Here is a 922,746-nt window from a genome sequence, read left to right as displayed (position 1 = left end):
GTTTGCCCGTCCTTTTGGAAGGCAGTTGCAAGTGTCCGCCCAGCTACCTTTGTAAAACCTGTTTTCCCGGCAAATGCTGAACCTTTTGCTGTTTTTAATGCACTAACAGGTTGTGTCTCATCGTCTATTTCGATAGCAACCCCAGATCCTTCTCGTATTAAACGGTGCTTATTTTCCCATAACATCCCGTTTTCAGTATTAGCACGATATAGCACTGTGGAGGCAATCTTCTTGAAAGTTTTATTTTGAAGAGCTATTCTCAACATTTCAGCAGTATCTCTCGCTGACGATAAATGCTCATCATGATGCAAGCCAGACGGGTTCATAAATACTGTATTTGTGAGGCCCGCAACAACAGCCCGTTCATTCATTAACTTTACAAACCCTTCCACCGATCCTCCAACATGCTCTGCTAAAGCTGTTGCAGCATCATTTCCTGATCGTAGCATCAAACCATATAACAGTGTTTCTACCGTTACTTTTTCTCCTGCCTGCAAGTATATAGACGAGCCCTCAGATGTTGAAGCCTTTGGTGAAATAACCACTTCATCTTGAAGATTGCTATTTTCAATAACAACGAGCGCTGTCCACATTTTTGTTAAGCTTGCAATAGGTAAACGGGCATCACTATTAGATTCATATAAAACACGACCCGTATCACCATCTAAGACAGCATATCCGCTACCACCTCGAGCCAAACTGGTTTGTGGAAGCATTAACATTACCACGACTATCATGAACAATATTAAGCGTACTAACCGATGCAACGAGCCACTCCTTATTAAAAGTAATAGGAAAATATAGATTATATTTATGTTTCAAGCTAAGCTTTATACCTTTAATTCATTTCGAACTTATTTACTTTACTCCGCTAAATGTTTCTTGGAATTTAGTCATAAATAAATCTGTTTCTTGCTCTGCTTCAACTAGCTCATCTTCAGGTAAAGACGGCATTTCTTCTATACTATTTAAACCGAAGTAGTTTAAGAATTCTTTCGTTGTACCATATAAGATTGCACGTCCTGTCCCTTCTGAGCGACCCACTTCCTTAATTAACCCCCTAGAAGCGAGAGTTTGTATTGGTCTTTCACATTTCACACCACGCAAATCTTCAATTGTTACACGTGTAATTGGTTGTTTGTATGCCACGATCGCCAATACTTCAAGTGAAGCTTGAGATAATGATTGAGCAGTTGGATTTTCTACTAATCTTTGTATCGTATCTGCTAGTTCAGGTTTTGTGATAAGCTGATAAACGCCAGCTATTTCTTTTACCGTTATACCTCTAGATCCATCGTCTTCATATGCCGTTTTCAGTGCTTCCATTGTCTCTACGACTAACTCTTCCGGTTCTACTAAAAGTTGTGATAATTGTTTAATGGTTAAGCCATCGTCACCAACAACAAATAATAAGGATTCTATTTTACTCTGTAGCATCATTGTTTTCGTCATCATCCCATTCCTCCTTCTGTAATGTAACTGTTAATTCTTCAAAGTTACCATCTTGCTCTACGATGATTACCTGACGTTTCATCAATTCAAGAATAGATAAAAACGTCAGAATAAGGGTTGGCTTATCTTCATAGGGAAATAGCTCAAAAAATGATGCACGTCCACCTGTAAATCGTAATGAATCGACAACCGAACGCATTTGATCTTTCACAGAGCGTTCCTGTCTTGCCACAGTTGTCTTTAGTGGTTTTTTTAATTTTTTTCGACGCATTAGTTTTTGAAAGGCTCCAAGCATGTCATAGATGTTGACGTTCAAATCAAATAACGCCATTTGCTCATCTGAGGCTAATCCAGATAAATCTGCTGGTGGCCGTGTAAATACCTGTGCCCGATCTGTTTCAAGCTCTTGCAGGCTACTTGCTGCTTCTTTATATTTCTTATACTCTATTAAACGTAGCACCAGTTCTTCACGAGGGTCTGGACCGTCAACTTCTAATTCAGCTTCGTCAAGCTCACCTTCATGGATTGGCAAAAGCATACGACTTTTAATAGCCAATAATGTTGCTGCCATCACTAAATATTCACTAGCCTCATTTAACTCCAGTACTTGCATAGCATGTATATGGTCGATATATTGTTGAGTAATTTCAGCCATTGGAATATCATAAATATCAATTTCCAATCTGTTAATTAAATGTAATAATAAATCAAGAGGCCCTGAAAAGGCTTCTAATTTCACTTCATAAGACATTGTTTTACCACCCTGAGATTATATGTTCTTTTAGTATAGTAGAAAGGAGTCTAAAATGCATCCACAGCACCATACTTTATTTATCGACTACTGTTCTTTTTTCAATGGTAATCACGATTTTTTTGAATGCCATGAAGTCCTTGAAGAATACTGGAAAGATATTGCTCCTGGTGATAAAAAGCACCCACTCGTTGGATACGTACAGCTTGCAACCGGTTTATATCATTGGCGACGTAACAATTATATTGGCGCTGCGCGAATATTAGAAAAAGCACTCAAAAATTTCCAATATAATAAGGGGCATTTATTTTTTGATGAAATCGACTACGAAATACTACTAACTCAACTAGCAGATGCACTTTCTGCTACCCAGAAGAGCAAGTCCTTTCAAGCATTTTCGCTTCCTCTTTCACCTACATTGGAGGAATTAGTATTTGCTCGCATGAAGCTTTTACCATCAAGTAGCTCTAACTATCTTCTTCATAAACATATGCTTCGAGATCGCTCACATATTCTTGCAGAGCGTCAAGAAAGCAAACAAAGAAAAAGCAGACGTCAATGATCGTCTGCTTCTCCATCGATACAATTTATACATTTGTGAACAATATTACGTGTTTCCTCCGTTGCAAGCACACTTTCATACTGACCAAGTTCTGCCACTTCCTGTAGCATTTCCTTCGCAACGCCTTCACCTCTATATGAAGGGACAACGGAAACATGTTGAATCGTAGCTATATTATCACTGTTTGTTACAAGTCCAACAATGCCAACATACTCATCGTTCTTTTTCCATAAATATAAAACCCAATTATTATCATTTTCATAGGAGTGGATTGTCTCTTTGAGCTTTTTTATGTCTTTTTCGTTAGGCATAAACGAGAGTAGCCCCATTGCTATTTTCTCGAAAGCTTTCTTATATCGAATTAACATATTTGTCTATTCCCTCATTTTCTAGCTGTACATAATCTTTGACTATCCTACACGATTTGTACTTTTACCGCAAGTCCATTTCTGTCTTACGAACCAGGTCCGAGAATACCTTTAGACGCCAATACCCAATAGACAACGCCCCACAACAAAATAAAAGTTGAAATGGACGCTAGTAATACCCATTTGTTTTTCCTCATATTTACTCACCCTTTTTTAACGTTAGCGGGAGATCGTTCTGTACAATATCTTCATAACTTTCGCGTCGAATTGCTAATTGATGTTTGCCATCTTCTACAAATACAACTGCTGGTCGTGGCACACGATTGTAGTTACTCGCCATAGAATATCCATACGCACCAGTACAGAAGATTGCTAGCACATCACCAGAAGCAGCTTCTTGAAGCTTAGCATCAATAATTAATTTATCACCTGATTCACAAAGTTTACCAGCCACTGTATATGTTTCACTTTTCGATTCCTCTGCTTTACTCGCAATGATCGCTTCGTACTTCGCATCATATAAAGCCGGACGGATATTATCACTCATACCACCATCGACAGCAATATATTTACGAACATTAGGTACTGTTTTTTGTGAACCAATTGTATAAAGAGATGTTCCTGCATCCCCTACAAGTGATCGCCCAGGTTCAATCCAAATTTCTGGCATCGTTAGACCAAGTACAGTAGCTTTAGTCTTTACAACTGTAATCATATCCTCTACATATACTTGTGGCTCAAGCGGTTCATCTTCCTCAGTATAACGAATTCCGAAGCCCCCACCTAAGTTTAACACAGTACACGTAAAATCGTGAGTCTTGTTCCAATCCGAAATTTTATCAATTAGTTTTTCTCCTGCTAAGCCAAATCCCGCTGTGTCAAAAATTTGAGAGCCAATATGGCAGTGTAATCCTAGAAGCTCTAGATATCCATGCTTAAAAGTTTGTTGGAAGGCTTCATCTGCTTGACCATTATTTAAGTCGAAGCCAAATTTTGAATCCGCTTGACCTGTCGTAATGAAATCATGCGTATGTGCCTCCACACCTGGTGTGACACGTAGTAAAATACGCATTTTTTGCTGACGGCGCTCTGAGATTTCTTGTAAAAGTTGAATTTCATAGAAGTTATCCACGACAATACAACCAATTTTTGATTCAAATGCTAATTCAAGTTCAGCAATGCTTTTATTATTACCGTGGAAATGAATGCGCTCCGGAGGGAATCCAGCTTTTAAAGCTGTAAATAATTCTCCACCAGAGACAACATCTAAAGATAGATTTTCTTTTGCCGCTAATTGGTACACAGCTACACATGCAAATGCTTTTGAAGCATAAGCTACTTCTGCTTTTACACCTAGTTTTTTAAACGTATCTATAAAGCCGCGCGCACGCTTACGAATAAGTGCTGTATCATACACAAATAAAGGTGTACCATACTCTTTTACAAGCTCTATTGTATCTACCTGTCCAATCGTTAAATGACCATCTTCAGAAATCGCTTGTGTTCCATATAAATGCATGTGCATCTCTCCCTTTTCACATCGTTCCATCATGTGATACATTGCACCTCATTTTAGAAAGATTTCAGGCAATTTAGCCTATAATCCTTATTTAGAGGGATATTACTTCATTCAACAAGCTGCCACATATGTTTTAACACGTGGTGAAGCTTTTGATGAATGGAGACAATTTTCACAAAAATCACAAAATACTATATGTGAACTTTATCACATGAAAAAAACGAGTGCAACGGCTTCTATGATCTTTTTCGCTGTTGGGAGTCGACAACATATGGCCTCAATGCATCAGCTGTCATCGGGAAACGAACAAGTACGCGAAGCATCGCATTTGGGAAGAACGGAATAAGTGGCCATAAATATGGCGCTTGCATCGGACGTAATGAACATAAATACGTAAATATTATGAAGATCCCAATAAATAACCCATTAACTCCCCAAATTCCAGTCATTATTAACAACACTAGTCTAAAGAGTTTAATGGAAATACCCAGCTCATAAGACGGAATAATAAATGTCAGAATAGCTGAGACGGCTGTATATAACACTACCTCTGGTGTAAATACCCCAACATCAATAGCAATTTGACCAATAATTACACCTGCAACCAACCCCATCGCAGTGGATAATGGTGATGGGGTATGAATGGCGGCCATCCTCAAAAACTCTATCCCAATATCACCAATAAGTACTTGTAGCAAAAGTGGGATATGCGATTTTTCCTTAGCACCTAAAAAGGATAGCCCATCTGGTAAAAATACCCCGTGCGTTGCACATAAATACCATAATGGCAATAATAATAAACCCATAATCGCTCCGAAATAGCGCATAAAACGGACAAAGGTTCCGACTGTTGGTGCTTGTCTATACTCCTCAGCATGTTGCAACAAATGAAAAGCAGTTGCAGGTACAAGTATGACAGAAGGTGACGTATCGACAATAATGGCTATATGGCCTTCAAGTAAATGTGCTGCGGTAATATCAGGTCGTTCCGTATAACGTACAAAAGGAACTGGATGAAACTTCTGTTTAAAGAGCCATTCTTCTAGTGATTTATCCGTCATAGTTAAACCATCATGATGAATTTGTGCAATGCGCTGTCGCAATTTATCGAGCGTTTCATCATTCGCAATACCTTTTATAAACGCTAGAGCGACATCGGTTTGACCGATTTCGGATATTTTATGTAGCTCGAAACGTAAATTACTATTGCGAATTCGTCGACGAATCAAAGCAGTATTTTGTGAAATACCTTCAACAAAACCGTCCCTAGATCCTCGAATTACCTTTTCATTGTCAGGCTCCTCCGGGGAACGTCCTGGATAACTTCGTATCTCTGCAACAAAACCGTAACCACTTTTAGTTATAAAGACTACTTGTCCACTTAATATCGCTAATAAAATGGCTTCACGCTTTGTTTCCTCTGAACGACCTTGGTAATTGAAATAGGCTTCAAAATACTCCTTTTCATCCTCAATATCAACGTCCTCATCAGGCAACATATTAGTGAGTAATTGCGTTAACACAACTCCATCCACGAGTCCGGTTACATATGCGCAAAGAACCGGCAAATCTTTGACAAACAGATGCTTTATACTTACGTCAAATGATTCGCCGTCTCCAAACTGTTCTTTAAGAAAATCTTCGGCTTCTTCTAAGCTGCTAAATAGTTTATCTTTACCTGTCATGCTGTCACCATTTTCTTAAATGTCTTTTTTTACTTCTTCCTCTTCAACTGTGGCACTTGTGGCCATCCAAGTTTTCAATTGAGCGAGAATTTTTTTCTCTAATCTTGATACTTGAACTTGTGATATACCTAGCCTATTGGCAATTTCAGTTTGGGTACAATCTGAGAAATATCGTAAATAAATAATGGATTGCTCTCTAGGCTCAAGCCTTGTAAGCACCTCTTTTAGTGGAATATAGTCAAATGGCTGCTCAGATTTTTCGTCCTTCATCTGATCCATTAATGTAATAGAATCCCCTTCACTCTCATACAATTGTTCATGCAAGGAAGCCGGATCTCTCAATGCATCTGAAGCTGTTACAATTTCCTCAGTTGTTACACCAAGAACCTGCGCTAATTCATGAATGGTTGGTGGATGCTCATTATTTTTAATAAATTCATCAGTTGCATGACGAATTTTAAAATTAAGCTCACGAATAGAACGGCTAACCTTCACCATTCCATCATCCCTTAGAAAGCGCTGAATTTCTCCGATGATCATTGGTACAGCATATGTCGAAAATTTAACATCATACGTTAGATCAAATTTATCCACAGACTTCATAAGCCCGATGCAGCCAATTTGAAACAAATCCTCGAGCTCCACGCCTCTGCTTGTAAAGCGTTGGACAATAGACCACACAAGCCTCGTATTCCCTTCAATCATTCGTTTACGAGCCTCATGATCGCCCTGTTGTGCACGCGCAATTAAATCTCGCATTTCTCCCTGTGACAATAGCTTATCGGACGACTGTTCTAGCGGCTTCACAATCGTAGCCTCACATTACCGGTGTGCGAACCGAGTAAAATTTCTTCGTAAAAGTGACAGTTGTACCTTCTTGCCACTTGGACATGACTGTCAACTGATCTGAAAAACTATCCATAATAGTAAAGCCCATACCCGAACGTTCCATCTCACTTTTCGTCGTAAACAACGGCTCCATTGCCCGACTTACATCCTCTATACCTAACCCTTTATCCATAACAGACACCGTTACAATATCATCCTCACGCTTTGCATGAACTGTAACAACGCCCTTACCATTCTCTTCATAACCGTGAATAATGGCATTAGAAACGGCCTCTGAAACAACCGTTTTAAATTCGGATAGCTCATCAATAGTTGGATCTAATTGTGCTATAAAGCCGGTCACAGCTACACGCGCTAAGGCTTCATTTTCACTAATTGCTAAAAAAGTTAATGTCATTTCGTTATCCATTTACAATCCCCCTAACTCGATCAATCGCTTCTTCTTCTGTTGCATCCATCATCCACGGCCCTAAACCTGAAAATTGAAATACTTTTCGCATTGTCGGCGATGGATTCAATAATATCGTCCGCCCAGCGACTGCCTCTAACTCACGCATCCGCCCAAGCACTAAACCTACACCTGAACTATCCATAAAAGAAAGCCCCTCTAAATTCCAAATAATAGTCGTTACAGTACCTTGAAAAATTGCTGTAGAAATTTTAGCTCGAATTTGCTCTACTGCATGATGATCGAGCTCCCCAAATAAACGTATAACCACTGTCTCTCTTGTTACCATCTCTAACTGAAAATGCATGAACATCGCCTCCTCCTCGTGCAATTCCACATTCAATGTGGTGATTCCTTGCGGCTGACAGAACTAGTGCAAAGTCTTCCGAAATAGTGGCAAATCGACATACTTATAGCTTTTTAGGTTAATTGCAGTATGGGATAAATCAACATTTTTTAAACATAGCTGACACTTTTCACAAGAATTATTATTATGTTAGAGGCGTGAGTAGAACTTTGGTGATAGGGGTGGGTTGTCGGGGGGGTAGCGGTTCTATCCACGTTTTGGTGGTTCTATCCACGACTTTGACTGTTCTATCCACGTTTTGGCGGTTCTATCCACGTCTTTGACCGTTCTATCCACGTTTTGACCGTTCTATCCACGTCTTTGACCGTTCTATCCACGTTTTGGCTTTTCTTCCGTTGTTCCGACTTCGTTCCGTCGCTTCGGCCCTTATTTCCGTCGCTTCTGCTTTCCGTTCCGTCGCTTTGGCCGTTCTATCCAAGACTTTAGCTATACTATCCACGACTTTGACCGCTCTATTCACAACTTCAGCTTTTCTTCCGCCCCTTCAATTCTCTTTTCCGTCACTTTGGCTTTTCGTTCCGTCGCCTGGACTCTTCTTCCCGTAGCTTCAGCCCTTCTTTCCGCCACTCTAACTCTCCATTCCACCCCTTCGCTTTTCAGAACAAAAAAGCGAGAATCCTCTTTTATTAAAGAGAATTCTCGCTTCGTAGTATTTATGCAATTGTATAAGCATTCTGTACTTTTTCGATTGTTTCCTCATCAATTTGACCATTTGAATATAAATAAGCAATCGTTTCGCCAGCACGAACTCGGTCGCCTTTTTTGGCAATTAATTGGATACCAGCATCATAATCAAGCTCTGATTCCTTCGTTAATCGGCCTGCACCAAGACCAACGCTAGCTTCTCCGATTAATAGTGCGTTAATCGTCCCTACAGTACCTTCAGCAGATGTTTTAACAGCTACTTTATTTGCTGTGTCTTTTTGTAGGATATCTGCTAAATCGCCACCCTGTGCTACGATAAATTCCTTGAATTTTGCAGCGGCTGACCCATCTTCTAATACGCGTTTTACGGCTGCTGTTGCTTCAGCCTCATTCACTCCAGCTGCAACTTGGTACATCAGCGAAGAGATAATAATACATTCTTCAAGTAGATCCTCATGTGTTTCATCCATACGTCCACTTAATAAAGCAACTGCTTCTACTACTTCAAGCTTATTGCCAATCATTTTACCTAGTGGATTATCCATATCACTAATATGCGCGACTACTTTACGTCCTAGCTTTTCACCAATTGCAGTCATCGTATCAGCTAATACTTGTGCTTCTTCTTCTGTTTTCATAAATGCACCTGAGCCACATTTAACATCCAGTACAATGCCGTCTGCACCACTTGCTATTTTCTTACTCATGATAGAAGCAGCAATAAGTGGAGTTGAATCGACAGTACCTGTCACATCTCGCAATGCATACAATTTTTTGTCGGCTGGTACAAGGTTGCCTGTTTGACCAGCAACTGCAATTTTATGTTTATTGACATTATCGATAAATTCTTGTGATGAAAGCTCTGTTTTAAAGCCACGAATCGATTCTAATTTATCGATTGTCCCACCTGTAATGCCTAGACCCTTACCACTGAATTTTGCCACAGGGATATCAAGTGCAGCAATGATTGGAGTAACAATTAGGGTAACTTTATCGCCTACACCGCCAGTTGAATGCTTATCAATTTTAAAACCTTCAATAGATGATAAATCAATAACATCTCCAGATTCTATCATTGCTTTTGTTAAATAAAATGTTTCATCATATGTCATGCCCAATAAACGGATTGCCATTAGTAGGGAACTTGCTTGATAGTCAGGGATTGCACCAGTAGTGTAACCCTCTACAAAATACTGTATTTCAGCCTGCGATAGCTCTTTGCCTTGCTTTTTCTTTTCAAACAGCTGTGCCATATTCATATCTATAATCCCCCTTACTTCAGATCATTTAAGAAGCTTTTACCAAACTTTGGTGCTTCTACTTTGAAGTTTTCTGCAACTGTCGCTGCGATATCTGCAAAAGTTTCACGAAGTGCTAGCTCACTACCACCATTAAAGCGTGGTGAGTAAACAATTAACGGTACATATTCACGTGTATGGTCTGTCCCTGGGAATGTTGGGTCATTTCCATGGTCCGCCGTAATGATTAGTAGATCATCTTCTGTCATTACCTCAGTAATTTCTGGTAAACGTGCATCAAATTCTTGTAGTGCGTTACCATAGCCTATAGGGTCACGACGATGCCCAAAATTCGCATCAAAGTCTACTAAGTTTAAGAAGCTTATACCATGGAAATCACGACGTACTACCTCTGCAAATTTATCCATACCATCCGTATTATTTTTCGTACGTACTGCATCAGTAACGCCTTCACCGTTGAAAATATCAGAAATTTTCCCGATTGCGATAACGTCTAAACCTGCATCCTGTAAGACATTCATCGTTGTACGACCAAATGGTTTTAACGCATAGTCATGACGATTAGAAGTACGCGCGAAGTTTCCTGGTGTACCGATAAATGGACGAGCAATAACACGACCAACTAAATATTCTGGTTGTAATGTTAACTCACGAGCAATTTCACAAATTTTATATAATTCCTCTAATGGAATAATTTCCTCATGTGCAGCAATTTGCAAAACAGGGTCAGCAGATGTATAGACAATAATTGCTCCTGTCTCCATATGCTCCTTGCCAAAGTCCTCGATTACTTGTGTTCCGCTTGCAGGTTGATTGCAAAGAACTTTGCGGCCTGTACGTTTTTCAAGCTCTGCAATAAGCTCAGCTGGGAAGCCTTCCGGATATACCTTAAACGGTTTATCGATATTTAACCCCATGATTTCCCAGTGTCCTGTCATCGTATCTTTACCAACAGATGCTTCTTGCATTTTTCCGTAGAATGCTTTTGGTTTGTCAGTAGCTTGTATACCTTGTAATGGTTCAATATTTGCTAAGCCGAAAGACTCCATATGTGGCATTGTAAGCCCATTCATTTTTTCAGCGATATGTCCAAGAGTATGTGAACCTACATCTCCAAAATTTGCTGCGTCTGGAGCTTCACCAATTCCAACTGAGTCCAATACAACTACATGGATTTTCTTAAATGGTTTATTCATAATTTTGCCTCCTACTCTCATATCTCTATTTTACCAAAAAAGCTCGAAAAATAAAGGTCAGACCTCCTACTAATTTTAAGCACGTGGATGAAATTGCTTATAAACCTCTGATAGTCGGGATTTACTAATATGTGTATAAATTTGCGTTGTGGAAATATCTGCATGCCCAAGCATCTCCTGTACTGCACGTAAATCCGCACCATTCTCCACTAAATGTGTTGCAAAGGAATGGCGCAATGTATGTGGCGTTAGTTCATGTTGGATGCCTGCTTTTAAAGCGTGCTCCTTCATTAATTTCCAACAACCTTGCCTTGTTAAACGTTTTCCTCTTTGATTAATAAAAAAAGCATCCGTTTTTGGGTACTTTCCTTGTAATTGACTCCGTGCTCCATCTAAATAATTACTTAATGCAGAAAGCGCGCTTTTTCCAAGGGGAATGATTCGCTCCTTGCCTCCCTTACCAAAAACACGCACAAAGCCCATCGTTAGGTGAATATCAGTTAAATCCAATGCAATTAGCTCACTAATGCGCATCCCTGACCCATATAATAGTTCTAGCATTGCCACATCCCGAATGCCCTGTGGCTTACTGCGATTTGGTGACGCTAATATAGCTTCAATTTCTTCAATCGAGAGGACATTTGGTAGCTTTTGCTCAATAATTGGCATTTCTAAATGAACTGTCGGATCTGTTTCAGCTCGCTTTTCTCGAAGTAAAAATTGGTGAAAACTACGAATAGAGGATATATGGCGGGCAACAGTACGACTTGTCTTTCCTTGCATTCGCAACTGCTCTAAATGACGCAAAATGGTCGTCCTTTCCACTTTACGAAAATCAGACATCCCTTCCGTTTCCCGCAAAAAATTTACGTAATTTTCTAAGTCTCGGCGATAGGATGCTAATGTATTATCAGATAATTGTCGCTCTACTTGGATAAAATGGATATAATCCTCTATTGCATATTGAAATTCATTCATCATAGCGCCCCCTTAACATTCTACTATCTTCCATATTAACATGTTCAATAAACCAAATGCTTGCTCTACAAAAAAAACCTCCCTTCACGCATCGTTTAAGAGAGGTAGTCCATTTATTTTTTTAATTGATACTGTCGCAAATAACCACCTGCGGCAAAACTTACAGAAGAGACGATCAAAACAAGTAAAGCTGTCAAAATTATTTCAAACGAAAATGAAAACTGGATGAAACCATCGGAAGTTGCAAAATCGAGCTGGATATTCACAAAATAAATAATCATTAACTGTAACGCTGTAAACATACCTGCAAAAATCAAACATTCTTTCCAATTCATACGATGGACAGTATATAATGTATAGCCAGCTGCACTAATCAATACGATTGAGATTAGTACTAAAATAAATGATGGTAATAACGAATATTTTTCCCCTTCAAATAAACTATTATAAAAATAAGACTGGAATACTTCAGATTTTTCATTATCAAAAAGGCTGTAAGTGATGCTCTCTGAAAAACCATCTAGCGATGCATTCATATGCAGCTTTGAAAAAAACGTACATATCCAATTCCAAGTACCCATATAAATGCTGCTAAAAATTGTAACAGTTTCTGATTCTAAAACCTTTTTATCCAAACTAAAATAAATGTTTGAGAAATTAATAAACAACCCAATAAATGTAATGGCTATAGAAAACATAGCATACTGCACATATTTTACTTGAAAGCTCAATTTTTCCATGATAGATTTATTGAAATAAGTTAAAATTGCAGCAAACCCAAATATTACAATTGATAAAATAGTCGCCGAGAGAATCATATCCAAAGCAGAATAATTCATTGACGCATCAATCGTAAATAGCCCTTTAGTTTCTACTTGACCAAGCTTTGTACTAAACTTTGATATGAAAGAAATAACTAACATCACAATAACATACACAATTGTTGAGTAAACAATTCCTTGATATAAAGGCCAATTATTTTTCCGTGCCAGAATACCGTAAATAACACCACCTATTGCTAAAGCAATAAAAGGAATGAACATTAGCCCAAATAACACATTGTCCATAGATATATGCAATGAATTATTAGTAAAACCTGCATCTAAAACAACATTCCATTCTCCTTTAACATTATGAACCACTGTCACTAAGCTCGGAAGTGAGAGTATTTTAGGTATACTTAGTTTGATACCAGTCTCCTTATATACCTTATCCTCTAACTCTGAAGGGTCACTCATAATTGCTTTAACGATAGCTGATTGTTCATGATCTAAATTAGCCGTTACTACATCTAGTAAGCTATTTTTCGCAAATAATGTAAACATAAATATTAATAAAATGGACACAACAATAGGAACAAAAAATAATGGGTTATTTTTAAAGAAATTCACTTTTTCCTTTGAAGCAGCCTTTAATTCTTGACCTTTTATATTTCCCATGTTTGGTACATTCACATTTTTTAACGTTTCGCTTATTACTTTATTGAATGTCGTTTTTTGCTCAACTCTTTTAATAGTTATCTCACCACATTGACTACAAAACGAGCCTGATTCTTCGTTTTTTGTGCCACAAGATAAGCAAAAATCATTCGTTGCATATGTATGTTTAAATGGCTCTTTCTCAATAACTCCATTTGTTTTAGGGCAATATGTAAAATAATTAGGATGTTGCTCGTGACAATGCCTACAAGTCATTTATAGTGCCCCCTGTTTCATACCACAGCATGGACAAAATAGAGCGGATTCATGTATTTCTTCAGAACAGCTTTGGCATGCTTTATACACAGTATTTGGATCAATATAAGTAGGATTCAATGTACCACAATTCCCGCAGAATTTTGCATTCCCGCCAAGTTGTTGCGTGCATTTTGAACACTGTTGTGATGCCGCGTTTATATTTTTTATCTGCTTACCATATCGGTAGATTAAGCGATCCTGTGACGCAATCTCTAAAGAAATTTCTGACAATTCATCATGATTGAGTTTTTGATTTAATAATTGTAAATGAACCAATTCTCCTAATTCAACACTCAGTTCCATTCGCTTATCTTTCGCCAATTTTAACCCATTTTTTAAATCCTTCAACTCCATTGTATTTATATCTTTCATTGCAATCATATATACACTTCCTTCACTATTTCTATCGTTTTCCTACCTAATAGTATCCATTTTTTATTATTTTTTCAATAAATTATTCTTTATTCTTCCATTTTACATGGCATATTTATATTATGTTTCCAAAAAGGAGTTTTATAATGCGCGACTGTCAGAGTTGTGGAAAACAAGTAATATCGAACGAAAAATTTTGTTTAGATGCGGTACTAAACTTCCATCCACTCGTTCTGAGTAATCAGAAATTGTAGAAAACATCCTAAAACAACAAACCTATTTCTCTGAAACATCCCACAAAAAAGAAACTATGAGCACAACAAAAAGGCTATCATTAGTATTATTTTCGCTATGCTAGCGGTGGGCATTTTATTATTAAGAGCCAGACAGACCCTAAAAAACGGCTAGCTGATCTGAACAATTATTTTTCTGATGTAAATTATGAAAAATTCGCCAAATCATTCCCGAAGATACAATCATTGATAATAAAGCATTTTATAACTTATGAAGGATCAAAAAAGGACAAAAAATATTAATCTATGTTAGAGGAAAATTTGAAGAATTTATGGGAAAAGGATATACCGAACTTGTAACAAATAAGGATGATTCGAAACTAATTACAAAAAGAAAACAATTTCTTAATATTCTACAAAAAATATACATATTTTCAAAATGAAATTAAAGACCAGCTAATAATATCTACTAATGAAGAGAACAAAAAGATACTTTCAATAGATCTTGCAGATTATCAGGTACATCTTACATCTGATATTGAAGATGCAATTGTATTTATCAACGGGATAAGGACGAAAAAAAAGGACAAGATGTTCAAGAAAAGAAATCCGAAATAATAACATTAAATAATCCGCAACATTATCTTCAATTTGGATCTAGAGCTGAAGCCCCCAAAAAAGCAAATCAACTAGCATTGGAAACTTTCCTATCTGAATATGAAGACCTGGCTGGCTCGCTCCCTCTTCTATGATTTTCGTAATAACTACAAGTACGCTTTAGATAATGCTGATTTTAGTTATGTATAGGATTATTTTTTAGAGGGTACACAAATACGAAGAGATTCCAGTAAATTCGTAACGGATCATAACACATTTGATGACTATTCCTTTGATTTAAAGTCTAATATGATTGACAAGATATATGCTACGGATCTATCCACAATCATTTTTGATTCGACGGAAATTTTTGATTTTTACCTAACAAAAGATGGTATTTGGTCATTCTAGCGCGAAAAACGTTACAAAATGAAACTAGCAAATAATAGATTACTCATTACAGACATCCAAGACAGTTCAAAAATTATTAAAACTAAAATTTAAAAAAACGTCTCAAAAAGTCATAAAACTTTTTGGGACGTTTTTTTAATTTTCTTCTGATACTTCGTCGTTTTTATCATGACAGCGCCAGCAAATGCCGTGGAAAGTTAATCGGTGGTCCTTTATAATAAAATTCCAACGTCTTTCAACAACGGCTTCCACGTCTTCAAGTAAATCTTCCTGAATTTCATCAACCGCACCACATTCGATACAAACAAGATGATGGTGGAAATGCGCAGCTCCCTCTTGGCGTAAATCATAGCGCGAAACGCCATCGCCAAAGTTGATTTTGTCGACAATTTTGAGCTCAGTTAGTAATTCTAACGTTCTATAGACAGTCGCTAGACCAATTTCTGGTGCTTTTTCTTTTACTAAAAGGTAAACATCTTCTGCACTTAGGTGGTCTTCCTCGTGCTCAAGCAGGACAGCAACTGTTGCTTCTCGCTGCGGCGTCAGCTTATAACTAGCACTATGCAACTGTTTTTTTATACGATCTATTCGGCTCTCCATGTGACGCCCCCCTAAACTCTTCTCATTATACCAAAGGAATAAATCCTATTACAAGGTAGTGAGTAGATTTCGAATTTGCTTTTGTATGTTTTTACCTGACAATCAATTATGCCTCGGCATAATTGCGTCCGGAGGCTTTGGGCCAACGTGTTGTTGGTCAATCGGTCGTCGCCACAGGACGTGGCGTTCTTAGACTGATTTCCTCTATTTTCAGCGGTTTTTATGACACCCACTGAAAGAAGTTAAATTCCCGTGAATTGTATCTATCATTTAATTACATAAGAAATAACAATAAACTCAGCCACTATTATGATGAAAAACGCGAAAAAATTCAACAATATTGTCCGACCATGTATCATTTTTCCGATTTTTCTTTTTGACCAAGCGGGTACAAGTAAATTACATAGGACTAGCAACAATATACAATAGATGAGCTGAAATGGAAACCACCAAATCGTATAAACCCAGAAAGCTTCAAGTTTTTGTAATAAAAATACCGAGCTAAAGCCAAAAAAGGTTGCACGTATCGCCACTGTAACACGTACTAAAACCTTCAGGAGACTATGTGTTGCAAGCAATAGTATAAGAGCGATTGAAACAGCAACAGGTAACACTAAACGAAGTAGAGAATGCCTGTCCCCATTTATTAAACGAGGCTCTATAAATGAAATAAAAGGCTCCGCATTCGGCCCACCAATAATATGAAATAAGATAACGCCACAAACAAAACTCACCGCAATAATAGATGCGTGATAAAATATAGACACCGTACGAGACATAAACATGCTCCTTTTCTATCAAGGTTTGTACAGCTTATGCTCGTCCGCTTCTATTATGCAAAAGATTATTATCTTATTGTGCTGCAAGCCAACGTACTGCAAACGCTGTTTTGGCGTCGTATATACGCTCATCTGCAACCATTTGCTCCGCCTCTTCTAACGAAACTTCTACTAATTCGACAAATTCATCCTCATCTAAATCTGCTTTGTTTTCAATTGTATATAAATCTTTTGCTACAAATAGATGAATAATCTCATCTGCGAAGCCCGGGGATGTTGCAAACGCTTGTAAATACGTTAAACTTTGTGCACCGTAACCTGTTTCTTCCTCTAGTTCACGTCGCGCCGTCACAATCGGCTCCTCACCAGGTTCAAGCTTACCAGCTGGAATTTCAACAATTGAACGTTCTAAAGCTTTGCGATATTGCTCCACTAATACTAACTTTCCTTCAGCGGTAACAGCAATAACTGCCACTGCACCAGGATGTTTTATAATTTCTCTTTTTGCAACATTACCATTCGGTAAAGTGACATCGTCAACTTGTAGTTTCACAATTTTCCCGTCATAAATGGGTGTAGTCTTTGTCGTTTTTTCTTCAAACTTTTTCATTGACTATAACCTCGCTTGTTCTTCAGATATGTTCATTGTACCATTACAAGTAGAGAAATTCGAAGGAGGGCATTGGTATGAAAAAAAGACAGCTTGGTTCAAGTGAATTGTTTATTTCAGAGATTAGTTTAGGAGGCATGTCTCTTTCGACAGATAAGATAAAGGCTGCTGAAATCGTCGATATGGCGTTAGATGCAGGTATTAATTACATCGATACAGCCGACTTATATGATTTTGGGGCAAATGAAGAAATGATCGGGGCTATTTTAGGAAAGCGTCGTCAAGATGTTATAGTCGCGTCGAAAGTGGGTAATCGATGGACAGAAAGTGTAGAAGGTTGGCATTGGGATGCATCTCCGTCGTATATAAAAGAGGCTTTACATGATAGCTTAAAACGTCTAGGTACTGACTATATTGATGTTTACCAGTTACATGGCGGTACTATAGAGGACGATTGGGATGGAATTATCGGCACTTTTGAAGATTTGAAAAAGGATGGACTAATTCGAGAATATGGCATTTCCTCTATTCGTCCAAATGTACTAAAGCGCTTTTTACCCGCAAGCTCTGCCAAAAGTGTCATGATGCAATACAGTGCATTAGACCGTCGACCAGAAGAATGGCTCGACTTTATCGCAAATGAAGGGGCTTCCGTTGTAACACGTGGAACTGTTGCAAAAGGTTTACTAACAAATAGCTGGTCAGAACGTTTACAACGTGTCAATAGTTTTAACACTTACACAAAGGACGAATTAACTGCTGTATTGACAGACTTATCATCACATTATGACGATTTACATGCACTAGCAATCGCCTTTAATCTAAAGGAAACTACTATAGCTTCAACAGTGATCGGTGCAAGCTCACAAGAACAGCTGGCGCAAACAATCGCTGCCTATGAAAAAATTGCTTCAATAATAGATTTTAAAGCAGTAAAAGAGCTAACAAAAGCCGATCAATATATGGAGCACCGATGAAAAAATGGCTTATCTTATTAGCGTTTTTAGTAATACTTGCGATCTCTTCTAGTATGACCTATGAACAACAGTCTATTATTCCTGAATTGGAGCAAGTATTAGCAAATAAACCGTTTGAAAAGCAATTATCCGTTTTAAAAATTCCTTATTGGGACACAGTTGTTTCTGTTGAAGAACGTGGTTACTTTAAGTTTGTAGAATTTTTAATTCGGAAATTAACACATTTTGTTGGATTCGGCTGCATTGCACTTGGCATTTACTTTGCATGGGGAAAACGTCGGTTCGCCGCAGGTGTCGCTATTGCTGGGACAGCTCTTATAGCAATGCTTGATGAAATGCGGCAAAGCTTTACACCAGAACGTATGATGAGCGGACAGGATGTTATGTTGGATACAGCTGGAGCGATTGTTTTTGTTGGGATTGTCGTAGTATTGATAAAAATACTAAAAAATAAAAGACAAAAAAATGGATTTATTCCTGACAAGTAAAATACTAAAAAGCAGCCATCTAATAACTATTCTAACTACGCTAGTTGGCACTTCACTTCTTGAATAAACGTTATAATCTTCTATTACTTCATCTAAATAATACATTTATAATAGACCACTAACGTCGCATGAATTTTGATTGAATTTTCAATTTCTGCGTTTTTAAGAAATTGAAAGACACTTAAACAAAAGTAGTAAAACACCCATTTTTTACTATAACCTTTTACTGGGACAACAGACGGTTTAAAACCCTTATGGTACTGTATTTCCTTCTATTTTTTCCGAAGCCAAATACGTGCCGGTTTCCATAGTACTGCTTTTAAGTACCTACTAATTTGTAGATACGTCCGTGAACTGTTTGTGTGAAGCTGTGCTAGCACGTTTAAGCAGTATACGATCATCGCGAAGTACACCTAATTGTGCACAGCTTGCTTGCTTTGCCCGTAGAACTTTTTAATGTTCAGATGGCATCCATTTGAAAAACAGTTCGATTGCCCAGCGTGACTTATAAAGTTCAGCGACATCATCTGCACTTAAATCAAAACGATTCGTAATCAGATTTAGCTCTTTACCATTTGGATCCAGTACTTCGATACGGCGAAATACATTCAGCACGATTTTGCGTGTTGCCAATAAGGATCATTTCATCCGATAACACAGACGACTGTTCAGGTACTTCAAATGTTTCAATCACCCGTGTCACGGCGTTTTTTCGTAAGCGTGAGACAAAGAAAAATCCGTCATCTGTCATGCGGTCAAAACGCTCATAATCTAAGTAGACTCGGTCAAATACGTACATGCACTCCTTGTCATCAACGAGAATTTCAAGCTGACCACGATCATCTTCTTTCGCATTCGTCAGCACCGCTTTATCAACGGTACGAACAACCCTTTTCTAGGTAAACAAGGCGCAAATGTAACTTCACACCTGATTTTGTTTTACAGAATTCAGACCATCTATGGTTCTTTAAGTAAAATCTGTTGGACAAACTCAGTTGACACTTGATTTAATCGACGGCATAACCGCGAAAAAATGATGGTCTCTAAATATGTTGCTTTTTGTAAGTCGTTTGATAACAGCGTATCACTGATAGCACATAGACTTTCGGTTTCATTTAGCTGCGCAAACAGAAATAATCTTAAAAATGAAGCGATGTGAAGCTTCTTTGAATAGTAATTTAATTGATGATTTCCAACTAATTTTTCCATTTATGTAGAAGAAATAGGTGAAAACCATTGTTCAAATGATGTTTTTCGTGTAAACTTATCCATGCTTATATCCTTTATTTTGGATTTGGATGGTTTACTACCACTTAACCATTATTAAGGCTTTTTTATGCATAATATTTTAGAAAATTCAGTTTTAAAAAACACGCTGAATTATTTTAATGCGACGCGAGTGATAATAGATATAAAAATATTTAAAAAGTAACAAAAAGCGATTCAAAACAGGGAAGTTATCATTTTTTCAATTTTGGTAGTAAAAATAACTCTTTATTCCCCCAAAAACGACAAAAGACACCGAAAGTGATATTTCTATATGTCTTTTGTCGTCAGTCTTAAACAGGATTATCTACCTTTTTAAATTATACAGAGAATTTATAACTCTTTAACCATTACAACGCAGTCAGGCTTGTACCCACTTCTTTCATATAACCTTATAGCTTTTTCATTTTGGCTAAATACCTGTAAAACTAATTCTTTATAACCTTTTTGTTTACACCATTCCTCAGCTTTTTCTAATAAAAATTTTCCAACACCCGTTCCCTCAAAATCTTCCGAGACTGCTAATGCAGAAATATAACCTTGTTTCTCTCTATTGAAATAATCGATCCATTCTTTTAGTTCAATATAGCCTAAACAGTGTCCATCTTTTTCAGCTATGTAGATATTCGAAGAATTTTTACTAATTGCTTCCTTAGCCATTTCTTCATTTTTTTTTAACATTACCGCAGTACTTCTAAAATTAAGAAACTCAAAACTACAAAATCTAGGAGCTAAGCTTAAAATAAAATCTTTATCATTTAGTTCATATTTTCTTATTATCATACAAATCTCCTTTCAGATTAAGCTTATATATTAACATTATAATTCTCCGATGTTTTCCTTTTATTTTTAACCTGAATTAAGAATATAATTCCAAGAAGTATCTCTAATACCGCTACAATTAAAGTAACATATCTTATTCCCAAAAATTGAATTATTATTCCTGTAAACAAGGCTCCTAATTGCATTGAAACCATACTACATGTATTCCATAAACCGAAAACTTTTCCTCTTAGATTGCTCTCTACATGAGTTTGCATTATTTGACGTTCAAATGGTACGACAAATCCCCCAACAAACGCAAATACAATCATAATCAGCGATCCTTGAAAAATATTATTTGTAAAGCCAAATAAAGACCAGCTTAAACCCATTAACATATATATATATCCATACTTGTATACATTAGAAAAAATTATTTTATTATTTGCAATCCAAATTCCTAAAATTACTGAGGTTAATCCTTCAGCTACATACAATATACTCAAACCAACTGGGGGAAAATAATAAACATTATTGACCATTTGTTCTATCATTAAATTAAAAGATCCAATTATTAGTCCCCCAGTCAAGGCGAATAACAATACATATCTTATATATACTTTTTCTTTAGCAACAATTATACTTGTTTTAAGTTCTAGGATGAAATTCCTTTCACTAGGTTGAATCTTTAAATTATTTACCTTCATTGTCATCATTGCTATACCAGCATAAATAAATGAAATAGAAGTTATAATCCAAAAGAAATTTAAATTAATTAGTGTAACTAGTATCCCTCCAGAAGCGGCTCCTATTAAGCGAATTGAGCTGGTTAATGTGAAATTTATTGAATTTGCTACAATCAAATCATCTTCATTTATAATTTCTGGTATAATCGTTTGTCTAGCTACTGTAGTTAAAGATGTAAGTATTCCTATGAAAAATCTTATTGAAAAGAATAGAATCCAAGCTCCCCATCCATCGAATATAGGAACAAGGATAAAAAGTAGGTATAATGGAGACTTTAATAATTCACATACTACAATCACTTTCTTAGTATTTAACCGATCTACCACTCCTCCCAATATGAAGCTCATGAAAATTGGCACTAAGCCACTTACAGCCCACAGTATACCTAACTGAAGCCCATTATCTGTTATTTGTCCTAACAAAATGAGCATTGTTATGAAAGCTCCCCATGTGGTTAATCCAGTGACAGTAGTTGTACTTAAAAGCTTTCTGTAATTAGAATTCTCCTTTAAAATTCTGATTATTTCATTCTTTTTTTTTTTATTTTCTTTTTTCATGAAGCCATCTCCATTCTTCTATTCAACTTTAATCCATTCAAAAAAATCTGGAATATATGAGATGTAATATTCTCTTTTTTGTTCTGTAAGAAACAAAATTTCATTTTTTCTATATTCAAGTAAGTATTTTATAAAAAAATAGCCAAAACTATAACCTAACCATAATGGTATTCCTAATACTTGGTCACCGTAAAGTATAGAATATATTAGTTCTGGTTTATCAACATTAATATTACAAATTAACAAATCCATATTGGTATTAATTTCTTCTAAATTTAGCTGTTTAGCCCAAGGATTTAAATAACTTTCACCTAATACTTGAACAACAAAATTTTCGGCTAAACCCTCTTCAATTAAATAATCTAATAATGTCTTCTTTCTACTTATCATTTTTTCATTTACAACAAAATTTCGTATTACATGATGATATTCATGAACAAAAATAGAACTAATATTTTTAAAGGGAATTTGCCCTTTATTGAGATGTAATATTAAATAAGTATTATTTTGTATATTATAACCAACCACTCCATTCAACTTATCAAAAGCAAAAGAATAATCTGGATTTAGTGAAGCTATATATAAGTTATGCATTCCCTTTTCATAATCTAAAAATTGAATACACCGATTATTAATATTTTTAATATGCTCAAATATTCTATATTTTTCTATCATCTCATTCTGTTCACGTAACATATTCAACTTTTCATTCTCTGGTATTAATGCACCCATTTGTCTTAGTAAAATTATTTTCTCTCTATCTGTCTTGCAGTCCCCAGAATTAAATAATTTATCATTAATATTTGTTATATTTAATATCATAATGAAATTCCCCCATTTAACTGAAATCTATTTTATCACCAAGCAACTTATAAATTATGCTTTCAATATGAGGAAAAAGGATGAGTCTATTAAAATTCATATGAGCTAAACTTATAATGACATTAAGAAAAGGTTTATTTATTCCTCTATCATTTATAAATTCTCTAAAAGATACTGAATATTCCGGATTCTCTTGCCCTGAATCAAGATAAGTTAGTTTTTTCAGTAATTTAGTGCTATTTTCATATTTGCTATACATAAATTTATGTTCATTCGGTTTATATTTATTTATTCTTTCTCTTAAAGAATCCGCAATTAATTGAGCATTTTCTACTCTTAAATTCAAAATTTGTGACGAATAGTTTGCCCAGATTTCAAATATAAATAAAAATAGTGATTTCCGGTCTTCTCTTTTAACCTCCAAATTATCGAATAGTATTTGAGTAAGATCTATTGCTAGTAATATCCTCTCTTCAAGAGCTTTATTAGACAATAAAGCAGAAGTTAAATATGAACTCTCACAAAATATCTGCTCAATTGTAGGTAAGTTACTTTCGCCACCATATCTCTTTATTTCAGGTCGATAGTCCCACATTAAAGGAGATTTATTAATTCCAGATATATCAGAAAATAAATCATTTATCATTTTAATATTATAAATGCTATTCTCTATACGTATTCTTGCAACATAATAATGATTTTCGAATAAACATGTATAAAAAAACTTAATTTTTTTTCTTTTTAAAATAGAAGTTATATTAAAAACAAACTTTTCCATCTTTTTTCCTTCATCAAAATTTTCTTTAATAGTTATCCATTGCGATAAAATAACTTTCAACTCCCAATTCTATTGTAGAATTCATAAAATCACCTAGATATTTTTCTTTGTCTAATGTATTGGGTTTGCATTCTTCTAAAAGGATAAATTTACTTTTTTTTGCTATACGAAAAAGGAGTTTATAGGATGTTATTATTTTTAAAGTTATAAATTGCGGTTTGAAAATATCATTCATTTGATCTAGATTATTTAAATTATTTATATCAATTGGTTTTGCATAAAATTCATAAGGTATTAAACCCGCTTCAGCGTCTCTTAGTAATTGAGAAAAAAATTTAATTTCATTATTATAATTTCTATATTTTCCAATATTAATTATCCATTTTTTTCTAGACAGAATAATACCCTCAACTTTTACTTCTGGAATAAAACAGATTTTGTTTAATTCAACTTCTTCCCAAGCACTATAAATAGCTTTTCTATTTAAATCTAAATCCATTGAATCTATATGATTAATATCACATAAAAATCTATGAACTAGTGGTAGCATTCTTGAAGAAATTGAACATAAACTAATAGGGAGTACCTTACGATCTTTAAAGTAAAAATCTATCTCTTTTTCTTCATAGTTCACCCGTATAGAAATATTTTTAAGACCATCCCCATTAAAAATATTTTCCATATCCAATGTATATTCTGTAACTATCGGATGAACATTGGAATTAAATCCATATAAACCATATAAATCCAAGAAATCCAAATCTCCGACAACATCAGCTAAAATTTTTTTATGCATCTCTTTTATAATATTTTGATTATATTCGGAATTTTTTAATCTAGTAAACGTTCTCCCATAACCACTAAATACTTTATTTAACACAAAAGAATTATATTCAATAGGTTGGATAAAAAAAGTATAGGAAAATGGTTTATTAGAAGAAAAATTCATTTTTTCATAAATTTCATCTATATTATCTTTACTTAAAATTGTTTCTTTTTTATCTTTTATGTTTTTTCTTATCTCAGAAATTATATTTCTTCTCAAAGATAGAATGTTATTTATTTGTTCATTTGTTACTTTATTTTGCCCTTTTTGCATAAAATCATTTAAAAAGCCTATTACTTCTCTCATAGATAAAATCTTCGATTCACCAATATATTCTATAAGCTTATATTTTAAAATAACTGAATCATCGAATAGTAAGGTTAATTTGTTTAACATTTCTATATTTCTGTCATTTATATCAATTTTCTCGATATTGGTAATTTCTCTTAAGTAAACATCTTCATATATTTTTGGTATTTTAGAAAATTCATTTTTAAATTTATTAAGAAAATTAACTCTATCATTTTCTAAATTAATATTTTTTAATTTTGGAGGATTTAAACTTTCCAAATCATAATATTCAATTTCTAATATTCCTACTTCTATCATTGTTTTTATAATATCATCTATAGCTTCTTTTTCTGTGGCCCTATAGATTTTGAGAATTTCGTTATATATATTTTCAAAATTCAAAACTTTATTTTCATTAATTTTTATAAATTTTTCTATATAATCATCATATTCTATTTTTATTAAAGTATTTTTATTATTAACAACTAGATTTCTATAATTCACATTTTCTTTTTTTAAAATTTCAATAGAATTATTTCCTATCCAAATATCTTTATTAATCTTATAGGATTTAAGAATATTAGGACTTGGATTAACCAAACTAAAAGAAGTTAAAGTATCGTATTCATGTTTGTTAAATACATTAGTAATAACGTTAGATGATTTTAATTCAACTAGCTTTGCATTACCTTGGAAACAAAAAAAACTAAAGGGACTCGTTTTATAAGTTGCTCTAGTTAAATATTTATATAACGATATAGCCAAATCATTTCTCTTTTTATTAGATATTTCATTATATCTATTTTCTAAAAATTTATTTAATTCATTTATAAAAGTTAATGAACTTAGACTCAAAGCTTTGTCAAATATTTCCTTGTTAGATAAATATATATTAATTAAATTATTCATTTCTAACCTACTAATATAAAAGCTATTATTCTTCAATTTTTTTATTTTATCTAATTCCTCTTTCAAATGGATATATTGACTTATCTTATTCTCTAAATCTTCATCTAATAAAGATCCTGATACTACTCTTACATTTTCAATATGTTTTTGTTCTTTTATTCTTTTCTTTAATTTAATTATTATTTTTCTTAAAAAATCATTATCACAATTTTTTATTAATTTATATAATTTTCCTTCTATTAAGAATGATAACTTCGTAATATTCTCCTCTAGAACACTTTGTTCTTTTTCAAGTTCAAGAAAAGGAGATACGTATTCTTCGAATACACTGAATTCGTTTGGTTTAATTGCAGAGATTCTTATTATGCAATCCGTATTTTTTACCATTTCCAACATTTTCACCTCACCCTAATTATCCTAAAGCATATGAATATAAAGGATAAAAGTTTTCACCTAAATTTAAATAATTTTTAACCTTTGCATCATAGAATCCCCCTATTGCACAACTTTTTATATTTAATTTATCAGATACGATTGAAATGTTCTGTCCAACATGTCCACATTCGATCAAGCAATACCTATAGGCCCTTGCACCATATTTATTCAAAAGATTATTTATATTACACACAAAAAAAATCATACATCCAACCTTTTCCGTAAAGTTATTATTAGGGACATTCAGGCGGGAAATATCAAAAAAGTCATTTATATAATTTAACGAAACATTATCACGATTATAATAATATACTCCTTTTTCAATGCCTTTGACTTTCCTTACGATTACATATAACTCTATCGGATATATACCACCAGCTGATGGTGATTTTAAACTTTTATTATTCTCGAATCTATATGAATTATGAAGTAAATTAAGTAATTGGTCTTTGTGTAAAGGATTACTTAAAGACATATTTCTTTTTGAAGAGAGGTTAGGTAAGTTGTCTTTAAAACTTAATTCATTTAATACATCATTTGGGTGTTTTACTAAATGTATTTTATTATTACTTCCGAAATTATTTCCTTTGCTGTATTTTAATTGGTCACTGTAATTAGTAGTATTAAAATGAAAAAAGTCAATTATATGTTTTTGATCCAAATTTAACATCTCCTTTCTACGGAAAAGGGTGAGGCTCCATATTTAAATTTCTATTCAACTTTTTTGCAATTTGTAAGAGTCTGTTACAACAAAGCATGGGTGAACCTGTTGACAAAAACACCAGTTCTGGGATTATTACTCTAACAACTTTAAAACCAATGTCTGTTACATCTACAGTCGTTAAATCTTTATAATAAACATTTATTTTATTATTATTTAAATTATTTATTACTTGTTCTAAATTAGGTTTCACTTTTTTTATTTCACTATACTGTTTTATATTTCTATCCATTTCGGAACGCTCAATAATATTATCTAATATATGATTTACTTTATTATTCAAGTAGTAGATAGGTCGTTCAGATAAATTTTTTATATTGTTTAAATTATTTGGGATGGGCATATTATGTAATAACGTTGCTTCTACATAAACTGAATACCCTCCCAACCCTTCCTCTAATGACTTTCTAACGGCGCTATTATAATCAAAATTAGCTGCACACGATATATAAAATCCATCGACTCCTACCTTTTTTGTTATGGTCAAAATTACTGGTACTCCAAATTCTGTGGAGATATCATACATATCAATTTTCAGTCCAGAATTATATGCTTTAATTAATAATATTTTAATTTCTTCATGTTCAATAGTGTCGGTATCAATTTTAAATCTCCCACAACTCAGCATCCAAAATAATACAAAAGCATCTCTTTCGATACATTCGCATAGCCCACGAATAATCGCACCATTAATTGTGTTATAAGTAGCTAATCCTGTAGAAATTATATCTCTAATAGGAGGATATTGAGTTTCATATAAATAAACTAATTCACAAGGAACTAATATCTTTTTTCTTGTTGAAATATTAGTCACCTCTACCCATTCTCTATTGGGAGTATTATCATACTCTTCATTAGCTCTTGTAATACTATTAATTTTAATTTTCTCTAGATTGTTATTAATTTCGATTTCAGTGTAAATATTTAAAGGTTTTATAGTTGCACAATATCGTTCAATTGCTTCTCCCATTGAAGCAATTAATGCGCTATCCTCATAAATTGAAAATCCTGAACCTGAAGTGAAATTAACTCCTCTTTTAATAACGGAAAGGTATCTGTATAATTTCGGCAATCCGACTTGGGTTTCAATAGATTCTACTTTATAAAAAAAAGATAGTTTTTTATTAATCATTGAACCAACACCTGCTTATATCTGCATCCTTTACAATTTGGAAGTCTCAAAACTTTTATCTTGTCAATAGTTATTTCAGAAAAATCAACATTAATTACAGTATTAAAAGCATTTACATATGTATCCACTCTCCTAAATCGTATTATTTCATTTATAATAATTTCTGATAGGCCATTATATGTGTAACCCAATGGTTCGTTATATTCATCATTTTTAATTATTTCGGCTTTACTTAAGCATTCACTACAGGGCCCATCTTCAAATGAAAAAAGTGGACCAATGAAACTCTTATTTCCAAATAAAGTTATATTCAAAAAATTAATTTTATTTTTTATAGATACCTTTTCTATACTTTTAATAAAAGATTTATTATAAAATGAATTTATACATAAAATTATAGTTGAAGAATATTTTTTTTTAAATTTCCCTATATTTTCGATGTTGCTAATTATAATATCAATTTCTCCGAATTTACCATTATCTGTGATACTATCTAGTAATTTTTTACTTTGTTTATATTCATCAGCAATTATTAATAACGTTAGCTTACATTGTTTACTTTCTTTTAAAAGCTCCAATTGATTTAATTGTTTAATAACTTCCATTAAATCTTCATTATTTATTCCTAAATATTCACAAATTTCCTTTGTGGAATAAGTTCCTGTTAGGTAAGGTAATACATCATTTAGAAGAGTAACATCTTCCCCAGAAATTTCATATTTTCTGTTATTACTTTTATTTAACAAATAGGTAATACCATTTCCTAATTTATATTGGCAAATTAATTCATAAAACATAATCTTCAACCTCCAAAAGAAATTCAGAGCAAATGTGTATACATTTGCTCTTCAATTCGTTAATACTCACCTTATTCAATTACTTATCTTCAGATTTAAGTTCCGAAACATGAATAGGGCCTTCACATCCACCACTAGTTGCTCCACAACTACCCGCTTGTAATAGTTGTTCTACTGTTTCAATTTTCCCATCTACATTAGTTACTTCTTGGATTTTTATTTTCATAGTTTCACCCCCTTAATCAAAGCATAGTTTATTTTTTGATTTTTTTCAACATTTTAATTAAAATGGTAAAAAAATACTAAATTACATATGTTGTTAATATTAGTAATTAATTAGTATTCAAACTTTTTATACTTTTATCTCTTCCTAGTTTTGTTGTCATTTAGCATATTAAAACTCTATTGATGATAACAGGTAGAAATATAATAATTATGCAATATTGTATTTTCACTTTTTAAGTAAAACGCGTAATTGGAGGGAAACTAGCCGCATATCTAACACCACTACATTTAAAAATTAATTTGATTATCCACTATTAAAAAAAAGAGGGAACAGTAATTACTAAGAGCATTCCTGTTAGAGATTTTTAAGGGCTTTTAAAAAGAAAAAGGCCTCTTGTATGAGATATCAACCAATGACAGAGGACGTGTGCTTCAAAAATCATTTCCTTTCTATCAATCTAATAGAAGGTTTTGACTGCTGTTTATGAAAAAGTACTCGCTCTACGTGCTATACATGAAAACAGTGAAAATCTCGTGGGATTTGAACCTACTGGATAAATCTCGCAGCTTATATTAGTACACATGGGGTTCCATTTCTATGAAATTGGATGACAATCTTCAAACGAAAAATGATTAAAAGGAGAGCTAGTCTCTGCCTTATGAATAGATCGAGCGTAGGAATATATGTGGTTACGTGGTTACGTGGTTACGTAATCATAGGCATCGCAGAGATCCATTCGAGCATAACATAGTGGAATTTAAGTTAAATTTCACCAATTAGTTTGAGCAAAGCGTACTCACTAAATCTCCATGTATTAAAGAACGAGAAAAGACTATATGTAATAGAGAGTTAAAAAATATTCTCACCACTTTAAAAACAGGTCAAACCGTTGATATACCAACATTTATAGAGGGAGTGTAGATTATTTATATTGAATTAATTCTTGCTTCATAGCATTTTTATAAGTATACCTTTTTATAATCATTTCATAAGATTAGGACACCTACTGCATACTCCGTTTAATAATCTCACTATAAACAAAAGCCATCGAGAAGTTCAATCTCGATAGCTTTTAACATTTTTCTTTCTTTTTCATGTTTAGTAATCGACGAACTGATACCAAAATTATAAACCGAGATTGTTCACCAACCAACACAAAATCTCATGTAAAAGATGAATTATGTGGCTGGCAAGTCTTTTTAAAAGCTTCTTCAAGATTTAAACAGAGAAATGAAAAAATATGTCGTGTTAGTCACTCATAATTTCACCTTGTCCCAATGGCCTATAAAATTATTAAAGTTAAAAGTAGAAGGATAGAAAGCATTACGATCAATTATGAAAAACAAGGTGTCGAAGGGATTGAGTGGTAATAATGAAATTGTTTTTTTAATTGGTAAGAGATATTAAACAATCGATATGAAAATTTAGTAATCACAGTAGGTGTTTTTTTATGCAGGCCTAATAAATTCTTATAAAAACATAATTAATGTAACTTAAATGTGTATTATACTTTGCTTTCTAAAGAGGATGTGGCTAGCTTAAGTAAAATTGAAGATATTAATAATCTAGAACGCCGTTATACCTTTGATGCCACTCACCTTTGGAGATGACAAAGCTTCAATAAAAAACTCTTCGATTCCTGTAAATAATGAAATAAATACACCCACTATGATAGAATGGCACTGAAAAAGTCCATTATTTAATAATGATATTAAAAGTATGTGGGTGATATCCCGATGATTTCAAACCAAGAATCTCTTAACCTTAGTTCGTTTATAGAAAATCATGACATTGTTGTACCGAAGATAATATGCTTCATCAAATAAATGAACTTGTTGATTTCTCTTTTATTTTGGACGAATTGAAACAGTGCCTCCTATTCGCATGTTTAAATATTTTCTATTAAAATCAATATTCGATTTATCCTATGTAGATGTAGTAGAACGTTCTAAATATGATATGTTGTTTAAATATTTTTTAAATATGGCACCAGAAGACTCTGTCATTAATCGAAGTTCACTGACGAAATTCCGTAAGCTCCGTCTCCAAGATAGAGCTTATTGGCAAGACCGTAGAGATTGCCATAGAAAAAGAAGTCATTAAAAATAAAACAATAATCTTGGGATGCTACCCATACAAAAGCACGTTATAATCAAAAGTCATCTAAATATTTTTTACAAGATAAGTCAAAAAATACAAGAAAAGCTGTTTATCAAATAGATAAATCTATGAAAGGGAAATTTCCATCAAAGCCAAATTCCAACGAAATAAACGATAAAGTGGAATATTGTCTTCAAGTCATAAAGATGGTAGAATTCAACCTCAAATTGAGATGATTTCAGCTGTAAAGGAAAAATTAGATGATTTAAAAGAAGTGGTAGAAGATTATGAGGAGAAGTTGAGTTTTTCGACAGATTCGGATGCGCGTGTTGGCCATAAATCAGCGGATTCTTCTTTCTTTAGTTTCAAAACCCATATTGCGATGAGTGACGAGCGAATCATAACAGCTGCAGTGGTAACCACTGGCGAGAAGAGTGATGGAAAGCACCTTCAAGAATTGGTTGAAAAAAGTAAAGAAACAAGCCTGGTAATTGATACAGTTATTGGTGATACAGCATATTCTGAAAAAGATAATATCCAGTATGCAAAAAAAGAAGAATTCTAACTTATCTCTAAACTAAATCTACTAATTACACAAGGTAGACGGGCAAAAGAAGATGAATTTGAATTTAATAAAGATGCTGGTATGTAAGTCTGTAAAGCTGGTCACCTGGCAATTCTTTAAGCGCAGACAGAAAAGAAGAATCAAGGAAATATCAAAAAGATACTTATTATTTTGATATGGAAAAATGTAATGTATATCCTTTTCGCGAAGGTTGTTATAAAAAAGGGGCAAAAAGTAAAACGTATACAGTTTCAATCAAATCTACTGAACATAAGGAACAAGTGGCATTCAAAACAGTGAAGAGTTTAAGGAACTCGCACGTACTCATTATAAAATAGAAGCGAAAAATAGTGAATTAAAGAATAGACAAAGATACGATACGGCAGTAGTATCGGGTCTATTTGGTATGGAAATACCAGGTGCAACATCCATCTTCGCCGTGAATTTAATACGAATCATTACACTTTTAAAAGAAAAAAATAATAATAGAGAATAGAAAAGGGGCTGAGACAGAACTCGATTATTTTGAAAAATAGCGAAATTAGATGATAACTTTTTCGCTTCAATGAGCAGAGTATTCTTTCCTAAATCAAAAACAATGTTAGACCGGAATACAACCGGTCTAACATTTTTTCTTTTTGTCCCAGCATCTTTTTTAGTTAAAACTTTTTCAATAGTCGGATTGTGATATTAAGTGCAATACCCAGATGTCAACATAAAGGAAGCCCATAACGACCTCGTGTAGAATGTAGTTATCACACCAACATTCAAACGAAGGAATCGTTATGAGCTATACCCATCTTACATATCAGAACGTGTAAAAATAGAAACATATCTGTGACTTAATTATTCGATTCGTAAAATAGCAAAACGCTTAAATCGTCACCCTTCTACGATTTCCAGAGAAATAAATGGTAGTACGGCTGACGAAGCACAAGAACGTTACCACCAAAATAAATCCAACTGTGGTGCCAAGTCAAAATGTACGCCAGAAGTAAAAGAAGCTGTTCAAGAAAAGTTGCAGGATACTTGGTCGCCTGAACAAATTGTCGGCCGTTTATATCAAGGACAGCTGAGTTTTAAAACCATCTATCGCTGGATTTACGATGGTCTTTTAGAAGTGCCTATAACCGTTCTCCGTCAAAAAGGAAAGCGTCAAAAACCCCCGCGAAACAAGAGTAAGATTTAACATTGGTACACCAATTTCTAAACGCCCAAGTACGCAAACTGAAACTTTTGGACATTGAGAGTTAGATACAGTTGTATCTGGACGCTGGAAAGCAAAAGGCTGTGTAACAACATTTATATAGCGAATGACACTGGTAGATCTCTATTAAAAGAACGCGCGGCTTAGGCTACGCGTCCTAAATCTCCAAAAAAGATGAAAAAACTATTTATAGGAAGAATTCCGGGTTTATGGAATCATCTTCCGTACAGCTATAAACTCATTTTCATAATTGTATAAAATAGCCACTTATCGATAAAGCTACAAGGATTGCAATTGTGGTTAGTTTGATGTTTTCAAATATTAATTTTATTTTTTTGATAGCCTAATATTAAGTGTTGCAAGCTCACGATTCCTTTCATAAATATTTATGGAGGATATCGTACATATGGTCCCAAATAATAATATGACAGCAGAAAGGATTAACAAAATAAAGAGAAAACTGCTCTAACTTACTACTTAGAATAAAAGTTCACAAAATAAATATGATTGATTCATTAAAAAAAAGCTTAGAATAAAAGATTCTTTCGGAGACTAATTACCATAAAAATGGGTTCTGAGTCAAATGTTAGGGTGCTGTACTCTTTCAGCACGTTAACCCAGATGAACCCCGATTCCTTTATACTTTAAATTTAATAAGATTTTTGCTCGAAAGTGATCGAAGCGTCGAAAGCCATATGCATTCCGTTTCATCACTTTTGTTTTGTTATTAATACCTTCCAAGAAGCCATTGGAATAACCAAAACTAAAGCTATTTAAGATTTCTACTTGCCAGTTTTTAAATGTTTGAATTGCTTTTAAGAAAGCTGGTAATTTTGTCTCTTCCACCTTACGGTAAAAAGCTAGTAATCGCTTCTTTACTTCTAAGACATCATTCTTTGTCTTTGCCCAATCAAACCATTCACAATAGGCTTCCTTTAATTCATGAGCTACTTTTAATGTTTTAGACATTTCTGTATAGCGCTGTAAGTACCAATTTTGTGTTGGTGATAATTTAGATGCACGTTTATAAAATACATGACGCATACGTTTACACTTTGTACGATTGTATTTATCCCATTCTATTTGTACTTGTCGGCGCACTTCATCCATTGCCCAATAGATATAACGACTAAAATGAAAGCGGTCTGCCACAATAACTGGTCGACCTAATGATTGACGAACAGCTGCTTTAAAACTTGGATTCATATCCATGACTACTATTTCAACATCTGCTCCATACTGACTTAAGTAATTTTTTATGGTTTCTTTTTTACGATTCGGTAAAATGTCAATCGGCTCGCGCGTCTCCGCATTCGCAATTATTAGCTGATACGTACCTGCATCTGTATCGCCTTTATACTCATCAATCGCAATCGCTTTTGGTAAACGTACACCCTCTACTAATTGTTTATTCGCTACCTTTTTAAAACGTCGAATGACCGTCGTGGTTGATGTGCCTAGTACTTCTGCAGCTTCTTTAAATGTTTTAGCTTTAATAGCACGTATACTTACTACTTGATTCCATTCCTTTGAGTAACGTTGATATTTATCCACGAAGGGGGATTTTTCAGAGAAACGCTTTCCACAATCACAAGCATAACGACGACGTTTATAGAAAAGAATAGTTAGACGTTCAAACCATTTTAAATGATTGATCTTTTGTATACGGTAATCATGAACCTTTGATGTTTCTTTTTTACAAACTGGACATTGATGGGTACATTTAGGCAATTGTACATACAATGCGATTCGATCCCCTACTTCTTCTACTTTTGTAATCTCGACATCTTTTAATCCTGGAATATTCATGTTAAAATTCATTTGCACAGTTCCCCTTTCTATTACTTGTTTCTCGACAATTCAAGTATATATAAGAATCTGTGCTTTTTTTATGCGTGTAATTGTGCGAATACCCCAACAAATATTATAGAACCTAAAAATGTTCGTTAAAACATAAAAAACAGTGAATCCGTATTATTTGGATTCACTGTTTCTCTTTAGAATTTTGAGCCTTTATCGCCGTATTCGTTTAGTAGTTCTTCAAACGATTTGTTTTTTTCGCGTTGCTTGCGCTCAAAGGCTAGCTTTGCTTGGCGCTCTTCTTCAGCTGCTTGTTCTTTCACTGTTAAATCTTGCTTGGCAGCTTTTAATTTCGCTAGCACGTCACCGCCTAGCTGATCGGCTAATGTCACTGGCTCTTGCTTTGGTAGACTAGCTGTTATGCTACTATCCACGCGTTGCTGCTGTTTTCGTTTTTTTCCCATTACTTTCACCTTCTTATTCACTTCAAGGGCGCTTGACAACTGTTGCCACGCCTTGCCCACCACCGATACATAATGTTGCGAGACCTGTTTTTGCATCACGCTTTTCCATCTCATGTAAAAGCGTTACTAAAATACGTGCTCCACTTGCACCAATTGGATGACCAAGGGCAATTGCTCCCCCGTTCACATTTAGTTTATCATGATTAAAGCCTAGTTCGCGATCTACAGCAATCGATTGAGCTGCAAAAGCTTCATTCGCTTCAATTAAATCTATAGTATCTAATGTTACATCAGCTTTTGCTAATGCTTTCTTTACTGCCGTTACTGGTCCTGTTCCCATAATAGCTGGGTCAACACCTGCGCTTGCATTCGCTGTAATTAGTGCCATTGGTCGAATGCCTAGCTCTTCCGCTTTTTCTTTTGACATAACAACGACTGCCGCTGCGCCATCGTTAATGCCTGATGCGTTTGCAGCTGTCACAGAACCATCCTTTTTAAAGGCAGGACGTAGTTTAGATAGAGACTCAGCTGTAACGCCTTGACGCGGGAATTCATCCTTATCAAAAACAATAGGATCTCCCTTGCGCTGAGGAATTTCAACCGCTATGATTTCATCATTAAACTTTCCTGCTGTAATTGCCGCTTCTGCACGTTGTTGTGAACGTGCTGCAAAGGCGTCTTGTTCCTCACGAGAAATCTCATAGACATCACATAAATTTTCAGCTGTAACGCCCATATGATAGTCATTAAAGGCACACCATAATCCGTCATGAATCATCGTATCGACTACTTTTTGATTCCCCATGCGGAAGCCTTCTCGTGCATTTTTTAATACATACGGTGCTTGGCTCATATTTTCAAAGCCACCTGCAACGACAATATCCGCATCCCCTGCTAAAATGGCTTGCGTCGCTAAGTGAACAGCTTTTAGTCCTGAGCCACAAACTTTATTAATCGTTAATGCTGATACTTCATGTGGTAAACCCGCTGCAATCGCTGCTTGACGGGCTGGATTTTGTCCAAGCCCAGCTGATAAGACATTCCCCATAATGACCTCGTCAACTTTTTCACCTGCTACACCAGCACGTACTAATGCTTCTTTAATCACTATGCTCCCTAATTTTGTCGCTGGTACGTCCTTTAATGTTCCTTGGAATGAACCAATAGCTGTACGTACTGCACTTACTATTACTACCTCATTTGTCATAAACATTCTCCCCTTTTCCCCGTTCAAAAATGAACACTGCATGCATATGCTACTAGCAGATATATCTATTTTAACAAATATTTTGACGATTTTCGATAATAGAAATAATCGCAGTTTTGCCAAAGATATTGTAAAATGTTGACGTGTTTTAAACATTCTCAGTTGGGAACATTACAATTAAGCAAAGTGCATGCATATGAAAGATGTCGTTTGTATGCCTAGACAACAAAGGAAACAGGACGTGGAGGTGTTAATAATGAAAAAGAAAATACTTTTATTTTCAGGTATAACGACGACGCTTGCCGCAGCAGCAACAGGTCTGTTTGGCTTCGCGCTTTCCAATAAATTAATGTTTATTAAGCAAAAGGATCCTGAATTTGTTCGTGAACGTGAAACGACTGCAAAACGTTTTGACGAAGCTTGGTACAATAAAAATTTAAAATGTGAATTAAATATTGACTCTCCAAATGGCTATACGATTCGCGGTATTATGTTTCAGCCTTTGGAAACAAACAATACCATCATTATTTGCCATGGCGTAACGGAAAATAAAATCAACTCCGTCAAATACGCTCGACTTTTTGAACGGCTAGGTTACAATTCCGTTATTTTTGACCATCGTAGGCATGGGGAAACTGGTGGGAAAACGACTAGCTACGGCTATTATGAAAAAAATGACCTTGACGCAGTTGTCAAAACTGTTCAGGCAATGATTGGTGAAGATGCTCTGCTTGGTATTCATGGTGAATCGATGGGTGCCGCAACAATGCTCCTATATGCAGGAACTGTAGAGGACGGTGCAGATTTCTATATTTCTGATTGTGCGTTCTCTGATTTTTCAATGCTGTTAAAACAAATTGCGAAGACAGAATTTAAATACGGTTCGATTATTCCAATTCGTTTTGCCGATTTCTTCGTCCGCTTGCGAGACGGTTATTCCTTTAAAAGCGTGACTCCTTCTGAAGCTGTGACAAATATTAAAAAGCCTGTACTCTTTATCCATAGTATTCCTGACACATTTATTCCAGCTTCCATGTCACTGGATTTATATAATAAAAAAACTGGACCTAAGAAGCTACAGCTATTTGATAATGGTGCTCATGCTCAATCCTTTAATGAAAATATGGCTGAATATGAAGATTTAATCCATGATTTTTTAGAAAATTTCATCTACCAAAAAATTAATCGTAATTCTTCTTCGTCCAATGTCATTCCTTTTCATTTTTAGTACAAACGACAAACACTATTGTGTTAATAGGTGTCATTTAAATAAAAAATAGTTCTTCTGCAAAGCAAGGGGTTGATTTCCGTTCCGACTGGCCGCTTTCCTGGGGGCGTCCGATGAGCCGCTTCACTCGCGTTGCTCGCTCCAGGGTCTCACCTGTGACGCAAATCCCCAAGGAATCGCCCAGTCTCTACTTCAATCAACCAAGTCACTTAGCATGTCATTATAATTCCTTCAATAATGTATTTGTGTCAAAGTAAAGCGACACGACTCTCACAGACAACATAAAAAACCTTGCGACACTGAATGAACTTCAACTGCACGCAAGGTTTTTTAATTTTATTATTCCGCAAAAACAATATGCCATTCATCGCGTTTTGCTAAAAATTCTTTAGCTAACACTTGTGCACCCTCTAGACTATGGCTAGCGGCCCATCCGCATTGCACTTCATTGCACGCTGGGACTGCAGTGGCTTTTGTTACATCTGTAAATGTTTTTTCTAAAATATTCAATAAGTCTTCGTAATCATTGTGATTGATTAGTGATACATAAAAGCCCGTTTGGCATCCCATTGGACTGAAATCAACAATATGATCAGAGTAATTGCGGATAATGTCTGCCGATAAATGCTCTAAGGAATGTAATGCAGGCATTTGCATATGCTCTTTATTAGGCTGCTTAAAACGAATATCATATTTGTACACTTCATCGCCATTTTGTCCTGTTTTAACACCTGCTAAACGTACATATGGCGCTTTTACTTTCGTATGGTCTAAATCAAAGCTTTCAACATTTGTTTTTTCTTTCTGCAATGCACACAACTCCTTTAAATTGAATATTTCCATTATAACTAGTTTTCCGATAGAATTATATGTTTTTTACAAATTATTTATATTATTCACAAAAATCGATTTAATCCGAAAGTTTGACTTAATTTTAAATACCACTGAAAAAACTTAAAAAAGCAACTGGCCCAGGCTTGGACTAGTTGCTTTTTAAAAATTCCAATTATTTTTGGAATTTATTCATTTGTGACATCATTTGGCGTACTTGCTTTTCAGACGGCGTACGACCCATCTGCGCCATCATCATACGAATCATTTGCTCGTTAATCGGTGGGTTTTCTTTTAAATATTTCATCATAGCTTGACGAGCTAAAAAGAACCCAAGTGCTGCGCCCGCTGCTAATGCGACAATTACAATAATAATCCAGCCCCATGTAGGCATACAACCAACCTCCTCCACTACAATATATACCGAGAAAAAAACTCTCCACGCTCCATTATACACCAAATATTAGCGTGTTACTATATATTGTAGTGAATTTTCCTAATGCATTGTATACTTCATTGGCTTTAGCCACCCACACTCATTATCTTGTTTATTAAATGCAATAAAGCGTTCGCTCATCTTTGCAAGCATTTGGAATAGATCCAAATCAAGCATCCGTGAACCCTCACAATAGACACAGATTTTGCGTTCCACTAAATAAATAGCCATTTTTCCTTTTATAGGATGTTCTAAAAATAATGCATTACGAGCTCTCTCTAAATGTGCATACTTAGAATCTAGTTGCGCCTCTAGCATCGTAGCGATCTCATCGAAGCGAACGGTTTCACATATATATGCAAGTTCTTTTAAGGATTTCTCGTTAGCGTCTTCACAGCCTTGCATCATCTCTAACAACTTACGCTCTCTGCCGAAAATAAACGTTAAATGCTCTTCTTTTATTTTATATATGGAATAGGTTCTCACTAGAAATCCTCCTTCGCTCATTTCTTTTTCATAAGTATAGCTCATCCAAACTCTTTAATTTGTCAAAAGAAGGAGGCATTCATCTTCTATTTTTGTCGAAAACTTTCTACTTTCAGTTCTATTAATTACATTATGGCTAATTGCATTTTCGCTATTTTTTATAGTACTTAGAATACTCTCAGCCTCAAGACCTAGAGTAAAATCAATTTCCAGTCCGTTTTAGCAAAGCGCACTAATAGGTAATATAAAGGTATCAACGAAAGGAGCTAAAACACATGAGAAAATTTTTTCTACTAATAGGAGGCTTTATCGCAGGATGTGTTGCGCTTGCTTTAACTGGACCGCTTGCAGGGCTACTATTTTCAGGATTGTTTGTAGCACTCGGTATGCACTTCTACACTGCGAGTAAATCGTCATTTGGCAAAATCGTTTGGGTTACAGTAGGTCTGATAGGTGTTCTATCAGCAATATCTAATATCCCAGCAATGATTGGTTTAGCAGCAATCGCTGTCATCTACGTTATCTATAAAAAATGGAACAACGAAGATGTAAAAATCCCAACAATTGAAGCTAAGGAAGAAGATCCGTTTACAAACTTTGAAAAAGAATGGTCTAACTTAACAAAATAAAAGGAGCGAATTTACATGAACTTATTTCAACGTTTTAAATATACAATAGAGGCAGACTTGCATCATGTATTTGATAAGAAAGAACAAAAAAATCCAATTGCGATGTTAAACCAATACATTCGTGAAGCAGAAAAACAAACAGAGCAAACTGGAAAATTATTAGAACGTCAAGGTCAATTAAAGGAGAAACTAGAGCAGGAATTTAAGCAAAATGCAGATTTACTAGCTAAACGTGAAGCTCAACTTAAATTAGCGACTACTAGTGGTGAGCAAGATTTAATCGATTTTGCTACTGATGAAGTAGCTGCTTACACAGCTCGTAACAATATATTACAAACTAGTATTGAAGCAAGCACACGTGAATACTTCGAGCTTGAACGCAAATTTGAAACGATGAAACACAAAATTAAAGATATGAAAGTACGTCAATTGCAGCTTATGGGCAAAGAAAACGTCACACGCGCTCACCATCAAATGGACGGGATGATTGCTAAAAACAGTAAAACCAATTTTGAAGATTTAGAATCATATATCGATAAGCTTGCTTACCAAATCGACAAAGATCATGAAGTAACATCTTTCGAGACTCGTCTTGCACAGCTCGAAAAAAATGCCGCAGAAGATAACGCTCCACTGCTAATTGAAAATAAATAACATGTTATAATAAAAAGAAATGCGCCGTATTTAGAGGCGCATTCTTTCACGTTTTGAAATAGAGGGACCCATTCCCTCTCTTATACTCTTAGTAGAAAGAAGGGTGACCCTCTTGCAAAATTTCACAACTAATAAGCTCACTTTTTGGGTACTATGCTTCTTTTTACTCGTTTTTGTCGAGCTCACAATTTTTAATAACGGTGGCGCCTTTTGTCTATTGATTGGAGTAGGACTTCTTTATTTAAGTTTCTCGAAAAAAAATCGTTTCTTTAAATGGACGGGAATTTTCTTTATCTCGATTGCACTCTTTACAATGTGGAGTTTACGCTTATTTATCGTCATCATTCTTTTATATATGCTCTATCAATACTTGCAAAGAGAAAACACGGCCAAAGTTGTTGGTGCGGAGCTTTTCGAAAAGCTTCCCGCTACAAAAAGTGAATTATTCGGTACATTGCCGGCACCAGTAGAAGCTTATAAATGGCAAGATGTCCAAATACAACGACTTGCTGGCGACATTACGATTGACACAACACAAACAATTTTACCTACCGGCACAAGTATTATTACAATTCGACAAGGGATTGGTAAGGTCCAAATTTATATCCCATATGAAATTCCATTCCGCTTACACTACACAACATTGTTTGGTGAATTAAAGTGCCTACATATTGGGCCACAACGTATACTCAATGAAAGTGTAAGTTTTTCAGATGGAAACCCTGAGGATGCAAAGCGTACCCTTGTTATACATGTTGCAACATGGCTTGGGGACTTGGAGGTGCTACGTAAATGATTGCCTTTATCTCAAGAATATTTACCCTACTTTTTATATTGATGAGTGCTGCATTCGGTCTCCTTGTCGTTGTTTGGGGCGAGCCAAACGAGAAGACATGGGAGCCCTTATGGCAACAGAATTATAATAATATTCCACTCGGTGGTTTTATTGTCGTTATTCTTTTTGCGCTTAGTTTATTGATTGCAAGCTGGATTAGTATGACTGCCCGTGCTAGAGAAGCTCATGCAACCCGTATCGTGAAACAGTTAGTTGAACCTGATTTTGTCTTACCTAAAAAGCAACCTTTACCAAAACCCTTGAAGAAAGCTTTAGTTCAAACAAGTGAATTAATTGATACGCAACGAAAAAGCTTACAGCGCTTATCCAATGAACGTGCAGAAGCTAATGATAAAATTATTCAAGAGCGTATTATTGCTGAACGTCAACGTCTTGCTCGTGAGCTCCATGATTCAGTATCACAGCAATTATTTGCAGCTTCGATGTTACTTTCCGCCTTGACCGAAACCGATGAAAATGCGATGAGCTTAAAGCAGGTCGAAAAAATTGTTCAACAGGCACAGCTTGAAATGCGTGCATTATTATTACATTTACGCCCTGTTGCTCTGCATAATAAAACGCTGGCACAAGGTCTTGAGGAACTAATAATTGAGCTACAGCAAAAGGTATTTTTTCACATTGAATATGAACTTGAGGAAATGTCGTTATCCAAAGCGGAAGAGGATCATTTATTCCGTATTGCACAGGAAGCGTTATCGAATACACTACGTCACGCCAAAGCGAGTGAAGTTGAATTACTGCTCGTTGCCCGCGATGATTTAGCCATTTTACGTATTCAAGACAATGGCCTCGGCTTTGATGTCGAAGCCGATAAATCTACTTCTTATGGTCTACAAAACATTGCTGAACGTGCGGTAGAGATAGGCTGTACGTACAAAATTGTATCAGTACCTGGGGAAGGTACAATTGTAGAGGTGAAAATCCCTTTACAAAAGGAGGTTGAAGTGAATGATTCAAGTGTTAATAGTGGATGACCATGAAATGGTGCGTATCGGTGTATCTGCCTATTTGTCAGCACAACCAGATATAACCGTTATAGGTGAAGCTGAAAATGGTAAAGAGGCAGTAGAACGCGCTCTCGCCTTGCGTCCAGATATTATTTTAATGGACAATGTAATGCCAGTCATGACAGGAGCTGAGGCGACAGCTGAAATTTTAGCGGCATGGCCAGAAGCAAAAATTATGATGGTGACAAGTTTTTTAGATGATGACAAAGTCTATCCTGCATTAGAGGCTGGTGCAGTCAGCTATATTTTAAAAACGTCAAATGCGAAGCAAATCGCCGATGCCATTCGTAAAACAATGGGTGGCGAAACTGTTTTAGAACCAGAAGTAACATCAAAAATGATGCATCGCATGCGCCATGGCTCTAGTACCCCACTGTATGAGCAACTTACCGATCGTGAAATGGAAGTATTATTGCTTATGGCAAAGGGTAAAGCAAATCAGGAAATCGCCGATGAACTATTCATTGCATTAAAAACTGTAAAAACACATGTCAGCAATATTTTAGCGAAACTCGATGTTCAAGATCGCACGCAAGCAGTAGTCTACGCTTTTCAAAACGGTCTAGCGAAGTGAAGTTTTCCCCAAAAATACGAAACTGCAATTCTATCAATGCAGTTTCGTATTTTTTTAACCTAATCTAATCAATTATACCTCTGCATAATTGCGTCCGGAATCGGCTTTGTGCTTAGACCTCCACGAGGGCCGATACAGTATCGGTCATTTCGGTAATGCCACAGGGCGTGGCGTTTTTACCGATGCAGATCAGTTGGCCGTTATTAGAGGCTTTAGGCCGACACGATGTTGGTCACTCATGCGTTTTCACAGGATGTGAAGTTCTTAGCCCGAGTTCTTCTATTTCAGCAAATGTCTTTTGTACCGAAAGCATAGCGACAGGTACAGATGTTTGGACACCCGCTGTAAAAAGTTAAATTGATTGATACACTGTTGAACCAAAATCATGAATATCCTTGATGTAATCAAAACCTTTAGGTGAACCAAAGCTATTAAATCCACGGACTGCCACAATATTTTTATTTGGAATTACTAATATAGCAACACTTGTATAACCAAGAAGTTGAAAGCTTCCTTGTGGCAATATTGGGCTTAACTCTGTATTCCCCTCTCTTTGTTGAGGCTGAACAAACCAGAAAAAACCATTAGTTGGTAGATTCTTTGGTTTAGAATTTGGAGATTGAATTGTCGTCATTAGCTGTATGATTTCTTCAGGTAACATTTGTTTTCCATTCATTCTCCCTTTATCAAGAAGCACTTGTCCCCACTTAGCTAGCTCTCTTAAAGAGCTATACATATTCATTTTGCTGCCATCACATACATCGCTTTTATACCAAAATGGACTATCATTATGTATTACTTCTACATGTTGTTCCAAATTTCCACTAAACCAATTTGTCTCAGCAAAAGACAATGTCTGAAAGATTTGCTCATCTACAATTTCTGCAATAGTTTTTCCAGTGACCTTAAAAATAACTTTGGCAAGTAGTTCTACATTGATATCTCGATATGCCCAGTTAAATCCTGCTTTAAATTCTTTCATTACTTTTTCATTTTGTAGACGCAAACCGTGAGTATGTGTTAGAAGATGTCTAATCGACACATCTGCATAGACTTTTTCATCTTTTAAATAATCACTTAATTTATCATCTATTGAGGCAATATAGTTATGATAAATCGCATATGCTACAGCAAATCCTACATAAGATTTGCGAACTGAAGCAAGATGAAAAAGTGTATGTGGACCTATCCTCTTCGCGTCTTTTTGTCGCCCTTGTACACCAAAATATTCTTCTAGTACAGTTTGACCATGTTTATAAATAATCACTCCGCCACCTGTACAATCTAATTCTGAGAAAGTTCCCTTTACTTGTGTAACTATATTTTGTAGCTTCATTAAAAAAAAACCCCTTTGCGAACACCACTAAAATATTTTAAAACTCATACTATCATTGTATATCAAATGAGAAATAATACTATAAAAGTTTATGTCCCTTAATCGGAATCCTTTTAACGCAAAAAAATACCGCAACACTCAGTGGAGATTTAACCCTTACTGCGTATTGCGGTATTTAATAAATTATAGAGCTTTAACCTTCGCTACAACATTTTCTACTGTGAATCCGTATTTTTCCATTACTAATTCACCTGGTGCAGAAGCGCCGAACTTGTCAATTGCAAGTACGTCTCCTTCAAAACCAGTGTATTTATGCCAGCCGAATGATGCGCCCATTTCGATTGCTAAACGTTTTGTCACAGCTTTTGGAAGAACAGATTCTTTGTAAGCTGCGTCTTGTTTTTCGAAGCGATCCATAGATGGCATTGAAACAACTGCTACATCCATGCCTTCAGCTTTTAGTGCTTTTTGTGCTTCAACTGCAAGTGAAACCTCAGAGCCTGTTGCAATTAAAATGGCATCTGCCACTTCTTTTGTAGCAGGAGATACTGTATAAGCACCTTTTGTAACACCTTCGCGTACTGTATCAATAGATGCATCAAGAACAGGTAAGTTTTGACGAGATAATACTAAAACAGTTGGTGTTTTTTCAGATGCTACTGCTAGTTCCCATGCAACTGCTGATTCATTTGCATCAGCTGGACGAACAACAGATAAATTAGGCATTGCACGTAAAGATGCAAGGTGTTCGATTGGTTCATGCGTTGGACCATCTTCCCCTACAGCAATTGAGTCATGTGTAAATACATAAGTAACAGGAAGACCCATTAATGCAGAAAGACGTACAGCTGGACGAACATAATCAGAGAATACGAAGAATGTACCACCGAATACGTTTAGACCACCGTGAAGTGCCATACCGTTCATAGCAGCACCCATTGCAAATTCACGTACACCGAACCAAATATTACGGCCAGCATAATCATTTGCTGAGAAATCTCCAGCGTCTTTCATCGTAGTTTTGTTTGAGCCAGCAAGGTCAGCTGAACCACCGAAGAATGATGGTGTTTTCTTCGCAATTGCATTGATCGCATCACCAGAAGAAGAACGAGTTGCTACTGATTTACCTGCTTCATAAACTGGTAATTCTGAAGCGAAATCTTCCGGTAATTGACCATTCATTGCGTTTTCAAAATGCGCTGCTAATTCTGGGAACTCTTGCTTATATGCTTCAAACTTAGCATTCCAAGCTTCTTCAGGTTGTGCTCCTTGAACTTCAGCAGCTGCTGCGAATGTATCATAGGCTTCAGCAGGAATTTGGAATGGCTCGTGCGCCCATTCATAAGCAGCTTTTGTTAAAACGACCTCATCTTGACCAAGTGGTGCACCGTGAGAAGCAGCTTTACCTGATTTGTTTGGTGAACCAAAACCGATAACAGTTTTTACTTCAATAAGTGTTGGTTTGCCAGTTGATTTTTTAGCTTCCTCGATAGCTGCGTTAATTGCTTCAACATCTGTACCATCAGCAACTTTTAAATAGTTCCAGCCATAAGATTCAAAGCGCTTTTGAACATTTTCTGAGAATGATTTTTCTAAATCACCATCTAAAGAAATATCGTTTGAATCGTATAAAACGATTAACTTTTCAAGTTTTAAGTGACCTGCTAAAGAGATAGCTTCAGCTGCTACACCTTCCATTAAATCGCCATCGCCACAAAGTGCAAATGTATAGTGATCAACGATGTCATGTCCTGGTTTATTGTAAGTAGCTGCTAAATGGCGTTCAGCCATTGCCATACCAACTGTCATAGCAATACCTTGACCTAGAGGACCAGTAGTAGCCTCTACCCCTACAGTATGACCATATTCAGGATGTCCTGGAGTTAATGAATCCCATTGACGGAAGTTTTGAATTTCTTCCATTGGTAAGCCGTAGCCCCCAAGATGAAGTAGGCTGTATAGAAGCATAGAGCCATGACCCGCAGAAAGTACAAAACGATCGCGGTTATACCATTTTGGATTAGCCGGATTATGGCGAAGTTGTTTTGTCCAAAGCGTATAAGCCATTGGCGCTGCCCCCATCGGTAAACCTGGGTGACCTGAGTTTGCTTTTTCAATTGCATCGATTGACAAAGTTCGGATAGCATTAATCGCTAGTTGATCCGCATGTTGAGTCATTATTTTGTGACATCCTTTCTCGTCCTATATATTGTTCTTATACAGTTTAGTCAACATTGCTTTAGAAAACAATATCTTTGTTATACTATTTACGTTTTATTACATACTTTATAGAAATGTGACACATTAATTTAGAAATTTATTTTTTTTCGCTTGTTTAACTTTTTCTGGTGTTACATCATTTCCTTCAGGATCTACCACTTTTACGTTTTCAATTGTATCACGCATCGTTGCTCTAAATGTATCTAGATATTCCTTACGAAGCGCTGTTCGTTCTTTAGCTTCTGCCTCTGTTAAAGTACCATTTTTAGACTTAGCAGAAAGTTCATTGATTCGGTTAATTTTTTCTTTTGATAACATAATTACACACCTTTCAATACATATCTTAATGAATATGGTATGCAAAGTATAGCATGTATTCCCTGAAAATGCAGTAATACCAACCTTTCTAGTATTCGTTGATTCTTTAACAAATATAGTGTAGGGAAAATCAAATTTTTGATACCCCATTCAATACTCAATATAAAAAAACATTCTCTTATAAAAGGGGCAGATTTAGGACAATTATTAAGCTGCCGTAACCTGACATGTTGTCATGGGTCCACGTTTCAAAAAAATATATACATAATCAATTTGTGCTTTATTTATTATTCCATTTTCCAGAAACAGCAGATAGCATTAGCCATGGTTCTATAAACATGTTAATTAAAATATGAGCGAGGATTGGTGCAAAGGTACTTCTTCCAGCCATAATATAAAGCATCGCAAGAAGACTTCCTAAAATCGTGGTACTTAAAATTGCAGGTACCGCAAACTTCCAATCCCCTTTCAAAAGTACCCATACACCGTGGGCTATTCCAAAGGACATCCCTGATATTAGTATTTGCGCTACGTCTGAAAATCCAATAGTTAATAAATATTCCATAAGTAAATGCCTAAAAACAACTTCTTCTACTATCCCTGTTACAATTGCAGCCCATATTCCAATTACTTTAAGCCAAGAAATTGTAAATAAATGTGCTTTTACAAAAGGTAATGCAATAATTGTATAAGCAATGTATCCTGATATGATAAAAAGCGAAAAAAACCAAATAGAAATAGTTGAAAATACTTCTGCCCTAAAGCCAATTCCATTTTCTATAAAACCTTCTGGATTATTAAAATACCAAAAAATGATACTAGCTGTAAGCATCGTTGAAATACTTACTAAGATCCAACTAGTTTTATTTCTTTCACTTGAGGTAGTCAATTCATTCATAATAGCCATAGCCTCCAAATCATGAACTAGCCGAATACTTATTTCTTCGAAAAATTCATGTTCTAATTTTGTTTAGACCTCTATTTCGTTTGATGTATATTTTATCTGAACTCAATATAACGAACGAAATATTTTCCAACAATACGTCCGGAGTAACATGTTGTTATGATAGTCTAAGATGCCTTTTTTAAAGTATGACCTGCATTTCCCTAAATGCTGGATATGCTATAATTATTTTTAGAGGTGATAAAGCTGAAAATAGAGGTAAAAATAGATCCAGAGTATGAAGAGCCGCATGTAACGATTTGTACAGCACAACTTACGCCTACGATACAAGCTGCTATTTCTTTATTGCAACAAGAGCAAGAAGAACAAATTTTAACAGGGATAGCAAATAATAAAACATATATCATTGATCCAAATTCAATAATTGTTATTCGAACGGAAGGCAGAGAATTAGTTTTATATGATGAAGCTGATAATCGTCTCATTTTAAATAAACCTTTATATGAATTAGAGCGACAATTAGGAAATAATTTTATTCGGATTTCTAAATCTGCAATTATAAATCTAGCAAAAGTTAAAAATATCGAAGCTTCATTTAATGGAACAATGGAAATTGAGCTAGTTCTAGGAATCAAAGAAATTATTTCTCGCAATTATCGAAAGCAATTTAAAAAGCGTTTGGGGGTTTAAGATATATGCATTTTTTAAAAAATGTAGTGTTTGGTGTAAGTATGGGGTGTACAGTTTTTGTTTTGATTAATCTTTTTGGTTCTTGGATTTTTGGAGATATTTTTTTAGAGGCTATTACGGCTGATTTTATACATCAGGCTCTAGGTTCAATTATCGTGGGGCTAGCTTGTGTATTACCATCCGATATTTACCAAGTAGAACGTTTAACGTTTTTACTACAAACAGCTATCCATTTTGCAATTTCTATAGGTACTTTTATTGTTGTTGCGCTATCTTTAAATTGGCTTCCAACATCATCTCTAGCAATAACTATGTTTATGCTATTTTTTAGTGTTTTGCTCTTTACTCTTATTTGGCTGTTATTTTATTTATATAACCAATCTGAAGTGAAAAAAATGAATAAAAAGATTGATGACCTAATAAATAAAAATAATATCCTATAATTTTTTTAAAAGAGAAGAAACTAATTTGAAATTTAATTACAGGAGGGAAAATGAAATGTTTATCAAAACAAACAGACTATTAATAAGGGAATTCGAAGTTCAAGATTGGCAAGCTGTCTATGAATATACTTCAAATCCAAATGTGATGAAGTATATTCCAGAGGGAGTTTTTAATGAGGAGCAAGCAAAAAAGTTTGTTTCAGAAAATAGCGGTGAAAAAGCAAAACACTTCCCTATTATTTTACTAAGTGAACATATGGTTATTGGTCATATTGTTTTCCATCAATATTTTGGCGATCATACTTACGAAATTGGTTGGGTATTGAATCCAAGCTATTACAACAATGGATACGCATCTGAAGCAGCAAGAGCTGTACTGGACTACGGATTTAAAGAAATGAAACTGCATAGAATTATTGCAACTTGCCAGCCGGAAAATATCCCATCCTATAAAGTGATGGAGAAAATCGGCATGAGACGCGAGGGTTATTTTAAAAAATGTATACCACACAATGATGAGTGGTGGGATGAATACTACTATTCTGTCTTAGATGAAGAGTGGGTATAAGATACTCTTTCACTATTGTACTGTTCTAAATCTTCGTTTTAAAATAGATGGGAGCATTATATGAAAAAGACCGCTATATTATTGTATCCCCAATTTAGTGAATATGAATTGAGTGTAGCATTATCTATATTAATGCAAGGAGATAAACCCATTATTACTGTTGGGTTAAACAACGAAAAAATTAAAGGGGAATCTGGGTTATCTTGTATTGCCGATACACAAATAAGTGAAGTTAATCTTGACGAAATCGATAGCTTGTTGCTACCTGGGTGTATGGATATAGCTACCCTAATAAACGAGCAAGAATTAATTGATCTTATTAGTAATGTGAATGCCAAAGGTGCAATCATTGCAAGTATCTCTAGCTCTCCATCACTGTTAGCGAAAGCTGAAGTATTAAAAAACAAAAAGTATACTGTTGGATTGCCGCTAGAAGGTATAAGAAAATTAGACTTCTTCGATCTTAATCATTTCTCAGAAGACCTAGTTGTACAAGATGGCAACATCATAACTGCAAGAGGTAGAGGTTTTATACAATTTGGGATTACTGTGGGCAAAGCCCTACATCTCTCTTTTGATGAAGATTGGTACAGAGAATAACGAAATAGCTCTAAATGATATGAAAGATTACTACAATAAAAGATGGCAAGTTTCTAGAGAATATTGAGCAAGAGAGGTAGAAATGGCTACTTCTCTTATTTTATTTCCGAAATGTCCCATCAGTTGGCCATTCTTTCGCTGTTCTATCCGTCATTTTGGCGTTTCTATCCACCTTTTTCGCTTTTCTATCCGTCATTTTCGCTTTTCTATCCACCCTTTTCCCTTTTCTATCCGTCACTTTCGCTTTTCTATCCACCCTTTTCCCTTTTCTATCCATCACTTTCGCGTTTCTATCCACCTTTTTCGCTGTTCTATCCATCACTTTGGCGTTTCTATCCACCTTTTTCGCTGTTCTATCCGTCACTTTGGCGTTTCTATCCACCTTTTTCGCTTTTCTATCCGCCATCTTCGCTGTTCTATCATCACTACTCGTTCCTTCACCTTCATCTAGAGCCTTTAAAAAGAAAAAAATCAGTAGGAAAACTCCCACTGATTAAAACGTTACTTTATTTCGTTTCCCTCTAAATGTTCCCGATATCTCCTATGGACAGTGGCTTTGCTTACATCAAAGCCTAGCCCCCTAAGAGTCATAGCTATTTCCTCAAATGTGAAACCTCGATTGCGGAGTTTGACGATTTCTTCTATAGGGACATCTTTACGTTCTTGGCCGTTTGGATTTCCTCGATTAGATAAATTATTTTCAGGGCGGTAGCCATTTTCAACTGCACGACGCATGCCACGACGTATTTTAGCATTATGGATTCTACGCTGGTACTCCTCTACAATTGCTAAAATTTCTAGGAGCATCGTATCCATTTCATTTAATTGTACAGGTCCCGCGTCTCGCATAGAGAAGACATTAGTTTCAGTTTTCTGCAATAAATGCAAAACGGCCATTCGAGCATTTCCACGTCCTAAACGTGTTTCATCCTGCACAAATAATGCTGTTACTTCTTTTTCTTTTATGAAATCGAGCATTTCTAGTAAACCTTCTCGTTCCACATCATAGCCGCTATGCTTATCCTTAAAAACAAGTTTCACTTCGTAGCCCTGTTCTTTTGCATAGCGTACTAACTCCTCCTCCTGTCGCTCTAACGAGGAGCTTTGTGTCTCTTTTTCTGTACTCACACGGCAATAGACAACAGCCGATTGTTGTTTTGTTATCATTTTACATTTCTCGCAATTTCAATTGAATTTATAGGATGGGGTTGGTCGTCACCCACTACTGGAATCACTAGAGAATTACCTGCAATAATTCGTACGTTCGATAATTCATTTTCTGCCTTAACAAGCTTAATCCAATCATCCGACTTCATTTTACCACGGTATTGTTCGGCTAACGACCATAAGCTATCACCATGCTCGATTTCAATTTCTGCGTATGTAACATCGCCTGGATCTGTTATAAAAAGATATGCTGTAAATAGTAGACAAGCTCCTAATAAAATTGTAATATGTGGATTTTTTTCAAACCAGTTCATGTGTATAACCCCTTTTCGAGAATGTTTGTTCGGAATATATGTTCTTATATTAATGCGAACAAACGTTTTTGTCAAACACTTTTCGAACCTATGTTTGCTTAAGTGTTCGCATTCTGCTATACTACATAATAAGTAGAATGATTAGAAAAAAGAGGTGAGCAATCATGAAAAAAGTTTCGAAAAGACAAGAGGCCATATTAGATTTCATTAAAGAAGAGGTACGCGCAAAGGGGTATCCGCCATCTGTACGTGAGATTGGTGAAGCAGTTGGACTTGCTTCAAGCTCTACGGTTCATGGACATTTAGCTCGTTTGGAGCAAAAAGGCTTAATTCGACGCGATCCAACTAAACCACGTGCCATTGAAATTCTAGAGCCAGAGGATTCTATTCAAAAGCAACATGTTATACATGTACCACTTGTGGGGAAAGTTACTGCGGGTTCTCCGATAACTGCTGTTGAAAATATCGATGAATATTTCCCGCTACTGGATATTTATGGTACAAGTGAAGATCAGTTATTTATGCTAGAAATTATGGGCGAATCAATGATTGAAGCTGGCATTTTAGACGGAGATTTAGTTATTGTTAAACAAAAATCAACAGCTGATAATGGTGATATTGTCGTAGCAATGACTGAAGAGAATGAAGCAACTGTAAAGCGTTTCTTTAAGGAAAAAAGTCATTTCCGTTTACAGCCTGAGAACGCAACAATGGAGCCCATTATCGTAGACCAAGTTTCTATTTTGGGGCATGTTGTAGGTCTTTATCGTCGTGTTCATTAAAAGTATCTCAATAGCAACGTACAAAAAGAGGATTTTATGTTCGCAAATGGGCATATACCTCTTTTTCTTATTTTTTGAGTACCATTTTATACACTAAAAAAGAACCCACTTATATGGATTCTTCCCTCTAGCAATGTCTTTAGTTTAATTTCCGTCTTAAGCCATGTAATGCTTATCCAGTTTTATGCCTCTACCTTGAATTTCAAACTCGCCTTTACAAATGCAGTGAATAATTTTTTTGATGCTTCATCTCCAGCAATAGCTAGCTCTTCAGGATGCCATTGTACTGCTAGACAAAATGGTAAATCTTCGTGTACTACGGCTTCAACGATACCATCACTTGATTTGGCTGCCACTTTCAATTTTTCTGCTGCTACGTTTATTGCCTGATGATGAAATGAATTCACCGCAATTTTTTCTTCCTCGATAATCGCTGTTAATAATGTATCCGGTGTTAGATGAACATGATGTGTAACAACGCCACGTGCCGCTTGTTGCGTATGCTTTATTAATTTTTTACTATGATATTCACTATCAATATCCTGATAGAGTGTGCCTCCAAACGCAACATTCAGCATTTGAATCCCTCGACAAATTCCGAAAATCGGCATTTGCCGAATAGAGGCCGCTTCAATCAAGGAAAGTTCTATTGAATCCCTTTCCGGGTGAATCTTTCCTAACTTTGGTGTAGGTTCTGCACTAAAAAGAAATGGATGTACATCATGTCCGCCCGAAAGTAATAATCCGTCCGTCAACGATAAAATTTGTGCTATGTCCTCTTCAACTCCAAGCGGAATTATAAGAGGTACACCCCCAGCTTCAATTATACTTTTGCTATAAGCAGCATTTACTCTTGAGGACAAATCATCCTCCGCAAAGGCTGTTATTCCGATAATTGGTTTCATCTTATCCCCTCCATGATCTTTATCTAGCATTTACTACCTATAAAAGCTTGAAGACTATTAATCATCGAAAGACTCCCCCACTGATTAATTACCAAAATCCAAGATACCAATTCATCAACGCATCCCCATAGAAATAGATAATAATAGCAGCTAAGGCAATAGAAGGTCCGAATGGTATAGGCGTTTTCCTTCCCTGTCCGCGTACTTTTAACACTACTATTCCAACAATCATGCCAATGACAGCAGCTAAAAATAGCGTCAGAAGTGCATGCATTGTCCCGAGTACAAGACCAAGTAAAAAGAATAATTTAATATCGCCACCACCCATTCCACCTCTTGATAGAACAGCTATACAATATAATATGCCAAAACCTACGACAGCCCCAACTATACTGTCCCACCACGGAGACAAAGGAGATATCACGCGTCCAAAAACTAGTAGTGGTAAAAAGAATAATAGCACCTTATCGGGAATAAGCATATACGCAAAATCCGACACCACAATAATGACTAATAATGAAATTAATAATAGCGCTACAAAAAATTCTGCACTAAAGCCTAATTTCCAATAAGCAACAGCAAATAAAAGGCCCGTTATAAGTTCCATTAGTGGATAAATCCAAGAAATTTTTTGCCCACAGCTACTGCATTTTCCACCTAAAAATACATAAGACAATACAGGCACCAAATCAAGCGCCCTCAACTGTCTCTTACAAGAAGTGCAATGCGAAGGCGGACGCACAATGGACTCCTTCAAAGGCACACGTAAGCCAACTACATTAAAAAATGAGCCAAGAACGAGCCCAAATATTAAAACTGTAATTGTATAAGTAATCTCCATTTTATGTCCTCCTATACTAATAGACGCCCATACATATAAGTATGCGCGCCATCTAGATTATTGTTGTCCTTCATAATAGAACGTCGTTACTTGTATGGTTGCTTTTAAGGTTGTATCAGCGTCCTCCTTGAATTTCGCTTCTTCACCCGTTAATGTGAAATCGATAGCATCAATTTTCATCACACGATCAATTTTTTCAATCTCTTTTATAAACTCAACCATTGCTTTATTATCCATTGCGTCAACATCAATATCAAATGTTACTAGTTTTAATTCCTTCGGTAAGGAATCTTTATTGAAAGTAGCAGTTGGGATTTTATCTTTCACTTCAGGTGTTTCATCATTCTTAGCAGCAGCTTGTTCAGCAGCTTGTTCATCTGCTTCAGTTGCAGATTGCTGTGTATCAGCCTGTTCCTCAGAATTTGTCGAGTTAGGATCTGTAATAGTAGAATCCATTACGAGCGAATCATAATTATTAAAGTCCATAGCTTCTACCCGTGTTCCCGTCACCACTTCAATCTCTTCAATATTTCGAATGACTTCATCAATAGCTCGAGTTTGAGGTACTTTTTTACGCAATGTTAAATTACTTGTACCATTTGATTTGCTATTCTTTTCAATTAAAGCAATTTGCTCCTGAAGAGTAGATATTTCTTGTTGAAGAGCGATATTCGAGCTTTCCTTCGCATCTACTTCTTCTAATTTAGGTGTTAATATATAGTAATATAGTGCAAATAAAATGGCTGCAATGAATGCTGTTAAGATAAGAATCGTTGAATTTTTACTACTTGTCATGATTCTCTACCTCCAGCTAGAAATTTAAAATCAATTCCTAATGTAATAGTTGCAGAATAACGTGGTATCTCCTTAAACTTGTTCTTAGCACTTTCTTCCTCTTGTCCAATAGCAACATCAAAATTAGAAATCGTATCAACCTGTATATCATTGAAATAGGGGCTTGCAGTTAGCTTTTCTAAATAAGATGATATAGCTGACATCGTTTCAAAATCAGCCGTAACTTCTACATTTTTTTCACCAAATACATAGTTCCTTAAATACGTTTGCTCTGGTAATAATACTTGTGTTTCATCCATTAAGGGTGTCACCGGATAGGATACATTTTCCACAAATTGTACGGATTGCTCCAATGAGCCTTGGTTCGCATTTTCCTTACCATCTAACTCCATTTGAAGTTGTTCGCGTTGTGATGAAAGCTCCACTTCCTGCGCACTTAATTTTGTAAGATCACTTTTTGCTTGGAAAAACAAGAAAATCATATATCCTACTATCATACCAATAAGAATAATAAATACTACATATATTAAAGTAGGTGTTGAATGCTTCTTTTCCAAATTCGGCAAGAGGTTAATTTCTGGTACCATCAGTTAACCTCCTTTAATGCAAGTCCAATTAAGCTTGCAAATTTATCCGAAAATTGAGGGAATGATTTTTGGATGACTGAATCATTTAACATAATAATTGGTGTCGAAAAATTATTTTCTAAAAACTCTTTAACGGTTGAAAGCAGTGGATTATCTCCTAAAATGATAATCTCATCTACACTTTTCTCACCTTTATGTAAGGAAAACTTAAAAAAATTCATAATACGATCGATTTCAAGCATTTGATCGGTAAGAATCATACGATACTCACCCTCGACTTCTGAATGATAAGAAAAACGATACTCTTCAATCTCTTTAGGCTTCCATTCCGATAAATCTGTATCAAATGATTGGTATCGTAAAAACTCCAGTTGACCAAATGAAAAAATACTTATCGACAATTCATTGATTGACCAATCCGCTATCAAATATGTTCGATCGTCCTTTATTAACTGCAAATACTCTAATAGACGAATATTACACAATGCTCGAATATCTGCCGCTTGTGGTTCTAATGTAGCATCGAGTAAAAGTCCAATCATTTTAGACACTTCTTCTGAAGGTGCTGCAAATAACATGGCCTGTCCATCACTAGGATTTGGGTCATACACATCAATAAGAGGATCTTGAAATGGAAGATGAATGGACTGACCAAGCTCCATTTCCACATAACCTTTTAATTCATTCCACTCTATATCTTCAGGATGCTCAAAGCTCTTTAACAAAACGGAAGTATCCGGTACAAAAATACGCGCATTTTGCTTTTTGCCAGCCCATTTTGTCACATCATTTTTCATGACATCAAACAATTCCATTTCATCATGAATAACAGATCCTTCCACAATTCCATGTGCTAATGGCATTTCATAGCCCCTCCATTGCGATGGATCAGCACCTTTTGCCACAATCGCACGCAATATATAATCTTTTATTTCAATCGACACATGCGATTTTTTCTTTTTTGTAAACATGTGAAAAGATGCCTCCTTTTTCCTTTTATAACAAAATTCAAATATATTAATCTTTCATTTGAACATCCAATTCATGAATTGGATGTTCTTTGAAAGATTAATTACTTATTCATAGCTCGATTTAATGCTTCGTCAGTAATTTCTTTAACTCCAGATCCCGGTGTAAAACCTTCGACAGTAAATTTCTCTATATTTTTAATATTAGCTAATTTACTATAATGTATAGTATATGTTTTTTTGCCGTCTGTACCTTTAATATATTCTACTCTATCATCGGCTATTAATTCACCGTCAAAAACGTCTTTAAGAACTTTTGTATCACAGGTAACAGTAGCTTGACTCGTATCACCACAAGCTCCATCAGCAATAGCAATTTTTGCACCCGCTAGGATACCAGCAGCATCTGAAAGGATTGCTTTGTCTTTAGAATTATTAATAATATTCCCAATCGCAGGAATAGCAATTGCTGCAATAATCGCTAGAATTACGATTACTGCTAATAACTCGATAAGCGTTAAACCTTTTTGATTTTTTAATAGTTTTTTGTTTAAGATTTTTTTGAACATCGGTGTTCCTCCTTATAAATTGTTATGATTAGTCCGAAATATGTACCCCTACAACAACAACTACAACTACTACAGTCTTTTCTATACCACCCCCTTAAAAGTTAGTACACTTACATATTTTCGTATAATGCGAACATTGGTAGGAAAATTGCTGCGACAATCACACCTACTACTGCTGCTAGAACTAATATCATCAATGGTTCCACGAGCGACTTTAATGTATCAACCGAGCGATCTACCTCATCCTCATAGAAATCGGCTATCTTCTCGAGCATATAATCAAGAGAACCTGTTTTTTCCCCGATAGATGTCATTTGGGTTACTAACGGAGGAAATAGCCAACTTTTTTCTAATGGCTCAGATAAGGTACCGCCTTTTTCTAGGTTATCTCTTGCCTCCAGTACAACTTTTCCTACGACTGGATTTCCTACAACCTTTTCGACAATTGTAAGTGCATGTAGAATTGGCACTGAACTACTGAACAAAGAAGATAAGGTTCTAGTCATACGAGCAATTACATTTTTTTGCATTAAAATACCAAATACAGGAATTCTTAATAATGCATAATTCACATTGTAATGAAATTGCTTATTATTTTTATAGAAGAATCTAAATAGAAAAATCGACAATAAGAGGATCCCAATTGCAAAATACCAGTATGCTATTAACCAATCCGAAATACTGACAACAACGACAGTTAAAATCGGCATTTCTATGTCCATTTCTTCAAAAGTAGCCATAAACGTCGGAACGATAAATATCATTAGAAACATACCTACAGCAATTGTCAGCACTGATAAAATAGCCGGATATGCCAATGCTGATTGTACTTTCTTCTTAATTTTGAATTGTTTTTCAAGTGTCCCTGCTAAACGCTCTAAAGTCTCATCGATATTCCCCGTTGCCTCACCTGAGCGCATCATATTAACAAACATGACAGGAAAAACCTTTGGGTGCTTAGCCGCTGCATCTGAAAACGCTGTCCCCCCGCGTATATCCTCTTCCACTTGTTCTAATGCTTTTTTCAATGCTTTACTTTTCGTTTGACCACTTAAAATATGTGTCGCCTCTACAATGGAAACGCCAGCTCGGATTAGTGTTGCATATTGGCGACAGTAAATAACGAAATCCTGATGCTTTACTTTACCGCCAATATTTAAGTCTTTGTGTAAAATGCTTTTAGACTCTTCCAGCTCACGGGCATTAATGCCTTGTGCTCGTAATTTTTCAAGTGCTACTTTTTTGTTAGTCGCGTCAATGATTCCTTTTTTGTGTGAACCAGTTTTTGTGCGTCCACTATATCGAAAAACGGTCAATTATAATCCCCCGCATTCATATATGGCCTTGCTTCTTCCAAAGAAATTTTCCCCATTGCTATTAGCTGCTGCATAGAAGATTCCAAAGTATGCATACCTAAAGATTTACTCGTCTGCATTACAGTAGGAATTTGGTGAACTTTTTCATTCCGAATTAAATTTGAAATAGATGGTGCTTGTACTAATATTTCAGTTGCAGCAATACGTCCCTTGGCGTCCTTACGTACAAATAAACGCTGTGAAACAATGCCCACTAAAACATTTGCTAGTTGTACACGAATTTGTCCCTGCTGATGGGGTGGAAAAACATCTATAATACGATCAATCGTAGTCGGAGCACTGCTTGTATGTAATGTCGCCATCACTAAATGGCCCGTTTCTGCCGCTGTAATGGCCGTTGAAATCGTTTCGTAATCCCGCATCTCACCTACTAAAATAATGTCGGGATCTTGACGAAGAGCAGCACGCAAACCATTGGAAAAGCTCTTGGTATCAACCCCTACTTCACGTTGATTGATAATAGATTTTTTGTGTGCATGTAAATATTCAATCGGGTCCTCAAGCGTTATAATATGCTTTGATTTTGTTTCATTAATATGATCAATCATTGCAGCAAGCGTTGTAGATTTTCCCGAACCTGTTGGACCAGTCACTAAAATAAGTCCCTGTGGTTTTTCGGCTAATTGATACAGTACCTGTGGCATATTTAACGATTCAATGGAAGGGATTTTTGCTTCAATTAAACGGGCAGCTATTGTCACTTCATTGCGTTGATGATATGTATTTACACGAAAACGACATTTCCCGGGCAATGAATAGTTGAAATCAGTTTCCCCTTTATCATGAAATTCTTGTAATTTATGCTCAGGTAAAATAGTTTTCACCATAGTTTGTAATTCTTCGGGAGTTAGTAATTCACTCCCATAATGCTCTAGTTGTCCATGGATACGATAAACCGGCGGGATCCCCTTTGTTAAATGAAGGTCAGACGCTTTCTCTTCAAATGCACGTGTTAATAGCTCATCAATATTTCTAAATGTTGTCATGAACGATTCACATCCTAATCTACATTTGCTACACGCAATACTTCTGAAGTAGTTGTTAGTCCTTCTACTACTTTTAACAACCCATCTACTAGTAATGTGTAATAGCCTTCTTGTTTCATATAATTGCGGATCACACTATCGCTACTTCGACTTAAAATCATTTCTTTAATATTGCGGTCGATTGGTAAAATTTCATGAATAGCCATCCGTCCACGATACCCTGTTTGATTACACGAAGGGCAACCTCTTCCGCGTCTACCATGTGTGAAACCTTCAATGCCGTTATTACGCATTATTTCTAATTCATGGTTAGTAAAAGTATAATCTTCTCCACAATCTCGACAAATTCGTCGTACTAAGCGCTGTGCCATAATTCCTACAAGTGAGGAGGATAATAAAAATGGCTCTACCCCCATATCCTGAAGTCGAGAAATCGACTCGACTGCACTATTTGTATGTAAAGTACTTAAGACTAAATGCCCTGTTAACGAGGCACGTACTGCTATTTGCGCCGTTTCAAAATCCCTAACTTCACCTATCATTACAATATCTGGATCTTGGCGCAAAATTGAACGCAATCCTGTGGCAAAAGTTAAGCCTACTTCTTCTTTCACTTGAATTTGGTTTATCCCATCAAGCTGATATTCAACCGGATCCTCAACTGTAATAATGTTGACACCCTCTTCATTCAAGTTAGTTAAGGCAGCATATAATGTCGATGATTTTCCTGATCCTGTAGGACCGGTAATGAGCAGAATCCCATTCGGATTGGCAATCATGTTTCGGAAAAGGGCCTCGTTTTGCTCTGTAAAACCAAGCTTGTCAATAGAATTGGCAACACTACTTAAGTCTAAAATACGCATGACAACTTTTTCTCCATAAACAGTTGGAAGTGTCGAAAGTCGAATATCTACTGGCCTGAAATTAACATTCGTTTTAATACGTCCATCTTGAGGAATTCGATTTTCCGTGATATTTAAATTCCCCATAATTTTAATACGTGCTAATACTATATTTTGCATATGTTTCGGTAAAGAGCGCTCTGTTCTCAAAACGCCATCCACTCGATAACGAACCCTCAACTCCGTCTCCTGTGGGTCAAAGTGGATATCGCTTGCTCTTTGGGCAACTCCGTTAGCAATGATCTGGTTAACTAGGCGAACAATTGGAGAATCCTCTCGTTCAATTTCTTCCTGTGTTTCAGCAACTGTCGCACCTATGTCGAGCAATGCAGCTTCCATAGATTCTTGCAGATCATAGTATTTCGTTAGCGTACGATATAAATCATCCTTAGCCGCAATACTGGTTTCGATTTGGCAGCCCGTCGCCATACGTACTTCTTCAATTGCAAAATAATCCATTGGGTCAGCCATCGCGATAAACAGTTTATTTTTTTCACGACGGATTGGAATAATATTTGTTCGTTTAGCGAGTTCAGCCGGAACAAGCTGAAGTAAATCCGGGCTGATAGAATATTGATTCAAATGAATGTGTGGGATTCCTAGTTGAAACTCTAGTACTTCAATTAGCTGTTGCTCGGTTAAAATATTTTCTTTTATAAGAAAATCGCCTAATTTCTCTTCTTTTGTTTTGTTTGTCAGAGCAAATTCTAATTGCACATTTGTAATAACACCCGATTCGACTAGTAAATCACCTAAGCGCTTTCGTCCAGTTTTTACGACCATTCGCGTTTGCTCCTCTCTTTACGGGCTAGTTTGTATAAAATTTCCACCTTTATCGTAGTAGCCGTATACAATTTCAGGGTCATTCGGCTCTTTTGAAGTGTTCGTATTTGCAGATGTATCTTTATTCGTTTTTGTAGCATTATTGCCGGATTCTTTTTCAGATTGTGTATCCGGTAATCCATCTCCATCTATATCCATTTGTAAGTCTGGATCATTAGAAATTACCTTATCCGTTCCACTACCGTTTTCTGGAACAACAGGCTGTCTTGAAGATTTCACAATGATTTTATTAACGGGTGGATAATAGTCACGGCTGACTAGTTCCTCCGTGGAGTTACCATTTTCTAAAATCGAACGATAAACTTCGACCCGTACCCCTTCTTGACCTTTTTGGATAACCTCTTCGCTGCCTACTGGTAAGTCTTTAGAATAGCGAATAATGACCCGTGGTTGTATGACCTTATCTTTACTAACTCGAACAGTGATTTCTTTTTCTTTCTTTTGAGCTAATAATTCCACTTTTAAAGAATCACCTTCTACTGTCAGTTTTAATTTATTCGGTTGATCCGACCGGTTTATAAATTGCAAATCTTTATCTAACGCTTGGTTTACTTTCGCATCCAGACCTTGTTGTAAATAATTTGGCTTCTCTCCTTGGGAATGTCTCTCTGAAATCTCATATTCGGTTTGAAGAGCAACATGATAAAGCATAGAGGCGACGAAATTAATCGCTTCACTATCTGATTCTTCATAATTTTCTTCTATCATTGTTAAAAAAGAAAACGGCTCATTCGGTAAAACAATAGAATCATTTACCGTATTCGCTAATTTTTCAACACCCATTGCATTTGTGGGGATTTTCTCAATTGATAGAGCTAAACGGTCCGATTCTATTAAATTAGTATCTGCAACTGTTGCAGCGACTTCGTGAGTTTTTAAATTGGAAGCTTCGGTGATAATCGTATTTAAAGTTTTTTCAACCTCCCATACACCGGTAGACTCAAGCTGCTTCTTCACTTGATCATCTACTTCCACTTGTAAGGGTATATGTATCGCTTGTTCTTGCTTCCAGAAAGCAAACCAAGACTTGTCTGTTAAACTATGATATTCAGCTATAGAACTCTCTACATCAAATACAAATAATTTTGGATCCAGTGAAATCGTAATATTGGCTCCTTCTACGCTAACAGGATCGTCTCGCCAAATATTAATAGCTTCTTGCAAAGCATTTTCAATATCATCACCCTCTAAATCCTTAACCGATATTCCTCCTATTGTTGATTCAACACCTTTAGCCAGTGCACTATCTACGATCATATTAGGTACCCAGACTGTTAATAAGATGATTAGAACAGCTACCATTGCGCCTAATTTCAAATATAATTTCATAGCCTCATCACCTTTACAAATATAGTCAAAAAACAAATGTCTATTTACTCATATAAAACAATTACTTTTTATTCATATTTTTACAATACAACACAAACTATATTTTAAAATGAGACTTTTATCCTAAAAATAGTTAAAATTTAGTGAACTTATATTTTACAAGTATGAAATTGTAATTACTATTAAAATGTTGTTTATATGTTTAACGGACTATAAAATCAGGGTATATACTTCCACACAACTTTCGATTTATACATATCGAATCAACCATCCTATGTAGAAAAGACTATTATTTTTAGGTACAATAGAAAGGTTGTATTTTAAATAATCAGAATTCGAATAGTGCCCTACTTCCATTCTCACCAAGAGTTTAGCCAATATTAAAATAAGGGTTATTTAGAAAATCTGATTTTCATCCCAGACATTCTAAATAACCCTTTTCTATTACTTTCCCAATACCACCTCAGCATTGCTCTATAAGCTTCTCAAAAACTACCTGTTTAGTTGGAAAAATAATGTCATTATTAAGAAGACAAGCTTAGTATACTATTGTATACGTGATATTTATTCTACTTCAAGCATACTATTAGAAATTGTTAAATTATTATTTTCTTCAAATACTAAACCACCATTTGATATTGTATCTTCAATCGTTTTCGGTTTGTAAGAAACCGTTGAACCTCCACGGGTATTTACTGCATAAGCCATTATTCCACCTATAACTTCTCCTGATCCTCCCATTTCAACTTTTGCGTCGGGGGCATAAATATATAAGTCGTGATTATAAGCCCCTCCTTCAACAGTGATATTTGATCCACCTGCATACAGATTTCCTTGTACGCTACCATAGCCATTTATTTTTATATCAGCTGATTTAGCATATATAGAGGCTTTTGTTTTTGTATCACCAGTAAAATCCATTAACGAAGTGCCTGTATAATATACACTTAACTGCCCTATGTCTCCTGTCGTATTCATACTTGAACTTCCGCCCAAATTAAAAGAATCCTTAATATACAAAGTTAATCTACCGCTTCCCGTAATATTTAAATGCCCTTCAGAGAAGTTAAAGTTATCTATATATAAATTTTTGTCTGAATTACCTACATCTATAGTTAACGTTATGCCCGCCGAAACCGTAAGTGTTTTCAAATACATATCTTTAGTAAGTGGGAGAGTACCACTAAATGCTTGATACCCATTTATGTGTCCATTTCCTCCACCATCAATCTTAATTGAATTATTTTGTAACGATAATTCAGTTTTATTACCACCAATGGTAACTTGTACCGACTCTGTATACGGTCTTGTGCTTAAACTAGTAAATTCATCATCCGGGAAAGGTGGTAATATATCCTTCGGAAATGCAACATTCCCTATAATCTCATTCGAAACATTCATCCAGCTCAATTTTGAAAATTTATCTGGTGTTGTTCCAATCTTACCAATAATTTCAACACTATCTTGTGTAATGCTAATTTTCCCACTGTCGGAAACAACATCCCCATTAAGTTTACCACCTCCTAGTTCGATGTTTTTTATTGCGTGGATAGCAGCGGAATTTGAAAAACCAGAACCCGTTCCGCCTCCTAAATTGATTGTAATTGTCTGAGCCACTGTTCTCGTTTTCTTGCCAATATTACCAACGGACGTTATTTTATATTGTAATTGGTCAGTGCTTTCTTGATTAATTGTTACATTTGCAAAGGTTTTTTCATTAAATTGTTCATCAAAAGTAACTGTATCAGCATATGTTGTTTGATTCTTTTCAAAGATTTTTTCTAAGCTACTTTCAAATGCATCTATAAAATCTAACTTAAATTTTTCTGGTTTTCTTTTATCAGGAGGTAGCTTATTGAATTTTTTCCTATTTTCATCGTATGTAATTTTAACTAATTGTTCTACTTTGCTTTTTGTACTATTTAAGCCACCTTCCGCAATGTAAAATACAGATTGATCACCTCGCTCATTAGTAGACATCTTTAATGAATTAGCAGTAAGTGTTAAAAGCGTAATTCCAAGAACTGAGATAAAAGCGATTGTCAAAATTACTAAAAGTAATGAATAGCCATTTTCTTGTTTGAGTTTCTTAAACATTTAGCTGCCTCCCCTAAAATAGATAGTTGATGAAAAAGGTTTACTATTCGGCGTTGTAATATCAATAATTACATGACTCCGTTTATCCTCTATTTTAAAATCACGCACATTCGCTGCAATCATTTCATCATTTCTCGTAATCGTCTGATCCTTTTGATGGTATACATAAGTATATTTTTGATTAGTTTGATTGTTTATTAATGTATATTCTGTATACTTATCTAGAGTTTTTTTATAAATTTCCGTAGATTTACGTGTATCTTTAGTAACAACTTTCAAAATATAAGTTGTGTCAGATAATTGAATTGTCGATTTCATTTGTTTATCGCTTGTAGTCTTACTGTTCGTCAAGATAGACATAAGAACAATAGATACAATCGTAGCTATTACAGTAGCAGCCAAAACTTCTAGTAAGGTCATGCCTCTCTCATTTTGGAATTTAGACATATGAACCACCTCTTTTCTTATAAGCTAAAGATATTTTGCACTTTCGCTTTTAATGTCGCCCCTCTTGAATCATAAACTTTGATAGTAATCCTAACGGTATTATCATGCGATATATCTTCAGCATTCACTATTATGATTTCCTTATTTTTAGCATTAGAGGGTGTCACTTTATACTGAGTGTTATTACCTGTTGAATTCACTTCATCCTTTTCAGCTAAGTACGGAAAATTAGATTCCCAAGTTTCGATTGTGGCGGATTTAAAGTAGTTATACATTTTCTCCATTTCCTTTTGCGCTAAATACGTTGCATCAATAATTTGTTCAGAGCTTTTTCCGGTTTTATTCGATTGAATGAGTAAACCGAAAAAGGATAATAAGATGATAGTTATTATAACTAAGGAAGCAACAACCTCAATTAAAGAGAATCCCTCTTGACTTTTAAATAATTTTCTATTTTGACGCTTCATTTTCTCCCTCCTTATACCGATCATACTTTTTAGTAATGTAAGTTAATCAATTATGCCTCGGCATAATTGCGTTCGGAAATCAGCTCTGCGCTTAGGACTGCAGATGTTTTTTTGGCGAAAGCGTAGCGTCAGCTGCAACATGTTTTTGTCTGTGCGAAAGCGAAGCGTCAGCAACAACACGAGGGCCGACTCGATGTCGGTCATTTCGGTAATGCCACAGGACGTGGCGGTATTATCGATGCAGTTCAGTTAGCCGTTATCGCATGGATGATATGGTTTTAGGCTAACATCTCCTAAGCACTCCTTTCCGATTCTGTGACATCCGCCGAGGCTTTGGGCCAACGTGACAGTCGTGTGTTGTTGTTGCCGTTTCGCTTTCGCACAGTTAAATTACCACAGGACGTGACGTTCTTAGACTGAGTTTCTCTATTCAGAGGGCGTTTGGACACCAGCTGAAAGAAGTTAAAATACATTAGACTTAAACACTAAACCAATAGTACTTATAGTAAATAAAGTTTCCTATTAATCGAATCTTTTCTGTGCTAATTATACTATTTCATATATAAACAGCATTTACAACACCACTTTTTCGTATGAATTTGTATTTATTTTTAAATTTTTCAATTCCTAAAATATGTAGATCAAGCTAAGTTTAAAAATCGATTAGATATAAAAAAACCGTTTACCATAAAATAAAGGTAAACGGTTTTAATATTGTTTTATTGAAACACCAATGTATATTATTTATTTTTTCAACAACCTACCCGACAACAGCAACCCAATCCCACCTATCGAAATAAACAGGACAGCTCGTATTAATAAGTCTAAAGCGGATAAATCAAAGAATATAAGCTTAATAAACGCTATCACTAAGATGACAAAACCTGTTAGGCGTAATGTTTGTAAGTTACGCGCCGTGCTAAGCCATAGTGAGATACTCGCTGTCAGGAATAATGTAATCGTTGAAAAGGCAATGCTTAGTTTCCAATCAAGCAAACTATTATGGGAAAGTTGGTAGATGAGACCCCAAATCGATATCATCGTAAGCACAACGCCTGCACATACAATTTGGTCTAGAAGTTTATCTGCTTGCTCTTGATAGATTTGGTAGATGCGGCCCTTCATCAGTACATCAATCATAATTGCTACGATTACAGCAATATACACGATTCTCGTTACTATATTTAGCCACTCGACACCTTGCATATTGTACGGAATAATTTCAAGCATTACGGTGAAGAGAACGAAAAATCCACCAAGGACTGGCGTTAATGCACGCCCCTTGTATTTTGTTGGTACTAAAAGTGATCCCACGAAAAGTAAAGCGAGCATTAAACACGTTAGATGCGGGATATTACCAACACTTGCAAAGTACGATTCATCCAGCTTTCCGATATAGGCTAAGAAGTAACCAGCCGTAATAACCGCTACAATATCAATCATACACATTTCCTTCATAAACTTTGCGAAGGATGTCAGTGTCTCTTTCGGACGCCTCGCATATACATAAATAATTAGGAGATATATCCCCGGCATTATTAAGCTAATATGATCTATGCTGAAGAATGGTGTCGGCTCATGAATAATAAAGTTTAAAGCGACTGTTATTGTAAATGAAAATGAGCCGACAACCTTCATCATACTTGCTCGTAATCGTAAACTCATCATAACGCCTGCAAAGGTGATGAACGGGATGAGCAATTGATCTACTCCCCCTGGTAAATTCATAACTAGTAGCGTATTACATAGTGTAATAAATGCGAGTGTTACGGCACTATCAAATGCCTCCTGCCATTTTTGCTTATAGCCATAACCCGCTACAGCTGCAAACAAGCTGACTACTATGAGTAATAGTGCTTCGCTATATTCAATTGGTCTAATAATAAAATTCAGGAGTAATAAACTAAAAGTTCCTAGACTGAATTGGAGTCCGACATGAATATTTTTCAGCTTAGACTCTGCGTTATATAATCGGCACCAACTCGTGTAAAAAATAGTTAGAACAACAAGGAAACCTATTGCAAAAACAACTCGATTGTCATGATTCATAAACGCTATAATGCTGACAGCTAGCAAAGAGAAAAAGGTTGCTAGATAGAATGCCAACTTCTGCTTATGTTGAAGAATGACAAATTGCAGCATCATAAATAGCACAACCACATAGATTAAGATAATAACAGGACTAAAATCCATATATTCTAGTAAATATGGTAGTAATAATGATGTAAACGCTACAAATATTGTTAGTACTTCGTTTTTCTTCAAATAGCTAATAACAATACCGTAGCCGATATAAACAACGGCAATAACAAGTGCCATCGTTAAACCTATAATTTCATACAATATCGCACTTGCGGCTGTTGTTAATATACCAACAATAAATGCACCACCATATAAAGAAATTGTTATGGCCGATGATCCTGTTTTTTTACGCTCTAACACATAAGCTATTACTGCTAAGGCAAGAGATAATACGTAGGCAAGGATAATTTTAACTTCGTTCGCTAAATAGCCATAATCACTCACAAGCTTAAGACCCCAAAGCACCCCCATCACTAAAATGACCATAAATACTTTTGGAAGTGCCCACATAATACGCTCTTCAAACGTTCGCTGTGGCTCCATCTTTTTTTCTGGAGATGGTATTGTTTTTGGCTTTGGTTCCAAGTTTGAATTTGGCTTTGGACTTTGCGCTAGTTTTGGCGCAGATTGCTCAATAATGGATTTTCTGATGTTCAATGTACTTGTTTTATCAACAGATTGCAGACGCTTTAAGCCCTCTAATTCCTGCCGCAAATCCATCATTTCCTGCTCGAGCTTGTCAACCCTTCGCTCCATTTCAAGCGACATTCAATCGTCCTCCCTACTTTACCTTTATCAATTTTTACCATTATAACACATTTATCCAAAATGTAAAATTACACTTTTAATTTATTTCCACCCTTTTTTATCTAGGTCTTCTATACATTAAAGCACGTTGACTATCACTGGTTCCCCGTGTTGTAGGATCTACTACAACTCCTAATAAAGCGAAAATTGATAATACGGTATTTATGATGGTCATTGCCTGCTCACTCATTGCACTCGTTAAATCATAGCCAAAAATAGCTGCTACTTGCTGTGCGAGTAATACAATCAACGAAAAAAACGCAAGTAAAAATGGTTTATGCTGAAAACGGATCTTCCAGTTAATTCTCATAATTGCTCACCTCCTCTTCTCATCCACAGTATATGCTCGACCGTAACGTGACACATATGCAAAAATGGAGCTATAAACGTAGATAAATGAGGTGCTATTAAATAATATTCGATTACAAGAGCACTAGTAACTTTCAACAGAAGAATTCTGTTCCTCTCTTCCATCGGGTTATTTAAAGAACAGTATGTTAAAAAAGCCATCTCAGTAATGAGATGGCCCAATGCTTTTCAGTTTATCAAATTTTCGAGCAACGTAAACTAACCCATAAACAATTGGTGTTGCAACAATAGACGCCAAAAATTTAAATATATACTGTGTTACAAATAATGTAAGTAACACCTTAAATGGCATTATTCCAAAAAAGGCTATCGTAATAAATAAGGCCGTATCGATGAGTTGGCTTAGCATCGTAGACGCATTGTTTCGAAGCCAAAGCTTTCCGTCTCCATGCTTTTCTTTAAATTTACTAAATATCATTACATCCAAGTTAACACTAATCGAATAGGCTACAAGACTTGCAATAATGACACGCATACTGCCGCCGAGTATTGTCTCAAACTCCTGCTGATGAACAAAAGCTTGTGCAGGTGGTAGTTCAATGGCTATAGCGATAAAGAATACCGCAAACACTTGAGCGATAAGCCCTGTTCTAACCGTGCGACCCCCCGCTTCCTTACCATATACCTCGCAAATTACATCAATAAGGGGATACGTAAAAATGATTAAAATCGCAGCAGCTGGAAGCACCATCCATTCACCTATACTAAACACTTTAACAGCTAAAACATTAGCTAAAATTAAAAAGCCAACAAACAATCCATTTAAATAGTAAAGCATTAACGATTATCCACCTTTTCCGGATACATATCGTGGTTCATCAAACGGTGCTCCGCCATTTTTTCATATTTCGTGCCTGGTCGGCCATAGTTACACCACGGATCAATGGACAAGCCACCACGTGGCGTAAACTTACCCCATACTTCAATATAGCGCGGCTCAATCAGCTTAATTAAATCATTCATGATAATGTTGACACAATCCTCATGAAAGTCCCCATGATTACGGAAACTAAATAAATAAAGCTTTAATGATTTACTCTCGACTAACTTTTTATCTGGAATAAAAGAAATATACATTGTCGCAAAGTCAGGCTGCCCTGTCATTGGACATAGACTCGTAAATTCCGGGCAATTAAACTTTACAAAAAAATCGTTTTTCGTATGCAAATTATCGACTGCTTCAAGTATTTCCGGTGAGTATTCAAATAAATACTTTGTATTTTGGTTCCCAAGTAGTGTTAAATCCTGTAAACCTTGTTCTTCATTTCTTCCTGCCATAAAAAATGCCTCCTCAAATTGTGAGAAGTCCATTGCGTGAAACCAAATAAAAAAAATCGCCATATCCGCATTTTGGGATATGGCGTAGATGACGTCATCCATAGTTTTTTATAGAGGGTATGCGCTATGAACCTCTTTCTTATTCGCTAGTTATAATAACTTAATGAATGCACTCCGTCAACTAATTTTTTCACAATATGGAATTGACAAAAATACCCTGACGTTGTATGGTTAGTTACATAAGTAATTAACCACATAACATAAGGAGGTGGGTGGTGATTCACTCTTTAAACAATGAAAAGCCTATTTTCCAACAAATACGTGAACGAATAGAGGATGGAATTTTAGATGGACACCTACAACCTGAAGATCGCATTCCATCCACGAATGAATTCGCAAAGGAATATCAAATTAATCCTGCAACAGCTGGAAAGGGCGTGAACGAATTAGTGGGCAAAGGCGTAATTTATAAAAAACGGGGCGTCGGCATGTTTGTGAGTACTGACGCTCGTGCAATATTAATTGCAGAGCGTAAGGAAAATTTTTTTACGCAACATATAGAGCCGTTAAAGAAAGAAGCAATAAGATTAGGTATCTCAGATAAAGAATTACAAAATATGTTACAGAGGGGCTAACGTATGAAAATCGAAGTGAAAAATGTTAGTAAATCATATAGACATAAGGAAGCTTTAAAAAATATCTCTTTTACAATTGAAGGACCAAAAATCATTGGATTTTTAGGTCATAATGGCGCTGGTAAAACAACATTCTTAAATTTATTATCCGGACTTATTTCTACAACTAAAGGAAACATATCCGTCAATGGAGAAAATGTTTTCAATGTACCTTTAACTTTACGTGATATTTGTTTTGTTGCAGAGAATGGAAACTTTCAAGAGGAAATGACAATTGCACAAACGTTAAAGGCAAATAGCTTATTTTATCCAAAATGGGATGGAGAGCTCGCAATGGAGTTACTAGAAGTTTTTGCTCTAAATCCAAAAGATAAGGTTCGCAGTTTATCAAAAGGAATGATGTCTGCGTTAGGCATTATTACTGGCTTTGCAAGTAACGCAGGGATTACAATCTTTGATGAACCTTATATCGGACTCGATGTAGCTGCCCGAAATACTTTTTATGATTTATTGATTGAACAACAAACCGATAATCCAAGACTCTTTATACTGTCTACACATTTAATTGATGAAGCAAGTAAGCTATTTGAGGAAATACTTATTTTACACGAAGGACAATTACTGCTTCAGAAAACTGTGGAAGAATGGCATGAGCATATTGTTGCAGTAAAAGGTAATCCTTCTGATGTTGATCAAGCAATTAGTGGTCTGAAGATTATTTATAAGCATACGTTTATGCAGGAGCTAACTGCAATTGTCTTTACTGATGGTCATTCCATTGAAGGACAGAATATTATGCTTGAACCTGTTTCATTACAGGATATGTTAGTGTATTTAAGTAAACAGCAGAAAGCGAGGGTTATTAAATGAATACAGTAAAGGGAAGCTTGTATGTATTATTTCAAAGCTATAAAAAACAAATTATAACTTTTTGGTGCATTTTATTTTCGATCGCCCTATTGTCGTTCTTCTTAGATACTTTTTTCGACCTGTATATTTATAATTTTTATATCATGATTTCTATACCTGTTTATATCTTCTCCAGTATCATGGCTGCAAAGTTACTAAATAAAACCCTATCCTATTTTTTAAGGCTTGGTTTAAGTCGATTGCAATTTATGTTCAATGTGGGGCTCTTTTTCATCTGTTGGAGCTTAGTATGTGCCTTCATAATTGGCTGTACACAAAAAATACTTACTAACGTTTCTAACATATTCATTATTCATCCTATTTTACTTTTTAATAATTCCCCATCATTTTTACAAACGATGGCATTGGATACTGTTCTACTGCTATTCTTCCTAACTTCCGGCCTTTTATTGAATATTGTCTTTTATCGCTTAGGAACTCTTGGCGGTTACAGTTTTATAGGACTACTCGTATTAATTCCGATTGTTACAATCATTTTCAGGTGGTATACTCCTTTGTTTGATCTACTATCAAATATATCTAGCTTCGCTCTATTAAGTGGTTTATTAGTTTTTAGTATGTTACTCTACTCTATCATAACAATGGCGATTCGAAATACTTCTGTCAATCCAGCATAATTATTTAGGCTATTCGACATACTTTCAAAAAAATGATGCCAAGACCAAAAACTATAGGTCTTGGCATTTTCCAGCTGAATTAACCCCGTTCATCCTCTAGCGTTGTATAGTCAATGGAATTAGCAATGTCGACTAACACTTCAGGTGTCACCTTATTTGAAACCCTTTTATCAATCCACAGCATATATTGCCAATCTTCTCTTTCGAAAGCAAGTACATGAAAACCCGAGATTTCCATATAGATTGAAGTCGTTCCCTTTTTCAATACGAAAGTCTTTTCTACACTTTCCTTTTTAACTGAAAACTTATACTGAATAGGTCGAACCGTAATTTTATAATGATGTTCAGGAAGTTGATTATTAACAAATGTGACTTCAAAAAAATCGTTCATGTCACCATCTAGATCATTAAACCGCCCAAAATGATGTGTAAAACTAATAGGAGGTACTCGAAGTGGTAGCTTTAGTCCTTGATGAAAGTGCCTTTCAAAATCGTAGGCAGCTCCTTCAACCGTTTTATAGCCTATTTCAGGATAGACTTCTTCATAAGAACTAGGTGAGTCTTTTATATAGGCATCGCTAGGTTGAGAAAATAACAAATAACAAGAACTTAAGCAGAGAGAAAAAATTCTGTCCATTTTATCACCTCAGTATCATCACTTTAAACGTAGTTTTTCCCAACTTAATGAATTTATGTGTAAGTTATATATTGTTCACTTAATTCCTTTTATAGATATTCTCCTTTTTCACACGTACTTTAATAAAAAAAGCAATTGTTCGCAACAGTAAAATGCGAACAATTACCTTATAAATCTAAAAAAGTAAATGCGCAACTAATGCTGCGATTGGTAGTGAAATAATCGTACGTATTAAGAAAATAACAACTAAATCTAAAAATTTTAGTGGAATTTTTGTACCTAAAATAAGGCCGCCGACTTCAGACATATAAATAAGCTGTGTAACAGAAACGACAGCAATCACAAATCGTGTCGTTTCAGCTTCAATTCCTGCCCCTAAAATTGAAGGTAAAAACATGTCAGCAAAGCCAACAACCATCGTTTGTGCTGCCTCAGCTGCTTCTGGTAAACCAAGTACTGTCAAAATAGGTTCAAAAGGTTTTCCTAAAAATGCAAAAATATTAGTGAATTCAGCAAGCATTAAAGCAACCGTACCAAATGCCATAACGACCGGCGCTACTCCAATCCATAAATCCAAGACATTTCTAGTCCCATCTTTCAAAAATTGGCGAGGGTCACGATTTGCATGCGCAACAGCTAAAGCATTTTCTAAGCCATGAGATACAGAATTATAGCCTTCAGGTAATTCCTCACGTGATAAATCTACTGGTGTACCGTCGATGTAAGTGTCTTCTTTGTTAGCTAGCGGAAAAATTCGCGGCATAACGATCGCTAACACAAGACCGCAAAGTACAACCGTTAAGTAATATGGAATAAAATAGCGTGACAAATGCACTGTATCTAATACTACGATACAGAATGTGATGGATACTACAGAAAAGCTCGTTGCAATAATGGCTGACTCTTTTTTCGTATAGTTCCCCATTTCATATTGCTTACTCGTCATAAGAACACCAATTGTTCCATCACCAACCCACGATGTAAGTGCATCAACAGATGAACGACCTGGGCTTTTAAAGAGTGGACGCATGATTTTTACCATCATCGTTCCGAAAAATTCAAGCAATCCGAAGTTTGTTAAAAAAGGTAATAGTAGGCCTGCAAATAAGAAAATCGTAAATAAAAATGTTACTAAGCCACCGTCAGGGTTCATTAATAATCCACCCGTATTTTCATTGTTAATCACGGATGGTCCAAAATTAAACACGACCATTGAGGCAAATACTAAACCGATGACTCTTATAATTGTCCAAAACCAATTTACATAAAATAATGTATATAAAATACTAGATTCCTTTGCATTATTCCGAGGAACAAATTTGGCAATTAGTGAACCAATTGCCGAAATCGCAAAAATAATTATAGTAAAGTAACTAATAATAGGTGCAACAAAACCTGCTAATAAATTTGCTAAAATAGCAATTGGAACTTTCCATCCATCTTCCGTTAAGACTGGTGTCATAAATAATAGAACACCAATAAGAGACGGAATTATGAAGAAAAAGTATGAAGAAGTAGGATATTTTTTCATCATTTAAAGCCTCATTTCTTTAGGTTTTTTCGAAGTTTTATACATCAAGCTTGTTAGGTACTTTAAAACCGCCAAGAAATGTATATCTGTATAAAGTATTGCATTCATCAATCTGACATATCCGAGTAGTTAATGAATGATAATATAAAAAAATTCCCTTTAAAAAGTAATAAAGAAATGCCCAAACACTACTTTTTTATAATTAAAATCCTCAATGCATATAGTTTTCCAGAATAATCACTATCATTCATTTTTATGAGCTAAAAAATATCGTAAACCTACGATACATCGGTTAATTCTACAACAAAATGCATTTTTATTCAATCTAAAATTTAATATTATTATTATTCTCTTCTAATATTATCTGCAATTCTTCTTCGTATCATTACTTTCAACAATGCTCAATTTTACAGTGGCTGACGACGTCTGAAAGAAGTTGAAATTTGGTGAAACTCTCCATTAATCATACCTATTTTGATTGCCTAAGAGATTTAACCAGCCCTTAATAGGCATACAAATAGACCATATCGTCTTTTATCTCATATGTTAATTATGAACCACAACTTATCAAAACAGGAGGTTTTACCATGGAAAGACATATGCAACATATGCAGCATATGCATCACATGCAGCATATGCATCACCATCATCATGCAAAAGGCCCGCATTGTTGTCCACCACTTACATGTCCAACTCAATACGAGCCGCCACATTGTTGTCCACCAGAGGAATATGTACGTACAAATTACATCCATACAGTTGTACCACATGTACAGCCAGCACATGTAACAACAGTAAATAAACATATAATTGATCATCAGTATCATTTCCCTTGCACAGAGTGTGTAGTGGATGAATGTTGTGAAACTCATACACTTTGCGAAATGCCACCTGAGCCTTGCCATATGCCACATCATCACCACCAACATCACCACATGGGACACCATCACCATCACCATCACATGGGGCATCATCACCACATGGGGCATCATCACCACATGGGGCATCATCATCACCATCAGCAGCATATGCCGTGCCACCATCATATGGGCTATTAACAGATGAAAGCGATAGGGAAGTCAAGCCCCATCGCTTTCTTTCTATGTTGAGTTCATACGTAAACATCCAAATCTATATGAACATAAAAAACTAGCACCCCTTTTTTTTAGTAATCGTTCAACTTTAGAGTGCGTTCACTTGAGGTTCTGTTGTGCAGTTTACCTTTTAAAATCCTTTATTTGAGATTCATAAACTTACTTTTTAAAGCGGATGGTATTTTTAATTCATGTATATACTTACTTATCGTCCTTCTGGAAATCGGTATAATTAAACGTTCATTAAAATAATTACATATTTGTTGGACAGATAACTATTAATACCCTCTTTTAACATCTTAAAATTTAGCTGATTTTGATCTGAAGATACCGCATAAAATGATACGATATCTTCATTTATTCTATATTTCATTTAGTATATATTTGATTCACGTTATTCATCTATTCTTTGATATAAAGCTATACCCTTTGAACCGCTATATCTTATTACCCTATGCTATACACATGCGTCGCCAAGTCCAAGGCTATGCCGAGCAGTGATTCTGAAGAACAATTGTTGTTTACATTAATAATTGGAATACCTGTTATTCCTACTTTATATAATACGATTTGACCACATGTACAATCACCATAAACATAGCTTGCATACACTTGCTTCTCTATATCTGATAATGTAGTCCCAGCATCGCTTAGCGCTCTATAGGAAGATATTTTATTGGAGATATACATCCATGCTAGGCGCACAAAAAAAGCGTTGGAGCATCACAGCTCCAACACTTTTAATTAGTACATTTTTAAATATTGATCGCGTTCCCATTGGTGTACTGTTGTACGGTACATGTCGAACTCGATTTCTTTTGCTTCTTTAAAGTTTGCATAAATATGCTCACCTAAAGCGGCTTGAGCTACTTCATCCTTAGCAAGTAATGCTAAAGCATCATCAAGCGCTGGCGGTAAGTTTGCGATACCATTCGCTTTACGCTCTTCATCAGACATCACGTAGATGTTTCGATTAATAGCAGCTGGTGGTGTTAAGTTTCGACGAATCCCTTCAAGACCAGCTTCTAAAATAACAGCCATCGCTAAATACGGATTAGCCGATGGGTCCACAGAACGTACTTCTACACGAGTCGAAAGACCACGTGCTGATGGGATACGGATCAGTGGTGAACGGTTTTGAGCTGACCAAGCTACATAACATGGCGCTTCGTAACCAGGTACAAGACGTTTATAAGAGTTAACTGTCGGATTTGTCACAGCTGTGAAGCCTTGAACGTGAGAAAGGACACCTGCCATGAATTGCATTGCTGTTTCAGAAAGACCTAGTTCAGTAGATTCATCAAAGAATGCATTCTCTTTACCTTTAAATAACGAAACATTAAAGTGCATACCAGAACCTGCTTCACCAAATAATGGCTTCGGCATGAATGTAGCATGTAGACCGTGTTTACGTGCAATTGTTTTAACAACTAATTTGAACGTTTGAATATTGTCACAAGCTGTGATTGCATCTGCATATTTGAAGTCAATTTCGTGTTGTCCAGGAGCTACCTCATGGTGAGACGCTTCAATTTCGAAGCCCATTTCTTCTAGCTCTAGTACGATATCACGACGGCAGTTTTCGCCAAGATCTGTTGGTGCTAAGTCGAAGTAACCACCGTGGTCGTTCACTTCTAATGTCGGTTCACCTTTTGCATCTAATTTAAATAAGAAGAATTCTGGCTCAGGTCCTAAGTTGAAGCTTGAGAATCCCATATCTTCCATTTTCTTAAGGATACGTTTTAAGTTATTTCGTGGGTCACCAGCAAATGGCTCGCCTTTAGCAGTGTATACATCACAGATGAAACGTGCTACTTTCCCTTTTTCAGAAGTCCAAGGGAACACTACGAAAGAATCTAGATCAGGATATAAATACATATCTGATTCTTCGATACGTACGAAGCCTTCAATGGATGAGCCATCAAACATCATTTTGTTTTCTAGTGCTTTGTCTAACTGGCTTACAGGAATCTCAACGTTTTTGATTGTGCCAAGAATATCTGTAAATTGTAGACGTATAAAGCTTACATTTTTTTCTTCGATTAGACGTTTAATGTCCTCTTTAGTGTATTTACCCACAGTTTTCCACACTCCTATAAATTGTCTAGCTTTCTATCATTACCCTACCCTATTAATAAAGAAATGAATGATGTTGCCTCTTATTAATAGAATCGAGATAAATCCCCACGACGGATGGATGATTTTTGCATGCGCTGCGCTTGACGCACTTCTTCACGCATAATGTTACGTAATTCTGAGTCACTTAAATCACGCTCATCTGTTGAAATAGGTTCATTCTTTTTAGCGAACAACTTTTTAATTTTCGCCATGTTCATACCTTGATCCAAATAATCTTTAATTTCCAGCAGTGTATCGACGTCATTTAATGAAAACATTCGACGGTTGCCTTCTGTTCGGTGCGGCTCAATTAAATGGTGTTCTTCATAATAACGAATCTGACGTGCCGAAAGCTCTGTCAATTGCATTACGATATTCATAGATAATAACGGCATAGTTCGTCTAATTTCACGACTCATTTAAGTTCCCCTCCAATACTCGCTAATCATATAACGAAAAATTTATAGTGTCAACCACTCATGTCAGCTTTCCTGACATGAATTAAAATAATTTTTTTGAAATGCTGAAAAATTGTAAAAAACTAAATTTAATATCCTAATGTGTGATTGATTTCCGTTTCGGCTTGGCGCTTTTTTGTTGTTATTGCTGTCGCTACGCTTTCACATAGAGCAAAGCTTCCTGCAGACTTCCGCGTGACAGATGTTTTTCAACCATTAGGAAAAAAACTATTCAAAATGGAAGTTTTGAATAGTTTTTCGTTACTTATTTTTGGATTTTTTGAACAGCACTACAAATAGCAAATTTTACGTGCTCGTATGTTAACCCACCTTGAATAAAGGCGGTAAATGGAGGACGAATAGGACCGTCTGCTGTGAGCTCAATGCTTGAACCTTGAATGAAAGTTCCAGCTGCCATGATCACATCATCCTCATAGCCAGGCATATACGCTGGCTCTGGTGCATAATGCGCATTAATTGGTGAGTTTGCTTGAATTTCACGGCAAAAAGCAATCATTTGTTCAGCCGTTTGGAAAGAAACCGATTGAATTAAATCCGTACGATTCGCATCATACCTTGGCGATGTATTCATGCCTTTTTCCCCCAGCATAGCAGCTGTGAAAATGGCACCTTTTAGTGCTTGAGATACAACATGTGGCGCAAGGAAAAATCCTTGATAGAAATCACCGAGCGTATTTAATGTTGCCCCTGCTTCAGCACCAATACCTGGCGATGTCATACGATAAGCACATTTTTCTACTAAATCTGCACGACCTGCAATATATCCACCAATTTTCGCTAAGCCTCCACCAGGATTTTTAATGAGCGAGCCTGCTATTAAATCCGCTCCAACCTCTGTCGGTTCATGTGCCTCAACAAATTCTCCGTAGCAATTATCAACGAAAATAACTGCGTTCGGTGCTAATTCACGGATCTTTGCACACATTTCTGCAATTTGCGAAATAGTAAAGGATGGGCGTGTTGCATAGCCCTTCGAACGTTGGATAGCAATCATTTTTGTGTTTGGTGTAATTGCAGCTGCAACACCTTCCCAATCGATCTCTTGATTATTCAATAAATCCACATGGCTATAACCGATTTTATAATCTTTTAACGAGCCAGTATCCTTATCGCCACCATCGACTATTGATTGCAAAGTATCATACGGCTGGCCTGAAATATAAAGTAATTCATCACCAGGACGTAATACCCCGAATAAGCTAAGTGTGATTGCATGTGTACCAGAAATAATTTGCGGACGTACAATGGCAGCCTCCGCACCAAAGACCTCTGCATAAACACGTTCTAGATTGTCACGCCCTTCATCATCATAGCCATAGCCGTTAGATGGGTGCAGATGATAATCACTTACTTGATGCTTTCGGAATGCAGCAAGCACTTTTTGTTGATTGAAGAACGCCATATCTTCTACCTTTGCATGAAAAGGGCGTACTTTTTCCTCTATTTTAGCAGCTAATGCTAGTGTTTCTTCTGATAAATTGGTTGTAAAAGTCATTATGTTCTTCTCCATTTCACATTTGTTCAAATCTTATCTTAACAATTTGTGAGCTTGCCTGCAAAAATTGCTTGTGGTTCTAATTGCATTTAGGCGCTAAGTTAAAAAAAACTATATCTATGAATTTCTGCTATAATTAGATATTTGATATCTGATAATTCCGAATCGTAAGTCGATGCTTTCTTTGCTTCTAATACAAAAAAGAAGACTTTAGTGTTTTCTAGTTTGTATTAGTAACTAATCTACAACAAGAAATGATTTATTCACATAAGGGGTGAAAGGGTTGGCTTGGGAGTTTTTTAGTATCATTGGAACGATTGCCTTCGCTATTTCCGGGGCTATAATTGCAATGGAAGAAGAATATGATTTATTCGGTGTCTATATACTCGGTATCGTAACTGCTTTCGGTGGTGGAGCTATACGAAATCTATTGATAGGTTTACCTGTAACTACACTTTGGGGTCAAGATATGATGTTCCAAATTGCCATTGCTGCGATTACGCTTTTTTTCTTATTTCCACATCGACTTATTCAGCATTGGCATCGCTGGGGTAATTTCACCGATGCTATCGGATTATCGGCATTTGCGATTCAAGGTGCCCTTTATGCTGTGAAGCTCGACATGCCTATTAGCGCAGTTATTGTAGCTGCTGTCTTAACAGGGTCAGGTGGTGGAATTGTTCGAGATTTATTAGCTAGACGACAACCATTAGTCCTCCGTGATGAAGTCTATGGTGTTTGGGCTGCACTGGCAGGGCTTATCATCGGACTTCAACTTTTCTCAGGGGATATCTTTTTATATGTATTGTTTGGTGTAATCACAGTATTAAGAATACTTTCATATATGAAGAAATGGCGTTTACCGTTGCGGAAGTTGAATCGAGCATAATTATACTGTTGCATAATAACAAGCCCAAATCTGATATTTGGGCTTGTTTCGAATTTTTAAATTCCTTATTTATCACAAACTCCGTGCATCCACAGCAGCGACTAAAATTAATTTTTCAACAGCAACATAGCTTCTTCCAAAGTAGTCATGTTTTTCATCATAGAGCTTGCTGCATCCAAAATAGGAAAGGCTAAAGCTGCACCAGAGCCCTCTCCCAATCGCATATTCATATGTAGCATCGGTTCAATTCCGAGCATTTCAGCGGCGATTTTTGCGCCTGGTTCTTCAGAGGCATGAGAAGGAATGATATAGTCTTTTACGGTTGGCTCGATTTCGTATGCAATAAGAGCTGCAATAGTAGAAATAAAGCCATCAATCACAACTGGTTTACGATGTGCGGCGGCAGCAAGTATTACACCAGCCATAGCGCCTATTTCTAACCCTCCGACTTTTGCAAGTATATCTATAGCATCATGACGATTTGGTTTATTTAATGCTATTGCATTGTGAATGACTTCTACTTTATGAGCTATTCCCCCTGGCCCAACTCCTGCGCCGAAGCCTGTCACTTCATTCGGATGACAATCACGAAGAACCGATAATATAGCAGCACTCGGTGTTGTATTACCAATTCCCATTTCTCCTGTCCCGAGTACATTGATTCCTTTTTTGATTTCTTCTGTAGCTACCTCAATCCCTACTTCAATTGATTGTATGGCTTCTTCCCTTGACATAGCAGGACCTTTTGCCATATTGTCCGTACCATATTTAATCTTTTTAATGATGACACCAGCATCATGTGGAATATCCTCTTTTACACCAACGTCTACTGTGACAATTTTTGCATTTGTTATTTTCGCGACAGCACAGACACCTGTTCCTCCTCTAGGGAAATTTAGTGTTTGAAAGACCGTCACATTTTGTGGATTTGGTGTAACTCCTTCATCACAGACACCATGATCCGCGGCACAGACAATAATTGCTTTATTATCTATCGTAGGAAATAGTTCGCCTGTTATACCCGATAGTTGCACAGCTAGAGTCTCTAGCTTCCCCAAGCTACTAGGAGGCTTGCAAAGTGCATCTATGCGTTCTCTTGCCTGCTCCATCATTTTTTGGTCGGCACTTTGAATGTTTTGAATCGTTTGTTGTAATAATTGCATGAAAATTTCCCCTTTCTTATTTGCCCTTGTTACTCGAAGAATGATTTAGAGAAAAAAATAAAAAGCCTGTAGTTTATCCATAACAAATAAACTACAGACTTTTCCATCGTCTATATAATATGAAGCAGATAGGCAGGTCTCCTGGCTCAATTTCAACATTTCATAGAACCTTCCCAGAACGATGCTAGTGGCATTCTCTATGAAACTCCCTTTTACAGTGGTGGGACCGCTAAAGATTTTCACTTTATTCCCTATTCTCCCGCAATGGGCACCTAATGCTTTTATGCAATTACTTTAAATCTACGACAAAGTATTTTTTGTGTCAACATTTAAAATTTTCGTTCTTTGTTGTATTTTAAAGTGAACGGACATGTTAACTATTCATATTTAAAAAATCTAACGCAAAATACTAAAGTAATAACTGCTATAACCAGCCCGCATTTGGTTTGATATAATCGAAGGAAAATCCGTGCCATAAAGATTTCTTGTCTCTATCGTACTCGCTAAGGATTATAGTAAAAATGGATGTTCACTACCGCTGTTTCAGTGTTTACATTTTTCCTTCTAAGGAGGCAAAATGTAAACACTGAAAATTCAGAACTTTTTTTGCGCAACACTAATGTTATAAACTAAAAATAAGAAATTGAGCTTTCTTCGTTACTTCTATTCATAACATCTCCACGAAATAGATTAATGTTCATGCCCATTTTTTAAGTGAAACTATTCCCTATAATTATTTAGAAGTTGTAGTTCTACATAACTCAAACAAAGTATAATTAATATAAATAATGTCTGCTTAAGTTGTAAACAGACATTTTTATATGGAAATTGATATTGTATTTCCATTAAATCAAACTTCTTTAAGTTTGTTAATGAAATTGTTCCAGGGATTCCTTCGTTGGCATTCGCTCTAAAAGAGTGAATCAAAAAACACTTCGAATAACCAAATAAACTAATATACCGAAATCAGGTTCCTAAGGGCTGGCAATTTGAACCCATTCTGAATCGGCTCCATTAGAAAATTGATTCATATCGCGACTACCCAGCCATATTCCATTTTTTCTAGGTAAATTCCTAATCGTTCACAAGTAACGGATGCAATTAAGTTTCTTCTTCCCTAAAATTATAGTAGGGAAAGTAATTTTTTGATGTATGTCTATTGAATAGAAATATGCTGATGACTAACATGAAAAATAACTACATTTCAAACTTAGCCTTCACTTTGCTTTTTCCTAATCTCAACAATGTTCTTCCAGATCGCCCTATCAACTTTGGCAAAACTACGAATGCTTGGCGTTGTATTTACTTCAAATAATATAGGTTTTCCTTCAAGATCTATTCCAAAATCAATGCCATATTCTCTAGAAGGAAAGTGGGATGCTATTACTTCAGATGCTAAAATTGAATCTTCTTTTAGAGAGTCTATTGTTTGATCTCTCTTTGTATTATCCATCATCAAATAATCTGATAATAATTCTTCAATTGATATTGCTTGAGAACCCCGATTTGAATTAACAATCCCATGATCCTCAGATGCAAGCCTTCCGTAAATTCCACCAATTATCCATTTTCCCTTTAGATTTTGAACATGAACACGAATGGATATTGAATCCCCCTCAGGGGTTAGACTTTTGACCCCCTCCTGTATAATATAATTTCCGCTTAATCTACCGTGTTTCTCATATGGATGTAGAACTTGGTGGAAATCCTCAATTGCTGCTACACATTTGCTTATTTCTTCAGCTTGCATGGTAAATCCGTTAAAACAATAGTATCCATCTTTTCTTTTGTAGACTTTATAAATCGCTCTTCCTTGTCCAGCGCTATTATGTTTCACATAAATATACTCATACTTATTTAATAAATAGATTAGGTTTTCTAGACTGTAAAGTGTTGATTCTGGAATGCAGTTAGTTGTTAAAGGATTTTGTTTTAAAAGTAAGAATTGTTCCCATTTCCCAAGTCCATTTTTCAATAAACTCACCTCATTTAGTTAGATATTTTTATTTCTATTGTATTAATAGTTTAGTCCTCCCTACTGATGGAGGTTACTATATTGTATGCAAATAAATTTATCTTACATGGGTAGGTGAGACTTGGTAACGCGACTAATACCCCCTATTTTTCTGTTAGAGTCATAATAAATTTACTACACTAGAAAAGGAGCATTATGATTGTTCTTAATACATCCATTTTATTGAATTCTAAATCATCAGTTTCTAATATATTTGCCCTGCTAATCTTTACTTTTAGTCTTATGGAGATGGGAGATATTGAAAAAAAGGACGAATTTTTTTAAAAATATATATTCGGGACAAACTTGAATTTTTAATGAAAGCCCATAACGGTCTTTCCGCAAAAATTGTAGAGGAAGTCGGTTTTCAAGGGATTTGGGCGAGTGGTCTATCGATATAAGGCTCATTAGGTGTAAGAGATAATAATGAAGCATTATGGACGCAGGTATTAGATATACTTGAATTTTTGAATGATACGACAACAATTCCCATTTTAGAGGCAGTTTAACTGTATAAGAAAAACCCTCGTATTACCGAGGGTTTCAGCTTGTTGACTAAAGAATAAATATATATAAATGATGGATTATCACTATAACGTATGGTTGATTTCCGTTCATATTGGGCGCTTTGTTGCTGTCGCTTCGCTCCAGGGTCTCATCTGTGACGCTGATACCCAAAGAGTCGCCCAGTCGTAACGAAGATCAACTTATATATTTGACGTTACTTTCAAATCAATCCTACCTTTTAGTGCGTAAAGAGAGTTATACTGCTTTACGCAAACAAAGTAACGTTTATCTACAGTCTAAAAACCTCGCCTAAACGAAGGTTTTAATCGATCGATAATTATTTAAATTCTAACTCTCCATCATAAGCAAGCATGCCGCCTTCAAGGTTTGTTACGTCAAAGCCTTGAGCTTCTAGGTATGCACAAGCATTTGCTGAACGTCCACCTGCCTTGCAAACGATAATGTATGGCTTAGAAGCATCTAATTCTTCTAAGCGCTCAGGGATTGTCCCAAGAGCAATGTGCTGAGCACCAGGAATCATACCCTGAGCTACCTCATCCTCTTCACGAACATCAATAATGTATAGGTCTTCGTTCGCATCTAATAGTTCTAATACTTCAGTTGTATCCATAGATTTCATATGTGTAGTCCTCCAATATATCAATTTCCTCTTACATTATAGCCTGAAGGCAAAAAAACAGCTAGTGTCAAGAACACTAACTGCTTTACTCTAGTTATCTGTCTCTAAAAAATCCACTTGCTTTGCTGGAACAAATGTAGAAATAGCGTGTTTGTAAATAAGGTGTTGTTTGCTATCAGCATCTAATAATAATACTGTAAAATTATCATAGGATTTCACAGTTCCTTTTAACTGAAATCCATTTAACAAAAACACAGTTACAAAAACATTATTTTTACGTAAATGGTTTAAGAATGTATCTTGCAAGTTAATTGATTTCATCAAATATGCCTCCCTATACTCTCTTTCTACCTCTTCATTCCTATAGTAGCATGTTCTACCAATTTGGCAATTAGTAATTTTTAGAAATTAATCAAATTTTTTCATTATTATTAACAAAATATACATCCATTTTGTTACGGAAGTATGTTAGCTGTCTTTTCGCATAGCGGCGAGAATTTTGCTTTAAGCTGTCAATGGCTTCTTCTAAAGAGCATTTACCATCTAAGTAATCGTATAATTCTTTGTAACCGATTGCTTGGATTGATTGCACACCACGAATATTTTTCTGCCATAAGCCCTTTACTTCTTCTAAAAGCCCTTTTTCCATCATTATATCAACACGACGGTTAATACGATCATAGAGCACTTCACGTGACATATTTTGTCCAAGCCCTAAAATCACATGATTGTACAGTGGAACCTCTCCACGATTTTGTGCTTCGGATGCCTTTGAAACGCCACTAAGCTCAATCATCTCTAACGCACGTATGACACGGCGAGTATTATTTGGATGAATTGCCTCCGCTGTTTGTGGATCAAGTTTTTTCAGCTTAGCATGCATCGCCTCTGGACCTAATTTTTCCAGTTCTTCATAATAGGCTTTCCGTGCCACCTCATCAACCTGCTCCTCTGTAAATTGAAAATCAAAGAGTACTGCCTGCACATATAAACCCGAGCCCCCTACAATAATCGGTAGTTTGCCACGCGATTGAATTTCCGCAATTTTAGCGCGCACTAATTTTTGATAGTCTGCTACTGAAAAGGATTCTGTTGGCTCTTTGAAGCTTAGTAAATGATGGGGTACACCTTCCATCTCTTCCTCTGTAATTTTTGCTGTACCAATATCTAAGTCTCGATAGATTTGCATGGAGTCACCGTTGATGATTTCTCCATTATATTTTTTTGCTAGCTCAATGCTTAGTGCTGTTTTCCCAGATGCTGTAGGTCCTACTATTGCTACGACCTCTGCCTGCTGTATCTTATCTTGTATCATATTTTTCTAACCACCGTAATAAAACTTGATAGACTGCCTCTCGATTATCCTCGTTTAGGATTTCATGGCGCTTATCCTCAAATAAGTAGACCGTCACGTCCTGTATGCCTGCTTCTGTAAATTGTTCTGCAACAGCATATACGCCTTGACCTTGTTCTCCTACTGGATCTTTGCTACCACTTATCAATAATATCGGTAAGTCTTTCTTTACTTTTGCTATTTCACTTTTACGATTTAACGACCTGAAACCTGTTGTTAAATCGACAAAAAATTGATTTGTTGGGATAAAGCCGCAATACGGATCATCTATATATTTTCCCACTTCGTCCTCTACTGAACATAACCAATCATAAGCAGTCTTCGAATTCGGGAACTGTTTATTAAAGCTACCAAAGCTCAGCTTATTTAATAACTTACTCTCTGTCTCTTTACCAAGCTGTTTGGCTAATACTTTCGCTACTAAATTCCCCATCGTATGCAATGCTGTAACATTCCCTGTTCCACATAGAATCACATGATCCACTTGATCGCTATACAATTGTATATACCTTCTAGTAATGAACGATCCCATACTATGACCAAATATAATTAATGGTACATCTGCAAATTGTTCATGCAAAAATGTTACTACTTCATGCGCATCCTCTACGACACGATGAAATCCATTTTGTTCAGCAAAAAAGCCTAATGTGCCATTATAGGCTGCCGTTTCTCCATGCCCTCGATGATCATGCATTGTCACTGCATAGCCCGCTTCGGTTAGGCTATTGGCAAATGTAACATAACGCCCACTATGCTCCGCCATACCATGCAATATATGAATATGACCAATACATGGCTTCGACGGCTTTGATGTTCGAGTAAACAGAAAATGGCCATCTGACATTTCAATATAACGCATTACCTACACTCCTTCCTCTGCAAAATTTGTTGCATCTAAAATAGCTTGTTCAAGTTGAGCTACATAAGTATTTCTTTGGGACTCTGTATAGTGAAAATGTTGTTGCATAACTTGAATGACCTGCTGTTTATAACGTTTTACTGCATCAATATCGAAGTATAATAAGCCTGTTCGACGAATAAAGAAATCACTTGGCGTATACACCATTTCCGCTTCTATGCCATAAAGTAACATAGCATGTAAAACTAAAGGCATCGTACTTCCGTGCTCATGTAAATATTTCACCTGGTTATATAATGCGTCAACATTTGTCCCATATTTTTGTACAAGCTGTTTTGCTTCATCATAATTAAGACCATACTGAACGCCCTCTTTAGCTTTATAAGAACTATAATCAGGGAAATTAATGGCATTAATGCCCTTTGCACCGGAAAGTGATAACTCACGTGTTACACATGGACTTGCGTGCTTATATTTATGAATCTTCACAATTTTATCAACGATTGTTTCTGCCATTTGACGGTAGCCAGTTAGTTTACCACCAGCAATTGTTATTAGCCCACTTGGAGCCGTCCATATCTCATCTTTGCGTGAAATTTCGGATGGATCCTTGCCTTTTTCATAAATAAGTGGACGCACACCTGCCCACGATGATTCAACCGTATCTCTTGAAATATTTGCAGTTGGAAAGACTGTTTTTGCAGCTACAATTAAATAATCAACGTCCTCTTGAGTAGCGACCGGATGTGTAGGGTCTCCCTCGTAAACTGTATCTGTTGTCCCAACATACGTTTTACCATCACGTGGAATTGCAAAGGCCATACGCCCATCCACTATATCAAAGTACACAGCTTGCTGTAATGGAAAATCTTTTTGATCAAGGACAATATGGACCCCTTTTGTGAGACGTAATTGCTTTTTGTCTACTACTTTATCTTTTTGGCGGACTTCATCTACCCAAGGTCCAGTTGCATTGACGATTTGCGCAGCATGCACCTCGATTGTTTTCCCTGTAACATGATCTGTAACTTGTGCCCCAACAAGCTTTTTCTTCTCATATAAAAACCCTGTCATTTCCGCGTAATTTAAACAAAGTGCCCCATATTCCACAGCTTTTTTCAACACTTCAATTGTTAGACGGGCATCATCTGTACGATATTCAACGTAATAGCCACCACCAATAAGCTCATCTTGATTGAGTAAAGGCTCTAGCGCTGCCGTTTCCTGAGCGTTTAACATCGTTCTACGCTCATGCTTTTTAACACCTGCTAAACGATCATAGACCTTCAATGCCAATGATGTTGATAATGGTCCAAGTGAGCCCTTTTTATATAATGGTAGTAGCATTTTTTCAGGCGTTGTAACGTGAACAGCATTGTCATATACAATTTCACGCTCACGCCCAACCTCCGCTACAACACCTATATCAAGTTGCTTTAAATAACGAAGTCCACCATGAATAAGCTTTGTTGAACGGCTTGATGTTCCAGCAGAAAAATCCTGCTTCTCAATCAAAGCGACTGATAACCCCCTCGATGCTGCATCAAGTGCTATGCCAGCACCAGTAATGCCGCCACCAATGACTAAAACGTCAAAGCTATATTGTTCTAAAAAATGCATAATTTTAGGACGATGCTCAAATGAAAACATACCTTTCTCCCCCATTTGCTATAAATTGAAAATACATGCAACTTCTACTAAGTAAGCCATCTTGTATAACTAACAATAACGTTAAGTATAGAAATTCTAATTCCACTTCAATTACATTACCCGTTTAAACATTTTTTCCACTTCATAAGAAGTAAAATGAATAAGTACTGGACGTCCGTGCGGGCATGTAAATGGATTGTCGGCATTGCGTAAATCTCGCAATAATACTTCCATTTGCTCTTTCGTTAAATAATAATTGGCCTTTATCGACTTTTTACAGCTCATCATAATCGCTGCAGCCTCACGTAATTTTTTGACGTCCGCTTTTTTAGTTGTCAGCACTTGTTCGATTAAGTCCTCAATAATTTCCTGTTCTTCCCCTTTAGGGAACCAGCTTGGATGCTCTCTCACGACAAACGAAGCCTGCCCAAATTCCTCTAAAAATACGCCTACAGCTTCTAACTCCTGTCGATTTTCTCTTAAAATAAGAGCCTCGTCAGCAGCATAATGGAAAGTCAATGGCAGCAATAAAGCCTGACGCTCATTTGGGTTTACCTGACCGACTTTTTCACGGAAAAATTCATATTTTATGCGCTCCTGTGCTGCATGCTGATCAATTAAATAAAAGCCATCCTCCATTTGCGCAACAATATACGTACCGTGAATTTGCCCTACTACTTCAAGTGCGGGGAACGGTTCTTTCTTAGGCTCATCCTCCAAAACTTCCATTGGCTCTTCTAGCGTCACTTCTTCTTCAGGACGATTCACTTCCATCACTGGTGTCGGTTGCCAACTATCATCAATGGCAGTAGGAACGGTTTCAGATTGGGGCACTATAGGATCTAATGTGTTGGATTCCTGAACAGTTTGTACATCATAAAGTTTCTCTACAATAGCATTCATTTTCTCCACATTAAGCTTCGGTGCAGGTTTCCAAATATTTAACTGCTCCGTCTCAGACTTCGCCACTTTCTCCTTCTTTTCCATTTGCGGTACTCGAATAACATGGCGGATTTTCTCTCGTATCGTTTCCTCAATTAACTTAAGAAGCTCAGGCTCCTTACTTAATCGTATTTGATGCTTGGCAGGATGAACATTGACATCTGTTAAATAAGGATCTCCCTCTACAAAGAGCGCTACAATCGGAAAACGTTCAATGGGCAAATACGTATGATAAGCATCTACAATCGCTTTTTGTATTAAATAATGTTTCACCCAGCGACCATTCACAAATAACGACATATAGTTTTTCGAGGCACGAGTCACCTCAGGTAATGATACAAAACCAGAAATTTTATAATCCTGTGATTCTCCACTGAATGCCACCATTTTTTTAGCATTATGTACACCGTAAATGGCCGCTAATACTTGCTGAACATCCCCGCGTCCATTTGTTTGTAACAATTGCTGGCCGTTATGCAGCAATCTAAACGCAATTTGTGGATTTCCGAGTGCAAGGCGGTTCATTAGATCAATTGTATGCCCAAGCTCGGTCTGTATCGTTTTCATATATTTTAATCGAGCTGGTGTATTGAAAAATAGCTGTGCTATTGTAAGATCTGTTCCCTTACGCAAAGGGCCAGGTTTATGTGTGGCGATATGTCCACCCTCAAGCTCTAAATACGTTCCTGATTCACCATTGGATGTAATCAGTGTCATTTTTGACACTGATGCAATGGAAGCTAATGCCTCGCCACGGAAGCCAAGTGTACGAATTCGAAATAAATCATGTTCCTGATGAATTTTACTTGTCGCATGGCGAGAGAATGATATTAATGCATCCTCTTCATCCATACCACTTCCATTATCAATGACCTGAATTGAAGTGAGGCCCGCTTCTAGTAAAAAAACATCAATGGACGTACTTCCTGCATCAATGGCATTTTCAACAAGCTCTTTAACTACAGAGGCCGGTCTTTCTACTACTTCCCCTGCCGCGATTTTATTGGACAGCCACTCGTCCATAATTTGTATTTTTCCCATAGCGCATCACTCCTTTACTTTTTTGCATTTATTAGTTGTTGCTGTAATTCATATAAAATATTCATCGCTTGCATTGGTGAAGTGCCTAGAATATTTACTTTTTCTAGGTTTTTAAGCACCTCAGATTCTGCAGGAGAAATTGGTTCTTCTTCTGTAAATAGGGACATTTGCATTGGCTTTTCTTCAACTTCCTGTACCACGGCTACTTCTTTTTCGGCTGCGTTTCCTGTCTCGCGTCCCGCCTCGAAGTTTTCAAGCAGTACTTGTGCTCTTGTTAAAATTTCCTCTGGTAATTGAGCAAGCTGTGCTACATGAATCCCGTAAGATTTATCGGCAGCTCCCTTTTTCACCTTATGCAAAAAGACAACTGTGCCATTTTTTTCAGTAGCAGATACATGTACATTTTGCAGTCGAGGAAGTTCCTTTTCAAGAGCCGTTAATTCATGATAGTGAGTCGAGAATAGTGTGTTTGCTCCAATTTTATCATGGATGTATTCCATCATGGATTGTGCAAGACTCATGCCATCATAAGTAGATGTCCCGCGACCAATTTCATCAAACAGCATTAAACTATTTTTTGTAGCATGCGTAATCGCGTGCTGAGATTCTAACATCTCCACCATGAAGGTTGATTGTCCCGCTGCTAAATCATCTGCTGCACCGATGCGTGTAAAAATCTGATCTGTAATTGGTAATCTAGCTTTTTCAGCAGGCACATAACAGCCCATTTGTGCCATCACAACAATTAGTGCAACTTGACGCATATACGTACTTTTACCGGACATATTCGGACCTGTAATCAGCATCATATTGTTATTATCCTCAAGAATACAATCGTTTGGCACATACATTTGCTTATTGAGCATTTTCTCAACAACTGGATGGCGCCCTTCAATAATTTCTAGCGAACGCCCTTCATGAAACTCAGGCTTCGTGAAACGATATTTCTCTGAAACACTCGCAAAACTTACTAGCACATCCAGCTCACTAATACTTGCCGCTAATGCTTGTACACGTGGAATAAACGCCTTTAATTCATCACGTATTTCCACAAACAAATTATATTCTAACGTTAAACTTTCTTCCTCTGCATTTAAAATTAATGCTTCTTTTTCCTTAAGCTCTTGCGTAATATAACGTTCAGCATTTGCCAAAGTTTGCTTACGTTCATAGCGAGTTAAATCAGCTAAATGGATATTAGATTTCGTAATTTCAATATAATAACCGAAAATTCGATTGTAGCCAATTTTTAAGTTTTTAATGCCTGTTTTCGACCGTTCCTCTTGCTCCAGCTGCGCAATCCAATCTTTCCCATTCCGTGAGGCATAGCGTAGCTCGTCTAAACGCTCATTATAGCCATCGCGAATGACGTCACCCTCTTTTATCGTAATTGGTGGGTTGTCCGTAATTGCACGAGCTAAAAGTGCCTCTACATCCTCACACGTATCAAGTGCTGCACCTAGCTTTTGCAATGTTTCCTTATTAGCACCACGTAATTGTTGCTGAATTACAGGTACTTGACGCAATGAATCACGTAACTGCGCTAAATCACGTCCACCTACATTACCAAAAGCTACTCGTCCAGCTAAACGCTCTAAATCGTATACTTGTTTTAAAGAGGCTTGAAGCTCTGTTCTTACAAAATACTCCTCCAACAAATCCGTGACATTCGCTAGTCTCGCTTTAATGGCAGAACGTGAAGCAAGAGGTTGGTGTAACCATTGCTTTAATTTTCGTCCGCCCATTGCAGTCACGGTGTCATCCAACAACCATAAAAGCGTGCCCTTTTGATCGCCGCCGCGAATAGATTGAATAAGCTCTAAATTACGCTTAGAGCTAGAGTCAATACGTAAATAATTTTTCATTTCATTATACGTAAATGCTTGAATATGTGATAATGAACGCATTTGTGTTTTATCGATATAATGAAGTAAACGAAGGCAGGCAATTTGTAAATCATTCGGCACCGCTTCTACATAATGTGCAGCTTTAGCCAACGACATTTCATCTGTTTCAATAGAAAGGACGATACCGACATTGACTGCATGCTCTGCTAATAGCAGTTGCAAATTTTCCGTGACAATTAATTCACGAATACCGTATGCCTGCATTTGCATTAAAAGCGCTTTACCGTCGCCCTCAATCGAGGAGGCTACTGCTTCACCTGTAGATAAGTCTAAATAAGCGTAGCCAAATGTCGTATCATCAAATTGCTCCGCAGCACCAATAAAATGATTGGATTTACCGTCGAGCGACTTACCTTCCATGATCGTACCCGGTGTAATAAGTTGTACGACTTCACGCTTCACTACACCTTTTGCTTGCTTCGGATCTTCTGTTTGCTCACAAACTGCAACCTTATAGCCCTTTTGCACAAGTGTTTCAATATAATTTTTTGCCGAATGATGTGGAACACCACACATTGGAATTCGCTCTTTTGCACCAGCATCTCGGCTCGTTAATGTAATTTCTAAAAGTTGTGAGGCATTAATAGCATCCTCAAAAAACATCTCGTAAAAATCGCCTAATCTGAAAAATAAAAAGGCATCCTTGTAATCTTCCTTTACTTGCAAATACTGTTGCATCATTGGTGTATATGTTGTCATTTTAAAAATTCCCTCGCTCTAACCATATAGATATTTTTATTATAACAAAAGATACATGCGAAACGCTTCAATCACCTTTTTTTAAGATGCTAGCGCTTCGCATGTATAAAAGAAATATGGTCTTTACTATTATCTTTGTCGTTCATCAGGAAACGATGAAGACTCTAAAACATACCTGCCTTCTCCACTAGAGCTAGACGAAGAAGAGGAGCTTGAGCTAGATGAAGAAGAGGATGAGCTCTCATCATTAAAGTTCCATTCCTCTTCGAAATCTAGTGGATGTACACTAATACAAATCGTCGTTTCCCCCATTACCTCTACAACAACTTCACGTTCTACTAAGATTTCAAATTTCGTACCGCATGGAGAAATGATTGCCTCTATGCAGTTTGGCTCTTGAATGACACGTACACGTACATCATCACCAACACTTACTTCGCCTTCTCTAAATGAAAGCTTCACTTTGTCTTTATAGTGCACCGTTTCAGAAAACACTGCTGTTTTCGAATGATTACTATAGGCATACCATACATTGACATCAAACTTCCCTGATACTTCTACAAATTTACCGACTTTTTTCGCGGAGCAAGTATGATTAATAACCCAGCAACCGAGAATACTTGTCGGCTTATTTGATGGACATAATGTTACACGTTCTTCTGTTCTCTTCTTCCCCTTGGCAACTACTGCTCTCGTCACGATTTGTCGTAAACGTTTCAGCGCAATTCCTCCTTCGACTCTTTTCACTCCATCATATGCAGGTAGCGCCTATTGGGTGAACATATATTTTTATAGAATCGAATTAAGGATTAAATTCATTTTTCATAGTATGTTGTCAGAAACACGCTAATATCTATGAATATTGAAGCTTTGCCGTAATTGCCGCTAATTAAATATTGTATGTCTCTTCTGGCATGACACTTTAATTTACGATTATAAATCGAAGAGCGACAGGCATCTTCATTTCATTGACACAATAATTTTTTAACAATAGTAAAGCTCGAATGAAAGCATTCATTCGAGCTATTTCTTCTATTATTTTTATGAGCAGCTGCCTGGCGTTGTATTTTCTACGTATGAGCCAGTTTCTCCACGAAGTAAATTCCCACCCGTTGAACGAACAATCTCATTTGTAACATTGTTTGCAATTGTATTTGACACAAGTTGTAATAAATCATTTACATCCCCTTGAGATTCTTTAAATTGTTGAACTACTGGGATTGCGTTGATTTCTTCTTCGATTTTTTCGATTTTATCTTCAATTAATTTAAGCGCTTTTTCTTTTCCTAAGTGTTGGAAGTTAACAGCTTGCTTTTGTAGGCTTTTTAAACTTGCAATACGCTCACGTACTTGTTGGTTTTCATTAATTTGTGCTTCTGCCTTTTTGAAAAATTCAACTTCTGGCGTATTGGCAATCATATGCGCAATTTCATGTGATTTCTTGATTAAATCTTCTTTTGTATATAATACTTGTGTCATTTACGCTTCCACCTTTTCATTTTTTACTACTTCTACAAATTCACCACTTAGTGAATATGAAGTAGCTTCAACTATTTTTACTTTCACTAATTGACCAATTAGATCTGCTGGGGCTTTAAAGTTTACAAGACGGTTTTTACGCGTGTAGCCAGCTAACACATCATCACGTTTCTTACTCGTTCCTTCGACTAATACTTCTACTATTTCACCCTTCAAGCTCTCTAATGCTTTGCGAGAGTATTCCCCTACAACCGCATTTAATCGGTGAAGACGTTCTTTTTTCACTTCTTCAGGTACATTATCCACCATTTTGGCAGCAGGTGTACCCTCACGAGGAGAATAAATATAAGTAAAGGCCATTTCAAAACCTACTTCGCGATACAAGGATAATGTCTCCTCAAATTGTTCTTCAGTTTCGTTAGGATAACCTACGATAATATCAGTCGTTAGTGTTACTTCCGGAATAGCCGCTTTAATTTTCGCTACTAATCCAAGGAAATGCTCACGTGTATATTTACGCGCCATAATTTTTAGCACATCATTTGAACCAGATTGTACTGGTAAGTGAATGTGTTCAACTAAGTTACCACGTTTAGCAAGTACTTCAATTAAATGATCATCGAAGTCACGTGGATGACTCGTTGTAAATCGAATACGTGGGATATCGATTTTTCGTAATTCATCCATCAAATCACCAAGTCGATATTCAATATCCTCAAAATCCTTACCGTAAGCGTTGACATTTTGTCCTAAAAGCATAATTTCTTTATAACCCGCAGCTGCTAGTTCACGAACTTCAGCAATGATTTCTTCTGGACGGCGACTACGTTCCTTACCACGTGTATAAGGTACAATACAATACGTACAGAATTTATCACAACCGTACATTATATTTACCCAAGCTTTGATGGAGCCAAGACGGTTTTTCGGCAGATTTTCAATAACATCGCCTTCTTTAGACCAAACCTCAATGACCATTTCCTTAGACATATATGCTTCTTTTAAAATGTTCGGTAAACGGTGAATATTATGTGTACCAAACACCATATCGACATGCGGATAACTTCTTAAAATTTTATTGACAACGGATTCTTCTTGTGACATACAGCCACAAACCCCGATCAACATTTCTGGATTTTTACGTTTATATTTTAACAGAAAGCCAAGTTCTCCAAATACTTTATTTTCTGCATTTTCCCGGATGGCACAAGTATTCAGTAATACGACGTCAGCTTCATCAATAATATCTGTAGGCGTATATCCTAGCTGCATAAAAATCCCAGCCATAACTTCTGTATCGTGCTCATTCATTTGACAGCCATACGTACGAATATAAAAAGTACGCCCTGTCCCCATACCTGCAAATTCTTCTGCAATGTTAAAGTCTTTATGGTACTTAACATCTTCTTTCCCACGTTTTTTAGCATCTTTTAATGAAGGTGCCGTAAAGACCGTTTCAAAATATTTACTATAATCCTTTTCAGGCTTGTCTTCTTTTTTTGGTTGATTGACTTGTTGATTAGCTAAGCGTTGTTCTTCATTCATTGCAATCAGGTAACTCCTTTCAAACGAATTCCATACATTTGAAATCCCGTTTTACTATTATACTGAATAATTGCAACATCCTACAAGGCTTGTGTACTAAATGTCGCGGTTTAGACTTAATTACACGTAGTTTGCTGAATTTCCCCTCACCGCTTTGCTTCTTTTAGAACTCTAAAATAATAGGAATCCACATTAAAATTGTTCGGTCCTTATCTTGACCTTATTTGTAGTACTTTTTATATTTTAAATTTAAATAAAAATTATAGAGTTTAAGCTTTACCCAACGCTTTACGTTCATATCCTCTCTAAAATATAGAGCATTCGAATACTTGTCCTGTTTTATTAATTGCTTAGCTTGTATTTTTAATTTTTCATTTTTCAAGCCTTTGAATAACAACCTTTTTGGAATGAGTGACCACAAATGCCTCGTCTGTACATACGTTAGCTCTTGATGCACATTAAATACATAATCATTAGCAACACATTGCATTAAATTATGACCACTTGCTGTCACGTAATAGCTTGAGGCACCCGATCGTAAGTTCATTTCAAATATTTTAAATTTCCCGTCACGAACATCTAGTTTCATATCAAAATTTGCAAAACCACTATAGCCAATGCCCTCCAAAAAATAGCGCAAGTTGTCCATAAGCTGTTTATCGAAATCTGTCATAATCGCCAAGGAGATTCCAATATTTTGTGGTGATGGATCTTCAAGGAGCTTGTTCCCTAAACACATTAATTTAACCTTCTTGTCCTTCCCTACGTAAACGTCTAACACTCGAATATAAGAATCATCACCTGGAATAAACTCTTGAAGAATTAAAGCATCCTTATAGGAAGAGCGATAAATACTTTTAATAATATGCTGCTTCTCTTCTTCATTTTTGACAAGAAATACTTTTTTCTTCTCAGGGAAGGAACAACGCGAATATTCAACGAAATTCGATGGCTTGATTATTATCGGATAATCGAAGGGTAATTCGCTTGTTACACGATGTTCCTTTGTCAATACGAACGTTTTGGGATATTTTAAATTGTATAAATCACATTGCTTATAAAATTCTTCCTTTGTTTGAACCCGCTTCATTACATCCTCATCAATATAAGGCAAAATAAAATAATGTTGTAGTGTCTTTTTATTAATAATGATAAGCTCCGCATAATAACAATCACATACAAGAAGGATTAATTTTTTATGTTTGAACTGCATCGCTACTTCTATTAAAGCTTGTACAAAAAAATCTGCTTCATCTAAACGGTCCACATATTGAAAATCCAGGATACCACTATTTTGTGTCGCTATTCCTAGCGCCTCACCTAGCAGGAGCGTTCGAATATCTTTTGTTTTCATAGATGGCTCTAATACAAGACTTTTCATACGATACGCCTCATAAAAAGAGCGGGCTACCCCATATGCATATTGCCCTGATTGTATAATAACTGGTAAAAAGGGTTGATCATCTGTTTTTGACAATTTTACTCGCCTCTCATGATAAAAATGAATTTATTCATTTTTATATGCGGTCTGCCCTGTACTTAATACTGCGAGTCTGTAAATTTTCTTAAAGTAGTTGAAAAACACTGAAACAAAAATAAATCTCCTACTAAATAAGAAAACTCATTTTTGTTTCAGTGCCTCTACACTTAAGAACTACTGAATGCTATATGTCAATTAACTTTTTCACACGCTGTTCAAAGCCAACAATCGATTGAACACCGAAGCTCTTAAGCATATCTGCATTGGCAAATGTAAATTTACCTAAGTCGTCTGGGAAATGCGCATCTGAGGAAACTGTAAAGGCTACTCCCTGTTCCATTAATATTTGAAGGAAGCGAGGGCCAGGGCATATCTCTTTTACTGGATAACGATAATACAGGCCCGCATTCAATTCAGTGGCAGTATTTGTTGTAACGAGGGCTTTGGCTATACGTTCATACCAAGAATCGAGAAAAACAGCGTCCTCCACTTGATAATTAAATACTTTAAAGTTATCCAAGTGTGCTACAAAATCAAACATACTTGAGTGAATCATTTTTTCGACTGTAACAAAGAAACGCTCATAGTTCTGCTGTAATGTAGCAGCATCCATGTCCTCAAATATGTATTGTGTTTGAGGGTTATCAAAGCCCCAACCATCTACAAAATGGACGGATCCGATAACGTAATCCCACGGATACCCCTCCAGTAATGTTGCTAATTCCTCCTCACCTCCGACAAAATAATCCGCCTCGATGCCTAGCTTTAAGGAAATACCATGCAGACTCCACTTTTCCTTTGCTCGATTAATAGCTGACACAAAATCATCCATGCTTTCTGTCATCACGCTTTCAAGCCAGTAACGCTGAGCTCTACCAACTTCATTGTCATCTAACTGCATATAACGCTCAAAATATGCTCGCGTCTCCTTGAAACGATAGAGATGGTCGACAATTCCAACTTCATGCAAACCGAGTTGAATAGCTTGTTGTAGGTATAAATCTAACCATTCCTCACTATAACAGCCACTTTGTAATCGCTGTGATAACTGCTGTATTTGCCACTCTATCCATGCTTTAGAACCTTTCGCTGATCCTTCACCTTCATAAAAAAAACTAATAGCTTGAGAAGTACGCTCCAGCCAACGAAATGAATATGGGCCTTCCTCTAAATGTACATGATAATCAATCATTCGCTTTTCCCTCCATTACATACCGTCCACTTTTCCTCATATATTTGCCACTCCAATGGGCAAGGTATATCACAAAAAATTTCGGAGCTCTCCTCTATGTGACAAATTTGATAAAAGGACTTCCCATTTATTTTTGTTGCATCCGCTAGTAAAAAGCTCATCTTACTATGATTAAGCATTTTTTTAGAAATTAATGATTCATCCAAATCGTAATCGTATACGGTGCCTTCACTAATACCACCACAAGATATAAAGGCTTTATCAAAGTTCATATTCCCTAATAATTCCAAAGTCATAGCTCCCGCTACTGAGGATTGCCTTGGATTGGTCGTTCCTCCAAGTAATATGACCTTTCCCGTCATTCTCCGCTCTTCTATAGCCAAATTAAATTGCACAGCCGCAGCAATGGAGTTGGTTACGACCGTTATATCATTGACTGCCAATAAAAAATCTGCAATATGCACCGTTGTTGTACCTGTATCAACTGCAATTGTATCCCCATCACAGATACGACTAGCTGCTAATCGAGCAATATTGCGTTTTACCTCTTTTTGCATTTGAAGCTTACGCAAAAATGCTGGTTCATTTCTAACATTCGTATACTTCACTGCTCCTCCGTGTACTCTTGTTAATAAATGCTGTTGCGCTAATTCATCAAAATCACGACGAATCGTTTCTGGTGCCACTTGTAATTCTTCGGCAATATTGGCAACAATAATTTTCCCGTCAATCTCTAACTGTTTTAAAATGAATTCAAAACGTTCTATTTTTGCATATGTCATGATAATGCAATCACATCTTCTCTCGCCACATAACACACATAATTTTTCCCCAGTTCAAACGACTGCCCTCGTTGGTGTAGCTGCTCCATCGTAAAGGGACATTCTCCCTCGAATGTTGTCCGAATAACATTGCCACTCATTAATGATTGTTTCGCCTCTCCACTTATACAAACATCCCCCTGTCTTAGTTCAAGATGTATAGCTTCCGGTCGAATTGCATATTTTGAGTATTCTTTAGGCAATGTCTCGCCAATCATTGTCTCAAGCGCTTGACGTGTAAAGACATTGTAATGTCCGATAAAATTAGCGATAAACTCACTTTCTGGGCATGTATAAATGGCAGTAGGTGTTCCGCTTTGTGCAATCATTCCATTATTCATCACAAATATTCTGTCAGATACAGCCATTGCTTCCTCTTGGTCATGCGTAACTAAAATCATCGTAATGCCAAGCTTTTGCTGGATAGCTCGTAAGTCTGCTTGAAGCTTCTGACGTATTTGGGCATCTAGCGCACTGAGAGGCTCATCTAACAACAATACCTTCGGACGTACAATTAAAGCTCGAGCAAGGGCAACACGTTGCTGTTGACCGCCAGATAATTCTTTTGGATATGCGTTAGCTTTTTCACTTAAATGCACAATCACAAGCATTTCTTGAACACGTTGATCAACTTCTGCAGTATTTACTTTTTGCATACGTAAACCAAAGGCTACATTTTCTTTCACCGTCATATTCGGGAATAGTGCATATGATTGAAACACCATACCCACTTGACGATCCTTTGGTTGAACACCAATCATATCCTTACCTTCAATGATAATTTTTCCGGCTGATGCATCTGTTAAGCCCGCTAAAATTCGTAAAATGGTACTCTTACCACAGCCACTTGGACCTAAAAGAGTTATAAATTCACCTTTATCAATCTTCATATCTATATTTGATAAAACAGTCGTTGATCCATATTTTTTATGAAGTCCTTCAATCACAATATAACTCATAGATTTGTAGCACCTTTCGATCGTTTCGTTAATGTTGCAATAGCGAACGTTAATAAGCCCATAAGAACGATATAAATAAAGACAACCGCACTAGCAATATGTCCACTTACACTAAGCTTCTTCATTAAATAAATTTGCACCGTTTCAAAGCGAGAACCGACAACAATATTAATCAGTACAAATTCTCCAAAAAGTACGGAAAACGATAATAATGCACCTGCAAATAAGCCTGGGTATACTGTAGGCAATAATATTTTAGTAAATGCCTGTAATTTCGATGCTCCCAGTAATTGCGCTGCATCTAAAAGCTGCCGTGCATCTATATTCCGTAAACTATTGCGTGTCCCCTGATAAATGTATGGTAGGATACCGATAACATATGCCCCTAAAACTACGAGAATCATTGGCACACCAAATTTGCTGTAAACACGAATGAGCCCAACTGCTAAAATAATTCCTGGAAATGAATACACCATCACAACAGCCATCTGAATCCATTTTTCGTATTTCGGAAAATACAACACGATCACAAAAATAGCCGGTACGATCACGAGCAATGCAACTACTACAGCCCCACTCGACAATAAAACAGAACGTCCAAACGCCTGTATAAATTCTGCATCCTGAAATAATGTAGCAAGCCATTTAAATGTTAAACCTTCTGGCAAAATGGTCTTATTCCATTTCGTCGCAAAGGCATAAAACATTGTTGCAACAACCGGCAACACTAAATACGCCATTAACAGGAGGAAAAATAAATCAGCAAAGCCTCTTTTTTTCACTATATCTTCCTCCTTGTTTTTGAGATGCTCCATTCGCTTAATAACATCGCAGTCACCATCGTAACCGCTAGCAATACTGCAATTGCACTTGTCAGTTCTGGCTGAGCAAAAATATCTCCCTTAATTAGAGAGCCAATACGAATGGCCACTAAATTATAATTACTGCTAGTTAGTGCGTAGGCAGAGGCATAAGCCCCCATTGCATTGGCAAACAATACGCTAAATGTTCCAACAATCCCTGGAAGCATAACAGGGATCCCAATTTTCACCCAAAACTGCAAAGTAGAAGCGCCAAGTAGTGCGGCTGCTTCCTTCCATTGTTGCTGAATCCCATCATAAATTGGGTATAAAAGCATTAATGCTAACGGCAACTGGAAGTAAATGTAAATAAGTAGCAAGCCACCCCAGCTATAAAGAGAAAATGACGATAATACGCTGATCCCCCATTTATCAAATAGCAATGTGAAAAGCCCGCTATTGCCAAGTAATACGATAAACGCAAATGCTAACGGAATACCTGAAAAATTTGATGTTAAATTTGTTAGTATTAAAATTTTCTCACGCACTGGCTCAGAAAATCTCATCATCGCAAAAACTGCAAATAAAGTAACGATTAAGGCAATGACTGCCGAAATAACGGACAGTGTAATACTATTTTGAAAGCCTTGTAAAATGTAATCATTCGTTAGTACCGATCGATATTGTGCAAATGTAAAACCATCGTTATTTTGAAAGCTTGTGATTAGCATATACAGTAACGGTACTAAGAAAAATAACAAGACAAGTACTAGAAAAGGAGAAAGCCAGGCAACTGTTTGCCGCTTCGAAATCAAAACAATCACTTCTTTCTTTATTTAATAGCGACTATTTAGATTAATCATAATCATTTTTATTAATTAGAAGGCTCATCATCATAACGAGTGGTTAATTTCCGCTCCGGCTGGGCGCTTTGTTGCTGACGCTTCGCTTTCGCACAGTTAAAACATTTGTTGCTGACGCTTCGCTTTCGCACAGATCAAAGCTTCCTGGGGGCGTCCGATGAGCCGCTTGAGGCAACAGATGTTTTTTGCGCGAAAGCGGTGCTAACGTAGCGACAGCAACAGCAGGATGTTGGTCACGAAGGCGTTATCACAGGATATGACGCTTTTAGCCTTCATTCCCCTATTTGCTCGCTCCAGGGTCTCATCTGTGATGCTGTGATCTGACCCCAAGGAATCGCCCAGCCTCCACCCCAATCAACTAATACATGGTATACGTTTTAAAATGTTATCCCCAACCCTTAGTGATGAGCCAATTACACGCCTGATTAAATAATAATAATTAATCCTTTTTTAAAGAATTCATCCCTTCTAATAACAGCGGAACCATTTCATCAGAAGGTTCGATATTCAATAAATGACAACACAGCGGAGCAATTTGTAACTGTGAGACAATCTCATCCTTAATGCCTGCTTTAACGAGATTCGAAATAACAAACATTGGGACATGGCGATCTTCAGCTGTTGTGCCTCCATGATTACCATCACTTGTCATCCCATGATCTGCCGTCACAATAACTTCATAGCCCTGCGCAAGACATTTTGGAATAAATAGAGATAATAATGCATCCACCGCTAAAACACGATTTCGATATTGTGACGAGTCAGCTGTAAATTTATGACCATCATCGTCCACATTCATCGGATGAATATATAAGAAATCTGGTTGCTTTTGATCCATTAGCCATGCAGCATCAGCAAATAAATGACTGTCTGGATAGTGATCCTCAAAGTAGAACAAGCCATTCTCAATCGGTAATTGCGTATCTAATTGTAGCCTGTCCCCCATATGCACAAATGGTGCACGGTTGTATAGTTCACTTACCCAATAATAGGCAGCTGCTGCTGTAGACAAACCGTTGTCTTTCGCTACATGAAACAGACTATTTTGCGTAGATAAACGTACAGTCATATTGCTCGTTACCCCATGTACAATGGGGGGTGTCCCCGTTAAAATTGTTTCATATAAAGGCCTTGATAGAGACGGGACTTCTGAACAAATCTTGTATCGTGCTGCAATCTTACGTTCAACTAAATGGTGCATAAATCCCATATGAGTACAGGCAGTATCAAAGCGAAGTGCATCTATGACAATTAAAACAACTTTTTTATTTCCCATGAATTAATACCTGCTCTTGATAGAGTTGTGGAATTTGCTTTGTTGTTTCTTCCCATTTCTTTTGGTCTTTTACTGGCTGTGCATTTTTGTACATATCCGCAGGTAATAATAGTTTTTGAACATCTTGAGACAATTGAACTTTGTCGCGAATTGGACGAGCATAACCCTTCGCTAAGTTTTCTTGCCCTGCATCAGATAAAATATATTCACGAGCAAGCATTGCTGCATGAGGATTTTTGGCGTATTTATTAATGATCGTTGCATAGCCTGATGTTACAGATCCTTCTGATGGAATGACAACATCAAAACGTTTCTCATCAATTTGGTGTCGATAGCCAAGTGAATTAAAATCCCATAGGATGGCTACGTCCATTTCACCTTTTTCTAAATTCGCTACAGTTGGATCCCCTTTTAAACGCCCTTGTTTTGCTAAGTCTGCAAAAAAGTCTATTCCTGGTTGGATATTCGATTCATCGCCACCAAATGCCATAGCAGCTGCTAAAATAGCAAACTGTGCTTGATTCGCTGTTAAAGCATCACCAATGCTGACAGTGTAATCTCCGTTTTTAATGTCCTCCCAAGATTTTGGGGCGTTTTTAACGTTGTTTTTATCAGTTAAAAATGAAATTGTTCCCGTGTAACCGACGATCCAATGGCCTTCATCATCCTTTGCCCAATCAGGTATTTCATCCCAATAAGATGTTTTGTACGGTAATGTTAAACCTTTGTCCTTGGCAATTGGTCCAAAGGCAATTCCAACGTCACCAATATCAGCAGTGGCATCATCCTTTTCTGCCTCAAACTTTGCTAGCTCTTCAGCACTCGACATATCTGAATCCTTGTGCTTAAGGCTATATTCAGTCCCAAGCTCATCCCAAGTCTCCACCCAGTTAGCCCACGTATCTGGCATACCAACAGAATTTACAGTGCCTTCTTCTTTTGCTTTTTTCGTAACCTCTTCAAGTGACAAATCACTGTTCACTTCATTAGTACTAGATGAGCCGTCCGAACAAGCAGCCAACATTGAAATTGCTAATGCTCCAATTAGCCCTTTCTTCCACATCTTTTGAATCGTCATGAGTTGGAACCTCCATTTGTTTTTGTTTGTTTTCATTTGCCTTACAACAGTTATATTAAGAAACAAACATTAAGCAAGTATGGAGGACAATAAAATATTTAGTAAAAATTATGAAGGAATTATGAAAATCTATGAACAATAATTTATCTATGGGGAAAGTAAAAGTTTTAGAGGGAGTAAGAAGGAATCTAGTTTTGTATGCGCACGTTAATGTAGCTTTGCAAGACGTGCACACACTCTAGATGATTTTTATAAACCAAGAAAATCTGCATATGTATGTGGCTCGTTTTCCTTTAAAATTGTTAAAAATGTAAATGCAAGCTGCACGACTGACCACCATCTCATATTGTAGGACATTTCAAAGCGGGAAGGTTCTAATGTAAATACGTCTTGAAAAATATCAAGTGGATCAATTTTTTCATCTTTTAATATTGAGAGAAAACCTAAAAACAACGTATGATCTTTGACTTCAATCATTTTCCCTTCAACAAGTGCATCAATGTTTTCTGGTTGATGGAAATTACATTGTGTCGCAACATACTTTTCTAAATCCTGCGCGCGCTGCCTTTCTTCGCGCTCTCTTTTCTTTGCAATAAAATCAATGACGTTATCCACGTGCATCATCGCCTCTTCTTTTTTCTTTTATTGTAGCATTTTTTAGGATATTATTGCCTGACCGCGCTCCCCATTTCTTCCTTTTTCCAAAAACAAAAAAAATGATATTAGCAAATTTGCCAAAATCATTCTTTTCTCAAGATATTTATTAATTAAGCTCACCATTATAGCGTGGAGTTGATTTCCGCTCCGTACCAAAATAGGCTTAAACAAAAGAATCCTTCTATCAGAAAAATAATTACCCACATTTTGAATAATTTTATTGATCTTTCCGAAAGCAAAGTGACAGTAAAGCAGTTACGTCACGGTGAATTTGATTGGGATTGTTATGGTCACTTTCCCTCCACCTGCTGCTAAATCATTATCAATTTGCAGTGTTCCACTATGACTCTGAACAATTGATTGGGTAATATAAAGCCCCATCCCATGGTGATTTCCTGCATTTCTGCTTGGGTCTCCACGGTAAAACTGTTTGATAGCTTCATTTAAATCCTTCGAAGAAAATCCACAGCCGCTGTCGGTAACGGTAAATTGAATAACATCAGTAGCACCTTGCACAGTTAATGTTACCTTGCCATTTTCAGGTGTGTGCTCTACCGCATTGGCAATAATATTTATCATCGCTCGATAGAACTGCTCTTCATCGATCCATATAAGTGCAGGAAGCATTTCCTTTTGAACATCCACTTGAATCTTTTTTTCCAACGAAAGAGCCCTCATTTGATGCTCTACTTCTGTCATAAATACATCCGTTTTAACATTCGTTTTTTCACGGGAAATATTATTTTTCATTTTCGATAAATCAATCAACTCTTTCGTGAATTTTTCTATTTCTATTGTATTTTTCAAAATATAATTATTATATTCTTTTTGAATATCATCTTGATCAGTATCTTGTAGTAGCTCTGCATTCCCTCGAATAATCGTAAGAGGTGTTTTCAGATCATGAGCAAGAGCAGATATTTGTTCTCTACGCGTCTGTTCTGATTCCCATTGCTGTTTTAAGGAGCTGTTTAAGGCCTCTCTCATCTGCTCAAGAGAATTTGATATTTCATCTACTTCACGGATTCCAGAAGGGTTTATCGTAAAATCCAAATTTTGATTTTGTATTTTTTCAATCGCTTCCTGCAAGCCAAACATTTTTTTCTTTAAACTTCTGCCAAAATGGATAGCAAGCACAGTTGCATATGTTACTATCCCTATAATAAACAATAGGAATTCTAATAGTTGCGGATTAGGCAAATGTTTTCTTAAAAATTCTGAACGATACTGGGGTACTAATTGATATCGTAATATACAAATCTCATTTTCTCGCTCTATAAACGAGTAAAATTGGGAACCATTAGAAGTTTTCCCTTTTTTTATTACATTCCATACCTTAATAGCTTCCTTTTCTGAAAGACTCCCTGTGAAAAATTGTCCATCTTTAGAAAAAACCGCGTAGTCAACAAGGTCTGGAATAATATCAGCTGTAACCGAACTACTAGACGTAATGCGATCCTTTGATAATGAAATCTGAGTTTCTGCATAATTTGCGGGCAATACGATATTGGCAGAAAAAGCAAATAAAAATATACTAAACAGTAGTACTACTAATAGAATAGTGCCGATACATAGGAAAAAGAGATATCGAAGAAAAAAAGTATGTAAACGTGTTCCTTTATTAGGCCTCATTGTCTCCACTTATATCCAATCCCCCAAACAGTGTCAATGGCGTCAACATTAAAGGTATGTAGCTTTGAACGGATATTTTTAATATGCTCAGTAATGGCAGTACTGTCACTCTTCCCATCAAACCCAAAAATAGTTTCATAAATCTTTTCCTTCGAAAATACCTGTCCTCGACTTCGAGCTAGAAATTCACATATTTCATATTCGCTTTTTGTCAGCATTACCTTTTCCTCATTTATAAACAACTCTTTGCCAGACAGATTGAAGTGAATGTTATCTACAAAAAGGATGCTACGTCTTTCTCTTTTTTCGCGTCTCAAATGTGCATTCACTCTTGCACGTAATTCTCCAATTCCAAACGGCTTGATAATATAATCATCAGCGCCAAGACCAAGACCATACATTAGATCTTCCTCCAATGATTTAGCCGTTAAAAAAAGGATGGGACAATCTACAGCATGACGTATTTGGCCACATAGAGTAAATCCATCTATTTTAGGCATCATCACATCCAGTAAAATTAAATCGAAGGCACCAAGATCCATTTTACTTACTTCTGTCGCATCAGAGACTGCCGTTACTAAATGCTCGTCTTTTAGTAATGCATTTTTTATCAATATTAAAATATCTTTTTCATCATCTACTGCTAATATTTTTGCCATATTTCTACCCTCATCATTTTTTCATTCCCTAATTCCCAGACTTTCTTCCTTCCCATTTCCAAAACCATAAACAAGAAAGGACTAATGCGAACAATGTTCCGCATACTGAAGCAATAATACCTTCCTGTAGTCCTATTTCCACCGTCGATAAGTCAACCCCTGACGCTTTCATTGTCCATAATGAAACAAAGTGACCACCCCAACCATAAGGTATAAATGACCAAATGCCATCACCTAATCCTGTGAGTAATAAGGCTACTATTAGTGATCCCACAATACCTAATCCGATTGAGGCACCTTTACCAAAATGAAGACTAACAAAAAAATGTAAAATATATAAAAATGCAAAGCTTACAAATAAAATACATCCAGCTATAAAATAAAATTGATAACCAAAAGTATCTTCATGCAAAAGTTCAATAAAACCAACACTAAAAATACCGAAGGACAGTAATATTGCTCCAAAACTAAATAACAATAACAGTAGCAACTTGCTTAAATAGGACACTATTTTTGTTTTAGTAGCTGTTAGCATCCCCTGAAAATGCCCTGCATTTGCTTCTTGCTCCGCTGCCATTGCACAAACTAATCCAATAATAATTGGAAACCCACACGAAAGAGCCTGAAAATAACCGGATATTTTCCAAGCAAAATTCCATGGTGAATATGAATAGTACGCTAAAAACAGCCCAGAAATAATAATCGGTACAAGGAGATGAATTAGTAAAAATGGCGTTCTTTTTACTTTAAGAAACTCTGCTCTCAGTAATCTTAACATTACCATGAACTATTTCGCCTCCCTTTTTTGAAACCAACGTGCAGTAAGGAAGCTGATTAAAGCAAACCATGTTAAAGCAATTAATATACCTGGAACCATAACCGACATGCTTAATAACGGGCTACCTTCAGGCACTGGCAGTCCATTTGGTAAAATCTCTAATGTTGGACATATTAGTCTTGCTGTAATGGCGTAAGGAACACTATACCAAAAATCCCCATTTGAAAACGCAATCATACCAGCAATATTACCGACTAAATTTATAAAAATAGCCGTATAAGTTCCTAAACTTGCTGCAAGGAATAAACAAAGTGGAATTTGCCATAAAAACGTTACAAAAATTAATAAACTACCCGTAAGACTATTAATGAAAGAAAAGCTATTGCCAAAAAGTATTCCACCAGCAGTAATCCCTGCAAAGAAAATAAGTGTAATTAATAACAACCAGGCACTACATGCAAGTATTTTGCCATACCAAATCTTCTTCAGATCAATCGGCATTGCGAGTATACTATGATATTTCAATTTAGCATCTTTTTCCACCACTATTGCACAACATATCGTCAGAGCACCTGGTAAGAGCATTGTATACCACCAATTATAAGCACCCTTTTGAAAAAAGCTTCCTCCCATTAATAATGCAGTTAGTACTATCGCCACTATGGGTGCTAGCCAAACTAATTTAACAATAAAAGTCTTTTTCCATTTTAATCTTTCAGCATTCATAATTGAAATCATGTTACATGCCTACCTTTCTATGAGCAGACACTACTTGCATAAATAATGATTCTAATTCCTGACCTTGTGGGGCAACTCCCTGATAACCTAATTTCCCTCCTGCAATGATGCCAATTTCATCAACAACCTGCTCTACCTCTGACAGGATGTGGCTAGATAAAATGACTGTAATCCCTTGCTCAGGGAAAGATCGAATCAGCTTTCGAAGTTCTTGAATGCCGATAGGATCGAGACCATTTGTCGGCTCATCAAGAATTAAAAGCTTCGGATAGTTTAATAGCGCAATAGCTATTCCTAGACGTTGTTTCATCCCTAACGAAAACTGTCCTGCTCGTTTTTTTCCTGTATTGGTCAAGTCTACGATTCTTAATACTTCGTCAATACGTGACTGCGGCAATCCGAGGGCAATCGTTCGAACCTTAAGATTTTCTCTTGCCGTTAAATTTTCATATAAAGGTGGTGTTTCAATTAATACACCCATGTCTTTTAAATCATTACGATTCCATTCATGTCCATTAAAAAGTATCTTTCCTGCATTCGGACGCAGCATACCCGTAATCATTTTTAAGGTTGTCGATTTCCCCGCACCATTTGGACCAAGTAAACCATACACAGTATTGCGAGGTATCGTTAACGACAGATCCTCTACAATTTTTTGCCCCTTAAAGCCTTTACTAAGATTTTCTGTTTGTAAAATAATATCTTCCATTTATAATCATCTTCCTTTCGATGATTATAGTGTAAAAAATGATTATAAGGATTTTATAAGGATAGCGAAATTTTTGTGGAGCATCACTAAGAATATCAATTTGGTCAAGGCTTGTGAATGTTGTGAAGCTTTAAATAAACGAAATCCACGATATAGCAGGACTTTTTCTCCATTCCAAAAGTGAACACTATGACTACTCACCAAAACCAAACAGAATTGCTTGTTACAGTGAAGAGATTTACATTTGCTGTCGCTTTACTTTCGCACAGATAAACATAATTGCCGAAGTTTAGCATAAAGTGGCATGCCAAAAGATACACACTAAATGAACCCTCGCTTTGCAGAAGAGCCATATTTATTTATAGGTCATATTAATTCCATTGACATAACAGTCTTTCAAAAACACAAAAAGCATTTGGAGGAATCCCAAATGCTTTTTATCATGTTGTATAAAATTTGATTTACATAAATTCTTTCACTAATTTATTAAAATCATTTTCGCTCATATTAATATCAATATCTGTTAATGGTAGCTCTGAGTAGCCTGGTACTTTTTCTTGATATGATGCTGTTTCCGTATCTTGATAAATAATACCTGTTACTAAACCTTCATGCTCCATCACTGTACGCATTGCCATAGCACGGTCAGCATTGTCATAGCCCTCGATATCAGCAAGCTTCGTTAAGTTTTCTTTAAACCAATCATACGTATTCACTTTGTTATACGTAACACATGGTGAGAATACGTTGATGAATGAGAAGCCTTTATGATTAATGCCCGCTTCAATTAAAGCTGTTAACTCTTTAATATCTGTTGAGAAGCCTTGTGCCACAAATGTAGCTCCACTAGTTAAAGCGACTTCTAACGGTTTTAGTGAAGGTTCAATCGCACCACCTGGCGTAGATTTTGTAATAAATCCTGCAGCAGAACGTGGAGATGTTTGCCCCTTTGTTAAACCATAAATTTGGTTATCCATAACAACGTATGTGATGTCAATATTTCGACGGATGGAATGGATTGTATGACCCATACCAATCGCAAAGCCATCTCCGTCACCGCCAGAAGCAATAACGTTTAAATTACGGTTAGCCATTTTCAAACCTTGTGCAATTGGTAATGCACGGCCATGAATACCGTGGAAACCGTAAGAATTAATGTAACCTGAAATACGACCAGAACAGCCGATCCCAGAAATAACTGCTAGTTCGTTTGGTTCGATACCAACGTTAGCAGCGGCGCGCTGAATCGCTGCTTGTACAGAGAAGTCACCACAGCCTGGGCACCAGTTTGGTTTCACTGTATTACGAAAATCCTTAAATGTTGCCATTAGCGAGTCAACTCCTTCACACGATTTTCTAATTCACCTGGCAAGAATGGTGTACCATTATATTTTGTGATCGTCTCGATTTTATCGTGACCACCAATATTCATCTTCATAATATTTGCTAATTGACCTGTGTAGTTATTTTCTACAACGATTACTTTTTTCGCTTTTGCTACAAGTGGTGCAACTTCAGCAGATGGGAATGGATGAATTAAACGAATATGTGCATGATTCACTTTCATACCTTGAGCATTTAATCGTTCTTGTACTTCTTCAATAGCTCCACGTGTTGAGTTAAAGCCGACTAATAAAATATCCGCTTCTTCATGTGGCGCATTTGAAAATACCGGATTATCAAATTTCAATGCCGCTAGCTTACGGAAACGTTTATCCATTTGCACTTGACGGTTACCAGTTGCTTCAGATGGCTTACCTGTTTCATCGTGCTCAACCCCCGTTACATGGTGAATACCGTTTAATGTACCCGGCAGCACACGCGGTGAAATACCGTCTTCTGTATTCTCATAACGTTTGAAGTATGCTTTATCAGCTGCTTCTTCAATGTCGTCAGTAACAATTTTACCGCGGCGAATTTCAATTTTATTATAATCGAATGGCTCTACAGATTGTTTTCCTAGAGATAATTGTAAGTCAGTCATTAAAATAACTGGTAATTGTAATTCCTCCGCAATGTTAAACGCTTGTATTGTGTCAAAGAATGCTTCCTCCATTGTAGAAGGTGCAATCACCACTTTAGGAATTTCACCATGCGTACCATATAACATCGCCATTAAATCTGATTGCTCTTGTTTTGTTGGTAACCCTGTTGATGGACCACCACGTTGTGTGTCAACAACTACTAGTGGCTGCTCTGTCATACCTGAAAGACCAATTGCTTCCATCATTAATGAAAGACCAGGACCAGCTGAAGCTGTAAAGGCACGAACACCACCAAAGTTTGCCCCAATTGCCATTGTCGCTGCAGCAATTTCGTCTTCTGTTTGAATAACCGTACCACCGAAATTCGGTAATTTTTTTATAAGGTATTCCATAATCTCAGAAGCTGGTGTAATTGGGTAAGCTGACATTAAGCGTGTCCCAGCTGCAAGTGCACCAAGTGCTATTGCATCGTTCCCAATCATGAACATACGGCGTTTACCATCTGCTGGTGCTAAAGCCCATTCACCTACACGATCGCCTAAAAGCTCATTCATTAATTCACGGCCGCGTGTAATGGCTTCCATGTTTTTCTGAACAACTTCTTCACCTTTTCTGCCAAATATATCATCTACAACATTTTGGAACACTTCGTCCTCTAAATTTAGCAATGAAGCTGTTGCCCCGATTGCCACCATATTTTTCATCAACGAAGTGCCAAGCTCTGCAGCCACTTCTGTAAAAGGTACCGCAAATAATGGTGCTTTTGAATCTTCTGGCTTCACTGGATCAAATTTTGCATCTGCTAAAATAATGCCTTTTTCTGTTAACTCTTTATAATTGACGTCGATTGTTTCTTGGTCGAACGCTACTAAAATATCTAAATCATCCGCAATTGAACGTACTTCTGTTGGACGAACTGTAATTTTATTATTCGTATGGCCACCTTTAATTCGAGAAGAGAAATGACGATAACCGTATAGGAAGTAGCCTAAACGATTCATTGCCATTGAGAAAATTTCCCCTGTACTTTCAATCCCTTCACCTTGTTGCCCACCGACTTTCCATGAAAGCTGATGTAACATGTCAACAACTCCTTAGATCCAATGTATATACTATTATTTTTCCTTCATAAGTTTAACACGAAGAAACGGTCTGCACTATTGTTATTACGCGATTTCAGCGAAATTCAGACCTTTGACTGAAAATGGCGTTCATAAAGTTGTAATTTTCAAATCAATTTAGTTTAAAAAATTAATGTGCTGATTTCAAGTGACATTTAACATGTTTGTATGTAGAGCATGTGGGATTCTCTTCCTGATATCCTTATTGTCTATATAAACGCAAAAATGCCTTGCAGCTTATTATGTGCAAGGCATTTTACTTCAATTACTTTTTTATCGAATACGTTTTTCCACAAGAAGCTTTAAGGCTGTACGTTCCTCACCAGCAATTAAAATATCGGCAAACGCCGGTGCGCAAATTAAATCTGTGCCACTTGGCGCTACAAATCCGCGTGCAATGGCCACTGCTTTCACGGCTTGGTTAAGTGCACCTGCCCCAACTGCCTGCATTTCTGCTTGCCCTTTTTCTCTGATTACCGCGACTAATGCACCTGCAACTGAATTTGGATTAGAGCGTGATGATACTTTTAATGAATCCACAATTATTCCTCCCCGTTTCGCGAATAGTGTTTACGCTCAACAACTCATGTCCCCCTTTTGGACCTCAAGTTATTGTCGATAGGTCATTTTATGCTCGACGAGAAGGAAATAGACTATTTTCATTTCTTATATATCAAAACAATCTAAAAAGACTGATAATTACTGAAAAAAAATTACTTTGTCATTGAAATAAAGGCGCCATAATAATTAACTTAGGGCTCCTTAGTAAAACGTAAAATGATTTCCGTTCCAGGCTACTCGCTTTCCTGTGGGCGGGAGTCGAGTAGCCTTCCACTGCAATCAACAATAGTATAGAACTTTTATAAAATTTAAGTATTTTAAAAGTGAACCTTAATGGTTACTCTCTTCAGAATAGAAACTTAAAACAGTTAAGGTGATTGTATATATGTCGTTGCTGTCGCTTCGCTTTCGCACAAATAACGCATCTTGTTGAAGCTTGATTTTATCCCTATAAATTAGATTAACATGCCAGAAAATACATGCTAAATGAAGAGGTTGATTGTAGCGGAGACTGGGCGACTCCTTGGGGATTAGCGTCACAGATGAGACCCTGGAGCGAGCATCGCGAGTGAAGCGGCTCATCGGACGCCCCCAGGAAAGCGCCTAGTCGGAGCGGAAATCACCCCCTCGTTTTGCCAAAGAGTCATATTTTATTATGATGCTTTAATTTCATTGAATTAACAAATTTTCAAAACAAAAAACTATTGTGCATTTTTTCATACACAATAGTTTCTCTTCTTATGCTTGGAACGGATAATCTTCGTTTATATACACTCGCTCACAATGACGAGCTTTTCCTGTTTTATCATCAATGTCTACAAAGAAACCACTTAACACATCGCGTCCTTTTTTAGGCACTTCAAAACGAGATGGCATATTTGTTTGGAATTTATAAATGACACTTTCCTTTGTCATCCCTAAAATTTCATCGTATGGACCTGTCATACCAACGTCCGTAATATAAGCTGTTCCATTTGGATAAATACGTGCATCAGCTGTTTGCACATGTGTATGTGTACCAACTACTGCCGAGGCCTTTCCATCTAAATGCCATCCAAGTGCAATTTTTTCACTTGTCGCTTCTGCATGAAAATCCACGAATACAAGCGGTGACGTTTTATGCGCTTCTTCGATTAATTTCTCTGCCATCGCAAACGGATCCTCATGAGGAGGTAAAAACACTCGACCGTGTAAATTAATAACAGATAGTGTTACACCGTTTTTTGAAATTTGCACCATACCTTTACCTGGTGCATCACTTGAAAAGTTTGCAGGGCGTATTAAATAATCTGCATCATCTATAAAATCAAAAATATCTTTATTATCCCAAGTGTGATTGCCCATCGTAATAACATCTACACCCATTTGCAATAGGTCATTATAAATATTACGTGTAATTCCACGTCCTGCTGCCGCGTTTTCACCATTGGCAATAACAACGTCTGTGTTATATTTTTTCTTTAAGCGTGGTAAATACTTTTCCACTGCATCTCGGCCGATTGAACCTACAATATCCCCAATAAATAAAACTTTCATTTTCATAACCACTCTTTCATTAATTAGCACCTTATATTTTACCACCAATTCAAAGTCAAACGCAAAATTATGTCTATCATGTCCAGCCAACGTATTTAACAGGTGAATTTAAATGGTCTTGAAAAAGCAGGCGCTGATACTCTTTCTGATTGTCTATAAAAAAACCTGACAAGCTATTAGGTGCTTGTCAGGCGGACGTTGCTGATTTCTATTTTCTTGTATGATAATACTGGCTCTTATATTGTTCTTTGGGCAGAGCATAGTTATTCATAACAACGCCTAATATTTTCGCTTGTGCTACTAGTAAGGAATTTTTCGCTTTGACAATACTAGATTTCTCTACTACTCCAGTATTAACAATAAGTAGTACACCATCTGTTTTATTCGCCAAAATTTGTGCATCAGTCACAGAATTAACAGGTGGCGTATCAAAGAGGATTACATCATAATAAGCTATCATTTTTTCTATTAACGTATCCATCATTTCTGAAGAAAGAAGCTCTACAGGATTAGGTGGGATTGGTCCACTAGTGAGGACAAATAATCCTTCTATAGACGTTTCTTGTATCGCTTCGCTCAACGTGTCATTTTGTATCAATACACTTGATAGACCTGAAATATTAAGCAATTCAAATGTATAGTGAATAGCAGGTCTTCGCATATCAGCATCCACTAATAAAACTTTTTTACCTTCTTGAGCAAAAACAATCGCAATATTTGCTGCATTTGTTGTCTTTCCTTCACCGGGGATTGATGATGTCACTAAAATTGTTTTACACGATAAATTAGGGAGTGCAAATTTTAAATTTGTTCTAATTGTTCGAAACTGCTCAGAAATAATAGAAGTTGTGTGTACGTTAGTCAATAGTTTCCGTTGCATCATCGCTAATGCTTTCTTTTTTTTATTTTTCATTTTAAACATTATGTGACTCGTCCCCTCTTCTAGTAGAGATAGATCCTCTTCCTTCTTTTATTGAACTTACGAATCCTAATATCGGTAAATTTAATAGTTCTTCAATTTCTTGCTCTGTCTTTATTGTTGAATCGAAAAATTCTACACTAAATGCAATGCCTGTTCCTAAAAGTAGTCCAAGCAGACCAGAAATCGCAATGTTTAGAATTTTTCTCGGTTTCACTGATTGTGGGTCATCAGCTAACTTAGCTACTGAAAGAATATTGATATTATCTACGTTCATCAGTTTTAGAATATCTTCTTTAAAGACATCTATTATCGTATTGGCAATCTCCACCGCTCGTGCTGGTTTTTCATCAAGAATCTTTATAGAAACTACTTGTGATTGGCTTTCATTATTGACCGTAATTTTTTCTGCTAATTGTTCAGGAGATACTTCTAATTTCAACTCTTCAATTACTTTTGATAGAATAGCTGGGCTTTTTATAATGACATTATACGTATTAATTAATTGTAAATCTGTCTCAATTGAATACGCACCCGTATACATTTGTTGTTGATCCGTATTTTTTTGGTTGATTAATATTTGAGTTTCAGCCTGATATACGGGTGTGATGACATAATAACTAACATAAGCAGCCAATGCCATCGCGATTACGATTATCGAAAGAATAAGAAGTATACGTTTTCGTAAGATTTGTATTATCGCCTTTACTTGAATAGAATTCTCCATCGAATATATCTCCTTCCCCTAAACTTGTGTAATGGAGTGTGATATTCATAGTTAATTGTTATAGTAGCTAGTAAAATGAAATAATCAATTATATATTTATTATATAAATTTATGTTCTATGTTATTCCTAATACATCAAGTAATTCATTTTTTCCTCATAGATAAAAAAATGAAAAATGCTAGCGTAGATACAGCATTTTTTTTCAACAGTTGATAATAGAGCTTCTTTTTCAATGAAAAGTTTATTGGGTTTAACTCGAGAACATAAGGGTAGTCATCAACAAAACTGACTATTTCTTCTTTAATCTCTTTTAATAAATAGAGCCCCTTATATGGGGAACTCTGCATGTGAAGTGTTAAATTTACTAAACCCGAAAATACATATCCATTAAAGCTAGTTTCAATGGATGTAAAAATATTTTCAGCTACTAATGTTTCACGAATACGTTCATAGATTACATCATATTTTTCTCGCTCATTCTTACGGTAGCTTCTCGTTAATGATTGCTGTGGTAACACATTGTAATGATAAAGCTGCTGAGGCACATAACAAATTGTCGTACTCTTTGTGATCGCTTTTGTTATGAATAAAACATCTTCAGAAAAATTTATATCCTCTTCAAAACGAATTCCAAATTGATCAAGAAAGGCTTTAGAATACAATTTGCAGCAAGCAAAACCGAAATGTTTTTCATGAAATTCAGTAAATAGTAAATGCAAACATTTCTGAGAGTCAAAAAGTTCATTTGCAGTCGACGGATAGTTCAGACGATTGCCATCATTTTTTCCATCTACAAAAACATCACATTTAGCTATTTCAGTTTCTGTTTCTTGAATAGCACTATATAATCGTTCCAACATAGATGACTCTATCCAATCATCCGCATCGACAAACGTAACGTATTGACCTCTTGCCTCGTTAATCCCTATATTTCTTGCATGACTAACCCCACCGTTTGATTTATTATGAATGATTATTCGCGGATCTTGTAAGGCCAATTGATGTAAAATAGAAAGAGAATCGTCAGTACTGCCGTCATTAATCGCAATAATTTCGATTGGCTTTAACGTTTGTTGGCAAATACTTGCTAGACATTTCTTTAAATACGGTGCTGCGTTATATACCGGTATAATAACAGTTACGAGGATTTCTGACCCCAAAATTTCACCCCTCCAGCTAGGCTGAGCATTTTCATTTTTCCAATTAAATAGTTTCGATCAGAAGTAGTAATTCCAAATACGAACAAAGATATACCGAAAATCATACTGTATAAGGCAATATACAGCGCTAGAATGTACCAAGTATTTGAAAGTGGGAAAACAATTAGTATGCCTTTCATTAAAAGAGACGCAATAACAATAGCTACGAAAATCTTACTAATGCGTATCCAAAATTTTTTAATAGTTAGTTGTATTTTTTTTGCATAGTAAACATTCATAATAAATACATTCCCAATAAATAACGATACCGCGGTTATGATCGCTGTTCCAATAACCCCGAAAAAATAGATGGCAGGAATAGATAGTATAATATTTGTGCTAGCAAGTGTAATTAATAATACCGTTCGAAACTTAAACATGTTTTTTGCCTTTAACACACTCAGACCTATATTTTGAATTAAATCGACTGAAAAAGGCAACATGATGATCAGTACAATCGGATAAACGATTAAATATTCATCACCTATCCATAATGAGATAAAAGTTTTGCCAAATAAAAAAAAGCCACTTAGTACATATCCAAGAATCATTAGCTGAATGGCGCCAACATTGACAAATAACCGATTAATCTCCATTAGACCTTCCGGTTGTGTCACCAACATTGAAATCTTTGGCAAATACAAATCACTTATGGCAAGTGCTAGTGCCATAAAAATCATAATAAATTGTATAGCAATTGCATAAATAGCTACATCTCCCGTACCTTTCATAATCCCCAGTAATACTTGGTCAGTTTGCCAATAAATTTTATCCACTATGACTGTCACAAACAAAAAAAATGAATAGACAAATATTTCTTTTATAAGGCCTGAATTATAACCAGAAAAGATAAATCGTACTTTTAAAGTTTTCAAACAAATAATAGAATTTATTATTAATACACATACATTTAAGCTAGCTATAATATAAACCATCCCCACTGCATCAGCATCTTGTAACAAGAAAAATAGCATTAGTAATGGTTGTACTATTACTTTTATAAATGAAGTTAACTTAATCAGTATGAATTTTTCATAGGCTTGAAGTATTGAAGAGAAAACACTTAATGGAAATTGTAAAGAAAAGCTTACGGTCATCACCATCACCATTACTTTTGCCTTTTCGATTTGTAATGAAGATAAACTTTGTCCAAAAATTGTCTCGACTTGGAAATACACGAAACAACCAATCGCAAGTGTAAACACACCTATTATCGAAAAAAGTCGCAGAAAAAAGCCATTTAATCTAGCTTCCGTCTCCTTATCACCGACTACTCGATTATTAGAAATATAACGAATAATTGCATTCCCTAAACCAAAATCTAATATAGTTAAATATCCAACAAAAACTGTAATTAATGTATATAATCCGTATTCTTCTTGACCAAGAATTCGAATCATAATAGGGGTAAACACAATTGCTACTATAAAGGTACAAACAATAGATAAGTAAGAGAGAATAGCACCCATCCGAATTTCCTTCATTAGTCCACCTTGCCTCCACTTGTCCTTTTATAGATTACATTTTTACTCGACTATCTTTATACCATTTAATTTTTTACGTGTTTTATTTAACTGATCAAAAGCATTCGGTCCAAATAATTTATTGATAGCATATTTATAACGCATTACTTTTTTATGTCGTTTTTTTTGTTGCTCTGACAACCATGAACCATTAAAGTGATGGATCGTAAAAGTATTAACAGTTTGGTTAATCGTTCCTGATTCGAAGTCCTTGGCACAAAAATATTCAAATGGATATATGTGTAGATCGTCATCCAATTGCCTATGTTGGTTGGACTCTGTAAATCCATATATTTCTCTCGTTAGATTCGTAATGATAACAGTATTTGTTTGTTGACCTTGTTCCGTATAGAAGCTTTTATCTTCATAATAATCCAGCAGTAACTTAATCCATGGGTGCCCCTTTACAGCCCCCATTGTACCAGTTACACATGTATCACTATTTTCTCCGCCAGTAAATGCTTGATGAGATAAAAAAGGGTTTAACGATTGCACAACTTCTACATCTGAATCCAAGTAAATGCCACCTTGTGTATATAGTGCATATAACCTTACATAATCAGCTACATATGCATATTTTTTTGATTCGTAGGCTTCTTGTACAAATTGATTGGATTGAATATCAAATGATTTTTCATTCCATTCAATTAGTTCATAGTCAGGCATTAATTTTTTCCAGGAGGCAATACACGCTTCAACTACCTGCGGATACGGATTTTCGCCAAACCAACAGAAGTGAATTTTTTTAGGGATCATTATACAATTTCCTTTCTGTTATCCAAATAAATGAACGGCATATCACATATCAAACTATTCTATTACTAACTTGATAAACTCTATCAGTTTTACCCTATCTAGCAATAGGTTCCACTCTAAATAACTAACATCTGGTGTCACAAATTCAAAGCTATTTAAATTTGCCATCGTAAAGTTTGCTAAATTTCGGTGTAATTTAAAAAAGCGTCCTCGTGTTTTCCGTTCAAAATTGTTGACCCAAGGATAATCGGTCGTAACAATTTTCAAATCTAATGCGCAGTACTCAAGGAGCTTAGTTGAAGCTTGTAAATTGAAAGGGTACACATCAGGCATATAATTCAGCCCATATTCAGCTTTTGACGCTAGAAGAGGAACTTCATGATAAGGAAGTGATCCTGAAAAGATAATATTTTTATAGTTCTTGAAAGATTTATATAATTCATTTGTTGGATTTCCTATTAATAAAATCGTGTTATCCTTTAAAGTTGTCGTAAAAGGCTTTAGCGCATCGGCGGTACCTCTTTCGGTTCCCATTGCGCCGACATATACAAAATCGTATTCTTTTTTTGATGTTTTTATGAAAAAGTCTTTTGATATACCCATATCTCGATGAATTTTTGGAACATTGTCCTTCATCTTAAAATCCTTTTCCACAAGTTCATTCAAAAATACGCGACCATGTGGTTTAACATTACAAGTCTTTTTTACAAAATTTTTCAACATCGGAAAATGACCAGTTGATAACGAATTATATTCATGAATAATCTTTGTCTCTCTTGAATGTTTTTTTATATCTAAACCAGGAAATTTCCATATTAAATCTATATTGGTTTTTGGAATTTCATTTATCTCCGCTGTTAAAATGGTGATGGCTTCAATATTATCCTGCTGATTTAAATATGCTACATATGCTGAGAGTTCTGGTAAAAATGATTTTCCGTTGTTGACAAATCCAATCTTCAAATAGATGATTCCCCCTTCTTACAACTGCTAATTTTCATTTAAAATGGTCTGTCTATTAATTTCACGTTTTATTCATATTTGAACTATTAAGTGAGAGTTTATGATGGGTAAATGAATTTCCGGAAAGAACAAATAAAACAATCATTATCGGTGTTGTATAAATAATAATTTCCGTCATTGAAAGTAAAATATAGGTGATAAGTATTAAAAATGGTAATAATTGCAGCATGTTCGTATACTTAACTTGTTTTTTAGCAAAAGAAAATGCGTTCCATACTAATGCTGCTACGAATAGTAGAAAAAATGTAACGGCCAACCAACCATACTCAGCTAGTAGGGCAATAAAGGTATTATGTGCATCCAATTGTCCAACATGATAATTTTCTCCATGGCCAAATAATGTGGAATCTTTTATGATGTTTTGCCAAATAGCCATTCGTCCATCAGATAAATCAGCCGATTTCCGCTGAAATTTCCCTACAATTTTTTGAACCGCTTCGTTTAGTAACGGAATTTTACTTGTACTAAAAATGAATGCCATACTTAGTACAAATAGAACCGTTACGAGTGCCCCCACTTTTCTAATACTTGAAGCGTTTTGAATAGCTAACAAGACCATACTCATTATGACAGCGGTTATTACTGTGATGGTAGCCGTTCTACTTTGAGTTAGTAAAATAATATAAAAAACAAAAATGAATAGGCTTACTAGAACTACGACAGGAACCTTTTTCGTAACTCCCTGAAAATATTGAATAGTCCCACCTAGTAATACAACCGCTAATAATGTCATGGCCAATCCCATCATGTTTGGGTTGCTATAAATTCCCGCAAATGCGTTGAAAACAACTCGATTCATGAAAAAAGATAAGAGTAAAATAATGAGATGCGAGAGACAAATACTAATAGCTAGCACATGTAAAGTAGCTGTTTGAAAAGAGTTATATATAATCGATAACCCTATATACATCGTAAGCATACATACAATATTCATAAGTGATTCCATATCAGAATTGGCTAAAGCACTTATTAGCCCACAAATAATAAATAAATAGAAAAATAAATCGCTCACATACATCCTGCGAATATTTGCGCTGCGATTATAAATAAAAAGGATGATCGGAAAGATGGAAAAAAAGACAGTAAAGTAAATTAGTATAGATATTTCATAAGATAATGCACTGGAGAGTAGTAATACACTCATACATATTGTTAGGATAAAAAACCGCACTTTCATCACCCTCACTATAGCTTCATTTCGTCTGTTATTTTGTGAAAAGATGCCACCATTTTCTTTCACTTATTACGATTGGCTCCGCAATTAATAGCTGCTTATTTTCTAAAATACGTTCATTGTTTTCAAGGAAAAGGTCGACCATATCCAGCTGTTTCATTTTCTCCAAGTAATCTAACCCAGCTTCGAAAAGTAATGGTAATGTAGATATATTATGGACGTCTGAACCATACGTCTGAACAAGTCTTGCTTCTATTAAATCCATTGCAAATTGTTGAATTTTTTTGCCAAAATGCCCCGCAATGCTACCTGCCGTAATTTGTGCTAATGCCCCATCACGAATGAATTGTTCAAGGAGTGCTACATTTTGTCGAATAGCTGCATTTCGCTCAGGATGTGCAATAATTGGTGTAATACCTGACGCTACTAATAACCTAATAATTTCTTTACAATAGAAAGGGATCTTTTCCGAAGGTAATTCCAGTAATAGATAGTTTGAGCTTGCCAACGTATGAAGCTGTTTAGATTTGATACACTCTAAAATATTTTCATTGATGCGCACTTCATGTCCAGGAAATAGTTTAATTGGCCATGCTCTTTTTTCTATTTCTAGCTGTAAAGTATGTACTTGATGTAATACATTTTCATATGGCACATCGTACATTGGGTGCTTGGCATGAGGGGTAGTAATAATGGCTGTTATACCTTGCATCACAGCATGTTCTAGTAATTGCAATGACTCTGAAAGTTGTTGTGGTCCATCGTCAACTCCGTATAATAAATGACTGTGAGTATCAACCATGCTCTATCATCCCCCTATTCCAATTCATCACCTAACTGTTTTTCACCAATTTAAATTTTATAAGTAGCAATTTTATTGCTGATAAATAAAGGTACTTATTGTATATATGCCTATTTTCACGATAAATATGACAGTAGCTACATACAACCAAGTTAAGAAAAATGCGCAAAAGCGCTGGAGAGGCCGAAGCAAAAGTAAACGCTCCACCACTTTTGCCCGAGGAAACGAAGCGACCTCGAGGTTGTGGCGCTTTAGCCAAGATCCTCGAGGTCGCTTTAGTTTATGTACAGGCAAAAAATCTATAGTTTTCTTAACTATAAAAAAACGTCTTTTACTCTATTTTGAGTAAAAGACGTTTTTTGTATGACAATTATTTTGCGTATTCTACGGCACGTGTTTCACGAATAACCGTTACTTTAATATGGCCTGGGTAATCAAGTTCTTCTTCAATTCGCTTACGGATATCTCTCGCTAAGCGATGTGAAGCCAAGTCATCAATTTTTTCAGGTTGTACGATAATACGGATTTCACGACCAGCTTGAATTGCAAAGGATTTTTCTACACCATCATAGCTTTCGGAAATTTCCTCTAACTTTTCTAGTCTACGGATATAGTTTTCAAGCGTCTCACTTCGAGCACCTGGACGAGCTGCTGATAACGCATCAGCTGCAGCTACTAATACGGCAATAACAGATGTTGCTTCTGTATCACCATGGTGAGAAGCAATACTGTTTATAACGACCGGATGTTCTTTGTATTTTGTAGCTAATTCCACACCGATTTCGACGTGGCTACCTTCAACTTCATGGTCAATTGCTTTACCAATATCATGTAATAAGCCTGCACGGCGAGCTAATGCTACATCTTCACCAAGTTCAGCAGCAAGTAAGCCTGCTAAATATGCGACTTCAATTGAATGTTTTAGGACGTTTTGTCCATAGCTTGTACGGTATTTCATGCGGCCTAAAATCTTCATTAAATCTGGATGTAAGTTATGAATGCCAATTTCAAATGTTGTTTGCTCTCCTGTTTCGCGGATTTGTTCATCCACTTCACGACGAGCTTTTTCCACCATTTCCTCAATTCGAGCAGGGTGAATGCGGCCATCCTGTACAAGTTTTTCAAGTGCAAGTCGAGCCGTTTCACGACGAATTGGATCAAAGCCTGATAAAATAACTGCCTCTGGAGTATCATCAATAATTAAATCTATACCTGTTAACGTTTCCAAAGTTCGAATATTACGACCTTCACGACCAATAATACGACCTTTCATTTCATCATTTGGCAAGTTCACGACAGATACTGTTGTTTCTGCAACGTGATCTGCTGCAAAACGCTGCAGTGCCAGTGATAAAATTTCACGCGCTTTTTTATCTGACTCTTCCTTCGCACGTGTCTCAGCTTCCTTCGTCATCACAGCAATATCAGTTGCTAGCTCTTTTTCTACTTCTCCTAAGATAATAGCTTTTGCTTCATCTCTAGTTAAAGCCGAAACTCTTTCTAGCTCTGTTTTTTGCGAGGCAACGAGCTCGTCCACTTTGCTTTCCATCTGTTCAATATGCTGTTGTCTTTCGCTTAGAGCTTGTTCTTTACGCTCTAAACCTGCTTCTCTCTTATTTAGAGCATCATCTTTGCGATCAAGATTCTCTTCTCTTTGCAATAAACGGTTCTCTTGTTTCTGAAGCTCAGAACGACGTTCACGAATGTCATTTTCTGCTTCAGTACGAAATTTGTGAGTTTCATCTTTGGCTTCAAGTAGTGCTTCTTTCTTCAATGCCTCCGCTTCTCGTTTTCCTTCTTCAACGATTGTTTCAGCGACATGTTTAGCACCAGTGATTTTTGAGTCATTCACTTTTTTCATGTAGATATAGCTAACAGCGGCACCAACGATGAGTCCAAGCAAAGCGGAGATGATAGTAATTGCATCCATATGAACACCTCCTCTTGCTATTTGGGTAATACAGTTTCAGTCGGCGCATACATTCATTTCACCTTGGCATAATTATGTCTCGGATTTTGAATTGTGTTCAAGTATGCACGAGGACCGAAACGATGTCGGTCATTCGGTAAAGTCACTAGACGTGGTGTTTTACCTATGCAAATTAGTTAGCCGTTTTCGCAGGATGCGAAGGTTTAAGGCGAACATTCTTATGCATCATTGTCTGTTCAAAATCTTGCCATTTGCCAGTGGCTTCAACTTCATTTACGAGATCTTTAAAAGCCCTTCCAAAATGAAGTCAAAATGTAATGTACTGCCTATTTAAAGTCATAATTCAGAAATTATACATATTTAATTGTATAGCTAGCCTCAAGCTCTGTCAAGGATAGTCGGGCATCTGTTCGCCTTTCAAAAGAAAAAAAGTCAGGCATATCCATTATGAGAATTAATTACCTATTACTTATACACTAACGTTCAATTTAACTTTTCATATTCATACGTAGAAGCAGTACTTAGGAAGTATTATTTTCTTTTGGTGGAAACTATTTATTCCCGATGCTATATCAATTTACGGTGAGGAAAATATGATCCCCACTTCCCTTTATGACGTTCAATCTATCACTTCTTTGATTCTATCCTTCGGTACCTCTTCCTATTGCCGACTCATTGCTCTGGCAATTGCCTTCATCATTAAATATATGGATATCCTAACAAATATTATACAACCACATTCCCCAGTTTGTGTAAAGAACAAATGTACTAAGCGCTCGGTTACATCTGACAAGCGCTGAAGAGTCCAAAGCAAACGTAAACGCTCCACCAATTTTGCACGAGGAATCGAAGCGACCTCGAGGATGTAACGCTTTAGCCTAGACACCGACTATGCTTTAGTTTATCCACAGGCAAAAAATCTATAGTTTTCTTAACAATAAAAAATGCATTGCTCCCACTATAAAGAGTGGGAACAATGCATTTATATTATTCATCTTCAAGAAGAAGCTTTAATTCATCATCCATTTCTTCCTCATCATCATGCGCAGCAATTGTATAAGATGATGATGCAATACCGTAAGAAGCACGGATTTTATTTGCGATGTCGTCAAGCACTGCTGGATTTTCTTTTAAATATTGTTTAGCATTTTCACGGCCTTGTCCTAGGCGCTCATCACCGTAAGCATACCAAGAACCGCTCTTTTGAACGATGTCTAGTTCAACACCTAAATCGACTGTTTCGCCCTCTTTTGAAATTCCTTCACCGTACATAATATCAACTTCAGCTGTACGGAATGGTGGCGCTACTTTGTTTTTCACAATTTTAATTTTAGTACGGTTACCCATAATGTCATTGCCTTGTTTAATGGCTTCTGCACGACGTACTTCTAAGCGAACAGAGCTGTAGAATTTAAGTGCACGACCACCAGGCGTTGTTTCTGGGTTTCCGAACATAACACCGATTTTTTCACGTATTTGGTTAATGAAGATAGCAATTGTTTTTGATTTATTAATAGCACCTGAAAGTTTACGTAAAGCCTGAGACATTAAACGCGCTTGTAAACCAACATGCGAGTCACCCATATCTCCTTCGATTTCCGCTTTCGGAACTAATGCTGCTACTGAGTCTATAACGATAATATCGATTGCGCCACTACGTACTAATGCCTCTGCAATTTCAAGCGCTTGTTCTCCTGTATCTGGTTGAGATAATAGAAGCTCATCAATATTGACACCCAATTTTTGTGCATATATTGGATCTAATGCATGCTCAGCATCGATAAACGCTGCTTGTCCACCATTTGCCTGAACCTCTGCAATGGCATGAAGCGCAACCGTTGTTTTACCTGATGATTCAGGGCCGTATACTTCAATAATACGTCCACGTGGATAACCACCTACACCTAATGCAGCATCAAGTGCTAGCGAACCACTTGAAGATGTAGCAATTTCTAAATCCGTCTTTTCGCCAAGTTTCATGATAGAACCTTTACCAAAGTTCTTTTCAATTTGTTTTAACGCCTGTTCTAAGGCTGCTTTACGATCACTCATTCATTTTCCTCCTTCGAAAACTGTTCACTGTTTTTCTCTATCTCTACTATACTTGTTTTTAAGAGAAGACGCAAGAAAAAAGCGAACGTTTATTCGTTTTTCTTCAAAATAAAAATTTGGGTAACTTTCCATCACCCAAATTTCTATTTTCAACTATATTATGGACCATCACCAAAACGTGTGGTTGATTTCCGTTCCGGCTGGGCGCTTTCCTAGGGGCGTCCAGTCTCCACTCCAATCAACTTATTTACATAGTAGACGTTTTAACAAAAGTCATCCGCAACTTTTGGTGATGAACCTATATTATGCCGGGGCAAATTGATTAACGTTTTTTAAAGCCTCTTTCTTCTAAAAGCTGCATTAAATAATGACAAGTAAATTTCGCAGCACGTAGTCGATTTGTATTACGCATGCCCGATAAATGAAGTAAGTACGTGATCGGTTTCTCATCACCAATTGCGATACCAATCCAAACCGTCCCCACTGGTTGATGATCATGGGCTGTAGGACCTGCTGCACCTGTTAATCCAATACCAATATTAGTATCAAATTTTTCACGTACAGCGCTAGCCATAGCTGCTGCACATTCACTGCTTACAATCCCGTGTGTAGTTAATAATTCTTTAGAAATACCGAGTTGCTTTATTTTAGCCTCTTCTGTATACGTAACAACGCCACCAACTAGGGCATCCCCAACACCTGGTATTTCTGCAAGTTCAGATTGAAATAATCCCGCTGTTAAACTTTCTGCCGCAGAAATTGTTAACTGATTATCTAGTAATATTTCTACTGTTTTAGAGGCTAGAGAATCATCATCTATACCGTATTGATAGTCACCTACAAGCGCTTGGATCTCTGCTACCTTTGCAGCAATAAGCTGCTGTGCTTCTTGCTCCGTTTCTGCCTTGGCAGTCACACGCAGTGTAACTTCGCCGTCAGAAGCAAGTGGCGCAACAGTTGGGTTTGTTTGCGAATCTAAAATAGCTTGGACACGTACTTCAAGCTCTGCCTCTCCAATGCCATAAAAACGCATAACATGCGATAGTATAACCCCTCCAGCATTTAACATCGCACTAAGCTTTGGCTTTGCTTCAAACTGGAACATCGGCTCAAGCTCCTTAGGTGGCCCCGGAAGCAAAATATAAGTACGCTCATCTTTCGTTAGTATCATACCAGGTGCCATACCATGATGGTTTGCAAGCACCTCACTACCTGCTAATATTAAAGCCTGCTTACGATTATTGTCCGTCATTGGACGGCCTCGCTTCGCAAAAAATTGCTCAATATATGTCAGCGCGATATCGTCAAATTCAAGAGTAACGCCAAGATGACGAGCAATCGTTTCCTTTGTTAAATCATCCTTTGTAGGTCCAAGCCCACCAGAAAAAATGATTAAATCAGCACGAGTCTCTGCAATGGAAATAGCTTCTTCTAAACGTTGTGCATTATCTCCAACTACAGTGTGATAATACACATTTATCCCTAATTCGGACAACTGACTAGAAATAAACTTTGCATTTGTGTTCGCAATCTGACCAAGCAATAACTCTGAGCCAACTGCAAGAATTTCAGCATTCATGATCCTCAAGACCTCTCTTATTTAGAATCAAGTAAGGCACGTCGGTTTAAATAGAAATAATCCCATCCTGACCATAGTGTAAAGAACAATGCAATATATAGCATAATTGCATCAAATGGAATACCAATAAGTGTAAAGATTGTATTGTGTAAAAGTGCTGCTCCGATGGCCACTATTTGGGCCCACGTTTTAATTTTACCAAGCTGGTTTGCCGCAACAACTTCTCCTTCACCTGCCAATATTAAACGAAGACCAGTTACTGCAAACTCACGGCTAATAATGATAATAATGATCCAGGCATCCGCCATATCTAGCTCTATCATTAAAATAAAAGCTGCTGAAACTAGTAATTTGTCAGCAAGCGGATCCAAAAACTTACCAAATGTTGTCACAAGATTATACTTACGTGCGTAATAACCATCCACCCAATCAGTCGCTGAAGCAAAAATAAAAATAAGTGCACCTACAAAATGATGAACAGGCATATCCGCACCGAATAGTGACATTGTTCCCCAGCCAAAATCAAACATCATAACAATGACAAAGAACGGAATAAGTAAGATTCGAGAGATGGTAATTTTATTTGGAATGTTCATTTTTCTAACACCTTTCATGATGAAAGAAAGTAGTCATCACTAGATGACTACTATTCTTTATTGAAATTGATGACGATGTTTTGCGTTACAACTTGCTGTGCATACGTTAAAGGCTCGTCATTAATGTATACCTTAGCCTGCGTTGAATTACCTAAACGGATACGAGCATAATTTTGAGATGTTGCGTCAAATTCTACTACTTCTCCTGCATTATATACACGAGTATCTGTTAGTATTTCTTGTTGCTGTTGGTTTCGAATACCGATAAATGTAGGACCTGATACTTCGATACGTATTTTAAATGTATCTGCATCTGTTAACGTATATGAAGTTGTAGCACCATCCGCTTCAACAGTCCCCGCTGAAATCGATTGCTTAACCTTTTCAGTTTCGTCAGGTGTTTCCTTTTCTGAATCTGAATCTGAATCTGTTGATTCTTGTTTGTCATTTGATTGAGCTTTTTTATTTTCTTTTTCTTTTTCTGTATCTATTGGTTTTGCTTTTGTATCGTATTGCATTTCTGGAGGCGTCTCATCTACAGCATTCGGTACTGCACTATTTTTAGACTGCATGAGTACCCAAATGACTACAATAATGACAATGATAAATAAACCAACGATTATTTTCGGCATCGCCTCCATCATTTTAGTAGAGGGGCCTTTTGAAATTTTTCTTCTACTTGGACTATTCGTCATCGATTGGCTTACTTGATTGTTTGAAGTACCTGGCAGCTCATTTTTATACGTTTCTAAAATTTCCTCTGCGTTCAAACCAACGGCGTCAGCATATTGTTTAATAAAAGCTCGTACATAAAATGAACCAGGCATGATCGAATAATTGCCCTCTTCAATACCTATTAAATAACGCTTTTGTATTTTCGTTATTTCTTGTAAATCGTCTAAACTGTAGCCTTTAGACAGTCTCGCCTCTTTCAGTCGAGTCCCTAATTCTGCCACTCAAAACACCTACTTTAACATCAATTTAAAAATTAAATCCTAAAATCCTCCAAATGAATTGGATTCGGACATCATATGGTTTTTTTCCATTATCTCATACGTAATTTCTTCATCTGGGTGATGACGTAATTCAATGATATAATCAAAATCCTCTATCCTATAATCTGAATGCTGAACAAACATGTCTGGATGCTCGACGACCTTTATGGAAGGCATATTCATCATTTCACGCACTAGTTGTAAATGACGCTCATCAGATGAACGACGTGTTACAATGCCATCTAATATAAAAATATTATTGTCACTGAATTCATCACCAGCGAGTTTATTGCGAACAGTCTGCTTAATCATTGTAGATGATAAAAAAATCCACTTTTTATTGGCACATACACTAGCCGCTACAATCGATTCAGTTTTTCCAACACGAGGCATTCCACGTATTCCTATTAGCTTATGTCCTTCTTTTTTAAATAACTCAGCCATAAAGTCAACTAAAATACCAAGTTCATCTCGGACGAAGCGGAAGGTATTTTTTTCATCTGCATCTCGAGGAATATAATGACCGTGCCTTATAGCTAAACGATCACGGAGTTTAGGTTGTCGAAATTTGGTAACGTTAATATGTTCCATTGTCGAAACAATTGTACGAAAACGCTCAATTGTCTCATCGTTGTCTGTATGCACTAACATACCACGTCGATCCTCATCGACACCATTTATTGAAATAATATTGACACGAAGCATCCCTAAAAGTGAAGCAATATCTCCTAATAATCCAGGGCGATTCACCTGAATTTCATATTCAAAGTACCAATCGCTCAAACACACTCGTTCCCTTCCTATTAGTTAACGTAAAAAATCCCTTATAAGTTCCATCATAGCTGATTTTTTATGTAATGGAAAGTTAGAATACATGGAATTATAGCGTTATTTTTAAAAACTTACTATTTTTTTTTTGAACATCCTAAATAGGCTTACATACGTTCCCTTTTCTATGCAGAAATTGCTTTTTTATATAGAAAAAAAAGAGGAGATCGCTCTCCTCTTTTTTTACTGTACAGGTTTATTTTGCACAAGTTTAACGACACAATTCGCCAGTGCGTGTTTTTCTTCTTCAGAGGCAACGCCCCATAAATCCGACAGCACTCGTTCTTGTTCATTTTTAGGATCGACATTTGTCGCCAAATATTCTCCAATTTGTACAGCAGCTTGTTGAATCATTTGCGATGGCACACCGCTAGATTCTGCTCGCATAACATTTTGACCTAAAAACGATGTCCATTTATGCCAGTTCTCTAAGATAGTCATACTGTTCCTCCTCCTTTACACATGTAGTATGTGCAAAAAAAGAACATTATATGTACCAACCACCGTTTAATCGAATTACTTGTCCCGTTACATAATCTGCATTTCCAGAAAGGTAAAAACGCACCATTTTAGCAACATCCGTTGTTTGTCCAGCTATCCCTAGCGGAATGTCTTCTAAAATATAGTCAAGCTCCTCTTCACTTAAATGACTGTTCATCGAGGTATTTATAAAGCCAGGTGCAATGGCATTAACACGAATACGTGACAGTGCCGCTTCTTTCGCATATGACTTTACAAAAGCATGTTGGGCACCCTTCACAGCTGCGTAAAGAGCTTCACCAGCCGATCCCGCCTCTCCCCAAATTGAACCGATAAAAAGTACATAGCTGACATCATGAGCACGAAGCTTTGATGACAGCAATGCCGTCAGACGCATTGGGTTTTGCACATGGACACGCCATAATGCATCCATATCCTCCACAGTAGTATCTTCAAGTAGAGAATAATGCGCCTGACCATTTGCAAAGACAATCGCTTGCACATTAAAAATTTGCGCTGCTAGTAATTGTGCGCCAGATGCTTTCGAAAAATCTCCTTGTACAAGCATAAATTCCTGTGCAGGGAAATTTTCTGAAAGAGAGTGGTATAAAGCCTGCGCCGCTTTTTCATTGTTTGAAAAGTGTATGTAGATGGACCAGCCGTCTTCTGCCAGACTCTGACAAATAGCACGACCAATCTCACCTGATGCACCTAATACGAGGGTAAACTTTTTCACTGTTCACCCTTCTCTGTAGGTAAAATTTTAAAGACGGTTTGTTGAGATTCACCTTGAATTGAAGAAAATGCTTTTTTCAAATCTTCAATCGTTAATTCTTCTAGCACAGGTACAACATCGAATAAATTCATCTCATTAAACGAATAACGTGTAAATTGGTTGGCGATAAATTCAATAGAGTTCAGCGCACGTAGGAAGAAACCAATTTTTTTACGTTTCACTCGTTCTAAATCGGCACTTTCAAAGTGTGCATTTCCATCATACTTTGCTAATTCTTCTTTAATAGCTTTCTCTAATGCAGCCGGTTCTGTAGAATCCGAGCCAATCATAGCAAAACCAAAGCCATTTTCTAACGTGAAATCAAATGCATACGTTTCATCAATTAAGCCATTTTCATAGATGCGCTCATAAAATTCAGATGTACGTCCGAAAATAAGTTCAAGAGCAATTTGAACAGATAGCTCATGTTTTAACATATCGCGACCTGAAAGATTTGTTTCTTTTGCTTTTAAGCCGATATAAATCTTTGGCTTTTGTACATCCATACGCAACTCACGCTCTTTGATAGCAACCTCAGTCGGTTCTTTATCAAAGTAGCGTTGTATAGGTGTTGGTTCAGTGAATTCTTTTTTACCTTGATTGTCACGAATAAACGTCATCATTTCATTAGGGTCTACAGCACCAATAACAAACAATAACATATTGGACGGATGATAGAACGTATTGTAGCACGTATATAAGTGGTCCGCAGTAATGCCATCAATCGTCTCGATTGTCCCAGCGATATCAATTTTTACTGGGTGATTATGATACATATTTTCGATCGTACCAAAATACAAGCGCCAATCTGGCTGATCATCGTACATCGTAATTTCCTGACCAATAATGCCTTTTTCCTTATTCACTGTTGCTTCCGTAAAGTAAGGCTCTTGCACAAAATTTAATAATGTTTCTGTGCTTTTATAAATATTGTCCGTCGAAGAAAATAAATACGCCGTACGGGTAAATGATGTAAAGGCATTTGCTGAAGCGCCGAATTCACTAAACTTTTGAAATACATCTCCATCTTCTTTTTCAAACATTTTATGCTCTAAAAAGTGAGCAATGCCATCTGGGACTGTAATGCTTTCCGTCTCTCCAAGCGGCACAAATGTACGATCAACAGAACCGTACTTAGTTGTGAACGTCACATATGTTTTGGAATAGCCCTTTTTCGGTAAAATATAGACATCTAAGCCATTCTCTAATTTTTCATAATACAATGTTTCATCTAATTGTTTGAATTCAATTGTCTTCATTGTGCGGCTTGCTCCTTCCCACATAAGAAATAGACCGCTTCTAGCTGAATTTGCTTCGCCATTTCAACGATATCTTCTCTCGTTACAGCTTTCCATTTATTTGCCCAAGCTTCAACAGAGAACTCCTCGGGTAAATCTTTATACTGGTCAAAAATTTCTATTTGTCCTCGGGCAGAATCCAATGACTCTTTTAGCTGATTCGTCAGCATTGCCTTTGTTTGCTCTAATTCTAAATCAGTAATGTCGCCTGCTTGCATAACAGAAATTTGTTCTTTAATTAGTGATAGCGCTTTTTCTTCATTCTTTGGTTCAATCCCAGACACAACAAAGACTAAGCCATAATGTGATGCATAGGAGCTAGACGCATAGTAAGCTAAACTTTCCTTTTCACGAACATTCATAAATAATTTGGCATGAGGATAGCCCCCAAACACGCCGTTAAAAATTTGCATTTTAGGGAAATCAGGGTCACCAAATCGTACTGGTGTACTAAAGCCAATATGCAGCTTTCCTTGCTTCATATCTTGTTGCTCACGTACATAATCATTTTGTGGATGCTGTTGCGGAAGCACAGCAGGAACTTCTTCAGGTGTACGATCATTAAATGGTAGCGCTTCTTTTAGTTTCGCTACGATTTCTTCTTCATTGATATCACCCGCGACATAAATATCTATTTTATCGTTAGTAAGCATGGATTGATATGCTTCAAACAATGAGGCAGGGGTAATTTTTTGAATATCCTCAACAGTTCCGTTAGCAGAAATAGAGGCCGGTTCATTTGGACGTAAAATCTGTTGAATACGTTGCTGCGCAAATCGAGATTTATCGTCAAAAATAGACTCGATACGTTGAATGACTGTTTTCTTTTCACGCTCTACAATCGATTCTTTAAATACACCGTTTTCTATATTCGGTTCAAAGATTGCTGTATGCAATAAACCAAGTACCTCGTTTAAAACACTTGTATTTGCCAAATAATGATCGTTAACGGTTTCTACATTCATCAGCACTGTATGCTCATTACCACGTTTAGATGTATCAAAATAAAGCACTGTGCCATACAAGTCATCCAAGAAACCTCGGAATGCAGCTGTTGTCTTATATTTAGCATTGCTGTGTTGCAATACATTTGTTAACACTGTGCGTTCAGACGCATTTGTAGCCGTTAATGCTCTTCTCCATTTAATTGAAAAATTTACGGTTTTAAATTGGGTCGTTTGTCGAATATGCAAATTGACACCTTTTGCAAAAGGGATTGTTTTAAACATATATAGAACCCTCCTTATCTTTCTTAATATAACAAAGTACTACACATACTATACATGTCTATTGTCTATAATTGCAAAAAGAATCCAAAGTATGTATATGAAATGTGTGAAATTACATTTGGTTGGTTGATGAACCTGTTTATACTAGCAAATAAAGATCAACCTACAACCATTATTTTCCCAAACACTTGAGCTATGTACAAGGAAAAAGACTGAGCATTTTCGCCCAGTCTTTCGTGTAAACAATTGTTTTTTAGCGTTTCCCCTTAATATAAGGTTGACCACTAGCTTTTGGTGCATTTGCTTTACCGATAAATCCTGCTAATGCAAGAATTGTTAATACGTACGGTAAAATTTGTAGGTATACAGCAGGAATGTTTTGAACGTAAGGAATTGTGCTTCCTGCAACACTTAATGTTTGTGCTACTCCAAAGAATAAAGCTGCACCTAATGCACCGATCGGATGCCATTTCCCAAAAATCATTGCAGCAATGGCCATAAAGCCTTGACCAGCAATTGTTGCATGTGAGAAATTGCCTGCTATTGATTGCGCGTATACTGCTCCACCAAGACCACCTAATGCTCCAGAGATGACAACAGCAATATAGCGCATTCTATTAACGTTTACACCCATTGTATCTGCAGCCATTGGATGTTCACCAACAGCGCGTAAACGTAATCCAAATGGTGTTTTATAAATGATAAACCATGCCCCAAAAGCTACTGCAAAAGCTAATATAGATGTACTGTATACATTTTGGAATAATAATGGACCTAAGAACGGTATGTCCTCTAAATAAGGGATAGCGAAACGATTTATTGCATGGGTTTGGTCAATCATATCTGTTTGACCTTTATCATAAATCATTTTTACCAAGAATACGGATACTGCTAAACCTAATAAGTTGATAGCAACCCCCGATACTGTTTGATCGGCACGGAAGGAAATAGACGCAACTGCATGAAGAAGTGAAAAGATTCCCCCAATAATGAAAGCTGCCAGCATTGCCATCCAAATTGTTGCTGAACCGAATGTTGAAGCATATTCTAAGTTTACATAAATACCAACAAATGCACCAACAATCATTAAACCTTCTAATCCGATGTTTACTACACCAGAACGTTCAGAGAATACACCACCGATTGCAGTAAAAATTAAAGGTGTTGCATAAAGAATCGCCGAAGGGATGATGAAATATAACATTTCTAAAAAGCCCATGTTATTGTCCCTCCTTTTTCTTGCTCAACTTTTGTAATGCTACTCGTATAATATAGCCTGATGCCACGAAGAAAATAATTAACGCGATAATAATCGACACGATTTCCTCTGGAATACCTGCAGCATTCGGCATATTTAGCGCTCCGTATTTAAGTGACCCAAATAATGAAGCCCCGAATACTACCCCTAGTGGCGTGTTGGCACCAAGTAAGGCAACAGCGATCCCATCGAAACCAATACCTGTAAAGCCTGGTTTAATAGAAGCGTTTCCGAAAGTACCTAGTGCCTCCATAGCACCACCAAGACCTGCGAACATACCTGAAATCGTCATAGCTAAAATAATGTTTTTGTTGACGCTCATACCAGCATAATCTGCAGCATGCTTATTAAAGCCTACCGCTTTAAGCTCATATCCGCGTGTTGTTTTTTCTAAAATGAACCACATAACTATTACCATTAACAGTGCAACAATGATGCCATAGTGAAGACTTGAATTGTCTGTAAGCTCTCTTAAAAACGGAGAACGTAAAGAAGCTGATTCATGAACTCGTTCTGTTTTAAAGCCACCGTCAGACAAGTTTTTAATCACCGCATTCGCAATATAAAGCGCAGTGTAGTTTAACATAATTGTCGCAATAACTTCGTGAACTTTAAATTTCGCTTTTAAGAAACCTGCAATAAAGGCCCAAAATGCACCTGCAGCTGCTGCAGCAAGTAATGCTAATGGTAAGTGAATGATTTTAGGTAGATCAAATGCAGATCCGACCCAAGCTGCTGCTAGCCAACCTAAAATTAGCTGACCTTCAACACCGATGTTGAATAAACCTGTGCGGAAGGCAAATGCTACCGCAAGACCCGCCAATATGTACGGTGTTATTTGACGGATTGTGTTCCCAATTGAATATGAATCTCCAAAAATACCTGTCCATAGGGCGCTATAACCTTGTACTGGGTCATAGCCGCTAACTACCATAACGATAGCACCAACAATTAAACCGATAATGATAGAGATAATAGGAACGAGTATATTAATGACACGATTTGACATTAGTCGTTCCCCTCCTTCGCACCATTCATGTTATTTTTACTACTTTGCCCTGCCATTAATAGGCCTAGCTCTTGTTCTGTTGTTTCTTTTGGATTTAACTCATCCACAATTTGACCATCATAAATAACAGCGATACGATCCGAAACATTCATGACTTCATCTAATTCAAATGAAATTAACAGTACTGCTTTTCCTTTATCACGTTGCTCAATAAGGCGTGCGTGAATAAATTCAATTGCCCCTACGTCAAGACCACGTGTTGGTAATGCTGCGATCAATAAATCAGGATTACGATCAATTTCACGACCGATAATCGCTTTTTGCTGGTTACCACCTGAAAGGGCACGAGCCGGTGTCATTTCACCATTACCAGTACGAACATCATATTCTTCAATAATTTGGCGTGCTTTTTCAGACACTTTCTTGTAGTCCATAACAAAGCCCTTAGCGATTGGAGACTGGTAATATGTTTGCAGTGCGATATTATGGCCAATTGGGAAATCTAATACTAAACCGTGTTTATGACGGTCTTGTGGGATATGCCCAACGCCTTCCTCCGTAATTTTTCGAGGTTTCATATTTGTTATATCTTTGCCATTTAATCTAACGTTACCACTTTTAATTTTACGTAGACCCGTTATGGCCTCGATTAACTCAGATTGTCCGTTTCCATCGATACCCGCAATACCAACAATTTCACCTTTACGTACTTTTAAGTTCAACCCTTTTACTTTATCGATATTACGATAGTCTGTAACAATCAAGTTTTCAATTGCAAGTACTTCATCAGTTGGATTTGCTTCTGTTTTTTCTGTTTTAAATTCGACTTGGCGACCAACCATCATTTCAGCTAATTGGTTAGGATTTGTTTCAGCAGTTGTAACTGTTCCAATCCCTTCCCCTTTTCTGATAATCGTCACACGGTCAGAGACTTCCATAATTTCTTTTAACTTATGGGTAATCAAAATAATGGATTTGCCCTCTGCAATTAAACGGCGCATTATTTGAATAAGCTCTGTAATCTCCTGTGGTGTTAAAGATGCCGTAGGTTCGTCAAAGATTAAAATTTCTGCACCGCGGTATAATGTCTTTAAAATTTCAACACGCTGTTGCATCCCTACTGTAATATTCTCGATTTTGGCATATGGATCAACATCTAAACCATACTTTTCGGAAAGTTCCTGTACTTTCTTTGCCGCATCTTTAATATTAATAACACCCATTTTAGTAGGCTCAGAACCTAAAATAATATTCTCTGTTACAGTAAAATTTTCCACCAACATAAAGTGTTGATGCACCATACCAATCCCTAGATCATTGGCCACATTCGGATTTGTAATTTTAACAGCCTTCCCACGAACTCGAATTTCGCCGCCCTCTGGTTGATACAAACCAAAAAGGACGTTCATTAAAGTCGATTTACCTGCACCATTTTCACCTAGTAATGCATGAATTTCGCCTTTTTTCAGTTGAAGGGTGATGTTATTATTCGCCACGAAATCACCGAATTCTTTTCGGATTCCTAGCATCTCAATCACGTATTCCAATTTCGTCACTCCTTTAATAGGCACTTTTATCAATTTCGCCTCGGCGTAATTGTGGCGTCGCCTTACTTTCGCTACAGAAAACATGTGTTGCCGACGCATCGTTAACACTCCGATTTCGCACAGATAAATAATCCGTCCAGTTTTTGAGACTATTTAGATTTGTTTGAGACAAACTAATAATACTAGCCGTAGCCACTGTTAGGTCAACATTTTTTCACATCGACAGCAATGACCTCAGCCAGAGGTTTCATCTTCGCTCAGTGGCATTATGTACCCTATTAACAAAAATTCACGCATATTTTGTCCCACTAATAGAGGTAGATATTCTTCTGAATGAAGATAAATTAATACAGGAAAGGCCATCGTTAGAAACCTTTCTTCTATTAACTTGTTCCCATCATTACTATTCTTACGATAAACTCATAGAAAAATTACTACCTCTATGGTAAATAAATAGAATCAAATAAAGTATTACAAATAGTCGAAATATAACGATAGATTGAAAAATCATCATAAGGGCCTTTTTAAAGTCCCTTATGATGATCAAAAGATGAATTATTTTTTCACTTTTTCCGGAACTTTAATTTCACCTTTAGCAATTTTTTCTTTATATTCATCAATGACAGTTTGAACATCCGCTGGGATTGCACCGCGAGAATCTGCAAGTTTCACGCCGTCTTCAGCTAAACCATAAGTAAGTGTTTTGCCACCAGGGAATTCACCATTTTTAGCTTTATTTGAAATATCTATAACTGCTGCGTTAACACCTTTTAACATAGAAGTTAAAGTAACGTTTGTTTTATCATCTACTTTACCCTCTTCGTATTGGTCAGCATCTACACCAATTACCCATACATTTGCTTTAGGATCTTTTTTCTTACGTTCCTTTGCCTCAGAGAATACACCGTTACCAGTTGCACCAGCAGCGTGGAAGATAATATCTACGCCTGAAGAATACATGCTGTTAGCTGTCATTTTACCAAGATCAGCTTTATCAAATGCGCCAGTATATCTACTTTGAATATCAATATCCGGATTTACTGTTTTAGCCCCTTCAACGAAGCCTGCTTCAAAGCGATTAATAACAGGAATATCTCCTCCGCCAACGAAGCCGATTTTTCCTGTTTTAGTCATTTTCGCAGCAGCTACACCAGCTAAGAAGGCACCTTCTTGCTCTTTGAACATAATAGATGCTACGTTGTCTGCTTTTACTGAAGCGTCAACGATTGCGAACTTTTTATCTGGATTTTCTTCAGCTATTGCAGTCATAGCATCTTCCATCAAATAACCAATACCAAAAACTAAATTAAAGTCACGACGTAATAATGCGTTTAAATTTGATTCATAGTCAGCGTCTGATTTTGATTGTAAGTAAGCGAAGCCGCCATTACCTTCTTTTAGGTTATTTTCTTTACCGTAAGCTTGAACACCTTCCCAAGCAGATTGGTTGAATGATTTATCATCAACGCCACCTACGTCAGTTACCATTGCGACTGAGAACGCATCTTCTTTGTTACTTTCGCCAGATGAAGCGTTTTCATTTTCTTTTGCAGGTTTTTCTTCGTCTTTCGTACCACATGCACCTAAGATTGCACTTGCAGCTAAAACTGATGATAATACTAAGCCCATTTTACGTTTTTTCATTTTGTTAACCCCCCAAAGGTATTGTAATTAGCAGGAAAAAAATTTAGAAATGTTCTACACCCGTTTACGAACTACATGGAAGCTGAATTTATCAGCTCGGAAATAATTTTTTGAATACAGCACTACTTGATCGTGATCATCGTAATGCAACTGCTTTAATACTAAAAGAGCTGTTTCACGCCCGCAATTTAAAATCGGTGAAGCTTGCTCATGGTACCCGATTGGATCAATATATGTAACAGCATAGGCAACATGAATTTTACCGGATTGTTCAAGTGCAGAGAAAAGTGAAACTTCTTTTTTTTCTACAAAGTCAGTTGGCAGGAAGCTCGCTGGTAATCTGTCTATGCAGTAAACTACCGGCTCACCATCCGCTGTTCTGACACGTTCAATTGTGAGTATTTTATCCTCGCCATCACACTGGAAGCGTTTTAAATCTTCCTCAGCAGGTATGCTTTCCGTCGCTTTTAAAAAGCGGGAACCGGGTTCCATACCCGCCACCTCGATCATAGAAGAAATGCTCGATAAATGCTCGATGCCTGATGTAAACAACGGCTTAGGGTTTACAAATGTGCCCACCCCATGTCGACGCACAATCACATTTTCCTCTTCCAACAGTCGTAGCGCTTCTCTAAGCGTTGCTCGACTGACTCCTAGTGATTTCGATAATTCAAACTCTGAAGGCAGTTTTTCATTTTCTTTAAAAACGCCTTTTTCAATGTCAGACTTTAAACGATCAATTACTTGAAGATAGAGATGACGATGATCTGCTTTAATAGTCACATATATCACCACCAAAATCAGAGATCAGACATCTGATGTACAACATTCCTACTAATCGTTCATAAATATAACATTTTTATAGACTGAAAGCAATTACACTTAATGTAATTGCTTTCGAATTTTTAAATGAATTTGGGCCTACTAGATGTATACAACATTGTTCAATTTTTTAACGTTACTATGGTACTAATTATCGTATTGATGAATGAGCACTTGTCGAGGTTTACTACCCTCTGAAGGCCCGACAATACCGCGTTGTTCCATTTGATCGACAATGCGAGCAGCTCTCGAATAACCGATACGGAAACGGCGTTGCAACATCGAAACAGATGCCGTCTGCATACTAACAACTAACTGTACAGCCTCATCAAATAATTCATCCGTTTCCTCTAAAATTGTCTCTTCATCGGTCGGAATCATTTCCTCCTGATATTGTGCCTTTTGCTGTTCTATAACAAAGTTAACAACTGACTCAACTTCCTGATCTGATAAAAAAGCACCTTGCACACGTTTTGGTTTAGATGCACCAGCTGGTAAAAACAGCATATCTCCTCGACCGAGTAAACGCTCGGCTCCACCCATATCTAAAATCGTTCTAGAATCGATTGCAGACGACACTGCAAAGGCAATGCGCGAAGGAATGTTTGCTTTAATAACACCTGTCAACACATCTACACTTGGTCGTTGAGTCGCAATTATTAAATGAATCCCCGCTGCACGTGCCATTTGTGCTAAACGTGTAATAGAATCCTCTACATCACTTGAGGCAACCATCATTAAGTCTGCTAACTCATCTACAATTACGACAATATAAGGTAATTTAGGGTGTTTTTCATCTGTTTGCTCATTTACTTTTTGTACATGACTATTGTAACCTTCGATATTACGGGTACCTGTATGTGAAAATAGATCGTAGCGGCGTTCCATTTCTGCCACAACTTTCTTCAACGCCTGAGACGCTTTACGTGCATCCGTAACAACTGGTGCCAGTAGATGTGGAATACCGTTATAAACATTTAACTCCACCATTTTCGGGTCAATCATCATCAGCTTAACCTCATGTGGTTTTGTACGCATCAGGATTGATACGACAATACCATTTATACACACACTTTTCCCACTACCCGTCGAACCCGCAACAAGTAAATGTGGCATTTTATTGAGCTCAGCAAGTACTGCTTGTCCAGTAATATCACGACCAAATGCAACTTGCAATAATGCTTCTGGCTTTGCACCATCCTTAGACTCTAACACTTCCCGGAGTGTAACAATAGCTACCTCACTATTTGGTACTTCAATGCCAATCGCTGACTTCCCAGGAATAGGTGCTTCCATACGAATATCCTTCGCAGCAAGTGCTAAGGCAAGGTCATCCTGTAAGTTTACAATTTTACTTACTTTCACACCTACATCCGGTAATATCTCGTACTTTGTTACAGCCGGACCTAAATGAACCTGTGTAACTTTTGCCTTTACACCAAAGCTTTGCAACGTTTGTTCTAGCTTTTTCGCATTTGCCTGTATGACCGAATATTCGCCACTTTGGTCATGCTGTGGCGGTAATTGCAATAAATTGTAAGAAGGAAGTTGGTAGTCTGCATTTTCCACAGCATCTGCGCCTTCAATATGAACATCATCAACAATCGCACCATGTTCAATGTCTTCATTTTCTGCCATTGCAAATGACTCTCGTTCATGAGACACATTTTGAGTAAAAGCAGAGATGATTGGCTCATGAGAAATCTCCTCTTCCTCTTGTACTTCAGGCTCCTGATCAACGGCCGCAATTTCATCTTTTCTTTCTACTTTTGAACGGCGATTAGTAGGTTTTTTCGGCATATTCTTTTTCTTATCACGATGTTTCTTCTGCCATTTGCCAAAAAGGTCGGGCATTTTTTTCGCTAAATATGGAACAAGTGCCTTTCCTGTTACTAAAATTAATCCGATAAAGAAAATAACCCATGCAACGACTTTCGCACCTGCCGCCTCAAATAAAACATGTAGCGCACTAAATAACAGTGCACCCACCATTCCGCCGCCAAGTGCATTACTTCGATTGATGATACCCTCAGAATTAATTAAAATTCGCCAAGATTCTCGCAAAACAGAGTCTGATAATAATCCACCGGATTTTGATAATTGTTCAAATAATATGCCATGACTAAAAATTGTTAAACTCATAACAATTAGGAGCATACCTAATATGACACGATCATAAATGCTTATTTTTTTACGCCCAATCATCAGTAACACCGCAACAAAAATAAGCATAAAAGGCACAGCAAAATGTAAATTCCCAAAAAGAAACATCGTAATCGTTTGTAAAACACGGCCAATCATGCCATATTCAAAAATCATAATAACCGCAAATGCAATTAAGATAAGACCTAAAATTTCATACATAAGCGGATGCATTTCTTTTTTCTCTGTCGTCGCTTTTCCTTTCGTGACTTTTCTTTTCTTACTAGTCGCCATCTATTTCACCTTCTTTTGCAATCCATTCTTTAATATTTAGCAAATAATAACATGTAGAACTTGATTATTCCAAAAAAATCATCACCATAACGTTGTGGTAATTTCCGTTCCGGCTAGGCGCTTTGTAGCTGTCGCTTCGCTTTCACGCAGAGCAAAGCTTCCTAAGGACGTCCGCTGATCCCCAAGGAGTCGCCCAGCCGTAACGAAGATCAACTTATTATACATGGCATATATTACAATAAATGCGATACCTAACTTTACGAATTGAGGCAAAAAAGGATTTTCCACCGTTTACATTCGGTTAGAAAATCCTTTTTCAATCAACGATGATCTTTCATTTTTAATATTCCATAATGATTGGGATAATCATTGGGCGGCGCTTCGTTTTTTGGAATAAATACGTATTCAGTGTATCTCGAATTTCTTGTTTAATGTTTGTCCATTCAAATGTATCTTTACCAACATATTTTTCAATAACATTTTTAGCAATATCAGAAGCTTCCACCATTAATTCTTCCGATTCGCGTACATATACAAAACCACGCGATAAAATTTCTGGACCAGATGCAATTTTCTTTTGAGCACGGTTTAATGTAACGACAACAATGAAAATACCATCCTGCGATAATAACTTACGATCGCGAAGTACTATGTTCCCTACATCACCTACACCGATACCGTCTATTAAAACATTACCAGCTTGTACACGGCCACTCATTCGCATTTTACCATTTTTATATTCTACAATATCCCCTTTATCGGCGATAAAAATTTGTGATTTTTGCATACCTAGCTGTTGAGCAAGCTTAGAGTGAGCAATAAGCATGCGGTACTCACCTTGCACAGGGATAAAGTACTTTGGTTGCATTAAGTTTAGCATTAACTTTAAATCTTCTTGGCTACCGTGACCCGATACATGTACATTTTTGCTTGATGTGAGAATTTCAGCACCTGCTTTTGCGATCGAGTTCATCGTATTTGCCATCTGTACTTCCATACCAGGAGACGGTGTGAATGTAATTAATACTGTATCGTTCTTTTTAATTTTAATGTCTCGGTGATGTTTGCGAACAATTTTCTCTAATGCATCAAGCGGCTCCCCTTTATTACCTGTAGCGATAATAATAATCTCATCATCTTGATACTTTTGCATTTCTGAGATAGGGATGATTGTATCTTCTTCTACTGTTAAGTAACCTAGATTTGCACCTAAATCCACAGCTTTTTCTAAAGGTTTTCCTACAATAACTACTTTACGGAACGACTTTTGAGCTTGTGTCAATACTTGTTGTATACGAATAAAATTCGATGCATAAACAGCAACTAAAATACGACCTGGTGCTGAATGGAATGTTTTTGATAATTGCTCTTCAATCACAATCTCAGATGTCGTATAACCTGGTCGCTCAGCTTCACTCGACTCAGATAGCAGCATAAAGACGCCTTCTTCTCCTAGCTGAGCCATTTTTGCTAAATCAGGCTTAAATTTACCTGTCGCGGATTGATCGAATTTAAACTCACCTGTATGAACAATTGCTCCTTCAGATGTATGGAACACTACTCCTAACGAATCGGGAATACTATGTGTTGTATGGAAGAATGTCACATACGTGGAGTTAAAATTCATACGACTACGGTTCGTAACCTCAAAGAATTTCACCTGATGTGGTGCAGGCAATTCCTTTAAATGTTCCTTTGCAAGTGCAATTGTTAATTTTGATCCGTACACTGGTGCTTTCACTTTTTGTAATACATAAGCAATTGAGCCAATTGCATCTTCATGACCATGTGTTAAGAAAATCCCTTTCACACGCTCTTTATTTTCTTCTAAATACGTAATATCTGGAATTACGATATCAATGCCCAGCATTTCATCTTCAGGGAACATCAAACCGCTATCCACTACAAATAGCTCTTCGTCGATTTCTACTACGTACATTGCTTTCCCAATTTCGCCAACGCCACCAAGTGGGATGATACGAATTAGTTCATTTCTCTTTTTTGTCAATTTATTTCCTCCTAAAAAATATCCCGAACAGCAACCACTTAAGATTTATTATAAGGTTTGCAAAGGTTTTTCACAAATTAAAAATGCATCTTTCATGATAGAAACAGAAATTTATTGCTAATTTTATTTCTAATAGATGGAAAGTAGTAGGAGGATGTAGCATCTTGAAAGGTTTAATTTTATATAAAAAAAGCGAAGTGAGCTTTTGTAGATTGGGATATAGTGCGGTTAAAGCCTTTTTCAGTAATATTTTTTCTTCTTCCATATAAATAAATCGTTGACTATAAAAATAGATCCAAATACCTTGATAGATTTTGGATTCCTACCTGAGAGAATATCAGTCATCCCTAAGCAGTTATCCTAATTGGGCGGATACTCTATATTTTTTTAGGGAAAGTGTCTCACCCATCTACGAAATATCCAAAAGAAAAAGACCATAAACAAACTAAAAATTTCGAGTTTGTCTACGGTCTGAGGATATTTACTATTTAGCTTTAATTACAAATTAACTAAAGGTACTTATTTCTCTAAAGCTTCTCGCTTTTTCTTGATACGTATCCCAAATTCGGTCAAAGTTTGCTTTTTCTTCATCTGTCATTTCCATCATTGGTAAACGAACATTAAGTGTATCAAAGCCTAATTTGGTCATCGCGTATTTTACCGGCGATGGGTTTGGCTGTGCGAACAACGCACGTACAAGTGGTAATAATGCTCGGTGAATTTTGGCTGCTAGCTCGTGATTTCCTTCTTCAAACGCTTTAATCATTAATTGCATATCATTCCCTACAACATGGGCAGCAACTGAAATAATTCCTGCTCCGCCGATTGCTAGTAGTGGGAGTGTTAAACCATCATCCCCACTATACACTAAGAAATTATCATCTGAATCAACATTCTCAATAATATCGCCCATTTGATCTAAATTGCCACTCGCTTCTTTTATCCAGGCAATATTAGAAATTCTACTTAAAGCAACAGAAGTTTCATATGCAATATTGACGCCTGTACGTCCTGGCACGTTATAAAGCATGACAGGTAAACTTGTTTCTTTTGCAATCGTTTCAAAATGCGCAAAAATACCGCGTTGATTTGGCTTATTATAATATGGTGCTACAAGCATGATACCATTTGCGCCATTTTCTTCAGCCTTGTGCGTCATTGCTATAGAGTAAGCCGTTTCGTTATCTCCTGTACCTGCAATAACCGGTACACGACCTGCCACTTTCTCTACTGTAAAGCGTACAACTTCAATTTTTTCTTCTGTGGACATAGTTGGATTTTCAGAGGTTGTGCCACATGCGACAATACAATCTGTACCATTATTAATCAAATGATTAATAATACGTTCTAGTTCTGGATAATTAATCGTGCCATCTTCTTTGAACGGCGTAATCATCGCCGTTCCAATTCGACCTAAATTCATCCTTACACCCCTCTTATAGTAAGTTATCCTCTAGCATTGCTTCAGCAATTTGAATAGAGTTCAATGCAGCGCCTTTCAAAAGATTGTCAGAAACGATCCATATGTGGAATCCTTTTTTATTGTCTAAATCTTGACGGATACGGCCTACAAAAGTAGCGTCTTCCCCTTCTGCATAAATAGGCATTGGGTAAGTTTGTGTTGCGATATCATCTTGTAATACGACACCAGGCGCATTGCGTAATACTTCAAAAATTCCCTGTACTGTTGCTTCTTTTTCTACTTCAAGATAAACAGATTCAGAGTGTCCTGAAACGACTGGCACGCGAACGCAAGTTGCGGCTACTTTTAGCTCTGGTAAATGCATAATTTTCTTCGTTTCATTAATCATTTTCATTTCTTCGTATGTAAAGCCATTGTCTGTAAATTTATCAATTTGTGGAATGACATTACGAGCGATTGGATAATGACGTTTGTCGCTACCAGAAGGTAAAATATTTGCTTCTACATCCTTACCTGCATCCCAATTTGCACTTTGTGCCTTTAATTCCTGAATAGCAGAAACACCTGCACCTGAAACTGCTTGATATGTTGATACAATAATTTTTGTTAAGCCAAATGCTTGACGAATAGGTTCAAGTGCAGCCATCATTTGAATCGTAGAGCAGTTTGGATTTGCAATAATCCCTTTATGCTTAGCAAGATCACCTCGATTTACTTCTGGAACAACTAATGGTACGTCTGGATCCATGCGGAAATGGCTCGTGTTATCGATCACTACTGCACCGCGTTTTGCCGCTTCTGGCGCTAGCACTGCTGATACCGAACCACCAGCTGAGAATAAAGCGACATTGACGCCTTCAAAAGCTTCAGGTGTCGCTTCTTCAATTGTATATGTCTCTCCATTAAATTCGATTGGTTTTCCTGCTGAACGTGCTGAAGCTAAAAACTTAATATCTCCGATCGGAAAATTCCGTTTAATTAGTTGTTCCATCATTTTTGTGCCTACTGCTCCTGTTGCTCCAACTACAGCAACTGTTAACTGCTTTGTCATCTGTCATCTCTCCTTGAATACAAGTTACATAATGTGTGCTATTGTATCACAAAAATACTGAAAATTGTGTGTAATCCGAGAATTATTTTAAATATTGTACCAACAGGGGCTGTAATTGCTTTTTCTCCGTAATCGCTTCATAAACAGTCGCGACCATTTGATCAAAATCAGCAATCAAAGAATTTGGTTTTGAATGTGGTGAGTCCTGCCCAAATGGAATAAAATAAATGTTTTTAGCATTTAACAGCCTCATTATATTTATACCATTTAAGCCAAGTGCATCATTCGTTGATATACCTAGAACAACAGGCGAACCGTTACGCAATGTTGCCTTCGCAGCCATCAATACCGGACTATCTGTTGCTGCATTTGCAAATTTACTAATACTATTCCCTGTCATCGGAGCTATAACCATCGCATCCAATGGATTGGATGGCCCAAATGGTTCTGCCTCTTTAATAGAAGAAACAACCTTTTCTCCTGTTAATTCCTCTATTTTGGCAATCCACTCCTCGCCAGTGCCAAAACGCGTAGCCGCATGTAAAACGGAGTGTGTAATGATTGGAACAACTGTTGCTCCTGCATCTATAAAGTTTTGGATTTTCGGTACTACGTCCGCATACGTACAGTGGGAGGCCGTAATACCTAAACCAATTCGTTTCCCCGTTAGCAATTTTCTTCCTCCTCTATTGCCTTGCACAATATTGTCGCTGCATCATGCGCAAAGTATTTCCCAGGTAATGATGGCAATAGCACGTACGTTTGTAATTGTTCAACGTCTATATCTAAACAGCCAGGCTCTGAAGCCAAATCATATAGTACAGCCGGGACATGTTCTTGGAATGATTCAGTAATCCACTTAGCAGGGATCGTATTGACAAAAATCCCATCATTAATTGACCATTGGCGGTCATCTAAATCCGTAGCTTTATAACCATATGCCTTTGCTTCACTCACTTGTACAACTGAACGCGCTACTATATGGACATTAGCGCCCATCTTGACGAGTAAAGATGCGAGCATTTTGGCTGTGCGCCCAAATCCTGCGATAGTAAAGTTTTGCCCGTAAATACATTTTTGCTCGAGTCCGTAAAATGTGGCGATAAATCCCTCCGCTGTTAATCTTGCATTTTGCCAAATAAATGATTCTTGTTGTAAATAGCAATTTGTTTCATTTTTCTCAAGCAATTGCTTCCAATGCATCGTTAAACGCCCTGTATAAAATTTAACTTGAGATATCCCATAAAGCTGTTCCACTTCAATTTTTAGTGGAAGAATAGGAAGAATAATTCTATTTGGTTGGAATTCTAATACAAGCTTATTCAACTCTTCATTCCAAACAGTTGTTCTTTTATAAAATACAGTTCTCGATGGGCTTCTTAGCATGGTAGCTAATTCCTTTAACCTTAGATCCTCACCGATAACAAGCCATTTTTCATTTTCCAAAAGCTCACCTCACTGTAAAAATTCTGACTGTACTGTCGTTGTTTTGTTAAATAAAATTCGATCTTCGCCTATTAGTATAATTTCGTGCCAAGGTATCATTTCACTTACTTTCACTTTCTTTTTCTGAAATGGCAATTTATCTTTTACAATCTCAAAACCATGAATCTTTCCTGTTTGCACATCTAATAGACATTCCGTATGTGCCAATATGCCAAAGTGTACGCCACCCTCAACTTGAATTAACTCTTTATCCACCATCTCTGATAGTAGCATGCCTCATCTCCCTCCTTGAACCGTTACCCCAATATATGCCGAGTTTTTGCAATTCGTGACCCTTACCCAAAGTCTGAAATGTGCATTTACTAGCACATTTGCAAATAGTGTATATATACAAATTTGTGATGTGAGGAATTTGTGCAAGTCCATTTGAACAACCACAAGTATATTACCAGTTTAAGGAATTTTTAACAGTAAATAAAAGGAAGCTTTGTTACAGAAAGAAATCAAGAATTTCTATACGGGAATTTTGCGTCATTTTTAAGAGTATATGCAGTAAGCGGTTAGAACGGTCTTGACTACTGGCTCACAAAAGAGGAAGTAGGAGTTATTTATGAATACTATTGAACTTCATACTTTACTTAAAAGCATGAATGGTTTTCTCTTAATGATGTACGTTTTTCAGTACTGAGGAGTCGACAACAATATTTTTCCAAAAATAATAGTGCGAAATTTTGCTATTCGGCAAGGATGTTGTCGAACATGAATTACCGATATAAAACGACATCGGTGTAGTTTTTGACGATTTTCATATACTTGAAACGCTCAATGCGACGCAACTCGACAAGCCCATAGAAAAAGGTTTATAAATATGGGATAGTGATTGGCGCTATTTAAAGGAAGTAATGAGGAGGTAAGCAAAATATCAGCGGAACTAATTCATATAAATAAAAAATACTTTGAAAAGCCTTCGATTCATCTTTGCTCAGTTTTAAATCCATCATCTAGACGAGGCAAAGCGGATGCGTCATTTTCGAATGATAATAGTCATCTTCATTACTTTTACAATTATTTTGATTCCTATAAGCATGGGTATTTCTATTTTATTTCAAAGCCTTACCTTATATTTAGCAAGAGAGGTTTTTTAAAGAATAAAAAAAATAGGTTACCGAAAAAGGGCAACCTATTTTTTATCAATTACTACATGGACTAACGTATCATTCGCCATATCAATTAAGCTTCTGGGCCAATAATTGAAATGGCTGGCTCAGCTTTTAAGATTTTTGCTATTAAGCGATCGACCGATTCCATTGATACGGCATCGATGGACGCTAATACTTCATCAACCGAACGATGTTTACGATGCACTAACTCACTTGTACCGTTGCGATTCATACGAGCACCTGTCCCCTCTAGACCAAGAACAAAACTACCCTTCAGCTGTTCCTTCGCATTCATAAGTTCTTCCTCTGTCACACCGCCTGCTACGATATCAAGTAATGTCGCATCAATTGTATGTTGAAGCTGTGATAATTGCTGACGACTTGTACTACCATAAATCGTAAATGCGCCAACATCAGCATAACAAGATTGATAAGAAAATATTGAATACGCTAAACCACGTTCTTCACGTACTTCTTGGAACAAACGAGAGCTCATATTACCACCAATAATATTATTAAGTGCAATAAAGCTATACATATCCGGATCCTTTACACCAATTGCTGGATAAGAAATGGCCAAATGCGCTTGCTCCGTATCGCGAGTTTTTGAAATCTCTCCAGGATAAAAATGAGGATTCGTTAACACAGGCTCAACTACAAGTGAAGATGGCTGATAGTGGCCAAATAAGTCTTCAATTGTTTGTATGAGCTTTGCAGAAATATTTCCTGCTATTGAAATAACAACTGACTCTGGACCATAATGTTTAGCCATATAGTTACGGATCATATCTGCTGTAAACGTTTTTAAAGTAGCGGCAGTTCCTAGTATTGGACGACCAAGTGCATCTTTTGGATACATGACTTCCCATAGCTTTTCATGAACATCATCATCAGGTGCGTCTTCACTCATTAGTATTTCCTCTAGTACAACTTGTCTTTCCTTCTCTAATTCTTCCTCTGCAAACGTAGAATTAAAGAACATATCCGCTAATATTGTAACGGCGAGCTCCGCATGATGGTCTAAAACCTTTGCATAATAACAAGTGTTTTCCTTAGATGTAAAAGCATTTAACTCGCCACCAATTCGGTCAAATTCTTCAGCAATTTGGCGAGCTGTTCGAGTTTTTGTCCCTTTAAAAAGCATATGCTCGATAAAATGTGTAATACCATTTTCCTCAGGTAACTCATAACGAGATCCTGCATTAACAAAAATGCCTAGCGCAACGGATCTTACATGATCAATTTGCTCAGACACAATACGCACACCATTCTGACATGTATGTACTTGTACCAAAAAATCTCCCCCAATTCATCTCTGGTTCAACATTAAAGGCAATGTGAAGCATTCCTAAATTTATGGATATCTTAAATAGAACCAGTTTCCTTATATTTGATTTAAAAAAGGCTGCGCATTATACGCAGCCTTTTCTACAATTTATTATTTATCTTGCTCAGCGCGTTCTTTTTCCTCTTGGATAACTACTTTACGAGATAAATTCACACGACCTTGCTTGTCAATTTCAATAACTTTTACAAGTAATTGATCGCCTAGTTTTAAGACATCTTCGACTTGTTTTGTACGTTCCTCTTGAATTTCAGAGATGTGAAGTAAGCCGTCTTTACCAGGGAATATTTCACAGAACGCACCGAATTTTTCAATACGTTTCACTGTTGATAAGTAATACTCACCAACTTTTGCTTCACGTACAATGTCTTCGATAATTTGTTTTGCACGAGCGTTCATTTCTTCATCTGCAGAAGAGATGTAAATTGTACCATCTTGCTCTGTATCAATTTTTACGCCAGTTTCTTCAATAATTTTGTTAATTTGTTTACCACCAGGTCCGATAACATCGCGAATTTTATCAGGATTAATTTTCACGATTACAATTTTCGGAGCAAATGTTGATAATTTTTCACGTGGTTCTGCAAGAGTAGCAAGCATTGATTCTAAAATGTGCATACGGCCAATTTTAGCTTGTGTTAATGCTTCTTCTAAAATATTGCGTGATAAACCATCAATTTTAATGTCCATTTGAAGTGCTGTTACACCTTTAGCTGTACCTGCAACTTTAAAGTCCATATCTCCAAGGTGGTCTTCCATACCTTGAATATCAGTTAAAATAGAGTAGTGTTCTCCTTTTTTAATAAGACCCATTGCAATACCTGCTACAGGTGCCTTTAATGGAACACCAGCATCCATCATCGCTAACGTTGAAGCACAGATAGAAGCTTGAGATGTAGAACCGTTTGATTCAAGTACTTCCGATACACAACGGATTGTATATGGGAATTCAGATTCATTTGGAATAACCGCATCAAGAGCACGCTCTCCTAATGCACCATGACCGATTTCACGACGACCTGGTCCACGAATTGGGCCCGTTTCCCCTACAGAGAATTGTGGGAAGTTATAGTGATGCATAAAGCGTTTTGATTCTTCTACACCTAAACCATCGATAATTTGTACATCCCCAAGTGCACCTAATGTACAAATAGAAAGGGCTTGTGTTTGTCCACGCGTAAATAATGCTGAACCGTGAGTACGTTGTAATAGACCAGTCTCAGAAGAAAGTGGACGGATTTCGTCTAACTTACGACCATCTGGACGTACTTTATCTTCTGTAATTTGGCGACGTACTTCGTCTTTCACCATTTTATCTAAAATTGTATAAACTTGCTTCATTGTTACTTCATCCGCTTCTTGCTCTTCATAAGAAGCAATAATACGATCTTTTACCGCTTTAATAGCCTCATCACGTGCATGTTTTTCAGCAGTTTGAATAGCATCATGCATGTCAGTCTCACAAGCTGCTTTTATATCGGCTTGAATCGCTTCATCAATTTCAAATAATGTTACAGGTAATTTTTCTTTCCCTACTTCTGCAACAATTTGCTCTTGGAAAGCAATAATTTTTTTGATTTCTTCATGACCGAACATAATGGCTTCAAGCATAACTTCTTCTGGTACTTCTAGTGCACCAGCTTCAACCATGTTGATAGCATCCTTGTTACCAGCTACAGATAAATGGATTGTTGATTGATTAGACTGTTCCACTGTTGGGTTCACGATAAATTTACCATCGATATAGCCAACTTGTACACCTGCAATCGGTCCGTCGAATGGAATATCTGAAATAGCTAGCGCTAATGATGAACCAACCATTGCAGCCATTTCAGACGTGCAATCCGGATCGTTAGACATGACCATTGAAATTACTTGTACTTCATTACGGAAACCGTCTGGGAACATCGGACGAATCGGACGGTCGATTAAACGGCTTGCTAAAATTGCTTTTTCAGATGGACGTCCTTCACGTTTAATAAAGCCACCAGGAATTTTACCTGCTGCGTATAAACGTTCTTCGTAGTTTACTGTTAATGGGAAGAAATCAAGTGGTTTCGGTGATTTTGACATTGTTGCTGTTGAAAGTACAGATGTATCACCATAACGTACTAAAACGGCCCCATTTGCTTGTTTTGCTAACTGTCCAACTTCTATTACAAGCGGACGGCCAGCCCATTCATAGGAATAGACTTTCTTTTCGTTCATTCAATGAACCCCTCTCTATTATAAAAACACTTACTTCGTCTGTATGTACTAATAGTAAGTGTACCAAAAATGCTTGTTCTATGCTAAATATTTCATCAAATAATCATACATTTAAATTCAGTTATTGCCAATTTATTTAGGATTTATTTCTGTATTTGATTGAAACAAAGTTTTTTGCTTGAAATTCGTGTCATATATATGCTTTTTTTCGCAATAGTAAAGTTAACTGCCTTCTTAATGTTTATAAACATAAAGAAAAAGCGGGATTAATCCCGCTTTTCGACAATTAGCGACGTAAGCCTAAACGAGTGATTAGTTCACGGTAACGTTGTACGTCAGTTTCACGAAGATATTTTAATAGGTGACGACGACGACCTACCATTTTAAGAAGACCACGCTCAGAGTGGAAATCTTTTTTGTGTGTACGTAAGTGAGTATTTAGAGAGTTAATTTCCTCTGTTAATACTGCAACTTGTACTTCTGGAGAACCAGTGTCACTTTCGTGAGTACGGTACTCAGCAATAAGTTCGTTTTTACGTTGTTTTGAAATAGCCATTTGTATGGACCTCCTAAATAATTGTTAATCCCCATTAGCACAGTAAACGTTGGAGTCATCGATATACCGAGCTAAGGTTAAGCATATTATGCACTTATGAATGTTACCATAAATCAAAAGGTCAAGCAAGCGTTAACGTAAGCGCCTATTCAAATGCTAAAGTAGATTTATGCTCATCTTCATAACGTGGGGTTGATTTCCGTTCCGTCTGGGCGCTTTCCTGGGGGCGCCCAGTCGTAACGAAAATCAACTTATATACAGAGTATACGTTTCCTAATGCCATTCCTAACTTTCGGAAATGACCCCAAAATAGTCAATTGCTTCTTGTTTATCCTTTTCGATTTGGGCTTTCAAAGCTTCAATCCCATCGAATTTTCGTTCACTTCTTATACGTTTATACCAAGCGACATGCACTTCTTCACCGTAAATATTTTTTTCGAAGTTTAATATATGGACTTCGATGGATAATTGCTTGTCATTTGGATCTTTAAATGTTGGTTTATAGCCTACATTACATACACCATCATACCAGTTATTTTGCACAAGTAATCGAACCGCATATACTCCGCTTGCTGGGATATAAGTTCCCTCTAACGCTTGGACATTAGCAGTTGGGAAACCGATTGTGCGTCCTCGCTTATCACCATGTACAACGATACCCGTAATTTCAAATGGTCTTCCTAGAAGCAATCTTGCTGCTTCCATATCCCCCTCTTGTAAAAGCTTTCGGATACGTGTAGAGCTAATTTTTTCGATATCGTCGGTTTTCTTTTCAACAACCGTTACGCCGTAATCTCCATTACTCAATGCACGCATATCTTCCATTTTACCTTTACCGAATGCACCAAAAGAATAGTCAAAGCCAGCTGTAACATGTTGAATGTTCAACCCACGAATAAATGTATCAATAAATGCATCAGGTGAAAGCTTTGCAAAATCAGAAGTGAAATGTACAACAAATGCTGTATCCACACCCTGTTCTTCAAATAGCTGCAATTTTTGCTGTAATAACGTTATATAAAATACTTTTTCGTTACGACCGCCTAGCACTAAAGAAGGATGTGGATCGAATGTCATAACAGCCGTTGGAATTTGACGCTTGTCTCCTTCTTCCTTCGCTGTCTGAATAACTGCCTGATGCCCTCTATGTACACCATCAAAAAAGCCAAGTGCCAATGAATACGGCTGCATGCTTTCTCGTTGCTGTAGCTGGTGTGGGTATTTTAAATGAATGACCTCCATACAAAAAATCCTCCTACTCTATCGTCGGAAACATCTTATGTGGCTTCATAAACCCTTCCTTTGTAGGATGGGCTTGATAGACCGCAACTGCTTTCCCACTGATTCCAAAAACAATTTTATCATGTATCTTTAATAATGCATCTGCGGGAAGCACTTGTCCATTGAAAATTTCTTTTTCATTAGCAGAAGTTATTTCAATAAATGGATAGTCTGTCAATGCATACTCAACTGGTAAAATGCAAGTATCGATTTGTTCAGCTTCCATCAGCTCAGCTACCTGTGCCAATGTAAAGCAATTTTCTTGTGTAAACGTACCTGAGGCTGTGCGTACCAGCTCTTTCATATGCGCAGGATAGCCAAGCGCCGCTCCGATTTGCACAGCTAGTGTTCGAATATACGTCCCTTTACTACACGCTATCCGTACAGGGAATGTAATTTCTTGTCCTTCATATAGTTCAACATCATCTAGTAGCTCTAATGCATAAATAGTAACTTGACGTGTCGGTCTTTCGACGATTTCACCCTTTCGAGCGTATTCATAGAGACGTTTACCATTTACTTTAACAGCTGAAAACATTGGAGGCGTTTGTTGAATGACACCTGTAAGCGAGGCTAAAACTTCTTGCAATTGAGTACGTGTGAACTTTTTATTCGTCTGATCTTGTTCAACCGTTTCTCCTTCTGCATCTTCAGTTGTCGTTGTTCGGCCAATTGAAATAACCGCTTCATAGGTTTTTCCAGCATCCGTTAAATACTCTGCGATGCGTGTTGCTTGACCAATACAAATTGGGAGAACTCCCTCAACACCAGGGTCAAGTGTGCCTGTATGTCCTACTTTTTTTGTGCGTAAAATTTTTCGTAATTTAAAGACGCAATCATGACTTGTCATGCCGCGTTCCTTCCAAAGCGGTAAAATACCGTTCATAAACTTCCTCCTAAAATCAATTCATTTTTCGCCTATTTTGAGTGTCCGCTACCTTTCACCACCCTTTTGATAAAGATGATAGGGCCTCAAAATGCCTTGTTATATTTCAATCAATGTAAAAAAGCCTGCCTGCATGAACATGCATATGGCAGACTTTTTTAGTTATCTTATTCTTCGTGTAAACCACGTAGCAATGTATCAATACGGTTCCCATATTCAATCGATGAATCGAATTCAAAAATTAGTTCTGGTGTACGACGTAAGCGGATTCGTGAACCGATTTCTGAGCGAATAAAACCAGAAGCCTTTAATAAAGCTTTTAGTGTATCCTCTTTTTCACGTTCATTGCCTAGAGTTGTAATATAAATTGTCGCTTGTTGTAAATCACCTGTCACTTCAACACCAGTAACAGTAACAAAACCAACACGCGGATCTTTTATTTTACGTCCAATAATATCACCAAGCTCTTTTTTCATTTGCTCGGCGACGCGGTTTGAGCGTAGAGACATAGTTTGTCACCTCAATTTCGATGTACAGAAAGTTGTGTCCTCACTTACACATAGTTTTTCATGCAAAGTGGTAAATCATACAACACAACTTCTAATGTAACTTATAAATAATCACGCCACACATTTAGCTGTTCCCAAGATGGATTTGACTGTAAGTAGTGAAGCGCGTGATTAATTTCACGCTCGGCTGCTTCTTTTGAAGAAGAAACAGCAACAAGCGCTAATTTCGTGCGTTGCCATACATTTTGATGATCAATTTCCGCAATCGATACATTAAATTTCTGTTTCGTGCGGGTAATCATACGCTGTAAGACAGCACGTTTTTCCTTCAACGAATGGGCAGTTTGAATAATGAATTCAACCTCTGCGTAAACGATCATTAAGCTCGTTTAACTTCTTCCATAATATAGGCTTCGATAATGTCGCCTTCTTTAATATCGTTGAAGTTTGTAATTGTAATACCACATTCGTAACCTCGGGCAACTTCTTTCACTTCATCTTTGAAACGTTTAAGTGTATCTAATTCACCTTCAAAAATTACTACATTATCGCGAATTACACGTACGCCTGAATCACGAGTTACTTTACCTTCTGTTACGTATGAACCAGCAATTGTACCAACTTTTGATACTTTAATTGTTTGTCGAACTTCTGCTTGACCAATAATTTTTTCTTCAAATTCTGGATCAAGCATACCTTTCATTGCTTGTTCAATTTCTTCGATTACTTTATAGATAATGCGGTGTAGACGAATATCTACGCCCTCTTCTTCTGCTGCACGTTTTGCATTAACATCTGGACGAACGTTGAAGCCGATAACAATTGCATTTGAAGCCGCAGCAAGAGAAATATCAGATTCTGTAATCGCTCCAGCGCCAGTGTGAATAATTTTCACGTTTACGCCTTCAACATCAATTTTCATTAATGATGCAGCCATAGCTTCTACAGTACCTTGAACGTCAGCCTTAACAATTAAGTTAAGCTCCTTCATTTCGCCTTGACTCATTTGTTCGAATAAGTTATCAAGCGTTACACGTTGTTTTTCTGAACGTTGTGCTTGAATCGCTGACATTGCACGAGTTTCACCAACTTGACGTGCTGTTTTTTCGTCTTCAAAGACTACGAAACGGTCGCCAGCTTGTGGTACATCATTTAAACCTGTGATTTCTACTGGCGTTGATGGCCCAGCTTCTTTTCCACGACGGCCTTTGTCATTCACCATAGCACGTACACGACCATAAGTATGGCCAACAACAATTGGGTCTCCCACTTTTAATGTTCCATCTTGTACTAAAAGCGTTGCAACAGAGCCTCGACCTTTATCTAACTGTGCTTCAATTACTGTACCAAGTGCTAAGCGTTTAGGGTTCGCTTTTAGTTCCCCAACTTCAGCGACAAGTAAAATCATTTCAAGTAATGTGTCAATGCCTTCACCTTTTAATGCTGAGATCGGTACGAAAATAGTTTCGCCGCCCCAAGCTTCAGGAACTAGGCCATGCTCTGTTAACTCTTGCATTACACGGTCTGGATTAGCTGAAGGTTTATCCATTTTATTGACTGCGACAATAATTGGTACTTCTGCTGCTTTTGCGTGGTTAATTGCTTCTACTGTTTGTGGCATAACGCCATCATCCGCAGCTACCACTAAAATCGTTAAGTCTGTTATTTTTGCACCGCGCGCACGCATAGTTGTAAACGCAGCGTGTCCTGGTGTATCAAGGAAAGTAATTTTTTTGTCGCCTTCAGTTACTTGATAAGCACCGATATGTTGTGTGATACCTCCAGCTTCGCCAGCGGTAACTTTAGTATTACGAATAGAGTCTAACAATGTAGTTTTACCATGGTCAACGTGACCCATAATTGTTACTACAGGAGGACGTTCTGATAACTCCGCCTCGTTAATTTCTTCTGTTTGTTCGAAGTGTGTTTCTAAATCCGTAATATCTACACGAATTTCTTCTTCAACTTCTACACCATAGTCTGCACAAATTAATTCAATTGCATCCTTATCTAATTCTTGGTTAATTGTTGCCATCACACCAAGCATAAATAATTTTTTAATAATTTCTGATGGTTCACGGTGTAATTTTTTTGCTAATTCAGCTACAGAAAGTGATTCAACAAAAGTAATTTTTTCTGGTAATTCCTTTTGTTTCACTGGCTGACTAGGTTGATGTGTTTTTGGATGGCGACGTTTTCCGCCATGGATTCCTGGTTTTGGACGTTGGTTGTAACCACCGCCACCTCTGCGATTATTATTATTGTTATTATTATTATTATTTTGTGTCATATTTCTATTTTGATTACCTTTTATATTCTTAGATTTTTCGTTAGACGAATTTGAGTTTTGACGCGTTTGTTGCTGATTATTTGCTTTAGGCTTAGAAGTAGCAGATTGTTGCTTTTGCCCTTCTTGCTTTTTTACCGGTTGCTGCTGTTTTTGCGAAACATTTTGAGTAGGTTGCTTCACATCTTTATTATTTTTAAATGATTGGTTTAACTTTGTCACTATGTCATTTTCTAACATTGACATATGATTTGTTACGCTCACATTTAATTTATTTAGTGCTTCAATAACCTCTTTACTCGTTTTATTCACTTGTTTCGCATATTCATGAACTCTGATTTTGGTCATCTGCTCACCCCCGATTATTTTTCGTTGAGTAGACTAGACAATTTACTTGCAAAACCTTTATCGGTAATAGCTAAAGCCACTCGGGCCTCCTTACCTGTAGCATGTCCTAGATCATAACGATCACCAATTACATGATACTCAACGTTGTAGTACGTGCATTTATCTTGAATTTTTTTGCTAGAGTTTTTAGAAGCATCGTTTGCAAGCAGTACTAGCTTAGCATTACCATTGCGGACTTCCTTTACTACTAACTCTTCTCCTGAAATCACTTTACGGGCTCTTGCCGCTATTCCAAGCAAATTATGCACTGCTTGATTGATCATAATATAGACTCCCTACGAATCAACAAAATAAGTTCTTCGTAGATTTCTTCAGGGATTTTTACATCAAGTTGATGCCCTAAAACATTTTTCTTACGGGCGATTTCAATCGCTTTCTCTGATTTAGAGACATAGGCACCACGTCCAGGTTTTTTCCCGGAAACATCTACGCTTACCTCGCCCTCTTTCGAACGAACGACACGAATCATTTCTTTCTTTGGTAACATTTCTCCAGTCGCTACACATTTTCGAAGAGGCACTTTTTTATTAATAGCCATAAGAATCACCTTTCCTCTCTGAAGCTTGTCGTAAGAGGTGGACTAGCCGTGCACTACATTGGTTATATACTTGCATTTTAATTAAATACCGTACTATTTTCAATTGTAGGCTCTGCCATTATTCAGTCGGCGCAGCCCAACGCCTACTGAATAATGGAAGTTAACTAGTCACACGGGCTTTCTTACTTATTCTTCGTCGTCTTGATATAAGTCAACTGTCACATCATCAAAATCACTTTCTTCATCCTTAGCAGGTATGAAAGTGCTTGTAGCAGATGGATAAATACCTAACTCACGAGCATCTGTTTCACTCTTAATATCAATTTTCCAGCCAGTTAACTTTGCAGCTAAACGAGCATTTTGACCACGTTTACCAATTGCTAATGATAATTGATAGTCTGGAACAACAACTGTAGTAGATTTTTCTTCTTCATCTACTTGAACATCTAAAACCTTTGATGGGCTAAGAGCATTTGCTACAAATACAACTGGATCTTCTGACCATTCAACGATATCGATTTTTTCGCCGTTCAATTCATTAACAATTGTTTGCACACGAGCACCTTTTGCCCCTACACATGAACCTACTGGATCTACTTCTTCGTTATGTGCATGAACAGAGATCTTAGAACGGTCGCCTGCTTCACGAGCAATTGATTTAATTTCTACGATACCTTCGTAGATTTCAGGTACTTCCATTTCAAATAAGCGGCGTAATAAACCAGGATGTGTACGTGAAACAATTACTTGCGGTCCGCGTGTTGTACGTTCAACCTTTGTAATATAGACCTTGATGCGGTCGTGTGGATGATATGTTTCACCTTGAATTTGTTCGTTTTGTGGTAATGCAGCCTCTACTTTTCCTAGACCTACGTAAATATTACGAGCATCTAGACGCTCAACTACTCCCGTTACGATATCATCTTCACGGTCCACATATTGCTCGTAAATCAAGCCACGTTCTGCTTCGCGCACTCGTTGTGTAACAACTTGTTTCGCTGTCTGTGCAGCAATTCGACCAAAGTTTCGAGGTGTCACTTCCTGCTCCACGATATCTTCTAATTGATATGCAGGATTGATTGCCTTAGCATCTTCTTCAGAGATTTGTAAACGATCATCTTCTACTTCTTCAACAACATCTTTACGTGAAAAGACACGAATAGAGCCCTTATCTAAATTTAAGTCCACACGAACATTTTGTGCTTGATTGAAGTTGCGTTTGTAAGCTGTAACTAATGCCGCTTCTATTGCTTCAATTAACACATCTCTTGAAATTCCTTTTTGTTCTTCTAGCGCATTTAGCGCATCTAACAAATCACTACTCATTTTATTTTCACTCCTAAATATGCATTATGCTTAAAAATCGATGGCAAGTCGTGCCAATGCGATTTTTTCTTGTTCAATTGTTACTGTAATTTTACGCGTTTTAATGCGTACTTCCATTACTAATATATGTTCATCGTATGACGTTAAGTAGCCTTGGAATTCCTTCATGTCCTTAATGGGCTCATAAGTTTTAACATAAATAAATTTGCCAATTGCTTTTTCAAAATCAGTGTCTTTTTTCAATGGACGTTCTGCTCCAGGTGAAGAAACTTCTAAATAATAGTTTTGTGTAATTGGATCATTTTCATCCAATAGCAAACTTAGTCGTTCACTAACTTGAGCACATTGTTCAATGTCAATTCCACCTTCAGGTGTATCCACATAAACACGTAAAAACCAGTTACGTCCTTCTTTTACGAACTCGACATCTACAAGCTCAAGATTCAACTCTTCAACAATCGGTTTAGCGAGCTCTTCAATTAAAGATGGTACTTTGCTCATTGTTTCCTCCTGTATCTATCAAATTCTGGCGTAATAAAACAGAAATTCCACCAGTAGCTTTGGTGAAATTTAACGGTCTTACCTGCTGTTAGTCAAAAATTTGTTTTGCTACGGTATAACAACAGAAAAGAGCGGGAAGGTCCCACTCTTTTGCTGGAAAAATATCAACAAATTATTACCATAAGGATAGCATAGTTTACAGCACAATGCAAATTTCCTTTTTCTAGCCATCTAATCGATTATGCCTTGACATAATTATGTCCAGAAATCAAAATTGCGCTTAAATTAAGCCCTCAATACAACGTGGGGTTGATTTCCGTTCCAGCTCGGCACTTTTCTAGAGTTACCAAGCCTTGCCTTCAATCAACTTATATACTTGGTATACATTTTAACTAATGTCATCCTCAACTTTTATTAGCCTTAATTTGAGCAAAAGGCAGAGAAGTTATTCGTGTGATGGATGAAGATGCCTTCAAGCTAACTTTCGAAATTTTAGAAAAGTGATAACTGATTGGCATCAGGCATTCCTTCTAAACAACCCAATTGATCCATGTATTCTATTAATGTTTTGGATACACGACCTCGTTGCTGTAAATCTTCCTTCGATAAAAATTCTCCGTCCTCACGTGCTGCCACAATTTGTTTAGCAACGTTTGTACCAAGTCCAGGAATCGCATCGAATGGTGGAATTAAAGAGTTCCCATCAATGATAAATTCACTTGCCTGCGAACGATATAAGTCGACTTTCTGGAAGCTCATACCACGCTCACACATTTCAAGTGCTAATTCCATTACAGTTAATAGGTTTTTCTCTTTTGTTGAAGCATCTAAGCCTTTCAGATTGATTTCATCAATTTTTGTACGAATCATTTGCGGACCTTGTACCATGGCAATTAAATCAAAATCATCTGCACGAACTGTGAAATACGCTGCGTAATAAAGGGTTGGGAAATGTACCTTAAACCATGCAATACGCACTGCCATTAACACGTACGCGGCAGCATGGGCTTTCGGGAACATGTATTTTATCTTTTTACATGATTCGATATACCAGCCTGGTACTTTATTCGCTAGCATTTCCGCTTCAAATTCGTCAGATAATCCTTTCCCTTTACGCACGGATTCCATAATTTTAAACGCCAGTGACGGTTCTAGATCTTGATAAATTAAATAGACCATAATATCGTCACGACAGCCAATTACTTCTTTCAGCACACATGTACCATTTTGAATTAACTCTTGCGCGTTACCAAGCCATACGTCTGTTCCGTGTGATAGTCCTGAAATTTGCACGAGCTCCGAGAATGTTGATGGCTTTGTATCTTCAAGCATTTGGCGTACAAAACGGGTACCGAACTCAGGAATGCCAAGTGTTCCTGTTTTACAGCCAATTTGTTTTTCAGTTACGCCTAAAGATTCTGGCGAACTAAAGATTTTCATAACGACTGGATCATCTGTTGGAATGGTTTTTGGATCTATCCCTGATAAATCCTGCAACATCCGAATCACAGTCGGATCATCGTGCCCCAGTATATCAAGCTTTAAAATATTATCGTGAATGGAATGGAAATCAAAGTGCGTTGTACGCCATTCTGCATCTTGTGCATCCGCAGGGAATTGTACTGGTGAGAAATCAAAAATATCCATATAATCTGGTACTACGATAATTCCTCCAGGGTGCTGTCCTGTTGTTCGTTTTACGCCTGTACAGCCTTGCACTAAACGATCTACCTCGGCACCGCGGAAATGTAGGTTGTTATCATTGGCATAGCCCTTTACGTAGCCATACGCTGTTTTCTCTGCGACTGTACCGATTGTTCCTGCACGATATACATAATCTTCACCGAATAATACCTTCGTATAATTATGGGCTTGTGGTTGATATTCTCCGGAGAAATTCAAATCGATATCAGGTACCTTGTCTCCTTTAAATCCAAGGAACGTTTCGAATGGGATATCTTGCCCATCCTTTTTATACGGTGAGCCACATTCCGGACAATCTTTATTTGGTAAGTCATAGCCTGAGCTTACTGAACCATCATTAAAAAACTCTGAATGTTTACAATCTGGACAAATATAATGAGGAGGAAGTGGATTTACTTCAGTAATCTCCATAAATGTCGCCACTAATGAAGATCCAACTGAACCACGGGAACCTACTAAATAGCCATCAGCTAATGATTTTTTCACAAGCTTCGCTGAAATTAAGTATATTACTCCAAAACCATGGCCTAAAATCGACTTTAATTCCTTTTCAATTCGTGCCTTCACGATTTCAGGTAGCTCTTCTCCGTATATACTATGAGCCATTTCATAGGTTAAATTTGTGACCTCATCATCTGAGCCTTCAATTTTTGGTGTGTATAAATCATCTTTAATGGGCTTAACATCACCAATCATATTTGCGACTTTTTGAGAGTTGGTAACAACTACTTCTTTCGCGAGATCCGGACCTAAAAAATCAAATTCTTTAAGCATTTCATCCGTCGTTCTGAAATGAACTTCAGGCAGCTTCGATCTATTTAATATGTTGGCACCACCTTGAGAGCCAATTAGTATTTGTCTAAACATTCCATCTGTCGGATCTAAGTAATGAACATTACCGGTTGCTACAACGGGTTTATCCATTTTCTTCCCAAGCTTTACGAGCTTGCGAATAATATCTTCAAGTGTCCATTCATCACGTACGACATTGCGCTCAATTAGCGGTGCATACACGGCCTTTGGTTGAACTTCAATATAATCATAGAATCTCGCAATCTGCTCTGCTTCCTCTGGAGATTTATTCATCATTGTCTCAAATAATTCACCATTATTACAACCTGATCCGATTAATAATCCTTCTCTATATTGTTCTAGGACCGCTCGTGTTACTCGAGGTACTCGATAGAACGTTTTTGTATGGGAGTGAGTGACTAATTTAAATAAATTTTTTAGTCCAGCATTGTCTACTGCTAATATTGTGCAATGCATTGGTCGTCCTTTTTTATAAGCATCCCCGCCCCCGATATGCTTATTAAAGTCGTCGTGATATTTAATACCTAATTCATCTGCATCTTTTAACAGCTGTAAAAGTAAGAAGCCAGTTGCTTCTGTATCATAAATAGCTCGGTGATGCTGAGTTAAATCAATATTGAATTTTTTACACAGTGTATTTAAACGATGGTTTTTCATCGTTGGATAAAGTAATCGGGCTAACTCCAACGTATCAATAACTGGATGAATTGTTCCCTCTAGTCCATATTTTTTATAGCCTGTGTATAAGAAGCCAATATCAAATGATGCATTATGGGCTACTACTATGCCATCCCCGATAAATGCATGGAACTCCTTAATGACTTGTTCCACTTCTGGCGCGTTACGTACCATATCATCTGTAATGCCTGTCAGTTCAATGGTCGTCGCTGAAAGTGGGTGATGAGGATTGGCAAAGCTTTCGTATTTGTCGATTACCTGCCCATCTTTAATTTTCACCGCGGCAAGCTCAATGATTGTATCGTAAGCAGTAGATAGACCTGTCGTCTCTACGTCAAACACGACATAAGTATCATCATCTAATAATCGGTGCTCAGGTGCATAAGCAATCGGTACACCATCATCTACTAAATTCGCTTCCAAACCATAAATAACTTTTATACCATGTTTCTTCCCTGCTGCATAAGCCTCTGGGAAGGATTGTACAACAGCATGGTCGGTAATAGCTACGGCTGGGTGACCCCACTTCGCAGCCTGAGAAACAAGTCTATCAACTGGTGTTACAGCGTCCATTGTGCTCATTGGTGTATGCAAATGCAATTCAACCCGTTTTTCTCCCTCTGGCGCCTTATCCTGTCTTGTTTCTTTTTTGATTTCATTAATATCGTTTGCCATAACGATTAAATCACGAATGAATGTGTCAGTTTGTACGGAGCCTCGAACTTTTACCCACATACCCTTTTTCAAATGTTGCATAAGTTCCGCATCATCATTATCACGTGAGAACATTTTTACAACGATGGAATCCGTATAGTCGGTAATTTTAATTTGCAATAAAGAACGACCGCTTTTCAGCTCTTTAACTTCTGCATCAAATACAAAGCCTTCAATAATCACACGACGTTCTTCCTCAACAATGCGTTTAATTTCCATTGTTTCATCATCTTTAATTAACATACCAAGTTGGAATGGTCGATCACCAAGATTCGCAATAGCAGGATTTTCTTTCTTCTCCTTCTCACGTTTTTGGTAATCTTCTATCGCTTGCTGAGCTAAAGCAGCTTCTTCTATACGCCTCTGTTCCATGAAAGCTTCCTGTGCCGCAATCATTTCTTCTGTTTGATCTTGGAGCACGAAATCTAACACAATATGTGGAAAGCCAAACTGACTATAGCTTGCAGAAAGCTTTTCTGCATACTTTGTTTTCAGCATCATAAATTCCATTTCCTGCATGCAGGATAATGTAATTTTTTGCCCATTCCACATAGGCACTTGCGATACTAGGCAATCTTTCAAAGTGGGCGCCATCTCATCGATTTGCTCTACTACTGTTAACCAATATTGTTGGACTAGCTCCTCCGTCACATTTTTCTCTTCCGTATCAAAAGTTGTGTGGATTTCAGCGATAGCTGAAAATTTCTCTGCTAAACGGGTACGAAAAAGTTGGTATAGTGAAAAAGGAAGTATATCTCGTAATTTAATGGAAAAATTCCATAGCCTGTTCTTTTTGTGTACAGTTAGTCGTGATAATTCACCTTTCTCAAAAAAGGACATATATACATCATCTGTTAGTTCTAGTTGTTGCAAGAGCATTTGAAACCTTGCTCTTGCTTCTTGTTGCTGTTCCAATCTATTGACACCTACTTTCAAAAAGAGGCAATCTTACATGCCCCATATTTTTTCCTCACCAACGTCTTTTGCCCGAGGGATCGAAGCGATCTCGAGGATGTAGCCCTTTAGCCTAGACGGAAAAAAATTCGCACCATTTCCACGGGCGACCGTTAAGCCTCACAAATCCTAAACATCTATGAATTCATGCTTGGCTCGCTGTCCCCGAGAAGTGGCGCGAATTTTTTATCTATTTAATACCTTTGGGACAGAGGTCCTTCTTAAAAATCAATTATGCCTCGGCGTAATTGCGTCAGGAATCGGCTTTGTGCTTAGGCCTGCGTGAGGGACGACACGATGTCGGTCATTTCGGTAATGCTACAGAACGTGGAGTTTTTACCGATGCAGGTCAGTTAGCCTTTATCACACGCATGCGATGATTTTAGGCTGACATCCCCTAAGAACTCATTACCTATTCCGTGACATCCGGAGGCTTTGGTCCAACAGATGTTTTTTGCGCGAAAGCGTAGTGCTAACGCATCGTCAGCAAAGGGTTTTTCCTGTGCGAAAGCGAAGCGTCAGCAACAGCACGATGTTGGTCACACAGTCGTTGCCACAGGACGTGGCGCTCTTAGACTGAGTTCCTCAATTCAGCGAGCGTTGGGATATCCACTGAAAAGTAGCTTAAACCCGCATTCATCTCACTAACATAGTTGTGATAGATTTTCGCTGAAAGGAGTTAATGTTTGCGGAAAAATTCATTTAAGCGATCGATGACCTCTTCTTTTTTCCATTCGAACGTTTCACCTGTTTGACGGAATTTAACCTCAACAATACCTTCAGTTGCTTTTTTACCTACTGTTACACGGACAGGTAAGCCAATTAAGTCAGCATCTGCGAATTTAACCCCTGCACGCTCTGCACGGTCATCTAATAGCACATCATAACGGTATGATTTCAATAAACCGTATAGCTCATCAGCTAATGCAACTTGTGATTCATCTTTTGTATTAACAGGTACAACGTGAATATCATAAGGAGCTAATTGTGTTGGCCAAACAAAACCATTTTCATCTTGGAAATGCTCTGCCACAGCAGCTAAAATACGTGATACTCCTATACCATAGCATCCCATAATAAATGGCTGTGCCTTACCTTGCTCGTCTAAGAATGTACCATTCATTTTTTCAGAGTAAGTTGTTCCTAATTTGAAAATATGACCAACCTCGATACCTTCTGCAAATTTGATAATACCTTGTCCATCTGGAGATGGATCACCCTCTTGAATAAAACGAATATCTAAGTATTCATTCACTGCAAAATCACGCTCTGGATTTACATTTACTAAATGGAACCCATCCTCATTTGCACCGGCTACACCGTTACGAATCGATTTAATTGCATTGTCTGCTACAACTTTTACGTCTACTGGTAATTTAACAGGACCGATTGAACCAACTCCACAGCTTAATAAATTGCGGATTGCCTCTTCACTAGCAAGTTCAACAGAACCAGCATCAAGTGCATTTTTCAGTTTAATATCATTAATTTCGTGATCTCCACGAGCAAGAACAACAACTAATTCGCCATCTACGTCAAATACTAATGACTTGATGACATTTGAAGAGTCAACATTTAAGAAAGCTGATACTTCTTCGATCGTTTTTTGATCTGGTGTTGCCACTTTTTCAAGGTCTTTTAATGCTGTATCTGATGGTTGATAGTCTACAAGAACTTCTGCCATTTCAATGTTCGCAGCATAGTCAGATGTATCAGAATATGCAATTGTATCTTCCCCTATTTCAGAAAGCACCATAAATTCATGTGTACCTTTCCCACCAATTGAGCCTGCATCTGCAATAACTGCACGATAGTTTAAACCAAGACGAGAGAAAATATTTGAATAGGCACGATACATATCATCATATGTTTCATCTAAACTTTCACGTGATGCATGGAAAGAATACGCATCTTTCATAATAAACTCTCTGCCTCGTAGTAAACCAAAGCGAGGACGCTTTTCATCACGGAATTTAGTTTGAATTTGATAAAGCGTTAACGGTAATTTTTTATATGATTTAATTTCATCACGTACTAAAGTTGTAATCACTTCTTCATGAGTTGGCCCTAATGCGAAATCACGGTTATGACGATCCTTTAAACGCATTAATTCTGGACCATATTTTTCCCAGCGACCTGACTCCTGCCATAGTTCTGCAGATTGTAATGAAGGCATTAAAAGTTCAATTGAATTGATTGCTTCCATCTCTTCACGAACAATATTTTCTATTTTTGTTAACACACGTTTTGCAAGCGGTAAATACGAGTATACCCCACTTGTATTTTGACGAATAAACCCTGCACGCAGTAATTGCTTATGTGATTTTACCTCTGCATCAGCAGGTACTTCACGTAGCGTTGGGATAAATGTTTTACTTTGCTTCATTCAGTGTTCCACCTTTTTTAATAAATAAGTTTTATACTCTAATTAGCATAAACAAATTTAGCTTTGAACGCAATGTTTCAAAAAAAATGCGCTCAAAGCTATGTTTTCAATCACTTTTCACCTTGGCGTAATTGCACAGTCGCCTAGGCTTCTACAAAATATGTTTTTTTGAAAAACTTAACTTAACTTCATTTATTTAGATCAATTATGCCAGCATAATTGCGACCGAAATCCGCCGGAGGCTTTGGGCCAACGTGATGTTGGTCACTCAGTCGTTGCCACAGGACGTGGCGTTCTTAGACTGAGTTCCTCTATTTCAGCAGATATTTGGCATCTGCTGAAATAAGTTAAAAGAAAAATCTTTGGATATCATTCCATGTAACTACGACCATTAAAATCATTAATAGTACGATACCTACAAAATGCACAAGACCCTCTTTTTGACGATCAATTGGTTTGCCTCTTACTGCTTCGAAGCCGAAGAACAATAGACGACCACCGTCAAGTGCTGGAAGCGGTAATAAATTCATAATTCCAAGGTTAATACTTAACATCGCAGCCCAATTCATTAAATTGATGAATCCATATTGAGCTACCTGCTCTGTCGCTTTATAAATGCCTACTGGACCTGATAACGCATCTATCGTGAATTTACCGGTAATTAACATACCAAGCAATTCAAATATTCGAGCAGTCATAGTATACGTTTCTTGAGCGCCATAAACAACAGCCTTTAACGGATTAAATTCACGTGGGCTCTCATACTTAACCCCTATTTGACCGTATTTTTCGCCATTTTGTTCTACTTCTTTAACCGTCATATTTAAGTTAACTCGCTGACCATTTCGTTCAACTGTAACATTAACATTTTCGCCTGGATGATCTTGTACAATGGCAGCTAAATCTTGCCATTTTTCAACTGCTTGTCCGCCAATGTCAACTACTTTATCACCTGCAAGCATGCCTGCCTGTGCAGCTGGATCATTTTCCACAACTTCTGTTATGATTGGCTCATACGTAGGCACACCATTAATTAATCCAATTAGCAAATAAATAACAAAAGCTAATATAAAGTTAAATAACGGACCAGCAAAGATTGTCATAGCACGTTGACCGACTGTTTTAGCGTTAAATTGACGATCATATGGTGCGATTAACGTTTCTTTACCGTTTTCTACGAGCATACAATCTCTTGCAACATTATAACGAACTAATTTTTCTTCTTCATCATAGCCTTCTACAAACAATTCTTTTTCTAAATCGGCACGCTCAACTTCTAAAAATAATAAATCTGGTAGTTGCTTATTATTTTGATTAAAGATTATTTTCTTTACAACATTATCTTCATCTACAATAAGCCCTACTCGGTAACCCGGCTGTAGTTCGGTACCATCCATGTCCTCACCAGCCATACGAACGTAACCACCAATTGGCAATAAACGTATTGTATAGATTGTTTCACCGTGTGTTTTCCCATAAATTTTTGGTCCCATACCGATTGCAAATTCTCGAACCATAATGCCTGCTCGTTTCGCAAACAAGAAGTGACCAAATTCATGAAAGAATACAAGTAGGCCAAATATTAAAATAAATGCAATAGCTGTTTGCATAATACCCCACCTTTAAAAGCGAATAGTTAACATATCTTCTCTCTTTATTTTACCATGTTTAACACTGTTTTTCTTGTTTCACTGTCTACATGCAAAATCGTTTGCAAATCTGGAACTACTATATTGTTATGTTCTTGCATTACACGCTCAATCGTTTCATCAATTTCAAGGAATGTTATTTTCCCTTGTAAAAATGCCGCAACTGCCGCTTCATTCGCTGCGTTCATCGCTGTTAAAATTGTACCGCCTGTGCGCCCAGCCTCATATGCTAGACGTAATGCTGGATAACGTTCAAAATCCATTTCTTTAAAATGAAGTTGACCAATTTGTGCTAAATTAAGTCGTTGTCCGTTATGCAGTGGCATACGATCTGGATAGCTTAATGCATATTGGATAGGTACACGCATGTCCGGCGTACCTAGCTGTGCAATGACACTAGTATCATGATACTCAACTAAGGAGTGAATAATACTTTCTCTATGCAAAAGTACATCTATTTTTTCATAGGGCATATCAAATAAGACATGTGCTTCAATAACTTCTAGTCCTTTATTCATCATTGTAGCTGAATCAATCGTAATTTTTGCACCCATTGACCAATTCGGGTGGTTTAATGCATCTGCAACCGTAACATGCTTCAATTCCTCGCGTGTTTTGTCACGGAAGCTACCACCAGAAGCTGTAATAATTAATCGTTCAATATTTTTCGGATTCTCACCATTCATCGATTGGAAAATCGCAGAATGCTCACTATCTACTGGTAAAATTGTTGCATTATATTTCTTGGCCTCTGCCATTACTAAATGTCCAGCGGTTACAAGCGTTTCTTTATTAGCAATGGCAATTGTTTTGCCCATGCGAATAGCAGCTAATGTCGATTCTAGTCCAACGCTTCCAAGAACCGCGTTTACAAGCACCGTTGAATCAGGATGTGTAGCAACCTCAACAAGCCCTTTTGCACCAAACGTAAACTGTACTTGTGGATATTCTTTAGCGAGCATAACTGCATCTTCTTCTAATTGAACAGATACAAGCTCTGGCTTTAAAGTTTCAATCATTTCACGCGTTTTTTCGATATTTTTTCCTGAAGAAAACGCTACTAAATGAAAGGCATCGCGTTGTTCTTTTAAAATATCATAGGTTTGCCAACCGATTGAACCAGTTGCACCAAGTAAACTAATTTTTTTCACGACAAATTGTCCCCTTTTTCTATCTCAGCAAATGATATAGCACGATTATTACCACTCCGTTTAGAGGAAAATGCTATTATTATGGCTCATCATCAGATCGTAGAGTTAATCTCGGTTCCGACTGGGCGCTTTTTAAAGGCGTCCGATGAGCACCTATTGTTTTTAGTTACCAAAAAAGATGTAATAAATGTAGTAAAGGCACGACGAATAGCAGACTATCAAAGCGGTCTAAAATACCGCCATGCCCAGGTAAAATATTTCCTGAATCCTTTACGTCAAAATGTCGCTTTATAGCAGATTCCACTAAATCGCCCATTTGCCCAATAATTGACGCAATGATTGTGATGAAAATAAGTGAGACATAACCATTTGCAAATGGATAAATTGCTTGCATCGCGACAGCAAAGATTACAGCAATGACAATGCCACCTACAAAACCTTCCACAGTTTTCTTCGGTGAAATTTCAGGCCAAAGCTTATTTTTACCTAATTTTCTTCCAACAAAATATGCACCTGAGTCAGTTGTCCAAACTACTAGTAAACAATATACGACAAACTCTAGACCATAGTTTCGTGTTTCAATTAAGTAATGGAAACCTAATCCGACATACAACGCACCTAATAAAATAAATGCAACTTCATCGAATGTAATTTTATTTTTCACAAGGACAACGTAAATGAGCAATAGCATCATTAAACCATACACAACCATTAAATCAGAGGAATAGCCAATTGCTTCTACTACTTTACTTGACCAGCCCTTAGGTATAACAAGTAGTATTAATGTTAGTAGCCCTAAAAAACCAGGCACTGAAAAAAGTGAAATACCTTTCATTTTTAGTATTTCATAAAAGCCGACAACAGCCATTGCAAGCACAAGAATTGTAAATGGCACTTTTCCATAAATAACAAATGGAATAAATAGCGCTGCTGCAATTATTGCTGTGATAATTCGTTGTTTCAAGTTGTTCCTTCTCCCTTCAACCCACCGTAACGGCGATTACGTTTCTGATAGTTTTCCACCGCTTCCAGTAAGTTTTCCTCGCTAAAATCTGGCCACAATGTATTTGTAAACCAAAATTCGGTATAGGCGAGCTGCCATAACATAAAGTTGCTTAAGCGTACTTCACCACTTGTTCGAATTAATAAATCTGGCTCTGGCAGATGAGCCGTCATTAAATGAGATGTCAAACATTCTTCTGTTATTTCTTGCATCGTTAATTGACCATCCTGCACCTTTTGAAGCATTGTTCTCATGGCGCTAACCATTTCGGAACGACTTCCATAATTCAGAGCAAAATTTAATATTAATCCTGTATTATGTTTCGTTTCCTCCATCGCCTCATACAACGCTTTTTGCGTATGTGCAGGTAATAAAGATGGATCCCCTATCATTTCAACACGTACATTACGCTCCATCATTTCAGGTAAAAAGGAACCTAAAAATTCTACAGGTAAACGCATTAGAAAATCGACCTCAGGTTTTGGTCGCTTCCAATTTTCTGTAGAGAACGCATATACCGTTAAAACTTTAATACCTAAATCGGATGCAAATCTAGTTACCTTTCGGACTGTCTTCATACCTTCGTGGTGCCCAGCAACACGTGGCATGGCACGTTTCTTCGCCCAACGTCCATTTCCGTCCATAATAATCGCTACATGGGCAGGAATCGGCTCGTTTTTAGCAAGGGCAACACGTTCCTCCAATGATTGTGAATCCATATTTATTTGTTTACCTAATAGCTTTTTAAACATGCTAACTCCCCCACTACAACTAATCGGACGTATACTAACCTATCATAACAAATAAAAGCGCTTTTTGTCTTTTTTTCCCCTCTAAATTGACTATGTATGAACTATCTTATTTTAGAACTACACACATCTTAGGCTTATCACCATAACGTGGGGTTGATTTCCGTTCCGACCGGGAGTCCGATGAGCCGCTTCACTCGCTCTAGGGTCTCGGGCCAACAGATGTTTTTTGCGCGAAAGCGTAGTGCTAACGAAGCGGCAGCAGCACCGATGTTGGTCACGGAGGCGTTATCACAGGATGTGATGCTTTTAGCCTCCGTTCCTCTATCGCTAATCCCCAAGGAGTCGCCCAGTCGTAACGAAGATCAACTTATCCTCATGACATACGTTTTAACAAAATGTCATCCCCAACTTTTGGTTGATGATTCTTTTATAAAGAAAGGTTAGAAAACTTTTTCCACGCCCACTCAAGTATGATTATTAAGAGGTATTTCCCTTATCTCGTTCATTCCTCAATAATGTTTTTCTCTTCACGTAAAAAACAGTTCTTCTTAATCTTAAAAGAAAGAAAAAACAGATGAAAGGTATTTCCCTAAAAACAATTAAAGTTTAATGTATAAGACTTTACTAAATCTTTTACATAATCATTTAAAAGTAAAGAGAAAAGACGTCCTGATATGTATAGGACGCCTTCATCTCATCAAAAAGTTCCATCATAGATGTGCAAAGCAAATTATGCTTACACTTCTAAAATTTCTTTTTCTTTTTCTTTCGTTACTTGATCTACTTTAACAATGAAATCATCCGTTAATTTTTGAATATCTTCACCGTAGCCACGTAGACCATCTTCTGTGATTTCGCCAGCTTTTTCAAGTTTTTTCAGATCATCATTAGCATCGCGACGAACATTACGTACAGCGATTTTTGCATCCTCTGCTTCTTTTTTCACTTGCTTCACAAGATCTTTACGACGCTCTTCTGTTAAAGCCGGGATCATTAAACGAATAACAGATCCATCATTTGTTGGTGTAATACCAATATCTGATTTCATGATTGCTTTTTCGATTTCACCTAAGATTGTTTTATCGTAAGGTGTAATAACTAATAAGCGCGCTTCTGGCACCGAAACACCTCCAAGCTGATTAATCGGTGTTGGTGCACCATAATAATCAACCGTAATGCGATCTAATAGTGAAGCATTTGCACGGCCTGCACGGATTGAAGCTAGTTCACGTGAAAAAGCGGCAATTGTTTTGTTCATTTTTTCTTTAGCTTGTTCTAATACTTGTTTAGCCATTATGCGTTCCTCCTAACAACTGTTCCAATTTTCTCGCCTTGTACGGCACGTTTAATATTACCTGGTTCCGTAATTGAGAAGACAATTAACGGAATATCGTTATCCATACATAGAGTAGAAGCTGTTGAATCCATTACTTGTAAGCCCTGTTGAATAACGTCTAAGTATGTGAGTGTATCATATTTAACGGCAGTTGCATCTACTTTCGGATCTGCAGAATAAACACCATCTACATTATTTTTCGCCATTAAAATCGCATCTGCGTCGATTTCAGCAGCTCTTAATGCAGCTGTAGTATCCGTAGAGAAGAATGGGTTACCTGTACCTGCTGCAAAAATTACTACACGTTTCTTCTCTAGATGACGAACTGCTTTACGGCGAATGTATGGCTCTGCTACTTGTGTCATTACAATTGAAGATTGTACACGTGTTTCAATTCCTAATTTCTCCAGTGCATCTTGTAACGCTAAAGAGTTCATAACCGTTGCTAGCATACCCATATAGTCAGCTGCAGCACGATCCATTCCCATTTCGCTACCGATTTTTCCACGCCATATATTACCGCCACCTACAACAACAGCAACTTCTACATCAAGATCTACTACTTCTTTTACTTCTTCTGCAACAGCCTTGATTATTTTTGGTGATAAACCGAAGCCCGCTTCTCCAGCTAACGCTTCACCACTTAATTTAATAACTACTCGTTTATATTGTGGCACACTCATTGTAAACCTCCGTCAGACTTTATTTAAAACATCTCTATTCCCTTTTCCATTATAGTATAAATAACAATAATTTCTAGTTATGAATAAGGCAAAATAGAAAATTATGTGGCTCATTGCCATAAAGTTGGTTGATTTCCGTTCCAACTTATACATAGCATACGATTTAACAAATGTTATCCGCAACTTTTGGCGATGAGCCAATTATATCTTTTTTTCGCTAATTTCGGAAAAATAGGGAACACGCTATTGTGTTCCCCATTTTTTGTCTAGAAAATCTAGATATTATTTGATTAGGATCAAATGCAAGCTAAATTAGTTACCTTTAACTTGGCTCATTACTTCTTCAGCGAAGTTGTCTTCACGTTTTTCGATACCTTCACCAACAGCATAACGTACGAAGCCGTTTACTGAACCGCCAGTTGAAGCAACGAAATCACGTACTTTTTGATCTGAGTTTTTAACGAATGTTTGGTCAAGTAAGCAAACATCTTCGAAGTATTTACCAAGACGACCTTCAACCATTTTTGCTACGATGTTTTCTGGTTTACCTTCGTTAAGAGCTTGTTCAGTTAATACTTTACGCTCACGTTCAACTTCTTCAGCAGAAACTTCATCGCGAGAAACGTAAGTAGGGTTAATAGCTGCGATATGCATAGCAACATCTTTTGCAGCAGCAGCATCTGTAGAACCTTCTAAAGAAACTAATACACCGATACGACCGCCCATGTGTAAATAAGAACCGAATGCATCTGCATCAGTTTTTGTTTTCACTTCGAAACGACGAAGAGTAATTTTTTCACCGATTGTTGCAACTGCAGATGAAATTTGGTCAGCAATTTTCACACCTTCAGCATTTGCAAGCTCTAATGCAGCTTCAGCTGTTGCAGGTTTAGCAGCAAGTAATTGCTCAGCTAAAGAAGCAACTAATACTTGGAATTTATCATTTTTAGAAACGAAGTCAGTTTCAGCGTTTACTTCAAGGATGATTGCTTCGTTACCATTTTCTAAAATATAAGTTGTACCTTCCGCAGCGATACGGTCAGCTTTTTTAGCAGCTGAAGAAAGACCTTTTTCACGTAGGAAATCGATTGCAGCATCTAAATCGCCATCAGTTTGTACTAACGCTTTTTTACAATCCATCATTCCAGCGCCAGTTTTTTCGCGTAATTCTTTTACTAATTGTGCAGTAATGTTTGCCATTTAGTGTTTCCTCCTCAAATTGGTTATACAAATTTTAGTGATAGGTTCTAAAAAAGGTGATAAGGGTCCTGAGCCACTTATCACCTTTTTCTAAACGTGAATTACTCAGCAGCAGCTTCTACAGCTGGAGCTTCTTCTTCACCTTGTTTTGACTCGATTAAAGCGTCAGCCATTTTAGCAGTTAAAAGTTTAACAGCGCGAATAGCATCATCATTAGCAGGGATTACGTAGTCGATTTCATCTGGATCACAGTTTGTATCAACAATACCTACTAGAGGGATGTTTAATTTACGAGCTTCTGCAACAGCAATGCGTTCTTTGCGTGGGTCAACCACGAACATTACGTCTGGAAGATCGTGCATATCACGGATACCGCCTAAGAATTTGATTAGACGTTCGTGTTCTTTTTTAAGTTGGATTACTTCTTTTTTAGGTAGAACTTCGAAAGTTCCTTCTTCTTCCATTTTTTCGATTGCTTTCATACGTGCAACACGTTTTTGAATAGTACCGAAGTTTGTAAGAGTACCACCTAACCAACGTTGGTTGATGTAGTAGTTGCCTGAACGTTCAGCTTCATCTTTGATCGCTTCTTGTGCTTGTTTTTTCGTACCAACGAAAAGAACTTTACCACCGTCTTGACCAACTTGACGCATGAAGTCATAAGCTTCCTCTAATTTTTTAACAGTTTTTTGTAAGTCGATGATGTAGATCCCGTTACGCTCAACGAAGATATATTTCTTCATTTTTGGGTTCCAACGACGAGTTTGGTGACCGAAATGTACACCAGCTTCAAGTAATTGTTTCATAGAAATTACTGACATGTGTATTTCCTCCTAGTATGTTTGGTTTTTATCCTCCGCATTTATCACTTGCAACAAGCTACCCTAAGCTTAGAGCACCACTTACTACATCAAAATGCGTGTGTATTAATAACACCATTTGCAACTATATCATAGCTTTACCCTATTCGCAACTGTTTTAGTGATGAAATTTCAATAAAAGCTCAATTTCGGTTTTTCCTTTTTGAAGCTGTTTTGCAATTTCTTCTGATGTTTTACCTTGTTTCGCTAATTTAATAGCTTGTTGTTCCAATGTTAATGGCTTAGCTTCTTCCTTTTCAGTTGCCTCACTTGGTTGTTGGGCCGAATGTACCACCTTAGCTTCAGCTCCACTTTGCTGCTGACGAGAATAAGCATTGGCTACGATATTTTTGGGCACATAAATGCGCGGTTCCTGATCTAGACTAATAGAACCGTCTACTGTGCTTTCTTCCTTTGTCAGAGAAGATGGTTGTTCCTTCTCGTGTTGTCTCACAATCTGTTCTTCCTTTTCCACAGCATTCGTTTGAGTTTCAGACTCTGAAACTCTTTGCAGCTCTTGAATAAGGCGATCATTTTCATCTTTCATCTCAGCTAAATAGACACTGATGGTGTCATCCATTTCACGCATTAAGCGCTCCTGTTTTTTTTCTAAGTCCTTAAATTTTGCTAGCTTCGTATTTAGTATGATAAGGAAATAAAATGAAAGTAGCTGTAAAATAAATAGAACCGCAATTAGTATGATTGTCATAGTAAACTCCTATCCACTAAAATCCACGAAATTTCCTTTAAACGGATGCTGCGCTTGCTTTTCTCGCTTCTCGTTATCCTTATTTTTCTTTTTTCGAGTACCTTTTATATACTCGCCACCTGCTTCTTCATCTTCACTAATCCCATCCATACCCTCTGAAGTATTCACAACTTTTTGCTTGCGTTCTACTTCTTTTTTTAACGCTTCATTTGCATGTGCTTGCTGAGCCAAAGTTTGTTGTTGTGCCTGATCAGCCATTTTTCCTGCTTCAAATGTTTTGGGAATAGCTATTTGTAGTTCGACACCTTTTAAACTCATAAGACCCCTCCTTCAACGATATGTATATAAGGATTATTATGCATTAATCATTTCATTGGTTAATAATTTCCGTAGCTTTAATAGCGCCTTAGAGTGGATTTGTGAAATGCGTGATGTAGATAATTCAAGCATTTCTCCAATTTCTGTTAATGTTAATTCCTCTGTATAAAATAAACTAAGCACTAGCTGCTCCTTATCATTGAGCTTTTGGATATTTTCCGCTAAATCCCCAAGCAGTTCTGACTTAACGACAGCTTGCTCAGGTGTCTTCGTCGTATCATCACGAATAACAAATGACTTTCCATCAGTCTCCTCTTGATCTTGCTGCTCATTAATGGAAAGAACATTTGAAAAGAAATGCTCCTGTACAGTTTGATAAACTTCCTCAACAGGTAATGCCATATGTTCCGCGAGTTCCTCAGGTGTTACATGACGCATATATTTTTGTTCTAACTGCTCAATCTGTACATCTAACTTTTTCGCCTTTTCACGCGCTGATCGTGGCAACCAATCTTCTTTTCGTAAACCATCAATAATGGCTCCTCTTACTCTAAATGAAGCATATGTATCAAATTTCAAGTCTCTATTAATATCAAATTTATTCAACGCATCAAACAGACCTACCATACCTAAGCTCATTAAATCGTCTCGCGATACACTCTTTGGTAAGCTCGCCCCAATGCGTTGTACATGATAAGATACTAGCGAAATATATTTTTTTATAAGCAAATCACCTGCATCTGGATCACGTTCATTTATCCAGCGGTTCCACAGCTTTTGTTCATCGTTCAGAATTGGTTGTGTCATGTAATCCACCTCTCTAAGAAAAACGCATTTATGCGCCTGTTTACCACTGTCTTATATCAATACAAAAAACATTTGTAGCTGCCGTTTCACTTTCGCTACGTAAACATTTGTTGAAAGAAAATCCATTATGCCTCGGCATAAGCAACAAAGCGTTACTAGTTATTAGACCTTAACATAAAAAACCATCTAATTCTTCCCTATATTATAACAAGAATCGACTATAATTTCATTTGTTTCTCGTACCCTATCACAGATTCTTTACATTTTTGTGTCAGTATATGTTAGTTCGGATATCGTCAAAACCCATTAAAACAACCTAAGCTATAAAATAAGAATTTGCAAAAGAATTAAGATAACTAAAAAGAGCCGCTACTTGCGACTCCCTTTTTAAGCATTATTTAATTGTTGATCCGCTTCACGATTCATCATCGTTCGTACAGCCTGAGCAATCTCTTCCGAGTTTTCATCTTGAAACTCCACGGTTGAATTAGCCGTCGATGTTTCTTGATTTTCTTCCTCTGGATTCTCAGATCCGCTTTCTTCATGCTCACCTTCAACGAGTTCTTCATCGCTCTCAGGTGTGAATAAAACGTAAGCAATTAAAATTCTGACAATATACATGACGAAAAACATAATTATTCCCGCCACAAATGACCCTACGATAATACGTAGTGGTGTATAGGGTTTTAGAAATGTACTAAAAAAATATATAGAAAAGGCAATTAATGCGCCCCATAGGTTATAAAAAATAGAACCGAACATTATATTTCGCTCACTCCTTGGTTAACCGTTCGAATATGTAATGTCGAAGTCGCAGGATTAAATTCAATTGTTCTACCACTGTTGCCGCCTGTGTCTTCGGCAACTAAACGAATTCCATGACGCTTCAGCTCATGCTTTACAGCTTCTACATTACGTGGGCCGATGCGCATAGAGTCTTTATCTGAAGTGAATTGAAACATTTGCGCGCCACCCGCAATTTTTGCCTTTAGCTTGAATTTTTGAACGCCTTCTAACTTTAATAAGTCAATCATTGCCGCAATGCCTGTGTCAGCAAATTTAGCCACATTTATTGACTCTTGTCTACCTAAACTCGAATCTGGCAACATCACATGTATTAAACCAGCAATTTTTTTTGATTCATCATACAAAATGACTCCTACACAAGACCCAAGACCTGACGTTCTTATCGTATTCGGTAACTTCACTACATCCATTTGTGCAATTCCAACTTTTATAACTTGGCCATCACTACTGTTTAGCATCATCTATGAAACTCCTAATGCTTTAAAAATAGCATCAAATGAGTCTGGATCTGGTAATAAGAAGAAATGACCTCTTACTGTTTCCTGATCTTCTACACCGTCTTCAAAAATGGATGTGTTTATGACGATAACATTATCGCTAACGTGTGATAATTCAATCAAGCCAATGCTAATAATGGCACCAAACATGTCAACACTTAGTCCTGGCACAGTCGGATAAATTTTTAAATTCGTAAAGTCAGACAATGCCGATAAATAAGAGCCGGATAAAATATTACCCATTTCCTGCATAGCTGATAACCCTAACTCTGAAACAGGTCGTTTTTTAAAGTCGAATGATTCATCAAATATGAGACGACGGATAAAACGATTTGCTTGTTCAATTGGCAGGATAAAGAACATACTACCTTCGGCATCACCTTCAATGCGTAAATAGATTCCTACTACGACATTTTCGGATCCTCCTGCAAGCTCCATCATGTCATTAAATGACACCATTTCAACCTTTGGTACTCGCATATCAATTTTTTTACCAAGCAAATTGGAAAGTGCTGTCGCAGCATGCGCAGCACCTATATTACCAATTTCCTTTAATACGTCTAAATGTAGTGATGTAATCTTTTGATTATATGTCATTATCGATCCCTACTTTAGTGGATTTAATACTTTCTCTAAATGCAATAAAATTAATAATCGTTTATCTATTTTGGCTACTCCTGAAATAAACTCTTCTTCCAGTGAACCTACTACTTCGGGCTGCGGTTCAATTGAGTCAGCAGGGATGTCTAACACATCATTTGCAGAGTCAACAACGAAACCTACTTCCATATCTTCTAATGAAATAATGATGATGCGTGTTGTTTCTTCATGCTCAGAGATCGGTAATTCAAATCGTTCACGTAAATCAACAATTGGCGTTACGACACCGCGTAGGTTAATAACACCTTTTACGTATTTTTCCGTTTTCGGTACACGGGTAATATGCATTAGTTTTTCAATCCCTTGTACATGTGACACTGGAATCGCATATTCTTTATCTGCTAGTTGAAAAACAATTACTTTAATACTTTCTTGTTCCACTGCGTTTGTCATTGTTTACACCTCTCTTATTCATCCATCTTATTTAATAAGTGCGTTACAATCCACGATTAAGGCAACTTTCCCGTTACCTAAAATTGTTGCACCTGAAATTGCAAAGATATTCGTTAAGTAATTTCCTAATGATTTCAGCACAATTTCTTGTTGGCCAATGAATGAATCCACAACTAAACCAGCAAGTTTCTCACCTTTTCGAACGATGACCACTGAATGGAATTCATCACCCTGTGGTTCTTTGCGAGGTACCTCAAAGATTTCTTCTAAAAATACTAGTGGTACTACTTTGCCACGGAAATCAATTACTTTTTGATTATGTGCATTCATAATTTCTGATGAACGGATAATTGAAGTTTCAATAATTGATGAAAGTGGAATTGCATAAATTTCTTTTTCGATTTCTACTAACATGACAGAAATAATTGATAATGTCAGTGGTAATTGAATCGAGAATATTGAGCCTACATCTTGTGTAGATTCAATCGAAATATTTCCACCCAATGATTCGATTGTTGTTTTAACAACATCCAACCCAACACCTCGACCAGATACGTCAGAAATAACATCTGCTGTTGAAAACCCTGAAGCCAAAATAAGCTCATTAATTTGCTTATCTGACATCGAATAAGATTGTTCTTGTGTAACGATACCTTTAGAAATGGCTTTCGCTAGTACTTTTTCACGGTTAATCCCTGCTCCATCATCTTCAATTTCAATGAAGACATAGTTACCACTATGATAAGCACGCAATACAACTGTTCCTTCTTCTGGTTTACCTTTTGCAAGACGAGTCGTAGGATTTTCGATACCGTGGTCAACAGAGTTACGAATTAAATGGACAAGTGGATCCCCAATTTCATCGATTACTGTACGATCTAGCTCTGTTTCAGCACCAATAATTTCGAGGTTAATTTTCTTGTTTAGATCACGTGATAACTGACGAATCATTTTCGGGAAGCGATTGAATACTGTTTCAACCGGAACCATACGCATCGTTAAAATAATCGTTTGTAAGTCACCCATGACACGACTCATGCGCTCTACTGTTTCATTTAACTCTCCATGATTAACCTCAGTTGCAATAGACTGTAGTCGTCCTCGATCGATAACAAGCTCTTCAAATAGATTCATTAATATATCAAGTCGATCGATATTCACACGAATTGTTTTATTACCAACAGGCGCATGGCTTTTATCAGCCTTAGCAGGAGCCGCTGCTGTTGCAGGTTTAGGTGCTGCACTATTTTTTTCAGGAACCTTAGCAGGTGTAGCCTCTACTTCTACCGTTGCTGTTGCTGCTACTTCTTGAATGGCTTGTTCTTTTTCACTATGTTGTTTTGGATCAATAGCAGCGACAATCACTTCATCAACTTCTGAAACTTTCATAATCTTCTTCTGCATATCCTCAGCGGATTCTTTTGTTACAAAAGCTACGTAAAATTGTTGATCGAACTGTTCGTCTTCAAGCTTTTCTACAGATGGACTTGATTTAATAACTTCTCCATCTTTTTCTAAAATCTCAAACACCATAAATACTCGTGCTGCTTTTAAAAGACAGTCCTCACGTAATTTCACTGAAATTTCAAATGCATTGAAACCTTGCTCAGCAGATTGTGAAATAACTGTTTGCTCAAAGCCGTCATACTCTAATGTACTTGTTACAGCTGGAGTTGGTGTCTCAGTTGTTCCTACCACTTCAGGAATCGCTTCTTCACCTAATTCAATACGCTTTAATTGTGCAACAGTTGAAGATACATCACGTTTTCCATCTCCGCCATTTGCAATATCCATCACCATTTCTTCTAGATGGTCTACAGACTCAAAAACAACATCTAAAATTTCAGGAGATACATGGATTTTTTCGTTTCGGATCGCATCCAACACATTTTCCATTTTATGAGTTAAATCCGCTAAATCTTCAAAGCCCATTGTTGCAGACATACCTTTTAACGTATGCGCAGAGCGGAAAATTTCTCCGACAATTGCCAAATCATCTGGATTTTTTTCTAGTTCTAATAAATGTTCACTACATGCTTGTAAATGGTCTTTACTTTCTTCAATAAACATCTCTAAATATTGATTGACTTCCATAAGAGGACACCCCTTTAAGGCAAATATTTCATTATTGTTTGTGCAATATCATCTACATCTGCTACTTCATCGACAAGCTGCGTTTCCACTGCCGCTTTCGGCATACCATACACAATGCAAGTTTCTGCTGACTCAGCGATTGCCATCACATTTCCAGTACTTTTTAGTGTTTTTAGTCCGTCAGATCCATCATGGCCCATACCCGTCATAATAACAGCCACTTTATCAAAATCTTTAAATTGGCTCACATCTTCAAACATCACATCTACTGAAGGTCGATGTCCAGATCTAGGTGGTTCATTATTATCAAGGACTATACCAAAGGAGGTACCTATTTTTCTAAGTTTTAAATGATACCCACCAGGGGCAATATACGCTACTCCATTTTGCAGAATATCACCTTGCTCAGCTTCTTTCACGGTAATCTCACTCAATTGGTCCAGACGATTAGCAAGAGATTTTGTAAATCCTGCCGGCATATGCTGGACAATTAAAATAGGAGCTTGAATTGACTTTGGGATTTTTGTAATTACTTCTTGTAAAGCTCTAGGCCCGCCTGTGGAGGTACCTATCAGTACAATTTTTCGACCTACTTTACTCCATTCTACATGTGGCTTTGATAGTTCTGCCCTTGTCGGAAAAACATTGTCAGAAGGAGTCGCCCTGTCTTCACTAAGTGAATTTCTTCTAATGATACTCGCTTGTAATGGCTGTTCTTGTTGTCTTTTAGTACTAGAAGGTTTCTTTAATTTCGAAATAGGTACCAATGATGCTTGTTCAACCTTGTGGACAAGTTCAGTTTGGATTTTATGTAAATCAAGAGAAATTGTTCCGCTCGGCTTTGCGACAAAATCTACTGCCCCAAATTCAATTGCCGATAAGGCATTTTCTGCTCCTCGTTGAGTTGTACTAGAGAGCATAACAACAGGTACTGGACATACAGTCATAATTTCTTTTAAAGCATCAAGCCCATTCATTTCAGGCATCTCAATATCCATCGTCACAACTGTTGGCTGCAATGTTTGAATCTTTTTTACCGCATCTTTCCCATTTCGTGCTGTTCCAACTACTTCAACCTTCGAGTTGCCAACAAAAAAGTCACTAATTAGCTTTCGCATAAAAGCAGAATCATCAACAACTAATAGCTTGCTTTTATGTAAAAAGTCCAATTAATCACGTCCTTTCGAAAAAATATTTCTTAATTTTGTTAAAAATTTACCTGCTGACTGATCATGTGCATGAACTTCTTCCTCACGGTGTTCCATAAAACGCGCCACTATAAGTTGAAGTGTCTTTGTAATAAGTGCGTCTGGATAGGCTAGTGAAAAAGGCACCTGCTCACGCACAGCCTTACGCACGGCAGAATCTTCAGGTAATGAGCCTAGTATCGTAACCTCTTTGTCCAAAAACCGTTTCATCGTACGCTTTAGTCGCTCATTGGTTTCCAGCCCTTCTTCTTTACTATAGGCTCGGTTACAGAGTACATAAAATTGCTTGTCCGCATCTCGCATATGAATATATTTCATCATTGAATAAGCGTCTGTTATAGATGTTGGCTCTGCCGTAGATAAAACAATAATTTCATCTATAGAAGTTAATAAATCTAATGACCAATTAGTTGCTCCTGCACCCATATCGAACAAAATGTAATCAAAGCTTTGTTGAAGCTGTTCAAATGCGTGAACGAGTCTTTCAAACATTGCCTCTGACCATTCTAAGACGCCCGACATACCAGACCCACCTGAAATATACCTCAAATTGTAAGGACCTTCAAATATTACATCATCTAGTGACTCATTTCCTTCCAAGTAATCTTTTAAACTATAAGAAACATTTTTTCCAATTAAAATATTGATATTGCCCATACCAATATCCATATCAACGATGACGACTTTTTTCCCTTTATTGGCCAATGTAATGGCAAAATTCGTTGTGAAGTTACTTTTACCAACCCCACCTTTGCCGCTTACAACCGCAATTGCCCTACCTAATTCACCCTGCTGTTTCAACATTTTCAAGCGTAATGTTTCAGCTTGGTCTCTCATTTTTCTTCACCTTGAAAAAATAAATTTAGTACTGCTTCTAGATCAGCTTCTTCAATATCTTCTGGTACTTCTTGACCATTCGTATAGTAAGCAAGTCCCTTATTATATTTAATCATTAAATTAATCATTGTGCCAATAGAATTTGTTTCATCAATCTTTGTAAAAATAAATTTTTCAACTGGTAATTGCTTAAATTGCTCGATAATGTTTGACATGTCCTTTTCTTTTGTTGTCATTGCAAGTACTAAGAAGGACTCTGCTTGATCATCAAATTTTATAAGACGCTGTAAATCGTCTACATATTTTACTTCTTTATAATTGCGACCTGCTGTATCTATAAACACTATATCTAAATGGGCCAATCGGTGAATTGCTTGTTCAAAATCTGTTGCATTATAGGCAATTTCGACAGGAGCCTGTAATAGTCCAGCATACGTTTTTAATTGCTCAATTGCGGCAATACGGTAAGTATCTGTCGTGATAAATCCTACTTTTTTCTTTTTTTCTAAAACTGCTCTAGCAGCCATTTTAGCAATTGTCGTAGTCTTGCCGACACCTGTTGGTCCTAACACATTAATATATTTTTTTTCATAGGATATACCTCCAATTGGTAGATCCTCTAACTCTTTGCGTAATAAGCTTTTCGTAATCATCTTACATTGAGAAAAATTGATGTCTGACGCTTCTTTGACATGCGTAAAAAGCTCATCACCAATCGTTGTGATGAGCTCCTCACTTAGCTCTTGCTGTCTTAAGTATTCAATGAAGGATAAGAGTTCATCTGGATATTGATCTTGAATAGTCTTCTTATGCATCGAATGCATTAAAGATTTTAAATCTGCAATTTCCTTCCTCAAATCTTCAGAAATGCTGGTTTCCCCATGTAAGGGCGCATCATTCTGTGGCTGTACTTGGTGTATTTTAGCTTGAACAGCGTTCGTAATCTCTTGTAACCTTGCATTTTCCTGTTTAGTTGTTGATGTAGGTAAAGCTACAGGTGCTGGAGCCATATTACTTGGCTCCATTGAATCGATACCTGCAACAACCTCAAAGCTCTTCTTTTTAATGATTCCAAAAAACTTTTTTGTAACGACTACTTTTGAGTTCAAAATGACAGCGTCCTCACCTAATTCAGCACGCACAAGCTTCATCGCTTCTGGTATGGAGGATGCATAATATTTTTTCATTTTCATTCAACATTCACCACCCCAACACTTTGAATTTCAACCGTAGCATCAAGTTCGTTGTAAGATAGAACTGGAATTTGCGGGAAATAGCGCTCCGTAAGTTGACGTAAATACATACGAACTGCTGGAGAGCATAAAATAATAGCAGATTGTTCCATAAAGGAAACGCGTTCTACTTCTGCAGCAATGGTCTCTAAAATCGTTTGAGAATCTTGTGGATCCATCGCTAAATAATTTCCATGATCCGTTTGTTGAATACTATCAGCAATTAATTTCTCTACTTTACCGGAAACAGTAATAACTTTTAATGATGAGCTGTCCCCTACGTATTGAGAAGTAATTTGACGTGCCAATGCTTGACGTACATACTCAGTTAATATATCGGTATCACTCGTTAACTTTGCATAGTCTGCTAGCGTCTCAAAAATAATTGGTAAGTTTCGCACTGAAACATTTTCTCGTAGAAGTTTACCTAGTACTTTTTGAATTTCTCCAGTCGATAATGGAGCAGGTGTTAACTCTTCAACTAAAATTGGATGCGTTTCTCGTAAATGATCGATTAACTGCTTCGTCTCTTGACGACCGAGTAATTCATAAGCATTTGCACGAATCATTTCCGTTAAGTGAGTCGACACAACACTCGGTGGGTCAACAACTGTGTAGCCAAACATTTCGGCATCCTCTTTCACTTGCTCCGTAATCCATTTTGCAGGTAGGCCAAATGACGGTTCAACCGTGTCAATTCCTTCGATAGAATCATCATCTCCTGGACTCATTGCTAAATAATGATCAAGCAGAAGTTCACCACGTGCCATTTCATTACCCTTTATTTTGATTCGATATTCATTTGGTTGTAATTGAATATTATCGCGAATACGCACAACTGGAATGACAATCCCTAATTCTAAGGCTAACTGTCGACGTATCATAATAACTCGATCTAATAAATCTCCGCCTTGAGCAGCATCTACTAACGGTATTAATCCATAGCCAAATTCAAACTCAATTGGGTCCACATTTAATAAATTCACAACGTTTTCAGGGCTCTTCATGCCGTCTGTTGCCACTTCTTCCTCAATTTCAAGTAATTCTTCTTCATCTTCTGGTTTCTTATGATCCATCATATAAGCACCAGCAATTAGTGAAATACCAATTGGAAGTGTAATTAAATTAGGTATTGGCGTAAATAATCCAAGTAAAACAATTGTACCACCTGCTACATAAAGCAGTTTCGCTTGAGCAAAAAGCTGCCCTGTAATATCTTCACCCAGACTTCCTTTAGAAGATGCACGTGTTACGACAATCCCTGTCGCTGTAGAAATCAGTAGCGCAGGAATTTGGGAGACAATACCGTCTCCCACTGTTAACTTAGAAAAATGGTTTGCTGCTTCTGCAAATGGAAGCCCCATCTGCACAACACCGATGATGATACCAAATAATAAGTTGATAATAACCATGACCATTGAGGCAATGGCATCCCCTTTTACGAATTTTGTGGCACCATCCATCGCTCCGTAGAAGTCCGCTTCACCCGCTACTTTCTCGCGTCGTTCACGTGCTTCCCGCTCAGAAATAACTCCTGCATTTAAGTCAGCATCAATACTCATTTGTTTACCTGGCATCGCATCAAGTGTGAAACGTGCTGCTACTTCTGCTACACGCTCCGCTCCTTTTGTAATAACGATAAACTGAATTAACACAAGAATTAAAAATACAACTAAACCAACTAGTACATTCCCGCCGACTACAAAATCCCCAAACGTTTCTACAACAGAACCAGCATCACCTTTTGCTAAAATGGCACGTGTTGTAGAAACACTCAGTCCGAGTCGGAACAAAGTTAACAATAAAATAACTGAAGGAAAAATCGAAAAGTCTAGCGCTTCCTTCATACTCATTGCTGTTAAAAGTACGATTAATCCTAATGTAATATTAATGACGATTAAGAAACTTAACATCCACGGAGGAAGAGGGATGATGAGCATTGCAACGATTAAAATAACCGCACCTAATACCCCTATATCGCGAACTTTCATTTGTGTCCCTCCTACTAAAAGCTTTAAATTTTCCGCTTAATTCGATAAACATAAGCAAGCACTTCTGCTATTGCTTTGAAAAACTCTTCTGGTACTTGATCGCCAATTTCTACTTGATCGTACATTGCCCGTGCTAATGGTCTATTTTCAACCATAACCACATCATGTTCTTTCGCAATCAGTTTAATTTTTTGAGCGATAAAGTCCGTACCCTTTGCAACAATGCGTGGGGCGTCCATACTTTCATCATCATATTTGATGGCAATCGCATAGTGAGTTGGGTTTGTTATGACAACATCGGCGTTTGGAACCTCTGACATCATTCGACGCATCGCCATTTCGCGTTGGCGTTGTTTAATTTTCGATTTTATCAGCGGATCGCCCTCACTATTTTTATATTCATCTTTAATGTCTTGTTTAGACATTTTAAGATTTTTTTCGTAATCATGTTTTTGATACATCCAGTCTAAAAGGGATACACATAGTAAGACGAGCGAAGCAGCAATCCCCATGATACCAACAAGCTTACCCACTGTAATAAGAGTCATCCATGGGCTTTTAAAGGATAACGCCAAAACTTCAGGTAAATTTGTCCAAACGATAATTGTCGTAACGCCACCTATGAAGCCAATCTTTAATACCGACTTGAGAAGCTCTATAATGGCTTTTACAGAAAATATTTTTTTCAACCCTTTGATCGGGTCCATTTTTTTTAAATCAAACTTCATCGGCTCTAATGTAAATAGGAAACCGAACTGTAGGAAGTTACCTGCTAATGCTCCTACAAATGCAATTCCCATTATTGGGACAATAATAAAAGCCATTTGCACTAATGTTTCTGTAAATAGGCCCATCACGCTATCAATTGTTAGTGTTTCTACCCGTATGTTATGAATAAAAGTTTGCCTGAAAAAAGCTAAAAGATCGTCTCGCAGTGAACCTGCAAAGAAGAATAAAAAGATAAATACCATGAGCATGACAATCGCACTGGAAATATCCTGACTTTTGACAACCTGACCTTTTTTCCGAGCATCTTGTCGTTTTTTAGGCGTCGCCTTTTCCGTTTTCTCTCCCGCAAAATACTGTAAATCTAAATCCAGCAGTAGCAACATTTTACCCACCACCTAAAATAGCCATTACATCACGCATAGCATAAATCATAATGGTAATAAGCTTTTGAATAACTTGAATCATTACAGCCATCATTGTAAATAACACTAGAAAACTAACGCCTATTTTAATAGGAAAACCGACAACAAAAATATTTAATTGTGGTACAGTTTTCGCTGTGATCCCTAGCGCCAAGTCGACTAAAAATAAAGTTGCTACAACAGGAGCAGCCATTTGAAAGGCAATCGCAAAAACAGCCGTAAATGTTGTAATGATAAACTCTATATAACCTTCATTTGCGAAATTAGGAAATCCTTGATCCATCGGTAAAAATTGATAACTATAATAAATTCCATCGAGAATCATATGATGTCCATTGATAGCTAGAAGGAAAAGTAATGCTAGCGTATTAAAAAATTGTCCGATCAATGGACTTTGTGCACCTGTTTGCGGGTCAATAATATTAGCAATGGCAAAACCCATTTGAAAATCTATAAAGCTTCCGGCAATTTGAATTGCCGACATGATGATATAGCCTACTAAACCGAGTAACAGTCCAATGAGCGCTTCTTTCATCACTAAAAGTATGTAATCACCATTAAATACAAATGGTTCGACGTCAATTGTGTAATACATCATCCAAGCTAAAACTAATGCGAGAGTTATTTTAACTTGTGGCGGAATCGTTCTGTACGAGAAAAAAGGCACCGTGACAAAAAATGCCGATACGCGCACAAGTACTAATAAAAAAACCGTAAAATGCGGGATTAATTCATTCATCTACTCACCCTATATAACGCGTTAAATTCTCAAAAATGTCTCTCGCATAGCTAGTCACTTGTGATAACATCCAAGGACCGAAAAATACGATGGCTGCTAACACAGCGATGATTTTTGGAACGAATGCTAAAGTTTGCTCTTGAATCGATGTTGTTGCCTGAAAAATACTTACCGCTAAACCAGTGATTAAAGCAACTAATAGTAGCGGACCGCTTGTTAGAAGGATAATCATAATGGCACGCTCTGCAATTGAAATAACCAATTCACCTGTCATACTGTATCATCCCCTAAAAACTTTGTAGTAATGATTTCATCACAAGATACCAACCATCCACGAGTACAAATAATAAAATCTTAAACGGCAATGAAATCATTACCGGTGGTAACATCATCATCCCCATCGACATTAGCGTACTTGCGACAATCATGTCGATTACTAGGAATGGAATAAAAATCATAAAGCCGATTTGAAACGCTGTTTTAATCTCACTCAATGCAAAAGCAGGTACTAGCATTGTAAGAGGAATTTCTTCTACAGATGCTGGCCTTTCTGCCTTATTATACTTTAAAAATAAATCCAGATCCTTTTGCCTTGTATGCTTACTCATAAACTCTTTAAAAGGCTCACTGGCACGATCATATGCTTCTTCAATGCCAATTTCCTCGGAAAACAATGGCTGTAATGCCTCTTTGTTAACCTCTTGAAATGTTGGGGCCATGATAAAGAAAGTTAAAAATAAAGCAAGACCTACAATGACCTGGTTTGGTGGCATTTGCTGTGTTGCCAATGCAGTACGCGTAAACGATAACACAATAACAATTCGCGTAAACGATGTCATCAAAATTAAAATACTTGGTGCCAGTGACAGGACTGTTAACATCAATAGAAGCTTCACAGAGCTGGAGACATTTGTCGGGTCGCTGTTGGAAAAAATACTGATTACATCATTCATTTATCATCATTCTCCTTTTGCTTCCATTTCTCCAGTTCTTCATTGCGCTCCTGTTTAATTTCGGAAATCTTTTTTTCGAACATCTCACCAAAAGAGGTTTGTTTTTGCTGTACGGATGAACTCTCATTATTATTTCTCTTAAACTTAGATAATACTTCTGCAATATACGGTGATGTTGCTGCAAGTTCTTGTCGTTCATTATATAGTGCTAAAAGTGTTGCAACTTCATCAGGATCAGTAATTTCACGTAATAGCTGGACATCCTCTCCGACCCCAACTAAATAGAGTGTTTTACCTACTTGTAATAGTTGTACTGACTTTTGGGCGCCTAGTGATAAACCGCCTAAATTTTGTACTAATTGATTACGTTGAAAGTTTAAATTTCTTTTATTTAAAAACTTCATTAACCCATAAAATAAAGCTACAACAAAAATAAGCGCCAAAACCATTTTTATGTATTCCCACGCAGATAAGCCTCCAGCCGCTGGTACATCTGAATCTTTCTTAGCAGCTGGAGTACTATCTTCTTTACAATCTCCTTTAATGCAGTCGCTCACAAAATTCGTGTCAGATTCTGCATATACAGAAGTCGTTGTAGGGTACAAAAACAGGAAGGATACAAGAAATGCGAAAATCATCGTTAGACGAAATGATTTTAACATTTGCATTCAATCATCCTAGAGCTTTTTGAATCGCTTCAATTACACGATCAGCTTGGAAAGGTTTCACAATAAAATCTTTCGCACCTGCTTGAATTGCATCGATTACCATTGCTTGTTGTCCCATTGCCGAACACATAATGACAGTTGCATTTGGATGTGAACCCTTAATTGCTTTAAGAGCTGCAATACCGTCCATCTCTGGCATTGTAATATCCATTGTTACTAAATCTGGCTTTAATTCGTTGTACTTTTCAACAGCCTGTAAACCATCAGCTGCCTCCCCAACAACTTCAAATCCATTTTTTGATAAAATATCCTTGATCATCATGCGCATGAATGCAGCATCGTCTACAATCAAAATTCTTTTAGACATGGTTAACTCCTCCAATTGAAACTATCTTAAATTATTCAAACGCTCTGCTTGACTTAAAACATCTGTAATACGGACACCGAAGTTTTCATCAATAACAACGACTTCACCTTTAGCTATTAAACGGCTATTAACTAAAATATCAACTGGTTCACCAGCTAATTTATCTAGTTCAATAATCGAACCACTAGATAGTTCTAATATCTCTTTTACAGAACGCTTTGTACGTCCTAACTCTACAGTAACTTGCAATGGAATATCAAGTAGCATATTTAAATTTCTAGCTTCAGATTGCGAGATAACATTCGGATCAAAACTAGCAAACTGTGCTTGTTGAACATTGACCGGTTGAACAGGTCTTGTTGCTTGCGGAATCTGCTGTGGCTCTTGATACATTGGTTGCTGCACCGGCGCTGGCTGCTGTTGATATACTGGCTGCGCAGGCGGTGGTGTTACAGGTGCTTGTTGTTGCATAGGCGCTTGCGCTTGTTGTTGGACAGGCGCTTGTTGTTGAACAGGCGACGGTGCTACTGGCGCTTCAGGTGCTAGTGTTGCAGCCACAGGTTCCTCGATTGATTCTGTTTCACCTAATAGAGATTTAACAATGTTTTGACTAAATTTCAGCGGTAATAATTGCATGATATTCGAATCAATTAAATTACCAATTCTCAATCTGAACGATACTTTTACGAGTAAATCATCTTCAGGAATATTTTCTCGTCCTTCATTTTGAGAAATATTCATTAAATCGATAGTAGGTGGAGAAATATCCACTTTTTTATTAAATACTGTCGACATTGAAGTAGCCGCTGAACCCATCATTTGATTCATAGCTTCTTGCACGGCACTTAGCTGAATCTCACCTAAATCAGGTTTCGGATTTAAGCCATCTCCACCTAACATTAAATCAGCAATAATCGCTGCATCGGATTGCTTAATAACGAGTAAATTCATACCTGTTAATCCGATTGTATATTCAACCTGTACTGCTACATAAGGATGAGGAAATTCCTCTTCTAATTTATTACGGTTAATCATTGAAATACTTGGGGTAGTAATATCTACCTTTTGCCCTAGTAACGCTGAAAGCGCTGTGGCAGAGCTTCCAAAAGATATATTTCCTACTTCACCTAACGCATCTTGGGCAAACGAATCGAGGTAATCCTCTACTCTTAAATCATTCATATCCTCATTTGTAGAAGCTTCAGTGCCGCTGTTTTTATCTTCCAACGTTTCGCCCCTTAATAACGCTTCAATTTCTTCTTGGGAGAGCATTTCATCACTCATCTTCGTCTCCTCCTTTCAAAGGGTCGATAATCTGGATTGCTAATTTTTTACCTTGTTTTCCTGGTTGAACCGTAAATTTCGGTAATGTACCAACCTTTAATAGTAGTGGGTCTTCAATTTTTTGTTCTAATTGAATGACATCCCCAATCTGCATAGTGAGGAAATCCTCAATGGTAATGTCGGTAATACCTAGTTCAACAGAAACCGGTAGTTGTGCTTGTTTCACGCTTGTTTCAAGCATTTTTGTTTGCTCTGGAGACATCTCTTTTGTATTTGCCTGCATCCAGTAGCGAACAGAAAGATTTGGAACAATAGGCTCCAATACAACATGCGGAATACAAATATTGATCATACCGCTTGTCTCACCGATTATCGTATTTAAGGAAATAACGACAACCGTTTCATTTGGCGAAATCATTTGTAAAAATTGAGGGTTGACCTCAAGCTCTACTAAAATCGGATCAATTTCCGCAACATTCTCCCATGCCTCGCGTAAATTGTCGAATGAGCGCTCAAAAAGGTTTGTCATAATTTTAGTTTCAATTTCTGTTAAGTTATCCACATTACTATGACTCGCCCCACTACCGCCCATTAAACGATCTAACATAGAGTAGGCAATATTTGGGTTTATTTCCATTAAGATATTACCATCTAATGGCGGCACTTCAAACACATTAATGAGTGTCATATTCGGAATCGAACGTACAAACTCTTCAAATGGTATTTGGTCCACTGATGCAACAGTAATCTGCACATAGCTTCTCAGCTGTGCAGAAAAGAAGGTTGTCAGTAATCGTGCAAAATTTTCATGTATTCGGGTCAAACTTCGGATTTGATCTTTTGAGAAACGTAGTGCACGTTTAAAGTCATACACTTTAACCTTACGCACCTCGTCCTCTTTTTTTATATCATCAGCTGACATTTCCCCCGTTGATATTGCGGAAAGCAGCGCATCTATCTCTGATTGAGATAATACATCTCCTGCCATTTGCCCACCTCCATTTCAAGCAGTTTCTTTATTATTGTGTGATGAAGGAGGTAATATAAATTTCCTGAACTTCTCCCTCTTGCATCAATTCATTTAATCGTGTTTTTAATGATTGTTGGAAAATTTGTTTACCTTTCTTACCTTCTAAATCCTTTTGCTCCATTTCTGAAAGCTCTTGAATAACAATGTTTTTCACTTGGAAATCACGCTTCGTTAACTCAGTACCAGCATCTTTATTTGTTGTTTGAATTTTTAACGATATGCGTACAATTTTGTTATCAGCTAGATTCGTCGTAATTTCCGGAATTTCTACAGAAGCTTCTACGATTTCATCAATGGTTGGCTCAAGAGATCCTGCTGGCTTATTAAATTGGGTATATAACACAAACCCAATTCCCCCGATAAGTATGATTGCTACTAGTACGATGATAATCATCGTTAACACTTTGTTATTCTTCATCTTCTTCACCTCGTAGATGCGGGTTTGATAGTATTTGTATATTTTTATAAAAGGCTGATACCTTTTGTCGCACCTCATCTTCACTCTGTAAAACAATGATTTTAGTTCCAGTCGTCAATGTAATGGTCGTATCTGGAAAAGATTCGACCGTTTCTATGTATAAAGCATTCAATGTAAATGCTTTGCCATTTAAACGTGTTAATTCAATCATTGAAATAGGGCCGGGTCTAGCTCGAGAGCCGGCCCGACCCTCCCTCATATGAAATTATGTTTTTAGTTTTGAGCATTTTGAAATCTTAACTGGTATTTCTTTACTTACTAGTTACTTAGCGTTTTAAATTCACAAGCTCTTGAAGAATTTCATCAGAAGTTGTGATAATACGCGTATTTGCTTGGAAACCACGTTGTGCCACAATCATCTCCGTAAATTCTTCAGATAAGTCAACGTTAGACATTTCTACCTTTCCAGCAGCAACACTACCCATACCTGCTACAGTAGCTACTTGTGCATACGCTACGCCTGAGTTCGTTGTTTGTTGATAGTAATTGCCTCCTACTTTAGCAAGACCACCAGCATTCGGGAATTTAGCCATTATCAACTGTCCAGCCCACTGTAGTTTGCCATTTAAATCTGTATAAGTAATAGTACCATCAGGCCCAATATTTACTTCTTTAGCTGTTGGTGGGATACGAATAGGTCCTACATCACCCTCAGCAGGTGTTAACTCTCCAGCATCATCAAATAAATTAGCACCTTCATCACCAGATGCTTTTGGTTTATCTGCCTCTAAAATACCTGTATCATCCTTCTCGATAACAAGCGCATCGCCAGCCGTTACACCAACTAAATATTTCCCATCAGCATTAACTAGGTAGCCATTGTTGTCCATGTAGAAAATACCATTACGTGTAAATAACGTGTTATTGAATCCCTCTTCATCAATAAATCCTGTAGTTTCGTCTGGAGAGCCATTCGCATCAGCCACCATAAAGAAACCCTCGCCTTCAATACCTAAATCTAATCCACGTCCTGTTTGCTGTAAGGATCCGCCACCGTGGATAGTATCGATAGCTGCTAATTGTGAACCTAAACCTACTTGTTGTGGGTTTACGCCTCCACGCGTCGCAGTAGACCCTGATGCACCTGCCTGTGTTTGAGACATTAAGTCTTTAAAATTAACACGCCCCTTTTTAAAACCAACTGTATTAACGTTAGCAATATTATTACCAATAACGTCTAGTTTTGTTTGGAAGTTTTTAAGACCTGAAATACCTGAATACATAGAACGTAACATAATGTCGTTCTCCCTTCATTTATATTGTGTGCCTCTATCAATCAGCACACATAGGCTTCCTTTCAAAGGTCCAGCCCTTATAGCACTATTGTGCCATCAATATTTGTAAATATTTGTTGTTTCGCTTCCGTGCGGTCCATTGCTGTAATGACAGTTGCGTTTTTAGCGCTGACAATTAGAGCTGCTTGATCCATCAAGACTAATGGTTGTTTGACACCTTTTGAGTGTGCTTCAAATACCTTGTCCGATACAACCTGCCATTCTTGTTCAGAAATCGCTATCTTTCGCTCCATAATACGTTCATGGGCATGCTTACTCACTTTTAACTCTTGTTGATTGGTAGCCTCTTGTAAATGAGCTTTAAACGATTGCTGTGATTTTATTGGCGTAGGTTGTGTCTGGCGAATAGATGGATGCAATGGTACACGATGTATCGAAAACTTATCCATCATTTTTCTCCACCTTTATTCGCTTATTACGGTAAAATCTTTATCTGTTAATTTTTTATCATTATCTAATACATAATAAATAACGCCATCTTTATTCGTTACAGAAACGATTTTCCCTTGTAGTTCTTGTTCGCCATCCTTATACGTAACATTTTTACCAATTAGTTTGCTTCCTTGTACAAGTGGAGATTCTGTTACTGCATTATTATCTGAACTGCCTAAAATAGCTGAGATATTACCAGGAGTTATTTCCTTACCATCGGCTAGTACAAACACTGCATCACCATCTACAAACTTCACCGATTTAATTGTACCTGTTCCTTCATTAATAACAGGTTTGCCTTTTTCATCTAGCTTATCTGTTAGCTCGTGCCATTTTACTTCCTTACCAACAAATGATGTATAATTCATAAGCTGTGTTTGCTGCTGTGAGACAAGTAATGATTCCATCGCTTTTGTCATATTTTGCATTTGCTCTAAAGACGAGAATTGAGCCATTTGAGATATGAATTCTCGGTCGTCCATTGGATTTGTTGGATCTTGGTGTTGTAGTTGAGTAATTAATAATTGTAAGAATGCATCCTTTCCAAGATCACTATTACCCGTTTGCTTCGTTGGCTTCTTATAGTTAGAATAATAAAAGTCACCTGTTACATTTGTATTTACTGGTTTAGTATTATTCGTTGCATCTGCCATCCTTACACCTCCTCACTTATTAAATAGTCACTAAATGATTTACCTTCATCATCATCGTCGCTTTTTTGCTCCTCCTCATCTTGCTGTTGTTGCTTAAAGAAATTATTGAAGAAGCTTTGGTCGCGTTGTTGACGATCTGCATCTTGTAGTGATTGGGCAATATCAAGGCGATCCACTTGAATATTTTGCTGTACGAAGGCTTGCTTTAATTGATGCGATTGACTATCAAGTAATTCACGACCTTGTGCTGTTGAAGCAAGCAAACGTGCTGTAAGGACACCGTCATTTTGCACAAGCTCGATACGAATTGTTCCTAGATTTTCTGGATACAATTTCAATGTTAAGCGTGTAATACCTTGTGCATTCGAGATTTGGGCTCTATTGATAATTGCTTGCATCTCTTTTAATAATGCCTCTGACTGCGCTGGTTTTGCAGCAGGTAGTGTCACTTGGAATGTATCTGCTTTTGTTTGGACTGTGTTGGAAGTCACCATTTCATTCGCACTTGTGTCTGTCTGTTTTGTAACTTGAACTTGTTGAACTACTTTCTGAAAACCTTGTAACGGAAGTGTTACTGTTGTTTTCGTTGTTACTTGCTGTGCCGTTTGAAGCGTCTCAACTTGTGTTTGAAGCGTTGTCAAAAGACTTTTGACGTTAGTTAGAACGTTTTCTTGTGAAGCTGTTAAGTCTGTTTTTTGTCCAACTAGCTGTGCTAACTTTAACACTTGAAGCAATGGCGCTATTTCTTTCGGTGTCACTTGTCCTTCACCTTGTATAGCTGCTACGATTTGTGTTTGAAGCGTTGGTGCCTGAGCGTCTACTAGTGCTAAAAGTTCCCATACATCTCTTGCTTCTTGATCTTCCCCTAGCAACTGTTGTACTAATTGTTGGAGTTGCTCAGTATCAATGCCCAACGCATCCATTAAGTGATCCAGATTTAACATTTCATCTATTGCAACAGCTTTACCTTCTTCACCAATTTGAAGCATTAACAAACCATCGTCATGTGGGATACCTAATACATCTAGCACGTCTTCTATAGACTCGGCATTTAAAAACGCTGCTAAATCAGAGGTATCTTTTGTATCTGTTGACTGTGTTTGCTGCTGTGTTTTATTTGAAGAAGAAATAACCTCTCCAAACACTGATCCAAACGTTGCTAACTTCTCTTTATTCGACGGTCCATTTGCTTTCACATTGGAATCGCCTGTTGTCGAAGCCTTTGTAGCCGCGTTTTTAGTTGGTATAGCCTTAGACATCATTTGCATCATTGCTACATCCATCATTTCACCTCCTTTCAAATGTTCTTATTGTTTAGCCATCATTTCTGTATATTTAGCTGCATCTTGTGGCTCCATTTTTTCTAGAATCGCCGCTAATTTATCTGGTTTTAAACTTGTTAAAATACGAAGTGCTTCTGTATCACTCATTTTAATTAGAACTGGCGCTGCTGCTTTAGGGGACATCTTATCAAATGTTTTTAAAATATCAGTAAAGTCACGCTTTACGTCACTTTGCTCCCTATTTAATTTTTCAACTTCAAATTTCAGCTGTTCATTTTCTGTCGTTAACTTTTCTTTTTCAGTTGTTGATGTATCAATCTTTTTTTGTAGCTGTACAATTTCTGCTTCTTTTTCTTGTATTTCAGCCTGTAAATTTACAACCTTCGAATCATTATTTACTACGGCATCTTTTGCTTGTTGTTCTTCTGAAGGAACGAATGGTAAATTTTCAATTGCCTTCTTCCCTAAATCAAAGACATTCGTATTCATTAGGGTTGCAACAACAAGTAGGATTGCCGCTACAAACATAACCGGTATTACAAACCATGTGAAAAACTTTCGAAGGCCTCCTGATTTACGTTTAGGCGGTTGTTCTTCTAATTCCGTCTTAAGTCTATTGTCTTTTTTCACCATGAAATCACCTGATTTCTCTCTTGTTATACGTAAGCGATGAAATCTCATCTAAAAAAATGCCTTCGATACGATCCTGCTCTTGCTGGAACACTTTGAAATCTTTCTCTCGCATTTTTTCAAATTTACGTACTTCCAAGTTTTTTTCTAATAATTTTTCTTCGTGCCAATTCATTTTTGCACGAGCTTGAACAACTTTCTGCTGTACATCAGCAATTGTTTTTTCGAGGCTATCAATAAAACGTGCATAATGATGAACTTCCTCTATTGATGAACCTACAGCTAAACGCTCCTGCTGAAACTCTATTAAATCTTCTTTCTTTTTTAACAACTCATATAACTTTGACGCTACTTCTTCAAAAGAACGTACAGATTCTTTATAGGCAATTTCAGTTTCATTTTTTTCCTGCTCTCGAATGGTTAACACTTTTTCAAAACGATAAATATAACTTACCACCCTAATGTCCACCACCGTTCGATAACGAAATTAACTCATTCATACTTTCCTCAAGGGTCACTTTATCTAAATAGCCTTGCTTTAAATAAGCGGTAATGAGTGGTTCATAGTAAATAGCTTCATCAATTTCTTTTGACGTTCCCTTCTTATATGCACCGATATTAATTAGATCCTCCGACTTGTCATATGTATAATAGAGCTCTCTTAATCGTTCCGCAGCCTTTTTGTGCTCTGGCTCTGCCACATGATTCATCAAACGGCTGACGCTTTTTAATACATTAATAGCTGGATATTGACCTTTATTGGCAAGGTTTCGATCAAGGACTATATGACCGTCTAAAATCCCTCGCACAGTATCAGCAATCGGCTCATTCATATCATCACCATCAACTAATACTGTATAAAATGCAGTAATAGAGCCTTTTTCATTAGTGCCTGTGCGCTCTAATACTTTAGGTAAAATCGCAAAAACAGATGGTGTGTATCCTTTTTGAGCTGGAGGTTCACCTGTCGCAAGACCAATCTCACGCTGTGCCATAGCAACACGAGTCACGGAGTCCATCATTAACATGACATTTAAACCACGATTTCTAAAATATTCGGCAATCGCTGTTGCAGTAAAGGCTCCTTTAATGCGCATCAGCGCAGGCTGATCGGAAGTGGCAGCAACAACTATAGAACGGCTTAAACCCTCTGGCCCTAAGTCTCGCTCTATAAACTCACGAACTTCACGACCACGCTCTCCAATTAGTGCGATTACGTTTAAATCCGCTTGTGTATTTCGCGCAATCATACCGAGCAATGTACTTTTCCCGACCCCAGATCCGGCGAAAATACCAACACGTTGTCCATTACCCACTGTAAGCATGCCATCAATTGCTTTAACACCTACTTCGAGTCTTTCATTAATAGGTGGGCGTGTTAGCGGATTTGGTGGGTCCTGCTCTGTCGGAACTGACATTAATCCTTTCGGCAATAAAGTTCCATCTATTGGATTCCCCATAGAATCAAGTACTTTACCGATTAGCTCGGGGCCGACTTTTACTTCAAGTGGTGCCCCTGTACCTTCAACTAGACAGCCAATTGATATTTCTCTTAGGGAGGTAAAAGGCATTAAGACGACAATTTCATCTTTAAAGCCTACAACCTCTGCCAAGATAATTTGATGCCCGTTTTTAGAAGTTTCAACATAAATTTTACAAACGTCACCAATGGAACTATCTGGACCTTGCGACTCAATCATCAAGCCGACAACTCTAGTAACTCTACCAAACTTTTTAAAGGTTGGTATTTGAGGAATTTGTTCGATTAATTGAGCCGTTTTCATCTAGATCATTCCTTACTTTCTAATATTTCATGTAACTTCAATCTTAGTTCGTTTAATTGCTCATCAATACTTACAACAATTCGTCCATGATTTGTTTCTATATAACAATCTGTTTCATTTTCTAAATCTTCATTTACAAAAATCATAAATGGTACGTCAGTTGGGAACATTTCAGCTAGTTCATCACGATTACCAGTAATTAATGCATAGTAAGTAGGTGAAACATAGATTTTAATTTCTTTCATTTCTCTTGCTTCTTTAAGTCCTCTGCGAACGATTGACACAAATAATTCGTTGTCTCGCTCTAAAGATGTATCAATAATTCGCTCTGCGGCGGTTAAACCTAACTCTAAAATTATCGATTCTTGATCTTCAATATATTTCCGAGCATTCTCCCCCGCTTGGATAATTATTTCATTGGCCGTTTGGAGAGATTGCGCCATCGCTTCATTCGCTTTGTTTGTACCATCCTCATAACCTTGACCAAATCCTTCATCATAAGCTTCTTGCACTCGATTAGGTCGTTCTTCTTCCCAGTCTTGCTTTAAATGTTCAATTTCCTGGGAGAATAATTGCTTTTCTTGTTCAAAGGCCTCGCGTTCAGCCTGTATAGAAGCTCTAGCTTCCGCAAGCAAGCGCTCGCGTTCTTCTAGTACTTCTTCCATAGTAATCTGGTTTTGAGGTTGAATTTCTCCATTTTCTATCTCATGCAACTCAAACATTTCACGGATTTGAATCTTTTTGACATGATCACCATTGGACTGTGTATGTACAGAACGGATGATTCTAGACAATGACGTCATCTCCTCCACCACGTGCAATAATAATCTCACCAGCATCCTCTAAGCGACGAATGACCGCAACAATTCGAGATTGCGCTTCTTCTACGTCACGCAGACGAACAGGACCCATAATTTCCATTTCTTCCTTAAATGTTTCAGCCATACGTTGTGACATATTGCGGAAAATAATGTCTTTTACTTCTTCACTTGAAACTTTCATTGAAAGCAGTAAGTCTTCATTTTCACAATCGCGAATAACACGTTGTATCGAACGATTATCGAGCGTAACAATATCTTCGAATACAAACATACGTTTCTTGATTTCTTCTGCAAGCTCTGGATCTTGAATTTCGAGTGCATCGAGAATCGTTTTTTCCGTTTGTCGGTCTACACCATTTAACACTTCAACAACTGCATCAACGCCACCCGTTTCAGTGTAATCTTGTGTCACAGTCGATGATAATTTACGCTCTAAAACAGATTCAATTTCACTAATAACTTCTGGTGAAGTTGAATCCATTACAGCAATACGTTTAGCAATATCAGCCTGTACTTCCTGTGGCAATGAAGATAAAATCACACCCGCTTGCCCTGCCTCTAAATAAGAGAGGATAAGGGCAATTGTTTGTGGATGTTCATTTTGAATAAAGTTAAAAATTTGTGCTGGGTCAGCTCTACGCGCAAAGTCAAAAGGACGTACTTGTAAAGAAGATGTAAGGCGATTAATAATTGTTTGCGCCTGTTCTACACCAAGAGCTTTTTCCAATACTGTCTTCGCGTAACCAATACCACCCTGTGTAATATAATCTTGCGCAAGTGCAATATTGTGGAACTCTTCAATAATTTCCTCTTTCACATTTGCTTCTACTTTTTTAACGTTTGAAATCTCTAATGTTAAACGTTCAATTTCTTCTTCTGTTAAGTGTTTATAGACAGAAGCTGAAACCTCAGGCCCTAATGAAATTAACAAGAGAGCGGCCTTTTGTTTGCCTGTTAATTCCTTTTCTTTCTTGGACACAGCCGAACCTCCTAGTTAGTCTTCCGCAATCCAACTACGCAGTAACTTCGCAAAATCGTCTGGCTTTTCTTTTGCCATTTTTTCAAGCTGCTTACGACGCATTGTAGCTTCCGTTTCAATTTCTTCATTTATATCTTCAATCATTAGTTCTTCTTGTTCATCTAGGATACTTAGTTCTTCTTCTTCCTGTGCACGTTTACGTGAACGGACAATGAAGAATGCAAGCAATACTATGACAGCAAGTAATATGCCGCCGATTACCCAAACCCACCATGGAATAACAGATTTTTCGCTAGCTGTCTCTGTTGCTTTACCATTTAAAGGATGTACTGAAACAGCAACTTTTTCATCAATTTGATCTTGAGTAAGCTCAGCTGCTACATCTTTAGAAATCGTCGTACGAACAATAGTACTTAAAATTTGCTGGATATCCTCACGAATCCCATCTGGTAATGTTGCCGCGTCAGTTGCTGTCGGCGGTTCTACAATTACTTGGATACCTATATCTTGAACTTTATATGGGGCCTCTTGAATCTCTTTGCGTATACGGTTTACGTCATAATTAATTGTTTCTTCGGTATGCTCGGAATCCCCGTTACCCATGGTACCTTCGTTATAAGTGGTAAAGTTATCTGTCGTCGTTTCAGCTTCAGGTGTACCAGTAGCCGCAGCTGTACCAGAATATTGATCCGAAATACGTTGAGCACTAATGGCGATTCCTTCCATATTCTCTTCATCAACCGGTGTAACTAGGTTTTCTTCACGATTTTCTTTTTTGAAATCGATGTCTGTTGTCACAGAAACAATTACTTTGTCTTGTCCCATAAGCGTACCTAGCATATTTTGGACTTGACGTTGTAGATCACGCTCAACCAATTTCTTCGCTTGTAACTGACCTTCAGCTGTCGTAGTTGAAGCTCCGTCAGTAGTTGGAGCATTTAGATCAAAGTACTCAGAAAATTGGTTAGAAATAACAATGTTGTCCGTCTTTAAATTCGGAACACTTTTTGCAACTAGATTGTACATAGTGGCAATTTGTTGCTCTGTAAATTTATAGCCAGAATCAGTATTTAATACAATAGATGCAGTCGCTTCATCTTTAACATCCTTTAAGAAGACTCCTTCTTCCGGAACGTTAATCATTACCTTTGCATCTTTTACACCCTCTAGATTTTTAAAAAGCTTTGCAATTTCTGTTTCAGTCGCAGCTTTTTTTAATAGGTTAAACTCATTATCTGTCATACCAAATCCAGAGCTATTTGCAAAAGAGTAATCAATCGACCCCGTTTGCGGATATCCGTCCGATGCCAACTGTACTAACAATGAATCAACTTGTTCTTCAGGCACTAAAATCGATGTTCCCCCCGGTGCAAGTTCATATTTTACACCTTTGGTATCTAACTCTTCCTTCACTTGTCCGATTTCTCTTGTCGATAAATCTTTATAAAGTGGTACATATGTAATTTTTGTAGCAAAAAATGTAATAACGGCAGCAAGTGCTATAACCCCTACCACTGAACCAATCATTACAATTTTTTGTTTTTTACTACGACTTGTCCAAAATTGGCTGGTGTCGTTTTTTATTTTCGTCAATCGTTCATTCATTATGAATCCTCCGGTTATAGTGAACAACCTATCCATCTAATAATTCGCGAAAACAGTGATATCCCATAGCATTCAATCATTATCATCACCATAACGTATTGATTTCCGTTTCGACTAGGAGCGTCCGATAAACCATTTGGGGCAATCAGGATGTTGGCCACGAAAGCATTATCACAAGTCATGATGTAATTGCCTTCGCTTTTCTATTGTCTCACTCACTTCAAGGCTACCACCTTCTGTATCATGAACGTGATCCCTCTGGAGTCATCCAACCTCCACATCAATCATCCATTTAAAATATGGGATAAATTCTTTACTTCAATAGAGCTTATTCAATTAAAGTTAGACACTCATACGCATTATTTCTTGGTAAGCTTCAATCACCTTATTGCGAACTTCAATTGTTGCATTTAATGTAATGCTCGCCTTTTGTGATGCAATCATCACTTCGTGCAACTCTACATCTCCACCATTAATTAACTTTTGAGTAAGGTTATCAGAAGTAATTTGTTGATCATTAACCTTCGATATTGCTTCTTTTAACGAGTTCGCGAAGCTCTGTTGTGCTTCATAAGGTGTCACATTAAGTTTATTTGTTTCATTTACAACCTGCGTAGGTGTCATTTGCGAAACGGACGAAATTGTCATTATGTATCTTCCCTTCCTCTTATTTATCTTCCAATCTCTAAAGCCTTTGTCAGCATGGATTTATTTGCATTCAATACAGTTATGTTTGCCTCGTAGGAACGAGTAGCTGACATTAAATCTACCATTTCTTTTAACGGATCTACATTCGGCATATTTACATAGCCATCTGCATTTGCATCTGGATGAGTTGGATCATACACAAGTTTGAAAGGTGTTTCTCTATCTTCTTTTATTTGTGTAACTTTTACGCCGTTGCCAACACCACTTTTCGCATTTTTGCCAACTGCGGCATTAAAGAACTTAGAAAACTGTCCCTCTTGCGCTGTAAACGTTACAGATTTTCTGCGGTATGGCTCCCACTCCCCGTTCACTTGTCTAGCACGGGTTGAATCCATGTTTGCCATATTCGACGAAACTACATCCATTCGTAAACGCTGTGCCGTTAATGCTGAGGCAGTAGTGTTCATTCCATGAAAAATAGACATCTATTACTTACCTCCTTTAATAACCGTATTTAGAGTATTTAGCTTACCGTTCATGCGTTCAATTAATGCGTTGTAATAAATTTGGTTTTGTGCAAGCTTTGTCTGTTCAGCATCCATATCTACGGCATTACCATTATTTCGATAACGTAAACCATTCACATTATTCACACCAGGCGTTGATTGTCGAATCGCGAAATCAAAATGTCTATTATCCGTACGATAAGCCGAAATTGACATTTGTTGTTCTTTCTCCAACATATCTTTAAAACTTACATTTTTCGCCTTATAATTCGGCGTATCGACATTCGCAATATTATTAGCGATTGTTTTATGATTCAAAGTTGCATAAGAAAGTCCGTTTTCTAGCTTACTAATAGTTCCTCCAAACAAATCCAAAAAGCTCACCTCATTCTTGTACTTCTTATTTTATCCAATAATACAATTGTAATTAAGATGATACGTAGTGTCTATTGTCTTTTGTCACTTTTTGATAGTATAAACGACCCATTTTTATTCACGAATAACCAGGACAATACTTCCGTACCCCTTGATATCACTGGACTCACAGCTACCCTACTCAATACTAGTCATTTTACACCATTTCGACAGTGTTTACGGTTTTAGGATCTATTTTCACCCTTTTTTTACCAAATTAACAGTAGACACAATGTCTAAATTAGAGTTCCTTTTTACTATTTAAACATAAGACCATAATATTACACAAAATTCAGAATAGTTATTCCGTACTTTCTTACAAGTATCAATTGAAGCATATGTTTTTTTCACTTACGCAAAAAGTAGCGCATAAGTAAAAAATCAAATTTAGGGATAAAGCAATGACATTAGCGACTAGGAGGGTCGAAAACTTACCTATAAAAAATGAGCGGAAGGATTAAAACATAGATGATTCCTCCCCCCTATTTAGTACTAAAACACGATTCGACATAATTAAAGCATGTAAACCCAACCGCAAATTTCGTCGAATTTTAAAAGGCATCTGAACAAGATTATCCCAGATGTCTTTGTGTTTCCAATGAATTTTTTGTGTCAAATCCACCGAAGGCTTTAGGCTAACAAATTTGTGAGAAAGCGCAGTGTTAATTTAGCGACAGCGACACGTTTTTTTGTGCGAAAGCGTAGTGCCAATATAGGGACCAAAGAGGAGGAAGGGGTGGTCGACACTCGTCATAGGGAAGTAAGCAGCCTGAAAAGGAATATTAAGGCTACAACATTCTCAAAGTTTCCCTTAGCCATTTTGATTTTCTATATGATAAAAGGCATCTGGAACAAAATTACTTCAGATGCCTCAGATCGTCCCAAAAGGACGCTATTTAATTATTTCATTTTAATTTCAGCTAATGCATTTAAGAATTTATCGTTCAGTACTTTAATGTAAGTACCTTTCATACCTAAAGAGCGAGATTCGATTACACCTGCAGATTCTAGTTTACGTAATGCGTTTACGATTACTGAACGTGTAATACCAACTCGGTCTGCAATTTTTGAAGCAACAAGTAAGCCTTCATGGCCATCAAGCTCTTCAAAGATATGTTCAATAGCCTCTAATTCACTGTATGAAAGTGAATTGATTGCCATTTGTACAACAGCTTTGCTACGAGCTTCCTCTTCAATTTCCTCAGATTTCTCACGTAAAATTTCCATACCAACTACTGTCGCACCGTACTCAGCTAAAATTAAATCATCATCCTCGAATTGTGAAGATAAACGGGCAAGAATTAATGTACCAAGACGCTCACCACCACCAACAATCGGCACAATCGTTGTTAATGCATTTTGGAATAAATCTTTGTTTTCAACTGGGAAAGCAGTATGTTCGTCATTAATATCTAAGTTTGAAGATGTCTCAGAAATTGTAAACAAGCTATGTGTATATTCTTCTGGGAATTGTCGCTCTTCGAACATCTTTTTCATACGCTCGTTTTCAATTTGTTGGTGAATTGAAATACCTAAAAGCTTCCCTTTACGGCTTACAATATAAACATTACTGTCGATAATATCTCCTAATGTATCTGCCATTTCTTTAAAGTTTACCGGTTTACCAGCAGATGCTTGGAGCATCGAGTTAATTTTACGCGTTTTTTCTAATAAATTCATTATATGTTCCTCCTATAAATAATCCGAAAAGTATTTTCTTAATATTCTAAATGTTTTTTAAACTGAATGAAAATATTCAGCCTTATCTTACAATATAAACTGTGATAAATCTTTGTTTTTTACTATACCCGCAAGTTTTTGATCTACATACGCAGCAGTGATTGGAATATTTGCAGGTGCAATTTCTGCAGCTTCAAATGATAATTCTTCTAGTAAGCGTTCTAAAATTGTGTGCAAACGTCGAGCTCCAATATTATCAGTCTCCTGATTGACCTCAGTTGCAATTTCTGCAATTCGCTCAATTGCGTCTTCCGTAAAGTTTATCTCCACGCCTTCAGTTTCTAACAATGCCTTGTATTGCAAAATAAGCGATTGATCTGGCTCTTGCAAAATACGTACAAAATCTTGTTTCGTTAATTTTTCAAGCTCCACTCGAATCGGGAATCGACCTTGCAATTCAGGAATTAAATCTGACGGCTTCGACATATGAAACGCTCCAGCAGCAATAAAAAGCATAAAGTCAGTTTTTACAGCACCGTATTTTGTCGTTACAGTAGAACCTTCAACAATTGGTAAAATATCACGTTGCACACCCTCACGCGATACGTTTGCAGAGGAGTTACTATCCTTACTAGCGATTTTATCAATTTCATCAATAAAAATAATACCTGATTGTTCAGCTCTTGAAATGGCTTCTTGAGCAACTTCATCTGCATCTATGAGTTTATTTGCTTCTTCGACCGTTAAAATACGACGTGCATCTTTCACTTGTAGACGACGTTTTTTCTGCTTTTTAGGCATTAAACTAGACAGCATATCCTGCATGCCATTGTTTGCAGACATATCCATACCCGTTCCTTGTAACGCATCAAAAATAGAAGGATTTTGTTCAGTTACTTCAACAGTAACCCATTCATTTTCTAATTTACCATTACGTAAATCGATAGCGATTTGCGCTCGTTTGGAGCGTACTTCAGTTTCTTCAGAAGAAGAATCATCATTGGCTTGCTGGTCTTTTCCGCCAAATAACATTTCAAAAGGATTTTGCATGGACTGTTTTTTTCGTAATGAAGGAACCAACAACTTAACTATAGCTTCGTTTGCTAATTCTTCGGCTTGGTCCTTCACAGACTCCATCATTTCTTCTTTTACAAGACGATGTGAAGCTTCTACTACATCACGTACCATTGACTCTACGTCTCGCCCTACATATCCTACTTCTGTAAACTTCGTTGCTTCAACTTTTACAAATGGTGCACCCGTTAGCTTTGCAATTCTTCGCGCAATTTCCGTTTTTCCGACACCTGTAGGTCCAATCATCAAAATATTTTTCGGAATTACCTCAGCCTTCATCTCATCACTTAGTAGCGAGCGACGATATCTATTACGTAGTGCAATAGCTACCGCTCGCTTCGCTTCATTTTGTCCAACGATATATCGATCCAAATGCTCAGTAATTTGTCTTGGCGTTAAATTATTTTGTGTCATTAGTTAAGCGCCTCCACGATAATATTATGATTCGTAAACACACAGATTCCAGCAGCGGTTTCTAATGCCGCTTCTGCAATTTCACGAGCAGACATTGTATCACCTGCATACTTTTTCAGGGCACGACCTGCCGATAATGCATAGTTGCCCCCAGAACCAATTGCCAAAACTCCATCATCCGGTTCAATTACCTCTCCCGTACCCGATACAAGAAGGAGTGTACTTTTATCCATTACAAGTAGCATAGCCTCTAATTGACGTAGCATTTTATCACCGCGCCATTGCTTAGCAACTTCTACTGCAGCACGTTGTAAGTTGCCATTGTATTCATTTAACTTTCCTTCAAACATTTCAAAAAGTGTAAAAGCATCGGCAACTGAGCCCGCAAAACCGGCAAGCACCTGCCCATTAAACAGACGTCTGACCTTCCTTGCTGTACCTTTCATAACAACCGCATTTCCCAGGGTCACTTGACCATCACCTGCCATCGCGCAACCTCCGTTATGATGAACAGCAAATATCGTTGTCGCATGAATTTGTCCCATTCGCCTTCCTCCTTAGCTTATTATGCCCTTGGATGAGCATTCATATATGTTTGACGTAGATGCTCTTTTGTTACATGAGTGTAAACTTGTGTAGAAGTTAAATGAGCATGGCCTAATAACTCCTGCACCGTACGTAAATCTGCGCCATTATTCAATAAATGTGTGGCAAAAGTATGGCGAAGCATATGTGGATATATTTTCGTATGGAGCGAGGCTTTGTCAATCATTTCAGTTAAAATATGACGTACACCTCGTGGAGTAAGTTCCCCACCGCGCATGTTGACAAACAATTGCTGATGACTTGTGTTTTTCATCAATCGTGGACGAGCTCGTTCTATGTAATCCTGCATAGCTAAACTCGCAAATTGCCCGAATGGAATAATGCGTTCTTTTCGCCCTTTTCCCATTACCCTAATAATCGAATAATGGAAATCAACATCTTCTACTTGAATTGAGGTGAGCTCACTTACACGAATACCTGTCGCATATAACAGCTCCAATATAGCCATATTTCTTAATGATTTCAAATCATCGCCGACATTCGCATCAAATAGCTGAATCAATTCTTCTTCGTAGAAAAAACTAGGTAAACGTGATTCTTTTTTCGGATGATAAAGTGATCGAAATGCCCCATCATCTAATCCGTGCTGTTTATTTAGAAAGCGAAAGAAGGAGCGTATTGAGGAGATTTTCCTTGATACAGATGATCTTGCTCTCTTTTCATCGTACAACTTTGTTACATAAAGACGTGCATGTATATACTCAACACTAGCTAAATCATTTACGCCCTCCGCTTGCAAAAACGCTAAAAAATCTAGTAGGTCCGATTCATATTCTCGCACTGTATGAACAGAGAAGTTTTTTTCAATTTGGATATAAAGCATAAACTGTTCAAGTGCATCTTGGGACGAAACTAACATAAAAAGATTCACCACCAATGGATTTATTGATAATCTTCTCAAATTACAGGGCAACACCATAACGAGCGGTTGATTTTTCGTTCCGCATGAACTCGTTCCTAAAGGCGTCCAGTGAGCCGCTTGGGCAAAAGGATGTTAATCACGAAGGCGTTATCACAGGACGTGATGGTTTTAACCTTCGTCTATTGCTGGATCCCAAAGGAGTCGTTCAGTTTACACTTCCAATCAACTTATATAAACGGCATACATTTTTACAAATGCCACCCTCAACGTTGGCTGATGAGCCTAAAGTGCTTTCACTTGCCATTAAAAGAATGTCAATTTTCGATGATCCTCTTTAGTTTGTCACTTTGGGTATCGTTAAATGTAGAAAACATACATATTGACACTATACCTATCTTCATCATATAGCAAGTGAAAATGTTTATATTTTGAGAAAATCTCCATACAAAATAATAAAACACGTGTAAATTAGCATTTTGCTACAAAAAAGAAAAAGCCTCTAAGAGTATACCAACTTTTAGAGGCTTTTTGCAATCAAATTGTTTGTGAATTCACAAAATTACGAATTGTGCTTATTGCACGTGTTGCATGCATCTCTGCACGTTCTGGCTTCGAACGACGTCCTGGTGGTAGTTCAGGGAAAATTCCAAAGTTAACGTTCATCGGCTGGAAATTTTTCGATTGCGCTTCTGTTATATAACGCGCCATACTACCTAAAGCCGTTTCAAATGGGAAGATAATTTGCTCTTGCCCTAATGCTAACCGAGCTGCATTAATACCGGCAATTAATCCACTACCAGCAGATTCAACATATCCTTCTACACCCGTCATTTGACCCGCAAAGAAAATATTTTTTTGCTCTCGAAGTTGGTACGTTTTCTCTAGAACCTTTGGCGAGTTAATGAATGTATTTCTATGCATTACGCCATAACGAACGATTTCAACATTCTCTAATCCCGGAATTAATTGTAGTACTTCCTTCTGTGGTCCCCATTTTAAGTGCGTTTGGAAGCCAACGATATTATAAAGAGTTCCTGCTGCATCGTCTTGACGTAACTGGACAACTGCATATGGTCGTTTCCCTGTTTTTGGATCTTCTAGACCTACTGGCTTCATCGGTCCAAATAACATTGTTTTCTCACCGCGAGCAGCCATTACTTCGATAGGCATACATCCTTCAAAGTAAATTTCTTTTTCAAATTCTTTTAATGGCACAACCTCTGCCTCGATTAACGCTTGGCGGAAACGATCAAATTCTTCCTTTGTCATAGGACAGTTTAAATAAGCTGCTTCCCCTTTATCGTAACGAGATTTTAAATAAACTTTTTCCATATCGATGCTATCTTTTTCAATAATTGGTGCTGCTGCATCATAGAAATATAGATAATCTAAACCTGTTAAGCCCTGAACTTTTTCAGCTAAAGCTTTCGATGTTAGTGGTCCTGTGGCAATAACAGTAATACCTTCTGGAATTTCTGTGACTTCTTCATGAATAACTTCCACAAGAGGATGATTTTTCACCGCTTCTGTCACATAGCCTGCAAATTCATGTCGATCCACTGCTAAGGCACCACCTGCTGGTACTGAACATGCATCTGCTGCCTTCATAATTACAGAGTCTAAAATACGCATTTCTTCTTTAATTACACCTACAGCATTCGTTAATCCATTTGCACGTAGTGAGTTCGAACAAACAAGCTCTGCAAATTTATCAGTATGGTGAGCTGGTGTTTGCTTTACTGGACGCATTTCATAAAGTTTAACTTTCACACCACGTTGAGCAATTTGCCAAGCAGCCTCACTGCCTGCAAGCCCTGCGCCTATTACATTTACTACTTGTTCAGTCATGTTCTTACCATCTTTCTATCATTGAGTAGGTGTCTCTTCATAGTCACATTTCGTACATTGAATTTGAACACCTTTTTTAATTTTTTTCTCTACTAATAATGCACTACATTTCGGGCATGGTCTATTAATTGGCTTGTCCCATGAAACAAATTCACACTCAGGATACTGGTTGCAACCATAGAATAAACGCTTTGTTTTACTCTTTCGCTCTACAATTTCACCTGTTTCACAAGAAGGACATTTTACACCAATAGGTTTCATAATAGCTTTTGTATTGCGGCAATCCGGGAAGTTTGAACAAGCCATAAATTTTCCGTATCGTCCAAGCTTATAGACCATTGGAGATCCACAAAGCTCACAATCCTCGCCAGCTGGTTCATCTTTTATGACAACCTTTTCCATAGCCTCATCCGCATATTTTACATGGACCTCAAAATCCTTATAAAACTCATGCACAACTTCTTTCCACTGACGACCGCCTTCTTCAATATCATCCAAATCTTGTTCCATTTGTGCTGTGAATTCGATATTTATGATATCAGGGAAAAACTCTAGTACAAGTTGGTGCACGATTTCTCCTAGCTCTGTCGGCATAAATCGTTTTGCATCTAATACGACATAGCCACGGCGCTGAATTGTATCGAGGGTCGGTGCATATGTGGACGGGCGCCCTATACCTAACTCTTCCATTGTTTTCACAAGACGCGCCTCTGAATAACGTGGTGGTGGCTGTGTGAAATGTTGCTTCGGCTCAATTTCAAGAGATTTTACTTGATCGCCAACTTCCATTTCAGGTAGAAGCTTGTTTGTCTCTTCTGTTTGATCATCTGTACCCTCAATATAGAGTTTCATAAAGCCGGCAAATTTAACTTGCGAGCCGTTTGCACGGAATAAAACATCACCATTTTGCAGATCAACAGCTACTGTATCAAGTACGGCCGGCGCCATCTGACTTGCGATAAAACGCTCCCAAATTAATCGATATAAGCGCAATTGGTCGCGACTAAGCACTGCTTTTAATTCATCCGGAGTTCGCATCGTACTAGTTGGACGAATAGCCTCATGGGCATCTTGTGCATTTGATGCTTTTTTAACCTGCTTCGACTCTGTTGAGATGAATTCTTTGCCGTACTTGGATTCAATGTATGCTACTGCCTCTGTTTTTGCTGTATCTGAAATACGTGTAGAATCGGTACGCATATAAGTAATTAAACCGACTGTACCCTCTTTTTTCCCAACATCAATACCTTCATATAACTGTTGCGCAAGCATCATCGTTTTCTTAGCACGGAAATTTAACTTACGTGCTGCCTCTTGCTGTAAAGAAGATGTTGTAAAAGCAGGTGCTGCATTTCGTTTACGTTCTTTTTTCGATACATTAACAACTTCAAAACTTGTACCTTTAACATTTTTTAAAATAGATTTTACTTGTTCTTCATTTGTTAATTTAATTTTTTCTTTGCCGTTGCCGTAATAAAGCGCATCGAACGTTTTCTTTCCTTTTTCAAAAGAACCTTCAATTGTCCAATATTCTTCCGGTTGGAAGTTTTTAATTTCATTTTCACGATCAATAATCATGCGTAGTGCTACAGATTGTACTCGCCCTGCCGATAGTCCCTTTTTAACCTTTTTCCAAAGAATCGGGCTAATGTTATAACCAACAAGTCTATCCAATATACGACGTGTTTGCTGTGCATCTACTAAATCCATATTAATAGGACGTGGGTTTTTAAAGGATTCTACAATCGCATCTTTTGTAATTTCATTAAAAACGACACGACAATCTGATTGAATATCGATATTTAACGCAGTCGCAAGGTGCCAAGCAATTGCTTCTCCCTCGCGGTCTGGATCGGCTGCTAGAAAGACTTTCTTCACTTTTTTAGCCGCAGACTTTAAGTCCTGTAAAACAGGCCCTTTACCACGAATAGTAATATATTTAGGTTCATAATTATTTTCCGGACTAACGCCCATTTGGCTACGTGGTAAATCACGAACATGCCCGATTGACGCTTTCACTTTATATTTTTTTCCTAAATATCGTTCAATTGTTTTTGCTTTTGCTGGTGATTCTACAATCACTAAATAATCCGCCATCTATGTCTCCCCCTTAGCGAGGTCTATTGCTAAATTTTTAAGTTACCTGTTGCAAAATGTATAACAGATTTTAAGATAATGCAACTTTTTTTCAATTTTTGTTAGAAAAGAGCGTAAGTGTTTCAACGATTTCGTGACCATTACACGCTGGAATAGCTCCTTCTAATAGTAGTTTATTTGTGCCCTTTGATTGCTCCGCATTAATTGGACCCGGTACAACAAATACATCTTTTCCTTGCTCTAATGCATTGTCCGTCGTAATAAGCGTGCCACTTCTTAATGCTGCTTCGGTTACCACTATAGCTTTGGACAATCCACTAATGATTCGGTTGCGCATTGGAAAATGCCATTTCTCAGGCTTCATATATGGAGGATACTCTGTGACAAGTAACTGATGCTCCGCCATATGCTCAGCGAGAGACTGGTTTTCCTTAGGATATATATAATTAAACCCGTGACCAAGCACTGCAATTGTGGAACCGCCAACTTTTATAGTTGTCTCATGAGCGATCTTATCTGCCCCTCTTGCAAGCCCGCTTACAATTGCATATCCGTGTTCAACAAGAGGTGGCACGATTAGGTCCATTGCAGTTTTTGTATATGATGTAGCCTTTCTAGAACCTATAATGGCTACTTGTTTTTCTTTCGTCAATAGAGAATACCGACCTTTCACATACAATACAGTAGGTGGACTGGATATTTCAAATAATTGCGCCGGGTAAAAAGGATGATGAAAAGGTATCGGGGAAATATTGGCCCTTTCATAAGCTTCCGCAAACGACAATGTCATAATTTGTCGAAAACTTCTGGATATCTCCAAAGCTCTACTCGATGATATTTGCAGTGCTTTTGCAATCTCGTAGGGGGGCACTTCCTCAAAATAACTTAGTATATCCACCGGGGACAATAATCGCTGAAGTTTTTGAAGTGGTAATGGGTATATATAATGTAAAGCTAGTAATCTCTGTGTATCAACTGAAAAAATCATTTAAAAGCCTCCTTTTATAATAGAAGAAATTAAATGACCGCTTTTTTAAAAAAGTAAGTAGGAAGTTAGAAGCATATTAATGCAGAGTCCTTGACATCCGCCGGAAGCTTTAACTTCTTTCAGCGGATGTCCAAACACCCGCTGAAAGAAGTTAAAGAAAAAGATGTAGCCACAATGTGCTACATCTTCCATTTTAATGGGTTTTACACTTTTCGTATAGCCCTTTTTCTTTAATTACTTTAATAAGCGTGTCACCAATGACAGATGGCGTTTCTGCTACTTCAATACCAGCAGCATTCATAGCCTTAATTTTCTCTGCTGCTGTTCCTTTACCACCTGAGATAATAGCCCCAGCGTGACCCATACGTTTACCTGGAGGAGCTGTTTGTCCACCGATAAAGCCTACGACAGGTTTCGTCATATTCGCTTTAATCCATTCAGCTGCTTCTTCTTCAGCTGTCCCTCCAATTTCCCCAATCATCACAACTGCATATGTTTCTGGATCGTTGTTAAACGCTTCCAAAACATCGATAAAGTTTGTACCATTTACAGGGTCTCCACCGATCCCTACAGCTGTAGTTTGACCGATACCAGCTTGTGTTAACTGGTGTACCGCTTCATATGTTAATGTACCAGAGCGTGAAACTACTCCTACATGCCCTTTCGTATGGATGTAACCAGGCATAATACCAATCTTACATTCATCTGCCGTAATAACACCAGGACAGTTAGGACCTACTAGACGTGTCTTTTTACCTTCCATATAACGTTTTACTTTAACCATATCAAGTACAGGAATATGCTCAGTTATACAGATTGTTAATTCTAATTCAGCATCAACAGCCTCTAAAATAGCATCTGCCGCGAATGGAGCAGGTACATAAATTACAGAAGTTGTTGCACCTGTTGCAGCCACAGCTTCCGCTACAGTGTTAAATACAGGCACTCCTTCGATTTCAAGACCGCCTTTACCCGGCGTTACACCAGCTACAATTTTAGTACCATACTCAAGCATTTGCTTCGTATGGAAAAGCGCTGTTTCCCCCGTAATACCTTGTACAATTACCTTCGTATCTTTATTAATAAATACAGCCATTATTCTCCCTGCCTTTCTTAGCCTACTAGTCCCACAATTTTTTGTGCACCGTCAGCCATTGAATCCGCTGCAACGATGTTTAAACCAGATGCATTTAAAATCTCTTTTCCAAGCTCTACATTTGTACCTTCTAAACGTACAACTAACGGCACAGTTAAGCCAAGTTCTTTGGCAGCTGCTACAACACCCTCAGCGATAATGTCACATTTCATAATTCCGCCAAAAATGTTTACAAAGATGCCTTTTACATGTGGATCAGAAAGGATAATTTTGAAAGCTTCTGTTACTTTTTCAGCCGTTGCACCGCCACCTACATCTAAGAAGTTAGCAGGGCTTCCGCCATAATAACTAATTGTGTCCATTGTAGCCATTGCAAGTCCAGCTCCATTAACCATACAGCCAATGTTGCCCTCTAATGAAATATAGCTAAGGTCATATTTTGATGCTTCGATTTCCTTTGGATCTTCTTCATCAAAATCACGTAATTCGACAATATCTTTATGACGATACAACGCATTTGCATCGAAATTAAATTTAGCATCTAATGCTAGAACTTCTCCTTGTCCAGTTATAACAAGTGGATTAATTTCTACAATAGAAGCATCCTTATCGATAAACGCTTGATACAAGCCTAACATTAATTTAACAGCTTTCCCTATTAGGTTAGCTGGAATATTCATATTGAACGCCATGCGACGTGCCTGGAAACCTGTTAATCCCACAACAGGATCAACTACTTCTTTGAAGATTTTTTCTGGATGTGATTCCGCTACTTCCTCAATATCCATGCCGCCCTCTTCAGATCCCATCACTGTTACACGGGATGTTGCGCGGTCTAACACTAAACTTAAATAGTATTCTTTTTGAATATCAGAACCCTCTTCAATATATAAGCGTTTTACTTCTTTTCCTTCAGGACCTGTTTGATGAGTCACTAAAATTTTACCTAGTAATTCTTTTGCATATGTACGCACCTCGTCAAGGTTTTTAGCGATTTTTACGCCCCCTGCTTTCCCGCGTCCACCTGCATGAATTTGTGCCTTGACTACAGTCACATTAGACCCAAGTTCCTTCGCTACTTTCACAGCTTCATCAGGGGAAAAAGCAACTTTTCCGTTTGGTACAGCTACACCATATTTTCTAAGAATCTCTTTCCCTTGATATTCATGGATATTCATAATACATCCTCCCATCAAACATTTGCAAAATTGTTTTACTAACATAATCTATTCTAACGAAAGATTCTGATAAAGTCTATACCTTGTCTTTTATTCGTTTTTTACATAAAAATATGACGATTTTATCTACTTTGTGTACTAAAACAGATATTTCCGAAAATCAGAATTCTCTATTTTTTCTATATTTTTGCGCATGTTGTTGATCTAAACGATAAATAAATGCAAAAACCTCAGCGACGGCTTCGTATAATTCTTCAGGAATTGACTCATTTAAATCTAATTGTCCGAGTAATTGAACAAGGTTAGGATCCTCATAAATCGGGACATCGTGCTCATTCGCGCGCGCTAATATATTTTCTGCTACTTTCCCTTTTCCTTTTGCTACTACCGTTGGAGTATCAAAACGACCTAACTTATATGTGAGAGCAATAGCCTCTTTTCGAGTAAATTTTTCTTCACTCATATGCGAAAATCCACCCCACTATGTTCCTCCTGCTGTCCTACTACAGGTTTTTTTTCAGGTTGGGCTTTCTCAAATTGTTTAATAAAAACGCCTGAAAGTTGATATTCTTTTTCAGCTAATCCTATTTTTAACGCTGCTTTTAGTGGTTCTGCAAGCGGAATAATATCATTATTTTCATTAAATACTGTCACAGAAACGACACGGTTTTGAACTTGCATATCAATAACGGTTTCTTTCATAGATTCCATTTGTAAATAAAATAATATGCGCGCGTAATTGGCATCAATTTTACCGTCTTCTTTCATACGCCCATTCCACTGTAATGTTGCATCCATTTTCTTGCCGAAAAATTCTAATGGTACTTGCATAATAAGCTGATGCTGATGCCCATTTTCCCCTGATGCTAGCTGCATACCATTCATACGTGCCATTAACATTTCTGCAGCTTCCTTCAGTTGCGGAGTAACATGCGCTTCCTGCAATAATGTATGTAATTGCGGTTTTAATTGATGTGCAATCTGCTGTAAATCAGCTGACTTGTTACTAAGAGTCGCTTCATAGCTAACTCCTAAATTTTTTAATACCGTTTTAAGCGCATGTTCCATTGCTTTACTGTCCATAGAATTTTGTACATGAGCATCCGCTTGTGTAACAATTTGCTGAATCATCGCTTGCGGGGATTCAACACTATTTCTCATGAGATTTCGCATAAATGCTTCGTTTTGTAGCGGAGTAGTTGCTTCATGCTTTAAAAGTGATAATAAATGGTCTTTCACTGAAAGAGCATTAGCGTCTTGTGTAAATAAACGCGCCGAAGAATTTTCTGCAAATGCATTTATAAGGTTTTCTTGCATTTGTTTTGCAAAAATCTCTAGCGTTTGTTTAGTTGCTGGTAGCTGTTTAAATCGATCGATAAGTACATTTAATGATTGCTTTTGTTCATTAGTTAACAAGCTTTGATTCGCTGTCCATGATCTAAGCTGATCAACAAGATGATGAGTATTGTCAGATTTTGTCGTTAAAATTGTTTGAATAACTTCTCCAGCTTGTTGCAACTGATTTGACTGTACAGGCTTTACATCGCTAAGGCTCGACCAATTTTGCAAGGTTGCCTGCTGAGGTAATATCCCCGCCTCTTTTAAACTATTCATAGCTTGAATCTTTTCACTCATAGAAGCCGCACTATTAGTTAATATTTGTATGGACTTAGCAAGGACTAAACTACCTGTTTCTACTTCAAAAGGCTTTGCAATTGCTTGTATTTGTTGCATTAGATTTTGCTTAAGGTTTTCTGGTAAAGCTATATCCTTCGTTAAAAACTGTGTAAAGTTTTCCATTATGGAAACCATGCCTGCAGTTTTTTGTCCACTTAGAAGAGCTTGAAAAACATCATTTGTCATTGGCATTTTAAACTCTACCATTTTTTGAATGGCTTGCAGGGCATCCATTTTGGTTACGCCCTCCGGTAATGCCTTTAACCACATTTCTGCCTGCATCAGCTGCTCTTTTGAAATCGGAAGCTGCGCCTTCATAAAATGAGCTAGTAGCTGCTGTGATTCAGCTGTTTTAGGTAAATTCATTGATTCAAGTAACTGATTAATCTGTTGACTTTGGGAAGCCATTTGCTCCATAGGACCCGTAACAACTTTTAGTTCGGTTTGTGGGCTTGTACCAGTTACTTGAAAGAAATGCGCATCACCTGCTTTTAGCGGCACTTCGAGTTTTGCAATAAACTTTTGTTGACCAACCTGTATTTCTGCCATTTGATCTGGATATAATTGTTTGATTGTTCCTTGAAATATTTGTCCTTGGTTTAAAGTAAGTGGCTGATTAGCTGAGGTTATAGCAGCTTGTTGCATTTGAATCGGATTAAAAGATGTGGCTGTCATATACATACTCCTTTCATCAATTACTCCTTGGCGTAATTGGCTTCTATTTTTATTTGGCTCATCAATATATAGCGTGGGGTCGATTTACGCTCCGACTGGGCGCTTTGCTTGGGGCGTTCAATCGGAGCTCCAATCAACTTATGAACGTGATCATTTTAGCAAATATCATTTTTGATGATGTGCCTTTTTTTGTATGCTATTATGTTTTCAAAATACAATCAATTATACCTCGGCATAATTGCATTCGGAATCAGCTTTGTGCTAAGGCCTGCAGATGTTTTTTGTGCGAAAGCGCAGTGCTAATGTAGCGTCAGCAACATGTTTTTAGCTGTGCGAAAGCGAAGCGTCAGCAACAACACGAGGACCGACACGATTTCAGTCTTTTCGGTAATGCTACAGGACGTGGCGTTCTTAGACTGAATTTCCTCTACTTTAGCGAATGTTTGGACATTTGCTGGAAAGAAGTTAAAGCATTGACTTTATCGGCTCAAATGATTTGCGATGATGAATAGTCGCACCGTATTCTTCCAGTGCTAATAAATGCTGCTTCGTTCCATATCCCGCATGCTGAGCAAAACCATACATAGGGAATTCCTCATCCAGTTGTTCCATATAATCATCTCGAGCTGTTTTCGCCAATATTGACGCCGCTGCAATAGCTAGGCTTTTCGCATCTCCTTTAATGATTGAATCCTGCGGAATAGAGATTGGTAGCGTCATAGCATCTACTAGCACATAATTAGGTTTCATAGATAACGATTCTACACTTGTCTTCATCGATTGCTTCGTCGCTTCGTAAATATTTAATTCATCAATTTGTTGCGCTGATTGGAAATGGATAAAATAGCTTAATGCATGCTCCTTTATTAAAGCAGCGTAGGCACTGCGTTTATCTTTTGATAATTGCTTTGAATCATCTAATCCAACTAGCGCTTCACAGTTTGCAGGTAAAATAACAGCAGCTGTTACTACTGGCCCTGCCAACGGTCCACGTCCTGCTTCATCTACCCCTGCAATGAAGCCATCTTCTCCCCCGTAACTTTGATCGAAATCGATCTTTGCTTGATGTTCCTGTAGTAGCTGTTGTTTTTTATCTTGACGCTTTTTCCAGCTTAGCCAAGCCTTTTGCACACCGGCACGCTCGTCCGTCTCTACATCGGTCATCCAGTCCTGCCATTCTTCTGCTTCCTTCAAAGCTGCTGTAATTTCTTTAATCGTTTTCATCTATTTACTCCCTTTTTGGTTCTTACAGTTAATCGTTAATTTTTTCCTTTCAGGCTAAGGAAACGTCTTAACGTTTTGGCGTGTTCCACAATATGTACTTGAATGCACATCCATTATAGAAGGACGCTAATCCCAAAATAATTATAACTTCTTTTTCATGCTCTATATCATTTATCGGCAAGAAGAAGTATTCCTAAAAGAAAAACTGTCACGCTCACGATTTATGACGTGAGTATGACAGTTTTCTTTATTGCTGCTCTGTTTCTTTTTCAAGTTGTTCGTCAACAAAGTCAAATGTTAATTTGCCTAATTGTAAACCACGAATATCTCGAACGATTAGTTGAGCTACTTGATCATAATCGATTTCTCCACCAGGACCGAACACACGACGAAGTTTACCGATATGGTCGAAAGTTTCAACTAAATCTTCATGTACAAACTGGAACCCATAGCGCTCTTCCATTCGTGCTGGATAATGAATGGATAAAAAGCGTAGACCATATACAGCTAAATCCTCCATATTCGTTATAGTATCCTTTATAGCACCTGTTAGGGCTAATTTGAAGCCTACTTCTTGATCTTCAAATTTCGGCCATAAAATACCTGGCGTATCGAGTAATTCAAGCTCCTTCCCAACCTTTATCCATTGCTGAGCCTTAGTTACCCCTGGCGTATTACCTGTTTTGGCTATATTTTTCTTTGCAAGACGATTAATTAGCGTCGATTTCCCTACGTTAGGAATGCCAACAATCATTGCGCGAATAGCTCTTGGCTTCATCCCACGTGACTTCATACGGTCAAATTTTTCTTTCAATATTTCTTGAGCAGCCTTTGTCACCTGCTGTAATCCTTTGCCTTCAAGAGAATTGATTGCTACTGCCTTATGACCACGTTTTGCAAAGTACTCTACCCACTTACGTGTTTCATGCTCATCTGCCATATCAGATTTATTTAAAATAAGAAGACGTGGTTTTTGATTTATCACTTCGTCTATCATTGGATTTCGGGAAGATAGAGGCAAACGTGCATCAATTAATTCAAATATAATATCAACGAGCTTTAATTTTTCTGTTACTTCTCTGCGGGCCTTTGCCATATGCCCTGGAAACCATTGTATAGTCATATCTATACCTCCTAAACTAAAAGAAAAAGGGAGTATTTAGCCCTCCCTTTCAAGAATTACTTTACAATTTTAATATCACTAAACGGCCAGAAAATCAGACTTGTATTACCAATAATCTCTTTCTGATCGACAAGTCCAATATGACGACTATCCTTACTATATCGACGATTATCTCCCATAACGAAAACATAACCTTTTGGAATTCCATCTTTTAGTTTTACATCAATGTCGCTTAACTTAAAATCCTCTGTTAAAGTACCTTCTGTAATTTCTGATTTGTAAGCATCTAAATAAGGTTCGTCTATCGGTTCACCGTTAATGTATAATTGATCATTTTTATATTCCAAAGTATCTCCTGGTAGACCAATAACACGTTTAATATAGTTCTTCTTTTCAGGAGCGTGGAATACAACAATATCAAAACGTTTTGGTTCACCTATTTTATAACCAATTTTATTCACAATCATACGATCGCCATCTTCAAGGGTTGGCATCATGGACTCTCCATCTACTGCAATAGGTGTAAATAAAAAATAACGAATAATCGCTGCAATCGCAAATGCAATTAGAAGTGCCTTAGTCCATTCCCATAGTTCATTCTTTTCCTTAACCTGTTTTTCCATCGAGAATTGCCCCCTTGTCTATCCCCATTTTAGTTGATAGCTATTTAAGATGACAAGCAAAAAGAAAAGGGGCTTGTTGTACAAGCCCCTCACTTTTAAGTCATAATTATCGAATTTCTTTAATACGAGCAGCTTTACCACGTAGGTTACGTAGGTAGTAAAGTTTAGCACGACGTACTTTACCACGACGTACAACTTCTAAGTTAGCGATTTTTGGTGTGTGTACAGGGAATGTACGTTCAACACCTACACCATAAGAAATTTTACGAACTGTGAAAGTTTCGCTAATACCGCCACCACGACGTTTAATTACTACACCTTCGTATACTTGGACACGTTCACGAGTACCCTCTACTACTTTCACGTGTACCTTAACAGTATCACCTGGACGGAAAGATGGTAGATCAGTGCGAAGCTGAGCTTTAGTAATTTCTGTAATAATGTTTGACATTGTTTTCTCTCCTTAGACAGATGCTCTTGCACGCAATCTATGCCACAGCGGAACACCGTAATTCAGTACTCCACATAGAAGTACAGATTAGATGTTATCATAAATATAGATAGCAATCAAGCATCTTTATTATTGTTTTTAAGTTTTTCTAAATACAATTTTTGCTTATCTGTTAACGGATAATTCTCGAGTAAATCCGGACGACGTTCGAACGTTCTTTTCAAAGATTCTTCCTCGCGCCATTGCTCAATCTTCGCATGATTGCCCGATAGTAAAATATCAGGTACTTTCATTCCGCGAAATTCAGCAGGTCGTGTATAATGTGGGTGCTCTAGAAGGCCTGTTGAGAACGAATCTTGTATGTGGGAATCCTCTTGTCCTAAAACCCCCGGCAGAAGTCGTACAACGCTATCTATAACCGTCATAGCCCCTAGTTCGCCACCAGTTAATACGAAATCTCCAATTGAAATCTCGTCTGTAACAAGATGTTGGCGAATGCGTTCATCATAACCTTCATAATGACCACATAAAAATACTAGTTCTTGTTCTTGCGCTAGCTCTTCTGCCTTCTTTTGAGTAAAACGCTCACCTTGTGGACACATCAAAATGATACGAGGATTTCTTCCTGCTGTAATAGACTCGACAGCGCTAAACATCGGCTCTGGTTTTAATACCATGCCTGCACCACCGCCATACGGATAGTCATCTACTTGATTATGCTTGTTACCCGAAAACCCACGGATATCAGTTACTTCTAGCTTTACAGCATCTTTTTCCTGTGCTTTCTTTAATATGGATGCACCAAAAACGCCTGTAAACATATCAGGAAATAGACTTAACACATTGATATTCATCATAACAAGCCTTCCATTACATGGATCACAATTTTCTTCTCATCCACATCAATTTCCTTGACGATGTCTTCGATATATGGGATGTAATGCTCTTTTTTACTACCCTTGACTACCCATACATCATTTGCACCTGTTTGAAGAATATCGGCCACTATTCCGATTGTTTCGCCTTCTTCAGATACAATTGTACAGCCAATTATTTCATGGAAGAAATATTCATTTTCCTTTAATAAATCATCTGTCATTTGATCCTTCGTAATTTTAAGCATTCCCTCTTTAAAAGGTTCAACAATGTTAATGTTATTCATGCCTTCAAAAGTTAATAAAATGAAGTTTTTATGACGACGCATTGATTCAATCGTTACCCATGTTGGCTTTTTATCATCTTTTTTAAACGCCGCAAGCTTATTTCCTACTGCGAAGCGTTCATCTTCAAAGTCTGTTGTTGATAACACACGCACCTCACCGCGAATACCGTGTGTATTGACAATACGACCTACATTAAACCATTCCATTCAAATCTCACCTCGTATGAATTTCGCCTTGACATAATTGTGCTGTCACATCTCTTTCGCACAGTACACAATTGCTAAACATGCCTATCCCCGTCAAGCTACTAGCTAGCCATAACAAAAGTAACCTTCTCTCACTTTCACCTAAAGTAGCAGATTAACTTTTGGCGGACGATGTTATAGCTAAGAAGTCCCTTAATGTCATTATGTTCAATTACTTCTCAAAGTAATGATGATAATGAAAAAAGGAAGGAACCGGCAAGCTCCTTCCTTTGTAGTCCAGATTTTCCGCTTTACCTCAAAGCCACTTCGAATTCCTAATGCATGTAAACATACCTATCAGGACTCTCCAGTGCTTGTTGCATGTAAAAGAGCGTGAAAATCTTTTCTATCAATCCAATATATCGACGTAGGTCTTTTTTTGATGGTGACTACCCGCCGCTGAATAAACAATTGTACGAATTGCTTTCGCTACTCGCCCTTGCTTGCCTATGACTTTCCCTCGATCCTCTGGATGAACAAAAAGTTTATAAACAATTCGATTTGCATTTTCATCCGTCTCAATACGAACTTCTTCTGGATAATCGACTAACGGTAAAACGATTGCTTCAATCAGCTGCTTCAAAGACGTCGCCCCCGATTATTTACTGAATTTTTGGTTATGGAATTTTTCCATGATTCCTTGTTCTGAGAACAAGTTACGTACTGTATCTGATGGTTTTGCACCGTCAGTTAACCATTTAAGAGCTTTCTCTTCATCGATGTTTACAGTAGCTGGTTGAGTTAGTGGGTTGTAAGTACCAACTGTTTCGATTGAACGACCGTCACGTGGTGAACGAGCGTCTGCAACTACGATACGATAGAAAGGAGATTTTTTAGCTCCCATACGTTTTAAGCGAATTTTAACTGCCATTTTAATAGCACCTCCGAATAAGTTTCACACAAGATAGTATATTATCAATGTTTAGGTTGTTTGTAAAGTGTTTTTTCTTAACACCTAAAAATTATTATTTAAACAATGAATCGAAGCCTGGTAGTTTCATCTTTTTCTTTCCTTTGCCACTTGCCATGCCTGTCATTTGCTTCATCATTTTTTTCATTTCATCAAATTGCTTTATTAAACGATTTACCTCTTGAATTGATGTCCCAGAACCCTTCGCTATGCGCTTTTTACGGCTACCATTAATGATTTCCGGATTCGTCTTTTCAGCAGGTGTCATCGAATAAATAATCGCTTCTACGCGGCCCATTTGCTTATCATCAACTTTAACATTGTCTAAGCCTTTGATTTTACCAGCCCCTGGTAGCATTTTCAAAATTTCATCGAGTGGACCCATTTTCTTTACTTGCTGCAATTGCTCAACAAAATCATCAAATGTAAAGCTCTGAGTTTTAAATTTTTCCTCTAGTTCTTTAGCCTTAGCTTCATCAACATTTGCCTGAGCCTTTTCAATAAGCGATAAAACGTCACCCATACCTAATATACGAGACGCCATACGCTCTGGATGGAAAGGTTCTAGCGCATCCATCTTCTCACCCATACCGACAAATTTAATCGGCTTCTGCGTAACGGAACGAATTGATAACGCTGCACCACCACGTGTATCACCATCAAGCTTTGTTAAAACAACCCCTGTAATACCGATTGCTTCATTAAAACTTTCTGCCACGTTTACAGCATCCTGACCTGTCATAGCATCTACAACTAGGAACACTTCATCCGGCTCTTTTAACGCACGAATATCTTTTAACTCTTGCATTAATTCTTCATCGATATGCAAGCGCCCCGCTGTATCAATTATGACAACATCATGGTGTTCTTCTTTGGCCAATTCTATTGCCTGTCGTGCGATTTCTACTGGAGATACATCAGTACCTAACGCAAAAACAGGTAAAGATAACTGCTTTCCTAATGTTTGTAGTTGTTGAACAGCCGCTGGACGATAAACGTCAGCAGCAACTAGCAATGGCTTACGATTATATTTTTTACGTAACACATTTGCCAATTTACCAGTAGTAGTCGTTTTCCCGGCACCTTGTAATCCGACCATCATAATAACTGTCGGTGGCTTTGTATTAAATTTGATCGGGCTTTGCTCGCCACCCATTAATTCTGTTAATTCGTCTTGTACGATTTTAATAACTTGCTGACCTGGCGTTAAGCTTTGCATAACATCCACGCCGACAGCACGTTCACTGACCTTTTTAACGAATTCTTTGACAACTTTTAAGTTAACATCCGCCTCGATTAAAGCAAATCGGACTTCTCGCATCATTTCTTTAACGTCTTGTTCCGATACTTTACCTTTACCTTTAATCTTTTGGATCGTTCCTTGGAGTCGTTCCGCTAATCCTTCAAAAGCCATTGCTTTCGCCTCCTAATCCCATTCTTTCAACTGTTCTATAAGCGCCAACTGCTCTTCACCTGTCATACTTTGTTCTGTAATCCCTGCTGTTAGCTGCGCAAGCATTTGTGTACGTTGTTGAAATTTTTCCAATAAACATAGTTTTTCTTCATATTCTTCAAGCATCGCTTCTGTTCGACGAATATTATCATAAACAGCTTGGCGTGAAACTCCATACGATTCAGCGATCTCTCCAAGCGAGTTATCATCTAAATAATATAGCTCCATATAACTTCGTTGCTTATCTGTTAATAATGCCTGATAAAAGTCGAAGAGAAAGTTCATGCGTGTTGTTTTTTCAAGTAGCATCGAATGTTTCTCCTCCCGTTATTAGTCATTTGTATCATATCGAAAAGCGCCCGTCTGTGTCAAGGTAATCTCCTTGTCTAAAAGCCTTAATTAACTGCTTTTTAGGCGTTTTTCACCTATAGCTAGTATTTCCCTTTTAAACAACGCGATTCCCCTGCACAGACGAGCGCTTCAATTAACAATTATTTGTTAATTCTCATTATTTTGTAATTCTTTATCTAAACCATCCGCAAATAAACCATACACATAGCGTTCTGCATCGAATGGTTGTAAATCATCCATCTTTTCACCAAGACCTACAAACTTCACAGGAATGTGTAATTTATTTCGAATAGCAAGAACAATACCACCTTTAGCAGTGCCGTCAAGCTTTGTTAAAACGATTCCTGTTACATTTGTAGCTTCCTTAAATGTTTGTGCTTGAACAAGTGCATTTTGACCTGTTGTTGCATCTAACGCTAATAGTACTTCATGCGGAGCATTCGGTATCTCTCGAGAGATTACTCGATGTACTTTCTCAAGCTCATTCATTAAGTTCACTTTATTTTGCAGGCGCCCTGCTGTATCACAAATCAGCACATCTGCTTTACGGTTTTTCGCTGCACGAATAGCATCGTACATAACCGCTGCTGGATCTGAGCCTTCCGATTGTTTAATCACTTCACAGCCAACACGGTCTCCCCAAACTTGTAATTGGTCGATGGCACCAGCACGGAAAGTATCACCTGCCGCTAAAACAACTGTTTTACCTTGTGATTTTAGACGATGGGCAAGTTTACCGATAGTAGTCGTTTTCCCAACACCGTTTACCCCAACGAATAAAATGACAGTAAGCTCCCCTTCAGGTTGTATATTAAGTTCGATTAAATCTTCTTCTCCTTGCTCATAAATTTCCACAAGTTTTTCAGAAATAATCGTTTGAATTCCGTTTGTATCTTTGATATTTTTACGCTGAACCTCGAAGCGTAATTTATCCATTAGCTCCATTACTGTTTCAAAGCCAACGTCTGCCTGTAATAACAAGTCTTCTAATTCTTCAAAGAAATCTTCGTCCACTTTTCGATAACGAGCAACTAGATCATTCACTTTTGAAGTAAATGAATTACGCGTTTTTTCCAGTCCAGCCTTGAACTTTTGTGTAATAGACCATGCAGAAGGCTTTTTCTCCTCTACTGGTTCTTCCACTATTGCGACTTCTTGCACTTCTGGTTGCTCAAGTTGTTCATGGTCAATTTCTTCAGTAATTTCTGTTTCAATTGAGCTTTCGGTTACAGAAACTTCCTCAACTTTTTCAGCTTCCTCTACAGTTGCCTCCGTTTGAGCAGGCTCAGTTGCTTCGTCTTCCTTCTGTTCAGCAACTTCTTCTTCATTAGTCTCTTCTACCTTTTTTTCTTCCTCGATTGGGTTGCCTACTAATTTATCTTTTAACCGTTTAAAAAAACTCATGCTTGTTCGCTCCTTTGCTCCGCAAGTACGGGTTCATCTTCTAATTTTACTGATACAAGTTTAGATACACCAGATTCCTGCATTGTAATACCATACAGCACATCGGCTCCCTCCATCGTTCCTTTACGATGTGTGATTACAATAAATTGCGTATTACGGCTAAACTTCTTCAAATATTGGCTATATCGAACGACATTTGCCTCATCTAAAGCCGCCTCTACCTCATCGAGAATACAGAAAGGTACAGGTCGTATATTTAGAATGGAGAATAATAAAGCGATTGCAGTTAGTGCACGTTCACCACCTGAAAGCAAACTTAGGTTTTGTAATTTTTTCCCTGGTGGTTGAGCTACAATTTCTATACCTGTTTCAAGCAGATTTTGAGGGTCCAATAACACTAAATCTGCCTGACCTCCACCAAACAATTCACGGAATACACGTTTAAATTGCTCTCGAATGGCATAGAATGTTTCACTAAATCGCAGCGTCATTTCTTCATCCATTTCTTTAATAGCCTCATGTAATGTTTCCTGTGCAGCAAGTAAATCTTCACGCTGCTCAGTTAAAAATGAATGGCGTTCAAGTACCCGATCGTATTCCTCAATGGCGCTCAAGTTAACCGGACCAAGCTCTTCTATAGATTTCTTCAGTAATTTCACTCGACGTCGCATATGCTCTTCATCTTCAATGGTTAGAGCTAACTCTTCAGCTTCCTCAAAAGTTAGCTGATAATTTTCTTCTAGCTGTTCATTGAAATTATTGATTTCGAATTCTACGCGACTTCGTTTCAATTCATTTGCACGGATCGCCTCAAGATAACCTTTATGCGTACGTTGCAATTCTTTCAGCTGTTCTTCTAAAGTAGTAAGCTCTTGTTGTTGTGCTACTTTTTCATCTTTTTTCTGTGAAATAGTATCTTGCAGCGAATCCCTGCTCACTTTCCACGTAGCAACTTGCTCATCCACTTCTTCATCGCTTAAAAGTTTTGTCGATTCATCAGATTGAAGCCAGATTATTTCCTGAGAAATATTGTCGACTTTTTGACGAGCTTTGTTTAATTGTAGGGCTAACTCTGCTGTAGCAATTTGCACTTGTGACATTTGCTCCTGCATTACCGCTAACTGCGAGCGTTTTTCTGCTGACTGCTCACGAAGTACATCTTTTTCCGATTCACTTTGTAGCTTCACTTTACTTAGTTGTTCCACTGTTTCATTTATTTCTAACAACTCTGTCGATAATGCCGTTAAACGCTCCGTGGCCGCTTCCTTTTGAGCTAATAATGCTTCTTCACGCGTTTTTACATCTTGCGTTTCATTAGAAGCAAAAGATACTCGGGCAGATAAGCTTTTCTCGACAACCTCTAACTCACGAATACGACTCGCTTGCTGCATTTCATCTTTTCGTAGTTGTTCACCGTCAAGTTTCAATTGCTCTACTTTGTCTCGCAATACGGCAAGCTTCTCTTTTTCATCCGTGACAGACTGTTCAGCACTATAAATAGATGCTTCCAACGATTCTAGCTTTACTACTAAACCATCTAATTCTGCTTTCCTTGTAAAAAGTGAAGATTGTTGCTTCGTTGCACCACCTGTTAATGAACCACCTGCATTGACGATATCACCATCAAGTGTTACAACACGATATCTAAACCCGCATAATCGAGCAATTTGACTTGCACCTTCTAAACTTGATGCGACGATGACATTGCCAAGGAGGTTCTCGACAATTGTACGGTTCTCTTCACCGAACGTGACAAGTGCATCAGCCATTTGAACAAATGCTGGGTGCTCAGTAGCTAGCTGAATCATAGATAGATTAATTTTTCGTGACTTGATAACTGTCTTCGGTAAAAATGTTGCGCGTCCAGCTCTCTTTTGTTTTAACCAATGAATCGCCTGTTGAGCATATCGTTCATCGGTTGTCACAATATGCTGAGAGGCTGCCCCTAATGCTGTTTCAATAGCCTGCGAATATTTCCCATCCACTTGAATTAATTCAGCAACAGCTCCCTCAATACCAGCTAATTCACCTTTATCACGCGCTAATAATACTTCTTTTACTCCATGGAAGAACCCAGAGAAATCGGCTTCTAGTTCAGCTAACGTATCTTTTCTAGCCTTAAGTTGCTGCTGATGCTGATAAGCTTTATAAAGCATATCCTGCTTTTCATTAAACGATGCATTCACATTCTTAAGCTGTATTTGCAATGCTTCATATTGCTCAAGCTTGTCCTGTAATTCGCTTGTTGTTGTAGCATGAGCAACAACTAGCTTTTCTTTTTCCGCTAAAACTTGCGAAAGTTCTTGCCCGATTTCATCCGTTTGACCTGACATTCGTGCCGCCATCGCTTTTTGTTGCACTATTTGTTGTTCAATATTTTTTAATTCATTTTTTACCGTTGCTTCTTCGTTTAAAGAGTCGATATATCGGTTTTTTTGTTCTTCAATTTCTTGTTCAATTTCAGAAACAGAGCGATTTAAAGATTGTTCTAATTGCTTAATGCTTTGTTTCAGCTCTGATACCTCTTGCTGCTTTTCACCAAACAACTCTTTTTTCTCTTGCTCTTGAGCTATAAGAGACTCAACCTCATCTTTTGCTTCTTGTAATGCCGTATTTAATTGAAGTAGTTGATTAGAAGCATTTTGTCGCTTTTCAGCCATTAACGCTTTACGACCATCCCAACGCTCTACCTCCATCGTTGCATTAACAAACTCAGCCTGAGTAGTATCTAAATAATCATCTAGCTCTTTTAAAAGCTTACGAATACCGGCATTTTGCTTGTCTATCGAAGAAATATGATGAGCTTGTTTTTGCTCTGTTTCATAAAGCTCTGTGTACTCAGTTTTTAGAGCATGCAAAGATTGTGCACAATTTTTTAAATCGTGCACAAGGATGGCAATATCAAAATCCTTTAACTCTGTTGACATTTGCACATAATCTCTTGCACTTGATGCCTGAATTTCTAACGGCTCCAGACGACTATCTAGCTCATGTAAAATATCTAAAACACGATACAAATTTTCATCTGTTTCAACAAGTTTATGCTCTGCCTTCTTCTTTCTTAGTTTATACTTTAACACGCCAGCTGCCTCTTCAAAAATTGAACGACGGTCATCAGGTCGGCTATTTAAAATTTCATCGACACGGCCTTGTGAAATAATGGAGAAGGCCTCTTTCCCAAGTCCCGAGTCCATAAACAAGTCCGTAATATCCTTCAGGCGACACTGCTGGTTATTAAGTAAATATTCACTATCACCTGAACGGTATACGCGTCTTGTTACGCTTACTTCTGTATATGAAAAAGCAAGCTGTTCATCTGTGTTATCTAAAATAAGCGTTACCTCTGCAAAGTTTAGTGGCTTACGTGAGTCACTCCCAGCAAAAATAACATCCTCCATCTTTGCCCCACGTAACGACTTTGCCGATTGCTCCCCAAGTACCCAACGAATGGCATCAGTGACATTACTTTTCCCACTGCCATTTGGTCCAACCACTGCTGTAACACCGGGTACAAAATCAATTCCAATGCGCTCCGCAAAAGATTTAAAGCCAATCACTTCGAGTCGTTTTAGGAACATCTATTAAGCCTCCTCTTTTGCAGTGCGTTCACGCATCGTACGCATTGCACATTGCGCTGCTTGCTGCTCGGCTTCTTTTTTTGATTTCCCACGACCAATTCCAAGCTCCTGTCCATTCAACAGTACGCTCGATACAAAGGTACGGTTATGCGCTGGACCCTTTTCATCAACAATTTCATAATGAAGAAGACCATTATTTGTTTGCTGCACCATTTCTTGCAATTGGCTTTTAAAATCCATCACATGCGAAAAAGCACCGACTTCTACTTTCGGGAATACGATTCGTTCTAAAAAGCACACAACCGTTTGTAAGCCTTGATCTAAATAAAGGGCGCCGACAAATGACTCAAATACATCTGCAAGTAGCGCTGGGCGTTCCCGTCCACCTGTTAATTCCTCACCTTTTCCGAGTAATACAAAGCGGCCAAAACCTAATTCATTTGCAAAGATAACAAGTGATGGCTCACATACTATGGATGCTCGTAGCTTCGTCAGCTCACCCTCACTCATATTAGGGTATTTCTCAAAAAGGTATTTAGAAACAGACAGTTCAAGTACTGCGTCTCCTAAAAATTCAAGACGCTCATTATCCGTAAACAATTTACGGCGATGCTCATTCACATAAGATGAATGCGTGAATGCTTGATACAATAAATTTTTATTATTAAATGTGATATTTAATTCATGCTGTAACAGCTCGAATTGATTGCGTACTTTTTCAGGAAGCACGCCAGATTTCTGCATAGTTCCTTTTCTTTTCATAGCCATTGAACAATCTGCCTTCCTAATAGTTTCTACCGTTTAAGTGTACCTTTTTCAAGGCATTTATGCAAAAGTATTTCGGCTTAAATGCAATGTTTTGGAAGTTTAATCATTTAATTTTTTTCCAAAATAAAAAAAAGGGACGTTCACAGTTCGCACAACGAACCATTTCGTCCCTTTTTTAAATACACCTTAGCATTTTCTGCTCTTCACATGAAAGAGAAGCGAGAGTCATTTCTGCCAAAGGCTTTAACTTTATTGAATCATAAACTTTTATTGTAAAATGACCGCAGCCATGTCAGCACCGCTAGAGGTGATTAATTTCTGCTAAATAAAGTTAAAACGCATTAGTTGATTTTACTTTCGATGTATGAAATTGCAGAACCAACTGTTGAGATTTTTTCAGCATCTTCATCAGAAATTTCCATATCGAATTCGTCTTCAAGCTCCATTACAAGCTCAACTACGTCTAATGAGTCAGCACCTAAATCATCACGGAAAGAAGCTTCTAGAGTAACTTCACTTTCCTCAACACCTAAACGGTCCACGATTACTTTTGTTACGCGTTCTAATACTGTAGTCAAAACATTCACCTCCCCTCAAATGATTATACAAAAAAACATTATTTATGACTAATTGAAATTACATGACCATGCCGCCATCTATATGTAACGTTTGCCCCGTCATATAGTTAGCATCATCTGAAGCTAGGAAAGTTACAGCCTTTGCGATATCCTCAGGCTGCCCAAGTTTTGCTAGCGGAATTTGCGTAAGCATACCTTGCTTTATATCTTCTGGTAGCTGATCAGTCATTTCAGTTTCGATAAAGCCTGGTGCAATAGCGTTTACTAAAATATTACGTGATGCTAATTCCTTAGCAGTCGTTTTAGTTAATCCAATAACACCTGCTTTTGCAGCTACGTAATTAGCTTGCCCCGCATTACCAGCTACACCGACAATGGATGAAATATTAATGATACGGCCTGCACGTTGCTTCATCATTTGACGTGTTACTGCTTTTGTACAAAGGAAAACGCCCTTTAGGTTCGTATCTAACACATCGTCCCATTCATCTTCTTTCATACGCATTAACAAGTTATCACGTGTAATCCCCGCATTATTTACTAAAATATCAAGCGAGCCGAATGTTTTCACTGTTGCATCCATTAACGCTGTAACTTCCTCTGTTTTTGAAACACTTGCTTGTACAGCTATTGCCTCGCCACCATTTTCTTGAATCATTGCGACAACTTCTTCTGCTTTGGCTTGCGAACCGCTGTAGTTTACGACAACTTTAGCACCCTCATTAGCAAGCTTTAATGCAATAGCACGTCCTATTCCACGTGAAGCACCAGTTACAACAGCTACTTTACCCTCTAATTTACGCATTAATCGTCCACTCCTTCGATGCTTCTAGTACAACCTCTAAAGATGTTTCATCATAAACACAGTATGTCGTGACAGATCGATCGATTTTTTTCACTAATCCACTCAATACTTTGCCTGGTCCACATTCAATAAAGACATCCACACCTTGCGAAATCATTTCACGCACAGATGCTTCCCATTGCACAGCACTATATACTTGTTCTACTAGTTCATGTTGAATAGCCGGAATATCCTCTAGCTCTTCCGCCATTACATTACCGACTACTGGAATTTGCGGAACTGACAATGATATATCAGCCAATGCTTCTCTTAGCTTTTCAGATGATGGCCGCATTAACTCTGAATGGAATGGACCACTAACAACTAAAGGAATTGCTCGTTTTGCACCAGCTTCCTTAGCCGCTAAAGAAGCTTTTTCAACGCCTTCCTTTGTGCCAGAAATAACAATTTGTCCAGGACAGTTTACATTTGCAACTTGAACTGGATCACCTGCTGCAGATACTTTTTCAGTTACTGCATGCAGTGCCTCAAGCTCCATCCCTAGAATGGCAGCCATAGCGCCTTGCCCTGCAGGTACAGCTTCATTCATATAAAGTCCACGCTTATGCACAACAGACACGGCATCCTCAAACGATAACACACCAGCGATTACTAATGCGCCATATTCCCCAAGTGAATGTCCAGCTGCATAATTCGGCATAATACCTGCTGCACGTAATTTTTCAGCAACCATCACACCTGTAGCTAGGAGTGCAGGCTGAGCATGGTAAGTTAATGTTAACTCCTCAGCCGGTCCCTCTAGCATAAGCTTAGATAGCTCAAAGCCAAGTGATTGATTTGCACGCTCATAAAATGCTTTACTTTCTGCCGAATTCTCAATAAACTCTTGCCCCATCCCAACTACTTGAGAACCTTGGCCTGGAAAAATAAATGCTATTTTCGTCATTTTTCTTTAATCCCCTTTTTAATCAATTATGCCTCGGCAAAATTGCGTCCGGAATCGGCTTTGCGCTTAGGCCTGCACGAGGGCCGACACGATGTCGGTCATTTCGGTAATGCCACAGGACGTGGCGTTTTTACCAAAGCAGGTCAGTTAGCCGTCATCGCCTGGATGCGATGATTTTAGGCTAACATCCCAAAGAACTCCTTTCCGATTTCGTGACATCTGCCGGAGGCTTTGGGCCAACGTGATGTTGGTCACTCAGTCATTGCCACAGGACGTGGGGTCTTAGACTGAGTTCCTATATTTCAGCAGGTGTTTGGACACGTGTACCTGTCGCTAGGTTTCGGTACATAAAACATTTGTAGCTGACGCTTCACTTTCGCTACCAAGACACCTGCTGAAAGAAATTAATCGATTTCTATGTGACGTACTGTATCTGTAATTGTCGAGATGACTGTATGCTCAACCATCGTATTCGCTTGGCGAATTGCACTGTATATTGCTTTAGCATTGGATGAGCCATGTGCCTTAATTACTGGTGCTTGTAAACCAAACAAGCCTGCACCACCGTACTCCGTATAGTCCATTTTATTTTTTAGGTCGCGTAAATTATTTTTCATAAGTACTGCCGAAATTTTTGTTTTAGTCGAAGCCATAAACGCCTCTTTTAACATTGAAAATAACGCGCCAGCAGTACCTTCTATTGATTTAAGTACCATATTACCTGTAAAGCCATCTGTTACAACAACGTCTGCTACCCCATCAAGTAAATCTCGAGCTTCTACGTTGCCGATAAAGTTTATATCCGCTTCTTTTAACAAGCCAAAAGTCGCCTTCGTTAATTCATTCCCTTTTTTATCCTCAGTACCGATATTTAACAAGCCGATACGTGGCTTTTGTAAGCCGCCTACCTTTTTCGCATAAATATCGCCCATAATTGCATATTGCAATAAATGCTCAGGTCGCGCGTCTGCATTCGCTCCTAAATCAAGCATTAAAAAGCCCTTACCATCTAAAGTAGGAAGTGTAGTAGCTAGAGCAGGTCTAGCAATCCCCTCAATACGCCCTACTTTAAATAAGCCTCCTGCCATTAAAGCACCTGTATTACCTGCCGAAAGACAAGCATCTGCCTTACCTTCTTCAACCGCATCCATCATTCGCGCCATCGATGAATCTTTTTTACGACGAACCGCGCGTGCTGGATCGTCTGTCCCTTCGACAACTTCATCACAATGTACTACAGTTAATCGATCATGTATTTTTATAAATGGTTCAAGCTTTTCCTGCTGACCATATAATTGAATTTCTAAATTCGGTATTTGCTCTAACGCTAATAAAGCACCTTCAACAACTGATTTTGGTGCGTTGTCGCCACCCATTCCATCAAGCGCTAATTTCATTGTTGTTCACCTTTACCTTTCGTGCGGTACATATCAAATTCACCAACAAAAACTGTTTCACCGTTAACAGTGGACGTTAACTCTACTTTTGTACGATGACTTTTTTCATCACGTCCGATAACGATTGCTTTTGTAATAACACGATCTCCAGCTCTAACAGGTTTCACAAAGGAAATGTTAGAATGTACTGTTAATGCTAGTTCATCGTCAATAACTGCTACCGCTAATGAGTTTGCCTGCGCAAACAAGTGATGTCCACGTGCGATGCCATTGCGCTGAAAAACATGTTCTTCTTTTACGTCAAAAATAGATAATGCACGATTATCCAATTCAATATCAATTATTTCTCCGATTACTTCATCAATCGGTAGTGATTTTACTTCATTTTCATAGGTTTTTGAAGCAACATCTTTAATTCGTTCTCGTAATTCTGGAATCGCTAACTCCATACGATCTAAACGAATTGTTTGGACACTAACCTGAAACTGTGTTGCTAGCTGTTCATCTGTGACGAATGGATTATCAGCTATCGTTTCGGATAATAGTCGCTGTCGCTCTTTTTTCGTTCGTCTCAACATCATTCGCCACCTTTTTAGTTGTTATTAGCACTTGGTACTAATATCAGTATATAGAGTATAAAAAAAGAATGCAAGACTTGTTTTATAAACAAGTGCTCACATTCCTAATTGAGCATTGATATTCAATTAATCGAAGCGATCCCCTTGTAAAACACCAGAATCCCCAAGCATGTCACGTAAATATTTATACTCATCATCATGCCAAAAAGCATCTGTTTCGATCATATCCGTCGCATCTTTTCTCGCAGTTTCAAGTATTCGATAATCGTGCACTAAATCCGCTACTTTAAAATCCGGCAAACCACTTTGTTTACGACCAAAGAAATCCCCCGGACCACGTAGTTCCAAATCCTTCTCAGCAAGGCGGAAACCATCATTCGTTTCCGTCATCGACTGCATTCGCTCTTTACCTTCATCGGATTTTGGATCGGCAAGCAACACACAATACGACTGATGTTCTCCTCGTCCAACACGCCCTCTTAGCTGATGAAGCTGAGCTAAGCCGAAGCGTTCAGCGTCATAAATAATCATAAACGTTGCATTCGGCACGTTAACCCCAACCTCAACAACGGTTGTAGACACAAGCACATGAATAGTTCCTTCACTAAAAGCTCGCATGACAGCGTCTTTTTCATCAGCGGATAGGCGACCATGCATTAATCCGACATTGAAACGCCCATTAAAATATGTTGCAAGCTGCTCATAGATTTCTACAGCATTTTGCACATCCAGCTTGTCTGATTCCTCAATCAACGGACAAATAGCATACGCCTGCCTGCCAGCGGCAAGCTCTAATTCTAGCTTTGACATAACAGAGCCAAATTGCTCTTTTTTCATCCAATGTGTTTCAATTTGCTTACGCCCTGCCGGCATTTCATCGATCATTGAAACATCCATTTCTCCAAATGCTGTAATCGCTAGAGTACGCGGAATTGGTGTTGCTGTCATAAAGAGCACATCTGGGTTTTCTCCTTTATCACGCAATATTCTACGCTGCTCAACACCAAAACGATGCTGTTCATCTGTAATAACAAAACCTAGCTTGTAAAAAACGACATCTGGCTGAATTAGCGCATGTGTACCAATTAAAATATCGATGTCTCCATTTACTAGTTCTTCTAAAAGCAAACGACGCTCCTTTGCCTTCGTCGATCCCGATAATAAAGCTACACGTACGCCAAATGGCTCAAACCATTCCTTCAAACTTTCAGCATGCTGCTCTGCTAAAATTTCCGTTGGTGCCATTAATGCTCCCTGAAAACCAGCAGTTATAGCCGCATATAAACATATTGCCGCGACAACAGTTTTCCCTGACCCTACATCACCTTGGAGTAAGCGGTTCATACGATGTGGCTCTTTTAAATCTTTGCAAATTTCATTGACGACGCGTTTTTGCGCACCCGTTAATTCATATGGTAACGATGCAATAAAGGCACGTATCTTTTGCAAATCAAATTGTATAACAGTACCGTGCTCACTGTCCTTTCGGATTTTACGTAACGCTTGAATACGTAGTTGAAAGTTTAGTAACTCTTCATAGGCAAAGCGCCTTCTAGCCTGCTTTGCATGTCCTGCATCAAGAGGAAAATGTATTCCCTCAAGCCCCTCCCGTATTGTAGCGAGCTTATAATCCGTACGTAAGCGCTGTGGAACAACATCAGGTATGTCATCACCAAACTCATCTAGCCCCTGGCGCATATATTTACGAAAACGCTTTTGCGGAATTAAACCTTTTAAACTATAAACAGGTTCAAAGTCAACTTGATCTGTTTTAGGACCAAATGTTACAGACGTTCCATTAATAACTTGTCTGCCTCTATCCCATTTACCTGTAACGGTAATGATAGCTCCAGGTACAAGCTTTTGCTTTAAGTAGCCTTGATTAAAAAAAACAACCTTCACTAAATGTCGACCTGCCAGCACCGTCACTTGTAATCGTGATTTATTGCGACCTAAAAACAATACTGTTGGTTCACGCTCAACTTTACACTCAACAGTGACACGTTCATTATGTGGTGTTTGCGCCAAATCTTTCAAACGAAAATCCTCGTGTCGATGTGGAAACGTCCATAACAAATCCGCTACCGTCTCGATGCCCAACGCTTCTAAATGTCCTGCTGTTTCTTTCCCGATTCCCTTTAAATTAGTAACGGGGTTCGTTAAATCAGTCACCTTGCACGACAGCCCCTTCTAAATTTTTCACCACAAGTACTTTATCTACAGTCATTCGTATCACCATACTATTTTTCAGCATATGAGTTTCCCCTTTCTTACGATTACTCTAAGCTTTCATTATATCGTTGTTAGCGTTTAAACATTTGAACACGTATTATTCTCCATATTATTATATAACTTTTCATTTTAAGTAAGATAGCAATTCAATTCATTAATAATTGATTGATAGTTAATTATATCGAAAAAATTATCACTTTTTCATCCTATTTTCCCATAAACTTCAATTTATCTAGTTTACGATTTACCCCCTCAATTACACTCTTTATAATTAATATCAGATCACTTACTTTACATAAAACATGTACCTACAGCTACGCTTTCGGTACAATATACATTCACTGAAAGTAGCTAAAATGTACGCTAAGTAAATAGGTTGATCTTCGTTACGACCGGGCGACTCCTTGGGCTCAGTAATAGAGCAACGCGAATGAAGCGGCTCATCGGACAACCCCAGAAAGCTCTGCGCGAAAGCAAAGTGGCAGTTACAAAGCGCCTAGTTGGAACGGAAATCAAACACACGTTATGGTGATGAGACTAGAATCAGGAGTATCACCAGAGAATTTATACTCTTTGTCCAAAATATCCACCCGTACCATTTCACCATTATGCCTTTTATTTTCACCTCAAAAAAACACGCCCCCTGAGGAAAGCGTGTTTACTATCTTTTATTTTTGAAGTGACTTAATACTTTCTAAATTGCCATTATCAAAAATGGCTTTGCTAATAGCTTTACCTGTTGGAGTTGCAGCAAGGCCTCCACGGGCTGTTTCTTTTAGATTCGGACTCATAGATTGTCCAATTCGATACATTGCGCCAATCACTTCATCACACGGGATGCGACTTGTAACCCCTGCAAGTGCCATATCCGCTGCTACAAGTGAATTCGCCGCTCCCATAGCATTCCGCTTAACACAAGGAACCTCTACTAATCCAGCTACTGGATCACAAACAAGCCCTAGCATATTTTTGAGTGTAATGGCAAATGCTTCTGAACATTGCTGCGGGGTACCACCAGCCATCTCAACAATTGCAGCCGCTGCCATACCAGCAGCTGAGCCAACCTCTGCTTGACAGCCACCGGCAGCGCCTGAAATCGAAGCATTATTGGCAACAACGAAGCCGAAAGCACCCGATGTGAATAAATAACGAATCATTTGCTCACGTGTCGGATTTAGCTTGTTCTTCACTGCAAACAATGTCCCTGGTACAACTCCAGCCGAGCCTGCAGTTGGGGTAGCACAAATTGTCCCCATAGCCGCATTAACTTCATTTGTCGCAACCGCTTTACTTACTGCATCTAGTAATAAATCTCCCGACAATGAATTTCCTTGTGCAATGTAATTCTGAAGCAATACTGCGTCACCGCCTGTTAAGCCTGTTACAGATTTAACACCCTTCAAGCCTCTTTCAATAGCTTCCTCCATCACTGTCAAATTATTGTCCATTTGCTGTATAATTTCTTCCCTAGTGCGTCCAGTTATTAACATTTCCTGCTCTATCATAATTTCAGAAATTAGTTTTCCTTCTTGCTCCGCTCGTTCAACTAGTTCACGAACATTATGAAACAATACGTCCATATTGGGACACCTCCTTAGTTATTAATTTTAGAAACTTTCGAAATATGTGGTATTAAAGAAATTTGTTGTAATACTTTATCCTCGATGTTTTGATCGACTTCTATCACCATAAGGGCTGTTAAACCACGCTCAATACGAGAAACTTCCATATGCCCAATATTAACTGCATGCATCGCTAAGCAATTTGCCACATTGGCAATACAGCCAGCACGATCATCATGGACAACAAGAATTGCCGGCATTCCACCTGTTAGACGAAGCTTGAAGCCATTAACCTCACTAACTTCAATTTTACCGCCACCGATTGAAATACCAACAACGGACATCTCTCCTTCATCATCGCCAATTACAAGGCGAGCTGTATTCGGATGTTCCATGTTAGCTGTTTCTGGGATAAACTCATAGTCTAATCCCGCCTTTTCTGCATCGGCAAAAGCTGTTTTAATTCGCTCATCGAATGTATCGTAATTCAATAGACCCCCAATCAAAGCTACATCTGTTCCATGTCCTTTATACGTTTCCGCAAACGAACCATATAAGTGTATTTTTGCCCATTTTGGTTGTCTTCCAAATAAATCTCTAGCAACACGCCCAATTCGTGCCGCACCTGCCGTATGAGAAGAAGAAGGCCCAATCATCACTGGTCCAATAATATCAAATACTGAAGTAAACTTCATACTAACACCCCTCTATTCTAACTATATAATATTTTTGACTTTTTACTTATATAATGCTTGATAGTTACTATAAAAGCAAAGTATTTCTTTTATCAACTTTCTGAAAATTTAAGCGACTATAATTTACACAGTGGAAATATTAATTATCTTTTGTCTCCTCCAAATAAACAATAATTTCAATCCGCTGATATTCCAGCATTTACAAACACACCGTCTTCTGGATACGCACACCAAATCGTTTATTTCAGTTTATTAATATCCAATATAATCCCCTAGTCTCTTTGTACCATAAACAAAAGCAGTACACATTGTGTGCACTGCTTTATCTACTCATTCACAAAGTAGCATCGAATTATTCTACCGAAATAATATACGGATATAATCCTTGTTTACCATTAAATAACTCTACTTCAACCTCTGGATATTTCTCTTCAATAAATCTCACTAATTCCGAAGCATTTTCTTCCGTTGTATCTTCGCCATAAATGACTGTTACAATTTCTGCATCTTCATCCACTAAATCAGTAATTACCTTCTCAGCGGCATCTTTTAATGCCGGAGTAGATAATACAATTTTACCTTCTGCTAGAGCCATGAAATCATCCTTATGAATTTCTACACCATCAATAGATGTATCTCGAACTGCATAAGTTACTTGACCTGTTTTAACATTTGCATAAGCTTCTGTCATTGTTGCTTGGTTCATTTCAACTGTCGCCTCTGGATTAAACGATAAAATCGCTGCCATACCTTGAGGGATTGTTTTCGTTGGAACTACAGCCGCTTCTATATCTAAAAGCTCTACTGCTTGTTCTGCTGCCATGACGATATTTTTGTTATTCGGTAAAATTAATACTTTTTCAGCACCAATTTCCTGTACCGCCTTCACAATATCTTCAGTTGAAGGGTTCATTGTTTGACCGCCTTCAATAACATAAGAAGCACCAATTGAACGAAGTAATTCAGCAACTCCCTCGCCCATTGCAATCGTTACAATTGCATATGGATGCTTTTCTGCTTTTTTGACTGGAGAAGGTGCTTTATGATCCTCACCAACAATGGCAGAATGCTGTTCACGCATATTGTCGACCTTAATTTTAATAAGACTACCATATTTTTGACCCATTGCTAAAACAGAGCCTGGTTGCTCAGAATGAATATGCACTTTTGCGATCTCTTCATCTGAAATAACAAGTAAAGAATCACCAAGTGGATTTAATTCATTACGGAATTGTTCCTCGCTAAACGGCTCTTTTCCTTCTTCAAAACGTACCATAATTTCTGTACAATACCCAAATTCAATATCCGAAGTATCCATGAAATCTTGCGCTCTATGATGTTCTGCATTAATTAAATCATCTAAAGTTGCTTCATTTTTCACCGGTAATGGCTCACCTTTTAAGGATGCTAAAAATCCTTCATACACAAACAATAGACCTTGGCCGCCACTGTCTACAACACCTACTTCTTTTAAAACAGGTAAAAGATCAGGTGTACGCTCTAATGAAGCCTGTGCTTCAGCAGTAAATGCTTCCATTACTGCAATGATATCGGTTTCAGTTTCTGCCACTTCCACGCCTTTTTTCGCCGCTTCACGTGCAACTGTTAAAATTGTACCTTCAACCGGTTTCATTACTGCTTTATAGGCAGTTTCAACGCCTGCTTGGAAAGCACCCGCTAAGCCCTTAGCATCAATTGTCGCTTCTTTTTCAATAAATTTACCAAAGCCACGGAATAACTGCGATAAAATAACGCCAGAATTCCCGCGTGCTCCCATAAGTAAACCTTTTGATAAAGCTTGGGATGTTTTGCCGATATGTTCTGAGACATACTGCTCCGTTTCCTTTGCTCCAGATGTCATCGATAAGTTCATATTCGTTCCAGTATCACCATCTGGTACTGGAAATACATTTAATGAATCAACATAATTTGCATTTTGGAATAGGTGATGGGCACCCATTTGCACCATTTCTGCAAACTTTATTCCGTCTAAAGACTGCATTAGATTTAGTTCCTCCTCTTAATTCGCTACACGAACGCCCTGCACAAAGATATTGACAGATTTTACGCTCATACCTAATGTTTTATCCACTGTATATTTCACTTTCGATTGTACTTGATAAGCAACTTCCGAAATTTTTGTCCCGTAACTAACAATAATGTACATATCAATATGTAAATCGTCGTTCTGTTTTCGAATTACAACACCTTTTGCAAAATTTTCTTTACGTAAAATATCAGTTAGACCATCACGAATTTGATGTTTAGATGCCATGCCAACAATACCGTAGCATTCTACAGCAGCGCCACCAGCTATTTGTGCAAGTACATCTGTTGAAATATCAATTTGGCCGAATTCATTGTTTAACTCAATTGACATAGAAATGCCCCCTTGGCTCTTTTTGACTAAATGATATTGTAACACTTTCGTTATACATTAAGCAACCTTGGAAGGCATGAAAGCGCACTGTATCAACGTTTTTCTGACATTATAAAGGCAAACATACATCTTCATCGAAATTTCCATTTTTGCTGTAAAAGTTGTTACGACCGTGTTGCTTTGCTGTGTATATTGCTTGATCAGCTATTTCACAGCATGTTTTCAATTGCTCGCTATTTGTAATTTTAACATGGCACATCCCGATGCTGACCGTTACAATATCAGCTACTATCGAATGCTCATGACGAATGTTTAAGTTGCGTACTTCCTCTAAAATTTCCTCACAAACATGCTCTGAAAACTTGGCGGCATGCTGGCTAACGATTACGAATTCTTCGCCTCCCCAACGTGCTGCAAATGCATTATATTTTTCAGCAATTTCATCTAAAAGAGTCGCCACTTTTATTAATGCTTCATCACCTTGTAAATGACCGTAATGATCATTAAAATTTTTAAAGAAATCAATATCGATCATCATGACAGATAAAGATTTTGGTTTACTAAGTTGTTGCCCTATTTGTGTCAATTTATTATTTAAAGCCCGTCGATTTGGTAAATTGGTCAATGTGTCCCGTAGTGCTTGCTCTAATAGTTCATTATTTTTCTCAGCTAATAAATTTGACAATTTCTTGGACTTTGTCATTTCTTCTTGCAATAAAATATGTTCTTTCGTAAATTGTCTTTGCATTTTATAAATATGTCGCTGAATAACTAGCCCTATAGGAATAATAAGGAACATCGGTAATAGTATTTTAATACCTTCACCTGATACCCCAACACTTAGATAAGCACTTATTAAAATTGGTGGTACCGTTATTGCCACAAGGAGGAAAATTTTCCAGAAACGGACGGAAAAAACAGTGCAAATCATTAAAAATAGTACCTCATAAAGAGCTGCATGTTTAAAGAAATAAACGTCCATTACGGTTATTACAGTAATCAATAACAATATCGTATAGATATATGTAAGTAAGATAGATTCATATTTTCGCATATTTAGCGTTGTAACCTGAAATTTCTTCTCTTTTACAAATACTAACACCGCTAAATCTATATAAAACAATATCGTGTGAATAGCTATATATGCTGGCACCATCGCTCTTTCTGAATTCGAAAAAAAGACCTCTCCATAATGAATAATCGTAATGACGGTTGATATATACATCAATGTCCATGCTACCGCTCGCATCCGTTTTAAATTAAATTGAATCATTTCTTTCTGTATAGAGAGAACTAGCTTTTCTTGATTTTCCATAATGTCCGCTCCTAATAAAACAAACTTGCGAAAACATTTGTTGCTGTCGCTTTGCTTTCGCACAGAACACATTTGTTGCTGTCGCTTTGCTTTCGCACAGAACACATTGCTGAATGAAGATCATTTGTTCTATTTTTATCGTCTAAATTATGAAAAATACAAGTAGTCTTTGCAAAATTGTTGAAAAAGGAACTACTCTACCTTGGCTGATTTTCGTAGTCAAAAACAGAACCTCTAGATTTGGCATTCCATTTCCGCTGCATTAAATCTCGAAACAAAAAAAGCTGATGTTTATATACATCAACTTTTTTAACAAAATTGAACGATTGTAATTTTTGGTAAACTCCCAAAAGTTCAAAGTGAATATTACGGCTCCTCACCATATATTCGAACAGAATAACTTTATAACAGCGTTCGATTGTACATCCCTTGATGCCATTCTACTCCTTACATCAAAACAGGCTTTTAATAAGCGAATCAATCATCACTGGCATTTCCTTAAATGCACTATCCACATGTAGTCTTTCCGTCTTTTGGTGAGCATCCTTCCCAAACGGTCCAACATTTAAAACAGGTCCCTGTAATGCGGACATTGCCTCAAACGGAATACTATACGTCTCTCCCCATACAGGTGTGTTGCGTTCGAATGCTATCCATTCATTAGAGTTATCCGAATAATTGACATAGCTCAAATCACAAATTCCATTAAAATAGTGAATTTGCTCCACTTCAATATTAAATGTTTTGGCTGTTTTCTTCATCAATTCAATGGATTGAATAACAAGAGGATCATTAGATGAATTGATTGCCGGATAGTAAGGTGGTGCATATAACAACACTGTCGCTGGTGATAGTTCCTGGCAACGAATCATTAGCTGATCCACAATGCGAATAGATTTCTCTCGATCATCCCATGCGATATTTTCAATAACTTGACTTTTAATTATATCTACTTCCTTGGCGCCTAATTTATTAATCGCATACTCTAAAAGTGCCTCATAACGAAGTACGTTTACTTCACCTACACCTTGTACCTTTTCTCGCTCACAAATTCGCTTATACTGTTCATTACAAGCTGACATTGCTTCCAATGCAACTTGTTCAAAAATATCCATTACTTGCGCTGCTGTGCGCTTTAATAAAAACACATTGTAAAGTGCTGCTGCACGATATGGTGTTTGTGTAGAATACTCCATTTTCAAATCTTTTAATTGTAAGGATACAGGTAATGGCGTACTTTCACCGAGATCTGTCTCACGGAAAACAGGATTCCACTCCATATGCTGCGTCATGTAGGAAGCAATAAAATTTGCGGTCATACCTTTTAATGGCTCACCCACATGTGTCTCTTTTCCGTAAAATAAGGCAGCAGGCATAATTTTACCGATAGTTCCTGAATAAATATATTCATTGATATCAGTTGGACCTTGTGAAAAAGAAGGCTCACTATTTAAAAATAGTTTATAAGAAAGTCTGTGCTGTTCACGAAGTCTGACAAGCTCTACAACTGCTGCACGCATCCCTGCAGAATTCACTTCTTCATCTGGCACCGCCGTTAAAATAAGGTTGATGGGCCATTCTTCGATACTTGCCTTTTCAATCAACTGCATATGCAAAGCAAGCCCCATTTTCATATCCATCGTTCCACGACCGAATAAATAGTTGCCTGATTCCAAATCAATTCTTGCCGCTTCAGGTAAATCCTTTTTGTATTTTGGTTCCATTAGCTTTTTTGTCAGCTCTTCAGGGTAAAAGGCTAATGGTTCCAGCTCGCCATACTCTTCAGTATGGACCGTATCAAAATGACTAATTAACACAAGCGTTTCTGTTGCAGATGGGTGCTTATACAAGGCAGTTACAGCATTACGTTCAAGGCCCGCATCATGTAATTCAATAAATTCTGGGTTTTCCTGAAAATAAGAAAGCGTTTGCAATTTGTTTTTTAATTTATGGGCAAATTCATGCTCACCTTTAGTTAATGTCCTACTCTCCCAACTGACAATTTCACATAATAATGCACGTAGCTTTTCAGGTGTATTCCAAAGATAAATAGTCATAAAAATTCTCCTTTATTTCCTCAAAATCAATTGCATTTAAATGTAAATCAAATGATTCCTCTTTTTTCATTTCAATTTCATCACCAATAGTTAGGAATGACATTAAAAAAACGTATACCATATATATAAGTTGATTGGAGTGGAGACTGGGCGACTCCTTGGAGATCAGCGTCACAGATGAGACCCTAGAGCGAGCAACGCGAGTGAAGCGGCTCATCGGACGCCCCCAGGAAGCTTTACTCTGTGCGAAAGCGAAGCGTCAGCAACAAATGTTTTAACTGTGCGAAAGCGAAGCGTCAGCAACAAAGCGCCCAGTCGGAACGGAAATCAACACCACATCATGGTGAGCTAACCTCAGAAGAAACTGTATTTGATTTACTCAATTTCAATTTATAGAAAATCATGCAAATAATAAAGAAACCAACTCCATATAATAAACCAGCTCTTTGTGTTGGATCGAATGCTAAAAAGACAAGAATTAACATACAAAAAATAATACAGAACACCGGAATCAATGGATAAAATGGCGTTTTAAATCTTAAATTAGCCACATCTCCTCCTGCTTTCACATAATGATACCGGAACATCAATTGAGATGCGCATATCCCCATCCATGAAATTGTTACAGAAATTCCAGCAATAGACATGAGTAATACAAATACTGCAGCTGCTTCCATCACACTCGTTAATAAAGAAAGCAACGAGAAAAGCATCGTAAAAACGAGTGCATTGAATGGCACTTTATTTTTCGTTAGTCGTCCAAATAGTTTAGGCGCCATTCCCTCTTTTGACATCGACCATAATAAGCGTGTGGACGCATAAAGACACGAGTTACCTACTGATAATATCGCCGTTAAAATAACAAAGTTCATGATGCCAGCTGCATATGGAACACCAGCTAAATTCATCAATGTGACAAATGGACTTTCCAATAGCCCAAGCTCCGATGAAGGGAATATCGCAGATAAAACAATAATAGAAGCAATATAGAAAACAATAATCCTAAAAAGAATTGTCTTTATTGCCCGAGGAATATTTTTTTCCGGACTTTCAGTTTCTCCTGCAGCAATACCAACAAGTTCAGAACCTTGATAAGAAAAGATAACATTCATCATTGTGACAAATATGATTGAAATACCTGCCGGAAATAAACCAGACGGTGCTAAATTCGTAAATTGTGGTGTCGGACGATCAGCTAACGGAATCATTCCAAAAATTGCTGCCACCCCTATAACGATAAATGCAATAACCGCAATGACTTTAATACTTGCAAACCAAAATTCCGCTTCCGCAAAGCCTCTTGTTGTTAATGCATTTAGAGTAAATAATAGGACCATAAATACGGCACACCAAATCCAAATAGGAACATGTGGGAACCAATGCTGCATCAAAATTCCCGCTGCTGTAAATTCCACCCCCGCTGTGGCAGCTGAACCGACAAAATACATCCACCCTAAAGAAAATCCTGCTGAAGGACTGATAAAACGTGTTGCATAGGTTTGGAAAGAACCAGTTACAGGCATATACACCGCTAATTCTCCAAGACAATTCATAACCATGTACAATATTAAGCCACCGAATAAATAACCGATTAATGCCCCTCCAGGACCTGCCTGATTAATTGTAAAGCCAACATTTAAAAATAGCCCTGTTCCAATAACTCCTCCGAGCGATAGCATTAATAAATGACGACTCTTCATTGAACGGTTTAATTGATGATCTTGCCGTTGTTCCCCTTTACTCAACATCCATCCCCACTCTCTAGTTGTAATCAATACATTGAATGTTCTGATATCAATTCTACTAAAGTACCCAATCAATTTATCCTATTTGACTTCTTTCAGCGGGTGTCATGGAATTATGCTAAGACATAATTGATATTGATTAGGTATTTTTTTATTGAACTAAAAACGTAATGACAAACAACTTAGCCCACCATCATGTTTTCTAAATTCCGACATTTCAAGCTCAATTGTTTGGTAGCCTAAATCGTTTAATTTACGATTTGTTTCTGGATAGCCTACTGGAATAATGACATAATCATTTACTTGAATACAGTTTGCTGAATACTCATCTTCTTTTGGAATAATAATTTTTTCATAGGATTCGAATGAAGGATGATCGATAAACTCTCCTGCTACTACCATACGATTTTCTCCAACATACGCGATGCCCGTCTTTAAATGGAAAAATTCTTTTAGCGGAACAATCGTTGCCTCATAGCCTTCTTTTTCTACGATTTCTTTAAATTGTCGAGCCCCTTCTTCATTTGTACGATCAGAGATGCCGACATAAAATTTCTTTTCTGCCTGCAATACATCTCCGCCATCAAGTGTTCCTGTACCCTCGATATAATATAATTTTTCATAGAACTTTTTAACTGCTGGTACGATCTCCTCAATCTCACGATTACGAGCTTCGGCCCCTGGATTTGAGATAATGGCAAATTCAGATGTTAAAACAGCCGTATCCTCTACGAATGTTGAATCTGGAAAGGCTTCATTTGCTCGAAGCTGTGTAACCTCCACGCCACATCTTTTTAAGGCTTCAACATATTTTTCATGCTGCTCAAATAATTTTTCTAAAATCGGTTTTCCTAAGTCACTAGTCGTTAAACCATTTACATAACTATTTCCTGGGTCTTTTACAATAACATTTTTAAACATTTTACTTCATCTCCTTTTTTTCTCTTACTACTGGGCAGGTTAAACATGTTGGTCCACCTGTTCCTTTTATCGAAATTTCATTTCCTTTATATTCATAAACTGTTACACCTGCATGAAGTAATTGTTGCTTGGTCATTGGATTTCCAATTGGAACAATACATACTCTAGGCGCAAGCGCTAGAACGTTACAGCCTAGCGCATCATATTCATCTTTCGGGACCTCAATTAATTGAATACCTCGGTCGATTAAAAGCTGACGGAAGAAAACTGGCATTAATCGTGAATGTACAACTGCTAAATCCTTATCCACCATACTAATGAAAGACATTAAGTGTAAACATTCTGCTTCCCCTAAATCATGCGGTAGCTGCACAACAATGAATTCATCGACCACATCCTTCGTCATGTCTTTTAGCTGACGAATAGCTTCATCATTCGTTCGATAGCCTCGACCTACAACAAGTGTACGATCATCAAGCCAAACAATATCGCCACCATCTGATACAGCCTCTCCAGTCAATTCTCCGATAACCGGAATACCTTTTTCCTGTAAAAACTCTTTATAAACAGCTGCTTCTAGCTGTCGTGATTTTTTCCCGGATTTTAAGATAATAGCACCATTTGGTGTGAATTTTACAGGATCATGCACATACAGCGAATCGAGCCCTACTTCATCTGATTCTGGTAAAAAATCAATTTTTTCAACATACTTTTCTAGAATGCTCATAAATTGTGCATATTCTTTAAGAGCCTCTTTATAGCTAGGTTCCGATAAGTAGTTAAATGTTTTCCATTCATCGCTAAGATGTTCTTGGTTTCGGAAAGCATCTTTTGGATGTTTTACTATTACGTGTCTCAAAGGTGCATACATAGATGAACAATAATGCATTCCTTTCACCCCTTTTCCGCGTAGTGGAAAACGTTTCCGTTAAGAGGAAAGTTTATATGAAAAATATATGTGCTTTAAGATATAATGTCAATATATTTAGAAAAATTTATATATTCATTCTCTTCAAGGGTAACAAAACAAATATCCACGATTATGTAGCTAGACGTAGACAATGAATAAAAATAAAATAAATGAAAGAGAGGTGGGTTATGAATGCAATTATTAGAACGAGCTATGACAATCGCTAAAGTTTTGGCTTCTGAAGCAAATGAAAACAGTTTGTCCATTTCAGAGCTTTCGGCAAAATGCAATTTACCACTTAGCACACTACATAGAATTTTAAAAGCGATGATTAAAGAGGGGATGATTGAACAAGACGATCAAACTAAACAATATCGTCTCGGTACAATATGGATGGAACTTGGCCTACAAGTGTATGATACGATGGACTACATTAGTAAAATTAGGCCAGAACTAGAACGTTTAGCAAGAGAAGTCGAGGAAAGCGTCTATTTAAGTAAGCCTGCTGGTTTAGATACAATTATCATTGAAAGAATTGACAGTACAACTAACCCGATTCGAATTTACGATCAGTTAGGCATTCGTATTCCGATGAATATCGGGGCTGCAAATAAGGCAATTTTAGCCACAATGCCTATTTCTCAAGCAAGGGAAATTATTAAACAGCTTATTCCTCATGAAGAAATCTCTGAATTAGAGGCACAGCTTGATCAAATAAGACTACAAGGGTTTGCCATTAGTCATGGGGAAAGAACGGCTGGAACATCCTCGATCGCAGTATCCATTGTAAATGGTTTCAATGAAATAGTCGGTGCAATAAGTATAGGTTTTGTTAGCTTTAACGCTTCAGCAGAACATACTAATACACTTACAGAGCGTTTAGTGGAAACTGGTAAACGTGTTTCCATGAAGCTTGGCTACCGAGGAAAATAAAACGTTATGGAAGTGGATTTTCTTTATCCCCTACTGATTATGAGCCTTCTCCAATCGGGCGGAATAAAATTGAAAACTTCCAATTATTTCTCCCAATAATTGTTTCATCTAGGAATTACCACCCATTATTTAACAAGTGTTTTTAGTCTGTAAAGGTTTTTTTCTTGAAAGGTTATGTGAAAACTATTGCACTGAACGTCATCGTATGTTAAATTATTATGGTATGTGAAATACCGAACTGAAATAATAATCTTTCAGCATTGACAGTAAGGAGGGAATACAACATGCCAAAACAATGTGTAATCACTGGGCGTAAAGCTCGTACTGGTAACAACCGTTCCCACGCTATGAACGCTAGCAAACGTTCTTGGGGTGCTAACCTTCAAAAAGTTCGTATCTTAGTAGACGGTAAACCAAAACGTGTATGGGTTTCTGCTCGTGCATTAAAATCAGGTAAAATCGAGCGCGTTTAATCGCCGCTTCCAAAAAATCGATTTCGCATTTGGCGCAAATCGATTTTTTTCTTTCTCAATAACTAGGCAAGCTATCAACCGCCTTTATGAATAAGTCATATTTAATCATCCTACTAGTGGATTTACTATAAATACAATAAAGTGACTAAGCCGCAAGCAATGACAAGGAACGTAATTGCTTGCGGTTTTCTTCACATATAGCTATCCAACCCAAAAAACCGCTTATTATCTGTAGAAAAGGGCAGTTACGATATAATATAAAGTATAGTTCTTCTGCAAAGCGAGGGGGTAATCTCCGTTCCGACTGGGCGCTTTGTTGCTGCCGCTACGCTTTCGCACAGTTAAAACATTTGTTGCTGTAGCGAGTAACCTGGAACAGAAATCACCCACCACAATATTCACAAAGAATTCCTTGACCGTATTGTTTTTCAACACCAAAAAAAAATCCGACTAGTGTTAGTCGGATTTTTTTACTTTCTTATCTTTTTTGAAAATGTTGATACACGTACGCGTAATACTGCTTACAAATTTCGGCAGCTGGAATGTATATACTTTCAGGACTCTCTCCCCCTTACGCTAATCTATGCTTCTTATCATTAAACATATGCCTTGTGAGAAAGATATAGACCCTGAATTGCCTATTATTTCATTACTTGTAAAGCGGGATGTACCAAGAGAGATTTCTTCATTTGTTGTTTCATATTTTACTTGCCTTAATGTCACATCTTTAATCGGCTCTTCATGTGCAAAGAAAGATATATAACGGTATTGCTTATCTACTTCTATGATGTGCTTGCCTGGCATTAAAAATCGCAACATATTTGCATGATTAATAATCTTCAATACTACGTGTGGATACTCTTTTTGTAAACGATAAATCGAACGAACTGCTGCCTCATAATGATCTAAACGTCCACCCGTAACACCTGTAAGAACAATTTCTAGTGGTGTATAGGTCAAGGCTTTTAATAGTGCTAAGTCCGTATCTGTTTCATCTTTTTCTTCTTGGAATCGTTGTCTATCATTTGTATGTGCCATCACCAGTTTGTATTCCTCTTTTGATAAAGAGTCAAAATCTCCTACTATGGCATGTGGTGTGATGCCTTGCTCGATTAAATATAGCGCTCCTCGATCAGCTCCGATAAATAATACATCACTTTGCTCTATAAACGGACTAAATGAACAGAGTTCCTCTTTTGGTCCACCTGCACAAACAACGACTTTGGTCATCCTTGAATCGCTGCCTCACCAGCAGCTAAAATTTCTTGAAGTGCCGCTGTACGATCTTCTTTACTATAAATTGCAGAACCAGCTACAAAAATAGTTGCTCCTGCTTTTGCACAAGGAACAATAGTCTCTGCATTAATTCCACCATCGATCTCTATAGCAATATCAAGATTACCTTCTTTAATAATAGTTGCTAATGCTTCAATTTTCGGCACTACAGAATGAATGAATTTTTGCCCGCCAAACCCTGGATTCACAGTCATGAACAACACCATATCAATATCCTCTAATATGTGTTGAATGGATTCTATTGGTGTATGTGGATTTAATACAACACCAGGTTTGACTCCAAATGATCGAATTAATTGGATTGTACGGTGTAAATGGCGGCAAGCTTCTACATGCACCGTAATATAGTCTGCCCCTGCTTTGGCGAATTGTTCAATATACTGATCAGGATTTTCGATCATTAAATGTACATCTAACGGTAAATCCGTTAAAGGACGAATGGCGTCTAATACGATAGAGCCAAATGAAATATTTGGCACAAAATGACCATCCATAACATCGATATGAATAAGCTGTGCACCTGCTTTTTCTACTTCCTTAACTTCTTCTCCTAATTTAGCAAAGTTGGCTGCTAAAATTGATGGTGCTATCTGTATCATCATTAATACCTCGGCTTTCGATCCATAATTTCTTGTAAAAATTGTTCGTAGTGTTTATAGCGGTAGTCACGAATTTCCCCCGTCTCCACCGCTGCTTTTACTGCGCATTTTGGTTCCTTCAAGTGTAAACAGCCTCTAAATTTACAATCATCTGCCATACGGGCCATTTCTGGGAAACAGGCGCCTAATTCTTCTTTTTCTATTTCATCAAAATCAAATGAACTAAATCCTGGAGTATCTGCTAATAAACCGTCACATACTTCGATTAGTTCGACATGGCGAGTTGTATGTTTACCACGCCCTAAGCTTTGTGAAATAATGCCTGTTTTTAAATTTAAATCTGGAATCAATGTATTTAATAGTGTAGATTTTCCAACTCCAGATTGCCCTGCTAATACGGAGGTTTTCTCCTTTAAAATAGGTTGTAGACGTTCAACTAATTCTTCCTCACCCTTATAGGTTTGTAGCACGGTATAACCCATACGCTCATAATCTGCTATATAACCTTGCAATTCCTCACGTTCATGGTCTTCTAGGAGATCCATCTTTGTTAAACAAATAATCGGATGAACATGAAATGACTCTAAAACAACTAAGAAACGATCGAGTAAAATCGTATTAAAATTAGGTTCTTTTACAGAAAACACAAGAATACCTTGATCAATATTGGCTATAGGAGGACGTACTAATTCATTTTGGCGTTCCATAATTTTTTGAATAGTACCGTCCGACCCTTTTGTTTCCAGAGTATATTCTACGATGTCGCCAACGAGTGGGGATTCCCCTCGATTGCGAAATACCCCACGTCCTCGACATTGTATTAGTTCTTCTCCATCATATACATAGTAATAACCGCTTAATGCTTTACGAATTTGGCCTTGCGCCATCCAATTCCCCCTTATTTGACATCATCGTAGTTGAATGTTTCTTCAGCAATAATTTCTGAATCACGAATAATTTTATAAGCTGCATCCTGACCATCTGCAATAACAAGCTGTATTCGGTGCTCTTGATCAGCCGTAATAGTAAATTTTTCAACTGTTGTTAACGTTTTATGGCTTTTATCTTGAATATCAATTCGAATAGTTTGCTCTAAACCTTCCTCATTTGGTTTATATTCAATTTTCACAGTTTTCACCCAAGTTTTATCCGGCCTTGCTGCAGGTCCTTTACTTAAAATAACTGCGATTGCAGTGCCCGCTTCAACCTGCGTTCCTGCTCTTGTCAATTGTGATTTAACACTTCCAGCTGGTATTGTATCATCATTTTCTTCACGAACAACACGCCAAGTCAAGCCTTCTCTTCTTACATACTCATCCATTTGAGCTTTAGTGTACTTCACAACATTATCTACGGTGATCATTTTTACACCCGCACTTACTGTAAATTTCATTATTGTATTCTTAGCGACTACCTCTTCTTGTGGTGCCGGCTCTTGTTCAATAATTCGTCCTTCAGGCTCTTTTGAATTTACATAGTTAACTTCAGAATCTAAATATTTATCCTTTAGCACTGATTGAACTTGGCTGATTTGCTGGCCTCTATAATCTTCCACTTTCGTCGTTTCTACCCCAAGACTCACGATTAAGTCTACTTCTGTGCCTTTTACACGCTCCGTACCCTCTGTAGGGTCAGTTTCTATAACCTTATCCTTTTCGACGTCCTCGTCATAACGCTCCTGTGGCGACTGACCAACCATAAAGCCTTCAGCCTCTAATTTCTTAGTAGCTTCTTCAACTGTCATATTAGCCACACTAGGTACAGGTATCTTTTTCGGGCTAAATAGATCTGTTGCAAAAAAAACGAATAGGAAGATGGCGATAGCTGCTATTACTAACCCAGCAACAACTATTGGCCACTTTTTCTTTTTCTTTTTCTTTACAGGTACTGCCTTTTCAACAGGCTTCTTCGCTTCGGGTTTCGGCTTTGATTGTGTAATTGGTTCGATTGCTCTTGTCTGCATTAAATCTTCGTCTTGACGTACAGTTGGTTCTTTTATAATCGGAATAGCCTTTGTCACATCATTATCTACCGGTATAACAAACTTCGACTCATTTATACGATTTGGTGATAAAACTGTTTCCAAATCTGCTTGCATTTCTTCTACAGTCGAATAACGGTGAGAAGCATCTTTTGCTGTAGCTTTTAGCACAACATTTTCCACACTTTGTGGAATTGTAGCATCGAAAGCTCGAACTGATGGCGTCTCTGATTGTAAATGTTTAAGCGCAATAGAAATAGCTGACTCGCCTGAAAATGGCAATTCCCCCGTTAACAATTCATATAAAACGATGCCAAGTGCATAAATATCAGATTTGTTTGTTGCCGTACCACCACGAGCCTGCTCAGGCGATAAATAATGCACCGTTCCAAGCACGGAGTTTGTTTGTGTAAATGATGTTGCACTAAGCGTCATCGCTATACCAAAATCAGTTATTTTCACATTTCCTTCTGCATCCATTAAAATATTTTGAGGTTTAATGTCACGGTGGATAATATGATTTTCATGAGCATTGGCAATTGCTGACGTTAACTGCTTCATAATATGCACACTTCTGGCAGGAGAAATTGGTGCAAATTCCTGTATGTACTGCTTTAATGTTTTCCCTTGGACATACTCCATCACTATATAATGTAGATCACCATCATCACCTACATCATAAACACTAACGATATTCGGATGTGTAAGGCTTGTAGCAGAAAGTGCTTCACGTTGGAAACGGCGATACAATTCATCCTCATTGGTAAAATCATAACGCAATATTTTGATCGCTACATCACGGTTTAAAATCATGTCATGCGCTAAATAAACATTGGACATACCACCGCCACCAATAAGCCCTATAATTTTATAGCGGTCACTAATTCGTTTACCTACAAGCATACTTACACCTCCTCATCTTGCCTTGTGAGCAGCACGAGGGAGATGTTATCTTCTCCCCCGCTTGCATTTGCTAATTCTACAAGTTTTCGTCCTTTTTCTTCTACTGAATCTGGATACGTAATAATTGATGCCATTTCATACACTGTAAGTTTATTGCTTAAACCGTCAGAGCAAATGAGTAAATACGATTCTGATGCTAAATCAACTTCATAAAAGTCTGGCTCAATCGTTTCTTCTGTACCAACTGCCTTTAAAATGAAATTTTTCTTCGGATGCGTCAATGCTTCCTCTTCACTAATTTCACCATTTTCAACCAGAACATTTACATAGGAGTGATCTCTTGTTACTTGTTGTGCACCATCCTCAAAGAAATAATACACACGACTATCACCAACATGTGCGATAAAGCAATGATTTTTTTCAATTAACACTGCAATAAACGTCGTGCCCATTCCTTTACAGTCTTCATGTGATAAAGAATAGTCATATATACTTTTATTCAATTGCTTGACTGCTTGTAATAACCACTCTTTTTTTGATGTTGTTGACGCAAAATGATGTGCCTCTGCCTGTAAAAAAACGGTTTCCATCTGTTTCATCGCCATATCACTCGCTACATCGCCAGCATTATGACCACCCATGCCGTCCGCTACAAGTGCTAGTGCAAACCCGTCTTGGCGATTAAAAAATCCCGCACGGTCTTCATTAATTGCCCGTTTTAACCCAATATCACTTTCGACTGTGTATTCCAACACTGGTCACCTCGTCTCTTCAGATCTCTCTTGCGCACGTAATTGACCACACGCTGCTGCAATATCAGCACCTTGCTCTCGGCGGATCGTTACGTTAATACCATTCTTCTTTAATGTTTTTTCAAAGGCAAAAATTTGACTTCGAGATGTACGAACATAATCACGTTCTGGTACATAGTTTACAGGAATTAAGTTCACGTGGCATTTAATTCCTTTTATTAAAGCAGATAATTCTTCTGCAATTTCAACTGAATCATTTTCACCAGACATTAAACCATACTCAAAAGTAACACGTCTGCCCGTTTTTTTAGTATAGTATTGAACGGCTTCCATTAATTCATCTAACTTATAAGCACGTGCAATTGGCATAAGTTTTTGACGATCCTCTTGGTTTGGTGCATGTAAGGAAACTGCAAAGTTGATTTGTAGCTGTTCATCAGCAAATTGATAAATTTTTGGAACTATTCCTGATGTTGATACAGTGATGTGACGAGCACCAATATTTAACCCTTTTTCATGGTTGATGACTTTTAAGAAGTTCATCATCGCATCATAATTATCGAAAGGTTCTCCAATACCCATAATGACGATATGTGATACACGTTCGCCTACTTCATCTAAAGTCTGCTGTACTTTTACAACTTGCTCCACGATTTCCCCTGCTAATAAGTGTCGCTTTAAACCACCTAAAGTTGAGGCACAAAACGTACAGCCAATTCGGCAACCTACTTGTGTCGTCACACAAACAGAGTTGCCATATTCATGACGCATTAATACAGTTTCAATAGAATAGCCGTCTTGTAATTGGAATAAAAACTTGATCGTACCATCTTTAGATTCCTGTTTAATAATTGTTGATAATGTCGTTAATGAAAAACTTGCTTCAAGCTTTTCACGTAATCCCTTCGCAAGGTTAGACATCTCATCAAACGTTTTAACGCGTTTATTATAAAGCCAATCAAAAATTTGTGCTGCACGGAACGGTTTTTCACCATTTTCCTTTAGCCATTCTTCTAGTTGTTTTGGCTGTAATGAGTATACCGATTCCTTTAAATTTGGTTTTTCTTTTTTTGCGCGTCGAACAGGCTTGTCTTCCGCTTCGTCAACTAAGTCGTTTATACGCTCATTAAATTTCTCTTGATCCACCATTAGTTGGATTCTCCTTTTTTACGAAAGGCGGCAACGAAGAAACCGTCACTGCCAAAGTCTTGTGGAAAGACTTGAAGCATGCCATTTGCTTGCTTTTCCGCTAATTTTGTTGGTAAAGATTCTAGTTGTATAGCTTCCATTTCTGGATGCGTTGATAAGAAGGCCTCTACAGTACCTTCATTCTCTCTTTTATCTACTGTACATGTACTGTACACAAGCTTGCCATCTATTTTCAATACTTTTGTTGCAGCATCTAATAGCGCCAATTGTATTTTTTGAAGGTTTTCTAAATCTTCTTCACGTTTTGTATATTTAATATCTGGTTTGCGGCGCATAACACCTAAACCACTACAAGGGGCATCGACTAAAATAGCGTCGTATGATTCTAGTTGTAGAAAATCCGGTGCCTTACGTCCGTCAATCGGAGCTGTCTCTACTATATCAATCCCTAGACGATCTGTATTATGGTCGATTAAATCCAATTTATGAGGGTGAAGGTCAGTCGCTAAAATCGAACCTTCATTCTTCATAATCTCAGCTATATGTGTAGTTTTTCCACCTGGTGCTGCACACATATCTAAAACGCGCATGCCAGGAGATGGATTTAACACATTTGCCGGAATCATGGAGCTTTCATCCTGAATAGTAATAAGCCCTTCTTGGAAAGCCTTTGTTCTAGCTGGCTGACCATTTGTTACATGTAAGCATTCAGGCATTAGATCGCTTTTTTTCGCTGTTAAACCTTCCGCTTCTATACTGGCAATCGCTTGATCGACACTTGCTTTCGTCGTATTTACACGGACAGTTTGCACTGGAGGTATATTATTTTCATGTAACATTTGAGCCGCTACTTCAACACCATAGTTATCGACAAAGCGTTGCACTAACCACTCCGGATGACTCGTTTCAATAGCAAGGCGCTCAATCGGATCTTTAATGTCATCAGTAGAAGCTACACCTTGACGTAAAATAGATCGTAAAATACCATTGACCATCGAAGCTATCCCTTTGTGACCTCGACGCTTAGCAATTTCTACAGCCTCATTCACTGCAGCATGAGGTGGTATACGTGTTAAATAATGCATTTGATATAAAGATAAACGTAAAAGCCAGCGCACCCAATGATCTACTGAACCACGAATAAAGGGCTCTAAATAGTAATCAAGTGTCATTTTATATTGGAGAGTGCCATACGTAATTTCTGTTAAAAGAGCACGATCTTTCGCTTCAATTTTATGTCGCTTAATCGTTTCATTTAAAAGCAAATTACTATAGGCTTGATTTTTATCTACTGCTAACAGAATAGAAAGTGCGGCGTCACGCACATTTCCATCCCAAATTACTACACTTTTTTTACTCATTTAAATTGGTCCCCAATCTGTAATTTAGAACCTGTACCACGTAAATAATCCTCTGCTGTCATACGTTTCTTACCAGCTGGTTGTACATCATACAGGGCAAGTGTTGTACCATTTCCTGAAGCAACTTCAAAATGATCCTTTGAAATCGCAACGACTGTCCCAGGAACAGTAGCATGCTTTGAGTTACCAACCTGTGCCCACCAAATTTTAAAGTTGCCATCTTCAAATGTTGTATAGGCAACTGGCCAAGGGTGAAGACCACGCACTTGATTGTATAAAGTAGTAGCATCCTTTGTCCAATCGATACGTTCTTGTTCACGTGAAATATTGCTTGCAAAAGTTACTTGTGCTTCATCCTGCACGGAACGATTATTTGTTCCATTTATAATAGAAGGAAGTGTCTCTTTTAATAAATCGCTGCCCACAGCACTCAGCTTATCAAATAGTCTACCCGTATAATCATCCTTTTCAATTGGGATAGCCTTTTGGGAAATGATATCACCAGCATCTAGCTTTTGCGCCATATACATAATCGTTACACCTGTTTCTTTTTCACCATCAATAACCGCTTGGTGAATAGGTGCCCCACCACGATACTTCGGTAAAAGTGAGGCATGGACATTAATACAACCAAGTGGTGGTGCATCTAGCAATTCTTTCGGCAAAATTTGTCCAAAAGCAGCTGTTACGACTAGGTCAGGCTGTAAATCAATAATTTGCTGTAATTCCTCAGAACCACGTAGCTTTTCAGGCTGAATAACAGGTAATCCTAACTCTATCGCTGCTGCTTTAACAGGTGGTGGTGTTAACACACGCTTACGCCCAACTGGACGATCTGGTTGTGTAACTACAGCTTTAATATCATAACCTTCATGATGTAGCATACGCAAAATTGGCGCGGAGAAATCAGGTGTCCCCATAAAAATTATTGAAGTCATATTATTCCTCCTCTTCAGCGTACATTGCTTCAAGCTCTTCTTCAGTTAAAATTCGTTTGATTTTCGAATTAAATAGCACGCCATCTAAATGGTCGATTTCATGTAAAATTGCTCGTGCATCAAAGCCTCCCGCCTCTAGCTCATATACACGCCCCTCACGGTCACATGCTTCAATTTTCACATAATCAGGACGTTCAACCTCACCGTATAATCCCGGGAAGCTTAAGCATCCTTCAATATCTACTTCAGCTCCATCCGTTTCAATAACAGTTGGATTAATCATTTCTAAAACATCTCGTTCTTCACCAAGCTCGACAATTGCAACTCGTAATCCTACATTTATTTGAGGTGCTGCAATACCAACGCCATCGTATTCAACCATTGTGTCATATAAATCATCTAGTAATGTAATAATTTCTTCATTAATTTCTGTTACTTCCGCGCATGGTGTTGATAATACCTTTGCTGGATGTTCTACAACTTTTTTAATTGCCATGTTATATTCCTCATTTCTATATTTAAGACTTATACCTTGTCTAATTGTAACGCTACATCAAAACGTAAAGTTGATTTCCGTTACGGCTGGGCGCTTTGTTGATACCGCTACGTTAGCACTACGCTTTCGCACAGAGCAAAGCTTCCTGGGGGCGTCCGATGAGCAGCTTCGCTTCGCTGCAGGGTCTCGGGCCATCAGAATGTTGGTCACGAAGGCGTTATCACAGGACGTGATGCTTTTAGCCTTCGTTCCTCTATATCGCTGATCCCCGAGGATTCGTCCAGCCTCCACTCCAATCAACTTATCCCCATGACATACTTTTCAACAAAAAGCTATGCTCTATTTTAGGAGATGAATCAATTTATATAGTTGACGGATCTAAATCTACCGTCATTAAAATACCCTGTTTAATCCATTCCGCGCGATACATGGCAAGAAGCCGCTGTAATACTGGAATGAGATTTGGTTCAATTTTATATTTTATCAAACATTGATAGCGATATCTATTTTGGAGACGGCTGATGCTAGCAGTTGTTGGACCTATAATGGCAACTCGGTCTGATAAATTTCCCTTTAGCCAATCTGCTGCACGTCCAGCATACTCTGCAGCCATCATAACATCTTCATGTGATACTTGAACAAGTGCTACATAATAATACGGTGGATAGCTAGAGCGACGGCGTAAAAACATTTCACGTTCGTAAAATGGTTCGTAATCTTGAATTTTTGCCAATTCAATTGCATAATGCTCTGGTGTATACGATTGAATAATAACCTCACCATGCTTATCATGACGTCCCGCTCTACCACTAACCTGCGTTAATAGCTGGAATGTACGCTCCGCTGCACGGTAATCAGGTAGATGCAGAGATGTATCAGCACTAAGTACACCAACAAGCGTAATATTAGGAAAATCAAGACCTTTAGCAATCATTTGCGTACCTAGTAAAATATCTGCCTGTCCTTCTCCAAATGCCTGCAAAATTTCTTCATGTGCACCTTTTTGTTTTGTTGTATCAACATCCATTCGGAGAACCCTCGCCTCAGGAAACAGCTTATAAATTTCTTCCTCGACTTTTTGCGTTCCCGTACCAAAATAACGTATATGCTCACTCTGGCATTGTGGACATGTTTGAGGAACACGCTCGTCATAGCCGCAATAATGACATTTTAATTTCTCTGTTGTCCGATGATACGTTAACGAGATGTCACAGTTTGGACATTGTACAACCGTTCCACAATCACGACAAAGTACAAAAGAAGAATAGCCACGACGATTTAAAAACATGACCATCTGTTCTTTTTTCTCTAGTCTTACACGTATTGCATCAACAAGCTGCTCGGAAAACATGGAACGATTTCCATTTTGAAGCTCCTCTCGCATATCCGCAATAAAAACTGTCGGTAATGCTTGATGCAAAGCACGTTGTTTTAATGATAGCAAACCATACACGCCCTTCTTTGCTCTCGCAAATGATTCCAGCGCAGGCGTTGCACTGCCTAATATAACAGGACATTTGTAAAATTCACTTCGCCATATCGCCACATCTCTAGCGTGATAACGTGGTGAATCTTCTTGCTTGTAAGTTGACTCATGCTCTTCATCTAAAATGATAAGACCTATATTTGTAAAAGGTGCGAAAATTGCCGAACGAGCTCCTACAACAACGCTAACCTTACCTTGTTGAATTTTACGCCATTCATCATACTTTTCACCGACAGATAAACCACTATGCATAACAGCAACCATCTCACCAAAACGACTACGAAAACGCTCTGTCATTTGTGGTGTTAATGATATTTCAGGTACTAGCATAATGGCTTCCTTACCTTCATCTAACACCTTTTGAATTGCTTGCAAATAGATCTCCGTTTTACCACTCCCGGTAACGCCGTGTAGTAAAAAAGTTTTCGCAGTTTGTTCTTCCATCGATCCAGTAATAGCCTTTAATGCTATGTGCTGCTCTTCCGTCAATTGTAAAGATTGAGTACGAGAAACCTCCTTCGTAAAGGGATCTCGATACACCTCTTCTTGTATAAAGTGAGCGGCTCCTTTTTCGATAACTGACTGTAATACCGTGGAAGATGCACCTGTTTCCTCATAGATTTTTTGCGGCAATAGAACCTCTCCAAGGTGTTTGCCCATCCATTCAATCAACTGGCGCTGTTTGGCTGCTCTCGCTGCACCTTCCATAGCCTTGTCGATATCTTGCTGACGATCAGAAATTTTGACCATACGCACTTCTTTTACATTTCCTTGCTGCTTCACAACATTTTCAATTTTCACGATTTTATCAGTTATAAGCTGCTTTAATAAAGGAAGTAATTCAGCACGTTCGAATTCTTTGAAATTAACCTGTTGTCGCTTGCCAAAAATAGCATTAACCTCATCTGGTAAAACATCTTTCTCCGTTTGTAGTGTGATGATTTTTTCATACTTCGCTCGAAGCGCTGACGGAAGCATAACCTGCAATGCATCAATTTCATAGCAAATCGTTTCGTTTTTCAGCCATTTAGCCATTAACAACATTTCTTCGGTTAATACAGGCTCAATATCTAAAATTTGTGCAATAGACTTTATTTTGTTAGATGGTACATCTGTTTCATTTTTTAATCCGACTACAAAGCCGAGAACATTTCTTGGCCCAAACGGTACTTTTACACGACAGCCCATCTCTATAACATGTGCCCATTCAGCAGGAACTTCATAGTCAAACGGACGATCTACATGGTAAGTCGAAACATCCACTATAACCTCTGCAATCAAAAAACTCATTGCTTCTCACCCTGTAATATATATGTCCAAAATGCTTGGGCAAATTGCTTGGCATCTGTCACATCCCACATTTGACCATTTACTTCTGCCATGTCACTAAAATCAATCCACTCGTCTGACATGATTGTTACCATCGGTTCGCCAATAACCTTTTGTCCAAAAGTTATTGCGGTCATTCCTTCTACGGATAATATCGGTGCCTCTTCAGTTGTAGGTGTATTTGCTGCATGGATAAAAAATGCGGATGGATATTGTTTTTTATAATCCTCAAGCTGTTCAAAAAGCTTATACACGCTTGTCGCTTTCTCATCTAGTAGGATTACATTAGCTCCAAGTGTTTGTGCCTCTTTAGCTATCGCCTGTCCAATTCTACTATTCGACTGTGTGCTAATGACATGACGCTCATCTAATGGTACATAAAACGCTCCAGCTGTGACCACAACTGTTTTACTAGCTAATGGCTTTGCCTGCTCTGAAAAAAATTCTTGCACGATTGCTGTTATTTTTTCAGGTTCTTCTAAACGGCCTTTACCAACATAGCCACATGCCAAAAATCCTTCTGAAGGCTCAATAAATTGATAGCCGTCAGATTGTAGTTGAGCCAAATTTCGTTTTACGGCTGGATGGTCATACATATGTACATTCATCGCTGGTGCAAGCCATACAGGAGCAGTTGCTGCAAGCAAGGTCGTCGTTACCATATCATCCGCAATTCCATTCGCCAGCTTCCCAATAACATTTGCGGTAGCTGGTGCAACTAAAATTAAATCTGCCCAATCTGCCAAATCAATATGGGCAATAACACTTGAATCCTTTTCATCAAAAGTATCGAAAAAAACATCATTTTTGGACATAACTTGAAAGCTCAATGGATTCACAAATTGTCTTGCTGATGCTGTCATGATGACCTTTACATTTGCCCCAGCCTGAGATAGCTTGCTAACTAGAGCGACAGCCTTATAAACCGCTATACCACCTGAAACACAAAGTAAAATATTTTTATTCATGCACAATCGTCCTTTCAAATGATAAGCTCCCAAAGGAAAATTCCTCGGGAGCTCTCGGCATTCTGTATAATCAAAAATCCACTGCAGACGTTAACATTTTCGCAAAAGCTTATTTACACCAATGTTAGATTTCGTCTTCGTACACAGTTGACTCATCCTGTGATACCTTCGTAAGTACACCTGCCGCTACTTCTTCAAGTGCTTTCCCTACGTACTTATGAGAAACATACTTGTGTAAACGCTCAGTATCTTGTTCCTCTTGCATTTGACGAGCACGTTTAGATGCTAAACTTACTAACGAGTATTTTGAATCGATTTCTTTTTTTAATGTATCTACTGATGGGTATAACATAGATTTATTCTCCTCTCAACATTGACAAATATCTTTTTTCAACACGTTCTCTACGACAATGCTCGGCTTTAATAATCGCATTTATACGATCACAAGCATTTGTCACTTCATCATTTTCAACTACGTAATCATAAAGGCTCATCATTTCAAGCTCTTCACTTGCAGTTGCTATACGTTTTGCAATAACCTCTTCCGTTTCCGTCCCTCGACCAACTAAACGATCCTTTAATTCCGTTAAACTTGGTGGGGCTAAGAAAATAAATAATGCATCTGGTGCCTTTTGGCGGATTTGTGCAGCACCTTGCACTTCGATTTCTAAAAACACATCACGCCCTGCATCCAGTGTTTCATTTACGTAGGCTAACGGTGTTCCGTAATAATTCCCTACAAATTCAGCATGCTCCAATAAGCCACCCTGTTCAATCAACGTTTCAAATTCTTCACGCGTCTTGAAAAAATAGTCTACACCATCTACTTCACCTTCGCGAGGATTTCGTGTTGTCATCGAGATGGAATACTCATAATTCGTATTCGGCTGAGAAAATAATTCTTTTCGCACTGTCCCTTTACCTACACCAGATGGGCCAGACAGAACAATTAATAATCCACGTTCTTTTATCATTTATTCTCTATATCTCCCTTAATTTATAACAGATACATGCAAGCTATTCGATATTTTGAACTTGCTCGCGCATCTTTTCTAAAATTGTTTTCGCCTGAACTACCGCAATGGCCGCCTCTGTTGATTGATTTTTTGAACCAATCGTATTGATTTCGCGGTGTATTTCCTGCATTAAAAAGTCTAATTTACGGCCAACCGAAATCGTTTCTTGTAATGTTTCTTCTAGTTGATTAAAGTGACTATCTAATCGGTCCAATTCTTCGGTGATGTCCACACGTTCTGCAAATATCGCTACTTCAGCAAGTAGGCGATCTTCTAACAAAGCTCCATTTGCCACTTCAGTAATTCGTTCCAATAATCGAGTACGGTATTTTTCTACAGCTAGGGAAGCACAAGAACGAATCTGATTCACTTGTTCTTTTAACTGTTCTTTATATTGTACAACAACATCATGCAATTCTTGCCCTTCACGCTCACGCATTTGAATGAGCTGTTCCAGTGCTTGCATAATAGCCTTTTCAACAGCACTAAGTAAATCCTCAGGTGTAAGCTGTGGCTTTTCCTGTACAAGCGCTTGTTCAAGCGATAGTAGCTCATGCATCGTCCATTTTTCTTCTAGTGGTACTTTATTTGCTAATTGCTCTTTTGCCTTACGATACGCTTCAATTAATGACCAATTAATTTCAATAGATTGCTCGACGTTATCTAAGTCCTTAACATAAACCATCACATCAATTTTGCCACGTGACAAAGCTTTTGAAATTAATTTCTTTGCAAAAATTTCTGCTTCAAGCCATTCTTTCGGGAATTTTGCATTAATTTCTAAAAATCGATGGTTGACCGAGCGCATTTCTACTGTTAATTGAAAGTCTCTTGTTGTTGTGACACCTCTGCCAAAACCAGTCATACTACGCACCAAGGTTCGTCACACCCTTCTTTGCATACTGGGATTATTATAACATAAGCTCTGTCATTTATGACGTAAAAAATTACAAAGAGCAAAAGCTAATTCTACCACAATCGAAGCTATATTTTAATATTTACCTAAAAAATGCTATGATAAACATAAGAAAATACTCATCACCAAAAGAAAGAGATTAACATTTGATCAATTATGCCTCGGCATAATTTTATGTACGCATGCATATAAGTTGATTGGAGTGGATGCTGGGCGATCAACAATAGAGAAACGAAGGCTAAAAACATCACGTCCTGTGATAACGCCTTTGTGACTTCATCGTGTTGGCCCGCCGCCAGGAAGCTTTGTTCTGTGCGAAAGCGAAGCGGCAGCAACAAATGTTTTAACTGTGCGAAAGCGAAGCGGCAGCAACAAATGTTTTAACTGTGCGAAAGCGAAGCGGCAGCAACAAAGCGCCTAGCCGTAACGGAAATCAACCACAAACAATGGTGATGAGCATTTAAATGGATTTAACTATTAGGTGTGTTGATATTTTGCTTAAATACGCCCATTTTTAGCAGATTGTAGTGAAGGGCTACTTGACCCCCGCGGGAAAGCGAGACAGACGAGACCCTGAGGCCAACATGATGTTGTCACGAAGGCATTGTCACAGGACGTGACGCATTTTGCCTTCGTTCCTTTAGCAGAGGAAGCGGCTCGACGCTCGCCCGCAGGAAGCCCTGCTCTGCGCGAAAACGAAGCGGCAGCGACAAAGCAAGTAGCACGTAACAGAAATCTGCATCTTCTATGTAATTTGTAATAGAAATCAATACACCTGTTAAAATATAAAATACGAAAGTACCAAGGATGCTAAATCGTTGGAAAGAGGAATTCATATGGCATTTGACGGCTTATTTACTTATTCAATGACAGCCGACCTACAACAATTAGTAACAGGTCGGATTACTAAAATACATCAACCAAACGCTCAAGAGGTTGTTCTACATATTCGTGCGAACGGAAGCAATCATAAATTACTTTTTTCGATTCATTCTTCTTACGCACGTGTTCACCTTACTGAGCATTCTATTGAAAATCCAGCAGAACCCCCAATGTTTTGTATGCTGTTGAGAAAGCATATTGAGGGTGGTTTTATTTCTTCTATTAAACAGCACGATTTTGATCGTATTATAATAGTAGAAATCGAAAGTAAAAATGAAATTGGCGACCCGATTGTAAGGGAGTTACATGCTGAAATCATGGGCCGTCACAGTAACCTATTATTAATAGATAAAGAGCAGGGAAAAATAGTCGACAGCTTAAAACATTTACCACCATCCGTAAATAGCTTCCGTACAGTATTACCTGGTCAACCTTATATCGCACCACCCGCACAAAATAAATGGCATCCTTTAACAGTAACCGACGAACAAATTACACTGTTTTTCTCTGAGCCAAAAACGGCTAAGGAAATTGTTTCGCAATTTACCGGTTTCTCACCTATACATGCCGAGGAATTATTATTCAGATTTACTGACACTGATGATCGTGTAAATTGCTTTAAACATTTTATAGCTTCCTTTACTAATGGTGGGGCACAGCCAATGTATGTAATCGCTAATAATAAAACTTACTTCTCCCCAATCGCTCTAACGCATTTACAAGGAGAGGTAACGATTTATCCGAATGTCCATGAGCTTCTTGACCGCGTATTCTTTGCTCGAGCTGAGCGTGATCGTGTCAAACAGCAGGCTGGTGATTTGGAACGATGGCTGCAAAATGAAATTGATAAACTTATATTAAAAACTAAAAAGTTAAATAAAGACTACGAACGCGCATCTAAGCTAGATCAGTTCCAATTATATGGGGAGTTACTGATGGCGAATATTTACGCGTTTGAAAAAGGTGTAAAGGAAGTGACTGTCACTAACTATTATAGTGAAACTGGCGATGAGAAAATCACCATTCCAGTAAGTGAGCGTAAAACACCTATTGAAAATGCTCAAAGCTATTACACAAAATATACAAAAGCAAAGAACGCCCTTATCATGGTGCAAGAACAGTTAGAAAAAACGAAGGAAGAAATAGCTTATTTTGAAATGCTTGCTCAGCAAGTACAACAAGCTGCTCCTGGAGATATAGAAGAAATTCGCGAAGAATTAGCAGAACAAGGTTATTTGAAATTACGTCATGCAAGAAAAAAGAAAAAACAAACGAAACCAGAGCCTGAACGTTATGTCTCCTCTACAGGTGTAGTGATTTCTGTTGGGAAAAATAACAAACAAAATGACATGCTTACATTTAAAATGGCTAAACGTACAGATATTTGGTTGCATACGAAGGATATTCCTGGCTCACATGTTGTCATCCATACAAGTGAACCTGACGAAACAACAATACGAGAAGCTGCAACGCTTGCTGCCTATTTTTCAAAAGCAAGAGACTCTTCTTCTGTTCCAGTAGATTACACAGAAATACGGCAAGTAAAAAAACCAAATGGTGCTAAGCCTGGTTTTGTTATTTACTTTGAACAAAAAACTTTATACATCGATCCAGATGAAGCTGTCATTTTACAATTAAAAAAACAGTCTTAAAGCGTTGGAATACGATACGAATTGTATCGTGTTCCTTTTTTATGGTGATAACCACGTAATCTGTACTATTCATCTTTTGATTACAGTAACGCTAAAAAAACTTGTGATTATTCCGAACTGTTTATTTCGAGCGTTATTGACTTCTTCCTTTCTAAATTGCTAAATTTAAGTAAAAAAAGTAAATAGCATTTCAGAAAGGACGTATCTTTATGTCTGTAGGCAAAAAACTAAGCTTTGGTTTTTTAACCATCATCCTGACCTTAATTATTTCATTGGTCATTATGTTTATACAATTCTCAAATATTGATAAGAAGGTTGAAAATGCACTAGAAAATCGTGTAGCTCTAGTAGAATTAGCTAATAATATTCAAACTGCGCGAGCAATGCAAGGTCTTTACATTCGGGCAATACTCATCGAAGACTCAGCAGCTAATAAAGATAACTTTACAAAGTATGCTAAAATGCTAGATTCATATGTAATTGAGATCATGGAAAAATCTGATTCATCCGAAATGGAGACTTATGCAAAAGATTTAAATACATATAATGGAGCTTTTAACAAAGCCGCTGAAGAAGCACTAACACTTTATGATGCCAGAAAATTAAAAGAAGCGATACAAAAAGTTAATGTCGATGTCCAACAAGCAAATACAGATTTGTTAGCAGTATCAAAGAAAATTGTAAGTTATCAAAAAAAACAACTTGATATTGTCACGAAAGGATCTAAAGAAGCAGTATCAACTTCACAAATAATCTCAATCATCGCTATCATCATTGGTGTAATACTTGGAATATCCTTAATGTTTTATGTACAACGTACAATTTCACGACCTTTAAAATCCGTCGTTCTTGCTGCTAATAATATTGCGAATGGTGAATTATATCATCAAGATATTTCTCATCAATCTAAAGATGAAATTGGACAGCTATCTACAGCATTTAACGTCATGAAAAGTAGCTTACGAGATTTATTAACACATATTCAAGGCAATGCGGAACATTTATCAGCTTCTGCTGAAGAATTATCCGCCTCTATCGAAGAGATTTCAGCTTCTGCTGATGAAATTACTGTACGAATTAACGGGACGGCAAATGCGGCATCTACTGCTACAATTGCTGCCAATGAGAGTGCACATGCTATGGATGAAACAGCCGTAGGTGTACAGCGAATAGCAGAGGCTACTCAACAGCTCCACCAAAGCGCAGTGACAACAAATGAATTGGCGAATAACGGTACTAGTACAGTTGATGAGGCTCAACAACAAATGAACGTGATTTATGATTCTACCCAAACGATTAACAATCTCGTTCAAAAATTAAGTAAGCAATCAGAAGAAATAGGCAATATTACTACGGTCATTACAGCTATTACAGATCAAACGAATTTATTAGCGCTAAACGCTGCAATCGAAGCTGCACGTGCAGGTGAACAAGGCAAAGGCTTCGCTGTCGTAGCTGATGAAGTTCGTAAGCTAGCAGAAGAATCAAAGCAATCAGCCAATCAAATTATTACCTTAACACAAGAAATCCAAGAAGATACCCAAAATGTAGAAAAAGCTGTCGAAGATGGGCTGCAATCTGTTACAGATGGTGTGAAAGTCATTGGGGATGCTGGCAATTCTTTTGAAGCAATCGTAAAAGCGATTAATATGATGACAAATCAAATAGAAGACATTTCGGCTACTTCTGAGGAAATCTCTGCAAGTGCTGAGCAAGTAGCAGCCTCTGTTTCAGAAATTGCTCATGGTGCTGCTTCTAGTGCAGCCAATACACAGATCATTGCCGAAGCTAGTGAAGAACAAGCTGCGACAATGCAACAAGTAAATCACGTTGCTACAGATTTAAGTGAAAAATCCTCGGACTTACAAACCCAAATTAATCAATTTAAGCTTTAATCATTTCAAGCAGAGAATTCTTTTTCCTCTGCTTGTTTTTGTCCCAGTCCACATTTCTGAGCAAAAGCGTGAGTTCAAAGAAACGACACTAATAGAGACTAATATCGTTTGCACTATGGTAACCCCCTACTTACTTAAGAAATAGTCCACCTATTACTATTGTTTCTAATTACCCTGCTGTTTATTTTAGGAAAACCTCCATTTAGCAATTAAAATATGGTAAAATTGACCACGTAAATAAACTAAGTAATTTTCTACTCATTAAGTTCTACTCACATAATTTTTAATAACTATATGTAAAAGTTTTCCACCTAAGAAAGACAAATGGACTTCTCCATAAAACAACAGCATAGAAGTAATAATAATTATGTATTTTTTTCATTTAGCATAAAAACTCAACTCTACACACATATATTGATTCCGTGCAACGTTTTATTTATACAATATTGAATATACAAGTAATGTGTAAATTATTTCAAAAAAACATATTTTCATTAACTAACGTACATTTATTCTTTAAGAGCGGCACATTTTGTCATACATATACTCTAATTCTTCTTTGTTCTCTCTTATACTGGGTATTCTTAAAAAAATACAAAACAAGTTTCTTATATATCATTAATAGATAAAAATAATCATCCTTCGAGATTATAATTTGCAAAAAACACCTCTTAAAGAATCAAAATTACTCGATTTTGCGGTAATTTTCTACAAACCCACACAAACCACTCATATCACTATCCCGTGACTTTCGACTCATTTTTACTATAATAATAATATTATCTAAACAATATGAATTTTCGGTATAGTAAGTCATTTCTATATTTTTATTTTATTTTTGATATTTATTACGAATTTATATCAAATTATTGTTATGAAAGCGCTTTTATTCATTAATGTGAAGAATAGAAAAAATTTATTATCTTCACAAATGTCAGATAATACTAAATAAATTTGAATCTTTTTTATTTTGTACACAATGATTTTTTGGTATATTAAATAAGAGCTTCACAAAAGGCTTAAAATTATATAAGGGGGATTCACATGATTAAAAACAAAAAGTTTTTATTATTAACGGTTCTTGCAGTATTATCATTAGTATTAGCTGCATGTGGCTTCGGTGGTGAAAAGTCTGATAATTCTTCATCTTCAGACGACAAAAAGGATTCTGGCTCAAAAGCTAAAGAACTTAACTTAGCAATTCCTTCAGAACCACCATCTTTAAACCCAGGACTTGCAGAAGATACTACATCTAGTGCAATCTTAATTAATGTTTTTGAAGGTCTAACTGTTTCAGACGCTGAAGGTAAGCCTACTCCAGGTATGGCTGAAAAATGGGAAATCAGTGATGATAAAAAGACTTATACTTTCCACTTACGTGATACAAAATGGTCAAATGGTGATCCAGTTGTAGCTGGCGACTTCGAATATGCTTGGAAATGGGCATTAAATCCAGATAACCTTTCTGCGTATGCTTCTATTTTCTACCCACTTAAAGGGGCTCAAGCTTACCACCAAAACGGCGGTTCTGCTGATGGCGTTGGTGTCAAAGCTGAAGATGACAAAACTTTAGTCGTAACTTTAGAAAACCCAACTCCGTATTTCCTAGAATTAACAGGATTTAAAACTTATTTACCAGTTAACCAAAAAGTGACTGAAGCTAATAAAGAATGGTACGCAGACGCTGGTAAAGATTACGTAACAAATGGTCCTTATAAATTAAGCGATTGGCAACATGATGCTTCTATCACTCTTACAAAAAATGAAGATTATTGGGATGCATCAAATGTTGATGTTGATACTGTAAATATTGCTATGATTGAGAAGGAGCCAACTGTTGCTACGAACTTTAAATCTGGCTCGCTTGACTATATCGGTCCTCCATTCCAAAATGTAGATCTTAATGCAATTGATGGATTCAAAAAAGATAAATCTTTAAGAATCAAAGACCAAGCAAGTATTTATTGGTATAAATTCAATACAAAAGACAAAATTATGAACAATGCAAATATCCGTAAAGCTCTTGCTCTAGCAATCGATCGTCAAACATTAATTGACAACGTAACTAAAGGAGAACAAAAACCAGCTACAGGTATGATTCCGGTAGCAGTTCCTAACTTTACAGAAGACCGTGGTTACTTCAAAGATAATGATGTGGATGGAGCAAAAGCTGCTCTTGAAGCAGGGATGAAAGAACTTGGTATTAAAGACGCTAAAGATATTAAAGTGAACATTTCATTTAACACTTCTGAAGCGCATGCAGCAATCGCTCAATATATTCAAGAAGAATGGAGCAAAAAACTTGGTATTTCATCTCAGTTAGATAACTCAGAATGGCAAGTTTATATTGACAAATTAAAAACTGGTGACTATCAAATTGGTCGTATGGGCTGGGTAGCTGATTATCTTGATCCATATACATTCCTTGAACAGTTCGATACAGCTAAAAATGGTAACAACCAAACAGGATGGGAAAATGCTGAGTACAAAAAATTATTGGACAAAGCAGTTGCTGAGGTAGACGAAGCTAAACGTCTTGTTTATTTAAAACAAGCCGAAGCAATTATTATGACAGAATTCCCAGTTGCACCTATTTACTACTACACTAACTTGTCAGTAGTTAAAAAAGGTATTGAAAACTTCGATCCAAATCCAACTGGTGATATTCACCTTAAATACGTAAAGATTAAATAATAATTTCTTTTAAGCTCTAAGCGGAGAGCTGCCTCGTAGCCACTGCGGCGCGAGTCAGCTCTTTTTAAAATACGAAGGCACTTATTTGTCAGAAAATTGACAAATAGAAGGAGGAGTTTTATGTGATTAAATATATTTTGAAAAGGCTGATGTATATACTTCTCGCGCTTTTCGTCATCGTAACGGCTACGTTTTTCCTATTGCGTCTTGCTCCGGGTAACCCATTTGCATCTGAACGTAATTTACCTCCTCAAATAGAGGCAAAGTTAAACGAAACGTATGGATTAAATAACCCTTGGTATATTCAGTACAAAGATTATTTAATCGATGCGGCCACTTTTAATTTCGGTGAATCTATGAAATATAAAGCGCGTTCTACAAATGATATGATTGCAGAAGGCTTCCCTGTATCGTTAACTTTAGGAATTGAAGCGATGCTGCTAGCAATTGGATTTGGTGTATTAATCGGTGTAATTGCTGCGCTTTATCATAATAGGTGGCCAGATTATTTGGCAACGACCTTTGCGGTGCTCGGCATTTCCGTTCCATCTTTTATATTAGCTGGACTTATGCAGTATTTCCTTGCATACAAGCTCCAATTATTCCCGATAAGTGGATGGAAAGGCTTTGCTTATAGTATATTGCCAGCCTTAGCTATTGCATTATCGCATATGGGCTTTATTGCTAAACTAATACGTTCAAGTATGCTTGAACAAAATAATAGTGATTACGTAAAAATGGCTCGTGCCAAAGGTATAGGCAAATGGAAAATTGTCTACCGCCATACTTTACGTAACGCCCTCTTACCAGTCGTTACTTATTTAGGTCCATTAACAGCTGCTGTTGTTACAGGTAGCTTCATTGTAGAGTCAATATTTGCGGTTCCTGGATTAGGTAAACACTTTGTGCAAAGTATTACGAACCGTGATTATACAGTTATTATGGGGACAACCGTATTCTACTCAATCATTCTTTTATTTGCGGTCTTCATCGTAGATATTTTATATAGTGTAATCGATCCGCGAATTAGACTGAAAGGAGCGAAAAAGTAATGACACAGCAACAAATCGAAAAAGATAAATTTAAAATTGTTGGCGGTAATCACGAAGCAACTGAAAAATTAGCTGATAAATCTGTCTCCTTTTGGAAGGAAGTATTTATCCGTTTTTCCCATAATAAAATGGCGATTTTCGGTTTAATCGCTTTAATAGTTATTGTTTTAATGGCTACCTTTGTGCCGATGTTTTCACAATACCACTATAGTGATCAATTAGGTGCTTTTAATGCTCCACCATCATCAGAATTTTGGTTTGGTACAGATGATTTAGGTCGAGATATTTTCGTTCGAATATGGGCTGGCGCTCGTATTTCTTTATTCATCGGGTTTGCTGCGGCAATTATCGATTTGATCATTGGCGTATTATGGGGAAGTATTTCTGGTTTAGCAGGCGGTCGTGTTGACAATATTATGATGCGTATTGCCGATGTTTTAACAGCTGTTCCTTACCTATTAGTTGTAATCGTCCTTTTAGTAGTATTAGAACAAGGTATTATACCAATGATTATCGCACTATCCATTACAGGATGGATCAATATGGCCCGTATTGTACGTGGTGAAGTATTATCTATTAAAAATCAAGAGTATGTTTTAGCAGCTCGTACTCTTGGCGCAAGAACAGGACATTTAATTTTCAAACATTTAGTGCCAAATGCACTTGGTGCAATTTTAGTAACCATGACATTGACAGTGCCATCTGCTATTTTTACAGAGTCTTTTCTTAGTTATTTAGGACTTGGGGTTCCTGCTCCACAAGCCTCTTGGGGAACAATGGCTTCTGATGGAAATGGAGCGATTGCCAATGCTCCGTGGCGTTTAATATTCCCTGCATTGTTCATTTCACTAACAATCTTTGCGTTTAACGCAGTTGGTGACGGCTTACGTGATGCATTAGATCCAAAACTACGTAAATAAGGAGGTGGCTGAAAATGAGTAAAACAATTTTAGAAGTAAAAGATTTAAAAATAAACTTTAAAACGTACGCAGGACTTGTTCATGCTGTTCGTGGTGTAAACTTTGACTTAAAAGAAGGTGAAACACTAGCAATCGTTGGTGAATCCGGTTCTGGTAAGAGCGTTACCAGTAACGCATTAATGAAACTAATTCCACAGCCACCTGGTATTTATGAGTCGGGGCAAATTTTATTTAACGGTCGTGATTTAGTTCCTTTAAGTGATAAAGAAATGTCAAAAGTACGTGGAAATGAAATTGCAATGATTTTCCAAGATCCAATGACAAGCTTAAACCCGACGATGAAGGTCGGACGTCAAATAACTGAAGTTATTTTACAACATAAAAAAGTGTCAAAAGATGAGGCTAAAAAACGTGCAATTGAACTTTTAACGCAGGTAGGTATCCCCTACCCTGAAAAACGTTATAACCAATATCCGCATGAATTTTCAGGCGGTATGCGTCAACGTGTTGTTATTGCCATCGCACTTGCAGCTGATCCAAAGCTTCTAATTGCCGATGAACCAACAACAGCATTAGACGTTACAATTCAAGCGCAAATTTTAGAGCTAATGAAAGAAATCCAAAAAAATTCGAAAACATCTATCATTTTCATTACTCACGATTTAGGCGTCGTTGCAAACATTGCCGACCGAGTTGCAGTTATGTATGCGGGTCAAATCGTCGAATATGGTGCTGTTAATGATATTTTCTATAATCCTAAGCATCCATATACATGGGGTCTGCTTGGTTCAATGCCAGACTTAGATAACGATACTGATGAACTACTACGCACGATTCCTGGTTCACCACCAGATCTTACTAACCCTCCAAAGGGCGATGCGTTTGCCGCTCGTAATGAGTTCGCAATGGCTATTGACTATGAGCAAGAACCACCGATGTTCCAAGTAAGTGAAACACACTTTGCAAAAACTTGGTTGATGCATCCTGACGCACCAAAAATCCCGCTTCCTGATGCGGTTGCTAAACGTATTGAGGGATATTTAGCAAAGGAGGCACAATCAAATGACTAAATCGGGCACAAAAAAAATTCTTGAAATTAAAAATTTAAAGCAGTATTTCGGTTCAGCAGGTAACCCGATTAAAGCTGTCGATGGTATTAGCTTCGATGTATACGAAGGTGAGACACTTGGTCTTGTTGGAGAATCCGGCTGTGGTAAATCGACAACTGGTCGTTCCATTATCCGCCTGTACGACATTACAGATGGTGAAATTATTTTCGATGGTGAGAACGTCCAAGGGAAAAAATCTAAAAATGATTTAAAGAAATTTAATCGTCAAATGCAAATGATTTTCCAAGATCCATACGCTTCATTAAATCCGCGGATGACAGCTGGAGAAATTATTAGTGAGGGCTTTACGATTCACGGTCTTTACAAAGATAAAAAAGAGCGTCGTGAAAAAGTTAATCAGCTGTTAGAGGCTGTTGGCTTAAACAAAGAGCACGCAAACCGTTATGCACACGAATTCTCTGGCGGCCAACGTCAACGTATTGGGATTGCTCGTGCGCTAAGCTTAGATCCTAAGTTTATTATCGCCGATGAACCGATATCAGCACTTGATGTATCCATTCAAGCGCAAGTTGTTAACTTATTAAAGCAAATACAAAAAGAACGTGGTCTAACATATCTTTTCATTGCCCATGACTTATCGATGGTTAAGTATATTAGCGACCGTATCGCTGTTATGTACCGTGGTAAAATTATGGAAATCGGTAAAGCAGATGATATTTACAATCACCCTGTTCATCCGTATACAAAATCATTATTATCAGCAATTCCACTTCCTGACCCAATGTCAGAAAAACGCCGTCAACGTATTCCGTACAAGCATACGGAAGTTGACGATAGCGCATCTTACCATGAAGTAGGCGAGCAGCATTACGTTTATGGTACTGCTGATCTTCTGAAAACTTGGGTTGCTGATCGATAATAACCTTAACTCCTATCAACAGTAAGCACACTGTGATGGGAGTTTTTTTATTGCTTCAGTACGCTATATTTTACTTACAGTGAATATGAAAAATAAGGACACCCTTAAGAGGTGTCTCTATTTTTTTATGTTTGATGTTTTATGATTTATTTATCTAAAATCAGCATTACCTTCTTGATTTAGGATTTAATACATACTTTAATTTAAGAATGCGTGATTTAACTCTATACGAAAATTCGGGCCTCCTTTTTCATCCTTTTAATGAATAACAATCTTGTATTAATTATTAAAATTAACTTTTCAAAAAAATCCAATCCATCTTTTCCCTTTCATTTAGCAAAATAGCTACTATTACTAAATATACACTTAAAGTTCCGTCTACAATCCCCTCCTTGTATTCAATGTAGTTTTCTTCTAACGAGCGATCCGGAAATGAATTAAAATTATTAAAATCTGAATTGCCATGTAATATAGTTAGTAACTTTATAATGTGTTCAATAAATTTGATATTTCCAGATTCTTTATATATCAAGAAGGTTTCATAAATTATCCCTGAAACACCGTGGCAAAATACGGTAGAAACCTTTCCTTTCTCTAAATTTAAAGAGTTGAGGAACATGTTGTAATTATTAACATATTTTTCTTCAAATAATATATCATCTATTGCCTTAGATGCTAAAATCATTGATCTAGTAATCCCCGTTAGTCCGTAACACCAAGAGGAATTAATATATTTTTTATGTCTAGGTGTATTTATAAAAGGTAAGCGTTCAGGGAAAGTAAGTACACCTAAGATTTTGAATGTATTTTTTTCAAAAAATGCTACTAGATTAACTATAGTTTGATTCAAATTTTCAACTTCAAATTTTTCTAGTTTAACTATTGATAAAATTGATAAGATTCCTGATAAACCATGCGCGGTTCCCAAGTTAACAGAACCATTTTTATTATCACTAGAAAGTCTATCCATTTCATATTCTGCAAATAATATTATCTTACTAACTAGTTCATTTATTAACTGATTCATATTATTATTTTCTTTAAAAAATAGCATATATCTAACTACACCTGTTATTCCAGAAAATACATCATATGTTGAGACGTCATTTTCTGAAGTGAATTCATTTAGTAATTTTCTAATTCGATTTTCTAAAACTTCATTTAATGATTTTAAGTATTGTTCGTATCTACCTTCTTTTGCTAAAGATAAAACCGATGCCCCAATTCCACTTATTCCACTGTAAAGTGATACATCTATACTATTAAAGTCTATTTTTTTATTTAATATTTCTAAATGCCTATGTGCATAATAGTCCCAATTATTTTTCGGATACAACTTATCTAAACTTGCATAAAAAATACAAAGTCCCGGAATCCCATCACTAAGGGTGTGAATACTTTTATCTTCAAAATTTGTTTTCAAAGTATTGTTAGCAAAGTTTTTCAAATGTTCTTCAAAAAGTATTGAACATTGGTTTTGAAGCTCTAAAGAAGCAGTATGCATTGGTTTTACCCCCAAATAATAAAGATTATGAAAAAATGTATTATGATGTTGGAAGATCACAAAACACTTAAAGGTTTTTTAATTTTTCTCAAGAAATTTTAATAAACTATACATTAGTTGATTTTCTTTTTCTTTATCTACAATCATTAATCTATTTACATTCATATGAATTACTGAAAGGACAACATCATTTATGTTAAATCCCTCCAATTGAGCAATTTCTAACTCTTTAGAGAATTGTTTAAGCACACATGCTCTAAATTTCGAAACCTCTTCAGCTTCGAAACTAGAATCATCTATCCTTGAATTTTCTAAAATATTATCTTTGGAATTCAATTTCAATATTTTTTTATTTAACCTATGTAGGTATAAATATCGATTTAGAAGTTTAATTTGCTGATCTTTTTCGAAACCAACATCCTGTAATAAACACTTTACCGAATAAAAAATTATTTTCTCAATAGGGTCCCCAATTTTATTGTTTAGATTTAATAACTCTACACAATATTGGCTGTCTGCAAAAAATACTTCATGAAATTGTTCTTCCAATCGATGTCCACCATATCTCATATATTCTGGATAATACGTATCAATACTTAAACTATCAATAAAATTCTCTTCAATATATTTTTTTATCCAATCATACATAAATGAAAATACAAAATTAAAATTTGTTGAGTCTACTTTTATTCTCAGCCTAATATGAGGACGAGAATCCATATATCTTACATAGAAATAAGAATATATCTTATTTTCTTTCAATAATTTATTCATAGATGGTAATATAGACTTTATTAATAGCTCATCTTGATAATCTTCTTTAATATAAAGTTTATAATAAATCCAATCATCACCAGGAATGATCTTCCTCTTAATTTCCGGATTATTATGCAGTGTACTAAATTTCTTTTTAATACTCCTTTTATTCAATACAGATACTGTTAATTCTTCTTTAAATTGATTGTCGTTAATAGTGTTAATATCAATTCCATAGTCTACTTCAGTAAAAATAAGCTTATTTAATTTAGAAAATTCTTTTCTTAAAATTTTCAAATGCAATGAATTATCTAAATTAAAATAAATTGTTGAATCTAAATTTTTCATTTCAACTATTCTTGGAACTTTGTACGTTTCTCTCCATTTAGAAATTGCATATTCCCAATCCTCATATTTGAACTGCTTCTCTAACTGCAGAATATACATATCTATTCTCCATTGTTTTTTAGACAAAACAATATTTTTATACCTGATTCTAGGTGTAAATACAAATTTATTATAAAAAATCGGAAAGAAAGTTTGAAAAGGAATCTCCCCCTCTTTTCCTACGTCTAATAAAAATTTATATATCTTAGGAAAATAATTTACGCCATTTAACATATTTGTTGTTTTAGGAACGATAAAGTTATTTGTATCAGAATTTTTCAAATATAATTCTCCATAATCATTAATTCCAGAAAGAATCGAACCAATTTTAATATTATTTTTTAATTTAGAGAAACCTGAAAGAATAGGTAATTCATGATCCCTAGGATTTATAGTTGAACGTATATTAGAAGCTCTTCCGTAAACACTTTGACAACCAACTTCAGCTATCTCATAATTATCTCCATAAATATTCTTTTCAAAATCATTTAATATTTCCATTTCCTTTGTATAATTATCACTTAACAAAGGGAAAAATCTTCCGATTATTTGCCCTGCATTCTCAGAAAAATTATCATTATTAACTGTCAAATAAACATGATTATTATTTTTGACTATTGAGAATAGCATATCAAATGACTCATATACATAGGAGAAGTCTATCTTTTGATACTGTTTAAACTTTATTATTTCGTTATCAGTAATCTCCAATTCTTCAAGTCCCTGAAATAGAGCATTAGTGATTAAGCTTTCCATATAATTATAAATGGTATGATCCTCTACCTCATCTGAAGTTCTCATCGTTATATTCTTTGTCGTATAATCAGTAAATTCAAGAGAATATAGTAATTCAACTAAATTTATTTCTGTATTGTACCCATACTTTTCAATAAATACTTTTTTAAAGGTATCTAAACTTTGATTGTAATTGTGATTTTGATGAATTAAAAAAAGACTTAGTATATCAATTGCTTTTTTTATATCCTCATTAAAGTTTCTTGGAAGCTCATAATCCCTTTCAAATTTTAAATCTATATGTAAATAATCTTTACATTTATATAAATCCTCCATTCTCACCTTTATTTCATTCAATAACTCAATGCTTTCTAACTTACCCAATCCCAAATCAGAATATTCCGAAATACATTCTTGTATTTTATAAAGCAATTGAAACATTGGCTGATCTGATAAATTAAATCTTTTAAAAAATAATAATAAATCATCTAGACTATTTGCATTTGTTAAATTAGGACGTAAATTTGTATGTAATATTTCATGGGATATTAATTGTTTCAAATAGGATTTAATTTCAGTCACATTAATATCCGTATAAATATCTTTTAGCTTATATAACAAAACAGAAAGTGGGATAAAGTCAGTTGCAATTAACCTTATTTTATGAATTAGCTCGTTATTCCGAATGGAAAAACCATTTTTTTCACCTTGCTCCTTATACCTATCAAATTGTCCGTACATCGTTTTGTACGGGAAAAACATCCTATCTCCCTCAATTAAATACATATCCACAAATTTAACATTTATAAAATCCCACAATTGTTCCTGAACTTCTATTTTTTCTATTACACCTAGTAACCACATTGAATCTACTCTTATATATTTATTATTTTTTTTTTCTGTTTGATTATTTATAGAGGTATATGAAGTATTTTTTTGGGCAACTTCTTGAACTCCTGAAAAAAGTCCAAAAGGAGTTGATTTTGTAGAAATTCTTGCAAGGTATTTATATAAAGAGGTTATAATATTTCTTTTTTTCTTATCACTTTTATTGTTATATTTTTCTATTTCATTTAATAGATTTGGATTAGCAAAATGTATTGCTTCTTTAATAACTTGATTATTCAGAACTAAATGTATAATATTTTCTGGATTTGTTTCTAAAGATAATTTACTCATATAAAATGAAAGTGGGAATAATGGGGTTCTCACAACACTTAAATCTAATATATTCCAGTCTTTTTTCATAATTTAACCTCCCTATTCTATTAAAATTTCAGATTTAGCAAAAATATAAAGCGGCGAAAAGAAAGTACTTTTCACCGCGTTTATAGTTATGGTCTTATCGGACAAGGTGGCTTAAAAGAAAGGTTAGCGTTAGCATCTTTAGAACTTGGTAGTTCTTGTTCTGGATGCGATATCTGTGGGCTTACTTCTGATACTTTTAAATCTAAATCAAAAATTTCTCTTTCCATTTACCAATTTACCTCCTTCAAAACTATAACTTAATTGTAATAAAAAGGAAGTTAATTTTCGAGTTATTTCTTTTAGAATATACAGAAAATTTTTTCCTGTGAAAAATATCTTTAATTAATACTCAACTCTCGCATCCTGATATGGCCAGACATTTGTTTATTTGGCTGTCAGGAATCGATATCTCTTATGCATTTATAAAACAGATTACCAAATGTTTTGGGATCCTCTTTTTTCACATTTAACATGCGATGAAGAATATAGCGCATAAAATATTGGTGTGCTATTTTCTTGCGCTAAGTGGCCCAATTACCTTTTTGATTTTGGATTTAATGCATCCTTTAATCCTTCTCCAATAAAGTTGATTGACAAAATAACTAATGAAATGGCTGTTGCAGGTGGTACCCACATCCACAGCTTATCCTTCAGTACTTCTGAGTTTCTAGCCTCAAATAACATATTGCCCCAGCTCGGAGTATCAGCTGGTACACCAAATCCTAAAAAGCTTAAACTGGATTCAGCAACTATAGTTACGGCCATTAATAATGTTGCTTGTACAATAATCGTCGAGGCTACGTTTGGCAATAAGTGCTTAATGATTATTTTTGAAGGTTTACAACCAATTGATTGCGCTGCTAATATATATTCATTTTCCTTTTCAGCTAGCACCCTACTACGCACTATCCTTGCAACACCTCCCCAGCTTAAAATCGAAATGACAATTATTAATGTCCATAGACCAGATACTTTTCCTGAAAGGATTGTATTTATAACAATAACGAATACTAAAAATGGAAACATTAATACGAAATCAGTAAATCGCATTAACATTTGATCTATTTTCCCCCCAAAATACCCTGAAATCGAGCCAACAATAGTTCCAATTACTACAATAAAAATCATACAGCCTAATCCAACTGTTAAAGATGATCTTCCAGCGTAGAGCATTCTAGTAAAAACATCACGTCCGTTGGTATCCGTTCCTAACCAATGCTCACTTGATGGAGGTAGACTAATTTTCATAAAGTCGACACGTACAATATCTTTTGTTGTAATGTATGGAGCTAAAAACGATAGAATGATAACTATTAGTAAAAAGATAAGACTAATCATCGCTAATTTATTTTTAAAGAACTTCCGTCTCGCGATCACCCATGGCGAGGGGCTTTTTTTCGGTGTTTTTGGAGTTATAACTTCTTGATCAGTTACCAATGTCATAATACCCCCTCCTTAATCTAGTCTAATACGCGGATCTACCACACCATATAATATATCCGCTACCAAATTTCCAAAAAGTGTTAAAAACGAAAGTAACATAGTTATCGACATCATCACTGCGTAATCTCTTCTTCCAACTGATTCTAAGAAGAGTGCACCTATCCCCGGATAAGTAAAGATTGTTTCTGTTATTACCGCACCACTGATCAATGTTGCGATATCAAAACCAAGAAACGTAATAATTGGAATGATCGAATTGCGTAAAATATGTTTTTTATAAATTTTTGATTCCTTAGTTCCTTTTGCTCTTGCAGTTCTAACAAAATCTTTTCTACTATTTTCAATAATGTCATTTCGTAAAAATTGTGTATAGGACGCTGTTCCCATTAATCCTAATATAAGTGCTGGTAATAATACATGATGGAGCCTACTCAGGTAATATTCCAAATTTCCTGCTTGCATGCCTACACCTACAGATCCATTGAAAGGGAACCATCCTAGTTTAAAGGAGAAAAAGTATATAGCAACAATTCCTGCTACAAATGATGGAATTGCTAGAGCTAAATAATTATAAGTCGCAATTAAATTATCCCCAAGTGTATAGGGTTTTCTTCCCGCATACATTCCCATAAGAAACGCAAAAATGTACGTGAAAATTAATGATGTTAATGCTAAAAATATTGTATTAGGTATTCGCTGAGCAATAATCTCTGATGCTGGTTTTTTATAAACAGTAGATTTTCCGAAATCCCCTTGTGCAAAATTAGCAATCCATCTACCATATTGCATGATAATCGGATCATTATAGCCTAATTTTTCTCTCATTTCTTCGATGTATTGTGGATTCGTATTAGACGGATCAATTTCACCAGCAAACGGATCTCCTGGCATCATTTTTGCTAAAAAGAACACCACCAACGAAATAAGGAGTAGCAATGGGATCATGCCAAGTAATCTTCTAAGTGTGTATTGAAGCATATGACGTCTCCTTATCTAGAAATTTACTAACTAGGCCCAATACATGAAGTGGACCTAGTTAGTAGGTTTAGTTAGTTTACAATTTATTCCTTAATGTGCCATTTGTAAACATCTGTTTGGAAACTAACAGCGTTTACATGAACACCTTGTAGTCGATTATTTATGGCATATAAATCTCTGTTTTCCCATAATGGAAGGGCTGGTAATTCTTCATTAAAGTATTTTTGCCATTCCACATAAATTGCTTTACGTTTTTCTTTATCAAATGCTTCTTTACCTAAGGCTTGTTTTATGAATTTTTGGTTCTTAGCATCGATGTAGCGACCATAGTTCCATTCAGCATCATTCCCCCATAAACCAGATGGATCAGGGTCAGCGCCAGTACTCCAAGAGCCGAAGAATGCTTCTAATGCATCATCATCATTATCTTTCATATCATTATATAAGTTAAACTCAATTAAAGTACCAGTTGCTTGTTCTGTTTTCACTCCGACATCATTCCAAGCTTGAATAATTGCTTGAGAGCGTCCCTCAAATGCAGCAGGACCTGCATAGTGGCCAAATGAAATTTTAAATGGCTTACCACTCGGATCTTCTACAAAACCATCGCCATCTTTATCTACATAGCCTGCAGCCTTAAGAAGCTCTTTAGCCTTTTCTGGATTGTATTCATATTGATTTAATTCTGACTCCTCAGCAGCAGTCCAAAAAGTACGAGGAATCACAGTATTTGCAACTTCAGCTTTTCCTTCTAAGAAAGCATCGATCATTGCTGGACGGTTAATTGCGTATAATAGTGCTTGACGCAATTCTTTTGATTTAAACTTATCAAAATCAGCTACATTTGTAAGAGTAGCTTTATCACGATGACCAAAACGAAGACCAATATATGAATAACTTACACCATTCGTTTCTTCAATACGCACATTATCTAATGCTGACAATTCTTTTACTGCTTGTGGTTTAATATCCATGATGTCAATTTCTCCGTTTTGGAACGCACCAGCTGTTAATGATGGGTCAATTGTTTTTACAATTATACCGTCAAGCTGCGGTTTGCCCTTCCAGTAATCATCAAAACGCTCTAATTCAGAATACTCGCCTGCTACAACCTTTTTCACTTTAAATGCTCCTAAACCAACAGGAGTTTCACGAACCTGTTTAGATTCAGCTAAGTCTTTAATCGCGATACCTTCATAATGTTTCTTTGGCATTGGATTAGACCAAAGCTTTTCTAGGTTATTAACTTCTACTTCCTCAAAAGTAATTTTCACTGTATATGGATCAACAACCTTAATACCTTCGATTGTTTCAGCTTTCCCCAGTTTTTTTGCTTTTGCTCCTTTAATACCTTCAACATAATTGAAACGAGGGCCATCGTAATCTGGATGTGCTATTGTTTCTAATGCAAATACCCAGTCATCAACTGTTAACTCTTCACCATTATGCCATTTTACACCCTTCTCAAATGTAAACGTATAAGTTAATTTGTCCTCACTAATTTCCCACTTTGCTAAATTGGGAACATATTCCAATTCATCATTTACAGTATAGATACCTTCCATTGTAAAATCTTGAATATAACTATCTACAATACTACCTGAATAGGCTGGATCATAAACACCCTCAGGCGCTTGGTCAGTACCGAAAGTTACAACTCCACTTTTCGCTGTTTCACTAGTCTTTGTGGAATCATCCTTGCCTTTTTCCTTTTCTTTGTCAGTTGTCGAGTTGTCGTTATTACATGCTGTTAAAAACAAAGCCATAACTAGCATTAGCATGAAAGCCAATAATGCTGATTTTTTCATTCTTTGTCCCCCCGTGAATTTTATTTTGAAGATAATTATTACACTATTCTCTTGTTATTTTTTAATATAAATGGCACGCAACTCTATGCCCCTGCTTCACCTCCTTTAAAGTTGGTTTTGATAATGAACACTCTGTCATTGCCTTCGGACACCGTGGATGGAAAGGACACCCCTTTGGAGGATTAGCCGGACTAGGGATATCCCCTTCTAATACTATACGGCTACTCTTTTTCCTTGGATCAGGTACCGGTATTGCGGAGATTAATGCCTGTGTATAAGGGTGCAGTGGTTCCTCGTAAATATGTTCCTTATCTGCAATCTCCACAATATTTCCTAAATACATAACACCGATTCGATCACTCATATGTTTTACAACACTTAAATCATGAGCAATAAATAAAAATGTTAAGTCAAACTCATCTTGTAACTCTTTTAGTAGATTCAGAACCTGCGATTGTACAGATACGTCTAAGGCTGAAACTGGTTCATCTGCTATAATTAGTTTCGGCCTAAGCGCAAGTGCTCTCGCAATACCAATCCGTTGACGCTGACCACCTGAAAATTCATGTGCATACTTATAATAAGCATCTGCTGGTAAACCTACTTTTTGTAAGAGCTCCATTACTTCATTTTTTAAAGATTTCAGTGATTTTTTATGGAAATTCATGATCGGTTCAGCTATGATACTACCTACCATTTGCATCGGGTTTAACGATGCATAGGGATCTTGAAATACCATTTGGATATCTTTCCTTATTTCCCTTAATGATTTCCCATGTAATTTTGTAATATCCTGGCCATTAAAAATGATTTTTCCATCCGTTGAATCTAACAATCTTAAAATAGTGCGACCTGTTGTAGATTTTCCACAACCCGATTCCCCGACTAATCCTAATGTTTCACCGCTTTTTATGGAAAAAGAAATATTATCAACAGCTTTAACATAGCCAACCGTATGTTTGAAAAATCCACCTTTAATAGGGTAATAAGTTTTTAAATCAATTAACTCCAATAAATTTTCGTTATTTTGTATCATTGTTGTTTGCTCCATGTTGTCAGCTCACACCCTTTCTAGAATTACAGCCTTCAAAAAGTAAACAAGAAACTTCATGATTGTCACCTACGAAGGCAAGTTGCGGCGTAACTTTGCTACATTCAGGCATAGCCGACGGGCATCTATCAACAAAACGGCAGCCTAATTGAGGCATATTTTTTAAAGAAGGTACTATACCTTTAATAGTAGTTAACTCATTCACTTCTATATCTATCCTCGGAATCGACGCCATCAAGAGTTTTGTATATGGGTGTTTGGGATTGTGAAACAAATTATCAACATTTGTCCGTTCTACAATCTTCCCTGCATACATAATAATTACTTCATCACACATTTCCGCAACTACACCTAAATCGTGAGTTATTAATACTATAGACATGTTATTTTTCTCTTGAATATTTTTTAATAAATCTAGTATTTGAGCCTGCACAGTTACATCAAGTGCAGTAGTTGGTTCATCTGCTATTAACAGTCTAGGATGACAAGCAATGGCGATAGCAATCATTACTCTTTGTCTCATACCGCCTGACAATTGATGAGGGTATTCATCTATAATTTTTTCAGCTCTTGGAATACCAACCTGTTTTAATAATCCAATCGCCTTATCTTTAGCCTCAGCCTTAGAAATTTTACTATGATTAAGCATTATTTCTTCAATTTGTGAGCCTATAGTAAAAACTGGGTTTAGGGATGTCATAGGTTCTTGGAAAATCATGCTTATATCTTTTCCCCTAATTTTATTCATCTCGTCGATTGAATGGCTTTCTATGTTTTTCCCATGAAATTTTATTTCTCCGCCTGTGATTTTACCAATTCCTTTGGGAAGAAGTTGCATAATAGAAAGAGACATTACACTTTTCCCACAGCCAGATTCACCAACTACCCCAACGATCTGACCTGATTTAACCGAAAATGAAACATCATCTACTGCATGATATATTTCTCCATCTATATCAAAGCCAGTTTTAAGGTTTTTCACTTCTAACATTAAGCTCATTGTATATCACACCTTTTAAGAGTTTTTACTTAATTACTGTTGCAATGTAGTAAGTTAGATGCCGCGTGTTAAGCAATATCTTTTTTTACATAAAAATTACTTTTAAAAATCCTATTAAATCAATTATGCCTCTACATAGCTACGTCCAGAATTGACTTTGTGCTTAGACCTATATAAGTGCAAACACGATGGCGGTCATTTCGGTAATACCACAGCGACGTCTGTAGCTAACGTTTTGCTTTCGATACCAAAACATTTGCCACGAGGAGTTAATTTAATATTCGGAAAAAATCAAATAAACTTATTTCAAAATCATTTCAATATAAAAATCATCAAAATAAAAGAATATCAATCTCTCCTTTATAAAGAAATTTTAGATAAGTTCCAAATGAAATAATATTCTGATAATTAAGTGTAATATCATTTTAGCTACAAATACCATATTTAATCAAGTGAATTTTTACATTTCTTATATTCTTATATACAAATTAATCCATACAACTATTCCAATTTCACTCAATAAATTTGCATTTTTCTTCAATGAGTATTTTGTTGACTTCCCACTTTATTGGTTTAAAGCACTACTTTTTTATTATCACAATATACCAAATAATCATTTATTCCTTTTACTTTTCCTCATGAAATCTACATTTATTCGGTTTAGGTTTTTAAATGAATTTTAACTGAATACCATAAAGTATGGTTGATTTCCATTCCAATCAAGCGCTTTCCTGAGGATGTACGATTGCGCTACAGGGTCTCAACTATGACGCTGAACTTTTTCATATTTTACCATTTTTACATCTTTCCCCTAATAACTATTAATAAATAATTTTTTCTATTAACACTTCAACGCCTTAAAGCTAGAATTATTACGGAAGACAAATAATTTAATTCAACTATTTGTTACGGACATCTACTTATTTTTTTGTAAAAAATAAATTAATTTCTCGACATAAAATAGCTAATAATTCTGGATTCTGTTTTAATTTGATGAATGAAAAGGACTTTGATTTGACTATATAGCTCTTTATTGTCGCATTATGTAATTAACCAAAGCAATAATGTGATATCGCAACGTATGCTTTTTCTTGCCCATTTTAGTTAATGTACGGTCCTACACTTTAAAACAGACCTACATACAATATTTAGGTTTCCTTTGATCGTGCGGACACATATTGAAAAGTAACTTAAATACGCATTCATTACACTACCTATAGAGGTGGGAGACTCCTGTAACTGACACTGGGCTTTCTGTACAGAAAACATTTGCTGAAAGAAGTTGAAACAAACGTAAAAAAACTGTAGGAAATTCTTGTTAAAGAATTTTCCTACAGTTTTACACTCTCACACTTATGTGCTATTTAGTTTTTTAATGGAGCATCTGCAGTTAACTCGATTTCATGGTATTGAGTTTCATTTGCATAGTCAACATTATAGTTTTTTACACGTTTATTAACAGGAACGATTTCAGTAATTGCTACAGTTGGAATTGTTGTAGCTTGTTCAAACATATACTCTTCAAACTTTCGGAATGCTTCTTTTCGATGATTTATATCTATAGATTCTTTAGAATCAATATCATCTAAAATTGCAGTTAATTCAGGTGATACAAAACGTGAGTAGTTGAATAATGCACCCTCACCATATAATCCTTTTGGAGATGGATTTGTTCCTGTACCCCAAGCACCAAAGAACATTTCAATCTCTGGATCGTCTTTTTTAAGCTTATCACTAAATGAGTTAAACTCCATTAGACGTCCAGTGGCCAATTCAACATTGATGCCTACCTCTTTCCAGTTTTGACGGTAGTATTCAATCGTAGATTCTAGAACATCCGTACCACCTTGTGCGCCTAATTTGATTGTAAATGGTTTACCCTCTTTGTCTTCACGAATACCATCGCCATCAACATCTTTATAGCCTGCTTCATCTAATAATTGTTTTGCCTTTTTAGCATCATACGTGAAGCCTGGCATATCTTTTGTATGGAATGATGCGAATGCCGGAGGAATTAACGTTGTCGCACGTGTATGAATACCATTACTTAATTTTTCGTTAACGCCTTCTACATCGATTGCATAGGCTAATGCTTGACGTAATTTTGGATCATTTAATTTTGCATTTTTATCTGTTATGTTATTTCCTTTTGCTTTATCAAATTTACCTAGCTTGAAGCTCAAATAGTTATAAGCTAATTGTGGGCGTGATAGGATTGCTAAGTTCTTTGAATTTTCAATTTGTGTAATCTTTGAACCTGGGAAACCCCCAACAGCTATGTCGTAGGTTCCTGAATTTAATGCTTTTGGTAATGTTTCTGGGGAAACTACTTTTACTACAACACCGTCAAGTTTAGGTTCACCCTTCCAATAAAATTCATTTTTAACGAATTTTACTGACTCACCATTAACAATTTTATCGAACTTGAAAGCCCCTAGAGTTACTGGATTTACACGTACCGCATCAGAGCTGATCATTTCTTTCACCGGAATATCTTTTAATTGATGTTTTGGTGCAGCCGAGTCCCTTAATCCATCACCACCACTATAAATTGCTGGTGAAATTGATTTAAACGAAATTTCTAATGTATGATCATCTACTCGTTTTAAACCTGAAATTGTATCTGCTTTCTTATCATGGTACTCTTCAACACCGATAATATTTTTAAAATCATCGTCATAACGAACACCTTCATAATCAGGGTGACCGATAATTTCATAAGGGAAAATAACATCGTCAATTGTAAATGGCTCTCCATCAGACCATTTTACATTTTCACGAATTTTTACAGTTGCTTTATTTGCATCTGGGTCAACCTTTAGACTTGCAAGACCTGTATCTGTTAGTAAAAAGTCACCGTCATTGTCAAATAGAATGTTACTTGCAAATTTCATAATCGATGAATCATTGGAATCTGAGGAGAATTCCAGTAAAAATATACCTTTGAACGGTGATGTAGATGGTAAAGCCGCTTGTAACACACCACCTTTAATCGGTTCTCCTTCATTTTCTACTTCCATTGGGAAACTACGAGTTTTCTTATCAGAATCCTTGTCATCTTTTGAAGATTCTTTGCCTCCTCCACTACATGCTGCTAGTGCTAAAACTAGTGTCAATAGTAAAGTGAGCAGAAAATAACTTTTTTTCTTCATTTACCTTTCCTCCTTAACCTAATCGTTGTCTTGAGTCAGCCGCACGTCGTAACGCTTGACCAACATAATTTATACCAAGCATCATTACTAAAATAAATAATGCTGCGGGTAACCAAATCCACCATTTATCCACTAAAATCTCAGGATCTCTTGCATAGCTTACTAGAGTACCTAAACTCGGTGTTGAAGGTGGTAAGCCATACCCTAAAAATGAAAGCCCTGTTTCAGCACCCATATTACCCGCTAGACTTAATGTTAAGTTAACAATAATAATGGAGCTTAAGTTTGGTAGAACTTCTCTAAACATAATTTTGAAGTCACTTGTGCCCATCGTTTTTGAAGCACTTACATAATCTCGACGAGCCTCAGTTAATGTTTTACTACGTATTAACCTTGCCTTCCCAATCCAAGCAAACATACTTAATAATATGACGATGTGGATCGGTGAATATTTCTCTAGTGTTGAAACAATGGCAATCGTAATCATAAAACTAGGTAAAATCATAATGAAATCCATAATTCGCATAATAGCAAGATCAACTTTACCTGCGTAATAGCCAGTGATTAAACCGATAACAATACCGATAACTGCTGCAATAATCGTAATACATATAGCAATAATTAAAGAGTTTTTCGCTCCGATAATTAATTGTCCAAAAATATCACGACCTGCATCATCTGCACCTAAAATATATCCATCAACACCTGGCTCCGCAAAGCGACCTAGTAATTTAACTTTCATTATTTCGTCTACATCAATAATAAAACTAGCAATAAATACCGCTACTATTAATAATGTTATAAATACTAATGAAAACATCGCTAATTTATCTTTTTTAAACTCGCGCCAAACAACTTGGAAACCTACAGCTGGGCGATGTTGTTCTTCTAATTTTTTCTCTTCTGTTTTATCCATGTAAAGTCACCTCTATTCTTTGCAAGTTAGTCGATACGAATTCGTGGGTCTACAATGCTTAAAATAATGTCTGATAACATACTTCCAAGTAACCCCAAGAAACCATACAACACAATAAGTGCTGTAATTACACTATAGTCACGACTCGCAATTGAAGACATGAATAGTTCTCCCATACCTGGATAACTAAAGATTGTTTCAATAAAGATTGTTCCGCCTAATAAGCCTGTAATAGTGAACCCAAGCCCCGCCGCAATCGGAATTAATGAATTACGGAAAATGTGACGTGTATATACTTTATTCATTGGTAAACCTTTACTACGTGCTGTTTTAACATAGTCTTGATTTTTAGAATCAATAATCTCTGAACGTAAATATTGAATAATTGTATACGTCCCCAAAACCGCCATCGTAATAGCAGGTGTAATAATATGATACAATTTATCCCAGTAGTAAGAAAAAGTACCTTTTTCTATTAATACATCTACTGAACCTGATGTTGGAACCCAGCCTAATTTATAGCCGAATACATAAATTAAAATTAAACCAAACACGAACGAAGGTATTGCCATACTTAAAAAGTTATAAAACACGATTCCTCGGTCTAATCGAGAATCTTGATAACGACCTGCTAGAAGCCCTAATGGAATAGCAATTAAATAAGTTAGGACCATTGCAACTAATGATAAGTAGAAAGTATTGAGTGCTCGTTCACCAATAAGTGATGTTACACTGCGCTGATATGTGTAGCTTTTACCTAAGTCGCCATGTACTGCATTTGACACCCATCTGGCATATTGTTGATACCATGGGTCGTTTAAGCCCGCTGCTTCGCGTAACTCTTCAATACGGTTAGGATCTGTCTCTGGTCCCATTAAACCTGTAAATGGGTCGCCTGGCATTAGCTTAGCAATAATAAACACTAACATACTTAAAATAATAATTTGTGGAACCATGATGATGACTCTTCGAAGAACCGTTTTCCACATAATCACATTCCTCCTTCAATCGACGCCAATGCAACAGCATGTGTATCTGAAATTGATTGTAAAGGATAAACTTTTCCGTCTTTATCAAAAAATTTATGCTGATTTTCTTTATAATACTGACTTACTTTTAAGCGCTCTTGCTTACGTTCTACACGTGTTTCAGGCTCAATATCTGGAATTGCAGATAATAAACGGTGTGTATAAATATGACGTGGATCATTATATATATCTTCTCTTTGGCCTTTTTCTACGAAGCGTCCTCGGTACATAATATTGATTTCATCACACATATGCTTTACAACACCTAAGTCATGTGAAATGAATAAGTACGTTACGCCAAATTCTTCTTGTATATCTTGCATAAAATTTAAAACTTGTGCTTGTACAGATAAATCGAGAGCTGAAACAGGTTCATCTGCAATAATTAATTTGGGGCGACATGCCATAGCACGTGCAATACCCAATCGTTGCTTTTGACCACCAGAAAACTCATGTGGATATTTATATTGGGCATCCTCATGCATACCAACAATCGCCAAAAGCTCGTTTACTCGTTTTCGTTCTTCCTCTTCACTTAAACGCAGGAAATTTCGAATAGGCTCTGCAATAACATCACGTATACGTTTTCTTGGATTCATACTTGAATGAGAATCTTGAAAAATCATTTGTACGTCACGATTAAATCCTGATTTACCACTACGACGCATTTTCGTTACATCTTGGCCTTCATAGATTATTTGACCCGATGTTACTTTCTCTAAACCAATAATCGCCTTACCTGTTGTCGATTTACCACATCCTGATTCTCCAACAAGACCATAAGTTTTTCCTCTTTCAAACTCCATACTAATGCCATCTACCGCATAAACATGATCTACAATGGTATTGAAGAAACCACCACGGATAGGATAATGCACGCATAAATCTTTAATTTGCATAAAGCTCATATTATTTTCCCCCATCCTTCTTAAAGTGAAAGTCTTTCCAACACGTGCAACGAACAAAATGTTCTGGTCCAACCTCATGTAATATTGGATTTTCCTCATGGGCGCTTTCATCTATCCATGGAATACGTGGTGCAAATCGACAACCTCCACGTGGCAAATTAAATAATGAAGGAACCATACCATGAATAACCTCTAACTTTTCATTTACCTTATGGGATTGAGGAATAGAGTTCAGTAACGAACGTGTATATGGATGTTTAGGATTTCTAAATAATTCAATAACAGATGCTTCTTCGACAATTTGTCCAGCATACATTACTGCAACACGATCTGCTACTTCAGCTACTACACCTAAGTCATGGGTAATTAACAAAATGCCTGACTCAGTTTCTATTTGTAATTCTTTTAATAAATCTAGTATTTGCGCTTGAATCGTTACATCTAATGCCGTTGTTGGTTCATCTGCAATAATAAGAGGTGGCTTACATGCAATCGCTGTCGCTATCATTACGCGTTGTCGCATACCACCTGATAATTCATGCGGATATTGCTTATAAATACGTTCCGGGTTATGTATACCTACTTGCTGTAATAACTCCATTGCACGCTCACGGCGTTGTGCTTCATTTAAATCCGTATGGTATATAAGCGGTTCTTCAATTTGGAAACCGATTCGCTTTAACGGATTCAGTGCTGCCAGTGGATCTTGGAAAATAAAACCGAAATCACTTCCGCGTAACTGGGTATATTGCTGCTCCGTTATATCTACCAAATTTTTACCTTTATATAATATTTCACCTTCAATTTTTGTGTTGATAGGATTATGTAACCCAACAATCGATGTAGCTAAAGTACTTTTACCACAACCTGACTCACCTACAATTGCAAGCACCTCATTTTTTCGAATGCGCAAATCAACACCATCTACTGCAGCGAAATATTCATCTGCTCGCCGAAAGCTTGTACGTAAATTATTAATCTCAATAATCATTTCATGATTATTTGTCACACGATTACCTCCCTATCAAATCAAAAAAAAACAACTTATTAAGAGCCACATTCAATTTAAATGAATTTGCTTTTGTTTACTTAATGTTTTCATCACCGCGGATTTCAATTTTCAGAAAAATCAAAACGGTTTTATCCTTGAATATAATTAGCATCTTAATTCATATAAATTTTTGTCATTAATAATCACTCTCATTTCCAAACTATTATTCCAACAAAAGAATTATCTGACAATTTTTCATATCATTATTTTATCTAGAAATAATATATTAAATCAAGTGAATTTTAAAATTATTGTAAAAATAAATACATTTTCGACTTTACATCATCATCAAAATCATTAGAAATCGAGTTCATTTTTTTATATTATTTATTATTTCATTTCTCAACATTTAATTACAATTAATGCAAAATAATAGTTAATTATTTATAAAAATCTATTTTTATTCCCTAAAAACAACATAATTATATTGATAATAAATATTTATTACTTAATTAAAAATAATTAATATTATAAAATACACACATTTCATTATATTAGAATAATATTAAACCTCTATTTTTTTTCAATAAAAAAATACATACCTCTTACAATTCAATTATAAATTTTTTAATATTAGTTTCTCGATAAAATTATTTCAATGTTACAAAGATTCTAAATATTCTTTACATCAAAAATGGCAAATATAACGCTTAATGAATTGTTAATTATTATTTTCCGTTAAGTTGATTTATCATTTAGGAGAATTACTATTGAGAAAATCCAACTTCTCTCAGCAACTATTTTTTGTAACATAAGTGAAACAGCAGTTACAAATGTTTTCTGTAGCGAAGCAAAGCGTCTGCTACAAATGTTTTCTGTAGCGAAGCAAAGCGTCTGCTACAAATGTTTTCTGTGCGAGTGCGTAGCGGTAGCAACAAATATGCCGAGTTATATTTGCACTAAAGGGTTCAGAATGATCCTATTAATGATTTTAGATTCATAGTAGAGGAACAATTGTTATTAGCTATATAGATTTGCTCATTACTTACAATATCCGTTAACGTGGAAGTGTCTATATTGTAAATAAAAAGAAAACATTCTATGATACAACTATTAAAGTACAACTTCTAAAAATTAAAAAGAATAGGTGAAAATGTATACATATGAAAAATCGCGTTGTCCAATTGCTATTTGTATTTACAATAGCAGCAATTATGCTCATATTTTTAAATAAGTCCATTATTCCCTTATCTACCTTAATCGGCTTACTATGGCCTATCACACTTATTGGGATTGCCTTCATTATTTTTATTGAAAATCGTTCCCCGCAAAGTACATTGGCTTGGTTTTTAGTATTAACCATTCTCCCTGTTATCGGTTTACTTTTGTACTTACTATTCGGAAGAAGTCGCTGGAGAAGAAAGAAACATTTATCTCGTTCAGAAGAAAAAAGAAAGGTATTTCGTGAACTTTTAGCAGGAAGAAGTTTTAATTTAGAACCCTCTTGCCCTTTAAATGAACGATCCACCTATTTAGCACGAGTTATCCAAAAATTTGGCGGCGGTCCTCTTGCTAATGATACAGTAACAAAACTCTTAACAAACGGAGATGAAACATTTACTGAAATCCTACAAGCGATTGAAAATGCTACACATCATATTCATATTCAATACTATATTTATCGTTCCGATGAAATCGGCACTTCAATTCGAGATGCCTTAATAAGAAAAGCAAAATCTGGTGTGATCGTACGCTTTCTTTACGATGGACTTGGAAGTAGTAAATTACGTAGGAGTTTCTTACAACCAATGAAAGACGCTGGAATTGAAGTAGTCGAGTTTGATTCTATTCTTTCACCTTGGCTATTAGAAACCGTCAATTATCGTAACCACCGAAAAATTGTTATTGTAGATGGGGCAATTGGGTTTACAGGCGGACTCAATGTCGGGGATGAATATCTTGGTCGTTCGAAGAAGTTTCCTATTTGGCGTGATAGCCATTTAAAAATAGAAGGAAAAGCATTATATAAACTACAGGCCATTTTCCTAGAAGATTTTCTCTATGCCACTAGTAATTTAAATACTGAGTCTTGGAATCAATTTATGGATAACTCATACTTTCCAAGTCAAGGAACTCATCAGGCAGAAGGTGCTGTACAAATCGTTGCAAGTGGACCTAGCTCAGAAGATACAAGTATTCGGAATGCTTTATTGAAAATTATGAGCTCTGCAAAAAAGTCCATTTGGATTGCTACTCCATACTTCATTCCTGATCAGGAAACATTAACATTATTACGTTTGAGTGCTCTTTCCGGTGTAGATGTCCGTATTTTATATCCTGGGAAAGGCGATAGCATCATTAGCGATCAAGCATCCCAATCATACTTTACACCACTTTTAAAAGCAGGTGTTTCCATTTACCGCGTTAAAGATGCTTTTATGCATGCTAAAATTGTACTTGTTGATGATGAAGTTGCAACAATTGGTACAGCAAATATGGATATTCGTAGTTTCGAGCTAAATTATGAACTCATTGCAGTCCTATATGAATCTAATACGGTTCTAGATATTAAGAATGATTTTGAACAAGATTTTAAAAACTCCATAGAAACTACATGGGCAACATTTCAAAAGCGAAGTATTCAAAAACGCATGCTTGAATCTCTTATGCGACTCATTTCACCATTACTATAAATTTAAAAGGATTCACACACTGTTTTGTGTATGAATCCTTTTTTGCTTTGGACGGTGGATGTCGATAAAATTGAAAAGTTGGGTAATAAAACTTGAAAGTTGGTCGATAATTCCTGAAAGTGTTTCGATAAAACTAAAAAGTTTGAATGTCATCTTTTTGATTGGAGTGGAGGCTGGGCGACTCCTTGGGGATTAGCGATATAGAGGAACGAAGGCTAAAAGCATCACGTCCTATGATAACGCCTTCGTGACCAACATCATGTTGGCCCGAGACCCTGGAGCGAGCAAGTAGGGGAACGAAGGCTAAGAGCATCACGTCCTGTGATAACGCCTTCGTGACCAACATCCTGTTGCCCCAAGCGGCTCATCGGACTCCCCCAGGAAGCTCTGCTCTTTGCGAAAGCGAAGCGACAGCAACAACAAATGTTTTAACTGTGCGAAAGCGAAGCGACAGCAACAAAGCGCCCAGCCGGAACGGAAATCAACCCCTCGTTTTGACTAAGAACTACACTTTGTTTAATAGGAGACTTTAATTTCTTTGACGCAATAGTTTTTCAACAAACAATTGAAAAGGTGGTATGAAAAAATTCATACCACCTCTTTTAATTAAAGCTCGCCTGCTTTTAACTTTCCATGCCAGTCTTTTAAGAATGGAATGTCTCCTTCTTGAATAGCGCCTGATTCATTCGCTGCTTCAATTAAATAATCGAAATTTGTTAGCGATACATATTGAATACCTGCCTCTTCAAATGCTTGTTCAGCACGTGGAAGATTGTATGTGTAGACACATACAACGCCCAGTACTTCACAGCCTGCTGCGCGCAAGGCTTCTACAGCTGTAATTGATGAGCCTCCTGTAGAAACGATATCTTCTACTACAACTACTTTTTGTCCTGCTGCGTATTTTCCTTCGATTTGGTTACCACGGCCATGCTCTTTAGCTTTAGAGCGTACATAAACCATCGGTAAATCTAAAATATCACTTACCCAAGCAGCATGAGGTATACCTGCTGTTGCTGTACCTGCTACGATTTCTGTTGGTCCAAAGTTTTCTTTAATAAGAGATGCTAGACCGTTTGCTAATTGCTTACGAATTACTGGGTCAGAAATTGTTAGGCGTGTGTCACAGTAGATTGGGGATTTGATGCCTGATGCCCATGTGAATAGTTCTGTTGGGTTTAATTCGACTGCGCCTACTTTTAACATAGCGTGTGCGATTTCATTTTGTAATGTCATATTTATGCCTCCCATAATTCACTTACGATTTTATATGCTGCTACTGGATCTTGTGCACCTGTTACGGCACGTCCAACGACGATTAACGAAGAACCGTCACGTTTTGCGCCGTCTGGTGTTGCGATGCGCTTTTGATCGTGTGCGTCGCCACCCGCTAATCGAATACCAGGTGTCACACGTAAGAAATCTTCACCGCACACTTCAGCAATCGCTTTTGCTTCATGTACGGAGCAGACAACACCATTTAAACCAGCTTGTTTTGTTAAGCTTGCGTAATGTAATACAGATTCCTGTAGAGATAAAGCAATTTTTTGCTCTCCTTGCATTTGCTCTTCTGTTGTAGAAGTAAGCTGTGTTACGGCAATTAACGCCGCACGTTTACGCTCTGCAGGAGTACCCGCTTCTAGCCCCTCAAGTGCTGCCTCCATCATCGGACGTCCGCCTGCCGCATGAACGTTGACTAAATCTACACCTAATTTTGCTAGACCTTTCATAGCAGAGCCAACTGTATTAGGAATATCGTGTAGCTTTAAATCAAGGAAAATATCATGACCTAGATCTTTTACTTTTCGGACAATATCTGGACCTTCCTGCATATATAATTCCATACCAATTTTCACGAAAAGTGGCTCATTAAAATGCTTTAGAAAGTTGACTACTTCTGTTTCTCCAGGGAAATCTAGTGCAAGTATTGGTTTTGTATTCATGAACGGTGGCTCCTTCCGATAATTTCTGAAATATGCTCTACTCCTAATTGATCGAGCTTTGCTGGTAGATCATCAATTATAGTTGGACAAACGAAGTGATCCACAAAGTTTGCTGTTCCTACAGCAACTGCAGATGCGCCGGCCGACATAAAGTCTATAACATCCTGTGCTTCTGACACGCCACCCATCCCAATTATCGGAATATTGACAGCCTTATACACTTCATAGACCATACGAATCGCCACTGGCTTTACGGCAGGACCTGATAAGCCGCCTGTACCATTGGCAATCACCGGCTTACCTGTACGCTCGTCTAAACGCATACCAATTAGTGTATTTATCATTGTAATGCCATCTGCACCACCCGCTTCAACAGCTTGAGCAATTTCTACGATATTCGTTACGTTAGGAGACAATTTCACGTAAACAGGTACTTCAGAAACAGCTTTGACAGCTTTCACTAGCTCACGTGCAGTTGCAGGGTCTGTACCAAATTGAATACCACCGCATTTAACGTTCGGACAAGAAATGTTAAGCTCTAATGCTTTTACATTTGGTGCAGTAGAAATGCGTTGTGCTACTTCTACGTAATCCGCTGTCTCTGTACCTGCAACATTTGCAATGATTGGCACATCATACGCTTCTAAAAACTTTAATTCTTCATTCATTACTTTTTCGATTCCGGGATTTTGTAAACCAATTGCATTCAACATCCCTGCCGCTGTTTCTGCGACACGTGGAGTTGGATTGCCAGGACGTGTTTCCACAGTCGTAGCTTTAATCATAATAGCGCCAAGCTTTGATAAATCATAAAGCTGTGCATATTCTCGTCCAAAGCCAAAGCAGCCGGAAGCTGGCATTATTGGATTTTTTAAATCTAAACCTGGTAATAGAATGTTTAAACGACTCATAATGCCACCGTACCTTTCGGGAAAACTGGACCATCAGAGCATACTTTGACATAGTCTTTTGCTACCTGATCTGTTGTTTTACATACACATGCAAAACAAGCACCGATACCGCAGCCCATACGCTCTTCAAATGATAAATAACCTTCTTTTTCTGGATAGAAGCCTTCAAGTGCTTTTAACATCGGTAGAGGACCGCAAGAATAAAAGACATCGAACTCCGGTGCTCGAGACTCTAAAACATTTGTCACAAAGCCTTTAGTTCCTTTAGAGCCGTCAACTGTTACATAATGTGTTTCTCCAAGGGCATTGAATTCTTCCTCGTAGAAGCATACATCTTCCGTTTGAAAGCCAAGGACATGAATTGTTTTTACACCACGTCCGTTCAATTGCTTGGAAAGCTCGTGTAATGGAGGTACTCCAATTCCTCCACCAACTAGTAGGGCTGTGCCTCCCTCTTTTACTGCGTCTACCGGGAACCCATTACCGATCGGACCAAGGACATTGACAAGCTGCCCTTCACGATTTGTCGCTAACACTTTAGTTCCGCGACCTTCCGCGCGATAAATCATTGTAAATTCGTTGTTGTCTTTATCTATATTTGCAATACTAATTGGTCGACGTAAAAGCGGCTCCATTGAATCTGACACCTTTACATGGACAAACTGGCCAGGTGTCATATCCTGAACCAGTTCTCCACGAAGTGTCAATTCGAAAATGTTTGTCGCAATTTGCTTTTGAGAGACGACCGTCATTTTCTCTTGACGAATCATATTAATGTACTACCTCCGCTTTTGGCATTTGTTCTGCTGTGAATGTCATTGATTCAATAACACGGACCATCGCTTCTGCTGTGTCTAATGAAGTTAAGCAAGGTACGCCGTTTTCTACAGACTCACGGCGAATTCGGAAGCCATCACGTGCCGGTTGTTTCCCTTTTGTTAATGTGTTGACAACAAGCTGTGCCTCACCGTTTTGAATTAAATCGATTAATGTTTCACCTTTTGCACCGATTTTGCCAACTACATCTGTGCGTACACCAGCCGCTTCGAACGCTTGAGCTGTACCTTCAGTAGCGACAATTCGGTAGCCTACTGTTGAGAAGCGTTTCGCAAGTGCAATTGCTTCCTCTTTATCTTTATCGGACACTGTGAACAATACTGTGCCTTCTGTGCGAATTTCCATACCTGCTGCAACTAAGCCTTTGTATAGTGCTTTTTCTAATGTTGCATCTTTACCCATTACTTCACCTGTTGATTTCATTTCAGGTCCTAGTGTAATGTCAACACGACGTAATTTAGCGAATGAGAATACTGGTACTTTTACGAAGACACCATTTTGCTCTGGTGCTAAGCCTGTTGGAAAGCCTTGCTCTACAATTGATTTCCCAAGAATCGCTTTCGTTGCAATATTCGCCATCGGAATGTTAGTAATTTTACTTAAGAACGGTACAGTACGAGATGAACGAGGGTTTACCTCGATGACAAATACTTCGCCTTTAGAAATAACATATTGAATGTTCATTAAGCCTATGATGCCAAGACCTTTTGCAAGGCGAGTTGTATAATCCACTAGCGTATCTTTTTGCGCTTGTGTCAATTTTTGTGGAGGGTATACAGAGATAGAGTCACCAGAGTGAACCCCTGCACGCTCGATATGCTCCATAATACCTGGGATTAATACATTTTCACCGTCACAAATGGCATCTACTTCGATTTCTTGACCAGTTAAGTAACGGTCTACTAATACTGGATGATCTGGAGATGCTTCTACAGCGTTCTCCATATAGTGTTTTAATTCCTCTTGATTGTAGACTATTTCCATCGCACGACCACCTAGCACGTATGAAGGACGAACTAGTACTGGGAAGCCTAGACGTTCACTAATCGCAAGAGCTTCCTCCGTAGATACAGCTGTTTCACCTTGTGGTTGTGGAATGTCCAAGTCACGTAATGCTTGCTCGAATTTGTCTCGGTTTTCTGCACGGTCGATATCTTCAAGTGTTGTACCTAGGATTTTCACACCATTGGCAGCTAATTTATCCGCTAGATTAATAGCTGTTTGACCACCGAATTGTACAACTACACCAATTGGTTGCTCGAGGTCGATAATATGCATTACATCTTCGATTGTTAATGGCTCGAAGTATAATTTATCTGAAATTGAGAAGTCAGTTGATACTGTTTCTGGATTCGAGTTAATAATAATTGCTTCGTAGCCTGCTTCTTGAATTGCCCATACTGAGTGTACTGTTGCGTAGTCGAACTCTACCCCTTGACCAATGCGGATTGGACCAGAGCCAAGTACCACAACTGATGGCTTATCGGATTTAATCGATTCATTTTCATCTTCATAAGTGCCATAGAAGTATGGTGTTTCAGATTCAAACTCAGCTGCACAAGTATCAACCATTTTATATACAGGGATAATGCCATTTTCTTTACGGTATGCATATATTTCTTCTGGTGTTGTTTCCCAAAGCTCGGCAATTTTCTTATCTGCAAAGCCTAGACGTTTTGCTGTACGCATCACTTCTTTATCGTTTTTATTGTCAGCAAGTGTTTGCTCCATATCTACGATGTTTTTGAATTTATTTAAGAAGAACAAGTCAATGGCAGACCATTCATGGATTTGCTCAATTGTTACACCGCGACGAAGTGCTTCACCGATGAAGAATAGACGCTCGTCACCTGCTTTGCGGATACGTTTTTCAATCCAAGAATCCGTATTTTCTTCTGCATGTTTCAGCTCTAAGTGAACGTGACCTGTTTCAAGAGAGCGCACTGCTTTTAGCATAGCTTCTTCAAATGTACGACCAAGTGCCATTACTTCACCAGTTGCTTTCATTTGTGTACCAAGATTACGCTTTGCTGATTCGAATTTATCGAATGGCCAGCGTGGAATTTTCGCCACGATGTAGTCTAGAGCTGGCTCGAAGCAAGCATACGTAGAACCTGTTACAGGGTTTTTGATTTCATCTAATGTTAAACCAACGGCGATTTTTGCTGCTAGCTTTGCAATTGGGTAACCTGTTGCTTTTGACGCTAATGCTGATGAACGCGATACACGAGGGTTTACTTCTATCACATAGTAATTGAAGCTATATGGATCAAGAGCTAACTGTACGTTACAGCCACCTTCGATTTTCAGTGCACGGATAATATCTAAAGAGATATTACGTAGCATTTGGTTTTCACGATCTGAAAGTGTTTGTGTAGGTGCTACTACAATTGAGTCTCCTGTATGAATCCCAACTGGGTCGACGTTTTCCATGTTACATACAACGATGGCGTTGTCAGCAGCATCACGCATTACTTCATATTCGATTTCTTTATAACCAGCAATCGATTTTTCTAGCAAACATTGTGTTACTGGAGAATATTTCAGACCAGATGTAACGATTTCCTCTAAATCTTGATCGTTGTAGCAAATACCGCCGCCTGTACCGCCAAGTGTGAAGGCCGGACGAACAATTACTGGGTAACCAATTTTCGCTACAAAGTTTTTCGCTTCGTCTAAGTTATGGATAATATCCGATTCAGGTACTGGAGCACCTAGCTCATACATTAAATTACGGAAAAGATCGCGGTCTTCCGCTTTATGGATAGCTTCTAATTTTGTACCAAGAATTTCAATATTAAGCTCATCTAAAATTCCTGATTTATCTAATTCAATGGCCATATTTAAACCAGTTTGACCACCAAGTGTTGGTAGGATAGCATCTGGACGCTCTTTACGTAAAATTCGTGATACAAACTCCAGTGTAATTGGCTCAATATATACTTTGTCGGCAATTTCTGTATCTGTCATAATTGTCGCAGGGTTTGAGTTTATTAAAATAACGCGGTAGCCTTCTTCTTTTAATGAAAGACAAGCTTGTGTTCCTGCGTAGTCAAATTCTGCGGCTTGTCCGATCACGATTGGACCTGATCCGATTACTAAAATAGTTTCAATATCTGTACGTTTAGGCATGTTGTTTCCCCTTCCCTGCTTCTACTTCCATCATTTCGATAAATTCATCAAATAAGTGATTTGAATCCTCTGGACCTGGTGATGCTTCTGGATGATATTGCACTGTGAAAACTGGATATTTCTTGTGACGTACACCTTCACAAGTACCATCATTTAATGCGATATGTGTTAATTCTAAATCTGTATCTTTTAATGAATCGATGTCGATTGCATAGCCATGATTTTGAGATGTTAAATCTGTACGGCCCGTACGTAAATCTTTTACTGGATGGTTACCACCACGGTGACCGAATGGTAATTTAAAGCTTCGTGCACCACATGCTAGCGAGAAAATTTGGTGGCCTAAGCAAATACCGAACATTGGCACTTTTCCAATTAAATTGCGTACTGTCTCAATACCCTCTTGCACATCTTCAGGGTTACCTGGACCATTCGAAAGCATGATACCATCTGGATGCCACGCTAAAATTTCTGCTGCTGAAGTATTGTAAGGTACAACTAACACATCACAATCACGTTTATTTAACTCACGAAGAATACCATGTTTCATACCAAAGTCTATTAATACTACGCGTTTGCCACGACCTGGTGATGGGTATGCTGCTTTCGGCGATACTTCATGTACATGGTTTGTAATCGCTGGTGTTGCCTGTAATTTTGCCACGACTTCATCCATATTCACTTCTTCATCAGCCGCTGTTAAAATAGCTTTAACTGAACCTTTACTGCGAATAATGCGTGTTAATTTTCGTGTATCGATTCCTTCAATCCCTGGGATATCTTTGGATGTTAAGTACTCATCTACTGTTAAGTCACAGCGGAAGTTTGAAGGTGTTTTTGCTAATTCACGGACTACGAATCCACGAATAGCTGGTGAGATTGATTCAAAATCATCACGGTTAATACCGTAATTACCGATTAAAGGGTAAGTTAACGTTACAATTTGTCCGTAGAATGAAGGATCTGAAATTGTTTCCTGATAACCTGTCATCCCTGTTGTGAATACAACCTCACCTTGTGAAGCGCGCTCACTTCCGAACGCTGTACCTGTAAATACTGTGCCATCTTCTAAAATAAGTAAACGTTTTTTCATTACTCTGCCTCCTGGTATACGATATTGCCTTCAAAAATTGTAAGGACCGGCCATCCTTTTGCAGTCCAACCATTGAATGGTGTATTGCGCCCTTTTGATACAAAGCCTTCTGCATCAATTGTTTGCTCTTTATTTAAATCTATTAAAATCATATCTGCAGAAGCTCCAACTTCTAATGTGCCATATGGTAGATCAAAAATTTGAGCTGCCTTTACAGACATCCAGTCAATCAACTGTTTTAAAGTCCATTTCCCTGTTTCTACAAACTGTGTGTAAAGCAGTGGGAATGCTGTTTCGAAGCCTACAATGCCAAATGGTGCACCAACCATACCACAGCATTTTTCTTCTACTGTATGTGGAGCATGGTCTGTAGCGATACAATCAATCGTTCCGTCTAGCAGCGCTGCGTGAAGTGAGTCTTTATCATCTATTCCACGTAACGGAGGATTCATTTTCCAGTTTGCATCATCTGATGGAATATCCATTTCTTCAAGTAATAAATGGTGAGGGCAAACTTCTGCCGTGACACGAATTCCTGCTGCTTTCGCATCACGTACAGCACGTACAGATTCCTTCGTTGATACGTGACATACGTGGTAGCGTGCTCCAGCTGCTTCTGCCAGCAGAACATCTCGTGCAATTTGAACGGATTCACAAATCGATGGAATTCCTGGTAAACCAAGCTCTTTATTACGTTTCCCTTCATGCATCACGCCGTCGTAAATTAATGAGTTATCTTCACAGTGTGCGACAACAACTACATCGTGCTGTGCTGCATCCTTCATTTGCTCATACATCGTTGATGCAAGCTGGATCCCAACACCATCATCTGAAAATGCGACAGCCCCATGTGCTTTTAATTCTTCAATATTTGTACGAACCTCACCGGAAATGTCCCTTGTTAATGAGCCGTATGGAAGTACTCGAATAGCTGCACTTTCTTTAATAAGACCGTTAATCAGCTGCATATTTTCTACTGAATCTGGCACTGGTTTTGTATTTGGCATCGCGCAAATTGTTGTGAAGCCGCCTTTTGCTGCTGATGCTGAACCTGTAGCAATTGTTTCTTTATGTTCAAATCCTGGCTCACGTAAATGTGTGTGAACATCCACAAAGCCTGGTGCAACAACTAAACCATTTCCTTCGATTACTTCTGCGCCTGCTACAGTTACATGTTGACCTATTTCAGTAATTTTGCCGTCTACCATAGCGATATTTACTGTTTGTAGCTCGCCTTGTTCATTTACCATTTGTACGTTTTGAAGAACTTTTGTCATGTTACTCTCTCCCCTTTAAAATTGTTTCTACAATAGCCATTCGTGTATAAACACCATTTCGAACTTGCTCGAAAATTCTAGAACGCTCGCATTCTACTAGCTCAGAAGCAATTTCTACATCACGATTGACCGGTGCTGGATGCATGATAATTGCCTTTTCTTTCATTTGTTTCTCACGTTCAACTGTTAAACCGTACTCTTCATGATAGCCCTCTTTTGAGAAGCTTTTATTTACTTTATGACGTTCATGTTGCACACGAAGTAACATAATCACATCGCTTATTTCGATTAAATCATCCCAAGAATGATGCGCTTCGAAACTGCCTTGCCACTCTTCTGGACAAAGGAAATGAACATTTGCCCCTAGTCTTTGTAACGCTAACGCATTCGATTTTGCTACACGGCTATGGCATATATCACCAGCGATTGTCACATTTAACCCTTCAAAAGAACCAAACTCTTTTTTGATAGTATAAAGATCTAATAGTGATTGAGACGGATGCTGACCAGTGCCGTCACCTCCGTTAATAATTGACACATCGATACCTTCTAGTAGTTCATTGTAATACGCATCTTCCTTTGCTCGAATGACTACTGCGTCTATACCAATCATTTCTAACGTCTTTACCGTATCGTACAATGTCTCTCCTTTAGAGACGCTCGAAAAGCTACCGTCAAACGGGATAACGGTACAGCCAACTTTGCGCTCTGCCATTTCAAAGCTTGTTTTCGTGCGCGTACTTGGTTCAAAAAATAAATTTGCAATGTTGTATGGGCGAGATAACGATGATGCCTCACCATTCTCAAAAGCTTGCGCACGATCTAGAATGTGGTTAATTTCTTCAATTGTTAAATGTTCCATCGATAATAAGTTCTTCATTGTAACCTCCATAGGGTATGTTTCATGAACGTTTTGTAAAATAAAAGCCTCATTGATGTCATCAACGAGGCATAAGGAGGCGCGACAAACTACAGCAGGATACATTCCTACTTTTAGACTGTCTACAACTTCCCCTTCTTTGCCTCTCTGGACAATTCATTAAAAGGTACTTTTATGAATTTATATTTTGATTGTGCGGTATTGGTACATCCGCTTCTTTTTTACCTGGTAGGATGACATTTAAAAGAACACCGATAATCGCTGCTAATGCCATACCTTCGATACTTAGTGATTCTGAAACAACGAACTTCGCACCACCAATACCGATGACTAAAATAACTGAGGCGATGACCAAGTTACGACTATTACCAAAGTCGATATGGTTATCCACTAACATTCGTAATCCACTTGCTGCAATTATACCGAAGAGTAAGATGGAAACTCCACCAAGTACAGCTGTTGGAATTGTTGCAATAACTGCCATTGCTTTCCCGAAGAATGACAGTAAAATGGCTACGACTGCTGCACCTGCAATGACATACACACTGTAAACTCGTGTGATCGCAAGGACACCGATATTTTCACCGTAAGTTGTTTTCGGCGGACCACCGATTAGTGCACTAATAAATGTTCCAAGTCCATCCCCTAATAACGAACGATGTAAGCCTGGCTCTTTAATATAATCTCGATTGACCACTTTACCTAATACTAACTGGTGACCAATATGCTCGGAAATCGTTACGATAACGATTGGCACCATCGTTAGGAGTAACGTTGTTGTGATTTCAAACTCATAGTGAACACCTGGGATTAAGAAGTCAGGTAGTGCAAAGAAATCAGCTTTCGCAATCGGTGAGTAATCAACTATACCGATTATCATTGAGTAAACATATCCTACGATTAAGCCAATCAAGATTGGCATTGTGCTTAAAATGCCTTTAAAGGCAATCGTGAAAATAATGGCTGTAAATAAAGTCACTAGCGCTGCTGAGAAGTGTAAAAAGTTATATTTATCGTCTACATTCATCGCCATATTGACCGCTGTCCCTGATAGTCCAAGACCAATTACCATAATGACAGGGCCCACCACAATCGGTGGTAAAATTTTCATAATCCATTTATAGCCGCTTTTCCAGATGATAAGGGATACGATGCCATATGTAATCCCTACTGCCATAGCACCAATCATTGCATGACCAGGATTTACACTGGAACCATCTTTATTTAAGCCACCTGCCGCTAGTAAAATCGGCGCAATAAAGGCGAATGATGATCCTAAATAAGCAGGTACTTGAAATTTCGTAATTAATAAGAAGAACAGTGTAGCAATCCCACTCGTTAATAGGGCAATAGCTGGACTAAGACCAACCAACTGAGGAACTAAGATCGTTGACCCAAACATGGCGAACATGTGCTGGAAACTTAATGTCACTAGTTGGACTGGGGTCGGTTTATCTTTAACATCTAATACTGCATTTGACATAATGTTTCCTCACTTTAAGTTAGTCTTCTTTATAAATAATGACGCAATCTTCTCCATCTACTTCTTGTAAATTTACGACTATACGTTCAGCTCCAGATGTCGGAACATTTTTACCAACATAATCAGCTCTTATTGGTAGCTCTCTATGCCCTCTATCGATCAGTACTGCAAGTTGAATTTGACCTGGTCTCCCTAGATCCATCACTGCATCTAGCGCTGCGCGTACTGTTCGTCCCGTATAGAGTACATCATCGACTAAAATAATTTTTTGATTGACGACCTCATAATCGATATCGACTTGCTCAACATGTGCCTGTTCATTATCATGCTTTGTCGTTAAATCATCTCGATAAAGAGTGATGTCAAGCTCCCCCGTACGGATTGGTTTGCCTTCAATTTTTTCAATTCGTTCTGCTAGGCTTCTTGCAAGAAAGGCACCCCGCGTTTTAATACCAACTAGAATACATTCGTCGATCCCTTTATTGCGTTCAATAATTTCGTGTGCGATGCGTGTTAACGCTCTTGCCATAGATGGGCCATCTAATAACTCATTTTGTGCCATGTAAGTTTCCTCCTCTCTTCTATCTATTATTGGGTCATGTGTCCATAAAAAAACCTCTCGAGGCGAATAGCCTGAGAGGGTTATATACGTGTTTAAATAGCGTGTTAAAAAAATTTGCAGCACAAATTTTTCACAACACTTTCACATGTACCTTCTCAGCCTCTCTGGACTGCCATTAAAGGTGAATATTTAGTTAAGTTGTTCATTCACTTTCGTTAGTATAGACCTTCTTTATCTATACGTCAATCCCTATTTCTTAAATCTAGTAATAATTGTTCATAATCAGCAGGAATTTGCGCTTCGAACTGCAAATATTCACCTGATGCAGGATGATCAAAGCCTAATACTCCTGCGTGTAATACTTGTCCACCAAAGTCAATTGTCTTCTTTGGTCCATATTTTGGGTCACCAACAAGTGGGAATCCAATATAATTCATATGAACACGAATTTGGTGCGTACGTCCTGTTTCTAAACGACACTCTACTAGAGTAAAGTCGCCAAAGCGTTCGATAACTTGGAAGTGGGTTACTGCATGCTTACCGTTGTCGACAACTGCTTGTTTTTGACGATCTTTTTGGTCTCGACCAATAGGTGCATCAATTGTTCCTTTATCATGTGCAATATGCCCGTGAACGAGCGCAGTATATTTACGTGTCACTGTTTTATTAACTAACTGATTCACTAACGATTCATGAGCTGCATCATTTTTAGCCACCATCAATAATCCTGATGTATCTTTATCTATACGATGCACAATTCCCGGACGCATAATGCCATTGATACCCGATAAATCCTTACAATGATACATTAAACCATTAACGAGTGTACCCGTCATATGTCCAGGCGCTGGATGGACAACCATACCCTTTTGTTTATTTACAACAAGGACATCCGCATCCTCATAAACAATATCAAGATCTAAGTTTTCAGCAATGACATCTAATGGTTCCGCTTCAGGTACATCGATTTCTACAACATCCCCTACTTTTACCTTATACTTCGCCTTTACAGTCTCTCCATTTACTTTAATAATTCCATCAGTAATCCAATTACCAATTTGTGTACGCGACCACTCTGATTGCACACTCGAAAGCGCCTTATCAATGCGCTCTCCCTTTTGTTGTTCTTCCATTGTATATGATACTTGCGTCATTATTTCACCTGTTTCTTTCCTTTTTTATCTTCCATTATTATGCCAATCATTAATATTACTACCGCCATTGTTAAAGCGGCATCCGCAATATTGAAGATTGGGAAATCATAATTAATTACTGGAATTAATACACTTACAAAATCGACCACTTCACCTCTAAATATACGGTCAATAAAATTCCCTATAGCTCCACCTAATAAAAGCATTAGGCCAACTTGAAAAATCGGTTTACCTTTAGCCTCTTTATGATAAAAGTATAGAACGGCACAAATAACACCTATCGTGATAATGCTAAACAACCACATTTGGCCTTCTAACATTCCCCATGCTGCTCCTCTATTTCGATGAGACAATATCCCAAACCATGGATCCCATACTGAAATTCGTTCACCAAACTCCATATTTTTCACAATTAGCCACTTTGTCCATTGATCTAAAAGAATCACGAATGCGGCCAATCCATAATATTTATACACAGACACTCCTCCGTTCGCTCAACATCTAACCTATTCTACCATAACAGCCATCTCAGAATAACTAATATAGCATGAAAATATGAGTCATCACCATATTGTAGGGTTGATTTTTGCTTTGATTTGGGTGTGCTTTCCGTCGCTTCGGCTTTTCTTTCCGTAGCTCTGGCTGTTCAATCCGTCGGCCTGTCTTTCTTCTGTCACTCTGACAGTTCTATCCGTCGACCGCTCTTTTTCCGCCGTCAACTTCCAGCCATAAAAAAGCTATCACCATCATTTCATAAGTAATGGCAATAGCTTATCAATTTTTATTCAAAATTATACCGTTTCAGGCTATTTCAGACTCTTTTGAATGCACACGCTTCATGAAATCATTGACATCAGCCGGTACTTTTCGATCTAATAATGACACAATAATAACGGATAAGAATCCTACAGGTACTGTGATGATACCTGGGATTTTAAATTGTAAGAAGCTTGGTAATGTTCCTGGAAGAAAAATCATCCACATCGATACACCAAGACCAATGAGTAAACCCGCAATTGCTCCTTTTTCTGTCATTCCTCTCCACCAAATACCTAAAATAAATATTGGTGTAAATGTACTCGCCGCAACAGTAAAAGCAAGTGCCACTAAATGGCCAATGGATGCATCCTTAACTAGTAAACCCAATGCTCCATATAAAATACCTAATAAAACGATGGCTACTTTCCCTGCAACTACTCGTTGTTTTTCTGTAATATCCTTTTTCATAACGCTTGCATATAAATCATGGGCTAATGCGCCTGAGCTTGTAATAAATAACCCTGATAAATTTGAGAATATGGCCGCAAACGCACCTGCTATGACTAGTCCAAGCAGCCATTTACCTCCTAGTGCAAGTGCTGTTGTAGGAATCACCATATTGTTCCCACCAAGCACTAGATCACGCATGACTTCCTCACTTGCTGTACCCGAGATAAAAATAGAACGACCTACAACACCTAAGTATACCGCTAATAAGAAAAACGTACTTGCAATTCCTATCGCCATCAATGCCGATTTACGAGCCGCCTTCGCACTTGGATTCGTATAAAATCTTAGTAGAATATGTGGCAGACCAATTGTACCTAGCGCTAAACCAATTGTCATACTGATAGTTTGCCAAAATGTTGGGAAATAGAAACCTGTTCCCGTCCAAGCAGCACCATCAAAATTAACATTATTTTCATCTAAGGCATATGGTGATGTTCCTGTAATAGGACCGCTGAATGAATTAATAGCAGCTAAAATCTTATCGTAATGCAAACCACTATACATTGCCGCAATCAACATAACAACAAACGCTCCGAGGCGAATCCAAAGCTCTAAAGCTTGGTTGATTGTTGTTCCTTTCATGCCGCCTATTCCTACATAGAAAACCATTACAATACATGTAAAGATAATGCCGAATTCATATGAAGTCCCGAAAAACATACTTAAAATTTGTGCCGCCCCTAATAATTGTGGCGCTGCATAAAAACCAGAAATCGCCAAAACCACAGCTACCGCTACTAGCCGAGCTCGTCTACTATGAAAACGATAAGCTAAAAAATCAGCAACGGTAAATGCTCCAAATCGTCTTAGCGGGCCTGCCACAAAAATAGCTAGCAACGTCAATCCAATGGAGAAGCAAAATGCATAGTAAGCACCGTCATACCCTAATTGGAAAGTCAAACCGGCTATCCCGAGAAATGTAGCAGCACTTAAATAGTCTCCCCCAATTGCCGAACCATTTGTAAACCATCCAAAACTTCGTCCCCCAACAAAGAAATCTGATGCTGTTGCATTTCTTTTCGTTAAATACGTAATGTATACAATTGTCCCCATTAAAGCAATAGTCATTAACATCTTCGGTTCTAATAGAGCTTTCATCATTCTACATATCCCCCTTAGCTAAAACTACTTATTCAGTATTTCGTATTTCTTAAGGCGCTTCTCGTACAATGTTGTATGCACATACGCAATAATAAAAGCCATTACCATCATCACGACAGTTGTCACAAACCATGTCACTGTCATACCGCCCAAAATTTTCTTGAAAGCAAGCTCTGGAGCGAACCAGTTCATAACCGGAATACTAAAAATTAAAATGAAATAAAATACCGTTAAACTAAAACCTGTAGTAAACTCGTCTTTCATAATTTTGTTAGTAGTTGCATCTAGTGGTGGAAGATCCTTTACATCGATAGTTCCAGCTTCCACATATTCATAATCATGACTCCCTACTTCTGCCATATTTCAGCTCTCCCTTCTTGTTTCAGTAAATAATTATCTGAAATTTCAAATTATTATTTACTACAATTATTTTATTCTATTTAATCTATAAAATAGTTACAAAATATTGCTGTATTAGTACAAATAAATGCTATTTTAAGTTAAAATATTTTTATTATTCCCCATTTATAATAGAAGGGTGATGTTAGCATTTTAAATATTGTTTGGTACATTGAAAATTCATATGAACAACAACAAATGAGCTACTGGCTAGAAGAATTCCTACCTAATACTTTTCTTAATTGCGAAGAACCTAAAACAGAGATTTCTGCTATTGTTGTCTATGAAATTAACCGTTTATTTGATTGGGTAAAGATAAACCGGTTAAAAAGAAATTATCCTAATAGTATAATTGTCCCTATTGTTGCAGAACACCTTTCCTACTCAACTGGTATAGCCATTGAACTAAACTTGACTGCACTTCTCATCAAACCGTTACAGAAAGCAAAATTTCTACGAATTGTTAAAAAGCTTTATACGTCCTATCAAGCTAAACAAGCAAGTACTCTTACAATGCTTGAGTTATCGCAGCAAATTTCGCAAGACCATACTTCGCCATTCCGAGAAGCTTTTTTAAAACGACTAATACGTGGAGAGGTTGAAAGTGAGCAGGAAATAATCCAATCTTCCTCTTTTTTATCGAGACATTGTATCCCAAATATCGTGTTTTTAATCCAGGGTTATATAGATGTGAATGAAGATCGACCTTACCCTCATGATGCGGGCAGTGTGATCACTAATGTGTTTCACCAAATCTTTGCTAATAAAGTACCTATATCTTTTTTACATTTTGAACGTTATTTACTGTTGCTTATGCGCATTCCTAATGAATACACATCATTTAAGCATTGGTCGGAGGGGGTAGCTTGTTTACTTGAGGTTATTGAAACGTTAAAAAAAGATTATTGCATCCATCTTTTTATGGGGATTGGTGGCGTTTTTCAAGACGCCATGCAAGTAAAGGAATCCTATAGCCAAGCTCGAAAGGCTCGAAGGAAACCTCCTGTTCATAGTGTTCATGTACGGTTTTATGAGGATTTAACAAAGCAAGAACAGCTCCAAAAAGCTATCCAATATATCGAGGAGCACTATGATGAACAACTTGTGATCAGTGACGTTGCCAAATATAGCAATTTTAGTGCTACTCATTTTAGCAGATTGTTTAAAAAAGAAATTGGCCGCAATTTTGTTGATTATGTAGCTTTTACACGTATCATCAAGTCACTACCGTATTTGCGAAAATACGATTACACCATTGAAAAGATCTCCTTCATCTGTGGCTTCAACACACCTAATTATTTCAGCCTTACATTTAAGAAATATGTCGGTATATCCCCAACCGACTACCGCAATACACAAGAAATATTATTTAAATAGTCATTTAAATTTCTAAGAAATCACTCCATGACAAAAAAAGAATCTGCTAGACCTCAGGTGACAAAATAAAAAACGCAAGCCCCCCATCATCAAGGAGACTTGCGTTATTAATTGCATAGAATGCAGATTCTTATTTTTACATTAAGCGTAATACGTTTCTACAACTTCTGCACAACGCGCGCACACTGTAGAATGTGCTTCATTTGAACCGACTGTTTCAGAAATTGACCAGCAACGCTCACATTTTTCACCTGTTGCTTTTTCTACAACGATGGAAGCATGTTCTAGAGCTAATGCATCTGCTGGTGCAGCTTCTATTGATGCTACTTCAAAGGCAGAAACAATTGAAAGCTGCGCAAAATTAATGCTTGCATCATTTAATAATGCTGCCACATCTTCTTTCGCATAAACTGTCACTTTCGCTTCAAGTGATTTACCGATTGTTTTTGCATTACGAGCTTCCTCTAATGCTTTTAAAACATCATCACGAACATCAATAATTTTTACCCATTTTTCACGTAGACTTTCGTAGTTTTCATGTTCATCTACCTCTGGGAAGTCTGTTAATTGTACAGATACCTCTTCTACAACACCTTGAGCTTGTAAGTAAGACCACATTTCGTCACTTGTGTGAGGGATAATTGGTGACATTACTTTTACTAACGTCATTAATGTGTCATAAATAACTGTTTGCATCGCACGGCGGTCTTTGTTGTCATGACCTTCGATGTACACAACATCTTTTGCAATATCTAAATAGAATGAAGATAATTCTACAGCAACAAAGTTATTCACTGCATGATACACAGCCGCGAAATCATAGCGATCATATGCAGCACGAACAGTTTTTAAAACATCTTGTAAGCGCATATAAACGTATTGATCCATTTCACGAAGATCTGCATATGCTACACGATCTTTTGTCGCATCAAAATCAGCTACATTTCCGTGTAAGAAACGGAATGTGTTACGGATTTTCCGATAAACTTCAGAAACTTGCTTCAACATATCCATTGAGATACGAACGTCTGCTGTATAATCTACAGAAGCAACCCATAAACGAAGAATATCTGCTCCGTATTGGTCCATCACTTTCTTCGGGATAATGACATTCCCTAAAGACTTACTCATCTTACGACCTTCACCATCTAGAACGAAACCATGTGTTAATAGTCCCTTATATGGTGCATAGCCATTAATAGCTACAGAAGTAATTAATGATGAGTTAAACCATCCACGGTGTTGGTCAGAACCTTCTAAATATAGATCAGCTGGATACTTCATACCACGTTCTACTAGCACACCTTGGTGAGAAGAGCCTGAGTCAAACCAAACGTCCATAATATCGTTTTCTTTTGTAAATTCACCGTTCGGGCTACCAGAGTGTGTGAAGCCTTCAGGTAATAATTCTTTAGCTGTTTTTTGGAACCAAATATTTGACCCATGTTCACGGAATAAAGCTGAGATATGAGCAATTGTTTCTGGTGTAATAATTGGCTCTCCATTTTCAGCATAGAAAATTGGAATTGGCACGCCCCATGCACGCTGACGTGAAATTACCCAGTCTCCACGGTCACGAATCATATTATAAAGACGAGTTTCACCCCAAGCAGGTGTAAATGTTGTTGATTTTACAGCCCCTAGTAACTCATCACGGAATGCATCAACCGACGCAAACCATTGTGGTGTTGCACGATAAATAACTGGTTTTTTCGTACGCCAGTCATGTGGATATGAGTGTGTAAAGAAATTAAGCTTTTCTAAAGCGCCTACTTCTTTTAATTTTTCAGTGACTAATTTGTTGGCATCATTATAGAATACACCTTCAAAACCAGGTGCTTCATCAGTATAGCAGCCGCTATTATCAACTGGGCTAAGAATTGGTAGACCATATTGTTTACTAATATGATAGTCATCTTCACCGTGTCCTGGTGCTGTATGAACACAGCCAGTACCCGCTTCAGCAGTTACGTGCTCTCCAACCATTACAAGAGATTCACGGTCATAGAATGGATGCTGTGCAACAACTCGGTCTAACGCTTCACCTTTAACTTCTTGCACAACTTCATATGCTTCCCATTCAAGTTCGTTAGCAACTTTTTCTAATAATTCTTTTGCAATGATGAATTTTTTATCTGCAACTGCCACAACAACATAAATAAATTCAGGGTTTACAGAAATCCCCAAGTTCGCTGGAAGCGTCCAAGGCGTTGTTGTCCAAATGATCATTTTAGCATCTGCTGGAACTACACCTTTAGCATCTTTAAGCGCAAAGCTTACATAAATAGAAGGCGATTTAACATCTTGATATTCAATCTCCGCTTCTGCCAGTGCAGATTCAGATGATGGAGACCAGTAAACTGGTTTTAAACCTTTATAAATATAGCCCTTTTCAGCCATCTTACCGAATACTTCGATTTGACGTGCTTCAAATTCAGGCTTTAATGTAATATATGGATTTTCCCAATCACCACGAACACCTAAACGGCGGAATTGTGTACGTTGATTGTCAATTTGCTCGTAAGCATACTCTTCACATAATTTACGGAATTCAGCAACAGACATTTCTTTGCGCTTTACACCTTTGTTCGTAAGTGCTTGCTCAATTGGTAAACCATGAGTATCCCAACCTGGAATATAGTTTACATGGTAACCATTCATAGAGCGATGACGCGTAATCATATCTTTCAGCACTTTATTTAAAGCGTGACCGATATGGATATCACCATTTGCATATGGAGGTCCATCGTGCAACACATATTCTGGACGTCCTTCTGTACGCTCCATCTGCAATTTATTAATGTCCATTTCGTCCCATTTTTCTTGCATCTTCGGTTCATTTGCCGGTAAGTTTCCACGCATTGGGAAATCTGTTTTTGGCATTAATAAAGTATCTTTGTACTCAACCATTTTCAATTCCTCCTTTATGTTTACAAACAACAAACAAATGCTCATAGGCGCTCATACACTTACGACAGTTATTAGGCATATTATTATAACGTGAGATTGATTTCCGTTCCGGCTTGGCGCTACATAGATACATTTCGAGAAATGTCCTCAAGTCTAGTTGTTAGCAAAATCAACACGTTTTAACAATGGAAGTTAAGTTCAAACACAGAATTTCACATTAAAAGAAATGAAGCCAACCGTCATTTGAACATAAAAAAGCCTCTCAATCCCTGAAAGGGACGAGAAGCTTATACTCGCGGTACCACCCTAATTGTAGCACAAAATTGTACTACCACTTAAAGCACATTAACGTCGTGCACTACGAAATAACTTACTACATTCAGTTATTTAGCTCCGAAGTGATGTTCATTGTTATTTGCATGTTTGGGCTCACACTATCCCCAAATCGCTTAACTACGCCTAACAAATACTGTCTTCGTCTTTGCCTGTTTGCATATGTGTTCAAAATAATTACTATTACCATAGTATATGAAAATCATACAATCACGTCAAGTTTCACTTATTGCAGCCCAATGTCTACAATTATATAGATTAAACTTGATCAGCTTCTTGTGCTTCTTCGACAGATGCTTGAATTTCAGTAAGGTCAATATCATATTGTAGCAAATGATCCCAGTCATCTGCATTTAGTAAATCAAGCTGTGCCTCTACTAGCATTTTAAAACGATTACGGAATACTTTTGATTGCTTTTTCAGCTCATCAATTTCAATTGTTACTTTACGAGCCTTCGTTAAAGCCTCATTAATAATACGATCAGCATTTTTTTCTGCTTCTTTTACAATGAGTTTAGCTTCTTTTTGAGAATTTCTTCGTACTTCGTCAGCTGCCTCTTGCGCAACAACAATTGACTTTTGTAACGTTTCTTCTAAAGAATTAAAATGTCTCGCTTGTTCTAAGGAAATCTCCAGTTGTCTGTCTACTTCCTTCTTTTCCCGTAACAAAATCTCATAGTCTTTAATAATTTGATCTAAAAATTCATTTACTTCATCTTCAGCATAACCTCTGAAGGATTTAGTAAACTCCTTATTATGTATATCAATAGGTGATAACGGCATACGATCCTTCTCTCCTTTACATGTACATTCATACTTTCTATTATACAATTGTTCCAACAACTTAGCAGTAAAAATTAATGAAATTTACTTGATTTTCAGCTTTTTTGGGTCAATCGACCGATTTGTAATCGAATTTTATCTTTTTTTGTACGACCTTCCGTCATCATAATTTTTATTCGACCACTTCCACGTACAGATAAAATGTCTCCTTCTTGTAATTCAAACGCAACTGTATCCCGTTCAGTCCAATTTACACGTACCTTTTTACCTGTTATTAATGCTTGTGCCTTCTGGCGAGAAGTTTTTAATACCGTTGAGATAATAACATCTAAACGCATAGAGGAAACAGTATGAGATTCTTCTAACCACTCTTCCTCGTTTTGTAGCAGTGCCTCTGTCTCTTTCATCGATTCTACATGTACCTTTACTTTGCCGATGCCTGTTAAATGTAAGCGTACATATTCCGCTACCTCATTCGCTACTACAAATTGTACTAGCTGTTCATTCACACGAATATCACCGAATTTGCCACGATTCAGTCCTAAAGATAATAAAGCTCCAAGTACATCAGGATGTCGTAGTTGAACAAATTTCATAGGGTATTGAATCGTAAATACGGTAAGCTGAAAATCTTCTTCCACAGGCTCATAATAAGTTGGATAAATCAACATGCGTTGTCTTTCTGCATTATCAAAGAGCCCAGCATTAGTTGTTTTCAATGTGTCATATTGTCCAATAATCGATGTAACAATAAAACGTTGACGAGGATCTAGAAAATCAGTAAGTTTTGGAGCGTATCGATCCTCTACCTCATGTTGCCAGCTCACAACCTGTTCAATAAAAGGCTTTTCATCTTTTCTAAAATGCTGTATTAAATGCTCCATATTTACTCCACCTTTATTATCTCTCATTTACTAGCACAATTTTATCGGTATTTTTTGGCTTTATATCAGAAAATATTGGTTATCCTTTTTTGAACATACAAATTAATTAGGGGGCTCTGATTTCCGCTGCGGGCGAGCTTCGAACCGCTTCCTCCACTACGCTCCGTGCAGGGTCTCGTCTGCCTCGCTTTCCCGCGGGAGTCGAGTAGCCCTACGCTACAATCAGTAAAATGAGTATATTCTGCAAAATATCAACAAAAAATTGTTATATTTAATAATAGATATAGCGGCACCCATCACTCAAATCAACATTACGTTTAAACTAATGCCACCTCAACTTTTAGTGAATAAGTAAAAATATATGTAATTATATTAGGGATGCCTTTCATACCAACAATACTTTTTAATTTTAGTATTGTTCCTTAAATTCAGTTGGATTTGCTTTAGTAATGCCAGAACACTAATCTATACTCACACTTAGGCATTCTAGGAATAATGACTAAATAATAAAGCAACCATTTTTGTTAAATGTAGTATTCCCCATAAATAAAAAATCCCCACCGTTCGTGAGGATTTTTTTTAAATAAACATTTCATAAATTTTTAAAATAACAATAAAAAGTCCTTTTTGAATATAGTTAAGAAGAAATATTGCTACGATAGGTGAAATATCAATCATGCCGATTGGCGGAATAAACTTTCTGAAAATTCCGAGATATGGTTCACATAATTTTGTTAAAATACGTCCAACTGATGTATTTTGAACAGCAGGCACCCAGGACATTAACACATATGCAACTAGCATTAGTGAATATACATAAAATGCTATAGACACATACTTCAAGATTAAATAAAATGTCATATAAACTACAATCCTCGCTATTAATTATCGTCTAAAATAAAATTCGAAATTTCGCCAGATACTTCTACATTTTCAGGTGTGCATAGGAAAATGTCTTTACCGATTCTTTGAATATCACCGCCGAGTGCATACACTGTGCCACTTAAAAAATCAATAATTCGTACACCTTGTTCTCGCTCAATTCGTTGTAAATTGACGATCGTTGCACGTCTATTTTTTAAATGTTCTGCAATGTCCTGCGCTTCGGCATAAACTCTAGGTTCAACTAATACAACTTTTGCACCTTTAGAATTCATTGCTGCCTGCAAACTAACAATATTGTTTGTAGGTGTTGTACTTTGCGGAAAAATTTCCTGAACCGGTGCCTTACGCTCCTTCATAAGTTTTTTAGGTTTCACCGATTGGATCTGTTGCTGTTGTTGTACGGGTTGCTGCTGTTGAATAGGAGCTTGAGTGATTTCTTCTTCTATTTCTTCCTCAAGATAAAAGAAATTTTTAATTTTATTTTTCATGCTCATCCTGTTCCCCTCTTTCATTTCCAACAAGAGCCGTTCCAACTCGTACAAATGTAGCCCCTTCTTCTACCGCAATTTCAAAGTCATTAGACATGCCCATTGATAACTCGGTACAAGGTGCATGTGCGAATCCTTGCTCGGCTATTTGCTGTTGACATTGTTTTAATTGCTTAAAAACAGAGCGAATAATTGTATCCTCATCTGTATTCGGTGCCATCGTCATTAAACCAACAACCTGAACTTTTGTAAAACTTTTTAATGATTCAATAAAAGGTAGGATTTCTTCAATCGATAAACCATGTTTTGACTCTTCGCCCGATACATTAACTTGTACAAAGCATTTAACAGGTTTGTCTGCTCTTTTTTCAATTTCTTGCGCTAAACTTAAACGATCTAGTGAATGTAAATAATCGATACTGTTAATGACCTGTTTGACCTTACGTGTCTGTAAAGAACCGATATAATGCCAATGTACATCAGTTTGAATCGCTTCAGTTTTACGATTTAAGCCTTCTGGACGGTTCTCTCCTAAATGAATAAGGTCTGCATCAATTGCTTCTTGTGTTCTTTCTACAGAAACTTCTTTTGTCACTGCAATAATTTGAACTTTCTCTGCTTCACGATTTGCACGTTTTTTTGCTGCTTGTATAAGATCATTAATTTTCTTCAAATTTGTTAAGATTTTTGTCAATGTTTTTCCCAACTTTACAACAATAGTTTCTTATATTGTAACAAGCAATGCTTGAATTATCAATGAATAGCCTGACCTATGTGAAAGTACATTTTACCCTGACAACGCTTTAAAATGCTTAGATTTTTAATATGCATAATAATTTTGTCTTTTAGGATATTGCTTTCACTAAAATGACATCCTTTCCAACTACAAGTACATCTTTCATATACACTTTCCTAACCGATTCTTCCCCGCGAAATAGCCCTAAATATTTTCGGGGCTCTGCAATCATAAAAGCCGTTACATAGCCTGTTTCTTTGGATACCTCTGCATCTACCACAAATCCTAAAAAGCGTCCATTCCCTGCTTCAATTACTTCTTTTTGCTGTAACATCGAGAAACGCATTTTATCCCTCCTAAATCAATTACTCTCAACATCGTTTTTATCTCAACAAACTATGTTTTCACTTTATATTTATGTGTTGATTGTTGTTTAAATGAAAATGAAATGATCAAGTAAATGTTGTAAAACTGTCATTATTTAATTTAATTTGACTCTTTGGCAAAACGTGTGGTTGATTTCCGATCCGAATGAGCGCTTTCCTGGGGGCGTCCGATGAGCCGCTTCGTTACAATACGCTTTCGCACAGAAAACATTCGCTGCGCTGCAGGGTCTCGGGCCAACACGATGTTGGTCACGAAGGCGTTATCACAGGACGTGATGTTTTTAGCCTTCGTTCCTCTATCGCTAATCCCCAAGGAGTCGCTCAGTATCCACTACAATCAACTCATTCATTTAGTATGTTTCTTCTAGCACGTCACTCTCTAATTTATAGTGATAATATGCGAAAGTATAACATTGTAATAAATATTTAAATGCATAATCAAAGCGACAGCAGATATCAATAACATTCTCTATTCTGTTCGATTATAGTAAGTAGCATAGCGTTCATTGTAGAATACATAAATTAAAAGTCCTACACTATCATTGATTGTAGTGGAAGGCTACTCGACTCCCATGGAAAGCGGGACAGCGAGAACCTGCACGGAGCGGATGTTTTCCGCGCGAAAGCGAAGCATCAGCGGCAAATGTTTTATCTGTGCGAAAGCGTAGCGACAGCAACAACAAATGTTTTAATTGTGCGAAAGCGTAGCGACAGCAACAAAACGAGTAGCCTGGAACGGAAATCACTCACATTTTGTTATAAATAAAATGCGCACCGAGAACTCGGGTGCGCATTGTGTTTTACTTATAATCTTTCTGCATTGTTTCAATTGCATTTTTTTCAAGACGTGAAATTTGCGCTTGAGAGATCCCCAATTCTTTTGCAATTTCAGTTTGTGTCTCACCGTAATAAAAACGCTTTGCAACAATCATTTGTTGTCGATCATCTAACTTTTGTAAACTTTCCTTTACCGACACGTAGGCAACCCATTGATCTTCTGATACATCATCATCACGTAATTGATCCATCATATAAACAGCGTCTCCGCCGTCTGAATAAATAGGCTCCTGTAAGGAAACTGGGTCTTGAATGGCATCTAAAGCAAATAAAACATCTTCCTTTTTCATGTCAATCATTTCAGCAATTTCTTCAATCGTTGGTTCTCGTAAATTATCGGTTATCCATTGCTCTTTTGCCTGCATTGCCTTATATGCAATATCTCTTAGAGAGCGAGAAACACGCAATGCATGATGATCACGCAGATGGCGACGAATTTCACCTATGATCATTGGAACAGCATATGTTGAAAATCGTACATTATGCTTCAAATCAAAATGATCAATGGCTTTCATGAGGCCAATACAGCCTACCTGAAATAAATCATCTGCCTGTTCACCCCTATAGGCAAATCTACCGACAATACTGAGCACTAACCTTAAATTGCACATTACAAGCTCTTCCCTAATCTCAGTTTCTCCAGCTTGTAAACGAATAAATAGTTCCTTCATTTCCTCGTGCTTTAAAATTGGCAAAGTCGATGTATCTAAGCCGCAAAGATCTACTTTAGTTCGCATATATTCGATTCCTCCGGATGTTATTCTCTGACTAAACCGTTACATCAGTTTGTCCGAGAGAAACGAGAATATGCACAAAAGCTACGACCAATTTTAGGTAGGGTAAATTTCCCTCTCTAAGATATTGGCTGATTCAAATTTTCACGTAGATCTTGAATAATTTTCTTCTCTAATCGGGAAATATATGATTGCGAAATACCTAAATGATCAGCAACTTCTTTTTGAGTCATTTCAATTTTTCCATTGAGGCCGAAACGACATTCCATAATATATCTTTCACGTGCGCCTAGTAAATTAATCGCATGAAACATGTGTTGACGCTCAATTTTCTTCTCTACATTGTCTAAAATAATATGCTCTTCCGTTCCTAAAATATCAGACAATAACAATTCATTTCCATCAGCATCTGAGTTTAATGGTTCATCTAATGAAACTTCACCCTTCATGCGACTTGTTTTACGTAAATGCATCAAAATTTCATTTTCAATACAACGTGATGCGTATGTGGCAAGCTTAATATTTTTATCAGTATTGAACGTTTCAATCGCCTTAATTAAACCGATCGAGCCAATACTTATTAAATCCTCAATCGGTGTTCCCGTATTATCAAAACGTCTAGCAATATAAACAACAAGACGCAAATTACGTTCAATTAGTGTATCTCTAGCTCTTAAATCACCATTCATAAAGGATGCAATGACTGTAACTTCTTCTTCTCGACTTAATGGCACTGGCAATGAATCATTTCCCCCTATATAGTACGTTTCACGACTCCGAAACTTACTCCAAAATTTTTTCAAGCTAGCAAGTAGCCTAAGAAGCAATAGTTCTCCCCCTCTATGAGTTATTTGAAAGCGCTGAAAAATGTAAAATTGCTGCTGTGCTGTGCGGAAAATTTTTAGCCTTTTTTGTTAATACGATATATTCATTCGTTTTCACTTGTGAGCACTCCCCTTGTATATGCCACTCATCAAAGCGGAAACCTAGTACAACCGACTGCTGTTGCACTGTATTGACATGAATAAATCGAATATAACGCTGATAATCTTCTGAAAACATGGATACATTATACGGATCAGTTTCTTGCCATTCTAACAATGATTTGCAAAATGCTTCTGGTAAATGTGATCGTAATGCTGCATAAGAGACAAAATGAACAGGTTTTCCTGATAGTGGTTCAATTGCTTGATTCCCTGTATCTACAAATGCAGAAAGCGGTATCGTGATATCAAAAATTTTTAAATTCGTATCAAACACAAACTGACCACTTAACCGCTCAAGCTTTACAAATCCCCATTGCTTATAAAAAGCAACAAGATTACCAACCGCTAATAGTAGGCAAATAATTATAAAATGGACAGCAGAAAGATTTTTTAAATACGGTTGTAACGCTGTTAATAATCCACCAATAATGATTGTTGCTGTTAAAACAATCGGTCCTTGCTTTTGAAAACTTCGAATCTTAAAACGAAAAGCTATGCCGATTAGTAAGATAAAGCTCAGTATCGTCATTAACAGCATTTGACCACCTATTACAGCTACAAAACTACTACAAATAGAACTCATTAATAATCTCGTGTTCTTTACCAAAACCCCTGTTACTCTCGCTGTAAACGTAAGTATCGCTAGATTAAAAAGTGTATTAATGAGCACCAGCCATTCTCCATACATAACAGCCGCCTCCTACTTACAAAGTTAGCATGTTACACCCACAAATATTGTCAAACAATCGCATCATTTCATAAAAATGTTTTGACAAAATACATCCTTTCCTTACACATTTGAACATAATTAATTTTTAAGTCACTGAAAATAATCAGGGGAATATCAATGAAATTATACTGTCATATTAACTAAAGTATATGGCTTTTTTCCAAAACGAGAGGTTGATTTCCGTTCCAACTAGGCGCTTTGTTGCTGTCGCTTCGCTTTCGCACAGTTAAAACATTTGTTGTTGCTGCCGCTTCGCTTTCGCGCAGAGCAGCTTCCTGGGAGCGTTCGATGAGCCGCTTCGCTGCAGGGTCTCGGGCCAACACGATGTTGGTCACGAAGGCGTTATCACAGGATGTGTTGCTTTTAGCCTTCGTTCCTCTATCGCTGATTCCCGAGGTGTCGACCAGTTTCCACTCCAATCAACTACTTTACATAGAATGTATCTTCTGGCGTGGCACTAATAAAACTTCAACAATAAATGGTATCTGTGCTAAAGTGAAGCGTCAGTAATTGTTTTATCTGTGCGACAGCGACACCCCTATGAAGGAAGCGGCTTGATGCTCGCCACCAAGGAAAACATGTAGCCTGGAACAGATAAAGAGCAACAACATTCATAACATACTAGTTTTCAACAACAGAAAAAGCTCGTATTTCACATAATGTAAAATACGAGCTTTTTAAAGTTTGGATGCTGACTTATCCGCGATTTTTACGATTGCGTAAAAATGCTGGTACTTCAAGCGTGTCATCCTGTACATAATTTTGTTGATTTTGACGTGGTTGTTCTTGCTGCACATGCACTTCTTGACGGTGCTCACGAATCGGAGCTTGCTGTTGTTGTGTAGCTTGTCTGTTTGTATTTAACGTCGGTCGTGGAGCATTACGCTGTTGCTGTAAAGCTTCCTCTGAGAAACCAGTTGCAATTACTGTCACGATAATTTCATCTTTTAGATTTTCGTTAATAACAGAACCGAAAATCATATTTACTTCTTCATCTGATGCTGATGCTACAATATCAGCAGCCTCTTGTACTTCAAATAGGCTAAGATTTGAGCCACCAGTAATGTTCATAAGGACACCTTTTGCGCCATCAATTGATGATTCAAGTAAAGGACTTGAAATAGCCTTCTTAGCCGCTTCTGCAGCACGGTTTTCACCTGTAGCAATACCAATACCCATTAACGCTGAACCTTTGTTAGACATAATTGTTTTTACGTCTGCAAAGTCTAAGTTAATAAGACCTGGCGTTGCAATTAAATCTGAAATACCTTGTACACCTTGTCGTAAAACATTATCTGCTTCACGGAATGCTTCTAGCATTGGTGTAGATTTATCGACAATTTGTAATAACTTGTCGTTCGGAATAACGATTAAAGTATCAACTGACTCTTTCATGCCACCGATACCACCGATAGCTTGTGTTTGTCGTTTGCGACCTTCAAACGTAAATGGACGAGTTACAACACCGACTGTAAGAGCTCCTAAATCGCGAGCAATTTGTGCGATTACTGGTGCGGCACCAGTACCAGTTCCTCCGCCCATTCCAGCTGTAACGAATACCATATCTGCACCACGAAGAACTTCCTCTAATTGTTCACGGCTCTCTTCTGCAGCTTTTTTCCCTACTTCAGGATTAGCACCTGCACCTAATCCACGTGTAAGTTTTGTACCAATTTGTAACTTTATTTCTGCCTTCGATAAATTTAAGGCCTGTGCATCTGTGTTTACTGCGATAAAGTCAACACCTTGTACACCATGTTCTATCATTCGATTGACAGCGTTGTTACCGCCGCCACCAACACCAATGACTTTTATTACTGCAAGTTGATCAACACTTGTATCAAATTCTAACATTTCTTTTTCCTCCCACGGTAACTCGACTCTGTATCATTCATTACGCATTCAAGTTAATCAAAAAACTTATCAAATAATTTTTTTGCTCTTCCGATTACGCTTCCTTTTGGTTCTGAAGGTGTAGCATATTCTTGCTTTTTAGGTGTGGCTGCAGGAGATCCTACAACTGCATATTCAATAGGTTGCGTAATAGCACTTTTTCCATAAAAATCATCTTCTAAATAGGCGTAACGAATAAGTCCAACTGCCGTCGTAAATGAAGGCTCTCTAACGCCAATATAGTCAGGTGTATATATTCTAACACGAGTTTGCAGTATCTGACGTGCCAGTTGAGCAATACCGTCAAGCTTTGCAACGCCTCCAGTCAAAACAACACCACCTGGTAAATCTCTAACACCTAGACGGGCTAATTCGTCAATGACTAATTCAAATAATTCTTCCAATCGAGCGCCAATTATTTCTGAAATATAGCGTTGGCTGTACTGATCTGTTGAATCTGTCCCTACAACCGGTACTTCGAAGAGTTCTTCATCAGATGCATCATCATAATAGGCATGTCCAAATTGATGTTTAATTTGTTCTGCCTGTTCTGTTGGTGTTTTTAAGACGATTGAAATATCTTTTGTAATATGATCGCCACCAATTGGAATGACACCTGTATGTGTTAATAACCCCTCTTCAAATACTGCGATAGTAGTTGAACCGCCTCCTAGATCAACAAACGCGGTTCCTTGGTTTTTTTCATCCTCCGATAATGCAAAAAAACCTGCTGCTAATGGTTGCAAATATATTTCTCGAATGCTTAGACCTGCACGTTCTACACAACGTAGAACATTGTGTAAAAGTGTTTTTGAAGTAGTAATCATTGTGGCATCCATTTCTAAACGGATGCCAATCATGCCTCGTGGATCTTTAATCTCATCTAAATTATCCACAATAAACTGTCTTGGAATAATATTCACTAATTCACGTTCAGGAGGTATTGACATGACTTGTGCAGATTCTACTACTCTATCTAAATCATCATCTGTAATTTCTCTATTTTCACTGTTTACAGCGACTACACCTTTAACCAGCTGTAACATCGTCTGGTTAGCTGGAACACCTAAAACGACTTCATTAATTTGATATCCTGTCATTCGTTCAGCTTGATCTATTGCTTTTCGAATTGATTGAACTGTTGCATCAATATCAACAATCGCACCTTTTCGAACTCCATTCGATTTTACATTTCCGACCCCAATTACATGTAACTGACCGTCGCTCATTTCACCTATTAATACCTTGATAGAGGATGATCCTATATCAAGAGAAATATATAAATCTTGCTGATTCAATTCGCTGCACCTCCTCGAAAAAATGCTCTTATTCTCATTCTATTGTAAATTCGGCATAATGTCTAAGCAAATCGAGCATTTAGCTCAACTTTTCTCTCATTCTATGGAATTTTTGTTCCTTTTGTGACGTTTCTCATCTATTTTAGTTAGTAAAATACGCCTAATTATTGCTATATTCTGGAACAATCGTACTCCAAAAGCGAAAATGGCCGCTAAATACAAATCTATTCCTAAATACACACCTAAAAAGGCTAATCCCGCTGCCAAAATTATATTAAAAAAGAATCCTGATACAAATACTTTATCGTCATATACTTGCTGTAATTGAGCACGAATACCGCCAAATAATGTATCTAAAGCTGCTAAAACAGCTATTGACAGATAATTTTCATATATAGAGGGTATTTGCATATTTGTTAACAAGCCGAGGGCAAGTCCAAATATCAAACCTAAAAATGGTAGCCACATATATTATTCTCCTTTTTTCACCTCTGTTAAATAATCATTTGTCAATGGCTGATCAAATGCTGGAATTATTAAATGCTCTGTTGGTTCCTCTATTATTAAGTTAAAGTTGTCCAAATAAAAGGAATCAATAAATGTGGAAGCCTGTAATGAATTGTACATTTTTTGCGCTTCCTTAAATGAGCTTGTCCCAACATAAATTTCAAAGGGTGGTGCGGACAGTGGTACACTGTTCACTGTCGTCTTTCCATTTATGTCCCGAATGGATGTTGTCTGGACAACTCTATTTCCATCTATCGAGACACTCGCTGCATTGTTTTTAAACAGAGCATTTAGTAATTGGGTTAGTAAATCCGGCGAAATTTCTTTGATTTCATACCCCATTTCTACTAATTCGGGCGCTGGTTCAACACGAAGTACAACTCCGGGCCCTGTCACTTCCGTTAATCCGGCCTGTTGCTTTAAACGATCCAGCGTTTGATATAATGCCGACTGTAAATTTGCTTTCTCAGATTGCTCATAGCGACCCACTACTTCATTAAGTGAACGAATTTCTGCTAATAATGTGGAATGCCTTTGCTTTTCTTCTGCTAATTCCTCTCTTATGGCCCAAATATCTCGTGTATCTCGCTCAGCTGGTTGCTTTATGGTATTGTATTGTACCGCTATCATCAAACCGATAATAAATAGCACGATCGTTATTCGGGTATACATATTTTTTTTCAAAATAGCCCCTCCTAGACGTATCGTAACCCCTTACAGATTTACGCCTTAGATCTTTAATTAAAAACGTTTAACTTTCTACTTTTGCTTTTGTCATCGTTAGCTTTTGCTCTTCTTCAAATGATACAACAATATTGTCATTTAATAATTGATCCACAACGCCACCTTTTAAGTTTAAGGAAGCTTTGAATGTTGCTGTATCTCCTACAGCCTCGATGACGAATGGAGCTGGATGTTGCTTGCCATCAATCGTAATGACTGGTCCATTACAGCGTATATAAGAATTCGCCAAAACACGTTGACCATTAATAGCAATTGCTTGAGCGCCAGAAATTTTAAGCTCATTGAGCAATTTAAAAATATGGCTTTCATGCACGATATAATCATTAGGATTAGCAGATTTTGGATCGTAATCACCATCTTGAAGAGTTATACGTATCCCTTTTCCTTCTGATTTTAAATCGCCTAACAACAAACGTAAATCCTCTGCTTCTTCAACAAGCTTTGTATAATCCTTTTTGCTAGCGACGAATGATTTTTCATACTTACGAATTTTTTCCTGCATAGCATTCGCTTCTTCTGATAATTCTTTATTGCGTTCTTGCTGTGCAATTAACTCCTCACGATATGAATCCTCTTGCTCCAAAAGCTTGGGATTGGTCGAACCTGCATCTCGATTATCTTTTGCCTGGTTGTAGGAATAGCCAATGATAAACCCCATAGTCACACAAACAATAAGCAACTGAAATTGTTTTCTTGAAAAGAAATTTTCTTTGCTATTCTTTTTCTTTTTCATCTTTTTCCACTTCCTGGTCGGCCGCATCGGTATCTATATCAATAGCTGCTTGGTTGTACTCATTATTGAAAGGACGATAATACGAGCCTACCTCTAAATCGATAACTCCCTTCTCCAAATTTGAAATTTGTGCCACAAGTGAAGGGTAATGATTTAGCTTTTCTGCTAATGTTTGAATAACAGCTCGGACTTCATAGCCATCGTTCATATAGAGCTTGACTGCATTAGGGTTTGAGTTATTGCTGTTAGTATTGACTTGAGAAATGAGAGTTAATACTTCTGGATTTAATTGTGCTAACTGCTTTACAAGTTTCTTAATTGTCTTTTCGCCAGATATGCCGATAAATACAGGTGCATCAATCGGGATCTCATCTCCAGCTTGATCAAAGCGCTTGCCATTTTCAAGTAATGGATAATAAGTACCGTCACCAGCTAAGTACGCAACCTTTTTCCATTCTTTAATTTCTATTGCCACGCCTTGAAGCCAATTACGTTTAACATGTGCTTCTTTCACCCATTTATCCTTTAGTAATAATTTCTCTACCTCTCCTTCTTTAAATCCCCACATTGACTTCCCAGTTGTAAGAGTACTTGACTTCAAATAATATTGTTCTTCTACTAATCGAGCGCCGTTGACTGTAATTTTGTTGATTTTACTGTAAGGAGATTGAAAATAAAGGAGTACTGCTAACACGATAAAGAAAAGTAATATTAGCACTATAAATTTCCGATTTGTACGCTTTTTTCGTCGCTTTTTTAGCGTAGGTATGCGATCTTCTATGTCAATTACTTTCTCCAAAAAGTACTCCTCCTTTATATTTATTTCGCTAATTGATAAATAATACCTATTATTAGCCACATTGTTACTAAAGATGTTCCTCCATAGCTGATAAAAGGCAATGTGACCCCTGTTACAGGTACTAAACCAATCACTACTGCAATATTTAGAAATGCTTGTACGGCTAACATTGTTACAAGTCCGATGATCGCGTAATAAGATGTTCTTGTTTTAGCCTGCACCGCAAATTTATAGCCTGCATAAATCGTCAGTACGAAAAGTGCTAAAATAACAAGTCCCCCAAATAATCCGACCTCTTCAAGGATTATTGCGTAAATAAAGTCATTTTGTGGTTCGGGTAAATATAAAAACTTTTGCCTACTTTGTCCAAAGCCATGCCCGAAAATCCCAGCCGGACCTATAGCCATTAACGACTGCACAGCCTGAAACCCACTTCCTAAAGGATCGACCCACGGATCAATAAATGCCTCAATTCGCTTTAGTCGGTATGGCGCTGTGACAATCAAACCTACTAATCCAGCAATTCCAACAATCATAAACATTGCATAAAGCTTTAAAGGATAGCCTGCCACAAAAAACAATAAAAACACAGAAACAACAAGAATAAAAACTGAACCAAAATCGGGCTGTAGCATAATAAGTACAACAGGCAATAATAAGATCAATCCATGCCGCCAATTAACAATCGACGTACCCGTTTTATGCTGCGCTAAAATATGGCTCATGTATACAATGACGGTGATTTTCGCCAGTTCAGCTGGCTGAATTGTTAGGGGACCTACGCCAATCCAGCTTTGAGAACCATTTCGTACAAGTCCAATTCCCGGTATAAGTACAAGGACTAGTAAAACTAACGAAAATATATAGGCCATTTTCCAAAAGGACTGCTCTTTCAAAATATTTAATCGAACAGTAATTAAAAACACTACAATAGCTACGGCAAAGTATAGACTTTGCTTCATATAAAACGGCATTTTCTCACTATAATGAACGGCACTCCAATAGGTACCTGCAGAATAGACGAAAATAATGCCGATTATTGAAAGCATCAATGTTGTGACGAGCAATAAATAGCTTTCTTTCCCTCTCAGTAATGCCATCCTTCCAAGTCAAGTATATTCTAAAATAGTTACAGGCTCGTTACAGCTTCATTACAGCATCAATAAAAACATCGCCTCTTATTTCAAAGCTGTCATATTGATCCCAGCTTGCGCAAGCCGGAGATAGCAAAATAACATCGCCCTCTGCTGACATCGGCGCAGCATAGTGTACTGCATCCTCAACATTTTGGGCAATGACAGTTTGCTGTACACCACATGATTTTGCAAATTCTACAAAACGTAGTCCTGTTTCTCCAAAGGCAACAACACCTTTTACATGGCTCATACATGGACGCAATTCTTCAAACGAATGTCCTCGATCTAATCCACCTGCAAGTAAAATAACAGGCGCCTGGAATGCATCTAAAGCACTTTTTGTAGCTAAGCAATTTGTTGCTTTAGAGTCGTTGTAAATTTTCCGTCCGTTCCATTCACGCACAAATTGAGTACGGTGACGAACGCCTCCAAATTTCGCTAGCACTTCTTCCATTTTAGCTTTGTCACAGCCAACTAAAATACAAGCTGCGACAGCTGCTAAAATGTTTTCTAAGTTATGCTTACCAGGCAAAGCGATATTCGCTCGATCTAAATACGGCTCACCTTGCCAATAAATTGTTGTGTCATCCGCACTAATTCCTTCATCCGTGCGTCCCTTAGAACTAAATGGTACCTTTTGAGCTTTTGATTTTGTTGCATAGCCAACAACAACCGGCTGATCAGCATTATAAATAAAATAGTCGCTTTCATCTTGATTACGTGTAACACCAAATTTTGCCTCAGCATAGTCATCAAATGTCCCGTGATAATCAAGATGTGCATCATAAAGATTTGTTAATATAGCAATCTTCGGCTTAAACGTTTTAGTTCCCATTAATTGAAAGGATGATAACTCTGTAACAATTACATTATCCTTTTGTGCTTCTCTTGCAACACCACAAGCAACTGTTCCTATATTCCCTGCAATTAACGGTTTTAAACTACCGTTATTCAGCATGTCGAAAATTAACGTTGTCGTAGTTGTTTTACCGTTTGACCCTGTAATACCGACAAATGGCGCTTCACTAATTAAATAAGCAAGCTCAATTTCTGTCCAAACAGGGATTTCACGGCTTATTGCATCTGCTACTATTTTGTTGCTATAAGGAATTCCTGGATTTTTCACAACTATTTCAAAGCCCTCATCTAGTAAATCTTCTGGATGACGCCCACAAATAACTGTAATCCCCTTTTGCAATAGACCTTGCGCATCTGGGCTTTCGTCAAATGGTTTTGAATCATTAACCGTCACAAAGGCGCCAAGCTCATGTAAAATCTCAGCCGCAGCCACACCACTTTTAGCTAGACCTAAAACAAGGACTTTTTTATGTTGTAAATCTGTAAAATTTCTCATAAGAACGCCTCCGATAAAACTCCAATCAATGCTACTGCTAAAGCTGTTGACCAAAAGACAAGTACTACCTTCCACTCTGACCAACCTGATAATTCAAAATGATGATGAATCGGACTCATTTTAAAAATACGTTTTTTACGAAGTTTGAAGCTACCTACCTGTAAAATAACCGATAATGTTTCAATAACAAACACTAATCCAATTAATAACAGTAAGAATTCTGCTTTTTCTAAAACAGAGACCATAGCTAATGCTCCACCTAATGCTAGAGAACCTGTATCTCCCATAAATACTTTTGCAGGATTCGCATTAAAAAGTAAAAACCCTAATAATGCACCTGTTACTGCAAATGTAAATAAGGCGATATCAGCTTGCTCTTGGAACAGAGCAATAACACCAAATGCTGCAAAGGCAATGGATGCAGTACCCGCTACAAGCCCATCTATGCCATCTGTTAGATTCACTGCATTTGAGAAGCCAACTAGCCAGAAAATTAAAAACGCTACATAGAAAATACCAAGATCGATCGTCCAATCTGTAAATGGTATTGCAATTGATGTATCAAACGATCCATGTAGTAAGAAATAAGCCAAGACTGAAATGACAATTTGACCAATAAGCTTTTGAAGTGATGTTAGTCCTAAATTACGTTTAAAAACAACCTTTAAGCTATCATCTAACAAGCCGATTAACCCAAACCCTACTAATACTAGTAGCAATACGATGGTTTGTGTTGTAAATAAATCTAAATAGCTACCTACTCCAACAGTAGTGAGGATAATGGCAATTAAGAAAATAATGCCCCCCATTGTTGGAGTACCAGCTTTCTTCATATGGGATTTTGGCCCCTCCTCACGAATACTTTGACCGAACTTTAATCGGCGAAGAAGTGGAATAAAAATTGGTGCCAGGATAACTGTTACTATAAAAGCAAGAGCTAAAATGGTAAGCGTTGTTGCGAGTTTCATTGAAAAATCTCCTTTAAATCTTGTTTCACTTTCTTCTTGGAGAAAAAAGCACAAACTTTCATGTATTTATTACTACCCTTCATAATAATAGTGGTTCTTTCCCATTTTTTAAAGGTAAAGTTAATTAGTTTTCTAAATAAAGATGAATGGTGCCATCTTGTTTGATAACACTATCCACTTCAGGCAGCTGATTGCCAATTTTAGTCCCTTCCCCATGCCATACAATGCGGAATGGATAATGTTGCTTGGCAATATCGTCCTTCGTTTGACCAATAAAACTTGGTACCTTCACAGTGATTGGGTCACCCCATCGATAATCCTTTTCAAGCTGTTCTTTCGATTTTTCAATGCCAACAAAAGGTGCAATATCTTCAATAATTTGACCAACGATTGGAGCTGCTATCACACCGCCAAACTGCGTTCCCTTTTTCGGGTTATCTACTGCTACATATACGACAATTTGCGGATTATCCGCAGGTGCGAAGCCAATAAACGATACGATATATTCACCGTCTTTATAACGGCCATTCTCTACCTTTTGTGCCGTACCTGTTTTACCACCTATTCGTAATCCATCTCGGTAAGCTTGACGTCCTGAGCCCTTTGCTACAACAGATTCTAATGCACCTCGAACCTTTGCAGACGTCTCCTCACGAATAACTTGTTTTTTAACTTCTGGTTTAGTCTCTTTTATAGCGTCCCCAGTATTAGGGTTAAAAACCTTCTTCACAACATATGGCGTATACAGCTTGCCCCCATTTATTGCTGCGGCTACTGCTTGCACTTGTTGAATTGGTGTAACGGCAACCCCTTGGCCAAATGAAGTTGTGGCCTGCTCAACAGGTCCAAAAGCATCCTTGGAAAATAAAATCCCTGAAGCCTCACCAGCAATGTTAGAACCTGTTTTTGTACCAAAACCAAAATCTTTAACATACTGTAGTAGTTTTTCATTACCTATTCGCTGACCTAATTCAATAAAGCCAGGGTTACAAGAATTTTCTACCACTTCAAGGAAGGTTTCAGATCCATGACCTTCTCGCTTCCAACAACGCAATCTTGCTCCCGCAACCATTGAATAGCCTGGATCATAAAAAGTATCCTTCTCTAAATCCACTACATTTTCTTCCAGTGCTGCGGCGAGTGTTATGATTTTGAACGTTGACCCTGGCTCATATGTCATCCAAACCGGTAAATTTCGATTGTAGATAGCGGGCTCTACCGTTTGATATTCTGCCGGATTGAAGGTAGGGTATGAGGCTAATGCTAAAATTTCGCCATTGTTTGGATTCATAGCAATGGCCATTGCTTGGTCAGCATCATAACGCTTCATCGCCTGTGATAATTCACGTTCAACGACCTGTTGTGCATCTACATCTATCGTTAGCTCGATCGTTGCGCCATCTTCACCAGCCTTCCAGGCACTCTTTACATTCGGTAAATTATTCCCTATCGCATCTGTAAAGATTCGTATAGCCGAAGAATTAGCCTGTAACAGCTTATCGTATTCATATTCAATTCCCGCTAAACCTTGTGCATCATAGCCTGTGAAACCTAAAAAACGAGATAGTAGGGTACCATATGGATAATCCCTTGAATAATCGACACCACTATATAATCCCTCAATTTGCATACCTTGTAACTCAACTGCTTTTTCATAAGGAATATTTTTCCCTTCTGGTGCCAGCTTTACTAAGTACACTTTCTTCTTCATTTTTTCCAAAAGCTTTTGTTCATCTACACCTAAAACTTGTGCAATTTTTGCCGCTGCACCTTCAATATCCTTACTTTGAGAAGGCATGAAATATAAAGTTGGTGCAAGCTTATTTGTGACAATATTTTTCCCCTTACGGTCAGTAATATGCCCTCGCTCATTGGCAAAAGGAATTTCTCGGTCCCAATTCTCTTCGGCTTTCTTTGTCAGTTCTTTTTGATCTAATACTTGCAAGAAGAAAAGCCTAATAATAATCGCAACGGCTACAAACATAAACAATACATATAAAACACGCAAACGCTTTTTGGAATGGATAGAAATCCACTTCATTCGACATCACACCTTGTTTTTTACAACGTATGAAATAAAGTGGGCTTCTATTCAGTCTTTATTCAGTTTCACCCTCAGTTGGGGCCTCTACATCTTTGATAAAGCTTTCAGCTGGCGTTTTCAGCTTCACGACAATCGGTGAACGATCTGAAATTACAGTACCTGCCGAGACGCTTTGACTAGCTACAAAGCCTTCTCCAACGACTTCAAGTTCTAACTCTGCCAATGCCTTAAAAGCAAGTACATTACGCAACGACCAGTTAGTGAAGTCTGGAAGTACTACATCGCCTGCTGTCTTTAAAAACACAAAATTACCTTTCACAAGTTTTTGTGGACCTTTTGGATATTGGTCAATAATTTTACCGCCACCACCAACAATAATTGGCTGCAGACCATCATTCTGAAGCTCTACTTGTATAGCTTCAGCACTTTGACCTGTGTAATCTTGTATTTTTGTATCGTCAACTTGCTTTACATCCTCAGGGTTAACATTTAAATACTTTAAACTATTTAACATAACAGGGTTAAATACTTTTGAAACTGGTATAGAACCAGCTTCACCCTTTAATTTTGGCCTTTTTATAGAGACATACATAATGAGCTGAGGATCATCTACAGGAGCCATCCCTAAGAAAGAATATAGAAATTCATTTGATCCCCATGAATACCTACCATTTCCTAAAGGAATTTGGGCAGTACCTGTTTTCCCTGCAACTTCATATTCATCAAGAATAAAAGCCCTCGCTGAACCATCGTCAGCTGTTAACGTAGATGCAAGGGTTTCTTTTACTTGTTTCGCTGTGTCAGCTGAAACTGGTTTTCCCTTGACAACCGGCTCATGCTTTTTAATCGTTTTTCCTGTCGAAGGGTCAACAATCCGATCAATCACATATGGTTGCATCATTTTCCCTTCATTCGCAATCGCTGTCAATGCTTGAATTAATTGAATCGGCGTTACCGTAGAACCTTGACCGAACGTTGTTGTCACTCGTTCTACTGGATATTTGGATAAAAGTTTTCCTGATGCTTCATTCGGTAAATCAATACCTGTTTTTTTACCAAATCCAAATCGATCTAAATAGTCAAAAAAGACATCCTCACCAATAAGCTTTAATAAGTGTGCCATTGCAGTATTGGATGAACGTTGGAAGCCTTGTAAATAAGTAATATACCCCCAACCAACTCTATTGTAATCTTTAATTACACGATCATGGACTCTGTATTGACCTGACGGATACGTTTTATTTGGATTCCAAACCCCTGTATCAATAGCCGAAGCGAGCGTGAACGTTTTCATCGTCGAACCTGGTTCTATAGTCTCTTCAATAGCTTCGTTCAGCCACTTCATATTATCGCCTTCGCGTGTATCAGGGTTAAACGTAGGCCGCTGTGACATAGCTAGGATTTTACCTGTTTTCGGATCTGCTACTATAGCTGTCATCCCTTCAGGGTTATATTCCTTTTCAACCGCTGTCATCGCTTCCTCTAAAAAGCTTTGAATTGTTTTATCAATTGTTAAATAAATGTCATCACCATTTTTAGCAGGTGTCACCATCTTTTCACTATTCGGTAATAAATAACTGAAAGCATCTGTCTCATATTCTACCTTACCGTCTTTTCCAGTTAGTTCTTTGTTGTAAGTAAGCTCAAGACCCATTTTCCCTTTTGTTGTAAGAGTACGATCCTTATTTTCTTCTTTTAGTGCGAAACCAATTAAGTGCGAGGCAAAAATACCATTTGGATAATAACGTTTTAAATCGTTTACAAATAAAATCCCTGGTAAATTCTCAGCTTTGATTTTACTCATCGTCTCATGACTTAATCCACGTCCCGCACCGCCAAATTCAACTTGATAAGGCTTTTCACCATCATCTTTTACTCTAGTAAGCTGTTGATAGATTTTCTTTTCGTCTATAGGGATATATTCTGCTAATATTTTTGCAGTTTTTTCTGGATCTACTACATGTCGAGGTTTTTTTGAATTCGTCGTGGCCTCTTTATTGACAATTGCGATTAGTCGATAACTAAGTGTATCCTCCGCAATAACTTGTCCATTTGCATCAAAAATTTTCCCCCGATTTGCTGTTATTACACTTTCTTTGCTATATTTTGCAGCTGCCTTTGCCGCAAGCTCTTGACCTTCCACTTCACCTGTCGCTTGTAACGTCACCATTCTCGTGAACAATAGAAAAAAGAGCCCTCCATAAAAAATCAATAATAGAAAGGCTCCCCATTGGAATCGAAATCTCTTTTTTTTCATTCTCCCGGCACTACCTTTACATTTTTCTCATTTTGAGTTAAACCGAGTTCTTTAGCTTTGTTCCATATGTTTTCGTATGTAGACAGTTCACTTACACGAACTGTCAAGTCAACATTCTGTTTAGTAATCTCTTCTGCTTCAGTTTCGATTTTTTGAATGTCCATGCTGGTTGTCTGAATGGCTGCTTGCTTATTTAACACTAGTACTGACATTACAGCGATAATGCTAACTAATGCAATTAGCATTGTTTTTTCAAACTTCTGGTTCGATTTTTTACGACGTTTGATAGTGGGTTGTGGGCTAGGGGGTGTTATTGGTTGTTGCACTTGCTGTTGCTGGTGCTGCCTTACACGAACTGCTGCCATTTACTCACTCCCTTTGTCGTTAATTTTCTCTACCACTCTAAGCTTTGCTGAGCGAGCGCGATTGTTTACAGCTAGTTCTTCATCAGAAGGAACGATCGGCTTTCTCGTGATAAGCTTTAAAGTTGGCTTCATGTCATCAGGAATTACTGGTAAATTCGGTGGTAATTCCGGTAATGATGACGCTTCCTTAAAAATAGTCTTGCATAGGCGGTCCTCCAATGAATGGAACGTAATGACACTAATGCGTCCACCTACGTTTATCATATCAATCGCATCGACTAATGAATCCTCTGCTGCGCCTAGCTCATCGTTAACAGCAATTCGTATTGCCTGGAATATGCGCTTCGCTGGATGTCCACCTTTACGGCGAGCCGCTGCTGGAATACCCTCTTTAATAAGTTCTACAAGTTGGCCAGTTGTTTCAATCGGTGCTACCTTACGTGCCTCTTCGATTTTTCGAGCAACTTGTTTTGAAAATTTCTCTTCCCCATAACGGAAAAATATACGTACTAAATCTTCATATGCCCATTCATTTACGACATGAAATGCTGTAAGGGATGCCGTTTGATCCATGCGCATATCTAAAGGTGCATCATGGTGATAACTAAAGCCTCGTTCTGGTGTATCAAGCTGTGGTGAAGATACGCCTAAATCATATAAAACACCATCAACTTGCTCAATACCAATCGCTAATAGCTCTTCTTTTAAATAGCGGAAATTCGAATGAACGAATGTCACACGGTCAATATAAGGTGCTAATCGAATTTTTGCATTGTTAATAGCTGTCATATCTTGATCAAAGCAAATCAAACGCCCTTTTTCAGATAATTGTTGTACTAAATATTCGCTGTGTCCTGCCCCACCTAACGTACAGTCCACATACACACCATCAGGATCGATGTTCAACCCATCAACTGTTTCTCTTAATAACACGGTTGTATGATCGAACATACCACTCGCTCCCTTCAGGCCTTAACTTCATCTAGCTGACACTTAAGTGTCTAAAAAAGTTAAAAATCAAAGCCAATCATATTTTCTGCAATTTCATTAAAGGATTGCTCCGACTCACTAAAGTAAGTCTCCCAAGCATCTTTCGCCCATACTTCAATCCGATTCGAAACTCCTAACACGACACATTCTTTCACAAGATGTGCATGCTGCATCAGAGTTGAAGGAATGTTAATGCGTCCCTGCTTGTCTATTTCTACTTCCGTTGCTCCAGAAAAGAAAAACCTTGCAAATGCACGTGTATCTTTTTTGGTCATCGGTAAGCCCTTTAATTTTTCTTCGAGTTTTCGCCATTCATCCATAGGATAGCCAAATAAACAATTATCAAGTCCGCGTGTTACAACAAACGTTTCACCTAAGGCTTCACGAAATTTTGCGGGCACGATTAATCGTCCTTTTGCATCAACAGAGTGTTGATATTCTCCCATGAACATGCTATTCACCCCACTTTATTAAATAATGTACCACATCCCCCCACTTTCCTCCACTTTTTTTAAAAAAAACTTGACATTTTAACAATTAATGTGCGATTAGGCCTTTAACAAATTATTGGAACCGTGCTAAATGACTCAAAAAAAGAGCTATCCTTAGTAGGATAGCTCTCTATTTACTATTTATATCGACATTATCCATCAAATTCACATTGTATCAAATTATTAATTAGGTATATAGATACAAATATTGGATTATAAATAAATTATATAGTGGTGATTGCCAACGCTATAATTTTGTTTCAGCATTTCAGTAATTAACATAGGCCCAAACTCATTAAAATATTGATATGGACTATAAGTTCTTTCCTGGAACCCCTCATTTGGATACAGCTCATTTTGTAACGTCATAAATTTTCGGATCGTCGTTTCATGCTTGTTAAGAACAGTTTGTTCAACCTTTTGCTGTAAATACTCAAATTGCTTTAGGTGATTCTCTTTATTTTTCTCAAGTATTTTATCTAATAATAGCTGTTGTTCTTCTAAATAAAGTTGAAGTGCATCATATTTTTCTAAAAGATCTCGTTGCATCGTTTGAATTTGACGCTTCGCTTCAGTGTCTTGTACGTCAGCGACATACCGCTCTTTAAGCTGCAACACTTTACCATCCCAAACCTCAGCAACAGTTAAACGATTTTCACGTAAAAGTTGTTCTGCGTGACGTGTAACAAGTGTAATATGAAGACGTGGAGCAAAAATCGGCATTTGTAAGCCTAATACTGAAAATGCATCCTTCAATGTCGCCCAGTAGGCAAGCTCCCCTGGTCCACCAACAAATGCCAGCACAGGCAATGTCATTTCCTGCATTAACGGACGCGTCACAACGTTATTACTTAACTGCTCAGGATGTTCTTCAGCAATTTTTAAAACTTCTTCACGAGATAGTTTGATATTGGCAGCTAGATTGACAAAATGCTGATTTTTTCTTTCTAAAAGATGACGCTCTTCATCTTCTACATAAAATAAATTGGCAGCTTCGTTTGTTGCCAAAATAGGCTGGCCATAACCTGCACGTTCAAGCTCCGCTTCCTTCTCCGTTACCACTCTAGCAATTTCTTCATTTTTATGAATGATACGGGCAAAATTCCCACTCTCATATTGACGGAATTTAAAGTCCGCTGCATCTATCATCAATAAACCTTCATCTTTAAACAAGTGGTTCATAAGTTGCGCAAAGAAGTCCGTAAACGTGTCACTCTTATTTAGAGTATCTACTAATTGTTTAATAAGCATTTCAGTGAATTCTGTTTCACCCATATCCTTCATAATAGTATTTATTAATTGTGTCATGGATTCTTTGTTTATTCTTGTTTCAGAAGCCATTGTTTTACGTCTTGAGCGTTCACCGTATGCACGTTTTTTAATATCTACACCATGTACTGTATACGTATGGTTAATTTCCTCTAAATCATGATCTTCTCCAGCTATCCAAAAAACAGGTACAACCGGTCGCTGTAGCTTTACACTTTGCTCTTTCGCTAATGCAATAACCGAAATCGCCTTATGCACCGAGTAAAGAGGGCCTGTTAAGATACCTGCTTGTTGCCCACCAACAACCGTAACAGCTCCTTGCTCTAGTTGTTGCAAATGTTCATTCGCTTTCTTCGAAATACCAAGAGGCTCCATAAATTGACGTATGATGGCTGTTAATTCTTTTTGATCATACGCATGCTGATCTAGATATTGCGCACGTTTCTCAAAAGATTTATCGTTATATTCGTATTCAAAAAACTCACGGATGGCAGTATTCGGTGACCAATAATCTGCTAGCAAACGGTTTTTTATGGGTACTTGGATTGACTCCAGTTTCATTTAACACAAACTCCTCTACCTAAATCATCTTCTTACTCTTTAATAAGCAAAATAAAACAAACTCCCAGAAAAAAGTTAAGTAACAATTTTCAACAAACCTCAAACGCTTAAGTGCTTTGGAATTTCACTTCATATTTTTGCACATCTAGAGTTATTACTAAAAAAAACAATTTATAATGCTATTATTTTAACGCTTATGGCTTCAACATGAAAAGAAAATGCTTAGACTGCCTGTAAATATTCTATAACAGATCGAATAACACCTACTAAACAAATAACAATATACGCCGTACTTAGTACTAAAAATTGAAAGCGCCAAATTTTCCTAAGTAGCGGTTTTACTTCAATTTCCTTTTTTGTTCGCCAATCAATATATGTAAAAATTATTGCCATCACTACCGTCAATGTAATTAATAGTGCGCTAACATCGACATTCCACAGCACCCTAATTGCTAGTGGTACTGAAAAATACAAACACAATGTTGTCACGTCCGACGCTACCCCAAAAGCATGAGTGCCTCGAATTTTAACCTTTCGACCAAATAAATAGACAATCACAAAAAGGAGGATTGGACAAATAATAATGACACTTATCATAATATGTAAAAAATCTTTCAACGTCTTTCACCGCTCTCCTCTATCGCAAGTACTTGGTGATATAAAGTACGTAAAGTCGGCAAATCACGACCATTCGCTTGAGCTTTTTCTAGTATTACTCCAGCAATCGTGTCAATTTCACTTTTCCTTCCTTGCACCCGATCCGCTAGCATAGAGGATGTATTACTTGCTGTTTGTTCACATAAGTCTATCACCTTGAAAAAAGGTATAGTTCGTTCTACGCCTTCAAAAGCTTCCGTAAATTCTCGGTAAAGAGTTCGCATTAATAGAAACGCTTGCTTATTCGTAACTAGCTCTCCATTCTTTAGTTGCAGTATAGCCGTCAATGGATTAATTAAGCAGTTGAATACAGCTTTCTCAAATAACATTTGTTCTGCATTAGCAACTAGTTCAACTGGATATAAGGAATTTCTTAGTTGTAACAAATCGTCAAACGCATCACTATCTCCTCGCTCTATCGCAATTTTACAAGCACCTATACCTCTATGTTGCACAGTTGTCTGATTGAGCAATTGAGCACCGAACGACACAGAACAAAAAGCAATATTCTTTTGTGGCAAACGTAGCGCCTCGCCAAAGTGCGCCAAACCGTTTTGCATAAACAACAACGGCACCGTACTCGGTAATGCAGATAATTGTTTGTAAAGCTCTTGTAATTGACCATATTTAACAGCAATTACAATTAAATCTTGTCGTGGTAGTTCCTCTAATTTCGTAGTTGAAGCAACTTTTTGTACAATTTTCGTTCCATCAACATTCACTCGTGTTAAATAATTTGCATGAAGTTCATCTACCTGTTCCTGCCTTCTCGCAACCAACGTAACAGATATACCAGACTCAGCTATAAAACTTGCCGTTAACTGCCCTACAGCCCCGGCACCAATAATCGTTACACCCACAATACATCACACCTCCCACATTTAAAACGGACGATCAAACATAAGTGAACGCCCTCTCTCAGCATAATTACGTCCGGAATCAGCTTTGCACTCCCACATGCTTGAGAACCTACACGATGTCAGTCATTTCGGTAATGCTACAGGACGCGGCGTTTTTACCGATGCAGGTCAGTCACCCGTTATCGCACAGATGCGATACTAACATCCCCTAAGAACTCCATTCCGATTCCGTGACATCCGCCGAGGCTTCGGGCCAACAAGATGTTGGTCACTCAGTCGTTGCCACAGGACGGGGCGTTCTTAAACTGAGTTCCTCTATTTCAGCGAATGTTTGAATAGCCGCTACCGTCCATCATAATACAATCCATTTCGCCCCACTCTACAGAAGGAGGTGCCTTAGAATGATTTCTAAGGCACCTCCTATGCAGGTTCTTTTATTATACAAGATTGGCTAAGTGTTTACGACAATATATAAAGTGAAACTTTAATCAGCAGGTTTTTTCCACTAATCATTACCCTTCATCAATCGGACTTTTACGGGCAGTTACTCGTACACATAACTTCTTTACTTTCGTTACATTTCAAGGTGTGTATTTTGTACCTGGTGCTTCGCATTCGGAACAGATAAATTACTGCCTATAAATTCACTTAGCACAGCATTATGTTTTAATCTAACTTATATTCTTTCTAAGTAACTTACTCTACCACACTTGTAACCCTCATCTGATTCCTTATTTTAATCTTTCATTAAAGAATATCCTTGCTGTAACCATTTCACTAGTTTTTCATGCTCGTTCTGTAATTCACGGTGTCTCATTTCGAGACTTTGATAGGCCTCTGTTAATTCATCGAAACTTGTTAATGCCAATTTTAAATGGCTTCGCATAGATTGTTGCGGCTGATTTCGTACAGCTAGTAGTGACTGACTATATTGACTACGTAATGTTTTATTCCAACGGAAACCACATGCCTGTTTTGTACGACCTAGTTCATTAGCAGCCATTTCAAAAGCCTCTAGCTGTGTTTTACCATTTTGCACATTATGCAACACGATTTCTGCTAATCTTTCATCGTCTTCCTTTGTCCATTGATCTTTTCTTTTTTTCAATTCCATAATCTATCACCCTCGCATTTTTTACTACTATATGCATGGGCGAGCAAAATAGAATCATCGAAATAAAAAAGACAGTGATTAAGTTTTGTTATAATCACTGCCGTTATACATTATTGATTGTTTTTCTTTGCTAGAAAATTAGCAACTGCCTCGTGGTGAGCTTCACTTTCCCACAATTTCGCACATGTACGAACTTCCTCCATAACACGTTCATACATATTACGCTCACGCCACTTTCGAAGCTCAATTTCTTTATAAGCCTTATGAACAGAAGGATGAATTTTGCGCATATGTTCGATAAAATCTTTCAACGCCTCTTCTTTTGAACCTTCGAAAACGCGCATTGCCCAGCCAATTTCATATAGCAATTCTGCTGGATAAGGCTTCGCATCGACTAGCATCTTCATTGCACGATCATGGCGTAACCCACGTTCGAATAAGTATGTACCGCCTCCCCAGCCGCTCGTAATTGCTAATGTCCCCTGTATAAAACCACATTTCGCATGACTTGCCACTAGACGAAAATCGCAAGCTGTTGCAATCTCACAGCCTCCACCAACCGCTGTTCCATTAATTAACGCAATCGTCGGCACAGGCAAAGTCGCAAGGTCGTATAATATTTTGCCCATTTTACTCAGCATCCCGAACGCCTCATCCTCCGTTTCAAGCGAATGAAATTCAGATAAATCGCCCCCTGAGCAAAATGACTTATCTCCCGCACCCGTCACGACTAAAAAACGGACATCATCATGATGTCGAATATATGTAATGACTTCTTGAAGCCCGTCCATCACCCCATCATTAACCGCATTCCTTTTTTCTTCCCGATCAATCGTAAACGTCATAATACCATCTTTGTTATCAATTATATAAGCCATACTATTCTCCCCCTTTGTCCCGATGGATAAATTGTATCATACAATTATTATAGTACTATATATCTTTTCGTTATTGCCGAAAGATTCCGTCTTTTCTAGTCAACAAAAAGGCTAGTAAAGAGCCATGGTCTCTTTACTAGCCTTTGACGTGAGCAAACACTGAATTATTTGCTTACTACTTCTTTACCTTTGTATTGTCCGCAAGCTTTGCAAACACGGTGTGATAATTTTGCTTCACCACAGTTTGGGCAAGCTACCATACCAGGTACAGATAGTTTGAAATGCGTACGACGCTTTCTTTTTGCAGTTTTAGAAGTTCTTCTAAATGGTACAGCCATTGATGGCACCTCCTTACAGATCGTCTATTCGTCTGTTTGATCAAAATACTTAGCTAAATCAGCCAGTCTTGGATCCACTTTTTTTTCGTCAGCTTTTTTGTGTAGCTGAACGTCTTCATCTGTTGCGTAAGACCAGTTTTTACCACCATGCACTTGCCCTTCGGTATTCTCCTTGAACACTTGCATAGGCACTTCAAGAAGCACTAACTCCTCAAGAACCGGCTTCATGTCGATTACTTCACCAACTATGTAGTGAATATCTCCGCCATCCTCCCCACGATTTTCTTCGTCAACCCAGCTGAAAATCTCAACTGTCTCAACTTCGATAGGAAACTCAACGTCTTCCCACGTGCGTGCACATGGAAGTGTTAACGTCGCTGTCACTGTTAGCTGACATGTCATTTGCGATGCACCGAAAGTACATAGCCCTTTTACATGAACGGGCGAAATTGCTCGAATATCCTGGTTTCGCTCCATCACCTCGTCCAACTGGACATAGGCATCGATTGGCATCCCGTTTTGGCGGTATTTAGATAATTGATGAATTGACCATTTCATTCGTTTAATCACCTCGAGACAACACTGTTGATTATATAATGTGTAAAAATAGATGTCAAGATAATTTCTTGTCACCACAATAAAACCCACCTATAATTATATATTATTAAATGTGTATTTGCTCCAAACCGTTCTATTTAAGCAAAAATGCTCCTTAGAACGAGAAGCAAATGATATAGATAAAGGGGGCTTACATTTGCAAGCAGTCGGAATAGTTGTTGAATACAATCCTTTTCACAATGGACATGCCTATCATTTGGAACAGGCAAAGAAAGTAGCACAAGCGGATATTGTCATCGCTGTCATGAGTGGGGATTTTTTGCAACGTGGTGAACCAGCCATGGTCGATAAATGGACACGCACAAAAATGGCTCTCGCAGGTGGTGTCGATATTGTCATTGAACTACCTTACGTATATAGTACCGCACCTGCAACTGATTTCGCAAAAGGAGCCATCTCCTTACTTTCTGGAATTGGTTGCGATTCTTTTGCTTTTGGAAGCGAAGATGGCTCCATACAACCCTTTATGAATACGTTTCAACTCATTGATAGTCACCGCACTGAATATAACGCTCTTATTAAAGAAAGCCTTAAAACGGGTGCAAGCTATCCTAAAAGTCTACATTACGCCTATGAACAGCTTTCTCAAAAGTTCCCTGCTGCATACATTGATTTAGGTCAACCGAACAATATACTTGGTTTTCACTACATTGAGGCTGCCAAAACTTTAGCTAGTAACATTAAACCTTTAACAATCCCTCGCATCGTCGCAGGTTACCATGACGCTATACAAGAAGGTGCATCCATTGCTAGCGCCACAGGAATACGCAAGGCACTAGCAACAACAAGTGCTTTACAAAATGTGCAAGAGTTTCTACCTAAAGCATCATTCATTCATTTAGCGGATTGGCATGGAAAATATGGTGAATTTGCAAGTTGGGAAACTTTTTGGCCATTATTACAGTTTACACTTATTCGGCACACACCTAGTGAACTGACGCGCTATGCGGAGGTAACAGAAGGCATTGAAAATGCACTTATTAAAGCAGCGAAAACGAGTCATTCATTCGGCAGCTTTATGGAGAAAATTAAATCTAAACGCTATACTTGGACACGACTTCAACGTATGCTCACGCACATTTATACTGGATTTACAAAGGAACAATTGCAAAGCTTTGATGCGCCTTCTAGTATACGTTTACTTGGTATGAGTAAGCAGGGACAAGCGTATTTAGGCATGCATAAAAAAAACATACCTTTACCTTTAATCAGTCGTGTTGCAGCTATGGATGATGCGATGCTTGCTGTAGATATTCATGCAGCAGAGGTATACAATTTAAGTATAGAGCAAAGATCAAAAGGGCAAAGTTTGCCTAAAGATTATCAAACACCACCCATTCGTTTTTAAGTAATAGAAGATCACAATAAAAGGATGCCAGAAATTTTTCTAGCATCCTTTTATGTTGTGTCAATGAAATGAAAGGTATCATAGATGGCTCTCGGGCAAAATGAGGGGTTGATTTCCGTTCCGACTGGGCGCTTTCCTGAGGGCGTCCGATGAGCCACTTTGCTTTCGTCACAGTGTGGGTATTTCCATAAAAGAGGATCGACCTAAAAAGAAAGCATATAGCTTGGAACGGAATTCACTTTCATTTGAAACACAACAACATTCATATTATTTTTCAACACAATAAATTTTTTAGCTGCAGTTTTGAGATTTATCAAGAACTTTTGATTGTTTATCGACCAACTTTCGAAAAATATCGACATCTACCTTCATGCTATACTATCTGACCGTACTAATAATTTGCGTATAAAAATTTTTCACATCAAAAAAGCGCTAGAAATCAACGTTTCTAAATTGATTTCTCGCACTTTTTAAGGTTTTGACCAGTTTTGTCCCAGCCTCTTTTATTTCTTATTTGGGCTGTAGCTGTTTTAAATATTCGATTGCATCATCCACAGTTTTAACCGGAACTATTTTCATTTTTGTTTTAATTTCTTTCGCTACCTTTACTGCTGTTGCATAATTTGATTCTAACTCAGGATATTTAGCTTTCATTTCTGGAGTAATTTCATCATCTGGCGCGAAAAAGATTTCCATACCATCACGATCAGCAGCAATGACTTTATAGTCTATTCCACCAATTCTTCCAACAGTGCCGTCAACCAGCATCTCTCCTGTCCCAGCGATAGCATAGCCCTTCGTTAAATCTTCTTCGAGAAGTTGGTCTAAAATTTCTAAAGTAAACATTAGTCCAGCAGAGGGACCTCCAATATCCTCAGTTTTCATTGACACATTCGGATTTGTTTCAATAGATTTACTTTCAGCATAAGTAATACCTAAACCAGCCCTTGTTTCTTCTGATCTAGGGATTTCCTTTAATGTTATCGTTACCTCTTGTTCTTTTTTATTACGTATAAATTGAATTGTCACTTTCTCTCCAAGCTGCTTCGGCTTTAAAAGATCTACAAGCATTTGTTGATTTCTAATTTTCTGTCCATCAACTTCAATAATCTCATCACCAGCTTTTAATAAATTTTCCGAAGCACCGCCCTCAAGGACATTTAATACAAAAACACCGTTAAAAAGAATTTTTGTTTGAAGGCCAGCCCTCTGAAAAGCTACATATTTTGCATTAAATTGAGAATCAGTCATTAATTTAAGCTGACGAACATTATATTCCTCTTCATCCTCTAACGGATTTCGAACTTGGGTAATATCCATTAATTTTTGGTATTTTTGAGTTTTTGCCCAAAGATACGAAAAAGGCGTAGCTTGCTGCATAGCCACCGTCATTAAGCTCATGGAACCTTTATCATTCGTGTGGCTATTTTCAACGTTAACAAATTCACTGACATCATAAGCACTTCCAGGCTTCATAATATAAGCGTCTAATCGGTATAACATAAAAAAACAAATCACGACTAATAACATTGCATAAATACTAATTTTTTTCTTCATAAGAAAAAACCTCCTAGGACGCTTGCAAAACCTTACGTTCATTTTTTTGCCTTTTTTACATATATTGATTTTAGCATTTGCCTATGTGAATGACAAAAAGTTGAAACGAGATGATAACATGTACGCGACAATTCAAATAGCGATTTGCATAGTTCTTATTCTATTACTCTTGTTATTCCCACAAACAGCTCATACAGGTACTGATTTAGGTTTAAACCTTTTTATGGATGCTCTATTCCCGTATTTATTACCTTATCTTATTTTAACGCAATGGCTTCTCCGTTTAACGGCTCCTATGCGCACGAAAACAAAAAGAGCTTCTTTATACGTACAAGCCTACATTATTAGTGCACTTGGAGGATATCCGTCAGGAGCAACAACTATTGTTTACTTAAAAAACAGTGGGCAATTACACGCTAAAGAAGCAAATTTTTTATTAGCCGTATGTCATGCACCAAGCCCTCTTTTCGTGCTAGGCTTTGTAGGCCTTGATTTATTACACAGTAATACGTTCGGATGGTTGTTTTTATGTTTACTACATAGTTTTAATATTTGCTGCTTACTAACTGGTTACTTTTTATTTCGTAAAACAGACCCTCCTAGCATCTCAATACACAATACATCTTTGAATACAGCACCATTCTCTGAAAGCATAAAAGAAACAGCTCCGACAATACTATTAGTTGGAACGACAATAATTTTTTTCACTACCATCCAGACGATTGTCCAACAAGGCTTAGATTCACTGCTACCTAACCTTCCCTACGCAGCGGAACTTTCCATAGCCGCAATTCTAGAAGTTACAAATGGTCTTAAAATGACCGTCTCAGCTTTTCCAAATCTTTCGTATTTGCCATTACTAGTTGTTATGTTGTTGACCATGCAAAGTATAAGCATTCACTTACAAATTTTCGTCATTGCAAAATCAGCCAAGCTGTCTGTTCGACCCTATATAAAATTCCGCCTACTTAGCATAATCATTGTACCTACTATTTATGCTCTTTTTTTCTTAAAATAAATAATCATCTGCATGGTTCAGCATTATACGCAGGAAACAAATTGCTCCTCAAACTAAAATAAGAGGCTGGGACATAACTAGCTTCAATTAATGAGAAATTCAAATTTGAATGAATTCAAATTCGGATTTCTCTATTTTTTATGTTGTCTCCATATAGCTCTTAGCTAATGGCTGTGAATTTTCTTAAATTCACGGCCATTAATGCAAGGCCCATCTCGTTTTCAACCTTCAATTTTCCTCGTACAGAAAATCGGGTGAAACGCAAATTAGCCTTCAAGAATCCAAAAACTGGTTCCACGTCAATTTTGCGTTGACGATAAATGGTACTTGTTTTTTCTTCTGAAAGCTTTACTCTCACATATTCTTTTTGTTGTTCCCACTTCTCATTCACTATTAACTTACGATTATTTCCTTCTTTGGCTTTTGTACATAATGAACGGAGGGGGCATCCGGAACAGTCTTCACATTCGTATACCTTAAATTCACGCGTGAAATCATACTTATCCTTTTTCGTGGTACGATATTTTAATACAAGCTGTTGTTGGTTTGGGCAAGTGTATCGATCATATTCGTTATCATAATCCCAGTTTGCTGTATTGAATTCGTTTTGCTTATACTTTTTTTTCTGTTCTTTTAAATACATGTTGTGAGTGATTAAGGCTTCTCGCTTACGATTCGAAAGGATATCATCATAATTTTGTTCACTGCCATATCCGGCATCTGCGACGATGTGTTTTGGTAACTTAAAATAATGTTGTTCGATTTCATCTAAAAATGGGATTAATGTACGTGTATCCGTTGGGTTCGGAAAAATGCTGTAGGCAAGCGCATACTGACCTTCTGTAGCCACTTGTATGTTATAACCTGCCTTCAATTGTCCATTTTTCATATAGTCATCTTTCATACGCATAAATGTCGCATCCGGGTCTGTTTTCGAATAACTATTCCGTACGTTAAAGATTTCGAAGTCTCTTTGATATTTTAGCTTGCGTTCAATATAGTCGATTAATTGTTTGCGGGCTTGCTTTGGGAATTTCCGTTCCGTTCTTAAAGCCTTTCGCTCTGCTACATCCGATGAGTCCTCAATTTTTTGATCATATTCCGAAATCACTTCATCTACTTTTTCGACCATTTGAGCGAGGTCTTCCAATGCCAGTTCCTTTTCATTTTCCCGTTCAATTTCTGGTATGATTTCTTTTTCAAGCAGCTCATCGTATAGCTGGTTTGACTTTTCAATTAGTCCGTTATGATATTTCTCAATCGACTTTTTCCAGACGAATGTAAATTTGTTCGCATTCGCTTCAATCTTAGTTCCATCAATAAAAATAGCTTCCTGGTCAATTAATTCTCCCTGTACCAGTTGGCAGCGGAATTGAACGAAGCATTGACGAATCAACTCTTTTACCTCTGGCTGGACACGGAATCGGTTGATTGTGCGGTAGGTTGGTTCATGCCCTTGAGCTAACCACATCATCCGAAGACTATCTTTTAAAAGTGCTTCAATTTTGCGCCCTGAGAAGACAGATTGCGTGTAGGCACATAAGATAATTTTAAGCATCATGCGTGGATGGTAGGCAGGACATCCCTCATTTCGAAGGAATGGTTCAAACGCTTCAGGCGGGATACTTTCGACTAAATGATGGACATGGAAGGCAATATCATTCTTTTGTAATTCTACTTCTAAATCTAAAGGCAAAACTAATTGATTCATGTTATAATCTTTAAACATAAGGATCCTTCTTTCTGTATAATTTTGTTGTGGTGACTTAATTTTATCAGAAGTGGTCCTTATTTTTTTATGAAAAATATTTAAAGCCGGTGAAATTTTATTGATCGTAAAATTTCACCGGCTTTTTAGTTTAAAGATGGGTTTTGTCCCAGCCTCTCTTAGTTTCTTTTATTTATTAAAACCATACTTTTCTTTCAAAGCTTCTACAACACAAGCAGGAACAAGCTCGCTAACATCACTACCGTATTTCGCAACTTCTTTTACAATGCTTGAGCTTAAGAATGAATATTGATTTTTTGTCATGATGAAAAACGTTTCAATGTTTTTATCAAGAAAACGGTTCATCGAAGTAATTTGCATTTCGTATTCAAAATCCGAAACAGCACGTAAACCACGGACAATCGCTTTTGCTTTTTTTTCCTTAGCATAGTCTATTAATAGTCCAGATGAACTTTCAATACGTACATTAGGCAATGTTTTAGTTACTTCAGCCATTAATGCCATACGCTCTTCTACCGAAAATAATGGCTGCTTGGATGAATTATTTAATACAGCAACATAAACTGTGTCAAATACATCTGCCGCTCGTTTAATAATATCTAAGTGACCATATGTCACCGGATCAAAACTCCCAGGAACTACAGCAATTTTCTCTGACAATCTATTCCCCTCTTTCTTTTGCATAACGATCCATTTCACCTTGGCTGCATGACGTGGCCACTCTTGCGTTTTCACAGGATGTGAAGCTCTTAGTCTGATCCTCTATTCAATGGGTATTGGAATACCCTACGAATGAAGATAAACGGATATAATCGTTCCGCCATATGTTTCTTGTCTTTTTAATACAAAGTCCCCAAACCTCTGTGGTAATTCTACTTCTTTTGCATGCTCACATAAAATTACGCCATCATGTTGAATTTTATCATTGTCGACAAGAATCTGCACTAAGTCATAATATTCTTTGTGGTGATATGGAGGGTCTAAAAATGCTAATTTAAACGAAATATCACGTTTTAATAGCGCTTTCACAGCACGCTTCGCATCTATACGAAATAGCTCAGAACAATCCTCGTAACGACATTTCTTTATGTTTTCCTGTAGTACTTGGAACGCCTTTGCATCCTTTTCAATAAAAACGGCGTGCTCAACTCCTCTACTTAAAGATTCGATCCCTAAGCCACCGCTCCCTGCAAATAAATCAAGCGCTATACCTCCATCAAAGAATGGACCAATAATATTAAAGATGGATTCCTTAACTTTATCAGTTGTAGGTCTCGTCGTGTTCCCTACAATCGCCTTTAATGGCATCCCTTTACGTTCTCCTGCTACAACTCTCATAGGCAAATCACCGTACTTTCTTATTCCATATAACAATTTCATCTTGGCGAAATTGTTATTATTTATTGTGTTGTCGCTTCGCTTTTGCACAGTCAAATTCCACAGGACATGGCATTCTTAGACTGAGTTCCTCTATTTCAGCGGGTGTTTAGCACCACTTTAAAGAAGTTAAAAGTATTTTTGCAGCGAAAGACGAACCTCCGCTGCAAAAATTTATTCTTCCTCTTGTGTTAACATCTTAATATTGATACGACCATCACTTTTTTGTAATTCTACTAAAAATAATCGTTGTAGCCAAGCTTCTTCAACATAATAATGATTGGCAATTTTTATAATTGGTTCTGAAATTGTAGAATATCTACGTTGATTAAATACATAAAATCCAGGCTCTTTCGGGAATCGGAATGTGCGATTATCACTATTGATATAATATCCATTTTTCCCTTCACCAACCGTATATCCTAGATACGGTAACAATGTATCAGCAGTATACAATACTTGTCCTTCAGAAAGAATCACATGAACATCTTTTCTCAAAACATCATTCACGTAAACATTTCGATCATCCTCAAATAAAAGTGGATATGTCCCGTTTACTTGGGCCGCATTCAACTTAAAATAAGACGTTTTTGCATTTAATACCTTTGATAAAAGATCGTCCATTAGTGTAGGGGAAATCGGCTCTTCCCCAAGATTATCCAAAGATTCTTGCCATGCTGACTCTTGTTCTGCTGTCATATATTCTTTTAACGTCTTCACAATTTTCTTTGCTTTATCAGAACCAATCGTATCCTTCACTAAATAGGATGCCACAACTTCCGGCAACCATGTTGGTGAATCTTTAAACTTATATTGTGACTTTATTTGTGACAGTATAACTTCCTGTCCAACTGCTTGTTCAGTTAGCTCAGGCATAAATAAAAGTCGGTCATCATGCTCTTTCACTGGATTCTTTTCTTGAATAATAGCAATGTGTTGATCATTCAAAAACTTGGTGTTTTCCAATGACTTCATTAAATCCTTCGAAATAGCTCCTCGTGCATAAATAGATAACACAGGGTTTTGCTCTTGTGCTTTTATATTACCCTTTTGCCAATAAATATCACGAACTGTACCATCTCCACTAAACATAGTATAGTTAACAAGTGATAATTTTTGCTGACCTACTAAAGGCAATCCCGTGATCCACTGACCAACAATTTTACTATCGGTTGAAATGTGTACTACGGAATAAGATGCTTCACCATTCGATAATGTGGCGAAAGCATTTTGGATGAGCATTTTATCTTTTAGGCCACCCTCAATCGGAATTATGTATGAAACAGATTGTGATTTAGTCTCTCCTTTTTTAAAATAAGAGACTTCTTCTGATAAACGCTCACAGCTTTTTTCGTTATCGATAAAGCAACTAGGGTTCACTGCATTTTCCGGCCACTTTATTTTCACTTTTTGGTTTGGTAAGTTTTTAAAATGTTGACGAATATCCAAGCTATTTTCTCGATAGACAATTTCTATCTCCTGTGAGTAACGGAATTCGCCATTGCCCGCTTCTAAATCAGATGAATAGGCATGGTACTGAAAAAATATTGTTCCGGTAATGATTAGTGCTAGAATGGAAAAAAAACTCATTGCAAATTTCATGTGCTTGACCTCCCGCAGCATGATACTATGTGTATTGGAAAGGATGTGCAATTTTCATGCCACAACAATTTATAGAATTAGGTGAAGGCTATGGTGATGTTTATGAGCTACTTGAAATAGTGAAAACTAATCAAGATCGCTTCCACCAAGCTTTTATACTTACATCCACTAAAGAAGAAAAAAAGTTTGCCTCTTTAGCAATCGCTTTAAAACCAGTCGGTGAAAGTAAATTCATGCCGATTTATATTTGTCGAGAAGGCATCCCTTATAATGAAGAGCAGCCTTCACAGCGACAAAAAATGTTTGAAGAAAGTATTAAACGACTAGATAGAAAAGCGGTTGTTGTAGAAATAAAGCACTCTTCTATATTTTCGGAATCAAAACTATTTTATCAATACTTAATCGGAATAATGAGACTTCATCACTATATACCAGCTTTAGCATAGTATTATAGACCTGCTTTATAGTCATATTCTTTCGCTTTATCTGGTTTCGCATTTTCAAATTCAGTTTTAACAAATGGACGATAAGACTTTACAACGTCTTTCACAAATGGAAGGCGTTGTAGTTTTGTTGTCATTGATTCAATTTCCTCTCGCTCGCAATAAAGAACTACATATTTTTGCCTCCGAGAAATATAAAGAACATGACCATATTTTCGAAGAGACTTCGCATGTTTTAATTGATGGACGTAAACGATTAGTCCTTGGCGTTCGTTCATAGTATTCCCCTCATTTCTTACATAAAAGAATACCATAGACCGGAAAATGATAGCAACAGAGTTTAGCTGACAGAACGCTCGATTTTCCGTTATAATGGAAAAGCATACAACGTTGACTAAGATTTTCACATTCACTTATGCAAGTTAATAGAGCACTAGTTTAAGTTATAATTTTTTGTTTGCTCACTGAAAATTTAAAAGTGAAATTGTCAGTACTATTTATATTATTTTAATTGTTAAGGAGGACGAATATGGGTAAGAAAACAAAAATTGCGCTTGCAATCGCAGCGGCAAGTGCAGCCGCTTGGGCAGGTAGTAAAGCTATTTCTAAACCTCAACAACGAGAAGGTAAACAAGCATTACAATTTGATCACCCAATTATTCTCGCACATCGTGGCGGTGCTCATTTAGCACCTGAGCATACAATGCCTGCTTTTGAAAAAGCCATGCAGTTAGGTGTTCAAGGCTTTGAAATAGATATTCGCTTAACTAAAGATGAGGAAATTATCGTTTTCCATGATGATACTGTTGATCGTACGACTGATGGCTATGGACTTGTTGCAGACATGACTTTAGCAGAAATAAATGCATTAAACCACGGTTATCAATTTGAAGATTTGGATGGGGAATTTTCTTATCGAAATGAAAAAATAGACGTTGTAACTTTACGCGAACTTCTACAATCTTATCCAAATATGTTGGTGAATATTGATATTAAAGACGCGCCAGATACGTATGAAGGAAGTTTAATGCCATCTAAACTATGGCGTTTAATTGAAGAGCTTGGTGCTGAGAATCGAGTAGTTGTTACAAGCTTCTACGGCGAACAGATTGATCGCTTTAATTTATATGCTCAAAATCAAGTTGCACTAGGTGCAGGCGAATCAGATGTTCGTAAAGCATTCGCTTCTTTCTCAAGCCAGTTCGGACATTTATATCATCCAAAGGTAGATGTATTCCAAATACCACCTAAATCAGGAGTAATTAACCTAGATTCTCCGAAGTTTATTCAGTTTTTAAGCAATTTAAATATCCCTGTTCATTATTGGACAATCAATGATGCCCCAACAATGAATAAATTAATTCACAATGGTGCAAAAGGTATTGTTACAGATCGACCTGATATTGCAGTAGAAATACTACAAAAACAAGAATAATGGAATGGAACTTAACTTCTATTAGGCTAACGCAATTGGTGGGTAAGGGCTGCTTTTTATAGCCCTTACCTTTTATTTTAATATTTTCTTCTTATAAAATTAGCAGGTACCGGGGATAAATTTAATTCTCTCGCCCACACAGAAAGCTGCCCGATATGATGAATTTCATGTGCAATAGTATGGTGTAGAATATCATTTTTTGTATAAGTATTAGTATCCCAAGAAACCTTTACGATTTCATCGCTTAAATTCTCATTATGCTTCAAAAATCCAATAATTTCGTCTTGTAATTCAATTGAGAGATTTTTTACTTTTTCAAGCGTTCTATATTCATCAAAATCGAATATTCTGTCTCTTTCACCCATAATGCCACGAATCCAGCTATATTCAACTTCAATAATATGAAAAAGTGTATATAGAATACTACCTACTCCACCAATTCTTTTCTGCAACAATTCCTCTATACTTAGCTGATTACACCACTCGAACCATTCGTCTCTTACTTGCCAGTTATACTGAAAAAACTTGATCATGTAGCCCTACACCCCTTAAATTTTTTAGTAAGTTTTAGCAAAGACCAATAAACAGTCGCGCTGATGAAAATCCCCACTGTTTAAAGTCCTATTATTACCATAACGTGTGGGTTATCACCACCCTCAAAAGTAAGCGTTTTTACGGAATGAGGATGAATGGCATACGTTTTAATAAATGTCACCCACTACTTTTGGTAATGACATTTTAATTCCACTTTATTGTAAATGATGTAATACCGCTTCCGTTACATCACGTAATGTTGCTTTTCCTCCCAAATCACCTGTTTTAATACCTTGCGCTAATGTTGCTTCCATCGCATTCAGCACTTTTGTACCAATCTCATGATAGCCTAAGAAATCAAGCATCATTTTTCCTGTCCAAATTTGTCCAAGAGGATTTGCAATCCCTTGTCCTGCAATGTCAGGAGCTGAGCCATGAACTGGTTCAAACATGGATGGATATTGTCGTTCTATATTTAGATTTGCAGCTGGTGCAATTCCGATGCTGCCCATAATTGCACCACCTAAGTCGGTTAAAATATCCCCAAATAAATTTGATGCAACAATTACATCAAAGTTTTCTGGCTTCATCACTAAAAAAGCAGCTAAAGCATCAATATGATTAGATACTTGGCCTATGTCCTCATAATCCTTACCTACTTGCGCAAATACTTCATCCCAAAAAGGCATACTATACGTAATTCCGTTAGATTTTGTGGCACTTGTAACATGCTGACGTCGAGTTTTCGCCATTTCAAATGCATATCGCATTGCCCGCTCTGTTCCCTTCCTCGTGAAAATAGCATTTTGGATAGCAACTTCATCTTGTCCACTATGTATTCTGCCACCACTCTCAGCATACTCTCCTTCTGAGTTTTCACGTACAACTACAAAATCAAAGCCATTTGGGTTACGTAAAGGTGAAGGCAAACCTTTAAGTAGCTTTGCTGGACGCACATTAATAGATTGTTTCATCTCACGGCGGATTTTAATCAGTAGTCCCCATAATGAAATATGATCTGGTACTAAATCGGGCATACCTACAGCGCCTAAAAAGATTTGATCATAACCTTTTAAAATTTCAATACCATTATCAGGCATCATTTTACCCGTCTCTAAATAATAATCACAGCCCCATGGGAATGTTGTCCATTCAAATTGAAAGCTGCCATCTAGTTGAGCAGCTTTATTAAGCACTTCTATCGCCGCAGGTACTACCTCTTTACCAATCCCATCTCCTGGTATAACGGCAATTCGATAAGTCTTCATCTATTTATCCTCCTTTAATTTCTATATAGCCTATTCAATTACTATACAAGTTTTATTTTTATTCAGCAATTTCGTCCTGATGTATGTTGCTGTGCGCTACAACATAATATAGTAATAAAAAAACTATATACAAACTCACTCGAGTTTTGTATATAGTCTATTAAAAAGCATTGCCTTTTGTTAAGCAGAGCATGAGCAAGAACCACCTGAGCCACATCCTCCACCACATGAAGAACCTGATGCAAAGAACGGATTACTTACAGGAACTTTTACCGCTTCAGAAACCGTTTTCCCTATAAGCAAGCTTATTTGGTCAAGCAAATCTTGAAAATCGTTCTCAGCAAGTTTCAATGCCGAAACCTTTTCATTTAAATCGAGTGCGCGCTTTTGCTGACGAATCGATTTCATAATTGTATGATAGTCCGGATGATATTTTCCGAAACGTTGTACATCTTCGTACTGTTCTTTCATGCGATTGAAAGCGTAAATAGCTTCCACTATTTGGACGTCGCTATACACATCATCATAAGCTTGTTGCAGCGCTTTCGCAGGCTCAGAGGAAAGAATCATCTCACAAAGCGCATCGGCCTCATCCAAAATGATTGCCCAGTCAGAGGTCATCATCATTTTTAATTCCCCCAATCTCTTTTCCATCATAACAGATTTTATGGTAATTTTACATTATTGATACTTTTATATGAAGGAGTTTTTAAATTGGTACCATCATCTAAAGAACATATAGAACAATTACTTGCAGAGATTTTACAACATAGCACGGCTGAAGATGAGGAAGTCTTACTACATTTATTGTCTGGGCTTCGCGATAAACAACAAGGTATTCATCGACGTTATATTAATGCTGCTTTACATATGGTAGGCAAATTTGAACCCGAAGTTAGTGAAGTTCGTATTCCCATTACACCTGTTATCCATAATACTATTAAGGTACCACACGGTGGGATTATTGCAACAATTGCAGATGCAGCAATGGGCGGACTTGCCTCGCGGTCAGTGCCAGAAGGCTTTAATGTTGTCACAACAAATATGAATATCTCTTATATTGCTACAACAACGAACAAGGAACTAATCGCTCGTGGGCGTTTCGTCCATAAAGGGCGCCAGACAATTGTGATGGAATGTGATATCGAGGATGAGACTGGACGAAGACTTGCTATTGCGACGGGATCTTTCTTTGTTATTCAACGCCGTCCTTAGACATAAGATTTAAAAAGTAATCTCGAATACATTGTTGATCGGAAAAAGGGAATTTTTGATTTTTTATTTGTTGGGTTTGTTCATGCCCTTTTCCGGCAACAAGTACAATATCGCCTTTTTCTGCCTTTGCTAGCGCTTGATGAATAGCAACTTTTCGATCTAAATAGATTTCATAATATTGCTGCTCAGTAAAACCAGCAATAATACTTTCATTAATTAAAATAGGATCCTCATCACGTGGATTATCCGTTGTTAAAAAGATGACATCCGCATACTTACTAGCTACCGCTCCCATCGCAAAACGTTTCGCCTTATCTCGATTTCCCCCACAGCTAAATACAAGGTAAAGGTTTTTAGAACGATCCAAAGTTTGCAAAACAGCCTGTAATGCCTCGGCCGTATGCGCATAATCTACATACACGTCAACCCCAAATGGATTGTCTATTTTCTCAAGCCTTCCTTCAGGTAGCCTTAACAACCACATATGCTCCGCTAGATCTTCAATTGAAAAACCTAGTCGCCATAAAGTCATTAACGCAGCTATAGCATTTTGCACATGATATTTTCCGTTAAAAGGAATTTCTACAATATGTTCACTCGAGGACGTTTGTAAACAAAGCACCGTTTTTCCAATTGATTCACTAACAATTTGGATATGTAAATCATTATGATTATCAAAGCCGAATGAGCAGGATTTTTTCTTATCATAAATACCAACGGAACGGCAAAAATTATCATCCCCATTTAGCACAAGCTTTTTTGACAAATCAGCCAACCTTTTTTTCGCACGCTTATAAGCTTCAAGTCCTCCATGATCTTCTAAATGATCCTCCGTTAAATTTAAAAAAACACCACAATCGATATCACAGTGATCAAGCCTATGTTGCTGTAACCCCATTGATGAAGCTTCTAAAACAACATGTGTAACACCATTTCGTACACATTGCTTTAAAATCGGGTGCAACTCTTTTGCCTGTAATGTAGTTAATTGCTCATGCACTGTTTGTTGTTTCTGTTCATTGATAAAAAATCCTACAGTTCCAATAACCGCGACGTTTTTATGTAGAGCTCTTAGCAATTGGCTCACAAAATGACTCACTGTTGTTTTACCATTTGTACCCGTAACCGCAATGACTGTTAATGCTTCCGCCGGAAAGGCTGAAAGCTTTGCACTCGCATACGATAAAAATAAGGATGTATTCGGAACCCAAACAAAAGGAATACTTTGATCAGTAATTGGTATTGCAATACTTTCCTCTGATACTATAGCGGCAGCTCCCCGAGCTAATGCTTCTTTTACAAAACGACTTCCCGTTGTTTTCTTACCTTTACGTACAATGAAAATATCCCCAGGTTTTACTGCCTGAGCATAATCCTCAACGCCTGTAATATTTGTACGAATAGATCCTCCAGTTACACTACACGGCCAGTCTTTTAATAGCTCAGCTAATTGCAAGCTTCATTCCCCCCTTCGGTTCTCTAGCATATGACGGCGTATATAATGGTGTGACGAAAATTGTAGTTGGCCATTGTGCTTTTCTTTTTCGTCTAACGAAAAAGACTGAAGATGCACTTGATTTTGCCAAGTGTATCTTCAGCCTTTGATTTCTATATATTCCAGCATTTTAGTTGTAACGAAAACGGAAATAGATCACTTTCCCGTAAACGCTTGATTATTAAAAACTAGTGAGGTGAAGAAAAACTCCATAGATCAAGTTTCTCTTTAAGGTGATGATTCATCAATATTTTCTACTGGTTCCTTAGAGTCTTTATTCTCACTATCCAGCTCCCGTGAAGAAGATTCTAACAATATTTGCGTATAATAGTTTAAAAAAACTCCAGATCCCACTGTAGTATATAAATCATTTAATATGATTTTTCGATGCTCAGTTGAATTAAGCCAGCCATGCATTGCTTCGATAGCATCAAAATAATCAGTCGCAAGATTTTCATTCGCCTCACTATATTCGATTCCCTGTGTTTCTAATCTCTTTTTTAAATCTCCATTTGTTGGTGATTCATGGCCAACGAAATTTTGAACCTTCATGTCTTCACTATGCATATTTGCAACTTCTTCTATTGATTCATCAATATTTAATGGAGATAAATCATGTTGAACTCTTGCTACATTTATTAAATCGTCAAGTTGCGCAGCACTTGCTTCATTAATTTCCTTCTGTAAAAAGGAAGAAGGTGGTGTTGGTATAACTAGCTCGCCTTGATAAGTCATTTCATAAGGTTGATGAAGAACAAGAGTTTTACTATTAGTGAAGCGTATGCCTTGTAGCTCACTCGTTTCTCTATCGAGATAGAGTTGTGCAAACAGTCCATCGAATTTTACAAGCAACCGTGTCTGCATATCTTCTTCACTCATAGAGAAAGAGAAAATATTTTCACCAACATTCGCAGTTACTTCGTAATCAATGATAGTCATTCGGTATATATCATCACGCTTCTGACCAACCTTAAATGGGGAAGCATCTAAATCTTCACCAGCTAGATAAACTTGTGTCACCACATTATTTTCAACGCCTACCATAAAAAATTTGGAAGGACTTGCATTGTAGATCCACCAATCATAACCAAAGGGCGATGGTTCCTTTCGCACTGGTTCACCATATTTATCTAAAACTGCCTTTATTTCTTTACCGATTAATGTCGACATCCCGCTTTTCGGACGTGGCATAGCCCCCATTTCAGGTTGGGTTAACTCGGTTTTGGGAATGATATTTGAATTGGCATTCGGGCCTTTTAGCGGCTCGTTTTCACGTGGTGTATTGAAAAACATAAAGCCAATCAACGCAATTGCAGCACATGCCATAAAAATGCGAAATAAAGCTTTCATACATGACTCCTTCTTATCACGATTATTCTAAAACTATTATATCAATTGTAGTTGGGTTGACACAATGTTGTCATTGCAACAATGTCGAATATGCTCTATTATAAAAATGAGCGTATACTTTGTACGAGAACCTAAAGGAGGATTAGAGATGTATTTTGAAAATACTAACCTTGAAAATTTAACAGCTGATCAAGAACTTATTGTAAGCGTCATGAAAAAAAACGGTTTAGAATGTGATGGCGGCTGGGACTACGAACGTATGACATTTGATAAGCGTTTCGATACTCGTGAGGGACGTTATTACCTACGTGTATTCTCATATGCTAAATCAGGTGATGTTGGTGCACACGATGCAATCCTGACATTAATGAAACCAGTACTTGGTAAGTACTACTATCCACACGGTGTAGAGTATGGTGATGATGAAGTTTATCCAGCTCATCTTGTAAAAAAATGTGAAGAAATCTTAAAAAAGGTTAAATTAGACTTACAAGATTTTGAAATTCATGCGTAATTTTAGATAGTTATTTCACGGTGCATATATGTCGATTAAACATCGAAATCATTTTTATATTTTTTATCAGGTAACAGTAACGGCAATAGCATGCAGTGCAATAGCTAAACTGAAAAGACTGGTGGTCCAGTCTTTTTTATTTTGAGTAAAAATTTTATTTCTTCTCATACTAACTATATCTTTTACATGATGTAGGTGAGATAAATGTTACAATTTTTAAAAAGCCCTTTTTTTCGCCATCCGATAATCGTTATAGCGATAGGAATTGCAATTCTCTGGTTTATATCCCTGTCATTACCGATACTGCTTGCCTACGTAACTGCATTATTATTGGAACCTGTCATCATACGACTTAGTAAACGGTTCCGAAAAAAACGAAAAATAGTCGCATCTATTTTTTTTATGATCTTTTCAATTGTGACATTATTATTATGTATTCTCATCATATTTATAAGCTGGAAACAATTTTCAATATTCATCATTGATATTCCAGAGTACCTCAATCAGCTCTCAGCAATATGGATTCAAATGCAATCCAAGCTCTCCAACTACACGCATCGTTTGCCCTTAGATCTTGTTATACAAATTCAACTTATGATAGCACAAGCTCTTTCTTCAATTGAGAAATATGCTCTTTCTTTAACAAATGTAAATGTTTGGTCATCTTTACTTACGTATATTACTTCTCGTTTGTTTGATATTTTTGTTTATTGGATTGTGTTATATATGTTCCTTTTAGAATTACCGAATATTAACCGTAAAATGTTAGCACCTATTTCGTTTCACTATCAACAAAAAATACTCTTTATTGGACAGCGTGTGAAACTTGCTTTATTTGGTTTTATGAAAGCACAATTTTTTGTTGGTATTTGTATTTTAGCTATATCTTTTGGGACTTTTTATTTTTTAAAAACCCCATTCCCACTTGTTTTATCACTCTTGTTAGTCATTTTAGACTTCGTTCCTTTTTTAGACTCATTCATTTTGCTTCTTCCTTGGGCACTATATAAGGCCTTTACAGGTGATTATATTTTTGCTGTTATGCTAGTCGTATTAACAATCGCACTATTTTTAGTTCGACGTATGATTGAACCTAGAGTGATTGGAAATAAAGTTGGACTCTCCTCACTCACAACTTTTATTGCAATGTTTATCGGTTTTGAAATGTTTGGATTTGTTGGTATTTTAATCGGCCCTTTACTCTTTGTTGTTGTTCAGTCCTTATTTAACCAAACATCCATAAAAAATCTCCCTCCTTCTCAAAAATAAAAAGGAGGGAGATCTTTTTGATCAATTATGCTTCAGCTCAATGACACCAGCTGCAAGAAGTTAAAAGCCTAAAATAGCTTTAATGACAGATGTTGTTTCACCTGGCTCAAATAAAATATAAAGTAACATGTAAACAAGAACTCCGGTAATAGCTACGAAGAACCAAATAATACTTGTAATCGGTCCAATACGACGGTGAAGCTTAAGATTCATTTTCAAACCAGAGATGATACTAACAATACCAAATACTGCTCCAGATGTTGCAAGCGTAATATGGAAAATTAAGAAGAACGTATAATATGGTTTTAAATCTTCTCCACCACCAAACGCTGTGTTACCAATAAAGATTGTACGTGAAGCATAAATAATAAAGAAGATAAGTGCTGCGACACCTGCTGCAAGCATTACTTTTTTATGTGCCTCAACTTTTCTTTTTATAATTAAGCCCCAACCAATAGCTACAAGTACAGCACTAATAACGATGAATGATGTACTTATAGTAGGCAAAATTTGCAATTCCATTAACAAAACCCCTTATACTTTAAAATCAATTATACCTCGGCATAATTACGTCCGGAATCGGCTTTGTGTTTAGGCCTGCACAAGGGCCGACACGATGTCGGTCATTTCGATAATGCCAAAGGACGTGGCGTTTTTATCGATGCAGGTTAGTTAGCCGTTATCGCTTGAATGCGATGTTTTTAGGCTAACATCCCTAAGAACTCCTTTTCCGATTCCGTGACATCCGCCGGAGGCTCTATGCCAACACGATGTTGGTCACTCTTGTCACAGGACGTGGCGCTCTTAGACTGAGTTCCTCTTTTGTACTGAAAGCGTAGCGACAGGTATTTGGACACCTGTTGAAAGAAGTTAAAATTTCTTTTTTACAACTAATGTTGCTGCTGGCTTTCCCATTTCTTTTGATGCTCTTTTAAAGCATCGGCAGTAATTTTATCCGGATCCTTTTGTTCTGCACGATACCAATTAAGGAAAATCGCCCCTAGTAATACACCAAAAATAAGCTCTTGTAAAATCTTCATTAAAACGCCGCCTAATTGCTGATCAGCGACAGATGTCATATTTGTAAAGAGCTCTGGTCCTGAAAGAGATAAACTAGATAGTGTAGCAACTGGTACACAAAGTTCCATTGCTTTTAGCCATGCTTCACCATTTGTATATGTTTCATACATAGCGTTTGGTGCAAAAATAATTAACGCACACGCAGGTGTAATTAATACCGCATTAGCGATGATATAGGCTAATTTATGCAAAGGCTTCATTTGTGGTTGATTTGGCATCTTTTGAATCAAAGGCCAGTACATTAAGACAGCAGAAACAAATAATACAAATGTATATGTACCATGTAGAGTTTCGTTTAATTTAATGTAGTCTAGCACTGCAGGTAAGTGATAGAAAGAAAACAGACCAATAAACACAAATACTGCAGCGACGGGAAATGTAAATACTTTAAATAAAGATCTAACAACTGGTGCTTCAATCGCAACTTTCCATACCCACCAAGGAATCCCCTTAATTAAGAAAATCGGTACAAGTAACAATAAAATAGCCATTTGAACCATATGCATTGTAAACATAATGTGCGCCATTAAATCTATTGGAGAACCTTTAATAATATATATCGTTACCATCGCCAATACAAAATAAATAGCCTCTCCTTTTTTCAAAGGCTCACTTACTTTAAAATCCTTGCGCCACTTTGTTGTGACTAGAAAATAGATGACTGTTATAAAAACAAGAACCCCTATTAAGTATGGGCTCCATAAAGCTTGGAAACCAAATATACTAAGTGGCATACAAAACGCACTCCTTTAACTTCAGTATCCCTATTATAGAACGCTTACAAACATTCTGCAATGAACGAAAGGTGAACAAATTACTAACGACAATATAATGTTGTTTTATGGTGTTGAAAAACAATATAGTAAAGGAAATCTTGTAAATGTTGTGGCGCTTTAATGAGGATGATTTCCGTTCCAGGCTACTCGCTTTCCTGTGGGCGAGCGTCGAGCCAGCCGCTTCCTCCGCTAAAGGAACGAAGGCTAAATGCGTCACGTCCTGTGACAATGCCTTCGTGACCAACATCATGTTGGCCTCAGGGTCTCGCCTGTCTCGCTTTCCCACGGGAGTCGAGTAGCCTTCCACTCCAATCAACTCAACAATAGCGTAGAATTTTTATAAATTTTATATATTTCAAAATTGGACACTATGACAACGCATCATAATTGAACTGAGTAGACTTATTACAGTGACGTAATTGTACATCGTTGCCGCTGACACTTCGTTTTCGGCATGTGAAATTTTTTTGCTAAAGTTGTGTTTTTGCTCATTGGAAGGTGGAAGTCTATAAAACTAAAAGTTGGATGTCATCTTGTTAAAAAGTATGTCATGTAGATAAGTTGAGTGGAGACTGGGCGACTCGGGAATCAGCGTCAGAGGAACGAAGGCTAAAAGCATCACATCCTGTGATAACGCCTTCGTAACCAACATCTTGTTGACCCTAGACCCTGCAGCGTAGCGAAGCTTCTCATCGGACGCCCACTCTGCTCTGTGCGAAAGCGAAGCGACAGCAACAACAAATGTTTTAACTGTGCGAAAGCGAAGCGACAGCAACAACAAATGTTTTAACTGTGCGAAAGCGAAGCGACAGCAACAAAGCGCCCAGTCGTAACGGAAATCAACCCTTCATTTTGCTGAAGGATTAATGTTAGTAATGCCGAAGTATTCAACTCCACCTTATAATTGATGGAACTATTATAGAACCCAAAAAGAAAAGCACGTTCCTACAGTAAGTAGAGAACGTGCTTTTTTTGGTGATTACCACCAAATGATTGTTAAAAATGCTAAGAAGAATGTAAATGCGATTAAAATACCCATCCACATGAAGAAGCCAATTACACCACCGAAGTGTGTTTTTTTGTCTTCTAAGTGCATGAAAGCGTAAAGTTGAAGAACAACTTGAACACCAGCAAGCAATAAAATAAGCGGTAATACTAAGTATTTAGAAAAATCAGCAGCAACTACTGCGAATGCGATAAACGTAAAGAAAATCATAATCGCAAAGTTGATAACTTGTTTACGCATATGAACGGCATTATGATGACGATCATACTCGTATTGTGCCTGTGTCTTAGCAACTATAGGTGTATCGTGTGATGACATATTATCCGATCACTCCCATCAAGTAAACTACTGTAAAGATGAATACCCAAACTACGTCGATAAAGTGCCAATATAATGCAGCCACGAAGAATTTAGGTGCATTGTATAAGTTAAGACCACGTTTAGCATTACGAAGCATTAACGTAGCAATCCACACAAGACCTAATGTTACGTGGAAACCATGTGTACCAACTAATGAATAAAACGCAGTTGAGAATGCAGATTGGTCAAATGTAAAACCACGACCTACATAATGATTGAATTCATAAATTTCTAGACCTAAGAATCCAAGACCTAAAAGTAATGTTATACCAAACCAAGTTTGCATAGCCTTAAAGTTAAAGTTACGCATATGGTAAATGGCATAAACAGACGTTAGTGAAGATGTTAATAATAACATCGTCATAGCGAAAGCTAAAGGTAATTCAAATAAACTTTGTGTTGTGAACTCCATGCCAGCTGGCCCTTTGTTCTTAAGCGCTAAGTAAGTAGCGAATAAACTTGCGAAAAGTACAACTTCACAGGCAAGGAAAATCCAGAAACCAACAACTTTATTTTTCCCTTCCATCGTAGCTTGTTCAGGATGATCTGGCCAAGTATGAGGAGTAAATTTAGTATTGAAATCCATTATTTATTTCCTCCTTTGCCGTAAAGATGTTCTTCAATTTCAAGAATTTCTTCTTTGTGTAAGTGGAAGCCGTGATCGTCCTTAACAGAACGGAAAATCATAGCACCAAATGTAATTGCAAGACCAGCAATTAAAATATAAATTGACCATGGTTTATCTGCATCTGGATTGTAAAGAGCACCGAATGCTGCGATAAACATACCCATAGAAATAACAAATGGGATAGCTGAGTTGTTTGGCATATGAATATCACCGATTGGCTCAGCAAATGTAACTTCTTTATTACCTTCTTGCTTTTCAATCCACCAAGGATCTAAACCACGAACAAGAGGTGTTTGACGGAAGTTATAGAATGGGATTGGTTGTGGAATTGACCATTCTAAAGTACGTCCATCGCCCCATGGATCGCGTCCTGCTGGTTTGCCTTTGATTGACATTAAGCAGTTGATTACCATTAAGATAACCCCTACACCCATCATTAATGCACCGATTGTAGAGATATAGTTGAACTGATCCCAACCTTGACCTTCCATGTAAGTGAATACGCGACGTGGCATACCCATTAAACCTAAGAAGTGTTGAACGAAGAACGTTAAATGGAATCCGATAAAGAATACCCAGAAAGTAATTTTACCAAGTGTTTCGTTTAACATACGGTTGAAGAAAATTGGCCAGTAGAAGTGCGCTGAACCAAATAACGCTGTTACGATACCACCAACTATTACGTAGTGGAAGTGAGCAACGATAAAGTAAGAATCGTGTAATTGGTAGTCAAGAGGTGCAGATGCTTGCATTACCCCTGTAACACCACCCGCAACGAATGATGGGATGAAACCAAGTGCATAAAGCATTGGTGTTGTAACTTTAATAGATCCGCCCCAAATAGTTAAGATCCAGTTGAATACTTTCATACCTGTTGGAACCGCAATTGCCATTGTTGCAACAGCAAAGATTGCGTTAGCTGTTGGCCCAAGACCAACTGTAAACATGTGGTGAGCCCAAACCATGAACCCTAAGAAACCGATTAAAATTGTTGCGAATACCATTGAAGAGTATCCGAATAAACGTTTACGAGAGAACGCTGGAATAATCTCAGAGAATAAACCGAACGCTGGTAATACTAAGATATAAACTTCTGGGTGTCCGAAGATCCAGAATAAGTGTTCCCAAATAATTGTGTTACCACCCATTAAATGGTCAAAGAAGTTACCACCGAACATACGGTCAAATAACATCATTAATAAACCAATTGTTAATGGAGGGAATGCGAATAGGATTAATGCACTTGATACTAGAGAAGTCCAAGTGAATAATGGCATACGCATAAATGTCATACCTGGAGCACGCATTGTAATAATCGTAACGATAAAGTTAAGACCTGAAATTAACGTACCTGCACCTGATATTTGTAAACCGAGAACATAGAAGTCAATACCATGTCCAGGAGAATATAAAGATAATGATGCATAAGACGTCCAGCCCGCATCAGGAGCGCCACCCATAAAGAATGATAGGTGAAGGAATACTGCACCTAGGAAGAATAACCAGAACCCTAAAGAGTTAAGGAACGGGAATGCTACGTCACGCGCACCAATTTGTAATGGTACAAGCATGTTCATAAATGCGAATAGTAATGGAGTCGCAGCTAGGAATAACATTGTTGTTCCGTGCATTGTTAATAATTCATTGAAAAAACCAGCTGAAACGAAGTCGTTATTCGGTTTCATTAATTGAATACGCATTAATAACGCTTCAAAACCAGCGATAGCAAAGAACAGTGTACCGGCTAATAAATACATTACCGCTAACTTTTTATGGTCAACAGTTGTAATGTAGTCCCAGACAGTTGCTCCAAAGCCCTTTTTCTGTGTGTATGAGCTCACAACTTTTACCTCCCTCAAGTTTGTTACATAAAACTAAAATTATTTCTCAACAGATAAGCCCATGATATACGTTGCAAGAGCTTGAATTTCTTCATCAGTTAAGTCGCCATAAATCGGCGCAGTACCATCTGGATTCATCATTAAGTTACCTGGTTTGAATTTGCCAGGATCTTGAATCCAATCTTTTAAGTTTTCTTCATTATGTTCTAAGAAACCAGCAACACGGTTACGGTCACCAAAAGTAGCTAAGTTAGGACCTGGTGTGCCAGCACCACTTGTACCTGATACAGCATGACAACCCATACAGCTCTGAGCAAATTTTGCTTCCCCTAGATCTGTTGAAGCTTTGTCAGCCTTTTTCCCATCTGTTGCTTTCATTGAAGCTACCCATGTATCGAAGGCATCTGGGCTTAATGCTTTAACTTTGAAGTCCATTAATGCATGTGAAGGACCACATAACTCAGCACATTTACCATAGAATACGCCGTCTTTAAGGTCTTTTGATTCTTTATCGAATTCTAGATAGAACTTGTTCAAGTTATCTACGTTCGTATCCATTTTACCGCCCACAGCAGGAATCCAGAATGAGTGCTTAACATCGGCAGCTTTTAAGTTAAAGTAAACTTTTTGACCTGTTGGTACAACTAATTCTTGTGCCGTTACAATACCTTGGTTAGGGTATTCAAACTCCCACCAATATAATTTTGCAGTTACATTTACTGTAAGTGCTGTTTTGTCACCGTTTTCATCTACTTCGTCCATCGCAGCAACATCTGCAAATTTGTAAGTAGCCGTAACAACTGGTACAGCTAAGATTAATAATAAAATAATTGGTATAACTGTCCAAATCACTTCAAGTGTGTGACTTCCTTCTACTTGCTTAGGAATCACATTTTCGCCAACTTTTGCGCGGCGGAATTTTAAGAATGCAAGTAAATAGACAACGGATACTACTACTACAACTAACGTCATAATTCCTGTAGCTAGCATTAATAGATTGAATTGTTCTTTACCTACTTGGCCAGACGGTTTCAGTGCAGAAATATAATCTTCACCACAACCAGAAAGGAAAACCATCATCACTGCTAGTAGTGAAAAAAGACGCCACTTTTTAAGCCCTTTCATCATAGCTTAATTAAACCCCTCTTTCTTTGTTGTATTTTCATGTGTACCTAGGACATCAGTTCTGTCTATATGAATTCTTTAAGAAAAGAAAGAATTCCTACATTTAGCTAAACAACGCAAAAATTATGATGGATACAAATAGTATGGTCATATGATTCAAAGAATAGATAAACATTTTATTTGCCCATTTCATATCATCTTTTGTCGTAAAACCTTTAAAAGCTAGAATCAACCAGCCCAAGTTCAATGCAGTCGCAAGAATTAAGAAGCCAATCCCAAGCTCCGGTAAAAGGAAAGGTAACGGTAATAATAAAAGAATCCAGAATAACATTGAGTACTTAGTTCGTTTAAATCCCTTTACTACAGGTAGCATTGGTATATTAGCTGCACGATATTCCTCAGTACGTTTCATAGCAAGTGCATAAAAATGCGGTGGTTGCCACGCAAACATGATCAGGAATAAGGCAAGTGCTCCAGCACCTAATGTAGGCTCCACAGCTGCAAACCCAATAACTGGTGGGATTGCCCCCGAAATACTTCCTACAACCGTGTTACTAACATGCTTTCTCTTTGACCACATTGAGTACAGAACAACATAAGCAAATATTCCTACAAGTCCCCACATGCCGGCCGCAAACGATGCCGCAAATAACAAAATTTCACCTACAATTAAAAATGAGAGGGCAATGGTCAGTACAAAATTCGGCTTAAATCTACCCGTCACTGTCGGTCTTGCCTTCGTTCTTTTCATGATTGGGTCAATATCTTGATCAATAAAGTTATTCATTGCGCCCGAGCCACCTATAATCAATGCTGCACCCAGCATGGTGAACAATATGACATCAAGCTCTTGCAAGAAGTGTCTACTAGTAAATTGAAATGCCAGCCACATCCCTGTAAACGTTGTGACAAGATTCGAGTTAACAATTCCAATTTTTATCAGTGCTAAGAAATCTTTTACAACAGATGTTGATGCTGGTCCACCATTTCTAGTAGCCGCCAGTGCACGACCGTTTGACATGATACCTCTCCTTTCATTTTTGTAAGCATATTCCGCTACCAATTACTATAGCGAAATTTGCGATTGATTTCTAGACATTAAGTGAAATTTAGATGAAGTTGTAAAAATTAGCTTTGTCTAGAAATATAATAAAAACAACATATCTATAGTAAATCATTTTCTAAAATGAATTGTGAAGGTTAGAGTACGAAATTATGAACAATTTGTGAAATGGAATCGACATCTAATACTCCCTACTCTTTACAAGTTGTTTTTTACCTGTATTTTCGATATCATCTATTAGCAGAAACATTACTTTCATGTAATGTTCATAGATAAAGTAGGTGACTCATTTTATGCAACACAACAAGTATATGAAATGGTTTGCTGTTGCCGCTACAGTTGGAATGCTCCTTATTTTACTAGGTGGAGCTCTTGTTACCAAAACAGATAGTGGCTTAGGCTGTGGTCGAAACTGGCCTGATTGTAATGGTTCTCTTATTCCAAAAGAAATAACACCAGAAGTCTTAATTGAATTTTCACATCGTCTTGTAACTGGAGTTGTATCTATTTCAATTCTTGCGTTAACAGTTTGGACATGGCGTAAACTCGGTCATATTCGAGAAGTAAAATTATTAGGTTTCTTAGCGATGTTTTTCTTAATCGCACAAGCTCTTATTGGAGCAGCTCAAGTGTTGTGGGGACAAGGCGATTTTATATTAGCGCTCCACTTTGGGATTTCTCTTATTTCCTTTGCTGCTGTGCTCCTTCTTTCTATGATTGTATTTGAAGTCGATCGGAAATTTGATGCCGATAACGTATTTATTGGTAAAAAGTTACGTTGGCATACAATTGCTGTCACAATTTATTCTTATTTAGTCGTTTATACAGGGGCGCTTGTTCGCCATACAGATTCTAGCTTAATATGTCCTGACTGGCCATTTTGCTATAACGAAACACCGTTCGCACCTTTTAATAATATGTACGAATGGGTGCAAATGGGACATCGCCTAGCAGTTCTTATCTTTTTCATTTGGATTGCATACATAACTTGGCACGTTGTAAAAGAATATAAAAATCAACGCGTTATTTACTATGGCTGGATTATTGCCTTTACTATAGTAATTTTACAAATGATTGCTGGTATGCTAGTAGTCCTAACTAAATTGAATTTAACAGTCGCATTACTTCATTCATTATTTATTTCAATTCTATTTGGTCTACTTTGTTACATGATAATGCTAGTTGCACGTAGCAATTATAATGAAAAAAACAAATAATAGTAGAAAAAGATTCGCTACATTTTTCAGTAGTGAATCTTTTTTTATTTCAGCAAATGTTTCTACCATTTATATGTGAAAAAATCAACAAGTTTATTATTACAATATAGCAAATTTTGGCGTATTATCTCTGCAAAAACATTTGTAGCTGACGCTTTACTTTCGCTACACAAAACATTTGATAAAGATAAAAAGGTTATTAGTATGCTGTAAAAGCCATCTAATAACCTTCTTTATTATCAATTATTCAATTTCAATTAACAAATCGCCTGTTGAAATAGCATCGCCTGCATGAGCGTATACTTCTTTCACGATACCATCTTTCGGCGCTTGGACGGTTGTTTCCATTTTCATCGCTTCAGTAATTAATAAGTGATCTCCACGTTTTACATGGCTTCCCTTCGATACGACTACTTTTAAGACCGTTCCAGGCATCGTCGCGCCAATTTGATTTGGGTTGCTTGGGTCTGCTTTTAATGCCAGACTGCCATCTACTTCGACAGTCATATCTTGAATCACTAGTTCACGGGATTGACCGTTTAGCTCAAAGTATATAACACGTGTACCATCGTGCTGTGGTTCTCCAATTGAAACAAGTTTAATGATTAGTGTTTTTCCTTTTTCGATCTCGACTTCGATTTCTTCACCTAGTTTTAACCCGTAAAGGAATGTTGGCGTATCTAATACCGAAATATTGCCGAAGGAATTCACTGTTTTTGCATACTCTTCAAACACTTTAGGATATAAAGCAAATGCTAGCACATCCTGCTTTGTCACGGGACGATTCAATTTTCCCTCTAGTATCGCCTCTAATTGCTCAAAATTCACAGGCTCTAATAACTCGCCAGGACGTACCGTAATTGCTTCACGATCCTTTAACACAACCTTTTGAAGTGCCTCTGGGAAGCCACCATGCGGTTGTCCTAAATAACCTTGGAAGAATTCAATCACAGAATCTGGGAAATCGATTATTTGCCCTCTTGTCAGGACAGAGTTTTCATCTAAATCATTTTGCACCATAAATAACGCCATATCACCGACTACTTTCGAAGATGGAGTTACTTTGACAATATCGCCAAATAGAAGGTTTACGCGGGAATACATACGCTTCACTTCTTCCCATCGATCTCCAAGGCCTACTGCTTTGGCTTGCTGTTGCAAGTTACTGTACTGACCACCTGGCATTTCATGGACATAAATTTCAGAATGCGGGCTAATCATGCCGCTTTCAAAATCCTTATAATATTTACGCACATCTTCCCAGTAGTACGATAACTTTTCAAGCGCATCGATATCGGCACGAACCTCGCGCTTACCGCCCTTCATTGCATAATACAAGGAGTTTGCACTTGGCTGTGATGTTAAACCTGCCATTGAACCGAGCGCCGTATCAATGATATCTACCCCTGCTTCGATCGCCTTAGCATATAAATAAATACCATTGCCACTTGTATCATGTGTATGCAGATGGATTGGCAGACTTGTTGTCTCTTTCAACTCTGAAATTAAACGGTAGGCTGCTTCTGGCTTCAATAATCCTGCCATATCTTTTATCGCTAAAATATGGGCACCTGCTGCCTCTAGCTCTTTTGCCATTTCCTTGTAGTATTGAACTGAATATTTCGCTCTTGATTCATCAAAAATATCTCCTGTGTAACAAATTGCAGCTTCAGCAATTTTACCTGATTGACGTGCTGCATCAATGGCTACTTCCATTCCTTTAATCCAGTTCAAGCTATCGAAAATGCGGAATACGTCAATGCCTGATACCGCTGACTCAGCGATAAACTCCCGAATTAAATTGTCTGGGTAATTTGTGTAGCCAACTGCATTCGCACCACGCAATAACATTTGGAATAGTACATTCGGTACTTGTTCACGTAGCTTGGCAAGACGCTCCCACGGATCTTCTTTTAAGAAACGGTACGCCACATCAAACGTCGCGCCTCCCCACATTTCAAGTGAGAAGAAGTCATGCATCATGCGCGCTGTTGCATCTGCAATTTCGAACATATCCTGTGAACGCACACGTGTTGCAAGAAGTGATTGGTGTGCATCTCGGAAAGTTGTATCCGTTAATAGCACATCCTCTTGCTCCAAAATCCATTTCACAAGCCCGTCTGCTCCTTGGGCATCTAAAATTTGCTTTGTCCCTGCCGGAGGAACGATTAATTTATCGACTTTTGGGATGCTCGGCTGTACAAAAATTGGCTTTGATTTCTTCTCTACACCAGGGAAGCCATTTAGCGTTACATTGCCAATATAGCTTAAGAGCTTTGTCCCACGGTCCTTGCGCTCAGGGAAATTAAATAGTTCAGGTGTTGAATCGATAAAGCTTGTATCAAATGCACCCGTTAAAAATTTCTCGTGCGTTACGACATTATTTAAAAATGGAATATTCGTTTTCACCCCACGAATACGGAACTCTTTTAAGTTCCGATCCATTTTTGCTGCCGCTTCTTTAAATGTCATCCCTGTCGTTGAAATTTTAACTAGTAGCGAATCATAGTACGGCGTTACTACTGCTCCTTGGAAGCCATTGCCGGCATCTAATCGGACGCCAAAACCACCGCTTGAACGGTACACCATAAGCTTCCCTGTATCAGGCATAAAATCATTAGCTGGGTCTTCCGTTGTGACACGCGCTTGAATCGCATAGCCGATCATTGGAATATCTGACTGTTGTGGGATATGTATTTCCTCACTATGCAGACCGTACCCTGCTGCCACTTTAATTTGGGCATGCACAATATCAACACCCGTAATCATTTCAGTAATCGTATGCTCTACTTGAATACGAGGGTTGACCTCGATGAAATAAAATTCATCACTTGCGACTAAAAATTCTACTGTCCCAGCATTTATGTATGAGACATTTTTCATTAATTGAACCGCAGCATCGCAAATTCGGCTTCTTAAATCTTCCGAAATTGAATTAGATGGTGCGATTTCAACAACCTTTTGATGTCGACGTTGGATCGAGCAATCACGTTCATATAAATGAATGATATTGCCCTGTTGATCGCCAATAATTTGGACTTCAATATGCTTTGGCTTAATAATAGCCTTTTCTACATACACCTCATCAGAGCCAAATGCTGCTTTCGCCTCTGATTTTGCACGTTCATAGGAGGACGCTAACTCCTCTACTGTATGAACAAGGCGCATTCCACGACCACCGCCGCCTAGTGCTGCCTTAATCATAATTGGATAGTCATATGCGCTAGCAAAAGCTTCTACCTCTGCTAAATTAGCTACTGGACCATCTGTACCTGGAATAACAGGAATTCCTGCAGCAATTGCTTGTTCACGCGCCTTTACCTTATCCCCAAACATATCTAAATGCTGGGAAGTCGGTCCAATGAAAACAATCCCCTCTTCTTCACATCGACGTGCAAATTCTACGTTTTCTGATAAAAAGCCATAACCTGGATGAATCGCATCAACATTAGCATCTTTCGCGATCGTAATAATGCCCTCAATATCTAAATAAGCATCAATTGGTTTCTTGCCAGCTCCTACTAAATAGGCTTCATCTGCTTTAAAACGATGAAACGCCCCACTGTCCTCCCGCGAATAAATGGCTACAGTTTGGATATTCAACTCCGTACATGCACGGAAAATACGAATTGCAATTTCTCCTCGATTGGCTACGAGAATTTTGTTGATTGATTCCATTGATATCCCCCTTTATGATTGTGTCTTTCTCCTTTCTACCTTTTCAAACATAGAAATATTGATTAATATTCCCATCGCTAAAGATAGAATAATTATAGATGTCCCACCATAGCTAATAAAAGGTAGCGTGACACCGGTTAACGGGATTAACCCAGTTACACCCCCAAGATTGATAAACGTTTGCCAGCCAATCCAGCTCGCAATACCAGCCGTAATCATACGTGCTAGTGGATCTTTCGTGCGCAATGCAATCGAAAATCCTTTATATACAATAAACCCTAAACCACCTAAAACGATAAGAACTCCCCAAATCCCTAGTTCCTCCATAATAATTGCCATAATAAAATCGGTTTGTGGTTCAGGCAAATACCCTAATTTTTGAATCGATTGACCGAGACCTCTTCCTTCTAAACCGCCTCCGCCAATGGCATAATAACTATTGACAACTTGGTGACCACTACCAGTCTCATACTCAAACGGGTTAATGAATGATTTAAGACGTCCTAAACGGTTTGTCGTTAACATATTTCCTTTAAACAGCATAAGTATACCAAAGATGACTCCTCCAAATGCGCCCAACACCCCAAAAAACTTCCAAAAAGTTTTAAATGGAATACCACTCGCTGCTACAACACTAACAGCAATTCCACATAGAATAATACTTGCTCCCAAGTCGGTTTCAAATGCTACACCAGCAACAACAAGAATCCAGAGGAATATAGGATAAAATATTTCAGTTGGTTGTAGCTTCTCAAGCGTATATTTCTGTCCTTTCCGATAAAAAGCTGCAGCAAAATATAAAATTATAAATAGCTTCGCATATTCAGAAGGTTGGAAATTACCAAAACCTGGAACTATTATCCAACTTTTAGAACCTATCCCTGCCGTATCACCATTACCAGCAACTTTTACCCAAGTAAATAGAACAACTAGCACAGCGGTCAGTAACAACATAACATTTTTATTCGCATAATGTTTATACGGGAAAAATGCCGCTACTAAAAGTCCAAAAAAAGCTACAATTAAATTGAGTACTTGCTTGTGATAAAAGAAATCTGGAGCTTTTCCTTTTTGTGCAATCGCCACCATCATACTGGAGCTATAAATCATTACTAAACCAAATATGCTTAATAATAGAACAGTAAAAAACAATGGATAATCAAAATTTTGTGCATAACGTTTTAAGTATTGTTTCATCGGAAAACCTCATTCTAGAAAAAAAACTCAAATCGCAAATGCGTTTGAGTTTTTTCTTTTTATTTGTCTGTATACGCGTCATGTAGTACAGAAAGTTCTTTCTCGAGTGAATCGAGAATTTCTTTGCCTTTTTCGCGTTCAATGAGTCCCAGCTTCACAGCAAATTCAATTTCACGTGAAAGGCCGAACATTTGTGTATCTAATACTTCTTCATATAGAGGGCATTGTGGCATTGTTAAATGATCCATTTGTACTCGAATGAGGCGAGCAATTTTATCTGCATCAGCAACTAAAAGCTCCAAAGCCTTCTCTTGAAAAGAAGTTTGTGATTTAGTATCCATGAGGACGCCCCCATTATCTGATATTTCTTCGATTCTATCTTAATAAAGTTTATCTTTTAGTCGTTAAAAATGCAAGTGTCTACATTGGAAAATAGAGAAATCGAATTATATTTCTTTATTATCTCTAGTCATTAGCGTTATACTATTTCATGGATATACAAGATTTAAGGAGGATTTCTATAATGGAAACAATAATTCCTATTAAGGGCGCAGTCACATTCCAATTAACATTAGATCCCACTGTTTGGATTTTCGATGATCGTAAATTAGATTTAAAAACGTACTTCGACACAAAAGAAGTTGAAGAAGATTCGGATATTAAATATATGCGTGAGGTAGGTGCTCACTGGTCACGTGAGATTATGGAAGGAGCTACTTTCCCACCAACATTGAAATCAGAACGAAAATTCGACCGTAAAGGGATGGAAACAGGCACTTTCGGAATCGAATTAAGTCACTTCTTGAAAAATGCTGATATTAAACCTGAAGCAACAACAATCGTCATTGAATGTGAAGATAGCAAAGAATATCCATTTACAATCGAAGAAGCTTATACATTAATTTTAAAATATAGCCAAGATGGTAAGCCATTAATGGAAGATGGTCCTGTTCATGTGCTATTTAGAGACGGTTCAAATGTAGACAACCCTATTAAAAATGTATTAGCTATTCGTGCTGAGTAGGAGGGAATGCAATGCGCGTAAAGTGCGTTATTTGCGATACTATTAACAATTTAGATGATAATTTACCGATAGCAAAAAAATTACGCAATCGACCAATTCATACGTATATGTGTGAAACATGTCATGACCGTATTGAAGATAATACCGTCGCACGCATTGAAACAGGAAATTTCCGTTTTTATCGTACTTCACCACAGATGGATAAAGAATTTTAACTGATCAGCCGAAGGAGGTGACCCATTATTTGAGTCACCTCCTTTATCGTTCAGGCTACTCACTCCAAGATTTATCGGAACAAAATCTCATTTTATCGGAACAATTTTAGCTTTTATCGAAATAATATCTCATTTTATCGGAACAATTTCAGTTTTTATCGTAATATTAACAACATGAAGGAGGTGACTCATTATTTGAGACACCTCCTTTAACCATCTAACCATTATTTTTTATAATCGCCTTCTCAATCAACTCGACAACCTGATACATAATCGTCGCAAAAAAGGCGATGATGAGAAGTGACATAAGCACAAGATTAAAATTAAACACTTGGAAGCCATAAATAATTAAATAACCAAGCCCTTTTGAGGCAACTAAAAATTCACCAACTATAACACCTACCCAAGACAGGCCTACATTTACTTTCAAAGTAGAAATAATCGTTGGGAAGGAAGCGGGTAAAATAACTTCTTTAAATATTTGCCACCGGGTTGCCCCAAAAGTTTGTAAAACTTTGCTGTAGTTAGGATCAACCCCTTTAAAAGCCGTATAAACTACAATGGTTGTAATAATGATTGAAATCAACGCACCCATTGCAATAATCGAAAAATAACCTGGACCAAGAGCGACTATTAAAATGGGTCCTAAAGCAACTTTCGGCATAGCATTTAAAATTACTAAATATGGATCAAGTACCTTTGATAGCATCGATGACCACCACAATACGGTTGCTATTAATGTTCCTAGCAGTGTTCCGGCAATAAAACCAATAATCGTTTCAATTAAAGTAACGCCAACGTGAAGTGTTAACGTACCATCACTCACTTTTTCTACTAATGTACGCCACACATGCGTCGGTGAACTAAAAATTAAACGGTCAATCCATCCGAATCTTGAAAGAAGCTCCCATCCACCGAAAAATACAAGTAAGATGATAAGCTGATATAAACGAACATAGCGCTTCTCTTTTTTTAGCATTTGCTGATACTGTTTAAACATTGTATTATCCAAGACTCTCCAGCTCCTTCCAAATAGTTTGGAATATGTCTGAATACGCTGGATGCTGTCGAACATCAAAAGGTGAAAGCTCTTGTAACTCTGAAGGTATATCAAATACTTTATGCAATGTACCCGGATTTGCAGAAAATAGAAATACGCGTTCACTCATCGCAATGGCTTCACCAATATCATGTGTCACAAGAATTGCAGTTTTTTGATAAGCATTTAACGTTTCAACAACCAAATCCTCCAGTTTTAATTTAGACTGATAATCAAGTGCCGAAAACGGTTCATCTAGCAATAAAATTTTAGGATCTACCGCTAAAGTTCTTGCAAGTGCAACTCGTTGACGCATGCCACCCGATAACTCTCTCGGATAATTGTTCCCTACATGCGGTAAACCAATTTCTTGCAAAAGTGCGTTTGCAGTTACTTTATGCGTTTTATTGCTTCGCTCCATGATTTTCAAACCAATCGTGACATTTTCTTCGATGGTTTTCCAGGGAAACAAATAATCTTGCTGAAGCATGTAGCCAATGAGAGATTGATTGTTTATTGAAATTTCCTCACCATCGATGTATACTTTGCCCTCTGTAGACGAAAATAAGCCCGCAATAATTGATAATAACGTTGTTTTCCCACATCCACTCGGTCCTATAAAAGAAACAAACTCACCTTTTCGAATATCTAAATTAATATCACGTAAAACTTCCTTTGCCTGCGTTTTCGAAAAATAACTATGGTGAATATTTTCTACTTTTAAAAATTCCATCTTACTCAGCTGCCTTTTTAGCAAAGGTTGTATTTACAAGCTTTTCATAATCCACCCGTTGAGGAAGTTCACCCGCTTCTCCCATAATCGTTTGCAAGTTATCCCATTCCCCCTCATCCAAAATAGGATCTGTAGCATAGGAACCCTGTGATTTATAACGTTCTACCACTGTTTCGATTAATTCAATATCTACATTTTCAAAGTATGGCTGAATAATTTTCGCTATTTCTGCTGCACTCGATTTTTGCACAAAATCCTGTGCTCGCTTCAATGCATTTGTAAAGCCTTGAACGGTTTTCTCTTCGTCCTTTAAATAGCTGCTTTTCGCCATAAACGATGTATACGGCAATTGCCCAGATTCTGTACCAAACGAAGCGACAATATAGCCTTTACCTTCATTCTCAAACATACTTGCTGTTGGCTCAAATAGCTGTACATAATCCCCCGTTCCAGATGCAAAGGCTGTAGAAATATTAGCAAAATCAATGTTTTGAATAAGTTTTAAATCATTGGCAGGGTCAATGCCATGCTTTTTCAGTACGAACTCACCAGCCATTTGTGGCATTCCACCTTTACGCTGCCCTAAAAATGTGGAACCTTTCAACTGATCCCATGAAAAGTTATCCAACTTTTCGCGCGCCACTAAAAATGTTCCATCTGTTTGTGTTAACTGCGCAAAATTTTGAATCGGGTCATTGGAGCCTTGGAGCGTTACATATATAGATGTTTCCGATCCAACTAAGGCGATATCAATTCCATCAGATAGTAACGCCGTCATTGTCTTATCGCCACCCGCAATTGTTTGTAGCTCAACGGAAAGCCCTTCATCCTTGAAGAACCCTTTTTCAAGTGCTACATACTGCGGCGCATAGAAAATTGAGCGCGTCACTTCTCCAACTTTGACTTTTTCTAGCTCCGTTTTATTACACGCTGTCATAGAAAGAAGTAACATTGCGACAACACTAAATAGCAAACCTTTTTTAAGCCAACGCATTCCATTTTCCTCCTTGATTGATGAAAATAAGCCTATCGACATTAACTTATTCATATCAGAAGAGTTCGGTGCCTAACTTTTAAAATTGTTCTACAGCCCGACACTTCCTACCGTCGTTTTAATTGTTCTATGCTCGCCACTTTCGTTTCTACAAGCTCAATGTGCAACTTGGCGAAATTTCCATCATCTGTATAAGTATTCCATTTAAAATAAAAAAAACAGCCTTAGCGATTCAACGCTAAGACTGTCTCTATTCAGGTAAAATTATTTCACTAATTAGTAGCTTGTTGCTCTTCTCTTTTTTCACGCCATAGACGTGTTTTATAGACGATTAAAATCAACGCAGCCACTATGAGTCCTTCTACCATCGGAAGATATAATGCAAAAAATGTTAACATAATACATCCTAAAAACAAGAAAATGTAAATAACAATATTTTGTGATCGTTTTAATTTCTTTGCAAAGCCTAGTTTATAAACAAGTGCAGAGAGCAAAAACACTAGTGCAAACAGAACATAGCCTGCCATTTCATAGCTCGGTAAGTTTTCATATAAAAAACGAGTAATCCCAGCCATTTTTTCATAGGCTTTTGCTGTTTCATCTATGTTTGCTTGCTCAGCAACTTGAATAACATTTAGTTCACCGAATAAAGCGGACCTAATATCCAAGACTCCTCTTCCTTTCGTGGAAGCAAAAAATTATTGTTCAGCGTTTTTTAATTTTTTCGCTGCTTTTTCACGTTCATTTTTGTCTAGAATTTGTTTACGTAAACGAATAGATTCTGGCGTGATTTCTAGGTACTCATCATCACTTAAGAATTCTAATGCTTCTTCTAGTGTTAATAAACGCGGCTTTTTAATAACGTTTGTCGCATCTTTTGTCGCAGAACGAACATTCGTTTTTTGCTTCATTTTTGTAATGTTCACAGTGATATCATTATCACGTGTATTTTCACCAACAATCATACCTTCATAAATTTCAGTACCTGGTTCTACAAATAGTGTACCACGGTCCTCTACTTGCATCATACCATAAGTTGTTGATTTACCAGTTTCCATTGATACAAGTACACCTTGGTGACGACCACCAATACGACCTGGAATATATGGTTGGTAGCAATCGAAAGTATGGTTGATAATACCAAAGCCTTTAGTCATTGACATGAATTCAGTTGTATAACCGATTAAACCACGTGCAGGAACTAAGAATGTTAAACGAACTTGGCCATTGCCGTTGTTCACCATATCTAACATTTCACCTTTACGAGTACCGATTGATTCGATAATTGAACCAACATTTTCTTCTGGAACATCGATTTGTACACGTTCAAATGGTTCACATTTCACGCCATCAACTTCACGAATGATTACTTGTGGTTTTGATACTTGTAACTCAAATCCTTCACGGCGCATATTTTCAATAAGGATAGATAGGTGAAGCTCACCGCGTCCAGAAACAGTCCAAGCATCTGGTGAAGCTGTATCTTCAACGCGTAAAGAAACGTCCGTTTGTAGTTGAGAACGTAAACGCTCTTCTACTTTACGTGCTGTTACCCATTTACCTTCACGACCTGCGAATGGTGAGTTATTTACTAAGAAAGTCATTTGTAATGTTGGTTCATCAATACGTAATGGCGTTAGCGCTTCTGGGTGCTCAATAGGGCAAACTGTTTCACCAACGTTGATGTCTTCCATACCTGAAACGGCGATTAAGTCACCAGCTTTTGCTGTCTCAACTTCTTCACGTTTTAAGCCGAAGAAACCAAAGATTTTCGTTACACGGAAGTTTTTCACTGTTCCGTCTAACTTCATAAGAGATACTTGTTGACCGACAGAAATTGTTCCGCGGAATACGCGACCAATACCGATACGTCCAACGAAGTCATTATAGTCAAGTAAAGCTACTTGGAATTGTAATGGCTCTTCTGAGTTATCAATTGGTGCTGGTATAGCTTCGATAATTTTCTCAAATAGACATTTCATATCCGCTTCTTGCTTAGATGGATCAGCGTCTAAAGAAGCTGTACCATTTACACCTGAAGCATAGACAACAGGGAAGTCTAATTGATCTTCATCTGCACCTAGTTCAATGAATAATTCAAGTACTTCATCTACTACTTCTAGTGGACGAGCTGAATCTTTGTCCACTTTATTAACAACAACGATTGGTGTTAAACGTTGTTCTAATGCTTTTTTCAACACAAAACGTGTTTGTGGCATACAACCCTCATACGCATCGACAACTAGTACAACGCCATCTACCATTTTTAAAATACGTTCTACCTCACCACCGAAGTCAGCGTGTCCAGGCGTATCAAGGATGTTGATACGAGTTCCTTCATAGTTTACTGCTGTATTTTTAGCTAAAATCGTAATACCACGTTCGCGTTCAATATCGTTAGAGTCCATTGCACGTTCTTCAACACGTTCGTTTGAACGGAATGTACCTGATTGTTTTAGTAATTGGTCGACTAAAGTAGTTTTACCATGGTCAACGTGTGCGATAATTGCGATATTGCGAAGATCTTGACGTAAGTTTGTCATTATTCCACTCCATATTCTTTTTTCGAATGTTTAACTGTGATATTATAGCACAAGAAGGATAGAAATGTCCTTATTAGAATTTTCCTCATTCTAAAAAATATATTTGATTTACAAATTTTTAATATAGGAGGCTCGGCTATGAATCGTGCAAAATTTGTAATGGCCATTTACGCATTAGCTGCTGTTTTAGCAATGTGTTCTATCGGGTATTCAGTAGCAATTAGCAGTGTATTAGGTATAATAGCAGGCATTGTGGCTACTTGTGTCATCTTCATGACAGCCTTTAAAATGAAACGTAAACTACGTGAACAAGGTTTACTATAATATGAGTTGATTGCTTAAGTAAGAAGGAGCCTGTCTAAAAAATAGACGGCTCCTTTTTTATTCATAAGGCACAATATAATTTTCTAATAGCTCTTTGTGTATAGAAGGATTGGCAATGATAAAAGTATCCTGATGCAAAAAGTCAAAGCCCTCTCCATGTAAATTAGTGGTGATGGCACCAACTTCCTTAGCGATAATAGTCCCCCCAGCAATATCCCATGGTGATAGTCGCATCGATACATAAGCATCTAGTTTACCACTAACAACAAACGCTATTTCCATTGCCGCTGAACCATATGACCGCGTACCACGTACTTTCCGAACCATTTCAATGACTTTTTCATGGTGAATATGTCGATTGGGTGCTACCCAATGAGCGTTTATACCAATGACCGATTCCTCCATTTTGACTGACTGCAACTTACGTAATGGAGAGTCATTGTACCATGCCCCTTGACCTGCAATAGCATAAAATAAATCTTCACGCATGACATCGAATATGTAACCTAGCTTGCCTACCCCATGAACAAAAATACCGATAGAAATCATAAAATGACGATGTTGTTTCACAAAATTCATCGTGCCATCGATCGGATCAATAATCCATACGACACCTTCTAACGACTCCACTTTCTCGCCCATTCCCTCTTCCCCTAAAATTTTGTGGGTTGGATCGAAACTTCGTATTTTTTCGATAAAAAATAATTCTGTTTCACGGTCAATATTTGTAACAAGGTCATTGGCATTTGATTTTGTCTCAATAACTAGATTGTACGAAAAGGCCTCCCGAATACGTCTCCCCGCTTCAACTATAATACTTTTCGCAAACTGATCAATTTGTTGTAAATCCATAAAAACCCACCCTTCGATTATAAGAAAAGGCCTCACTCATTTTTTAACTTTCTCACTACTTAAGGCTTGATTTCTCATGACGTTTTGTTAATACGTAGCACCTAGTACTTCCTTGAAATTAATACTTCCTATTATGATATACTGTCTATTTTACCCTTTATAGCAATAAAAATCACCTGCTGTCGGAATATTCAGCAAGCGATTTTTCAAATCGGTATGAAATTTTGACTACGCATAGACGTGCAAGCTCTCAAGTTCAAGCTGAATTTCAGCCAGACGTTTTTTACTTTTTTCAATTTCAAACTCATTTTTTTCATTCATTGCCGAAAAGAGTGAGGCTAATTCATAATCTAATTCTAATTGTAAAATGTGTTCATATTGCTTTTCAATGTCGACTTTACGTATAATTTTTACGATAGGTTTCATAAAAATCACTTCCTTTTTTTATTTTTTCACAATAACTTATCAGCTTCGAGAAAGTTCTTGTTATAAGATTTTTTCCCATTTTCGTAATAAAATAAACCTTATAAATCGAAAGGAGTAAATAAAAAATGACGAAAATAAAATGGACGAATAAAGACTTCAATGTTTTTAAAATAGACGGATTAGAACAGAGAATGGATGCCTTAAATGAATGTGTACGACCAAAATTCCAAACTCTTGGAGAGGATTTTTCTTCCTTCTTTTCGAGTCATCTTGGAGAAGAATTTTATCCTCATGTTGCAAAGCATGCACGTAGAACCGTAAATCCTCCGAATGATAGCTGGGTTGCCTTCGCTCCGTACAAAAGAGGTTATAAATCATTACCTCACTTTCAGATTGGTCTTTGGAGCACACATTTATTCATCGTCTTAGCTATTATTTATGAAGCTCCACAAAAAAATGTGATGGCAGAACGTTTAATCGCCAACAGAGCAATGCTACAGCAACTTCCTGATGACCTCATTGTCTCTGGGGATCATATGTCTCCAGCAGCAACCTCCATGCAAGATGCAAAGGAAGACAAGCTAGATAAATTACTTATTCGTTTACGCGATGTAAAAAAAGGTGAGTTTTTAATAGGCCGACATATTCCAAAAGATCAAGCGGTCAAGCTGTCAGCTAGTGAACTTCATCAATTAACAGAAGATACCTTTAACCGTTTACTCCCTATTTATAACATCATTGTTGGAAAATAAAGTTGTGGCAAAATAACTAAAAACAATGTTCAATGAAAAACCCTTATATTTTATATATTGTGGAAAATTTACGTTATTATCCCTAGCAAATGAAATTTTGTTTGAGGAATACTTTTATGGGTTTGAGTTGAGAGAAGGGAATATTATTTTTTCTCTGTTTTTCAAGATATTCGAAAAAGTTTAATTTTGATTATGTAGTATATGAAGAGCACTTATTTTTAACACTGAGATAGTGTAAAGGTATCAGATAAAACAAGAACTGATTTTGTTCCGATAAACTATGATGAGTAGCCTGAAACGGAAATCACCCTCTTTTTAAAGCAAATTTTAAAACATCCACATCAAAAAAGCGCAAAAAATCAATGTTTTTAAACTTGATTTCTCGCGCTTTTTAAGTTTTTAACCAGTTCTATTTATCTACGTTGCTTCGGGGCAACTTTAATAATTGTGCCATCTGTTGCGTCTTTTGTTTGTTTCACAACAGGATAACTGACATAGCCACTCGCTTCTTCAAACTCACGGAAAATTGTTTTTTCCTCGGCCTGTGAAGGAACAATTTCTTTAAAACGACGATATTTCGCCATCATCACTTCACGCTTAATGCCTTTTTCATAAGCTTGTTCAATTCCTTCAAAAAATTGGACAACATCAACAATTTCCTCCGTTGACCAATCCGTCGAAAACGGATAAGAGTATTCCATTGGACATAACCACCTTTATGTTATTGACCCGATACAAAAAACATATACATTTCTTAAAAAAATGTAGACATCTCTACAGTGACACAACTTATATCTTTTGACTTTCGCTTTTGTGTCTTCCTTATTCTCCGAGCCTAGTTTCGCCGAAGCTACTGCCAATTAGTATGGCTCTCCAAAGGCGATTACAATACGAGATGGCTTGGTTTTCACAATCTCATTAGTACACTGATGTAAATGATTTGTTCGTATGTCGTTATACCCATTTTACCCGGATACTCTCTGCTTCTGCAACCATTCGAGTGATCAGCTCCTCGACAGTTGGAATATCATGGATCAGTCCTGTAACTTGTCCAGCCCAGCCAATACCTTCTTCTTTTTCGCCCTCATAAATAAAACGTTTATTTGCTTTCCCGCTAATATAATCTTTTAAAGCCTCATACGTAGGTGTAGTGCGTTCAATTTCTAAAATCTTTTCCGTAAATTCACTGCGTAACGCTCTTGCTGGTGCACCTATAGAGCGTTTTATAACGGTCGTATCTGCCTCGGTGCTTGCAAGTAATGCTTCTTTATATGCCTCAGAGGCATCAACACATTCCTTTGTCGCAATAAAACGAGTTCCCATTTCAATTCCCTCTGCTCCAAGTGCATGAGCTGCCATCCAGCCACGGCCATCACCAATACCACCAGAGGCAATGACAGGTATTTTCACACTATCGACAACCTGTGGCACGAGCACCATTGTCCCTATATCATCGCGTCCAAGATGACCTCCACCCTCTTGTCCAACAACCATAACAGCATCTGCGCCTAGTTCTTCCGCCTTTTGAGCTTGTCTACGTGCAGCAACAAGAACTAATTTTTTAATATCCGTTCCTTTCAAAATATCAAAAATAGGTGCAGGATTACCGCCAGTCATTGTAACAACAGGTACCTTTTCTTCCACCGCGACGCGCACCATTTCCTCATAACCAGTGCCATACATACCAATTGCAAAATTTACGCCAAACGGTTTATCCGTTAATGTTCGAACTTTATGAATCTCTGCGCGCAATAAGTCAGGATCCCGTAAACTCATTGCTGTTATTTGCCCTAGCCCCCCAGCATTCGACACCGCTGCTGCTAAATCCGCATAAGCTAAATAGGCTAATCCCCCTTGTATAATTGGGTATTTAATATTTAAAAGCTCTGTCACTCGTGTATTCCAATTCATAGTACCTCCCCTTTCCTACGATACTAATTTCTCGAAATTATTAAAAAAACCTTTATTTTTTATTTTTTTCTGCAAAGTCTGTTTTTTCTTGCAATTAGGTGCTATAATTCACTTGTTTTGTTAGATATTAAAAAGTGAGGTGGTACCTGCGTTGTCACAACTAGAGACTCCATTGTTCGACGTATTATTAAAACATCGGAACAGACACCCAATTCAATTCCATATTCCAGGCCATAAGAAAGGTCAAGGCATGGATCCTGCGTTTCGAGAATTCGTCGGCGACAACGTTTTATCAATTGATTTAATTAATATTGCTCCACTAGACGATTTACATTCACCGAAGGGCGCCATTAAAGAAGCGCAAGCACTTGCTGCACAAGCCTTTGGTGCTGATCATACATTCTTTTCCGTTCAAGGTACTAGTGGCGCCATTATGGCGATGATTCTGACCGTCGTCGGTCCAGGTGATAAAATTCTAGTACCACGGAATGTTCATAAATCCATTATGTCGGCGATTGTTTTCGCTGGCGCAATCCCGATTTTTATTCATCCTGAAGTAGATAGTGAATACGGTATTTCTCATGGAATATCGCCTGAAGCTGTTGAAAAAGCTTTAAATGCTTATCCAGATACAAAAGCAGTACTTGTAATTAATCCAACGTACTTCGGCTTCTCTGCAGACTTAAAGCGTATTGTAGAAATAGTCCATACACGTAATATTCCGGTAGTTGTCGATGAAGCACATGGTGTACACATTAAATTTCATGATGACCTCCCTTACTCCGCAATGGAAGCTGGGGCTGATATGGCTGCAACAAGCGTACACAAACTTGGTGGCTCTATGACTCAAACGTCTATTTTAAATGTTCGTGAAGGTCTTGTTTCTGCAAAACGTGTACAAGCTGTGCTGTCGATGCTAACAACGACATCGACATCTTATCCATTACTTGCTTCTCTTGACACAGCACGACGTCAGCTGGCAATCCATGGTTATGATTTAATTGGTGATGCACTTCGCTTGGCAAAGGATGCGCGTAAACGCATTAACCAAATTCCACATATAAAATGTGCTGGTAAAGAAAAATTAAATTCATCAGCAACTTATGATATGGATCCTTTAAAGCTACTAATAAGCGTTAAAGATTTAGGCCTCTCTGGTCATCAAGCTGAAGAATGGCTTCGTCACAATGCAAATATTGAAGTAGAATTATCGGACCTATACAATATTTTATGTTTAGTGACATTAGGTGATACGAAAAAGGAAATTAATCTCCTCTTCAATGCTCTTAGTCGTATGTCAAAAGCATTCGATTCAGAAGCTACTATTACTGAAGCGATGGTTAATATACCGGATATTCCTGCACTTGCCATGTCACCACGCGATGCATTTTATGCAGATACTGAAGTTGTTCCTCTTGCAGAAGCAGATAATTGTATTTGTGCAGAATTCGTTATGGTGTATCCCCCAGGTATTCCGATTTTTATTCCCGGGGAAATAATTACACAAGAGAATATTCGTTATATACAAATGAATATTGAAGCTGGTTTACCTGTACAAGGACCTGAAGATACAACATTAAAAACGATTCGCGTCATAAAAGAACGCAAACCTATTATTTAATACCAAAGCTACCTCTATCTGAGGTAGCTTTTTGTCTCGGATTAAAAATGATAATAGAACCAAGAAGAGAGCATAGCGAATATAGGGAAAATAAGCCACCAATACTTCCACAAAAAATCACCAACAGTTTTATGATCCGATTTATTAGAATCAGAAGCTACGAGTGTTTGATACTTTTCTTCACCTGTAATAAGCTGGTCTAAAGAAATTTCATATAAATCACTTAACCTTCTCAAATTATCAATATCTGGATAACCCTTTCCTAACTCCCATTTTGAAACAGATTGCCTTGAAATATTTAAAAAGCCTGCGACATCATCTTGTGTATACTTATGTTGTTCTCTCAATTCTTTTAAACGGTTTTCTAAATTCATTGAATTTCACCTCCAATTTATTGGATTTGAACAAATATTACTGGATTATTACACTTTATTCTAGAAGTTGTTATTTGCTAATTCGCAACGCATAGTTGCTTTCATGATCAAAGCAAAAAATTCGATTGTAACCCTTATTTCGCTTAAAATATTTAGTAAAGGAGTGATAAGATTGAACACGTGGGATCAACGATTCAACACAATCGAATACGTTTATGGTGAGCAACCAAATGCTTTTATAGAAGACTATGTACACTACTTAGAAGATTATACAAATGTGGCTGCATACGCAGAAGGTGAAGGTCGCAATGCAGTATTTTTAGCTTTCCAAGGCCATACAGTAACTGCCTTTGATTATGCTGAAAGCGGTCTTGAAAAAACAAATCAGCTTGCAGAAAATCATAATGTTGCTGTTCATACGAAGCTTACTGACCTACTTGAAGATGAACTACCAATAGAAACGTTTGATGCTGCTATTATGGTGTTTGGACATTTTCCAGCTGAGCAGCAGCAAGGAGTGTTTAATCGGATTGTCGATTCTGTAAAGCCTGGCGGTCGTATTATGATGGAACTTTATTCAATTTATCAACTACCATACGCCTCAGGTGGCCCAAGACAGCTTGATTTTTTATATGATCCATTAGAAGTTCTAAAATGGTGTCAACCTTACAGAATAATCCATTTTTTCACAGGTGAACAAGTGCGCAATGAAGGTAAACTCCACACAGGCCTTGCTCATACCATTCAGATTATTATCGAAAAAAGTTAAAAAACTATATACAGGTTTCTGTATATAGTTTTTTCACAAAAATAAATAAACAAATAGTGGACATAGAAATGCGCCAATAATTGCGGTTAAGGCCATCGATAACGAGCCTACTGATAATTCTTGTTCTCCGTATTCTCTTAATTTAACAAGTCCAACACCGTGTGAAGCGCTACCTACCGCAACTCCTCTACTAACAGCGGAGTCAATTTTGCCGTATTTAATGACTAACGGTCCTATTATAGCGCCTACAAAGCCTGCCAGCATGACAAGCACAGCTGTTAATGGTGGTATGCCGCCAATCGTTTCACTTACCTGCATTCCTACAGGTGTCGTTAATGATTTTGGCAAGGCAGTCAACAACCAGCTTTTATTGACACCAATCCATTTTAGCATAACAAATATTGTCACTAAACCCGTCACCATGGCGATAAGAATACCTGATAAAATTGCATATTTATATTTCATAATAATCTTACGCTGGTTATATAAAGGATAAGCAAGTGCTACAACTGCTGGACCTAGCATTTTTTGTAGCCATTCTCCACCCTCCATATAAGTAGAGTATGGAATATTAAAAACTACTAACATAATTGCACTGACGATAGTTGTCGTCACTAGTGGAATCATTAAAGGATGAGGGAAACATTGATAAAGTTTTGTAAATAAAACGAATAACACAACGGTACCAACGACAACAATAATTTCAATCAACTGTTAATTCCCCCTCTCCTTCTTCTACAATGGCTTCTGTTTCTTTTTTAGCCAGCTCTTTTTTCTCAACAATTTGACTAAGTAATCCCGTCACATAAATAGAAATTAGCGTGCTTGCTATAACGGCCAGCATAATCAATAGACCGGTTGTTGAAACAAGTTCAGGGTAGTCAATCACTCCTACTGTTGCAGGAATGAAAAACAACGTTAATACACCAATTAAAAAGCCTGCTCCATCTTGAATGTATTCTACTTTAATTATTTTAAAATGGAGCGAAAGTGCCATTAATAGTAATCCAATTACACTTCCGGGAAGAGGTACATGTAGTAAAGCAACAATACCGACGCCCATGTAATAAAAGATATTGAGTATCCCAATCTGAACAATAATTCGAACAACTCTCTTTAACATCGTAACAAAATTCCCGTTCAACATTTCGCCACATTTCACCCCCATTACGTCCATTCTACAACTGCAGGAATTTTCTGTCTATTATAATTTTAGAAAAACAATAGAAAAAAGGATAGCTCCAAAACACTTTGAGCCATCCTTTTTCTATATAAGTTAAAGAGGTTGTCTTAAACTGTTCTACATTCATTCGTTAGACATTAGTAAATGGGGGTCATCACCATAACATGTGGTTGATTTCCGCTCCAGCTGGGCGCTTTGTTGCTGTCGCTTCGCTTTCGCTACAGAAAACATTTGTTGTTGCTGTCGCTACGCTTTCGCACAGTTAAAACATTTGTAGCTGTCGCTTCGCTTTCGCGCAGAGCAGAGCTTCCTGGGGGCGTCCGATGAGGCACTTCACTCGCATAGCTCGCTCCAGGGTCTCGGGCCAACAGATGTTTTTTGCGGAAAGCGTAGTGCTAACGTAGCGGCATCGGCACCGATGTTAGTCACGAAGGCGTTATCACAGGACGTGTTGCCTTTAGCCTTTGTTCCTCTATATCGCTAATCCCCAAGGAGTCGCCCATCCCCCACTCCAATCAACTTATTTACAAAGTAAGCGTTTTAACAAATGTCATCCACAACTTTGGTGAAAGGCCTTAAATGTTCCTTTTCTCGAAAAAATGTATAGTTTAGGCTTTTCTATAATGCATGCCCGGAACCGCCATCAATGTTTACAGAAGTTCCCGTCACATAACTAGCGGCATCAGAAACTAAAAAAGTAATGACATTTGCCGCTTCTTGAGTTTCCCCTACACGACCAAGTGGAATTGCTTGACCTACTTTACGAGAATACTCATCCCACGATAGCTCTGGTTCTGCCTCTTTCCACGTCTTCTCTATTTGATCACTACGAATAAGCCCAATACAAACAGAGTTCACACGTATATTATCTTTCCCTAAGTCTTTGCTCATAGCTTTCGTTAATGCCAGACCTGCCGCACGACTTACAGTACTAGGAAGTGAGCTTGCCGGTGGTGTTTTAGCCATTACCGCAGTCACATTAACTATTGCACCGCCACCAACCTTACGCAAATGAGGTACAGCATATTTTGAACAATTGACAGCACCAAACACTTTTAAATCTACATCAGCCTGCCATAGCTCACTACTAACCGATTCAAATGGATTAGCTGAAGCTGTGCCTGCGTTATTTATAAGAATATCAAGGCGACCAAAATGCTCTACTGCTCGTTCTATTAAGTACTTACAATCTTTTTCTTTTGTAATATCAGTTGGAACAATTAAAACGTCCTCGCCTGTTTCATTTTTAATACAGCCAGCAGCCACTTGAAGCTGTTTTTCACCACGAGCACAAAGTACAACCTTCGCGCCTTCTTTCACAAGCTGCATCGCTGTATAATAGCCAATTCCCTTACTTGAACCTGTAATAACTGCTACTTTCCCCTTTAAGCCTAGTTCCATTTTTTATCACCCCAGTTTTTTTGATCAACTTCCCTTGTTTCAAAGACATCATTATCATTTCCGGACATCTAGCAGTCAATTACTAGATTTATTTGACACGAAGTCTATCCGGTATGTAATACGTTCCCAATCGAACTATATTGTTAGAATATTCATTCGATATAATTACTTTATCAAAATTACATGTAATATACAAAAAACGGCTACAAAGCAAATGCTTTATAGCCGTTTTCATAAACTTTATTATTTTTTTGCTACAATATGGATAGGGTTGCCAAGTAATACTTCAGCAGCTTCCATTGTAATTTCACCTAATGTTGGGTGAGCATGGATTGTTAACGCGATATCTTCAGCAGTCATACCGCCTTCAATAGCTAAGCCCATTTCAGCGATCATATCTGATGCACCAGCACCTACGATTTGAGCACCGATTAATAAGCCATCTTCTTTACGTGCAACAAGCTTCACGAAACCTTCTGTTTGGTTTAATGCAAGTGCACGGCCATTTGCTGCGAATGGGAATTTCGCCGCAGTGTACTCGATGCCTTCAGCTTTCGCTTCATCTTCGTTATAACCAACTGTTGCCATTTCTGGATCTGTGAAGCATACAGCAGGAATTGCTAAGTAATCAACGATTGATTTTTCACCAGCGATTGCTTCAGCAGCAACTTTACCTTCGTAAGATGCTTTATGAGCAAGCTGAGGACCAGCTACAATATCACCAATTGCATAGATATTTGGAATATTTGTACGGCACTGTTTGTCAACATTGATAAGACCACGTTCACCGAATTCAACACCGATTTCAGCAAGGCCCATTTCATCTGTATTTGGACGACGACCTACAGTTACTAATACGTAGTCAGCTTCAACTTTTTTCTCTTCTCCGCCAACTTCATATGTTACAACTACGCCGTTTTCTGTTTCTTCAACGCCTTTTGCAGATGCGTTTACTTCCATTTCAACGCCTTTCTTTTTAAGGCCTTTTTTCACGATTTGTGTCATTTGTTTTTCGAAGCCAGCTAAGATATCTTTTCCGCCTTCGATAATTGTTACTTGTGAGCCAAGGTTAGCGTAAGCTGAACCTAACTCTGTACCAATATAGCCTCCACCGATAACGACTAATTTACCTGGTACTTCTTGTAAAGAAAGTGCGCCAGTAGAATTTAGTACGCGATCAGAGAATTTAAATGTTGGAATTTCAACTGGGCGAGAACCCGTTGCGATAATTACATTGTTAAATGTGTAAGTTTGAGCAGATTCACCATTGATGATACGCACTGAATGAGCGTCAACGAAATAAGCTTCACCTTGTACAATTTCAACTTTATTACCTTTAAGTAAGCCTTCAACACCGCCAGTTAATTTTTTAACAACGCTGTCTTTAAATGCTTGTGCTTTTGAGAAGTCTAATTTCACATCAGAAGCGATGATACCCATGTCATCTGAATGTTTAGCATGCTCAAAACGGTGACCTACTGAAATTAATGCTTTTGATGGGATACAACCTACGTTTAAGCACACACCACCAAGTACATTTTTTTCAACGATTGTTACTTTTTGGCCAGTTTGAGCTGCACGAATTGCTGCTACATATCCTCCAGGACCTGAACCAATGACAAGAGTATCTGTTTCGATTGGAAAATCTCCTACTACCATTTTTGTTACGCCTCCATTAATAATAATTCTGGTTCACTTAACAAACGCTTTAAGTGATTTAAAGCATTTTGCGCAGTGGCTCCATCAATCATACGATGATCAAAGCTCAATGATAATGCTAACACAGGTGCGGCTACAATTTCACCATTTTTTATTACAGGTTTTTCTGAAATTCGACCAATACCTAGTATCGCTACTTCAGGATGATTAATTACCGGAGTAAACCATTGTCCTCCTGCAGAGCCGATATTCGTAATCGACATCGAAGCGCCCTTCATTTCATGTGGTGCAAGCTTGCTTTCACGAGCTTTAGTCGCTAATTCATTAATTTCATTTGATACTGCAAAAACAGATTTACGATCAGCATGCTTAATAACTGGTACTAACAAGCCTTTTTCTGTATCTGCTGCAATACCAATATTGTAATAATGCTTCTGAATAATTTCTTGTGTTGCATCATCTAATGAGCGGTTAAATTCTGGGAATTCGCGTAAAGTTGAAATTAGCGCTTTAACTACATACGGTAAGTACGTTAATTTAACACCTTTTTCTGCTGCGATATCTTTGAATTTTTTACGATGTGCTACTAGAGCTGTTACATCGACTTCATCCATTAGTGTAACATGTGGAGCCGTTTGTTTCGAGTGAACCATCGCTTTTGCAATCGCTTTTCGAATGCCCGACATTTTCTCACGTGTTTCTGGGAAATCACCTTCAAGGACTACTGGCGCTACTTGTGTAGTTGTTTCTTGCTGCATAGCTTCTTCATTAGCTACTGGTGCTGCTGCTTCAGCCTCTACAACGCCTCCACCTTTTAGGAAATTCTCAATATCTTGTTTTAAAATACGACCATTTTTGCCTGTACCATTCACTTCACGAATATTCACATCATTGTCACGTGCAAATTTACGTACTGAAGGCATTGCAATGATACGCTTATTATCTTCAGCTACCGCAATAGCTTCTGTCTTTTCAGGAGTTTTCTCAGGAGCCTGCTCAACTTCAACAGGTGCCTTTGCTACTTCCTTACCATACTCAGCTGTCGCTTGAACTTGAGCCTCTGTTTTCGCTTCAGCATGGTCATCACCTTTTAACTTTAAATCTTCATAGCCAGGTGCATCAAGGCGGATTAAGACATCACCAACAACTGCTACTGTGCCTTCACCTACTAAAACTTCCTCTACTGTCCCTTCAACTGGAGACGGAATCTCTACTACTGCTTTATCATTTTGTACTTCACAAAGAATATCGTCTTCTTTTACTGTATCTCCAGCTTTAACGAACCACTTAACGATTTCGCCTTCGTGAATACCCTCGCCAATATCCGGTAATCTAAATTCAAATGCCATGTGTACCCATCCTTTCTATTTGCTGTCCTTCAAGTTTAGAAGTTACAATCAATTATTCCTCGGCATAATTGCGTCCAGAATCGGCTTTGTGCTTAGGCCTGCTCGATGCAGGTCAGTTAGCCGTTATCGCATGGATGCGATGATTTTAGGCTAACATCCTCTAGAACTCCTTTCCGATTCTGTGACATCCGCCGGAGGCTTTAGGCCAACACGAAGTTGGTCACTCAGTCGTTGCCACAGGACGTGGCGTTCTTAGACTGAGTTCCTCTATTTCAGCGGATGTTTGGACACCCACTGAAAAGTGACTTTAAAACGCAATCATCTCACCACCTATAAAAGTGAGAGACTTCTGCTGAAAGAAGTTAGAATGTTAAAACTTTTTTAGCTGTTTCCATTACATCTTTATAGTTCGGTAACCAAACACCTTCAGCTTGTGGGAATGGGTACACAGTATCTGGTGCAGCTACACGAAGTACAGGTGCTTCTAAACTTAAAATCGCGCGCTCTGTAATTTCAGCCACTACGTTTGCAGCAATACCTGCTTGTTTTTGAGCCTCTTGTACAACGATTGCACGACCTGTTTTTTCAACGGACGCAATAATTGTCTCAATATCAATTGGTTGGATTGTACGTAAATCAATTACTTCTACAGAGTGACCTTCTTTTTCTAACTCCTCTGCTGCCTTTAAGCTTTCGTGAACCATTAAACCGTAGGCAATAATTGTTAAATCTTTACCTTCACGTTTTACATCCGCTTTACCTAGGGGAATTTCGTAGGCTTCCTCAGGTACCTCTTCACGGAATGAACGATATAATTTTAAATGCTCTAAGAAAATGACTGGGTTATCATTTCGAATAGATGAAATAAGTAAACCTTTAGCATCGTATGGTGTTGATGGGACAACAACCGTTAAACCTGGCTGTGCTGTCATTAAGCTTTCTAAGCTATCAGAGTGCATTTCAGGTGTATGCACGCCCCCACCAAACGGAGAACGGATTGTTACTGGTGCATTATAGACACCACCGCTACGATAGCTCATACGTGCTAATTGACCACTGATCGAGTCCATTACTTCATATACGAAGCCGAAGAACTGGATTTCAGGAACCGGACGGAAACCTTGTAGAGAAAGACCGACTGCTAAGCCACCAATACCTGATTCTGCTAACGGTGTATCAAATACACGGTCAACACCAAATTCTTTTTGTAGGCCTTCAGTTGCGCGGAATACCCCACCGTTGACACCTACATCTTCCCCGAATACAAGAACGTTTTCATCATTCTTTAATTCTGTGCGAAGTGCATCTGTAATTGCTTGAATCATCGTCATTTGTGCCATAGGTTATTTCGACTCCTTCTCTTTGTAGATTTCATACTGTTCTTTTAAATTAGATGGCATTTCGCCTTTATACATGTTTTCCATTAACTCTGTTACTTTTTGTTTTGGAGCAGCATCGGCTTTTTTGATCGCTTCTTTAATTTCTTCTTTTGCGCGCTCAATAACAGCCTCTTCTTTCTGCTCATCCCACAGACCTTTTGCTTCTAGGTATTTACGGAAGCGTACAAGAGGGTCTTTTTGTGCCCATTCATTATCTGTATCTGATGTACGGTAACGCGTTGGGTCATCCCCTGCCATTGTATGAGGACCATAGCGATAGCACATTGTTTCAATTAAAGTTGGACCTTCACCATTTACTGCACGCTCACGTGCATCACGTGTTGCTACGTAAACTGCTAGCGCATCCATTCCATCTACTAAAATACTTGGTAAGCCTGCTGCTACACCTTTTTGAGCAATTGTTTTTGCAGCTGTTTGTAATTCGCGAGGTGTTGAAATGGCGAATTGGTTATTTTGTACAATGAAGATTGCTGGTGATTTAAATGCACCTGCAAAGTTAATGCCTTCATAGAAATCCCCTTGTGATGAACCACCATCACCTGTATAAGTTACTGCCACTGCCTTTTTACCACGTTTTTGAATACCAAGAGCTACACCTGCTGCTTGAATATATTGTGCACCGATAATAATTTGAGGTGCTAATACGTTTACGCCCTCAGGAACTTGGTTCCCCGCAAAATGACCACGTGAGAATAAAAACGCTTTATCTAAAGGTAAACCATGCCATACAATTTGTGGTACATCACGGTAACCCGGTAAAATCCAATCTTCTTTTTCTAACGCAAAGTGTGACGCAAGTTGTGAAGCCTCTTGCCCAGCAGTTGGTGCATAGAAGCCTAAGCGACCTTGACGGTTAAGAGAGATAGATCGTTGGTCTAAAATACGTGTATAAACCATACGCGTCATTAACTCAACTAGTTCCTCATCAGATAGCTTCGGGTCTGCCTCTTCATTTATAATTTCGCCTTCTTCATTCAAAATTTGAAACATTTCAAACTTATCTTCGATTTCAGTTAGCGTTTGTTTAGCATCAAAAATATTATTGTTTTTCTTGCTCATTTGTCCCATCTCCCTTTCAGCTGTATTAAAATAAATCACCGTTTCAACTAGTACAACTTATTCTTTGCACTCAGTATACTGAATAAAATACTGTCGGTCAATCATATATTACGCGTACAAACAAAGATTTTTTCTAACATAACAATTAAATAACTCTGTTCCATACTGTACCACCAATTAATTTTTTCTGTATTATAACAACATATTAAAGATACTCAATTATTACGTTCTCCTACATGATTACCAATAGTAGAATGCCCAGTTTCAGACAATCTAATAGCTATTGAAAAATTTTTTAAGTATATTCAAATAAGGTTTTTTTCATGTGATTGTTTTAAGACGTGATGTATACTTATAAGTAAGACACTACAAAGTCGAAAGGAAGATTCATATATGATTTTAATGGATGATATTATTCGCGAAGGTCATCCGACTTTACGCACAAAAGCCGAGGAGGTAAAATTCCCTTTAACTGATGAAGTGAAACAACTCGCAGAAGACATGCTTCAATATTTAATAAACAGCCAAGATCCCGAACTGGCAGATAAATATAATCTACGTAGCGGCATTGGATTAGCTGCCAATCAGGTAAATAGCCTCCATCGAATGTTTGCCCTTCATTTAACAGACGAGAATGGCGAACAATTAAGCTTTGTAGCAGTCAACCCAAAAATCGTTAGTCACTCAGTAGAAAACACGTACCTTGCAACAGGCGAGGGCTGCCTTTCTGTAGATCGCAATGTTCCAGGCTATGTACCACGTCATGCTCGTGTTACAGTTAAATTTAAAACCATTGACGGTGAAGAGAAAAAAATGCGCCTTAAAGGAATGCCTGCTATAGCCTTCCAACACGAATTAGACCACCTTAATGGCGTTATGTTTTACGACCGCATCAATGAAAAAAATCCATTTGCGGAAGTTCCAGATTCTACACCATATGAGCGCGATTAGGCACAAAAAAAGAAAGCAAACCCCTGCAGTTTTTTAACTGGGGGGTTACTTTTTTTCTTGCTTCGTTATGAAATTCATCTGACACTTTAACTTCGGGATCAGTCTAACATCCATCTGAGGCTTTAAACCATTACGATTCCTCGTTCTAAACGCTCATTAATTTTTTCCAATAATTCAGGGAGCTCTTTCATCGTTCGAATCGTATAATGCGCACCTGTTTCTTTAAATATTCTTGCTGTTTTTTCAATAGCAAATTGCTGCTCTTCTTCAGATAAAGCCATATACTCTTCTTCAGAAAACCCCATTTCAGAGCTTCCAACAATAACACCAACAGCCCATACACCTGCATTTAGAGCTTCTTGAATATCTAAAGTTGTATCACCAATCTTCACCACTTGCTTTGTCGCTTTAATACCCAATTCTTCCATATTTTTAAAAATCATATATGGGTAAGGGCGTCCTTTATCTCCTAATTGAGTAGGCGTTACTAAAAAATCAGGTGCATATCCTTTAGCCGCCGCATCTGGGGTCACTACCTCCATCATCGAGTCTGTATATCCCGTCGTAGAACCGATACGAATACCCTCTTCTTTTAATTGTTGTATCGTTTCTGTCACATACTGAATCGGATCCGTGTAAGTCGCTAAAGATTCCATTAACTTTGATTCAAACTGCATATATAAAGCGTGGACATCCTCTTCCGTAAAATCTCGTCCATACTTTTCGTTCCATGCCTCACGAATTCTTGGCATTTCAAGCATTGTACGAATATGATCTATTTTCAGCATGCCCATCGGTTTACGTGCTTCCTCTAGCGTAACCTTGATTCCCGCATCTTCAAAAACTGTAAGAAAAACATTTACAGGAGCAAAGCAGCCAAAATCAACAGTTGTACCTGCCCAATCTAAAATAATCGCTTCAATTTTCATTTTTTTATCACCACCATATAATTTTCGATAACCTTACACAATGTCTTCATATCATCTTCATGAATGTCTCCAATATTGCCAATTCGGAATGTATCCACATCTGTTAATTTCCCCGGATAAATGACAAATCCTGCTTTTTTCATCGCACTATAGAAATGATCGAAGGAGAACCCTTCATAAGGGTATAAAAACGTCGTAATAATAGGTGATTGTAGCCCCTCTGAAATATAAGCGTTAAAACCAAGACCTTGCAATTGAGTACGAAGTATACGATTATTATTCGCATATCGTTCGTAACGAGCACGTATTCCACCTTCTTCCACAAGTTCCTCTAATGCCTTCGCAAAAGCTGCCACTACATGTGTAGGGGATGTAAAACGCCATTTTCCATCGAGTTTCATCACTTCCCACTGATTATATAAATCTAATGCAACACTTCTAGCTTGCCCTTTACACTTTTCTAATTCCTCAATCTTTGCGATAACAAACCCAAACCCAGGTACCCCTTGGATACATTTATTAGCACTGCTAATTAAATAATCAATCCTTAATGCTTTTAAATCCATTGGTACGCCACCGAAGCTACTCATCGCATCAACGATAAACGTTTTACCCAACCCTTTTACAACGCTTCCTATTTCATGAATAGGATTTAAAATGCCTGTTGTCGTCTCACAATGTACAATAGCAACATGTGTTATTGTTGCATCATTTTCCAACAGCGCTTTCACTTCGAGTGGTGACGGCGGCTCATTATAAGGAACACTATAGACAGCGTGTTGTAGTTTAAGCACTTTTGCCATTTCAACAATGCGTTCACCGTAAGCACCATTTGTGATAATAAGGACTTTATCTTCCTCTCCAACAGCAGTTGTTAACACTGATTCCACAACAAAACTACCACTTCCCTGCATAAGAACAGTTGCATAATCAGTTTCTGTCACGTGCGCTAACTCTAAAAGCTGCTTACGTATTGTTTGTGTGACACTTTTATAATCATCATCCCAAGTGCAACGATCTTTTAACATCTCTTGTTTTACTGTAGCAGTTGTCGTTAAAGGTCCTGGCGTTAACAATTTATAGTTGTTCATAAAAATTAATATCTCCTTATTTTTGCGCTTCTTTAAAGAAAGCTTGATGTTTTTCTAATAGATCTACCGTTAATGTCGTATCCCACTTCTTCAAATATTTAGGTACATGCTCATCATTTACTTGCTCACCTTCATAAAGAGCTACAGGATATTGCTTCAATAAATCAGGGCGGGCTTCCGTTGCGATTACTTTAGCTATTTTACGCGCTAACGCTTCATCCCCCTCTTTATCTACTACAGCCACTGATTCTGTTAAAGTAAAGTTACCTTCTATTGGATCGATATAATCAATCGGTAGCCCTTCTTTTTTAGCATTGATAGCCTGAATACGTAGACCAAACCCAACAGCCACTTCGCCCGTTTTTACTTTTTTAATAGGCCCAGAGCCCGAGCTTTCGATATGCGGTCCAGCATTTTTGATTAAATCAGCTAATATTTGTTTGCCCTCTTTTTCTCCATACTCATTAATAATGGCTTGCACTAACAACCAAGCTGTTGACGAGTCATGAATATTAGGAAACGACAATAAATCTTTATAGGCGGGGTTTGTTAAATCCTTTATAGATGTTGGAACTGGCAAATCTTTTTGTTTTAATAAATCCGTATTAATAAAAATCGAGCCGATATTCCCTAAAATCGGTAATGCAAATGTAGAACCATCATCTAAAGGCTTTAAATCAGAAGATAAATCTACAAACATAGACTCAGACTTTTGCGCACTTTCTATAAAATAAGAAGCTGTTGTTACGACATCCGCCTCAATTTCTTTACCCTCCGCCATTATTTTCCCACCCAGTTCAGACGTTCCGAATGATTGGATTAAATATTTACCTTTATACCCCTTGTTATCTAATGTTGCTTCCATGACGTCAATCGCTTCATCATCCGCATTTGAATAAATAATAACTTGATCATTTGAACCCGCTTCCGCTCCTCCACACGCTGCCAAAACAATTGCTGAGCTAACTGTACCTAACATCATTACTGTTGATTTTTTCATCTTTATGCTCCTTTGTTTTTTCTTTAGGTATTGCTATATAGTCACAACCTAATTTCACAATGAGGTTTGTACATAAAATAAAAATTGAAAGAACAAAAATGTCTGTATACTTCGCGAAATGTTGAAGTTCTTTTATACGTGTCGATACAAGCACCGTTTTCGTGCTAACAAGGAAAATTACCCCGCTAACAGTCACCATGGCGTTTAAAAAATAATAGCTAAACATTTGATAAATCGTAGGTCTAATATTCGGTAAAATAACGCGAATAACCGTTTTCAACCACGAATCTTTTAATAGCTCTGCTGTTACTTCCCATGTCGGATCCATTTTTTGCAATGAATTTTTCGCCATTAAATATGGTGTTGTAAAGAAGTGAACGACATTACACGCAATAACAATGAGGAATGTCCCTTTTAAGGAACTCCCATTAAAGAAAAACAAGTAAGAAAGACCAAGTACCATGCCTGGCACAGTATTCGTAATCATTGAAGCAAAATCTATGCTTTTCCTTCCTTTAAGCGGTGTTCTTACATTTAATAGAGCGGACACAAACGTTACAGCCACACCTAAAACAGCTGTCAAAACAGCCACTATTAGCGAGTTCATATAGACTTGCTTCAAGCCCTGTTCAGCTAGTACGTTTTTCACATGCTCAAATGTAAAGCTGAAATCATATGGATAACCTTTCGTAAAAGGTACTATAAATATTGTTGAAAACATGATTAATACCGCACCTACACAAACAAACGAGAAAACAGTAAACATTACATCACGGAAACGATGGACAACGAGGTCACTTTTAGTAACTTGCTTATAATGAAAATTAAATCGTTCCAAAATCGTTAACATAACAACTCCAAGCACTGCAGGTACTAACATTAAAATCGAAATCACTGCACCTCTCTCGAAATGTACAATGGAACCAAGCATTGCTTGATATAGCTCAGTAGCAATAACTTTGTAGCTACCACCAACTGACGCTGGTATCCCGAAATCTGTAAAACTTAACACAAACGATAGTATGAATGCCCCACCAATAGCCCCTAGCATCGGACGAAATACTGTATGATAAAATCTTCGGTATGGACGGTCATGCATCAGCATGGAAACTAGCAGAAACCTTTTATCAATATATTGCATAGAATTTTGCATTAATATAAAGGCAACGGGCAATGTATACAGCACATAACCAATTAATAAACCGTTAAATCCATAGACCGTAAACAAGGGCTGACCAAGTATCTTCGTAATAACCCCTTGATTGCCAAAGGTATAAATCAATACAAAACCATATGTTATGGTTGGTAATAGCATTGGTAATGTAATACCCACTTGGACAAGCTTTTTCGTAAAGCGATGCATCGTTGTAAAATGAACAGCATAGGCCAATAAAAAAGCCAAAATGGTCGTGATTAAAGCTGCTATTAAGGAGACTTGAAAACTATTGAAAAACGCATCACGAATCTCCACATTTTGCAATGTTTCCACATAATTTTGAATGGTGATGGCCTTCCCCTTTTTTAAAGATTGCCAAAACATATACAGTAACGGAACAATTAAAAAGAATACAAAAAAGAAAATAATCGGAAGAAAAATCAGTTTCATTATTTTATTTGCTTTAAGCATACAATTCTCCAAATAGCTGATAAATGTTATGACGTTTTATATGAAGCTGTCTTAATATAAATTCTTCAACAAATTGGTTTTCTGGTGTATTTACTATTTCTTGTGGCGTTCCAAATTGCGAAACAGTTCCCTCATTAATAATTAGCACTTTATCTGATAGTGTGAGAGCTTCCTCTGGATCGTGCGTGACAATGATTGTCGTTAAATTAAATTGGCGAGCAATGGATTGAATACGTTCTTTAATCGATTCCTTTATCACGCCATCAAGCGCACTTAACGGTTCATCCAACAATAAAATTTTAGGCTGCATTACAAGTGTTCTAGCTATAGAGACACGCTGTTTTTGCCCGCCTGATAACTCATGAATCTTTTTATGTAAATGTGGGGTCAGTTCTAAAAAGTCTATATATTCCTGAACCTCTTTTTTTGACATTCCTTCATTTTTATTTTTCAAACCATAGACGATGTTGTCATAAGCATTTAAATGCGGAAACAACGCAAAGTCCTGAAAAACAATATTAAACCCTCGATCTTGCATAGATTGTTTCGATATATCTTGTCCGTTGTAAAAAAGCTGTCCATCCGTTTGTTGAGTAAGACCTAGAATAATATTGAGTAAAGTTGTTTTTCCACAACCACTCGGTCCTAGTAACGAAACTATTTCACCCGATTGAATGTTTAAGTTTATATTCATCAAAACTTTTTTATTTTTATAGTTTTTCGAAATATCTTTTAGTTCTAACAAATTGGTCACCTCTCTTTAGTTCTTAACCTCAGTATAGGGATAATTTGTAAAGGGAATTGCGGATTTGTGTAAATATTGAGTAAATATAGACCAATTGTTGACAAAGTTACGATCATTTTGATTATCATTTAATAGAGGTGATATGCAATGTATACAATAGAAAGACAACAGCATATTTTGCAATTTGTCCGAAAACATAAGGTAGTAAAATTAGTAACGCTAACAAAAGAGTTTAATGTATCAATGGAAACAATACGTCGTGATATTCATCAGCTTGTGCAAGATAAGAAAATGGAGAAGTTTTATGGCGGTGTTAAATATATTGAACCTGCTGAGGGATTAATGGATAACCGATTTCATGAACAGCTACCAGAGAAGATCGCGATCGCAAAAGCTTGTGCTTCTTTAGTACAAGATGGGGAGTGTATTTTTTTAGATAGTGGAACGACCACATATCAAATGACACCTTTTTTATTAGAAAAAGAAAAGTTAACCGTTATTACAAACTCACTTCCCGTAGCCTTTGATTTAATAGGCTCCAATATTGAAGTGATTATTATCGGCGGTAAAGTTCGTCATTCCGAAAAATCTGTAACGTCTAATGATTTCCTCTTCCGCTTCGATCATTTAAATATTAATAAAGCTTTTATTTGTGCTAGTGGGGTGTCGATTGAAAAAGGAATTTCAGATTTCAATTTAGAAGAGGCTATCACCCGAAAACAAATTATTAATATTTCTCAAACTGTGTATGTAGCAGCTGATTCTTCAAAATTTGACAAAGATGTTGCTATTCAAGTTTGTCCAGCAGATGCGGTAAATACGATTATTACAGATTGTGGACTCTCTAAAGAAACGATTAATCATTTCACGGATAAAGGTGTACAGTTAAAAATAGTAAGTACAAACATAGATACAGAATGAAATTTATGAAATACAAAAGCAACTAGCTGTAGTTAATACCCCCAACTAGTTGCTTCTCTTTAAATCATTAGATGATATTTAATTGGCGCATCATTTTAGCAAGGCCATCCTCATCTACATGCTCTGCAATATGGGTAGCAACAGCCTTTACTCTCTCATGCCCATTCCCCATCGCTACACTTGTCCCAACAGCCTGTAGCATTTCTATATCATTCATACCATCCCCAAAAGCAATGGCATCATTTAGTGTCAGCCCCATTTTATCAAGAACTTTCTCAATACCAGCAGCCTTCGAGCCTCCCTTTGGTAAAATATCACAAGAATAGCGATGCCAGCGTACAAACTGAACGTTAGGAAATGCTTCACGATATAAATGTTCATCTTTTTCTTCCATAAAAATAAGTGTTTGATATACATCGTTCTGCATATAATAAGTTGAGTCTAAATTTGGATACTGGTATTTTAAAGTATTTAAGCTTTCTGCCACCATATCGTTATTTTCAACAGATGCAATCATTTGCTTGTCATCTAAAAATACTACAGGTTCGTTCCGTGCTTCACCAAAGGCAATGATTTTGGCTAACTCGTCTTTTTCAACACCATTTGTATAGACAACCTCACCACGATAAACAACATATTGCCCATTAAATGTCACATACGTATTAATATCCAACTCTTCCAGTAAGTTTTGAATCATAAAAGGCGCACGGCCGGTTGCAATCGCTAGCTCATAGCCATTTCGACGAGCTTCAAAAAGCGCTTCTTTTGCAGAAGCAGGTAATATTTTCTCACTATTATAAAGCGTACCATCTACATCAAAAAATAATATTTTCTTCATCTTATAGTCCCCTTCATTATGTAATATTCTGCAAAGGCCAACGACTTTACAGAGGTATAATTTTTCATTATAATGATCCTAAGGAGTGATGTGCCATGCTGAAGAAACTCAAACGCAAATTGTTGAAGCAACTTCGCGGCATACTCGGAAAAAAATCAATTGCCTAACATTTGCCCTTCATTATTTGGAGGGCTTTTCTTTATTTTAGAGTAACTGCGTGATAATATAAAGGAAATGCATTTATTTGGCTATGTGCAACCACTGTCTCATTGCTTTATTCAATTGCAACTTGTTGTAATTACGTCTGGATTAAAACACTGAGATACAAGAACTTCAAGCGCCTAATTTCGTCATTAGTATACTAGAAATTCGTTGTTTTTTCTTGTAGTACGTGCGTGGTATTAGTCAAAGCTGCAAAAAATTGTACGCAATAAAAGGAGAGCAAACTATGATTTACAAAGTTTATTACCAAGAAAAAGCAAATGAAATTCCAGTTCGCGAAAACACTAAAAGTCTATACCTTGAAGCTGCTTCAGACCGCGAAGTACGTGAAAAGCTAAAAGACCGAAACTACAACATCGAGTTCATTCAACTGCTTGAAGGTAACTATTTAGCTTACGAACAAGCAAGTCCGAACTTCGTCTTGGAGGAAATTTAACAAACATGAAGTTTGTTAAAAATGACCAAGCAGCTGTTTTCGCGCTCGGCGGACTGGGCGAAATCGGCAAAAACACTTACGGCGTTCAATTTCAAGATGAAATCATTTTAATTGATGCCGGCATTAAATTCCCAGAAGACGACTTACTCGGTATTGACTATGTTATTCCGGACTATACGTACTTAGTACGCAACGTCGACAAGATTAAAGGATTATTCATTACCCATGGGCATGAAGACCATATTGGTGGTATTCCCTATTTATTACGTCAAGTAAATGTCCCTGTCTACGGTGGTAAGCTTGCACTTGGCTTACTTCGCAATAAATTAGACGAGCATGGCTTACTACGTACAACAAAGCTTATCGAAATTAAAGAAGAAGATGTTATTAAGTTCAGAAAAACATCTGTTAGCTTCTTTAGAACAACACATAGTATTCCAGATGCTTACGGAATTGTTGTAAAAACACCACCAGGTAACATCGTGCATACAGGTGACTTTAAATTTGATTTTACACCTGTAGGCGAGCCAGCCAACTTAACAAAAATGGCTGAAATCGGACGCGACGGAGTACTATGCTTACTTTCAGATAGTACAAATGCAGAAAAGCCGAATTTCACTATGTCAGAGCGTACAGTCGGAAAAAGTATCGACGAAATTTTCCGTAAGGTTGATAGTCGTATTATTTTTGCAACTTTCGCATCCAACATTCACCGTTTACAGCAAGCAACAGATGCTGCTATAAAATACGGAAGAAAAATTGCTGTCTTCGGACGTTCAATGGACAATGCCATTACTATCGGTCGTGAACTAGGTTATATTAATGCACCAAAGGATACATTTATTGATGCCCAAAGCATTAATCGTCTCCCTGCCAATGAAGTAATGATATTATGTACAGGCTCTCAAGGTGAACCGATGGCGGCCCTTTCTCGTATTGCAAATGGCACACATCGTCAAATCCAAATCCAGCCTGGTGACACAGTTGTCTTCTCTTCTTCGCCAGTACCAGGAAATACGGTAAGTGTAAACAAAATTATCAACTTACTTTTCCGTGCAGGTGCAGAAGTTATTCATGGCGCACTTAATAATATTCATACGTCTGGGCACGGTTCTCAGGAAGAACAAAAACTAATGCTACGCTTAATGAAACCTAAATTCTTTATGCCGATTCACGGTGAATTCCGTATGTTGAAAATGCATACTCATCTAGCAGAAGATTGTGATGTTCCACTTGAAAATACATTCGTTATGGAGAATGGTGACGTGCTAGCATTAAGTGCCAACGAAGCACATGTAGCAGGTCGCATCCCTTCAGGAGACGTTTATATTGATGGCAATGGTATTGGAGATATCGGCAATATCGTCTTACGTGATCGACGCATCCTTTCAGAAGAAGGTTTAGTAATCGTTGTTGTAAGTGTGGATATGGAAAACCAAAAAATCGTTTCTGGCCCAGACATTATTTCACGAGGCTTTGTTTACATGCGCGAGTCAGGTACGATGATTAATGAAGCACAAAAAATGCTAAACCGTCATCTGAATGAAACAATTCAAAGCAAAACTCCTCAATGGACTGAGCTGAAAAATGAAATTACTGACGTATTAGGACCATATTTATTTGAAAAAACAAAACGTCGACCTATGATTTTACCAATTATTATGGAGGTTTAACCTCATTACAAAAACTACGCAAATTTGCGTAGTTTTTTTATTTCCATTTTTCTGAAACCTCTTTGCTATTATTTCGTATATAGTAATAACAACTCAATTTTACTCCCTAGACTATTACATAAGCGCCACTAACACTTCAATTTTTCGTACGACCACTTAATTTCAATAAAATAGGATTGTTCACCCTTTAGAGTGATCAATCCTATTCCATGCCTAAATATTAAAGTATTTAGCAATTACATAAGCAACCCATCTATGGTCTGGCTGCAAGCGTATATTTTCAATCAAACCTTTTAAAATCGGTTTACTATAGGTTGTATTTTCGACTTGAACTTTTAATAATTCTAGAGACTCGCGTTCTATAGACTCTTCAAAGCCATCTAGATGTTGTTCGATTAATTCTAGTAAAGATTCCTGTGAAACTTCTTCATTACAAGGTTTCGCTGTTAATTGAACGAGCTCTTCGGTTATAAATGGAATCGTCGTATGCCGTGCAATAATTTCCGTCTTTTCAGCTAGAGATCTAGCTAATTGATCTAAATCGAGTGGTATATCGGAAAAAATAAAAAGTTCTGAATAACTTTTCATAAATCCTTTAATACAATACATGACATCATATTTTGTCTCGTGGAGTTCATCTTGATATAGCTGCTCCAGCATATAGATAATCGACTTAGACATTTCGACATCATAGGCAATTATTTTCTGAAACAACTCTTTTTTTGAAAGAAGTACTTTCTCATTAAAAAACACACGGGCAGGCGCAGCATGGTTTTTAAATGCTTGAAAAATACTTTTGTAAAACTCAACTAATTTAATATCTTTACTAAGCGAACTTCTGACTACTTGGTCAACATCTGTAATGAATTTTTGCAGATAGTTCTCTACCATGGAAATTATAAGCTCGTCTTTTGTTTTGAAAGATAAATAAAATGCACCTTTTGAAATTCCACATCGCTCTGTAATTTGCTGTACAGATGTAGCTTCAAAGCCTTGTTCTGAGAAAAGCTCCAACGCTTTCTCCATAATAAGTTGCTTTTTTAACATACTTTTAAATCTCTCCTAATGTATTTCGTTGACAAATGACCGATTAGTCATTAGTATAAATAACTGAATCAAGTTAGTCAATAAAGGGTAGGTGTGAAGGTGAAAGGTTTAGTTAATTTCGTATTAAAAAACAAATTGGCAGTGTGGTTATTAACAATTATCATCACTGTCTCTGGTATTTATTCAGGTACAAAAATGAAAATGGAATCCATACCTGATATTTCTATACCATATTTAATTGTAATGGGTGTTTATCCTGGCGCAACACCTGAACAGGTTATGAATGAGCTTTCCATGCCATTTGAAAAGTCAATAGAAAGCTTAGAAGATGTAAAGGCTGTTTACTCAAACTCCTCTTCAAACGTAGCACAAGTTCAAGTTGAATACGACTACGGAATTGATATGGATGAGAAAAAACGCCAATTAGAGTCAGCTTTAGAATCTATCAAATTACCTGAAGGTGCTCAAAAGCCGACAGTTATGGCAATCAGCATGAATATGATGCCTGTTGTCGCTTTATCAGTTAGTAGCTCTAAGGAAGATATTGTTGAATTAACGTCAACAGTAGAAGACATTTTACTTCCTAAAATCGAAAAAATTGATGGCGTTGCTTCAGCAACTATCAACGGCCAGCACATTAATGAAATATCATTTAAATATGATCAAGCGAAAATGGCTGCTCTCGGCTTAACAGAGGATTCTGTCAAGCAAATGATTCAAGCAAGTGATATGTCACTATCACTTGGTTTATATCAATTTACTGTTGGCGAACAGGCCGTATCAGTAGACGGTAAAGTAAAATCTATCGATCAGTTAAAAGACTTATTGATCCCAGTCACACCTTCAGCTACAAATCCTTCACCATTCGTTCGCTTAGGCGATATTGCAACGATTGAAGTAGAAGGTAAAGTACAATCAGTATCACGTACAAATGGCGAAGATGCGATTGCGATTCAAATCGTTAAAGCTCAAGATGCAAATACGGTAAAAGTTGTAAATGCAGTGAAAGATTTAATGAAAGACGAAGAAAAAGCGTTAGACGGCTTAAAAGTGGATATCTCACTTGACCAAGGTAAACCAATTGAAGATTCAGTCTTCACAATGATTGAAAAAGCGGTATTCGGTGGCGCCATTGCCGTATTAATTATTTTACTATTTTTACGTGATTTCAAATCAACAATTATTTCGATTATTTCTATCCCAGTTTCAGTATTCATGGCATTACTACTCTTAAACTGGATGGATATCACATTAAACATTATGACTCTCGGTGCGATTACCGTAGCAATAGGTCGTGTCATCGATGATTCCATTGTAGTTGTAGAGAATATTTATCGACGTATCCATTTAAAAGGAGAAAAACTATCAGGTCGCGCTCTTATTCGTGAAGCGACAATTGAAATGTTCAAACCAATCCTTTCTTCTACATTAGTAACTGTGGCCGTATTCGCCCCACTAATGTTTGTAGGTGGTATGGTTGGTGAACTATTCATCCCGTTTGCGCTAACAATGTCATTTGCGCTAGGTGCTTCATTAATAGTAGCGATTACAATCGTTCCAGCTTTATCTCACTTCCTATTCCGTAAAAAAATATACGGTGAGAAAAAAGAAAGTCAACATAAAGAAGTTGGTAAACTAGCTCTATGGTATAAAGGTGTACTAACAAAAGCATTAAATCATAAAATCATTACATCAGTTTTAGCAATCGTACTGCTTGTCGGTTCTCTTGCTTTAACACCACTTATCGGCTTCAGCTTCATGGGCTCTCAAGAAGAAAAGGTTATGTACTTAACGTACACTCCTGCTACAGGCGAGCTAATGAAAGATACAGAAGCAAACGTTGCAAAAGTAGAAAAAGAATTAATGAAACGCAAAGACGTAGATATTTTGCAAGTTTCTATCAATGACCCTAAACATGTTGATCCTTCGGCAATGATGATGGGCGGCGGCGCTGGTGGTGCCTTAATGTATCTCATCTTCGATCCAGATATGAAGAACTTCCCTGAAGCACGTGAAGAAGTAGAAGACTATGTAACGAACGTCGGTCAATCAGGAGAATGGAAATCTCAAAACTTCTCATCAATGTCGGGATCTTCAAATGAAGTAAGTTACACATTATATAGTGAAAATCTAGATAAGCTTCGTAAAGCCGTGAAACAAGTGGAAGGCGCATTAAAAGAAGTTGATGGATTAGAAGAAATTAAGTCTGATAATGAAGATCCATTTGTTGAGCATACCTTAAAAGTAGATCAAAAGAATGTTTTACAATACGGTTTAACTACTGCTCAAATTGTAATGGCTTTAAATGAAAATACATCGCCTGAAGTTTTAACTAAAGTTCAGTATGATGGTGAAGATATCGATGTTACTGTACAACGTGAAGAAAAAGCTGCAGCTAAATCAATTGATGATGTATTAGCTACTAAAATCCAAACAGCTTTAGGCACAACAATGACAATCGGTGAGTTAGTCACAAAAGAAGAAGGCACTACGTTAAACACATTATCTCGATCAAAAGGTGAATATTTCGCAAAAGTTTCTGGTACGATTATCGGTGACGATATTTCAAAAGCAACTTCAGCTGCAGATAAAGAAATCGATAAATTAGATTTACCTAAAGGCGTAACGAGTGGTGTTGCAGGTGTGGCTGCAGATATGCAAGAAACTTTCACACAACTTGGAATTGCTATGTTAGCCGCAATCGCGATCGTTTACTTCATTCTAGTTGTAACATTCGGTGAAGGTTTAGCACCATTCGCTATTCTGTTCTCACTACCATTCACAGTAATTGGTGCATTTGTCGGCTTGTACGTCACAAATCAAACTATTTCTGTTTCTGTTATGATGGGACTATTAATGCTAATAGGTATCGTTGTAACTAACGCCATCGTATTAGTAGACCGCATTATCCATATGGAACGTGACGGACTTGCTATGCGCGAGGCTATTTTAGAGGCAGGGGCAACTCGTTTACGTCCAATCCTAATGACTGCAATCGCAACAATCGGTGCGATGATTCCAATGGCAATCGGTAATGGTGGCAGTGGTCTAATTTCAAAAGACCTGGCGATTACCGTAATTGGTGGTTTACTATCTTCAACATTATTAACATTAGTAGTTGTACCAATCGTATATGAAATGCTATCTAAAATGTTAAAGAAAAACCGCAAAGACATGGAAGAAAATTAATAAATAAATGTAAAATGGGCTCTCCTTTATAGGGGGCCCTTTTTTCTATACTTTGATGAAGCATTATAATCATTTATACAAGCTTTGCTGGGACGTCCCCTCTCAATCTCTAATAAAAAGCTAAACAGAGATTTACAAATCTTGTTATAATTAAATACACTAAAATACTTTTAAGGGGGGAATTTTTGTGAGCGATAACATTTTTATACAATCACCACCTGTTTTAAAAACAGCAAGATTAACATTAAGACCTATTTCATTCAATGATTTAGAAGCAATGTTTAATTATACGTCCAGCGAAAACGTTGCACGCTATGTTACATGGGATCCTCATAAGAGTTTAGAAGAAACAAAAGTGTTTGTTGAATTAGTTTTAAATGGGTATAAACAAGGAAGTCATCTATTATGGGGCATAGAATATGAGCAGAAATTAATCGGCACTATCGACTTTGTTTCTGTTAATGACCAACATAAATGTGCGGAAATTGGCTACGTTATTTCTGAAGATTATTGGAATAAAGGGATTACGACCGAAGCGGTAAAAAAATTAATAGACTACGGATTTGACGAATTAAAAATGATTCGAATACAAGCGCGCTGTTTTGAGGACAATATCGGTTCCCAAAAAGTAATGGAAAAATCGGGTATGCTTTTTGAAGGTATATTAAGAAAAAGTATGTTTGTTAAAGGACTTCACCAAAATATTAAAATGTATGCTATTACAGATGTTGACTATATTAAATCATAATTTGGATGAAGCCCTGCAAAAATCAGCAGGGCTTATTTAACTTACAACCATTCCTCAATACAATAGACTTTTTTGGCCGTTGCATCTAATCTTACTCGTTTCCCAATTGCAATTGGATGCATCGGATGCGTATGACATATATCAAATTCTGCTAAAATCGGGATATCGATGTTATCTAACTGTTCAAGCAGGACTTCATACGGCTTACGTCCAGTCCCCAAGTCGTCATAACACTCATGCTTACCTAAAATAATGCCACTTATTTTTTCAAATACACCATGCAATTTCAACATCGCAAAATTTTTCTCAACGATAGCTGTATTTTTTGCACAATCTTCAACTAATAAAATATCTCCGTCTTTAATATTTGGAAAATAAGCCGTACCAATAAATCCATACATTGCATTTACATTACCACCAATTAACCTACCTTCTGCAACTCCTTCTCGAACCGTCACCCACTCATTCTTATTTAACTTTTTTTCAACCGTTTTTTCTAGCCAATTGACAGGTTCATCTGACCAATAAGACGGCATCGGAATTTCGTAAGGTAATGATTGCGACTTAAAGAAGTAGTTCTCGAAGAATTGATATGTATCATTAACTAATGGCTCGAACTCACCAAATGAAGGAACTAAAGCTGGACCATAGAAAGTTGTAATTCCTGTTTTTGCGTAAAGTGCAAGTAAAATTGCCGTTGCATCAGAATAACCAACAACGATTTTTGGATTGCTTTGAAAAGCCTCATAGTCGATATATGGCAGCATACTATTCGAATTTGTACCACCGATTGTCGACATGATGATGTGGACGTTTGGATTTCGTAGTAATTCATTTAATTCTTCGGCACGCTCTTTTGGAGTTCCAGAGCGATAACTATCAGATTTACCAGTTAGACTTCCTTCAATTAAGTTTATATTTCTTTGTTCAAGAAAAGCTTTTCCTCGCTTATATCGAGAAAGTGAACTGACGGATGCAGGCGATGATGGAGAAAAAATACCAATATTGATACCGCTTCTGATGCTTATAGGATTCATATAGGAACTCCTCCTTTTTTGTCACAATATTTTTGACATGTAATACTCATCCATATATTCCCCATCAACATATAATGAATGTCTTTTAGTCCCCTCAATTTCAAACCCCATTTTTTTATATAAAGCTATACCGGCCGTGTTATTTGCCATTACTGTTAGTTCCAGGCGATGCATACCCTTTTCTTTTGCCCAATCGTCAAGGTGACTAAATAATGCAGTACCTATTTTTCGTCCTCTATAATCACTATGGATACCTACGACTATATAGGCTCGATGTGAAACTCTAGATGGCGTTTGATTACCTTGAATAATTAAATAACCAACTATAGCTTTTTCAATTTCAGCAATAAATAAAGCTGAATGGCTGTTATTGTTCATATTCTCGATAAATTTAGTAAACTGTTCAGTCTCTAACTTTCGTTCACCTGGCTTGAATAACATAAAATTAGATTCTTCCGCATTTTTTATGACAGCTATGATCTGCTCGGTATCTTCTCGTACAGCCTCTCTTATTAACATCTCGATCGAGCCCCTTTCTAAAATTTAGTGAATTGTATCATCAAGTTTTCCGTGTTCATTTGAACTTCACCACCGATAGGAAACGTAAAAATTGGCTGTGTATGTCCAAAATCAACATCATAGATAACTGGTATTCTTTTTAACTCGGGATGCTTATCTAAAATAAAATGTAACTGCCTCTCTGTCATATTCGAAGCTCTTTGGAAACACCCTATCGCAATACCTTTAATATTACTAGTAGCTTGTAATAATGAGGTGAAATCACGGGCAAATATTTCTGGATTAACTATTTCATCATCCTCTACAAATAAAATACTGTTCGATAAATCAGGCATATACGGTGTCCCTTGAAGTAAATTTAACGTACATAAATTCCCACCAAATAATTGTCCACTAGCTTCACCGTCAGAATACACCTTCCAGCTAGCTGCTTCAAAATGACGATTATGCTGATCTAAATACCAAGCATCATCACTCCAAACGCTTGACGCCTTGATCGTATATGATGTATTAGTCATTAAACATTTTTTGAAATAGGATAGTTGATAGTCTTGCGCCTCTTCCATTTGAAAGCTAGAAAAATGAGGACCAGAATACGTAACAAATCCACATTTTTTTGTAATAGCTGTTGCTAAAGCTGTGATATCACTGAAACCACAAAGGATTTTTGGGTTATTTGCTATCATGTCGTAGTCTAAATAAGGTAATACTTCATTACAGTTAAAACCACCAATAACTGTTAATACAGCTTTTACACCCTCATCACGAAAGGCATCATGAATGTCTGCAACTCGCTGCTCAATTGATGATGAATACTGTAGATCGCATTCAAAAATATGTCGACCAAAAGATACACGAAAGCCTAACTCTTCAAGCTTTTTCTTTGTTTGTTCAGCGCCTTCTACTGTGATAATTGCCGCACTACGACTAGGTGCGATAACACGTATTTCATCACCTACTGTCAATTTATTCGGAATACGCAAACTGCTCCCTCCTCTAATAAGTTTCAAATTTTTTCCTATTAATCTCTCATATTTTTATGACTTTGGAAAAGCTTGAATGAATTAACGCAAGATTTTCTTTCTAATCCGTTCAGCAGGTATCGCAATTATTACCTTTTCATTTTGAAGTGAATTGTATTGAATATATTTTTTATTATCCTCCCCCTTACCATCCTAACGCTCGTTCTTTTTTGAAAAATTCAGGTAATTATACAACTAAAATATTCTTTATTATTGCAAAGCATTAATGGAAAATCAATGGCTAATAACTAAAATATGGATGATAATTATTAAAACACGTTCCGCCTCGGCGACACTTTTGGGATCAGCAATAGAGGAACGAAGGTTAAAAGCATCACGTCTTGTGATAGCGTCTTCACAGGATGAGAAGTTCTTAGACTAAGTTCCTCTATTTCAGCGGGTGTTTGGACACTCGCTGATAGAAGTTAAATATAATATCGATGGATAGGACGTCCAACACTTCCGTATTGTATATCTACCTTTAATAAATTTTGTTTTTCTAAAAAGTCTAAGTAACGTCGAGCCGTTACGCGCGCTGTTCCAATATATGTAGATACTTCCTCCGCTGAGACAGCTTCGTTACTTTCTTGAATATAGGCAAGCACTTTGCCTAATGTTGCCCGGTTAAAACCCTTTGGTAGCTCTTCTATTACAATTGTCTCAGTGATTGGGGGAACAGCTACTTGTTCAGGTATACGTTGCTGCATTAGATGATCCACATCATGCTGTGTTAGATCTTCCATACCACTTATTTTCTTTTTATATGATTGATAATTCTTCAAAGTTTGCTCAATTCGTTCAAACGTAAAAGGTTTCATAATATAATCATAGACACCTAAGTGTAAAATTCGCTGCACAGTAGACATATCATTTGCAGCAGTTACAGCAATAACATCAACGGGAAGATGTTCTTCTCGAATTTTTCCTAACGTAATGATGCCATCTTGCTCGGGCATAAAAATATCCATAAAGACTAGGTCGGGGTTTAATTGTTTAATCCTCTCAATCCCTTCTATCCCATTACTAGCATAACCTATTAACGAGAATCCTTTGATTTGCCCTATAAATTGTCTATTCACTTCTCGTACCATCGGATCGTCCTCAATTAATAACACGTTCATTACATCCATCTACTCTTCTCCTAACTCCAATAAGATTAAGAAACTTGTCCCTTTCATAAATTCACTCACTACTTCAATATCACCATTACCTTTTCTTACAATTTCATGTATTAAATGCAAGCCAATACCGCGATTCTCGCTTGCCTTTGTAGAAAAGCCATTTTCAAACATACGAGCTTGCACCTCTTCAGACATCCCAATTCCATTATCAGAAACAGCAATTGCTAAAACATCGTCATGCTCATCTACAGAAATCGCTACATATTTATCATCCTTTGAAAGTACATTTAGCGCTTCGAAGGCATTTTCAATTAAATTTCCTAATAAGACAACAAAATCGTGGTGATCTAATAATGGTGGAAAGCGTTTAAAATGACTTTTTCGATCGATTTCTACTTGTATGCCTAATTCCTTGCCATAGCTAACTTTACTTAGCAATAATCCTGAAATATTTTCATTATGAAAGCGTTCATTTAAAAACTTCGTTAAAGAGGCTTCATTTTCGGTAGTAGCTGTAACGTATTCAAGTGCTTGCTTTGTATGTCCCAATTGCAGAAGACCTGCAATCGTATGTAGCTTATTTTTATGCTCATGTGTTTGTACACGGAGTGCTTGAACAAAAGCTTTAACACCCGTCACCTCTTCCGCAAGCTTTTTCACCGCTGTTAAATCTTTAAACATAGCAACTGCTCCGACTAATTCACCATTTACTATAATCGGGACACGATTACTCAAAATACTATGATGATTAATATAGAGCTCTTGATTGTATACAGGATTTGCTGTTTCAACAATTTCAGGCAATCGTGTATCTGGCAAAACATCATAAATATTTTCCCCAATACAATCCTCTATCTTTGTAGTAACACCTAATATATCAGCTGCTTTTTCATTAAAAATTGTAATATTCATTTCTTTATCGACCGCTATAATACCTTCATGCATAGCATTGAATGTTTCTGTTCGTTCCACATACATCTTCGCAATCTCATGAGGTTCAAGCCCAAACATTTGCTTTTTAATGTGCCGGCCAAGTGTATATGCCCCCCAGATGCTAAAAACAAGGGATATCAGAATCGTAATAAAAATTTCATGCTCATAATTTTGCAGCATTTCTATAAAAGTGGGCAGTGAATACCCTACAATGACAATGCCCACTTGTTCTTTTTTCTCATCAATGATTGGGACAAACGCTCGAATCATTACACCGGCTTCCCCTTGCGCCTTCGATACATAATAATGCTCACTAAAGGCAGCGTTTAAATCCTGTGATTCACTACGCTTCCCTATTTCTTTACTGACTGGGTGAGATAGTTTAATACGATCCTTATTCATCACAACAATATACTCTGCTTTATTCACAACACGAATTCCATCTACAATTTTATTAACATGTTTCGCAGCTTCTTTCATATTGTCATCTTTCAAATGTGTACTGATTTCTGGCACATTTGATACAGTCCGTGCAACGAGCATAGCACGCTGACCAAATTCCTTTTCTTGCTCCGTTAAAAGGTTACCGAGTACAAAAATGCCTCCAAGTAAAAAGGAGAAAGCAATGATTAAAAATGTTACTAACAATATTTTGCCGTTTACAGGCATTTTCATCATTTGAAATCCTCCCCCTTTCCAAATCTGCATTTGCACTATAAAAGTCTTTGGTCAATCTCACTTCTTCAAATGATATGCTTTTAAGATTATCTTCAAAAAAATCTTTTGACAACACTTTAGTTGACATAAGTAGGATAAAGTCATGAACTTAATGAACAATATTACGAAAAATTGGTATAAAACAAAATTTTCTATCACTAATTATTATTGTATTATAACAAAGGTAAATTAACCAAACAGTATCATAACAGGTTGAGCCATTGAAAACACTACGTTTCATTGAAAATACGGATGAATGTACTTAATGAACGATATGTTTCTTATTTTCTAAAACTCTTTTTTTCAAAAGGATTCGTTATGATAATTCTAGTGAAAACGATATCAAAGAGAAAATTAAGAAAAGAGGTAGCATAAAATGAAATTACTGAAAAATTTAACTGTTCAGGTTATAGCTGCGATCATTTTGGGGGTTATTGTTGGAGCCATCTTCCCAGAGTTTGGTGCAAGCCTTAAAATCCTAGCAGACTTATTCATTAAGTTAATTAAAATGTTAATCGCCCCTATTATCTTCTTAACAGTTGTAATAGGAATCGGTAGTATGGGAGATATGAAAAAGGTCGGAAAAATCGGAGGAAAAGCGCTACTGTATTTCGAAATTGTCTCTACCATTGCCTTAGCAATCGGGATTGCTGTTGCATTAATCGTAAGCCCAGGTACTGGATTAGATACGTCAGGTGCTTCCGAAGCTGATATCTCAAAATTTACAACTGCTGCTGCAGAAAGTGAGCAAGGTTTAGGTGCTTTCATCTCTAGCATCATTCCTGAAAACGTTGTAGGTGCACTTGCAGCAGGGCAATTACTTCCTGTGTTATTCTCTGCAATATTATTCGGTTTAGCTGCTGCTTCTATTGGTGCACCTGCAAAACCGGTCATTACATTTTTTGAACAAGTGGCAGAAATTTTCTTCAAAATCGTAAGTATGGTGATGAAAATTTCTCCAATCGGTGCCTTTGGTGCAATGGCCTATACGATTGGTAATTTTGGTTTGAAATCTTTAAGCAACTTAGGTCTATTAATGGCTGCCGTCTATATTACAATGTTCTTATTTGTAGTCTTTGTTTTAGGCGCGATTGCAAAATTCTTCGGCTTTAATATTTTTAAATTTATCGCTTATATTAAAGAAGAAATTTTCTTAGTAATTGGTACTTCATCATCTGAATCTGCCTTGCCATCTATGATGCGTAAATTGGAGAACTTTGGTTGCTCTAAGCAAGTTGTTGGATTAGTAGTACCAACCGGTTATTCTTTCAATCTTGATGGAACTTCCATCTACCTTTCAATGGCTGCATTATTTATTGCACAAGCATACGGAATGGACTTAACGTGGATTCAAATCATTACACTACTCGGAATTTTAATGATTACATCTAAAGGAGCTGCCGGTGTAACAGGTTCTGGTTTTATTACATTAGCAGCGACACTTGCTGCTTTCCCAATGATTCCAGTCGAAGGAATCGCGCTACTAATTGGTGTTGACCGATTCATGTCTGAAGCACGCGCCGTAACAAATTTAATTGGTAACGGTGTTGCTTGTGTAGTCGTATCGAAATCTGAAAAAGAGTTTGATATAGAGATGCAAGAACGTGCACTTCAAGGAAAAACTACAATTGTGTCTTAAGAACAAATGCGCTAAAGCGCTCGTTTACATCCGACAAGCGCTGGAGAGCCCGAAGCAAAAGTAAACGCTCCACCACTTTTGCCCGAGGGATCGAAGCGACCTCGAGGATGTAGCGCTTTAGCCTGACGCCGACAATGTTCTAGGTTAACCAAAGTTAGTCTATAGTTTCTAAAAAAAGGGTAGTGATGACAGCGTGTTGCTGTTTCACTACCCCTTTTATTTAACATATTGTTCAAGCAAGCGTTGCGTATTTGTTGATTGCTCAAGTGCTTTTTTCTCATTTACCCAATAGATCAAATATTGCTGATCTCCAACATTAAAAACCATCTGCTGTAATTCCTCATTTAGCTCAGAGCTAATCGCGACCTTTAAAATATCCACCTCATATAATGGCTCTCCTTTTATTTCATAGACAATATGATAAAGTGGTTTTTCTTCAAATATAGCTCGTTCTTTTTTGCTTAATTTCTTAACATGGCTTAAAGGGTAGTTTTCAATATAGGCTGTTGCATCTTGACCTGTTGCTTTAAAAACAGACTGCTCTCCTTTAAATAGCTCGATTGCATCAATTTCTGCTGCATGATCTAAAATGTGAGAAATAGCTTCTTCCTCATTTTTTTCGCGAGACTGCAATGTAAAAGCGCCAATCAGAATAATTGCAGCAAATATAACTAGTTTCAATCTTCGTTTATTCATGTTCATTACCCATTCAATGCTTTTTTCACAAAGCGGTTAATATCTACATCAGCCCCAATGACAAGCATAATATCTCCTAGCAAAATTTTATCACTCGCCTGTGGAGATACGATAATATCTGCTCCACGTTTAAGCCCTACAATATTTATCCCGTACTTTGCACGAATATCTAAATCCATAATAGAATAACCTGCAATCGCATCATTGGCCTTAAGCTCCATAATGGAATGTTCATCAGAAAGCTCTAAATAATCAAGCACTGTATTAGACAGCATATTATTAGCAATACGGATCCCCATATCCCGCTCAGGATGCACGACAAAATCTGCTCCAATTTTACGCAGAACTTTTTCATGATAATCATTCTGAGCCTTTACAGTAATCTGCTGAACACCGATTTCTTTTAAAATAATCGTCGTCAAAATACTAGCCTGAATATCTTCACCAATTGCTACAATCACATGCTCAAAATTACGAATACCTAATGAATTTAATACCGATTCATCCGTCGAATCTGCGATAACAGCCTGTGTGGCAATGGAAGCGAATTCGTCCACTCTCTCTGAGGAATGATCGATCGCCATAACTTGTGCCCCTTGACTCATTAGTTCGCGGACAATGCTTCCACCAAAACGTCCAAGTCCAATGACAGCAAACTCTTTTTTCATCATTATAAATCCCTCCGAAAACTACTATACCCTTATTGTAACGCATTCTCTGCTATATGTATCGCCAAAAAAAGAGACTACTCGTCATGGAAAGACAAGCCTTGGACATTTTAAGGAATCTAGTAGCCCGTGAATCTGATCGGGTAACCGAAATCAGGTCAACTTCCTTTTCGCTCTGGTCACTTCTCCATCTGCTTACTCTCTGGTTCAATCAACTCGAATCCTTCTCCGCTTAGGATACATCACATTGCTTATAATAATCCCACTAACATTGTATTTTACATAAAAAAAGACGAGGAATAAAACATCCTCGCCTGCTATTGCTATTATGCGTTACGCATTTCATCTAAAACACGATTCACACGTTTTTCTAGCATCTTCATACCGCTACCACCAGCTTGCATGTGACGAAGCTGACCATCTTTGTCGAACACAAAATAAGCAGGTACGTATTGATTTTCAAATGCATCTGTTAGCTTTAATTCGCTATCCACAAAGATTGGTTGAACAATGTCATGCTCTGCCGCTACCGATTTAATTGTTTCTAAATTTGTATCTTCCTCAGAACGTGGCATATGCACAGCAATAACGTTTAACTCATCTTTATATTGGTCACGGAAATTGTTCACATCCGGCATTGCCTCTTTACATAAATGACAACTAACTGACCAGAAGTGGATTAATGTTGGTTTTTCGCCTACTAAATCCGCTTTTGTTACTTCTCCATTTAACCAAGTCGTTGCGCCTGCAAGTTCAGGCATTTGTTCACGAAGTTTCATAAAACATTCTCCTTTTTTCCTTTTTCTAGGACCGTTATCAAAACGTGTGGTTGATTTCCGTTCCGGCTGGGCGCTTTGTTGCTGTCGCTTCGCTTTCGCACAGTTAAAACATTTGTTGTTGCTGTTGCTTCGCTTTCGTACAGAGTTTCCAGGGGGCGTCCGATGAGCCGCTTCGCTGCAGGGTCTCGAGGCAGCAGGATGTTTTTTGCGCGAAAGCGTAGTGCTAACGCAGCGACAGCAGCAGGATGTTTTTTGCGCGAAAGCGTAGTGCTAACGCAGCGACAGCAGCAGGATGTTGGTCACGGAGACGTAATCACAGGACGTGATGCTTTTAGCCTCCGTTCCTCAATATCGCTAATTCCTAAGGAGTCGCCCAGCCTCCACTCCAATCAACTTATTTACATAGTAGACGTTTTAACAAAAGTCATCCACAATTTTTAGTGATGAACCTTTTTCTATATCAAGTTTAAAAAAATCCCCACAAACTTGATGTGGGGACTTTTTATTTTTGAATGATCAATTTCGCCAAGCCTCGAATTCAGTTCAACGCCTGACATAAAAACTCTTCTTAAATTATAGAGTTGCTTGACCTGGACGCCAGTTTGCTGGGCAAAGACCACCAGTTTGTAAAGCTTGAAGTACACGTAAAGTTTCGTCTACATCACGGCCGATGTTGTTATCGAATACTGTTTGGTATTTTAATTCACCTTCTGGGTTGATGATGAATAAGCCGCGTAGTGCGATACCTTCTTCTTCAATTAATACACCATATTCTTTTGAAATTTGGTGATTTGTATCTGCTGCTAATGGGTATTTTAACTCACCAAGACCATTTTTTGTGCGGTCAGTGTTAATCCAAGCTAAGTGAGTGTGGATTGTATCAGTTGAAACACCGATTACTTCTGCATCTAAGTCTTCGAACTCATCGTAACGATCGCTCATTGCAGTGATTTCTGTTGGACATACGAAAGTGAAGTCCATTGGATAGAAGAAAAGTACTGTCCATTTGTCTTGTGCTTTGATGTCTTCTAATGATACTTTGCCAAATGATTTGTCTGCAAGTACCGCTTCCATTGTAAAGTCAGGTGCTTGTTTACCTACCATGCGTTCTGCCATTATAAATCCCTCCGATTATATATGTAGTGTATATATTCCATTCGCACCAGCGAACTCGTCTTCTACGATAGCAGAGTAATCGTAGTTTTTCAAACAAGTAAACTTCACAAAAGTGCACACATTTAATTATCTGACAAATTTTCGTCAAATCCCCAAATGGAATAGCTGCTACAGCCTATTTATTAGCTACTTTTAACAATTTTATTCTAGTTTAAACAATTTTTTTCTACACAACATTTATGTATAATTTCTAAAAATTTCATCTACTTTTTTTTCATTAAAAACGATTGCAAATTCTTTTTTATTATGTATAATTGTAATGGTTTTAGTAAACTAAAAGTTTCGTTAAAGTAAACTTCATATTTCAAAAGTTTATGATTGCTAAACTTCTTCTAGGAGGGAAAAGATGCAAATAGGAGCAAAAATCAAAGCGCTTCGTTTAAAAAAAGGTCTTACCCAAGAGGAACTTGGAGAACGTACAGATTTAAGTAAAGGGTATATTTCACAATTAGAACGTGATCTAAATTCACCTTCCATTGAAACATTATTTTCGCTATTAGAAGTTTTAGGGTCAACACCTAAGGAATTTTTCGATGATGGAGCACCTGAACAAAAGGTTGTATATACAGAGGAAGATCAATCTACTTATACAGATGAAGAAAAAAAATATGAAATTCAGTGGTTGATTCCTACATCAAATGAAAAAGAAATGGAGCCCATTTTCTTAACACTTGCTGCTGATGGTGAATTTAAGCAGTTTGAACCCTCCCTTTCAGAAACATTTATTTATGTTGTCGAAGGGCGTATTCGTCTCGTTTTAGGAGATGAACAGTACATAGCGAGTGAAGGCAATGCTCTCTATTTTGAAGCGACAGATCATCATCAAATTTTTAATGCACATGCTGATGAAACAAAAATTTTACTTGTCGCAACGGATTCATATTTATAGCTTAAGGAGGCGCATCTATGACAACGAATTCGATTATCCGCTTTGAAAACGTTTCAAAGTCTTATAATGACGGCACGGTCGTCTTAAAAAACATTAACCTGGAGCTAGAAAAGGGAAAATTCTATACGCTACTAGGTCCGTCCGGTTGTGGTAAAACAACTATTTTACGTATGATCGCTGGATTCACAGAACCGACAACAGGAAATATCTATTTTCATGATAAAAAAATCAACTCAGTACCAGCCAATGAACGCCAAGTAAATACAGTTTTTCAGGATTATGCATTATTTCCTCATTTAAATGTCTTTGAAAACGTCGCATTTGGGCTTCGTATAAAAAAGCTTCCTGAAAGTGAAATTAAAAACCGTGTTGCAGAAGCATTAAAATTCGTTAACTTAGCAGGCTATGGTAACCGTGAAATTTCTGAAATGTCTGGTGGTCAACGTCAACGTGTGGCAATTGCTCGTGCGATTGTGAACGATCCTGAAGTAATTTTACTTGATGAGCCCCTGTCAGCGTTAGATTTAAAGCTACGTACAGAAATGCAGTATGAGTTACGTGAGTTACAACAACGACTTGGGAAAACATTTGTATTTGTCACACACGATCAAGAAGAAGCACTTGCCATGAGTGATGAAATCTTTGTTTTAAGCGAAGGTGAAATCCAACAATCTGGTACACCAGTAGATATTTATGATGAGCCAATTAACCGCTTCGTTGCTGATTTTATTGGTGAATCAAATATTGTTCCTGGCGTAATGATTGAAGATTTCAAAGTAGAATTTGCTAGTAAAGTGTTTGAATGTGTTGACCAAGGTATGAAGCCAAACGAAAAAATTGATATTGTCATTCGCCCAGAGGATTTAGAAATGACAACAATCGATAAAGGAAAACTTGTCGTTAAAGTCGATACTCAATTGTTCCGCGGGGTACATTATGAATTATCTACGTACGACAAAGATGGCAATGAATGGCTTGTGCATTCATTGAAAAAAGCTGAGGTAGGGACAGAAATTGGTTTAGACTTTGACCCAGAAGCAATTCATGTAATGCGCTTAAATGAAACAGAAGAAGAATTCGATAAACGTTTAGAGGCATATGGGGACGACGAAGATGCAAACTAAGACTTCGAAATCAGCCTTATTTCCTTATGTTTTATGGATTGCACTTTTCGTTATCGCGCCGATTGCACTCGTTGTTTACTATTCCCTACTAGATATACATGGCAATTTTACGCTCGATAATTATAAAGCATTCTTTACTTCTGTCTATTTAAAAATGACATTAAGTTCATTCTGGTATGCGTTTTTAATTACATTCTTTACGTTACTTGTTTCATATCCAACAGCTTATTTTTTAACAAAAACAAAATATAAGCAGCTTTGGCTTTTACTAATTATTATTCCTTCTTGGATTAATCTATTGTTAAAAACATATGCCTTTATCGGGATTTTTGGCTTGTACGGCCCATTAAATGCATTTATCGAAGTATTTGGTTTTGATCCAAAGCAAATGCTATTCACTGATATTAGCTTTGTGTTCGTATCCGTTTATATTTTTATTCCATTTATGATTTTACCGATATTCAACTCATTGGATCGTTTAAATCCGGCACTTATTTATGCAGCACGTGATTTAGGGGCATCTGCCTTTACTACGTTCCGTCGCGTTATTTTGCCGTTAACAATGGACGGTGTTAAATCAGGTATTCAAGTTGTATTTATTCCTGCATTATCACTCTTCATGATTACTCGTTTAATTGCAGGAAACCGTGTTATTACACTGGGTACAGCTATTGAACAACAATTCCTTGTCACTCAAAACTGGGGAATGGGTTCAACAATTGCTGTTTTCTTAATTTTATTTATGGTCATTATTATGTTAATTACGGGACAGAAAAAGGATAAAGGAGGTCGCGTACGATGAAAAAACTATCTGCTTCAGCAAGAGTATATTTAGCGATTGTTTTTATCGTTTTGTATGCACCTATCTTCTATTTAATTTTCTATTCGTTCAATAGTGGTGGAACGATGAATAGTTTTGAGTCCTTTACGTTAGAACATTATAAAGCTGTTTTTGAGGATTCACGTCTACTCGTCATTCTAATTAATACAGTCATCGTGGCATTACTCTCTGCGTTGATTTCTACAATCATCGGAACACTAGGAGCTATTGGTATTGTTACTGTTAAAGATTCAAAAATGCGCAATACACTACTTTCATTAAACAATGTGTTAATTGTTAGCCCGGATGTCATTATTGGTGCAAGCTTTTTAATTTTATTCACAATGATTGGTATTAAATTAGGCTTTGCTTCTGTCTTATTAGCACATGTAGCGTTCAGTGTTCCAATCGTTGTACTGATGGTTTTACCGAAACTATTAGAAATGAATAAATCATTAATCGACGCTGCATTAGATTTAGGAGCAACGAAAAAAGATGTTATGATGCGTGTTATTTTACCGTATATACAACCTGGTATTTTTGCAGGGTTCTTCCTTGCCTTAACGTATTCTCTAGATGACTTTGCGGTAACATTTTTCGTAACAGGTAACGGTTTCAGTACATTATCCGTTGAAATTTATTCGATGGCACGTGCCGGTATTTCCTTAACGGTTAATGCTATTTCAGGTTTAGTATTCTTTGTAACGGTTATAGTCGTAGTTGGCTATTACTTCATCACAAGCCGCGCTAATAAAAGAACGGGGGGCACTCAATGAAGCAATTAATTCAAGCAACAATCGCAATACTTGTCGTTTCCGCCCTTTTATTCTATGCTGCTGACGCCCTAAGTGCGGGCGGTGGGAAAAGTGGTAAAGATACGTTAACAATCTTTAACTGGGGAGAATATATTGACCCTGATTTGTTGAAACAATTTGAAAAAGAAACAGGCATCCACGTTATCTATGAAACATTTGATTCAAATGAAGCAATGATGACAAAAATTCAACAAGGTGGTACAGCTTACGATATTGCAGTACCTTCTGAATATATGATTGAAAAAATGAAGGAAGAAAACTTACTTGTTCCTTTAGATAAAACGAAAATCCCTAATTTTAAAAATATCGATCCGTATTTTTTAGATTTACCATTTGATGACGACAATAAATATTCTGTTCCATATTTCTGGGGAACAGTCGGCGTTGTCTATAATCCAAAGCTCGTTGGAAATCTTGACTTCTCATCTTGGGAAGACTTATGGGATCCTTCATTAAAGCGTAAAGTCTTTTTAGTAGACGGTGCACGTGAAGTAATTGGTATGGGCTTAAATAGCCTTGGATACTCGCTCAACTCTTTAAATAACGAGGAACTACGTACGGCTACGGATAAACTAATCACATTAGCGCCAAATGTAAAAGCTATTATCGGGGATGAAATTACACCGCTGATGGTTAATAAAGAAGCGGCTGTGGCACTCACTTGGTCTGGTCAAGCAGCTGACATGTTGTCAGAAAATGAAGATTTAGACTTTGCTGTACCGAAGGAAGGCTCAAACTTATGGTTTGACAATATGGTCATCCCCAAAACGTCAAAAAATCTAGATGGTGCACATGCATTCATTAATTTCATGCTAAAAGCTGAATCAGGTGCTAAAAACGCTGATTATGTAGGCTACTCTTCCCCTAATATTGCAGCGATGAAGTTAATGGATAAGGAAGTTGTATCTGATAAGCGATTCTATCCTTCTGAAGAACAACGAAAAACACTAGAAGTATATAAAAACTTAGGCCCTGATTATTTGGGTAAATACAATGAGTTGTTTTTAGAATTTAAAATGAGTATTCGATAAACCTAAGCTGTTCTCACATTACGTTGAGAACAGCTTTTTTGTTTAGATGGAGGCGAATCCCAAGGGAAAGACTGGTGCAGGGATTTGTTTTAATAATTAGAATCCCCATAAATAAGTCTCTTATTTCAGACTTATAGTCAATAGTAAACGTACAAGCCTTATGGTAGACTGTAATATATTTGATTAAAGAAAGGGGTATTCGATGACCCAGCAGAAGTCTAATAAGGCGGCTTTGTATATTTTAATGTTTAATATGTTTATCGCAATGGGGAGTATCGGAATTATTATTCCTGTCATGCCTGAGTATTTAAAACTATTTGGTGCTGCAGGACAAGTACTTGGCATGTTGATTGCAACGTTCGCCTTAGCACAATTCGTATTTTCTCCAATTGCTGGGAATCTTTCAGATCAATACGGTCGAAAAAATCTCATTATCTTCGGTCTTATCGTAACAGGACTTGCACAAATTGGTTTCGGGCTTTCTACAGATGTGTGGATGCTCTTCTTGGCACGCTTTTTAGGTGGCCTTGGTTCTGCATTTGTGGCACCTCCTATTATGGCATTTGTGGCTGACGTCACAACGTACGAGGAACGCGGAAAAGGTATGGGGATGATAGGGGCAGCAATGTCCTTTGGTTTTATGATTGGACCAGGTATCGGTGGATTCCTCTCAAAAGTTAGTTTACATTTCCCATTTTATACTGCTGGATTTGCAGCTATCTTAGCAGCTATTTTATCGTTCTTTTTATTACCTGCTACAAAACCGAACACAGCGAAAAAGGCGCAGAAGCAGGATAATCTTGTAAAGCAGATGGCCCGTTCAGTCCGAATGCCTTATTTTGTCATGCTAATTATCATGCTTGTATTCTCTTTCGGAATTGCTAACTTCCAAACAACATTATCATTATTTGTGACAGAAAAGTTTAATTACACACCTACTGATATCGCCATTATATTAGTAATGGGCGGCGCTTTTGGTGTTGTTGTACAAATGTTTGTTATTACACCGCTGTTTAATCGCTTCGGCGAAATGAAAGTAGTGTTAGTCAATTTATTTATTGCAGCCGTTTCGATTTTCTTAATATTATTCGCATCTGGCTTTGCACTTATTTTAATTGTAGCGACAATCTTCTCTACAGCTACGACATTGATTCGCCCAGCTGTCAACACACTGATTTCGAAGCTTGCAGAAAATGAACAAGGCTATGCAGCTGGTCTGAATAATGCGTATATGAGTCTTGGTAATATGATTGGTCCAGCTTTAGCAGGTATGTTATTCGATTGGAATATGAACAGTCCTTATATTTTCGGGTCTATTATTTTAATGGCTTGCTTCTTCATTGCCCTTATTTGGACAATGAAAAAAGCGCCACACCTTATGCATCCTGATTCAAATTAGTCTTAAAAGTTATTGACTATTTTTAGTAGTGTGCTACATTATTAGGATAAAAACTAACAGTAAATTCTTACCACTAGGGGAGTCTTTAAAAGGCTGAGACGTATATGGTCATATACGGACCCTTTGAACCTGATCTAGTTCACACTAGCGGAGGGAAGTGGCGACACTTGCTTTTAAATATGTAAATGCAGGGCCGCTTCCTATTGCTTTTAGGAAGCGGCTTTTTTGTCGGGTTTATCAGCGATTCACTAAATACTAAAAAGGAGTGGAAATTATGTCAATTCGAAAATTAACAATTATGGCCTTGTTAGTAGCAATTGCCGTAGTAGGTTCTACCTTTGTTTCAATACCAACGGGCATTGCGCGCGCCTATCCTGTGCAGCATGCCATTAATGTTATTGGCGCGATTATTCTTGGACCAGTACCTACCATTTTGGTCGCCTTTGTCACAGGTATTATTCGTATTTTAACAGGCACAGGCTCATTACTAGCTATACCTGGCAGTGTTATTGGTGCTTTATGTGCAGCTCTTGCCTATAAATACAGTGGCAAACAATGGCTAGCATGTGTCGGTGAAATGTTCGGTACAGGTATCATTGCCTCACTTATTGCAGTGCCCTACGCACATTTATTAATGGGGACTTCTGTTGCTGCTTTATTTTTCATGCCAGCTTTTTTAACTTCAAGTACTATTGGGGCTATCTTAGGCATTGTCGTTACCAGCAATTTACGTAAAACAGTATTTGTAACTAACCTAAATACTCTTCTATAAATTATAAATCCTTTTTGAAGGGATGAGAGATTTATCGAAATAAATTTATGTTTTATCGAAACAATTTTAAAATTTATCGGAACAATTTCAGACTTTATCGGAATATTTCAGAAAATACAGTATATATGACCGCACTAATAGTTTTCAGTGTCATCAACTTTTGATGATAGCCTTGGAAATGAAAAAAACGATGGCTCATTACTATAAAGCAATGAACCATCGTTTTAAATTACTAAGATCGTTTTTTCATGCCCTTTAATAGCTGGGCAACATTTGTGTCCTCTGCCTGTATTGGTTTATCCTCGACAAGCTGCTCTTTTTTCTTCGGCCTAGTTAAGAAGCTCCAGCCAAAGCGTCTAATGGTAATATCAATGAAGAATAGTAGCATTCCCGCTAATAAAAGCCTTGTTGCAATATTTTGGCGTTCCGCACCTTTTTTAGTAAATTCACGGAATACTTCGCCAGGTTCTTTTAACACGGAGCCGCCTGTTTGCTTTGTTAGTTCTTCGACTAGCTTATCATTCACTGGACGTAATTCATATTCAGCACTATAAGGTACACTTAAACCAGCCTGGTAAATGGCCTTTTCTTCATCGGCAATGCGGAAGAAAATGAGTCCTGGTTCTGCTCGTACGACAGCTCGAACTTGTGAAGCTGAAATTGTTTCAAGCTGTGTTTCAAGTTCTTCACCCACTTCATTGACAGCGACAATATCTAAGAACGCCGCTTTATTTGTTGGGTCAGTGATGACAAATGAACCGTCTGATTCTAGCCGTACATCATAGGCAACATCGTTATAGCTCGGTAGCATTTTTGAAATAAGTGTTTGCCAAAACATGCCCCAATTTTGCCATCTTGCCCAGTCTCCCGTCCATTTCCCTGTCGAATCAGAAGTAAAGGCGAATGTTTTTCCAAGGCCATATTGCCATTCTGCAAGTACTGGATCTTCCTTCTCACTTTCTGCGATAACAGTGGCCCCCTGCTTTACTGTCGTACCTAAATAAGCATTCATTTTAGGTACCCCATTTACAAATAGCGTATTCCAGCCAGATGCATTAAATATAGATGGGTAGAATGGGTTATCTTCAATATATGTGCGTGAAATCATAGCAGTTTCACGAGATAAAATAGATGGGATCGTCTGCTCATCAACAACATCATAGAAACGTCCACTGCCCATCTCACTGAGTGCTTCAAGTAAGTTAGCATCTGCATCTTGACCAATTGCAACTGTTGATAGAGTCGTGCCATTTTCTTTTCCTTGTGCAATTAAGTCTTCATAGTTACCCGACTGTGACTGTCCATCTGTTAATAAAATAATATGCTTACGCTGCAACTTTAAATCTGCTAGATTTTCATAAGCTTTAGCAAGTGAACCATATATTTCAGTACCCCCACCTGGCGTTACAGATAAAATCGTATCTACAGCTTCTTCCTTATTGCCAAGTGGCCCTGTCTCAATAATTTCCCAAGGTCGGTCATCAAAGGCAATAAACCCGAGCGTATCCTCATCTCGTAGCATTTCAACTGAACGGGCGGCAGCCTCCTTAGCAAGCTCTAACTTTGCTCCAGACATACTTCCAGAGCGGTCAAGTACGATTGCCAGCCCTAATGATGGTAATTGCTCCTTACCTTTAATCTCCATTTCAACAGGTAGTAAAGTTTCGATTGGTGTTTTAAAATAACCGCCTAAGCCAAAGCTATTTTCGCCACCAACCATTGTAAAACCGACACCAAAATTTTTCACTGCTTGCTCAATAACAGTCATTTTTGCCTCGCCTACTAAATGGCCTGGCACATTATCAAAAATGATGGCATTGTATTGTAAATAACTAGAAAGCTCATTTGGCAGACTTTTAGCATCTACCACATCATAGGAAATGGATTGATTGCCAAGTGCTGCTGCGATTGGTGATGGTGTTTCATAACCATTAACAATTAATAAATGCGGTTCACTTTGCACCATCGTGACGCTTGTTAATTTATTATTTTCAAAAATTGCATCCTGTTCAACCTGCACGAGTGCCTCATATTTTACAAGCCCTTCTGTCGTTGCTGAATGTTTAAACGTAAATACATTTGAACCTTCTGTAAGTTCCACTACTTCACGGTGAATAAGCTTATCGTTTTCGTATAGTAATAGCTCACCTTGTTCTGCTACAGTTGCATTTATTTCAGCGACTAACTGCTGTTGCTCACCTACATAAGCAACTTGTGGTGTAACAAAGCTTTTCATGGATACATCATTAGCAACAGGTTGGTTAAATGGCACTACATCAACACTTATATTTGACCCTTTAAACTTCGATGCATATTCTAAGGCATCTCCTTTTGTTTCATTGCCATCCGTTAAGAGCACAAGTCGTGTTGCTTTTTTTGGATCTACAATACCTGAAGCGAGCTGTAGGCTCTGTTCAATATTTGTTTGATCTGTTGCTTTTATAGCTGTAAACTTCGGTACTTCCTTTAAAGATTTCGATAAAATGGCTTCCGTTTGTAATGTCGATGAAAAAGAATAAATTCCTGCAAGCTGTTCATCTTTTTTCGACGGTAAACTTTCTGCTATAAAATTGGCCATCTCATCATCTGTACCATTCATTGAAGCAGAACGGTCAACTAAGAACAATACTTGTTCTTCCTTTACAGGCAATAAAATATAGGGCCCTGCAAGTGCAAAAACTAAACAGCATATTGCCACAATACGAATACCTAGTACGACGATATGGGTTTTTTTTAGTCGCTGACGCTCGCGCCAATAGGTCCATCCAAAATACATAAGCAATGGAAGTAAAAGCAACAATGCTAATGGCATATTAATTCGTAAATCCACGACGTCGTTGCACCTCCCACTCTAAAACAAGTAATACTAAGATCATAAGGATAAGCCAAGGTACGAACGATGTTTTCGATATTTCTTCCTTACCGTTGTCCGGAAGCTCTCCAAGCGTATAGCTTGTCCCTTTTTCAATCACACGCTCTTGCGCTTGAAGCTGTATGATGAAGCGCTTTTCTTCATATTTTGACCGAGCTGTATAAATTCCTGGCTTCATTGGTGCTGTTAATAGACCATTCGTAATGGACGATAAAAACTCAGCTTCCTGCGAATATATACTCCAATCACCCTGTGTTAAAGCAACTGCACGTTGCTCATTTGGTGTGAAAATACCAAGTGAACCTATTGATGCTGAAAGCTCCTGTTCAGCACTCCATAAAAATAACGGGAATGAAGGATGTAACGGCCAATCTGTATCTGCAATATCAGCTAATACAACAATATCCCCTTCAGGTGAACGCTGAATAAATGGTAGGTCTCCAACTGATGCAATCGTTTTATAGTCATCGAATCCAGGATATAATGCACTGACGTAAATATCTTTCAGCTCACTAAATGCAAACAATGCATCACTTGTTGTACTGACTTCTCCAGTACCTTCAACCTTCTCAACGTCATCCCGTCCAAATAATACAATTGGCTTATCCATCTTTTCGAGTAGTGCCGTCTGATTGGTCACAATAGTGGCATCCAAATTGTCAGCCAGCTGTGAAGATGGAACAATTTTCACGCTACTATTAATCGTTTGCAAACCTTTTTGAATGAGTTGATGCATACTTTGATCGACAACTACTTTTGAAGTAGCTGTTTGTAGCAATACAGTTTGTAAATTATCAACAGTATAATCGTCCTTAGCATCTATCTTGGCAGTCATAGTATCTTCTAACGGTAGGTCTTTAAATGTTTTCGTTACGGCTTCATTTGGAGGTAATGCAACACTTTCCGTAACGATCTCCTTACCCTTAACATTTTCTATAGAAAGTTTTACATTTTGCTCTTTGTCCGTATCATTTTGTAGCTGTACAAGTGCCATAGCAGATTGTCCATCTGTAGTAGCAGCAAAACGTGTCATCGCGATATTTGTTAAATCCTTTGCAGATCCTTTTACGATCCACTTCACCGTATCTTTTTCCATCGGTAATTGCTTTTTATCGAGCGAATCTGTAAAGATATAAATAGATGTTGGTGTATTACCGACAAAAGCTTGTGCCGCATCTAGAGCTTTATTCATTTGAGCTGTCTCATATGTTACTTGTAACTGTTGAATGGCTTTTTCAATATCTTTAGTATTTGTTTCCTGCTGTAATATAGCTTTTGGCGTATTACCTGTTGTAATGAGTGTCACAGGCCTTCCATCAAGCTCATTGACCAATGACAGCATTTCTTTTTTATGTGTATCAAATGTTGACTGCTCTTTCCCCGCTAACATCGTTGCAGACGTGTCTACTATGAAAATCGTCTGCGCACCAACGATCGTTGACTTTTTAACATATGGATTCATTAATGCCAGTACGAGTAAAAGAAGTGCTAGCAGTTGTAAATAGAGCAGAGCATTTTTTTGTAAATGTTTTAAGTATGGTGACACACGTGTTTCTTGCATAATTTCCGACCAAAAAAGTATGGAGGATACGGGTTGATCGGTATATTTTTTTCGAAAGAAATAATATAGAAGGACAATGACCGGGATGATGGCCGTCCAGCTAAAAAGTATTTGACTAAAGCCCAATACGGCTCACCTCACCTAATCCAATGTGCTTTTATTAATTGTTGGAAGATGGCATGCTGTAACCCATCCTCTACTTTAAGTTGTAAATGTCGAACACCGAAGCGCCGACAAATTGCTTCAAATTCCTCTTCATGTAATAAACGTCTTACCCTATACGTGTCTAGAACTTTAGAAGACATCGTAACATTGACATCTCTGCCCGTTTCACGATCAAGTAAGCGCACATCACCCGTATATTCTGGTGCTATTTCTTCTTGTGTAACTATTTGCAAAATACGGACATCCCCCGCAAAGCGTGGTAGCCTTTTTAAAAGTTGCTCCCATTCCTCGATTGGCTCAAGTCCGTCTGTGACAATAAATAGTACGGTGCTATCTTTAGGCAATGCTTTGAAAGCTCCTTGTGCGAAGCTATTTGTATAAGTTGCTTGCTCTATCTCTGTGACTACCTGTAAAAAGGCGCGACGATACATAGCACCCTTACGACGGAACGGTGGTTTCACCTCATCCTGTAGAAAAGAAAATGATAAGCGATCATCGCGGCCGAGCACCATTAGGCCAAGAGAGGCGACAATTTGCCGTGCAAAAGTCCATTTTGCTTGATCGCCCATAGATTTAGTTGTATCTAGCAAAATGTGCACGCGCATTTCTTGTTCATCTAAAAAACGTTTAATGAAGTATTTATCAGTTCTCGCAAAGACGTTCCAATCCACCTGACGTACATCATCACCTAAATGATATTCACGAAAATCCGAAAAATCGAGCGATGCCCCGAAGCGTTGCGAACGGTGCGAGCCCTTGTGCTGCCCACGTAATTTGGAGGCCGTTGCCACTTGGAAGCGACTGATTTTCGCTAACCAATCCTCGGGCAATAATAATTTTTGTGTCACCTGCTAACACCTTGCTGTACTTTTTCTAAAATGACATCAATTACATCGTCTGCTGTTTTACCTGAAGCCTCCCCTTCATAATTCAACAGCATACGATGGCGTAACACTGGCTTAGCTACAGATTTAATATCCGCTACAGAAACGTGGAAACGTCCATTCATAAGCGCCCTTGCCTTCGCTAATTTGATTAAACTTTGTAAACCTCGAGGACCGCTACCATACATCGCATATCGCTTGACCTCATCAATGGCATCCACTCTTTCAGGATGTGTAGCCACAACAAGGTCCGTCGCAAATTCGAGCATTTCATCAGCAACGAGTACTTCCTTAACCATTTGCTGCGCTTCAATCAGTGCTTCTGTATCCATGATCTTTTGAAGACCAATTTCCTTAGCGCCTGTTGTACGCTTCATAATTTCCATTAGTTCACTTTTCTCAGGATAAGGCACAAGAATTTTACATAGAAAACGGTCCATTTGTGCTTCAGGTAAAGGGTACGTTCCCTCCATCTCTATCGGGTTTTGTGTTGCTAACACGAAGAATGGTCTTGCCATCTTCTTTGTATCTCCCAAAATTGTTACAGTTTTTTCACCCATTGCTTCAAGCAGTGCACTTTGTGTTTTTGGTGTTGCTCGGTTAATCTCATCCGCTAATACCATTTGGCTAAAAATCGGACCAGGCTGGAACGTAAACTGCTGCTTGCCATCGGCTGTGCGCTCAATCATACTTGTCCCTGTAATATCCGCTGGCATTAAATCTGGTGTAAATTGAATTCGCGAAAATGATAAATCTAGTACTTCAGAAATTGTACGGATTAACATCGTTTTTCCTAAACCTGGTAGGCCCTCTAATAATGCATGCCCATCAGCAAGGACTGCGTATAATGTATAATCAATGGCTTCCTCTTGGCCAACGATAAAGCGATGAATTTCTTCCTTCACTTGTTGTAATTTCGTACTCATTTCAACATATTGTTGCTCTGTAAATGCCATTCCTTTTCCTCCTACTTAGACTCAATTGACGTGAAATAAGATTGCACGACATTTTGTAAATCCTTTGGTAATTGTAAACGCTCTGAGCTTTCTAAATAGCTATCTTTATAGGAACCTATAACTTCCTCATACGGTTGGATAGAACCTTTAGTAATCGGGCCATTTCCTTGTTGCTCTGAAATATGTGATCCATCTCCTAATGCTCCACCATCAACTGAAGTCTGACTAGAGCCACCCATTCTATTTGGCGTCGTTAATAAATCGCGGCCGCCCTGTCCTGTGCCTGCACCTTGACCTGATCCATTGCCATTGCCATTACCATTTCCCTTACCATTTCCCTTACCATTTCCCTTACCTTGTCCTTGTCCTTGTCCCTGTCCCCGTCCCTGTCCTTGTCCTTTGCCTTGTCCTTGTTGATTGCTCTGATTCGATCCTTGTGCCTGACCTTTACCACTAGCCTGTTGAGAACCGTTTTGAGAATTAGGTTGGCCTTGTTGTCCTGTTTGACCTTGCTGATTGTTATTAGCACTATTGGCACTCGCAATAGCATTTTGTAGCGTATTGCTTGCGGGTTTTCCAAGCTTGCTCATAGCTGTCTGAGTATCATTTGCATTTTGCGTTAGCTCCTGCTGCATTTGGGCGAGCTCTTTCATTTGCTCCACTTCTTCCTTCGATAAGCCTTTGTCGTCAGAAGCACCCTCCTTACTAGCCGTTTGCTTATCCTTTAATTGTTGCTCCTTTAAAGCAAGCTCCTTTTGCTTTTTCACAACTTCGCGTAATGCTTCTTCAGCTGTTTCTGTCTTTTTTAACGTATTTTGTAATTCTTTTAATTGCTCTTTCACTTCTTTTGTTTCTGCTTTTTTCTCTAATTTAGCAACTTCCTTCTTTACGTCTTCAATGACAGCTTTTTCTTTTTCAACCTCAATTGCTTCAATTTGGGGAGCTGCTGGGAACATATAAAGAATGGCCAGTACGACAGCTGTTCCAAATAGACCAATCAATGCTTTGGGACGAAACAAATTTTTCTTTCGTGCCTTAAATTCAGCAAATGCCTTTTCAACGTTCTCAATCGCTTTCGTTAGTAGAGATTGAACGAGTGGGTCCTTATCGTCCTCGAACGATAAGGCAGTCACAAGCTCATTGTGAGAAAAATAATCATCCAGTGTATGCAATGCTTCCTTTTCTTTTATACGCTTCCACCACATAAACAGCACTGTTGCTAGTACAACAACGATAAAGGTAGCAAGAGCTGTTTGGCGATAATACGGCCAAACAAAGAGCCTTGATACGAGAAAGAGGGCAGCACTCGAAAGCAATGCCAAAAACAAGCCGTACTGTGCAATTGGAATGCTTCTTTCTACTGTTAAACTCGTCTTTGCACGTTGAATATATTTTCGTAATTGCTTACGACGCTCCATAATATTTCCTCCTTATCGATTACTTTTCATATTGGCACGTAATTTTTTAAGCGCAATTGTTAAACAAACAATAATGATCAATGAATAAGCTATTAAATAACTAATCCATACAGGTAATCTCACTCCTGAAACTTGCACTAAAGCATCGCCCATAGATGATGAGGTAAGCGTAAGCATTAATGCACCTGGGTTAATAGAAGCCCAGAAGTAAGCCATATAAGAAGTACCCGTACCTACGGCATTCCCCATTTGATGGAAGGCCATTGATAAAAAGAAGAAAAACGCTGTAATGCCACCTAAAAAAATGATCGAACCGTACGTAGAAATCATCGCAACAATTGTTCGTTTTGTAATGGTTGAAAACATCACACCAATACTACCAATGGCTACAACTGTTAATAAATAAAATAAAAATATCGAGATTAATTGAGACGGTGATACGCCACCAAATAAAAATACTAAACTATACAATGGTAACCCTGCGATAAGCATTAATACTAAAAATGCTACCGAGGATAATAATTTCCCAATGATGATTTGAGTAGAACTTTGTGTCGTTGTTAGTAAAATATTTAATGTTTGCTTTTCCCTTTCACTACTAATTGCACCGGCAGTTAAGCTCGGTGTAATGAAAAGAATAAGAGCCATTTGTAATATTGTTAAGACAGCAAACATCATAAAGCTTGTTTCTGGTCTAAAGAAACCCTTGCCTGTGAATTCAGTTGTTATAAGCAAAAACCCTGCGATAAAAATACAAATAACCGCTAAGTAAAACATTAAACCTGAAAAACTTTTAAAAGAACGGAAGCGTAACTTTAATTCTTTTACGAATACCGGATTATTAAATCGTTCCATCATTGATTGTCCGCTCCCTTCGTAATAGCCATAAAGACATCCTCTAAATCTTTTTCCTCTTCGCTTAATGCATAAATAGGTAAATTCGCAAGTATCGCCTTTTTCAATAGCGCTACCTGATCATCATCTGTTCCACGATAATTAAAGGCTATCTCTAAGCGATTATCCATTACATCTATAGAAGAAATCAGTGGGTCCTCCTCCAAAAACGCACGTACCTCGTTTAAACGATCCGTTACTTTTACTACGATACGCTTCTCGCCCTTTAGCTGCGCTTGAATAGAAGCCACATTACCATGAGCGATAAGCTTACCATTATCAATCACACCGATTTCATCACACATTTCTGCAAGCTCAGGCAAAATATGCGAGGAGATTAAAATCGTTTTCCCCATAGATTTTAAATTCCGTAAAATATCTCGCATTTCTACTCGGGCACGTGGATCCAAGCCTGAAGCAGGTTCATCCAAAATTAATACTTTAGGATCGTGGATAAGTGCACGTGCCAAACATAGACGCTGCTTCATCCCTCGTGACAGTAAATCAACATATTCATGACGTTTATTCGTTAAATTTACGAGCTCTAGCAGCTGTGGAATAAGTACTTTTCGTTCAGCTGCCACAATGCCATAGCTAGCACCGTAAAAGTCTAAGTATTCGTCTACTTTTAGTTGATCATAGACGCCAAAGAAATCTGGCATATAACCAATTTGTTTTCGAACTTCCTTTGGTTCCTTAATAACACTTTTCCCATTAATAAGGGCATCACCTGAAGTTGGAGATAGCAAGGTTGCTAAAATCGAGAATGTAGTCGATTTACCTGCCCCGTTAGCACCTACAAAACCAAAGACAACCCCTTCCTCTAAAGATAGATTCAAATGATCCAGTGCTGTAAAGGAGCCGTATCTTTTCGTTAAATCACGAATTTCAATCATTATTTCGCCACTCCCTTCAGCTCTACATCTGGTAATTTTGTTTCCTCACCTGTTTGATCTGGTCCAAATTTAATCTCAATCAGCAATTCACCATTATCATTGAAGTATTTTTTTATGTTATCTGTAAACACCTGCTTCGCATCTACCAACTGCTCATAAGTTTTCGTCTCGTTATTCCAAATCGATAGTTTCATACGATCGATATCCTTATTTGAAACTGTCAATTCGTTTAATGCTTGAGCTGAATTCATAAACTTATCTGGCATCGCAATAGATACTTCATATAACCCATCAGACAAGCGCCAAGTATTTAACTGTTCATCTACTTTTTCAGCATACGAATTAGGAGATAGTTGGTTTACTGAATACGTAAAATTGTTACGTTTCATCGTAAATGGACCTGATAGCTCTACTTTTCCATCAAATGGCTGAACAAAATAGGAAATCGGAGACATACTGGCACTTGTTTCTAGCTCAACCCCAGCAATTGCTTGGTCTGCCCATGCAGTAATGACAGGTTTTTTATCATTTTCTACAAGCGGTATTGACATAGATTTCATTCGCTCGATAAGTGAAGGATTCACGTCTTCCTTCTTCGTTGGATAATTATTTAAATTGTAACCTGTAAAATTAGATGGTTTCTGAAGAACCGTTGCTTTTAGCTCCGTGTCGACTTTAAGTGTACCGTTCGCTTCAATGTCGCCAAGTTTAACTTCTTTAATGCCAGAGATTAAAGTAACGTCCTTAAGTGCAAACGGAAAATTGTTCTTAATTGTCCCAGATAGCTTTTCATTTTTTAACGTAATATCGATATCCATCTTCCCAATATTTTGTGGCGCTGACTTCCCTGCAAACGATTGCACAGACCAATAGCTTAAATCACGTAGTGTTAACGTTGAACCATTGGCATTTTCCTTAATATAGGATACTTCATGTAAATTCTCCATTGTCCCTGGGAAACTATTAGAATTCCGAAGCGCGACTGCACTTGTATTCTTATCTGCATTAACAACAAAATCGCCGCTACGATTTGTTAAAATGGACCCTACATAATAACCGTTTAAACTACTATCTTCATTTACTTTATAAAATGCAGATTGTTGAATTTGCGGTTGCCCAATTCGATCTTTTGCACCAAAAATAAATAGAGCAATCGATAACACAATTGATATCGCAGGAATGATCCACCATGCATGCTCACGCTTGTCTATTTTCTTTAAAATAAAATATAAAATCGGTCCGATAACTAAGATATATAAAATAATAACTATTAGCATATAGCTAACAGATACTTCAAACGAAGGGAATAATTCATTTATATTACGCAGATCATATGAAACTTGATCCAGCGGTGACTCTCCATTAATCATCATCCCATGTTGTGATATCTTTTGAATATTTATCAATTTTGACACTAATGCTGGGTAGCCATCCATAGACGCAAGTGGTTGATCCCCTAAAGAAAAGGCCGTTTGAATAATCTCCCCACTGCCAACTTTTTTCTTAGAAGCTAAAATCTTATTGTTATCTGTTAATACAGGAATACTTCCTTTATTTTCAGTTGCTCCATAAATAGAAATAGGTTGTGTAAAAGTTCTGCCGCCTGATAATTTTGATAGGCTATCTGCAGAAACGGATGTCATTTGTTGTGATAATGCTAGTGGTAAATAATCTTTGAAAATACCTCCTGTTGCATTTACTTGATCAGCAGCTCCTAATATTAATGTACCACCATTCTGTACCCAATTTAGTAAAGACTCTTGTTGCTTTTGCGATAAATCAGCAATCGCAATTTCATCGATGACTATAACATTCGCCATTGCAAATCCTAGTGTATCTTCTGGCAATGTATAATCCTTGATTTGCTTTAAATTGAAAATTTCGACATTATTTTGTGGAACTAATTGGGATAGCTTGAAAAATGCTGATAAACGATCGCTTTTATCCGTTAATGTATAAATAAAAACTGATGCAGGATCTAAAAGGTTACCTTGTAGCTGCTTTATTCCTTTATAAGCAACCTTTTTTCCTTTTTCTATGCTTCCTTCATAAAATGCAAACACATCTGCATTCCAGGAATCAATACCTTCTAGATAAATATCAAATGTTTTTTCTTCTCCCGCTGCTATATCTATTGGAAGCACTTTAGCTGACGCAGCTTGATAGGAGCTGGTAGTATTGATGACCATATCTCCAGAAAAATCTGCACCATTATTTTTTACCGTCACTTGAAGCGGTACAGCTGATTGGTATTTAGCTTTACCTGCAATTCCTACCTTAGCCTCCACATCCAATGTAGCGGCTGCACTTGCCTGCTCCAAAGGTAGAATAAAGCTAAAAACAAGCAAGAATAATAATATAAGTGCCGTTATGTTCGTCTTTTTCAAAAACTCAACCCCTTTTTATGTAAATTGTTAGCTACATAATTATACGATTTATATTGCATTTTGTTCCATTTCTTACGACATCTTCATGAATATTCATAAACTCTTAAGAATTAACTAATTGCCAAAGTTAGGGATGATATTTTTTTAAACTTATGCATGGAAGGCGGATGTCGATAAAAATCAAAAGTTAGATGCCATTTTTTTATTAAACCTATGTCATGTAAATAAGTTGATCTTCGCTCCGACTGGGCGATTCCTTTGGGATTAGCGATATAGAGGAACGAAAATCAACCTACGCTTTGGTGATGAGATTAAGAATTGTATAAAAAAAGGCAGCCCCAAGTGAATCACTCGAGACTGCCTTGCTATTATTTTTATTTCGTATATTCAAACAAACATCGTGCATGGTCTTGTACTACCTCTACAAAAGCCTCTACTTGTCGTAACTCAAATGAGGATTCATAGCCAATTAACCAAGTATCACGCGTTATACCAAATTCTTTTTCATTATTCGTTAATGCTATTTTATTAATACCATCATTGTCATTTAACGTTATTGAAGGTAAGATAGCGTAACCGATACCATTCAATGCCATTTGCTTACAAATTTCAATCTGATCAACTAAAATTTGTTTTCGTGGATTTGAAGCGAAATGCTGACGCCACCATTGTTGAATTTCCTGATAGTAATTGGAATCACTTTTAAATTGAATAAAAGGTCGGTCTGTCGTCAGCACATCTTCTATCGTTTTTAATTCTTTATCCACTAAATAAAGGGTGTCACGGAAAAGGTGAATCTTTTCTCCTTTCCAATCAACCTGCCCACGCACAATCCCTACATGAGCCTCACCCTCATAAAGTGCTTTTACAATTTCAGAGCTCCAGCCTGTCATAAGAGAAATTTTTGCATCAGGATATTTCGATACAAAATCCTTTAATATGATTGGAAGCCAGTTTTGTCCGACAATCGAGGCACAGGCAATTTTCAATGTCCCGTTTACTTTCGTCGTTAATGACTGGATTGTTTCATAAATCTCTTCTTTTTTGCTGAGCATTTCTGTTGCATAGGCAATAATAAGCTCTCCAGCAGGTGTCGCCGTAAGTCCTTTTTGCGAACGAATAAATAACTGCGTGCCCCAGTCTTTTTCAATAGTTTGAAGCCTTTGAGAAAGTGCTGGTTGCGATAAAAATAAACGTTCTGCTGCTTTACGCATATTACGTTCCTCTGCTAGTACTTTTAAAATTTCAGCCTCCGTTGCCATCAATCAGTAAACCTCCGTTACAAGCAAAGAGGACCTCATGATTTTCATCTGAGTCCCCTCTTAAACTACTACTCTTTTTGATAAATATATTTTTTCAATTGCTTTAGAATAACTCGTCTCGTTAAAATTCCTGCAAATGTTCCATCTTCGTCCACAACACATAAAAAGGCGTGGTTAATTACTAAGTCTAGAGCCCGCTGAAAAGTATCCGTCAATTTCAATACAGCGATATCTTTATCCATTATCGTATCCACTTTAATATCGGGTAGCTTTTCATATTCAATATGTTCTAGTCCAAGAATAGATTCAGTAATCATTTTCATACTTAGTAAACCTTGAAGTCGATATTTCAAATCTAAAACAGGTATCGAAGAATACCCTGTACGTGTCAGTACTAGGAGTGCATGTTCCGCACTATTTCCACTTTGTACATGCGCAACCTTTTCAGATGAAATAATAAAATCACTAATTGGCATTGCTAATAAGTCTTTGCTGTTAGTTGAAATCATGAACTTCTTCTCCTTTTCTGTCCCCGCTTTGCAGAACAGGATGCTTCCCTTTTATCATATCATAACTTTTCCTTATATGACCACGACAAGGCTGAGAAGAGTTTTTATTAGCAACGAATTATTTTAGCAATTTGAAACAAAACTAAGTATCGAAAGTGCATATTTAAAGAAGGTTTCACCTGAGAGAAATGGAAATATCTTCATTCAGCTATATTTTAAAAATATGAACTGAATGAAGAAAAAAATCTTTTTAATAACCGTACTTACTCCAATAATAAAAAATCATTATCCCTAAAAAGAGTAAAAAAATGATATATACCCAGACAATCGGGTTGAGCATCGTCGAATAATCTTCAACGGTTTCTGAAATCGGCGTATCATTTTCCGATTTCCGCTGAGACGTCATTTTGGCAATCTTCAGCGTTGACACAAGCGAAATAGCAGAAATAATCGTAATGGCAATAAGAGCCGGTATTAACCACATACCCATCGGCAAAACTCCTTTCTTTGCCCTTAGTATGCGTCAACCCAGCTCTCCATTATGCAAAAATATTTATTTTAGAATGGATACTGATTGAGCCATTGCCCACCATCAAGTGTCACACATTCCCCATTCATATATCTTGCTTTATCAGACATCATAAATGTTGCTAAATCAGCAATTTCTTCAGGTGTACCTGTACGACCTAACGGAACAGAGTCCAATGTACGAGCCGCTGCAGCCTCTGACTCCCAAAGCTTATCTGCACCACCTGTACGCTCAATAGGACCTGGAGCAATTGCATTTACTCGAATACCATATTGTTTCCCCCATTCAACAGCTAACGTTCGAGTCAATGACAATACACCTGCTTTCGCTGCTGCCGAATGAATAACACCAGCACCTGCATTCCATGCGTAAGTTGCAACCATATTAAGAATAGATCCTTTAATATTATTTTCGATCCAGTACTTACCGACCGTAGAAGAACAAAAGAATGTCCCATTTAAAACGATATCAACAACAGCCTTCCAACCATTAGGAGATAAATCCTCTGCACGCACAATAAAATTACCAGCTGCATTATTCACAAGCCCATCAACTTGTCCAAACTTTTCAACAGCAAATGCTAGCATCGCCTGCGCATGCTCAGGCACGCGAACATCCATTGGAAATGTTTCAATCGTTTTTCCCGCCTCTAAAATAAAAGCTTTCGCCTCTGCCAGCCGTTCCTCATTACGACCTGTAATGACAACATTTGCCCCTTCAGCAACGAACTGCTTCGCCATATAAAGCCCCATTCCACTTGATCCACCCGTAATAATAATTGTTTTCCCCTGCAACATACAATTTCCCCCTTTGTAAAATGAATGATGATTCACTTAAATATTACTATATTCTCTCGCATATGTCATATAATTCTACAAACCTATGGAGAGTATGCAAGATTGAAAGGTTCTTCTAGCTGAGATTCTTATGGTGCAGGGTATTCGCGGGTATTTTATTGTTGCGCGCGGGTATTTCACTGCAGCGCGGGTTTCTCTTCTTTCCCGCGGGTATTACACCCCATTAATCTTGATTACTCGCTCTAGTAGCTTCCTTTGAAATATCCACTTTCCAGAAAACTATGGTAGTGCTATCTCTGACACCATTTTTTTGGATATTCTTTAACATTGTCCAAATACTTTCTTTATCGTTAGCGTTACAAAAGGAATTGTAAATGTTAATCGGGTTAGCGTATGGTTCACGAGGACATTCAAGTAAGCCATCTGTAGTTAGAAAAAGACGATTTTCTCCTTTTCTTAATTCTTTAATTCCTACACTATAGCAAGGGACGTCCTGTTCAAACGTGTTAACTTGTCCTATCCATTCGTAAAATTGCCTTTGATTTAATTGAAACTGACCTAATGCAGCCAATTCTTGATGAAGTAAAAAAAGAACGCAGTCTCCAACCGAAAACCACCATACATATTTATCCTTTCTTACAACAATTAAACACGCAGTTTCTCCAGTAATATTGCGACAAATAGATAAGAACTGTTCAGCTTGAAATATAGTTAAAATTTTCTCTTCGATCCTTTTGAAGGTTTGATGGTTTGTCGGTAAAGATAATAAATGCGTAAATTCATTTTTATGATCAAGAAATTGTTCGATAATTATTTGAGCACTCTCCGATGTATTATGAGCATCTAGTAATATGGAAAATTCCCAATCTTGCTGTTCATCTAGCCATACTAAACAACCGTCTTCGTTTTTATATTGTCCTGCATCGGAGTTTCCACCATATCGTCCAACAATAACATGTTTAATTTGATAAAGATTTGGATGATCTATGAAGTTATCTTGGCTACCGATCCAACTAAAATCTTCTATAGATTCACTCATATGCATTATTCTCAAGATATGTTTTTATTCGAGTACAAAGCTTAACAACTTCTATATTGTCACCCATAGGAGCATTTTCCCAATCATACACATCATTTGGTCCCCAATACTGTTTAGGAGTATTCGGATATCGAGGAACTAAATGCATATGCAAATGTGGCACTGAGTTTCCAGAAACCAATGAATAGATATGCTCTGCATTCTCACATTCCGTTATTGCCTTACTAACCCTCGCCATAATAACACCAAATGCTTTTGCCTCTTCTATAGTCATATCTCCAAGAGTAGGAACATGTCTTTTTAAATCAATCATGATATGACCTAAATAATTTGGTGCTCCACTTCTGTCTATATGCCCAACATAAATATATTCGTCTTCATAAATCATGACCCCTGAGGTTTGAATGTTGCCCTTGTGTTTATTGCAGATAAAACATTCCTCCATTAATCCCCACCCCTTTGTTGAAATTTTCAAAATTATAACATACTCATTATTAAGTTGGAATATTTTAGACAGTCTCTTTTCGAATTCCTAAAACTCATAATGGTAAGCAATTTTATAAAGCTCCATTAGCTCTTCCTGTGTTGGAACTTTAGGATTATTTCCAGGGCTACCGCTAGCAATTGCATCAGCTGTCATTTTTGGAATGGCTGCATAAAATGCTTGTTCATCGATTCCCCACTGTTTTAAATTCCCTATATCCATCTTCTTGCACATTTCCTTAATTGAAACAATAGCTAAATCGGCCAGCTCTTCTTGAGATAACAGTTCATTATCTTTATTGAAAAACTTACCTAGATCTGCTAGTCGATCCACGCAAGCATCCTTTGAAAATTCTAATACTGCTGGCAGAAGCATGGCATTTGAAATACCATGTGGGACGTGAAATAGCGCTCCTATTGGACGAGACATGCCGTGCACTAAAGCGACAGAAGCGTTTGAGAATGAAAGACCTGCTTGCATTGAGCCTAGTGACATCACTTCCCGCGCATCAATATCGTTACCTTGCTCATAAACTTTTAAAATATTATTAACGATTAGCTCCATAGCTGATAATGCAAGGGCATTCGAGTACGGATGTGCTAATCGAGATAAATAACTTTCAATGGCATGACTTAAGGCATCGATGCCAGTTGCCGCAGTTATGGATGGTGGAGATGTAACCGTTAAAATCGGGTCAACAATAGCTATGTTTGGCATAAACGCGGGCTGCTTAATCATCATTTTTACTTCATTTTTCGTATTAGTAATGACGGTTGCATCTGTTGCTTCTGAGCCCGTTCCCGCCGTTGTCGGTATTGCGATATGTGGAATCGGTGCTTGCTCTGCAATTTTTTCCATTTTCATATAATCGCCAATGTAGCCACCATTTGTTGCGACAACTGCGATAGCTTTCCCTGTATCGATACAGCTTCCGCCACCGACGGAAATAATCAGATCACAACCCTCAGATTGTAAAATATGGAGCCCCTCCGCTACATACGTATCTACTGGTTCCGTTGTTACGCCTAAATACGAAAGCGCTTCCAATCCATTATCTCTTAAGAATGTGCTACATTGATTGACAAAGCCTAAGCGATCCATGATCGGATCACTAATGATAAGTGCTTTAGTCCCTAATTTTTTTGCATATACGCCTACTTCTTTAAAAGAATCTCGTCCATAAACGATTGTTCCTGGTGAATGAACTGTATAGATTGTTTTTGTTTGAATCATATTTCACCCTCCTAAGCTATTGTGCTGTATAACCGCCATCCAAAAGAATTGCTTGACCTGTTATACCCTTTGCCATATCACTAGCTAAATAAAGCGCAAGTCCTGTAACTTCCGATACATCTAGTAAGCGTTTTTGTGGGACGAGTGGATATAGCACCTGCTCAAGCACTTCATCTACTTGAATTCCCCTTGTTTTTGCCAAATCCGTAAACTGATTACGTACTAATTCTGTATCGACATACCCCGGACAAATGGCATTCACGGTTATCCCCTCAGTTGCAACCTCTAGTGCAGCCACTTTCGTTAAACCGACAAGCCCATGTTTTGCGGCATTGTATCCAGCTTTACCTGCAAACCCAATAACGCCATTAATAGACGCCATATTAATAATGCGTCCAAACTTATTTTTCTTCATATGTGGTAAAACATATTTCATTGCTATAAAAGGCGCAACGAGCATCACCTTTTGCATGGATTCGAAGATTTCTGTCGCGAAATCCTCTATTAGAGAAACATGCTGAAACCCTGCGTTGTTGATTAAAACATCTATTGTCTTAAACTTTTTTACAGTAAAGTCAATCGCATCACATATTGCTTGTTCATTTGTAACATCGCATGTGTATGCAGTTAAATGCGGATTATGCTTAATTGCCTCTGCTAAAAGCTGTTCATTTATATCTGTTATCACTACATTCGCTCCCTGCTCAGCAAACGCTAATGCCATGGATAACCCGATACCACGAGCTGCTCCAGTAATAAAAACTGTTTTTCCTTTCACCTCAAATTCCTCCTACATTCCTAGTGAGAATAATATGATTGCGATTATCGTACCTATGATTGGTATAATGACGGTTAAGGCTCCAAATGGCATATAAGCATCTTTATGCTTTTCATTGCATACAGAATTAATAGTTGTTACTACATAACCGCCATGCGGCAATGAATCGAGAGACCCCGATGCAATAGCAATTGTACGGTGTAATGCCTCGGTATCAACTCCCATGTCAATATAGTGAGGCGCAAGTAAAGGCATTGCAATTGTTTGACCGCCAGAAGCTGAACCTGTTAAACCAGCTATTACAGCAATGGCTAGTGCACCGCCAATTAACGGACTTCCAGGAATATTAGTCATAACATCAACAGTTGCCACAAATGATGGTGTAGCTTTTACCACACCTCCGAAACCAACCACTGCTGCTGTATTAGCAATAGCTACAACAGCACCCATAGCACCAGCTCCTAGTGTAGCACCGACAGATTTTGAATATTTATAGCTCACTAAATAAGCAGTAATACATCCACTCGTTAATGCCACAATTAAAGCTGAAGTTCCAAGAGAATTATGGAACACAAACGAAATACCTAAAACTACCAATAGTGGTACAAGACTTAAAATTGGACTCGGAAGCTTTCGAGATTCATCAACTACTGGGTCATTAGATCGTTCTATAAATACCTCTCCACTTTTTACTGCACGTTTGATCATCCAATTTAGCCACAGTGAACCACCAATTGCCATAAAAATTGCAACAACTATACTTACTTCCAATCCAGCATATGGCGTTGTATCAAGGTATGGAATAGGAATCCAGTTTTGAATTTCCGGTGAACCTGCTGAGGTCATCGTAAAGGTTACAGAACCTAAACCAAGTGCAGCAGGTATAAAGCGACGAGGAAAATTCGCTTGCTTGAATAAACTGATAGCCATTGGATATACCGAGAAGGCTACGATAAACACTGAGACACCACCATACGTTAGTACAGCTGCAGCAAGAACTACTGCATAGGCTGCATATTTCACTCCAATTTTTTCTACAATCCATTTAGAAACACTATCGGCCGCCCCAGTATCCTCCATTACCTTTCCAAAAATAGCACCTGCCATGAACATTAAATACCATGAACCAATGAATCCCGTAAACCCGTCCATATAACTTGTTAAGAAGTTAGTCTGATTCTCATCAGCTGTTTGTGGAAAAAATGCTAGACCATTCGTTACTGCCGCTATCAATGCTGTCAACGGCGCTGAAATCAGTAAATTTACGCCCCTCATCGTTAAATACACGAGTAAAGCTAAACTACCAAAAAGCCCAACGTATTCTAACATCCCATCCTCCTCATATTCTTTTTGAAAAAAGAGCTGTAATAGAACACAGCTCTTCTATTTTTATTAGTCGTTATTGCTTGGGAATGCAAACGTAGATGCTGTCGATACTTGACCTGTCATCCAACGCTCTGATATTGTTTTTGTTTTTGTAAAGAAGCGTGCCTGATCGGGACCAAACATATGCCCTTCACCAAAACGAGAGCCTTTAAATCCTGCAAAGTTATGGTAACCAACTGGAATAGGAATTGGTACATTCACGCCAACCATCCCAACATCGATTTCTGTTGTAAATTTACGAGCTGCTAAACCGTCATTCGTAAAGATTGTTACTCCATTTCCAAGCTCATGCTTATTAATAAGTTGGATGGCTTCATCTAATGAATCAACACGTACAACATTTCGAGCTGGACCGAATATTTCTTGTTCGTAAATTTCCATGCCTGGTTTTACGTTATCTAGCAATGTTGGCCCTACAAAGAATCCTTTTGACTCTTTGACAATATCAAGTTCACGACCATCACAAATAACTGTCGCACCTTCAGACTCACCTCGTTCGATAGCAGCAATAATCGCTTCCTTCGATTGCTGTGAAATGACAGGCCCAAAATCTGTCTCTGGATCTGTATAGGAACCTACCTTCAAGTTAGAGATTTTCTCCTTTAAGATTTCAATAAGACGATCTGCTGTATCCTTGCCAACAGGCATAATCGTGGAAATGGCCATACAACGTTGAGAGGCCGCCCCATAAGCTGCTCCGATAAATGCATTTGCTACCTGATCAAGATCTGCATCAGGCATCACAACCATATTGTTTTTCCCTCCACCAAGAGCTGTAACACGTTTACCGTATTTTGAGCCTGTTTCATAAATATATTGGGCAACTGGTGTTGATCCTACAAATGAAATTGCTTGTACAATCGGGTTCTCTAATAGTTCATTCACTGCATCTTTATCCCCGTTTACTACCGTCCAAATACCATCTGGTAACCCAGCTTTTTTCCAAAGCTCGCTCACATATAAGGCAGTCATAGGAACACGCTCAGATGCTTTTAAAATAACTGCATTGCCAACAGCAATTGCCATACTTGTTTGTGCTAAAGGCACCATGATTGGGAAGTTAAATGGCGAAATAGCCGCTACTACACCTAATGGATACTTTGCAGAGTAAGCATTAATCTGACCACCGACGTTGACAGAATACTCCCCCTTCATTAAATGAGGTGCACTAATAGCTAAGTCAACAGACTCCAAACCACGTGTAATTTCACCTTTCGCATCCTCAATTGTTTTACCGCTCTCTGTACAAATAACTTGTAGAAGTTCCTCTATATTTTCAGTAATAAGATTACGGAACTTTAATACAATCTCAGCACGTTTTGCTACTGACGTATCTCTCCATTGTGGAAACGCAGCCTGTGCTTTATCAATAGCCTCCCGCGTTTCTTCTACAGTTGCAAGTGGTACCTTTGCAATTACCTCACCCGTCGTTGGATTAAATACTGAACCGAAACGTCCACTTTTCCCTTCTACCAGTTCTCCATCAATAAAGTGTGTTAAAGTTTTAACCTCTTGTGCTGTTGTCATATTTTTAGTCCTCCTTTAAGATTGTTCAATTTTACATTTTTCTTTTGAACTTAAATAAGTGGCAGACATATCATCTTCTCCATAGCCCTGCTGAGAAATATCACTATAAAGATCCACTAATTTTTCCCCGATTCGAAGTGGTACCCCTGCTTCATCTGCCATATTTTTCGCAAGCTTCAAATCTTTTAGTAATAGATTTGTAGAAAAACCTGGCTGATAGCTGTCGTTTTTCATGTATTCCAAATAATTACGTTCATAAATACGGCTTTGACCATAACTATTACTTAATACGTCATACAGCGTATCTGCATGGATCCCCATCTTTTCACCAAGCACGATTGTTTCAGCGACTGCTTCTGTATAGAATCCAATCATTAAATTATTGAGTAATTTTATACGTGTACCTACACTTGGAGTCGTACCAAGATGGTAAATGTTTTTCCCTACTATTCGGAAAATTTCAGACCCAGTTTGATAATCCTCCTCTTTACCACCAACCATTATCGTAAGTGTTGCATTAATAGCACCTATAACGCCTCCACTAACAGGTGCCCCAAGATAACTTAATCCCAATGATTGTGCATCCTTATGTAAGGAATCATTTAATTCGGGATTCACCGTACTAAAGTCTATTAATAAACTTCCTTTCTTAGCATGGTGCAATATACCTTGTTCAGATCTATATACTAGTTCTACTACTTGTGGTGTCGGCAAGCTAGTCATGATAATATCACTTTGCTCAGCAACTTCCTTTGCTGTTGCAAGTCCAACTCCACCTTCTTTTTTAAATTGCTCGATTGCTTGCGAATTAATATCAAAACCATAAACCTTATAGCCAGCCTTTAATAAATTTACTGACATCGGTAACCCCATATTGCCTAAGCCGATAAAACCTAATTTCTCCGTCATTATTGACCTCCCCTGCTCCTTGAAAATCCGAGAAACACTAGCCAACTCTACTCTTTTGTCTTAACATTAATAACAAAATATTAATTAACCGCAGTCATTGACCCCAGTCAATTAAATGATAATCAAACCAAATCCATTACGTCAATCAAAATATTTTATATTTTCAGATTTTTTAAGGAGACTTCTTAATATACTTATTTCGGAGGAATATGAGAACATGAATCCACTAACGAGCCGTCAAAAAAAGGCATTAGAAACACGGGAAAAATTACTTAAAACATCTTTAGATTTATTTAATAAACATGGATATGAGCATGTATCCATTGAACAAATTACGAAAGCATGCAATGTATCGAAGGGAACGTTTTACACTTATTTCCCATCTAAGTACGATGTTATTTTAGAAAAATTTAAGGAACTCGATAGTTTTTATAGCAATGCAGAAAAAAATATCGACTCTTCTTTACCAGCAAGCGAAAAAATTTTAACGCTTTATCAAGAGCAAATGAAGTATTTAACGAACGTTGTGGGAAAGGATTTATTGCGTACTGTTTATACTGCTGCGATGACAAGTCAAGTGGAACAAGATCATTATTTAATTAGTCCACAAAGAAAAATATTCCAAATAATTAATACTTATTTAGAGGATGGCATTCGTCTTGGAGAATTTCGTCAAGATTTGCAGGTTACTCAAGCGCAGGCTATCATTCAGCGTTGTATGCGTGCAAATGTCTATGATTGGCTAATTCATAATGAAGACTTCAATTTATCTGTGGAGATGGCGCAATTTACAGCTATTGTTTTAGATGGATTGAAAGCAGGAAATAAATAGCCAACTTAGAAGGGGTTGCATAGAGAGCTCGGGTGAAGTCATTTTCTGATCAGGTTGTATTGGATCTCTATTCACTCGGTCTTCACAAAGCTCTACAATAAAGTAGCACTTCATCAGAATAGATGAAGTGCTACTTTATTTGTTGGCTTTAGCTAACAAAATATTTATTAACAATGGTTTCTACGGGTAATGGCTTGTTATATAAATAGCCTTGTCCTTTTTGGCATTGGTGACGTTTTAGAAAATCGACCTGTGATAGTTCCTCGATTCCTTCAGCTACGACCTCCAACCCTAAATTATGGGACATTGATATAATGGCTTTAATAATGGCCTCATTTTTATCATCTTTAGTTATATCCGCTATAAACGATTGGTCAATTTTTATAATATCTATAGGATAACGTTTTAAATAGCTTAAAGATGAATAGCCCGTTCCAAAATCATCAACGGAAACATAAACACCTAGCTGCTTCAATTCGGTTAAAATTGAAAATGTTTCATGGACATTCGTCATGGAGCTTTCGGTAATTTCCACCTCTAATAATTCAGGTGGCACATTATATTTTTTCAGAGCCGCTTTAATTTTCCGAGCAAAGTTTTCTTTTCTAAATTGTTTTGGCGAAATATTGATAGCAACTCGTACTGGTCGATAGCCACTCATCTGCCACTCTTTTTGATAGCGACACACCTCGTCAATAATCCAATCACCGATTTCAATGATTAAGCCCGATGCCTCTGCAATGGGTATAAACTGTGCAGGAGACACAAAGCCAAATTTCCGGTTATTCCATCGTAATAATGCCTCAAAGCTATTAATACTGTTATTCGTTAAATCCATTTGTGGCTGTAAATGAATACTTAATTCGTTAAATTCGATAGCACGACGTAAATGCGCCTCCATTAGTGCCTCATTTGGAAAAATAGTTGTCGTATCTTCACGATAGTAACGGTAGTGTGAACGACCATGATCTTTTACAGAAAATAATGCTTTATCTGCTTTACGTATAAGTGTTTCTAAATCTTTGCCATCCGCTGGACTAAGGGAGATACCAATCGACACGCTTATAAAATATTCCTGCCCATCAATCATGAATGGCTGTTTTAATGCATCTAAAATAGCATTGGCCGTCTGTTCAATTTTGTTGACGGTTGCATCTTTTAGAACAAAAATAAATTCATCGCTATTATAACGATAAAACGAGCATTTGGCGTGACAGAGCTCACGAAGTCTTTGACTAAACAATCGTATAAGTTCATCTCCCTTACTTTCACCAAGGGACTCATTAAATTTTTTAAAACGATTAATATCCATCAAAATAATAGCTACTTGCTTATTTTGTTTTTTATCATTTAAATGCTGAATCCACTGTTCCTTTAAAGCCTTACGATTCCAAATGCCCGTTAATTCATCCATTAACGCTAGGTAATAAAAGGCTTGATGATCATTCATAAATGAGGTTGCGTCTTTTACAAACAAATGTACACCTATAATTTCACCATTAAAGTATGTTGGATGTGTTCGTAAATAAAATGGTTCTTTACTTAACAGTTGTTGTTTAAACAAGCATTCTGGCATACCAAATGCTGAGCCCTCAATAGTTTTTGCAAATAATAATTTGAATTCGTCGATATACTTACTCTCTAATAATGAAAAAATATTTTGTCCGATCAAGCTTTGTTGTTCTTTTAACAACTGAGAAGTGGCAGCAACGTTTTGATGAATAATGCGACCTTGTAAATCAGTTGTTAACACCGGACATACGTGCTGTTCCACAAATTGCAAATAAGGTTCTACTTCAATTTTCTTCTCACGTAGAATAACTGCTACAACTGAATTTCCTAAGTGCTGTACACGAACAGCCAATGTTTTTACTATGTGCTCCGTACATACTTCTAGCCTTTGCTCTAGATTTAATTGTTGTTGCACTATATTCGATAATTGTAGCCAGCATTGCTCCGTAAAAAATTGTTCAGCGTTGGTAGCTTTCACATCTTGTAGCTTCAAAAATGACGGTAATTTATCGTTATAATTAACGACTTCAAACGCTTTTGTATCCACTTTTCTCAAACATACGACCGCATCAAATGGATTAAGTTGTATGATTTGATGATAGTCTGCAAATTGCGCTACATTCTCTTTATATTTTTTCATTATATCCCTCACTAAGTAGCGTGTTTGCTTATTCTTCGTCTAGCGTAGGTTTTAGTGCATCCTTTAGGAAAATTTCCTGACTATTAATTGGATCTTCACCACGATCAAATTCTTTATAATGATATTTTCCATTAGAGTCTTGAATACGAGCTTTTGCTGTATCCTCAAGTTGCGTATTCATAATGTTAATAATACGAGCTTTGGCTTCGCTTGCATATACTGGGAATAAAATTTCCACACGTTTAATCATATTACGAGTCATCATATCTGCCGAAGACAAATATACTTTATTTTCCCCATTATGATGAAACCAATAAATACGCGAATGCTCGAGGAAACGACCAACAATGCTCGTTACTGTTATGTTTTCACTAATTCCAGGGATGCCTGGTCTAATGCAACAAATACCACGAATGATCAGCTCTACTTTTACACCTGCAATCGATGCCTCATATAGCTTCATCATTAAGTCTTTGTCCGTTAGTGAATTCATTTTAGCTCGAATAAAACCATTACCATGCTTCTTATGACAGGCAATTTCCTCATCCATTAAGCGGATAAATTCATCTCGAATATCAAACGGGGCCACAACTAAATGATTAAAAGTTGGTTTCTCTGTATAGCCACTTAAATAGTTAAAGAAGTTAGTGGCATCAATGCCAAATTCCTTATCTGTCGTTATGATACCCATATCTGTATAAATTTTTGCAGTTGCATCATTATAATTTCCTGTCCCAAGATGAACAAAGCGCTCAATTTTTCCATTACGACGACTTACAACAAGCGTTATTTTCGAATGTGTCTTTAAGTTATTCATGCCGTAAATAACAAGGCAGCCAGCTTGCTCAAGTTGCTTTGCCCAAAGCACATTATTTTCTTCATCAAAACGTGCTTTTAATTCAACTAAGACTGTTACCTGTTTACCATTTTCTGCTGCAAGCTTTAAGGCTTGTATAATGGGTGAATTACCACTTACACGATATAAAGTTTGTTTGATCGCTAAAACGTTCGGATTAACTGCCGCTTCTGCAATAAAGTCTACAATTGGCGCAAACGATTCAAATGGATGATGGAAGAAAATATCTTGTTGCAGCGCTTTTTCAAAAATATTTTCATCCGATTGCAAATCTAATGGTGGCTGTGGGATAAAGCTTTCATATTCTAAATGTTCTCGACCAACAGATATTCCTTTTACAAAAGAGAACATAAATGTTAAATCTAGCGGTCCATCTATATGGAAAACATCCGTTTCTTCAATTTCAAATTCATCTAGTAAGTATGTTAGAACTTCCTCACTCATCTCGCCCTCACGAACTTCGAGACGACTACCTACACCCCATTTACGTTTTTTCAGCTCTTTTTCGATTTCTACAAGTAAATCTCTTGCACCTTCTTCATGAATCGTTAAATCGGCATTACGTGTCAAACGAAAAGCCTGTGCTGATTTGACACTGTAACCATAAAAGAGCTTTTCGATATGCGCTACAATCACGTCTTCTAATAAGACAATAACTGTCTCTCCGTCTGCTGATGGTACTTTAATATAACGATCTAAAACAGATGGAACTTGTACAATTGCTACCTTTTCATGATTCTCTATGTCCGCTTCATCTTGCTCTAATAAAACAAGTAAATTTAATGTTTTACCAAGCAAAGTCGGGAAAGGACGGTACGCATCTACAGCTACAGGTGTTAAAACAGGGAAGATTGTTTCTGCAAACATTTCATTGACAAATGCTTTCTGTGCACTATTTAAGTCTTTCATGTCTGCGATATGTACATTATGCTGTGGTAATAAATCATATATTAAGTGTCTATAAACTTCAGTTTGTCGACGCACTAATGCCTGAGTTCGTTCTGCAATTTTCGCTAATTGCTCTTTTGGTGTTAAGCCTGACTTATTTTCGGGTTTATGGAAACCTGCACGCACTTGATCCTGTAGACCTGCAACTCGCACCATGAAAAATTCATCTAAATTCGAACTAAAAATTGCTAAAAACTTCAATCGTTCTAGCAGAGGATTATCGATATCCTCTGCTTCCTCTAAAACTCGTTCATTAAAGGCAAGCCAGCTTAATTCACGGTTGTTATAGTATTGCGGTTTAGCGATTTCCTCTAGTAATCGACCTTGTATTTCTGTTGATTCCTTTTCATTTAACTGATTATTCGTAATTTCAGTTGTCATAATTGTTCAACCCTACTTCCACAAAGTTTATTTTTATCGGTATCTTTAGTGCGCGTTCTAGATGTTTTTTTTGTCGGTTTGCTTGGTATTTTTCAGCGGCCGCATTATTTTTCACATAGATGCTAAGCTGTACATAATCTTCTTTTGTTTGCATCTTTATAGTTTTAACTATTGTTCGTTTAGACACATTTAACGCATAGACAAATTTCAAAAAAGCACCAAAGTCTCGTATTTTGCGATACTCCTCACGACTCATCCATTCTGTAAACGGAGCAGCGAATCGCTGATAATAATCTTTATTTTTATACGAAGCTAAAAGTGCTAATTTTACACGTTCCTTATGACTTAACCCATCGATAGATTGGTTCGCAATTAAATAAAAAGTATGCTGACTAGCCGAACTTAACTCAATATACTCCCCAATATTAAACACCCTCGCCGCTTTCGCCAATAAGTGCAAATCTTTTGGATGATGTTGTAAATAACCAAAGTGGCAACATTCACGGTACAATTGATTCGTTAAATACCCCAAATAGTCCGCTTCTTCTTCAGAACGACCATACTGACGAGCAAATCTTTTAGCGTTTCCCTCAAACACATTGTATTTATCAAACGCACTTTTATCTGTTTGTAAAATACGCTGTATAACGAGCCCTTCTCGCAAACCTTTTTTTGTTATCTGGAATAATTCACTTCCGACAATTTCCATTAACACATTAAAAACCTCTAATGCAGGAACGATGATATCCGCACGATCTGTCGAAAGCCCATCTAACTGTTTCAAATCATGAAAGCTTAAATTATTTAAACATACACTGAGCTCATCTAAATTGCCCTGCGTCATTTCGTAGCCATGTACACTTGCGATTGGATATGCATGTTTTTGTTGATGAATTTGGGCGATATTTCGAGCACTACCGCCAATAGCAATAATCGGTAAACCGATATTCTGAATCCATGAAAGTGATTTGAACTGTTCCTTCACAAAAGCAATAAGTTCCTTTTTTTCACTACCATTCATAATCTCGCCCTTTACGAAACGTTGCTTTAAAGAAACTGTACCAAACGGGAAACTATGAGATTGCAGTAGTACTTTATTTTCAAATAGCGTTATTTCAGTACTACCGCCACCAATATCTATCGTTACAGCAGACATTGTGCCTATAGAATGCGCCACTGCAACAAAGCCATAATATGCCTCTTCTTCTTCAGTTAAAAGCTCTATTTGAATGCCTGTCTGTTTTTTCATTAAAGTCAGTATTTCTTCTCTATTAGTTGCCTGACGGATTGCAGCTGTTGCAGCAGCTTTAACATCAGTCACTTCATAATCATCAAGTATTGCTTTATAAGTCAATAATGTTTCTGTTAATACTTTTATACCTTCTTCAGACATTTCACCGGAGGGCTGTAAATATGTACGTAAACGTGCAACCGTTTTAATATTTCCAATCTCACGAAGTCCCTCTTCTTTCTCATATCGATACAATACTAAGCGAACGGTGTTTGAGCCAATATCGATAATAGCGGTTTTTAATTCATTCAAATAATCACTTCCTTAGCGCATGCATAGTATTAATAGATCTACATCAAATATAGAGGTGAACCGCATAGGTACTCGAATATTCGGGTGCTCTCCTCTTTTTCGTCGACTAATGGTTTGCATTTCCGGTTGTATATTAATTTCCCCTAGCCTCATGTATCTATACAAAAAAGCCGGAGCCTAAAAGAGGCATCCGACTTTCTTACATTATTAATATTCTTTCAGGATACCCATTATTAATATTGTGAAGTACCTTTTCCAACTTTAATTTTATTTTATATGATAAGTTGGTCGATTCGTAAAATAAGCTCCGTAATTTCTGGCTTACTAATTTGATCCTCTGCACCTACTTGGTCACCTTTATGACGAAGATCATCCGTAATTAAGCTTGAGAAAATAATGACAGGAAGCTTTTGGAGATCTGGATGCTCCTTTATTTTACGCGTTAAATGATGCCCATCCATTTGTGGCATTTCAATGTCCGTCACAACTAATTGAATATGCTCAGCTACATCGCTACCACTTTTAACGATAGCTTGGAGGTATTCATAAGCATCATGGCCGTTTTCAAAGAATTCAACATTCTCATAACCCGCTTCATTCATAGTATCGAATAAGAGCTTACGAAGTAATGGTGAATCTTCCGCAATTAAAATTCGTTTTTCAGAACGCTCACGTTTACCAAGCTTTTTAACGGCATCTACACTAATACCAGAGTCTGGATTTATGTCTACCATAATTCTCTCGAAATCAAGCAATAAAATCATTTGCTCGTTTTGCTTAATAACACCAATAACTTGTGATGTTCCTCCCTGATACATATCAGAAGGCTTCTCAATTTGATTCCATGAGATACGGTGAATCTGTGTTACATTATCTACATGAAATACTACACGCTGTTTATTAAACTCAGCTACAATATATTTTTGCTGAGAACTACGCTCTTGACTTTGAATACCTAATACTCGGAGCATATCAACTACTGGTAAAACCTCACCTCGTAATTGAATGATCCCTTCTACATGCGGGTGCGCGTGTGGAATAAATGTTACTGGAATCGGTTGAATAATTTCTTTTACTTTAATAACGTTAATACCAAATTTATTATTAGCTACTTCAAATTCAACAATTTCTAGCTCATTTGTGCCACTTTCTAATAATATACCTTTATGTTCCAAAGCAACCCCGCTCCTTTCTATCCAACTTCTATTTATAATTCAATTGTATCATAGGCGATACATTTCTCCTACTTGCTTTTTCCAACTTTATCATTAACTTGGCTCGCCACCCATAACACGGGTTGATTTCCATACAGAAAACAAACAGCCAAATGGCTCATCAAACGTCATCAGGAAAGTGCTCGGCCCGATATACATGGAATGCGTATATATTTTATCTAATATCAACTCCAACTTTTGAGCCATTGACTTTTAAATGTATCAATAGGCCAATTATCGTCATCACAATTAATGTCGATAACGCAACACGACTCGCTAGCGTTCCGTAATCTTTCATCCATAACGTAACGGTTCCGTAGACTGCTGGCCCGATAATGGAGGATACTTTACCCGAAAATGCAAATAAGCCAAAAAACTGACCTCGTTTTTCTTCTGGAGACAATTCAATAATATATGTTCTAGATGTTACCCACATGGATCCTAGCGATACGCCAAACATACTACCTGCAAGCCAGAACATCCATTGCTCAGTCGCAAAAACAGCAAATGCTAAAGCAATTATCATTAATATTGCCACCATAGTTATCGCGCGTTTGGCTCCGATTGCTTTTGTAATATAACCAAATGCAAAAGAACCAATAATAGTTGATACCGTAGACACTAAATACAGCACGATAAATTGACCTGAAGTAAAACCTACGATTGTTGTTGCATATACAGCCATCATTGCAATGGTTGTTGCAATTGCATCATTTAAAAAGAAATAAGCAATCATAAAGGTGAAAATAGCTTTATATTGCTTCATATCCTTAAAGGTTTGAACAATTTCCTTATACCCATCTAAAAATTTAATAGGCTTTCGTTGAGACGCTGGTATCGGTGTATCTTTATTAATAAAAAATAATGGCAAAGAAAATAATAAATATAAAATGGCAGTCGGAATAAATGCTCGATGAAAATCACTGTTTCCTACGTACAAATAAACCAGTAATCCCAAAATTGTACCAAGGTACCCAATCGCTACCCCATAGCCAGAAATAAGGGGCATTTCCTCTTTTGTCCCTAAATCTCCCATCATGGAATCATAAAATACTAAACTGGAATTAAAGAAAAATTTTGCGATGATAAAACTAGCTACAACTAAGAACAAACTAAGTGGCACACCTGAAAAATTTGTTGGTGTCTGTAAATTCGCAAAAATCCCCATCATAAAAGTAAAGAAGATGGAAATAGATGCAAACCATACTATGAATCTCTTTTTATAGCCTGTTTGATCAATCCAAACTCCAAAAAGTGGCGAAAAAAGAACGAGGAAAAGGCTAGCAATCGCATTCGCATAAGAAATAAACGTGCTTGCCACCTGCTGCATTACCTCATTCGTTCCTAAAACCTCATCCATATAAAATGGGAAAAATATCGTATTAATATTTGAAGAAAATATTGTATTCGCAAAATCATAAAACGCCCACGACAAAATTGGCAAAGATAAATAAAGTGCTAACTGACTCCGATGCTGAACGTCTACTGTTGAATTCCGCTTCATAAAACCCTCCTCCCATTCTCTATATTATTAAATAAATTCCCTCATGTAATAAAAAATACCTTTTATTTAATGAAAATTAACACTATTTACAATATACATGTATTTTTATTTAACTAACACACTAAAATGAACGAATCCTCGCCTTAGCTGCGAGCAACTTAAGATTTACTTATTAAACAATGACTTTAGTACTTTTATAAGTGAAAGTGAAACAGTAACTTCTTTACCTTCATAATAAAAAATATCCAAGCCCACCTCGCTTGGATATTACTGTTATTGAAAAACTATTGTCCAAAAATAAGATGTCTATCCATCTACTCGCTTTATTCTGGGAAGAATCGAGCCACATACTTCGCTTTGTAGCTTATGTCGGTAAGTTAGCACTGTATTTTCACACATGCTATGTGCAGTGGTTGAGTGGAGTGGAGGCTGGGTGACTCCTTGGGGATCAGCGTCACAGATGAGAACCTGGAGCGAGCAACGCATCGGGCGCCCCCAGGAAAGCACCCAGCTGGAACGGAAATCAACCCCTCGCTATGAAAAAGAGAGCCATACTTTTTTAAAGGAAATCCCCTTTAATTTCCTTACCATTTCCCAACAACACTAAAAGGATATCCAAGCCCCCTCGCTTGGATATCCTTTTTACTATTCTTCTATATTCATCCACATATAAGACCATTGCTCAATTGCTTTAAGGATCGGTGCAAGTGCATGTCCTTTTTCTGTTAGCTTGTATTCAATCACTACTGGTGTTGATGGAATAACTGTACGCTCCACAATGTTCTCAATCTCTAACTCTTTTAATCTTTCCGTTAACACACGACTGCTAATACCCACTTTATTTTTTATCGTTGAGTATCGTTGGGGACCTTCTAATAATTGATAAATAAGCAGGGTATTCCAGCTATGATTTAATATTTTTAGTGCTTTTTCAAATCGTGGACAAATTTTTTTTTGATCCAATTTTCCTGCCTCCAAAGTATTTTGTTCTTATATAAGAGTATATCATTTTTTCGAAAATCATTTTTAAAAATAAAATTTAGTTACTTGACAAAAGTTGTTTTTAAAAATAAACTAAGTTACGAAATGTAAGCTAAAAAACAAAAGGAGTTTATTTTAACTATGCAAAATATCGGTTCAACTATTTTACGTGTGGTGCTTGGCATTATTTTTGCAACTCACGGTTTCCAAAAGTTTCAGGGAGGTATCGGCTTCACAGCTGATTATTTTGATGCCATTGGTATTCCAGGCTTCATGGCTTATATTGTTGCCATTATAGAACTAGTCGGTGGTGTAGCCATTATTTTAGGCTTAGGTACAAGACTTATCGGCGCTTTATTGACAGTAACAATGATCGTTGCCATTTTTACAGCGAAGCTTAGCGTTGGCTTTATCGGGGAAAACGGCTTAGCTGGATATGAATTGGATTTAGCTTTAGCGGCAATGGCTTTATACTTTGCACTTGCAGGGGCATCTAGTTTTTCTTTAGACGCAAAACTTTTTGATAAAGAGTAATGCTGCCGTAGTTAACTTTTTTCTGAGTGAGCTACTTTAATATAAAACCCGAAGTATCTAAGATTGATACTTCGGGTTTTATAAAATTTTATATTCTTCAGTTTCTAGTGGGTGAACCTTTATTGATAGGCCTTTAAAAGTGCCTGAGTACCGTTTTCACTATAGCCCTCTTCTATTAGCCTTTCATACATATCATAAGCTAGTGTTAGACCTGGTAATGTAATCCCCATTTTTTTAGATTCATCTAATGCTATTTTCATATCCTTTACAAAATGCTTAATATAAAAGCCTGGTTCGTAATCTTTTTTAATCATACGCGGGGCTAAATTACTTAACGACCAAGAACCTGCTGCACCAGACGAAATGGATTGCAGTAGTGTCGGTAAATCAAGTCCAGCCTTTAAACCGTAAGCAAGTGATTCACACACACCAATCATTCCAGATGCAATAACGATTTGATTACACATTTTAGCATGCTGCCCTGCACCAGCTTCTCCTTGATAAACAATATTTTCACCGAAATGTTTCATAATTGGTAATACTTTATTGAAAGTAGCTTGTGTACCTCCAACCATAATTGATAATGTCCCATTTTGGGCGCCAATATCTCCACCAGAAACAGGTGCATCCAGCGCTTCTACTCCAAGTTTTTGAGCACGTTCGAAAATTTCCTTTGCCAATGTTGGCTCAGAAGTGGTCATATCAATAACGACATTGCCAGATTCAGCTGATTGAAATAAACCGTTATCTCCAAAATAAACTTCTTCTACGTCCGCAGGGTATCCAACCATCGTAAAGGCAATTTCCTTATGTTTAAATGCTTCTGCTGGTGTACTTGCCCAAGTTGCACCTAACGCCAAAAGTGGCTCCGCTTTCTCCTTTGTGCGTGTAAAAACTGTTACCTCATGACCATTATTTAATAAATGTTTAATAATACTCGCACCCATTACGCCTGTGCCGACAAATGCAATACCTTCTTTTCCCATATGTACATACTCCTTTGTGATCAAGGCAATGATTGATCTATCTAAAATTGATCAACCGTTAGCACTTATTCTTATCTATAAGTGTAGTTGAATAAGTGTGATAATTCAAACTTCTATTATTAACTTGTCCTAAAAACTTTAGACACTGCATATATACGAGTAAATCAATTTCACCTTGGCGTAATGAAGGCAAAAAAAAGAGAGCAGTAGATGGGGTATCACTGCTCTAAAGGGGAAATGAGAATGTTGCTGTGTTCAAAATAAGTATTCCCCACCAAATGCTTTTTAAACTATATTATTTAAAAAGTTTTATACTCTGAATACTGGAACATTCTTTCAACCTTCTTGACGCTCTTCTTCTTCTTCAAATGTTGTCTGTCTATAATAAGTATTCATTAACTGATCTAATCTGCGACTCAGTTGAATGGTTTTCGCATTTTGTAACCCGTTCTCTACACCTGAGCGAATCATCATCTCACGAGTTTGTTCCATTTGTTTCAAGAGTAGATTGACCATTCATATAACCCTCCACACACAAATAATCATACCATTATTATACATTTATATTTCATTTCTTACAGCATTAACTTACGACAATGTTCGACAAATCAGCTTCTTGGAGTTTCTTGATAAGTATAAATTACGCGTCCATTTTGTTTGGCCTCACCTCTAAAATGTTTAAATAAAGGATGTTTTACTAGTACTTCTCGGAACTCATAAAATTGTTCCTTTTCTATCTCTATACTTTTTAATTCCCCATTTTGTAATTGTTTAAGCATATTTTCGTATTTTTCCATTTTTCTATTCCTCTCTTTTTAGCATTCTGTGTAATTAATTATGAATTATTCAAAAAAGGCTTTACGTTTTCCATTTTTTCATGCAAACTGTATATTATTAGTCGATGAAGGAGCTGACTGTCTGTGAAAATAGCTGAAGTTGGAAATATTATCGAGTTTAAAGACGGCTTACAAGGTATAGTCGAAAAAGTAAATGAAAATTCGGTGATCGTTGATTTAACATACATGGAGAATTTCGATTCCCTTGAAGTTGAAGAAAAGACGGTCGTCAACCATAAACGTTACAAAATTTTATATACAAATGAAGCTCAATAGTCTGAATAGTCCCTATTTGTCTTTATAGATGATAAGGGACTTTTTTTTTGATAAAATTAAAAGCATGGAGGTCGAATAATGCTTACAAATTCGAAACAAACAATAATATGGCTCCTTTCTTTATTATTCGTTTATGGCATGCTTGCTTTTACCTTTGCTAACCAAGCTGTATTTTGGTATCTATATGCATTTACTTTACTTGTATGTATTGCCATTGCCATTTTAACTGGTAAAATTGAAGATCAGTTACCGACATGGAAATTTTTACTTTTCGGTATTGGATACGGTACAATAACATACGGTATTATACGCTTTGGCTACTGGTTAGCACCACATATTAATGGTTCATTGGTACAATCAGTACAAAAGTTTTTAGCAAATTATGGACCACAGACTATTTGGCACTATATATTACTTGTATTCATTGTTGCTATTGGTGAAGAGCTCTTTTGGCGTGGCTATGTTCAACAACAGCTGAAACGCTTTATGAGACCTACTTTAGCAGTCATTGTAACAGCGATTTTAAGTGCAATCTCTATTGCAATAAGCGGCTTTATGCTTGGTATGATTGCTGCACTTGTAACCAGCATTATTTGGGGCTTGTTATATGAATGGCGTAAGAGTATGCCACTTGTTATTGTATCCCATGTAGTCTTTGTACTACTCTTATTTTTAGTGTTACCTTTAACATAATAGCATTAAAATTTGGAAACATTTTCTCTTTACTAACGTTTAATAATAAAAGGAGGGCTTTTCATGCAAAAAAAATTAATTTCTCTACCTGCATTATTACTAACAGCCATTTTAGTCGTAGGATGTAATACTTCTGATAAAACAGAGGATTCTGATGTTCAAAAAAATGAGCCATCAAATACTGAACAACAGCAGAAACCATCAGCTGAGGATAAAACTAATGACTCAGAAGAAACGCCTACATCAAATGAGACAGATAAAGATACTACAGACAAAAAAGACACTACAGATAGTTCAAATACACCTAAACAAGAAGTTAACTATGTACAAAAAGGCAAAGAAAAAACTGAAACAGCAAGCGAATCGAAAAGTGCTGATCAAGGCTATAAAATGCAACAACTACCTGGATTTACACTTTCTCAAGAAGAACCTGGTAAAGACATGTTAGTTTCTAATGAAAATGATGAAGTATTCATGCGTATCGAGGATGTTTCACAATCAAGCTATGATGAAGCAAAAACATCTATGCAAGATTATATGAATGCTGTTGGTGAACCATCAGCTTTATCTTCTGAGGACCTAGCTGCATTTAAGAGTATTAAAAACATTGAAGGTTATGTGGTAAATTTTGTTGATGACAAAGAAAAAGTAATCGGCGTTGTTTTTGAAAAAGATGGTTTAATTATTAAATTAACTATTCACGATAACGAAGAACTAGATTTAACTGATGCTATGTTTAAAATGGCAGCAACTATTTCTAAAAAATAATGATTCAAAAAAAGACTGTAGACAAACTTGTTTGCTCTACAGTCTTTTTGTTATTTTTAATACGGTTTATACGATAGTGTGAGGCTCATTTCCATGCCGATTGGTCGGATTGATACCATGGGCGCCTAGGAGCGTTTACAAGGGCGTTTACGCAGGACAGGATACTTTTGTCGCTCGCTCCATTCCCTTCTCCATGACGTTAATCTCCAAATTCTCTCCCTAACAGTTATGATCCTTTTGTTCAACACAAAAAGTTGCCTCAAATTCATTGAGACAACCCTTTTTAATAAGACAAGTCTTTAATAGACAGTCCTAATTTTTTTAATAAAGTGATAGCTTGATCTTTTTCCTCAATAGATAGCACACTCATCAATTCATGTAAATGCTGTTCATGCTTTGGAAATAGTTCCGCCATAAATGCTTCACCTTTGTCCGTAATTTCTGCATACGTGACACGGCGATCTGCCGGACATGAAACACGTATTAAATATCCTCTTTTTTCAAGTTTATCAATGACATACGTAATAGACCCACTAGCAAGCAAAATTTTATTGCCAATTTGCTGTAATGGCTGTCTTCCTTTATGATAAAGAAGCTCTAAGACAGCAAATTCAGTAGGATTTAGTCCGTTCTCTTGAAAAAAATGTTGGGTTGTCTCATTAATTGCTTTATGTGCACGTGATAATACGATATACAATTTTAAAGATTGCTTTAAATCTTCTGACGTCATATCCTTTTCCTTTCAATTCGCTTTATACATGCCATTATAGCGATATTAGAAAAGCATTGTCAAAAGCATTATTTGATTTTAAGTCTCATATGTCGTTTACGGTACAAATTGACTCTGTTTATGTTACTAAATAAGCAGAATCTTTCGTGGACACATCCATCGTATCCACCTGATTAAATGAGTAAACGGGGAATTGTAAGTGGAAGCATGTCCCCTTTTGTAATTCGCTACTCACACCTATTACACCTTCATGCTCTTCAATCACCTTTTTCACGAAAGCAAGGCCTAGTCCTGTCCCTGCTGATTTCGTCGTGTAAAAAGGCTGGAATAAGTTTTGAAGGGTAGCACTGTCCATGCCGACACCTTCGTCTTTAATTTGTAATTCAACAATTGCACAGTCAGCAGTCATTTCTACCGTGATCGTTCCACCATTATTCATGGATTCCATCGCATTTTTAATAAGATTCATGAATACTTGCTTTAAGCGATTTTCATTGCCACCAATGTATACTTGTGTAGAAGGAGAAATGTATTGAATCATAATATTTTTCATAAGTGCATCTGGAAGCATAAACTCTATCACTTGCTTCACAATGTTATTTAGCTCTAATAATTCAACTTTCATACTTGTTGGCTTGGACAATACTAAAAGCTCAGATAAAATTTGTTCCATCCGTTGAAGTTCACTATCGATGACAGATAAATACATACTGGACTCTTCATCAGCATTTAACTTTAATAGTTCGGTAAAGCCCTTTAAAGAAGTTAATGGATTACGGATTTCATGGGCGATACTTGCGGCCATTTGACCGACAACATTTAAAGCTTGCTGATGTTCAACTTTATGTTGAAGTTGTTTCTTTTCTGTTTCATCATTAATGACTGTGACAATAATATTATTGTATTCATCATAGATACTTGAAATTTCATAATAGCAAGGGGTAATAACTTGCGTTTCATCGACTACATGAATATTTGCATGCTTTTCACCCATCAGCTTAGAAAGGTATGAAGTAATTTGGCCTTTCTTAAGTGTAAAAGTATCAAAGATGTGCTGGTGTGCCTTATGAAGAAGTTGTGATTTCTCTATTTTCAAATACATCTCAGCATACTTATTTAGCCCAAGAATAATCCCGCTAGCGTCACTTATAATAACAGCGTACGGTAAGTGATCATAAGCATGGAAAGATTGTGATCTCTCTTGCTCTTGGCTAACATATAGTTCATGAGCTATGTCATTATTTAATGTTGAAATTTGTGCAACGATTTCTTCTGTGTTCGGATCATAAAAACATTTGAAAGACATCATTTCAAACTCATTACTAGCTGTTTGAATATTGAAGATTTCTTCTGATCTCAAATCACTTTGTAATTGTTTAACGAATTTTGCCCATTTTAAATTTGAAGACTCGTCCATTGTTAAATAACCTATATACGATGAATTGAGGTTAAACAGTTTAATAGCAGCCTCATTCATATTCAAAATTTTACCTACTTTATTAAGAATAAGTGTTGGTGACGAAGTACTTGTCATAAGATTTCCAAAACATTGATTAATATCATTTTGCTTCAACTTTCTCACCGAACCTTTCAATAGAGTAAAAAACCCCTTAATCGAATTTTGAGCCTTTACTATACTTTATGACTGCACGATTCTATTATTACAAAATTTAGTAAATTTAAGTATTTAAAATTATTTCACGAACTGTTCACAAAATAAATAGGCAAAAAGGATTATATTGTTTGACAGCTACTTGACTGTTACAATTAGAAATTGAAAGGAAGATTATTTCATGAATACTATTTTAACTACTTTAAACGCAAAGTATATTCACACAAATTTAGCACTGCGTTATTTAAAAGGTGCTGCTTTACCAGAATTTAATCCGATCATTGCAGAATATACAATTAAAGATCCTGCTTTTAATATTGTATCAGATTTATTCCAAAAAAACCCTGATATTGTAGGATTCAGCTGCTATATTTGGAATATTGAAGAAACTATCCACGTTATCAAAATGTTAAAAACTGTATGTCCAAATGTTAAAATTTTGCTCGGCGGACCTGAAGTTTCTTACGATTCGCACCATTGGTTACGTAGAATTGAAGAGGTTGATTTTATTGTTATGGGTGAAGGAGAAACTTCCTTTAAACAATTACTACGCCATTTGCATGGAGAAATTGCATTGGAGGATGTTCCAGGAATTTGCTACTTAGAAGATGGTAAAGTACGAATTCACGCACAAGCACCAAAAATTGATTTACGTGAATTGCCAAGTCCATTTCGTTTCGAGGAGGACCTCCCTCATCTAAGCAAACGAATCCAATATATTGAAACAAGTCGCGGCTGTCCATTTAGCTGTCAATTTTGTTTATCTTCTATTGAAGTAGGGGTTCGTTATTTTAACCGAGAAAAAATAAAAGAAGATATTCGATTTTTAATGGACAACGGTGCACGTACTATTAAATTTGTTGACCGTACATTTAATATAAGCCGCAGCTATGCGATGGAGATGTTCCAGTTTTTAATCGATGAACATAAGCCAGGGGTTGTATTCCAATTTGAAATTACCGCTGATATTATGCGTCCTGAAGTTATCCAGTTTTTAAATGATAACGCACCAAAGGGTCTTTTCCGTTTTGAAATCGGTGTTCAATCAACGAACGATTTAACAAATACTCTCGTGAAGCGCCGTCAAAACTTTGAAAAACTAACACGTACAGTAACAATGGTCAAAGAAGGTGGAAAGATTGATCAGCATTTAGATTTAATCGCTGGTTTACCAGAGGAGGATTATGCAAGCTTCCGTCAAACGTTTAATGACGTTTTCGCAATGCGCCCAGAAGAATTACAGCTTGGATTCCTTAAACTTCTGCGTGGTACAGGCCTTCGTCTAGAGGCTGAAAAATTTGGCTATACGTATGTGGACCAGTCACCTTACGAGATTTTCTCTAATAATGTCTTATCATTTGATGATATTGTGCGCATTAAACATGCAGAGGACGTGCTTGAGAAATACTGGAACGATCACCGTATGGATCATACGATTGAATATTTAGTAACTGAAGTGTTTGAAACACCATTTGATTTCTTCCAAAACTTCGGTACTTATTGGGAAACTAAAGGTTGGTCGCGTATCGGACATCAGCTTGAGGATTTATTCCTTCGTTTATTAATGTTTTTAGAAACTGTTGAGGGTGCTGATTTAACTATCATTCAAAGCCTAATGCAACTAGATTATTTAATGGCTCAACAGTTCCAGCCGCGTAAATTATGGTGGAAGGAGCGTCCTACAGAAGAGCAACAAAAAGCACTTTATTCGGCATTACGTGAAAACCCTGCAATCGCAGGTGAGCCATTTGCCAACTTCAATCTATCCGAAAAAGAGTTGTTTAAACATACGCTCATTATTCCGCATTACATCGATTACCAGAATTTCTCAAAAGGCAAAATTGTACAAAAAAATGGCTATCTTTTAACTTACTTCCGTCACGGTCAAGAACCATACTTTGCAACAATCGACTCTTTATAATAAGAAACGCTAGTCCATTAAAAAAATTTAGGACTAGCGTTTTTTCATACATTAAAAACTTTTAAATTTTTCAGCAACCTTTAAACCTAATCTATATAATTACATTTTTATTGAATCTATAGCAATTAATAATCATAGCTTTATTACATTTAACGGATGTTCTTTGAGGTATTACTATTATCCTAAAAAAGTTTAGTTCGAAAATATTAATGCATCAATACCTATTTGTTGGAAATATTACCTATTAAATAGTCATAATAACCAGGATAAAACAATTTAAAATTTTTCGACAATTTTGTGTCGACGGCAATTTCTTGTCAATTACGCAATCTAAATCCCCCTTTATGAATAGATTTTCTACTAAGATAACCTTTAAAATCCTCGTTTAATAAACTTATTGGCAACTGGAAAATAGTACGGAAATAAAAAAAGAGCTAAATTAGCTCTTTTTTTATAATCTTAGTTGTGAGTCATTCACATCAATGGTCTAGTACTTACCCAATAATTACTCTTTCCTTAGGATAGTGATAACTTGATTTTTTGCCTCTACCACCACCACCAAGAGTGTAAAGGAAGGAGATTAAACCGACACGACCCACGAACATTAAAATCATAATGATAATTTTACCAATTGCCGATAGATCAGAGGTAATCCCTAAAGACATCCCACACGTTCCGAACGCTGATGTAATTTCAAAAATTATTTGAATCAGTGATGCGTGTGGCTCAGTAATAAGTAAAATAATTGTTGCAACTAAAACCATAAAGAATGCCAATAAAATAACAACAAACGAGCGGAATACATCGATTAAATGTATTTCACGTCCGAATACTTGAATATCCTCTCTTCCTCGTGAAAAGGTAATTAGGAATAGAATAGCCATGGCAAACGTTGTTGTACGTATCCCTCCACCAACTGAACTTGGCGAAGAACCAATAAACATTAAAAAGCTCATAAAAATATCTGTCGCTTCACTAAAGGTTGTGACATCGTACGTCGTCAGTCCAGCTGATCGTGTTGAAACCGAATGGAACATTGCAGAAAACAGCGCTTCATGCCAAGACATTCCCTTAAAGGAATGGAATGATTCAAGCAATAAAATAACGAGAGCTCCTACCACAAATAAAATGGCATATGTGGAGGTTGTTATTTTTGTAAATAAACTAAAACGGAAATTTGCATGGCGATGAAGTAAAAAAGATTTCACTTCAATTAATACTGGGAAGCCTATCGCGCCTAGCACGATTAATAACATCGTTATTATTTGTACAAAGTAATCGTTATGAAACGGTAATAAACTCATGCCCGTAATATCAAAACCACCATTTGTAGTAGCAGAAATGGAGGCAAAAACACCATGAATCAACGCTTCTTCGAAAGTATCGAAATAGTTTGTAAAGTGCAACGTTAAAATAAACGCACCCATCACTTCAATACCGATTAAGATTTTCAATATTTCGCGAATTAATTGGACAACCCCTGACAAATTGTATTGATTATGGTCAATCATTATCAACTGACGCTCACGCATACCTATTTTTTTCCCAACTAGTAACCACACAAAGGTACCAAGTGACATAATGCCAATTGCGCCAAGTTGTAAAATGACAAGTACCATCACGAGGCCAAATGTTGTGTAGCTTTCAGATATATCGAATGTTGTTAAACCCGTTACACTAACTGCACTTACAGCCGTAAACAAACTATCTAATAATGAAACGTGTACACCTTCTTGATGAACGCCTGGTAGCCGTAGTAACAGGAAGGAAATCGCTATAGCTATAAAATAATAAGAGACAAGCACCTGAAAAGGTGTAACAAGTCTATTTTTTGATCTTTTCCAGGGCACGTTGACAACCCCTTCCTAATATGATGCCAAACTCGATAGATATTAGTATAGGAAAAATACTTAAAAAAAGAAAGAGGAATAGCTACGACTATCCCTCTAAATGATATTAAGCTTTATTTTTAAAACGAACTCCTACTAAATAACCTACTAATGCGATGCCCACTAATACGATCCAGAAAGTTAACTCCCACACAGTTGAATGTGGGAATTCTGCAGGTAAAATGCCCACCTTCTCATGTGACAAAGTCAGCACAACAAGCTTCACGCCTACCCAACCTACAATTAAAAACGCAGCCGTTTCAAGTGAAGGGTAGTCATTTAATATTTTCACAAACCATTGTGCAGCAAATCGCATCATGATCACTCCGATAAACCCTCCGAGTAACATGACAATAAATTGTCCACCATTGATGCCACCAATATCAAAGCTTCCTACTTTCGGTAAAGTAACAGCAATGGCAACTGCAGCAAGCATAGAATCAATAGCAAATGCAATATCCGCTGCCTCTACCTTAAGCACTGTCATCCAAAAACCAGAGCCCTTTTTCCTCGTTTCTTCACTAGATTCTTCTTCTGAATCCTTTTTATGACGCAAATCATATATATTTTTGGCGGACATGAATAATAAATAAGCTGCTCCCAATGCTTGAATTTGCCAATAATTCACTAATACTGTAATGACAAAAAGCGCTGAAAATCGGAAAATTAATGCACCAAATAATCCATAAAATAGTGCCTTTTTTTGTTGCTCATGAGGTAAATGCTTCACCATCACAGCCATTACTACTGCATTATCTGCTGCTAATAACCCTTCTAATACTACAAGTACAATAAGTACCCAACCGTATTGTAATACAATTGATTCCATTCATGTGCCTCCTCTAAAGCTCTGTATACCCAAATTAGTTTTACTATACGAGTACAAAAGAAAAGACCTCTGCCCCTATTAAAAGGCAAAGGTCTCGCTAAGCAAATAAATATCTGACAATTCATCAGTACCTCTCTATTACTAGTGGAATGAATACCGCAAGCATAGAGTAAATCGCTTATCACACCCGATGGTAAAAACCATGTCATGACGGATGTAATCCAGATACATCGCTCGTATCTGTTAGCTACTCCCCTTTGACAAAACGTCGAAGGTTCTTCTTCTGTAAGCACATTATAGCACTATCATATATGAGTGGCAAAATTATTCTACCCTACTATCTAATAGAAGGCTCTGATTTAAGCTACAGGGTACTACTACTTGAAGTCACTTTATTTGAATTTGATAACTTTTATCTTCTTTATGCGCTAAATAAAATTCAATCATTCTTGGCATAGTTTGTATAAAGTCGGGGCATGTAATATTACCTTTTTTCAAAATAGTCACTGCTTCCGATGTATCGAATTTAGCATCCCAAGTTAAATAATCTAAAGTTTCTTGCTCAACACCTAGATTTTTTCGAAGAAGTGGGACTTGTAAAGATAGTCTTGCTAGTGTTAGCGGTAATCGCCCCTTAGGATAATGGTTCGTTAATAATTTTACCATCGTCCGATACACTTCCTGTACCGGATGCGGATTTGGGTCCGTTAGATGTAAAGTTTTCCCTTCAGCACATTTTTCATCAACTAGATAAGTCGAAGCGTTTATAATGTAATCCACTGGCACTACATTTATTGTTGATTTCGATTGACCAATGTATGGAATAAAAGGTAGGCACTTTAATTTACCTACCATATTTAAAAAGAAATACGGCCCATCGAATTTAATCGTTTCTCCTGTTTCGGAATGTCCGCGTACGATACCAGGTCGAATAATTGTCAGCGGTATTTCAGATTTCAAATCCTCTACTCGATGCTCAGCTTCATACTTTGTTTCCTCATAATAGTTTTTAAATGCAGGCGGGCGAATTAATTCATTTTCTCTCAAAATACCTTCACGTATTCCTGCGACATACGCTGTACTGAAATACATATAGCGTCTTACGTTCGGAAGTGTGCGAACAAAATCATTGACCATAGTCGTACCATGCACATTTACCTTCCATGCGATGTCGCGTGGTACGGCTAAATCATAAATGGCAGCTAGATGCCATAGCACCTCTATTTGAGGTGTAATTTCCTGCACAGCTTGGTCTTCTAGACCGAGATTCGGTAATGTAATATCTCCCTCTACAATACGAATAGAACAGTTAGGAAACTCTGCTAAAATATGTTCTCTTTCTAAATTCGCTTTTATTAACTCACCAGCTAAAACAATGGCAATGACTTCATGTGATTGATTTTTTCGAAATAACTCTCGTATTAATTGACTTGAAATAAAACCCGGAAAGCCTGTAAAAAAATGAACCCCCATCTCTCATCCCCCCTGAACTTACCGCATCTTCCTAGCCATTAAGCTGTATACGATCGGTACAATATATAAAGTCAATAAAGTTGATGTCACAAGCCCTCCGATTACGACAATTCCCATCGGTTTATTCATCTCTGTTCCTTCACCGATGCCAAGAGCAAGTGGTAGCAATCCTAAAATCGTCGTTAGTGCAGTCATTAAAATTGGTCGAAGTCGATCTTGTGTAGCAAGTACAATCGCATCATACGTCGCCAGTCCTCTAGCTTTTTGTTGATTAATGTAATCTACAAGGACAATTCCATTATTCACGACAATCCCAACTAATATTAAGATGCCTATAACAGATGTCACACCAATTAGCGTGTTCGTAGCAAACATAGCAATAACAACACCAATGATCATTAAAGGTACTGTGAACATGATAACGAATGGATATTTAAAAGATTCAAACTGTGCGGCCATCACGATATATACAAGTACGACCGCTAACGCAACTGCTAAAAGCATATCATTAATCGCACTATCATAAAGCTCACGATCTCCACTAAAAACAACTTGCGTTTCAGTCGGCAAATCAGCTTTTTCCAATGCTTTGTCCACTTTAGCTGAGATGCCACCTAGCGATTCCTTCGTTTTATATTCTACAAAAAATGCAACAGCAGCAGCCTGATCAGAACGTCTTATCGATACTGGCCCTTCTTGTACAGAAACAGTTGCAATGTCCTCTAGTTTTACAAATAAACCTGCAGGTGAACGTAGCTGCATCGATTTTAATGACTCGATACTATCATTAAATACTTGTCCAAAGCCTGTATAAACAGGCAATACAGCACCATCCTCTGCCATTATTTGCGTAGTTAGCTGACCCTTTGTCATTTGATTGACCGTCTGAGCAATTTGTGCAGGCACAAATCCGTAGTCCTTCGCCTTTTCACGGTCTACTTCGACTTGAATTTCTTTTACAGTGATATCTAAATCCGTAGATACCTTTGTGATAGCATTCACCTTTGATAGCTCCTGCTGCACTTTATCAACAGAGCTATGAAGTCTTCGCTCATCAGAATCTGTTAACCTAAACGTTAATGTATTTGGTGACGAGCCTGTTGTCGTTGAGACATTGAAGTTGATTTCAACTTGCTCCCCTAGCTTTGCATACAAATCTCTTTCAACCTCTTCTACAAATTCAAAAATTGAACGTTCCCTATCTGCTAAAGGGACAAGCTTTACATATAGCTCAGCTTGGTTGGCACTTGTTTGTCCCCGAGCTTGTGCTTGTTGTGTACCACCGATTAAGCTAACATATACGTCAACATCTTTCTCCTGTTTCAAACGTTCCTCAATTTTCGCAACCACTTTTTCTGTTTCTAATACGGCTACCCCTTTTTCAAGATTTACACTTATGGATGCAAATCCTTCATCGGTTGGCGGTAAAAACTCCGTGCCAATTTTCATAAGTCCAAACAAGGCAAGTCCAAAACAGACAACTGTTGAGATTAGTACAAGCATACGGTGACGCAATACCCAAATAATTGATGTTTTGTAGCTCTTGTAAAAGGATGATTCATTTCGTTTTTCATAAATATTGAGTGATTTCATTTTTAAAAGACGACTTGCAAGCATTGGGACAACCGTTAACGCAACGACTAAAGAAGCGATTAAGCTAAAGGAAATAGTTAAAGCAAATTCTGTGAAAATTTGTCCTATTAATCCTTTAATAAACATTACAGGAATGAATACAGCAATTGTTGTGAGCGTGGACGCCGTAATCGCAAGCGCCACTTCCTTTGTCCCTTCCTTAGCTGCTTCGATAGGGCCCTTGCCAAGTCCTAAATGTCGTTCAATGTTTTCTATAACAACAATAGCATTATCAACAAGCATACCGATGCCAAGTGCTAACGCCCCTAATGTCATAATATTGAGTGAGAAATTGGCGAAAAACATTAAAACAAATGTAACAATAACCGAGTACGGAATCGCAATTCCAATAATAATAGGGCTTTTCACACTTCGTAGAAAGACAAATAACACGAGCATTGCGAATAATCCACCTAAAAGTAAAGAAGTTCCGATATTGCTAATCGCTAAATCTACGTAATTACCTTGGTCCACTAGCACGTCTGCAACGATTCCTTCATATTGCTTCTTCGTCAATAATTCATTTAAAGCCTTTTTGAAAGCTTTGGATACTTCTGCCGTATTAGCGCCTGATTCCTGTAATACAGACATTAGTACTGCAGGATGCTCATTTGCACGTGTCGTATTTATAGATTTTTGCTCCGTGCGTTCAACAGTTGCCACTTCTCCAACTGTTAATGCTTTACCATCTAGTGGATTTACCGAAATGATTAAATCTGCAATGCTTTCAGGTGAATTTAATATGCTTAAAATACGAGTTGTTAACATCTTTCCATCTGCTGTTAATACGGGTTCACCAGGAAGAGAAACATTGTTCGCTTGAATAATTTGAATAACATCTGCTTGAGTTAATCCTTTTTCAACTAACTTCGATTCGTCTAAAGTTAGTTGAACTTCTTCGACTAGCTTACCGGAAATATTTACACTCGCGACACCAGCAGTTCGACGAAGTTCCTTTTCCAAGGCTTCTGCCAGTAAACGTACATCTACATGGTCATTTTCCGCCCGTAGTGAAAGTTGTATGATAGGAAACTGAGATGGATCAAATTTTAAAAAGCTAGGTTTCTCAGCATCATTCGGTAAAGGGGTCATGTCGATGCGTTGTAAAATATCGAGCTGAGCATCTTCAATATTGGTTGACCAATCAAATTCGAGAACAATTAAATTAGATCCTTCTTGAGAGGTAGATTGTAGTTTTTTAATCCCTGGTAAGGTGGCAAGCGTTGTCTCCAATGGCTTCGTTATTTTCTCATTAACCTCGGTCGGACTTGCACCAGGATAAGAGGTAACAACGATGCCAATTGGTGGACGTAACTCAGGAATAAGCGTAATAGGTATTTTTAATAATGAAACTCCACCTAAAATAATGACTAATATCATTGTAACTATTGTAAAAACAGGCCTTTTAATAGAAAAATTACTAATATTCACTTTACAAGCTCCTTTTCCATCTCTTCCCTTCTATAATACCCGAAAAGGCGAATATTTTATAAATTTTGGAACTCCTCCATGTATTATAGGTTTAATATATAGCACAACGTGAAAATTAGGAGATGCAATTTGATTAATTATGCCTCAGCATAATTGCGTTCGGAATCGGCTTTGTGCTTAGGCCTGCAAGATGCAGGTCAGTTAGACGTTATCGCATGGATGCGATGATTTTAAGCTAACATCCTTTAAGAACTCCTTTCCGATTCCGTGACATCCACTTGAGGCTTTAACTCCTATCAGCGGTGTTTGAATACCCGCTGATAGAAGTTAAAGCGTATACCATATTTAAGTTGGTGCCGAATCTTATATTTCCTAATACTGTATATATTCTACATAAAGCTCTAATTTTCCTTGTAAAAAAACACGAATCGCAACATGTCGATTCGTGTTAGTTTGTTCACTTTTGAATGCCTATAAATGATAAAAACTCTACGCTATTGTTGATAGGAGTGGAAGGCTCCTCGACTCCCGTGGGAAAGCGAGACAGGTGAGACCCTACACGGAGCGCAAGCGAAGGAAGCGGCTCGACGCTCGCCCACAGGAAGCCCTACTCTGAGCGAAAGCGAAGCGTTAGCGACAAAGCGAGTAGCCTCGAACGGAAATCACCCTGGACAATTTTGCTTTTTATTATAAAAGGCTATACAGTTTAATGTTTTCGTTTTTATCTGCAAACCAACGCATAGCAAATTCATTTTCAAATAAGAAAACAAGATTATCAAAACGGTCTTTTACAAGCATTGAACGACCTGAAGACATTGATTCTTTAACATCCTCTTCGTTTTCAATCCATCTTGCAATTTTCGAACCGATTGGCTCCATCTTCACTTCAACATTATATTCGTTTTTCATACGATGCTCAAAAACCTCAAATTGTAATTGACCAACTGCTCCAAGAATAACTTCTTCTGTATGCAACGTTTTATAATATTGAATGGCGCCTTCTTGCACTAATTGTAAAATCCCTTTATGGAATTGCTTAGACTTCATAACATTTTTCGCAGTTACACGAACAAATAGCTCTGGCGTGAACTGTGGTAGTTTTTCAAATTGGAATGTCTTTTTACCACCTACGACTGTGTCGCCAATCTGATAAGTACCTGTGTCATATAAACCGATAATATCACCAGCTACTGCTTCATCTACTGTTTCACGGTCATCCGCAAGGAATTGTGTAGATTGTGTCACTTTGAATGATTTACCTGTACGAGATAAAGTCATGTTCATGCCACGTTCAAATTTACCCGATACGATACGCACAAAGGCAATACGGTCACGGTGTGCAGGGTTCATATTCGCTTGAATTTTGAAAATGAACCCTGAAAACTCCTCATGTTCAACTGGATCAATAAATAGTTCATTCTCAGTAATGCGAGGCTGTGGTGTCGGTGCAAATTGTAAATATGTTTCAAGGAATGTTTGTACACCGAAATTTGTTAAAGCAGAACCAAAGAAAACAGGTGTTAATTCACCACGGCGAATTTTTTCTTCCGAGTACTCATTACCCGCTTCGTCAAGCAACATAATGTCGTCCATTGCTTGTGAATAATAAGAAGTCACCTTCATCGGATGCTCAGCTGCAAGTTCCCCGTTTTCATCAATTGGCAAGAAACGTTCTGCTTCATCAGAACGGAATTGCTCGATACGTTTATTATAACGATCATAAATACCTAAAAACTCTTTACCCATACCGATCGGCCAGTTCATTGGGTAAGCGTTAATGCCCAATACCTCCTCAAGCTCTTCAATCAGCTCAAGTGGCTCCTTCCCTTGACGGTCAAGTTTATTAATAAACGTAAAAATTGGAATTCCACGCATTTTACAAACTTTGAACAGCTTTAAAGTTTGTGCTTCAATACCTTTGGCAGCATCTACGACCATGACAGCACTATCCACCGCCATTAATGTACGATACGTATCCTCTGAGAAATCTTGGTGACCTGGAGTATCCAAAATATTCACACGTGATCCATTATAATCAAATTGCATAACTGAAGAGGTTACAGAAATCCCACGTTGCTTTTCAATCTCCATCCAGTCAGATGTTGCAAATTTACCTGTTTTCTTCCCTTTTACCGTACCGGCATCACGAATCGCACCACCAAATAGTAAAAGCTTTTCTGTAATCGTCGTTTTCCCAGCATCAGGGTGACTGATAATGGCAAAAGTTCGACGTGATAATATATCTTTTTCTAAATTTGAATTCATCTCGTCATTCTCCTTTTTTCATACTTACTAATAATAAAAGAAGACTTGCCTTTCTTACAACCTTTTTACATGAATTCCCCAAAGAATACTTAGCTAGGTCCAATGTGGATAGTTCCTCAAACACTCATGATGATCATTTTCTTTCCATATATTCACCTTCATGTTAACCCAAAAAGAAAACCCCTTAGACTAAAAGGGGTTTCAAAGTATGGTGAACTTTTCGCATGACTACATGCATTCACACTATCGTATACTCTAACATCCTAATTGGAGATCATATATTATACAAATTTTAATTGGCCAGCTTCTATTGCAATATCCGCATCACTATGTGGATATTTAGTATTCTCAATAATTTGATAATCTTCATGTCCTTTACCAGCAAAAATAATGATATCTCCTGGTTCAGCAACCTCAATCGCATGACGCACAGCTTCAGCACGATCTCCTATACATGCATAATTTTCATGTAACATCCCTTTAGCAAGATCACCTGTAATACTATCGTATTCTTCATAGCGCGGGTCATCTGTCGTTAATATAACGTAATCAGCAGCTGATGCCTTTTCAGCCATTGTTGGACGTTTCGATTTATCACGATTGCCGCCTGTGCCAACTAAGAAAATAAGCTTACCTTTTTTATATGGTTGAGCTGAAGAAATCGCCTTTTCAATTGCATCAGGTGTATGTGCATAATCTATAAACATCTGCACCGGTAAATCTGAACAAACTTTCTCCATACGTCCCTTTACTGGTGGTATTTGCTCAATTTGCTCAATAATTGTTTCAATTGAATAACCACGTCCATAAAAAGCAACCATAGCAGCAAGTACATTATATATATTAAATTCCCCAAGTAAATGCATTTTCACACGGTATATTCCTTCTGGCGTTTCAACGTCAAAAGAAGTCATGAAATCATGATACTCACAGTTAATAGCTCGGAAATCAGCTGTTTCATTTTTCAAACCATATGTCCATACTGGAAATGGTGTCATCGCTGCATAGCGTTCTGACCAAGCATCATCGGCATTTAACACGACAAATTTATTCTTTTCTAAGTCTTGTCCAAGTTGAGAGAATAATAAGCCTTTCGCATGCCCATATTCCTCCATCGTTCCATGGAAATCAAGATGATCATGTGTAAGATTTGTAAAAATAGCTACATCATATTCAACGCCAGCTAGACGTCCAAGTGCTAAACCGTGTGAAGATACCTCCATAGTCATTAATCGGCAGCCTTCCATTTTTGCACGGAATATCATTTGTTGAGTCGATAATGCATCGCTTGTAGTATTAGCTGATTCATATAAAATACCATTTAAATTAAAGCCGATTGTCCCTGATAGTGCAGATTTCTCGCCCATACCATGCATGATGTTTTGAATAATTCCTGTTACTGAAGTTTTTCCATTTGTTCCGGTTACACCAATCATCGCCATATCTTTTGAAGGATAGTCAAAAAACTTTGCAGCTAACAAACCAACTGCTCGATCCGTATCTTTCACAATGACTTGCGCAATCGTTTCTTCTAATGGTAACTTTCGTTCTGTCACAACTATCGTTGCGCCACCTTCAACAGCTTTCTGTGCATAGTCATGACCATCTACCGTATAACCTTTAATACAAACAAACATACTATTTGGTTGCACACTACGTGAATCAATTACAATATCAGTTACTTGATTAGGTAGCACTCCAATTATTTTTTTCAAAGGTAATGCATTCAACAATTCCTCTGCATACATTTCATAGTCCTCCATTCAATCTCTACATTCATTTCATCATTTGTTGTTTATTCGACAATAAATGACAAGATGAGTCCCCCACAATCTATTGAATTTATTTTACTACTTATTTGCCCATAAAGAAAATGCTTGTTAGGACGTTTTTCCGATGAAAACGCTATCATTTTAATATATCTTTAATATTTCAATAAAATTTCGCTCATTACCATCGCGGGGTTAATTTCCATCCGGCTGAGAGTCTACTCGACATCCGATGAGCTCTTTGAGGCAACAAAGCTAAAGCTCAGTTGTACCATCGAGCTAGTCAACAGAGCATTATCAGTTGCTTTTAGCCTTCGTTCCTTTTCTGCGCTCTCTAAAAATTTTCAACCCGTGCTTCCCCTCCAAACAGCTTATATATGGCTCAAATGCTCGAAATGTACTTACTTAAATAAAAAAACCGACATTTATCGACAACTACATTTTTCCTAAAAAAGTGAGGTGTCAAGAATCTTTAGTGATTCGACACCTCCTTTTACTATTTCATTATAGTTCTCACAAGCTTAACCTTTTGTTTATAAGGGGGAAAGAGAACATTCGTCTCTAGCTTAGAAGATTTTTTTAATATTGATTTGGGATGAGTAAAGTTTTCAAAACTTGCTTTTCCATGGTAGGCTTTTACCCCCGATGACCCGACACCGCCAAATGGCAAATGTAAATTTCCAACATGTGTAATCGTATCATTTATACACCCGCCACCAAATGGAAGTTCCTCTAAAAAGTACTGAATAGCTTTCTCATGCTCGGAGAAAAAATACGCCGCTAAAGGCTTTGGTAACTGACGAATTTGGTGAATCGCTAGCGGTAAATCATCATACATCATCACAGGTAAAATTGGACCAAATAGTTCATCCTGCATCGAAGGACTTGACCATTTCACATATTCAATAATGGTAGGCTCCATATACAAATCATCACGATCTGTTCTACCACCAAATGTAATGGCATCACGTTCTTCTACAATAATTTGCTGTAGCCGATCAAATTGTCTTAGATTGACAATACGGCCGTAGTCAGGGCTTTTTATTGCGTTTTTACCATAGAAAGAACGAATAGTTGCTTTCAATAATTTCATAAATCGGTCATAGACTTCTTTATGGACAAGGATATAATCTGGTGCTACACAAGTTTGTCCGGTATTTGTGAATTTCCCCCATGCAATTCTTTTCGCAGCTACTTCTAAATTGGCTGTTTGATCGACAATTGCAGGACTTTTCCCGCCAAGTTCGAGAGCAATTGGTGTTAATCGTTCTGCCGCTGCCTTTGCAACAACTTTGCCGACTGCCACACTCCCTGTAAAAAATATATAGTCAAAGGACGCATGAATAAGCGTCGTTACTTCATCTTTCTCTCCTTCTACAACACGCACGTATGAAGGATTAAACGTTTCTTCAATTATTTTTTTAACGATTGCTGCTGTATGCACAGATGTTTCTGATGGTTTTACAATAGCCGTATTACCACCAACAATTGCACCGATTAATGGCTCCATAACAAGTTGAAATGGATAATTGAAAGGACCAATGATTAATGTTACGCCAAATGGTTCTCTTACAATAAAGCTTTTTCCCACCTGATATTGAATCGGTGTCTTTACAGCTTCAGGTTTCATCCACTCTTCAACATGCTTTACCATATAAGAAATACTATCTAAAACTATGCCAATTTCTGTTGCATATGCCTCAAACTCACTCTTACGTAAATCTAAATATAGAGCATTCAAAATTTCTTTTTCATATTTTAAAATCGTTTTCTTCAGTTTTAGTAATTGCTCCTTTCGAAATTTTGTACTCTTCGTCGCTCGAGAAAAATAAAATTGACGTTGCTCTGTAATCATATTTTCTACATCTTGTGTCGTAAAATTCATCATAAAAGCACCCCTTTTTTTAAAATGGCATACATAGTTTTTTCATTTCGAAACAAACTATCTTTGTCTATACGATACAACATTGACAACCAAAATTCCTCTTTCTAAACAGGGGATGTGTAAAGAATATGTTAGAACTGTAGACGGTTTTGTGACTTCGAGAAACTTACAACTACATATTGAAAATTTGAAACGGGGGCGTAGATGAATGACAATAACAACAGGAACTTGGTGGGAGTCCATTTTTTCTGGACCATTAGCGCACGGTATTAGTGAAGAAAAAATATTGCTATTGCAAGATGAGGCTTTCTTATATCTCTCTACAGCACCGATTGAGAAAAAAGAAGAACCTGAAGCTAATTAAAAATAGCGCGTTATAGGAGGTGGTTATTTCCTATAATGCGCTATTTTGTATTCTTCATGTCTCACCACCAAAAGTTGTAGATGTCATTATGAATTCAATGAAGATTTATCGGAACAATTTTAGCTTTTATCGGAATATAAGGGCGTCTCCTCAGTTTACCAATACCATTTTCTGTAATTGTTTTAATTCTACAGCAAGTCGGTTAATTGCTTCTTCCTCGATGGCAAAGCTTCCATCTTCAAGCCGAATAATTTGTTTATCAACAATATAGACAGAATGTGCAATATTTGTAGCCCCTAATACAGCTAATATTGGTTTTAATGCATATTCTAATGCGAGTAAATGTCCAATAGAGCCACCTACAGCAATCGGTAAGATAATTTTTCCTTGCAATGCTTTTTGCGGCAGTAAGTCCAAATAAGTTTTAAGTATTCCTGAATATGAGGCTTTATAAATAGGCGTCAAAAGCACGATAATATCTGCTTCTTCCACTTGTTTATTTTCTGAAATGATAGCCTCACTTGCAAAATTAGCCGTAATTAAGTCTACAGCTGGCAGTTCATGTACGTAGTTTGTGTGTACTGCTATTTCTTGTACCTTTAAAGAGTTTTCCACCTTATCATGAATAGCTGTCAGGCGTGAATTTCTCGAATTACTGCCATTAATAATAACTGCTTTTATCAAATTAACCACTCCCCTTTACATAGTCCTTACGAAAATTGCAATGTCTTTTCATTTTGACGTAATGTATCCCCTAAGTATTTGGCCACAGCTAACATACCATATTTCCCCACAACTTTTTCGGCTTCTGCATTATAGTTTGTGTTGGTATTTACGTCATATGTAAAAATATTACCTTCTTCATCGATAATCGACTCAATCCCTGCGACACTTACTTTATTTTTCCCTAAAAATTCTTCATATCGCCCTATAAGCTCCTCTGAAAAGCTGTCTATAATTTGAAATTTTGATTTCTTAGTTGCTGTTTCACCTACTGGACAAAACTGATCCACTATTTGACAGCTATCAGCAGGACAAAGTTCAAATCCTTCTGATGTATCTACACGAACTGCATATAAAAATTTACCACCAACAAATTCACATCGCGTAATATAAGAATCTGGAGATTTTATATATTGTTGAATAAGCGTAATGCCATCTATAGGTGACTCAAAAGTATCACTATTTACATATGCTTCTAGCACTTCAACTGAATGAATTAGTTGTACCCCAAGTCCTTTTCCTGCTCGATTATGCTTCGTAATAAATGGTGTTGTACCAATTGTTCTTGCCGCTTCTATTAGCTGCGATTTACCAACTGTCGCTATTGTTGTAGGTGTTTGAATACCAACAGCTTCAAGTGCACCATATTGATTGACCTTACTTACTTCTAATCTTAAGGCACGACTTCCATTAATAACTGGTCGGCCATGATACTCTAGCCACGCGAGCACTGCCTCCGTTAGTTCAGGTGCAAATTCATGCCCCCTCGTATGTGATGAAGCACTCATACGACTATAAAAAATTCCTTGTGGTGGCTCTTTTGATAGGTCAAGCTACCCTTTCGCCAAATGCCAAACCTCATAGGGTAGGTTTAGTTCCTCATGAACGTTTCTTCTGTCCATAAAACCTTTTAAATCCTCAATAAATTCCTCTGTGCGGTCATAACGCTCTCCATGCTCTGTAAAATAACCACCATATTGCGTTTGCTTCTTCTTCCCACCAAGCTGAAACTACATTTAAAGTAAAACGACCATTAGCAATTTGATCAATATTTGCAGCTACTTTTGCCATTACCGCAGGATTATGATAGCCAGGCCGAACTGCAGCCAATATTTCAATCTTTTCAATAACTGCTGCCTTCTAGTCAATTTGAATTTAAAACCAAGTATTCTTATAGAATTAACATAACATAATAAAACGCAATGTCAACAGAATTTTTAGATTGTTCTGTCGAGGGTATATTTTACTGTTTGAAGCCTGTACGAATACTATTATAGCCAACTTAAGAACAAACATTCGGGCAGGTGATTCTTTATAGGAGCAAGGACATGAGAGAAACTCGTTTCAACGAAGGCGTTAAGGCCTTTATGTGCAGCTGAATCATTAGGAGAGATGTAATTGTATGAGTAAATTAATGCTGTTTGCATGCTCATTAGTATTATTATTTTTTGCTGGGAACGCTTTTTATATTGCTTTTAAAAAGTACGAAGAAGATGATGATTTTTCGGGAGGGGCTGAAACATTCTTTTTAATTGATTTGGTATTAGCTGTTGTATTATTAATTTCCTATAAATTCGCTCCCAAAAAATTCATATTGTTATTTTTAAAACGCTCTCCATTTTATTTGGAATAATTATTTTAGGCTTTACAATATTGTTATGGATACTTTAATGAAAAGAAAAAAACTACATTTTCCCAACGAGAAGGATAGCCTTCCGCTGATGAATGTAGGTTTCAAAATCTTTATTGATGAATGGCTTTACCAAAAATAGCTTTGGCAGCATCCCCTATATGCTCTGATACTGTAGGATGTGGGAAAATCATATTTGCGAGAGTTTTGGCAGTGCCTCCAGCATTTTTAGTAGCTAAAATAGCATTTAACATTTCTGTTGCCCCATCAGCAACAACACAAGCCCCTAAAATACGTCCTTCCTCTTTCGTCGCAATAAGCTTTATAAAGCCCACTGTATTACCTTCCATTAATGCCTTAGAGTTTGTATGTAAAGGCAATTGAGTAACCGTATAAGGTTCTTTCACCTGCTCTTCCAGCAAACCAAATGTCGCAATCTCAGGATATGTATAAACACAGCGAGGAATCGAAGTTTGATCAATCAGTGCTGGCTTATTCCCTAAAATATGATTCACAACATGCATTCCCTCTGCACTCGCTGAATGAGCTAGCTGGTAACCACCCACTAAGTCACCTATCGCATAAATATGTGGCTGACTCGTTTCAAGATGCTCATTGACAGCAATCAATCGACCATCAAATGCTAGACCAAGCTGCTGAGCTATCTCTGTATTAGGACGTCGACCTGTTGCAAACAAAAGATTTTCATATGTATAAATTCCTTTAGAGGTATGAATCTCATTGCCATTAAAATGTTTAAAGTGAAAATCCGTTACAAGCTCAATTCCAAGCTTTTTCATCTGTTCACGAATAAGTGGTCGCGCATCTGGCTCTTCCGTCTGTAAAATATCTTCACTATGATTTAGCATCGTCACTTTTGTTCCAAGTGGTGCTAAACTAAATGCCATCTCGACTGCAATAACACCACCACCGATAATTGTTAATTGCTTCGGCAGTTCTTCAAGACTAAAAAATGTATCCGTTGTATAGTAGAATGACGTTTCTAACCCTTCAAATGGTGGTACAAATGGTTTACTTCCAGTTGCTAAAATAACATCCGTAGCTGTAAAAGCATCATTATTAACTGTTACAGTCAAGTCACTAGATACTGCCGCTTCCCCTCGATAAAAAGTAATTTGATTGCTCAAAATAAAGCCTTCAATATTTGTTAAAAGCTCGTCAATAATAGCGTCCTTACGTTGCATCAATCGTGGAAAATTCACATTTACTGTAGGAGTTTCAATGCCCCAGTCATTACCACGGTTTATTTCTTGAATAAGCTTACTGTGCTCTAACATAATTTTCGAAGGAATACAGCCGACATTATAGCAAGCCCCTCCAACTTTATCGCGCTCTACTAAAGCGACCTTCTTGCCACTTTTTGCTGCATGAATAGCTGCTACATAGCCCCCAGGCCCCGCACCAATAATTGCAATATCAAATTTTCCCACGAAAAATCACCTCATTTACCACCATAGCATTTACAAAAATTGAATGCAATGCCATACATGTTACAAGAATTTTAGTAACATTTCGTCTGTCCCATCGTCAGCTACTGTAAAAGGAGGATTGTATGCCTAAATCATTATTACTGCTATTTTCTATGCTATTACTAGTTGCCGCCTGTCATGACAAAGACGCATTAAAGCCCCCACCAAGTAAGAACTATTCACAAACGGATACTACACAACAGGAAGACTTTCTTTATGAACTTTCTATTGCAAAACCTACCTTCATAGAAGGGGAACCTATAAAGATAACGGCTAAACTCACATATGTAGGGCAGGCACAAAACGTAACTATTTACCATGGAGGCTCCCCATTTTTATTTAATTTACAGGAAACGACCCGAAATTTTGAAATACCTAGTACAATGGATACTCCACTAATTACACGTATTCTTGAACGAAATGTGCCCTACGAAAAGTTCTACACGAGCGGAGGCGGTTACAACGAATTTTCAGAACCTAAACTCGTTGAATTTATGAAACAAACAATGAAAGGTCATTTTCCAAAAGGGCATTATATCGTAAAAGGAAGTACTGATTTTTATACAGAAGACTCTAATGAACAAAAAACGGAGTTCAAGCCATCCGCTACAATTGAATTTAACGTGCAATAAGCAAATAAATCTCTCCTTATTCTTAATAGAACAAGAAGAGATTTTCATTATACGTTGTGATCATGGTATTCGCTTTGCTTTCTCGGCTATTCTCTCCACTCCCTCGGATATCCCCTATATCCATGATCAAAATAATATTAGCTAATAAATATTACGTTCCCAAAAGCGTTGTTGAGCTATGGCGTTGACAAATTTTTTAGCGAAGTCTTTGTCGCCAGTGGCCAACACAATGCCTGGCCCGACATTGGCATTGGACATATTAAAAAATGGCGTTCCGGTTGTAGCAATACCAATTGGTTTGTAATGTCTATACGCTTCATTGATATAATTAACAATATAAGAATTGAACTTTGCCTGATTTTTTGCTTTTACGCCGACAACATATAACGAGTCAAATAGTACCGCATCAGTAGTTATAAATGTGTCAGTTGCTGTTAACTGTACGCCATCACTACTAGTGACACCCCCTAATTTGTCGGAAATAATACTGTATCGAACTCCCTGTCTTGTTAAAGATTTCAGCAATTCTCCAACTTCATTTGCATCAAATCCATCACCTATAAGCACGCCTACTTTAAGTGTTTGTGGCATTTTTATTGTATTTGCCTGGCTAAGTGCAGGAGATGATAACGTGACATTTACTTGCTCTCCCTTTGGACGATTAACACCAATATTATCAGCCACAGTCGTTGCCATTGCTTTATCAACACGGACAAACATATCGACAACCTGCTGTCGAACAGACTTACTTTTCACCTTTCCTACCTCAAAACTAAAGGCGTCAATGATATGTTGTTTTTCAGGGGGTGACATACTATTCCAAAACAGCCTTGCTTGGGAGAAATGGTCATCAAACGATTTACTACGTGCTCGTGTAATACGTCCTTCAACCTTTTCTTCATAATGAACGAAGCCACCTTCCCTTGCCGTTGATGGTGAAGGGGAATTGTTGGCCAAAGAATTTTTATGATAGCTCACTTTTCCTACATTAATCGTTTGTCGACTAAAGCCATTGCGCTGATTGTTATGAATTGGGCAAACAGGTCGGTTTATCGGTATTTCTGCGAAGTTTGGTCCTCCGAGACGAATTAGCTGCGTATCTAAATAAGAAAATAGCCTGCCCTGTAAAAGTGGATCGTTGGTAAAGTCTATGCCGGGCACAACATTTCCTGGATGGAAGGCGACTTGCTCTGTTTCTGCGAAAACATTATCTACATTACGATTCAAAGTCATTTTTCCAATCTTTTTAACTGGCACTATCTCTTCGGGCCAAAGCTTAGTTGCGTCCAAAATATCAAAATCAAATTTAAACTCGTCCTCTGGTTCAAGCATTTGTACACCAAGCTCATATTCTGGATAATCACCGATCTCAATTGATTCCCATAAATCACGTCGTTGAAAATCCGGATCCTTTCCAGCAATAATTTGCGCTTCATCCCAAACGAGTGAATGTACACCTAACACAGGCTTCCAATGGAATTTCACAAATCTCGACTTTCCTTTATCATTGACGAAACGGAAAGCATGAACACCGAACCCTTCCATCATTCTAAAACTTCTAGGTATTGCACGATCAGACATATGCCACATAATCATATGCGCAATTTCCTGATTGTTCGCCACAAAATCCCAAAATGTATCGTGTGCTGAGGCTGCTTGTGGCATTTCATTGTGAGGCTCAGGCTTTACCGCATGAATTAAGTCAGGAAACTTAATTGCATCCTGAATAAAAAAGACAGGTATATTATTTCCAACTAAATCATAATTGCCTTCATCGGTGTAAAACTTCGTAGCAAAACCACGAACATCACGTGCAGTATCCATCGACCCTAAGCTTCCGACTACAGTTGAAAATCTGACAAATACAGGTGTTTTCTTATTAGGGTCCTGTAGAAAGCCTGCTTTAGTATATTCTTTCATCGATTCGTACAGCTCAAATTCTCCATGTGCCGCAAAACCTCTCGCATGCACTACACGCTCTGGAATACGTTCATGATCAAAATGCGTCATTTTTTCTTGAAAGTGAAAATCCTCCATAATGGTTGGCCCACGAACGCCAGCCTTCAACGAATCCTCATCATTCGAAACTTTTAGCCCCTGATTCGTCGTCATCTTTTTTCCTTCATTATCGACACGAAACTGCTCTAGCTGCTGATCTTTCGCATTCTCGTCTAAATTTTTGCCCTGATTCGACTTAGATTTATCCACGCAATCCCCTTTCATTCCAATACTCATAATTCTCAATATACACTATATGATTGTCTAGAATAAACATGCTTCAAGACGTTGCTATAGAAGATCTTTCTCAATTATTTCTTGAATTATGACAAAATAACTATTCTGTCCCTTTAGCATAAATACCGCCCCCATTATTTGAAGTGTAAAGTAGACACTTATTTCTTCCATCCTACAGCAATATCATTGGAGGGGAATTCGATCACCAATTTAATTTGAGGTGAATAAATATATCTGTCCCAATTTCTAACTTCTTCGACTCTATGTATAATTCTAATCAGTTTTGTTTGAATGACATGTTGAGAGTTAAGGTCAATAATATAGCAAATTTCATTATTTACTTTATGATTTTTAATGACTAGTTCTGCTAATGCACCTTCATAATCAACAAAGTTAGAAAATATAGTTTTGTAAAACATAAATGTCCATTCAATCCCGTTAGCGCCAAATGGAAATTCATCAAATAATTCTTCTGTAATTTTTTTTGAATCTTCTTTTGATAATATTTCTACTTCCTCTTTAGAAACAATAGTGGGAAATAACGCATAAACTTCCTTTAAAACTGTTTCGTATTCTCTTTTTTCCTCTTCTTTTAATTCTTTTTGCTTTTGATTGGCTAGTAACTCTTTTAAACGTTCCTTTTTATCCTCCATCATATTCACCCTAACTATTTAGTTTATTGTATTTAAAAAAAGGTGTGCCCTCGATTGTTCAATCGGATGTGACAGATTCACTGTAGACCTACCTCTACTTGTTATTTCATATCTTTAACCATAACAGATCCTTTTGTTGAATTATCCTGCTCCATAAGTTCAATAAAGAAAAACATACTAAGATTAGTAGTGCAGACCAAGGCATTGGTTCGTACTACTATTTTTTTATATAGTAGAGGTGAAGAATAGGTCGGGCAGCTCTTTGGATCTTGAATCCGTAAAAAAAACTGACCTACTTCACAACCTTATTTGAATCAGGTTTAAGTATGTTGGATCCTTTGAGATCGTGTATAAGAAATGGGAATCAATAAGGCTAATGTGAAGACTTCAAAACACATAGGGAGGGAGAACATGAAACATGTCATCGCCTTTGATATTAGTATGGGAAAGAGTTATATGGTTGTCTATAACGCGCTGAAAAAATGTCAGTTGGAAAAGGAAATTGCGCACAATCGACCGGGATTTATGGACCTTAAAAAGTTAATTGATGACTTAATTGAAGGATATGATGAGCAACCTCATATCGTATTTGAATCTACAGGAGTCTATTCAAGAACACTGGAACGTTTCATGCAAGAGAACAACTATAGTTATTGCCTATTAAATCCCTTGGAAGCAAAACTCCAATGTGATTCCTTACGGATTCACAAAACTGACCGAAGTGATGCACATCGATTGGCACTCACACACTTTACGCACGAAAGACGGATTGAAACAGATTCCAATGATGTTTACCGTCAGTTAAAACGATTATCGAGACACTACAGCGAATTGGATGATGAATTGAGCGTCACCCGCAGTCGATTGCATAAGGTCGTCCAGGAAACATTTCCTGAACTCGAGAATATCTTCACGACCAAGTCTGAACTGTTCCTAAACGTAGTACAATTATACCCTCATCCAGATCTAGTCTTGAATCATTCAAAAACAATCATTAAAAATCGAATACTCGCAAACACAAATAAACGAATGGCAGTAAACAAAGCAGAGGAAAAAGCTGTTGAATTAATAGAAGCCGCAAAGCAATCTTACCCCGCCGCGTCTTCAACAGATGTGGTTTGTGATCAAGTTCGTGTATATGCTAAACGGTTTCAAGAGCTTCTCCTTCAGAAAGAACAATGTATCAGTAAAATGGAGTCGATAGCCGAAAGGCTTGAAGAGTATAGCATAATACGTAGTATTCCGGCTATTGGAGCTAACTCAGCTGTCAGAATCATAGCAGAAATTGGGAACATTCAGAGGTTTGACAACAACAGACAGTTGAATGCCTATACAGGTATTGATATTAGGCGGTATCAATCCGGGAAGTTTATAGCTAAAGACAAGATTAATAAACGCGGCAATAAACACCTACGTAAAATAATGTATCTAACCGTTCAGAACATGATTAGACAGCGACGATTTGGTGGAAATCACATCGTTGAGTACTACGATAAATTAAAAACGCAACCCTATAACAAATGTCATAAGGTTGCCTCCGTCGCATGTGTAAACAAGTTATTGAAAACGATCTTCTTTCTTGTCACACATAATCAAAACTACGACTACAGGTTGGCTCCCTAGTACAGTCGTAGCATCAGTTTAACATACTAAAGCCTTATGAAAAATCGAAAAATCACTAGGCTTATTCAGCATGGCCCAATTTATCAAAATAATATCAGAGAGTTAAGAAAGTTATTATAGATACTTGACTAATCGTAAGAAAAGAGCTGCATATGCAACTCAATAATCTTTAATAAATGCACCTCGTTCGTTGAATAAGGATGCTCACTTTCCCATCCCTTTTAACATTAATAAAATCTCTTCTATCACAATATTAGGCTCATCATGATGTATATAATGTCCACTACGACTAGCAATCCGGAACTTACTTGACGTTGACAGCCATTGGAATTCTGCTTGTAGACTTTGTTCAATTTTTAATATTTCTTGAGAGGGCCATCCAACTTCAAAATTATCGGGTAAACCTCTTGTAATAACTGTGAGAGGGATGTCACTTTGTCTTGAATGATCAACAATTTGCTTATAACTCTGTATTTTATCAATCTTCTCACTATTCAACATAGGATTCTCGAAATATTCCCTATTTCCTGCAAGTAGATTTTCTGGTAGAACCTTTTCATAGGCAAGTTCTTTATATTCTGGTGCAGCGTCAACCAAAACCAAACCACATACATCTAGCGGATAAAGACTGGTATACAGTCTGGCGACCAACCCACCAAAGGAATGTCCTACCAATATATAGGGCTTCTCCACGTCAAGCGCTTGCAACAATTCGGAGAGCTCCTCGACAAGATCATAGCAAGTTCGTGGGACTGCTATGTCTTGACTCCTGCCAATACCCGCCCTGTCATAGGACAATGTTGACGTTTCATCCGATATTCGGTCTTGGACCTTTTTCCATGTTTCATGGCTATCGCCTAACCCTGCAATAAAGATTACGCTTGGCGTATTTTTACGTTGATATTTATTGAACAGTATACGCCTATCATAGAAATCGATTATCTTTTTATGATGTATAGTCACTTTTAATCACCCTATTAAATTATAATCTTTACAATATTTTCGGTCTATGCAACTCAGTTATCTTTTGCTAAAGCGCCCTGTTACTTTAAGCACATTGATTTCACAAACTTTCTCTTTTATACACTTCTTTAATACAAGGTACTGTTATGCATAACACATGAAGAATAGTATAAGGATTCAATCCGCTTATATTGTACATAAATATTTCTATAATAGTGTCACACTTCGTAATCCCTAATTGTCTTAGTTTTTAGAAATATTAATCTTGTAGTTATGATCATTAGGAGGTTTATTTATGAAAATATTTCTTGCAGGCTCTACCGGTGTAATTGGAAAAATGGTGATTCCGATGTTAATAGACGAGGGGCATGAAGTAATCGGGATGATTCGATCAGAAAAACATGTTAAAACAATGCAAGAGATGGGGGTAAAACCAGTAATCGCAGATGCGTTTGATCGGGATAGTATTTATGCAGCCTTAATTGAAACTCAGCCTGATGTTGTAATGCATCAACTGACTGCACTAAGTAGTGGCGATATAAAAGATAATTCGAAAATTAGAATAGAAGGAACAAGAAACCTTGTTGATGCAGCTAATCACGTTGGAGTAAAAAAGATCATTGCACAAAGTATTTCATGGGCTTATGAGTCTGGGGATACGCTAGCTACAGAAGAAACACCTTTAGATACTAAAGCCTCATTACCTCGCAAAAAAACAATTGATGGTGTTATTTCATTAGAGGAAAAGGTAAAAGAAATGCCTGAGTTCGTTATCCTTCGCTATGGTACATTATATGGTCCTGAAACTTGGTATTCGGATAACGGTAAAATTGCTAAACAATTACAGAGTCAGGAACTACACGCTACAAATGGGATGACATCCTTTATCCACGTAAAAGACGCAGCAAGAGCAGCTGTATTAGCTTTAAATTGGCAGTCAGGTTCTGTAAACATTGTAGATGATGAACCTGCAAAAAGCTCTATTTGGCTTCCCTATTTTGCTGAAGTTATTGGGGCCCCTCTCCCCCCCATAAATGATATATATAATTCTTGGGAACGAGGAGCATCAAATAAAAAAGCAAAAAAACAATATGGCTGGGAACCTATTTACACTTCTTGGACAAAAGGATTTAAATTATTGCATCATTATTAAAAATAAAAGGAACTACAATATAAGAAGGGCGACCTTATGAAAATAAATAAAATTTATAAGTCTTTTATTTACACTGTTCTAAATGGACTTTTTAATTCTTGTTTCATATCGTTTATCCTTGTTTCTATAAACTTAGGATATAGCCATACATTTTTAATTCATTGGCTACCAATGTGGGGAGAATCATTTTTATGTGCTTTACTTTGTGCTTACATTTTTCCACAGATTATAACTAAACTTATGACATTCATTACTTTTGTAGAGAAATGATAGATAAAATATAAAATGTATGTAGAATATTTCTCGGATTATGATATGCATAATATTAGAGAGGGAGGATTTATCATGTTGATCAAAGATTGGAATATAGAAGACTTATATAAAGAGTATAAAAATTATTGTTTATCCATAGCATACTATTTACTTGGTTCAATGACAGATGCTGATGATATTGTTCAAGATACTTTTTTGAAATTAAAAGAACATGAAAATATTGAGAAAGATATTACTAATTTAAAAGCTTATATAAATAAAATGATCGTTAACCGCTGTATGAATGAACTAAAATCAAGTAGAAAAAAGAAAGAAAATTATATAGGTACATGGTTACCCGAACCTATACTACAGACATTCAATAGTGAGCCTCTTGAGAATCTAATCCAGTCAGATCAATTAAGCTATTCATATATGGTTCTTATGGAAAACCTTTTACCTAAAGAGAGGATAGCTTACGTATTAAGAAATGCTCTAGGGCTAAAGCATAGTGAGATTGCCGATGTTCTGAACACAACGGCTGTTAATAGCCGGAAGATATTGAGTAGAGCACAAATTAAAATGGGAAGAAAAAGCGAAAAAAATTTGACTGTTTATCTTCAGAAAACTTATATAGAACAATTTATATGGGCATTATCCAACGAGGATATTCAAGGAATAACCCATTTGTTATCTAATGATATTCTATTTGCAGCTGATGGAGGAGGTAAAGTAAGAACGGCAATAAACATCATTGAAGGTAAAGAGCGAGTATTAGCTCTTATTTCAGGAATCGCAAAAAAGTTTTTCTTTGGAAAAAGCGCTACTGCAGCTATAATAAATAATCAATATGGAATAGTAGTCACTGAAAATGAAAAAATAACAGGCGTTTTTTGTTTTGACTGGAATTCTTCATCCCAAACAATTAACAAGATTTTCTATGTAGTAGATCCAAATAAGTTAAAATATAATCTTATTTAAGGATGCGTTTGTATAAGGAAAGTTCGTTTACCTATAATAAAACCTTGATCGGCTAGTGAAGTGGCTCCAGTTGGATTTTTGTCTAACAACCGGAATCGCTTCAAATCAGCCTATCAAGGTTTTTTCGTCTCTATTCAGTTATCTCTTATTTAAACGCTTGAGCAGCAGCTACAGCTTTTTTCCACCCTGCATAAATTTCTTCACGATGTGATTCATCCATATTAGGTGTGAACTGACGATCTAAATTCCAATACTCACTAATTTCATCTGTCGAGTTCCAGAAGCCAACTGCTAAACCTGCTAAGTACGCAGCACCTAAAGCTGTTGTTTCATTAACGACTGGACGATCAACAGGTACATTTAATAAATCTGATTGGAATTGCATTAAGAAATTATTTGCAACAGCCCCACCATCTACACGTAATTTCGACAACGGTATATTGGCATCCGCTTCCATCGCACCAAGTACATCTTTTGTTTGATACGCCAACGCTTCTAATGTTGCACGTACAAAATGTTCTTTAGAAGTACCACGAGTTAAACCGAAGACTGCGCCTCGTACATCTGAATCCCAATAAGGTGTTCCTAGGCCAACGAATGCAGGAACTACATAAACACCTTCAGTTGACTCTACACGCGCAGCATATTGCTCAGATTCTGAAGCAGAACGGAACATTCGTAAGCCATCACGTAGCCATTGAATCGCAGAACCAGCTACGAAAATACTTCCTTCTAAAGCGTACGTTACTTTGCCATTTAAGCCCCATGCAAGCGTAGTTAATAAGCCATTTTCTGATTTCACTGCTTTTTCACCAGTATTCATCAACATAAAGCAGCCCGTACCGTAAGTGTTTTTCACCATACCTTCTTCGAAACAAGCCTGACCGAATAGTGCAGCTTGTTGATCACCTGCAGCCCCTGCAATTGGAACAGCAGAGCCGAAGAACAGAGCTTCCTCCGTATAGCCATACACTTCTGAAGAAGGACGAACCTCAGGAAGCATAGAAGCAGGAATGCCTAAAATGTCTAAAAGTTCTTCATCCCATTTTAAATCATAAATGTTGTACATTAATGTACGAGAAGCATTTGAATAATCTGTAACATGGACTTTACCACCTGTTAATTTCCATATTAACCAAGTATCAATTGTACCGAATAATAAATCGCCTGCTTCGGCTTTTTCACGAGCACCTTCGACATTGTCTAAAATCCATTTTACTTTAGTACCTGAGAAGTAGGCATCGATTAATAAACCTGTTTTATCACGGAATAAGTCATTGTAACCGTTTTCTTTCAGTTCCTCACAAATAGCGTTTGTTTGGCGCGATTGCCAGACTATTGCATTATAAATTGGTTTCCCAGAATGTTTATCCCAAACAACAGTTGTTTCACGTTGGTTCGTAATACCGATCCCAGCAATTTGGTTTGATTCAATATTTTTTGCAGAAAGCACTGTAGCGATACAAGAAAGAATCGATGACCAAATTTCTTCTGCATGATGTTCAACCCATCCGGATTGTGGGAAATATTGCGGAAATTCTTGTTGTGCAACGTGGAGAATGCTCCCTTTTTCATCAAACAAAATAGCGCGTGAGCTTGTTGTACCTTGGTCCAAAGCTAAAATATATTTTTTTTCTGACATCGGTCATACCTCCAATTTTTTTAATTTCTTTCAGCCGAATTCTCTTTCCTTTATAGGTGGTGAGATAAATGCGATTTCAGCTACTTTCAACGGTGTCAAAACACCAGCTGAAAAAAGTTAAAGCCTCCGGCGGATGTCACGGAATCGGAAAGGAATTCTTTGGGGATGTTAGCCTAAAATCATCGCATCCATGCGATAACGGCTAACTGACCTGCATCGTGCAGGCCTAAGCACAAAGCCTATCCCAGACGCAATTATGCCGAGGCATAATTGATTTACTTACTGCTCTTCACTTTTAATATTATTCACTGTCATTTGAGCACTGATAAAAATAATAACTACGATAATAGCTAGTACCCAAAATGCGATACTATTTTCTCCCTCAAAAATTTGCTGAAAAAATAGGGCACCGAATGTACCACCGATAATTGGACCTACAACTGGAATCCATGCGTATGACCACCCTGAGTCTCGTTTACCTGGGATTGGTAAGAAAAAGTGCGCAATACGTGGACCTAAGTCACGCGCAGGGTTTATTGCATAACCAGTAGGGCCTCCTAATGCCATCCCGATAACTACAATTAACATACCAACTAGAAATGGATTTAAACCATCCGTAATTGTATTTGTTCCTAATGCTAGAATACCTAAAACAAGTATAAATGTACCAATCATTTCTGAAATTAAGTTTGATAATGGATGCTTAATAGCTGGCATTGTAGAAAATACAGCTAGTTTCGCTTCCGGATCTTTCGTACCCTTCCAATGTGGTAAATACATAAAATAAACGAGTACCCCACCTAAAAATGCACCAATCAATTGTGCGGCAATGTACATAGGCACGTCTTCCCATGGGAAATTACCGATTGAAGCAAGCGCGATTGTTAAAGCAGGATTTAAATGAGCCCCACTAATACCACCAACAGCATATGCAGCCATAGCTACACCTAGACCCCAAGCGAATGTAATCACTACCCATCCACCGCCAAAACCTTTCGATTTGTGCAGTGATACACCTGCAACAACGCCACCACCGAACAAAATAAGAATCATCGTGCCGACAAGTTCAGCTGTAAATGTTGACATACAAAAAGCCCCCTTTGTAAATAGTACACCTAGCAAAAAAACAAACCCACACTTAAACAAACTGCACATTTCAATGCAGATGAATAAATGTGGGTTCCTTTTCCTAACCACGCGCTTTTTAACTTATGTACATTGTAGAGAAAATAACATACATAGTCAACAATATTTTTGGAAATTTTCCCACAAGTTCTTATTTGATGTCGTAATCGCTACTGCTCCAGCTGATAACGCTTCCTCTATACTTTCAGCAGTGCGGACTAGTCCACCTGTAATAACAGGGATTTTTGTACGCTGGTGCACTTCTGAAATCATAGAAGGAATAATACCTGGTAATAATTCAATAAAATCTGGCTTTGCTGATTCAATCATTGAAAAGCTTTTTTCAAGTGCGATCGTATCAATTAAAAAGACACGCTGAATAGCAATAATCCCACGAGCTTTTGCCTTTATTAACATATTAGAACGCGTGGAAATTATTCCAGCAGGACGGATATCATTGCATAAAAAATCAGCTGCAAAGTTATCCGTTTTTAAGCCATGAATTAAATCTGCATGAATAATTAATTTTTTACCGTTCCGATCCGCCTCTCGTTTTATTGACATGAGCAAACTAATATGCACTTCTAATAGAACAATGTATTCGAATCGACTATTTAAGATTTCATCAAATTGCTTTACTGTTCGTGCAGCGGGAATAATTTGTTGATTATTGAAATTCATTGGATTTCCCCTTTATATCAATCAATAATGCCTCGGCATAATTGCTTCCGGAATCGGCTCTTTACTTGCACAAAGTCGATTCTATGACATCCGCCAGAGGCTTAAAGAAGTTAAAAAGTCAGGTCGCCATTAAGACGACCTTCCTTTTTATTATAATGCAGTTGTAGCTCTTGTTATTTCTAAATTTAAATCTTTTTCAAATTGTGTACGTTGTTCAGGAGACCAATTTAATTGTTTTGCCATTTCATCTAATACTGCATCTTTATATTGTATAACAAGGGCGATATTAAAAAACATATAGGCTGTACGACGAATCATAAAGTCGTTTGGATGAACAACCATTTCATGATGGATACCATATAGTAGTTGAGCGTATAACCCTTGAGGTAAAACAGGATGCTGTTCTTTAGCATATTCAAAAACAGTGTCTACATTAGAACCGTAATGATGCGCTAAATGTTTTGCCTCCTCTTCCGATAATCCGATATCGACACCCATTTTTGTTCGTTTTGATACGAAGGCATCTAAGTTTTCAGAGCCGCCAACATCTCCACCAGATATACGAATATTCTTTGTATGACATGGTTTTGATGAAATACTAAAGCGTTGCTCTAAATCTTGTGCAATCTTATTTAAAACTGTTTCAGCCATTTTACGATAACCTGTTAATTTACCGCCAGCGATTGTCACAAGACCTGAAGGAGATTCCCATACTTCGTCCTTACGAGAAATTTCAGATGGATTTTTACCTTCTTCATGAATTAATGGGCGAACACCTGCCCAGCTTGATTCGATATCTTCATCTGTGACTTTTACTTTTGGGAACATGTAATGAATAGCCTTCATAATATAATCACGATCTTCTTGATGAATATTCATTTCACGTGCATCGCCTTCGTAAAATGTATCTGTCGTTCCAACATATGTCTTCCCATTTCGAGGAATTGCAAACACCATACGACCATCAGGTGTATCAAAATAGACAGCTTGACGTAGTGGAAATTTAGATTCATCAAAAACGATATGCACACCTTTGGATAAAATTAAATGCTTACCATTTTGTTTCCCTTCGATAGTACGAACGTCATCTACCCATGGACCAGCAGCATTTACAACTTTTTTTGCACGAATATTAAATGCGTTCTGGGCAATCAAATCTTGTGCTACGATACCATTAATTTTCTTTTCGTCATTGTATAAAAAGTTTTCTGCTTTTGTATAGTTAATGAGTGTAGCACCTTTTTCGATGGCAGCTTTGGCAACTTCGACTGTCAGACGTGCATCATCAGTACGATATTCTACATAAACACCACCGCCACGTAATTCCTCAGCTTTGACTAAAGGTTCTTTTTCCATTGTTTTTGCAGCGTTTAACATATATCGACGCTCAGAACGTTTAACCCCTGCTAAAAAATCATAAACACGTAAACCAACATTCGTTGAGAATTTACCAAATGTGCCACCTTTATGGAATGGAAGTAACATCCAAACTGGCGTTGTTACATGTGGTCCATTTTCATAAACGATTGCACGCTCTTTCCCTAATTCTGCAACCTCTTTTATTTCAAATTGTTTTAAATAACGAAGTCCACCGTGCACTAATTTTGTCGAACGACTAGAAGTCCCAGCAGCATAGTCTTGCATCTCAACTAACGCTACAGATAGTCCACGAGCAATTGCATCAAGTGCGATACCACAACCTGTAATACCTCCACCGATCACCAATAAATCGTATTCTTTACTTTGTAATTCTTCAATTGTTTGTTGACGTTGTATTGCTGAAGCCGTACTCATAATAAAATTCCTCCTTAATTTAAGAACGAAAAAAAAGAGACCATTAAAAGCACATGTACGCAATGTACATATGTTTTTAATGGTCTCTCAATCGCTCAAACCTTATATTAACTTAACTTCATTGTAATGTGTTTAGAAAGAAAAGGCAAGTTCAATAGACTAAATCATACAAATACAAAATACCCTTTTCAATCATTTATAGGTTTAGAACGTTCATATGTACTGTTCAATTGTCATGGCTTCTGGTGTTATTTATTCCCCAATACAACAAATTTATTTATCTACATTTTGAATCGTGGTTAATAAATCTTAATTGTTGTTGTCGCATTGAAGGAGTCGCCCAGTCGTAACGAAGATCAACTTAATATAGACATACTTTTAATAATTGTTATTCCCACCGCTTTTGCTGAAATATAAAAACAGCAGATTTTTGGACACCCGCTGAAGAAGTTAAAATATGTATTGTATCATTTCATGTATGTTGCAATAAGGATTATCACGGCTTTCTGTCTTGCGAAGTGCCATCATATCTGTGCAATTTTTAATAGCAACCTCATGTCGAAGTGCAATAGGTGCAATGACAGATTCATCCGCTTTATGACGAATATAACGTGTTATACCAAGATGCTGCTCCATCTTGTCATTTAATACTGCACGGGGATACTTTTCAGACATATCGACCTCTTCAAAATGCAATAGTAGCCATAATTCGAACGCTTCATTTGAATAGGCAATATGAATATTATTCTCCTCACAAAAGTCATTCACTTCCTCTAATTGTTTTTCCGTTAAATCATCCTTATCAAAAACAATCCAAACCTCATCAAAATATTGATAGCTTGAATCTCGGTAGGCATGCTGGGCAAGCTTAATAGCCGAACGTTTAACGTTTTTTATTTTGACACTTACCAGTTTGGAACGCTTTAAAATACGTAGTTGCTCAAAATAAATGCGTTCGGTTTCACCTTCGCAATAAATTAAAATGGTTTTACGCAGTGTTCGATTCCCTTGCTGACGTACTCTCACTGCTCAGACACCTCCTACTTCCTATCAATTATGCCTCGGCTGTCGCACAGATAAATTGCCACCGGACTTGGCGTTCTTCGGCTGAGTTCCTCTATTTTAGCGGGGTGTTTGGATACCCGTTGAAAGAAGTTAAATATTGATCTGATAAATATTCATTAATAACCGGTGTAGCCCCAAATTCTCCTTTTAAGTAACGCTTGGCAAAGGAAACATCTCCACGTTTCTTCTGCAAATCTGCAAAATCGAATAAGGAGTATAACTCGGATTCATTTTTAAAGCTTTTATTTACAAACCATATTTGATCGGAACGAAGTGGCTGGTCTAATAAATCAATTTCATGACTTGTGACAACAAATTGATTCGTAACATTACGCTTGCTGTTCATAATGGCCATTAAAAATTCGCAGATGGACACATGAAATGCTGTATCAAATTCATCTATAAAAATAGTCTTCCCCTTATTGTATGCATCTACCATGACACATGCCAAATGCAGCATACGGACTGTCCCCTTCGAATCCATCGTCCAATTGATCGTCTCTGTCCCGATCGGCGCACCTGCTTCATCGAACGATAAATAGTGCAAATCGATGTCTACTTCTTGAATAACCTCTGGCATGTCAAAATCATAGCTAATCGTATTTTTCTCTCTACGCTCAACGCGTCTTGCCGTCACATCTTGAATAGAAAAGTCTGCAACCTTTAGCAACTTCATCACTTCTTTTTTAAAGGGCTCTTCTTCAAGTTTACGAATAAGTGGATGACTTGATAACCGATTCGCTTCATCTAAAAACAATATTTTATGTAAAAACCAATCAAATATTTTCGTAGCATCTGTGTCATTAAAGACATTTAATACTGATAAGAACGCTGTATTATTACGCGTATATTTTGTCAGCTCTTGCGCTGTGCTTTCGGCAGTTTCATACAAATATTCTGTCCCATCCCATTGTCTAGTAAAGAACTGCTCTTTCAAAGATTTTGTCGTTTTAGTTAGCCCTTCATAAAGTACTTGTGAAGCATTATATTGAACCTCATAATCGTACAGTACCCCATCTAGGAATAATGAAATCATAAATTCTGTCGGTTTCCCTTGCTGACCTCCTAACTTAAACGGCTGGTAGGGCAAACGTAGTTGTTTAACATTATTCAGATTTTCAAAGTTAAACAATAAAGAACGTAAAATTTTTATGGCCGTGAATAAGTTCGATTTTCCACTTCCATTTGGTCCGAAAATAAAAGCACTTTTTACAAGGCGTAACGAGTCAAATTTCATCGTATGTGTGTCCTTTAATTTACGAATACGGCTTCCCGCTACCATTGAAAATAGTGTTTCCTCTTTATAACTCAGGCAATTTTTCACTCTAAAATCTACTAGCATATTTGCAAGCCTCCGTTCAATTTCACAACATTCCTTTAAACAATTATTATACTATAGTCGCAAAAAAAGACATATTGCTCAGAATAATACTAATACAATGCAGAATAAATCTATAAAACGCTAAAAGATTTTCGTGGAACAAACAATACATTAACCATTTTATTAATTGGAAGACGCTGATTCCCTAAGGGCTACTCGCATTCCTGGGAGCGAGCGGACAAAACATTCTTGCTGTCGCCTCGCTTTCGCACAGAAAACATTCGCTCCGTTACTGGGTCTCGCAATTATTTAAATTTGATGACGATGGAATACTAGAGTTAAAAAATTTTATTTTTATTAATATCAATACAAAAGAAAGCTGTGAAAAAATAATGCCGCTCCAAATAAGTTGATGAATTCCTAATTGAGAAATAAACCAACCGCCAAAAAATGTTCCTAAAGTAATTCCAAGATTTGAAAATGAAACAAATAGGCTGTTACCAAATTCAGGGGCTTCTTTAGCTTCACTTATTAACCATGCCTGACTAACGATTAAACCGCCAGAATGTACAATTCCCCAAATGAATACCATAAAAATCATTGGAACGAAATAAGAGCCTAAATAATAAACAAATAGGTAAACGAATAAATATAGTACCGGAAATGATATTACAGTTTTCAACAGATTTTTTTGCAAAAGAAATCCAAACAAAGAATTACCTAGAATCATAATTACACCAAATATTAGCAACATGATACTAATCAAGGAGCCATTCATGTGAGTGACTTTTGCAAGGTATTCAGCAAAATAGCTGTATACCGAAAACATGGCTGCAAAAATAAATACAACAGTTCCTATATTTAACCATAATTCGGTTTTTCGTAATATACCGACTTGCTTGCCAAAAGTCATTTTTTCTTTAACAGGCATAGAAGGTAGCAATATTAATATTCCTATAAAGGCTACAGCATTTACAATCGCTCCAAATAAGAAAGCAATTTCTAATGAAAACTGTTCTGCAAAATAAGAAGTTAATGGTACACCTAAAGCAAAGCCAACCGTAATTCCCATGAAAACATTTGAAACTGCTCGGCCGCTTTTTTCTGGAGGAACAAGATTAGCTGCAGTTACAAGAGCTATTGAAAAGAATAGAGGGTGAAGTGCCGCAGGAATAATACGAAAAATAAGCATAACTTCAAAATGTGTCGTATAAGCATAAAAAATATTTGAAATAGCAAATATAAATATTGTTGTTAATAAAAGTAGCTTACGATTAATCCCAGACACAAGTAATATTAAAAATGGCCCAGAGATAGCAACTACTAGAGCAAATATACTCACTAATAAACCTGATTGTACGGTTGAAATCTCAAATTTCCGAGCGATTTGTGGTAATACTCCGACAATACTCATCTCTGTTGTAATAATTCCAAATACACCTATTGCTAGTATAAAAATAAGTAAAGGATTTACTTTTCGCATTAATAAAAATCTCCAATCTTAAATTGATTAATTGTTGAACATTGTGACAAATATTGATAGATGTGAAATCATAACTACACAACATATATATAATTATATATATCTGTATAATTAGATGTATTGAACCAAAAAAAAGAAACCCTCCTTTCCATTTATAATTCTTTTTGAACATACTCTCGAAATTCTTCTATTGTTTTCTCATTCCGACGATAATAAGTCCACTTTCCAATACGTTCGGATTGTAATAATCCAGCTTGTTGCATAGTCAATAAATAATTAGAGATAACCGATTGAGCTAGTCCTGCTTTCAATTGAATATCTCTTACACATACTCCAACTTGAAAACTAATTCCTTGTTGTAAATAAAGTTTTTCATCAAAAAATCCCTCTGGATTCTTTAACCATAATAATATTTGACGTCTTGTATCGTTTGATAATGCTTTATAGATTTGTGAAGGTTCCATAAAATTCATTATATCTATTTTTATAGATTTGTAAACGAAGTTTTAAAAGTTAAAATCATCTGTCTATTCCAGAATCCATACATTTAATTGCAATGATGCTTATCTCTTTTATTCTTTAATCATTGTATTTTCTAATTGATAGCTTTACCATCTAGTTGTGGTATCACTTTCATAAATCTTTAGATTGTTAATTAAATCACAAAATTTTAACTCTATTTTAAAGTTATTTCATTTTTAGATATAATAATTACTAACCCATATGAAAAAAAGGGTGAAACGATGAAGGAAGATAAAGTTCGCGATCTCATTATCCAAACTTCCTTAGCCTTATTTAATAAAAAAGGCTACAGTCAAACTTCTATTCAAGATATTATGAGTACAACAGGATTACCAAAAGGTGCAATTAATAGACGTTTTGAAAACAAGAATGAAATTGCTCTCGCTTCATTTGAGTATTCTAAGTAATGTTTGGAATCATTTTTTAGAAGCTACTAAATCAAAAGATTCAGCTACTGAAAAATTAATAGCAATGTTTAAGGTATATCAAGATGCTGCTAATAATCCACCTGTTGACGGGGGATGTCCACTACTAAATACGGCCATAGAAACAGATTATGGTTTCTAGAGCTTCATGAAAAGGCTGCTGAAGCACATAATCAAATATTACTTTTTATTCAATCTATCATTGAAGAAGGAGTAAATTCAAAAGAATTTCTTCAAAATATAGATTCTTTTTCTTTAGCATCCTTTTTATTTACAACTTTGGAAGGTGCTATTATGACGAGCCGTTTGTTTTTAAATAATGAGCATATGTATTATAGCATTGAGCAAATTAAAAAACTTTTACAATATTACTCATCAAAGAACTAGAGGCATATATTAATTCCTCTAGTTTTTTAGTTGTTCACTAAAATGTAATTGGTCCATACGAAGTATTTGCCGCTAAACAAAAAGGAATTATCAAACTTGACTCAAAAATGGGTTATTTGCACGCCGATTATAGCTTTTCTGAAATTACCTCCGCTGATATTCTAGTCGTTCCTGGCTGTAGCCCTCCTAACTACAAATATCCTATGTATACGAAGAAACGTTAAATTGGATTCGTAAAATTAATAACACTACAAAATGGACTACTTCATTCTGCAACGGTTCTTTGATTTTAAGCGCAGCAGGCTTATTAAAGGGAGTTGTAGCAACATGTCATTGGGGTTCCTTTAATCTTCTACAATCACTAGGCGCTATTCCAACAGATGAAAGAGTTGTCCGCCATGAAAAAATCGTAACATCTGCAGGTGTATCTTCAGGTATTGATATGGCACTTCAATTGGTAGCTTGGGAATTTGGAGAAGATATAAGCAAAGGTGCCCAATTAATTTTGGAATATGATCCACAGCTACCATTCGATGCAGGTTCTATAAAAAAAGCGCCTGCACCATTAGTCGAAAAGATGAAAAAAGCACTTCAAGAAATTTCAAATAAAGATTCCGTTATGTAAATAAAAATTCAACGCCAAGGTTCCTTGTCTCCTTGGCGTTGTTAAAATCAATTATGCCTCTATATAATTGGAATCGTCTTTGTTCTTAGGCCTGTAGATGTTTGGACACCCGCTGAAAAGCGACTTAAAACCGCACTCATCCACCACCTATAGAGGTAGGAGACTTCTGTACTTGTCGCTACGCTTTCGGTACAGAAAATAATATTGCTGAAAGAAGTTAAATCTCCACTATTTTTTCATTTTGTAATGCTAGCAATGTACGCTCTATACCTTCCGCAAACGAAATTTTTGGCCTCCACCCTATTGCTTTTGCTAACTTTTCATTATTTAAAAACGAATGCTCAATATCTCCCTCTCTTGCAGGAGCATATTGAATTTCTAAAGGATGATTTAAATGCTGCAATAATAAAATGACTTGATGAATCGACCATGCCTCATTCGTTGATACATTATAAATGCCTTGTAATCTAGCCTGTACACCGGCATAAATAGCATCCGCAATGTCCTCTACATATATGAAATCTCTTGTTTGCTCTCCATCACCATAAATTGTAAAGGGCTTTCCTTCTATACTGCTTTTTAGCATACAAGGAATAACCGCTGCTTCGCCCTGCATACGTTGTCCTGGACCGAATACATTAGCAAATCTATAAATTAATGTTGGTAAACGGTAATCTTTTTGCCATTTTTCGCAGTATGACTCACCAATACTTTTGTTTAATCCATACATCGAAATCGGTTCACTAACATCTGTTTCTTCTATTGGAGGATAGTGACTATCTCCATAAACAGCTGCTGACGAGGCGAAAACGAAATGCTTTACCTTATATTTTGACGATAAAAAGAGCATCTGACTAAGCCCTACGATATTCGATAAAACATCCTTTACTGGCTCTTGTATCGATTTTTGGACACTCGTTTGCGCTGCACAATGGATGACCACATCAAATGATGTTTCTCTAAAGAGATGCTCACAAACTTCATCTTCTACATTCAAAAGATAAGATTTATGCTCAAAGTCGACATTACGTAAATGGCCTGTACTTAAATTATCAATAATACAAACATTTGCACCTTCTTCAAAAAAACGCCTTGCGACTGCACTACCAATAAAACCATATCCACCTGTCACTAATACATTCATCCCATCGCCCCCAAAAACTATATGATGTTTTATATGCAGTAATTCCTAAAATTATGCAAGTAGCTTATTTATCGTGTTATTTTTTGGACGGGATTCTAGATAAAAAAAAGTGCTCGATATGTATCGAGCACTTTTTACAGAAATCAATTCTACCTAGGCATTATTGCGTCCGGAATCGACTTTGTGCTAGCACAAAGAATTCCTTTCCGATTGTGTGACATCCGCTAGAGGCTTTGGGCCAACAAATGTTTTCTGCGCGAAAGCGCAGTGCTAGCGTAGCGTCAGCACCAACATGATGTTGGTCACTCAGTCGTTGCCACAGGACGTGGCGTTTTTAGACTGAGTTCCTCTATTTGTGAAAGAAGTTAAGCTGGGTTTACTTCCAGTTCAACTGTAATTTTGATGTCTTTACCAACTAGAACACCGCCAGTTTCTAAAGCAGCATTCCAAGTTAAGCCAAATTCTTCACGATTGATTGATGTTGTAGATTCAAAGCCATAAACTTCTTGGCCCCATGGATTTGTACCTTTACCATTAAATTCAGTATTAAATGTTACTGGTTTCGTTACGTCTTTAATTGTTAAATCACCTGTAATCGCATATTCATCACCTGATTTTTTTGCAATATTTGTTGATTTAAATGTAATTGCTGGATATTTTTCAGCATCGAAGAAATCAGCTGCTTTTAAGTGATTATCACGATCTTCACTACGTGTGTTAATGCTAGCTGCATCAATTGTAAAGCTAATGTCTGCTGTAGTTAAATCTGCAAGATCTGCTGCTTCAATAGTTGCTGAATAAGTATCGAATACACCTTTTACTTTTGATACCATCATGTGCTTTACTTGAAAGTTAATTGCTGAGTGTCCTAAATCAATATTCCATTTTGCCATTTTAAATTCCTCCAATAAAATAAATTATTTTATCTCGATTTCGAGATATATGTTAAAATATGAAGCAACTACATTAATTATGTCTCCAAAATATAAGGGATAAACATTTGTAGTTACTTCTTTCGTACATATTAGTTACGAAAAGTAATCAATTACTTTATGTAACCTACTATATATTAATAATTAAATTACGTCAAGTTATTATTTATAAATTTTTTTCTACCTTAGCGGTTCTTTGTATTACCTTAGTGATTTCTCCAGCTCGGAAATTTTATGCAGACCTATTTTCTATAAATAAAAAAGAATCCTCCCAATGAAATGGGAAGCTCCTTATCTCAGCGTTTCACTAATTTACCTTGAACGACAAAACGATGGTCGTCACTCATGACAGAATCCTTACAAGTGGATAGCGTAAGAATTTTGTCTTCTGGTCCAATCTCTACATTCATTTCGATTGCAGAGCGTGTTTGAATTTCGTCTATAAATTTCAGGAAAGCATCATTGTTCGTAAATTCTGTTTCAATGTAATAAAAATCAATTGTCGTTTCATAAGCAGCAAACACTTCGACATCATAGCCTTCATACAGAGTGTCTAAATAAATGACAGGATGTTCGTTTGCATATTGCTGTTTTAAGTAACTTTTAAGACTCCCAAACATCGTACTATTCTTCATGGCATGGCCGTACAAAATAGTATTTTGGTTTATATCCTGCACATTATTACGATAGTCCATAAATACACTGCCTGCACGACTTTCTCGATCTTTAAAATTATGATCTAAATAAAAATCATTATTTTCAGCTTGTAGGATAGGATTATTGAGCTTTGTCCCATCTGCAGAAATCCAACCAACAATATTTTTATTTACCGATAGTAAATCATTGAATTGTGGACGGATTGTAAATGGCGTTGATGAGCTTTCCTCCACTTCATCTTCTAGAGAAGCCAATGTTGATTGATAAATCGTTTGTGCTTCTTCCAGTGATTTTGAAGTCTCATAGTACGTGTATAAGTACTTGGCTAATGCAAAGCCTGAGTATAAGAATATAGCTAAATATATACATGTTAAAAACTTAGATGTCCATTTTTTCATCGTATCACCAGTTATATTCCAAGAGGAACCATGTAAAATCCATGCTGCTCATCCTCATTGAAAATGGCTTCAACACCATAGACTTCTTTAATAACTTCCCTTGTAATGACGTTACGTGGTGCTCCCTCAGCTATTATTTGTCCAGCTTTCATCAGAATGATTTGATCGCTATAGCGAATCGCCTGATTTATATCGTGAAGCACCATAACGATTGTTAAGCCATGTTCCTCATTTAACGCCTTTACAAGCTCCAATAACTCTATTTGATAATAAATATCTAAATATGTTGTCGGCTCATCCAAACATAAAATTTCAGATTGCTGTGCTAAAGCCATAGCGATCCACACTCGCTGACGTTCCCCACCTGATAAAGCCTCTAAATCGTTATCTCTTTTTTCTAGTAAGTTCGTGCAAGCAAGTGCCCATTCAATAGCTTTGGCATCTTCCTCTTCATTTCTTTTTAACATTGTACGATATGGTAAACGTCCAAAACTCACTAATTTTTCTATTGTTAAATCTTTTGGCACATCATTTTGCTGATAAACAATCGCGAGTTTTTTTGCAAACTCTTTTGCCTTATAGTGCACCAAATCTTTGTTTTCTAACGATGCATTCCCAGATATCGGTATATTATTGCGGGACATAACACTTAATAATGTTGATTTTCCACAGCCGTTTGGACCGATAATCGTTGTGATTTTACCTTTTTGAATTGTCGTCGATACACCATCTAAATGATTTCGAGTATTATCATGTGATACGATAATATCTTGTATTTCCATGTTTCCTCACTCTTTTCGTAATAGGAATATTAAGAATGGTCCACCGATAATCGCCATAATGGTTGAAGCTGGTATTTCAAGTGGTGCAGCCATGGTGCGACCAATCGTATCTGCCACTAATATTAATAAAGCTCCAGCTAATGCTGTAAAAGGTATAAGCACCTTATGATCATGTCCAACTAAACGACGAGAAATATGTGGCACTAACAGACCGACGAACGAGATAACTCCTGCAACGACAACGGAAACAGCTGATAATAGTACCGCGACAGCAGCTATTATTAAACGAGCACGAGCTACATGAAAGCCTAGACTTTTTGCTGTTTTGTCTTGTAATACTAGGAGATTACACCAACTATATAACGCAAAGGCAGCTATTAATCCGACAGTACCATAAGTAACAATTGTTGATACGTCCTTCCACGTACGCATCGTTAAGTTTGACCCTATAACGCTGGAAGCTGAAGTATTCAATGAGCCACCTAAACTAATGAAAGTCTCTGTTAACCCTGTGAACATTGCATTAATAGCAATTCCGACTAAAATAAGCTTCAACGGACTTAAACCTGACTTCCATGACAACGCAAAGACGAGTGCACAGGCAAATGCCCCACCCATAAATGCTAATACAGGTGTCATAAAAAATAGTGCTGGAAAGAAGGAAATAATAAAGAGCTGGACAAATGCCGCTCCTGAAGATATCCCAATAACGCCTGCATCCGCTAACGGGTTACGCATCACTGATTGTAATAGAACCCCTGAAACCGAAAGTGCTGCACCAGCAAACAACGCAACAATGATTCGTGGAAATCGCAAATCCCGGATAGCCTCCATTTGACTATTTCCTTCATCAAATAATGCACCTATAAATTCAAAAAAGCCCATTTTAATGCTACCTGTTGTTGCTGCATAAACTGCTGAGACAAGTAATAATACAATTACAATTGAAAAGCTTACAATTTTTTTTGTCATACCGGACTTCCCTTTTCTTTTCAAATTCCGTCATGTTATATGTACATCTACAACTTTGCTTAAAATATTATAAGAAAAGCGCTCTATAACAAGGCTATACTTGCGATACGAGCGACATTTCTAGTTTCTATTTACGATAGAAAATTTCCATTAGCTGTCCTAAAGCTTGTGGCACTTGTAATGAAGCTGTAGTACCGAACAATTCTTCCTCTAAATCATAAACTTTGCCGTTTTTTACTGCGTCAAAATGCTTCCATATATCATTCGTTTTAAATTCCTCATCAAACATTTTTACTACTTCATCTGGCATACCGTGTGATAGACGTAAAATAATATCAGGATTACTGCTATGCAAGTACTCAGTATTCGAAGACAAGTATTCAGCGTCCTGCCCCTCCATCACATTAATACCGCCCGCACGTTTCACAAGGTCTCCTGCATAGGAGTTTTCAGTTGCAACTAAATAACTACCCGGAATGCCAAGTAAAATTAATACACGAGGTCCCTCTTTGTTCTCAGCAACTGTTTGGACAGCATCAATATTTTTTTGTAATCCATTCACTAACTTCTCAGCTTGTTCTATACGATTATAGCGTTCACCAAGTGCTTTAATCTCGGAGAGCATTGCATCAACACTTTGAAAATTTAAAAAATGTACCGGTATTTTTAACTGCTCGAATTTATCTTGTAAATCATACTCCAACGTTGAAACTGATAACACATCAGTTGGATTTAATGATTTAACAATCTCCATATCTGGCTCCATTGCGTTACCGATAGTAGGCAGTTCATCGAAGCGTTTTGCTAATGTTTTTTCTGTTTCAGGCACTGCTATAGCGTCCAACTCAAGCTTATCTAGAATATCTGCAATAACGACCGTTCCTGCAATAATACGAAGTTCATTCTCATCAGTTGTTTCAGCTGATGTTTGTGCTTTTTCCTTAGGTGTCTCTGACTTTTGTTGCTTATTTCCATCACTACAGCCAGCGACTGCCAAAAGTAATATCATAAGCGCCATCATGTGCAACCAACATTTCCAATTCTTTCGCATAAAGTCATCTCCCACTTATTTCTGTTCCGTCACATCTTTTCTTGAATTTTTAAAACGGCGAACGAGCAATAAGCCCGATAAAAGACAAGTTACTACTAGCAATACTATCTTTACAATGTTCAGCCGAGCAAGCTGCTGATCGATTTTAGAATCCTTCGTTATTTTTTTTGAAGTTTCTTCTTTAACATCAGCTTTCTTGTCGTCTTCTTCATCCTCAATAGGCGCATCAAGCGTACGATCAAATGCTAATCGCTCCTCCTTAGGCACAGTTAATGTAGGCTGAAATGATGGCAGTGGCCGTGACGTCTGAGGCTGTTTGACCGCAGTTTCATGTTGTGTTACCACTGGTACCTTTTTCACTCTCTCTTTAACAATAACAGGTGCCTTTTTCACTTCCTCTTTAACATTAACAGATGGCTTTTCACTCGCTACTTGCTTAGATGGTTCTTTTGTAGAAGGCTTATTTAACAACTTTGCTACTTGCTGTTGATTGAACTTTAGATTTACGAAATATTGATGGTGATAAGAGATATCAGGTATATCAACTTTAACCCACATTCGTATTGGCTTTTCAAAATTACTAATTTCAAATTCAACAACTCTAGTATTGTCTACAAGTGAAATAAGCTTTGGTTCCATTTGGTTTCCTTGTTGATCTACAGTCAATCCTGTTATCCAATTAGATTTTAAAATTGTCATGTGGGCATAATATTTGCCGTTTTTTTCTTTTATTTTTGCAACAGGATTTACATATGTATTCATAATGGATTGTTCGTTTTTTCCATCTACTAATAATACGTAATTCATTGACCATTCCTTATCATAGATTTCGTCTGAAGGAGATTCTATGACTTCGTTTTCCGGAATAACTTCCTCATCCTTAGGCACAATTATTAAAAGGGTTGTTAATTGTAATTGAATATCCTGAGAAAAGGGAAAATATTCCTCAGATGATGAAAGTGCCATCTTGCCTTTAATGTTAATAGGCTGATGTAAATCCTTGACATCAAATTGAACTAAATTTTCAGTCTGAACGTTTGACGAAAGCTCATTTTCCAGCTGTTCGATATGTATATCTCTTATACTCAATGCTTGATTTATAGTTAAATTCAAGCTATATTGACCGTTCTTCACATCAATTGTCGCCAATTCACTAAAAACATCGTCTTTCCCTCCATCTAGAGATGAAAAACTTAGTTCAACTTGATAGCTCCCATTTTCTAATACAGATTCTTCAGCTTCTACCTGAAGCCATACAAATGGAGGGAGAAACATCAGCAAAATAGTACTCAACACGAATACTCGAAATATTTTTCTATTGTTAATCACTGTGTAAATTCCTCCAAATTCTTTAAGAACACAGTAACTTCCTTCCTCGATTAAGTGAGAAAGGAAGTTGCTGTAACCGTATTATTTATTCATGTATTGTAATGAGCCATTTAATATTTTTGCCATATGTGTGCGTTTTAATGGACTACTTGCATTAATAACAGTTTTACCTTTAGCATCGACAGATCCATTCATGATTTTACCTGCATATAAAAATGCAAATGCTTTTCTTGCTTCTTCACTTTTAACAGTTGCACCATCAGCATAATAAGGCAAACTTGAATCACCATAGTTCATTTCTTTTCCTGAAACATGCGTTACTGTTCGGTAAATCATCACTGCAGCTTGTTGACGAGTAAGTGTGTCATTTGGTTTAAAGTTCTCAGCTTTCATAACAATTCCCGCTTCAGCTAAAGCATTAATTGCTTGTACACGTTCTGCATCAAGTTTCGCTGTATCTTTAAATCCAGCATCTTTTGTTGAAGATACATTTAATGAACGAGCAATCATTAACGCAAATTGAGAGCGTGTTATATTGTCATTTGGTTTAAAGAAATCATGACCCTTAACAATTCCCTTGCTATATAATGCTAGAATTGCATCTTTATTAGCATCATTACTAATATCCTTAAATGGATTCACCACTGGTCTCACTGCGCCTTCCACAGCAAAACTAAATTGAACTTGGTGGTTCGAATCATAGTTCACGCCTTTGTCTGGCTCATTTACAACAATATGCAACTGTGCATTCACAAGTTTCTTTAAGTCTGCCACTTCAAATGAGTACTTACTTGTATTTGTTGCATCGTCTTCACTTACTAAAGTTGCTTCTTTTCCCTCTACTTTAAATCCTTTAACATATTGACCTTGAGGGAACGTCATAGTAACTATATTTTTATCATTTACTACTGATACGTCTACTTTTGATTTAATGTATTGCTTCATAATCGATTCTTCAGAAGTACCGTTTTTGTAAACAGTGACAGCCACTTCATCTACTTTAACTTCTTCTTTAACCTCTTCAGATTTACCATTTTCTACTGCTTTTAAATCAAAATCATACCACTTGTCCATATTAGCCGAAGCTACGACAACGTGGATTTTCGCTGATAATACTTCTCCAGCTACAACCGGGAAACTATATGTAATTGTTCCATCTGCATTTTTCACTTCAGTAGCATCTACAAACTTATCACCTTGCTTTGTTTGTAAACCTGCGATCATTGGGGCAGATTTTGCTGCTACCGTTAATTTCGCCTCAAATTTCCCATCCTTTTCAACGATTGTACCTTGTGTTACAAGATGAGAACTAATTGCAGGTTGTGGTTCTGTTGTTCCAGGCTTAAAAGTTTGGAAATCTACAATAGTACCAGTATTCTCAGATTTAGTAGCTTCTACTTTTACTTCAGTATTTGTAGTCGTTACTTCAGCTACCTTTGCAGATGCAAATGATGGTACTGAAAGTGATGCTGCTAATAATGAAGCTAGTACTATTTTTGTTGCTCGTGATTGACGTTTTTTAGCCATTATTGACCCTCCGTTTTTGTTTGTAGTTTTTTTCTATAAAGTAAAAATGCTGATCCAACTAATGCAACGATCAATACATATGGTGTTGCATCGCTTGTTTGTGGATTTGGCACATGACTTTCAGAAGAATTTGTTGAAGCATTAGCCGTTTTCGAATCAGATGCTTTCGTTGAAGCATCAGTCGTTTTCGTTTCATATGCTTTTGCTACTGTTGCGCTTCCTGCAGATGCCGCATCAAATACTAGTGAAACGCTGTATTCGTGATGATAATTAATATCGTCAATATCAATTTTCATAGCAGTTACAACTGGTTTCTTTAAATCTTTCACTGTAAATTGTACGGTACGAGTATCAGCTGCTTTATCTTCACTTACTACAGTTGCTCCACCTGGTGGTTGGAACTTTGTAATCCATGCACTATTTTTCAATGTAATTTGTACAGTAGCTGTTCCATTTTTCAATGTGACCTTTGCTGGTTTTAGAAAATAATCATTCGCAATGGATACAGAGTTACTTTCAGGTTTATTGACCTGATATTGTATCGAATGTGTGCCGTCAGCTAGTTGGGCAGACGCTTGCGGTAACGCAAAGTTACATACAAACAAAGTTACAAGCATAACGAACATCATTAATTTCTTCATGTGTTGTACGCCTCCTCTAAAAAATAATAAAAAAATTCAATTCCATAAATACATGATTGAAAGCACTCCACAGAATGAAAATCATTCTCAATTGAATCTCTATTACCAAGAATACGTGTTAATACCAGTGAATGTCAACCTCAAATCCAAACTTGTCCACAATACGTCAAAATTACCTTAAAAAAAGAAAATATCACATGAAAAATATGTGATATTTCCTATTTTTAATAGAAAAGCACTCTTTCTATTCATTAATCTCAACTAGAAATCTAGTATATTCAAGAAATTATTTCAATGATTCCTATAAGAATTAGTAAACACCCCGAAATTGCGGTTGAGTGTTTTCCTATGAATGTCTTTGTCAGTAAACCGCCAAAGTGAACACCCGCACCTACTGTTATGAACGAAAAGAAACCGATAGAAATTACTGTCCATATTGCAGAAATACCATTGGCTCCAAGGGCTATTCCGCCGGCTAAACAGTTAGCCGATAAGACAAAGCCGAGCGTCATTGCTTCTCGAAATGAAATGATATAATTTTTATCCTCATCAAATACTTCAGGGTTTTCTAATATTCCTTGTTTAGAAAAGCGACTAGATAATAAAGTCCATATCCCAATAACACAAAGCAAAAGACTTCCTATTAAATTTGCGAAATCTGGAGAGACATAATCAATAACTACGCTCCCAGCTGTAACTGCAACGTATGTGACGATCATTGAAATAAGGGCAATAACCGCATTGGATAATACGGGTATTTTCACTCGCTTAATACCATAAGCGAGACCAATTCCTAAATTATCTAAGTTGGCAGCTATTCCAATAAGAATGATGGCTATCCAATGCATTCCTTTCCTCCTCAATAATGTAAAATTCATTCTCACATATGATATGAAAGGAAAAAAATTTTGTTCATTCATACTTTGAAAGGATTTGCTTACGGAGGGAACGGGATTACCCGCGGGAGACTTAAATTAACTTATTCAACGTCTTACCACGCGGATACTATTTACTACTCTATAGCTTGAAATTATTTAATTGTTGAGAAATTTTTTCAGCGATACTTGCAGTTTGAACAGATGATTCTGCTACATGCTGTATAGCTAGTAATGTTTCTGAAATACTATTTGAATGATCTGATGACTCTATCGCGATAGTAGATACATTTTCAATCGCTTTTTGTATTTCTAGCATAGAGAACTTCATCGTTCCAACAAATGTTGTCACTTCAGTAATTATTGTTTATCTGTAGCGAAAGCAAAGCTACAGCTACAATTATCCCTATGCATACTTGATATATCATCCTTTTGAAGCCAATTTGACAAAAGTAACAACCTTTTGATAACTTTAAGTTGTTACTTGTTAATTTTTAGATACATATCATCCTATAATAAAGAAAGGGAGATCTTATGCGATTCAGTAAATTATTGAAGATAGGATTGGCTTTAGCAGTCATGTTAATATTATCTGCTTGTAGCTCAGAAGGTGAAAATACGAAAAATAAAGACAAAAATGAAGTGAACTTAGCCTATGTTGAATGGGATACTGAAATTGCCTCTACAAACGTAGTAGGTCAAGTTCTAGAAAATTTAGGATATGATGTAACACTAACACCACTGGATAACGGAATTATGTGGGAGGCTCTTGCTAAAGGAGAGGTCGATGGCATGGTATCAGCTTGGCTACCACAAACACATGCCCCACAAGTTAAGAAGTACAAGGATAAAATAGACGACTTGGGTGAAAACCTAGCAGGTGCAAAAATTGGCTTAGTTGTCCCAAGTTATATGGACGTAAATTCTATCGAAGATTTAACAGATGAAGCTGGTAAAACGATCACGGGCATTGATCCAGGAGCAAATATGACAGCAACTACAGAAAATGCTTATAAAGAATATAAAAACCTAGAAGGCTGGAATTTAGTTACCTCATCTGCAGGCGCAATGACAGCAGCTCTTACTCAAGCGATTGCGAATAATGAAGAAATCATCGTGACCGGTTGGTCTCCACACTGGAAGTTTAACGCATTTGATTTAAAATATTTGGACGATCCTAAAGGTATATACGGAACTGAAGAATATATTGGTACATTTGCACGTAACGGATTGAAAGAAGATGATCCGGGAGCGTATAGTGTTCTAAAAAACTTCCACTGGACTCCAGAAGATATTGAACGTGTTATGTTTGATATTATGAAAGGCGATGATCCTAAAGAGGCAGCAAAAAAATGGATCAAAGACAATGAAGATAAAGTTTCAGAATGGACAAAAGATGTAAACTAGTACAAATGGCAAGTTTTATAAACTCGTCTAGTGAATTTACATATGAAGAATAGCGTTAAAAACAACATTACCTTCTGCATTTTAGTTGATGATAATTGGAACGTAAAGATTCTATCTTTAGAATTAGGTCAAACGTCAAAACCCATTTCCTTTGCAGATTTTACCTAAAAAAGTCGATTTCCAGTACGATATGGAAACGACTTTTTTTGTTTTATATCGCAATTGTGTGAAATGTTGGGCATGAAGCACATGTTTTATGAAAGCGATTCAGCTCAAATCATATACTTTTCCTTATAAAAAACTTCACACCTAATATAATGAGTGATACAAGAATGCCCCCAATAATCATCATACAAATAGAGATTAAGGTGCCGATTCCAGGCACTGATTCGTGGTAAGTTATGATTGGAGGTACGCCTTTTAGATGTGGAGCAACTGCAAACCTCATGATTTCTAAGTAGGCGAGGTGAAAACCAATTGATGTCCAGAGACTTCCTGTCCATAGACGGAGCAACTGTAAACATATTCCGAAACAAAAAATTAATATGATATAAAAGACGTTAATGGATACGCCTGGAGCAAGTCCAAAAAGCACTTGAATCTGACCAACTGCTATAGTGAATGCTACAAAAAGTAAGGTTTGAAGTAGTACGGATAACCAAGCGGTGAATCGATAGCGTAAGACATCATATAACATACCTCGCAATCCAAGTTCCTCTGGTAAAGCTTCATAAAAAAAAGCAAATAAAATATTCAAAGTTAGAGCAATAAACCACAGTTCGGAGGAATGCCATTTTTCAAAGTCTATCCACCCTTGAAAATTGCCTATGAAGAAGCCCAATGAAGCCAGTGCAATCGCCAAGATAACTCCTGAAATAAAATGATGTAGCCTTTTCCAAGAATATACCGGCGCCTTTGGTTTAACTCCAGTCAGTCGATATACATGCTGATATAAATACAAAATAATAGGAATAACCAATCCACTCATCACAAGACCCTGAATCAAATGATTACTGGAAAGAGAAGCTAGGAACAAACCAGTGACTAACGTTGACCAGCCTGCGAGTACATACAGTATCCATTTCATATATTAATTTCCCCCTAAGAACATTTTAGTTGATTTATTTACAATGCTTAAAGTGTGTCTGAAAATTCCGCGCCAGAAATGTTGTGTATATACTTTATATACAATATATACAAAAATATATGTATTTTGCAAGCTAAATTATTATTGAAATGAAAAAACATGAGATTGTTAAATCACAAATCTCATGTTTCTCTAATTCACAAAACTCAAAAAGTCGAATTTTCACTGTATTTTCTTTTTAAAAGCATTATTTCATTTTTTTGTAATTTTTTAAATCTCTTATCATATTTACTTCTATTCAAAAAATCTTCATATCAGTATGCATATAAATCGTGACGATCTGCCTTTTGAAAGATACTTAAGATCTTTTTTTCAGTGGAATTATATCGAAATTCCAACTCCTGACCTAAAAGATATGCTTTATGATACATTGCTGCAGCTTGTTCAAAATCTTTTAAATCTGCATATAAATGACCTAATCGAACTAATCCACTTGCTTCTATTTCTATTGGATATTCATATTGATTTAAATGTTTTGATAATAGTTCTATTGCATTCTGTTTAAAGCGAAACAAACTTAAAAACTCAATCTTCCATAGTAACCTATTATATCGTTTAAATGCTTTTTTCATTTTCATTTCACCCACTATTTAAAAACTTTTTTTAAAATATCCTCAAATTCATCTCCCTGATTTAATATTGTTAGGTTTACAGTTACATTCCATGTTCGCTTCTCTAATATTTTAATTGACTCTCCATTATTTCTTTCAATTCTTTTCTTTTTTTATCATCTACTAATAGTTTGTCTACTCTTCTTTTACTCTCTAAATAACCTCTAACTTTTCTATTCGTATATAGTAACCGTCTATACTTTTCATTTTCATATAGTTCTTTAAACCAATTGTCTTTTAATAAATAATTTATGTTTTTATCAATTTTCTTAGTATTTAGTGCAGTATTTCCTATAGGCACTAATCCTGATAGTAGGTCTGATAGTAAGTCATCTATCATCTTGATATGCTCCCTCATTTTTTGATATCATCTTCTCTATTTTTCAACTCACAATAAAAGTAAAAATCACCAACACAATCCACGCGACATCAAGCAAGCACTATTCCAACCCCATTACATAGCCGAGATATTTACTGAGTAAATATAAATTTTTGATATATCCCCAAAGACATCCAATATATTATCACTGTTTACACTCACTATTTAATGGTAATGTTTAGTTGTTAATATCTAACATTTCCGTTGGGTTATAAAAGCTTTTTGACAGACTCATAAGCTACATTTTATGTACAGCTACTTGTTTTGAATAAAAAAGGACTGTCCTCAAGGCATTTTTTCTTGCCTTTTTGGACAGTCCCCTTGTTTGATAACGTTTATTTTAATACTTCTGGATGAAAGCCATCTTTTTGGAAGTAATTTTCACGTGACCAAATATTTAATTTTTCTTTTTCCGCATCTTGCTGGACTTCTCTAAATTCATCCTCAAACGTATTGTTTGGTTTATGAATAAAGCGCACTGCTGCAAGCCCTTCTTTTAGTAAGGATTCCTGTAGCATTACATCATCAATAAAGACATAGGCTAATAAACGATCATAATGATCTGTTTCTGGTCCAACATCGTAAACCGCTTCAATCTTTTTGGCGTTTTGTAGCAATTTAATCGTATAGTCCCTTGCCTCTTCAGCATAAGGCTGTGCTTCACCTTTGTTATAATTCATCTCTGGTGTATCTACCATCAATAGGCGAATTTTTTGTTTCTTGCCATTAATTGTCGTCTGAATCGTATCACCATCATATGCTTTAATATAATCTACATCAAAGCGTTTATTTCCCGTTTTTTCTTCAACCTGTTCAATAGAAATAGTACTATCTTGGTTAGTTGATGTTGTATCCTTCTCTTTGGCTGGTGATCTGCCAAAAATCATATACAATACAACAGCAAGAATGATTGTACCACTCGTAATTAACGTTTTTATATCTTGCATTTTCATGTAGTAGTTCCCTCACAACTTCATCTTTATTACATTTTAAGGAAGCTTCTAAAAGAATCCTTAAAAGTTTCACGATGATTCTATTGTAAAATATCAGGCTACTACATTCAAGCTATGTAGTTGCAACAGCAACCCAATGGTTTGGAGAAACTTCCACAAGCTGACTATTTTCTGTCTCATAATGCGTTTGTTTGTCTATATGTTCGGTATCCATATATTTTTTCTTTTCTATCGCAGGATCTGGAATTGGTATTGAGTGTAATAGAGCTTGTGTATACGGATGCTGTGGATTGGTGTACAGCTCCTCACTTTCTGCAAGTTCTACAATCTTCCCTCCATACATGACTGCTACACGATCGCTAATATGTTTAACCATAGATAAATCATGAGCAATAAATAAGTATGTCAATCCTAGGCGCTGCTGTAAATCCTTTAACAAGTCTACAATCTGCTTTTGAATAGAAACATCAAGGGCTGAAAGTGGTTCATCACAAACGATAAAATTTGGCTCCACTGCTAAAGCTCTTGCGATGCCAATACGTTGGCGTTGTCCACCTGAAAATTCATGCGGATACCGCATCGCATGTTCTTTGTTTAAACCTACAAGTTCAAGTAATTCCTCCACACGCTGATGACGCTCTTCATTCGTTTTAACGAGTTTATGAATATCTAGAGCTTCCCCAATAATATCTACTATTTTTTTTCGAGGATTCAACGAGGAATATGGATCTTGGAAAATAATTTGCATATGACGCCGCATGGCTTTAAGCTGCTTTTTCGTTAGTCTTGTAATTGGTACACCTTGATATAAAACTTCTCCATTCGTAGGCTGATGAAGCTGTAAAATCGTTCGACCTGTCGTAGATTTTCCTGAGCCCGATTCACCTACTAAACCTAAGGTCTCTCCTGGGTATATATGGAATGATAAATCGTTGACGGCCTTTACCGTTTGACCATGCCCTAATGCGAACTCCTTTGAAAGATGAGTCACTTCTATTAATGGTTTATTTTTATCTATTTCAAGCTGTACATTCGTAATTTGTTTAGGCTGCTTTTTCTCATGGAGCTTTGGTAAAGCATTCAATAGTTTTTTAGTATAAGGATGTTGAGCATTTTCAAAGATTTCCTCCGTTGTACCTTGCTCAACAATCTCCCCTTCCTTCATAACAATAATTCGATCGCACATGCCAGCAACAACACCTAAATCATGCGTAATTAATATGATTGAGGTGCCCATCTTTTTTTGCATGTCTCGCATTAATTTTAGGATTTGCGCTTGAATAGTTACATCAAGGGCTGTAGTCGGTTCATCTGCAATTAGTAAAGATGGTTGACAGGCAAGTGCCATGGCAATCATAACACGTTGGCGCATTCCTCCTGAAAACTCATGCGGATATTGTTTATATCGTTCTTCTGCATGTCGAATACCTACAAGCTTTAATAACTCTATTGTTTGCTTAAAAGCCTCAGCTTTGGACATTGACTGATGCTTTATTAAACTTTCAGCTACTTGATCTCCAATACGAATAGTTGGATTTGTAGATGTCATTGGATCTTGAAAAATCATACTAATATCTTGTCCTCGGATCGTCTCCATTTGTTTTTCGCTCAATGAAGTAATCTCTTGTCCTTTAAATAAAATATTTCCTGACTTTAGAAATGAAGGTGGTGATGGTAATAGACGCATAATTGAACGAGCCGTTACACTTTTCCCACTACCTGACTCTCCTACAATTCCGAGTGTTTCACCTTTATTTAAATGAAAGTTAACGCCTTTAACGGCTTCAAATTCTGTTTCTCCCGTAATAAAAGATACACGAAGATCGCTTATTTCTAGAAGCTTTTCACTCATTCAATCCATCCTTTTGTAAATTTTGTGATTGACTTAATTATTTGTATAATCCATACTTTACAATACTGATAGGAATTATACAATATAATAATGCTGAATCTTTCATCCTGCAATCTGTTCAATAGGGCCTTACAAAAATGAGTCGGCTACTACGCATGTGTTGATGTTGTTTTGTCCACACTTTGGAATCTATTATTTTATTTACGTCTGGAGGAAATGCATGATTATTTCAAAAGATCATTCTACAACTAAGGAACATGTATTCTTTTTTTCAGTTTATCAAAAGCTCATGCACCATAAGTCTTACAATGTACTACTCTTTCTTTTAAGTATTTTAGTACATCCATTTACATACTTATCTTATTGGAAAAGAAAACATTCACATCAATACCGCCAAGCTTTTGAGCTACGAAGTCAGTACTACAAAGAAAAGGGTTTGTTCGCACAATGGCAATTTAAATTTGCTGAGCAAGAATTAGCCAAAGCTAAGTTCTTTCATGAATTTGTGTCAGAAAAACAATTACAGGAAACTGCTTCGAAATTAGCAGAATCAAAAATACAGCAGTTAGTAGAGCAAGATTTACTGAAGGATGGTTTAGACGATCCATCCTATTTACAATTTTTTAGTCAGCAACTTAAAAATAAAAACTTCGTTGCTCTTACTTTTTTACCAGCTGTTTTATTTTATGTAGTCCTCCTATTATGTGCGAATCCATTTCTACAATTTATCATTGAACGAATACTACAAAGTTTCATTGTTATTGTAGGTGTCGCAACAATGGTGTTTACAATTTTATATTTATCGCCATTCGATCCAGCGAGAAACTTACTTGGTGTTGCGGCAACGCCTGAGCAAATTGCTAACTTTAATCATATTCATGGCTTGGATCAGCCGTATTTATCTCAATTATGGAATGCATTATCTGGTCTCTTCACATTTGATTTAGGTACTTCCTTTGCAGGGAAAGAAACTATTACACATAGCATTGTAAACAAGTTTCCTGTCACACTTGAAATAGCCATCCTATCACTATTAATGGCTATCGCTATTGCAATTCCGGTTGGCATTATTTCCGCTGTTCGTCCAAATTCATATTTGGATTATACATTTATGTTCATTGCCTTGATTGGATTATCCATTCCAAGCTTTTGGCAAGGTTTACTATTTATTTTAACGTTTGCATTAAAGCTGCAATGGTTCCCAGCTACATATAATCCTCAAAACTGGCTTTCTTTAATAATGCCAATTATCGTCTTAGGAACATCCATTACGGCTTCCATTGCGCGTATGACCAGATCCAGTATGCTTGAGGTGATACATGAGGATTACATTATTACAGCGAGAGCTAAAGGCTTGAATGAATTTAAAGTGATTTCAAAGCATGCTATTCGCAATGCCATGATTCCTATTATTACAGTGATTGGACTTCTTTTTGGTGGAATGTTAGGTGGGGCATCTGTTACAGAAAAAGTTTTCAATATTAGTGGTATCGGTAGCTATATTGTTGATAAGCAGTTTATTCCGGACATTCCCGCTATCCTCGGTGGGGTCGTCTATATTGCTATTACAATTTCGATCGTAAATTTATTCATCGATATTATGTATGCCTTTTTCGATCCACGCATTCGCTCGAAAATGAAGAAGTCTTAAAGGGGGGATCACCCGTGAAAAACAGCTTACATGTCAAACTACTTTTGAAGATAACACAGGAATATGTCAATTCACATTTTACACTTGTCTTTTCCTTGCTGTTTTCTTTATTGTTTCTAGCTTATAGCTATAATTTTTCTACTCAAAATTGGCGACCAATCGTCCTAATCTTTTTTGTCATTTATGCAATAACCACAGCTTATGTCGGTTTCCTGACTTTACGCATTAAACAGGATTTAGCAAGCTATAGTGACATACGAAAAAGCACTCGATTACTTGGTTATCCACTGTTATTGACAATCGTTTCAGGTAATATTTTCTCTACATCTTTTGCTTTTTTACTTATTTCAAAAAGTAAGACAGCTGAATATACTTTTGCTGCTTATGCATTGATCACTCAGCTTTTTATTATCGGTATTTCAGCACTGAACTTATTTAAACCGTACGTCACAGATACTTATTTACTTGCAATGGGTCTTTTCTTACTCCTTGCAATCTTTTATATCGTGATGTTAATACTATGTTCAAAATTTGTGACTTCCGAGGCTGCGCCAAAATGGATGCTCTTACTTGGCATTTTGCTGCTCATTGCCTCATTGACTGGCAATCTATTTGCAACATTGCTAGGGTATAGCCTTATTCAAAAAGCTCGAAAGGCGAATCCCTCTACAATTGAAAAATGGCAGAGAATTTTGGAAAAGATTTTACGCAATACGATGGCCGTCTTCGGATTATTTTTCATAGTGCTTATGTTTTCTTTGTCCGTTACAAGCTCTTGGACATTTGACTATGACTTCGCTATTGAAAATAACTATGGGGCATTGTTACAAACTCCTTCGTTAGAATACCCGCTAGGGACCGATAATTACGGGCGTGACTTATTTTCTCGCATTGTTTTCGGTGCACAAATATCGCTTATTGTCGGATTTTTCTCAACAATCATACCTGCATTAATCGGCGGAGCCCTTGGAGCATTTTCCGGTTATTACGGGAAAGCAACTGACAATATAATCATGCGAAGTCTTGATATTTTATATGCCATTCCTGGAATTCTACTAGCTATTGCTATTATCGCAGCGTTTGGTGCCAATACTATGAATTTAATCATCGCACTAAGTGTTGGAGCCATTCCAACTTATGCTCGTACTATGCGCGCTAATGTAATGCAGCTCTCTAATCTCGAATTCGTAGAATCAGCCAGAGCGTTAGGAGCATCTGATGCTGCAATCATTTTTAAACATATTGTTCCTAACTCGTTAGCACCGATGATTGTCAAAGCAACATTAACTATTGGTGGTGCTGTAATTTCAACAAGTAGTTTAAGTTTTTTAGGACTCGGCATTGAGCCACACATTCCTGAATGGGGCAATATTCTAAAAGTCGGTAGTACGTACCTGGAAACACATTCCTATGTCGCTATTTTCCCAGGTCTTTGTATTATGCTTCTTGTTCTCTCCTTTAACTTCTTAGGAGATGGGTTACGAGATGCTTTCGATCCAAAATCAAATTAATTATGGAGGTTCTTACATGAAAAGATTACTTGTATTCTTATTCATTGCCGTCTTAGCATTAGCAGGCTGTGTACAGACAAAAACTGAAGTAGAAGGTAGTAAAGATTCAAAAGAAAAAGGTAAAAAGACAGTTGAAATATTAGGGATGGCCGATTCTGAGGAAGATATGAATATTGTTCGTGATCAACTAGTTAAAAATGGCTTTGAAGTTAAACTAAATATTCAACCTGATTATGGTTCATTTTCAGCACAAAAAGATGCTGGCAATTATGATTTAGCTCTTTCTAGCTGGACAACAGTTACAGGAAACCCTGATTATGCTGTTCGTGGTTTATTTAAAACAGGCGGTGACTATAGTATTGTATCTGATTCAAGTTTAGATGCTCTCATCGAGGAAGCGAGTACGTTGACAGGTGATGAAGCCGCTGCAAAATATAAAGAATTAGAACAGCTTTTAGTATTCGATCAAGCTTATATTGCGCCTTTATATATTTCAAATAAATATCAAGGCATATACTCTGAATTAGTAAACCCAAAAACTGTACATCTACCAAAATCTCGTGCGCAAGTATGGGAAAATATCGAATTCAATGATCCATCCAAAAATGCAACTGAACCGTTGATTTTACATCAAACAATAGATTCGTTAACATCTCTTGATCCTATTAAAGGGAATGACGGTTCTATTAATACATTAAATACAAATATGTATGTACGACTTGTAAACTTGACAGATACAGATGAAGTCGTTTCTGATGGTTCATTATCTTATAATCATGCTATTGCTGAAGGGAACCAAGAATATTATTTCATTTTACGTGATGATCTTAACTTCGCTGCTGTAAAAGATGGTGCTGCCGTTGATACAGGTGAATTGGTTTCAGCAGAAGACGTTGTATTCTCATTAAATCGTGCAAAAGATTCAAAGTCAGTTCCAGACCATCGCACATATAGTCTTCATGAAAATATCGAAACAGTCGAAATCGTTTCTGACTTAGCTGAATTACAAAAGAAAAAAGTTGCAGGCTCAGATCAGTCTGTATTAGATGCATTATCCCCAAACCTCCCTGCTTCTGTAACGCAATTAGCAAAAGATAAAGGGACAGTGAATAATGCAGCAGGAGCATACCAAGTTGTTAAAATTACAACACCAACACCATTCCCACAAGTGTTAAATTATTTAGCACACCAATCTGGTGGTATCGTTTCTGAAAAACAAGTAACAAGCATTAACACATATGATGTAGCAGCCTATAATCCAGACAAGGATATTGCCTATGGTGATCAAGCTACAGTGACGGAAGGCACAGCAACATATAACAACCATCTATACGCTAGTGGACCTTACATTCTTATAAAGAAAAATGATTATGAAGCACAATTTGTGAAAAATCCTGCTTACCGTGTAGGTAGTGAATATGAACCGAAGATCGCAAAAATTAATGTTCGTTTTATCGCTGATAACGATAGTGCATTATCAGCATTACGTAATGGTGAGATTCATGTTCTTCAGTCAGTACCAGAAACAAAACTAGACATTGTAAAATCTGATACGAAACTAACGTTAAATACTGCTGATAGTAATGCTGTATCATACCTACAAATGAATACATCTGGTCGCCCTGTTTCGGAATCAGTAGACCTACGTAAAGCGATTCTTTACTCTATTAATCAAGATGAATTTATTAGCTACTATCAAGGCAATAAAAAACCTGCTGTATCCACTGTTTCACCACTCATTAATACTGGGTTAAAGCTTGAAGCAGACAGTAAAAAGGTAAAAGAATATTTAAAAGCCTATAACGATTAAAATGGTATACAAAATAATTTATAAACATTAAATAGGTAGAGCCTCCTCATATTATCGAGGAGGCTCTGTTATCTTTATTAATACTCTATTAAATCTCATGATGTGATTTTGGTTTTGGTCCTAGATCTTCGGGTTCAATATCTGCAAATGTCTCGCCCTCTTCCTCCAAATCACGCATACGATGGGCAATACGTGATGCGGCAGAAGCAGCGATACTGCCAACCAAATCATCTAAAAACGTATTTACATGATGCCCAGGTTCTGTGTCCAACTTCTTAATAATACCGATTTTTTGCTTATCTAAGTGACCAAAGGTTGTTACCGCTATGCTACCGTATGTAAAAACAGATCCAAGTGCGATTGTTTCATCCACACCAAATAAACCTTCATCGGATTCGATAATTTGCTGTAACGGTGCCGACAATAACTTTTTCTCTGCAAGTTCATCTAATTCAATTCCTACTAATAAAGCATGTTGAACTTCACGCTTACGTAATACACGCTCAACAGAATGAACACAGTGGTCTAATGTTAAACCTTCATTATAGGATTTTTGCATTTCATAAACGATTTTAGCAATATCCTCTAGTGATACACCACGACGAATGAGTGCAGCTTGAGCTGCCTTCGCTACTTCATCCGAGTGTATGCGAGTACTTTTATCATGCATAACTATCCCTCACTTCGATTTGATTGCTAGAATAGTGCTAGCCCAACCTATTATACCTTTACTTTAGCTATATGGTACAATTTCGATACAAACATGAGAAGGAGTGTCATCATTGGATAAGGGAACTGTACAAGATTTAAAGTTCTATAGTGAAGCTTTACAGGAGGAATTATTGCTCTATATTTATGTTCCTGCAAATTATTCTCCACTATATAAATATAATATTTTAATTGCATCAGACGGCAAAGATTATTTCCAACTTGGAGGTATTACAAAACTTGCTGATGAACTTATCGATGACTATGAAATCGAAAATTTAATCATTGCATTCGTTCCTTATAAGGACATAAAGGATCGACGTCTTAAATATATTCCAAGTGGGGAGCAACATGAAGCATATCTTCGTTTTTTAGCACATGAGCTTGTGCCCTATTTAGACGCTGAATATGCAACCTATCAAATGGGAATGGGTCGTGGAGTTATTGGTGACTCAATGGCTGCTACCGCTTCCTTAATGGCCGCATTAAAATATCCAAGTATTTTCGGCAAGGTTATTTTACAATCACCGTATGTTGATGAAGATGTTTTGCAAGCTGTAGAGAATTTTAAAGATCCAGGCGCAATTTCTATTTACCATATTGTTGGAAAAGAAGAAGATAAAGTTGTTACAATGGATAAAACCATTAAAGATTTTTTAACACCAAATCGTCAGCTTCATAATCTCATGTTAGACAAAGGATTTTCTATATTCTATGAAGAATTCAATGGCAATCATACATGGAAATATTGGAAACCTGATCTACGTCGCGCATTAATTGAAAATTTCAATTAATATAGACGAATCAAATTACGAAATCGGAAATTTCTGTTATACTTAAATAAAAAATTGTTTACTTTCGGGAGGTAATGGCCTATGAAGTACGGTATTGTGGCATTTCCATCAAAAAAATTGCAAGATTTAGCGAATACGTATCGCAAACGATACGATCCTCATTATGCGAAAATTACTCCGCATATAACATTAAAGGACAGTTTTGATGCGACAGAAGATGATATTCAATCTATTATAAAGCAATTAGATGAACTTGTTGCCAACTATGCACCTTTAAACATTCATGCATCACGCATAAGTTCATTTTTCCCAACAACAAATGCGATTTATTTCCGCATTGAACCAACTGAACAATTAACGGCATTCCACCAAGCACTTGAAGAAAAAGTATCTTTTGGTGAGTCAAAACACGTATTTGTACCGCATATCACGATTGCTCAAAAAATGACGGATTCCGAGCATGATGACATCTTTGGGCAATTACGTATGACAGGCGTAGACGAAAAAGATACAATTGATCGTATTCATCTTTTATACCAATTGGAAGATGGCTCGTGGACAACATATGAAACATTCCGATTGTCAGGAGCTGAGTAATCCTTGTACAACGTTAAGATTGTGGAAACAGCAAAAGAGCACGAGGATGCTTTCGCAGTTCGCAAACAGGTTTTTGTTGAAGAGCAAGGTGTGCCGCTGCATTTAGAATGTGATGCCGAGGATGCATCCGCAACGCATTTTATTATGTACGAAGACAATGCCCCTGTAGGTGCTGCACGTTTACGCAATATCATGGACGATGCTGCAAAAATTGAACGTGTCTGTATTTTACAAGATCAGCGAGGCAAAAAACTAGGTGCTTTAATTATGAAGGAAATGGAAAAGTACGCTATTTCAATAAATAAGAAAAAGCTAAAACTCCACGCACAAAGTTATGCCATTCCTTTTTATGAAAAGCTTGGCTATGCGGTAACATCTCCCGAATTTATGGATGCTGGTATCCCACATCGTGCTATGGAAAAAACGATTTAATTCAAATCGGTGTTACGATAATGCTACGGCATATCGTAACACCTTTTTTTATTTTTCTACAAAGCTTTAAAGGTTGATTTATAAATGAAAGTCCATTTAACCAACCTTTTAAATATATCAAATTATTTCATCATCTTAGTAATTTTATCGAAGTCTAGTGAAGCACCATCTTGAATAATAGATTGGACTAACTTATCTTCAAGCTCTTGCGTAATTTGTCTATTGGACACCTTACTTACGCGTCGTACGATTTTTCTTACTTGTTTTTCACTTGTAAAATCAGCATGTTGAATTGCATTTGCTAATGCGAAGATTTCATCCATCGATACCCCAGTTTTTTGTTCAATTGAATTAAAAAATCCGCGATTCATGTTCCCCCTCCTATCAGTTAAAGTTTAAATTTATTTCCATTATTAATTTATGAAAACATTCGAAAATTAGTGAAGGCTTTAAACTTTATTCAGAAAATAAAGCACTCTGAAGAAAAGCTAAAGCCTCTTATCGACTGTCACATTAATTAAATCAATTATGCCTCGGCATAATTGCGTCCGGAGGCTTTAACTTCTTTCAGCTGAAAGAAGTTAAATAATAGTAGCACCAACAATGATTAGAAGAATGAATAGAACAACGATTAGAACAAACGTTGAACTCTGACCATGTCCATAGCCATAATATCCGCCGTAATCTCCTCCGTAGCAACCATCAGAGTGCCCTCCATACGAGCCCCAGCCTTGATATCCCATAAAAATACCCCTCCCTTCTACAACCTATAATATGTTTTGGTTGTAAAAATGGGTGGGGTATTCGTCTAGTCAACATTTCCTTTTGGTTTAAAAAGTAATGCTCCGATAAAGCCAAAGACAATGGCAGCACTGATTCCTGAGCTTGTTACTTCAAACATCCCAGTTAACACGCCTACAAGCCCATGCCTCTCTGCTTCAGCAAGTGCACCATGCGTTAAAGAATTTCCAAAGGACGTAATTGGAACTGTTGCACCAGCACCTGCAAAATCAATGAGAGGCTCATACAAGCCCATTCCGTCTAGAATTGCACCAATTACGACTAGAGTACTCAATGTATGTCCTGGCGTTAATTTTCCAACATCCATTAGTAATTGACCGATGGCACAAATAATGCCGCCAACAAAAAATGCAAATACAAATGTCATTACCATAGCTTTTACCTCATTTCATTGTAATTTCAATCGCGTGTGCCGTACATGGAATCGTCTCGCCCTGTTGAAAAGTAAGCGGAGACAGTAATGCTCCTGTCGCCACAAGAAGAACTCGTTTATAAGTACCTGCTCGCATCTGTTGAATTACATAACTAAAAAAAACAGCTGCTGAACAACCTGCACCACTTGCACCGGATTGAAATGCCTCATCCTGTCCATAAAACTCGGCACCTGCATCACGTAAAGGTTTTAACTCCTCACTTTTGATACCATTTTCAACAAACATGCCTTTTAAAAGTTTTAAGCCAAGTTGACCTAAATCACCTGTTAAAATTAAATCATAGTGGTAAATTTTTTGATTACGCTGCTCTAAATGTGATTGGATCGTCTGAAAAGCGGCTGGTGCCATCGCTGCACCCATGTGAAATGGATCATCCATACCATAATCAACCGATTTTCCAACAGTTGCGGCTTCAATAGAAGGATATTCCTCTTGATGTTTACCAATTAGTGCATATCCAGCAGCTGTTACCGTCCATTGAGCAGTTTGGGGCTTTTGTGAACCATAATCGATTGGATAACGGAATTGTCGCTCAACCGCATTGTGTTGACTGGATGCACCAGCGAGAGAAAAGTTTGCGGCACCTACTTCTGTTAAAAGGCTCGCTATAATTACTGAAGATATAGAGGTAGCACATGCTGAGAAGAGTCCAATAAAAGGAATTTCTAAGTCTCTAGCTGCAAAATTGGTCGGTGTCATTTGATTCACTAAATCGCCGCCCATAAAATAATCAATGTCCTTATTTTTTACGCCCGCTTTTTTCATGGCAAATTCACAGGCCTCTTCCACCATTTTCCGATGACCTTGTTCATTTGTTTTCATTTGCCAACGTTCATCATCATAAGTCGCATCAAAGTGTTGACTAAATATACTCCGTTTCTCTAGTGGACCTGCTACTACACCTGCTGCTATTAAGGATGGCTTCGATTGAAAGACAATTACCATGAAACCACTCCTATCGTTACAAGAATGTATTTAATAAGTGCAACAAAAAAGGCGGAGACAACACCAAATAATACAACGGACCCAGCTAATTTAAATATGTTTCCACCAACACCAAGTACTAATCCTTCGGATCTATGCTCGATGGCAGCAGAAATAACAGCATTACCAAACCCTGTAACAGGCACAGCTGACCCAGCTCCAGCAAATTGACCAATTTTCTTATATAAGCCAAAACCCGTTAAAATCATGGCAAAAAATACCATAGTTGCAACCGTTGGATTTCCCGCTGTCGCTTCAGTAAAATTAAAGAAAATGATATAAAAAAGTGAAACGGCCTGTCCGATCGTACAAATAAGCCCACCTACTATAAATGCCTTTGCAACATTTTTAAAATAAGGCGGTTTCGGCGTGACATTTTGTTCTAATTGCTGGTATTGTTCTTTTTCCACTATGTTTGCTCCTTTGCTAGCTTTTTCAATTCGCTAATTTTATCTTTCAGTTTATTATCTTCAACTTGATCCCTTTTTATTTTATTTGCTTCATAAAATATTTTATAATCGGTTGAGACAAAAACCTTTTTGTTGGGGTATTTTTCATCAAATTTCTTTTGCAACTTTTTCTCTAATTTAGCCTTTTTCCATTTATCCCATGGTTTAATTTGCACTGCTACAAGCATACTATTGTCGTATTGGATAACCGTTGTTTTGTCTACATATTTCTGCTCTTTTAATATGGCTTCAACTTCTTTTTCATTTTCCGGTGAACCGTAGACAATAAATTTTTCTTTTTCACCGCAACCACTTAAAAGCGATAAACTGACTAATAGAGGTAACATCATTCCTAATAGCTTCAAGTTTTACCCTCCTTTTCTTTAAAGTTTCTCCAACCATAAAAAAACTATTCATTTAACTATATATACAAAGGCCCGAGTCCATTTTTCTTAAGTACATATTGTAGAAGTAGTAACAAGGAAAGGAGGTGACAATATGGGTTGTGGCAAGCCAACAAATCCTATTGGACCAATCCATTCAGCAGGCTGCGTTTGTGACGTAGTACGCGCTATTTTAGACATTCAGAATCAAGCGGTGAGAGAAGAATGTCAACCATGTACAGCTAACTGTTTCCTAGAACCACTGGGAGGCATCGTAAGTCCAGCACGCTCTCATGCAGATACACGTGTATTTATGTTAATTACAAAAGATGGTACTCCTTTTAAAGCATTTTTCAGTTCTCCAACAGCAGATCCATGTATATGTACATCCGTATTTTTCAGAGTAGAAGATATGTTTGATGAGTGCTGCGCTACCTTGCGTGTTTTAGAACCTTTATGTTCATTTGACTCCAGTGAAAGTACAGTCGATCTATTAAGTCGAGACGGCTGCTGTGTCAACATGAAAAAAATATGCAAAGTAGATGATTGGAATTCCACTGAGAGCTGTATAACTGTAGATTTATCGTGCTTCTGTGCTGTACAATGTATTGCTGATGTAGACTTAGGGATTTGTGAATAATCTGTTCTCCTTTGACACACTACACATAAAAAAAGTGTACAGCATCCTCTGCTGTACACTTTTTTCATAAAGTAGGTAATTGTTTACCCCGCCATAATACTTGTTCTATGTCCTCAAAATAAATAATTTCTTGTGTCTTTAATTCAAAAGAAGTAAGCATCAATGAATCCGTCTCTACATTAGATGCACTACCTCGTAAATTTCGACCATCCTTTAAACATACGACTAACGGTTGATAGGCTTTTTGCCGAAATGGCTTTTCTAAAAATTGAAGTTGCTTTAGTAAATACGGATCTATTTGTACTTCTTCAACCACTTCTTCTTCTTTTTCTTCAATCATCTGTTCATTGAAATAGCCGTCCTTTAGATACACTGACGTACTTTCATCCAAATCAAGTTCATGTAGCACCTTAGAAATATTTAGAAAATAGGATGGTGACTTTATAAATAAGCGTGGCTCTTGACCCACATTACTCACTTCCCTTTTTTTCATACAATATGCGAAAGGAAGAAAATTGGTTCTCAGCCTATTTTGCTTATGAATGTTGTCGCCAAACCTAAGTAAATCAAAATACTTGTAATATCATTTAATGTTGTAATAAATGGACCTGATGCAACAGCTGGATCAATTTTCATGCGATGCATAAGCAATGGAATAAAAGAACCTGCAAGCGTTGCTACTAAAATTGAACCACAAAGCGCTGCTCCTACTAGCATGCCAAGTATAAGCTCTTGTTTCCAAATATAGACAATACCAATCACAATCAGTCCACAAACAATTCCAGACATTAAGCCTGTGCCTGCTTCACGTAGGAGTAATTTTAACTTGCTATGTTCTTCAACATCTCCTGTCGCAATTCCTCGAATAGCTACCGCTAATGCCTGTGTTCCACTATTTCCAGAAGTACCTGAAATAAGAGGGATAAACACCGCAAGTAACGCGACCTGTTCTAACGTTGCCTCAAACTGTCCCATCAAATTTGCTGTTAACATCCCTAAAAATAATAATATGACAAGCCATGGTAAACGTTTTTTAGCTGCTTGGAACGAGGTTGTATCAAATTTATCCATATCGGAAATACCCGCTAATTTAGAGTAATCCTCCGACGCTTCCTCATCAATAACGTCGATAATATCATCGACTGTAATAATCCCTAGTAATTCACCCTTATCGTCAATAACTGGTGTTGCTAAGAAGTTATAGTCCTTCATAATTTGGGCAACCTCTTCTTGGTCATCCCCTGCGTGCACCATCACAACACGTTCATTCATAATCGAACGTATACGAGTATCTTCATCCGCAATGATTAAATCACGAAGCGAAATAACACCTGTTAATCGATGTGCTTCATCCACGACAAAAATATAATAAATGGTTTCAGCATCCGGAGCTTCTTTCCGTAAAATCGCCATCGCAGAACGAACAGTAGAATTTTCTGGTATCGCTACATATTCAGTCGTCATGATAGAACCAGCTGTGCCTTCGTCATATCTTAAAAGCTCATTAATTTCTTCAGCTGTTTCCTCATCCATCATGCCTAAATAGCTTTCACGTTGTTCCGTATCCAATTCATTTAAAACGTCTGCTGCATCATCTGCATACATATGAGAAAGCATTTCTGCACCATATGACGGGTCCATCTCAGCCAGATACGCTGTGTATTCATCATCATCTATTTCGATTGCCTCAAAAATATCAGCCATTTCCGTCGGAGACAAGAACGAATAGATGGTCTTTCGTATATCAGGCTCCACCTTCTCATAAAACGTTGCCTGATCATATGGATGAAGCTCTAAAAACTCATCGCGGAATGCGTTTATATCATGTGCCTCGAGCATTTCTCGCAAACGTGCCTCGTCGAATTGCACATCATCCTTTTCATTTCTTTCCTCTATCATGCTTGTCCCCTCCTTCCGAGCAATCAATTATGCCCCGGCATAATTACGTCCGAAATCGGCTTTGTGCTTAGGCCTGCACGATGCAGGTCAGTTAGCCGTTATCACATGGATGCGATGGTTTTAGGCTAACATCCCCTAAGAACTCCTTCCAGATTCCGGGCATCCGCCGGAGGCTTTAAATTCTTTCAGCGGGTGTTTGACCAACCGCCGAAAAGTAAATTCATTTGTTCCTGTCGCTTTGCTTTTTGCACAGAAAACATTTGCTGACATAAGTTAAATCATTAATACGGGCAATTCCGTAAATCTATCTTTTATATAATAGAGTGAATGGTGCCTTTTCTGCAAACCCTTTTTTTACTACATATTTTTTTCAACTTCCACATAGTGTGGAGTTGATTTCCGTTCCTACTGGGCGCTTTGTTGTTGCACATGACCTACATTTCATTCCTAACTTATGGTAATGAGCCTAAATCCTCTACTCTACTATAACCTACAATCGCTTTATCTTCATTCAGTAGAAGATTTCCACCTCTGAAGGTAGTGAGATGAATGTGGATATGGTTCCTTTTCAATGCGTGCCCAAACCCTACTGAACGAAGATAAAGCCTCCGGCGGATGTCACGGATTTTGAAAGGTATGAATTGTGTGAGCACAATTCAAAATCCGGCCGCAATTACGCCAAGGCGAAATCGATTTTCTGTTACGATGTTAAGATAGCTTATAAAATGATAAAGAGATGCTCGTTTGTGCGAACATCTCCTTAAATATATAACATGATTCAGTAATAGGTTTCACGCTTCGTGAACTAAAGATGTTTGAAGAAATAAACTTCAAACTAAGGAGTCATTCAATAATTGCTGCATATCTTCATTTACGTTACTTGTAAATTGTAACCTCTCACCTGTCAAAGGATGAAGCATCTTTAAAGATACACAATGTAATGCCTGTCTATTTATATGACCACGACTTCCACCATAAAGTTCATCTCCAACAAGTGGATGTCCCACATAGGCCATATGCACACGAATTTGGTGTGTTCGTCCTGTATGCAACTTTAGTTGTATATGTGTCATCGGTTCATCCTGTAAATAAAAGTACCTTAATATTGTCACATCTGTATGCGCAAATTGGCCGTCCTCACGCACCTCACGCTCAATAATGCTCGTCTCCTTGCGTCCAATAGGAGCAATAATTGATTGTACATCTCGTGCCACATGTCCATGTACAATGGCTTCATATTGTCGAGAAATCTCTCCGCTACGCTGTGCAAGTCCCGTTAAATGATGAATATGAGCATGTTTGGCAATGCATAGCAAGCCAGAAGTATCACGGTCAAGTCTTGTAACGATATGAGCCGTTGATGCTAAACCTTGCTGCTGAAAATGACCACACACTAGATTCGCTACGCTATGTGTTGGATGCTCACGCGAAGGAATCGTACTTTGATGTGCTGGCTTATTAAGCACTAAAATTGCTTCATCTTCGTAAATAATAGAAAGTTCACCATGTTCAACAGTAAGCCCCTCACTTTTTTCTTCAGGAGGAAATGTAACTTCAACTCGATCGCCAACATGAAGAGGATGTCGAACATTGCGTTCGACATCATTTACTGTCAGTAAGCCTCCATCAAATTTAATAGCCGTTAAAGCTCGCTTGGAGATGCGCCATTCAGCTAAGGCCTCCCTTAGTAGTTGGCCTTCCTTTTCCGCTATAAAATGCAGTGTAAATCTTGTATCCATTTTACTCATTGGCCACGAATGATTCATGCACTCGTTCCCAGAATGGGAATGGACGGAAACGTGCAAAACGCACTCTTTCAGTTGCTACATTAAATGCAATTGACTTCACATCACCTTGCGTGACTTGTAAATGATCAACTGTCATATTAAAGTTTTGTTCATTGACTGGACGTAAAACACAATGATGGTGTGCTGGTAATATGAGTGGTGAACCAACTGTACGGAAGACACGGTTATTGATAGATGCTATCTCAGTAATTTGGAGTGCCGCTAAAGTCGGATGAATAATTGCTCCACCGAGGGCTTTATTATAAGCTGTACTACCAGAAGGCGTTGATACACAAAGTCCGTCTCCGCGGAAACGTTCAAACTGATTACCATTTAATTCAACATCCATTACAAGCGTAACATCAGGTGATTTCACAGTTGCTTCATTTAACGCTAAATACGTATTGGATTCCGCATTATGATGCTCCACCTTTACCTCTAATAGAGGATATTCCACAACGTTAAAGTCCTTTTTCGCAATGGATAAAACAAGTTTTTCTAATTCAGATGGCTTCCAATCGGCATAAAATCCTAAATGTCCCGTATGAATCCCTACGAAGGCAACCTGATCTAGCAAATGAGCATATCGATGAAAGGCATGTAGTAAAGTGCCGTCTCCTCCAATAGAAATTACGATTTCAGGAGCCTCTTCATCATAAGTTAACCCAAAATCCTGCAAATACGTTCTAGCTAGCTCCATTAATTCGTTCGACTGTGCATCTCTACGTGATTGAATGGAAAATTTCATTTTGAGTCACGCTCCTTCTCCGATAGTAAATTAGGATTCGATGCTTCTTTATATTCGCTGAAATAGGCCTGCGCTTCTTGTATCTCACTGCGAATGGACGACATTTCCTCATCCAATCGGAAAGCGGCCTCCGCTGCACTTTGAAGGCGATTTTTAATTTCCTCGGGGAACATACCTTTATATTTATAATTTAAAGAATGCTCAATAGATGCCCAGAAATTCATGGCTAGTGTTCTTATTTGTATTTCAGCTAATACCACTTTTTTCCCCTGTATCGTTTCTACAGGATACTCCACAATCATATGATATGAGCGGTAGCCACTTGGCTTATTATGTGTAATATAGTCACGCTCTTCCACAACACGCATATCTTTACGTTGCCGTATTAGCTCTGTAACTGTTGATATATCATCTACAAATTGACACATAATACGTAAACCTGCGATATCCCCTAGCTCGTCACCTAGCTGCTTAGAAGGCTCAAAGGAAAGTCCTTTTTCTAATGATTTATCATATATACTTGCTAAAGGCTTTACACGTCCTGTCACAAATTCAATTGGTGAATTTGCATTAACAATACCAAACTGTGAACGCATACCCTTTAATTTTACTTTTAACTCATCTACTGCTTGTTTATAAGGACTTAAAAATATTTCCCATTGTCCCATCACAAAAACCTCCCGACATTCGGTATCGAACAAAACCAACACCGTCTGTTCGTTTTGTCTTTTTATTCAGCCAGAAATTTCTCAAAGTGTTGTTCCACCGCTTGGACAAATTCCGCCCCATAATTGTAATTTCCTTCAATATTATACACGAGCATTTCCAATTCATCGTAAAAATTTGTAAGCTCAAGTACTTCTTCACCTAGTTGTAGCTTTGGATTTTTCCCTTTTTGTAAAATATGTACAAGCTGATCCCAACTACTCGGCGGAAAACGCAAGTAATGATAATCTTCTCCTGCATCAAGTAAATAAATAAACGCAAAGTCATCAGAATCTGCAATTAATTGTGCAGCAGGTTTTAACTGTAAATTTACTTCATTGTCGTTTAAACTAAAATGAAGTTCTTCATTTTCAAAATTCAATGTTTCTATAGTATAAATTTTACGCACACGCGGTTCCCCTTTTCGTCGTACTCTTCCTCTTATTTTATCATAGAGGGTAAATAGTTGCAGTGTGTAAATACTAAATCAATGAAATAACGAACGAAACTTTTTTATTATAGCGTGTAGTTGATTTCCGTTCCGACTGGACGACTCATTGGGGATCAGCAATAGAGGAACGAAGGCTAAAACCATCACATCCTGTGATACCGCCTTCGTGACCAACATCATTTTGGCCCAAGACCCTGCAGCGCAGTGAAGCGGCTCATCGGACGCCCCCAGGAAGCTCTGCGCGAAAGCGAAGCGACAGCAACAAAGCGCCCAGCTGGAACGGAAATCAACCACACGCTATGCTGTTTTCCCCTAATCAACACACTTAAAAAATAAAATAAACAGGTGAACATAATGGCACAACAAATTGAAATAGAGTTTAAAAATCTTTTAACAAAAGAGCAATACGAATATTTACTGCGAGAATTCAACATTTCCGAAAATGCTATTCATCGTCAAACAAATCATTATTTCGACACACCTTCGCAAGCTATTCGGAAACTCCAAAGCGGGCTTCGTATTAGACAAATCGACAAATACTTTGAGTGTACTTTTAAAGAAAAAAATGCAGAGCATGCACACTTAGAGACGACTGACGAATTAACTGCTGAGCAAGCTAAGAAAATGCTTGTTAGTGAAGGTTTCTATGCCCAAGAAGTAGCCAAAAGACTAGCTCTCTTTAACATTCCTTTAGAAAAATTGGAGGTATTTGGTTCACTAACAACCGATCGTGTCGAAATACCTTATAAGGATGGCCTTCTAGTATTCGATCATTCTTTCTATTTGCAGTGCGATGATTATGAGGTAGAATATGAATCAAAAGATGCAATAAAAGGAAATGCAATCTTCGACGAATTTCTACAGCAATATGGTATTGAAAAACAGGTAACAGATAAAAAAATTGCGCGTTTTATGAAAGCATTACAAATGAATAAAGAACAATACTAATAGATCAATTATGCCCCAGCATAATTGCGTCGCGTCCTGAATCGGCTTTGGCTTGCACAAAGACTTCCTTTCCGATTCCGTGACATCCGCCGGAGGTATTAGGCCAATGTGATGTTGGTCACTCTATTAGCGGATGTTGCTGAAATAAGATAGCTAGATAACAAGAAAGGGTGGCAACTCCTTGGATATCCAATCACTCAGAACTTTACTTGACATTCAAGCATTACAAACACTAGGAGCTTCAGAAAATTCATCGTCAAACAATCTTACAGACAGCAATTCTATGTTTTCAGACATGATTAGCGAAATACTTGGCGACTCAACTACTACTAACAATACAAAATTGTCTAGTTTACTCGGAGGAGTATCAAGCGCTTCATCTATGATGAATCAGTTTAATAGTTTAACTGGTTTATCTGAAAACATGCAAAATAATGCGTATCAAGCATTACTTTATAATGGTTCTAATAGCGTCTTTATACCTTCATCTGTACAAGCAGCTTTAGCAAACACACAATCTAGCACAACAAGTACAAAGCTAGACTCCTACGTTTCAGATAACGTAATTGGTTCAACAGCATATGCCAATTCATTAGCAGGTGCGAATCAGTACGCTTCGATAATTCAAAAGGCTGCAGCTACATATAATGTACCTGAGAAACTCATCGCTGCCGTGATTAAGCAAGAGTCTAATTTTAATTCAAATGTGGTTAGTCATGCTGGAGCACAAGGATTAATGCAATTAATGCCAAAGACAGCACAATACTTAGGCGTTACAAATTCCTTTGATCCAGAGCAAAATATTATGGCAGGAGCCAAATATTTACGCCAAATGCTAGATAAATTTGATAATGATCCTACATTAGCATTAGCTGCTTATAACGCAGGATCTTCACGCGTTACAAAGTATGGTGGCGTTCCTCCTTTCAAAGAAACGCAGAATTATGTCAAAAAAGTGATGAATTACTACACAGTTTAACTACTTTCAGCAAATTCACTGAAAGTAGTTAATGCCTCGGCGGATGTCACGTAATTATGCCGAGGCATAATTTGATTCGCATAATCATTGTTAATACAGCGTTTTTCGGCAAATTTCACCCGCGTGGTGAAATTTGTGCTTTTTTAGCGAAAAAATTTCGGAAGAGCGCTTTGTTTGTGTTAACGAAAAGACGTTGATAGAATGAAGGTAGTCACAAGGAATTCACATTTAAGAAAATGACTAAGTATAAAAATATACTTTACGATATAAAGAATTAAAGGGGCATTAAACTTATGAGTCGAAAATACACTGTTCCTTATGAGGAGCTGGGGGCTGAAAAGCTTTCAGAGCTAATCCATGCGTTCTATAGAAGAGTTGCACAGCATCCTGATCTTATTCCAATCTTTCCAAAAGATTTAACGGAAACAGCACGCAAGCAAATTCAATTTCAAACACAGTATTTAGGTGGACCAAATCTTTTTACTGAGGAGCATGGTCATCCAATGATGCGTGCACGTCATATGAATTTTCCAATTACACCTGATCGTGCTCAAGCTTGGCTTGAATGTATGTCCGAAGCGATGGATGAAGTAGGAATGGAAGGTAAGTTCCGTGAAGTTTATTATCAACGTTTAGTATTAACAGCTCATCACATGATTAATACACCAAATGACGATGAGGGGGAATTGTTACGTGAATAATATTCAAATGCTACAAGAGCCAACTCCTGAGATTTCTACTGCTAATAAGCCTATTGAATTGTATATTTTCGTAGATCCACTTTGTCCAGAAGCTTTTAAATTGCAAGCCGTTCTTCGTAAGTTACAGCTAGAATACAATCATTACTTTACATGGCGCTTTGTACTAAGCACAGAGCTTGCCTCTTTGAATTGTTTAAGTAAGCGTGTAAAAGGTTGTGTATCCGGTATTGAACTCGACATTAATCATCCTGTTTTGCCATCGATTGCTATTAAAGCAGCAGAGTTACAGGGGAAACGTGCAGGCGCACGTTATCTGTCGAAACTACAAGAATATGTATTACTAAATCAACAAGATGTCAATTCTTATGCTACGCTGTTAAAAATTGCGGAAGATGTTCAATTAGACATGAATGAATTTTCCGCAGACTTCGGTTCAAAAGAAGCAGCACGTGCCTTCCAATGCGATTTATATATTAAACATGAGATGGAAGTTGATGAAGTCCCTAGCATTGTGTTTTTCAATGAATGTATAGAAGATGAAGGTCTTAAAGTTAGTGGCAACTATTCCTATGAAGTTTATGAACATATTTTACAAGAAATGATGGATGAACAGCTTGTGCGTCAACCATTACCAACAATGGAAGAATTATTTACAAAATTCCATACCCTTTCAACGAATGAAGTAGCTTTCATCTACTCATCAACAGAGCAAAATGCCGAACGTGAATTAAAGAAGCGTATGCTACAACAAAAGATTGAACGAATTCAGACAGATCACGCTACACTGTGGCGTCTTAAATAATGCAATTATACTATAATTCTAAAGAACAGGGATACAACACACATTTAATGTTGTGTCCCTGTTCTCTTTTTTTATTTATAGGAACATTTTTAGTTATATCGGAATACTTCTTAAAAAAAATAAAAGAAGCGCCACTATCCTCGACAGATAGTGACGCCTCTTTTTCACAAAGGGGATGGGAGAAATGTTCACGTTCAAACAAAGGGGTGTATGTTTGTTTTTGTGATTTATTTCACATGATTCAATTTATCATGGAATAGTAAATATAGCAACAAGTCCAATGATAGATTCACAAATTTGTCAAATAGAAAGCGATTACAAACAATATTTTTTCAAGATACGCACTTTTAAACATTTAGAAATCAAAAAAAAACATTATTCTTACAATTTTTATTATTTAATTAATCATAGAAAAAAGGCTATAGGGAATTTCCTACAGCCTTCCAATTAATTATTTAACAATAATTTTTCTAACTCATTTAAACGTTCTTCAAATACTTTACATGCATCATCAATCGGTTGTGCAACGTTCATATCAACGCCTGCTGCCTTTAATACCTCAATTGGGAAATTAGAGCAACCTGCTTTTAAGAAGTTATTAATATAACGTTCTACAGCTGGTGTACCCTCTTCTAAAATTTGTTTGCTTAATGCTGTCGCAGCTGATTTACCTGTAGCATATTGATACACATAGTAATTATAGTAGAAGTGTGGAATACGAGCCCATTCTAAGCCAATTTCCTCATCTACAACAATATCCTCACCGAAGTATTGTTTATTTAAATTATAGTAAACCTCTGTTAGACGCTCTGCTGTTAAAGATTCACCGTTCTTATCCATTTGGTGGATTAGGTGTTCAAATTCAGCAAACATTGTTTGTCTGAAAACAGTACTTCTGAAGCCGTCTAGCCAATGATTTAATAAATAAATTTTCTGTTGAGGATCTTCAATTGTTTTCAGTAAATAATCATTTAATAGCTCTTCATTACAAGTTGAAGCTACTTCCGCTACAAATATAGAATAATCGCCATAAACAAACGGCTGATTTTTACGTGAATAATAACTGTGTACACTATGACCAAATTCATGAGCTAGTGTAAACAGATTATTAACATTATCTTGCCAGTTCATTAATATATATGGATTTGTTCCATAGGCACCTGAAGAGTACGCACCACTGCGTTTCCCTTTGTTTTCTAAGACATCCACCCAACGATTATCTAGACCACCTTGAACAATGCCTTGATATTCCTCACCTAGTGGCGCTAAAGCTTTTACTAAAATATCCTTCGCTTCGTCGTAAGTGATTTTCATATCCACTTCCTTAACGAGTGGAGCAAATAAATCCCACATATGCAATTCGTCTACACCTAAAAGCTTTTTACGTAACGAAATATAGCGCTGCATAGCTGGTAAATGCTTATGAACTGTTTCTACTAATTGATCGTAAACACTTTCCGGAATGAAGTTATTAGACATTGCTGCGTGACGTGCAGAATCATAATTACGAATACGTGCACTAACATTATGCTTTTTCACATTGCCCGTTAATGTAGAGGAAAATGTATTTTTAAAGTTACCGTAAGTTTCGTACATTGCTTTAAAAGCATTTTCACGAACAGTGCGATCCTTACTTTCTAAAAACTTAATATAGTTACCGTGTGTTAGCTGTACTTCTTCCCCTTCTTCATTTTTCACTTTAGGGAAGACAATATCAGCGTTATTTAACATACTAAATGCATTTGAAGCAGTACCTGTAACCTCAGACATTTGTGCAAGTAATGCTTCCTGCTCTGCTGGTAATACATGCGGACGTGCCATCGTGATTTCTTTTAAAGATTGCTTATACAGTTGTAAGTCCTTGTTTTCTGCTAAGTAACTTTCTATCGTTTCTTCACTCAATGATAAAATCTCAGGCGTTAAAAATGATAGGGCAGCTGAAATGCTAGTCGCTAATGTTTGAATACGACTATTCATATCTTGATAGAAGCTATTTGTCGTATCTTGGTCATTACGCATATGAGCATACGTGTAAAGCTTCATAGCACGTTCATAAATTTCATCGTGATAAGTTAGAACTGCCGCTAATGCATCTGCTCCATTTTTAATAGTACCTGCATAGCTAGGCGCTTTTTTTGCAAGTTCTGCAACTTCTTTATACTCTTCTTCCCATAGTGCATCAGTTGCAAATATATCCTCCAAGCGCCAAGTCAACTCTTCTGGAACATCATTTCTTACTAAAACTTGATTACTAGCCATGTGCCAGCCTCCTTTATATGTTAGTTTTTCCTATACTCTCATATTTTCTCAGTATATTGCGTCAATTGCAAATAAATTTGCGTACACTTGCTCACAAATACCTGGAAAACGATTATCTTTTTCATCCCTTTTCGCCAGCATCATTCCGTAATTTTTAATAGCTTGTACAGCCTGGGTTGTAACCTCTATATTTTGTTGGCTTAAAAACGATCGTATATTTCTCTCGTCTAGTTCATGAGGTGCTAATTGTAAATGTCGACAATAATGATGCAAAATCGTCTGCCACTCAATAGAAAACATCGGTATCGCCTCTCCATCTTTTACCGGAACACCTACGTAATCAGGCATCTCCGTTAAAGTAAAACCTAACTCATAACTACTTCGTAAAAATGCATCTTGCACCCCATTTTTACTATGGAATAATCGTTGATATACGAATTGCTTACAATACTTTTTATAAAGCTGCCAATAAAGATGAAATTCCTCTTTCGTAATTGTCTTTGGCTCATAAAAGGGAAATTGTTGCTTATGAATAGTTAATTCCTGTACTTTACTTATAAAAGTATGCCCATGAACATAAAGAAGATTCGCCCAATAAATAAATCTCGATGTGTTTGCATCATATGTCACTAAATAAGACAAGCCTAATGCTTTAGTATTTATCACTTTTTGCATTATCGGAGAAATAGAAATTTTTCGAATACCTTTTATAGTTTGTCTTTGAGGTGTTTGAAAAAGCCACAACGGCTGTATACAATTTTTCTCATATCCAGATGTACGTAATAGCCACTTTTCATGTGAAATTGTACTACACTGAAATTCAATGGCAATTTGCTTATGCTCCTTAATCAAAAGCATATCTGGCCGCTGTGAAAGTTTCCGTAAAAAAGGCTCCAGCTTTACTGTATGCCCGAGGTTTTTCAACCATTCAAATAATTGGATTTTTCCTTGTAAATGAAGTTTTGATTCACCCTCTGCAAATAACTGTATACAGCTATTAGTAGCAATATGAGCGAAATGAGGGATATTATAGTTGCCTATCTTTAATTGGACAGGCCGCTGGCATTGAGGACAATAAAATTTCATCTGGCTCCTACATCGTTGCAAAGCCTCCCTTGAATATTGGTATGGGAGAAAAATCTGCTGCTGCTCATTATAGGCCATAAGCATAAAATCATCTCCTTTTTTCCTAATTGTATAGGAGCCTTTTTATAGCGACAAATAAAGAACGGCTTTTTCTTGAAATTTAAAAATTGCTAGCTTTTTTCAATTACTTACGTTACCAAAAACACTTACTGAAAGAAGTTAAATAAAAAGACTGCAAACAAACTTGATAATCACCAAGTTTGTTTACAGTCTAAGCCACTGAATCAAGTACTCATTACTTTAAATAAAATATTTTCGTACTGTTTCAAAGCAATCAAATTCCATAATTTTTTCGCCATATTCCTCTAAACGATGGATTGTAAAATTCGATGGTAGTAAAAATTCTTTAATAACAGCATTTCTATCGTGATGATTTAGCTCTTCTTCTGCGTTCACAAAATCAACTACTAGATAGTACCAATCTTCATATTTAAATAATGAGGAATCCACTAATTCATCTGTTATGCGTTTCGCTACAGGGATTAACTCATCAATATCTTTAAATTTATAAACATATATGTCTGTATCCATAAATAATTCTGACTCATCAATGTCACCAAATTGAGTTAGTTGACTGAGAAGATCCTCTCCAACATCCTCGAATGGAGCAAACATATCTTTGTGTTCATCAAAATGCGAAGAACCATCTAAGGTTTCACCGTCTTTTAAAATATGTGCACGTGTGACAATGATCTCTAAGCCTACTTCAGAAGCATTGATATGAATCCAAATTGGACCTTCTACATCAAAATAATCCTCCGTATTTACTTCATCAATCATATCCCAAAAAAGTTGTTCACCCTTTGCTCGGTTGTACCAAATTTCCTCACGACTATAGCCGCGATCCTCTATATCATTGTACGTAATAAAGAGCTTGAGTGTATTTTCGTTTACACGTTCGATGTCCACTAGACCTCATCTCCCTTCACTGTCATTTGTCGAAAAACAGTTTGTTTCATTAGTATGCTATTATTCATTGTTTTTAACCTCATACCTCAATTTTGTTTTTCAACCTTTGACCACACTACAGTAAACCCATCGAGCAACCGAAATCAAAAAAATTTATGTCCACAGTTGTCTCTATTTATATTGTATGCTGTTCTGTCATAAAATGAAAAGGATATACACCGTTTCACAGAAGTTATTTGAATTATTGAAATTGTAGTAAACTATTAAGCTAAAATCAAGTTTAACATACTTTACCGAAATATATGACTTTTCCCTATTATTTATTATACTCTATATAGATGGATTTTCATAAGTAAAACACAAAAAAATAGATGTCACAATATGCTTGTTGCATATGTAACATCTAATACTTATTCTATGCAGAATACGGCAATATTAGTTCACCATACGCTGTGCTTCTTGTAGTTGATAAGCACGAACCTTACGAGGTAGGAAACGGCGAATTTCATCCTCGTTGTAGCCGACCTGTAAACGTTTCTCATCTAAAATAATGGGACGACGTAATAAACCTGGGTATTCTTGAATTAATTCATATAAACGTTGTAATGGCAAGCTTTCCACATCAACATTTAATTTCTGGAAAATTTTTGATCGAGTCGAAATAATTTCATCCGTACCATCTTCTGTCATACGCAAAATTTCTTTAATTTCACTAATACTTAATGGTTCAGAAAATATATTACGTTCTGTATATGGGATTTCATGCTCCTCTAACCATGCTTTAGCTTTTCGGCAAGACGTACAACTTGGTGATGTAAATAAAGTTACTATCATACTGACACATCCTTTCCTTTTAATCATTATCTATAAACTATTGTGTTAAATTAGAATTAATTTAATGTAAATATACATACCATTATACAGTACTCTGTGATGTTTGAATATAGTTCCAATAAAAAAAGAATAACCATTTGACATGAAATTTTCTGTTTTTTTACATAAACTTCAAAGTAGTTACTTCTTGAGGTGTGTAATGAACTACTACTAATATTCCCATTCGTAGAGCATTTTAAACATCCATCGCTTGATTGTTTTTGTTCTCATTTAAAAATTATAAACGAGAATACTGTCAATTCTGTGTGTACAAATATAGACGTATATTTACTAATATCGGTTGCATTTCCAAATAAATTGATTGTTACCATAACATGTGGTTGATTTCCATTCTGATTGGGGGCTTTGTTGCTGTCGCTTCGCTTTCGCACAGAGCAAAGCTTCCTGGAATCGGCCAGTCGTAACGAAGATCAACTTATGTATATGGAATGTGTTTTAACAAATGTCATCCACAAATTTTGCTGATGAAACACACTTTCATATAATTTACGATATCGCTAAATTGCTTTTCGCTTTTGACAGAAAATATTTATTGCTTCACTGAAATAAAAAAGCAGCAAAAGTAGCATATAACTTTTTGCCGAGAAAAAACACCGCCAAAAGTCTGACTTTACACACTTGCTTTTCACCGAGCCTTTATAATATAATTTTTTGCAATAAATCAATTATGTCTTTGGTGAATTCACCTCGCCATCTATGCAGATGGAAGACAGGTATTGAGCTAAAAAACGCTGACGAAGAGTAGTACATTTGCCTTTTACACGTTTAGAGAGTCTGTGGTTGCTGCAAACAGATCGTGTAAGCATTTGGAATGGACTTCCGAGTTAGCTTTGTGAACGTCTTATTTTCTTATTTAAGTCTATTAGCAAAGCTCGTCCCTTCACGTTACGAAGAAGAGTGGCCGTTTTAGGCAAGCTGGGTGGTACCGCGGATTCAAACATCATTCGTCCCTTCATTAGAAAACTAATGAGGACGCATGATGTTTTTTTATTTCGGCACTTATGTAAAAACGTCTAAGGGACTTAAATTCAAGGAGGAAATGACAATGACAACTATTTTTTCAGGCGTACAGCCAACAGGTATTGTTACTTTAGGGAACTATTTAGGAGCATTTAAGCAATTCCCTGCATTACAAGATGAAGGTGATGCTGTTTATTGTATCGTCGATCAACATGCCATTACCGTAGCACAAGATCCAAAAGAATTACGTCAAAATATTCGCAACCTAGCAGCAACGTATATTGCTACTGGCATCGACCCTAAAAAATCGACATTATTTATTCAATCAGAAGTACCAGCTCACGCACAAGCAGGCTGGATGTTACAATGTGTTGCATCGATTGGTGAGCTTGAACGTATGACACAATTTAAAGATAAATCGCACGGTAAGGAAAGCGTATCTGCCGCTCTTTTAACATATCCACCATTGATGGCAGCAGACATCCTTTTGTATAACACAAACATTGTTCCAGTTGGTGATGATCAGAAGCAGCATATTGAGCTTACTCGTGATCTAGCAGAGCGTTTTAACAAACGTTATGGTGATGTTTTAACGATTCCTGAAATTCAATTACCTAAAGCAGGAGCTCGTATCAAATCACTACAAGAACCTACAAAGAAAATGAGTAAATCTGATCCAAATACAAAAGCGACAATCAAGCTTTTAGATTCAGCGAAAGACATTGAGAAAAAAATTAAATCTGCTGTAACTGACTCTGATGGTATTGTGGCATTTGATGTGGAAAATAAACCTGGTGTTTCTAATTTACTAACAATCGAATCTGCCATTTCAGGCGTATCTATTGACGATCTTGTAAAAAAATACGAGGGCATTGGCTATGGTGGTTTCAAGCAAGGTGTTGCAGCAACGGTTATTGATCACCTGACACCAATTCAAGAGAAATTCTATCACTTGGTAGAATCATCAGAATTAGACATCATCTTAGATGAAGGTGCTGAAAAGGCAAATGCTATTGCTAGCGCTACATTAAAACGCATGGAAGAAGCAATGGGCCTTGGTCGTGCACGTCGCTAAGAAAATGCTTTAACGTGAAATGAAGAAGTGCTGTAGCTTTGTTGAAATTTATCGAAAGGGCTTGGCCAAAAAGAGAGTAATCTAAGTGTTACATCTTATCCTTGTTTATCGTTTTATCATAACCAAGATCAAGCACAACAGCACATAACACAAGGGCTGATCCAATTGCCACATAAAATGCTGTTGTCTGTGCCATAAATTTAAAAACAACTATCCAAGTATATCCGAGTGTCCGATAATTCAAATACAATATGAGATTCCCAACAGAGAGAATCAATAAGCCATAGCTCATTAAAAATAAAAAGAGTCGGAACAAGTTAGGGCATCCTTTCTATTTTTTCTTTATTATCATCTATTCATAAAACTATAAAAAAAGACGTCAGCCACTTAAATTAGGCTGACGTTTTTTAGGTTGATCATATTAAATAACGTAAGGTTCTTCTGCAAAACGAGGGGTTGATTTCCGTTCCGGCTAGGCGCTTCTGACGCTTCGCTTTCGCACAGATAAAACAATTGCCGCTGCCGCATCGCTTTCGCGCAGAGCATAGCTTCCTAGGGGCGTCCGATGAGCCGCTTGGGGCAACAGATGTTTTTTGCGCGAAAGCGTAGTGCTAATGTAGCGACAGCATAGGGTTTTGTTTGTGCGAAAGCGCAGCGACAGCAGGATGTTGGTCACGGTGGCGTTATCACAGGACGTGATGATTTTAGCCTCCGTTCCTCTATATCGCTAATCCCCAAGGAGTCGCCTAACCTCCACTCCAATCAATCACTTTACATAGCGTGTATCTTTTGACATGACAATCTTATTTTTAATAATAAAAAAAGTGGGGATGATGAAATCCCCACTGATTAAAGTTTTACTTTATTATTCCTCGATTTTTTTGAATAGTAGACTTGCGTTGTGTCCACCAAACCCAAGTGAGTTACTCATAGCATATTGAATATCTACTTTTCGGGCTTCATTTGGCACATAATCTAAATCACATTCTGGATCTGCGTCTGTTAAATTAATTGTCGGTGGTAAAATGCCTTCTTTAAGTGCTAGCGCTGTGAAAATAGCTTCAACACCACCAGCTGCACCTAATAAGTGACCTGTCATTGATTTTGTAGAACTCATTGCAAGCTTATAGGCATGTTCACCAAAAACAGTTTTTACTGCCTGTGTTTCAAATAAATCGTTATATGGTGTACTTGTTCCATGTGCGTTAATATAGTCAACTTGTGAAGCTTCTACACCGCCATCAGATAATGCTTGCATCATTGCACGAGAAGCACCTTCTCCTTCTGGAGCTGGAGCTGTAATATGATGGGCATCTCCTGTTGCACCATAGCCAAGAACTTCTGCGTAAATTTTTGCACCGCGTGCTTTTGCGTGCTCATACTCTTCCAAAATAACAATACCCGCACCTTCACCGATAATGAAACCATCGCGATTTTTATCGAATGGACGGCAAGCTTTTTCTGGATCAGTGTTTAAAGATAATGCAGTATTAGCGCAGAAACCTGCTACTGCCATCGTAACGATTGGCGACTCAGCACCACCCGAAATCATAACATCTGCATCGCCACGTTCAATTACTTTAAAAGCATCCCCAATAGAGTTTGTACCTGAAGCACAAGCAGTTACTGAACAAGAGTTAATGCCCTTTGCACCAAAGTGAATCGACACTTGGCCTGAAGCCATATCCGGAATCATCATCGGAATAAAGAATGGACTTACTCTTCTTGCGCCACGCTCTTGGAAAGTTAAAAATTGTTGTTCATATGTTTCCATACCGCCGATGCCAGAGCCAATCCAGACACCTGCACGTGGTGCTAGCTCTTCATCGATTGTTAATTGTGCATCTTCCATCGCCATGATAGATGCAGCTAAAGCATACTGTGTAAAGCGATCCATTTTACGAGCTTCTTTACGTTCGATATACTTTTCGATATTAAAATCCTTTACTTCAGCAGCAATTTTTGCTGCGAAAAGATCTTTATTTAAACGAGTTAATTCGCCAATACCCGATTTTCCAGCTTTAATGTTAGTCCATGTTTCTTCGATGCTATTTCCTAGTGGTGTAACTGCGCCAATTCCTGTAATTACTACTCGTCGTTTACTCATTGTATTACTCCCCTCAAGCATTTTTCGTTTTTATTTTCCCCATCTCATTGTAACGGCACCCCATGTTAGGCCACCGCCAAATCCAACAAGTACTACTAAATCATCATCTTTTATCTTACCTGCTTCAAGCTCATCTACCAACGAAATACCAATAGATGCTGCCGACGTATTCCCATATTTGTGAATCGTTTTTGACATTTTTTCCGGTGGTAGCTCTAGACGCTCACGCGCTGATTCCATAATTCGAATATTCGCCTGATGCGGCACTAAAAAATCTACGTCTTCTTTTGTTAAACCTGCTTTTTCTAAAACGTTCATTGCAGATTCACCCATTTGACGAACGGCAAATTTAAATACTTCACGACCATTCATAGCGATTGTGTCTTGCTGTGTTAAATACAAATTCTTACCACCTGTGCCGTCAGCTCCAAGCTCAAATGATAAAATACCTCTACCTTCTGATACTGGACCAATAATCGCTGCACTTGCACCGTCACCGAATAACACAGCCGTATTACGATCTTCCCAATCAAGTACTTTCGACAGCTTTTCAACACCTACTACTAAGACATATTTATAAGCATTTGATTCTACAAATTGCTTTGCTGTCACTAAACTATATATAAACCCTGCACAAGCAGCCGCTTGATCCATCGCAGCTGCATTAACTGCTCCAATCTGCTCCTGAACCATACATGCGACACTTGGAAAATTTTGATCTTGTGTTACTGTTGCTACAAGGATTAAGCCTATTTCCTCTGGTGAAATTCCCGCTTTTGCAATAGCCTCTTTTGCTGCAGCTACTGCTAAATCTGAAGTTTCCTGATCATCAGCAGCAAAATGACGTTGCTCAATCCCTGTGCGAGTTCGAATCCATTCATCCGAAGTATCCATTATTTTTTCTAAATCAAAATTCGTAACGACCTTCTCCGGAACGTATTTGGCAATTCCTAAAATACCAGCGTTCATTTAGCAACCCCTCTGCTTTCTTACTATCAATTATTAGTAACTGGTCATAATTATAACTCATAATGATGGAGAGGTGCAAGATGAATTAAATTTAACGTCCTCTTCACCATAACGGGGGTGATTTCTATTCCGACTTGGGGCGTCTGATAAGTTCTATTGCATCGGTTAGCCTCCACTCCAATCAACTTATATACATGGCATACAATTAAACAAATGTCATCTCCCACTTTTAGAGCTAATGCAAGAAAAAGCATATTTCGGGGGATAAGTGAGTATGAAAAATAATGGCGGTTAATAAAAAAAGCTGCAAATAAATTTGCAGCTTTGGCCTAACAATTATTATCAACAACGTAAAAGTTGATAACGCAAAAAGATGAAAGGTGGCTCTCGCATTAATCTGCGTACGTCCAATCTATTCTCTAATAGGTCGTTAAGGATCATGTTCTCTTTGGAACACTTAATGCTCTGAAGAAATCGCTTGATGAGTTGCAGTACAGAAGGTTTCAAACGACTTGTTGTACGTTTCTTTTTGTTAGGTTTGCTACCGTAGTTGTGTCAACGTAATCACTGATGCTTTAATCGTCTGGTGTTGCGGTGGTGTTTTTGGTTCAATAAACAACGTTGAGTAATACGCATCCGCAATGGTAATCAAGTAAATCACAAAAAGTAATCGTTTCATTCAATAGTTCAAAAATTCATTTCTCCCTTTTTTATCAATTCGAATTGTCTAGTTATAATACGAATGATCCGTAAAAAAGTTTCAAATTAAACATGACCAACGCAAAGATGCCCCCCATAAGCTACTTCGGAATGAAATAGCTTAGATCTAAAACATTTGTTGCCTTTTAACTTCTTTAATAATTCCTTTTAAAAATCCCCTCTCGAGACATATAAAAAGCGCCACACTTGAATTGCCTAAAATAACTCTTCAAACTCATACTGAAGAACAGGTGCAAGATGAATTAAATTAATGCTTTGACGGGGCTTGAAATCCTTCTAAACGCTACGACACTCAAGCATTTGTGACGTCTTTGAATTTCAGTGATGTATTGAAACTGCATTAAAAATAAAAAAAATGTTATTGTTGTGACAAATTCGCCATGTTTCACAGAAAAGATTCTTTTTTTTTCGATTTATGTTATGATATGATAATGAATATGTAGTAAAATTTTATGATATAAAAAAGTTCGGTTGAGGTGAAATTAATGCGATATATCGTAACATTCATATGGTCATTCCTACTAGTTTCAATGTTAAACTACGTAGTAGGCTCTGTACTTGGTGCAGAATTTGATATCGATACTGCTATTGTTACATCAGTTGTATTTACAATTCTTGTTTTCATTATCGGTGCAATTATTCCAAACGAGTCAACTCCAGAAGCTGCAGACAATCATTAATTCAACTAGAAAAACCTGTTTCGCTTAATGCGGAACAGGTTTTTTTGTTATTTTTCAACGACACATTGACCATCATACATTTTAATGTGTAATGTTTCTCCTGGTAATACTTCACCTCGAAGCAATTCTTTTGCAACCGCAGTCTCAATATATCGTTGCACGAAGCGTTTTAATGGTCTTGCACCGAACTGAGCATCTGCTCCTTGTTCTACAACCCAATCAACTACATTTTGTTCTACTTGTAAACTAATGTCTTGCTCTTCAACTCGTTTGACAAGCTGTTCGATATATTTCCATGCAATGGCTGTAAAATGCTCATCTGATAGTGCATGGAACATAATAATATCATCCATACGATTTAACAGCTCTGGTTTAAAATGTTGACGCAGTGCAGCCATCACTAAATCCTCAACAGCAACATCGTCTTCTTTTGCTTCCATTAAATAGCTTGAGCCAATGTTAGAAGTTAAAATGACCACTGTGTTTGTAAAGTTAACCATACGCCCCTGGCTATCAGTAATGCGACCATCATCTAGAATTTGTAGTAAAATATTTGCGACATCCGGATGGGCCTTTTCAATTTCATCTAATAATACAACTGAATACGGATTTCGGCGAACAGCTTCTGTTAATTGCCCACCTTCCTCATAGCCAACATAGCCTGGAGGTGCCCCTACAAGACGCGATACGCTATGTTTCTCCATATATTCACTCATATCAATGCGAATAAAATGATCCTCAGAATCAAACAATTGTGCCGCTAGCGCCTTCGCGAGCTCTGTTTTACCAACACCTGTTGGCCCTAGGAATAAAAAGCTACCAATTGGTCGATGCGGATCTTTGATTCCTGCTCGAGCACGCCATACCGCTTCTGTAACTAGCTGTACTGCATTATCTTGCCCGATTACACGCTCATGCAATGTATCTTTTAAACGCAATAATTTTTCACGCTCACCTTCTACTAATTTCGTCACTGGTATTCCTGTCCAGCGCGAAACAATTGATGCAATTTCATCAGCCGTTACCTCTTCACGTAAAATACGTGATTCCGCACCATTTTCTAATTGTTTTTCCATCTCTTGAATGTCCTTTTCAAGTGTAGGAATTTTTCCATGACGTAGTTCAGCTGCTTTATTTAAATCATATTTACTTTCTGCTTCATCTAAATCACGGCGGTATTTATCAAGTTTTTCACGTTTTTTCTGAATGCCATGTAACGCTTCTTTTTCGGTTTCCCATTGTTTACGCATGCCCTCAGAGGATTCTTTGAGCTTTGTTAATTCCTCACTGAGTTGCTCTAGACGTTTTTTACTCGCCTCGTCTTTTTCATTACGCAATGCTTGCTCCTCAATTTCGAGCTGCATAATACGGCGTGTAACTACATCCAATTCCTGTGGCATAGAATCAATTTCTGTTCGAATCATCGCACATGCTTCATCGATTAAATCGATCGCTTTATCTGGCAAGAAACGCTCTGTAATATAGCGATTGGAAAGCCCCGCTGCCGCTACGATCGCACGGTCATGAATACGTACCGCATGATGCAACTCAAAGCGCTCTTTCAAGCCTCGTAAAATGGAAACTGTATCTTCAATAGATGGCTCTCGTACAAGCACCTGCTGGAAACGACGCTCTAAAGCAGGATCTTTTTCAATATACATACGGTATTCATCTAATGTTGTAGCCCCGATACAATGTAGCTCACCTCGTGCAAGCATTGGTTTTAGCATATTCCCAGCGTCCATTGCACCATCCGTTTTACCTGCACCTACAATTGTATGAATTTCATCGATAAATAAAATGATGCGTCCCTCTGATTCTTTTACTTCTTTTAATACACCTTTTAAGCGCTCTTCAAATTGGCCACGATAACTAGCACCTGCTATTAAAGCACTCATATCCAACTCATACAGTACGCAATCCTTTAACCCCTCAGGAACATCGCCCTTTACTATACGTTGAGCTAACCCTTCTACAATAGCTGTTTTACCAACCCCAGGCTCCCCTATTAAGACAGGGTTATTTTTCGTTTTGCGTGTTAAAATACGAATGACATTACGAATTTCTTCGTCACGACCGATAACCGGATCCATTTTACCGTTTTTAACTTCTTCTATTAAATTACGTCCAAATTGTTCTAATGGCTTTTTGTCATTTGTTTGTTGAAATTGCATATTTAGCACTCCCTTTTAATAATGTTAAGCGGAATCCCGTTTGCCATTCTATTTTATAAGAAATGTTTGACCTTTTTTGACTAACTTTATTTTACAACACTCGACAAACCAGAGCAAAGAATCAGCCCTAAAATTTCTTCACTTATTACTGGAAAATTACGTTATAATAAAAGTGTATTTCTTAGATTTAGTAAATTACTCACCTAATTTTGTAATAATTAAACAATTTTTACGAAAAAAGAAAGAGATGTGTTGAAGATATGACTATTATGGATAATATACAAGAGAAATTTCACGATCTTTTTCAAAAACACGGTGTTTTTATTAAAGTGAATAAGGAAAGTAAAATCTTTTTAGAGGGCGAACGTGCGAAAGAAATTTATTATATAAAAACAGGAGCTATCTCGATTAGTCAGGAAACGGAGAATGGGAAGGAATTAACCATTCGTATTTGTGGTCCAGATAGCATCATTGGAGAAAGCTCATTATTTTGCAATTTTACGTATAATTCGATGACCGCTAAAGTACTAGAGCCCTCCAGTTTATATGTTCTTAGCCTTGATACATTAGAACTTTTACTAGTGGAACAGCCTATTTTAATGGTGGAGTATATGAAGTGGTTGCAAACAGAAAATTTAAAGCATCAAAGCCGTTTGCGTGATTTGATTTTAAATGGGAAAAAGGGTGCCTTATTTTCAACGCTTATCCGTCTTTCAAATACTTATGGGAAGCCGTTAGAAAATGACACTATTTATATTGACTTCCCGTTAACACATACAGAAATCGCTAATTTATGTGCGACGAGTCGAGAGATGATTAATCGCATGCTGAATGACTTAAAGAAGCACAATATTATATCTTTTGAAAAAGGTTATATAACCATTCACGATCTACAATTTTTAAAGGATGAAATCGCTTGTGAAAATTGCCCGTTACAAATATGTCGTATTGATTAATACACTTACATACGAAATCCCCGCCTATGAGTTATAACGGGGATTTTGTGTTCTATTATGTAAAAGAAATAATGTATGGCTCTTTTGCAAAGTGAGGGGTTGATTTCCGTTCCGGCTGGGCGCTTTCCTGGGGCGTCCGATGAGCCGCTTCACTCGCGATGCTCGCTCCAGGGTCTCATCTGTGACACTGATCCCCAAGGAGTCGCCCAGCCTCCACACCAATCAACCACATCACATAGCGTGAATCTTCTTGCTTATTACTAAAATTCATTGTAATAAAACAAAAAACTTTAGCAACAATGTTTGTCTGTGCGAAAATGTAATGCCAGCTTAGCAACATCAACAATTATTTTATGTAAGAGATTAAAGAGTCAGCAACACCAGATGTACAATAGCGTCTTATTAAAAGTTTATTCTGTTTAACTACGGTGAGTAGCTTCGAAAGGAAATCTCCCTAATTAAAGCATGCAACAGTCACAAAGATTTCTTTAACAGTTTTGTATTTCAAAACAGCAAAAATCCCCGCTTAGAGTTATAAGCAGGGATTTTTTATTGTGCAATAAGTTGAATTAGCGTACACCTAATGCCATTTTTGCATAGCGTGACATTCTATCTTTTGACCAAGGTGGATTCCATACAATATTTACATTTGTACTTTTTACCTCTGGAAGCTCACCTAATGCTGTATTCACTTGATCAACAATAACAGGTCCCATTGGGCAGCCCATAGACGTTAACGTCATTGTAACGGTTGCTGCACCCTCTTCATCTAACTCTACATCATATACTAAACCTAAGTTGACAATATCAATACCAAGCTCAGGGTCAATTACATTTTCTAATGCACCGAACATGCTGTCTTTCATATCTTGATCCATCTGTATTTCTCCTTTCGTCACAGTGTTAACTTAATCATAGCAGATGCATCTTATTATGCCAAATGCTGTGCAAGCCATTCAGTTGCTGCTAACATACCATCACGTGAAACAGCATGACCAGCTTTCTTATTCGCTAAAAATTTCAAGTTTTCTGGATTCGTTTCGTAATATTTACGTAAAGTTAAATAAAAATCATATGTTTCCTTGAAAGGTACAGTTTTATCTAACTCCCCATGCCAAAATAGGACAGGTCGTTCTGCAAATTTGTCTGGTGTTAGGCTCACATCATATTTAGCTAGAAGCTTATTCGTTTGTTGTACTTCTTCTTCGGACATTGGGAAATTCACACCGTTTTTAGCGAATTGCTGTAATTGATACTCCGCTAATTTAGTGAAACTTGGTGCACCCATACAAACTGCTGCTGTCTTGATCCAATCATAGCGCTTTAAACAGCCTGATGTGACAATACCACCCATTGATGTACCAGCAATGCCAATTTTATCATTCAGTAATAATTTTTTATTCTTTAATTCATTATATAATTGTTCCACTTCATGAATAGAATTTAAAACAATATCCCAAAAATGTAAGCTCAATTGCATCTCAGTCAGGCCTTCACTACGGTCGCCATGTAATTTTGCATCTGGCAATAGGACACGCACCCCTCTGCCTACTAATTGATATGCATAATGTAAGTTATGTTCTTTTGCACTCGTGAAACCATGTAAAAAAATTACTACCGGGGTTTCTTCATTCATATTTTCCGTATGTATATGTAATAAAGGAATATTTCCCCACAATTCTTTCTCAACAATCATCTTTGTCACTCCCAACATTTGTCTCATCTTTATGTTAGCAAACTTTTTTCACTGTGACAAAATTTTGACGAATGGTTTACAAAACGATACTATTCAAATTATAAGAAAGGGGCAATAAGCTATGAAACCGCATTTAATCGTTTTGGACTTAGATGGTACGTTATTAACGGACCAACAACAAATTTCAGCAAAAACTAAAAAAACATTATTGCAGGCAAAGGAGCAAGGCCATCAAGTTATGATTGCTACCGGCCGTCCTTATCGTGCGAGTGATCTTTATTATCACGAACTTGGCCTTACAACGCCCATCGTAAATTTTAATGGTGCTTACGTCCACCATCCTAAAAATGCTGCATGGCAGACTAAGCATACTCCTATTGATTTAAGCGTAGTACATGACGTCGTCAATTCCATCAATAGCTATGAATATGAAAATATTATAGCGGAGGTTAAAGACGATATTTATGTTCATACAGAGAACTCACGGATTTTAAATATATTTAATATGGGGAATCCTAAAATTACTCATGGGAATCTTTATACCCATTTACTTGATAACCCTACTAGTTTACTGATTCAAGCGAATGAAGTGAATTCAATGATTATTCGTGACCATTTACAGGCTGTCCATGCAGAAGTCATTGAACATCGTCGTTGGGGTGCCCCACTTCACATTATTGAAATTGTTCGCCGTGGCTTAAATAAAGCAGTAGGAATCGCTCATGTAGCACAGGATTTAGGTATCCCACGCGAGCGTATTATTGCATTCGGTGACGAGGACAATGATTTAGAAATGATTGAATATGCTGGTATCGGTGTAGCAATGGGCAATGGCATCCCTTCTTTAAAAAACATTGCCAACGAAATTACGACAACTAATAATGACGATGGCATCGCTAAAATGCTTATCGAGCGTTTGAAACTATCCTAGTAAATTAAAAACACCCTATTTTTGGATCATCACCATAAGTTGTGGATGTCATTCATTAAAATCTAAGCCATCTATAAAAGTTGCGCGAAGTACGCCCAGTCGGACGGAAATCAACCACACGTTATGGTGATGAGCCCATTTTTCACTTTAACTTTCGAGTTAACAATACACTGAGTTGCAATTATACTGAAACTCGATATGATAATATATCTATATAAAATTTTATTAGGAAGTAGTTTCGAGAAATATAGAGTGGAAATTGAAAACTCGACACGTGTTCACCTGTTATGTAGTATAGGTGTTTGTAAACTTCTCATATAGAGTTAAAAGAATATTAAATTAGGGGGACAAATAATGAAAATTTTTACTGATAGTGGCTGTGATCTACCAAAGTCTTACTACGAAGAAAACAATATTGAACTTCTTCCACTACGAGTGCAATTGAACAATAATGAATATGATGATGTCATTTCGATTGATTCCAAAGAAATTTACGACGCTATTCGTCAAGGTGCTCGCCCAAAAACATCCCAAGTATCACCAGAGCTATTTCTCAATCATTTCGAAAATCTAGCGAAAAATGAAGAAGAAGGAATCTATATTGCCTTTTCATCGGAATTATCAGGTACCTATAATACCGCTGTCATGATTCGCAATCAAGTACAGGAGCAATATCCATCCCTTAAATTAGCTATTATCGATTCTAAATGTGCTTCACTAGGTTTCGGCCTAGTAGTCGAAGAAGCCGTTCGCCTTCGAAATACAGGTGCTTCACTGGAAGAAATCGAAGCAAAAATTACAGCTCTTACCCCACAGATGGAGCACTTATTTACGGTGGAAGATTTAGATTACCTTGCTAAAGGTGGTCGTGTATCTAAGGCAAGCGCATTTCTTGGGGGGCTCCTAAGCATAAAACCCATCTTAAATGTAGAGGATGGTAAACTTGTACCGATTGAAAAATCACGCGGACGTAAAAAAGCCATCGCTCGCATGTTAGATTTAATGCAGGCGCGTGGTGAAAATTTCTCTGAAAAAGTTGTTGGTATTAGCCATAGTGATGATGTGGAATTTGCCAACGAAGTAAAGGCTTCTATCCAAGAAAGATTTTCACCAAAAGCTATTCAAGTAACAATGATTGGTTCAGCTATCGGCTCCCACGTAGGACCAGGTACAATTGCCATCTTCTTTACAAATAAAAGCTATCAAGCTTAACAAAAATCCCCCTCCGCACTGAAAAGTGTTGAGGGGATTTTTCATTTTATCCTACTAGGATTAGTTTAGAGCATCTTGCTCTTTACGTCGTACTTTACCTCGTCTAATAATAACAACTACAAATCCTATGAATATTAACCATACTAATCCTAGCGCTACCATATAAGGTACATTTAATCCTTCATCATTTCTAACTTGATAAATCTCTACCATTTCGCGATTTAAAATAACTGGATAAACGTCTTTTTCATTAATACGAACTTTTTCTTCATGTATAATACCGTTTAGCATTTTACCTTCACCAAGCTGAGCAGGTGTTAAATCAACGCGTTGTGTTTCACTAGTATTATTAACCATGATGACCCATTTCTCTTTATCGGACGTACGTGTAAATACAAGTAGGCCATTTTCATTTGTGAGAACTTCAAAATCACCGTCGCGTAATGTCTCAGATTTATTACGTAAAGATTGGACATTTTTAATATAATCGATTAATTCTGTATCAGTTTTAAAGTTATATATTTGGTGCGTAGCTGGCTTTTTTTCACCGTTCATTGCAATTTCTGTACCATATTGTACAACTGGAATTCCTGGCATCATAAATAAAGCACCCATCGCCATTTTCAAACGCGTTGGTGGGAACATATTTTCTGTTGCAGAATCAAATGTAAATCGATGCGTTTCTAACGAATCAATCATAATCTGAGTTGGTTTCTTACCTGTAAAAGGCTCCATCAACTTAGTAGAATCCATATCAACATTTTTAAAGATATTACGGTAAATATCAGCTGAAGCTTTAGAAAAGCTTGCATCAAAGTTTGCATCACTTTCTTCATTTGAAATGACATAGAGTGATTTTTTCGTATCCTTTAATGCTTTAATCACAGCATTGATAAACTCTGTATCAGCACCTGCAATATTTGTTAAACGCACCCCACCAACATCGTATGTAGAGACAAAGTCTGTTGCTGATTTAACAAGTGCGTCTTGTACGTCTTTGTTTGTTAAGTCCCACTGTACTTGTCCATTATTTGTTGAAGCAATCCAGTCCTTTTTCGCTGAATCTTTTGCCCACTCATGATTCGGACTTACATTGTTTAATGGGAAATCAACCATGATCGATACGTTTTTAGCTTTATAGGCCTCAATGACACTTTGAAACTCCTCAGCTGTTCCAAAATGACGCTCAATTGAAGAGTAGCTCGTTGGCATCGATCCATCATATTTCTCAGTGGCAAAAATCGGCCCAATAGAAGCAATTGTAAAGCCCATTTCTCCGATAAATTTTAGTTTATCCTGTAAACCTGCAAAATCGCCTCCTGCAAATTTAGTAGCGTCTTGCGTATTTGTATCAAAATCGTTAGTGCCCGAACCATTAAAGAAACGGTCAACAAGTAAATCATAGATGCTTTCTTCTGCAATCGTTCTTGTCGACGCCTCATCAGCATGTGCAACTGGTGTAGCACTCACTAATGAAGTTGCTAGTAAAAGCGATGCAGCTGTCGCACTTATCCACTTTTTGAATTTCACTTTAATTCCCTCTCTTTCAAACCAATCCTCCGTCATTTTACCAAATAAAATAGTCTCCTCGCTATCATTTCAAAATATTTTCCGAAAATGACAAAATGAATTACGGCAAAAAGGTGTCAACTTCTCCTTCAAATACAATTTATCGACTTGATCGTGGGACCTGAGCAATTTCACCTTCAAAAAAAAGCCGTGAAGCGAGAACTTCACGACTTTTACAAAATTATGCTAAGAAATTAATGTTTAATGGTAGCTTAAATCCTAAGAACAATGTGATAAATAAGAACACCGCAAATAAAATCCAAATCAGACCAGTTGGTTTATTTTTCTTCTGGCGTACTAATACCATTTCCATCATACCAATGACTAAAATACCGAATACAAATTTCAGACCGTATAGCATCGGGTCTCCAGCTTGGTATTTGAAGAATAGTGCTCCACCAGTAATGATAATTAAAATGTAGAATAAACGTAATGTCATATGTAAGCCTTTTGACTGCTTGCCCATTAATGCCGCAATTAAAAAGATTACGATTGCAACTACCCAAGTAGTAATATGCAAATGCGTTTGGCTAGTTAAGAAACTCATTATTGTCCCACCTCATATTCTTTTTTCTATCAAACTCTATCCTACCATGTGATGGAAAGGGTTTCAAACATTACAATAGTGTTCATATAATATACATCAATTTTACCTCGATATCATTGCATCCGGAGGCTTTTGGCCAACAAATGTCTTTTGCGCGAAAGCGAAGCGACAGCAGTACAGATGTTGGTCACTCAGTCGTTACCACAGGACGTGGCATTCTTAAACTGGGTTCCTCTATTTCAACGGATGTTTGGACACCCAAATAAAAAATCCGCGGAGATAAACTCACGCGGATTTGAAAAATTATTCAAAATGATTCACTAAAGTACCGATGCCTTGGATAGATACTTTTACAGTATCACCAGCTTTTAAGAATTGTGGCGGATTCATGCCTTTGCCAACACCCGCTGGAGTCCCTGTTAAAATAACGTCACCTGGCTCTAATGTAACATGCTGAGATAAAATCGATACTAATGATTCTACAGTGAACATCATATCTTTTGTTGAGCCGTTTTGACGTACTTCGTCGTTCACTTTTGTAACGACTGTTAAATCTTGTGGATTCGGAATTTCATCTTTTGTTACAAGGTAAGGTCCAAGTGGACAAGTTCCATCCAAGCTTTTTCCTAAGAAAAATTGCTTATGTTTTTCTTGTAAATCACGAGCTGTTAGATCATTGGCAATCGTATAGCCAAATACATAATCGTATGCTAAGTTTTTCGGAATATTTTTACCACGTTTACCAATGACAACCGCTAATTCGCCTTCATAATCCATTTTAGATGAAAGATCGGCATGAATAGAAATTGTTTGGCCATCAGCAGCAATAGCAGTCGGAGATTTTGTAAATACCATTAAGTCTGTTGGAGCTACTTCTGCACCCATTTCTTTAGCATGTTCATCATAGTTTTTCCCAATACACATAATGTTTTTTGGTGTGCGTGGAATCGGTGATAACCACTCGATCACTGTAAATTCACGTTTGAAACTATTAGCACGGTCTGATTTTTCAGCGGCTTCTACTAATTTACGAATCTGTTCAACAAAATCAAAGCCTAGAGCAATGCCATCTACAATTGAACTTGAAAAAGAAGGGAGAACTTGAAGTTCATTTTGAATAGCGAGTACATCCCATACTGCTTCTTCTTTTTTTACTTTTGGTCCAAAGCTTACATGTCCACCTAATTTAAATGATAAAATTTTCATGATTTTCAGAGCTCCTTCTTTTTTTTACATAATACAACAAAATTATAGAAATTGCCTTACTTTTGCGACAACTTTTTTTATTCATAATAATTTGTAGGCACTTCACCATAACGTGTGGTTGATTTCCGTTCCGACTGGGCGCTTTGTTGCTGCCGCTTCGCTTCCGCACAGAGCATAGCTTCCTGGGGACGTTCGATGAGCCGCTTCGCTTCACTGCAGGGTCTCGGGCCAGCACGATGCTGGTCACGAAGGCGTTATCACAGGACGTGATGGTTTTAGCCTTCGTTCCTCTATCGCTGATCCCCGAGGAAGTACAATCAACTTATATCAATTTCGCCTTGGCGTATTTGCGTCTGGATTTTGAATTGTGCCCCGCACAATTCATTCCTTTAAAAATCCATGACATCCGCCAGAGACTTTATATTCATAATGAAGATAAATAACATACGTTTCAACAAATGCTATCCCAACTTTTGATAATGAGCAAATCGCAAATTAATTATTCTTACTATACAAGACGTATTCATTAACTTTATGTTGCCCTCACATTTAAAATGAACGCTAATTTCCACCGCAGATTGTGCGTTTTTTTGCACGAGAGTCAAGCCCTCAACAATTACCCTACTTTAGTTTTCGCCTTATACGTTAACTTGCGCCATAAAGCCTCTAACGGACCTTGTTGCCATTTCGCTAGCCAAATTTCTGCCACAACCATTTGAACAATAATAATGCTTACCGCAATTAGCACGCCAGTTGCGACGTTTACTTTTCCATACAAGCCAAATCCAAACTGATAAAACAGACATGTTCCAATGACCGATTGAAGTATGTACATCGTAAACGACATACGCCCTATTTTCGCAAAAGGACTAAGTAATTTTGGTACAATTGGAAGTAAACAAAGTAAAACAATGAGTCCCGTATAGCCTACTGCTAAAATTGGACCACCTATATATACTTTCAAGTAGTCTAATAAATACGTACGCGTAAACATGATCGGTGCGCTTTTAATAAAAATACCAATTGCTAACCCAGCCACTGCTAATCCAAACCATAGCCATTTAAGTTCTCTCGCTTGTTCTACTAAACGCCATTTAGAGGAAGCGGCACCAATTAACATAAATGGTAGAATTGTAAATAACGCCACAAACCACATGCCGATCTCTGCCTGAACAGATAAATCAGTTAGACGTTGCATAAATGCATCGACCCAGCTCCCTGTTCCATAAGCTGTTATCGCCTGCTCTACTGAAGTAATATCTAAATACTCATCAATCTTTGTATTAAAATTAATATATCCTACTACAAATAACATAAAAGCTTGCATGACACCGCTAATCATAATGCCAATCGATAATAGCCAAATTGGATGTAGACGTAGTAATAGCACTAAAAAAACGCCGCAAAATGCATACAACATCAAAATGTCGCCCCACCAAATGAGCACAGCATGTAGCAAACCAAATACAAATAATACAGAAAGTCTTCGAAGTCCTATCGCATAAAAATTTTGTTCACGACTTTGTGCTTTCTGCCATTGCATAGCGAGTCCGTAGCCAAATAACATGGCGAACAGTGGATAAAAGCTACTTTGTACATAAATATCTAAATTTTGCTGCCACACTATATCTGACGGTGTTGTAAACCATGATGCCAAATCAATATAGGGCATTGGCAAATAAAAGGCAAACATATTAACGAGTAAAATGCCTAGTAGGCTTATACCACGTAAAATATCTAATGTTGCGATGCGCTCCTGCAACATTGTCGGTTTTAACTCCACAAAAAAGCCTCCTCTATGTATATGGTGAAAACAGGACTTTCTATCACGCATTCCCTTATATGAAACTACCTCAGATAGCCCTGTTTTCACCGCTTTCACTTATGCATGTAAAACCCGTTCAATATCAAATAAATATAAAACCCTATCACTCACTTTAATTTGAAGGATCGATTCAATCGCCTCACTATAAACTCTAAGCTGGACACCATATCGTTCTGTAAGTTCTTTCGTTAGTGCTGGTTCCTCAGCAAAATGTGATTGGATACGATCTGTCTTATAATCAAGCAAAATCCATTCCCCATTTTCATCCTCAAATAAGCAATCAATAATTCCTTGTACAATTTGAGCGTCGCCATCTTCATCTACTCTACTAATCGTAAATGGCAATTCCCTTCGAATTGTTTTTGCTTTTTTAAAGCGTTGTCCAATGTCTGTTGTAAAGAAATTATATATTTTTTTCGACGGAACAACTTTCCTCTCAGCCTCGGTCAGAAGCTGTCTATCCACTAAATTAGTGACAAACTCCTGAACCTCCTGTACGTCCGTAAAGCCGTTTTGAGGGACATGTTGCATAACTGTATGAACCGCTGTCCCTATTTCTGCACCTGTCAGCTGCTTGTCCTGTAAAAAGGTTGGACGGGGTGCAACGGTCGTCGTTTTTTGCTTAGAAGGTGCTGAAAAGTAATACTCAGGCTCTTCCTGTCTCTGAAGATTTTCTAAACGCTTAATTTCACTTACAGATGTTTTTGAACGTTTTTGTGTTGATTTCTGAAACGTATACTGTGCTTGAAACCGCATCGTAATTTCCGACTCCAAAGCTTCGTCCTCGGGCGTTTCTAGCAATTGCTGTACCTCGTCCTCTAACGACTGTATATCATACGCATAATGGCTTGTTTCAATAGCTCGTACCCACCAATGCGATACATCATCTGCTGCCTTATAAGGGGAAGCAGCAATGGCTGAAAAATCTGCATGTCTTGCTACTGCAGGCCCAAGCCAATCAAAGTAACTATTTGCTCTAGCTCGTAAATACTCCTGTAGAGGGGCATCTAGCGGCAAGCTTTGTGCATCCAGCCAATTTTCGCGGGTTTTATCCCAATTTTTTACCGAGCCTACTAAAATAAGTCGCTCCTTTGCACGTGTCATCGCTACGTATAATACACGCATTTCCTCAGCACGCATTTCAAGCTCTTTCTTCTCCTTCAAAGCTAAAAATGGTAGAGATGTATACGTAATACGATTTTCTGGATCAATTGCCTTCACTGCAAGACCAAAATCTTGATCGAATAAATAAGGGTTATGGAAATCCATTTTATTAAACGGTCTCCCCATCCCTGCCACAAATACAACTGGGTACTCCAACCCTTTGGAAGAGTGAATGGTTACAAGGCGAACGACGTCATCCTTTTCTCCAATCGATTTCGCCGCCCCTAAATCATCGCCACGTGTACGCATACGGTCTATAAAACGTAAAAAGCGAAATAGTCCTCGAAAGGCTGTTTTCTCATACATTAAAGCACGGTCGTGTAAAATGCGTAAATTGGCCTGACGCTGCTTCCCATTCGGCATCGCTCCAACCATCTCATAATAATGCGTATCTAAATAAATTTTCCAAATTAAATCTGACAGCGAACCACGTCGCGCTAAATCTCGCCAGTTTTCAAATGCTAGCATAAATCGTTGAAGCTTCACAAAAGTGTCAGACTGCACACCATGCCCCTCACTTCGAATGAATTGCCTTAATGCATCATAAAATGGCGCTTTCGTATCTGCTAGTCGAATTTTTGCTAGCTCATTTTCTGTTAAGCCAACAAATGGAGCACGTAGCACTGAAGCTAAAGGAATATCCTGATATGGATTATCAACAACCTTTAGTACATTCAGCATAATCATCACTTCAAGCGCATCAAAATATCCTTTAGAGGACTCCGCATAGAGCGGGATTCCCGCAAGCTTAAATTCCTCTACTAAATCTGTTGACCATGTCATTGAACGCATTAAAATTACAATATCACTATATTTTAACGGACGTTCTGTCTTCGTTTTTGTATCGAATACGGTTGTCCCGTCTTCCATCATCTGTCGAATACGCTCAATTATAAAACGTGCCTCATACTGTGATTTTTTTAATTCCTCTATTTCAGAAGCGTCGCTTACAGTATCTTCTGCTTCTTCCTCCAACTCCTCTTCCCCGGGAGGATGCATGATGACTAGCTCTACTGGAACTTCTTTGTCATCGTAAGGGGCTGCTGGCTTTAATGAAGCATTTTCATCATAAAGAATTTCTCCAACTCGCTCACCCATAATTTGTGAAAATACATAGTTTGTAGCGTTCAACACTTCTTGTCGACTACGGAAGTTAGCGTTTAAATCTATACGCATCCCCGTCAAATCTGGAGTCTCTAGAAACTCGCTATACTTTCGCATAAAAAGCTTCGGTTCTGCTAAACGGAAACGATAAATACTTTGTTTGACGTCCCCAACCATAAAAAGATTTCCATCTTGTTCACTACCTGTTTTCACAAGCTGCAATATAGTTTCTTGTAACATATTTGTATCTTGATATTCGTCCACAAGCACTTCTTTAAAATGTTGCTTTAAATCTAGAGCAACAGGTGAAGCCTGTAACTCACCTTCGACTTCTACAGTTAAAATTTGCAAGGCGAAATGCTCTAAATCTGAGAAATCAATTATTCCTCGTTCTAATTTTGCGATGCGGAACTGTTCACTAAAAACATTCGTCAATTCGACTAAAGTTCCTATCGTAGGTCCCATTAATCGAATCTCTTCCAGCAATCGTGCAGGAGTCCGAACGAAAAAAGTCTCTTTAAGCTTGTTTACAATTTTTTTAGCTGCCTCACGCTTTTTTTTAGCAAGCTCCTGAAGCTCCACATCTACTAAAGCATCCTTGGATACACGCTTTAACGTTGACCACTTTACCGTAGCAAAATAATCAAAAAGTTCTTGCCACGTTCCTTCACGACTAATGCGAATGCCTTCCTGAATCATAGCAAAATCCATTTCTGCAGTTTCAGCATATGGTCCAGGTCCAGCAGGTTGTAGCGTAATGGCACGCATTTCTGAAATTAATACAAATGCCTCTTCAAGACTATGCTTGACTGTTAATTTCACATATTTTGATAGCTCTAGATCATCAATTGTCACGTCCGCTGCTAAGTCGTATGTCTCTGGTAAACTACGAAGCCATTTTTGAGGCTCTGCATGAACACGGGACGTATCATAAAGCTTGCTTATTAATGTTTCTATTGCCTGATCATCACGATCCGATGTAAAGCTATCAACAAGGCGATAGATTGCTTGAACTTGTGTTTCATCCTCAGAATCATAAGCATCTTCTAATACTTCGGCTAATATATCGTCTCTTAACAAAGCAACCTCTGCCTCACTTGCTATTCGAAAACCTGGATCAATATCTAGCATATAGGCGTACTGCTTCACAATAGCTAAACAGAAAGAATGCAGCGTTGAAATTTGTGCTTTATTGACAAGGCTTAGCTGGCGTCGTAAATGGTTAGAAGTTGGATTTTCTGCAATAGCCTTTTCAAGTGCCTCTGCCATACGGTGACGCATCTCAGCAGCGGATGCATTTGTAAATGTTACGACAAGTAACTCGTCGACATTGATGGGATCCTCTGTCGCCACTACCTTTTCAATCATTCGATTAATGAGAACTGCCGTTTTACCAGAGCCTGCCGCAGCCGATACAAGTGTATCCTGGCCGCTTGCATAGATTGCCTTCCACTGGTCGTCAGTCCATGTCACTTCCGCTGGCTTTTCAGGTATTTTTTGTACCAACTTACTTCATCTCCTTCCGAATTATCTCAACAATATCATTCGGTTTTGCTTGCTGTAACTGACGGTAGCTTTGCTTGCCATCAGATGGGTCAAATTGACAAACAGCTGTAAATTGACAGTAGTCACATGCTGTTTTAGATTTCAGTTTATACGGACTAATGGAAGTATCCCCTGCTAAAATTCCGTTACCAGCCTCTTGATGCTTGCGCCGTACAAAATGCTGTAGATTTTTCATATCATTTACAGGTACAATACGTGACTGAGACTCTGATGGTGTCCCATCTTTTTTCATATAGACAGGAATAATTTTTGAATGCCCACTCGATTCCTCTAATTGCTCGTCCATCGATAAAATGGCCTCTGCATTCTCTGACAAAAGACCTTTCATTTTGTACTCTTTTAAACGGTCTTCCTCAATTTCGCTGTCGCTTAAATCCTTATCAAGCTTTAGCATTGGATTGTGGACATGTACATAAAGAACCCCGGCTGGTTCCGCTTCACCTGGTAGCCAGTAAGAGGAATTTTCCATCGCTACATCTAAATACGTTAGTACCTGAAGTGACAATCCGTAGTAAACCTCATTCAAATCTAAATCACGAGCTGATGATTTATAATCGACAATTCGTAAATAAGAGCGGTCATCAATAGAAGCACTATCCACCCTATCAATACGACCTCGCATTAACATTTTCTTACCACCTGTTAAATCAATTTCAAGCGGTGGAAGCTGTTCATTTTGGCCCGGTCCAAATGATGCCTCAATGGCGATTGGTTTAAAATGAGATACATTTGCATGCTGTGTAAGTGCAGTCATTGTTCGCTCAACAATCCGAATAAGCTTACGTTGAATGTAGCGATAACGCGCGCTTGACAGTAAGATTTGATGTGAAAACACAGGCACAATTTGCTCAACAGCTTGTCGTGCTAATTGTTTAATTTGCTGCTTTGTTAAACGTATCCATGATAGTTGCAAACGATGTGTCTCCTCAGTAATCCATTTCAATGCCTCATGGAATAAATCGCCCATTGCGAATGTTTCTAGCCTGTACTCTGCCCGCTCTTCTAGACGAAGTCCATACGTTGTAAAATGCGAAAATGGGCAACGGAAGTATTTCTCAACACGAGACACACTAGAAGTTAGCTTTTGACCATATAATTCTTGCGTGATGTAGTTCTCTAAAGGCTCTGCCTCATTTTTATGAGTGATTGGATGTAAAACTCGATCATAAACAAGTGCCCAATAAGGGTCCCGTTTATAAAATTTTTGTAATGCTACCCACTCTGGCGCAAGCTCGCGGCTATGTTCAGCTTGGCGTTTTTGCACCATTAAATGTGCTAAAGCTGTCCGAGGATGACGTAGATACGGTAAAGCATTTTCATCCAATAATTCAATTGGATCAATGACCACTCGTTCGACCTTGACACCACTCAAAAGACCAGCCGTTTTATCATTGCCGATAATTTTCTTAATATAGAGTGAAGACAATAGAGCTTTACCCTCTTCATCTGCCGTTGAATAGGACATATATAATTTATCGGATGGCGTCGTTAAAGCACGATATAACAAGAAATTTTCCTGCAGCAATCGATTTTTAGATGTTGGCGCAAGCTCATAACCAATTTGACTAAACCACTCACGCTCAGTATCTGACAGCAATCCTTCGTACTCCATACGAGTTGGATAGACCCCATCATTCATCCCTAAAACAAAAGCGACTTTTATATTCGATAGACGAGCTAAATCAACGGACGCTACCATGACCTCATCTAATGTAGGAGGGATTCGTGAAAATTCTAAAGTGTCAAAGCCCTCATCTAAAATTTTAGCCGCTTCCTCCACGGACATCTCCTGCTCACCAAACATATAAACAAACTGATCGAGCACTGCAATCCATTCTTTCCAAGCTTGATCATGCTCACTTGCAGCTAATACATCACCTCGATCAAGTTCACGGTCTTTCATTGCTTGAAGCTTTTCATAAACATTCAAACTCTCAATCAGCTCAAATAAAGCTGTCGCAACATCTCTGCCTGTTGTCGCCACTTTCAGCTTGTCCTGCAATAATTGGAGCGGTTGACGAACTTCATCACGAACGGCCTCGATTTCTGCTTGCATAGCACGTTCTTCGTCCGTCTGTACGCGTGAATGGAATTCAAGTCCACGATATTTTTTGAAGAACCATCGAGCTTCCTCAAACCAACGCTCACCAAAGATACCCTGTGCTAAACAGTAGTTTTCTAAACGATCCGCCCGCTCGCGCCAAACATTTAACTCAGCATGTAACGGGAAAAATAGATCTGTTTTTACACTCCGAAAAACCGGTTCATATTTCCAATCAGAAGTAATAACCTCTAAAGCCGACCGACTAAGCTCAATTAAAGGATGATGCAGCATCGTCTTTTTCGAATTTGTAAAAATAGGAATTTCATATTGCTGAAAAATAGTTGTAATAAGTGGATCATAAACTTCCGCTTGTCTATAAAGAAGTACGATATCTTGATAACGATATCCCGTCTCCCTTGTCAACTTTGTTATTTCCCGGGCAATGGCATGGATCTCCGCACGTCGATTAGATGCTTCAAGTACCATTACATCACCTGATGTTTCTTTCGTTTGAGGCACCAAATCAGCAAATCTTCTTTCCACATGTTGTAAATCTTCGGATTGAAAACGATGCGTATGATAGAAGTGCAATGGTGCTTCTACCTCAACACCTTCTTCATAGGCAATATCGTGTAAACGTTGGTTCGTAGAAGCGGCTTCATGAAATAAAGATTGCTCATCATACACTTCTTCAATATGGTCAAAGGGAAGAACTACCGTTACCTGCTTCGTCACCTTTAATAACTCTTTTACAAGCTCTAGTTCCCTTACAGTAAATGCTGTAAAACCGTCTATATAAATGGACGCCTGTTTCATCGTCTCAGAGTATTTCAGATGCTCCGTCAAAATCGGATAATACCCCTCACTATCGACATACGTCGTGCCCAATCGTTCCTCCAAAGCTTGTAAAACGACTTGCAAATCATTCGCCTTCGCTTGCAATGTATTAGGCGCATCTATGGCCTTCAAAGATGATGATACTTCTGCTAACACCGAACTATTTACACTATAACGACTAAACTCTCGTAATAGCGTTTCAATTTCTTCCGTAAAGCCTCGTTTCCCAGCTGCTTGTCGAAATAACGAAAACTCACTTTTTTGTTCCTCTAAAAGTTTACGAATCAACATTCGATAGCCATAGCCATTTACTTCTTTTCGAGCAATACCACCCGTTTCCTGTAACACTAACCACGCCAATCGTTTAAATGTCATAACTTGCGCTCGAATTAAACCTTGCAATCCATGCTTATTCGTTAGCTCATACTCTGTTGAGTAAGACATTTGGTCGGGGACAATCACAAAAATTGGATGACCTAACGGATCCGATTTTAGTTGTTCAACAATCTCTTGATGAATAAATGTTGATTTACCTGTTCCTGAACGTCCTGATACGATACGCAATGTCATATACTTTCCCCCTCCTGTTAATGATCTATTAAAAAAGTGATAGTTGTTATGGATCATCTAGGTTTGCTGTTTTACCTGAGCGGTTTTGCTTTACCCCGATCACTTTGCTACTCTAACTAAAATATTTTATCTAAGCGCTACTTAATACTTTTCGCGCATCGCCTACCATTTTGGAAAAATCCATTTCGCCTTGGCGTAATGGAAGTTGTTGTACAAAAAAATATTTACTACATAAAGATAAAAACCCCTTCTCTCATTTTACATGATAAAAGGGGCAAGATGTGCATATTCAACTTTCAACGTTAATGATTTTTCGTCAATTTTCGCGCTTGTTTTAAATCTTTCTCTACACGCGCGTTTAATCGCTTCTCCATGAACTTGCCGATCCACCAAAGCAGGACGATCGCAACTGCCGCAATAATTAGTCTTACAGGGCTTGTTAGGAGCGCTTTTAAATCGTAACCGAGCACGCTCATTGCTAAAATCATAACGAACTTCCCAGCCATTAACACTACAAAATAAAACTTTTTATGCATATGAGATAGACCCGCTACTATGTTTACAATGACTGATGGTGTAAAAGGAAAACAAAGTAAGACGAACAGAGGACTAATGCCATTCATATCTACCCATTTTATTAGCTGCTGTACTTTTTTACTACCTGTGACAAAACGAAGCTTTGGATGCTTGCCAAACTTTCGGACAAGCAAAAATAATGCATATGACCCTGCTACAGACCCTAACCAGGATAATAAAAAACCAAACCATAAACCGAATGCACTCGCATTAGCAACAACGAACACGACCAAAGGTAAAAACGGTAAAAACGCTTCTATAAAAGGTAATAATAAACCAATGATTGGACCGAGCGTTCGGTATTGTGCCGCAATTTGCTCAATATTGTCTACAGTAAACCATTCACTCAAAATCGACACCTCTATTTATATTGCAAAATTAAATGTAAAATCGTTAGCTTTTCCGAAGTATTTTTATACTCATGGGGCTGATGTCCTGAGAATACTAGTGTATCCCCTTCTTCCAGCAATTCATGCATCTCTCCAGCAGAAATAACAGCTTGTCCTTGGATAACAGTTACAGTTTCCTCTACCCCTTCTGTGTGAGCCTCACTCCTGCTAATGGCTCCGGGCTCCATTTCAATCTTATAAAGTTCCCAGCCACGCTCTGGATTATAAGGAATAATGGAATACACACGATATCGACCATCATCTTCATCTACATGTGGCGCATTCTTACTACTATATTTCATGAAGTGTGCTGTCGGTGCTTGTAGTAACGAAGAAAATGAAATGCGCAATCCCGCAGCAATTTTCCAAATCGTTGATACTGTAGGATTTGCCTCTCCCTTTTCAATTTGTGCAAGTTGCGCTTTACTTACACCTGTAGCCTTGGCAACATCGTCTAAGCTTAAATGACGCTGTTGTCGAATCTTTTTTAATTGAAAGGCTAAATTCCGACTCATTTGTTCCATTTTAATTCACCAATTTCTATTGTTTATTTTATCAGACATATGTATACTCTAATAAACATCAAGAACTATCAAACTATTCCATCATTAGTATACATGGAAATTTTTAAGAAAGGACGATCTATTTATGACAAGTACAACCGATTTTCAGAATGAAACGGTAAACACGCCAGACGATAGCTTTTTACAAGGCGTGAAAGATTGTATTCCCACTTTACTCGGTTATATTAGCATAGGACTCGCTTTCGGTGTTGTAGGTTCCGCTTCCGGGTTATCTGTACTCGAAATTGCACTTTTAACTATACTCATTTATGCAGGCTCTGCACAATTTATCTTTTGTGCACTTCTTTTAACAAATAGCCCTGCCTCTGCTATTATTGTAACCATTTTTGTTGTAAATCTACGCCATTTACTAATGAGTTTAACATTAGCCCCTCATTTCACACGCTATTCCATGCTAAGAAATGTTGGTTTCGGCACATTATTAACGGACGAAACATTTGGTGTAGCTGTTACAAAGCAAATGCAAACTGGTAAGCTATACGGCAAATGGATGGATGGGCTGAATATAACTGCCTACTCATTTTGGATTGTTTCTTGTGTAACGGGCGCCTATTTGGGACAATGGGTGGCAAACCCTGAAAAATGGGGCTTAGATTTCGCATTGATCGCTATGTTTGTGGCACTTCTAGTTCTCCAACTTAGCAGTGTAGGCAAAAGTAAAATAATGCATTATCTTATGTTAATCGGCTATATGTTTGTTATTATGTATGGTCTTTCTTATATTGTGCCTTCGCATGTGGCTGTTCTTCTTTCAACAATGATTGTAGCAACTATAGGGGTGGTGACAGATAAATGACGACAACTGCTACTATGGTATGGCTCATCATTGGCTGTGCACTTGTAACCTGGCTACCACGTATTATTCCTTTTATGTTCGTCCGAAGTGTTAAGCTACCAGAGGTTGTATTAAAATGGCTAAGCTTTATCCCAATCTGTATTTTGAGTGCCCTTGTCATCGAAAACTTATTGGATACCGAAAATGGAAAAATTGTTACACTTAATTGGCCTGTATTTATTACATTTGTGCCAACGCTTATGATTGCACTTGTTACCAAAAGTTTATCTATTACAGTTGTAGCAGGGGTTATCATTATGGCAGCTGTAAGATTTTTCATGTAAAAAAGGTCAGTCTTAAAAGTGAGAAAGCTATCACTTCGGACTGACCTTTTATAGTAATATTAAATATGCCTTTTCATAATTACGTCGGAATCGGCTTTGTGCACCATATGACGTGGCGTTCTTAATCTGAGTTCCTCCATTTCAGCTCTGTACCGAAAGTGTAGGTACAGCTGTATGAACAACCGCTGAAAGTAGTTAAAGCGTACCTTTGTTTTTCTTCATTTTACTCGCTAGCCAAAAACCTACTGTTAACGAAAATGCATCGATGACGAATATGATAGACGGCGATGTATAACCTGCATAGACAGATGCCGCCATAAGCGCAATGGCTAATATTAACGCAACATACCGATTATACGTAATTCGAGTAAACAATAATACGAGTAATGCAGGTAAAAATAACGCTAACACCATTTTCCCGAAAACATCCATTATATATCCCTCGGCTCAGCTAGTAATAATCCAATACGATAATGATCATTGCTATATATAACATGCTGTGTTAAGCGTATTTCATTGTTACGATCTACTACTTCTAGACGACAATGTGCAGCATTTAATTGCAAAGCCTCGTATAAATCATTTTCAGTAAAAATGGCCTCACCGTTTACTTTACGAATACATTCCCCTGCTTGTAAGCCCATTTTTTCAGCTGGTGAATCAGGTAAGACAGCCGCAATAATAGCACCCCTTGAACTTGGGGCAACCGCGTAAATATCCGTTTTATCTTGCTGCGCGTAGTAGATTGAAATAATGATACGAATCACTATACCAATTGCTAGCGTTATAAAGCCGATGAATGGCTCCAAGGCAGCTGCAAGTCCACCTATTAAAATTAACTGTCCTAGCATTAGCACTGATCGGCCAATTTTAGGCAATTGCAAAGCCGGTAATTCTTTTCTCGAAAGCTTTGAAAAGCCAATAACGATTGGGAATAGTACAAGTGCAAAGGTACTCTCACCTAATGTGAATTGTGGCCAATATGGGAAATCTACTGGAATAACATCACCAGGTATTACAAAGAAGATTGGTAGTACCCATACATTTCTTGAACGATAGACAATTGCCTGCATACCTCGCTTCGTCTTTTCAACTTGCGGTGTCGTGACCATTGCTGTTCGACGAATTAACATCCCCTCCGCAATCACACATAGACCTGCTAAAATCGTAATCGTTACAATGGAGCCCGCTAATAAATTTTCACCTTCTATAGAGATTTTCCACCAAGAAAATGTCCAATTGAAGTGATACATCAACCATATCGCTAACGTCGCAAACCCCATCGTATAAATAGGTGAAAGGGCATTAACAAAGTACAATATTAGTGCCAATGCAGAAATAGCGATTAACATCATGATAAAAGCTTTTGGCACCGTTAAACCTAAACCAACACTCACAAACGAAATAAGGAGGGCAGATAACCAACCATATTTCCATTGCCCCATTAGCTCTGTCCAACCCCAAATAATACGTCTATTAAAAAATTTACGCTCCTGCTTTACACGCCTATAACCTAATAAAATCGCAAACAAAATTGCGATATACATTAATGGGTTGATTAAAAAGCGGCCAATCGCTGTTACAATTTCTAATAATATATCACTAACCATACGAACACCCGCCGTTTCTTTCTAGAATACTATGAATTTATTGTATCAAACGACTACACTCTTGCGTAGTACAATCTAGTAGAAAGCCTTCTATTCTTATTTTTTTCGTCATTTTGGTGGATGTCCCCATTTTTTATAATAAAAAATGAGGACATGAGACCAACTATCAGTCTATATCCTCAAATCAAACTATCACTATTTTTTATTCTTCAATATTATGCAATAAGAAGCTTGTCGCCATTTGGAACTGTAAATCATTTTGACGATCCTCTTTATATTTTTTCAACGTTTCGTTTAAGCTGTTAAAGAAGGTAGTGTCCATATTAAAATTCCCTTCTGCTTTTTTCAACTTCTTATCGTCTCGATAAAGCTTAACAGCCTCCTCCGTTGATTCATCCAAGTAACCATCTAAACGAGCAATTTTATACCCTAGCATTTTTAAAGCATTTTGCGTATAAGCAACCTCCTCACTCATGTCACCCTCTTTAAACTTTCCTGATAGCGGGTGCATTTGGAAAGCGAATAATTCATTTTGTTCAATCACTAAATTAGCCTCAATACCTTGCTTATGAATCCATTCACGTTTTGGTGTCAACCATTTATTTGTAGACAATTTAAGCTCTCCACCATTTTTCAGTGACCAAGACTCCTGTACCGTCCCTTTTCCGAAACTCTTAACACCAACAAGGGAAGCACGTCCCCACCCTTTTAAAGCGCCACTAAGCACTTCACTTGCAGATGCACTACCCGCATTCTGTAAAACAACAATCGGTATTTTGTACATTGACTGTAAATAATTCTCGTCAAAGCTTTTTGATTCTGTTTTTAATGGTTCCATAGCACCTTCAGCATTTTGCATATAGGCAAACACTTTGCCATTCTCCAACACTGTGCTTAGTAGCGCTGCGACGCTATGTAAATAACCACCTGGATTATCCCGCACATCAATCACTAATCCCTTAATATCTTTTCGTAGCAATTTACTCGTTTCAGCAACCCATTCATTGGCTGTTTTCTCACCAAAAATCGAAATTCCCACATAACCTATCGGCGTATTTTCTACATTTACTACTTCGCTCGTCACTGTTTTATTGGAAATTGCTGCTCGTTCCATCGTCATTTTAATATGTTTATCTTCACTTGGACGATAGACGACAATCGTAACTTTCGTCCCTTTCTCCCCTTGAATTAAATGCATTAATTCACTCATCTTTTTACCTTCCACTCGAGTGCCATCAACTTGTACAATTTCATCGAGAGAGCGCATCCCTGCTTTATCTGCCGGGGACGAACGGACTGGAGACACAACAATAAATTTCCCATTATTTTCAGTTAGCTCAATCCCAATGCCCACTCTTTCCTCAGCTAGCATTTGTCGGTGCTGTTCCGCCTCTTCCTTCGAATAATAGGTACTATAAGGGTCCTTAATAGCATCTGCCATACCACGAAGTGCCCCTTCCACCAACACATCTTTTTTCGTACTGTATACAGATTTTTTCTCAATTAAATTCATCGCTTCATTAATCGAATCAACCTCTGTAACGACCGGTTCCTTCTCATTCCCTAAATTAAACCAGTCAAAATAAATGCCACTCCCTAACAATAGACTACTAGCAAGTACGCCAACACCCGCCATCATTTTGCGCAAACCTTCCCTCCTCCGTCTCTTCTACTGTATGAATTTTATTTTTCAAACATACAAGATTAAGTTTCAAAATACTTTGTTGAATCCTATGATTTATGTTTCGCTAGTATTCTATTGGGTATCGCAGGCTTTCTATTTCGTAGCGTGGGTATTCTATTTCGGATCGTGGGGATTTTCATATTCTAGTGTAAATGTTCTATTGCGAATCGTGGGGATTTTCATATTCTAGCGTAAGTGTTCTATTGCGAACCGTGGGGATTTTCATATTCTAGTGTAAATGTTCTATTGCGAATCGTGGGGATTTTCATATTCTAGCGTAAGTGTTCTATTGCGAACCGTGGGGATTTTCATATTCTAGCGTAAGTGTTCTATTGCGAACCGTGGGGATTTTCATATTCTAGCGTAAGTGTTCTATTGCGAACCGTGGGGATTTTCATATTCTAGCGTAAGTGTTCTATTGCGAACCGTGGGGATTTTCATATTCTAGCGCGGGTGTTGTTTCGCTGTTCGCGGGTATTTTACTCCCTTCCGCGGGTATTCTTCCCCCAGTCGCGGGTATTTACCTTCCTTCCGCGGATATCCTCTCCTCATTCGCGGGTATTTAATAAACAAGGAAATATTCGCAAAAAAATCTGCTTCGTTTCTTCTGGCAAACGAGCAGATTCTTTTCAAATTTTTTTGCTTAGTCCATTGCATCTACATAGCTTTTTAACATTTCCGCATTCATCGGTCCTCTAATAGCACGTTGAATATATCCATTTGAATCAATAAAATAGGTTGTGGGAATCGTTATTACTTGGTAGTCTAAGCCGGCTGAGTTTTTCGGGTCGAGTAAAATAGGGAATGTTAAATCGAAACTTTCTCTAAATGTCATGACAGAATCAATTTTTTCGTCCTCTGTAACGTCTCGTTCAGCCTTTGTTAAATTGACAGCTATTATTTCTACATTATCTTTTTTAGCATTTTGTTCGTAATAATTTTGCATATGTGGCATTTCTGCCTTACATGGTGGACACCATGTTGCCCAAAAGTTTAGCACGACTTTTTTTCCACGAAGCTCACTTAACGTCACATCTTCGCCATCCAAACTTGTTAAAGTAAAATCCGGTGGTGTATCTCCATTTTTTAAACCAATTTTTCGCTCGTCCATTTCTTTCCCTAGAGAAGCAGTTTCAATTTCACGATCTTTATCAATCTGCTGTCTAACATATGTACCAATCATCGCGACTACTAATAACACGACGATAAGTAGTCCAATATTTTTTTTCATTCCATACCTCCAAATGATTTAGTTACGCCAGTAAGACGCTGAACCCCTATACCTATTATAAATAATATGACGCTCACCCCTATAGCCGGTTGCCATAAACCAAGCGGCTGAAAGAAAGCCACAATTATAAGACCAAACGTATATAAAAATAATGCACGATTGATAGCGGTTATTTTCCATAATATGAAGACTGTTAGTATGCTTAGCACAAATAAAGTAATCACTTCGCTATTGGTTGGATTATCATTTAGTAACACCACAAGGCATTGATAGGTCGATTGCGTTAAAATGATTGCCCAGCTACAAGCAGCAATTCCAGTTTCGTCAAAATGGATTTTTTGGCGACTCCACCAAAGCTGTAGTGATACTGCCATAACTCCTAAAAAGACACCGATTGTTCCACCATTGAAATAAAGGAGCGCAAACGGCTGAGCAATAACCGCTTTAAAATCAGTGACGATTACACTAAATTTCCAAACGAGAATAAAGGTAAAAACCGCGTCTCCATATACCCCCGCCCATTTCTTCTGAAATTGTACCTGTAAAACGATCCACACAATGAAAAATGCCACAAGCAGAGCGACGGCAGTTGCTGGTAATGTTAATGTCCGGATAGAGAACCATTCTGTATTATTCACCTAAATAAATCCCCCCCAAAAAAGATAGCTTCAGCATAGCATATATTCTTTATATGAACTGTCATTTCACAGTGTGTTCAAAAAATCTCCCCGAAACATGAAAAAAATAGCCTTTTGCTGAACAATTTTATTGAAATACCCATTAAGGTATTCATATTATAAATATATTATATAAAATGGTGCTACACTAGGAAAAGGCTTCTACATAACGCTAGGTCTTAATAAGAATGTGAACGGCAAACAAAAAAGCTATACATTAGAAGAACTCTAATGTATAGCTTTCAATATGTTTATACCGGAATATATTTTAATGGATTCACACTTCCGGCTTTTTGTCCTCGCCAAGCGCCGATGTGCACTTCAAAGTGTAAGTGAGGTCCTGTTACACGTCCAGTCATACCCATTGTTCCTATTTGCTGACCCTGGGATACTTCTGAACCAACACTAACATTGAAAGAATTTAAGTGTGCATATACTGTCGTATGGATTTCGCCATTGATAGAATGCGTAATGATAACAACATTACCATACGAGCTAAGTGGCGCAGCGTAAGAAACAACACCGTCAGCAGCTGCCCAAATTGGAGTGCCTGTGCTATTTGCAAGATCGACCCCATAGTGGAATTCCGGGCCTGCGCCAATATTACGCCATCCATAAGGTGATGTTAAACGACCATTTGTTGGCTTAATCCATGTACCATTCGATGGTGGCGCTTCGACTGTTGAAGACCCTCCACCACTATTATTGCTTGAATTACTTGAATTAGATGCTTTTGCTGCGGCTGCGGCTGCAGCAGCTGCTTTACGTTTCGCTTCTTGTTGACGAGCAATTTCAGCTAATCGATTTTGCTCAGTAATGATTTTTTGTTGTAAATCCTCACTAATCTCAAGAGCCTCAGAATACTCTTTCTCAAGCAATACTTTTTCAGTCTTCAGCTTTGCTTGTTCTTTTTCTAATTCATCAATTAATTTGTTTTTCTCAGTTTTTTGTCCGTTTAATGATGCTTTTAAACGATCAAGCTCAGCTTTTTTATCTTCAAGTTTTTGGCGTTTGCTTTCTAAAACTTGCTTTTGTTCCTCTAGCTTTTGCTTATCCTCTTTTTGATCTTGGATAATTTGACGATCCGCTTCTAGTAAAGCATTAACAGCAGAGAATCGATCGATAAAATCTACGAAGCTATTAGAACTAAGTAGTACATCTAAATAGCTAACGGAACCACCCGCCTGAATGGCACGAGCACGATCCTCTAACAATAAGTCACGTTCTTCAATTTTACGTAGCAGCTCAGCTATATCATCTTCTAAAGACTTTATTTCTTTATTTGTAGATTGAATTTCTGCTAATACATTTTTAATATTACTATTCGTTTTATCAATTTCAGCATTTAATGTTTGAATTTGATCTAATATTTTTTGTTGCTTGTCTTTATTTACATTAATAGCATTTGATTTATTTTGGATGGATGTATTTAAGCCATCTTTCTTAGATTCAATTTGTCTTTTTTCATCTTTTAAATCCGATAAACTATTTGCATAAGCTGATGGAGTTTGGATAAAAAGACATAGTGCAGATGCTGCAGCAAGTGTTTTCATTAAGTTTTTCGCCATACTTTTCACCGGTTGAACTCCTTTTCGACTATTAATTTTGGTTGATGCTTGTCCTGCATCACAAAGCTAAATTTTTAAAAACTTACGTACTGACATGAAACTTCCCCAAATACCGATTAGCACACCGATCAGTAATAGTAGCGCACTTACTTGGTACACAAGCGGTGAGAAATCAAGTACTTGAACAAGTTCGCCTTTTAATCGAGGCGCAATAATTTTATATACATTGTGGTAAAGAGTTGCGATGACCGCAATCGGAATAATAGAACCTAAAATTCCGAGCCACATTCCTTCTAATAAAAATGGGATACGCACGAATGAATTCGTTGCTCCTACAAGTTTCATAATCTCTATTTCATCTCGACGCGCGATAATGGTAATTCGAATCGTATTAGAAATTAAGAAAATTGCTGTAAATAATAATCCTAAAATAAGCACAATCCCAACGTTACGGCTAATATTCAAGAAGTTAAACAGCTTTTCTACTTTGCCTTCACCATACATAACGTCATATGTATAATTAAATTTTTCAATTGTTTTAGCAACTTTAGCTGTTTGCTGAGGATCTGAAGCCTTCACATAAATAACATTACGTAATGGGTTACTTTGCTCAAATAGTTTAAAATCGTCCCCAAAATCTTTTACTAATTTAGTTAATTCATTTTCTCTTGTCGAATAAGTACTCTCAGCGACATCGGGCAGTTTCTCAATTTTTTCCATAAGCGCTTTTTCATCAGCTTTACCTGCTGTTTCATCAATTAACACTTTAATTTCAACATCGTTTTCTAAATCAGATGCTACTTTATTTAAATTCATCATAATAAGCGCAAAGACGCCTACTAATATTAATGTAACTGTAACTGCACTTACGGAAGCAATAGTCATCCAGCTATTACGGCCAAGAGACTTTATACTTTCTCTGAAGTGACGTTTTAACGTATTAATTTTCATAGCCGTAGTCACCTCCGTGCTCATCACGGACAATCATTCCGCCTTCTACTGCAATTACTCGACGACGAATCGTATTTACGATTTCACGGTTATGTGTTGCCATTACTATAGTTGTACCTCTTGCATTAATTTCTTCAAATAAATTCATAATTTCCCAAGATGTTTCAGGGTCAAGATTTCCAGTAGGTTCATCTGCAATAACGACCTTCGGCACATTTACAATTGATCGTGCAATCGAAACACGCTGCTGTTCGCCACCTGACAGTTCATTAGGGAACATTCTTACCTTTTGCTTCAGTCCTACAAGCTCTAAAACCTCCATCACTCGGCGGCGAATTTCTGCTGGTTCTTCCTCGATTACCTCTAGAGCAAACGCTACGTTTTCATAAACATTCAAACGAGGTAAAAGTTTAAAATCTTGGAAAACCACTCCGATTTGACGTCGTAAATAAGGTACTTTTTTATTTTTCAAGGAAGCTAAATCTATACCATTAACAGTGATATCTCCCGAAGTGGCTTTTTCCTCGCGATACATTAATTTAATGAATGTAGATTTACCTGCTCCACTTGGACCTACAACGTAGACAAATTCACCTTGCTTTATGTTAACGGAAATTCCATTTGTCGCAACAACACCATTTGGGTACTTCTTTGTCACATTTTTCATTTCTATCATATTTAAACCACCTAAATCTCTTACTATGTAAGAGGTATTTCGTTACCTATTATAACACTCAATTTCTACCTTTATTATTACAGTTTCATTTCATTCCGTGGTAGTTCCTGTTATTTCGTTATCTGATTGCCATAAATGTGTTAAAACCTCGACAAACAAAATAACAGAAATCGAGCCCATTAGAGGAAAATCGATTTCTGCTTTTCTAAAGTTTTTAAGCAAAAAAAAAGCATTCAAACTATGTTAGTATACATAGCCTGAATGCTTTTTTTAGTTAAACAGTTTGCTCGTCAGTCGTTGTATAGCGTACTAAAACTGCACCTGTTTTAGACTCACCTTCGATAAATAGACGATTAGCATTCTCTACTTCTTTATCGAAACGTACGACTTTTGATAAAAATTGATCTTGTGATTCAATTTTTGAAGCATCTTGAATACCTACATCTACTTTACCAAAATTCGTAACAATTTTACCGCTTAACGAGATTGTACGTGGCACATACAATTCAACAGCTCCTGCGACTGTTTGTGCTTTTATTTTCGATGAATTAGTAGAGCAAGTTGTGACCACAACATGTCCATTAACCGATTTTGCTTCAACTTCATCCAATGCGCCATCTAAATAAACACGGCCATTCAATGTTTCAGCCTCTAGATCTTTACCACGAACATTTGTTAGTTCAATGGAACCATTAGAAGAATCCACTTCTGCCTTTCCAAAGTTAAACTTAGAGCCTTTAATCGCACCGTTTAATGTCTTTACTTTTAAATGCTCGAAATCCGTATCTTGTAAAGTAACATTTCCGTTCATTAAGCGTACTGATAATTTTTCTAATTTATCCTTTGGAACAAGGACTTTCACATTTACTTGCACAAGCTTAAGCTGACTTAAGATTCGTAATGAATCTCCATCTTCCTTGACAACGAATTGCTCTAGGAAATTAGCACGTGTTTCCTCTTCACTATCATTAACAAGAGGTGCCTTTACCTTGCAAACGACTTGGAAGCTATCTCCTTCAGCGGTTTCTAATGAAAAATTGCCATTCGGTAATTCAGCAATTATTTTATCTACATGTTCAGCTGTAACTTCTTCCGTATGTGAAAACTCAAATTTATCACCAAATGGAGAAGTTACATCAAATTCTTTGACCTTTTTAACTGCCGTATTCATCATATCCATAAAAAGTGAACCAATTTGTGATAAATCTTTACGGAAGTCCTTCATTTCTTCTTGGAAATATTTAGGGAAGTCTTCATCTTTTTGCGATTGTTCACTCTTATGACTTTCATCTTTAAATACTGACTCTTTTTCTGTTTGGGAATGCTGGCCCTCATTTGACACATCATTCATAACATTTTGAGTGGACTTGCTAGGTTGCTCTAATGCTTCTAATAATGTAATCGCCTCTTGCGCTGAAATTGTTCCTTTTTCCACAAGTTCTAAAATTCGTTGACGTTCATTTTGCATAATTAAAATTAGCCTCCCTCAGTTCGTTATAGTATTTATACGAAACATATTGTGAAAAGTTTCACCCAAAAACAAAAAATTGGGAATATATCTTATTTTAGGCACATTACCATAACGTGTGGTTGATTGTAGTGAAGGCTGGGCACATCCAGCCTTCACTACAATCAACTTTGCATCCTACTTTTGAAATTTATCGATAAACTTTTCGTTTTATCACCCATCTATTAACTTCTTTCAGCAGGTACCCAAACACCCGCTGAAATAGAGGAACTCAATCTAAGCACACCACGCCCTGTGGCAACGACTGGGTGACCAACATCACGTTGGCCCAAAGCCTCCGGCGGACGTCATGGAATCAGAAAGGAGTTCTTTATGCTAGCGCAATGCCGATTCCAGACGCAATTATGCCGAGGCATAATTTGCTTTATTATCGACATCTACCTTCCCAGTATGCCCCTAACGTAAAAAAAGTTCGCAATTTGCGAACTTTTTTTAGTGGGTACTTTATTGAGAAGCCTTGGCTAAAGCATCTTCCATACGTAGACGATCTCTTGCTAATATTGGCTTTAAATATTTACCTGTGTACGAGCCACTGACTTCAACGACTTCTTCTGGTGTACCTGTCGCCACAATCGTACCACCTTTGTCGCCACCTTCAGGCCCTAAATCGATAATGTAGTCTGCTGTTTTGATAACATCTAAATTATGTTCGATGACTAGCACTGAATCGCCATTTTCTACAAGACGCTGTAAAACAACAAGTAAACGTGCAATATCATGCGCATGTAAACCCGTTGTCGGCTCATCTAAAATATAGAATGATTTACCTGTTGAACGACGGTGTAATTCAGAGGCTAATTTTACACGCTGTGCCTCCCCACCAGATAATGTTGTGGCAGGTTGTCCCAATTTCATATAGCCTAATCCTACATCCACGATTGTTTGTAGCTTACGCTGGATTTTCGGAATATTTTCGAAGAATACGACTGCGTTTTCAATCGTCATATCTAAAATATCCGCAATGCTCTTATCTTTATATTTCACTTCAAGTGTTTCACGGTTGTAACGCTTCCCATGACAAACTTCACATGGCACGTAAACATCTGGAAGGAAATGCATTTCAATTTTTATAATACCGTCACCACGACAAGCTTCACAGCGACCTCCCTTAACATTGAAGCTAAAGCGTCCTTTTTTATAGCCACGTACTTTTGCTTCGTTTGTTGTTGCAAAAACATCTCGAATATCATCGAAAACGCCTGTATACGTAGCAGGATTTGAGCGAGGTGTACGACCGATTGGTGATTGGTCAATATCAATAACCTTCTCGAGCTCTTCAATCCCCGTTACCTCTTTATGTTCTCCAGGCTTCACCTTTGAACGATTTAGCTTTTGAGCTAAGGACTTATATAAAATCTCATTAATAAGCGTTGATTTACCTGAACCTGAAACCCCAGTTACTGCAACGAATAAGCCAAGTGGCACATCTACCTTCACATTTTGAAGATTATTCTCCTTGGCACCTTTAATCGATAATTTGCGTCCATTCGGTTTACGACGCTCAATTGGCAGTGGAATAAACTTCTTACCGCTTAAATATTGCCCCGTCAAAGACTCTTCATTTTCCATTACTTCCTGCGGTGTTCCTGCCGCTACAATTTGACCGCCATGCACACCTGCACCAGGACCAACATCAATAAGATAATCCGCCGCCAGCATTGTATCTTCATCGTGCTCGACAACAATAAGCGTATTGCCAATATCACGCATATTTTGCAGTGTACTAATAAGACGGTCATTATCACGTTGGTGCAAGCCGATTGATGGCTCATCTAAAATATAGAGCACTCCTGTTAAACGCGAGCCGATTTGTGTTGCAAGGCGAATTCGTTGAGCTTCTCCCCCTGAAAGTGTTCCTGCCGCTCGACTTAATGTTAAATAATCTAGCCCTACATTGACAAGGAAGCCAAGTCGCTCTTCAATTTCTCGTAAAACAAGTCGAGCAATTTTCATATCCTTTTCTGATAAATCCAGCTCTTTGAAAAATGTATCAGCTTCCTGAATCGAATACTGTGTCACTTCACCAATATGCTTATCTGCTAGTTTTACAGCTAATGTTTCAGGCTTTAAGCGATACCCTTTACAAGATGGACATGCTTGCTGCGCCATATATTTTTCCATTTGTTCACGCACATAATCAGATGTTGTCTCCTTAAAGCGGCGCTCCACATTACGGACAACGCCTTCGAATTCAATCATTTGATCTCGCACATTGCCAAACTCATTTTCATAATGGAAATGGATTTTATCTTGACCAGAACCATATAAAATTTTATCCATCTTTTCTTTCGGTAGATCCTTTACCGGTACGTCCAGCGGTATATCATAATGATCGCACACTGCCTTTAATAACTGTGGATAATACTGAGAGCTTGTCGGTTCCCACGGTGCTATAGCATGCTCTAATAAACTTCGATTCCAGTCGGGTACTACTAAATCAAGATCGACCTCTTGTGTCGAGCCTAAACCATCACAGCTTGGACAAGCTCCGAATGGACTATTGAATGAAAACATACGAGGCTCTAGCTCACCGATTGAAAATCCACATAATGGACAAGCATGATGCTCACTAAATAATAATTCCTCATGCTCCATCACATCGACAAGTACTCGCCCATCTGCCAAACGTAATGCTGTCTCTAAGGAATCACTAAGACGTGCCGCGATACCTTCCTTCATCACAACACGATCGATGACTACTTCTATTGAATGTTTTTTATTTTTATCAAGTTCAATCGAATCATCTAAATCACGTAGCTCACCGTCGATACGTACTCGAACAAATCCTTGCTTTTTTAAATCTTCCAGTAGCTTTACGTGTGTTCCCTTACGCCCTGCTACCATTGGAGCAAGCAACTGCATTTTCGTTCTTTCTGGATAAGTTAATAAACGATCGACCATTTGCTCAATCGTTTGAGAGGTAATTTCTATACCGTGATTTGGACAAATAGGCTTACCGATACGTGCATATAGCAAACGTAAATAATCATAGATTTCCGTTACTGTCCCAACTGTCGAACGTGGGTTACGGCTCGTCGTTTTTTGATCGATTGAAATAGCAGGGGATAATCCCTCTATCGCATCGACGTCTGGTTTATCCATTTGCCCAAGAAATTGACGGGCATAGGCTGAAAGGGATTCTACATAACGGCGTTGTCCCTCAGCGTAAATAGTATCGAACGCTAATGATGATTTCCCTGAGCCCGATAAACCTGTTAGCACGACTAATTGATCGCGTGGAATTGTGACATTAATATTTTTTAAATTATGTGCTCGTGCGCCTTGCACGACTATTTCAGTATTTTTCACAAGCCGTTCACCCTTCTAATTTCAATTCAAATATTGTATCGCGCAGCTCAGCAGCACGTTCGAAATCGAGTGCTTTTGCTGCTTCCTTCATTTCTACTTCTAGCGTAGCAAGTAACTGCTCTTTTTCCGCCTTCGTCAGCTTCTTACCTTTTGTAGCCTTCGCTACATAAGTCTCTTCTTCCTCTGCCACCTGTGTCGCCCGAATAACATCAGGAATTTTCTTCACAATCGTTTTCGGTGTAATTCCATGCTCCTCGTTATACGCCATTTGCAGTGCTCGACGACGTTTCGTTTCGTCAATTGCCTTTTTCATCGAATCCGTCATATTATCTGCATACATAATGACATGACCATTAGCATTACGTGCTGCACGTCCAATCGTTTGAATTAATGAACGCTCTGAACGTAAAAATCCTTCCTTATCAGCATCTAAAATCGCCACAAGAGAAACTTCAGGAATATCTAGCCCTTCTCGCAATAAGTTAATGCCGATTAGAACATCATAAGTACCTTTTCGCAGCTCGCGAATAATTTCAATTCGCTCTAGCGTCTTAATCTCTGAATGTAAGTACTCCACCTTTAAGCCCATTTCTTTCAAATAAGCTGATAAATCCTCTGACATTTTTTTCGTCAACGTTGTAACGAGCACTCGTTCATCACGAACAATACGACCTTGAATCTCATCGATTAAATCATCAATTTGTCCTTCAATAGGACGTACGTCAATTTGTGGATCAAGCAGCCCAGTTGGACGAATAATTTGCTGTACCATTTCCGGCGTATGCTCAAGCTCATATGGGCCAGGTGTTGCCGATACATAAATAGCTTGATGTATATGTTTCTCATATTCTTCAAAACGTAAAGGGCGGTTATCTAGTGCTGATGGTAAACGGAAGCCATGCTCAACTAGCACACCTTTACGTGCTTGGTCACCGTTATACATCCCCCGAACTTGTGGCAAAGTAACGTGACTTTCATCGACAACAAGTAAAAAATCATCAGGGAAATAGTCAAGTAGTGTATATGGTGTTGCCCCCGCTTCACGCAATGTTAAATGACGTGAGTAGTTTTCAATACCCGAGCAAAAGCCCATTTCACGCATCATTTCTAAATCGTAACGAGTGCGTTGCTCTAAACGCTGCGCCTCTAATAATTTATCCTCTGCACGCAAAAGAGCTAAACGCTCCTCCAACTCTTTTTCAATATTATCAATAGCTTTTAGCATTTTTTCTTCTCGTGTAACGAAGTGGGACGCTGGGAAAATAGCAACATGATCACGCTCTGCTAGTATTTCTCCAGTTAAGGCATCCACCTCGCGAATTCGATCAATCTCATCCCCGAAAAATTCCACGCGGATACAATGTTCATCACGTGATGCTGGGAAAATTTCCACTACATCACCACGTACTCGAAACGTCCCACGTGTAAAACTAACATCATTACGCTCATACTGGACATCGACCAATTTTCGAAGCAACTGATTACGTTCAATTTCCATTCCCGTACGCACTGATACGACCAGTTCACGATATTCTTCTGGAGAACCTAGACCATAAATACAGGACACAGATGCAATAATAATGACATCATCGCGCTCGAATAATGCAGATGTCGCAGAGTGACGCAACTTATCAATTTCATCATTAATGCTTGAATCTTTCTCGATATAAGTATCCGTCTGCGGTACATAGGCCTCTGGTTGAAAGTAATCATAGTAGCTGACAAAGTATTCAACTGCATTATCAGGGAAGAACTCTTTAAACTCACTATATAATTGACCCGCTAGTGTTTTATTGTGTGCCATAATAAGTGTCGGTTTTTTTACCTCTTTAATGACATTAGAGATCGTAAACGTTTTTCCCGTTCCTGTTGCCCCAAGCAACGTTTGATGACGTTTACCTGCACGTACACCCTCCACTAATTCCGCAATTGCCTGTGGCTGATCTCCACTAGGCGTATATGGCGCTTGTAAATCAAATGTTTGCACACATGTCCCCGTCCTTTCCTTCCAATTTGTACATATATTTTAGCATAGCGTTATTAAAATTTCGAACATTTAACGAACGAATGTTTGTAAATATTTTTTCGTTTGCTCTATTAGCGATGAATTTAACAGAACGTATGTACTATAATATTTATCGGAACATCTCTATCAATAGATTACCCTTTCCAATTGTTAGCTAATCGAGATGGGGCGATGTAAATACATGACCTTAGCAGGAATTTCATTGTTTGGTGATGAAGTACTCGTGAGGTTCATGTCTATTAAAGGGTTATGCGAGTGGAGTCTAGAGAGATCTAATTCGGTTACTAAGGGAACTGATCCGCTTGGTCATCAATCTTGCAAATAAAATCAAAAAAATCCCACCCTCCAATAACAGAGAGCGGGCTCGTCATATTATTCAGTTGTATCTTGGTGTAAAGCTACTAGTTCGTTTGCGTATAGATGAAATGCGTTCTCATCTTTGTCATCGAGTGCTCTATCTATCAGAACCATGAGCTGCTCTTCACGATGCTTACGCTGGATATGATTTAAAAATAAATCTAAATAAATCTCGTTTAATAATTTCTCTGCCTCATCAACTTTCTTTGTCTGACCAACGGCTTTTAGAAAATCTGTATACGAATAATATTTATCCAACGATCTCACCTCGATCCTTTTCTAAATTATAAGAAAATTGAAATTGAAATGCAATGCTTACGAACTGAAAATCACTTCGATTTACTATTATCCTCGTGCTATTTTAAGCAATTATTCTAAGCAATTTCTTGAAATTGCACGAACCTCCTTCGTTTATCTATATTTTCTGAATTTATTTTTGTGTTTTACACTTCAAGAAGAAATAGAAAAAGGAGGCTTACATAGATGTCAGCAAACTACGTCAATGGATATTTACTTTCTTTTAACACCTATTTACTTCAGCCAGTCCAGTACGACTTTAAAATTTTCACTCGGGTAATTGATAAGCATAATGAACTTATTGTTACACGGAGGCCAATGCATATATTACGAAAATCTTGTATTTCACTAGGAACAACCTATGAAGCAGCGAAGCATTCCGCTAAACGCTTCTTCGGCAATCAACATAAGCTTCCAATCGTTGTTGCTTATGATTATGGTTATCCGTGTATTTTTCTACCAATCTATTCGCCAAACTCTGTCCACAACATCTGGATTGGACTTCACGCCATTTCGAATATTGTACCGAGTAAAACGGGCTGTATCGTTACACTTAAAAACGATAAACAAATTGAATTACCCATTCAATATGCTTCAATGAGCAAGCAATTTGTCAATGCATCGATGTTATATAAACATTACATGAATGAGCGCAAGCAGATTAGTCAGGACACCCCGAATCACCCACCTTTTTAAAGTAATGAATTTCGCTTTGGTGTAATTGTAGTGAAAATAAAAACCCCTCAAAAGCACAATTTTTCTGTGCCTCTGAGGGGTCTTCATTACCCGATTTTTGAACGTAAGTATGCATTAATGAATGGATCTAAATCGCCATCCATCACCGCACCTACATTACCTGTTTCTTCATTTGTACGATGATCCTTCACCATTGAGTAAGGATGGAATACGTATGAACGAATTTGTGAACCCCAGCCGATTTCCTTCTGTTCACCACGGATTTCATCTAGCTGTGCCTGCTGCTTTTCAATCTCTAATTGATAGAGCTTCCCTTTTAACATCGTCATAGCTTTTTCACGGTTTTTAATTTGTGAACGTTCTGCCTGACATTGTACGACAGTACCAGTAGGAGTGTGCGTAATACGAACAGCTGAATCTGTCGTATTAATATGCTGACCACCTGCTCCTGTTGCACGATACGTATCAATTTTTAAATCCTCTGTGCGGATTTCAATTTCAATATTCTCATCGAATTCAGGCATAACATCACAAGAAACGAATGATGTATGACGACGACCCGAAGAGTCAAACGGTGAAATACGTACTAAACGATGAACACCTTTTTCTGCTTGTAAATAGCCGTAAGCATTATGACCCTTAATAGACAATGTTACAGATTTAATACCTGCTTCATCACCAGGAAGATAATCAACTGTTTCCACTTTAAAGCCACGTTTTTCTGCCCAGCGTGTGTACATACGAAGTAGCATTGAGCCCCAATCCTGAGATTCCGTACCACCTGCTCCAGGGTGCAACTCTAAAATCGCATTGTTTTGATCATAAGGACCACTTAATAGTAATTGCAGCTCAAAATCGCCCATTTTTTGCTGGAATTCTACTAATTCATTGCCTAGCTCCTCCTGCAATTCTTCATCAGGCTCTTCTTGCAATAGCTCTAGCGTCATATCTAAGTTCTCGTGTGTTTCCACTAAATCTTTATATTCATTAACAATTGCCTTTAAGCCATTGCTCTCATTAATGATTACCTGTGCACCTTGCTGGTCATCCCAGAAGCCTGGCTCAAGCATCATTTCATCTAATTCCTGCATGCGTGCCTCTTTGTTTTCTAAGTCAAAGAGACCCCCTAAAGTCCGCCAATTTTTTGGCTGAAGTGTCTAACGCGTTACGTACATCTGCTAATTCAATCATTGTTAAATCCTCCGAACGTTTTTGATGGGGCTGGTTTTAAAAGCTTAAAAATTAGGTTAAGAAATGATTTTAAACATACTTCTCCTATTTCTTTCAAGCCCCGTATCTCTTCATTATAACGTTTTTACGAAAGAAAACATACTTTTTTACAACACAGTTTTGTTTCTATCTTTATCATCATCAAAGATAACGTTGTTCGTCATTCGAGGGAATACTCTACCTTGATCATATTGAACTAGTAGCTTCGTTCGCTTTTCCAGTTTATATTTTAGTAAATACGCTCTTTGAATTCTGTATTCAAATGATCTGAAACTTAGATCGACAGTAATTTCATAACCGTTCATAAAAATTACTTTTGTATTCTTTTTATCCATAGCTTGATAGTCCAGGATATGATGAACAGCAAACCATTGACATTCAGGTCGTATATAAGACTTACTTGGGAACCATACAATATTACTTCGTTCATGAACAACTATTGGATTTTTATTCAGCTTTCCTAGTATCATTCTCGATCCATCGAGAGCCCCTCTTAAACTTGACCCAAAATATCGTAGATTATAATCCATTAATTTTGTCGGCGCTAATTTAGAAATATGTTCGTTATCCCTTTCAATTACGCGCGTGCACAAGTTTCCAAAGGCATCATACTCCGGCTTATACAGCATCGTTTCGCTACTCATAATGTCATCATACTGCATTATTAACCCTCCTTTATTTTTTTAGAAATATATTGGATACTCCCATGTATTTCCTCGAGAAACTCTTCCGCAGACTGCTGTTCTCGAGGATTTTTTATCTCCACATATCAATCACCTCCACTACAACTTTTTTCAGAGCTTTCGGACTATAACTTTACATTTATAATAAATCAGAAAAAAGTTATAAACATTACCCTTTTCATTGAACTATTTACCTATTGTTGTAGTATCATGTACCTTATTCTGAATTTTCCGATTTTTAGCTACATTAAATCGTGAAGATATCCTAAACATAGAAAAAAGACCATTTTAACTTATCGTTAAAATGATCTTTTTCGTCATCATATTGTTATTGACCTGCACCATGGCAGTTTTTAAATTTCTTGCCACTTCCACATGGACATAAATCATTACGTCCGATATTTTCAGACTTACGGACAGGTTGCTTTTTCGGAGCTGAACCACCATCCTCTTTCGGATTAACAGCTTGACCTTTCGCAACTTCCTCACGCTCTAAATTATTGTGGATCTCTGCCTTCATCGCATATTTTGCTACATCTTCGCGAATGGAAGCAACCATATCCTCAAACATAGCAAAGCCTTCTTGTTGATACTCACGAAGAGGGTCATTTTGACCATATGCACGAAGGTGAATACCTTGACGTAACTGATCCATAGCATCAATATGATCAATCCACTTCGTATCAATTGAACGCAATAAGATAACTTTTTCAAATTCACGCATACGCTCTGATGTAAGCTGTTCTTCTTTTTCATCATAACGTGCTTGGACAGTGTTCGAAATTAGTTGGTTAATCTCTTCTGCAGATTTACCTTGGAAATCTTCCACCTTCAGAACGCCTTCATCCAATAGGTTTGCAGCGACGAAGTCATCAATCGCTTTTAAGTTCCAATCCTTCTGCTCACCTTGCGTATACACTGCGACAATGTCATCGATTGTTTCTTGAATCATTGACTCAACAAGCACGCGCATATTTTCTGTTTCTAATACGTCGTAACGCTCTTTATATATAATCTCACGTTGCTGACGTAGCACATCATCATATTGTAATAAACGTTTACGAGAATCGAAGTTATTACCTTCAACACGTTTTTGAGCTGATTCTACCGCTCTTGAAACAACTTTAGATTGAAGTGGCTGTGAATCATCCATCCCTAATTTCATCATCATGGATTTCATATTATCAGAGCCGAAACGACGCATTAATTCATCTTCTAGTGACAGATAGAATTGCGTAACCCCTGGGTTCCCTTGACGACCAGAACGACCACGCAGCTGATTATCGATACGACGAGATTCATGACGCTCCGTACCAATTACCGCTAGACCGCCAATCTCCATTACACCTTCTCCAGGCTTAATATCTGTACCACGACCAGCCATGTTCGTAGCAATTGTTACGGCACCCTTCGTACCAGCATTCGCAATAATTTCTGCTTCACGCTCATGGTTCTTCGCGTTTAAAACGTTATGTGGGATTTTATGTTTATTCAATAAATCCGAAATAATTTCAGATGTTTCAATAGCAACAGTACCGACAAGAACTGGTTGTCCAGCTTTATGGCGCTCAGCAATATCAGCCGCCACCGCTTTATATTTTCCTTCCATAGAAGCAAAAATTAAGTCAGGACGATCATCACGAGCGATCGGCTTATTCGTTGGAATCGCCACAACATTCATATTATAAATATTACGGAATTCCTCTTCCTCTGTTTTCGCTGTACCTGTCATACCTGAAAGCTTTTGATACATACGGAAATAGTTTTGGAATGTAATTGTCGCCATCGTCATTGACTCATTTTGAATCTCTACGCCCTCTTTGGCCTCGATAGCCTGATGCAGCCCATCCGAGTAGCGACGACCTTTCATTAAACGACCCGTAAAGCCATCAACAATAATAATTTCGCCCTCTTGTACAACATAATCAATATCATTATGCATACTTACATGTGCCTTTAACGATTGGTTAATCGCATGGTTTAAACGTACATGTGTTAAATCAAATAGGTTATCAATGCCAAATGCTTTCTCTGCCTTTTCAACACCAGCATCTGTCAATGTAACACCCTTTGTCGACTCTTCATATGTGTAATCCGTTTCCGCACTTAACATACGAACAAACGCATTAGACTGTTTATAAAGCTGCGCCGATTTCCCCGCCTGACCCGAAATAATTAATGGCGTACGCGCTTCATCAATTAAAATCGAGTCAACCTCATCGATTACCGCAAAATGTAGCGGACGTTGTACACGTTCTTCTTTATAAAGCACCATATTATCACGTAAATAGTCAAAGCCTAGCTCATTGTTCGTACTATACGTAATATCAGCTTCATAAGCAGCACGTTTTTCTTCTTTTGACAGGCTGTTCAAATTTAAACCAACCGTTAAGCCTAAGAAATTATACAGATGTCCCATTTCCTCAGCATCACGACCAGCTAAATATTCATTGACCGTCACAACATGTACACCTTTACCAGTAATGGCATTCAAGTAAACAGCCATCGTAGCCGTTAACGTTTTACCTTCACCCGTTTTCATTTCCGCAATATTACCTTCATCTAATGCCGCAGCACCCATAATTTGTACACGGAATGGGTACATCTCTAACACACGCTTTGACCCTTCACGACAAACCGCAAAAGCTTCCGCACGAATCGACTCTAAAGGCTCTCCGTCGGCAAAGCGTTTTTTAAATTCTTCTGTTTTCGCTTGTAATTGATCATCTGAAAGCTGTTCCATTTGAGAAGCGAATCCCTCAACCTGGTCAGCAATTTTGTCTAATTTTTTTAGTTCACGTTTATTGAAATCAAATAATTTATTTAATAGGTTTACCATGAATTTTTTCACTTCCTATATAGTCTCAACTTTCATTTTACCATTGTATAACATATTCATGCAAACAGAGTCCCTAGCATAAAAAGCAAGCTCATAAAAAAGGCTCCCGCTTTTCGCGAGAGCTCTTTGACATATTTAAGTTTAAGTTGTTTCAATTAAGCCGTATTTACCGTCTTTGCGTTTATAGACAATATTTGTGCCGTTTGATTCCGCATCTGTAAAGATATAAAAATCATGCCCTAGCATATTCATTTGTAAAACAGCCTCTTCTTGATCCATCGGTTTTAAATCAAATTGCTTTGTACGAACAATTGAATATTCATCTTCCTCTGTCACTGCATCAGCGGCTGCTTGAGAAGTAGCAAAATAAAGGCCTGTACCTTCACGCTCACGGAATTTACGGTTTACTTTTGTTTTATGCTTACGGATTTGACGTTCTAATTTATCAACGATTAAATCAATTGCAGCATACATATCATTATGACGCTCTTCTGCACGAAGAGTTAAATTCTTCATTGGAATTGTAACTTCCACTTTAGTTTGCTTGTCATTATAAACCTTTAAATTTACGTTAGCGTTGGCATTAACATCTTCGTTAAAATAACGTTCAACTTTCTCGACTTTGTTCTCAACATATTCTCGAATAGCTGGAGTTACCTCAATATTTTCACCACGAATGTTAAAGTTTAACATGTAAACTCCTCCTTTATAACTGCTATACTTTATATTTCTACACAAGTGTGCGAAATTCCTCTAAAATAATTCTTTTTTTCAAAAAAAATTTTTTCCTGCAAAAGCAATATAGGCGAAAGCAAAGAAGTTAGGCACGGGATGAACAAAGTCCCTCTACTGATAAATTTTTACTTTATGAATAAATATTATTTAGTTTTGCCTCATCGGCTTCTTTTCTTCGGCGCAACTTCAACTCTTCGACAATCAAACCTTCAACCGAATCTTGATTATTAAAATTCACACCATACTGCTTACCATTACCGAAAGGACGGCTCCAAATGACCTCTCCATAAGCTCGTACCTCTCTTGTATCCAGAATAAAGCGTAATTCCAAAGGACGAGGATTAACACCTAAATCCACCTCAGTAAACATCTTTAACCCTCGTGGACTAATATCCAACAAATCAGCCATTGCCATTTGCGCTTGATTGACTCTACCGTCCTTATATACTGCAAAAGTCATTTTTATAGGCTCATCGAATTTAAATCGAAAGCCTTCTTGGCGTTTAAATATCATCTTCCCACCTCAATACTATTGTAAACATCTATTTAGCTTGATTATGACATGATGCATGTTTTACATCTAGAGGGAATAAGTAACATATTTTACTGATTAAAGACCTATTTTATGACTAAATCAATTATGCCTCGGCATAATTGCGTCCGGAAGTGACTTTGTGCTTGCACAAAGCATTCCTTTCCGATTCCGTGACATCCGCCGGAGGCTTTAACTTTTGTAGGATGATGTAAATGTCGTTTCTCGTTTTTCTCGAAAAGAAAAGAGACCATCATAAATTGATGGCCTCTATGCTGTCTAAATTTGTCCAGTGTTTCCCTGACCGAATTGCTGTTGTCGATTAATCCGAATAACTTCCTTCCATGTATCACGGAATTCCGTCACTAATCCCTCAACTTCTTCAATAATAGCGACATCATTTTGAATGTTAGCTTCTACTAAACGACGGTTGATATATTCATATTGTGTTAGCTTATTTCTATTGGCCTGCTTTCACGCCTAAGTCACGGCGGATTTCATTAATCGGCATGATTTCTTTTATCTCCTCAACTAGCTGTACTTGAATTTTTGGGACCACTTCCTTCTCCAACACTACGTACTTTTATATAACTTCAATCTGCTTCTTTAAATTTCGATTCTCAGTTTGTAACTTAGCAATTTAGCTTTCTGATCCTTAGTCATAGGTATATTGTATCCCTACAGGCAGTTTAAGGCGATGTAATTCTCCACCCTTGTACCATTTCACATGAGAATAATTACGAATATTCGATTCTTGTAAAATTTGTTTTGTAGGAATTCCTGCTAATCTCAGTTCAATTGCTTTCATTTTCACTTCTAACGGGTAACTCTCTCTTCCCCATAGAAAAGAATCCTTCACGTTGATTTGATAGGTTACATACCCATTTTTCAACGAAAGGTGTATTTATCACATTTTTGTAGGTCAGTTCAATAACAAGTTGTAGAACCTTTTATCTTACTCCGAAAATAGAGTTATTATGAAATTGACTTAATAATTTTCAAATAGTCTTGTTGATTGTCCATCTCATATAAAGTATTTTGTTTTAATTGAAAAATAGTGATATTTAAAGTTTCAATTAAATCCAAAGGTATGTTATCCCAGTATAAGGAAGGTTTTTTAAGATTTTTCGATTGCAAGTAATTTGAAAAGTGTTGTTTTATTATTTTACAGTCTTGCATTGCCCAAAAGGAAACCCCAGATAAAGATGGGAGTCGTTCGTCAGTGATTTTTATATCTATTACTTTTTGATTGTTGTCTAATATTGGACACCATTCATTTTCTTGATCGATTCGAACAATTGTAAAATATGTACTTTGTATAGGTTTAAGGTTTAAAAAAATATTTTCAAGAAAGACCGTATCTGCATCGATGATAAATGAATCCCCAAAATAAGGTAGGGCTAATTTGAAGCTGTAAATACTATTGTATTCTTTATACATTTTATTGAAGATTAATTTTACTCCTGGAAATTTTTTTGTCAGATATTCAAATTGATTAGCTAAATGGCCAGTAACAATGTAAATCTCATTGATTTTTGCTTCAATTAAAAATTGAATAGTTCTTTCTAAGTTAGGTACTTTATTTATTGGCAAAAGAGCTTTATGTTTTGTTTTTGTCCATTCTTCGAAACGAGATCCGAGTCCCGCTGCAAGAATAATTGCGTTCATAGTTTTACACCCCTTTTGAAAGAAATAATTGTAAAAAATTCTTTTGGATTATTTGTTGTCAAGATAGATCCTGCAATAATAAGCAAGGCTAATAAAAAATCTTTTATTCCTGCTTCAAATCCTAATAATAGACCGAATAAAACAGCCCATGCAGAGTAACTAATATTTAATCCCATAGCTTTTATTGGACCAACGCGATTAATCGATGCGTAGTAAAATAAATATGAAGCAGTGCCCGCTAATGCAGTTAATGCAAATAAAATTATTGTAAAGTCTTGTAATACTAATTTCACTAAAGGAATACCCCCAATAATCGGGACTATAAAAAAGCCATAAACTATTGCGGAAACTGTTTGTCTTATTTGTAAAGCAATAGAAGGTAATATGTCATTTTTCATACCATATGCGGAGATAACAGATTCAGATCCCCATCCTAAAACGCATAACAAAGCGCAAGATAATCCTAAAATTAAATTTTGCGGTTCTTCTTGTAAAGTTAGCCCTAAAAAAATTGTTGCTATTATAGCAAGAGAAAGTCCTATAATGTTTTTCTTAGTCACTTTTTCTTTTAAAAATAAAAAGCTTAAAAAAGATCCAACTGCAGGATATATTGAAGATATAATGGCCGTATAAGAAGGACCAATAAAATTAATTGACAACATAAATCCTGACATACCTATTGGTCCCCCTAAAAGTGCGGCAACCATAATTACTTTCCCACTCCTACTTTTCAATGATTGCTTGAGCTGATGTGTTCGTTTAAAAAACGAATTATGGAACATCATCCATATGCTTGAAAATGTATCATGTAAAAAGGTTGAGATTAAAGGGGCTATAAAAATATAATCTGCAAAAATTGAGCGAGATAGTATAATTCCTATGGTTACCGTATTGACACCCCATAGAATTCCACCAAAAAGACCCATCCATAATCCCTTTTTCTCATACTCTGTAATTTTCAACAGGATTCCAACCCCTTTAATAATTTATATCCCCTTTCATATCTGTTGTGTCCGTAATCTCCAAAAGATTCACCATGTAATTCTTTTACGATTGTCCAAAGACTCCAAAGGACATCCTGTACAGCTTTGTAAAAATTTAATTGGAAATATTCCTCTTCTAAAAGAGGGCGTTGAAAATAAAATTCTAAAAACTTCTGCTCTTCAATGTTCGTCAATTCACTTTCTAAAATATAAGCAGCTAAATCCCAAAAAGGATTATTATATCCCGAATACTCCCAGTCAATTAAAAAAAGTTTCCCTTCGCTCGATTTGATGAAATTCTCTGGAACTAGATCATTGTGGCAAGGACATAAGGAAAAAGATTTTAGTTGCTGAATTTTATCATTTAGTAATTCTATCTTTTCTTTTTTCTTAGAAAAATTAGGGTATTTTTTATCTATGTAATATTTATTTGTTTTGGTGATAATAACAGATTCATAATCTTGCATTATACTTATAAATGAAAAAGCATTATTCATTTTAATATCAGAAGTGTGTAATTTCTTTAAAATAGTAGCTATATTCTCCATATTATTTGTAATTCCAGCTGTTTGTTTCGACAAAGTTTGTGCATTTTTTACATATTTCGCAATTTTGACACCGTCTTGAGCATTAAAATAAAAAGTAGGTACATCAATTTCTAGAGCTGCTATTGACTTAGAGTTGATCATTTCATTATGTCGATTTACTAGACTATTTGTTCCAGCTCCAGGTACTCTAATTAGCAATTCATTTCCATCCATTAAAGTAATTTTATAATTTTTATTAGTCATACCTCCTGAAAATTCAATTCCCCTAATTTCTTCAGGTTTAGTTCCAATAGCTTGATGTAAATAATTTGTAATAAACTGAAATGTTTTTTCGCTGATTTTTCGATTGATATTAGAATATATAACGTCAATAGCTTTATTAAATTGTTCATTAGAATCTATATTAATCCATGTATAATTATCCACATTAATATATGATATGGGCCAATTACTACACTTTAAAATGAAATATTCATATTTTAACCAATTTTCCCCAAAAAGTTCATATAATACCAACATTTCTTTGAACAATTTGATAGATATTTTAGAAAGCCCAACCGCCATACTAGGCGTTGACATGAAAACCACATGATTTTTTTCAGTACATTCAATAATAGTTTCCTCAATAGATCCATTTAAAGCAGTATAAGTAATACAATTTGGATTAGGTGAATCTAGTAGTGTTGTAAGAATATTTTCATCAAAAAATAAATTACCTTCTATTAAAATAAAATCTTTGTTTAGATATTTTTTCAGTAGACTTAATGATTTCATCGTGCCAGTGGATGTATATATGGAATTAATTATAAAATTTACATTTTCACTTTCTAACTCTTCTATAATTAAGTTCTTTTTATAACCCACGATAATAAAAACCTCATAAATATTTCTATTTTTTAACATATCAATTGTTCTTTTTATCATGGTTTGGTGGTCAACTTTTAATAAACAAGATGGAATGTCGAAAGCATTGGAATATCCTGAAGCTAAAATAACAGCAGTATTTATATTATGTATCATTTCTTTGAAACCTTTCATTCAATATCAAAACTTGGTAAAATGTGTTTATGTATTATAAAGATTATACTATATAAAAACTTTAAATACATGAGTTTATAGTAGGAGGAATAATTTTGTCAAGTAAAAATATAATTGAGATTGTAAAAATTTTGCACAATCGAATTGAAGATAGTATGAGGAAAGAAGAAAGAGCAGAAGTAAAAATTGCTTTAGATGAGTTATCAAAAATTGCAAAAACTGAGACTTATTACATAGTTAGCACAACACTATTATTCGAATCTGGGAGCTTTGAAGAAGCTGCTTTGAAAGTCAAAGAAGGATTGCAGCAATTTTCATATTCCTATTCACTGCATTTTAATGCTGCTTTAATCCATTTCTCTTTACAAAAATTTGATAATAGCTTTTATCATTTTGGAAGATGTTTAAGATTATCAGAGAATACAGAAGAGATCGAAGCTGTACAAAATAATCTCACTGAAATGGTATATACATTAAAAAAACAACAATTTTTTTCATCAGAACAATTACAAAGGTACCTAAATAAAGTTGATCAACTTTCTAAAGAAATTGATGAACAGGTCTATCCTTTAAATAAATTTGGAGAAAGCATAATTCGTCAAGTTCAAAACCCTGGTACTGATAATGAAAATATGACAAATATATATAAATCGTTATTTATAGAAAATATCGATAATACATCTAGATATTTTACCAAAACGGAATATTTTCAAGGACATGAAGCTAAGCATTATCAATATGTATTTGATAAGAAAACAACCTTACCTCTTTCTTTTTTAGAGAAAAACACTGAATTAACCATTAAAATAAATAATACTACTTATGATTTTACTAATTCTCTATTAAAGTATAATCAATATAACTACTTGACATTTGACCCTGGGGAAATTGAAATAACTGCAAATCGCCCTTTATTTATTGGTAATCCGATTTCACTGAAAGATGAGCAAAAAAAATATAGATTAGTAGCCCATATTTTTATTGATGGCTTATCCGGGAAATTCTTGGAAGAAAACGACAAAAAAATATTGATTCCCAATATTTTAAATACATTTAACGGTAAATATGAGAATACAAATTGCTATGCCTCTGCTGATTGGACTTTTCCAAGTAACGCAGGGCTAGTTACCGCAATGGATACTATTGCACATGGCCAATACCACTCAAGATTTGGCCATGATTTTTCAGAGAAACAAGAATCACTAATTGAAAAGATTCGTAAATCAGGATATTTTACTGCTTCCTTTACTGGTGATTGGCGCGGTACACCACCCCACGGCTATGGAAAAAGTTTTGATCGAATTGTGTTTAAAAACTCTTTGGGTGGTTTTGGTGCAGGAGAAATCATGGAAGAGGTTATCGATCATTTAGAAACATTCAAAGAAAAAAATAACTATATCTGGTTAGTTCTACCTGATTTACATGATGTAGCCGATGAAATCTTTTCATCAATTAATAGTCAAGTAAATACTAATGTACTAAATCGATTATTTTCTAATAAGGGAGATACCTCTGTACTTACAGATTATGATAAAAATAAAATTATCCGTTATGGAGAAGAGCTGAAAAGAATCGATTTACATTTATCAGTTCTATTCAATTATATCAAACATAACTATGATGAAGATGACGTTCTTCTAATTATTCACTCTGATCACGGGCAAGGATATTTTGAGCAAGAACCAAAGCATTTCCTAAACTATGGGAGAACTAAAGTACCATTTATGTTGTTAGGTGGAGGAATGCAAGGAACTAGTGATAAATTAATGAGCAATCTTGATATCTACCCTACAATATTGGATTTATTAAATATCGAATATGATAAAGAAAAATTGCATGGCAAAGCATTAGAGGATTTCGGTGGCAAACAACGTAAAGAAGTCATGACAGAATCTTACCATCCTAATCAAACTTATAAAGCCGTAATTTATACGAGGGATTTTCAATTTTATTTTGAAACAGAGGATAGTGTTGATAATTATGGAAGAGTCGATTTAGAACACTTTAAGACAGATTTAATTATATTAAATGATAATTTAAATGATACTAATGTAGAAGAAATAATAGACTACTATACAAATTGGATTTTAGAGAAGAGAGTAATTCTTCAGAAATAGAAAATAGCATAAACTTCAATAGAATAAATCCGGAAGCTTTAAATTTTTATCGCACTAAATAATATAAATGATTAATATTACCAATCATAATCCTTCTATCAAAAAATAGGAATTCGCTATATCTCATTAGCATATACTAGTATTCATCTCTTTAAATAAAGGTTCTAAGTTTAATGTTTGGGTACCCTAATCTTTCAGCACGTTAGCCCAAATGAACTCCGGTTTCTTTATACTTTAAATTTAATAAGATTTTTGCTTGAAAGTGATCGAAGCGTCGAAAGCCATATGCATTCCGTTTCATCACTTTTGTTTTATTATTAATGCCTTCCAAGAAGCCGTTGGAATAACCAAAACTAAAGCTATTTAAGATTTCTAATTGCTAGTTTTTCAATGTTTGAATTGCCTTTAAGAAAGCTGGTAATTTTGTCTCTTCTACCTTACGGTAAAAAGCTAGTAATCGCTTCTTCACTTCTACGACATCATTCTTTGTCTTTGCCCAATCAAACCATTCGCAATAGGCTTCCTTTAATTCATGAGCTACTTTTAATGTTTTAGACATTCTGTATAGCGCTGTAAGTACCACTGTTGTTTCGGTGATAATTTAGATGCACGTTTATAAAATACATGACACATACGTTTACATTTTGTGCGATTGTATTTGTCCCATTCTTTTTGTACTTGACGGCGCACTTCATCCATTGCCCAATAGATATAACGGCTAAAATGAAAGGGGTCTGCCACAATAACAGGTCGACCTAGCGCTTGATGAACAGCTGCTTTAGAGCTTGGATTCATATCCATGTCCACTATTTCAACATCTGCTCCCTGCTGACTTAAGTAATTTTTTATTGTTTCATTTTTAAGATTCAGTAAAATACCAATCAGCTCACGCGTCTCCGCATTCGCAATTATTAGTTGAAACGTACCTACATCTGTATCTCCTTTATACTCATTAATCGCGATTGCTTTTGGTAAACATACATCCTCTACTAATTGTTTATTCGTAACCTTTTTAAAACGTCGAATGATCGTCGTGGTTGATGTACCTAGTACTTCTGCAACTTCTTTAAATGTTTTGGCTTTAATAGCACGTATACTCACCATTTGATTCTATTCTTTTGAGTAGTGTTGATATTTATCTATGAAAGGGGAGTTTTCAGAGAAGGCACTTGTAAATACAATGTGATTCGATCACCTACTTCTTCTATTTTCGTAATCTCTACATCTTTTAATCTTGGAATATTCATGTTAAAACTCACTTGCACAGTTCACCTTTCTATTACTTGTTTCTCGACAATTCAAGTATATATAAATTAGTGAATCTGTGTTTTTTTATGTATGTAATTTTTTGAATACCAAAAAAAATATTATAGAACCGAACCTAGAAATAATCTAAATATTTCCTTTTTTATGATATAAATGCCGTGTCTCACATTTCTCGCAAAGAAAAGAGACCATCGATTAATCGATGGCCTCTTTTGTTGTCTAAATTTGTCCAGCGTTTCCCTGACCGAATTGCTGTTGTCGATTAATGCGAATAACTTCCTTCCATGTATCACGGAATTCCGTCACTAATCCCTCAACTTCTTCAATAATAGCGACATCACTTTGAATGTTTGCCTCGACTAAGCGACGGTTGATATATTCATAAAGGGCAAACATATTTTTTGACACTTCGATATCCATATTCAAAGTCGACATCAGCTCGCTAATAATCGCTTGTGATTTGATAAGATTTGTGTTTTTTTCCTGGATATTCTTTTCTTGAATTGCTAGCTTAGCTTTGTGCAAGAACTTTAAACATCCATTATAAAGCATTAACGTTAGCTCACCAGGTGAAGCAGTGGTAACACTATTTTGTTTATACGCGTTTTGCGCTGTTAAATTTGCTGCCAATAAAGGACAACTCCTTTGAAAGGTTACTTATTTACTAGTTTAAACCATTTTATGAAGAAAAGCGAATAGGTAATTATTAATTCTTTTTGTCATAATACATACCGTCCATTACACGAACATTCGAGTAAGGATTGAAGTATTGCTCTTCACTTTTTTTCGTTTTCTGTAGGTTTCCCATATCCTGTTTTACGGCGCTCATCACAGCAGCCAATCGTTCTTTTATCCCATTATCTAATTCAAGTAACGTTCGATGAATGCGATTCTGTTCGTCGAATTGAAAGCCTTCTTGAACCAAACCTTCAATAATCGTTCCACGTTTGTCCAACATGCTATTGATGTTGTCAATGTATTCATCACGCTCTTCACCATTTGGGCTATCTCCCAAAAGCTTAAATAAATTAGCTGATACCTGTAATAGTTGATCTATTAATTGCATAATGTTCTCCTACTTTGCTAATTAGAAACATGTCAAAACCTTAACCTTGCATGAACATACTAGATTGCTGGTTTGCTTTATTAATGGCCTGCTCCATCGCTGTGAATTGTTTCCAGTAACGAGATTCTATATCCTCTAATTTTCTCTTCCAAGTGCTGATTCGACTTTCTGTATCGACTAGATTAGTACCAATTGCATATTGAGCGTCCGTCATCGTAGAACGACCAGCTTTTTTCTCGATAGTAATTTCAAAACTTTTCATCGACCCACGCAATTTTTCTAAATAACCACGTGTATCAACTGTTTTACCATCTACTACATCATCTTTTTTACCTTCACTATTTTTAAAGAGTTTTTCAACTGCATCAGGGTCTTCTTCTAATACTTTTCGTAATTTTGTTTCATCAATTTCTAATGTACCGCCATCATTATAATTTTTTGATGTTGTAATCCCAATGCTATAGAGAGTATTATATTTTGAGTCAATACCAGGATTTGATTGATATACTAAAGAACGCATACCAGAAAGCCCTTCACGAATAAGAGTATCACCTCTTAGTAATCCACTCTTCGCTTTTTCTTCCCAAAGCTTAATCTCATTTTCTGACATATCTTCTCTTTGCTCACTAGTCAATGGCTTATAATCACGATATTTAGTTTCTTTTGTTTGATCATTTAAAGCTTTTATAAAACCGTTATAAGTAGTGACAAATTCCTTAATTTTGGCCATGCTGTCATCAACATTTGTTGTTGATGTCATTGTGACTGCTTGTGCTTTCGGAGCACCATTTACTTTATCATCATCAATTATTTTACCGCCACTACCATCATCCTTTAAAATACCTGCCGCAGTTGCTTCTGCTGTTGCTGTTTTTTCGGTATTAGTTGCTTCCGCTAAACGAGTTTGAGCTGCTTTTTCTTCAGCATCTGCAGTTAAATACTCGGAACGCTTGATATTTTGATCAGCTAAAGCATAAAATTGACCTTTTTTTTCTGGTGATAAACTATTCCAAACTTCTTTTTGTTGCTCTGTTAAATCTTCAACCTTTTTAGAACCATCTTGTAAACCTTTAATTAACGCATCTCCAAACTGACTATACTTTTGTTTTAAATCCTCAGCCTGAGCTTTTTCTTGATAAGTTTTTAAAGTTGTCGAATCTGTTGCTATTAAATTAGTTAAATCATCCTTACTTAAAGATTTTAACGCATCTTTTACTTCTTTTGTAAATTCCGTATTATCGTCTATATCTTTATGGATTTTTTCAATTGAATCATCACTGTTATATGGGAAGCGTTTTAATGCATCAATGGCATTTTGATCAAAATCTTTTAATTTTGCACCATATTTTTCGTACTCTGCTTGAGCTTTAAAATCTGTAAGTTGATCTTTGTTTGAAAATAAAACATCTAGCGCTGCATTAGATATACCCTTTAATTTTTCTTTGCTTTCATCACTTAAAGAGCTCCCGTCTATATTATCTTTGATACCTTGTACCGATGACTGGTTTTTGATGAAATTTATTTCATCTGTTGATAAATTTCTCCATGAATCGCTTCCAAGTTTGTTGTATTGCACTTGTTGTGTCAAAGTTAAAGTATTACCAAAAGCGTTTTTATAAGCAGTTTCATGATTGGCTGTGTAACTATTAATATCACTAGCACCATAAGCTCCTTGTTTTGTTGTTAGATTTGCTTGTTTGTTCACTAAATTAGTAGTAGCATTTTTTAATTCTTCCACAGCAGCCTTATATTTATCTGCAATCGTTTGAAGGCCATTGAACGTATCTTTCAACGTTACATTATAACCCGAAATCGTAAAAGTATTAGTTGTTCGTTCTGTTGCTATGCCATTCACAGTGAAAATAGCATTTTTTCCTTCTGTATTTTGAACTTTATTAGGATCAGCAAACCCTAACTTGTTAAAAATGTCTAATCCTCCTACAACTTTGATTTCATCATCACCTTTAACATCACCAGTGTTTTTGGCAGTAAATGAAAATCGACCATTTTCAAATACAGCGCTAATTCCTGCATTACTAGAATTCACTTTACTAATAAACTGATTCACTGTCATATCAGAAGTAATTTCAATTTTTGTTGCTTCACTTGCTAATTGGCCATTACTTTGAATAGCCTTAAATTCTATAGTTCCTGTCGCTCCTAAATCGGACATTTTCGTTGTTCCTACAGCATTAACTTGATCACCAACTTTACGAGCTGCTGTAGCTAATTGTGAAACACCCTCAATCGAAAGTGTTCCTGCAGCGCTTCCTGTTGCAGTAGCAGATACTAAATTAGAATTTGAACTAGCCGCAGTTTTAGAGATAAGACTTTTTAGTACTAGATTATCTGAAATATAAGTATCAAATGTTTTTATCTTTGTGTTGGCACTGCGATATGCGTCACGTTGCCATTCATACGTTTGTTTCTTTTGATATAACTTGTTTAATGGTGCTCTTTCCGCATTCATTAATTTTTTTACTAATGAATCTATATCCATTCCTGATGCTAATCCGCCGATTCTATTTACCATTATATTTTCCTCCTAAATGTCCTTATATTTTTTCGTCTACAATCATCCCTAATAACTTTTGCATCTCATAAAATGCGTCTAAAAGTTTTTTTGGAGGGATTTCTTTTACTACTTCTTCAGTTTGGGTATCAACAACCTGTACGAAATAACGATCTAAACCGTCATGCAACACAAATTTAGAAGCATTATGATTGATTTGTAAAAATTCATTTACAGTGTCTACCACATTTTGCAGCTTTTCTTTAGATATATCTTGCCCCTCTGCAGTTGGTATTTTTTCTCCTTGTAATTGCGTTACTAACTGAGATTTAATAGTAGTCATTGCAGTTTCTTCTAAACCAGCTTTTTTAGAAGATGTTGATGACGTTGTAGTTCCCACATCTGTAGATTGTCCTTGATCTGCAATACGCATAATATGTGACCTCCTAAACTTTTCTTATTCTTATATTTAATATCGGAAGTTTCTAGAAATATTTCACCTTTTTACGGCAAACTACTTTAGTTAACACCTTTCTCAAAAAAGCCTCTTATTCAGATGATATTTAAATCTGAATAAGAGGCTTCTTCGAATGTTTTACTATTATTTTAAAAAACATTTATAACAAATTTTAGTTACTTCACTTACTAATCATGACAAACATATGCCCCATTGTTGTGTAACCTAAATTTACCATACCTTCACGGACATCTATCAAATAAGAAGGGTTATGTTCGATTACCTTAGCAAGCTGTTGGACACATTCAATAAACATTTCTTGCGTTAATTGTTGTTGTTTAGCGGCCATGCCAATTAAATGCAACTTAATTAATGTAAAATTGATAACAAGCATCATATAACTTTCAAATAATGTCTGATAATCATATGGGAATAGATTTTTAAATACATAGTTCACAATATAGTTTTCAAACATATATTCATGTTGTTTAATAAATGGTTCATATACATGAGTATAAGATTCTCGATATTTCGTAATAGTTGTTTCCATATCCTGTACTTCTAGTTCTTCATCCTCCTCCAAAGCTAAGCCTTCTATTAATTGTTGAAGAATGGCTACATACTTTTCTGAAGAAATGCCACCTGTTATACGAAAACGAATTAAAGCACGGGCTAAATTCAGTTGAAAATTTAGATTACCCTTAATATCTTTTAATGATTCAATAAATTCATCATTATTTAAGCGATTTAAATAATCCTGCATAATCAGTGGTAACTCTTGTTCTAACTCACTCGGCTTTAATTGTTCAATTTTTTGTATGAATAACCCTAATACAATTAAACGAATTTCAATAGGTTGTTGACGACTTTGAAGAAGCTGAATCGTAAAAATACGCAAATCCCAAAAATGAGGGTGTTTTTCTAATATTAGCTCCCTATTCATTAGTCCACGCGTATTTTTCGGTTCTTCCGTCTCAATAAAACCTATCCCTTCTTTACGTAATAGAACAACTCGTGCTGCCTCTGGGCAAGATAATGTTAAACTTTTTTCTGTTACATCACCGACACTTGCAAGGGATCTCGGGTAAACAGCACAAGTATTACATAAAAATTCTTCTCCTAATTCTTTATGAATACTACATAACCCGTCCTCTAACATCATATGACACCTTTTATTGTCATCTAAAATAAACTTTGCATAATTAGAGTCATCATGACCTTTACGATTTCGTTTTACATACTTCAATAATTTTTCTGTCATCTCTGGCTGACGTACTTTACGATACGTTTGATATGTTTTCTTTTCAACTGTTATATTCCAACCAGCACAACAAGTATCTTCACAAGCACTACCAATACAATTAAAGTCATTTAAATATTCAGGTATTAATATAGGTCTCATTTTTCCACATCCTATACACTACACTCATATAATTATTTATTACATAAATGTTCATATTTATTTTGATATTTTAATCAAAGGAATTTTTTGGATTTTTTTATTTTTTTCGAGCGTAATATTTTTATAAATCCTCAAATTTTAATGGTGAACCCACAATATAATCTTTTCGAGCTTTTTTATTTAGTACGTGATTGAAATACTTAGGTTCTAGACCATATCCTGGACGTACAATTTTTATATTTTCTTTTGTAAATTTCTCTCCAGCTTTTATATCTTTGGATACATAAATTGAACGACGGAACTTTAGAGAAGCTTTTTCTTTTTCTGTTGGACCATAAGTAACTTTTCCCATAGCTATCCAAGCTCGTTCAGTCTCATCTACAAGCGCCCTCATTTCAGCTGGTTCCATTGAAAATGCTGCATCAACACCACCATCTGCTCGGTCCAATGTAAAATGTTTTTCTATGACTGTTGAACCTAGTGCAACACTTGCTACAGCCACACCTATCCCGAGTGTATGGTCAGATAATCCGATTTGGACATCGTTAAATAAATGTTTCATATGTGGAATGGTTAAAATATTTGTGTTTTCAGGTGTTGCAGGGTATGTACTTGTACATTTTAATAATACTAAGTCTTTACAGCCAGCTTCTTTGGCTGTTCGTACTAATTCATCTAATTCCGCCAATGTTGCCATACCTGTGGATACTATCATTGGTTTACCAGTTGCAGCAACTTTTTTGATAAGCGGTAAATCCGTATTCTCAAAGGAAGCAATTTTATAGAGCGGAACTTCTAATTCCTCTAAAAAATCAACAGCTGTTTCATCAAATGGCGTACTAAAAGCAATCATTCCCAATTCTTTTGCACGATCAAAAATTGGTTTATGCCACTCCCAAGGAGTATAAGCTTGCTGATACAAATTATATAAATTCCGTCCATTCCACAAACTTGTATCATCATTTATTTGGAAACCCGGATTATCTAAATTTAATGTCATTGTATCTGCTGTATATGTTTGAATCTTTAATGCATGTGCTCCTGAAGCTGCAGCAGCTTCTACTATTTTTAATGCACGTTCAAGAGATTGGTTATGGTTCCCTGACATTTCTGCAATAATAAATGGTTTTGAAAGTGATCCAATATTAAATTTCTCCACTTGTATTTGTTTCATTTTAATTACCCTTCTAACTCTAAAATTAATTGTTTTTTATGTACTTCCCATTCTTCTGCAAATAAACTGTATACATAAATATCTTCATACTTATCATTACGTTTTATTTGTTTACGTAATATACCATCTAGTTTAAATCCCAATTTTTCATGAAAATTACAACTTATTTTATTTGTTTCAATTACTTCAGCACATAGTTTTCTAAATTTTAATTCTTTGAAAACAAATTCGAGAGCAGTATACCCTAATAACAACCCCGTACCTTTTGGCGCTTTCTTATCACCTATATAAAAACCCCATGAACATCTATTTGAATAACTATCTATGTCAATAACATTTAGTATTCCATAATCAACATTATTAACTGAAAAAATTTTTGAAATTCCACGATTACTATTCTTTAATTCTTTATACCAATTAATATGTTGTTGCCATTCAATAATATTATCGTTAAACATTACCGATCTAATATGTTCTTGATTACGCCATATTAAAATTTTTTCTAAATCATCTACAACGAGATCCCTAAGTGATGCATTAAACAATATATTACATCCTCTCATGATATTAAATTTTCACAACTTTGTATTATGCGCCCTAATTCAACTGAATCTATATATAGAAGTTCAAGATTTATAAGTATTTGATTACCTGTTGTTTCATTAGAGACACCTAGATAAATTATTGCCCCGGTATTTGCGACTGCTTTTGCAACTTCTACTTGATTCTTCGCAACTGCAATAACAATCGAAGGTAATCTTAAAAAAATTCTTTCCCAAGTAGTCGCTCCAGCCGCTCCAATAGCTAAATCTGATTTAGCCATTAATTCAGCAATATTATTAATTTGACAATGATAATGGATTCTATCATATGCTGAAGCAATTTCTTTAATTTGTATTTTGTTTAGATTAGAATTCCCTACAACAACGTCTACATTTAGAGCATATTTTTCTATCATAGGGATAATAGCTCGTAAAACTTTCTCTGTTTCATTGGTTGGATCACTACCACCAAAGAAAATGAATAGGCGCTCAACTCTCCCATTAAAAGGTTTTATATGTTTTTTCGCTTCTATAAACTCATCTCTTAACAAAGCATGACTTGGCCCTAGTAGCATTTTAGCAGAAAAAGGAACTAACCCATCGTACCTTGTGTCCATATCTAAATAGAAATTTTGATCCAGTAATATATCACAGTCATGGTTACGATTTGCCAAGTCATCAATAACCATTATACTCTTAACAAAAGGTCGAACTAATTGTTCCCATTTAATATCAATTGAGTAATGATCGATAATCAGCTTTTCCACCGTATATTGTTTTAAAATCTCAATTGTCTCATAAGCATCTTTTACCCAGTATTCAGCTACAAAATTCCATAAAGAACCACCACAAGGCGGTAAATTATAAACAACAAACCCTTGTTGTTCTATTAATGTTATACATTCACCCTTTGCACCTCTACAAATAAAAGCTACCTGTTGTCCATCTTTTTTTAGCCTGTGCGCTAATGTTAAACAACGCATCACATGTCCAGTGCCAATTTCAACTGAGGCATCCACTCTTATAAATGTATCCATACTTTTCACCTATAACTTCTTTTGTTCAATATGAGCGTTAATATAAAACCAATCTGGATTAGCTTCCATAAGTTTCACTGTATCATGGAAGGTAAATTTGGGATTATCATTATACAGCTTTTCTATTATATTTTTAATTAGCTGAAAATCTTCCTCTGTATCCACTGTCCATCGATATTTACTATAATCCACTTCATTTCGGACACTACTTATTTTAAAAACATCAGGATTCGTATAAATATAAGCAGTTACATGTTCACGATCCCTTTCCATAACAGCTTCCTTATAAGCCTTTTCTAAAGCTGCAAACGTAAATGCTTCCGTATCTAAACCTCTTGGATAAGTTCTATCAACCGTATTTGATACATATTCAAAATTATTATCTACAAAATATTGTATTGTTTTATCAACCACTTGCACATCAATTATCGGGCAATCTGAAGTAATTCGGACAATTGCATCTGCTTTAAATGCTTTAGCTGTCTCATAATATCTAGCCAATACATCTTCTTCTGATCCTCTGAACCACTTAATATTATTTTTCTTGCAAAACTCTACTATTAAATCATCTTTTTCATCAATGGTAGTTGCTATTACTAAATCATTGATATAATTACTTTGCTGTAAACGCTCTAATTGATATGATAATAAAGGTCTACCATTCACTTTTTTTAGGATTTTCCCAGGTAGACGAGTTGAACCCATTCTTGCTTGAATTATTGCTACAATTCTCATTTTTTCACCTTTTCTAATTCCATAATCAACGAATCGATTACATCCTTTGCATCCTCATTCGACATTTTCGGGAATAATGGTAAGGTAATAATTGCCTCATATAGTTCTTCTGCTTTAGGCATAGACCCTTTGACGTACCCTAATCCCTGATAATATGACAAAGTGTGTACTGGAATGTAGTGGACATTCACACCAATATTTTGAGCTAATAATGCCTCAAATATTTCTTTCCGAGTTACGCTGATGTTTTCCAGATTTAATTTAATGATATAAAGGTGCCAACTTGAAACTCCATCTAATTGTTGAGTTGGTATAAATAAACATTCATTATTCTTAAACGCTTCATTATATAGTTGGGCAATTTCACGGCGACGTGCTACAAACTGATCTAACTTCCTGAGCTGACTAATGCCTAGAGCAGCTTGAATATCTGTCATTCGATAATTGAATCCTAAAAATTGCATATCATAATACCAAGGACCATCGTTTTTTGCAAGATTACTTGCCTCTCTTGTTATTCCATGAGAACGAAATTGTAAGAGTTTTTTATATAGAGCTTCATTGTTAGTTGTTATAACGCCACCCTCACCTGTGGTAACATGCTTTACTGGATGAAAGCTAAACATTGTCATATCACTAAAGGCACCTATTTTTTCTCCTTTATATTCAGCTCCTAGTGCGTGTGCCGCATCCTCAATGACAATTAAGTTATGTTTTTTCGCAATAGCATGAATTTCTGCTAACTGCACAGGCTGACCTGTAAAATGAACAGGAATAATAGCTTTTGTATTAGGTGTAATTTTCTTTTCAATTTCCAAAGGATCAATGTTATACGTATCTTCTTTAATATCTGCAAATACAACTGTGCCACCTACATAGCGTACACAATTTGCACTTGCTGCAAAAGTGATTGGTGTAGTAATAACTTCATCACCTTCACCAATACCTGCAACAAAGCATGCTCCATGTAGCGCTGCCGTTCCATTTGAAAATGCTACAGCATATTTAGAGCCAACATATTCTGCCATGCATTCTTCGAATTCTGCAATTGTTGGGCCTGTTGTTAAAAAACTACCTTTTAATACGTTTACAACAGCTCGTATATCCTCTTCATCTAACCATTGTTGTCCATACGGTAAATATGTATCACGCATTTCTTTTCACTCCCCGAAAGAAAAAATGCAGTCTGAGACTACATTTCTTCTACTAAATCTTTTAATTGTTCTATAGTTAACCATTCAGTATTATTATCACTTGTATAAGCAAATCCATCTGGTAAAGCTTTGCCCCCATTTATTTGCTCTTGAGCTAATGAAGCTAGTTCTGGTTGAATTACATAGTAATTATTGAACTCTACTGTATGACGTGCATCATCTTCCATAATCATCGCTTCATGTAATTTCTCACCAGGACGAATTCCAATCACTTCTATTTCACATTCAGGACCAATTGCTTTAGCTAAATCTGTCACCTTCATACTTGGAATCTTCGGCACAAAAATTTCTCCACCGAACATACGCTCTAAATTATCTAATACGAATTGTACTCCTTGATCAAGGGTAATCCAGAATCGCGTCATACGCTCATCAGTAATTGGTAATTTACCTGTATCCTTAATTTTTTTAAAGAATGGTACTACGCTACCACGACTTCCTACTACGTTACCATAGCGCACAACTGCAAACCGAGTTTTCTTTTCTCCTACATAAGCATTAGCCGCAACAAATAATTTATCAGATGCTAGTTTTGTCGCACCATATAAATTCACAGGGCTACATGCTTTGTCTGTCGAAAGTGCAATTACCTTTTCTACACCACGATCAATAGCTGCTTCAATAATATTTTGTGCACCATGGATATTTGTTTTTACCGCCTCAAATGGGTTATATTCACATGCATCAACATGCTTCATAGCAGCTGCATGAATGACGATATCCACACCATCGAATGCACGATATAAACGGTCTTTATCCCGCACATCACCAATAAAGAATCGGATGCGTTCATCTTGGAACTCTTGTTTCATTTCATATTGCTTTAGTTCATCGCGACTGAAAACGATGATTTTTTTTACACCTAATGTAAGTGCTTTTCCAATAAATTTTTTACCAAAAGAGCCTGTCCCGCCTGTTACTAATACCACTTTATCTTTTAAAACACTCATTGTATTTCCCCTTATCTATGTATCATATAAATATTATATCGGATAATTTTAACGTATTTCTACATTTGAAAAATAATAAATATAATAATTAATGCGGTATCCCTACTAATTTTACTTTTAGCCAATGTACTCTACACCATTTTCACAATATCAAACGATTTATTTTAATAGAATATACGAAAAAACACTTTTTGAATTTAATTATAAATTCAAAAAGTGTTCTTATTTAACGATCAGCTATGACTAAAAAATTAATTTCAAGCTATTATTTGTTCAAAATATGGCATCACTTCATATTCAAAAATATCAGCTACAAGAACAAAATCTTGTTTTTCTAAACCTTCGTTGATAAGATTTAAATAATCTTCTAATTGATGTTTATTTAAATTCACATTGACCCCTTGCCCCATTAATATCTCTTCCATTTGTTTTATCCAAGTTATTCCTTCTGAAAAATTTAATATTTCATTTAAAGCTGTCTGAACATTGTCAGCTCTTAAATTATCAGCAATATATTGCAACCCTGTCGGAATTTTAGCTACATATTTATAATATTCATCCACAATCTCTAATTTATCCATTTTAACAACCCCCGAATTCGTCTAATGCTACTCTTGTATATTTTAAAGATTTTTCAGTTGCCTCTAAAATATTTTCATAAAGATACATATTTTTTTTATGAATTTGTTTAAATTTTTCTTTTGTCTCTATTTGTTTATTATCTATGTTCATTCTCATTACATCCATAGTAATTGGATCAATGATTCTTTCCATAATAACTTGTGGGTAATATTCTTTCAATTTAGAATCAATTTTATCTAACTTTTTTAAAGTACTAGCTGAAAATAAAGTATTATTTCTTTCTTCTTTTAATAGTTGAATCGCTTCAACTATTAATTTTTTTATTTTTAAATAGATTTCGATTTCTTTACTCATAAATTCTTTATAAATTGCATCGTTATCATTTACTTCATTATTAAGTTTCAACTTTGGAATATTATTCATATGATTAATATAATTTTCACAAAAAGCTTCAAAATCTAATTGTGGTATACCATTAATCTTCACACCGCCTTCTGTACAATTATAGATTTTATGAGTACGCTGTAGGATTTGATATAATTTCTCTAAACCTTTTCTCATACTATTAAATTGGTGATTTGTTTTTACAGGTTCTCCATAGTATCCCTCTACTTCAAAAACCATATCTTTCTTGAAAAACTCATCATTCAATTCACTGTAATGGTTATTATTTTCTGCATGGGATTTATTGTTTGTAAAGGCTAAATCCTGTCCAATGATTGCTATAGGCCCTGTACTGATTTTACTTGCTACTTCTAATGCGGTTATAGCAACTGTACCACCAGTTGATAACATCGGAAGATCTTTTCCTAATCCTTCTTTAATACGATTTTGTATACTATCTTCTCCATAAAAACAAAAACTATAGCGGTTTCCTTTGAAATCTTTTTCTATTCTCCATGCATTTCCTAAACCATAAATTAAATCGAAATTATTATTTTTAATGTTCTTAAAGTGTAAATAATTACTTTCTCCACCATCCATCGATACTACATAGTCAGGAATAATATCTGCAGCTAATAATGAGTTAATTGTCGATCCGGCACTAATTATCAAACATTTATCTTTTATCTTTTTCAACACTGATAATTGTTTCGTTAATGAAGGTCCTCCCGAAGCTAGGATCACTGGACATTCATATTTATTGTAAAGTTCTTTTAAACTTTGATCTTTATGAACATAATGTAAATTCATAATGTAATTTTCCTGCCATAAATCACCAAAAAATCTTATTGTATTTTCATTCACAATATCTTCAATTTGAATATGACGAATAAAATCAAGGAATTCTTTATATTCCCTGTCAAAAATTTTATCGTAATTAGGCGAAATCAGTATATTGACCTTACGATCAAAGTCAGCAATATGATTCTCACTACGTTTACAAAAGTCTTGGAAATCAGAAAAGACATTAACGATTTTATCTTTATTTTTAATATTTAAACGATTAAATAAAGGATCGTATACTAAAATATCTGTTTTTTCATACTTCTTAGCAATAGTATTAGCTATATAACCTAACCCATACCCAAAAAGTATATTTAAATATCCTTCTTTATAGTTATTATCTATGTATTTATCAGCTTCTGCTTCTGGATTGTAATTGCTATGTAAAAAATACCCATTAACTTTCGCATTAGGCTTTTCATTTTTTGTTTGTAAATAAACTATTTCTAAATCTTCCATAAAGTCGTCTCCTTGCTTCACTTAGTGAGGCTTTTCCTTATAAGAAAGGATTTTTTAGTGATACCTGTTTACCAATACCGATATATCAACTTCTTAGTTTATATCGGTATAAAAAAGGATTTTTAAATTTTTTATAAAAAAAAGCTTGAACGAAATTTCGTTCAAGCTTTAAATATCTTATGTTAAATGTTAATCAATTATTGTAATAATTGAAGTACACCTTGTGGTTGTTGGTTAGCTTGAGCTAACATAGATTGAGCAGCTTGCATTAAGATGTTGTTCTTAGTGAAGCCCATCATTTCTTTAGCCATATCTGTGTCACGGATACGTGATTCAGCAGCTGTTAAGTTTTCAGATGTAGCACCTAAGTTGTTGATTGTGTGCTCTAAACGATTTTGAACAGCACCTAAATCAGAACGTTGAGAAGAAACTGATTCTAATGCATCGTTGAAGTTTTTGATAGCTTTGTCAGCTTTTGTTTGAGTATCAATTGAACCAGTAATTTTTAGACCTTTTGTATCCATTGTGCCAATTTTTAATGTAATAGCTTGGCCATCATTAGCACCAATATGGAATTTTTTACCAGAGAAAGTACCGTTTAATAAGTTTTGAGTATTGAACTCAGTGTTTTTAGCAATACGGTCGATTTCTGATTTTAATGCTGTAACTTCTTTGTTAAGTGCTGTACGGTCTGCTGTTACGTTTGTATCGTTCGCAGATTGTACTGCTAATTCACGCATACGTTGTAGGATTGCGTGTGTTTCGTTAAGTGCACCCTCAGCTGTTTGGATTAAAGAGATTGAGTCTTGAGCGTTTTTAGTAGCCATATCAAGACCACGGATTTGTCCGCGCATTTTTTCAGAAATTGCTAAACCAGCAGCGTCATCGCCAGCACGGTTTACTTTGTAACCTGAAGATAATTTCTCAAGGTTTTTAGAAGCTTGAGTGTTGTTGAAAGTAAGGTTACGGTGTGTGTTTAAAGCTGAAATGTTGTGTTGAATTCTCATTTGGAATTCCTCCTTGAATGTTTGTTTTGTTATTCCACATCCGTGTGGAATTTCGGATTAGGTAGTATGTATGTACTTCCTGCCCCTTACAATATATATATCGTATTTAATTGGAAATGTTTAATAGTTTTTTTCAAAAGTTTTTTTATTTTTTTTATGTAATAGATTACTAGTTTAAAATTATCGCTAAGGTATAATATTCTTTATTTTTTCTTTAGCTGTTCTAAGAAGCTTGAAGATGCTGATAAAGCTTCTCTATTTTGTGCTTGAATGGCTTCAAAAACTTCGGAACGGTGTACTTTAACTGTTTTTGGCGCGACAATACCGATTTTAATTTGCTCACCTTCGACAGCTAATATTTTAATTTCGATTTGATCGCCAATCATTATAGATTCATCTTTTTTTCGAGAAAGTACTAACATTATTTTGCACTTCCTTCCAATGTTCTCATTGGGAAACGTAATGGATAGGATTTATTATCTTGAAGGACTATCTGTTTACCACATTTTTTATCCATGTTAACGATTAAAGGTGCAAGCAAATTAATAGTTGAATCTTGGAATGTTTCCTTCATTGTTACAATAGAGTATGTAAGTACGTCCTCTTCCTTCTCAATTTGTAGTTGGGTACGATCATCTTCACATATATCAAAGCTGTAATCTTTTTTGAAGGCGAACGGATAGGCTACTACAAAACCAATTTCTGTGTGCTCAACTGATTGTAATATTGCTAATGGAAGATCTGCATCTATAGATAGTATTACAAATTTTTTTTCACCCTCTAATCCTAATAGTCCCTGTTCAAACGTAAGGATGTCTTGTTCAAATATTTCGACTTCACCTAAAAATTTTGTAGCAATTTTCATTATTTAATACGCTCCTTTAAATGATGACATCGATGTTCACATCTGGCCTTTGTACCATTGTACCAGTTACTTTACCAGGTGTGTATTCGTGTATTGGTTTGTTCACCTTTGCGTCAATAATTGGTTCTCTACGCTGGATATTGACGTCTGTTGTCCCAGGGGTATAGTCGATTTTGACAGAATCTACAGATGGTATAAACTTAATATTAAATTGCACTCGGTGAGGACCATGATTTTGTTTTGCAATACCATGAATTGTCGCACGTCCCTGACCCTTCCCTGCGTTGTCCATCATTTGACGTCCCTCACTCGCTCTACGTGCAATTCCCTTAAGAGCCTCTTTTTTACCTTGTTCTGCGTAGTTGGAACTTGATTCCAATGGGCCTATCATTCCTATATCCCGTCTCGCCTGAGAAGAGTCTATTTTTAAAACACCTCTAGTCGTACTGATTTCCAAAATAGCTGCTGGCTGTTTAATATGTTGAGTAGCTTTAGGTTGTTTAATATATTGTTGTGGCTTTGATATATTAAGGTCTATTTTAGCGTCTGTTGTATGAATTTGTATTTGTGGGAGCCTCACATTTACCTCTCCTTTCAATAAAAGCGTCTGAACATATTGTTCAAACGCTCTATAATTCATTATAAAGTCTGCCCCTGACGCTTCGCTTTCGGGGCAGAACCTTAGAGATTTTATCGGATAAAATCTACTAAAGTTTGCTGAATGATCTTTGCTCCTACTGATAGAGCTGCTTGGTGAATAGATTCCTGTGTAACCATATCTGTAATTGTCTTCGCATAATCTGTGTCTTCATTTTTAGATAGTTGTTTCGTTACATTAACTTCTTGAAGACTTAGTCGATTTCCCATCATCTCTACACGATTTTGACGAGCTCCGACATCTGCTCTTATGGTCAATGCACTTTCATAAATACCATCTAAACCAGGAATTTTACTAGTACCACTTGTTACTTCTAAACCAAGTGCATCGCCAATCTCTGCACCTGTTGCACCACTTCCTAAAAGTGTTGTTATGTGCGTCATAAACCCATCAATATCATTAAATAAATCAGCACCTGGAGTGTTAATATTCATTGGAACACCATCAAAAACGTTGATTTCTATCGGCTTCTGTCCTCCAGTAGTAATTCCTGGGTTTTGCGGTCCAGTTTCATCAGTATAAAGCGGCTGATTAGTATGCGTGCCTGAAAAGATATAGTTTTCGCCCACTTTTGTATTGGCGATATCACGCAATTGTCCCTTAATTTGTTGCATTTCTGCATTGATCTTTTGTCGATCATCAGCTGTATTTGTATCGTTAGCCGCTTGTACAATAAGTTCTTTTACCCGTTTTAATGCTCCGCCTACTTGATCAAGAGCTTCATCTGTTGTATCTAGCCATGTATTTGCTTCACGTAGATTTCGTTGGTATTGTTGGTTTTTATCAAGATCTATACGATAGCCCATTCCCTTTACCGCAACAACCGGATCATCGGATGGTCTTGAAATTACACTACCTGAGTTCAACATATCTTGATATTTTGACATTTTACTATAGCTTGTATTTAAATTGCGTAGCATATTACTCGACATCATTGATTGTGTAACGCGCATAAATTTATCTCCTCTCAGTTAAGTGGCTATTATAGCCCTACTCTTCCCATACCGTTGATGATTTTATCTAATGTTTCATCTACCACTGTAATCATACGTGCATTGGCATTGTATGCTTGCTGGAATGTAATCATATTAGTCATCTCTTCATCTAAGGAAACTGAGTTCATTGAATTACGACGTTTTGAAATTTCCAAATGCATTGTTTCAGCGTTGAATGCACTACGCTCAGCTTCCTGCCCCTTAACCGCTAAGTCCCCTACTAATGATTTATAATAGTTTTGGAATGTACCTTTCTTTAAGTTATCTTGAGCCTGCGACTGCAGCGCTGCTAACTTACGCATGTTTCCGTTATTACCTTCCTCACCCTTCGTATCAGATACAGCTACTTGCTTCGGATCGGTAATCACTACTTTAAAATCACGTGCAGTCGTCCCAGAGAAAAAGTTCTGACCTGTAGTATCATCTAAACCAAAACCTTTACTATGAACTTCATTAAATTTTGTTATAAATTCATTTGCTAGTTTATCTAAATTAGCAAGCATTTCTGGATAAGTACCTTGTCCACCGCTATGTCCATACGCATCAATCAATGCACGTAATGTACCTTTACCAGGGTCCATTTGCTTGTAATCAATTGAAATTCCATTCGCTGGATCTCCTGGTGGCTCGCCAATATCAGAAATTTTAATTTCCTTAAAGTTAGCATAGCTCCCTGTCGCTTGATCATCAACATCACCATCAATGCGCTGACCGTTTGTGTCCATCGTTGCAAGTGCAGCGTATTGTCTACCATCCACTAATTTAATAGGAGTACCGTCTGCTGATACATATGTAATCGTCATTGAACCTTCAGCTACATCTTTTGCTAAACCACCTGATTTTTGCAATGAAACAGTTACAGGAATATATTCATTTAACTGATCTACCAATACATCACGTGCATCATATAAATCATTTGGCACATAACCACTCGGCTCAACTTCTTGAATTTGTTTATTAAGGGCTGCAATTTGTTTAAGAATTGAATTCACTTTATCCGTCGATACATTAATTTCATTCCCGATATTACCTTGGATCTGTTTTAGCTGTCTATCCATATAATTAAAGGACTCAGCAATTGCGATTCCTTTTGAAATTAATACCTGACGTGCAGCTGTATCTTTTGGATTGTCAATAACATCTTCCATCGACTTCCAAAAATCTGTGAATGATTGGTTAATACCAAACTCTGAAGGCTCTGACATGATATCTTCCATCTGCGAAATTGTTTTTGCTGTTGAATCCCAATAACCTAACTTATTCGTTTCTTGGCGATATTGTCGATCTGTAAATTGATCGCGGGTGCGTTGAATCGAGCTTACTTCTACCCCTGTTCCTAGATGTCCTGGATAGACAGGTTGATTTAAGCCTGGACTTGGAAAACCAGGAGTCGCTTGCATATTTGCTCGTTGGCGAGTGTAACCTAATGTATTTGCATTGGAAATATTATGTCCTGTTGTGTATAAAGCTGTTTGTTGTGTAAATAAACCACGTTTACTAGCTTCTAAGCCCATAAATGTTGAGCGCATTTTTTTTCCTCCCTTAGTAACCGTTTTTCAGCAATTGATTTCTTAAAAACTATGCTTGAGAATCGAAATATGATTTTTTTGCCATTGTATTTGTGCCACGAACCTCATTGCCAGAATAGTTGATTTGCTCAGGACGAGGTTGTAAAGCGTCCAATGTAAAGTTGACAAATTGCAGTGATTGAAACACTAGTTTTTGATTTAAATCGTTTTGTCTTTTTAAATCGTTGATGATTTGCAATAATCGATTGCGAACAGCTGAGAGCATGTCTTTTTCAGTCTGCTGTTCAGCAACCTCGATGACATCAGCGACAGTTGCTTTGTCAATTGAAGCAAATCCTTTTGCCTCAAGGTAATCCGTTACCTGTTTTTGACGCTGTTGCTCGAGCTTATCGATGGCTGCTACATGTGCCTGCTCATCCTTGAGCATTTGGTCCAGTGCTTCAATATCGCCAGCTGTAATGATTTCAGTTTTTTTAATGGCTAGTTCAAGTAAGCTTTTATGCATTCTTTCTAGTTTTGTTAGTGTAGAACAGATCGTTTCTACAGACATATTGCGAAGCACCCTTTCTGAAATTCCTTAGAAACGATAATATTTCAGCATATCTTCTGCCACTTTGCGAGCGTCTACTTTGTATTCCCCAGAAGCGATATCTTCTTTTAATTGTTTTACGCGGTCTGCACGCTCTGTGTTATAGGTTGAAATCCCTTGCATCTCCTGTGCAGTCTTTGAAATTTCGATTTTATCTGTGAAGGATGCCTTGATAGTGCTTGATTTTACATTGCGCACCTGATTGTTATAGGCGTTCACTGCATTAATACCATATGATGTGATTTTCATGTAATCCCCCCTGTCTAAAAGCTTATCTTACTATTATTTCGGATTGTCTCACATAATGTTAAGTTTTCAAATAGAAAAAAGTGTGCTAATTTTGTTTAAAATTAACACACTTTAGACCTATCAATTATGCCTCGGTATAATTGCGATATAAAATGTTAGCCTAAAATCATCGCGTCCATGCGATAACAGCTAACTGCCTGTATCGGTAAAATCGCCACGTCCTGTGGCATTACCGAAATGACTGACATCGTGTCGCCCTCACACAGGCCTATGCACAAAACTGATTTCAGGCGTTTTCACAGGATGTGAAGCTCGTAGCCTGTGTTCCTCTATTTCAGCGGTTGATTGGACACTCGTTGAAATAAGTTAACGTTTTCGATCTGCGTGATAGGTTACACGATCACGATCTGCCACACTCTCACGGAACTCCTTCGCCGCTTCGAATGTACGTAGCTCCGACTTCAATTCATCCTGACATTTTGTACAAAGCTTACCTGTTGTCGTTAAGTGACCACAGTTATCACATGGGTAGCCAAGATTCGGGAACATCGCAGGCTGTAAGCGCCCCTTGCGTACCCATTTATACAACAGCTCCTCTTCCGCCCCTGTCGCTTCAACGATACGCTCTACTGTCGCCGCACGGTTTTCACGTTTACGTAAAAAGCGATAAACGATTTGATATAATTCTTCTTCTGATTGAGCGCATTTATGACATACTTCTCTGACCCCTATATAATTAAAAAACTCATTACATTTCGGACAATTGCGAACCTCTGCCATCTATTTCTTCCTCCTCTTAAATCAATTGCGCCTTGGCGTAATTCGTCCGGATTTTGGATTGTGCGGGGCACAATTCATTCCTCTCAAAATCCGTGACATCCGCCAGAGGCTTTAGGCCAACGTGATGTTGGTCACTCAGTCGTTGCCACAGGACGTGGCGTTCTTAGACTGAGTTCCTCATTCAGAAAGTGTCTGAATGAAGATAATAACAGCTAAACGAACCTTATATACTCGTAATCTATTATACACAATGCATTAGTATTTTCATCCATTAATTAGTGTGAATATTTTTACATTTTTGGCACCTGCATTTAATAAAACCTCAGTAGCATGCCTTAAAGTCGTCCCCGTCGTTTTTATATCGTCAAAAAGAAAGTATTCTTTATGCTCTACATGGGCTCCATCCATTAGACGGAAAAGAGATGCTATTTGGTTTCGCTGCTCTCTATTTTTGGAGCTTTGCGTTTCTGTCGTCGTTTTTTCTAAAAGTTGTATAAAAGGAATATTCGCTGCCTTCAATAGCTCCTCCATATGCGAAAAGGTACGTTCCTTTTGCTTAACGGGGTGCATAGGAATCGGTATAATGGTTGCTTTTTCATGCTTCAATCGTGCATGTAGCTCCTGCCGAAATACTTTAGCAAGTGCAACATCTTGAAGAAATTTATATTGATGTAAAAAGTCTTTCATCGCATCGTTATATTGGTAAAGCGCTGTTGCTGTTGAGGAATATTCAAATTGAGCTGAGCACTTATCACAGATAGTCGGCTGAAATTGTTTTGTTAAAAGTAGTTTCCATGAGATTGCTGATTGCAAAGGCTGTGAGCATAATAAGCACAGTGTTTCAATTTTATTCATGATGAAAATCCTTTCTTATTATAATTAAGAATTTTTGTCTGCGCATCATCCATTTCAGCCGTAATGCCATGATGAAAAAATACGACGTCTCCCTCTGCAAAATCGGCATTTCGACCAACACGCCCTGCGATTTGTATGAGTGCACTTGAAGTAAAAATGGTCAATTCTGCCCCAATGACTGCAACCTGTACATTCTTGATCGTAATCCCTCTTTCTAAAATGGTCGTAGTCAGTAAACCTGGAACTTCTTTATCACGTAGTTTCAGCACTTTCTCTTTACGCTCCGGATCTTCCGCATGTACTGCCATGATACTGTCATCTAATAATTGAAACAGCGGTGTTGCTATTTTCATTAACTCTACTTTTGGGAAAAATAATAGAAATGGCTCTTTGCGTGCAAGGCGCTCCTCTGTCCATTGTTTTAGCTTTCTTGGGATCTTTCCTCGTTTCAAGCTTTTTTCATAGCTCCATAGGGAATGAAATCGAGGGACTGATAATGGACGATCATGATAGCGCTTCGGGATAAATGAATAACTTTCATTTTGATACTGAGTAAGTAGTTTAGGAGAAGGAGTTGCCGTGACCAACAATAGTGGCGCATTTTCTGTTTTTGCCTGTTGCACTGCGATTTGCAACGTTTCATCAAATATATACGGAAAGGCATCAGCCTCATCAACAATCATGACGTCAAATGCTCGGTCAAAGCGATAAAGTTGATGTGTTGTCGCCAACACGAGCTGGGCATAGCCATCCTGCTTTGGTGATTTACCATATAATGCATGGATCACAGTATGCGGGAAAACTTTTTGAAAGCGTGGATATAACTCTAACACTACATCTGTACGAGGCGCAGCGATACATACTCGCAAGCCTTGCTCTAACGCATAATGAACAGTCGGGAAAAGTAGCTCTGTTTTTCCAGCCCCACATACCGCATGCAAAAGGTGGGAACGCCTTGCTTTCACACTTTCTAGCATTTCAATTGCCGCCTGCTGTTGAAGCACTGTAAATTGCCCCGCCCATTCGAGTGAATGCTTTTTTGTCCTACTTGCGCGAGGGCCTGTCCAAATGATCAATTGCGTACAACTACTCACTCTGCCCATATTCAAACAATGTCTACAATATATACATGACTGCTGGCACCTTGAACAATCAAACGTTGTAAATTGCTGAGGATCTTCATTATGGCAACGATTGCATTTTAAATGTGGCTCTTTTTGAATCCCTTCTATTATATGGAAGTATTTATACTTGATTGATTTATCGATATCTTCCTTGGAAAATGGGGCATGCTCCTTTAACCAAATACGTCCTTCATGGAAATCTCGTAATGTAGGTGGCAACAACCAACCTTTATATGTCATTGCTTTGCTCCTTTCATGTCGCTTTTTGGGGTGAAAAGTTTCTTAATAAAAAAACAGCCTCTACACATTTACTGTAGAGACTGTCTCACTTACTATTATTTTTTTGTCCAACCTAGACCCATTGAGCCTTCACCTAAGTGTGTGCCAATGACGGGACCGAAATAGCTCATTTTAAAGCTAACGTTCGGGTAGGTTGCTGCTAGTTGTGCTAGCCATTCTTCTGCTTCAGCCAGGCAATTACCGTGGATTACCACAGCGTCCATTGCTTCATACTTTTTAGCATCTTCAGCTAGTAGCTCCTCCGCACGCTTTAATGCTTTTTTACGTGTACGAATTTTTTCAAAAGGTACAATGACCTTGTCCGCAAAATGCAGGATCGGTTTTACTTGTAATAAGCCACCGATTAATGCCGCTGCTGCAGACAGACGTCCCCCACGTTGTAAGTGCGCTAAGTCATCTACAATGAAGTAAGCACGAACTGATTGCTTCATGTCCTCCAATAAAGCGTGAATCTCTTTGGCAGAAAAGCCCTGAGCCGCCAATTCAGCTGCTCGTAGAACGTAAAAACCCTGCACCGCACAGGATATTTCACTATCAAAAGCGGATACTTCAATACCTTCCACCATCTCGCCTGCTTGAATGGCACCTTGATATGTACCACTGATACCACTGGATAAATGAATAGATATTACCTCATCATACTCTTTTGCCAGCTCTTCAAAGAGAGCGACAAACTCTCCAATTGGAGGTTGGGTTGTTTTTGGGAATTCTTTTGCCCCACGTACTTTATCATAAAATTCAGATGCCGTGATATCTACTTCTTCTTCAAAAAGTTGACCTGAGATATTTACACTTAACGGAATCATATGAATGTTTAAGCGTGCTCGTTCCTCAGCCGAAATATATGCAGTACTATCTGTTACGATTGCTGTCCTCATCCATGTCCACTCTCCTATTCTAACTAGTTTACAATCAATTGCTCCTCGGCGCAATTGTTGAGAAGATAAAAAGAAATGAACGTGAATTGGATTTCGACTTAACGTAATCTTGTCTAAACGTCGAATAAGAGGAAGTAGCTTCACTCTTTCATCATTCTAGACACCTGCTAAATCGATCAATTATACTTCGGCATAATTGCATCCGGAGGCTTTAACTTAGCATTCATTTCATATGTAAAGATTTCCTCATAAACGAGGTTAATTTCACCCTATTAATCCTTCTTTGAATGAATATAGGCTCATCACCATAAAGTGAGATTGATTTCCGTTCAATAAAGCAAGTCCAATTAGCAGTTAGGCGTGAAACTTTTACCATCGTCACTACCGCGCTCGCTCTAGGGGCTTGTCTTTGACGCTAATGCCCAGGAAATCGCCCAACCTCAACTTTTAGTGATGAGCCTGAATGAAGAGATCCTCATTTTTATTTGCCAGTACTTGATTTCGTGTCGTCCATATAAAAGACGCTAGTGACCTTCCAGTCTCCATCTTCTTTGACGAATACTGTAACTTGTTGTCCTGCACTTTCATGCTTCACATTTGTTTTAGTTTGTACTAAATGCAATGTTAAATTGGAATGGACCTGTGCTTCATTTTTGTTATATTTTATGATTGTCGTATCTTTAGCATCTCGTTTAACGTCTGATTCTTTAAATACTTCTGTCGTGAATTCTTTTTCTTCATCATAGTCGAAACCTTTTGGATCCTTCGAGAGTGTTTGCATATAACGATCAATTTCTTTTGAATTAAAAGCTTCAATATATTCATTAAAGGCTAGTAAGATTGCTTTTCCTTCATCAGCAGGGACATTTTCTGCCTTCGTTATTTGCCCACCATTCATTTCAAATCCGACGATCCCATCATCAATGATTTTTTGTTGTTCTTCTGCATTCATTTCATCTTTTTTATTACCACAGGCAGTTAACATTAATAAAGTTAGAACTGCTAGAAAACTTTTCTTTAACATCAAAAAACCTCCCGCGCATATTGTAGCATATAAATCCCGTTGTAGGAATTTTGTTGTGTATTTTCAACATTTGGGTGCTACATCTTCCTTATGACGCCCACACTTATAAAATGTTGCACGATTTAAGCAATCTCTATGTATAAATTGTTACATTTTTCGACAATTCTTTCCTATAAAAAAAACTGCTTTAAAAACTACTAAATAATATAGTAGCCTTTAAAAACAGCTATCAATTATGCCTCGGCATAATTGCGTCCGGAATCGGCTTGTGATAACAAAATGAACTCCTTTCCGATTCCGTGACATCCGCCGGAGGCTTTAATTTCTTTCAGTTCTTCTTAAAGAAGTTATATATGCTATTAGCGTACTTCAACCCAGCCATTTTTGATGGCTGTAACAACAGCTTGTGTACGGTCGTTTACATTCATTTTTTGTAAAATGCTTGAAACGTGGTTTTTAACTGTTTTTTCAGAAATGAATAGCGTCTCACCAATTGTACGGTTTGATTGTCCATCTGTTAATAATTGTAATACTTCACATTCACGCTTTGTTAACAAATGGAATGGGCGACGAATTTCTGTTTGATGGAAGTTACCTTTATTTTCATGCTCAGAAAGACGACGGAATTCCGCTACTAAATTTTTAGTTACTTTTGGATGTAAATAAGATCCACCATTGGCAACTACTTTAATAGCTTCAACAATTTCGTCCGCATCCATTTCTTTCAGCATATAGCCTAGTGATCCAGATTTTAGTGCGTGTGTTACGTATGTTTCATCATCATGGATAGAAAGCATAATAACCTTTGCATCTGGATACTCATTAATTAAATCTGCTGTTGCCTCTACGCCATTTTTCCCCGGCATATTAATATCCATTAGTACAACATCAGGTTGATTTTCAGCATATAAAGAAACTACATCCGTCCCATCATCACCTTCTGCTACTACATCAAACGTATCTTCAAAATCTAAAATACGCTTTACTCCTTCGCGGAATAGCTGGTGATCGTCTACAATAATAATCTTCGTCATTTGTCTTTACCCCCTAAATTTCCTCAAACAATCGTTTTACTCTACTTCTAACGGAATTTTAAATAAAACCGTCGTACCTCGATTTATCTCACTTGTAATTGAGATTGTCCCATCCAAAATTTCAATTCGTTCTTTCATACCTAAAATCCCAAAGGAATGGTCTTTAACTTTCTGGGAATCGAAACCTATGCCATCGTCCTTTACAACGATATTTACAGCATCTTTCAACCACTCAAGCTTGACCCAAATATCCTTACATTTTCCGTGTTTCATGGAATTCGTTACACATTCCTGCACTAAGCGGAAAATAGATACTTCATAATTTGATGGTATACGCTTTTCGGTGCTTCTTGATTGGAAATGAACCTTCACACCCGGATTATATTCAGTCACTGTTGATAAATACTTTTTTAATGTCGGAACAATTCCCAAATCATCAAGTGCCATTGGTCTTAAATCATAGATGATACGCCGCACCTCTGATAATGCATCACGCACCGTTTTCTTTAAATCAACAATTTCTGCCAATGCATATTCAATGCCCTTTTCACGATACGTTCTGTCTATTAAATCAGTGCGCATTAGTACATTTGCGAGCATCTGAGCAGGTCCATCATGGATTTCCCTAGATAGACGTTTGCGCTCCTCTTCCTGTGCCGCAATGATACGTATACCAAAATCTTGTTTCATTTTTGCTTGTTCAAGTGCTAAACCAACATTTTTTAAATCTGAAGTTAAGTAATTCAAAACGACATTTACTTGATTGACAATATGGTCTGCACGTTCAATCGTATCGAGTAATGCTCTTAACCTTCTCTCCAAATCATCTCGTTTATCACGCAGTTGCTTTTCTTGTGTTCTAATAACGGAGAGCTTCACTTGAAAATCTTGTGCAGTTTCATAGGCTTCTCTAACTTGTTCTTCGGTATAATTATCAAAAGCTTTACTTACTAACACAAGTCTTTGCTTGGCAAGCTGTGTGCTTTTTTCTAAAGCATCGCCTTCATCAATAACAATTGAAACTTGTTTTCGAACAATTTCTAGCTCTCTTTGCATATCTTCGAAGCTTCTACGGCTTTGCTCACTTATAATAAAGATATCGTCCTTTGAGCTCATGATTGTTTCTAACATTCGATTAAATATGTCATCAAGCGACTTTAAATCGAAGGTATCATTTGAAAACATAGTATACTCCCCAGTCTAATGTCTTATGATTACTTACCATTTCAATAGACCAATTACATAGTCTACACCTATTATATCACCACACTGTTAAAATTTAATGCTTTTTCTTTATGAAAATTATAGAATAGAACTCAAATAGAACTCTACCTAAAAGGAGATTGGTACGGATGAGAGAAAACTATTTAACAGTAAAAGGATACGGAGAAAGCGAAATTGTTATTTCTAAATCTCGCTTTCTTACTTATATAGAACGCGCAGAAACGGAAGAGGATGCAATTTCTTTTATTGAACGCATAAAAAAAATGCATCATAATGCGACACACAATTGTTCCGCCTATATGATTGGTGAGCATGATCATATTCAAAAAGCAAATGATGATGGGGAACCTAGTGGCACTGCTGGCGTCCCAATGTTAGAAGTCCTAAAAAAACAAGGATTAAAAGATACGGTCGTTGTCGTCACACGCTACTTTGGTGGCATTAAGCTTGGCGGGGGCGGTCTCATTCGTGCTTACGGAAAAGCGACAACAGAAGGTTTACTCGCTGCCCAGGTTGTCGAACGCAAGCTTCATCATTTTATGAAAATTACCGTTGATTACACATGGCTTGGCAAAGTAGAAAATGAAATTCGAGGTTCTTCGTATACTTTAGAGGAAATTCGCTATTTGGAAGACGTCGACATTATTGTATCCGTGTTAAAAGAGGAGGAAGAACAGTTCCGAAACTGGATAACAGAAATGACAAACGGACAAGCAAACATTACATTTGAGAATACTCAGTTTATTGAATTTGTTGTGAAATAAATAGTTTTAATTGTCGAAAACTAAATATCCATAGTATAATTTTAATATTGAGCTATTTTATCCTTTACACATATTTCAACAGTGATTGAATAAAATTTAGTTTAATAGTATTATTATTCCCAAAATCCAGAGGAGAATATATTAAATATGAAAAATAGAAATAAAAGCAAAAAGAGGTCTTCTAAAGCTTCCCTTATTATAAAAGTTTCCCTTCTTCTTGTTGCTAGTTTACTAATATGTGCGACAGCATATGGGGTATATATTACTAAGCAAGTAAAACATGCAGCTGACTCAGCACATGAAGAATTAGAAGGTCGAGAAATTTCTTCACTTCGTAATGAGAAAGTAGAACCAATACACGATAATGTTTCAATCCTATTTGTCGGTGTTGATGATAGTGAAAATCGCGGGCAAGGCTCTGAGAATTCACGTTCCGACGCACTGATTCTAGCAACATTAAACAATAAAACAAAATCGATTAAAATGCTTAGTATCCCTCGAGATTCGTATGTATACATTCCTTCTGTAGAGCATAAGGATAAAATTACTCATGCACATGCTTATGGCGGAACAATTTCAACAATTGATACCGTAGAACAACTATTAGATGTGCCGATTGACTATTATGTACGTATGAACTTTAATGCATTTATTGATGTTGTTGATGCATTAGGCGGAATCGAAGCCGAAGTGCCATATAAATTACACGAAAAAGACGAATTCGATCGCAATGCCATCAACCTAGAGCCTGGTTTACAGCATTTAAACGGTAGTCAGGCACTTGCACTCGCAAGAACACGTAAGCAAGACAGTGATATTGAACGTGGTAAGCGTCAACAAGAGATTTTAACGTCAATTATCAATAAAGTCTCTTCTGTAGAATCCATTACAAAATACGATGATGTCATTAGAGCACTTGGTGATAACATGAAGACAAATATGACATTTAGTGAAATGAAGTCATTCCTATCTTATTTAACACAAGGGATGCCACGTATTGATTCTTTAACATTAGAAGGTGATGATGATATGTCTACTGGTGTTTACTACTATAAATTAAATCAAAAATCGGTTGATGAAATATCTGAAACGCTTAAGAGCCATCTTGATACCGATAAAGCGTCTAGTAGTTTAACGAATAAAAACACTGATAAAGCTAACGCTGTAGGCAATGATACAACAGAGAACGATTACGCACACTAACTATAAAAGCCTTTCCACTTTAAATAAATTTGTGGAAAGGCTTTTTTGTATAGTATAGCGAGAAAGTTACAGATTGAAAGCACTAATAGACCTATGATACCTGAGCGATTCCCTCATTGACCAAGCTTCTTTCATGTACCCTAAACACGTCCATTTCCCTGTTTACCAACGAACTAACCTCACATGAAGCAAGCGCTAAAGCGCTCGTTTACATCCGACAACGCTGGAGAGCCCGAAGCAAACGCAAACGTTCCACCACTTTTACCCGAGGGATCGAAGCGACCTCGAGGATGGAAGGAGGATTTTTCAGAGAAACGCTTTCCACCAGTACAAACATAACGACGACGTTTATAGAGAAGAATCGTTAAACGTTCAATCTATTTTAAATGATTGATTTTTTTGACACGGTAATCGTGAACTTTTGATGTTTCTTTTTTACAAACCGGACACATTTGGGTAATTGTACATGCAATGCGATTTGATCGCCTATTTATTCTTTTTTCATAATTTCTACATCTTTTAATCCCGGACATGACCCCAACAAATTTTATAGAACCTAAAAAAGCAATCATCCATAAAAGTGGATGATTGCTTTAATGTTCTATTTATTAAATATCCGCACAAAATTCAATAGCGGTTTATAGTTTTTACCCGCGAGTCCGATAACTTCAACCAAAAGTTCAATTGCCGTTAAAATGACCGCTACGATTAAAATCGCACCCCATACTTTTGCCATTGAGAAAATGATAGCTGCTAAGCCAAACATAATGGCAATCCCATAAATAATGAGTACTGTTTGACGATGTGTAAAGCCCATATCTAGTAAACGGTGATGTAAGTGTGATTTATCTGGATCAGACCATTTTTTCTTCATACGTACACGACGAACAATCGCAAAGAATGTATCAGAAATTGGTACACCTAGGATAATAACTGGGATAATTAATGTAACGACCGTTATATTTTTAAATCCAAGTAATGCGAGTACTGATATCATAAAGCCAAGGAATAAAGCTCCAGTATCCCCCATAAAGATTTTCGCTGGGTGGAAATTATAAAATAAAAATCCAAATGTTGCCGCCGCTAAAATAGATGCAATTGCCAAAACGAACATATTGCTCATTATAAATGCCATGACAGCTAAAGTAATAAGGGCAATTGTTGAAACACCGGCAGCTAGACCATCTAAGCCATCGATTAAATTAATGGCATTTGTAATACCTACAATCCAAATAATTGTTAAAGGAATACTTAGTAATCCAAAATTTAATTCACCTATAAAAGGTAGGTTAACCATTTCAATTTGAATGCCGCCTACAAAAATAACGATAAGTGCCGCAGCAAGCTGGCCAAGTAATTTTGCCTTTGCGGAAATTTCACGCATATCATCTATGACACCTGTTGCTACAATAATACAAGCTCCAATTATAATTGCCAGTAAAAAATCACTACCATTTTCATTGAATATCAAAATTGGCTGGAATATAGCCACAGCTATTAAAAAAGCAAGGAAAATCGCCAATCCTCCAAGTCTTGGCATAATTCGTGCATGTACTTTTCGATAATTCGGTGCATCGACAGCACCTATTCTGAACGCTAATCGTTTAACTAGTGGAGTTAACAATATTGAAGCAACGAATGCTGCTATTAAAGAAACATAGAGCATGTCTCTCCTCCTCAAAAAAATAATCTACATTTAAATCCAAATTGATTATAGCACGAACAGGCGCCGAAATATACTTTTTCTATTTATTTTCCATCATTTCACAAAATTTATTCCACTTTTTTAGATTGGAAGAATGCTGCATGTCAAATGTAGTCATCATTCGTAAAATTTGATAAAATAATGTAGTGTCTAGCATTTAGACAACTTTAAAGGAGCGTAAATTTCATGTTCTCAATTTTTAAACGCAACAATGAGCAAACAAGTGCTCGTCAATTAAAACGCTACTATAAAATAGTAGATCAGATTAATAGTCTTGAAGAAAACTATGTTAATAAGTCAGATGAAGAATTAAAAGAAATGACTTTTACTTTCAAGGATCGTTTAGAACAAGGTGAACCAATTACATCTATCATCCCGGACGCATTTGCTGTTGTACGCGAAGCCTCAAAACGTGTATTAGGTATGCGTCATTTTGATGTACAGCTTATCGGTGGTCTTGTTTTAACTGAAGGCAATATTGCAGAAATGCCTACGGGTGAAGGTAAAACGCTTGTCGCTTCTCTTCCTTCCTATGTACGCGCATTAGAAGGTAAAGGTGTTCACGTCATTACAGTGAATGACTATCTAGCTAAGCGTGACTACGAGCTTGTTGGTCAAATCCATCGTTTCCTAGGCTTAACAGTTGGTTTAAATATACCGATGATGGAGCCGGATGCAAAAAAAGAAGCCTATAACGCAGATATTACATATGGTGTAGGTACTGAGTTCGGATTTGACTACTTACGCGACAACATGGCTCATAGCTTAGCTGATAAAGTACAGCGTCCTTATCACTTCGCCATTATCGATGAAGTCGATAGTGTACTTATTGATGAGGCAAAAACACCTCTTATTATCGCTGGGAAAATGGCTGCGAATGATGAGCTACATCGCATTGCCTCTATGCTAGCTAAACGTTTTAAAGTAGAAGAAGATTACGATTTTGATGATGAAACGAAAGCTACTTCTTTAACAGATAAAGGCATTGAAAAGGTTGAGGCTGCCTTCAATGTTGATAATCTATATGATCTTGAACACCAAACACTTTACCATTACGTTATCCAAGCTGTTCGTGCACATGTCATGTTCAAGCGGGATGTTGATTACATCGTAAAAGATGACAAAATCGAACTTGTTGATATGTTCACAGGTCGCATTTTAGAAGGTCGTTCGCTATCTGATGGCTTACATCAAGCGATTGAAGCAAAAGAAGGCGTAACGATTACTGAAGAAAATAAAGCACAGGCACAGATTACAATTCAGAACTATTTCCGTATGTATCCGAAGCTTTCTGGGATGACGGGTACGGCGAAAACACAGGAAAAAGAAATTCGCGAAGTGTACGGTATGGAAGTTATTCAAATTCCAACAAACCGCCCACGTCAACGTGTCGATCAGCCTGATATTATCTTCAACAAACAAGAAGATAAATATAAGTATGTAGCAGTTGAAGCTAAACGTCGTCATGAAAAGGGACAACCTGTCTTAATTGGGACAACGTCAATACTGCAATCTGAAACAGTTGCTGAATCCTTAAAGAAAGAAGGCTTAACATTCCAATTACTGAATGCGAAAACAGTAGAACAAGAAGTTGAGCTTATTTCTCAAGCAGGCCAAAAAGGTCGTATTACGGTAGCTACCAATATGGCTGGCCGCGGTACAGATATCGTGTTAGGCGACGAAGTTCATGCACTTGGAGGACTATATGTCATCGGTACCGAAAAGCATGAAAGCCGCCGTGTAGATAATCAGCTACGTGGTCGTTCAGGTCGCCAAGGTGACATAGGTGAAAGTCGCTTCATTCTCTCTATTGAAGATGATATGTTCCGACGTTATGCAAAAGAAGAAGTTGAAAAATTCTCAGAAAAAATGGTTGTCGATGAAAAAGGCATTATCCAAAATAAAGAGGTGCAAGAACTTATTAACCGCACACAACGTATTGTTGAAGGCTCTCAATACGGTATGCGAGAATACAACCTAAAATTAGATGATGTTATTAACGACCAACGTACAGTTATTTATGGTCTTCGAGATAAGATTTTAACTGGTGAAGATTTAATGGGGGAGCTAAAAAAAATGCTAAGCGAAGCGGTTGATTTTGCAGTTCGCGAAGCCGCTCCAGATGAACTCCCTTCAGTGGAATGGGATTACGATCAAATGGAGAGCTCTCTCAATTCATTATTCATTACTCCTGTCACAATTGACCGTGAAGCGGGTAAAGTAAAACAAATTTTAGCTGATATTCAGCCTTCTGAACAAGAGTTGCTTGATCGCATGGAAAAGTTTTCTAACAATGAGGAAGTAATGGCAATAATTCCACAAGTAATGCTAAGTTACCTAGATAGTGGATGGGTGAAACATTTAGAAAACATGTCACATTTAAAAGAAGGAATCGGCTTGCGTCATTACCAACAAGAAGATCCGATGCGAATTTACCAACGTGAAGGACTTGAATTATTCGGAATGAATTTCCAAGAATTACGTCGTTCTATTATTATAGAAATTACAGGCTTCATGAAAATGATTGAAGCACAAATGGAGGTACAATAATGGGCTTATTCTCATTCTTTAAAAAATCAGATAAGGTTGTACAAGAAAACACAATTGACTCTAAAGACTTATTAGGAACTGCTACTACGGATAATAGCGATGATCACGATGTCGTGACTAAGCTTTCATTCCATCCAGATTGGGATGTTCCACAGGAGCAAAAGTATATTTTTAATTTCCTTGCTAATGAGCTAGAACCATTAAAGCCAAATCAATTATCACTTTCTTCTATTAGTATTGAAGAAGATATGCGTTCTAAAAAATGGCAAGTGCGTGCGTTTTTCCGCTCATCACTACCTCAAGCCATTGAGCTAGGTGAAATTGAGCTGTTCATTATGGATAAAAACGACGAGCTTGTAGCATCTAAAAAATTCGACTTTGCAGCACTTGGTACAATTCCAGCAGAAAGTGCTCGTCCATGGGTATTTGAATTTGAAAAATCAGCAATAAAAGTCGATGAAGTACCGGAAGATGGTTGGAAAATCGCATTCAACCTTGTTTCCCTTCGTGGTCACCAATTAGAATTAGACCCATCATGGGAAAAGCAACTTCCTGCAGCACAAAAAGAGGAGCTTGCGAAAATCGTAAAAACTTTACCTGAGCTAGGTGAAACAGAAGTAAACTTCACTGGCCTACAAGCGAAACTTGCTGATAACGGTAATTTAAATGTGTCTATCTTCATTCGTAACGGACATAATAAAGCGATTAATCTAGAACAATTACCATTAGAAATTATTGATGCAACAGGCAAACAAATTGCTAAAGGTTCATTTAATATGGATCCAATATTAACTGTACAACCAAACTCAACAAAGCCATGGACATTTATCTTCCCTGCAGAGCTTGTTGATGCAAAAGACGCCGACCTATCTCGTTGGACAGCACGCGTAACACAATAAACTATCGAAATCCCTTCTTTTTTTAAAAAAAGAAGGGATTTTTTTGATCTGCCTTGTGCAGGTATTTTTGCTTCGTGTGAACGTTCGCTCGTTTCGCGGGTATTTGTCTCTCTTCCGCGGGGATCCGCTTCCCTCCTGGATATTCGCTTTTCTTCCGCGGATATTCCTTCCCTTCAGCGGGTATTCGTCTTCCTCACGCGGGGATTCACTTTCCTTCCGCGAGTAACTCTTTTTCGCGCAAGGATTCACCTTCCTTCCGCGCATAAAAAAAGCGATTTCTGCTGAATATGCAAAAAATCGCTTTTACTTTATTTTATTGCGTCGAAACGTTTATAAGCTACTAATCTTGTAGACCAGTAAGAATATGTAACGTCTGAAACTTCAACACCGTCTGTCCCTGCATGGATAAATTTATTGTTCCCTATAAAAATCCCCATATGAGATATACCCTGTTTATACGTATTTTCGAAGAATACTAAATCGCCTGCTACCGGATTATTAACTTGTGTTGAATTACCGAAATAACCTTCGCTACTGAGTCTGCCAATTTTTAAACCACCTTGATTAAAGGCATAGTAAATAAGGCCACTGCAATCTAGACCCTCAGGTGTGTTGCCTCCGTAGAGATATGGTGTTCCTACTAATGAATTAGCTACTTCTACTGTTTTCTTATTAATAGCTTGTCCATTTGCAGTAGGATCTTTTGATGTTCCTGCACCTGAAGATTCGTTATTATGTACTGTTTCATTCCCGGGTACTGAAGGTACTGAAGCTCCCGCAGATAATTTTAACACTTGTCCAATGTAGATCGTGTCTGTCGCAAGTCCATTCCAGTCTTTGATATCCTTTACTGAGATATTATATTGCTTAGCGATTTTGGATAAGGAATCGCCTTTAACTACTGTATGGGAAGTAGCTGTAGGTTTTGATGGAGTTGATGTTGATGGATTTGAAGGTTTTACCGTTTCGTTAGTCGTTTGTTTTGAAACTGCAAGCTTTTGTGCGACATAAATCATATCATTCTTTAAATTGTTCCAAGTTTTTATGTCTTGTACTGTTACTTTATGGTTTGAAGCGATTTTAGATAAAGTATCTCCTTTTTGTACGGTATAAGTAGCTGCTTCTGCACTTTGAAATGCTAAAAAAGAAGTAGCAATAGTAGTTAAAGCAAGGATTCTTAATTTTTTTGTTTTTTTCATACCAATTTGCCTCCATTCGTGCTAAAATATTTCCTTGTGTGTCTATCATACTAGATATTTTAGTAATCAGAAATCGGAAAAACTGACTATTTTTCAAACAATTTATGAATCTTAATGAATCCGACATATTCTGACAAATAATAAGAGATTATTGATTGCAAGAATAGTATTCGTATGATAATATACACTTCTGTATTTAAAATTTTTAGAAAGTTTAATCTTTTTAATTTTAAAGGAGTTTTAATTTTTATGAGAAACATTTTGCTTTTCTTCAAAGAGAATTTAGCAGTAGGTTTACTATTATTTGCCTTGTTTTTAGGCGCCGGAAATATTATCTTCCCCCCATTATTAGGTCAACAAGCTGGTGAACATATAACGTCAGCAATGATTGGTTTCTTAATAACAGGTGTTGGGTTACCTCTATTAGCCATCGTTGCGATAGCGAAGGCGGGTGGCGATCTACAAATACTAGCAAACCGTGTTGGCCCTACCTTTGGTATTATTTTTACCTCAATTGTTTATTTAGCGATTGGACCATTTTTTGCAGTGCCGCGTACGGGTTCAGTTTCCTATGAAATCGGGATTGTCCCATTTCTTCCAGAGGGAGCAGCAGATCATTGGGCACCACTTTTGATTACTTCTGTTATATTTTTCGCCTTAATACTAGTCTTAGCAATTAACCCTTCAAAGCTTGTTGATCGCGTTGGGAAAATTTTAACGCCTGTTCTATTAGGTGTTATTCTATTACTAGCTATTAAAAGCTTTATTTCCCCAATGGGTGAACCAGGGACAGCTATGGGAAAATACACTTCGTCACCATTGACTGAAGGCTTTGTTCAAGGCTATTTAACAATGGATGTACTTAGTGCATTAGTATTCGGAATCGTTATTTTGCAAGCATTACGCGACATGGGTATGTCAGATACTAAGAAGCAAGTCAAAACGACAATTTTCGCTGGTATTGTTGCCGCAATTGGCTTATCGTTTGTCTATATCGCACTTGGACAAATTGGAAACACTAGTATTAATGCAATAGGCACTTTTGATAATGGTGGTACTATTATAGCGAAGTCAGCTGAAGTTCTTTTTGGTAAACTCGGGACTATTATATTATCTGCCACAATATTACTAGCGTGTATATCTACTGCTGTAGGTTTATTGACTGCCAATGCTCAGTTTTTCCACAAACTATTTCCTAGTGTTTCGTATAAAACGTTTTTAATAATTTTCACAATATTCAGTGCGGCAATTACAAACGTTGGTCTAGAAACAATTATTAGTGCATCACTACCTGTATTATTAATCATCTATCCGCTAGCGATGGTGTTAATGGTTCTGTCACTTTTCGATAACTTCTTTAAAGGTGGAAAAATCGTTTACATTTTAGCATTAATTCCTACATTCCTCGTTAGTCTGAATGATGGTTTTAAGGAAATGAAGATTACTATTACACCTTATGTGAACATTTTGAAAACTTTACCATTATATGAACAAAGTCTGGCATGGCTTGTACCTGCAATAATCGGTGCGCTTATCGGCTTTGTTATTCATAAGCTAACAAAAAAATAAAATATCTTCATCTATAAGATAACTAGAATCTGCTTGCTTTTTTGCGAATAAGACTTTAGACAACCACTGTCTATGAATCTTGCATCCTTACTTTTTCGCAAAGAGCTAGCAGATTCTTTTTTGTAGGAAATCCCGTACGTTGCGCGAAGAGAGAAAAATGTCACCTACAACTTTGGTGATAAGCCCTATTACAGTTATATGGAAAATCATGTATACTATATATTAGAAAAGAGGTGTCCTATGAAAAGAGTATTGTGGTCATTTGTATTCGTTCTCGGCTTTTTCATCTTTCCATTAACAAACGCTTCTGCTGCAAGCAGTGAACAACAGCTTGTAAAGGAAATTAAGGAAATTCTTACGGAAAATTATGTGGGAACCATCCATGGAAATTTGCAAAAAGCTAAAACAATTCCTGAAATCATTGATATGTTAGACCCTTATTCTACATATTTTACGAAAAAGGAATTTGAGGAATTTATAAATAGCATCGATCTTTCAACAATTGGGATTGGTGTAATCATTGAAGAACATGAAGATGGCATTCATATTTTACAAGTGTTTGAGGATAGCGGTGCATCTAATGCGGGTGTAGTTGCTGGAGACATTATTATCGCCATTAACGGACAATCTGTAGTAGGAAGCTCTACCCAAGAAGTCTCGTCCTTACTAATTGGTGATGAGAATACTAAAATTGAAGTGAAACTCCAGCATGCAGATGGTAAAACTTCAACTACAACCATTACACGAAAAAAATTCACATTACCGAATGTGGAATCTGCGTTACTATTTGGGGATGTTGGCTATATTGCTATGTCATCCTTCTCAGAAGACGGTGCAAAGCTTGTCAAGGATGCGCTTATTCAATTAAAACAGCGTGGTGCAACCTCTTTTATACTTGATTTACAAAACAATGGTGGCGGCTATGTATCAACAGCTGAGGAGATCGCAGGGCTTTTCCCGAATGCGAAAATTGCCTACTTACTGGAAGAAGCACACGCCTCTTATAAAATACGTGCAGTCAAACAAAACGAAAAATTCCCAGCTGATACACGTATTCTAGTAAACCGCTATAGTGCTAGCGCCTCTGAAATGTTATCAGCAACATTACAAGATCAGCAATCTGCTATTTTATACGGAGAAACTACGTATGGAAAAGGCTGTATGCAAGGCTTTTTTGAACTGCAGGATGGAAGCTATTTAAAGCTTACGATTGGTAATTTTACAGGTCCATTAGGGAAAACAATTAATGAGGTTGGGGTAAAGCCGAACGTCCAAACAAAGACTGCCCCTATTTTTCAGGCACATTATGATGCAATCAAAGCACAATATACAAATTATAAAGAGCTTGTAAGCTTAAAAAATGTATCAACTTCTAAAACATTTACTGTGAAGTTCTCACAAACTCTCTCTTCGCAAATTGCTGAAGGTAGTGTACAACTCGTCGCTTTAGGCGGTAACCAAGTACCCATTACTACAAAAGTTGATGGTAGTTCATTACTTGTTACCCCATCAAAACCGTTAAAAAGTGGGCAAGAGTATATGCTCCTTGTTCATCCATCTATTCAAAAAGAAACAGGCAATAAGCTTCAAAAAGGCGTTTATCTTCATATTACAGTTAAGAAGTAAAAAATCCCTCTCACCTTTTAAGTAGTGGTGAGAGGAATTTTTTTGATTTATAATTAACTTCTCTTAAAAAGTATACATGAACTAAGTCGCTCGGTAACTCACATGGCTGTTTTTTTTTCAAGTAAATTTGTTAGTATTAAACGCTCTAATGACCCTACAAAATTATCTACAATTGCACAATATGATTGTACTATATGGGTACAATCATAACGACTTATAAGTGAGTAAATTGCTGTGTAAGTCGAGATTTAACTACAAGCGACTGCTCAAATTCAAATAATCCAATTTTTATTAATTTTGGATTATCAATTATGTAAACGAATAACAAATCTATTTTTTGCTTTAGCTCTTCAACAAAGCCTTCTAATCCCTTTTCAACTTCTTCTGATTGTTTACTCATAATTTCATCAAACCCATGCTGAAATCGTTTATTCAAATCGGTGAAGAGCGAACCCTTACTTTCAAAATATAAATAAAAAGTTGGCTGTGTTACATTAGCGGCTTATACAATGTTTGTATCATGATATCCTTTTTCCGAAAATAACTCATATAACGACTTTTTTGCAGTCTTACAGCGACAGAAGCACTCTATTAGCCCTTCGCTAATAGAATAAAGGTCTATTTCCAAATCAACACACCTGAAACATAAATAAAAAAAGTGGGTATCCAGCGCTTTCTAAGATACCCACTTTTCCCAATTATTTTAAAAATTTCCGTTTTAGCTTATCACTAAATTCTTTTACTTCCTTCACACCAAATAATAAATATGAGCCAACAACCACTGCACTAAAGATAACAATGCCTAGAATGAAAGTTAGCCACTTGTACTCAAATACTAAATACTTACTTGAGAAGAACATTACAATCGTGATAATGATCATTGGAGGCATAGCTCTGAAAAATTGAAGCTCTTTACTAAATATACCCATCTTCAGATCATATTTAAAGCTTGCATATACAATAAGCATAATAAAGTTCAAAACGGAACTTATTAAAGTACCCCATGCAATTGAAACTACTCCAGTTGAACCTACAAGTAAAAAAATAGCTCCAATATTTACTCCAAATACATTTAATAAACTAAATATTACAGGCACCATAGAGTCACCTTTTGCGTAGTAAAAGCGTGTAATATATGTGTTTGCCGCAAGGAAATACATAGAAAGTACGAAGACAGCAAGTACTGGTGCTGTTATCGCTGTTGCTTTCGCATCGAACTTATTATATTCAAAGACAACTTGAATGAGATTAGTCGAGTAAAAATAAGAGTAAATTGTCACAGGTATAAGCAATAAAAATAAGTAATGTAATCCCTTTGAATACAAGCTTTTAATAGAAGCATGATCATTTCCAGCTTCCTTTTGACTTAATATTGGATAAATAACTGTCGTTACAGCAGTAATTAAAATAGCTTGTGGAAATTGCATCAACTTAGAAGCATAGTTAACAGATGAAACTGCTCCTTCTAATGACAATAGCCCTGCTACATAGCGTTGTAATAATGCATAAAGTTGAATCGTTGCACCGCCAAGCATAATAGGTACAACCATTATCCACAACTCTTTTGTAGAGACATTACGTTTAAAAGAAAACCCTACCTTATAGGAATCTAGTCTACGGTAACCGATTACTAAGAAATACACCATCAATACTGCGCTTACCATTGCACTAATACCATATCCCATTGGACCGATAATAGTTTCCGATAAGACAACTGCTATCACCAAGAAAATCGCATTGTAAAATAAAATGGCAAAGCTCGATAAATGAAATCTTTGATTTACATTTAGTAAACCACTATACCAAGAAGATAAAACAAGAAATATTGATGAAGGCATCATCCATAAATAAAGATTTCTCGTTAAAGCCATTTCTTCATCACTAACAACCTTACCCGTATTAAAGCTTTCTAAAATTGGATTAGCAAATGCCATACCTATTAATGTCATTACTATCGCTGACACAACAACAATTGTATACGATTGCTTTACGAATAGTCCTTTGTCGGTTGTTTCTCGGTTATAAATTGAAATAAAAACAGTCGTAAATGCTCCCCCAACTACTAAATATAAAAAGTTTGGAATCATATACGCAGTAAAAATACTGTCGGAAGTATGACCAGTACCATATTGGAATCCAATTATCATCTCACGTAAAAATCCGAAGAACCGGGCCACGACATTAATAATCGCAACTGCCCCAACTATTTTTATAAATTTATTCATAGGCCATCCCTACCTTCAATGGCCGACTTATAAATATCTATACAACGAGCTGTTATATTTTTTTCATCGTGAATGTTTAATACTTCGTTGACCGCTTCACGATTCATATAGTGTTCTTTTGGCGTGTTCACGGCACGTAGCATCTCCTCAGATAAAACCATAGCATTTTCGGGCTCCACTAAATGCCCTGCGCCTTCTCCAAGCAATGATACAAGTCCACCTACATTGGAAGCAATAACCGGTGTATCTGTCGCTAATGCCTCTAATGCCACTAATCCAAAACCTTCTAAATGGGATGGTAATACAAAGACATCACTTGCTTGGAACCACTTTACTAGTTCTTGTTGTTTTAGTGGATCTATAAATTTGACGTCTTCACTGATTAATGGTTGCAAGGATTGGAAAAATGCTTGATCCCTTCTAGAACCTACAATATTTAACTCTAAAGGTCGAGATACTTTTGTTTTTAGCATTTGGAAAGCCTGTAACAGCTCCTCAACGCCTTTTTGTTTTATAACATTTCCTACAAATAAAAATCTGAATGGCTCAGTAGCTAATTGCAGTTCTTTGCACACTGCTACTTGATTTCCTTTTGTGAAAACCTCACGATTCACACCCATGCTAACGACAGAGATTTTACCTTTTTCAATCCCAAAATCTTGTTCAATTTGTTGAGCTAAGACAGGACCTACTGCGATAACATGTTCACTTTCACGTAAAATACTTGCTGTCCAATTACGAATTCTTGTACTCTTTTTGGCCATGCGCTCAATATCGCCACCATGAGCTGTAACGATAAATGGTATACCAAACATTTTCTTTAATAGGAGCGACAGCATACCAGATGGAAACACATAATGTGCATGTGTGACATCAATAGACTTTCTGTTTTTTAAGCCTTTCATCAATGTCGATAAACCCCATTTTGTATATTTTATAATGGTGTTCTTCTTACCGGTTGCCGGATTAGTATTTACAGATATATCTACGTCTAGCCCTGCTTTTTCAAGAGCAGTGACTTGGTTTTTCACAAAAATACCGAATGATAAATGATCAGATGTTGGATACATATTACTAATGACGAGTATTTTTTTCATAGACGTGTCACTGCCTTTTTCATTAATTCCTGACCACGCATGGCCTCTTTATGAATATGGGTAGCAATTTGTTTCGTCTCCGCAATCGACTGGTCCCAATTACTACTTAGTTTGCCAACTAATGTGGATAGAGCCTTCACATCATCCTCTATATCCTGCATTTGTAAGCAACGATCTGATACGCCCACAAAGGACATAAAATCTTGTACTTTTGTATGATAGGATATCGCAATAATCGGAGTTTCTGAATTTGTTGCCAAAATAAGCGAGTGCAGACGTGTACCGATAATAATATCCTGATCCTCAGTTACATCAAGTAATCGCTCCGGCACCAAATTTTCATCAATAATTTTTGTATGTCCACGTTGTAGCATTTTTTTCTGAATATCCTTCGTCACAGTGACGTCTTGCGGGTATTTTGTGGCAAAGAATGTAATTTCGACATTATGTTCAGAAATTACATGATCTAGATTTTTCGCCATGCCTGTAACGTAAGCATCATATTTTTCAACATTGCCTTCTGGCCAATAGTTTGCATTATAGTACGGAACAGCTGATACACCTATTTTAATTGGTTTTTCGGCGTAATGTTGACGATCACCTTTTAATGTAAATGCAGGATCGCCAATAATATCTATTGGCTTTTTCACCCCAATACTTTGCAAAAGCTTTTTAGACTGGGGATCACGTACAGAGATATTTGCTGCATAACGACACATTGCGCGGATACTAATTTTCCCAGAAATTGTATCAAGTGGTCCAGCGCCACATCCGTAAATAATGTAGGGAACATTGCTTTGCTTTGCCATCATTGCATACGCTCCATACAGGTGAGCTTCACGTTTATAAAAATCCATTAAAATACCACCACCACCAATGATGAGGAGGTCAAATGTTGATACATATTGTTTATTGTTTTTATACGTATGGATAAACGTTTTAAATAAATTACTCTTCCTGTAATACAATGGATAGCTATGTACCCCATAACGTTCGGATGTTTGTTGTGTGTTATTACTAAAAACGGTAATGTCCTCACTAGTTACCGAAAATGTTTGTTTTACTTGTTGAAGAATGCCGTATAATATTGATTCATCACCATTATTATCATTGCCGTAATTCCCCACAATGCCTATTTTCATTAAAAAACATCCTTTTACTTTTTAATACTGAGATTATACCACAATTGCACATTTACGTTCTTTTAAAAATAGTAAATATAAGATGAGCTTCAAAAGTTGCTATAATATTGTGATATGTTTGCTCATCACCTAACGTAAGGTTTATTTCCGTTGCGGCTGAGCACTTTCCTAGGAGCGTCCGATTAGTCGCTAATCCACAAGGAGTTGCCTAGCCTACGCGCTAACTTATATGGTTATAAATAAATATCAATTAAATATCTATTTGCAAGATATACAAGCCTAGCTGCCCTATCTAAAACCTTTTTATTTAAAGAGAAAAATAGCAAACTAGCCTAAACTACTAGTTTGCTATTTTTTTAATGCTAATCCTTTCTTTAAGGACTACTATTATTGATGGATTGCTCTATAAAGGAATAATCCAAAATGAGCTCGACTAATCGCTTCATTTGGCTTAAAGGTGTTATCACCATAGCCAGTTGTAATTTTATTAGCAGCTAACTGTTGAACAAATGAATATGCCCAATGATCCTTCGATACATCTTTAAAGTTAATGCTGCTTGTTCCTTTTAGATCATAAGCTAATGCTACAACCTTCGCCATTTGTGCACGAGTTAAAGTGCCATTTGGATCAAAGGTATTATCGCCTTTACCACTCATAATGCCCGACTCAACTATAGCTGCGATTTGTTTAAAATAAACGTGATTCGCAGGGATATCCTTAAAGCCTGGGTTTTTTACATTTGATGTATTTAAACCTAATGCGCGACTAATAATAACTGCTGCATGTGCACGTGTAAGCTTGTCATTTGGTCTAAATGTTCCATCTGCTTGACCTGTAATAATATTATTCTTTGTTAAATACTCAATCTCTTTATAGTACACATAATTACTTGGAATATCTTTAAACAACGATGCTTTTGCTACAGTCACCGTAGCCTCTACATGTTTTGTTCCTAAAGTCGCTACTACTTTACCAGTAGCACCAGGATTTTTAGCTGTAAACTTACCGTCATTAGAAATGGTACCGATATTTCCCTCTACAGACCATTTTACTTGTGATGCATTATAAACTAGAGGTTTGCCACCGTCATCCTTTGCATCCAACGTAAATTTGACAGTTTCGCCGGCACCCAATGTTTTTGATTTTGGTTCAACGTTCATTGTTGCTGGAGCGTCTACTACTTTTACTTGGAATGATTCAACAGGCGTGCCATCATGGTTGATGAAAATACGATCATTACCGGCTTTCGCTGCAGTATAGTTTAAGCCGTTAACGTTTAAAGAATTATTCTCAGACGTTAGCGATAAACGACCTTCTAGTGGTAGTGTCGTATAATTTTCATCTAAAACATATTGTACTGCTATACTAGACGAAGCACCTGTTAAAAGAGTTGCATAGTTTGTACTATTTGTATGTTTAATAAATTTTCCTTTACCAGTTGGTGCTGTACTCACAGCTTGTAATGTTGCGGACACAAGACGTTGCGCATTGCCTGAATTAGATGGTAGGTTCGCTAATACGACATTATTACTACCGTAATTTCGAATACCCATCGTTGTTGAGCCACCACCATCTAAGTTAATTGCTCGCTCAACACCAAGAGACACTAAATAGTTAGCAAGTTGAACCATATTCATCCCTGCACTATGTTTTTGTTTTCCATCCACCGTAATAAAGTGTACTGTTTTTCCATTATTACTTGTCGCTACAATAGTACGTGATGTTACCTCTTTTGCACGATAGCTAGACGTGCTCATCATAATGTAAGGCTTATTATCTTTTACTAAATACGGACCACTTGCTAAGATAAACTTCGCATCCTGCCATTGCTTGTCAATCGAAAAGTTAACACTTAACTCATCTCCAAGTGCAATTTGACTTAGCTTTTTGTTCCAATCTCCACCTTGTAAAGATACGACAAAGCCAGTTGAAGGAATGGATATTTTTTCTTTCGATCCATATGGTGTAATTTGTGTAACCTTCCCTGTTAATGTTTGACCAAATTTATTTTCATTAATCGGAGCTCCTGTATCTACTACGATTTCGAAACCATATTCATTCGTATTTGTCGTTTTACTATAAAATTGTGGTGTGTAAACAATTCCTTCATATATATTACGTGCACGGTTCATTCCTGACATTTGATAGTTTGTACCTTTGTGAGAAAGTGATACATCAAAGTCAAAATAGTCAATGACACCACTGCCATCTGCTGAAACCCCGAAAGCTGTCGGAACATTCATATATTCGTCGGAGCCGTTTGAAACAGCACCACCGTTTAAAATAACATTATCTTTAGCTAGTAAAAATAATGGGAAACCTGCAGACATATCGAAGAAACTTGCATTTATAGCACCTACTACACGATTCCCCTCGCGTGAATGGCGGTTAGCATTTGCTACTGTCGATTCTCTACCATTGACATTTGCAGGCATACCTAATTGTACTTCTGTCTGCTCACCTACATTAATGGCAACATGATTAATAGAATTGGTATTGGTACTGCTGTATGTATATTGTTTATACTGCACATCTTTCGAAAGTTTATAATCCTTCTTAACTGTTTGTGCCGCATAAGCATTTAACGGACCAACAACCATTGACAATAATACAACTAAAACTAGTAAATTTTTCGTTATTTTTTTCATTTTTTTTGCGCTCCTAAGTAATATAGAGCCCTCAACTCTCCCTTCCATGTTTTACTTCTATAACATTAGCAAAAATATGACAAAATAGCCATGGAACATTTAATCTATTTTCCAGTTTTATATGAATTGTCAAGAAAACTATTTATATAGTCTCATTTTATGACTTTTCTAACATTTGACCCTTATCGCGACCCTATAACTTTGTTAAAATGATGAAGAAGTCTAGGAGGGTAAAATATGAAAAAACTATCAATCATTGCTTTGCTCATGACTGTAATCGGTATGCTTTTTTGGCAACCCCAACTGGCATCTGCTGATGAACTGACAGGGCATTCACATGAAAAAGGTCTGCGTTATTTAATTTCTAAAAATGCATTAGTAAAAGATGCAAATGGAAGTTATCGTCCAAATAACAATGTGACACGCGGAGAATTTGCATCTTATTTAGCTAAGTCCATGGATCTTAAAGCGACAAGCGACATTGTCTTTAAAGATGTCCCAGATACATATGTACATGCAAAAGAAATTAAGCTTGCTGCTTCAGCTGGGATTATTACAGGCTACGGAGATGGTTCATTTAAACCTAATGCTGCTATTTCAAGACAGCATATGGCTGTTATGCTGGAGAGAGCTATTGATTATTTAAACATTCCTAAAGGTACTTCTTCTATTACCTTTAAGGATAATGCATCTATTATTAAAGACTACCGTCAAGCAGTAGCTATAGGTGCCAAATTAGAAATCATTAAAGGTTCTAATGGTAACTTTATGCCTGAAAAAAATGCAACTATTGGACAAGCATCTTCGTTTATTCTACGTCTAATGGTACTTGCTGGTGATCCAGACGCTGTTAAAGCAAACGGCGATAATTCAAACAATGGTAATACTAGCGGTGGGAATTCTAACGGTGGTAATACTAGCGGCGGGAATTCTAACGGTGGCGATACAAATACCGGCAACTCTCAATATGCTATTAAGGAAATTTCAAATGGCTCATTAGTTGGTAATCAAGGATTTGCTACTTATGAAGCTGCTGAAAAGGCTATGACAAAAAATACACAGGTTATTGTCGAAGGCGATAAAATTTTAAAAATGGCTTCAGGCTACGTTGTTACAAATGATTATGTAGTACTAAAATCTGAAACAATTAATGACTCGCTTGGTGTGGCAGCTAATACAGAAATAGAATACATCAGTAGTGATGCAACACAAGTAAAAGTTCGATTAGCTGGTCAAGTCGGCTACTTAAAACACACTGATGTTACATTAATCCCATTTTCAATGAGCAAAGGCCGTTCTTACTATTCAAATGAAAATGGTGAGATTAAACATACGCTCTATGATTACAAAACAAATAAGTATTCTTCTAGCTACGTATACGGAAAAGCGGCTGCATTCATGAAGCCAGGCGAGAAATACTATAGCTGGAACGGTATTTATTTCACAAATGGCAATGGCTCCTCAAAAGGTGAGGCCTATAACTACTATCAATTTTTACCTGCTCGTGCCAAAACTCAATATACGGCACAAGAAATTGATGCATATATTATGAATAAGCTAGCAGAGGTTGAGAGTACAGGAGTTAGCAGTTATAAAGATGCTACAAAGAAAAGTAAGTTAATAGGTTTAGGGAAAACATTAAAAGATGTGGAAGCTAAATCCCAAATTAACGCAATGCTTGTTTTATCACTTGCTCAGCATGAGAGTGCTTATGGTATGAGTAATCAGGCACAAGACTTAAACAACTTATTTGGTTTGTACGTGACTGATACAAACCCACTAAACAAAAAGTTTGATAGTATAACTGACAATATCAATGAGCTTGTTGAAAAATTCCTACAGCCAAACTACATTACTCCAGGGGGCTCACCTGGTAGAAACTTTGCTAATGGTGCAGTAGTAGGTTCAAAAGCTCTTGGCTTTAACGTGAAATACGCTTCTGATCCATTCTGGGGTGCAAAAATTGCAGGACACTATTACCGTGCTGAAAAGGCGTTAGGCTTTAAAGATGCCAATAATCCGTACACAATCGGTCTAACAACAACAAACGGCTTAAACGTCCGTACAGGCGCAGCTACTAGCTTTAACCCACTATTCACATATGCACGAAGTGGTATGCCTGTTATCATTACAAACTCTGCTACAAACGGCTGGTATGAAGTCCTTTCTGATAAACTGCATACAGGGCAGGCTTTCGTTAGCAAAGACTATGTGCAAGTAATCAATACAGTAAAATAATAAAGAAGTCGTCCTATCGCGTTTGGACGACTTTTTTTATATTAATTAAAGCTAGGAAGGCTAGGAGATCGCTCTTCAGCAAAACAAGAGAACCTTTCCTGAGGGCGTCGTGGCGACGAATGTATTTTTGCTCGAAAGTGTAGCGGCAGGGCAAATGTTCTCTGTCCGAAAGCGTAGTGGCAGCAAACAATCGATGCGACGGATTGAAACATCAAACTGACGGATAAGAACACCTAATGAAAAAGAGATGCCTCCAATGAGACATCTCTTTTATTGTTAATATGAAAGCTTTTTCTTATCTGTTTTAATAATCGCTGACGCAATTATGACAAAGCCAAGCATTAAAATAAAGATTAAATCAAGTAAGCCTGTATGCATAGACACTGTAAATACGGTAATGACAAATGCATAAGCTACTGAATGGAAGCTACGGATACCGCCTTGCTTCACTTTATTATAAATTAATGAGATTAATACACCATATAACAAGAAGCCTATCGCTACAAGCAGATAACCGCCGTCTAAGAATAATTGACCAATAAATGTTGGTGTTGTTGTTCTGTTAGGACGTGTAATATATTTACCTTCAGATTCAGCTAGAGAGTTTACAACTTCTGTTACTCTCATACGTGGTGAAACTTGCTCACCTGGTAAAATTGTACTGAAGACACCTCCATGGATTTCCCCATTTAGGTAACCTTCCTCCTGCGTATATTCGATAATTTTACTTAAAACAATATGGCCTGTTACACTCTCACCATTTATTGAACGAATCCATTTTGGTGTTAAGTTAACTTGCTGCTCTACTGATAACAGCTTTTCCTTTTCTGTTTCAGTCAATTCTACATCTGGTTGTTCACGGCTATTAAATTCTTTCGTTGTATCCTCTGATACAACACGAAGGAAGCCAAACATTGAGAAGGCTACTCCGATCACAAACAGAGCTGTAAGGAACCATGTTAATTTCACTCGTTTTACAACGTAATGGAAAATGATAATACCAGTAAATAACATAATAATTAATGGTGTACGGTAACCCATTAATAGGAATAAGAACATTACTGCAGCATAAATGGAGCCGTAGATTAATGTTTTTTTCCATGTTATATTTTTTTCTAAAATCATTTTATATGATAATAATAGTAAAATGCCATACCATAATAATTGAGCAAAGAAGTTTAATTTTGGATCAAGGTTACGTCGATTAGATTCATCAGAAATTCCTAATCCACCACCTTTAATCATCATTAATACATATGCAACTAAACCAAGTAAAGTTAAAAATACGATAAAATGAACAACATATTTTCCCAAGAAGGATAAACCAAATGATGGGATTGTCCATTGTAACTTATCAATAATATACACACCAATGTAATAGCATATTACTGCTAAAAATACTGCTGGCCAAATTGATACTCGTAAATTAAATAATTCAAATCGGTGGAAATCAAAAAGACTTGTAAAGAAATAGAGCATTAATATAAAAGGTAAAAAGAAATACGGCGAAAACGTATCAATTTTGTTGATCTTTGCAAAAGTTTGTTTCAGTTTATTCATAAATGTCATACATCTCAGAAGATGTGATTGCCCTCCTCTATCGCGAATCATAATTGTTTATTCTTTTATTTACTAAGCAAAACAAGAGTTATTATATCATAAATACAGGTAGACATATAGAAAGGAATGAATTGATTTTACATAAAATTATGCAATATTTTTCTTTTCCCCTAAATTACGAGTTTATACCCAAAATTTACTACATAAATTTCTCCAACTGTTGTCCCTCTTCGCTCTGCCAACACAATTTTAACCTCATATGAATCGACAATCTATTTCAAATCGCCATACGATAATAACCAACTTTTAATGTTTTATCCATTATTTAGTTGTATGATAAATAAGTAGTGCAAATTTCACGGCTTAAGTACAAATCAACATCAGCACGCAATCACGTAATTGAAGAAAAATACAAAAATAAGGATGTGGATTTAATGAAGAAATTATTCGTTTCACTACTCTTAGCATGCTCTTTTATGCTCGTAGTTTTTTTAGCACCAACACAAGCTAAAGCTGCACAGAAAATCGGTGTCGTTTTCTCTGAAAGTAGTGAAAAATATGCCAATACTACACACCCTAGTGGAACATTTAATGGCCAACGTGTTTCTGAAAAGGTTGACTATAGCTCCACATATAATAAGGAACTGAAAGCTTTTCTTCTCTATCAGCAACAAGGCTTTCAAGTAGAGAAAATTTATGAAAAAGACTTAAATAATTTAGAAAGTTTAAGTCAATATGATGCAATCGTCTTTGCCTATACAGTCATGATGAATCATCAGCAACGCGAAAATGTCAAAATGTACGTTCGAAATGGCGGTGGTGCAATTTTTGCCTTCCAGACAGCCCGGAATGAATCTACAAAATTCCCTAAACTCGGTCAAATGGATCTTTCTCCATTGATCTACGATGTCGATTCTTGGGTAATGGAGTGGGATAATTTAACTGAAGTCTTTAATTCCCGTTTTATTGACGATATTGTGTTAGGAAATTCTACAATAAGCAATATAAATACTGTTCATCCAATTATTCAAAATACAACAAAAGAGCTTGGCAAAAGCAAGCTTACTCTAACAAAAACAGATCGTGACTGGGTAGAAGTCATGAAGCCTTGGCAAGGTGGCTCTGCAACACCTATTTTATATTTCTCAGATTACAATTACACAGACAAACCTAAAACAATGAAAAAAAATGAATTTGGCGCAGCCCATGCGATTGAATACGGAAAAGGCAGAGTTGTTCAAATTGGATTCAAAATCTATGATTATATAAATATTAATGATAAAGCAGATTGGCAGGATAACGAAAATGGTGCAGCCTATTCAACAACTAATGGTGACAAGGATGCACAAGTATTTATGAAGCATGTTTTAAATTGGGTAGCCGAAAAACATAATGGTTATGTGCCCCGCCGTTATAACCTTTCGCTTTACTCTGACGGGGTGCAAAGTTATGTAGCACCGTCTGGTAAATTTGTTTTCTACTCTACTGTAACGGTTAAAAACAATGGTAATGTGCCTGCACGCGGTACATTGAAAGTAGAAATTTTAGACGCAAACGATAAAATTATTGGTATTGGACATGAACGTTACATTCCAGGACTTGCTGCTGATTCCACAAAAGACAATGCTGATCAAAAAGATATTAGTGCCCATACGGAAAAGTATCAGATTACTATGCCTGGTAATTTAGCTGTTGGAACATATACGATACGTACATCCTTTATAGAGGGGCGAGATGATCGCAAAAATGCTGATGAAAAATTTGCAACGATTGCAGAAATTAAAACGCTCACGCGCGCAAAAGGTTCCAACAAAGCGACAATTGCTTCCGCTCCATTCTTCCCAGATGTATCTTCGTCAAATGGTGCCTATTATGATATTAAAAACTTATATGCATTAGGCATTGTGAAAGGAACTAATGGGAAATTTAATCCACAAGGTATATTAACTCGCCTACAAGCAACAGAAATGATTTTGCGAGCATTAGGGATTCCAGCATCAAGCTCAGCTACCTTAAATACAAGTGACATTAAAGCAGGTGATTATGGCTATGCTGTTTTAGCAACAGGCTTACGCTACGGTATTATTGCAGTAGAAAATGGCAAAATCAATGCCCACCAGCCAATGACCCGCGCTGCCATGGCACGAGCACTTGTCAACGGCTTCAAGCTTCAAGGTTACACAAATAATACTTTCTTAGATGTGCCGACATCTCATGCTTATTATAAAGATATCCAAGCCTTATATTCACTTGGTATTACTACAGGCTATGCCGATAATACATTTAAACCAAATGGTACAGTAACACGTCAAAACTTTGCTCAATTCGTAAATAGAACACTTAATGCAAATTCAAAATAACTAGGATGAAGGTTGATTTCTTAGTGCGTCGATTGGGATGTTTTTTTCGGTGGTAGAAGTGTTGTATCGCTGGTAGACTTGTGGGTTCCGCCGGTTGAAGTGCGTTGCGCCGCTAAAATATCAAATCACTGATAGATCGCTTTTTTGTACTAATAAAATTCCTATGAATACTACAAACGAAAAGAGCTACATCGTTCACTTTTGAACGATGTAGCTCTTCGTTATTATTGTTTTGAGTAATATTCTAAAATTCCTTTGTAGATAGATTCCGCAAATAACTCAATATATTTATCATCTGTCAACTTAGCACGGTCTTCACTATTTGATAGGAAGCCTAGCTCGACTAGAATGGCTGGAATATTCGTATTTGCAACTACAATGTAATTCTTTTCTCTGACCTTACGATTTTCCATATTTACGTTTTTAACAATTTGGTTGTTTACAAATGTCGCAAGTTCAATATCTTCTTGATACATATCACCTGGTGTTTTAGCGTAATATGTTTCGGTACCTTTTGCTTTAGTACTATCTGCTGAGTTCACATGAATACTTACAAAGATTTCACCGTAATTATCATGTGCAAAGTCAATATGTTTTTGTGGCGGAGAGAACGTATCTCCAGTACGAGGCATCAATACCTTTGCACCTGCTGCCTCCAGTTTGTTCTTGACAATAGTACTAACCTTTAATGTAATGTCCTTTTCGAAAATAGTTTTACCGAAACTGGTTCCTGGGTCACTACCACCATGACCTGGATCAATAATGATAATTCGATCTTTTACCGGATTACCATTTTGATTTAATAGCTTTAAATAAGATTTATGGACATACCCTTTTTGACCTTGATAGGTAACTTGTGCCCAATAACCGTTAATACTGTTCACTTGAACATATTCGCCTTTTTTCAGCTTACTTACTACCGCAGAAGTAGAGTTAGCTTCTTGACGGATATTTAAATTATCAACTGTTACTCGACCTAATAGATTCCCAGAAACTGTTGGTGGAGTTGGATCTGGTTTGGGAGTTGGAGTCGGAGTTGGATCTGGGGTAGAAGGTTTTTCTACTGCAACGTCCGTTGTACTATTAGCCACGATATAGCCTGGTACACCATTCGCTACAGTTAAATAGTAGCCACTTACCGTTTTATAAACAGGTAATTTCATTTTACTATCCACAGTCGAAATAACCTTTGATGAAGAAGTTGGTTTTACGTAAAGATTTATATTTTGTGTTGTCGCAACTTGCTTTTGGACACTCCCTAATGCGTTACCATCTGCATCTAAAAACTGCGCATATGTTTTATAAATATAAGCAAAGGTATCTTTATAGGAAACCTTTAACCAATCTCCCTCAACTGCATAGACTGATAGTTTACCACCTTTGTTTACTGTACCTACTATATTAGTAGTAGATGAAGAATCCTTAGATTTACGAATATTTAATCCGTCAGCTGTTGCAGAAACTAAGCCAATGACCTGTGATGAATCAGGTGCAGCTACATCTTTAACAGGGATATCTAAGCGATATTTTTCTTCTTTGGCACGCGCTACAAATAACGCGAACTGTTTACGTGTCACTTGTTCATTTGGATTATATTTTTGATTGCTTCCTTTTGTAATACCATTATAGTAAATCGTATTCACGGTTGAAACGTACGGATGTGTTATACCTACGTCTACAAAAGGAGAATCAATATTTACATGCTCACTTGTATCAAGCTTAAACGCGTTTGTTAACACATAACTCATTTCATCTCGAGTTAAAGGTTTGTTTGGTAAAAATTGTCCCTTTGTATTTGTTTTAAAGAGACCAGACTGTACAGCACGTTCTACATAGCCTGAAAGCTCCGTGCCGGCCGTTACGTCCGTGAAGCTTGATTTATTCACAACTAGTGGCTTTTTGCCCGATGCAACAACAACCATTTTGGCAACTTGTCCACGCGTTACGGTGTTGTTAGGTTTATAATACGTTTTGCCCTTTTCTGTATACCCTTTAATAACACCTAAATTAACTAAATAATTGATTTCTTCATATGCGTCATCCTTGTTCGTAACATCTACAAAACCGCCTTTTGCTTGTGCACTATGTATTGTAAATATTGAAGCAGAAACGAAAAGGACGCATAATATAAGACTAATTTTCTTGATATACAATGTCTTATTTCCTCCCTTCTTGTTCTACCACTAATATTAACAAAATTTCCTAGGTAAAACTATTACACATATGTAATTATTATACCAAAATTTAAAATAATAGAATTCAATTCTGCAATAATCATACTATTTAAAGCGCAAAGTGTTAAATCAAACAAAAAGAGCTACATCGCCTACTATTGAATGATGTAGCTCTTCATTATTATTGTTTTGAGTAATATTCTAAAATTCCTTTGTAGATAGATTCAGCGAATAACTCAACATATTGATCATCTGTCATTTTAGCGCGGTCTTCGCTATTTGTTAGGAAACCTAGCTCGACTAAGATGGCTGGAATAATCGTGTTACGAATAACATAATATTGTTCTTGTTTAACACCACGATTTTTCATATTTAAGTTATTAACGATTTGATTGTTTACAAAAGTCGCTAAATCAATATCTTCCTTAAACATATCACCTGTTGAAATTGCATAATATGTTTCGGTACCTAGTGCTGCAGTATTTGCTGCTGAGTTTACATGAATGCTTACGAAAATTTCACCGTAATTAGCTTTAGTAAAGTCAACGCGGTCTTGTAATGACGGATACGTATCCCCTGTACGAGTGATAGATACCTTCGCACCTGCAGCCTCTAGCTTTTGCTTCACAAGTGTGCTGACCTTTAATGTAATAGCTTTTTCGGAATTAGACCCTACAACAGTTCCAGGATCCTTACCGCCGTGACCTGGATCAAGAATGATAATTCGATCTTTCAACGGATTACCATTTTGATTTAGTAGCTTTATATAAGATTTATGGATATACCCTTTTTGACCTTGATAAGTCACTTGTGCCCAATAACCGTTAATACTGTTCACTTGAACATATTCGCCTTTTTTCAGCTTACTTACTACCGCAGAAGTAGAGTCAGCTTCTTGACGGATATTTAAATTATCAACTGTTACTCGACCTAATAGATCCCCAGAAACTGTTGGTGGAGTTGGATCTGGTTTTGGATCTGGTTTTGGATCTGGTTTTGGATCTGGTTTTGGATCTGGTTTTGGATCTGGTTTTGGATCTGGTTTTGGAGTCGGAGTTGGATCTGGAGTAGAAGGTTTTTCTACAACAACGTCCTCTGTACTATTAGCCACGATATAGCCTGGGACACCATTCGCTACAGTTAAATAGTAGCCACTTACCGTTTTATAAACAGGTAATTTCACTTTACTATCCACAGTCGAAATAACCTTTGATGAAGAAGTTGGTTTTACGTAAAGATTTATATTTTGTGTTGTCGTAACTTGCTTTTGAACTTTCCCTAATGTGTTACCATCAGCATCTAAAAACTGTGCATACGTTTTATAAATATAAGCAAAGTCATCTTTATATGAAACTTTTAACCAATCTCCTTCAACTGCATAGACTGATAGTTTACCACCTTTGTTGACAGTTCCTACAATATTAACAGTAGATGAAGAATCTTTTGATTTACGAATATTTAATCCGTCAGTTGTTGCAGAAACTAAGCCAATGACCTGTGATGAATCAGGTACAACTACACCTTTAACAGGTATATCTAAGCGATATTTTTCATCTTTGGCACGTGCTACAAATAATGCAAATTGTTTACGTGTCACTTGCTCTGTTGGATTATATTTTTGATTGCTTCCCTTTGTAATACCACTATAGTAAATCGTATTCACAGTTGAAACGTACGGATGAGTTATACCTACGTCTACAAAAGGAGAATCAATATTTACATGCTCACTTGTATCGAGCTTAAACGCTTTTGTTAATACATAACTCATTTCATCACGAGTTAAAGCTTTATTTGGTAAAAATTGTCCCTTTGTATTTGTTTTAAAGAGATCAAGCTGTATAGCGCGTTCTACATAGCCTGAAAGCTCTGTGCCGGCTGTTACATCTGAGAAGCTTGATTTTTTAACAGTTAGCGGCTTGTTGCCTGATGCAACAATAACCATTTTAGCAACTTGTCCACGTGTGATTGTATTATTAGGCTTAAAATACGTTTTTCCCTTTTCTGTATATCCTTTAATAACACCTAAATTCACTAAATAATTGATTTCTTCATATGCATCATCCTTGTTAGTAACATCTACAAAACCGCCTTTTGCTTGTGCACTATGTATTGTAAATATTGAAGCTAAACAGAATAAGACGCATAGCATAAGACTAATTTTCTTGAGATACAATGTCTTATTTCCTCCCTTCTTCTTCTAACATTAATATTAACAAAATTTCACAGGTAAAACTATTGTTGCAACCCAATATTAATACTATAATTCTAAATAATAGGATTTCTCTCTATTTAAAATATAAAGTGCTAAATCAATTGGTCCGATAAACTTTTTTTCAAAAAAAAAGAGCTACATCGTTCATAATAAACAATGTAGCTCATTTTCATTATTTTTTTGCGTAGTATTGTGAAATCCCTTTGTAGACAGAATCAGCAAATAACTCAACATATTGATCATTCGTCATTTTACCGCGGTCTTCACTATTTGTTAGGAAGCCTAGCTCAACTAAGATGGACGGAATAACCATGTTACGAATAACGTAGTATTGTTGTTCTTTAACACCACGATTTTTCATTTTTAAGTTATTTACGATTTGATTATTTACGAATGTTGCAAGATCAATGTCCTCTTGATACATATCACCTGTTGAAATTGCATAATATGTTTCTGTACCTTGTGCAGAAGTATTTGCTGCAGAGTTAACATGGATACTTACAAAGATTTCACCGTAATTAGCATTAGTAAAGTCAACGCGGTCTTGTAATGAAGGATACGTATCACCTGTACGAGTCATATATACCTTCGCACCTGCGGCCTCTAGCTTTTGCTTCACGATTGTGCCGACCTTTAATGTAATAGCTTTTTCAGAATTAGAGCCTAGAACAGTTCCAGGGTCCTTACCACCATGACCTGGATCAAGAATGATAATTCGATCTTTTAGCGGATTACCACTTTGATTTAGTAGTTTTAAGTATGATTTGTGGACATACCCTTTTTGACCTTGATAAGTAACTTGTGCCCAATAACCATTAATGCTGTTTACTTGAACATTTTCGCCCTTTTTCAGCTTACCTACTACCGTAGAAGTAGAATTAGCTTCTTTACGGATATTTAAATTATCAACCGTCGCTCGACCTATTAGATCACCAGAAACTGTTGGTGGAGTTGGAGTTGGATCTGGAGTAGAAGGTTTTTCTACTTCAACGTCCTCAGTACTATTCGCCACGATATAGCCCGGTATACCGTTTACTACAGTTAGATGGTAGCCACTTACTGTCTTATAAACTGGTAATTTTGTTTTGCTATTAATGGTTGTAATAACTTTTGAGGAAGAGCTTGGTTTTACGTAAAGATTTAAATTTTGTGTTGCAGTAACTTGCTTTTGGACATTCCCTAGTGCGTTACCATCAGCATCTAAAAACTGTGCATATGTTTTATAAATATAAGCAAATGCACCTTTATAAGTAACCTTTAACCAGTCTCCTTCAACCGCATAGACTGATAGTTTACCACCTTTATTAACAGTACCTACAATATTAGCAGTAGATGCAGAATCTTTAGATTTACGAATATTTAATCCGTCAGTTGTTACAGAAACTAATCCAATGACTTGTGATGTATCAGGTACACCTACACCTTTAACTGGTAGTTCTAAACGATACTTCTCACTTTTCGCACGTGCTACAAATAACGCAAACTGCGCACGTGTCATTTGATTATTCGGGTTATAATTTTTTCCCGATCCCTGTGCAATTCCATTATAGTAAACTGTATTTACGTATGTAACATACGGATTTGTAATACCTACGTCCACAAAAGGAGAATCGATATTTTCATATTCACTTGTATCAAGCTTAAACGCTTTTGTTAATACATAACTCATTTCATCACGAGTTAAAGGCTTATTCGGTAAGAATTGTCCCTTTGTATTTGTTTTAAAAAGGCCAAGCTGTATAGCGCGTTCTACATAGCCTGAAAGCTCAGTGCCGACTGTGACATCTGAGAAGCTTGATTTATTGACAACTAGTGGCTTGTTACCTGAAGCAATAACAACCATTTTGGCAACTTGTCCACGCGTTACATTGTTATAAGGTTTATAATACGTTTTCCCGTTTTCCGTATATCCTTTAATAACACCTAAACTAACTAAATAATTGATCTCTTCATAAGCTTCATGATCTTTAGAAACATCTACAAACCCACCACTTGCTTGGGCACTATGTATTGTAAACATAGAAGCTGAAATGAATAAGACACATAATATAAGACTGATTTTTTTGAGGTACACTGTCTTATTTCCTCCCTTCCTGTTCTCGTGTTCATTTTAGCAAAATTACACAGACAAAACTATCATACGAATGTAACTATTCTCCTGCTTTTTAGGCATCACCCCTATTTTTGGTAGTTCATAAAAAGAAGAGAGCCTGCAAGTGCAAACTCTCCTCAATTTATACATTATTTAAAAGAACTTCCTTGCAATGCATTACTTTAAACGTAGCCCTTGTCAAAGTAATACGGAATTTAATTAGTATTGTAATTTTTGTGCGCGTTCAATAAATGTTTGAAGTTGAGAAATTTTTAACATTTCGTCGTAACCGAAGTTACCATTTCCTTTACCTTCAGTAATACCATTTGAAGCTAAAATTGAAACAAATTCATTTGCCCAATGATTTGCAGGAGCATCAGAAAATGTCACAACATTGCCTTGTTGCTTTAATCCGAAGGCATGTACTAAAACTTTCGAGATTTGAGCACGTGTTATCGGTGAAGATGGATTAAATTTGCCACTACCATCACCAGCAAAGATACCTAACTTCGATACAGCAGCAATTGCACCAGCATGTTCATATGTTGGTTTTACGTCTGTAAAGTTTGTATTTTTATCGGATGTATCCAAGTTAAGTGCTTTAGCAATTTGCTCTGCAACTTCAGCACGAGAAGCATAAACTGTAAAGTCAATCGCAGCATCCTTTACTTCTTCTTTAACAGCCTCTGCTTGTTCACTATCAAATGTTGCTACACGCTTAGCGCCGATGTAACGAGAGCCCCAATAATACGGATCATTTACATTTGAGTAACTAACACCTTTACCTGTTTGTGAGTGAATCATTTTTCCGTCACCCATGTAAATAGCAACATGTGAGACACCTTTACCACTAGTATTGAAGAATAGTAAATCTCCAACTTGAAGATCAGTCTTTGCTACTGCAGTACCTTCTTGATATTGTGAGCCTGATGTACGGCTTAATTCAACACCTAAATCTGCAAAGACTTTAGATGTATATCCTGAGCAATCGAGCCCTTTAGTAGTTGTACCTCCATAAAGATATGGAACACCTAAATATTTTGACGCTGTATCAGTAACATCAGATTCTGTAGCTGCTTCAGCTTTATCTATTTGAGTTGTTGTTAATAACACGAAAGATGCAAAAATTGGTAATAACCATTTCTTTTTCATATATTCGGTATACCCCTTTCAGAACTTTTTTGCCTATACATAGACTATCATAAAAGATGCTATTTTAACTTTTCAATTGTGTAACGGTTTCAAGAGCACAAAAAAACACTGATATACCAACGTTTCTTGGTTTATCAGCGTTAAAATTTGGGTATTAAATAATGGATGTTAGGGATATTTGTAACATTCCTGTAATATTCGCTACGCTTTGTCATAATAGACTACGAGATTTAGTGGAGTTTCAATTCTTAGTTGTTGTATATGAGCATTTCCGATACAATTTTCAGTTAAAAGTCCGTTAAAAGATGGTAGGCATCCGCGTATTATTTGATCACCTTTCGCGGGTATTTTCCCATGCTTCGCAGGGGATTTACCTAAATTTCGCATTGATTAAAAATTTTTGACATCCTGTTGTGTCTTATTTAGCGAGCATTATTACATAACTTAATTGATGTTTTCAAATCTAAAGTTGGCAGCTACTGTCAGTTTCCGCCTATTAATATTAGTTATTGACTGGAAAATAACTGCACCCAATAGTAAAATCCTTTACTATCAACTGCAATCGCTACACCGGTATTTGTGTAATTTTCTCGCAAAATGTTTTCACGATGTGTTGGAGAAGCCATCCACGCTTTAACGGCCGCTTCGGGTGTTGGAATGTTTCTTCCTATATTCTCCCCTAAGCTCGTATATGGATAATCAAATAATGTTGCCATGTCCCAGGGCATCCCGTAGTAAGGTGATTCGTGCTCAAAATAATGTCGATTCACCATATCCTGTGCCTTAATGACGGCAACTTGTGTTAAGGCTGCATCATAATTAAGGGGTCGTAGCTTTCTTTTTTGTCGTTCAACGTTGACTAAACGTATTACATCATTAGACATGGTTAATGAATAATTTTTTGTAGGAATATAAGACTTTGATAAATAGTCATAGACTACCTCGAGATTTGTTACCTTCGCGGTAAAGTCGAGACTTCTTTCAACCATAGAAGCAAATTGTCCACGTTTTACTAATTGATTTGGTGCAAATTGCTGTGCGTTGATCCCTTTAATAACACCAATGTCTGCAAGTGATTCAATATAGTCTTTCGCCCAATGTCCTTCATTTATATCCTTAAACTTACTATTGTTTTCGGAATCGACTTCAATGTGATAAGCGAGCGTTAACATTTTGGCTATTTGCGCACGCTTTAAAGGTGCATCAGGGTTGAAGCTATCACCATTTTGTAAAATCCCTAATTCCACTAAAGCACAAATTTCATTATAGTATGGATGATTAGCTGATACGTCTGTAAAACTTGGAGAGTAATCAGTATCAAGTTTTAGCTGCATTGAACGAGCAATTGTAGCAGCAGCCTCTGCTCTAGTAATCGGTTGTTCTGGTCTGAAAAAGCCATCCTCATAATTTGTCATATAGCGCTTTTCTAACATATGTTCAATTGAATTTCTAGCCCAATGTGATTGTGAAACATCCTTTGCAATATTGGCTGCTAATACTGTTTCAGATGTGTTTGGCAGAGGCACAGCGTATGATGCAGTAATCAAAATAAGAGACATGCCAACAACACTCGATACTTTTTTTAACAAAGATACCTCCTCCTTCATTTAATTATATATAGTACTTTAAAGGAACAAACTTGCCACCTCATGTTTTGCTGATGAAATGCTCCATTATAAAATTTAATACGAATCCCTAGCTTCAGCTGATGAATGTCAAACATAAAAGGCATGATGAATCGATATCATTTTTTCTCTTTGAATCTGGCTTTCATTCATCCATTCCCTTTTTAAATGACAGATCAACACGGCACATCGTATCGACTTGGAATTAATGCCCTATTCTGACTGAGCACTTATCGGAGACGGCTAATAAGCCCAACTCTACTCATGACTTCCGCCAAAAGGACAAACCCATTATTACCAAATTTTAACTCTATAGTTTTTAAAAAAACACTCCAAGATTGAAAATAACCCAAGAGTGAGTTTTCACTTTACTCAACGCTAATAATATAGAAATCGTCTTTAGTTTTTTGTAAGGTACGGTATAAGAATAAAACCATTTGACCACGTCGAACATCTGTATAGGGTGAAAATGTTGTCGCGCTAGTACCTTGTGTAATTCCATAATTTAATAACGTTTGAATATACATATTAGTTTCATTTTCTTTCGTAAAATCTAAAAAAGGTGCAGATAATGTTGTTGCCTGCTGTAAATCAAATCCAATTGTCAACATCTTTGCCATCTGACTTCGCTTAATAAAGTTATCTGGATTAAAAGTTGTACCTTTTTGGATAATGCCCTTTTCCGCTAGTGCGGCAATATGACCGTAATATTTATGAGAAGCTGGAACATCACTGAAGCCAGGATTTACTACATTTTTTGTCTCCAATTTTAGAGCTTCAGCCAAAAAGTATGCCGCTTCCCCTCGCGTTAAATTTTGATATGGACTAAACGTAGTTGATGTTGTCCCAAATACAATTCCCTGGCCATATAATTCGCTAACTGCCTTGTACAGTTCTGCTTCGCTTCCACTATTTTTTATATCTATAAATGGCATTGTAGCTGCTTCTATAGGCATGACCGCTACACAAGGAACTACTACTGCAGCCGTTGCAAAAGCCCATGCAGTATGTACCTTCTTAGTCGACAAATTAACGCTTCCTTTCCTTATTACAAACAAAGAAAAGAGGGACGTGCCCTCTTTCCTCATTATAAACCTAATGTTTTCATATGATCCTGTAAAATACGGTAATTATATACTAAATCCTGCTGTTCAAGAGTAAGTGCGTCGTATAGTTTTTGTGCAGATAGTACTTTCTTTTCAAACGTTTTAGCGTCTGGGTCCAGCTCGCCAATCGCATTAACTACTTTTAACACAGCAGCTACATCTTTTTCGGCTTTCTTTAAAGTATCGTAGTTAATGACCTGACCTTTTACTTTAGAGTCTAATGCTTTATATGCTGCAGAAGCATTCGCTACATCTTGAATATATGTGCTAGAAGACGGATTAAGACCAGCTATAATCTCTACAACTTTCTTTACTCCACTCATACTTTTTTCAGCTTCAAGCAAAATATCGTAATTAGATACTCTTTGCTTATCTGTTGTACTCAAGCTATCGTAATCTTTTCGCACAGATTCAATCATACCAAAATACAATTTATCGCTTGGCTTTAAAGCTGCAATACTCTTATAAACTTTAATTACACTATCTAATGATAGAAGTAACTGCTCGTTATAAACATATTTACGCTGAGTGGCAGTAAGATTGTCATATGCTTTTAAAATCTTTTGATATTGGCTGTCCATATTTTTCGATGTCATAAGTTTGTCAATCTCATTGACAACGCTAATGACAGGCTTAATAATTTTTTCTTGCTCTTGCAATGCTTTATAGTTTGCAACTGCATATTGTTGATCTTTTGGTAACGCATTATATGCCGCACGTATCTCTTCAATACGTTTAACATATTGATTTGCCGGGACATTCGGAAGTTCGTCTATCATGCGCTGTACATTGCCTGCACCTAAGATGCTTGTCTCAGCAGCTTGTAATAAATTGTAGTTTGTCACATATTGCTGCATGTCCTTACTTAGAGCATTGTATAATGCTCGAGCTTGTACAGTATCCGTATTAAACGTTTTACTTGACGGCTTTAGCTTGCCAATTAATTCAATCACTTTAGCAAGTGGCTCATAGCTTTGTAAAATATCTATATTTTTGACATATTGCTTTTGGTCCTTTGTCATCTTATCGTACGCTTTTCGCGCTGCGTTTACTTGACTAACAAATTTACTTGAGCCCGGTTCTAAACTGTCGATTTGTACCATCGTATTTAAAATTGCTTTTACTTGTTTCTCACGCTCTGTTAACACCTTCACATTAGAGACAAGCTTTTTCTGCCCTGAAGTTAGTTTATCGTAGGCAACGCGAGCATTCATAAGCTTCGTTAAATAATCCGGATCATTAGGCACGGCCGCATCTATTAATGCAATAACCGTATGTGCAGACTTCAGCTCAGTCTCAGCAGTGACAAGCTTTTCATAGTTTATGACAGCTTTTTGCTTTTCTAATGGTAGCGCATCATAATTTTTGCGTGCTGTATTTAAATCATTTAAAAATGTTTTACTTGTCGGTTTCAATGATTCAATCAAGCCTATTAATGTAGCAACATCCTCGACTGCAGTTAGCTGATCGTAGTTTGTTACGCGCTTTTGTGAGGCAGGGTCTAATGCATTGTATGCCTTACGTGCTGCCAAAACTTTTTTTGTGTAATCCTTATTTGCAGGATTTAAAGCTGCAATTGCATTAATAACCTTCACAACATTGGCATTATTTTTCTCATAAGTTGTTAATGTCTTGGATTGCGTTACTAATTTTTTTGCATTTTTATCCATCGTTTTATACTCAGCAGACATCGCTGCCACTTTCGCTACAAACGTAGCAGCAGGCTCATTAGCTAAAGCGATAACACGATCATCGAAATTTTTAGCCGTTGTAATATAGCCATTTGCGGTTTCTAGATTAGGATAATTCGTTACTAGTTTTTGTCCGTTAGGTGATAGCTTCCCATAATCAGCAAATAACTGTGTGACTGTCTCCGTATATGTTTTTTGCGATGGGTTTAAGGCCATGATTCGTGACACAATATCCATCGCCTCTACTTGATCCTTCAACTCTTTATAAGTTTTCACGTACTCACGTTTTGTAGGATCTAGCTTTAGGTAAGCCGTATTCGCTGCCTTCGCTTTTTTAGTATAATCCTTCGCAGCCGGGTCTAGCTTTTCCACAAGCGTAATTACATTCAAAACAGCTTTTTGTGAAGATTCCGAGCTTGTTAACACTGACAAATTGTTGACGATTTTTTTGACAGTGGCTACATCTATTTTCTTCCCGTCAGGTGCTACAGGTGTATTGTAAGCAGCGCGCGCTTTCTCTATTTGAGTAATTTTATCTGTACTATTAGCAATTCCCTCAATGAGTTTCTCAATTTCTTCTGCTGCTGCTATATTTGCTTCTGCTAAATCTAAGTCAGCGATATTTTTTACAAAATCTTTTTTATCGAAGTTTGTAAAGGTATCTCTTGCTGCCTTTACAGAAGTTCGATAAACAGCATTACTTGACGGCTTTAATGCTGTAATTTGCTTAGAAATAATAGCCGCAGTCTGATATGGCTTAAACTCTTCATATTTTGTTGCAACTAAACGCTTGGAGCCTTCATCTAGTCTATTGTAGGCAGTTTCAATTGCTGTTACAGCACTAATAAAGCTTGCAGCAGATGCAAAGTCTTCAGGTTTCTTTTGCGTTAGCTGTGTAATATTAGTAATCACTTGATCCGCAGATGATAAATTTCCTAACACATCTGTATATTTTTTATATGCTGTGACAGCTGCATTATTCGGATTGTGTGATATGACAATTTTCTTTTGATCAGCTGTTAGCGTGTTCAATTCAGTCGTTACTTCGGTAGCAGCAGCAGCAATTTCAGTAGAAGTGGATGACTGTTTATCTAGAACAGCAATAAAAGAATCTAACTTTTTGATTGTATTTTCTACAGCGATTGCATCCTTGTTCATTTTCAAAAGCTTCTCAATATCTGCACCGCTCTTTTTGAAATAATCAATACGTTCTGACTCTCCATAGCCATATTGAGTCGATGTACCTCGAATTGTGGAAACAATGTCCTTTGCCTCAACTGATGCAAGGGCTGTATTTACAGCATTCTCGAAAGTCTTTTGAACTTTTAAATAAGAGCCAGCTTCTGTTTCAGAACCTAAAAAAACAGTGTAATTTTGATGTAATTTTGTCACATCATCAAAAAATGTTTTACTTGTATAAGACGACTTACTTATTTCTGCTCCGATAGTCTTTAATTTGGCCAAAAGATCTCGTTGAGCTACAACATATTCGTATTTCGCTTTAATAAAATTGATCTCATCTGGTTTGAAGTCTGTAGTACTTAAAACCGCTACATCTCCCTTTGCTACTACCATTTCATCATTCGTTGAAGTAACAGATAATTTACCGAATTGTGCAATGGTTTGAGATCTAGTGTCTGTTGCAGCTACATTCACATTAGCTACTTGATTGACCTGAGAGATTGTTTGAGATTGTCCTTCTTGAGCATTGGCAATCGCTGCCGGAGTTAGTAGTAGACTTGTTATTACGCCAACCTGTATTGGTTTCTTCAAAATGCCCACCCTTTCTTTTTATAGGTATATAGATATGTATCTTTTCTTTCTAATTTGCTACCTTTTGTATCGGTGCATTTTATCCTATTTCAAGATAATCTATTAAAGTAGCTCATCCTCTTCAATAGAATGATAATTTATTAAAATTTATATTCTTTTTATAGGAAGTTATTGTTAGGATACTATATAATTGAATTATGTGCATTGATCTGGCAGAAATTTTGGCAAAATATGACCATTAATGAGTAAAATTGCTAAGGGAAACTCGTCCCTGGAATGGTTTGCATAAAGCAATATACTATTTAAAGATAAACACTACTACCATGTTCTTGCGCCTTCTATTTTCCAGGAAGTATTTTGTCGAAAAATCACACAGATTGGTGAATAAACGCTTTAAACAATCGTCTAAAACAATGATTAAATTTCCGCTTTATCGAGGGAAATCAATGAAAAACTTAGCATTTCTACTATGTTATTTACCAGTAATTAGGTGTATACTACAACTTTAATGTTTAATTTACGAGAAAGGGAGCTATATATGTTTTATCAATATAAATTTTGGCACAGCTTAATGCATCCAACTAACTTTACCCAAGCTGTTGAACAAGGAGAATTAATAGGTTATAAAAAACGATCTTTTGCAGTTTTCGTGCTCTTTATGCTCCTATTTATTGTTCGTGAGTTTTGGGGCATGGGTACTGAAGGCTTAACAACATTATTTGCATCGAATCACCCAGATGAATACTATACAGCCCGTTTACTATCAATGGTTGGGGTTATTGCTTGGGGAATCATCTATTATTGCTTCCATTATTATGGCGTTACATACTTGTTACATCTATTAACAGACATTCCATACAAATGGATTCAGAAGGTACAACTTTATGTAATGGTATTTTTACTTATTGAAAAAACAATTTTATTCGCTGTGTTTTATGCAGTTGGGTACACGACAAACTTCTCCTTCTTTTCACTTGCACCTATAGCACAGCAAGTAATTGATACGGATTTTGTACTATTTGCAATCAATCAACTAACTGTAGCAACTGTATTAACAATTATTGTGCAATACACATTCCTTTCAAAATGGGGGGAACTGTCAGATCGTAAAGCACTATTAGCAAAAATTATTGGACTCTATGTGGTAATGGCTATTTTTATCGGAATGATTAGTGTGTTACCACTACAAGAATGGATTACAAGGGGGTTAGGATGATGCGCTTTATCAAATCTAGACCTTGGACAACTTTAAGTATTATTGTGATAGCGTTATTGATTGGTGTAAATGCTTATTTTGTATTTAAGGGAGATAGTAAAGTAGCAAGATCCTACTTTATCGATGAATTTCAAAGAGCTACTACGGGTGATCGTGTAGAGACAGTTGAAAAGGATGCAATTGTGGCACCTACACAATCCTATACGATTTCAGCAGATGCGAAAAATCTCGCAGCAATAAGTGTTACACGAGGACAGGAAGTACATGCCAATGATTTACTTGCTACCTATAAAACAGAGGAAATTGACGGTGAATTGACAAAACTTGAAGCAGAACGCACTGCTTACGAAACCGAATTAAGTGATTTAGAATCCGCTCTAGCGGAGATAGAATCTGAATACGGTGATGCCAATGACCCGAAAAGTTCAATTAATACCGACCAAATTAGTGAAAAGCTAAATGTTTCAGTTCAATTTGAATTAGGTCAACAAACTTCTCCATCAACTGCAGTGGCAATACTGAATCGTCACATCGCAGAGGCCAATCGTCAAATAGCATTGATGGATGCACAAATAGGACAAGTTAAAGCGCGTCAAGGTGTTATTTGTCCAGTAGATGGTGTCATCTCAAAAATCACTGAAGAAGCCGGTGTGGTGACATTTGAAATTTATTCATCTGAGAAGTCAATGCTTGCCTACTTGTCTGAGGATGAATGGCAAAAGGTTGAAGATGGACAGACGGTTAGTTTTAAATTGCAACATTACGACAATGATCTATCAGGTATCGTCGTTCAAAAACAAAAGATACCAACGAATAATGAGTCACTTTGGGCAAATGAACTAGCTAAGTCCTCGAAGCTACCAATGCCTACAAGCTACGAGGTGATATTGCATCAAGATGACGTGCTAGAAAACATTCCATTTTCAACTATTGGTAAGGCTTCTATCACTGTAAATGAGGCATCCAATGCGTATAAGGTGAATTCCGCATGGGTAAGGTCTGGAAAGAAAGATAAACATAGCGTTTATACGATTGATGAAAAAGGTAAAATACGCCTTGAGAATATCGATGTTGCCTTTAAAACAGCAGGTTCGACTATCTTCACAGGCCATCTGGATGCTGGAATACCTATTATCGCCAATGAACAACGCAATATCTTAGCTCGCTCCTTCCGTTCAATACCACTAAAAAAAATCGAGTGGCAAAATTTCAAAGAAATTGGTTGGAAAGACTATGTGAAATATATTGTCTTTTAGACATACAAAACCTCCCCAGAAAAATTCGGGGAGGTTTTCTGTTGTTGGCGATTCGATGAGGTTTATTACCGATTTACTTGGTTTTATCAGCGATTATTCGATTTCTACCGGCGTTTCCGGCGATCACCATCTATTTTCTTACTTTAATGATGAGTTTTCCATTTGTTCTTGTGTCACTAGTTCATAGTTCATTGCTGCTATACCACTTACCTCATAGATCGTACCGTGCACATATAGTTTCTCACCATTTTCTCCATTCAAACGGACAGAAAAAATAGAGTCACCTTTTCCGACTCTTTTTACAGTTACACCATCTGCTGAAAGCTCAACATCAACTATTTTATGATCGTGCATTGCACCTGTGTATTGCTCAATTTTGAAATCTTTCACCTTGAAGCCAATTTCACTTTTTGGAATGAACACATTGTTTTTTTCAACCGCTGATGTTGTGTACAATTCATAGCCATCAGATTCTGCACGGATACCTACACGTACCGAATGTCCTTTATTATCAGATAGAGACGCAATATAGTCACCTGCTTGCGATAACATCAGCACATAGCTACTGCCTTTAGGAATTGTTTCTTCCTCCCAGCCATCAAAATTATATGGTCTATAGCTGAAAACTTTATCACTAATAGCATGACCAGTAGCCGTAGTTAGCTGAATATTTTTCGGATCAAAGCCTAAATCTTCCTCTGAAAACAGCGCTGAGCCTGGTGTAACTTCATCTGTTGGGTGACAGTTAATCTTTAGTTTTCCTTCTACTTCTGTTACATCGATTTTATATTTTTGTAGTTCAACCATTTCATAATTTTGTTCGTTATCTATATTGTAGCCAATAAGTATGAAAGTACCGGATCCCTCTCGCAAAGCCTCAATCTTCACTTCGTTATTTATTCGAAGAATGCGGAAGAAATCTTGCTCATTGTCTTTAGTATAATAAGCATCAATATTATTTGAATGAAGCTCACTTGCAGTAAATGTTTGGGTAACTTGTTTAGCCTGCATAGTTTCAATACGGTGAATGAATAACGCAAGCTGCGAACGTTTAACCGTCTCTTTTACACCAAAAGTAGTTGGTGTAATCCCATTCGTTATTTTATTTACAAACAATGGAGCGACTGCGTAATAAGCATCCGAATATTTTACAATATCCTTAAATGGTAATGAATCATCAACCCCCTCAGTTTCTAAATGATACGCCGCTGTTAACATTCGCGCTAATTGTTCACGTGTAATAGCTTGATTGACACCGAAACTACCATCTGCAAGGCCTGAAGTAATTCCTCCATTCTCCAAAGCTGCGATTGCCCCATAATATTCATCGCCCGGTTTTACATCTGTAAATTGCGGGTCCATTACATTTTTGGTATCCAGCCCTAGAAGACCTGCTAAAATCTTCGATGCCTGTCCACGCGTCACATCAGCGAATGGCTTAAACGTACCATCTACATAACCTTTAATAACCCCTCGTGCTGCTAAATCCTTTATCGCCACACCATATTCCTTCGTGTAATCAACATCTGAAAATGTATCTGTTGCCTGCGCTGTCGGTACTACTACAATAGCGCTTGTTGCTAAAGCAGCGACTAATGCGCCTTGAAATAAAGTATGCTTATTCATCACTAGCTCAACCCCTTAACATGTTTTGTCTATCCTACTATGATAATACGTGGAAGTAAATCCAAATATTTCATAAATATACTACTAAAAAAATCTCATTTAAACTGTTTGGGTGGCACAATGTGAAGTTTCCTTAAACATTTCAGCTGCTAATTGGGGCTCTCTGTTATTTCGGCGAGTGCCGGCTCTTCTATCCAACGCCCTAATTTTTATCATAAACAAAAAAACAGTGGAGAGTTCGATGACTCGAACCTCCACTGTTTATAAAATATTTCTTAGTTTTTGAAGTCTTGTTTAGCTGTAACTTTTACAAGATCTGCGCTTTGACCACCAATGTTCACACGAGCATTGAATACGTCTCCAGCTTTACCAGTAGCAGATGCTTCAACTGTACCGTTATTGCTGAATACTACTTCACCAGAAACTTTAGATAAAGTTAATGTTGTAGCAGCAGTTGGAACACCATTAAATTTAGCTTGGCCTTTAACTTCGCCTGCAGCATCAGCTTCAGCAACAGTTGCCATTACGCCGTATTGGTCAGTAACAACTACGTCAGCTAATTTGAAGAATGCATCTAAGTTGAAGTTAGCAGCTACATTGTAAGAAGAAGTTGTTACGAAGTTAACAGCCTCACCAGCAATGTATTGTGAAGCTTTACCTTCTTCTACTACAGCTACTTTTTCTACTTTAGGAGCAACGTTAGAGAATGTTACTTCTTTCACGATTTCTTCACCAGTAGCATTGATTGTGATTGTTACTTTCGCAGTTGAAGTTTTTGCATCTTTATCGAATTCTACGTTCGCTGCATCACCTGTAGTAATATTACCATCTGCAACGTTTGTAAGAACTGTCGATTTTACTGTGTAGTCAGAACCTGCTTTAAGTGTAACTTCTCCACCATTAGCCGTTACTGCTTTTACTACGATGTCTTTGCCATATCCAGTTGGGATTGCTTTTTCAGTTACATAGATAGGTTTGATATCTTCTACTTTATAAGAAGTGAATGAGCTATCTTTTACAACTGAGAATTGTTTAGAGTAAGAGCTTGCTTCAATTGCAGTATCATCCGTAACTTTTACAAGTTTGAATGTTACATTAGCAGTTGTTTTAGTAGCGCCTGCTTTGTATTCTACTGTAATTTTGTTGTTAACAGCATCTTTGATTTCACCAGTTACAGTGAATGGTGCATCATTATCAGTGAATGCTTTGATTGTGTAGCCTGCTGTTGCAAGTTTTGCAAGAAGCTCGTCAGTTGAAATAACTTGACCGAATTGGTCTTCAACTATGATGTCTTTTGCAGCGATTTCTACTTTTTCACCAGCAATTTCACGGATAGCTGTGCTTACTTTGCTATTTAAGCCAGTGATTACTTTTGGTGCAGTTGTAGATTTAGGGATAACTGTTTGAGTTGCAACTTTACCAGTTGAAGATGTTACAACAACAGTTACTGGTGTGTTTTCTTTTACATTAGCGCCTGCTACTTTTGCATAAAGCTCGCCGTCTTTTTCTACTAAAGTACCACCAGTAATAGTGATACCTTTAGAGCCGCTTAATACAGTAGTATCTTTAATTGCATTACCTTGTTTGTCTAAAACAGATAATGGGAATAGGATGTCTGCGTCAGCAGTAACAACTTTTGTTGGTGCGCCTAATGTAACTGAATCAGTACGTAAACCTTCAGCAACTTTCACAACCGCTTGGCCGTTTTTACCAGTTGCTTTAGCAATAGCGATTACGTTTGTATCACCAGTTGATACAATGCTATTAACTGGAAGTACAACTACATCTTTACCTTCGATTGTTTGTTTTTCGAACGTTCCGAATGTTGCAACAGCTTGATTTGTATTTGTTACAAGAAGCTCACCGTTTAGACGGTTTACATCAGTAACTTCTTTACCATATTGGTCTTTTACAGTAACAGGAAGATAGAATTTATCTTTTGCTAAATTAGTATCTTCGTTTAACGTTTTGCCGTCTTTGTTGTAAAGAGCGCCAATTGTTACATCAGATGCTACAGTTTTAGCAGAAATTGTTACAGTTTGTGTAGCTGTAGTTGCAGTTGCACCGTGGATCACTGTAAGTACAACTTTGTCGCCTTCTTTAAGACCAGCTTTAGTAATCGTGATAGAACCGTCTGCATTTGCAACTGCATTTGTAGCACCTGCTGCAGAAAGTGTTAACGATGAAGCGTTTAATTTTGTAATATCTTCACCGTATTGGTTTTTAACTTGGTAACCGATTGTAGCTGTAGTATCACCAGTTGATGGAGCTACTTCACCAAGGATTTCAATAGCAGAAACTTTTTCGTCTTCTGTTTTCACAGAACCAGTTAGTGCTTCTTCTGAAAGACCAGTTACGTTAACTGTAAATTCACCTTTTGTAATTTTGCTTGTCAAATCAATTGTTGCAACTGTTTTTTCTTCGTTCCATGTAATAGAAGAGAAGTTAGATTTGAAGCCATCTTTTTTAAGCTCAAATTTAGCTTTTTCAGTTTCAACTGGTTTATTGAATGTTACTGCTAAAGTTTTTGCATTTACTGCATCAACAGATTTTACTTTCACCGCAGTTACATATGTAACTTCAGCAGAATAAGTTTTTCCATCGATTTCGAACTCTACTTTAGTTTCTTTGTTTTCTGGAAGTGGAGTTGGTAAAGTTACCGTATGTTTTTTGTCATCAGAAAGTGTTACTTCTAATGTCGTTGCATCTACAACTTTAACTTCTTTAACAGTTAAAGAGGCCTCTTCACCAATTTTATCAATCGCACGACTTAAGAATGATGCAAATTGACCACGTGTTAATGAGTTTTTAGGATTGAACTGTTGTACAGTTTTAACGTTTGTAATTTCAGCATATTCTAACGCGATGATTGCTTCGCGATTTTCTGTAGCTGTAACTTTGTCTAAATCAGTGATAACAGATTTGAAGTCAGCCTCTTTGTATTCAGCTACTAAATCTACATTATAAACAGTTTTGATAGCACGTACTAAAACAACTGCCATTTGCTCACGGCTCATGTTATTAGTGTGCATTAATTGGTTGTTTGAACCTTTGAATACGCCAGCATCTTTAACAAGTGCTGCATATTGTAATAACTCTTTGTCAGGAGTTGTTGTTGGTAAATCAGTGAAACGAGCTTCTGTTGCATAGTCTGCAGGAACTTCATAATTTTCTGACACTAACCATTTTCCTAAGAATTTCGTTACATTACCACGAGTAACAACAGCATTCGGTTTGAATGTGCCATCTGGGTAACCTGCTACGATTTTAGCGTCTGCTAATGCTAAGATAGCGTCCTTGTGATCACTTTTTTCAATATCAGAAAAGCTTGCTGCGCTTGCTGCTGGTACGATTGCTGATGCTACTAGGGCTGCTGAAGCTGCGCCTACAACCCATTTACTATATTTTTGTTTCATATGAAATTACCTCCTAGATAAATTAGCCAATATTTGTGACTACGACTACATTATAAGAGTACGAGATAATAAATTTCAAAATGAAATAACTGGAATGAAAAATGTGGTAACACATTAATTTTAAAGGGTTACTAACCATATTTTGTGCAAATGTTACGATAGATACCATCCTGAAAATTAACAGACAAACCTTACTGTCACAAGGAAAATATACCATCTTACCCATGTCATTTTTACCATCCAATTTTCTACAAAATTCGACTTTTACCTTCCAATTGATTAAAAACCATTAGTGAACAATTCGTGAATTTACGTTACAATAAGGTAGGTAATTTATTCTTGTATTTCCTTGATTCTATTAATATTTACCATATTTTTAGTTGATTATCAGTTATTAGGAGCCTCTTAGCGATTGTCATTTAACTGATCGTCTGGAAAATTACTTGCGAGATATACACTTTTTAATCAGCAATTGTAGTGATGTTATCGACGATTTTTGATGCTATTGGTAGTTCTTGTCTTTTTATCAGCGAACTTCACGTTGTCATCAGCCTTATTGCCTTTCTATCAGCGATTTCGACATTTACTAGCAATCTTCTTGATGTTATCAGTTATTTTTCTGATACTATAATGAATAAAACAATTATTAGAGATGAGGATTTGAAGGAATGGTTTTTAGTAGCCTTATATTTTTATATGTCTTTTTACCATTAGTACTCATTGTGTACTTCATCTCTCCGAAGATGCTACGTAACACAATTCTACTTTTGGCCAGCCTGTTCTTTTATGCATGGGGTGAACCGAAATATGTACTATTAATGTTGATTTCCATTTTGCTCAATTATATTTTGGGGATTATCATTGAAAGTACAGTTTCACAGTCCAAACGAAAAGCGCTACTTTGGCTTGTTATTGTGAGTAACTTGGCCATCCTTGGCTATTACAAATATGCCGGCTTTTTTGTGGACATTCTTAATAACTATTTGGATAAGCCTATTGAATGGGAGGCTGTACCACTGCCAATCGGTATTTCATTCTACACATTCCAAGCACTTAGCTATGTGATCGATGTTTATCGAAAAGACGTGAAAGCACAGCGTAATTTTCTTGATTTATCACTTTTCATTACATTATTTCCACAGCTTGTGGCCGGACCGATCGTTCGTTATCAAACGGTAGCCGAGCAAATTAAAAAGCGTCTTTCTACAACAGAGGATTGGATGATTGGTATGCGTCGCTTTGTACAGGGGCTAGCTAAAAAAGTACTGATTGCAAATCCGATGGGCGAAGTCGCCGATCAGGTTTTCAGCTTATCGGGTGGAGATTTAACAACAGGTACTGCTTGGATAGGGATTTTAGCTTACTCGTTACAAATCTATTTTGACTTCTCTGGCTATAGTGATATGGCCATTGGTTTGGCACGAATTTTCGGCTTCCATTTTGAAGAGAACTTTAACTATCCGTACATTGCACAGTCCGTAACAGACTTCTGGCGTCGCTGGCACATTTCGCTTAGTAGCTGGTTTAGAGACTATGTCTACTTCCCACTTGGAGGTAGTCGTGTTAGCCACGAATGGAAATTATATCGAAACTTATTAATCGTCTGGACGTTAACGGGCTTTTGGCACGGGGCGAGCTGGACATTTATGGCATGGGGTTTTTATTACGGAATATTAATTTGCCTTGAAAAATGGGTAATTTTAAAATGGTTAGAACGCATACCTCGTTTCGTACGCCATATTTATATTCTTATTATCGTTATGATTGGTTGGGTATTCTTTAGAGCAAATGACTTTACATATGCCTTTACATTTATCAAAACAATGTTTGGGTTATCCGATGCGGCGCTGTATAATTACGAAACGATTTTGCTGGCAAAGGACTATGCCCTATATTTTGTAGTAGCGATCATATTCGCTATGCCAATTTATAGACTTTATCAAACGTGGAGTGAGCAAAAGGCAACGGCCTCCTTGTCATTTGATTGGAGTCTACGCCTTGTACAAGCAATTTACTATGGAGCATTGTTGCTCTTTATTACGATGTTTTTAGTGAACGCAACACATAATCCATTCATTTACTTTAGATTCTAGGTGGGACAACATGCGAAAAATACAAATGTATCTATTACCAATAACCTTTTTTTGCATCATTTTCGCTGGCTTCGTCGTGCATGTATTAACGGTGGATCGTCCTCATTCTGAAATGGAGAACCGTCCGTTAGAATCTGCAAACCTTTCACCAAGCCCACAAGAGATCTTCTCTGGGGCTTGGTCAAAACAAGTAGAAACATATATTTCCGATCAATTCCCTGCCCGCGATACATGGATGCGCAACTATGTTTACTTCCAACGTGCAATGGGGAAAACCTACTTAAACGATAAGTACGCAGTTGATGATAAAAGCGGCTGGATTATTTCAAAGCCTGCTGAAGCAAAATCTGATAAAGAGCTAGCTTCCTTCGCCTCAGATTTACAAAAGCTAAGCGAAGGACTTGCTGAAAAAAATATCCCGTTTACGTTTTACTCACTACCAGCAAAGGCGACTTACTCACGTGAGCCAAGCCCAAGCTATATGCCTGATGACGCTGGAATTGTCAATAATGTTCGCCTACATGAGCTTATAACTGCTGCGGGCGTAGACAATGTTCGTCTCTTTGATGAAATGAAGAACGACTTTTCTGTCGAACGTAACTTCTTCAAAACTGATCATCACTGGACAATACGTGGTGCATTCTCTGGTTATCAGGCACTTATAAAAACAATGAACGCGCGACTCGGTGAATCCATTGAGCCGATTCCATACGAGGAAGCTAATACTTATTGCTTACAGAATAAATTTGCTGGCTCATGGAATAAAATTTTGTACATGACCGTCAATAACCACGATCAAATTTGCTACAACGAGCCGGTTTCCTTCCCAACACAATTTACAATCTATGACGGTACAATTGAGGGTGACGTCACGGCTCCGTACGATGCAGTATACGGTCGTGCAAAAAAAATGAGTCCCGACACAGTCGTAACCTATGCTGATGCCTATAGTCGCGACTTTGCAGAACTCACAATTGTCAACAATCACTATGACAGCGATAATCATGTTGTCGTTATCAAAGATTCATACTTTAATAGCATCCAGTTTCACGTTGCAAGTCACTTTAAAAAGCTGACGATTTTAGATTTACGTTACTTGGATAAAGATGTTATCTCTTATCTACAAAGCTTGCATCCAGACTACGTCGTACTTGCTTACAATGACCGCAATTTAAAATTGATGCCAGAGTAGTGGTTTCACAAATTTCACTTTTTAGCGGTTGAATCATTTACTGAGATTCGTCTATCCTTAGCAGTGCAAATGAAGTCCATTTTGCCTACCGGCGATACAAAAAAGCAGTGATTTCTAATAAAGAAATCACTGCTTTTCCTATGTGGTACGCTTTTTTAATCTCCCAACTACCCACTGACTAAATGGAAGCATAGAAATCAATTTCGTCACCGTTATACAAACAGCTATCGTCCACAGCATTAGTAATGGCACTCGAACTAGGGTACTATTAAAATGCTCTACAAACCAGCCTGTTGATAGCCGCAGAACCTCCCAATGAATGAGATAGATCATAAACGCATAGCGACTTAGCACTTGAACTGTTTTTGTATAAGGTATCGACTGTCCCCAAGCAATTACCAACAAGGTAACACTTATAACAAGTGGTATTAAATCAAGTCGTCTCGAATGCGTTTCTGTATAACCGAGTAACAGACGGATGTATAAAAAGGCAGCTGAGAACATGAACAACACAATCGTCGTGTAACGATACTTTTTCACAAGCGCGGCGATTTGTGTATAATACACACCCATCGCATAAGCTATCGCAAAATAACCAAGCCAGCCCGTAAAGAGTAAACGAAACATAATTGAATTCTCATCAAAATATGGATATGGCAATAAAACTACCGAATGATGAATAAGCGTTATCATCACACATAACGGTAGAAACCAAGCCATAGACCACTTAAAACGTTTCATTAACGCAAAGACTGCATATAGCTGCATCATGACCACAACAAACCATCCTACAAACTCACTATATACAACATTGCGGATAAACTTTTCCCATATTAATCCATTGTGGTAAATTAACTCTACAAGTATCGAATCAAGCATTGCCCACATTAAAAAAGGCAGAAAAATATATTGAATTCTATTCAACCAAAAGTTATTCGGTATTTTATCCTGATAACGATTCGCCAAAATTAAAATAGACAATAAAATAAACGTCGGCGTCGCATAACACAGCGCAATCCGTAAAAACAGATAAAACGTCTGTTCTGGCTCTACACCTACCTCCATAATAATCCATGAAGAAGTGTGTAATAATATAATAGATAAACACGCCACCACGCGTAGTAAATCCCACTCTTTAATCACAAAACATTCTCCTAAAACTTTTGTATCTCATTTAAGTCTGTCACAATTTGTCGATGAAAGCAATGGCGATACTTGTAAGCTAGTTTTTACTATACGAGGGGGATTATATTATATAGAGAGAGATTAACGAAACAGATACATTTAGTAGAAGAAAGGTGAAATCGATGAAGGAAGTTTGAAGCAAACTAAAGCAAATTATTCAGCATCAGTAGAGAACCGTCTTGAAATAATAGAATTTGAGCAGCAACCAATCAAACTAACTATTTTAGAGACGAACGAAAAAGTAAATCGACTAGTAGCTATTCAAGAAAGTCAGCACCCTATTATTGAACTACTTTCAGCCCGCTCGAACCAGCATGAGCTAATTTGAAGAAAATAAGTAATCTACAAGTTGTTGTCTGAAAGCTCCTTCATAAGAATTCTAACTTATTTATATATGGTAAAAATCCTTCGCTTTCCGCGAACTAGGTACAAACCACATCGGTGTGCTCCTACCGCGCGTTTCACTCACGCTTTGTAGCGTGCAAGCGCTCTTCAATGGATCTATACAAACGCGTAGCAATGTACAAAATGTATTCCGTAGCATGTGTGGATGTATGTGGAAGCCAAGTTTCTCTCCTGCGTTCCCCAACCATCGTCTGACGGCGTCTCTGTGCACTCTCGTTGCTCTCTGACTGAGCAGTAGAAATTGGCTTTCATGGTGTCTATGCTCGGCACACTCTCCCTTTTGGTAGGCTTGCAGATACTCCAGTAGGTCTTGTCGTAAGGGCACTTCTCGCAGCCTGCCACCTTTACCCCTCACCGTTAATACGGCTTCGATTGGATCGATGTCTGCTCGTTTAATGCTGACTAGCTCACTAACTCGAACTCCTGTATAAAGTAATAAGTAACCAATCAATTTATTTCGCTCTGATTCCTTTTCAAGATGAAAAAGGAATTGTTGCCCCTGTTGCTCCGTTAGTACACTCTCCTCAGCTTCAGAACCAGCAGCTACTTTGACTTTGTCCTTCTTCAGTTTGATATACAATGCATCTACATATCCATTTTCAAATAACCAATCATTAAATACTTTGAGACTGATAACCTTTTTGTTGATAGATGTCACAGATAAATTTTCTGTTAGTAAATGCTCCCTATACTCTACGAATAGAAAACGTGTAAGTAACACCTCTGGATCAACATCCTTTTCTAATAAGTAATTTTGAAATAGCCGTACATCTGTCGTATAGCTTTCAATTGTTTTCACTGCTTTACCTTCTTCTACTAACCATTCCTTGAATAGCATTAGTATTGAAACTTCCATTTTCATCACCCCCAAAAAAGAAGCAACAGTCTTTCGACCATTACTTTAAAATAATTCCCTGCAAGGAATATTACCACTTAACAAATAACCCTAATTTGCAACGTCTACAACGTTTATCTTTTAATAAACACGAACATATTTTTACCATACTTAATCTCCTTCAATAATTTCTTTTGCTACTTCTGTTACTACAGCTATCACTACGGTTGCCGCTAGTTGTGCCCAAGGATTCATCTATATCACCACCTTTCAAATATTCTTTTTCACCTCTCACGACAGTTATATAATAATGTCGTCTGTTTTTAGGCACACAAAAATAGCACATGCTATGTGTCGCATGCACTTCTCTTTATCTATGCAATGGGCATTTACTAATGTCGTCAGTTTTTCATTAGAAATGTCGTGAGTTCAATTCAGTAACTCATCTTATCGCATTCTTTAGCGATAACTATTTTTTCTAAATAGGCAATGTAATGACGGATAATACTCCGAAGTTTTACATCTTGTATTCGATTGACCAAGTAAAGTATTTCAGCGACTTCTATCGTTACTTCCTCTACAATCTCAAATGGTTCTAGTGGTGTACATAGAAATACACCGTAATAGCCGATGACATTCTTTTCTCTGTAGTACGTATCACCATTCACTTGTATACTTACATATCTTCTAACGTACATCTTCACTGCCTCCAAAAACATCAGGAATTGCTTCACCATTGACTAACCATATTTCATAAGGTGGTTTATTTATCTCATCACGGGACACAGATAAATACAAATAGTAGTTACCTTCTTCATCTGTATAATCTACTGATGATGTCACAATAGGCTCTGGTAACGGTGCTAGTATTGTTGTAGGAATTAACCTTTCATCGATTTCTTCTTTTTCAAAAAGAAGTGACTCATAACCTACTTGATCAATTGATTGATATTATTTTACCAATTAGCTTATTAATGCCTTCTATAAAACGTTGTAATTCCTCCATCTTCTTATTCCTCCTGTACTACATGTAGCCCTATTCTTTTAAACAATCGGTTCATAAAATTAAATTGTCAATCAGGTCTACACCAATAAACTCATCTACTTCCATCAATGGTTGCTGCACAGTAATACTGTCTAAAAAATGATTCATAATAATAATCTTCTCCTCCTAAATAGAAACAACTTCAATTCCTCTAACAAAGAAATTGAAGTTGTTTCATTCTATATCAAGATAATAATATATCTTTAACTTTTTATTTATTACCTTTTATGTATACTTTGGTTCTATCCTAACCCTAATAATAACCCACGAAAATGTGAAAAAGTTTTAAATGGACAGACACTCGCACTGGATGCAGGAGGATTAGGCTCGTGAGCAAACGGAACTGTTTCCCACGCATCAGAACTTCCCTGATGAATACAAGATCGATAGTTAGAAAAGACCCCATAGAGTCTAACTATTTAAAGTTAAATCAATGGGGTCGTAATCTACTTATTTCACTAGCAAGCTAGTTTATTAAGTAACGTTTCGTTTAGTTTTATTAAGGAGCTTTAGGAACAGTTACTTTAATTGCTACAGAATCTGCAGAATACTTTCCATCTTTTGATGTTACAGTGAATACTACATCAACTTCTTTTTTATCAGCTGCATCTGGAGTAACTGTACCATCTAATTTAATAACTGCTGTATCACTAGAAGATTTGATTGCTACAGTATAACCTGCGTCAACTGTTGGTAAATCTAATTTACCAGCATTAATTGATGGAGCAGTAGTGATTTTTGCAGCTTCTGCTTTTACTGCCTCTTTAGCTTTAGCATCTGCTTCTGCTGCTTTTGTTACTAATGCAGCTTTTGCATCTACTAAGTCTTTAGTAGCTTTTTCAATATCTGCTTTTGAAGCTTTTGTTACGTCTACAGCTTTTGCTGCTGCTAATGCTTTAGCATATACTTCCCAAGTAGTTGCAGTGTAATCTGCTTCAACTAGTTTAGTATCTTCTTCAGCTTTAATTGCTGCAGCTAAAGCAGCTTTTGCTTTTTCTAATTCTGCTTTATCATCTTCTTTTACTTTTTCTGTATCAACTGGTTTATCGCCACCGTTATTAACAGCAAGAAGATAGAATGTTACAGTATTATCTTTTACTTCGTAAGTTGCTTTTACACTTGAACTAGCATCTTTAAGAATTTGTACAAATTGCTCTTCAGAAAGCGGTGCACCATTTACATTTTTAAATACATATGTTTTACCAGTTTCACCAGCGTATTTTACTGCATCTTTATCACCTTTAGCATCAGTGAATACAACAGTTTTCTTATCAGTATTGAATGATTTGATATCGCCAGTAAATAAGTTAGTTACTTCAGATGTAGAAGTGAATGTAGCTGTTGCTTCTTTAGCACTGAATGCAAATTCTTTTACAACTTTATCTCCCTCATACTTCTTAGCAATACCTGTAGCAAGAACTTTAACTGAAGAAGATTTATTTTCGTCTGAGAATACTTCAATTGTACCATTATCAGCAATTACAGAAATAGTACGATTTGAACCAACTTCTTGAACTTTTTCTACTTTATTATAAGTATATTTTACTTTAAGTTCGTTAGCGCCAGTATTTTCAATAGAATAAGATACGTCTGGAGTTGTGTATCCAGAGTTTTTCATTGTTTTACCACTTTGGTTCACAAGAACTACTTCAAATTTAGCTGGGTCTTTTCCAACGAATTTAGAAGCTTCTTCACCTTTGCCATCTTTAGCAACTAATTTAGATCCATCGATAGTTGCAGCTTGGAAGTAAGAAATTGGTGCAATTGCTGATGGTTCACCTTTATCTAAAGTACCAACTTTTCCGCTTTGGTAGTTTACATCGATCCAAACGATTGGTGTACCATATGAGTTTGCTCTGTCATTACCGATAACAAAAGTAGCTTCACCTTTTGAGTCAGTTTTTACAATGATTTGTTTTGCATCTTTATCATATTTAGTTTCCCAACCAGTTTGTTTTCCGTCTTCAACTTTAACAAATTTAGCATCTGTAGTTGTAGAAATAACGCCATCGATATCTTCGTTAAATGCAACATTTACTGTTTCATTAGCTGCTAGTTTACCATCTTTATTTTTAACAACGACTTTATATTTACGTCCGTTTTCAAATGTAGTAGCAGCTTCTTCGCCACCGTCACGAGTTACTTCAAGAGAATAATCAGCTTGTGTTGCACCAAATTTAACTTTAGCAGCTGTTACTTGTAATGCAGAAGCATTATATTGTTTAACATTTTTACCAGTACCTGTCTCACCAACAAATACTACAGGAGTTACTTCAGCATTTGAACCAGTCATAGTGAATGTAGCTTCACCTTTAGAATCAGTTGTAACTTGAGCAGCATCAATATTTGAAGAGCTAGTTTGAGCAACTCGAACACCGTTAATAGTTACATCTTGTAATTTATCAACAGTTACATCAATGTTTTCTTTAACAGAAACGTTTAATGTTTTACCCGATACTGGTTTACCAGTTTCTGGGTCTTTATAAGTTACTTTGTAAACTTTGTTAGCTCCGTTGTTGACAGTAGAGCCTGTAGTTACTTCAGTAATAGCCAATGTTGTATCAACAGCCCAGAATACATAGCCAGTTGAGAATTTAGAACGGTCACCATTAGCGTACACAGTTACTGTATCTTCTGTTGCAGCGTAACGAGTGTAAGAATAAGTAGCGATACCTTCTTCGTTAGTTACAGCTTCAACTGTCACAGGAGCTTTTACTCCGTTAGCAGAACCTGGGATGAAGAATGTTACTGGGATACCAGCTTTGTTTTGACCTTCAGCTACAGTTACTTGTGCTTTAAGAGTAACTTGTTGACCAAGTTTACCTTGAGTTGACTTTTCAACTAAATCAACTTTAGTTGGGATTACAGCGTTAACACCTTTGAATTTACCAATTTCTTCGCCAGCAAGAGATACAGTGTACTCTTTGTCAGCTGTTTGTGGTGCAGTAGTTAAAACAACAACTTTTTTGTTAGTTTGTTTTACAGCTGCGTTCTTAACTTCTAAATCTTTGATTTCGAATTTAAGAGCTTGTACGTTGTCAACTTCTTCGTCAAATGTTACTTCAACAGTTGTGTTGTTGATAGCTTTTACAGCAGCTTTTGAAGGTGCTGTTACTTCAAGGTTGATTGTACGGTATAAGAATGAAGCGAATTGACCGCGAGTGATAGAGTTAGTTGGGTTGAATGCTTTACCTGGTAGGTTAGCAGCATTTGTTAACTCAGCATACTCTAAAGCAGTGATTGCTTCACGTTGTTCAGCAGAGAAAGCTTTGTCTAAGTCAGCGATTTCGCTTGTGAATTTAGCAGCTTTGTACTCTTTCACTAAATCTACTTCATAGATTTCGTTAATAGCACGCACTAAAACAACTGCCATTTGTTGGCGTTGCATGTTTTGTGTGAAGTTTAAGTTGCCGTTTGAACCAGCGAATACGCCTGCATCTTTAGCAAGTGCAGCATATTTTACTAATTCTTTTTCAGCTGTTAATGGAAGATCGTTGAAGTATTGTTTTGTATCCCAGTCAGCTGGAGCTTCATAACCTTCAGTCTCTAACCAACGGCCTAATAATTTTACTACTTGACCACGATTTACATCTTGGTTTGGTTTGAATGTGCCGTCAGCGTATCCATTGATGATACCTGCTTCAGCTAGAGCGTTGATCGCTTCTTCATGAGAATTACCTTTTACGTCTGTGAATCCTGCTGCAGAAGCCACTGGTACGATAGCAGATGCTACTAATGTAGCTGTAGCAGCTGTTGCTACGAATTTTTTGTATTTCTTTGGTTGGTTAGCCATAGAAAAATTTCCTCCTCTAAGTTCATAAATTATGTCTCTACTACAAATACATAGAAATGCAGTAAATAAACAACTACACATAAAAGTATAGTTGTATCCCTAAAAGTTGTCAATCATATTTTGGGAAAGTTTCTAATTCATTTCCGGAAAAACATGGGCATGCAACTCTCTTTTACCATTGTTATCTATTTAAGCTGATTTTTCAAGTGTTTTTGAACATCTTTTCCAACAAGAATATGGAACTAACACCTAAAATGTTCATTCTTTTTACAACAATAACCAATTATAGGTTTCCTATCTATTTTAAGCGGTATTAAAATTGGAAATACTTTTTACTTTTATATACATTGTAGGGCGTACTATTTGAAGATTTTTAGGGGGCTGTACTGTGAAGTTCATGTACTCAAGTGTAGAATTATATTTTTATACACGAAAAAAGCTCAAGCATGTACATGCTTGAGCTTTTTTCGCTTGGGCTACCAACCGTTGTTTCCTTGCAGGGAATTCTATTTATTTCATAGAGGAAATTCCTATACACGTACAGTCTAACACTTTCAATATAAAACGACAATACCAATTTTTAAAAATTATTGACGTTTTTTCCTAGCCACTTCCAATAAAAACAACGGAAGCGCAATTTGACGCTTGATACGCTTAGGTTCTTTCATTAATCGATAAAACCATTCAAGGCCAAATTTTTGGAAAATTTCTGGTGCACGTTTAACTGTACCGGCAAGCACATCGAATGACCCACCTACACCTTGATAAATAGTTGGATGCAATTGATTGCGATTTGTATTAATCCAGTTTTCTTGCTTTGGACTGCCCATCGCTACAAAAAGTAAATCGGGCTTTGTTTCGTTAATGCGGTCAAGTACCTTCTGTTCGTCCTTTTCATAGCCGTCCTGTGTGCCGACTATTTTAATAGAAGGAAATAATGATTCTAGCTTTGCTTTTGCCGCATCTGCAATACCCGGTTTCCCTCCGTAAAGGAAAATAGGCTTGCCACGTTTTGCAGCTTCCTCGCAAAGCTTCATCATCATATCGACGCCTGTAACACGTTCACGAATTTGCCCTTTTTGAATTTTAGAAGCAAGGATAACACCAATGCCATCTGGAATTTGAAATTCCGCTTCGTTAAGCAGCTTCTTTAGAGCAGGGTCCTCTTTTGCTTTGATAATCTTCTCTGGATTGATGGCAACAACGAGCGCCTTTTGTTTTTTCTCAATGCGCTCGAATGCCATTTCCATTAACTCATCGTAGCCTTCCGTATTGACATTGATGCCAAGTACTTTTTCTTTCATCGGTTTTTCGCATCTCCTAAAAGGTGGAACTGGAAGCCTGCTTCTTCCCATTTATCGCGTTTTAAGCAGTTTTTCGTATCGAAGACGATTTTTGATTTTGCTGTCATTTCTGCAGCTTCTAATGCCTTGAATTCATTATGATCTGTTAGAACAACGATGATATCTGCATCTTTTGTCGCTTCTTCTAGGCTTTGTGTTTGTGTAGCATGTTTATTTTCTTTAATGTGTGGATCATATGAAATAACTTCTAATCCAAGATTTTGTAACTCGTCAATAACGATTGTAGATGGACTTTCGCGCATATCATCTACGTTTCCTTTGAAGGCTAGTCCAAGCACAGCTACTTTGCCACCAGCAATTTTGTTTTGATTTAAGATTGCTTGTGTTTTTTGTGCTGTGAAGCTTGGCATACTGTCATTTGTATTACGAGATAAGTGAATAATTTGGGCTGTCTCGCCACCTAGCTCAACTAAGAACCAAGGGTCAACCGCGATACAGTGACCTCCTACACCAGGACCTGGGAAGTGAACATTTACACGTGGGTGATAGTTCGCAAATTTAATGGCTTCCCAAATGTTTACATCTAGCTTCTCTGCTAATTTTGCAAGCTCATTAGAAAACGCAATATTGACATCACGGTAAGTGTTTTCCATTACTTTTACTAACTCAGCTGTTGTTGCATCTGTAAGGTGAATTGTACCATTCACAAATGTTTGATAAAGCTCTTTTGTCAATTGTGCAGACTTCTCATCAATCCCACCAACGATACGGTCGTTATTCACTAATTCTTCAAAAATGCGACCAGGAATAACACGCTCTGGTGAATGTGCTACAAATAAATCTATACCAAATTCAAGATTTGCTTTGATTAACTCTGGTAGCATAATGTGCTCTACAGTTTTCGGTGGTACTGTCGATTCAAGAATGACAAGGTCACCTTTTTTCAAGAATGGCACGATCGAAGCCGTAGCTTGACGTACATATTCTAGGTTCGCTGTATTATCAGGATTAATTGGCGACGGAACTGCAACGATGAATACATCCGCTTCTTGTGGTGTCGTTGACGCCGTTAAGAAACCTTCATCTACTGCTTTGTTCAGGCGCTCTTGTAATCCATTTTCTTCAATGTGAAGCTTTTTCTCTTGAATACTTTTTACTGCTGCTGGGTTTACGTCCACCCCATGTACTTTTATGCCGTGGTTGGCAAACATTACAGCCGTTGGTAAACCGATGTAGCCAAGTCCAACGACACAAATTGATTTAGTCATTCTCTATTCTTCCTTCCGTTTTCAAAACGAGTAGTTAAATTATATGTTCTGTAAATGCGTGATGCATTTTTGTTCTGCATTATAGTATACATCTTTCAGGTGAAAGTGTGAATCAATTTGTTATTTTGAAGCTGTTTTCTGTGTCTGATTAGCAAAAGTTTTGTAAGTTAGCGGCGTAATTTGATGTTTTGGTGGCATTCCCCCGTTGGTTAGCGGCGCAACTCACACTTTTAGCGGCGAATCCCCATATAAGCTGGACAAATGGTACTTCCTAATTCGATTAGGCCCAGTCCTTGATAAATTTAATTTTTGTAAAGGCCGTTTTGCTACATACTGACTTCCTATATTCAAAAACTCACGGCAATCACTGTTCGACATTGTATCCCCTACTAGCATGTGATAATCTATTAGTGCTCGTATATGTGCATTTTGACATTGAAATTTTCAACTTTGACAATACCAAGTCATGCGCAATTTCGCCCCCAAACTGATTACAGTTTTCACAATAAACACCCCGATACAAAGCAGAGGTATCAATTTTATAGTATTGGCATAGCGGAAACGGCGTTCTGTGCTGCAAATGTGACAAAATAACATTTTTGATATCTGTCATAGTTGTCGTCTCTCTACTTATCTATATATATTGATACAGAAATGCCATAAAAATCGGCAATCGTCCGTCCTCTCGATGCATATTTACATTTTTAAAAAGGAAAACAACCGCTCCATAAATGGATATCGAAACATGCTGGGTGTCTAAGAAATACTTCATCCCTCGAATATACTGTTCAAGATGAATTTCAGGATGCGTAAAAACGTGAATCGCTCCAGATTACGAATAAGCTGACGTAGGTCATTTTTAAAATGTACAGTTCCTAGGATATTTTTTATTTCTAATAGTATGATAGCGTTGGGGACAATAAGTAAAATATCAATTTGCCTGGGAAGAACAGAGGGAAATATTACATTGTGGAAAATGTGACAATCGTTTAGCAGTGCTATTTGCTGTAGCTCCTTCATAACATACTGCTCACTAAAATCGCCCGCTTCTTTATTTTTGAGTTAATGTTGAAGATTTTGATATTGTGGGTACGTGGGCTTTAACCGAGTCACTAGAGCTTGAAGTCCTTTAGTCAATGGGGATGGTGCAAAGGGTTTTATGATCAATCAATTCTTTCCTTTTCTATTTGAATTTCGTTAGGTTTATCAGCGATTTTCGTAATTAATCATCGGTTCTCTTTTTTATAGGCGATTGTTCCACTCTTAACCCCAACTAAAAAGGAATCACCTTTAGTATCGGGGATTCCTCATTGTTCCGCTTTCGAGTAGTTTGAGAATCGATTGTGCTTGTTGCATGTGTATTGAAAGTACATATTGACTTGCCTGCATTAGAATTTGAGCCTTCACCATATTCATCATTTCTTTGGCGATATCTGCATCACGAATGCGAGACTCCGCATCTTGTAAGTTTTCTGCCGTGTTTACATTCGCATTATAAGCATGCTCTAGACGATTTTGATAGGCACCTAGTCTTGAGCGCTCACTTGATACACGCTTTAAAGCCTCATCCATTGAGGAAATAGCTTTATCAGCATCTTCACGAGTTGCAATAGATGTCGTATCGTCCAAGCCCAGTGCTCCAGCACCCATGTCGTTAATATACATCTCGATACTTTGACCTGAATTAGCACCTGCCTGAATTTTAATACCGTTCGTAGCATAATCCCCATTTAGCAATGTCTTCGTATTAAACTCCGTATCCTTCGAGATGCGCTGAATTTCTTTTTTTAATTCCTGATATTCCAAATCGAGTTTCTCCCGATCACTATCCGTTAATGTATCATTGGCTGCCTCGACTGCAAGCTCCCGCATGCGCTGAATCATATCATGTGTTTCATTCAATGCTCCCTCTGCTGTTTGAACAAGTGAAATACCATCTTGGATATTCTTCGCAGCCATGTTCAAACCACGAATTTGCGCACGCATTTTTTCAGAAATCGCAAGTCCCGCTGGATCATCAGCAGCACTATTAATACGGTAGCCAGAAGAAATTCGAAGCATTGCCTTACTCATTGCCCCGTAATGTCTATTCATATTATTTAAAATGGACATCCCCGTTGCTGACCACTTCCCAATCATCATTTCACCACCCCCTATTGTTAAGTATATCGGTCTTTGTGACATTCTCTTTAACTCTTTTTGGTAATCGTTTCTAATTTAGTAAGCCCTAAATAGTAACAGCTTCTCATCCGCTTTTATGATTTCGACTTTAGACCCATATGGATTTTGCTCTGGTGTAATTGTGCCCGCACCATTCATGCCATTTAACATCCGTGTGGGCTTTAAGGAAGCAATGGTTTTTGTGCGAAAGTACAGTGCTAACTTAGCGACAGCAACAAGGTGGTTTTTGTGCTAAAGCGTAGCGACATCATGATGTTGGTTTCTAAGGCGTTTTGACGTTCTTACCCCGTGTTTCCCTATTTCATCAGGAACCTCATCACCTTCAGAGGTGGCAGTCTTTCTGAAGATAAAAGCACCCACTTCATTTATATAGAAAGGGTGCTTACATAAAATACCGTGTATTCAATTTTGGAAACCTCCGAGTTGATGGTTCTTTTGTTGTAGTAGTTCAAAAAAGAGATCTCTATTTTGATCTAGTAATGCCTGATCGATTAAATAATCAATGTTTTTCTGCTCCAATTCTGTAATGAGCTGATCTACTTCGCCAACAGTCACTGAAGATACAAGTGGTAACTGGGGCTTTGGCGTAGCGCTTTCAAGAATCGGTGCTAGATGGTCATGAACATTTGTAATTAATAATAATTGATATAATGGTAGTCGGATAAAACGATTCCCTTTCTGGAAAACAAACACCTCAGATATATTTTCAATTTGCTGTGTATTCAAGTTGATAATCATCTCTTTACCTTCAATGGGAATGAAATGGAAAATCTCATTCTCTTTTAATATAGAGAAATATTGATAAGCAAATACTAGACGCAGTTTATCTCCAGTAATCTTCGTGTAAAACGGCTTCATATATTGAACTTGCATCATCCTTCATCCCTCCTTATTTATCTGATTATTCAGATTTTAACATAAATAAATTACCTTGTTAACTATCTTCTCCTTGATTTTTTTCTTTCGAATCATTCGACTTATCATGGACGCATTTTAATCGTATAATGGAAGGACAGTCTTTTTTTCTTTATACTTACATGATCACTAGCTATACATTTTGAAAGGAGTGAGGTTATGGCATTGTCTATTGCCCAATTAGCTAAGGAACACCAAGAATTTATCCTTGCCAAATTACAGGAAGCTGAACAGGCGTTACATCCTTCCTCTACTGAAGACGAAGAGCTAGTGCGTCGTGCTGTTTTTTCAGTGCGGAATAAATCAGTTGTCTTTGAACGTTTTAATGGAGCGAGTTCTATATTATATGCAAGCGTACAGGATGTCAGACCTGCTTCTGTAGAAATTGATTTTGCCAAAGAAGAGTTGAGCTGTAACTGTCCTCAGCTGAAATGGTGCAGACATCAAGTTGGCGCATTGCTTGCCCTCTATCAGTATTTTGATTCTGTGCAAAATTGGTCAAGCGCTTGGCGTGCGCAAAAATCAGTGCAATTAAAATCATTAGCAGATGAACGAAGTCCAGAAAGCTGGCAATTGATGGTCAATGAAGTTATGAAACGTTTATTACCACCTGGGCGTATTCTAGAAGGGTATGGCCTTTCAGCTATACGGTCGGATGCACTGGAGCGACTTCAACGGCATATGCCATTTGAGCGCGAGTGGCAGCCACTTTATAAGCTTTTTATGGAGCTATCGATCTTTAATACAATATGGCGTCATTTAAATGAGACAAAAGGACATTCGTTGGATTCTCCTTATATGAAATATTTTATTGATCAAAGCGTCCAATCATTCGAAAGTATTTTGACCGAGCTAACGGGTCGATCACGACTTTTTGCCACTGACCCATTCTATGATGCGATTCAGGAATTAGTTAGGAATTTTTTATTGGAACGACAAGGATTGTTTGCGGATCGACTACAAATTTATATGCTGCTTTGGGCAGTGCTTTTTTATGAAAAGCCACGACGCGAACAGGAATTAGAACTTATCAATAACCTTGAGAATCCTTCATCTGAGATTTCCTTGCAGTCCTTACAACTGCTATTTTATGTACTGCTACAAAAAGAAAGTTTATTACAAGAAAGAATTGCTCATATTGATGTACAACAAATGCAGGACCTTTTTGAACTAGCTACATTTGCAAAACGTGCTGGTGAATCACTTGCTCAAACCATCATTTTACGTGCGATGCTACCATTTACCGAAGTCTTTTTACAACAAACTGTGCCAGTTGTAAAGCGAGCTCAATACGTACGGCAATTCCAGCTTTTATACGAAGACATACAGCTTACAGAGGAAGAGGAAGCTACATTATATAGTGCATTTGGTGTTTACGGGCTTCAGCCGTTTTCGTTCTTTCTTATTAAAAAAGGACGTTATCGTGATTGGGCAGCCCTTCATCAGCTAAACCTCTCATCTCTTTCCTATTTAGAAATGTGCGGATTAAAGGATGTGCTTCAAGTAGCTCCTGCAACAGTATTGCCCTTATATCATCTATATGCCATGGCTGAAATTACACAAAAATCACGTATGAACTATAAGCAAGCTGTACGAATTTGGAAAAGTATGCGCAGTGCAGCAAAGCGTGCTGGTAAAACTGCTTATTTCGAAACATATATGCAAACCATTCGTGCAGAGTATAAACGACTCCGTGCATTACAAGAAGAAATTGAGAAAGGAAACTTAGTATGATGACTATAAATGCTCCTTCCCCGTTTTCAAAAAAATTACAGCTTCGTATTCATGCTGCACAGGAAGGATATTTTACGTTACAGGGGTTTACTGCTGATGGTGCAGCAATGGACGCAGACTCACTCATTTCTTCATTATTTTTTAACTATGAAGCGAATGTCTATGGGATATTAACCAATCGTTCAGAGCTTACTATTGAGGTTTCAACTTCTGAGCTCCTTGATATTTTTTCACAGCGTTATCTACATCCTTTTATTGAATGGCAAGGTGTAAATTCAGAAAGTCAGGTATTGCTAGAAAAAGCGTCTGCTTTACAAACGTATTGGCAGGAGCCATCGCTCTGGTCACACGCTGTTATTGCAGATGATTTTTCCTCGCTAACATTCCCTCTGGATGGTGTTGAAACAGCTTTATTAGAAACTGCCGTGCAGCAAAAACTGGCACAAGCAGGTCTTATACTGTCTGATTTACCAAAGCTAGTGCCATTTTTCTTGCGTGGTGGCTGGCCATTAGACCAGGAACGACAAGCAGGTACAGTTAAAGTCTCTCTACGCTTAAGTGAGCCTGAGGAAGATTCTGATGTTTGGCTTTTAGAAACAGTACTGAGCACGGCTACAGCTAAGAACTACTGGACGCCTGCTATGCGAAAGCAGTCACTACCAATCGCTGATGCTCTACCAGCAAAATGGGAAATGTATGCTAAAGCTATTGAACAACAACAAGGTCAAATTGTAGATCTTCTTTCTATTGAAGATGTAAGTAACGATATTTTCATCCGTATTATGCTTGAGGATTTACAAGTTCGAACATTTTTACGTGAAGATTTAGCAAGATTACAGGCACTCGGCTTTGACGTTGTATTACCGGCTTGGCTTAAGGATTTAAAACAGTCAAAAATGCGTGTTCGTGTAAGTACTGGCAATGTATCGACAAAGAAAGTTGCTGGACTAGATGATATCTTAACATTCAAATGGCAGTTTTCTATGAATGGTCAGTCCATTTCACCTGAGCAATTTAAAAAGCTTGTGGAAGAGAAACGCGAATTCATTCGTATAGGTACTGAATGGTTTAGAGTCGATGCAAACTGGATGCAAGAGATGCGTACTTTGATGCAGCAAGCAGAAGACGAAAGCTGGACTGTTCGTGAATTGCTATTTCGAGAGCTACCAGAGGATTTATCCTTACCTCTTGAAGAAGAGGATGCCGATGATGAAATGCGGGATGACCCGATTTTTGAATTTGAATTGCAACAATCGCTTAAATCCTATATGGAGCAGCTTCAAGAGAAAAAAGGACTTCCTACAGTACCCGTTCCTACAGCTTTACAGGCTGAATTACGGCCTTATCAGCATGAAGGTTTCGAATGGCTTGTCTTCATGCGCGAACAAGGCTTTGGTGCGTGCTTAGCGGATGATATGGGTCTTGGTAAAACGGTTCAGCTTATTTCATATTTGCTGTATCTTTATGAATCAACTGAAGATACAAAGCCAGCCGTAATTATTTGTCCTACTTCAGTGTTAGGCAACTGGCAAAAGGAACTTGCCCGTTTTGCTCCTTCGTTGATTGTGCATACGCATTATCAGGCGAATCGAGCAAAGGAGGATGCTTTTAAACAGCTAGTAAAAAGAGAAAAACCACATGTGATTTTATCTACTTACGGCACCGTATCTCAGGATGCTGAGTTTTTACAGGAAGTAGACTGGTCAACAGTTGTACTGGATGAAGCTCAAAATATTAAAAATATGCAAACCCTCCAATCAAGAGCTATTCGTAAATTAAATGGTACGCATCATATTGCTTTAACAGGTACACCGGTGGAAAACCGTTTATCTGAGCTATGGGCAATTTTTGACTTTATCCATAAAGGCTATTTAGGTAGCTTCGGTCGCTTTAATGAAGAATTTATTTTACCGGTAGAACGAGATGAATCAGAGTCACATAAACAGAAGTTACGTACAAAAATTCAACCGTTTTTACTTCGTCGTACAAAACGTGACCCACACTTACAGCTTAACTTACCAGATAAACAAGAGTCTCACGATTATTGCCCATTAACAACTGAGCAAGCCTCTCTATATGAAGGATATATATTAGAGACGCTCGATCAGCTCGAGCAATTAACAGGCTTTCAAAAAAAGGGACGCGTCTTAAAGATGCTCAGTAAGCTAAAGCAATTATGTAATCATCCTGCCTTGTATTTAAAAGAACCTTTCGAGGATGCAGAATCAATGCTGACTCGTTCTACGAAATTAGAACGTATCGTGCAAATGGCTACAGAAATTGTGGACAACGGCGAGCAATGCCTCATTTTCACTCAATATATTGGAATGGGACAATTACTACAGCATTGTTTTAGCGAACTATATAATATTGATGCACCGTTCTTAACAGGTGCGATGCCTAAGCAGCAGCGAGACCGCTTAGTTGAGGCTTTTCAGGCAGGAGATTTCCCAATATTTATCCTTTCATTAAAAGCAGGTGGAACAGGGCTAAATTTAACAGCTGCAAATCATGTCCTACACGCAGATCGCTGGTGGAATCCAGCTGTTGAAAATCAAGCGACAGACCGTGCATATCGAATTGGCCAAACACAATTTGTACAAGTGCATAAGTTTGTAACTATTGGTACGATTGAAGAGAAAATCGATAAAATGCTAGCTCAGAAATCTGCATTATCAGAAGAACTAATTCAATCAAGCAAATGGTTAACTGAGTTAGAAGATGATGAACTTCGTGATTTAATGACGCTCGATTTCTAAAAATTTATATATGTGCGCCAAGAGCAAAACGTTCTTGGCGCTCTTTTTTTCAGCGGACATTGCTTGTTACTTCTTCCCTACTTACTTCATGTTAATATTTAGTTGTGTTTAAGGCTCATTGCTGAGCGGTCTTCAGCAATGAACTACGTTATGAAAGGTATACATCATTCCTCTCTAAATTGATTGATTACGGTGCAAGTATAGAAGGAAAATGGCGGATCAGACAGCTTGCACTTGCCCCGTATGTACCATTTAGGATTGCGATACTACTGGTAATTGTACTTCTACATCAGGTAGTACAAAATCGGCTAAGCCGTCCTGCTCATCAGTTGGCTTTGGCAACACAATAGCCCCATCACGATCCCTTGGCTTAAGCTGATAAAATCGGACATCTTCTACGACTACTTCTGTTATAAAAACCTTTGTGCTGTTTTCATTTAAAAATGATCTTGATTGAATACGACCATTTGCCCCAATTAATGAGCCTTTTCCGCAATATTTGACGATATGCTCTGCCAGCCTTCCCCAAACTGAACAAAGAATAAAGTCAGCATCCACTTCCCCACGACTGTTTTTGTAATTGCGATTAATGGCTAGTGAAAAATGTGTTTGCACGCGATTTTCAGATAAGTGTCGTAACACTGGATCCTTTGTTAACCTTCCGACCAGTCCGACTTGGTTCATTGATTCACCTCCTTTGCTTTTGATTGCTCTCATCATACAAAAATTAATTCAGCATTGGCAAAAGTCGATTTTTATCATTTCCTTCAGTTTTTAATCATAAATTGGGTAAATTGAGGCTTTTACTTTTCAAGTTTTAAATGATTTTTCAAGCTGAATGCTTTTCCCTGTAGTTGCAAATGCTAATTGTTGAAATATGCAATTTCGCAGTTTTTATTGAATGCACCAAAAACTGCATGGACCCTTCCATAAACAGGGGCTAATTTAATATGTTATACTAAAAAGGATGACCGACTTAGGAGGATATTACATAATGAAAACATTTAAGATGCTTTCCTTTGACCTTGTCACAAAAGAGGGCAAGCAACCTTTCCCTTTAGTCGATGGTATTATTATTAACCAGGAAAATAGCCATCAATCTTGGATTCTTGAACTGTTTATGGACCGACAATATCGTTCAACTTTTGATGAACTTTTAGCGAATGCTACTGTCTTTAATGTACGTGCAGTTATTTCATTTCCAGATAATGAGCCTGCTCCTTTCCAGGTTGCCGTACATACAGTCCAAGAAATTGGCGAGCACATCTCTGTCCTGCTAAAAGGGAAGCTCAAGATAAAACGCTCAAAATATGCTGAACAATTACTTGCCGAGTTGCTTGCTGAGGGTGTTACTTTAGATAAGTTATTGGACCGCTTCTCACACGATATGAAAGAACGACCAAAACTAAAAAATGATTGAACTTCATTTAACGATGCAAACATTTGCATCGTTATTTTTTATTGGATAGGAATAGATTTTAAGGTACAATACGATGTAAAAGTTAGAGGAGGTAACTATACTTGACTATTGCTATTAGGAAAAAGCCCGTAAAATTACTGTGGCTTGAGGCTTTAAAGCGGCGGTTGTTCGATGAGGATCCTGATTTTAACTATTATAATGAGCAATTTCGACGATTCGATGCCGGTTTTGCTGGCGAAAGAAAAGTTGACCGTGAATGGCTTGAATTAATATGTCCCTATACTTTTTTAGTATTACATAATTTAATTCTGATGAATTCTGCACAGCATTCGTATCAACTTGATACTCTTTTTATTTGCCGTAATTTTTTGCTAGTGATTGAAATAAAAAATATTAACGGACGCATTGATTTTGATGAAACTACTCATCAGTGTATTCGAACAAAGCCAGATGGTACTGTTGAAGGGTTTCCAAATGCACTTACTCAGACTCAACGACATATGCAATTTCTTAAAGTTATTAGCCAAAACTATTCTCTCCCCATTGAGGGCGCAGTTGTTATTTCTAACCCTTCCGCGATCATTGCAAGTCATCCAAACACAATCCCTATTTTCCATGTTTCAGGACTTCAAAAACATCTTCATTCCCTGTTTAAAAAATATAAACAAACTATTTTAAGAGAAGAACAGCTATCACAAATAGCCCAACACCTTCTCAGTCGTCATCAGCCATCGAAAATTCCGGCTTCTCTTGATTCTTCACGATTCCGCCAAGGCGTGCTTTGCCCGAAATGCCAATACAAATCCCAAATGCATTTTGCTCGTGGAATTTGGAAATGTTTATACTGTCACTATGCAAGCGAAGAAATTTTCGCTGAAGCCTTACAAGATTATCAATATTTAGTTAGACCGACCATTACCAACAAACAGTTACGTGATTTTCTTAATATTCATTCCAGTGATGCTGCCAATCGTTTACTTAGAAAATTTCAATTTCCCTATACAGGTTCTTATAAAAATCGCGTTTACCAATTACCTGAGAATTTGATGGAGTATATGAATCCGTTTTTCAGCTCTTCTTGAAGAGGTGGGTGTGGTTCTCGGGGGGCTCTCCTTTCGCGGGTATTCACTTCTCTTCCACGTATTCACTTCCCTTCCGCGGGTATTTGCTTCTCTTCCGCGGGTATTCGCTTCCCTTCCGCGGGTATTCACTCCTCTTCCGCGGGTATTCACTCCTCTTCCGCGGGTATTCGCTTCTCTTCCGCGGGTATTCACTCCTCTTCCGCGGGAATTCGTTTCTCTTCTGCGGGTATTCAGATTAAGTCCATATAATTGTTTAAAAAGAAAAGATCACTCACCCTTCATCAAAGTGAATTTGAAATAAAAAAAGAGTGTTCCATTGGTTGGAAACACTCCTTTTCAAATTATCGCGTAACTTTCTCTTCGACGATCTTTTCTTTAACTTCACCAGTAGTATGTGTTCCTGGTGTTGTTGTTGTTCCTGGTGTTACAGTTCCTGGTACTGTCGTTGTACCTGGTGTTGTAGATTCTGGAAGAACATTGTTACGGTTAACATCATTAACGTTACGATCGTAAACGTCATTTCGTCTATTCGGTTCTACAGCGTCTTCTACTCTGTCAACACCTCGGCGAACGTCTTCTTTAACGTTCTCCGCTGGTCTTGTTTCTACAGCTCTATTTCCCCAGTTACAACCTCCAAGGAATAATGCAGCAAGAATAATTGCCAAAAATGACATTCTCCACATATGAAAAAACCTCCTTCCTCCGGTGCTATGTCATCAAATACAATGTGTGTATTTGTGATCCTACATAGATTGCCCGGGAAAGGAGAGAACTATCCGATTTTTTTACAAACTATTTTTGTTTTTCTTTTAACAATTGTTCAATGTACGCTGCTTCTGCTTTACAGTTGAAGCTATAATTTGTACCTAGCTCTTTTTGCAAGGCCTCAATTGTTTCAATTTGTTTAGCTGTTGGTTCTTCATTTAAAATTTTTGCAATTACTTCGTCGATTTTCTGCGCCATCTCTTCATGGAATTCAGTATTCATCAAAACATCTGCTGGGATTTTTTCGATCCATGCGGCATTTTCTTGAAAATAAGTTTGCCAGCTAGCAATGAAGTCTTCCATAGAAAAACGCTCCTCTTTCCAATCAATACTTGCTAAGTATGATTCAAAAGATGTTGAAATCGAACGCGTAATGCTAATTTTTACACCTGAAGACAATTCCTTATACATCTATATAATCCTCCTACGTTTTAAAAACAAAACTACATGTATTATTCACAATCACATATAGCGCATTGCATTTTTATAAAATACGTAATTTCTTTAACTGCACTCCCTATAATAAACTATTAGAAGATTAACAGTTAAGAAAATTTTCGATATAATTATTTTAAATCTTTTAGCCTATAATTGCAAATTACACCTATTTTGGTTGTGAAGGTCCAATAGCGAATAGAATATCCGCTTCACATACTAGTTCTCCATCAACTGTCGCCACACCGTGACCTTTGCCCATAACTCCACGGAGTTTCACGAACTCTACTTCTAATCGAAGTTGATCTCCCGGTACTACTTGTCGCTTGAAACGACAGTTATCAATTCCCGTCAAGAAAGCTAGACGACCTTTAAATTCCTCTGCGTTTAATAATGCTACGCCACCTACTTGTGCTAATGCCTCTATAATTAAAACCCCAGGCATTACTGGATAGCCAGGGAAATGCCCATTAAAAAAGTCCTCGTTCATAGAGACATTTTTCAAACCGACTGCACGCTTACCTTCTTCTAATTCAACGATACGATCAACGAATAAAAAAGGATAACGATGTGGCAAAATTGCTTGAATTTGTTCTGCTGTTAACATTACTTTTCCCCCTTGAATGCTTAATATCAATGTCTTGGCGTAATTGTAGCTGTCGCTAAAGATAAAAAATGTGTCCGGATTTTGAATGGTGCCTACAAAAAAATTCTGTGACATCCGCCGGAGACTATAATCTTCATTCAGTAACTGTTATAAACCATTACATAAATAATTATGTAAAATAAAGTATGGTAAAGAATATTATTATTCTTTACCATTCATAATATCAAATATATGCTGCCATGTTTCTAGTTTGAAAACGTCCATGGCTTTACCTTGTCCAATTACACTATAGCCAATTATTGTACCTAAAATTGCGGCGACAACAACTAAGATGATAATAAGTACAACGCGTAGCCAAATCGGAATCAGCCGTATTTGCACCCATCGAACCTCTCGTTGCTCTCCATTTGAGCCGTGTTCCTTCTCTTCTGGTGGCGTATCGGTTTCTTTTGTTTGCATAGAACCTCGACTTGAATCGTTTGTCATAAATTGTACTCCTCTTCATTCCTTACTAAACAGTAATTATGGATTTACTATCGAATACCATTAATGAGCCCAAGCATTTGATCTGCTAAAGTGACAGCTCTCGCATTAAATTGATAAGAACGCTGTGTTTGAATTAAATCCGTCATTTCCTTTGAAAGATTTACATTCGACATTTCTAGCGTACCGTTTTGCATACCAATTTGCTGACGATTTGCACCTTGTAGATTAGTGACAACTTCAGCTTGCGTATATCCTAACTGAACTAGGTTATTCGGCAATCCAACATAAGATCCAGAAATGTCCTCCATAAGCTGTGGCTTTTGGAACTCTGTCACCCCTACATTAGTACGAATAACATCTCCATTTGGATATGATGCCTCTAATACGCCCCCATCACGAATCGCAAAACTTTTTACATTGTCTGGTAATGTAATAGCTTGCCCGTTTTCGTTTGCCAATGGATATCCATCTGCAGTTACAACCATTACTGTTCCATTATTTAATGGTGATAAATAAAAGTCACCTTGACGAGTATACACTGTTTTTGTGCCATTTTCACCATCTGGCATTAAAATATTGAAATATTGTTTTGGTTTTGTAAAAGCTAGGTCAAGATCTCGATTTGTTGTTTGTAGAGACCCTTGTTTTTGATTAGATTGGATTTGTCCAAGCATTGCACCTGAACCGTAACGGATACCAACAGGTGATTGTCGATCAGCACGATCTTGCTTGTCATTGTTAAATTGTTGATAAAGCAATTCATTAAATGTAGCTTCTTTTGTTTTATAGCCCTGTGTATTGCTATTGGCAATGTTATTACTAATTGTATCTAGTCTATTTTGTAATTGCCCCATTGTGTTTGTAGCAGTCATCATTGTACGTAGCATGATCAAACGCCTCCTGTTCGCCTATTAAACTTTCCCGATTTCATTAGCAGCTTTTTCCATGCTGCGATCATAAGCTTGTAACACTTTTTGGTTAGCCTCGAAAGCGCGATATGCTGTCATTAAATCGGTCATTGTGCGACTAGAATCAACGTTTGAGCCCTCTAGATAATTTTGACGCAATGTAAAGGATACGCCATTGGCACCGTAAGCTGTCGGTAAGTTTTCACCGTTTTCTGTTCGAATTAAACCATTATCCTGTTTACGTAGCATGTTCGGATTCGTTGCATATGATACGCCAACACGAGCTACTTGCTGATTATTAACATAAATTGCTCCGTTCTCATCTAGGCGGAAATCATCATTCGGTAGCTGAATGCGTTGACCTCTGTCTGATAACACATACAGTCCTTGTGGATTTACTAAATAGCCTTGACCATCTAATGTGAAATTACCATTTCGTGTATATGCTTCTCCGCCTTCTGGATGTGCTAAACGGAAGAAAATAGATCCGGTAGTACCATCTGCATTTTGCGGTAAGTTTCCATCGATTAAAGCCATATCTGTCGTGAAATCAGTGTTATAGATTTGGCCTTGTATGTAATTTGGCAATGTTTCTTGCATATAAATCCCTGTATTTAATGCGCCAACTTGGCTCATATATTGAGAGCCTGCTTGCTGATTAGCAGGTGCATTCGTTTTTCCTACACTTGACATGAGCATGTCAGGAAATGACCGAATTGTTGATTGGTCTGCTTTAAATCCTGGTGTATTCGCATTTGATAAATTATTTGTTAGTAATTCTGTTCGTCTTTGTTGTGCAATCATACCAGTTGCAACTGTATAAAACCCTTTAAACAAAGGACTCACCTCATTATCTTTTTATAAGGATGCGGGAACTCGATCAATATTTTCAAGCATAATCCCTGTACCAATTGCCACACAATCCATAGGTTGTTCAGCAATGAACACAGGTACCTTTAATTCTTCGATTAATAGTTGGTCCATACCGTGTAGTAAAGCACCACCGCCAGTAATAATGACCCCACGATCAATAATATCAGCTGATAACTCTGGTGGCGTTTTTTCTAAAACATTTTTTGCAGATTGAACAATCATAGCAACCGATTCATGTAAGGCACGTTCAATCTCTTCAGAATGAATTGTTATTGTACGTGGTAAGCCCGTCACCATGTCTCGACCACGAATATCCATTGAATCGTTTCGGCTACCTTTAAAGACTGTACCGATTGTAATTTTAATGGCTTCTGCAGTACGTTCACCAATTAGTAATTTGTATTCTTTTTTAATATATTGCAAAATATCATTATCAAAAATGTCTCCGGCTACCTTAATGGACTCACTCGTTACAATATCACCCATTGATAAAACTGCAACATCTGTTGTTCCGCCACCAATATCGACTACCATATTGCCGCTAGGTTGGAATATATCCATGCCTGCACCAATTGCAGCCACTTTTGGTTCTTCTTCTAAGTATACTTTTTTTCCACCTGATTTTTCTGCGGCTTCACGGATAGCCTTTTGCTCAACACTAGTAATGTTCGTTGGACAGCAAATTAAAATACGTGGCTTAGCTAAAAATCCTTTTACATTTAACTTATTGATGAAATGTCTTAGCATGGCTTCAGTAACGTCAAAATCCGCAATGACACCATCTCGTAGTGGACGAATTGCAGTAATGTTACCAGGCGTACGCCCTACCATTTGGCGAGCCTCTTCCCCCACAGCTAATACTTTATTTGTTTTTTTATCAATCGCCACAACAGATGGTTCATTTAAGACGATTCCTTTACCTTTAACGTGTATTAATACGTTCGCAGTTCCTAAGTCAATGCCAATATCTTTCGAAAACATTTTATAATTTCTCCTTCCCGCCATTTCCAACTACAAAAACGTTCATTTTTATCTGTTTATCTAGAATATTCTATCACAACCTATTGGTAATTTCACCTAATTTTAGTGAATAGGACTTCATTCCTTTCAATTATATGAACACTTCATGAAAAGAAGAAATTGCTAAAACAACTTTTTCATGGTCCATCATCAAATAGTTTGAAATGAATTTTTTTATGTGAGTAGGCTGATTGAAGAGGAGACTGGGCGACTCCTTGGGGATTAGCGTCACAGATGAAACTCTGCAGCGTAGCGAAGCGACAGCAACAAATGTTTTATCTGTGCGATAGCGAAGCGACAGCAACAACAAAGCGCCCAGTCGGAACGGAAATCAACCCCTCGTTATTGTAAGTAGCTTTTTATGGGGAAATATGTATCTAGCTTGTCCTTTGCATTTTAAAAAAGAACGAATCATTCATGACTCGCTCTTTCTTTCCACTTGTTTTTCGTTGCCTCTCCTCCGCGAATATGACGTACGGCCTTATGGTAGGCGAGTATTTCCTTTACTTGCTCAGCTAATCCTTCATGAATTGTTGGCAGTCGCTCTGTTAAATCTTTATGCACCGTACTTTTTGAATAACCTGTCATTTTCGCGAGGACACGCACAGTCTCACGCGTCTCAATCAATAATTCACCGAGGCGTATACAGCGCTTCCGAATGTGCTCGTGCACGTTCTTCGTCCTTTCCACACAAATTCACAAATGGCGTTGGCATCAGATGCACGTCTGCGCATTTCTTCACATTATGTGAGGACAAAGCTGTTCAGAACACATTTTACATTTTCACGATAAAATACTGATTTTTTATGCATTTTTTAGTATTCGCTTCTCACATAGAAATTAATCATTTTCATTGTTTAGGAGAAAACAAAATGGCCTATTATCAATTATACCTCGGCATAATTGATAATAGGCACGTTGTTGGGCATGAGTTCCTCTATTTCAGCACTGCTGAAATAGGTTAAAAGCCTAGTAATTTTTTCGGATTAATATATTTTCCGTTTTCAAGTACTTCAAAATGCAAATGAATGCCAGCTGCTTGGTTCCACTCATTGTCAGTCGCTTTTCCTAGTGCTTGACCTTGTGTTACCTCATCGCCTTCTTTGACAGCAATGTCTTTTACAGAGCTATAATGTGTTTCCTTACCATTTGCATGCTCGATCACAATTTTATTGCCTGTAAATGCGTCAAGCTTTACTTGTTTTACTTTACCGCTTAAAGCAGCAAGTACTTCAAATTCTTCACCATTCATAGAAAGAGAAATACCGGAAGATGTCGTAAATGTTTGATTAAATACCATTAGTGCTTTTTCACGTGACTCAGCATTTGCCTCTACATCATAAAACTCTTGTGAAACTTGAATTTTATTAAGATTTGCTTCCTTGAATGGGTACTTCATATTTTCTGTTCGTGCATTGGTTTCAACTACAGGACCTGAATCTACTTCTGCTACTTCTGGTAATGGAGCCTCTTCTACTTTTGATACAAGACTATTGTAACCAAGTAGTAAACCTGCTAGCATTAGAGCTCCACCAGCGTAAACAGCTGGCCAAAACCATGGTTTCTTCTGTAATTGAACTTTTTCATCTTGATTTTGAGAAGTTTTACTATTTTTATCCTCTCTCATTTTCATCACCTCTAGTTGCAGTGTGAACAACTAGAAGTTATTTTAAACATGCATCTATCTTTTTTATCTCAATATCTTGATAATAGTAGTGTAAAATTTCGGAAGCTGTTTTCCCATCACTTGCCATAGCATCTGCTCCATATTGACTCATCCCTACCCCATGCCCGTATCCTTTCGTGCTCACTAGCACTTTTCCAGAGATGGAATTATATGATATTTTAAAGTCTGTTGATGCTACTCCCAAAAGTGTTCGAACCTCTCGCCCTGACCATATATTCTTCCCTAACTGCATGCGCTCAACACGCCCTGAATCATTTAAAAAGAACTGTACACGGTTGAAATCATTTGCCTGCCATTTAACAGGCCACAATGCATTCCACTCAGCCAATGTCCATTCTTTTATCGCTGCAAACTTTGGTGATGATTGATCCGAATTACTCGCGACGCTTTGTAAATATGGTACATCATTGCCACTAAAACCGTAGGCACTTTCTGTTTTCCCATTACTAGTAGAGTGAAACATTGCCGTAATTAATTCGTTATTATATAGAAGAACTTGTCCTTTCGTTTCGTTAATAGCCTCGACAATTTTCTTTTCATTCCCCGGGAAATTGCTAGTCCAATTCTCTTTTCTTTGTTCCTTATTGTAAAAAACTTGTCTAGCAACAGTAGGAGCGATAGCTATTTTACCGTAATTTGTCGATTTCAACGCGTAAGTTCTTGCAGCAATAGCCTGTGCCTTTAAAGCTTCTTTTTTAAATGAAACAGGCATTTCTGCAGCTACCACACCAGTTACATACGTTTCTAAAGAGATTTTCTCCGGTTGTCCCTCCACTTCTATGAAGATTTCACAAGCTTGTTCTGTTGCTGCAGGCGCATCCTCAACCGTACGTCTCTCACCAAATGCCACAGGAAGCATATATAATGCTCCAGTCAAACAAATTATGCCTATACTCATTATCCATTTTTTCATAAGGAATAATATGCTGAAACTTTTCAAAATATACGATTGAGGGCTCTCTTAAAAATCTCTAATCACCATAACGTGAAGTTGATTTCCATTTCGGCTTAGCGCTTTGTTGTTGCTGTCGCTACGTTTGCACTAGGCTTTCGCACAGAAAACATACGCTTCGCTCCAGGGTCTCGGGCCAACGCGATGTTGGTCACGGAGGCGTTATCACAGGATATGATGCTTTAGCCTCCGTTCCTCTATTGCTAACCCCCAAAGAGTCGCCCAGTCGTAACGAAGATCAACTTTTAACATGACATACGTTTTAAAAACGCTAAATAGCTACTAATATCCTCTTAAATGTAGAAATACGATTCTTTTAACAAATACATTGTCACTGTTAAGACAATTTTAGTCCTCTTTCCATCTAATGATTGCTAAAAAATCTTCCTATCGCTGCTTCACTATCGCCAGTGTGGATTAAACTATAAAGAAAAAACCCTTTGCTCTTAAGCAAAGGGTTGGGAAATCTATTTAGTTTGTTGGTAATTCAACAGTTGTTTTTTCTTCAACGATAACGTCCTCTACTGGTACACGTTCAATTTGTGCGCCAAGTGAAGCCAATTTGCCGTGGAAATCAACATAACCACGATCTAAGTGATGAAGTTTTGTAACTCTAGTCACACCTTCAGATACAAGACCTGCTAAAATTAGTGCAGCCGCAGCTCGTAAATCAGTTGCCATTACTTCAGCACCCTGAAGATCTATTGGCCCTTCGATAAACACAGAACGTCCTTCTATTTTAGCACCGGCATTCATGCGACGGAACTCCTCAACATGCATAAAACGATTTTCAAAAACCGTTTCAGTAATAATACTCGTACCTTCAGCAGTTAACATTAAAGCCATCATTTGAGATTGCATATCTGTCGGGAAGCCTGGATGTGGCATTGTTTTAATATCAACAGCTTTTAATGGTCTAGGAGCGCGTACGCGGATTCCTTCATCTAACTCAGTGATTTCTACACCCATTTCACGCATCTTTGCAATTAATGCAGTCATATGTTCAGGAACCGCATTTTCAATCGTTACATCACCTTTTGTAATTGCTGCTGCAACCATAAATGTGCCAGCTTCAATACGATCAGGAATAATATGATGCTCTGTTCCATATAATGTATCGACTCCTTCGATACGAATTGTATTCGTACCTGCTCCGATAACACGACCACCCATATTATTAATGAAGTTTGCAAGATCTACAATTTCAGGCTCTTTCGCTGCATTTTCAATTACAGTCGTTCCTTGCGCTAACGCTGCAGCTGTCATAATATTTTCTGTTGCCCCAACGCTAGGGAAGTCCAAATACACATTTGCGCCTTTTAAACGTCCATCTGCCTTTGCCTCTACAAAACCATGACCAAACGAGATTTTTGCTCCCATAGCCTCAAAGCCCTTTAAATGTAACTCAATTGGACGGGAACCGATTGCACAGCCCCCAGGTAAAGCAACACGAGCATAGCCATTTCGAGCAAGTAAAGAACCCATCACTAAAATCGATGCACGCATTTTACTTACATATTCAAATTGAGCTTCACTAGAAAGTTCTTTTGTTGTGTCGATATATACTGTATTATCCTCAGGTATATATGTAACAGCCGCATTTAGACTTTTTAGTACTTCATTTATAGTAAAGACGTCTGCTAAGTTAGGGACTTCTTTAATTACATTTTCTCCTTTTGAAGCAAGTAAAGCTGCTGCTAGGATTGGTAACACCGCATTTTTTGCGCCCTCTACGCGTACTTTCCCCTGTAGCTGTCGGCCGCCAGTCACTATTATTTTTTCCACCCTATGTCCCTCCGAATTCAATCTATTAACCTATCAAAATTTTATTTTAAAAAGAAGTATAATGTCATAATCAGTAAACAAACAACTCTATAGTACAACTTTTCTTACGCTCGTTCAAGCGTCCAAATCACTATTTTACGTCATTTTTTAATATTTTGCTATTTATTTATTGTACGCATGATTTTTTTTTTTGTGAATGACCAATAACATGGAAGATAAGCGTAAATTTTTAATATATACCCAAAGATTTGTGAACAAAAACCGAAATCTCACAAATTTCTTTTATTACATATTTCAAAGGACCACATAAATTATGTTATAAAGCCCTGTGAAATATGTAGATTATACATCTAACATATAGAAAGTAGTAAGGGCCTCTTAAAATAAATACGGAAGCTTTCCAGACCAATTTGAAAATTGGAGAAAGAAATTTGAAACGGCTGATCCTATTGCAACGCTTAATAAAATATAAATTAATTGGACTCGAAATACTTTATTCTTCTTAAAAAGCTTTTCTAACATAAACGCTTGTAGCGCATAAAAGGTAATAGCGATAAAAAATATGTGCGATAAAATACCTATTAACGCTTCCTGCCCTACTGCCCTATATAATTCCATGTTGTTCCTCCATATTCCTTCCTCAAGACACTGTGGAATAATGTTAAAAAACGGACAGATGTTAAATCTGCCCGTTAAAATTTGAATTAGATATTACCCTCATGAACGTTGATACGATTCAACGCACGTTTTAATGCTAGGTCAGCACGTTTGAAATCAATGTTATCTTGTTTATCTTGAAGACGTCCTTCAGCACGTTTAACGGCTTCTTTAGCACGTTTAACATCGATGCTTTCAGCAATTTCAGCAGATGGCGCTAAAATTGAGATTTTTTCAGGGCGAACTTCAATAAAACCACCGCTTAAAGCTACAAGTTCAGTTGAACCGTCTTCTTTTTTAAGCTTCACTGCACCAATTGCAAGTGGAGCGACCATAGGAATATGGCCTGCAAGAACACCGATTTCTCCTGAAGTTGTTTTTGCGATTACCATTGATACTTCAGAATCGTATACTGGGCCGTCGGGAGTGACAATATTGACTTGAACTGTCTTCATATTTTTTCCTCCTCGTCCCTAGTATTAAACCTCTACGCCCATGCTTTTCGCTTTTTCAACTACTTCATCAATAGAACCAACTAGACGGAAAGCATCTTCTGGTAGGTGATCCCATTTGCCATCAAGGATTTCCTTGAATGAGCGAACAGTTTCTTTAACAGGTACATAAGAACCTTTTTGACCAGTAAATTGCTCCGCAACGTGGAAGTTTTGAGATAAGAAGAATTGAATACGACGAGCACGTTCTACTGTTTGTTTATCTTCATCAGATAATTCATCCATACCTAAGATAGCAATGATATCTTGTAATTCACGGTAACGTTGGATTGTACGTTGTACACCAGTAGCGATAGCGTAGTGCTCAGCGCCTACGATTTCAGGTGATAAAGCACGAGAAGTCGAAGCTAATGGGTCAACCGCAGGGTAGATACCCATTTCTGATAATTTACGCTCAAGGTTAGTAGTTGCATCTAAGTGGGCGAAAGTTGTAGCTGGAGCCGGGTCAGTATAGTCATCGGCTGGTACATAAATCGCTTGGATAGAAGTTACAGAACCTTTGTTAGTAGATGTGATACGTTCTTGTAATTTACCCATTTCAGTTGCAAGTGTTGGTTGGTAACCTACCGCAGAAGGCATACGACCTAATAGGGCAGAAACCTCAGAACCTGCTTGTGTGAAACGGAAGATATTGTCGATGAATAAAAGTACGTCAGCACCTTGCTCATCACGGAAGTATTCTGCCATTGTAAGACCAGTTAAAGCTACACGCATACGTGCACCTGGTGGCTCGTTCATTTGACCGAATACCATCGCTGTTTGCTTGATAACGCCTGAATCGCTCATCTCGAAGAATAAGTCGTTCCCTTCACGAGTACGCTCACCTACACCAGCGAATACAGAGATACCTGAGTGCTCTTGTGCGATGTTGTTGATTAATTCTTGGATTAATACAGTTTTACCTACACCGGCACCACCGAATAGACCGATTTTACCACCTTTGATATATGGTGCTAATAAGTCTACTACTTTGATACCTGTTTCAAGAATTTCAACTGTAGTTGAAAGTTCATCGAAAGATGGCGCTTCGCGGTGAATTGAATCACGACGAACGTCAGCTGGAATCTCTTCACCTAAGTCGATTACTTCGCCTAGTACGTTGAATACACGACCTAAAGTAACTTCACCAACTGGTACTGAGATAGCTTTTCCTGAGTCTGTTACTTCTGCTCCACGTTGTAAGCCATCAGTAGATGACATTGCAATCGTACGAACAGAATCATCACCTAAATGAAGAGCAACTTCTAATGCAAGAATTGATGGTTCTTCATTTGGACGTTCAATCTTAACTGTTAGTGAGTTATAGATTGCTGGTAATTGGCCATTGTCAAATTTTACGTCAACAACTGGACCCATTACTTGAATAACATGTCCTTTATTCATTACTGTGTATCCTCCTATCGTATTCTTATACGACATTGGGAAGCTGGGCCTATTCTAAGGCAGCAGCTCCACCAACGATTTCTGTAATTTCTTGTGTAATCGCCGCTTGACGCGCACGGTTATATTGCAATGAAAGATCTGAAATAAGATCAGATGCATTATCAGTTGCATTTTTCATAGCCGTCATACGAGAAGCATGTTCACTTGCTTTTCCATCTAATAATGCGCCGTAAACTAAGCTTTCCGCGTATTGTGGAAGTAATACTTCTAGAATTGCTTCACCAGATGGCTCAAATTCGTAAGAAGCATTACTGCTAGCAGGTGCAAGATCCGTTAATGGAAGAAGTTTTTTCTCTGTCACTTCGCTAGCAATAGCGCTGACAAAGTGATTGTAGTACATATAAAGTTCATCATACGTACCGTCAATGAACATACCAACAGCTTTACGAGCGATTTCTTTAATATCAGCAAATGATGGTTGGTCCGGAAGACCGATAACATCGCTGATGACATTATGATCACGTTTCACAAAGTAGTCACGAACAACACGACCTACCGCTAGAATCACGTATTCATCTTTCGATTTATGACGCTCATCAATTGTACGTTGTACTTGACGTAGGATACTTGAGTTGTAAGCACCTGCAAGACCACGGTCAGAACCAATGACTAAGTAAGCTGTTTTCTTAACAGGACGAGCAGTTAACATTGGATGTCCACTGTCTTTTGTCCCTGAAGCGATCGCGCCTACTACGTCCTGGATTTTTTCCATGTAAGGAACGTACGCTTTAGCGTTTTGCTCTGCACGACGTAACTTTGAAGAAGAAACCATCTGCATCGCTTTTGTAATTTGTTTCGTACTCTTTGTTGAATTAATACGACCTTTTATTTCGCGTAAGTTTACCACTGGTATTTCACCACCTTTTGTTTTTTAATCAAGTGACTGCTCGAACTTATTCTGATTTAGCGAAAGTTTTTTTGAATGCATTGATTGCTTCAACGTAATCCGCATCAGGAGCAAGCTCTTTTGTAGTACGAACGTGATCTAAAACGTTTGTGTGGTTTGATTCTAACCAGCTTAAGAATTCATTTTCAAAACGAACGATATCTTGTACTGGAATATCATCTAAGTGACCTTTAGTTAATGCATAAAGGATAGCAACTTGTTTTTCAACTTTAAGTGGTTTGTTTAGGTCTTGTTTAAGAACTTCAACCGTACGTTTACCACGCTCAAGTTTAGCAAGTGTGATTTTATCTAAATCAGAACCGAATTGAGCAAATGATTCAAGCTCACGGAATGCAGCTAAGTCAAGACGTAGTGTACCCGCAACTTTTTTCATCGCTTTAATTTGAGCAGATCCACCTACACGTGATACAGAAAGACCGGCGTTAATCGCTGGACGTACACCTGAGTTGAATAAGTCAGATTGTAAGAAAATTTGTCCATCAGTAATTGAGATTACGTTAGTTGGGATGTATGCAGAGATATCCCCAGCTTGTGTCTCAACGAATGGAAGAGCTGTAATAGAACCATTTTGATATGTTTCATTTAACTTCGCAGCACGTTCAAGTAAGCGGCTGTGTAAGTAGAAAACATCACCAGGGTATGCTTCACGACCTGGAGGACGGCGTAGAAGAAGTGAAAGTTCACGGTAAGCTGATGCTTGTTTAGAAAGATCATCATACACGATTAATACGTGCTTACCTTGTAACATGAATTCTTCTGCCATAGAAACACCAGCAAATGGTGCTAAGTAAAGTAATGGAGCTGGTTGAGACGCAGCTGCAGTTACAACGATTGTATAATCTAATGCACCGTGCTTACGTAACGTTTCAACTACACCACGTACAGTTGATTCTTTTTGACCGATAGCAACGTAGATACAAATCATGTTTTCACCATTTTGGTTTAAGATTGTATCGATTGCTACTGATGTTTTACCAGTTTGACGGTCACCGATGATTAACTCACGTTGACCACGACCGATTGGTACTAAAGCGTCAATCGCTTTGATACCAGTTTGTAGTGGTTCGTGTACTGATTTACGAGCCATTACACCGAAAGCTGGACTTTCGATTGGACGAGATTTTGTTGTGTTGATTGGACCTTGTCCATCCACTGGTTGACCAAGTGGGTTTACAACACGGCCAATTAGTTCTTCACCAACTGGTACTTCCATGATACGACCTGTACGACGAACTTCATCGCCTTCTTTGATGTCTGCGTATGGACCTAAGATTACGATACCAACGTTACCTTCTTCTAGGTTTTGAGCCATACCCATAACACCGTTAGAGAACTCTAAAAGCTCTCCAGCCATGGCGTTGTCGAGGCCATGAGCAAGTGCGATACCGTCACCAATACGGATAACTGTACCAACTTCGCTTACTTTAAGTTCAGATTCATAATTCTCAATCTGTTGTTTAATCAGACTGCTGATTTCTTCAGCCTTGATGCCCATGTATGTCACCTCTCACATTTCTAAATTATTAACCGATTAATTCACGTTTTAGGCGCTCAAGCTTGTTCGCTACTGAGCTATCATAAATATGATTACCGATTTGAACACGAATACCACCAAGAAGTGATGGATCAATTTCGTTTGTAATGTTTAATGTTTGTTTCCCTACAAGTTTCGCAAATGTTGTAGAAATATTAGCGCTTTCTTCAGTAGAAAGGGCACGAGTAGAGAATACTGTTGCATCTGCAGAACCTTGTGCCTGTGCAGCAAGCTCAGCATATGCGTTCGCAATAAGCTTCACTTCGTTTACACGTTTTTTCTCAACAAGTAGTTGAACTGTGTGTAAAACCTCTGGAGTTGCACTTGCAAAGATTTCAGCTACCATTTGTTTCTTACGTTCGATAGAGAACTTAGGAGCATTTAAAAGTGTTAAAAAATCAGGAGATTCTTTGACTACTTTTGTTAGCTCGTTTAAGTCTGCTCCAACTTCAGCAAGAATGTTTTTTTGTTGCGCTAATTCAAATAGCGCTTGTGCGTAACGTTTTGCTACAGTTGAATTACTCATCGAGCTTCCCCTGCCTTCGCAATCGTCTCTTCAATTAGAGCACGGTTGTCTGCCTCAGAAATCTCTTTGCTAAGGACTTTAGATGCTGCAAGTACAGATAATGAAACGACTTCATCACGTACAGCTGCAATAGCTTTTTCTTTTTCAGACTCAATTTCACGTAAAGCCGATTCTTTTAAGCGGTTTGCTTCATTGCGAGCAGCAGTAAGAATTTCTTCTTTTTGCATTTCGCCTTGCTTCTTAGCGCCCTCAACAATCGATTGTGCTTCCGTACGAGCTTCTTTAAGAAGGCTCTTTTGTTCTTCTAAATATTGGTGCGAATCTTTACGAGCTTTTTCAGCTGCTTCGATTTCACTAGCTACTAATTCTTCACGTTGTTGCATGATGCCCATAAGTGGACCCCAAGCAAACTTTTTAAGTAAAAACATTAATGCTAAGAAAATGATTAATGTTGCTGCGATGTCACCACCGTTGAAACCGGCACTAGCGCTGCCTAGTACAAGATTATCTAAAAACACGATTGTTTCACTCCCTTCAAGAGCTTTGACTTCAACATAATAAATTAATTAATTACTTGAAAAACTACCTATTTTAAAAAGCTATATTTACACATAGCTTTTATCAGTTCCAAAATGAAGGGCGAAGTTTCATCTAGAGATTTCTGCTTCGCCACTAGAATTCAGTGTACAACTGAATTATTTGTTCATTACGATGAATGCGATTACTACTGCGATGATTGGTAGGGCTTCAACTAATGCTACCCCGATGAACATTGTAGTTTGAAGAACGCCACGTGCTTCTGGTTGACGAGCGATACCTTCTACTGTTTTTGAAACGATAAGACCGTTACCGATACCTGCACCAAGTGCACCTAGACCGATTGCGATTGCTGCTGCTAATAAACCCATTTGAAAATTTCCTCCTTGGAATTGTTTGTTTTTTTTTGGTTTAAGCATAAAATTTATGCTTTATATTAATGGTCATCGCTCACTTTATGAGCCATGTAAACCATTGTTAACATTGTGAAGATAAAGGCTTGGATAAAGCCGATGAAAATAGAGAAACCTTGCCATGCCATCATTGGAACAATCGCCCCGATGAATCCAATTGGACCCGTAACAGCTAAACTTGCGATTAAGCCAAGTAAAATCTCACCTGCGTAAATGTTACCGTAAAGACGAAGACCTAATGTTAAAGTGTTCGCAAATTCTTCAACGATTTTTAGCGGGAACATGAATGACATTGGTTTGAAGAATGTACCAACATAATGGCCTGTCCCCTTCATTTTAATACCATAGAAATGTGTTAAAGCTAAAATCATTGCTGCAAGCGTCATTGTAACAGTTGGGTCAGCTGTAGGAGATTTCCACCAAAGTTCGTGGTCATAGACGATAGAGAATGGAAGACCTAATAAGTTAGATACAGCGATAAACATAATTAACGTGATACCTAAAATATGGAATCGTCCACCAGTTTTCCAGTCCATGTTGCTTTTGATGATGTTCTTTACGAAATCCATAATCCATTCCATAAAGTTTTGCATACCAGTAGGTTTTAACTTAAGGCTTCTAGTTGAAATAAATGCGATTAAGAAAACGATTACAGCTGCAACTAGTAACATCATAACAGTTGAAAGGTTGAATGTTAGAGAAAACAAACCAAAATCAACTACTTTTAATGGAGCTTCATGATTCATTGTTATTTTTCACCTCTCTTTCTAATTTAAAGCACATTAGCGGTTCCTTACATGGGACACAATTCTCTCGACAAAGAGAAAAACGTACGGAATCATTAGCCCTATAACCGTGCTAATTAAGTGAAAATAGTTTGGCAACGAAATGGCTAGAGCGACTGCCGCCACACCTGATCCAAAGCGGAGCATTGTACCAAGTGAGCCTATTTTCTTCCCTTCACTAATGGATCGATCAAACTTCTCCATACGGCGAACTAAAATCCAAAAATTATACGTACCAAAGAATGCACCGATTGCGATGCCCGCAAAAAACGTCTGATAGGGCGTAAATCCCCAGCCTAATGCACAGAGTGCGAGCAAAAAAAATAACGCTCTCTTCTGCACAGCAAAAATGTGATGCAAATCTAGCATTGGTTTATAATCTCCTGAATCATTTTTTCGAGTAAAGAAACATTTGCTGACCACTATGTGAAATCAGAAAAGAGCAGTGAAAAACACTACTCACAGCGGAATAGTAACGGGAGAGCGTCATTTTGAAATTATAGGTGTAAATCCCAAAAAAATTCTTACACCCCGAAACGCACAAAACGTTGCAAATCGACAGCCTTTGGTTTGAACTGTCAATTTAGTAGAAACTTGATGTAACAAGTGTTTCAACCTCTATTTACGAATAGAAACCCTTATCATTCTTACCCTTTGTAAGCATACAATAGGAGATATTTGAAGTCAATTAGTAAAGTAGAAAAACTTCACAGCCACTATACTCTTGTCAAATTGTTGACAAATTTGTGTATGAAAATTCATAGTTTCAAAATCGCAGTTAACGTTTATGCAAAAAAAAGCTAATTTGCGATACATATATGCTCGCAAATTAGCCCGCCTACCGTAATTAGTACATTAGACTCATTTTTCATTTCTGAAAAGGGATATTACTTGCTTTTTTGTAAAAATCCTAAAAGAGCCTTCACAATATACTCACAAGCATGTCCATCACCATAAGGATTTGACGCTTTTGACATTGCTTCATAAGCATTTGTATCTTCTATTAATTGTTTAGCTAGAGTATAGATATTTTCTTCTTCCGTCCCTGCTAGCTTTAGAGTCCCTGCTGCAATACCTTCTGGGCGCTCTGTTGTATCTCTTAGTACTAGGACTGGTTTACCTAATGAAGGTGCTTCCTCTTGGACACCACCAGAATCCGTTAAAATCATATAAGAATTAGCCGCAAAGTTATGGAAATCAAAGACTTCAAGAGGTTCAATTAAATGAACACGCTTATGATCTCCTAAAATTTCATTCGCTATTTCTCGTACAGCTGGATTCATATGAACTGGATAAACAACTTGTACATCCTCATGCTCTGCTAAAATTCTAGTAATCGCTCTGAACATATGACGCATAGGTTCACCTAGATTTTCACGACGATGTGCTGTTAATAAAATCATACGGTCTGTGCCTATTTTGTCTAAGACAGGATGTGTGTAATGTTCACTTACTGTTGTAGCTAATGCGTCGATTGCTGTGTTACCAGTGACAAAGATAGTATCAGGGTTTTTATTTTCATCTAAAAGGTTTTTCTTTGATACTTCTGTCGGTGCGAAATGAAGGTCAGCCATAACACCTGTTAACTGACGATTCATTTCCTCTGGGTATGGTGAATATTTATTCCAAGTTCGAAGACCTGCTTCCACATGTCCGATAGCAATTTGGTTATAAAATGCAGCTAGACTTGCAATGAAAGTCGTTGCTGTATCACCATGTACTAAAACTATATCCGGTTTTGCTTCTTTCATGACTTTGTCTAAGCCTTGTAAAGCATTCGTCGTCACGTCAATTAATGTTTGACGATCCTTCATAATATTCAAATCGTAATCGGGTGTAATTTTAAAAGTTTCTAAAACTTGATCGAGCATTTGGCGATGTTGGGCTGTTACCGTCACAATCGATTCTATTTGCTCAGGATGCTTTTGTAATTCCAATACTAGTGGGGCCATTTTAATAGCCTCTGGTCTCGTACCGAAAATCGTCATTACTTTCCATTTTTTCGTCAAAACGATTCGCACCGTCCTTTGTTATATTTGTATGAAAAGTGCTTTACTTCCATTGATTTGCGTCATATGAGGCAAGTGTCGAACTTTAATAGAAGTAATTCGCCTAACATACTATGAAACGTCCTTCAATATTGAAGGACGCTCTCTATAGTTATAAGTTTCCTAAAAATTACATACTTAACCTATTTTTACGGCTTACCATCATAACATAGGTTGATTTCCATTATAACCAGGCGCTTTCCTGGAGTCGCCCAGTCTACTCCAATCAACTTATCATCATGATATACGTTTTAACAAAATATAATCCCTATTTTCCGTTGGTGAATCTTGTTAATACCATCGAATTTTGTTCAGTATTATTTTGTACCGAATAGGCGGTCGCCTGCATCACCTAGACCAGGGACAATGTAGCCATGGTCATTTAATTTTTCATCAAGTGCAGCAATATAAATATCTACATCTGGATGATGTTCTTGAATTTCTTTTACACCCTCTGGCGCAGCGATTAAGCACATGAATTTAATGCTTTTCGCACCACGTTTTTTCAGTGAGTTGATCGCTTCCACTGCTGATCCACCAGTTGCAAGCATTGGGTCAACAATGATGAAATCACGTTCTTCTACATCTGCTGGAAGTTTTGCATAGTATTCTACAGGTTTTAACGTTTCTGGATCACGATAAAGACCGATATGACCAACTTTAGCAGCTGGAATTAGATTTAATACGCCATCTACCATGCCAATACCTGCACGTAAAATCGGTACAATCGCAAGTTTCTTACCAGAAAGTACTTTTGTCTTAGCAACAGTAACCGGTGTCTCAATTTCAATTTCTTCCACTGGCATCTCACGTGTAATTTCGAATGCCATTAATGTTGCCACTTCGTCTACTAGCTCACGAAATTCTTTAGTTCCTGTATTCTTATCACGAATATAAGTTAACTTGTGTTGGATTAGTGGATGATCAAATACGTATACTTTGCTCAAAGGGATTCTCTCCTAACCGTTCGGATTCATTTTTATCTCAACTAGTATAACAGAAAAAAGGAGTCGTCTCAAAAATAAATTTGGGACAACTCCTTTTCAAGAATGTTTCCTACATATGCTAGCGATTATTTATCAAGTATTGCATCTACTTGTTCTATCGTCATTGGTTTGTAATAGAAATATCCTTGTCCTACTGTACAGCCTAGTGCGCGTAAAATCTCAACTTGCTCTTTATTTTCAATACCTTCAGCGACCGAAGTCATTCCTAGGTTTAATGCTAATTGAATAATGGATCGGACAATAGCGAGTGTCGCACCATCATCAATAGCATTAATAAAGCTACGATCTATTTTCAATTCGGTAAATGGCAGTCTTTGTAAATAACTTAAAGATGAAAAGCCTGTGCCAAAGTCGTCCACCGAAGTTTTAAAGCCGTAGCCCTTTAATTCCTGGATAATAGAAAAAGCCGTTTGAAAATCAACTAGGCCAATATTTTCCGTCACCTCTAAAATGATATATTTTGGATCAATATCATATTTCCGAACGAGCCCCAATGTATCCTGTACAAAATTAGCATAATAAAAATGATCAGGCGAAATATTGACTGCCACCTTCACTAATTTTTTCCCTAATATCTTACGCTCTGCTAACCATGAAAGAACCAACTCTAATATTTGAACATCGATTTCGCGTACCTTTCCTGCACTTTCTGCCACTGGAATAAAGATTGCCGGTGACACGAAACCTAGTTTTGGAGAAATCCAGCGAGCAAGTGCTTCAATACTATGAATTTCACCTGTTCGTAAATCAACCTTTGGCTGCAAATTTACCGAGATTTCTTTATTCTTTAATGCCTGCGCTAAATGGTTTAACACGGTCATCTGCTGTTCAAGCACATCATTTCTTTCTTGCGTAAATATTTCCGTATGAGTACCCGGTTTATTGGTAGCAAAGGATACAGCATTATCTGCAAAGCGAATCGCATCAGCCATTTTGATCTCATCGTTATATAAAGCAATACCCGTTTTTAGCGTAATATAAATGTTCTTACCACCTATAATAAAAGGCTGACGAATAATCTCTTTAATGCGCCTTTCATAATAGAAGAAATCTTCATTAGCTGTTGCATTGGACATGATTAAACTAGAGCTTGTAAATCTAGCAATATATTCGTTACGCTCATACTTCTCTTCATTTAAACGTTTGGCAATTTGTCTTAACAGCTCATCTCCCGCTTCACGTCCATATAATTCGACGATATGATGGAATTCGCTTGGTTTTAAGATTTTGATGTTCCCATTTCGACTGCACTCTTTTTCTACCTTATTTAAAAAACCGTGTCGATTCGGTAGCCCCGTTGTGATATCGACATAGGCTAAATCCCATATCTTTTTTTGTGTTTTTGCATACGAATATGCCAACGCAACAAGAGCACCGATTTTTCGAAACATACATTCAAAGAACTTCTGGTCACTACCATGTCGCTCTAACAATATAGAAAACAATCCAATTGCTTGCTGTTGTTGATTGTATATTGGCATAAACCACCCAAATGACTTTTTAGATGAATTGGCAAACCTTTTATATTCTATTGGAATATCAATATCATCCAAATTTTTCACTAGAATGGACGTCTCCCCTTGCATAACACTCTTAAAAAAATCATTGTTTTCACAACAATCGGGTAAACTTTTTGTTTTATCGTTCCCTCTAAAAATCTGTAATTGATTTGCCTCCGTTTTGACAAGTACCATACTTAATATATTCGGCATAAAAAATTCATCTAAACCACTGCAAACAATGCTCATCTTTTTATCAAAGGAATTGTCCTTTTCAATCGCTTCGTACATAGCATTCTCAAGGCGCATTAAAAACTCTTCGTTGTGAAAATACGTAACATCCTTCACAAGTACTAAAACAAATAATGTTTCATCTTTATTATTTTGAAATGGGAGTGCTTGTACCTCTGCCCAAAAAAGAGGTTTATCGAAGCAACTATGGTGCAATTTTGCTTGTACCAAAACTCCACTATGTAATTTTTGTTTAATCTTATCAACAGTTATCTGTTCTTCGTTTGACAACCATGCAAAATAATCGCTATTTATTATTTGCGAACGTGTAGTATTTGTCAGCGTACAAAAAGAATCATTACATTCCAATACGCAATGATTATTTGTCGCATCAAAAATAACGTAGCTTTCTTTAGAATGATCTCCTAACCTACGAATTGTATTTAATATTATTTCATTTTCAATGGACATCGTTTTAGTAACCATATAGCCCCTCCTCCCTCTTACATTGTACATAAAGATTCAATAAATTGTCACTTTTATAAAAAAACCCTTTTTTCACAAGGACAATAATTGTCTCACTCTTATATACTATATCCTTTTATACTAAGTTTATGTAAATAAATTCAAAAATAAAAGTATTTTATTTCCATTCGAGAAAAATAACTTATTATCGCAACATGTGGTTGAGTTCCATTCCGTGGGAGTCCGTGAGAGCAGCTAGCAGCAGAGCCAATAAAAAAGCTGTGATTAAAGTGCAAAGTACCACTTTAATCACAGCCTTATCTTCTATTAAATTATGCGTATAATGGATGTTTGTCTGTTAAAGCTTTTACGCGAGCTTTCGCTTCAGTTTTAACTGCTTCATCCTCTGGATTTTTAAGAACCGTAGCAATAATTGCCCCAACTTCTTTCATGTCTTCCTCATTGAAGCCACGAGATGTTACTGCCGGTGTACCAATACGGATACCAGAAGTTACGAATGGAGATTCTGTATCGTAAGGAATTGTATTTTTATTTGTTGTAATCCCTACTTCATCAAGTGCGTGCTCCGCTACTTTTCCTGTTAAGCCAAGAGATTTCACATTAAGAAGTAATAAGTGGTTGTCCGTACCGCCTGATACAATTTCAACGCCTTCTGCCATTAATACTTCTGCTAAAGCTTTAGCATTCGCTTTAAGTTGTTTTGCATACTCTTTGAATTCTGGTTGTAATGCTTCACCGAATGCAACTGCTTTTGCAGCGATTACGTGCATTAATGGTCCACCTTGGATACCTGGGAATACAGATTTGTTAAGCTTTTGCTCCCATTCTTTCGAAGCAAGAATTAAGCCACCACGTGGACCACGTAATGTTTTATGTGTTGTAGATGTCACAAAATCAGCGTATGGCACTGGTGATTGGTGCTCACCAGTAGCTACAAGACCTGCGATATGTGCCATATCCACCATGAAATATGCTCCTACTTCATCAGCAATTTCACGGAATTTAGCGAAATCAATTTCACGTGGGTATGCAGATGCACCCGCCACAATAAGTTTTGGCTTATGCTCTAACGCTTTTTGGCGTACATCTTCATAATCGATTACTTGAGTATCTTTTGTTACGCCATATTCAACGAAATTATATAGAATACCTGAGAAGTTTACAGGAGATCCGTGTGTTAAGTGGCCGCCATGAGATAGGTTCATCCCAAGTACTGTATCTCCTGGTTCTAAAATTGTGTGGTATACAGCCATGTTTGCTTGTGCACCAGAGTGTGGTTGTACGTTTGCATATTCTGCACCAAAAATTTCTTTCACACGATCACGTGCGATATCTTCCACAACATCTACGTGTTCACAACCGCCATAATAGCGTTTACCTGGATAACCTTCAGCATATTTATTTGTTAGAACAGAACCTTGCGCCTCCATTACTGCTTCTGATACAAAGTTTTCTGATGCGATTAACTCAATATTTGCCTGTTGACGTTTTTTTTCCGCAAGAATTCCGTCTAATACTGCTTTGTCTTGTACTGCTAATTTTTCGTATGCCATGTTTGAAAAAGCCTCCTAAGTATAATCGTTATTTGTATACCACTGTTTTCAAAGGTAATTTTATTTATATACTGCACGCTCTCCGCCTATCAGCTTCGGACGTGTTGTTGCAATTGTTACAACCGCTTCTCCTACCATTCGCACAGAAGTACGAACTGGTACCGCCACTGCCTTTAAATGCATACCAATAAGAGTTTGTCCAATATCAATACCTGCATTTGCTTGCACAGCTTCCACAACAACTGGATTTGTAAATTGCGTAAACGCATAAGCGGACATCGAGCCACCCGCAGTACGAACTGGTACAACTGTTACCGGTTCATAACCAAAGCGTTCTGCCGTTGTTGCTTCCATAGTAATAGCACGATTAATATGCTCACAACCTTGGAACGCTAGATGTAGTTGATGTCTCTTGGCAAATGCCTGCAACGGCTCAAAAATCGCCTCTCCAATTTCAAGCGCGCCTGCTGTGCCAATTTTCTGACCAATCACTTCAGATGTCGAGCAACCTACGACAAAAATAGTATTCGGTCGTAGGGTTACCTGCTCTTCAAATTCACTGAGTAACTGAGTCAAATGTGTTCGTATTTGTTGTACAACCACTATGCTCAGCCCCTTATTTCTAAATTATTTACGTCCCACAGCTAAAAAGCTCTTTGAAGAACTTTCTAGCGTATGACAAATGTTAACAAACTTAATTACTTTTTATTGCTCAAGTTCAGCGATTTTTTCAACGCGTCGCGTATGACGACCACCTTCAAAATCTGTTTCAAGCCATACTTTAGCGATTTCGCGTGCAAGGCCAGGCCCAATAACACGTTCACCCATTGCTAAAACATTTGAATCGTTGTGGCAACGAGTTGCTTTCGCACTAAATAAATCATGTACTAAAGCACAACGAATCCCCTTAATTTTATTTGCAGCAATAGACATACCAATGCCTGTACCACAAATTAAAATACCTTTATCAAATTCCCCGCTAGCAACACCTTCAGTAACTGGTTTTGCATAATCAGGATAGTCTACTGAATCCGCAGATTGTGGACCAAAATCTTCGTAGCTGATATTTAGCTCATCTAACAGCTGCATAATCTCACGACGTAAGTTATTGCCTCCGTGATCAGAAGAAATTGCTATTCTCACTGGGTTCCCTCTTTTCGAAATTATAGTCAACACTAGTGTACCACTTCTCTCCCAAGAATAACATGATTTTTCTTGCATTTTTATGCTGATTTCTCCTAAAAGACGAACATTTCTTGTAATCAGACATAAAATCATTCACTTTCAAGACTATTTCCCTGTGGATATTGTGAATATCATGTTGATAAATTCGGATAACGGCATTTTGTTTTAATATTCTATCTTCTAAAGTTTGTTTCCTTTTTCAATTACAGTGGACATACTATATCAGTATTTTTTCTATGTATTACCAGTATTTAATGGTGTAGAACGATTCTGTGACTAGGTGTGGATGTGGCGGGGTGTGAATTCTTTTTAGATTGAAGCTCTATCTGGCGTTTTGATGGTTCTATCCATGATTTTCGGCTTTCTATCCATCATTTTGACGGTTCTATCCATGATTTTCGGCTTTCTATCCATCATTTTGACGGTTCTATCCACGATTTTGCGGTTTATCCGTCGGTTCGGCTCTTCAAAGCCATCATATACAAACCCCTCAACCCAACAAAAAAAACTGTAGCAAACTCAAACCTCATCTGAGTTTATCTACAGTCTAATATCTTCGCATTTAGGCTTGTCTATCGAATTGTTGAATCATTTTGTGGAGTTCTTCTGATTGTTTCTTTAGGCCTTCTGCTAGTTTTTCTACTTGCTCAATTGCGTATGCTTGTTCTTCTGCTGCGCTGCGGACTTCTTGTGCACCGGCTGACGTTTCTTCTGCGATGGCTGCCACTTCTTGGGATTGGCGGGCAGTTGTTTCGATGTTGTGCATTTGTTGTTCGATTAAAGAAGAAATTTCTACAATTGCTGTTGCCATTTCGTGTACGCTTGAAGACATACCTTCTACAGCAGTTGTCGTTTCTGATACGCGGGCAGCTTCTTTTGTCGCAAATGCCACTTGCTGATTCATTTGTTTGACTACAACCTCAACGTTTTGTTGCATTGATTGAATAAGGGTTGTAATGCCTTGTACTGCTTTCGCACTTTCATCCGCTAAGCTACGAACTTCCTCCGCTACAACCGCAAAACCTTTTCCATGTTCTCCAGCACGCGCTGCCTCAATAGAAGCATTTAACGCTAGTAAATTTGTTTGTGCTGCAATATCGCCAACTAGGCTGATGATGCGTTCTACCTGTCCGGCGTTTTCCTCTAGAAGATGAATGCTTTCTAATGCCTCATTATTGCCAGCTGCAATTTGTTGAATGCTATTTACTAACGTTTCGATCGCATTTGTTGTTGTCGTTAAATTATGTAGAATCTCTTTAGATTGCGTTGCTGAGGCTTCTGCTCTACTATTGACTTCTGTAGCTAGGGCTCGTACATCTTCAATTGCTTCGGCTGTATCTTGGACTGCCGTTGCTGATGTCTCTGCACCAGAAGAAATATGCTTTACTGTAGAAGCAATATTCTCTGCTTTTTTTGTTGCAATTGCAGCTTCATCAGATAGTTGGATAATTGTTTGATTAGTTTGCTGGAAGTTACTATCTATGCTTTCCACCATTCCTCTTAAGTTTAACACCATTTGTTGGAATGCCTCTGCGACAGAACGAATTTCATCACTTGTTTTCGGCATTTCTACATCCTGTCCAATTTTCCCTTCTGCTACTCGGGAAGCTGAATTTTCGAGCTGCTGTAAAGGTTTAATTAAGATTACACTGAAAACTGCAGCCAAAATGCCTGACCATACTATCCCTGACACATAAGTAAAAATTTCAAACAGTTTACGATTGATTTCTGGGAAAAAGGTAGGTTGTAAATATTCGATAAATATAAAACTAATACTGTAAGTGATTATTGCAAGAAAACTAACAAATAATACTAGTTTAAATCGTAAACCAAACTGCTTTTTCATAGCGACCCTCAATTCTCTTTAATTTTTTTTACTAAACGTTCTACTAATTTTGTTAATTCTGCAAATGTTTCTTTATAAATTCCTATACTACCACCGTAAGGATCTACAACATTTCCGCCACTAACTTCGCTTGTATATTCTTTTAAAGTAAAAACTTTTTGTTCAGCAATTGGAAAATTAGCAATAATTGTATCTTTATGAGCTGTTGTCATTGTTAAAATTAGATCAGCCCACTCCATTTCAGTTATTGATAATTGTGTTGCTAAATGCTGATGCGTCATATTTGCTTCATATAATACTTGTTGTGCATGAGCAGACATTTCTGCATTTGGCATTGCATAAATGCCCGCCGAACGAACTTCTACATTGTCCAATCGTTTATGTTTTAAAATAACCTCTGCCATAGGACTGCGACAAGTATTGCCGGTGCAAACAAATAGTATTTTCATACTTATCACCCTCCACTGATTTTTCTATTGCCGGATAGCTAGGAAACCCATAATAATAAAAAAAATACCTGTTATAATTTGAAATTTATTACCAAGTAACGTCTGACTTTTACGCGCAATGACTAATGACCCATAAGAGCAAATAAGTGCACTGACACCCGCACTTATAATAAACACCATCTTCTCTAAGTTTAGCATACCAAATGAAACACTTACTGAAAAGGTATCTAGGCTTGCGGTCACGGCTAAAAGTATTGGTGAAATTGTAACTTTTTCATCTTTTCGCGAAAATAATAGCAAATGTAAACCCATACAAAATAATAAAATACTTGATATCCATTGTCCCCATTCTAAGAGGAAACGCATTAAATAGCTTCCCAATTCGAAGCCTAATAGCGGGAAAAGCATATGCAAAGCAGCTGTCCATACTGATAAAAAAAATCGATACTTAACATTTGGCAGTAATACATATAAGCCAATCACATCTACAGACGTTATTATACCCGCAAGAATTCCCTGCAAGAAAGCACTCCTTCGCTCTCTAATATTTTATCATTTTATGCTCGAAAATACAGTAATATCATAATACAATTTCCTTACACTATGGTGCTAAAAGTCACTCTATCAAAAAAACAATCAGCTTCCACTATGGTAAAAACTCGCTATACTTGTACAACTATAGCTCAAGTACAAAAGTCTAAGTAGATACCCTCACTGATTAATACAAAAAAATAGTATGCCAGAGTTACCTCTAACATACTATTTTCTAGGTAGTTTATTTACGGAGTATACCATTTCCCGCCAGCTGCTTTCTCAAGTCGGTTCATAATTGCAGCTCCTACTCCTTCAGTCGATGTAGTAGTCGCTAGGATTATTGTAGCCGCTGTTTTATCGCAAGCTCTTAAGGCATGATACAACGCTGCACCCATTTCTTCTTTACTACCAGCTTCTCCTACTGAGAAATAATAATCAGCCTTGCTGTCAGTAAAACTAGCTGGTGCAAGTAACGCTACTTTATGTCCTTGTTTTTGTAATTGCTGTACAGCCTCATGAACTTTTTTCAAATCACAATCAATTAATAGCACAGGGGCGTTAGGTGCATAGTGTGTATATTTCATACCAGGTGCTTTCGGAGTAGTCTCTAATTTCTGTTCTGTTTTTGAAGGTTGAAGTACTGGACCGATTTTAGCCTCTAACATTTCTTTTGTAATTCCGCCTGGACGCAAAATTACTGGAGGTTCGTGTGTAACGTCTAACACTGTGGATTCGAGCCCGATCCCAGTAGTACCTCCATCTAAAATATAAGGTATGTACCCTTCCAAATCATCTTGAACATGTACAGCTTCTGTAGGACTCGGCTTCCCACTACGATTTGCACTCGGCGCAGCAAGTGGCTTTTTTAAATGTTGCAGTAAGTCAAGTGCAACTGGATGATCTGGCATACGGATGCCGACAGTCGTAAGACCAGCTGTCACACTGTTTGCCAACACATTTGGCTTTACAGGCATGACAAGTGTGAGTGGACCTGGCCAAAATAAATCCATGCATTTTTTTGCTACTTCTGAAATATGCTCGATATAGAGTTCAACTTCCTCTTTCGTGCCAATGTGGACAATTAGCGGATTGTCTGAAGGACGACCTTTTGCTTCAAATATCTTTTTGACTGCTGTATCAATAGTTGCAACAGCTCCAAGCCCATAAACCGTTTCTGTTGGAAATGCTACGACCTCACCTGCATTTAAGATATCCACAGCCTGTGCATAATTTATCTGACTATTCGCATTTCTATCCACAATTTTGCAAACGGTTTCCATAATTAAAACCTTCCTTCAATTATTCGTTTTTACTGAATTATCCACATAATGTTTATAACTTATTAAAAATTGTGCATAAGTTATCTGAATTTGTGAACAATTCATTCAAAAAAACCTTTAATCCATTCCCATATAAAAAATGTAACTGGTTCCTTTTCTTCTTTTATTTCTTCTTTCTGTTCATCTTTATCGGGCTCACAAATCGATGGGAATATGCTACACCACCAGTTATCACCACGTGCATCACCGATTTTCACGACAATCGATTGATATAAATTTTGTGGATAAATTACTGCGTTATGTCTCTTCGGTGGAAATAAGTTATCCCCAATTACAACCTGCGTATGAAGCTGTGGATAATTCTTTTTGATTTCCGCTTCAATCTCCTGTTTCAACGAATGTATTTGTTCGTTATCCACAATTTTAGCTCCAGCACTTGCAACTACTTGCTTAAAATACGGCTTTAAATTTTGGACAAGTTGTTCCTTTTCAAGCTGATCCTGTGTCGTATTGCTATTGGCAATCACGCGTATACGAAAATCATTTTCTTGCTCTTGATTGCTAGCTTCTTTCGCAAAACCTACTAATGATGGAATATATAAAATACATAATTGTAAAGAAATCGCAATTACTACTAATCTTACAAAAGCTAAAAAGATATTTTGTTTTGGTAATCTAATAATCTTGTATTCGTTTAACATAAAAATCCCTCCTTGCTCCACATTGTGGGCAAGAAGTAGATACTTTATACATGAATTTCACAAAAAATCATTCGGGGCTTGCCGTTTATATCTTTTTCTATCGAAACTATAGCCTGCGGAAAACTATTTTTAAAGAATTGAGCGACCTGTTCCCCTTGTGTATATCCGATTTCAAGACCAATGAGGGCTGGTTTATTCATAAGAGGTGGAAGCTGTTCAGCCAATTTTCTATATAAAATGAGTCCGTCTTCTTCTGCAAAAAGAGCACTATGTGGTTCATGCTCTAGCACAGTATTTGACATCTCTTTTGCTTCATCAAAAGCAATATACGGTGGATTTGATAAAACGATATCAAATTTCTCACCTGACAGAGGTTTCGTTAAATCCCCTAGTCGAAAATCAATATCCGCCGCTAATCTTTGTGCATTTTTTCGCGCTGTAGATAAAGCAGCTTCAGATAAATCAGTTGCTACGACTGTTAGCTCTGGACATTCTAACTTCATAGAAAGAGCAATTGCACCACTACCTGTACCGATATCTGCAAGCTTCAAGTTTTGATTTTCAAATATTTTGTTCATACGATTAATCGTTCCAAGTACTAATTCCTCGGTCTCCGGTCTAGGGATTAGTACTGAATCATCGACAATAAATGAACGGCCATAAAATTCTTCACTACCGACGCAATACTGTACAGGTCGTCCACTCGCATGCTCTTCGATAAGTTCTTTAAATTTCTCTTGTTGTTCAGCTGTTAATGCGTCTTGAAGGTGTAACATTACTTCTGAATAGCTAGTGTCAAGTATATGCTGCATGACAATACGTGCTGCTGTTTCCTCACGACCATTATCCACTAAAAAAGAAGAAGCCCATTGAAGGGCCTCCATTACATTATTATAGGTCATCATTTAATCGCTCTAACTTCGATGCTTGCTCTTCTAAAATGAGCGTATCAATGATTTCGTCTAGTCTACCTTCGACGATTTGATCTAGTTTTTGAATCGTTAAACCGATACGGTGGTCTGTAACTCGGTTTTGTGGATAATTGTATGTGCGAATACGCTCAGAGCGATCGCCTGAACCTACAGCTGATTTACGTGTAGCATCGATTTCCTTTTGCGCTTCTTGCAAATACATATCAGCAACACGAGCACGCAAAATTTTCATTGCCTTTTCACGGTTTTTAATTTGTGATCGTTCGTCCTGCATCGATACAACAACACCTGTCGGTAAGTGGGTCATACGCACAGCTGACATCGTTGTATTTACCGATTGACCACCAGCACCAGAAGATGCGAATGTATCCACTCGGATATCTTTCTCATGAATATCCACATCTACTTCTTCAACTTCAGGTAAGCAAGCTACTGTCGCTGTCGATGTATGAATACGCCCTTGAGATTCTGTTGCAGGTACACGTTGTACACGGTGTGCGCCATTTTCAAATTTGAATTTTGAATATGCGCCTTGGCCGTTAATCATAAAAATAACTTCTTTATAGCCGCCCATTGGGTTTGGCGTCGCTTCCATTATGTCAATTTTCCAGCCTTGTGTCTCTGCATAACGAGAGTACATACGGAATAAATCACCCGCGAAAATATTCGCTTCGTCTCCACCAGCTGCCCCGCGAATCTCCATAATAACGTTTTTATTATCATTAGGATCTTTTGGAATTAATAGAATACGTAAACGTTCTTCTAACTCTTCTTGCTGTTCTTTTAGAAGGTTGAATTCTTCTTTCACCATTTCATGCATATCAGGATCTTTTTCATTATCTAGCATTTCACGTGTATCAGCTAATTGCTCTTTTACACTTTTATATTCACGATATGCATCTACAGTTTCCTGGATATCTGATTGTTCTTTAGAATATTCGCGTAATTTTTTACTATCATTTACAATATCGGGATCACTTAAAAGCTCTGTTAACCTTTCGTAACGATCCTCTACTGCTTGTAATCGATCGAACATGGATTTCACCTCTATTTAGTTTTTTATAAAGTTTGCTCTGTTGTAACTGGCCAAAAGAGAAACTCTACATTAGTATTACGCTAAGCGCGTAAGAATTTTTTATAAACATTTATTATTTCCACTACTTAGTATAAGGAAATCTTCGCATGTATGCTACTTTTTCTTCATTCTATCAACTGGAGCATTTTGCCTTATAGCGGCGGATTCGCGTGACATTTACGACACACTGGATAGTATGAATCATTCCCGCCAATTTGAATTTGATCACCTGTATATACAGGCTTTCGACTTTCATCAACACGTAAATTCATTGTCGCCTTTTTATGACAGAACCAGCAAATCGTTTTCATTTCCTCAATTTTATCTGCATATGTAAGCATGTACTGACTGCCTTCAAAGAGCTCATTTTGGAAATCGTTTTTTAGACCGAAGCCCATAACTGGAATATCTAACTCATCTACGATATATGCTAACTGCAAAACATGTTCTTTTTTTAGAAATTGCACTTCATCAACAAGTACACAGTATGGTTTTACAGCATTGTTTTTTACTAGCTCAAAAATATTTGTATCATCATTAACAGGAATGGCTTGTTGACGTAAGCCTACTCGACTTGAGATAAAGCCTACTTCATCTCGCGTATCTATGCCTGGTGTAAACATCATTACAGGTTTTTGTTGTTCTTCATAGTTATGCGCAACTTTTAAAATTTCTATGGATTTACCACTGTTCATTGCACCGTGTTTAAAATATAGCTGTGCCATTTTGTCTTCTCCCTTTCTTCATGTCGAGCTGGATACTGAAAAGACTCGCATCAACGTATTTCTTTAACTTCTTTCAGTAGTTGTTTCCCACCTCTGTCGGGCCGAAGTGAATGCGGATTAAAGACATTCTTTGCGCAAGCACAAAGCCGTTCCCAGACGCAATTATGCCGAGGCATATGTGATTATACTGAAAAAAATACCTGCCAAGCACATGCTTGGCAGGTATTAAACTAACATTAGTTTTTAAGACCGTATTTTTTGTTGAAACGATCCACGCGACCATCAGCAGACGCGAATTTTTGACGGCCAGTATAGAATGGGTGACAGTCGTTGCAGAACTCGACAACGATGTTTTCTTTTACTGAACCAGTTTTGAAAGTATTACCACAAGAGCAAGTTACTGTTGCTTCTTTGTAATCTGGATGAATTCCTTGTTTCATATTCGTTTTCTCCTCTCGCCCTGAACCATCTGGAACAGAGTATTATCGAACTGTACCTTACATAGCCCGAATATGTCGGCTACATATGTACACGTTACATACTTTGCAATATTACCATATGAAATATACATTTGACAATAGTTTTGAATGTATTAACGATTAGTTATAAAAAAATTTAAACACTTCTCCGATTGCAGTGTCTATCATAAATGAGAAAACAATCGAAGATAAAATAACTGTTACTACTAAATAGAAAACAAAACCATAAAAACTTTCAATGTTTTTAGATTTATTACTTAACAACTTAATCATTACAAACATAGGGATAATACCAATAGCTAACGCAAATCCAAAAAATCACCACCAACTATTGCTAGTCGATGGTGATTTTTATTGAGTTAACCTCGTACTTCACGATAGTCATTATCCACTAATCCTATTTTTTTATTTCGTTCTTTGAATCGAATATTGTGAGAAGACACGTACGCCACTTTTGGTGCATCCGGCTCTAAATAAAGCTTTGCACTATTCAACGCTAGAATACCATCCGTAAATGCACCTGCTATTAATCTTACCTTAGAAGGATGATCTACAAAATCTCCTGCACCATAAACACCTTCTATATTTGTTTCACGCTTTTCATTGACAATAGCTACTCCGTCTTGAATATTTAAGCCCCACTCTTCAAGTGCGCCATAATCACATTTTAAGCCATGATTAACGATGACTGCATCCACTTCTAATTGTTCGACTTCGTCTGTTTCTTTATTGGCGATTGACACGGACTGTATTAAATCACCATCTCCATGCAATTGCACCACTTCGTAAGGTGTCTTTATAGTTACAGAGGATTCGCGCATTTTTATAACATTTTTTTCATGACCACCAAATTCATCACGTCGATGAACAATTGTTACACTAGCAGCAATTGGCTCTAGCTCATTTGCCCAATCTACAGCAGAATTACCACCACCAGAAATTAAAACATGCTTATCTCGGAAAATTTCTAATTCCTGTACTGTGTAATATAAATTTGTCACCTCATAGCGATCTACTCCAGCTATCTCGAGCTTTTGCATAGAAAGTACTCCATATCCAACTGCTAAAATGACCGTTTTTGAATAGTGTTTCTCGCCTGTTGAGGACGTTAACATAAATGTCCCATCACTTTGCTTTTCTAATTTTTCAACTTTTTGATTTAATACTATCGTTGGATCAAATGTTTTTGCCTGTTCAACTAATTGTTCAATTAGCTGTCCACCTAATATTGGTGTTACAGCACCTACATCCCAAATCATCTTTTCAGGATAAATTAACATTCGACCACCAAGCTGAGAGCTATATTCTATAATTTTTGTCTTTAAGTCGCGCATCCCACTATAAAAAGATGTATAAAGACCTGCGGGTCCCCCACCAACAATCGTTACATCATACATTTCTATCGTCATATTCGGCATTCCTCATTTCATCTTTTATTTTTCACTCTTTTTCTTTTCTAACAGCATATTTGTCACTTCTTCTACTTGGGCAAGTACAGCAATCGGGTCAAACGCCCAAAACCTTTCTGCATCTAAATAAAATACATTATTATTTTTCACTGCATCCATTGACTTCCACAAAGAATCTTCTCTGTTTAACTCCGCACCATTCGATTCATCTAAGAAAATATAATCTCCCGCATATTTAGGTAATACTTCATAAGAGACTTGCTTGTACGTGTCCCCAGTTTCAATTAACTCCTTTTGAATACTTTGGGGTGCCTTTAGTTGCAATTGCTTATAAATTGCTTGCCCACCACGATAAATACCATCACCGTATAAATAATAATCTTTGCTGTATGCCCCAAAAATGGAATACGTTTCATTTGGATTTAAAACTTTTGCTAGCTTTTCACGATTTTCTGAGACTTTCTCTGCAAACATTTTCAGCCAAGCTTCTCCTTCAGCTTGTTTTCCTAAAATTTCAGCAAGCCCTTTTACTTCTTCTTCCACACTATGGTAGGTTTCATAGGGCAATACAACAGTCGGTGCTATTTTGGATAGTTTTTCATACGATTCTGCATTCGCTTCAGCTGTAATAATTAAATCTGGCTTCAAAGCTAAAATAGATTCAACTGCACCTTCCCCTGTATTTTCTATATCATCAATTTGGTCTTGAATGTGGACATTGTCTAAATCTCGTTGTGTTGCACCTACTGGCTTTATCCCTAATAGTAATGAAGTTGGCAAATATGCATCCACTACAAGCCGCTCAACTTTTGTAGGGATTTCAATTTCTCCATTAATAGTGGATATTTTTTTCGTCGTTGCTTTAGGATCACCGTTCACCGAAGTCTCGTCATTGCTACTACATCCCACAAGCATAAGTGCTACTAAAATTAAAAATATAGTCCGTTTTTTTATCATTTCACTCCTCCTTTAATAAAGATTTTCATTCTCAATTTAAAAATTTTGGCTCATCACCATTACGTGTGGTTGATTTCCGTTCCAACTGGGCGCTTTCCTGAGGGCGTCCGATGAGCAGTTTGTTGTTGCTGTCGCTATGCTTTCGCACAGTTAAAACATTTGCTGTCGCTACGTTAGCACTACGCTTTCGCACAGAAAACATCCGCTTCACTACAGGTTCTCGGGCCAACACGATGTTAGTCAAGCGTTTCCTTTTATTCCTTTAAACGTGCTAATAAATATAAGAAATATGGTGCTCCTAAAACTGCTACAACAATACCGGCTGGTATTTCTGATGGCTCTAAGATTAAGCGACCGATTGTATCGGCCATTAAAACTAATAATCCCCCTAAGAGTGCGGCAGCTGGCAGTAAAAACTGATGTTTAGCCCCAACGAGCTGACGTGCCAAATGTGGAGCAATTAATCCAACAAATCCAATCCCCCCACTTACTGACACACTTGCCCCAGCTAATCCTACAGAAGCAGCAAGAAGCCAACGACGCTCCCTTTCAATAGAAGCTCCCAAACCGACTGCTGTTATTTCTCCTAGATTCATAACGTTCAATACGCGGGATTTTGAATACACAAATGGTAGTAAAATTAGTAACCATGGCAATAAAGATAGTACGAATCTCCAATTTGATCCCCAAATACTACCCGCTAGCCACGTTGCAACGAATTGATAATTTTCAGGTGTTAAACGCAGTGTCAACACAATCATCGCTGAGCTAATACCCGCTGCTACTGCAATCCCTGTTAATATTAAGCGCATTGGGGTAATTCCTTCATGACGTCGATAAGAAAGTATATAAATTAAAACAGCTGTCATCCCTGATCCTACAAATGCTAACACTGGCAGTAAAAATACAGGTGCTGCTTTAGTAGATGGAAAAAATGAAATATAAAGCATAACTGCAAGTCCAGCTCCTGCATTTATACCCAAAATGCCTGGGTCAGCTAGAGCATTTTTAGAAATGCCTTGTAAAATAGCCCCTGAAACTGCTAAGCCCATCCCCACTAAAACTGCAATAACGATACGAGGCAGCCTAAATTCAAACAAAATAAGTTGCTGTTGGGCATCACCCTGACCAAAAAATGTTCGAATAACCTCCATAGGTGTTAGCTTTATAACCCCTGTATTCATACTAATAACAAATGTGATGACTATTAGTAAAGCTAGCGTACCTAGAATTAAGAAGTTTTTCTTTTTAGCTTTTTGTTGAGTTACTGTTAAAAAACTATTACTCATAGTTCTTTTCCTCCTTTACGGGCTATGTATAGGAAGAAAGGTACTCCAATAAAGGCAATTAGCGCTCCAATTGGTGTTTCGTAAGGTGGATTGATCATCCTTGCAACAAGATCAGCCAACACCACAAGCAATGCTCCATAAATTAATGAACAAGAAATAATCCACCGATAATCGTGTCCAACTATGTATCTCATAAAATGCGGAACTATTAAGCCAACAAACCCGACTGCTCCAACGACTGACACTGCTGCTCCTGCCAACACTAAAACAATCACCATTCCCCATATTTTTACTACGGTAGTACGTTGTCCAAGTCCTACGGCAATTTCTTCACCTAAACTTAGTAATGTAATAGAACGTGATAAAATTAGAGCACCAATCATTGCCGCCAGTATCCATGGCGATAATATTTGAAGATGATACCACTTTGTACCTGAAACACCTCCTGCATACCAGAAGGCTAAGTCTTGTCCAATACGATAATAAAGAGCAACGCCTTCCCCTAGCGCACCTAATAGAGCACTTACAGCAGCACCTGCCAACACTAATCGCATCGGCGTTAGGCCACCTTTTGATAGCGAACCTACGCCATAAACAATCGCAACACCTAAGCCTGCTCCAACAAATGACCATAAAACTATATACATGTACGATAAATTAGGAAAAAAAGCAAAGCAGATTGCTAGCATAAACGCGGCACCAGAATTTAACCCTAATAATCCAGAGTCAGCCAATGGATTGCGTGTCATGCCTTGCATAATCGCACCCGCGACCGCAAAGCATCCACCTACTAATCCTGCGCCTAACACTCGTGGTAATCGAATATCATGTATAATTTGATGTGTTGTTACATCCGGTGAAAAATGAGTAATAGCTGTCCATACAGTACTCAATGATATATCTGCGGCACCAAATGAAATAGACAAACCGATTGCAAATATTAACCCTATCACCCCAACAATTAAAGCTACTACACCACGGACTGGATGAGATCGCTGTTGTAGTTCATCTATATCTCTGAGCCCTCCTACTCCTGTCGACGTAGTCATACACTTCCTCCTTAATCCTTACGATTTCAATTTCCTACTTAACGCTATTTTTTCATGTCGTGCAGCTGGTAAGATAAGCAGATTGGATGTTTACTAAATGGGCAGACAGCCATTTCTGCATCAATATTGAACACCTTTTGTAAATTTTCCTTTGTCATCACTTCATTTGGCTGACCATTCACAATTAATTGTCCATCTCTCATAGCAATCATAAAGTGAGAAAAACGAGAAGCATGGTTCAAATCGTGTAATACCATCACAATCGTTCGTCTTTCCTCTTTATTTAGCTTTTGTAACAGTAATAAAATATCAAGCTGATGTGCTAAATCTAAATAAGTAGTAGGTTCATCAAGTACTAAAATATCTGTTCCTTGAGCTAATGCCATGGCAATCCATACTCGTTGACGTTGCCCACCTGATAGTGCTTCTATCGGACGATCACTAAACTCGCTAAGGCCTGTAACATCAATGGCCCAATGAATATATTCATAATCTTCCTTGTGCAATGTACCAAACCCTGTTTGATGAGGAAAACGACCATAGGATACTAGTTCAAAAACTGTTAATCCTCCCGGGGCTGTTGCTGTTTGAGGTAAAATTGCCATTCTTTTCGCCACTTCTTTTGTCTTTAATTGATGAATTGCTTTTCCATCTAAGTAAACTGCTCCATCTTGGGTCCGTAGTACACGCGCAACGGCCTTTAATAAGGTAGATTTACCACAGCCGTTTGGACCAATAATCGTTGAGATTTGTCCTTTTGGAATTTCCACACTTAAATCATGTACAATGAGCGTCGAGGAGTAACCAATAGCTACGCGATCTATTTCAAGAACTGACATAAAACCCTTCCTTCCTTTTATCAATTTCACCTTGACGTCATTGCGCTGAGTGATGATAAAATGACAAATTACTAGCTTAGATTTGTAAGCCAAATTGCGCTGTATACAAACCATAATAAGCTTTTTTACTATCCATTAATTGCTCATGAGTACCTTCTTCTATAATTCCTTTTTTCGATACAACGACAATTCGATCAGCATCCTTTATCGTTGCTAAACGGTGTGCAATTACTAATGTTGTACGGCCAATTGCAAGCTCGTTTAAGGCTTGTTGAATTGCCTGCTCGGTTTCTGTATCCAAAGCAGACGTTGCTTCATCCAAAATCAATACTTTAGGGTTTTTCAAGAATATACGTGCAATCGATAATCTTTGCTTTTGTCCGCCTGATAATTTCACGCCACGTTCACCAACTAATGTATCCATGCCATCAGGTAGCGCTTTAATGACATCTGTAAGCTGCGCTCGCTGTGCAGCAAACCAAATATCTTCCTCACTCGCGTTTAAATCACCATAAGCAATGTTTTCTCGAATTGTGCCATCAAACAAAAAGACATCCTGTTGAACAATTCCTATATGTGAGCGTAAAGATTGCAGCTTAAAATCTCGTATATCAATGCCATCAATTTTTATTGAACCTTCATTTACTTCATAAAAACGTGGCAATAAACTGCAGATGGTAGATTTTCCTGCACCAGATGGACCTACTAGCGCAACTGTTTCACCAGGATGGACCTTTAAATTAATATGACGTAAGGCATGATTATTTTCAGAGTAACCAAACGATACATTAGTAAATGTAATTTCTCCTCCAATTTCATCGATAGCTTTTGCCTCTGGACGATCTGCAATTTCAGGTGCTGTTTCTAGAAATTCAATGTATCTTCTAAACCCTGCCATTCCTTTCGGATAACTTTCAATAAACATATTAATTTTATTGATTGGATTTAAGAGAATACCTGATAATAAAATAAATGCAATGAATTCACCATTTGTTAAGTGGCCTTTTAAAACAAAATATGCACCTACAAATAGCGTGAATAATGACAAAATTTTTGTAAGAATACCTGAAATCGCTTCATTCCAAGCCATTACTTTATAAGAAAAAAGTTTTGTCATTCGAAATCTTTCATTGTTTACTTTAAAGCGTTTAATCTCATGCTCTTCATTCGTAAAGGCTTGTACAACACGAATACCACTTACATTGTTTTCAACACGTGCATTAAAATCTGCAATATCCCCAAACATTTGACGGAATGCTTTGGACATTAACTTCCCAAAAATAATCGTTAAAATTAAAATGATTGGAACTAGTAGAAAAATTAGTATTGTAAAGGTTGGATCAATGTAAAACATAACTCCGAATGTACCTACAATCGTCATTGCAGCAATAAACATATCCTCTGGTCCATGATGCGCAAGTTCACCAATGTCCATTAAATCATTCGTTAATCTTGAAACTAGGTGCCCTGTTTTATTGTTATCGAAGTAACGAAACGAGAGCTTCTGAACGTGACTAAACGCTTCCCTTCTCATATCCGTCTCAATATTGATTCCTAACATGTGTCCCCAATACGAAACGATAAAATGTAAAATAGAATTAAAAATATATAAAACGAATAATAATAAACTAGCCATAATAATCCACTTTAGTTCACCGTCTGGTAGAATATCATCAATCACCTTATTTAAAACGATTGGAAATGCTAATTCGATAAGGGCTACTAGTATGGCACAGGAAAAATCCAAAATAAATAATCCTTTATATGGCTTGTAATATGAAAAAAAACGCTGTAATAACATTGAGGAAGCCTCCTATTATCAATATCATTCATAGTGTTCTAGTAAATAAGCTACCCAAGCATACACAGGTAGCTCACATATCTTTTCTACTATGTATTACTTTTGTTGAGCCTTTGAAAACTCTACTATTTTGTCAGCCATATCTTCGGCTTGGTGTAATCCAGAAAGTGGATCAGAAGCAAAATAATATTCTGGTGCTAATTCTATTGTTTTATTATTTTTTACAACATCTAGATTTTTCCAAGTGGAAGGGAATTTCTCTTCTTTATTAAAGAAATTAATAACAAAAACATAGTCCCCAACATAGTCTCCTACCACTTCATAGGAAATTTCATAACGCCCACCTGTAGACTCTTTTGTATCAAAAAGCTCCTGTACTTTTTCCTGAGGCTTCATATTAAGTATTTGATAAAGTGCTCTACCACCTGACACACTTGAATTCCCTACAACCGTTGCATTTTTTTCGAATACGTCATAAATAGTAAAAGTAGCTCCTTCTGGGATAACGTTCTTTATTTTTTCCTGTGCCTGCGCTATACGTTTCTCAAAATCTTGAACAAAAGCGTTAGCTTCTTCCTGACGACCTAAATATTCTCCCATCGCTTCAATCTCCTCGGTAGCCGATTTATGCGCTGTTTCCGAAAATACAATAGTTGGTGCAATCTTTTCATATTTTTCAACATCTTCTTTATTCCATGTAATGATTAAATCTGGCTTTAATTCTAAGATCTTTTCTAATGATGCACTCCCATCTGTACCAATATTGGAAATATCCCCTTCCTTATAATGCGATTTTAAAAATGCTGCAAAGTCTAAATTAGCTGTCACTGCTCCTACTGGAATAACATCCAACGCTAGAATTTGTCCAAGATACCAGTCTGTCACTACACGTTCTGCTTTTACTGGAATTTCTACTTGTCGTCCACTATCATCTGTCACAGTTCTAGTCTTTACTTCTTCTGACTTTGGCTCATTCTCTTTATGTTCAACAGATTGTTTTGTATCTTCTCCACATGCTGCAAGTAAAACGAACAAACTTAGCAAAAATGGTATCTTTACATGCCTACTTATTTTTTTCATCATTATGTTATTTTCCTCATTTTCAAATTGTTTTGCTTGCGCGAGCTGATTCTTATTGTATTGAAAATGATTCTCATTTGTAATGGCGATTTCGGACAAGTTTGATGTATATTTCAGCCTAAAATTACTTGGTGCCATATTTGTTGCCTTTTTAAAAACCCGACTAAAATAATATTCATCTTCAAATCCAAGCGAAATAGCTATTTCTTTTATGCTGTATTGATTTTCTACCAAGTAATGCTTTGCCTTTTCTATTCTTAGCTGCTGTAAATAAATTTGTGGACCTACTTCATAACGAGCCTTAAAAATACGTAATAAATGACGTGCACTAATGTTAAGTAAATCAGCAAGTGCCTGTATGGATAAAGATTCATGTATGTTTTGCTCTATATACAGACGTGCTGCTTCTGCCCTATCAATGTCGTGCGGTTCCCCTTGCCCCTCGGCTAGTTCTCGAAAAACACGATAGACGAACTCATAAAAGGATGCTTTCACTGATAAATGCTCTTGAATAGAGCCCGACTGCCATTTGCTGTACATATCTTGCAAAATTGTATGTAAGGCTACTGGATTTGCAGGTATACAAGAGAAAGTCGTTTGGAATGGCTGATATTGTATCTGTAAATATTGCATAAAAGCATCTTTGTAAATTACATCCCCTTTATAGGAGATAAGGAAGTAGCTAATACTATTTGGTGCCATAATATGAAGGGATTTGGACTTTCCAATATGGAAAATACTAAAGCGCTGTACATGATAAGGTTGCTCATCAATGACAATTTCTGCATTTCCTGCAGTCATGACAAGAAATGCGCTATTTTTTAAAACCTTTGTCATTCGAACATCGGTATTACTAACATAGTCAATTTGCTTTAACTGGATATTTGCATTTTGCCATAGAAGCATATAAGCATCATAATTCATTTCCGTCTCCTTTTAATAATAGAATTATATGGAACTATTATATTGATAATGATTCTCAATTTCAATTATTTTTGATTAAATAAAAAAATCACCATCGACTATTGCTAGTCAATGGTGATTCATGATTATAGTAGGCCTTTGCCTTTAGTAGCTTTTTTCATATCTTCATTTAGCTTATCAAAGAATTCTTCATTTGATTTTGTTGTACGTAATTTTTTCATGAAGCGCTCCGCGAAATCAGGTGCGTCCGAGAATGTTTTACGAATTGCCCATAGCTTTTCAAGTTGCTCAGGCTCAAGTAGAAGCTCTTCCTTACGTGTACCTGAACGGCGGATATCCAGTGCAGGGAAAATACGACGTTCTGCTAATTGGCGATCAAGATGAAGCTCTAGGTTACCTGTTCCTTTAAATTCTTCATAAATGACCTCATCCATACGAGATCCTGTATCCACTAAAGCAGTCGCTAAAATTGTTAAACTACCGCCTTCTTCAATATTACGTGCAGAACCGAAGAATCGTTTTGGTCGATGGAACGCAGCAGGGTCAATACCACCTGAAAGCGTACGACCGCTCGGAGGAATAACTAAGTTATACGCTCGTGCTAAACGTGTAATAGAATCCATTAAAATAATTACATCACGCTTATGCTCAACTAAGCGGCGTGCACGTTCTAACACAATTTCTGCAACTTTCACATGATTTTCTGGAACCTCATCGAAAGTCGAGCTCACTACATCAGCATTCACTGAACGTTCAATATCAGTTACTTCCTCAGGGCGTTCGTCAATTAGTAATACAATTAACTCTGCATCTGGATAATTGGTTGTAATCGCATTCGCGATTTCTTTTAATAATGACGTTTTCCCTGCTTTTGGTGGTGCAACGATCAATCCACGCTGCCCGAAGCCTACAGGTGCCACTAAATCCATAATACGCGTCGATAAATTGCGCTGTGTAGTTTCAAGCTTAATTTGTCGATCAGGATATAAAGGCGTTAATGCAGGGAAATGCACACGTTCCTTAGCTACTTCTGGGTCTTCACCGTTAACAGCGTCTACTTGTAGTAGTCCATAATAGCGTTCATTTTCTTTAGGTGGACGTACTTTACCAGATACCTTGTCCCCATTTCGTAGGTCAAAACGACGAATCTGAGAAGCAGAAATATAAATATCCTCTTTACTTGGAGAGTAGTTAATTGGTCGAAGGAAGCCAAAGCCTTCTTGCGAAACAATTTCTAGTACACCTTCCATAAAGAAATAGCCTTCTTGCTCCGAACGAGTTTTCAAAATAGCAAATATTAATTCTTTTTTCGTTAGCTTGCTATAATATGAAATTTTATATTGGCGTGCTAGGGCATAAAGCTCCTTTAACGTCATGTTTTCTAATTGAGCGATTGTCAATGCAGACATGTGCACAACTCCAGTCTTTTTCAAAATATAATTTTCATTTTTGGGGTTATCATAGAAGTTTTTGCGATAGGCCTATATCACCTTGGCGTAATTGTTACACTTTACTTCAATACAATAGCATTTTGCTACATGAATATAAAGTTAATCTTTTCGTACCTGTCAGCATTTTCAGTTGTTCGTTAGAAATTAAGCAGGGCGATAGGTACTTCAATTAACTAGGCAAAACATTGAAGCATAACTTAGCCTTATAAAACTATGGGATGGTTGAAAATTTAGAAGAAGGTACCTAGTGCAAAAAAAGATGCACTAGGTATATTTTAGAAGAAAATTTTATTTATAGCTAGGTTTTTTATCAAGAGCGTGACGACCTTCTACAAATCGGACAGTTCCAGATTTAGCTCGCATAACTACTGAATGAGTTAATGCGTAGGCTCCTTTATACTGAACACCTTTTAATAGCTCACAATCTGTTACAGCCGTCGCTGCAAAAATAGCATCGTCACCTTTAACTAGGTCATCTAAATAAAGAACTTTTTCTACGTCTACACCCATTTTTTCGCAGCGTTCTAACTGTTCAGCATCTTCTGGCACTAGCTTCGCTTGGAAGTCTCCACCTAGACATTTTAAAGCAACAGCTGAAATAACACCCTCTGGTGCACCACCTGTACCAAACATAATATCAATGCCAGTTTCATCAAAAGCAGTATTGATAGCTGCTCCAACGTCACCGTCTTGAATAAATTTAATACGTGCTCCAGCTTCTCGGATTTCATCAACAATTGCTTGGTGACGTGGTCGATCTAAAAGTGTAGCTACTACGTCCGAAATATCTTTATTTTTAGCTTTTGCTACTTGTAATAAATTATACGTAACAGAAGCGTTAATATCTACCTTACCAGCCGCTTCTGGTCCTACTGCAATTTTCTCCATGTACATATCAGGCGCGTTTAACAGATTACCTTTATCGGCAATAGCAAGAACTGTCATTGCACCATTTGTACCCTTCGCTACAATATTTGTACCTTCTAATGGGTCAACTGCAATATCTACTTTAGGACCACCATTGCGTAAGCCAAGCTCTTCACCAATATAAAGCATTGGTGCTTCATCCATCTCGCCTTCACCAATCACTACTGTAGCATGCATTGGAATTGTATCGAACATTACGCGCATCGCTGTCGTTGCTGCATCATCTGCCTCAATTTTTAAACCGCGGCCCATCCATTTCCCGGATGCGATTGCTGCTGCCTCTGTTACTCGTACTACTTCCATCGATAAACTACGTTCCATTGTCTTATTTGCCTCCCGTTATCGGCATGTTTCATCGCCGAAACATTCAAATTACCTCTATTGTAACATAGTTAGTTCAAAACTTTTAGCTCTCATTATTCCTTTGTCTCTGCTACGCGGGCCATTATTGTTTCACGTCGAATATCAGCGCCTAAATCACGTAATTTCTCAATAAGTGAGCTATACCCACGTTCAATATGATAGATATCGTGAATTTCTGTTTCACCCTCAGCTAAAAGCCCTGCTAATACTAATGCAGCACCAGCACGAAGGTCTGTAGCTGTTACAGTTGAACCTTGTAATTTATTAGGGCCTGTAATAATAGCTGTATTTCCTTCAACGCGTGCAATGGCATTCATACGACGAAGTTCATCAATATGCTTAAATCGAGCTGTATAGATCGTATCTGTTATCTTTGAGGAACCAAATGCTTGAGACATTAATACAGAAAGTGGCTGCTGAATATCAGTCGGGAACCCTGGATACACTAATGTTTTTACATCGACGGCCTGCAATGTGGAAAGGTCCGTTTTGGGCACAAAAATACTTTCTTCATCAATTTCGATTTTTACACCCATTTCACGAAGCTTTGCAATAATCGCCTCTAAATGCAATGGAATAACATTATCAATGGTAATGCCTTCACCTAAAGCGGCAGCCATTATCATAAACGTAGCAGCTTCAATACGATCTGGAATAATCGTATGCTCCGTACCATGAAGCTCCTCTACGCCTTCAATACGGATAACACTAGTACCCGCACCTTTAATATTAGCTCCCATGTTAGTGAGAAGAGTTGCTACATCAATAATCTCTGGTTCTTTTGCTGCATTTTCAATAACCGTACGTCCTTTTGCAAGAACAGCAGCTAACATAATATTAATGGTTGCTCCCACACTGGCAACGTCTAAAAATATTTTGGCACCAATTAATTCATCAGCACGTAAATAAATTGCTCCATGCTCATTCGTAACTTTCGCACCCAATGCTTCAAAGCCTTTAATATGTTGGTCAATAGGACGCGGCCCTAAGAAGCAGCCCCCTGGTAAACCAATTACAGCTTTTTTAAAACGACCAAGCATGGCTCCCATTAAGTAATAGGAAGCACGAAGTTTTTTCACGTTGCCGTTTGGTAACGGTAAAGCAATCATTTCCGTTGGATCAATTGTCATTACGCCATCCTCAAATGACACTTCCCCACCGATTTCCTCTAATAATGCCTTTAACGTCCATGCATCAGAAATTTCTGGTAACCCTCCAATTGTCACTGGAGAGTTCGCCAAAATTGATGCTGGAATTAAGGCGACTGCACTATTTTTTGCACCACTAACTTTTATTGTACCCTGTAGGCGATTTTCGCCTGTAATTTTATAAACATCCATTTTGCGTTCTCCCTCATGATTGGAAAGTAATTTTTCTGCAATTGGCTCACTATATAATCTTATTATTCGCCTTTTCTCTTATTCCAATCCGCTAAAAATCCTTCAATTCCTTTTTCCGTTAGTGGATGATTGAAAAGTTGCTTTAATACTTTAAATGGAGTAGTTGAAATATGTGCACCTGCAAGTGCTGCAGCTGTTACATGTTGCGGATGACGAATAGATGCAGCAATAATTTGCGTATCGATATTATGGATTGTAAAAATATCTGCAATCGTTTCAATTAGTTCTACACCGTTTTGACCCATATCATCTAAACGACCGATAAATGGTGATACATATGTAGCACCTGCACGAGCAGCCATTAATGCTTGGTTGGCACTAAAGATTAATGTTACGTTCGTTTTAATACCTTTATCTGCAAAGAAGCGACATGCCTCTAAACCAGCTGGAGTCATTGGCAGTTTAACTGTAATATTCGGAGCAATTTCAGCCAATTCTAAGCCTTCTTTAATCATACCTGCTGCATCTAGAGCGATTACTTCCCCACTCACTGAGCCATCTACAAGCTCTGAGATTTCACGAAGTCGATCATGGAAAGAAACATTCTCTTCTTTTGCAACTAATGATGGGTTTGTTGTAACACCTGATAAAATACCCCATGCGTGTGCTTCTTTAATCTCTTCAAAGTTTGCTGTATCTATAAAAAATTTCATTATTTTTTCCTCCTAATCACTGTTTTGGATCATTACCCTAACGTAGGGTTGATTTCCGTTCCGGCCGGGCGCTTTGCCGCTGACGCTTCACTTTCGCGCAGAGCAGAGCTTCCTGGGGGCATCCGATGAGCCGCTAATCCCCAAGGAGTCGCCCAGCCTTCACTCCAATCAACTTATTACATAGTATACGTTTTAACAAATATCATCCCTAACTTTCGGTAATGATCCTTATATTTGAATTTTTGCCCAAAATTTTTTATTTCAAAAACAAGAGAAGGTCGATAACAACATCAACACTTCTCTTATTATGTGTATTCATCTCTGTTTTTTTTGCGTATTAGATACTAAAATTATGCTTTTTGTGCACTGCCAAATTCACGGATTTTCCCAATAACTGTCGCTTTAATCGCTTCACGTGCTGGTGCAAGGAATTTACGAGGATCATAAACAACTTTATCGTTTTCAAGAACTTCACGAATTACTTTTGTAGCAGCAATTTGATTTTCAGTATTGACGTTAATTTTTGCTGTACCTAATGAAATGGAACGTTGAATATCTTTTGTTGGGATACCTGTACCACCATGTAATACTAATGGAAGGTCTGCTAAGTTTGAGATTTCTTCCATTTCTTTAAAGCCTAAGTTTGGTTCACCTTTATAAGGACCATGTACAGAGCCAAGTGCTGGTGCTAAACAGTCGATATCTGTCATCTCAACCATTTTGCGGCATTCTTCTGGATCAGCGTACATAATACCACCGATTACGCCATCCTCGTCACCACCTACTGTGCCAAGTTCAGCTTCAACAGAAACACCTTTCGAATGAGCATACTCAACTACTTTTGAAGTAGTCGCAACGTTTTCCTCAAACGGATGATGAGAAGCATCGATCATTACAGATGTAAAGCCTGCATCAATAGCTTCTTTACATTTTTCAAAGCTTGAACCATGGTCAAGGTGAATAGCTACAGGTACCGTAGTGCCATAAGATTCCATTAAACCTTTTACCATGTGTACAACGGAAATAAATCCGCCCATATATTTTCCTGCACCTTCAGAAACGCCTAGAATAACTGGAGATTTTTCCTCTTCAGCTGCTTGTAAAATTGCTTGAGTCCACTCAAGGTTGTTGATGTTGAACTGACCAACCGCATAACCTTCTGCTTTTGCTTTAATTAACATCTCTTTCATAGATACTAATGCCATACTAAAAATCCTCCTCTTAGGACTATTCTTTCTACATAAATATGCTATTTAATCATAGCAAAAATAAAAGCCCCTGAAAAGCAGGGGCTTTTATTTTCTACCCGAAAGCGGAGCGGCAGCGTCCAACCGGAGTGCAGTACAACGCAACGAAAGTTCTGCCCCTGAAAAGCAGGGGCTTTTATTTTCTGCACGAAAGCGGAGTGAAACGAAGCGGCAGTGCCAACCGGAGTGTAGTGCAACGCAACGAAGGTTCTGCCCCTGAAAAGCAGGGGCTTTTATTTTCTGCACGAAAGCGGAGTGAAACGAAGCGGCAGTGCCAACCGGAGTGTAGTGCAACGCAACGAAAGTTCTGCCCCTGAAAAGCAGGGGCTTTTATTTTCTGCACGAAAGCGGAGTGAAACGAAGCGGCAGTGCCAACCGGAGTGTAGTGCAACGCAACGAAGGTTCTGCCCCTGAAAAGCAGGGGCTTTTATTTTCTACCCGAAAGCGGAGCGGCAGCGTCCAACCGGAGTGCAGTACAACGCAACGAAAGTTCTAAGACCCAGTAAGGTCAGATAGTCTTCCAAGATGTCGATATTTTTCGAATGTTGGTCGATAAACAATCAAAAGTTCTCGATAAACCTTAAAACTGCAGAAAAATAAAAGAGGATCATTGGAAGCTTCTCTGTAGCGAAAGCAAAGCGGCAACTATACAAAGCGCCCAGTCGGAACGGAAATCAACCCCACGTTATGGTGATGAGTCATTTATTGTGGAAGCAAAATGATAGTAAAATGGTAGAAAACTTCTATAATAACCAAGAAAACAGGCGGTGTTGACCACTGCCTGTTCATCTAAGCGCTTACTATTTTATTAACCTCATCACGCACTTCAAAAATATCAAAAGGCTTAGTAAAATATCGAATGGCTCCTAAATCTAATGCCTCTTGTACAACGTCCAATTCACCATATGCTGTCATCATGAAAACCGGAAGTTGTGGCCATCGCTCTTTTAAGTGCTTTAAAATTTCAATGCCATCCATTCCTGGAATTTTCATGTCTAGCAGGACACAATCTATTTCCTCCTCCTCAGCATACTTCAGTGCTTCCATACCATTTGCAGCTAAATATGTACCGTAACCTTCTTTTTTCAACACTTCATTTAAAAGTAAACGAATTCCTGGTTGATCATCGACAATTAGTACTCGTTTCACATTTCATTCCGCCCTTTTTTAGTTATTATTTTTACGTAAAATTCTCTCTATTATGTATTATTCTCCTTTAACCTATTAATACCTTCTATTATTATAAATTATCTAATTTTGCTTTATGCTCTTTTCAAACCTATAATATTGATTGAGGTGGGACTATGTCAAAAATATTAACAACACAACTAAGTGGATTATTACAAAGAATAACACAAAATGAAGAGGAAGCAATTGAAGAAACAGCGCGATTACTTGCGCAAGCGGGGATTAGTGAAGGTAATGTCTATTTCGCATGCTTTGGCGAAATGCAAGTTGTCGAATTAAATGCATTTCAAGCTGTGGAACGTTTTACGAAGTTAGTCCCTTGGACAAAAGATACCGTGATCACAGAAGCGGATCGTGTATGCATTTTTACACGTAGCGCACACGATGAGGATGCATTAGCATTAGCACAGCAATTAAATAATCAGTTTATTCCATTTGCAGCCGTTGCTAGCGAAGTAGCTAATACCGAAAATCCACTAGCAGATTTAGCATATACGTATATTTCAACACGTATGCGAGGTGGTTTATTACCAAACGATTTAGGAAATCGCATAGTTGTGCCACACGCTATCGCTGCCCTTTTTGTTTATGAAGCCGTAAAAATTGCGTATGATGAAATGCTTGGTCTTGATGACGAAGAGCTATAAAGAATCTAAAAAAGAGTTGTCTCAACGCTAGAGACAACTCTTTTTTTTATAGGAATACTTTGAAGATTTATCAGAACAAAGTCTCATTTTATCGGAATATTTTCTCGTTTTATCGGAATAATCTCGTTTTGCCTAAGAGCTAAAAAAAGAGTTATCTCAGCACGTGAGACAACTCTTTTTTTGTATTATTTAAATGTTGCTCCGATAAAATCACGGAACAATGGCTGTGGACGATTTGGACGTGATACTAATTCTGGGTGGAATTGGCATGCTACGAAGAAATTATTTTCTGGTAACTCGATAATTTCTACTAATTTACCGTCAGGACTTGTACCTGAGAAGACAAGACCTTCTGCTTCCATCGCTTCACGATATTCATTGTTAAATTCATAACGATGACGGTGACGCTCATAAACAAGCTCTTGACCATATGCTTGACTTGCCTTTGAGCCTTCTTTTAACTTACATGGGTATAAACCTAAACGTAATGTACCACCGATGTCTACACTATCGTTTTGATCTGGTAAGAAGTCAATAATTGGGTATTGTGTTTGTGAATCTAGCTCTGTAGAATGCGCTCCTTGTAAACCAAGCACGTTACGAGCAAATTCTACTGTTGCCAGTTGCATACCTAGGCAAATACCTAAGAATGGTACATTATTTTCGCGAGCATATTGTGTCGCTAAAATTTTACCTTCAACTCCACGATCGCCGAAACCACCTGGAACTAAAATAGCGTCAGCACCTTTTAATAGCGTAGCAACATTGTCAGCCTCTACATGCTCTGCATTAATCCAGTCAATCTCAATATCAGAATTAAATGCATAGCCTGCATGTTTTAATGCCTCTACAACAGAAATGTAAGCATCTTGTAATTCTACATATTTACCTACTAATGCTACTTTTCGTTTATTTGGTAAGCTCTTCACTTTTGCTACAAGCTCGCGCCATTCTTCCATATCCGCTTCTGGTGCTTCAATGCCAAAATGATCAAGTACGATATCATCAATATCTTGTGCATGAAGGTTTAATGGTACTTCATATAAATGCTCTGCATCACGAGATTCAATAATTTCGTGTGGCTGTACATCACAGAATAAAGCTAGTTTTTCTTTCATATCTTGTGGCACTTCTTGCTCTGTGCGTACAACGATAATATTTGGTTGAATACCTAAAGAACGTAATTCTTTTACAGAATGCTGAGTTGGTTTTGTTTTAAGCTCACCTGCAGCTTTAATGTAAGGAATAAGCGTACAATGAACGTACATTACGTTGTTATGGCCTAAGTTCGTTTTCATTTGGCGAATTGCTTCAAGGAATGGTAATGATTCAATATCCCCAACTGTTCCGCCTACTTCTGTAATAACTACGTCTGCGTTAGTTTCGCGACCAGCTCGTTGAATACGATCTTTGATTTCATTTGTAATGTGAGGAATTACTTGTACTGTTCCACCGTTGTAATCGCCACGGCGTTCTTTTTGTAATACAGATTGATAAACACGACCTGATGTTACTGTAGAATGTTTTCCTAGGTTAATATCAATGAAACGTTCGTAGTGACCTAAGTCTAAGTCAGCTTCTGCGCCATCATCTGTTACGAATACCTCACCATGTTGATAAGGACTCATTGTACCTGGGTCAATATTGATATATGGATCAAATTTTTGAATCGTCACTTCTAATCCGCGATTTTTTAATAAACGACCTAGAGATGCTGCTACAATCCCTTTTCCAAGTGAAGACACAACCCCACCTGTTACAAAAATATACTTTGTCATGAAAAAATTCCTCCTTATGTTGTACTAGAAATTGCTAGTAAGAAAAGTACATTCACGTCACATGCCAATTCTAAGCATTGATGCCAATGTTTTGACAGGCTAAGAAAATAAATAATTCTCATCCCTAAAATAAGAAAAGCCGAGAATGCCTACAAACTTGTAGTCGATTCGAAGCTGTAATCGTTTCTATCTCTTTTCTACTTTCCTTAATCAATTATGCCTCGGCATAATTGCGTCCGGAGTCGGCTTTATGCTTAGGCCTGCACGAGGGCCGACACGATGTCGGTCATTTCGGTAATGCCACAGGACGTGGCGTTTTTACCGATGCAGGTCAGTTAGCCGTTAGCGCATGGATGCGATGGTTTTCCGTGACATCCGCCGGAGGCTTTGACTTCTTTCAGCGGATGTTTGGACACCCGCTGAAAGAAGGAAGTTTTAACCTTTATTCAATCACCGCTTACTATACATCATGAATAATTTAGCGCCTTACTATTCATTCCGTAGTTATAAACATGGGAGAACTTAATTGAATAAAGTTAAAAAATAAAAAAACGCTCCTCCTGCATAGGTTTGCAGGGGGAGCGTATTACATACACGGTCTTTCTCCTTTAATAAGGAGCCCAAGTAAAAGATTAAACGTAACCGTGATAGAAGTCAAGATTTTTTACTACAAGGATAAAAGAAAGAAAATTTCAAAGAGTAATTATCATCAATTACGCCTCGATTTCCATGACATCCTCAGAAGGCTTACTACCTTATTTTAGCGGACGTTTGCTGAAATAAATTAGATTTCATCCTCTTCTTCGAGTTCATCTTCATCTTCATCGATAAAATCCTCATCGATTTCTTCATCGATGTCTTCTATATCATCTTCATCAAAGTCGATATCTTCTTTATCATCTGCTTCGTCTTCATCATCTTCGTCTAGATCTTCTTCAACGAATTCTTCATAATCTTCATCAAAGTCAATATCTTCTTCTTCTAAATCTTCTTCTAAATCTTCTTCATCCTCAAGAGATGCTTTAGATTTTTTCTTATGCGTTTTAACAGAAGGAGCTGTTTCTTCTTCAATCTGTTCAACTTTATACCATTCACGTAAGCCCCAGCCTGTTTCTTGATTAAATAAGAAGCGGCCATCTACATTTATATCTGTGTAAAATTGTAGTAAGCGAGCTTTCATTTCCTCATCACTATTGCCAACTAGCTCTTGAATAATTGTTAATAAGTCATTAAAAGACACTGAGGCACGTTTTTCATTTAAAATTGCATAAGCTAAGTTAATTAACGATTCTTCCGCTAATTGTTCTTTTGTCATTTCACGAAAATTCATTCGTGCACTTCCTTTCTCTCATCACATTGGACGTTTTAAAATTTATATAGCTTTATTTTCGGAGCGCAGCAAAAAAAGGCCGCACAAAAGTAACTTCCCATCATAAGCATAATACCCATTATATACAAAGTATTATCCTCATTGCTAGCTTCAATTACTGTTTTTTATATCACGCATCTTTTTTATCCCCAAGTAAAATAAATAGACAGATAATAATAGTAAAGGAACAGCGCCAATTTGCTTATCATACAGGAAAATAACTCCTACCACCAAAGCTAAAATAATGATGTAGTTAATAGCCGATTTCATCATCTATCGCGTCTCCCCTTTTTTTTACATTTCTATTATAACGGAAATAAAAAGAAGTGCCTAATCCTAAGACTAGGCACTTAAAACTATACAAACATTTTGTACAAAATAGAATAAATGTTAACGATCATTACATATTACGACGATATTGTCCGCCTACCTCGTATAAAGCATTCGTGATTTGCCCTAAGCTAGCGACTTTTACGGTTTCCATAAGCTCCGCGAAAATATTACCGTTATTTACAGCTACATGTTGTAAACGAGCAAGAGCTGCTGCGTTCTCGCCTTCATGTTGCTTCCAGAAGGTTTGTAAATTACGAATTTGCGTCTCTTTTTCCTCCGTCGATGCACGCGCAATTTCCATATTGTTAATTTCATCTTCAGAAGGCGGATTCGGATTTAAGTATGTGTTTACACCAATGATTGGTAACTCACCTGAATGCTTTAGCATCTCGTAGTGCATAGATTCCTCTTGAATCTTACCACGTTGATATTGTGTTTCCATTGCACCTAGTACGCCACCGCGATCATTGATACGATCAAACTCTTCTAGTACCGCTTCTTCTACAAGATCTGTTAATTCTTCTACAATAAACGCTCCTTGTAATGGATTTTCGTTTTTCGCTAAGCCATGTTCCTTCGTGATAATCATTTGAATAGCCATAGCACGACGTACAGATTCTTCCGTAGGCGTTGTAATAGCTTCATCATATGCATTCGTATGCAATGAATTACAGTTATCCTGTAATGCCATTAACGCCTGTAACGTTGTACGGATATCATTAAAGTCAATCTCCTGTGCATGCAAACTACGTCCAGATGTTTGAATATGATATTTTAATTTTTGCGCTCGTTCATTGGCGTCGTACTTATCACGCATAACAATTGCCCAAATACGGCGAGCTACGCGTCCAATAACTGTGTACTCTGGATCAAGTCCATTAGAGAAGAAGAATGATAGATTTGGCGCAAAGTCATCAATATTCATTCCTCGACTTAAATAATATTCTACATACGTAAAGCCATTTGCTAATGTAAAGGCCAACTGTGAAATTGGATTCGCACCAGCTTCGGCAATATGGTAACCAGAAATAGATACAGAGTAATAATTACGAACTTTATGATCGATAAAGTATTGCTGAATATCTCCCATCATACGTAATGCAAACTCTGTTGAGAATATACATGTATTTTGCCCTTGATCTTCCTTTAAAATATCTGCTTGCACGGTTCCGCGTACAACCTGTAATGTTTTCTCGCGTGTTTCCGTAAATTCTTCAACTGTTAATGGTCGATCCAGTTCTTTCTCACGTTGTTTCACTTGCTGATCAATAGCCGTATTCATGAACATTGCTAAAATAACCGGTGCTGGACCATTAATTGTCATCGATACAGAAGTTGATGGTGCACATAAATCAAAGCCCGCATATAGCTTTTTCATATCCTCTAACGTACAAATAGAAACACCCGACTCTCCAACCTTCCCATAAATATCAGGTCGGTAATCTGGATCCTCACCATATAGCGTTACCGAATCAAATGCTGTTGATAAACGTTTCGCATCATCATCCTTCGATAAATAATGGAATCGTTTATTCGTACGCTCAGGCGTTCCTTCGCCAGCAAATTGTCGCTTCGGATCTTCCCCTTCACGTTTAAATTGGAATACACCTGCTGTATACGGGAATTCACCAGGTACATTTTCTTTATAAACCCAGCGTAAAATTTCACCATAATCTACGAATTTCGGCAAGGCTACTTTAGGAATTTTCGTACCAGATAAACTCGTTGTCTTTAAAATTGTTCGAATTTCCTTATCTCGAACTTTCGTTACTAATTCATCTCCAGCATACGCTTCTTTTAAAGCATGCCAATTATCTAAAATACGTTTAGATTCAGCGGTTAATTCATCTCTGACACCTTCCGCTAAAGAAGCAAGAGATGCGATTAATGCATCATTAGGTGCCTTTTCCTTAATCGTTTCAATAGAGCCCTCTAATTGGAATAGACGGCGAGCAAATTCCACCTGTTGCTCTGATTTTTTATGATAGCCACGCACAGTGTCCGTGAGTTCTCGTAAATAATAACGACGGTCGTTTGGAATAATCACATCTTGCTTTTGAGTTTTAGCAAATTGCTCATAGCCCGTCTCCCAATGACTACCTGTCTTCGTATTAATGATATTTACTAATGCAGCAAATAAAGCATTCGTTCCTTTATCATTAAATTGACTAGCAATCGTACCGTACACAGGCATATTATCTAGCGATTCATCCCAAAGCTCTCGTGAACGTTGATATTGTTTCTGCACTTGACGTAGTGCATCCTCAGAGCCTTTGCGTTCAAATTTATTGATGGCAATCACATCTGCAAAATCAATCATGTCAATTTTCTCAAGCTGTGTAGGCGCACCAAATTCACTTGTCATTACATACATAGATAGATCAGTGTATTTTGTAATTTCCGCGTCACCCTGACCAATACCACTCGTTTCAACAATGATTAAATCATAGCCCGCTACACGCGTTACATCTAGCACGTCTCCAATGGAAGCAGTAAGCTCTGTACGAGATCCACGAGTTGCTAAACTACGCATATATACGCGATTATTGAAAATCGCATTCATACGAATTCGGTCACCAAGTAGAGCTCCGCCTGTCTTTTGCTTTGTCGGATCGACTGACAGAATAGCTACGCGCTTATCCGGAAACTCTTTCAAGAAACGGCGAATTAATTCATCCGTTAAGGAAGATTTACCTGCACCACCTGTTCCAGTAATACCCAATACAGGCGTTCCTTTTGAGCGTTTGCGAGCTTCCGCTAGCATTTTTTTCGTTTCTTCATCATCATTCGATTCAGCCGCAGTTAATAAATTTGCTAAAATTTCAGGTGTTTCTGTCGATAGAGCATCCAGCTTTTCTTGATAGCTACCTATAGCAGTCGGGAAATCAGTTCCTTTAATTTTCTCATTAATCATCCCTTGTAATCCTAAAACACGCCCATCCTCTGGTGAGAAAATCCCTGCAATCCCGTAAGCATGTAGCTCTTTAATTTCACGTGGTAAAATAACACCACCGCCACCACCATAAATTTTAATATGTGGCGCCCCTTTTTCACGTAGCAAATCATACATATATTTAAAGTATTCCATATGTCCACCTTGATAAGATGATACCGCAATACCTTGCGCATCCTCTTGAATCGCAGCATTTACGACTTCTTCCACTGAGCGGTTATGTCCTAAATGGATTACCTCTACACCGCTTGATTGTAAAATACGTCGTATAATGTTAACCGAAGCATCATGTCCATCAAATAGACTTGATGCCGTAACAAAACGTACGTGATTTTTTGGACGATATACTTCTACCTTTGTCATATGAAATCCCCACTTTCTCCCCTTAATCAATTCCACCTTTGTGTGATAAAACATCTTTCTATTCATAAAAAAAATCGGTAATTGCAATGTCGCTCTATGCAATTACCGACAACCCCTTTACAGAACTTATTAAAACCCCTTTATGCCTGAAATGAACAATGTTATTTGCATTTCAATAAATTCGTCAATCGAGTGCTGACGATGGAGCGCCCATTTACGGAATGCCCAGCTTTGCCCAGAAACGACTAAATTATTTGCTGCTAAGTGAATTTGTTTATCTGTCATCGTTATTTCACCTGATTGCACACAGCGTTTTAGTAATCGCTCAAAAGTAGCAACCATTTCAAACTCTTTACTAAATACATAGCGTTGTGCTTCTTTCGACAGCGATTTAGTTTCCTGATACATGATTGTCAGCTCATCAACCAAACTATCAATTTGCAAGAAATACTCTCGAATCATTTCCTTTAGCTCTTCAATCGTTCCTGCCTTAATCTCAAAACTTGAAAGTCGCCCCATCGCATGGTGATAAATACTATCACATACAAGGTAAAGGACGTCTTCCTTCGTACGAATATATTCATATAATGTTCCGATACTAAAGCCTGCAGCTTTTGCGATTTCTCTCGTTGTGGCACGGTGAAACCCTTTTTCTTTAAATAATTTAATGGCTCCCTCTATCATCTGTTCTCGACGAATGGCGATGAGATTTTCATCTTTTACTGTTGACTGTACTTGGGGTCTTTTATCTTTTTCTGTCATACGTTACTTTGTCAACATACGAGAGATAACAAGTCGTTGTATCTCTTGTGTACCTTCGTAAATTTGTGTGATTTTTGCATCACGCATGAAGCGCTCAACTGGATAATCCTTCGTATAACCATATCCTCCAAAGACTTGAACCGCCTCAGTCGTTACACTCATCGCCGTATCCCCAGCCATTAATTTTGCCATTGCTGACGCCTTACCATAAGGTAAACCATTTGATTCTAACCAAGCAGCTTGGTATGTAAGCAGTCGAGATGCTTCAATTTGAGTTGCCATATCTGCAAGCTTAAAGGATACACCTTGGTTGGCAGTAATCGGCTTACCAAATTGCACACGCTCTTTACCGTATTCAACCGCTGCATCCAATGCGCCTTGAGCTATCCCCAGAGCTTGTGCGGCAATACCATTACGTCCTCCATCAAGTGTTGTCATCGCAATTTTGAAGCCTTCTCCCTCAGCTCCAAGCAGGTTTTCTTTCGGAACGCGACAGTTATCAAAAATAATTTCAGTTGTAGGAGATGAACGAATACCTAGTTTTTTCTCCTTCTTCCCTACCGAGAAGCCTTCAAAGCCTGCTTCAACGATAAAAGCAGATGTGCCATGTTTAGCTTCTGGATCTGTTACTGCAAATACAACATATGTATCTGCTACTCCACCGTTCGTAATGAAGATTTTCGAGCCGTTTAAAATATAATCATCGCCATCACGCTTTGCATATGTTTTCATGCCACCAGCATCTGAACCTGATCCTGGCTCCGTTAAGCCGTAAGCACCGATATGTTTACCTTCTGCCATTGGACGAAGGTATTTTTGTTTTTGTTCTTCATTACCGAATTTAAAAATCGGCCAACCCGCAAGTGAAGTATGTGCTGATAAAGTTACCCCTGTTGAAGCACATACACGTGATAATTCTTCAACTGCAATGACATATGCAAGATAATCAAAGCCTGCACCGCCGTATTCTTCTGGCCACGGAATACCTGTTAAGCCTAGCTCTGCCATTTTATCGAAAATTGCACGGTCAAACTCTTCGTTCTCGTCACGTTCAGCTGCTGTTGGTGCTACTTCATTAATAGCAAAATCACGAATCATTTCACGTAATTGCTCATGCTCTTCTGTTAATTGAAAGTTCATTGTCCATTTCCCCTTTTTCGTTAGACTCAGTTTTGTTGATTTCTAGATGTGATGATGTTTCGCGGGATTAACGGTCTTCCCTGTGCAATCGTCAATCATCCTTGAAAAATCAACTTCGCAATAACATCAGACTTTATTTAAGTAATTGTTTACTAATGACTAGCTTTTGAATTTCGCTTGTACCCTCGTATATTTCTGTCACCTTCGCATCTCGGAAATACCGTTCTACAGGATAATCTTTTGTATAGCCATAGCCACCAAAAATTTGTATAGCATCTATCGCTGTTTGCACGGCTGTACGAGAGGCAAAAAGTTTCGCCATCGAGGCCTCGGCTCCACATGGCAACCCTTTTGTGCGTAAATCTGCTGCTCGAAAGACTAGTAATTTTGCTGACTCTACGGCAGTTGCCATATCAGCAAGCTTGAATCCAACCCCTTGTTGCGCTGCAATAGGCTTTCCAAATTGAACACGTTCTTTTGCATACGCAGTAGCTGCCTCTAGCGCCGCTTCGGCAATGCCTAGAGATTGAGCTGCGATTCCAATACGTCCAACGTCTAAGTTAGCCATTGCAATTTTAAAGCCTTCCCCTTCCTCCCCAAGAAGGTTTGCGGCTGGAATGCGACAATTGTCGAATGTTAGTTGAACTGTACGTGAGCCGTGTAAGCCCATTTTATGTTCATCTTTACCTATGATTAAGCCTGGTGTTCCTTTTTCAACTATAAATGCAGAAATACCACGTGTTTTTTCAGCAGGATTCGTTGAGGCAAAGACAATATAAACATCTGCTTCTCCACCGTTTGTAATAAACACCTTGGATCCATTGATGACATATTCATCTCCATCTCGCACCGCTTTGGATTGTAAAGAGCCAGCGTCAGAACCAGCGCTAGGCTCTGTTAAACAAAATGCCCCTAAATATTCACCCGCGGCAAGCTTTGGAACATAGCGTTTCTTTTGTTCATCGTTACCGAAATAAATGATAGGGTTTGTTCCAACCGAAGTATGCACGGATAAAATAACACCCATTACTGCGCTAACCTTTGATAGTTCATTAATTGCAATTATGTACGATGTGAAATCCATCGCTGAGCCGCCTAATTCCTCAGGCGTTGTAATCCCCATTAAACCTAATTCTCCCATTTGCGCAAGGAGTTCACGTGGAAACTCTCCTGCTTCCATACGTTCTACCCACGGTTCAATTTTATCCTGAGCGAAATTACGAACCATATCACGCATCATTATTTGTTCATCTGTAAATTGTAAATGCATCTATAATGTCACCCCTGTACGTTGTCCCGTAGCATTTCATTTGAATCGTCCCATCCCCATAGGATTATTCATAAACGTAAAAGCCTCTTCCGGATTTTTTACCTAGCCATCCTGCTGCCACATATTTACGAAGCAATGGACAAGGTCTATATTTACTATCACCTAAGCCATCATGTAGAATCTCCATGATGGATAGACATGTATCAAGGCCAATAAAGTCTGCCAATGTTAATGGACCCATCGGATGATTCATGCCGAGCTTCATCACATCGTCAATGGCTTCTTTCGACGCTACTCCTTCATACAATGCGTAGATCGCTTCATTAATCATTGGTAATAAAATACGATTCGAAATAAAACCTGGGAAGTCATTTACTTCCACTGGCGTTTTCGAAAGTTTTACTGTCATGTCTTCAACTGCTTTGTAGACTTCATCACTAGTAGCTAACCCTCGAATAATTTCTACAAGCTTCATAACAGGTACAGGATTCATAAAGTGCATACCAATCACTTGCTCTGGACGATTTGTAACAGCTGCAATTTCCGTAATTGGTAAAGATGATGTATTCGTAGCTAAAATGGCGTGGGCCGGTGCAATCTGATCAATTTGCTTAAAGATGGATTGCTTCACTTCCATATTTTCCACAGCTGCCTCGATGATAATATCTACATCACTAGCATCCTGTAAATCTAGTGACATATTAATACGACCTAAAATGACTGCCTTCTCATCCTCAGTTTTACGCCCCTTTTCGACATCACGTGTTAGGTTTTTCGTAATGACTCCTAAACCACGTTCGAAAAATTCTTGTTTCATGTCGTTCAGTTTGACATCATAGCCAGCTTGTGCACAAACTTGTGCAATGCCAGAGCCCATTTGCCCTGCACCAATAACCATTACTTTTTGAATTCCCATCATTCGTGTCCCCCTGTTTTCGGTACTTCAATCATAATCGCATCGCCTTGCCCTCCACCTGAGCAGATAGCAGCAATTCCGATACCACCGCCACGACGTTTTAATTCATGAGCAAGTGTTAAAATAATGCGTGCTCCAGATGCTCCGATTGGATGACCTAACGCAACTGCACCACCGTTAACATTGACCTTTTCCGCATCTAAATCCGCAAGTTGCTTGCTGACAAGAGCTACTGCTGCAAATGCTTCATTGATTTCAATCAAATCAATGTCAGCTAATGATTTCCCCGTCTTTTTAAGTAATTTGTTAATGACAAGCCCTGGTGTTTGCGGGAAGTTCTCTGGTTCAATCGCAAGCTCTTCATGGCCGATAATCACCGCAAGCGGCTCTCTTCCTTCACGCGCTGCACGTTCCTCACTCATTACTACTAAGGCACATGCCCCATCGTTAACGCCAGGTGCATTACCTGCTGTAATCGTTCCATCCTTGTCAAAGGCTGGCTTGAGTTTTGCAAGTACCTCTATTGTTGTACCAGCTCTTGGTGCCTCGTCCGTATCGACATGAAGCGGCTCTCCCTTACGTTGTGGAATTTCCACAGGTATGATTTCTTCAGCAAAGTAACCTTTCTCAATTGCTGCAAGTGCACGTTCATGACTGCGAACAGACCAAGCATCCTGCTCCTCACGGCTTAACGAATATTCTTTGGCCGTTACATTACCGTAGCTTCCCATATGCGGCCTTGTCTTATCGAAAGCACATGTTAAGCCATCATATAGCATGCCATCTACCATTGTTGAATCGCCCATGCGTAATCCTATTCGACCGTTTTGTAGATAATACGGTGCATTGGACATAGATTCCATACCACCAGCGATTATTACTTCTTCGTCCCCTAATCGAATTAGCTGATCCGCTAGTGTTACAGCACGCATCCCTGACGCACAAACTTTGTTAATCGTTTCTGTTTTCACTGCTATTGGTAAGCTTGCTTTGATCGCAGCCTGCCTTGAAGGAATTTGGCCCTGTCCCCCTTGTAAAACGGAGCCTAAAATTACTTCATTCACTTCATCAGGCGAAATATTCGCTTTCTCAAGTGCCCCTTTTATGGCGATCGCACCTAAATCACTAGCGCTTAATGCTGATAGTGAACCACCAAACTTACCAAATGCGGTTCTTGCCCCTGCTAAAATTACTGCTCTATTCAAGTAAAACACCCCTTTTGTTTTACGTTCTAGAAGAAGTATAAGAGCATTGATGTTGACTGAACGCTCGCTCGACCTCTATCGATGAAAAATGGGAGTATCAATTATGCCTCGGCATAATTGCGTCCAGAATCGGCTTTGTGCTTGCACAAAGAACTCCTTTCCGATTCCGTGACATCCGCCGGAGGCATTAACTTCTTTCAGCGAGTGTTCAAATACCCGCTGAAAGAAGTTATAGTTAACTCCCATTTCCATTTAATCTTATTCTACAAAACAATTATTTATTGTGCAATTTATATTTTTCAGATAACTAAAATATTTCTGCAATAATCATCATTTTTCTGCGCTAGTCTCCGCTTTCTCGTTTTGTTCGACACTGTCCACAGAAGCTACTACTTCTTCAACCATTACATCCGCTACTTCTTCAACAGACTCTTCGACAGCTTTCACTTTTTCACCAAATACTGAACGCTCCAATAGTTCTGCAACATCGAATGTACCGATTGTATCCTCAACCTCTTTTGCCTTCGTACCATCCTCAAGCATCGTTAAGCAGTAAGGACATCCAGAAGAAATAACTGAAGCGTTCGTTGCTAAAGCTTGCTCAGTTCTTGCTACGTTAATTCGGTTACCGACATGCTCTTCCATCCACATTAAGCCTCCACCTGCACCACAGCACATTGCTTCCTCACGATTACGCTCCATTTCCACAAGCTTAATACCTGGAATACCTCGTAAAATCTCACGTGGTGCATCATAAACATCGTTATAACGACCTAAATAACAAGAATCGTGGAACACAATCGTTTCATGAACCTCGTAATTTAACGCTAGACGATTTTCATCAATCAATTGATTCAATAGTTCAGTATGGTGGTAGACCTCGCCCTTCCAGCCAAAGTCTTGGTATTCATTTTTAAAGATATTGTAAGCATGAGGGTCAATCGTAACGATTTTCTTCACGTCGTTTTTCTCAAATTCATCAATATTCGCTGTCGCCAGCTCTTGGAATAAAAACTCATTTCCTAAACGACGAGGAGTGTCCCCAGAGTTTTTCTCTTTATTTCCTAAAATCGCAAACTTCACGCCTGCCTCGTTTAATAGACGACAGAATGCTAAGGCAATTTTTTGTGAGCGGTTATCAAACGCACCCATTGAGCCTACCCAGAATAAATACTCCATTTCTTCGCCTGATTTTTTCAGCTCTTTCACTGTTGGAATATGAATTGTTGGATCTAGGTCACGCCAATTTTCTTTTTCTTTACGGTTTAAGCCCCAAGGATTGCCTTGACGTTCGATATTTGTCATCGCGCGTTGTGCATCAGGATTTACTTTTCCTTCAGTCATTGTTAAGTAACGACGTAAATCAATAATTTTATCGACATGCTCATTCATAACAGGACATTGATCTTCACAGTTTCGGCAAGTTGTACATGCCCAAATCTCTTCTTCTGTAATGACTTCTCCGATTAAAGAAGGGCTGTAGATATCTTCAATAACTGCCCCATCAGCACCAGCTGCCATCGCTAACTGATTCCCCTTTGTTTTAGCAAAGAATTGATAAGGTACCCAAGGCTTTTGCTTTGTCTCAACAGCACCTGTAAATGTTAAATGATCACGTAGCTTCACGATTAAATCCATCGGTGATAGCATTTTCCCTGTCCCTGACGCTGGACACATATTCGTACAGCGTCCGCACTCTACACAAGAATATAAATCTAGCATTTGTTTTTGTGTGAAGTCTTGAATACGTCCAACACCAATTGCTGGAATATCCTCTTCATCTTCAGCATTTTCTAATGCTTCAAAATCGATTGGTGTTAAAGTACCTGTACGATCTAAACGGTTCATGTACACATTGATCGGACTCACAATTAAGTGGAAGTGCTTCGACTGTGGTACATACACTAAGAATGTTAATAGAATTAATAAGTGCGCCCACCACATTACATAGAAAACAACTGCCGCTGCTGATGCTGGTAAGAAGCTAAAAATAGCAGCAATGCCAGAAGCAACTGGCTCTGTATAAGTTAGTTCTTCACCATGCCAAATTAGTCCCATACCATTTGCAAGCAATGTGGATACCATTAACCCGCCAATGAATATTAAAACAAGCCCATTTTTCCAGCCTCGTTTTAGCCGTACTAGCTTTTCTACATAACGACGGTAAAATGCCCACACAACCGCCACTAAAATCATTAATACTACAAGCTCTTGGAAGAATGTAAACACACTATAGAAAATGCCAAGCGGCAAATGTGATCCAGGTGCTAACCCCTTCCAAATTAAATCAATGGCACCTAGCTGCACCATCAAAAATCCATAGAAGAACATAACGTGAATTAAACCACTCTTCGGATCTTTTAATAGCTTATTTTGGCCAAGTACATTGACCATAAGATAACGAATTCGTTCTTGAACACTTTCATCAAACTCAACCTTTTTCCCCAATTGCACAAACTTATAGCGTGTTTTTAACAGATAGAAAAATAACCCTACTGCATAAAGCACAACCACGACTGTTAGAACAATGTTTGCAATTACTAATGGACTCATGGTTGGTCCCCCCTTTAGTTTGTCGTAAGTTTCTCTCTTTGTAGTGAATTTGCTAGTTCAATCATTATATTCCTATTCTAATAAATGAGTGAGCATTCAGTCAACATAAAACGGAAATATTTCTGATAATTTTATATTCTTACATTTTACAAGAAGAAAAGCCACCCTGAATTTCCAATACAGGCCAATAACCACTAAAGAGATTTATTCATTTATATTATAAATCTGTCTTTTAATTGTATTCAGATACCAAAAAAGCCGATTTGCATCATGTTTTTTGATGACAAATCGGCTTTTTTAGCGCGCTAGATTTCAAAGTAGTTATTTTATTTCAACGTGATGCCTTTAGCCTTTCGTTCCTCTCCTCGCGGTCTCAAGTCGCCCTTAGTTGATAAAAACTGAAATTATTCCGATAAAAGTTAAAATTGTTCCGATAAAATGAGATTTTGTTCCGATAAATCTTCAAGTACTCATCGAAATCCAATAACCACAACTTTAGGTAGTTATTTTTTAAACACATTGCCGCTTCGAATATATTCAATATCCGCAACATTCAATCGGAAATTCACAACACGTGCAACTGCAAATAAATAATCAGATAGACGGTTTAAATATTTTTGTACAATTGTCGGTACATCTTCGATTTCCTTCATAAGCGTTACCATTTGACGCTCTGCTCGACGTGCTACTGTGCGAGCAATGTGTAAAGTTGCAGCTGCTGGTGCACCGCCTGGTAGTATAAAACGTTGTAACGGTGGTGCTTCATCTGACAATGCATCAATACGCGATTCCAACACTTCAATCGGCTGCTCTGTAAGCTTATAATGACGCTCCTTCATAACATTAGCAAGGTCTCCGCCTGCATCAAAAAGCTCATGCTGAATCGTTTCTAAATCAATTAGAATATCCTTGAATAGCTCACGATCTAGTTCACTAATAGCCTTACCAATAAAAGAATTTAATTCATCGATGGCCCCATATGTCTCTACGCGTAAGCTGTCTTTGTCAACGCGTCCACCGATAAGACTTGTTTTCCCTGTATCGCCTGTTTTCGTGTAAAGCTTCATTTCTCTCATCTCCTAGAATTGTTTTTTACCAATTTCGCCTTGGCGTAATTGTTGTTGTCGCTACGTTAGCACTACGCTTTCGCACAGATAAACAATGCGTCCGGATTTTGAATTGTGCCCACACAATTCATACCCTTGAAAATCCGTGTCATCCGTCGGCGGCATTATCTTCATTCAGCAGGTGTATCTGCTGAATGAAGATAATTTTTTATTGCCTGCACAGTCGTTTCAAAAACACCTCTACCGATGATCTTACCTACATCAGTAATGGGACCGCCGTACAGCATTTCTTCCCCTTTTTGTGTCGCTGCAATCAATAAACTATCTGTAGCTGTACCTGTTGCAATCGTACCACTAAGCTCATCACGAATATTTTCTGATTGCAATGCCTTTGTTTTCGCCTCATTAGCTGTCATCATTGCTTGGAAAAACGCTTCTTCTGATAAACAACCATTCACGATGACCCACGTATTTATAGTACCAATATATGGTCCATCTTGTCTTTCATGTGCACGAGATACATCAACAGCATTACCAACCCCAGCCGTAACAGCTACAAGAACGCTACCAAAAGAAGCTTGAAATTCATTAATAGCTACAAGATTTGTTGGGACAGCTGTTAACATGACGACTGTACTTGTAGATGAAAAGTGCTCCTTTTGTAAAAATTCGGCGACCTCTCTCTTTACATCATTAATCACATAATCTATTGGTACAGAGCGATTTAACAGACAATCATACCAGCCAATACCCGGGTTATGTACAGCTGAGGACACCGTTTTTAAAGGAAACTCTGATCGAAGCTTAATGTAATGATCTGTAACAGAGAAATTTTCTTTTTTAATGACAGCACGTTGCTGATGTTCAACGGAGGCTGGCATCATTGTAATTTGAGGCTTTGGAATTTCTGGATGTGCATAAGTTGCCACTCGAGCATGATAGACATCTTCGATTTGCGAAGCGACTAATACTTCATGCGGCGCCCCAAATGCCCGCATCCGCCCTTCCTCCATTAGTAATAATTCATCACAGTAAAGAGAAGCTAAATTCATATCATGCAGTACCATAATAACGGTCAAACCACATTCTATTGCTTCCTTTCGTACCATATCTAAGATTTGACGTTGATGCGCAATATCTAGATGGTTGGTCGGCTCATCTAGTAGCAATATCTCCGCTGTTTGTGCAAGAGCTTGGGCGACAAAAACCCTCTGCTGTTCACCGCCCGACAAAAATTCCATCGGTGTCTGTTCATAGCGTTTTACACCTGTTTGCAGCATTGCATGTTGCACTGCTTGTTCATCACGATCAGACCAGCTTGAAAAGAAGCCTGTTTGATGTGGATAACGTCCAAGCGATACAGCCTCCCTTACACTGTTTGAAAAGGCATTAGCATGTAATTGTGGCAGCACTGCCATCTTCTTTGCTAATGCACGAGCAGTATAAGAGCTACTGTTTTTACCATCTACTACTACAGTGCCTGCAGTTGCTGGTAGTATGCCACTTATTACTTTTAACAGTGTGGATTTCCCACTACCATTCGGCCCTAAAATCCCTAGTATTTTACCTTTTTCAATGGAAAAACTTATATCGTGGACGATCGGTACGTCTTCATACCCCCCGGAAAGATGTTCAACAACAATCATGCCCGTACCCCCTTGCCTCTACGTTGTTTATAAAAAATATAGGAAAAAACGGGCGCCCCAATAAATGCAGTAATGACACCTATCGGCAGCTCTCTTGGCATAATAATTGTTCTTGCTATTAAATCACAAATAATTAGCAAAGTTGCCCCATTTAAAAACGATAATGGCAATAAATGACGATGATCTGAACCCCAAACCATTCTCGTCATATGAGGAACAACTAAACCAACAAAGCCAATCGTTCCAGAAACAGCTACCGCTGCTCCTGTCAACATGGATCCACCTACTAAAATAATATATTTACTACGCTTAACATTGACACCTAAATGCTTCGCACGTTCTTCACCATATAACAGAACATTTAACTCACGTCTTTGTGTCCAAAGCATAATAGAGCCAATAATGACAAACGGAATGATCATCTGAACGTAAGGCCAACCACGCATCGACACTGAACCGAGCAACCATCCGATTACTTGGCGTAGCTCCTCACCAGATAATGCTATCATTAATGAAATCAAGGAACCTAAAAATGAACTAAATATTACCCCTGTTAAAATAAGAGTTTCCATTTTTAGTGAACGGTCTACTATTCTAGCAAAGCCCATAACAGCAAACATTGTTAATATGGCCCCTATCATACTAAAGACTGGCAATGTAAAATGACCGATTACAGGTATTGAGACACTAAAGAAAATCGTCATCACCGCGCCCACCGATGCACCTGAGGAAACACCTAACGTATAAGGATCAGCCAAAGGATTTTTTAATAGGCCTTGAAAAGCTGCCCCTGCAATAGCAAGTGATGCCCCTACAAGCCCTGCTAGCATCACTCGAGGTAAACGAATCTTCCATAAAATATTGGCAGCTGTTTCATCGGCCGCCTTATTCCACAATACTTCTAATGGAGTATGAACTGAGCCTATCGATACACCACACCAGATGCTAATGATTAAAAGTGTAATTGCTGTTACATAGGCTACAATTGTTTTACTCATTTAAATGCCTCTGGGTAAACAGCCTTTGCTATTTCCTCAAAACCATCAGCTAATCGTGGACCTTGACGACTTGTCGTACTTTCATCCACTTGTACAATAGCTTTATTTTTTACGGCAGTTATTGTCTCAAAGCCTGGACGTTGTGGAATTTTCGTTAAAATATTCGGTACATAATTATATGCCACAACAATGACATCTGGATTTTTCGCAATAATTTGTTCAGCTTCAATTGGATACCAGTCATTTACATCTGCTGCCACATTTTCGGCATGAATCATTTCTAGCATTTCATTCATAAATGTACCTCTACCAGCTGTATAAATCTGTGGCTCATCAGACGATTCTACAAAAACTTTCTTTGGCTCAACACCCTTAAGTTTTGTTTCAATTTCTTCAACTTTAGCCTTCATATTTGCGACTATTTTTTTAGCCTCTTCTAGTTTTCCCGTTGCACGACCAAGCTGTTCAATCGTCGTGTAAGTCTCATTAAAGTTTTTGGCATCCGCTACAACAAATACTTTCACACCTGCAGCCTCAAGCTGTTCAATTGCTCCTTTTAAATTCCCCATACCCGATGCATGAGCAAAAACGATATCTGGCGTTAACGCAATAATTTGTTCAATATTAAAATCTATACCGCCAACCTTATCTCTTTTAGTAGCCTCTGCTGGATAATCGTCATTATCTGATACACCCACTATTTCATCATTTAAGCCAAGACCAAATAAAATTTCAGTGTTACTTGGAATGAGAGAAACTATTTTTTCAGGAGGTGCTTCTAGCGTAATATCTTTGCCAATAGCATCCGTTATCGTCATTGGAAATATTGCTTGATCTACTTTAGCTGTCTCTTGCTGCTCAGCAGATGACGGCTTGTCATTTGTCGTCTCTTTTGTGTTGCATGCTGCAAGCAAGCCAACAGCTAAAAATGCTGATAATCCTATTTTCCAAAATTTCTTCATGTGAATCCCCCTTAGTCTATCTGTGCATAAAGTATTTAACGACTTGTTTTTCTGATTGATCGATACATTTTAGGTTTTTATCGTTTAAGGTAGTGCAGGTGTCGCTCAACGTTGGGTTTATCTTTCAATGTTGTGTGGTTATTGCCCAACTTTGTGGGGTTATCGCCCACTTTTCCAAATTTATCGATATTCAGCTTACAAAACAAATACCCCTCATCATAAAAAAATGAGGGGGTCAAATTTGCACAATATACATATACAAAATCCACCATCCTATCCTCGTAGGCTACAACGTGTTTTCTATAAAGGCAGGTCTCCTGGCTCGTGCTTCATACGCTTTTTCAAGCCTTCCCGAAATTTTCAGTGGCGCAGATTGAAAAAACTCACACATACAGTGGCGGGACCGCATCGGAATTACACCGATTTCCCTTTTCACTTTACTTAAGTAAAGAACCTTTATAATATTCAGTTGATTGTATTATACATGAAAATTAAAGAAGTCGCCTCCATTCGAGACGACTCTTCATCAAATCAATTAGCTCGGCATAATTGCCGCGGTCGCACAGATAAATCGTCACAGGACGTGGCGTTCTTAGACTGGGTTCCTCTATTTTGTCTGGACACCCGCTGAAAAAAGTTAAACTATATCTGAAAAATACTGTACCGTTTTCATCGGTGCACCCATTTCTCGTAATGCCCATGTGTTCTCTAAATAAATATCTGCTAACTTCTCATATTTGCCGCCGAATCTTTGTGCCCATTCAACTGCTACAACACTTTCATATAAATGTGCCATCTGCTCTGCGACCTTTTTTGCCTCAAATGTTTTTGTTGCATCATCTAAACGGCTAAATGTTTGCAAAGTTGAATCTAGTTTTGCTAATTGCCCTACTACAATTTCAACTAATGGACTATCAGTTAGTTTTTCTAGACGTTCCTCCATAACACGAACAAACATTTCGTGCACATGAAACTTATCAACTAAGCGAATGAGCTCTAAAGCTAAAATATTCGCAGTCCCCTCCCACACGGTAAGGACCTGTGCATCTCTTAATAACCGTGGTGTAACAAAATCTTCAATATAGCCGTTTCCGCCATGTAATTCAATGGCTTCACTCGCATAATGTACAGCTTGCTCCGCCGTTTCTTTTTTCATGATTGCAATATACAAGCGGTTCAAAATGATGTCCTCTTTATTCCCCTGTCCACTAGTTACTTTATCGTACAGCTGAATAAGATCAAAAACCGTAGCAACTTCTACATGTAGCTTGGCAGCGAATTTCCCTAGTGTATCCTGAATCATAGGATATTGCGTTAAAGGTTTACCAAATGCATGGCGATTTGTCACATAGTGCTTCGCCTCTAAATAGCCGCGGCGCATAATGCCGATAGAAGCAACTGCATTGCAAATTCTTGATAAATTTAGCGCCTCCAACATATAGTAAATCCCTTTATTCGGATCACCAACAACATATGCTAGTGCCCCATCAAATTCCACCTCACCAGAAGGCACTGCTCTAACACCAAGTTTATCCTTTAAACGCCGAACGCGCAGGTTATTAACTGTGCCATCATCATTTCTCCATGGAACTGCAAACAATGTTAAACCCTTTGAGCCTGCCCGAGCCCCTTCCATACGTGCCAATACCATAGTTACTCCACACATTCCTGCGTTTGATGCAAAATATTTCTCACCATATAAACGATACTGCTTGCCATCCTGCCTTGCCTCTACAACATTCGCTCCGACATCAGAGCCACCTTGGCGCTCCGTTAAAAATGTAGCCCCCTCATAGAGCTCTGTCTCTCCAGTTGCACAAACATGTGGTAAAAAACGCTCCTTCACCTCATCACTCGCATAATGATCAAGTAAATAAGCAGTTGCCATCGTTAACGTAACAGGACAGTAAAAGCCTGGTTCAGCATGTGAAAGTATATAGCCTTGAGCAAAGCTATACACATAGTTGCCCTTTCTACCTATTTGCGGAATATCCTTATGCACATAACCAACAATGCCAGTATTGTACGTCTCTTCAATTGTTTTTTTATAGCCGTCATTGACCCAAATCTCTGACACTTCTTCACCATAGGCATTATACCTTTGTAATCGAGGTTCACCCTCTCTATCCGTATGTTTGGCTCTCACATCAATATCTCCGGCACAAAGCTCACCGAAATCTGTTAGCTCACGTGTTGCATATTCCGCAAACTCTTTATCTAGCATCATTTCTAAAACGTTTTGAAGTGTATCATTCTCTTTAAAAAAGTTCGTTGTTTTCATTTCTTCCTGCTGTAAAACCTTCATGCTATCTCACCTCTTGTCCTTTCAAAGTTTGTTTTAGTATTTTGCCTGATGCATTTCGTGGTAGAGCTTCCACACATTCAAACATGCGTGGAATTTTATATTTTGCAAGATGCTCCTCCAAATAAACTTTAAGTCCATCCTCGTCAACTTCTGTTTTAGCAGCATAAACAGCCTTCACCGTTTCTCCCCACTCCGGATGTGGCACACCTATTACAGCAACTTCAAATATTCCCTCATAACTCAACATACGATCTTCAATTTCTTTCGGATAAATATTCACACCACCTGAAAAAATGACATCCTTTTTACGATCAACAATCCAAATATAGCCATCCTCATCTAAGCGAGCTAAGTCACCTGTTTTTAGCCAGCCGTCTATAAATGCAGCCTTTGTTGCGATATCATCCTTGTAATAGCCCAGCATATTGCTCTCACCTAACAACACAATTTCTCCTACTTCACCAACACTGACATCTACTCCATTATCGTCGATAATACGCAACTCTGCTCCAAGTGGTGCGCGTCGTCCAACGCTCCCCGCCTTCGTTGCATGCTCTTCACCAAGCAATATTGATCCGTTTGGCCCAGCCTCTGTTAAGCCATAGACACAAGTTAAATTTTCTGTTTTAAAAGCTTTTTGTAAATGACGGACTTCGTTTTGTGATAACGGTGCACCACCATATGCCCACCATTTCATCGGTGATAAATCAGCTGTTTGCAATCTTGGCAGTTGGGCAGTTAACAAATATGCGACAGGTGCTCCAAAGAAATGCGTTGTCCGCTCCTGCTCTATTGAATCAATAAATAAATCAGGTGTAAACGTTGGTGTTAACACGTTTGTTGATCCTACAAGTACCCCGGCCATTAAAAATAAATGTAATGGAGCTGAATGCGTTAACGGCATCATAAGAAGAATCCGGCTTTCTGGCTTTACTTCCATTTCCACTGCAATCATTTGCGCTACAGATAAAATATTGCGATAGCTAAACAACACACCCTTTGGTTTTCCCGTTGTACCCGATGTATATAAAATCGTTGAGACATCATCTTCATTCAACTGGCAGTCAATTGTTTGAGTGCTTGCATGTTCAATAAGTGTTTCATAGTTTAGCCATCCAGCCTGTTCTTGACCTGTTTTGATTTTTAAAGGAACTACCGTGATGTTATCAACTGCTGCAAAAATTGCCTCATGCACTAAAATAGCTTTAGCATCAGCATGCCGAACAACATACTCGACCTCCTGCAACGTAAATTTTGCATTTACCGGTACGACAATAGCCCCGATGCGCTGAATAGCAAAATAGCTAACAACAAACTCTACAACATTTGGCATAAAAATAATTACATTATCGCCTTGCCGCACACCCTGCTCTACTAAAGCATGACTAAAACGTGTCACTTGCTCATCTAAATCACGATAAGTTACTCGTCTGCCCTGACAAACAACCGCTTCACTCATAGGGTACTTTCGCGCATTACGTGCTAACAAATTCGAACTATTCATCAAGCATCTCTCCCTTTAAAGTCGCTAATTTTTCTGTAAATATGCCTTGTAACTGCCGTATCTCCTTTTTCATCTGTACAAGTTCTGCAATTTTGCCATCAATCTCTTCAATTTTTTGTTCCCCATACTCGACCGTACGCTCCAACTGCTGAATGCCCGTGCGATCATAATCAAAAAGCAATACCATCTCCTTAATCTCCTCAAGTGAAAAACCGTACCGCTTTCCTCGGAAAATAAGCTTAAGCTTCGCTAATTCTTTTTTTGAAAAGGTTCGTTGATTAGTAGCTGATCGATTGGGATGAAGCAGCCCCAGCTCCTCATAATAACGAATTGTCCGTGTTGAAACATTAAACTGCTTAGCCACTTCTTGAATCGTCTTCAACACCATCTCCCCTTTCCCATTTTTCATCAGTATATCATTGACGCTAACGTAAACTTCAACAAAATATCTGAATTTTACAGCAAATTATAGTTTTAGAGAGATTAATCTGATTATTCCAGGGATATTATCTGGGACTTTGACGGTTCTATCCATGACTTTTGGGGTTCTATCCACGACTTTTGGTGTTCTATCCGTCGCCCCGGCTGCTCTTTCCGCCTCCCCGGAATTTCCCCTCACCCCAGCCACTCTTTCCGTCACTTCAACTGCTCTTGCTACCTAAAACAAAAAAGCCCCCGGCACATGATCGTGCCGGGGGCTGGAAAAACGATTATTACATTTTTTCTGGTGCTGATACGCCGATTAAGCGTAGTGCGTTGGCAATTGTTGTACGTACAGCAGTAATAAGGGCTAAGCGAGCTTCTGTTAGCTCTTTATTTGAAGCATCTAACACTTTTTCAGCGTTATAGAAGCTGTGGAATGCAGCTGCTGTTTCTTGAATATAGTTGGCGATGCGGTGTGGTGTACGATGCTTCGCAGCATCTGCTACCATTTTCGGGAAGTCGCCCACTTTTTTCAGTAAATCAATTTCTTTTTCAGCAGTTAGCAGGCTTAAATGATCTGTTGTTGCAGCAAAGCCTTGCTCATTTGCTGAGCGTAAAATTGAAGAAATACGTGCATGCGCATATTGTGCGTAATACACTGGGTTTTCATTTGATTGAGATACGGCAAGGTCAAGATCAAAGTCCATGTGAGAATCGCCTGCAGTTTTCACGAAGAAATAACGAACTGCATCTAAGCCAACTTCTTCTACAAGCTCACGCATTGTAACAGCGTTCCCTGTACGTTTAGACATTTTGAATTTCTCACCGTTTTTATAAAGTTGAACCATTTGGATGATTTCTACTTCAAGTGTATCACGGTCGTAACCAAGCGCCTGAATAGCAGCTTTCATACGTGGGATATAACCGTGGTGATCAGCGCCCCAAATATTAATTAATTTATCGAAGCCGCGTACAATTTTATCCTCATGGTATGCAATATCAGGAGTTAAATATGTGAAAGAGCCATCATTTTTAATTAACACACGGTCTTTATCGTCCCCAAATGTTGTTGAACGGAACCAAGTAGCACCATCTTCTTCAAATACATGGCCATTCGTTTTCAGTTTATCTAAAGCTACTTCGATTTTGCCGTTTTCGTAAAGTGATGTTTCTGAATACCACTCATCAAAGTTTACACGGAAGTTTGCAAGATCTGTTTTTAACTTGGCTAATTCTAACGATAAACCATGTTGACGGAAGAATGCAAAACGCTCTTCTTCAGATTTTGATAAAATTGCATCGCCATGCTCGCCTGCTAGTTTACCAGCGATTTCAATAATATCTGGACCGTGGTAGCCATCCTCTGGCATCTCAGCATCCAATCCTAAAGCTTGCTTATAACGAGCTTCAAGTGAATACGCTAAGTTATTAATTTGATTACCCGCATCGTTAATGTAGTACTCACGAGATACTGCGTAACCTGCCATATCTAATACATTACATAATGAATCCCCTACAGAAGCTCCACGTGCATGACCTAAATGAAGATCTCCTGTTGGATTTGCAGATACGAATTCAACTTGAATTTTTTCTCCTGCGCCAGCATTTGAACGGCCATAATCAACACCTTGCTCAAGCACTGCTTTTACTACACCTGTTAGGAAATCTTTACGCACAGTAATATTCATGAATCCAGGGCCAGCAATATCGATTTTTTCAATATCTGTACCTGCTGTGTCTAGGTTTTCTAAAATTGCTTCTGCAATAGCACGAGGTGGTTTTTTTGCTAACTTCGTTAATTGCATTGCAATGTTTGTTGCATAATCACCATTCGCTTTATCCTTTGGTGTTTCTAGGTGAATATTTAACTCTGTGCCAGCTTCGACTAAGCCAGCTTTTTCAACAGCTTGCGCAATCGCTACTTTAATGGCTTGTTGTACTTGTTCTACTGCGTTCATCATTGTACCTCCGTAAATGTAATGTCTAATGTATAATTGCCAACGGGTTGCCCACCCATTAGTAAATCGTACTGTACATAGAAATCTCCGCTTACTGCCTGCTTTGTAAACGTCATTTCTTTCGTGTCTATGACGAGTGGCATTGAACCTAATTCACTTTCATAATGACCCATTTGTTGTTCTATTATGTTAAGTGGTAGTCGCATTTTTACTGCTCCTGTACGCATAATTAATGCCTGTTCATTGCCTAGCTTCATAGTTGTGCGGATGGTTTTATCCTCCTGCACCTCTTCATATTTCAAATATATGCTTCCTGCTTTTTCAAGTAGCTGCCCTGTCAGCAACATTTCATACCCTTCAGATTCCCCATCAATCGGGCGAATCGTAGAAATGAGCTTAATGTTCACCTGCGATCTTACTTCGTTCGCCATTATGGACGCTCCCTTTTAATGTTTTTACTATAACCTTTTTATTATATATTAGGAATGACGCAAAATACAACATGCAGGTGTTAAGAAGTCTGTTAAATCAGCATTTTTGATATTTTTCTTGGTCTTCATTTTAATGGAAAATACATAATTTTGGGGGTAATAAACGGTGAGTGGGTTAAGCTTAATGCTGCAATCTTTTCTGTTTTTTGTGACACTAAGAATAATAAAAAAAAGAAAAAGCCTTATAAAATCAAGACTTCTTTCCTTTTTTAAATCATCTTAAGTATTCTCTTTAACTTGCGCTTTCATTAGAAACAATTCTTATTTAGTTAATCCAACAATGATGGTAGCATTATGTTAAGACTAGGTGTAAAAACTCTATTACTTTAAATCGACTGGTTGTTGTTGTGTAACACAATGAATCATACCACCATCTTTATAAAGCTCCCTTACATCAATACCGATTACCTTACGATCAGGGTATAGTTTTTGGATTATATCGTTTGCTATTTTGTCATTAGGATCATTGTAATTCGGAACTAACACAACTGTATTCCCAATATAATAATTTACATATGAACCTTTATACTTCAAATTCTTTCCGTTATCTAAAACTACATTATTTTTACTGATTGGTAAATACACATACTGATATGGCTTATCGGAAGAATTCTTTGCATGCATTAATGTTTTAATATCCTTATTGGAGAGACCCCATTCTTCTAAATCATCTTTTTTCATTGTAATGATTGTAGATTTGTCGTGGAATTTTGCAAAACCATCAATATGAAAATCTGTAATATCTAGGTTTGATACACCATCTAACCAAATAAAGTTACTAGCACCAAGATTCTCTTCCACATACTCCTCAATTTCTGATTCTGTTAGTTTAGGATTTCGATTTTTATTAATAACAGCGCTACGTGTTGATAAAAAAGTACCATTACCATCCAGTTCAAATGCTCCGCCTTCGAGTACCACACTATTTAGATTTATTCGTTCCATACCTAACTGCTTACTAAGAACACTTGGTATTAAAGCATCTTTTTTATATGGTGTTTTCTTACCCCACCCATTAAATCCCCAATCCATGAGTTTCATATTGTTATCTTTATCGTATACAAATATTGGTGCTGTATCTCTTGCCCATACATCGTCAGTAGGAACAATATAAAAATCGATTTTATCCATATTTAGACCTTCATCATACAGAAGGTCATAAATATAATTCTTTTCATATTCATCATATGCGATAATATGGACATTCTCTCCTTCGCTAAGGGCAGCCGTCATCTCAATCCAAATTGGTTCAATCTTTTCTACATAGCCTTTACCATATGTAAAGGAATGTGGCCATTGTAACCACGTACCTTCATGTTCGCTGCTTTCATCTGGCATTGTATACTTACCTACGTATTGTTTTTTCACGAATTCGCTTCCCTCTACTTTACTTGGATTACACCCTCCCATAATGAACCCAGCCGTTAATACAGCCCCTGCGCAAAATACAATAAATTTTTTCATAACCAAGATCTCCTTATGTTTTTATAGTTTTCTCTTGGAAGTAGAATAAGGTTTGACATAGTGTGAAGGTCAAGCAATTATTGTATTGGCTTTTTGCAGACGGGAAAGCTAATTTGCGTCACATACTCTTCTTCATGACAGTCACATTCTGAACCTTTCAAGTAAGTTTCATACGGTAGACCATCCATGCTGTAGCCATTGCTTTCTGCCCACTCTTCAAGCGCCATGTGTGCGTATCCGATATAGTCATAACTTCCAAAATGCAAAGTAGTAGCAACAATATTTTCGGGAAGTTTTTTTATTTGCCATTCTCCTGATATTTTTTCGTCATTTCTACGAATGATTGGAATTATTAATTCAATATCACATTGTTCAGGGGTAAACTCTTCATCAAAAAAAATAGTTGAGGGAACACTAAGTAACTGAATATTACTTTCTTTTGCCTTATCGTAAAGGGAATCAATATATCTGTCCATGTCATCAATTTTAATTTGCAATCTTTGACTTACGACACTGATCTCGTTTCTTATTCCAAGCGATATATCATATGATGTTCTTACTCCTTGTAATAAATCCACTTTCTTTTCAATCAATTCTTGCATCTCTGAAATAATCTGTCTATTTCGACTCATTTCGTTTGAAATTTCATCTATTTTCGTGTGTATCATGTCGATAAACATTGCACTGTCTGATGATTGGAGGATCGTTCTAATTTCAGGTAGGGAAAATCTATATTCTTTTAGTTTCTTGATTCGTAATGCCGTTTCTAATTGACTCTGGTCATAATATCTGTAACCGTTTGTTGTATCTACAAGTACTGGTTTCAAAAGTTCTTCCTTGTCATAATGTCGTAACATGCGCGCACTCATTTTGCAAAGCTGCGAAAATCTGCTGATCGTGTACATATTTCTCCCTTACTTATTGTAATTATATTTTCAGATAAAATCGGTAGAGAATGCCTGAAGCTTATAATATCAATAGCTTCTCGCAAAAAGCAAGAATGCCTAAGTAAGTGCATAATACTTCAAACTAGGTTATTACCAATTACGCAAGGTTTGTAAACAGTCCTGTACTAAAGGATGAAGATTTTTTTGGGATTAAAACTAATTACTGAAGCTTTGACATAAGCTTGTTAACGAGACTAGACAAAAAAAGCATCCACCCAAATTTAATGAGTAGATGCTTTTTTGCTTGTCGAGTTTAAACATAGCTTTCAGGATTTTTTAAACCCATAACAGCCTTTTTAGGAAATAAAGCTTTCCAGAAATAAATCGCAAGACCAATTAACACTATACAATGAAAGACATAAATAGAAACAGCAAGGACATTCGGCTCACTATCAGTCAAGAAAGCTATAAAATCGTGCATAGCATGCCAGACAATTGGGAAAACAATACTTTTTGTCTTTGCAACAATTTCAGCACAAACTAACCCAAAGAGGAATGCAAAAGTTATTTGTAGTATTGTCATTAATAAATCAGCACCGGTAGCTAAATTTGCAAGATGTCCAACACCAAACAAAATAGAGGAGCCTATAATAGCCGTTTTAAGCCCTTTTGCCGATAAATATTTAAAAATTAGGCCTCGGAAAATAAACTCTTCACAAAGACCCACAGCAATAACAAATAGAAGCAAAATAAGTACATATTGCGCAGAAAACCCCTCTTGATCTGTAATACCATTAAAGAATGCAACCAGCTCAAAAATAACGATAACAACCATCCAAGTTTCTGCTTTAAACTTTCTAAATCCAAAATCTTTGAAAGAGAATTTACTTTTTTTCATGATCCAAAGAGTAACTAGAACACCACCTGCAGTGGCTATGAATTGGATCAAAAATATAGCGCTTAAGCTACTTATTTTTTTCACCGTAATAATTGCACCAGCTATGGTAGGAAAAATAAGGGCAAGCAAAGTAAATAGTATCGATAAAAAAATAGGTGAATTTTTTATTCTCATTTATTTTTCTCCCTTTATTAATTTTAGTTTAACGCCTTCAAAAACATCTTTTAAAATACATTCAATTTCCGAGCCATCTAAATCGCAAGTGTTCGTCGCACACATTGTCGCAATACCATGAGCAGTTAACCATATATCTATAAATAGAGATCTAGCTGAGGTTTGAGTTAATCCTGTTAATTTAGAAATTAATGCTATAATACCTTGATTTTCTACGTCATTTATTAAATCTGAAAAGCTCGAGATTTTATACTTGTTAGATAAGAATAACAGCTCAAAGAACTTTTTTTCTTCGCGAGCAAAATTAATATAAGCTAACCCCATTCCTAAAAAAGATCTTTCTTGTAAGCCCTGAAACATTCTTTCGTTGTATAGATTGCTAGCCCTTTCATATATTGCATACTTCAAATCGTCCATACTCGAGAATAATCGAAATATAGGCTTCGTCGAACAACCTAACTCTTTTGCTAAATCTCTTGCATTAACACTATCAATCCCACTCTTCCTAGCCATTTCAAAAGCACAATCCATTAAAATTTCCTCTGTAAACCGCTCTTTTGGTGCCAAAAAAATTTGCCCCCTCTCAATAGGTAACATACGTTACCTATAATGTAACAGTATTTTCCTACCAATGTCAACAAGGTACTCAAAAATTTCCAAATAAAAAAAGCTCACTTTGTAAATGAGCCTTGTTTTCCCAAGAAAGTCCGTAAACCCCCAGTAACTATGGATGCCTGGAATGAAAAAGCAAGTGGGGCTAAAAGCAAGCTCACTACACTTCCCTACTTTTAGCCCCACATTTGTTCTATTAACGTAATTCTTTATTCCAAATTTAGCAAATCAGAAATTATTTCTGCACTTCCTGGTGAAAACATAAATATTGAGAATGAAATACATAATAATCCTACAAATACAATACTAATTTTCATTATTAACAAAGATTGCTTTTTCATAAATAGCCCTTTAAATACGAAAAACAGCCCTACAAATAAGATTAAGAAATACCAAACTCCCATAAGCTCACCCCTTTTACAAAAAGACGATAAAAGTTACGGAAAGTTCTACCATCCCAATCGGCTTGTGTATAGAAATAAAGTACCCATCTATCAGCTATAATAAAATTGTTTAAAAAAGCACCGATAATTTAAATTATCCTAAATGACCCCATTATTGCTTTCTTGTTTAATTTGATCAATTCTATTTTTTCCCCATTCATACATCATTTCAACGATTGGTAATAACGTCATCCCAAGTTCAGTCATTGAATACTCGACTTTCGGAGGAACTTCTGGAAACACTTCTCGATGAACAATCCCATCTTCCATCAGTTCCCGTAATTGGTTTGATAATATTTTATGAGATATTTTCGGAAAAAGTCTTTGAAGCTCACTAAAGCGATGCGGTCCTTCCACACCTAAATGCCATAAAATAACAACTTTCCATTTCCCACTAATAATCGATAAGGTAAGTTCCTTTTCACAATGATAATCGTTATTTACTATTCTCTCTTTTATCTCTTCTCTTAATTTATCTGACATAGAGCTAACTCCCTTTTCCTATAAGTAACTTTTAGTAACCTCCGCACCAAAAAGTGCACTCTTCACAATGTATAAAATCGTAGTAAAATGAGGATAGTCTTAAAGACAAATCTTAATCTATTTTTTCGTCTAAATAAAACGATCTTATCTAAAGGAGAGAAAAACATGCAAGCAATCGCAGGTAAAGTGGCGTTAATTACAGGTGCAGGACGTGGAATTGGACGCGCAACAGCAGTAGCTTTTGCGCAAGAAGGTATTCACGTAGGTCTTGTTGGGCGTACGCTTGAAAATTTACAACAAGTAGCAGAGGAACTTAAACAGTATGATGTGAAGGTAGCCATCGCTGTGGCAAATGTAGCGGATTTAGACTCTATTACTACAGCCGTTGAATCTATTCGTGGTGAGCTTGGTGCCATCGATATTTTAGTAAACAATGCCGGAATTTCAAAATTCGGTAGCTTCATGGACTTAAAGCCTGAAGAATGGACAAATATTATCGATGTCAACGTAAAAGGTGTGTATTACACAACACGTGCTGTATTACCAGAGATGATTGAGCGCAATACAGGCGATATCATTAATATCTCCTCAACAGCTGGTCAAAAAGGTGCACCAATTACAAGTGCATACTCGGCTTCAAAAGCTGCCGTTATCGGACTAAGTGAGTCATTAATGCTTGAAGTACGTAAGAAAAATATTCGCGTTACAACATTAACACCAAGTACAGTTGCTACAGATATGGCTGTTGAACTAAACTTAACAGACGGCAATCCAGAAAAAGTGATGCAAGCAGAAGATTTAGCAGATTTAATGGTTGCACAACTAAAACTTCATCCACGTGTTGTCTTAAAACACGCAGGACTTTGGTCGACGAATCCTTAATAGAATTCTTTGAAAGATCAAGGCGCTATCCGATGTATTTTGGATGGCGCCTTTCTTTTTTAACAATATGCTCTTATGAGATACATACAGCTTATGGCTACTTTCTCTAGGAATTGAATGAGTGTGGGCACCATTCTGATTACACTTTACTAGTACCTTCTTCCTTAAGTTCTAACTCTCATTCGTTTAATGTTTGTTTCTTTGTTCGTTGTCGATTTAACAGCAATCCCCCAAATGTTCGGTAGTCAAAAGGAAAAAGTTTAAGTATTGATCTATACCTTCCAACTATTTATAAATTTTTTTAACTTTAACTAACTTTTTTCAATTGGTAATACGTCCAACAATTAGTAAGTATCCCATTTAAACAAAAGGAGAAATAATTGTGAAAAAAACAACTAAAAAATCTTGGATGATTGTATCAGCACTAACAATAGGAATGGCTGTCTTCACACCACATCAAGCTGAGGCAACAACAGCAAAAACAACAAACGAAATAACTGTTAAAGCTGAACAACAAATTAAAGGAACGATTAAAAGCGTTTACGGAGATAGCATCACAATTAAAGGGAAAGACGGCAAAAACTATTATATCGGAATTCAGAAATTTTCAGATAAGCAATTAGAAAAAATGAACTTAGTAGAAGGTCAGGAAATCTCTGTAGAAGGCAGCTTAGTACATGATTATTCAGACTTCTATACGTTTGACGTATATAAAAAAAGCTTACCTAAAGAAATAACAAAAGAAGACCTAGCAAAATTAGAAAAGTTGTTTAATCAAACGAAGAAGTTAGAAAAAGAAGAGAAATATGATGAAGTAGAAAAAGTAAATCTTGAAATGGATAAAATCACAAAGCCGTATATTTTAGCTAGCTGGGTACCTGTATCCTTCGAAGAGTTCATTGAAGAGTATGGATTTAGTGAAAAGAATATAGTTATTAAAAAAAATGATAAAAAACAATTGAAAGATATCTATCAACAGTGGATAAAACTAGAGAAATCTGGTAAAGAGGAAAAAGCACAAGAAAAATTTGATGAATTCCAGAAGGTTCTTCTACCTTACTTAGATGCTCTAAATCCACCGTTAACATTTGAAGAATACATCTCAGATTTGGAATTAGATATTCCGTCTGAAGCCATGCCAAAACTAAAAACTTTATACAATGCTGCTAAAAAAGCTGATAAAGATAAAAATGATCAATTATCTGAAAAGCTATGGGGTGAATTTGATGAAATGATTAATCCTTATTTTAAGCCACTTAGCTTTGAAGATTACTTGTCTGGCATTGATTTCGATATCAATGCAAATGATCAAAAACAATTAAAAAAGCTTTATGAAGAAGCAACAGCTCTTGATAAAAAAGGTGACTATGAAAAATCTAATGAAAAATGGGCTTCTATCGATAAAATTTTAGATCCATATTATGAAGCAAATAAAGAGATTCTTGTCTCTGCATCTAAAGTAACGTTAAACGGTAAAGTTTATCGTTCAATACATTAAAATATATTTAGGGGTTATCCCAAAAGTCATTAAACAATGATTTAGGGATTAACCCCTTTTCATCACCTTATAGAACCGTCCTAGACACTCATTGTGTATTCTCTCGCCATAATTCTGTTGTCGGTCAATTTTATTGTAAATCAACAAAAGAACCTGTGATATATTACTTTTTCAAAGCAAATTCATGGATTACGGCATACACATGCTACGATTCTTATGAATAATGGTATCCCTTTAAAAGTCATTGCCGAACGATTAGGAAATCCTCCTGAAATGATCCATACAGTTTATGGCCACATTTTCCAGGATACGGAAGCGCTGTATTTATTCAGAGTTTAAAGGAAAATGGGGCTAGCTCATAGCTAACCCCCACTTAAATCGCTTTTTATCAACATTTACTAAGCTCTACTTATTTTACCCAGCCTAAAATCATTTCTCTCAGCAATTTACTAGCTGTATTCGCTGTCATTTCTGATGTATCGTAGATTGGTGCTACCTCAACTAGGTCAAAGCCCACTACATTGACGTTACTTGCTGCAATCGCATGAATTGATGCTAGTAATTCTTTGGATGTAATGCCACCGCAATCTACTGTTCCTGTACCTGGTGCATGTGCTGGATCAAGTACATCTATATCAATCGTAACGTAAACATTGCGACCCGCTAAAGACGGTAATACCTCTTTTAATGGCTCTAACACTTCGAATTTTGAAATGTGCATGCCATTTTCCTTCGCCCATTCGAATTCTTCTTTCATACCTGAACGAATACCAAATGAATATACATTTTTCGGTCCGATATGTTCAGCAATTTTGCGAATAGGTGTTGAGTGTGAAAGAGGCTCCCCTTCATATTCTACACGTAAGTCTGTATGTGCATCGAAGTGGATAATTGCTAGGTCATCATATTTTGCTGATACAGCTTTCATTACAGGCCACGATACTAAATGTTCGCCACCCATACCGACAGGGATTTTACCATCCGCTAAAAGCGTCTCGATATATTTTTCAATTTCATCTAACGAGCGCTGTGCGTTCCCGAATGGTAACGGAATATCACCCGCATCAAAATACTTCACTTCTTCTAATTCACGGTCTAAATATGGGCTGTATTCTTCTAGACCAATGGATACTTCACGAATACGCTGTGGGCCAAAACGTGAGCCTGGACGGTAACTAACTGTCCAGTCCATTGGCATACCATAAATGACCGCCTGAGCATCCTCATATGTAGGATGACTTTTTATAAAAACATTTCCTGAATAAGCTTCATCAAATCTCATTAATAGACCTCCACTTTTAGAAATTAATCTTATTTCATTCATTTTCATCAGTTCATTACTGAATTGATTTCCGCTTCGATTGGGGGTGTCCAATCTCCCCTCCAATCATTTTTCCACATGAAATCTGTTTTATAACTTTTGATAATGAACCTCTATTAAGGGCTTACAGGAATGTAATGAAACCTCTATCCCTGTATCCTCGTATACATTATTGGAACGTCTAGCAGAATTCGATTAAAATCTACAATGTGCTACTCTTTTGTCGAATGCTAGCATTTCAAACAGTACAAAAAAAGTATAGATGTTTTTGAATAAAGTGCAATAGTTTTTACCAATAATTTCGATTAAATATGAATGTTCAAACACATACTATACGCAAGTGTGAGAAAACGAGGTGAAGTCGGATGAAGAGAAAAAGCTATCAACGTAAGCAAAAACGTTCAAAGCGTACACGTAAAGCACTTACCTATTTCGTTGCCTTTACATCCGCAATTGTAGTAGCATTTATAGCTTTACGCGTCTATGTTCAAGTGGCTGGTGCCCCGCCTTTAACCGTACCTAAAGCCTCTATTTTCTTAGATGAAAATGAGAACCAAATTGGGGATCACTTTGCGAATGAACGACGTTACTGGGTTAGTCTTGATGAGATGTCTCCCTACTTAAAGCAAGCAGTAGTGGCTGTTGAGGATAAAGATTTTTATAAGCATGGCGGTTTGGATTTTTCTCGTATCGCTGGTGCAATATTAGTTGATATTAAGGCTGGAAGTAAGGTTCAAGGAGCAAGTACAATTACACAACAATATGCTCGGAATCTATATCTTTCACATGAGAAATCGTGGACACGAAAATTAAATGAAGCACTGTATGCTTATAGATTAGAAGTTTTTTATGATAAAGATGAAATACTAGAAGGTTACTTAAATACTGTTTACTACGGCCACGGTATGTACGGTGTAGAAGCAGCAAGCCGATTTTATTATGGAAAGTCTGCAAAAGATTTAACACTTGCGGAAGCAGCAATGTTAACCGGAGTTCCAAAAGGGCCAAGTATATACTCACCTATTGCTAATTTAGAGAAGGCAACTAATCGCCAACACGTTATTTTAAAATTGATGACCGATCAAGGTGCTATTACGCAAGATGAAAGAACACGTGCAGAAAGTGAAAAGCTTGTCTTAAAGAATGATAGCTGGGTAGCCACAAAATCTGTAGCACCATTTTTCCTTGACGTAGCATGGCAAGAGGCTAGTGAAATTTTGAAATCAAAAAATCTCGACATCAGTGAGGGTGGCTGGACTATCCAAACAACGATTAATCTAGAACATCAAAAGGCAGCTGAAGAAGCTGTAGCTAAACATATGCCTGCTGATGATCTTCAAACTGCTTTTGTTAGTATGAAATCCAATACAGGCTCCGTTACAGCATTAGTCGGAGGTCGAGACTATGCTGCAAGTTCTTTTAACAGAGTTACACAGGCAAAACGTCAGCCAGGCTCGACCATTAAACCTATTTTATATGCGGCAGCTTTAGAGAATGGTTATACACCATTAACATTTTTAGATGTAGGTGAGACAACTTTCACTTATGATCATGGAAGGGCCACATATTCACCTAAAAATGTTAACGGTCAATTTGCAAACCATGATATGACGATGGCACAAGCTATCGCTATTTCTGATAATATTTACGCTGTTAAAACTTTAGAAGAGATTGGCTTTAAGCCATTTCACGAAATGGCTGATCGCTTCGACGTGACTATTGGTAAGAAGGACAATTTATCCATGGCACTTGGAACGACAGAAACAACATTATATGAAATGACGAATGCTTATAATATTTTAGCATCGCAAGGTAAAAAAACTACGCCTACTACTATTGTTTCTATTAAAAACGCTAACGGCGATACTATCTACGAAAATAAAGAAGTTAGTAAAGAAGCTGAAACAGTTCTCTCAAAAGAAAATACGTATATTTTAACAGAGATGATGACAGGTATTTTCGATCCAGTCTTTAGTGATTATTCTCCCGCTACAGGGATTAGCATTCGCTCTCGTATGACGCATACGTATGCAGCAAAATCTGGTTCTACTAATAGCGATCAGTGGCTGATTGGATTTACACCTAGCTTAACAGCCGGTGTATGGAACGGCTATGATCAAGGAAAAAATCTAACGGAAAAAGAAGATACTGCTGCTACTAAGCAAATTTGGATCGACTTTATGGAGACTGTCAATAAAGGAACAAAGAACGAGGATTTCAAAAAACCGAAAGGCGTTAAAGGTGCGGTCATCGATATTGAATCAGGTAAATTAGCGACAAATGCCTGCCCTCAACAACGTCTCATCTATATGGATGCTAAAGATGTACCAACTGAAAAATGTTCTTCAAACTTTGATATTCTCGATACCGATACGTGGGGAGAGTTTTGGAATATGCTCCCATTCAACATTTTTAAAAATTAACGAATCATGCGGAACCTTTATCAGCAATAAGCGTTTTATTAGCGAAGGCTCTCGACAAAGTAACAGACATATACGAAAAAGAAAAGCTTCCTCTTCCCCGGAGCTGTGTCCGTGGGAACAGAAAGCTTTTCTTATTTATGGTTCGCGAAGTAGATGAGAATCATGGGGCATTTGGCTTGGGTTTGGGTTGTTCAAATGCCGCATAGCGCTCATCACATTCGCAGAACCAAGTGTCCTAGCTTACTAAAATGTAAGTTCTTTATCAAGTTTACTTGGTTTCAAACCCACTTTCAACCTTATATGAAAGCGATTATGAAATGTCACAGATTGTTCAATCATTGTAGGTCTATTAAACAAATAAACCTTGACGCAATTGCTCCTCACTACGAGCCCATAAGTCCGGATTTAGCTCATCTAGGAAAGAAGCTAACACCTTTTTAGACGGCGCATCCATATGCTCTACAATAATTTGACGCTTCATAGATTTATCCATTTTATTCACATGATCAGCTAAAATTTTGTAGCCACGACGCTTTTCACGATTAACTACCATTTCACATGCAGTAACACCCGCATAGTAAGGTCCATCCACTTTATGGTCGATTGTCACCCATACTAGCCAATACGCTTTCCCACCTTCTGAATCAGCGCGATCTGTCGTAAATTTAATGCCTCGTTCCACATCACTGCGAGCATGCATAGCACCGATTTCAACTGATGCCGTTCCCTCTTCTATATCGATAATGACTGGCGATACGTTTTCAAGCGAAAGCGAACCGATACCAAATCCCTTATGTCCGTCTGTTGGATCATTTTTAATAATAGTAAAGCCCATTTTTTGTTTTGGTTTTTCTTCATTTACCATACTTTAACTACCTCCATTCTGCTATTATAAAATTAAAGCATTGTTATGCGCATTAGCATTGTAATGAACGCTACCAGCATTGCGCAAATGCCTACATATAAGTAAGAAGTTTATATAATACTTTCTTATAAACTAACTATACAACATTATTCAATAAAGGAGGCAATATTATGCCATACGTAACAGTGAAAATGCTTGAAGGTCGTACAGAAGAACAAAAACGTGCACTCGTAAAAGAAGTAACAGAAGCCGTTTCTCGTACAGTGAATGCGCCACCAGAAAATGTAACAGTCTTCATCGAAGAAATGTCTAAAAATCATTACGGTGTTGCAGGCGTACGCTTAAGCGATAAATAAAGATTAGAACGGGTAGAGCACATAAAGCTCTACCCATTTTTAACGTACGGTAGCCTTCTAGTGTTTGTAACGTTTAGAAGCTTGTTACAGGCTTTTTTCGGTTCTAGATACGGAATAGGACCGCTACTGCAACTCGTAATTTCAATACTAGGATGTGTTTTATGACATGAATAAATTTAAACTGCCACTACTCATTTGTATGCTTATCGTTGGCCTCTTACTTATTTTTATTAACCCCATACAACATGCAATTATCGCCCATTTGAGTAAACAATTAAATACAACGGATTACAGCGCTGATGAGATGGCCAAAAACAAAAATGCAGATGCCGATTTTGAATTTGAAGCCGTGCAATCCCTTTCCATAGCTGAAGTTTTAAAAGCTCAGACAACCGCCAGTAAAATGCCTATCATCGGTAGTATCGCAGTCCCTAGTGTGGATATGAAACTACCTATCGTTAAAGGAGTTGGTAACGCCGCTCTTGCCGTTGGAGCAGGCACGATGAAGCCTACTCAAAAACTTGGACAAGGAAACTACGCATTAGCAGGTCATTATTTTGAGAAAAAGGATATATTATTTGGCCCCTTATATAAAGCTAGCATAGGAGATACGATTTATTTAACGGATTTAACGAATATTTATGAGTACAAGATCACAACTAAGGAAATCATCGCTGCAACAGATGTTTATGTTATTGATGATATCCCTGATAAAACTCTTCTAACCCTCGTTACATGTGCTGATGAGGGTACGAAACGACTTGCCCTTCAAGCAGAATTTGTCGAGCAATATCCATTCGACAAAGCACCTGCAAAACTATCAGAAACCTTCTAGCATAAGAAAAACCCCAAGATTTTTACAATCTCGGGGTTCTATTATTGAAAATTATTTCACTTCTTTATTGCGGCGACGCAATAAGAATAATGCACATAGAACAAGCGCTACACCAATTAGTGTAAGAGCTGTTTGGTTTGCTCCATTTGTTTGTGGCAGTTTGCCTTGCGCGTTTAACTGCGCTTCCATTTCTTTTGCATCTTCTTTGATTTTATCAATATCCAAATATTTATCTACTTCAGCCTGTTCCTCTTTAGATAACTTGTCGTATTTATCAAGGAAATCCTTATATTCATCTAATGTATCTTTATCTGCTGTAGAAGGATTGTATGGCTTTAAATCTTTTCCTTGATCAATGACTTCTTGTACAGATGGTTTTCCAGGCTTCGTTGGATTTTTTGGATCTGTTTCGTTACCTGAACCACCTGGGTTTGTTGGATTAACTGGCTTCTCTGACTCTGGTTTGTTTGGATCAACCGGTCTCTCTGGATCTGGATTTGGTTTGTTTGGATCAACTGGTTTTTCCGGATCTGGATTTGGTTTGTTTGGATCAACCGGTTTTTCCGGATCTGGATTTGGTTTGTTTGGATCAACTGGTTTTTCCGGATCTGGATTTGGTTTGTTTGGATCAACTGGTTTTTCCGGATCTGGATTTGGTTTGTTTGGATCAACTGGTTTTTCTGGATCTGGATCAGGTGTCCAACCACCGTCTCCACCTGTTGCTTTAGGTTGCACTGTAGCAGCGCATGTATCTTTTACAGTAAATGAGCCAATTAAACTACTTCCCTCATATACATTGTACGTACCTTGTTTAATAGCTTCACTTGGTAATAGAACCGTTCCTGCAATACTAGTTGTGTGAACTTCATTGCCGTCTGCACCTTTAACAATATTACCTTTTGCATCTTTTATTGTTACCTTTGCATTCGCATTAAGCGTTCCAAGTATAGTTAGTACTGTTAATGTAAATGAAGGACAAGCAGGTGCTGCTGATACTTCTGCTTCACATTTAACTAAATATTTAACTGTTATTTGACCAATAAATAGATCGCCTTGATATACACTATATTTACCTGAAGGAATGTCTTTAGATTGAATCGTAATTTGACCTAATTCATTTGTCGTTTTGCCTGTAGCAATAATTGCTCCTGTTGCTTCATCTTTGATTGTGATATTGCTAACATTAGGGCGTGGATTGCCATTTTCATCCTTCACCGTTAATGTGAATAGCTCACATTTCGGCGCTGGTTGAACCGTTTTTTTACAGTCGATATTTGTTTCGAAAGTACCAATTTTTTCACCATTTACTTCAACTGTGTAAACACCTGGTTCTAAATCAGTCAATTCAATAACACCTGTCGTAGTTGTTGTGCTAATAATTTCATTTTTGTTAGCATCTTTAACTACGATTGTTGAAGTATCGTCCGTAATATTATTACCATCAACATCTTTAACAGTTAATTTAAATTCCTCGCATTTTGGTGCCTGTTTAACAATAAATTCATGCCCGCAGTCTTCTGTATACGTTAAAGTTACTGTCCCCAAGAATTGGTTACCTTCGTATACAGTATATTCACCTGGCTTCACGCCATTATCAGCATTAGTTTTGTTTGATTCAAAAATAAACTTACCTGATGCGTCAGTTGATGCCTTTACTGCTGTAGTACCTGATTTTAATGTTAACTCTTTAATATTTGTACGGATGTTTCCGTCTGTATCTTTAACTACGATTGTGAAGTTTTCGCACTTAGGTGCTGGTTGAATACTCGCGTTACAGTTTTCACTGTACTCTACAGTAATCGTTTTTAACGTCTCACCACTATAAATAACATCATACTGACCTGCTTTAACTTTGTCTGGAGTAAAAGTAACTTTACCGTTTTCAACAATATGATTTTCTGATAATCCCGTCGCTTTACTTACTAATGTTACTGTTCCATCCACTAATTTGCCGTCAATATCGTATACTGTTAATTCAAACAGTGAACATTTCAATGGGCTTTCTGGTATGTTGGCGATTTCAACAATTTGTTTACCCTCAAAAGGACCTGATGTCGCTTTTTTATCTCGATTTAATGTAAAGATTACATCCGGATTTTCAAAACCATCAACTTTTGTTTCTTTTAATGTATATTTACCCTCAGCTAATTTTAATCCGAAGTCTAATACACCGTTTTCATCTGTTTTAGCGCTAATTAATGGTTTATTTACTGTGTATTGACTGTATAAAGTAAACTCAACATCTTTGATTACTTCGCCTGTTGCAGCATTCGTTTTTAAAATGACAAATGGTACTTTAACTGTTGATGCTTGGTTACCATACTTAAAATCAGCAATTGACCAGCTATCTTTTCCACTTATTTGACTGCCACCTTGATAGCTCACTTCTACTTCATTTTCAGCTTCAGAGCCTGATTCACCTGTAAATGCTGTTTCGTATTCTATATAGTATGCTGCAGCCACATTACCTAAATTAAGAGTGAATGTACCATTTTTCATATCTACATTTAATGTATACTCACTTGGATCTACAAGTGTCTTATTTTCAGTTGGATTACTTGGAGTTGTTCCAGACAATGCAACTTTATATACTTTAAATGTATCTTCTAAAATCAATTGTTCTGGGTTACCTTCAGCATCTTTACCTACTGTGTCGGTAATGACTACATTGTCTAATTTGGATTGTGCGTAGTTAAATTCAAAATTCCACTTAGCTACTGCAGAACCACGCTCAGCTTGATGACCCATTTTGTTTAAAATTTTGTCTGTATGATTTACATTAACTGTTTTTGACCACGATGCATTCTCACCTTCATCGCTTGTTAATGTAGCTGTATTTGTAATACTTACAGGGTTACCATGAGGGAAAATGCCATCTGCATCTACTGATTCATACGTCACTTTATAAGGACGATCAATATTCCCTAACACAAGCTTAATTTCGTTCGCTTTACCTGAAGAGTTTTTAATTTCTAATGGTTCTCCCGTCGGCTCGAAATCACCACTTGCATTTAGTCCACCTTTTTGCACTACAATATTTCGAACTATTTGTGTATCTGGTAATTTATCCTCAAATACAGCATTTTTTAAAGTATTGTAGTTAAAGTTAAATTCAACATCCCAGTAGAAGGTTTTTGTTTCGTAATTATAATGACCTTCTTTTTTACCATTTGTTTTTTGTTCAGTTCGAATCTCTTGTTTAGCTGAAGCAGATGAATCTGGTAATTTATCATTTGTCATTGTTACTTTATTATGATATTCAATTGTATTTATTCCAACATGTCGAATATCGTATTCTGTATCATACGTAATTTCGATAGGTTCATTTATTTCTTTGTTTAAAGTAATTGTAAACCCAGTTTTATTATCCTCATTATTGCTTAACTTATAATCTTCTTTATTAACTAATTTATTACCTACTTTTACTTCTAAAGTATTTTCTATTAATTTTAGATTTTTATCTGTAAAAGTATCAACAAACTTCGTGCCAGCAGCTAAATTATAACCAGCTTGGTTTGCCTCAATTTTCCATGACATCGTTTTATTTTGATAGTCAATACCATTTGCTGATTTGTTTAGTAATAAATATTCTTTAGAATAATAAGAAATGTCTTCTACCGTTTTTGACATATCTGGGCGTTTTACTTCATTTTTCACCATGAAACTATCTGTTGGATACACACCATCTATTGGCTTTGTTGCATATTTGATAACATACGGTTTTGTTACAGGAGCATTAAATATTAATTTAAAGCTGTTTTCATCTTCCTTCTTAACATCGTAAGAAATATCGGCTTTAGTCTTACCATCTGCCTCAAATATTTTTACCTCTCCAACTAATTCTTGAGTATCGCTCCAGATATCCGTTAGTACAGCTTTTTCCTGAGATATATTGCGGTTATTGAAGTTGTAATTAATTGTCCAATATGTTGCTAAATCAGTAGCAGTAGGACCTGTATGCGTTTTTGCTAATGGATCACCAAAATTCACGTTTACTGGTGAAGTAGTGGATTCCCCATTATAAGTTGCCTCATTTTTAAAGATAGCACTTTTAACGTTACCTGGGTCACCAATTTCTGTTTGATACGTAATGAGGTAAGCAGTATGCTTTTCATTCGGCAATTCAATTGTCATTTTGTTGTTATCGAAGGTTGGAGTCACATTGACAGGGTCTATAGAGACTGTTGTTTGGCCATTAGGTGATACATTTACCTTTGTAATTTTTACAGAATCTTGTTTAAATGTATGCGCTCCTTCTAGTGTATCAACAAAATTTGTAGTGCCTGATGCTTCATTAACTCGTAAATCTGTATTAACCTCTACTTTCCAGTCAATAAACTTACTGTTTTGTGCATGATTATCAGCTACACCTGATTTGGACACAGGTTTACCGTTATTCGTTTTAGGTTGGAAATTCAACTTGATGTTTTCAGTGCCAGGTAAATTAATTGTTTCTTCCCATTCCGTATTACTGCTTGCAAAGTTTGCTTGTACGCTAAAGTACGCACCTTGCTCAAGGGCTACACCCGTCCCGAAATCATCTCTTAACTCATCGTTAAATGTAATGACGATCTCATTTCCAGTTTTTGAAATTGTACCTACCTCACCATAAGCCGTTCCATTCGGGAATGTGATATTTTCAAAAATAGCTGGTAAAGTGTACGTTAATGTTGTGCCTGGACCATAGTTATGTCCCGCCGCTAGTTCTAAATGAAATTTAAACTCTGCAGATTGTCCGTTAGTAACATTAATACTTTCATTTGAACTTACCTTTTCTTTATCCACAGTAAACTCAACATTTTTAATTACATCAACAGACATAATTGGATCATACGATGGTGGTGTAGTTTCATCATCCTTATCTTCTTTTGGATTTTCTCCTTCATCACTAACATCACCTTTTTCAGATTCAGTTTGTGTTTCAGGCAGTTCACCCACACCATTAGAACCAGTATTAGGACCATCACCTTTTTCAGGTTCAGTTGAGGTTTCAGGTAGTTCAACTACTTCCGTGGTACTAGTAATAGAAGCATTACCTTTTTCAGGTTCAGTTAAGGTTTCAGGTGATTCACCTACACCCGTGTTCTCACTACTACCCGCTTCTACAGATTCAACTGAATGTGCTAAAGATTGTGCACCCCCTTCAGCAAACACCGAAATCGGTGATAGGACTGTTTGGAATACGAGTAGCATTAAGATTACTGCAATGTTTAGTTTTTTTAATTTTTGCATGTTTCTCTCCTTTTCTAAGTTCAGAGAGTTACCTGTTGGTGTTTGCTGACGACGTTGCATCTTTTCGTCATATTGAAATGTATGCCGCAAACAATAGGTTGGTCCCTCTTTCCTTCTATTCAATGGTCGTCTATATGAATATACTCGAATAAGTACTCACGAATAGGCACTTACGACGACTTATGTATGTGCGATGTACAAACAGAATATATCCATAGTACTTTTGTGATACCTTCAACAATAGGCATCACCCTTATTAGGGTTTTCGACTCATTATAAACGATTATACTAAACAAATTCTAAACAATCTCGGACTTTCTATTTATAAGATTCTAAAAATTTCTATATAGTTTCCACTTTTTTCATCTTTATACAACGACAAAAAAACAGTGAAAATAACTCAATTAGAGTACTTTCACTGTTTTTCACTATAGGTATGTTGGAATACTATTAATTCCATTTATTTTTTATACATATTTTTATACATAAAAATTTTTTTACTAATTTTTCCCCTTACCTTGTAGCAAGGCTAATATTTGTTTCTTCACAGCAGGATGGGTACTATTGTCCTCTAGGAAATCTAGTGGGAAATATACTTTATGATCTCGCTTCATGCGACCAGAAATAGAATCAACAATAATAGATTCTCGTGATAGCTCCCGTAGCTCTCCATTTTTCATTTCTAAAAAAATAGGAACACGGACTTCCTCTTCTCCTGGTCGATAAAAGTCATACGGTAAATCTGCCGTTGTATCGTGGACAAGATAATAATCTGGATTTAAATCAGCTTGCTTGAAGAGCTCTTGTAGTTTTTGATATTTATCTAGCTCTACACCTGGATCTAAATCGATGTACTGAAATAGCTTTCGGTTAACAAAGCGGCGGCTTAAGTCACTTAAAATAGCATCTTCTTCTTGCATCCAAAGTTGAAAATATGTAAAAAGAATACTCTCATCTAATGCAAGATAGTCATCTAGCGTAATGGAGTTGCGGAAAAATGCTAAAAAGTGTGTAGGTTCGTGCTTAAATTTATAGCTAGCTAAGCTTAGTTGCTTAGCTCGTTTTAAAATATTATTTAATACAACCTCTGCACTACGAGATACTGGATGGAAATAAATTTGTAAATACATTTGATAGCGGCTCATTATATAATCCTCTACCGCATGCATGCCCGTTGCCTTGATAACGACCTGATTTTTCCGTGGACGCATCACTCTTAAGATACGTTCCATATCAAAATGACCGTAGCTTACGCCTGTAAAATAAGCATCACGCTGTAGGTAATCCATACGATCCGCGTCGATTTGACTCGATATTAAACTAACAACCTGCTTATTCGGATATGTTTTTTCAATGACCTGAGATACTTTCTCCGGGAAGCCAGCCGATACTTTTTTTAATACGGCATTCACTTCTGTATCACCGAGCAAAATTTGTCTTGTATAAAATTCATGATCAAGCTCAAAAACATTTTCAAAGGCATGTGAAAATGGCCCATGCCCTAAATCGTGTAAAAGGGCTGCACAAAGCACAAGCAGGCGTTCATCCTCATCCCATTCCGGACGGCCCGCAAATATATCATCTACTATGCGGCGTACAATTTCGTAAACGCCAAGTGAGTGACTAAAGCGACTATGCTCTGCTCCGTGGAATACTAAAAATGTTGTACCGAGCTGGCGAATTCGACGTAGTCGCTGAAACTCTTTCGTACCAACTAGATCCCAAATCACTTGATCCCGTACATGCACATAGCGATGTACTGGATCCTTGAATACTTTTTCCTCTTGTAATTTAGCTTTTGCATAATGTGTCAATTGTACAGCACCCCCGTTTCCTATTTGTTCTATTATATGCGATAAATACAGGACTAGCATACATATTGCCTTTTAATTATAGAGACTATCAACCTAACTCACTGTATTCTCGTCTTATTTTAGGTTTCTATTGACCTAATTTTCAAGTGATGAAGCGAGGTGAACCTGAACCTTCCGTCGTTTTGACGGTTCTTTCCGCCGCTCTGACTCTTCCTTCTGTCACTGCATCGTTTCTATCCACCGACATTAAAAATCCAAACAAAAAACAAAAACTATCTCCAACTAGACTAGTGAAGATAGCTTTTTGTTTTACCTATTTCTTTAACTTTGCTAAAACCTTTTCCATTAGTTCTTCTTCTGTTAATGCAGCAACAGGACGACTATTTACAAAGGTAAATGTTTTTTTACGTCCTGGGCCACAATAGGAATGACAGCCAATTTCGATGGTTGCATCAGGATCGATTTCCTTTAATTTTGGAATTAACGTTTTTAAGTTAACGGCCTGACATTCATCGCAAACTTTAAATTCGTTTGCCATTTTGTCAACAACCCTTTCTATATATTATTTTTGTAACTTCTTTCAGCAGAGAGTCTTCCACCTCTATAGGTGGTGAGATGAATGCGGTTAAATCTCTTTTCAGCGGGTGTCCAAACATCTGCTGAAAGAAGTTAAAGCCTCCGGCGGGTGTCACGGCTAACTGACCTGCATCGGTAAAAACGCCACGCCCTGTGGCATTACCGAAATGACCGACACCGTGTCGGCCCTCTTGTTACTGACGCTACGTTAGCACTGCGCTTTCGCACAAAAAACATCTGCAGGCCTAAGCACAAAGCCGATTCCGGACGCAATTATGCCGAGGCATAATTGATTCAAATCAAAAATCCGTTTCTATTGAACGTATGACTTTCACATATTTAAGTATGTAGCATACGTACAAACCTACATCGGGTATTGTATCGCATTATTCCCCTTGTATTCAAGCAAAATTCCTTCCACATGGATGAATAAAAGGTTAAAAGATTGGTCATGCTAGTTGTAAATAAAAAGTTCCAAATAAAGGTGGGAGGATTTTAATATGAGTAAAGTTAGACAAGATGCTTGGTTAGAAGAAAACGATGAATTGTTAGCAGAGGCGGTCATTCGCCATGTAACGGAAGGTAGTACACAGTTAAATGCCTTTGAAGAAGCTGGTGATGCTTTGAATCGTACTGCTGCTGCATGTGGTTTTCGTTGGAATGCTGTTGTTCGTAAAGAATACGAGGAACAGTTATCAGAAGCAAAAAAAGAAAGAAAAGAAAGAATGCGAGTGTTAGGAGCTCCAGCAAGACGCCGTGCTTCTAGTATGTTTACAGTTAATAGTAGTGCTGCAGAGGGTAAATCAATTCCTTTATCTGCATTAAATCTTGATATTGTCATAGCCTATTTATTACGTTTACAGCACTCTGGTGAAATAGGTAATGAGTCTACAAAATGGAGACAACTAGTACACGTAACATCTGAGAAAAATAAAAAACTAGAGAAAACCATTACACAGCTAGAAGAAGAAAATAGAGCTATTCGAAAAGATTACGAGCAATTTGTACAAATTATGAACCGTGCTAGACGACTAGTTACACTAGATGAAGAGGACGAACGAATTGCACCTGTTTTCAAAATGGAGAAAAACGGAAACCTTGTTGTAAGTAGCCCTTATACACAAGAAAATGGCGATGCGCTTAATTAGCAGCATCGCTTTTTTTTGCAACCATCTCTCATTGACATCCGCTCGAGGCTATCGCTTCATCACTTCAGTTCAAGCATTTTCGTATTTCGTTCTAAAATACGTTGTAAATAAAACGCATATAGCGTTATTTCTTCATCATGAAAAGATTCAACTCGAATTTCTTCTGCCATATTGTTAAGAAGTTGCTGTAAACGAATAACAACAGCTTCGACTGTTAATGATACGTCCATTAGTTCAGATAATGACGCCATCACATCAGGGACAATATTAGGATACGTAAATTTCGTTTCCTCTCCTTTTAGACTTTCCTCATAAAAGTTACGAATGAGTGCTGCTCGATCTGAACCGCTTCCTTCAACACATAAATAAATTTGCACTGCTACACCTTGACGTAAACGTCTCTGAGAAATACCAGCAAATTTCTTTCCTTTAATACTTAAATCATAGGAACCTGGACAATAGGAGCCTACAATTTCATAGGCTTCAATTTGATCTGCTACTTCAGGGAACAAGCTTTTTACTAAAGCTACCATTACATCATAGCCATCATTAATACTTAGCGCTTCCGTTTGTTCAGATAATACAATTGAAATATTTAGTACACCTTCATCCAGCACCACTGCTAATCCGCCTGAATTGCGTACAATAGGTTGATAGCCTCGTGCTTTAAGCAAGTCCATGCCCTGCTGCACATATGGTAAACGGTGATCCTGAATACCAAGCACAACAGATGCATCATGTACCCATGTACGAATAGTTGGCGGAGAGGCTAATTGCCCAACTAGCTGACATAAAGTATCGTCTGTTGCAAAGGATTCAAGCGGCGACCTTTGCTTCGCGCTAATGGATTGATCGTAAAAACGCCAAATCGGCTGTTGTAAAATACTTTTCATGATTGGAGCTCCTCTATTTACATCTCTTCTCTTTAGAATACATTATCTATGGAAGGTGTCAAATTCGTGAAATGCAATCATGAACTTAGGGATTTTGTACAAACTATGATAAACTAAATTTCGAATGATATTCACTTATAAAGGAGTGTTTTTAATAATGAATGAAGCAGCTATTACTTTAGATGGTTGGTACGCTTTACATGATTTCCGCTCAATCGATTGGGCTTCATGGAAACTAGTTTCTGCTGAAGAACGCCAAGCAGCAGTAGAAGAATTCATTGCATATTTAGAAAAATTAAACGAAGCTGATATCGCTAAAACGGGTGCCCATGCATTTTACGCAATCGTTGGTCAAAAAGCTGACTTTATGATTATGACTTTACGTGAAACAATGGAAGAACTACAAGAGCTTGAAGCTGAATTCAATAAATTAGCGATTGCTGATTTTACAATTCCTACATATTCATATGTATCTGTTGTAGAGCTTTCTAACTATTTAGCAGGTGATTCAGACGAAGATCCTTACCAAAATCCACATGTGCGTGCTCGTCTATATCCTGAACTTCCACGCGCTAAGCATGTATGCTTCTATCCAATGGATAAGCGTCGTCAAGGTAATGACAACTGGTACATGCTTTCAATGGATGAACGCAAATCGCTAATGCGTTCTCACGGTATGATTGGTCGTGGCTATGCTGGTAAAGTTAAACAAATTATTACTGGTTCTGTTGGCTTCGACGATCACGAATGGGGCGTAACTCTATTCGCAGATGACGTACTACAATTCAAAAAATTAGTATATGAAATGCGTTTTGATGAAGTTTCAGCTCGCTACGGTGAGTTTGGTGCATTCTTCGTTGGTAACCTTCTTGATCAAGAAAAACTTGTGAAATTCTTAACTGTTTAATTAAATATAAAAATGCGAGTCCACCAATCGGGCTCGCATTTTTTAATATTCGCTTTCTTCGCTGTTCTCTGATTCCAATATTAAAATAATTGTATGAATAAAAAAACCAGCTAGAATCATTAGGAAAACTAAATACCAATTATACGGTTGCTGATAGTACTCTGCTATCCCAACAGCGATGAATGCACTTATGATAATTGCTATAAACGTACCAAAAGTATGCATTATAACACTCCTTCATGAAAGCAAAAAAATAATTTTCAACTTTAGTATGTCACCGTTTATTTTTAATATACTTGCAAAACATCAGATTTCATCTACTCAATAAAAAAATAAGAAAGTGTCATCGTAATGGATGACACTTTCTTATTTTTTATGCCTACGCTGTGCTTCAAGACCTTTCATCTTTAACCTTCAAAATTAATATAATGGTATTGATGAAAAATCCGACTACGATTATTAGTATAAAGAGATACCAATGGAGTGGCTGTCCGTAAAAACTCCCCACTAAAAATGCCAGCACAGCACTCAACAAAATACCTACCCAAACACCAATCTCCATCCCCTGTCACCTCACATGTATTCAATACACATGCAATGTCCATCTCATGTTCCCTCATTATATTTTCTATTCTCTATTCCCCCATTTTTATAAGCGTAACACCAAAGTTAAAAAGTCTGCCATTTAATAGCTGGGAGATTCCCTGGGCGTTAGCAGATTTCTGGAACTAACATAGTAGAGAAATGAAGGATAAACATACACGAACTGTGCGATTCGCCCCCGTATCAAAAAAATTTTTCGCCTCTTACATACGACTCGTCATTATTAATATATGCTTAGCTATTTTTAATTGTGAATTACTTTCAATCAATTATGCCTCGGCATAATTGCGTCCGGAATCGGCTTTGTGCTTAGGCCTGCAGATGTTTTTTGTGAGAAAGCGTAGTGCTAACGCAGCGTCAGCAAAGGGTTTTGCACAGATAAATTGCCACAGGATGTGGAGCTCTTAGACTGAGTTCCTCTATTTCTTCAGGTATTTGGACACCCACTGAAAAAATAACTTAAAGCCTCATTCATCTCACCGCCTATAGAGGTGGGAAACTTCTGTACCTGTCGCTTCGCTTTAGGTACAAAAGTTTGCTTTCGGTCAAAAGACATCTGCTGAAAAAAGTTAAAATTGAACATGTCTACGATACCATCATGCATATACTGTCTGCGAGGAGGAGTGAATATCGCTGTTATCAAAACGAATGATGCACAAACAGCAATGCTAGCAAGGCTTATGCGTGCCGAGGCAGAAGGTGAAGGGAACTTAGGCATGCTGATGGTCGGCAATGTTGGCGTCAATCGTGTACGAGCAGATTGTTTAGATTTTACGGATGTTCGTACAATTGAACAAATGGTATATCAGCGTCCAGGGGGCTTTGAAGCGACACTAAAAGGCTACTTTTATCAGCGAGCACGTGATCAAGACCTTCGATTAGCAAGGAGAGTTATTCAAGGAGAAAGATTCCATCCAGCGACTCGTTCGCTATGGTTTTTCAGACCTGAGGGAGATTGTCCAGCACAATGGTATGGTCAGTGGAACACGGGAAGATTCAAAGCGCATTGCTTCTTCTCGCCAACCGAAGAAGATTGTCCTCAAATCTAAAAGAAAGAAGGTTGATAACTTATGATGCCTTATTATTGGACACCGACAACGCAACAACAACAAATGCCTCAAGTGCCTCCACAGGTACTTCCTGGAGCACGCCAACCTGGACGGGAGCAATCGTATATTGAAAATATTTTTCGTTTGAATCGTGGAAAACCCGGTACTTTCCATTTTTCCTTCGAGCATGCGATTGAGCCAGGGAAAAACACGAAAGTAGTGCGAGGCGTTGTAGAAGCTGCTGGTCGAGATCATGTTATTTTACGAGAACTCAAATCGAATCATCGTTTCCTATTCCCAATGATTTACTTTGATTTTGCTGAATATGATGAGGAAATGGCATACTTTGACCAAACTCCATAATTGAAATGAGCTATTCATAAGTTCGTATTTTCTAAATTCCACTCCTCAATAGCAAGGAGGACCGAGCAAAGGGGTGCTCCTTCGCTACTTCTTACTCATACTTCGTTGCAATACAGTTTCGTTGCGACTCCCAATTGGGTCTCACGTTTTTGATTGCCCGCTAGTGTTTTTCGTATAAAATGAGGAATCTATGTGGGCATTTACCATTAAATAAAAAAATCGGCATGGTAGGATACTTCCTAGCATGCCGATTTTTATTTAATGGAGCTAACTATTGATTTTCATGTAAAAATTGCAATGTTGCTTTTCCTAAAGTTTTGGCAGCAATCAACATTGCACGCTCATCAAAATCAAAGCGTGCATGATGATGAGGATATGCCACTTCCCATTCTGGCTTTTTAGCACCCGTGAAGAAAAATGTACCTGGTACATTCTCTAAGTAATACCCAAAATCCTCACCAATCATAAATGGTGAGCACGTTATAATATTTTCTACTCCTGGTATATCTACCGCAAGTTGTGCAACAAATTCTGTTTCTTTCACATGGTTGTAAACAGGTGGATAGCCCCTCGTATAACGATAATTATAGCTTGCACCAAAGGCTAAACAAGTGGCATTTAAAACGGCCTCAAGCTCTTGCTCCATTTGTTTGCGTACCGGCTCCTCAAAAGTTCGGACTGTTCCAGCTAACACTACTCGCTCTGCAATCACATTAAAAGGATTAATGGCCTCAAAATGACCAATTGTTAAGACGGCTGATTTTAATGGATCGATACGTCGAGATATAATCTGCTGTGCATTGACTACAAACTGTGACGCAAGAGTAACTGCATCAATAGAATGATGAGGTTCCGCACCGTGACCACCTTTACCTTGAATCGTAATTTCCACTTTATCCGCAGCAGCCATAATTGCACCATCTCTCACCAATATATCGCCCAATGGCGTTGGTGCCCATAAATGTGTACCAAAAATAACGTCTACTCCTTCTAGACAGCCATCTTCAATCATAGGTTTTGCTCCACCTGGCGCCATTTCTTCTGCATGCTGATGAATGAAAACTACATTGCCCGCAATATCATCTTTCATTATATGAAGCACTTTAGCAAGCACTAGTAATGTCGCAGTATGACCATCATGTCCACATGCATGCATTTTACCATCTACTTTCGACTTATAAGGAACGTCATTTTCCTCCTGAATGGCTAATGCATCAAAATCAGCGCGTAATGCCACTGTTTTACCTGGCTTCCTTCCACGTAAAGTTGCAACAACACCCCGTCCACCTACTTGCTCACGAACCTCATGTCCTAACGCTCGATGAAAAGCCGCTACATACGCTGGTGTTTCCACTTCCTCAAAGGATAATTCCGGATATTCATGTAGATGACGACGAATCGCTACCATTTCATCATAGTTATTATCTAGTAAAGTAAAAAGCTTCTCCATATCACAAAACCTCACTTTTTATTTATCGAACTTATTTGATAATTATAGTGTACTATAAATCCTTACAAAAACAATAGGAATTAAAACTACCATTCTATAGTAAATTATATTGTTGATCCGGAAGAAAAATTCTCTTGATTCATTACTAGTAGATATCAAAAAAAAAACAAAAACTCCCTCACACATGATGTGAAGGAGTAAGTTTGTAGTCTGATTTTTATCGAGCATGTTTAAGCGCAGCTACTATAATTAGAACCCAGCCAGTTAAAAATAGAACACCACCAATTGGTGTGATGGCGCCTAGAACTTTAACGCCGCTGATTGCCAGTACATATAAGCTTCCCGAAAAGAAGACAATCCCTAGGTTGAAAAAGATTCCCGCTAAATTTAACTGCTTGACCTCACCTAGTATTTTTGAGCTCATCAATAGTCCAATGATAAGGATAGCCGTAGCTTGGAACATCTGGTACTGCACAGCTGTTTCCCAAATCCCACGACTATAATCGTCTAGAACTTCTTTTAAAGCATGTGCACCGAATGCACCTAGTGCCACTGCTAAAAAGCCATGAAGTGCACCTGTCACGATAAATTTTTTCATATCATTTCCCTACCTTTAATCAATTTCGCCTTGGCGTAATTGTAGCTGTCGCTTTGCTTTCGCTACAGATAAATTGCCACAGGACGTGGCGTTCTTAGAATGAGTCTCTCTATTTCAGTAGGAGTTAGGACACCTACTGAACAGGAACCACATCCCCATTTCAGCAAGCCACCTTCAGAGGTGGGAGCCTTCGCTGAATGAAGATAATTAAAAGTCAAAAATTGAATCACCATTCGCTCCGTCTTCTTCGTCAATTTTTGCTGTATATAAACTTGGTTGCATCGGCTCTGACACTAGCATTTGTGGCAAATGTTTTGACTGCGCTTTAGAAATGCCGTCAGATGTGTCTAATACCACATCGCATAATGCTCGGATTGCTGTTAAGGCTTCACGAATTTGTTGTTCGTCTCCAGTATTTTTGACACCGGATAATTGTTTTTCAAGTTGTTGAATAACGGCTTGATAAGGAATCATTGCATTCCCCCACTTTCTGCTTTTGGCACAAATTTCAGACAGTCCGTGCCAGAGGATTGTTTAACGACAACGGATGGTATTTGCTTTGTTTTAAAGCCATACGCTACACAAGCCCGTGGAGTTTGCGGGTCCCATGTTACTTTAAAATATTGACATTTGAAACAATTCATTTTCATCGTTGTCCCCCACTTTCTTCTATTATTAAATGTAACACGAAACGATAAGCGCTTCAATTTCACTTTGGCGAGTCGCATCGCTTTCGCACAGAAAACATTTATAGCTATCGCTACAAAAGAATTTACTGAATGAAGATAAAGAACACTAAGCTAGAAACCAATCAATCGGTTGTTCTCCCCATTCCTCTAACTGTGCATTAATTTTCGAGTATGGTTTACTGCCAAAAAAACCTCGATAAGCACTTAGTGGGCTTGGATGAGGCGCTTCTAAAATAAAATGTTGCGTTGAGTACTGACGAATTAATTGTTTTTTTCGTTGTGCTGGTCTACCCCAAAGCACAAAAATAACGGGTTTATCTCTAGATGCTAATTTATCGATGACAGCATCCGTGAATTGCTCCCAGCCTTGTTCTTTATGGGAATTCGCCTCACCTTCTCGAACAGTTAATACAGTATTTAATAACATTACACCTTGTTGTGCCCATTTTGTTAATGTTCCGTCTGGAGGGATTGGACAGCCAAGATCATCCTGTAACTCTTTTAGCATATTTCGTAAGCTTGGAGGATGTGGGATTCCTGGCATGACCGAAAAGCTCAAGCCATGCGCTTGGTTTGGTCCATGATAAGGATCCTGACCTAAAATTACGACCTTCACATCTTGATAAGCTGTTGTATAAAATGCATTCATTATATCATTCATCGGTGGATAAATTGCTTGTGTTGAATACTCATGTTCTACAAATTGACAGAGCTTTGTAAAGTATGTTTTTTCTATCTCTTCTGCAAGTATCACTTGCCAATCATTCGGGAATGCTTGTTTCATCTTAATATAAGCCCCTTTCTCTTCTTTCAACGGTACAAAAAAATAATGTCGAATTCAAGCTTCAATTCAATTATACATTGCATCATTACGTCCAAAATCAACTTTTAGTTTAGACCTTCATAAGGACCGTATTGCTTCTTGCAGGTCAGTTATGGATGGATGCGATGATGTTAGGCTAACACCCTAAATGAACTCCTTCCTATATAAAGATAGGGGACTTCTACTGATAGAAGTTAAACTGACCTTATAAAAATAAATAATTCTGACCATTTTTATACACCCAGAATAAGACTATACTAGATGATAATTTTAAAATTTCATCTATAAAGGAGATCTTCCACATGGTTCTTAAAAAAACTTTAACGATTGCTGGTTCAGATACATCAGGTGGCGCAGGTATGCAAGCCGACCTTAAAACATTTCAAGAGCACGGTACATATGGCATGGTGGCATTAACGGTTGTCGTAACAATGGATCCAAACGGTTGGACTCATAACGTAACACCATTACCGACAGAACTTTTGCAAAAACAAATCGATACAGCTCTGTCAACAGGCATCGACGCAATAAAAACTGGTATGCTGTCAACGGAAGAGATTATTCGTATTGCAGGTGACGCTATTGCTAAATCTGGTACGACAAATGTTGTTATTGACCCTGTAATGGTATGTAAAGGAGAAGATGAAGTATTGAACCCTGGTAACACAGATGCAATGATTCAACATCTTTTACCATTAGCTGCAGTTATAACACCTAACCTGTTTGAGGCTGGACAATTAGCCGGGACTGGAACACCAAAAACAATCGAGGAAATGAAAACAACTGCTCGTAAAATCCACGAACTTGGTGCTAAAGCTATTGTCATTAAAGGTGGAAAAGCGCTAGCTGCTAAAAAAGCGACTGACTTATTTTTCGACGGTGAAAAATTCTACTTATTAGAATCTGAAAAAGTTGCTTCTACTTATAACCACGGGGCTGGCTGTACATTTGCTGCTTCTGTAACAGCAAACTTGGCAAACAGTCTTTCGGTAAAAGAGGCCGTAATTGAAGCAAAAGAATTTGTTTCAGCTGCAATCGCTCACGGTTGGGCATTAAATGACTATGTAGGACCAGTTATGCACGGTGCTAAATCTCATTTTGGCGCACCACAAGTAACGGTGACTGAAATTTAATGACGAAAGAGGCATCTGAATATCAGATGCCTCTTTTACATATAGTGGTTCCCCATCATTTCGAGCCGTTAATCCCATGGATTGTTCATCGAAATGAATTTGGCCAAAGCCTTACTTTCCTTTTTACGCTCTGCACGCGCTTTTGCTCGTACAGCTGCGGTTTCATGTAGCTTTGTCTCCTCTACTGTTTCCGGAATGACAGATGGAACTGGAGTTGGTTTATTATTTTCATCTAATGCAACAAAGGTTAATAATGCTGTAGCCGCTACCTTCCGTTCACCCGTTTTCAAATTCTCAGAAATAACCTTTACGAAAACCTCCATGGAAGATGTTCCTGTCCACGATACATATGATTCGAAATATACAGAATCAGTTTGGCTTATTGGATGCAAGAAGTCTACTGAATCCGTTGAGGCTGTTACACAATCTCTACGACTATGCTTCGCAGCAGAAATGGAAGCTACTTGATCGATATCACTCATTAATCGACCACCAAACAATGTATTATGATTGTTAATATCATTTGGAAAAACCCGACTTGTACGCATGACTCTTGATTCTTTACAATATTTAAAGTCTTTATTCACATCTATCCCCCCTAAAAATGACTGTTTATTTTCACTATATTGCTCTACTTTTCCATAAAAATCAAATAAATTGACGGAAAATTAAGAAATTAATACTTAGAACCTAAGGGATTATTACTCAAATGCAAAAAGCTCAGGACAAGATACGCTACTTCTTCCTATGCCATATATTAGCTGTATATGGGAGGGAGAAAAATGAAAAGACGTAAACAACAAAACATAAATGTTGATCCAACTAATCTAGGTGGTCAAGAAGCCGGTCTCCTAGGTGAAGGCACAGGTATTCTATCTGGAGATATAACGTCTACCAAAGTAGAAGTAATATCTTCAATGATTTTAACAATAGGATATTCATTAGCAACCCTCTCCACCATTTTAGCATTGCAGGAGGAAGAGCAACTGGAACAAACAAGAACCTCAAACGCACAAAATCAAAATTTACAGTTTAGAAACATGCATAAGCATCTACAACATCTCAACAATCGTCTGGATTCCATTGAACGAAAACTCAACCGATATTAACAAATACATACTCCCGAAAACCAAACATTATAAAAAGCCGAGATTCTCCGTCATAAAAGAGAATCGCGGCTTTTTACTATACTATGATAATTAGCTTTCGTCTTCTTCCCGTGCCATGGCCATGCATAAAATGTTAAAGGAACGTCATCTATTGTACCAAGATAGAATTCGTTATTACCTAGTTTTAAAACTCCCTTCAACACTATGCACTTCTTATCCGTCAATTCAAGAAGAAATCGTGGTCGTAGTATCTTTTCGGTTGTGAAACCATATACACTACAAAACGACACATTTTGTACAAAATTGCTTTCACCTTTATTATATTGATATATTTCAATATTTTTTTCAACAATATTGCTCGATACATCTTCATAGATTAAAGGCTGCCATCAATTATACTTCGGCATAATCGAGTCTGGATTCGGCTTTATGCTTAGGCCTGTATGAGGGTTGACACGATGTCGGTCATTTAGGTAATGCTACAGGACGTGGCGTTCTTAGACTGAGATCCTCTATTTCTGCAAATGTCTATTATACCGAAAGCGTAGCGACAGGTGTAGGTGTTTAGACACCGCTGAAATAGTAACTTAAACCCGCATTCATCTCACCATCTATAGAGATGTGAGACTCCTGTACCTGTCGCTACATAAAACATTCACTGAAAGAAGTTAAAAGAGCTTTATTACTTCTTTATACTCTTCTGTTGTGAATACTCTTGAGTTCGTAATGAAATGCATATTTTCAACACTATCTAAAGAAAAACTTGCACCTCTGCCCTCAATCGCATGAATAATCAATTGCGTATGCTTAAAATATTCATATTGCGCTCTATGAATGTAAACAGGAACGTCACCTATTTTACCAAGATAGATATCGTTTTCACCAATTTTAAAATCTCCTTCTACATAACACATCGGTGCAGAGCCATCACAGCAACCCCCAGATTGATAAAACATGATAGCGCCATGCTGACTCTTAATTAGTTCTATCAAATTTAAAGCCTCTTTTGTTGCAGTAACTCGTTCTACCATGTTGTTATTCATCCTCTGGTATTAGAAAAATCCTTGTGCTTCTTTTTTGTAGCTCACTAAAAGGCATTTAGTTTGTTGGTAGTGATCTAACATCATTGCGTGGTTTTCACGACCGATACCTGAAAGTTTGAATCCACCAAAGGCAGCACCTGCTGGATATTGATGATAAGTGTTTGTCCACACACGACCAGCTTGAATAGCTCGACCTGCACGATATGCAATGTCACCAGAACGTGACCAAACACCAGCACCTAAACCATATTCTGTATCATTTGCAATTTCCATTGCTTCATCGAAATCTTTGAATGTAGTTACGCCAAGCACTGGACCAAAGATTTCTTCTTGGAAGATTCGCATTTTATTATGACCTTTGAATACTGTTGGTTTAATGTAGTTACCTCCTGCAAGGTCGCCTTCAAGAATATTTTCTTCTCCACCTATTAAACACTCAGCGCCTTCTTCTTTACCAAGTTTTAGGTAAGAAAGGATTTTTTGTTTTTGTTCGTTAGAAGCTTGAGCACCCATCATGACTTCTGTATCTAATGGATTACCAATTTTAATAGCTTTTACGCGTTCTAATGCAAGTGCAATGAATTTATCGTAAATAGATTCTTGAACAAGTGCACGTGAAGGACAAGTACAAATTTCACCTGAGTTTAATGCGAACATCACAAAGCCCTCAATTGCTTTATTTAAATATTCATCATCTGAAGCCATTACGTCCTCAAAGAATACGTTTGGTGATTTACCACCTAGCTCTAATGTTACAGGAATAATATTTTCAGTTGCATATTGCATAATTTGGCGACCAACAGCTGTTGAACCAGTAAAAGCAACTTTTGCAATTCGTTTGTTCGTTGCAAGTGGTTTACCAACTTCAACACCAAAGCCGTTTACAATGTTAAGTACGCCTTTTGGGAGGATATCTTGAATTGTTTCAATTAACACTAATAATGAAACTGGCGTTTGCTCAGCTGGTTTCATCACGATACAGTTACCTGCTGCAAGTGCAGGAGCAATTTTCCAAGCAGCCATTAAGATTGGGAAATTCCAAGGAATGATTTGGCCAACTACACCTAGTGGCTCTTGGAAGTGGTATGCAACCGTGTCGTTATCTAATTGTGTTGTACGCCCTTCTTGTGCACGGATGACACCTGCAAAATAACGGAAGTGATCAATTGCTAAAGGAATATCTGCGTTTAAAGTTTCGCGAACTGCTTTACCATTATCCCATGTTTCCGCAACAGCAATCATTTCTAAGTTTTCTTCAATACGATCTGCGATTTTATTTAAAATAGATGCACGCTCAGTTGCGCTTGTTTTACCCCATGCATCTTTTGCTGCGTGTGCTGCATCAAGAGCAAGCTCAATATCTTCAACTGTTGAACGAGCTGCTTTTGTAAAAACTTGACCTGTTACAGGTGTTTTATTTTCAAAGTATTGACCTTTTACTGGAGGAACCCATTCGCCACCGATAAAGTTATCGTATTTTTCTTTGAAATTTACTACTGCGCCCGGAGTATTAGGATTTGCATAAATCATAGTATCAATCTCCCCATATTTTAATTATGAAACCGCATACAAATTAGAACGACACAATTTATATTATTCCGTTTCATGTGTCCTATATTGATACATCAGAATAGTTTTTTCAAGTAATTAACCCTATATAAACGGTGAATAATAATTATTTCAAAATAGAGAAATTTCTGTATTTTACCAACGTATTTATTAATAAATTGTCAGCAAAAGCCTTTCAATTTCCCTTTGTCATCTTTTTTGACTATACTTAAAATAGAAATAATCGAGAGGAGTGTTAAGATGCAAGAAGTACAAGTAAAGACGTTACAGGAATTATTGAATTCTTTCGCCAACAAAGACGTTTATATCCATCTTGAGACGACGAACGGTTCTTATGCAGCACACTTTGATGAAAAATTTTTTAATGCAGGTGCTTTTATTCGTAATGCTAAAATCAACTATGAACTTGCTAAAGTGGTAGATGATTCACCCCATCGTGTTGGCTTGAAAATGGCACATGGCTGGGTTTATGCACAGGGCATCACACATTTTGAACTAGATGATTTAGGCCGTTTATTAATGGCTGGACTAGATTACTCAGGTAAATTGGCGATTGCACTTGAAATTAGCGAAACGCCGTTTGCTTATTAAGGGGGACAACTTTTTGAATTTACAACCACAACGTCATATTTTAATTGTTTACCCTCACCCAGATGATGAGGCTTTTTCAATTGCTGGAACAATTGCCTACTATACGAAGAAAATGAATACACCTGTTACATATGCCTGTTTAACTCTAGGCGAGATGGGGCGTAATTTAGGAAATCCACCTTTTGCAACACGTGAATCCTTACCAGAAATTCGACGTAAGGAGCTTATAGCAGCTGCAGATGCTATGGGCATACAAGATTTACGTATGCTTGGTTTCCGTGACAAAACGATTGAGTTTGAAGACGATGAGAAAATGGTAAAGCTTGTTGAAGGTTTAATAGAAGAATTAATGCCTTCTCTTATCTTTACATTCTTACCTGGTTTTGCAGTGCATCCTGACCATGAGGCAACTGCACGTGCCGTAGTAGAAGCTGTTCGTCGTATGCCAAAAGCCGCTCGTCCACAAGTATTGGGCTGTGCCTTTGCAAATGATACGATTGAAAAAAATGGGGAGCCACACGTTGTTGTCAATATGAGTGAAATGAAGGCAGATAAAATTAGTGCCTTACAAGCACACTCATCCCAAACTGCTTGGATGATGCAAGAAACAGAAAAACGCATCGATGACGGTGAACCAATGAGCGAAAGCTGGCTTAATATTGAAAAGTTCTATATTGTGAATCCTGATCATTATGTAAAATAAAAGTTTTCATTTTGTTACTGACAATAAAGCGGATCTGTCCTCTTTCTAAATGGAGAACAGATCCGCTTTTATGTTAAGCAGTCCTCGTTTTTTTTAAGAAATGAATCATGAAGGTTATAGCAAATATAATAATTAGCACAACGAAAAACAGATAATGTGGAACGTGAATTCCGATGACGCTGGCTAGCATTTTCAGTGCAATAATGCCAATTATAATAAATGCCGTTGCCTCTAATTCTGGTATTTTTTCAATAATGACTAAAAATAATCCTGCTATCGTTCGCATCATTAAAATACCTAGTACTCCCCCGATGAGTAATATCCAAATTTGATTGGATATCGCAAAGGCCGCAAAAATCGCATCAATTGAAAAAGCAATATCCATCAGTTCTACAGAAATAACGGTTGCCCAAAACGTTCCAAAAATGCGAACCATCAACCCTGTTTTTTTCATTTCCTTAGCACTATCAGCTTCCCCAATCTGTAAGAAATGAGCGACACATAGCCAACCTAAATACAGAGCGCCTAGCAATTTAATAAACCAGAATTCTACCAAGTAAACGCCTATCCCAATAAATAAAAATCGGAAAAAATAGGCCCCCAACATTCCGTACATTAATGCTCGTTTGCGTTGCTTAGTTGGCAAATGCTTCACTAGCACAGCTAATACAAGTGCGTTATCAGCTGAAAGCAAACCTTCTATTATAATAAGTGTTGATATTAGCCCCCACGATACAGGGTCAGTCAAAATTTCTTTCCACATTTCCCAATCGAAAAATTGAATGTATGTAGATAGAATTCCTTGAATGATTTCCAATTACATACCCTCCTACTTGTCCTAAGGTATTCTAGTATATGCTGGACCATTTCCGTTATGAGGAAATGTGTACATCCTTTATTTATCCAAAAAAATTCTCGAATAAATCTATTTTGCATTAAATAGACACCGAAAATTTAGAATTTACTAAAAATTAATAACAAAAAGCTTATAAAATGTGCTATCATAGATAAATGTTTTATACGCATACGGAGGATGAATATTATGGAAGCTGCTGACACTAGAACCGTGCAAGTAGAAAATATCTTAATTGCACATCATTTCTTAAAAGACGTAGTGGTACACACGCCGCTACAAAAAAATGACTATTTATCCGAGAAATATGGAGCTAATATTTATTTTAAACGCGAAGATTTACAACATGTACGCTCATTTAAACTTCGTGGTGCCTATTATAAGATTAAAAAAATTGAAGAAGAGGCTCGTAAAACTGGCGTTGTTTGCGCAAGTGCGGGCAATCATGCTCAAGGTGTTGCATACGCCTGTGCACAATTGAAAATTCAAGCAAGTATTTTTATGCCTCAAACAACACCTAAACAAAAAATCGACCAAGTTCGTATGTTTGGTCGTGATTATGTAGAAATTATTTTAGCAGGTGATACTTTTGATGATTCTGCAGAAGGTGCATTAGCTTACTGTGAAGAGCACGATAAAATCTTTATCCACCCATTTGATGATTTTGATGTCATTGCTGGTCAAGGAACGGTCGCTGTTGAAATTATGAATGACATGGAGGAGCCAATTGACTACGTATTTGGTAGTATTGGTGGCGGTGGATTAATGTCCGGTGTATCTGCCTATGTGAAAAACCTTTCTCCTCATAGTAAAATTATCGGTGTAGAACCTGCTGGGGCAGGCAGTATGAAGGCTGCATTTGCAGAAGGCGGTGCAGTGGCACTTGATTGGATTGACAAATTCGTAGATGGGGCCGCGGTAAAATGCGTCGGACATCACACATATGATGTTTGTCGTCGCTACTTAGACGACATCGTACTAGTACCAGAAGGGAAAGTATGTACAACAATCTTAGATCTTTACAATAAACACGCCATTATCGCAGAGCCTGCTGGAGCATTATCAGTAGCAGCCCTCGATTCTTACAAAGAGGAAATTAAAGGCAAATCAGTCGTTATCATCATTAGTGGTGGTAATAATGATATCGGTCGTATGCAGGAGATTAAAGAAAAATCTTTAATTCACGAAGGCTTACTATACTACTTCATCGTAAGCTTCCCACAACGTGCCGGCGCCCTTCGCCAATTCTTAACAAGCGTTGTAGGACCAAATGACGACATTACAACTTTCGAATATACAAAGAAAAACAACAAAGAAAGCGGTCCTGCCTTAGTCGGCATCGAACTCGGCAATCGAGAGGACTACGAAGGCTTACTAGTACGCATGAATGAATTCGGCTTCAAATACAAAGAAGTAAACAACGACATTCAACTATTCGGCTTACTAGTCTAAAATAAAGAGTCACACTTGCAAAGTGAGTGTGGCTTTTTTGTGTGGATGAGAGATTTATCGGAATGATTTTGTGTTTTATCGGAACAATTTTGAGATTTATCGGAACAATTTTAGATTTTATCGGAATGATTTATTAATTTATCGGAGCATTTTAGAAAATACAGTCTATCTGACCGCATTGATAGACTATATTATTTAATAATATACTTCCGATCCTTCTTTGCACCTACTTCTTGAAGCTGCAAAGACTTCAATATTTTATATACCGTTTTAGCGCAAGAAATACCGAAAAAATCTTGAAATAAACTGTTGGATATAAATTCACCATACATATGACGGTAATCTTTCAGTGCGTTATTGAATGCTTGATCATCTCCCCCACCACAATTCTCACACCGCCATTTACCTTGACGATAGTGCATGACAAATCGATAATCGCACTTAGAGCATAATACACCTTTCTTTAGTTTATCCACCTTCATATCTAGCGTCCAATGTGCCGGTTTATGCATCTTTAGAATACGTACAGAGAATTCTCTTAAAACTTCTTTACTTAGATAGGCTTGTTGATGTTGCTTGAACAACTGCTCTACCCTCTCAGCCAAGCCACTCACATGAATAATCGGGTGCGCGGACAAACTGGACGTCATAATCATATTCGGATTTGCAGAAACGACTATATATTCAATGGGTATATGTTGTCCACTCATTTGAACTAATCTACGCAACATTCTGGCGTACCGCTTCACTTGGTCAAAGGGATTGCGAAAACCATCTACTTTGTCATCAGACGTAATTCGAATAAATTGATGGTTATCTTCCATATATTCTACACGCCCAACGATATTTTTGATTTCCACTATTAAAATGAAGTTCTGCGACATCAACAATGTGTCTATTTGATGTATGGAACCACCTTCATCCTTAAGCACAACATCATGTAATAAATAATGCGTTTGCTCTAAATAGATACTTTGCCATTCTCGATCTACTCGTTGCTCGCCTGCATACCCTGCTCTTGTTCTATTTAGCATTTCTTGATAGAAAGTAAATTTTGGGTGAGATTTCGGTAATCGCCTTTCAAGCATTTCTAGTGTGAGTTGCTTTGATGAAACTTCGCGCTTTTTGAGTAACATATTTTCACCTCCTTTAGCTAGATTATAATGTAATCCTTCGTAATTATCTAAATTTTCATTTTTTAATAACCAACTTTATTGCTTTATCATCCAACTTTCAAAAAGTATCGACATCCAACGAAAAAACGCCCACACCTATGTATGAGCGTTTTATCATTTATTATCCTAGTAACGCACGGTCTGAGTTCATTTTCTCACCGCGGATACGTTCAAACTCTGCCATTAAATCCGGTATGGTTAATTCATGTTTGCGATCCTCACCAACCTCTAAAATGATTTGACCTTTATCCATCATAATCAGTCGATTTCCTAAGTCTAAAGCTTGTTGCATATTGTGCGTGACCATTAATGTCGTTAAGTTATCTTTTTCAACTAAATATTTCGTAATACGTGTGATTAACTCGGCACGAGATGGGTCAAGTGCCGCAGTATGCTCATCTAGCAATAAAATCGAAGGCTTCGTGAAGGTCGCCATTAAAAGAGACAGCGCCTGTCGCTCCCCTCCCGACAGTAAGCCAACTTTTGCAGACAGACGATTTTCCAAATTTAAGCCCAACATCTCCAACGATTCCTTAAAAAATTCTCGACGCTTTTTATCAACACCAAAGCGTATGCCTCTACTCTTATTACGTGAGTAAGCTAATGCTAAATTCTCCTCAATCGTCATTGTTGGCGCTGTACCAGCCATTGGATCCTGGAATACGCGACCGATGTAGTGGGAGCGCTTATATTCTGGTAAAGACGTTACCTCATTTCCATCGATTGAAACCGTGCCGAAGTCTGGTGATAGTGCTCCCGAAATCATATTCATCATAGTCGATTTACCAGCACCATTACTGCCGATAATTGTGACAAAATCCCCTGGCTTTAAGTGCAAATTAATTTCTGCAAGTGCCATTTTTTCATCAGGCGTACCTTCATTGAAAACCTTATTAATACCGTGTAATTTAAGCAAGGCCCTTCCCTCCCTGCTCAACCGTCTTTACTCGTGTTTTCTCCGCTGCGCGCTTCACCCTACGTTTGCGCTCCTTACTCTTATTGATAAATTGAGGTAAAATCAACGCTATGATAACAATGATAGCTGTTATTAATTTCATATCTCCTGAATCAAGGAAGTCTACTCGTAACGCTAATGCTAAAATAATGCGGTAAATGATAGCTCCGGCAATGACGGCGAAAGTTGTGCGCATAATCGTTTTTGTACCGAAGATTGCTTCGCCGATAATAACAGATGCTAGACCGATAACAATCATCCCGATCCCCATACTTACATCTGAGAACTTCGAATATTGAGCGATTAAAGCTCCCGAAAATGCGACAAGTGCATTAGAAAGTCCTAGCCCAAGAATAATAAGAGTATCTGTGTTTGCCGAGAAACTACGAATCATACGCTTATTATCACCAGTTGCTCGAATAGCCAGGCCGATTTCTGTTTTCAAGAACCAGTCTGCAATGAACTTAATTAAAATCGTAATGATTAATACTACGATTATCGTGCTCCATGTTGAAGGTGGTTGCTGAACACCAAAACCTTTTAACAAGTTATTTAATGCCGTATCGATTCCTAAATTACTCCAAAATGCTTGAAACTTTGAAAATAAAGTTTCTGAATTTAATAGTGGAATATTCGGACGACCTATCGTATTTTCTGCAGTGAATCCCATAATACGTAGGTTAATAGAATACAAAGCAATCATCATTAAAATCCCCGATAATAGAGGATTAATTTTCCCCTTTGTGTGAAGAATTCCTGTCATACATCCAGCAATAAATCCAGCAACAATTGCCACTAAAGTCGCTAAGATCGGGTGGTAGCCAAGCAGAATCATCGTCGCCGCTGTAGCAGCCCCTGTTACAAAGCTTCCATCAACCGTTAAATCCGGAAAATCTAACACGCGGAATGTTAAATACACACCAAGTGCCATAATCGCATAGATGATTCCTTGCTCCGTTGCGCCAAATATTGCTATAAACATAGTTGAATCATCTCCTATTAATTTCTTAAACAAATTTTTATTAAAAATCCTTATCCTAGATCCATCCTCTAACGATGGATTCATATTGCCAGAAGTAGGTTCCGTGCTCACTTGTAGAAAGCTTTACTAAATCCACTTGTTCAATAATGGCTCATCACCAAAAGTTGCAGCGCGAGTGAAGCGACCATCGGACGCCCCCAGGAAGCTCTGCTCTGTGCAAAAGCGCAGCGTCAGCAACAAATGTTTTAACTGTGCGAAAGCGCAGCGTCAGCAACAAAGCGCCCAGTCTGAACGGAAATCAACCCTACGTTATGATACTAGGAAAATTTTAAATAGGAATTACATGAATTCACCATCGCCGCAAAACACTCTAAAAGAAGATAAAGCGGGGGCAGTTTTAGTTCTCCCCCGCTTCACTTTATAAGATGATCATGTCAGGTCATTACTTTTCTAAAAGCTCCGCACCCCAAGAATCTTTAATGTCGATTCCTAAATCATCTGCTACTTTTTTATTGATTAATAGTTTTAGCTTTTGTGGATATTGAGCTGGAATATCAGCAGGAGTTGCTTCACCTTTTAGAATCTTCACAGCCATTTGCCCTGCTTCATAACCGATGTCAAAATATTCAAAACCATATGCACCTAAACCACCACGTGCCACAGAGTCGAGCTCTCCTACAACTAATGGTAATTTATTAGCATTCGCTACATCAATGACAGACTCAAGTGCCGAAACTACTGTATTATCAGTAATAATATAGAATGCATCAGCTTTACCAATTAACGATTCAGTAGCTTGTTTTACCTCTGCAGACGTTGCCGCAGATGCCTCAACTACTGTTAAGCCTTGCTCATCCATCACTTTTTTCACTTCTTTTACTTGTGCTACTGAGTTTTGCTCACCAGCGTTGTAAACCATCCCTACTTTTTTCGCACCCAAATCCTTTAAGAACGCCACTGTTTTCGAAATAGTATCAGGATGTAAATCGATTGTTCCTGTTACATTTTTCCCTGGCTTCTCTATAGAATCAATGAGCTGTGCGCCAACAGCATCTGTTACAGAAGTAAAGATAATTGGAATATCGCTAGTTGCCGTTGCTGCCGCTTGTGCAGACGGCGTAGAGTTCGCAAAGATTAAATCTACGTTTGCACTTACTAGATTGTTTGCAATCGTCGTGTTAAGACTGTTATCCCCTTGCGCTATTTGTGGATCGTAATCTACTTTTAAGCCAGATTCTTCAATCGCTTTTTTGAAACCTTCAGTTGCAGCATTTAAAGATGGATGCTCCACAATTTGAGTAATCCCGATCTTATATGTTTTATCGTCTGCATTACCGCTCTCACTTGCGTTATTCGTTTCGTTCCCTTTCGAATCCGACGAACTAGAACCACTGCCACCACAAGCAGCAAGTATCAAAACTAACCCAAATAACAGGAACGAAAGCTTTTTCAAATTGCTTTTCACAAATAATCCCCCCGATTTTGATTACTTATATTTATCACACTTTATCCAAGCGAAGTGTGAACGTATCGCTATATTATCGTTATTAGCAACGTTCGTCAATAACATTATGAATCTTCTGACTATTAATTCCTGTGAAATATTTTTCCTTTTCAATCAATTTGACGCTTTAAACCGCTAAACTACGCTGTTTTTACAATTTGATTTCTTTTTCTAACATAAAAAAAATTTTTTTACAATTTACCGAAGTTTTTTTCTGACATCTAATTTTTAAGTAATATATGTAAAAACTAAAAAAACTGACAGTGAAAATGTCAGTACCTCATAACAGGTTTATTCGTTCTTATTTTTTCAAGATTTCTGCTAATAGATCTACAGAAAATGTTCATTTTAGTCGCCCTTTTTACATTTAACGCATATGATGCATATGAGATTAGTGCCGTTTTCAAAAAGGAGGAATACCATGAATAATGATAAAATCGATTTAAATCAACCTTCTTATTCACAAGAACATCAAGATGCAACTACAGGAAATATTGATACAATCATTTCTAATCTATGTGACAGTCTATTTGAATTTGCTTTGGATTTCACTCTAAATGCCTTAGAGTATACAAAAGAAATGGAAGAGGAATTAGAATATACAGATGAATTCAAGAAACAAGTTAACGATTTAATTTTTGAAATAGAAGAAATTAAAAATACTTTAGAAGAGTAATTTTTAAAAGTGCTGTTCATAATCATTGGATATATCCATCCCCCACTATTTTGTACGTCCATTTTCAATCAATAGAGCCTCCATTTACCCTTGCCCCAAAATTAGCTTAATTATTTAGTGTTTTAAACTCCTGAAATGGTCACTTGTTAAAAGTACTGTTTTAACAAGTGACCGGCCAGATCCACGACTTCTAACTTTCAAGGTTACTTCTCATCTGCTATTTCTGCATAATTTTCTAGTAAGTGTACAAGCCCCTTTTCATAGGCACTGTCATAAAAAAATTTTGAACAAGATCAAATTATTATCATTAGTACTATAATTTTTTACACGTAGCTATTTACAAATATGTATGAACATTGAAATGATTATCTTATATTCAATTTGTTTAGTGTTAGTAATCATAAACATCATTGTATATATTAAAAAGAAAAAAGGTTGATTCGTCGTGACAGAATACAAGGTAGTAAATAAGGATGAATTTATTAAGTTGGTGCAATCTGAAATATTAACAACATCAGAGGTTTTAGAGGAATTACAAATATCTCGCCAGGCATTAAACTCACTTGTAAAGCGCGGTAAGTTAGTTCCTGTAAAAGAATTAACTCGCGATAAATTATATTTGAGAGAAGATATAGAAAGTAGAAAAGAAGCAGCTAAGGAGCTGCAGACAAAGTATAGACCATATGATGAATAAACAAAAATGGCCAGGTACTCACCTATTTATGAGCGCCTGGTTATTTGTTTGATTCATGACATTTTAGAGTATTACTCTCTTCAAAATGATTTCTGAGCAAAATTTACAGTCGCACCGTTTTTTCACTGATAATTAAAAATAATAAATTTCAAATAATGGAAATTAATTTGTTGTATAATATAAGTAAATTTTAGGAGGTATCTGTAATGAAGAAAAAAATTTTATTACTTATATCAGTGCTAATAATACTTTCATTAATCTTTTTCCCAAAAGGTTACTCTGATTTTTTTAAAGTAACAAATAAAGGTATAGAATTACTTATTTCTAAAACTTTAGATTCTAATAAAAGAATTGAAAAACTTTGGGATTCTGAAGATATTTTTCTAGAAGCGTCCCAAAAATACGGTCTTCAAAATATGTCTTATGATCGTCCGAGCAAAACTTTATACCTAGGAGTTTCTAGCCTAAATATACAACTAAAAAATGAAATAGAAAAACATTTTGAGGAAGAATTAAAAAAAGTACATGTTTATGACTATGATATTAACATCTATAGAATAGTCCCTTAATCTTTCACTCATTTGGGTTTATATAAATATAATGGAATATCCTGTATATATTGTATAAACAATGTATTATATTGTAAAAGTAGTTAATAAAATACCATTCGGAGGTTGAATTATGAAAGAGCTACAACGTTTGCAACCTTGGCAAGTTTAGCTGTCATAATTTTATTTGCTCCTGCTTGTGCTGCATTCATTCCTGTAAATGCTCCTGTTTTAACGTGCCATTTTGATCCGTCAGGCTCAATATACGCAACCCAACCAAAACGGTGTTTAAGTACATCTTGTGCATTTTCTGCATCTTGTTTTGTGCCGTATGTTCCAGTAAGTACGCGGTTATTGTCGATAGATGGCTGTCGTGACTGTACATTGCCACTTGCTGCTTTAACCACTGTAATAAATTGCTACCATGAAATTTTACCTTCTTGCATATTTCGAGGACAATTTTTACCACTGAAATAATTATGCTGAACTACATTACTAATTGGAATACCTTCAACCTTCATAAGTTTAGCAACTAACTCTGCAGCGTTCTGCAGTGCCTTCTGATAATTACCATCACTATTGACGCAAACTTCTACTTGTATCCCCTGATTATTACCTGTTGTACTTCCTGCAGCCCAACATCTCCAAGCATGTCCAAAAGATTGCACAGCTTCTTTGTCGTCCACAGTATAATGCCAGGAAGCTGAACGGCTATTACGGTGTATTGTAATCGTGAGTGTGCGTCTGCATCAGCTCCGGAACGTGCATTATCTGTTTCATGGACAACAATGTATTTTTTAGCGTTCCCCTTACCATAAGTGACTGTGTTTGCTTGTACATCAGTTACTAATTTTTTACGAATTGTACTCATTTTAAATCCCCCTCTCCTGTTTTATCCTTTACAATCGATAAAATATTTTTAATAAAGTCAGGCATTGGTAACCCCATCTTTGTACCGTTTTCTGTGATAGAAATAAATTCGAGTACACAGATGCAATAGCTGCCCCATCACCTGCGTACTCGATACCTAGTATTACTAGCGAAAGTTAATACACTGAACTAACTAGCATTAAGTAATAAATTTTCCGTATAATGCCGTTGAAACCAACACGGCTATTTAGGTTTTGATTAACAACCCACTCATAAGACCACTTGCATAATCAATGTCCATAAAACCGATTAAAAATACCTAGGCCGTCAACTGAATATGACACCAATGTGCCAATTACTCCCTTACTGCAGCAACCCATTTTTCCATTTGAACACTTCCCTTTTTGCATAATAAAAGCCCTCCGCAATCATCTGTGGAAGGCATAAAAACTTATAAATTAAAGCTAATTTTTGATTTAAAGAATGTAAAAAGCACTCCCATTTGTGAAATGACCCCTAAAAGTTAGACACGGTTATTTCATTAGGCAGCGGTTAGGGCATGGGTTCGATATTGTATCGGACTCATGCCTTTTAATTTTGCCTTAATCCTTTTTGTATTGTAATACGTTATATACTTTTCTAATTCAGTTTTAAAATGGTCTACACTTTCAAATTTTTTGAAGTATAAAAACTCAGACTTCATAATCCCGAAGAAATTCTCCATTACAGAGTTGTCGTAACAGTTTCCTTTACGAGACATACTTTGGAGAATACCTCTTGACTGAAGCGCATGACAATATTGCTTCATTTGATAGTGCCAGCCCTGATCCGAATGCATGAGAAGTTGATGGTCTTCTGGTAGACGCTCTAAAGCTTTATCTAACATCTCTGAAACGAGTGAATAAGTTGGTCTAGAGTTAATTGTGTACGTAATAATTTCACCATTAAATAAATCTAAAACAGGTGATAAATATAATTTTTCGCCGAATAATTTAAACTCCATAATATCGGTTACCCATTTTTCATTCGGTGCGTCCGCTGTAAATTGGCGGTCTAAATGATTAGGCGCAATTTTACCGACTGTTCCTTTATAGGATTTATATTTTTTCATACGCACAAGGCACTTTAATCCAAGTTCTTTCATGATGCTTTGGACCTTCTTGTGATTCACGTTCTTCCCACGATTAGCTAGCTCATCACGAATACGACGATAGCCATAACGTCCTTCATGTTCATCGTAAATTGAATTGATTTCTACTTTTAAATCGGCATCTGGATCTATTCGGTTCATTTTCTTTACTAAATCATAATACGTGCTACGTGGAATACCAGCGAGTTTCACAAGCGCCCTCACCGAATATTTATGCCTTAACTCAAAGACTACTTTTGCTTTGTCTTGTTTGGTGATTTTTCCTTGTTTTGAACTAAGGCATTCAACTTTTTTAAATACTCGTTTTCCATTTCAAGTTGTTTAATACGTGCTTCTAGTGCTTCGACAGATCCTTCAGCTGGGATTTGTTTTGATTGTTTCGTTGATTGTTTTTTCATCGATGGACGCCCCTTTTGTCTTGGTTCAAGGGCATCCAAACCGCCAACCTCCATTTGTTTTTGCCAATTATACACCATTGTATAACTTGGAATTTTAAAAAGAGCTGCGGTATCCATTAATGACGCACCAGATTGAACCATGTGATTTAGTACGTCTAGTTTAAATGGTACAGAATAATTTGTATAGGTATTCCTAAACCCTTCATCTCCATGTAGTTCATATAACTTTAACCAATATTGAAATTGTGCTCTTATTACTCCCATCTGTTTTGCATACTCTTTTTGAGAAAAAATCTTTGAATTAAAGCCTTGAATAATCTTTAACTTTATCTCGCTCGTAAATTTAGTCATAAAAAAACTACACCTCCAATTGTTAGATGCTGTGTCTAACAATTGGAGAGCAGTTCATTTGAGAGTGCTTTTGCTTTTAAAATGATTTTGCTGCAGATTTCATTTTATTGTTTAACTCTTGATCTAAACCGAATGTCTTATACTTGACGAAACACCAGAAAATATACACAAGCTAGTATTTTATAATCCTGAATCAAAATATAAAGTCTTTAGCAACACAGGCATAAATAAAGCTTTGACAAAATTACTGGGCGAATTAAGTATAGATGATGTTTCTATTCATGGCTTACGTCATACTCATGCTAGTATTTTGTTTTACAAAGGAATTTCGGTGTAATATATTTCAGAAAGACTTGGACACGCAGATGTAGATACAACTATTCGTATTTATACACACTTGATTAAAGAGCTCCGCGAAGAGGATGAAAAAAATACAATGAATGTACTCGCTGCTTTATAATTTTACACAAATTTTACACGTAGCTATTTACAAATATGCATGAACATTGATATGATTGCATTTGCTTCACGTGGTTCGTAACCATCCCACGTAAAAAAACTAAGGAGAAATAAATATGAAAATAAAATTTTTAGCAACGAGTGGCATTATTGCAGCACTCTACATTGCTATTACATTATTAGTCGCGCCATTTGGCTTTACAGAGGTGCAGTTCCGAATATCGGAAATATTTAACCATTTAGTTGCATTTAATCCACGCTTTGCCGTTGGAATCATTATTGGTGTGTTTATCTCCAATATATTTTCACCAAATGGCATTCTCGATATATTTTTCGGCGTAGGTCATTCGATAATTACCATTGGGTTGTTCATTCTTATTTGTAAATTTGTCAAAAATATTTGGGTACGTTTAATCATCAATACATTGTTATTTACATGTACAATGTTCATCATTGCTTTAGAATTGAACATAGCATTAGAGTTACCATTCTTCTGGACATGGTTAACTGTTGCTGCAGGTGAATTTGTAGTCTTAGCGGTTGGTGCACCGATTATGTATGTATTGAACAAACGCTTAAACTTCAAAAATTTAATTTAATTGACGGATCTTTTAGATTCGTCTTTTTTTATTTCTCGGAAGACCCTTGACAATATTCTGAAAATATTCTACAATTCATTTCAATAAATGCTAGGAAAAAGAATAGTAGCAGGCGCTAGTACTTAAAGAGAGCTGATGGTTGGTGCAAATCAGTAGTACCTACTTGTGAATGGACTTTGGAGCAGCCTCATTAAATGTGAGGACGAAGTTACTCCCCGTTATCGGAGTACGAAAGCGCGCAATTATTGCGAATGAAGGTGGCACCACGGTTACTCGTCCTTTTTACAGAAGGATTGTAGTGGCTTTTTTTTATGGAAAAATTAGATAGAGGAGTCGAGAGAAGATGAGTACAGTAGCAGAGAAAAAAGGATATTTTGGTGAATTTGGCGGTAGCTTTGTTCCCGATGAGCTTCAAAATGTTTTAAGTATTTTAGATGAAAACTTTCAAAAATATAAAGACGATGAAGACTTTAATAAAGAGCTAGATTATTATTTCCGTGAATATGTTGGGCGCAAATCTCCACTTTATTTTGCTGAAAATTTAACAAAACAATTAGGTGGCGCAAAAATTTATTTAAAACGCGAAGATCTTAACCATACTGGTTCACATAAAATTAATAACGTTCTTGGGCAGATTTTATTAGCCAAGCGCATGGGTGCTAATCGTGTTATCGCCGAAACAGGTGCAGGTCAGCATGGTGTAGCAACAGCAACGGCTTGCGCAATGTTCGGGATGGATTGCACAATTTATATGGGTTTAGAAGATACTAAGCGCCAAGCATTAAACGTCTTCCGTATGGAGCTACTTGGTGCTAAGGTAGTAGCTGTTGATAAAGGTCAAGGGCGATTAAAGGATGCAGTGGATGAAGCATTTGCTGATTTAGTAGAAAACTATGAGACGACTTTCTATTTACTAGGTTCTGCGGTTGGGCCCCACCCGTTCCCTTCAATGGTAAAGCATTTCCAATCCGTTATTAGCCGTGAAAGTCGGGAACAAATTTTAGAAAAAGAAGGCAAGCTACCAGCAGCAGTACTTGCTTGTGTCGGCGGCGGTAGTAATGCGATCGGTGCGTTTGCAGAGTATATTGCAGATGAAAACGTTCGCCTCATCGGTATTGAGCCAGATAAGGCTGCCACATTAAATGAAGGAACACCGGGTGAATTACACGGCTTCAAATGTTTAGTGCTGCAAGATGCAGAAGGCAATCCATTACCAACCTATTCAATTGCCGCTGGACTAGATTATCCTGGAGCTGGCCCAGAGCATAGCTATTTAAAAACAATTGGTCGTGGAGAATATGTAACGGTGACAAATGAAGAGGTGCTCAAAGCATTCCAAGTGCTATCAAAGGTCGAAGGCATTATTCCTGCACTTGAAAGTTCCCACGCCGTGGCTCATGCACTAAAGCTTGCGCCAACATTATCTCCGGAAGAGAGTATTATTATCAATATCTCTGGTCGCGGAGACAAAGACGTTGAACAAGTATTCCAAATGCTGAATAAATAAATAAATAAATAAATAAAAGAGCGATGTCCGCAAATGGAAATCGCTCTTTTTCTATACGAGTGAACTTAATTTCGGATAAATTTCAGCTATATTATCACGAAGCTTAGCTTTCAGGAATTTCCCAACTGATGTTTTTGGGATTTCGTCTAAAAATACCACATCATCTGGTACCCACCATTTTGCAAATTGACTTTCTAAAAATGCAAGAAGCTCCTCTTCACTTGCTGACATTCCTTCCTTCAATACTACACAAGCTAACGGGCGTTCTTGCCATTTGACATGCGGAATTGCGATAACTGCTGCTTCCAGCACAGCATCATGAGTCATTAATGCATTTTCTAAATCAACTGAGGATATCCACTCCCCACCCGACTTAATTAAATCCTTCGTACGATCTGTTATTTTGATAAAGCCATCCTCTGTTCGTACCGCAATGTCCCCTGTATATAACCAACCGTCTCGATAGGCATCATTGGTACGCTCATCACGATAATACTCATGTGAAATCCATGGACCTCGTAAACGTAACTCACCCATCGTCTCTCCATCCCATGGTACTTCCCCATTGTCATTGATAATACTCGATTCAATACCAGCCATCGTCATCCCTTGCATCGCTCGCGATTCAATACGTTTTTCAATAGGCCATTCATCCATCCAAGACATATAATTTGATAACGCTACAATTGGAGTTGTTTCAGTCATACCATACACGACAATATACGGAATGCCATACTGCTCTTCAAATGTACGAATAAGTCGAGTAGGTGAAGCAGACCCGCCACAACAAATAGCACGTAACGAACTAATATCTCGCTCAAGCTTCTCCTGTTCCTGCAACGCACCAATCCAAATTGTCGGTACTCCAGCTGTTAATGTAACCTTCTCCTGCTCTACAAAATCCAATATGATTGCTGATGTGAATTGTGGGCCAGGCAATACTTGTGTAGCACCTACATTGACACTAGCAAATGGTAGGCCCCATGCATTTGCATGAAACATCGGTACAATTGGCATCACGACATCACGCTCAGAAATGCCCATTGAATCAGACATACTCAGCATCATACTATGTAGCACTAGACCTCGATGTGAATATACAACCCCTTTTGGATTTCCTGTTGTAGCACTTGTATAGCACATTCCAGCAGGCTCCTCTTCCCCTATATCCTCTGGGAACTGATAGTTTTCATCTGCCGCTGCTAATAAATCCTCATAGGATAACGCATTCGGTAATGTCGTTTCTGGCAAAGTATCCTCGTCCGTCATAATAATATAATGTTTCACTGTCTTAAGCTCAGGCGCAATGTTTTCTATGATTGGAAGCAAGTCCACATCAATCATTAAAATTTCATCTTCTGCATGATTAATAATATAGATTAAATGCTCTTCTGATAAACGAATATTCACCATGTGCAAAATAGCGCCGGAACATGGTACCGCAAAGTAAGCCTCTAAGTGGCGATGCTGATTCCAGGCAAAGGAGCCAACCTTCATTCCTCTTGTCATCCCTAGCTTTGTGAGCGCATCCGCTAAGCGACGCGTTCTTTTTGCCCATTCACCATATGTTAAACGGTGAATCTTCTGTGGACTCGTCCGTGAAACAATAGTCTTTCTAGCAAAATAGCTTTCTGCTCGTTTAATAAAGTTTGTTAATACTAACGGCGTCTGCATCATAAAAATCATCCATCCCCTCTTCTTGTGAAATATTAACAGAAATTTAATTGAATAATATTAATATTCTGAATATGATTATATTGGAAAATTATGAATTACGCTATATATTCCAATAACTTTCTTTTTATTGTAAACTTTTTCCAAAATAACTTATCCACATAACGTGGGTTGATTTCCGTTCCGGCCGTTTTCCTAAGGAACTTGGGCCAGCAAATGTTTTCTGTATGAAAGCGAAGCGAAAGCATCGTGTAACGTGTACGGAAATAATAAAGGCATATATCAATAATAAGTTTACTTAAAGGAGAGAGAAATGATGGGGTTTGACGAATGTATAAACGAAGATTTTAGTGGGGTCATATCAGTCACTCAAAATGGTAAAAATGTATACTGTAAAGCCTTTGGATACGCAGACTTACCAAATAAAGTATCCAACGAGATAGATACAAAATTTGCAACAGCCTCAGCAGGTAAAGTATTTGTTGCCATAGCCATTTTGCAATTGATTGAACAAAGTCGATTATCTTTTGATGGTTGTATCGGAGACATCTTGAATTTTGATTTAATGAATATCGACCCTCATATCACCATCAGGCAGTTGCTTAATCATACATCGGGAATACCCGACTATTTTGATGAGTCTGTCATGGAAAATTACGACGAACTATGGATAGATTATCCCAATTATAAAATCCGCACATCATCGGATATTATTCCATTATTTATACATAAGCCGATGATGTATCCTATAGGCGATAAATTTCAATACAATAATACAGGATTTGTTGTTCTTGGTCTTATTGTTGAGGCCATTACTGGCTCTTCATTTGATGAATATCTTAATGAGCATGTTTTTATTCCTTGCGGTATGTTTAATACAGGGTATTATGAACTGGACAGATTGCCTGCTCAATGTGCAAACGGGTATTTATATGATGACTGTAGGCAAGAGTTTTATACCAATATTTACAGTGTTGATGTAAAAGGAACTGGAGCAGGTGGAGCATTTACTACTGTAATAGATGTTGAAAAATTCTGGACCAGTCTGATGAAGTGTCAATTGATATCAAAGGAAATGTTAGAAGAAATGTTAACTCCTCAAGTGAAAGAAGAATGCTATGGGTATGGGATTTGGCTGGATAAAAAAGAGGAAGGCACGTTTGATTACCACTTTGAAGGCTGCGATCCTGGTATAAGTTTTTATAGTTCATATGACAAACAACAAGATTTGCTTATTACATTAGTAAGCAATTTTGGGTGTAACGTTTGGAAGATTTTCAGTGATATCAAAGGTTCGATCAAACGGTAAATATCAGCTCTCTTTAAGATAAATTCAAGGCTGGCCGGTAATCCCCAAGGAGTCACCTAGCAGTCACTCCAATCAACTTATTTTCCATGGTATACGTTTAACAAATATCATGTAGTGATTGCCGTCAAAATAAAAAAGACGAAGAAAACTCAATTGTTTTCTTCATCCGTTTTAATTTTACTTATGAACAAGCTTTTGTTTGCAGTTTGATTTTTAATTTTTCTAGCATATCAACTGTCATTTTTGCTAAGTCATACTGTGCTTTAAAGCCCCATTCTTTTTGTGCCGCTTCTACATTTATAGAATTTGGCCAGCTATCTGCTATTTCTTGACGTACTGGATCTACATGATAATCCATACGAAAATGTGGCAAATGCTTTTTAATTTCCGACGCAATTTCAGATGGTTCGAAGCTCATTGCAGTGATATTAAAGGCATTGCGATGGATTAGTTTGCTACTATCGGCTTCCATCAAATCTACAATAGCTTGCAATGCATCTGGCATGTACATCATGTCCATGTACGTACCTTCTTGAATATAAGACGTGTACTTCCCTTGCTTGATCGCCTCATAGAAGATTTCTACTGCATAGTCTGTCGTTCCCCCTCCTGGAGGAGTTACGTATGAAATTAATCCTGGGAAGCGGACACCTCGAGTATCTACACCAAAACGATTGAAATAATAATCACATAATAACTCACCAGCAACTTTATTTACCCCATACATTGTTGTTGGACGCTGTAATGTATCCTGTGGTGTATTATCCTTCGGTGTCGACGGACCGAATGCGCCTATTGAGCTCGGCGTGAAAAATTGCAAGTTTAACTCACGCGAAACTTCTAACGCATTCATTAAACCACCCATATTTAAATTCCACGCAAGCAACGGATTTTTTTCCGCTGTTGCTGATAATAACGCCGCTAAATGCATCATTGTATCTGCACCAAAATCTTTCGCTAAATCATGCATTCTTTGTCCATCCGTCACGTCCAATACTTCAAACGGACCTTTAGAATGCTCAAGCTTCCGGATATCTGTCGCTAATATATTGTCCTCTCCATAAATACCACGGAGTTTTTCTACAAGCTCAGAACCTATTTGACCCATTGCACCTGTAACCATTATCTTTTCCATTTCTCCAAACCTCCACCTGTGAACAATTGTACTTTTCAAGAGTACACCGATATATAAATAAACACTGATTTAACAACACTTCTGATGATTATCATTATAATTTGTTCACATTAAAAATACAACCATAATATTTAGAATTTTGAAAGACAAACAGTAAAAATCCTTTACTATCAGTATATGAGCCCTACAAAATATTGTGCTAGACAAACATACAAAATACATATGTACACTCAAGAAGTACATATGTTCATTTTTATAATAGCATTGTACTTCGAAATAATCCTTGCCCCTACTTGCCTCCAAAAAAGAACCTCCCTTGTATTCAAAGAAGGTCCTTTTGTTCTTATTAAATTGAGAAACGCTTTACGGCTATTTGTAAAACTTTCGATACCTTATGTAGCTCTTTAATATAATCATGGAATTGCTGCTGCGCGGTTAACTGATCAGCTGTTAAAGTAGCTACATGTTTAGTTGATGCTGCATTTGTATCCGAAAATGATGTTAACATCGCCGCATCATCACTAACTTTTTTCGTATGGTTAGCAATTTCTTGAACGGTTGCAGATACTTCCACTATATACGGCTTCATTGTATGTACTTTTTCTAAAATTTGATCAAAGCTTGTTGCCGTATCCCCGGTAACCTGTACGCCCTTTTCAGTTGCGACTAACACACCCTCCATCATTTGTACAGCATAGCTAGAATCTAAATGAATGTTTTGTACGATGGACGTAATCGTTTTTGTTGAGTGGACTGTCTGCTCCGCAAGCTTTCTTACTTCATTGGCCACAACCGCAAATCCTTTACCGTGCTCCCCTGCTCTAGCAGCCTCAATAGATGCATTTAAGGCTAGGAGATTTGTTTGCGCTGTAATTTTTTCAATCACCTCAACCATTTGATCGATTGTAGCTGCTCTCTCTACAAGATTGAAAATGGCAGTATTCGATTTTTCAACTGCACGTTTAATCGCTTGTATTTGTGTTAAATTTGCCTGTACAATTTCCGTACCACTTTCTGCATCCCGTGCAGTTTTATGAGCAAAGTTTTCAACAACCTGTACTTTTTCTAAAATCACTTGCACACCATTTAGCACTTCCTCTAGCGATGCTGTATTGGAAGCTAATTTCTCAGTAGAAGCAGCAGTTGAATTTGAAATGGACTGCACATCCTTTGCAATTTTACGTGTCGTGTTAGACGATTGCTCGGAGGATTCCTGCAGTTTCCCAGTCATTTCTTCAACCTCATGCGCACTATTTGATACTGTGTGAAGTAGTCTTTTCACCTCTGTGACCATTTGATTGTAAGACAAAACGACTTCACCAAGTTCATCCTGTGCCACATAACTAGCATTCGCGGTGAAGTCACCCTGCTCTGCACGCTTTAATAATGACTTTAATTGGCGCGTTGGTATATTCACAGCTTTTGTTGCTATAAATCCTATACAGATGACTAGAAAAACAACAAATAAACAAACTCCACCTAATAGCCAATAACCAAATTGCACATCTTTCTGATATGTCTGTTGCTGTTCCGTAGCCCTCTGAACCAAATAGCTTTGAATTTCTTCTAATAATGAATGACTTTGCTGGCTTACAGACAAATACGACTGCGCATAAAATGATTGTTGTTCATTGTGCCCCAATTGCTTATAGCGATCAATCAAGTCTACTTGCTGTGCTAGCAAGGTCTTCAATTTCTTCATCTGATGGTTCATCTTTTTATCGATTTCTAGACTTTCTAAATGATTTAAAGGCTGCTCAGCATTTTTTAAAATGCCAGACATTTCTCGATAAGCCCCAACTGAACTCACTAAATAATCTAATTGTCGTTGTGATTCTTCTAGTTCATTTAACCACCCGATCGGCACAAGTCCCTCTGTATAGCTTTCACTTGCATGCCATGACATTTTCCGTAAATAATCAACGCTAAAAATGCCTAGCAATACATTCGATAGTACACATACAATCATCAGTACGAGTAGCTTGTCCTTCACCATTATGTATCGAAAAAAACGCATTATCTCGGCTCCTTCTCCAACTCTTACCAATAATAATAGTATGGAGATATAAAGCTAGTGTTATGTTTTTGTAAAGATTGCGCGAAGAGTTGTGAAATTTATCCCATTGCACCTACTATAATAGGCGCAAACTTCTCTCGAAATAACGTGATTTTAGTCCTCATCAAATGCCTTTAGGAACACGCCATGCAATTCGGAATTTACCTCCACATTTTGGTGCAGAGCCTTATTTCCCTGCAACCTTCCATTCTTTCCAATCGTCACCTATTAATAGTGGGTTGGGAGAATTTGATCAAAAAGGGGGTGTTTGAATGTTACAGTTCAATAAGTTAGACAAAAGTTTAGTCATTAGCTTGTCATTGCTCGGTATTATTAGTTGTCTCTTTGTCCATTCCAGTAGCACGGTTTTTGAGCAGTATACAAGCTCGTTCATTATAAAGCAGCTTTTTTATTACCTAATTGGATTTTTCATTATGTATGGAGTAGCTACGCTTGATATTGAGCAGCTTAAAAAAATAGGCTGGCCATTTTATTGGGCGATGGTCTTGTTAACATTTAGCTTATTCATTGCCCCCGAAAGTATAGCCCGTACTATAAATGAAGCGAAACGTTGGTATCATATTCCTATGTTAGGGTCAATTCAGCCATCAGAGTTTTTAAAGTTGGCGTTTTTAATCGTTGTCAGTAAGGTTATTGTTGCACATCGAGAGAAATATGTGCGCCCTACCTTTTTAACAGATATGCGGCTACTCTTAATCATTGCTGTTATCACTCTTCCACCTACACTTGCTGTTTACAAGCAACCTGATACGGGCATGGTCATGCTTTATATGTCGATGATTGTACCGATGCTTTTCTTTTCAGGTATACAAAGAAAATTGCTAATCATTTTTACAGCTATCCCAGTATCAATTCTCAGCGTTGTGGTTATTCTTTATGTAAAATTCAATGATTTTTTTACAGTTAAAATTTTAAATAAATTATCAGGGCATCAAGTTTCTCGCATTTATGGATGGTTGCAGCCTAATGAATATCCGGACTCATCTTTTCAAACAAGGCAGGGATTTTCGGCAATTGGTTCAGGACAGTTTACCGGAAAAGGTTACATGAACAATGATGTCTATGTCGTGGAAAAGCATACAGATTTCATTTTTGCGAACATCGCTGAAGAGCTCGGGTTCGTCGGAGGGGCATTTGTCATTGTACTTTTATTCTTTGTTATTTACCGTATTGTTCTTATTACAGTAGAAGCAAAGGACCCCTTTATGACGCTGATGGGAGCAGGTATTGCCAGTTTATTAGCTTTCCAAATTACACAAAATATCGGTATGACCATTGGACTTTTACCTGTAACAGGTATGACATTGCCATTTTTAAGCTATGGTGGTAGTTCACTCATCTCCAATTTCATGTTAATGGGAATTGTGATGATTATCTATAATTCTTATAGTGGCTACATGTTTAAAACAACAAAAGAGTAAGGTGACGGTGTGTATGAACGATACTTTAAAAAAGAGAATCTTATTATTATTCTTTCTAACAGGGGGGGTTTTGATCATACTCATAGTTCGCCTCGCCTTTCTTATGCTATAAAACACTCAAAAAGCTGTCTCAAAAGTTTTACTACGACTTTTGAGACAGCTTTATTTCTAATTAAAATTTCACTTTATGAATACTATCAATCACAACTTTTATGATTGTATCAAGATCCTCTTGTACGATATTAAGTGGTGGAGATAAAGTTAATACGTTATTATAGCCTGCAACAGTTGCACCATTTTTACCTATAATAACACCCTGATCCTTACATGCAGCAATAACAGCATTTACTTTATCTACTGGTAAAGGCTCCTTCGACGTTTTATCTGACACTAACTCGATGCCCATTAATAAGCCTTTGCCTCGAACATCCCCAACGTTCGGGTGATTACCTAATGCTTGCCGAAGTGTTTGAAGGGTAGTTGCTCCAACCTCAGTAGACCTTTCAAATAATGCTTCTTGCTGAAGAATCTCAATATTTTTCAATGCAACCGCACATGCGACTGGTGATCCACCAAATGTATTAACATGGCGGAAATAGCCGTATGCATCAGAGCCAGTGAATGCCTCATAAATTTCTCGTTTTACCGCTGTAGCTGATAATGGTAAATAGGCGCTTGTAATCCCTTTGGCCATCGTAATAATATCTGGTTTTACGCCGTAGTTCATGAATCCAAATGGCTTACCTGTTCGACCGAAGCCACAAATCACTTCGTCTACAATCATTAATGCTCCATGTTTTTTACATACTTCCTCAATGCCCTTTAAGTAGTTCTCTGGAGGCATAATGACGCCCCCACCTGTAATAATCGGCTCTAAAACCATCGCGGCTATTGTTTCACTTAGCTCCCACGTCATCGTCTTATCGACAGCCTTTACACTGGCTATATCTGTTGGAGCAAGTGTATCACTTTCATGTTCTCGATATTGATCAGGTGGTGCTACATGGATAAAGCCAGGTGATAATGGTTCATATTTATATTTGCGTTCCGCTTGCCCTGTCGCAGCCAAAGCTCCGAAAGAATTCCCGTGATAGGCACGGTAGCGAGAAATGATTTTATAGCGAGAGCTTTCTCCTTTTTGTTGATGATACTGACGTGCAATTTTAAACGCAGTTTCGTTAGCCTCTGACCCACTATTAGAGAAGAAAATAACATAATCTCCACCAAGCATTTCATTTATTTTTTCGGCCAGTTCAACTGCTGGTAAATGCCCTTGCGATAAAGGAGCATAGGCGTTTTTCATCATTTGCTCATGGGCAACATCTGCTAATTCCTTGCGTCCATAGCCTACATTTACACACCATAATCCTGCCATTGCATCGATGTATTCAACGCCATCCGTATCAACGATCCTTGCACCATTTGATTTTTCAACTACATATGTCGCTTGTGGATTGTAAGGTTTCATTGAATGCCATACATATTGTTCATCTTTCTTTAAAATATCACTTTTAAGATTTACTTGAACCATATCTATACACCCCTTTAAGTTATTTTCACTTAGTCACATCGTTATTGCTTGGAAACGCAAATGAACTTGTCGTATCCTCTGTTTCATCAGGCCAGCGTTCCGAAATCGTTTTCGCTTTCGTAAAGAATCGTGCTTGGTCCGGCCCAAACATATGCCCTTCACCGAACTTAGAGCGCTTCCATCCACCAAAGTTGTGATAGCCCACTGGAATCGGAATCGGAACATTAACGCCTACCATTCCTACTTCAATTTCTTCTTGGAATTTTCGCGCCGCCGAACCGCTGCTCGTAAACATTGTGACACCATTCCCAAATTCGTGGTCATTAATTAAATCAATAGCTTCTTGTAAGGATTCGACACCTACAACAATACGCGCAGGGCCAAAAACTTCCTCTTTAAAAATAGTCATTTGTGGAGTTACGTTATTTAACAATGTCGGTCCAAGGTAAAATCCTTTGGATGTTTCACATATTTTCGGATTTCGGCCGTCCGTTACAAGGTTAGCCCCTTCTTCAACAGCACCATCGATATATCTAAGAATCGTATCTTTTGATTGTTGCGTAATAACTGGGCCAAAATCTACCTCGCTATCTGTATATGGGCCAACCTTTAATTTCAAGATTTTGTCCTTTAATATTTCTGTAAAGCGCTGTTCCGTATCTTTCCCAACGACGATTGCTCCAGAAATAGCCATACAACGCTGAGACGCTGCTCCAAATGCTGCACCTAAAAAGGCATTAGCTGTTTGCTCTAGGTTTGCATCGGGCATTACAATCATAAAGTTCTTACCGCCACCAAATGCAGCGACACGTTTATTGTGTTTAGTCCCTGTTTGGTAAATATATTCCGCAACAGGTGTGGATCCAACAAATGAAATTGCTTGTATCTCTTTATTTTCAAGCAGTTCATTAACCGCTTCTTTATCACCATTAATAACTGTCCAAATTCCATCTGGCAGTCCTGCCTCTTTCCATAGCTTACTTAAATATAATGCCGAGATTGGCACACGCTCAGATGGCTTTAAAATCACTGCATTTCCTACTGCAACCGCCATACTCGTAATCGCCAGCGGTACCATAACAGGGAAATTAAATGGAGCAATTGTAGCAACAACTCCAAGTGGGGCTTTTGCAGAGAAGGCATTAATATTGCCACCTACATTCACCGAGTATTCGCCCTTCAACATTTGTGGGGCACTTATTGCCATATCTACGGATTCAATGCCACGAACTATTTCGCCCTTTGCATCTTCCTTTGTTTTCCCACTTTCCTCACAAATGACTTCGATGAGCTCATCCTGTCTTTCTACTAATAACTGACGGAAACGATGTAAAACCTCAACCCTTTTTCCAATCGATGTCTTTTTCCATGAAGGAAATGCTGCCTTCGCTAGCTGAATAGCCTGCTTCACTTCATCTTTAGTTGCTAACGGAACTTGCGCAATGATCTCTCCTGTTGAGGGATTATACACGTCTGCGTAACGACCACTAGTGCCGGCTGTTTCAACACCATTGATAAAATGCGATAATGTTTTCATCCTTTGCTGAACTGTCATAATTTCCCCACTCCTCGTTTATAGTTATTCAAAATCCAACTCTTCCTTTTGGAAAATAGAGCTAGCTTCATCTACCGGGTTAGGCGACTTTTTCTTTTGTGTAACTAAATAGAAAATCATCACTACTGCCACTACAATGCATGTAAATAAAATTTGCGAACGCATCGATTCAATAAAGAACATAGCGATCAGTAATGCTGTTATAACCAAGATTGTGAAATACGTTAGATATGGGAATAACCACATTTTCACTTTTAATAGCTCGGAGTTTTCTTTCTCCATTTTCCGGCGCATTTTTAATTGTGAAAATGCAATGATTAAGTACAAAATCAATGTAATTGCACTACATGAACTAAGTAAAAACATAAACACTTTATCTGGTGAAACATAGTTCATAATAACGGCAATATAAGAGAAGAATGTCGCTGTTAATATGGCATTAACAGGTGCACCCTTTTTATTTAATTTTAAAAATGCCTTTGGGGCCTCCCCCTTCTCCGCTAAAGAAAATACCATTCGAGATGTAGCGTAAAGCGCAGAGTTTAAGCACGATAAAACCGCTGTTAAAACAACAAAATTCATGATTTGTGCAGCTGCGGGAATTCCGATGTAATCCAACACTGCTACATAGGGACTTGTTAAAATATCCGAGGAATGCCAAGGTAATAATGTGACAACTACCGATATCGATCCCACGTAGAAAATCAAAATACGCCAAGTAATTGAATTCGTAGCTTTTGTCACTGCTGCTAACGGTTCGTCAGATTCCCCTGCCGCAATGGCCACAATTTCTGTGCCCATAAAGGAGAAAATAACAATAACTACCCCCATCAAGACAGCTCCAAAACCATTCGGTAAAAAGCCACCCTCACCGACTAAATTAGCAGTACCTACTGCATTAAAATTAGGTGCGATACCAAAGATAATAAATGCACCAAGTCCAAGAAAAGCTATAATACTCGCAACCTTAATAAGAGAGAACCAATATTCAAATTCACCAAAAGCTTTTACGGAAAGGACATTTGTTAAAGTAAGTGCGACGGTTAATAAAAGACTTAGTAACCATAAAGGAACCCCATCATACCAATATTGAATAATTGCAGCTGCTGCAGTTGCCTCTAAAGCAATGGCAACAACCCAGAAAAACCAATATAACCAACCAATCATAAAACCAGCCCACGGACCAATGGCTTCATGTGCGTAATGCGCAAAAGATCCACTTGTTGGATTGACAACTGCCATCTCTCCAAGCATTCGCATGACAAGAATAACGATAATGCCAGCAAATATATAAGATAAAATTGCGCCAGGGCCGGCAAGGTTAATTACTGAGCCACTTCCCATAAATAGACCCGCTCCGATAACCCCCGCAATCGCGATCATCGTCATATGCCTTTTCTTTAACCCTCTCTGTAAATGCGTTTGTTGCTCCATATTCAGCTCACCTCTTTTATTAGATTGGATTACCGCTTACAAAAATTTTACATGTTACATAGAAACGAAGGTATAGACAAACTGTAAAATTCTATGCATTTGTTTTAAACATAATGTAAAATAGACTAAACATTCTAAAAATACAGTATTTAAGTTAATTTCAGCAAAAATAATACATCAATGAGAAAACTAGTGATACATCTATGTGAAAAGGAGGCGGGTAAAATGAGTCAATTTAAGCTTCAAGTGAAGGATGTATTAGAAAACACATACTTCCAAAGTGCGGAGGTCGTAGCTGGTAAGGATGGTTTATTACGAATTGTAAAGTGGGCCCATGTCATTGAAATTATACAAGTAGATAATTTTCTAGCTGGTGATGAATTAGTTTTAACAACGGGGATCAGCCTTCAGCACAGCATCGAAAACTTTATCTTTTTCGTAGAATCCTTAATCGAAAAAAATTGCGCGGCGCTGTGCATTGAATACGGGACTTCCATACAGACCATCCCGGAAGTGATTGTAGCTCTTGCTAACCGTCATAGTTTCCCTATTATCGTTTTTCATGACACGGTTCCTTTCGTCCGTATTACACAAGATTTACATAGTCAAATTATGAATCAACAATATTTAATGATCTCTACTTTAGAATCCTACTCCCAAACATTAAATAAAAATGCTCTATTAGGGCAAAATGCAGAAGAAATTTTACAAAATATGTATCATGAATTAAAGACACAAATTATCTTTTCCATTAAAGGTCGAGAGCCTATCTTTTTTCCAAACATGACACATACTAAGCGCCGACAACTAGTTACGCTGGAAAAGTCAGCACCCGTGGTTAAAAATGAGCCTATCTTTATATTTGACCAACATTATGCAGATTTAACGCTCTATAGAGAGGATGGTCTATTCTCAGAGTTTGAATTACTTATTTTAGACCGTACAGCTACTGCCTTAGCACAGCTGTTAATGAGAGAATTTTATATTGAAGAGAAAAGGGACATTGAGGATGCCTCTATTTTAGGGGATTGGATCGATCAAAAACTATCAAGAGAGGAAATTTACAAATTTATCGTTACCTATCATTCTAACTATAAGCTTTCTAGCGGAGCTGTTTTTATGTTAGCAATGCCTAATGCAGTCTCTAAAGTACAAGAGGATATTGTCTACAGCAAGCTCTACTATCGAAACCTTTTTGAGCAAAATGGATTTATACCATTTCTATACGAAAGAAAAAGCTATGTCATTTTTATTTTACTTCATAAGAAAGATAGTAAATCGAGCCGCGAATTACTAAATACATTAGTTTCTTCCCTGCTGAAAACCGATTTTTATAAAAAACAACTGTTTCAAGGGTACCAAGTAGCCATTGGTAAAGTCGTTGCAGATGTAGAGGAAATACCGAAGAGCTATCAAACTGCACTCGAAACATTGTATATTTGCAGTAAAGTACAAACTACATCTTATTTTTATGATGATTTACATTTGTATCACCTCATCTATAAATTACAGATGCAAGTAAATTTGCAAGAAGTGATTCAAGATTATTTACAGCCGGTTATTGAATACGACAAAAAATATAATAGTAAGCTATTAGAAACGCTGCAAGTATACTTACAAACGAACGGCTCCAAACAACAAACAGCTAACCAACTGTTCATCGTACGCCAAACGCTCTACCATCGTTTAAAAAAGCTTGAAAGTCTCTTAGGGAAAAATTTCATGAAGGGGCATAATCGAATTACGCTTGAATTTATGTTGCTCGCCAATTCTTTAATTGAGGATAAAAACTAACTGCTAGTTTATGATTGATCAGCGATGTTGCATGAATAGCACGCTCAGAGTCGCTATGAGCGTGCTATCAGATTTTAATTTTCGCTAACTACTCCACTATATAATGATGGTCTGCGGTCGTCATAAACTGGAATTCTGCCTCGTACTTCATCGACAATCGAAAAGTCCACGTCAATGACAGCTACTTCCTCGTCTTCTGCACCAATCCAAAGCACTTCGCCCCACGGTTGAATAATCATTGATTGACCATTAAAGTTTTCTACTTTTCTCGATATACGATTAACAGCGATCACGAAGCATTGATTTTCAATGGCACGTGCTTGCAGCAATGTGTTCCAATGATCGATACGTGGCGTCGGCCATTGTGCCGGCACGAACAATACTTTTGCGCCCTCTAAAGCGTGTGCACGTAACCATTCTGGGAAGCGAATATCATAGCAAATCACCCCTGCAGCCTCGATATCACCAAGGGCAAAGCGATTCATTTCATCCCCAGCTTCTAAATATAAATGCTCGTCCATCAAACGGAAAAGATGTGCCTTGTTATATTCACCAACTAACTCACCGTTGCTATCAAACGTATACATCGTGTTGTAAAATTTATCGCCCTTCTTCGTTGAAACAGAGCCACCAACAATATGTACACCAAGCTCTTTTGCTAAATTTGATAAAAATGCTTTCGAACGCTCTCCATCCACATCTGCAAGCTCTGGTAATTTTTCAAGTGCATAGCCTGTATTCCACATTTCCGGTAGCACAATAATTTCTGCACCTTGTTTTGCCGCTTCACGAATCTTGTCCTCCGCACGAGCAAAATTTTCTTCTACTTTGCCAAAGCCTACGTTTAATTGGATACAACCAATCTTCATTGCTATTCCTCCTCTAGAAAGTACTATTCTATATTTATACTACAATAAATCAACCTTACTTCCATGGTTTAAGCTCAATATTCAGATTGATATTTCACCACTTAATACTTGAACTGCAGAACCCGCAATAGCAACATCTTTTATTTTAGGTGTAACGTACAATAATCCACCACGTTTTGAAAGTTGTTTGCTCACGATGCTTTCTTTTGATAATTTTGCACACCAGTAAGGTCCTAGTGCACCATGAGTGGAACCATTTACATGGTCTTCATCAATGCCTTGTGCTGGAGAAAAGAATCTTGAAACAATATCAATCCCCTCACCCTTAGAACGACTTGTAATACAAACGCCACGTACAGGGAACTGATTCATCACATGAAAATCAGCTTTGAAATCTGCAATATACTTTTCGTGACTTAGCTCCACTATATAATCCAATTCTGTTTTCCCTACATATATTGGTTTCATTCCAAGCCATTCTTCAAGCTCCACAGGACATTCAATCTCTTCTAATTGATACTTTTGAATTGTTATTTCAACTAGTTCATTCAACCAAATTGTTTGCAAAGGACCACTTAAAGTTTGGAATGTAATTGAAGAGTCGACAGGTACAATCCCTTGTTTCCAAAGTAAAAAAGCGCTAGCGATCGTTCCATGTCCACAAATCGGTATTTCCTTTGCCGGCGTAAACCATCTAAGAAAAAAATCATGCCCCTTCTTTTGGACAAAAGCTGTTGTTGGTACGGGAATCTCCTGAGCAATTTTTTGCATTGTCGACTCAGGTATTGCTGGATTAAGTAAACATACCGCTGCGGGATTTCCCTTGTAAAGCTCTGTAGTAAAAGCATTGATGATAAAATACGAGACTTTGTTCATTTTTCCTCACCTCATATATTATTAGGCTCTAGACAATTACTAAAAAAAGTAATATGATGTGCATCATATCTTTAATAATTATTATATTCTGAAAAAGGTGGACGTGCATGGAATTCTCAAAAAAACTACAGCAACTCCCAACTCAATTTTTTGCAGCACTTGTGCAAAAAGTAAATGCCGCTCTTTCTGAAGGGCGTGATGTTATCAATCTTGGTCAAGGTAATCCAGATCAACCCACTCCTCCTCACATTATTAAAGCATTACAGGAGGCAGCAGAAAATCCTCAAAATCATAAATACTCTCCATTTCGTGGCATAGCAGAATTGCGCCAAGCAGCAGCAAGCTTCTACAAACGTGAATACAATGTTGACATTGATCCTGAAACAGAGGTAGCTATTCTCGGTGGTACGAAAATTGGTCTTGTTGAACTACCGTTAGCGGTTTTAAACCCCGGTGATACAATGCTGTTACCCGATCCTGGCTATCCAGATTACTTATCAGGTGCCGTATTAGGCGATGTGGATTTTGAAGTCATGCCACTTTTTGCAGAAAATCATTTCCTGCCTGATTATAATGCTTTATCCGATGAAGTAAAAGAAAAGGCGAAGATGCTTTACTTGAATTACCCGAATAACCCAACTGGTGGTACTGCAACACTTGAATTTTTCGAGGAAACAGTACGCTTTGCAAAAGAGCACAACATTATCGTATCACATGATTTTGCCTACGGAGCGATTGGATTTGACGGCAATAAACCTATCAGTTTCCTGCAAGCTGATGGTGCAAAAGATGTCGGTATCGAAATGTATACATTATCCAAAACGTATAATATGGCAGGCTGGCGCATTGGTTTTGCAGTTGGTAACCCTGATATTGTTGCAGCCATTAACCTTATTCAAGACCATCTCTTTTGTAGTCAATTTCCTGCCGTGCAACAAGCCGCGGCAGTTGCACTTACTGCTTCCCAGAGTTGTGCGGATAAGCTAAGAGCGACTTATGAGCGTCGACGAAACGTCCTGATTGAAGAAGCTCAGCGAATCGGTTGGCAAGTAACGGCACCGAGAGGCTCTTTCTTTGCATGGCTCCCTGTTCCATTAGGTTTTACGAGTGAACAATTTGCCGATTTATTGCTCGACAAAGCTGATATCGCTGTAGCTGCTGGCAATGGCTTCGGTCAATATGGCGAAGGCTATGTACGGGTTGGTTTACTTGTTAGCGAAGACCGCTTACGTGAAGCGATTAGCAGAATTGAAAAACTAAGCTTATTCAGCTCATGAACAGTTCAATCCCCCTACCTAAGTAGACTCTATCGAAAAACTGTTCCGTTAGCTCAATCTTGCTATAGGAACAGTTTTTTATTTCTCTATCTTTTTTTGGGTTGCTCAACCCCTTCTTCTAGCAGATTCTTTTCCAGCTAAATAGTATAATAAAATAAAAAATTTAAAAAATTTGATTGACTTACCTATATCCTATAATTTATATTAGTTCTATCGGATTTTCAAAAAAATATTATAAATCTCTTATCAAGAGTAGCTGAGGGACTGGCCCTATGAAGCTCGGCAACCTCCTTTTTTAAGGAAGGTGCTAAATCCTGCAAACGATATCGTTTGAAAGATAAGAGAGGACACACTTTTTCATGAGCCTCTCTTAATTTTTTAAGAGAGTTTTTTTTATCTTCATTTACATGAAGATAAAAGCCTCCGGCGGATGTCATGGATTTTGAAATGAACGAATTGTGAAGGCACAATTCAAAATCCGGACGCATTGTTTATCTGTGCGAAAGCGACAGCAACAAGTGTTTTCTGTGCGAAAGCGAAGCGACAGCAACAAATGTTTTCTCTGCGAAAGCGAAGCGACAGCAACAAATGTTTTCTCTGCGAAAGCGAAGCGACAGCAACAAATGTTTTCTCTGCGAAAGCGAAGCGACAGCAACAACAATTACGCCAAGGCAAAATTGATTTTTTAAAAGCCGATAAAACAACTTTGGAGGTATGTTTCATGAAAAAGAAAAACAAAATTTTATTAGGTTTAGCGAGTCTCACATTAGTAGCGGCATTAGTAGGCTGCGGTACTAAAGAAGATAAAGGTAGTCAAGGTAAGGCTATTAATGAAAATAAAATTGTAGTAGGTGTAACTTCTGGTCCACACGAACAAATTGCAGAGGTTGCAGCAAAAGTTGCCAAAGAAAATGGCTTAGAGGTAGAACTAAAAACGTTCTCTGATTATGTTTTACCAAATACATCGTTAGCCGAGGGTGATCTTGATGTAAACAGTTATCAACACAAGCCTTTCCTCGATGCATTTAACAAAGATCACAAAACAAATTTAGTACCAGTAGGAAAAACAATTTTAACTCCTATGGGCATATACTCCAAGAAATATAAATCATTGGATGAAGTTCCTGATGGTGCTACATTCGGATTACCGAATGACCCAACGAACGGGGCTCGTACTCTATTTGTCCTTCAAGAGGCAGGTATCATTAAATTAAAAGAAGGTGCAGACTTAACAGCATCTACTCGCGATGTGGAAGAAAACAAAAAGAATTTTAAATTCATTGAATTAGAGGCTGCACAAATTCCGAAGCAGCTTAGTGAAGTAGATGTGGCAGCTATTAATACGAACTTCGCTCTTGATGCTGGTATTGATCCTAAAAAAGACTCCATTCTTTTAGAATCTACTAACTCTCCATATGTAAACTACATCGCGGTACGTTCTGAAAACGAGGATGACCCAGCGATTAAAAAATTTGTTGAAGCCTATCAATCTGATGAAGTACGCAAATTTATTGAAGAGGAATTCAAAGGTTCTATCATTCCAAGCTGGTAAGTAACGATGAAGGGCCTTTCATAATTTGAGAATCTGCGAGACCCCTATAGGAATGCTAGCAGATTCTTGCTTTATAGAAGGACTTAGAAAGGAGATATCACAGTATGATTCAATTAGAAAATATAACAAAAGAATTTAAAACTAAAAAAGGTATCGTCAAAGCAGTAGATGGCATTAACCTACATGTCAAAAAAGGTGAAATTCATGGGGTTATTGGCTACAGTGGTGCAGGAAAAAGTACCCTTATTCGCTGTGTTAATTTATTAGAGCGACCAACAACAGGAAAAGTATTGATCGACAATGTAGATATTACTTCACTTTCTCTAAACGACCTTCGCGAAACACGTCAAAAAATCGGCATGATCTTCCAGCATTTTAATCTCTTGAAAACAGCGACCGTTTACAACAATATCTCGGTACCATTAAAGCTTCTAGGCTATAACGACTCTGAAGTGAAAAAACGCGTTGCAAAATATGCAGAAATTGTTGGCCTAACAGAGAAATTAGATAGTTATCCTAGCCAGCTTTCGGGTGGTCAAAAGCAACGTGTCGCTATTGCACGCGCCCTCGCCCAAGAGCCTGAGATTTTACTCAGTGATGAAGCAACAAGTGCTCTCGATCCTGAAACAACTGACGCTATTCTTGAGCTTCTCTTAAAAATTAACCGTGAGCTTGGCATCACTATTTTACTTATTACACATGAAATGAATGTTATTCAAAAAATTTGCGATGATGTATCCGTTCTTGAATCAGGGACGGTTGTGGAATATGGCTCTGCTATAGAACTATTTTCGAATCCTCAGCATGTAACAACACGTAAGTTTTTAAATACCATTTCTCAACGCAATTTATCACCGTCCCTTATCAAGCAATTAAATGTCTCAGGAAGTGTTATTCGTTTAACATTCCTTGGTGAAAGTACCGGGAAACCATTACTTGCAGAAGTGAGCAAAGTGTATGATGTACAACCAAATATTTTAACAGCCAATATCATTGAATTAAAAAACGGCATCGTCGGTAATATTGTCGTGCATCTACACGGTGAGTCGCATATCGTAGAAAAAGCACTTAAGTATTTTACAGAAAACGGGGTAGGCGTTGAGGAATTAGGAGGCGAATTAAATGAATAACATTCAAAGCTTCTTTGCAAATTGGTCAGATGTTATTGGAAAATCTATTATCGAAACGTTCCAAATGGTTGGGATTTCATTATTCTTTTCTATTTTAATTGGGATCCCTTTAGGGCTTTTAATCGTTTTAACTCGCCCAGGGCAATCGTTTGAAAATAAATTTCTCTATCAATTTTTTAATTTATTTATTAATATTGTTCGCTCGGTTCCGTTCATTATTTTACTATTTTTCATTTTACCGTTCACGAAGCTAATCGTTGGCACAACTATTGGTGTAAAAGGTGTTATTGTGCCGCTTGTTGTTTATACAGCGCCATATATTGCGCGACTTATGGAAACCGCGCTTTTGGAAGTTGGTCCAGGTGTTGTGGAAGCTTATACAGCAATGGGTATTAAACGTCGTCACATCATTTGGAATGTCTTACTACGTGAGGCTCGCCCATCCATTATTTTAGGATTAACAATTGCCACAATCGGTCTGATAGGAGCAACAGCAATGGCAGGAATGGTTGGTGCCGGTGGCTTAGGTGATCTTGCATACCGTTACGGCCATTTGCGCTATGAAGTCGATGTGATGTATGCGACAGTGTTTATCTTAATCATCCTTGTTCAAATTATTCAATCAATAGGTAACCGCTTTGCTACGAAACTAAAAAAAGATTAGTAGGAGGATTACGATGACAAAGACAACACATAGCGATCTACTGTTAAAAAATATAAATGCACAAGCCCCCTTCCCTATTTGCTTTGCCGATTTAGAAAAGGCAGCTGTAGAAAAAATGGAAGCTGGTCCATTTGGTTACATCCATTCAGGCGCTGGCGGTGAGCAAACACTACGAAATAACCGTGCAGCCTTTGAAAAGCACTCTATTATTCCACGCTTTTTACAGGATGTTTCAAGTATTGATACATCGATTGAGCTATTCGGAAAAGTACATCCAACTCCGCTCTTATTTGCTCCTGTTGGCATGAACAAAATGGCACATGACGAGGGAGAGCTTGCCGTGGCACGTGCGGCTGATCAGTTAAAAATTCCTTATATTCAAAGTACAGTTTCAAGCTATGCACTTGAGGATGTGGCACAAACAGCTCCCTCCGCTACTAAATGGTTTCAATTATATTGGTCAACTAATGAGGAAATTGCCTATAGTATGGCCGCTCGAGCCGAGGCTGCTGGTTTTGAGGCTATTGTTTTAACTGTAGATACAGTCATGCTTGGATGGCGTGAAGAAGATGTTCGCAATCAGTTTTCACCATTAAAGCTTGGATATGCAAAAGGAAACTATATGAATGATCCGGTTTTTACTGCTTCCTTACCAGATGATTCATTTGAGTCGTATGTACAAGGCGTGTTGCAAAATGTGTTCCATCCAACATTAAATTGGGACAATGTAGGTGAATTAAAACGCCGTTCAAATCTCCCTATTTTATTGAAGGGTATCTTACATCCTGAAGACGCAAAACTTGCTATAGAAAACGGTATTGACGGTATTATCGTATCAAACCATGGTGGTCGCCAATTGGATGGCGTAATTGGTTCACTTGATGCTCTTCCTAACATTGTGAAAGCTGTAAACGGACGAATTCCTGTTATTTTAGATAGCGGTGTGTATCGCGGTATGGATGCTCTTAAGGCACTTGCTTTAGGAGCAGATGCTGTTGCCATTGGTCGTCCCTTCGTCTATGGACTTGCATTAGAAGGACAACAAGGAGTCGAAAAAGTAATGACGAATTTATATGATGAATTAAAAGTATCCATCGCATTAGCGGGGGCAACATCTATAAAGGAACTACGTGATATTACATTAGTGAAAAAAGATGGAGCGTAAATAAAGCGTCCAGCAGTTTGAAGTGGAGATAAAAGATTTATCGGAATAAATTTGTGTTTTATCGGAACAATTTTGTGATTTGTCGGAACAATTTTGTGATTTGTCGGAACAATTTCAGATTTTATCGGAATGTTTCACCGATTTATCGGAACATTTAATATAAATTGGGCTACCTCACTATTGAGGTAGCCCATTTTTTTATTGAATAACGCCTAGTTCACGGCCGACTTTTTCATAGATTGCTAGAGCGCCGTCCAGCATTTCTTTTGTATGTGCCGCTGTAGGCATGTTACGAACACGTCCTGTACCTTTTGGAACCGTTGGAAAAACGATTGATTTAGCGTAGACGCCTTCTTCAAATAGACGACGTGAAAATTCCTGTGTAAGCTTTTCATCACCAATAATACATGGTGTAATCGGTGTTTCAGATTCGCCGATATTAAAGCCTAATTTAGCAAGACCAGCTTTTAAATAATCGCCATTTTCCCAAAGCTTATCGTGCAGCTCTGTTGAGTCAATTAGCATTTGCACTGCCGCTGTAATCGCAGCAACATCACCTGGTGGTAATGCTGTTGAGAATAAAAATGGACGAGAACGCACTTTTAGCCAGTCAATTAAATTTTTCTTACCTGCTACATATCCACCAACAACACCAATTGCTTTAGAAAGTGTACCAATTTGGAAGTCGACTTCTTTTTCTAAACCGAAATGCTTCACAGTACCCTTTCCTTTACCTGTTACTCCTGATCCGTGCGCATCATCTACATATGTTATTAAATCAAACTCTTTCGCAATCTCAACGATTTCTGGTAATTTTGCAATATCACCGTCCATTGAGAATACGCCATCCGTAATGACCATGACTTTATTGTATAAGCCTGATTCTTTTGCTGCCTTTGCCTTTGCACGTAAATCATCCATATCGGAGTGATTATAGGCAATAATTTTCGCACGTGATAAACGACAGCCATCGATAATCGATGCATGGTTTAATTGGTCTGAAAGAATCGCATCACTTTTATCCATAACAGCTGAAATAGCTGCCATATTACAGTTAAAACCAGATTGATAGGAGATCGCTGCCTCTGTTCCTTTAAATTCAGCAAGCTTTTCCTCTAATTTTATGTGTAAATCAAGTGTACCGTTAATCGTACGGACTGCTCCAGCCCCCACACCATATGTCTCTATTGTTTCTTTGGCAATACGCTTTAATTCTCCATTCGTTGCTAAGCCAAGATAGTTGTTTGAGGATAGATTAATTAGATTTTTGCCACGTACCTGAATAATGGGTCCGTTTGCTCCCTCTACTGGATCAATTTCATTGTATAAACCTTGTTCATGTAAGTCTTGTAGGTTTTCATCTAAAAATGCATTCAATACTTTTGACAAGCGTATCATCCTTTCCTAGGAAAACTGTTCTAGCTCCTAGTGTAGCACATGCATGTGATAAGAAAAATTACTTTGTTAATCTTTCGAATAGTGGGGCAGTTTTTTCTCGCCAAAGAGATGACGATAGACAATTATCTATTAAGCGACGGATTGTATACTCCGCTTCCGCATAACGCTTCGAATAACCCATTGCATCCTGCATTGCTTCTTTATACTTTGCTCGAATATCTTCAATTTGCGCCTCTGCTTCCTGTGAAATTGCGCAATGTTTCCCTATATCAAAAATTTCATCCCCTAGTCTGCCGTCCTCTGGATCAAAGATATGAGGATCCGTACTATCAAAGATGCAGAAATTTAATTCCGGGATAAGAACCATATCAACAGAGTTTGCATCCAAGCCACACCAAATAATTTGGGCATCTAGCCCTCTCGCATTCGCTTCGTCTGCTAAGCCTTTCATTAACGAAGATTTGCCTGTACCCGGCTTTCCTTTAATCATCAATCTCCGAGATACATTTTTCGTTATACTATCTACTGTATTTTCGGCCCCCCTCGGTGTTAATGTTCCGAGTAAGCGATGCGTGCGCATACCTGTTTTATTTAAGACCATCGATTGGAAAACATCTGCCTTTAAATGTTCAACCTGGTCATTTAATGCCTCCCAGTTCATACAGTTCTGTGTCACTACTTCCCAATCATCATGAATCTTTATAGCTTTAGTAAGCGACGAAATGCACTTCTCACGCCATGACTCTCGTTCCGTCATCGTATTAGCGAGCTGTTCGCCAACCTTTTCAAGCTGGATTTCTTCTAAGCAATCATAAAATGACATTACTCGATGCTTTGTGCCAAGAAAAGTCGGTTCAATCCCCCACTCCGATGACCATACAAATAATCGATTACAACCTTGAACGTATACTGCCTCTACAACATCCTCCAGCAAAGCATGCTTAAACCACTCCACCGCAAAGCCCTGCTTCACATAAAAATACCCAAGCTCTTTAAGAAGCTCAGATCCTTTAAACGTCGGTGCCCCCTGCAAAATATAAACTAATTCTGCCTCATCCATCATTTCTTTATATAAATGTTTAACTCCTTGCCCAGTCAGTGCGTGTCCATAGTAATAAGTCACATTTCCGTTCAATTTTGGTCCCCCTTTCTTATGCCTTGCATTATATGAAGGAACCTTTTAAAAAATGAAAAGCTACCTTTTAATTTTTTACGAATAGGATAAAAAAGGAATATCCAAAACAAAGTTGAACTTTTAAGTTTGGAGGGGGATGTATGATAAAAAAATTGGGACTGTTTTGTTTGTAATTGGTATAGCAATGATGTTAATAGGTATGCCTTATTTATTGGGCTATTCAACAAATTTAAAGTATCTTTTATATTTAGGAATATTAGTAACGATTATATTTACCCCTGCACGTACAATAAAAAAACAAAATAGAAAGTAATGTTCTCGAATTAATGGATAGTGCCCGATTAGCCGCGCAGTTTATCGCTCATCTAAGTGACTCTTCCGCAAATTGACAATAAAAAAACTACCCAGCATATCATTTTTGGGTAGTTGTAATTGATGCAATTTTTGCCTTTGTCACAGCGACTAAATCATCTAGCTGTACGTGAATTTGCATGCCGATTTTTCCGGCACTTACAATAATCTTTCCTTGCTCTTGAGCTAACGCATCGATAACAGTCGGATAAAGCTTCTTCATACCGACTGGAGAGCACCCGCCTCGCACATAGCCTGTAAAACCAAATAACTCCTTGACTGGGAGCATATCGATCTTTTTCTCTCCGATAACCTTTGCAGCCGCCTTTAAATCAAGCTCTTCTGCTACAGGAATAACAAATACAAAAAGCCTTTGTGCACTTGCCTTTGCTACTAATGTTTTGAAAACATGAGAAACTGGGTGACCAATTTTTTCAGCAACTGAAATTCCGTCAACTTGGCCGTCACCAGTCTCATATTCAATTACTTCGAAATGTATTTTTTGTTGTTCCAATAATCTTATCGCATTTGTTTTCGCCTGCTTTGCCTTCGCCATGTTAAAATTCTCCTATCTATAGCATTAGGCTATCATGGAGATCATGGAGCCATTTTCCGGTCGATAGCCTTCTTTTGCCATATGAATATGAGTGATATGAGTAGCATATTTTTCAGAAGCGTATTTAAACGTTCGCGCCTTATATGCCTCTGCATAACTCTTACCGAAAATTGTATCTACAAATGGATCCAATTTCAATTCCTTCGTAAAACGTTCCGGTACTTTGACATCAATACCTTCACGTACAAAAGCAGGCTCATCTAGTTCATTCTCATCTAGCTCTTGACCATTTAATTGCACTTGAATGTGTTGTATTTGAGCATTTGCACTTGCCGCTACACGTAAATCCTGTGGTGATGGCTGCGCGGGTGCTAGCGCTGAATTCCTCACCTGATCTAAAATTTGTAACGTCTCCTCATCTACATGATCTAGCTGTGAATACGCAAGAGCTTCAGCTTTTTGCGTTTGCTCATGGGCGAGCACATTCTTTTTCGTTTGTTGCAAATCTTGAATAATCTTTTGCTGTTGAGGCGTGACTTCTTTAGACTCCTCTTTTTGTTGCTCATAGAGTTCTTGATCTGTATGCCCTAAAAGTAAATTTTCTAGCTCAAGCAATAACGGATTTTTCTTTGGCGGAAAATACAATGCGTTTTTTCGATATGCATCCCCTGCTTGTTTTCGTTGTAAAATCTTTTTACGGTTATAGTGTGATGACAGTCTTTCTTGTTCTATTAAACTTGATAGTTTCATATAATTCACCTCGGCTTTCTTATTTAATATGCGAGTTAAATAATACATATGATAATTTCTTCTCTGAATAGTTTCTGTACCTTAATTATCGGAATTTTCTTTATAAAATTCAAGAGTAAATTAATACTAAGCTCCTAACGAAATAATCCACTTTCGATAAAATAGGTATAAAAGCCTATAGTTAAATTTGTTTTTTCGTTCATTTATTACAGCATTATATAATTTCAATAAAAATTATTACTGTTATTACTTTATAAATGGTGTTAATTCACCACTAAAAAACAGCCCTTTGGCAAGGACTGTTTCTATCTGTTTTTAGGTTTTATAAGTATACTTTTATAGGCTAGGTAGCCAAGCCATGCTCCTAGTGTATTTAAAATTAAATCATCAATATCTGCAGACCCTACCGTAAAAATAAACTGGACAGTTTCTACCGCTAGGCTTGAGAAAAATCCTATACAAGTAACGATCCAAGCTTTGCGACACTTTTTTGATAATAGTGGTAGTAAAAAGCCCATTGGGGTAAATATTAATAAATTGCCGAGTAAATTAATAATAATGATATCAACATTAAAATACTGAGCGTAATTTATATAGCGGAGAATTGTATCAAAGGGAATAAAATTTGTCGTTAATCGCCAGCTACTATAATCAAACAGCCCTAATTCACCAAGAGAGTATTCGCCATTGAATAACATAAAGACTACATTTACAAGACGATCAATGACTAGTTTATAAAAAGCTATTACTGAATAAATACAAAAAAAGATCCACCCTGCTATCTTTATCGGTAAATAATATGTATCTATTAATGAACGATAAGGTAACGGTAGCTTGGCTCCACTATGTATACTATTTTTTGTCATGCCTATACCACCTACTTCCCTAAATCCTCACATAATTTTAATATTCCCCGCTTCCCTAAGCAAGTTGTAATAATAAGATGGATAAAGAGTTATAGCATACTATCGCAAATTGTGTAACCTTCATGTCTGTCTGGATTCGACTAGAAAAGAGAATTTAACATTTCAAAGCCCAAAATAAAAAACCTGCCTCAATTAACTTAACGGCTTCGGTTGAGAAGTACAAAATGGTAAGTAACGTAAAGAACAACAACTGAATACGCAAAAAAAATGCAATAAGAATAATAAAAAAAGAGCGGATATCGCTCCTTTTTCAATTAACCCCATTTAAATAACATACACACACAAAGGCGGTTTTTGGATAAATTCCAAAATGGAATCGTCACAATTTAAGATTATTTCAACAGGCAATTTGAAAGTTTTCAGAATTACTTAGGTAAATCATCATCTTCATAGCAAGTAAAGCAAAATGAAATTACCTTGGTATGTTTTATTACCCAGCTGTCTTCAATCTATCATTCAATTTCCAACTTGTTTTTCATTTACATAGTTTAAGTATTCTTGAGCTTTAATGAATTTCTCTTGTGACTCTGCAGGAATTGAAGTGACATCCAGTGCACCTGATACCCCTAATTGTGCCCTAATCGTTTCATTGTCTAATAAGGCTTGAATGTATTGTTCATACTCTTCAGAAGTTAAAATCTCTTTGCTTGATGGTAGTCCGTTTAATTTATCAAAGAATGGTTGAATTTCGGACAATGCTACTTTAATTTCTTCTAATTGTTCTGCAGGGAGATGAGAATAATCTATGTTTCCATTTTTATCGCCATATTCAATTTTTACGCTTGTAAATACACTTAATAAATTTTTAAATTGTTTAAACTCTTCTTTTCCTAGGTCGCCTTTCGCTTGATCTATTTTTGCATTAAATAATAAATAACTTTCCATCGTGACATTTATCGCATGTTTTTTTAAATTATCAAATGAACCATATAAATCATCGGCAAGTAATGCTTGATAAGCAAATGCACCTGTTGGAATCATTAAACAAGCAGAAATAACAGCTATTGCCAATCGTTTTTTTACAAAACGATTCAGTTTGCCCCCCATTTCAGACTTTGCTTTATTAATTCCCAACTTACTTCTATCATGAATTTCTACGGGTATTTCTATTTTTGATAGCTCTTGCTTAAGGTGATTATCCATAGTTACCTACCTCCTTTAAATTTTGACGAAGCTTGCCCAAAGCACGGTATAGGACAGATTTTAAGGTTCCTAGTGGGATGTCTAATATCTCTGAAATTTCCTTTAATGTACGATCATCGTAATATTTTAGTAAAATGACACTCTTTTCATCCTCTTTTAAAGTATCAATCAGTTCGTGTAAAGATACAGTAAGTGCAATATCTTCATCTTCTGACCCAATAAGCACTTCAAAGTTTGAATTTAGCGGAATTACCTTTTTATTTTTATTGATTAAGTTCAATGCACAATTAATCGTAATTTTCATGAGCCAAGTCTTAAAATACTCTGTTTTTTTCAATGTACTGATTTTCTTAAATGATTGATAGGCCACTTCTTGAACGAGATCTAATGCATCTTCTTTATTTTTTACATAGACATAAGCCATTCTATAAATATCCGTTTCGTACTGTTGGAAAAGCATTAAATAGGCTTTATCATCACCTTTTTGTGCCTTCTTTACTAAACGTTCGAGTTTCACCTTAATCCCTCCTTTCGTTTTGGTTTTCATCTATTAGACAAGAGGCAGCGTGATTTGGCTTAAATTTTTTAATTTTTTAATTTTTTAAATTAATTTTATGTAATATGTTTGGGAAAAGTTTAATGAATGAACATTTTATCAAAATAATACATAACTAAAATGGATAGTTTCAAATACTGTTTACTGAACAGCAGCCTCTTGCTAATAGGTTTGCAAATTATGCTGTTAATTTATCTACTAAAGCCGTAAGAACCCTTATATATCAATAAATAAAAGAAGTCCAATTCATATGCGAATCGAACTTCTTTTAATAGTTCCATTTAGTTTTTTGTACTCATCTACCGAACCCGTTACAATAAGAGCTTTTTTTCATTTATACTGGATTTACTCCATGTTTACGTTCCGAGAATAATAAATATTTTGACATGTAAAGCTCTAAGCGTGATTCAAGTGCTTTTCTTAAATCATTTGGCTCAATAACGTCATCTATGATCAGCTCTGAAGCTAGACGATAGACATCGATTTCCTCTTGGTATTCCTTGCGTTTCTCTGCGATAAAGCGTGCCTGATCCTCTTTTGGGAGTTCAGCAATTTTATTGGCATATACTGCGTTAACTGCGGCTTCAGGGCCCATTACAGCAATTTGTGCATTGGATAATGCAATACAGCAGTCTGGCTCAAAAGCAGGACCTGCCATTGCATACAGCCCTGCACCGTATGCCTTCCGAACAATGACCGTTAATTTAGGAACGGTTGCCTCGCTCATTGCAAAAATCATTTTCGCACCATGGCGTATTATTCCTGCTTTTTCAACCTGCGTACCAATCATAAAGCCTGGTACATCGGCAAGGAAAAGAAGCGGAATATTAAACGCATCACAAAGTGAAATGAACTTTGCAGCTTTATCAGCTGAATCGTGGAACAAAACGCCCCCCTTTACGCGCGGTTGATTGGCGATAATTCCAACAGATTGCCCATTAATGCGCCCTAGCCCTGTAATTAATTCAGGAGCGAATAATTTTTTCACTTCACAAAACGAATCTTCATCAATAATGCGTTCAATTAGCTTATACATATCAAAAGGAACGTTTTGATTTTTCGGTATTAGCTCATCAATCGATTTTTCAAATGAAGCTGGTGGTTTTGGAGCTTCTACCTTACTACGCTCTGCATAGTTATTCGGGAAATAGCTCAAGTATTTACGAGCATAGGAAATAGCTTCCTGTTCCGATTTAGCAAGCACATCTCCACAACCAGAAACAGAACAGTGCATTTTTGCTCCACCCATCGTTTCCAAATCTACCTTCTCGCCTATAACCATTTCCGCCATACGAGGAGACCCTAAATACATCGATGCGTTGCCCTCTACCATGACGACGATATCGCAAAATGCAGGGATATAGGCACCGCCTGCCGCAGAAGGGCCAAACAGTAAGCATATTTGAGGAATTTTACCTGAAAGCTTTACCTGATTATAGAAAATGCGTCCTGCTCCTCTGCGACCCGGAAACATTTCTAATTGGTCAGTAATACGTGCACCTGCTGAATCGACTAGATACAGTAATGGGCAATTTAGCTTTTCAGCTGTTTCTTGAATACGAATCATTTTTTCTACTGTACGTTTACCCCAAGAGCCAGCTTTAATCGTCGAATCATTTGCTAAAACACAAACAGTACGACCATGGATTTTACCGATTCCTGTGATAACGCCATCTGCTGGTAGGTCTCCTGCTAAGCAGTTCGCATACAAGCCATCTTCTGATTGAAGCCCATCATCTAATAATAATTCGAGTCGTTCACGTACAAATAGCTTTCCTTGTTGTGCATTTTTATCGTGATATTTTGGCAGGCCACCTGCTAAAATTTGTTCCTTCATTGTTTTCGTCTTATTTTCTGTCGGTACATTGCTCATAGTTATTTCCTCCTTTTGCCCAATCGGTTACGTCTTAGCATAAATAATTAATAATATACCTAGATTTTGGTTCGTCATCATAATGTGGAGGCTGGGCGCTTTGTTGCTGCCGCTTCGCTTTCGCATAGAAAACATCCGATGTGCTGCAGGGTCTCGGGCCAACACGATGTTGGCCACGAAGGCGTTATCACAGGATGTGATGCTTTTAGCCTTCGTTCCTCTATCGCTGATCCCCAAGAGTCGCCCAGTCGTAACGAAGATCAACCTATATGCTTTGCATATGTTTTAACAAAAAGTCACTCTAAACTTCTGATGATGGACCAAAATCTATTAGAGATTCAACCCCCATGTCATCACCTTATCGCGGGGTTGCTTTCCATTACGACTAAGCGCTTCTTTGGAGAGCCCAAAGGAGTCACCTAGCCTCACTTTTTGATGATATGCCAATATTTTGATATCCTACTTTAAAACCTTTCAAAATTAATTATCAGGTCGTTATTTCCCTACATATTGCGGTGTTCTCTTTTCCTGGAAAGCAAGTAAGCCTTCTGATCGATCTTCTGTAGGAATCAGAGCATTATATGCAAGTGATTCGATTTTTAAACCAGTAGCTAAATCGACTTCAACACCTTGATTCATGGCGATTTTCGCCTGTACTAAAGAAAGTGGAGCATTTTTTGCCATTTCAAGTGCAAGCTGCTGTGCCTTTTCAAGTACTTCATGTCCCTCATGAACATACTCTACAATGCCGTAACTTCTTGCTTCCTCTGCATTTAATCGACGCGCTGTATAAATTAATTCCTTCGCTTTTCCAATGCCAATTAGTCGTGGAAGGCGTTGTGTACCTCCTGCCCCCGGGATGATGCCGAGAGATGTTTCCGTAAGGCCTATCTTGGCATGGGCAGCTGCTAGGCGTAAGTCACAGGCTAACGCTAGCTCGAGTCCGCCACCAAAAGCAGCGCCATTTAATACGGCAATAACTGGTTGGGCAAGTGATTCTACTTTTGCCACTGTTGCTCCGATTAATTGCACTATCTGCTTTACTTGTCTGTCTGGCATCCCTTTACGCTCTTTTAAATCTGCTCCTGCGCAAAAGGCTTTTTCCCCCACTCCTGTTAGTAGGACGACTCGCACTGCCGGATCACCATTTATGTTGTCGAGTGTCGTGCTAAGTTCTTGGAGCAATTGTACAGACATCGCATTTGCAGCTTCCGGTCTTGAAAGGGTAATAAGCCCAATGCAATTATCTAATACTTCAAAACGAACGAGTTGCGTCATATTTGACTCGTACTCCTTTCATTACGGGCAATCGTCATTTGTTTAGAGGCAACGGCCTTTCCTAGTTTCTGTTCAATAAACAGTGCAGCCTCTAGCACTTTATTCAGTTCTACACCCGTTTTAATCCCCATCACATCTAATAAATACACTAAATCTTCCGTAGCCACATTACCTGATGCTCCTTTGGCATATGGACAGCCCCCAAGTCCACCAAATGCACTATCAAACTTCGTAATGCCCATTTCTAAAGATTTAACGATATTTGCTAGCGCTGTGCCACGTGTATCATGAAAATGCATCGCAAAATTTTCTACAGGGTATCTTTTTAATAATTCTTCTAAAAGACTTTCCACCTGTGTCGGTACACCAACACCAATCGTGTCACCAAGAGAAATTTCATCGACGCCCATTTCCAGTAATTTTTCTGTTACTCGCAAAACTTTTTCTGGTTGTATGTAACCTTCATACGGGCACCCAATCACCGTTGAGATATAGCCCCGTACGTTTTTATGCGCTGCCTTTGCGCCGTCCACAACTTCCTGTAATATCGGAAATGTTTCATCGATTGATTTATTAATATTACTTTGGTTATGGCTCTCACTTGCCGACATAAAAACGTTCACTTCGTCTACTTCAGCTTGCAATGCACGTTCTAAGCCACGCATGTTCGGTACTAGTGCCGCATACGTGATATCTTTTTGGCGTTTAATAGCTTGAAGAACCTCCACTGCATCAGCCAGCTGTGGAATCCACTTCGGATGCACAAAAGACGTTACCTCGATATAATTCAATCCAGTTTGACTAAGTAAATTTACTAGCTGTACTTTATCGGCAGTTGCAATATGCGTTTTCTCATTTTGCAAGCCGTCACGAGGACCAACTTCCTTTAACGTTACATGCTTTGGTAGATGCATAAAGAAGCCTCCTTATTCGATTTCTAAAATATCGTCATCTACGTTAATGAAATCCCCTTCATTCGCAATGATTTTTGTAACTACGCCATCTTCTTCTGCTGCAATAGGAATCTCCATTTTCATCGACTCTAAAATTGCAACATCTTGTCCTGCAGTCACTTTCTCGCCCTCTGTTACAACGATTTTCCATACTGTTCCTGCCATGCTCGCTTTAACTGTTGCCATTGTAAACCCCTCCAAATGTATGAATAACGCATCCGCACTCATTGTTTAAGTGCGAATGCTTTTATCAATTTCGCCTTGGCGTAATTGCGTCCGGATTTTGAATTGTGCACGCACAATTCATTCCTTTTAAAATCCGTGACATCCGCCTGAGGCCTTTATCTTCATTCAGCAGGAATCCGCTGAATGAGGATAAATGTTCTTACTTCGTCTCTGCTAATTGAGGTAAATAATACTCATCCACAAATTTAGTTGTTGTATAGCCCTTTAAAAATTGTTCATGTGTCACTGTTTTCAACAACATCGGAATATTTGTTTGAATACCTTCTACTTTATACGCGTTAAGTGCCTCAATCAGTCTTTCACACGCAATTGCCCGTGTTTCTCCCCACACGACTAATTTGCTAATCATTGGGTCGTAAAAAGGTGTTACCACAGTGCCAGCCTCTACGCCGCATTCATGGCGGATACCTTCACCTGTAGGCAATTCAAATGCCGTAATAGTGCCTGGAGAAGGGAAAAAGGTTGACGGATTTTCGGCGTAAATACGTACTTCAATCGCATGCCCTTTTCTTTGTATACTATCGCGGGTAAATGCTAGCGGTTGTTTTGCCGCAATTTTTAATTGCTCCTCCACAAGATCTAGCTTTGTAATTTCCTCCGTCACTGGATGTTCCACTTGTAGGCGTGTATTCATCTCTAAGAAATAAAAGTTTTGCTCCGCATCTACTAAATACTCAATCGTACCAGCATTCACATAGCCAATATGCTGAACTGCCTTAACTGACGCATCTAGCATTCTTTTTCTTGTTTCCTCAGAAATGAATGGAGATGGCGCTTCCTCCACTACTTTTTGATTTCTACGTTGAATCGAACACTCACGTTCAAATAGTGGTACGACATTGCCTTCATGGTCTGCAATAATTTGTACCTCGACGTGATGAGGATCCGCAATAAATCGTTCCATATACATCGTGCCATCACCAAAGAATGACTGTGCACGCTTTTGATTCCCCTCAAAGGCTTTTGCTAATTGCTCGGCATTTTCAACGAGCTGCATGCCGATGCCCCCACCGCCAGCAGAGGCTTTTAACATAATCGGATAGCCTAGACGGGTAGCAATTTCAATAGCTTCCTCGACATCTTTCACCGGCGTCTCTACACCATCAACAATCGGTACACCGGCAGCTTTCATTGTTTTCCGAGCTTCTAATTTACTACCCATCGAAGCAATTACGTCCGCGCTCGGCCCAATAAATAAGAGGCCCGCTTCTGTACAACGTTTAGCAAACTCAGCGTTTTCTGATAACAAGCCATAGCCAGGATGAATTGCTTCAGCGCCGCTTTCCTTCGCTACTTCAAGAATACGATCAATATTTAAATAGCTTTGGGCAACAGGTGGCTTTCCAAGGCAGAACGCCTCATCAGCATCCTTCACATGTAAGCTTTCAGCGTCTGCCTCAGAATACACCGCAACTGTTTGAACATTTAGTCGTTTGCATGTTCTAATAACACGTCTAGCTATTTCTCCACGATTGGCAATTAACACCTTCTTAAACATAAGACTAACCCCCTTCTTACTTCACTGTTGGAACAAAATTTTCTCGTAATTTAAACTTTTGCACTTTTCCAGATGCAGTCATCGGATAGTCCTCGATAAAGAAAATATGTCGTGGTATTTTATGTCTAGAGATTTTATCCCGACAATAATCTCGAATCTCTTCCTCTGTTGCCTGCTCTCCTTCTCGCAAAATAATCCAAGCTGCCGCTTCCTCTCCATAAACAGGATCGGGAACACCTGCAACCTGTACATCTGCAATTTTGGTGTGTGTGTAAAGGAATTCTTCTATTTCTCGAGGAGATATATTTTCACCGCCACGAATAATCATATCTTTTAAACGCCCTGTTACACGTACATAGCCCGCCTCATCCATCGTTGCCAAATCCCCAGTATGCAGCCAGTTATCCTCATCTATTGCAAGAAGCGTTTCTTCTAGGTTATTATAGTAACCTTTCATGACTTGGTAGCCTCTCGTACATAGCTCCCCTTGTTCATTCGGCGCAGCTTCTTCGTTCGTACCAGGAATGACAATTTTAACTTCTAGATTTGGCAGTGCGCGGCCAACTGTTTCAACCTTTAACAGTAGCGGGTCATCAGCTCTCGTTTGTGTAATAACAGGTGAGGCTTCTGTTTGCCCGTAACAAATCGTAATATCCTTCATGCCCATCTTGTCGATAACGGCTTTCATAACCTCGATCGGACAGTTAGAGCCAGCCATTACTCCAGTACGCAACGTTGATAGATCAAAAGACGAAAAATTCGGTAAATTAAGCTCACTAATGAACATCGTTGGTACGCCATGTAACGCGGTACACTTTTCTTTTTCAACCGTTTGTAACACCTCAGTAGGTGAAAATTCTTGTACTGGTACCATCGTCCCACCACTAGTAGTAATCGCTAATGTTCCAATTACACATCCAAAGCAATGGAAGAATGGGACAGGGATGCACAAGCGATCTTCGTAAGTTAAACGCATACATTCTGCAATATTAATCGCATTATTAACTAAGTTGTAATGCGTTAACAAAACACCTTTCGGAAAACCTGTTGTTCCTGAAGTATATTGAATATTAATAACATCATCATAATGAAGTGCTTGCTGTCTTTGATCTAATTGCTCCTCTGTTATTTGCTCTGCAGCAGATAACACATCCGACCAGTTTAACACTCCGGGATATTTTGTCTCGCCAATTAAAATAACATTTTTTAATAAAGGTAGTCGCTCTGATTGCAAATTACCTGGTTCACAATGTATAAGCTCTGGACATAACTCTTGCAGTGTATTTATAAAAGAATGGTCTCGATAATTTTCAATTAAAATAATCGTTTTTGCATCGGATTGCTTCAATAAATATTCCAACTCGCTTGAACGATAATTAGTGTTTACAGTGACGATTGGGGCTCCCATTTTACCTGTACCAAATTGCAGCTGCACCCATTCTGGAACATTAGTCGTCCAAACTGCAATATGCTCACCCTTCTCTATCCCAAGAGACATCAACCCTCTAGCGACTAAACGACTTTGCCGATTGAGCTCCTCATAAGTCATACGTAAATCCCTATCTGCATACACTAATGCTTCGCGTTGTGGGTATTGTTTAGATTGTTCATCTAGCAATTGACCAATAGTTTGATACACAAGTTCTGCCATGAAAATCCCCCTTATTTTTACGCTATTTAACTTCTTTCAGCATTCATCCCCCACCTCTATAGGTGTTGAGATGAATGCGGACTTAAGCTCTTTTCAGCGAATGTCCAAACACCCGCTGAAATAGAGGAACTCAGTCTAAGACCGCCACGTCCTGTGGCAACGACTGAGTGACCAACATCACGTTGGCCCAAAACCTCCGGCGGATGTCACGGAATCGGAAAGGAGTGCTTTGTGCCTGCACAAAGCCGATTCCGGATGCAATTATGCCGAGGCATAATTGATTATGACTAACAGCCAATTAGACGAGAAATAACGAGACGTTGAATTTCAGACGTTCCCTCGCCGATTTCCATTAACTTAATGTCACGCAAATGACGCTCTACGTCGTATTCTTTCATATACCCTGAACCACCGTGAATTTGAATTGCTTGATTACAAGTGCGGAAGCCCATTTCAGAGGCAAATAATTTTGCCATTGCCGCTTCCTTCCCGAATGGTTTCTTTTGATCTTTAAGCCATGCCGCCTTATGTACTAACGTACGTGCAAGCTCTATCTCCATTGCCATATCAGCTAATTTAAATTGTATTGCCTGAAGTTTTGATATAGGTGCACCAAATTGTTCACGTTCTTTAGCGTATTTTAATGCTTTCTCATAAGCTGCCTGTGCAATTCCTACTGATAATGCAGCAATAGAAATACGCCCACCGTCTAACGTATTTAAAAATTGGCTAAATCCTCGTTTTTCATCCCCTAAAAGATTAGCCCTTGGTACACGAACATTTTGCAAAATAATCTCACAAGTATTGGAACCACGTACGCCCATTTTGTCGTAATTGCAGTTGATCGTTACGCCAGGAGTGTTAGTTGGTACAATGATAGATGAAATAATTTTTTTACCATCTTCACGTTTACCTGTTACTGCTGTCACAATAATTTGGCGTGCAAAGCCCGCGTTTGTGATCCAGCATTTTTCACCATTAATGATGTAATCATCACCATCAATTACAGCTGTTGTAAGTGTTCCACCAGCATCTGAACCTGCATTTGGCTCTGTTAGACCAAACGAACCTAATGTTTCTCCCTTCGCTAACGGAACAAGCCATTCTTGCTTTTGCTCCTCTGTGCCGAAATTGTAAATAGGCGAAGCACCTAAGCTAACTGCGGCTGCATAGCTTAATCCTGTGCCGCCACATGCACGACCAATTTCTTCAACAGCAAGTGCATAGGAAACAGTATCTCCGCCTGAACCGCCGTACTCTTCAGGAAACGGGATCCCTAATAAGCCTAGCTCTGCCATCTTTTTAAAGCTCTCTATTCTCATCGTCGATGTCTCGTCAACCTCACGAGCATACGGTTTAATTTCTTTTTCAGCAAAGTCACGTACCATATCTCGAATCATCTCTTGCTCTTTCGTTAGTTCAAAGTTCATCCCCAGTCCCCCTAATGTTTAATTTGCCATAGCAGATTTCGTTCAGATGACAGCTGTAATAAATCAATTATGCCTCGACATAACTCCGTGACACTCGCCGGAGGCTTTGGGCCAACGTGATGCTGGTCATTCAGTCGTTCCCACAGAGCGGACTTAGACTGAGTTCCTTTATTTCAACGGGTGTTTAGATATCCATTGAAAGAAGCTAATACCGACTAGTCGGTTTGTTTTAAATATTAATAAAACCAGTCGTTGCTGGCTTCCCCTTGACCATAAATTGAACTGCTTCTTCCATTGCTTGTTCAGTGACAATCGCACGCAATATCATATCCATAAAGACTTCTGTAATTTCCTCCATTGTTAATGGACCTGATTGCTTAAACCATTTATATGTCCAGTTAATCATCCCCACAATAGCCATCGTTACAATAGTACAAGGTAGTTCTGTACGAAAATCCTTTGTTTCCTGGCCTTCCTCTATGACTTTTTGTAAAATATCCCGATATTGATCTCGTTTTTTATGAATGATTTCACTATATTCCTGTGCTAAGGAATGACTTTCCTCGTAAAAAACCGTAATATGCGCTTGATACATATCAAACACTTGTGTTAGTGTTTGCAGCATTGCACATAAACGTGTAATCGGTGTATCGTATTTGTCATATGCCTCCTGTGACTGTTTAATCACATACGAAATAAATACATCGTGAATTTCATACAGCAGTTCATCTTTCGATTTAAAATTATGATAAAATCCACCCTTCGATGCACCAATGTATTCAACAATGCGATCAACAGTTACATTGTGATAGCCATCTTGCTGAAATAGCACTACAGAAGCGTCAACAATGCGTTGTTTTAATGTTTTCTTTACCATAGGCATCTATCATCCTTCTTATAACTCTTTACTCCATCACTTCTTATAATTAGAAAAGCTTGTAGGGGGCATCGCTATAATGTGTGGTTGATTGCCGTTCCGACTGGGCAATTTCCTGGGAGCGTCCGATGAGCCGCTTCACTCGCTCCAAGGTCTTATCTGTGACGTTGATCCCCGGGGAGTCGCCCAGTCTCCACTTCAATCAACTTATGCATATGACATAAGTTTAATATAATGAAGACCCCTTATTTTTCCTAATTATAAAAACTATGACACCATTAATATAGCATTCTGAAAATTCAGTGTCTAGCATCTATATAGATTTTATTTGTTTTTTCGAGAATTTAATTTACATAAAGGAGAATTATGAAACTGCCACAATAAAAACCTACAATTACTGTATGCTTTCCACCTTGTTTTTATTACTAAAATTCAAAAAAATTCCCTAGTGCTGTACAAAAACACTAGAGAATCTACAAAACATAGTTATGAAGCTTTTGGTATTCTACGTAACCAAGAGATGATGATTGCAATAATTAATGCAAAACCTAGATAGCCCATTGATGAATAAACCTTTCCAACTAATGTCGTGAACCCTACTAAACTCGCAACAAAGCCTATTAAACCAATTACCACGATTCCTATTTTAAAATATTTATGGTCAGGCGCTATAAAACGTACAGTAAATGCGTAAAGCATCCCTACTGCCGTATTGTACATCATACCTAATAAAGCAATAGACATTAAGATCCCCACTACAGGATGAATTTGTTTGGCTAGCTCTAATGTTGGCATTGCTGTCCCACCAACTACGTCCATTTTAACGAATAAGGCAATATTAATAAGTATGATTAAAACTCCAAGCATAATACCACCAAGAAAACCGCCTAAACCAGCAATCTTGCGCTCTTTAACCGTTCCCCCCATAACAATCAGCATCGCTGTACCAGCAGCTATGTTATAAGATACATAGAGAAGTGCCCCTACTAGCCAATTGGAAGCCGCAGATGATTGCTCTTTCGCGAGCACATTCTGTTCTGCAATTGTTAAGTCCATTGTGAAAATAGAATAAATTAATATAATAAAAACGATCCCCATTAAATATGGCGTCACTAAAGCTATTATATTAATAATATTTTTTACATTTAATAACAGCGTTAAAATCGTAATGATTACCATGAAAATGCTGCCGATCATCGGGTTCATACCAAACATTTGCTCAAACGTTGACCCTGATCCCGCAAACATAACAACCGCCACACCAAATAAGAAGAACGTTATGACTATATCTAATAGTACGCCAACATAGCGCCCACCAATTTGATAGATTACCTCTTTATGAGAAGTCGTTTGTGAATCTGCTCCTAATTGTGCTAGACTCATCCCTAAAAAAGCAAAAGCGATTGTTGCGACAATTCCGCCTGTAATACCGTAAAGACCAAAACTCGTAAAGTATTGCATAATTTCTTGTCCTGATGCGAAGCCAGCACCAACGATTAATCCTACAAATGCGCCACCTATCTGCCAACTTTTTTTCATAGAACACCTGCTTTTCTATTTAAATCAATTATGCCTCGGCATAATTCCGTGACATCCGCTGGGGCTATAGGCCAACACATATCTTTTGCGTGAAAGCGTAGCGCCAACAACAGCACGATGTTGGTCAATCAGGCGTTTTCACTGGATGTTAAGTTCTTAGCCTGAGTTCCTCTATTTCAGCGGAAGTCACATTATTTATAAGTTTTCTGTGCTACTGTAAACAAGTCGACCGTCTCTCTATTTACTTCATAGCCGATACCCGCTTTTTGAGGAACTTTAATATAACCGTCCTTCACCACAACTTCTGGATTGATAATATCTTTTTCCCAATATCGGCTGGAGCCTGCTGTATCGCCAGGTAAAATAAAATTCGATAATGTAGTTAACGCCACATTATGTGCACGACCAATACCCGACTCCAGCATGCCTCCACACCAAACCGGAATGTCATTTGCCTCGCAATAATCATGTATTTTCTTAGCTTCTGTTAAGCCACCAACACGACCAATTTTTATGTTAATAATTTTAGTACTGCCCAACTCAACAGCTTTACGAGCATCCTCTAATGAATGGATACTTTCATCCAAGCAGATAGGCGTATCGATTAATTTTTGTAAAGCTGCGTGATAAATAATGTCATCTGACGCCAATGGCTGCTCAATCATTGTTAAATTAAAAGCATCTAGCTGTTTGAGCGTTTCAGCATCTGTGAGACGATAAGCTGAGTTCGCATCCGCCATAAACGCCACATCAGGGAACGTCTCACGTAATGTACGCATTACTTCTACATCCCAACCCGGTTTGATTTTAATTTTCATTCGTTTATAGCCTTCATTCACAAAACCATCTACTAACTCTACTAAGTCCTCGATCGATTTTTGAATACCGATACTGATCCCAACTTCAATATTGTCCTTTTTGCCACCAAGTGCAGCCGAGAGAGATTGATTCGTCTGTTGGGCGTAAATATCCCAAATAGCACCTTCTATCGTTGATTTCGCCATATTATTTTTACGAATCGGTTTAAATAGCTCATTGACCTCATCCGGATGCTGAAGCTTTTTATTTAAAATAAGAGGAATTAAGAAATCTTCTAGCATGTGCCAGTTCGTTTGTAATGTTTCCTCGTTGTACCAAGGAGAATGGAAGGCAACAGATTCTCCCCAACCGATTGTTCCTGATTCATCTTTAGCCTCTATAACTAAAAAATCCTTATCATCAAATGTGCCAAAGCTTGTTGTAAATGGTTCTTTTAATTTCATTTTTAAATGTCTAATGGTAAATTCCGTTATTTTCATATTGTTTTGCCCCTTTCAGTCCTAAAGTTTCTAATTTAACGAGAACATACTCGTTGTAGTTCTCTTGTTGTTGCAATTGAACAGCTGCATAACCCTGTGCAAATAATTGTTGTAATAAGCGTCTCGTTTTGATGCGCCAGTCCAATGCTAATGTCGGGTCTTGCAACTTCAATGCTTGAAAATCCTTTGGTACAGGAAGCGTATATAAATCGCCATTATATTTTAAATTTTCTGTTATTTCCAAACGTAGGAATCCTTGTTCATTTTGTACACAGCTAGCCACTGGTATGGCATTCTTTGCATCTATTGAAACGCTTTTATTGACGTAATCTGAGGCTATATACCAGCTCACCTCAAAACGATCGGAAGGTAACCCCTTATTTAAACCATCCTGCATTTCTCCATAGCAATTTTCTATATACGTATAACAAATACCATTTAATTTGGAGAGATTAAGATAACCATTACGTGTTTCCAGCGGATCAAAGGTCCATACCATTAAATCATAGCCCCGTTCTATAGCAATGGCTTGCTGGGCATATTTTAATTTTTCACCGATTCCTTGAGAGCGGTAATTTTTGTCTATCCCCAACATATGGGAGCACAAATAGCTTTTGCCCTCTCGAAACCCCGAAAAGCCATAGCTAAAGCCAACTAATTTTTCATCATCATAGGCACCCACAACGATCCCACCGTTTTTCACAGCGGTTAACGTTTGATGAATGGGAATGGAGGGCATGCCCCAAATGTTAAATTCCAATTGCTGAACTTGTTCCAGCTGTTCGATTGTCCTTATTTCCCTTATGTCTATCACCCTATCACTTCTTTCTATATCTAAATCCTATATGAACGGCTCGTTCTATAAAGCTCGTAAAATTGCTCTCGTAATAATGTTCACTCCTGTAATAAGCCGCTCTCGATTAAAGGTCATTTTCGGATGATGTAAGCCTGGTGTTACACCACAACCTAAGCCAAGCATTGTTGCTTTAAGATTCGAACGCTCATACGTATAAAAATGAAAATCCTCTCCTCCAGGAGTAACGACTGGTGGAGCACATGCGTTTTCCCCAACTACGTCAACAATTGCGGAATTCATATGCTGTAAGGCCTCATCATTCACTAATGCTGCAACGATATGTGCATCTACAGTTAAAGAAATTTTGGCTCCATACATCGCTTCAACCGATGCTTTTACACGTTCAACACCATCCGTGAGAGCCTCCATTACTTCATTTGTTTGTGCCCGTGCATCAATGCTAAATGTTGCTTTCCCAGGAATAATATTTGTAGAGGTTCCTCCTGCATTAAATTGCGTCACTTTGACTGACGAAGAGACATTAGGGTCTGTCCAGATTTTTTGTAAACCTTCAATAATTGCGGATCCTACCTCAATAGCATTAATGCCAAGTTCAGGTCGTGCGCCATGAGCCTCTTCTCCAATAATAGTCCCTGTAAAAAGCTTTGCCGCACCGTGGTACAAGGCCGGGGCGTACGTTCCGTCCCGTAATTCTTTCAACGGACGAACATGGACACCAAATAAGTATTCTAGATGATCAATAAGCCCCTTATCAACGAATGCTCGAGCACCTTGTGCCTTTTCTTCAGCAGGCTGAAAAAGAATACGTACTGCACCGGGAAGCAAATGCTCCATATCCTTCAACGCTAGTGCTGTCCCAATAGCCATCGTCATATGACCATCATGACCACAAGAATGATTCGCCTTAAATTCACCATCTACTTCCTGCCATAGTGCATCGATATCCGTACGAAATCCGACGCTCGGTGTTCCTTTCCCAATATCTACATACAGTCCGGTCATATCTTCGAATAACTGAGGCTCCATCTGTGCCTCCTTCAACAAATTGGCGATGTATTTCGTTGTCTGCTTTTCCTGCCAGCTAATTTCCGGATGCTCATGTAAATGTGTAAAAATCTCTGCCAATCTCGGCTGTAAGTTTGGTAATACTTGATTCATATTATTCAACTCCATCGATTTGCTAAAAAGCTATTTTGGAAATCATCATATTTTACGCGTTGATTTTCATAATAGTCGTGGTCCTGTGCAGTCATACCTGCAATTAATGTATTTAAAAATGAAATCAGTGCTGGCATTGCATCAATCGTAGACATTTCTTGTTGTTCATTTATAAAAGTAATCGTCGCATATTGTGTAATAGGTGCAATTTTAGAATCCGTAATGCCAATGATTTCACAATGCTTTTCTTGAATTTCAGCCGCAAATTGAATCGGCTCTTTAAAATAGCGATGGAACGATAAAATAATGACCACACTATCTTCATCAATTTCTTGTAATGCTCTAATGATTTCACTTGTATCAAAATCTAAAATCACGACGTTAGGACGTAGCATATTTAACGTAAAATACAACCATTGTGCCGCTAAATGGGACGAACCATTCCCAACAATATAAATTTTTTTCTTCGTATGCAGCAGGATGGAAGCACGATTAAAATCTTCTTCGTTAATATTCTTTGCAACGTTTAAAATGCTAGATGCATCCTTTCCCATCGTTTTTTCATAAAACCTCGGCGTTTCAAAAAGTGCCTGCTTTGATTGCAAATAATTTTGCAAGCTACTAGTATTTCCTTCATTGAATAAATGCATCGTAATCTCACGCTGCAACTCAGCATAACCCGATAATCCTATAGCGTAGCAAAAGCGGATAACCGTCGTTTCACTTACCCCTGCCCTATCCCCCACATATGCAGCTGAATGAATACCTGCAGTCTGCATATTTTTGAGAATAAAGACAGCTACCTTCTGCTGACTCTTTGAAAGCTCCTGGTATTTATGTTGAATGACTTGGTGAATTGTTTGATTATCCATCAAAGAAGTACGTCCTTTTTTATTTTATTTTTGAAGTTTTAACTTCATTCTGCATGATACATAGCCTAGCATAGTTTTTTTCGCAATTCAATATATTTTCTGAAAGTTCTGTTTATATCTTCTGGAATCAATGAAAAATGGCTGTTTTTTAAAAGATTGCTTCTTTTCAACCGATTGAGTGGATTTTTTCAATAGGACAGGAATAAATTTTAGTTACTTAATGGTTAATTTGTTTAACTTTCGTTCGTTTTGAACGTTTTAAAGTAAAGGAGCAGAAAGGTTATACTACTAGTTATTTGTTAATTGGTAAATATATGTTTGATGCCGGAAATTCTGCAGATGAACATTCTTCATTATTTGGCTTAGTATTTCTTGAATTGACACTTCTGTCATATCCGTATATTTTTCTTGGAATATTAGTTGTTTTAGGAAAAAAGGATGAGCGTAGTTAGAGGTGGCTTTCGTTAAAGATTCGGTTTACGGAAAATAAAAAAGCAGAGTTAATCTTAAGAGATTCTCCCACTTAGGTTATCGCCCTACACACCTTGAGGAAGGAGGGTTTTCTCATTCTATAAAATTGCAAACAAAAAGAGGCTGGGACAAAACCTATCCCTAAACTAAAAAGCCGGTGGAATTTTACGATCAGTAAAATTTCACCGGCTTTAGATTTTTTCATAAAAAATAAGGACCACTTCTGATAAAATTAAGTCACCACAACAAAATTATACAGAAAGAAGGATCCTTATGTTTAAACATTATAACATGAATCAATTAGTTTTACCTTTAGATTTAGAAATGAAGTTACAAAAGAATGATATTGCCTTCCATGTCCATCATTTAGTCGAAAGTATCCCGCCTGAAGAGTTTGAACCATTCCTTCGAAATGAGGGATGTCCTGCCTACCATCCACGCATGATGCTTAAAATTATCTTATGTGCCTACACGCAATCTGTCTTCTCAGGGCGCAAAATTGAAGCACTTTTAAAAGATAGTCTTCGGATGATGTGGTTAGCTCAAGGGCATGAACCAACCTACCGCACAATCAACCGATTCCGTGTCCAGCCAGAGGTAAAAGAGTTGATTCGTCAATGCTTCGTTCAATTCCGCTGCCAACTGGTACAGGGAGAATTAATTGACCAAGAAGCTATTTTTATTGATGGAACTAAGATTGAAGCGAATGCGAACAAATTTACATTCGTGTGGAAAAAGTCGATTGAGAAATATCATAACGGACTAATTGAAAAATCAAACCAGCTATACGATGAGCTGCTTGAAAAAGAAATCATACCAGAAATTGAACGGGAAAACGAAAAGGAATTAGCATTAGAAGAGCTCGCTCAAATGGTCGAAAAAGTAGATGAAGTGATTTCTGAATATGATCGGAAAATTGAGGACTCATCGGATGTAGCAGAGCGAAAAGCTTTAAGAACCGAACGGAAATTCCCAAAGCAAGCTCGCAAACAATTAATCGACTATATTGAACGCAAACTAAAATATCAAAGAGACTTCGAAATCTTTAACGTACGAAATAGTTATTCTAAAACAGACCCGGATGCGACATTTATGCGTATGAAAGATGACTATATGAAAAATGGTCAACTGAAGGCTGGCTATAACATACAAGTGGCAACAGAAGGTCAGTATGCGCTTGCCTACAGCATTTTTCCGAATCCAACGGATACACGTACATTAATCCCATTTTTAGATGAAATTGAACAACATTATTTTAAGTTACCAAAACACATCGTCGCAGATGCCGGATATGGCAGTGAACAAAATTATGATGATATCCTTTCGAATCGTAAGCGAGAAGCTTTAATCACTCACAACATGTATTTAAAAGAACAGAAGAAAAAGTATAAGCAAAACGAATTCAATACAGCAAACTGGGATTATGATAACGAATATGATCGATACACTTGCCCAAACCAACAACAGCTTGTATTAAAATATCGTACCACGAAAAAGGATAAGTATGATTTCACACGTGAATTTAAGGTATACGAATGTGAAGACTGTTCCGGATGCCCCCTCCGTTCATTATGTACAAAATCCAAAGAAGGAAATAATCGTAAGTTAATAGTGAATGAGAAGTGGGAACAACAAAAAGAATATGTGAGAGCAAAGCTTTCAGAAGAAAAAACGAGTACCATTTATCGTCAACGCAAAATTGACGTGGAACCAGTTTTTGGATTCTTGAAGGCTAATTTGCGTTTCACTCGATTTTCTGTACGAGGGAAATCGAAGGTTGAAAACGAGATGGGCCTCGCATTAATGGCTATATGGAGACAACATAAAAAATAGAGAAATCCGAATTTGAATTCATTCAAATTCGGATTTCTCACTAATTGAAGCTAGTTATGTCCCAGCCTCTTTGAAGTTGCCTAGCGACGTCCTACTCTCACAGGGGGAAGCCCCCAACTACCATCGGCGCTAAAGAGCTTAACTTCCGTGTTCGGTATGGGAACGGGTGTGACCTCTTTGCCATCATCACTAGACTATTGTCGACCTCCAATACACGGCGTATTACTTCGTCAGCTTCTCTCGCTCAATCGGTCACGTACAGAGGTACGCTCCCTCATTCACTCGTTTGCTTCCTTGTACTACTTGTGTCTTGAAGCTCTTTTAGAAAGTTTGTTCTTTCAAAACTGGATAAACGGTTCATTGAATGTTTCAAACATTTTGGTTAAGTCCTCGATCGATTAGTATTCGTCAGCTCCATGTGTCACCACACTTCCACCTCGAACCTATCTACCTCATCGTCTTTGAGGGATCTTACTTACTTGCGTAATGGGAAATCTCATCTTGAGGGGGGCTTCATGCTTAGATGCTTTCAGCACTTATCCCGTCCACACATAGCTACCCAGCGATGCCTTTGGCAAGACAACTGGTACACCAGCGGTGTGTCCATCCCGGTCCTCTCGTACTAAGGACAGCTCCTCTCAAATTTCCTACGCCCACGACGGATAGGGACCGAACTGTCTCACGACGTTCTGAACCCAGCTCGCGTACCGCTTTAATGGGCGAACAGCCCAACCCTTGGGACCGACTACAGCCCCAGGATGCGATGAGCCGACATCGAGGTGCCAAACCTCCCCGTCGATGTGGACTCTTGGGGGAGATAAGCCTGTTATCCCCGGGGTAGCTTTTATCCGTTGAGCGATGGCCCTTCCATGCGGAACCACCGGATCACTAAGCCCGTCTTTCGACCCTGCTCGACTTGTAGGTCTCGCAGTCAAGCTCCCTTGTGCCTTTACACTCTACGAATGATTTCCAACCATTCTGAGGGAACCTTTGGGCGCCTCCGTTACCTTTTAGGAGGCGACCGCCCCAGTCAAACTGTCCGCCTGACACTGTCTCCTGCCCCGCTAAGGGGCATGGGTTAGAATTTCAATACAACCAGGGTAGTATCCCACCGACGCCTCCTTCGAAGCTGGCGCTCCGAGATCTCTGGCTCCTACCTATCCTGTACAAGTTGTACCAAAATTCAATATCAGGCTACAGTAAAGCTCCACGGGGTCTTTCCGTCCTGTCGCGGGTAACCTGCATCTTCACAGGTACTATAATTTCACCGAGTCTCTCGTTGAGACAGTGCCCAGATCGTTACGCCTTTCGTGCGGGTCGGAACTTACCCGACAAGGAATTTCGCTACCTTAGGACCGTTATAGTTACGGCCGCCGTTTACTGGGGCTTCAATTCGCAGCTTCGCTTGCGCTAACCACTCCTCTTAACCTTCCAGCACCGGGCAGGCGTCAGCCCCTATACGTCACCTTACGGTTTTGCAGAGACCTGTGTTTTTGCTAAACAGTCGCCTGGGCCTATTCACTGCGGCTCTCATGCGCTTGCACGCTCAAGAGCACCCCTTCTCCCGAAGTTACGGGGTCATTTTGCCGAGTTCCTTAACGAGAGTTCTCTCGCACACCTTAGGATTCTCTCCTCGACTACCTGTGTCGGTTTGCGGTACGGGCACCTCTCACCTCGATAGAGGCTTTTCTTGGCAGTGTGAAATCAGGAACTTCGTCCATACGGACTCGCCATCACAGCTCAACGTTACAGTGTGCGGATTTGCCTACACACACGCCTTACTGCTTGGACGCGCATATCCAACAGCGCGCTTACCCTATCCTACTGCGTCCCCCCATTTCTCAAACGGTGAGGAGGTGGTACAGGAATATCAACCTGTTGTCCATCGCCTACGCCTATCGGCCTCGGCTTAGGTCCCGACTAACCCTGAGCGGACGAGCCTTCCTCAGGAAACCTTAGTCATACGGTGGACGGGATTCTCACCCGTCTTTCGCTACTCATACCGGCATTCTCACTTCTAAGCGCTCCACCAGTCCTTCCGATCTGACTTCAACGCACTTAGAACGCTCTCCTACCACTGACATCGTAGATGTCAATCCACAGCTTCGGTGAATCGTTTAGCCCCGATACATTTTCGGCGCAGCGTCACTCGACCAGTGAGCTATTACGCACTCTTTAAATGATGGCTGCTTCTAAGCCAACATCCTGGTTGTCTGTGCAACGCCACATCCTTTTCCACTTAACGATTACTTTGGGACCTTAGCTGGTGGTCTGGGCTGTTTCCCTTTTGACTACGGATCTTATCACTCGCAGTCTGACTCCCGTGTATAAATATCTGGCATTCGGAGTTTGTCTGAATTCGGTAAACCGGGATGGCCCCCTAGTCCAAACAGTGCTCTACCTCCAGTATTCTCATCACGAGGCTAGCCCTAAAGCTATTTCGGAGAGAACCAGCTATCTCCAAGTTCGATTGGAATTTCTCCGCTACCCACACCTCATCCCCGCACTTTTCAACGTGCGTGGGTTCGGGCCTCCAGTAAGTGTTACCTCACCTTCACCCTGGACATGGGTAGATCACCTGGTTTCGGGTCTACGACCACGTACTATTTCGCCCTATTCAGACTCGCTTTCGCTGCGGCTCCGCCTTCTAAAGCTTAACCTCGCACGTAATCGTAACTCGCCGGTTCATTCTACAAAAGGCACGCTATCACCCATTAACGGGCTCTAACTACTTGTAGGCACACGGTTTCAGGATCTCTTTCACTCCCCTTCCGGGGTGCTTTTCACCTTTCCCTCACGGTACTGGTTCACTATCGGTCACTAGGTAGTATTTAGCCTTGGGAGATGGTCCTCCCGGATTCCGACGGAATTTCACGTGTTCCGCCGTACTCAGGATCCACTCAGGAGAGAACGAACTTTCGACTACAGGGCTTTTACCTGCTCTGGCGGACCTTTCCAAGTCGCTTCATCTAACTCGCTCTTTTGTAACTCCGTATAGAGTGTCCTACAACCCCAAGAGGCAAGCCTCTTGGTTTGGGCTCTTCCCGTTTCGCTCGCCGCTACTCAGGGAATCGATTTTTCTTTCTCTTCCTCCAGGTACTTAGATGTTTCAGTTCCCTGGGTCTGCCTTCAAGACGCTATGTATTCACGTCAAGATACTACGCGATTAAACGTAGTGGGTTCCCCCATTCGGAAATCTCCGGATCAAAGCTCACTTACAGCTCCCCGAAGCATATCGGTGTTAGTGCCGTCCTTCATCGGCTCCTAGTGCCAAGGCATTCGCCGTGCGCCCTTAATAACTTAACCTACAGCTTTCAATACACATCGCATTTTGTCGTCAGCTTCACTCGTTCAGTCAGTCGCGTACAAAGGTACGCTCCTTCCTTCTCTCGATTGCTTCCTAGAACTGCTCGTGTCTTGAAACCTTATTCGTTATTAAGCCTATAAAAAAACTTAAAAAATAAATGTGTTTGTTACTATTTCAATGTCGTTTTATCCAGTTTTCAAAGAACAAGTTTTGAAGTATTTCATTCGTTAAGAATGAACCTTCAAAACTGAACGCAAAACGTAATCTTACAAACCCTAGGTTTGTATTCCGAAAATATCCTTAGAAAGGAGGTGATCCAGCCGCACCTTCCGATACGGCTACCTTGTTACGACTTCACCCCAATCATCTATCCCACCTTCGGCGGCTGGCTCCAAAAGGTTACCCCACCGACTTCGGGTGTTACAAACTCTCGTGGTGTGACGGGCGGTGTGTACAAGGCCCGGGAACGTATTCACCGCGGCATGCTGATCCGCGATTACTAGCGATTCCGGCTTCATGTAGGCGAGTTGCAGCCTACAATCCGAACTGAGAACGACTTTATCGGATTAGCTCCCTCTCGCGAGTTGGCAACCGTTTGTATCGTCCATTGTAGCACGTGTGTAGCCCAGGTCATAAGGGGCATGATGATTTGACGTCATCCCCACCTTCCTCCGGTTTGTCACCGGCAGTCACCTTAGAGTGCCCAACTAAATGATGGCAACTAAGATCAAGGGTTGCGCTCGTTGCGGGACTTAACCCAACATCTCACGACACGAGCTGACGACAACCATGCACCACCTGTCACCGTTGTCCCCGAAGGGAAAACCATATCTCTACAGTGGTCAACGGGATGTCAAGACCTGGTAAGGTTCTTCGCGTTGCTTCGAATTAAACCACATGCTCCACCGCTTGTGCGGGCCCCCGTCAATTCCTTTGAGTTTCAGTCTTGCGACCGTACTCCCCAGGCGGAGTGCTTAATGCGTTAGCTGCAGCACTAAGGGGCGGAAACCCCCTAACACTTAGCACTCATCGTTTACGGCGTGGACTACCAGGGTATCTAATCCTGTTTGCTCCCCACGCTTTCGCGCCTCAGCGTCAGTTACAGACCAGAAAGTCGCCTTCGCCACTGGTGTTCCTCCAAATCTCTACGCATTTCACCGCTACACTTGGAATTCCACTTTCCTCTTCTGCACTCAAGTCCCCCAGTTTCCAATGACCCTCCACGGTTGAGCCGTGGGCTTTCACATCAGACTTAAAGGACCGCCTGCGCGCGCTTTACGCCCAATAATTCCGGACAACGCTTGCCACCTACGTATTACCGCGGCTGCTGGCACGTAGTTAGCCGTGGCTTTCTAATAAGGTACCGTCAAGGTACAGCCAGTTACTACTGTACTTGTTCTTCCCTTACAACAGAGTTTTACGATCCGAAAACCTTCTTCACTCACGCGGCGTTGCTCCATCAGGCTTTCGCCCATTGTGGAAGATTCCCTACTGCTGCCTCCCGTAGGAGTCTGGGCCGTGTCTCAGTCCCAGTGTGGCCGATCACCCTCTCAGGTCGGCTACGCATCGTCGCCTTGGTGAGCCGTTACCTCACCAACTAGCTAATGCGCCGCGGGCCCATCTTATAGCGACAGCCGAAACCGTCTTTTAGTATTTCACCATGAAGTAAAATAGATTATTCGGTATTAGCCCCGGTTTCCCGGAGTTATCCCAAACTATAAGGTAGGTTGCCCACGTGTTACTCACCCGTCCGCCGCTAACGTCAAAGGAGCAAGCTCCTTCTCTGTTCGCTCGACTTGCATGTATTAGGCACGCCGCCAGCGTTCGTCCTGAGCCAGGATCAAACTCTCCATAAAAAGAAATTTGATTAGCTCAAATTGTTTTGCTGGCATCATGTTTGATGTCCAAAATTTTGTTTCGTTCACCAACTCAAGGTTAGCTACTAAAAACTTTATTGATTACGTTTTGCTTGTTCAGTTTTCAAGGTTCATCGTGTTGCCGTTTTCTCAGCAGCAACTTTTATATAATATCATGTCGCGAACTCGATGTCAACAACTATTTTTTAACTTAATTGTTTTTCAGAAGTTATCTTAACGACTTGTATAATATTACTCTCTTAATCTAAAAAGGTCAACACTTTTCTCAAAAAAATTATAAGTTTTTTATTTCATTAAGAAACTTCCTATTTAATTGTACTTCTTGTACTTCGAAAAAATTTAACAAGAAAAGCTAGAACACAACCATTTCCCTTTCTTTTTATTATGTCCAAGTATAAAGCCCAGAAAATTTTACTGTCCGTAAAACTTTCTGGGCTGCTTAGTATTTAACTGAAGCTTTGTCTCAACCTCTTAAATAGCAATCTGTCTTATACTGTTAATCAAACTTCATCCCTTTTAATAAATCTGCGAACGCATTATTAATCGGTTCAGCTTCTTTTTCTTGCTGCTTCATGTATTTTTGCACGCTACGTTTATCTACTTTGCCGCCGCCTTCTTTTTTACGACGGGCTTCAAATGCAGATAATTTTTCACGATAACCACATTTACATACGAAAATTTGGCCATCACCTTCACCACGAAGCTCTAGCTTTTTCTTACATTGCGGGCATCGTGCGTTTGTAACACGTGATACGTTTTTACGATGACCACATTCACGATCTTGGCAGACAAGCATTTTACCTTTTTTACCGTTAACTTCAAGCATAGGCTTGCCACAATCTGGACAGGACTTTGTTGAAATATTGTCATGCTTGTACTTTTTATCGCTCGCTTTAATTTCAGCAACTATTTCTTGCGTGTGCTTTTTCATTTCATTAATGAACACGTCTTTTTTCAACTTACCTTTTGAAATGAGCTCAAGCTTTTGCTCCCACTCGGCTGTTGTCGCAGGAGAACGCAATTCTTCAGGCACTAAGTCAAGTAATTGACGGCCTTTGGATGTAATGTAAATTTCTTTACCGCCACGCTTTTCGATTAAGAATGAATTAAATAGTTTTTCGATAATATCTGCACGTGTTGCGACTGTCCCTAATCCCCCAGTCGATTTCAATGTATCTACAAGCTTCTTATCGTTCGTTTCCATATACTTCGTAGGATTTTCCATAGCCGATAGTAATGTTGCCTCTGTAAAACGTGCTGGTGGCTTTGTTTGACCAGATGTTTGGGCAATTAACTTCGTCTTTAACACTTGACCAAGTTCTAAACGAGGAAGTAGTTGCTCTTTTACATCATCCGTTGATTCCTCATCATCAAAACGATTTTGATATACTTCTTTCCAGCCAGCATTTATGACCGTTTTCCCTTTGGCGATAAATTTTTCATGTCCAATTTGAGCTTGTACGGTTAATTGCTCATATTCTTGTGCCGGGAATAATACAGCTAAAAATCGTTTCACTACTAAATCATAAATTTTACGCTCTTTATCATTGAATGCCGAAAAGTTCACATAGCCCTCAGTTGGAATAATGGCATGGTGATCAGACACTTTACTGTCATCTACAAATGATTTATTCGCTTTGATTGGCTTTGTTAAAATTTTATTCGCGAATGTACGATATTCACCGATACCACATGCTTTTAGACGCTCAGGTAATGTGCCGACAATATCAGATGATAAGTAGCGAGAATCTGTCCGAGGGTATGTCAGCACTTTATGAGATTCATATAGCTTTTGCATAATATTTAATGTTTCTTTTGCAGAATAACCAAACAATTTATTAGCATCTCGTTGTAATTCTGTTAGATCATAAAGACCTGGGGCAAATGATTTTTTAGGCTTGCGATCAACCGAAGCAATTTTTGCATCTTGATTGCCTAGTGCTTTAACAATAGCGTCAATTTTCTCTTTATTGAAGCTACGTGAATTCCCGTTTGCATCTTGCCATGTAAGCTTTAATGAATCTGTTTGTGCTTCAATACCGTAATACGTTTGTGGTTTGAAGTTTTTAATTTCATCTTCGCGTGTAGCAATAATTGCAACTGTTGGCGTTTGAACACGTCCACAATTTAACTGTGCATTAAATCTTGTCGTTAAAGCACGTGTCGCGTTTAATCCGATATACCAATCCGCTTCAGAACGAGCAACCGCAGCAGCATATAAATTATCGTAGTTTTTACCCGGTTTTAAATTGGCAAATCCTTCTTTAATCGCTTTATCTGTGACAGATGAAATCCATAAACGTTTAATTGGCTTTTTCACATTCGCTTTGTCAATAATCCATCGAGCAACTAATTCACCTTCACGCCCAGCATCAGTAGCGACAATGATTTCATTTACATCATTACGAGTTAACTGTGATTTGACCGCATTATATTGCTTACCCGTTTGCTTCATAACGACTAGCTTCATTCGTTCTGGCAACATCGGAAGATCTTCTAAATTCCATGTTTTATATTTATTATCGTAGGCTTCTGGATCGGCTAATGTTACTAAATGCCCTAATGCCCAAGTAACTATATATTTGTCACCTTCTAAAAAACCATTCCCTTTTTTATTACATTTCAAGACATTTGCTATATCACGTGCAACTGAAGGTTTTTCAGCAATAACTATACTTTTAACCATTTATTCGTACTCCTTTACTAACTATGTAATGTCTAATATACCATAAGTTCGAGGCATCAATTGCTTTAAAGCCATCTACTTAATGTCAATCATAGTCGCGAGTGTTTGGACATCCGCTGAAAAAGGTAAAAAAGCAAATTCACGCTAATTGTGAGTTTGCTTTTTCTATGCTTAAAAAAAATGTTTTCGATGAACTGCATACTCAAACGCTCAAAACATATGTTGAGTTAACAGAATGTTCACAAAATCGAAAGGGGATAAATGAATGGATGCTCGAACTTTCAGACCTCGGAATGTGATTTTTATGACGATCGTTGTTTTTGTATCGATGTTAATTGGTTACGGTATATATATTAATTTTATTGATGTTCCCTTCCCATGACGATCTTACTTCTTTAACTGAGTTAACAAGTATGTTCGGTTATCTAGTATGCGCTGATCTTTTGGCTTATATTTACGTGCTGTCTCATTATGCTGATGTGCATTTTCAAAGAGACGCAAGCGATTGTATAACAAGCTTAATTGGAAATGCGGAAGCCATGTGGAATAAGCATGCTTTTGAACGCCCATTGTTTGTTCTATAGGCTGTTGTAATGCTTGTGAATACCAGTAAATAGCCTCTTTATTTTTCATTTGCTCCATAAAAAAATGACCGATTCGACAGCATGTTTCTGGTCTTGGTCGATCATATAATAATGATTGTAAAATAGCTTGAGTTGCTTGTTTTGCATCATTTAGCTGTTGATAGCAATCCGCTAAATTTAAGCAAGCTTCGATATGTTCGTCAGCAGTACCTTTTGTAGAATCTAGGAAACTAGTATAGTGATTGATTGCTTCTAAAAATCGTTGATGCAATTTTAGTTCATTTGCGTAATGAAATGTTTCTCTAGCTGAAAATGGGTGCCCGTCTTTCTTTAAACGCTCATAAATATTAATATTGCGATGAATATCAATTTTTCTTGGCAAATGTGTAACGGCTATATCGCTATGATAGAGTTGGCCTGTTACACCTAAATACTCATGGACGGCACCCTGCCACTGAAAATTACGTGCACGTTTTACGAGACGAAATCTTTTTTCACTTGATTCTACACAACCATCTGCATCGAGCGTTACATAATAATCCATGGAAACAGCATCGACGTTAGGATGATATAGAGATTGCTTAAGTTGCTGAAATTTTCGCTGATGTTCTGTTGTGATTACGTCATCCGCATCGAGCCATAAAATAAAATCTTTCGTAGCTTGCTGAAAGGAAAAGTTACGGGCTTTGGCAAAGTCATCACACCAGGTAAAGTCGAAAATTCGAGAGGTATAACTTCGGACGATATCTTTTGTACGATCAGTTGAGCCTGTATCAATAATATTGATTTCATCCACTAAATGTTGAACGGAATCTAAGCATCTTTCAATACTACATTCTTCGTTTTTAACAATCATACATAAACTAATCGTAAACATCGGTCCCCTCCTTTTTTGTAATAATATATGCGAGCTTAAAAATTTATAGAGGTCTTTTACCATTTATCTCCTTACTTTTTGAATTTATCGCCCAACTACTTAAAAAAGCACAAAAAACGAACGCTTCACACGTTCGTTTTTTTTATAAGTATTTCTTACGCCACTCTAATTGTTCTTTTTCTGTAAGTTGTTGTTCTAGGTGTGGATCCCATTGATTTAACAGCGCATTCCATACACGAACGAACATAATATCTTGTTCTTTATCGTGTAGAATAAATTCGAGGCACGGGCTATCATTAATTTGTTTAGCGTCGGTTTGCACAATTTGTGAAACTATTTTTTGTGAAGCTCCAACGCCAGCTTCTTCGTTATCCTCTCGCTGTAACACTTCTATTAACATAGCTTCCTCGAATTGCTCCTGCTTCTCAGCCTCTTCATCCACATAACGGTAGAGCTCTGGTAGATCATCATATTCTTCGATATTGCCTTCATCGACAGCAAGAAATGCAAGATGGCATGGGCTATAGTAAAGGTTAGCCATTTCTACATCTAGCTCCTCCTCGAAGATGCCACGTTCCAGTTGCTGCTGTCCTTTAGATGTTAATCGATAGAAGCCTTCTTCTTGCTCAATAAGACTTACTCGAGACATTAATGATACTAAATCCTCAATAAATAATGGATCGACTAGCAATAACTCACTTAAATCTTGTGCACTTGCAAAATCTGCTTCCTGTATGCTGATTAACAGCATAGTCATCAAGACATCCATAGTGGAACGACGAACGGGCTCATAGGTTACTTCTACTGTTCGAATCGGGATGCACCATTCATCAGTTTTGACGATTTTAATATTTCGATTTTGCTGAAGTTCACGCATTAAGCGCTGCTGCAGTTTTGACAATCTACATCACCTGTCCTTCATGATTACGCAAGCCGTTATAGGATTTCACTGTATCTAACAGATTACTGTACATCTCTCGTGTATCTGGATGCTTCGCACGTTTAGTAAACATTTCAGCACTTCCGACAAGTAGTAATAGCTCACGGGCACGGGATAAGGCAACGTTTAAGCGTCGGTAATCTTTTGCAAAGCCAACGTCTCCTCCTTTAGGCGTATTACGTACCATACTCACTAATATGACGTCCATCTCCATACCTTGGAACTTATCGACTGTCCCCGTTCTAAATTGAAGATGTGGTAGCTGTAATTCCTGTTGCAGAAGGCGATTAATTTTCTTAACTTGCTCCCCGTAGAAGCTAATAACCCCAACGCTTTTTTGTGCATCCTGAGGCATGCGTCCAGCTGCTTTAGCTTCGATAACAGCCTTATTCAAATCAGTTAAAATGCGTCGAATAGTTTGTAATTCACCTTCATTATAACGACTCGTTCCGCCCTTTACCTGCTCCTCTAAATAAGGTTTTTCAGTCGGTATATCGACCCATAGCAAATGATCATCTCGGTTAACAAATTGTCCTTCTAGGCAATGGTCTCGCGCTGCATCTGAATCTGGTAAACCACATTGCAAACCATTTTCCTCTTTTGCGTAAAACGGCGTAATACTGTGCATAATTTTCTCATGCATTCGGTACTGCAACGCCAGCATTTGCTTATGCGTTTGCGGTAAATTATTAAATAAACGTTCAAACAGCGATTCACGCAGCAAATTTTTCAATTCTTGCGCGCCATCAAAGTTTGGATTTTCATCGAGCATCGCCTTTAACGTTTCCTCCAACGTATCATCTCCAAGTAATGGAGGTAACTGATGATGATCGCCCACTAATATAATTTTCTTACCTTTCAGCATTGGCAATAATAGCTCTGGTGGTGTGGCCTTTGATACTTCATCAATAATGACAACATCAAATGTCGGATAGTTCTCCATAAATTCCTTACTTGCTGAAGCCACACATGTTGTACCAATAACATTCGCGTGACGCACATATAATTTTCGAATTTCATCTAAATCATATTCAGTAGCATTTTGCAGCTTGTCACGCCATTGCTCTTGTAATTTTTTTCGAAGAGGAAGTTGCTTCTCCTTACGCTGTAATTCCTCTATCGCTACATTAGAGGATGCAATTGCTTCCCCTACTTCTTCGGAAGTGCGCTCCGGTGTTGATTGTAGGAGTTTGGTGCAAGCTGTGAGCTGCTTCTCTTTCTTTAACCCAGCTATATTAATTTCTTTTATATTTCCCTCTAATTGTGTGAGCTGCTGTTCAATCTCTTGTAAGCTAGTCTGCGCTGTTTGAAGTGCCGCTTTCTTTGGAAGGAGCTGTGTCTTAGCCTGCTCGACTGCCTCCAGCTGTTGTCGTGCTGTTTGAAGAGAAGATTTCTCTTGCGATACAAGTATTTTTAAATGCTCTACAGACTCTTCTGGTTCAGTATCCATTTGAAATGTTTCAGCTAGTTGCTGAAGTCGTTCTGTATGCTGTAAATACGGCTGCAGTTGTCGCTGTATACTTTGAACGTCAAAGCTTGTAATCGCGCATTCTTGATGTATTAAGCCACCAATACCTTTACGTAAGGACTCAAATTCTTGATTTTTATGGTCTTGTTGTTGCTTCAGCGCTACACCTTTTTGCCAAACAAAATCACGACGCATATATAAACCGAGCAAGAAACTCTCAAGTTGCTCGGCAGATGGTGTTTGATCATCTTGAAAGGCTGTATTGAGCTGGGCAAAAACACCTGTTAGATTTTGCAACGAAAATGATTGAACAGGCTGCAATTTGCTTTTAGCAAGGGCACGTTCTTTTTCTTCTTCCGATACTAACGCCTCAAGTTTTGCGATCGCCTTTTGTAGACGTGAATTGATAGTTGCCCATGCGTCCAAATCTTTAGCATCCTCTAAATGCTGTAAACGACTTATTTGCTGTGACAGCACATAAGATGGGCGAATTTGATAGTGCTGTAAAAATCGTTCGATTCGTTCATAGGATGTTAAATTACCGATGTATTTCTCGGCTTCCTTCATTAATCGAAGGCGATTATTTTCCTCTTCATATTTCAATTGAATATCTTTGAATTGCACTGCTAGATTTTGCTTTTGCTCTTGCAGCTCCTTATATTGAGCAGCCGCTTCCAATTGTTCCATCTTTTGAGTAGTTTCTTCTATAGTAATCTTCAGCTGCTCGATAGACGGACTTTCAGCAAGAGTCTGTTCAAGCGTCTTTACAGCAGGCTCGATTTGCGCCAGCTGTTTTTCGTAATGCTCTTTATGTGCCTCGTTATCCTGCTGCTCGGTTTTTGCAGCCTTTAACTCTTTTTTTAACACTTGTATTTCTTGCTGTAAAACGGGCTCATCAATTGCGGCCTGTTCTTTTGCAGCTATTTCCTTTGTTAGCTCCTCAAGCCATGCCTCAAGCTTTTCTAGCTCTTCTTCAGCCTTGGTAATGCTAGATTTCAGTTCCTGTTCACGTTCTGTAAAGGCTATGATTTCCTCTTCAATTGCTGCAAGAGTTTGCTCACGCCACTGAAGCGCAACATTTTCCTCAATAAATTTTTTACCTTCTTCTTCAATGCTTTCCGTTCTACCATAGCGTAAAATTCGAATTTCTTGATTGGAAAGAAGTCGTCCTAAGGCATTATCTACAGCTAAATTTGATTGTGAAGCTACAAGTGTTTTTAACCCAGCCTTCACATTTTGCTGACAAATTTCAGAAATTACGGTTGTTTTCCCAGTGCCAGGAGGTCCTTGAATGACAAACAAATCTTCAACAGACAATGCGCCTAAAACAGCTCGTCGCTGATACTCGTTTAAATTATTGTGAAAAATAATATCTTCTCGTAGCTTAGATGTTCGAACTGTGGGACGCTTTTCAAATAGTATAGTCTCTAAATTTTGGTTAACGGCCTCGCCCTTTTCTAGCTTTGTAAAACCATTGCGTAATCGTCTAATTTGACTCAATGTCGCAAAATTACTAAAGCTCGCTTGCTTCGAACGAAGGTTAAGCTGACCTTTACGTGCTAAATCTTGCACAAAAGGCTTTAAGTCAATTTCTATTGTCTGCTTCCCTGCATTAGCCTTTAATACTTGTCCAATTTCACCACGTACTCCTTGAATGTTCACACTTAACCCTTCAAGCTTTTTCCATTCCTTCGATTTTATATAAGGACAGACAATTGTAAGCCTAGTAAAATCTTCATTAAAATAACTTTGCTTAAATTCTGTATGAATGTCATCAATCGTCGCATCACGTTCTTGAATTTTTAAAAAGCCTTCCCAGCTCGAGATACGCTTTTTCACATATTCTGTGCGCTCTTCGGCTATTGGTAGCCCTCTTATTTTTGTATGAAGATCAAGCGGAATCCCTGCTCCATTATTAGGTCTTGTGACAAATTGTAATGCTGCTGGTAAGCGTCGATTTGTATTGATGGGGCCTCGCATATGTACAAAACGAAGATTTGTAGCTAGCAACCCTTCAACCTTTAGCACACAATCCATAATGGCTGTTTTCTCAGCAAGGATGTCCGTTAACTTTTCATTTTGCTCTGCATTAAAATAAATCGATAAAAACGTCTCGCCAATTGTTTTAGCTTTGCGCTTTTCGATATAGACGGTAAATGCTTTTTGTAAGGCAAAAAAGGCATGCTCATTTGCTGAGCATTCCTCTACCGCTTCCTTCGCCTTATTCGTCAATATGAGATTACAGCGTTGTTTTTCTAGTACAGCGATGTCCTGCATGAGCAGCCCTCCCTTCCGATTCACTAAAATTATATTTTATCACATCGCGAGAGGATACTTGAAAAGAAAAATCCCCTGCACAGTGATTTCCTTCCACCGCACAAGGGATAAAGATCTTATTAATGTTGATCAATCGGTTCTTTCGGCAATGTTTTGCTCATTTCACAATATTGCACAAAAACACGAGCCAATTCACGTAAACGATTATGAACATCTTCGTCTACAATATTATTATCTGCATCAAAATGAGATGTGTGTGTATATACATAATTCGGAGTCACAAGTGCACGGAAGTAGTCTAAAATTGGCTTCAACTGATTTTCTACTACTAAATGGTGTTGATATGTCCCACCATTGGCCACGATAGATACCGGCTTATAGCGCATTGTTTTTGGATGCAAGAAGTCAAATGCATTTTTCAAAACGCCTGGAATCGATGCTTGGAAAATCGGTGTGGCGATAATATATGCATCCGCTTCCTCAAACTTATGAATCATTTCCTTCATGTCATCATTTAACGGTGAACCATCTACAATTTGATGCTTATATTGACTAAAATGCATAATTTCTAATTCGAAATTAGCATCTAATTCTTTAATATATTGCTCCACTTGCTCTAAAATAGCACCAGTTTTGCGACCAAACACCGTGCCATCAACGAGTAAAATTTTCATTTTCTTTTTGCCTCCACATTCATCTTCTACAATAATATTGTAACAAATGAAAAGAGGCACGAAAAGAATTGTAGTAGTTAAAACCGTAAATTCAGTCTTTAGGCGGAATGTAGTCTGCACAAGAAATATCGCTTAAGAGAAAAAGACATTTGTATGGCGATTACTTGTTATTAAAATAATATTTGGCTCATAACATGGAGGTGATTCCCGTTCCGACTGCGCGCTTTGTCGCTGACGCTGCTGGCGGGTATTCTCCTTGCCTTCGCGGATATTCACTGCTTCAGCGTGTATTTTCCTACTCTGCACAAGTATTCACTTTACTGTCCTAATAATGTATGGACGTTCAAATAGTTAGAACTATAAAAGAAAACGCCAACTAGTAAAGTTAGGCGGTCTCATCTGTGACGCTAATTCCTGAGTGGTCGCCCAGTCGTAACGAAGATCAACTTGTCTGCATTGAATACATTCCAAAAAATAATTCCCAATATTTGGTGAAGAACTTTTATTTATCCCTACGATGTTGAAAATTCACCTCTTTATCTACAACTGTTTCCTCTATTTTATATTTATCTCGATTAATCACGACTTCTTGATTTACTTTATCTCCTTCATCGCTGGTACTCGATAATTGGCGCTTCTCCCAATTAAATAAATTCTCTCTTGAAACGTCCTCATTTTGCGTTCCGGGAAAATCTAACTGAGCCAATTCCTGGGATGGATAAATGGTAATCGGCTGTTTATCGCCGTACAGTGCAATAGCGATCATCGCCTTCGCAACTTGGGAAGCTTCTATAGCTCTTGAACGCTTTAATGGACCAACTAATAGCGGCTTTACTAACTTTAAAACCTTCTCTCCCGCTTTTTCACCTAAGCGAAACTCTTCTCTCTCTCCAATCAATAAAGATGGGCGAATAATAGAAAGTCTTTGTAAGCCTAGCTCCATAAGATCGTGTTCAAGCTTCCCTTTTACTCGATTATAGTAAAATGGAGATTTTTCATTTGCCCCCATTGCTGTAATGACGAGCATATGTGGGATTCCTCGTTTTTTAGCTAACGAGGCAATCGTTAGTGGATATTCAAAATCAACTTTCTCAAATTGCTCACGAGATCCTGCCTTTTTTATTGTTGTTCCTAAACAACAATAAAGCTCATGTGCAAGTTCGATATCTTTTTCCTCTAAAGTATCTAAATTACGAATTTTCACTTCTAACTTTGGATGCGTAAATGCTGGCGCTCTTCGTGCAATCACCGTAATTGAAACATATTCATCATTTTCACATAATTGTTCTACAAGAGAGGTACCTGTTAATCCAGTTGCCCCTACAACAATCGCTGCGCGCATGCCCATTATTCGTACCCCCTTCTAAGCTCTTTTGCTCCAGAAACCATATTGCCGGAACAAAGCTTTATTTTTGCTAATAAAACTAAAACGATCCTATATTTTCCCACAAAACTCTACTTTATTTATCGGTCAAAAAAGGAGCTCTTACTCATTTAATTTGTAGAAGTTTGAAAACTATTTAGAGATATAATTTATCTAATCCTAATTTTTTACACATACTTGCCCATCATTCACCATAATTTAAATAGACGGATGAAAGGATGGGATACATTTGCAAAACGAAACTCAACCAATGGAACTAAAAAAGACGATTGTCTTCATTATTGAAAGCTGTATTGATAAAGGGCTGTATCCTTTTGAACGGGTTGCAACGCTGGCAAAGCTACTTGCAAATGAACATGTTTTCATATTTGTAAAGACCCCTTCAAATGATGGGATTCAAATTTTAATGAATGACAACCTCTCGCCAATCTTATTTGAACATTTCGATGAGCTACCCAAACAAATGAAAGGTATTCAGCCTGATTTAATTGTAAGAGATGGCCATAACTCTGAAAGCTGGCAAGTACAAAATTTGCGACCGTTCTGCAATTCAATCATCCATTTTGATGATTTAGGTGAGGGTGGTCAAGCCTGTGACTGTGTATTGCTAGCACTCTATCAAGAAGTTAAAGATTATTTACCCTCTCATTATATTGGTGGAAGCTTCAATTTTGCATTACCAGAAGCTTATCAAAATTTTGAGGATCGACCAGACAATAAAATACCCGAGGACCCACCTCATATCGTTGTTGCTTTTGAGGATGGGGACGAGCATAACTTAACCTACCGTACTCTTCGACACTTAACGCAGCTACAAATCCCACTACAAATTACAGTGATGATAGATGATAGCTATCGACATGCAACAGATGATTTGCAAATGATGGTACTTAGTCGTCGTAACACTGCCATTCTTCGTGATAAAAACGCACTCCTAAAACTATTACCAAAAGCAGATGTTATTATTTGTAATGCTAACTATACACCTTATAAAATTGCCTCTTATGGTGTACCTTGTATTACACTGGCACAAACTGAGGCTGAACTATTACACGCCTTCCCTCGCGAACATAATGGCTTTATTCACCTTGGACTTGGTCGCAAAATGAAACAATCACAAATTCAAAATGCTGTCATGGAATTTTTATTACATGAGGCTCGAAGTGAACGGGCTGTTAAAAAACAACGACAGCTCAATCTTGCAAGTAACAATGAAGCACTACAGTCACTACTTTTAGATTTCGCTTACGATCGACATAATATCGCTTCTACTTAGTGATTCTTTGAAGGTGGATATGATACAATATAAAAGAATTTCATCTTTAATTACAGAAGTGGATTCAAGCAACATAAGTACCCGATTGATAGTAACTAATAAGCGGTGGGGGATAAAAACCTCCATCGCTTTTACACGCATTCGTTATACAACTAAACACATAAAGGAGCAATTATCATGCCATCAAAAAGTGATATTGAATATCAAATTAAAGAGCTAAAAATGGATTATATGAATTTACAAGGCGACATTGAGAAGCTTGAATCTACAGGTCATAATGATCAAGTAGCAAAAGCAGAGCAACGCCTTGCAAATATGGAAGCAACTCTAGCAGAGTTAAATAAACAATTAGCAGAACTATAAAAATGATATTGGCGGTCATAAAAAAGCTTAGGCCGCTATCTCGGAGGAACATATATGGCAATATTAACAGTTGAAAATTTAGGTCATTCATTCGGTGACCGCACGCTTTTTAAAGATGTCTCTTTTCGTCTAGTTGAAGGTGATCATATTGGTCTAGTGGGTGCAAACGGTGTTGGTAAGTCAACATTAATGGGCATCATTACGGGTCAAGCAATCCACGATACTGGTAAAGTTGAATGGCTTCCTGGAACGCATTACGGCTATTTAGATCAGCATACTGTACTGACAGCTGGCCGCACTATGCGTGATGCACTACGTGACGCCTTCCTTCCTTTATATAAAAAAGAAGAAGAGCTTAATGAAATTACAGGAAAAATGGCTGAAGCGACACCAGAAGAATTAGAAGAATTACTAGAGCAAATGGCTGAGGTGCAAGATGCTCTGGATGCAGGGGATTTCTATTCTCTTGATATGAAGATTGATGAGGTTGCACGTGGTCTTGGTCTTGATGCAATCGGCTTAGACCGTGACGTTGCTGCTCTTTCCGGTGGTCAACGTACAAAGGTTTTACTAGCTAAGCTATTACTTGAAAAACCAAAAGTATTATTACTGGATGAGCCGACGAACTATCTTGATGAAGAGCATATTACATGGTTGAAAGTCTATTTAAAGAACTACCCACACGCTTTCTTATTAATTTCGCATGATACAGAGTTTATGAATGAAACGGTGGATGTTATTTTCCAACTAGAGTTTTCAAAATTAACTCGCTATACGGCGACATATGAAAAGTTTTTAGAGCTTGCTGAAATCAATAAACGTCAGCATATCGATGCTTATGAAAAACAACAGGAATTCATTAAAAAACAAGAAGATTTTATTGCGAAAAATAAAGCGCGCTACTCAACTACTGGTCGTGCAAAATCTCGAGCTAAGCAGCTTGACCGTTTAGAACGTATCGACCGTCCTGAATCAGCTGTAAAACCTGAATTCGGTTTTAAAGAAGCTCGTTCTTCAAGTCGTTATGTAGTAGAAGCTGAAAACTTAGTCATTGGATACGACAAAGAAAAGCCATTACTTCCTCCACTTACATTCGCTATTGAACGTGGGGAAAAAATTGCCCTAGTCGGAATGAATGGTGTCGGTAAATCAACATTATTAAAAACGATGTTAGGCAAAATTAATCCACTCGATGGAAAAGTGATTCGCGGTGACTATCTTTACCCATCTTACTTCGAACAAGAAGTAAAAGCTGAAAAAATTACACCTATCGATGATGTATGGAATGCCTTCCCTTCTATGGAGCAAGCACAAGTACGTGCTGCATTAGCACGCGCAGGACTAAAAACAGAGCACATTACTCGCCCACTGAATTCTTTATCTGGTGGTGAGCAAGCAAAGGTACGTTTATGTAAGCTTATGATGGATGAAGCAAACTGGCTATTATTTGACGAACCGACAAACCACTTGGATGTCGATGCAAAAGACGAGCTAAAGCGTGCTATGAAAGAATTTAAAGGCACAATCGTACTAGTAAGCCACGAACCTGATTTCTATGAAGGTTTAGCGACAAAAGTTTGGAATGTCCAAGACTGGTTTACTTCAGGACAACAAAACTAAAAATATTATTAATGAGGGCCGCTTCCGGTATGATTTTTTTGATCATTAGGAGCTGCCTTCTTTTTTTGCTTGAAACTCTGGCGTAGGTAACGTTTGTTTCAAGAAGTTCACCGGGGCCCTAAGCCCGGCTGAGCAATACTTCCCCCTTACTCGAGCAGTATATACGGCCTCCCCTACCCTAAAGCTTTCTAAACCGACTTTCTTGAAAATAAAATTTATTTATCTATGCATAAAAACCTACATCCAATCATAATAATAATGAGTGGATAAATTCTATTATCTATAAATCAGACTATTTCTCTCTCTATTAAAAATGCTCTCTTCATTCTATAAGCATCTATTATTAAGGAATAGCAAAACTTACATCATTGTAAGCTTAATTTGCGAAACTTTTCGCTCTTTTGTGCGTATATTTTAGTGTAATTAAAAAAATGTTATTTCTAGTTAAATTTTTAAAAATAAATATTGATTTATATATAGCTTACTAGTAAGATATATGTATAACCTATTTAACTTACTAATAAGATATATATTAAATATAATCCTAAAAAAGAAAGCGGGGAATGAAGAATGACAGTTACAATTTATACACAAGCGAGCTGTTCTTCATCCAGAAAAGCATTAAAATGGTTAAAAGATCACAACATCGAATATAAAGAAAAACGTATTACATCACATCCACTAACACTTGCTGAATTTAAAGAGATTTTAAGCATGACAGAAGATGGAACAGATGAAATTATTGCAACTAACTCAAATGATTTTAAAAATTTAAATATTGATATTGATCAGCTCTCTATTCAAGAGTTGTTTGCCATCATCCAAGCTCATCCAAGAATGTTACGAAGCCCTATCTTAATTGATGAAAAACGTATTCAAGTTGGGTACAATGAGATGGACATTCGCCGTTTTATTCCACGCAAAGTCCGTGCCTATGAGTTAAACGCGATGACAAGATTAGCACAAGAAAGTTAAAACAGTTTTGGAGTTGACCTTATATGGATCAAGAAAAACAAATAGCCATTACCTCGTTGTTTGAAGTAGTATCTTCCATTGAGCGTAAGTGGGCAAACGAGTGGAATAATCATAATGTACTCGGCTTTTCAAAATCCCATATTTTAATTTTAGACTACTTATCGCAGGAGGGACCAAAGCGCCCTTCTGCCATTGCTGATCGGTTAAAAGTGACAACAGGTGGTGTCACTGTTTTAACAACTAAGCTCATTAATGCTGGCTTTATTGAAAAAACACAGCATGCAACAGATCGACGAGCTTCTCAATTGAAAATTACAGCTGATGGAGAAGATATTTTAGAAGAGTCCCGTCAGCAAGTTAACGAACTTATACAAAATATGTTTGGTATGCTGTCAGCTGAGGAAGTCCAAACATTACGTAATATTTTTTCGAAATTACTCAACGCTGAATCTAATCGATATGAATAAACACTTCATTTTCACACCGTAAAAAAGTTAGACAAGCATCTAACTTTTTTACGGTGTTTTTCTTTTGACTCACTGTAACCGCCCCCTTCCCCCTCTGTTTGTACATCATTAAAAGGGTAAAGATTTCTCCTCACCCTAAAGCTTTATATCATATTTACCTCGGCATAATTGCGTCCGGAATCCGCATTCATCTCACTAAACTAGATTTGGCACTTTCACTTCTTCTGGAATACCACATACATACTGTTTCTCAGTTTTTAAATTCTCAAATTCCCCCTTCGCTTTTTTAATTACATCAGGATTTAGTAAGGAATCCATCGCAGCTCCTGCCATTGCTTTTGCCGCGTAATGCATTCCTTTCATGCCGAGTGAAGATCCAAAAGCAGCAGTTGCTTGCCAAGTATGCACTTGGACCCCATATGGAGCACAAGTTGTAAATACCTGACCAAGAGGAGCTATCCACGAAACGTCCCCTAAATCGCTAGAACCTTGCATGGATTGTCGAAAAGTTTGCGGCACATGAAATACTTGCTCCACCAATACTTCCTCACTTATTTCATTTGGTACAAAAGATTGCTGGGCGGTAACTCGTTCCATATCGAAAACGGCTTCCACCTTACACCTCCACCAAAATACGCTATACCATCGACTCGAAAAAATCGAACAACTGTTAAATCGAGATTTACACAACCCAGCACATTATTTAGAAATTCATTTAGCCTTGCATTTAAGTGAGTGACTTTAACTTCTTCCAGCGATCAAAATCCTCATCAAAAAAAGATGCATCGCAAAGTAATTTTGCAATGCATCTTTTTGGGGATTGGCCGAACGAATACTTCCGTCTAAGTAATACTGCTAGTGCGACCAATGCATTTCATCATGCTGGTAGCACTGACTCTACGATGGCTACATCGGCCATCAGCATTTCTTTCAAACGAGCTTTCGCACGGAATAAACGAGATTTCACAGTACCAATTGAAACTTTCATAATTGTAGAAATTTCAGCAAGTGAATATTGGTCTATGTAGAAATACCATAAAGTTTTACGATAGATTCCATCTAGTTGGCCCATTTTATCCTGTACTAATTGAGTAACAATATCTTTTTCGATTTTTTCTTCAGTTGAAATGTCATTATTGGGAACCAAATCTAAAATCGGTACGTCTAATGTTTCAGGTTGGTTCATCATGTATTTACTACGTCGTGTTGTTTTACGATAACGATCTCTAAATGTATTCATTGTAATTGTTGTAAGCCAAGCTTTAATATGCTCCACCTCGGCAACGCTATTCTCATAGCGTACAACCTTTACCCATACTTCTTGCATTAAATCTTCAGCTTCTACAGTATTGCGAGTAAGTTTTAAACATAAGTGGTATATGTAGCGATTAAATTCCTCATATACGCCTTCTAATTTTTCATTCATTTTGTATTCCTCCGCTTCTTGTTCTTGCTTCTATATACATTCTCGCAAAATAATGTATTACACTCTATCGTATTGGCTTTCAATTACATTACAATCGTGTAAGCTTAGATCCTTTCACTTGTAATATTCGTAAATAATGTTTTATTACTATATTTATTTTGCGGAGGAAAGCTTCATAGTACGCCCCTTCTACTTTGTTTTCATTGTACTTCCAATAGCATTCTCTGATTCAATATTCTGAATTTAGATCATTTTTTCTCTCAAACGCTAAAAAATGTTATATGATAAATGAAATATAATAGAAGGAGTTGGCTAATGATGATCTTCTCACCATTATTTGAACATGATGTACCTGAAGTGATTCTCCCTTAACGGAGAATCTTCATATCTCCGTTAAGGACAAGAATTGTCTAGAGATAACGGAGGGGAAAACATGAAAAAAACCTTAGTAGGTTCCTTATATTTATCACTTGCTGCTAGCATTTGGGGCGGCATGTATGTAGTCGTTAAAGTAGTTGTCGATACTATACCACCTTTAGAATTAGTATGGCTGCGCTATATGATTGCCATCATCGCGTTGTTCATCATCGGCACTATGACAAAACAATCTTGGCGAATCAAAAAACGGGACTGGCTGTTAATCTTTATGATTGGGCTCATCGGAAATACAATTTCTATCGTTGCCCAAGAAATAGGTACTATGCTGTCTACTGCTCAAATGGGCGCCATCATTACAGCAACGACACCGGCATTTATGGTTGTATTTGCGAGATTCATTTTAAAAGAAAAAATCACGGTAAAAAAAGCTGTTTCTATTATTCTAGCGACATTCGGTGTCTACATGATTGTAGGTCGTGCACATATCGAATCCTCCTATCAATTAGGTGGAGTTGCTCTACTAATCGCTGCCCTCACCTGGTCATTGATGTCCGTTCTTATTAAACGAGTACCGGAGCAGTATTCACAAATCGTTGTCACAAGCTACGGAACACTTGTCGCTATCATTGTTTTAACACCTTTAGCCATTCCGCGACTACTAAAATTAGACTTCCACACTATGGTAGAACCATCCATCTGGGGTGGCCTACTTTACTTAGGCGTTATCTCAACAGCGTGCGGTTTCTTACTGTGGAATCGCGGATTACAGATGCTCAATGCCGCAAGTGGCGGTCTATTTTTCTTCTTTCAACCAATCGTTGGCACCTTCCTAGGATGGCTATTACTCGGCGAACAAATCGGCGTATTCTTTTGGGTTGGCACTGTATTAATTTTTAGTGGCGTACTATTGGTTATTCGCGAATAACCAAAGCTGAATGATATTTGAACGCCCCCGTAAAAGTTAGATATCAATCTAACTTTTACGGGGGGTTTTTATGGGGAAAGTAAGTGTTGAACAACGTATTCAAGCAGCCCATCAGACGCCCCAAAGAAACTCCATATTATGATACTCCCAATTCTACCACCACCTCGTATACCATAAAAAAATTTAGCTACTTTGATTGACCCTCCCCTTACAGGAAGCATTATATTTAAAATCAGGAGGTGATTGTTATGCTTACAATCGGTGAGTTTTCAAAGATCTCACATCTCACATCGAAGACTCTTCGCTACTATGATGAAATTGGACTTTTAAAACCTGCTTTCATCGACGCTAAAAACAACTATCGCTATTATAATATTTCTCAATTAGAAACAGCTTTATTGATTACACGCTTAAAAGGCTATTTATTTTCGTTGGAAGAAATTAAGGTTATTTTCGCTAATTGGGAGGATACTGAACTTCTTAACTCCAAAATGAAAGCCAAACAAGAAAATCTGACACAACAGATTGCATTTTATTCTTCGTTATCAAAAAAGTTAAAACATGATATTCAACTATTAGAGGAAGAGAAAAATATTATGGGTTATTTAGATCAGATTGAGATTAAACTTGTTGATCACTTAACCTATCATATATTATCTTCACAAAAACAAATAAATACCGCTGATTTTCTAAAACACTTCAATGAGTTGTTTAGCAAAATTTTGTTTAAAAATTTATCACCTATTGCCAAGCCACTTGCTATTTTTCATAGTTCAGAATATGAACCTGAAAATTATGATGTAGAAATTGCGATTCCTCTTGCAATGGCCACCAATAAAACAAAAGTGTTTAATCCTGGTCTTTGCGCAATGGCTACTCTTATTGGCTCTTACGATGAATTACCTTCTATTCATACAAAGCTGCATGTTTGGATTGATGAAAATAACTATAAACTGAACGGTGCTCCGTTTGAAGTTTACCAAACGGACCCCTATAGCACACCAGAGGAGAAAAATATTACAGAAGTATATTTCCCCATCAAATAAAAAATGAAGGAGGATCTTACATGTATGGTATTAACAAGTCAACGATAAAAGAAAAACTCATAATTTTAGTTGCTGAGATTATCTATTTAATCATTACCTATTATCTACTTTTCATTACATATGACAAATCAGTCATTTCACTAGGCCTTTTTATTGCTTTAATTATTACAGCTTTACGATTAACAGCTATGATGTTTATGTGGCTGCCTAGGGGTATTTCATGGCAAGAAGCCATCATGAATAGTCTAGCTTTCGGGATTTATTATTTAGGTTTCCCTATTTTAATGATTACTAGTAATCAGAATCCAAACTTAACAGTACTTATTGTAGGCTGGATCTTATTTTTAGGGGGCAGTATGTTAAACACAGTTTCAGAGTTACTTAGAAAACCGTTTAAAGAGAATCCTAAAAACAAAGGTAAACTATATACAAAAGGTTTATTTAAATATGCGATTCATATTAATTATCTTGGAGATTGCCTTTGGGTACTAGGCTTAGCGCTAATCTCTAACAATATGTATAGTTTGCTTATCCCTCTAGGTTTATTCTTAGTATTTATTTTTGGTTATATCCCAAAATCTGATGATTACCTACAAAACAAGTACGGAGAACAGTTTACATTATATAAACAAACAACTAAAAAACTAATCCCTTTCATTTGGTAAGTCGTAACTAACTATGAAAATGGTGTAAAAAAGATCACCTATTGTTGTAGGATGATCTTCTTTAATTCGTTAACCAATCACCATTTCGACGCCAATTTCTTATCCATATAAGAAAAAGCCTTCCCCTGTAGTTACAGAAAAACTCAAAATCAGTTTAAAACAGTTCACAAAGGTGTAGAGAGAGTTGTAGATGTGTAGTAGAGAGTCTACGAAAATTGCAGACTCTCATTTTTAATACTCAGCACCTAATGTATGATTTAAAGTCACCTTTTTACCACAATTGTTAAAGCTTAAAAAACCGATTCTAAAGTACCGTTGGTTTACAAATTAAAATAGTTATTTATCCCATCTATTTGGTTACTAACAAATAAAATTGTAATCGTGTTATAACAATTTTCTCGAATAATCATATATTTAATCTAGGTTTGCTTTTCCATCGCGTTAATAAAAGAGCCATGTTACCCAATAGTATAAAATGACTAATGTAAAGATGACTGTAGGAGGAATCACGATGATAGTAACTTTAATGTATTCCCACCATGTGATTTTTACCTTACCGTTCCTTACGATGTGCATCCACATTAGTGTTGCAAGGGTACCCATAGGAAGTAGTAGTGCACCTATGTCACTTCCAATAATGTTTGCTAAATAAGCGACTTTCAAGGAAATAGGATCAAGCCCCATATTGGTTAACGTAATAGTTCCTACCATAAGCGCTGGATGATTATTGAAAATATTAGAAAGCACTGAAAGTAGTACGCCCATTAAGACGCTCGTATTGAGTAGGTTTTCGGAAACCAATGGACGCATAAATTGAATTAGCCATTCCGTTAAGCCAATATTATTGAGACCATAGATGATGACGTACATACCAAATGCAAAAACGATAATATACCAAGGTGTTTTTTTCAACATATCACCTGGTGGTATTTTTAAATAAGCCCATCTCCATCCTAAAAGAACGAGAGATCCAATTACCGCCACAACAGAAACTGGAATTCCTAAAAACGAGGCGAGGAACAGACTTATCCGAACGCCAAATACAAATAGAAGTACGTTTAGCATAAACCTAGTACGCTTTGCCTTCGAATCTCCTAGAGCAATTTGTTTAAGTGGATGATAAGAAGGTAGTGACATCCCTGATACATTTGTTGGAACAGTTTTAGGTATGTTTTTTTTGAAATATAAAAACAGTAAACCAACAAGGAGTAATAAACCAATTGTTGCAGGAACAAACATCATTGCTGTATGTGAATACAAACTCATATCGACAATTTTTAATGCAATTAAATTTACGATGTTACTTACCCCGATTGGAGCACTGGATGCTGTTGCAATTAAACCTCCAGAAAGTAAATATGGAATCTTTTGATGATTATCTAATCCCATATTGTTTAATAACATAATTAGAATTGGTATTGCGATTAAAATACTACCGTCATTATTCACGAAGAGTGTCATGAGAAAGCATAAGAGATTGACATACCAGAATAATCGAATGCCAGATCCATTTGCTTTCTCGGCAAGCAGCTCTGCAACCCAGTTAAAGAACCCAAAGCTTTCTAATACAATCGCCATAACAATTGTAGCTATAATGGTAATCGCAGCATCACTGATAGTTTGTATAATCGTGAAAAGGTCTGTCATAGTTACACTACCGCAAAGTATTACTATAATCGCACCTACCAATGCAGGAATAGCTTCATTCATATTTCTAGGTCTCCAAAAAATGAAACCAAGAGTAACTAAAAATGTCAGTATCGTTATTATTTCAAATGTTTGCATAGTATTTTCACCTTCATGCAGTATTATTTAATTCTGAAAATAACATGTTATTAAAATAATAGGCCCTTACCTCTCATTCATTAGGTTAGCGATGCTGTCATAGTATAAATATGTAAAAAGTTAAAACACCTTTAGTTTTACACCTATTTTCTCTAATATTTATACTAAATTACTCAAATATTAAAATAGTATTCTGTAAAGAAAAGGCATGATTTACTTTTGTGTTGTTGAAAGCGAATATAAAAAGCATGGGTTCAAACAAAAGCTGAACTCATGCCACGTATTTTTCAAAATAGGTTTGGGATAAAGAGACTTCTAAAATAGTAGTTAGATTCTTAATTTCAACCGAACAAATAATTCATTATTAAACAATCAGAGATGTTTATCCGAATAGGATGAACGCTTTTTTTATTGTTAAAGAAACTATAAAGTAGTTGACTATAGGATTAATCAATTCAATAGAAACCAACCATTTTTAGGGCGATTAGGAAATTCACGCTAACTTTGCGAACCACTTTAGCACAGTATAGCCATAAAAAAATACGGACATAAAAGCAATTTCAAATGAATAAGTTGTGATGATTGGTTTGTTGCGTTTATGGATTGGGGATTAGAAACGTTACTTTTACAAGTTACAAGTCTCGCACATGTAATTAGAGGAAACACCAGGTGCATTATCGACACCTGTTTGTACCCTAGCGACACTAACGTTGATGTTCATTTTGAATAACCGAGAAATTAATTAAATTAGCTTAATGGTTAATTTATTTAGTTAGTAATTGCGGATAGTTTTAGTACTTGAAAAGAAAGGGAGGTAAATTTGATTATGTTGCAAAATCTAAATAAAGAAATTGTTGTAATTGAACTCTCGGGACGAAAGATATTAAAAGGTTCAGTGATTGATTCGAGTAGTGACATTATGGTGATATATAATGGAAGTATGTTTGTCTATATACCAATAGACCATATTCAAACTTTAGAAATAGATTATGACAATGAAGATAATGTTCAACAACCTTCAGAAAGACCGACATTTAATTCTCAAGTGTCTAATAAAGAACTAACTCTTACAAATATACTTTCACATGCGAAAGGAATACATGTGGAGATTTCTGTAACAAAAAACCTAGCGCTACATGGGGTTATAACGTCTGTTATGAATGATTATTTTGTATTTGAGTCTCCCATTTACAAAACAATGTTCATTTTAACAAAACATTTAAAATGGCTCATTCCATATTCTAGGGATCAGTTTCCTTACGGATTAAGTGAAAATGAATTTTTAAGTCTGTCACCTATTAAGAATCCGTCCCTAAACAATACATTCGAGTCTCAAATTGACCAACTTAGAAATCAACTCGTTGTGTTAAATCTTGGAAAAGAATTTTCCCATATAGGTAGAGTAATAAATGTAAATGGTCAAATTATTGAGATACAAAATGGGAAATCGAATTCAACTTATTTTAACCTTTCACATATTCAAACTGTTCATCAAGTATAAGATCTATGTGTTCAGAAAAGGAGGTTTTTCTAAGTCTCCTTTTCTGATTATTTTTTATAAAACGACGCCTACTCTGCAATGTAAACCACAATTATGAAGTAGGGAACGATAATCCAAGATAACTTGATTATGAATAGAGAAATTGTTTTTAGTTCCCTTTTATCAAAGCAACTGGGGACGTTGATTTAGGAAAGATTGAAAATTTTTGTTGAAGTTTTTGCACTAATCGGCTATGTGCTTAGGTCTGCAAATATTCTTCACGCGAAAGCGTTAGCGCCAGCAGCACGATATAGAGTTGAAACATCTAAATAGTTCGATTCACCATAAGTAAAAGCTGAACTAATTATTCATATTAGTTCAGCTTCAAATCATTTTATTAAAATGTCACATATTATATAAGACATTATGTTTTATGGATGTATTATAGTTGAATAGGCATACCTCAGTTAAATCTATAGAATTGAGCATAAGAGAGGACGTGTCCGAAATGAGTCAAAAAAAGCACAGGCAAAATCCAGCACCAACACTAATTGTACATACGGATTGAGGTTCTGAAATATACAAGTGAAGCTTTTGACCAGCGCTACAGAAATACGAAATGATTCCGTCATTTAGCCAAAAAGAATGTCCATATGACAATGCGTGCATTGAATCATTTCGTAATCGAACTATCCAACATTCCTATTGGCCGCCTTATGTTTTATAAGTCTATAAAACCGTCATCTTCTTCTATTTCTAGTATTTCTTCCTCTATCATTCGCCGTTTTTTCATTCTTTGATTTATTGTTATTTTCTGTCATCTTATTAGAACTTTCATTACTATCATCTTTATTTTTATCTTCATTTTTATTTTCATTTGTATTTTCTTGATTTTGCTTTCCTTCATCAGCTTTTTCACTAGTTGTTCCTAAACTAATATTGCGAACATGATACATTGCCAGACGAATAATTTCTTCCTTAGAAAAAATAGAAATATAATCATCTGTCACTTCATCCATTATTCCTTCTAACATTTCTGGGCCACCACGATTCACTTTAACCCAATGATGTCGTAGACTACTTACTACTGTTTTAAAATCAGGTGCAAGTAAGTACGAGTCTGTTGCAGGATCTTCAACACTAAATTCCATCCCATCTCTTGAATTAAGAGTAATGCTTTTAATATGCTGTGTTTTGTAATAAACAATTCCATCTTTTTCTGTTAATAACACAAAATGATCGTCTTCAGCAGCCATTAACTTCCCTATACGTGATTCAGGTCCTCCCCTATCCACTCTTATAACTTTATTCATTAACGTAAGCAGAAGATCTTTATTCATTCTTTTAGCCTCCTAATAGTATTGTCTTGTTATCTATATGTGTACTCGAATAATAAAGCTATGTAAAATGCCCATCTAGGTAAAAATATATAACATCTGATTTGGGTTCTGGGTCTGTGTCCATAAAGGAAAACTACAAATATAACGGTATTTACTTTACTATTAAATTGTCACAAAACTTTTTACCTTCTATCGCCATTTTGTACATAATAAAAGCCACACCCTATTGGATGTGACTTATAATAAAATTTTACTAATCTCATTTTGAAGGTATCGCATATAGAACTGTCGCAGTAGTCCATTAGGAAATGCTCTATCCCTGTGGTAATTTTCATGTATAGGCCATTCTATCACCTCTTGAATAGAGTACGTGCGCAAATACATAAATTTAAAGATTTGAATTATCTTTTTAAAGAGTAATTTTAACCTTTATTCATCTCCGTAGCTGACGCTTTTCTCTCGCTTCGAATTAAGATATCGTGTCCCCTTGTATTGGCTCTTTACCATCTTTAAACAGAATACGAATGGACTTACCATATACAATATCAGAGGAATCCATTACCTGAAAGTGAATATGAGCTTCTGATGAATACCAGAGTTTCCGCACTTCCCAATAAGTTGCCCTTCTGTTACGATGTCACCTGATTTTACTAAAATCGAGTTCTTTTTAAAATGTGCGATCATACTAAATTCATTATTAGCATGTTCAAACACGACATAGTTTCCTGCTGCATTACGTTCATCCATTTCACCAGGGACATTATCTTTTATTCCATCTACAACTTTTACGACTTTACCATCTGCTGGTGCTATAATATCCTGATCAAAAGCATAGTAATTTCTATTTTGAATTGGGCTTTTTTGATAAGATTGTCCATCTTGAACTTTTACTAAATCGTAAGCATATCGCTGATTTTCATATACATAATGATAATTTACAAATTCATTCGTAGAAACACAAAAACAGCTACTCACCATGAACTACGAGAGCTGTTTTTGTGGTCAAAATAAAAAGCAACCACAATTCTGCAGCTGCTTGATTATACATAGCATGTTGTAAAAGGTTAAAGAATAAATGATTAAGATTTAAGTTTCATAGCTTCGCGCTCACTCCCCCAATGGATTTCAACGGTAGGATTGCGGTGGGATATTAATAGTATGTTAACTATTACTGGTCCCCATCATGGAGTGGTCTCGTTATTTGTTATTTAATTAAAGTGCCTGTTACTTGACGATTTCTATGTATAAGCAATTCTGCAACGATTAAATTCGGCACCCAACAAAGCCAAGCTATAATAACGTAACTGAGATTAAAATTTTCAAATCCAAATAGTACAGTAAACAAAACTAGCCAAATTCTTAATGTTACGGCTGCAAAAGTTAATGAATAATTTCTTATCATCCACTTTTGATGTTCATAAATTTTTCTATGTTTAATTTTTGATAGCGCTTGGAATGCTGTTATCATCCAGAATATAGATAGGAAACCAAAACCAAACTGTGACACCAAGCCACCTGTAGCAAAAAGTGCTAAATATAACCCTGAAACACTGCCGAATAAAATACCTATCAGATATATTTTCCCTAACATTCGATGACGATTGATATTTTTTTCTCTAAACTTCGAGAATAATGTAAAGGGACCTATTACTAACGCTATTACACTGAATACAATATGTATATAAAGCATAATGTACCAAAACGAATTCAATGTAGTAATAAACATAAGTTTCAATTTAACAAACCCTGCCTGATGTGCATCCATAATTAAATATTGAACAATGGAATACCCAGATATTAGAATAGCTAAGCCACTAAATATAAGCCAAGTTTTTTTATTCATTCTTCTGTCTCCTAGTATTTAATTTTCATAAATAATATCTCCGTTACTAATATTAATTCTTCCTCCTTTCTTTTAATTGAATTATCAAAGAACCCTCTTTCCTCTGTTCATAATGTAACATCAAATTTTTTAAAATTTTCTCTTTACATACTAAGTGGTAATAAATTGTATATAAGAGGTCTTATATTTTAAATAACATCTTAATTATTTTTAATTTCTTATTTATTGCGTGTACCACCTGTAAAAGTGGTCTTTTCGTTTTCCTTTCCAGACAGGGACTAGAGCAAGAATCGGTTTTGGTATTCAGCCAAACTGTACAAGCTGGTAGGGTTAATCATAATAAAAACGTTAGGAACCATTGCTACAGAAAGATTCCCCAACCACATTATGCTATACTATTTCTAGTATCGAAATATTTGAAAAGAGGGATGCTAGATGACAAATGTACAGCAGTTAGATGCGTATTTCACAAAACATCGCGAGGAACACTTAAATGAATTAAATGAATTTTTACGTATTCCAAGTATTAGTTCTTTATCTGAGCATAAAGACGATATACAAAATGCCGCAGAGTGGCTAGCGAACGCTTTTAAAAAGCTAAATCTTGAGAACATCTCTATAACGCAAACTGCAGGTCATCCTGTTGTTTATGCTGATTGGTTACACGCTGAGGGTAAACCAACTATTCTATTTTATGGTCATTATGATGTCCAGCCTGTTGACCCATTAAATTTATGGGAAACAGAACCATTCAACCCTACGATTCGTGACAACAAACTGTTTGCTCGCGGTGCTAGTGACGATAAAGGACAAGTGTTTATGCACTTGAAAATGATTGAAGCATTATTTGCGACAACTGGCACTTTACCAGTGAACGTGAAATTCATCTATGAAGGTGAAGAAGAGATCGGTAGTCCTAATCTTCCTGCCTATGTTGAGGAACATAAAGAGAAACTAGCTGCAGATTTAATTTTGATTTCTGATACAGGTTTATATGGACCTGGTAAGCCTGCTGTATGCTATGGATTACGTGGCTTAACAGGGGTTCAAATTGATGTTCGTGGTGCTAAAGGTGACCTTCACTCTGGTCTTTACGGTGGCGGTGTACAAAACGCTATTCATGCATTAGCTGACATTTTATCCTCTTTCCGTGATGAACATGGGACAATTCAAGTGGAGGGCTTCTACGACAACGTTTTACCATTAACGGAAGAAGAACGCGAAGCTTACCGAGCACTTGGTTTTGATGAAGAATCCGTGAAGGAAGAAGTTGGCGTGAAGGAATTATTCGGTGAAGCTGGTTATTCCTATTTAGAACGCACTTGGGCGCGCCCAACATTAGAGGTCAATGGTGTGTTTGGAGGCTTCTCTGGCGAAGGCATTAAAACAGTGCTTCCTGCTGAGGCTAGCGCAAAAATCACATGCCGTCTTGTACCAAATCAAGAGCCTGACGAAATTGTAGCACAATTAAAAGCACATATAGAAAAACATAAGCCAACTGGCGTTGAAGTGACAATCTCTGAATTTGATAAAGGTCGTCCATTCTTAACACCATTCGATCATCCATTTATCCAAGCTGCTGGTCGCTCATACGAAAAAGTATATAATGTACCAACTGCTTACACACGTGGCGGAGGATCAATCCCTATCGTGGCTGCCTTCGATGAAATTTTAGAATTACCCGTAGTGCTAATGGGCTTCGGCTTATCAAGCGAAAACTTCCATGCACCAAATGAGCACTTCCATCTAGAAAACTTCGATAAAGGATTACGTGTTTTAAGTGATTATTTATTTGAGGTTGCTGAACTACAAAAATAAAATCAAACAAATCCCCCCGTCTATTTTAACGAGGGGATTTTGCTATACTATTCTCCAAAAATCGTAACGATATCTGCTGATTTTTTACGTTCTTTCCCTTTTGGTGCTTCATCAAAATAACCAACTTGTAGCATCGCAATCACGCGCTCACCCGGCTGAACCTTTAGGGCTTCACGGAATTTCGGGTTATCTAAGAAACCAGGAGTTTTCCAGCATGAGCCGATTCCTTTATCCCAAGCTAGCAATTGAATGTTTTGAATAAAAATACTTGCCGCTCCGAAATCTTCTAATCGCTCTTTTTGTCGAGCATCCTCTGGAACGATTACAAATGCATAACCGCCTGGTAATGTGAATTTCGTCATTTGCTTCGCTAAATCTTCACTTGAAAGCTCCTGCCATTTCGGTATCGCTAAATCACGCAATAAATTATGAAGAGCAGATAACTCCTCACCACAAGCAACGACTAAACGCCAAGGCTCACGATTACCGTGATTCGGTGCCCATACCGCATCGTCAATAATAGCCATTAATTCTTCACGCTCTACTGGCTGACCATTAAATTTTTTAATAGAACGACGCTCAATAATCGCATCCCTTACAGATAAAACTTGTTCGCTCATATACTCATATCTCCTTCTATAACACTACAATAATAAAAATTTATCTTCTATCCCTCACATTATCACAAAATGATGAGCTTTCAAACTACTATCCCTTTAAGCAAAACTATCATCAATATGAATATAATAATAAGTCATGCTTGGCGTATAAGCCGTTGAATCTTCATAAAAATAAGGTCGATTAATACTATCTGAAGTGTGCGCATTAACATAAGGAATACCATTTTGAATACTAGTCACAATGACAGAATGGTCAACTCTCCCATCCCCTTGGAAATCATAAAAAATAATATCTCCAAGCTCCAATTCTTCCGCAGATTGGACACGCCTACCCTTCAACCCAGTCGTTGAGCCTTCCAAATACCATCTAAGGGAATGTGCAACAGACCAGCTAAAGCTCCAATTCCCATGCTGAAGCCACCAACCTTTCCCTCTGTTTGGAGCCCCCCGCATAGGTGCTCCCCCAGCAAGTAAACATTGAGATATATAGTTCGTACAATCAACAGTAAAATTCGGAAACGCTGGATTACGCCTGTTCCACCACAAGTTAGCATACTGCACAGCGGCCTGTCTGTTATACATTTTTGCCACACTACCCCTCCTTATGTTCAACATATGTATAAAGGGATCTTTCTATTAGCTAGGACCTTACTCATAAAAATGTCGAAAGTGGTCTTATTCGGCACTATCTTTGCTAGTTTTTGCTACAATAAGGGTAAGGAATTATAGATATTTATTTTATGATCAGAAGGGATGTTGAATGTGAAGCAGCATGCTGAGAAAGAAATTATACAACCCACTCTTTTATGCGATAAAAAAGGCGATTTAAATCCCGCTGCCATCGGATTTGCACGTAAACCTCTTATAAACAGCAATTTAAGTGGCCATATCATGCGCAAAAAGAAATGGAATTATTGGTGTGTCTACGGTGATGAGATTATCTTCTCTGCTACTATTAGCCATCTAGACTACGCAGCGGTCTGCTTCGTCTATTTCCTTGAATATGAAACACAGCGCTACTTTGAAAAAACAATTATAGTTCCATTGGGCGGAAAATTAAAAATGCCAACACAGGTGCTAGATTCAGTAACCTTCAAAAATAGTGAAATGATGATCGATATGACATATGTACTAAATGAAACCCATCTATCCGTTTCGATCCCAGACTTTGATGGAGATACTTTATGTGCAAAGCTTATCATTCAACATCCGCCTACAGACGAGTCATTGAATGTAGTCATCCCTTGGAACCGTAAAACATTCCAATTTACAGGGAAGCATCACACACTTCCTACTTCTGGTTTTGTGTCAATTGGTACTCGCCGCTTTACATTTTCTCCTGAGGAAAACTTCTCTGTACTAGAATACAGTCGTGGCGTATGGCCGCGTCAATCCACATGGACTTGGGGAATGGCCTCACAGCGAGTTCGAGGCAGACGAATCGGACTCAATTTAGGTGGTAAATGGACAGACGGCACCGGAATGACCGAAAATGCTGTTTTCGTTGAAGGCAAAATGACAAAAATACATGAAGATGTACTATTCAATTATAACCAAGAAGATTTAATGCAACGGTGGAAAATTAAAACTAAATTCACTAACCAAGTTTCATTAACATTCTCCCCATTCTACGAGCGTGTTGCCGTCACGAAAGCTGGCCTCGTAAAATCTGAAGTACACCAAATGTTTGGTTACTACGACGGCACCGTATTACTAGACAACGGCGAAACACTTGTCATCAAACAAATGCTAGGCAGTATCGAAGAGAATCGCGTTAAATGGTAATAACTATAAAAATTTAATTGCTTGCTATATTCTTTTCATCTTGGGATTTAACGCACTGAATTGCGCACCCTCAGCGCGTTAAATCCGAAAAGGCTATGAATAACGGCTTTCTGCGGATTTACTTGGTGGAGCTATCTATGAATTTTTGTAGAGCTATCGTCGCTTCGTGGCGCGGCTATCCACGTTTTCGATGGTTCTATCCACGATTCGGGCGCGGCTATCCACGTTTTCGATGGTTCTATCCACGATTTGGGCGGGCCTATCCACGACTTTAATGGTTCTATCCACGATTCGGGCGCGACTATCCATATCTTCGGCTTCTCTATCCGTCGCTTTGGCTCTTCTTTCCATCGCTCTCGCCTTTCTATCCGTCACTTCGGCTCTTCTTTTCGTCGCTCTAATTTCTTTCCGCCACTCCACCTAATCCATGCTCCAGCCATTCTACCCTATCAATGCTGATACGATCTTCTCGGGGTCATCTGTAAATATCCCCTGTACGCCAATCTGCTGTAATTGTTTTGCGTTCTCGACATCATTCACTGTATATACACGGACAGTCGTTCCTTCATTTAGAGCTTCTTGAACCGATTTCCGAAACGCTGTAGGTAAGCTGACGTGGATAGCGTTCGCCGGGATTTGAGCTGTATAGCTGGTAAAGTCAACTAAAATTTCTGCAAACAGGGCTGCTTTTTCAATATATGGCGCTCTTTGTGATATGATTTGAATAGACTCATGATTGAAGGAGGATATAATCACTCTTTCTGTCATTTGATAGGCAGCGATCTCCCTAATCACAAGGGCTTCTACCCCGTCATATGGAAATACATCGGTTTTGAGCTCAATGTTAATGCGATGGTTTGTGCCTGTAAACAGCTCTAATACATCTCCTAGAGTTGGAATGCTTTCATCTTCAAATTCAGCTGAAAACCATGAGCCAAAATCAAATGCACGAAGCTCTTGTAGTGTGTAGTCCTTTACGTAGCCAGAGCCGTTTGATGTACGGTCGATTGTTTCGTCATGAATAACGACTAACTCCCTATCTGCTGTTAAATGAACATCTAGTTCAATTCCTGTAATCGGAAGCTTCAATGCGGCCGTAAAAGCAGCCATCGTATTTTCAGGGTAATGTGCCGAAACGCCTCTATGGGCAAAAATATCCAATCTAATAACCTCCTAGTTCACTCACCTTTAGTTGGTGGAGCGATTTCCTATCATTCAATTTCTCTTGTTCTTCCATAAATAAGCCTATTACAATTTCACTTGCTGGTAAATATTATATATAGTAGTATGAGAATCTACATTATTTATACCTAGGCATCATCGCGTCCGGATTCGGCTTTGAGCTATGGTCTACTTTTCTCTTCAAAAAGTTTTATTAAAACATCATCAGTAATTAGGAGGTGCTAAAAAATGACTGCACAACATCCAGATTTTAAGGCTGAAGTGGAGCGGCTTGCTTTCACTAAACATTACATGCAGCAAATTTTAAATGAATCGCAAAGAGGTTTGCAATCTGCTCAGGAGAATATTCGTAAGTCGATGGCGGATCTTGATTATTTAGATTCAAGTTTGGGCTATAATAATATTTTGGCGAATGCTCGTTTTTTTGAAATGGCTCGAAACCAAAAAGAAGGCTTAGAAGCTATTCAAAAAAAGCCATACTTTGCCCGAATTCATTTTCAAAAGACTGGAGATCCTGAAGAATTTCTTTATATCGGAAAAACTTCTTTGTTTCATCGAGAAACGCATGAGCCGATTATCGTCGATTGGCGTTCACCGGTAGCGAATGTTTATTATGATGGTCGCCTTGGGGATATGGAATATGATGTTCGTGGAGAAATCCATAAGGGACATCTATTTGCCAAGCGACAATATAAAATTAAAGATGGTGAATTGCTTGATATCCGGGATATTGATTTAACAACAAACGATGAATTACTGCAAGAAGCGCTAGCTGGAAAAGCAGATGTGCGTTTGACCGAAATCGTTTCCACTATTCAAAAGGAACAAAATGAAATTATCCGAGCTCATCTTCGTCAACCGAT

At 37.4% G+C, this 922,746-nt stretch carries 811 protein-coding genes, 3 rRNA genes, 16 pseudogenes, 5 riboswitches and 3 other annotated features (2 of these 838 cut by a window edge); of the genes and pseudogenes, 161 read left to right on the top strand and 669 right to left on the bottom strand.

From position 1 onward, the window contains the following. From AC3WSO_RS07170 to AC3WSO_RS07160, 3 genes are all read right to left on the bottom strand, one after another. On the bottom strand, positions 1-767 hold the 5' portion of the coding sequence (locus AC3WSO_RS07170) for a D-alanyl-D-alanine carboxypeptidase family protein (RefSeq protein ID WP_492529904.1). The gene continues 301 nt to the left of window position 1, outside the view; only the first 767 of its 1,068 coding nucleotides appear in the window; the start codon lies at positions 765-767; the stop codon falls past the left edge of the window. 91 nt (positions 768-858) lie between these two features. Beyond that, the gene (gene scpB, locus AC3WSO_RS07165; protein WP_492534272.1) at positions 859-1,452 is read right to left on the bottom strand and encodes an SMC-Scp complex subunit ScpB; all 594 of its coding nucleotides are present in this window, start codon (positions 1,450-1,452) and stop codon (positions 859-861) included. After that, the gene (locus tag AC3WSO_RS07160; RefSeq protein ID WP_492529902.1) at positions 1,424-2,203 is read right to left on the bottom strand and encodes a segregation/condensation protein A; all 780 of its coding nucleotides are present in this window, start codon (positions 2,201-2,203) and stop codon (positions 1,424-1,426) included. Before AC3WSO_RS07160 ends, scpB begins: the two co-directional genes overlap by 29 nt. 55 nt (positions 2,204-2,258) lie before the next feature. Here AC3WSO_RS07160 and AC3WSO_RS07155 point away from each other — a divergent pair, with 55 nt between their 5' ends. Continuing rightward, the gene (locus AC3WSO_RS07155; RefSeq protein ID WP_492529900.1) at positions 2,259-2,765 is read left to right on the top strand and encodes a DUF309 domain-containing protein; all 507 of its coding nucleotides are present in this window, start codon (positions 2,259-2,261) and stop codon (positions 2,763-2,765) included. On the opposite strand, the gene AC3WSO_RS07150 is transcribed toward AC3WSO_RS07155, so the two are convergent. The 14 genes from AC3WSO_RS07150 to AC3WSO_RS07085 form a co-directional block, all read right to left on the bottom strand. Beyond that, positions 2,759-3,133 carry a GNAT family N-acetyltransferase gene (locus AC3WSO_RS07150; RefSeq protein WP_492529898.1) on the bottom strand — a complete coding sequence of 125 codons (375 nt, stop codon included), beginning with the start codon at positions 3,131-3,133 and terminating at the stop codon, positions 2,759-2,761. The two genes, AC3WSO_RS07155 and AC3WSO_RS07150, sit on opposite strands and share 7 nt — an antisense overlap. 199 nt (positions 3,134-3,332) lie before the next feature. Beyond that, the gene (gene lysA / locus AC3WSO_RS07145) at positions 3,333-4,652 is read right to left on the bottom strand and encodes a diaminopimelate decarboxylase (RefSeq protein ID WP_492534270.1); all 1,320 of its coding nucleotides are present in this window, start codon (positions 4,650-4,652) and stop codon (positions 3,333-3,335) included. Between the two features lie 236 nt (positions 4,653-4,888). Further along, a complete protein-coding gene (locus tag AC3WSO_RS07140) occupies positions 4,889-6,337 on the bottom strand; it encodes a spore germination protein (protein WP_492529896.1) in 1,449 nt (482 codons plus the stop codon). Positions 6,338-6,352: 15 nt separating this feature from the next. Beyond that, the gene (gene sigF, locus AC3WSO_RS07135) at positions 6,353-7,096 is read right to left on the bottom strand and encodes an RNA polymerase sporulation sigma factor SigF (protein ID WP_206700774.1); all 744 of its coding nucleotides are present in this window, start codon (positions 7,094-7,096) and stop codon (positions 6,353-6,355) included. A gap of 58 nt (positions 7,097-7,154) precedes the next feature. Continuing rightward, positions 7,155-7,595 carry an anti-sigma F factor gene (gene spoIIAB, locus AC3WSO_RS07130; RefSeq protein WP_492529894.1) on the bottom strand — a complete coding sequence of 147 codons (441 nt, stop codon included), beginning with the start codon at positions 7,593-7,595 and terminating at the stop codon, positions 7,155-7,157. After that, positions 7,588-7,941 (bottom strand): anti-sigma F factor antagonist, encoded by a 354-nt coding sequence (gene spoIIAA / locus AC3WSO_RS07125; protein WP_249075721.1) that lies wholly within the window; start codon positions 7,939-7,941, stop codon positions 7,588-7,590. The genes spoIIAB and spoIIAA overlap by 8 nt, the downstream gene beginning before the upstream one ends. A gap of 713 nt (positions 7,942-8,654) precedes the next feature. Then, the gene (locus AC3WSO_RS07120; protein WP_492529891.1) at positions 8,655-9,905 is read right to left on the bottom strand and encodes a thymidine phosphorylase; all 1,251 of its coding nucleotides are present in this window, start codon (positions 9,903-9,905) and stop codon (positions 8,655-8,657) included. 14 nt (positions 9,906-9,919) lie between these two features. Beyond that, positions 9,920-11,101, bottom strand: coding sequence for a phosphopentomutase (deoB, locus tag AC3WSO_RS07115; protein WP_386829340.1), 1,182 nt, complete (start codon positions 11,099-11,101; stop codon positions 9,920-9,922). Positions 11,102-11,176: 75 nt separating this feature from the next. Next, complete coding sequence (gene xerD / locus AC3WSO_RS07110) at positions 11,177-12,079, bottom strand: site-specific tyrosine recombinase XerD (RefSeq protein WP_492529889.1); 903 nt, start codon at positions 12,077-12,079, stop codon at positions 11,177-11,179. Positions 12,080-12,192: 113 nt separating this feature from the next. Next, complete coding sequence (locus tag AC3WSO_RS07105; protein WP_492529887.1) at positions 12,193-13,773, bottom strand: hypothetical protein; 1,581 nt, start codon at positions 13,771-13,773, stop codon at positions 12,193-12,195. Then, positions 13,774-14,196, bottom strand: coding sequence for a zinc ribbon domain-containing protein (locus AC3WSO_RS07100; RefSeq protein ID WP_492529885.1), 423 nt, complete (start codon positions 14,194-14,196; stop codon positions 13,774-13,776). 1,367 nt (positions 14,197-15,563) lie between these two features. Next, positions 15,564-16,028, bottom strand: a complete 465-nt coding sequence (gene fur, locus AC3WSO_RS07095; protein ID WP_492529883.1) for a ferric iron uptake transcriptional regulator — start codon at positions 16,026-16,028, stop codon at positions 15,564-15,566. A 266-nt stretch (positions 16,029-16,294) separates the two neighbouring features. Further along, complete coding sequence (locus tag AC3WSO_RS07090; RefSeq protein ID WP_492529881.1) at positions 16,295-16,807, bottom strand: hypothetical protein; 513 nt, start codon at positions 16,805-16,807, stop codon at positions 16,295-16,297. A gap of 73 nt (positions 16,808-16,880) precedes the next feature. Next, positions 16,881-17,417, bottom strand: a complete 537-nt coding sequence (locus AC3WSO_RS07085; protein WP_492529879.1) for an NUDIX domain-containing protein — start codon at positions 17,415-17,417, stop codon at positions 16,881-16,883. 77 nt (positions 17,418-17,494) lie between these two features. On the opposite strand from AC3WSO_RS07085, the gene AC3WSO_RS07080 reads away from it, so the two are divergent. Both AC3WSO_RS07080 and AC3WSO_RS07075 read left to right on the top strand, forming a co-directional pair. Continuing rightward, entirely contained in the window at positions 17,495-18,394 is a 900-nt protein-coding gene (locus AC3WSO_RS07080) for an aldo/keto reductase (protein ID WP_492529877.1), read from the top strand. Beyond that, positions 18,391-18,882, top strand: a complete 492-nt coding sequence (locus AC3WSO_RS07075) for a VanZ family protein (protein ID WP_492529875.1) — start codon at positions 18,391-18,393, stop codon at positions 18,880-18,882. The genes AC3WSO_RS07080 and AC3WSO_RS07075 overlap by 4 nt, the downstream gene beginning before the upstream one ends. 252 nt (positions 18,883-19,134) lie before the next feature. Here AC3WSO_RS07075 and AC3WSO_RS07070 read toward each other — a convergent pair. From AC3WSO_RS07070 to AC3WSO_RS07025, 10 genes and pseudogenes are all read right to left on the bottom strand, one after another. After that, a pseudogene (locus AC3WSO_RS07070) lies at positions 19,135-20,154 on the bottom strand (IS4 family transposase). A 327-nt stretch (positions 20,155-20,481) separates the two neighbouring features. Then, positions 20,482-20,931, bottom strand: a complete 450-nt coding sequence (locus tag AC3WSO_RS07065) for a GNAT family N-acetyltransferase (RefSeq protein ID WP_492529873.1) — start codon at positions 20,929-20,931, stop codon at positions 20,482-20,484. Positions 20,932-20,954: 23 nt separating this feature from the next. Beyond that, positions 20,955-22,214, bottom strand: coding sequence for an MFS transporter (locus tag AC3WSO_RS07060; RefSeq protein ID WP_492529871.1), 1,260 nt, complete (start codon positions 22,212-22,214; stop codon positions 20,955-20,957). 18 nt (positions 22,215-22,232) lie between these two features. Further along, entirely contained in the window at positions 22,233-23,036 is an 804-nt protein-coding gene (locus AC3WSO_RS07055; protein WP_492529869.1) for a DUF2268 domain-containing putative Zn-dependent protease, read from the bottom strand. A 16-nt stretch (positions 23,037-23,052) separates the two neighbouring features. Continuing rightward, positions 23,053-23,814 carry a thiopeptide-type bacteriocin biosynthesis protein gene (locus tag AC3WSO_RS07050; RefSeq protein ID WP_492529867.1) on the bottom strand — a complete coding sequence of 254 codons (762 nt, stop codon included), beginning with the start codon at positions 23,812-23,814 and terminating at the stop codon, positions 23,053-23,055. 25 nt (positions 23,815-23,839) lie between these two features. After that, positions 23,840-26,236: a hypothetical protein gene (locus AC3WSO_RS07045; protein WP_492529865.1), complete on the bottom strand. Its 2,397-nt coding sequence runs from the start codon at positions 26,234-26,236 to the stop codon at positions 23,840-23,842. Positions 26,237-26,252: 16 nt separating this feature from the next. Then, entirely contained in the window at positions 26,253-26,936 is a 684-nt protein-coding gene (locus tag AC3WSO_RS07040) for a SagB/ThcOx family dehydrogenase (protein ID WP_492529863.1), read from the bottom strand. Positions 26,937-26,952: 16 nt separating this feature from the next. Further along, on the bottom strand, positions 26,953-28,128 hold the full coding sequence (locus tag AC3WSO_RS07035; protein ID WP_492529861.1) for a YcaO-like family protein: 1,176 nt from the start codon (positions 28,126-28,128) through the stop codon (positions 26,953-26,955). Continuing rightward, entirely contained in the window at positions 28,125-28,925 is an 801-nt protein-coding gene (locus tag AC3WSO_RS07030; protein WP_492529859.1) for a hypothetical protein, read from the bottom strand. Before AC3WSO_RS07030 ends, AC3WSO_RS07035 begins: the two co-directional genes overlap by 4 nt. 79 nt (positions 28,926-29,004) lie before the next feature. Next, positions 29,005-29,151: a hypothetical protein gene (locus AC3WSO_RS07025; protein WP_492529857.1), complete on the bottom strand. Its 147-nt coding sequence runs from the start codon at positions 29,149-29,151 to the stop codon at positions 29,005-29,007. 1,173 nt (positions 29,152-30,324) lie between these two features. Here AC3WSO_RS07025 and AC3WSO_RS07020 point away from each other — a divergent pair. From AC3WSO_RS07020 to AC3WSO_RS07010, 3 pseudogenes are all read left to right on the top strand, one after another. After that, positions 30,325-30,521: pseudogene (locus AC3WSO_RS07020) on the top strand (ABC transporter ATP-binding protein); the annotation flags it as partial. A gap of 366 nt (positions 30,522-30,887) precedes the next feature. Then, positions 30,888-32,312: pseudogene (locus AC3WSO_RS07015) on the top strand (IS1182 family transposase). 289 nt (positions 32,313-32,601) lie between these two features. Further along, positions 32,602-33,123 (top strand): annotated as a pseudogene (locus AC3WSO_RS07010) (IS30 family transposase); the annotation flags it as partial. A gap of 159 nt (positions 33,124-33,282) precedes the next feature. Here the strand turns inward: AC3WSO_RS07010 and AC3WSO_RS07005 are convergent. The 4 genes and pseudogenes from AC3WSO_RS07005 to AC3WSO_RS06990 all read right to left on the bottom strand — a co-directional run. Next, positions 33,283-33,488: pseudogene (locus AC3WSO_RS07005) on the bottom strand (hypothetical protein); the annotation flags it as partial. A gap of 147 nt (positions 33,489-33,635) precedes the next feature. Next, complete coding sequence (locus AC3WSO_RS07000; protein WP_492529855.1) at positions 33,636-34,850, bottom strand: ISL3 family transposase; 1,215 nt, start codon at positions 34,848-34,850, stop codon at positions 33,636-33,638. A gap of 170 nt (positions 34,851-35,020) precedes the next feature. Then, positions 35,021-35,287 carry a YqkE family protein gene (locus AC3WSO_RS06995; protein WP_492529853.1) on the bottom strand — a complete coding sequence of 89 codons (267 nt, stop codon included), beginning with the start codon at positions 35,285-35,287 and terminating at the stop codon, positions 35,021-35,023. Positions 35,288-35,309: 22 nt separating this feature from the next. After that, positions 35,310-36,494: an acetyl-CoA C-acetyltransferase gene (locus AC3WSO_RS06990; protein ID WP_492529851.1), complete on the bottom strand. Its 1,185-nt coding sequence runs from the start codon at positions 36,492-36,494 to the stop codon at positions 35,310-35,312. 256 nt (positions 36,495-36,750) lie between these two features. Here AC3WSO_RS06990 and AC3WSO_RS06985 point away from each other — a divergent pair, with 256 nt between their 5' ends. Beyond that, the gene (locus tag AC3WSO_RS06985; protein ID WP_492529849.1) at positions 36,751-37,722 is read left to right on the top strand and encodes an alpha/beta hydrolase; all 972 of its coding nucleotides are present in this window, start codon (positions 36,751-36,753) and stop codon (positions 37,720-37,722) included. A 339-nt stretch (positions 37,723-38,061) separates the two neighbouring features. Here AC3WSO_RS06985 and AC3WSO_RS06980 read toward each other — a convergent pair whose 3' ends face one another. The 3 genes from AC3WSO_RS06980 to sirA form a co-directional block, all read right to left on the bottom strand. After that, on the bottom strand, positions 38,062-38,565 hold the full coding sequence (locus tag AC3WSO_RS06980; protein ID WP_492529847.1) for an S-ribosylhomocysteine lyase: 504 nt from the start codon (positions 38,563-38,565) through the stop codon (positions 38,062-38,064). Between the two features lie 163 nt (positions 38,566-38,728). Further along, the gene (locus tag AC3WSO_RS06975) at positions 38,729-38,947 is read right to left on the bottom strand and encodes a YneF family protein (protein WP_492529845.1); all 219 of its coding nucleotides are present in this window, start codon (positions 38,945-38,947) and stop codon (positions 38,729-38,731) included. A gap of 102 nt (positions 38,948-39,049) precedes the next feature. Continuing rightward, positions 39,050-39,475, bottom strand: coding sequence for a sporulation inhibitor of replication protein SirA (gene sirA, locus AC3WSO_RS06970; protein ID WP_053483154.1), 426 nt, complete (start codon positions 39,473-39,475; stop codon positions 39,050-39,052). Positions 39,476-39,750: 275 nt separating this feature from the next. On the opposite strand from sirA, the gene AC3WSO_RS06965 reads away from it, so the two are divergent. The 5 genes from AC3WSO_RS06965 (at position 39,751) to AC3WSO_RS06945 (ending at position 43,195) form a co-directional block, all read left to right on the top strand. After that, complete coding sequence (locus AC3WSO_RS06965; protein WP_492529843.1) at positions 39,751-40,104, top strand: lmo0954 family membrane protein; 354 nt, start codon at positions 39,751-39,753, stop codon at positions 40,102-40,104. A gap of 15 nt (positions 40,105-40,119) precedes the next feature. Beyond that, on the top strand, positions 40,120-40,758 hold the full coding sequence (locus tag AC3WSO_RS06960) for a PspA/IM30 family protein (protein WP_492529841.1): 639 nt from the start codon (positions 40,120-40,122) through the stop codon (positions 40,756-40,758). Positions 40,759-40,870: 112 nt separating this feature from the next. Beyond that, positions 40,871-41,554, top strand: a complete 684-nt coding sequence (gene liaF, locus AC3WSO_RS06955) for a cell wall-active antibiotics response protein LiaF (protein WP_492529839.1) — start codon at positions 40,871-40,873, stop codon at positions 41,552-41,554. Continuing rightward, entirely contained in the window at positions 41,551-42,588 is a 1,038-nt protein-coding gene (locus AC3WSO_RS06950; protein WP_492529837.1) for a sensor histidine kinase, read from the top strand. The genes liaF and AC3WSO_RS06950 overlap by 4 nt, the downstream gene beginning before the upstream one ends. Beyond that, positions 42,563-43,195: a response regulator transcription factor gene (locus tag AC3WSO_RS06945; RefSeq protein WP_492529835.1), complete on the top strand. Its 633-nt coding sequence runs from the start codon at positions 42,563-42,565 to the stop codon at positions 43,193-43,195. Before AC3WSO_RS06950 ends, AC3WSO_RS06945 begins: the two co-directional genes overlap by 26 nt. 352 nt (positions 43,196-43,547) lie before the next feature. On the opposite strand, the gene AC3WSO_RS06940 is transcribed toward AC3WSO_RS06945, so the two are convergent. From AC3WSO_RS06940 to AC3WSO_RS06925, 4 genes are all read right to left on the bottom strand, one after another. After that, complete coding sequence (locus AC3WSO_RS06940) at positions 43,548-44,531, bottom strand: serine hydrolase domain-containing protein (protein WP_492529833.1); 984 nt, start codon at positions 44,529-44,531, stop codon at positions 43,548-43,550. Between the two features lie 183 nt (positions 44,532-44,714). Next, positions 44,715-46,709: a transketolase gene (gene tkt / locus AC3WSO_RS06935; RefSeq protein WP_492529831.1), complete on the bottom strand. Its 1,995-nt coding sequence runs from the start codon at positions 46,707-46,709 to the stop codon at positions 44,715-44,717. 126 nt (positions 46,710-46,835) lie between these two features. Continuing rightward, positions 46,836-47,069, bottom strand: coding sequence for a DUF896 domain-containing protein (locus AC3WSO_RS06930; RefSeq protein WP_285394498.1), 234 nt, complete (start codon positions 47,067-47,069; stop codon positions 46,836-46,838). A 280-nt stretch (positions 47,070-47,349) separates the two neighbouring features. Then, positions 47,350-47,967: a CPBP family intramembrane glutamic endopeptidase gene (locus AC3WSO_RS06925; RefSeq protein WP_492529829.1), complete on the bottom strand. Its 618-nt coding sequence runs from the start codon at positions 47,965-47,967 to the stop codon at positions 47,350-47,352. 243 nt (positions 47,968-48,210) lie between these two features. Here AC3WSO_RS06925 and AC3WSO_RS06920 point away from each other — a divergent pair, with 243 nt between their 5' ends. From AC3WSO_RS06920 to AC3WSO_RS06905, 4 genes are read left to right on the top strand one after another with little or no spacing between them, the layout of a single operon-like run. After that, entirely contained in the window at positions 48,211-48,663 is a 453-nt protein-coding gene (locus AC3WSO_RS06920) for a LytTR family DNA-binding domain-containing protein (protein ID WP_492529827.1), read from the top strand. Between the two features lie 5 nt (positions 48,664-48,668). Then, positions 48,669-49,106, top strand: coding sequence for a DUF3021 domain-containing protein (locus AC3WSO_RS06915; RefSeq protein ID WP_492529825.1), 438 nt, complete (start codon positions 48,669-48,671; stop codon positions 49,104-49,106). 55 nt (positions 49,107-49,161) lie between these two features. Further along, positions 49,162-49,674, top strand: a complete 513-nt coding sequence (locus tag AC3WSO_RS06910; RefSeq protein WP_492529823.1) for a GNAT family N-acetyltransferase — start codon at positions 49,162-49,164, stop codon at positions 49,672-49,674. 60 nt (positions 49,675-49,734) lie between these two features. After that, positions 49,735-50,274 (top strand): DJ-1/PfpI family protein, encoded by a 540-nt coding sequence (locus tag AC3WSO_RS06905; protein WP_492529821.1) that lies wholly within the window; start codon positions 49,735-49,737, stop codon positions 50,272-50,274. Between the two features lie 100 nt (positions 50,275-50,374). On the opposite strand, the gene AC3WSO_RS06900 is transcribed toward AC3WSO_RS06905, so the two are convergent. From AC3WSO_RS06900 to yneA, 3 genes are read right to left on the bottom strand one after another with little or no spacing between them, the layout of a single operon-like run. Next, entirely contained in the window at positions 50,375-50,764 is a 390-nt protein-coding gene (locus AC3WSO_RS06900) for a hypothetical protein (RefSeq protein ID WP_492529819.1), read from the bottom strand. Between the two features lie 11 nt (positions 50,765-50,775). Further along, a complete protein-coding gene (locus tag AC3WSO_RS06895; RefSeq protein WP_386829390.1) occupies positions 50,776-51,441 on the bottom strand; it encodes a YneB family resolvase-like protein in 666 nt (221 codons plus the stop codon). After that, positions 51,438-51,755, bottom strand: coding sequence for a cell division suppressor protein YneA (gene yneA, locus AC3WSO_RS06890; protein ID WP_492529817.1), 318 nt, complete (start codon positions 51,753-51,755; stop codon positions 51,438-51,440). The genes AC3WSO_RS06895 and yneA overlap by 4 nt, the downstream gene beginning before the upstream one ends. 164 nt (positions 51,756-51,919) lie before the next feature. Here yneA and lexA point away from each other — a divergent pair, with 164 nt between their 5' ends. Then, positions 51,920-52,537, top strand: coding sequence for a transcriptional repressor LexA (lexA, locus tag AC3WSO_RS06885; RefSeq protein WP_492529815.1), 618 nt, complete (start codon positions 51,920-51,922; stop codon positions 52,535-52,537). 182 nt (positions 52,538-52,719) lie between these two features. Here the strand turns inward: lexA and AC3WSO_RS06880 are convergent, their stop codons facing one another. From AC3WSO_RS06880 to queF, 17 genes are all read right to left on the bottom strand, one after another. Further along, a complete protein-coding gene (locus tag AC3WSO_RS06880) occupies positions 52,720-53,442 on the bottom strand; it encodes a gamma-glutamyl-gamma-aminobutyrate hydrolase family protein (RefSeq protein WP_492529813.1) in 723 nt (240 codons plus the stop codon). A gap of 88 nt (positions 53,443-53,530) precedes the next feature. Next, entirely contained in the window at positions 53,531-54,283 is a 753-nt protein-coding gene (locus tag AC3WSO_RS06875; RefSeq protein WP_492529811.1) for a prepilin peptidase, read from the bottom strand. Positions 54,284-54,340: 57 nt separating this feature from the next. Then, a complete protein-coding gene (locus AC3WSO_RS06870) occupies positions 54,341-55,078 on the bottom strand; it encodes a potassium transporter (protein ID WP_492529809.1) in 738 nt (245 codons plus the stop codon). Then, the gene (locus AC3WSO_RS06865) at positions 55,075-55,665 is read right to left on the bottom strand and encodes a PilN domain-containing protein (RefSeq protein WP_492529807.1); all 591 of its coding nucleotides are present in this window, start codon (positions 55,663-55,665) and stop codon (positions 55,075-55,077) included. Before AC3WSO_RS06865 ends, AC3WSO_RS06870 begins: the two co-directional genes overlap by 4 nt. Next, complete coding sequence (gene pilM, locus AC3WSO_RS06860) at positions 55,665-56,636, bottom strand: type IV pilus biogenesis protein PilM (protein WP_492529805.1); 972 nt, start codon at positions 56,634-56,636, stop codon at positions 55,665-55,667. Before pilM ends, AC3WSO_RS06865 begins: the two co-directional genes overlap by 1 nt. Before the next feature lie 101 nt (positions 56,637-56,737). Further along, complete coding sequence (locus AC3WSO_RS06855) at positions 56,738-57,202, bottom strand: prepilin-type N-terminal cleavage/methylation domain-containing protein (RefSeq protein ID WP_492529803.1); 465 nt, start codon at positions 57,200-57,202, stop codon at positions 56,738-56,740. A gap of 110 nt (positions 57,203-57,312) precedes the next feature. After that, positions 57,313-58,518 (bottom strand): type II secretion system F family protein, encoded by a 1,206-nt coding sequence (locus tag AC3WSO_RS06850; protein ID WP_492529801.1) that lies wholly within the window; start codon positions 58,516-58,518, stop codon positions 57,313-57,315. Next, positions 58,515-59,564 (bottom strand): type IV pilus twitching motility protein PilT, encoded by a 1,050-nt coding sequence (locus AC3WSO_RS06845; RefSeq protein ID WP_492529799.1) that lies wholly within the window; start codon positions 59,562-59,564, stop codon positions 58,515-58,517. Before AC3WSO_RS06845 ends, AC3WSO_RS06850 begins: the two co-directional genes overlap by 4 nt. A 14-nt stretch (positions 59,565-59,578) precedes the next feature. Then, positions 59,579-61,249, bottom strand: a complete 1,671-nt coding sequence (locus tag AC3WSO_RS06840; protein ID WP_492529797.1) for a GspE/PulE family protein — start codon at positions 61,247-61,249, stop codon at positions 59,579-59,581. Positions 61,250-61,267: 18 nt separating this feature from the next. Next, positions 61,268-62,638, bottom strand: a complete 1,371-nt coding sequence (locus tag AC3WSO_RS06835) for a VanW family protein (RefSeq protein WP_492529795.1) — start codon at positions 62,636-62,638, stop codon at positions 61,268-61,270. Positions 62,639-63,202: 564 nt separating this feature from the next. Continuing rightward, entirely contained in the window at positions 63,203-64,735 is a 1,533-nt protein-coding gene (locus AC3WSO_RS06830; RefSeq protein ID WP_492529793.1) for a pilus assembly PilX N-terminal domain-containing protein, read from the bottom strand. Next, a complete protein-coding gene (locus AC3WSO_RS06825) occupies positions 64,736-65,155 on the bottom strand; it encodes a hypothetical protein (protein WP_492529791.1) in 420 nt (139 codons plus the stop codon). It lies immediately after the preceding gene. A 44-nt stretch (positions 65,156-65,199) separates the two neighbouring features. Further along, positions 65,200-65,649: a type IV pilus modification PilV family protein gene (locus tag AC3WSO_RS06820; protein WP_492529788.1), complete on the bottom strand. Its 450-nt coding sequence runs from the start codon at positions 65,647-65,649 to the stop codon at positions 65,200-65,202. 744 nt (positions 65,650-66,393) lie between these two features. Beyond that, complete coding sequence (locus AC3WSO_RS06815; protein WP_492529786.1) at positions 66,394-68,499, bottom strand: DUF2339 domain-containing protein; 2,106 nt, start codon at positions 68,497-68,499, stop codon at positions 66,394-66,396. A gap of 97 nt (positions 68,500-68,596) precedes the next feature. After that, a complete protein-coding gene (locus tag AC3WSO_RS06810) occupies positions 68,597-68,848 on the bottom strand; it encodes a phage holin (RefSeq protein ID WP_492529784.1) in 252 nt (83 codons plus the stop codon). Positions 68,849-69,049: 201 nt separating this feature from the next. After that, positions 69,050-69,685 carry a queuosine precursor transporter gene (locus tag AC3WSO_RS06805; RefSeq protein WP_492529782.1) on the bottom strand — a complete coding sequence of 212 codons (636 nt, stop codon included), beginning with the start codon at positions 69,683-69,685 and terminating at the stop codon, positions 69,050-69,052. Next, positions 69,685-70,185, bottom strand: coding sequence for a preQ(1) synthase (gene queF / locus AC3WSO_RS06800; protein WP_049668571.1), 501 nt, complete (start codon positions 70,183-70,185; stop codon positions 69,685-69,687). The genes AC3WSO_RS06805 and queF overlap by 1 nt, the downstream gene beginning before the upstream one ends. 275 nt (positions 70,186-70,460) lie before the next feature. Between queF and AC3WSO_RS06795 the strand changes: the two genes are divergently transcribed. Genes AC3WSO_RS06795 through AC3WSO_RS06785 form a run of 3 tightly spaced genes read left to right on the top strand, consistent with a single transcriptional unit; the run spans position 70,461 to position 72,367 of the window. Continuing rightward, positions 70,461-70,820, top strand: a complete 360-nt coding sequence (locus tag AC3WSO_RS06795; protein ID WP_492529780.1) for a GntR family transcriptional regulator — start codon at positions 70,461-70,463, stop codon at positions 70,818-70,820. A 3-nt stretch (positions 70,821-70,823) separates the two neighbouring features. Continuing rightward, on the top strand, positions 70,824-71,690 hold the full coding sequence (locus AC3WSO_RS06790) for an ABC transporter ATP-binding protein (protein WP_492529778.1): 867 nt from the start codon (positions 70,824-70,826) through the stop codon (positions 71,688-71,690). Further along, the gene (locus AC3WSO_RS06785) at positions 71,687-72,367 is read left to right on the top strand and encodes a hypothetical protein (RefSeq protein ID WP_492529776.1); all 681 of its coding nucleotides are present in this window, start codon (positions 71,687-71,689) and stop codon (positions 72,365-72,367) included. The genes AC3WSO_RS06790 and AC3WSO_RS06785 overlap by 4 nt, the downstream gene beginning before the upstream one ends. 79 nt (positions 72,368-72,446) lie before the next feature. On the opposite strand, the gene AC3WSO_RS06780 is transcribed toward AC3WSO_RS06785, so the two are convergent. Together AC3WSO_RS06780 and AC3WSO_RS06775 are read right to left on the bottom strand one after the other, a co-directional pair. Beyond that, on the bottom strand, positions 72,447-73,004 hold the full coding sequence (locus AC3WSO_RS06780) for a hypothetical protein (protein WP_492529774.1): 558 nt from the start codon (positions 73,002-73,004) through the stop codon (positions 72,447-72,449). A gap of 175 nt (positions 73,005-73,179) precedes the next feature. Continuing rightward, entirely contained in the window at positions 73,180-74,535 is a 1,356-nt protein-coding gene (locus tag AC3WSO_RS06775) for a YjiH family protein (protein WP_492534268.1), read from the bottom strand. 587 nt (positions 74,536-75,122) lie between these two features. Here AC3WSO_RS06775 and AC3WSO_RS06770 point away from each other — a divergent pair. Beyond that, the gene (locus tag AC3WSO_RS06770) at positions 75,123-75,593 is read left to right on the top strand and encodes a CotD family spore coat protein (protein ID WP_492529772.1); all 471 of its coding nucleotides are present in this window, start codon (positions 75,123-75,125) and stop codon (positions 75,591-75,593) included. Positions 75,594-75,769: 176 nt separating this feature from the next. Here the strand turns inward: AC3WSO_RS06770 and AC3WSO_RS06765 are convergent. The 4 genes and pseudogenes from AC3WSO_RS06765 to AC3WSO_RS06750 form a co-directional block, all read right to left on the bottom strand. Beyond that, a pseudogene (locus AC3WSO_RS06765) lies at positions 75,770-75,892 on the bottom strand (hypothetical protein); the annotation flags it as partial. A 481-nt stretch (positions 75,893-76,373) separates the two neighbouring features. Continuing rightward, positions 76,374-77,708: a type I glutamate--ammonia ligase gene (gene glnA / locus AC3WSO_RS06760; RefSeq protein ID WP_476428003.1), complete on the bottom strand. Its 1,335-nt coding sequence runs from the start codon at positions 77,706-77,708 to the stop codon at positions 76,374-76,376. 83 nt (positions 77,709-77,791) lie between these two features. After that, positions 77,792-78,166, bottom strand: coding sequence for a MerR family transcriptional regulator (locus AC3WSO_RS06755; RefSeq protein ID WP_492529770.1), 375 nt, complete (start codon positions 78,164-78,166; stop codon positions 77,792-77,794). Positions 78,167-78,470: 304 nt separating this feature from the next. After that, positions 78,471-79,721 (bottom strand): methionine gamma-lyase family protein, encoded by a 1,251-nt coding sequence (locus tag AC3WSO_RS06750; protein WP_492529768.1) that lies wholly within the window; start codon positions 79,719-79,721, stop codon positions 78,471-78,473. A 283-nt stretch (positions 79,722-80,004) separates the two neighbouring features. On the opposite strand from AC3WSO_RS06750, the gene AC3WSO_RS06745 reads away from it, so the two are divergent. Next, positions 80,005-80,610, top strand: a complete 606-nt coding sequence (locus AC3WSO_RS06745) for a trimeric intracellular cation channel family protein (RefSeq protein ID WP_492529766.1) — start codon at positions 80,005-80,007, stop codon at positions 80,608-80,610. Between the two features lie 107 nt (positions 80,611-80,717). Here AC3WSO_RS06745 and cobT read toward each other — a convergent pair whose 3' ends face one another. Beyond that, positions 80,718-81,773: a nicotinate-nucleotide--dimethylbenzimidazole phosphoribosyltransferase gene (gene cobT, locus AC3WSO_RS06740; RefSeq protein WP_492529764.1), complete on the bottom strand. Its 1,056-nt coding sequence runs from the start codon at positions 81,771-81,773 to the stop codon at positions 80,718-80,720. 114 nt (positions 81,774-81,887) lie between these two features. Next, positions 81,888-82,064, bottom strand: a riboswitch (cobalamin riboswitch). Positions 82,065-82,983: 919 nt separating this feature from the next. After that, positions 82,984-83,748 (bottom strand): YheC/YheD family protein, encoded by a 765-nt coding sequence (locus tag AC3WSO_RS06735; RefSeq protein WP_492529762.1) that lies wholly within the window; start codon positions 83,746-83,748, stop codon positions 82,984-82,986. Positions 83,749-84,104: 356 nt separating this feature from the next. Between AC3WSO_RS06735 and AC3WSO_RS06730 the strand changes: the two are divergent. Then, a pseudogene (locus AC3WSO_RS06730) lies at positions 84,105-84,284 on the top strand (isocitrate lyase/phosphoenolpyruvate mutase family protein); the annotation flags it as partial. Between the two features lie 347 nt (positions 84,285-84,631). Here AC3WSO_RS06730 and AC3WSO_RS06725 read toward each other — a convergent pair. The 154 genes from AC3WSO_RS06725 to AC3WSO_RS05960 form a co-directional block, all read right to left on the bottom strand. Further along, positions 84,632-84,934 (bottom strand): rhodanese-like domain-containing protein, encoded by a 303-nt coding sequence (locus tag AC3WSO_RS06725; protein WP_349659682.1) that lies wholly within the window; start codon positions 84,932-84,934, stop codon positions 84,632-84,634. A 90-nt stretch (positions 84,935-85,024) separates the two neighbouring features. Next, positions 85,025-85,255, bottom strand: a complete 231-nt coding sequence (gene hfq / locus AC3WSO_RS06720; RefSeq protein WP_197142042.1) for an RNA chaperone Hfq — start codon at positions 85,253-85,255, stop codon at positions 85,025-85,027. 91 nt (positions 85,256-85,346) lie between these two features. After that, positions 85,347-86,249, bottom strand: a complete 903-nt coding sequence (miaA, locus tag AC3WSO_RS06715; RefSeq protein WP_492529759.1) for a tRNA (adenosine(37)-N6)-dimethylallyltransferase MiaA — start codon at positions 86,247-86,249, stop codon at positions 85,347-85,349. Then, positions 86,236-87,150 carry an alpha/beta hydrolase gene (locus AC3WSO_RS06710; protein ID WP_492529757.1) on the bottom strand — a complete coding sequence of 305 codons (915 nt, stop codon included), beginning with the start codon at positions 87,148-87,150 and terminating at the stop codon, positions 86,236-86,238. The genes miaA and AC3WSO_RS06710 overlap by 14 nt, the downstream gene beginning before the upstream one ends. A 3-nt stretch (positions 87,151-87,153) precedes the next feature. Next, entirely contained in the window at positions 87,154-88,800 is a 1,647-nt protein-coding gene (locus AC3WSO_RS06705) for a glycerol-3-phosphate dehydrogenase/oxidase (protein WP_492529755.1), read from the bottom strand. A 111-nt stretch (positions 88,801-88,911) separates the two neighbouring features. After that, positions 88,912-90,783 (bottom strand): DNA mismatch repair endonuclease MutL, encoded by a 1,872-nt coding sequence (gene mutL, locus AC3WSO_RS06700; protein WP_492529753.1) that lies wholly within the window; start codon positions 90,781-90,783, stop codon positions 88,912-88,914. A gap of 14 nt (positions 90,784-90,797) precedes the next feature. Continuing rightward, positions 90,798-93,389 carry a DNA mismatch repair protein MutS gene (gene mutS, locus AC3WSO_RS06695; RefSeq protein WP_492529751.1) on the bottom strand — a complete coding sequence of 864 codons (2,592 nt, stop codon included), beginning with the start codon at positions 93,387-93,389 and terminating at the stop codon, positions 90,798-90,800. A gap of 129 nt (positions 93,390-93,518) precedes the next feature. Further along, the gene (gene cotE / locus AC3WSO_RS06690; protein ID WP_492529749.1) at positions 93,519-94,136 is read right to left on the bottom strand and encodes an outer spore coat protein CotE; all 618 of its coding nucleotides are present in this window, start codon (positions 94,134-94,136) and stop codon (positions 93,519-93,521) included. A gap of 294 nt (positions 94,137-94,430) precedes the next feature. Then, on the bottom strand, positions 94,431-94,868 hold the full coding sequence (locus tag AC3WSO_RS06685) for a YlbF/YmcA family competence regulator (RefSeq protein ID WP_492529747.1): 438 nt from the start codon (positions 94,866-94,868) through the stop codon (positions 94,431-94,433). Next, positions 94,869-96,413, bottom strand: a complete 1,545-nt coding sequence (gene miaB, locus AC3WSO_RS06680) for a tRNA (N6-isopentenyl adenosine(37)-C2)-methylthiotransferase MiaB (RefSeq protein WP_492529745.1) — start codon at positions 96,411-96,413, stop codon at positions 94,869-94,871. Positions 96,414-96,633: 220 nt separating this feature from the next. Further along, positions 96,634-97,890: a carboxylate--amine ligase gene (locus AC3WSO_RS06675; protein WP_492529743.1), complete on the bottom strand. Its 1,257-nt coding sequence runs from the start codon at positions 97,888-97,890 to the stop codon at positions 96,634-96,636. 187 nt (positions 97,891-98,077) lie between these two features. Then, the gene (locus AC3WSO_RS06670; RefSeq protein ID WP_492529741.1) at positions 98,078-99,085 is read right to left on the bottom strand and encodes a histidinol phosphate phosphatase domain-containing protein; all 1,008 of its coding nucleotides are present in this window, start codon (positions 99,083-99,085) and stop codon (positions 98,078-98,080) included. Continuing rightward, on the bottom strand, positions 99,082-99,867 hold the full coding sequence (locus AC3WSO_RS06665; protein WP_492529739.1) for a DeoR/GlpR family DNA-binding transcription regulator: 786 nt from the start codon (positions 99,865-99,867) through the stop codon (positions 99,082-99,084). The genes AC3WSO_RS06670 and AC3WSO_RS06665 overlap by 4 nt, the downstream gene beginning before the upstream one ends. Continuing rightward, positions 99,864-100,865, bottom strand: coding sequence for an ABC transporter ATP-binding protein (locus AC3WSO_RS06660; protein ID WP_492529737.1), 1,002 nt, complete (start codon positions 100,863-100,865; stop codon positions 99,864-99,866). Before AC3WSO_RS06660 ends, AC3WSO_RS06665 begins: the two co-directional genes overlap by 4 nt. After that, positions 100,862-101,647 (bottom strand): ABC transporter permease, encoded by a 786-nt coding sequence (locus AC3WSO_RS06655; RefSeq protein WP_492529735.1) that lies wholly within the window; start codon positions 101,645-101,647, stop codon positions 100,862-100,864. The genes AC3WSO_RS06660 and AC3WSO_RS06655 overlap by 4 nt, the downstream gene beginning before the upstream one ends. Then, positions 101,647-102,489: an ABC transporter permease gene (locus AC3WSO_RS06650; protein ID WP_492529733.1), complete on the bottom strand. Its 843-nt coding sequence runs from the start codon at positions 102,487-102,489 to the stop codon at positions 101,647-101,649. Before AC3WSO_RS06650 ends, AC3WSO_RS06655 begins: the two co-directional genes overlap by 1 nt. Before the next feature lie 478 nt (positions 102,490-102,967). Continuing rightward, positions 102,968-103,804 carry an alkaline phosphatase family protein gene (locus AC3WSO_RS06645; protein ID WP_492529731.1) on the bottom strand — a complete coding sequence of 279 codons (837 nt, stop codon included), beginning with the start codon at positions 103,802-103,804 and terminating at the stop codon, positions 102,968-102,970. Beyond that, positions 103,794-104,882, bottom strand: a complete 1,089-nt coding sequence (locus AC3WSO_RS06640) for an ABC transporter substrate-binding protein (RefSeq protein ID WP_492529729.1) — start codon at positions 104,880-104,882, stop codon at positions 103,794-103,796. The genes AC3WSO_RS06645 and AC3WSO_RS06640 overlap by 11 nt, the downstream gene beginning before the upstream one ends. A gap of 249 nt (positions 104,883-105,131) precedes the next feature. Beyond that, a complete protein-coding gene (locus AC3WSO_RS06635; protein ID WP_240518225.1) occupies positions 105,132-105,503 on the bottom strand; it encodes an ELKS/Rab6-interacting/CAST family protein in 372 nt (123 codons plus the stop codon). 291 nt (positions 105,504-105,794) lie between these two features. Continuing rightward, complete coding sequence (locus AC3WSO_RS06630; RefSeq protein WP_492534266.1) at positions 105,795-107,171, bottom strand: sensor histidine kinase; 1,377 nt, start codon at positions 107,169-107,171, stop codon at positions 105,795-105,797. Continuing rightward, complete coding sequence (locus AC3WSO_RS06625) at positions 107,168-107,830, bottom strand: response regulator transcription factor (protein ID WP_492529727.1); 663 nt, start codon at positions 107,828-107,830, stop codon at positions 107,168-107,170. The genes AC3WSO_RS06630 and AC3WSO_RS06625 overlap by 4 nt, the downstream gene beginning before the upstream one ends. A 28-nt stretch (positions 107,831-107,858) precedes the next feature. Continuing rightward, a complete protein-coding gene (locus AC3WSO_RS06620; RefSeq protein WP_492529725.1) occupies positions 107,859-108,614 on the bottom strand; it encodes a lantibiotic immunity ABC transporter MutG family permease subunit in 756 nt (251 codons plus the stop codon). A 3-nt stretch (positions 108,615-108,617) separates the two neighbouring features. Then, entirely contained in the window at positions 108,618-109,346 is a 729-nt protein-coding gene (locus AC3WSO_RS06615) for a lantibiotic immunity ABC transporter MutE/EpiE family permease subunit (protein WP_492529723.1), read from the bottom strand. A gap of 1 nt (position 109,347) precedes the next feature. Beyond that, complete coding sequence (locus AC3WSO_RS06610; RefSeq protein WP_492529721.1) at positions 109,348-110,055, bottom strand: lantibiotic protection ABC transporter ATP-binding protein; 708 nt, start codon at positions 110,053-110,055, stop codon at positions 109,348-109,350. A 461-nt stretch (positions 110,056-110,516) separates the two neighbouring features. Further along, positions 110,517-111,383: a 2-oxoacid:ferredoxin oxidoreductase subunit beta gene (locus tag AC3WSO_RS06605; protein WP_492529719.1), complete on the bottom strand. Its 867-nt coding sequence runs from the start codon at positions 111,381-111,383 to the stop codon at positions 110,517-110,519. Beyond that, a complete protein-coding gene (locus AC3WSO_RS06600) occupies positions 111,383-113,122 on the bottom strand; it encodes a 2-oxoacid:acceptor oxidoreductase subunit alpha (RefSeq protein ID WP_492529717.1) in 1,740 nt (579 codons plus the stop codon). Before AC3WSO_RS06600 ends, AC3WSO_RS06605 begins: the two co-directional genes overlap by 1 nt. Positions 113,123-113,434: 312 nt before the next feature. After that, positions 113,435-113,701: a stage V sporulation protein S gene (locus AC3WSO_RS06595; protein WP_004224903.1), complete on the bottom strand. Its 267-nt coding sequence runs from the start codon at positions 113,699-113,701 to the stop codon at positions 113,435-113,437. A 759-nt stretch (positions 113,702-114,460) separates the two neighbouring features. Continuing rightward, positions 114,461-115,258 (bottom strand): TIGR00282 family metallophosphoesterase, encoded by a 798-nt coding sequence (locus tag AC3WSO_RS06590; RefSeq protein WP_492529715.1) that lies wholly within the window; start codon positions 115,256-115,258, stop codon positions 114,461-114,463. Between the two features lie 208 nt (positions 115,259-115,466). Beyond that, positions 115,467-116,180, bottom strand: coding sequence for a CpsD/CapB family tyrosine-protein kinase (locus AC3WSO_RS06585; protein WP_492529713.1), 714 nt, complete (start codon positions 116,178-116,180; stop codon positions 115,467-115,469). Then, positions 116,173-116,904, bottom strand: a complete 732-nt coding sequence (locus tag AC3WSO_RS06580; RefSeq protein WP_492529711.1) for a YveK family protein — start codon at positions 116,902-116,904, stop codon at positions 116,173-116,175. Before AC3WSO_RS06580 ends, AC3WSO_RS06585 begins: the two co-directional genes overlap by 8 nt. 144 nt (positions 116,905-117,048) lie before the next feature. Next, positions 117,049-118,065 (bottom strand): glycosyltransferase family 2 protein, encoded by a 1,017-nt coding sequence (locus AC3WSO_RS06575; RefSeq protein ID WP_492529709.1) that lies wholly within the window; start codon positions 118,063-118,065, stop codon positions 117,049-117,051. Continuing rightward, on the bottom strand, positions 118,044-119,588 hold the full coding sequence (locus AC3WSO_RS06570) for an oligosaccharide flippase family protein (RefSeq protein WP_492529707.1): 1,545 nt from the start codon (positions 119,586-119,588) through the stop codon (positions 118,044-118,046). Before AC3WSO_RS06570 ends, AC3WSO_RS06575 begins: the two co-directional genes overlap by 22 nt. 42 nt (positions 119,589-119,630) lie before the next feature. Continuing rightward, positions 119,631-120,383: a glycosyltransferase family 32 protein gene (locus AC3WSO_RS06565; RefSeq protein WP_492529705.1), complete on the bottom strand. Its 753-nt coding sequence runs from the start codon at positions 120,381-120,383 to the stop codon at positions 119,631-119,633. 54 nt (positions 120,384-120,437) lie between these two features. Then, a complete protein-coding gene (locus tag AC3WSO_RS06560) occupies positions 120,438-121,346 on the bottom strand; it encodes a hypothetical protein (RefSeq protein WP_492529703.1) in 909 nt (302 codons plus the stop codon). Between the two features lie 61 nt (positions 121,347-121,407). Then, on the bottom strand, positions 121,408-122,418 hold the full coding sequence (locus AC3WSO_RS06555; RefSeq protein WP_492529701.1) for an O-antigen ligase family protein: 1,011 nt from the start codon (positions 122,416-122,418) through the stop codon (positions 121,408-121,410). Between the two features lie 193 nt (positions 122,419-122,611). Further along, positions 122,612-123,382, bottom strand: coding sequence for a tyrosine-protein phosphatase (locus AC3WSO_RS06550; RefSeq protein WP_492529699.1), 771 nt, complete (start codon positions 123,380-123,382; stop codon positions 122,612-122,614). Between the two features lie 370 nt (positions 123,383-123,752). Beyond that, positions 123,753-125,312 carry a ribonuclease Y gene (gene rny, locus AC3WSO_RS06545; RefSeq protein ID WP_492529697.1) on the bottom strand — a complete coding sequence of 520 codons (1,560 nt, stop codon included), beginning with the start codon at positions 125,310-125,312 and terminating at the stop codon, positions 123,753-123,755. Between the two features lie 987 nt (positions 125,313-126,299). Further along, positions 126,300-127,364, bottom strand: a complete 1,065-nt coding sequence (recA, locus tag AC3WSO_RS06540) for a recombinase RecA (RefSeq protein WP_492529695.1) — start codon at positions 127,362-127,364, stop codon at positions 126,300-126,302. A gap of 322 nt (positions 127,365-127,686) precedes the next feature. Then, a complete protein-coding gene (locus tag AC3WSO_RS06535) occupies positions 127,687-128,943 on the bottom strand; it encodes a competence/damage-inducible protein A (RefSeq protein ID WP_492529693.1) in 1,257 nt (418 codons plus the stop codon). Positions 128,944-128,960: 17 nt separating this feature from the next. Next, entirely contained in the window at positions 128,961-129,539 is a 579-nt protein-coding gene (gene pgsA, locus AC3WSO_RS06530; protein WP_492529691.1) for a CDP-diacylglycerol--glycerol-3-phosphate 3-phosphatidyltransferase, read from the bottom strand. Positions 129,540-129,589: 50 nt separating this feature from the next. Continuing rightward, positions 129,590-130,495: a helix-turn-helix domain-containing protein gene (locus AC3WSO_RS06525; protein WP_492529689.1), complete on the bottom strand. Its 906-nt coding sequence runs from the start codon at positions 130,493-130,495 to the stop codon at positions 129,590-129,592. 39 nt (positions 130,496-130,534) lie between these two features. Continuing rightward, complete coding sequence (locus AC3WSO_RS06520) at positions 130,535-131,317, bottom strand: DUF3388 domain-containing protein (protein WP_197141989.1); 783 nt, start codon at positions 131,315-131,317, stop codon at positions 130,535-130,537. 228 nt (positions 131,318-131,545) lie between these two features. Further along, the gene (locus AC3WSO_RS06515; RefSeq protein WP_079560524.1) at positions 131,546-131,803 is read right to left on the bottom strand and encodes a DUF3243 domain-containing protein; all 258 of its coding nucleotides are present in this window, start codon (positions 131,801-131,803) and stop codon (positions 131,546-131,548) included. Positions 131,804-131,849: 46 nt separating this feature from the next. Next, positions 131,850-132,578 carry an elongation factor P 5-aminopentanone reductase gene (gene ymfI, locus AC3WSO_RS06510; RefSeq protein ID WP_492529687.1) on the bottom strand — a complete coding sequence of 243 codons (729 nt, stop codon included), beginning with the start codon at positions 132,576-132,578 and terminating at the stop codon, positions 131,850-131,852. Then, positions 132,575-133,876, bottom strand: coding sequence for an EF-P 5-aminopentanol modification-associated protein YfmH (yfmH, locus tag AC3WSO_RS06505; RefSeq protein WP_492529685.1), 1,302 nt, complete (start codon positions 133,874-133,876; stop codon positions 132,575-132,577). Before yfmH ends, ymfI begins: the two co-directional genes overlap by 4 nt. Continuing rightward, the gene (gene yfmF / locus AC3WSO_RS06500; protein WP_492529683.1) at positions 133,873-135,144 is read right to left on the bottom strand and encodes an EF-P 5-aminopentanol modification-associated protein YfmF; all 1,272 of its coding nucleotides are present in this window, start codon (positions 135,142-135,144) and stop codon (positions 133,873-133,875) included. Before yfmF ends, yfmH begins: the two co-directional genes overlap by 4 nt. 253 nt (positions 135,145-135,397) lie before the next feature. Then, on the bottom strand, positions 135,398-136,363 hold the full coding sequence (locus tag AC3WSO_RS06495; RefSeq protein WP_492529681.1) for an ABC transporter permease: 966 nt from the start codon (positions 136,361-136,363) through the stop codon (positions 135,398-135,400). 1 nt (position 136,364) lies between these two features. Continuing rightward, complete coding sequence (locus AC3WSO_RS06490; RefSeq protein WP_492529679.1) at positions 136,365-137,411, bottom strand: ABC transporter permease; 1,047 nt, start codon at positions 137,409-137,411, stop codon at positions 136,365-136,367. Further along, on the bottom strand, positions 137,411-138,958 hold the full coding sequence (locus AC3WSO_RS06485; protein WP_492529677.1) for an ABC transporter ATP-binding protein: 1,548 nt from the start codon (positions 138,956-138,958) through the stop codon (positions 137,411-137,413). Before AC3WSO_RS06485 ends, AC3WSO_RS06490 begins: the two co-directional genes overlap by 1 nt. Positions 138,959-139,513: 555 nt before the next feature. Continuing rightward, on the bottom strand, positions 139,514-140,602 hold the full coding sequence (locus AC3WSO_RS06480; protein ID WP_492529675.1) for a BMP family lipoprotein: 1,089 nt from the start codon (positions 140,600-140,602) through the stop codon (positions 139,514-139,516). Between the two features lie 54 nt (positions 140,603-140,656). Beyond that, positions 140,657-141,385, bottom strand: a complete 729-nt coding sequence (locus AC3WSO_RS06475) for a GntR family transcriptional regulator (RefSeq protein WP_492529673.1) — start codon at positions 141,383-141,385, stop codon at positions 140,657-140,659. Between the two features lie 186 nt (positions 141,386-141,571). After that, positions 141,572-143,860, bottom strand: coding sequence for an FtsK/SpoIIIE family DNA translocase (locus AC3WSO_RS06470; RefSeq protein WP_492529671.1), 2,289 nt, complete (start codon positions 143,858-143,860; stop codon positions 141,572-141,574). 340 nt (positions 143,861-144,200) lie between these two features. After that, positions 144,201-145,868 (bottom strand): ribonuclease J, encoded by a 1,668-nt coding sequence (locus AC3WSO_RS06465; RefSeq protein ID WP_492529669.1) that lies wholly within the window; start codon positions 145,866-145,868, stop codon positions 144,201-144,203. 505 nt (positions 145,869-146,373) lie between these two features. Next, positions 146,374-147,291: a 4-hydroxy-tetrahydrodipicolinate synthase gene (dapA, locus tag AC3WSO_RS06460; RefSeq protein WP_492529667.1), complete on the bottom strand. Its 918-nt coding sequence runs from the start codon at positions 147,289-147,291 to the stop codon at positions 146,374-146,376. A gap of 13 nt (positions 147,292-147,304) precedes the next feature. Next, on the bottom strand, positions 147,305-148,342 hold the full coding sequence (locus AC3WSO_RS06455) for an aspartate-semialdehyde dehydrogenase (protein WP_492529665.1): 1,038 nt from the start codon (positions 148,340-148,342) through the stop codon (positions 147,305-147,307). 82 nt (positions 148,343-148,424) lie between these two features. Then, complete coding sequence (locus AC3WSO_RS06450; protein ID WP_492529663.1) at positions 148,425-149,015, bottom strand: dipicolinate synthase subunit B; 591 nt, start codon at positions 149,013-149,015, stop codon at positions 148,425-148,427. Further along, positions 149,009-149,788, bottom strand: coding sequence for an NAD(P)-dependent oxidoreductase (locus tag AC3WSO_RS06445; protein ID WP_492529661.1), 780 nt, complete (start codon positions 149,786-149,788; stop codon positions 149,009-149,011). Before AC3WSO_RS06445 ends, AC3WSO_RS06450 begins: the two co-directional genes overlap by 7 nt. Positions 149,789-149,797: 9 nt before the next feature. Beyond that, positions 149,798-150,061 carry a YlmC/YmxH family sporulation protein gene (locus tag AC3WSO_RS06440; RefSeq protein ID WP_053594254.1) on the bottom strand — a complete coding sequence of 88 codons (264 nt, stop codon included), beginning with the start codon at positions 150,059-150,061 and terminating at the stop codon, positions 149,798-149,800. A 957-nt stretch (positions 150,062-151,018) separates the two neighbouring features. Next, complete coding sequence (locus tag AC3WSO_RS06435; RefSeq protein WP_492529659.1) at positions 151,019-152,242, bottom strand: M16 family metallopeptidase; 1,224 nt, start codon at positions 152,240-152,242, stop codon at positions 151,019-151,021. A 144-nt stretch (positions 152,243-152,386) separates the two neighbouring features. Further along, positions 152,387-154,501 carry a polyribonucleotide nucleotidyltransferase gene (gene pnp / locus AC3WSO_RS06430; RefSeq protein WP_492529657.1) on the bottom strand — a complete coding sequence of 705 codons (2,115 nt, stop codon included), beginning with the start codon at positions 154,499-154,501 and terminating at the stop codon, positions 152,387-152,389. 286 nt (positions 154,502-154,787) lie between these two features. Next, positions 154,788-155,057 carry a 30S ribosomal protein S15 gene (gene rpsO / locus AC3WSO_RS06425; protein WP_349660889.1) on the bottom strand — a complete coding sequence of 90 codons (270 nt, stop codon included), beginning with the start codon at positions 155,055-155,057 and terminating at the stop codon, positions 154,788-154,790. A gap of 285 nt (positions 155,058-155,342) precedes the next feature. Then, the gene (gene ribF / locus AC3WSO_RS06420; protein ID WP_492529655.1) at positions 155,343-156,299 is read right to left on the bottom strand and encodes a riboflavin biosynthesis protein RibF; all 957 of its coding nucleotides are present in this window, start codon (positions 156,297-156,299) and stop codon (positions 155,343-155,345) included. A 13-nt stretch (positions 156,300-156,312) separates the two neighbouring features. Then, complete coding sequence (gene truB, locus AC3WSO_RS06415) at positions 156,313-157,224, bottom strand: tRNA pseudouridine(55) synthase TruB (RefSeq protein WP_492529653.1); 912 nt, start codon at positions 157,222-157,224, stop codon at positions 156,313-156,315. Between the two features lie 167 nt (positions 157,225-157,391). Then, positions 157,392-157,733, bottom strand: coding sequence for a 30S ribosome-binding factor RbfA (gene rbfA / locus AC3WSO_RS06410; RefSeq protein ID WP_079560500.1), 342 nt, complete (start codon positions 157,731-157,733; stop codon positions 157,392-157,394). Positions 157,734-157,834: 101 nt separating this feature from the next. Further along, positions 157,835-158,113, bottom strand: a complete 279-nt coding sequence (locus AC3WSO_RS06405; protein WP_004225006.1) for a DUF503 domain-containing protein — start codon at positions 158,111-158,113, stop codon at positions 157,835-157,837. Beyond that, on the bottom strand, positions 158,113-160,368 hold the full coding sequence (gene infB, locus AC3WSO_RS06400; RefSeq protein WP_492529650.1) for a translation initiation factor IF-2: 2,256 nt from the start codon (positions 160,366-160,368) through the stop codon (positions 158,113-158,115). The genes AC3WSO_RS06405 and infB overlap by 1 nt, the downstream gene beginning before the upstream one ends. Positions 160,369-160,382: 14 nt before the next feature. Further along, the gene (locus AC3WSO_RS06395; RefSeq protein ID WP_053483263.1) at positions 160,383-160,691 is read right to left on the bottom strand and encodes a YlxQ family RNA-binding protein; all 309 of its coding nucleotides are present in this window, start codon (positions 160,689-160,691) and stop codon (positions 160,383-160,385) included. Beyond that, on the bottom strand, positions 160,688-160,966 hold the full coding sequence (gene rnpM, locus AC3WSO_RS06390; RefSeq protein ID WP_349660885.1) for an RNase P modulator RnpM: 279 nt from the start codon (positions 160,964-160,966) through the stop codon (positions 160,688-160,690). Before rnpM ends, AC3WSO_RS06395 begins: the two co-directional genes overlap by 4 nt. Before the next feature lie 186 nt (positions 160,967-161,152). Next, positions 161,153-162,292 (bottom strand): transcription termination factor NusA, encoded by a 1,140-nt coding sequence (gene nusA, locus AC3WSO_RS06385; RefSeq protein ID WP_492529648.1) that lies wholly within the window; start codon positions 162,290-162,292, stop codon positions 161,153-161,155. A gap of 30 nt (positions 162,293-162,322) precedes the next feature. Then, entirely contained in the window at positions 162,323-162,793 is a 471-nt protein-coding gene (rimP, locus tag AC3WSO_RS06380) for a ribosome maturation factor RimP (RefSeq protein WP_492529646.1), read from the bottom strand. Between the two features lie 492 nt (positions 162,794-163,285). Continuing rightward, positions 163,286-167,617, bottom strand: a complete 4,332-nt coding sequence (locus AC3WSO_RS06375) for a PolC-type DNA polymerase III (protein WP_492529644.1) — start codon at positions 167,615-167,617, stop codon at positions 163,286-163,288. A gap of 718 nt (positions 167,618-168,335) precedes the next feature. Next, complete coding sequence (locus tag AC3WSO_RS06370) at positions 168,336-170,042, bottom strand: proline--tRNA ligase (protein ID WP_492529642.1); 1,707 nt, start codon at positions 170,040-170,042, stop codon at positions 168,336-168,338. Positions 170,043-170,389: 347 nt separating this feature from the next. Next, a complete protein-coding gene (gene rseP / locus AC3WSO_RS06365; RefSeq protein WP_492529640.1) occupies positions 170,390-171,652 on the bottom strand; it encodes an RIP metalloprotease RseP in 1,263 nt (420 codons plus the stop codon). Positions 171,653-171,696: 44 nt separating this feature from the next. Next, positions 171,697-172,842 carry a 1-deoxy-D-xylulose-5-phosphate reductoisomerase gene (dxr, locus tag AC3WSO_RS06360; protein ID WP_492529638.1) on the bottom strand — a complete coding sequence of 382 codons (1,146 nt, stop codon included), beginning with the start codon at positions 172,840-172,842 and terminating at the stop codon, positions 171,697-171,699. Between the two features lie 166 nt (positions 172,843-173,008). After that, positions 173,009-173,806: a phosphatidate cytidylyltransferase gene (locus AC3WSO_RS06355; protein WP_492529636.1), complete on the bottom strand. Its 798-nt coding sequence runs from the start codon at positions 173,804-173,806 to the stop codon at positions 173,009-173,011. Further along, a complete protein-coding gene (gene uppS / locus AC3WSO_RS06350) occupies positions 173,803-174,597 on the bottom strand; it encodes an undecaprenyl pyrophosphate synthase (RefSeq protein WP_079560490.1) in 795 nt (264 codons plus the stop codon). The genes AC3WSO_RS06355 and uppS overlap by 4 nt, the downstream gene beginning before the upstream one ends. A gap of 736 nt (positions 174,598-175,333) precedes the next feature. Continuing rightward, positions 175,334-175,891 carry a ribosome recycling factor gene (frr, locus tag AC3WSO_RS06345; protein ID WP_492529634.1) on the bottom strand — a complete coding sequence of 186 codons (558 nt, stop codon included), beginning with the start codon at positions 175,889-175,891 and terminating at the stop codon, positions 175,334-175,336. Continuing rightward, on the bottom strand, positions 175,891-176,616 hold the full coding sequence (gene pyrH, locus AC3WSO_RS06340) for a UMP kinase (RefSeq protein ID WP_249073104.1): 726 nt from the start codon (positions 176,614-176,616) through the stop codon (positions 175,891-175,893). Before pyrH ends, frr begins: the two co-directional genes overlap by 1 nt. Before the next feature lie 312 nt (positions 176,617-176,928). Continuing rightward, positions 176,929-177,816: a translation elongation factor Ts gene (gene tsf / locus AC3WSO_RS06335; RefSeq protein ID WP_492529632.1), complete on the bottom strand. Its 888-nt coding sequence runs from the start codon at positions 177,814-177,816 to the stop codon at positions 176,929-176,931. A 101-nt stretch (positions 177,817-177,917) separates the two neighbouring features. After that, on the bottom strand, positions 177,918-178,637 hold the full coding sequence (rpsB, locus tag AC3WSO_RS06330) for a 30S ribosomal protein S2 (protein ID WP_132357415.1): 720 nt from the start codon (positions 178,635-178,637) through the stop codon (positions 177,918-177,920). Between the two features lie 157 nt (positions 178,638-178,794). After that, positions 178,795-179,385, bottom strand: coding sequence for a hypothetical protein (locus tag AC3WSO_RS06325; protein ID WP_492529630.1), 591 nt, complete (start codon positions 179,383-179,385; stop codon positions 178,795-178,797). A 9-nt stretch (positions 179,386-179,394) separates the two neighbouring features. After that, complete coding sequence (locus AC3WSO_RS06320) at positions 179,395-179,703, bottom strand: RNA polymerase subunit sigma (protein WP_492529628.1); 309 nt, start codon at positions 179,701-179,703, stop codon at positions 179,395-179,397. Positions 179,704-179,739: 36 nt separating this feature from the next. Next, on the bottom strand, positions 179,740-180,510 hold the full coding sequence (locus tag AC3WSO_RS06315) for a FliA/WhiG family RNA polymerase sigma factor (RefSeq protein WP_492529626.1): 771 nt from the start codon (positions 180,508-180,510) through the stop codon (positions 179,740-179,742). Positions 180,511-180,897: 387 nt separating this feature from the next. Continuing rightward, a complete protein-coding gene (locus tag AC3WSO_RS06310; RefSeq protein ID WP_492529624.1) occupies positions 180,898-181,272 on the bottom strand; it encodes a hypothetical protein in 375 nt (124 codons plus the stop codon). Further along, complete coding sequence (locus AC3WSO_RS06305) at positions 181,272-181,775, bottom strand: chemotaxis protein CheD (protein WP_079560865.1); 504 nt, start codon at positions 181,773-181,775, stop codon at positions 181,272-181,274. Before AC3WSO_RS06305 ends, AC3WSO_RS06310 begins: the two co-directional genes overlap by 1 nt. Positions 181,776-181,778: 3 nt before the next feature. After that, entirely contained in the window at positions 181,779-182,411 is a 633-nt protein-coding gene (locus AC3WSO_RS06300; RefSeq protein WP_132357421.1) for a chemotaxis protein CheC, read from the bottom strand. A 9-nt stretch (positions 182,412-182,420) separates the two neighbouring features. After that, the gene (locus AC3WSO_RS06295; RefSeq protein ID WP_079560480.1) at positions 182,421-182,867 is read right to left on the bottom strand and encodes a chemotaxis protein CheW; all 447 of its coding nucleotides are present in this window, start codon (positions 182,865-182,867) and stop codon (positions 182,421-182,423) included. 27 nt (positions 182,868-182,894) lie between these two features. Then, positions 182,895-184,961: a chemotaxis protein CheW gene (locus tag AC3WSO_RS06290; protein WP_492529622.1), complete on the bottom strand. Its 2,067-nt coding sequence runs from the start codon at positions 184,959-184,961 to the stop codon at positions 182,895-182,897. A 14-nt stretch (positions 184,962-184,975) separates the two neighbouring features. Further along, a complete protein-coding gene (locus AC3WSO_RS06285; protein WP_492529620.1) occupies positions 184,976-186,130 on the bottom strand; it encodes a protein-glutamate methylesterase/protein-glutamine glutaminase in 1,155 nt (384 codons plus the stop codon). Beyond that, positions 186,131-187,006: a MinD/ParA family protein gene (locus tag AC3WSO_RS06280; protein ID WP_492529618.1), complete on the bottom strand. Its 876-nt coding sequence runs from the start codon at positions 187,004-187,006 to the stop codon at positions 186,131-186,133. After that, positions 187,003-188,199 carry a flagellar biosynthesis GTPase FlhF gene (gene flhF / locus AC3WSO_RS06275; RefSeq protein ID WP_492529616.1) on the bottom strand — a complete coding sequence of 399 codons (1,197 nt, stop codon included), beginning with the start codon at positions 188,197-188,199 and terminating at the stop codon, positions 187,003-187,005. Before flhF ends, AC3WSO_RS06280 begins: the two co-directional genes overlap by 4 nt. Continuing rightward, entirely contained in the window at positions 188,196-190,229 is a 2,034-nt protein-coding gene (gene flhA / locus AC3WSO_RS06270) for a flagellar biosynthesis protein FlhA (RefSeq protein ID WP_492529614.1), read from the bottom strand. The genes flhF and flhA overlap by 4 nt, the downstream gene beginning before the upstream one ends. Before the next feature lie 23 nt (positions 190,230-190,252). Next, positions 190,253-191,341: a flagellar biosynthesis protein FlhB gene (gene flhB, locus AC3WSO_RS06265; protein ID WP_492529612.1), complete on the bottom strand. Its 1,089-nt coding sequence runs from the start codon at positions 191,339-191,341 to the stop codon at positions 190,253-190,255. A gap of 1 nt (position 191,342) precedes the next feature. Beyond that, complete coding sequence (gene fliR / locus AC3WSO_RS06260; protein WP_079560473.1) at positions 191,343-192,119, bottom strand: flagellar biosynthetic protein FliR; 777 nt, start codon at positions 192,117-192,119, stop codon at positions 191,343-191,345. Between the two features lie 4 nt (positions 192,120-192,123). Beyond that, positions 192,124-192,393 (bottom strand): flagellar biosynthesis protein FliQ, encoded by a 270-nt coding sequence (fliQ, locus tag AC3WSO_RS06255; RefSeq protein ID WP_337991288.1) that lies wholly within the window; start codon positions 192,391-192,393, stop codon positions 192,124-192,126. Between the two features lie 13 nt (positions 192,394-192,406). Continuing rightward, positions 192,407-193,072 carry a flagellar type III secretion system pore protein FliP gene (fliP, locus tag AC3WSO_RS06250; protein WP_197141917.1) on the bottom strand — a complete coding sequence of 222 codons (666 nt, stop codon included), beginning with the start codon at positions 193,070-193,072 and terminating at the stop codon, positions 192,407-192,409. Beyond that, complete coding sequence (locus AC3WSO_RS06245) at positions 193,069-193,734, bottom strand: flagellar biosynthetic protein FliO (protein WP_492529609.1); 666 nt, start codon at positions 193,732-193,734, stop codon at positions 193,069-193,071. The genes fliP and AC3WSO_RS06245 overlap by 4 nt, the downstream gene beginning before the upstream one ends. Positions 193,735-193,744: 10 nt before the next feature. Continuing rightward, positions 193,745-194,107 (bottom strand): response regulator, encoded by a 363-nt coding sequence (locus AC3WSO_RS06240; RefSeq protein ID WP_079560469.1) that lies wholly within the window; start codon positions 194,105-194,107, stop codon positions 193,745-193,747. Positions 194,108-194,128: 21 nt separating this feature from the next. Continuing rightward, complete coding sequence (gene fliY / locus AC3WSO_RS06235) at positions 194,129-195,391, bottom strand: flagellar motor switch phosphatase FliY (RefSeq protein WP_492529607.1); 1,263 nt, start codon at positions 195,389-195,391, stop codon at positions 194,129-194,131. Next, positions 195,384-196,379, bottom strand: coding sequence for a flagellar motor switch protein FliM (gene fliM / locus AC3WSO_RS06230; RefSeq protein WP_079560467.1), 996 nt, complete (start codon positions 196,377-196,379; stop codon positions 195,384-195,386). Before fliM ends, fliY begins: the two co-directional genes overlap by 8 nt. 31 nt (positions 196,380-196,410) lie before the next feature. Then, complete coding sequence (gene fliL, locus AC3WSO_RS06225; RefSeq protein ID WP_079560466.1) at positions 196,411-196,839, bottom strand: flagellar basal body-associated protein FliL; 429 nt, start codon at positions 196,837-196,839, stop codon at positions 196,411-196,413. Further along, complete coding sequence (locus tag AC3WSO_RS06220) at positions 196,829-197,050, bottom strand: flagellar FlbD family protein (RefSeq protein WP_400934290.1); 222 nt, start codon at positions 197,048-197,050, stop codon at positions 196,829-196,831. Before AC3WSO_RS06220 ends, fliL begins: the two co-directional genes overlap by 11 nt. Before the next feature lie 115 nt (positions 197,051-197,165). Next, complete coding sequence (gene flgG / locus AC3WSO_RS06215; RefSeq protein ID WP_492529604.1) at positions 197,166-198,134, bottom strand: flagellar basal body rod protein FlgG; 969 nt, start codon at positions 198,132-198,134, stop codon at positions 197,166-197,168. A gap of 77 nt (positions 198,135-198,211) precedes the next feature. Further along, positions 198,212-198,583, bottom strand: coding sequence for a TIGR02530 family flagellar biosynthesis protein (locus AC3WSO_RS06210; protein WP_386827015.1), 372 nt, complete (start codon positions 198,581-198,583; stop codon positions 198,212-198,214). 15 nt (positions 198,584-198,598) lie between these two features. Continuing rightward, positions 198,599-199,279, bottom strand: a complete 681-nt coding sequence (gene flgD, locus AC3WSO_RS06205) for a flagellar hook assembly protein FlgD (RefSeq protein WP_492529602.1) — start codon at positions 199,277-199,279, stop codon at positions 198,599-198,601. A gap of 2 nt (positions 199,280-199,281) precedes the next feature. Beyond that, the gene (locus AC3WSO_RS06200) at positions 199,282-200,562 is read right to left on the bottom strand and encodes a flagellar hook-length control protein FliK (RefSeq protein ID WP_492529600.1); all 1,281 of its coding nucleotides are present in this window, start codon (positions 200,560-200,562) and stop codon (positions 199,282-199,284) included. A 24-nt stretch (positions 200,563-200,586) separates the two neighbouring features. Continuing rightward, a complete protein-coding gene (locus AC3WSO_RS06195) occupies positions 200,587-201,195 on the bottom strand; it encodes a MotE family protein (protein ID WP_492534264.1) in 609 nt (202 codons plus the stop codon). A 4-nt stretch (positions 201,196-201,199) separates the two neighbouring features. Further along, positions 201,200-201,649 carry a flagellar export protein FliJ gene (gene fliJ / locus AC3WSO_RS06190; protein ID WP_492529598.1) on the bottom strand — a complete coding sequence of 150 codons (450 nt, stop codon included), beginning with the start codon at positions 201,647-201,649 and terminating at the stop codon, positions 201,200-201,202. A 1-nt stretch (position 201,650) separates the two neighbouring features. Then, positions 201,651-202,976, bottom strand: a complete 1,326-nt coding sequence (gene fliI / locus AC3WSO_RS06185) for a flagellar protein export ATPase FliI (RefSeq protein WP_492529596.1) — start codon at positions 202,974-202,976, stop codon at positions 201,651-201,653. 5 nt (positions 202,977-202,981) lie between these two features. After that, the gene (fliH, locus tag AC3WSO_RS06180; protein WP_492529594.1) at positions 202,982-203,770 is read right to left on the bottom strand and encodes a flagellar assembly protein FliH; all 789 of its coding nucleotides are present in this window, start codon (positions 203,768-203,770) and stop codon (positions 202,982-202,984) included. Next, the gene (fliG, locus tag AC3WSO_RS06175; protein WP_492529592.1) at positions 203,763-204,776 is read right to left on the bottom strand and encodes a flagellar motor switch protein FliG; all 1,014 of its coding nucleotides are present in this window, start codon (positions 204,774-204,776) and stop codon (positions 203,763-203,765) included. The genes fliH and fliG overlap by 8 nt, the downstream gene beginning before the upstream one ends. A 15-nt stretch (positions 204,777-204,791) precedes the next feature. Beyond that, positions 204,792-206,381 carry a flagellar basal-body MS-ring/collar protein FliF gene (fliF, locus tag AC3WSO_RS06170; RefSeq protein WP_492529590.1) on the bottom strand — a complete coding sequence of 530 codons (1,590 nt, stop codon included), beginning with the start codon at positions 206,379-206,381 and terminating at the stop codon, positions 204,792-204,794. A gap of 342 nt (positions 206,382-206,723) precedes the next feature. After that, on the bottom strand, positions 206,724-207,029 hold the full coding sequence (fliE, locus tag AC3WSO_RS06165; protein ID WP_197141891.1) for a flagellar hook-basal body complex protein FliE: 306 nt from the start codon (positions 207,027-207,029) through the stop codon (positions 206,724-206,726). A 23-nt stretch (positions 207,030-207,052) separates the two neighbouring features. After that, on the bottom strand, positions 207,053-207,514 hold the full coding sequence (gene flgC / locus AC3WSO_RS06160) for a flagellar basal body rod protein FlgC (RefSeq protein WP_197141889.1): 462 nt from the start codon (positions 207,512-207,514) through the stop codon (positions 207,053-207,055). A 3-nt stretch (positions 207,515-207,517) separates the two neighbouring features. Continuing rightward, positions 207,518-207,910: a flagellar basal body rod protein FlgB gene (gene flgB / locus AC3WSO_RS06155; protein WP_492529587.1), complete on the bottom strand. Its 393-nt coding sequence runs from the start codon at positions 207,908-207,910 to the stop codon at positions 207,518-207,520. Between the two features lie 939 nt (positions 207,911-208,849). After that, positions 208,850-209,629, bottom strand: coding sequence for a GTP-sensing pleiotropic transcriptional regulator CodY (gene codY / locus AC3WSO_RS06150; protein WP_492529585.1), 780 nt, complete (start codon positions 209,627-209,629; stop codon positions 208,850-208,852). An 87-nt stretch (positions 209,630-209,716) separates the two neighbouring features. After that, the gene (hslU, locus tag AC3WSO_RS06145; protein WP_492529582.1) at positions 209,717-211,117 is read right to left on the bottom strand and encodes an ATP-dependent protease ATPase subunit HslU; all 1,401 of its coding nucleotides are present in this window, start codon (positions 211,115-211,117) and stop codon (positions 209,717-209,719) included. Next, a complete protein-coding gene (gene hslV, locus AC3WSO_RS06140; protein ID WP_079560452.1) occupies positions 211,117-211,662 on the bottom strand; it encodes an ATP-dependent protease subunit HslV in 546 nt (181 codons plus the stop codon). Before hslV ends, hslU begins: the two co-directional genes overlap by 1 nt. Positions 211,663-211,682: 20 nt before the next feature. Then, positions 211,683-212,582 (bottom strand): tyrosine recombinase XerC, encoded by a 900-nt coding sequence (gene xerC / locus AC3WSO_RS06135; protein ID WP_492529580.1) that lies wholly within the window; start codon positions 212,580-212,582, stop codon positions 211,683-211,685. Between the two features lie 537 nt (positions 212,583-213,119). Then, positions 213,120-214,433: an FADH(2)-oxidizing methylenetetrahydrofolate--tRNA-(uracil(54)-C(5))-methyltransferase TrmFO gene (gene trmFO, locus AC3WSO_RS06130; protein ID WP_492529578.1), complete on the bottom strand. Its 1,314-nt coding sequence runs from the start codon at positions 214,431-214,433 to the stop codon at positions 213,120-213,122. 18 nt (positions 214,434-214,451) lie between these two features. Next, the gene (topA, locus tag AC3WSO_RS06125) at positions 214,452-216,530 is read right to left on the bottom strand and encodes a type I DNA topoisomerase (RefSeq protein WP_492529576.1); all 2,079 of its coding nucleotides are present in this window, start codon (positions 216,528-216,530) and stop codon (positions 214,452-214,454) included. Positions 216,531-216,621: 91 nt separating this feature from the next. Beyond that, on the bottom strand, positions 216,622-217,518 hold the full coding sequence (dprA, locus tag AC3WSO_RS06120; RefSeq protein WP_492529574.1) for a DNA-processing protein DprA: 897 nt from the start codon (positions 217,516-217,518) through the stop codon (positions 216,622-216,624). A gap of 193 nt (positions 217,519-217,711) precedes the next feature. Further along, on the bottom strand, positions 217,712-218,614 hold the full coding sequence (sucD, locus tag AC3WSO_RS06115; protein WP_337991304.1) for a succinate--CoA ligase subunit alpha: 903 nt from the start codon (positions 218,612-218,614) through the stop codon (positions 217,712-217,714). 17 nt (positions 218,615-218,631) lie between these two features. Beyond that, positions 218,632-219,792 carry an ADP-forming succinate--CoA ligase subunit beta gene (gene sucC / locus AC3WSO_RS06110; RefSeq protein ID WP_492529572.1) on the bottom strand — a complete coding sequence of 387 codons (1,161 nt, stop codon included), beginning with the start codon at positions 219,790-219,792 and terminating at the stop codon, positions 218,632-218,634. Between the two features lie 160 nt (positions 219,793-219,952). Continuing rightward, complete coding sequence (locus AC3WSO_RS06105; RefSeq protein WP_492529570.1) at positions 219,953-220,255, bottom strand: EscU/YscU/HrcU family type III secretion system export apparatus switch protein; 303 nt, start codon at positions 220,253-220,255, stop codon at positions 219,953-219,955. Further along, positions 220,252-222,144 (bottom strand): TP0910 N-terminal domain-containing protein, encoded by a 1,893-nt coding sequence (locus AC3WSO_RS06100; RefSeq protein ID WP_492529568.1) that lies wholly within the window; start codon positions 222,142-222,144, stop codon positions 220,252-220,254. Before AC3WSO_RS06100 ends, AC3WSO_RS06105 begins: the two co-directional genes overlap by 4 nt. 465 nt (positions 222,145-222,609) lie before the next feature. After that, entirely contained in the window at positions 222,610-223,368 is a 759-nt protein-coding gene (gene rnhB, locus AC3WSO_RS06095) for a ribonuclease HII (RefSeq protein ID WP_492529566.1), read from the bottom strand. A gap of 247 nt (positions 223,369-223,615) precedes the next feature. Further along, positions 223,616-224,491, bottom strand: a complete 876-nt coding sequence (gene ylqF / locus AC3WSO_RS06090) for a ribosome biogenesis GTPase YlqF (RefSeq protein ID WP_492529564.1) — start codon at positions 224,489-224,491, stop codon at positions 223,616-223,618. Positions 224,492-224,547: 56 nt separating this feature from the next. Further along, positions 224,548-225,114, bottom strand: a complete 567-nt coding sequence (lepB, locus tag AC3WSO_RS06085) for a signal peptidase I (protein ID WP_492529562.1) — start codon at positions 225,112-225,114, stop codon at positions 224,548-224,550. Positions 225,115-225,220: 106 nt separating this feature from the next. Then, positions 225,221-225,565 (bottom strand): 50S ribosomal protein L19, encoded by a 345-nt coding sequence (rplS, locus tag AC3WSO_RS06080; protein ID WP_079560440.1) that lies wholly within the window; start codon positions 225,563-225,565, stop codon positions 225,221-225,223. Between the two features lie 116 nt (positions 225,566-225,681). Further along, positions 225,682-226,419 carry a tRNA (guanosine(37)-N1)-methyltransferase TrmD gene (trmD, locus tag AC3WSO_RS06075; RefSeq protein ID WP_492534263.1) on the bottom strand — a complete coding sequence of 246 codons (738 nt, stop codon included), beginning with the start codon at positions 226,417-226,419 and terminating at the stop codon, positions 225,682-225,684. Beyond that, positions 226,419-226,934 (bottom strand): ribosome maturation factor RimM, encoded by a 516-nt coding sequence (gene rimM / locus AC3WSO_RS06070; RefSeq protein WP_492529560.1) that lies wholly within the window; start codon positions 226,932-226,934, stop codon positions 226,419-226,421. Before rimM ends, trmD begins: the two co-directional genes overlap by 1 nt. A 388-nt stretch (positions 226,935-227,322) precedes the next feature. Beyond that, a complete protein-coding gene (locus tag AC3WSO_RS06065) occupies positions 227,323-227,556 on the bottom strand; it encodes a KH domain-containing protein (RefSeq protein WP_004269410.1) in 234 nt (77 codons plus the stop codon). Positions 227,557-227,571: 15 nt separating this feature from the next. After that, positions 227,572-227,844, bottom strand: coding sequence for a 30S ribosomal protein S16 (rpsP, locus tag AC3WSO_RS06060; protein ID WP_053483320.1), 273 nt, complete (start codon positions 227,842-227,844; stop codon positions 227,572-227,574). 94 nt (positions 227,845-227,938) lie between these two features. Beyond that, complete coding sequence (gene ffh / locus AC3WSO_RS06055; protein ID WP_492529558.1) at positions 227,939-229,297, bottom strand: signal recognition particle protein; 1,359 nt, start codon at positions 229,295-229,297, stop codon at positions 227,939-227,941. A gap of 12 nt (positions 229,298-229,309) precedes the next feature. Then, positions 229,310-229,645, bottom strand: a complete 336-nt coding sequence (locus tag AC3WSO_RS06050) for a putative DNA-binding protein (protein WP_492529556.1) — start codon at positions 229,643-229,645, stop codon at positions 229,310-229,312. A gap of 189 nt (positions 229,646-229,834) precedes the next feature. Then, positions 229,835-231,091, bottom strand: coding sequence for a signal recognition particle-docking protein FtsY (ftsY, locus tag AC3WSO_RS06045; RefSeq protein WP_492529554.1), 1,257 nt, complete (start codon positions 231,089-231,091; stop codon positions 229,835-229,837). Further along, positions 231,088-234,669, bottom strand: coding sequence for a chromosome segregation protein SMC (gene smc / locus AC3WSO_RS06040; RefSeq protein ID WP_492529552.1), 3,582 nt, complete (start codon positions 234,667-234,669; stop codon positions 231,088-231,090). The genes ftsY and smc overlap by 4 nt, the downstream gene beginning before the upstream one ends. Positions 234,670-234,672: 3 nt before the next feature. Then, positions 234,673-235,437, bottom strand: coding sequence for a ribonuclease III (gene rnc / locus AC3WSO_RS06035; protein WP_492529550.1), 765 nt, complete (start codon positions 235,435-235,437; stop codon positions 234,673-234,675). A gap of 341 nt (positions 235,438-235,778) precedes the next feature. Next, entirely contained in the window at positions 235,779-236,015 is a 237-nt protein-coding gene (gene acpP, locus AC3WSO_RS06030; protein WP_068983180.1) for an acyl carrier protein, read from the bottom strand. A gap of 58 nt (positions 236,016-236,073) precedes the next feature. Then, positions 236,074-236,820: a 3-oxoacyl-[acyl-carrier-protein] reductase gene (fabG, locus tag AC3WSO_RS06025; protein WP_386826821.1), complete on the bottom strand. Its 747-nt coding sequence runs from the start codon at positions 236,818-236,820 to the stop codon at positions 236,074-236,076. After that, positions 236,813-237,766 (bottom strand): ACP S-malonyltransferase, encoded by a 954-nt coding sequence (gene fabD, locus AC3WSO_RS06020; protein WP_492529548.1) that lies wholly within the window; start codon positions 237,764-237,766, stop codon positions 236,813-236,815. The genes fabG and fabD overlap by 8 nt, the downstream gene beginning before the upstream one ends. A 404-nt stretch (positions 237,767-238,170) precedes the next feature. After that, positions 238,171-239,163, bottom strand: coding sequence for a phosphate acyltransferase PlsX (gene plsX, locus AC3WSO_RS06015; protein WP_492529546.1), 993 nt, complete (start codon positions 239,161-239,163; stop codon positions 238,171-238,173). Beyond that, the gene (gene fapR / locus AC3WSO_RS06010; protein ID WP_079560862.1) at positions 239,160-239,738 is read right to left on the bottom strand and encodes a transcription factor FapR; all 579 of its coding nucleotides are present in this window, start codon (positions 239,736-239,738) and stop codon (positions 239,160-239,162) included. The genes plsX and fapR overlap by 4 nt, the downstream gene beginning before the upstream one ends. A 129-nt stretch (positions 239,739-239,867) precedes the next feature. Continuing rightward, positions 239,868-241,913, bottom strand: coding sequence for an ATP-dependent DNA helicase RecG (gene recG, locus AC3WSO_RS06005; RefSeq protein ID WP_492529544.1), 2,046 nt, complete (start codon positions 241,911-241,913; stop codon positions 239,868-239,870). A gap of 728 nt (positions 241,914-242,641) precedes the next feature. After that, entirely contained in the window at positions 242,642-243,553 is a 912-nt protein-coding gene (sdaAA, locus tag AC3WSO_RS06000; protein WP_427488142.1) for an L-serine ammonia-lyase, iron-sulfur-dependent, subunit alpha, read from the bottom strand. Positions 243,554-243,567: 14 nt separating this feature from the next. Then, on the bottom strand, positions 243,568-244,230 hold the full coding sequence (gene sdaAB, locus AC3WSO_RS05995) for an L-serine ammonia-lyase, iron-sulfur-dependent subunit beta (RefSeq protein ID WP_079560428.1): 663 nt from the start codon (positions 244,228-244,230) through the stop codon (positions 243,568-243,570). Positions 244,231-244,582: 352 nt separating this feature from the next. Further along, positions 244,583-246,232: a DAK2 domain-containing protein gene (locus AC3WSO_RS05990; protein ID WP_492529542.1), complete on the bottom strand. Its 1,650-nt coding sequence runs from the start codon at positions 246,230-246,232 to the stop codon at positions 244,583-244,585. 18 nt (positions 246,233-246,250) lie between these two features. Next, positions 246,251-246,610: an Asp23/Gls24 family envelope stress response protein gene (locus AC3WSO_RS05985; RefSeq protein WP_492529540.1), complete on the bottom strand. Its 360-nt coding sequence runs from the start codon at positions 246,608-246,610 to the stop codon at positions 246,251-246,253. A gap of 109 nt (positions 246,611-246,719) precedes the next feature. Then, entirely contained in the window at positions 246,720-247,925 is a 1,206-nt protein-coding gene (locus AC3WSO_RS05980) for a GGDEF domain-containing protein (RefSeq protein ID WP_492529538.1), read from the bottom strand. 452 nt (positions 247,926-248,377) lie between these two features. Further along, on the bottom strand, positions 248,378-249,982 hold the full coding sequence (locus AC3WSO_RS05975) for a M20/M25/M40 family metallo-hydrolase (protein WP_492529536.1): 1,605 nt from the start codon (positions 249,980-249,982) through the stop codon (positions 248,378-248,380). 338 nt (positions 249,983-250,320) lie between these two features. Continuing rightward, positions 250,321-251,730, bottom strand: coding sequence for an amino acid permease (locus AC3WSO_RS05970; protein WP_492529534.1), 1,410 nt, complete (start codon positions 251,728-251,730; stop codon positions 250,321-250,323). Between the two features lie 156 nt (positions 251,731-251,886). Next, on the bottom strand, positions 251,887-252,648 hold the full coding sequence (locus AC3WSO_RS05965) for a dimethylarginine dimethylaminohydrolase family protein (protein ID WP_492529532.1): 762 nt from the start codon (positions 252,646-252,648) through the stop codon (positions 251,887-251,889). A 1-nt stretch (position 252,649) separates the two neighbouring features. Then, a complete protein-coding gene (locus tag AC3WSO_RS05960; protein ID WP_492529530.1) occupies positions 252,650-253,537 on the bottom strand; it encodes a dimethylarginine dimethylaminohydrolase family protein in 888 nt (295 codons plus the stop codon). Positions 253,538-253,750: 213 nt separating this feature from the next. Here AC3WSO_RS05960 and AC3WSO_RS05955 point away from each other — a divergent pair, with 213 nt between their 5' ends. Both AC3WSO_RS05955 and rpmB read left to right on the top strand, forming a co-directional pair. After that, positions 253,751-254,491, top strand: a complete 741-nt coding sequence (locus AC3WSO_RS05955; protein WP_492529528.1) for an IclR family transcriptional regulator — start codon at positions 253,751-253,753, stop codon at positions 254,489-254,491. A gap of 284 nt (positions 254,492-254,775) precedes the next feature. After that, positions 254,776-254,964: a 50S ribosomal protein L28 gene (rpmB, locus tag AC3WSO_RS05950; protein ID WP_079560418.1), complete on the top strand. Its 189-nt coding sequence runs from the start codon at positions 254,776-254,778 to the stop codon at positions 254,962-254,964. Positions 254,965-255,420: 456 nt separating this feature from the next. Here the strand turns inward: rpmB and spoVM are convergent, their stop codons facing one another. The 15 genes from spoVM to AC3WSO_RS05875 form a co-directional block, all read right to left on the bottom strand. Next, on the bottom strand, positions 255,421-255,522 hold the full coding sequence (spoVM, locus tag AC3WSO_RS05945; protein WP_139376952.1) for a stage V sporulation protein SpoVM: 102 nt from the start codon (positions 255,520-255,522) through the stop codon (positions 255,421-255,423). 18 nt (positions 255,523-255,540) lie between these two features. Then, positions 255,541-256,194 (bottom strand): thiamine diphosphokinase, encoded by a 654-nt coding sequence (locus tag AC3WSO_RS05940; RefSeq protein WP_492529526.1) that lies wholly within the window; start codon positions 256,192-256,194, stop codon positions 255,541-255,543. Further along, positions 256,191-256,859, bottom strand: a complete 669-nt coding sequence (rpe, locus tag AC3WSO_RS05935; protein WP_492534262.1) for a ribulose-phosphate 3-epimerase — start codon at positions 256,857-256,859, stop codon at positions 256,191-256,193. The genes AC3WSO_RS05940 and rpe overlap by 4 nt, the downstream gene beginning before the upstream one ends. Before the next feature lie 2 nt (positions 256,860-256,861). Beyond that, a complete protein-coding gene (gene rsgA, locus AC3WSO_RS05930; RefSeq protein WP_492529524.1) occupies positions 256,862-257,746 on the bottom strand; it encodes a ribosome small subunit-dependent GTPase A in 885 nt (294 codons plus the stop codon). An 11-nt stretch (positions 257,747-257,757) separates the two neighbouring features. Then, entirely contained in the window at positions 257,758-259,743 is a 1,986-nt protein-coding gene (pknB, locus tag AC3WSO_RS05925; RefSeq protein ID WP_492529522.1) for a Stk1 family PASTA domain-containing Ser/Thr kinase, read from the bottom strand. Positions 259,744-259,745: 2 nt separating this feature from the next. Further along, on the bottom strand, positions 259,746-260,495 hold the full coding sequence (locus AC3WSO_RS05920) for a Stp1/IreP family PP2C-type Ser/Thr phosphatase (protein ID WP_492534260.1): 750 nt from the start codon (positions 260,493-260,495) through the stop codon (positions 259,746-259,748). A gap of 6 nt (positions 260,496-260,501) precedes the next feature. Beyond that, entirely contained in the window at positions 260,502-261,644 is a 1,143-nt protein-coding gene (gene rlmN / locus AC3WSO_RS05915; RefSeq protein WP_492529520.1) for a dual-specificity RNA methyltransferase RlmN, read from the bottom strand. Beyond that, positions 261,644-263,005, bottom strand: a complete 1,362-nt coding sequence (gene rsmB / locus AC3WSO_RS05910; RefSeq protein WP_492529518.1) for a 16S rRNA (cytosine(967)-C(5))-methyltransferase RsmB — start codon at positions 263,003-263,005, stop codon at positions 261,644-261,646. The genes rlmN and rsmB overlap by 1 nt, the downstream gene beginning before the upstream one ends. Then, positions 263,002-263,943 (bottom strand): methionyl-tRNA formyltransferase, encoded by a 942-nt coding sequence (fmt, locus tag AC3WSO_RS05905; RefSeq protein ID WP_492529516.1) that lies wholly within the window; start codon positions 263,941-263,943, stop codon positions 263,002-263,004. The genes rsmB and fmt overlap by 4 nt, the downstream gene beginning before the upstream one ends. Position 263,944: 1 nt before the next feature. Further along, on the bottom strand, positions 263,945-264,439 hold the full coding sequence (gene def, locus AC3WSO_RS05900; RefSeq protein WP_492529514.1) for a peptide deformylase: 495 nt from the start codon (positions 264,437-264,439) through the stop codon (positions 263,945-263,947). Positions 264,440-264,800: 361 nt separating this feature from the next. Beyond that, positions 264,801-267,215 (bottom strand): primosomal protein N', encoded by a 2,415-nt coding sequence (gene priA / locus AC3WSO_RS05895; RefSeq protein ID WP_492529512.1) that lies wholly within the window; start codon positions 267,213-267,215, stop codon positions 264,801-264,803. After that, the gene (gene coaBC, locus AC3WSO_RS05890; protein WP_492529510.1) at positions 267,212-268,222 is read right to left on the bottom strand and encodes a bifunctional phosphopantothenoylcysteine decarboxylase/phosphopantothenate--cysteine ligase CoaBC; all 1,011 of its coding nucleotides are present in this window, start codon (positions 268,220-268,222) and stop codon (positions 267,212-267,214) included. The genes priA and coaBC overlap by 4 nt, the downstream gene beginning before the upstream one ends. A gap of 124 nt (positions 268,223-268,346) precedes the next feature. After that, positions 268,347-268,574: a DNA-directed RNA polymerase subunit omega gene (gene rpoZ, locus AC3WSO_RS05885; protein ID WP_053483349.1), complete on the bottom strand. Its 228-nt coding sequence runs from the start codon at positions 268,572-268,574 to the stop codon at positions 268,347-268,349. 4 nt (positions 268,575-268,578) lie between these two features. Beyond that, on the bottom strand, positions 268,579-269,196 hold the full coding sequence (gmk, locus tag AC3WSO_RS05880) for a guanylate kinase (RefSeq protein ID WP_492529508.1): 618 nt from the start codon (positions 269,194-269,196) through the stop codon (positions 268,579-268,581). A 43-nt stretch (positions 269,197-269,239) separates the two neighbouring features. Beyond that, positions 269,240-270,115 carry a YicC/YloC family endoribonuclease gene (locus AC3WSO_RS05875; RefSeq protein WP_492529506.1) on the bottom strand — a complete coding sequence of 292 codons (876 nt, stop codon included), beginning with the start codon at positions 270,113-270,115 and terminating at the stop codon, positions 269,240-269,242. 875 nt (positions 270,116-270,990) lie between these two features. Between AC3WSO_RS05875 and AC3WSO_RS05870 the strand changes: the two genes are divergently transcribed. From AC3WSO_RS05870 to AC3WSO_RS05840, 7 genes are all read left to right on the top strand, one after another. Further along, positions 270,991-272,688, top strand: a complete 1,698-nt coding sequence (locus tag AC3WSO_RS05870; RefSeq protein ID WP_492534258.1) for an Rqc2 family fibronectin-binding protein — start codon at positions 270,991-270,993, stop codon at positions 272,686-272,688. Positions 272,689-272,897: 209 nt separating this feature from the next. After that, on the top strand, positions 272,898-274,583 hold the full coding sequence (locus AC3WSO_RS05865) for a methyl-accepting chemotaxis protein (protein WP_492529504.1): 1,686 nt from the start codon (positions 272,898-272,900) through the stop codon (positions 274,581-274,583). A gap of 1,044 nt (positions 274,584-275,627) precedes the next feature. Further along, positions 275,628-277,277: a peptide ABC transporter substrate-binding protein gene (locus AC3WSO_RS05860; protein WP_492529502.1), complete on the top strand. Its 1,650-nt coding sequence runs from the start codon at positions 275,628-275,630 to the stop codon at positions 277,275-277,277. A 122-nt stretch (positions 277,278-277,399) separates the two neighbouring features. Continuing rightward, positions 277,400-278,329 carry an ABC transporter permease gene (locus tag AC3WSO_RS05855; protein ID WP_492529500.1) on the top strand — a complete coding sequence of 310 codons (930 nt, stop codon included), beginning with the start codon at positions 277,400-277,402 and terminating at the stop codon, positions 278,327-278,329. Further along, on the top strand, positions 278,329-279,249 hold the full coding sequence (locus AC3WSO_RS05850; protein WP_492529498.1) for an ABC transporter permease: 921 nt from the start codon (positions 278,329-278,331) through the stop codon (positions 279,247-279,249). The genes AC3WSO_RS05855 and AC3WSO_RS05850 overlap by 1 nt, the downstream gene beginning before the upstream one ends. Positions 279,250-279,263: 14 nt before the next feature. Further along, positions 279,264-280,319 (top strand): ABC transporter ATP-binding protein, encoded by a 1,056-nt coding sequence (locus AC3WSO_RS05845; RefSeq protein ID WP_492529496.1) that lies wholly within the window; start codon positions 279,264-279,266, stop codon positions 280,317-280,319. Then, positions 280,312-281,238, top strand: coding sequence for an ABC transporter ATP-binding protein (locus AC3WSO_RS05840; protein ID WP_492529494.1), 927 nt, complete (start codon positions 280,312-280,314; stop codon positions 281,236-281,238). Before AC3WSO_RS05845 ends, AC3WSO_RS05840 begins: the two co-directional genes overlap by 8 nt. A 292-nt stretch (positions 281,239-281,530) precedes the next feature. On the opposite strand, the gene AC3WSO_RS05835 is transcribed toward AC3WSO_RS05840, so the two are convergent. The 13 genes from AC3WSO_RS05835 to AC3WSO_RS05775 form a co-directional block, all read right to left on the bottom strand. Further along, a complete protein-coding gene (locus AC3WSO_RS05835; RefSeq protein WP_492529492.1) occupies positions 281,531-282,742 on the bottom strand; it encodes a lanthionine synthetase C family protein in 1,212 nt (403 codons plus the stop codon). 78 nt (positions 282,743-282,820) lie between these two features. Continuing rightward, entirely contained in the window at positions 282,821-285,868 is a 3,048-nt protein-coding gene (locus AC3WSO_RS05830) for a lantibiotic dehydratase (protein ID WP_492529490.1), read from the bottom strand. Positions 285,869-285,954: 86 nt separating this feature from the next. Beyond that, on the bottom strand, positions 285,955-286,095 hold the full coding sequence (locus tag AC3WSO_RS05825; protein WP_492529488.1) for a hypothetical protein: 141 nt from the start codon (positions 286,093-286,095) through the stop codon (positions 285,955-285,957). A gap of 307 nt (positions 286,096-286,402) precedes the next feature. After that, positions 286,403-287,311, bottom strand: a complete 909-nt coding sequence (gene opp4C / locus AC3WSO_RS05820; protein ID WP_492529486.1) for an oligopeptide ABC transporter permease — start codon at positions 287,309-287,311, stop codon at positions 286,403-286,405. A 12-nt stretch (positions 287,312-287,323) separates the two neighbouring features. Then, positions 287,324-288,289, bottom strand: coding sequence for an oligopeptide ABC transporter permease (gene opp4B / locus AC3WSO_RS05815; RefSeq protein WP_492529484.1), 966 nt, complete (start codon positions 288,287-288,289; stop codon positions 287,324-287,326). An 83-nt stretch (positions 288,290-288,372) separates the two neighbouring features. Next, entirely contained in the window at positions 288,373-290,097 is a 1,725-nt protein-coding gene (opp4A, locus tag AC3WSO_RS05810) for an oligopeptide ABC transporter substrate-binding protein (protein ID WP_492529482.1), read from the bottom strand. Between the two features lie 61 nt (positions 290,098-290,158). Next, entirely contained in the window at positions 290,159-291,148 is a 990-nt protein-coding gene (locus AC3WSO_RS05805; protein ID WP_492529480.1) for an ABC transporter ATP-binding protein, read from the bottom strand. Between the two features lie 4 nt (positions 291,149-291,152). Next, the gene (locus AC3WSO_RS05800; RefSeq protein WP_492529478.1) at positions 291,153-292,148 is read right to left on the bottom strand and encodes an ABC transporter ATP-binding protein; all 996 of its coding nucleotides are present in this window, start codon (positions 292,146-292,148) and stop codon (positions 291,153-291,155) included. Between the two features lie 1,364 nt (positions 292,149-293,512). Continuing rightward, the gene (locus AC3WSO_RS05795; protein WP_492529476.1) at positions 293,513-295,300 is read right to left on the bottom strand and encodes an oligopeptide ABC transporter substrate-binding protein; all 1,788 of its coding nucleotides are present in this window, start codon (positions 295,298-295,300) and stop codon (positions 293,513-293,515) included. Between the two features lie 13 nt (positions 295,301-295,313). Continuing rightward, positions 295,314-296,216 carry an ABC transporter permease gene (locus tag AC3WSO_RS05790; protein ID WP_492529474.1) on the bottom strand — a complete coding sequence of 301 codons (903 nt, stop codon included), beginning with the start codon at positions 296,214-296,216 and terminating at the stop codon, positions 295,314-295,316. 26 nt (positions 296,217-296,242) lie between these two features. Further along, a complete protein-coding gene (gene opp4B, locus AC3WSO_RS05785; protein ID WP_492529472.1) occupies positions 296,243-297,205 on the bottom strand; it encodes an oligopeptide ABC transporter permease in 963 nt (320 codons plus the stop codon). A 2-nt stretch (positions 297,206-297,207) separates the two neighbouring features. Next, positions 297,208-298,152 (bottom strand): ATP-binding cassette domain-containing protein, encoded by a 945-nt coding sequence (locus AC3WSO_RS05780; protein ID WP_492529470.1) that lies wholly within the window; start codon positions 298,150-298,152, stop codon positions 297,208-297,210. A 1-nt stretch (position 298,153) separates the two neighbouring features. Continuing rightward, positions 298,154-299,143, bottom strand: coding sequence for an ABC transporter ATP-binding protein (locus tag AC3WSO_RS05775; protein WP_492534256.1), 990 nt, complete (start codon positions 299,141-299,143; stop codon positions 298,154-298,156). 1,163 nt (positions 299,144-300,306) lie between these two features. On the opposite strand from AC3WSO_RS05775, the gene AC3WSO_RS05770 reads away from it, so the two are divergent. Further along, on the top strand, positions 300,307-301,836 hold the full coding sequence (locus AC3WSO_RS05770) for a cardiolipin synthase (protein ID WP_492529468.1): 1,530 nt from the start codon (positions 300,307-300,309) through the stop codon (positions 301,834-301,836). A gap of 606 nt (positions 301,837-302,442) precedes the next feature. Here AC3WSO_RS05770 and pyrE read toward each other — a convergent pair. The 14 genes from pyrE to AC3WSO_RS05700 all read right to left on the bottom strand — a co-directional run bounded on the left by pyrE (position 302,443) and on the right by AC3WSO_RS05700 (position 317,838). Further along, positions 302,443-303,072, bottom strand: coding sequence for an orotate phosphoribosyltransferase (pyrE, locus tag AC3WSO_RS05765; protein WP_079559797.1), 630 nt, complete (start codon positions 303,070-303,072; stop codon positions 302,443-302,445). 2 nt (positions 303,073-303,074) lie between these two features. Next, positions 303,075-303,779 carry an orotidine-5'-phosphate decarboxylase gene (pyrF, locus tag AC3WSO_RS05760; protein WP_492529466.1) on the bottom strand — a complete coding sequence of 235 codons (705 nt, stop codon included), beginning with the start codon at positions 303,777-303,779 and terminating at the stop codon, positions 303,075-303,077. Then, positions 303,776-304,690, bottom strand: coding sequence for a dihydroorotate dehydrogenase (locus tag AC3WSO_RS05755; protein WP_492529464.1), 915 nt, complete (start codon positions 304,688-304,690; stop codon positions 303,776-303,778). Before AC3WSO_RS05755 ends, pyrF begins: the two co-directional genes overlap by 4 nt. Beyond that, entirely contained in the window at positions 304,687-305,460 is a 774-nt protein-coding gene (locus AC3WSO_RS05750; protein ID WP_492529462.1) for a dihydroorotate dehydrogenase electron transfer subunit, read from the bottom strand. The genes AC3WSO_RS05755 and AC3WSO_RS05750 overlap by 4 nt, the downstream gene beginning before the upstream one ends. Before the next feature lies 1 nt (position 305,461). Further along, on the bottom strand, positions 305,462-308,659 hold the full coding sequence (gene carB, locus AC3WSO_RS05745; protein WP_492529460.1) for a carbamoyl-phosphate synthase large subunit: 3,198 nt from the start codon (positions 308,657-308,659) through the stop codon (positions 305,462-305,464). After that, positions 308,652-309,752: a carbamoyl phosphate synthase small subunit gene (locus AC3WSO_RS05740; RefSeq protein WP_492529458.1), complete on the bottom strand. Its 1,101-nt coding sequence runs from the start codon at positions 309,750-309,752 to the stop codon at positions 308,652-308,654. The genes carB and AC3WSO_RS05740 overlap by 8 nt, the downstream gene beginning before the upstream one ends. Next, positions 309,752-311,029 carry a dihydroorotase gene (gene pyrC / locus AC3WSO_RS05735; protein WP_492529456.1) on the bottom strand — a complete coding sequence of 426 codons (1,278 nt, stop codon included), beginning with the start codon at positions 311,027-311,029 and terminating at the stop codon, positions 309,752-309,754. Before pyrC ends, AC3WSO_RS05740 begins: the two co-directional genes overlap by 1 nt. 1 nt (position 311,030) lies before the next feature. Beyond that, positions 311,031-311,909: an aspartate carbamoyltransferase catalytic subunit gene (locus AC3WSO_RS05730; RefSeq protein WP_492529454.1), complete on the bottom strand. Its 879-nt coding sequence runs from the start codon at positions 311,907-311,909 to the stop codon at positions 311,031-311,033. A gap of 172 nt (positions 311,910-312,081) precedes the next feature. Next, complete coding sequence (locus tag AC3WSO_RS05725; protein WP_492529452.1) at positions 312,082-313,392, bottom strand: solute carrier family 23 protein; 1,311 nt, start codon at positions 313,390-313,392, stop codon at positions 312,082-312,084. 19 nt (positions 313,393-313,411) lie between these two features. Next, positions 313,412-313,954, bottom strand: coding sequence for a bifunctional pyr operon transcriptional regulator/uracil phosphoribosyltransferase PyrR (pyrR, locus tag AC3WSO_RS05720; protein WP_492529450.1), 543 nt, complete (start codon positions 313,952-313,954; stop codon positions 313,412-313,414). A gap of 242 nt (positions 313,955-314,196) precedes the next feature. Next, positions 314,197-315,108, bottom strand: coding sequence for an RluA family pseudouridine synthase (locus AC3WSO_RS05715; RefSeq protein ID WP_492529448.1), 912 nt, complete (start codon positions 315,106-315,108; stop codon positions 314,197-314,199). Next, positions 315,108-315,584, bottom strand: coding sequence for a signal peptidase II (gene lspA / locus AC3WSO_RS05710; protein ID WP_079559786.1), 477 nt, complete (start codon positions 315,582-315,584; stop codon positions 315,108-315,110). Before lspA ends, AC3WSO_RS05715 begins: the two co-directional genes overlap by 1 nt. 325 nt (positions 315,585-315,909) lie before the next feature. Then, entirely contained in the window at positions 315,910-317,478 is a 1,569-nt protein-coding gene (locus AC3WSO_RS05705) for a sodium/solute symporter (RefSeq protein ID WP_492529446.1), read from the bottom strand. Between the two features lie 24 nt (positions 317,479-317,502). Continuing rightward, the gene (locus AC3WSO_RS05700) at positions 317,503-317,838 is read right to left on the bottom strand and encodes a hypothetical protein (protein WP_197141788.1); all 336 of its coding nucleotides are present in this window, start codon (positions 317,836-317,838) and stop codon (positions 317,503-317,505) included. 237 nt (positions 317,839-318,075) lie between these two features. Here AC3WSO_RS05700 and AC3WSO_RS05695 point away from each other — a divergent pair, with 237 nt between their 5' ends. Further along, the gene (locus AC3WSO_RS05695) at positions 318,076-319,254 is read left to right on the top strand and encodes a helix-turn-helix transcriptional regulator (protein WP_492529444.1); all 1,179 of its coding nucleotides are present in this window, start codon (positions 318,076-318,078) and stop codon (positions 319,252-319,254) included. A gap of 141 nt (positions 319,255-319,395) precedes the next feature. On the opposite strand, the gene ileS is transcribed toward AC3WSO_RS05695, so the two are convergent. The 31 genes from ileS to AC3WSO_RS05540 all read right to left on the bottom strand — a co-directional run bounded on the left by ileS (position 319,396) and on the right by AC3WSO_RS05540 (position 351,760). After that, positions 319,396-322,164, bottom strand: coding sequence for an isoleucine--tRNA ligase (ileS, locus tag AC3WSO_RS05690; protein WP_492529442.1), 2,769 nt, complete (start codon positions 322,162-322,164; stop codon positions 319,396-319,398). Positions 322,165-322,435: 271 nt separating this feature from the next. Continuing rightward, positions 322,436-322,655: a binding site (T-box leader), on the bottom strand. Between the two features lie 100 nt (positions 322,656-322,755). Beyond that, the gene (locus AC3WSO_RS05685) at positions 322,756-323,280 is read right to left on the bottom strand and encodes a DivIVA domain-containing protein (protein WP_132357526.1); all 525 of its coding nucleotides are present in this window, start codon (positions 323,278-323,280) and stop codon (positions 322,756-322,758) included. Between the two features lie 95 nt (positions 323,281-323,375). Further along, positions 323,376-324,164: a YlmH family RNA-binding protein gene (locus AC3WSO_RS05680; protein ID WP_492529439.1), complete on the bottom strand. Its 789-nt coding sequence runs from the start codon at positions 324,162-324,164 to the stop codon at positions 323,376-323,378. A gap of 579 nt (positions 324,165-324,743) precedes the next feature. Next, entirely contained in the window at positions 324,744-325,025 is a 282-nt protein-coding gene (locus AC3WSO_RS05675; RefSeq protein ID WP_079559781.1) for a YggT family protein, read from the bottom strand. 20 nt (positions 325,026-325,045) lie between these two features. After that, positions 325,046-325,543, bottom strand: a complete 498-nt coding sequence (locus tag AC3WSO_RS05670) for a cell division protein SepF (RefSeq protein ID WP_492529437.1) — start codon at positions 325,541-325,543, stop codon at positions 325,046-325,048. Then, positions 325,527-326,231: a YggS family pyridoxal phosphate-dependent enzyme gene (locus tag AC3WSO_RS05665; RefSeq protein WP_492529435.1), complete on the bottom strand. Its 705-nt coding sequence runs from the start codon at positions 326,229-326,231 to the stop codon at positions 325,527-325,529. Before AC3WSO_RS05665 ends, AC3WSO_RS05670 begins: the two co-directional genes overlap by 17 nt. A gap of 151 nt (positions 326,232-326,382) precedes the next feature. After that, the gene (locus AC3WSO_RS05660; RefSeq protein WP_079559778.1) at positions 326,383-326,619 is read right to left on the bottom strand and encodes a PRC-barrel domain-containing protein; all 237 of its coding nucleotides are present in this window, start codon (positions 326,617-326,619) and stop codon (positions 326,383-326,385) included. An 840-nt stretch (positions 326,620-327,459) separates the two neighbouring features. Beyond that, complete coding sequence (gene sigG, locus AC3WSO_RS05655) at positions 327,460-328,233, bottom strand: RNA polymerase sporulation sigma factor SigG (protein WP_049668350.1); 774 nt, start codon at positions 328,231-328,233, stop codon at positions 327,460-327,462. Positions 328,234-328,349: 116 nt separating this feature from the next. Next, positions 328,350-329,057 carry an RNA polymerase sporulation sigma factor SigE gene (sigE, locus tag AC3WSO_RS05650; RefSeq protein WP_049668349.1) on the bottom strand — a complete coding sequence of 236 codons (708 nt, stop codon included), beginning with the start codon at positions 329,055-329,057 and terminating at the stop codon, positions 328,350-328,352. 13 nt (positions 329,058-329,070) lie between these two features. Beyond that, entirely contained in the window at positions 329,071-329,904 is an 834-nt protein-coding gene (locus AC3WSO_RS05645) for a sigma-E processing peptidase SpoIIGA (RefSeq protein ID WP_492529433.1), read from the bottom strand. Positions 329,905-330,642: 738 nt separating this feature from the next. Further along, on the bottom strand, positions 330,643-331,800 hold the full coding sequence (gene ftsZ, locus AC3WSO_RS05640; RefSeq protein WP_492529431.1) for a cell division protein FtsZ: 1,158 nt from the start codon (positions 331,798-331,800) through the stop codon (positions 330,643-330,645). Between the two features lie 53 nt (positions 331,801-331,853). After that, positions 331,854-333,137: a cell division protein FtsA gene (ftsA, locus tag AC3WSO_RS05635; protein WP_492529429.1), complete on the bottom strand. Its 1,284-nt coding sequence runs from the start codon at positions 333,135-333,137 to the stop codon at positions 331,854-331,856. Positions 333,138-333,233: 96 nt separating this feature from the next. Continuing rightward, a complete protein-coding gene (locus AC3WSO_RS05630; RefSeq protein WP_079559774.1) occupies positions 333,234-333,605 on the bottom strand; it encodes a small basic family protein in 372 nt (123 codons plus the stop codon). Between the two features lie 3 nt (positions 333,606-333,608). Further along, positions 333,609-334,328, bottom strand: a complete 720-nt coding sequence (locus AC3WSO_RS05625) for a DUF881 domain-containing protein (RefSeq protein WP_492529427.1) — start codon at positions 334,326-334,328, stop codon at positions 333,609-333,611. Positions 334,329-334,395: 67 nt separating this feature from the next. Beyond that, entirely contained in the window at positions 334,396-335,121 is a 726-nt protein-coding gene (locus AC3WSO_RS05620; protein ID WP_492529425.1) for a DUF881 domain-containing protein, read from the bottom strand. After that, complete coding sequence (locus tag AC3WSO_RS05615; RefSeq protein WP_492529423.1) at positions 335,102-335,920, bottom strand: cell division protein FtsQ/DivIB; 819 nt, start codon at positions 335,918-335,920, stop codon at positions 335,102-335,104. The genes AC3WSO_RS05620 and AC3WSO_RS05615 overlap by 20 nt, the downstream gene beginning before the upstream one ends. A gap of 20 nt (positions 335,921-335,940) precedes the next feature. Further along, positions 335,941-337,020 carry a putative lipid II flippase FtsW gene (gene ftsW, locus AC3WSO_RS05610; protein ID WP_492529421.1) on the bottom strand — a complete coding sequence of 360 codons (1,080 nt, stop codon included), beginning with the start codon at positions 337,018-337,020 and terminating at the stop codon, positions 335,941-335,943. A 40-nt stretch (positions 337,021-337,060) separates the two neighbouring features. After that, a complete protein-coding gene (gene murD / locus AC3WSO_RS05605; protein ID WP_492529419.1) occupies positions 337,061-338,410 on the bottom strand; it encodes a UDP-N-acetylmuramoyl-L-alanine--D-glutamate ligase in 1,350 nt (449 codons plus the stop codon). Further along, positions 338,407-339,378 (bottom strand): phospho-N-acetylmuramoyl-pentapeptide-transferase, encoded by a 972-nt coding sequence (mraY, locus tag AC3WSO_RS05600; RefSeq protein WP_492529417.1) that lies wholly within the window; start codon positions 339,376-339,378, stop codon positions 338,407-338,409. The genes murD and mraY overlap by 4 nt, the downstream gene beginning before the upstream one ends. Before the next feature lie 124 nt (positions 339,379-339,502). After that, positions 339,503-341,419 (bottom strand): stage V sporulation protein D, encoded by a 1,917-nt coding sequence (locus tag AC3WSO_RS05595; protein ID WP_492529415.1) that lies wholly within the window; start codon positions 341,417-341,419, stop codon positions 339,503-339,505. Between the two features lie 58 nt (positions 341,420-341,477). Continuing rightward, positions 341,478-343,679, bottom strand: coding sequence for a penicillin-binding transpeptidase domain-containing protein (locus AC3WSO_RS05590; RefSeq protein ID WP_492529413.1), 2,202 nt, complete (start codon positions 343,677-343,679; stop codon positions 341,478-341,480). Next, positions 343,676-344,044 (bottom strand): cell division protein FtsL, encoded by a 369-nt coding sequence (gene ftsL2, locus AC3WSO_RS05585; RefSeq protein ID WP_492529411.1) that lies wholly within the window; start codon positions 344,042-344,044, stop codon positions 343,676-343,678. The genes AC3WSO_RS05590 and ftsL2 overlap by 4 nt, the downstream gene beginning before the upstream one ends. Beyond that, a complete protein-coding gene (gene rsmH, locus AC3WSO_RS05580; RefSeq protein ID WP_492529409.1) occupies positions 344,045-344,995 on the bottom strand; it encodes a 16S rRNA (cytosine(1402)-N(4))-methyltransferase RsmH in 951 nt (316 codons plus the stop codon). A 59-nt stretch (positions 344,996-345,054) separates the two neighbouring features. Continuing rightward, entirely contained in the window at positions 345,055-345,486 is a 432-nt protein-coding gene (gene mraZ / locus AC3WSO_RS05575) for a division/cell wall cluster transcriptional repressor MraZ (protein WP_079559763.1), read from the bottom strand. 252 nt (positions 345,487-345,738) lie between these two features. Further along, the gene (bshC, locus tag AC3WSO_RS05570) at positions 345,739-347,355 is read right to left on the bottom strand and encodes a bacillithiol biosynthesis cysteine-adding enzyme BshC (protein ID WP_492529407.1); all 1,617 of its coding nucleotides are present in this window, start codon (positions 347,353-347,355) and stop codon (positions 345,739-345,741) included. Between the two features lie 222 nt (positions 347,356-347,577). Next, positions 347,578-347,973: a DUF3397 domain-containing protein gene (locus tag AC3WSO_RS05565; RefSeq protein WP_492529405.1), complete on the bottom strand. Its 396-nt coding sequence runs from the start codon at positions 347,971-347,973 to the stop codon at positions 347,578-347,580. After that, the gene (locus AC3WSO_RS05560; protein WP_492529403.1) at positions 347,970-348,872 is read right to left on the bottom strand and encodes a ketopantoate reductase family protein; all 903 of its coding nucleotides are present in this window, start codon (positions 348,870-348,872) and stop codon (positions 347,970-347,972) included. The genes AC3WSO_RS05565 and AC3WSO_RS05560 overlap by 4 nt, the downstream gene beginning before the upstream one ends. Before the next feature lie 736 nt (positions 348,873-349,608). Beyond that, complete coding sequence (locus AC3WSO_RS05555; RefSeq protein WP_492529401.1) at positions 349,609-349,986, bottom strand: transcriptional regulator; 378 nt, start codon at positions 349,984-349,986, stop codon at positions 349,609-349,611. A 110-nt stretch (positions 349,987-350,096) separates the two neighbouring features. Then, positions 350,097-350,864, bottom strand: a complete 768-nt coding sequence (locus tag AC3WSO_RS05550) for an enoyl-CoA hydratase/isomerase family protein (protein WP_492529399.1) — start codon at positions 350,862-350,864, stop codon at positions 350,097-350,099. Positions 350,865-351,028: 164 nt separating this feature from the next. Beyond that, positions 351,029-351,202 carry a 50S ribosomal protein L32 gene (rpmF, locus tag AC3WSO_RS05545; RefSeq protein ID WP_010858320.1) on the bottom strand — a complete coding sequence of 58 codons (174 nt, stop codon included), beginning with the start codon at positions 351,200-351,202 and terminating at the stop codon, positions 351,029-351,031. A gap of 24 nt (positions 351,203-351,226) precedes the next feature. Beyond that, complete coding sequence (locus AC3WSO_RS05540; protein WP_492529397.1) at positions 351,227-351,760, bottom strand: YceD family protein; 534 nt, start codon at positions 351,758-351,760, stop codon at positions 351,227-351,229. A 196-nt stretch (positions 351,761-351,956) separates the two neighbouring features. On the opposite strand from AC3WSO_RS05540, the gene AC3WSO_RS05535 reads away from it, so the two are divergent. Continuing rightward, on the top strand, positions 351,957-353,168 hold the full coding sequence (locus AC3WSO_RS05535; protein ID WP_492529395.1) for a nucleotidyltransferase: 1,212 nt from the start codon (positions 351,957-351,959) through the stop codon (positions 353,166-353,168). A gap of 510 nt (positions 353,169-353,678) precedes the next feature. Here the strand turns inward: AC3WSO_RS05535 and AC3WSO_RS05530 are convergent. Further along, positions 353,679-354,725, bottom strand: coding sequence for a SepM family pheromone-processing serine protease (locus tag AC3WSO_RS05530; protein ID WP_492529393.1), 1,047 nt, complete (start codon positions 354,723-354,725; stop codon positions 353,679-353,681). A 118-nt stretch (positions 354,726-354,843) separates the two neighbouring features. On the opposite strand from AC3WSO_RS05530, the gene AC3WSO_RS05525 reads away from it, so the two are divergent. Continuing rightward, positions 354,844-355,743, top strand: a complete 900-nt coding sequence (locus AC3WSO_RS05525; RefSeq protein ID WP_492529391.1) for a hypothetical protein — start codon at positions 354,844-354,846, stop codon at positions 355,741-355,743. A gap of 160 nt (positions 355,744-355,903) precedes the next feature. On the opposite strand, the gene AC3WSO_RS05520 is transcribed toward AC3WSO_RS05525, so the two are convergent. From AC3WSO_RS05520 to AC3WSO_RS05505, 4 genes are all read right to left on the bottom strand, one after another. Beyond that, positions 355,904-357,472, bottom strand: coding sequence for an IS1182 family transposase (locus tag AC3WSO_RS05520; protein WP_492529389.1), 1,569 nt, complete (start codon positions 357,470-357,472; stop codon positions 355,904-355,906). Between the two features lie 168 nt (positions 357,473-357,640). Continuing rightward, positions 357,641-358,156, bottom strand: a complete 516-nt coding sequence (coaD, locus tag AC3WSO_RS05515) for a pantetheine-phosphate adenylyltransferase (RefSeq protein ID WP_492534255.1) — start codon at positions 358,154-358,156, stop codon at positions 357,641-357,643. Positions 358,157-358,258: 102 nt separating this feature from the next. Further along, the gene (rsmD, locus tag AC3WSO_RS05510; RefSeq protein WP_492529387.1) at positions 358,259-358,810 is read right to left on the bottom strand and encodes a 16S rRNA (guanine(966)-N(2))-methyltransferase RsmD; all 552 of its coding nucleotides are present in this window, start codon (positions 358,808-358,810) and stop codon (positions 358,259-358,261) included. Between the two features lie 213 nt (positions 358,811-359,023). Then, positions 359,024-360,451 carry an RNA polymerase II gene (locus AC3WSO_RS05505; RefSeq protein WP_492529385.1) on the bottom strand — a complete coding sequence of 476 codons (1,428 nt, stop codon included), beginning with the start codon at positions 360,449-360,451 and terminating at the stop codon, positions 359,024-359,026. A 56-nt stretch (positions 360,452-360,507) separates the two neighbouring features. Between AC3WSO_RS05505 and AC3WSO_RS05500 the strand changes: the two genes are divergently transcribed. Next, positions 360,508-360,897, top strand: a complete 390-nt coding sequence (locus AC3WSO_RS05500; RefSeq protein ID WP_492529383.1) for a DUF7147 family protein — start codon at positions 360,508-360,510, stop codon at positions 360,895-360,897. Positions 360,898-360,899: 2 nt separating this feature from the next. Here AC3WSO_RS05500 and AC3WSO_RS05495 read toward each other — a convergent pair whose 3' ends face one another. Then, positions 360,900-361,172, bottom strand: coding sequence for a YlbG family protein (locus AC3WSO_RS05495; protein WP_197141746.1), 273 nt, complete (start codon positions 361,170-361,172; stop codon positions 360,900-360,902). Between the two features lie 251 nt (positions 361,173-361,423). Between AC3WSO_RS05495 and AC3WSO_RS05490 the strand changes: the two genes are divergently transcribed. Further along, positions 361,424-362,329, top strand: a complete 906-nt coding sequence (locus AC3WSO_RS05490) for a glycerophosphodiester phosphodiesterase family protein (protein ID WP_492529381.1) — start codon at positions 361,424-361,426, stop codon at positions 362,327-362,329. Positions 362,330-362,406: 77 nt separating this feature from the next. Here the strand turns inward: AC3WSO_RS05490 and AC3WSO_RS05485 are convergent, their stop codons facing one another. The 3 genes from AC3WSO_RS05485 to AC3WSO_RS05475 form a co-directional block, all read right to left on the bottom strand. After that, positions 362,407-362,862: a DinB family protein gene (locus AC3WSO_RS05485; protein WP_492529379.1), complete on the bottom strand. Its 456-nt coding sequence runs from the start codon at positions 362,860-362,862 to the stop codon at positions 362,407-362,409. Positions 362,863-363,078: 216 nt separating this feature from the next. After that, entirely contained in the window at positions 363,079-364,131 is a 1,053-nt protein-coding gene (locus AC3WSO_RS05480; RefSeq protein WP_492529377.1) for a tartrate dehydrogenase, read from the bottom strand. 180 nt (positions 364,132-364,311) lie between these two features. Then, entirely contained in the window at positions 364,312-364,758 is a 447-nt protein-coding gene (locus AC3WSO_RS05475) for a YlbF/YmcA family competence regulator (RefSeq protein WP_079559746.1), read from the bottom strand. 87 nt (positions 364,759-364,845) lie between these two features. Here AC3WSO_RS05475 and AC3WSO_RS05470 point away from each other — a divergent pair, with 87 nt between their 5' ends. After that, positions 364,846-365,346, top strand: a complete 501-nt coding sequence (locus tag AC3WSO_RS05470) for a PaaI family thioesterase (RefSeq protein WP_492529375.1) — start codon at positions 364,846-364,848, stop codon at positions 365,344-365,346. On the opposite strand, the gene AC3WSO_RS05465 is transcribed toward AC3WSO_RS05470, so the two are convergent. Then, positions 365,327-366,802 (bottom strand): UDP-N-acetylmuramoyl-L-alanyl-D-glutamate--2,6-diaminopimelate ligase, encoded by a 1,476-nt coding sequence (locus AC3WSO_RS05465; RefSeq protein ID WP_492529373.1) that lies wholly within the window; start codon positions 366,800-366,802, stop codon positions 365,327-365,329. The two genes, AC3WSO_RS05470 and AC3WSO_RS05465, sit on opposite strands and share 20 nt — an antisense overlap. A gap of 267 nt (positions 366,803-367,069) precedes the next feature. After that, positions 367,070-368,191 (bottom strand): CAP domain-containing protein, encoded by a 1,122-nt coding sequence (locus AC3WSO_RS05460; RefSeq protein WP_492529371.1) that lies wholly within the window; start codon positions 368,189-368,191, stop codon positions 367,070-367,072. A gap of 148 nt (positions 368,192-368,339) precedes the next feature. Here AC3WSO_RS05460 and AC3WSO_RS05455 point away from each other — a divergent pair, with 148 nt between their 5' ends. Further along, on the top strand, positions 368,340-368,705 hold the full coding sequence (locus AC3WSO_RS05455) for a YugN family protein (RefSeq protein WP_197141731.1): 366 nt from the start codon (positions 368,340-368,342) through the stop codon (positions 368,703-368,705). A 204-nt stretch (positions 368,706-368,909) separates the two neighbouring features. Beyond that, positions 368,910-369,974 (top strand): sporulation integral membrane protein YtvI, encoded by a 1,065-nt coding sequence (gene ytvI / locus AC3WSO_RS05450; RefSeq protein ID WP_492529369.1) that lies wholly within the window; start codon positions 368,910-368,912, stop codon positions 369,972-369,974. A gap of 60 nt (positions 369,975-370,034) precedes the next feature. Here ytvI and AC3WSO_RS05445 read toward each other — a convergent pair whose 3' ends face one another. From AC3WSO_RS05445 to cyoE, 7 genes are all read right to left on the bottom strand, one after another. Continuing rightward, complete coding sequence (locus AC3WSO_RS05445; protein ID WP_492529367.1) at positions 370,035-370,496, bottom strand: DUF420 domain-containing protein; 462 nt, start codon at positions 370,494-370,496, stop codon at positions 370,035-370,037. A gap of 368 nt (positions 370,497-370,864) precedes the next feature. Beyond that, positions 370,865-371,788 (bottom strand): cytochrome c oxidase assembly factor CtaG, encoded by a 924-nt coding sequence (ctaG, locus tag AC3WSO_RS05440; RefSeq protein ID WP_492529365.1) that lies wholly within the window; start codon positions 371,786-371,788, stop codon positions 370,865-370,867. A gap of 1,021 nt (positions 371,789-372,809) precedes the next feature. Next, positions 372,810-373,154, bottom strand: coding sequence for a cytochrome C oxidase subunit IV family protein (locus AC3WSO_RS05435; protein WP_492529363.1), 345 nt, complete (start codon positions 373,152-373,154; stop codon positions 372,810-372,812). A 1-nt stretch (position 373,155) separates the two neighbouring features. Further along, complete coding sequence (locus tag AC3WSO_RS05430; RefSeq protein WP_492529361.1) at positions 373,156-373,782, bottom strand: cytochrome c oxidase subunit 3; 627 nt, start codon at positions 373,780-373,782, stop codon at positions 373,156-373,158. Next, positions 373,782-375,665 (bottom strand): cytochrome c oxidase subunit I, encoded by a 1,884-nt coding sequence (gene ctaD, locus AC3WSO_RS05425; protein WP_197141718.1) that lies wholly within the window; start codon positions 375,663-375,665, stop codon positions 373,782-373,784. Before ctaD ends, AC3WSO_RS05430 begins: the two co-directional genes overlap by 1 nt. 39 nt (positions 375,666-375,704) lie before the next feature. Beyond that, a complete protein-coding gene (gene coxB / locus AC3WSO_RS05420; RefSeq protein WP_492529359.1) occupies positions 375,705-376,793 on the bottom strand; it encodes a cytochrome c oxidase subunit II in 1,089 nt (362 codons plus the stop codon). A 100-nt stretch (positions 376,794-376,893) separates the two neighbouring features. Continuing rightward, positions 376,894-377,811: a heme o synthase gene (gene cyoE, locus AC3WSO_RS05415; RefSeq protein ID WP_492529357.1), complete on the bottom strand. Its 918-nt coding sequence runs from the start codon at positions 377,809-377,811 to the stop codon at positions 376,894-376,896. 335 nt (positions 377,812-378,146) lie between these two features. On the opposite strand from cyoE, the gene AC3WSO_RS05410 reads away from it, so the two are divergent. Beyond that, complete coding sequence (locus tag AC3WSO_RS05410) at positions 378,147-379,070, top strand: COX15/CtaA family protein (RefSeq protein WP_492529355.1); 924 nt, start codon at positions 378,147-378,149, stop codon at positions 379,068-379,070. A gap of 243 nt (positions 379,071-379,313) precedes the next feature. Here AC3WSO_RS05410 and pyc read toward each other — a convergent pair whose 3' ends face one another. Genes pyc through AC3WSO_RS05395 form a run of 3 tightly spaced genes read right to left on the bottom strand, consistent with a single transcriptional unit; the run spans position 379,314 to position 384,286 of the window. Further along, positions 379,314-382,748: a pyruvate carboxylase gene (pyc, locus tag AC3WSO_RS05405; RefSeq protein ID WP_492529353.1), complete on the bottom strand. Its 3,435-nt coding sequence runs from the start codon at positions 382,746-382,748 to the stop codon at positions 379,314-379,316. A gap of 12 nt (positions 382,749-382,760) precedes the next feature. Further along, positions 382,761-383,945: an FtsW/RodA/SpoVE family cell cycle protein gene (locus AC3WSO_RS05400; protein ID WP_492529351.1), complete on the bottom strand. Its 1,185-nt coding sequence runs from the start codon at positions 383,943-383,945 to the stop codon at positions 382,761-382,763. Between the two features lie 59 nt (positions 383,946-384,004). Then, positions 384,005-384,286: an Fpa/YlaN family protein gene (locus AC3WSO_RS05395; RefSeq protein ID WP_079559730.1), complete on the bottom strand. Its 282-nt coding sequence runs from the start codon at positions 384,284-384,286 to the stop codon at positions 384,005-384,007. 182 nt (positions 384,287-384,468) lie between these two features. Between AC3WSO_RS05395 and AC3WSO_RS05390 the strand changes: the two genes are divergently transcribed. Further along, the gene (locus tag AC3WSO_RS05390; protein WP_427413727.1) at positions 384,469-384,969 is read left to right on the top strand and encodes a molybdopterin-binding protein; all 501 of its coding nucleotides are present in this window, start codon (positions 384,469-384,471) and stop codon (positions 384,967-384,969) included. Between the two features lie 11 nt (positions 384,970-384,980). Further along, a complete protein-coding gene (locus tag AC3WSO_RS05385) occupies positions 384,981-385,184 on the top strand; it encodes a YlaI family protein (RefSeq protein WP_492529348.1) in 204 nt (67 codons plus the stop codon). Between the two features lie 217 nt (positions 385,185-385,401). On the opposite strand, the gene AC3WSO_RS05380 is transcribed toward AC3WSO_RS05385, so the two are convergent. From AC3WSO_RS05380 to typA, 5 genes are all read right to left on the bottom strand, one after another. Beyond that, on the bottom strand, positions 385,402-386,196 hold the full coding sequence (locus tag AC3WSO_RS05380; RefSeq protein WP_492529346.1) for an ABC transporter permease: 795 nt from the start codon (positions 386,194-386,196) through the stop codon (positions 385,402-385,404). Beyond that, positions 386,189-386,956 (bottom strand): ABC transporter ATP-binding protein, encoded by a 768-nt coding sequence (locus AC3WSO_RS05375; RefSeq protein WP_492529344.1) that lies wholly within the window; start codon positions 386,954-386,956, stop codon positions 386,189-386,191. Before AC3WSO_RS05375 ends, AC3WSO_RS05380 begins: the two co-directional genes overlap by 8 nt. A gap of 1 nt (position 386,957) precedes the next feature. Beyond that, complete coding sequence (locus AC3WSO_RS05370; RefSeq protein WP_492529342.1) at positions 386,958-387,950, bottom strand: ABC transporter substrate-binding protein; 993 nt, start codon at positions 387,948-387,950, stop codon at positions 386,958-386,960. A gap of 272 nt (positions 387,951-388,222) precedes the next feature. Next, a complete protein-coding gene (locus AC3WSO_RS05365; protein ID WP_492529340.1) occupies positions 388,223-388,618 on the bottom strand; it encodes a YlaH-like family protein in 396 nt (131 codons plus the stop codon). Positions 388,619-388,648: 30 nt separating this feature from the next. Further along, positions 388,649-390,493 (bottom strand): translational GTPase TypA, encoded by a 1,845-nt coding sequence (gene typA, locus AC3WSO_RS05360; protein ID WP_492529338.1) that lies wholly within the window; start codon positions 390,491-390,493, stop codon positions 388,649-388,651. 138 nt (positions 390,494-390,631) lie between these two features. Here typA and AC3WSO_RS05355 point away from each other — a divergent pair, with 138 nt between their 5' ends. After that, entirely contained in the window at positions 390,632-390,817 is a 186-nt protein-coding gene (locus AC3WSO_RS05355; protein ID WP_079559722.1) for a DUF5325 family protein, read from the top strand. Positions 390,818-390,874: 57 nt separating this feature from the next. On the opposite strand, the gene AC3WSO_RS05350 is transcribed toward AC3WSO_RS05355, so the two are convergent. Further along, on the bottom strand, positions 390,875-391,669 hold the full coding sequence (locus tag AC3WSO_RS05350; RefSeq protein WP_492529336.1) for an inositol monophosphatase family protein: 795 nt from the start codon (positions 391,667-391,669) through the stop codon (positions 390,875-390,877). Between the two features lie 228 nt (positions 391,670-391,897). Then, complete coding sequence (locus tag AC3WSO_RS05345) at positions 391,898-392,095, bottom strand: YkzI domain-containing protein (protein ID WP_079559720.1); 198 nt, start codon at positions 392,093-392,095, stop codon at positions 391,898-391,900. A gap of 125 nt (positions 392,096-392,220) precedes the next feature. Between AC3WSO_RS05345 and AC3WSO_RS05340 the strand changes: the two genes are divergently transcribed. After that, positions 392,221-392,847: a YktB family protein gene (locus AC3WSO_RS05340; RefSeq protein ID WP_492529334.1), complete on the top strand. Its 627-nt coding sequence runs from the start codon at positions 392,221-392,223 to the stop codon at positions 392,845-392,847. A gap of 413 nt (positions 392,848-393,260) precedes the next feature. On the opposite strand, the gene AC3WSO_RS05335 is transcribed toward AC3WSO_RS05340, so the two are convergent. Continuing rightward, positions 393,261-393,548, bottom strand: coding sequence for a UPF0223 family protein (locus tag AC3WSO_RS05335; RefSeq protein WP_079559718.1), 288 nt, complete (start codon positions 393,546-393,548; stop codon positions 393,261-393,263). Positions 393,549-393,801: 253 nt separating this feature from the next. Further along, positions 393,802-394,758: an NAD(P)H-dependent flavin oxidoreductase gene (locus tag AC3WSO_RS05330; RefSeq protein WP_492529332.1), complete on the bottom strand. Its 957-nt coding sequence runs from the start codon at positions 394,756-394,758 to the stop codon at positions 393,802-393,804. A gap of 151 nt (positions 394,759-394,909) precedes the next feature. Between AC3WSO_RS05330 and AC3WSO_RS05325 the strand changes: the two genes are divergently transcribed. After that, a complete protein-coding gene (locus AC3WSO_RS05325) occupies positions 394,910-396,379 on the top strand; it encodes an aminotransferase class I/II-fold pyridoxal phosphate-dependent enzyme (protein ID WP_492529330.1) in 1,470 nt (489 codons plus the stop codon). A 41-nt stretch (positions 396,380-396,420) separates the two neighbouring features. On the opposite strand, the gene AC3WSO_RS05320 is transcribed toward AC3WSO_RS05325, so the two are convergent. Beyond that, positions 396,421-396,753: a helix-turn-helix transcriptional regulator gene (locus tag AC3WSO_RS05320; protein ID WP_492529328.1), complete on the bottom strand. Its 333-nt coding sequence runs from the start codon at positions 396,751-396,753 to the stop codon at positions 396,421-396,423. 172 nt (positions 396,754-396,925) lie between these two features. Between AC3WSO_RS05320 and AC3WSO_RS05315 the strand changes: the two genes are divergently transcribed. Next, positions 396,926-397,522, top strand: coding sequence for a class I SAM-dependent methyltransferase (locus AC3WSO_RS05315; RefSeq protein ID WP_492529326.1), 597 nt, complete (start codon positions 396,926-396,928; stop codon positions 397,520-397,522). Positions 397,523-397,555: 33 nt separating this feature from the next. Here AC3WSO_RS05315 and AC3WSO_RS05310 read toward each other — a convergent pair whose 3' ends face one another. From AC3WSO_RS05310 to pdhA, 7 genes are all read right to left on the bottom strand, one after another. Continuing rightward, a complete protein-coding gene (locus AC3WSO_RS05310; protein WP_492529324.1) occupies positions 397,556-398,233 on the bottom strand; it encodes an LrgB family protein in 678 nt (225 codons plus the stop codon). Next, entirely contained in the window at positions 398,226-398,669 is a 444-nt protein-coding gene (locus tag AC3WSO_RS05305) for a CidA/LrgA family protein (protein ID WP_492529322.1), read from the bottom strand. Before AC3WSO_RS05305 ends, AC3WSO_RS05310 begins: the two co-directional genes overlap by 8 nt. Before the next feature lie 654 nt (positions 398,670-399,323). Further along, on the bottom strand, positions 399,324-400,106 hold the full coding sequence (locus AC3WSO_RS05300) for an SDR family NAD(P)-dependent oxidoreductase (protein WP_492529320.1): 783 nt from the start codon (positions 400,104-400,106) through the stop codon (positions 399,324-399,326). A 243-nt stretch (positions 400,107-400,349) separates the two neighbouring features. Further along, entirely contained in the window at positions 400,350-401,765 is a 1,416-nt protein-coding gene (gene lpdA, locus AC3WSO_RS05295) for a dihydrolipoyl dehydrogenase (RefSeq protein ID WP_053483451.1), read from the bottom strand. Positions 401,766-401,770: 5 nt separating this feature from the next. Next, positions 401,771-403,114, bottom strand: coding sequence for a dihydrolipoamide acetyltransferase family protein (locus AC3WSO_RS05290; RefSeq protein WP_492529318.1), 1,344 nt, complete (start codon positions 403,112-403,114; stop codon positions 401,771-401,773). 362 nt (positions 403,115-403,476) lie between these two features. Continuing rightward, the gene (locus AC3WSO_RS05285) at positions 403,477-404,454 is read right to left on the bottom strand and encodes an alpha-ketoacid dehydrogenase subunit beta (protein ID WP_079559704.1); all 978 of its coding nucleotides are present in this window, start codon (positions 404,452-404,454) and stop codon (positions 403,477-403,479) included. A gap of 3 nt (positions 404,455-404,457) precedes the next feature. Further along, on the bottom strand, positions 404,458-405,573 hold the full coding sequence (gene pdhA / locus AC3WSO_RS05280) for a pyruvate dehydrogenase (acetyl-transferring) E1 component subunit alpha (RefSeq protein ID WP_079559703.1): 1,116 nt from the start codon (positions 405,571-405,573) through the stop codon (positions 404,458-404,460). Positions 405,574-405,966: 393 nt separating this feature from the next. On the opposite strand from pdhA, the gene def (AC3WSO_RS05275) reads away from it, so the two are divergent. Continuing rightward, positions 405,967-406,524: a peptide deformylase gene (gene def, locus AC3WSO_RS05275; RefSeq protein WP_492529316.1), complete on the top strand. Its 558-nt coding sequence runs from the start codon at positions 405,967-405,969 to the stop codon at positions 406,522-406,524. 122 nt (positions 406,525-406,646) lie between these two features. Here the strand turns inward: def (AC3WSO_RS05275) and phnX are convergent, their stop codons facing one another. From phnX to AC3WSO_RS05250, 5 genes are read right to left on the bottom strand one after another with little or no spacing between them, the layout of a single operon-like run. Further along, the gene (gene phnX / locus AC3WSO_RS05270; RefSeq protein WP_492529314.1) at positions 406,647-407,453 is read right to left on the bottom strand and encodes a phosphonoacetaldehyde hydrolase; all 807 of its coding nucleotides are present in this window, start codon (positions 407,451-407,453) and stop codon (positions 406,647-406,649) included. Beyond that, the gene (locus AC3WSO_RS05265) at positions 407,450-408,544 is read right to left on the bottom strand and encodes a 2-aminoethylphosphonate--pyruvate transaminase (protein ID WP_492529312.1); all 1,095 of its coding nucleotides are present in this window, start codon (positions 408,542-408,544) and stop codon (positions 407,450-407,452) included. The genes phnX and AC3WSO_RS05265 overlap by 4 nt, the downstream gene beginning before the upstream one ends. Before the next feature lie 16 nt (positions 408,545-408,560). Continuing rightward, complete coding sequence (locus AC3WSO_RS05260; protein WP_492529310.1) at positions 408,561-409,544, bottom strand: extracellular solute-binding protein; 984 nt, start codon at positions 409,542-409,544, stop codon at positions 408,561-408,563. After that, positions 409,507-411,171, bottom strand: a complete 1,665-nt coding sequence (locus AC3WSO_RS05255) for an ABC transporter permease subunit (RefSeq protein ID WP_492529308.1) — start codon at positions 411,169-411,171, stop codon at positions 409,507-409,509. Before AC3WSO_RS05255 ends, AC3WSO_RS05260 begins: the two co-directional genes overlap by 38 nt. Then, complete coding sequence (locus tag AC3WSO_RS05250; protein WP_492529306.1) at positions 411,164-411,916, bottom strand: ABC transporter ATP-binding protein; 753 nt, start codon at positions 411,914-411,916, stop codon at positions 411,164-411,166. The genes AC3WSO_RS05255 and AC3WSO_RS05250 overlap by 8 nt, the downstream gene beginning before the upstream one ends. 147 nt (positions 411,917-412,063) lie before the next feature. Here AC3WSO_RS05250 and AC3WSO_RS05245 point away from each other — a divergent pair, with 147 nt between their 5' ends. After that, a complete protein-coding gene (locus tag AC3WSO_RS05245; RefSeq protein WP_492529304.1) occupies positions 412,064-412,837 on the top strand; it encodes a DeoR/GlpR family DNA-binding transcription regulator in 774 nt (257 codons plus the stop codon). Between the two features lie 67 nt (positions 412,838-412,904). On the opposite strand, the gene AC3WSO_RS05240 is transcribed toward AC3WSO_RS05245, so the two are convergent. Continuing rightward, positions 412,905-413,675, bottom strand: a complete 771-nt coding sequence (locus AC3WSO_RS05240; protein WP_492529302.1) for a Cof-type HAD-IIB family hydrolase — start codon at positions 413,673-413,675, stop codon at positions 412,905-412,907. 448 nt (positions 413,676-414,123) lie between these two features. Here AC3WSO_RS05240 and AC3WSO_RS05235 point away from each other — a divergent pair, with 448 nt between their 5' ends. Beyond that, complete coding sequence (locus tag AC3WSO_RS05235; RefSeq protein WP_079559694.1) at positions 414,124-414,333, top strand: DNA-dependent RNA polymerase subunit epsilon; 210 nt, start codon at positions 414,124-414,126, stop codon at positions 414,331-414,333. A gap of 5 nt (positions 414,334-414,338) precedes the next feature. Beyond that, entirely contained in the window at positions 414,339-416,006 is a 1,668-nt protein-coding gene (gene rnjA / locus AC3WSO_RS05230) for a ribonuclease J1 (protein WP_349658985.1), read from the top strand. A gap of 213 nt (positions 416,007-416,219) precedes the next feature. Here rnjA and AC3WSO_RS05225 read toward each other — a convergent pair whose 3' ends face one another. After that, a complete protein-coding gene (locus AC3WSO_RS05225; protein ID WP_492529300.1) occupies positions 416,220-417,053 on the bottom strand; it encodes a TetR/AcrR family transcriptional regulator in 834 nt (277 codons plus the stop codon). Between the two features lie 99 nt (positions 417,054-417,152). Here AC3WSO_RS05225 and AC3WSO_RS05220 point away from each other — a divergent pair, with 99 nt between their 5' ends. Both AC3WSO_RS05220 and AC3WSO_RS05215 read left to right on the top strand, forming a co-directional pair. Further along, positions 417,153-420,242: an efflux RND transporter permease subunit gene (locus AC3WSO_RS05220; RefSeq protein ID WP_492529298.1), complete on the top strand. Its 3,090-nt coding sequence runs from the start codon at positions 417,153-417,155 to the stop codon at positions 420,240-420,242. 187 nt (positions 420,243-420,429) lie between these two features. Continuing rightward, positions 420,430-420,990: a GNAT family N-acetyltransferase gene (locus AC3WSO_RS05215; protein ID WP_492529296.1), complete on the top strand. Its 561-nt coding sequence runs from the start codon at positions 420,430-420,432 to the stop codon at positions 420,988-420,990. A gap of 41 nt (positions 420,991-421,031) precedes the next feature. On the opposite strand, the gene AC3WSO_RS05210 is transcribed toward AC3WSO_RS05215, so the two are convergent. The 5 genes from AC3WSO_RS05210 to AC3WSO_RS05190 form a co-directional block, all read right to left on the bottom strand. Continuing rightward, positions 421,032-422,027: a S66 family peptidase gene (locus AC3WSO_RS05210; RefSeq protein ID WP_492529294.1), complete on the bottom strand. Its 996-nt coding sequence runs from the start codon at positions 422,025-422,027 to the stop codon at positions 421,032-421,034. A 21-nt stretch (positions 422,028-422,048) separates the two neighbouring features. Continuing rightward, a complete protein-coding gene (locus AC3WSO_RS05205; protein WP_492529292.1) occupies positions 422,049-422,546 on the bottom strand; it encodes a GNAT family N-acetyltransferase in 498 nt (165 codons plus the stop codon). A 17-nt stretch (positions 422,547-422,563) separates the two neighbouring features. Further along, positions 422,564-423,529: a S66 family peptidase gene (locus AC3WSO_RS05200; RefSeq protein WP_492529290.1), complete on the bottom strand. Its 966-nt coding sequence runs from the start codon at positions 423,527-423,529 to the stop codon at positions 422,564-422,566. 464 nt (positions 423,530-423,993) lie between these two features. Further along, entirely contained in the window at positions 423,994-424,698 is a 705-nt protein-coding gene (locus tag AC3WSO_RS05195; protein WP_492529288.1) for a response regulator, read from the bottom strand. Continuing rightward, positions 424,699-426,300, bottom strand: coding sequence for an ATP-binding protein (locus AC3WSO_RS05190; RefSeq protein WP_492529286.1), 1,602 nt, complete (start codon positions 426,298-426,300; stop codon positions 424,699-424,701). Between the two features lie 415 nt (positions 426,301-426,715). Here AC3WSO_RS05190 and AC3WSO_RS05185 point away from each other — a divergent pair, with 415 nt between their 5' ends. Continuing rightward, on the top strand, positions 426,716-427,978 hold the full coding sequence (locus AC3WSO_RS05185; protein WP_492529284.1) for a dicarboxylate/amino acid:cation symporter: 1,263 nt from the start codon (positions 426,716-426,718) through the stop codon (positions 427,976-427,978). 216 nt (positions 427,979-428,194) lie between these two features. On the opposite strand, the gene AC3WSO_RS05180 is transcribed toward AC3WSO_RS05185, so the two are convergent. From AC3WSO_RS05180 to AC3WSO_RS05165, 4 genes are all read right to left on the bottom strand, one after another. Next, complete coding sequence (locus tag AC3WSO_RS05180) at positions 428,195-428,674, bottom strand: hypothetical protein (protein WP_492529282.1); 480 nt, start codon at positions 428,672-428,674, stop codon at positions 428,195-428,197. A 5-nt stretch (positions 428,675-428,679) separates the two neighbouring features. Next, the gene (locus AC3WSO_RS05175; protein WP_079559812.1) at positions 428,680-429,342 is read right to left on the bottom strand and encodes a potassium channel family protein; all 663 of its coding nucleotides are present in this window, start codon (positions 429,340-429,342) and stop codon (positions 428,680-428,682) included. Between the two features lie 326 nt (positions 429,343-429,668). Continuing rightward, positions 429,669-430,121, bottom strand: a complete 453-nt coding sequence (locus AC3WSO_RS05170; RefSeq protein ID WP_049668264.1) for a TlpA family protein disulfide reductase — start codon at positions 430,119-430,121, stop codon at positions 429,669-429,671. A 573-nt stretch (positions 430,122-430,694) separates the two neighbouring features. After that, a complete protein-coding gene (locus AC3WSO_RS05165) occupies positions 430,695-431,237 on the bottom strand; it encodes a peroxiredoxin (RefSeq protein WP_285397472.1) in 543 nt (180 codons plus the stop codon). Positions 431,238-431,643: 406 nt separating this feature from the next. Here AC3WSO_RS05165 and AC3WSO_RS05160 point away from each other — a divergent pair, with 406 nt between their 5' ends. From AC3WSO_RS05160 to thiW, 7 genes are all read left to right on the top strand, one after another. Continuing rightward, a complete protein-coding gene (locus AC3WSO_RS05160; protein ID WP_079559677.1) occupies positions 431,644-432,186 on the top strand; it encodes a helix-turn-helix domain-containing protein in 543 nt (180 codons plus the stop codon). Between the two features lie 17 nt (positions 432,187-432,203). Further along, a complete protein-coding gene (locus AC3WSO_RS05155; RefSeq protein ID WP_349658997.1) occupies positions 432,204-433,310 on the top strand; it encodes an ABC transporter ATP-binding protein in 1,107 nt (368 codons plus the stop codon). Next, a complete protein-coding gene (locus tag AC3WSO_RS05150) occupies positions 433,300-434,112 on the top strand; it encodes an ABC transporter permease (protein WP_197142169.1) in 813 nt (270 codons plus the stop codon). The genes AC3WSO_RS05155 and AC3WSO_RS05150 overlap by 11 nt, the downstream gene beginning before the upstream one ends. Continuing rightward, complete coding sequence (locus tag AC3WSO_RS05145; protein ID WP_492529279.1) at positions 434,109-434,906, top strand: ABC transporter permease; 798 nt, start codon at positions 434,109-434,111, stop codon at positions 434,904-434,906. Before AC3WSO_RS05150 ends, AC3WSO_RS05145 begins: the two co-directional genes overlap by 4 nt. Then, the gene (locus tag AC3WSO_RS05140) at positions 434,903-435,976 is read left to right on the top strand and encodes an ABC transporter substrate-binding protein (RefSeq protein WP_349658998.1); all 1,074 of its coding nucleotides are present in this window, start codon (positions 434,903-434,905) and stop codon (positions 435,974-435,976) included. Before AC3WSO_RS05145 ends, AC3WSO_RS05140 begins: the two co-directional genes overlap by 4 nt. A 202-nt stretch (positions 435,977-436,178) precedes the next feature. Further along, positions 436,179-437,375 (top strand): MFS transporter, encoded by a 1,197-nt coding sequence (locus AC3WSO_RS05135; protein ID WP_492529277.1) that lies wholly within the window; start codon positions 436,179-436,181, stop codon positions 437,373-437,375. 65 nt (positions 437,376-437,440) lie between these two features. Beyond that, positions 437,441-437,548: riboswitch (TPP riboswitch) on the top strand. Positions 437,549-437,649: 101 nt separating this feature from the next. Continuing rightward, positions 437,650-438,147: an energy coupling factor transporter S component ThiW gene (gene thiW / locus AC3WSO_RS05130; RefSeq protein WP_492529275.1), complete on the top strand. Its 498-nt coding sequence runs from the start codon at positions 437,650-437,652 to the stop codon at positions 438,145-438,147. 232 nt (positions 438,148-438,379) lie between these two features. On the opposite strand, the gene AC3WSO_RS05125 is transcribed toward thiW, so the two are convergent. The 19 genes from AC3WSO_RS05125 to AC3WSO_RS05035 form a co-directional block, all read right to left on the bottom strand. Then, positions 438,380-440,977 carry a VWA domain-containing protein gene (locus AC3WSO_RS05125; RefSeq protein WP_492529273.1) on the bottom strand — a complete coding sequence of 866 codons (2,598 nt, stop codon included), beginning with the start codon at positions 440,975-440,977 and terminating at the stop codon, positions 438,380-438,382. Continuing rightward, positions 440,961-442,706, bottom strand: coding sequence for a vWA domain-containing protein (locus tag AC3WSO_RS05120; RefSeq protein ID WP_492529271.1), 1,746 nt, complete (start codon positions 442,704-442,706; stop codon positions 440,961-440,963). The genes AC3WSO_RS05125 and AC3WSO_RS05120 overlap by 17 nt, the downstream gene beginning before the upstream one ends. Positions 442,707-442,717: 11 nt before the next feature. Continuing rightward, positions 442,718-443,593, bottom strand: coding sequence for a DUF58 domain-containing protein (locus tag AC3WSO_RS05115; protein ID WP_492529269.1), 876 nt, complete (start codon positions 443,591-443,593; stop codon positions 442,718-442,720). Then, positions 443,590-444,585 carry an AAA family ATPase gene (locus AC3WSO_RS05110; RefSeq protein ID WP_492529267.1) on the bottom strand — a complete coding sequence of 332 codons (996 nt, stop codon included), beginning with the start codon at positions 444,583-444,585 and terminating at the stop codon, positions 443,590-443,592. Before AC3WSO_RS05110 ends, AC3WSO_RS05115 begins: the two co-directional genes overlap by 4 nt. 11 nt (positions 444,586-444,596) lie before the next feature. After that, the gene (locus AC3WSO_RS05105) at positions 444,597-446,003 is read right to left on the bottom strand and encodes a DUF8809 domain-containing protein (RefSeq protein WP_492529265.1); all 1,407 of its coding nucleotides are present in this window, start codon (positions 446,001-446,003) and stop codon (positions 444,597-444,599) included. 12 nt (positions 446,004-446,015) lie between these two features. Further along, a complete protein-coding gene (locus AC3WSO_RS05100) occupies positions 446,016-446,861 on the bottom strand; it encodes an ABC transporter permease (RefSeq protein WP_492529263.1) in 846 nt (281 codons plus the stop codon). Continuing rightward, positions 446,858-447,793 (bottom strand): ABC transporter ATP-binding protein, encoded by a 936-nt coding sequence (locus tag AC3WSO_RS05095; protein ID WP_492529261.1) that lies wholly within the window; start codon positions 447,791-447,793, stop codon positions 446,858-446,860. The genes AC3WSO_RS05100 and AC3WSO_RS05095 overlap by 4 nt, the downstream gene beginning before the upstream one ends. Further along, on the bottom strand, positions 447,793-450,180 hold the full coding sequence (locus tag AC3WSO_RS05090; RefSeq protein WP_492529259.1) for a DUF8725 domain-containing protein: 2,388 nt from the start codon (positions 450,178-450,180) through the stop codon (positions 447,793-447,795). Before AC3WSO_RS05090 ends, AC3WSO_RS05095 begins: the two co-directional genes overlap by 1 nt. 374 nt (positions 450,181-450,554) lie before the next feature. Beyond that, the gene (gene ccpC, locus AC3WSO_RS05085) at positions 450,555-451,442 is read right to left on the bottom strand and encodes a transcriptional regulator CcpC (RefSeq protein ID WP_492534253.1); all 888 of its coding nucleotides are present in this window, start codon (positions 451,440-451,442) and stop codon (positions 450,555-450,557) included. A gap of 68 nt (positions 451,443-451,510) precedes the next feature. Then, on the bottom strand, positions 451,511-451,951 hold the full coding sequence (cbpB, locus tag AC3WSO_RS05080) for a cyclic-di-AMP-binding protein CbpB (protein ID WP_079559656.1): 441 nt from the start codon (positions 451,949-451,951) through the stop codon (positions 451,511-451,513). A gap of 250 nt (positions 451,952-452,201) precedes the next feature. Continuing rightward, positions 452,202-452,441 carry a short-chain dehydrogenase gene (locus tag AC3WSO_RS05075; RefSeq protein ID WP_079559655.1) on the bottom strand — a complete coding sequence of 80 codons (240 nt, stop codon included), beginning with the start codon at positions 452,439-452,441 and terminating at the stop codon, positions 452,202-452,204. A gap of 68 nt (positions 452,442-452,509) precedes the next feature. After that, on the bottom strand, positions 452,510-453,277 hold the full coding sequence (gene fadH / locus AC3WSO_RS05070; protein ID WP_492529257.1) for a 2,4-dienoyl-CoA reductase: 768 nt from the start codon (positions 453,275-453,277) through the stop codon (positions 452,510-452,512). Between the two features lie 223 nt (positions 453,278-453,500). Then, complete coding sequence (locus tag AC3WSO_RS05065) at positions 453,501-454,316, bottom strand: PP2C family serine/threonine-protein phosphatase (RefSeq protein WP_492529255.1); 816 nt, start codon at positions 454,314-454,316, stop codon at positions 453,501-453,503. Continuing rightward, positions 454,309-454,761, bottom strand: coding sequence for an HIT family protein (locus AC3WSO_RS05060; protein WP_492529253.1), 453 nt, complete (start codon positions 454,759-454,761; stop codon positions 454,309-454,311). Before AC3WSO_RS05060 ends, AC3WSO_RS05065 begins: the two co-directional genes overlap by 8 nt. Positions 454,762-454,848: 87 nt before the next feature. After that, on the bottom strand, positions 454,849-456,033 hold the full coding sequence (locus AC3WSO_RS05055; RefSeq protein WP_492529251.1) for an iron-containing alcohol dehydrogenase: 1,185 nt from the start codon (positions 456,031-456,033) through the stop codon (positions 454,849-454,851). A 16-nt stretch (positions 456,034-456,049) separates the two neighbouring features. After that, complete coding sequence (locus AC3WSO_RS05050; RefSeq protein WP_492529249.1) at positions 456,050-456,811, bottom strand: 3-hydroxybutyrate dehydrogenase; 762 nt, start codon at positions 456,809-456,811, stop codon at positions 456,050-456,052. A gap of 12 nt (positions 456,812-456,823) precedes the next feature. Further along, positions 456,824-458,140: a GntP family permease gene (locus tag AC3WSO_RS05045; RefSeq protein WP_492529247.1), complete on the bottom strand. Its 1,317-nt coding sequence runs from the start codon at positions 458,138-458,140 to the stop codon at positions 456,824-456,826. A 63-nt stretch (positions 458,141-458,203) separates the two neighbouring features. Further along, positions 458,204-459,724, bottom strand: a complete 1,521-nt coding sequence (locus AC3WSO_RS05040; protein WP_492529245.1) for a CoA-acylating methylmalonate-semialdehyde dehydrogenase — start codon at positions 459,722-459,724, stop codon at positions 458,204-458,206. Positions 459,725-459,739: 15 nt separating this feature from the next. Beyond that, positions 459,740-460,633 (bottom strand): NAD(P)-dependent oxidoreductase, encoded by an 894-nt coding sequence (locus AC3WSO_RS05035; protein ID WP_492529243.1) that lies wholly within the window; start codon positions 460,631-460,633, stop codon positions 459,740-459,742. 217 nt (positions 460,634-460,850) lie between these two features. On the opposite strand from AC3WSO_RS05035, the gene AC3WSO_RS05030 reads away from it, so the two are divergent. Beyond that, positions 460,851-461,465 carry a TetR/AcrR family transcriptional regulator gene (locus AC3WSO_RS05030; protein ID WP_492529241.1) on the top strand — a complete coding sequence of 205 codons (615 nt, stop codon included), beginning with the start codon at positions 460,851-460,853 and terminating at the stop codon, positions 461,463-461,465. Between the two features lie 148 nt (positions 461,466-461,613). Here the strand turns inward: AC3WSO_RS05030 and AC3WSO_RS05025 are convergent, their stop codons facing one another. The 6 genes from AC3WSO_RS05025 to AC3WSO_RS05000 all read right to left on the bottom strand — a co-directional run bounded on the left by AC3WSO_RS05025 (position 461,614) and on the right by AC3WSO_RS05000 (position 471,026). Continuing rightward, complete coding sequence (locus tag AC3WSO_RS05025; protein ID WP_492529239.1) at positions 461,614-463,617, bottom strand: EAL domain-containing protein; 2,004 nt, start codon at positions 463,615-463,617, stop codon at positions 461,614-461,616. Between the two features lie 28 nt (positions 463,618-463,645). Then, positions 463,646-465,802, bottom strand: a complete 2,157-nt coding sequence (locus AC3WSO_RS05020) for an RNA degradosome polyphosphate kinase (protein WP_492529237.1) — start codon at positions 465,800-465,802, stop codon at positions 463,646-463,648. Continuing rightward, on the bottom strand, positions 465,792-467,345 hold the full coding sequence (locus AC3WSO_RS05015; protein ID WP_492529235.1) for a Ppx/GppA phosphatase family protein: 1,554 nt from the start codon (positions 467,343-467,345) through the stop codon (positions 465,792-465,794). The genes AC3WSO_RS05020 and AC3WSO_RS05015 overlap by 11 nt, the downstream gene beginning before the upstream one ends. 272 nt (positions 467,346-467,617) lie before the next feature. Next, positions 467,618-468,520: a chemotaxis protein gene (locus AC3WSO_RS05010; RefSeq protein WP_079559646.1), complete on the bottom strand. Its 903-nt coding sequence runs from the start codon at positions 468,518-468,520 to the stop codon at positions 467,618-467,620. Between the two features lie 214 nt (positions 468,521-468,734). Then, complete coding sequence (locus tag AC3WSO_RS05005; RefSeq protein ID WP_492529233.1) at positions 468,735-470,063, bottom strand: MFS transporter; 1,329 nt, start codon at positions 470,061-470,063, stop codon at positions 468,735-468,737. Positions 470,064-470,708: 645 nt separating this feature from the next. Further along, positions 470,709-471,026, bottom strand: a complete 318-nt coding sequence (locus AC3WSO_RS05000; protein WP_492529231.1) for a winged helix-turn-helix transcriptional regulator — start codon at positions 471,024-471,026, stop codon at positions 470,709-470,711. A gap of 159 nt (positions 471,027-471,185) precedes the next feature. On the opposite strand from AC3WSO_RS05000, the gene AC3WSO_RS04995 reads away from it, so the two are divergent. Continuing rightward, positions 471,186-471,578, top strand: a complete 393-nt coding sequence (locus AC3WSO_RS04995; RefSeq protein WP_197142234.1) for a DoxX family protein — start codon at positions 471,186-471,188, stop codon at positions 471,576-471,578. Positions 471,579-471,697: 119 nt separating this feature from the next. On the opposite strand, the gene AC3WSO_RS04990 is transcribed toward AC3WSO_RS04995, so the two are convergent. From AC3WSO_RS04990 to ykzS, 3 genes are all read right to left on the bottom strand, one after another. Next, positions 471,698-472,564, bottom strand: a complete 867-nt coding sequence (locus AC3WSO_RS04990) for an NAD(P)-dependent oxidoreductase (protein WP_492529228.1) — start codon at positions 472,562-472,564, stop codon at positions 471,698-471,700. 336 nt (positions 472,565-472,900) lie between these two features. Further along, positions 472,901-473,080 (bottom strand): aspartyl-phosphate phosphatase Spo0E family protein, encoded by a 180-nt coding sequence (locus tag AC3WSO_RS04985; protein WP_492529227.1) that lies wholly within the window; start codon positions 473,078-473,080, stop codon positions 472,901-472,903. Positions 473,081-473,172: 92 nt separating this feature from the next. Further along, a complete protein-coding gene (gene ykzS, locus AC3WSO_RS04980) occupies positions 473,173-473,361 on the bottom strand; it encodes a protein YkzS (protein WP_492529225.1) in 189 nt (62 codons plus the stop codon). A 123-nt stretch (positions 473,362-473,484) separates the two neighbouring features. Here ykzS and AC3WSO_RS04975 point away from each other — a divergent pair, with 123 nt between their 5' ends. The 3 genes from AC3WSO_RS04975 to AC3WSO_RS04965 all read left to right on the top strand — a co-directional run bounded on the left by AC3WSO_RS04975 (position 473,485) and on the right by AC3WSO_RS04965 (position 475,137). Continuing rightward, the gene (locus tag AC3WSO_RS04975) at positions 473,485-473,676 is read left to right on the top strand and encodes a YkvS family protein (protein ID WP_492529223.1); all 192 of its coding nucleotides are present in this window, start codon (positions 473,485-473,487) and stop codon (positions 473,674-473,676) included. 78 nt (positions 473,677-473,754) lie between these two features. Further along, on the top strand, positions 473,755-474,369 hold the full coding sequence (locus AC3WSO_RS04970; RefSeq protein WP_492529221.1) for a CPBP family intramembrane glutamic endopeptidase: 615 nt from the start codon (positions 473,755-473,757) through the stop codon (positions 474,367-474,369). A gap of 63 nt (positions 474,370-474,432) precedes the next feature. Next, on the top strand, positions 474,433-475,137 hold the full coding sequence (locus AC3WSO_RS04965; protein WP_492529219.1) for a DUF8580 domain-containing lipoprotein: 705 nt from the start codon (positions 474,433-474,435) through the stop codon (positions 475,135-475,137). A gap of 283 nt (positions 475,138-475,420) precedes the next feature. Here AC3WSO_RS04965 and AC3WSO_RS04960 read toward each other — a convergent pair whose 3' ends face one another. Together AC3WSO_RS04960 and AC3WSO_RS04955 are read right to left on the bottom strand one after the other, a co-directional pair. Continuing rightward, positions 475,421-475,867: a MarR family winged helix-turn-helix transcriptional regulator gene (locus tag AC3WSO_RS04960; protein ID WP_492529217.1), complete on the bottom strand. Its 447-nt coding sequence runs from the start codon at positions 475,865-475,867 to the stop codon at positions 475,421-475,423. Between the two features lie 118 nt (positions 475,868-475,985). Beyond that, positions 475,986-477,461 carry a PAS domain-containing sensor histidine kinase gene (locus AC3WSO_RS04955; RefSeq protein WP_492529215.1) on the bottom strand — a complete coding sequence of 492 codons (1,476 nt, stop codon included), beginning with the start codon at positions 477,459-477,461 and terminating at the stop codon, positions 475,986-475,988. 199 nt (positions 477,462-477,660) lie between these two features. Between AC3WSO_RS04955 and AC3WSO_RS04950 the strand changes: the two genes are divergently transcribed. Beyond that, positions 477,661-479,400, top strand: a complete 1,740-nt coding sequence (locus AC3WSO_RS04950) for a B12-binding domain-containing radical SAM protein (protein ID WP_492529213.1) — start codon at positions 477,661-477,663, stop codon at positions 479,398-479,400. 494 nt (positions 479,401-479,894) lie between these two features. On the opposite strand, the gene AC3WSO_RS04945 is transcribed toward AC3WSO_RS04950, so the two are convergent. The 7 genes from AC3WSO_RS04945 to AC3WSO_RS04915 form a co-directional block, all read right to left on the bottom strand. Next, on the bottom strand, positions 479,895-481,250 hold the full coding sequence (locus AC3WSO_RS04945) for a TrkH family potassium uptake protein (protein WP_492529211.1): 1,356 nt from the start codon (positions 481,248-481,250) through the stop codon (positions 479,895-479,897). 106 nt (positions 481,251-481,356) lie between these two features. Beyond that, the gene (locus AC3WSO_RS04940) at positions 481,357-482,118 is read right to left on the bottom strand and encodes a TerC family protein (protein WP_492529209.1); all 762 of its coding nucleotides are present in this window, start codon (positions 482,116-482,118) and stop codon (positions 481,357-481,359) included. A 387-nt stretch (positions 482,119-482,505) separates the two neighbouring features. Further along, entirely contained in the window at positions 482,506-483,591 is a 1,086-nt protein-coding gene (locus tag AC3WSO_RS04935; protein ID WP_492529207.1) for an SDR family oxidoreductase, read from the bottom strand. Between the two features lie 18 nt (positions 483,592-483,609). Next, the gene (locus tag AC3WSO_RS04930; protein ID WP_492529205.1) at positions 483,610-486,654 is read right to left on the bottom strand and encodes an efflux RND transporter permease subunit; all 3,045 of its coding nucleotides are present in this window, start codon (positions 486,652-486,654) and stop codon (positions 483,610-483,612) included. A gap of 687 nt (positions 486,655-487,341) precedes the next feature. Further along, complete coding sequence (locus AC3WSO_RS04925) at positions 487,342-488,919, bottom strand: peptide chain release factor 3 (protein ID WP_492529203.1); 1,578 nt, start codon at positions 488,917-488,919, stop codon at positions 487,342-487,344. A 281-nt stretch (positions 488,920-489,200) separates the two neighbouring features. Further along, positions 489,201-490,667: a UDP-N-acetylmuramoyl-L-alanyl-D-glutamate--2,6-diaminopimelate ligase gene (locus tag AC3WSO_RS04920; protein WP_492529201.1), complete on the bottom strand. Its 1,467-nt coding sequence runs from the start codon at positions 490,665-490,667 to the stop codon at positions 489,201-489,203. Positions 490,668-491,184: 517 nt separating this feature from the next. Then, on the bottom strand, positions 491,185-492,573 hold the full coding sequence (locus AC3WSO_RS04915; RefSeq protein ID WP_492534251.1) for an aldehyde dehydrogenase: 1,389 nt from the start codon (positions 492,571-492,573) through the stop codon (positions 491,185-491,187). A gap of 208 nt (positions 492,574-492,781) precedes the next feature. On the opposite strand from AC3WSO_RS04915, the gene AC3WSO_RS04910 reads away from it, so the two are divergent. Continuing rightward, positions 492,782-492,937: a hypothetical protein gene (locus AC3WSO_RS04910; RefSeq protein WP_476425997.1), complete on the top strand. Its 156-nt coding sequence runs from the start codon at positions 492,782-492,784 to the stop codon at positions 492,935-492,937. Between the two features lie 150 nt (positions 492,938-493,087). Here the strand turns inward: AC3WSO_RS04910 and ssuE are convergent, their stop codons facing one another. From ssuE to AC3WSO_RS04895, 3 genes and pseudogenes are all read right to left on the bottom strand, one after another. Then, positions 493,088-493,621: an NADPH-dependent FMN reductase gene (ssuE, locus tag AC3WSO_RS04905; RefSeq protein WP_492529199.1), complete on the bottom strand. Its 534-nt coding sequence runs from the start codon at positions 493,619-493,621 to the stop codon at positions 493,088-493,090. A gap of 26 nt (positions 493,622-493,647) precedes the next feature. Then, positions 493,648-494,562: pseudogene (locus tag AC3WSO_RS04900) on the bottom strand (ATP-grasp domain-containing protein). After that, a pseudogene (locus AC3WSO_RS04895) lies at positions 494,544-494,776 on the bottom strand (LLM class flavin-dependent oxidoreductase); the annotation flags it as partial. The pseudogenes AC3WSO_RS04895 and AC3WSO_RS04900, both read right to left, overlap by 19 nt. A gap of 286 nt (positions 494,777-495,062) precedes the next feature. Here AC3WSO_RS04895 and AC3WSO_RS04890 point away from each other — a divergent pair. After that, a complete protein-coding gene (locus AC3WSO_RS04890) occupies positions 495,063-495,293 on the top strand; it encodes a hypothetical protein (RefSeq protein ID WP_492529197.1) in 231 nt (76 codons plus the stop codon). A gap of 110 nt (positions 495,294-495,403) precedes the next feature. Here AC3WSO_RS04890 and lpdA (AC3WSO_RS04885) read toward each other — a convergent pair whose 3' ends face one another. Next, on the bottom strand, positions 495,404-496,741 hold the full coding sequence (gene lpdA, locus AC3WSO_RS04885; RefSeq protein WP_492529195.1) for a dihydrolipoyl dehydrogenase: 1,338 nt from the start codon (positions 496,739-496,741) through the stop codon (positions 495,404-495,406). Positions 496,742-496,863: 122 nt separating this feature from the next. Here lpdA (AC3WSO_RS04885) and AC3WSO_RS04880 point away from each other — a divergent pair, with 122 nt between their 5' ends. Continuing rightward, the gene (locus AC3WSO_RS04880; protein ID WP_492529193.1) at positions 496,864-497,412 is read left to right on the top strand and encodes a hypothetical protein; all 549 of its coding nucleotides are present in this window, start codon (positions 496,864-496,866) and stop codon (positions 497,410-497,412) included. Positions 497,413-497,553: 141 nt separating this feature from the next. Here AC3WSO_RS04880 and AC3WSO_RS04875 read toward each other — a convergent pair whose 3' ends face one another. Beyond that, the gene (locus tag AC3WSO_RS04875; RefSeq protein ID WP_492529191.1) at positions 497,554-499,635 is read right to left on the bottom strand and encodes a catalase; all 2,082 of its coding nucleotides are present in this window, start codon (positions 499,633-499,635) and stop codon (positions 497,554-497,556) included. A gap of 170 nt (positions 499,636-499,805) precedes the next feature. Beyond that, positions 499,806-500,300, bottom strand: coding sequence for a CDI toxin immunity protein (locus AC3WSO_RS04870; RefSeq protein WP_492529189.1), 495 nt, complete (start codon positions 500,298-500,300; stop codon positions 499,806-499,808). Positions 500,301-500,711: 411 nt separating this feature from the next. Between AC3WSO_RS04870 and AC3WSO_RS04865 the strand changes: the two genes are divergently transcribed. Beyond that, the gene (locus AC3WSO_RS04865; RefSeq protein WP_492529187.1) at positions 500,712-501,923 is read left to right on the top strand and encodes an IS110 family RNA-guided transposase; all 1,212 of its coding nucleotides are present in this window, start codon (positions 500,712-500,714) and stop codon (positions 501,921-501,923) included. A 204-nt stretch (positions 501,924-502,127) separates the two neighbouring features. Here the strand turns inward: AC3WSO_RS04865 and AC3WSO_RS04860 are convergent, their stop codons facing one another. After that, on the bottom strand, positions 502,128-502,886 hold the full coding sequence (locus tag AC3WSO_RS04860) for an alpha/beta fold hydrolase (RefSeq protein ID WP_492529185.1): 759 nt from the start codon (positions 502,884-502,886) through the stop codon (positions 502,128-502,130). A 295-nt stretch (positions 502,887-503,181) separates the two neighbouring features. Here AC3WSO_RS04860 and AC3WSO_RS04855 point away from each other — a divergent pair, with 295 nt between their 5' ends. The 3 genes from AC3WSO_RS04855 (at position 503,182) to AC3WSO_RS04845 (ending at position 505,272) form a co-directional block, all read left to right on the top strand. Then, on the top strand, positions 503,182-504,039 hold the full coding sequence (locus AC3WSO_RS04855) for an NAD-dependent epimerase/dehydratase family protein (protein ID WP_492529183.1): 858 nt from the start codon (positions 503,182-503,184) through the stop codon (positions 504,037-504,039). Positions 504,040-504,075: 36 nt separating this feature from the next. Beyond that, positions 504,076-504,309: a DUF2798 domain-containing protein gene (locus tag AC3WSO_RS04850; RefSeq protein WP_492529181.1), complete on the top strand. Its 234-nt coding sequence runs from the start codon at positions 504,076-504,078 to the stop codon at positions 504,307-504,309. Positions 504,310-504,384: 75 nt separating this feature from the next. Beyond that, a complete protein-coding gene (locus AC3WSO_RS04845) occupies positions 504,385-505,272 on the top strand; it encodes a sigma-70 family RNA polymerase sigma factor (RefSeq protein WP_492529179.1) in 888 nt (295 codons plus the stop codon). A 145-nt stretch (positions 505,273-505,417) separates the two neighbouring features. Here the strand turns inward: AC3WSO_RS04845 and glpK are convergent, their stop codons facing one another. From glpK to AC3WSO_RS04805, 8 genes are all read right to left on the bottom strand, one after another. Then, positions 505,418-506,914, bottom strand: a complete 1,497-nt coding sequence (gene glpK, locus AC3WSO_RS04840) for a glycerol kinase GlpK (RefSeq protein ID WP_492529177.1) — start codon at positions 506,912-506,914, stop codon at positions 505,418-505,420. A gap of 279 nt (positions 506,915-507,193) precedes the next feature. After that, positions 507,194-508,000, bottom strand: coding sequence for an MIP/aquaporin family protein (locus AC3WSO_RS04835; protein WP_492529175.1), 807 nt, complete (start codon positions 507,998-508,000; stop codon positions 507,194-507,196). A gap of 156 nt (positions 508,001-508,156) precedes the next feature. Next, a complete protein-coding gene (locus tag AC3WSO_RS04830; RefSeq protein WP_492529173.1) occupies positions 508,157-508,720 on the bottom strand; it encodes a glycerol-3-phosphate responsive antiterminator in 564 nt (187 codons plus the stop codon). 150 nt (positions 508,721-508,870) lie between these two features. After that, positions 508,871-510,514, bottom strand: coding sequence for a glycerol-3-phosphate dehydrogenase/oxidase (locus AC3WSO_RS04825; RefSeq protein ID WP_492529171.1), 1,644 nt, complete (start codon positions 510,512-510,514; stop codon positions 508,871-508,873). A 450-nt stretch (positions 510,515-510,964) separates the two neighbouring features. After that, on the bottom strand, positions 510,965-511,540 hold the full coding sequence (locus AC3WSO_RS04820) for an RloB family protein (protein WP_079559607.1): 576 nt from the start codon (positions 511,538-511,540) through the stop codon (positions 510,965-510,967). A gap of 91 nt (positions 511,541-511,631) precedes the next feature. Then, on the bottom strand, positions 511,632-512,921 hold the full coding sequence (locus tag AC3WSO_RS04815) for an AAA family ATPase (protein WP_492529170.1): 1,290 nt from the start codon (positions 512,919-512,921) through the stop codon (positions 511,632-511,634). A 268-nt stretch (positions 512,922-513,189) separates the two neighbouring features. Further along, positions 513,190-514,383: an MFS transporter gene (locus AC3WSO_RS04810; RefSeq protein ID WP_492529168.1), complete on the bottom strand. Its 1,194-nt coding sequence runs from the start codon at positions 514,381-514,383 to the stop codon at positions 513,190-513,192. Positions 514,384-514,535: 152 nt separating this feature from the next. Then, complete coding sequence (locus AC3WSO_RS04805) at positions 514,536-514,847, bottom strand: ArsR/SmtB family transcription factor (RefSeq protein WP_492529166.1); 312 nt, start codon at positions 514,845-514,847, stop codon at positions 514,536-514,538. A 279-nt stretch (positions 514,848-515,126) separates the two neighbouring features. Here AC3WSO_RS04805 and AC3WSO_RS04800 point away from each other — a divergent pair. Next, positions 515,127-515,717 (top strand): annotated as a pseudogene (locus tag AC3WSO_RS04800) (TetR/AcrR family transcriptional regulator). 47 nt (positions 515,718-515,764) lie between these two features. Then, positions 515,765-516,342, top strand: a pseudogene (locus AC3WSO_RS04795) (DJ-1/PfpI family protein). Positions 516,343-516,559: 217 nt separating this feature from the next. Here AC3WSO_RS04795 and AC3WSO_RS04790 read toward each other — a convergent pair. The 11 genes from AC3WSO_RS04790 to AC3WSO_RS04740 form a co-directional block, all read right to left on the bottom strand. Then, a complete protein-coding gene (locus AC3WSO_RS04790; protein ID WP_492529164.1) occupies positions 516,560-517,486 on the bottom strand; it encodes an NAD-dependent epimerase/dehydratase family protein in 927 nt (308 codons plus the stop codon). 365 nt (positions 517,487-517,851) lie between these two features. After that, entirely contained in the window at positions 517,852-518,379 is a 528-nt protein-coding gene (locus tag AC3WSO_RS04785) for a YceI family protein (protein ID WP_492529162.1), read from the bottom strand. A gap of 335 nt (positions 518,380-518,714) precedes the next feature. After that, a complete protein-coding gene (gene srtB, locus AC3WSO_RS04780) occupies positions 518,715-519,473 on the bottom strand; it encodes a class B sortase (protein WP_492529160.1) in 759 nt (252 codons plus the stop codon). Positions 519,474-519,484: 11 nt separating this feature from the next. Further along, positions 519,485-520,255, bottom strand: a complete 771-nt coding sequence (locus AC3WSO_RS04775) for an ABC transporter ATP-binding protein (protein WP_492529158.1) — start codon at positions 520,253-520,255, stop codon at positions 519,485-519,487. 6 nt (positions 520,256-520,261) lie between these two features. Beyond that, positions 520,262-521,227: a FecCD family ABC transporter permease gene (locus tag AC3WSO_RS04770; protein WP_492529156.1), complete on the bottom strand. Its 966-nt coding sequence runs from the start codon at positions 521,225-521,227 to the stop codon at positions 520,262-520,264. A gap of 127 nt (positions 521,228-521,354) precedes the next feature. Beyond that, a complete protein-coding gene (isdE, locus tag AC3WSO_RS04765) occupies positions 521,355-522,278 on the bottom strand; it encodes a heme ABC transporter substrate-binding protein IsdE (protein ID WP_492529154.1) in 924 nt (307 codons plus the stop codon). A gap of 15 nt (positions 522,279-522,293) precedes the next feature. After that, positions 522,294-523,607, bottom strand: a complete 1,314-nt coding sequence (locus AC3WSO_RS04760; RefSeq protein ID WP_492529152.1) for an NEAT domain-containing protein — start codon at positions 523,605-523,607, stop codon at positions 522,294-522,296. An 81-nt stretch (positions 523,608-523,688) separates the two neighbouring features. After that, on the bottom strand, positions 523,689-525,134 hold the full coding sequence (locus AC3WSO_RS04755; RefSeq protein WP_492529150.1) for an NEAT domain-containing protein: 1,446 nt from the start codon (positions 525,132-525,134) through the stop codon (positions 523,689-523,691). Further along, positions 525,134-525,775 carry a heme uptake protein IsdC gene (gene isdC, locus AC3WSO_RS04750; RefSeq protein ID WP_492529148.1) on the bottom strand — a complete coding sequence of 214 codons (642 nt, stop codon included), beginning with the start codon at positions 525,773-525,775 and terminating at the stop codon, positions 525,134-525,136. Before isdC ends, AC3WSO_RS04755 begins: the two co-directional genes overlap by 1 nt. 278 nt (positions 525,776-526,053) lie before the next feature. Next, entirely contained in the window at positions 526,054-526,623 is a 570-nt protein-coding gene (locus tag AC3WSO_RS04745) for a manganese efflux pump (protein WP_492529146.1), read from the bottom strand. Positions 526,624-526,792: 169 nt separating this feature from the next. Then, positions 526,793-526,969, bottom strand: coding sequence for a hypothetical protein (locus AC3WSO_RS04740; RefSeq protein ID WP_492529144.1), 177 nt, complete (start codon positions 526,967-526,969; stop codon positions 526,793-526,795). Positions 526,970-527,184: 215 nt separating this feature from the next. On the opposite strand from AC3WSO_RS04740, the gene AC3WSO_RS04735 reads away from it, so the two are divergent. Next, positions 527,185-528,057 carry a glycine betaine ABC transporter substrate-binding protein gene (locus tag AC3WSO_RS04735; RefSeq protein ID WP_492529142.1) on the top strand — a complete coding sequence of 291 codons (873 nt, stop codon included), beginning with the start codon at positions 527,185-527,187 and terminating at the stop codon, positions 528,055-528,057. Between the two features lie 277 nt (positions 528,058-528,334). Here the strand turns inward: AC3WSO_RS04735 and AC3WSO_RS04730 are convergent, their stop codons facing one another. The 5 genes from AC3WSO_RS04730 to AC3WSO_RS04710 form a co-directional block, all read right to left on the bottom strand. Beyond that, on the bottom strand, positions 528,335-529,144 hold the full coding sequence (locus tag AC3WSO_RS04730; protein WP_492529141.1) for a CPBP family intramembrane glutamic endopeptidase: 810 nt from the start codon (positions 529,142-529,144) through the stop codon (positions 528,335-528,337). Positions 529,145-529,458: 314 nt separating this feature from the next. Further along, the gene (locus AC3WSO_RS04725; RefSeq protein ID WP_492529139.1) at positions 529,459-529,791 is read right to left on the bottom strand and encodes a hypothetical protein; all 333 of its coding nucleotides are present in this window, start codon (positions 529,789-529,791) and stop codon (positions 529,459-529,461) included. An 88-nt stretch (positions 529,792-529,879) separates the two neighbouring features. Further along, a complete protein-coding gene (locus AC3WSO_RS04720; RefSeq protein ID WP_492529137.1) occupies positions 529,880-530,155 on the bottom strand; it encodes a hypothetical protein in 276 nt (91 codons plus the stop codon). Between the two features lie 374 nt (positions 530,156-530,529). Continuing rightward, a complete protein-coding gene (locus AC3WSO_RS04715) occupies positions 530,530-531,147 on the bottom strand; it encodes a thermonuclease family protein (RefSeq protein ID WP_492529135.1) in 618 nt (205 codons plus the stop codon). A gap of 112 nt (positions 531,148-531,259) precedes the next feature. Then, positions 531,260-532,999, bottom strand: coding sequence for an ABC transporter ATP-binding protein (locus AC3WSO_RS04710; protein ID WP_492529133.1), 1,740 nt, complete (start codon positions 532,997-532,999; stop codon positions 531,260-531,262). 220 nt (positions 533,000-533,219) lie between these two features. On the opposite strand from AC3WSO_RS04710, the gene AC3WSO_RS04705 reads away from it, so the two are divergent. Genes AC3WSO_RS04705 through AC3WSO_RS04695 form a run of 3 tightly spaced genes read left to right on the top strand, consistent with a single transcriptional unit; the run spans position 533,220 to position 537,971 of the window. Next, complete coding sequence (locus AC3WSO_RS04705; protein ID WP_492529131.1) at positions 533,220-534,650, top strand: ABC transporter permease; 1,431 nt, start codon at positions 533,220-533,222, stop codon at positions 534,648-534,650. A 14-nt stretch (positions 534,651-534,664) separates the two neighbouring features. Next, positions 534,665-536,161 carry an ABC transporter permease gene (locus AC3WSO_RS04700; RefSeq protein ID WP_492529129.1) on the top strand — a complete coding sequence of 499 codons (1,497 nt, stop codon included), beginning with the start codon at positions 534,665-534,667 and terminating at the stop codon, positions 536,159-536,161. Between the two features lie 16 nt (positions 536,162-536,177). Next, positions 536,178-537,971 carry an ABC transporter substrate-binding protein gene (locus AC3WSO_RS04695; protein WP_492529128.1) on the top strand — a complete coding sequence of 598 codons (1,794 nt, stop codon included), beginning with the start codon at positions 536,178-536,180 and terminating at the stop codon, positions 537,969-537,971. A gap of 88 nt (positions 537,972-538,059) precedes the next feature. Here AC3WSO_RS04695 and AC3WSO_RS04690 read toward each other — a convergent pair whose 3' ends face one another. Then, positions 538,060-538,641, bottom strand: a complete 582-nt coding sequence (locus AC3WSO_RS04690) for a phosphatidylglycerophosphatase A family protein (protein ID WP_492529126.1) — start codon at positions 538,639-538,641, stop codon at positions 538,060-538,062. Between the two features lie 112 nt (positions 538,642-538,753). Between AC3WSO_RS04690 and AC3WSO_RS04685 the strand changes: the two genes are divergently transcribed. The 3 genes from AC3WSO_RS04685 to AC3WSO_RS04675 all read left to right on the top strand — a co-directional run bounded on the left by AC3WSO_RS04685 (position 538,754) and on the right by AC3WSO_RS04675 (position 540,502). Beyond that, the gene (locus tag AC3WSO_RS04685; RefSeq protein WP_492529124.1) at positions 538,754-539,473 is read left to right on the top strand and encodes an alpha/beta hydrolase; all 720 of its coding nucleotides are present in this window, start codon (positions 538,754-538,756) and stop codon (positions 539,471-539,473) included. A gap of 81 nt (positions 539,474-539,554) precedes the next feature. Beyond that, positions 539,555-540,070, top strand: coding sequence for a YjcG family protein (locus AC3WSO_RS04680; protein WP_492529122.1), 516 nt, complete (start codon positions 539,555-539,557; stop codon positions 540,068-540,070). Between the two features lie 3 nt (positions 540,071-540,073). Further along, positions 540,074-540,502 (top strand): GNAT family N-acetyltransferase, encoded by a 429-nt coding sequence (locus tag AC3WSO_RS04675; protein WP_492529120.1) that lies wholly within the window; start codon positions 540,074-540,076, stop codon positions 540,500-540,502. 122 nt (positions 540,503-540,624) lie between these two features. On the opposite strand, the gene AC3WSO_RS04670 is transcribed toward AC3WSO_RS04675, so the two are convergent. The 6 genes from AC3WSO_RS04670 to AC3WSO_RS04645 all read right to left on the bottom strand — a co-directional run bounded on the left by AC3WSO_RS04670 (position 540,625) and on the right by AC3WSO_RS04645 (position 543,535). Further along, positions 540,625-540,873, bottom strand: a complete 249-nt coding sequence (locus AC3WSO_RS04670; protein WP_079559578.1) for a stage VI sporulation protein F — start codon at positions 540,871-540,873, stop codon at positions 540,625-540,627. A 210-nt stretch (positions 540,874-541,083) separates the two neighbouring features. Beyond that, positions 541,084-541,245, bottom strand: a complete 162-nt coding sequence (locus AC3WSO_RS04665) for a YjcZ family sporulation protein (RefSeq protein ID WP_492529118.1) — start codon at positions 541,243-541,245, stop codon at positions 541,084-541,086. A gap of 65 nt (positions 541,246-541,310) precedes the next feature. Continuing rightward, positions 541,311-541,670 carry a stage V sporulation protein AE gene (gene spoVAE, locus AC3WSO_RS04660; protein ID WP_492534249.1) on the bottom strand — a complete coding sequence of 120 codons (360 nt, stop codon included), beginning with the start codon at positions 541,668-541,670 and terminating at the stop codon, positions 541,311-541,313. A 16-nt stretch (positions 541,671-541,686) separates the two neighbouring features. Further along, entirely contained in the window at positions 541,687-542,682 is a 996-nt protein-coding gene (locus tag AC3WSO_RS04655; RefSeq protein ID WP_492529116.1) for a stage V sporulation protein AD, read from the bottom strand. Then, positions 542,676-543,131, bottom strand: coding sequence for a stage V sporulation protein AC (spoVAC, locus tag AC3WSO_RS04650; RefSeq protein WP_492529114.1), 456 nt, complete (start codon positions 543,129-543,131; stop codon positions 542,676-542,678). Before spoVAC ends, AC3WSO_RS04655 begins: the two co-directional genes overlap by 7 nt. Continuing rightward, positions 543,131-543,535 (bottom strand): YhcN/YlaJ family sporulation lipoprotein, encoded by a 405-nt coding sequence (locus tag AC3WSO_RS04645; RefSeq protein WP_492529112.1) that lies wholly within the window; start codon positions 543,533-543,535, stop codon positions 543,131-543,133. Before AC3WSO_RS04645 ends, spoVAC begins: the two co-directional genes overlap by 1 nt. A 133-nt stretch (positions 543,536-543,668) precedes the next feature. Here AC3WSO_RS04645 and AC3WSO_RS04640 point away from each other — a divergent pair, with 133 nt between their 5' ends. Further along, a complete protein-coding gene (locus AC3WSO_RS04640) occupies positions 543,669-544,193 on the top strand; it encodes a CotY/CotZ family spore coat protein (protein ID WP_079559573.1) in 525 nt (174 codons plus the stop codon). A gap of 64 nt (positions 544,194-544,257) precedes the next feature. On the opposite strand, the gene AC3WSO_RS04635 is transcribed toward AC3WSO_RS04640, so the two are convergent. The 6 genes from AC3WSO_RS04635 to AC3WSO_RS04610 form a co-directional block, all read right to left on the bottom strand. Continuing rightward, positions 544,258-544,662, bottom strand: coding sequence for a hypothetical protein (locus AC3WSO_RS04635; protein ID WP_492529110.1), 405 nt, complete (start codon positions 544,660-544,662; stop codon positions 544,258-544,260). A gap of 53 nt (positions 544,663-544,715) precedes the next feature. Continuing rightward, positions 544,716-546,092: a magnesium transporter gene (gene mgtE / locus AC3WSO_RS04630; RefSeq protein WP_492529108.1), complete on the bottom strand. Its 1,377-nt coding sequence runs from the start codon at positions 546,090-546,092 to the stop codon at positions 544,716-544,718. An 830-nt stretch (positions 546,093-546,922) separates the two neighbouring features. Next, complete coding sequence (locus AC3WSO_RS04625) at positions 546,923-547,831, bottom strand: RluA family pseudouridine synthase (RefSeq protein WP_492534248.1); 909 nt, start codon at positions 547,829-547,831, stop codon at positions 546,923-546,925. Position 547,832: 1 nt separating this feature from the next. Beyond that, positions 547,833-548,627: an NAD kinase gene (locus AC3WSO_RS04620; protein WP_079559569.1), complete on the bottom strand. Its 795-nt coding sequence runs from the start codon at positions 548,625-548,627 to the stop codon at positions 547,833-547,835. Continuing rightward, on the bottom strand, positions 548,624-549,295 hold the full coding sequence (gene yjbM, locus AC3WSO_RS04615) for a GTP diphosphokinase (RefSeq protein ID WP_349659081.1): 672 nt from the start codon (positions 549,293-549,295) through the stop codon (positions 548,624-548,626). Before yjbM ends, AC3WSO_RS04620 begins: the two co-directional genes overlap by 4 nt. Before the next feature lie 62 nt (positions 549,296-549,357). Beyond that, positions 549,358-549,741, bottom strand: coding sequence for a UPF0738 family protein (locus AC3WSO_RS04610; RefSeq protein ID WP_492529106.1), 384 nt, complete (start codon positions 549,739-549,741; stop codon positions 549,358-549,360). 396 nt (positions 549,742-550,137) lie between these two features. On the opposite strand from AC3WSO_RS04610, the gene AC3WSO_RS04605 reads away from it, so the two are divergent. The 4 genes from AC3WSO_RS04605 (at position 550,138) to AC3WSO_RS04590 (ending at position 553,213) form a co-directional block, all read left to right on the top strand. Further along, positions 550,138-550,731, top strand: coding sequence for a CYTH domain-containing protein (locus tag AC3WSO_RS04605; RefSeq protein WP_492529104.1), 594 nt, complete (start codon positions 550,138-550,140; stop codon positions 550,729-550,731). A gap of 181 nt (positions 550,732-550,912) precedes the next feature. After that, positions 550,913-551,710 (top strand): lytic transglycosylase domain-containing protein, encoded by a 798-nt coding sequence (locus tag AC3WSO_RS04600; protein WP_492529102.1) that lies wholly within the window; start codon positions 550,913-550,915, stop codon positions 551,708-551,710. A 293-nt stretch (positions 551,711-552,003) separates the two neighbouring features. After that, positions 552,004-552,411: a globin domain-containing protein gene (locus AC3WSO_RS04595; protein WP_197139873.1), complete on the top strand. Its 408-nt coding sequence runs from the start codon at positions 552,004-552,006 to the stop codon at positions 552,409-552,411. Further along, on the top strand, positions 552,404-553,213 hold the full coding sequence (locus tag AC3WSO_RS04590; protein WP_492529100.1) for a DsbA family protein: 810 nt from the start codon (positions 552,404-552,406) through the stop codon (positions 553,211-553,213). The genes AC3WSO_RS04595 and AC3WSO_RS04590 overlap by 8 nt, the downstream gene beginning before the upstream one ends. A gap of 447 nt (positions 553,214-553,660) precedes the next feature. Here the strand turns inward: AC3WSO_RS04590 and pepF are convergent, their stop codons facing one another. From pepF to spxA, 4 genes are all read right to left on the bottom strand, one after another. After that, entirely contained in the window at positions 553,661-555,472 is a 1,812-nt protein-coding gene (pepF, locus tag AC3WSO_RS04585) for an oligoendopeptidase F (RefSeq protein WP_492529098.1), read from the bottom strand. A 48-nt stretch (positions 555,473-555,520) separates the two neighbouring features. Beyond that, positions 555,521-556,636: a competence protein CoiA gene (locus tag AC3WSO_RS04580; RefSeq protein WP_492534246.1), complete on the bottom strand. Its 1,116-nt coding sequence runs from the start codon at positions 556,634-556,636 to the stop codon at positions 555,521-555,523. A 222-nt stretch (positions 556,637-556,858) separates the two neighbouring features. Beyond that, the gene (mecA, locus tag AC3WSO_RS04575; protein WP_349659089.1) at positions 556,859-557,527 is read right to left on the bottom strand and encodes an adaptor protein MecA; all 669 of its coding nucleotides are present in this window, start codon (positions 557,525-557,527) and stop codon (positions 556,859-556,861) included. Positions 557,528-557,962: 435 nt separating this feature from the next. Then, positions 557,963-558,358, bottom strand: coding sequence for a transcriptional regulator SpxA (gene spxA, locus AC3WSO_RS04570; protein ID WP_024362527.1), 396 nt, complete (start codon positions 558,356-558,358; stop codon positions 557,963-557,965). Between the two features lie 785 nt (positions 558,359-559,143). After that, positions 559,144-559,376: a binding site (T-box leader), on the top strand. A 90-nt stretch (positions 559,377-559,466) separates the two neighbouring features. On the opposite strand from spxA, the gene trpS reads away from it, so the two are divergent. Next, entirely contained in the window at positions 559,467-560,456 is a 990-nt protein-coding gene (trpS, locus tag AC3WSO_RS04565) for a tryptophan--tRNA ligase (protein WP_349659090.1), read from the top strand. Positions 560,457-560,544: 88 nt separating this feature from the next. Here trpS and AC3WSO_RS04560 read toward each other — a convergent pair whose 3' ends face one another. From AC3WSO_RS04560 to AC3WSO_RS04550, 3 genes are all read right to left on the bottom strand, one after another. After that, on the bottom strand, positions 560,545-560,772 hold the full coding sequence (locus AC3WSO_RS04560) for a YuzI family membrane protein (protein ID WP_197139867.1): 228 nt from the start codon (positions 560,770-560,772) through the stop codon (positions 560,545-560,547). A 549-nt stretch (positions 560,773-561,321) separates the two neighbouring features. Next, the gene (gene fabF / locus AC3WSO_RS04555) at positions 561,322-562,563 is read right to left on the bottom strand and encodes a beta-ketoacyl-ACP synthase II (RefSeq protein WP_492529094.1); all 1,242 of its coding nucleotides are present in this window, start codon (positions 562,561-562,563) and stop codon (positions 561,322-561,324) included. Positions 562,564-562,593: 30 nt separating this feature from the next. After that, positions 562,594-563,532, bottom strand: coding sequence for a beta-ketoacyl-ACP synthase III (locus AC3WSO_RS04550; protein ID WP_492529092.1), 939 nt, complete (start codon positions 563,530-563,532; stop codon positions 562,594-562,596). 1,205 nt (positions 563,533-564,737) lie between these two features. Here AC3WSO_RS04550 and AC3WSO_RS04545 point away from each other — a divergent pair. Next, a complete protein-coding gene (locus tag AC3WSO_RS04545; protein ID WP_079559555.1) occupies positions 564,738-564,932 on the top strand; it encodes a YjzD family protein in 195 nt (64 codons plus the stop codon). A 47-nt stretch (positions 564,933-564,979) separates the two neighbouring features. Here AC3WSO_RS04545 and AC3WSO_RS04540 read toward each other — a convergent pair whose 3' ends face one another. Further along, the gene (locus AC3WSO_RS04540) at positions 564,980-567,106 is read right to left on the bottom strand and encodes an ATP-dependent Clp protease ATP-binding subunit (RefSeq protein ID WP_492529090.1); all 2,127 of its coding nucleotides are present in this window, start codon (positions 567,104-567,106) and stop codon (positions 564,980-564,982) included. A gap of 269 nt (positions 567,107-567,375) precedes the next feature. Between AC3WSO_RS04540 and AC3WSO_RS04535 the strand changes: the two genes are divergently transcribed. Next, a complete protein-coding gene (locus tag AC3WSO_RS04535) occupies positions 567,376-568,062 on the top strand; it encodes a Crp/Fnr family transcriptional regulator (protein ID WP_492529088.1) in 687 nt (228 codons plus the stop codon). A gap of 569 nt (positions 568,063-568,631) precedes the next feature. Here AC3WSO_RS04535 and AC3WSO_RS04530 read toward each other — a convergent pair. Further along, entirely contained in the window at positions 568,632-568,940 is a 309-nt protein-coding gene (locus AC3WSO_RS04530; protein WP_197139853.1) for a metal-sulfur cluster assembly factor, read from the bottom strand. Between the two features lie 53 nt (positions 568,941-568,993). After that, the gene (locus AC3WSO_RS04525; RefSeq protein WP_492529086.1) at positions 568,994-569,758 is read right to left on the bottom strand and encodes a prolyl oligopeptidase family serine peptidase; all 765 of its coding nucleotides are present in this window, start codon (positions 569,756-569,758) and stop codon (positions 568,994-568,996) included. A gap of 121 nt (positions 569,759-569,879) precedes the next feature. On the opposite strand from AC3WSO_RS04525, the gene AC3WSO_RS04520 reads away from it, so the two are divergent. Both AC3WSO_RS04520 and AC3WSO_RS04515 read left to right on the top strand, forming a co-directional pair. Continuing rightward, positions 569,880-570,689 carry a Cof-type HAD-IIB family hydrolase gene (locus AC3WSO_RS04520; RefSeq protein ID WP_492529084.1) on the top strand — a complete coding sequence of 270 codons (810 nt, stop codon included), beginning with the start codon at positions 569,880-569,882 and terminating at the stop codon, positions 570,687-570,689. A gap of 354 nt (positions 570,690-571,043) precedes the next feature. Next, positions 571,044-571,901: a DegV family protein gene (locus AC3WSO_RS04515; RefSeq protein ID WP_349659105.1), complete on the top strand. Its 858-nt coding sequence runs from the start codon at positions 571,044-571,046 to the stop codon at positions 571,899-571,901. 60 nt (positions 571,902-571,961) lie between these two features. On the opposite strand, the gene AC3WSO_RS04510 is transcribed toward AC3WSO_RS04515, so the two are convergent. The 3 genes from AC3WSO_RS04510 to AC3WSO_RS04500 form a co-directional block, all read right to left on the bottom strand. Further along, positions 571,962-573,431 (bottom strand): alpha-amylase family glycosyl hydrolase, encoded by a 1,470-nt coding sequence (locus AC3WSO_RS04510; RefSeq protein WP_492529082.1) that lies wholly within the window; start codon positions 573,429-573,431, stop codon positions 571,962-571,964. Positions 573,432-573,651: 220 nt separating this feature from the next. After that, the gene (locus AC3WSO_RS04505; RefSeq protein ID WP_492529080.1) at positions 573,652-574,017 is read right to left on the bottom strand and encodes a YisL family protein; all 366 of its coding nucleotides are present in this window, start codon (positions 574,015-574,017) and stop codon (positions 573,652-573,654) included. 303 nt (positions 574,018-574,320) lie between these two features. Next, positions 574,321-575,223 (bottom strand): fumarylacetoacetate hydrolase family protein, encoded by a 903-nt coding sequence (locus AC3WSO_RS04500; RefSeq protein WP_492529078.1) that lies wholly within the window; start codon positions 575,221-575,223, stop codon positions 574,321-574,323. A 146-nt stretch (positions 575,224-575,369) separates the two neighbouring features. Between AC3WSO_RS04500 and AC3WSO_RS04495 the strand changes: the two genes are divergently transcribed. Beyond that, positions 575,370-575,666 (top strand): hypothetical protein, encoded by a 297-nt coding sequence (locus AC3WSO_RS04495; RefSeq protein ID WP_492529076.1) that lies wholly within the window; start codon positions 575,370-575,372, stop codon positions 575,664-575,666. A gap of 173 nt (positions 575,667-575,839) precedes the next feature. On the opposite strand, the gene AC3WSO_RS04490 is transcribed toward AC3WSO_RS04495, so the two are convergent. The 5 genes from AC3WSO_RS04490 to AC3WSO_RS04470 form a co-directional block, all read right to left on the bottom strand. Next, complete coding sequence (locus AC3WSO_RS04490; RefSeq protein WP_492529074.1) at positions 575,840-577,006, bottom strand: DUF418 domain-containing protein; 1,167 nt, start codon at positions 577,004-577,006, stop codon at positions 575,840-575,842. 99 nt (positions 577,007-577,105) lie between these two features. Continuing rightward, positions 577,106-580,822, bottom strand: a complete 3,717-nt coding sequence (gene addA / locus AC3WSO_RS04485) for a helicase-exonuclease AddAB subunit AddA (RefSeq protein ID WP_492529072.1) — start codon at positions 580,820-580,822, stop codon at positions 577,106-577,108. 1 nt (position 580,823) lies between these two features. After that, the gene (gene addB, locus AC3WSO_RS04480; protein ID WP_492529070.1) at positions 580,824-584,333 is read right to left on the bottom strand and encodes a helicase-exonuclease AddAB subunit AddB; all 3,510 of its coding nucleotides are present in this window, start codon (positions 584,331-584,333) and stop codon (positions 580,824-580,826) included. 302 nt (positions 584,334-584,635) lie between these two features. Beyond that, complete coding sequence (locus AC3WSO_RS04475; protein ID WP_492529068.1) at positions 584,636-585,259, bottom strand: TVP38/TMEM64 family protein; 624 nt, start codon at positions 585,257-585,259, stop codon at positions 584,636-584,638. 11 nt (positions 585,260-585,270) lie between these two features. Further along, positions 585,271-585,822 (bottom strand): helix-turn-helix domain-containing protein, encoded by a 552-nt coding sequence (locus tag AC3WSO_RS04470; protein ID WP_492529066.1) that lies wholly within the window; start codon positions 585,820-585,822, stop codon positions 585,271-585,273. Between the two features lie 124 nt (positions 585,823-585,946). Here AC3WSO_RS04470 and AC3WSO_RS04465 point away from each other — a divergent pair, with 124 nt between their 5' ends. Next, positions 585,947-586,678, top strand: a complete 732-nt coding sequence (locus AC3WSO_RS04465; protein WP_492529064.1) for an AzlC family ABC transporter permease — start codon at positions 585,947-585,949, stop codon at positions 586,676-586,678. Continuing rightward, positions 586,675-587,001 carry an AzlD domain-containing protein gene (locus AC3WSO_RS04460; RefSeq protein WP_492529062.1) on the top strand — a complete coding sequence of 109 codons (327 nt, stop codon included), beginning with the start codon at positions 586,675-586,677 and terminating at the stop codon, positions 586,999-587,001. Before AC3WSO_RS04465 ends, AC3WSO_RS04460 begins: the two co-directional genes overlap by 4 nt. Positions 587,002-587,196: 195 nt before the next feature. On the opposite strand, the gene AC3WSO_RS04455 is transcribed toward AC3WSO_RS04460, so the two are convergent. The 12 genes from AC3WSO_RS04455 to AC3WSO_RS04400 form a co-directional block, all read right to left on the bottom strand. Continuing rightward, positions 587,197-587,433 (bottom strand): DUF2198 family protein, encoded by a 237-nt coding sequence (locus AC3WSO_RS04455; RefSeq protein ID WP_492529060.1) that lies wholly within the window; start codon positions 587,431-587,433, stop codon positions 587,197-587,199. Beyond that, complete coding sequence (locus tag AC3WSO_RS04450) at positions 587,433-588,611, bottom strand: PDZ domain-containing protein (protein ID WP_492529058.1); 1,179 nt, start codon at positions 588,609-588,611, stop codon at positions 587,433-587,435. The genes AC3WSO_RS04455 and AC3WSO_RS04450 overlap by 1 nt, the downstream gene beginning before the upstream one ends. A 202-nt stretch (positions 588,612-588,813) precedes the next feature. Continuing rightward, the gene (locus AC3WSO_RS04445; protein WP_492529056.1) at positions 588,814-590,259 is read right to left on the bottom strand and encodes a S41 family peptidase; all 1,446 of its coding nucleotides are present in this window, start codon (positions 590,257-590,259) and stop codon (positions 588,814-588,816) included. A gap of 679 nt (positions 590,260-590,938) precedes the next feature. After that, complete coding sequence (locus tag AC3WSO_RS04440) at positions 590,939-591,526, bottom strand: peroxiredoxin family protein (RefSeq protein ID WP_492529054.1); 588 nt, start codon at positions 591,524-591,526, stop codon at positions 590,939-590,941. After that, positions 591,523-592,164 carry a hypothetical protein gene (locus tag AC3WSO_RS04435; protein WP_492529052.1) on the bottom strand — a complete coding sequence of 214 codons (642 nt, stop codon included), beginning with the start codon at positions 592,162-592,164 and terminating at the stop codon, positions 591,523-591,525. The genes AC3WSO_RS04440 and AC3WSO_RS04435 overlap by 4 nt, the downstream gene beginning before the upstream one ends. Before the next feature lie 290 nt (positions 592,165-592,454). Continuing rightward, a complete protein-coding gene (locus AC3WSO_RS04430; RefSeq protein WP_492529050.1) occupies positions 592,455-593,780 on the bottom strand; it encodes a murein hydrolase activator EnvC family protein in 1,326 nt (441 codons plus the stop codon). 57 nt (positions 593,781-593,837) lie between these two features. Beyond that, positions 593,838-594,722, bottom strand: a complete 885-nt coding sequence (gene ftsX / locus AC3WSO_RS04425) for a permease-like cell division protein FtsX (protein WP_492529048.1) — start codon at positions 594,720-594,722, stop codon at positions 593,838-593,840. After that, positions 594,712-595,398 (bottom strand): cell division ATP-binding protein FtsE, encoded by a 687-nt coding sequence (ftsE, locus tag AC3WSO_RS04420; protein WP_492529046.1) that lies wholly within the window; start codon positions 595,396-595,398, stop codon positions 594,712-594,714. Before ftsE ends, ftsX begins: the two co-directional genes overlap by 11 nt. Positions 595,399-595,672: 274 nt before the next feature. Next, positions 595,673-596,866, bottom strand: a complete 1,194-nt coding sequence (locus AC3WSO_RS04415) for a DUF4097 family beta strand repeat-containing protein (protein WP_492529044.1) — start codon at positions 596,864-596,866, stop codon at positions 595,673-595,675. A gap of 504 nt (positions 596,867-597,370) precedes the next feature. Beyond that, on the bottom strand, positions 597,371-600,235 hold the full coding sequence (gene uvrA / locus AC3WSO_RS04410; RefSeq protein ID WP_492529042.1) for an excinuclease ABC subunit UvrA: 2,865 nt from the start codon (positions 600,233-600,235) through the stop codon (positions 597,371-597,373). A gap of 7 nt (positions 600,236-600,242) precedes the next feature. Further along, positions 600,243-602,222 carry an excinuclease ABC subunit UvrB gene (uvrB, locus tag AC3WSO_RS04405; protein WP_492529040.1) on the bottom strand — a complete coding sequence of 660 codons (1,980 nt, stop codon included), beginning with the start codon at positions 602,220-602,222 and terminating at the stop codon, positions 600,243-600,245. Positions 602,223-602,633: 411 nt separating this feature from the next. Further along, positions 602,634-602,876, bottom strand: coding sequence for an IDEAL domain-containing protein (locus tag AC3WSO_RS04400; protein WP_492534244.1), 243 nt, complete (start codon positions 602,874-602,876; stop codon positions 602,634-602,636). Between the two features lie 225 nt (positions 602,877-603,101). Here AC3WSO_RS04400 and AC3WSO_RS04395 point away from each other — a divergent pair, with 225 nt between their 5' ends. Beyond that, the gene (locus AC3WSO_RS04395; RefSeq protein WP_492529038.1) at positions 603,102-603,611 is read left to right on the top strand and encodes a competence protein ComK; all 510 of its coding nucleotides are present in this window, start codon (positions 603,102-603,104) and stop codon (positions 603,609-603,611) included. Between the two features lie 86 nt (positions 603,612-603,697). Here AC3WSO_RS04395 and prfB read toward each other — a convergent pair. The 9 genes and pseudogenes from prfB to AC3WSO_RS04350 all read right to left on the bottom strand — a co-directional run bounded on the left by prfB (position 603,698) and on the right by AC3WSO_RS04350 (position 613,849). Continuing rightward, positions 603,698-604,802, bottom strand: a protein-coding gene (gene prfB / locus AC3WSO_RS04390) for a peptide chain release factor 2 (protein WP_492529036.1) whose coding sequence is annotated in 2 segments (ribosomal slippage) — positions 603,698-604,726 and positions 604,728-604,802 — 1,104 coding nt in all. Because the reading frame shifts where the segments join, the coding sequence is not laid out codon by codon here. 146 nt (positions 604,803-604,948) lie between these two features. Next, positions 604,949-605,503, bottom strand: coding sequence for a competence protein ComK (locus tag AC3WSO_RS04385; protein ID WP_492529034.1), 555 nt, complete (start codon positions 605,501-605,503; stop codon positions 604,949-604,951). A 349-nt stretch (positions 605,504-605,852) separates the two neighbouring features. Then, complete coding sequence (gene secA, locus AC3WSO_RS04380) at positions 605,853-608,363, bottom strand: preprotein translocase subunit SecA (RefSeq protein ID WP_492529032.1); 2,511 nt, start codon at positions 608,361-608,363, stop codon at positions 605,853-605,855. A 141-nt stretch (positions 608,364-608,504) separates the two neighbouring features. Beyond that, a complete protein-coding gene (gene hpf / locus AC3WSO_RS04375; protein WP_049668100.1) occupies positions 608,505-609,056 on the bottom strand; it encodes a ribosome hibernation-promoting factor, HPF/YfiA family in 552 nt (183 codons plus the stop codon). A gap of 172 nt (positions 609,057-609,228) precedes the next feature. Further along, entirely contained in the window at positions 609,229-609,612 is a 384-nt protein-coding gene (locus AC3WSO_RS04370; protein ID WP_492529030.1) for a PilZ domain-containing protein, read from the bottom strand. Between the two features lie 297 nt (positions 609,613-609,909). Continuing rightward, positions 609,910-610,083: pseudogene (locus AC3WSO_RS04365) on the bottom strand (flagellar export chaperone FliS); the annotation flags it as partial. 522 nt (positions 610,084-610,605) lie between these two features. Next, positions 610,606-611,298 (bottom strand): NTP transferase domain-containing protein, encoded by a 693-nt coding sequence (locus tag AC3WSO_RS04360; RefSeq protein WP_492529028.1) that lies wholly within the window; start codon positions 611,296-611,298, stop codon positions 610,606-610,608. Beyond that, positions 611,295-612,260, bottom strand: coding sequence for a DMT family transporter (locus AC3WSO_RS04355; protein WP_492529026.1), 966 nt, complete (start codon positions 612,258-612,260; stop codon positions 611,295-611,297). The genes AC3WSO_RS04360 and AC3WSO_RS04355 overlap by 4 nt, the downstream gene beginning before the upstream one ends. Beyond that, positions 612,257-613,849 carry a phosphotransferase gene (locus AC3WSO_RS04350; RefSeq protein WP_492529024.1) on the bottom strand — a complete coding sequence of 531 codons (1,593 nt, stop codon included), beginning with the start codon at positions 613,847-613,849 and terminating at the stop codon, positions 612,257-612,259. The genes AC3WSO_RS04355 and AC3WSO_RS04350 overlap by 4 nt, the downstream gene beginning before the upstream one ends. A gap of 113 nt (positions 613,850-613,962) precedes the next feature. On the opposite strand from AC3WSO_RS04350, the gene AC3WSO_RS04345 reads away from it, so the two are divergent. Further along, positions 613,963-615,984 (top strand): sulfatase-like hydrolase/transferase, encoded by a 2,022-nt coding sequence (locus AC3WSO_RS04345; RefSeq protein WP_492529022.1) that lies wholly within the window; start codon positions 613,963-613,965, stop codon positions 615,982-615,984. Positions 615,985-616,186: 202 nt separating this feature from the next. On the opposite strand, the pseudogene AC3WSO_RS04340 reads toward AC3WSO_RS04345, so the two are convergent. The 29 genes and pseudogenes from AC3WSO_RS04340 to AC3WSO_RS04200 all read right to left on the bottom strand — a co-directional run bounded on the left by AC3WSO_RS04340 (position 616,187) and on the right by AC3WSO_RS04200 (position 643,679). After that, positions 616,187-617,243: pseudogene (locus AC3WSO_RS04340) on the bottom strand (ISL3 family transposase). 226 nt (positions 617,244-617,469) lie between these two features. Beyond that, positions 617,470-617,880 (bottom strand): flagellar export chaperone FliS, encoded by a 411-nt coding sequence (fliS, locus tag AC3WSO_RS04335; RefSeq protein WP_492529020.1) that lies wholly within the window; start codon positions 617,878-617,880, stop codon positions 617,470-617,472. Between the two features lie 76 nt (positions 617,881-617,956). Then, positions 617,957-618,316, bottom strand: a complete 360-nt coding sequence (fliT, locus tag AC3WSO_RS04330; RefSeq protein ID WP_492529018.1) for a flagellar protein FliT — start codon at positions 618,314-618,316, stop codon at positions 617,957-617,959. A 40-nt stretch (positions 618,317-618,356) separates the two neighbouring features. Then, a complete protein-coding gene (gene fliD, locus AC3WSO_RS04325; RefSeq protein WP_492529016.1) occupies positions 618,357-620,849 on the bottom strand; it encodes a flagellar filament capping protein FliD in 2,493 nt (830 codons plus the stop codon). Between the two features lie 22 nt (positions 620,850-620,871). Beyond that, positions 620,872-621,261: a flagellar protein FlaG gene (locus AC3WSO_RS04320; RefSeq protein WP_492529015.1), complete on the bottom strand. Its 390-nt coding sequence runs from the start codon at positions 621,259-621,261 to the stop codon at positions 620,872-620,874. Between the two features lie 205 nt (positions 621,262-621,466). Further along, complete coding sequence (gene fliB / locus AC3WSO_RS04315; protein WP_492529013.1) at positions 621,467-622,687, bottom strand: flagellin lysine-N-methylase; 1,221 nt, start codon at positions 622,685-622,687, stop codon at positions 621,467-621,469. A 121-nt stretch (positions 622,688-622,808) separates the two neighbouring features. Beyond that, positions 622,809-623,861: a pseudaminic acid synthase gene (gene pseI, locus AC3WSO_RS04310; RefSeq protein WP_492529011.1), complete on the bottom strand. Its 1,053-nt coding sequence runs from the start codon at positions 623,859-623,861 to the stop codon at positions 622,809-622,811. Between the two features lie 5 nt (positions 623,862-623,866). Next, complete coding sequence (gene pseH / locus AC3WSO_RS04305; protein WP_492529009.1) at positions 623,867-624,406, bottom strand: UDP-4-amino-4,6-dideoxy-N-acetyl-beta-L-altrosamine N-acetyltransferase; 540 nt, start codon at positions 624,404-624,406, stop codon at positions 623,867-623,869. Between the two features lie 14 nt (positions 624,407-624,420). Next, the gene (gene pseG / locus AC3WSO_RS04300; RefSeq protein ID WP_492529008.1) at positions 624,421-625,440 is read right to left on the bottom strand and encodes a UDP-2,4-diacetamido-2,4,6-trideoxy-beta-L-altropyranose hydrolase; all 1,020 of its coding nucleotides are present in this window, start codon (positions 625,438-625,440) and stop codon (positions 624,421-624,423) included. A 9-nt stretch (positions 625,441-625,449) separates the two neighbouring features. Continuing rightward, positions 625,450-626,175 carry a cytidylyltransferase domain-containing protein gene (locus AC3WSO_RS04295; RefSeq protein WP_492529006.1) on the bottom strand — a complete coding sequence of 242 codons (726 nt, stop codon included), beginning with the start codon at positions 626,173-626,175 and terminating at the stop codon, positions 625,450-625,452. Beyond that, positions 626,172-627,329: a UDP-4-amino-4,6-dideoxy-N-acetyl-beta-L-altrosamine transaminase gene (gene pseC, locus AC3WSO_RS04290; RefSeq protein ID WP_492529004.1), complete on the bottom strand. Its 1,158-nt coding sequence runs from the start codon at positions 627,327-627,329 to the stop codon at positions 626,172-626,174. The genes AC3WSO_RS04295 and pseC overlap by 4 nt, the downstream gene beginning before the upstream one ends. A gap of 38 nt (positions 627,330-627,367) precedes the next feature. Further along, positions 627,368-628,339, bottom strand: a complete 972-nt coding sequence (gene pseB, locus AC3WSO_RS04285) for a UDP-N-acetylglucosamine 4,6-dehydratase (inverting) (RefSeq protein WP_492529002.1) — start codon at positions 628,337-628,339, stop codon at positions 627,368-627,370. 257 nt (positions 628,340-628,596) lie between these two features. Beyond that, positions 628,597-628,920: a DUF8042 domain-containing protein gene (locus tag AC3WSO_RS04280; RefSeq protein ID WP_492529000.1), complete on the bottom strand. Its 324-nt coding sequence runs from the start codon at positions 628,918-628,920 to the stop codon at positions 628,597-628,599. 1 nt (position 628,921) lies between these two features. Then, positions 628,922-630,607 carry a motility associated factor glycosyltransferase family protein gene (locus AC3WSO_RS04275; RefSeq protein ID WP_492528998.1) on the bottom strand — a complete coding sequence of 562 codons (1,686 nt, stop codon included), beginning with the start codon at positions 630,605-630,607 and terminating at the stop codon, positions 628,922-628,924. Between the two features lie 197 nt (positions 630,608-630,804). After that, entirely contained in the window at positions 630,805-631,614 is an 810-nt protein-coding gene (locus AC3WSO_RS04270; protein ID WP_492528996.1) for a flagellin N-terminal helical domain-containing protein, read from the bottom strand. A gap of 203 nt (positions 631,615-631,817) precedes the next feature. Then, positions 631,818-632,036, bottom strand: coding sequence for a carbon storage regulator CsrA (gene csrA, locus AC3WSO_RS04265; protein WP_402770462.1), 219 nt, complete (start codon positions 632,034-632,036; stop codon positions 631,818-631,820). Continuing rightward, positions 632,036-632,479, bottom strand: coding sequence for a flagellar assembly protein FliW (gene fliW, locus AC3WSO_RS04260; protein ID WP_492528994.1), 444 nt, complete (start codon positions 632,477-632,479; stop codon positions 632,036-632,038). Before fliW ends, csrA begins: the two co-directional genes overlap by 1 nt. A 16-nt stretch (positions 632,480-632,495) precedes the next feature. After that, positions 632,496-633,059: a DUF6470 family protein gene (locus AC3WSO_RS04255; protein ID WP_492534242.1), complete on the bottom strand. Its 564-nt coding sequence runs from the start codon at positions 633,057-633,059 to the stop codon at positions 632,496-632,498. 110 nt (positions 633,060-633,169) lie between these two features. After that, on the bottom strand, positions 633,170-634,090 hold the full coding sequence (gene flgL, locus AC3WSO_RS04250; RefSeq protein ID WP_492528992.1) for a flagellar hook-associated protein FlgL: 921 nt from the start codon (positions 634,088-634,090) through the stop codon (positions 633,170-633,172). A 29-nt stretch (positions 634,091-634,119) separates the two neighbouring features. Further along, complete coding sequence (gene flgK, locus AC3WSO_RS04245) at positions 634,120-635,661, bottom strand: flagellar hook-associated protein FlgK (protein ID WP_492528990.1); 1,542 nt, start codon at positions 635,659-635,661, stop codon at positions 634,120-634,122. A 49-nt stretch (positions 635,662-635,710) separates the two neighbouring features. After that, complete coding sequence (locus tag AC3WSO_RS04240; RefSeq protein WP_492528988.1) at positions 635,711-636,211, bottom strand: flagellar protein FlgN; 501 nt, start codon at positions 636,209-636,211, stop codon at positions 635,711-635,713. Positions 636,212-636,238: 27 nt separating this feature from the next. Then, a complete protein-coding gene (gene flgM, locus AC3WSO_RS04235; protein ID WP_492528986.1) occupies positions 636,239-636,499 on the bottom strand; it encodes a flagellar biosynthesis anti-sigma factor FlgM in 261 nt (86 codons plus the stop codon). Positions 636,500-636,865: 366 nt separating this feature from the next. Further along, the gene (locus tag AC3WSO_RS04230; protein WP_492528984.1) at positions 636,866-637,279 is read right to left on the bottom strand and encodes a TIGR03826 family flagellar region protein; all 414 of its coding nucleotides are present in this window, start codon (positions 637,277-637,279) and stop codon (positions 636,866-636,868) included. A gap of 264 nt (positions 637,280-637,543) precedes the next feature. Further along, positions 637,544-638,134, bottom strand: a complete 591-nt coding sequence (locus AC3WSO_RS04225; protein WP_492528982.1) for a ComF family protein — start codon at positions 638,132-638,134, stop codon at positions 637,544-637,546. Then, a complete protein-coding gene (locus AC3WSO_RS04220; RefSeq protein WP_492528980.1) occupies positions 638,131-639,498 on the bottom strand; it encodes an ATP-dependent helicase ComFA in 1,368 nt (455 codons plus the stop codon). Before AC3WSO_RS04220 ends, AC3WSO_RS04225 begins: the two co-directional genes overlap by 4 nt. Positions 639,499-639,593: 95 nt before the next feature. Then, complete coding sequence (locus AC3WSO_RS04215) at positions 639,594-640,436, bottom strand: DegV family protein (RefSeq protein WP_492528978.1); 843 nt, start codon at positions 640,434-640,436, stop codon at positions 639,594-639,596. A 481-nt stretch (positions 640,437-640,917) separates the two neighbouring features. Further along, a complete protein-coding gene (locus tag AC3WSO_RS04210; protein ID WP_492528976.1) occupies positions 640,918-641,460 on the bottom strand; it encodes a nuclear transport factor 2 family protein in 543 nt (180 codons plus the stop codon). Positions 641,461-641,819: 359 nt separating this feature from the next. Then, on the bottom strand, positions 641,820-642,494 hold the full coding sequence (locus tag AC3WSO_RS04205) for a response regulator (protein ID WP_079559471.1): 675 nt from the start codon (positions 642,492-642,494) through the stop codon (positions 641,820-641,822). A gap of 36 nt (positions 642,495-642,530) precedes the next feature. Then, positions 642,531-643,679, bottom strand: coding sequence for a sensor histidine kinase (locus AC3WSO_RS04200; protein ID WP_492528974.1), 1,149 nt, complete (start codon positions 643,677-643,679; stop codon positions 642,531-642,533). A gap of 167 nt (positions 643,680-643,846) precedes the next feature. On the opposite strand from AC3WSO_RS04200, the gene AC3WSO_RS04195 reads away from it, so the two are divergent. Together AC3WSO_RS04195 and AC3WSO_RS04190 are read left to right on the top strand one after the other, a co-directional pair. Further along, a complete protein-coding gene (locus tag AC3WSO_RS04195; RefSeq protein WP_492528972.1) occupies positions 643,847-644,482 on the top strand; it encodes a YigZ family protein in 636 nt (211 codons plus the stop codon). 147 nt (positions 644,483-644,629) lie between these two features. Further along, on the top strand, positions 644,630-645,685 hold the full coding sequence (locus tag AC3WSO_RS04190) for an LCP family protein (protein WP_492528970.1): 1,056 nt from the start codon (positions 644,630-644,632) through the stop codon (positions 645,683-645,685). Between the two features lie 601 nt (positions 645,686-646,286). Here the strand turns inward: AC3WSO_RS04190 and AC3WSO_RS04185 are convergent. Continuing rightward, positions 646,287-647,351 carry a glycosyltransferase family 4 protein gene (locus AC3WSO_RS04185; RefSeq protein WP_492528968.1) on the bottom strand — a complete coding sequence of 355 codons (1,065 nt, stop codon included), beginning with the start codon at positions 647,349-647,351 and terminating at the stop codon, positions 646,287-646,289. A gap of 225 nt (positions 647,352-647,576) precedes the next feature. Between AC3WSO_RS04185 and secA2 the strand changes: the two genes are divergently transcribed. Further along, positions 647,577-649,940, top strand: coding sequence for an accessory Sec system translocase SecA2 (secA2, locus tag AC3WSO_RS04180; RefSeq protein ID WP_492528966.1), 2,364 nt, complete (start codon positions 647,577-647,579; stop codon positions 649,938-649,940). After that, on the top strand, positions 649,940-650,839 hold the full coding sequence (locus tag AC3WSO_RS04175) for an accessory Sec system S-layer assembly protein (RefSeq protein ID WP_492528964.1): 900 nt from the start codon (positions 649,940-649,942) through the stop codon (positions 650,837-650,839). Before secA2 ends, AC3WSO_RS04175 begins: the two co-directional genes overlap by 1 nt. 308 nt (positions 650,840-651,147) lie before the next feature. On the opposite strand, the gene AC3WSO_RS04170 is transcribed toward AC3WSO_RS04175, so the two are convergent. Beyond that, on the bottom strand, positions 651,148-652,038 hold the full coding sequence (locus AC3WSO_RS04170; protein ID WP_492528962.1) for a C40 family peptidase: 891 nt from the start codon (positions 652,036-652,038) through the stop codon (positions 651,148-651,150). Between the two features lie 249 nt (positions 652,039-652,287). Here AC3WSO_RS04170 and brnQ point away from each other — a divergent pair, with 249 nt between their 5' ends. Together brnQ and AC3WSO_RS04160 are read left to right on the top strand one after the other, a co-directional pair. Then, a complete protein-coding gene (gene brnQ / locus AC3WSO_RS04165) occupies positions 652,288-653,607 on the top strand; it encodes a branched-chain amino acid transport system II carrier protein (RefSeq protein WP_492528960.1) in 1,320 nt (439 codons plus the stop codon). A 240-nt stretch (positions 653,608-653,847) separates the two neighbouring features. Then, positions 653,848-655,233, top strand: coding sequence for a S41 family peptidase (locus AC3WSO_RS04160; protein ID WP_492528958.1), 1,386 nt, complete (start codon positions 653,848-653,850; stop codon positions 655,231-655,233). A gap of 214 nt (positions 655,234-655,447) precedes the next feature. On the opposite strand, the gene AC3WSO_RS04155 is transcribed toward AC3WSO_RS04160, so the two are convergent. The 5 genes from AC3WSO_RS04155 to AC3WSO_RS04135 form a co-directional block, all read right to left on the bottom strand. Beyond that, positions 655,448-655,669 (bottom strand): hypothetical protein, encoded by a 222-nt coding sequence (locus AC3WSO_RS04155; RefSeq protein WP_492528956.1) that lies wholly within the window; start codon positions 655,667-655,669, stop codon positions 655,448-655,450. A 262-nt stretch (positions 655,670-655,931) separates the two neighbouring features. Next, complete coding sequence (gene murJ / locus AC3WSO_RS04150; RefSeq protein WP_492528954.1) at positions 655,932-657,458, bottom strand: murein biosynthesis integral membrane protein MurJ; 1,527 nt, start codon at positions 657,456-657,458, stop codon at positions 655,932-655,934. Then, positions 657,455-658,555 carry a glycosyltransferase gene (locus AC3WSO_RS04145; protein WP_492528952.1) on the bottom strand — a complete coding sequence of 367 codons (1,101 nt, stop codon included), beginning with the start codon at positions 658,553-658,555 and terminating at the stop codon, positions 657,455-657,457. Before AC3WSO_RS04145 ends, murJ begins: the two co-directional genes overlap by 4 nt. Continuing rightward, entirely contained in the window at positions 658,552-659,697 is a 1,146-nt protein-coding gene (locus AC3WSO_RS04140; protein ID WP_492528950.1) for a polysaccharide pyruvyl transferase family protein, read from the bottom strand. Before AC3WSO_RS04140 ends, AC3WSO_RS04145 begins: the two co-directional genes overlap by 4 nt. Before the next feature lie 387 nt (positions 659,698-660,084). Next, positions 660,085-662,346: an S-layer homology domain-containing protein gene (locus AC3WSO_RS04135; RefSeq protein WP_492528948.1), complete on the bottom strand. Its 2,262-nt coding sequence runs from the start codon at positions 662,344-662,346 to the stop codon at positions 660,085-660,087. A 237-nt stretch (positions 662,347-662,583) separates the two neighbouring features. Between AC3WSO_RS04135 and AC3WSO_RS04130 the strand changes: the two genes are divergently transcribed. Continuing rightward, entirely contained in the window at positions 662,584-664,584 is a 2,001-nt protein-coding gene (locus tag AC3WSO_RS04130; RefSeq protein WP_492528946.1) for an S-layer homology domain-containing protein, read from the top strand. Positions 664,585-664,860: 276 nt separating this feature from the next. Here AC3WSO_RS04130 and AC3WSO_RS04125 read toward each other — a convergent pair whose 3' ends face one another. Next, the gene (locus AC3WSO_RS04125) at positions 664,861-666,144 is read right to left on the bottom strand and encodes an oligosaccharide repeat unit polymerase (RefSeq protein WP_492528944.1); all 1,284 of its coding nucleotides are present in this window, start codon (positions 666,142-666,144) and stop codon (positions 664,861-664,863) included. Positions 666,145-666,578: 434 nt separating this feature from the next. Here AC3WSO_RS04125 and AC3WSO_RS04120 point away from each other — a divergent pair, with 434 nt between their 5' ends. Next, positions 666,579-668,504 (top strand): S-layer homology domain-containing protein, encoded by a 1,926-nt coding sequence (locus AC3WSO_RS04120; RefSeq protein ID WP_492528942.1) that lies wholly within the window; start codon positions 666,579-666,581, stop codon positions 668,502-668,504. 224 nt (positions 668,505-668,728) lie between these two features. Here the strand turns inward: AC3WSO_RS04120 and AC3WSO_RS04115 are convergent, their stop codons facing one another. The 7 genes from AC3WSO_RS04115 to AC3WSO_RS04085 form a co-directional block, all read right to left on the bottom strand. Beyond that, positions 668,729-670,657: an N-acetylmuramoyl-L-alanine amidase gene (locus AC3WSO_RS04115; RefSeq protein ID WP_492528940.1), complete on the bottom strand. Its 1,929-nt coding sequence runs from the start codon at positions 670,655-670,657 to the stop codon at positions 668,729-668,731. A 202-nt stretch (positions 670,658-670,859) separates the two neighbouring features. Further along, positions 670,860-672,851 (bottom strand): N-acetylmuramoyl-L-alanine amidase, encoded by a 1,992-nt coding sequence (locus AC3WSO_RS04110; protein WP_492528938.1) that lies wholly within the window; start codon positions 672,849-672,851, stop codon positions 670,860-670,862. Between the two features lie 211 nt (positions 672,852-673,062). Next, positions 673,063-674,964 (bottom strand): N-acetylmuramoyl-L-alanine amidase, encoded by a 1,902-nt coding sequence (locus tag AC3WSO_RS04105; RefSeq protein WP_492528936.1) that lies wholly within the window; start codon positions 674,962-674,964, stop codon positions 673,063-673,065. Positions 674,965-675,201: 237 nt separating this feature from the next. After that, positions 675,202-676,134, bottom strand: coding sequence for a C40 family peptidase (locus AC3WSO_RS04100; protein WP_492528934.1), 933 nt, complete (start codon positions 676,132-676,134; stop codon positions 675,202-675,204). 506 nt (positions 676,135-676,640) lie between these two features. After that, on the bottom strand, positions 676,641-677,723 hold the full coding sequence (locus tag AC3WSO_RS04095) for a CAP and S-layer homology domain-containing protein (RefSeq protein ID WP_492528932.1): 1,083 nt from the start codon (positions 677,721-677,723) through the stop codon (positions 676,641-676,643). A gap of 404 nt (positions 677,724-678,127) precedes the next feature. Beyond that, positions 678,128-678,787: an S-layer homology domain-containing protein gene (locus tag AC3WSO_RS04090; protein ID WP_492528930.1), complete on the bottom strand. Its 660-nt coding sequence runs from the start codon at positions 678,785-678,787 to the stop codon at positions 678,128-678,130. A 59-nt stretch (positions 678,788-678,846) separates the two neighbouring features. Then, a complete protein-coding gene (locus AC3WSO_RS04085; RefSeq protein ID WP_492528928.1) occupies positions 678,847-682,329 on the bottom strand; it encodes a hypothetical protein in 3,483 nt (1,160 codons plus the stop codon). Between the two features lie 538 nt (positions 682,330-682,867). On the opposite strand from AC3WSO_RS04085, the gene AC3WSO_RS04080 reads away from it, so the two are divergent. Then, a complete protein-coding gene (locus AC3WSO_RS04080) occupies positions 682,868-683,545 on the top strand; it encodes a hypothetical protein (protein ID WP_492528926.1) in 678 nt (225 codons plus the stop codon). Continuing rightward, positions 683,545-684,801 (top strand): efflux RND transporter periplasmic adaptor subunit, encoded by a 1,257-nt coding sequence (locus AC3WSO_RS04075; RefSeq protein WP_492528925.1) that lies wholly within the window; start codon positions 683,545-683,547, stop codon positions 684,799-684,801. The genes AC3WSO_RS04080 and AC3WSO_RS04075 overlap by 1 nt, the downstream gene beginning before the upstream one ends. A gap of 138 nt (positions 684,802-684,939) precedes the next feature. Here AC3WSO_RS04075 and AC3WSO_RS04070 read toward each other — a convergent pair whose 3' ends face one another. Together AC3WSO_RS04070 and AC3WSO_RS04065 are read right to left on the bottom strand one after the other, a co-directional pair. Next, positions 684,940-686,427, bottom strand: a complete 1,488-nt coding sequence (locus AC3WSO_RS04070) for an S-layer homology domain-containing protein (protein WP_492534240.1) — start codon at positions 686,425-686,427, stop codon at positions 684,940-684,942. A gap of 275 nt (positions 686,428-686,702) precedes the next feature. Continuing rightward, on the bottom strand, positions 686,703-689,843 hold the full coding sequence (locus AC3WSO_RS04065; protein WP_492528923.1) for an S-layer homology domain-containing protein: 3,141 nt from the start codon (positions 689,841-689,843) through the stop codon (positions 686,703-686,705). A 668-nt stretch (positions 689,844-690,511) separates the two neighbouring features. On the opposite strand from AC3WSO_RS04065, the gene AC3WSO_RS04060 reads away from it, so the two are divergent. Together AC3WSO_RS04060 and AC3WSO_RS04055 are read left to right on the top strand one after the other, a co-directional pair. Further along, positions 690,512-691,936 carry an MBOAT family O-acyltransferase gene (locus AC3WSO_RS04060; protein WP_492528921.1) on the top strand — a complete coding sequence of 475 codons (1,425 nt, stop codon included), beginning with the start codon at positions 690,512-690,514 and terminating at the stop codon, positions 691,934-691,936. Positions 691,937-691,946: 10 nt separating this feature from the next. Then, complete coding sequence (locus tag AC3WSO_RS04055) at positions 691,947-693,128, top strand: alginate O-acetyltransferase AlgX-related protein (protein ID WP_492528919.1); 1,182 nt, start codon at positions 691,947-691,949, stop codon at positions 693,126-693,128. A 138-nt stretch (positions 693,129-693,266) separates the two neighbouring features. On the opposite strand, the gene AC3WSO_RS04050 is transcribed toward AC3WSO_RS04055, so the two are convergent. Continuing rightward, on the bottom strand, positions 693,267-694,271 hold the full coding sequence (locus AC3WSO_RS04050; protein ID WP_492528917.1) for an acyltransferase family protein: 1,005 nt from the start codon (positions 694,269-694,271) through the stop codon (positions 693,267-693,269). 175 nt (positions 694,272-694,446) lie between these two features. Between AC3WSO_RS04050 and AC3WSO_RS04045 the strand changes: the two genes are divergently transcribed. Next, positions 694,447-694,641: a hypothetical protein gene (locus tag AC3WSO_RS04045; RefSeq protein WP_492528915.1), complete on the top strand. Its 195-nt coding sequence runs from the start codon at positions 694,447-694,449 to the stop codon at positions 694,639-694,641. Between the two features lie 60 nt (positions 694,642-694,701). Here AC3WSO_RS04045 and AC3WSO_RS04040 read toward each other — a convergent pair whose 3' ends face one another. The 9 genes and pseudogenes from AC3WSO_RS04040 to AC3WSO_RS04000 all read right to left on the bottom strand — a co-directional run bounded on the left by AC3WSO_RS04040 (position 694,702) and on the right by AC3WSO_RS04000 (position 706,020). Next, on the bottom strand, positions 694,702-695,574 hold the full coding sequence (locus AC3WSO_RS04040; protein ID WP_492528913.1) for a tyrosine-type recombinase/integrase: 873 nt from the start codon (positions 695,572-695,574) through the stop codon (positions 694,702-694,704). 413 nt (positions 695,575-695,987) lie between these two features. Further along, a complete protein-coding gene (locus AC3WSO_RS04035) occupies positions 695,988-696,251 on the bottom strand; it encodes an ATPase (RefSeq protein WP_492528911.1) in 264 nt (87 codons plus the stop codon). Further along, the gene (locus AC3WSO_RS04030; RefSeq protein WP_492528909.1) at positions 696,241-696,396 is read right to left on the bottom strand and encodes a hypothetical protein; all 156 of its coding nucleotides are present in this window, start codon (positions 696,394-696,396) and stop codon (positions 696,241-696,243) included. The genes AC3WSO_RS04035 and AC3WSO_RS04030 overlap by 11 nt, the downstream gene beginning before the upstream one ends. A gap of 701 nt (positions 696,397-697,097) precedes the next feature. Beyond that, complete coding sequence (locus AC3WSO_RS04025; protein ID WP_492528907.1) at positions 697,098-700,391, bottom strand: S-layer homology domain-containing protein; 3,294 nt, start codon at positions 700,389-700,391, stop codon at positions 697,098-697,100. Between the two features lie 587 nt (positions 700,392-700,978). Beyond that, a complete protein-coding gene (locus AC3WSO_RS04020) occupies positions 700,979-701,695 on the bottom strand; it encodes a WecB/TagA/CpsF family glycosyltransferase (protein ID WP_492528905.1) in 717 nt (238 codons plus the stop codon). Continuing rightward, a complete protein-coding gene (locus AC3WSO_RS04015) occupies positions 701,692-702,963 on the bottom strand; it encodes a nucleotide sugar dehydrogenase (RefSeq protein ID WP_492528903.1) in 1,272 nt (423 codons plus the stop codon). Before AC3WSO_RS04015 ends, AC3WSO_RS04020 begins: the two co-directional genes overlap by 4 nt. A gap of 768 nt (positions 702,964-703,731) precedes the next feature. Then, positions 703,732-703,995 (bottom strand): annotated as a pseudogene (locus AC3WSO_RS04010) (nuclease-related domain-containing protein); the annotation flags it as partial. 258 nt (positions 703,996-704,253) lie between these two features. Further along, positions 704,254-705,102, bottom strand: coding sequence for a flagellin N-terminal helical domain-containing protein (locus tag AC3WSO_RS04005; RefSeq protein WP_492534239.1), 849 nt, complete (start codon positions 705,100-705,102; stop codon positions 704,254-704,256). 444 nt (positions 705,103-705,546) lie between these two features. Then, entirely contained in the window at positions 705,547-706,020 is a 474-nt protein-coding gene (locus AC3WSO_RS04000) for a transcriptional regulator (RefSeq protein ID WP_492528901.1), read from the bottom strand. A 198-nt stretch (positions 706,021-706,218) separates the two neighbouring features. Between AC3WSO_RS04000 and AC3WSO_RS03995 the strand changes: the two genes are divergently transcribed. Next, a complete protein-coding gene (locus AC3WSO_RS03995; RefSeq protein WP_492528899.1) occupies positions 706,219-707,793 on the top strand; it encodes a hypothetical protein in 1,575 nt (524 codons plus the stop codon). Further along, a complete protein-coding gene (locus AC3WSO_RS03990; protein ID WP_492528897.1) occupies positions 707,790-710,552 on the top strand; it encodes a DEAD/DEAH box helicase in 2,763 nt (920 codons plus the stop codon). Before AC3WSO_RS03995 ends, AC3WSO_RS03990 begins: the two co-directional genes overlap by 4 nt. 252 nt (positions 710,553-710,804) lie before the next feature. On the opposite strand, the gene AC3WSO_RS03985 is transcribed toward AC3WSO_RS03990, so the two are convergent. Further along, positions 710,805-711,236 (bottom strand): single-stranded DNA-binding protein, encoded by a 432-nt coding sequence (locus AC3WSO_RS03985; protein ID WP_492528895.1) that lies wholly within the window; start codon positions 711,234-711,236, stop codon positions 710,805-710,807. Positions 711,237-711,546: 310 nt separating this feature from the next. On the opposite strand from AC3WSO_RS03985, the gene AC3WSO_RS03980 reads away from it, so the two are divergent. Together AC3WSO_RS03980 and AC3WSO_RS03975 are read left to right on the top strand one after the other, a co-directional pair. Continuing rightward, positions 711,547-711,972, top strand: a complete 426-nt coding sequence (locus tag AC3WSO_RS03980; protein WP_079559428.1) for a YwpF family protein — start codon at positions 711,547-711,549, stop codon at positions 711,970-711,972. 101 nt (positions 711,973-712,073) lie between these two features. Then, the gene (locus tag AC3WSO_RS03975; protein ID WP_492528893.1) at positions 712,074-713,054 is read left to right on the top strand and encodes a nuclease-related domain-containing protein; all 981 of its coding nucleotides are present in this window, start codon (positions 712,074-712,076) and stop codon (positions 713,052-713,054) included. A gap of 341 nt (positions 713,055-713,395) precedes the next feature. On the opposite strand, the gene AC3WSO_RS03970 is transcribed toward AC3WSO_RS03975, so the two are convergent. From AC3WSO_RS03970 to AC3WSO_RS03730, 49 genes are all read right to left on the bottom strand, one after another. Beyond that, the gene (locus AC3WSO_RS03970) at positions 713,396-713,737 is read right to left on the bottom strand and encodes a hypothetical protein (protein ID WP_492528891.1); all 342 of its coding nucleotides are present in this window, start codon (positions 713,735-713,737) and stop codon (positions 713,396-713,398) included. Between the two features lie 109 nt (positions 713,738-713,846). Beyond that, the gene (locus AC3WSO_RS03965; protein ID WP_492528889.1) at positions 713,847-714,230 is read right to left on the bottom strand and encodes a hypothetical protein; all 384 of its coding nucleotides are present in this window, start codon (positions 714,228-714,230) and stop codon (positions 713,847-713,849) included. Positions 714,231-714,423: 193 nt separating this feature from the next. Then, entirely contained in the window at positions 714,424-714,861 is a 438-nt protein-coding gene (gene fabZ, locus AC3WSO_RS03960; protein ID WP_492528887.1) for a 3-hydroxyacyl-ACP dehydratase FabZ, read from the bottom strand. 201 nt (positions 714,862-715,062) lie between these two features. Continuing rightward, on the bottom strand, positions 715,063-715,347 hold the full coding sequence (locus tag AC3WSO_RS03955; protein ID WP_492528885.1) for a DNA-directed RNA polymerase subunit beta: 285 nt from the start codon (positions 715,345-715,347) through the stop codon (positions 715,063-715,065). Positions 715,348-715,394: 47 nt separating this feature from the next. Then, complete coding sequence (locus AC3WSO_RS03950) at positions 715,395-716,234, bottom strand: flagellar hook-basal body protein (RefSeq protein WP_492528883.1); 840 nt, start codon at positions 716,232-716,234, stop codon at positions 715,395-715,397. 24 nt (positions 716,235-716,258) lie between these two features. Beyond that, on the bottom strand, positions 716,259-717,092 hold the full coding sequence (locus tag AC3WSO_RS03945) for a flagellar hook-basal body protein (protein ID WP_492528881.1): 834 nt from the start codon (positions 717,090-717,092) through the stop codon (positions 716,259-716,261). Between the two features lie 21 nt (positions 717,093-717,113). Continuing rightward, on the bottom strand, positions 717,114-718,109 hold the full coding sequence (locus AC3WSO_RS03940; protein ID WP_079559421.1) for a rod shape-determining protein: 996 nt from the start codon (positions 718,107-718,109) through the stop codon (positions 717,114-717,116). Between the two features lie 450 nt (positions 718,110-718,559). Beyond that, a complete protein-coding gene (locus AC3WSO_RS03935) occupies positions 718,560-718,820 on the bottom strand; it encodes a sporulation transcriptional regulator SpoIIID (RefSeq protein WP_079559420.1) in 261 nt (86 codons plus the stop codon). 289 nt (positions 718,821-719,109) lie between these two features. Further along, positions 719,110-719,775: a M23 family metallopeptidase gene (locus tag AC3WSO_RS03930; RefSeq protein WP_079559419.1), complete on the bottom strand. Its 666-nt coding sequence runs from the start codon at positions 719,773-719,775 to the stop codon at positions 719,110-719,112. A gap of 37 nt (positions 719,776-719,812) precedes the next feature. Then, entirely contained in the window at positions 719,813-720,694 is an 882-nt protein-coding gene (spoIID, locus tag AC3WSO_RS03925) for a stage II sporulation protein D (RefSeq protein WP_492528879.1), read from the bottom strand. A gap of 564 nt (positions 720,695-721,258) precedes the next feature. Beyond that, complete coding sequence (murA, locus tag AC3WSO_RS03920) at positions 721,259-722,572, bottom strand: UDP-N-acetylglucosamine 1-carboxyvinyltransferase (protein WP_492528877.1); 1,314 nt, start codon at positions 722,570-722,572, stop codon at positions 721,259-721,261. Positions 722,573-722,950: 378 nt separating this feature from the next. Beyond that, the gene (locus AC3WSO_RS03915; protein ID WP_492528875.1) at positions 722,951-723,190 is read right to left on the bottom strand and encodes a DUF1146 family protein; all 240 of its coding nucleotides are present in this window, start codon (positions 723,188-723,190) and stop codon (positions 722,951-722,953) included. 86 nt (positions 723,191-723,276) lie between these two features. Further along, complete coding sequence (locus AC3WSO_RS03910) at positions 723,277-723,684, bottom strand: F0F1 ATP synthase subunit epsilon (protein ID WP_079559415.1); 408 nt, start codon at positions 723,682-723,684, stop codon at positions 723,277-723,279. A 24-nt stretch (positions 723,685-723,708) separates the two neighbouring features. Beyond that, the gene (gene atpD / locus AC3WSO_RS03905) at positions 723,709-725,124 is read right to left on the bottom strand and encodes a F0F1 ATP synthase subunit beta (protein WP_492528873.1); all 1,416 of its coding nucleotides are present in this window, start codon (positions 725,122-725,124) and stop codon (positions 723,709-723,711) included. 49 nt (positions 725,125-725,173) lie between these two features. Further along, a complete protein-coding gene (atpG, locus tag AC3WSO_RS03900) occupies positions 725,174-726,031 on the bottom strand; it encodes an ATP synthase F1 subunit gamma (protein WP_323654277.1) in 858 nt (285 codons plus the stop codon). A gap of 46 nt (positions 726,032-726,077) precedes the next feature. Beyond that, positions 726,078-727,586 carry a F0F1 ATP synthase subunit alpha gene (gene atpA, locus AC3WSO_RS03895; RefSeq protein WP_323654276.1) on the bottom strand — a complete coding sequence of 503 codons (1,509 nt, stop codon included), beginning with the start codon at positions 727,584-727,586 and terminating at the stop codon, positions 726,078-726,080. A gap of 28 nt (positions 727,587-727,614) precedes the next feature. Further along, positions 727,615-728,151 carry a F0F1 ATP synthase subunit delta gene (locus tag AC3WSO_RS03890; RefSeq protein ID WP_492528870.1) on the bottom strand — a complete coding sequence of 179 codons (537 nt, stop codon included), beginning with the start codon at positions 728,149-728,151 and terminating at the stop codon, positions 727,615-727,617. After that, positions 728,148-728,669: a F0F1 ATP synthase subunit B gene (gene atpF / locus AC3WSO_RS03885; RefSeq protein ID WP_197139685.1), complete on the bottom strand. Its 522-nt coding sequence runs from the start codon at positions 728,667-728,669 to the stop codon at positions 728,148-728,150. The genes AC3WSO_RS03890 and atpF overlap by 4 nt, the downstream gene beginning before the upstream one ends. A gap of 177 nt (positions 728,670-728,846) precedes the next feature. Then, positions 728,847-729,059 carry a F0F1 ATP synthase subunit C gene (atpE, locus tag AC3WSO_RS03880; protein ID WP_049668022.1) on the bottom strand — a complete coding sequence of 71 codons (213 nt, stop codon included), beginning with the start codon at positions 729,057-729,059 and terminating at the stop codon, positions 728,847-728,849. A gap of 65 nt (positions 729,060-729,124) precedes the next feature. Beyond that, positions 729,125-729,847, bottom strand: a complete 723-nt coding sequence (gene atpB / locus AC3WSO_RS03875; protein ID WP_492528868.1) for a F0F1 ATP synthase subunit A — start codon at positions 729,845-729,847, stop codon at positions 729,125-729,127. A 36-nt stretch (positions 729,848-729,883) separates the two neighbouring features. Then, complete coding sequence (locus tag AC3WSO_RS03870; RefSeq protein WP_492528867.1) at positions 729,884-730,255, bottom strand: ATP synthase subunit I; 372 nt, start codon at positions 730,253-730,255, stop codon at positions 729,884-729,886. Positions 730,256-730,773: 518 nt separating this feature from the next. Next, positions 730,774-731,895, bottom strand: coding sequence for a non-hydrolyzing UDP-N-acetylglucosamine 2-epimerase (gene wecB, locus AC3WSO_RS03865; RefSeq protein ID WP_492528865.1), 1,122 nt, complete (start codon positions 731,893-731,895; stop codon positions 730,774-730,776). Positions 731,896-732,251: 356 nt separating this feature from the next. After that, positions 732,252-732,881, bottom strand: coding sequence for a uracil phosphoribosyltransferase (upp, locus tag AC3WSO_RS03860; RefSeq protein WP_492528863.1), 630 nt, complete (start codon positions 732,879-732,881; stop codon positions 732,252-732,254). A gap of 125 nt (positions 732,882-733,006) precedes the next feature. Beyond that, positions 733,007-735,157, bottom strand: a complete 2,151-nt coding sequence (locus tag AC3WSO_RS03855) for an EAL domain-containing protein (protein WP_492528861.1) — start codon at positions 735,155-735,157, stop codon at positions 733,007-733,009. A 311-nt stretch (positions 735,158-735,468) separates the two neighbouring features. Beyond that, positions 735,469-736,710, bottom strand: a complete 1,242-nt coding sequence (gene glyA, locus AC3WSO_RS03850) for a serine hydroxymethyltransferase (RefSeq protein WP_492528859.1) — start codon at positions 736,708-736,710, stop codon at positions 735,469-735,471. 60 nt (positions 736,711-736,770) lie between these two features. Beyond that, positions 736,771-737,313, bottom strand: coding sequence for a TIGR01440 family protein (locus AC3WSO_RS03845; protein ID WP_492528857.1), 543 nt, complete (start codon positions 737,311-737,313; stop codon positions 736,771-736,773). A gap of 102 nt (positions 737,314-737,415) precedes the next feature. Further along, on the bottom strand, positions 737,416-737,853 hold the full coding sequence (gene rpiB / locus AC3WSO_RS03840) for a ribose 5-phosphate isomerase B (protein WP_079559803.1): 438 nt from the start codon (positions 737,851-737,853) through the stop codon (positions 737,416-737,418). 604 nt (positions 737,854-738,457) lie between these two features. Then, entirely contained in the window at positions 738,458-739,741 is a 1,284-nt protein-coding gene (locus tag AC3WSO_RS03835; RefSeq protein ID WP_492528855.1) for a methyl-accepting chemotaxis protein, read from the bottom strand. Between the two features lie 8 nt (positions 739,742-739,749). Then, positions 739,750-740,190: a low molecular weight protein arginine phosphatase gene (locus AC3WSO_RS03830; protein ID WP_492528853.1), complete on the bottom strand. Its 441-nt coding sequence runs from the start codon at positions 740,188-740,190 to the stop codon at positions 739,750-739,752. Between the two features lie 24 nt (positions 740,191-740,214). Then, on the bottom strand, positions 740,215-740,712 hold the full coding sequence (locus AC3WSO_RS03825) for a manganese efflux pump MntP (RefSeq protein ID WP_197139670.1): 498 nt from the start codon (positions 740,710-740,712) through the stop codon (positions 740,215-740,217). A 257-nt stretch (positions 740,713-740,969) separates the two neighbouring features. Continuing rightward, positions 740,970-742,004, bottom strand: a complete 1,035-nt coding sequence (locus AC3WSO_RS03820) for an L-threonylcarbamoyladenylate synthase (protein ID WP_492528850.1) — start codon at positions 742,002-742,004, stop codon at positions 740,970-740,972. Positions 742,005-742,105: 101 nt separating this feature from the next. Next, positions 742,106-742,705, bottom strand: a complete 600-nt coding sequence (locus AC3WSO_RS03815; RefSeq protein ID WP_492528848.1) for a stage II sporulation protein R — start codon at positions 742,703-742,705, stop codon at positions 742,106-742,108. A gap of 44 nt (positions 742,706-742,749) precedes the next feature. Next, positions 742,750-743,610, bottom strand: coding sequence for a peptide chain release factor N(5)-glutamine methyltransferase (gene prmC, locus AC3WSO_RS03810; protein ID WP_492528846.1), 861 nt, complete (start codon positions 743,608-743,610; stop codon positions 742,750-742,752). Next, entirely contained in the window at positions 743,597-744,673 is a 1,077-nt protein-coding gene (gene prfA, locus AC3WSO_RS03805) for a peptide chain release factor 1 (RefSeq protein WP_492411899.1), read from the bottom strand. Before prfA ends, prmC begins: the two co-directional genes overlap by 14 nt. A 191-nt stretch (positions 744,674-744,864) precedes the next feature. Next, complete coding sequence (locus AC3WSO_RS03800) at positions 744,865-745,437, bottom strand: thymidine kinase (RefSeq protein WP_349660643.1); 573 nt, start codon at positions 745,435-745,437, stop codon at positions 744,865-744,867. Positions 745,438-745,673: 236 nt separating this feature from the next. Then, positions 745,674-745,877, bottom strand: coding sequence for a 50S ribosomal protein L31 (gene rpmE, locus AC3WSO_RS03795; RefSeq protein ID WP_010857976.1), 204 nt, complete (start codon positions 745,875-745,877; stop codon positions 745,674-745,676). A gap of 398 nt (positions 745,878-746,275) precedes the next feature. Next, the gene (locus tag AC3WSO_RS03790) at positions 746,276-747,325 is read right to left on the bottom strand and encodes an NAD(P)/FAD-dependent oxidoreductase (protein ID WP_492528844.1); all 1,050 of its coding nucleotides are present in this window, start codon (positions 747,323-747,325) and stop codon (positions 746,276-746,278) included. A gap of 24 nt (positions 747,326-747,349) precedes the next feature. Beyond that, on the bottom strand, positions 747,350-748,282 hold the full coding sequence (locus tag AC3WSO_RS03785) for an ABC transporter substrate-binding protein (protein WP_492528842.1): 933 nt from the start codon (positions 748,280-748,282) through the stop codon (positions 747,350-747,352). A gap of 254 nt (positions 748,283-748,536) precedes the next feature. After that, a complete protein-coding gene (locus AC3WSO_RS03780) occupies positions 748,537-749,571 on the bottom strand; it encodes a FecCD family ABC transporter permease (protein WP_492528840.1) in 1,035 nt (344 codons plus the stop codon). Further along, positions 749,568-750,620 carry a FecCD family ABC transporter permease gene (locus AC3WSO_RS03775; RefSeq protein ID WP_492528838.1) on the bottom strand — a complete coding sequence of 351 codons (1,053 nt, stop codon included), beginning with the start codon at positions 750,618-750,620 and terminating at the stop codon, positions 749,568-749,570. The genes AC3WSO_RS03780 and AC3WSO_RS03775 overlap by 4 nt, the downstream gene beginning before the upstream one ends. A gap of 44 nt (positions 750,621-750,664) precedes the next feature. Further along, positions 750,665-751,459, bottom strand: coding sequence for an ABC transporter ATP-binding protein (locus tag AC3WSO_RS03770; RefSeq protein ID WP_492528836.1), 795 nt, complete (start codon positions 751,457-751,459; stop codon positions 750,665-750,667). Positions 751,460-751,535: 76 nt separating this feature from the next. Beyond that, the gene (locus AC3WSO_RS03765; RefSeq protein WP_492528834.1) at positions 751,536-753,260 is read right to left on the bottom strand and encodes an ABC transporter ATP-binding protein; all 1,725 of its coding nucleotides are present in this window, start codon (positions 753,258-753,260) and stop codon (positions 751,536-751,538) included. 96 nt (positions 753,261-753,356) lie between these two features. Continuing rightward, entirely contained in the window at positions 753,357-755,264 is a 1,908-nt protein-coding gene (locus AC3WSO_RS03760; RefSeq protein WP_492528832.1) for an AraC family transcriptional regulator, read from the bottom strand. A 125-nt stretch (positions 755,265-755,389) separates the two neighbouring features. Then, the gene (gene rho / locus AC3WSO_RS03755; protein ID WP_349660652.1) at positions 755,390-756,673 is read right to left on the bottom strand and encodes a transcription termination factor Rho; all 1,284 of its coding nucleotides are present in this window, start codon (positions 756,671-756,673) and stop codon (positions 755,390-755,392) included. A 330-nt stretch (positions 756,674-757,003) separates the two neighbouring features. After that, positions 757,004-757,963 carry a class II fructose-bisphosphatase gene (gene glpX, locus AC3WSO_RS03750; RefSeq protein WP_079559386.1) on the bottom strand — a complete coding sequence of 320 codons (960 nt, stop codon included), beginning with the start codon at positions 757,961-757,963 and terminating at the stop codon, positions 757,004-757,006. Between the two features lie 95 nt (positions 757,964-758,058). Beyond that, on the bottom strand, positions 758,059-759,345 hold the full coding sequence (murA, locus tag AC3WSO_RS03745; RefSeq protein WP_492528830.1) for a UDP-N-acetylglucosamine 1-carboxyvinyltransferase: 1,287 nt from the start codon (positions 759,343-759,345) through the stop codon (positions 758,059-758,061). A 62-nt stretch (positions 759,346-759,407) separates the two neighbouring features. Beyond that, a complete protein-coding gene (gene fsa / locus AC3WSO_RS03740; RefSeq protein WP_492528828.1) occupies positions 759,408-760,058 on the bottom strand; it encodes a fructose-6-phosphate aldolase in 651 nt (216 codons plus the stop codon). A gap of 350 nt (positions 760,059-760,408) precedes the next feature. Continuing rightward, positions 760,409-761,263, bottom strand: a complete 855-nt coding sequence (locus AC3WSO_RS03735) for a class II fructose-bisphosphate aldolase (protein WP_349660655.1) — start codon at positions 761,261-761,263, stop codon at positions 760,409-760,411. Between the two features lie 831 nt (positions 761,264-762,094). Next, a complete protein-coding gene (locus AC3WSO_RS03730; protein ID WP_349660657.1) occupies positions 762,095-762,454 on the bottom strand; it encodes a response regulator in 360 nt (119 codons plus the stop codon). Positions 762,455-762,609: 155 nt separating this feature from the next. Between AC3WSO_RS03730 and AC3WSO_RS03725 the strand changes: the two genes are divergently transcribed. Then, entirely contained in the window at positions 762,610-763,140 is a 531-nt protein-coding gene (locus tag AC3WSO_RS03725; protein ID WP_492528826.1) for a DUF2529 family protein, read from the top strand. Positions 763,141-763,325: 185 nt separating this feature from the next. On the opposite strand, the gene pyrG is transcribed toward AC3WSO_RS03725, so the two are convergent. The 25 genes from pyrG to AC3WSO_RS03600 form a co-directional block, all read right to left on the bottom strand. Further along, positions 763,326-764,918, bottom strand: coding sequence for a CTP synthase (gene pyrG, locus AC3WSO_RS03720; RefSeq protein WP_079559380.1), 1,593 nt, complete (start codon positions 764,916-764,918; stop codon positions 763,326-763,328). Between the two features lie 784 nt (positions 764,919-765,702). Further along, entirely contained in the window at positions 765,703-766,248 is a 546-nt protein-coding gene (rpoE, locus tag AC3WSO_RS03715) for a DNA-directed RNA polymerase subunit delta (protein ID WP_492528824.1), read from the bottom strand. 150 nt (positions 766,249-766,398) lie between these two features. After that, entirely contained in the window at positions 766,399-766,560 is a 162-nt protein-coding gene (locus AC3WSO_RS03710; RefSeq protein WP_170938864.1) for a hypothetical protein, read from the bottom strand. Positions 766,561-766,687: 127 nt separating this feature from the next. Further along, entirely contained in the window at positions 766,688-769,936 is a 3,249-nt protein-coding gene (icmF, locus tag AC3WSO_RS03705; protein WP_492528822.1) for a fused isobutyryl-CoA mutase/GTPase IcmF, read from the bottom strand. 129 nt (positions 769,937-770,065) lie between these two features. Further along, complete coding sequence (locus tag AC3WSO_RS03700; protein WP_197139646.1) at positions 770,066-770,698, bottom strand: TetR/AcrR family transcriptional regulator; 633 nt, start codon at positions 770,696-770,698, stop codon at positions 770,066-770,068. Positions 770,699-770,701: 3 nt separating this feature from the next. After that, positions 770,702-771,838 carry an acyl-CoA dehydrogenase gene (locus AC3WSO_RS03695; RefSeq protein ID WP_197139644.1) on the bottom strand — a complete coding sequence of 379 codons (1,137 nt, stop codon included), beginning with the start codon at positions 771,836-771,838 and terminating at the stop codon, positions 770,702-770,704. Positions 771,839-771,971: 133 nt separating this feature from the next. Further along, positions 771,972-773,108 (bottom strand): acyl-CoA dehydrogenase, encoded by a 1,137-nt coding sequence (locus AC3WSO_RS03690; protein WP_492528820.1) that lies wholly within the window; start codon positions 773,106-773,108, stop codon positions 771,972-771,974. Positions 773,109-773,172: 64 nt separating this feature from the next. Continuing rightward, on the bottom strand, positions 773,173-774,024 hold the full coding sequence (locus tag AC3WSO_RS03685; protein ID WP_492534237.1) for a 3-hydroxybutyryl-CoA dehydrogenase: 852 nt from the start codon (positions 774,022-774,024) through the stop codon (positions 773,173-773,175). Then, complete coding sequence (locus tag AC3WSO_RS03680; protein WP_492528818.1) at positions 774,024-775,229, bottom strand: acetyl-CoA C-acetyltransferase; 1,206 nt, start codon at positions 775,227-775,229, stop codon at positions 774,024-774,026. Before AC3WSO_RS03680 ends, AC3WSO_RS03685 begins: the two co-directional genes overlap by 1 nt. Before the next feature lie 330 nt (positions 775,230-775,559). Then, positions 775,560-777,782, bottom strand: coding sequence for a heterodisulfide reductase-related iron-sulfur binding cluster (locus tag AC3WSO_RS03675; RefSeq protein WP_492528816.1), 2,223 nt, complete (start codon positions 777,780-777,782; stop codon positions 775,560-775,562). 503 nt (positions 777,783-778,285) lie between these two features. After that, positions 778,286-778,849: a cob(I)yrinic acid a,c-diamide adenosyltransferase gene (locus AC3WSO_RS03670; RefSeq protein ID WP_079559371.1), complete on the bottom strand. Its 564-nt coding sequence runs from the start codon at positions 778,847-778,849 to the stop codon at positions 778,286-778,288. 170 nt (positions 778,850-779,019) lie between these two features. Continuing rightward, entirely contained in the window at positions 779,020-780,495 is a 1,476-nt protein-coding gene (locus tag AC3WSO_RS03665) for an adenosylcobinamide amidohydrolase (protein WP_492528814.1), read from the bottom strand. Then, complete coding sequence (locus AC3WSO_RS03660; protein ID WP_492528812.1) at positions 780,492-781,493, bottom strand: FecCD family ABC transporter permease; 1,002 nt, start codon at positions 781,491-781,493, stop codon at positions 780,492-780,494. The genes AC3WSO_RS03665 and AC3WSO_RS03660 overlap by 4 nt, the downstream gene beginning before the upstream one ends. Then, positions 781,490-782,455: an ABC transporter substrate-binding protein gene (locus AC3WSO_RS03655; protein ID WP_492528810.1), complete on the bottom strand. Its 966-nt coding sequence runs from the start codon at positions 782,453-782,455 to the stop codon at positions 781,490-781,492. The genes AC3WSO_RS03660 and AC3WSO_RS03655 overlap by 4 nt, the downstream gene beginning before the upstream one ends. A 290-nt stretch (positions 782,456-782,745) precedes the next feature. After that, positions 782,746-782,928, bottom strand: a riboswitch (cobalamin riboswitch). Positions 782,929-783,092: 164 nt separating this feature from the next. Beyond that, positions 783,093-784,760, bottom strand: a complete 1,668-nt coding sequence (locus AC3WSO_RS03650) for an acyl-CoA dehydrogenase family protein (RefSeq protein WP_492528808.1) — start codon at positions 784,758-784,760, stop codon at positions 783,093-783,095. A gap of 1 nt (position 784,761) precedes the next feature. After that, the gene (locus AC3WSO_RS03645) at positions 784,762-786,264 is read right to left on the bottom strand and encodes a class I adenylate-forming enzyme family protein (RefSeq protein ID WP_492528806.1); all 1,503 of its coding nucleotides are present in this window, start codon (positions 786,262-786,264) and stop codon (positions 784,762-784,764) included. Next, a complete protein-coding gene (locus AC3WSO_RS03640; protein ID WP_492528804.1) occupies positions 786,257-786,646 on the bottom strand; it encodes a MerR family transcriptional regulator in 390 nt (129 codons plus the stop codon). The genes AC3WSO_RS03645 and AC3WSO_RS03640 overlap by 8 nt, the downstream gene beginning before the upstream one ends. Before the next feature lie 331 nt (positions 786,647-786,977). Continuing rightward, positions 786,978-788,645, bottom strand: coding sequence for an arginine--tRNA ligase (gene argS / locus AC3WSO_RS03635; protein WP_492528802.1), 1,668 nt, complete (start codon positions 788,643-788,645; stop codon positions 786,978-786,980). Continuing rightward, positions 788,645-789,076 carry a YwiB family protein gene (locus AC3WSO_RS03630; RefSeq protein WP_492528800.1) on the bottom strand — a complete coding sequence of 144 codons (432 nt, stop codon included), beginning with the start codon at positions 789,074-789,076 and terminating at the stop codon, positions 788,645-788,647. Before AC3WSO_RS03630 ends, argS begins: the two co-directional genes overlap by 1 nt. 381 nt (positions 789,077-789,457) lie before the next feature. Beyond that, entirely contained in the window at positions 789,458-790,600 is a 1,143-nt protein-coding gene (locus tag AC3WSO_RS03625) for an agmatine deiminase family protein (protein ID WP_492528799.1), read from the bottom strand. A gap of 77 nt (positions 790,601-790,677) precedes the next feature. After that, on the bottom strand, positions 790,678-791,505 hold the full coding sequence (locus AC3WSO_RS03620) for a MerR family transcriptional regulator (RefSeq protein WP_492528797.1): 828 nt from the start codon (positions 791,503-791,505) through the stop codon (positions 790,678-790,680). A 295-nt stretch (positions 791,506-791,800) separates the two neighbouring features. Further along, entirely contained in the window at positions 791,801-792,559 is a 759-nt protein-coding gene (locus AC3WSO_RS03615) for a CPBP family intramembrane glutamic endopeptidase (RefSeq protein ID WP_492528795.1), read from the bottom strand. Beyond that, on the bottom strand, positions 792,560-793,126 hold the full coding sequence (locus tag AC3WSO_RS03610) for a TetR/AcrR family transcriptional regulator (protein WP_492528793.1): 567 nt from the start codon (positions 793,124-793,126) through the stop codon (positions 792,560-792,562). It abuts the gene before it with no gap. Positions 793,127-793,380: 254 nt separating this feature from the next. Beyond that, the gene (locus tag AC3WSO_RS03605) at positions 793,381-793,575 is read right to left on the bottom strand and encodes a hypothetical protein (protein WP_492528791.1); all 195 of its coding nucleotides are present in this window, start codon (positions 793,573-793,575) and stop codon (positions 793,381-793,383) included. Between the two features lie 138 nt (positions 793,576-793,713). Further along, positions 793,714-794,097, bottom strand: a complete 384-nt coding sequence (locus AC3WSO_RS03600) for a winged helix-turn-helix transcriptional regulator (RefSeq protein ID WP_492528789.1) — start codon at positions 794,095-794,097, stop codon at positions 793,714-793,716. A gap of 165 nt (positions 794,098-794,262) precedes the next feature. Between AC3WSO_RS03600 and AC3WSO_RS03595 the strand changes: the two genes are divergently transcribed. The 3 genes and pseudogenes from AC3WSO_RS03595 to AC3WSO_RS03585 form a co-directional block, all read left to right on the top strand. Further along, positions 794,263-794,979, top strand: a complete 717-nt coding sequence (locus AC3WSO_RS03595) for a 3-ketoacyl-ACP reductase (RefSeq protein WP_492528787.1) — start codon at positions 794,263-794,265, stop codon at positions 794,977-794,979. Between the two features lie 382 nt (positions 794,980-795,361). Next, a complete protein-coding gene (locus AC3WSO_RS03590) occupies positions 795,362-796,477 on the top strand; it encodes a hypothetical protein (protein WP_492528785.1) in 1,116 nt (371 codons plus the stop codon). A gap of 183 nt (positions 796,478-796,660) precedes the next feature. Beyond that, positions 796,661-796,816, top strand: a pseudogene (locus AC3WSO_RS03585) (tyrosine-type recombinase/integrase); the annotation flags it as partial. A 70-nt stretch (positions 796,817-796,886) separates the two neighbouring features. On the opposite strand, the gene speB reads toward AC3WSO_RS03585, so the two are convergent. Beyond that, positions 796,887-797,759 (bottom strand): agmatinase, encoded by an 873-nt coding sequence (gene speB / locus AC3WSO_RS03580; RefSeq protein WP_197139608.1) that lies wholly within the window; start codon positions 797,757-797,759, stop codon positions 796,887-796,889. 404 nt (positions 797,760-798,163) lie between these two features. Here speB and AC3WSO_RS03575 point away from each other — a divergent pair, with 404 nt between their 5' ends. Continuing rightward, complete coding sequence (locus AC3WSO_RS03575; RefSeq protein ID WP_492528783.1) at positions 798,164-800,221, top strand: transglycosylase domain-containing protein; 2,058 nt, start codon at positions 798,164-798,166, stop codon at positions 800,219-800,221. Positions 800,222-800,570: 349 nt separating this feature from the next. On the opposite strand, the gene AC3WSO_RS03570 is transcribed toward AC3WSO_RS03575, so the two are convergent. Next, on the bottom strand, positions 800,571-801,086 hold the full coding sequence (locus tag AC3WSO_RS03570) for a YwhD family protein (RefSeq protein WP_492528781.1): 516 nt from the start codon (positions 801,084-801,086) through the stop codon (positions 800,571-800,573). Positions 801,087-801,256: 170 nt separating this feature from the next. Between AC3WSO_RS03570 and thmT the strand changes: the two genes are divergently transcribed. Both thmT and AC3WSO_RS03560 read left to right on the top strand, forming a co-directional pair. Next, the gene (gene thmT / locus AC3WSO_RS03565) at positions 801,257-801,442 is read left to right on the top strand and encodes a 2-hydroxymuconate tautomerase (protein ID WP_132360268.1); all 186 of its coding nucleotides are present in this window, start codon (positions 801,257-801,259) and stop codon (positions 801,440-801,442) included. A gap of 166 nt (positions 801,443-801,608) precedes the next feature. Then, the gene (locus tag AC3WSO_RS03560) at positions 801,609-802,277 is read left to right on the top strand and encodes a class A sortase (RefSeq protein ID WP_492528779.1); all 669 of its coding nucleotides are present in this window, start codon (positions 801,609-801,611) and stop codon (positions 802,275-802,277) included. A 51-nt stretch (positions 802,278-802,328) separates the two neighbouring features. Here the strand turns inward: AC3WSO_RS03560 and AC3WSO_RS03555 are convergent, their stop codons facing one another. From AC3WSO_RS03555 to AC3WSO_RS03545, 3 genes are all read right to left on the bottom strand, one after another. Beyond that, positions 802,329-807,509, bottom strand: a complete 5,181-nt coding sequence (locus AC3WSO_RS03555; protein WP_492528777.1) for a collagen binding domain-containing protein — start codon at positions 807,507-807,509, stop codon at positions 802,329-802,331. 500 nt (positions 807,510-808,009) lie between these two features. Next, the gene (locus AC3WSO_RS03550) at positions 808,010-809,383 is read right to left on the bottom strand and encodes an HD domain-containing protein (protein ID WP_492528775.1); all 1,374 of its coding nucleotides are present in this window, start codon (positions 809,381-809,383) and stop codon (positions 808,010-808,012) included. Between the two features lie 253 nt (positions 809,384-809,636). Next, positions 809,637-809,861 carry a YuzB family protein gene (locus AC3WSO_RS03545; protein ID WP_049667962.1) on the bottom strand — a complete coding sequence of 75 codons (225 nt, stop codon included), beginning with the start codon at positions 809,859-809,861 and terminating at the stop codon, positions 809,637-809,639. Between the two features lie 538 nt (positions 809,862-810,399). On the opposite strand from AC3WSO_RS03545, the gene AC3WSO_RS03540 reads away from it, so the two are divergent. After that, positions 810,400-811,047 carry an RsfA family transcriptional regulator gene (locus AC3WSO_RS03540; protein WP_492528773.1) on the top strand — a complete coding sequence of 216 codons (648 nt, stop codon included), beginning with the start codon at positions 810,400-810,402 and terminating at the stop codon, positions 811,045-811,047. Between the two features lie 59 nt (positions 811,048-811,106). Here the strand turns inward: AC3WSO_RS03540 and lipL are convergent, their stop codons facing one another. Continuing rightward, a complete protein-coding gene (gene lipL / locus AC3WSO_RS03535; protein WP_492528771.1) occupies positions 811,107-811,940 on the bottom strand; it encodes an octanoyl-[GcvH]:protein N-octanoyltransferase in 834 nt (277 codons plus the stop codon). A gap of 157 nt (positions 811,941-812,097) precedes the next feature. On the opposite strand from lipL, the gene hemQ reads away from it, so the two are divergent. After that, positions 812,098-812,847 carry a hydrogen peroxide-dependent heme synthase gene (gene hemQ / locus AC3WSO_RS03530; RefSeq protein ID WP_197139591.1) on the top strand — a complete coding sequence of 250 codons (750 nt, stop codon included), beginning with the start codon at positions 812,098-812,100 and terminating at the stop codon, positions 812,845-812,847. Between the two features lie 42 nt (positions 812,848-812,889). On the opposite strand, the gene AC3WSO_RS03525 is transcribed toward hemQ, so the two are convergent. Next, positions 812,890-813,072 (bottom strand): hypothetical protein, encoded by a 183-nt coding sequence (locus tag AC3WSO_RS03525; RefSeq protein ID WP_492528769.1) that lies wholly within the window; start codon positions 813,070-813,072, stop codon positions 812,890-812,892. Positions 813,073-814,073: 1,001 nt separating this feature from the next. Between AC3WSO_RS03525 and AC3WSO_RS03520 the strand changes: the two genes are divergently transcribed. Then, on the top strand, positions 814,074-814,499 hold the full coding sequence (locus tag AC3WSO_RS03520; protein WP_430982148.1) for a cell wall hydrolase: 426 nt from the start codon (positions 814,074-814,076) through the stop codon (positions 814,497-814,499). Between the two features lie 21 nt (positions 814,500-814,520). After that, on the top strand, positions 814,521-814,862 hold the full coding sequence (gene gerQ / locus AC3WSO_RS03515; protein WP_349660687.1) for a spore coat protein GerQ: 342 nt from the start codon (positions 814,521-814,523) through the stop codon (positions 814,860-814,862). A gap of 271 nt (positions 814,863-815,133) precedes the next feature. On the opposite strand, the gene AC3WSO_RS03510 is transcribed toward gerQ, so the two are convergent. The 5 genes from AC3WSO_RS03510 to AC3WSO_RS03490 form a co-directional block, all read right to left on the bottom strand. Further along, entirely contained in the window at positions 815,134-816,312 is a 1,179-nt protein-coding gene (locus AC3WSO_RS03510) for a M20 family metallopeptidase (RefSeq protein ID WP_492528766.1), read from the bottom strand. A 217-nt stretch (positions 816,313-816,529) separates the two neighbouring features. After that, positions 816,530-816,910, bottom strand: coding sequence for a DUF423 domain-containing protein (locus AC3WSO_RS03505; RefSeq protein ID WP_349660689.1), 381 nt, complete (start codon positions 816,908-816,910; stop codon positions 816,530-816,532). A gap of 207 nt (positions 816,911-817,117) precedes the next feature. Beyond that, positions 817,118-817,384 (bottom strand): YwdI family protein, encoded by a 267-nt coding sequence (locus AC3WSO_RS03500; RefSeq protein WP_492528764.1) that lies wholly within the window; start codon positions 817,382-817,384, stop codon positions 817,118-817,120. Then, the gene (locus AC3WSO_RS03495) at positions 817,381-817,560 is read right to left on the bottom strand and encodes a uracil-DNA glycosylase (RefSeq protein ID WP_492528762.1); all 180 of its coding nucleotides are present in this window, start codon (positions 817,558-817,560) and stop codon (positions 817,381-817,383) included. The genes AC3WSO_RS03500 and AC3WSO_RS03495 overlap by 4 nt, the downstream gene beginning before the upstream one ends. Positions 817,561-817,705: 145 nt before the next feature. Further along, a complete protein-coding gene (locus AC3WSO_RS03490; RefSeq protein ID WP_492528760.1) occupies positions 817,706-818,383 on the bottom strand; it encodes a uracil-DNA glycosylase in 678 nt (225 codons plus the stop codon). A gap of 341 nt (positions 818,384-818,724) precedes the next feature. Between AC3WSO_RS03490 and thiD the strand changes: the two genes are divergently transcribed. Beyond that, entirely contained in the window at positions 818,725-819,555 is an 831-nt protein-coding gene (thiD, locus tag AC3WSO_RS03485; RefSeq protein WP_492528758.1) for a bifunctional hydroxymethylpyrimidine kinase/phosphomethylpyrimidine kinase, read from the top strand. A 68-nt stretch (positions 819,556-819,623) separates the two neighbouring features. On the opposite strand, the gene AC3WSO_RS03480 is transcribed toward thiD, so the two are convergent. Further along, entirely contained in the window at positions 819,624-820,103 is a 480-nt protein-coding gene (locus tag AC3WSO_RS03480; RefSeq protein ID WP_492534235.1) for an acyl-CoA thioesterase, read from the bottom strand. A 234-nt stretch (positions 820,104-820,337) separates the two neighbouring features. On the opposite strand from AC3WSO_RS03480, the gene AC3WSO_RS03475 reads away from it, so the two are divergent. Then, entirely contained in the window at positions 820,338-820,664 is a 327-nt protein-coding gene (locus AC3WSO_RS03475) for a hypothetical protein (RefSeq protein WP_492528756.1), read from the top strand. 668 nt (positions 820,665-821,332) lie between these two features. Here the strand turns inward: AC3WSO_RS03475 and AC3WSO_RS03470 are convergent. Together AC3WSO_RS03470 and exaC are read right to left on the bottom strand one after the other, a co-directional pair. Further along, on the bottom strand, positions 821,333-821,695 hold the full coding sequence (locus AC3WSO_RS03470) for a DUF779 domain-containing protein (RefSeq protein ID WP_492528754.1): 363 nt from the start codon (positions 821,693-821,695) through the stop codon (positions 821,333-821,335). 21 nt (positions 821,696-821,716) lie between these two features. Further along, positions 821,717-823,237 carry an acetaldehyde dehydrogenase ExaC gene (gene exaC / locus AC3WSO_RS03465; RefSeq protein WP_492528752.1) on the bottom strand — a complete coding sequence of 507 codons (1,521 nt, stop codon included), beginning with the start codon at positions 823,235-823,237 and terminating at the stop codon, positions 821,717-821,719. A 279-nt stretch (positions 823,238-823,516) separates the two neighbouring features. Between exaC and AC3WSO_RS03460 the strand changes: the two genes are divergently transcribed. Both AC3WSO_RS03460 and bshB2 read left to right on the top strand, forming a co-directional pair. Further along, positions 823,517-823,867 (top strand): YojF family protein, encoded by a 351-nt coding sequence (locus AC3WSO_RS03460; RefSeq protein WP_079559334.1) that lies wholly within the window; start codon positions 823,517-823,519, stop codon positions 823,865-823,867. 13 nt (positions 823,868-823,880) lie between these two features. After that, the gene (gene bshB2 / locus AC3WSO_RS03455) at positions 823,881-824,570 is read left to right on the top strand and encodes a bacillithiol biosynthesis deacetylase BshB2 (protein ID WP_492528750.1); all 690 of its coding nucleotides are present in this window, start codon (positions 823,881-823,883) and stop codon (positions 824,568-824,570) included. Positions 824,571-824,643: 73 nt separating this feature from the next. Here bshB2 and AC3WSO_RS03450 read toward each other — a convergent pair whose 3' ends face one another. Next, positions 824,644-825,387, bottom strand: coding sequence for a TerC family protein (locus AC3WSO_RS03450; RefSeq protein WP_492528748.1), 744 nt, complete (start codon positions 825,385-825,387; stop codon positions 824,644-824,646). 225 nt (positions 825,388-825,612) lie between these two features. On the opposite strand from AC3WSO_RS03450, the gene ilvA reads away from it, so the two are divergent. Further along, positions 825,613-826,875 (top strand): threonine ammonia-lyase IlvA, encoded by a 1,263-nt coding sequence (gene ilvA / locus AC3WSO_RS03445; protein ID WP_492528746.1) that lies wholly within the window; start codon positions 825,613-825,615, stop codon positions 826,873-826,875. 191 nt (positions 826,876-827,066) lie between these two features. Here the strand turns inward: ilvA and AC3WSO_RS03440 are convergent, their stop codons facing one another. From AC3WSO_RS03440 to AC3WSO_RS03425, 4 genes are all read right to left on the bottom strand, one after another. After that, positions 827,067-828,011, bottom strand: a complete 945-nt coding sequence (locus tag AC3WSO_RS03440) for a nuclease-related domain-containing protein (protein ID WP_492528744.1) — start codon at positions 828,009-828,011, stop codon at positions 827,067-827,069. Positions 828,012-828,171: 160 nt separating this feature from the next. After that, positions 828,172-828,966, bottom strand: a complete 795-nt coding sequence (locus AC3WSO_RS03435; protein ID WP_492528742.1) for an ABC transporter ATP-binding protein — start codon at positions 828,964-828,966, stop codon at positions 828,172-828,174. Further along, entirely contained in the window at positions 828,959-829,987 is a 1,029-nt protein-coding gene (locus AC3WSO_RS03430; RefSeq protein WP_492528740.1) for an ABC transporter permease, read from the bottom strand. Before AC3WSO_RS03430 ends, AC3WSO_RS03435 begins: the two co-directional genes overlap by 8 nt. Before the next feature lie 442 nt (positions 829,988-830,429). After that, on the bottom strand, positions 830,430-831,452 hold the full coding sequence (locus AC3WSO_RS03425; RefSeq protein ID WP_492528738.1) for an ABC transporter substrate-binding protein: 1,023 nt from the start codon (positions 831,450-831,452) through the stop codon (positions 830,430-830,432). Between the two features lie 460 nt (positions 831,453-831,912). Here AC3WSO_RS03425 and AC3WSO_RS03420 point away from each other — a divergent pair, with 460 nt between their 5' ends. The 4 genes from AC3WSO_RS03420 (at position 831,913) to AC3WSO_RS03405 (ending at position 833,430) form a co-directional block, all read left to right on the top strand. Continuing rightward, positions 831,913-832,167, top strand: a complete 255-nt coding sequence (locus AC3WSO_RS03420; RefSeq protein ID WP_492528736.1) for a hypothetical protein — start codon at positions 831,913-831,915, stop codon at positions 832,165-832,167. Beyond that, positions 832,167-832,277: a DUF1259 domain-containing protein gene (locus AC3WSO_RS03415; protein ID WP_492534233.1), complete on the top strand. Its 111-nt coding sequence runs from the start codon at positions 832,167-832,169 to the stop codon at positions 832,275-832,277. The genes AC3WSO_RS03420 and AC3WSO_RS03415 overlap by 1 nt, the downstream gene beginning before the upstream one ends. A 335-nt stretch (positions 832,278-832,612) precedes the next feature. Continuing rightward, the gene (locus tag AC3WSO_RS03410; RefSeq protein WP_492528734.1) at positions 832,613-832,861 is read left to right on the top strand and encodes a helix-turn-helix transcriptional regulator; all 249 of its coding nucleotides are present in this window, start codon (positions 832,613-832,615) and stop codon (positions 832,859-832,861) included. Between the two features lie 206 nt (positions 832,862-833,067). Further along, complete coding sequence (locus AC3WSO_RS03405; protein WP_492528732.1) at positions 833,068-833,430, top strand: hypothetical protein; 363 nt, start codon at positions 833,068-833,070, stop codon at positions 833,428-833,430. Positions 833,431-833,540: 110 nt separating this feature from the next. Here the strand turns inward: AC3WSO_RS03405 and AC3WSO_RS03400 are convergent, their stop codons facing one another. From AC3WSO_RS03400 to AC3WSO_RS03380, 5 genes are all read right to left on the bottom strand, one after another. Further along, positions 833,541-833,816, bottom strand: a complete 276-nt coding sequence (locus tag AC3WSO_RS03400) for an SPOR domain-containing protein (protein ID WP_492528730.1) — start codon at positions 833,814-833,816, stop codon at positions 833,541-833,543. A gap of 12 nt (positions 833,817-833,828) precedes the next feature. Further along, positions 833,829-834,077, bottom strand: coding sequence for a peptidoglycan recognition protein family protein (locus AC3WSO_RS03395; RefSeq protein ID WP_492528728.1), 249 nt, complete (start codon positions 834,075-834,077; stop codon positions 833,829-833,831). Beyond that, positions 834,002-834,280: a hypothetical protein gene (locus AC3WSO_RS03390; protein WP_492534479.1), complete on the bottom strand. Its 279-nt coding sequence runs from the start codon at positions 834,278-834,280 to the stop codon at positions 834,002-834,004. Before AC3WSO_RS03390 ends, AC3WSO_RS03395 begins: the two co-directional genes overlap by 76 nt. Then, entirely contained in the window at positions 834,277-834,402 is a 126-nt protein-coding gene (locus AC3WSO_RS03385) for a phage holin family protein (protein ID WP_492534231.1), read from the bottom strand. The genes AC3WSO_RS03390 and AC3WSO_RS03385 overlap by 4 nt, the downstream gene beginning before the upstream one ends. 418 nt (positions 834,403-834,820) lie before the next feature. Then, a protein-coding gene (locus tag AC3WSO_RS03380; protein ID WP_492528726.1) for an IS3 family transposase occupies positions 834,821-836,178 on the bottom strand; the annotation gives its coding sequence in 2 pieces (ribosomal slippage) (positions 834,821-835,725 and positions 835,725-836,178; 1,359 coding nt in all). A gap of 524 nt (positions 836,179-836,702) precedes the next feature. After that, positions 836,703-836,747: riboswitch (PreQ1 riboswitch) on the top strand. A 6-nt stretch (positions 836,748-836,753) separates the two neighbouring features. On the opposite strand from AC3WSO_RS03380, the gene AC3WSO_RS03375 reads away from it, so the two are divergent. Further along, positions 836,754-837,236, top strand: a complete 483-nt coding sequence (locus AC3WSO_RS03375; protein ID WP_492528724.1) for a QueT transporter family protein — start codon at positions 836,754-836,756, stop codon at positions 837,234-837,236. A gap of 83 nt (positions 837,237-837,319) precedes the next feature. Continuing rightward, positions 837,320-837,520 (top strand) — a binding site (T-box leader). Positions 837,521-837,579: 59 nt separating this feature from the next. Continuing rightward, complete coding sequence (trpB, locus tag AC3WSO_RS03370) at positions 837,580-838,743, top strand: tryptophan synthase subunit beta (RefSeq protein WP_492528722.1); 1,164 nt, start codon at positions 837,580-837,582, stop codon at positions 838,741-838,743. 51 nt (positions 838,744-838,794) lie between these two features. Here the strand turns inward: trpB and AC3WSO_RS03365 are convergent, their stop codons facing one another. After that, positions 838,795-840,420 (bottom strand): long-chain fatty acid--CoA ligase, encoded by a 1,626-nt coding sequence (locus AC3WSO_RS03365; RefSeq protein WP_492534229.1) that lies wholly within the window; start codon positions 840,418-840,420, stop codon positions 838,795-838,797. Positions 840,421-840,730: 310 nt separating this feature from the next. Between AC3WSO_RS03365 and AC3WSO_RS03360 the strand changes: the two genes are divergently transcribed. Next, the gene (locus AC3WSO_RS03360; protein ID WP_492528720.1) at positions 840,731-841,726 is read left to right on the top strand and encodes a serine hydrolase domain-containing protein; all 996 of its coding nucleotides are present in this window, start codon (positions 840,731-840,733) and stop codon (positions 841,724-841,726) included. 181 nt (positions 841,727-841,907) lie between these two features. Here the strand turns inward: AC3WSO_RS03360 and AC3WSO_RS03355 are convergent, their stop codons facing one another. Next, entirely contained in the window at positions 841,908-842,861 is a 954-nt protein-coding gene (locus AC3WSO_RS03355) for an L-threonine 3-dehydrogenase (protein WP_492528718.1), read from the bottom strand. A gap of 346 nt (positions 842,862-843,207) precedes the next feature. Continuing rightward, complete coding sequence (locus AC3WSO_RS03350; protein ID WP_492528716.1) at positions 843,208-844,878, bottom strand: methyl-accepting chemotaxis protein; 1,671 nt, start codon at positions 844,876-844,878, stop codon at positions 843,208-843,210. 311 nt (positions 844,879-845,189) lie between these two features. On the opposite strand from AC3WSO_RS03350, the gene AC3WSO_RS03345 reads away from it, so the two are divergent. Continuing rightward, positions 845,190-846,359 carry an FtsW/RodA/SpoVE family cell cycle protein gene (locus AC3WSO_RS03345; protein WP_492528714.1) on the top strand — a complete coding sequence of 390 codons (1,170 nt, stop codon included), beginning with the start codon at positions 845,190-845,192 and terminating at the stop codon, positions 846,357-846,359. A gap of 172 nt (positions 846,360-846,531) precedes the next feature. On the opposite strand, the gene AC3WSO_RS03340 is transcribed toward AC3WSO_RS03345, so the two are convergent. From AC3WSO_RS03340 to AC3WSO_RS03330, 3 genes are read right to left on the bottom strand one after another with little or no spacing between them, the layout of a single operon-like run. Next, a complete protein-coding gene (locus AC3WSO_RS03340) occupies positions 846,532-847,890 on the bottom strand; it encodes an aspartate aminotransferase family protein (protein WP_492528712.1) in 1,359 nt (452 codons plus the stop codon). Between the two features lie 25 nt (positions 847,891-847,915). After that, entirely contained in the window at positions 847,916-849,445 is a 1,530-nt protein-coding gene (locus AC3WSO_RS03335) for a CoA-acylating methylmalonate-semialdehyde dehydrogenase (RefSeq protein ID WP_492528710.1), read from the bottom strand. Positions 849,446-849,469: 24 nt separating this feature from the next. Further along, positions 849,470-850,879, bottom strand: coding sequence for an amino acid permease (locus tag AC3WSO_RS03330; protein ID WP_492528708.1), 1,410 nt, complete (start codon positions 850,877-850,879; stop codon positions 849,470-849,472). A 225-nt stretch (positions 850,880-851,104) separates the two neighbouring features. Between AC3WSO_RS03330 and AC3WSO_RS03325 the strand changes: the two genes are divergently transcribed. Then, positions 851,105-852,673 (top strand): PucR family transcriptional regulator, encoded by a 1,569-nt coding sequence (locus tag AC3WSO_RS03325; RefSeq protein ID WP_492528706.1) that lies wholly within the window; start codon positions 851,105-851,107, stop codon positions 852,671-852,673. Positions 852,674-852,747: 74 nt separating this feature from the next. On the opposite strand, the gene AC3WSO_RS03320 is transcribed toward AC3WSO_RS03325, so the two are convergent. Both AC3WSO_RS03320 and AC3WSO_RS03315 read right to left on the bottom strand, forming a co-directional pair. Further along, the gene (locus AC3WSO_RS03320) at positions 852,748-853,542 is read right to left on the bottom strand and encodes a carbon-nitrogen family hydrolase (protein ID WP_492528704.1); all 795 of its coding nucleotides are present in this window, start codon (positions 853,540-853,542) and stop codon (positions 852,748-852,750) included. Between the two features lie 81 nt (positions 853,543-853,623). After that, on the bottom strand, positions 853,624-854,418 hold the full coding sequence (locus AC3WSO_RS03315; RefSeq protein WP_492528702.1) for a PhzF family phenazine biosynthesis protein: 795 nt from the start codon (positions 854,416-854,418) through the stop codon (positions 853,624-853,626). A gap of 107 nt (positions 854,419-854,525) precedes the next feature. Here AC3WSO_RS03315 and AC3WSO_RS03310 point away from each other — a divergent pair, with 107 nt between their 5' ends. The 5 genes from AC3WSO_RS03310 (at position 854,526) to AC3WSO_RS03290 (ending at position 860,206) form a co-directional block, all read left to right on the top strand. Then, the gene (locus AC3WSO_RS03310; protein WP_492528700.1) at positions 854,526-855,695 is read left to right on the top strand and encodes a pyridoxal phosphate-dependent aminotransferase; all 1,170 of its coding nucleotides are present in this window, start codon (positions 854,526-854,528) and stop codon (positions 855,693-855,695) included. A 240-nt stretch (positions 855,696-855,935) separates the two neighbouring features. Next, a riboswitch (SAM riboswitch) is annotated at positions 855,936-856,039 on the top strand. Between the two features lie 377 nt (positions 856,040-856,416). After that, entirely contained in the window at positions 856,417-857,247 is an 831-nt protein-coding gene (locus AC3WSO_RS03305) for a MetQ/NlpA family ABC transporter substrate-binding protein (protein WP_492528698.1), read from the top strand. 104 nt (positions 857,248-857,351) lie between these two features. Beyond that, positions 857,352-858,377: a methionine ABC transporter ATP-binding protein gene (locus AC3WSO_RS03300; RefSeq protein WP_492528696.1), complete on the top strand. Its 1,026-nt coding sequence runs from the start codon at positions 857,352-857,354 to the stop codon at positions 858,375-858,377. Beyond that, the gene (locus AC3WSO_RS03295; RefSeq protein WP_492528694.1) at positions 858,370-859,041 is read left to right on the top strand and encodes a methionine ABC transporter permease; all 672 of its coding nucleotides are present in this window, start codon (positions 858,370-858,372) and stop codon (positions 859,039-859,041) included. The genes AC3WSO_RS03300 and AC3WSO_RS03295 overlap by 8 nt, the downstream gene beginning before the upstream one ends. Before the next feature lie 13 nt (positions 859,042-859,054). Further along, positions 859,055-860,206, top strand: coding sequence for an alpha-hydroxy acid oxidase (locus AC3WSO_RS03290; RefSeq protein WP_492528692.1), 1,152 nt, complete (start codon positions 859,055-859,057; stop codon positions 860,204-860,206). A 198-nt stretch (positions 860,207-860,404) separates the two neighbouring features. Here the strand turns inward: AC3WSO_RS03290 and AC3WSO_RS03285 are convergent, their stop codons facing one another. Together AC3WSO_RS03285 and AC3WSO_RS03280 are read right to left on the bottom strand one after the other, a co-directional pair. Beyond that, positions 860,405-861,604 carry a glycine C-acetyltransferase gene (locus AC3WSO_RS03285; protein WP_492528690.1) on the bottom strand — a complete coding sequence of 400 codons (1,200 nt, stop codon included), beginning with the start codon at positions 861,602-861,604 and terminating at the stop codon, positions 860,405-860,407. Positions 861,605-861,662: 58 nt separating this feature from the next. Further along, on the bottom strand, positions 861,663-862,739 hold the full coding sequence (locus AC3WSO_RS03280; protein WP_492528688.1) for a nucleotide kinase: 1,077 nt from the start codon (positions 862,737-862,739) through the stop codon (positions 861,663-861,665). A 136-nt stretch (positions 862,740-862,875) separates the two neighbouring features. Between AC3WSO_RS03280 and AC3WSO_RS03275 the strand changes: the two genes are divergently transcribed. Further along, entirely contained in the window at positions 862,876-863,052 is a 177-nt protein-coding gene (locus tag AC3WSO_RS03275; protein WP_492528686.1) for a hypothetical protein, read from the top strand. A 99-nt stretch (positions 863,053-863,151) separates the two neighbouring features. Here the strand turns inward: AC3WSO_RS03275 and ybaK are convergent, their stop codons facing one another. The 18 genes from ybaK to AC3WSO_RS03185 all read right to left on the bottom strand — a co-directional run bounded on the left by ybaK (position 863,152) and on the right by AC3WSO_RS03185 (position 882,511). Beyond that, complete coding sequence (ybaK, locus tag AC3WSO_RS03270; RefSeq protein WP_492528684.1) at positions 863,152-863,646, bottom strand: Cys-tRNA(Pro) deacylase; 495 nt, start codon at positions 863,644-863,646, stop codon at positions 863,152-863,154. 24 nt (positions 863,647-863,670) lie between these two features. Next, positions 863,671-864,396 carry a hypothetical protein gene (locus tag AC3WSO_RS03265; protein WP_492528682.1) on the bottom strand — a complete coding sequence of 242 codons (726 nt, stop codon included), beginning with the start codon at positions 864,394-864,396 and terminating at the stop codon, positions 863,671-863,673. Positions 864,397-864,701: 305 nt separating this feature from the next. Beyond that, entirely contained in the window at positions 864,702-865,262 is a 561-nt protein-coding gene (locus AC3WSO_RS03260; RefSeq protein ID WP_492528680.1) for a VanZ family protein, read from the bottom strand. A gap of 516 nt (positions 865,263-865,778) precedes the next feature. Then, entirely contained in the window at positions 865,779-866,465 is a 687-nt protein-coding gene (locus tag AC3WSO_RS03255) for a DUF3600 domain-containing protein (protein WP_492528678.1), read from the bottom strand. After that, positions 866,458-866,982, bottom strand: a complete 525-nt coding sequence (locus AC3WSO_RS03250) for a sigma-70 family RNA polymerase sigma factor (RefSeq protein ID WP_492528676.1) — start codon at positions 866,980-866,982, stop codon at positions 866,458-866,460. The genes AC3WSO_RS03255 and AC3WSO_RS03250 overlap by 8 nt, the downstream gene beginning before the upstream one ends. A gap of 373 nt (positions 866,983-867,355) precedes the next feature. Continuing rightward, on the bottom strand, positions 867,356-868,894 hold the full coding sequence (locus AC3WSO_RS03245) for an acyl-CoA carboxylase subunit beta (RefSeq protein WP_492528674.1): 1,539 nt from the start codon (positions 868,892-868,894) through the stop codon (positions 867,356-867,358). A 495-nt stretch (positions 868,895-869,389) separates the two neighbouring features. Further along, positions 869,390-870,172, bottom strand: a complete 783-nt coding sequence (locus AC3WSO_RS03240; RefSeq protein ID WP_492528672.1) for an enoyl-CoA hydratase — start codon at positions 870,170-870,172, stop codon at positions 869,390-869,392. Further along, entirely contained in the window at positions 870,169-871,086 is a 918-nt protein-coding gene (locus AC3WSO_RS03235; protein WP_492528670.1) for a hydroxymethylglutaryl-CoA lyase, read from the bottom strand. Before AC3WSO_RS03235 ends, AC3WSO_RS03240 begins: the two co-directional genes overlap by 4 nt. 12 nt (positions 871,087-871,098) lie before the next feature. Continuing rightward, a complete protein-coding gene (locus AC3WSO_RS03230) occupies positions 871,099-871,311 on the bottom strand; it encodes an acetyl-CoA carboxylase biotin carboxyl carrier protein subunit (protein WP_004225532.1) in 213 nt (70 codons plus the stop codon). Between the two features lie 199 nt (positions 871,312-871,510). Beyond that, the gene (locus AC3WSO_RS03225; RefSeq protein ID WP_492528668.1) at positions 871,511-872,869 is read right to left on the bottom strand and encodes an acetyl-CoA carboxylase biotin carboxylase subunit; all 1,359 of its coding nucleotides are present in this window, start codon (positions 872,867-872,869) and stop codon (positions 871,511-871,513) included. Between the two features lie 16 nt (positions 872,870-872,885). Then, positions 872,886-874,520 (bottom strand): AMP-binding protein, encoded by a 1,635-nt coding sequence (locus AC3WSO_RS03220; protein ID WP_492528666.1) that lies wholly within the window; start codon positions 874,518-874,520, stop codon positions 872,886-872,888. Positions 874,521-874,807: 287 nt separating this feature from the next. Next, positions 874,808-875,950, bottom strand: a complete 1,143-nt coding sequence (locus AC3WSO_RS03215) for an acyl-CoA dehydrogenase (RefSeq protein ID WP_079559297.1) — start codon at positions 875,948-875,950, stop codon at positions 874,808-874,810. 229 nt (positions 875,951-876,179) lie between these two features. Continuing rightward, a complete protein-coding gene (locus AC3WSO_RS03210; protein ID WP_492534227.1) occupies positions 876,180-876,827 on the bottom strand; it encodes a TetR/AcrR family transcriptional regulator in 648 nt (215 codons plus the stop codon). Positions 876,828-877,313: 486 nt separating this feature from the next. Then, a complete protein-coding gene (locus tag AC3WSO_RS03205) occupies positions 877,314-878,366 on the bottom strand; it encodes a YkvI family membrane protein (protein ID WP_492528664.1) in 1,053 nt (350 codons plus the stop codon). A gap of 191 nt (positions 878,367-878,557) precedes the next feature. Continuing rightward, positions 878,558-879,664: an o-succinylbenzoate synthase gene (menC, locus tag AC3WSO_RS03200; RefSeq protein WP_492528662.1), complete on the bottom strand. Its 1,107-nt coding sequence runs from the start codon at positions 879,662-879,664 to the stop codon at positions 878,558-878,560. After that, on the bottom strand, positions 879,639-880,478 hold the full coding sequence (locus tag AC3WSO_RS03195; protein ID WP_492528660.1) for a GNAT family N-acetyltransferase: 840 nt from the start codon (positions 880,476-880,478) through the stop codon (positions 879,639-879,641). Before AC3WSO_RS03195 ends, menC begins: the two co-directional genes overlap by 26 nt. Positions 880,479-880,523: 45 nt before the next feature. Continuing rightward, positions 880,524-881,639 carry a M20 peptidase aminoacylase family protein gene (locus AC3WSO_RS03190; protein WP_492528658.1) on the bottom strand — a complete coding sequence of 372 codons (1,116 nt, stop codon included), beginning with the start codon at positions 881,637-881,639 and terminating at the stop codon, positions 880,524-880,526. Between the two features lie 5 nt (positions 881,640-881,644). Then, positions 881,645-882,511 carry a MurR/RpiR family transcriptional regulator gene (locus AC3WSO_RS03185; RefSeq protein ID WP_492534225.1) on the bottom strand — a complete coding sequence of 289 codons (867 nt, stop codon included), beginning with the start codon at positions 882,509-882,511 and terminating at the stop codon, positions 881,645-881,647. A 744-nt stretch (positions 882,512-883,255) separates the two neighbouring features. Here AC3WSO_RS03185 and AC3WSO_RS03180 point away from each other — a divergent pair. Beyond that, positions 883,256-884,794 (top strand): annotated as a pseudogene (locus AC3WSO_RS03180) (IS1182 family transposase); the annotation flags it as partial. Positions 884,795-884,893: 99 nt separating this feature from the next. Here the strand turns inward: AC3WSO_RS03180 and rrf are convergent. From rrf to AC3WSO_RS03135, 9 genes are all read right to left on the bottom strand, one after another. Then, positions 884,894-885,009, bottom strand: a 5S ribosomal RNA gene (rrf, locus tag AC3WSO_RS03175). 184 nt (positions 885,010-885,193) lie between these two features. After that, a 23S ribosomal RNA gene (locus AC3WSO_RS03170) occupies positions 885,194-888,121 on the bottom strand. A 305-nt stretch (positions 888,122-888,426) separates the two neighbouring features. Beyond that, positions 888,427-889,978 (bottom strand): 16S ribosomal RNA (locus AC3WSO_RS03165). Together the 16S, 23S and 5S rRNA genes form the textbook arrangement of a ribosomal RNA operon. Positions 889,979-890,495: 517 nt before the next feature. Next, positions 890,496-892,685, bottom strand: coding sequence for a DNA topoisomerase III (locus AC3WSO_RS03160; RefSeq protein ID WP_492528656.1), 2,190 nt, complete (start codon positions 892,683-892,685; stop codon positions 890,496-890,498). A gap of 387 nt (positions 892,686-893,072) precedes the next feature. Further along, on the bottom strand, positions 893,073-894,146 hold the full coding sequence (locus AC3WSO_RS03155; RefSeq protein WP_492528654.1) for a glycosyltransferase family 2 protein: 1,074 nt from the start codon (positions 894,144-894,146) through the stop codon (positions 893,073-893,075). Between the two features lie 142 nt (positions 894,147-894,288). Continuing rightward, on the bottom strand, positions 894,289-895,047 hold the full coding sequence (locus AC3WSO_RS03150) for a hypothetical protein (protein ID WP_492528652.1): 759 nt from the start codon (positions 895,045-895,047) through the stop codon (positions 894,289-894,291). Position 895,048: 1 nt separating this feature from the next. Then, positions 895,049-898,831, bottom strand: coding sequence for a DEAD/DEAH box helicase (locus tag AC3WSO_RS03145; RefSeq protein WP_492528650.1), 3,783 nt, complete (start codon positions 898,829-898,831; stop codon positions 895,049-895,051). Positions 898,832-898,950: 119 nt separating this feature from the next. Next, entirely contained in the window at positions 898,951-899,505 is a 555-nt protein-coding gene (locus AC3WSO_RS03140) for an NADPH-dependent FMN reductase (RefSeq protein ID WP_492528648.1), read from the bottom strand. A 502-nt stretch (positions 899,506-900,007) separates the two neighbouring features. Next, entirely contained in the window at positions 900,008-900,853 is an 846-nt protein-coding gene (locus tag AC3WSO_RS03135; RefSeq protein WP_492528646.1) for an NAD(P)H-binding protein, read from the bottom strand. 265 nt (positions 900,854-901,118) lie between these two features. On the opposite strand from AC3WSO_RS03135, the gene AC3WSO_RS03130 reads away from it, so the two are divergent. From AC3WSO_RS03130 to AC3WSO_RS03110, 5 genes are all read left to right on the top strand, one after another. Further along, positions 901,119-902,165 (top strand): PseG/SpsG family protein, encoded by a 1,047-nt coding sequence (locus AC3WSO_RS03130; protein WP_492528644.1) that lies wholly within the window; start codon positions 901,119-901,121, stop codon positions 902,163-902,165. Between the two features lie 177 nt (positions 902,166-902,342). Next, positions 902,343-902,528, top strand: a complete 186-nt coding sequence (locus AC3WSO_RS03125; protein WP_285397488.1) for an SE1832 family protein — start codon at positions 902,343-902,345, stop codon at positions 902,526-902,528. A 54-nt stretch (positions 902,529-902,582) separates the two neighbouring features. Next, the gene (locus tag AC3WSO_RS03120) at positions 902,583-904,148 is read left to right on the top strand and encodes an ABC-F family ATP-binding cassette domain-containing protein (protein WP_492528642.1); all 1,566 of its coding nucleotides are present in this window, start codon (positions 902,583-902,585) and stop codon (positions 904,146-904,148) included. A 570-nt stretch (positions 904,149-904,718) separates the two neighbouring features. Beyond that, positions 904,719-905,123 carry a transcriptional regulator Spx gene (gene spx / locus AC3WSO_RS03115; RefSeq protein WP_079563727.1) on the top strand — a complete coding sequence of 135 codons (405 nt, stop codon included), beginning with the start codon at positions 904,719-904,721 and terminating at the stop codon, positions 905,121-905,123. 23 nt (positions 905,124-905,146) lie between these two features. Then, positions 905,147-905,590 (top strand): MarR family winged helix-turn-helix transcriptional regulator, encoded by a 444-nt coding sequence (locus AC3WSO_RS03110; protein ID WP_492528640.1) that lies wholly within the window; start codon positions 905,147-905,149, stop codon positions 905,588-905,590. A 195-nt stretch (positions 905,591-905,785) separates the two neighbouring features. On the opposite strand, the gene AC3WSO_RS03105 is transcribed toward AC3WSO_RS03110, so the two are convergent. Further along, the gene (locus AC3WSO_RS03105; protein WP_492528638.1) at positions 905,786-906,205 is read right to left on the bottom strand and encodes a hypothetical protein; all 420 of its coding nucleotides are present in this window, start codon (positions 906,203-906,205) and stop codon (positions 905,786-905,788) included. Between AC3WSO_RS03105 and AC3WSO_RS03100 the strand changes: the two genes are divergently transcribed. Continuing rightward, the gene (locus tag AC3WSO_RS03100) at positions 906,144-906,329 is read left to right on the top strand and encodes a helix-turn-helix domain-containing protein (protein WP_492534223.1); all 186 of its coding nucleotides are present in this window, start codon (positions 906,144-906,146) and stop codon (positions 906,327-906,329) included. The genes AC3WSO_RS03105 and AC3WSO_RS03100 overlap by 62 nt on opposite strands. A 138-nt stretch (positions 906,330-906,467) precedes the next feature. Here the strand turns inward: AC3WSO_RS03100 and AC3WSO_RS03095 are convergent, their stop codons facing one another. Further along, positions 906,468-907,016, bottom strand: a complete 549-nt coding sequence (locus AC3WSO_RS03095; protein ID WP_079563731.1) for an RNA polymerase sigma factor — start codon at positions 907,014-907,016, stop codon at positions 906,468-906,470. A 433-nt stretch (positions 907,017-907,449) separates the two neighbouring features. Here AC3WSO_RS03095 and AC3WSO_RS03090 point away from each other — a divergent pair, with 433 nt between their 5' ends. The 3 genes from AC3WSO_RS03090 to AC3WSO_RS03080 all read left to right on the top strand — a co-directional run bounded on the left by AC3WSO_RS03090 (position 907,450) and on the right by AC3WSO_RS03080 (position 910,030). Further along, a complete protein-coding gene (locus tag AC3WSO_RS03090; protein ID WP_492528636.1) occupies positions 907,450-908,319 on the top strand; it encodes a DMT family transporter in 870 nt (289 codons plus the stop codon). A gap of 248 nt (positions 908,320-908,567) precedes the next feature. Next, on the top strand, positions 908,568-909,365 hold the full coding sequence (locus tag AC3WSO_RS03085) for a MerR family transcriptional regulator (protein ID WP_492528634.1): 798 nt from the start codon (positions 908,568-908,570) through the stop codon (positions 909,363-909,365). 20 nt (positions 909,366-909,385) lie between these two features. Next, positions 909,386-910,030, top strand: coding sequence for a methyltransferase family protein (locus AC3WSO_RS03080; RefSeq protein ID WP_492528632.1), 645 nt, complete (start codon positions 909,386-909,388; stop codon positions 910,028-910,030). Positions 910,031-910,471: 441 nt separating this feature from the next. Here AC3WSO_RS03080 and AC3WSO_RS03075 read toward each other — a convergent pair whose 3' ends face one another. Next, positions 910,472-911,815: an arsenic transporter gene (locus AC3WSO_RS03075; protein WP_492528630.1), complete on the bottom strand. Its 1,344-nt coding sequence runs from the start codon at positions 911,813-911,815 to the stop codon at positions 910,472-910,474. Between the two features lie 826 nt (positions 911,816-912,641). Between AC3WSO_RS03075 and AC3WSO_RS03070 the strand changes: the two genes are divergently transcribed. Beyond that, positions 912,642-913,316: a DUF2642 domain-containing protein gene (locus AC3WSO_RS03070; RefSeq protein WP_492528628.1), complete on the top strand. Its 675-nt coding sequence runs from the start codon at positions 912,642-912,644 to the stop codon at positions 913,314-913,316. Between the two features lie 719 nt (positions 913,317-914,035). Here the strand turns inward: AC3WSO_RS03070 and AC3WSO_RS03065 are convergent. From AC3WSO_RS03065 to AC3WSO_RS03055, 3 genes are all read right to left on the bottom strand, one after another. Further along, on the bottom strand, positions 914,036-914,635 hold the full coding sequence (locus AC3WSO_RS03065) for a hypothetical protein (RefSeq protein WP_492528626.1): 600 nt from the start codon (positions 914,633-914,635) through the stop codon (positions 914,036-914,038). Positions 914,636-915,193: 558 nt separating this feature from the next. Beyond that, positions 915,194-915,613, bottom strand: a complete 420-nt coding sequence (locus tag AC3WSO_RS03060; protein WP_492528624.1) for a M23 family metallopeptidase — start codon at positions 915,611-915,613, stop codon at positions 915,194-915,196. Between the two features lie 226 nt (positions 915,614-915,839). Next, positions 915,840-916,478, bottom strand: a complete 639-nt coding sequence (locus tag AC3WSO_RS03055; RefSeq protein ID WP_492528622.1) for a DUF2306 domain-containing protein — start codon at positions 916,476-916,478, stop codon at positions 915,840-915,842. A gap of 435 nt (positions 916,479-916,913) precedes the next feature. Between AC3WSO_RS03055 and AC3WSO_RS03050 the strand changes: the two genes are divergently transcribed. After that, a complete protein-coding gene (locus AC3WSO_RS03050) occupies positions 916,914-918,296 on the top strand; it encodes a dipeptidase (RefSeq protein WP_492528620.1) in 1,383 nt (460 codons plus the stop codon). A 47-nt stretch (positions 918,297-918,343) separates the two neighbouring features. On the opposite strand, the gene AC3WSO_RS03045 is transcribed toward AC3WSO_RS03050, so the two are convergent. Together AC3WSO_RS03045 and AC3WSO_RS03040 are read right to left on the bottom strand one after the other, a co-directional pair. Continuing rightward, the gene (locus AC3WSO_RS03045) at positions 918,344-918,916 is read right to left on the bottom strand and encodes a nitroreductase family protein (protein ID WP_492528618.1); all 573 of its coding nucleotides are present in this window, start codon (positions 918,914-918,916) and stop codon (positions 918,344-918,346) included. Positions 918,917-919,012: 96 nt separating this feature from the next. Next, positions 919,013-919,507: an amidase domain-containing protein gene (locus AC3WSO_RS03040; protein ID WP_349661549.1), complete on the bottom strand. Its 495-nt coding sequence runs from the start codon at positions 919,505-919,507 to the stop codon at positions 919,013-919,015. Between the two features lie 171 nt (positions 919,508-919,678). Here AC3WSO_RS03040 and AC3WSO_RS03035 point away from each other — a divergent pair, with 171 nt between their 5' ends. After that, positions 919,679-920,701 carry a DUF2804 domain-containing protein gene (locus AC3WSO_RS03035; protein WP_492528616.1) on the top strand — a complete coding sequence of 341 codons (1,023 nt, stop codon included), beginning with the start codon at positions 919,679-919,681 and terminating at the stop codon, positions 920,699-920,701. Positions 920,702-921,142: 441 nt separating this feature from the next. On the opposite strand, the gene AC3WSO_RS03030 is transcribed toward AC3WSO_RS03035, so the two are convergent. After that, entirely contained in the window at positions 921,143-921,862 is a 720-nt protein-coding gene (locus tag AC3WSO_RS03030) for a glycerophosphodiester phosphodiesterase (RefSeq protein WP_492528614.1), read from the bottom strand. A 249-nt stretch (positions 921,863-922,111) separates the two neighbouring features. Between AC3WSO_RS03030 and helD the strand changes: the two genes are divergently transcribed. Next, positions 922,112-922,746, top strand: the 5' portion of a protein-coding gene (gene helD, locus AC3WSO_RS03025; protein WP_492528612.1) for an RNA polymerase recycling motor HelD. The gene runs 1,603 nt beyond the window's last position; only the first 635 of its 2,238 coding nucleotides appear in the window; its start codon is at positions 922,112-922,114; its stop codon lies beyond the right edge, outside the window.

This window comes from Lysinibacillus sp. EB106-09-02-XG168, assembly GCF_058791475.1.
Note: the sequence above shows the minus strand (reverse complement) of the source record. Positions and strands in the feature narration are given on the sequence as shown.

What these genes read in the sequence shown, in the direction of transcription:
- scpB (WP_492534272.1), bottom strand. Translation starts at nt 1,452, where the DNA reads ATGACGAAAACAATGATGCTACAGAGTAAAATAGAATCCTTATTATTT.
- AC3WSO_RS07160 (WP_492529902.1), bottom strand. Translation starts at nt 2,203, where the DNA reads ATGTCTTATGAAGTGAAATTAGAAGCCTTTTCAGGGCCTCTTGATTTA.
- AC3WSO_RS07155 (WP_492529900.1), top strand. Translation starts at nt 2,259, where the DNA reads ATGCATCCACAGCACCATACTTTATTTATCGACTACTGTTCTTTTTTC.
- AC3WSO_RS07150 (WP_492529898.1), bottom strand. Translation starts at nt 3,133, where the DNA reads ATGTTAATTCGATATAAGAAAGCTTTCGAGAAAATAGCAATGGGGCTA.
- lysA (WP_492534270.1), bottom strand. Translation starts at nt 4,652, where the DNA reads ATGCATTTATATGGAACACAAGCGATTTCTGAAGATGGTCATTTAACG.
- AC3WSO_RS07140 (WP_492529896.1), bottom strand. Translation starts at nt 6,337, where the DNA reads ATGACAGGTAAAGATAAACTATTTAGCAGCTTAGAAGAAGCCGAAGAT.
- sigF (WP_206700774.1), bottom strand. Translation starts at nt 7,096, where the DNA reads ATGCGAGATTTAATTGCGCGTGCACAACAGGGCGATCATGAGGCTCGT.
- spoIIAB (WP_492529894.1), bottom strand. Translation starts at nt 7,595, where the DNA reads ATGGATAACGAAATGACATTAACTTTTTTAGCAATTAGTGAAAATGAA.
- spoIIAA (WP_249075721.1), bottom strand. Translation starts at nt 7,941, where the DNA reads ATGCATTTTCAGTTAGAGATGGTAACAAGAGAGACAGTGGTTATACGT.
- AC3WSO_RS07120 (WP_492529891.1), bottom strand. Translation starts at nt 9,905, where the DNA reads ATGAATATGGCACAGCTGTTTGAAAAGAAAAAGCAAGGCAAAGAGCTA.
- deoB (WP_386829340.1), bottom strand. Translation starts at nt 11,101, where the DNA reads ATGAATAAACCATTTAAGAAAATCCATGTAGTTGTATTGGACTCAGTT.
- xerD (WP_492529889.1), bottom strand. Translation starts at nt 12,079, where the DNA reads ATGAATGAATTTCAATATGCAATAGAGGATTATATCCATTTTATCCAA.
- AC3WSO_RS07105 (WP_492529887.1), bottom strand. Translation starts at nt 13,773, where the DNA reads ATGACTTGTAGGCATTGTCACGAGCAACATCCTAATTATTTTACATAT.
- AC3WSO_RS07100 (WP_492529885.1), bottom strand. Translation starts at nt 14,196, where the DNA reads ATGATTGCAATGAAAGATATAAATACAATGGAGTTGAAGGATTTAAAA.
- fur (WP_492529883.1), bottom strand. Translation starts at nt 16,028, where the DNA reads ATGGAGAGCCGAATAGATCGTATAAAAAAACAGTTGCATAGTGCTAGT.
- AC3WSO_RS07090 (WP_492529881.1), bottom strand. Translation starts at nt 16,807, where the DNA reads ATGTCTCGTACGGTGTCTATATTTTATCACGCATCTATTATTGCGGTG.
- AC3WSO_RS07085 (WP_492529879.1), bottom strand. Translation starts at nt 17,417, where the DNA reads ATGAAAAAGTTTGAAGAAAAAACGACAAAGACTACACCCATTTATGAC.
- AC3WSO_RS07080 (WP_492529877.1), top strand. Translation starts at nt 17,495, where the DNA reads ATGAAAAAAAGACAGCTTGGTTCAAGTGAATTGTTTATTTCAGAGATT.
- AC3WSO_RS07075 (WP_492529875.1), top strand. Translation starts at nt 18,391, where the DNA reads ATGAAAAAATGGCTTATCTTATTAGCGTTTTTAGTAATACTTGCGATC.
- AC3WSO_RS07065 (WP_492529873.1), bottom strand. Translation starts at nt 20,931, where the DNA reads ATGATAATAAGAAAATATGAACTAAATGATAAAGATTTTATTTTAAGC.
- AC3WSO_RS07060 (WP_492529871.1), bottom strand. Translation starts at nt 22,214, where the DNA reads ATGAAAAAAGAAAATAAAAAAAAAAAGAATGAAATAATCAGAATTTTA.
- AC3WSO_RS07055 (WP_492529869.1), bottom strand. Translation starts at nt 23,036, where the DNA reads ATGATATTAAATATAACAAATATTAATGATAAATTATTTAATTCTGGG.
- AC3WSO_RS07050 (WP_492529867.1), bottom strand. Translation starts at nt 23,814, where the DNA reads ATGGAAAAGTTTGTTTTTAATATAACTTCTATTTTAAAAAGAAAAAAA.
- AC3WSO_RS07045 (WP_492529865.1), bottom strand. Translation starts at nt 26,236, where the DNA reads ATGTTGGAAATGGTAAAAAATACGGATTGCATAATAAGAATCTCTGCA.
- AC3WSO_RS07035 (WP_492529861.1), bottom strand. Translation starts at nt 28,128, where the DNA reads ATGATTAATAAAAAACTATCTTTTTTTTATAAAGTAGAATCTATTGAA.
- AC3WSO_RS07030 (WP_492529859.1), bottom strand. Translation starts at nt 28,925, where the DNA reads ATGTTTTATGAATTAATTTGCCAATATAAATTAGGAAATGGTATTACC.
- AC3WSO_RS07025 (WP_492529857.1), bottom strand. Translation starts at nt 29,151, where the DNA reads ATGAAAATAAAAATCCAAGAAGTAACTAATGTAGATGGGAAAATTGAA.
- AC3WSO_RS06995 (WP_492529853.1), bottom strand. Translation starts at nt 35,287, where the DNA reads ATGGGAAAAAAACGAAAACAGCAGCAACGCGTGGATAGTAGCATAACA.
- AC3WSO_RS06990 (WP_492529851.1), bottom strand. Translation starts at nt 36,494, where the DNA reads ATGACAAATGAGGTAGTAATAGTAAGTGCAGTACGTACAGCTATTGGT.
- AC3WSO_RS06985 (WP_492529849.1), top strand. Translation starts at nt 36,751, where the DNA reads ATGAAAAAGAAAATACTTTTATTTTCAGGTATAACGACGACGCTTGCC.
- AC3WSO_RS06980 (WP_492529847.1), bottom strand. Translation starts at nt 38,565, where the DNA reads ATGGAAATATTCAATTTAAAGGAGTTGTGTGCATTGCAGAAAGAAAAA.
- AC3WSO_RS06975 (WP_492529845.1), bottom strand. Translation starts at nt 38,947, where the DNA reads ATGCCTACATGGGGCTGGATTATTATTGTAATTGTCGCATTAGCAGCG.
- AC3WSO_RS06965 (WP_492529843.1), top strand. Translation starts at nt 39,751, where the DNA reads ATGAGAAAATTTTTTCTACTAATAGGAGGCTTTATCGCAGGATGTGTT.
- AC3WSO_RS06960 (WP_492529841.1), top strand. Translation starts at nt 40,120, where the DNA reads ATGAACTTATTTCAACGTTTTAAATATACAATAGAGGCAGACTTGCAT.
- AC3WSO_RS06950 (WP_492529837.1), top strand. Translation starts at nt 41,551, where the DNA reads ATGATTGCCTTTATCTCAAGAATATTTACCCTACTTTTTATATTGATG.
- AC3WSO_RS06945 (WP_492529835.1), top strand. Translation starts at nt 42,563, where the DNA reads ATGATTCAAGTGTTAATAGTGGATGACCATGAAATGGTGCGTATCGGT.
- AC3WSO_RS06940 (WP_492529833.1), bottom strand. Translation starts at nt 44,531, where the DNA reads ATGAAGCTACAAAATATAGTTACACAAGTAAAGGGAACTTTCTCAGAA.
- tkt (WP_492529831.1), bottom strand. Translation starts at nt 46,709, where the DNA reads ATGACTCAACATGCGGATCAACTAGCGATTAATGCTATCCGAACTTTG.
- AC3WSO_RS06930 (WP_285394498.1), bottom strand. Translation starts at nt 47,069, where the DNA reads ATGTTATCAAAAGAAAAAATTAACCGAATCAATGAACTTTCTGCTAAG.
- AC3WSO_RS06925 (WP_492529829.1), bottom strand. Translation starts at nt 47,967, where the DNA reads ATGAATGAATTGACTACCTCAAGTGAAAGAAATAAAACTAGTTGGATC.
- AC3WSO_RS06915 (WP_492529825.1), top strand. Translation starts at nt 48,669, where the DNA reads ATGCATTTTTTAAAAAATGTAGTGTTTGGTGTAAGTATGGGGTGTACA.
- AC3WSO_RS06910 (WP_492529823.1), top strand. Translation starts at nt 49,162, where the DNA reads ATGTTTATCAAAACAAACAGACTATTAATAAGGGAATTCGAAGTTCAA.
- AC3WSO_RS06905 (WP_492529821.1), top strand. Translation starts at nt 49,735, where the DNA reads ATGAAAAAGACCGCTATATTATTGTATCCCCAATTTAGTGAATATGAA.
- AC3WSO_RS06895 (WP_386829390.1), bottom strand. Translation starts at nt 51,441, where the DNA reads ATGATAACAAAACAACAATCGGCTGTTGTCTATTGCCGTGTGAGTACA.
- yneA (WP_492529817.1), bottom strand. Translation starts at nt 51,755, where the DNA reads ATGAACTGGTTTGAAAAAAATCCACATATTACAATTTTATTAGGAGCT.
- lexA (WP_492529815.1), top strand. Translation starts at nt 51,920, where the DNA reads ATGAAAAAAGTTTCGAAAAGACAAGAGGCCATATTAGATTTCATTAAA.
- AC3WSO_RS06880 (WP_492529813.1), bottom strand. Translation starts at nt 53,442, where the DNA reads ATGAAACCAATTATCGGAATAACAGCCTTTGCGGAGGATGATTTGTCC.
- AC3WSO_RS06875 (WP_492529811.1), bottom strand. Translation starts at nt 54,283, where the DNA reads ATGGAGATTACTTATACAATTACAGTTTTAATATTTGGGCTCGTTCTT.
- AC3WSO_RS06870 (WP_492529809.1), bottom strand. Translation starts at nt 55,078, where the DNA reads ATGACAAGTAGTAAAAATTCAACGATTCTTATCTTAACAGCATTCATT.
- AC3WSO_RS06865 (WP_492529807.1), bottom strand. Translation starts at nt 55,665, where the DNA reads ATGGTACCAGAAATTAACCTCTTGCCGAATTTGGAAAAGAAGCATTCA.
- pilM (WP_492529805.1), bottom strand. Translation starts at nt 56,636, where the DNA reads ATGTTTACAAAAAAGAAAAAATCGCATGTGTCGATTGAAATAAAAGAT.
- AC3WSO_RS06855 (WP_492529803.1), bottom strand. Translation starts at nt 57,202, where the DNA reads ATGTTCAAAAAAATCTTAAACAAAAAACTATTAAAAAATCAAAAAGGT.
- AC3WSO_RS06845 (WP_492529799.1), bottom strand. Translation starts at nt 59,564, where the DNA reads ATGACAACATTTAGAAATATTGATGAGCTATTAACACGTGCATTTGAA.
- AC3WSO_RS06840 (WP_492529797.1), bottom strand. Translation starts at nt 61,249, where the DNA reads ATGGTCGTAAAAACTGGACGAAAGCGCTTAGGTGATTTACTAGTCGAA.
- AC3WSO_RS06835 (WP_492529795.1), bottom strand. Translation starts at nt 62,638, where the DNA reads ATGAAATTATATTTGAAATTAGGCGCAATGGTAGCTGTTCTAATCATC.
- AC3WSO_RS06830 (WP_492529793.1), bottom strand. Translation starts at nt 64,735, where the DNA reads ATGTTTAAGAAACTCAAACAAGAAAATGGCTATTCATTACTTTTAGTA.
- AC3WSO_RS06825 (WP_492529791.1), bottom strand. Translation starts at nt 65,155, where the DNA reads ATGACCTTACTAGAAGTTTTGGCTGCTACTGTAATAGCTACGATTGTA.
- AC3WSO_RS06820 (WP_492529788.1), bottom strand. Translation starts at nt 65,649, where the DNA reads ATGAAGCGTCAAAATAGAAAATTATTTAAAAGTCAAGAGGGATTCTCT.
- AC3WSO_RS06815 (WP_492529786.1), bottom strand. Translation starts at nt 68,499, where the DNA reads ATGTCGCTTGAAATGGAGCGAAGGGTTGACAAGCTCGAGCAGGAAATG.
- AC3WSO_RS06810 (WP_492529784.1), bottom strand. Translation starts at nt 68,848, where the DNA reads ATGAGAATTAACTGGAAGATCCGTTTTCAGCATAAACCATTTTTACTT.
- AC3WSO_RS06805 (WP_492529782.1), bottom strand. Translation starts at nt 69,685, where the DNA reads ATGCTTTACTATTTAAATGGATTGTTTGTTGGCTTTTTAATTTTAGCT.
- queF (WP_049668571.1), bottom strand. Translation starts at nt 70,185, where the DNA reads ATGGCAGGAAGAAATGAAGAACAAGGTTTACAGGATTTAACACTACTT.
- AC3WSO_RS06790 (WP_492529778.1), top strand. Translation starts at nt 70,824, where the DNA reads ATGAAAATCGAAGTGAAAAATGTTAGTAAATCATATAGACATAAGGAA.
- AC3WSO_RS06785 (WP_492529776.1), top strand. Translation starts at nt 71,687, where the DNA reads ATGAATACAGTAAAGGGAAGCTTGTATGTATTATTTCAAAGCTATAAA.
- AC3WSO_RS06780 (WP_492529774.1), bottom strand. Translation starts at nt 73,004, where the DNA reads ATGGACAGAATTTTTTCTCTCTGCTTAAGTTCTTGTTATTTGTTATTT.
- AC3WSO_RS06775 (WP_492534268.1), bottom strand. Translation starts at nt 74,535, where the DNA reads ATGAAAAAATATCCTACTTCTTCATACTTTTTCTTCATAATTCCGTCT.
- AC3WSO_RS06770 (WP_492529772.1), top strand. Translation starts at nt 75,123, where the DNA reads ATGGAAAGACATATGCAACATATGCAGCATATGCATCACATGCAGCAT.
- AC3WSO_RS06755 (WP_492529770.1), bottom strand. Translation starts at nt 78,166, where the DNA reads ATGAGTCGTGAAATTAGACGAACTATGCCGTTATTATCTATGAATATC.
- AC3WSO_RS06750 (WP_492529768.1), bottom strand. Translation starts at nt 79,721, where the DNA reads ATGACTTTTACAACCAATTTATCAGAAGAAACACTAGCATTAGCTGCT.
- cobT (WP_492529764.1), bottom strand. Translation starts at nt 81,773, where the DNA reads ATGCAATTATTACAACAAACGATTCAAAACATTCAAAGTGCCGACCAA.
- AC3WSO_RS06725 (WP_349659682.1), bottom strand. Translation starts at nt 84,934, where the DNA reads ATGAAATCTATGGATACAACTGAAGTATTAGAACTATTAGATGCGAAC.
- hfq (WP_197142042.1), bottom strand. Translation starts at nt 85,255, where the DNA reads ATGAAATCAATTAACTTGCAAGATACATTCTTAAACCATTTACGTAAA.
- miaA (WP_492529759.1), bottom strand. Translation starts at nt 86,249, where the DNA reads ATGATACAAGATAAGATACAGCAGGCAGAGGTCGTAGCAATAGTAGGA.
- AC3WSO_RS06710 (WP_492529757.1), bottom strand. Translation starts at nt 87,150, where the DNA reads ATGCGTTATATTGAAATGTCAGATGGCCATTTTCTGTTTACTCGAACA.
- AC3WSO_RS06705 (WP_492529755.1), bottom strand. Translation starts at nt 88,800, where the DNA reads ATGTTTTCATTTGAGCATCGTCCTAAAATTATGCATTTTTTAGAACAA.
- mutL (WP_492529753.1), bottom strand. Translation starts at nt 90,783, where the DNA reads ATGGGAAAAATACAAATTATGGACGAGTGGCTGTCCAATAAAATCGCG.
- mutS (WP_492529751.1), bottom strand. Translation starts at nt 93,389, where the DNA reads ATGACAACATATACACCAATGATGCAACAGTATTTGCAAGTAAAGGAA.
- AC3WSO_RS06685 (WP_492529747.1), bottom strand. Translation starts at nt 94,868, where the DNA reads ATGACACAAGTATTATATACAAAAGAAGATTTAATCAAGAAATCACAT.
- miaB (WP_492529745.1), bottom strand. Translation starts at nt 96,413, where the DNA reads ATGAATGAAGAACAACGCTTAGCTAATCAACAAGTCAATCAACCAAAA.
- AC3WSO_RS06670 (WP_492529741.1), bottom strand. Translation starts at nt 99,085, where the DNA reads ATGATTGATTATCATGTACATTTAGAGGAAGGCCCATATTCATTTCGT.
- AC3WSO_RS06665 (WP_492529739.1), bottom strand. Translation starts at nt 99,867, where the DNA reads ATGACATATGCAAAAATAGAACGTTTTGAATTCATTTTAAAACAGTTA.
- AC3WSO_RS06660 (WP_492529737.1), bottom strand. Translation starts at nt 100,865, where the DNA reads ATGAGTTATATTGTGATTGAAGGACTTCATAAAAAATATGGATCAACG.
- AC3WSO_RS06645 (WP_492529731.1), bottom strand. Translation starts at nt 103,804, where the DNA reads ATGGGAAATAAAAAAGTTGTTTTAATTGTCATAGATGCACTTCGCTTT.
- AC3WSO_RS06640 (WP_492529729.1), bottom strand. Translation starts at nt 104,882, where the DNA reads ATGACGATTCAAAAGATGTGGAAGAAAGGGCTAATTGGAGCATTAGCA.
- AC3WSO_RS06635 (WP_240518225.1), bottom strand. Translation starts at nt 105,503, where the DNA reads ATGCACGTGGATAACGTCATTGATTTTATTGCAAAGAAAAGAGAGCGC.
- AC3WSO_RS06630 (WP_492534266.1), bottom strand. Translation starts at nt 107,171, where the DNA reads ATGAGGCCTAATAAAGGAACACGTTTACATACTTTTTTTCTTCGATAT.
- AC3WSO_RS06625 (WP_492529727.1), bottom strand. Translation starts at nt 107,830, where the DNA reads ATGGCAAAAATATTAGCAGTAGATGATGAAAAAGATATTTTAATATTG.
- AC3WSO_RS06620 (WP_492529725.1), bottom strand. Translation starts at nt 108,614, where the DNA reads ATGGTAATGTTAAGATTACTGAGAGCAGAGTTTCTTAAAGTAAAAAGA.
- AC3WSO_RS06615 (WP_492529723.1), bottom strand. Translation starts at nt 109,346, where the DNA reads ATGATTTCAATTATGAATGCTGAAAGATTAAAATGGAAAAAGACTTTT.
- AC3WSO_RS06610 (WP_492529721.1), bottom strand. Translation starts at nt 110,055, where the DNA reads ATGGAAGATATTATTTTACAAACAGAAAATCTTAGTAAAGGCTTTAAG.
- AC3WSO_RS06605 (WP_492529719.1), bottom strand. Translation starts at nt 111,383, where the DNA reads ATGGCAACATTTAAGGATTTTCGTAATACAGTGAAACCAAACTGGTGC.
- AC3WSO_RS06600 (WP_492529717.1), bottom strand. Translation starts at nt 113,122, where the DNA reads ATGTTACATCAGCTTTCATGGAAAGTCGGTGGGCAACAAGGTGAAGGG.
- AC3WSO_RS06590 (WP_492529715.1), bottom strand. Translation starts at nt 115,258, where the DNA reads ATGAAAGTTTTATTTATTGGGGATATTGTAGGTTCAATCGGCCGAGAT.
- AC3WSO_RS06585 (WP_492529713.1), bottom strand. Translation starts at nt 116,180, where the DNA reads ATGTTTAAAATGAAAAATAAAAAAAAGAAAGCATTAGCGATGATGCAA.
- AC3WSO_RS06580 (WP_492529711.1), bottom strand. Translation starts at nt 116,904, where the DNA reads ATGGAGAATTCTATTCAAGTAAAGGCGATAATACAAATCTTACGAAAA.
- AC3WSO_RS06570 (WP_492529707.1), bottom strand. Translation starts at nt 119,588, where the DNA reads ATGAAGGAAATTCGGATGGGTGCTATTCTCTCTTACTTATCTATTGTT.
- AC3WSO_RS06565 (WP_492529705.1), bottom strand. Translation starts at nt 120,383, where the DNA reads ATGATCCCTAAAAAAATTCACTTCTGTTGGTTTGGCGAAAATCCGTAT.
- AC3WSO_RS06550 (WP_492529699.1), bottom strand. Translation starts at nt 123,382, where the DNA reads ATGGTTGATACTCACAGTCATTTATTATACGGAGTTGACGATGGACCA.
- rny (WP_492529697.1), bottom strand. Translation starts at nt 125,312, where the DNA reads ATGGATGCAATTACTATCATCTCCGCTTTGCTTGGACTCATCGTTGGT.
- recA (WP_492529695.1), bottom strand. Translation starts at nt 127,364, where the DNA reads ATGAGTGATCGTAAAGCAGCCTTAGAACAGGCGTTAAAACAAATTGAA.
- AC3WSO_RS06535 (WP_492529693.1), bottom strand. Translation starts at nt 128,943, where the DNA reads ATGAATGCTGAAATTCTTGCAGTTGGCTCAGAGTTATTGCTTGGTCAG.
- pgsA (WP_492529691.1), bottom strand. Translation starts at nt 129,539, where the DNA reads ATGAACATTCCAAATAAAATTACCATCTCTCGAATCTTACTTATTCCG.
- AC3WSO_RS06515 (WP_079560524.1), bottom strand. Translation starts at nt 131,803, where the DNA reads ATGACTATCTTAGAGAACTGGCATAAATGGACATCGTTTTTAGGTCAA.
- yfmH (WP_492529685.1), bottom strand. Translation starts at nt 133,876, where the DNA reads ATGAAGACAATTGAATTCAAACAATTAGATGAAACATTGTATTATGAA.
- yfmF (WP_492529683.1), bottom strand. Translation starts at nt 135,144, where the DNA reads ATGTTTAAAACAATCCCTTTTGCAAAAGGTGTCAATTTGCATATTCGA.
- AC3WSO_RS06495 (WP_492529681.1), bottom strand. Translation starts at nt 136,363, where the DNA reads ATGGGCTTTTTAGAAATGTTATATTTCATCATCCCTTCGGCGATTCTT.
- AC3WSO_RS06490 (WP_492529679.1), bottom strand. Translation starts at nt 137,411, where the DNA reads ATGTCAAATCGTGTCATTAATATACTCGTTCCTATTATCTCTATCATT.
- AC3WSO_RS06480 (WP_492529675.1), bottom strand. Translation starts at nt 140,602, where the DNA reads ATGAAAAAACGTAAAATGGGCTTAGTATTATCATCAGTTTTAGCTGCA.
- AC3WSO_RS06470 (WP_492529671.1), bottom strand. Translation starts at nt 143,860, where the DNA reads ATGGCGACTAGTAAGAAAAGAAAAGTCACGAAAGGAAAAGCGACGACA.
- dapA (WP_492529667.1), bottom strand. Translation starts at nt 147,291, where the DNA reads ATGAATTTAGGTCGAATTGGAACGGCGATGATTACGCCGTTCAAAGAA.
- AC3WSO_RS06455 (WP_492529665.1), bottom strand. Translation starts at nt 148,342, where the DNA reads ATGACAAAGCAGTTAACAGTTGCTGTAGTTGGAGCAACAGGAGCAGTA.
- AC3WSO_RS06440 (WP_053594254.1), bottom strand. Translation starts at nt 150,061, where the DNA reads ATGCTACTATCAGAGATGGTGGATAAAGAGTTAATTCAAGTTGAGGGT.
- pnp (WP_492529657.1), bottom strand. Translation starts at nt 154,501, where the DNA reads ATGAACGAAAAGAAAGTCTATTCCTATGAATGGGCTGGCCGTCCGCTT.
- rpsO (WP_349660889.1), bottom strand. Translation starts at nt 155,057, where the DNA reads ATGGCTATTTCAAAACAACGTAAAAACGAACTTATTGCTGAGTACCGT.
- ribF (WP_492529655.1), bottom strand. Translation starts at nt 156,299, where the DNA reads ATGGAGGTCATTCATTTAAAATACCCACACCAGCTACAGCAACGAGAA.
- truB (WP_492529653.1), bottom strand. Translation starts at nt 157,224, where the DNA reads ATGAACGGTATTTTACCGCTTTGGAAGGAACGCGGCATGACAAGTCAT.
- rbfA (WP_079560500.1), bottom strand. Translation starts at nt 157,733, where the DNA reads ATGTCTCTACGCTCAAACCGCGTCGCCGAGCAAATGAAAAAAGAGCTT.
- AC3WSO_RS06405 (WP_004225006.1), bottom strand. Translation starts at nt 158,113, where the DNA reads ATGATCGTTTACGCAGAGGTTGAATTCATTATTCAAACTGCCCATTCG.
- infB (WP_492529650.1), bottom strand. Translation starts at nt 160,368, where the DNA reads ATGACCAAAATCAGAGTTCATGAATATGCGAAACAAGTGAATAAAACG.
- AC3WSO_RS06395 (WP_053483263.1), bottom strand. Translation starts at nt 160,691, where the DNA reads ATGATCAATCAAGCAGTGCATAATTTGCTTGGAATAGCGGCAAGAGCC.
- rnpM (WP_349660885.1), bottom strand. Translation starts at nt 160,966, where the DNA reads ATGGCTATTAATAAAAAAGTGCCTCTTCGAAAATGTGTAGCGACTGGA.
- nusA (WP_492529648.1), bottom strand. Translation starts at nt 162,292, where the DNA reads ATGAGTAGTGATTTGTTAGATGCGCTAAATGCGCTAGAAGAACAAAAA.
- rimP (WP_492529646.1), bottom strand. Translation starts at nt 162,793, where the DNA reads ATGAGCAAAGTACCATCTTTAATTGAAGAGCTCGCTAAACCGATTGTT.
- AC3WSO_RS06370 (WP_492529642.1), bottom strand. Translation starts at nt 170,042, where the DNA reads ATGAAGCAAAGTAAAACATTTATCCCAACGCTACGTGAAGTACCTGCT.
- rseP (WP_492529640.1), bottom strand. Translation starts at nt 171,652, where the DNA reads ATGCAAACAGCTATTGCATTTATTTTAATATTTGGCCTACTTGTATTC.
- uppS (WP_079560490.1), bottom strand. Translation starts at nt 174,597, where the DNA reads ATGTTTAAAAAGCTATTAGGTAAACAAATAAATATGGATTCACAATCA.
- frr (WP_492529634.1), bottom strand. Translation starts at nt 175,891, where the DNA reads ATGGCTAAACAAGTATTAGAACAAGCTAAAGAAAAAATGAACAAAACA.
- pyrH (WP_249073104.1), bottom strand. Translation starts at nt 176,616, where the DNA reads ATGAGTGTGCCACAATATAAACGAGTAGTTATTAAATTAAGTGGTGAA.
- tsf (WP_492529632.1), bottom strand. Translation starts at nt 177,816, where the DNA reads ATGGCAAACATTACTGCACAATTAGTAAAAGAATTACGCGAAAAAACT.
- rpsB (WP_132357415.1), bottom strand. Translation starts at nt 178,637, where the DNA reads ATGTCAGTAATTTCTATGAAACAATTACTTGAAGCTGGTGTACATTTC.
- AC3WSO_RS06325 (WP_492529630.1), bottom strand. Translation starts at nt 179,385, where the DNA reads ATGACAATCATACTAATTGCGGTTCTATTTATTTTACAGCTACTTTCA.
- AC3WSO_RS06320 (WP_492529628.1), bottom strand. Translation starts at nt 179,703, where the DNA reads ATGAGTTTAAAAGGTGTCGAACTACAAATAGCTATTCCCAAAACATTT.
- AC3WSO_RS06315 (WP_492529626.1), bottom strand. Translation starts at nt 180,510, where the DNA reads ATGACACAACCAATTCTGAACGATGAACAAAAGCTGTGGAACCGCTGG.
- AC3WSO_RS06310 (WP_492529624.1), bottom strand. Translation starts at nt 181,272, where the DNA reads ATGTTCGGTTCTATTTTTTATAACCTATGGGGCGCATTAATTGCCTTT.
- AC3WSO_RS06305 (WP_079560865.1), bottom strand. Translation starts at nt 181,775, where the DNA reads ATGCTAAACAGTAGTGATGGCCAAGTTATAAAAGTTGGAATTGCACAA.
- AC3WSO_RS06300 (WP_132357421.1), bottom strand. Translation starts at nt 182,411, where the DNA reads ATGACATATAATCAAAAGATTACATCACTACATTTAGACGTATTAAAG.
- AC3WSO_RS06295 (WP_079560480.1), bottom strand. Translation starts at nt 182,867, where the DNA reads ATGACAAACGCAGTGGAACAAGAAAGTATTAAAGTAATTGTTTTTCAA.
- AC3WSO_RS06290 (WP_492529622.1), bottom strand. Translation starts at nt 184,961, where the DNA reads ATGGAAGTCAATCAATATTTAGAGATGTTTATTGAAGAAAGTAAAGAC.
- AC3WSO_RS06280 (WP_492529618.1), bottom strand. Translation starts at nt 187,006, where the DNA reads ATGAGAGACCAAGCTGAAACATTACGCTTGAAAATGTTGAAACAGCAG.
- flhF (WP_492529616.1), bottom strand. Translation starts at nt 188,199, where the DNA reads ATGAAAATGAAAAAATATTATGCATCCTCCATACCAGAAGCGATGAAG.
- flhA (WP_492529614.1), bottom strand. Translation starts at nt 190,229, where the DNA reads ATGAAAGTTCGCGATATAGGGGTATTAGGTGCGGTTATTTTAATCGTT.
- flhB (WP_492529612.1), bottom strand. Translation starts at nt 191,341, where the DNA reads ATGTTGCTACTGCTGGATTTAGATTTACAGTATTTTGCGGGAGAGAAA.
- fliR (WP_079560473.1), bottom strand. Translation starts at nt 192,119, where the DNA reads ATGAATGAATTAATCCCGCATTTTACGGTTTTTTTATTAGTACTTGTG.
- fliQ (WP_337991288.1), bottom strand. Translation starts at nt 192,393, where the DNA reads ATGACAGGTGAATTGGTTATTTCAATTGCAGAGCGTGCCATTATGATT.
- fliP (WP_197141917.1), bottom strand. Translation starts at nt 193,072, where the DNA reads ATGAATGATGTAATCAGTATTTTTTCCAACAGCGACCCGACAAATGTC.
- AC3WSO_RS06245 (WP_492529609.1), bottom strand. Translation starts at nt 193,734, where the DNA reads ATGTTAAAATCATTTCGTCTAACGATGATTTTCGCATTTCTTGTATCC.
- AC3WSO_RS06240 (WP_079560469.1), bottom strand. Translation starts at nt 194,107, where the DNA reads ATGTCTAAAAGAATTTTGATTGTAGACGATGCTGCATTCATGCGCATG.
- fliY (WP_492529607.1), bottom strand. Translation starts at nt 195,391, where the DNA reads ATGAGTGATGAAATGCTCTCCCAAGAAGAAATTGAAGCGTTATTAAGG.
- fliM (WP_079560467.1), bottom strand. Translation starts at nt 196,379, where the DNA reads ATGGCAGGAGATGTATTATCTCAATCAGAGATAGATGCGCTGCTTTCC.
- fliL (WP_079560466.1), bottom strand. Translation starts at nt 196,839, where the DNA reads ATGAAGAATAACAAAGTGTTAACGATGATTATCATCGTACTAGTAGCA.
- AC3WSO_RS06220 (WP_400934290.1), bottom strand. Translation starts at nt 197,050, where the DNA reads ATGATTGAATTAACACGTTTAAATGGCAAAGCATTTACATTGAATGCT.
- flgG (WP_492529604.1), bottom strand. Translation starts at nt 198,134, where the DNA reads ATGTTACGTTCTATGTATTCAGGTATTTCAGGTCTTAAAAACTTCCAA.
- AC3WSO_RS06210 (WP_386827015.1), bottom strand. Translation starts at nt 198,583, where the DNA reads ATGGATAAGTTTTCGATACATCGTGTACCATTGCATCCATCTATTCGC.
- flgD (WP_492529602.1), bottom strand. Translation starts at nt 199,279, where the DNA reads ATGGCAGATGCAACGAATAATACTAAACCAGTAAATACAAATGTAACA.
- AC3WSO_RS06200 (WP_492529600.1), bottom strand. Translation starts at nt 200,562, where the DNA reads ATGGATGTAGCAATGATGCAAATGATGTCTAAGGCTATACCAACTAAA.
- AC3WSO_RS06195 (WP_492534264.1), bottom strand. Translation starts at nt 201,195, where the DNA reads ATGGTGAAAAAAGACAATAGACTTAAGACGGAATTAGAAGAACAACCG.
- fliI (WP_492529596.1), bottom strand. Translation starts at nt 202,976, where the DNA reads ATGAAAACGGCTCAATTAATCGAACAAATTCCTCAAATACCAACCTTT.
- fliF (WP_492529590.1), bottom strand. Translation starts at nt 206,381, where the DNA reads ATGAATGAACGATTGACGAAAATAAAAAACGACACCAGCCAATTTTGG.
- fliE (WP_197141891.1), bottom strand. Translation starts at nt 207,029, where the DNA reads ATGACAATTTCGTCCGTTTCGCAAATGACACCTACGCAGGTTGTAAAT.
- flgC (WP_197141889.1), bottom strand. Translation starts at nt 207,514, where the DNA reads ATGTCTATTTTTCATGGAATGAACACTACTGCCTCAGCATTAACGGCA.
- codY (WP_492529585.1), bottom strand. Translation starts at nt 209,629, where the DNA reads ATGAATTTATTAGAAAAAACGCGTAAAATTAACTCGATGCTCCAAGCA.
- hslU (WP_492529582.1), bottom strand. Translation starts at nt 211,117, where the DNA reads ATGACACAAAATAATTTAACGCCAAGACAAATTACTGAGCATTTGGAT.
- hslV (WP_079560452.1), bottom strand. Translation starts at nt 211,662, where the DNA reads ATGGGACAAATTCATGCGACAACGATATTTGCTGTTCATCATAACGGA.
- xerC (WP_492529580.1), bottom strand. Translation starts at nt 212,582, where the DNA reads ATGTTAGTTTCGTCCCAAGATGCACTTGAACAGTTTATGCTTTATATC.
- trmFO (WP_492529578.1), bottom strand. Translation starts at nt 214,433, where the DNA reads ATGACTGAACAAGTAGTAAATGTAATAGGCGCAGGGCTTGCAGGCAGT.
- topA (WP_492529576.1), bottom strand. Translation starts at nt 216,530, where the DNA reads ATGGCGGATTATTTAGTGATTGTAGAATCACCAGCAAAAGCAAAAACA.
- dprA (WP_492529574.1), bottom strand. Translation starts at nt 217,518, where the DNA reads ATGATTTTTTCAGTTGATACACAGAGATTACTAGCTTTACATTATATA.
- sucD (WP_337991304.1), bottom strand. Translation starts at nt 218,614, where the DNA reads ATGGCTGTATTTATTAATAAAGATACGAAGGTAATTGTACAAGGTATT.
- sucC (WP_492529572.1), bottom strand. Translation starts at nt 219,792, where the DNA reads ATGAATATCCATGAATATCAAGGGAAAGAGATTCTTAGAAAATATGGT.
- AC3WSO_RS06105 (WP_492529570.1), bottom strand. Translation starts at nt 220,255, where the DNA reads ATGAGTGAAGAAAAATTTACTCGAAAAGAGGCTATTGCTCTCACATAT.
- AC3WSO_RS06100 (WP_492529568.1), bottom strand. Translation starts at nt 222,144, where the DNA reads ATGACAGCCACATCTTTTAATCCGATTCAAATGCAACAAGCTGCTATA.
- rnhB (WP_492529566.1), bottom strand. Translation starts at nt 223,368, where the DNA reads ATGAAAACGATTAAAGAAATTACAGCAGCTTTGAAGGAAGCAGAAGAA.
- ylqF (WP_492529564.1), bottom strand. Translation starts at nt 224,491, where the DNA reads ATGACTATACAATGGTTTCCAGGGCATATGGCAAAGGCCCGCAGAGAA.
- lepB (WP_492529562.1), bottom strand. Translation starts at nt 225,114, where the DNA reads ATGGAAAAACAGGTTAAGGAAAAGAATGAACTATGGGAATGGACTAAG.
- rplS (WP_079560440.1), bottom strand. Translation starts at nt 225,565, where the DNA reads ATGTCAAACATTATTACAGAAATTACTAAAGCTCAGCTTCGCACTGAT.
- trmD (WP_492534263.1), bottom strand. Translation starts at nt 226,419, where the DNA reads ATGAATATCAATGTGTTAAGTCTATTTCCTGATATGTTTACAGGCGTT.
- rimM (WP_492529560.1), bottom strand. Translation starts at nt 226,934, where the DNA reads ATGGAATGGTTTAATGTAGGTCGTATTGTCAATACACACGGTATTCGC.
- rpsP (WP_053483320.1), bottom strand. Translation starts at nt 227,844, where the DNA reads ATGGCAGTTAAAATTCGCTTAAAACGTATGGGAGCTAAAAAATCTCCT.
- ffh (WP_492529558.1), bottom strand. Translation starts at nt 229,297, where the DNA reads ATGGCTTTTGAAGGATTAGCGGAACGACTCCAAGGAACGATCCAAAAG.
- AC3WSO_RS06050 (WP_492529556.1), bottom strand. Translation starts at nt 229,645, where the DNA reads ATGCTACTTGAAAAAACAACACGCATGAACTTTCTCTTCGACTTTTAT.
- ftsY (WP_492529554.1), bottom strand. Translation starts at nt 231,091, where the DNA reads ATGAGTTTTTTTAAACGGTTAAAAGATAAATTAGTAGGCAACCCAATC.
- smc (WP_492529552.1), bottom strand. Translation starts at nt 234,669, where the DNA reads ATGTTCCTAAAACGACTCGAAGTGATTGGCTTTAAATCTTTTGCGGAG.
- rnc (WP_492529550.1), bottom strand. Translation starts at nt 235,437, where the DNA reads ATGGCTATGAAAAGAAAAGGAACTATGCAGAAATCTGGCGTGCTTCCT.
- fabG (WP_386826821.1), bottom strand. Translation starts at nt 236,820, where the DNA reads ATGCGTAAATTAGAGGGTAAAGTAGCTGTTGTAACTGGTGCTTCACGT.
- fabD (WP_492529548.1), bottom strand. Translation starts at nt 237,766, where the DNA reads ATGACGAAAATAGCATTTATTTTTCCAGGCCAAGGTTCTCAAGTAGTT.
- plsX (WP_492529546.1), bottom strand. Translation starts at nt 239,163, where the DNA reads ATGAAATTAGCGCTTGATGGAATGGGTGGCGACAACGCACCAAAATCA.
- sdaAA (WP_427488142.1), bottom strand. Translation starts at nt 243,553, where the DNA reads ATGGACGTATTGTTTCATAATGTTCGTGAACTAGTTGAACGAGCGGAG.
- sdaAB (WP_079560428.1), bottom strand. Translation starts at nt 244,230, where the DNA reads ATGAAGTTTACTTCAGTATTTGATATTATTGGACCAGTGATGATTGGG.
- AC3WSO_RS05990 (WP_492529542.1), bottom strand. Translation starts at nt 246,232, where the DNA reads ATGCAGTCTTTAGACGGAATAAAGTTTGCAGAAATGGTGCAAATGGGT.
- AC3WSO_RS05985 (WP_492529540.1), bottom strand. Translation starts at nt 246,610, where the DNA reads ATGTCAATTGAGTTAAACAATGAATTCGGCCAAATTGATATTTCAACA.
- AC3WSO_RS05980 (WP_492529538.1), bottom strand. Translation starts at nt 247,925, where the DNA reads ATGGAAAATCAAGAAAAGCTAGTTCTCTCTATACAGAAAGAAATGATT.
- AC3WSO_RS05975 (WP_492529536.1), bottom strand. Translation starts at nt 249,982, where the DNA reads ATGACTATTTATCTTTGGAATACACCTGAAAAGCTACGTGCATTATTA.
- AC3WSO_RS05970 (WP_492529534.1), bottom strand. Translation starts at nt 251,730, where the DNA reads ATGTTGAGTAAAGGGGAACAACGGCAAGATCATCAATTAAACCGTTCA.
- AC3WSO_RS05965 (WP_492529532.1), bottom strand. Translation starts at nt 252,648, where the DNA reads ATGTTTAAAAATGTTATTGTAAAAGACCCAGGAAATAGTTATGTAAAT.
- AC3WSO_RS05960 (WP_492529530.1), bottom strand. Translation starts at nt 253,537, where the DNA reads ATGCATTATTGTTCATCTATGTATGCACCTTTGAGACACGTAATAGTA.
- AC3WSO_RS05955 (WP_492529528.1), top strand. Translation starts at nt 253,751, where the DNA reads ATGCAATTATTAGAACGAGCTATGACAATCGCTAAAGTTTTGGCTTCT.
- rpmB (WP_079560418.1), top strand. Translation starts at nt 254,776, where the DNA reads ATGCCAAAACAATGTGTAATCACTGGGCGTAAAGCTCGTACTGGTAAC.
- AC3WSO_RS05940 (WP_492529526.1), bottom strand. Translation starts at nt 256,194, where the DNA reads ATGACCAAAGTCGTTGTTTGTGCAGGTGGACCAAAAGAGGAACTCTGT.
- rpe (WP_492534262.1), bottom strand. Translation starts at nt 256,859, where the DNA reads ATGATACAGATAGCACCATCAATTTTAGCAGCCAACTTTGCTAAATTA.
- rsgA (WP_492529524.1), bottom strand. Translation starts at nt 257,746, where the DNA reads ATGGCGCAAGGCCAAATTCGTAAAGCATTAAGCGGTTATTACTATGTA.
- pknB (WP_492529522.1), bottom strand. Translation starts at nt 259,743, where the DNA reads ATGCTTGTAGGTAAACGAATTAGTGACCGCTATAAAATTATAGGGCTT.
- rlmN (WP_492529520.1), bottom strand. Translation starts at nt 261,644, where the DNA reads ATGGTGGATCAAGAGAAATTTAATGAGCGTATAAACGACTTAGTTGAC.
- rsmB (WP_492529518.1), bottom strand. Translation starts at nt 263,005, where the DNA reads ATGAGTAAAAAAAGTGTAGTAATTTGGGATGGAAATGTGCGTGACGCC.
- fmt (WP_492529516.1), bottom strand. Translation starts at nt 263,943, where the DNA reads ATGACTTCAATAATTTTTATGGGGACACCTGATTTCTCCGCGCCAATT.
- def (WP_492529514.1), bottom strand. Translation starts at nt 264,439, where the DNA reads ATGGCAATTAAAAAAGTTGTAGAACATCCAGCAAAGGTATTATCAACA.
- priA (WP_492529512.1), bottom strand. Translation starts at nt 267,215, where the DNA reads ATGAGTTTTTTGATTGCAGAGGTTATAGTGGATGTTTCGACTTACCAT.
- coaBC (WP_492529510.1), bottom strand. Translation starts at nt 268,222, where the DNA reads ATGAATAAAAATATTTTACTTTGTGTTTCAGGTGGTATAGCGGTTTAT.
- rpoZ (WP_053483349.1), bottom strand. Translation starts at nt 268,574, where the DNA reads ATGTTATACCCATCAGTAGATACATTAAAAAAAGAAATCGATTCAAAA.
- gmk (WP_492529508.1), bottom strand. Translation starts at nt 269,196, where the DNA reads ATGATAAAAGAACGTGGATTATTAATTGTTCTGTCTGGCCCATCTGGT.
- AC3WSO_RS05870 (WP_492534258.1), top strand. Translation starts at nt 270,991, where the DNA reads ATGGCATTTGACGGCTTATTTACTTATTCAATGACAGCCGACCTACAA.
- AC3WSO_RS05865 (WP_492529504.1), top strand. Translation starts at nt 272,898, where the DNA reads ATGTCTGTAGGCAAAAAACTAAGCTTTGGTTTTTTAACCATCATCCTG.
- AC3WSO_RS05860 (WP_492529502.1), top strand. Translation starts at nt 275,628, where the DNA reads ATGATTAAAAACAAAAAGTTTTTATTATTAACGGTTCTTGCAGTATTA.
- AC3WSO_RS05850 (WP_492529498.1), top strand. Translation starts at nt 278,329, where the DNA reads ATGACACAGCAACAAATCGAAAAAGATAAATTTAAAATTGTTGGCGGT.
- AC3WSO_RS05845 (WP_492529496.1), top strand. Translation starts at nt 279,264, where the DNA reads ATGAGTAAAACAATTTTAGAAGTAAAAGATTTAAAAATAAACTTTAAA.
- AC3WSO_RS05840 (WP_492529494.1), top strand. Translation starts at nt 280,312, where the DNA reads ATGACTAAATCGGGCACAAAAAAAATTCTTGAAATTAAAAATTTAAAG.
- AC3WSO_RS05835 (WP_492529492.1), bottom strand. Translation starts at nt 282,742, where the DNA reads ATGCATACTGCTTCTTTAGAGCTTCAAAACCAATGTTCAATACTTTTT.
- AC3WSO_RS05830 (WP_492529490.1), bottom strand. Translation starts at nt 285,868, where the DNA reads ATGAAAAAAGACTGGAATATATTAGATTTAAGTGTTGTGAGAACCCCA.
- AC3WSO_RS05825 (WP_492529488.1), bottom strand. Translation starts at nt 286,095, where the DNA reads ATGGAAAGAGAAATTTTTGATTTAGATTTAAAAGTATCAGAAGTAAGC.
- opp4C (WP_492529486.1), bottom strand. Translation starts at nt 287,311, where the DNA reads ATGACATTGGTAACTGATCAAGAAGTTATAACTCCAAAAACACCGAAA.
- opp4B (WP_492529484.1), bottom strand. Translation starts at nt 288,289, where the DNA reads ATGCTTCAATACACACTTAGAAGATTACTTGGCATGATCCCATTGCTA.
- opp4A (WP_492529482.1), bottom strand. Translation starts at nt 290,097, where the DNA reads ATGAAAAAATCAGCATTATTGGCTTTCATGCTAATGCTAGTTATGGCT.
- AC3WSO_RS05805 (WP_492529480.1), bottom strand. Translation starts at nt 291,148, where the DNA reads ATGGAGCAAACAACAATGATACAAAATAACGAAAATTTATTGGAGTTA.
- AC3WSO_RS05800 (WP_492529478.1), bottom strand. Translation starts at nt 292,148, where the DNA reads ATGAGCTTAATGTTAGAAGTGAAAAACCTTAAAACTGGCTTTGATATA.
- AC3WSO_RS05795 (WP_492529476.1), bottom strand. Translation starts at nt 295,300, where the DNA reads ATGAAGAAAAAAAGTTATTTTCTGCTCACTTTACTATTGACACTAGTT.
- AC3WSO_RS05790 (WP_492529474.1), bottom strand. Translation starts at nt 296,216, where the DNA reads ATGGATAAAACAGAAGAGAAAAAATTAGAAGAACAACATCGCCCAGCT.
- opp4B (WP_492529472.1), bottom strand. Translation starts at nt 297,205, where the DNA reads ATGTGGAAAACGGTTCTTCGAAGAGTCATCATCATGGTTCCACAAATT.
- AC3WSO_RS05780 (WP_492529470.1), bottom strand. Translation starts at nt 298,152, where the DNA reads ATGAGCTTTATGCAAATTAAAGATTTATGCGTGCATTATCCTATCCGT.
- AC3WSO_RS05775 (WP_492534256.1), bottom strand. Translation starts at nt 299,143, where the DNA reads ATGATTATTGAGATTAATAATTTACGTACAAGCTTTCGGCGAGCAGAT.
- AC3WSO_RS05770 (WP_492529468.1), top strand. Translation starts at nt 300,307, where the DNA reads ATGAAAAATCGCGTTGTCCAATTGCTATTTGTATTTACAATAGCAGCA.
- pyrE (WP_079559797.1), bottom strand. Translation starts at nt 303,072, where the DNA reads ATGACATTACAAAATGAAATCGCACACGCTATGTTAAAAGTAGGCGCA.
- pyrF (WP_492529466.1), bottom strand. Translation starts at nt 303,779, where the DNA reads ATGAATACAAAACCAATACTTGCACTAGATTTCCCTGGAGAAACAGAA.
- AC3WSO_RS05755 (WP_492529464.1), bottom strand. Translation starts at nt 304,690, where the DNA reads ATGAGTCGTTTAAACATTCTATTACCAGGTTTAGATTTAAAAAATCCA.
- AC3WSO_RS05750 (WP_492529462.1), bottom strand. Translation starts at nt 305,460, where the DNA reads ATGATTCGTCAAGAGAAAATGACGGTCGTCTCTCAAAAGCAAATTGCG.
- carB (WP_492529460.1), bottom strand. Translation starts at nt 308,659, where the DNA reads ATGCCTAAACGTACAGATATTGAAACTATTTTAGTAATCGGATCAGGT.
- AC3WSO_RS05740 (WP_492529458.1), bottom strand. Translation starts at nt 309,752, where the DNA reads ATGAAAAAACGTTTACTTATTTTAGAAGATGGCACAGTATTTACAGGT.
- pyrC (WP_492529456.1), bottom strand. Translation starts at nt 311,029, where the DNA reads ATGACAAAAGTTCTTCAAAACGTACAAATGGTAAATGAACAAGGCGAG.
- AC3WSO_RS05730 (WP_492529454.1), bottom strand. Translation starts at nt 311,909, where the DNA reads ATGAAGAACTTATTATCGATGGAACATTTAACAATTGAAGAAATTAAC.
- AC3WSO_RS05725 (WP_492529452.1), bottom strand. Translation starts at nt 313,392, where the DNA reads ATGTCAAATGCAGTATTAGATGTTAAAGATAAACCGACCCCAGTCCAA.
- pyrR (WP_492529450.1), bottom strand. Translation starts at nt 313,954, where the DNA reads ATGGCACAAAATGAGTTATTAGATGGCCCATCTATGGCAAGAGCGTTA.
- AC3WSO_RS05715 (WP_492529448.1), bottom strand. Translation starts at nt 315,108, where the DNA reads ATGACGCAAGTATCATATACAATGGAAGAACAACAAAAGGGAGAGCGC.
- AC3WSO_RS05705 (WP_492529446.1), bottom strand. Translation starts at nt 317,478, where the DNA reads ATGATGAAAGCTCTATTAGAACCGAAGATGTTAATGACTATTGCTTTA.
- AC3WSO_RS05700 (WP_197141788.1), bottom strand. Translation starts at nt 317,838, where the DNA reads ATGGCAGAAGTAGGGAGTCATGATTATGAATATGTGGAAGCTGGAACT.
- AC3WSO_RS05695 (WP_492529444.1), top strand. Translation starts at nt 318,076, where the DNA reads ATGAGCTACTGGCTAGAAGAATTCCTACCTAATACTTTTCTTAATTGC.
- ileS (WP_492529442.1), bottom strand. Translation starts at nt 322,164, where the DNA reads ATGGTTGAGTACAAAGATACTTTATTAATGCCAAAAACAGATTTCCCA.
- AC3WSO_RS05685 (WP_132357526.1), bottom strand. Translation starts at nt 323,280, where the DNA reads ATGCCGTTATCACCTATTGATATACATAATAAGGAGTTTACTAAATCC.
- AC3WSO_RS05680 (WP_492529439.1), bottom strand. Translation starts at nt 324,164, where the DNA reads ATGGAGCATTTAATACAGCATTTTAGAAAAGATGAAAAGCCTTTTATT.
- AC3WSO_RS05675 (WP_079559781.1), bottom strand. Translation starts at nt 325,025, where the DNA reads ATGACATTTTATTTAATCTTGAAGTATGTGTCTATAGCATTTTATGTA.
- AC3WSO_RS05670 (WP_492529437.1), bottom strand. Translation starts at nt 325,543, where the DNA reads ATGAGCATGAAAAATAAAATTAAAAATTTCTTTTATCTTGAGGAAGAA.
- AC3WSO_RS05660 (WP_079559778.1), bottom strand. Translation starts at nt 326,619, where the DNA reads ATGCGTTTCTCGATGTTACAGCAAAAAGAAGTAATTGAAGCAGGGAAT.
- sigG (WP_049668350.1), bottom strand. Translation starts at nt 328,233, where the DNA reads ATGCGAACTAAAGTAGATCTTTGCGGCTTAGATACATCGACTTTGCCA.
- AC3WSO_RS05645 (WP_492529433.1), bottom strand. Translation starts at nt 329,904, where the DNA reads ATGTATGGAGAATGGCTGGTGCTCATTAATACACTTTTTAATCTAGCG.
- ftsZ (WP_492529431.1), bottom strand. Translation starts at nt 331,800, where the DNA reads ATGTTAGAATTTGATACAAGTGTTGATCAACTTGCAGTAATAAAAGTC.
- AC3WSO_RS05630 (WP_079559774.1), bottom strand. Translation starts at nt 333,605, where the DNA reads ATGTGGCTACCATTTTTAGGTTTGATATTTGGACTTGCCCTCGGCTTG.
- AC3WSO_RS05620 (WP_492529425.1), bottom strand. Translation starts at nt 335,121, where the DNA reads ATGAAAAAGAAAAAGAATAGCAAAGAAAATTTCTTTTCAAGAAAACAA.
- ftsW (WP_492529421.1), bottom strand. Translation starts at nt 337,020, where the DNA reads ATGGCATTACTGAGAGGGAAAGAAAGCTATTTATTGCTCGTCACAACA.
- murD (WP_492529419.1), bottom strand. Translation starts at nt 338,410, where the DNA reads ATGAGAAATTTTACAGATTTACAACATAAAAAAGTCCTTGTTTTAGGT.
- mraY (WP_492529417.1), bottom strand. Translation starts at nt 339,378, where the DNA reads ATGAAACTCGCAACAACGCTTACCATTTTAGCTCTTGCTTTTATAGTA.
- AC3WSO_RS05595 (WP_492529415.1), bottom strand. Translation starts at nt 341,419, where the DNA reads ATGAAGTGGATTTCTATCCATTCCAAAAAGCGTTTGCGTGTTTTATAT.
- AC3WSO_RS05590 (WP_492529413.1), bottom strand. Translation starts at nt 343,679, where the DNA reads ATGAAAAAAAAGAGATTTCGATTCCAATGGGGAGCCTTTCTATTATTG.
- ftsL2 (WP_492529411.1), bottom strand. Translation starts at nt 344,044, where the DNA reads ATGGCAGCAGTTCGTGTAAGGCAGCACCAGCAACAGCAAGTGCAACAA.
- rsmH (WP_492529409.1), bottom strand. Translation starts at nt 344,995, where the DNA reads ATGTTCGATCATACAACCGTGTTATTAAGAGAAACAGTTGATGGGTTG.
- mraZ (WP_079559763.1), bottom strand. Translation starts at nt 345,486, where the DNA reads ATGTTCATGGGAGAATATCAACACTCTGTTGATGCAAAAGGACGATTA.
- bshC (WP_492529407.1), bottom strand. Translation starts at nt 347,355, where the DNA reads ATGAAACTGGAGTCAATCCAAGTACCCATAAAAAACCGTTTGCTAGCA.
- AC3WSO_RS05555 (WP_492529401.1), bottom strand. Translation starts at nt 349,986, where the DNA reads ATGGAATTGAAAAAAAGAAAAGATCAATGGACAAAGGAAGACGATGAA.
- AC3WSO_RS05550 (WP_492529399.1), bottom strand. Translation starts at nt 350,864, where the DNA reads ATGGCTTATATAATTGATAACAAAGATGGTATTATGACGTTTACGATT.
- rpmF (WP_010858320.1), bottom strand. Translation starts at nt 351,202, where the DNA reads ATGGCTGTACCATTTAGAAGAACTTCTAAAACTGCAAAAAGAAAGCGT.
- AC3WSO_RS05540 (WP_492529397.1), bottom strand. Translation starts at nt 351,760, where the DNA reads ATGAAATGGTCAATTCATCAATTATCTAAATACCGCCAAAACGGGATG.
- AC3WSO_RS05530 (WP_492529393.1), bottom strand. Translation starts at nt 354,725, where the DNA reads ATGAAGAAAAAAATTAGTATTTATGCAATGTTATTAGTCGTGATTTGT.
- AC3WSO_RS05525 (WP_492529391.1), top strand. Translation starts at nt 354,844, where the DNA reads ATGTACGCGACAATTCAAATAGCGATTTGCATAGTTCTTATTCTATTA.
- AC3WSO_RS05520 (WP_492529389.1), bottom strand. Translation starts at nt 357,472, where the DNA reads ATGTTTAAAGATTATAACATGAATCAATTAGTTTTGCCTTTAGATTTA.
- coaD (WP_492534255.1), bottom strand. Translation starts at nt 358,156, where the DNA reads ATGCAAAAGAAAGAGGGGAATAGATTGTCAGAGAAAATTGCTGTAGTT.
- rsmD (WP_492529387.1), bottom strand. Translation starts at nt 358,810, where the DNA reads ATGAGAGTTGTAGCAGGAGAACGTAAAGGGATGCCATTAAAGGCGATT.
- AC3WSO_RS05505 (WP_492529385.1), bottom strand. Translation starts at nt 360,451, where the DNA reads ATGAAATTTGCAATGAGTTTTTTTTCCATTCTAGCACTAATCATTACC.
- AC3WSO_RS05500 (WP_492529383.1), top strand. Translation starts at nt 360,508, where the DNA reads ATGCCACAACAATTTATAGAATTAGGTGAAGGCTATGGTGATGTTTAT.
- AC3WSO_RS05495 (WP_197141746.1), bottom strand. Translation starts at nt 361,172, where the DNA reads ATGAACGAACGCCAAGGACTAATCGTTTACGTCCATCAATTAAAACAT.
- AC3WSO_RS05490 (WP_492529381.1), top strand. Translation starts at nt 361,424, where the DNA reads ATGGGTAAGAAAACAAAAATTGCGCTTGCAATCGCAGCGGCAAGTGCA.
- AC3WSO_RS05485 (WP_492529379.1), bottom strand. Translation starts at nt 362,862, where the DNA reads ATGATCAAGTTTTTTCAGTATAACTGGCAAGTAAGAGACGAATGGTTC.
- AC3WSO_RS05480 (WP_492529377.1), bottom strand. Translation starts at nt 364,131, where the DNA reads ATGAAGACTTATCGAATTGCCGTTATACCAGGAGATGGGATTGGTAAA.
- AC3WSO_RS05475 (WP_079559746.1), bottom strand. Translation starts at nt 364,758, where the DNA reads ATGATGATGACCTCTGACTGGGCAATCATTTTGGATGAGGCCGATGCG.
- AC3WSO_RS05460 (WP_492529371.1), bottom strand. Translation starts at nt 368,191, where the DNA reads ATGAAAGCTTTATTTCGCATTTTTATGGCATGTGCTGCAATTGCGTTG.
- AC3WSO_RS05455 (WP_197141731.1), top strand. Translation starts at nt 368,340, where the DNA reads ATGTATTTTGAAAATACTAACCTTGAAAATTTAACAGCTGATCAAGAA.
- ytvI (WP_492529369.1), top strand. Translation starts at nt 368,910, where the DNA reads ATGTTACAATTTTTAAAAAGCCCTTTTTTTCGCCATCCGATAATCGTT.
- AC3WSO_RS05445 (WP_492529367.1), bottom strand. Translation starts at nt 370,496, where the DNA reads ATGGAATTGCAAATTTTGCCTACTATAAGTACATCATTCATCGTTATT.
- ctaG (WP_492529365.1), bottom strand. Translation starts at nt 371,788, where the DNA reads ATGCCACTTAGTATATTTGGTTTCCAAGCTTTATGGAGCCCATACTTA.
- AC3WSO_RS05435 (WP_492529363.1), bottom strand. Translation starts at nt 373,154, where the DNA reads ATGTCATCACACGATACACCTATAGTTGCTAAGACACAGGCACAATAC.
- AC3WSO_RS05430 (WP_492529361.1), bottom strand. Translation starts at nt 373,782, where the DNA reads ATGGATTTCAATACTAAATTTACTCCTCATACTTGGCCAGATCATCCT.
- coxB (WP_492529359.1), bottom strand. Translation starts at nt 376,793, where the DNA reads ATGATGAAAGGGCTTAAAAAGTGGCGTCTTTTTTCACTACTAGCAGTG.
- cyoE (WP_492529357.1), bottom strand. Translation starts at nt 377,811, where the DNA reads ATGTCAAACGGTCGTGCACTGGCGGCTACTAGAAATGGTGGACCAGCA.
- AC3WSO_RS05410 (WP_492529355.1), top strand. Translation starts at nt 378,147, where the DNA reads ATGCAACACAACAAGTATATGAAATGGTTTGCTGTTGCCGCTACAGTT.
- pyc (WP_492529353.1), bottom strand. Translation starts at nt 382,748, where the DNA reads ATGGAATCAATCAACAAAATTCTCGTAGCCAATCGAGGAGAAATTGCA.
- AC3WSO_RS05400 (WP_492529351.1), bottom strand. Translation starts at nt 383,945, where the DNA reads ATGAAACAATACTTAAAACGTTATGCACAAAATTTTGATTATCCATTG.
- AC3WSO_RS05395 (WP_079559730.1), bottom strand. Translation starts at nt 384,286, where the DNA reads ATGGATACTAAATCACAAACTTCTTTTCAAGAGAAGGCTTTGGAGCTT.
- AC3WSO_RS05390 (WP_427413727.1), top strand. Translation starts at nt 384,469, where the DNA reads ATGGAAACAATAATTCCTATTAAGGGCGCAGTCACATTCCAATTAACA.
- AC3WSO_RS05385 (WP_492529348.1), top strand. Translation starts at nt 384,981, where the DNA reads ATGCGCGTAAAGTGCGTTATTTGCGATACTATTAACAATTTAGATGAT.
- AC3WSO_RS05375 (WP_492529344.1), bottom strand. Translation starts at nt 386,956, where the DNA reads ATGGAATTTTTAAAAGTAGAAAATATTCACCATAGTTATTTTTCGAAA.
- AC3WSO_RS05370 (WP_492529342.1), bottom strand. Translation starts at nt 387,950, where the DNA reads ATGCGTTGGCTTAAAAAAGGTTTGCTATTTAGTGTTGTCGCAATGTTA.
- typA (WP_492529338.1), bottom strand. Translation starts at nt 390,493, where the DNA reads ATGACAAACTTACGTCAAGATCTTCGCAATATCGCAATTATCGCACAC.
- AC3WSO_RS05355 (WP_079559722.1), top strand. Translation starts at nt 390,632, where the DNA reads ATGAATCGTGCAAAATTTGTAATGGCCATTTACGCATTAGCTGCTGTT.
- AC3WSO_RS05350 (WP_492529336.1), bottom strand. Translation starts at nt 391,669, where the DNA reads ATGGATTTACAACAAATTGATCAGTTTGCGAAAAGTATTATAGTTGAA.
- AC3WSO_RS05345 (WP_079559720.1), bottom strand. Translation starts at nt 392,095, where the DNA reads ATGAAACCTATCGTAAAAATTATACGTAAAGTCGACATTGAAAAGCAA.
- AC3WSO_RS05340 (WP_492529334.1), top strand. Translation starts at nt 392,221, where the DNA reads ATGACGAAAATAAAATGGACGAATAAAGACTTCAATGTTTTTAAAATA.
- AC3WSO_RS05335 (WP_079559718.1), bottom strand. Translation starts at nt 393,548, where the DNA reads ATGGAATACTCTTATCCGTTTTCGACGGATTGGTCAACGGAGGAAATT.
- AC3WSO_RS05330 (WP_492529332.1), bottom strand. Translation starts at nt 394,758, where the DNA reads ATGAATTGGAATACACGAGTGACAGAGCTTTTAAATATTAAATACCCA.
- AC3WSO_RS05320 (WP_492529328.1), bottom strand. Translation starts at nt 396,753, where the DNA reads ATGAATTTAGAAAACCGTTTAAAAGAATTGAGAGAACAACATAAGTAT.
- AC3WSO_RS05305 (WP_492529322.1), bottom strand. Translation starts at nt 398,669, where the DNA reads ATGTTGAACGGGAATTTTGTTACGATGTTAAAGAGAGTTGTTCGAATT.
- AC3WSO_RS05300 (WP_492529320.1), bottom strand. Translation starts at nt 400,106, where the DNA reads ATGGAACTAGGCTTAAAGGGGAAAGTAGCAGTTATTACAGGTTCAAGT.
- lpdA (WP_053483451.1), bottom strand. Translation starts at nt 401,765, where the DNA reads ATGGTAGTAGGAGATTTTCCAATCGAAACAGATACTCTTGTCATTGGT.
- AC3WSO_RS05290 (WP_492529318.1), bottom strand. Translation starts at nt 403,114, where the DNA reads ATGGCATTTGAATTTAGATTACCGGATATTGGCGAGGGTATTCACGAA.
- AC3WSO_RS05285 (WP_079559704.1), bottom strand. Translation starts at nt 404,454, where the DNA reads ATGGCACAAATGACGATGATTCAAGCAATTACAGATGCACTTCGCACA.
- pdhA (WP_079559703.1), bottom strand. Translation starts at nt 405,573, where the DNA reads ATGAGCAAGAAAAACAATAATATTTTTGATGCTAAACAAACGCTAACT.
- def (WP_492529316.1), top strand. Translation starts at nt 405,967, where the DNA reads ATGATTTTAATGGATGATATTATTCGCGAAGGTCATCCGACTTTACGC.
- phnX (WP_492529314.1), bottom strand. Translation starts at nt 407,453, where the DNA reads ATGAAAATTGAAGCGATTATTTTAGATTGGGCAGGTACAACTGTTGAT.
- AC3WSO_RS05265 (WP_492529312.1), bottom strand. Translation starts at nt 408,544, where the DNA reads ATGAACAACTATAAATTGTTAACGCCAGGACCTTTAACGACAACTGCT.
- AC3WSO_RS05260 (WP_492529310.1), bottom strand. Translation starts at nt 409,544, where the DNA reads ATGAAAAAATCAACAGTAATGATGTTAGGTACAGTTAGCTCAGCAATT.
- AC3WSO_RS05255 (WP_492529308.1), bottom strand. Translation starts at nt 411,171, where the DNA reads ATGCTTAAAGCAAATAAAATAATGAAACTGATTTTTCTTCCGATTATT.
- AC3WSO_RS05245 (WP_492529304.1), top strand. Translation starts at nt 412,064, where the DNA reads ATGTATACAATAGAAAGACAACAGCATATTTTGCAATTTGTCCGAAAA.
- AC3WSO_RS05240 (WP_492529302.1), bottom strand. Translation starts at nt 413,675, where the DNA reads ATGAAGAAAATATTATTTTTTGATGTAGATGGTACGCTTTATAATAGT.
- AC3WSO_RS05235 (WP_079559694.1), top strand. Translation starts at nt 414,124, where the DNA reads ATGATTTACAAAGTTTATTACCAAGAAAAAGCAAATGAAATTCCAGTT.
- rnjA (WP_349658985.1), top strand. Translation starts at nt 414,339, where the DNA reads ATGAAGTTTGTTAAAAATGACCAAGCAGCTGTTTTCGCGCTCGGCGGA.
- AC3WSO_RS05225 (WP_492529300.1), bottom strand. Translation starts at nt 417,053, where the DNA reads ATGTTAAAAAAGCAACTTATTATGGAGAAAGCGTTGGAGCTTTTCTCA.
- AC3WSO_RS05210 (WP_492529294.1), bottom strand. Translation starts at nt 422,027, where the DNA reads ATGAATCCTATAAGCATCAGAAGCGGTATCAATATTGGTATTTTTTCT.
- AC3WSO_RS05205 (WP_492529292.1), bottom strand. Translation starts at nt 422,546, where the DNA reads ATGTTAATAAGAGAGGCTGTACGAGAAGATACCGAGCAGATCATAGCT.
- AC3WSO_RS05195 (WP_492529288.1), bottom strand. Translation starts at nt 424,698, where the DNA reads ATGGATGTAATGAACGTGTTATTAATTGAGGACGATCCGATGGTACGA.
- AC3WSO_RS05190 (WP_492529286.1), bottom strand. Translation starts at nt 426,300, where the DNA reads ATGATGAAAATGCCTGTAAACGGCAAAATATTGTTAGTAACATTTTTA.
- AC3WSO_RS05185 (WP_492529284.1), top strand. Translation starts at nt 426,716, where the DNA reads ATGAAATTACTGAAAAATTTAACTGTTCAGGTTATAGCTGCGATCATT.
- AC3WSO_RS05180 (WP_492529282.1), bottom strand. Translation starts at nt 428,674, where the DNA reads ATGAATAAACGAAGATTGAAACTAGTTATATTTGCTGCAATTATTCTG.
- AC3WSO_RS05175 (WP_079559812.1), bottom strand. Translation starts at nt 429,342, where the DNA reads ATGAAAAAAGAGTTTGCTGTCATTGGACTTGGACGTTTTGGTGGAAGC.
- AC3WSO_RS05170 (WP_049668264.1), bottom strand. Translation starts at nt 430,121, where the DNA reads ATGAAACTTCGTGAACAAATGCCTGAACTTGCAGGCGCAACGACTTGG.
- AC3WSO_RS05165 (WP_285397472.1), bottom strand. Translation starts at nt 431,237, where the DNA reads ATGGCAGAACGCATGGTAGGTAAACAAGCACCTGACTTTACAATGGAA.
- AC3WSO_RS05160 (WP_079559677.1), top strand. Translation starts at nt 431,644, where the DNA reads ATGCAAATAGGAGCAAAAATCAAAGCGCTTCGTTTAAAAAAAGGTCTT.
- AC3WSO_RS05155 (WP_349658997.1), top strand. Translation starts at nt 432,204, where the DNA reads ATGACAACGAATTCGATTATCCGCTTTGAAAACGTTTCAAAGTCTTAT.
- AC3WSO_RS05150 (WP_197142169.1), top strand. Translation starts at nt 433,300, where the DNA reads ATGCAAACTAAGACTTCGAAATCAGCCTTATTTCCTTATGTTTTATGG.
- AC3WSO_RS05145 (WP_492529279.1), top strand. Translation starts at nt 434,109, where the DNA reads ATGAAAAAACTATCTGCTTCAGCAAGAGTATATTTAGCGATTGTTTTT.
- AC3WSO_RS05140 (WP_349658998.1), top strand. Translation starts at nt 434,903, where the DNA reads ATGAAGCAATTAATTCAAGCAACAATCGCAATACTTGTCGTTTCCGCC.
- AC3WSO_RS05135 (WP_492529277.1), top strand. Translation starts at nt 436,179, where the DNA reads ATGACCCAGCAGAAGTCTAATAAGGCGGCTTTGTATATTTTAATGTTT.
- thiW (WP_492529275.1), top strand. Translation starts at nt 437,650, where the DNA reads ATGTCAATTCGAAAATTAACAATTATGGCCTTGTTAGTAGCAATTGCC.
- AC3WSO_RS05110 (WP_492529267.1), bottom strand. Translation starts at nt 444,585, where the DNA reads ATGGCATTTACAGAGCAACAATATGTTGAAATGAGTACGAAATTACAA.
- AC3WSO_RS05105 (WP_492529265.1), bottom strand. Translation starts at nt 446,003, where the DNA reads ATGGAGCGTCGTAAGCAATTACGAAAATATATTCAACGTGCAAAGACG.
- AC3WSO_RS05100 (WP_492529263.1), bottom strand. Translation starts at nt 446,861, where the DNA reads ATGATGGAACGATTTAATAATCCGGTATTCGTAAAAGAATTAAAGTTA.
- AC3WSO_RS05095 (WP_492529261.1), bottom strand. Translation starts at nt 447,793, where the DNA reads ATGATTGAAATTCGTGATTTAACGAAAAGATACGGCTCCTTTACAGCA.
- ccpC (WP_492534253.1), bottom strand. Translation starts at nt 451,442, where the DNA reads ATGGCAACGGAGGCTGAAATTTTAAAAGTACTAGCAGAGGAACGTAAT.
- cbpB (WP_079559656.1), bottom strand. Translation starts at nt 451,951, where the DNA reads ATGATTTCAACTAACAGCAAAGACTTATTAGCAATGCCAATTAGTGAT.
- AC3WSO_RS05075 (WP_079559655.1), bottom strand. Translation starts at nt 452,441, where the DNA reads ATGGGTATGTGGTTAATACCGGCTCTTATTGCCATTACGATTATTTCT.
- fadH (WP_492529257.1), bottom strand. Translation starts at nt 453,277, where the DNA reads ATGTTGCAGGGGAAAACAATTATTATTACGGGTGGATCAAGTGGAATG.
- AC3WSO_RS05065 (WP_492529255.1), bottom strand. Translation starts at nt 454,316, where the DNA reads ATGAGTGAATCTATAGAAGATTTTAGTTGGATCGGTAGCCAAGATAAC.
- AC3WSO_RS05060 (WP_492529253.1), bottom strand. Translation starts at nt 454,761, where the DNA reads ATGGAGGAATGTTTTATCTGCAATAAACACAAGGGCAACATTCAAACC.
- AC3WSO_RS05055 (WP_492529251.1), bottom strand. Translation starts at nt 456,033, where the DNA reads ATGATTCAAACAAAAACAATCTATACAGTTCATTCACCAGGAACAATC.
- AC3WSO_RS05045 (WP_492529247.1), bottom strand. Translation starts at nt 458,140, where the DNA reads ATGTTAGAATACGTTGGGCTTTTTGGTAGTTTAGCTTTACTCGTGTAT.
- AC3WSO_RS05040 (WP_492529245.1), bottom strand. Translation starts at nt 459,724, where the DNA reads ATGACAACAGCACAAGAGGTTAAAACTTTAACACACTTTATTGATGGA.
- AC3WSO_RS05035 (WP_492529243.1), bottom strand. Translation starts at nt 460,633, where the DNA reads ATGACGGAGAAATTAGGTTTTATCGGCTTAGGCAATATGGGGTTACCG.
- AC3WSO_RS05030 (WP_492529241.1), top strand. Translation starts at nt 460,851, where the DNA reads ATGAATCCACTAACGAGCCGTCAAAAAAAGGCATTAGAAACACGGGAA.
- AC3WSO_RS05025 (WP_492529239.1), bottom strand. Translation starts at nt 463,617, where the DNA reads ATGAAAAAATATAAAGAGAATGTAGCGCAATTTGCAGACTATCATCAA.
- AC3WSO_RS05020 (WP_492529237.1), bottom strand. Translation starts at nt 465,802, where the DNA reads ATGACAACTGAAATTACGAATAATCAGTTAAATGAAAAGGAATCAACA.
- AC3WSO_RS05005 (WP_492529233.1), bottom strand. Translation starts at nt 470,063, where the DNA reads ATGAAGCGGAATTCAACAGTAGACGTTCAGCATCGGAGTCAGTTAGCA.
- AC3WSO_RS04995 (WP_197142234.1), top strand. Translation starts at nt 471,186, where the DNA reads ATGCAAAATATCGGTTCAACTATTTTACGTGTGGTGCTTGGCATTATT.
- AC3WSO_RS04990 (WP_492529228.1), bottom strand. Translation starts at nt 472,564, where the DNA reads ATGGGAAAAGAAGGTATTGCATTTGTCGGCACAGGCGTAATGGGTGCG.
- AC3WSO_RS04985 (WP_492529227.1), bottom strand. Translation starts at nt 473,080, where the DNA reads ATGGTCAATCTACTCTTGAAACAAATGGAACAAACTCGTGAGATGATG.
- ykzS (WP_492529225.1), bottom strand. Translation starts at nt 473,361, where the DNA reads ATGGAAAAATACGAAAATATGCTTAAACAATTACAAAATGGGGAATTA.
- AC3WSO_RS04970 (WP_492529221.1), top strand. Translation starts at nt 473,755, where the DNA reads ATGCTTACAAATTCGAAACAAACAATAATATGGCTCCTTTCTTTATTA.
- AC3WSO_RS04965 (WP_492529219.1), top strand. Translation starts at nt 474,433, where the DNA reads ATGCAAAAAAAATTAATTTCTCTACCTGCATTATTACTAACAGCCATT.
- AC3WSO_RS04960 (WP_492529217.1), bottom strand. Translation starts at nt 475,867, where the DNA reads ATGACGTCAGAAGATTTAAAGCAATCTTTAAAATTGTATATCGTATTA.
- AC3WSO_RS04950 (WP_492529213.1), top strand. Translation starts at nt 477,661, where the DNA reads ATGAATACTATTTTAACTACTTTAAACGCAAAGTATATTCACACAAAT.
- AC3WSO_RS04940 (WP_492529209.1), bottom strand. Translation starts at nt 482,118, where the DNA reads ATGGAATCAATTGTATTACAATACGGTTGGGTACTTATTGTACTTGTA.
- AC3WSO_RS04935 (WP_492529207.1), bottom strand. Translation starts at nt 483,591, where the DNA reads ATGGGGGTTCATTTTTTTACAGGCTTTCCGGGTTTTATTTCAAGTCAA.
- AC3WSO_RS04925 (WP_492529203.1), bottom strand. Translation starts at nt 488,919, where the DNA reads ATGAATTCAAATTTAGAAAAAGATATATTATCACGTCGAACTTTTGCC.
- AC3WSO_RS04920 (WP_492529201.1), bottom strand. Translation starts at nt 490,667, where the DNA reads ATGTATGCAGAGGAATTGTTGAATGCATTACCTTTGAAAAAAATAATT.
- AC3WSO_RS04915 (WP_492534251.1), bottom strand. Translation starts at nt 492,573, where the DNA reads ATGAATTTTACGACACAAGATGTAGAAAATATGATTACAGAGCAACGT.
- AC3WSO_RS04910 (WP_476425997.1), top strand. Translation starts at nt 492,782, where the DNA reads ATGACAATAACAACAGGAACTTGGTGGGAGTCCATTTTTTCTGGACCA.
- AC3WSO_RS04890 (WP_492529197.1), top strand. Translation starts at nt 495,063, where the DNA reads ATGAGTAAATTAATGCTGTTTGCATGCTCATTAGTATTATTATTTTTT.
- AC3WSO_RS04880 (WP_492529193.1), top strand. Translation starts at nt 496,864, where the DNA reads ATGCCTAAATCATTATTACTGCTATTTTCTATGCTATTACTAGTTGCC.
- AC3WSO_RS04875 (WP_492529191.1), bottom strand. Translation starts at nt 499,635, where the DNA reads ATGAAAGGGGATTGCGTGGATAAATCTAAGTCGAATCAGGGCAAAAAT.
- AC3WSO_RS04870 (WP_492529189.1), bottom strand. Translation starts at nt 500,300, where the DNA reads ATGGAGGATAAAAAGGAACGTTTAAAAGAGTTACTAGCCAATCAAAAG.
- AC3WSO_RS04865 (WP_492529187.1), top strand. Translation starts at nt 500,712, where the DNA reads ATGAAACATGTCATCGCCTTTGATATTAGTATGGGAAAGAGTTATATG.
- AC3WSO_RS04855 (WP_492529183.1), top strand. Translation starts at nt 503,182, where the DNA reads ATGAAAATATTTCTTGCAGGCTCTACCGGTGTAATTGGAAAAATGGTG.
- AC3WSO_RS04850 (WP_492529181.1), top strand. Translation starts at nt 504,076, where the DNA reads ATGAAAATAAATAAAATTTATAAGTCTTTTATTTACACTGTTCTAAAT.
- AC3WSO_RS04845 (WP_492529179.1), top strand. Translation starts at nt 504,385, where the DNA reads ATGTTGATCAAAGATTGGAATATAGAAGACTTATATAAAGAGTATAAA.
- glpK (WP_492529177.1), bottom strand. Translation starts at nt 506,914, where the DNA reads ATGTCAGAAAAAAAATATATTTTAGCTTTGGACCAAGGTACAACAAGC.
- AC3WSO_RS04835 (WP_492529175.1), bottom strand. Translation starts at nt 508,000, where the DNA reads ATGTCAACATTTACAGCTGAACTTGTCGGCACGATGATTCTTATTTTG.
- AC3WSO_RS04830 (WP_492529173.1), bottom strand. Translation starts at nt 508,720, where the DNA reads ATGAATTTCAATAATCAACAAATTATTCCCGCTGCACGAACAGTAAAG.
- AC3WSO_RS04825 (WP_492529171.1), bottom strand. Translation starts at nt 510,514, where the DNA reads ATGAGTACGGCTTCAGCAATACAACGTCAACAAACAATTGAAGAATTA.
- AC3WSO_RS04815 (WP_492529170.1), bottom strand. Translation starts at nt 512,921, where the DNA reads ATGCTAGTAGATTTTAGAGTGAAAAATTGCCTGAGTTATAAAGAGGAA.
- AC3WSO_RS04810 (WP_492529168.1), bottom strand. Translation starts at nt 514,383, where the DNA reads ATGCGAAAAGTAAATCCTTTACTTATTTTTATACTAGCAATAGGTGTA.
- AC3WSO_RS04805 (WP_492529166.1), bottom strand. Translation starts at nt 514,847, where the DNA reads ATGGAACCTTCACAAATCTATAAAGCATTATCAAACGATACAAGACGT.
- AC3WSO_RS04790 (WP_492529164.1), bottom strand. Translation starts at nt 517,486, where the DNA reads ATGAATGTATTAGTGACAGGTGGATATGGTTTTATTGGTAGTGCAGTC.
- AC3WSO_RS04785 (WP_492529162.1), bottom strand. Translation starts at nt 518,379, where the DNA reads ATGGCAAAATGGAATATTGATTTAGGACACTCAGCAATTAACTTTCAA.
- srtB (WP_492529160.1), bottom strand. Translation starts at nt 519,473, where the DNA reads ATGAAAAAATGGACATCTAAGTTTTTAACATGTATATATTTAGCTATA.
- AC3WSO_RS04775 (WP_492529158.1), bottom strand. Translation starts at nt 520,255, where the DNA reads ATGGAAATACAAGATATTATCGTATCACATGATAATACTCGAAATCAT.
- AC3WSO_RS04770 (WP_492529156.1), bottom strand. Translation starts at nt 521,227, where the DNA reads ATGACAAAAAAAATTGTAAGCTTTTCAATTGTAATTGTATTATTACTT.
- isdE (WP_492529154.1), bottom strand. Translation starts at nt 522,278, where the DNA reads ATGCGAAAGAATTGGAAATGTTGGTTGCACATGATGGCGCTTATGATA.
- AC3WSO_RS04755 (WP_492529150.1), bottom strand. Translation starts at nt 525,134, where the DNA reads ATGGCTAAAAAACGTCAATCACGAGCAACAAAAATAGTACTAGCTTCA.
- isdC (WP_492529148.1), bottom strand. Translation starts at nt 525,775, where the DNA reads ATGAAGAAATTAATGATGTTCGTTATGCTTGTAACTTTGTTTGTATGT.
- AC3WSO_RS04745 (WP_492529146.1), bottom strand. Translation starts at nt 526,623, where the DNA reads ATGCATTGGATAGCCATCATTCTTATTGGAATAGCTGCCAACTTAGAT.
- AC3WSO_RS04740 (WP_492529144.1), bottom strand. Translation starts at nt 526,969, where the DNA reads ATGCTAGAAATACAAAAAGCGATTGAAAATGTATCTACTATCGCGATA.
- AC3WSO_RS04735 (WP_492529142.1), top strand. Translation starts at nt 527,185, where the DNA reads ATGCGATTCAGTAAATTATTGAAGATAGGATTGGCTTTAGCAGTCATG.
- AC3WSO_RS04730 (WP_492529141.1), bottom strand. Translation starts at nt 529,144, where the DNA reads ATGAAATGGATACTGTATGTACTCGCAGGCTGGTCAACGTTAGTCACT.
- AC3WSO_RS04720 (WP_492529137.1), bottom strand. Translation starts at nt 530,155, where the DNA reads ATGATAGATGACTTACTATCAGACCTACTATCAGGATTAGTGCCTATA.
- AC3WSO_RS04715 (WP_492529135.1), bottom strand. Translation starts at nt 531,147, where the DNA reads ATGAAAATGCAAGATATAAAAACGTTAATTACGAGTGGTACAATCATT.
- AC3WSO_RS04710 (WP_492529133.1), bottom strand. Translation starts at nt 532,999, where the DNA reads ATGAGTGAAAAGCTTCTAGAAATAAGCGATCTTCGTGTATCTTTTATT.
- AC3WSO_RS04705 (WP_492529131.1), top strand. Translation starts at nt 533,220, where the DNA reads ATGATTATTTCAAAAGATCATTCTACAACTAAGGAACATGTATTCTTT.
- AC3WSO_RS04695 (WP_492529128.1), top strand. Translation starts at nt 536,178, where the DNA reads ATGAAAAGATTACTTGTATTCTTATTCATTGCCGTCTTAGCATTAGCA.
- AC3WSO_RS04690 (WP_492529126.1), bottom strand. Translation starts at nt 538,641, where the DNA reads ATGCATGATAAAAGTACTCGCATACACTCGGATGAAGTAGCGAAGGCA.
- AC3WSO_RS04680 (WP_492529122.1), top strand. Translation starts at nt 539,555, where the DNA reads ATGAAGTACGGTATTGTGGCATTTCCATCAAAAAAATTGCAAGATTTA.
- AC3WSO_RS04670 (WP_079559578.1), bottom strand. Translation starts at nt 540,873, where the DNA reads ATGAATCGCGGATTTTTTAATTCAATTGAACAAAAAACTGGGGTATCG.
- AC3WSO_RS04665 (WP_492529118.1), bottom strand. Translation starts at nt 541,245, where the DNA reads ATGGGATATCAAGGCTGGGGCTCGTATGGAGGGCACTCTGATGGTTGC.
- spoVAE (WP_492534249.1), bottom strand. Translation starts at nt 541,670, where the DNA reads ATGACATTTGTATTTGCATTTTTTGTTGGCGGCATTATTTGTGCCATC.
- AC3WSO_RS04655 (WP_492529116.1), bottom strand. Translation starts at nt 542,682, where the DNA reads ATGGTAATTGTCTTTCAATCGAAGCCATCCTTAATAGCAGCAGGTGTA.
- AC3WSO_RS04640 (WP_079559573.1), top strand. Translation starts at nt 543,669, where the DNA reads ATGGGTTGTGGCAAGCCAACAAATCCTATTGGACCAATCCATTCAGCA.
- mgtE (WP_492529108.1), bottom strand. Translation starts at nt 546,092, where the DNA reads ATGATAGAGGAAAGAAATGAAAAGGATGATGTGCAATTCGACGAGGCA.
- AC3WSO_RS04625 (WP_492534248.1), bottom strand. Translation starts at nt 547,831, where the DNA reads ATGGATACAAGATTTACACTGCATTTTATAGCGGAAAAGGAAGGCCAA.
- AC3WSO_RS04620 (WP_079559569.1), bottom strand. Translation starts at nt 548,627, where the DNA reads ATGAAATTTTCCATTCAATCACGTAGAGATGCACAGTCGAACGAATTA.
- yjbM (WP_349659081.1), bottom strand. Translation starts at nt 549,295, where the DNA reads ATGGGACAATGGGAAATATTTTTAAGTCCTTATAAACAAGCAGTAGAT.
- AC3WSO_RS04605 (WP_492529104.1), top strand. Translation starts at nt 550,138, where the DNA reads ATGGCACAACAAATTGAAATAGAGTTTAAAAATCTTTTAACAAAAGAG.
- AC3WSO_RS04595 (WP_197139873.1), top strand. Translation starts at nt 552,004, where the DNA reads ATGAGTCGAAAATACACTGTTCCTTATGAGGAGCTGGGGGCTGAAAAG.
- pepF (WP_492529098.1), bottom strand. Translation starts at nt 555,472, where the DNA reads ATGGCTAGTAATCAAGTTTTAGTAAGAAATGATGTTCCAGAAGAGTTG.
- AC3WSO_RS04580 (WP_492534246.1), bottom strand. Translation starts at nt 556,636, where the DNA reads ATGGCCTATAATGAGCAGCAGCAGATTTTTCTCCCATACCAATATTCA.
- trpS (WP_349659090.1), top strand. Translation starts at nt 559,467, where the DNA reads ATGACAACTATTTTTTCAGGCGTACAGCCAACAGGTATTGTTACTTTA.
- fabF (WP_492529094.1), bottom strand. Translation starts at nt 562,563, where the DNA reads ATGAGTAAACGACGAGTAGTAATTACAGGAATTGGCGCAGTTACACCA.
- AC3WSO_RS04550 (WP_492529092.1), bottom strand. Translation starts at nt 563,532, where the DNA reads ATGAACGCTGGTATTTTAGGAATTGCCAAATACGTTCCGGAGAAGGTC.
- AC3WSO_RS04545 (WP_079559555.1), top strand. Translation starts at nt 564,738, where the DNA reads ATGCGATATATCGTAACATTCATATGGTCATTCCTACTAGTTTCAATG.
- AC3WSO_RS04540 (WP_492529090.1), bottom strand. Translation starts at nt 567,106, where the DNA reads ATGCAATTTCAACAAACAAATGACAAAAAGCCATTAGAACAATTTGGA.
- AC3WSO_RS04535 (WP_492529088.1), top strand. Translation starts at nt 567,376, where the DNA reads ATGGATAATATACAAGAGAAATTTCACGATCTTTTTCAAAAACACGGT.
- AC3WSO_RS04530 (WP_197139853.1), bottom strand. Translation starts at nt 568,940, where the DNA reads ATGGATCAAGATATGAAAGACAGCATGTTCGGTGCATTAGAAAATGTA.
- AC3WSO_RS04525 (WP_492529086.1), bottom strand. Translation starts at nt 569,758, where the DNA reads ATGATTGTTGAGAAAGAATTGTGGGGAAATATTCCTTTATTACATATA.
- AC3WSO_RS04520 (WP_492529084.1), top strand. Translation starts at nt 569,880, where the DNA reads ATGAAACCGCATTTAATCGTTTTGGACTTAGATGGTACGTTATTAACG.
- AC3WSO_RS04515 (WP_349659105.1), top strand. Translation starts at nt 571,044, where the DNA reads ATGAAAATTTTTACTGATAGTGGCTGTGATCTACCAAAGTCTTACTAC.
- AC3WSO_RS04505 (WP_492529080.1), bottom strand. Translation starts at nt 574,017, where the DNA reads ATGAGTTTCTTAACTAGCCAAACGCATTTGCATATTACTACTTGGGTA.
- AC3WSO_RS04500 (WP_492529078.1), bottom strand. Translation starts at nt 575,223, where the DNA reads ATGAAAATTTTATCATTTAAATTAGGTGGACATGTAAGCTTTGGACCA.
- addB (WP_492529070.1), bottom strand. Translation starts at nt 584,333, where the DNA reads ATGACATTGCGTATCGTATCAGGACGTTCAGGAACAGGTAAATCAACA.
- AC3WSO_RS04470 (WP_492529066.1), bottom strand. Translation starts at nt 585,822, where the DNA reads ATGGAACAAATGAGTCGGAATTTAGCCTTTCAATTAAAAAAGATTCGA.
- AC3WSO_RS04465 (WP_492529064.1), top strand. Translation starts at nt 585,947, where the DNA reads ATGACAAGTACAACCGATTTTCAGAATGAAACGGTAAACACGCCAGAC.
- AC3WSO_RS04460 (WP_492529062.1), top strand. Translation starts at nt 586,675, where the DNA reads ATGACGACAACTGCTACTATGGTATGGCTCATCATTGGCTGTGCACTT.
- AC3WSO_RS04455 (WP_492529060.1), bottom strand. Translation starts at nt 587,433, where the DNA reads ATGGATGTTTTCGGGAAAATGGTGTTAGCGTTATTTTTACCTGCATTA.
- AC3WSO_RS04450 (WP_492529058.1), bottom strand. Translation starts at nt 588,611, where the DNA reads ATGGTTAGTGATATATTATTAGAAATTGTAACAGCGATTGGCCGCTTT.
- AC3WSO_RS04440 (WP_492529054.1), bottom strand. Translation starts at nt 591,526, where the DNA reads ATGAAAAAAAATATTGGACTACTTATCGTCGTGTTATTAGTAGTCGCG.
- ftsX (WP_492529048.1), bottom strand. Translation starts at nt 594,722, where the DNA reads ATGAAAATTAATACGTTAAAACGTCACTTCAGAGAAAGTATAAAGTCT.
- ftsE (WP_492529046.1), bottom strand. Translation starts at nt 595,398, where the DNA reads ATGATAGAAATGAAAAATGTGACAAAGAAGTACCCAAATGGTGTTGTT.
- AC3WSO_RS04415 (WP_492529044.1), bottom strand. Translation starts at nt 596,866, where the DNA reads ATGCAAAATGAACGTCAACGAATTTTAGAACTTGTGGAAAAAGGAACA.
- AC3WSO_RS04395 (WP_492529038.1), top strand. Translation starts at nt 603,102, where the DNA reads ATGTCAGCAAACTACGTCAATGGATATTTACTTTCTTTTAACACCTAT.
- AC3WSO_RS04385 (WP_492529034.1), bottom strand. Translation starts at nt 605,503, where the DNA reads ATGCAGTATGATGACATTATGAGTAGCGAAACGATGCTGTATAAGCCG.
- secA (WP_492529032.1), bottom strand. Translation starts at nt 608,363, where the DNA reads ATGGTAAACCTATTAAATAAATTATTTGATTTCAATAAACGTGAACTA.
- hpf (WP_049668100.1), bottom strand. Translation starts at nt 609,056, where the DNA reads ATGTTAAACTTTAACATTCGTGGTGAAAATATTGAGGTAACTCCAGCT.
- AC3WSO_RS04370 (WP_492529030.1), bottom strand. Translation starts at nt 609,612, where the DNA reads ATGATATTTAAACGCCAAGAAGGCTTTCGATTTAAATTCGATGAGCCT.
- AC3WSO_RS04360 (WP_492529028.1), bottom strand. Translation starts at nt 611,298, where the DNA reads ATGAACGCAATTATTCTTGCAGCGGGACTCGGATCTCGTTTCGAAGAA.
- AC3WSO_RS04350 (WP_492529024.1), bottom strand. Translation starts at nt 613,849, where the DNA reads ATGATACATAATATAAATACTGCTGTTATTTTAGCTTCAGGATATTCC.
- fliT (WP_492529018.1), bottom strand. Translation starts at nt 618,316, where the DNA reads ATGCAATTAATAGATCAACTATTACAGGTATCAGCTAATTTATTTAAG.
- fliD (WP_492529016.1), bottom strand. Translation starts at nt 620,849, where the DNA reads ATGGTAAATAGAATCGGCGGATTAGCATCAGGAATGGATATAGATTCA.
- AC3WSO_RS04320 (WP_492529015.1), bottom strand. Translation starts at nt 621,261, where the DNA reads ATGCGTATTGCAGATCAAGGACAATCTACAGATGTGGGAACTACAACG.
- fliB (WP_492529013.1), bottom strand. Translation starts at nt 622,687, where the DNA reads ATGAGACCTATATTAATACCTGAATATTTAAATGACTTTAATTGTATT.
- pseI (WP_492529011.1), bottom strand. Translation starts at nt 623,861, where the DNA reads ATGAAACAAATACAAGTGGAGAAATTTAATATTGGATCACTTTCAAAA.
- pseG (WP_492529008.1), bottom strand. Translation starts at nt 625,440, where the DNA reads ATGGATACATTTATAAGAGTGGATGCCTCAGTTGAAATTGGCACTGGA.
- AC3WSO_RS04295 (WP_492529006.1), bottom strand. Translation starts at nt 626,175, where the DNA reads ATGAGAATTGTAGCAATAATTCAAGCAAGAATGGGTTCAACTCGTCTA.
- pseC (WP_492529004.1), bottom strand. Translation starts at nt 627,329, where the DNA reads ATGCGTGATACATATTTACCGTATGGACAACAATGGTTAGATGAAGAG.
- pseB (WP_492529002.1), bottom strand. Translation starts at nt 628,339, where the DNA reads ATGAGTGTTTTAAAAGATAAAGTGGTATTAGTAACAGGCGGGACAGGC.
- AC3WSO_RS04280 (WP_492529000.1), bottom strand. Translation starts at nt 628,920, where the DNA reads ATGGATAAATTAGAGATTGTGGATGAATATTATAAATATGTAGCTAAA.
- AC3WSO_RS04275 (WP_492528998.1), bottom strand. Translation starts at nt 630,607, where the DNA reads ATGGAAGATTTAGAAATAGTTTATTTACAAACAAAAAATGAAAAGCCT.
- AC3WSO_RS04270 (WP_492528996.1), bottom strand. Translation starts at nt 631,614, where the DNA reads ATGAGAATTCAACACAACATTTCAGCTTTAAACACACACCGTAACCTT.
- csrA (WP_402770462.1), bottom strand. Translation starts at nt 632,036, where the DNA reads ATGTTAGTACTTTCTCGAAAAAAAGATGAATCTATAATGATTGGCGAT.
- fliW (WP_492528994.1), bottom strand. Translation starts at nt 632,479, where the DNA reads ATGAAAATTGCTACAAAATTTTTAGGTGAAGTCGAAATATTTGAACAA.
- flgL (WP_492528992.1), bottom strand. Translation starts at nt 634,090, where the DNA reads ATGCGCGTTACACAATCAATGATGTCGAGTAATATGCTACGCAATTTA.
- flgK (WP_492528990.1), bottom strand. Translation starts at nt 635,661, where the DNA reads ATGCGCTCAACATTTATGGGCTTAGAAGCTAGTAAACGTGGTTTATTT.
- AC3WSO_RS04240 (WP_492528988.1), bottom strand. Translation starts at nt 636,211, where the DNA reads ATGTCTGTAGAAACGATCTGTTCTACACTAACAAAACTAGAAAGAATG.
- flgM (WP_492528986.1), bottom strand. Translation starts at nt 636,499, where the DNA reads ATGAAAATCACATCATATGGTATTAATGCAGTGAACGCCTATAACAAT.
- AC3WSO_RS04230 (WP_492528984.1), bottom strand. Translation starts at nt 637,279, where the DNA reads ATGGCAGAGGTTCGCAATTGTCCGAAATGTAATGAGTTTTTTAATTAT.
- AC3WSO_RS04225 (WP_492528982.1), bottom strand. Translation starts at nt 638,134, where the DNA reads ATGAATAAAATTGAAACACTGTGCTTATTATGCTCACAGCCTTTGCAA.
- AC3WSO_RS04220 (WP_492528980.1), bottom strand. Translation starts at nt 639,498, where the DNA reads ATGACATATAAAGGTTGGTTGTTGCCACCTACATTACGAGATTTCCAT.
- AC3WSO_RS04215 (WP_492528978.1), bottom strand. Translation starts at nt 640,436, where the DNA reads ATGAGGACAGCAATCGTAACAGATAGTACTGCATATATTTCGGCTGAG.
- AC3WSO_RS04210 (WP_492528976.1), bottom strand. Translation starts at nt 641,460, where the DNA reads ATGTTAAAGAAAAGTTTTCTAGCAGTTCTAACTTTATTAATGTTAACT.
- AC3WSO_RS04205 (WP_079559471.1), bottom strand. Translation starts at nt 642,494, where the DNA reads ATGACGAAGATTATTATTGTAGACGATCACCAGCTATTCCGCGAAGGA.
- AC3WSO_RS04200 (WP_492528974.1), bottom strand. Translation starts at nt 643,679, where the DNA reads ATGTTTTCAAATGATACCTTCGATTTAAAGTCGCTTGATGACATATTT.
- AC3WSO_RS04195 (WP_492528972.1), top strand. Translation starts at nt 643,847, where the DNA reads ATGAGAGAAAACTATTTAACAGTAAAAGGATACGGAGAAAGCGAAATT.
- AC3WSO_RS04190 (WP_492528970.1), top strand. Translation starts at nt 644,630, where the DNA reads ATGAAAAATAGAAATAAAAGCAAAAAGAGGTCTTCTAAAGCTTCCCTT.
- AC3WSO_RS04185 (WP_492528968.1), bottom strand. Translation starts at nt 647,351, where the DNA reads ATGCTCTATGTTTCTTTAATAGCAGCATTCGTTGCTTCAATATTGTTA.
- secA2 (WP_492528966.1), top strand. Translation starts at nt 647,577, where the DNA reads ATGTTCTCAATTTTTAAACGCAACAATGAGCAAACAAGTGCTCGTCAA.
- AC3WSO_RS04175 (WP_492528964.1), top strand. Translation starts at nt 649,940, where the DNA reads ATGGGCTTATTCTCATTCTTTAAAAAATCAGATAAGGTTGTACAAGAA.
- AC3WSO_RS04170 (WP_492528962.1), bottom strand. Translation starts at nt 652,038, where the DNA reads ATGAAAAAAACAAAAAAATTAAGAATCCTTGCTTTAACTACTATTGCT.
- brnQ (WP_492528960.1), top strand. Translation starts at nt 652,288, where the DNA reads ATGAGAAACATTTTGCTTTTCTTCAAAGAGAATTTAGCAGTAGGTTTA.
- AC3WSO_RS04160 (WP_492528958.1), top strand. Translation starts at nt 653,848, where the DNA reads ATGAAAAGAGTATTGTGGTCATTTGTATTCGTTCTCGGCTTTTTCATC.
- murJ (WP_492528954.1), bottom strand. Translation starts at nt 657,458, where the DNA reads ATGAATAAATTTATAAAAATAGTTGGGGCAGTTGCGATTATTAATGTC.
- AC3WSO_RS04145 (WP_492528952.1), bottom strand. Translation starts at nt 658,555, where the DNA reads ATGAAAAAAATACTCGTCATTAGTAATATGTATCCAACATCTGATCAT.
- AC3WSO_RS04140 (WP_492528950.1), bottom strand. Translation starts at nt 659,697, where the DNA reads ATGAAAATAGGCATTGTGGGGAATTACGGCAATGATAATAATGGTGAT.
- AC3WSO_RS04135 (WP_492528948.1), bottom strand. Translation starts at nt 662,346, where the DNA reads ATGAAAAAAATAACGAAAAATTTACTAGTTTTAGTTGTATTATTGTCA.
- AC3WSO_RS04130 (WP_492528946.1), top strand. Translation starts at nt 662,584, where the DNA reads ATGAAAAAACTATCAATCATTGCTTTGCTCATGACTGTAATCGGTATG.
- AC3WSO_RS04125 (WP_492528944.1), bottom strand. Translation starts at nt 666,144, where the DNA reads ATGAATAAACTGAAACAAACTTTTGCAAAGATCAACAAAATTGATACG.
- AC3WSO_RS04120 (WP_492528942.1), top strand. Translation starts at nt 666,579, where the DNA reads ATGAAGAAATTATTCGTTTCACTACTCTTAGCATGCTCTTTTATGCTC.
- AC3WSO_RS04100 (WP_492528934.1), bottom strand. Translation starts at nt 676,134, where the DNA reads ATGAAAAAGAAATGGTTATTACCAATTTTTGCATCTTTCGTGTTATTA.
- AC3WSO_RS04080 (WP_492528926.1), top strand. Translation starts at nt 682,868, where the DNA reads ATGTTTTATCAATATAAATTTTGGCACAGCTTAATGCATCCAACTAAC.
- AC3WSO_RS04075 (WP_492528925.1), top strand. Translation starts at nt 683,545, where the DNA reads ATGCGCTTTATCAAATCTAGACCTTGGACAACTTTAAGTATTATTGTG.
- AC3WSO_RS04070 (WP_492534240.1), bottom strand. Translation starts at nt 686,427, where the DNA reads ATGAATAAGCATACTTTATTTCAAGGCGCATTAGTCGCTGCTTTAGCA.
- AC3WSO_RS04065 (WP_492528923.1), bottom strand. Translation starts at nt 689,843, where the DNA reads ATGAAACAAAAATATAGTAAATGGGTTGTAGGCGCAGCTTCAGCAGCC.
- AC3WSO_RS04060 (WP_492528921.1), top strand. Translation starts at nt 690,512, where the DNA reads ATGGTTTTTAGTAGCCTTATATTTTTATATGTCTTTTTACCATTAGTA.
- AC3WSO_RS04055 (WP_492528919.1), top strand. Translation starts at nt 691,947, where the DNA reads ATGCGAAAAATACAAATGTATCTATTACCAATAACCTTTTTTTGCATC.
- AC3WSO_RS04040 (WP_492528913.1), bottom strand. Translation starts at nt 695,574, where the DNA reads ATGGAAGTTTCAATACTAATGCTATTCAAGGAATGGTTAGTAGAAGAA.
- AC3WSO_RS04035 (WP_492528911.1), bottom strand. Translation starts at nt 696,251, where the DNA reads ATGTACGTTAGAAGATATGTAAGTATACAAGTGAATGGTGATACGTAC.
- AC3WSO_RS04025 (WP_492528907.1), bottom strand. Translation starts at nt 700,391, where the DNA reads ATGGCTAACCAACCAAAGAAATACAAAAAATTCGTAGCAACAGCTGCT.
- AC3WSO_RS04020 (WP_492528905.1), bottom strand. Translation starts at nt 701,695, where the DNA reads ATGAAAGAAAAAGTACTTGGCATCAATGTCAATACGGAAGGCTACGAT.
- AC3WSO_RS04015 (WP_492528903.1), bottom strand. Translation starts at nt 702,963, where the DNA reads ATGACTAAATCAATTTGTGTCGTTGGACTTGGCTACATCGGTTTACCA.
- AC3WSO_RS04005 (WP_492534239.1), bottom strand. Translation starts at nt 705,102, where the DNA reads ATGATTGGGAAGTGGTCAGCAACGGGGATGTCCATTTTAAATAATATG.
- AC3WSO_RS04000 (WP_492528901.1), bottom strand. Translation starts at nt 706,020, where the DNA reads ATGATGCAAGTTCAATATATGAAGCCGTTTTACACGAAGATTACTGGA.
- AC3WSO_RS03995 (WP_492528899.1), top strand. Translation starts at nt 706,219, where the DNA reads ATGGCATTGTCTATTGCCCAATTAGCTAAGGAACACCAAGAATTTATC.
- AC3WSO_RS03990 (WP_492528897.1), top strand. Translation starts at nt 707,790, where the DNA reads ATGATGACTATAAATGCTCCTTCCCCGTTTTCAAAAAAATTACAGCTT.
- AC3WSO_RS03985 (WP_492528895.1), bottom strand. Translation starts at nt 711,236, where the DNA reads ATGAACCAAGTCGGACTGGTCGGAAGGTTAACAAAGGATCCAGTGTTA.
- AC3WSO_RS03980 (WP_079559428.1), top strand. Translation starts at nt 711,547, where the DNA reads ATGAAAACATTTAAGATGCTTTCCTTTGACCTTGTCACAAAAGAGGGC.
- AC3WSO_RS03970 (WP_492528891.1), bottom strand. Translation starts at nt 713,737, where the DNA reads ATGTGGAGAATGTCATTTTTGGCAATTATTCTTGCTGCATTATTCCTT.
- AC3WSO_RS03965 (WP_492528889.1), bottom strand. Translation starts at nt 714,230, where the DNA reads ATGTATAAGGAATTGTCTTCAGGTGTAAAAATTAGCATTACGCGTTCG.
- fabZ (WP_492528887.1), bottom strand. Translation starts at nt 714,861, where the DNA reads ATGTTAACAGCAGAACAAATTCAAGCAATTTTGCCACATCGTTATCCT.
- AC3WSO_RS03955 (WP_492528885.1), bottom strand. Translation starts at nt 715,347, where the DNA reads ATGACAAACGATTCAAGTCGAGGTTCTATGCAAACAAAAGAAACCGAT.
- AC3WSO_RS03950 (WP_492528883.1), bottom strand. Translation starts at nt 716,234, where the DNA reads ATGCTACGTACAATGATGACTGCTACAAACACAATGGGGCAATTACAA.
- AC3WSO_RS03940 (WP_079559421.1), bottom strand. Translation starts at nt 718,109, where the DNA reads ATGTTTTCGAAAGATATTGGCATTGACTTAGGAACTGCGAACGTATTA.
- AC3WSO_RS03930 (WP_079559419.1), bottom strand. Translation starts at nt 719,775, where the DNA reads ATGAGAGAGGATAAAAATAGTAAAACTTCTCAAAATCAAGATGAAAAA.
- spoIID (WP_492528879.1), bottom strand. Translation starts at nt 720,694, where the DNA reads ATGCTTCCTGTGGCATTTGGTGAGAGACGTACGGTTGAGGATGCGCCT.
- AC3WSO_RS03915 (WP_492528875.1), bottom strand. Translation starts at nt 723,190, where the DNA reads ATGGAATTATATAGGGCAGTAGGGCAGGAAGCGTTAATAGGTATTTTA.
- AC3WSO_RS03910 (WP_079559415.1), bottom strand. Translation starts at nt 723,684, where the DNA reads ATGAAGACAGTTCAAGTCAATATTGTCACTCCCGACGGCCCAGTATAC.
- atpD (WP_492528873.1), bottom strand. Translation starts at nt 725,124, where the DNA reads ATGAATAAAGGACATGTTATTCAAGTAATGGGTCCAGTTGTTGACGTA.
- atpA (WP_323654276.1), bottom strand. Translation starts at nt 727,586, where the DNA reads ATGGGCATCAAGGCTGAAGAAATCAGCAGTCTGATTAAACAACAGATT.
- AC3WSO_RS03890 (WP_492528870.1), bottom strand. Translation starts at nt 728,151, where the DNA reads ATGAGTAATTCAACTGTAGCAAAACGTTACGCACAAGCGCTATTTGAA.
- atpE (WP_049668022.1), bottom strand. Translation starts at nt 729,059, where the DNA reads ATGGGTTTATTAGCAGCAGCAATCGCAATCGGTCTAGGTGCACTTGGT.
- atpB (WP_492528868.1), bottom strand. Translation starts at nt 729,847, where the DNA reads ATGAATCATGAAGCTCCATTAAAAGTAGTTGATTTTGGTTTGTTTTCT.
- AC3WSO_RS03870 (WP_492528867.1), bottom strand. Translation starts at nt 730,255, where the DNA reads ATGCTAGATTTGCATCACATTTTTGCTGTGCAGAAGAGAGCGTTATTT.
- AC3WSO_RS03855 (WP_492528861.1), bottom strand. Translation starts at nt 735,157, where the DNA reads ATGGTTACTAAAACGATGTCCATTGAAAATGAAATAATATTAAATACA.
- glyA (WP_492528859.1), bottom strand. Translation starts at nt 736,710, where the DNA reads ATGGCATACGAAAAATTAGCAGTACAAGACAAAGCAGTATTAGACGGA.
- AC3WSO_RS03835 (WP_492528855.1), bottom strand. Translation starts at nt 739,741, where the DNA reads ATGAAAAAGCAGTTTGGTTTACGATTTAAACTAGTATTATTTGTTAGT.
- AC3WSO_RS03830 (WP_492528853.1), bottom strand. Translation starts at nt 740,190, where the DNA reads ATGAAAATACTATTTGTTTGCACCGGCAATACTTGTCGCAGTCCTATG.
- AC3WSO_RS03820 (WP_492528850.1), bottom strand. Translation starts at nt 742,004, where the DNA reads ATGGAAACCGTTTGCAAAATTGTGGATAGAAATGCGAATAGTCAGATA.
- AC3WSO_RS03815 (WP_492528848.1), bottom strand. Translation starts at nt 742,705, where the DNA reads ATGTTAAACGAATACAAGATTATTAGATTACCAAAACAAAATATCTTT.
- prmC (WP_492528846.1), bottom strand. Translation starts at nt 743,610, where the DNA reads ATGATGACCTATAATAATGTAATGGAGGCCCTTCAATGGGCTTCTTCT.
- prfA (WP_492411899.1), bottom strand. Translation starts at nt 744,673, where the DNA reads ATGTTCGATCGATTACAAGCAGTAGAGGATCGTTACGAAAGGTTAACA.
- AC3WSO_RS03800 (WP_349660643.1), bottom strand. Translation starts at nt 745,437, where the DNA reads ATGGCACAGCTATATTTTAAACACGGTGCAATGAACAGTGGTAAATCC.
- rpmE (WP_010857976.1), bottom strand. Translation starts at nt 745,877, where the DNA reads ATGAAACAAGGAATTCATCCAGATTACAAAGAAGCAACAGTAACTTGC.
- AC3WSO_RS03790 (WP_492528844.1), bottom strand. Translation starts at nt 747,325, where the DNA reads ATGACGATAGAAATGTATGATGTAACGATTGTTGGTGGGGGACCCGCA.
- AC3WSO_RS03785 (WP_492528842.1), bottom strand. Translation starts at nt 748,282, where the DNA reads ATGATAAAAAAACGGACTATATTTTTAATTTTAGTAGCACTTATGCTT.
- AC3WSO_RS03780 (WP_492528840.1), bottom strand. Translation starts at nt 749,571, where the DNA reads ATGAGTAATAGTTTTTTAACAGTAACTCAACAAAAAGCTAAAAAGAAA.
- AC3WSO_RS03775 (WP_492528838.1), bottom strand. Translation starts at nt 750,620, where the DNA reads ATGACTACGTCGACAGGAGTAGGAGGGCTCAGAGATATAGATGAACTA.
- AC3WSO_RS03770 (WP_492528836.1), bottom strand. Translation starts at nt 751,459, where the DNA reads ATGTCAGTTCTTGAAATAGATCGCGTAGCTATTGGTTACTCCTCGACG.
- AC3WSO_RS03765 (WP_492528834.1), bottom strand. Translation starts at nt 753,260, where the DNA reads ATGTTATTACAGCGTTTTTTTTCATATTACAAGCCATATAAAGGATTA.
- AC3WSO_RS03760 (WP_492528832.1), bottom strand. Translation starts at nt 755,264, where the DNA reads ATGAATTATGATGCTTATATGCTTCTATGGCAAAATGCAAATATCCAG.
- rho (WP_349660652.1), bottom strand. Translation starts at nt 756,673, where the DNA reads ATGTCTGCATTGACAATCGCTCAATTAGAAAACATGACGTTAAAGGAG.
- glpX (WP_079559386.1), bottom strand. Translation starts at nt 757,963, where the DNA reads ATGGAACGTAGTTTATCGATGGAAGTAGTACGAGTAACAGAGGCAGCA.
- murA (WP_492528830.1), bottom strand. Translation starts at nt 759,345, where the DNA reads ATGGATGTTTATAAAATTACAGGCGAAAATCGCCTACAGGGTACAATA.
- fsa (WP_492528828.1), bottom strand. Translation starts at nt 760,058, where the DNA reads ATGAAATTTTTTATAGATACAGCAAACTTTGAAGAGATTAAAGAAGCA.
- AC3WSO_RS03735 (WP_349660655.1), bottom strand. Translation starts at nt 761,263, where the DNA reads ATGGCATTAGTATCTATGAAAGAGATGTTAATTAAAGCAAAAGCAGAA.
- AC3WSO_RS03725 (WP_492528826.1), top strand. Translation starts at nt 762,610, where the DNA reads ATGTCAAAAATATTAACAACACAACTAAGTGGATTATTACAAAGAATA.
- pyrG (WP_079559380.1), bottom strand. Translation starts at nt 764,918, where the DNA reads ATGACAAAGTATATTTTTGTAACAGGTGGGGTTGTGTCTTCACTTGGA.
- rpoE (WP_492528824.1), bottom strand. Translation starts at nt 766,248, where the DNA reads ATGAATTTTCGTGAAATGACAAAAGAACAATTAGCGGAAGAATCGTTA.
- AC3WSO_RS03710 (WP_170938864.1), bottom strand. Translation starts at nt 766,560, where the DNA reads ATGATGAAATCGGCTATTAACTACATCATTATTTTAGCTTTGGTGGTA.
- icmF (WP_492528822.1), bottom strand. Translation starts at nt 769,936, where the DNA reads ATGACAAAGGTAGAAGTATATCGTCCAAAAAATCACGTACGTTTTGTT.
- AC3WSO_RS03700 (WP_197139646.1), bottom strand. Translation starts at nt 770,698, where the DNA reads ATGACAGAAAAAGATAAAAGACCCCAAGTACAGTCAACAGTAAAAGAT.
- AC3WSO_RS03695 (WP_197139644.1), bottom strand. Translation starts at nt 771,838, where the DNA reads ATGAACTTTCAATTAACAGAAGAGCATGAGCAATTACGTGAAATGATT.
- AC3WSO_RS03690 (WP_492528820.1), bottom strand. Translation starts at nt 773,108, where the DNA reads ATGCATTTACAATTTACAGATGAACAAATAATGATGCGTGATATGGTT.
- AC3WSO_RS03685 (WP_492534237.1), bottom strand. Translation starts at nt 774,024, where the DNA reads ATGGGAATTCAAAAAGTAATGGTTATTGGTGCAGGGCAAATGGGCTCT.
- AC3WSO_RS03675 (WP_492528816.1), bottom strand. Translation starts at nt 777,782, where the DNA reads ATGAGTCCATTAGTAATTGCAAACATTGTTCTAACAGTCGTGGTTGTG.
- AC3WSO_RS03670 (WP_079559371.1), bottom strand. Translation starts at nt 778,849, where the DNA reads ATGAAGCTTTACACGAAAACAGGCGATACAGGGAAAACAAGTCTTATC.
- AC3WSO_RS03665 (WP_492528814.1), bottom strand. Translation starts at nt 780,495, where the DNA reads ATGATTGTTGTTGAACATCTTTCCGGGGGGTATGAAGACGTACCGATC.
- AC3WSO_RS03660 (WP_492528812.1), bottom strand. Translation starts at nt 781,493, where the DNA reads ATGAGTAAAACAATTGTAGCCTATGTAACAGCAATTACACTTTTAATC.
- AC3WSO_RS03655 (WP_492528810.1), bottom strand. Translation starts at nt 782,455, where the DNA reads ATGAAGAAATTTTGGAAAATAGGATTATCAGCATTTTTAGCTGTTGGC.
- AC3WSO_RS03650 (WP_492528808.1), bottom strand. Translation starts at nt 784,760, where the DNA reads ATGAAGGTTTTACAGCAGGAAGAAATGAAAACAACGAACTTTTTTAAA.
- AC3WSO_RS03645 (WP_492528806.1), bottom strand. Translation starts at nt 786,264, where the DNA reads ATGAATAGTTCGAATTTGTTAGCACGTAATGCGCGAAAGTACCCTATG.
- argS (WP_492528802.1), bottom strand. Translation starts at nt 788,645, where the DNA reads ATGAACGCAGTAGAACAAGTACAACAAGCCATTAAAGTAGCGATTGCG.
- AC3WSO_RS03630 (WP_492528800.1), bottom strand. Translation starts at nt 789,076, where the DNA reads ATGGCGAACGAAGTAAGATCGCAGGTGAACATTAAGCTCATTTCTACG.
- AC3WSO_RS03625 (WP_492528799.1), bottom strand. Translation starts at nt 790,600, where the DNA reads ATGAAAAAATTTATTGTATTTTGCGCAGGGGCTGTATTAACGGCTGGG.
- AC3WSO_RS03620 (WP_492528797.1), bottom strand. Translation starts at nt 791,505, where the DNA reads ATGTACACGATCAGCAGATTTTCGCAGCTTTGCAAAATGAGTGCGCGC.
- AC3WSO_RS03615 (WP_492528795.1), bottom strand. Translation starts at nt 792,559, where the DNA reads ATGAGAATAAAAAATTCACCTATTTTTTTATCGATACTATTTACTTTG.
- AC3WSO_RS03605 (WP_492528791.1), bottom strand. Translation starts at nt 793,575, where the DNA reads ATGGGAGTTTGGTATTTCTTAATCTTATTTGTAGGGCTGTTTTTCGTA.
- AC3WSO_RS03600 (WP_492528789.1), bottom strand. Translation starts at nt 794,097, where the DNA reads ATGTCAGATAAATTAAGAGAAGAGATAAAAGAGAGAATAGTAAATAAC.
- AC3WSO_RS03595 (WP_492528787.1), top strand. Translation starts at nt 794,263, where the DNA reads ATGCAAGCAATCGCAGGTAAAGTGGCGTTAATTACAGGTGCAGGACGT.
- speB (WP_197139608.1), bottom strand. Translation starts at nt 797,759, where the DNA reads ATGAGATTTGATGAAGCTTATTCAGGAAATGTTTTTATAAAAAGTCAT.
- AC3WSO_RS03575 (WP_492528783.1), top strand. Translation starts at nt 798,164, where the DNA reads ATGAAGAGAAAAAGCTATCAACGTAAGCAAAAACGTTCAAAGCGTACA.
- AC3WSO_RS03570 (WP_492528781.1), bottom strand. Translation starts at nt 801,086, where the DNA reads ATGGTAAATGAAGAAAAACCAAAACAAAAAATGGGCTTTACTATTATT.
- thmT (WP_132360268.1), top strand. Translation starts at nt 801,257, where the DNA reads ATGCCATACGTAACAGTGAAAATGCTTGAAGGTCGTACAGAAGAACAA.
- AC3WSO_RS03560 (WP_492528779.1), top strand. Translation starts at nt 801,609, where the DNA reads ATGAATAAATTTAAACTGCCACTACTCATTTGTATGCTTATCGTTGGC.
- AC3WSO_RS03555 (WP_492528777.1), bottom strand. Translation starts at nt 807,509, where the DNA reads ATGCAAAAATTAAAAAAACTAAACATTGCAGTAATCTTAATGCTACTC.
- AC3WSO_RS03550 (WP_492528775.1), bottom strand. Translation starts at nt 809,383, where the DNA reads ATGCTAGTCCTGTATTTATCGCATATAATAGAACAAATAGGAAACGGG.
- AC3WSO_RS03545 (WP_049667962.1), bottom strand. Translation starts at nt 809,861, where the DNA reads ATGGCAAACGAATTTAAAGTTTGCGATGAATGTCAGGCCGTTAACTTA.
- AC3WSO_RS03540 (WP_492528773.1), top strand. Translation starts at nt 810,400, where the DNA reads ATGAGTAAAGTTAGACAAGATGCTTGGTTAGAAGAAAACGATGAATTG.
- lipL (WP_492528771.1), bottom strand. Translation starts at nt 811,940, where the DNA reads ATGAAAAGTATTTTACAACAGCCGATTTGGCGTTTTTACGATCAATCC.
- hemQ (WP_197139591.1), top strand. Translation starts at nt 812,098, where the DNA reads ATGAATGAAGCAGCTATTACTTTAGATGGTTGGTACGCTTTACATGAT.
- AC3WSO_RS03525 (WP_492528769.1), bottom strand. Translation starts at nt 813,072, where the DNA reads ATGCATACTTTTGGTACGTTTATAGCAATTATCATAAGTGCATTCATC.
- gerQ (WP_349660687.1), top strand. Translation starts at nt 814,521, where the DNA reads ATGATGCCTTATTATTGGACACCGACAACGCAACAACAACAAATGCCT.
- AC3WSO_RS03510 (WP_492528766.1), bottom strand. Translation starts at nt 816,312, where the DNA reads ATGGAGAAGCTTTTTACTTTACTAGATAATAACTATGATGAAATGGTA.
- AC3WSO_RS03505 (WP_349660689.1), bottom strand. Translation starts at nt 816,910, where the DNA reads ATGAAAAAATTTATCGTGACAGGTGCACTTCATGGCTTTTTAGCAGTG.
- AC3WSO_RS03500 (WP_492528764.1), bottom strand. Translation starts at nt 817,384, where the DNA reads ATGATTCCTTATCAAGCCGTTATTCAACAACTTGAAAAACAATTATCC.
- AC3WSO_RS03495 (WP_492528762.1), bottom strand. Translation starts at nt 817,560, where the DNA reads ATGAAAATGAATTGTTTCAAATGTCAATATTTTAAAGTAACATGGGAC.
- AC3WSO_RS03490 (WP_492528760.1), bottom strand. Translation starts at nt 818,383, where the DNA reads ATGAAACAAGCATTCCCGAATGATTGGCAAGTGATACTTGCAGAAGAG.
- thiD (WP_492528758.1), top strand. Translation starts at nt 818,725, where the DNA reads ATGGTTCTTAAAAAAACTTTAACGATTGCTGGTTCAGATACATCAGGT.
- AC3WSO_RS03480 (WP_492534235.1), bottom strand. Translation starts at nt 820,103, where the DNA reads ATGCGTACAAGTCGGGTTTTTCCAAATGATATTAACAATCATAATACA.
- AC3WSO_RS03475 (WP_492528756.1), top strand. Translation starts at nt 820,338, where the DNA reads ATGAAAAGACGTAAACAACAAAACATAAATGTTGATCCAACTAATCTA.
- AC3WSO_RS03470 (WP_492528754.1), bottom strand. Translation starts at nt 821,695, where the DNA reads ATGGTAGAACGAGTTACTGCAACAAAAGAGGCTTTAAATTTGATAGAA.
- exaC (WP_492528752.1), bottom strand. Translation starts at nt 823,237, where the DNA reads ATGATTTATGCAAATCCTAATACTCCGGGCGCAGTAGTAAATTTCAAA.
- AC3WSO_RS03460 (WP_079559334.1), top strand. Translation starts at nt 823,517, where the DNA reads ATGCAAGAAGTACAAGTAAAGACGTTACAGGAATTATTGAATTCTTTC.
- ilvA (WP_492528746.1), top strand. Translation starts at nt 825,613, where the DNA reads ATGGAAGCTGCTGACACTAGAACCGTGCAAGTAGAAAATATCTTAATT.
- AC3WSO_RS03440 (WP_492528744.1), bottom strand. Translation starts at nt 828,011, where the DNA reads ATGTTACTCAAAAAGCGCGAAGTTTCATCAAAGCAACTCACACTAGAA.
- AC3WSO_RS03430 (WP_492528740.1), bottom strand. Translation starts at nt 829,987, where the DNA reads ATGTTTATAGCAATATTTGGCGCAACGGAGCAAGGAATCATCTATGCG.
- AC3WSO_RS03420 (WP_492528736.1), top strand. Translation starts at nt 831,913, where the DNA reads ATGAATAATGATAAAATCGATTTAAATCAACCTTCTTATTCACAAGAA.
- AC3WSO_RS03405 (WP_492528732.1), top strand. Translation starts at nt 833,068, where the DNA reads ATGAAGAAAAAAATTTTATTACTTATATCAGTGCTAATAATACTTTCA.
- AC3WSO_RS03390 (WP_492534479.1), bottom strand. Translation starts at nt 834,280, where the DNA reads ATGAGTACAATTCGTAAAAAATTAGTAACTGATGTACAAGCAAACACA.
- AC3WSO_RS03375 (WP_492528724.1), top strand. Translation starts at nt 836,754, where the DNA reads ATGAAAATAAAATTTTTAGCAACGAGTGGCATTATTGCAGCACTCTAC.
- trpB (WP_492528722.1), top strand. Translation starts at nt 837,580, where the DNA reads ATGAGTACAGTAGCAGAGAAAAAAGGATATTTTGGTGAATTTGGCGGT.
- AC3WSO_RS03365 (WP_492534229.1), bottom strand. Translation starts at nt 840,420, where the DNA reads ATGATGCAGACGCCGTTAGTATTAACAAACTTTATTAAACGAGCAGAA.
- AC3WSO_RS03360 (WP_492528720.1), top strand. Translation starts at nt 840,731, where the DNA reads ATGATGGGGTTTGACGAATGTATAAACGAAGATTTTAGTGGGGTCATA.
- AC3WSO_RS03355 (WP_492528718.1), bottom strand. Translation starts at nt 842,861, where the DNA reads ATGGAAAAGATAATGGTTACAGGTGCAATGGGTCAAATAGGTTCTGAG.
- AC3WSO_RS03350 (WP_492528716.1), bottom strand. Translation starts at nt 844,878, where the DNA reads ATGCGTTTTTTTCGATACATAATGGTGAAGGACAAGCTACTCGTACTG.
- AC3WSO_RS03345 (WP_492528714.1), top strand. Translation starts at nt 845,190, where the DNA reads ATGTTACAGTTCAATAAGTTAGACAAAAGTTTAGTCATTAGCTTGTCA.
- AC3WSO_RS03340 (WP_492528712.1), bottom strand. Translation starts at nt 847,890, where the DNA reads ATGGTTCAAGTAAATCTTAAAAGTGATATTTTAAAGAAAGATGAACAA.
- AC3WSO_RS03335 (WP_492528710.1), bottom strand. Translation starts at nt 849,445, where the DNA reads ATGACAGTTCAGCAAAGGATGAAAACATTATCGCATTTTATCAATGGT.
- AC3WSO_RS03330 (WP_492528708.1), bottom strand. Translation starts at nt 850,879, where the DNA reads ATGGAGCAACAAACGCATTTACAGAGAGGGTTAAAGAAAAGGCATATG.
- AC3WSO_RS03325 (WP_492528706.1), top strand. Translation starts at nt 851,105, where the DNA reads ATGAGTCAATTTAAGCTTCAAGTGAAGGATGTATTAGAAAACACATAC.
- AC3WSO_RS03320 (WP_492528704.1), bottom strand. Translation starts at nt 853,542, where the DNA reads ATGAAGATTGGTTGTATCCAATTAAACGTAGGCTTTGGCAAAGTAGAA.
- AC3WSO_RS03315 (WP_492528702.1), bottom strand. Translation starts at nt 854,418, where the DNA reads ATGAACAAAGTCTCGTATTTTATCATCAATGCTTTTACTACAGAGCTT.
- AC3WSO_RS03310 (WP_492528700.1), top strand. Translation starts at nt 854,526, where the DNA reads ATGGAATTCTCAAAAAAACTACAGCAACTCCCAACTCAATTTTTTGCA.
- AC3WSO_RS03305 (WP_492528698.1), top strand. Translation starts at nt 856,417, where the DNA reads ATGAAAAAGAAAAACAAAATTTTATTAGGTTTAGCGAGTCTCACATTA.
- AC3WSO_RS03300 (WP_492528696.1), top strand. Translation starts at nt 857,352, where the DNA reads ATGATTCAATTAGAAAATATAACAAAAGAATTTAAAACTAAAAAAGGT.
- AC3WSO_RS03295 (WP_492528694.1), top strand. Translation starts at nt 858,370, where the DNA reads ATGAATAACATTCAAAGCTTCTTTGCAAATTGGTCAGATGTTATTGGA.
- AC3WSO_RS03290 (WP_492528692.1), top strand. Translation starts at nt 859,055, where the DNA reads ATGACAAAGACAACACATAGCGATCTACTGTTAAAAAATATAAATGCA.
- AC3WSO_RS03285 (WP_492528690.1), bottom strand. Translation starts at nt 861,604, where the DNA reads ATGATACGCTTGTCAAAAGTATTGAATGCATTTTTAGATGAAAACCTA.
- AC3WSO_RS03275 (WP_492528686.1), top strand. Translation starts at nt 862,876, where the DNA reads ATGTATGATAAAAAAATTGGGACTGTTTTGTTTGTAATTGGTATAGCA.
- ybaK (WP_492528684.1), bottom strand. Translation starts at nt 863,646, where the DNA reads ATGGCGAAGGCAAAGCAGGCGAAAACAAATGCGATAAGATTATTGGAA.
- AC3WSO_RS03265 (WP_492528682.1), bottom strand. Translation starts at nt 864,396, where the DNA reads ATGAAACTATCAAGTTTAATAGAACAAGAAAGACTGTCATCACACTAT.
- AC3WSO_RS03260 (WP_492528680.1), bottom strand. Translation starts at nt 865,262, where the DNA reads ATGACAAAAAATAGTATACATAGTGGAGCCAAGCTACCGTTACCTTAT.
- AC3WSO_RS03255 (WP_492528678.1), bottom strand. Translation starts at nt 866,465, where the DNA reads ATGGATAATCACCTTAAGCAAGAGCTATCAAAAATAGAAATACCCGTA.
- AC3WSO_RS03245 (WP_492528674.1), bottom strand. Translation starts at nt 868,894, where the DNA reads ATGAGCAATGTACCGACAGAAAATAAGACGAAAACAATGAAGGAACAA.
- AC3WSO_RS03240 (WP_492528672.1), bottom strand. Translation starts at nt 870,172, where the DNA reads ATGACGCAACTCGTTCGTTTTGAAGTATTAGATAATTGCATTGGGCTT.
- AC3WSO_RS03235 (WP_492528670.1), bottom strand. Translation starts at nt 871,086, where the DNA reads ATGCATCTACCAAAGCATGTAACGTTAAAGGAAGTTGGTCCTCGTGAC.
- AC3WSO_RS03230 (WP_004225532.1), bottom strand. Translation starts at nt 871,311, where the DNA reads ATGGCAACAGTTAAAGCGAGCATGGCAGGAACAGTATGGAAAATCGTT.
- AC3WSO_RS03225 (WP_492528668.1), bottom strand. Translation starts at nt 872,869, where the DNA reads ATGTTTAAGAAGGTGTTAATTGCCAATCGTGGAGAAATAGCTAGACGT.
- AC3WSO_RS03220 (WP_492528666.1), bottom strand. Translation starts at nt 874,520, where the DNA reads ATGGCAGAACTTGTGTATCAAACTATTGGTCAATTGCTAGATGAACAA.
- AC3WSO_RS03215 (WP_079559297.1), bottom strand. Translation starts at nt 875,950, where the DNA reads ATGAACTTTGAACTAACGAAAGAGCAAGAGATGATTCGAGATATGGTA.
- AC3WSO_RS03210 (WP_492534227.1), bottom strand. Translation starts at nt 876,827, where the DNA reads ATGGTAAAGAAAACATTAAAACAACGCATTGTTGACGCTTCTGTAGTG.
- AC3WSO_RS03205 (WP_492528664.1), bottom strand. Translation starts at nt 878,366, where the DNA reads ATGAAAAAAAGTTGGCAGATAGGTGGCGCATTTGTAGGATTAATCGTT.
- menC (WP_492528662.1), bottom strand. Translation starts at nt 879,664, where the DNA reads ATGAAAATAACGGAATTTACCATTAGACATTTAAAAATGAAATTAAAA.
- AC3WSO_RS03190 (WP_492528658.1), bottom strand. Translation starts at nt 881,639, where the DNA reads ATGAATCAAGTATTACCAAACTTACAGCCGAGATTGGCAGAGATTTTT.
- AC3WSO_RS03185 (WP_492534225.1), bottom strand. Translation starts at nt 882,511, where the DNA reads ATGGATAATCAAACAATTCACCAAGTCATTCAACATAAATACCAGGAG.
- AC3WSO_RS03160 (WP_492528656.1), bottom strand. Translation starts at nt 892,685, where the DNA reads ATGGTTAAAAGTATAGTTATTGCTGAAAAACCTTCAGTTGCACGTGAT.
- AC3WSO_RS03155 (WP_492528654.1), bottom strand. Translation starts at nt 894,146, where the DNA reads ATGTTTACGATTAGTTTATGTATGATTGTTAAAAACGAAGAATGTAGT.
- AC3WSO_RS03145 (WP_492528650.1), bottom strand. Translation starts at nt 898,831, where the DNA reads ATGCAGGACATCGCTGTACTAGAAAAACAACGCTGTAATCTCATATTG.
- AC3WSO_RS03140 (WP_492528648.1), bottom strand. Translation starts at nt 899,505, where the DNA reads ATGAAAATTTTACTCGTTGATGGCACGGTGTTTGGTCGCAAAACTGGT.
- AC3WSO_RS03135 (WP_492528646.1), bottom strand. Translation starts at nt 900,853, where the DNA reads ATGGGCATGCGCGCAGCGATTGTTGTAGGGGCAACTGGATTAACAGGT.
- AC3WSO_RS03125 (WP_285397488.1), top strand. Translation starts at nt 902,343, where the DNA reads ATGCCATCAAAAAGTGATATTGAATATCAAATTAAAGAGCTAAAAATG.
- AC3WSO_RS03120 (WP_492528642.1), top strand. Translation starts at nt 902,583, where the DNA reads ATGGCAATATTAACAGTTGAAAATTTAGGTCATTCATTCGGTGACCGC.
- spx (WP_079563727.1), top strand. Translation starts at nt 904,719, where the DNA reads ATGACAGTTACAATTTATACACAAGCGAGCTGTTCTTCATCCAGAAAA.
- AC3WSO_RS03110 (WP_492528640.1), top strand. Translation starts at nt 905,147, where the DNA reads ATGGATCAAGAAAAACAAATAGCCATTACCTCGTTGTTTGAAGTAGTA.
- AC3WSO_RS03095 (WP_079563731.1), bottom strand. Translation starts at nt 907,016, where the DNA reads ATGAATGAAAAATTAGAAGGCGTATATGAGGAATTTAATCGCTACATA.
- AC3WSO_RS03090 (WP_492528636.1), top strand. Translation starts at nt 907,450, where the DNA reads ATGAAAAAAACCTTAGTAGGTTCCTTATATTTATCACTTGCTGCTAGC.
- AC3WSO_RS03085 (WP_492528634.1), top strand. Translation starts at nt 908,568, where the DNA reads ATGCTTACAATCGGTGAGTTTTCAAAGATCTCACATCTCACATCGAAG.
- AC3WSO_RS03080 (WP_492528632.1), top strand. Translation starts at nt 909,386, where the DNA reads ATGTATGGTATTAACAAGTCAACGATAAAAGAAAAACTCATAATTTTA.
- AC3WSO_RS03075 (WP_492528630.1), bottom strand. Translation starts at nt 911,815, where the DNA reads ATGCAAACATTTGAAATAATAACGATACTGACATTTTTAGTTACTCTT.
- AC3WSO_RS03070 (WP_492528628.1), top strand. Translation starts at nt 912,642, where the DNA reads ATGTTGCAAAATCTAAATAAAGAAATTGTTGTAATTGAACTCTCGGGA.
- AC3WSO_RS03065 (WP_492528626.1), bottom strand. Translation starts at nt 914,635, where the DNA reads ATGAATAAAGATCTTCTGCTTACGTTAATGAATAAAGTTATAAGAGTG.
- AC3WSO_RS03060 (WP_492528624.1), bottom strand. Translation starts at nt 915,613, where the DNA reads ATGGTGAGTAGCTGTTTTTGTGTTTCTACGAATGAATTTGTAAATTAT.
- AC3WSO_RS03055 (WP_492528622.1), bottom strand. Translation starts at nt 916,478, where the DNA reads ATGAATAAAAAAACTTGGCTTATATTTAGTGGCTTAGCTATTCTAATA.
- AC3WSO_RS03050 (WP_492528620.1), top strand. Translation starts at nt 916,914, where the DNA reads ATGACAAATGTACAGCAGTTAGATGCGTATTTCACAAAACATCGCGAG.
- AC3WSO_RS03045 (WP_492528618.1), bottom strand. Translation starts at nt 918,916, where the DNA reads ATGAGCGAACAAGTTTTATCTGTAAGGGATGCGATTATTGAGCGTCGT.